801 protein-coding genes, 10 tRNA genes, 3 rRNA genes, 13 pseudogenes and 1 riboswitch (2 of these 828 cut by a window edge) are annotated in these 919,447 nt (G+C 71.9%); of the genes and pseudogenes, 318 read left to right on the top strand and 509 right to left on the bottom strand.

Annotation, left to right across the window (positions count from 1 at the left end; translation table 11 throughout):
- Positions 1-1,189, top strand: the 3' portion of a protein-coding gene (locus tag OG802_RS21715) for a DUF5691 domain-containing protein (protein ID WP_329412846.1). The gene continues 428 nt to the left of window position 1, outside the view; the window shows 1,189 of its 1,617 coding nt (coding positions 429-1,617); the start codon falls outside the window, past its left edge; the stop codon is at positions 1,187-1,189.
- 116 nt (positions 1,190-1,305) lie between these two features.
- Here OG802_RS21715 and OG802_RS21710 read toward each other — a convergent pair whose 3' ends face one another.
- Positions 1,306-1,722, bottom strand: coding sequence for a cobalamin B12-binding domain-containing protein (locus OG802_RS21710; RefSeq protein ID WP_329412844.1), 417 nt, complete (start codon positions 1,720-1,722; stop codon positions 1,306-1,308).
- 504 nt (positions 1,723-2,226) lie between these two features.
- On the opposite strand from OG802_RS21710, the gene OG802_RS21705 reads away from it, so the two are divergent.
- On the top strand, positions 2,227-3,228 hold the full coding sequence (locus OG802_RS21705) for an esterase/lipase family protein (protein ID WP_329412843.1): 1,002 nt from the start codon (positions 2,227-2,229) through the stop codon (positions 3,226-3,228).
- A gap of 400 nt (positions 3,229-3,628) precedes the next feature.
- Positions 3,629-5,143 carry a M23 family metallopeptidase gene (locus OG802_RS21700; protein WP_329412841.1) on the top strand — a complete coding sequence of 505 codons (1,515 nt, stop codon included), beginning with the start codon at positions 3,629-3,631 and terminating at the stop codon, positions 5,141-5,143.
- Between the two features lie 175 nt (positions 5,144-5,318).
- Here OG802_RS21700 and pcrA read toward each other — a convergent pair whose 3' ends face one another.
- Positions 5,319-7,850, bottom strand: coding sequence for a DNA helicase PcrA (gene pcrA, locus OG802_RS21695; protein WP_329412839.1), 2,532 nt, complete (start codon positions 7,848-7,850; stop codon positions 5,319-5,321).
- A 454-nt stretch (positions 7,851-8,304) separates the two neighbouring features.
- On the opposite strand from pcrA, the gene OG802_RS21690 reads away from it, so the two are divergent.
- Together OG802_RS21690 and OG802_RS21685 are read left to right on the top strand one after the other, a co-directional pair.
- Positions 8,305-9,597, top strand: coding sequence for a C40 family peptidase (locus tag OG802_RS21690; protein ID WP_329412838.1), 1,293 nt, complete (start codon positions 8,305-8,307; stop codon positions 9,595-9,597).
- Positions 9,598-9,707: 110 nt separating this feature from the next.
- Complete coding sequence (locus tag OG802_RS21685; protein ID WP_329412837.1) at positions 9,708-10,721, top strand: tellurite resistance/C4-dicarboxylate transporter family protein; 1,014 nt, start codon at positions 9,708-9,710, stop codon at positions 10,719-10,721.
- Here OG802_RS21685 and OG802_RS21680 read toward each other — a convergent pair.
- Entirely contained in the window at positions 10,699-11,052 is a 354-nt protein-coding gene (locus OG802_RS21680; protein WP_329412835.1) for a hypothetical protein, read from the bottom strand. The two genes, OG802_RS21685 and OG802_RS21680, sit on opposite strands and share 23 nt — an antisense overlap.
- A gap of 768 nt (positions 11,053-11,820) precedes the next feature.
- Between OG802_RS21680 and OG802_RS21675 the strand changes: the two genes are divergently transcribed.
- Positions 11,821-12,903, top strand: coding sequence for a C40 family peptidase (locus OG802_RS21675; RefSeq protein ID WP_329412833.1), 1,083 nt, complete (start codon positions 11,821-11,823; stop codon positions 12,901-12,903).
- A gap of 107 nt (positions 12,904-13,010) precedes the next feature.
- On the opposite strand, the gene OG802_RS21670 is transcribed toward OG802_RS21675, so the two are convergent.
- Positions 13,011-13,766 (bottom strand): response regulator transcription factor, encoded by a 756-nt coding sequence (locus OG802_RS21670; RefSeq protein WP_329412830.1) that lies wholly within the window; start codon positions 13,764-13,766, stop codon positions 13,011-13,013.
- A complete protein-coding gene (locus OG802_RS21665; protein ID WP_329412829.1) occupies positions 13,763-15,055 on the bottom strand; it encodes an ATP-binding protein in 1,293 nt (430 codons plus the stop codon). The genes OG802_RS21670 and OG802_RS21665 overlap by 4 nt, the downstream gene beginning before the upstream one ends.
- Positions 15,056-15,573: 518 nt before the next feature.
- Here OG802_RS21665 and OG802_RS21660 point away from each other — a divergent pair.
- Both OG802_RS21660 and OG802_RS21655 read left to right on the top strand, forming a co-directional pair.
- The gene (locus OG802_RS21660) at positions 15,574-17,076 is read left to right on the top strand and encodes a PspC domain-containing protein (protein WP_443055449.1); all 1,503 of its coding nucleotides are present in this window, start codon (positions 15,574-15,576) and stop codon (positions 17,074-17,076) included.
- The gene (locus OG802_RS21655) at positions 17,063-17,308 is read left to right on the top strand and encodes a hypothetical protein (protein WP_329412827.1); all 246 of its coding nucleotides are present in this window, start codon (positions 17,063-17,065) and stop codon (positions 17,306-17,308) included. The genes OG802_RS21660 and OG802_RS21655 overlap by 14 nt, the downstream gene beginning before the upstream one ends.
- Before the next feature lie 582 nt (positions 17,309-17,890).
- Here OG802_RS21655 and OG802_RS21650 read toward each other — a convergent pair.
- Positions 17,891-18,427 carry a DoxX family protein gene (locus OG802_RS21650; RefSeq protein ID WP_329412825.1) on the bottom strand — a complete coding sequence of 179 codons (537 nt, stop codon included), beginning with the start codon at positions 18,425-18,427 and terminating at the stop codon, positions 17,891-17,893.
- A 238-nt stretch (positions 18,428-18,665) separates the two neighbouring features.
- Positions 18,666-19,955, bottom strand: coding sequence for a hypothetical protein (locus OG802_RS21645; RefSeq protein WP_329412823.1), 1,290 nt, complete (start codon positions 19,953-19,955; stop codon positions 18,666-18,668).
- A gap of 200 nt (positions 19,956-20,155) precedes the next feature.
- On the opposite strand from OG802_RS21645, the gene OG802_RS21640 reads away from it, so the two are divergent.
- The gene (locus OG802_RS21640; protein ID WP_329412822.1) at positions 20,156-21,415 is read left to right on the top strand and encodes a DUF4429 domain-containing protein; all 1,260 of its coding nucleotides are present in this window, start codon (positions 20,156-20,158) and stop codon (positions 21,413-21,415) included.
- 136 nt (positions 21,416-21,551) lie between these two features.
- On the opposite strand, the gene OG802_RS21635 is transcribed toward OG802_RS21640, so the two are convergent.
- The gene (locus OG802_RS21635; protein ID WP_329412819.1) at positions 21,552-22,346 is read right to left on the bottom strand and encodes a class II aldolase/adducin family protein; all 795 of its coding nucleotides are present in this window, start codon (positions 22,344-22,346) and stop codon (positions 21,552-21,554) included.
- Positions 22,347-22,456: 110 nt separating this feature from the next.
- Here OG802_RS21635 and OG802_RS21630 point away from each other — a divergent pair, with 110 nt between their 5' ends.
- Positions 22,457-23,233: a hypothetical protein gene (locus OG802_RS21630; RefSeq protein ID WP_329412818.1), complete on the top strand. Its 777-nt coding sequence runs from the start codon at positions 22,457-22,459 to the stop codon at positions 23,231-23,233.
- Positions 23,234-23,333: 100 nt separating this feature from the next.
- Complete coding sequence (locus OG802_RS21625; protein WP_329412816.1) at positions 23,334-23,822, top strand: pyridoxamine 5'-phosphate oxidase family protein; 489 nt, start codon at positions 23,334-23,336, stop codon at positions 23,820-23,822.
- Between the two features lie 38 nt (positions 23,823-23,860).
- Here OG802_RS21625 and guaA read toward each other — a convergent pair whose 3' ends face one another.
- On the bottom strand, positions 23,861-25,441 hold the full coding sequence (guaA, locus tag OG802_RS21620) for a glutamine-hydrolyzing GMP synthase (protein WP_329412814.1): 1,581 nt from the start codon (positions 25,439-25,441) through the stop codon (positions 23,861-23,863).
- A 348-nt stretch (positions 25,442-25,789) separates the two neighbouring features.
- Between guaA and OG802_RS21615 the strand changes: the two genes are divergently transcribed.
- Positions 25,790-26,071, top strand: a complete 282-nt coding sequence (locus OG802_RS21615; RefSeq protein WP_190150673.1) for a chorismate mutase — start codon at positions 25,790-25,792, stop codon at positions 26,069-26,071.
- An 839-nt stretch (positions 26,072-26,910) separates the two neighbouring features.
- Complete coding sequence (locus tag OG802_RS21610) at positions 26,911-27,966, top strand: LPXTG cell wall anchor domain-containing protein (protein ID WP_329412811.1); 1,056 nt, start codon at positions 26,911-26,913, stop codon at positions 27,964-27,966.
- Between the two features lie 163 nt (positions 27,967-28,129).
- Here the strand turns inward: OG802_RS21610 and OG802_RS21605 are convergent, their stop codons facing one another.
- The 9 genes from OG802_RS21605 to OG802_RS21565 form a co-directional block, all read right to left on the bottom strand.
- Entirely contained in the window at positions 28,130-29,914 is a 1,785-nt protein-coding gene (locus tag OG802_RS21605) for a GMC family oxidoreductase (RefSeq protein WP_329412810.1), read from the bottom strand.
- 81 nt (positions 29,915-29,995) lie between these two features.
- Complete coding sequence (locus OG802_RS21600; RefSeq protein WP_329412808.1) at positions 29,996-31,621, bottom strand: succinic semialdehyde dehydrogenase; 1,626 nt, start codon at positions 31,619-31,621, stop codon at positions 29,996-29,998.
- Positions 31,622-32,198: 577 nt separating this feature from the next.
- Positions 32,199-33,161 carry a serine/threonine-protein kinase gene (locus OG802_RS21595; RefSeq protein ID WP_329412807.1) on the bottom strand — a complete coding sequence of 321 codons (963 nt, stop codon included), beginning with the start codon at positions 33,159-33,161 and terminating at the stop codon, positions 32,199-32,201.
- A 67-nt stretch (positions 33,162-33,228) separates the two neighbouring features.
- Positions 33,229-34,947, bottom strand: a complete 1,719-nt coding sequence (locus tag OG802_RS21590) for a serine/threonine-protein kinase (protein ID WP_329412806.1) — start codon at positions 34,945-34,947, stop codon at positions 33,229-33,231.
- A gap of 178 nt (positions 34,948-35,125) precedes the next feature.
- On the bottom strand, positions 35,126-36,760 hold the full coding sequence (locus OG802_RS21585) for a serine/threonine-protein kinase (RefSeq protein ID WP_329412804.1): 1,635 nt from the start codon (positions 36,758-36,760) through the stop codon (positions 35,126-35,128).
- Between the two features lie 76 nt (positions 36,761-36,836).
- Complete coding sequence (locus OG802_RS21580) at positions 36,837-38,576, bottom strand: serine/threonine-protein kinase (protein WP_329412803.1); 1,740 nt, start codon at positions 38,574-38,576, stop codon at positions 36,837-36,839.
- Positions 38,577-38,734: 158 nt separating this feature from the next.
- Positions 38,735-41,515, bottom strand: a complete 2,781-nt coding sequence (locus OG802_RS21575; protein ID WP_329412800.1) for a protein kinase — start codon at positions 41,513-41,515, stop codon at positions 38,735-38,737.
- Positions 41,516-41,704: 189 nt separating this feature from the next.
- Positions 41,705-43,870: a serine/threonine-protein kinase gene (locus OG802_RS21570; RefSeq protein WP_329412798.1), complete on the bottom strand. Its 2,166-nt coding sequence runs from the start codon at positions 43,868-43,870 to the stop codon at positions 41,705-41,707.
- 580 nt (positions 43,871-44,450) lie between these two features.
- The gene (locus OG802_RS21565) at positions 44,451-46,157 is read right to left on the bottom strand and encodes a glycerol-3-phosphate dehydrogenase/oxidase (protein WP_329412796.1); all 1,707 of its coding nucleotides are present in this window, start codon (positions 46,155-46,157) and stop codon (positions 44,451-44,453) included.
- Between the two features lie 423 nt (positions 46,158-46,580).
- Between OG802_RS21565 and OG802_RS21560 the strand changes: the two genes are divergently transcribed.
- Positions 46,581-47,789, top strand: a complete 1,209-nt coding sequence (locus tag OG802_RS21560; protein ID WP_329412795.1) for a nucleotide sugar dehydrogenase — start codon at positions 46,581-46,583, stop codon at positions 47,787-47,789.
- Between the two features lie 218 nt (positions 47,790-48,007).
- Here OG802_RS21560 and OG802_RS21555 read toward each other — a convergent pair whose 3' ends face one another.
- From OG802_RS21555 to OG802_RS21540, 4 genes are all read right to left on the bottom strand, one after another.
- On the bottom strand, positions 48,008-49,132 hold the full coding sequence (locus OG802_RS21555; protein ID WP_329412793.1) for a GuaB3 family IMP dehydrogenase-related protein: 1,125 nt from the start codon (positions 49,130-49,132) through the stop codon (positions 48,008-48,010).
- 128 nt (positions 49,133-49,260) lie between these two features.
- A complete protein-coding gene (gene guaB / locus OG802_RS21550; protein WP_329412792.1) occupies positions 49,261-50,763 on the bottom strand; it encodes an IMP dehydrogenase in 1,503 nt (500 codons plus the stop codon).
- 164 nt (positions 50,764-50,927) lie between these two features.
- Positions 50,928-51,515 carry a sigma-70 family RNA polymerase sigma factor gene (locus OG802_RS21545; protein WP_329412790.1) on the bottom strand — a complete coding sequence of 196 codons (588 nt, stop codon included), beginning with the start codon at positions 51,513-51,515 and terminating at the stop codon, positions 50,928-50,930.
- A gap of 415 nt (positions 51,516-51,930) precedes the next feature.
- Positions 51,931-52,542, bottom strand: a complete 612-nt coding sequence (locus OG802_RS21540; protein ID WP_003948568.1) for a response regulator transcription factor — start codon at positions 52,540-52,542, stop codon at positions 51,931-51,933.
- Between the two features lie 380 nt (positions 52,543-52,922).
- Here OG802_RS21540 and OG802_RS21535 point away from each other — a divergent pair, with 380 nt between their 5' ends.
- Positions 52,923-53,252, top strand: a complete 330-nt coding sequence (locus OG802_RS21535; RefSeq protein WP_200727482.1) for a WhiB family transcriptional regulator — start codon at positions 52,923-52,925, stop codon at positions 53,250-53,252.
- A gap of 288 nt (positions 53,253-53,540) precedes the next feature.
- Here the strand turns inward: OG802_RS21535 and OG802_RS21530 are convergent, their stop codons facing one another.
- Positions 53,541-54,461 (bottom strand): LysR family transcriptional regulator, encoded by a 921-nt coding sequence (locus OG802_RS21530; RefSeq protein WP_329412787.1) that lies wholly within the window; start codon positions 54,459-54,461, stop codon positions 53,541-53,543.
- A gap of 80 nt (positions 54,462-54,541) precedes the next feature.
- Between OG802_RS21530 and OG802_RS21525 the strand changes: the two genes are divergently transcribed.
- The 4 genes from OG802_RS21525 to OG802_RS21510 all read left to right on the top strand — a co-directional run bounded on the left by OG802_RS21525 (position 54,542) and on the right by OG802_RS21510 (position 57,675).
- Positions 54,542-55,210 carry an MOSC domain-containing protein gene (locus OG802_RS21525; RefSeq protein WP_329412785.1) on the top strand — a complete coding sequence of 223 codons (669 nt, stop codon included), beginning with the start codon at positions 54,542-54,544 and terminating at the stop codon, positions 55,208-55,210.
- Between the two features lie 122 nt (positions 55,211-55,332).
- Positions 55,333-56,106 carry an SDR family NAD(P)-dependent oxidoreductase gene (locus OG802_RS21520; protein ID WP_329412783.1) on the top strand — a complete coding sequence of 258 codons (774 nt, stop codon included), beginning with the start codon at positions 55,333-55,335 and terminating at the stop codon, positions 56,104-56,106.
- 89 nt (positions 56,107-56,195) lie between these two features.
- Positions 56,196-56,903: an ester cyclase gene (locus OG802_RS21515; RefSeq protein WP_329412782.1), complete on the top strand. Its 708-nt coding sequence runs from the start codon at positions 56,196-56,198 to the stop codon at positions 56,901-56,903.
- Positions 56,904-57,261: 358 nt separating this feature from the next.
- On the top strand, positions 57,262-57,675 hold the full coding sequence (locus OG802_RS21510) for a hypothetical protein (RefSeq protein ID WP_329412780.1): 414 nt from the start codon (positions 57,262-57,264) through the stop codon (positions 57,673-57,675).
- A 125-nt stretch (positions 57,676-57,800) separates the two neighbouring features.
- On the opposite strand, the gene groL is transcribed toward OG802_RS21510, so the two are convergent.
- From groL to OG802_RS21490, 4 genes are all read right to left on the bottom strand, one after another.
- The gene (gene groL / locus OG802_RS21505) at positions 57,801-59,426 is read right to left on the bottom strand and encodes a chaperonin GroEL (protein ID WP_329412778.1); all 1,626 of its coding nucleotides are present in this window, start codon (positions 59,424-59,426) and stop codon (positions 57,801-57,803) included.
- 112 nt (positions 59,427-59,538) lie between these two features.
- Positions 59,539-59,847: a co-chaperone GroES gene (gene groES, locus OG802_RS21500; protein WP_329412776.1), complete on the bottom strand. Its 309-nt coding sequence runs from the start codon at positions 59,845-59,847 to the stop codon at positions 59,539-59,541.
- A gap of 378 nt (positions 59,848-60,225) precedes the next feature.
- On the bottom strand, positions 60,226-61,050 hold the full coding sequence (locus tag OG802_RS21495) for a polysaccharide deacetylase family protein (RefSeq protein ID WP_329412774.1): 825 nt from the start codon (positions 61,048-61,050) through the stop codon (positions 60,226-60,228).
- Entirely contained in the window at positions 61,047-62,045 is a 999-nt protein-coding gene (locus OG802_RS21490; protein ID WP_329412772.1) for a polysaccharide deacetylase family protein, read from the bottom strand. Before OG802_RS21490 ends, OG802_RS21495 begins: the two co-directional genes overlap by 4 nt.
- 156 nt (positions 62,046-62,201) lie before the next feature.
- Between OG802_RS21490 and OG802_RS21485 the strand changes: the two genes are divergently transcribed.
- On the top strand, positions 62,202-63,401 hold the full coding sequence (locus tag OG802_RS21485; protein WP_329412771.1) for a THUMP-like domain-containing protein: 1,200 nt from the start codon (positions 62,202-62,204) through the stop codon (positions 63,399-63,401).
- On the opposite strand, the gene OG802_RS21480 is transcribed toward OG802_RS21485, so the two are convergent.
- From OG802_RS21480 to OG802_RS21455, 6 genes are all read right to left on the bottom strand, one after another.
- Positions 63,379-65,406, bottom strand: coding sequence for a cell wall-binding repeat-containing protein (locus OG802_RS21480; RefSeq protein WP_329412770.1), 2,028 nt, complete (start codon positions 65,404-65,406; stop codon positions 63,379-63,381). The genes OG802_RS21485 and OG802_RS21480 overlap by 23 nt on opposite strands.
- 263 nt (positions 65,407-65,669) lie before the next feature.
- Positions 65,670-67,022, bottom strand: coding sequence for an RNA polymerase sigma factor (locus OG802_RS21475; protein ID WP_329412769.1), 1,353 nt, complete (start codon positions 67,020-67,022; stop codon positions 65,670-65,672).
- 44 nt (positions 67,023-67,066) lie between these two features.
- Positions 67,067-67,423, bottom strand: a complete 357-nt coding sequence (locus OG802_RS21470; protein WP_329412768.1) for a YciI family protein — start codon at positions 67,421-67,423, stop codon at positions 67,067-67,069.
- 106 nt (positions 67,424-67,529) lie between these two features.
- Positions 67,530-68,633, bottom strand: a complete 1,104-nt coding sequence (locus tag OG802_RS21465) for an LCP family protein (protein WP_443055292.1) — start codon at positions 68,631-68,633, stop codon at positions 67,530-67,532.
- Positions 68,634-68,807: 174 nt separating this feature from the next.
- Entirely contained in the window at positions 68,808-70,166 is a 1,359-nt protein-coding gene (locus OG802_RS21460) for an endo-1,4-beta-xylanase (RefSeq protein ID WP_329412765.1), read from the bottom strand.
- 184 nt (positions 70,167-70,350) lie between these two features.
- Entirely contained in the window at positions 70,351-71,409 is a 1,059-nt protein-coding gene (locus OG802_RS21455; RefSeq protein WP_329412763.1) for a LacI family DNA-binding transcriptional regulator, read from the bottom strand.
- Between the two features lie 170 nt (positions 71,410-71,579).
- Here OG802_RS21455 and OG802_RS21450 point away from each other — a divergent pair, with 170 nt between their 5' ends.
- A complete protein-coding gene (locus OG802_RS21450) occupies positions 71,580-73,889 on the top strand; it encodes a glycoside hydrolase family 3 N-terminal domain-containing protein (RefSeq protein ID WP_329412761.1) in 2,310 nt (769 codons plus the stop codon).
- Between the two features lie 156 nt (positions 73,890-74,045).
- Here the strand turns inward: OG802_RS21450 and OG802_RS21445 are convergent, their stop codons facing one another.
- From OG802_RS21445 to tsaB, 4 genes are read right to left on the bottom strand one after another with little or no spacing between them, the layout of a single operon-like run.
- The gene (locus OG802_RS21445) at positions 74,046-74,309 is read right to left on the bottom strand and encodes a hypothetical protein (protein ID WP_329412759.1); all 264 of its coding nucleotides are present in this window, start codon (positions 74,307-74,309) and stop codon (positions 74,046-74,048) included.
- A gap of 10 nt (positions 74,310-74,319) precedes the next feature.
- Positions 74,320-75,423 (bottom strand): tRNA (adenosine(37)-N6)-threonylcarbamoyltransferase complex transferase subunit TsaD, encoded by a 1,104-nt coding sequence (tsaD, locus tag OG802_RS21440; RefSeq protein ID WP_329412758.1) that lies wholly within the window; start codon positions 75,421-75,423, stop codon positions 74,320-74,322.
- Entirely contained in the window at positions 75,416-75,934 is a 519-nt protein-coding gene (gene rimI / locus OG802_RS21435; protein ID WP_329417255.1) for a ribosomal protein S18-alanine N-acetyltransferase, read from the bottom strand. The genes tsaD and rimI overlap by 8 nt, the downstream gene beginning before the upstream one ends.
- Positions 75,935-75,975: 41 nt before the next feature.
- On the bottom strand, positions 75,976-76,629 hold the full coding sequence (tsaB, locus tag OG802_RS21430; RefSeq protein WP_329412756.1) for a tRNA (adenosine(37)-N6)-threonylcarbamoyltransferase complex dimerization subunit type 1 TsaB: 654 nt from the start codon (positions 76,627-76,629) through the stop codon (positions 75,976-75,978).
- Between the two features lie 111 nt (positions 76,630-76,740).
- Between tsaB and OG802_RS21425 the strand changes: the two genes are divergently transcribed.
- Positions 76,741-77,286 carry a hypothetical protein gene (locus tag OG802_RS21425; protein ID WP_329412754.1) on the top strand — a complete coding sequence of 182 codons (546 nt, stop codon included), beginning with the start codon at positions 76,741-76,743 and terminating at the stop codon, positions 77,284-77,286.
- A gap of 182 nt (positions 77,287-77,468) precedes the next feature.
- Here OG802_RS21425 and OG802_RS21420 read toward each other — a convergent pair whose 3' ends face one another.
- The 6 genes from OG802_RS21420 to OG802_RS21395 form a co-directional block, all read right to left on the bottom strand.
- The gene (locus tag OG802_RS21420; protein WP_329412752.1) at positions 77,469-77,663 is read right to left on the bottom strand and encodes a hypothetical protein; all 195 of its coding nucleotides are present in this window, start codon (positions 77,661-77,663) and stop codon (positions 77,469-77,471) included.
- Positions 77,664-77,827: 164 nt separating this feature from the next.
- On the bottom strand, positions 77,828-78,361 hold the full coding sequence (tsaE, locus tag OG802_RS21415) for a tRNA (adenosine(37)-N6)-threonylcarbamoyltransferase complex ATPase subunit type 1 TsaE (RefSeq protein ID WP_329412749.1): 534 nt from the start codon (positions 78,359-78,361) through the stop codon (positions 77,828-77,830).
- Positions 78,327-79,601 (bottom strand): alpha/beta hydrolase, encoded by a 1,275-nt coding sequence (locus OG802_RS21410; protein WP_329412747.1) that lies wholly within the window; start codon positions 79,599-79,601, stop codon positions 78,327-78,329. Before OG802_RS21410 ends, tsaE begins: the two co-directional genes overlap by 35 nt.
- A gap of 88 nt (positions 79,602-79,689) precedes the next feature.
- A complete protein-coding gene (gene alr / locus OG802_RS21405; protein ID WP_329412745.1) occupies positions 79,690-80,853 on the bottom strand; it encodes an alanine racemase in 1,164 nt (387 codons plus the stop codon).
- A 667-nt stretch (positions 80,854-81,520) separates the two neighbouring features.
- Positions 81,521-82,975 carry an NAD(P)H-hydrate dehydratase gene (locus OG802_RS21400; RefSeq protein ID WP_329412743.1) on the bottom strand — a complete coding sequence of 485 codons (1,455 nt, stop codon included), beginning with the start codon at positions 82,973-82,975 and terminating at the stop codon, positions 81,521-81,523.
- Between the two features lie 409 nt (positions 82,976-83,384).
- On the bottom strand, positions 83,385-83,756 hold the full coding sequence (locus tag OG802_RS21395; protein WP_069770382.1) for a holo-ACP synthase: 372 nt from the start codon (positions 83,754-83,756) through the stop codon (positions 83,385-83,387).
- Between the two features lie 145 nt (positions 83,757-83,901).
- Here OG802_RS21395 and OG802_RS21390 point away from each other — a divergent pair, with 145 nt between their 5' ends.
- On the top strand, positions 83,902-84,888 hold the full coding sequence (locus OG802_RS21390) for a hypothetical protein (protein WP_329412739.1): 987 nt from the start codon (positions 83,902-83,904) through the stop codon (positions 84,886-84,888).
- Complete coding sequence (locus OG802_RS21385) at positions 84,885-86,684, top strand: M16 family metallopeptidase (RefSeq protein ID WP_329412736.1); 1,800 nt, start codon at positions 84,885-84,887, stop codon at positions 86,682-86,684. The genes OG802_RS21390 and OG802_RS21385 overlap by 4 nt, the downstream gene beginning before the upstream one ends.
- A gap of 154 nt (positions 86,685-86,838) precedes the next feature.
- Here the strand turns inward: OG802_RS21385 and glmS are convergent, their stop codons facing one another.
- Positions 86,839-88,686 (bottom strand): glutamine--fructose-6-phosphate transaminase (isomerizing), encoded by a 1,848-nt coding sequence (gene glmS, locus OG802_RS21380; RefSeq protein ID WP_329412734.1) that lies wholly within the window; start codon positions 88,684-88,686, stop codon positions 86,839-86,841.
- A 287-nt stretch (positions 88,687-88,973) separates the two neighbouring features.
- Between glmS and coaA the strand changes: the two genes are divergently transcribed.
- A complete protein-coding gene (gene coaA, locus OG802_RS21375) occupies positions 88,974-89,942 on the top strand; it encodes a type I pantothenate kinase (RefSeq protein WP_329417253.1) in 969 nt (322 codons plus the stop codon).
- 16 nt (positions 89,943-89,958) lie between these two features.
- Complete coding sequence (locus OG802_RS21370; protein WP_329412732.1) at positions 89,959-90,897, top strand: DUF389 domain-containing protein; 939 nt, start codon at positions 89,959-89,961, stop codon at positions 90,895-90,897.
- A gap of 144 nt (positions 90,898-91,041) precedes the next feature.
- Here OG802_RS21370 and glmM read toward each other — a convergent pair whose 3' ends face one another.
- The 3 genes from glmM to rplM all read right to left on the bottom strand — a co-directional run bounded on the left by glmM (position 91,042) and on the right by rplM (position 93,729).
- The gene (glmM, locus tag OG802_RS21365) at positions 91,042-92,400 is read right to left on the bottom strand and encodes a phosphoglucosamine mutase (RefSeq protein ID WP_329412730.1); all 1,359 of its coding nucleotides are present in this window, start codon (positions 92,398-92,400) and stop codon (positions 91,042-91,044) included.
- Between the two features lie 319 nt (positions 92,401-92,719).
- Complete coding sequence (gene rpsI / locus OG802_RS21360) at positions 92,720-93,241, bottom strand: 30S ribosomal protein S9 (RefSeq protein WP_307057417.1); 522 nt, start codon at positions 93,239-93,241, stop codon at positions 92,720-92,722.
- A gap of 44 nt (positions 93,242-93,285) precedes the next feature.
- Positions 93,286-93,729: a 50S ribosomal protein L13 gene (gene rplM, locus OG802_RS21355; RefSeq protein ID WP_020132189.1), complete on the bottom strand. Its 444-nt coding sequence runs from the start codon at positions 93,727-93,729 to the stop codon at positions 93,286-93,288.
- A gap of 436 nt (positions 93,730-94,165) precedes the next feature.
- Between rplM and OG802_RS21350 the strand changes: the two genes are divergently transcribed.
- Positions 94,166-95,041, top strand: a complete 876-nt coding sequence (locus tag OG802_RS21350) for a hypothetical protein (protein WP_329412727.1) — start codon at positions 94,166-94,168, stop codon at positions 95,039-95,041.
- 37 nt (positions 95,042-95,078) lie between these two features.
- Here OG802_RS21350 and truA read toward each other — a convergent pair whose 3' ends face one another.
- The 31 genes from truA to rpsJ form a co-directional block, all read right to left on the bottom strand.
- A complete protein-coding gene (gene truA / locus OG802_RS21345) occupies positions 95,079-95,936 on the bottom strand; it encodes a tRNA pseudouridine(38-40) synthase TruA (RefSeq protein ID WP_329412724.1) in 858 nt (285 codons plus the stop codon).
- A gap of 139 nt (positions 95,937-96,075) precedes the next feature.
- Positions 96,076-96,561 carry a 50S ribosomal protein L17 gene (gene rplQ / locus OG802_RS21340; protein WP_329412722.1) on the bottom strand — a complete coding sequence of 162 codons (486 nt, stop codon included), beginning with the start codon at positions 96,559-96,561 and terminating at the stop codon, positions 96,076-96,078.
- 183 nt (positions 96,562-96,744) lie between these two features.
- Positions 96,745-97,767 (bottom strand): DNA-directed RNA polymerase subunit alpha, encoded by a 1,023-nt coding sequence (locus OG802_RS21335; protein ID WP_069171149.1) that lies wholly within the window; start codon positions 97,765-97,767, stop codon positions 96,745-96,747.
- 248 nt (positions 97,768-98,015) lie between these two features.
- On the bottom strand, positions 98,016-98,420 hold the full coding sequence (gene rpsK / locus OG802_RS21330; protein WP_010354218.1) for a 30S ribosomal protein S11: 405 nt from the start codon (positions 98,418-98,420) through the stop codon (positions 98,016-98,018).
- 70 nt (positions 98,421-98,490) lie between these two features.
- The gene (gene rpsM, locus OG802_RS21325) at positions 98,491-98,871 is read right to left on the bottom strand and encodes a 30S ribosomal protein S13 (RefSeq protein ID WP_020132619.1); all 381 of its coding nucleotides are present in this window, start codon (positions 98,869-98,871) and stop codon (positions 98,491-98,493) included.
- A 216-nt stretch (positions 98,872-99,087) separates the two neighbouring features.
- Positions 99,088-99,201, bottom strand: coding sequence for a 50S ribosomal protein L36 (gene rpmJ / locus OG802_RS21320; RefSeq protein ID WP_004984509.1), 114 nt, complete (start codon positions 99,199-99,201; stop codon positions 99,088-99,090).
- A 75-nt stretch (positions 99,202-99,276) separates the two neighbouring features.
- Positions 99,277-99,498 (bottom strand): translation initiation factor IF-1, encoded by a 222-nt coding sequence (infA, locus tag OG802_RS21315; protein WP_003948620.1) that lies wholly within the window; start codon positions 99,496-99,498, stop codon positions 99,277-99,279.
- 258 nt (positions 99,499-99,756) lie between these two features.
- On the bottom strand, positions 99,757-100,593 hold the full coding sequence (gene map / locus OG802_RS21310) for a type I methionyl aminopeptidase (protein WP_329417251.1): 837 nt from the start codon (positions 100,591-100,593) through the stop codon (positions 99,757-99,759).
- 100 nt (positions 100,594-100,693) lie between these two features.
- Positions 100,694-101,356 carry an adenylate kinase gene (locus tag OG802_RS21305; RefSeq protein ID WP_329412718.1) on the bottom strand — a complete coding sequence of 221 codons (663 nt, stop codon included), beginning with the start codon at positions 101,354-101,356 and terminating at the stop codon, positions 100,694-100,696.
- Positions 101,356-102,669 (bottom strand): preprotein translocase subunit SecY, encoded by a 1,314-nt coding sequence (gene secY / locus OG802_RS21300; protein WP_329412717.1) that lies wholly within the window; start codon positions 102,667-102,669, stop codon positions 101,356-101,358. Before secY ends, OG802_RS21305 begins: the two co-directional genes overlap by 1 nt.
- A gap of 259 nt (positions 102,670-102,928) precedes the next feature.
- Positions 102,929-103,384 carry a 50S ribosomal protein L15 gene (gene rplO, locus OG802_RS21295; RefSeq protein WP_069770396.1) on the bottom strand — a complete coding sequence of 152 codons (456 nt, stop codon included), beginning with the start codon at positions 103,382-103,384 and terminating at the stop codon, positions 102,929-102,931.
- Between the two features lie 2 nt (positions 103,385-103,386).
- Positions 103,387-103,569: a 50S ribosomal protein L30 gene (gene rpmD / locus OG802_RS21290; protein WP_060901490.1), complete on the bottom strand. Its 183-nt coding sequence runs from the start codon at positions 103,567-103,569 to the stop codon at positions 103,387-103,389.
- Positions 103,569-104,177 carry a 30S ribosomal protein S5 gene (gene rpsE, locus OG802_RS21285; RefSeq protein ID WP_013001409.1) on the bottom strand — a complete coding sequence of 203 codons (609 nt, stop codon included), beginning with the start codon at positions 104,175-104,177 and terminating at the stop codon, positions 103,569-103,571. The genes rpmD and rpsE overlap by 1 nt, the downstream gene beginning before the upstream one ends.
- Positions 104,178-104,241: 64 nt before the next feature.
- Positions 104,242-104,625 carry a 50S ribosomal protein L18 gene (gene rplR / locus OG802_RS21280; RefSeq protein WP_020132625.1) on the bottom strand — a complete coding sequence of 128 codons (384 nt, stop codon included), beginning with the start codon at positions 104,623-104,625 and terminating at the stop codon, positions 104,242-104,244.
- A 3-nt stretch (positions 104,626-104,628) separates the two neighbouring features.
- On the bottom strand, positions 104,629-105,168 hold the full coding sequence (gene rplF, locus OG802_RS21275; protein ID WP_329412715.1) for a 50S ribosomal protein L6: 540 nt from the start codon (positions 105,166-105,168) through the stop codon (positions 104,629-104,631).
- 24 nt (positions 105,169-105,192) lie between these two features.
- A complete protein-coding gene (gene rpsH / locus OG802_RS21270; RefSeq protein WP_013001411.1) occupies positions 105,193-105,591 on the bottom strand; it encodes a 30S ribosomal protein S8 in 399 nt (132 codons plus the stop codon).
- Positions 105,592-105,800: 209 nt separating this feature from the next.
- The gene (locus OG802_RS21265) at positions 105,801-105,986 is read right to left on the bottom strand and encodes a type Z 30S ribosomal protein S14 (RefSeq protein ID WP_030890724.1); all 186 of its coding nucleotides are present in this window, start codon (positions 105,984-105,986) and stop codon (positions 105,801-105,803) included.
- 5 nt (positions 105,987-105,991) lie between these two features.
- A complete protein-coding gene (gene rplE, locus OG802_RS21260) occupies positions 105,992-106,549 on the bottom strand; it encodes a 50S ribosomal protein L5 (protein ID WP_030788262.1) in 558 nt (185 codons plus the stop codon).
- The gene (gene rplX, locus OG802_RS21255; protein ID WP_030039760.1) at positions 106,549-106,872 is read right to left on the bottom strand and encodes a 50S ribosomal protein L24; all 324 of its coding nucleotides are present in this window, start codon (positions 106,870-106,872) and stop codon (positions 106,549-106,551) included. Before rplX ends, rplE begins: the two co-directional genes overlap by 1 nt.
- A gap of 2 nt (positions 106,873-106,874) precedes the next feature.
- Positions 106,875-107,243 (bottom strand): 50S ribosomal protein L14, encoded by a 369-nt coding sequence (gene rplN, locus OG802_RS21250; protein WP_003998823.1) that lies wholly within the window; start codon positions 107,241-107,243, stop codon positions 106,875-106,877.
- Positions 107,244-107,340: 97 nt separating this feature from the next.
- Positions 107,341-107,631, bottom strand: a complete 291-nt coding sequence (gene rpsQ, locus OG802_RS21245; protein ID WP_069770397.1) for a 30S ribosomal protein S17 — start codon at positions 107,629-107,631, stop codon at positions 107,341-107,343.
- Entirely contained in the window at positions 107,631-107,855 is a 225-nt protein-coding gene (rpmC, locus tag OG802_RS21240; RefSeq protein ID WP_003998824.1) for a 50S ribosomal protein L29, read from the bottom strand. The genes rpsQ and rpmC overlap by 1 nt, the downstream gene beginning before the upstream one ends.
- Positions 107,855-108,274, bottom strand: coding sequence for a 50S ribosomal protein L16 (gene rplP / locus OG802_RS21235; protein ID WP_006140905.1), 420 nt, complete (start codon positions 108,272-108,274; stop codon positions 107,855-107,857). Before rplP ends, rpmC begins: the two co-directional genes overlap by 1 nt.
- A gap of 5 nt (positions 108,275-108,279) precedes the next feature.
- Positions 108,280-109,116 carry a 30S ribosomal protein S3 gene (gene rpsC, locus OG802_RS21230; RefSeq protein WP_329412712.1) on the bottom strand — a complete coding sequence of 279 codons (837 nt, stop codon included), beginning with the start codon at positions 109,114-109,116 and terminating at the stop codon, positions 108,280-108,282.
- Positions 109,116-109,463, bottom strand: a complete 348-nt coding sequence (gene rplV / locus OG802_RS21225) for a 50S ribosomal protein L22 (RefSeq protein WP_023547379.1) — start codon at positions 109,461-109,463, stop codon at positions 109,116-109,118. The genes rpsC and rplV overlap by 1 nt, the downstream gene beginning before the upstream one ends.
- 41 nt (positions 109,464-109,504) lie before the next feature.
- On the bottom strand, positions 109,505-109,786 hold the full coding sequence (rpsS, locus tag OG802_RS21220) for a 30S ribosomal protein S19 (protein WP_018528354.1): 282 nt from the start codon (positions 109,784-109,786) through the stop codon (positions 109,505-109,507).
- A 12-nt stretch (positions 109,787-109,798) separates the two neighbouring features.
- Positions 109,799-110,635, bottom strand: coding sequence for a 50S ribosomal protein L2 (gene rplB, locus OG802_RS21215; RefSeq protein ID WP_007494772.1), 837 nt, complete (start codon positions 110,633-110,635; stop codon positions 109,799-109,801).
- 40 nt (positions 110,636-110,675) lie between these two features.
- Entirely contained in the window at positions 110,676-111,095 is a 420-nt protein-coding gene (gene rplW / locus OG802_RS21210; RefSeq protein WP_329412710.1) for a 50S ribosomal protein L23, read from the bottom strand.
- Positions 111,095-111,754 carry a 50S ribosomal protein L4 gene (rplD, locus tag OG802_RS21205; RefSeq protein ID WP_329412708.1) on the bottom strand — a complete coding sequence of 220 codons (660 nt, stop codon included), beginning with the start codon at positions 111,752-111,754 and terminating at the stop codon, positions 111,095-111,097. Before rplD ends, rplW begins: the two co-directional genes overlap by 1 nt.
- A gap of 8 nt (positions 111,755-111,762) precedes the next feature.
- A complete protein-coding gene (rplC, locus tag OG802_RS21200; RefSeq protein ID WP_069770402.1) occupies positions 111,763-112,407 on the bottom strand; it encodes a 50S ribosomal protein L3 in 645 nt (214 codons plus the stop codon).
- 17 nt (positions 112,408-112,424) lie between these two features.
- Complete coding sequence (rpsJ, locus tag OG802_RS21195; RefSeq protein WP_003948644.1) at positions 112,425-112,733, bottom strand: 30S ribosomal protein S10; 309 nt, start codon at positions 112,731-112,733, stop codon at positions 112,425-112,427.
- 531 nt (positions 112,734-113,264) lie between these two features.
- Between rpsJ and OG802_RS21190 the strand changes: the two are divergent.
- Positions 113,265-113,636: pseudogene (locus OG802_RS21190) on the top strand (RNA polymerase sigma factor); the annotation flags it as partial.
- A 70-nt stretch (positions 113,637-113,706) separates the two neighbouring features.
- Positions 113,707-114,234: a hypothetical protein gene (locus tag OG802_RS21185; RefSeq protein WP_329412705.1), complete on the top strand. Its 528-nt coding sequence runs from the start codon at positions 113,707-113,709 to the stop codon at positions 114,232-114,234.
- Positions 114,235-114,332: 98 nt separating this feature from the next.
- Here the strand turns inward: OG802_RS21185 and OG802_RS21180 are convergent, their stop codons facing one another.
- From OG802_RS21180 to OG802_RS21150, 7 genes are all read right to left on the bottom strand, one after another.
- Complete coding sequence (locus OG802_RS21180) at positions 114,333-114,536, bottom strand: DUF397 domain-containing protein (protein WP_329412704.1); 204 nt, start codon at positions 114,534-114,536, stop codon at positions 114,333-114,335.
- A complete protein-coding gene (locus OG802_RS21175; protein ID WP_329412702.1) occupies positions 114,533-115,453 on the bottom strand; it encodes a helix-turn-helix domain-containing protein in 921 nt (306 codons plus the stop codon). Before OG802_RS21175 ends, OG802_RS21180 begins: the two co-directional genes overlap by 4 nt.
- 355 nt (positions 115,454-115,808) lie before the next feature.
- Positions 115,809-117,002 carry an elongation factor Tu gene (gene tuf, locus OG802_RS21170; RefSeq protein WP_329412700.1) on the bottom strand — a complete coding sequence of 398 codons (1,194 nt, stop codon included), beginning with the start codon at positions 117,000-117,002 and terminating at the stop codon, positions 115,809-115,811.
- A 164-nt stretch (positions 117,003-117,166) separates the two neighbouring features.
- The gene (gene fusA, locus OG802_RS21165; RefSeq protein ID WP_329412699.1) at positions 117,167-119,293 is read right to left on the bottom strand and encodes an elongation factor G; all 2,127 of its coding nucleotides are present in this window, start codon (positions 119,291-119,293) and stop codon (positions 117,167-117,169) included.
- 39 nt (positions 119,294-119,332) lie between these two features.
- A complete protein-coding gene (gene rpsG, locus OG802_RS21160) occupies positions 119,333-119,803 on the bottom strand; it encodes a 30S ribosomal protein S7 (protein ID WP_189712345.1) in 471 nt (156 codons plus the stop codon).
- A gap of 3 nt (positions 119,804-119,806) precedes the next feature.
- Positions 119,807-120,178, bottom strand: a complete 372-nt coding sequence (gene rpsL, locus OG802_RS21155; RefSeq protein ID WP_003948652.1) for a 30S ribosomal protein S12 — start codon at positions 120,176-120,178, stop codon at positions 119,807-119,809.
- A 256-nt stretch (positions 120,179-120,434) separates the two neighbouring features.
- Positions 120,435-121,484, bottom strand: coding sequence for a glycosyltransferase family 2 protein (locus OG802_RS21150; protein ID WP_329412696.1), 1,050 nt, complete (start codon positions 121,482-121,484; stop codon positions 120,435-120,437).
- Positions 121,485-121,624: 140 nt separating this feature from the next.
- On the opposite strand from OG802_RS21150, the gene OG802_RS21145 reads away from it, so the two are divergent.
- Positions 121,625-122,902: a hypothetical protein gene (locus tag OG802_RS21145; protein WP_329412694.1), complete on the top strand. Its 1,278-nt coding sequence runs from the start codon at positions 121,625-121,627 to the stop codon at positions 122,900-122,902.
- Between the two features lie 105 nt (positions 122,903-123,007).
- Here OG802_RS21145 and sigJ read toward each other — a convergent pair whose 3' ends face one another.
- Entirely contained in the window at positions 123,008-123,970 is a 963-nt protein-coding gene (gene sigJ, locus OG802_RS21140) for an RNA polymerase sigma factor SigJ (protein WP_329412692.1), read from the bottom strand.
- Between the two features lie 148 nt (positions 123,971-124,118).
- On the opposite strand from sigJ, the gene OG802_RS21135 reads away from it, so the two are divergent.
- Positions 124,119-124,643: a carboxymuconolactone decarboxylase family protein gene (locus OG802_RS21135; RefSeq protein ID WP_329412691.1), complete on the top strand. Its 525-nt coding sequence runs from the start codon at positions 124,119-124,121 to the stop codon at positions 124,641-124,643.
- A 228-nt stretch (positions 124,644-124,871) separates the two neighbouring features.
- Here OG802_RS21135 and OG802_RS21130 read toward each other — a convergent pair whose 3' ends face one another.
- The 11 genes from OG802_RS21130 to OG802_RS21080 form a co-directional block, all read right to left on the bottom strand.
- Entirely contained in the window at positions 124,872-128,771 is a 3,900-nt protein-coding gene (locus tag OG802_RS21130; protein ID WP_329412689.1) for a DNA-directed RNA polymerase subunit beta', read from the bottom strand.
- A gap of 110 nt (positions 128,772-128,881) precedes the next feature.
- On the bottom strand, positions 128,882-132,367 hold the full coding sequence (rpoB, locus tag OG802_RS21125; protein WP_329412688.1) for a DNA-directed RNA polymerase subunit beta: 3,486 nt from the start codon (positions 132,365-132,367) through the stop codon (positions 128,882-128,884).
- A 575-nt stretch (positions 132,368-132,942) separates the two neighbouring features.
- Complete coding sequence (gene rplL, locus OG802_RS21120; protein ID WP_329412686.1) at positions 132,943-133,323, bottom strand: 50S ribosomal protein L7/L12; 381 nt, start codon at positions 133,321-133,323, stop codon at positions 132,943-132,945.
- Positions 133,324-133,449: 126 nt separating this feature from the next.
- On the bottom strand, positions 133,450-133,980 hold the full coding sequence (rplJ, locus tag OG802_RS21115) for a 50S ribosomal protein L10 (protein WP_329412684.1): 531 nt from the start codon (positions 133,978-133,980) through the stop codon (positions 133,450-133,452).
- A 283-nt stretch (positions 133,981-134,263) separates the two neighbouring features.
- Complete coding sequence (locus OG802_RS21110; protein WP_329412683.1) at positions 134,264-135,088, bottom strand: hypothetical protein; 825 nt, start codon at positions 135,086-135,088, stop codon at positions 134,264-134,266.
- A gap of 103 nt (positions 135,089-135,191) precedes the next feature.
- A complete protein-coding gene (locus OG802_RS21105) occupies positions 135,192-136,145 on the bottom strand; it encodes a hypothetical protein (RefSeq protein ID WP_329412681.1) in 954 nt (317 codons plus the stop codon).
- A gap of 160 nt (positions 136,146-136,305) precedes the next feature.
- Positions 136,306-137,031 (bottom strand): 50S ribosomal protein L1, encoded by a 726-nt coding sequence (gene rplA, locus OG802_RS21100; RefSeq protein WP_329412680.1) that lies wholly within the window; start codon positions 137,029-137,031, stop codon positions 136,306-136,308.
- An 81-nt stretch (positions 137,032-137,112) separates the two neighbouring features.
- On the bottom strand, positions 137,113-137,547 hold the full coding sequence (rplK, locus tag OG802_RS21095; protein WP_020132675.1) for a 50S ribosomal protein L11: 435 nt from the start codon (positions 137,545-137,547) through the stop codon (positions 137,113-137,115).
- A gap of 170 nt (positions 137,548-137,717) precedes the next feature.
- On the bottom strand, positions 137,718-138,587 hold the full coding sequence (gene nusG, locus OG802_RS21090; RefSeq protein ID WP_329412679.1) for a transcription termination/antitermination protein NusG: 870 nt from the start codon (positions 138,585-138,587) through the stop codon (positions 137,718-137,720).
- An 80-nt stretch (positions 138,588-138,667) separates the two neighbouring features.
- Positions 138,668-138,955, bottom strand: coding sequence for a preprotein translocase subunit SecE (gene secE, locus OG802_RS21085; protein ID WP_256918771.1), 288 nt, complete (start codon positions 138,953-138,955; stop codon positions 138,668-138,670).
- 114 nt (positions 138,956-139,069) lie between these two features.
- Positions 139,070-139,142 (bottom strand) — tRNA-Trp (locus OG802_RS21080).
- Between the two features lie 259 nt (positions 139,143-139,401).
- Between OG802_RS21080 and OG802_RS21075 the strand changes: the two genes are divergently transcribed.
- Together OG802_RS21075 and OG802_RS21070 are read left to right on the top strand one after the other, a co-directional pair.
- The gene (locus OG802_RS21075; RefSeq protein ID WP_329412673.1) at positions 139,402-140,628 is read left to right on the top strand and encodes a pyridoxal phosphate-dependent aminotransferase; all 1,227 of its coding nucleotides are present in this window, start codon (positions 139,402-139,404) and stop codon (positions 140,626-140,628) included.
- A 134-nt stretch (positions 140,629-140,762) separates the two neighbouring features.
- A complete protein-coding gene (locus tag OG802_RS21070) occupies positions 140,763-141,812 on the top strand; it encodes an adenosine deaminase (RefSeq protein ID WP_329412671.1) in 1,050 nt (349 codons plus the stop codon).
- Between the two features lie 163 nt (positions 141,813-141,975).
- Here OG802_RS21070 and OG802_RS21065 read toward each other — a convergent pair whose 3' ends face one another.
- Positions 141,976-142,566 carry a TetR/AcrR family transcriptional regulator gene (locus OG802_RS21065; RefSeq protein ID WP_329412669.1) on the bottom strand — a complete coding sequence of 197 codons (591 nt, stop codon included), beginning with the start codon at positions 142,564-142,566 and terminating at the stop codon, positions 141,976-141,978.
- Positions 142,567-142,665: 99 nt separating this feature from the next.
- On the opposite strand from OG802_RS21065, the gene OG802_RS21060 reads away from it, so the two are divergent.
- Positions 142,666-143,298: an NAD(P)-dependent oxidoreductase gene (locus OG802_RS21060; RefSeq protein WP_329412667.1), complete on the top strand. Its 633-nt coding sequence runs from the start codon at positions 142,666-142,668 to the stop codon at positions 143,296-143,298.
- A gap of 85 nt (positions 143,299-143,383) precedes the next feature.
- Here OG802_RS21060 and OG802_RS21055 read toward each other — a convergent pair whose 3' ends face one another.
- From OG802_RS21055 to OG802_RS21030, 6 genes are all read right to left on the bottom strand, one after another.
- Positions 143,384-144,439: a UDP-N-acetylmuramate dehydrogenase gene (locus tag OG802_RS21055; RefSeq protein WP_329412666.1), complete on the bottom strand. Its 1,056-nt coding sequence runs from the start codon at positions 144,437-144,439 to the stop codon at positions 143,384-143,386.
- Between the two features lie 242 nt (positions 144,440-144,681).
- Positions 144,682-145,110: a MaoC family dehydratase gene (locus OG802_RS21050; protein WP_329412664.1), complete on the bottom strand. Its 429-nt coding sequence runs from the start codon at positions 145,108-145,110 to the stop codon at positions 144,682-144,684.
- Positions 145,111-145,117: 7 nt separating this feature from the next.
- Positions 145,118-145,609, bottom strand: a complete 492-nt coding sequence (locus tag OG802_RS21045; protein WP_256910515.1) for an FAS1-like dehydratase domain-containing protein — start codon at positions 145,607-145,609, stop codon at positions 145,118-145,120.
- Positions 145,610-145,751: 142 nt separating this feature from the next.
- Positions 145,752-145,916 carry a 50S ribosomal protein L33 gene (rpmG, locus tag OG802_RS21040; RefSeq protein ID WP_018834916.1) on the bottom strand — a complete coding sequence of 55 codons (165 nt, stop codon included), beginning with the start codon at positions 145,914-145,916 and terminating at the stop codon, positions 145,752-145,754.
- Between the two features lie 88 nt (positions 145,917-146,004).
- A tRNA-Met gene (locus OG802_RS21035) sits at positions 146,005-146,077 on the bottom strand.
- A gap of 46 nt (positions 146,078-146,123) precedes the next feature.
- Positions 146,124-146,196 (bottom strand) — tRNA-Thr (locus tag OG802_RS21030).
- A 279-nt stretch (positions 146,197-146,475) separates the two neighbouring features.
- Between OG802_RS21030 and OG802_RS21025 the strand changes: the two genes are divergently transcribed.
- Both OG802_RS21025 and OG802_RS21020 read left to right on the top strand, forming a co-directional pair.
- The gene (locus OG802_RS21025) at positions 146,476-147,792 is read left to right on the top strand and encodes an amidohydrolase family protein (protein ID WP_329412659.1); all 1,317 of its coding nucleotides are present in this window, start codon (positions 146,476-146,478) and stop codon (positions 147,790-147,792) included.
- 438 nt (positions 147,793-148,230) lie between these two features.
- The gene (locus OG802_RS21020) at positions 148,231-148,887 is read left to right on the top strand and encodes an SDR family oxidoreductase (RefSeq protein WP_329412657.1); all 657 of its coding nucleotides are present in this window, start codon (positions 148,231-148,233) and stop codon (positions 148,885-148,887) included.
- Positions 148,888-148,928: 41 nt separating this feature from the next.
- Here OG802_RS21020 and OG802_RS21015 read toward each other — a convergent pair whose 3' ends face one another.
- Complete coding sequence (locus OG802_RS21015; RefSeq protein WP_329412656.1) at positions 148,929-149,150, bottom strand: hypothetical protein; 222 nt, start codon at positions 149,148-149,150, stop codon at positions 148,929-148,931.
- A gap of 97 nt (positions 149,151-149,247) precedes the next feature.
- Between OG802_RS21015 and OG802_RS21010 the strand changes: the two genes are divergently transcribed.
- Positions 149,248-149,526, top strand: a complete 279-nt coding sequence (locus OG802_RS21010; protein WP_329412654.1) for a hypothetical protein — start codon at positions 149,248-149,250, stop codon at positions 149,524-149,526.
- A gap of 133 nt (positions 149,527-149,659) precedes the next feature.
- Here the strand turns inward: OG802_RS21010 and OG802_RS21005 are convergent.
- A tRNA-Tyr gene (locus OG802_RS21005) sits at positions 149,660-149,741 on the bottom strand.
- A 224-nt stretch (positions 149,742-149,965) separates the two neighbouring features.
- Between OG802_RS21005 and OG802_RS21000 the strand changes: the two genes are divergently transcribed.
- A complete protein-coding gene (locus OG802_RS21000) occupies positions 149,966-150,454 on the top strand; it encodes a YajQ family cyclic di-GMP-binding protein (RefSeq protein ID WP_069770430.1) in 489 nt (162 codons plus the stop codon).
- A gap of 149 nt (positions 150,455-150,603) precedes the next feature.
- On the opposite strand, the gene OG802_RS20995 is transcribed toward OG802_RS21000, so the two are convergent.
- Positions 150,604-150,870, bottom strand: a complete 267-nt coding sequence (locus OG802_RS20995) for a GlsB/YeaQ/YmgE family stress response membrane protein (RefSeq protein WP_329412652.1) — start codon at positions 150,868-150,870, stop codon at positions 150,604-150,606.
- Positions 150,871-151,189: 319 nt separating this feature from the next.
- Here OG802_RS20995 and OG802_RS20990 point away from each other — a divergent pair, with 319 nt between their 5' ends.
- On the top strand, positions 151,190-152,437 hold the full coding sequence (locus OG802_RS20990; protein ID WP_329412651.1) for an APC family permease: 1,248 nt from the start codon (positions 151,190-151,192) through the stop codon (positions 152,435-152,437).
- A gap of 440 nt (positions 152,438-152,877) precedes the next feature.
- Here the strand turns inward: OG802_RS20990 and OG802_RS20985 are convergent, their stop codons facing one another.
- From OG802_RS20985 to OG802_RS20925, 13 genes are all read right to left on the bottom strand, one after another.
- Positions 152,878-153,450 carry an SMI1/KNR4 family protein gene (locus OG802_RS20985; protein ID WP_329412649.1) on the bottom strand — a complete coding sequence of 191 codons (573 nt, stop codon included), beginning with the start codon at positions 153,448-153,450 and terminating at the stop codon, positions 152,878-152,880.
- 349 nt (positions 153,451-153,799) lie between these two features.
- Positions 153,800-154,192: a YccF domain-containing protein gene (locus tag OG802_RS20980; protein WP_329412647.1), complete on the bottom strand. Its 393-nt coding sequence runs from the start codon at positions 154,190-154,192 to the stop codon at positions 153,800-153,802.
- On the bottom strand, positions 154,189-155,052 hold the full coding sequence (gene htpX, locus OG802_RS20975) for a zinc metalloprotease HtpX (RefSeq protein ID WP_329412646.1): 864 nt from the start codon (positions 155,050-155,052) through the stop codon (positions 154,189-154,191). Before htpX ends, OG802_RS20980 begins: the two co-directional genes overlap by 4 nt.
- A 203-nt stretch (positions 155,053-155,255) precedes the next feature.
- Positions 155,256-156,791 (bottom strand): NADH-quinone oxidoreductase subunit N, encoded by a 1,536-nt coding sequence (locus OG802_RS20970; RefSeq protein WP_329412644.1) that lies wholly within the window; start codon positions 156,789-156,791, stop codon positions 155,256-155,258.
- Positions 156,788-158,362 carry an NADH-quinone oxidoreductase subunit M gene (locus OG802_RS20965; protein ID WP_329412642.1) on the bottom strand — a complete coding sequence of 525 codons (1,575 nt, stop codon included), beginning with the start codon at positions 158,360-158,362 and terminating at the stop codon, positions 156,788-156,790. The genes OG802_RS20970 and OG802_RS20965 overlap by 4 nt, the downstream gene beginning before the upstream one ends.
- Positions 158,363-158,368: 6 nt before the next feature.
- Positions 158,369-160,363, bottom strand: a complete 1,995-nt coding sequence (locus OG802_RS20960; protein WP_329412640.1) for an NADH-quinone oxidoreductase subunit 5 family protein — start codon at positions 160,361-160,363, stop codon at positions 158,369-158,371.
- Positions 160,360-160,770, bottom strand: coding sequence for an NADH-quinone oxidoreductase subunit NuoK (nuoK, locus tag OG802_RS20955; RefSeq protein WP_329412638.1), 411 nt, complete (start codon positions 160,768-160,770; stop codon positions 160,360-160,362). The genes OG802_RS20960 and nuoK (OG802_RS20955) overlap by 4 nt, the downstream gene beginning before the upstream one ends.
- The gene (locus OG802_RS20950) at positions 160,770-161,483 is read right to left on the bottom strand and encodes an NADH-quinone oxidoreductase subunit J family protein (RefSeq protein ID WP_329412636.1); all 714 of its coding nucleotides are present in this window, start codon (positions 161,481-161,483) and stop codon (positions 160,770-160,772) included. Before OG802_RS20950 ends, nuoK (OG802_RS20955) begins: the two co-directional genes overlap by 1 nt.
- The gene (locus OG802_RS20945; RefSeq protein WP_329412634.1) at positions 161,480-162,157 is read right to left on the bottom strand and encodes a NuoI/complex I 23 kDa subunit family protein; all 678 of its coding nucleotides are present in this window, start codon (positions 162,155-162,157) and stop codon (positions 161,480-161,482) included. Before OG802_RS20945 ends, OG802_RS20950 begins: the two co-directional genes overlap by 4 nt.
- Positions 162,158-162,159: 2 nt before the next feature.
- Positions 162,160-163,128: a complex I subunit 1/NuoH family protein gene (locus OG802_RS20940; protein WP_329412631.1), complete on the bottom strand. Its 969-nt coding sequence runs from the start codon at positions 163,126-163,128 to the stop codon at positions 162,160-162,162.
- Positions 163,125-164,795, bottom strand: coding sequence for an NADH-quinone oxidoreductase subunit C (locus OG802_RS20935; protein WP_329412629.1), 1,671 nt, complete (start codon positions 164,793-164,795; stop codon positions 163,125-163,127). Before OG802_RS20935 ends, OG802_RS20940 begins: the two co-directional genes overlap by 4 nt.
- Complete coding sequence (locus OG802_RS20930; protein WP_329412627.1) at positions 164,792-165,652, bottom strand: NADH-quinone oxidoreductase subunit B; 861 nt, start codon at positions 165,650-165,652, stop codon at positions 164,792-164,794. The genes OG802_RS20935 and OG802_RS20930 overlap by 4 nt, the downstream gene beginning before the upstream one ends.
- On the bottom strand, positions 165,643-166,050 hold the full coding sequence (locus OG802_RS20925) for an NADH-quinone oxidoreductase subunit A (protein WP_256921074.1): 408 nt from the start codon (positions 166,048-166,050) through the stop codon (positions 165,643-165,645). The genes OG802_RS20930 and OG802_RS20925 overlap by 10 nt, the downstream gene beginning before the upstream one ends.
- A gap of 508 nt (positions 166,051-166,558) precedes the next feature.
- Between OG802_RS20925 and OG802_RS20920 the strand changes: the two genes are divergently transcribed.
- The 5 genes from OG802_RS20920 (at position 166,559) to OG802_RS20900 (ending at position 173,875) form a co-directional block, all read left to right on the top strand.
- On the top strand, positions 166,559-167,791 hold the full coding sequence (locus OG802_RS20920; RefSeq protein WP_329412624.1) for a sensor histidine kinase: 1,233 nt from the start codon (positions 166,559-166,561) through the stop codon (positions 167,789-167,791).
- Positions 167,792-167,911: 120 nt separating this feature from the next.
- Complete coding sequence (locus OG802_RS20915; RefSeq protein WP_329412623.1) at positions 167,912-169,366, top strand: sensor histidine kinase; 1,455 nt, start codon at positions 167,912-167,914, stop codon at positions 169,364-169,366.
- A 597-nt stretch (positions 169,367-169,963) separates the two neighbouring features.
- Positions 169,964-170,623, top strand: a complete 660-nt coding sequence (locus tag OG802_RS20910) for a response regulator transcription factor (protein ID WP_329417249.1) — start codon at positions 169,964-169,966, stop codon at positions 170,621-170,623.
- 236 nt (positions 170,624-170,859) lie between these two features.
- Positions 170,860-172,803: a 2-oxoacid:acceptor oxidoreductase subunit alpha gene (locus OG802_RS20905; protein ID WP_329412622.1), complete on the top strand. Its 1,944-nt coding sequence runs from the start codon at positions 170,860-170,862 to the stop codon at positions 172,801-172,803.
- Complete coding sequence (locus tag OG802_RS20900) at positions 172,796-173,875, top strand: 2-oxoacid:ferredoxin oxidoreductase subunit beta (RefSeq protein ID WP_329412620.1); 1,080 nt, start codon at positions 172,796-172,798, stop codon at positions 173,873-173,875. Before OG802_RS20905 ends, OG802_RS20900 begins: the two co-directional genes overlap by 8 nt.
- 61 nt (positions 173,876-173,936) lie before the next feature.
- Here the strand turns inward: OG802_RS20900 and OG802_RS20895 are convergent, their stop codons facing one another.
- Positions 173,937-174,353 carry a winged helix-turn-helix transcriptional regulator gene (locus tag OG802_RS20895; RefSeq protein ID WP_329412619.1) on the bottom strand — a complete coding sequence of 139 codons (417 nt, stop codon included), beginning with the start codon at positions 174,351-174,353 and terminating at the stop codon, positions 173,937-173,939.
- 95 nt (positions 174,354-174,448) lie between these two features.
- Here OG802_RS20895 and OG802_RS20890 point away from each other — a divergent pair, with 95 nt between their 5' ends.
- The 4 genes from OG802_RS20890 to OG802_RS20875 all read left to right on the top strand — a co-directional run bounded on the left by OG802_RS20890 (position 174,449) and on the right by OG802_RS20875 (position 178,465).
- A complete protein-coding gene (locus tag OG802_RS20890; RefSeq protein ID WP_329412618.1) occupies positions 174,449-175,303 on the top strand; it encodes an SDR family oxidoreductase in 855 nt (284 codons plus the stop codon).
- 216 nt (positions 175,304-175,519) lie between these two features.
- Positions 175,520-176,686, top strand: a complete 1,167-nt coding sequence (gene rarD, locus OG802_RS20885) for an EamA family transporter RarD (RefSeq protein WP_329412616.1) — start codon at positions 175,520-175,522, stop codon at positions 176,684-176,686.
- Between the two features lie 160 nt (positions 176,687-176,846).
- The gene (locus OG802_RS20880; protein WP_329412615.1) at positions 176,847-177,332 is read left to right on the top strand and encodes a VOC family protein; all 486 of its coding nucleotides are present in this window, start codon (positions 176,847-176,849) and stop codon (positions 177,330-177,332) included.
- 179 nt (positions 177,333-177,511) lie between these two features.
- Positions 177,512-178,465 (top strand): M28 family metallopeptidase, encoded by a 954-nt coding sequence (locus OG802_RS20875; RefSeq protein WP_329412613.1) that lies wholly within the window; start codon positions 177,512-177,514, stop codon positions 178,463-178,465.
- Positions 178,466-178,570: 105 nt separating this feature from the next.
- On the opposite strand, the gene OG802_RS20870 is transcribed toward OG802_RS20875, so the two are convergent.
- Entirely contained in the window at positions 178,571-180,199 is a 1,629-nt protein-coding gene (locus tag OG802_RS20870; protein WP_329412610.1) for a tetratricopeptide repeat protein, read from the bottom strand.
- A 216-nt stretch (positions 180,200-180,415) separates the two neighbouring features.
- Between OG802_RS20870 and OG802_RS20865 the strand changes: the two genes are divergently transcribed.
- The 3 genes from OG802_RS20865 to OG802_RS20855 all read left to right on the top strand — a co-directional run bounded on the left by OG802_RS20865 (position 180,416) and on the right by OG802_RS20855 (position 183,255).
- On the top strand, positions 180,416-180,952 hold the full coding sequence (locus tag OG802_RS20865) for a hypothetical protein (protein ID WP_329412608.1): 537 nt from the start codon (positions 180,416-180,418) through the stop codon (positions 180,950-180,952).
- Between the two features lie 125 nt (positions 180,953-181,077).
- Positions 181,078-182,433, top strand: coding sequence for an amidase (locus OG802_RS20860; RefSeq protein WP_329412605.1), 1,356 nt, complete (start codon positions 181,078-181,080; stop codon positions 182,431-182,433).
- 222 nt (positions 182,434-182,655) lie between these two features.
- Entirely contained in the window at positions 182,656-183,255 is a 600-nt protein-coding gene (locus tag OG802_RS20855) for a flavodoxin family protein (protein ID WP_329412603.1), read from the top strand.
- Here the strand turns inward: OG802_RS20855 and OG802_RS20850 are convergent.
- The 4 genes from OG802_RS20850 to OG802_RS20835 all read right to left on the bottom strand — a co-directional run bounded on the left by OG802_RS20850 (position 183,245) and on the right by OG802_RS20835 (position 188,027).
- Positions 183,245-184,258 (bottom strand): ABC transporter permease, encoded by a 1,014-nt coding sequence (locus tag OG802_RS20850; protein ID WP_329412602.1) that lies wholly within the window; start codon positions 184,256-184,258, stop codon positions 183,245-183,247. The genes OG802_RS20855 and OG802_RS20850 overlap by 11 nt on opposite strands.
- Positions 184,245-185,171, bottom strand: a complete 927-nt coding sequence (locus OG802_RS20845; protein ID WP_329417247.1) for an ABC transporter ATP-binding protein — start codon at positions 185,169-185,171, stop codon at positions 184,245-184,247. Before OG802_RS20845 ends, OG802_RS20850 begins: the two co-directional genes overlap by 14 nt.
- Before the next feature lie 175 nt (positions 185,172-185,346).
- On the bottom strand, positions 185,347-186,654 hold the full coding sequence (locus OG802_RS20840; protein ID WP_329412600.1) for a LolA family protein: 1,308 nt from the start codon (positions 186,652-186,654) through the stop codon (positions 185,347-185,349).
- A gap of 362 nt (positions 186,655-187,016) precedes the next feature.
- Positions 187,017-188,027 (bottom strand): polyprenyl synthetase family protein, encoded by a 1,011-nt coding sequence (locus OG802_RS20835; protein WP_329412599.1) that lies wholly within the window; start codon positions 188,025-188,027, stop codon positions 187,017-187,019.
- A gap of 1,040 nt (positions 188,028-189,067) precedes the next feature.
- Positions 189,068-189,284: riboswitch (cyclic di-AMP (ydaO/yuaA leader) on the top strand.
- A 3-nt stretch (positions 189,285-189,287) separates the two neighbouring features.
- Between OG802_RS20835 and OG802_RS20830 the strand changes: the two genes are divergently transcribed.
- Complete coding sequence (locus OG802_RS20830; protein ID WP_329412598.1) at positions 189,288-189,767, top strand: transglycosylase SLT domain-containing protein; 480 nt, start codon at positions 189,288-189,290, stop codon at positions 189,765-189,767.
- Positions 189,768-189,912: 145 nt separating this feature from the next.
- Here the strand turns inward: OG802_RS20830 and OG802_RS20825 are convergent, their stop codons facing one another.
- Positions 189,913-190,737, bottom strand: a complete 825-nt coding sequence (locus OG802_RS20825; protein WP_329412597.1) for an HAD family hydrolase — start codon at positions 190,735-190,737, stop codon at positions 189,913-189,915.
- A gap of 375 nt (positions 190,738-191,112) precedes the next feature.
- Between OG802_RS20825 and fahA the strand changes: the two genes are divergently transcribed.
- The 8 genes from fahA (at position 191,113) to OG802_RS20785 (ending at position 201,181) form a co-directional block, all read left to right on the top strand.
- Positions 191,113-192,324 (top strand): fumarylacetoacetase, encoded by a 1,212-nt coding sequence (fahA, locus tag OG802_RS20820; protein ID WP_329412595.1) that lies wholly within the window; start codon positions 191,113-191,115, stop codon positions 192,322-192,324.
- A 254-nt stretch (positions 192,325-192,578) separates the two neighbouring features.
- Positions 192,579-193,517, top strand: a complete 939-nt coding sequence (locus OG802_RS20815; RefSeq protein WP_329412594.1) for a M56 family metallopeptidase — start codon at positions 192,579-192,581, stop codon at positions 193,515-193,517.
- A gap of 190 nt (positions 193,518-193,707) precedes the next feature.
- Positions 193,708-194,496: a GntR family transcriptional regulator gene (locus tag OG802_RS20810; RefSeq protein ID WP_329412592.1), complete on the top strand. Its 789-nt coding sequence runs from the start codon at positions 193,708-193,710 to the stop codon at positions 194,494-194,496.
- A gap of 137 nt (positions 194,497-194,633) precedes the next feature.
- Entirely contained in the window at positions 194,634-194,861 is a 228-nt protein-coding gene (locus OG802_RS20805; RefSeq protein ID WP_020130156.1) for a 4Fe-4S dicluster domain-containing protein, read from the top strand.
- A 15-nt stretch (positions 194,862-194,876) separates the two neighbouring features.
- A complete protein-coding gene (locus OG802_RS20800) occupies positions 194,877-196,220 on the top strand; it encodes an ABC transporter substrate-binding protein (RefSeq protein WP_329412589.1) in 1,344 nt (447 codons plus the stop codon).
- Positions 196,217-197,110: an ABC transporter permease gene (locus OG802_RS20795; protein WP_329412586.1), complete on the top strand. Its 894-nt coding sequence runs from the start codon at positions 196,217-196,219 to the stop codon at positions 197,108-197,110. The genes OG802_RS20800 and OG802_RS20795 overlap by 4 nt, the downstream gene beginning before the upstream one ends.
- 403 nt (positions 197,111-197,513) lie before the next feature.
- Positions 197,514-198,272, top strand: coding sequence for an ABC transporter ATP-binding protein (locus OG802_RS20790; RefSeq protein WP_329417245.1), 759 nt, complete (start codon positions 197,514-197,516; stop codon positions 198,270-198,272).
- Positions 198,273-198,283: 11 nt separating this feature from the next.
- A complete protein-coding gene (locus OG802_RS20785; RefSeq protein WP_443055288.1) occupies positions 198,284-201,181 on the top strand; it encodes a fumarate reductase/succinate dehydrogenase flavoprotein subunit in 2,898 nt (965 codons plus the stop codon).
- 372 nt (positions 201,182-201,553) lie between these two features.
- On the opposite strand, the gene recQ is transcribed toward OG802_RS20785, so the two are convergent.
- The 15 genes from recQ to OG802_RS20710 all read right to left on the bottom strand — a co-directional run bounded on the left by recQ (position 201,554) and on the right by OG802_RS20710 (position 219,934).
- Positions 201,554-203,584, bottom strand: coding sequence for a DNA helicase RecQ (gene recQ, locus OG802_RS20780; protein WP_329417241.1), 2,031 nt, complete (start codon positions 203,582-203,584; stop codon positions 201,554-201,556).
- Positions 203,585-203,789: 205 nt separating this feature from the next.
- Positions 203,790-205,448 (bottom strand): NADH-quinone oxidoreductase subunit NuoN, encoded by a 1,659-nt coding sequence (nuoN, locus tag OG802_RS20775; protein ID WP_329412585.1) that lies wholly within the window; start codon positions 205,446-205,448, stop codon positions 203,790-203,792.
- Positions 205,445-207,016, bottom strand: a complete 1,572-nt coding sequence (locus tag OG802_RS20770; protein WP_329412584.1) for an NADH-quinone oxidoreductase subunit M — start codon at positions 207,014-207,016, stop codon at positions 205,445-205,447. The genes nuoN and OG802_RS20770 overlap by 4 nt, the downstream gene beginning before the upstream one ends.
- Positions 207,017-207,021: 5 nt before the next feature.
- Entirely contained in the window at positions 207,022-208,986 is a 1,965-nt protein-coding gene (gene nuoL / locus OG802_RS20765; RefSeq protein WP_329412582.1) for an NADH-quinone oxidoreductase subunit L, read from the bottom strand.
- A gap of 15 nt (positions 208,987-209,001) precedes the next feature.
- Positions 209,002-209,301, bottom strand: coding sequence for an NADH-quinone oxidoreductase subunit NuoK (gene nuoK / locus OG802_RS20760; RefSeq protein WP_242779136.1), 300 nt, complete (start codon positions 209,299-209,301; stop codon positions 209,002-209,004).
- A complete protein-coding gene (locus tag OG802_RS20755) occupies positions 209,298-210,140 on the bottom strand; it encodes an NADH-quinone oxidoreductase subunit J (RefSeq protein ID WP_329412578.1) in 843 nt (280 codons plus the stop codon). Before OG802_RS20755 ends, nuoK (OG802_RS20760) begins: the two co-directional genes overlap by 4 nt.
- The gene (gene nuoI / locus OG802_RS20750) at positions 210,137-210,787 is read right to left on the bottom strand and encodes an NADH-quinone oxidoreductase subunit NuoI (protein WP_329412577.1); all 651 of its coding nucleotides are present in this window, start codon (positions 210,785-210,787) and stop codon (positions 210,137-210,139) included. Before nuoI ends, OG802_RS20755 begins: the two co-directional genes overlap by 4 nt.
- The gene (gene nuoH / locus OG802_RS20745) at positions 210,780-212,141 is read right to left on the bottom strand and encodes an NADH-quinone oxidoreductase subunit NuoH (RefSeq protein ID WP_329412575.1); all 1,362 of its coding nucleotides are present in this window, start codon (positions 212,139-212,141) and stop codon (positions 210,780-210,782) included. The genes nuoI and nuoH overlap by 8 nt, the downstream gene beginning before the upstream one ends.
- Positions 212,138-214,642 carry an NADH-quinone oxidoreductase subunit G gene (locus tag OG802_RS20740; RefSeq protein WP_329412573.1) on the bottom strand — a complete coding sequence of 835 codons (2,505 nt, stop codon included), beginning with the start codon at positions 214,640-214,642 and terminating at the stop codon, positions 212,138-212,140. Before OG802_RS20740 ends, nuoH begins: the two co-directional genes overlap by 4 nt.
- Positions 214,639-215,991 (bottom strand): NADH-quinone oxidoreductase subunit NuoF, encoded by a 1,353-nt coding sequence (nuoF, locus tag OG802_RS20735; RefSeq protein ID WP_329412571.1) that lies wholly within the window; start codon positions 215,989-215,991, stop codon positions 214,639-214,641. The genes OG802_RS20740 and nuoF overlap by 4 nt, the downstream gene beginning before the upstream one ends.
- The gene (nuoE, locus tag OG802_RS20730; protein ID WP_329412570.1) at positions 215,988-216,875 is read right to left on the bottom strand and encodes an NADH-quinone oxidoreductase subunit NuoE; all 888 of its coding nucleotides are present in this window, start codon (positions 216,873-216,875) and stop codon (positions 215,988-215,990) included. Before nuoE ends, nuoF begins: the two co-directional genes overlap by 4 nt.
- A complete protein-coding gene (locus OG802_RS20725; protein ID WP_329412568.1) occupies positions 216,872-218,248 on the bottom strand; it encodes an NADH-quinone oxidoreductase subunit D in 1,377 nt (458 codons plus the stop codon). The genes nuoE and OG802_RS20725 overlap by 4 nt, the downstream gene beginning before the upstream one ends.
- Positions 218,245-219,009, bottom strand: coding sequence for an NADH-quinone oxidoreductase subunit C (locus OG802_RS20720; protein ID WP_329412566.1), 765 nt, complete (start codon positions 219,007-219,009; stop codon positions 218,245-218,247). Before OG802_RS20720 ends, OG802_RS20725 begins: the two co-directional genes overlap by 4 nt.
- The gene (locus tag OG802_RS20715) at positions 219,006-219,560 is read right to left on the bottom strand and encodes a NuoB/complex I 20 kDa subunit family protein (RefSeq protein WP_329412565.1); all 555 of its coding nucleotides are present in this window, start codon (positions 219,558-219,560) and stop codon (positions 219,006-219,008) included. Before OG802_RS20715 ends, OG802_RS20720 begins: the two co-directional genes overlap by 4 nt.
- A 14-nt stretch (positions 219,561-219,574) precedes the next feature.
- Positions 219,575-219,934 carry an NADH-quinone oxidoreductase subunit A gene (locus OG802_RS20710; protein WP_007383963.1) on the bottom strand — a complete coding sequence of 120 codons (360 nt, stop codon included), beginning with the start codon at positions 219,932-219,934 and terminating at the stop codon, positions 219,575-219,577.
- A gap of 742 nt (positions 219,935-220,676) precedes the next feature.
- Between OG802_RS20710 and OG802_RS20705 the strand changes: the two genes are divergently transcribed.
- A complete protein-coding gene (locus OG802_RS20705; RefSeq protein ID WP_329412563.1) occupies positions 220,677-221,480 on the top strand; it encodes a C40 family peptidase in 804 nt (267 codons plus the stop codon).
- Between the two features lie 784 nt (positions 221,481-222,264).
- Here the strand turns inward: OG802_RS20705 and OG802_RS20700 are convergent.
- Positions 222,265-223,572, bottom strand: a complete 1,308-nt coding sequence (locus tag OG802_RS20700) for a geranylgeranyl reductase family protein (RefSeq protein ID WP_443055287.1) — start codon at positions 223,570-223,572, stop codon at positions 222,265-222,267.
- Positions 223,573-223,669: 97 nt separating this feature from the next.
- On the opposite strand from OG802_RS20700, the gene OG802_RS20695 reads away from it, so the two are divergent.
- Positions 223,670-224,176 (top strand): GNAT family N-acetyltransferase, encoded by a 507-nt coding sequence (locus OG802_RS20695; RefSeq protein WP_329412561.1) that lies wholly within the window; start codon positions 223,670-223,672, stop codon positions 224,174-224,176.
- A 94-nt stretch (positions 224,177-224,270) separates the two neighbouring features.
- Positions 224,271-224,393 (top strand): annotated as a pseudogene (locus tag OG802_RS20690) (PASTA domain-containing protein); the annotation flags it as partial.
- A gap of 93 nt (positions 224,394-224,486) precedes the next feature.
- Here the strand turns inward: OG802_RS20690 and OG802_RS20685 are convergent.
- Genes OG802_RS20685 through OG802_RS20670 form a run of 4 tightly spaced genes read right to left on the bottom strand, consistent with a single transcriptional unit; the run spans position 224,487 to position 229,042 of the window.
- Positions 224,487-225,182 (bottom strand): demethylmenaquinone methyltransferase, encoded by a 696-nt coding sequence (locus tag OG802_RS20685; protein WP_329412559.1) that lies wholly within the window; start codon positions 225,180-225,182, stop codon positions 224,487-224,489.
- 32 nt (positions 225,183-225,214) lie between these two features.
- Entirely contained in the window at positions 225,215-226,327 is a 1,113-nt protein-coding gene (locus tag OG802_RS20680) for an acyltransferase family protein (RefSeq protein ID WP_329412557.1), read from the bottom strand.
- Entirely contained in the window at positions 226,324-228,576 is a 2,253-nt protein-coding gene (locus tag OG802_RS20675) for a bifunctional polysaccharide deacetylase/glycosyltransferase family 2 protein (protein ID WP_329412555.1), read from the bottom strand. The genes OG802_RS20680 and OG802_RS20675 overlap by 4 nt, the downstream gene beginning before the upstream one ends.
- Positions 228,577-228,595: 19 nt before the next feature.
- Complete coding sequence (locus OG802_RS20670) at positions 228,596-229,042, bottom strand: hypothetical protein (RefSeq protein WP_329412553.1); 447 nt, start codon at positions 229,040-229,042, stop codon at positions 228,596-228,598.
- A 307-nt stretch (positions 229,043-229,349) separates the two neighbouring features.
- Between OG802_RS20670 and OG802_RS20665 the strand changes: the two genes are divergently transcribed.
- Complete coding sequence (locus OG802_RS20665) at positions 229,350-230,411, top strand: chitinase (protein ID WP_329412552.1); 1,062 nt, start codon at positions 229,350-229,352, stop codon at positions 230,409-230,411.
- Positions 230,412-230,496: 85 nt separating this feature from the next.
- Here the strand turns inward: OG802_RS20665 and OG802_RS20660 are convergent, their stop codons facing one another.
- The 5 genes from OG802_RS20660 to OG802_RS20640 form a co-directional block, all read right to left on the bottom strand.
- Positions 230,497-231,102, bottom strand: a complete 606-nt coding sequence (locus OG802_RS20660; protein WP_329412550.1) for a hypothetical protein — start codon at positions 231,100-231,102, stop codon at positions 230,497-230,499.
- A 7-nt stretch (positions 231,103-231,109) separates the two neighbouring features.
- On the bottom strand, positions 231,110-232,309 hold the full coding sequence (mqnC, locus tag OG802_RS20655; protein ID WP_329412548.1) for a cyclic dehypoxanthinyl futalosine synthase: 1,200 nt from the start codon (positions 232,307-232,309) through the stop codon (positions 231,110-231,112).
- 74 nt (positions 232,310-232,383) lie between these two features.
- Positions 232,384-233,154: an A24 family peptidase gene (locus OG802_RS20650; RefSeq protein WP_329412546.1), complete on the bottom strand. Its 771-nt coding sequence runs from the start codon at positions 233,152-233,154 to the stop codon at positions 232,384-232,386.
- 52 nt (positions 233,155-233,206) lie between these two features.
- The gene (locus OG802_RS20645; RefSeq protein WP_329412544.1) at positions 233,207-235,105 is read right to left on the bottom strand and encodes a serine/threonine-protein kinase; all 1,899 of its coding nucleotides are present in this window, start codon (positions 235,103-235,105) and stop codon (positions 233,207-233,209) included.
- Positions 235,106-235,200: 95 nt separating this feature from the next.
- Complete coding sequence (locus tag OG802_RS20640) at positions 235,201-236,058, bottom strand: menaquinone biosynthetic enzyme MqnA/MqnD family protein (protein ID WP_329412543.1); 858 nt, start codon at positions 236,056-236,058, stop codon at positions 235,201-235,203.
- A 288-nt stretch (positions 236,059-236,346) separates the two neighbouring features.
- On the opposite strand from OG802_RS20640, the gene OG802_RS20635 reads away from it, so the two are divergent.
- Both OG802_RS20635 and OG802_RS20630 read left to right on the top strand, forming a co-directional pair.
- A complete protein-coding gene (locus OG802_RS20635) occupies positions 236,347-236,550 on the top strand; it encodes a cold-shock protein (RefSeq protein WP_003974443.1) in 204 nt (67 codons plus the stop codon).
- Positions 236,551-236,710: 160 nt separating this feature from the next.
- Positions 236,711-237,406 carry a class I SAM-dependent methyltransferase gene (locus OG802_RS20630; protein WP_329412541.1) on the top strand — a complete coding sequence of 232 codons (696 nt, stop codon included), beginning with the start codon at positions 236,711-236,713 and terminating at the stop codon, positions 237,404-237,406.
- Between the two features lie 34 nt (positions 237,407-237,440).
- Here the strand turns inward: OG802_RS20630 and OG802_RS20625 are convergent, their stop codons facing one another.
- The 3 genes from OG802_RS20625 to OG802_RS20615 all read right to left on the bottom strand — a co-directional run bounded on the left by OG802_RS20625 (position 237,441) and on the right by OG802_RS20615 (position 241,491).
- A complete protein-coding gene (locus OG802_RS20625) occupies positions 237,441-237,926 on the bottom strand; it encodes a hypothetical protein (protein WP_329412540.1) in 486 nt (161 codons plus the stop codon).
- Between the two features lie 97 nt (positions 237,927-238,023).
- On the bottom strand, positions 238,024-239,946 hold the full coding sequence (locus OG802_RS20620; RefSeq protein ID WP_329412538.1) for an AMP-dependent synthetase/ligase: 1,923 nt from the start codon (positions 239,944-239,946) through the stop codon (positions 238,024-238,026).
- A gap of 210 nt (positions 239,947-240,156) precedes the next feature.
- Entirely contained in the window at positions 240,157-241,491 is a 1,335-nt protein-coding gene (locus OG802_RS20615) for an acetyl-CoA C-acetyltransferase (protein ID WP_329412536.1), read from the bottom strand.
- Positions 241,492-241,593: 102 nt separating this feature from the next.
- Here OG802_RS20615 and OG802_RS20610 point away from each other — a divergent pair, with 102 nt between their 5' ends.
- Positions 241,594-242,940: a 3-oxoacyl-ACP reductase gene (locus OG802_RS20610; RefSeq protein ID WP_329417236.1), complete on the top strand. Its 1,347-nt coding sequence runs from the start codon at positions 241,594-241,596 to the stop codon at positions 242,938-242,940.
- Complete coding sequence (locus OG802_RS20605) at positions 242,940-243,890, top strand: MaoC family dehydratase (protein ID WP_329412535.1); 951 nt, start codon at positions 242,940-242,942, stop codon at positions 243,888-243,890. The genes OG802_RS20610 and OG802_RS20605 overlap by 1 nt, the downstream gene beginning before the upstream one ends.
- A gap of 37 nt (positions 243,891-243,927) precedes the next feature.
- Here OG802_RS20605 and OG802_RS20600 read toward each other — a convergent pair whose 3' ends face one another.
- The 8 genes from OG802_RS20600 to OG802_RS20565 all read right to left on the bottom strand — a co-directional run bounded on the left by OG802_RS20600 (position 243,928) and on the right by OG802_RS20565 (position 250,682).
- Complete coding sequence (locus OG802_RS20600; protein WP_329412533.1) at positions 243,928-244,572, bottom strand: TetR/AcrR family transcriptional regulator; 645 nt, start codon at positions 244,570-244,572, stop codon at positions 243,928-243,930.
- Positions 244,573-244,643: 71 nt separating this feature from the next.
- A complete protein-coding gene (locus tag OG802_RS20595; protein WP_329412530.1) occupies positions 244,644-244,952 on the bottom strand; it encodes a DUF4229 domain-containing protein in 309 nt (102 codons plus the stop codon).
- Between the two features lie 114 nt (positions 244,953-245,066).
- On the bottom strand, positions 245,067-245,591 hold the full coding sequence (locus tag OG802_RS20590) for a GNAT family N-acetyltransferase (RefSeq protein WP_329412529.1): 525 nt from the start codon (positions 245,589-245,591) through the stop codon (positions 245,067-245,069).
- A gap of 122 nt (positions 245,592-245,713) precedes the next feature.
- Positions 245,714-246,877 (bottom strand): aminofutalosine synthase MqnE, encoded by a 1,164-nt coding sequence (gene mqnE / locus OG802_RS20585; protein ID WP_329412525.1) that lies wholly within the window; start codon positions 246,875-246,877, stop codon positions 245,714-245,716.
- An 80-nt stretch (positions 246,878-246,957) separates the two neighbouring features.
- Positions 246,958-247,413: an Lrp/AsnC family transcriptional regulator gene (locus tag OG802_RS20580; RefSeq protein ID WP_256914566.1), complete on the bottom strand. Its 456-nt coding sequence runs from the start codon at positions 247,411-247,413 to the stop codon at positions 246,958-246,960.
- Positions 247,414-247,480: 67 nt separating this feature from the next.
- Positions 247,481-248,143, bottom strand: a complete 663-nt coding sequence (locus OG802_RS20575) for a UbiX family flavin prenyltransferase (protein WP_329412522.1) — start codon at positions 248,141-248,143, stop codon at positions 247,481-247,483.
- A 179-nt stretch (positions 248,144-248,322) separates the two neighbouring features.
- Positions 248,323-249,228, bottom strand: a complete 906-nt coding sequence (gene mqnP, locus OG802_RS20570) for a menaquinone biosynthesis prenyltransferase MqnP (protein ID WP_329412520.1) — start codon at positions 249,226-249,228, stop codon at positions 248,323-248,325.
- A complete protein-coding gene (locus tag OG802_RS20565; protein ID WP_329412519.1) occupies positions 249,225-250,682 on the bottom strand; it encodes a menaquinone biosynthesis decarboxylase in 1,458 nt (485 codons plus the stop codon). The genes mqnP and OG802_RS20565 overlap by 4 nt, the downstream gene beginning before the upstream one ends.
- Before the next feature lie 167 nt (positions 250,683-250,849).
- On the opposite strand from OG802_RS20565, the gene OG802_RS20560 reads away from it, so the two are divergent.
- Complete coding sequence (locus OG802_RS20560) at positions 250,850-251,248, top strand: PLD nuclease N-terminal domain-containing protein (protein ID WP_329412518.1); 399 nt, start codon at positions 250,850-250,852, stop codon at positions 251,246-251,248.
- A gap of 355 nt (positions 251,249-251,603) precedes the next feature.
- Complete coding sequence (locus OG802_RS20555) at positions 251,604-252,344, top strand: dienelactone hydrolase family protein (RefSeq protein WP_329412516.1); 741 nt, start codon at positions 251,604-251,606, stop codon at positions 252,342-252,344.
- A 108-nt stretch (positions 252,345-252,452) separates the two neighbouring features.
- Here OG802_RS20555 and OG802_RS20550 read toward each other — a convergent pair whose 3' ends face one another.
- Entirely contained in the window at positions 252,453-252,911 is a 459-nt protein-coding gene (locus OG802_RS20550; RefSeq protein WP_329412514.1) for a nucleoside deaminase, read from the bottom strand.
- A gap of 156 nt (positions 252,912-253,067) precedes the next feature.
- On the opposite strand from OG802_RS20550, the gene OG802_RS20545 reads away from it, so the two are divergent.
- Positions 253,068-253,853, top strand: a complete 786-nt coding sequence (locus tag OG802_RS20545) for a CDP-alcohol phosphatidyltransferase family protein (protein WP_329412512.1) — start codon at positions 253,068-253,070, stop codon at positions 253,851-253,853.
- Here OG802_RS20545 and OG802_RS20540 read toward each other — a convergent pair.
- The 8 genes from OG802_RS20540 to hemL all read right to left on the bottom strand — a co-directional run bounded on the left by OG802_RS20540 (position 253,792) and on the right by hemL (position 262,663).
- On the bottom strand, positions 253,792-254,625 hold the full coding sequence (locus OG802_RS20540; protein WP_329412510.1) for a MerR family transcriptional regulator: 834 nt from the start codon (positions 254,623-254,625) through the stop codon (positions 253,792-253,794). The two genes, OG802_RS20545 and OG802_RS20540, sit on opposite strands and share 62 nt — an antisense overlap.
- A 212-nt stretch (positions 254,626-254,837) precedes the next feature.
- Positions 254,838-255,941 (bottom strand): c-type cytochrome biogenesis protein CcsB, encoded by a 1,104-nt coding sequence (gene ccsB, locus OG802_RS20535; RefSeq protein ID WP_329412508.1) that lies wholly within the window; start codon positions 255,939-255,941, stop codon positions 254,838-254,840.
- Complete coding sequence (resB, locus tag OG802_RS20530) at positions 255,938-257,650, bottom strand: cytochrome c biogenesis protein ResB (RefSeq protein ID WP_329412506.1); 1,713 nt, start codon at positions 257,648-257,650, stop codon at positions 255,938-255,940. The genes ccsB and resB overlap by 4 nt, the downstream gene beginning before the upstream one ends.
- A 3-nt stretch (positions 257,651-257,653) precedes the next feature.
- Entirely contained in the window at positions 257,654-258,424 is a 771-nt protein-coding gene (locus OG802_RS20525) for a cytochrome c biogenesis CcdA family protein (protein ID WP_329412505.1), read from the bottom strand.
- Position 258,425: 1 nt separating this feature from the next.
- Positions 258,426-259,058, bottom strand: coding sequence for a TlpA family protein disulfide reductase (locus OG802_RS20520; protein WP_329412503.1), 633 nt, complete (start codon positions 259,056-259,058; stop codon positions 258,426-258,428).
- A gap of 66 nt (positions 259,059-259,124) precedes the next feature.
- On the bottom strand, positions 259,125-260,474 hold the full coding sequence (locus tag OG802_RS20515) for a hypothetical protein (RefSeq protein WP_329412501.1): 1,350 nt from the start codon (positions 260,472-260,474) through the stop codon (positions 259,125-259,127).
- Between the two features lie 159 nt (positions 260,475-260,633).
- Positions 260,634-261,347, bottom strand: a complete 714-nt coding sequence (locus tag OG802_RS20510) for a histidine phosphatase family protein (RefSeq protein ID WP_329412499.1) — start codon at positions 261,345-261,347, stop codon at positions 260,634-260,636.
- Entirely contained in the window at positions 261,344-262,663 is a 1,320-nt protein-coding gene (hemL, locus tag OG802_RS20505; RefSeq protein WP_329412497.1) for a glutamate-1-semialdehyde 2,1-aminomutase, read from the bottom strand. The genes OG802_RS20510 and hemL overlap by 4 nt, the downstream gene beginning before the upstream one ends.
- A gap of 590 nt (positions 262,664-263,253) precedes the next feature.
- Between hemL and OG802_RS20500 the strand changes: the two genes are divergently transcribed.
- Entirely contained in the window at positions 263,254-263,691 is a 438-nt protein-coding gene (locus tag OG802_RS20500; protein WP_010353923.1) for a hypothetical protein, read from the top strand.
- Between the two features lie 709 nt (positions 263,692-264,400).
- Here the strand turns inward: OG802_RS20500 and OG802_RS20490 are convergent.
- Genes OG802_RS20490 through OG802_RS20480 form a run of 3 tightly spaced genes read right to left on the bottom strand, consistent with a single transcriptional unit; the run spans position 264,401 to position 266,872 of the window.
- The gene (locus OG802_RS20490; RefSeq protein WP_329412495.1) at positions 264,401-265,114 is read right to left on the bottom strand and encodes a WbqC family protein; all 714 of its coding nucleotides are present in this window, start codon (positions 265,112-265,114) and stop codon (positions 264,401-264,403) included.
- Between the two features lie 28 nt (positions 265,115-265,142).
- Positions 265,143-265,832, bottom strand: a complete 690-nt coding sequence (locus OG802_RS20485; protein ID WP_329412494.1) for a YdcF family protein — start codon at positions 265,830-265,832, stop codon at positions 265,143-265,145.
- A complete protein-coding gene (locus OG802_RS20480; protein WP_329412492.1) occupies positions 265,829-266,872 on the bottom strand; it encodes a helix-turn-helix domain-containing protein in 1,044 nt (347 codons plus the stop codon). Before OG802_RS20480 ends, OG802_RS20485 begins: the two co-directional genes overlap by 4 nt.
- 119 nt (positions 266,873-266,991) lie before the next feature.
- Here OG802_RS20480 and OG802_RS20475 point away from each other — a divergent pair, with 119 nt between their 5' ends.
- From OG802_RS20475 to OG802_RS20460, 4 genes are all read left to right on the top strand, one after another.
- The gene (locus OG802_RS20475; protein ID WP_329412490.1) at positions 266,992-267,402 is read left to right on the top strand and encodes a hypothetical protein; all 411 of its coding nucleotides are present in this window, start codon (positions 266,992-266,994) and stop codon (positions 267,400-267,402) included.
- The gene (locus OG802_RS20470; protein ID WP_329412488.1) at positions 267,399-267,830 is read left to right on the top strand and encodes a hypothetical protein; all 432 of its coding nucleotides are present in this window, start codon (positions 267,399-267,401) and stop codon (positions 267,828-267,830) included. Before OG802_RS20475 ends, OG802_RS20470 begins: the two co-directional genes overlap by 4 nt.
- A gap of 68 nt (positions 267,831-267,898) precedes the next feature.
- Positions 267,899-269,020, top strand: a complete 1,122-nt coding sequence (locus OG802_RS20465) for a hypothetical protein (protein WP_329412486.1) — start codon at positions 267,899-267,901, stop codon at positions 269,018-269,020.
- Positions 269,017-269,370 carry an ASCH domain-containing protein gene (locus OG802_RS20460; RefSeq protein WP_329336200.1) on the top strand — a complete coding sequence of 118 codons (354 nt, stop codon included), beginning with the start codon at positions 269,017-269,019 and terminating at the stop codon, positions 269,368-269,370. Before OG802_RS20465 ends, OG802_RS20460 begins: the two co-directional genes overlap by 4 nt.
- A gap of 514 nt (positions 269,371-269,884) precedes the next feature.
- Here the strand turns inward: OG802_RS20460 and OG802_RS20455 are convergent.
- Positions 269,885-270,208: an Lrp/AsnC family transcriptional regulator gene (locus OG802_RS20455; RefSeq protein WP_329412484.1), complete on the bottom strand. Its 324-nt coding sequence runs from the start codon at positions 270,206-270,208 to the stop codon at positions 269,885-269,887.
- A gap of 251 nt (positions 270,209-270,459) precedes the next feature.
- Here OG802_RS20455 and OG802_RS20450 point away from each other — a divergent pair, with 251 nt between their 5' ends.
- Positions 270,460-271,842: a chloride channel protein gene (locus OG802_RS20450; RefSeq protein WP_329412482.1), complete on the top strand. Its 1,383-nt coding sequence runs from the start codon at positions 270,460-270,462 to the stop codon at positions 271,840-271,842.
- On the opposite strand, the gene OG802_RS20445 is transcribed toward OG802_RS20450, so the two are convergent.
- From OG802_RS20445 to OG802_RS20435, 3 genes are all read right to left on the bottom strand, one after another.
- The gene (locus OG802_RS20445) at positions 271,790-273,745 is read right to left on the bottom strand and encodes a glycoside hydrolase family 15 protein (RefSeq protein ID WP_329417234.1); all 1,956 of its coding nucleotides are present in this window, start codon (positions 273,743-273,745) and stop codon (positions 271,790-271,792) included. The genes OG802_RS20450 and OG802_RS20445 overlap by 53 nt on opposite strands.
- A 30-nt stretch (positions 273,746-273,775) precedes the next feature.
- A complete protein-coding gene (locus OG802_RS20440; RefSeq protein WP_329412480.1) occupies positions 273,776-275,194 on the bottom strand; it encodes a DUF2252 domain-containing protein in 1,419 nt (472 codons plus the stop codon).
- 180 nt (positions 275,195-275,374) lie between these two features.
- Positions 275,375-276,352, bottom strand: a complete 978-nt coding sequence (locus OG802_RS20435; RefSeq protein WP_329412479.1) for a YhjD/YihY/BrkB family envelope integrity protein — start codon at positions 276,350-276,352, stop codon at positions 275,375-275,377.
- Positions 276,353-276,563: 211 nt separating this feature from the next.
- Here OG802_RS20435 and OG802_RS20430 point away from each other — a divergent pair, with 211 nt between their 5' ends.
- Positions 276,564-277,214 carry a GAP family protein gene (locus OG802_RS20430; protein ID WP_329412477.1) on the top strand — a complete coding sequence of 217 codons (651 nt, stop codon included), beginning with the start codon at positions 276,564-276,566 and terminating at the stop codon, positions 277,212-277,214.
- Positions 277,215-277,579: 365 nt separating this feature from the next.
- Here OG802_RS20430 and OG802_RS20425 read toward each other — a convergent pair whose 3' ends face one another.
- Positions 277,580-278,914, bottom strand: a complete 1,335-nt coding sequence (locus tag OG802_RS20425) for a hypothetical protein (RefSeq protein WP_329412476.1) — start codon at positions 278,912-278,914, stop codon at positions 277,580-277,582.
- A gap of 269 nt (positions 278,915-279,183) precedes the next feature.
- Here OG802_RS20425 and OG802_RS20420 point away from each other — a divergent pair, with 269 nt between their 5' ends.
- Positions 279,184-279,609 (top strand): DUF6325 family protein, encoded by a 426-nt coding sequence (locus tag OG802_RS20420; protein ID WP_329417232.1) that lies wholly within the window; start codon positions 279,184-279,186, stop codon positions 279,607-279,609.
- A 22-nt stretch (positions 279,610-279,631) separates the two neighbouring features.
- Here the strand turns inward: OG802_RS20420 and OG802_RS20415 are convergent, their stop codons facing one another.
- Entirely contained in the window at positions 279,632-280,015 is a 384-nt protein-coding gene (locus OG802_RS20415; protein ID WP_329412474.1) for a hypothetical protein, read from the bottom strand.
- 391 nt (positions 280,016-280,406) lie between these two features.
- On the bottom strand, positions 280,407-280,832 hold the full coding sequence (locus tag OG802_RS20410) for a DUF7144 family membrane protein (RefSeq protein ID WP_329412473.1): 426 nt from the start codon (positions 280,830-280,832) through the stop codon (positions 280,407-280,409).
- Positions 280,833-280,996: 164 nt separating this feature from the next.
- Here OG802_RS20410 and OG802_RS20405 point away from each other — a divergent pair, with 164 nt between their 5' ends.
- Positions 280,997-281,323, top strand: coding sequence for an SHOCT domain-containing protein (locus tag OG802_RS20405; RefSeq protein ID WP_329412471.1), 327 nt, complete (start codon positions 280,997-280,999; stop codon positions 281,321-281,323).
- Between the two features lie 186 nt (positions 281,324-281,509).
- On the opposite strand, the gene OG802_RS20400 is transcribed toward OG802_RS20405, so the two are convergent.
- The 9 genes from OG802_RS20400 to OG802_RS20360 all read right to left on the bottom strand — a co-directional run bounded on the left by OG802_RS20400 (position 281,510) and on the right by OG802_RS20360 (position 291,381).
- Positions 281,510-284,002 carry a SpoIIE family protein phosphatase gene (locus OG802_RS20400; RefSeq protein ID WP_443055286.1) on the bottom strand — a complete coding sequence of 831 codons (2,493 nt, stop codon included), beginning with the start codon at positions 284,000-284,002 and terminating at the stop codon, positions 281,510-281,512.
- An 83-nt stretch (positions 284,003-284,085) separates the two neighbouring features.
- The gene (locus OG802_RS20395; protein ID WP_329417230.1) at positions 284,086-285,585 is read right to left on the bottom strand and encodes a sensor histidine kinase; all 1,500 of its coding nucleotides are present in this window, start codon (positions 285,583-285,585) and stop codon (positions 284,086-284,088) included.
- Between the two features lie 20 nt (positions 285,586-285,605).
- The gene (locus OG802_RS20390; protein ID WP_329412469.1) at positions 285,606-286,322 is read right to left on the bottom strand and encodes a response regulator transcription factor; all 717 of its coding nucleotides are present in this window, start codon (positions 286,320-286,322) and stop codon (positions 285,606-285,608) included.
- 121 nt (positions 286,323-286,443) lie between these two features.
- Positions 286,444-287,127, bottom strand: coding sequence for a CE1759 family FMN reductase (locus OG802_RS20385; RefSeq protein ID WP_329412467.1), 684 nt, complete (start codon positions 287,125-287,127; stop codon positions 286,444-286,446).
- Positions 287,124-288,293, bottom strand: a complete 1,170-nt coding sequence (locus tag OG802_RS20380) for an LLM class flavin-dependent oxidoreductase (protein WP_329412466.1) — start codon at positions 288,291-288,293, stop codon at positions 287,124-287,126. The genes OG802_RS20385 and OG802_RS20380 overlap by 4 nt, the downstream gene beginning before the upstream one ends.
- Before the next feature lie 100 nt (positions 288,294-288,393).
- Entirely contained in the window at positions 288,394-289,278 is an 885-nt protein-coding gene (locus OG802_RS20375) for a TIGR03943 family putative permease subunit (protein ID WP_329412464.1), read from the bottom strand.
- A complete protein-coding gene (locus OG802_RS20370; protein WP_443055285.1) occupies positions 289,275-290,300 on the bottom strand; it encodes a permease in 1,026 nt (341 codons plus the stop codon). The genes OG802_RS20375 and OG802_RS20370 overlap by 4 nt, the downstream gene beginning before the upstream one ends.
- A 54-nt stretch (positions 290,301-290,354) precedes the next feature.
- Positions 290,355-290,828, bottom strand: a complete 474-nt coding sequence (locus OG802_RS20365) for a MarR family winged helix-turn-helix transcriptional regulator (protein WP_329412462.1) — start codon at positions 290,826-290,828, stop codon at positions 290,355-290,357.
- A 67-nt stretch (positions 290,829-290,895) separates the two neighbouring features.
- Positions 290,896-291,381, bottom strand: a complete 486-nt coding sequence (locus OG802_RS20360) for a hypothetical protein (protein WP_329412461.1) — start codon at positions 291,379-291,381, stop codon at positions 290,896-290,898.
- Between the two features lie 231 nt (positions 291,382-291,612).
- Between OG802_RS20360 and OG802_RS20355 the strand changes: the two genes are divergently transcribed.
- A complete protein-coding gene (locus tag OG802_RS20355) occupies positions 291,613-292,389 on the top strand; it encodes an SDR family NAD(P)-dependent oxidoreductase (protein WP_329412460.1) in 777 nt (258 codons plus the stop codon).
- Between the two features lie 69 nt (positions 292,390-292,458).
- Here OG802_RS20355 and OG802_RS20350 read toward each other — a convergent pair whose 3' ends face one another.
- A complete protein-coding gene (locus OG802_RS20350; protein WP_329412459.1) occupies positions 292,459-292,773 on the bottom strand; it encodes a hypothetical protein in 315 nt (104 codons plus the stop codon).
- Positions 292,761-293,030, bottom strand: coding sequence for a hypothetical protein (locus OG802_RS20345; RefSeq protein ID WP_329412458.1), 270 nt, complete (start codon positions 293,028-293,030; stop codon positions 292,761-292,763). Before OG802_RS20345 ends, OG802_RS20350 begins: the two co-directional genes overlap by 13 nt.
- A 253-nt stretch (positions 293,031-293,283) precedes the next feature.
- Between OG802_RS20345 and OG802_RS20340 the strand changes: the two genes are divergently transcribed.
- Positions 293,284-294,540, top strand: coding sequence for a GNAT family N-acetyltransferase (locus tag OG802_RS20340; RefSeq protein ID WP_329412457.1), 1,257 nt, complete (start codon positions 293,284-293,286; stop codon positions 294,538-294,540).
- Between the two features lie 72 nt (positions 294,541-294,612).
- Here the strand turns inward: OG802_RS20340 and OG802_RS20335 are convergent, their stop codons facing one another.
- Positions 294,613-295,806: an RtcB family protein gene (locus tag OG802_RS20335; protein WP_329412456.1), complete on the bottom strand. Its 1,194-nt coding sequence runs from the start codon at positions 295,804-295,806 to the stop codon at positions 294,613-294,615.
- A gap of 204 nt (positions 295,807-296,010) precedes the next feature.
- Here OG802_RS20335 and OG802_RS20330 point away from each other — a divergent pair, with 204 nt between their 5' ends.
- The 3 genes from OG802_RS20330 (at position 296,011) to OG802_RS20320 (ending at position 299,399) form a co-directional block, all read left to right on the top strand.
- Complete coding sequence (locus tag OG802_RS20330; protein ID WP_329412455.1) at positions 296,011-296,877, top strand: DUF3558 domain-containing protein; 867 nt, start codon at positions 296,011-296,013, stop codon at positions 296,875-296,877.
- A gap of 118 nt (positions 296,878-296,995) precedes the next feature.
- Positions 296,996-297,976 (top strand): DUF3558 domain-containing protein, encoded by a 981-nt coding sequence (locus tag OG802_RS20325; RefSeq protein ID WP_329412454.1) that lies wholly within the window; start codon positions 296,996-296,998, stop codon positions 297,974-297,976.
- Positions 297,977-298,052: 76 nt separating this feature from the next.
- Positions 298,053-299,399 (top strand): DUF2637 domain-containing protein, encoded by a 1,347-nt coding sequence (locus OG802_RS20320; protein WP_329412453.1) that lies wholly within the window; start codon positions 298,053-298,055, stop codon positions 299,397-299,399.
- Positions 299,400-299,517: 118 nt separating this feature from the next.
- Here the strand turns inward: OG802_RS20320 and lysS are convergent, their stop codons facing one another.
- Positions 299,518-301,257, bottom strand: coding sequence for a lysine--tRNA ligase (gene lysS, locus OG802_RS20315; RefSeq protein WP_329412452.1), 1,740 nt, complete (start codon positions 301,255-301,257; stop codon positions 299,518-299,520).
- A 139-nt stretch (positions 301,258-301,396) separates the two neighbouring features.
- On the opposite strand from lysS, the gene argS reads away from it, so the two are divergent.
- Together argS and OG802_RS20305 are read left to right on the top strand one after the other, a co-directional pair.
- The gene (argS, locus tag OG802_RS20310) at positions 301,397-303,163 is read left to right on the top strand and encodes an arginine--tRNA ligase (protein WP_329412451.1); all 1,767 of its coding nucleotides are present in this window, start codon (positions 301,397-301,399) and stop codon (positions 303,161-303,163) included.
- 512 nt (positions 303,164-303,675) lie between these two features.
- Positions 303,676-304,461 carry a DUF4253 domain-containing protein gene (locus tag OG802_RS20305; RefSeq protein ID WP_329417226.1) on the top strand — a complete coding sequence of 262 codons (786 nt, stop codon included), beginning with the start codon at positions 303,676-303,678 and terminating at the stop codon, positions 304,459-304,461.
- 90 nt (positions 304,462-304,551) lie between these two features.
- Here the strand turns inward: OG802_RS20305 and OG802_RS20300 are convergent, their stop codons facing one another.
- Positions 304,552-305,802, bottom strand: coding sequence for an aminotransferase-like domain-containing protein (locus OG802_RS20300; protein WP_329412450.1), 1,251 nt, complete (start codon positions 305,800-305,802; stop codon positions 304,552-304,554).
- Positions 305,803-306,014: 212 nt separating this feature from the next.
- Between OG802_RS20300 and OG802_RS20295 the strand changes: the two genes are divergently transcribed.
- Positions 306,015-306,275: a hypothetical protein gene (locus OG802_RS20295; RefSeq protein WP_329412449.1), complete on the top strand. Its 261-nt coding sequence runs from the start codon at positions 306,015-306,017 to the stop codon at positions 306,273-306,275.
- On the opposite strand, the gene hemB is transcribed toward OG802_RS20295, so the two are convergent.
- The 3 genes from hemB to OG802_RS20280 all read right to left on the bottom strand — a co-directional run bounded on the left by hemB (position 306,239) and on the right by OG802_RS20280 (position 309,243).
- Positions 306,239-307,231 (bottom strand): porphobilinogen synthase, encoded by a 993-nt coding sequence (hemB, locus tag OG802_RS20290; RefSeq protein WP_329412448.1) that lies wholly within the window; start codon positions 307,229-307,231, stop codon positions 306,239-306,241. The two genes, OG802_RS20295 and hemB, sit on opposite strands and share 37 nt — an antisense overlap.
- A gap of 5 nt (positions 307,232-307,236) precedes the next feature.
- The gene (locus OG802_RS20285) at positions 307,237-308,445 is read right to left on the bottom strand and encodes a helix-turn-helix domain-containing protein (protein ID WP_329412447.1); all 1,209 of its coding nucleotides are present in this window, start codon (positions 308,443-308,445) and stop codon (positions 307,237-307,239) included.
- 363 nt (positions 308,446-308,808) lie between these two features.
- Positions 308,809-309,243: an ATP-binding protein gene (locus OG802_RS20280; RefSeq protein ID WP_329417224.1), complete on the bottom strand. Its 435-nt coding sequence runs from the start codon at positions 309,241-309,243 to the stop codon at positions 308,809-308,811.
- Between the two features lie 151 nt (positions 309,244-309,394).
- On the opposite strand from OG802_RS20280, the gene OG802_RS20275 reads away from it, so the two are divergent.
- Complete coding sequence (locus OG802_RS20275) at positions 309,395-310,231, top strand: helix-turn-helix domain-containing protein (RefSeq protein WP_329412446.1); 837 nt, start codon at positions 309,395-309,397, stop codon at positions 310,229-310,231.
- Positions 310,228-310,407 (top strand): DUF397 domain-containing protein, encoded by a 180-nt coding sequence (locus OG802_RS20270; RefSeq protein WP_329412445.1) that lies wholly within the window; start codon positions 310,228-310,230, stop codon positions 310,405-310,407. Before OG802_RS20275 ends, OG802_RS20270 begins: the two co-directional genes overlap by 4 nt.
- 148 nt (positions 310,408-310,555) lie before the next feature.
- Here OG802_RS20270 and OG802_RS20265 read toward each other — a convergent pair whose 3' ends face one another.
- The 5 genes from OG802_RS20265 to OG802_RS20245 form a co-directional block, all read right to left on the bottom strand.
- A complete protein-coding gene (locus tag OG802_RS20265; RefSeq protein WP_329412443.1) occupies positions 310,556-312,262 on the bottom strand; it encodes a bifunctional uroporphyrinogen-III C-methyltransferase/uroporphyrinogen-III synthase in 1,707 nt (568 codons plus the stop codon).
- Positions 312,259-313,218, bottom strand: coding sequence for a hydroxymethylbilane synthase (gene hemC, locus OG802_RS20260; protein ID WP_329412442.1), 960 nt, complete (start codon positions 313,216-313,218; stop codon positions 312,259-312,261). Before hemC ends, OG802_RS20265 begins: the two co-directional genes overlap by 4 nt.
- Positions 313,219-313,223: 5 nt before the next feature.
- On the bottom strand, positions 313,224-314,942 hold the full coding sequence (locus OG802_RS20255; RefSeq protein WP_329412440.1) for a glutamyl-tRNA reductase: 1,719 nt from the start codon (positions 314,940-314,942) through the stop codon (positions 313,224-313,226).
- Entirely contained in the window at positions 314,939-315,706 is a 768-nt protein-coding gene (locus OG802_RS20250) for a redox-sensing transcriptional repressor Rex (protein WP_329412439.1), read from the bottom strand. The genes OG802_RS20255 and OG802_RS20250 overlap by 4 nt, the downstream gene beginning before the upstream one ends.
- A gap of 250 nt (positions 315,707-315,956) precedes the next feature.
- Positions 315,957-316,229 (bottom strand): glutaredoxin family protein, encoded by a 273-nt coding sequence (locus tag OG802_RS20245; RefSeq protein ID WP_329412438.1) that lies wholly within the window; start codon positions 316,227-316,229, stop codon positions 315,957-315,959.
- Positions 316,230-316,331: 102 nt separating this feature from the next.
- Between OG802_RS20245 and OG802_RS20240 the strand changes: the two genes are divergently transcribed.
- The 3 genes from OG802_RS20240 (at position 316,332) to OG802_RS20230 (ending at position 319,958) form a co-directional block, all read left to right on the top strand.
- Positions 316,332-317,267, top strand: a complete 936-nt coding sequence (locus OG802_RS20240; RefSeq protein WP_329412437.1) for an HAD family hydrolase — start codon at positions 316,332-316,334, stop codon at positions 317,265-317,267.
- Between the two features lie 426 nt (positions 317,268-317,693).
- A complete protein-coding gene (locus OG802_RS20235; RefSeq protein WP_329412435.1) occupies positions 317,694-318,473 on the top strand; it encodes an ECF subfamily RNA polymerase sigma factor, BldN family in 780 nt (259 codons plus the stop codon).
- A 246-nt stretch (positions 318,474-318,719) separates the two neighbouring features.
- Positions 318,720-319,958 (top strand): DUF5667 domain-containing protein, encoded by a 1,239-nt coding sequence (locus OG802_RS20230; protein ID WP_329412433.1) that lies wholly within the window; start codon positions 318,720-318,722, stop codon positions 319,956-319,958.
- A 149-nt stretch (positions 319,959-320,107) separates the two neighbouring features.
- Here the strand turns inward: OG802_RS20230 and OG802_RS20225 are convergent, their stop codons facing one another.
- The 12 genes from OG802_RS20225 to OG802_RS20170 all read right to left on the bottom strand — a co-directional run bounded on the left by OG802_RS20225 (position 320,108) and on the right by OG802_RS20170 (position 333,416).
- Positions 320,108-321,181, bottom strand: coding sequence for a lysophospholipid acyltransferase family protein (locus OG802_RS20225; protein WP_329412431.1), 1,074 nt, complete (start codon positions 321,179-321,181; stop codon positions 320,108-320,110).
- Between the two features lie 14 nt (positions 321,182-321,195).
- Complete coding sequence (locus OG802_RS20220; protein ID WP_329412430.1) at positions 321,196-322,275, bottom strand: NAD-dependent epimerase/dehydratase family protein; 1,080 nt, start codon at positions 322,273-322,275, stop codon at positions 321,196-321,198.
- A 286-nt stretch (positions 322,276-322,561) separates the two neighbouring features.
- Positions 322,562-322,660, bottom strand: a complete 99-nt coding sequence (locus tag OG802_RS20215) for a 30S ribosomal protein bS22 (RefSeq protein ID WP_003948845.1) — start codon at positions 322,658-322,660, stop codon at positions 322,562-322,564.
- 179 nt (positions 322,661-322,839) lie between these two features.
- A complete protein-coding gene (locus tag OG802_RS20210; protein WP_329412429.1) occupies positions 322,840-323,052 on the bottom strand; it encodes a helix-turn-helix domain-containing protein in 213 nt (70 codons plus the stop codon).
- Between the two features lie 134 nt (positions 323,053-323,186).
- Complete coding sequence (locus OG802_RS20205; protein WP_329412427.1) at positions 323,187-324,002, bottom strand: phosphatase; 816 nt, start codon at positions 324,000-324,002, stop codon at positions 323,187-323,189.
- A gap of 259 nt (positions 324,003-324,261) precedes the next feature.
- The gene (locus OG802_RS20200) at positions 324,262-325,434 is read right to left on the bottom strand and encodes an acetoin utilization protein AcuC (protein ID WP_329412425.1); all 1,173 of its coding nucleotides are present in this window, start codon (positions 325,432-325,434) and stop codon (positions 324,262-324,264) included.
- On the bottom strand, positions 325,385-326,632 hold the full coding sequence (locus OG802_RS20195; protein WP_329412423.1) for an MFS transporter: 1,248 nt from the start codon (positions 326,630-326,632) through the stop codon (positions 325,385-325,387). Before OG802_RS20195 ends, OG802_RS20200 begins: the two co-directional genes overlap by 50 nt.
- A 75-nt stretch (positions 326,633-326,707) precedes the next feature.
- Positions 326,708-327,424: a VC0807 family protein gene (locus OG802_RS20190; protein WP_329412421.1), complete on the bottom strand. Its 717-nt coding sequence runs from the start codon at positions 327,422-327,424 to the stop codon at positions 326,708-326,710.
- A 92-nt stretch (positions 327,425-327,516) separates the two neighbouring features.
- Positions 327,517-328,161: an HAD family hydrolase gene (locus OG802_RS20185; RefSeq protein ID WP_329412420.1), complete on the bottom strand. Its 645-nt coding sequence runs from the start codon at positions 328,159-328,161 to the stop codon at positions 327,517-327,519.
- 86 nt (positions 328,162-328,247) lie between these two features.
- Positions 328,248-328,364 (bottom strand): 5S ribosomal RNA (gene rrf, locus OG802_RS20180).
- Positions 328,365-328,455: 91 nt separating this feature from the next.
- A 23S ribosomal RNA gene (locus OG802_RS20175) occupies positions 328,456-331,578 on the bottom strand.
- 312 nt (positions 331,579-331,890) lie between these two features.
- Positions 331,891-333,416, bottom strand: a 16S ribosomal RNA gene (locus tag OG802_RS20170).
- The 16S, 23S and 5S rRNA genes sit together here, the layout of an rRNA operon.
- A gap of 855 nt (positions 333,417-334,271) precedes the next feature.
- On the opposite strand from OG802_RS20170, the gene trpS reads away from it, so the two are divergent.
- The gene (gene trpS / locus OG802_RS20165; RefSeq protein WP_329412418.1) at positions 334,272-335,333 is read left to right on the top strand and encodes a tryptophan--tRNA ligase; all 1,062 of its coding nucleotides are present in this window, start codon (positions 334,272-334,274) and stop codon (positions 335,331-335,333) included.
- Here the strand turns inward: trpS and OG802_RS20160 are convergent.
- On the bottom strand, positions 335,237-336,271 hold the full coding sequence (locus OG802_RS20160; RefSeq protein WP_329412417.1) for a GlxA family transcriptional regulator: 1,035 nt from the start codon (positions 336,269-336,271) through the stop codon (positions 335,237-335,239). The two genes, trpS and OG802_RS20160, sit on opposite strands and share 97 nt — an antisense overlap.
- A gap of 75 nt (positions 336,272-336,346) precedes the next feature.
- Here OG802_RS20160 and OG802_RS20155 point away from each other — a divergent pair, with 75 nt between their 5' ends.
- Positions 336,347-336,934 (top strand): cysteine hydrolase family protein, encoded by a 588-nt coding sequence (locus OG802_RS20155; RefSeq protein ID WP_329412415.1) that lies wholly within the window; start codon positions 336,347-336,349, stop codon positions 336,932-336,934.
- 25 nt (positions 336,935-336,959) lie between these two features.
- Here the strand turns inward: OG802_RS20155 and proC are convergent, their stop codons facing one another.
- The 6 genes from proC to OG802_RS20125 all read right to left on the bottom strand — a co-directional run bounded on the left by proC (position 336,960) and on the right by OG802_RS20125 (position 342,224).
- Positions 336,960-337,772: a pyrroline-5-carboxylate reductase gene (gene proC / locus OG802_RS20150; protein ID WP_329412414.1), complete on the bottom strand. Its 813-nt coding sequence runs from the start codon at positions 337,770-337,772 to the stop codon at positions 336,960-336,962.
- A 130-nt stretch (positions 337,773-337,902) separates the two neighbouring features.
- On the bottom strand, positions 337,903-338,706 hold the full coding sequence (locus OG802_RS20145) for an ABC transporter permease (protein ID WP_329412412.1): 804 nt from the start codon (positions 338,704-338,706) through the stop codon (positions 337,903-337,905).
- On the bottom strand, positions 338,703-339,587 hold the full coding sequence (locus OG802_RS20140; RefSeq protein WP_329412410.1) for an ABC transporter ATP-binding protein: 885 nt from the start codon (positions 339,585-339,587) through the stop codon (positions 338,703-338,705). Before OG802_RS20140 ends, OG802_RS20145 begins: the two co-directional genes overlap by 4 nt.
- Before the next feature lie 210 nt (positions 339,588-339,797).
- Positions 339,798-340,607, bottom strand: coding sequence for a class I SAM-dependent methyltransferase (locus OG802_RS20135; RefSeq protein ID WP_329412409.1), 810 nt, complete (start codon positions 340,605-340,607; stop codon positions 339,798-339,800).
- Positions 340,608-340,777: 170 nt separating this feature from the next.
- Positions 340,778-341,344: an EamA/RhaT family transporter gene (locus tag OG802_RS20130; protein WP_329412407.1), complete on the bottom strand. Its 567-nt coding sequence runs from the start codon at positions 341,342-341,344 to the stop codon at positions 340,778-340,780.
- 541 nt (positions 341,345-341,885) lie between these two features.
- A complete protein-coding gene (locus tag OG802_RS20125) occupies positions 341,886-342,224 on the bottom strand; it encodes an SH3 domain-containing protein (RefSeq protein ID WP_329412405.1) in 339 nt (112 codons plus the stop codon).
- Positions 342,225-342,405: 181 nt separating this feature from the next.
- Between OG802_RS20125 and OG802_RS20120 the strand changes: the two genes are divergently transcribed.
- The gene (locus tag OG802_RS20120; RefSeq protein WP_329412404.1) at positions 342,406-344,862 is read left to right on the top strand and encodes a serine/threonine-protein kinase; all 2,457 of its coding nucleotides are present in this window, start codon (positions 342,406-342,408) and stop codon (positions 344,860-344,862) included.
- A gap of 243 nt (positions 344,863-345,105) precedes the next feature.
- Here OG802_RS20120 and ilvD read toward each other — a convergent pair whose 3' ends face one another.
- The 4 genes from ilvD to OG802_RS20100 form a co-directional block, all read right to left on the bottom strand.
- Positions 345,106-346,959 carry a dihydroxy-acid dehydratase gene (gene ilvD / locus OG802_RS20115; RefSeq protein WP_329412403.1) on the bottom strand — a complete coding sequence of 618 codons (1,854 nt, stop codon included), beginning with the start codon at positions 346,957-346,959 and terminating at the stop codon, positions 345,106-345,108.
- A 110-nt stretch (positions 346,960-347,069) separates the two neighbouring features.
- A complete protein-coding gene (locus OG802_RS20110; protein ID WP_329412402.1) occupies positions 347,070-347,675 on the bottom strand; it encodes a TetR/AcrR family transcriptional regulator in 606 nt (201 codons plus the stop codon).
- Positions 347,672-348,700, bottom strand: coding sequence for a sugar phosphate isomerase/epimerase family protein (locus OG802_RS20105; RefSeq protein ID WP_329412400.1), 1,029 nt, complete (start codon positions 348,698-348,700; stop codon positions 347,672-347,674). The genes OG802_RS20110 and OG802_RS20105 overlap by 4 nt, the downstream gene beginning before the upstream one ends.
- A 199-nt stretch (positions 348,701-348,899) precedes the next feature.
- Positions 348,900-349,832 carry a Ppx/GppA phosphatase family protein gene (locus OG802_RS20100; protein WP_329412398.1) on the bottom strand — a complete coding sequence of 311 codons (933 nt, stop codon included), beginning with the start codon at positions 349,830-349,832 and terminating at the stop codon, positions 348,900-348,902.
- Between the two features lie 175 nt (positions 349,833-350,007).
- Between OG802_RS20100 and OG802_RS20095 the strand changes: the two genes are divergently transcribed.
- Positions 350,008-350,934: a hypothetical protein gene (locus OG802_RS20095; protein ID WP_443055283.1), complete on the top strand. Its 927-nt coding sequence runs from the start codon at positions 350,008-350,010 to the stop codon at positions 350,932-350,934.
- Positions 350,935-351,017: 83 nt separating this feature from the next.
- On the opposite strand, the gene OG802_RS20090 is transcribed toward OG802_RS20095, so the two are convergent.
- Positions 351,018-352,919, bottom strand: a complete 1,902-nt coding sequence (locus OG802_RS20090) for a hypothetical protein (RefSeq protein ID WP_443055282.1) — start codon at positions 352,917-352,919, stop codon at positions 351,018-351,020.
- A 390-nt stretch (positions 352,920-353,309) separates the two neighbouring features.
- Here OG802_RS20090 and radA point away from each other — a divergent pair, with 390 nt between their 5' ends.
- Both radA and disA read left to right on the top strand, forming a co-directional pair.
- On the top strand, positions 353,310-354,719 hold the full coding sequence (gene radA / locus OG802_RS20085; RefSeq protein ID WP_329412396.1) for a DNA repair protein RadA: 1,410 nt from the start codon (positions 353,310-353,312) through the stop codon (positions 354,717-354,719).
- 80 nt (positions 354,720-354,799) lie between these two features.
- Positions 354,800-355,924, top strand: a complete 1,125-nt coding sequence (gene disA / locus OG802_RS20080) for a DNA integrity scanning diadenylate cyclase DisA (RefSeq protein ID WP_069773158.1) — start codon at positions 354,800-354,802, stop codon at positions 355,922-355,924.
- Between the two features lie 118 nt (positions 355,925-356,042).
- On the opposite strand, the gene OG802_RS20075 is transcribed toward disA, so the two are convergent.
- Positions 356,043-356,918 carry a hypothetical protein gene (locus OG802_RS20075; RefSeq protein WP_329412393.1) on the bottom strand — a complete coding sequence of 292 codons (876 nt, stop codon included), beginning with the start codon at positions 356,916-356,918 and terminating at the stop codon, positions 356,043-356,045.
- A 260-nt stretch (positions 356,919-357,178) separates the two neighbouring features.
- Between OG802_RS20075 and OG802_RS20070 the strand changes: the two genes are divergently transcribed.
- From OG802_RS20070 to cseC, 5 genes are all read left to right on the top strand, one after another.
- A complete protein-coding gene (locus OG802_RS20070; protein WP_329412391.1) occupies positions 357,179-358,126 on the top strand; it encodes an A/G-specific adenine glycosylase in 948 nt (315 codons plus the stop codon).
- A 488-nt stretch (positions 358,127-358,614) separates the two neighbouring features.
- Entirely contained in the window at positions 358,615-359,157 is a 543-nt protein-coding gene (locus tag OG802_RS20065; protein ID WP_329417220.1) for a SigE family RNA polymerase sigma factor, read from the top strand.
- A complete protein-coding gene (locus OG802_RS20060; RefSeq protein ID WP_329412390.1) occupies positions 359,142-359,801 on the top strand; it encodes a hypothetical protein in 660 nt (219 codons plus the stop codon). The genes OG802_RS20065 and OG802_RS20060 overlap by 16 nt, the downstream gene beginning before the upstream one ends.
- 346 nt (positions 359,802-360,147) lie before the next feature.
- Positions 360,148-360,849, top strand: coding sequence for a two-component system response regulator CseB (cseB, locus tag OG802_RS20055; protein WP_329412388.1), 702 nt, complete (start codon positions 360,148-360,150; stop codon positions 360,847-360,849).
- Between the two features lie 19 nt (positions 360,850-360,868).
- The gene (cseC, locus tag OG802_RS20050; RefSeq protein ID WP_329412387.1) at positions 360,869-362,212 is read left to right on the top strand and encodes a two-component system sensor histidine kinase CseC; all 1,344 of its coding nucleotides are present in this window, start codon (positions 360,869-360,871) and stop codon (positions 362,210-362,212) included.
- Positions 362,213-362,607: 395 nt separating this feature from the next.
- Here cseC and OG802_RS20045 read toward each other — a convergent pair whose 3' ends face one another.
- Entirely contained in the window at positions 362,608-364,191 is a 1,584-nt protein-coding gene (locus OG802_RS20045) for an MDR family MFS transporter (RefSeq protein ID WP_329412385.1), read from the bottom strand.
- Positions 364,192-364,357: 166 nt separating this feature from the next.
- Here OG802_RS20045 and OG802_RS20040 point away from each other — a divergent pair, with 166 nt between their 5' ends.
- A complete protein-coding gene (locus OG802_RS20040; protein WP_329412383.1) occupies positions 364,358-364,945 on the top strand; it encodes a TetR/AcrR family transcriptional regulator in 588 nt (195 codons plus the stop codon).
- Positions 364,946-364,981: 36 nt separating this feature from the next.
- Here OG802_RS20040 and OG802_RS20035 read toward each other — a convergent pair whose 3' ends face one another.
- Complete coding sequence (locus OG802_RS20035; RefSeq protein WP_329412381.1) at positions 364,982-365,563, bottom strand: M23 family metallopeptidase; 582 nt, start codon at positions 365,561-365,563, stop codon at positions 364,982-364,984.
- 517 nt (positions 365,564-366,080) lie between these two features.
- Here OG802_RS20035 and OG802_RS20030 point away from each other — a divergent pair.
- Positions 366,081-366,749 (top strand): HAD family acid phosphatase, encoded by a 669-nt coding sequence (locus tag OG802_RS20030; RefSeq protein ID WP_329412378.1) that lies wholly within the window; start codon positions 366,081-366,083, stop codon positions 366,747-366,749.
- Between the two features lie 120 nt (positions 366,750-366,869).
- Here OG802_RS20030 and OG802_RS20025 read toward each other — a convergent pair whose 3' ends face one another.
- Entirely contained in the window at positions 366,870-369,395 is a 2,526-nt protein-coding gene (locus OG802_RS20025; protein ID WP_329412377.1) for an ATP-dependent Clp protease ATP-binding subunit, read from the bottom strand.
- Positions 369,396-369,825: 430 nt separating this feature from the next.
- Here OG802_RS20025 and OG802_RS20020 point away from each other — a divergent pair, with 430 nt between their 5' ends.
- Positions 369,826-370,536 carry an SCO3374 family protein gene (locus OG802_RS20020; protein ID WP_329412376.1) on the top strand — a complete coding sequence of 237 codons (711 nt, stop codon included), beginning with the start codon at positions 369,826-369,828 and terminating at the stop codon, positions 370,534-370,536.
- Here OG802_RS20020 and OG802_RS20015 read toward each other — a convergent pair.
- The 10 genes from OG802_RS20015 to OG802_RS19970 all read right to left on the bottom strand — a co-directional run bounded on the left by OG802_RS20015 (position 370,515) and on the right by OG802_RS19970 (position 379,279).
- A complete protein-coding gene (locus OG802_RS20015) occupies positions 370,515-370,853 on the bottom strand; it encodes a histone-like nucleoid-structuring protein Lsr2 (RefSeq protein ID WP_329412374.1) in 339 nt (112 codons plus the stop codon). The two genes, OG802_RS20020 and OG802_RS20015, sit on opposite strands and share 22 nt — an antisense overlap.
- 224 nt (positions 370,854-371,077) lie before the next feature.
- Positions 371,078-371,626: an amino-acid N-acetyltransferase gene (locus OG802_RS20010; protein WP_329412371.1), complete on the bottom strand. Its 549-nt coding sequence runs from the start codon at positions 371,624-371,626 to the stop codon at positions 371,078-371,080.
- Positions 371,627-371,635: 9 nt separating this feature from the next.
- Positions 371,636-372,148: a BlaI/MecI/CopY family transcriptional regulator gene (locus tag OG802_RS20005; RefSeq protein WP_443055448.1), complete on the bottom strand. Its 513-nt coding sequence runs from the start codon at positions 372,146-372,148 to the stop codon at positions 371,636-371,638.
- A gap of 171 nt (positions 372,149-372,319) precedes the next feature.
- Complete coding sequence (locus OG802_RS20000) at positions 372,320-372,499, bottom strand: hypothetical protein (protein ID WP_329412366.1); 180 nt, start codon at positions 372,497-372,499, stop codon at positions 372,320-372,322.
- A gap of 53 nt (positions 372,500-372,552) precedes the next feature.
- Positions 372,553-373,323 (bottom strand): hypothetical protein, encoded by a 771-nt coding sequence (locus tag OG802_RS19995; protein ID WP_329417218.1) that lies wholly within the window; start codon positions 373,321-373,323, stop codon positions 372,553-372,555.
- A gap of 429 nt (positions 373,324-373,752) precedes the next feature.
- Entirely contained in the window at positions 373,753-374,550 is a 798-nt protein-coding gene (locus OG802_RS19990) for a type III pantothenate kinase (RefSeq protein WP_329412365.1), read from the bottom strand.
- Positions 374,551-374,566: 16 nt separating this feature from the next.
- Positions 374,567-375,562, bottom strand: a complete 996-nt coding sequence (gene nadC / locus OG802_RS19985; protein WP_329412363.1) for a carboxylating nicotinate-nucleotide diphosphorylase — start codon at positions 375,560-375,562, stop codon at positions 374,567-374,569.
- A gap of 5 nt (positions 375,563-375,567) precedes the next feature.
- Positions 375,568-377,283 carry an L-aspartate oxidase gene (locus OG802_RS19980; protein ID WP_329412361.1) on the bottom strand — a complete coding sequence of 572 codons (1,716 nt, stop codon included), beginning with the start codon at positions 377,281-377,283 and terminating at the stop codon, positions 375,568-375,570.
- The gene (panC, locus tag OG802_RS19975) at positions 377,280-378,272 is read right to left on the bottom strand and encodes a pantoate--beta-alanine ligase (protein WP_329412359.1); all 993 of its coding nucleotides are present in this window, start codon (positions 378,270-378,272) and stop codon (positions 377,280-377,282) included. Before panC ends, OG802_RS19980 begins: the two co-directional genes overlap by 4 nt.
- The gene (locus tag OG802_RS19970; RefSeq protein WP_329412358.1) at positions 378,269-379,279 is read right to left on the bottom strand and encodes a Rossmann-like and DUF2520 domain-containing protein; all 1,011 of its coding nucleotides are present in this window, start codon (positions 379,277-379,279) and stop codon (positions 378,269-378,271) included. Before OG802_RS19970 ends, panC begins: the two co-directional genes overlap by 4 nt.
- 205 nt (positions 379,280-379,484) lie before the next feature.
- On the opposite strand from OG802_RS19970, the gene OG802_RS19965 reads away from it, so the two are divergent.
- Together OG802_RS19965 and OG802_RS19960 are read left to right on the top strand one after the other, a co-directional pair.
- Positions 379,485-380,657 (top strand): threonine aldolase family protein, encoded by a 1,173-nt coding sequence (locus OG802_RS19965; protein ID WP_329412356.1) that lies wholly within the window; start codon positions 379,485-379,487, stop codon positions 380,655-380,657.
- Between the two features lie 126 nt (positions 380,658-380,783).
- The gene (locus OG802_RS19960) at positions 380,784-381,887 is read left to right on the top strand and encodes a DUF5937 family protein (protein ID WP_329412354.1); all 1,104 of its coding nucleotides are present in this window, start codon (positions 380,784-380,786) and stop codon (positions 381,885-381,887) included.
- A 21-nt stretch (positions 381,888-381,908) separates the two neighbouring features.
- On the opposite strand, the gene OG802_RS19955 is transcribed toward OG802_RS19960, so the two are convergent.
- The 3 genes from OG802_RS19955 to OG802_RS19945 form a co-directional block, all read right to left on the bottom strand.
- A complete protein-coding gene (locus OG802_RS19955) occupies positions 381,909-382,541 on the bottom strand; it encodes an AAA family ATPase (protein WP_329412352.1) in 633 nt (210 codons plus the stop codon).
- Between the two features lie 50 nt (positions 382,542-382,591).
- Positions 382,592-383,260 carry a response regulator transcription factor gene (locus OG802_RS19950; protein WP_329412351.1) on the bottom strand — a complete coding sequence of 223 codons (669 nt, stop codon included), beginning with the start codon at positions 383,258-383,260 and terminating at the stop codon, positions 382,592-382,594.
- A gap of 107 nt (positions 383,261-383,367) precedes the next feature.
- Positions 383,368-384,570, bottom strand: a complete 1,203-nt coding sequence (locus OG802_RS19945; RefSeq protein WP_329412350.1) for a sensor histidine kinase — start codon at positions 384,568-384,570, stop codon at positions 383,368-383,370.
- Between the two features lie 135 nt (positions 384,571-384,705).
- Here OG802_RS19945 and OG802_RS19940 point away from each other — a divergent pair, with 135 nt between their 5' ends.
- Positions 384,706-385,962: an SAM-dependent methyltransferase gene (locus OG802_RS19940; RefSeq protein WP_329412349.1), complete on the top strand. Its 1,257-nt coding sequence runs from the start codon at positions 384,706-384,708 to the stop codon at positions 385,960-385,962.
- Positions 385,963-386,049: 87 nt separating this feature from the next.
- Here the strand turns inward: OG802_RS19940 and OG802_RS19935 are convergent, their stop codons facing one another.
- On the bottom strand, positions 386,050-387,201 hold the full coding sequence (locus OG802_RS19935; RefSeq protein ID WP_329412348.1) for an NADH-quinone oxidoreductase subunit D: 1,152 nt from the start codon (positions 387,199-387,201) through the stop codon (positions 386,050-386,052).
- A 31-nt stretch (positions 387,202-387,232) separates the two neighbouring features.
- Between OG802_RS19935 and OG802_RS19930 the strand changes: the two genes are divergently transcribed.
- Both OG802_RS19930 and OG802_RS19925 read left to right on the top strand, forming a co-directional pair.
- Positions 387,233-387,745, top strand: coding sequence for a PH domain-containing protein (locus tag OG802_RS19930; RefSeq protein WP_329412347.1), 513 nt, complete (start codon positions 387,233-387,235; stop codon positions 387,743-387,745).
- Between the two features lie 65 nt (positions 387,746-387,810).
- On the top strand, positions 387,811-389,130 hold the full coding sequence (locus OG802_RS19925; protein ID WP_329417216.1) for a PH domain-containing protein: 1,320 nt from the start codon (positions 387,811-387,813) through the stop codon (positions 389,128-389,130).
- A 59-nt stretch (positions 389,131-389,189) separates the two neighbouring features.
- On the opposite strand, the gene OG802_RS19920 is transcribed toward OG802_RS19925, so the two are convergent.
- The gene (locus tag OG802_RS19920; RefSeq protein ID WP_329412346.1) at positions 389,190-390,911 is read right to left on the bottom strand and encodes a hypothetical protein; all 1,722 of its coding nucleotides are present in this window, start codon (positions 390,909-390,911) and stop codon (positions 389,190-389,192) included.
- 401 nt (positions 390,912-391,312) lie between these two features.
- Positions 391,313-392,440 (bottom strand): alpha/beta hydrolase, encoded by a 1,128-nt coding sequence (locus OG802_RS19915; protein ID WP_329412345.1) that lies wholly within the window; start codon positions 392,438-392,440, stop codon positions 391,313-391,315.
- Between the two features lie 235 nt (positions 392,441-392,675).
- On the opposite strand from OG802_RS19915, the gene OG802_RS19910 reads away from it, so the two are divergent.
- The 6 genes from OG802_RS19910 to OG802_RS19885 all read left to right on the top strand — a co-directional run bounded on the left by OG802_RS19910 (position 392,676) and on the right by OG802_RS19885 (position 398,137).
- Complete coding sequence (locus OG802_RS19910) at positions 392,676-394,487, top strand: phosphatidylglycerol lysyltransferase domain-containing protein (protein WP_329412343.1); 1,812 nt, start codon at positions 392,676-392,678, stop codon at positions 394,485-394,487.
- A 228-nt stretch (positions 394,488-394,715) separates the two neighbouring features.
- On the top strand, positions 394,716-395,702 hold the full coding sequence (folP, locus tag OG802_RS19905; RefSeq protein WP_329412341.1) for a dihydropteroate synthase: 987 nt from the start codon (positions 394,716-394,718) through the stop codon (positions 395,700-395,702).
- Entirely contained in the window at positions 395,699-396,283 is a 585-nt protein-coding gene (locus tag OG802_RS19900; protein ID WP_329412339.1) for a nuclear transport factor 2 family protein, read from the top strand. The genes folP and OG802_RS19900 overlap by 4 nt, the downstream gene beginning before the upstream one ends.
- 316 nt (positions 396,284-396,599) lie before the next feature.
- The gene (folB, locus tag OG802_RS19895; RefSeq protein WP_329412337.1) at positions 396,600-396,959 is read left to right on the top strand and encodes a dihydroneopterin aldolase; all 360 of its coding nucleotides are present in this window, start codon (positions 396,600-396,602) and stop codon (positions 396,957-396,959) included.
- On the top strand, positions 396,956-397,567 hold the full coding sequence (gene folK / locus OG802_RS19890; protein WP_329412335.1) for a 2-amino-4-hydroxy-6-hydroxymethyldihydropteridine diphosphokinase: 612 nt from the start codon (positions 396,956-396,958) through the stop codon (positions 397,565-397,567). Before folB ends, folK begins: the two co-directional genes overlap by 4 nt.
- A gap of 84 nt (positions 397,568-397,651) precedes the next feature.
- Positions 397,652-398,137, top strand: a complete 486-nt coding sequence (locus tag OG802_RS19885; protein WP_329412333.1) for a DUF3180 domain-containing protein — start codon at positions 397,652-397,654, stop codon at positions 398,135-398,137.
- Between the two features lie 241 nt (positions 398,138-398,378).
- Here OG802_RS19885 and folE read toward each other — a convergent pair whose 3' ends face one another.
- The 6 genes from folE to dacB form a co-directional block, all read right to left on the bottom strand.
- Positions 398,379-398,984, bottom strand: coding sequence for a GTP cyclohydrolase I FolE (gene folE, locus OG802_RS19880; protein WP_329412330.1), 606 nt, complete (start codon positions 398,982-398,984; stop codon positions 398,379-398,381).
- Positions 398,985-399,137: 153 nt separating this feature from the next.
- Positions 399,138-401,177: an ATP-dependent zinc metalloprotease FtsH gene (ftsH, locus tag OG802_RS19875; RefSeq protein ID WP_329412329.1), complete on the bottom strand. Its 2,040-nt coding sequence runs from the start codon at positions 401,175-401,177 to the stop codon at positions 399,138-399,140.
- 186 nt (positions 401,178-401,363) lie between these two features.
- Entirely contained in the window at positions 401,364-401,924 is a 561-nt protein-coding gene (hpt, locus tag OG802_RS19870) for a hypoxanthine phosphoribosyltransferase (RefSeq protein ID WP_329412327.1), read from the bottom strand.
- Between the two features lie 69 nt (positions 401,925-401,993).
- A complete protein-coding gene (tilS, locus tag OG802_RS19865; protein WP_329412325.1) occupies positions 401,994-403,025 on the bottom strand; it encodes a tRNA lysidine(34) synthetase TilS in 1,032 nt (343 codons plus the stop codon).
- A gap of 192 nt (positions 403,026-403,217) precedes the next feature.
- Positions 403,218-404,351, bottom strand: coding sequence for a zinc-dependent metalloprotease (locus tag OG802_RS19860; protein ID WP_329412323.1), 1,134 nt, complete (start codon positions 404,349-404,351; stop codon positions 403,218-403,220).
- A 110-nt stretch (positions 404,352-404,461) separates the two neighbouring features.
- Positions 404,462-406,168, bottom strand: a complete 1,707-nt coding sequence (dacB, locus tag OG802_RS19855) for a D-alanyl-D-alanine carboxypeptidase/D-alanyl-D-alanine endopeptidase (protein ID WP_329412321.1) — start codon at positions 406,166-406,168, stop codon at positions 404,462-404,464.
- Between the two features lie 79 nt (positions 406,169-406,247).
- Here dacB and OG802_RS19850 point away from each other — a divergent pair, with 79 nt between their 5' ends.
- Both OG802_RS19850 and OG802_RS19845 read left to right on the top strand, forming a co-directional pair.
- On the top strand, positions 406,248-406,739 hold the full coding sequence (locus tag OG802_RS19850) for an inorganic diphosphatase (RefSeq protein WP_007452023.1): 492 nt from the start codon (positions 406,248-406,250) through the stop codon (positions 406,737-406,739).
- Between the two features lie 129 nt (positions 406,740-406,868).
- Entirely contained in the window at positions 406,869-408,533 is a 1,665-nt protein-coding gene (locus OG802_RS19845) for a threonine/serine ThrE exporter family protein (RefSeq protein WP_329412319.1), read from the top strand.
- A 16-nt stretch (positions 408,534-408,549) separates the two neighbouring features.
- Here OG802_RS19845 and OG802_RS19840 read toward each other — a convergent pair whose 3' ends face one another.
- Positions 408,550-409,725, bottom strand: a complete 1,176-nt coding sequence (locus OG802_RS19840; RefSeq protein ID WP_329412317.1) for a DedA family protein — start codon at positions 409,723-409,725, stop codon at positions 408,550-408,552.
- 142 nt (positions 409,726-409,867) lie between these two features.
- Here OG802_RS19840 and OG802_RS19835 point away from each other — a divergent pair, with 142 nt between their 5' ends.
- Positions 409,868-410,233 carry a YbjQ family protein gene (locus OG802_RS19835; RefSeq protein ID WP_329412315.1) on the top strand — a complete coding sequence of 122 codons (366 nt, stop codon included), beginning with the start codon at positions 409,868-409,870 and terminating at the stop codon, positions 410,231-410,233.
- A gap of 34 nt (positions 410,234-410,267) precedes the next feature.
- Here the strand turns inward: OG802_RS19835 and OG802_RS19830 are convergent, their stop codons facing one another.
- Positions 410,268-411,029 (bottom strand): MerR family transcriptional regulator, encoded by a 762-nt coding sequence (locus OG802_RS19830; RefSeq protein WP_329412313.1) that lies wholly within the window; start codon positions 411,027-411,029, stop codon positions 410,268-410,270.
- Between the two features lie 127 nt (positions 411,030-411,156).
- Here OG802_RS19830 and OG802_RS19825 point away from each other — a divergent pair, with 127 nt between their 5' ends.
- Positions 411,157-412,440 carry an ion channel protein gene (locus OG802_RS19825; RefSeq protein ID WP_329412311.1) on the top strand — a complete coding sequence of 428 codons (1,284 nt, stop codon included), beginning with the start codon at positions 411,157-411,159 and terminating at the stop codon, positions 412,438-412,440.
- Between the two features lie 28 nt (positions 412,441-412,468).
- On the top strand, positions 412,469-413,875 hold the full coding sequence (locus OG802_RS19820) for a glutamate decarboxylase (protein WP_329412309.1): 1,407 nt from the start codon (positions 412,469-412,471) through the stop codon (positions 413,873-413,875).
- 158 nt (positions 413,876-414,033) lie between these two features.
- On the opposite strand, the gene OG802_RS19815 is transcribed toward OG802_RS19820, so the two are convergent.
- From OG802_RS19815 to OG802_RS19805, 3 genes are all read right to left on the bottom strand, one after another.
- Entirely contained in the window at positions 414,034-414,675 is a 642-nt protein-coding gene (locus OG802_RS19815; protein WP_329412307.1) for a PadR family transcriptional regulator, read from the bottom strand.
- A 95-nt stretch (positions 414,676-414,770) separates the two neighbouring features.
- The gene (locus OG802_RS19810; protein ID WP_329412305.1) at positions 414,771-416,231 is read right to left on the bottom strand and encodes an aldehyde dehydrogenase family protein; all 1,461 of its coding nucleotides are present in this window, start codon (positions 416,229-416,231) and stop codon (positions 414,771-414,773) included.
- 132 nt (positions 416,232-416,363) lie between these two features.
- Positions 416,364-417,188: a helix-turn-helix domain-containing protein gene (locus OG802_RS19805; RefSeq protein ID WP_329417213.1), complete on the bottom strand. Its 825-nt coding sequence runs from the start codon at positions 417,186-417,188 to the stop codon at positions 416,364-416,366.
- A 373-nt stretch (positions 417,189-417,561) separates the two neighbouring features.
- On the opposite strand from OG802_RS19805, the gene OG802_RS19800 reads away from it, so the two are divergent.
- On the top strand, positions 417,562-418,047 hold the full coding sequence (locus OG802_RS19800) for an ATP-binding protein (RefSeq protein WP_329412303.1): 486 nt from the start codon (positions 417,562-417,564) through the stop codon (positions 418,045-418,047).
- Between the two features lie 143 nt (positions 418,048-418,190).
- Here OG802_RS19800 and OG802_RS19795 read toward each other — a convergent pair whose 3' ends face one another.
- The 3 genes and pseudogenes from OG802_RS19795 to OG802_RS19785 form a co-directional block, all read right to left on the bottom strand.
- A complete protein-coding gene (locus tag OG802_RS19795) occupies positions 418,191-418,409 on the bottom strand; it encodes a DUF397 domain-containing protein (RefSeq protein WP_052183895.1) in 219 nt (72 codons plus the stop codon).
- Between the two features lie 1,148 nt (positions 418,410-419,557).
- Entirely contained in the window at positions 419,558-419,827 is a 270-nt protein-coding gene (gene rpsR, locus OG802_RS19790) for a 30S ribosomal protein S18 (protein WP_329417208.1), read from the bottom strand.
- A pseudogene (locus tag OG802_RS19785) lies at positions 419,824-420,066 on the bottom strand (cobalamin biosynthesis protein CobW); the annotation flags it as partial. The gene rpsR (OG802_RS19790) and the pseudogene OG802_RS19785, both read right to left, overlap by 4 nt.
- 7 nt (positions 420,067-420,073) lie before the next feature.
- On the opposite strand from OG802_RS19785, the pseudogene OG802_RS19780 reads away from it, so the two are divergent.
- From OG802_RS19780 to OG802_RS19765, 4 genes and pseudogenes are all read left to right on the top strand, one after another.
- A pseudogene (locus OG802_RS19780) lies at positions 420,074-420,196 on the top strand (50S ribosomal protein L28); the annotation flags it as partial.
- A pseudogene (rpsN, locus tag OG802_RS19775) lies at positions 420,196-420,500 on the top strand (30S ribosomal protein S14). The pseudogenes OG802_RS19780 and rpsN, both read left to right, overlap by 1 nt.
- Before the next feature lie 122 nt (positions 420,501-420,622).
- The gene (locus OG802_RS19770) at positions 420,623-421,150 is read left to right on the top strand and encodes a hypothetical protein (protein WP_329412301.1); all 528 of its coding nucleotides are present in this window, start codon (positions 420,623-420,625) and stop codon (positions 421,148-421,150) included.
- 758 nt (positions 421,151-421,908) lie between these two features.
- Positions 421,909-422,454 carry a DUF4232 domain-containing protein gene (locus OG802_RS19765; protein WP_329412299.1) on the top strand — a complete coding sequence of 182 codons (546 nt, stop codon included), beginning with the start codon at positions 421,909-421,911 and terminating at the stop codon, positions 422,452-422,454.
- Between the two features lie 33 nt (positions 422,455-422,487).
- Here the strand turns inward: OG802_RS19765 and OG802_RS19760 are convergent, their stop codons facing one another.
- Complete coding sequence (locus OG802_RS19760; RefSeq protein ID WP_329412298.1) at positions 422,488-423,624, bottom strand: DUF2786 domain-containing protein; 1,137 nt, start codon at positions 423,622-423,624, stop codon at positions 422,488-422,490.
- 228 nt (positions 423,625-423,852) lie between these two features.
- Between OG802_RS19760 and OG802_RS19755 the strand changes: the two genes are divergently transcribed.
- Together OG802_RS19755 and OG802_RS19750 are read left to right on the top strand one after the other, a co-directional pair.
- The gene (locus OG802_RS19755) at positions 423,853-424,608 is read left to right on the top strand and encodes a Clp protease N-terminal domain-containing protein (RefSeq protein WP_329412296.1); all 756 of its coding nucleotides are present in this window, start codon (positions 423,853-423,855) and stop codon (positions 424,606-424,608) included.
- Between the two features lie 228 nt (positions 424,609-424,836).
- On the top strand, positions 424,837-426,588 hold the full coding sequence (locus OG802_RS19750; RefSeq protein ID WP_329412294.1) for a bifunctional 3'-5' exonuclease/DNA polymerase: 1,752 nt from the start codon (positions 424,837-424,839) through the stop codon (positions 426,586-426,588).
- Here OG802_RS19750 and OG802_RS19745 read toward each other — a convergent pair whose 3' ends face one another.
- Complete coding sequence (locus OG802_RS19745; RefSeq protein WP_329412292.1) at positions 426,589-430,383, bottom strand: AfsR/SARP family transcriptional regulator; 3,795 nt, start codon at positions 430,381-430,383, stop codon at positions 426,589-426,591. It abuts the gene before it with no gap.
- Between the two features lie 420 nt (positions 430,384-430,803).
- On the bottom strand, positions 430,804-431,733 hold the full coding sequence (locus tag OG802_RS19740) for a glycosyltransferase family 2 protein (RefSeq protein WP_329412290.1): 930 nt from the start codon (positions 431,731-431,733) through the stop codon (positions 430,804-430,806).
- 268 nt (positions 431,734-432,001) lie between these two features.
- On the opposite strand from OG802_RS19740, the gene OG802_RS19735 reads away from it, so the two are divergent.
- Positions 432,002-432,961 carry a D-2-hydroxyacid dehydrogenase family protein gene (locus tag OG802_RS19735; RefSeq protein ID WP_329412288.1) on the top strand — a complete coding sequence of 320 codons (960 nt, stop codon included), beginning with the start codon at positions 432,002-432,004 and terminating at the stop codon, positions 432,959-432,961.
- A 114-nt stretch (positions 432,962-433,075) separates the two neighbouring features.
- On the opposite strand, the gene OG802_RS19730 is transcribed toward OG802_RS19735, so the two are convergent.
- The 3 genes from OG802_RS19730 to OG802_RS19720 all read right to left on the bottom strand — a co-directional run bounded on the left by OG802_RS19730 (position 433,076) and on the right by OG802_RS19720 (position 444,713).
- Entirely contained in the window at positions 433,076-433,549 is a 474-nt protein-coding gene (locus tag OG802_RS19730; RefSeq protein WP_329412286.1) for a hypothetical protein, read from the bottom strand.
- Positions 433,550-433,636: 87 nt separating this feature from the next.
- On the bottom strand, positions 433,637-440,146 hold the full coding sequence (locus OG802_RS19725; RefSeq protein WP_329412285.1) for an RHS repeat domain-containing protein: 6,510 nt from the start codon (positions 440,144-440,146) through the stop codon (positions 433,637-433,639).
- Between the two features lie 214 nt (positions 440,147-440,360).
- Complete coding sequence (locus tag OG802_RS19720; protein WP_329412283.1) at positions 440,361-444,713, bottom strand: LamG domain-containing protein; 4,353 nt, start codon at positions 444,711-444,713, stop codon at positions 440,361-440,363.
- 214 nt (positions 444,714-444,927) lie between these two features.
- Here OG802_RS19720 and OG802_RS19715 point away from each other — a divergent pair.
- Positions 444,928-445,343: pseudogene (locus OG802_RS19715) on the top strand (site-specific integrase); the annotation flags it as partial.
- 140 nt (positions 445,344-445,483) lie between these two features.
- Here the strand turns inward: OG802_RS19715 and OG802_RS19710 are convergent.
- The 11 genes from OG802_RS19710 to bldG all read right to left on the bottom strand — a co-directional run bounded on the left by OG802_RS19710 (position 445,484) and on the right by bldG (position 462,386).
- Positions 445,484-445,557, bottom strand: a tRNA-Thr gene (locus OG802_RS19710).
- 107 nt (positions 445,558-445,664) lie between these two features.
- The gene (locus OG802_RS19705) at positions 445,665-447,242 is read right to left on the bottom strand and encodes an alpha/beta hydrolase (RefSeq protein ID WP_329412281.1); all 1,578 of its coding nucleotides are present in this window, start codon (positions 447,240-447,242) and stop codon (positions 445,665-445,667) included.
- 397 nt (positions 447,243-447,639) lie between these two features.
- On the bottom strand, positions 447,640-448,845 hold the full coding sequence (locus tag OG802_RS19700) for a DNA polymerase III subunit delta' (RefSeq protein WP_329412279.1): 1,206 nt from the start codon (positions 448,843-448,845) through the stop codon (positions 447,640-447,642).
- 241 nt (positions 448,846-449,086) lie between these two features.
- Complete coding sequence (tmk, locus tag OG802_RS19695) at positions 449,087-452,428, bottom strand: dTMP kinase (protein WP_329412277.1); 3,342 nt, start codon at positions 452,426-452,428, stop codon at positions 449,087-449,089.
- Between the two features lie 143 nt (positions 452,429-452,571).
- Positions 452,572-455,418 carry a type I DNA topoisomerase gene (topA, locus tag OG802_RS19690; RefSeq protein ID WP_329412275.1) on the bottom strand — a complete coding sequence of 949 codons (2,847 nt, stop codon included), beginning with the start codon at positions 455,416-455,418 and terminating at the stop codon, positions 452,572-452,574.
- Positions 455,419-455,777: 359 nt separating this feature from the next.
- The gene (locus OG802_RS19685) at positions 455,778-455,975 is read right to left on the bottom strand and encodes a hypothetical protein (protein WP_329412273.1); all 198 of its coding nucleotides are present in this window, start codon (positions 455,973-455,975) and stop codon (positions 455,778-455,780) included.
- A 234-nt stretch (positions 455,976-456,209) separates the two neighbouring features.
- Entirely contained in the window at positions 456,210-457,751 is a 1,542-nt protein-coding gene (locus tag OG802_RS19680; protein WP_443055281.1) for a DUF7059 domain-containing protein, read from the bottom strand.
- Between the two features lie 112 nt (positions 457,752-457,863).
- Positions 457,864-458,466 carry a small secreted protein gene (locus tag OG802_RS19675; RefSeq protein ID WP_329412270.1) on the bottom strand — a complete coding sequence of 201 codons (603 nt, stop codon included), beginning with the start codon at positions 458,464-458,466 and terminating at the stop codon, positions 457,864-457,866.
- Positions 458,467-458,660: 194 nt separating this feature from the next.
- Positions 458,661-461,066 carry a sodium-translocating pyrophosphatase gene (locus OG802_RS19670; protein WP_329412269.1) on the bottom strand — a complete coding sequence of 802 codons (2,406 nt, stop codon included), beginning with the start codon at positions 461,064-461,066 and terminating at the stop codon, positions 458,661-458,663.
- A gap of 433 nt (positions 461,067-461,499) precedes the next feature.
- Entirely contained in the window at positions 461,500-461,928 is a 429-nt protein-coding gene (locus OG802_RS19665) for an ATP-binding protein (protein ID WP_329412267.1), read from the bottom strand.
- 116 nt (positions 461,929-462,044) lie between these two features.
- Positions 462,045-462,386, bottom strand: a complete 342-nt coding sequence (gene bldG, locus OG802_RS19660; RefSeq protein ID WP_009189842.1) for an anti-sigma factor antagonist BldG — start codon at positions 462,384-462,386, stop codon at positions 462,045-462,047.
- Positions 462,387-462,467: 81 nt separating this feature from the next.
- Between bldG and OG802_RS19655 the strand changes: the two genes are divergently transcribed.
- Entirely contained in the window at positions 462,468-465,107 is a 2,640-nt protein-coding gene (locus OG802_RS19655; RefSeq protein WP_329412265.1) for a DEAD/DEAH box helicase, read from the top strand.
- Positions 465,108-465,132: 25 nt separating this feature from the next.
- Here the strand turns inward: OG802_RS19655 and OG802_RS19650 are convergent.
- The 7 genes and pseudogenes from OG802_RS19650 to ssd all read right to left on the bottom strand — a co-directional run.
- A pseudogene (locus OG802_RS19650) lies at positions 465,133-465,510 on the bottom strand (Rv3654c family TadE-like protein); the annotation flags it as partial.
- Between the two features lie 308 nt (positions 465,511-465,818).
- A pseudogene (locus OG802_RS19645) lies at positions 465,819-466,127 on the bottom strand (TadE family type IV pilus minor pilin); the annotation flags it as partial.
- A gap of 211 nt (positions 466,128-466,338) precedes the next feature.
- On the bottom strand, positions 466,339-466,548 hold the full coding sequence (locus OG802_RS19640) for a DUF4244 domain-containing protein (RefSeq protein ID WP_329412263.1): 210 nt from the start codon (positions 466,546-466,548) through the stop codon (positions 466,339-466,341).
- A 118-nt stretch (positions 466,549-466,666) separates the two neighbouring features.
- Entirely contained in the window at positions 466,667-467,452 is a 786-nt protein-coding gene (locus OG802_RS19635) for a type II secretion system F family protein (RefSeq protein WP_329412261.1), read from the bottom strand.
- A 70-nt stretch (positions 467,453-467,522) separates the two neighbouring features.
- The gene (locus OG802_RS19630; protein ID WP_329417206.1) at positions 467,523-468,374 is read right to left on the bottom strand and encodes a type II secretion system F family protein; all 852 of its coding nucleotides are present in this window, start codon (positions 468,372-468,374) and stop codon (positions 467,523-467,525) included.
- 1 nt (position 468,375) lies between these two features.
- Positions 468,376-469,773 (bottom strand): TadA family conjugal transfer-associated ATPase, encoded by a 1,398-nt coding sequence (locus OG802_RS19625; protein ID WP_329412259.1) that lies wholly within the window; start codon positions 469,771-469,773, stop codon positions 468,376-468,378.
- Entirely contained in the window at positions 469,770-470,870 is a 1,101-nt protein-coding gene (gene ssd / locus OG802_RS19620) for a septum site-determining protein Ssd (protein ID WP_329412257.1), read from the bottom strand. The genes OG802_RS19625 and ssd overlap by 4 nt, the downstream gene beginning before the upstream one ends.
- 579 nt (positions 470,871-471,449) lie before the next feature.
- Here ssd and OG802_RS19615 point away from each other — a divergent pair.
- A complete protein-coding gene (locus tag OG802_RS19615) occupies positions 471,450-472,283 on the top strand; it encodes an HAD family hydrolase (RefSeq protein WP_329412255.1) in 834 nt (277 codons plus the stop codon).
- 656 nt (positions 472,284-472,939) lie between these two features.
- Here OG802_RS19615 and OG802_RS19610 read toward each other — a convergent pair.
- Entirely contained in the window at positions 472,940-473,764 is an 825-nt protein-coding gene (locus OG802_RS19610) for an oxidoreductase (protein WP_329412253.1), read from the bottom strand.
- A 101-nt stretch (positions 473,765-473,865) separates the two neighbouring features.
- On the opposite strand from OG802_RS19610, the gene OG802_RS19605 reads away from it, so the two are divergent.
- Positions 473,866-474,846 carry an ATP-binding protein gene (locus OG802_RS19605; RefSeq protein ID WP_329412251.1) on the top strand — a complete coding sequence of 327 codons (981 nt, stop codon included), beginning with the start codon at positions 473,866-473,868 and terminating at the stop codon, positions 474,844-474,846.
- 33 nt (positions 474,847-474,879) lie between these two features.
- On the opposite strand, the gene OG802_RS19600 is transcribed toward OG802_RS19605, so the two are convergent.
- Positions 474,880-476,157, bottom strand: coding sequence for a hypothetical protein (locus OG802_RS19600; RefSeq protein WP_329412249.1), 1,278 nt, complete (start codon positions 476,155-476,157; stop codon positions 474,880-474,882).
- Positions 476,158-476,492: 335 nt separating this feature from the next.
- Here OG802_RS19600 and OG802_RS19595 point away from each other — a divergent pair, with 335 nt between their 5' ends.
- From OG802_RS19595 to OG802_RS19570, 6 genes are all read left to right on the top strand, one after another.
- Positions 476,493-479,597, top strand: a complete 3,105-nt coding sequence (locus OG802_RS19595; protein ID WP_329412248.1) for a bifunctional SulP family inorganic anion transporter/carbonic anhydrase — start codon at positions 476,493-476,495, stop codon at positions 479,595-479,597.
- 550 nt (positions 479,598-480,147) lie between these two features.
- Positions 480,148-482,109, top strand: a complete 1,962-nt coding sequence (gene acs, locus OG802_RS19590) for an acetate--CoA ligase (protein ID WP_329412245.1) — start codon at positions 480,148-480,150, stop codon at positions 482,107-482,109.
- A gap of 555 nt (positions 482,110-482,664) precedes the next feature.
- Positions 482,665-484,125, top strand: coding sequence for a Na+/H+ antiporter NhaA (gene nhaA / locus OG802_RS19585; RefSeq protein ID WP_329412242.1), 1,461 nt, complete (start codon positions 482,665-482,667; stop codon positions 484,123-484,125).
- Between the two features lie 59 nt (positions 484,126-484,184).
- Positions 484,185-484,673, top strand: coding sequence for a phage holin family protein (locus OG802_RS19580; RefSeq protein WP_329412240.1), 489 nt, complete (start codon positions 484,185-484,187; stop codon positions 484,671-484,673).
- Positions 484,670-485,626: an alpha/beta fold hydrolase gene (locus OG802_RS19575; protein ID WP_329412238.1), complete on the top strand. Its 957-nt coding sequence runs from the start codon at positions 484,670-484,672 to the stop codon at positions 485,624-485,626. The genes OG802_RS19580 and OG802_RS19575 overlap by 4 nt, the downstream gene beginning before the upstream one ends.
- Before the next feature lie 127 nt (positions 485,627-485,753).
- Complete coding sequence (locus tag OG802_RS19570; protein WP_329412236.1) at positions 485,754-485,939, top strand: hypothetical protein; 186 nt, start codon at positions 485,754-485,756, stop codon at positions 485,937-485,939.
- Positions 485,940-486,158: 219 nt separating this feature from the next.
- Here OG802_RS19570 and OG802_RS19565 read toward each other — a convergent pair whose 3' ends face one another.
- From OG802_RS19565 to nth, 3 genes are all read right to left on the bottom strand, one after another.
- Entirely contained in the window at positions 486,159-487,358 is a 1,200-nt protein-coding gene (locus tag OG802_RS19565; RefSeq protein ID WP_329412234.1) for a MarP family serine protease, read from the bottom strand.
- Between the two features lie 13 nt (positions 487,359-487,371).
- The gene (locus OG802_RS19560) at positions 487,372-488,067 is read right to left on the bottom strand and encodes an NUDIX hydrolase (RefSeq protein ID WP_329412232.1); all 696 of its coding nucleotides are present in this window, start codon (positions 488,065-488,067) and stop codon (positions 487,372-487,374) included.
- Between the two features lie 100 nt (positions 488,068-488,167).
- Entirely contained in the window at positions 488,168-489,196 is a 1,029-nt protein-coding gene (gene nth / locus OG802_RS19555; protein WP_329412229.1) for an endonuclease III, read from the bottom strand.
- A gap of 328 nt (positions 489,197-489,524) precedes the next feature.
- On the opposite strand from nth, the gene OG802_RS19550 reads away from it, so the two are divergent.
- Both OG802_RS19550 and OG802_RS19545 read left to right on the top strand, forming a co-directional pair.
- Positions 489,525-490,199 carry a Crp/Fnr family transcriptional regulator gene (locus OG802_RS19550; protein ID WP_020129286.1) on the top strand — a complete coding sequence of 225 codons (675 nt, stop codon included), beginning with the start codon at positions 489,525-489,527 and terminating at the stop codon, positions 490,197-490,199.
- Between the two features lie 37 nt (positions 490,200-490,236).
- The gene (locus tag OG802_RS19545) at positions 490,237-491,064 is read left to right on the top strand and encodes a nucleotidyltransferase domain-containing protein (RefSeq protein WP_329412227.1); all 828 of its coding nucleotides are present in this window, start codon (positions 490,237-490,239) and stop codon (positions 491,062-491,064) included.
- A gap of 51 nt (positions 491,065-491,115) precedes the next feature.
- Here OG802_RS19545 and OG802_RS19540 read toward each other — a convergent pair whose 3' ends face one another.
- From OG802_RS19540 to OG802_RS19525, 4 genes are all read right to left on the bottom strand, one after another.
- Positions 491,116-491,946: an MBL fold metallo-hydrolase gene (locus OG802_RS19540; RefSeq protein WP_329412225.1), complete on the bottom strand. Its 831-nt coding sequence runs from the start codon at positions 491,944-491,946 to the stop codon at positions 491,116-491,118.
- A gap of 97 nt (positions 491,947-492,043) precedes the next feature.
- Complete coding sequence (locus OG802_RS19535) at positions 492,044-492,922, bottom strand: NUDIX hydrolase (RefSeq protein WP_329412223.1); 879 nt, start codon at positions 492,920-492,922, stop codon at positions 492,044-492,046.
- Between the two features lie 254 nt (positions 492,923-493,176).
- A complete protein-coding gene (locus OG802_RS19530) occupies positions 493,177-493,641 on the bottom strand; it encodes a RidA family protein (protein ID WP_329412220.1) in 465 nt (154 codons plus the stop codon).
- Positions 493,638-493,796 (bottom strand): DUF4177 domain-containing protein, encoded by a 159-nt coding sequence (locus tag OG802_RS19525; protein ID WP_020129281.1) that lies wholly within the window; start codon positions 493,794-493,796, stop codon positions 493,638-493,640. Before OG802_RS19525 ends, OG802_RS19530 begins: the two co-directional genes overlap by 4 nt.
- Positions 493,797-493,916: 120 nt before the next feature.
- Between OG802_RS19525 and OG802_RS19520 the strand changes: the two genes are divergently transcribed.
- Together OG802_RS19520 and OG802_RS19515 are read left to right on the top strand one after the other, a co-directional pair.
- Positions 493,917-494,894 carry an ArsA-related P-loop ATPase gene (locus OG802_RS19520; protein ID WP_329412218.1) on the top strand — a complete coding sequence of 326 codons (978 nt, stop codon included), beginning with the start codon at positions 493,917-493,919 and terminating at the stop codon, positions 494,892-494,894.
- A complete protein-coding gene (locus OG802_RS19515; protein WP_329412216.1) occupies positions 494,891-496,345 on the top strand; it encodes an ArsA family ATPase in 1,455 nt (484 codons plus the stop codon). The genes OG802_RS19520 and OG802_RS19515 overlap by 4 nt, the downstream gene beginning before the upstream one ends.
- Positions 496,346-496,359: 14 nt before the next feature.
- On the opposite strand, the gene wblA is transcribed toward OG802_RS19515, so the two are convergent.
- Positions 496,360-496,698 carry a transcriptional regulator WblA gene (gene wblA / locus OG802_RS19510; protein ID WP_069768403.1) on the bottom strand — a complete coding sequence of 113 codons (339 nt, stop codon included), beginning with the start codon at positions 496,696-496,698 and terminating at the stop codon, positions 496,360-496,362.
- Positions 496,699-497,105: 407 nt separating this feature from the next.
- Here wblA and OG802_RS19505 point away from each other — a divergent pair, with 407 nt between their 5' ends.
- Entirely contained in the window at positions 497,106-499,391 is a 2,286-nt protein-coding gene (locus OG802_RS19505; RefSeq protein ID WP_329412214.1) for a transglycosylase domain-containing protein, read from the top strand.
- A 215-nt stretch (positions 499,392-499,606) separates the two neighbouring features.
- Here OG802_RS19505 and OG802_RS19500 read toward each other — a convergent pair whose 3' ends face one another.
- Positions 499,607-500,071 (bottom strand): GatB/YqeY domain-containing protein, encoded by a 465-nt coding sequence (locus tag OG802_RS19500; protein ID WP_329412212.1) that lies wholly within the window; start codon positions 500,069-500,071, stop codon positions 499,607-499,609.
- A 94-nt stretch (positions 500,072-500,165) separates the two neighbouring features.
- Between OG802_RS19500 and OG802_RS19495 the strand changes: the two genes are divergently transcribed.
- The 7 genes from OG802_RS19495 (at position 500,166) to OG802_RS19465 (ending at position 508,105) form a co-directional block, all read left to right on the top strand.
- Positions 500,166-501,092: a metallophosphoesterase gene (locus OG802_RS19495; protein WP_329412210.1), complete on the top strand. Its 927-nt coding sequence runs from the start codon at positions 500,166-500,168 to the stop codon at positions 501,090-501,092.
- A 328-nt stretch (positions 501,093-501,420) separates the two neighbouring features.
- Positions 501,421-502,206 carry a Pr6Pr family membrane protein gene (locus OG802_RS19490; protein ID WP_329412208.1) on the top strand — a complete coding sequence of 262 codons (786 nt, stop codon included), beginning with the start codon at positions 501,421-501,423 and terminating at the stop codon, positions 502,204-502,206.
- Positions 502,207-502,248: 42 nt separating this feature from the next.
- A tRNA-Pro gene (locus OG802_RS19485) sits at positions 502,249-502,322 on the top strand.
- A 241-nt stretch (positions 502,323-502,563) separates the two neighbouring features.
- Positions 502,564-503,244: a DUF488 family protein, N3 subclade gene (locus OG802_RS19480; RefSeq protein ID WP_329412206.1), complete on the top strand. Its 681-nt coding sequence runs from the start codon at positions 502,564-502,566 to the stop codon at positions 503,242-503,244.
- 86 nt (positions 503,245-503,330) lie between these two features.
- On the top strand, positions 503,331-504,149 hold the full coding sequence (locus tag OG802_RS19475; RefSeq protein ID WP_329412204.1) for a hypothetical protein: 819 nt from the start codon (positions 503,331-503,333) through the stop codon (positions 504,147-504,149).
- 164 nt (positions 504,150-504,313) lie between these two features.
- Positions 504,314-506,986 carry an ATP/GTP-binding protein gene (locus OG802_RS19470; protein WP_329412202.1) on the top strand — a complete coding sequence of 891 codons (2,673 nt, stop codon included), beginning with the start codon at positions 504,314-504,316 and terminating at the stop codon, positions 506,984-506,986.
- 204 nt (positions 506,987-507,190) lie between these two features.
- A complete protein-coding gene (locus OG802_RS19465; protein WP_329412200.1) occupies positions 507,191-508,105 on the top strand; it encodes a phosphorothioated DNA-binding restriction endonuclease in 915 nt (304 codons plus the stop codon).
- A gap of 66 nt (positions 508,106-508,171) precedes the next feature.
- Here OG802_RS19465 and OG802_RS19460 read toward each other — a convergent pair whose 3' ends face one another.
- Positions 508,172-508,954 carry a TIM barrel protein gene (locus tag OG802_RS19460; protein WP_329412198.1) on the bottom strand — a complete coding sequence of 261 codons (783 nt, stop codon included), beginning with the start codon at positions 508,952-508,954 and terminating at the stop codon, positions 508,172-508,174.
- A 284-nt stretch (positions 508,955-509,238) separates the two neighbouring features.
- Between OG802_RS19460 and OG802_RS19455 the strand changes: the two genes are divergently transcribed.
- Positions 509,239-510,267, top strand: coding sequence for a LacI family DNA-binding transcriptional regulator (locus OG802_RS19455; protein WP_329412195.1), 1,029 nt, complete (start codon positions 509,239-509,241; stop codon positions 510,265-510,267).
- Positions 510,268-510,323: 56 nt separating this feature from the next.
- Here OG802_RS19455 and OG802_RS19450 read toward each other — a convergent pair whose 3' ends face one another.
- The gene (locus tag OG802_RS19450; RefSeq protein WP_329412193.1) at positions 510,324-511,574 is read right to left on the bottom strand and encodes a hypothetical protein; all 1,251 of its coding nucleotides are present in this window, start codon (positions 511,572-511,574) and stop codon (positions 510,324-510,326) included.
- Between the two features lie 311 nt (positions 511,575-511,885).
- Here OG802_RS19450 and OG802_RS19445 point away from each other — a divergent pair, with 311 nt between their 5' ends.
- Complete coding sequence (locus tag OG802_RS19445) at positions 511,886-512,107, top strand: hypothetical protein (protein WP_190149351.1); 222 nt, start codon at positions 511,886-511,888, stop codon at positions 512,105-512,107.
- A gap of 909 nt (positions 512,108-513,016) precedes the next feature.
- Here OG802_RS19445 and OG802_RS19440 read toward each other — a convergent pair.
- The 5 genes from OG802_RS19440 to OG802_RS19420 all read right to left on the bottom strand — a co-directional run bounded on the left by OG802_RS19440 (position 513,017) and on the right by OG802_RS19420 (position 516,586).
- On the bottom strand, positions 513,017-513,205 hold the full coding sequence (locus OG802_RS19440; RefSeq protein ID WP_329412190.1) for a ferredoxin: 189 nt from the start codon (positions 513,203-513,205) through the stop codon (positions 513,017-513,019).
- A 25-nt stretch (positions 513,206-513,230) separates the two neighbouring features.
- A complete protein-coding gene (locus OG802_RS19435; RefSeq protein ID WP_329412188.1) occupies positions 513,231-513,794 on the bottom strand; it encodes a hypothetical protein in 564 nt (187 codons plus the stop codon).
- A gap of 229 nt (positions 513,795-514,023) precedes the next feature.
- Positions 514,024-514,419 (bottom strand): luciferase domain-containing protein, encoded by a 396-nt coding sequence (locus OG802_RS19430; protein WP_329412186.1) that lies wholly within the window; start codon positions 514,417-514,419, stop codon positions 514,024-514,026.
- Between the two features lie 113 nt (positions 514,420-514,532).
- The gene (locus OG802_RS19425; protein ID WP_329412184.1) at positions 514,533-515,435 is read right to left on the bottom strand and encodes a TIGR03943 family putative permease subunit; all 903 of its coding nucleotides are present in this window, start codon (positions 515,433-515,435) and stop codon (positions 514,533-514,535) included.
- Positions 515,432-516,586, bottom strand: a complete 1,155-nt coding sequence (locus OG802_RS19420; RefSeq protein WP_329412183.1) for a permease — start codon at positions 516,584-516,586, stop codon at positions 515,432-515,434. Before OG802_RS19420 ends, OG802_RS19425 begins: the two co-directional genes overlap by 4 nt.
- Positions 516,587-516,774: 188 nt before the next feature.
- Here OG802_RS19420 and OG802_RS19415 point away from each other — a divergent pair, with 188 nt between their 5' ends.
- A complete protein-coding gene (locus OG802_RS19415; RefSeq protein ID WP_329417203.1) occupies positions 516,775-518,658 on the top strand; it encodes an NAD-binding protein in 1,884 nt (627 codons plus the stop codon).
- 255 nt (positions 518,659-518,913) lie between these two features.
- Here OG802_RS19415 and OG802_RS19410 read toward each other — a convergent pair whose 3' ends face one another.
- Complete coding sequence (locus OG802_RS19410; RefSeq protein ID WP_329412180.1) at positions 518,914-520,731, bottom strand: S9 family peptidase; 1,818 nt, start codon at positions 520,729-520,731, stop codon at positions 518,914-518,916.
- 158 nt (positions 520,732-520,889) lie between these two features.
- Between OG802_RS19410 and OG802_RS19405 the strand changes: the two genes are divergently transcribed.
- Positions 520,890-521,801 carry an SURF1 family protein gene (locus tag OG802_RS19405; protein ID WP_329412178.1) on the top strand — a complete coding sequence of 304 codons (912 nt, stop codon included), beginning with the start codon at positions 520,890-520,892 and terminating at the stop codon, positions 521,799-521,801.
- Here OG802_RS19405 and OG802_RS19400 read toward each other — a convergent pair.
- The 4 genes from OG802_RS19400 to OG802_RS19385 form a co-directional block, all read right to left on the bottom strand.
- Entirely contained in the window at positions 521,771-522,799 is a 1,029-nt protein-coding gene (locus OG802_RS19400) for a hypothetical protein (protein ID WP_329412176.1), read from the bottom strand. The two genes, OG802_RS19405 and OG802_RS19400, sit on opposite strands and share 31 nt — an antisense overlap.
- Positions 522,800-522,927: 128 nt before the next feature.
- A complete protein-coding gene (locus OG802_RS19395; RefSeq protein ID WP_329412174.1) occupies positions 522,928-523,644 on the bottom strand; it encodes a SigE family RNA polymerase sigma factor in 717 nt (238 codons plus the stop codon).
- Between the two features lie 343 nt (positions 523,645-523,987).
- Positions 523,988-525,055, bottom strand: coding sequence for an aspartate-semialdehyde dehydrogenase (locus OG802_RS19390; protein WP_329417201.1), 1,068 nt, complete (start codon positions 525,053-525,055; stop codon positions 523,988-523,990).
- Positions 525,055-526,332: an aspartate kinase gene (locus OG802_RS19385; protein ID WP_329412172.1), complete on the bottom strand. Its 1,278-nt coding sequence runs from the start codon at positions 526,330-526,332 to the stop codon at positions 525,055-525,057. Before OG802_RS19385 ends, OG802_RS19390 begins: the two co-directional genes overlap by 1 nt.
- A 225-nt stretch (positions 526,333-526,557) precedes the next feature.
- On the opposite strand from OG802_RS19385, the gene OG802_RS19380 reads away from it, so the two are divergent.
- Positions 526,558-527,265: a response regulator transcription factor gene (locus tag OG802_RS19380; RefSeq protein WP_329412171.1), complete on the top strand. Its 708-nt coding sequence runs from the start codon at positions 526,558-526,560 to the stop codon at positions 527,263-527,265.
- Positions 527,262-528,614 carry a sensor histidine kinase gene (locus tag OG802_RS19375; protein ID WP_329412170.1) on the top strand — a complete coding sequence of 451 codons (1,353 nt, stop codon included), beginning with the start codon at positions 527,262-527,264 and terminating at the stop codon, positions 528,612-528,614. Before OG802_RS19380 ends, OG802_RS19375 begins: the two co-directional genes overlap by 4 nt.
- Before the next feature lie 10 nt (positions 528,615-528,624).
- On the opposite strand, the gene OG802_RS19370 is transcribed toward OG802_RS19375, so the two are convergent.
- From OG802_RS19370 to OG802_RS19355, 4 genes are all read right to left on the bottom strand, one after another.
- The gene (locus OG802_RS19370; protein ID WP_329412168.1) at positions 528,625-529,122 is read right to left on the bottom strand and encodes an SgcJ/EcaC family oxidoreductase; all 498 of its coding nucleotides are present in this window, start codon (positions 529,120-529,122) and stop codon (positions 528,625-528,627) included.
- 157 nt (positions 529,123-529,279) lie between these two features.
- Positions 529,280-529,945, bottom strand: a complete 666-nt coding sequence (locus tag OG802_RS19365) for a DUF5063 domain-containing protein (RefSeq protein ID WP_329412166.1) — start codon at positions 529,943-529,945, stop codon at positions 529,280-529,282.
- Positions 529,938-530,537, bottom strand: coding sequence for a recombination mediator RecR (gene recR, locus OG802_RS19360; RefSeq protein ID WP_329412165.1), 600 nt, complete (start codon positions 530,535-530,537; stop codon positions 529,938-529,940). Before recR ends, OG802_RS19365 begins: the two co-directional genes overlap by 8 nt.
- Positions 530,538-530,627: 90 nt before the next feature.
- The gene (locus OG802_RS19355; protein WP_329412164.1) at positions 530,628-530,972 is read right to left on the bottom strand and encodes a YbaB/EbfC family nucleoid-associated protein; all 345 of its coding nucleotides are present in this window, start codon (positions 530,970-530,972) and stop codon (positions 530,628-530,630) included.
- A gap of 290 nt (positions 530,973-531,262) precedes the next feature.
- Here OG802_RS19355 and OG802_RS19350 point away from each other — a divergent pair, with 290 nt between their 5' ends.
- Complete coding sequence (locus OG802_RS19350; RefSeq protein WP_329412162.1) at positions 531,263-532,066, top strand: SLATT domain-containing protein; 804 nt, start codon at positions 531,263-531,265, stop codon at positions 532,064-532,066.
- 43 nt (positions 532,067-532,109) lie between these two features.
- Here the strand turns inward: OG802_RS19350 and OG802_RS19345 are convergent, their stop codons facing one another.
- On the bottom strand, positions 532,110-534,038 hold the full coding sequence (locus tag OG802_RS19345) for a serine/threonine-protein kinase (RefSeq protein WP_329412160.1): 1,929 nt from the start codon (positions 534,036-534,038) through the stop codon (positions 532,110-532,112).
- A gap of 303 nt (positions 534,039-534,341) precedes the next feature.
- On the opposite strand from OG802_RS19345, the gene OG802_RS19340 reads away from it, so the two are divergent.
- The 4 genes from OG802_RS19340 (at position 534,342) to OG802_RS19325 (ending at position 539,887) form a co-directional block, all read left to right on the top strand.
- Positions 534,342-535,697: an aspartate aminotransferase family protein gene (locus OG802_RS19340; protein ID WP_329412158.1), complete on the top strand. Its 1,356-nt coding sequence runs from the start codon at positions 534,342-534,344 to the stop codon at positions 535,695-535,697.
- A 230-nt stretch (positions 535,698-535,927) separates the two neighbouring features.
- A complete protein-coding gene (locus OG802_RS19335; protein WP_329412156.1) occupies positions 535,928-536,629 on the top strand; it encodes a GntR family transcriptional regulator in 702 nt (233 codons plus the stop codon).
- Between the two features lie 86 nt (positions 536,630-536,715).
- Positions 536,716-539,148: a dolichyl-phosphate beta-glucosyltransferase gene (locus tag OG802_RS19330; protein ID WP_329412155.1), complete on the top strand. Its 2,433-nt coding sequence runs from the start codon at positions 536,716-536,718 to the stop codon at positions 539,146-539,148.
- An 88-nt stretch (positions 539,149-539,236) separates the two neighbouring features.
- The gene (locus OG802_RS19325; RefSeq protein WP_329412153.1) at positions 539,237-539,887 is read left to right on the top strand and encodes a hypothetical protein; all 651 of its coding nucleotides are present in this window, start codon (positions 539,237-539,239) and stop codon (positions 539,885-539,887) included.
- A 3-nt stretch (positions 539,888-539,890) separates the two neighbouring features.
- Here the strand turns inward: OG802_RS19325 and OG802_RS19320 are convergent, their stop codons facing one another.
- A complete protein-coding gene (locus tag OG802_RS19320; protein WP_329412152.1) occupies positions 539,891-540,184 on the bottom strand; it encodes a hypothetical protein in 294 nt (97 codons plus the stop codon).
- A gap of 321 nt (positions 540,185-540,505) precedes the next feature.
- Positions 540,506-541,789, bottom strand: coding sequence for an adenylosuccinate synthase (locus tag OG802_RS19315; RefSeq protein ID WP_329412151.1), 1,284 nt, complete (start codon positions 541,787-541,789; stop codon positions 540,506-540,508).
- A 206-nt stretch (positions 541,790-541,995) separates the two neighbouring features.
- On the opposite strand from OG802_RS19315, the gene OG802_RS19310 reads away from it, so the two are divergent.
- Positions 541,996-542,955, top strand: a complete 960-nt coding sequence (locus OG802_RS19310) for a diacylglycerol kinase (protein WP_329412149.1) — start codon at positions 541,996-541,998, stop codon at positions 542,953-542,955.
- Between the two features lie 214 nt (positions 542,956-543,169).
- Here OG802_RS19310 and OG802_RS19305 read toward each other — a convergent pair whose 3' ends face one another.
- A complete protein-coding gene (locus OG802_RS19305) occupies positions 543,170-543,436 on the bottom strand; it encodes a hypothetical protein (protein ID WP_329412147.1) in 267 nt (88 codons plus the stop codon).
- A 59-nt stretch (positions 543,437-543,495) separates the two neighbouring features.
- Between OG802_RS19305 and OG802_RS19300 the strand changes: the two genes are divergently transcribed.
- Positions 543,496-543,768: a hypothetical protein gene (locus tag OG802_RS19300; protein WP_329412146.1), complete on the top strand. Its 273-nt coding sequence runs from the start codon at positions 543,496-543,498 to the stop codon at positions 543,766-543,768.
- A 96-nt stretch (positions 543,769-543,864) separates the two neighbouring features.
- On the opposite strand, the gene OG802_RS19295 is transcribed toward OG802_RS19300, so the two are convergent.
- The 19 genes from OG802_RS19295 to OG802_RS19205 all read right to left on the bottom strand — a co-directional run bounded on the left by OG802_RS19295 (position 543,865) and on the right by OG802_RS19205 (position 565,225).
- Positions 543,865-545,082, bottom strand: coding sequence for a cytochrome P450 (locus tag OG802_RS19295; protein ID WP_329412144.1), 1,218 nt, complete (start codon positions 545,080-545,082; stop codon positions 543,865-543,867).
- Positions 545,083-545,272: 190 nt separating this feature from the next.
- Positions 545,273-545,938, bottom strand: a complete 666-nt coding sequence (locus OG802_RS19290; protein ID WP_329412142.1) for a response regulator transcription factor — start codon at positions 545,936-545,938, stop codon at positions 545,273-545,275.
- The gene (locus tag OG802_RS19285) at positions 545,935-547,302 is read right to left on the bottom strand and encodes a sensor histidine kinase (RefSeq protein ID WP_329412140.1); all 1,368 of its coding nucleotides are present in this window, start codon (positions 547,300-547,302) and stop codon (positions 545,935-545,937) included. Before OG802_RS19285 ends, OG802_RS19290 begins: the two co-directional genes overlap by 4 nt.
- A gap of 113 nt (positions 547,303-547,415) precedes the next feature.
- Positions 547,416-548,093 (bottom strand): response regulator transcription factor, encoded by a 678-nt coding sequence (locus OG802_RS19280; RefSeq protein WP_329412139.1) that lies wholly within the window; start codon positions 548,091-548,093, stop codon positions 547,416-547,418.
- A gap of 11 nt (positions 548,094-548,104) precedes the next feature.
- Entirely contained in the window at positions 548,105-549,610 is a 1,506-nt protein-coding gene (locus OG802_RS19275) for a sensor histidine kinase (RefSeq protein WP_443055279.1), read from the bottom strand.
- A gap of 10 nt (positions 549,611-549,620) precedes the next feature.
- On the bottom strand, positions 549,621-550,928 hold the full coding sequence (locus OG802_RS19270) for an acyltransferase family protein (protein WP_329412138.1): 1,308 nt from the start codon (positions 550,926-550,928) through the stop codon (positions 549,621-549,623).
- Positions 550,921-552,075, bottom strand: a complete 1,155-nt coding sequence (locus tag OG802_RS19265) for an alpha/beta hydrolase (protein ID WP_329412137.1) — start codon at positions 552,073-552,075, stop codon at positions 550,921-550,923. Before OG802_RS19265 ends, OG802_RS19270 begins: the two co-directional genes overlap by 8 nt.
- Before the next feature lie 385 nt (positions 552,076-552,460).
- Positions 552,461-553,363: an alpha/beta hydrolase gene (locus OG802_RS19260; RefSeq protein ID WP_329412136.1), complete on the bottom strand. Its 903-nt coding sequence runs from the start codon at positions 553,361-553,363 to the stop codon at positions 552,461-552,463.
- Between the two features lie 310 nt (positions 553,364-553,673).
- Positions 553,674-554,861, bottom strand: a complete 1,188-nt coding sequence (gene kynU, locus OG802_RS19255; protein WP_329412135.1) for a kynureninase — start codon at positions 554,859-554,861, stop codon at positions 553,674-553,676.
- On the bottom strand, positions 554,854-555,699 hold the full coding sequence (locus tag OG802_RS19250) for a tryptophan 2,3-dioxygenase family protein (protein WP_329412134.1): 846 nt from the start codon (positions 555,697-555,699) through the stop codon (positions 554,854-554,856). Before OG802_RS19250 ends, kynU begins: the two co-directional genes overlap by 8 nt.
- 156 nt (positions 555,700-555,855) lie before the next feature.
- A complete protein-coding gene (locus tag OG802_RS19245) occupies positions 555,856-556,269 on the bottom strand; it encodes a DUF3151 domain-containing protein (protein ID WP_329412133.1) in 414 nt (137 codons plus the stop codon).
- Between the two features lie 221 nt (positions 556,270-556,490).
- Entirely contained in the window at positions 556,491-558,077 is a 1,587-nt protein-coding gene (locus OG802_RS19240) for an MFS transporter (RefSeq protein WP_329412132.1), read from the bottom strand.
- A gap of 107 nt (positions 558,078-558,184) precedes the next feature.
- Positions 558,185-559,216 carry a class II fructose-bisphosphate aldolase gene (fbaA, locus tag OG802_RS19235; protein ID WP_329412130.1) on the bottom strand — a complete coding sequence of 344 codons (1,032 nt, stop codon included), beginning with the start codon at positions 559,214-559,216 and terminating at the stop codon, positions 558,185-558,187.
- Between the two features lie 204 nt (positions 559,217-559,420).
- A complete protein-coding gene (gene pyrE / locus OG802_RS19230; protein ID WP_329412128.1) occupies positions 559,421-559,969 on the bottom strand; it encodes an orotate phosphoribosyltransferase in 549 nt (182 codons plus the stop codon).
- 22 nt (positions 559,970-559,991) lie between these two features.
- A complete protein-coding gene (locus tag OG802_RS19225) occupies positions 559,992-560,798 on the bottom strand; it encodes an aldose epimerase family protein (protein ID WP_329412127.1) in 807 nt (268 codons plus the stop codon).
- A 137-nt stretch (positions 560,799-560,935) separates the two neighbouring features.
- Positions 560,936-561,946, bottom strand: coding sequence for an SRPBCC domain-containing protein (locus OG802_RS19220; protein ID WP_329412125.1), 1,011 nt, complete (start codon positions 561,944-561,946; stop codon positions 560,936-560,938).
- Between the two features lie 156 nt (positions 561,947-562,102).
- Entirely contained in the window at positions 562,103-563,740 is a 1,638-nt protein-coding gene (locus OG802_RS19215) for a polyamine aminopropyltransferase (RefSeq protein WP_329412124.1), read from the bottom strand.
- A gap of 107 nt (positions 563,741-563,847) precedes the next feature.
- Positions 563,848-564,387 carry a DUF2617 family protein gene (locus OG802_RS19210; RefSeq protein ID WP_329412123.1) on the bottom strand — a complete coding sequence of 180 codons (540 nt, stop codon included), beginning with the start codon at positions 564,385-564,387 and terminating at the stop codon, positions 563,848-563,850.
- A 538-nt stretch (positions 564,388-564,925) separates the two neighbouring features.
- Positions 564,926-565,225, bottom strand: coding sequence for a hypothetical protein (locus tag OG802_RS19205; protein WP_329412121.1), 300 nt, complete (start codon positions 565,223-565,225; stop codon positions 564,926-564,928).
- Positions 565,226-565,623: 398 nt separating this feature from the next.
- Between OG802_RS19205 and OG802_RS19200 the strand changes: the two genes are divergently transcribed.
- Both OG802_RS19200 and OG802_RS19195 read left to right on the top strand, forming a co-directional pair.
- On the top strand, positions 565,624-566,151 hold the full coding sequence (locus OG802_RS19200; RefSeq protein ID WP_329412119.1) for a DUF1062 domain-containing protein: 528 nt from the start codon (positions 565,624-565,626) through the stop codon (positions 566,149-566,151).
- Between the two features lie 214 nt (positions 566,152-566,365).
- Positions 566,366-567,565 carry a pyridoxal phosphate-dependent aminotransferase gene (locus tag OG802_RS19195; protein ID WP_329412117.1) on the top strand — a complete coding sequence of 400 codons (1,200 nt, stop codon included), beginning with the start codon at positions 566,366-566,368 and terminating at the stop codon, positions 567,563-567,565.
- A 115-nt stretch (positions 567,566-567,680) separates the two neighbouring features.
- On the opposite strand, the gene OG802_RS19190 is transcribed toward OG802_RS19195, so the two are convergent.
- Both OG802_RS19190 and OG802_RS19185 read right to left on the bottom strand, forming a co-directional pair.
- Positions 567,681-567,944 (bottom strand): type II toxin-antitoxin system RelE family toxin, encoded by a 264-nt coding sequence (locus OG802_RS19190; RefSeq protein WP_045558184.1) that lies wholly within the window; start codon positions 567,942-567,944, stop codon positions 567,681-567,683.
- Complete coding sequence (locus tag OG802_RS19185; RefSeq protein ID WP_027734289.1) at positions 567,937-568,206, bottom strand: type II toxin-antitoxin system Phd/YefM family antitoxin; 270 nt, start codon at positions 568,204-568,206, stop codon at positions 567,937-567,939. The genes OG802_RS19190 and OG802_RS19185 overlap by 8 nt, the downstream gene beginning before the upstream one ends.
- 100 nt (positions 568,207-568,306) lie before the next feature.
- On the opposite strand from OG802_RS19185, the pseudogene OG802_RS19180 reads away from it, so the two are divergent.
- The 3 genes and pseudogenes from OG802_RS19180 to OG802_RS19170 all read left to right on the top strand — a co-directional run.
- Positions 568,307-568,747: pseudogene (locus OG802_RS19180) on the top strand (aminotransferase class I/II-fold pyridoxal phosphate-dependent enzyme); the annotation flags it as partial.
- 109 nt (positions 568,748-568,856) lie between these two features.
- Positions 568,857-569,114: a type II toxin-antitoxin system Phd/YefM family antitoxin gene (locus OG802_RS19175; protein WP_103544659.1), complete on the top strand. Its 258-nt coding sequence runs from the start codon at positions 568,857-568,859 to the stop codon at positions 569,112-569,114.
- Positions 569,115-569,124: 10 nt separating this feature from the next.
- Positions 569,125-569,385 carry a Txe/YoeB family addiction module toxin gene (locus OG802_RS19170; protein WP_329412112.1) on the top strand — a complete coding sequence of 87 codons (261 nt, stop codon included), beginning with the start codon at positions 569,125-569,127 and terminating at the stop codon, positions 569,383-569,385.
- Between the two features lie 159 nt (positions 569,386-569,544).
- On the opposite strand, the gene OG802_RS19165 is transcribed toward OG802_RS19170, so the two are convergent.
- The gene (locus tag OG802_RS19165) at positions 569,545-570,090 is read right to left on the bottom strand and encodes a YbjN domain-containing protein (protein WP_329412110.1); all 546 of its coding nucleotides are present in this window, start codon (positions 570,088-570,090) and stop codon (positions 569,545-569,547) included.
- Positions 570,091-570,231: 141 nt separating this feature from the next.
- Here OG802_RS19165 and OG802_RS19160 point away from each other — a divergent pair, with 141 nt between their 5' ends.
- Positions 570,232-570,786: a hypothetical protein gene (locus OG802_RS19160; RefSeq protein WP_329412108.1), complete on the top strand. Its 555-nt coding sequence runs from the start codon at positions 570,232-570,234 to the stop codon at positions 570,784-570,786.
- 69 nt (positions 570,787-570,855) lie between these two features.
- On the opposite strand, the gene clpB is transcribed toward OG802_RS19160, so the two are convergent.
- Positions 570,856-573,462, bottom strand: coding sequence for an ATP-dependent chaperone ClpB (clpB, locus tag OG802_RS19155; RefSeq protein WP_329412106.1), 2,607 nt, complete (start codon positions 573,460-573,462; stop codon positions 570,856-570,858).
- Positions 573,463-573,584: 122 nt separating this feature from the next.
- On the opposite strand from clpB, the gene OG802_RS19150 reads away from it, so the two are divergent.
- Entirely contained in the window at positions 573,585-573,998 is a 414-nt protein-coding gene (locus OG802_RS19150; RefSeq protein WP_329412104.1) for a pyridoxamine 5'-phosphate oxidase family protein, read from the top strand.
- Positions 573,999-574,274: 276 nt separating this feature from the next.
- On the opposite strand, the gene OG802_RS19145 is transcribed toward OG802_RS19150, so the two are convergent.
- Together OG802_RS19145 and OG802_RS19140 are read right to left on the bottom strand one after the other, a co-directional pair.
- Positions 574,275-574,610 (bottom strand): hypothetical protein, encoded by a 336-nt coding sequence (locus OG802_RS19145; RefSeq protein ID WP_329412102.1) that lies wholly within the window; start codon positions 574,608-574,610, stop codon positions 574,275-574,277.
- Entirely contained in the window at positions 574,607-574,978 is a 372-nt protein-coding gene (locus OG802_RS19140) for a hypothetical protein (protein ID WP_329412100.1), read from the bottom strand. The genes OG802_RS19145 and OG802_RS19140 overlap by 4 nt, the downstream gene beginning before the upstream one ends.
- 142 nt (positions 574,979-575,120) lie before the next feature.
- On the opposite strand from OG802_RS19140, the gene OG802_RS19135 reads away from it, so the two are divergent.
- Both OG802_RS19135 and OG802_RS19130 read left to right on the top strand, forming a co-directional pair.
- Entirely contained in the window at positions 575,121-576,104 is a 984-nt protein-coding gene (locus OG802_RS19135; protein WP_329412098.1) for a helix-turn-helix transcriptional regulator, read from the top strand.
- Between the two features lie 37 nt (positions 576,105-576,141).
- Positions 576,142-577,197 (top strand): helix-turn-helix transcriptional regulator, encoded by a 1,056-nt coding sequence (locus tag OG802_RS19130; RefSeq protein WP_329412097.1) that lies wholly within the window; start codon positions 576,142-576,144, stop codon positions 577,195-577,197.
- Here the strand turns inward: OG802_RS19130 and OG802_RS19125 are convergent.
- The 7 genes from OG802_RS19125 to OG802_RS19095 form a co-directional block, all read right to left on the bottom strand.
- On the bottom strand, positions 577,097-578,302 hold the full coding sequence (locus OG802_RS19125) for a helix-turn-helix transcriptional regulator (RefSeq protein WP_329412096.1): 1,206 nt from the start codon (positions 578,300-578,302) through the stop codon (positions 577,097-577,099). The two genes, OG802_RS19130 and OG802_RS19125, sit on opposite strands and share 101 nt — an antisense overlap.
- 455 nt (positions 578,303-578,757) lie before the next feature.
- Positions 578,758-579,867, bottom strand: coding sequence for a sugar ABC transporter substrate-binding protein (locus OG802_RS19120; protein WP_329412095.1), 1,110 nt, complete (start codon positions 579,865-579,867; stop codon positions 578,758-578,760).
- A gap of 479 nt (positions 579,868-580,346) precedes the next feature.
- Positions 580,347-582,077, bottom strand: coding sequence for a type IV secretory system conjugative DNA transfer family protein (locus tag OG802_RS19115; RefSeq protein WP_329412094.1), 1,731 nt, complete (start codon positions 582,075-582,077; stop codon positions 580,347-580,349).
- An 89-nt stretch (positions 582,078-582,166) separates the two neighbouring features.
- Complete coding sequence (locus OG802_RS19110) at positions 582,167-584,272, bottom strand: peptidoglycan DD-metalloendopeptidase family protein (RefSeq protein ID WP_329412092.1); 2,106 nt, start codon at positions 584,270-584,272, stop codon at positions 582,167-582,169.
- Positions 584,273-584,278: 6 nt separating this feature from the next.
- On the bottom strand, positions 584,279-584,947 hold the full coding sequence (locus OG802_RS19105) for a hypothetical protein (protein ID WP_329412091.1): 669 nt from the start codon (positions 584,945-584,947) through the stop codon (positions 584,279-584,281).
- A 196-nt stretch (positions 584,948-585,143) separates the two neighbouring features.
- On the bottom strand, positions 585,144-585,506 hold the full coding sequence (locus OG802_RS19100) for a DUF4913 domain-containing protein (RefSeq protein ID WP_329412089.1): 363 nt from the start codon (positions 585,504-585,506) through the stop codon (positions 585,144-585,146).
- 44 nt (positions 585,507-585,550) lie between these two features.
- On the bottom strand, positions 585,551-586,111 hold the full coding sequence (locus tag OG802_RS19095; RefSeq protein WP_329412088.1) for a hypothetical protein: 561 nt from the start codon (positions 586,109-586,111) through the stop codon (positions 585,551-585,553).
- 330 nt (positions 586,112-586,441) lie between these two features.
- Between OG802_RS19095 and OG802_RS19090 the strand changes: the two genes are divergently transcribed.
- The 14 genes from OG802_RS19090 (at position 586,442) to OG802_RS19025 (ending at position 601,185) form a co-directional block, all read left to right on the top strand.
- Positions 586,442-588,106, top strand: a complete 1,665-nt coding sequence (locus OG802_RS19090) for a conjugal transfer protein (protein ID WP_329412086.1) — start codon at positions 586,442-586,444, stop codon at positions 588,104-588,106.
- A gap of 66 nt (positions 588,107-588,172) precedes the next feature.
- Positions 588,173-588,436 (top strand): hypothetical protein, encoded by a 264-nt coding sequence (locus OG802_RS19085; RefSeq protein WP_093773962.1) that lies wholly within the window; start codon positions 588,173-588,175, stop codon positions 588,434-588,436.
- A gap of 49 nt (positions 588,437-588,485) precedes the next feature.
- Positions 588,486-588,968 (top strand): hypothetical protein, encoded by a 483-nt coding sequence (locus OG802_RS19080; protein WP_329412084.1) that lies wholly within the window; start codon positions 588,486-588,488, stop codon positions 588,966-588,968.
- Between the two features lie 36 nt (positions 588,969-589,004).
- On the top strand, positions 589,005-592,004 hold the full coding sequence (locus tag OG802_RS19075) for an ATP-binding protein (RefSeq protein WP_329412082.1): 3,000 nt from the start codon (positions 589,005-589,007) through the stop codon (positions 592,002-592,004).
- A gap of 49 nt (positions 592,005-592,053) precedes the next feature.
- Positions 592,054-592,644, top strand: a complete 591-nt coding sequence (locus OG802_RS19070) for a hypothetical protein (protein ID WP_329412080.1) — start codon at positions 592,054-592,056, stop codon at positions 592,642-592,644.
- Positions 592,645-592,697: 53 nt separating this feature from the next.
- A complete protein-coding gene (locus OG802_RS19065; protein WP_329412078.1) occupies positions 592,698-594,923 on the top strand; it encodes a hypothetical protein in 2,226 nt (741 codons plus the stop codon).
- Between the two features lie 37 nt (positions 594,924-594,960).
- Positions 594,961-595,590 (top strand): hypothetical protein, encoded by a 630-nt coding sequence (locus OG802_RS19060; protein WP_329412076.1) that lies wholly within the window; start codon positions 594,961-594,963, stop codon positions 595,588-595,590.
- 37 nt (positions 595,591-595,627) lie between these two features.
- The gene (locus tag OG802_RS19055; protein WP_329412074.1) at positions 595,628-596,236 is read left to right on the top strand and encodes a hypothetical protein; all 609 of its coding nucleotides are present in this window, start codon (positions 595,628-595,630) and stop codon (positions 596,234-596,236) included.
- Entirely contained in the window at positions 596,233-597,498 is a 1,266-nt protein-coding gene (locus OG802_RS19050) for a hypothetical protein (protein WP_329412072.1), read from the top strand. Before OG802_RS19055 ends, OG802_RS19050 begins: the two co-directional genes overlap by 4 nt.
- 7 nt (positions 597,499-597,505) lie before the next feature.
- On the top strand, positions 597,506-598,201 hold the full coding sequence (locus tag OG802_RS19045) for a hypothetical protein (RefSeq protein ID WP_329412071.1): 696 nt from the start codon (positions 597,506-597,508) through the stop codon (positions 598,199-598,201).
- A gap of 127 nt (positions 598,202-598,328) precedes the next feature.
- The gene (locus OG802_RS19040) at positions 598,329-599,429 is read left to right on the top strand and encodes a WhiB family transcriptional regulator (protein WP_329412069.1); all 1,101 of its coding nucleotides are present in this window, start codon (positions 598,329-598,331) and stop codon (positions 599,427-599,429) included.
- Positions 599,430-599,434: 5 nt separating this feature from the next.
- Positions 599,435-599,902, top strand: coding sequence for a hypothetical protein (locus tag OG802_RS19035; protein ID WP_329412067.1), 468 nt, complete (start codon positions 599,435-599,437; stop codon positions 599,900-599,902).
- A 44-nt stretch (positions 599,903-599,946) separates the two neighbouring features.
- The gene (locus tag OG802_RS19030; protein WP_329412065.1) at positions 599,947-600,210 is read left to right on the top strand and encodes a hypothetical protein; all 264 of its coding nucleotides are present in this window, start codon (positions 599,947-599,949) and stop codon (positions 600,208-600,210) included.
- 114 nt (positions 600,211-600,324) lie between these two features.
- On the top strand, positions 600,325-601,185 hold the full coding sequence (locus OG802_RS19025) for a hypothetical protein (RefSeq protein WP_329412064.1): 861 nt from the start codon (positions 600,325-600,327) through the stop codon (positions 601,183-601,185).
- 77 nt (positions 601,186-601,262) lie between these two features.
- Here the strand turns inward: OG802_RS19025 and OG802_RS19020 are convergent, their stop codons facing one another.
- From OG802_RS19020 to OG802_RS19000, 5 genes are all read right to left on the bottom strand, one after another.
- Positions 601,263-601,520 (bottom strand): DUF6406 domain-containing protein, encoded by a 258-nt coding sequence (locus OG802_RS19020; protein ID WP_329412062.1) that lies wholly within the window; start codon positions 601,518-601,520, stop codon positions 601,263-601,265.
- Between the two features lie 2 nt (positions 601,521-601,522).
- Positions 601,523-602,992, bottom strand: a complete 1,470-nt coding sequence (locus OG802_RS19015) for a C2 family cysteine protease (protein WP_329412060.1) — start codon at positions 602,990-602,992, stop codon at positions 601,523-601,525.
- Positions 602,993-603,099: 107 nt separating this feature from the next.
- Positions 603,100-603,279: a hypothetical protein gene (locus tag OG802_RS19010; protein ID WP_329412059.1), complete on the bottom strand. Its 180-nt coding sequence runs from the start codon at positions 603,277-603,279 to the stop codon at positions 603,100-603,102.
- Entirely contained in the window at positions 603,276-606,059 is a 2,784-nt protein-coding gene (locus OG802_RS19005; RefSeq protein ID WP_329412058.1) for an ATP-binding protein, read from the bottom strand. Before OG802_RS19005 ends, OG802_RS19010 begins: the two co-directional genes overlap by 4 nt.
- Positions 606,060-606,415: 356 nt before the next feature.
- Positions 606,416-607,021: a hypothetical protein gene (locus OG802_RS19000; RefSeq protein ID WP_329412056.1), complete on the bottom strand. Its 606-nt coding sequence runs from the start codon at positions 607,019-607,021 to the stop codon at positions 606,416-606,418.
- A 21-nt stretch (positions 607,022-607,042) separates the two neighbouring features.
- Here OG802_RS19000 and OG802_RS18995 point away from each other — a divergent pair, with 21 nt between their 5' ends.
- Positions 607,043-607,972 (top strand): M48 family metalloprotease, encoded by a 930-nt coding sequence (locus tag OG802_RS18995; RefSeq protein ID WP_329412054.1) that lies wholly within the window; start codon positions 607,043-607,045, stop codon positions 607,970-607,972.
- 19 nt (positions 607,973-607,991) lie between these two features.
- Positions 607,992-610,169: a proline-rich domain-containing protein gene (locus OG802_RS18990; RefSeq protein WP_329412052.1), complete on the top strand. Its 2,178-nt coding sequence runs from the start codon at positions 607,992-607,994 to the stop codon at positions 610,167-610,169.
- A gap of 109 nt (positions 610,170-610,278) precedes the next feature.
- Here OG802_RS18990 and OG802_RS18985 read toward each other — a convergent pair whose 3' ends face one another.
- The 6 genes from OG802_RS18985 to OG802_RS18960 all read right to left on the bottom strand — a co-directional run bounded on the left by OG802_RS18985 (position 610,279) and on the right by OG802_RS18960 (position 616,396).
- Positions 610,279-610,608: a hypothetical protein gene (locus OG802_RS18985; protein WP_329412050.1), complete on the bottom strand. Its 330-nt coding sequence runs from the start codon at positions 610,606-610,608 to the stop codon at positions 610,279-610,281.
- A 220-nt stretch (positions 610,609-610,828) separates the two neighbouring features.
- Positions 610,829-611,281, bottom strand: a complete 453-nt coding sequence (locus OG802_RS18980) for a heat shock protein transcriptional repressor HspR (RefSeq protein WP_329412048.1) — start codon at positions 611,279-611,281, stop codon at positions 610,829-610,831.
- 5 nt (positions 611,282-611,286) lie between these two features.
- On the bottom strand, positions 611,287-612,465 hold the full coding sequence (gene dnaJ, locus OG802_RS18975; protein WP_329412047.1) for a molecular chaperone DnaJ: 1,179 nt from the start codon (positions 612,463-612,465) through the stop codon (positions 611,287-611,289).
- 57 nt (positions 612,466-612,522) lie between these two features.
- A complete protein-coding gene (gene grpE / locus OG802_RS18970; protein ID WP_329412045.1) occupies positions 612,523-613,194 on the bottom strand; it encodes a nucleotide exchange factor GrpE in 672 nt (223 codons plus the stop codon).
- Positions 613,191-615,041 carry a molecular chaperone DnaK gene (gene dnaK, locus OG802_RS18965; RefSeq protein WP_069768299.1) on the bottom strand — a complete coding sequence of 617 codons (1,851 nt, stop codon included), beginning with the start codon at positions 615,039-615,041 and terminating at the stop codon, positions 613,191-613,193. Before dnaK ends, grpE begins: the two co-directional genes overlap by 4 nt.
- A gap of 95 nt (positions 615,042-615,136) precedes the next feature.
- Positions 615,137-616,396, bottom strand: a complete 1,260-nt coding sequence (locus OG802_RS18960; protein ID WP_329412044.1) for an MraY family glycosyltransferase — start codon at positions 616,394-616,396, stop codon at positions 615,137-615,139.
- 217 nt (positions 616,397-616,613) lie between these two features.
- Here OG802_RS18960 and OG802_RS18955 point away from each other — a divergent pair, with 217 nt between their 5' ends.
- The 3 genes from OG802_RS18955 to OG802_RS18945 all read left to right on the top strand — a co-directional run bounded on the left by OG802_RS18955 (position 616,614) and on the right by OG802_RS18945 (position 621,321).
- Complete coding sequence (locus OG802_RS18955) at positions 616,614-618,905, top strand: (Fe-S)-binding protein (RefSeq protein WP_329412042.1); 2,292 nt, start codon at positions 616,614-616,616, stop codon at positions 618,903-618,905.
- Positions 618,906-619,216: 311 nt separating this feature from the next.
- Entirely contained in the window at positions 619,217-620,224 is a 1,008-nt protein-coding gene (locus tag OG802_RS18950) for a Yip1 family protein (RefSeq protein ID WP_329412041.1), read from the top strand.
- A 269-nt stretch (positions 620,225-620,493) separates the two neighbouring features.
- Positions 620,494-621,321 carry a hypothetical protein gene (locus OG802_RS18945; protein ID WP_329412039.1) on the top strand — a complete coding sequence of 276 codons (828 nt, stop codon included), beginning with the start codon at positions 620,494-620,496 and terminating at the stop codon, positions 621,319-621,321.
- Between the two features lie 45 nt (positions 621,322-621,366).
- Here the strand turns inward: OG802_RS18945 and OG802_RS18940 are convergent, their stop codons facing one another.
- The 3 genes from OG802_RS18940 to OG802_RS18930 form a co-directional block, all read right to left on the bottom strand.
- Positions 621,367-621,900 (bottom strand): phosphoribosyltransferase, encoded by a 534-nt coding sequence (locus OG802_RS18940; RefSeq protein ID WP_329412037.1) that lies wholly within the window; start codon positions 621,898-621,900, stop codon positions 621,367-621,369.
- On the bottom strand, positions 621,897-622,472 hold the full coding sequence (gene dcd / locus OG802_RS18935; RefSeq protein WP_329412035.1) for a dCTP deaminase: 576 nt from the start codon (positions 622,470-622,472) through the stop codon (positions 621,897-621,899). Before dcd ends, OG802_RS18940 begins: the two co-directional genes overlap by 4 nt.
- Positions 622,473-622,550: 78 nt before the next feature.
- Positions 622,551-622,742, bottom strand: a complete 192-nt coding sequence (locus OG802_RS18930; RefSeq protein ID WP_329412033.1) for a hypothetical protein — start codon at positions 622,740-622,742, stop codon at positions 622,551-622,553.
- Between the two features lie 274 nt (positions 622,743-623,016).
- On the opposite strand from OG802_RS18930, the gene OG802_RS18925 reads away from it, so the two are divergent.
- Positions 623,017-623,090: transfer RNA gene (locus OG802_RS18925), tRNA-Gly, on the top strand.
- A 90-nt stretch (positions 623,091-623,180) separates the two neighbouring features.
- Here the strand turns inward: OG802_RS18925 and OG802_RS18920 are convergent.
- From OG802_RS18920 to OG802_RS18860, 13 genes are all read right to left on the bottom strand, one after another.
- Complete coding sequence (locus OG802_RS18920) at positions 623,181-624,356, bottom strand: tyrosine-type recombinase/integrase (protein ID WP_329412031.1); 1,176 nt, start codon at positions 624,354-624,356, stop codon at positions 623,181-623,183.
- Positions 624,356-624,568 (bottom strand): excisionase family DNA-binding protein, encoded by a 213-nt coding sequence (locus OG802_RS18915; RefSeq protein WP_329412029.1) that lies wholly within the window; start codon positions 624,566-624,568, stop codon positions 624,356-624,358. Before OG802_RS18915 ends, OG802_RS18920 begins: the two co-directional genes overlap by 1 nt.
- Positions 624,565-625,869, bottom strand: a complete 1,305-nt coding sequence (locus OG802_RS18910) for a replication initiator (protein WP_329412027.1) — start codon at positions 625,867-625,869, stop codon at positions 624,565-624,567. The genes OG802_RS18915 and OG802_RS18910 overlap by 4 nt, the downstream gene beginning before the upstream one ends.
- A gap of 130 nt (positions 625,870-625,999) precedes the next feature.
- Positions 626,000-626,251, bottom strand: coding sequence for a SpdD protein (locus tag OG802_RS18905; protein ID WP_329412025.1), 252 nt, complete (start codon positions 626,249-626,251; stop codon positions 626,000-626,002).
- 13 nt (positions 626,252-626,264) lie between these two features.
- Positions 626,265-626,459 (bottom strand): hypothetical protein, encoded by a 195-nt coding sequence (locus tag OG802_RS18900; RefSeq protein ID WP_037680541.1) that lies wholly within the window; start codon positions 626,457-626,459, stop codon positions 626,265-626,267.
- A gap of 9 nt (positions 626,460-626,468) precedes the next feature.
- Positions 626,469-626,660 carry a mobile element transfer protein gene (locus OG802_RS18895; RefSeq protein ID WP_329412024.1) on the bottom strand — a complete coding sequence of 64 codons (192 nt, stop codon included), beginning with the start codon at positions 626,658-626,660 and terminating at the stop codon, positions 626,469-626,471.
- Positions 626,660-626,860: a hypothetical protein gene (locus tag OG802_RS18890; protein WP_329412022.1), complete on the bottom strand. Its 201-nt coding sequence runs from the start codon at positions 626,858-626,860 to the stop codon at positions 626,660-626,662. Before OG802_RS18890 ends, OG802_RS18895 begins: the two co-directional genes overlap by 1 nt.
- Before the next feature lie 19 nt (positions 626,861-626,879).
- Positions 626,880-627,509, bottom strand: a complete 630-nt coding sequence (locus OG802_RS18885; RefSeq protein ID WP_329412020.1) for a DUF2637 domain-containing protein — start codon at positions 627,507-627,509, stop codon at positions 626,880-626,882.
- A 3-nt stretch (positions 627,510-627,512) separates the two neighbouring features.
- Positions 627,513-628,898 carry an FtsK/SpoIIIE domain-containing protein gene (locus OG802_RS18880; protein WP_329412018.1) on the bottom strand — a complete coding sequence of 462 codons (1,386 nt, stop codon included), beginning with the start codon at positions 628,896-628,898 and terminating at the stop codon, positions 627,513-627,515.
- A 5-nt stretch (positions 628,899-628,903) separates the two neighbouring features.
- Positions 628,904-629,260 carry an SCO3933 family regulatory protein gene (locus OG802_RS18875; RefSeq protein ID WP_329412015.1) on the bottom strand — a complete coding sequence of 119 codons (357 nt, stop codon included), beginning with the start codon at positions 629,258-629,260 and terminating at the stop codon, positions 628,904-628,906.
- Positions 629,261-629,385: 125 nt separating this feature from the next.
- Complete coding sequence (locus tag OG802_RS18870; RefSeq protein ID WP_329412014.1) at positions 629,386-630,114, bottom strand: GntR family transcriptional regulator; 729 nt, start codon at positions 630,112-630,114, stop codon at positions 629,386-629,388.
- 89 nt (positions 630,115-630,203) lie between these two features.
- On the bottom strand, positions 630,204-630,641 hold the full coding sequence (locus OG802_RS18865; protein ID WP_329412012.1) for an ATP-binding protein: 438 nt from the start codon (positions 630,639-630,641) through the stop codon (positions 630,204-630,206).
- Between the two features lie 277 nt (positions 630,642-630,918).
- Positions 630,919-631,659, bottom strand: a complete 741-nt coding sequence (locus OG802_RS18860; protein ID WP_329412010.1) for a GntR family transcriptional regulator — start codon at positions 631,657-631,659, stop codon at positions 630,919-630,921.
- A gap of 81 nt (positions 631,660-631,740) precedes the next feature.
- Here OG802_RS18860 and OG802_RS18855 point away from each other — a divergent pair, with 81 nt between their 5' ends.
- Positions 631,741-632,838 carry a DUF1152 domain-containing protein gene (locus OG802_RS18855; protein ID WP_329412009.1) on the top strand — a complete coding sequence of 366 codons (1,098 nt, stop codon included), beginning with the start codon at positions 631,741-631,743 and terminating at the stop codon, positions 632,836-632,838.
- A 260-nt stretch (positions 632,839-633,098) separates the two neighbouring features.
- On the opposite strand, the gene OG802_RS18850 is transcribed toward OG802_RS18855, so the two are convergent.
- The 4 genes and pseudogenes from OG802_RS18850 to OG802_RS35965 form a co-directional block, all read right to left on the bottom strand.
- On the bottom strand, positions 633,099-633,560 hold the full coding sequence (locus OG802_RS18850; protein ID WP_329412007.1) for a hypothetical protein: 462 nt from the start codon (positions 633,558-633,560) through the stop codon (positions 633,099-633,101).
- Between the two features lie 50 nt (positions 633,561-633,610).
- Positions 633,611-634,306: a hypothetical protein gene (locus OG802_RS18845; RefSeq protein WP_329412005.1), complete on the bottom strand. Its 696-nt coding sequence runs from the start codon at positions 634,304-634,306 to the stop codon at positions 633,611-633,613.
- Positions 634,307-634,979: 673 nt separating this feature from the next.
- Positions 634,980-635,861 carry a DUF4238 domain-containing protein gene (locus OG802_RS18840; protein WP_329412003.1) on the bottom strand — a complete coding sequence of 294 codons (882 nt, stop codon included), beginning with the start codon at positions 635,859-635,861 and terminating at the stop codon, positions 634,980-634,982.
- A 304-nt stretch (positions 635,862-636,165) separates the two neighbouring features.
- Positions 636,166-636,364: pseudogene (locus OG802_RS35965) on the bottom strand (DUF6959 family protein).
- 447 nt (positions 636,365-636,811) lie between these two features.
- Between OG802_RS35965 and OG802_RS18830 the strand changes: the two are divergent.
- Positions 636,812-637,462 carry a hypothetical protein gene (locus OG802_RS18830; RefSeq protein WP_329411999.1) on the top strand — a complete coding sequence of 217 codons (651 nt, stop codon included), beginning with the start codon at positions 636,812-636,814 and terminating at the stop codon, positions 637,460-637,462.
- Between the two features lie 187 nt (positions 637,463-637,649).
- Here OG802_RS18830 and OG802_RS18825 read toward each other — a convergent pair whose 3' ends face one another.
- The 4 genes and pseudogenes from OG802_RS18825 to OG802_RS18810 form a co-directional block, all read right to left on the bottom strand.
- The gene (locus OG802_RS18825) at positions 637,650-638,390 is read right to left on the bottom strand and encodes a DUF6928 family protein (protein WP_329411997.1); all 741 of its coding nucleotides are present in this window, start codon (positions 638,388-638,390) and stop codon (positions 637,650-637,652) included.
- Positions 638,391-638,764: 374 nt separating this feature from the next.
- On the bottom strand, positions 638,765-639,208 hold the full coding sequence (locus OG802_RS18820; RefSeq protein WP_329411995.1) for a PIN domain-containing protein: 444 nt from the start codon (positions 639,206-639,208) through the stop codon (positions 638,765-638,767).
- Positions 639,205-639,470, bottom strand: a pseudogene (locus OG802_RS18815) (CopG family transcriptional regulator). The gene OG802_RS18820 and the pseudogene OG802_RS18815 overlap by 4 nt, the downstream one beginning before the upstream one ends.
- Positions 639,471-639,654: 184 nt before the next feature.
- Complete coding sequence (locus tag OG802_RS18810; RefSeq protein WP_329411993.1) at positions 639,655-640,074, bottom strand: hypothetical protein; 420 nt, start codon at positions 640,072-640,074, stop codon at positions 639,655-639,657.
- Between the two features lie 557 nt (positions 640,075-640,631).
- On the opposite strand from OG802_RS18810, the gene OG802_RS18805 reads away from it, so the two are divergent.
- The 5 genes from OG802_RS18805 (at position 640,632) to OG802_RS18785 (ending at position 646,324) form a co-directional block, all read left to right on the top strand.
- The gene (locus tag OG802_RS18805) at positions 640,632-641,276 is read left to right on the top strand and encodes a hypothetical protein (RefSeq protein WP_329411991.1); all 645 of its coding nucleotides are present in this window, start codon (positions 640,632-640,634) and stop codon (positions 641,274-641,276) included.
- Positions 641,277-641,379: 103 nt separating this feature from the next.
- Positions 641,380-642,564, top strand: a complete 1,185-nt coding sequence (locus OG802_RS18800; protein WP_443055277.1) for a sensor histidine kinase — start codon at positions 641,380-641,382, stop codon at positions 642,562-642,564.
- The gene (locus OG802_RS18795) at positions 642,561-643,274 is read left to right on the top strand and encodes a response regulator transcription factor (RefSeq protein ID WP_329411989.1); all 714 of its coding nucleotides are present in this window, start codon (positions 642,561-642,563) and stop codon (positions 643,272-643,274) included. The genes OG802_RS18800 and OG802_RS18795 overlap by 4 nt, the downstream gene beginning before the upstream one ends.
- A gap of 108 nt (positions 643,275-643,382) precedes the next feature.
- Entirely contained in the window at positions 643,383-644,645 is a 1,263-nt protein-coding gene (locus tag OG802_RS18790; RefSeq protein WP_329417194.1) for a serine hydrolase domain-containing protein, read from the top strand.
- 188 nt (positions 644,646-644,833) lie between these two features.
- On the top strand, positions 644,834-646,324 hold the full coding sequence (locus OG802_RS18785; RefSeq protein WP_329417192.1) for a SulP family inorganic anion transporter: 1,491 nt from the start codon (positions 644,834-644,836) through the stop codon (positions 646,322-646,324).
- A gap of 216 nt (positions 646,325-646,540) precedes the next feature.
- Here OG802_RS18785 and OG802_RS18780 read toward each other — a convergent pair whose 3' ends face one another.
- The 3 genes from OG802_RS18780 to OG802_RS18770 form a co-directional block, all read right to left on the bottom strand.
- Entirely contained in the window at positions 646,541-651,745 is a 5,205-nt protein-coding gene (locus OG802_RS18780; protein WP_329411987.1) for a DNA repair ATPase, read from the bottom strand.
- Between the two features lie 76 nt (positions 651,746-651,821).
- Complete coding sequence (locus OG802_RS18775; RefSeq protein WP_329411985.1) at positions 651,822-653,924, bottom strand: SPFH domain-containing protein; 2,103 nt, start codon at positions 653,922-653,924, stop codon at positions 651,822-651,824.
- 251 nt (positions 653,925-654,175) lie between these two features.
- The gene (locus OG802_RS18770) at positions 654,176-654,529 is read right to left on the bottom strand and encodes a hypothetical protein (protein WP_329411984.1); all 354 of its coding nucleotides are present in this window, start codon (positions 654,527-654,529) and stop codon (positions 654,176-654,178) included.
- Positions 654,530-654,780: 251 nt separating this feature from the next.
- Here OG802_RS18770 and OG802_RS18765 point away from each other — a divergent pair, with 251 nt between their 5' ends.
- A complete protein-coding gene (locus OG802_RS18765) occupies positions 654,781-655,839 on the top strand; it encodes a PucR family transcriptional regulator (RefSeq protein WP_329411982.1) in 1,059 nt (352 codons plus the stop codon).
- Positions 655,840-656,015: 176 nt separating this feature from the next.
- On the opposite strand, the gene OG802_RS18760 is transcribed toward OG802_RS18765, so the two are convergent.
- The 7 genes from OG802_RS18760 to OG802_RS18730 form a co-directional block, all read right to left on the bottom strand.
- A complete protein-coding gene (locus tag OG802_RS18760; protein ID WP_329411980.1) occupies positions 656,016-656,486 on the bottom strand; it encodes a VOC family protein in 471 nt (156 codons plus the stop codon).
- A gap of 133 nt (positions 656,487-656,619) precedes the next feature.
- A complete protein-coding gene (locus OG802_RS18755) occupies positions 656,620-657,060 on the bottom strand; it encodes a Pycsar system effector family protein (protein WP_329411978.1) in 441 nt (146 codons plus the stop codon).
- A gap of 125 nt (positions 657,061-657,185) precedes the next feature.
- Positions 657,186-658,100: a hypothetical protein gene (locus OG802_RS18750; RefSeq protein ID WP_329411977.1), complete on the bottom strand. Its 915-nt coding sequence runs from the start codon at positions 658,098-658,100 to the stop codon at positions 657,186-657,188.
- Positions 658,097-660,439, bottom strand: a complete 2,343-nt coding sequence (locus OG802_RS18745; protein WP_329411975.1) for a hypothetical protein — start codon at positions 660,437-660,439, stop codon at positions 658,097-658,099. Before OG802_RS18745 ends, OG802_RS18750 begins: the two co-directional genes overlap by 4 nt.
- Positions 660,436-661,371, bottom strand: a complete 936-nt coding sequence (locus tag OG802_RS18740; RefSeq protein ID WP_329411973.1) for a hypothetical protein — start codon at positions 661,369-661,371, stop codon at positions 660,436-660,438. The genes OG802_RS18745 and OG802_RS18740 overlap by 4 nt, the downstream gene beginning before the upstream one ends.
- A gap of 125 nt (positions 661,372-661,496) precedes the next feature.
- Entirely contained in the window at positions 661,497-662,192 is a 696-nt protein-coding gene (locus OG802_RS18735; protein WP_329411971.1) for a Crp/Fnr family transcriptional regulator, read from the bottom strand.
- 234 nt (positions 662,193-662,426) lie between these two features.
- Positions 662,427-662,750 (bottom strand): hypothetical protein, encoded by a 324-nt coding sequence (locus OG802_RS18730; RefSeq protein ID WP_329411969.1) that lies wholly within the window; start codon positions 662,748-662,750, stop codon positions 662,427-662,429.
- A gap of 185 nt (positions 662,751-662,935) precedes the next feature.
- Here OG802_RS18730 and OG802_RS18725 point away from each other — a divergent pair, with 185 nt between their 5' ends.
- Positions 662,936-663,403, top strand: a complete 468-nt coding sequence (locus OG802_RS18725; RefSeq protein ID WP_329411967.1) for a DUF5990 family protein — start codon at positions 662,936-662,938, stop codon at positions 663,401-663,403.
- A 37-nt stretch (positions 663,404-663,440) separates the two neighbouring features.
- Here the strand turns inward: OG802_RS18725 and OG802_RS18720 are convergent, their stop codons facing one another.
- A complete protein-coding gene (locus OG802_RS18720; RefSeq protein ID WP_329411965.1) occupies positions 663,441-664,889 on the bottom strand; it encodes a helix-turn-helix domain-containing protein in 1,449 nt (482 codons plus the stop codon).
- A 244-nt stretch (positions 664,890-665,133) separates the two neighbouring features.
- Here OG802_RS18720 and OG802_RS18715 point away from each other — a divergent pair, with 244 nt between their 5' ends.
- Together OG802_RS18715 and OG802_RS18710 are read left to right on the top strand one after the other, a co-directional pair.
- Positions 665,134-665,688 carry a DUF4232 domain-containing protein gene (locus OG802_RS18715; protein ID WP_329411963.1) on the top strand — a complete coding sequence of 185 codons (555 nt, stop codon included), beginning with the start codon at positions 665,134-665,136 and terminating at the stop codon, positions 665,686-665,688.
- Positions 665,689-665,755: 67 nt separating this feature from the next.
- Positions 665,756-666,124 carry a hypothetical protein gene (locus OG802_RS18710; RefSeq protein ID WP_329411961.1) on the top strand — a complete coding sequence of 123 codons (369 nt, stop codon included), beginning with the start codon at positions 665,756-665,758 and terminating at the stop codon, positions 666,122-666,124.
- A 69-nt stretch (positions 666,125-666,193) separates the two neighbouring features.
- Here OG802_RS18710 and OG802_RS18705 read toward each other — a convergent pair whose 3' ends face one another.
- The 4 genes from OG802_RS18705 to OG802_RS18690 form a co-directional block, all read right to left on the bottom strand.
- Positions 666,194-667,591: a phosphatase PAP2 family protein gene (locus OG802_RS18705; protein ID WP_443055276.1), complete on the bottom strand. Its 1,398-nt coding sequence runs from the start codon at positions 667,589-667,591 to the stop codon at positions 666,194-666,196.
- Positions 667,592-667,800: 209 nt separating this feature from the next.
- Positions 667,801-669,156, bottom strand: a complete 1,356-nt coding sequence (locus OG802_RS18700; RefSeq protein ID WP_329411959.1) for a hypothetical protein — start codon at positions 669,154-669,156, stop codon at positions 667,801-667,803.
- Positions 669,157-669,566: 410 nt separating this feature from the next.
- Positions 669,567-670,103 carry an MSMEG_6728 family protein gene (locus OG802_RS18695; RefSeq protein WP_329411957.1) on the bottom strand — a complete coding sequence of 179 codons (537 nt, stop codon included), beginning with the start codon at positions 670,101-670,103 and terminating at the stop codon, positions 669,567-669,569.
- A 30-nt stretch (positions 670,104-670,133) separates the two neighbouring features.
- On the bottom strand, positions 670,134-670,610 hold the full coding sequence (locus OG802_RS18690; protein WP_329411956.1) for an SRPBCC family protein: 477 nt from the start codon (positions 670,608-670,610) through the stop codon (positions 670,134-670,136).
- Between the two features lie 249 nt (positions 670,611-670,859).
- On the opposite strand from OG802_RS18690, the gene OG802_RS18685 reads away from it, so the two are divergent.
- Together OG802_RS18685 and OG802_RS18680 are read left to right on the top strand one after the other, a co-directional pair.
- Complete coding sequence (locus tag OG802_RS18685; protein WP_329411954.1) at positions 670,860-672,065, top strand: YihY/virulence factor BrkB family protein; 1,206 nt, start codon at positions 670,860-670,862, stop codon at positions 672,063-672,065.
- Between the two features lie 147 nt (positions 672,066-672,212).
- Positions 672,213-672,521 carry a hypothetical protein gene (locus OG802_RS18680; RefSeq protein WP_329411952.1) on the top strand — a complete coding sequence of 103 codons (309 nt, stop codon included), beginning with the start codon at positions 672,213-672,215 and terminating at the stop codon, positions 672,519-672,521.
- 114 nt (positions 672,522-672,635) lie between these two features.
- Here OG802_RS18680 and OG802_RS18675 read toward each other — a convergent pair whose 3' ends face one another.
- Positions 672,636-673,496 carry a polysaccharide deacetylase family protein gene (locus OG802_RS18675; protein ID WP_329411949.1) on the bottom strand — a complete coding sequence of 287 codons (861 nt, stop codon included), beginning with the start codon at positions 673,494-673,496 and terminating at the stop codon, positions 672,636-672,638.
- 490 nt (positions 673,497-673,986) lie between these two features.
- On the opposite strand from OG802_RS18675, the gene OG802_RS18670 reads away from it, so the two are divergent.
- The 4 genes from OG802_RS18670 (at position 673,987) to OG802_RS18655 (ending at position 677,396) form a co-directional block, all read left to right on the top strand.
- Positions 673,987-674,190 carry a cold-shock protein gene (locus OG802_RS18670; protein ID WP_030224351.1) on the top strand — a complete coding sequence of 68 codons (204 nt, stop codon included), beginning with the start codon at positions 673,987-673,989 and terminating at the stop codon, positions 674,188-674,190.
- Positions 674,191-674,390: 200 nt separating this feature from the next.
- Complete coding sequence (locus OG802_RS18665; RefSeq protein ID WP_329411947.1) at positions 674,391-675,896, top strand: DEAD/DEAH box helicase; 1,506 nt, start codon at positions 674,391-674,393, stop codon at positions 675,894-675,896.
- Between the two features lie 181 nt (positions 675,897-676,077).
- A complete protein-coding gene (locus OG802_RS18660) occupies positions 676,078-676,260 on the top strand; it encodes a hypothetical protein (protein ID WP_329417186.1) in 183 nt (60 codons plus the stop codon).
- Between the two features lie 359 nt (positions 676,261-676,619).
- Positions 676,620-677,396, top strand: coding sequence for an SDR family oxidoreductase (locus OG802_RS18655; RefSeq protein ID WP_329411946.1), 777 nt, complete (start codon positions 676,620-676,622; stop codon positions 677,394-677,396).
- Positions 677,397-677,612: 216 nt separating this feature from the next.
- Here the strand turns inward: OG802_RS18655 and OG802_RS18650 are convergent, their stop codons facing one another.
- Positions 677,613-678,659, bottom strand: coding sequence for a medium chain dehydrogenase/reductase family protein (locus OG802_RS18650; protein WP_329417184.1), 1,047 nt, complete (start codon positions 678,657-678,659; stop codon positions 677,613-677,615).
- A 127-nt stretch (positions 678,660-678,786) separates the two neighbouring features.
- Here OG802_RS18650 and OG802_RS18645 point away from each other — a divergent pair, with 127 nt between their 5' ends.
- Entirely contained in the window at positions 678,787-679,593 is an 807-nt protein-coding gene (locus tag OG802_RS18645) for a TetR/AcrR family transcriptional regulator (protein WP_329411944.1), read from the top strand.
- Positions 679,594-679,716: 123 nt separating this feature from the next.
- Here the strand turns inward: OG802_RS18645 and OG802_RS18640 are convergent, their stop codons facing one another.
- The 3 genes from OG802_RS18640 to OG802_RS18630 all read right to left on the bottom strand — a co-directional run bounded on the left by OG802_RS18640 (position 679,717) and on the right by OG802_RS18630 (position 682,318).
- Positions 679,717-680,529 (bottom strand): ABC transporter permease, encoded by an 813-nt coding sequence (locus OG802_RS18640; protein ID WP_329411942.1) that lies wholly within the window; start codon positions 680,527-680,529, stop codon positions 679,717-679,719.
- The gene (locus OG802_RS18635) at positions 680,526-681,494 is read right to left on the bottom strand and encodes an ATP-binding cassette domain-containing protein (RefSeq protein ID WP_329411940.1); all 969 of its coding nucleotides are present in this window, start codon (positions 681,492-681,494) and stop codon (positions 680,526-680,528) included. Before OG802_RS18635 ends, OG802_RS18640 begins: the two co-directional genes overlap by 4 nt.
- Before the next feature lie 155 nt (positions 681,495-681,649).
- Positions 681,650-682,318, bottom strand: a complete 669-nt coding sequence (locus tag OG802_RS18630; RefSeq protein ID WP_329411938.1) for a DUF4097 family beta strand repeat-containing protein — start codon at positions 682,316-682,318, stop codon at positions 681,650-681,652.
- Between the two features lie 235 nt (positions 682,319-682,553).
- Here OG802_RS18630 and OG802_RS18625 point away from each other — a divergent pair, with 235 nt between their 5' ends.
- Positions 682,554-683,279 (top strand): GbsR/MarR family transcriptional regulator, encoded by a 726-nt coding sequence (locus tag OG802_RS18625; protein ID WP_329411936.1) that lies wholly within the window; start codon positions 682,554-682,556, stop codon positions 683,277-683,279.
- A gap of 122 nt (positions 683,280-683,401) precedes the next feature.
- Here OG802_RS18625 and OG802_RS18620 read toward each other — a convergent pair whose 3' ends face one another.
- A complete protein-coding gene (locus OG802_RS18620; RefSeq protein ID WP_329411934.1) occupies positions 683,402-684,982 on the bottom strand; it encodes a carbohydrate-binding protein in 1,581 nt (526 codons plus the stop codon).
- A gap of 295 nt (positions 684,983-685,277) precedes the next feature.
- Between OG802_RS18620 and OG802_RS18615 the strand changes: the two genes are divergently transcribed.
- Together OG802_RS18615 and OG802_RS18610 are read left to right on the top strand one after the other, a co-directional pair.
- Complete coding sequence (locus OG802_RS18615; protein WP_329411932.1) at positions 685,278-686,342, top strand: SCO2400 family protein; 1,065 nt, start codon at positions 685,278-685,280, stop codon at positions 686,340-686,342.
- A 159-nt stretch (positions 686,343-686,501) separates the two neighbouring features.
- Complete coding sequence (locus OG802_RS18610; protein WP_329411931.1) at positions 686,502-686,957, top strand: tellurite resistance TerB family protein; 456 nt, start codon at positions 686,502-686,504, stop codon at positions 686,955-686,957.
- A 205-nt stretch (positions 686,958-687,162) separates the two neighbouring features.
- Here the strand turns inward: OG802_RS18610 and OG802_RS18605 are convergent, their stop codons facing one another.
- Positions 687,163-687,540, bottom strand: a complete 378-nt coding sequence (locus OG802_RS18605; RefSeq protein ID WP_329417182.1) for a DUF952 domain-containing protein — start codon at positions 687,538-687,540, stop codon at positions 687,163-687,165.
- A 401-nt stretch (positions 687,541-687,941) separates the two neighbouring features.
- Between OG802_RS18605 and OG802_RS18600 the strand changes: the two genes are divergently transcribed.
- Both OG802_RS18600 and OG802_RS18595 read left to right on the top strand, forming a co-directional pair.
- Positions 687,942-688,145 (top strand): cold-shock protein, encoded by a 204-nt coding sequence (locus OG802_RS18600; RefSeq protein WP_057577999.1) that lies wholly within the window; start codon positions 687,942-687,944, stop codon positions 688,143-688,145.
- A 100-nt stretch (positions 688,146-688,245) separates the two neighbouring features.
- Complete coding sequence (locus tag OG802_RS18595; protein WP_329411925.1) at positions 688,246-689,814, top strand: DEAD/DEAH box helicase; 1,569 nt, start codon at positions 688,246-688,248, stop codon at positions 689,812-689,814.
- 123 nt (positions 689,815-689,937) lie between these two features.
- Here OG802_RS18595 and OG802_RS18590 read toward each other — a convergent pair whose 3' ends face one another.
- From OG802_RS18590 to OG802_RS18580, 3 genes are all read right to left on the bottom strand, one after another.
- Positions 689,938-690,150, bottom strand: coding sequence for a DUF4287 domain-containing protein (locus OG802_RS18590; RefSeq protein ID WP_329411923.1), 213 nt, complete (start codon positions 690,148-690,150; stop codon positions 689,938-689,940).
- A 162-nt stretch (positions 690,151-690,312) separates the two neighbouring features.
- On the bottom strand, positions 690,313-690,666 hold the full coding sequence (locus OG802_RS18585; RefSeq protein ID WP_329411921.1) for a hypothetical protein: 354 nt from the start codon (positions 690,664-690,666) through the stop codon (positions 690,313-690,315).
- Between the two features lie 96 nt (positions 690,667-690,762).
- Positions 690,763-694,260: a helix-turn-helix transcriptional regulator gene (locus OG802_RS18580; protein WP_329411920.1), complete on the bottom strand. Its 3,498-nt coding sequence runs from the start codon at positions 694,258-694,260 to the stop codon at positions 690,763-690,765.
- Positions 694,261-694,551: 291 nt separating this feature from the next.
- Between OG802_RS18580 and OG802_RS18575 the strand changes: the two genes are divergently transcribed.
- The 3 genes from OG802_RS18575 to OG802_RS18565 all read left to right on the top strand — a co-directional run bounded on the left by OG802_RS18575 (position 694,552) and on the right by OG802_RS18565 (position 698,121).
- Positions 694,552-695,211: a helix-turn-helix transcriptional regulator gene (locus tag OG802_RS18575; protein WP_329411918.1), complete on the top strand. Its 660-nt coding sequence runs from the start codon at positions 694,552-694,554 to the stop codon at positions 695,209-695,211.
- Positions 695,212-695,362: 151 nt separating this feature from the next.
- Complete coding sequence (locus OG802_RS18570) at positions 695,363-696,037, top strand: DUF4255 domain-containing protein (RefSeq protein ID WP_329411916.1); 675 nt, start codon at positions 695,363-695,365, stop codon at positions 696,035-696,037.
- The gene (locus OG802_RS18565; RefSeq protein ID WP_443055274.1) at positions 696,034-698,121 is read left to right on the top strand and encodes an ATP-binding protein; all 2,088 of its coding nucleotides are present in this window, start codon (positions 696,034-696,036) and stop codon (positions 698,119-698,121) included. Before OG802_RS18570 ends, OG802_RS18565 begins: the two co-directional genes overlap by 4 nt.
- Before the next feature lie 180 nt (positions 698,122-698,301).
- On the opposite strand, the gene OG802_RS18560 is transcribed toward OG802_RS18565, so the two are convergent.
- Both OG802_RS18560 and OG802_RS18555 read right to left on the bottom strand, forming a co-directional pair.
- Entirely contained in the window at positions 698,302-699,699 is a 1,398-nt protein-coding gene (locus tag OG802_RS18560) for a ricin-type beta-trefoil lectin domain protein (protein WP_329411914.1), read from the bottom strand.
- 106 nt (positions 699,700-699,805) lie between these two features.
- A complete protein-coding gene (locus OG802_RS18555) occupies positions 699,806-701,218 on the bottom strand; it encodes a hydrolase (RefSeq protein ID WP_329411912.1) in 1,413 nt (470 codons plus the stop codon).
- A gap of 333 nt (positions 701,219-701,551) precedes the next feature.
- On the opposite strand from OG802_RS18555, the gene OG802_RS18550 reads away from it, so the two are divergent.
- From OG802_RS18550 to OG802_RS18535, 4 genes are all read left to right on the top strand, one after another.
- The gene (locus OG802_RS18550) at positions 701,552-703,150 is read left to right on the top strand and encodes a phage tail sheath family protein (protein WP_329411911.1); all 1,599 of its coding nucleotides are present in this window, start codon (positions 701,552-701,554) and stop codon (positions 703,148-703,150) included.
- A 73-nt stretch (positions 703,151-703,223) separates the two neighbouring features.
- A complete protein-coding gene (locus OG802_RS18545; protein WP_069774061.1) occupies positions 703,224-703,667 on the top strand; it encodes a phage tail protein in 444 nt (147 codons plus the stop codon).
- The gene (locus tag OG802_RS18540) at positions 703,667-704,164 is read left to right on the top strand and encodes a hypothetical protein (protein WP_329411909.1); all 498 of its coding nucleotides are present in this window, start codon (positions 703,667-703,669) and stop codon (positions 704,162-704,164) included. Before OG802_RS18545 ends, OG802_RS18540 begins: the two co-directional genes overlap by 1 nt.
- Complete coding sequence (locus OG802_RS18535; protein ID WP_307164448.1) at positions 704,161-704,319, top strand: DUF6760 family protein; 159 nt, start codon at positions 704,161-704,163, stop codon at positions 704,317-704,319. The genes OG802_RS18540 and OG802_RS18535 overlap by 4 nt, the downstream gene beginning before the upstream one ends.
- A 173-nt stretch (positions 704,320-704,492) precedes the next feature.
- On the opposite strand, the gene OG802_RS18530 is transcribed toward OG802_RS18535, so the two are convergent.
- Positions 704,493-705,752: a hypothetical protein gene (locus tag OG802_RS18530; RefSeq protein ID WP_329411905.1), complete on the bottom strand. Its 1,260-nt coding sequence runs from the start codon at positions 705,750-705,752 to the stop codon at positions 704,493-704,495.
- 1,168 nt (positions 705,753-706,920) lie between these two features.
- On the opposite strand from OG802_RS18530, the gene OG802_RS18525 reads away from it, so the two are divergent.
- The 8 genes from OG802_RS18525 (at position 706,921) to OG802_RS18490 (ending at position 715,542) form a co-directional block, all read left to right on the top strand.
- Positions 706,921-707,922 carry a hypothetical protein gene (locus OG802_RS18525; protein ID WP_329411903.1) on the top strand — a complete coding sequence of 334 codons (1,002 nt, stop codon included), beginning with the start codon at positions 706,921-706,923 and terminating at the stop codon, positions 707,920-707,922.
- 63 nt (positions 707,923-707,985) lie between these two features.
- A complete protein-coding gene (locus tag OG802_RS18520) occupies positions 707,986-708,411 on the top strand; it encodes a phage tail protein (RefSeq protein ID WP_069774064.1) in 426 nt (141 codons plus the stop codon).
- Between the two features lie 27 nt (positions 708,412-708,438).
- Positions 708,439-709,164 (top strand): CIS tube protein, encoded by a 726-nt coding sequence (locus tag OG802_RS18515; protein ID WP_329411900.1) that lies wholly within the window; start codon positions 708,439-708,441, stop codon positions 709,162-709,164.
- Entirely contained in the window at positions 709,164-711,065 is a 1,902-nt protein-coding gene (locus tag OG802_RS18510; protein WP_329411898.1) for a VgrG-related protein, read from the top strand. The genes OG802_RS18515 and OG802_RS18510 overlap by 1 nt, the downstream gene beginning before the upstream one ends.
- Positions 711,066-711,114: 49 nt before the next feature.
- Positions 711,115-711,558, top strand: a complete 444-nt coding sequence (locus tag OG802_RS18505) for a GPW/gp25 family protein (protein ID WP_329411897.1) — start codon at positions 711,115-711,117, stop codon at positions 711,556-711,558.
- Positions 711,558-713,516, top strand: coding sequence for a putative baseplate assembly protein (locus tag OG802_RS18500; protein ID WP_329411896.1), 1,959 nt, complete (start codon positions 711,558-711,560; stop codon positions 713,514-713,516). Before OG802_RS18505 ends, OG802_RS18500 begins: the two co-directional genes overlap by 1 nt.
- The gene (locus OG802_RS18495) at positions 713,513-714,070 is read left to right on the top strand and encodes a phage tail protein (protein ID WP_329411895.1); all 558 of its coding nucleotides are present in this window, start codon (positions 713,513-713,515) and stop codon (positions 714,068-714,070) included. Before OG802_RS18500 ends, OG802_RS18495 begins: the two co-directional genes overlap by 4 nt.
- The gene (locus OG802_RS18490; protein WP_329411893.1) at positions 714,067-715,542 is read left to right on the top strand and encodes an NADase-type glycan-binding domain-containing protein; all 1,476 of its coding nucleotides are present in this window, start codon (positions 714,067-714,069) and stop codon (positions 715,540-715,542) included. The genes OG802_RS18495 and OG802_RS18490 overlap by 4 nt, the downstream gene beginning before the upstream one ends.
- A gap of 340 nt (positions 715,543-715,882) precedes the next feature.
- Here the strand turns inward: OG802_RS18490 and OG802_RS18485 are convergent, their stop codons facing one another.
- On the bottom strand, positions 715,883-717,286 hold the full coding sequence (locus tag OG802_RS18485; RefSeq protein ID WP_443055272.1) for an LCP family protein: 1,404 nt from the start codon (positions 717,284-717,286) through the stop codon (positions 715,883-715,885).
- 414 nt (positions 717,287-717,700) lie between these two features.
- Here OG802_RS18485 and OG802_RS18480 point away from each other — a divergent pair, with 414 nt between their 5' ends.
- Positions 717,701-718,651 carry a glycoside hydrolase family 26 protein gene (locus OG802_RS18480; RefSeq protein ID WP_443055447.1) on the top strand — a complete coding sequence of 317 codons (951 nt, stop codon included), beginning with the start codon at positions 717,701-717,703 and terminating at the stop codon, positions 718,649-718,651.
- Between the two features lie 62 nt (positions 718,652-718,713).
- Positions 718,714-719,556, top strand: coding sequence for a M23 family metallopeptidase (locus OG802_RS18475; RefSeq protein ID WP_329411888.1), 843 nt, complete (start codon positions 718,714-718,716; stop codon positions 719,554-719,556).
- Between the two features lie 8 nt (positions 719,557-719,564).
- Here the strand turns inward: OG802_RS18475 and OG802_RS18470 are convergent, their stop codons facing one another.
- Positions 719,565-720,056, bottom strand: a complete 492-nt coding sequence (locus OG802_RS18470; protein WP_329411886.1) for a DUF7144 family membrane protein — start codon at positions 720,054-720,056, stop codon at positions 719,565-719,567.
- 223 nt (positions 720,057-720,279) lie between these two features.
- On the opposite strand from OG802_RS18470, the gene OG802_RS18465 reads away from it, so the two are divergent.
- Positions 720,280-720,810: a hypothetical protein gene (locus OG802_RS18465; RefSeq protein WP_329411885.1), complete on the top strand. Its 531-nt coding sequence runs from the start codon at positions 720,280-720,282 to the stop codon at positions 720,808-720,810.
- 82 nt (positions 720,811-720,892) lie between these two features.
- On the opposite strand, the gene OG802_RS18460 is transcribed toward OG802_RS18465, so the two are convergent.
- Positions 720,893-721,597 carry a DUF6445 family protein gene (locus OG802_RS18460; RefSeq protein ID WP_329411883.1) on the bottom strand — a complete coding sequence of 235 codons (705 nt, stop codon included), beginning with the start codon at positions 721,595-721,597 and terminating at the stop codon, positions 720,893-720,895.
- Positions 721,598-721,852: 255 nt separating this feature from the next.
- Between OG802_RS18460 and OG802_RS18455 the strand changes: the two genes are divergently transcribed.
- Positions 721,853-722,116: a hypothetical protein gene (locus tag OG802_RS18455; RefSeq protein WP_329411881.1), complete on the top strand. Its 264-nt coding sequence runs from the start codon at positions 721,853-721,855 to the stop codon at positions 722,114-722,116.
- A 209-nt stretch (positions 722,117-722,325) separates the two neighbouring features.
- Entirely contained in the window at positions 722,326-723,054 is a 729-nt protein-coding gene (locus OG802_RS18450; protein WP_329417176.1) for a DUF4142 domain-containing protein, read from the top strand.
- 56 nt (positions 723,055-723,110) lie between these two features.
- On the opposite strand, the gene OG802_RS18445 is transcribed toward OG802_RS18450, so the two are convergent.
- Positions 723,111-724,766 (bottom strand): glycoside hydrolase family 13 protein, encoded by a 1,656-nt coding sequence (locus tag OG802_RS18445; RefSeq protein WP_329411879.1) that lies wholly within the window; start codon positions 724,764-724,766, stop codon positions 723,111-723,113.
- A gap of 258 nt (positions 724,767-725,024) precedes the next feature.
- Here OG802_RS18445 and OG802_RS18440 point away from each other — a divergent pair, with 258 nt between their 5' ends.
- Positions 725,025-725,996 carry an LAETG motif-containing sortase-dependent surface protein gene (locus OG802_RS18440; RefSeq protein WP_329411877.1) on the top strand — a complete coding sequence of 324 codons (972 nt, stop codon included), beginning with the start codon at positions 725,025-725,027 and terminating at the stop codon, positions 725,994-725,996.
- A gap of 154 nt (positions 725,997-726,150) precedes the next feature.
- On the opposite strand, the gene OG802_RS18435 is transcribed toward OG802_RS18440, so the two are convergent.
- Both OG802_RS18435 and OG802_RS18430 read right to left on the bottom strand, forming a co-directional pair.
- A complete protein-coding gene (locus OG802_RS18435) occupies positions 726,151-727,113 on the bottom strand; it encodes a nucleoside hydrolase (RefSeq protein WP_329411875.1) in 963 nt (320 codons plus the stop codon).
- A 36-nt stretch (positions 727,114-727,149) separates the two neighbouring features.
- A complete protein-coding gene (locus tag OG802_RS18430) occupies positions 727,150-727,431 on the bottom strand; it encodes a hypothetical protein (protein WP_443055271.1) in 282 nt (93 codons plus the stop codon).
- Between the two features lie 133 nt (positions 727,432-727,564).
- Between OG802_RS18430 and OG802_RS18425 the strand changes: the two genes are divergently transcribed.
- Positions 727,565-728,335 carry a hypothetical protein gene (locus OG802_RS18425; protein WP_329411874.1) on the top strand — a complete coding sequence of 257 codons (771 nt, stop codon included), beginning with the start codon at positions 727,565-727,567 and terminating at the stop codon, positions 728,333-728,335.
- A 134-nt stretch (positions 728,336-728,469) separates the two neighbouring features.
- On the opposite strand, the gene OG802_RS18420 is transcribed toward OG802_RS18425, so the two are convergent.
- The gene (locus tag OG802_RS18420) at positions 728,470-729,813 is read right to left on the bottom strand and encodes a helix-turn-helix domain-containing protein (RefSeq protein ID WP_329411872.1); all 1,344 of its coding nucleotides are present in this window, start codon (positions 729,811-729,813) and stop codon (positions 728,470-728,472) included.
- Between the two features lie 129 nt (positions 729,814-729,942).
- Between OG802_RS18420 and OG802_RS18415 the strand changes: the two genes are divergently transcribed.
- Positions 729,943-730,119, top strand: coding sequence for a hypothetical protein (locus tag OG802_RS18415; RefSeq protein ID WP_329411870.1), 177 nt, complete (start codon positions 729,943-729,945; stop codon positions 730,117-730,119).
- A gap of 19 nt (positions 730,120-730,138) precedes the next feature.
- On the opposite strand, the gene OG802_RS18410 is transcribed toward OG802_RS18415, so the two are convergent.
- Both OG802_RS18410 and OG802_RS18405 read right to left on the bottom strand, forming a co-directional pair.
- Positions 730,139-731,491 carry a hypothetical protein gene (locus OG802_RS18410; RefSeq protein ID WP_329411868.1) on the bottom strand — a complete coding sequence of 451 codons (1,353 nt, stop codon included), beginning with the start codon at positions 731,489-731,491 and terminating at the stop codon, positions 730,139-730,141.
- 78 nt (positions 731,492-731,569) lie between these two features.
- Positions 731,570-732,982, bottom strand: coding sequence for a PP2C family protein-serine/threonine phosphatase (locus OG802_RS18405; RefSeq protein ID WP_329411866.1), 1,413 nt, complete (start codon positions 732,980-732,982; stop codon positions 731,570-731,572).
- Between the two features lie 194 nt (positions 732,983-733,176).
- Between OG802_RS18405 and OG802_RS18400 the strand changes: the two genes are divergently transcribed.
- From OG802_RS18400 to OG802_RS18380, 5 genes are all read left to right on the top strand, one after another.
- Entirely contained in the window at positions 733,177-733,623 is a 447-nt protein-coding gene (locus OG802_RS18400) for a hypothetical protein (RefSeq protein WP_329411864.1), read from the top strand.
- A 384-nt stretch (positions 733,624-734,007) separates the two neighbouring features.
- Complete coding sequence (locus OG802_RS18395; protein ID WP_329411862.1) at positions 734,008-734,916, top strand: hypothetical protein; 909 nt, start codon at positions 734,008-734,010, stop codon at positions 734,914-734,916.
- 211 nt (positions 734,917-735,127) lie between these two features.
- Positions 735,128-737,086 carry a VWA domain-containing protein gene (locus OG802_RS18390; RefSeq protein WP_329411860.1) on the top strand — a complete coding sequence of 653 codons (1,959 nt, stop codon included), beginning with the start codon at positions 735,128-735,130 and terminating at the stop codon, positions 737,084-737,086.
- Between the two features lie 110 nt (positions 737,087-737,196).
- Complete coding sequence (gene metG, locus OG802_RS18385) at positions 737,197-738,813, top strand: methionine--tRNA ligase (protein ID WP_329411859.1); 1,617 nt, start codon at positions 737,197-737,199, stop codon at positions 738,811-738,813.
- Positions 738,814-738,959: 146 nt separating this feature from the next.
- Positions 738,960-739,451 carry a hypothetical protein gene (locus tag OG802_RS18380; protein WP_329411857.1) on the top strand — a complete coding sequence of 164 codons (492 nt, stop codon included), beginning with the start codon at positions 738,960-738,962 and terminating at the stop codon, positions 739,449-739,451.
- A gap of 25 nt (positions 739,452-739,476) precedes the next feature.
- Here the strand turns inward: OG802_RS18380 and OG802_RS18375 are convergent, their stop codons facing one another.
- From OG802_RS18375 to OG802_RS18365, 3 genes are all read right to left on the bottom strand, one after another.
- Entirely contained in the window at positions 739,477-739,686 is a 210-nt protein-coding gene (locus tag OG802_RS18375) for a DUF397 domain-containing protein (protein ID WP_329411856.1), read from the bottom strand.
- Positions 739,683-740,558 (bottom strand): helix-turn-helix domain-containing protein, encoded by an 876-nt coding sequence (locus tag OG802_RS18370; protein ID WP_329417174.1) that lies wholly within the window; start codon positions 740,556-740,558, stop codon positions 739,683-739,685. The genes OG802_RS18375 and OG802_RS18370 overlap by 4 nt, the downstream gene beginning before the upstream one ends.
- Positions 740,559-740,805: 247 nt before the next feature.
- Positions 740,806-742,149 carry a pectate lyase family protein gene (locus OG802_RS18365; RefSeq protein ID WP_329411854.1) on the bottom strand — a complete coding sequence of 448 codons (1,344 nt, stop codon included), beginning with the start codon at positions 742,147-742,149 and terminating at the stop codon, positions 740,806-740,808.
- A 179-nt stretch (positions 742,150-742,328) separates the two neighbouring features.
- On the opposite strand from OG802_RS18365, the gene OG802_RS18360 reads away from it, so the two are divergent.
- Both OG802_RS18360 and OG802_RS18355 read left to right on the top strand, forming a co-directional pair.
- Complete coding sequence (locus OG802_RS18360) at positions 742,329-742,694, top strand: PH domain-containing protein (protein ID WP_329411852.1); 366 nt, start codon at positions 742,329-742,331, stop codon at positions 742,692-742,694.
- A gap of 94 nt (positions 742,695-742,788) precedes the next feature.
- Positions 742,789-743,478 (top strand): nucleotidyl transferase AbiEii/AbiGii toxin family protein, encoded by a 690-nt coding sequence (locus OG802_RS18355; protein WP_329411850.1) that lies wholly within the window; start codon positions 742,789-742,791, stop codon positions 743,476-743,478.
- Positions 743,479-743,536: 58 nt separating this feature from the next.
- Here the strand turns inward: OG802_RS18355 and OG802_RS18350 are convergent, their stop codons facing one another.
- Together OG802_RS18350 and aspS are read right to left on the bottom strand one after the other, a co-directional pair.
- Positions 743,537-744,544: an intradiol ring-cleavage dioxygenase gene (locus OG802_RS18350; protein WP_329411848.1), complete on the bottom strand. Its 1,008-nt coding sequence runs from the start codon at positions 744,542-744,544 to the stop codon at positions 743,537-743,539.
- A 159-nt stretch (positions 744,545-744,703) separates the two neighbouring features.
- Positions 744,704-746,467: an aspartate--tRNA ligase gene (gene aspS / locus OG802_RS18345; protein ID WP_329411847.1), complete on the bottom strand. Its 1,764-nt coding sequence runs from the start codon at positions 746,465-746,467 to the stop codon at positions 744,704-744,706.
- 165 nt (positions 746,468-746,632) lie between these two features.
- Here aspS and OG802_RS18340 point away from each other — a divergent pair, with 165 nt between their 5' ends.
- Together OG802_RS18340 and OG802_RS18335 are read left to right on the top strand one after the other, a co-directional pair.
- Complete coding sequence (locus OG802_RS18340; protein ID WP_329411846.1) at positions 746,633-748,810, top strand: SpoIIE family protein phosphatase; 2,178 nt, start codon at positions 746,633-746,635, stop codon at positions 748,808-748,810.
- 72 nt (positions 748,811-748,882) lie between these two features.
- Positions 748,883-749,770 (top strand): BRO-N domain-containing protein, encoded by an 888-nt coding sequence (locus tag OG802_RS18335; RefSeq protein ID WP_329411844.1) that lies wholly within the window; start codon positions 748,883-748,885, stop codon positions 749,768-749,770.
- Positions 749,771-749,846: 76 nt separating this feature from the next.
- On the opposite strand, the gene OG802_RS18330 is transcribed toward OG802_RS18335, so the two are convergent.
- Both OG802_RS18330 and OG802_RS18325 read right to left on the bottom strand, forming a co-directional pair.
- The gene (locus OG802_RS18330; RefSeq protein ID WP_329411843.1) at positions 749,847-750,827 is read right to left on the bottom strand and encodes a pirin family protein; all 981 of its coding nucleotides are present in this window, start codon (positions 750,825-750,827) and stop codon (positions 749,847-749,849) included.
- A 149-nt stretch (positions 750,828-750,976) separates the two neighbouring features.
- A complete protein-coding gene (locus OG802_RS18325; protein ID WP_329411842.1) occupies positions 750,977-751,456 on the bottom strand; it encodes an SseB family protein in 480 nt (159 codons plus the stop codon).
- 291 nt (positions 751,457-751,747) lie between these two features.
- Here OG802_RS18325 and OG802_RS18320 point away from each other — a divergent pair, with 291 nt between their 5' ends.
- The 4 genes from OG802_RS18320 (at position 751,748) to OG802_RS18305 (ending at position 756,180) form a co-directional block, all read left to right on the top strand.
- A complete protein-coding gene (locus OG802_RS18320) occupies positions 751,748-753,574 on the top strand; it encodes an acyl-CoA dehydrogenase (protein ID WP_329411840.1) in 1,827 nt (608 codons plus the stop codon).
- 164 nt (positions 753,575-753,738) lie between these two features.
- Positions 753,739-755,037, top strand: coding sequence for a M18 family aminopeptidase (locus tag OG802_RS18315; RefSeq protein WP_329411838.1), 1,299 nt, complete (start codon positions 753,739-753,741; stop codon positions 755,035-755,037).
- 136 nt (positions 755,038-755,173) lie between these two features.
- The gene (locus OG802_RS18310; protein WP_329411836.1) at positions 755,174-755,422 is read left to right on the top strand and encodes a DUF6458 family protein; all 249 of its coding nucleotides are present in this window, start codon (positions 755,174-755,176) and stop codon (positions 755,420-755,422) included.
- Between the two features lie 245 nt (positions 755,423-755,667).
- Positions 755,668-756,180, top strand: a complete 513-nt coding sequence (locus tag OG802_RS18305; protein WP_329411834.1) for an LURP-one-related/scramblase family protein — start codon at positions 755,668-755,670, stop codon at positions 756,178-756,180.
- A 4-nt stretch (positions 756,181-756,184) separates the two neighbouring features.
- Here the strand turns inward: OG802_RS18305 and OG802_RS18300 are convergent, their stop codons facing one another.
- The gene (locus OG802_RS18300; protein ID WP_329411832.1) at positions 756,185-757,006 is read right to left on the bottom strand and encodes a carbon-nitrogen family hydrolase; all 822 of its coding nucleotides are present in this window, start codon (positions 757,004-757,006) and stop codon (positions 756,185-756,187) included.
- Positions 757,007-757,222: 216 nt separating this feature from the next.
- Between OG802_RS18300 and OG802_RS18295 the strand changes: the two genes are divergently transcribed.
- Entirely contained in the window at positions 757,223-758,047 is an 825-nt protein-coding gene (locus tag OG802_RS18295; RefSeq protein WP_329411830.1) for a maleylpyruvate isomerase family mycothiol-dependent enzyme, read from the top strand.
- A gap of 117 nt (positions 758,048-758,164) precedes the next feature.
- Here the strand turns inward: OG802_RS18295 and OG802_RS18290 are convergent, their stop codons facing one another.
- Positions 758,165-759,067, bottom strand: a complete 903-nt coding sequence (locus OG802_RS18290; RefSeq protein WP_329411828.1) for a D-alanyl-D-alanine carboxypeptidase family protein — start codon at positions 759,065-759,067, stop codon at positions 758,165-758,167.
- 255 nt (positions 759,068-759,322) lie between these two features.
- Here OG802_RS18290 and OG802_RS18285 point away from each other — a divergent pair, with 255 nt between their 5' ends.
- Entirely contained in the window at positions 759,323-759,994 is a 672-nt protein-coding gene (locus tag OG802_RS18285) for a GntR family transcriptional regulator (RefSeq protein ID WP_329411827.1), read from the top strand.
- A 62-nt stretch (positions 759,995-760,056) separates the two neighbouring features.
- Positions 760,057-761,304: an MFS transporter gene (locus tag OG802_RS18280; protein WP_329417171.1), complete on the top strand. Its 1,248-nt coding sequence runs from the start codon at positions 760,057-760,059 to the stop codon at positions 761,302-761,304.
- Between the two features lie 487 nt (positions 761,305-761,791).
- Here the strand turns inward: OG802_RS18280 and OG802_RS18275 are convergent, their stop codons facing one another.
- The 3 genes from OG802_RS18275 to pdhA (OG802_RS18265) are packed head-to-tail and all read right to left on the bottom strand — an operon-like array spanning position 761,792 to position 765,510.
- A complete protein-coding gene (locus OG802_RS18275; protein WP_329411824.1) occupies positions 761,792-763,285 on the bottom strand; it encodes a dihydrolipoamide acetyltransferase family protein in 1,494 nt (497 codons plus the stop codon).
- A gap of 10 nt (positions 763,286-763,295) precedes the next feature.
- Entirely contained in the window at positions 763,296-764,288 is a 993-nt protein-coding gene (locus OG802_RS18270; protein WP_329411822.1) for an alpha-ketoacid dehydrogenase subunit beta, read from the bottom strand.
- Position 764,289: 1 nt separating this feature from the next.
- Positions 764,290-765,510, bottom strand: coding sequence for a pyruvate dehydrogenase (acetyl-transferring) E1 component subunit alpha (pdhA, locus tag OG802_RS18265; RefSeq protein WP_329411820.1), 1,221 nt, complete (start codon positions 765,508-765,510; stop codon positions 764,290-764,292).
- A gap of 577 nt (positions 765,511-766,087) precedes the next feature.
- On the opposite strand from pdhA (OG802_RS18265), the gene OG802_RS18260 reads away from it, so the two are divergent.
- Positions 766,088-767,470 (top strand): phosphotransferase, encoded by a 1,383-nt coding sequence (locus OG802_RS18260; RefSeq protein ID WP_329411819.1) that lies wholly within the window; start codon positions 766,088-766,090, stop codon positions 767,468-767,470.
- Positions 767,471-767,670: 200 nt separating this feature from the next.
- On the opposite strand, the gene OG802_RS18255 is transcribed toward OG802_RS18260, so the two are convergent.
- Positions 767,671-769,257, bottom strand: coding sequence for a protein kinase domain-containing protein (locus tag OG802_RS18255; RefSeq protein WP_329417168.1), 1,587 nt, complete (start codon positions 769,255-769,257; stop codon positions 767,671-767,673).
- A gap of 356 nt (positions 769,258-769,613) precedes the next feature.
- Between OG802_RS18255 and OG802_RS18250 the strand changes: the two genes are divergently transcribed.
- A complete protein-coding gene (locus OG802_RS18250) occupies positions 769,614-771,239 on the top strand; it encodes a protein kinase domain-containing protein (RefSeq protein ID WP_329411817.1) in 1,626 nt (541 codons plus the stop codon).
- 182 nt (positions 771,240-771,421) lie between these two features.
- Here the strand turns inward: OG802_RS18250 and OG802_RS18245 are convergent, their stop codons facing one another.
- Entirely contained in the window at positions 771,422-771,970 is a 549-nt protein-coding gene (locus OG802_RS18245) for a bacterial proteasome activator family protein (RefSeq protein WP_329417165.1), read from the bottom strand.
- 215 nt (positions 771,971-772,185) lie between these two features.
- On the opposite strand from OG802_RS18245, the gene OG802_RS18240 reads away from it, so the two are divergent.
- Entirely contained in the window at positions 772,186-772,725 is a 540-nt protein-coding gene (locus OG802_RS18240; protein ID WP_329411815.1) for a hypothetical protein, read from the top strand.
- A 63-nt stretch (positions 772,726-772,788) separates the two neighbouring features.
- Here OG802_RS18240 and OG802_RS18235 read toward each other — a convergent pair whose 3' ends face one another.
- A complete protein-coding gene (locus OG802_RS18235; RefSeq protein ID WP_329411813.1) occupies positions 772,789-773,769 on the bottom strand; it encodes an NAD(P)H-quinone oxidoreductase in 981 nt (326 codons plus the stop codon).
- A 111-nt stretch (positions 773,770-773,880) separates the two neighbouring features.
- A pseudogene (locus OG802_RS18230) lies at positions 773,881-774,579 on the bottom strand (potassium channel family protein); the annotation flags it as partial.
- 122 nt (positions 774,580-774,701) lie between these two features.
- Here OG802_RS18230 and OG802_RS18225 point away from each other — a divergent pair.
- Positions 774,702-775,817 carry a potassium channel family protein gene (locus tag OG802_RS18225; protein WP_329417163.1) on the top strand — a complete coding sequence of 372 codons (1,116 nt, stop codon included), beginning with the start codon at positions 774,702-774,704 and terminating at the stop codon, positions 775,815-775,817.
- Between the two features lie 51 nt (positions 775,818-775,868).
- Here OG802_RS18225 and OG802_RS18220 read toward each other — a convergent pair whose 3' ends face one another.
- The 5 genes from OG802_RS18220 to pdhA (OG802_RS18200) all read right to left on the bottom strand — a co-directional run bounded on the left by OG802_RS18220 (position 775,869) and on the right by pdhA (OG802_RS18200) (position 781,767).
- On the bottom strand, positions 775,869-777,263 hold the full coding sequence (locus OG802_RS18220; RefSeq protein WP_329411812.1) for a molybdopterin molybdotransferase MoeA: 1,395 nt from the start codon (positions 777,261-777,263) through the stop codon (positions 775,869-775,871).
- A complete protein-coding gene (locus tag OG802_RS18215) occupies positions 777,260-778,189 on the bottom strand; it encodes an NTP transferase domain-containing protein (protein ID WP_329411810.1) in 930 nt (309 codons plus the stop codon). Before OG802_RS18215 ends, OG802_RS18220 begins: the two co-directional genes overlap by 4 nt.
- A 91-nt stretch (positions 778,190-778,280) precedes the next feature.
- Positions 778,281-779,630, bottom strand: a complete 1,350-nt coding sequence (locus tag OG802_RS18210; RefSeq protein WP_329411808.1) for a dihydrolipoamide acetyltransferase family protein — start codon at positions 779,628-779,630, stop codon at positions 778,281-778,283.
- A complete protein-coding gene (locus tag OG802_RS18205) occupies positions 779,630-780,634 on the bottom strand; it encodes an alpha-ketoacid dehydrogenase subunit beta (protein WP_329411807.1) in 1,005 nt (334 codons plus the stop codon). The genes OG802_RS18210 and OG802_RS18205 overlap by 1 nt, the downstream gene beginning before the upstream one ends.
- Positions 780,634-781,767 (bottom strand): pyruvate dehydrogenase (acetyl-transferring) E1 component subunit alpha, encoded by a 1,134-nt coding sequence (gene pdhA / locus OG802_RS18200; protein WP_329411806.1) that lies wholly within the window; start codon positions 781,765-781,767, stop codon positions 780,634-780,636. Before pdhA (OG802_RS18200) ends, OG802_RS18205 begins: the two co-directional genes overlap by 1 nt.
- Before the next feature lie 370 nt (positions 781,768-782,137).
- Here pdhA (OG802_RS18200) and OG802_RS18195 point away from each other — a divergent pair, with 370 nt between their 5' ends.
- A complete protein-coding gene (locus OG802_RS18195; RefSeq protein ID WP_329417160.1) occupies positions 782,138-782,617 on the top strand; it encodes an Lrp/AsnC family transcriptional regulator in 480 nt (159 codons plus the stop codon).
- An 80-nt stretch (positions 782,618-782,697) separates the two neighbouring features.
- Here OG802_RS18195 and OG802_RS18190 read toward each other — a convergent pair whose 3' ends face one another.
- Positions 782,698-783,309, bottom strand: coding sequence for a TetR/AcrR family transcriptional regulator (locus OG802_RS18190; protein WP_329411805.1), 612 nt, complete (start codon positions 783,307-783,309; stop codon positions 782,698-782,700).
- Positions 783,306-784,820, bottom strand: a complete 1,515-nt coding sequence (locus tag OG802_RS18185; RefSeq protein ID WP_329411803.1) for a 3-hydroxyacyl-CoA dehydrogenase — start codon at positions 784,818-784,820, stop codon at positions 783,306-783,308. The genes OG802_RS18190 and OG802_RS18185 overlap by 4 nt, the downstream gene beginning before the upstream one ends.
- Before the next feature lie 159 nt (positions 784,821-784,979).
- On the opposite strand from OG802_RS18185, the gene paaN reads away from it, so the two are divergent.
- Positions 784,980-786,674 (top strand): phenylacetic acid degradation protein PaaN, encoded by a 1,695-nt coding sequence (gene paaN / locus OG802_RS18180; RefSeq protein WP_329411801.1) that lies wholly within the window; start codon positions 784,980-784,982, stop codon positions 786,672-786,674.
- A 13-nt stretch (positions 786,675-786,687) separates the two neighbouring features.
- Here the strand turns inward: paaN and OG802_RS18175 are convergent, their stop codons facing one another.
- From OG802_RS18175 to OG802_RS18165, 3 genes are read right to left on the bottom strand one after another with little or no spacing between them, the layout of a single operon-like run.
- Complete coding sequence (locus OG802_RS18175) at positions 786,688-787,473, bottom strand: TrmH family RNA methyltransferase (RefSeq protein ID WP_329411800.1); 786 nt, start codon at positions 787,471-787,473, stop codon at positions 786,688-786,690.
- Positions 787,470-788,753: an HTTM domain-containing protein gene (locus OG802_RS18170; RefSeq protein ID WP_329411798.1), complete on the bottom strand. Its 1,284-nt coding sequence runs from the start codon at positions 788,751-788,753 to the stop codon at positions 787,470-787,472. The genes OG802_RS18175 and OG802_RS18170 overlap by 4 nt, the downstream gene beginning before the upstream one ends.
- Positions 788,750-789,409: a DUF5819 family protein gene (locus tag OG802_RS18165; RefSeq protein ID WP_443055268.1), complete on the bottom strand. Its 660-nt coding sequence runs from the start codon at positions 789,407-789,409 to the stop codon at positions 788,750-788,752. Before OG802_RS18165 ends, OG802_RS18170 begins: the two co-directional genes overlap by 4 nt.
- Positions 789,410-790,172: 763 nt before the next feature.
- Here OG802_RS18165 and paaA point away from each other — a divergent pair.
- The 6 genes from paaA to OG802_RS18135 all read left to right on the top strand — a co-directional run bounded on the left by paaA (position 790,173) and on the right by OG802_RS18135 (position 795,201).
- Entirely contained in the window at positions 790,173-791,186 is a 1,014-nt protein-coding gene (gene paaA, locus OG802_RS18160) for a 1,2-phenylacetyl-CoA epoxidase subunit PaaA (protein ID WP_329411796.1), read from the top strand.
- Positions 791,183-791,470 (top strand): 1,2-phenylacetyl-CoA epoxidase subunit PaaB, encoded by a 288-nt coding sequence (gene paaB, locus OG802_RS18155; protein ID WP_329411794.1) that lies wholly within the window; start codon positions 791,183-791,185, stop codon positions 791,468-791,470. The genes paaA and paaB overlap by 4 nt, the downstream gene beginning before the upstream one ends.
- Positions 791,467-792,207: a 1,2-phenylacetyl-CoA epoxidase subunit PaaC gene (gene paaC, locus OG802_RS18150; protein ID WP_329411792.1), complete on the top strand. Its 741-nt coding sequence runs from the start codon at positions 791,467-791,469 to the stop codon at positions 792,205-792,207. The genes paaB and paaC overlap by 4 nt, the downstream gene beginning before the upstream one ends.
- Entirely contained in the window at positions 792,201-792,758 is a 558-nt protein-coding gene (gene paaD, locus OG802_RS18145) for a 1,2-phenylacetyl-CoA epoxidase subunit PaaD (RefSeq protein WP_329411790.1), read from the top strand. The genes paaC and paaD overlap by 7 nt, the downstream gene beginning before the upstream one ends.
- Positions 792,758-793,945, top strand: a complete 1,188-nt coding sequence (locus OG802_RS18140; protein WP_329411789.1) for a 2Fe-2S iron-sulfur cluster-binding protein — start codon at positions 792,758-792,760, stop codon at positions 793,943-793,945. Before paaD ends, OG802_RS18140 begins: the two co-directional genes overlap by 1 nt.
- Positions 793,946-794,028: 83 nt before the next feature.
- Complete coding sequence (locus OG802_RS18135; RefSeq protein WP_329411787.1) at positions 794,029-795,201, top strand: acyl-CoA dehydrogenase family protein; 1,173 nt, start codon at positions 794,029-794,031, stop codon at positions 795,199-795,201.
- A gap of 122 nt (positions 795,202-795,323) precedes the next feature.
- On the opposite strand, the gene OG802_RS18130 is transcribed toward OG802_RS18135, so the two are convergent.
- From OG802_RS18130 to OG802_RS18115, 4 genes are all read right to left on the bottom strand, one after another.
- Positions 795,324-795,653, bottom strand: coding sequence for a rhodanese-like domain-containing protein (locus OG802_RS18130; protein WP_329417155.1), 330 nt, complete (start codon positions 795,651-795,653; stop codon positions 795,324-795,326).
- A 275-nt stretch (positions 795,654-795,928) separates the two neighbouring features.
- A complete protein-coding gene (locus OG802_RS18125; protein ID WP_329411786.1) occupies positions 795,929-796,726 on the bottom strand; it encodes a hypothetical protein in 798 nt (265 codons plus the stop codon).
- Positions 796,727-797,005: 279 nt separating this feature from the next.
- A complete protein-coding gene (locus OG802_RS18120) occupies positions 797,006-798,472 on the bottom strand; it encodes a DUF2252 domain-containing protein (RefSeq protein WP_329411784.1) in 1,467 nt (488 codons plus the stop codon).
- A 408-nt stretch (positions 798,473-798,880) separates the two neighbouring features.
- Positions 798,881-798,967 (bottom strand) — tRNA-Leu (locus OG802_RS18115).
- Between the two features lie 423 nt (positions 798,968-799,390).
- On the opposite strand from OG802_RS18115, the gene OG802_RS18110 reads away from it, so the two are divergent.
- From OG802_RS18110 to OG802_RS18080, 7 genes are all read left to right on the top strand, one after another.
- The gene (locus OG802_RS18110; protein ID WP_329411782.1) at positions 799,391-800,263 is read left to right on the top strand and encodes a DUF3662 and FHA domain-containing protein; all 873 of its coding nucleotides are present in this window, start codon (positions 799,391-799,393) and stop codon (positions 800,261-800,263) included.
- Positions 800,264-800,273: 10 nt separating this feature from the next.
- Entirely contained in the window at positions 800,274-800,792 is a 519-nt protein-coding gene (locus OG802_RS18105) for an FHA domain-containing protein FhaB/FipA (protein ID WP_256919310.1), read from the top strand.
- Positions 800,793-800,932: 140 nt separating this feature from the next.
- Positions 800,933-802,492, top strand: a complete 1,560-nt coding sequence (locus OG802_RS18100; protein ID WP_329411781.1) for a Stp1/IreP family PP2C-type Ser/Thr phosphatase — start codon at positions 800,933-800,935, stop codon at positions 802,490-802,492.
- Between the two features lie 27 nt (positions 802,493-802,519).
- Entirely contained in the window at positions 802,520-803,962 is a 1,443-nt protein-coding gene (locus OG802_RS18095; protein ID WP_329411779.1) for an FtsW/RodA/SpoVE family cell cycle protein, read from the top strand.
- Entirely contained in the window at positions 803,959-805,428 is a 1,470-nt protein-coding gene (locus tag OG802_RS18090; RefSeq protein WP_329411778.1) for a peptidoglycan D,D-transpeptidase FtsI family protein, read from the top strand. Before OG802_RS18095 ends, OG802_RS18090 begins: the two co-directional genes overlap by 4 nt.
- Positions 805,429-805,596: 168 nt before the next feature.
- Entirely contained in the window at positions 805,597-807,582 is a 1,986-nt protein-coding gene (gene pknB / locus OG802_RS18085; RefSeq protein ID WP_329411776.1) for a Stk1 family PASTA domain-containing Ser/Thr kinase, read from the top strand.
- A 166-nt stretch (positions 807,583-807,748) separates the two neighbouring features.
- Positions 807,749-808,798 carry a restriction endonuclease gene (locus OG802_RS18080; protein ID WP_329411774.1) on the top strand — a complete coding sequence of 350 codons (1,050 nt, stop codon included), beginning with the start codon at positions 807,749-807,751 and terminating at the stop codon, positions 808,796-808,798.
- 40 nt (positions 808,799-808,838) lie between these two features.
- Here OG802_RS18080 and OG802_RS18075 read toward each other — a convergent pair whose 3' ends face one another.
- The 6 genes from OG802_RS18075 to OG802_RS18050 form a co-directional block, all read right to left on the bottom strand.
- A complete protein-coding gene (locus OG802_RS18075) occupies positions 808,839-809,606 on the bottom strand; it encodes a class E sortase (protein WP_329411772.1) in 768 nt (255 codons plus the stop codon).
- 69 nt (positions 809,607-809,675) lie between these two features.
- Complete coding sequence (locus tag OG802_RS18070) at positions 809,676-810,755, bottom strand: class E sortase (RefSeq protein ID WP_329411770.1); 1,080 nt, start codon at positions 810,753-810,755, stop codon at positions 809,676-809,678.
- On the bottom strand, positions 810,752-811,390 hold the full coding sequence (locus tag OG802_RS18065) for an aminodeoxychorismate/anthranilate synthase component II (RefSeq protein ID WP_329411769.1): 639 nt from the start codon (positions 811,388-811,390) through the stop codon (positions 810,752-810,754). Before OG802_RS18065 ends, OG802_RS18070 begins: the two co-directional genes overlap by 4 nt.
- Positions 811,387-811,584, bottom strand: coding sequence for a hypothetical protein (locus OG802_RS18060; protein ID WP_256912138.1), 198 nt, complete (start codon positions 811,582-811,584; stop codon positions 811,387-811,389). The genes OG802_RS18065 and OG802_RS18060 overlap by 4 nt, the downstream gene beginning before the upstream one ends.
- Before the next feature lie 16 nt (positions 811,585-811,600).
- Positions 811,601-812,308, bottom strand: a complete 708-nt coding sequence (locus OG802_RS18055; protein WP_329417153.1) for a class E sortase — start codon at positions 812,306-812,308, stop codon at positions 811,601-811,603.
- A gap of 33 nt (positions 812,309-812,341) precedes the next feature.
- Positions 812,342-813,178 carry a DUF881 domain-containing protein gene (locus OG802_RS18050; RefSeq protein ID WP_329411768.1) on the bottom strand — a complete coding sequence of 279 codons (837 nt, stop codon included), beginning with the start codon at positions 813,176-813,178 and terminating at the stop codon, positions 812,342-812,344.
- A gap of 140 nt (positions 813,179-813,318) precedes the next feature.
- Here OG802_RS18050 and crgA point away from each other — a divergent pair, with 140 nt between their 5' ends.
- Complete coding sequence (gene crgA / locus OG802_RS18045) at positions 813,319-813,573, top strand: cell division protein CrgA (RefSeq protein ID WP_329411766.1); 255 nt, start codon at positions 813,319-813,321, stop codon at positions 813,571-813,573.
- Between the two features lie 244 nt (positions 813,574-813,817).
- Here the strand turns inward: crgA and OG802_RS18040 are convergent, their stop codons facing one another.
- Together OG802_RS18040 and OG802_RS18035 are read right to left on the bottom strand one after the other, a co-directional pair.
- Positions 813,818-814,717 (bottom strand): rhomboid family intramembrane serine protease, encoded by a 900-nt coding sequence (locus OG802_RS18040; protein ID WP_329411765.1) that lies wholly within the window; start codon positions 814,715-814,717, stop codon positions 813,818-813,820.
- Between the two features lie 224 nt (positions 814,718-814,941).
- Entirely contained in the window at positions 814,942-815,475 is a 534-nt protein-coding gene (locus tag OG802_RS18035; protein WP_329411763.1) for a peptidylprolyl isomerase, read from the bottom strand.
- Positions 815,476-815,859: 384 nt separating this feature from the next.
- Here OG802_RS18035 and OG802_RS18030 point away from each other — a divergent pair, with 384 nt between their 5' ends.
- Positions 815,860-816,594: a DUF5324 family protein gene (locus tag OG802_RS18030; RefSeq protein ID WP_329411762.1), complete on the top strand. Its 735-nt coding sequence runs from the start codon at positions 815,860-815,862 to the stop codon at positions 816,592-816,594.
- A gap of 118 nt (positions 816,595-816,712) precedes the next feature.
- On the opposite strand, the gene OG802_RS18025 is transcribed toward OG802_RS18030, so the two are convergent.
- Positions 816,713-816,785, bottom strand: a tRNA-Ala gene (locus OG802_RS18025).
- 181 nt (positions 816,786-816,966) lie between these two features.
- Here OG802_RS18025 and OG802_RS18020 point away from each other — a divergent pair.
- Both OG802_RS18020 and OG802_RS18015 read left to right on the top strand, forming a co-directional pair.
- Positions 816,967-817,515: a helix-turn-helix domain-containing protein gene (locus tag OG802_RS18020; RefSeq protein ID WP_190148176.1), complete on the top strand. Its 549-nt coding sequence runs from the start codon at positions 816,967-816,969 to the stop codon at positions 817,513-817,515.
- Between the two features lie 398 nt (positions 817,516-817,913).
- Positions 817,914-819,683, top strand: a complete 1,770-nt coding sequence (locus tag OG802_RS18015; protein WP_329411760.1) for a serine/threonine-protein kinase — start codon at positions 817,914-817,916, stop codon at positions 819,681-819,683.
- Here the strand turns inward: OG802_RS18015 and OG802_RS18010 are convergent.
- Together OG802_RS18010 and OG802_RS18005 are read right to left on the bottom strand one after the other, a co-directional pair.
- On the bottom strand, positions 819,647-821,215 hold the full coding sequence (locus OG802_RS18010) for a hypothetical protein (RefSeq protein ID WP_329411758.1): 1,569 nt from the start codon (positions 821,213-821,215) through the stop codon (positions 819,647-819,649). The two genes, OG802_RS18015 and OG802_RS18010, sit on opposite strands and share 37 nt — an antisense overlap.
- Positions 821,216-821,396: 181 nt before the next feature.
- Entirely contained in the window at positions 821,397-821,525 is a 129-nt protein-coding gene (locus OG802_RS18005; protein WP_003999697.1) for a DLW-39 family protein, read from the bottom strand.
- Positions 821,526-821,873: 348 nt separating this feature from the next.
- On the opposite strand from OG802_RS18005, the gene OG802_RS18000 reads away from it, so the two are divergent.
- Positions 821,874-822,248: a DUF6344 domain-containing protein gene (locus OG802_RS18000; protein ID WP_329411756.1), complete on the top strand. Its 375-nt coding sequence runs from the start codon at positions 821,874-821,876 to the stop codon at positions 822,246-822,248.
- Positions 822,249-822,382: 134 nt separating this feature from the next.
- On the opposite strand, the gene OG802_RS17995 is transcribed toward OG802_RS18000, so the two are convergent.
- The 11 genes from OG802_RS17995 to dnaA all read right to left on the bottom strand — a co-directional run bounded on the left by OG802_RS17995 (position 822,383) and on the right by dnaA (position 836,958).
- Positions 822,383-822,871: a hypothetical protein gene (locus OG802_RS17995; RefSeq protein ID WP_329411755.1), complete on the bottom strand. Its 489-nt coding sequence runs from the start codon at positions 822,869-822,871 to the stop codon at positions 822,383-822,385.
- Positions 822,872-822,913: 42 nt separating this feature from the next.
- Positions 822,914-823,444 carry an RICIN domain-containing protein gene (locus tag OG802_RS17990; protein WP_329411753.1) on the bottom strand — a complete coding sequence of 177 codons (531 nt, stop codon included), beginning with the start codon at positions 823,442-823,444 and terminating at the stop codon, positions 822,914-822,916.
- 220 nt (positions 823,445-823,664) lie between these two features.
- Positions 823,665-823,738, bottom strand: a tRNA-Ile gene (locus OG802_RS17985).
- Positions 823,739-823,861: 123 nt separating this feature from the next.
- Positions 823,862-824,647: a DUF3566 domain-containing protein gene (locus OG802_RS17980; RefSeq protein WP_329411752.1), complete on the bottom strand. Its 786-nt coding sequence runs from the start codon at positions 824,645-824,647 to the stop codon at positions 823,862-823,864.
- 18 nt (positions 824,648-824,665) lie between these two features.
- A complete protein-coding gene (gyrA, locus tag OG802_RS17975; RefSeq protein ID WP_329411749.1) occupies positions 824,666-827,260 on the bottom strand; it encodes a DNA gyrase subunit A in 2,595 nt (864 codons plus the stop codon).
- A 42-nt stretch (positions 827,261-827,302) separates the two neighbouring features.
- Positions 827,303-829,390 carry a DNA topoisomerase (ATP-hydrolyzing) subunit B gene (gyrB, locus tag OG802_RS17970; protein WP_329411748.1) on the bottom strand — a complete coding sequence of 696 codons (2,088 nt, stop codon included), beginning with the start codon at positions 829,388-829,390 and terminating at the stop codon, positions 827,303-827,305.
- Positions 829,391-829,764: 374 nt separating this feature from the next.
- Complete coding sequence (locus OG802_RS17965; RefSeq protein ID WP_329411747.1) at positions 829,765-830,313, bottom strand: DUF721 domain-containing protein; 549 nt, start codon at positions 830,311-830,313, stop codon at positions 829,765-829,767.
- Entirely contained in the window at positions 830,310-831,431 is a 1,122-nt protein-coding gene (recF, locus tag OG802_RS17960; RefSeq protein ID WP_329411745.1) for a DNA replication/repair protein RecF, read from the bottom strand. The genes OG802_RS17965 and recF overlap by 4 nt, the downstream gene beginning before the upstream one ends.
- 65 nt (positions 831,432-831,496) lie before the next feature.
- Positions 831,497-832,372, bottom strand: a complete 876-nt coding sequence (gnd, locus tag OG802_RS17955; RefSeq protein WP_329411744.1) for a phosphogluconate dehydrogenase (NAD(+)-dependent, decarboxylating) — start codon at positions 832,370-832,372, stop codon at positions 831,497-831,499.
- A gap of 249 nt (positions 832,373-832,621) precedes the next feature.
- Positions 832,622-833,752: a DNA polymerase III subunit beta gene (dnaN, locus tag OG802_RS17950; protein ID WP_329411742.1), complete on the bottom strand. Its 1,131-nt coding sequence runs from the start codon at positions 833,750-833,752 to the stop codon at positions 832,622-832,624.
- Positions 833,753-834,981: 1,229 nt separating this feature from the next.
- Positions 834,982-836,958, bottom strand: a complete 1,977-nt coding sequence (gene dnaA, locus OG802_RS17945; protein WP_329411740.1) for a chromosomal replication initiator protein DnaA — start codon at positions 836,956-836,958, stop codon at positions 834,982-834,984.
- A gap of 377 nt (positions 836,959-837,335) precedes the next feature.
- Between dnaA and rpmH the strand changes: the two genes are divergently transcribed.
- The 9 genes from rpmH (at position 837,336) to OG802_RS17900 (ending at position 844,459) form a co-directional block, all read left to right on the top strand.
- The gene (rpmH, locus tag OG802_RS17940; RefSeq protein WP_018846094.1) at positions 837,336-837,473 is read left to right on the top strand and encodes a 50S ribosomal protein L34; all 138 of its coding nucleotides are present in this window, start codon (positions 837,336-837,338) and stop codon (positions 837,471-837,473) included.
- Positions 837,474-837,494: 21 nt separating this feature from the next.
- Positions 837,495-837,866 carry a ribonuclease P protein component gene (gene rnpA / locus OG802_RS17935; protein ID WP_329411738.1) on the top strand — a complete coding sequence of 124 codons (372 nt, stop codon included), beginning with the start codon at positions 837,495-837,497 and terminating at the stop codon, positions 837,864-837,866.
- Positions 837,863-838,216: a membrane protein insertion efficiency factor YidD gene (yidD, locus tag OG802_RS17930; RefSeq protein WP_329411737.1), complete on the top strand. Its 354-nt coding sequence runs from the start codon at positions 837,863-837,865 to the stop codon at positions 838,214-838,216. The genes rnpA and yidD overlap by 4 nt, the downstream gene beginning before the upstream one ends.
- 3 nt (positions 838,217-838,219) lie before the next feature.
- Complete coding sequence (gene yidC, locus OG802_RS17925; RefSeq protein WP_329411735.1) at positions 838,220-839,503, top strand: membrane protein insertase YidC; 1,284 nt, start codon at positions 838,220-838,222, stop codon at positions 839,501-839,503.
- A 29-nt stretch (positions 839,504-839,532) separates the two neighbouring features.
- Positions 839,533-840,045, top strand: a complete 513-nt coding sequence (locus OG802_RS17920) for a Jag family protein (RefSeq protein ID WP_329411734.1) — start codon at positions 839,533-839,535, stop codon at positions 840,043-840,045.
- Positions 840,046-840,167: 122 nt separating this feature from the next.
- The gene (rsmG, locus tag OG802_RS17915; RefSeq protein ID WP_329411732.1) at positions 840,168-840,884 is read left to right on the top strand and encodes a 16S rRNA (guanine(527)-N(7))-methyltransferase RsmG; all 717 of its coding nucleotides are present in this window, start codon (positions 840,168-840,170) and stop codon (positions 840,882-840,884) included.
- A 455-nt stretch (positions 840,885-841,339) separates the two neighbouring features.
- Complete coding sequence (locus OG802_RS17910; protein WP_329417151.1) at positions 841,340-842,416, top strand: ParA family protein; 1,077 nt, start codon at positions 841,340-841,342, stop codon at positions 842,414-842,416.
- Positions 842,413-843,513 carry a ParB/RepB/Spo0J family partition protein gene (locus OG802_RS17905; RefSeq protein ID WP_329411730.1) on the top strand — a complete coding sequence of 367 codons (1,101 nt, stop codon included), beginning with the start codon at positions 842,413-842,415 and terminating at the stop codon, positions 843,511-843,513. The genes OG802_RS17910 and OG802_RS17905 overlap by 4 nt, the downstream gene beginning before the upstream one ends.
- Positions 843,514-843,841: 328 nt before the next feature.
- Positions 843,842-844,459: a GNAT family N-acetyltransferase gene (locus tag OG802_RS17900; protein ID WP_329411728.1), complete on the top strand. Its 618-nt coding sequence runs from the start codon at positions 843,842-843,844 to the stop codon at positions 844,457-844,459.
- A 99-nt stretch (positions 844,460-844,558) separates the two neighbouring features.
- Here OG802_RS17900 and trxA read toward each other — a convergent pair whose 3' ends face one another.
- The 7 genes from trxA to OG802_RS17865 all read right to left on the bottom strand — a co-directional run bounded on the left by trxA (position 844,559) and on the right by OG802_RS17865 (position 854,434).
- A complete protein-coding gene (trxA, locus tag OG802_RS17895) occupies positions 844,559-844,891 on the bottom strand; it encodes a thioredoxin (protein ID WP_109004575.1) in 333 nt (110 codons plus the stop codon).
- A gap of 34 nt (positions 844,892-844,925) precedes the next feature.
- Positions 844,926-845,894, bottom strand: coding sequence for a thioredoxin-disulfide reductase (gene trxB / locus OG802_RS17890; RefSeq protein WP_329411724.1), 969 nt, complete (start codon positions 845,892-845,894; stop codon positions 844,926-844,928).
- A gap of 178 nt (positions 845,895-846,072) precedes the next feature.
- Entirely contained in the window at positions 846,073-847,020 is a 948-nt protein-coding gene (locus tag OG802_RS17885) for an anti-sigma factor family protein (protein ID WP_329411722.1), read from the bottom strand.
- Positions 847,017-847,742 carry an RNA polymerase sigma factor SigM gene (gene sigM / locus OG802_RS17880; protein ID WP_329411719.1) on the bottom strand — a complete coding sequence of 242 codons (726 nt, stop codon included), beginning with the start codon at positions 847,740-847,742 and terminating at the stop codon, positions 847,017-847,019. Before sigM ends, OG802_RS17885 begins: the two co-directional genes overlap by 4 nt.
- Positions 847,743-847,769: 27 nt before the next feature.
- On the bottom strand, positions 847,770-849,488 hold the full coding sequence (locus OG802_RS17875) for a protein kinase family protein (protein ID WP_329411717.1): 1,719 nt from the start codon (positions 849,486-849,488) through the stop codon (positions 847,770-847,772).
- A gap of 192 nt (positions 849,489-849,680) precedes the next feature.
- Complete coding sequence (gene murJ / locus OG802_RS17870; protein ID WP_329411715.1) at positions 849,681-851,993, bottom strand: murein biosynthesis integral membrane protein MurJ; 2,313 nt, start codon at positions 851,991-851,993, stop codon at positions 849,681-849,683.
- A gap of 44 nt (positions 851,994-852,037) precedes the next feature.
- Positions 852,038-854,434 carry a DUF6049 family protein gene (locus OG802_RS17865; protein WP_329411714.1) on the bottom strand — a complete coding sequence of 799 codons (2,397 nt, stop codon included), beginning with the start codon at positions 854,432-854,434 and terminating at the stop codon, positions 852,038-852,040.
- Between the two features lie 257 nt (positions 854,435-854,691).
- On the opposite strand from OG802_RS17865, the gene OG802_RS17860 reads away from it, so the two are divergent.
- The gene (locus OG802_RS17860; RefSeq protein WP_329411712.1) at positions 854,692-856,158 is read left to right on the top strand and encodes a CCA tRNA nucleotidyltransferase; all 1,467 of its coding nucleotides are present in this window, start codon (positions 854,692-854,694) and stop codon (positions 856,156-856,158) included.
- Positions 856,159-856,255: 97 nt separating this feature from the next.
- Here OG802_RS17860 and OG802_RS17855 read toward each other — a convergent pair whose 3' ends face one another.
- The 5 genes from OG802_RS17855 to OG802_RS17835 form a co-directional block, all read right to left on the bottom strand.
- Positions 856,256-857,011 (bottom strand): hypothetical protein, encoded by a 756-nt coding sequence (locus tag OG802_RS17855; RefSeq protein ID WP_329411711.1) that lies wholly within the window; start codon positions 857,009-857,011, stop codon positions 856,256-856,258.
- Positions 857,012-857,288: 277 nt separating this feature from the next.
- Positions 857,289-857,804, bottom strand: a complete 516-nt coding sequence (locus OG802_RS17850; protein ID WP_329411710.1) for an LppU/SCO3897 family protein — start codon at positions 857,802-857,804, stop codon at positions 857,289-857,291.
- A gap of 109 nt (positions 857,805-857,913) precedes the next feature.
- The gene (locus tag OG802_RS17845; RefSeq protein ID WP_329411708.1) at positions 857,914-859,188 is read right to left on the bottom strand and encodes an MFS transporter; all 1,275 of its coding nucleotides are present in this window, start codon (positions 859,186-859,188) and stop codon (positions 857,914-857,916) included.
- A 94-nt stretch (positions 859,189-859,282) separates the two neighbouring features.
- Positions 859,283-860,365, bottom strand: coding sequence for an inositol-3-phosphate synthase (locus tag OG802_RS17840; protein WP_329411706.1), 1,083 nt, complete (start codon positions 860,363-860,365; stop codon positions 859,283-859,285).
- A 44-nt stretch (positions 860,366-860,409) separates the two neighbouring features.
- A complete protein-coding gene (locus tag OG802_RS17835; RefSeq protein ID WP_329411703.1) occupies positions 860,410-861,093 on the bottom strand; it encodes a PadR family transcriptional regulator in 684 nt (227 codons plus the stop codon).
- A gap of 352 nt (positions 861,094-861,445) precedes the next feature.
- Between OG802_RS17835 and OG802_RS17830 the strand changes: the two genes are divergently transcribed.
- Both OG802_RS17830 and OG802_RS17825 read left to right on the top strand, forming a co-directional pair.
- Entirely contained in the window at positions 861,446-864,133 is a 2,688-nt protein-coding gene (locus tag OG802_RS17830) for a transglycosylase domain-containing protein (protein WP_329411701.1), read from the top strand.
- A gap of 131 nt (positions 864,134-864,264) precedes the next feature.
- On the top strand, positions 864,265-865,764 hold the full coding sequence (locus tag OG802_RS17825; RefSeq protein WP_329411698.1) for a glycosyltransferase family 87 protein: 1,500 nt from the start codon (positions 864,265-864,267) through the stop codon (positions 865,762-865,764).
- Positions 865,765-865,884: 120 nt separating this feature from the next.
- On the opposite strand, the gene OG802_RS17820 is transcribed toward OG802_RS17825, so the two are convergent.
- The 3 genes from OG802_RS17820 to OG802_RS17810 form a co-directional block, all read right to left on the bottom strand.
- Positions 865,885-866,916 (bottom strand): alanine racemase, encoded by a 1,032-nt coding sequence (locus OG802_RS17820; RefSeq protein WP_190148210.1) that lies wholly within the window; start codon positions 866,914-866,916, stop codon positions 865,885-865,887.
- A gap of 77 nt (positions 866,917-866,993) precedes the next feature.
- Entirely contained in the window at positions 866,994-868,115 is a 1,122-nt protein-coding gene (gene femX, locus OG802_RS17815) for a peptidoglycan bridge formation glycyltransferase FemX (RefSeq protein WP_329411694.1), read from the bottom strand.
- A 211-nt stretch (positions 868,116-868,326) separates the two neighbouring features.
- Positions 868,327-868,638, bottom strand: a complete 312-nt coding sequence (locus tag OG802_RS17810; RefSeq protein ID WP_329411691.1) for a hypothetical protein — start codon at positions 868,636-868,638, stop codon at positions 868,327-868,329.
- Positions 868,639-868,923: 285 nt separating this feature from the next.
- Between OG802_RS17810 and rpsF the strand changes: the two genes are divergently transcribed.
- From rpsF to rplI, 4 genes are all read left to right on the top strand, one after another.
- A complete protein-coding gene (gene rpsF, locus OG802_RS17805; RefSeq protein ID WP_006604399.1) occupies positions 868,924-869,214 on the top strand; it encodes a 30S ribosomal protein S6 in 291 nt (96 codons plus the stop codon).
- A gap of 78 nt (positions 869,215-869,292) precedes the next feature.
- Positions 869,293-869,913 (top strand): single-stranded DNA-binding protein, encoded by a 621-nt coding sequence (locus OG802_RS17800; protein WP_329411688.1) that lies wholly within the window; start codon positions 869,293-869,295, stop codon positions 869,911-869,913.
- Between the two features lie 81 nt (positions 869,914-869,994).
- Positions 869,995-870,231 (top strand): 30S ribosomal protein S18, encoded by a 237-nt coding sequence (gene rpsR, locus OG802_RS17795; protein ID WP_020130672.1) that lies wholly within the window; start codon positions 869,995-869,997, stop codon positions 870,229-870,231.
- Between the two features lie 18 nt (positions 870,232-870,249).
- Positions 870,250-870,696 (top strand): 50S ribosomal protein L9, encoded by a 447-nt coding sequence (rplI, locus tag OG802_RS17790; protein ID WP_057609128.1) that lies wholly within the window; start codon positions 870,250-870,252, stop codon positions 870,694-870,696.
- A 121-nt stretch (positions 870,697-870,817) separates the two neighbouring features.
- Here the strand turns inward: rplI and OG802_RS17785 are convergent, their stop codons facing one another.
- Positions 870,818-872,155, bottom strand: coding sequence for an MATE family efflux transporter (locus OG802_RS17785; RefSeq protein WP_329411684.1), 1,338 nt, complete (start codon positions 872,153-872,155; stop codon positions 870,818-870,820).
- Between the two features lie 459 nt (positions 872,156-872,614).
- On the opposite strand from OG802_RS17785, the gene dnaB reads away from it, so the two are divergent.
- From dnaB to OG802_RS17770, 3 genes are all read left to right on the top strand, one after another.
- Positions 872,615-874,093 carry a replicative DNA helicase gene (gene dnaB / locus OG802_RS17780; RefSeq protein WP_329411681.1) on the top strand — a complete coding sequence of 493 codons (1,479 nt, stop codon included), beginning with the start codon at positions 872,615-872,617 and terminating at the stop codon, positions 874,091-874,093.
- A gap of 133 nt (positions 874,094-874,226) precedes the next feature.
- Positions 874,227-874,949, top strand: coding sequence for a VOC family protein (locus OG802_RS17775; RefSeq protein ID WP_329411679.1), 723 nt, complete (start codon positions 874,227-874,229; stop codon positions 874,947-874,949).
- A gap of 165 nt (positions 874,950-875,114) precedes the next feature.
- Complete coding sequence (locus tag OG802_RS17770) at positions 875,115-876,500, top strand: serine hydrolase domain-containing protein (RefSeq protein ID WP_329411678.1); 1,386 nt, start codon at positions 875,115-875,117, stop codon at positions 876,498-876,500.
- 82 nt (positions 876,501-876,582) lie between these two features.
- On the opposite strand, the gene OG802_RS17765 is transcribed toward OG802_RS17770, so the two are convergent.
- Positions 876,583-877,035 carry a GNAT family N-acetyltransferase gene (locus tag OG802_RS17765; RefSeq protein ID WP_329411676.1) on the bottom strand — a complete coding sequence of 151 codons (453 nt, stop codon included), beginning with the start codon at positions 877,033-877,035 and terminating at the stop codon, positions 876,583-876,585.
- 10 nt (positions 877,036-877,045) lie between these two features.
- Positions 877,046-877,516, bottom strand: a complete 471-nt coding sequence (locus OG802_RS17760; RefSeq protein WP_329411674.1) for a MarR family winged helix-turn-helix transcriptional regulator — start codon at positions 877,514-877,516, stop codon at positions 877,046-877,048.
- Positions 877,517-877,659: 143 nt separating this feature from the next.
- Here OG802_RS17760 and OG802_RS17755 point away from each other — a divergent pair, with 143 nt between their 5' ends.
- Both OG802_RS17755 and OG802_RS17750 read left to right on the top strand, forming a co-directional pair.
- Positions 877,660-878,877: an MFS transporter gene (locus OG802_RS17755; protein ID WP_329411672.1), complete on the top strand. Its 1,218-nt coding sequence runs from the start codon at positions 877,660-877,662 to the stop codon at positions 878,875-878,877.
- Between the two features lie 107 nt (positions 878,878-878,984).
- Positions 878,985-879,404: a GlcG/HbpS family heme-binding protein gene (locus OG802_RS17750; protein ID WP_329411670.1), complete on the top strand. Its 420-nt coding sequence runs from the start codon at positions 878,985-878,987 to the stop codon at positions 879,402-879,404.
- Between the two features lie 76 nt (positions 879,405-879,480).
- Here OG802_RS17750 and OG802_RS17745 read toward each other — a convergent pair whose 3' ends face one another.
- Positions 879,481-880,347 (bottom strand): GNAT family N-acetyltransferase, encoded by an 867-nt coding sequence (locus OG802_RS17745; RefSeq protein WP_329411668.1) that lies wholly within the window; start codon positions 880,345-880,347, stop codon positions 879,481-879,483.
- Between the two features lie 477 nt (positions 880,348-880,824).
- Here OG802_RS17745 and OG802_RS17740 point away from each other — a divergent pair, with 477 nt between their 5' ends.
- The gene (locus OG802_RS17740; protein WP_329417149.1) at positions 880,825-882,117 is read left to right on the top strand and encodes a globin domain-containing protein; all 1,293 of its coding nucleotides are present in this window, start codon (positions 880,825-880,827) and stop codon (positions 882,115-882,117) included.
- 70 nt (positions 882,118-882,187) lie between these two features.
- On the opposite strand, the gene OG802_RS17735 is transcribed toward OG802_RS17740, so the two are convergent.
- From OG802_RS17735 to OG802_RS17715, 5 genes are all read right to left on the bottom strand, one after another.
- A complete protein-coding gene (locus tag OG802_RS17735) occupies positions 882,188-882,670 on the bottom strand; it encodes an NUDIX hydrolase (RefSeq protein WP_329411667.1) in 483 nt (160 codons plus the stop codon).
- Positions 882,671-882,757: 87 nt separating this feature from the next.
- Positions 882,758-883,663: a LysR family transcriptional regulator gene (locus tag OG802_RS17730; RefSeq protein ID WP_329411665.1), complete on the bottom strand. Its 906-nt coding sequence runs from the start codon at positions 883,661-883,663 to the stop codon at positions 882,758-882,760.
- 228 nt (positions 883,664-883,891) lie between these two features.
- Positions 883,892-885,049 carry a cystathionine gamma-lyase gene (locus OG802_RS17725; protein ID WP_329411664.1) on the bottom strand — a complete coding sequence of 386 codons (1,158 nt, stop codon included), beginning with the start codon at positions 885,047-885,049 and terminating at the stop codon, positions 883,892-883,894.
- Positions 885,046-885,537, bottom strand: a complete 492-nt coding sequence (locus tag OG802_RS17720; protein WP_329411662.1) for a low molecular weight protein-tyrosine-phosphatase — start codon at positions 885,535-885,537, stop codon at positions 885,046-885,048. The genes OG802_RS17725 and OG802_RS17720 overlap by 4 nt, the downstream gene beginning before the upstream one ends.
- A 6-nt stretch (positions 885,538-885,543) precedes the next feature.
- Positions 885,544-885,921, bottom strand: coding sequence for a phage holin family protein (locus tag OG802_RS17715; RefSeq protein ID WP_329411660.1), 378 nt, complete (start codon positions 885,919-885,921; stop codon positions 885,544-885,546).
- Positions 885,922-885,979: 58 nt separating this feature from the next.
- Between OG802_RS17715 and OG802_RS17710 the strand changes: the two genes are divergently transcribed.
- The 4 genes from OG802_RS17710 (at position 885,980) to OG802_RS17695 (ending at position 888,315) form a co-directional block, all read left to right on the top strand.
- On the top strand, positions 885,980-886,297 hold the full coding sequence (locus tag OG802_RS17710) for a cupin domain-containing protein (protein WP_329417147.1): 318 nt from the start codon (positions 885,980-885,982) through the stop codon (positions 886,295-886,297).
- Positions 886,298-886,476: 179 nt separating this feature from the next.
- Positions 886,477-886,689: a DUF5326 family protein gene (locus OG802_RS17705; RefSeq protein ID WP_329411658.1), complete on the top strand. Its 213-nt coding sequence runs from the start codon at positions 886,477-886,479 to the stop codon at positions 886,687-886,689.
- Positions 886,690-886,904: 215 nt separating this feature from the next.
- Positions 886,905-887,768, top strand: coding sequence for an IclR family transcriptional regulator (locus OG802_RS17700; RefSeq protein WP_329411656.1), 864 nt, complete (start codon positions 886,905-886,907; stop codon positions 887,766-887,768).
- A gap of 100 nt (positions 887,769-887,868) precedes the next feature.
- Positions 887,869-888,315, top strand: a complete 447-nt coding sequence (locus tag OG802_RS17695) for an SsgA family sporulation/cell division regulator (protein WP_329411654.1) — start codon at positions 887,869-887,871, stop codon at positions 888,313-888,315.
- Between the two features lie 226 nt (positions 888,316-888,541).
- Here OG802_RS17695 and OG802_RS17690 read toward each other — a convergent pair whose 3' ends face one another.
- Positions 888,542-890,098 (bottom strand): YibE/F family protein, encoded by a 1,557-nt coding sequence (locus OG802_RS17690; protein WP_329411652.1) that lies wholly within the window; start codon positions 890,096-890,098, stop codon positions 888,542-888,544.
- A gap of 898 nt (positions 890,099-890,996) precedes the next feature.
- Between OG802_RS17690 and thiC the strand changes: the two genes are divergently transcribed.
- Both thiC and OG802_RS17680 read left to right on the top strand, forming a co-directional pair.
- Entirely contained in the window at positions 890,997-892,898 is a 1,902-nt protein-coding gene (gene thiC / locus OG802_RS17685) for a phosphomethylpyrimidine synthase ThiC (RefSeq protein WP_329411651.1), read from the top strand.
- 452 nt (positions 892,899-893,350) lie between these two features.
- Positions 893,351-894,880, top strand: a complete 1,530-nt coding sequence (locus tag OG802_RS17680) for a VWA domain-containing protein (protein ID WP_329411649.1) — start codon at positions 893,351-893,353, stop codon at positions 894,878-894,880.
- A 630-nt stretch (positions 894,881-895,510) separates the two neighbouring features.
- Here OG802_RS17680 and OG802_RS17675 read toward each other — a convergent pair.
- The 3 genes from OG802_RS17675 to OG802_RS17665 all read right to left on the bottom strand — a co-directional run bounded on the left by OG802_RS17675 (position 895,511) and on the right by OG802_RS17665 (position 899,692).
- Positions 895,511-896,386, bottom strand: a complete 876-nt coding sequence (locus OG802_RS17675; RefSeq protein ID WP_329411647.1) for a hypothetical protein — start codon at positions 896,384-896,386, stop codon at positions 895,511-895,513.
- Positions 896,387-896,710: 324 nt separating this feature from the next.
- Positions 896,711-897,796 carry a metallophosphoesterase gene (locus OG802_RS17670; protein WP_329411645.1) on the bottom strand — a complete coding sequence of 362 codons (1,086 nt, stop codon included), beginning with the start codon at positions 897,794-897,796 and terminating at the stop codon, positions 896,711-896,713.
- A 783-nt stretch (positions 897,797-898,579) separates the two neighbouring features.
- Positions 898,580-899,692 (bottom strand): LacI family DNA-binding transcriptional regulator, encoded by a 1,113-nt coding sequence (locus OG802_RS17665; protein WP_329411643.1) that lies wholly within the window; start codon positions 899,690-899,692, stop codon positions 898,580-898,582.
- Between the two features lie 417 nt (positions 899,693-900,109).
- Between OG802_RS17665 and hisC the strand changes: the two genes are divergently transcribed.
- The 4 genes from hisC to cydD all read left to right on the top strand — a co-directional run bounded on the left by hisC (position 900,110) and on the right by cydD (position 907,535).
- Positions 900,110-901,189: a histidinol-phosphate transaminase gene (hisC, locus tag OG802_RS17660; protein ID WP_329411641.1), complete on the top strand. Its 1,080-nt coding sequence runs from the start codon at positions 900,110-900,112 to the stop codon at positions 901,187-901,189.
- Positions 901,190-901,364: 175 nt separating this feature from the next.
- Positions 901,365-902,873, top strand: coding sequence for a cytochrome ubiquinol oxidase subunit I (locus OG802_RS17655; RefSeq protein ID WP_329411639.1), 1,509 nt, complete (start codon positions 901,365-901,367; stop codon positions 902,871-902,873).
- Between the two features lie 20 nt (positions 902,874-902,893).
- Entirely contained in the window at positions 902,894-903,898 is a 1,005-nt protein-coding gene (cydB, locus tag OG802_RS17650; protein ID WP_329411637.1) for a cytochrome d ubiquinol oxidase subunit II, read from the top strand.
- Between the two features lie 88 nt (positions 903,899-903,986).
- Positions 903,987-907,535 carry a thiol reductant ABC exporter subunit CydD gene (gene cydD, locus OG802_RS17645; RefSeq protein WP_329411635.1) on the top strand — a complete coding sequence of 1,183 codons (3,549 nt, stop codon included), beginning with the start codon at positions 903,987-903,989 and terminating at the stop codon, positions 907,533-907,535.
- On the opposite strand, the gene OG802_RS17640 is transcribed toward cydD, so the two are convergent.
- The 6 genes and pseudogenes from OG802_RS17640 to OG802_RS17615 all read right to left on the bottom strand — a co-directional run bounded on the left by OG802_RS17640 (position 907,519) and on the right by OG802_RS17615 (position 913,547).
- Positions 907,519-908,406 carry a Cof-type HAD-IIB family hydrolase gene (locus tag OG802_RS17640; protein ID WP_329411634.1) on the bottom strand — a complete coding sequence of 296 codons (888 nt, stop codon included), beginning with the start codon at positions 908,404-908,406 and terminating at the stop codon, positions 907,519-907,521. The two genes, cydD and OG802_RS17640, sit on opposite strands and share 17 nt — an antisense overlap.
- A gap of 109 nt (positions 908,407-908,515) precedes the next feature.
- A complete protein-coding gene (locus tag OG802_RS17635; protein WP_329411633.1) occupies positions 908,516-909,418 on the bottom strand; it encodes an LLM class flavin-dependent oxidoreductase in 903 nt (300 codons plus the stop codon).
- A 41-nt stretch (positions 909,419-909,459) separates the two neighbouring features.
- Entirely contained in the window at positions 909,460-909,903 is a 444-nt protein-coding gene (locus OG802_RS17630; RefSeq protein WP_329411632.1) for a hypothetical protein, read from the bottom strand.
- 50 nt (positions 909,904-909,953) lie between these two features.
- Complete coding sequence (locus OG802_RS17625; RefSeq protein ID WP_329411630.1) at positions 909,954-910,517, bottom strand: RNA 2'-phosphotransferase; 564 nt, start codon at positions 910,515-910,517, stop codon at positions 909,954-909,956.
- A gap of 122 nt (positions 910,518-910,639) precedes the next feature.
- Positions 910,640-911,599 (bottom strand): annotated as a pseudogene (locus OG802_RS17620) (MerR family transcriptional regulator).
- A 61-nt stretch (positions 911,600-911,660) separates the two neighbouring features.
- Positions 911,661-913,547: an SDR family oxidoreductase gene (locus tag OG802_RS17615; RefSeq protein WP_329411629.1), complete on the bottom strand. Its 1,887-nt coding sequence runs from the start codon at positions 913,545-913,547 to the stop codon at positions 911,661-911,663.
- Positions 913,548-913,867: 320 nt separating this feature from the next.
- On the opposite strand from OG802_RS17615, the gene OG802_RS17610 reads away from it, so the two are divergent.
- From OG802_RS17610 to OG802_RS17590, 5 genes are all read left to right on the top strand, one after another.
- Positions 913,868-914,845 (top strand): ABC transporter ATP-binding protein, encoded by a 978-nt coding sequence (locus OG802_RS17610; RefSeq protein WP_329411628.1) that lies wholly within the window; start codon positions 913,868-913,870, stop codon positions 914,843-914,845.
- A complete protein-coding gene (locus tag OG802_RS17605) occupies positions 914,835-915,743 on the top strand; it encodes an ABC transporter permease (RefSeq protein ID WP_329411627.1) in 909 nt (302 codons plus the stop codon). Before OG802_RS17610 ends, OG802_RS17605 begins: the two co-directional genes overlap by 11 nt.
- Positions 915,740-916,651 (top strand): ABC transporter ATP-binding protein, encoded by a 912-nt coding sequence (locus tag OG802_RS17600; RefSeq protein ID WP_329411626.1) that lies wholly within the window; start codon positions 915,740-915,742, stop codon positions 916,649-916,651. The genes OG802_RS17605 and OG802_RS17600 overlap by 4 nt, the downstream gene beginning before the upstream one ends.
- Positions 916,652-916,661: 10 nt before the next feature.
- Complete coding sequence (locus OG802_RS17595) at positions 916,662-917,381, top strand: ABC transporter permease (RefSeq protein ID WP_329411624.1); 720 nt, start codon at positions 916,662-916,664, stop codon at positions 917,379-917,381.
- Positions 917,382-917,511: 130 nt separating this feature from the next.
- Entirely contained in the window at positions 917,512-917,754 is a 243-nt protein-coding gene (locus tag OG802_RS17590; protein WP_329411623.1) for an SGM_3592 family protein, read from the top strand.
- Between the two features lie 811 nt (positions 917,755-918,565).
- Here OG802_RS17590 and OG802_RS17585 read toward each other — a convergent pair.
- Entirely contained in the window at positions 918,566-919,402 is an 837-nt protein-coding gene (locus OG802_RS17585) for an HAD family hydrolase (protein ID WP_329411621.1), read from the bottom strand.
- Positions 919,403-919,407: 5 nt separating this feature from the next.
- Positions 919,408-919,447 carry the 3' portion of a serine--tRNA ligase gene (gene serS / locus OG802_RS17580; RefSeq protein ID WP_329411619.1) on the bottom strand. The gene runs 1,238 nt beyond the window's last position, so 40 of the gene's 1,278 nt are visible here — the last part of the coding sequence; the start codon falls outside the window, past its right edge; it ends in the stop codon at positions 919,408-919,410.

Raw genomic sequence — 919,447 nt, 5'->3', positions numbered from 1 at the left:
GCGTCCGGCCGCGCTGCGCTTCGCCGGTCCGCGCGCGCTGTGGCTGGCCCGGCTCAACCCGGACTGGCGGTTCGCGCTGCGCGCGAGCCCGGGCGGCGGCACGGCGCTGCCCGGCCCGCAGGAGGCCGGGCGGATCGAACAGCTCTGGCAGGAGGGCCTGTTCGCCGAACGCGTCTCGCTCCTCGCGGCCGTCCGCGCCCGCGACCCCGACGCGGCACGCGAACTGCTGGAAGCCACCTGGCCGACGGAGCGCGCCGAGGACCGGCTGATGTTCCTCGACTCGCTGCGCGCCGGACTCGGCCCGCGGGACGAGCCGTTCCTGGAGCAGGCACTGGCCGACCGCAGCCGCAACGTGCGCGCCACGGCGGCGGAGCTGCTGTCGGCGCTGCCGCAGTCGGCGCTGGCCGCCCGGATGGCCGTCCGGGCCGGCGCGTGCGTGGCCGTCGACCACACCCGTGACACGCCCACACTCCTGGTGGAGGCGCCGCACGAGTGCGACGCGGCCATGGAACGCGACGGGGTGTCGCCCAACCCGCCGTCCGGCCGGGGCGAACGGTCGTGGTGGCTCGGTCAGCTGGTGGAGGCGGCCCCGCTCGCCGGCTGGCCGGCCCGGCTGGGCGGCCGGACGCCCGAGCAGATCGTCGCGATGCCGGTGGCCGACGACTGGCTGGGCGAACTGCACGCGGCCTGGTGCCGGGCCGCGGTGCGGCAGCGGGACCCGGACTGGTCGCGGGCGCTGCTCGGACCGCCGTCGGCGCCCGGTGCGGGCGGGCCGGGCGCGGTGTCCCTCGCCGAACGGGCCAAACTGCTGGGCACGCTGACGGCGCCGGTACGGGCCGAGTGGGTCGCGGGTTTCATCGCGGCGCACGGCCTGTCGGAGGCGTTCCAGCTGCTGGGCGTCTGCTCGGTGCCCTGGGCCGCCCCGCTGGGCAGGGCCGTGGTCGACGCGCTCAACATCGCGCGCGACGCGGGCAGTTACCCCTGGAGCTTCAGCGGCGTCATGGGTTTGGCCGAACGCTGCCTGGACCCGTCGGAGGCGGTCCGCCTGGACGCCCTGCTGGCCGTGCCGGACGAACAGGAGGACGCCTCCCCCGGCGCGGGCGGTTACTGGGCGGAAGCCTTCCAACGCCTGTGCCGGACGCTGCGGTTGAGAGCGGCGATGACGGCGGAGCTGGAGGTCCCCGCGTGAGGCCCCCGTCCGGAACGGCACCCGGCCCCGAGGCGCATCCACGCCGGGGTCGACGTTCAGAACAAGGTCCCGCCCCGCCCCGTCCGCCCCGTCCGCCCCGTCCCGACTCGCCCTCGTCAGGCCCCGGCGGGCTGGCGGACGTTGGCCCGCACCCAGTCGACGACGGAGGCGGTGGTCGCCCCCGGAGTGAAGATCTCCGCGACCCCCATCTCCTTCAACGGCGCGATGTCCGCCTCCGGGATGATCCCGCCGCCGAAGACCACGATGTCCTGCGCATCGCGTTCCTTCAGCAGCTCGATCACCGCCGCGAACAGGGTGTTGTGCGCCCCGGACAGGATGGACAGCCCGATCGCGTCCGCGTCCTCCTGGATGGCGGTGGCGACCACCTGCTCGGGCGTCTGGTGCAGCCCGGTGTAGACGACCTCCATGCCGGCGTCGCGCAACGCCCGCGCGATCACCTTGGCCCCGCGGTCGTGGCCGTCGAGCCCCGGCTTGGCCACCACCACACGGATCGGACCGCCTGCCACACCCATCACTGCCTCCATGAAGCGACTGCGTCCATCCTCCACCGCCCGCCCGCCCCGGGCCAGACGGCCCCCGCGCGTGAACGCACGTTATCGCCGGCATCCCCCAACCGGCAGTTTCACGGTGCGGGCCGAGGGGGAAAATCGCACAGAGGGACACGTTCACCGCGCACCGCTCCCCCACCCCACGGGAGAGCGGTCGCACCGGAGCCGCGTCGGGACAGCGGTGCCGCCGGGCGCCGCGGAAGGCGCCGCGTGGCGGTACGGCGGATCGGCGGGCACGATGGTCACGTAGGACAGGTAAGGCACGACAGCGGGAGCCTCGTCGCCAGCACCGGCAGGGATCCCGTCCGTCGAGCGGTACGACCGGGTGCCATGAGAGCCGTGCACCCCCAGACCGCGGGCCTCACCCGCCATACGCCCTGGCGTGCCCGATCGACCTCCTCGACAGCGACTTCCACGAGGGCACACGGGGGACAGAGAAGTCCTCAGCGTGCCGACAGGAGGTCGGCCATGAAGGTCACCCGGGCCTTGCAGCCCATTCTTCCGTTGTGTCAGCGCCTGCTGCCGGACATGCCGAACCTCGCCGGCCTCGCCGTCTTCCCCAGCCTCTCCGACCTGCCGAGCTTCCCGAGCTTCCCGAGCCTTCCGGGACTGCCGAACCTTCCCGGTCTGCCGGGCAGGCTGGCCGGTTTCTCCGTGGCCCTCCTCAAGGCGACCGCGCTGGACCTGGCGATCCTCGCCGGGCACCTGCTCCTCTACCCCTCCGGGATGGCGCAGGAGCGCCGCTGCGCGATGCGTCCCGAACTGCCCGGACCGGCGTCCGCGGGAGAGCCGACGCACCTGCCCGCGTCCTCCGCGCCCCCGGTCGTGCTGCTGCACGGCTTCATCGACAACCGTTCCGTGTTCGTCCTGCTGCGCCGCAGCCTGGCCCAGCACGGCAGGCACCGCGTCGAGTCGCTGAACTACTCGCCCCTGACGTGCGACATCCGGACCGCGGCCGAACTCCTCGGCCGGCACATAGAGGAGATCTGCGAACGCACCGGCAGCCCGCAGGTCGACGTGGTCGGGCACAGCCTGGGCGGCCTGATAGCCCGCTACTACGTGCAGCGGCTCGCGGGAGACGCCCGCGTGCGGACGCTCGTCACCCTGGGCACCCCGCACTCGGGAACCCGGGTCGCACCGCTCGCCAACGCGCACCCGATCGTGCGCCAGATGCGCCCCGGCTCGGAACTCATCGAGGAACTGGCCCGCCCCGCACCGGGCTGCCGCACCCACTTCGTCAGCTTCTGGAGCGATCTCGACCACCTGATGGACCCGCTGGAGTCGGCGTGCGTCGACCATCCGGACCTGCTGGCCCAGAACGTCCGGGTGACCGGCATCGGCCACCTCGCGCTGCCCGTGCACCCCGCCGTCGCGACCGGCATCCGGCAGGCCCTCGACACCGAACATCCGCCGGCCTCCGCCGACGTCGCCGCCACCGCTCCCCGCAGCGGCGGCCTGACGGTGGCCTGAGCCGCGCCGACCAGCGCCCGACGGGAGCCGACGCAACACGGACGCACCGCCGAAGCGGCCCCGAAGGAGATCCGCCGGGGCCGGGATCCCTCGGGGCCGAAGATCCGCCGGGGCGAAGGAGCCCCTCAGAAGCGTCTCACCCGCTCCAGGCGCCCCCCACCACCCCTCCAGCGCCCGCCCAGCACCCCTCCGCGGCCCCTCCGCGAAGGCTCCGCGACTGCTCCGTCATCGAACGCTAATCGAACCTAGGACCAAGCTCGCGCCCCTCGTCCCCCGAAACACGGCCGAATGCCCTTTTCCTTCGGGCGCGAAACCTGCAGAAGATTGTCGTGCCCGCGTACTGCCGGGTACAGTCGCCGCACTGCTCTGGCAGCCCCTGTCGTCGGCGAAAGAGAAGTTGGTGAACGACCGTCACCCGTCGGGGGTCATGAGCACCCCGGCCCCGGCTTCCGACGCCGCTTCGGCGCCCTACGCGTCGTACGGCGCCCAGGACGCCCACTACGACGGCTTCACCACGTACCCCGGCTACGAGACCGGCGCCTACGACGCCGGGACGCAGACCGGCGGGCATCCCACGGCGGCCGACCCCCTCTTCGGCGAGCTTCCGGGCGACGGCACGGCCCCCGGCGCCTACGACGGCACGCAGTGGCACACGGGCAGCCACCAGACCATGGACACGGGCGGTCACCAGGCCCTGAACTACGACGGTTACGCCGCCCAGCACCACGCCGCCTACGACACCGGCGCGTACGACGCGACCGCCTGGTCCGGCGAGCAGCAGCACCTGTCCGCCGTGCCGCAGCAGGCGACGGCGCCGGACGCCAGCGGCCAGTGGGACGCGAACGCCTGGCTCCAGCCCGACCAGTCCGCGAACCCGGCCGACCGGACCCAGCAATGGGAATGGGGCACGCAGGTCTTCGACACGGGCGCGTACGACGCCACTCAGTGGAACTCCGACGGCGGCGGGAGCACCGGTGAGAATCCGGGTGCCGACCAGGGCTCCGACACCTACGAACAGCCGCCCGCCGAGGTTCCGTTCGACCAGCAGGCCACCGCCACCTTCGAGCAGGTCGCCCACGACGAGCCGACCGACGAGGCGCCCTCCCTCCTCGACGACCAGGAGGACGCGGCGCCCGCACCGCTCGGCCGCGCCGCCACCCGCAACGCGAACCGCTCGCGCCGCCGCACGCCCGCCAAACGCTCCGCGCTGCTGACGGTGGCGGTGCCCTCGGTGTGCGTGATGGGCGTCGCCGGGATCGCCGCGGCCTCGGTCGGCTCGCTTCCCCTGACCGGCGGCGACGGCAAGGACACCACGGCTTCGGCCGCGGACGCGCAGCCCGTGAAGCCGTCCGCCGCAAACATCAGGCTCGACAGCCAGCTGGAGACCCTCAGCGCCGGAGCCGACGACTTCGCCGACCGGGCCAGCCGCACACAGGAACGCATCGACCTCAAGGCGCAGCAGGCTGCCGAGCAGAAGAAGGCCGCCGCCGAAGCGGCCCGCAAGGAGCGGCTGCGCCCCAAGTACGCCCTCCCGGTCGCGCAGCACGGCCTCAGCGCCTACTTCGGCCAGGCCGGCATCAACTGGATGTCCCAGCACACCGGCATCGACTTCCCGGTGTCGTACGGCACCACCGTGATGGCGGCGACCGACGGGACCGTCCGCACGCAGTGGAACAGCGCCTACGGGAACATGCTGATCCTCACCGAGAAGGACGGCACGGAGACCTGGTACTGCCACCTCTCCAGCTACCGGGTGCCCTCCGGGACGACCGTCAAAGCCGGCGATCCCATCGCGTACTCCGGGAACTCGGGCAACTCCACCGGCCCGCACCTGCACTTCGAGGTCCGCCCGGCCGGCGGCTCGGCGATCGACCCGCTGCCGTGGCTGCGCAGCCACGGCCTGAGCCCGACCTGAGCCCCTGCCCGTAACCCCGCGCCCCGCGCCCGCCCGGCGCACCACCCTCGTGGATCGACCGCGCCTCGACGCCGTGGCCGGGGCGCGTGACCGGGGCGTGGCCGCCCACGCGCGCGGGCGGCAACGCGCCCCCGCCACGAACGGCAACGCTCGGGAACGCTCGTGATCGATACGCCTAGAGCTTCTCCACCGGCGCGTACCGCAGCAGCAGCCGCTTGGGTTTGACGTCGCCGAAGTCGACCGTGGCCTCCGCGTTCGCGCCGGTGCCCTTCACGCCCACGACCGTGCCGAGGCCGAACTGGTCGTGCGTGACCCGGTCGCCGACGGCCAGCGAGACGACCGGCTTGTCCGCGGCGGCCCGGCGGGTCGCGAAGCCGGAGGCGCCGGCGGCCGAGGAGCGCGAGCGGGACGAGGACAGCGAGGCCGCCACCCCGGACACGGGACCGGAGGCCATGGGCGCGGTCGCCCCCGTCCGCTTCCAGTCCACGTAGGTCGGCGGGATCTCCTCCAGGAACCGTGAGGGCGGGTTGTACGAGGGCTGCCCCCAGGCGCTGCGCAGCGACGACCGGGTGAGGTAGAGCCGCTCCCGCGCGCGTGTGATGCCCACGTAGGCGAGCCGGCGTTCCTCCTCCAGTTCCTTGGTCTGGCCGAGGGCGCGCATGTGCGGGAAGACGCCGTCCTCCATGCCGGTGAGGAAGACGACCGGGAACTCGAGGCCCTTGGCGGTGTGCAGGGTCATCAGCGTGATGACGCCGGAGCCGTCGTCGTCCTCGTCGGGGATCTGGTCGGAGTCGGCGACCAGGGCGACCCGCTCCAGGAAGTCGGACAGCCCGGCCGGCGTCGCGGCCTCGCCGTCCGCCGCCCCGGTCTCCTGCTCGAACTCCAGGGCCACCGCGGCGAGTTCCTGGAGGTTCTCGATCCGGGTCTCGTCCTGCGGGTCGGTGGAGGCCTGCAACTCGGCGAGGTAGCCGGTGCGTTCGAGCACCGCCTCCAGGACCGTCGCCGGACCGGCGCCCGACTCGACGATCGTGCGCAGTTCCTCCATCAGCGCGTTGAACCGCTTCACGGCGTTCGTCGACCGCGCGGCCATGCCGTACGCCTCGTCGACGCGCTTCAGGGCCTGCGGGAAGCTGATCTTCTCGCGCTGGGAGAGGGCGTCGATCATGGCCTCGGCGCGGTCGCCGATGCCCCGCTTGGGCACGTTGAGGATCCGGCGCAGCGGCACCGAGTCCTCCGGGTTGGCGAGCACGCGCAGGTAGGCCAGGACGTCCCGGACCTCCTTGCGCTCGTAGAAGCGGACGCCGCCGACGACCTTGTAGGGCAGGCCGACGCGGATGAAGATCTCTTCGAAGACACGGGACTGGGCGTTGGTGCGGTAGAACACGGCGACGTCGCCCGCCTTGGCGTCGCCCGCGTCCGTCAGACGGTCTATCTCGTCGGCGACGAACTGCGCCTCGTCGTGCTCGGTGTCGGCGACGTAGCCGGTGATGCGCGCGCCCGCGCCCGCGTTGGTCCACAGGTTCTTGGGGCGGCGGGACTCGTTGCGCTCGATGACGGCGTTGGCGGCGGACAGGATCGTCTGCGTGGAGCGGTAGTTCTGCTCCAGCAGGATCGTCGTCGCGTTCGGGTAGTCCTCCTCGAACTGGAGGATGTTGCGGATCGTCGCGCCCCGGAAGGCGTAGATCGACTGGTCGGCGTCACCGACGACGCACAGTTCGGCGGGCGGGACGTCGTACTCGCTCGGCGGGACGTCCACGGGGTGCTCGGAGGTGCCGACCAGTTCGCGCACCAGGGCGTACTGGGCGTGGTTGGTGTCCTGGTACTCGTCGACGAGGACGTGCCGGAACCGGCGGCGGTAGTGGTCGGCGACGTCGGGGAAGGCGCGCAGCAGGTTGACCGTCGTCATGATCAGGTCGTCGAAGTCGAGGGCGTTCGCCTCGCGCAGCCGCGACTGGTACATCGCGTAGGCCTGCGCGAGGGTCTTCTCAAAGCCTCCCCCGGAGCCAACAGCCTGGGAGGTGCCCCCAGCGGCCTGCGCGGCGAAGTCCTCCTCGTCGATCAGCTCGTTCTTCAGGTTGCTGATCTTGGCGCTGAAGGACTTCGGCGGGTAGCGCTTGGGGTCGAGGTCCAGGTCGCGGCAGACCAGGGCCATCAGGCGCTTGGAGTCGGCGGCGTCGTAGATCGAGAACGACGACGTGAAGCCGAGCTTCTTGCTCTCCCGGCGCAGGATGCGCACGCACGCGCTGTGGAACGTCATGACCCACATCGCGTTCGCGCGCGGGCCGACGAGCTGCTCGACGCGCTCCTTCATCTCGCCCGCGGCCTTGTTGGTGAAGGTGATCGCGAGGATCTGCCCCGGGTGCACGTGGCGCTCGGCGAGGAGGTGGGCGATGCGGTGGGTGAGCACGCGCGTCTTGCCGGAGCCGGCGCCGGCCACGATGAGCAGCGGGGCGCCGGCGTGCGTGACGGCCGCGCGCTGGTTGTCGTTCAGCCCCTCCAGCAGGGCCGCCGCGTCCAGCGCCGGGCGCGGGGCGCCGTCGCGGTAGTGGGTGTCCCGGTCCGGGGGCAGGTCGAACTTCCCGCCGAACAGATCGTCCGGAACCGACTCCGGTCCGTGATCGTTCTCGGGTGGCGGCGGGGGCTCCTCCTCGGGGGCGCGGGGGCCCTGGAGGTCCGCCAGGAAGCTGTCGTCAAAGAGGCTGCTCATCGCTCTACGAGTCTAGGGGTCGCCACTGACAACCGGCTGCCGTCCCCGGAATCTCCCGGTCTCACCCTCCGGGAGAGCGCCGTCACGGTACGTCGACCGCCGAGGCCGAAGCGGGCCGGTCCCGCGTAAGGTCACGAAAATGTATCGGGCATATCGCCCGGCAACCTTCACACCGGCCACACCGGTTGGCTACCGTGCCGACAGGCCGCAGGATCCCCGCCGGCGAACGACGCCGGGCCGCGCGGCCTCCGCCCAGTCCGGCGCGCCCGCCCGCGCCGCCGGAACCGGGACCCGCCGAATCCCAGGGGTGCATCGTCCGGCTCCCCCACCGGGACGCAGGCCGTCGGGCAGCCCTTCCGGTCTCCACCGCCCGACCCCGCCCAGCTCCCGGACGGCCTGGACGAGACCCCGCCGCCGGCCCGGTGGAGCGGAGCACTGGAAGGAGTCGCCTCCCTTGGCGTCGCAGCACCGCAAGCCACGCTCCGCGGTCCCGCGCGTGGCAGGCATACGCACCCCCGCGCTCGCCACCGCCGCCCTCACCTCCGTGGCCCTGCTCTCCCAGTCGGCGAACGCCGCTCCGTCGGAGGACGACGGCAGGCCGAGCCTGGAGGAGGTCGAGAAGAAGGTCGACGACCTCTACCGCCAGGCGGAGTCGGCGACGGAGAAGTACAACGCCGCCAAGGAGAAGACGCCGGCCAAGCAGCGCAAGCGCGCCGGCTCCCTCCTCGACGACGTCGCCCAGCGCACCCAGAAGCTCAACGGGGCGCGCGAGGAGCTGGGTTCCCACGCGGCGGCCCAGTACCGCACCGGCTCCTCCGTGCCCGACACGGCGACGTTCCTGCTCGCGGAGAGCCCGCAGGACCCCGTCGACCGGACCCAGCCGATGAACCGGGTGACCGGCCGTCAGAAGAGCACGGTCGACGACTACGTCACCGAGCAGCCGACGACCATGAGCACGCGCCGGGAGGCCGCCGAGAGCCTCGCCTCGCGCGACGACGCGCAGAGCGGCCTCAGAACCGCCAAGGCCACCGTGCAGAAGAAGCTCGCCGACGCGCGCGGGCTGATGTCCCGGCTGACGGCCCAGGAGAAGGCGCGTCTCGCGGCGATCGAGAAGCGGCACCATGAGGAGGCGGCCCGCAGGGCGGCCGAGCCGGCCCTGCGGCAGGCGGCCGCACGGACCGCGGCCCGCCAGGACGGCGGCGGCGCCCCGGCGAGCACGGGCGCGACCACGGACACCGGCACGGGGACCGCCACGCATACGAGGACCGCCTCGCATACGGGGACGGCCTCGCATACGAGGACCGCTACGCATGCGGGGACGGGCGCCGGCTCGCCGTCCGCCTCCGCCTCCGCCCCGGCTCCCGCCTCCCCGGCCGACCCGTCGTACGGAGCCAAGGCCGGCAAGGCGCTCGCCTTCGCCCGCGCGCAGATCGGCAAGCCGTACGTCTGGGGCGCCATGGGCCCCGGCTCCTACGACTGCTCCGGGCTCACCCAGGCCGCCTGGAAGGCCGCCGGCGTCATCCTCCCGCGCACCGCCTACGACCAGGTGAAGGCCGGCGCCACGGTCTCCCTCGCCGACGCCCGCCCCGGCGACCTGGTCTTCTTCTACGACGACGTCAGCCACGTCGGCGTCTACATCGGCAACGGCATGATGATCCACGCCCCGAAGCCGGGCGCCTACGTCCGCGAGGAGTCGATCTACTACGACGGCGGGTCCGGCTTCCACAGCGTCGTACGGCCCGCCTGAGCCCCGCGCGGGCGGCGGCTCCCCGCCGCCCGTCCGGCGCGTCTCGTTTTTGCGGCCCACGCGCGCGTGCCCCGCCCGCGCGGCGGGACCGGCTCCCTAGCATCGGCCGCATGACCGGGTCCCGCGCTCTTCCCCCGCCCCCTCCCGCGTCCTCCCCCCGCCCCTCCCTGCGCGAGCGGTGGGCGCGGCGGCAGCCCGCGGCCGGGGCCGCCGTGATGGCCACCGGGATCGTGTCCGTCGGCCTGCACCTGACGGGACACGAGACGCTGTCCCGCGTCGCCCTGGTGATGACGGCCGTCGCCTGGGCGGCGCTGGCGGCGGACTTCGCCGCCCGGCTGGTGCTGGAGCGCGAGCGGTGGCTGGCGCAGGCCAGGACGCCGGGAGCGCCGACCGCCGTGGCCGCGACGACCGTGCTCGGCGCCCGCGTCTCGGCGCTCGGTCGGCCGACCCCCGCCGAGGCCCTGCTGGCGCTGGCGGCCGTCCTGTGGCCCGTACTGCTCGCGAGCGCCGTACCGCGCTGGCGACGCGGCATGCCCGGCTCGGTGTTCCTGTCCTGCGTGGCCACCCAGGGCCTCGCCGTGCTCGGCGCGGCCCTGGCCCGGGAGCGGGGGGCGGCCTGGCTCGCGCACACCGCGCTCGTGCTGTTCTGGCTCGGGCTCGCGCTCTACTGCGCCGCGCTACCCCTGTTCGACCTGCGGCAGCTGACCGAGGGCGCCGGGGACCAGTGGGTGGCCGGCGGCGCGCTCTCCGTCTCGGCGCTGGCGGGAACGGAACTGCTCAAGGCCGACGGCGGCGGCCTGTACCTCTGGAACGCCGACGACGCGGGCGTCCTGCGCACGGTGACCGTCGCCCTGCTCGTGCTCGACCTGGCCTGGTACGCCGTCCTGCTGACCTGCGAGGTGCGCCGCCCGCGGCCGCGCTACGACGTCCGCCGCTGGGCGACCGTGTTCCCGCTGGGCATGACGGCGGCGGCGACCCTGTCCGTGTCCGACGCCGTGGACGTCCCGTGGCTCGAGGGGCCGGGCGAGGTGCTGCTGTGGGTCGCGGTGGCGGCCTGGCTGGCCGTCGCCGCGGGGGCGGCGGTTCGCGTCGGCGCGGCGGTCAGGTCCAGAGCACCGCGATGAACACGTTCGCCACGGTCAGCAGCCCGACCAGGCCGAAGAGGGGCTTCTCCACCCGCTCGTCGTCCCGCTTCACGTAGACCAGGCCGAGGATCACGATCAGCAGCGCGAGCTTCACGCCGATCTTGATGTTGTCGACGGGCTGGTCGTCGGCCTGGTTCAGCCCCACCAGGATCACGCCGGTGACCAGCATCGTGGCCGCGCCGTGCAGCATCGCCGGGACGAAGCGGGCGGCGCCCCGGCCCATCGCCTTCATCTGGGTGAGGAAGCCGCCGAGGAGCGCGGCGATGCCGATGATGTGCAGGCCGACGAAGAGATGGATGAGTACGTCCATGAGGCGGATGCTAATCAGCGCCCCGCCCCGCCCCGACACCGCCCCACACCCACAGCGGCCCCCGGCACACAGCCACACCCATAGCCACAGGTGCGCCCGGCCCCGGCCCCACCCCAGCGCGCAGCCAAAGCCACAGCGGGCCCCGGCGCACGCCCGCGCCCGGCGCCCACTGCGGTCGCACCCGGCGCACACCGCGCCCACGCGGGGCCGCGTGCGTGCCACGACAGCGCGCGTGCCGCCGTCGGGCGCATGCCACGACAGCGCGCACACCGCGACCGTGCGCGTGCGCGTGCGGCGATCGCACGCATGCCACGACGGTGCGCATGCCACCCACGACGGTGCGCGTGCAACGACCGCGCACGTGCCGCTCCGCCGTCACCGCGCCGTGCATATATGCGCCATAGCACTTGATCACCAGGTGACGCCTCCGGAATCACCGCTTCGGTCAGCGCGGCGTGTGAACCCGGCGTGCGGGGTCCGGAGAGTGGGCCACATACGGTCACTCGGCAGTCCGCTCCCGTCACTTCCGCACATCGCGTTACCCGACCGACACCTTCGGGCCTAGCGTCCTCCCCCAGGTGACCGGCTCCCCACCGCCGCCCGGGCCAGGGGCGGCAGTCGGCCACCACCGCCGAGAGGTCCGGCGGCGTCCTCGCTCCCCCGTGCGGGACGTCGCCGGGCCCGTCGACCACTGCGGGGCCGTCCGTCCGCTCACTGACGGCCCCGCGGTTCGGCCCGGGCGGTCGTACGAAAGGACGTGCAGTCCCAGTGGCAGCGCACCGCAAGCCCCGACAGCGCTCGCTCGGCGGCCATACGGCCCGCACCGCGTTCACCCTCGCCCTCGCGGGCGCGGCGACGGCGACGGCCTTCGACGGGACCGGACAGGCCGAGCCGAACCTGTCCCCGGCCGAGGTCAGGGCGAAGGTGGCCAAGCTGTACCAGGAGGCCGAGGCGGCCACCGAGAAGTACAACGGCGCGCAGGAGAAGGCGACCGCGGCCGAACAGCGGCTGGCGGCCATGCGGGACGAGGCGGCCCGCAAGGAGGCGAAGCTCAACACCGCGCGCGACGCCCTGGGTTCGATGGCCGCGGCCCAGTACCGCAGCAGCGGACTCGACCCCGCCGTCCAACTGGCGCTCTCCGACGACCCCGACCGCTACCTCGACGGGGCCGCCCTCGCCGAGCGGGCCGGCGACCGCCAGTCGGCCGCCGTGGCCGGGGTGCGCCGGCAACTGCGGGAGATCCAGCAGTTGCGCGGCGCCGCGCGCGTCGAGCTGACGTCGCTCAAGGCCCGCCGCGCGGAGTTGCAGACCCAGAAGACGGCCATCACCGCCAAACTGGACGCCGCCCGCACGCTGTTGTCCCGGCTGACGGCGGCCGAGCGCGACCGGATCGGCGAGGCGGGCGGCGGTACGGGCGACGGCGCCGCCCGTGCCTCACGCGCCTCGACGGGCGGGCGCTCGGACCTCCCCCCGCCCGGCTCGGGCGATGCCGAGGCGCCCAACCCCCGCGCCGCGGCGGCCGTCGCCTACGCCTACTCCAAGCTCGGCAGCCCGTACGTGTGGGGCGCGACCGGACCGACGGCGTTCGACTGCTCGGGGCTCGTCCTCGCCTCGTACCGCTCCGCCGGGGTCTCCCTGCCCCGCACCACGTACGCGCAGATCGGCGCGGGGCAGCGCGTCTCCCGCTCCGAACTCCTCCCGGGCGACCTGGTGTTCTTCTACTCCGGGATCAGCCACGTCGGCCTCTACATCGGCAACGGCCAGATGATCCACGCCCCGAACCCGTCGGCCCCGGTACGGGTGGCGCCGATCGACCAGATGCCGTTCGCCGGGGCGACGCGGGTGGTGTGAGGTCCGGGCGGACGGCGCGCCGTCGAAGCGCCGCCCCCCGTCAGCCCGCGTGCCCGCGTGCACGCGTGCCCGCATGCACGCATGCCGTCACACGGTCTCGTGTCTCGTCACACCAGCCGTCGCGCCGTCGCCCACCGGGTCAGTTCGTGACGGTTCGACAGCTGGAGCTTGCGCAGCACCGCCGAGACGTGCGACTCGACCGTCTTGACGGAGATGAAGAGCTGCTTGGCGATCTCCTTGTAGGCGTAGCCGCGGGCGATGAGCCGCAGCACCTCGCGCTCGCGCTGGGTGAGCCGGTCGAGGTCCTCGTCGACCGGCGGGGCGTCGGTGGAGGCGAAGGCGTCGAGGACGAACCCGGCGAGGCGCGGCGAGAACACCGCGTCGCCCTCCTGAACCCGGAAGATCGAGTTCACCAGGTCGGTCCCGGTGATCGTCTTGGTGACATAGCCCCGGGCGCCGCCGCGGATGACCCCGATGACGTCCTCCGCCGCGTCCGACACCGACAGCGCCAGGAAGCGCACCGGCTGCTCGGCGTCGGCCATCAGCGGGGCGCAGCGGCGCAGCACCTCGACGCCCCCGCCGCCCGGCAGATGGACGTCGAGGAGGACGACCTCGGGCCGGGTCGCGGTGATGACGGTGACCGCCTGGTCGACGTCCGCCGCCTCGCCGACGACCTCGACGCCGGTCTCCTCGGTCCGGCCGATCTCGGCCTGCACGCCGGTGCGGAACATACGGTGGTCGTCGACGAGGACCACCCGCACCCGGCGCCCGCCCGCCGCGCCCCCGGAGGTCTGCGCCGGCTCCCCGGCACCCCCCGTCTCCGCGGCGCCGCTCATGTCGTTCGTGTCGGTCGGCTCGCTCATGACGTCTTCTCCACCCTCTCCATCTCCAGCTCGATCTCGGTGCCGCCGTCCGGGACCGCCCGCACCCGCGCCGTGCCGCCGTGCCGCTCCATGCGGCCGATGATCGATTCTCTGACGCCCATCCGGTCGGCGGGTATCGAGTCGAGGTCGAAGCCGGGGCCGCGGTCGCGGACGGACACGAAGACCGTCCTCCCCTCGACTTCGGCGAAGACCTGCACCGCGCCCCCGTCGCCACCGTACTTGGCCGCGTTCACCATCGCCTCGCGCGCGGCCTGCATCTGTGCCCCGACCCGTTCGTCGATCGGGCAGTCCCCGACCACCACCACCTCGATGGGCACGCCGTGCTTGTCCTCCACCTCGGCGGCGCTGCGGCGCACCGCGTCGGCGACCGTGGCCGGCTCGTCGGCCTCGTCCTTGCCGGTGCCCTCGGGTTTGTAGAGCCAGGTGCGCAGGTCGCGTTCCTGCGCGCGGGCGAGACGGCGCACCTCGCCGGCGTTCTCCGCGTTGCGCTGGATCAGCGTCAGCGTGTGCAGCACGGAGTCGTGGACGTGGGCGGCGACCTCCGCCCGCTCCTGGGCGCGGATGCGCATCAGGCGCTCCTCGGAGAGGTCCTGTGTCATCCGGACCAGGTAGGGCCCGGCGAGGAGCGTGATGCCGACGATGACGGCCAGGGCCGCCTGGAGCACGGAGCCGAGGTGGGTGGCGGACCCTTGCAGCACGAAGCTGCCGGAGACGCCGGCCGTGACCAGCAGGACGCCCGCGCCCGCGCGCAGGAGCGTGAGCGTACGGCGCTTGCGGCCGACCTCGACCCAGCGGGCCCGGCGCGCGTTGTCCGCCTGACGCCAGACGAGGGCGACGCCGGCGCCGACGAGGACGGCGGGCACGAGGTAGGCCTTGGCGCCGCTGCCCAGGTTCACGTTGGTCACGAAGACCGTGGCGATCACGACCATGAGGAGCAGGGCGACGATCTGCCCCTTGTCGGGCTTGCGGGCCACGAGTCTGCGGCGGCCGTCGGCCGCGGTCTCGGTGGCGACGAGCGCAGGCGGTTTCTGTTCTCCGACGCCGCCGACGCCGAGGGGCACGAAGAACCAGAAGGCCGCGTAGAGCAGGGCGCCGAGGCCGTCCGCCATGAACAGGCCCGCGAAGACGAGCCGCACCCAGACGACGGGCAGGCCGAGATGCCCGGCGAGCCCCCGCGCCACGCCACCCAGCCAGCGTCCGTCGCTGCTGCGGTAGAGCTTGCGCGGCGGCCGCGGTTCGACGAGTGGCGCTGCTGCGGCTTCCGGCATGCCAACGATGGTCACACGGGCCGCGGGCCCGGGCATCAGGGTTCGCCCCCGAGACGCCCCTGATCTTCGCGGCGCCGCCGCGCCGAGCGCGGCCCCGGCCGCGGATCAGGGCGGATATCAGGGTTCGACCAGGGTTGTTCCGGCTGCCACGAGGGCGGTCCGCCCGCCACCATGGAGTCATGACAGATCACCAGCACGCCGCGGACGCCGTGCCCGACGGGGGCGCCGCGCCCGACGCGGCCGCCCCGTCCTCCGGCGCCCCGGGCGCCGCCGGTGACCCACCTCGCGCGCACGGGAAGCAGGGGCACGACGACGAAGTGCGGCACGACGACCGGGTGCCGCCCGATGACCGGGAACGCCCCGATGACCGGGAACGGTCCGAGGCGCAGGAACGGCCCGATTCACGGGAACGGCCCGATTCACGGGAGCACGGGAGCGAGGAAGGGCTCGGGAAGCGGGGAGTCCATGGAGAGCAGAGGACGGGACACCGGAAGCCGGGCGTCCGCGAAGAGGACGGCATGACGGCGGCCGAGGCGGCAGCCGCGGCCGCCATGGCGGCTGCCGCCTCCGCGGGCGCGGGCCCGGACACCGGCCGGGAATCGACGAGCGGTGCAGCTGGCGGCGTGACGGGCGCGGGCCCGGACGCCGGCCGGGAATCGACGGGCGGCACGGCGAGCGGTGCGGCGGGCGGCGCGGCGGGCGCAGGCCCGGACGCTGGCCGGGGATCGGCGGGCGGTGCGGCGGGCGCCGGGCTGCCTGCGAGGTTCCGGCGGGACCGCGAGCACAAGATGGTCGCGGGGGTGTGCGCGGGTCTCGGACGGCAGTGCGACATGGACCCGGTGATCTTCCGCATCACTCTCGCCGTGCTCTCCGCGACCGGCGGCCTCGGCCTCATCTTCTACGGCTTCGCCTGGCTGTTCGTGCCCTACGCCGACGACGGGCAGAACGAGGTGCGCAAGCTCCTGACCGGCCGGGTCGACGGCCAGGCCCTCGCGGCGGTGCTGTTCGCGCTGGTCGGATGCGGGGTGTTCCTGTCGATGCTGAGCAACGGCAGCGTGCTCGCGTTCGCCGTCGTCGTCTCCCTGCTCCTCGCGGGCGCCGGGTACTGGTCGCGGCACCGGGACTCCTCCGACCCCGACCCGCTGGCCGCGCAGGCCGTGGCCGACGCGCCGCCGGAGGCCCAGGCGCCGCCCGTGCCCGACGCCTACCCCTCCTGGTGGCGTGACCCCATAGTCAAGGACGGCACCCACGACGGCGGCACCGGCTACCTGTGGGGGCCGTCGGAATCCCGCGGCCGCGACTTCATGGCGGACGTCGCGGTGGAGCTCACCGGCCACCGCCGCCGCGAGGACGTACGCGCCCCGCGCGAGCCGTACACCCGGCCCTCGGGCCAGCCGTGGATCGGCGGCTGGGTGTTCCTGCTGGCCCTGCTCGCGGGCGGCCTCGTCACCAGACACACCTGGGACGCACATCCGCTCGGCGAGAGCCTGCAAGCGGGCCTGGCGGCCGCGCTCATCGTGCTCGGCGCGGGCATCGCGGTCAGCTCGTTCCTGGGGCGCACGGGCGCGGGGTCGGTGTTCCTGGCCATCGTCACGGCGGGTCTGCTGGCCGGAGCGGCCGTGCTCCCGAGGAACATCGACAACCACTGGACCGACACGACCTGGCGGCCCACGACGATGGCGGAGGTGCGGACGCACTACGACCTGGGCACGGGCGACGGCACGCTGGACCTCTCTCGGCTGGAGCTGGCCGAGGGGCAGACGGTCAGCGCGGGCGCCGAGGTGGGGGCAGGCCGGCTGAAGGTGGTCGTGCCGCGGGATGTGACCGTGAAGGTGCGGATCGACGTGGGGCTGGGCGACGTCCAGCTGCCCGGCGACGACGAGAAGGACGTGGACGTGGAGCCGGGGAAGCACAAGGAGATCACCCTGCGGCCCGCCTCGGGACAGGCGGACGGGGGGACCATCGATCTGGAGCTCAAGGTCGGAGTGGGACAGGCGGAGGTGGCCCTTGCTGCGTCATGAGTTCCGGCCCGGCCGCCTGGTCGCCGGCGCCGCGTTCGTCCTCGCGGGCGTCGTCTTCGCGGGCGACGCGGGCGGTCTGTGGCAGGCGCAGTGGTTCGCGATGATCCCGATCGTCATGGCCGGCCTCTGCCTGGCGGGCGTGGCGGGCGCGGTGGCCCGGGGCGTACGAAGACGACGGGGCCCGTCCGGCCGAACGGCCCCGACCGGAACCGGCCCGACCACCATGCCGTGACCGGCCAGGACCGGCCCCGGCCCGCGCGATCACCTCGCTGTGACCGACCGAAACCGGCTGCCCGACCAGCGTGCCGAGACCGGTCGGGACCGGCCCCGGCCGGCGGATCACCTCACCGTGGCCGACCGAAACCGGCCGCCCGACCACCATGCCGAGACCGGCCAGGACCGGCTCCGGTCCGCGCGATCACCTCACCGTGGCCGACTTGGGCGGCTCTGACCGGGGACAGCCGGTCGTCCTGTGGTCGGCTGTGGTCGCCTCTGGCCCGGCAAGGAGACCGACCGGTGCGGGCGCGAAGGTTCCGGCCTCGGACGCCGTCGGACATCGTCGGGCGCCCGAACCCCGGGGTCCGGCGTTCGGCACCCGGCATCCGGCACCCGGGGTTCGGCACCCGGCGCTCCGGCGATCGGGGTTCGGCACCCGGCGCTCCGGCGATCGGCGTGGACGTCCTGCCCTGCGTCCGTCCTGCGTCCGTCCTGCGCCCGTCGCGCATCCGGCCGGCGTCCGCTCCGCATCCATCGCGCGTCCGCCCCCGTCCGCCCGGCCGTCCGGCCGTCCGGCCGTCCGGCCGTCCGGCCGGGATTAGCCCAGGCTTCCCGTGCCCCCTTGACGTCGTCTGGATCGCCAGGCCGCGTCCAGGGAGAGGACCGGGGCGCCCGCGAGGATGAAGGGCAGCCAGGCCATCAGATAGGGGAGGTCGTTGCCCAGGTAGTACGGATCGGAGGCCCAGCTCACCGTCAGCCACAGGCTGAGCGAGATCAGGGCGCCGCCCACCGCGGCGAGCCGGGTGAGGACACCGAGCAGGACGCCTGCGCCGACGGCGAGTTCGCCGAAGGCCATGGCGTAACCGAAGCCGACGGGGCTCTTCAGGGCCAGATCGACCATGGCGGGGATGGCCGAGGAGTCCCGGACGGCGCGCATGGTCTCGCCGATCGAGCCGGCGCCGCTCGCCTTGAGGAAGGCGGGATCGGTGAGCTTGTCGAGCCCGGCGTAGATGAAGGTCACGCCGAGGAATATCCGCAGAGGGAGGAGTGCGTAGCGGGCGGCGGTGTCCCGCAGGCCCCGGCCGCCGCCGTCGGGATATCTGGGATAGGTGTCCGTCCGCATACTGTGAGTCATCGCCCGCAGCCGCCTCTCGCCCGGAGTGGTGGGTCCCCTCGACAGACCATACGTACGGCATGCGGGGTGCACTCAAACGTGTGCACGGGCTCCGCCCGAACCCGGTTCACCGGCCGGTGCGGGAACGACGGGGGCAGGCCTGGAGAACGAGGGCGGGCGGTGTCGCAGTCGGTGTCCAGTTCTCTGTCTCGGGTCGGGGTCGCAGCCGGTGTCCAGTTCGCTGTCTCGGGTCGGTGTCTCAGTCGGTGACGTCGATGGCGTAGCGGTTGGTCTCCACCCCGGCCGCGGTGACGACCTGGACGTCCATGCGTCCGGGCTCCACGTCCGCGGGCACGGGAACGGTGAGAACGTCGTCGCCGGGGTTGCTGAAGCCGCCCGTGACGGGGACGAGGGGAACGTGCACATGGACGGGGCCGATGCGGACGACCATGCGGGCGAGGCGGTCGGCGGTCTGGGCGCCGGGCGGGACGAATCCGGCGCCGCGGATCTCGATGTCGTCGCCGGTGCGGATGGGGGCGTCGAGGTCACCGGCCTCGCGGGAACGGACGACGGAGAGGATGACGGGCCGGCCTCCCTCGGCGTACTTGCCGGCGAGGTAGGTGGCGGCCGAGACGAGGACGACGACCGCCAGGCCCCAGGGCAGATCGGGCAGTTGGTCGGGGCGGCGGGCCAGGCGCACCGCGGCGAAGGCGAGGGCGACGGCGCCGATCACGGCGTACTGGATGTCGGCGAAGGCGCCGCGGCCGGCGTCGTCGGTGAGCAGGTCGGCCGCCCGGGGCCGGTGGGCGCGGACCTTCTGCAGCCGCTGGCCGAGGACGCGCAGGCCGACCACGCGGCGCACCAGTACGGCGATGCCGCAGACCACGGCGAGGACGGTCACCGTGCCGGCGCCGCGGGCGAGGTCGAGTCCGGCGATCAGCGCGTCGCGCTCGGCGTGGCCGGAGGCGGCGGCGAGCCGGCCCACCAGGACCAGCACGGCGTAGGCCACGAACAGCACCCAGGCGGCGGCGACCGCGCGGGAGGTGGACAACCGGTTGTCCTCGCCGATCACGGGTGCGAGCGCCCCGCCGCGCGCCCGGTGGAACCAGGAGGCGGCGGTCAGCGCGCCGGCGACGACGAGGGCGGCGAGGAGTCCGGCGGTGCGGGCGGCCGTCCAGCCCGCGCCGACGGCGGTCAGGGCCTGCACCAGCAGGAGGATGACGACCGCGGCCCACACGGTGACCGCGGTGCGCAGCCACAGGCGGCCGAGCCAGGCCTCGCCCTCGGCGCGGCCGCGTTCGGCGACGTGTTCCGCGGACTGGGTCAGCTCCTCCGAGACCCACTGGCGGGACGCCGAGAAGGAGTGGGCGACGGCGGCGGGCAGGCCCTGTCCGGCGGCGAACCCGTCCCGTTTCTGCAGGAACGCGGCGACCGCGCGCCGGTGTCCCTCACGTGCGCCGTGGGGGCAGTCCCCGCAGGCGCAGCCGCCTTCGTGCGCGCCCGGCCCCGGGCCGGGGCCCGCTCCCTGTCTCGCCTCCTGCACCGCCACGTCCGACGCCCGCCTTCCCCGCGACCCGATCGGATGGCGGTCCCGGAGAGCCCGTTGAAGGCCCCGGTCGCCACCCTGTGAACAACTCCCCTGCGATGTCGACGAATTGTGCCCTACGACACACCCTGTGTGTCCGGCAGGTCTGGTCAGGGCGGGTGAAGCCGGGCAGGCCGTGTTGACCCGGCTGCGAGAATTTGCCCATGGCCGAGATCATCCAGCGTCACGGGACCTGGGCCTTCGACGGCACGACGGTCAGGATCACGCCGGGACTGCACCGTTCCGTGCCGCTGTTCCGGCAGACGTACGGGGAGATCGCGGTGCCGCTGGAGGCGGTCGCCGGGGTCGTCTACGAGAGCCGGCGCAGGCGCGGGCGGCTGCGGATGCGACTGCGCGAGGGCGCGGACCCGCTGCTCCAGGCGACCGGCGGGCGGCTGCCGGACGCGGCCGACCCCTACCGGCTCGCCGTGGACACGGACCGCTCGGGCATCGCCGAGTACCTCGCCGAGGAGATCCGGCACGCGCTGCTGCTGGACCGGATCGCGGACGGCCCGACCGCGGAGTACCTGCTGCCCGGTCCGCCGGTGCCCGTGTCGGTGCGGTCCTCCGACGGCACGGTCTCCTTCGACGGCGTCCAGGTGCGGATCGACTGGGCGGACACCTCGGACCGGGTGAAGCGCGCGACCGGGCCCCGCGTGTTCGACGTCGCCGACCTGCTGCGGGTCGAGTGGCTGCCCAACACCGGTCTGGACGACGGATTCCTGCGCTTCGTGACCCGCGAGACGCGGTACGCGAAACTGCCGGCCGAGAAGGACCCCTACGCCCTGGACCTGTGGGGCAACGTGAGCCGCGACCTGCTGACGGCGCTGGTGGCGACGGCCGTCACCGCGCGTCTCCCGCACCCCTCGGCCCGCACGCACCCCGCACCCGTGGACAGCCCCACGGGCGGTCCCGTGAACGGACCGGTGGGCGGTCCCGTGAAGGGACCGGTGGGCGGTCCCGTGAAGGGACCGGTGGGCGGTTCCGTGAAGGGACCGGTGGGCGGTCCCGTGAACGGACCGGCAGGCCGCCCCATGGACGGACCAGTGGGCGGACCGGTAGGCCGATCCGTGGACGAAGGCCTCCATGGTCCCGCCGGCGAAGGCGTCGACCGTCCCGTGGGCGGCGAGGTCGACGGCGTCGACGGTTCGGTGAGGGCGTCCGGGCGGGCGGCGGCCCGTGCGGCGGCCCAGGGGCAGCGGCTTCCGGCCACCACCGTCCGGTCCCCGTCCGACCACCACCCGTCCGACCACCCTCCGCCCGACCACCCTCCGTCCGACCACCGCCCGTCCGACCACCGCCCGTCCGACCACCATGACGTGCTGCTGCGCCGGCTGCGCGAACTGGGCGAGCTGCACCGCGACGGTGTGCTGACCGACGAGGAGTTCGCCAGGACGAAGGCCGTCGTGCTGAGCGGCTTCTGAGAAACCGCCGGGTTCCGCGAGCCGCCCGACCCCGGGACCACCCACCCCAGGGAGACCGCCCGCCCCAGGGAGACCGCCCCACCCGGGGGACCATCCGCCCCCGCCACCACCCGCCCCCGGGAAGCCGTGCGCGCCGTCAGCTCAGCAGGTCCGGCTCGCTGCGGCTGACGTCCTGCCACAGCGGCTGGTAGTTGATCCACGCCACCAGGTCGCCGCCGAGCTGCTCCCGGGTCGCGACCGCCGCCCGGTGGTCGATCAGGACGGGCCGGCCCGCCGCCCGCGCGGTGAGCTGGACCTGGCTGGAGCGTTCCATGGAGACGAACCACCAGGCGGCCGCGTCGACGGAGTCCCCCACGGTCAGCAGCCCGTGGTTGCGCAGCACGAGCGCCTTGCGGGAGCCGAGCGCGGCCGCGATGCGCCGCCCCTCCTCCGCGTCCACGGCCACACCGGTGTAGGCGTCGTAGAGGGCGTGGTCCTCGTAGAACGCGCAGCTCTCCTGGGTGAGGGGGTCGAGCAGCTCGCCGAGCGCGGCGAGGGCGCGGCCGTGGACGGAGTGGCAGTGGGCGACGGCGACGACGTCGGGGCGTGCGGCGTGCACCTGGGCGTGGACGGTGAAGGCGGCCTGGTTGACGTGGTAGCGGCCCTCCACGACCTGACCGTCGGAGTTGGCCAGCACCAGGTCGCTGACGGTGACGTGCTTGAAGGACATGCCGAACGGGTTGACCCAGAAGCAGTCGCTGTATTCGGGGTCGCGGGCGGTGATGTGGCCCGAGACGCCGTCCTCGAAGCCGAGCCGTCCGAAGATCCGTACCGCGCCGGCCAGCCGTTCCTTCCGGTGCCGGCGCTCGTCCTCCACCGACTCGTGCATCGGCGGCATCGCGAACTGAAGCCGGTCGGTGGGCAGCGGGGCAGGCGGCGTGGGCCCGTGCATCGATCCTCCAGCACTGGGTTGCTTGACCACGCGGAAGTTACCGCCGGCCCGTGCAAAAAGGCAGAGCCGTTATGTAAAGATGACGATTTCCGTCACCATCGGAGCACGTCTTGAGCATCGCAGCACGCCACATCACCGCCCTCATGCGTCAGATCGCGACGCGTGACGCCATCGAGCTGGTCCACCCCTTCGCGGAGTTCCAGACGTTCGGCGCGCTGGCCTACATAGCCGAGTGCTACGGCTTCCGGTACGAGAACGTGCGTCTCGTGGGCAAGCACCGGGTCCTCCACCTCCACCTGGTCCGCGACCCGGCCCCGGCGGCGCGGCAGCGGGCCGCGGCGAACACCGCCGCCTTCCCCGACCCGGGCCCCGACCGGCCCGTTCCGGGCATGTACCTGGGCTCGCTGACACCGGTCCCCGAGGCGCAGGCGGACGTCGACCTGATCACGGCGCTCATCCGCTACGACGCGCTCGTGGCGGCCGCCAACCGCAGACAGCTGCTGTTCCTCGGATGGGGAGCGGGGGCGCTGTTCCTGCTGATGGCCCTGCTGACCGGCGTGTACACGGTGATGCTCCCGCTCGCCGTGCTGATGCCGGGGTTCATGCTGGGCGCCCTGCGGATCAACACGGTGCGGCGCGCGAAACTGGCCCGTCAGCTGACGGCGGCGGGCTGCACGCCGGTGCGGGACGGGGCGGGGGTGGAGCGCTACGTACGGCCCGCGCCGCAGCCGTACGGAACACCCCACCCGACGCCCGGCGCAACGCCTCACCCGACGGCCGACGGAACGCCTCACGCGACGCCGGACGGAACGCCCCATTCGACGCCCGGCGCAACGCCTCACGCCACGCCCGACGCAAATCCCTACAGCACCCCGCAGGGACACTGACCGCGTCCGCCGGGCCCGCCACACCCACCGCACCCACCGGCCCGCCCGCCCGTCGCGAACACCGACAGCAGATGTCCGGTATCGCGGTCACACTCGCCGTATGACATCGAGTGAGACCCCCGACAACTGGTCCGTGTTCGCCGGCGCGGAGCCCGGGTTCGCGAGGACCGTGGAGGACCGCTTCGGCGCGTTCACCCATCACGTCCTGGCGACCGTGCGCAGGGACGGCTCTCCGCGCACCTCCGGCATCGAGGTCCGTTTCCTCGCCGGTGAGCTGTGGCTGGGCATGATGCCGGACTCGCTGAAGGCCCTCGACCTGCGCCGGGACCCCCGCTTCTGTCTCCAGGCCAATCCGGGCGAGGGCACCGGGATGGGCGGGGGCGACGTACGGATCGCGGGGCGGGCGGTCGAGGTGGCGGACGGCGAGGCGAGGGCCGGGTACGTGAAAGAGGTGGAACCGCCGCAGCCGTTCCACCTCTTCCGCACCGAGCTGACGGAGGTCGTGCGGACCTGCGTCGAGGACGACACGCATCTGGTCGTCCAGGTCTGGCGGCCCGGGGCGCCGGTGCGCACCCTCAGGCGGACCTGAACCCGCTCACGGGGCCACGCGCGGGGCCCCGGCGCGGCTCACTCCCACTCGATGGTGCCCGGCGGCTTCGAGGTCACGTCGACGACGACGCGGTTGACGTCACGCACCTCGTTGGTGATGCGGGTGGAGATCTTCGCCAGGACGTCGTACGGCAGCCGCGACCAGTCGGCGGTCATGGCGTCCTCGGAGGAGACGGGGCGCAGCACGATCGGGTGGCCGTAGGTGCGGCCGTCGCCCTGGACGCCGACGCTGCGGACGTCCGCGAGCAGGACCACCGGGCACTGCCAGATCTCCCGGTCGAGACCGGCGGCCGTCAGCTCCTCGCGGGCGATGGCGTCGGCGTCGCGCAGCAGGTCCAGGCGCTCCTTGGTGACCTCGCCGACGATGCGGATGCCGAGGCCGGGGCCCGGGAACGGCTGGCGCTGGACGATCTCCTCGGGCAGGCCGAGCTCCTGGCCGACCATGCGGACCTCGTCCTTGAACAGCTTGCGCAGCGGCTCGATCAGCTGGAACTCGAGGTCCTCGGGCAGGCCGCCGACGTTGTGGTGCGACTTGATGTTCGCCGTGCCGGTGCCGCCGCCGGACTCGACGACGTCCGGGTAGAGCGTGCCCTGGACCAGGAAGGCGACCTCGGGGCCGTCGTCCGCGATGATCTCCGCCTGGGCCTGCTCGAAGACGCGGATGAACTCGCGGCCGATGATCTTGCGCTTCTCCTCGGGGTCCGAGACGCCCTTGAGCGCGGTGAGGAAGCGCTCCTCGGCGTCGACCACCTTGAGCTGGACGCCGGTCGCGGCCACGAAGTCCTTCTCGACCTGCTCGGTCTCGCCCTTGCGCATCAGCCCGTGGTCGACGTACACGCAGGTCAGCTGGGAGCCGATGGCCTTCTGGACGAGGGCCGCGGCGACCGCGGAGTCGACGCCGCCGGACAGGCCGCAGATCGCGCGCTTGTCGCCGACCTGCTCGCGGATGGCCTCGACCTGCTCCTCGATGACGTTGCCGGTGGTCCAGTCGGGGCTCAGGCCCGCGCCCCGGTACAGGAAGTGCTCCAGGACCTGCTGGCCGTGCGTGGAGTGCATGACCTCCGGGTGGTACTGGACGCCGTACAGCTTCTTCTCGTCGTTCTCGAAGGCGGCGACCGGGACGACGTCCGTGGAGGCGCTGACGACGAAGCCCTCGGGGGCGGCGGAGCAGGCGTCGCCGTGCGACATCCACACGGCCTGCTCGGCCGGGGTGCCCTCGAAGAGGGTGGAGGAGACGCGGGAGACGTGCAGGTCGGTGCGGCCGTACTCGCGGGCTCCGGTGTTGTCGACGGTGCCGCCGAGGCTCTGCGCCATCAGCTGGAAGCCGTAGCACATGCCGAAGACGGGAACGCCGGCTTCGAAGATCGCGCGGTCGAGGCGGGGGGCGCCCTCCTCGTAGACGGACGAGGGGCCGCCGGAGAGGATGATCGCCGCCGGGTTCTTGGCGAGCATCTCCTCGACGGGCGTGGTGCTCGGCACGATCTCGCTGTAGACCCGCGCCTCGCGGACTCGACGGGCGATGAGCTGGGCGTACTGCGCGCCGAAGTCGACGACCAGGACGGTGTCGGGGGCGGCGGCAGCGGGAGTCGCTGTGGACACGGGGGCCTTCCGGCGGTTCGGGCGTGGTCTCTGTGCTGGCCAATTCTACCGAGAGCGGACGAGACGCCGTCCCGGCTCCGCGGCCGCCCCCGCGTCTCAGGATGCGAACGGGCTTGGACCGCGCCCGGCGCCCCTGCATACTGGGCGCATGCTCGCTCACACGACCTTCGTCTTTACCTATGGCACCCGGCCCGCCGGCTGCCATGGTCGTGTCGCTTGAGCTTCTGACCAGCGACTTCCCAGGCGCCCCGGGCCGACAAGGCCCGGGGCGCCTGTCGTTTCTCCCGGGTCCTGTCGCTCCGGGGCGGCCCGCACCGCATCCCGAACCGAACCCCTACAGGAGCCCCCATGACCGCCATCGACGTGACCGGCGCCCGTACCTCCGAGGCCGCCGACGTGATCACCGGCGCCCGCGAGCGCATCGACGCGCTGGACGACCGGATCATCGGCCTGATCCAGGAGCGGATGGCCGTCTCGGCCGTCGTCCAGGAGGCGAGGATCACCTCCGGCGGCCGGCGGGTGAACCTCTCCCGCGAGCTGGAGATCCTGGCCCACTACCGGGACGCGCTGGGCCGCCCCGGCACCGCCCTCGCGATGACGCTGCTCGAGCTGTGCCGGGGGAGGGTGTGACCCGCCGGGGACGGCTGTGACCCGCGGGGGGCGAGTGGGGCGTCGGGAACGGTCGGGGCGTCGGGCGTCAGTTCGGCCGCCGTCTCACCCGTACGGCGCGTGACCGCCGGGCCGGCGGCGTCGTTGGTACCGGTGTCCGCTCCAGCCAGGGGCGGGTCCGGAAGAACCACGCGTGGCTCGCTGGGGCGATGAGACGCACGGATCGTGCCGTGCGTCGTGGGACCTCGCTCCGAAGGCGACCGGACGGCAGGGGACAGCAGCCCGGTCGCCGAGAGAACGGCCGGTCCCGGGGACGCCCGGGACCGACCGGCGGAAAATGCAAAAATGCACAAGGGCCGGGTCAAACGGTTGCGGGGGCCGCGCTCATCCAGCACGATGCGTAGAAAGCCCCCGAAAGACCTCAGGTCATTCCTCGGACGGCGATTTCATGACGTCGCCCTCCCCCCGCAGCCCCCACAGCCCCACACGCAGCCCCCGCTTTCACCACCAGAGGTCCAGACCAGCGGCGCAACCCCCCGGCGCCGCTCCCAGGCACCGGCGCTGCCCTGACGCCGGTGCTGACGATAAAGAAGGGCCCTGCGGATCCGTCCCGCGGGGCCCTTCGTCATGTCCGGCCGAGTCGTCCTGTCCGGCCGAGCGCCCACGGACCGCGCACACGGACACCGCCCACGGACCGCGGTCGCGGTCGCGGTCGCGGGCAGACCATGTGACGCGCGCCATATAAAGATCCTGTGAATCAGCACAACTGTTCACAGCGGTCGCCGGTCACACCCAGCGTAACCAGGCCCCTCCCGACCCCCATGGCGGAAGGCCTCCCCACCTGATACGCCGAGGTCTTCATGAAGCTTCGCCGCACGATGGTCGCCCTCGCGGCGACCGCCGTCGTCGCCCCGCTGGCACTGCTGTCCGCCCCGGCCGCCTTCGCCGAGGACGACCAGACGTCCTCCGCGAGCGCGTCCGCGTCGGAGAGCACCTCGTCCAGCCCCTCGGAGTCGGACGGCGAGAGCGCCTCCGGCACGCCGACCGACGACACGTCGGCCTCCTCCTCGGCCGGCTCGGACGACTCGCAGGCGACCGGCTCGCCCAGCGGCAGCCCGAGCGGCTCCGCCTCCTCGTCCGCCTCCTCGTCCGCGTCCGCCTCGGGGTCGTCCTCCGCGAGCGCGTCGGCGAGCGCGAGCACCGACCCGTTCGACCCGTACACGGACTGCGAGTCCTTCGAGCTGGACGAGAAGCTCACCGCCCAGATCAAGGGGCTGCCCAGCAAGATCGTGGCCGGTTCGGGCTGGCACGACTTCGAGTTCGTCGTCGACAACGACTCCGCCAAGGACCTGAAGAACGTGTACATCGACGCGTTCATGGAGTACGGCGAGGAGACCGACACCCTGCTGTCCGAGGGTCTCGCCGTCATCCAGGTCAAGGAAGACGGCAAGTGGACCAGCGGCTACCAGGACTCCTACGAGGACGGGCACGGCAAGAAGATCGTCTCCGGCTCCTTCGTGGCGCTGCTGGACTCCCTGGAGAAGAACTCCTCGGCATCCCTCGACCTGCGGGTGAAGGTCGAGGCGGCCGCGCCGGCGGGCTCGTCGTTCGCGCTGAGCGAGGCCGTCTACGCCGGCCAGGCCTCCACCTGCTACGGCAACGGTGACTTCTACGACGTCGAGATCGTCGCCGCGGGCGGCCACGCCGACGGCGCCGGCGACGCCAAGCCGAACGGCGACAAGCCCACCGACGGCGTCCAGGCCCAGGGTGGCGCCAAGCCGATCAGCGGCACCCTCGCCTCGACCGGCTCCGACTCGGCGCTGCCGGTGATCGGGCTGGTCGGCGGGGTCGCCGTCGTCGCGGGCGCGGGCGCGGTGTTCGCCGCCCGTCGCCGCAAGGCCGGCGCGCACGCGTAACGCGTAACGCGCCGCCGCGAACCGGCGAAGGGACCTGCGCTCGGAGGGGGGCGCAGGTCCCTTCGCCGTGTCGGGACACTGTTCGGGCCGTATCAGGACACTGTTCGGGCAGGGTTCGGGGCATGACCGGGCGCGGAGGCGGGGTGCGCGTCCCGCACGCGCCCTACTGCTTGGGCGGGACCGCCGGCATGCCCAGGAACGGCAGGCGCAGCGCGCCGAACGCCTCCGCGGGCACCGCGGGACTGACCGGCTCGACCGGCTTCAGCCGCTCGTACGCCGCGCCCTGCGCCGGACGGGGGTCCGTCTCACCCTTGTTCGGCCAGTACGACATGGCCCGCTCCGCCTGGGCGGTGATGGTGAGCGACGGGTTCACCCCGAGGTTCGCCGAGACCGCGGCGCCGTCGACGACGGAGATGCCGGGGTGGCCGTAGAGCCGGTGGTAGGGGTCGATGACGCCGGTCTCGCGGGAGTCGCCGATCGGGCAGCCGCCGAGGAAGTGCGCGGTGAGCGGGGTGCCCATCAGCTCGCCCACGTTGGAGCCGGCGAAGCCGTTGATGTCGGCGGCGATCACGGAGGCGGCCTGCGAAGCGGCCCTGATCTGCTTGGGGTTGGGAGCGCCGTGGCCCTGCCGCGCGGTCAGCAGGCCCTTGCCGACGCCCGCCGGTTTCAGGTAGGTGGTCAGCGAGTTGTCCAGCGACTGCATGACGAGGCCGATGATGGTGCGCTCCGACCAGCGGCGGTTGGACAGCGAGCGCAGCACGAGGAGCGGGTGGCGCACGGCGTTCGTCAGCCAGCCCGCGACCCTCGACGAGCCCTCCGCGTACGGCACCTGAAGGATCGACAGGCTGCCCATGGAGTTGGAGCCCCGGCCGTAGCGCACCGGCTCGATGTGGGTGTTCTCGTCCGGGTGGATGGACGAGGTGATGGCGACGCCGCGCGTGAAGTCGACCTTGGGCGCGCCGGTCGCCCTGCGGTAGCGGCGGTCGTCGGTCTGGGCGCCCACCAGGGCCTCGGAGTTGGTGCGGGTCAGATGCCCCAACCGGTCCGAGATGTACGGGAGTTGGCGGCCCGCCTTCATCCGGTGCAGCAGGGTCTGGGTGCCGTAGGTGCCGGCCGCGAGGACGACGCGGCGCGCCTTGAAGACCCGGCCGCGGGCGGAGCCCTTGCGGCGGGCGTCGGTGGGGAGGGTGGCGATCGCGTAGCCGCCCTGCGAGTCGTCCGTCACGGACACGACCGTCGTCAGCGGGTGGACGACCGCGCCCGCCTTCTCGGCGAGGTGCAGGTAGTTCTCGTTGAGGGTGTTCTTGGCCCCGTGCCGGCAGCCCGTCATGCACTCGCCGCACTCGACGCAGGCCTTGCGGGCCGGTCCCGCGCCGCCGAAGTAGGGGTCGGCGACCTGCTCCCCCGGCTTCGCCTTCGCCGTGCCGTCGGCGTCCTCGCCGTCGCCGAAGAACACGCCGACGGGCGCCATGTGGAAGGTGTCGCCGACGCCCATGCGCTCCGCGGCCGCCTTCAGGTGCACGTCGGAGGGGGTGGTCGTGGGGTTGAGCCGTACGCCGAGCATGCGGCGCGCCTGGTCGTAGTACGGCGTCAGCTCCGCCTGCCAGTCGGTGATGTCCCGCCACTGGGGGTCGTCGAAGAAGGGCTTCGGCGGGACGTAGAGGGTGTTGGCGTAGTTGAGGGAGCCGCCGCCCACGCCCGCGCCGGCCAGGACCATGACGTTGCCCAGCAGGTGGATGCGCTGGATGCCGTACATGCCGAGCCGGGGCGCCCAGAGGTAGTTCTTCAGGTCCCAGGAGTTCTTGGGCAGCGACTCCCGGGTGAAGCGGCGGCCCGCCTCCAGGACGCCGACGGTGTAGCCCTTCTCCGTCAGGCGCAGGGCGGTCACGGAACCGCCGAAGCCGGATCCGACGACGATGACGTCGTAGTCGTAGGCGTCCTGGGACACGTGCTCTCCTCGTCGGGAACGGGTGGGGTTCCGGTCGTGTTCCGCCCGGTCCGCGACGCGGACCGGCGCGGCGGGCAGGTCCTAGCGCAGCCGGAGCGCCTTCATCACCTTCAGGCTGGTGCTCATGAACGCCGCGTACTTCTCGTCGTCCATGCCGAGGGCCGGCGCCATCGGCAGCAGGCGCTGCTGGGCCACCGTCTGGGCCTCGGTGTACTTGAGGATGCCGTCGGAGCCGTGGCGGCGGCCGAGCCCGGAGTCCTTCATGCCGCCCATCGGGGACTGGACGCTTCCGTACGCGGCGGCGTAGCCCTCGTTGACGTTCACGGTGCCGGCCCGCACCCGGGAGGCGACGTCCCGGCCGCGGCGGCCGTCCTTCGTCCACACGGACGCGTTCAGGCCGTACGGCGTCGAGTTGGCCTGCTCGATCGCCTCGTCGTCGGTGCGGAAGCGGTAGATCGAGACGACCGGGCCGAAGGTCTCCTCGGTGCAGACGGACATGGGCTCCGTGACGCCGTCGAGGATGGTCGGTTCGAAGAAGTACGGGCCGACGTCCGGGCGGGCGACGCCGCCGGCGACGACCTTCGCGCCCTTGGCGACGGCCTCCTCGACGTGCCGGGTCACCGTCTCCAGCTGGCGCTCGCCGACCAGGGAGCCCATGTCGGCGCCGTAGGCGAGGGCGGTGCCGAGGCGCATGGCACGGGTGCGGGCGGCGAAGCGCTCGACGAAGGCGTCCGCGATCGACTCGTGGACGTAGAGCCGCTCGATGGATATGCACAGCTGGCCGGCGGAGGAGAAGCAGGCGCGCACGGCGCCGGCCGCCGCCTTCTCGATGTCGGCGTCCTCCAGCACCAGCATGGCGTTCTTGCCGCCGAGTTCGAGGGAGACGCCGATCAGCCGGGCGGCGGCGCCCTGCGCGACCTCGCGGCCGGTGCGGGTGGAGCCGGTGAAGGAGACGTAGTCGGCGTGGCGGACGACCTCGGGGCCGACGACCGGGCCCTCGCCCAGGACGACCTGGAAGACGTCGGCGGGCAGACCGGCCTCGACGAGCAGGTCGCGGGCCCACAGGGCGGTCAGGCAGGTCTCCGTGTCGGGCTTCATGACGACGGCGTTGCCCGCGGCGAACGCCGGGAGCGCGTCGCCCACCGACAGCTCCAGCGGGTAGTTCCAGGGGGCGATCTGACCCACGACCCCGCGCGCGTGGCGCAGCTCGGTGACCTTGGTGAGGGTCGGCATGGCGCCGGCGTGCCGCTTGGGGCGCAGATAGGCGGGGGCCTTGCGGCCGTAGTGGCGGGCGGCCACGGCGACGGCCTGCACCTCCTCGTGGGCGTGCAGGCGCGCCTTGCCCGTCTCCAGCTGGATGAGGTCGAGCACCTCGGCCTGGCGCTCCAGCACCAGGTCGTGGAAGCGGAGCAGGACCGCGGCGCGTTCCCGGACCGGCGTCTTCTCCCACACCGTCTGGGCGGCGCGGGCCGCCTCGTAGGCCTTGAGGACGTCCTCGGGGGTGGACTCGGGCAGGTCGGCGAGCTTCCCGCCGGTGAACGGCGTGTGGTTGGCCGTGCGGCCCGAGCCGGTCACGCCCTTGGTGAGCTGGGCGACCAGTTCCGGGGTCACCACGTCGGCGGCGGTGCGGACGCCGGTGGGGGTGGGGGCGAGGGGGTTCGTGCCGGTCTTTGCCGGTGCCTTTTCCGCGGCCTGCGAGTCCGTCATGAGGCGCAGGGTATGACGTGCGGGGGACTTTGGGTACCCGCCGGTAATAGGGATTCACCGGCCGCACACACGACGCCAGCGTTCACTGGCAACAAACCTGCTGATCAGGGCGTTGAGCCCGCCGCCCACCCGGCCCTCTCCGGCACCCACGACCTCCGCCGGGGCGCTGCCGGGACCCGGGGAGCCGCCGGGGCTCCGGGCACCGCCGCTGGAGAGCCTGGGGCCGCCGCCGAGGCGCCGGGGAGCTGCCGATCCGAGGAGCCGCCGGGGCTCCGGGCACCGCCGCTGGGGAGCCTGGGGCCGCCGCCGAGGAGCCGGGGAGCTGCCGATCCGGGGAGTTGCTGGGGCTCCGGGGACCGCCGCTGGGGAGCCTGGGGCCGCCGCCGAGGCGCCGGGGAGCTGCCGATCCGAGGAGTTGCTGGGGCTCCGGGGACCGCCGCTGGGGAGCCTGGGGCCGCCGCCGAGGAGCCGGGGAGCTGCCGGGGTCCGGGGTGCCGGGGAGCCTGCGACGGCCGCCCGGGATCCGAGCGTCGCTGCCGAGGAGCCTCGGGATCGCTGCCGGGGATCCCGGGAGCCGTCACCGGGATTCGGCCGGGCAGGGGGCGGTCGGGCGGCGGGCCGGGGCGGTGCCGGTCGCTTCCAGGGCGGCCGCCGTCTCCTCGGGGGTCGGCCGGTGTTCCGGGTCGCGGTGCAGGAGGGCCCGGAGGAGGGGGGTGAGCGGGCCGGCCCGCTCGGGCTCGGGCGGCTCCGGCGGCTCGTGCCGTGCTCCGGGGAGGGGCGCGACGGGCGCGGACCACGGGGTCGTCGCGGGGAACGGGGAGCGGCCCTCGACGGCCGTGTGGAGCAGGACGCCGAGGGACCACAGGTCCGAGGCCGGGCCCGCGCCCCGCCCGGACGTCCGCTCGGGGGCGACGAAGTCCGGGACCAAGTCCGGGCGGCCGGTCGCGTCGCCGGTCGCGGTCCAGGCCTCCTCGCCCGGGACGTGCGCGATGGCGAAGTCGGTGACGACGACGCGGCCCGGGGGGTCTCCCGGCCCGGGCGGGCTCGCGAGCGGGGGACGGCCGAGCAGCACGTTGGACGGCTTGAGGTCCCGGTGGACGATGCCGACGGCGTGCGCGGCGCGCAGCGCGCCCAGGACGGCGAGGCCGATCCGGGCCGTCTCGGCGGGGTCGAGCGGGCCGCGCCGCAGCGTCTCGCGCAGGGACTCGCCGTGGATCAACTCCATGACGATCCAGGGGAGCCCGCCCTCGACGTCCGTCCCCTCCTCCACCACGACGTCGAGGACGGTGACGGCGCAGGGGTGGTCGACGCGGGCGGCGGCGCGGGCCTCCCGCTGGAGACGGTGGGCCGCGCGCCGGTAGGGCCCGTCTCCGGGCCGGCCCGGCAGCCAGGGCTTCTTGACGGCGACCTCGCGTTCCGTCAGCTCGTCGCGGCCCCGCCACACGGTGCCCGAGCCGCCGGACCCGAGGCGGTCGAGCAGCCGGTAACGGCCGTTCAGCGTCCGGCCGTCGGCGCCCGCCGGGTCCCCGTCGTTGCTCATGCCTCCATGACTACCACGATCTTCGGCCAACTCCCGTCGGTTCGCGACGGGTTCGGCGGCAAAACGGTCAGGGCCGGTCGATCTCCAGGTTGTCGACGGCCGTGCGGGCCACCTCGCGGCCACGCGAGGTGAAGTCGCCCTTTCCGGGGTAGCCGACCACGAGTTGGTACATGTCGCCGCCGGTGGACTTGTAGTACAGGATCCGCAGCTCGCGCGGGACCGGGTGCTGACTGTCGTCGGTGGTGTAGACGACGGTGTTCCCGGCGGCCTTGCGGCCGTGGAAGGTCACCTCGGAGTCGGTGCTGGTGCGCGGCCCCTTCGGCATGTTGAGCCGGTACTCGCCGGTCTCCTTGAAGTCGCCGTTGTCGGCGTACATCTGGGCCGCGGCGGAGTCCTTGATCTCGTGCCCCTTGTCCTCCGCCGCCCGCTTGACCGTCAGGACGACGGAGATCGCGCCGCTCGGATCGGTCCAGCTCACCCAGTGCTCGTCGGCGGGCGCCTCCTTGGCGGGTTCGCCGCGCACATAGCTGTCGGGCACCGCGAGCGTCGCGGTGACCTCCTTGTCGTGCATGGTCTTCCACCCGTCCGGCAGCGGCCCGGCGAACGGGTCGGCGACCACCAGGTACACCGCCGCCGCCACGGCCGCGACGGCGGCCGCCAGCCCGGTCCAGGCCGCGCGCCCGAACCGGCGGCGGACACGGGACGCCCCGGCGGGCGCGCCTTCCCGGCCGGGCGGCGGGACGGCGGCGGGCGGGGCGGGCTGCGGGGCGGGCGGGTGTGCGGCGGCCTCCAGCAGGGTGCGCACCCGGGCGGCCGTCGGACGGCGCGCCGGGTCCTTCTCCAGCAGCCCGTTGACGGCCTCGGCCAGCGGACCCCGCGCGGCGGCGGGCGGCGCGGGCGCCGCGTTCAGGACGGACTGGAGGGTCGCCGGGGTGTTGCTGCGGCGGAACGGGGAGACTCCCTCGGTCGCCGCGTACAGGACCACGCCCAGGGACCACAGGTCGGCGGCCGGGCCCGGACGCTGCCCCAGCACCCGCTCGGGGGCGAGGTACTCGGGCGAGCCGATGATGCCGCCGGTGTCGGTCAGCCGGGTGTCGCCCTCGATCTGGGCGATGCCGAAGTCGGTGAGGACGATCCGGTCGTGGCCGCCGAGCAGGATGTTGTCCGGCTTGACGTCCCGGTGCAGGACGCCCGCCGCGTGCGCGGCCTCCAGCGCGCCGAGCACCTCCAGGCCGACGCGGGCCGCCTCGCGCGCGCTGAGCGTGCCCTCCTGGAGGACGTCGCCCAGCGAGCGCCCGCGCACCAGCTCCATCACGATCCACGGCCGCCCGTCCACGACCGCGACGTCGTGCACGCGGACCACGGCCGGATGGTCCAGCCGGGCCGCGGCCCGCGCCTCGCGGCGCATCCGCTCGTACGCGTTGGCGCGTTCGCGTTCCGGAAGATGGTCCGGCACGCGGGGCTCCTTGACGGCGACCTCGCGGTCCACCGTCTCGTCCTTGGCGCGCCACACCGTGCCCATGCCGCCGTGCCCGAGCTTCGCCAGCAGCCGGTAGCGCCCGGCGACGAGCCGCCCGACCCCCGGCCCGCCCTCCGGCCCCGGCTCGGACGGACCCGGCCCGCTTTCCGGCCCGTGCTCGGACGGCCCCGGCCCGGGCACGGCCGCCCGCGGGTTCGGCGGGGTCGGGTTCGGCGGATTCGGCGGATTCGGGTTCGGGTTCGGCGGTTGCAGAACAAAACTCGTCGTTTCATCGGACTCGTGGCCGACGCCCCCGTTGTGGCTCATGGTCCATCCATATCGCGCCAGGCAGGCCGATATCCACTGGTGCCGTGCAACTACCCTGTCACGAACCACCGAAGTACGAGCCGCTGAAGCACGAGCCACCGAGGCACCGAGGCACCGGCCACCGAAGCGCGAGCCACCGAGGCACCGGCCACCGAAGCGCGAGCCGGCGAGGCACGGGCTACCGGGGCACGAACGTGTCGACCGCGACGTCGAAGTACTCCCGCGCCTCGCGCACCTTCCCGACCGGAGCGGACACCCACACGTCGTACTGCCGTCCGCCCTCCGTCCAGCACAGGTCGTACGTGTGCCGGGGACCCTCCGCCGCGCTGAAGCCGTCCCAGGTGAACTGCCAGAGGGCGGCGGGCCGTCCGCCGTGCGAGGTCTCGGTGACCTGGCCGTCGTGGTAGCCCGGGTTGGTGTCCGGGCCCTTGGCGGCCGCCCGCTCCATCACCGCGAGCGGGCCGTCCGGGGCCGCGTCGGACACCTTGACCCCGAGCCGGAAGACCTGCCCCGGCGACAGGAAGAACACCCGCTCGCCCTGCGGCTCGCGGGTGAAGTCCGCCGGCACGGCGAGCGCGAACCCGGCCGGGTCGTCGGCCACACGGTATCCCGACGGCGCGGACGGCATGCCGGTCACCGGACGGGGGGCGACCGGCACCGTGGCGCGGGACGTTCCGTGGACCCCCGTCGGCGTGGCGCTCGGCGTCGCCGACGGACTCGGCGCGCCGCCGCTGCCCGGCCGCCCCGGCGTGACGCTCGCCGACGCGCCCGGCGGGGAACTCACGGGCGGGCGCCCCCGGTCGCCGTCCCCCTTCACCAGCAGCGCGGCCGCCGACACGCCCGCCCCGGCCATGGCGGCCGCCAGCAGCGCGGCCACCAGCACGCCGCGCGTGGAACGCTCCCGCTCGGGGGCGTCCGGGCGGGGCAGGTCCGCCTGGGTCGGGGTGTAGCCGGACGACACGGGCGGCGGTGTGCGCCCGGTGTCCAGAAAGGCGCGCAGCAGCCGCTCCGCCTCCGCCGCGCCGAGCCGTCTCTCGGGATCGCGCTCCAGCAGCCCTCGCACGACGGGCAGCAGGGGGGCGGCCTGCGGGGGCGTGCGGATCTCCGCGAACACGACGGCGTGCAGGATGCCGCCCAAGGAGTCGCGCCGGAACGGCGACTCGCCGCTCAGCGCCGTGCACAGCAGCGCGCCCAGCGACCAGAGGTCGGACTCCGCGCCGGTGCCCGAGCCGGACATCCGCTCGGGCGCGGTGTACTCGGGCGAGCCGACGAACGAGCCGGTCTCGGTGAGCGTGGTGGCGCCCGCGATCTGCGCGATCCCGAAGTCGGTGAGGACGACACGGTCGCTGTCGCGTTCCAGCAGAACGTTCGCGGGCTTGATGTCCCGGTGCAGGACCCCGGCCGCGTGCGCGGCGCGCAGGGCGCCGAGCAGGGCGACGGCGATCCGCGCCGCCTCCTCCGGCGCGAGCGGGCCTTCGGCGGCGATCCGGTCGGCGAGCGAGTCGCCGTCGATCAACTCCATGACGATGTACGGGCGTTCGGCGTCCTCGACGACGTCGTGCACGACGATGATGTGCGGATGGCTGAGCTGCGCGACCGCGCGCGCCTCGCGCAGGGTGCGGTCGCGGCGGCCGCGGGCCTCGTCGGCGGAGAGCGCGTCGTCCTGGATCAGCTCCTTCACGGCGACACGCCGTCCGAGCAGCTGGTCCGTGGCCCGCCACACGATTCCCATGCCGCCACGCCCGAGCCGCGCCTCGAGCCGGTAGCGGCCCGCGACGACCCGTGCGGTGTCCCCGTCCCCCTCGGTCCCCATGGGGCCCATCATGCCCCACCGGAGGCCCCGCCTCCGGGGCGCGGTCCGGCCAACTGCCGCGCCCCGTCCGCCGGCGCTACGAACCCGGCTCGCGCCAGCTCTGGAGCACGGACCTGAACTGCTTGGCCGTCACGGCCCAGTCCTTCGCGGGCGAGGACATGTAGACGACGTACTCGGAGCCGTCACGGGCCACGTAGGTCTCCTCGATCGCACGGCGCGGCCCGGGGAACGCGGTGTCCTTCGCCTGCGCCGTCCACGTGTACTCCCATTCGGAGCCGTCGCGGTCGCGGTAGAGGTTCTTCTCCAGGGTGACCCGCTCGTAGTCGACGAGCCGCCTGAGCTGCTGTTCGAGGTCGACCTGGTGGGCGTAGGGGTCGCTGAAGTCGGGGGACCTGTCGAGGGCGATGCGCACGAAGTGCTCGCCGCCGTCGGGGGTGTAGTCGATCTGCTGGAGATCGCCGTCGTCCTGGTACACCTCGCGCTTCCAGCCCTTGGGCAGCGCGAGTCCGAAGCCGAGCGGGTCGTGGACCTCCTCCCACGTGCCGGGCGCGTCCGACACGCCGGACGCGCCGGTGGACGAGGCGCTCGGCGAAGGCGACGACGGCCCGGAGCCGGTGGTCTGCCCCTGCCCCGGGTGCCACTTCTGCAGCGCGATCGCCGTGCCCACGCCGACCAGCGCGGCGACGACGACCACCAGCGCCGTCGTGCGCAGCCGGCGACGGCGGCGGGCGGAGCGGCCGTCCGCGGCGGACGGTGCGAACGGCACGGGCGGGGTGTGCGGTCCCGACGGGCCCGGACCGGGGTGGACCTGGCCCACGGCGGTCGGACGGGTCAGCGGGTGGGCGGCCGTCGGCGTCCGGGGAGGCGACGGCACGTACGAGGTGGGGGGCGTGGCGGGGGACGCCGGGTGCGCCGGGGCCGGGGGTCCGGCGGGGTGGCCTCCCGTGGCCCGGTCCGGGCCGCCGTACTGCGTGGGCACGTAGGCCTGCGCCGCGTCGGGACACCGTCCTTCGGCGGCCTCGGCCAGCAGGTGCTCGGCCGCGGCGGTGGTGGGGCGCGCGGCCGGGTCCTTGCGCAGCAGGGCGGTGATGACGGGGCCGAGCGGCCCGGCGTGCCGCGGGTCGGCGGCCTCCTCCTCGACGACGGCCTGGAGCGTGGTCAGCGGGGAGGTGCGGCGGAACGGCGAGCGCCCCTCCACGGCCGTGTACAGCGTCGCGCCCAGCGCCCACAGGTCGGAGGACGGGCCGGGATCGTGGCCGCGCACCCGCTCGGGGGCCAGGTAGTCGACGGAGCCGACGACCTCGCCGGTGCGGGTGATGGTGGTGTCGCCGTCGATCTGGGCGATGCCGAAGTCGGTGAGGAGGACCCGGCCGTCGTCGGAGAGGAGCACGTTGCCCGGCTTGACGTCGCGGTGCAGGACGCCGGCGGAGTGCGCGGCGCGCAGGGCGCGCAGCACCCACAGGCCGATCCGGGCGGCCTCCCTGGACTCGACGCGCCCGTCCTCCTTGACGGCGTCGGCCAGCGAGCGGCCCTCGACCAGCTCCATCACGATCCACGGCCGGCCGTCGTGTTCGAGGACGTCGTGCACGGTGACCACGGCCGAGTGGTTGATCCGCGCGGCCGCCCGGGCCTCCGCCCTGGTCCGCGCCAACAGGACCGCCTGGTCGCCCTCCGCGACGTACAGCGCCGCCGTCAGCTCCTTGATGGCGACCGCCCGGTGCAGCAGCTCATCGTGGGCACGCCACACCCGGCCCATGCCGCCGCTCCCTATGGCGTCGGCGAGCCGGTAGCGCCCCGCGAGGAGCTGGCCCTGCATCTGATTCACGTTGCCCCGCAATGCTCTTGACAGGGCCAGCGTAAAGACCGGACCGCCCGCGCGGAACCAGGGGGGCGCCAAGGAGACAGCACTGTGACGGTTGTCCCTTCCGGCCCCGCGAGGCAACCTCGCGGCGCACGGCGCGGTCCGGGCGGCCGTCAGCCCGTGTACTGGTAGGTGGCCGACGCCTGCTCGAACAGCCGGGACACCTCGTCCCGTTCGGCCTCCGGGCCCCGTACCTGGACGATGTGGTACCGCCCGGCGATGAGGATGGCGAGGTTGCGCACGTACAGTTCGCGGCCGCCCGCGCCGGTCCAGGTGAACTGGCCCTCGGCCATGGTCCGGGTGCCGACGGTCGTCGTGCGCAGCCCGGAGGCGGTCGCCCAGCTGGAGTCCCGGTAGGGCTGGAGCTCGCTCTCCTTCTCCCGCTGGTAGACCATCGGATCACTGCCGCCGGACGACGTGGTGTCGCGTCCCGGGACGACGATCAGCTGGAAGTTCCCGTGCGAGTAGACGATCTGACCGCGCCCGTTCTTCGGCGCGCGGCCCCAGCCGTCCGCCACGGCGATCTGGAAACCGGCGGCGTCCTTGCGCAGGGTGAACCCGTCGGCGACGCCCCCGCCGGACCCGCCGGTCTGCGTCTGGGTCGCCTCCGCCGACGAAGAGGAGGAGGCGTCGGGGGCGGAGGCGTCCGGGGAGGTCTGGTCGGGGCGGGGTGCGCTGCTCGCGTCGGGCGCCTGGCCGGACGTGGCGCCGGCGGCCCCCGTACTCCGGGGGTTCGCCCCGGCCGCGCCGTCCTCGCCCGCCTTCGGCATGAACAGCACGGCATAGGCGACGGCCGCGGCCAGCACCAGCAGGATCAGCACCAGCAGCGTCCGGCCCAGGCTGCGGGGCGAGCCCTCCGGCTGCCGGCCCCGCTTGTGTCGTCCGTGCGTGGCGGGCAGTCCGGCGCGCCGTCGGCGCACCAGCTCGCCCCTGCGGCGCACGATCGGCAGCCGCCGGGGGTCCACCGGCGGGGCCGCGACGACATGCGCCCCCGCCTCCGGTTCCGGCGCGGACCGCACCAGCGAGCGCAGCCAGCCCCGCAGCTCCTCGAAGTCGAGGCGCTCGGTGGGGTCCTGGCGCAGCAGCGACTCCACGACCGGCCTGAGCGGACCGCACTCCTCGGCGAAGGCGGGCGGCTCGGCGCACACCAGCTGCACCAGCTCGGCCGTCGACTCCTCCGGGTAGGGCGCGTGCCCCTGCACGGCCCGGAAGAGCAGCGCGCCCAGTGCCCACAGGTCGGTGGCGGGGCCGATCGGCGCGGCCAGCTGCCAGTTCTCGTGCACCGGCACGGCCTGCTCGGGCGCCCACCGCTCGGTGACCGGGCCGACGACGGCCATCCGCGCCTGCCTCGCCCGCTCGGCCGCGAGCGCGGCGCCGGGCCCGCGCCGGGCACCACCGGACCCGGACGCCTGGGACGGCCCGGACGCCCCGGACTGCCCGGACGCGAGCTCGTCCCAGCGGACGCCGTCCCGCTCCTCGCCCGGCTCCGGCACGCCCCGCCCCGCGTCCTGACCGGGAACGGAGCCCTGCGCGCCCGGTACTTGCGGGCCGGGGACGGGCGTGAGCGAGGCGTGCGACGTCGAAGCCCCGCCCTGTTGCGGAAACCCGGGGGCGTAGGGGGTGCGCGGTGCGGGAGCGTGCGGCGCGGGTGGGCCCTGCACGCCGTAGGGGTCGGCGACCCGGCCGGGCGGGCCTCCCGCGGCCCCGTGACCGCCGTCGGCGGGGGTGCGGGCCCCGGGCAGCGCCGCCCGCCCGTTCTGCTCCGCCTCCTGGGCTTCCTGCACCCGCGCCGCGGCCCGCGCCCCGGCGCGGTACGCGGCGATCGCCCCGGCCCGCGCGGCGCGCACGTCCTCGCCGGTCTCCGTGGGCGCCCTGCGGGCCACGGCCCCGGACGGCCCGCCCGCGGACGGCTCGCCCGTCGCCGGTATCGGCCGCGCTCCCGTGGCCCGCGCCTCTATCGCGGCCCGCCTCGCGGCCTCGGGATCCACCGCCCCGGCACCGGGCCCACCGCCGCCGGGCCCACCGGGTGCGAAGCCTCCCTGCCCGACCTGAGCACCCTGCCCGAATTGGGCGCCCTGACCGCTCTGGCCGACCTGACCGCCCGGCCGCGGTCGCGGCGCGGACACCGCGGGTCCACCGTGACCGCCGCTGCCGCCATGACCGCCGCTCCCGCCGGTCGGGCCGGCTCCCGTGGGGAAGGCGTTTCCGCCGGTCACCGCACCGCCCCGGCCGCCGTCCTCGGGCGGGCCGGGCGAGGGGTCCGCGCTCGGCACCGGGTCGTACCCGCACAGCGCCTCCTCGGCCGCGCCGACCGCGAGGCCGGTCAGCATGACCCGCCCGTCGTCGCAGACCAGGACCGTGCGGGCGGTGATGTTGCGGTGCACCCAGCCGTGGGCGTGCAGCACGCGCAGGGCCATGAGGACGTCGGCGGCGACCTCGGCGGCCCGGTACGGCGTCAGCGGCTTCTCGGCGAGCAGCGCCGACAGCGGCCGCGCGGCCACCAGTTCACTCACTATCCACAGCGAGCCGCCCTCGGCGAACACGTCGAAGACCTGGTCGAGCCGTGGATGGTCGGGGATGCTCGCCGTCGCCTGGGCCGCCTCCATCGCCCGCCGCACGACGGGGTCGGCGGGACGCCTGGTCCCCGCGCCGGCGCCCGATCCGCGGCCGGCGGGCCGCCGGGTCCCGCGCTCGCGCGCCGTGAACCCCTCGGGCAGCCCCTCCGCGTCGAGCACCTCGGCCTCGACGATCTCCGGCAACGGCACCTGGCGGACCAGGACTTCCTGCCCGCTGTAGGTGTCGAAGGCGCGGGACTCGGTGAGTTCGTACTCGTCCGAGGGCGGCAGCGGCAGGCGGTAGCGGTCGACGAGCACCCGACCCGCATAGTCGTCCACGTTGCCTCCCCCGGCCGCCCGGTCGGTCAATTCCGTTCGTCCTGCGGCCCGTTGCGGTCGAATCCGGCCGGATAGCCGGATGCGTACGGTCCGCAGCCACTCACGATACGTGCCGGAGGCAACCCGCAAAGAGGGGATGCAGGATCTCGCCCCGAACCAGGAACCCGGAACCCCGCCGTCCGGCGACGGTCACTTCTTCGGCGTGAAGGTGGCGGCGAGCGTCTTCCACGTGGTCTCGCGCAGAGCCGTGTCCCACGCGGCGGACTTCGCCGTGTACATCAGCGCGTAGCCGAGCCCGTCGTTCACGACGAACCCGCGGTCGACGGTGCGGTAGGCCGTGCCGCCGTCCCTGTAGGTGAACTCCCAGTCGGCCGTGTTCCAGCCGCGGTAGTCCACCTTCGCTATGCGGATCTTCTTGTAGTGCGAGCGCACCATGTAGCGCGCCTGGTTGTTCCAGTCGGCGACCGGGTCGTCCTTGGGCGTGGTCGTCCAGGCGATGAGCAGCTTCTGCCCGTCGGGGCCGGTGAAGCGGTCGCCCGCCTCGGACTGGGTCGTGAACTTCCATCCCGCGGGCAGCCCGATCGAGTAGTAGCCCTGGGCGCCCTTGTGCGTCGTCACCGGCTTGTCCGCGCCGGCGGTGGCCGCGGACCCGGCGCCGCCGGCCGACGAGGCGCCGCCGGAGGAGGAGCCGGACGCCGTGGAGGAGCCGGACGCGGTGGAGGAGTGCGACGGCGATCCGTCCGTGCGCGTCCCGCCGCTCTCGTCCTCCTTGGTGCCGGCGCTCGGGCTCCCGCCGGCGACCGTCGCGCCGCCGCCCTTCGAGCCGCTCGCCTTGTCGTCGTCACCGCCGAGCGTGAGCGCCAGCACGGTGCCGAGCACTGCGAGAAGCACCACCGCCGCGATGATCACCAAGGTCCGCCGGGGCACCACGTCGGTCAGCGGCGCCCGCGGCACGGGGCGCGGCGGCAGGTCGGGCGGCGTCATGACGGGCCACCCCGAACTCCGCCCGGCGCCACCGCCCTGCGCTCCCGCACCGGAACCGGCGCCCGAGCCCACTGCGGAACCCGCACCGGACCGCGAGGCGGAGACGGCGCTCGCGCCGTTTCCGGAGCGGGCCGCCGGCACGGACGCGGAGGAGGCCGCGGAGGAGGCCGTGGATCCCGACGCCGGCCTCGCCGCCGAGGCCGCCCCGGTCGGGACGGCGGGCGGGGCCGGTGGGGCGGGCGGGGCGACGGATCCTGACCCGCGGACCGCACCGCCCGTGCGCGCCTCGCCCGCGCTCACCGAACGGGAGGCGCCGGATCCGCCCGCGGGCTTGGCACGGGAGGCGGCCGCCGAGGTGGCCGCCCCGGCGGCGACGGCGGCCTTGCGCACGGACCGGAACGCCCCGCGCAGCTTCTCGCCCGCCTCGGCCGCCGGACTCCCCTTGCCCGCGCCCTCGTCGGGCTGCGCGGGCAGCGGCACGACCTTCGTCGCGTCGGCCGGCTCGGCGTGACCGGGCTCGGGCGCGTGGAGCACGGCGTTGAGCATCGCCCGCGCGCCCGCGTCGTCGAGCCGGCGCTCGGGATCCTTGGTGAGCAGGCCGTAGATGACGTCCCTGAGCGGGCCCGCGTTCTTCGGCTCCTCCAGCTGCTCGGTCATCACCGCCGTGAGCGTGGCGATGGCGGAGCCCTTGTCGTAGGGCGGCGAACCCTCGACCGACGCGTACAGCAGACCGCCGAGCGACCACAGGTCGGCCGCCGGACCGGGCTTGTGCCCGCGGGCCCGCTCCGGGGAGATGTACGAGGGCGCCCCGACGAGCATGCCGGTGGAAGTGATCGACGGGTCGCCCTCCACCTGGGCGATGCCGAAGTCGGTCAGCACGACCCGGCCGTCCTCCGCGATCAGCACGTTCGACGGCTTCACGTCCCGGTGCAGGATGCCCTCACGGTGCGCCGAGCGCAGCACGTCGAGGATCGCCAGCCCGACCTCCGCCGCACGCTTCGGCTTCAGCACGCCGTCCTCGCGGATGACCTCGGCGAGCGACTTGCCCTCGACGAGCTCCATCACGATCCACGGCCGGTCGTCCTCCTCGACCACGTCGAAGACCGTCACCGCGCTGTTGTTGCGGATCCGCGCGATGGCCTTGGCCTCGCGCAGGGTCCGTGTGATCAGCCGGCGCTTCTCGTCCTCGTCGATGTTCCCCGGGAACCGCAGCTCCTTGACGGCGACCGTGCGTCCGAGGGTCTCGTCCTCGGCGCGCCACACCGTCCCCATGCCGCCGCGGCCGAGTACGTCTCCCAGCCGGTACCGCCCGGCGAGGAGACGTGCGCTCTTGTCCTGACGGGGTGTTCCCGCCCGCTCCGCCTCCGACATGCGTCCCCTCATGCAACCCGCCCTGACAGAGCCTCCATTGTCCCTCACCCGACAAGTGCCCGACGCCCAGGGTGCCCCTCATCGCCTCCCCGACACACCCCGCGGGTGACGCATTCCGGCCAGAAGGTGCACCGCGCTCCGGTCGAAGGGCGCGACGGGGAAGGAGAATCCGGCCCGCCCCGCACCGCCGTGCCGGGCGGCCGGGCGTCCTCCCGCTCCCGGCGGACCCGACGGCGACGACGGCACCCGGCCCCGAACCGGCCCTGCCCGCCGCCGAGTTCCGTCCTCGCACCCCGTACAACGCCCCGGACCCGAACGGAGATCCCGTTGCGCCACACCCGTTCGAGTGAAACGCCCGGGGCGGAATCCCGACGCGGTCGCACGGGTTCCGAGGTCGGTCCGAGACCGGAACGGCATTGAGACCCGACGCCGCCCGCACAGGCCGCCGTCGATCCCGGGAAGGGGCCCGCCGGGGCGTGGGGCGGGGGGGTGGAGCGGGGTGGGGTGGAGCGGGGTGGAGTGGAGTGGGGTGGCGTGGGGTGGGGTGGCGTGGGGTGGGGTGGCGTGGGGTGGGAGGCCGTCAGAGCGGCACGATGTCCGGGGCTCCCAGCCGGGCCGCGTCCGCCGTCAGGTCGTCGGGCTGGCGCTGGGACTCGCGCTCGGCCTCCACCCGCTTCTCGTAGTGCTCGACCTCGCGTTCGATCCGCGCCTTGTCCCAGCCGAGGACCGGTGCCATCAGTTCGGCGGCCTCGCGGGCGCTGCGGGCGCCGCGGTCGAACGTCTCGATGGAGATGCGCGTACGGCGGGTGAGCACGTCGTCCAGGTGCCGTGCGCCCTCGTGCGAGGCGGCGTAGACGATCTCGGCGCGCAGATAGTCGTCGGCGTACTGGAGCGGCTCGCCCAGCGACGGGTCGTCCACGACGAGTTGCAGCACCTCCTCCGCCATCGACCCGAACCGGTTGAGCAGATGCTCGACCCGCACCACGTGCAGGCCCGTCCGGGCCGCGATCCGCGCCCGCGCGTTCCACAGCGCCCGGTAGCCCTCCGCGCCCAGCAGCGGCACGTCCTCCGTGACGCAGTCGGCCACCCGCTGGTCGAGCCCGCGGACCGCCTCGTCGACGGCGTCCTTCGCCATCACCCGGTACGTCGTGTACTTGCCGCCCGCCACGACGACCAGGCCGGGCACCGGGTGCGCGACGGTGTGCTCGCGGGAGAGCTTGCTGGTGGCGTCGGACTCACCGGCCAGCAGCGGCCGCAGGCCCGCGTACACGCCTTCGACGTCGTCCCTGGTCAGCGGCACCGCGAGCACCGAGTTCACATGCTCGAGGAGGTAGTCGATGTCGGCGCTGGAGGCCGCCGGGTGGGCCTTGTCGAGGTCCCAATCTGTGTCGGTCGTGCCGACGATCCAGTGCCGGCCCCACGGGATCACGAACAGCACCGACTTCTCGGTGCGCAGGATGAGCCCCGTGGAGGAGCTGATGCGGTCCCGGGGGACGACGAGGTGGATGCCCTTGGAGGCGCGCACGTGGAACTGGCCGCGCTCGCCGACCATCGCCTGGGTGTCGTCGGTCCACACGCCGGTGGCGTTGACGATCTGCCGGGCGCGGACCTCGTACTCCCCGCCTCCCTCGACGTCCTGCACCCGTGCACCGACGACCCTCTCGCCCTCGCGCAGAAAGCCGGTCACGCGCGCGCCGTTGGCCGCCTTGGCCCCGTAGGACACCGCGGTGCGCACCAGGGTGGTGACGAAGCGGGCGTCGTCCATCTGCGCGTCGTAGTACTGGAGCGCGCCGACCAGCGCGTCCTTCTTCAAGGCCGGGGCCACGCGCAGGGCGTGGCGGCGGCTCAGGTGACGGTGCGTCGGCAGGCCCCTGCCGTGCCCGCGGGCCATGGACATCGCGTCGTAGAGCGCGACGCCCGATCCCGCGTACAGCCGTTCCCAGCCCTTGTGCTGGAGCGGATACAGGAAGGGCACGGGCTTGACGAGGTGCGGGGCGAGCCGCTCCAGCAGCAGGCCGCGTTCCTTGAGCGCCTCGCGCACCAGGGCGAAGTCCAGCATCTCCAGATAGCGCAGACCGCCATGGATGAGTTTGCTCGACCTGCTCGACGTGCCGGACGCCCAGTCGCGCGCCTCGACCAGCCCGGTGGACAGGCCGCGCGTCACGGCGTCCAGGGCGGTGCCCGCGCCGACCACGCCGCTGCCCACGACCAGCACGTCCAGTTCGCGCTCGGCCATGGCCGCCAGTGACTCCGCTCGTTGTGCCGGCCCCAGTGTCGCTGTCCTCACCGCTGCCTCCCGCTGTCCGTCGCGCCGGCCGCACCCTGTCAGGGCGCGACCCGGTTCCTATCCCTCATGCCCAAATTCTGACCTTGATGCCCGAGATCAGCCACCACAGCCCACAGCCTGTGGACAACTTCGCGGGACTCGCGGACCGCGCGGGACTCGCGGGACCCGGACGCCCCGGCGCCCCTGAGTACGCCCGGAGGCTCGGGGAGGCACGGGCGCGGGCCTGGACACCCCGTGCGGGGCCCGGGCCCCCGCGACACGGCGACCGGGAGGCAGCGTCGACCGACACGGGCGACCCAACACAACCGATCAATCCCGCATAACGGTCATATTTACTCCTAGTCTGACATTGCGCTCGCCCATCCTGTCCACCGGGCTTGCGCACCTGTCCCACCTCGGTTATTGGGAAGGACGGCATACGCCATGCCCGCAGATCTCGCCGTCATCGGACTCGGCCCGCTCGGCCTGCCCCTGGCCCAGGCGGCCGTCGCCGCCGGCATCCCCACCCTCGGCTACCGCACCGGTCCCGAAGCCGGCTCCCTCAGCCCCGCCGAACTGCGCCGGATGCTCTCGGGGGGTTTCCGGCCCGCCACCAACCCGGCCGAGCTGGGACGGGTACGGACCGCCGTCATCTGCGCGCCCACCCCACGCGGCGCGGACGGCGGACTCGACCTCGGCCAGGTGGAGGCGGCGGCCCGCACCCTCGCCGGGCACCTGCGCCCGCACACCACCGTGATCCTGGAGTCCCCCGTGCAGCCCGGGGCCACGGAGGACTTCCTGCGGCCGCTGCTGGAGGAGACGTCCGGGCTGCGCGCGGGACGCGACTTCCACCTCGCCTACTCCCCCAGCCGGGTCGACCCCGGCAGCCGCGCCTTCACCCCGGCGAACACCCCGAAGGTCATCGGCGGGCTCACCCCCGCCTGCACCGAGTCCGCCGCCGCCTTCTACAGCCGGCTGACCGACAAGGTCGTACGCGCGCGTGGCCTGCGCGAAGCCGAGACGGTGCAGCTCCTGGAGACCAACTTCCGGCACGTCAACATCGCCCTCGTCAACGAGATGGCCGTCCTCTGCCACGACCTGGGCGTCGACCTCTGGGACGTCGTCCGCTGCGCCGAGACCAAGCCCTTCGGCTTCGAGGCCTTCCGCCCCGGCCCCGGCGTCGGCGGCCACTCCGTCGCCCTGGACCGCACCGGCCACCCCGGCAGCCCCCTGCGCATGGTCGAACTCGCCCAGCAGGTCAACAGCCGCATGCCCCGCTACGTCGTCCAGCGGGCCGCCGCCCTCCTCAACGAGCACGGCAAATCGGCCCGGGGCGCGCGCGTGCTGCTGCTCGGCGTCACCTACAAGCCCGACCTCGCCGACCAGCAGAACACCCCGGCCCGCGAGATCGCGACCCGCCTGATGGAGCTGGGCGCGGCCGTCAGCTACAACGACCCGCACGTCCCGTCCTGGAGCGTCCTGGACCGCCCCGTGCCCCGCGCCGACTCCCTCTACGAGGCCGCCGCCGACGCCGACCTCACGATCCTCCTCCAGCAGCACCGCACGTACGACCTCCAGGGCCTGTCGGTGAAGGCGCAGCTCCTCCTGGACACGCGGGGAGCGACTCCCACCGGGGCGGCGCACCGGCTGTGAACCGGGGGCGCACAGGGGCTCCGCGCCCCCTGACCGGACCGGATCCGCTCCGGTGAGGAGGCGGACCGCGCGCCCCACGAACCACGTCACGACGAACCACGTCACACGGACCACGTCACACGCCCCGGCCGTCCGCCCGGTCCGGGCACGCGGAAGGGGCCGGCGCCTCACTCGGGTGAGGAACCGGCCCCTTCCACGGTCGTACGGGTCGCCGGGGGTCAGCGGCGGTGGACCGAGTCCGCCACCGTGACCTCCACGCGCTGGAACTCCTTCAGCTCGCTGTAGCCGGTGGTGGCCATGGCGCGGCGCAGGGCGCCGAAGAAGTTCATCGAGCCGTCGGGCGTGTGCGAGGGGCCCGCGAGGACCTCCTCGATGGTGCCGACCGTGCCGAGGTCGACCTTCTTGCCGCGCGGCAGCTCCTCGTTGACGGCCTCCATGCCCCAGTGGTGGCCGCGTCCGGGCGCGTCGGTCGCGCGGGCCAGCGGGGAGCCCATCATCACCGAGTCGGCGCCGCAGGCGATCGCCTTGGGCAGGTCGCCCGACCAGCCGACGCCGCCGTCCGCGATCACGTGCACGTACCGGCCGCCGGACTCGTCCATGTAGTCGCGGCGGGCCGCAGCCACGTCGGCGACGGCCGTCGCCATCGGGACCTGGATGCCCAGCACGTTGCGCGTGGTGTGCGCCGCGCCGCCGCCGAAGCCGACGAGGACGCCCGCCGCGCCCGTGCGCATCAGGTGCAGGGCCGCGGTGTAGGTGGCGCAGCCGCCGACGATCACCGGGACGTCGAGCTCGTAGATGAACTGCTTCAGGTTCAGCGGCTCGTGCGAGCCGGACACGTGCTCCGCCGAGACGGTCGTGCCGCGGATGACGAAGATGTCCACGCCCGCGTCGACGACGGCCTTGGAGAACTGGGCCGTGCGCTGCGGGGAGAGCGCGGCGGCGGTGACCACGCCCGAGTCGCGCACCTCCTTGATGCGCTGCCCGATCAGCTCCTCCTTGATGGGGGCCGCGTAGATCTCCTGGAGGCGCCGGGTGGCCGCCTCCACGGGCAGGCCGACGATCTCGTCGAGCAGCGGCTCCGGGTCCTCGTGGCGGGTCCACAGGCCTTCGAGGTTCAGTACGCCCAGGCCGCCCAGCTCGCCGATGCGGATCGCGGTGGCCGGGGAGACGATGGAGTCCATGGGAGCGGCCAGGAAGGGCAGCTCGAAGCGGTAGGCGTCGATCTGCCAGGCGATCGAGACCTCCTTCGGGTCCCGCGTACGGCGGCTGGGGACGACGGCGATGTCGTCGAAGGCGTACGCCCGGCGGCCGCGCTTGCCGCGCCCGATCTCGATCTCAGTCACGTTTGTGGCCTTTCCCTGATGCGTTCGGCGTCATCCAGTATCGCCGACGGGTACGACGAGAGCGGCCCCGGATACCCCCGGGACCGCCCTCGTCGCGGTGCCCCACGCGCGCGGAACGCGCGCGACGACTACTTGCTGCTGTAGTTCGGCGCCTCGACCGTCATCTGGATGTCGTGCGGGTGGCTCTCCTTGAGACCGGCGGAGGTGATCCGCACGAAGCGGCCCTTGCTCTCCATCTCCTGGATGGTGGCGGCGCCCACGTAGCCCATGGTCTGGCGCAGACCGCCGACGAGCTGGTGCAGGACGTTGCCGAGCGGGCCGCGGTAGGGCACCTGGCCCTCGATGCCCTCGGGCACGAGCTTGTCGTCGGCCGCGACCTCCGCCTGGAAGTAGCGGTCCTTGGAGTACGACCTGGCCTGGCCGCGCGACTGCATGGCGCCCAGCGAGCCCATGCCCCGGTACGACTTGAACTGCTTGCCGTTGATGAACTGCAACTCGCCCGGCGACTCCTCGCAGCCCGCGAGGAGGCTGCCCAGCATCACCGTGTCGGCGCCGGCGGCGAGCGCCTTGCCGATGTCGCCGGAGTACTGGAGGCCGCCGTCGCCGATCAGCGGGATGCCTGCCGGACGGGCCGCGAGGGAGGCCTCGTAGATGGCGGTGACCTGCGGGACGCCGATGCCGGCGACCACGCGCGTGGTGCAGATCGAGCCGGGCCCGACGCCGACCTTGATGCCGTCCACGCCGGCGTCGATCAGGGCCTGGGCGCCGTCACGGGTGGCGACGTTGCCGCCGATCACGTCGACCCGCACACTCGACTTGATCTTCGACATCCAGCTGAGGGCGTTGCTGTTGTGGCCGTGCGAGGTGTCGACGACCAGGAAGTCCACGCCGGCCTCGGCGAGGGCCTGGGCGCGCTCCAGCGCCTCGGGGCTGGCGCCGACGGCCGCGCCGACGAGCAGCCGGCCCTCGGCGTCCTTGGCGGCCAGGGGGTACTTCTCGGCCTTGACGAAGTCCTTGACCGTGATGAGGCCCTTGAGGGCGCCCGCCTCGTCGACCAGGGGAAGCTTCTCGATCTTGTGGCGGCGCAGCAGCTCCATGGCCTCGACGCCGGAGATGCCCACCTTGCCGGTGACCAGCGGCATCGGCGTCATGACCTCGCGCACCTGGCGCGAACGGTCGGTCTCGAACGCCATGTCGCGGTTGGTGACGATGCCGAGCAGCTTGCCGCCGCCGTCGGTGACCGGCACACCGCTGATGCGGAACTTGGCGCACAGGGCGTCGGCCTCGGCCAGCGTCGCGTCGGGGTGCACCGTGATCGGGTCGGTGACCATGCCGGACTCGGAGCGCTTCACGAGGTCGACCTGGTTGACCTGGTCCTCGACGGACAGGTTGCGGTGCAGCACGCCGACGCCGCCCTGGCGGGCCATCGCGATGGCCATGCGGGACTCGGTCACCTTGTCCATCGCCGCCGACAGCAGCGGGATGTTGACCCGGACGTTGCGGGAGATGCGGGACGAGGTGTCGACCGCGTTGGGGAGCACCTCGGATGCGCCCGGCAGCAGCAGCACGTCGTCGTAGGTGAGCCCGAGGGTCGCGAATTTGGCGGGCACTCCGTCGACGTTGGCAGTCATGACACCTTCCCCAAATGGCCTTGATCGGTGCGGATGTCCATGCTAACGGGAAGCGCACCGCCCGAATTCCACGGTCGCGTGTGAGCGCGGGCTTCGTATGTTCGTACGGGAGCGGCGGCCGGGCCGTTCAGCGGACGCGCCCACGGGCGCGGCCACGGGATGCGTCACTGCTCGGCGAGCGCCCGCAGTCTGCTGAGGGCCCGGTGCTGGGCCACGCGGACCGCTCCGGGTGACATTCCCAACATCTGGCCGGTCTCCTCGGCGGTGAGCCCCACCGCGATGCGCAGCAGGAGCAGTTCGCGCTGGTTCTCGGGCAGGTTGGCCATGAGCTTCTTCGCCCATTCGGCGTCGCTGCTCAGGAGGGCGCGCTCCTCGGGGCCGAGCGAGTCGTCGGGCCGTTCGGGCATCTCGTCGGACGGGACCGCCGTCGAGCCCGGATGGCGCATCGCGGCCCGTTGCAGGTCGGCGACCTTGTGGGCGGCGATGGCGAAGACGAAGGCCTCGAAGGGCCTGCCGGTGTCCCGGTAGCGGGGCAGGGCCAGCAGGACCGCGACGCAGACCTCCTGGGCGAGGTCCTCCACGAAGTGACGGGCGTCGCCGGGAAGCCGGGACAGCCGGGTGCGGCAGTAGCGCAGCGCGAGCGGGTGGACGTGGGCCAGCAGGTCGTGGGTGGCCTGCTCGTCGCCGTCCACAGCGCGATGGACGAGGCCTCCGATCGTCCCCACGGCAGTGACCGCCTCGTCGTCGCGCATCGGTCCATGGTGCACTGCGGCCGGACCGGCCGCGGCACCGTGCCCGTCGTTGTGCACCGAAGCGTTATGAGCAGGTGCGCCGGCACTCATCCCCTGCGCCCTCCCCTTCCGCTCGACCGACTCGTCCCCGAGGAACTCCACACCTCAAGGATGCGGCATCCGCGGCGAAACGAGCAGCGGGCGCCCGCCGGGACCCGGCGCCGCTCCCGTCCGCCGTGTGCAGCCGGGAGCTTTCGGCGGGCCCGGGAACCGCCTCTGAGCAGGGAGGTTCGCCCATGAGCCCGCTCTCCTCGATCAATGACCGATGTCACCCCGAACCGGTGCGATCCGCCGGACGGCCCAGGCCCGCCCCGCCCCGGAACACTCCGGGGCCGCGGGCGACGGCACGGCCGACGGCTCCTGCGCCCGGTGCGTCCTAGCGGACGAGTCCCCAGCGGAATCCGAGCGCCACCGCGTGCGCCCGGTCCGAGGCGCCGAGCTTCTTGAACAGCCGTCGGGCGTGCGTCTTGACCGTGTCCTCGGAGAGGAACAGCTCACGGCCGATCTCCGCGTTGGAGCGGCCGTGGCTCATGCCTTCGAGCACCTGGATCTCCCGCGCGGTGAGCGTGGGCGCCGCGCCCATCTCGGCCGACCGCAGCCGGCGCGGGGCGAGCCGCCAGGTCGGGTCGGCGAGGGCCTGGGTAACGGTCGCGCGCAGCTCCGCACGCGAGGCGTCCTTGTGCAGATAGCCCCGGGCGCCGGCGGCGACCGCGAGGGCGACGCCGTCGAGGTCCTCGGCGACGGTCAGCATGATGATGCGCGCCCCGGGGTCGGCGGACAGCAGCCGCCGTACGGTCTCGACGCCGCCCAGGCCGGGCATGCGCACGTCCATCAGAATCAGGTCCGAGCGGTCGGCGCCCCAGCGGCGGAGCACCTCCTCGCCGTTGGCCGCCGTCGTCACGCGCTCGACGCCGGGCACGGTCGCGACCGCGCGGCGAAGCGCCTCTCGGGCAAGCGGGGAGTCGTCGCAGACGAGGACGGATGTCATGGCCGCCCTCCGCAGCTGATGCGCGTCACCTTGTGCCTCCAGGCTGGTACGAATCGTCACCTGTGCGGTCGACCGTCTCGGACGCCTGCCCGAGCGTTCTGTGTTTCCAACCGCCACCGCACTCTCAACGACGGTCACTCGAAAGAGTTACGGGGCCGCGTGCATTCTTCGGCACTCTACGTGAGGGGCCGGACACAGAGGAGTCAGCCACACGGACCCTCAAGCTTTCATCACAACCGGTGCCCCATTCAGCCCCATTTCTTCCCTTTTGCTGGTGTCTGAGGCTAGATTCGCAATGAGTCATATTTTCATCTCCTTAGATCGTAGTTGTACGGTCGTGGGCACCGTATCCGCTCAGAACGGCTACAAGGGGTCACGCAATGGCAGATTTCTCCCGCCTTCCCGGACCGAACGCGGATCTGTGGGACTGGCAGCTCCTGGCTGCCTGCCGCGGAGTGGACAGTTCGCTCTTCTTCCATCCGGAGGGTGAGCGCGGGGCGGCTCGGAGCGCTCGAGAGAACTCGGCCAAGGAGGTCTGCATGAGGTGCCCGGTCCGCGCGCAGTGCGCTGCGCACGCGCTGGCGGTGCGCGAGCCGTACGGGGTGTGGGGCGGGTTGACCGAGGACGAGCGCGAGGAGCTCATGGGGCGGGCGCGCAACCGCCTGGTGTCGGCGTCGTCAGGCGCGGGAGACACCGCATCGAACACATGAAGGAACGTTTCTGCGAAAGCGACCGGAGGAAAGCCGGCCGTTCGCGACCCGGAACCGGGCGCACCCGGCGAATCGGAGGGCACACGCGCGTGTCCTCCGTTTTTCCGTGCCGGGCTTTCCGTACCGCCGCTTCGCGCGCCGCGACCCCGCATGCCGTGGACCCACATGCCACGGCTTCCGTGCCGTGGCTCCCCTGCCGGGGCTTCCCTGCCGCGACTTCCCTGCCGTGGCTTCCCTGCCGCGACTTCCCTGCCGTGGCTTCCCTGCCGTGGCTTCCGTCGCGTGCTGTCAGCGCAGGGCGGCGCGGCCCAGCTGCTCCAGCGTGGCCTTCACCGCCGGCACGTGGGCCAGGTCCGGCAGGGTGAGCGCGACGATCTCCCGCCGCACCGCCGGTTCCAGCGCCACCGCGCGGGCGCCGCGGGGCCGCACCGACTCGACGGCGAGGCCGGGCAGGACGGCGACGCCGAGACCGGCGCCCACCAGGCCGACCACCGCCGGATAGTCGTCGGTCGCGAAGTCGATGCGGGGCGTGAACCCCGCGCGCTCGCACACCTGCACCAACTGGCCCCGGCACCGCGGGCAGCCGGCGATCCACGGCTCGTCGGCGAGGTCGTCGATGGCGACGGAGGCGACGCGCGCGAGGCGGTGCCGCTCGGGCACGAGCGCGACCAGGCGGTCCGTCAGCAACGGGCGCACGACCAGGTCGTCCCATTCGCCCTCGGCGGAGCCGGCCGGGGAGCCGTCGCCCGTGGCGCGCTCGTAGCGGAAGGCGAGGGCGATGTCGCAGTCGCCCTCCCGGAGCAGCTCGACCGAGCGCGGCGGTTCGGCCTCCTCCAGGGAGACCCGGGTGCCGGGGTGGGCGGCGCGCAGCGCGGCGAGGGCGGTGGGCACGAGGGCGGAGCTGCCGCTGGGGAAGGAGACCAGCCTGACCCGGCCCGCGCGCAGTCCCGCGATGGCGGCGACCTCCTCCTCGGCGGCCGTCAGTCCGGACAGGATCCCGACCGCGTGCCGCACGAGGGCCTCGCCCGCCTGGGTGAGCCGCGTCTCGCGGCCGCTGCGGACCAGCAGCGGCGTGCCCACGGACGCCTCCAGGGCCTTCATCTGCTGGCTGACGGCGGGCTGGGTGCAGCCCAGCTCGCGCCCGGCCGCCGAGAAGGAGCCGGTGGCGGCCACGGCGCGCAGCACACGGAGATGACGGGCCTCGATCATCCGTCGAGCATAAGGGACCCTTGGACGGCCGCGCGAATACTGCGTCGACACTTTGACGTCGGATCGCCTACCGTGCCGTCATGAGGCTTCTGTCTGTGAATCTGGGCCGCCCCGAGGCCGTCGCGTACACCAGCCAGCCGCAGGGGCTGACCGGCATCGACAAGCGGCCGGTCGAAGGGCCCGTGCGGGTCTCGGCGCCGGGGCCGAAGGGGGTCGGCGGCAGCGGGCTGGCCGGGGACGCGGTGTGCGAGCTGCGTCATCACGGCGGCGACGACCAGGCGGTGTACGCCTTCGCCCGCGAGGACCTGGACGAGTGGGAGCGCGAGCTGGGGCGCACGCTGGGCAACGGCGCGTTCGGCGAGAACCTCACCACGCGCGGGCTCGACGTGTCGGGCGCGCGGATCGGCGAGCGCTGGCGGATCGGCTCCGACGTGGTGCTGGAGGTCAGCGCCGGGCGGATACCGTGCCTCACCTTCCAGGGGCACCTGGGCGAGAAGCAGTGGGTGAAGCGGTTCACGCGCAAGGCGGCGACGGGGGCATACCTGCGGGTGATCACGCCGGGTGAGATCCGCGCCGGGGACGCGGTGGAGATCGTCCACCTGCCGGACCACGACGTGACGGTCCGTATGCAGTTCCAGGCCGCCACCACGCACCGCGAGCTGCTGCCCCGGCTGCTCGCGGCCGGCGCGGCCCTGCATCCGGAGTCGCTGGCCGCGGCGCGGAAGTACGCGGCCGAGCACGGCGGCTGAACACAGCGGCTGAACCCGGCGGCTGAGCCGTCCTCACGGGCCGGGCGCACACGCGGCCTTCACCTTCGGGAGGCCGCGTGCAGAGGGCGGGGGCCGGGTCCTCGGGTCACTAACCTTGCGCCATGACAACGGCTCTCATCACGGGTTCGACCGCGGGCATCGGCGCCGCGTTCGCCCGCAGACTGGCGGCGGACGGGCATGATCTCGTCCTCGTGGCGCGGGACACCAGGCGGCTGCGCGAGCAGGCGACCGAGTTGCACGACCGGCACGGCGTCGAGGTGGAGGTGCTGACCGCGGACCTCGCCACGGACCAGGGCATCGAAGCGGTGGCCGCCCGCCTCGGGGAGCGCAGGAAGCCTGTCGACCTGCTGGTCAACAACGCCGGCTTCGGCAACAAGGGCCGCTACCTCGACGTGTCCATGGCCGACGAGCTGAAGATGCTCAAGGTGCACTGCGAGGCCGTGCTGCGGCTGACGTCCGCGGCGACGGCGGCGATGCGCGAGCGCGGGCGCGGCGGGGTGGTCAACGTGGCGTCCGTGGCGGCCTTCGTTCCGCGCGGGACGTACGGGGCGTCCAAGGCGTGGGTCGTGCAGTTCACGCAGGGCGTGGCGAAGGACCTCGCGGGCAGCGGGGTGCGGCTGATGGCGCTGTGCCCGGGGTTCGTGCGCACGGAGTTCCACGAGCGGGCCGGGATGGGCACGGACAACATCCCGGGCTGGATGTGGCTGGACGCGGACAAGCTGGTCGCGGCGGCGCTGGACGACCTCGCGCGCGGGAAGTCCCTGTCGATCCCGGACCCGCGCTACAAGGTGCTGATGGGTCTGGCGAAGGTCGCCCCGCGGTCCCTGCTGGGCGGGATCAGCTCCAGGACGGGTCGCAAGTACGGCCCGCAGTGACGCCCGCGGCGGTCGAGGGGTGACATGGACGCTCCGGTGGGAAAATGGGACCGGACGGGACCGGACCCAGGGGGGCCGGAGGCGGCGTCATGACGTTCGTACAGCTCATCGACTGCAGGACCAGCCGGTTCGACGAGATGGACCGGCTGATGGACATGTGGGTCGAACAGACCCAAGGGAAGCGGACCGCGACGCACGCGGTCGTCGCCAAGGACCGCTCCGACGAGTCGCACTTCATCGAGATCGTGGAGTTCCCGTCGTACGAGGAGGCGATGCGCAACTCCAACCTCCCCGAGACCGGAAAGGTCTTCCAGGAGCTGGTCGCCCTGTGCGACGAGATGCCGACGTTCACGGATCTCGACGTCGTACGGGACGAGCAGCTGTACGCGCGGACGGCACGGCTGTTCTTCGAGACGATCGGCACGCGGGACGAGCTGCCCCCGCTCGACGGGCTGATCGCCGAGGAGTACCACTCCCACGATCCGGCCAACCCGCAGGACACCATGGGGATGGACGCGATGCGGCGGGAGATCGAGGGGTGGCGCACCGGCTTCGACCTCGCCTTCGCGCTCGACGACCAGATCGCCCAGGACGACCGGGTGTGCAACCGCTGGACCTGGCGCGGCCGCCACAAGGGCGACTTCATGGGGATCCCGGCCACCGGCAGGGACGTCACGATGACCGGGACGACCGTCTTCCGCTGCCGGGAGGACGGAAAGATCGTCGAGAGCTGGTGGCAGTACGACCGACTCGGCCTGATGGACCAGCTGGGGGCGCTGGACGCGCTGGAGCGGTAGCGGTCCGGCGGCCGCGGGAGCGGCGGCCGCCCGCCGGGGCCCGACGCCTCCTGTCTGCGGGGCGCCGGGCCCCGGTCACGGCCTCGACGGCTTCGTCCGGGCGCCCGTTCCCGGTCCTTGCCCGTCCCCGGAAGCGTCCGCCCGCTGTCCAAGTAACATGCGACCGGCCCCGGTTCGGAGCGGTCGCCCCGAAACACGACGCCCCCGCCGGGCCAGGGTCTCGCAGGCACCGGCGGGGACGTCTCCCGGGACGACGAGGAGAACGGGTGACGATCCGACGTGGTGCCCGCCTGACAGCGGCGCTGGCTACCGCCCTCCTCTTCGTCGCGTGCTCCGGATCCGGCCAGGACGCTCACCGGTGACCGAGGGACGCGACTGGCGATGGGACGAGGAGGCCGGCGCCTCCGAAGCGGCCGCGTTCATGAACGTGGCAATACCGGAGGGCGCCGCACAGACCAAGGGCGCCGTCCAGCTGAATCCGCAGGAGGACGTCTACCTCCTCACCTTCGTCACCAGTGAGAAGACCGCCGAGGACATCGCGGAGGACCTCCGCTCCGGAGAGCCCTTGCACGTGAGGAAGGGCGATTCCGCCGAAGGGGAATGTTTCGCGCATCTGGGGCTGCCGGAGCCGCAGACGTTGAAGGGAGCGCGCTGGGCCGGGGTCTGCCCTCCCTGCGTGCACGACGACCGCCGCGGGAAGGTGCAGTGGATCGACATCTACGTCGAGACGCTGGGCACCGATCGGGCGCGGGTCTGTCTCCAGGCGTTCTGAGCGCTCGCGCGAACCGAGGAAGGACCCGAGGACACGACGGAACGCACCCCCCGCACGCCGAAGCCCGGCGTCCCCGTCGGTCGGGGGGCCGGGCTTCGGTTGGTGCCGGGGGTGCTGACCAGGTGTCAGTGGGAGTGGCCGTGGGAGTGGCCGCCGGCGGCCGGCTCCTCCTCTTCCTTCTTCTCGACGACGAGGGTCTCGGTCGTCAGGAGGAGGGAGGCGATGGAGGCGGCGTTCTCCAGGGCGGAGCGGGTGACCTTGACCGGGTCGATGACGCCGGCCTTGACGAGGTCGCCGTACTCGCCGGTGGCGGCGTTGAAGCCCTGGCCCTTGTCCAGCTCGGCCACCTTGGCGGTGATGACGTAGCCCTCGAGGCCCGCGTTCTCGGCGATCCAGCGCAGCGGCTCGACGACGGCGCGGCGGACGACGGCGACACCGGTGGCCTCGTCGCCGGTCTTGTCCAGGCCGCCCTCCAGCACCTTGGCGGCGTGGACGAGAGCGGAACCGCCACCGGAGACGATGCCCTCCTCGACCGCGGCGCGGGTCGCGGAGATGGCGTCCTCGAGACGGTGCTTCTTCTCCTTCAGCTCCACCTCGGTGGCGGCGCCGACCTTGATCACGCACACGCCGCCGGCCAGCTTCGCGAGGCGCTCCTGGAGCTTCTCGCGGTCCCAGTCGGAGTCGGTGTTCTCGATCTCGGCCTTGATCTGGGCGATGCGGCCCACGACGTCCTCGGAGTTGCCGCCGCCGTCGACGAGGGTGGTGTCGTCCTTGGTGACGGTGACGCGGCGCGCGGAGCCGAGCACGTCGATGCCGACCTGGTCGAGCTTGAGGCCGACCTCTTCGGAGATGACGGTGGCGCCGGTGAGGACGGCCATGTCCTGGAGCATCGCCTTGCGGCGGTCGCCGAAGCCGGGGGCCTTGACCGCGACCGCGTTGAAGGTGCCGCGGATCTTGTTGACGACGAGGGTGGAGAGCGCCTCGCCCTCCAGGTCCTCGGCGATGATCAGCAGCGGCTTGGAGGAGTTGGTCTGGATGACCTTCTCCAGCAGCGGCAGCAGGTCGGCGATCGAGGAGATCTTGCCCTGGTTGATGAGGATGTAGGGGTCCTCGAGGACGGCCTCCATGCGCTCCTGGTCCGTCACGAAGTACGGCGACAGGTAGCCCTTGTCGAAGGCCATGCCCTCGGTGAAGTCCAGCTCCAGACCGAAGGTGTTGGACTCCTCGACGGTGATGACGCCGTCCTTGCCGACCTTGTCCATCGCCTCGGCGATCAGCTCGCCGACCTGCGTGTCCTGCGCGGACAGCGCGGCGACGGCGGCGATGTCCGCCTTGTCGTCGATCGGGCGGGCGGTCGCGAGGAGCTCCTCGGACACGGCCTTGACGGCGGCGTCGATACCCTTCTTCAGGGCGGCCGGGGAGGCGCCCGCGGCGACGTTGCGCAGGCCCTCGCGCACGAGCGCCTGCGCGAGCACGGTGGCGGTGGTCGTACCGTCGCCCGCGATGTCGTTGGTCTTGGTCGCCACCTCCTTCACCAGCTGCGCGCCGAGGTTCTCGTACGGGTCCTCGAGCTCGACCTCGCGGGCGATCGTGACACCGTCGTTGGTGATGGTGGGGGCGCCGAACTTCTTGTCGATGACGACGTTGCGGCCCTTGGGGCCGATCGTCACCTTGACGGTGTCGGCAAGCTTGTTGACGCCGCGCTCAAGGGCGCGACGGGCGTCCTCGTCGAACTTCAGGATCTTCGCCATGGGAGCGGTTCAGCCCTCTCGGAAAGCGTGGGAGAAACGAACTGCGCCCCCAGCGCCCGGCTGCATGGAGTAGCGGGGGCCAGGGGCGCAGTTCACTGCAAAACTCGGTGAATTACTTCTCGATGATCGCGAGAACGTCGCGAGCCGAGAGGACGAGGTACTCCTCGCCGTTGTACTTCACCTCGGTGCCGCCGTACTTGCTGTACAGGACGACATCGCCGACCTTGACGTCGAGCGGCAGGCGGTCGCCGTTCTCGAAGCGACCCGGACCGACCGCGAGGACGGCGCCCTCCTGGGGCTTCTCCTTCGCGGTGTCCGGGATGACCAGGCCAGAGGCGGTGGTCTGTTCGGCGTCGAGCGGCTGGACCACGATGCGGTCCTCGAGCGGCTTGATGGCAACCTTGGAGCTGGTGGTCGTCACGATCCGACCTCCCCCTTCGGAGATCTCACGGGGTTAACTGTCTGAGGTGGCGACCAGGTGGATCCGTCGTCGCGGGTGCCGGATCTGCCCGTCGCTGTGTTGGCACTCTCCAGTGGTGAGTGCCAGACCCGAGACTATGACCGCGATTAGCACTCGGTCAAGCGGAGTGCCAATGCAGGCGGCGCGGCGGCCGACTTTTCCGCTCATGTGAGTGCCCTCGTCGCCCTGTGTCCGCGTGGGCCCGCACCGTGGGCTGCCGCCCCCGGGCCCCCGCTTCGGCCTGCTTCGGCCCTGGACGGGCCTCGTCCTCCAGCGCCGGACGTGCCGCGTCCTCAAGCGCCGGACGGGCTGACTTTCTCCGGCCGGCGCGGCAACCGGTCACGGCGCCGGCTGGACGTAGTACTCCAGGCGGGCCACCGTCAGGTGCTCGTGCTGGATCTGCCGCAGGAGCCGCGTCGTGCGGTCGCGCAGGGACGGTCCCGGCGACTCGTCCGGGGCGACGGCGATGACGTCGCCGGGGCTGAGGCGGTGGGGGCCGTGGGAGTAGGAGAGGCCCGTGGGGCCCATCGCGGCCCGCCACAGGACGAGCGCGGCGATGCCGCAGTCGGCGGCGGCGCGCCGGGTGGTGGCGTCGTAGGCGCCGTAGGGCGGGCGGAGGAGGCGCGGGCGCAGACCGAACCGGGCGCGCAGCTTGTCCTGCTGGCCGCAGATCTCGGCGCGCTGGCCGGCGTACGGCAGACCGCGCAGGGCCGGGTGGTCGAGCGTGTGGTTCTGGATGCTCGCGCCCACCGACTGCAACCGGGCGAAGTGCGCGTACCCCGGGCCGACCACGCTGTCGGTGAGGAACATGGTGACCGGCAGGCGCAGTTCGCGGACCATGTCGACGAAGCGCGGGTCGCGTTCGGCGCCGTCGTCGTAGGTCAGGAAGACGACCCGGTCGGCGGTGGGGACGTGGTCGAGGACCGGCGGCAGGGCCGTTCCCGGGCTGCCGGGCAGGGGGCGGGCGGGGTGGGACGGCGCGGCGGCCGGCGGAGCCGTCAGGCCCCAGCGGCGGTAGGGGGCCGGGGCGGCCTCGTGCACCCGGTCGGCGGCCTTTCTGCCCAGTCGCTCGATGGGGTCGACGGACTGGGCGCAGCCGGTCAGGGCCGCCAGGATCAGTGCGACGGCCGTCAGCGCGACGGCCGTCAGCGCGCGCGCCCTCACAGGTAGTCCTCCAGCCGGGCCACCGCGTAGCCCTTCGCCGTGACCTTGTCCAGGAAGCGGCGGACCATGTCGGGCATCGTGCCCTTCCAGTCGCCGCGGCCGCGGAAGTGGGTGAGGACGATGTCGCCGGGGTGCAGGTCCTGGTCCTCCTCGCGGTACTCCCAGTGGTCGACGAAGACCTCCTCGTCCCACAGCGGGGCGTAGCGCACGCCGCAGGACTTCGCGGCCCGCAGGGTGTCCTGGTTGTAGTTGCCGTACGGCGGCCTGAGGTACGCGGGGCGCTCGCCGTACTGCTTGCGCATCACCTCCTGCATGCCGCAGATCTCGTGCTTCTGGCGGGCGTAGGAGAGGCCGGGCAGGTAGAGGTGGTGGAGGGTGTGGTTGTTCAGGCTCACCCCCAGGTCGCGCATCTTCTTGAAGTAGCCGTAGTCGTCCTTGATCAGGTAGTCGCTGAGGAAGGCGGTGTACGGGACCTTCAGCTCGCTCATCATGCGCAGGAACGCCGGGTCCTTCTCGGCGCCGTCGTCGACGGTGAGGAAGACGACCTTGTCGTCGGTCGGGATCGAGGTGAAGACCGGCGGCAGGCCGAGCTCCTCGTGGTCGTCGACCTCGAAGCCCTTGCGGGTGGTGATCTCCGGCTTGCGGGCGGGCGGCGGCGGGGGCGTCAGCGGGACCTTGCGCAGCCCCCAGTGCCGCGCCGCGGCGACCCTGGCCCGCTCGGCGGCGCGGAGCCGGCCGGCGTACGCGTGCAGGGCGCGGGCGGGCGGCGCCTGCGGGGGCGCGGCCTTCTGGGCCTGCTGGCCGGGTGCGGGGCGGATCGCGCCGCCGGCGCCTCCGCCGCCCGTGCAGCCGGACGCCAGGGCGGACAGCGCGAGGACGAGGAGCGCGCCCCGGATTCCCGTACGGCCGCGCTCTCGCCGGACTCCCGTACGTCCACACCGGCGCGGCCTCTGAGAACAACCGCGGTTGTCATCATCTTGTACGACAGGTCCCATGGCGCCGGATCCTCGCAGTCGCCGTCCGGGAACCCGGACCGACACCGCCGCCGGACCCCGACCATCCACCGACTGGCCCACAGGGACCGCCGGCCGGCCCGCCCGGCGCCGGAGCCCCGTGACCGGCGGGGCGGGCCCTTGGCCGACAATGGCGGGGTGAACGACCTCGCTCCGCTGCTCACCGCCGAAGGCCAGGCCCTCCTCGACGCGGTGCGCGGCATCGCGCCCGCCGACGAACTCGCCGTCGCCACCCGGCTGCGCCGCGAGCACCCGGCCGGCCTGGTGTCGGCGGCCATCGGCCAGGCCGGGCTGCGCCGGCGGGCGGCCGTGAAGTTCGGGGCCGAGGACGCGGACCGCATGTTCTTCACGGCGAACGGCGTGGAGCAGTCGACGCGGGCCGCCGTCGCCGGCTACCGGGCCGCGCGGATGCGGGCGCTCGGCGTGACCTCCGTCGCCGACCTGTGCTGCGGGATCGGCGGCGACGCGATCGCGTTCGCCCGCGCCGGGATCCGGGTGCTGGCCGTGGACCGGGATCCGGTCACCGCCCAGGCGGCCCGCTTCAACGCCGAGGCGCTGGGGCTGGGCGAGCTGATCGAGGTGCGCGAGGCGGACGTCACCGAAGTGGACGCCGGCGGCTACGACGCCGTGTTCGTCGATCCCGCGCGCCGGGGCGGACGCGGACGCGTCTTCGACCCCGAGGCCTACTCGCCGCCGCTGTCCTGGGCGGTCGGAGCCGCCCTCGCCGCGCCCCGCGCCGCCCTGAAGATCGCGCCCGGCGTGCCGCACGAGGCGATCCCGGCCGAGGCCGAGGCCGAGTGGATCTCGGACGGCGGAGACGTGAAGGAGGCGGTGCTGTGGTTCGGCGCCGGCGAGCCCGGAGCCGTCCGGGCCACCCTGCTGCCGGGGCCGCGCACGCTGCTCGGCGGCGGTCTGCCGGACCCGCGCGTGCGGCCGGTCGGCAGGTACCTGTACGAGCCCGACGGCGCGGTGGTCCGCGCCCATCTGGTCGCCGACGTGGCTCGGGAGGTCGGCGGCGGGCTGATCGACGAGACCATCGCCTACGTCACCGCCGACGCCCTGCTTCCCACGCCGTTCGCCACCGCCTACGAGATCACCGACCGGCTTCCCTTCAACGTCAAGAAGCTGAAGGCCCTGCTGCGGGACCGCGGGGTCGGCATCCTGACCGTGAAGAAGCGGGGCTCGGCGGTCGAGCCGGAGGAACTGCGCCGCAAGGTGCTCTCCAAGGACCGCGGGCCGCACTCGGCGACGGTCTTCCTGACCCGTGTGGCGGGGGCGCCGACGATGCTCGTCGGCGCCCCCCCCGGGCCGGCCGCTACTGCCGGTGGAGCGTCCTGAGCGACGCCAGGTCCGGCCGCGCGCCGGCCGGCGCGGGGCGCGGCGCCGCGACGGCGGGCCCGGCGGCGGGCCGGTCGCCGTCGCCGCCCAGCGCGAAGGCGCTCTGGCCCGCGCGCGCCGGGATGACGCCGTCGTAGTACGGGCGGTACTCGAAGTACCTGCCGCCCGCGCTGATCGCGGCTCCCACCGTGTTCAGCTCCGTTCCCGTGACCCCGCCGGTCGGGCCGAAGGCCACCGTGAAGTCCACGCCCGCCGACTCCCGCCGCAGGTAGCCGCCGATCTCGCTCGACAGGGCGGGCCGGGCGGTCCACAGCAGGGGCCCGAACACGTTCATCGCCGCTGCCGCGGAGACCCCGTCGCGCCAGGCGCCGGTGTGGGCGAGGGCGGTCTGGCCGGGCGCCGCCCACCAGAACTTCGCGATGGCCACCGAGATCGCCGCGTCCGTGCCGCCCGTGATCGGGTAGTACGAGTACGTCGACGGCCAACGCGGGTAACTGCCGTGAAGAAGCGCGTACTTGGCCGCCGCTCCCACCGTGATGACCATGGTCCGGTCCGGGTTCAGGCTGTTGAGGTACGCCTTCACCGACGCGGTGAGGGTCTTGCCGTTGGTGAGCACGACGCCGCCGGCGGCGTCCGCGCCGTCCGCGCCGGCCGCCGAGGCCGCCGCGAGGGCCGCCCGGTACTCGGAGCCGCCGGCCAGGAACACGTACTTCGGGCTCGGGGCGATGGCCTTCGCCACGGCCACCGAGGTCGCGTAGCGGTCCGCGCCGGACACCCGCTTCACCGCGTAGCCGAGCGTCTTCAGCTGGGTGGCGACCGGACCGTTGAGGACGGCCGTGCCGCCCACCAGGTACACGGTCGAACCGGGCCGCACCGCGCGCTTCAGCTCCCGCCTGACGGGCGCGGACAGCCCCGTCTTCGGGGTCATCAGCACCGGCCCCCGCTTCTTGCCGGCCAGGGCGGGCGCGGTGAGGGCGTACGACGGGTCGTCACGGTTGACGAGCACCGCGGACTTGGCGTTCATCAGGCCCGGCACGTTCTGGCCCACGGTGTTCCAGGTCCAGCGGGAGGACGCGATGTTGGTGGAGTAGGCGTCGGCGCCCCAGACCCGGCCGACGCCGTTCTTGCGCAGCGGCTGCCAGCTGGGGTTGCTTCCCGCCGCCCGGTCCCCGACCCTGGTCAGCTCGCCGGTGGACAGGTCGACGTACTCCGTGGTGTGCACGTCGTCGGCCTGCGCCGAGGTGTGGGCGTCGAAGACGATGCGGGCGCCGGTCGGCGACCAGGACGGGTTGGCGAACCGCCGGGGCCCGCTGGTGCGCTGGCGGACGTCGGTGCCGTCGGCGTTCGCGGTGAAGATCTGCGGCGCGCCGTCGACCTTCCGCACGAAGGCCAGTCGGGTGCCGTCGGGCGAGTAGGCGGGCTGCCCGGCGTCGGTCAGGACGCGCTGGACGGTCCTGGCGGCCGAGTCGTAGACGAAGACGCCCCCGTAGTCGCGGCAGCCCTGGGCGCCGCGCTCGAACGCGACCTGGCCCTGCGGGTTCACCGTCGGGTCGGTGTCGCAGACGCCGGCCGGCTCCAGGCTCTCCGGCAGCAGCGGGCCGGGCGCACCCGAGCCGTCGGAGAGGCCGTAGGCGAGCTGGCCGTTGCTGGAGAAGACGAGGTAACGGCCGCCCCACCAGAACGTCAGGTCCTGGTAGGACGGGGTCGAGCGCATGCCCTGCGCCGGCGGCAGCGCGAGCTTGTCGGAGCCGTCGGGGCGGACGCTGCGCCAGGCGGAGACGATGCGGCTGCCGTCCGGCGCCCAGGTGGCGTGGGCTCCCACGTTCGGGACGTGGAGCACCGTGCCGGTGGTCGGATTGGTCAGGGTGCCGCCGTCGGTCAGGACGGCTCCCTCGGTGCCGGGCCAGGGCCCGGCGTCGTCGGCGGCGGCGCCCGGCGCGGTGGCCAGCGAACCCATCGCGGCGAGCACCGCCGCGGTGGCGAGCACCGCGGCACGGCGGCGCATGAACGATCTCAAGTGATGGACCCCCCGGTCACATGTCGTCAGAAGCGCGCCGCGAGCGGGCGGGGCCGGCGTCCTCGGAGAGTCCCCCGGTCCGGGGCCGACCGCACAGCCCTCTCACAGCGGCCCCGCCACAGTACCGCTCAACTGCCCTGCGGGAGAACAGAGTTACGAGTGAACGGACAGTCAAGCGCCGCTCCCGCCCCCGGCGGTCTCCGCTCCCGCCCCCGGCGGTCTCCGCTCCCGTCCCCGGCGGTCCGCCGCTCTCAGGCCCGGCAGTCCGCCGCGCGGGTCAGGAGCAGGTCCCGCTCGCGTTCGTTGCCCGCCAGCCCCGCCGCGCGCTCGAACTCGGCCGCGGCCTCCGCCGGGCAGCCCAGGCGCAGCAGCAGGTCGCCGCGGACGCTGGGCAGGAGGTGGTACCCGCTCAGGGACGGCTCGCCGGCGAGGCCGTCGACGATCTCCAGTGCGGGCGCCGGCCCGTCGGCCATCGACACGGCCACGGCGCGGTTGAGCTCGACGACCGGGGACGGGGCGCGGGCGGCCAGCAGGCCGTACAGGGTGGCGATGGCCGCCCAGTCGGTGTCCTCGTAGGCCGGGGCGTGGACGTGGCAGGCGGCCACGGCGGCCTGGAGGGCGTAGGGGCCGGGGGCCCGGCCGGACTGCGCGGCGCCGGCCCGATCCAGGGCGGCGATGCCCCGGGCGAGGAGCCTCCTGTCCCAGCGGCGGCGGTCCTGGTCCGCCAGCAGGACGGGCGAGCCGTCGGGGGCCGTGCGGGCGGGCGCGCGGGACGCCTGGAACTCCAGGAGCGCGGCCAGCGCGTGGACCTCGGGCTCCTTCGGCATCAGGGCCGCCAGCTGCCGGGCGAGCCGCAGCGCGTCCTCGCACAGCGCCGGGCGCAGCCAGTCGTCGCCGGCGGTGGCCGCGTACCCCTCGTTGAAGATCAGGTAGATCACGTCCAGGACCGAGCCGAGCCGGGCATCGCGGTCGGGTCCGTACGGCACCTCGAAGGCGACGTTCCTGGTGGCCAGGGTCTTCTTCGCGCGGACGATGCGCTGGGCCACGGTCGGCTCGGGGACCAGGAAGGCGCGGGCGATCTCGGGCGTGCTCAGACCGCCGAGCAGTCGCAGCGTGAGGGCGGTGCGGGCCTCGGCGGACAGCACCGGGTGGCAGGCGGTGAAGACGAGCCTGAGCAGGTCGTCGTCGATGTCGTCGGGGTCCGCGGGCTCCTCGGGCGGGGCGGTCGCGGCGGGCAGGTCGCGGCCGATCTCCCGGAGCTTGCGGGCGTAGTTCTCGCGGCGGCGGACCAGATCGACGGCGCGGTGGCGGGCGGCCGCCGTGAGCCAGGCCCCGGGCTTGTCCGGCACGCCGTCGCGCGGCCACTGCTCCAGTGCCGCCACCAGCGCGTCCTGGGCCAGCTCCTCGGCGATCCCCACGTCCCGCACGACCCGGGCGACGGCCGCGACGACGCGGGGGTACTCCAGCCGGAACACGGTCTCGATGGCGCCCCGGGGATCCGGATCGGTCCGGGGGTCCGGGGCGGGGGCCGCGCTGCGGTCCGCGGCCGGGGCCGCGCCGCGGTCCGGGGCGGGCGGGGGGTTCGAGGGGGGCTGTGGGTCCACAGCTCCCCATCGAACACCCGCCGGGCGTCCGGGCCAAGGAAGGCTCAGCCCTCCGCGATCTCCCGCACCTCGCAGGTCACGGTCCAGAAGTCCTCGTGGACCCTGAGGAACCGCTTGGTCCACTCGACGGCCTCGGCCCGGTCCTTGCACTGCATGATCGCGTAGCCGCCGACGGCCTCCTTGGTCTCCGCGAAGGGTCCGTCGGTGACGGAGATCCGGCCGCCCTCGTAGCGCACGCGGACGCCCTGCCCGGTCGGGGTCAGCCCGGCGGTCTCCAGCATCACGCCGGCCTTGGTGATCTCCTCGATCAGCTCGCCCATGCGCTGCATCAGCTCGGGGCTGGGGCCCTCCTCGGGCGCGCTGTTCTCGTCGATCCGCACGAGCGACAGGTAGCGGGGCATGGTGACTCCTCGGGTCCGGTGAGCCGGGTCCTTCCCGGCCTCTCACTCCTGCGTCGAACGGGAGCGGGTCGGATCGACACCCGGCCCGGATCCTTTTCCGACGGGTTCAGCGCAGCGACTTCCACAGTGCGCTCGCGGCCGGCTCACGGGCCACCACCCGGTTGGGATCGGAGGGGGCCGCCGCCACGGGCATGGTGAGCGTCCTGACGCGGCCGGGCGACAGCCCCTTCAGGCTCCGGCCGAGTTCCGCCAGCTCGCCCAGCGAGTCCAGACCGGTGTCGGTGGTGAGGCTGCCGGTGGCCGCGTCGGCGACCGCGTACAGCCGGACGGGGTCGGTGAGGAGGCCGGCCGCGGTGATCCGCTCCAGCAGGGCCTTCACGAGCTTCTGCTGGAGGCCTATGCGGCCGAGGTCGCTGCCGTCGCCTATGCCGTGCCGGGTGCGGGCCAGGGCGAGGGCGCGGGCGCCGTCCAGGTGGTGGACGCCGGCCGCGAGACGCAGGTGGCTGTCCTCGTCGTCGATGTCCTCGTCGGTGGTGACGGTGACCCCGCCGAGCGCGTCCACCAGCTCGGCGAAGCCGGAGAAGTCGACCTCGACGTAGTGGTCCATGCGGACGCCGGTGAGCGACTCGACCGTCTTGACGGCGCAGACGGGGCCGCCGACCGCGTAGGCGGTGTTGAACATCGCGCCGTAGGCCACGCTCGTCGATCCGCCGCCGGGCAGCGGGCAGGCGGGCCGGGTGACGAGGGTGTCGCGCGGGATGCTGACGACGGTGGCCGTCGTGCGGCCCGCGTCGACGTGCACGACCATCGCGGTGTCGGAGCGCGCGCCGGTGCTGTCGCCGCCGCCGAGTTCCCGGTTCTCCTCGCCGCTGCGCGAGTCCGAGCCGAGCACCAGGATGTTCACGGCCCCGGTGGGCGCGGGCGAGGCGGACGCCGAGCCGGACGGGGTGGGCGTCGCGACCGCCTTCGCCGGACGGTCGTCGCCGAGGGCGTTGTCGATGTCGACGCTCTCGATGTTGCCGTCGAGCCGCCAGTAGGCCCAGGCCGCGGTCCCGAGGCCCGCCACCAGGGCGGCGGCCAGTGCGACACCGGCGGCCTTCAGCGCTCCCGGCCGGAGCCCCGCCCGTCCGTCCACCCGTCCGCCCGCCCCTTCTCCCGCCCGTCCGCCCGCCCGTCCGACCGCATCGCCCTGCTCCTCGTGTCGCGTCACGACAGGAACGTAAGTCCGAATCATGAGCGGACTGTCAGGACCGCGGCCCGACGGCGGACTTCTCGGGGAAATCTCATCTCCCGAACCTCCGCGGACGCCCCCGGGACCGACCCGGCGTCACCGTCGGCCCCGCGTCACCGTCGGCCCAGCGTCACCGTCAGCCCAGCGTCACCGTCAGCCCAGCGTCACCGTCGGGGCCGGATTGCTGCCGCTCCAGCTCGCGTTGAAGCCGAAGCTCACCGAACCGCCGTCCGGGACACTCCCGTTGTAGGGGGCGTTCACGCAGGTCACGGTCGCCCCGGACTGGGTGCAGTCGGCGTTCCAGGCCTGGGTGATCCGCTGGCCCGCGCCGTAGGTCCAGGTCGCCTTCCAGGACGACAGGGCGGCACCCGAGCAGGAGATCGTCACGTTGCCGGTGAAGCCGGTGTTCCACTGGCTGCCCACGGCGTACGCCGCCGTGCACGCGCCGGTCGGCGGAGGTGTCGTGGCGCCGCCCAGCGCCTCCGCGATGCCGTGATACGCGGGTTTCGGCGCGTAGTTCGCGTCGTACGGCGTCGCCGCCCCCTCCCCCGGGAACGTGCTCTCCACCCAGGAGTCGGAGTCGGTGAAGCCCCACACGGTGAGGTTCACACAGCGCGTGACCGCCACGCAGGCCGCGGTCACCGCCTGGTAGTCGGCCTTCTGCCGGGCCAGCTTGGCGCTGTCCGGCGGCAGCGTCATCCGGACGTCCAGCTCGGTGATCGCCACGTCGACGCCGAGGTCGGCGAAGCGCTGGATGTTCTGCTGGAGGGTGGACGGGACCTGGCCGAGGACGAGGTGGGCCTGGAGGCCGACGCCGTCGATCGGGACCCCCCGCGCCTTCAGCGACCTGACCAGGTCGTAGAGGGCGGTGCTCTTCGCGTTGACGCCCTCGACGTTGTAGTCGTTGATGTAGAGCTTCGCGGCCGGATCGGCGGCCCGCGCCCAGGTCAGGGCGTTGGCGATGTAGTCCGCGCCGAGGCCCTGGTACCAGAGGGTCGGGCGGTAGGTCCCGTCCTCGTTGAAGGCCTCGTTGACGACGTCCCAGGCGGCGATCCTGCCCTTGTAGCGGCCGACCTCGGTGTCGATGTGGTTCCGGAGCAGGGTGCTCAGCCGGTCGGGGGTCCAGCTGCCGCCGGTCAGCCAGTTCGGGTTCTGGTTGTGCCAGACCAGGGTGTGGCCGCGCACCTGCTGGCCGTGCGCCTGGGCGAAGGCCACGATCTGGTCGGCCTCCGTCCAGTCGAAGACGCCCTGGGACGGCTCCACCGAGCCCCACTTCATGGCGTTGCCCGGGGTCAGCGAGGAGAACTGCGCCGCGGCGACGTCGCCGTAGGTCCCGGTGAGCTTGGAGCCGGTGACCGCGGTGCCGACGATCTTGCCCTTGGCGGCGCCGAGATCGCGCAGCGGGGAGTCCGCGGCGTGCGCCGCCGCTCCGCTCAGAAGGGCGCCGACGGTGGCCGCTCCGGCGACCAGGGCGGCGAGACGTGTCCGTGCCGGGGAACTGGAGGATCTCATGCAGGTGCCTCCGAAAGTTTCGGTCGTTCAACCGATTGACTGCGGAGGAGTGTGGGCGTGGGTGCCACACCCGTCAATACGTCAACTTCCGGCCACGCCCCCCACACCACCCGCACTCCGCCCCCGGTCCGGCCCTCCCGGGGCCCCGGCCCGGCACTCCCGACGCCCTCGTCCGGCCCCCGGTCTATCCGGCCGGCGGCGCGCCGGTGCTGGTGCGCACCACCAGGCTGGTCGCCAGTTCCACCCGGGTCGCCGTCGGCGCCTCCCGCGACGTCGACCGGGCCAGTTCGAGGACCAGCCGGGCGGCCGCCTCGGCCATCTCCGTCAGGGGCTGGCGCACGGTCGTCAGCGGCGGACCCACCCAGCGGGCCACCGGCAGATCGTCGAAGCCGACCACGCTGACGTCCTCCGGGATGCGCAGCCCCAGCTCACGCGCGGCCTCGTAGAAGCCGAGGGCCTGGAGGTCGTTGCCCGCGAAGACGGCGGTGGGCCGGTCGGGGCGGTCGAGGAGCTCGCGGCCGAGGCGGTAGCCGGTCTCGTGATGGAAGTCGCCGGTCTTGATCAGCGCCTGGTCCACCGGCAGCCCGGCCGTCTCCAGGGCGGCCCGGTAGCCGTCGATGCGGGCCCGGCTGCACATCATCTGCGACGGCCCGGTGATCGCCCCGATCCGCCGGTGCCCCAGCTCGACCAGGTGCCGGGTGGCGGCGAGACCGCCCTGCCAGTTCGTCGCCCCGATGGACGGCACGTCGGCGCCCGGGTCGCCCGCCGGATCCATCACCACGAACGGGATGGACCGGCTGGTCAGCAGCGCCCGCTGGGACTCGTCCAGCCCGGACAGCACCAGCACGACGCCGTGGGGGCGGCGGGCGGCGACCTGGTCGGCCCAGGTCCGTCCGGGTGTGAGCCGTCCCGCGCTCTCGCTCAGCACCACGCTCAGCCCGGCGTCCCGCGCCACGTTCTCCACGCCCCGGATGACCTCCATCGCCCAGGCGCTCTCGAGTTCGTGGAAGACCACGTCGATCAGGGGCGAGCGGGTCGCCTCGGCCCGGCGGCGCCGGTAGCCGTGGGCGCGCAGCAGTTCCTCGACGCGGGTGCGGGTGCCGGGGGCGACGTCCGCCCGGCCGTTGAGGACCTTCGAAACAGTCGGTGCCGATACGCCGGCCTCGCGGGCGATCTCCGCGAGGGTCGCGGTCTGCGTCGGCCGCGCTTCTGTCCGCGTTTCCGCGGGCTCCGAGGGTGTCATGGCGGCGATCGTATCGCCACGCGACCTCTTGACGAACCTGGTAGGACGCCATAGGTTCCCGGAACATTCGAAGTACAGCTCGAAACATTCGTACAAGCTTATACGAGCTGGTACAGGATCCCCGGATTCGCTGGCCCTCTGGTGGCTCACCGACCTCTGACAGGAGTTTCATGACCACCGCCCCCTGGCGTGACCCCGCCCTGCCCGCCGCCGCCCGCGTGGACGACCTCCTCTCACGGATGACCCTGGAGGAGAAGACCGCCCAGCTGTACGGCGTGTGGGTGGGCGCCGCGACGGACGGCGACGGAGTCGCCCCCCACCAGCACGACATGATCGCCGACCCCGCCGAGGACTACGACGAGCTGATCGCCCGCGGGCTCGGCCAGCTGACCCGTTCCTTCGGCACCGCGCCCGTGGAGCCCGGCCTCGGCGCCCGCGCCCTGGCCCGGGCCCAGCGGCAGATCGCGGCCGCGGGCCGCTTCGGCATCCCGGCGGTCGCGCACGAGGAGTGCCTGGCGGGCTTCACCGCCTGGCGGGCCACCGCCTATCCGGTGCCGCTGGCCTGGGGCGCCGCCTTCGACCCGCCGCTCGTGGAGGAGATGGGCCGCGCGATCGGCCGCGATCTGCGCGCGGTGGGCGTCCACCAGGGACTGGCCCCCGTCCTGGACGTCGTCCGCGACCCGCGCTGGGGACGGGTCGAGGAGACGATCGGCGAGGACCCGTACCTGGTGGGCACGGTCGGCACGGCCTATGTGCGCGGCCTCGAGTCGGCCGGGGTGGTCGCCACCCTCAAGCACTTCGCCGGGTACGCCTCCTCGGCCGGGGCCCGCAACCTGGCCCCGGTGCGGGCGGGCACCCGGGAGTTCGCGGACGTGACGCTGCCGCCCTTCGAGATGGCGCTGCGCGAGGGCGGCGCCCGCTCGGTGATGGCGGCCTACACCGAACGCGACGGCGTCCCGGCCTCCGCCGACCCCGAACTGCTGACCCGGCTGCTGCGGGAGGAGTGGGGCTTCACCGGCACGGTCGTCGCCGACTACTTCGGCATCGGCTTCCTCCAGACCCTGCACCGGGTGGCCGGCACCGACGCGCAGACCGCCGCCCTCGCCCTGAACGCCGGCGTCGACGTCGAGCTGCCCACGGTGAAGTACTACGGCTCCTCGCTGGTCGCGGCCGTCCGCGCGGGCGAGGTGGCGGAGGAGCTGGTGGACCGGGCGGCCCGCCGGGTGCTCGTCCAGAAGTGCGAGCTGGGCCTGCTCGACGAGGACTGGCGGCCCGAGACCTCCGAGTCGGTCGACCTCGACCCGACCGGGAACCGGGTGCTGGCCCGCCGGCTGGCGGAGGAGTCGGTGGTCCTGCTGGACAATCCCGACGCGCTGCTCCCGCTCGCCCCCGACACCCGCGTCGCGGTGATCGGGCCGCGGGCGGCGGACGCGCTGGCGATGCTCGGCTGCTACTCCTTCCCCTCCCATGTCCTGCCGCACCACCCCGGGGTGGAGACGGGCATCGAGATCCCGACCCTGCTGGAGTCGCTGCGGACCGAACTGCCGGACGCGAAGGTGACGTTCGCCGAGGGCTGCGGGGTCTCCGACCCGGACCCGTCCGGCTTCACCGAGGCCATCGCGCGCGCGGCGGAGGCCGACGTGTGCGTGGCCGTCCTCGGCGACCGCGCGGGCCTCTTCGGCCGGGGCACCTCGGGCGAGGGCTGCGACGTGGCCGACCTCAGCCTGCCGGGCGTCCAGGGCGAGCTGCTGGACGCGCTGGTGGCCACGGGCGTCCCGGTCGTCCTCGTCCTGCTCACCGGCCGCCCCTACGCGCTGGGCCGCTGGCACGGGCGGCTCGGTGCGGTCGTGCAGGCGTTCTTCCCGGGCGAGGAGGGCGGACCGGCGGTGGCGGGCGTGCTGTCGGGCCGGGTGAACCCCTCGGGCCGCCTCCCGGTGAGCGTGCCGCGCGTGCCGGGCGGCCAGCCCTGGACGTACCTCCAGCCGCCGCTGGGCCTGGCGGGCGAGGTCAGCAGCCTGGACCCGACCCCGCTGTACGCCTTCGGCCACGGGCGCGCGTACACGGAGTTCGCCTGGGAGGACTTCACCGGCGCGGAGGCGGAGATCGGGACCGACGGCTCCTGCGAGGCCGCCGTGACCGTCCGCAACACCGGCGGCCGGGCGGGCACGGAGGTCGTGCAGCTGTATCTGCACGACCCGGTGGCGAGCGTGACGCGTCCCGACGTCCGGCTGATCGGCTACCGCCGGCTGGAGCTGGCTGCGGGCGGGTCGGCGCGGGTCGTGTTCCGCTTCCACGCCGACCTGTCGGCGTTCACCGACCGCGACGGCCGGCGGATCGTCGAACCCGGGGAGCTGGAACTGCGGCTGGCGGCCTCCAGCGCGGACGTGCGCGAGGTGGCCCGGGTGCGGCTGACCGGGCCGGTGCGCGAGGTCGGCGTGGAGCGGCGGCTGCACTGCGACGTGGAGGTCGTGCCCGCCTGAGGCACGGCCGCACCGGCGCCGGCGGACCGACCTCCGCCGGCCCCCGCCGCCGTCATCCGGGCCGGCCCTGGCCGCCTCGCAGGCAGGCGCAGGCACGCGCAGGCAGGTGGAGAGACACGCGAAGACGCGCGGAGCCACGCGGACTGGCGGCGGTCGTCAGTGCTCGTCGGCCACCGGCTCGAACCGCCACCGGTGCACCGTCCTGGTCACCAGTTCCCCGTCGGGCTCGGGCAGTTCGGGGAGTCCGGCGTCGTCGTACCCGGCGTCCCACCAGGTGATCACCAGCACCCGGTCCTGCGGGGCCCGGAAGGTCTCGCGGCGCAGCGGCCGCGGCGACAGCTCCTGCGCCAGCGCCCACGCCAGCAGTTCCGCCCCCCGCCCGGCGGCCGCGCGGGCCTCCCACATCAGCGCGACGCTCATGACGCGATCCTCATGAGTACAGGTTGTCCTTGGCCGTCTCGTGCACGTGGTCGTGGTCGTGCGCGTGCGGGCTGCCCGGCACGTGCGGCTCGGTCACCGGCAGCGAGGAGTCCGCCGACAGGTCCCAGTCCGACGCGGCCCGCCCCCGGGCCACCATCTCCGCGCCGAGCGCCGCCACCATCGCGCCGTTGTCGGTGCACAGCTTGGGCCGCGGCACGCGCAGCCGGATGCCGGCGGCCTCGCAGCGCTCCTGGGCCAGCGCCCGCAGCCGCGTGTTGGCCGCCACGCCGCCGCCGATCATGAGGTGGTCGACGCCCTCGTCCTTGCAGGCCCGCACGGCCTTGCGGGTGAGGACGTCGACGACCGCCTCCTGGAAGGAGGCCGCCACGTCCCGCACCGGCACGTCCTCGCCCGCCGCCCGCTTCGCCTCGATCCAGCGGGCGACCGACGTCTTCAGCCCGGAGAAGGAGAAGTCGTACGCGGGGTCGCGCGGGCCGGTGAGGCCGCGCGGGAACGCGATGGCCGCCGGGTCGCCCTCGCGCGCGTAGCGGTCGATGACCGGGCCGCCGGGGAAGCCCAGGTTCAGCACGCGGGCGATCTTGTCGAAGGCCTCGCCCGCCGCGTCGTCGATGGTCGCGCCCATGGGACGGACGTCGGAGGTGATGTCGGTGGACAGCAGCAGGGAGGAGTGGCCGCCGGACACCAGCAGGGCCATCGTCGGCTCGGGCAGCGCGCCGTGCTCCAGCTGGTCCACGCAGATGTGCGAGGCGAGGTGGTTCACGCCGTAGAGGGGCTTGCCGAGGGCGTAGGCGTACGCCTTCGCCGCCGAGACGCCGACCAGCAGCGCGCCGGCGAGTCCGGGGCCGGCCGTGACCGCGACGCCGTCGAGGTCCTTCGGGCTCACCCCCGCTTCCTTCAGCGCCCGGTGGATGGTCGGCGCCATCGCCTCCAGGTGGGCCCGGGAGGCCACCTCGGGCACGACCCCGCCGAAGCGGGCGTGCTCGTCGACGCTGGAGGCGATCGCGTCCGCCAGCAGGGTCGTGCCGCGCACGACGCCGACGCCGGTCTCGTCGCAGGAGGTCTCGATCCCCAGTACGAGGGGTTCGTCAGCCATGGGTCTCGGTTCCTTGTGTTCCGGCTACGGATGTCGTCGGGTCGGTCAGGCGCATCACCAGGGCGTCCACGTTCCCCGGCTGGTAGTAGCCGCGGCGGAAGCCGATGGCCTCGAAGCCGAAGCGCTCGTAGAGCTTCTGGGCGCGGATGTTGTCGATCCGGCACTCCAGCATGACCTCGGCGCACTCGAACGAGGTCGCCGCCCGCAGCAGTTCGGTGAGCAGCCGGCCGCCGAGACCGGTGCCCCAGTGGTCGCGGGCGACGGCGATGGTCTGGACGTCGGCGAGGTCCCCGGCGGCGGCCAGGCCCGCGTACCCGACGATCCGCCCGGCGGCGCCCCCGCCCTCGCCGTCGCGGCGGTCGCCGTGGTCGACGGCGACGAGGTAGCGCCGGGTCGCCTCCGGGCCGCGGGCGTGGGCCAGGTCGGACCAGAACATGCCCCGCGACCAGGCGTCCTCGGGGAAGAGGTCCTTCTCCAGTTCCAGCACGGGCTCGATGTCCCACCAGCGCATCTCGCGCAGCACGGGCTGTCCGGGCGGGTTGACGGTGTCGGTCACTTGGGGGTGACCACCTTGTAGTTCTTCGGCACCTGGGCGTCCGGCCGGCGCAGGTACATCGGGCGCGGGGCGGGGAGTTCCTCGCCCGCGGCCAGCCGCTCGGCGGCGAGGCCCGCGAGCGCCGCGGCGCTGACGTGCTCGGGCTCGTGCGCGTCGGGGAAGGCGTCCGGGTACAGCAGCGCGCCCGCGCCGACGGCGGGCAGTCCGGCCACCTCGTCGGCGATGTCCGCGGGCCGGTCCACGGCGGGGTCCGAGAGCCGCGTGCGGGAATCGGCGTAGCGGGCCCAGTAGACCTCCTTGCGGCGGGCGTCGGTCGCCACGACGAACGGCCGGCGCAGGCCGGACGCGTACGCGAGCCCGTCGAGCGTGCACAGGCCGTGCACGGGGACGCCGAGCGCGAGTCCGAAGGTGTCGGCGGTCATCAGGCCGACGCGCAGTCCGGTGTAGGGGCCGGGGCCGACGCCGACGACGATCCCGGTGACGGCGTCGAGCCGGAGCCCGGCGCCGGCGAGCAGCCGGTCGACGGCCGGCAGCAGCAGCTCACCGTGGCGGCGCGCGTCCACCTGGGCGGAGGAGGCGACGACGTCCGTGCCGTCGTGCAGCGCGACGGTGACGGCGGGGGTGGCGGTATCCAGAGCGAGCAAGAGCACGCAAACAGCCTACGGCTCCCGTGCCCCGGAAACGGCCGCACCGGCCGAACGTCCGATCACTGCTAACGTCGCCGCGAAACGTGACGTACAGGACAGACGGGACGGTCGGCCATGCCAAGCAACAGCTCGACTTTCGTGGCCGGGCTCACCGCGGCGGCCCTCGCGGCGGTCGGGTTCCTCGGCTACCAGGCGTCGGCGAACGCGCCCGCCGACCTGGGCGGGCGGCAGAGCGGCGGGGCCCCGGCGAACGGGACGCACCAGGACCGGCGGAACCCGGCCGCGCTGCCCGCAGGCTCCGGCGCCGGCGAGCGGGTGGTCTACTCGCTGGCCGGCGACCGGGTGTGGCTGGTCGGGCCGGGCGACGCGGTCACGCGCACGTTCAGGGTCGCGCCGGGCAGCGTGGACCCGCTGCCGGGCAGGTACGTCGTCACCTCCCGCTCGGGCGCCGTCACCGGCACCGACGGCACCCCCATCGAGCACGTCGTGCGCTTCACCACCGAGCAGGGGGCGACGATCGGCTTCAGCGCGGCGCTGGACGGCTCGATGCCGGAGCCGGACCCGACGGTGCGGACGGGCGGCATCCGGGAGACCGTCGCGGACGGCGCCGCGATGTGGACGTTCGCGACGATCGGACGCGGGGTCGTCGTCGTCCCGTAGAAGGACCGCGGATGGCCGCGGGGAGCGGGACCACGGGAAGGACTCCCGGCGGACGCCCGTGAGTGACCCGTAGGAGTGATCCTCGGGCTCCCCGGACCTGCGGGCCGCTGGCCTGAGGCCTCGGGGCCTCGGGGACTCGGGGACTCGGTGGCTCGGTGGCTCGGTGGCTCGGGGAGGGCGGCTCAGGCGGCCCTGCGGTGCTCGGCGGGCCTGTGCCGCCCGGCGGCCGGGGGGTGCGCGACCGTCGACGGGTCGGGCAGCCGCGGCGGCGTCGAGACGGCCTCCGCGGCCGCGCAGGACGCCAGCAGGTCGCGCATCGACACGGGGGCGAGCGGGGACGGCCGCGCGGACCGGGGCGTGGGCTCGGGGACCGGCATGAACGCCTCCTGCTGCTCGGGGGCGGGCGTGGTTAGGCAGACCTAACCACGTACTCGGTACCATGTGACCACGGGGAAGACGCCGCACGCAACATTTTGCCGACACCCTGTCGGAACATTCACCAGCAGGCGCGGGAAGGCCCGGACGGCCGCGTCCCGGGAGGTCAGCCCGCCAGCGTGCCGAGGTCCGCCGCGGCCCACCGCGGCCCGGTCCCCGTCACCGTCACGTGCCGCACCTCGTCGGAGGTGTCGCCGACGGCCCGGTGGATGCGGAGGTGCAGCCGGTCGTCGGTCAGCTCCTCGACCTTGCCCTCGCCCCACTCCACGACGACCACCGACTCCGGCAGCGAGACGTCGAGGTCCAGGTCCTCCATCTCGTCGAGCCCGCCGCCCAGCCGGTACGCGTCGACGTGGACGAGCGGCGGCCCCCCGGCGAGCGAGGGGTGCACCCGGGCGATCACGAAGGTAGGCGAGGTGACCGCGCCCCGGACCCCGAGGCCCTCGCCGAGGCCGCGGGCGAGCGTCGTCTTGCCCGCCCCCAGCTCCCCGCTGAGCATCACGAGGTCGCCGGCGCGCAACAGACCGGCCAGACGACGGCCCAGGTCCGTCATCGCCCCGGGGGAGCCGACCACGATGTCCACGACGTTCTCCGCGGCCTCCGGCTCAACCGGGCTGCGCGGTGCTGCTGGTGCTTCCATAACCGTTCACGGTAGCTCCTGCGGGCACGGCGCCCGCACGGGTGAGCAGGTCGGCGAGCCGGTCGGTGACCACTTCCGGGTGCTCCAGCATCACGAGGTGCCCGGCGTCCGGCACGAGCACCAGCTCGGCGTCCGGCAGCAGGTCGGCGATGGCCTCGCTGTGCTCGCTCGGGGTGACCAGGTCGCCGGTCCCGGCCAGCACCAGCACCGGCATGTCCGTGAAGGAGGCGAGCGCCTCGGTCTTGTCGTGATCGGTGAACGCCGGATAGAACTCGGCGACCACGTCGATCGGCGTGCCCTCGATCATCCGCTCGGCGAACCGCGCCACCGCCGGGTCGACGTCCCGCGAGGCGAACGAGTACCGCTTGATGATCCCGGCGAACAGGTCGGCGGTGGCCCGCCGGCCCTTCTCCACCAGGTCCGCCTGCTGCCCGAGCGCCTTCAGTATCCCCGGCAGCACCCGCCGCACCGCGTTCACACCGGCGACCGGCAGCCCGAAGTTGACCTCGCCGAGCCGCCCGGACGACGTCCCCACGAACGCGGTGGCGACGACCCGCTCGCGGATCAGCTCGGGGTACAGCGCGGCCAGGGCCATCACCGTCATCCCGCCCATGGAGTGCCCGACCAGCGCGATCGGCCCCTCCGGCACGGCCGCGTCGAGGACGGCCTTCAGATCGCGCCCCAGCTGGTCGATGGTGACCGGCACGCCGTCCCGCGTCTGGGCCCGGCCGCGCTCGGAGCGGCCGTGGCTGCGCTGGTCCCAGTACACGGTCCGCACGACGCCCCGCAGGGCCGCCCGCTGGTAGTGCCAGGAGTCCTGGTTGAGGCAGTAGCCGTGACTGAACACCACGGTGACGGGGAGCGGCGCCTTGCGCCCGAACAGCCTGCGCCTCCGGTTGGCCGGACCGCCCTGCGGCTCGGCCTCGTCGACCTCGTAGTACAGCTCGGTGCCGTCGTCGGCGGCCGCCTTGCCCGGGGCGCCGCGCAGCCCGCCGTACGGTCCCGCCGAGTCCAGGGCCAGCCGGGCCTTCGCCCGCATGCCGCGCCCTACGGTCATCCGCTCCAGGGCGACTCCGGCCGCGGCGCCCGCGGCGATCACGCCTATCGCGGCGCCGGCGACGCCGGTCGCCCGGCGCCAGCCCCCGGCCGCCCCCGTGGCGGAGGCGGCGACGACCGCCGTGGCGGCGCTCGCCACCGCCTCCGCGCCGGACGCCACCACCTCCGCGCTGCTCTCGCTCACGTACCGCTCCCTCTTCGGCCGATGTCCGTCACCTGACTGCCGGTTACCCGTCCCGTTGCGCATTCACCTAGGACGGGCGCCGAACGCGTCATTCATTCACATAGACGCGGGGAACCCGCACTCCGATGCGTGTGACGATCTCGTATCCGATGGTTCCGGCCGCCTGCGCCCAGTCCTGCGCCGTGGGCTCGCCCCGGTCGCCGGGGCCGAAGAGGACGGCCTCCGCTCCGGGTCCGGGCTCGTCGCCGCCGAGGTCGACGACGAACTGGTCCATCGCGATGCGCCCGGCGGCCGTGCGCCACTTGCCGCCGACCAGCACCGGGCCGGTCCCGGAGGCGTGCCGCGGAACGCCGTCGGCGTAGCCGAGGGGCACCAGCCCCAGCGTCGTCTCCCCCGGCGTCACGTAGTGGTGGCCGTAGCTCACGCCGTGGCCGCCGGGAGCGTGCTTCACCAGGGCCAGCGAGGCCGCGAGGGTCATCACCGGGCGCAGTCCGAGGTCGGCGGAGGAGCCCAGCTCGGGGGCGGGCGACAGGCCGTACATCGCGATGCCCGGACGGACCAGGTCGAGGTGGGTCCGCGGAAGGGTGAGCGTGGCCGGGGAGTTGGCGATGTGCCGCACCTCGGGCCGCACGCCCGCCCGCTCGGCGTGGGCCCGCATCTCGTGGAACAGGGCGAGCTGGGCGGCGACGGAGGGGTGCCCGGGCTCGTCGGCGCAGGCGAAGTGCGACCACAGGCCGGTGACCCGCAGCAGGCCCTCGCGCTCGGCGCGCAGCGACCGCGCCACGAGTTCCGCCCAGTCCGCGGGCTGGCAGCCGTTGCGTCCGAGCCCGGTGTCGGCCTTGAGCTGCACCCGGGCCGGCCGGCCCGCGGCGCGGGCCGCCTCCTCGACCTCCCGCAACGCCCACAGCCCGCTCACGGACACGTCGAGGCCGGCGTCGACGGCCTCCCGCCAGGGGCCGCCCGGCGTCCACAGCCAGCACATGATCCGGACGTCGGCCGGCAGGACGCCGTCCGCGCGCAGCGCCAGCGCCTCCTCGGGCGTGGCGACGCCCACCCAGGTGGCGCCGGCCTCGACGGCCGCGCGGGCGCACGGCACGGCGCCGTGGCCGTAGCCGTCGGCCTTCACCACGGCCATGAACGCCGCGCCCGGCGCCGTGGCGCGCAGGGTCCGCACGTTGGCCCGCAGCGCGGCCAGGTCGATCTCGGCGCGGGCGCGCGACGGGGCGGTGCTCGGGGCGGTGGTCTCACTCATCGCGCCCAGTGTCTCAGAGCCCCCGGACCACCCCTCAGGTACCGGTCCGCGCCCCACACATCGAGCGCGGGGGTCCCCTACAGGGATGACCCCGCAGGGGACCCCGAAGGGATGACCCCGCAGGGGACCCCGAAGGGATGGCCCCGCAGGGGACCCCGAAGGGATGGCCCCACAGGGATGGCCCCGCAGGGATGGCCCCACAGGGATGGCCCCGCAGGGATGGCCCCACAGGGATGGCCCCGCAGGGATGGCCCCGCGGGGGAGGCCCCACAGAAGCGGCCCCACAGGCGCGATCCGCACCTGGCCCGTAGGGGACGGTCCCTCAGTCCTCCGACCCTCGGGGCGCGGGCTCGCGCGGCCCGAGATCCGCCGGGTTCGATCCCGCCCGCACCGGTCCTCGGCCCGCCGGTCCCGCAAGCGTCGGCCTCCGCACCGCCCGCCGGTTCCGCGCCCGCCCGCAAGCCTCAGCCCTCCGTGCCGCCGTGCCCCGGCCCACAAGCCTCACCGCCGCGTGCCGCCGTGCCCCCGGCCCACAAGCCTCAGCCCCGCGTGCCGCCGTGCCCCCAACCCACAAGGTTCAGCCCCCCACGCGCCCGGCCCGCAAAGCTCGGGCCCTCGCGCCCCGAAGGCTCCGCCGTACGACCCGCGAGGCCGGGAGAGCCCCGCCTCAGTCGCGTGCGGTGCGGTCGCGTACGTCTCGCCAGGCCTCGTGGACGGCTTCGGCCACGTCGTGGGCGCCCACCGGGGCGCCGTGGGCCGCGAAGCGTCCGGCGAGGCCGTGGAGGTACGCGCCCACGCTCCCCGCGTCCAGTGCGCTCAGCCCCGCCGCGAGCAGCGAGCCCGCGAGGCCCGACAGGACGTCCCCGCTGCCTGCCGTGGCCAGCCAGGCGGTGCCCGTGGCGTTCACCCGCACCACGCCCGTGCCGCCCTCCTGCGCGACCAGCGTGGTCGAGCCCTTCAGGAGCACGGTCGCCCGGTACCGCGCCGCCAGTTCACGTGCCGCCGCCAGCCGGGCCCGCTCCACCTCCTCGCGCGCCACGCCGAGCAGCGCGGCCGCCTCCCCGGCGTGCGGGGTCATCAGCGTCGGCGCGGTGCGGCCGCGCACGGCGGCGGCGTCGGCGAGCCGCAGCCCGTCGGCGTCGACCAGCACCGGCACGTCGGCCGCCAGCACCTCCGCCACCGTCCCGGCGTCGTCCCCGGCGCCGGGTCCGACGACCCAGGCCTGCACCCGCCCGGCCTGCTCGGGCCCGCGGTCGGAGACGAGGGTCTCGGGGAAGCGCGCGAGGACCGCGTCCCCGGCCGGGCCGACGTACCGCACGGCCCCCGCCCCGCCGCGCAGCGCCCCCGCCACGGCGAGCACGGCGGCCCCCGGATAGCGCGCGGACCCGGCGGCGATCCCTACGACGCCCCGTCGGTACTTGTCGCTCTCGCCGCCCGGCGTCGGCAGCAGGGCGGCCACGTCCGCGTGCTGAAGGGCCTCCAGTTCGGGCCGCTCGGGCAGTGCGGCCCCGAGCCCGATGTCGACGAACCGCACCGAACCGGCGTGCTCCCGGCCGGGATCGACGAGCAGCCCCGGCTTGTGGGCGCCGAAGGTGACGGTCAGGTCGGCGCGGATGGCGTCGCCGGGCACCTCGCCGGTGTCGGCGTCGACGCCGCTCGGCAGGTCGACGGCGACGACGGCGGCCCGCGAGGCGGCGACGAGCGCGGCCAGCGCGGCCGCCGGGGGCCGCAGCCCGCCCCGGCCGCCGATCCCGACGATGCCGTCGACCACGAGGTCCGCCCGCCGGACGGCCGCCTCGGCCCCGTCGCGCGCGACGGTGCGTCCACCGGCGCGCAGCAGGGCCGTCAGCCCGCCGGCGTGCGTGCGCTCCGGCGCGAGCAGCACCGCGGTGACGCCCGCGCCGCGCCGGGCGAGCCGGGCGCCCGCGTACAGGGCGTCGCCCCCGTTGTCGCCGCTGCCGACGAGCAGCACGACCCGGCGCCCGTAGACGCGTCCCAGCAGGTCGGCGCAGGCGGCGGCGAGCCCGGCGGCGGCCCGCTGCATGAGCGCTCCCTCCGGGAGCCGGGCCATCAGCTCCTGTTCGGCACGGCGGACGGTCTCGGCACAGTAGGCAGTACGCATACGTCGAGTCTGCCCCGCCCCGCACCACCCCCGCACACGGCCACCGCCGCCCCACACCGCCGCCGCACGCGGCCGCCCCCGCCGCACGTAACCGCCGCGACCGGCTCGACCCACGCGGTCGCCTCGACCGCCGCCGTCGGCTCGACCGCCACCACCGCACACTGCCGCCGCCGGGCCGCCGCGATCGGCTCGACCCCATGCGATCAGCACGACCGCCGCGTCGACCCAACCACCGCCGCCGCACCTGGCCGCCGCCGGGCCGCCGCGATCGGCTCGACCCACGCGATCGGCTCGACCGCCGCCGCCGACCCAACCACCGCTGCCGCACGCGTCCGCCGCCCCCGCACGCCGCCGCCGCACGCGGCCGACGCACGCGGCCGACGCGATCGGCTCGGCCGCCGCCGTCGGCTCAGCCCTCGGCCACCACCACCGCGGAGGCGACGCCCGCGTCGTGACTCAGCGACACATGCCATCCCGTGACGCCCAGTTCGGCCGCCCGGGCGGCGACGCTCCCGCGCACCCGCAGCCGGGGCCGTCCGCTCTCCTCGACGTACACCTCGGCGTCGGTCCACAGCAGTCCGGGCGGAGCCCCCAGCGCCTTCGCGAGCGCCTCCTTCGCGGCGAACCGCGCCGCCAGCGAGGCGGCCCCCCTGCGGCCTCCGCCGGGCAGCAGCAACTCGCTGTCCAGGAAGAGCCGTCGGGCGAGCCCCGGCGTCCGCTCCAGCGACGCGGCGAACCGCTCGATCTCGGCCACGTCGATACCGACCCCGATGATGCTCATGCCGAGCACCCTAAGGCCGCGCTGTCACAGCCTGCTGCTAGCCTGCGGCGACTTGATCACATCAGGTCAAGAGCAGGATTCGACCGCCGCGCGCCCTGGGGGGCCAGCCCGCGCGCCGCGGACAGCGACGCCAGGGGGCGGAGGCATGACCAGCATCACCGACGGCATGACGAGCGGCGAGGCGCCCGGCTTGCGGGGACCGACGTTCGACCCGTACGACAACCTGCCCGAGCTGATCCCGATGCGCACCGCCGCAGAGGCCGGGGACTGGCCGGCCGTGCGGGCCTGGTTCGCGGGGCTCGGCTCGGTCGACGAACTGGCCACCGCGTCCAGCCTCCTCGCCGACATCGCCGGCGCCGAGAACTTCCTGGAGCGGGCGGCCGCGGAGCACCCCGGCGACCCGCTGCCGCGCGCGCTGCTCGCCGAGCGGTACGTGTACATCGGCTGGGACATCCGCAGCGGGGCCCGCGCGCAGCACGTCTCGCGGGACCAGTTCGCCCAGTTCCACGACTGGCTGCGGCGGGCCGAGCAGCTGCTGATCGACGTCTGCGCCGAGCATCCCGGCCACGCGCCCGCGTGGACCGCCCGGCTGATGACCGCGCGCGGTCTGGAACTGGGGCAGGCCGAGGCGCGCCGCCGCTACGACCGGCTGTCCGCCCACCACCCGCACCACTTCCGCGCCCAGACACAGCTGCTCCAGCAGGTGTGCCCGAAGTGGGGCGGCTCCTGGGACGCGGCGCACGGCTTCGCGCGCGAGTGCGCGACCGCCGCCCCCGACGGCTCGAACGCCGGCGCCCTGGTCGCGCTCGCGCACATCGAGCGCTGGCTGGACCTGGACGGCGGCGAGGACGCGGCCTACATGCGCGGCCAGTCGGTCCGCGACGACCTGCGGCACGCCGCCCGGGTGTCCGTGCTGCACCCCGCCCACCGGCCCGACTGGAACTCGATCGGCGCGCACAACGCGTTCGCGTTCGCCTTCTCGCTCGGCAACCACTGGGCGGACGCGGCCCCGCACTTCGCGTTCCTCGGCGACCGCGCCTCCGAGTCCCCCTGGTACTACCTGCCCGACAAGAAGTCGTCGTTCCTCAAGTGCCGCAAGGCCGCGCTGGACACCCGAGGAGGCGCCCGATGACCACGGACCTGCACACGCCCGGCCCCGCCGACGGCCCCGGCGGCACCCGCACCCCCGCCCCGGCCCCCGCCCCGGCCGACGGCCTCGCCGCTCTGGACGGCCTGGTCGCGCACACCACCGTCGACGGCATACCGGCGCTGCACGCCCCCGCCTCCGGCAACGAGATCACCGCCGGTCTGTTCTTCCGGGTGGGCCGCGCCGACGAGACCCTGGCGACCGCCGGCATCACCCATCTCGTCGAGCACCTCGCCCTGCACCGGCTGGGCCTGTCCGACCTGCACTACAACGGCGCGACGGCGAACGCCTACACCCTCTTCCACGTGACCGGCCGTGAGGAGGAGGTCGTCGAGTACCTCAACAGCGTGTGCGCCGGGCTGCGGGACCTGCCGATGCAGCGGCTGGAGACCGAGAAGGAGATCCTGCGCACCGAGGCGGCCGGGCGCGGCGGCGGTCCCCACCACCAGATGCCGCTGTGGCGTTACGGCGCGCAGGGCTACGGCCTGTCCAGTTACAGCGAGCTGGGCACCTGGGGCCTCACGCCCGACCAGGTCCGCTCCTGGGCCGAGACGCGCTTCACCAGGGACAACGCGGTGCTGTGGATCACCAGCGACCACATCCCCGACGGGCTGGACCTCACCCTCCCCGCGGGCTCGCGCCTGCCCGCGCCGGCCGCGACCAGCGCCCTGCCCACCACGCCCGCCTACATCAGCGGCGACGACGGCCATGTCGTCCTCACCTCGGTGCTGCGGCGCTCCACGGCGGCCTCCGTGTTCGCCGAGGTGCTCGGCCGGGCCCTCTTCAGGGACCTGCGCCAGGAGGGCGGCTACTCCTACTCGGCGGAGGCGGACTACAGCCCGCGCGACGCCCGGTTCGCCACCCTCACCGCGTACGCCGACGCCCTCCCGCAGAAGCAGGACGCGGTCGTCGGCGGTTTCGTCGACACGCTCGCCCGGCTGCGCGCGGGCCGCATCGAGCAGTCCGAGCTGGACTCCGCCCGCGGCAAGCTCCGCAAGGTGTACGACATCCCCGACCTGGGCGCGGCCACCCTGCCCTCGTACGCGCTGAGCCTGCTCCTCGGGCACCGCATCCTCAGCCCCGAGCAGCACAGGGCGGAGCTGGACGCCGTGACCGTCCAGGACCTGCGCGAGGTCGCCCGGGAGGCCTGGGGGAACGCGCTCGTGCAGGTGCCCGGCCGGGGCCTCGACTGGGCCGGGCTGACGGCCGCTCCGCAGCGCTCGGCGGCCGCGGTCACCGGCACCCGCCACCAGTCCCTGGAGGACGAGGACGTCACGCTGGTCATCGGCGCGGAGGGCGTGAGCCTGCTGACCCCGAGGGGCCCGATCACCGTCCGGTACGACGCCTGCGCGGCGATGACCACCCGGCCCGACGGCTCCCGCGCCCTCACCGGTCACGACGGGTTCTCGGTCAACGTCGAGCCGACGCTCTTCCGGGGCGTGACGCCGGAGCGCGTCGCCGCGATCGACGCGGCCGTGCCCCGGCAGACGACGGTTCCGCTACCGGCCCGCGAGCCCGACCGCATCCCCCAGCCGCGCAAGCGGGCCGCCGCACCGGCGTCCGGCAGCGGCCGCTCCACCGCCGGCTGGACCGTCGCGCTGTGGCTCGTGGGCCTGCTGGCGGCGGTCTGGGGCCTGCTCTGCGCGGTGATCACGGCGGACGAGGCCGCGGCCGCCGCCCCGGAGTGGGACGCGGTCGCGGGCGTCTGGATCATGGAACTCCCGCTGGTTTTCGCGGCCTGGAAGGTGTTCACGGCCCGCAGGACGCGCAGACGCGGCTGACGCACCCGGCGGGCGGCGCGGGAGGGCCCCGGCGGACGGGCCCCTCCCGCGTCCCCTGTTCCGTCACCTGTTCCCGGGCCGCCCCTCCCGCGTGACCTCTCCCGCCCCCTCACGGGCCGCCCCTCACGGGCCGCTCGGCGAGCTACACCACCGGCTACTCCACGGTGACCGACTTCGCGAGGTTCCGCGGCTGGTCGACCTCGTTGCCGCGGGCGGTCGCCAGCTCGCACGCGAACACCTGCAACGGCACCGTGACGACCAGCGGTTGGAGCAGCACCGGCGTGACGGGGACCCGCACGAGATGGTCGGCGTACGGCACGACCTCCTCGTCCCCCTCCTCGGCGATCACGATGGTCCGCGCCCCGCGCGCCCGGATCTCCTGGATGTTGGACACGATCTTGTCGTGCAGCACGGACCGTCCGCGCGGCGAGGGCGCCACCACGACGACGGGCAGGTCCTCCTCGATGAGCGCGATGGGCCCGTGCTTCAGCTCCCCCGCCGCGAACCCCTCCGCGTGCATGTAGGCCAGCTCCTTCAGCTTGAGCGCCCCCTCCAGCGCCACGGGATGGCCCACGTGCCGCCCGAGGAACAGCACCGTGTCCTTCCCCGCGAGCGAGCGCGCCAGCTCCCGCACCGGCTCCATCGTCTCCAGCACCCGCTCGACCTCGCCGGGCATCCGCGCCAGGTCCCGCACGACGGCCCGGATCTCGTCCGCCCACTTGGCGCCCCGGACCTGCGCCAGATAGAGGGCGACCAGGTAGCACGCCACCAGCTGCGTCAGGAACGCCTTGGTGGACGCGACGGCCACCTCCGGCCCGGCGTGCGTGTAGAGGACGGCGTCCGACTCGCGGGGGATCGTCGACCCGTTGGTGTTGCAGATGGCGAGCACCTTGGAGCCCTGCTCGCGGGCGTGCCGCAGCGCCATCAGGGTGTCCATGGTCTCGCCGGACTGCGAGACGGCGATGACGAGCGACCGTGAGTCCAGGATCGGGTCGCGGTAGCGGAACTCGCTGGCCAGCTCCACCTCGCACGGGATGCGCGCCCAGTGCTCGATGGCGTACTTGGCGATGAGGCCCGCGTGGAAGGCCGTGCCGCACGCGACGATGACGACCTTGTCCACCTCCCGCAGTTCGGCGGCCGGGATCCGCACCTCGTCGAGGGTCAGCGCGCCGGAGGCGTCGACCCGGCCCAGCAGCGTGTCGGCCACGGCCTTGGGCTGCTCGGCGATCTCCTTGAGCATGAAGTAGTCGTAGCCGCCCTTCTCCGCGGCCGAGGCGTCCCAGTCGACGTGGTACGAGCGCACGTCGGCCGCTGATCCGTCGAACCCGGTGACCGTCACACCGTCCCGGCGCAGCTCGACGACCTGGTCCTGCCCCAGCTCGATCGCCGAGCGCGTGTGGGCGATGAACGCGGCGACGTCCGAGGCGAGGAAGGCCTCGCCCTCGCCGACGCCCACCACCAGCGGCGAGTTGCGGCGCGCGCCGACCACCACGTCCGGCTCGTCGGCGTGCACCGCGACCAGCGTGAACGCTCCCTCCAGCCGCCGGCACACCAGCCGCATGGCCTCGGCGAGGTCGGCGGTGGCCGAGAACTCCTCGGCGAGCAGATGCGCCACCACCTCGGTGTCGGTCTCGGAGGCCAACGTGTGCCCCCGCCCGGCGAGTTCGGCCCGCAGCAGGGCGAAGTTCTCGATGATCCCGTTGTGCACGACGGCGACCCGGCCGGCGTTGTCGAGATGGGGGTGGGCGTTGCCGTCCGTCGGCGCGCCGTGCGTGGCCCACCGGGTGTGCCCGATGCCGGTCGTCCCGGCCGGCAGCGGCCGTTCCGTCAGCTCCTTCTCCAGGTTGACGAGCTTGCCCGCCCTCTTCGCCGCGGCGAGCCCCCCGTCGGCCGCCACGGCGACGCCCGCCGAGTCGTATCCCCGGTACTCCAGCCGCTTCAGTCCGGCCATGACGACATCGAGCGCCGACTGAGACCCCACGTATCCCACGATTCCGCACATGATCGGCAGCGTACGGCGAAACGACGCACACAAAGAGCCTCCACGTGCCCGATTTCGGAAATCCTCAGGGCCAAACGGAGGACCCCAGCACGTGAAAGCCGAGGCGCGCGGCCCGAGAAGCGAGGCCGCGGGAGGCCGACCGGAGCGGCCCGGAACGGACCGGCGTCCGCCCGGAACGGACCGGAGCGGCCCGGCGTCCGGCCGTCACGGGAAGAGCGTGACGGACCCCACCTGCCGCCCCGTTCGAACTCCGTTAACAATGGAGTGTGATCTCCCCGGTCCCCCCGATGCCCCGGAGCGCCCACCGGCACAGGCCGGAGGCGACTCCCTACCTCGACCTCACCCGAAGCGAGTGGAGCGCGCTGCGCGAGAAGACCCCGCTGCCGCTGACGGCCGAGGAGGTCGAGAAGCTGCGCGGCCTCGGCGACGTCATCGACCTCGACGAGGTGCGTGACATCTACCTCCCGCTGTCCCGCCTGCTCAACCTCTACGTCGGCGCGACGGACGGCCTGCGCGGCGCGCTCAACACCTTCCTCGGCGAACAGGGCTCGCAGTCCGGCACCCCGTTCGTGATAGGCGTCGCGGGCTCCGTGGCCGTGGGCAAGTCGACCGTCGCCCGCCTCCTCCAGGCGCTGCTCTCGCGCTGGCCCGAGCACCCGCGCGTGGAGCTGGTCACCACGGACGGCTTCCTGCTCCCGACCCGGGAACTGGAGGCCCGCGGGCTGATGTCCCGCAAGGGCTTCCCCGAGTCCTACGACCGGCGGGCCCTGACCCGTTTCGTCGCCGACATCAAGGCGGGCAAGGCCGAGGTCACGGCTCCCGTGTACTCCCACCTGATCTACGACATCGTGCCGGACCGCAGACTCACCGTCCGCCGCCCCGACATCCTCATCGTCGAGGGCCTGAACGTCCTTCAGCCCGCGCTCCCCGGCAAGGACGGCCGCACCCGCGTCGGCCTCGCCGACTACTTCGACTTCAGCGTGTACGTCGACGCGAGCGCCGAGGACATCGAGCGCTGGTACCTCAACCGGTTCCGCAAACTGCGCCGGACCGCCTTCCAGAACCCGGACTCGTACTTCAGGAAGTACACCCAGGTCTCCGAGGAGGAGGCCGTCGACTACGCCCGCGGCCTCTGGCGCACCATCAACAAGCCCAACCTGGTGGAGAACATCGCCCCCACCCGCGGCCGCGCCACCCTCGTGGTCCGCAAGGGCCAGGACCACAAGGTACGGCGCCTGAGTCTGCGCAAACTCTGACGGCTACCCTGCCCCCATGCTTCACCTGCGCCTGATCACCCCGACGGACACGACCGAGTCCGCGGTCCGGCTTATCGAGAAGACCGTCGGCACCGCGCACGTCGTCGTGCTGCCGGGGGCGGCCCGCAACCCGGCGGGCGACGTCGTCCTGTGCGACGTGGCGCGCGAGGCGGGAGACGAACTCCTCAGCGGCCTCCAGGAGTTGGGCCTGGACAAGTCCGGCTCGATCGCCGTGGAGAACATCGACCTGTCGCTCTCCCTGCGCGCCGAGAAGGCCGAGAAGGAGGCGCCGGGCGAGGGCGCGGACGCGGTCCTGTGGGAGCACATGACCGACGCCACCCACGAGGAGTCGACGCTCTCCGTCACCTACCTCATGTTCATCACGCTGGCCACGATGATCGCGGCCTGCGGCGTGGTCCTCGACAACGCGGTCCTCATCGTGGGGGCGATGGCGGTGGGCCCGGAGTTCGGCCCGCTGGCCGGCATCTCCACGTCGATCGTGCAGCGGACGCCCCGGCTGGCCCTGCGCTCGCTGATCGCCCTGCTGACCGGCTTCGCGGCGGCGATGGCGGTGACCGTCGGCTTCAGCCTGTTCATGGACGCGATCGATCTGTTCAGCAGGGCCCAACTGGAGGGCGACCGCCCCCAGACCGGCTTCGTCTACGCGCCGGACCCCTTCTCCTTCATCGTCGCCCTGCTGGCGGGCGTCGCCGGCACCCTCTCCCTGACGTCGGCGAAGTCCGGCGCGCTGGTGGGCGTCGCCATCTCGGTGACGACGGTCCCGGCGGCGGCGAACGCGGCCGTGGCCCTCAGCTACGGCGACACCCGCCAGACCTGGGGCTCCACGCAGCAGCTCCTGCTGAACCTCCTGGGCATCGTCCTGGCGGGCACCCTGACCCTGCTGGCCCAGAAATGGCTCTGGTCGCGACGGCGCCCCCTGACCAGAGCGGCCTGACGACGCCGACGAGCCGGATCGCCAGGGGGCGGGGAACCGCGCGACCGGCCACGACGCACCGCGCCGCGCCACTGCGCGCGGAACCCCGAACCCGTTCCGCCCTGGCCTGTTCCGCCCTGGCCTGTTCCGCCCCGGCCGTACCGGCTAGCCCAGCGCCGACTTCACGGCGTCCGCGAGCCGGCCGGCGACGGCGCGGGCCTGGTCGATGTCGGCCGCCTCGACCATCACCCGCACCAGCGGCTCGGTCCCGGAGGGCCGCAGCAGCACCCGGCCGGTGGACCCCAGCTCCCGCTCCGCCTCACCGACGGCGGCCGCGAGCTCGGCCGACTGCCCGACCCGGGACCTGTCGACGTCCGGAACGTTGATCAGCACCTGCGGCAGCCGCTCCATCACCGAGGCCAGCTCCCGCAGCGAGCGTCCGCTCTGGGCGACGCGGGCCGCCAGCATCAGCCCGGTCAGCGTGCCGTCGCCGGTCGTCGCGTGGTCGAGGATGATCACGTGCCCGGACTGCTCGCCGCCCAGCGCGTAGCCGTGCTGCTTCATCTCCTCCAGGACGTACCGGTCGCCGACGGCGGCCCGCACCAGCTGGATGCCCTCGCGCTCCATGGCGAGCTTGAAGCCCAGGTTGGACATGACGGTCGCGACAACGGTGTCCGAGCGCAGCACGCCCCGCTCCCGCATCGACAGGGCCAGCACGGCGAGGATCTGGTCGCCGTCGATCTCCTCGCCCGTGTGGTCCACGGCGAGGCACCGGTCCGCGTCCCCGTCGTGCGCGATGCCGAGGTCGGCCCCGTGCTCGAGGACGGCGGCCTTGAGCTTGTCCAGGTGGGTCGAGCCGCACCCGTCGTTGATGTTGAGCCCGTCCGGCTCGGCCCCGATGGTCACGATCTCGGCGCCGGCCCGCGTGAACGCCTCGGGCGAGACCCGTGCGGCCGCGCCGTGCGCCTCGTCCAGGACGATCTTCAGCCCGTCGAGCCGGTTCGGCAGGACGGCGATGAGGTGGGCGACGTAGCGGTCGAAGCCCTCGCTGTACGAACGCACGCGACCGACGCCGCTGCCGGTCGGCCGGTCCCAGGGAGCGCCGGTGCGGTGCTCCTCGTAGACGGACTCGATCCGGCCCTCCAGCTCGTCGGCCAGCTTGTGGCCGCCGCGGGCGAAGAACTTGACGCCGTTGTCGGGCATGGCGTTGTGGCTGGCGGAGAGCATCACGCCGAGGTCCGCGCCGAGCACGCCGGTGAGGTACGCGACGGCGGGCGTGGGCAGCACGCCGACCTTCAGCACGTCCACGCCCGCGCTCGCCAGACCGGCCACCACGGCGGCCTCCAGGAACTCCCCGGACGCACGCGGGTCCCGCCCGACGACGGCCACCGGTCGGTGCCCCTCGAACGTCCCCGCCTCGGCCAGCACGTGCGCGGCCGCGACCGAGAGGCCGAGGGCCATCTCCGCCGTCAGATCCGCGTTGGCGACACCGCGCACGCCGTCCGTGCCGAAGAGTCGTCCCACTTGTCCTCCTGAGGAAGCGTCAGTTGCGAAAGCCTTGCGGGCGCACCGGACGGGCCGGCCGGTCCGCGGGCTCCCGCGGGACGGCGCCGCGCTTCGGGCGCCGTGTCCGGGAGCCGCGTCACGGCACCGCATGCAGGCATTGGATGCCCTGCACATCCGATCACACAAGCCTTTGAGCACCTTGTGCCGTTATACGCCCACAGGTGCGAGAAAACGAACGCCCCGGCGACACTGTGGCGTGCCGCCGGGGCGTTCGGAGTACGTGCGGGCGGACCGGAACCCGGCCCGACCCGGAATACGTACGAGCAGGCAGCGAAGCTTAGCGCTTGCTGTACTGCGGGGCCTTGCGGGCCTTCTTGAGACCGGCCTTCTTGCGCTCGACCGCGCGGTCGTCACGCGTGAGGAAGCCGGCCTTCTTGAGGGTGCCGCGGTTGTTGTCGACGTCGGCCTCGTTCAGCGCGCGGGCGACACCGAGACGGAGCGCACCGGCCTGACCGGAGACGCCGCCACCCGAGATGCGGGCGATGACGTCGTAGCGGTTGTCGAGCTCGAGCACCTTGAAGGGCTCGTTGACTTCCTGCTGGTGCACCTTGTTCGGGAAGTAGTCCTCGAGGGTGCGACCGTTGATCTTCCACTTCCCGGAGCCCGGAACGATCCGGACGCGGGCGATGGCGTTCTTGCGGCGGCCCAGGCCGGCCGCGGGCTGGGCCTCGCCGAAGCGGGACGCCAGGGACTCCGAGGTGTACTCGCCCTCGACGGGGACCTCGGACTCGGTGGTGTAGCTCTCGATGTCGACGAGCTCGGTCTCTTCGAGCGGCTGCTCGGCAGTGGTCTCGGCCACGGTTCTCCTCAGATTCTCTTCAGCTTGGGGTGGTGTGGCCGGAATTACTGCGCGACCTGGGTGATTTCGAACGGCACGGGCTGCTGCGCCGCGTGCGGGTGCACGTCACCCTTGTAGACCTTCAGCTTCGAGAGCATCTGACGGCCGAGCGTGTTCTTGGGGAGCATGCCCTTGACGGCCTTCTCGACGGCCTTCTCCGGGTTGTTCGCGAGGAGGTCGTCGTAGCGCACGGAGCGCAGACCGCCCGGGTACCCGGAGTGGCGGTAGGCCATCTTCTGGGTCCGCTTGTTGCCGGAGAGGTGCACCTTGTCGGCGTTGATGATGATGACGAAGTCACCGGTGTCGACGTGGGGCGCGTAGATCGGCTTGTGCTTGCCCCGCAGAAGGGACGCGGCAGTGGTGGCGAGACGGCCCAGGACGATGTCCTGAGCGTCGATGACGTGCCACTGGCGCGTCACATCGCCGGGCTTGGGGCTGTACGTACGCACGGTTCGTAGCCTTCGCTTCTTCAGTGAATTGGTCCTGACAAGGTCACCGAAGACGATCACGACAGCCCTGACCGCACTGCGGTGACGCAAACCGCGTGCTGGTCGCTGGTCATCGGCCCGGTGGACCGGTGTAAGGGCCCGTCCCGTGAGAAGAGCAAGCCAATACACAACGAAGAAGCAGAATACCCGTGCCCCGGGTGCCGGGTCAAAACGGGGCCGACCCCCGCACGTGAACATGTCAGCCTCACCAAGAGAAGACGGCCGGAAACCCCTCTCCGGAGTGGCCCGCGCCACATCCCGGCCGTCCGCCTGGGAGAACGCCGTACCAACCACCCGGAGATGTCGCCTTTGCCCGCCCTCACACCCCGAATCCCACGGACTCTCCCGCCCGTTGAGGCGGAACAGCACCCCCCGCCTCCCGTCTAAGATGCGCCCCATGAGCTATGGGCAGGGGGGACCTCAGTCCCAGTGGGATCCGTGGAAACCGAACTCCCAGCAGCCGTGGGCCACCGGCGATGACGGGCGGACCCCGGACTGGGCCGCGCTCGCCGAGGCGTCCGAGACGCGCAACAGGCGCCGCAGGCTGCTGCTCATAGGCGGCGGCGTGCTCGCCACCGTCGCCGTCGGCACCGCCGTGGCCATGGCCGTGGTCTCCGCCAACGGCAGCGACGAGGCGAACAAGCCGACCTCCTCACTGCCCGGCACCGCCGGACTGCCGAGCGCGTCGGGCACCCCGTCCTTCGCGCCCACCAGCGCACCGCCGCCGCTGGACCCCAAGGAGTTCATCTCCAGCAAGGCCAAGGACACCGCCCCCAACGGCCCCGACCTGCTCTTCCCCGGCACCCAGCTGACCATGGGCTCGGCCGTGTACAAGAAGGGCCCCAAGGCCGACAGCGCCACCTGCGCCACCGGCGCCGCGGGCACACTGCCGAAGATCCTCACCTCCAACGGCTGCACCCGCGTGATGCGCGTCACCTACACCAAGGACGGCATCGCCGTCACGGTCGGCGTGGCCGTCTTCGACACCGAGGCACAGGCCCTGAAGGTCAAGAGCCAGGCCGCCGACAACAAGAGCATCGTCAAGGCCCTCTCCGGCGGGGGCGTCAAGGCGTTCTGCAACGGCGCGATCTGCCGCTCCACCACCAACTCCTACGGCCGGTACGCCTACTTCACGCTCACCGGCTTCACCGACGGCAAGAACGTGACGACCAAGGACACCGCCGTCTTCACCGCCGGCGACGACCTGTCCAAGTTCGCGTTCCAGCAGATCCGCCGCCGCGGCGAGGCCCAGGCGTCGGCCGCCGCCGGCTGACCGCCCGGGCCCCTGCGCCGCCGCGGGACCGACGAGGTCAGCAGCACCCGGCCCCGGGCAGCGTCCGCCTGTTGCGCGCCTCCCTGCTGCGCGCGGCGAGCAGCTCGTCGGCCGGGTAGCCGACCTCCTCCAGCGTCAGCCCGTGCGGGCGCACGACGTGCACCGCCGAGTCCCGCACACCCGCCGCGAGCACCTTCCCCGGCCACTCGGGCCCGCGGTGCCCGTCCCCCACGAACAGCAGCGCCCCGATCAGCGAGCGCACCATGTTGTGGCAGAACGCGTCCGCGCGGACGGTCGCCGTGATGATCCCGTCGGCGCCCCTGACCAGACTCAGCCGCTGGAGCGTGCGGATGGTGGTCGCGCCCTCCCGCTTCTTGCAGTACGCGGCGAAGTCGTGCTCCCCGAGGAGCCGCTCGGCGGCCTCGTTCATGGCGTCCACGTCGAGCGGCCAGTCGTGCCACAGCACATGCCCCCGCAGCAGCGGATCGACCCCGCCCGGGTTGTCGGTGACCCGGTAGGCGTACCGCCGCCAGACGGCCGAGAACCGCGCGTTGAAACCCGGGGGGGCCTCCCGCAGCGCCCAGACCCGCACATCGCGCGGCAGCCGCCCGGCGAGCCGCTTCAGCAGCTTCGCGTGGTGCTCGCGCCAGACGTCCTCCGGCAGATCGACGTGCGCGACCTGGCCGCGCGCGTGCACCCCGGCATCGGTGCGTCCGGCCACGGTCAGCTCGTACGTCGTCGCGCCGGACCGCGTGACGGTCCGCAGCGCGTCCTCGATCTCCCCCTGCACGGTCCGCCGTCCCCCGGCCTGCTTGGCCCACCCGGAGAACTCCGCACCGTCATAGGACAGGTCCAGCCGCACCCGGACGAACCCGGGCTGTACTTCGTCACTCACTCCTGGATCCTCTCAGCAGCACAAAAGCGGGCCCGCCCCCCGAAGGGAACGGACCCGCGATCGCCCCAGGGGGCGCGGGAGCCGCGCGGCGGGCCACCACGAACACGCAGCCGCACACGCACAGCCCCCGGCAGAACGCTTACGCGTCCTTCGACTCCTCGGCGGGAGCCTCGTCGGCCTTGGTCTCCTCGACCTTGGCCTCCTCGGTCTCCTTGACCGCACGCTTCGTCGCGGCCTCGGCCTCGCCGGTCGCCTGCTGCGCGACCGTCAGCGCCTCGACCAGCTCGATGACGGCCATGGGCGCGTTGTCGCCACGGCGGTTACCGATCTTGGTGATGCGGGTGTAGCCACCGGGACGGTTCTCGTAGCGCGGGCCGATCTCGGTGAAGAGCGTGTGCACGATGCTCTTGTCCGTGATCACCTGGAGCACCTGACGGCGGTTGTGAAGGTCGCCCTTCTTCGCCTTGGTGACCAGACGCTCGGCGTACGGGCGCAGCTTGCGCGCCTTCGCCTCGGTGGTGGTGATGCGGCCGTGCTCGAACAGCGCCTTGGCGAGGTTCGCGAGAATGATCTTCTCGTGCGCGGCGCTGCCGCCCATACGGGCGCCCTTGGTGGGCTTCGGCATGGTGTTTCTCCTAGGTGTCTGCCCCGGCCGTATCAGGTACCGGGGTCAGTATCCGAGCAGGCGGTCGCCTGTCGAAGATCCGGGCACAGGCCCCGAAGGGGCCGTGCCCGGAAGCGGCGCGGGGAACTGCGCGACAAGCCACAGCGGCCCCGCACCAGAGTACGGACCGAAAGGCCCGAGCCCTCAGTACTGCTCGGTCTCGACGAACCCGGCATCCGCGTCGTCGTCCGCGCCGAAGGCGTCCGCGGCGGCGGTCGGGTCGAATCCGGGCGGGCTGTCCTTGAGGGCCAGGCCCATGCCGGCCAGCTTCGCCTTGACCTCGTCGATCGACTTCGCACCGAAGTTGCGGATGTCGAGCAGGTCGGCCTCGGAGCGCGCCACCAGCTCACCCACGGAGTGGATGCCCTCGCGCTTGAGGCAGTTGTACGACCGGACCGTGAGCTCCAGCTCCTCGATCGGCAGGGCCAGATCGGCGGCCAGGGCGGCGTCCGTCGGGGACGGACCCATGTCGATGCCCTCGGCGTCGATGTTCAGCTCGCGCGCGAGACCGAACAGCTCGACCAGCGTCTTGCCCGCGGAGGCCATGGCGTCGCGGGGACGCATCGCCTGCTTGGTCTCGACGTCGACGATCAGCTTGTCGAAGTCGGTGCGCTGCTCGACACGCGTGGCCTCGACCTTGTACGTGACCTTCAGAACCGGCGAGTAGATGGAGTCGACCGGGATACGGCCGATCTCCTGGCCCAGCTGCTTGTTCTGAACGGCGGAGACGTAACCGCGACCGCGCTCGACGGTCAGCTCCATCTCCAGCTTGCCCTTGCCGTTGAGCGTGGCGAGGACGAGGTCGGGGTTATGCACCTCGACACCGGCCGGGGGCGCGATGTCGGCGGCGGTGACCAGACCCGGGCCCTGCTTGCGCAGGTACATCACGACCGGCTCGTCGTGCTCCGAGGAGACGACCAGCTGCTTGATGTTGAGGATGAGGTCGGTGACGTCCTCCTTGACGCCCGGCACGGTGGTGAACTCGTGCAGGACGCCGTCGATGCGGATGCTGGTGACAGCAGCGCCGGGGATCGACGACAGGAGGGTGCGGCGGAGGGAGTTGCCGAGGGTGTAGCCGAAGCCCGGCTCCAGCGGCTCGATGACGAACCGGGAGCGGAACTCGTCGACGACCTCTTCGGTCAACGAGGGACGCTGAGCGATCAGCATGGGGAGATTCCTTCAGTCAGGGGCACCCACTATTTGATGCCCTGATGCACCAGGCGGAGCCTGATGTGGTACTTGCAAGGGTACGGGCGGTACGGCCCCGAAGGCCCGTACCGCCCGAAATCCTCAGTCCAAGCAGCCGTGCGCCGGATCAGACGCGGCGGCGCTTGGGCGGACGGCAGCCGTGCTGTGCGCTGCGGGGGACGACCCCCGCACCCCCAGCCGGAACCGAGCCGCCCGTGGCCGGTGCGTCAGACGCGGCGGCGCTTGGGCGGACGGCAGCCGTTGTGCGGGGTCGGCGTGACGTCCTGGATCGAGCCGACCTCGAGGCCGGTCGCCTGCAGGGAACGGATGGCGGTCTCACGACCGGCGCCCGGGCCCTTGACGAAGACGTCGACCTTGCGCATGCCGTGCTCCTGCGCGCGACGGGCAGCCGACTCGGCGGCCATCTGCGCGGCGAACGGCGTGGACTTGCGCGAGCCCTTGAAACCGACGTGGCCGGCGGAGGCCCACGAGATCACGTTTCCGGCCGGGTCCGTGATGGACACGATCGTGTTGTTGAACGTGCTCTTGATGTGCGCCTGGCCGTGCGCGACGTTCTTCTTTTCCTTGCGGCGCACCTTCTTGGCAGCGCCCTGACGACCCTTGGGGGGCATCTACAAACTCCTACGGGGAGGTGGTCGGTCCTACAGCGAAGACCGCTGATGAAGCGTTGTCCGCTGAGGACTACTTCTTGCCCGGCTTCTTCTTGCCGGCGATGGCGCGACGCGGGCCCTTGCGGGTACGGGCGTTCGTGCTGGTGCGCTGACCGCGGACCGGCAGACCACGACGGTGACGGAGACCCTGGTAGCAGCCGATCTCCACCTTGCGGCGGATGTCGGCCTGGATCTCGCGACGAAGGTCACCCTCGGTCTTGATGTTGGCGTCCACGTACTCGCGGATCGCGACGAGCTGCTCCTCGGAGAGGTCGCGAACGCGGGTGTTGGGGTCGACGCCGGTCGCGGCCAGCGTCTCCTGGGAAAGGGTCCGGCCGATGCCGAACACGTAGGTGAGGGCGACCTCCACACGCTTTTCGCGCGGGATGTCGACACCGGAAACGCGTGCCATTCAATGGCTCCAGTTGATCCTCGGAGGTCTTCCGCAGCACCGACCCCCAGCCGCCGGCCTCTTCTGACGCGCAGAAGACTTGGTACGGACTGGGTCCCCGGCCTCCGAACCGGGGGTGTCGGACGGGATGCCCGTCCGGGTCCTGCGTATGAACAATTCAGCTCGCGTCGCGCGAAGTCTCTGCGATGTCGGTGCAGAGGGTGTGACCCTGTGCGATCAGCCCTGGCGCTGCTTGTGGCGCGGGTTCTCGCAAATGATCATGACCCGGCCATGACGGCGGATCACCCTGCACTTGTCGCAGATCTTCTTGACGCTCGGCTTGACCTTCATTGGGTGAGGTTCTCCGGGTCAGTTGCCAACAGCCCCGTGCGCCCGGTGAGGGGCGCACGAAGGTACGGGCAAGATCTACTTGTACCGGTAGACGATCCGGCCACGCGTCAGGTCGTACGGAGACAGCTCCACCACGACCCGGTCGTCAGGGAGGATACGGATGTAGTGCATACGCATCTTGCCGCTGATGTGCGCCAGGACCTGGTGGCCGTTCTGGAGCTCGACCTTGAACATGGCGTTCGGCAGAGACTCGACGACAGTGCCCTCGATCTCGATGGCACCTTGCTTCTTGGCCACGCTTCGCCCTTCGAATCGACTACCTTGATCGGCTCCCCCGCCTTTTCCCTTACGGGCGCATGCGGACATGCGGGTGCACGAGAGCCGACGAGTCAGTCTACGTCAGCCCTGACCGAAACACGAATCGAGAAGTCTGCCCCGCAGGGGAGATCCTTAACCGAGCCGCTCCCCCGCCGAGGCACGGCGTCCCGCCCGGCCCGCCCGGCGTCCGAGGACGACGCTCCGGACCGACGGGTCCCGGGCGGGCCGATCGATCACCTAGGCGAGCGGGTCCGGTGCCGCCTCGATGCCGTGCTCGGCCAGTTTCGCCCTGCCGCCGTCGGGTGACGTCAGGACCAGCGGTCCCTCCTCCGTCAGCGCCACCGAGTGCTCCCAGTGCGACGACCAGGTCCCGTCGGTCGTGATGACCGTCCAGTCGTCCTCCAGGACCTCGGTCCGCGGAGTGCCGAGCGAGACCATCGGCTCGATGGCGAGACAGAAGCCGGGGACCAGCTTGGGACCCTTGCCCCGGCGGCGGTCGACGTAGTTCAGCAGATGCGGGTCCATGTGCATCTCGGTGCCGATGCCGTGACCGCCGTAGTCCTCGATGATCCCGTAGCGGCCGCCGCCCGGCTTCGGCTGGCGGCGGATGTACGTCTCGATGGCCCGCGAGACGTCCACCAGCCGGTTGCCGAGCTTCATGGCCGCGATGCCGGCCCACATCGACTCCTCCGTGACCCGGGACAGCTCGATCAGCTCCGGGGCGTGGCCCGAGCCGACGAAGGCGGTGTACGCCGCGTCGCCGTGCCAGCCGTCCACGATCGCGCCGCAGTCGATCGAGATGACGTCGCCGTCCTTCAGGACGACCTCGCCGGAGGGGATGCCGTGGACGACCACGTCGTTCACCGAGGTGCAGATCGTCGCGGGGAAGCCGCCGTATCCCAGGAAGTTCGACTTCGCGCCGTGCTCCGCGAGGACCTTGCGCGCCACGAGGTCCAGGTCCATCGTCGTCGCGCCCGGCACGGCCGCTTCCCGTGTGGCCGCGTGGATGGCGGCGACGACCAGCCCCGCCGCACGCATCCTGGCGATCTGTTCGGGGCTCTTGATCTGCACCATGGGGGGCCTGCGCTCTCCGTCACTCAGGTCGGTCACGTACGTACACAACAGTACGGCCGTGGGGTCCCGGAGGACTCCACGGCCGTATCCCGGGCGACGGCTACTGGTCGTCGCCCTCGCGCTTCAGCGCCGCCAGCGCACGGCCGGTGACCTCGTCCACGGGGCCCATGGCCTCGATGGTCACGACCAGGCCCTGCGCCTTGTAGTAGTCGATGATCGGCTCGGTCTGCGTGTGGTAGACCTCCAGCCGGGTCCGGACGGTCTCCTCGGAGTCGTCGTCCCGCTGGTACAGCTCGCCGCCGCAGACGTCGCACACGCCTTCCACGGCGGCCTTCTTGTACGTCACGTGGAAGACGTGCGAGGAGTCGTTGCGGCAGATGCGCCGGCCGGCGATCCGCTTGACGACCTCCTCCTCCGGCGCCTCCAGGTCCAGTACCGCGTCCAGCTTGATGCCCTCGGTGGTGAGGAGCTCGTCGAGCGCCTCGGCCTGCGAGACGTTGCGCGGGAAGCCGTCCAGCAGGAAGCCGCGCTCGGCGTCCGGCTGCTCCATGCGGTCCTTGGCCATGGCGATGGTGACCTCGTCGGGGACGAGATTGCCGGCGTCCATGTAGGACTTCGCGAGCTTCCCGAGTTCCGTCTGCTGGCTGATGTTGGCGCGGAACAGGTCGCCCGTGGAGATGTGCGGAACGCGGAGCGTCTCGGCCAGACGTGTGGCCTGCGTTCCCTTTCCGGCGCCCGGCGGCCCGACGAGGACGATACGCATCAGCGGAGGAACCCTTCGTAATTGCGCTGCTGGAGCTGGCTCTCGATCTGCTTCACCGTTTCGAGACCGACACCCACGATGATCAGGATGCTGGTACCACCGAACGGGAAGTTCTGGCTTGCCCCGAAGCCAACCAACGCCATCGTCGGTACAAGAGCGATAAGACCCAGATACAGCGAACCCGGCCAGGTGATCCGGTTGAGCACGTACGAGAGGTACTCAGCGGTCGGTCGGCCAGCCCGGATGCCCGGGATGAAGCCACCATACTTCTTCATGTTGTCGGCGACTTCGTCGGGGTTGAAGGAGATCGCCACGTAGAAGAACGCGAAGAAAACGATCAGCAGGAAGTACATGCTGATGTAGATCGGGTGGTCGCCCTTGGTCAGATTGGTCTCGATCCAGGTCTTCCAGCTGGACTGTCCGCTGGAGAACTGGGCGACCAGGGCGGGGATGTACAGCAGCGACGAGGCGAAGATGACCGGGATCACACCGGCCTGGTTCACCTTCAGCGGGATGTACGTCGAAGTGCCGCCGTAGGACCGGCGGCCGATCATGCGCTTCGCGTACTGCACGGGGATCCGGCGCTGGGCCTGCTCGACGAAGACCACCAGGCCGACCATGACCAGGCCGACCAGGATGACCGTGCTGAACTCGATCCAGCCGCCGGCCAGCGTGCCCTGCTTCTTGATGGCCCACAGCGCGGAGGGGAACGTCGCGGCGATCGAGATGAACATCAGGATCGACATGCCGTTGCCGATGCCGCGGTCGGTGATCAGCTCACCGAGCCACATGACCATGGCCGTGCCGGCGGTCATGCAGATGACCATGGTGATGGTCGTGAAGATCGCCTGGTCCGGGACGATGCTGGACGCGACCGAGCAACCGGAGAACAGGGCGCCGCTGCGGGCCGTGGCCACCAGGCCGGTGCCCTGGAGGATGGCGAGCGCCACGGTCAGGTAACGGGTGTACTGCGTGATCTTCGCGGTACCGGCCTGACCCTCCTTCTTCAGGGCTTCCAGGCGCGGGATGACCACCGTGAGCAGCTGAAGGATGATGCTCGCCGTGATGTACGGCATGATCCCCAGCGCGAAGATGGTGATCTGCAGCAGCGCACCGCCGCTGAACATGTTCACCAGACCGAAGAGGCCCTGGTTGCCGGACGCCTCGTCCACACACCGCTGAACGGACGTGTAGTCGACGCCGGGGATCGGGATGTGTGTCCCGACCCGGTAGACGACGATGATCCCGAGCGTGAAGAGGAGCTTCTTGCGCAGGTCGGGCGTCCTGAACGCCCGGGCGAACGCGGTGAGCACGGTGCCTCCTGCGACCCCCGCGCATCTGCGTCAAGGGTGACGGTCTTGAGGGGCCAATAAGAACAACGACTTACGACAACGACATGAGTAACGGTCGACTGCCGCTCAAGGTGCCCCCTTGGGAGAACCTTGTGAAAAGTGGGCAGTGCTGGTCACCATACCCGCGACACACCTGCCCTAGGAACGACCAACCGGGGATACCCCATTTGTGGGGTATCCCCGGTCGGGATCGCTCACGTCATCGAGACACCTGAGACGGTCAGATGAGCTCGGTGACGGTACCGCCGGCGGCGGTGATCTTCTCCTTGGCGGAGCCGGAGACGGCGTCGACCGTCACCTGCAGCGCCACGGAGATCTCGCCCTGGCCGAGGACCTTGACGAGGCTGTTCTTGCGAACGGCGCCCTTGGCGACGAGACCCTCGACGGTGACCTCGCCACCCTCCGGGTACAGCGCGCCCAGCTTGTCGAGGTTCACGACCTGGAACTCGGTCTTGAACGGGTTCCTGAAGCCCTTCAGCTTCGGAAGACGCATGTGGAGGGGCATCTGCCCGCCCTCGAAGCGCTCCGGAACCTGGTAACGGGCCTTCGTGCCCTTGGTACCACGACCGGCCGTCTTACCCTTCGACGCCTCACCACGACCCACACGGGTCTTCGCGGTCTTGGCGCCCGGGGCGGGACGGAGGTTGTGGATCTTGAGCGGGTTGTTCTCCGCCATGATCAGTCGACCTCCTCGACCGTCACGAGGTGGCGGACGGTGTGCACCATTCCGCGGAACTCGGGGCGGTCCTCCTTGACGACCACGTCGTTCAGGCGCTTGAGCCCGAGCGAACGCAGGGTGTCACGGTGGTTCTGCTTGCTGCCGATGTACGACTTCGTCTGCGTGATCCTGAGCTGTGCCATTACGCAGCACCAGCCCCGGCACGCGCACGAAGCAGAGCCGCGGGAGCGACGTCCTCGAGGGGCAGACCGCGGCGGGCCGCGATCTCCTCGGGACGCTGCAGGCCCTTCAGGGCCTCCACGGTCGCGTGCACGATGTTGATCGCGTTCGACGAGCCGAGCGACTTCGACAGGATGTCGTGAACGCCGGCGCACTCGAGCACCGCACGCACCGGGCCACCGGCGATGACGCCGGTACCGGGGGAAGCAGGCTTGAGCAGGACGACGCCCGCGGCCTTCTCGCCCGTGATCGGGTGCGGGATGGTGCCCTGGATACGGGGGACCTTGAAGAAGTGCTTCTTGGCCTCCTCAACACCCTTGGCGATGGCGGCCGGCACCTCCTTGGCCTTGCCGTAACCGACACCCACGGTGCCGTCACCGTCGCCCACCACGACCAGCGCGGTGAAGCTGAAGCGACGACCACCCTTCACAACCTTGGCGACACGGTTGATCGCGACGACGCGCTCAACGTACGCGGTCTTCTCGGCGGCAGCAGCGCCGCCGTCACGGCCCTTCCGGTCCCGCCGCTCGCCGCCACCGGCACCGCCACCGCGGCGCTGGGGTCCAGCCATTGGATTACCTCTCTCTTTTTCCGCTAGCTACGCAGCGACCGAAGTCGCTAGCGCGACGGGCGACTCAGAACTTGAGTCCGGCTTCGCGGGCGGCGTCCGCAAGGGCGGCGATGCGCCCCGCGTACTGGTTGCCGCCACGGTCGAATACGACAGCCTCGACACCGGCGGCCTTGGCGCGTTCGGCGACCAGGGCGCCGACCGACTTGGCCTGCGCGGACTTGTCGCCCTCGCCGCCGCGGATGGTCGTGTCCAGGGTCGACGCCGACGCCAGGGTGTGACCCTTGATGTCGTCGATGACCTGGGCCACGATGTGGCGGTTCGAGCGCGTCACGACAAGACGCGGACGCTCAGCCGTACCCGAGATGTGCTTACGGATCCGGATGTGGCGGCGCTTGATCGCGGCACGCTTGTAAGCGTCGCCCTTGAGGATCTTCTGTCCGTATGCCATGGCTTACTTACCCGCCTTTCCGACCTTGCGGCGGATGACTTCGCCCTCGTACTTGACACCCTTGGCCTTGTACGGGTCGGGCTTGCGCAGCTTGCGGATGTTGGCCGCAACCTCGCCGACCTTCTGCTTGTCGATGCCCTCGACCTGGAAGCGGGTCGGGGTCTCCACCTTGAAGGTGATTCCCTCGGGCGCCTCGACGGTGATCGGGTGGCTGTAACCGAGCGCGAACTCGAGGTTCGAGCCCTTCGCGGTCACGCGGTAACCGACACCACTGATCTCGAGCTTCTTCACGTAACCCTCGGTCACGCCGGTGATCATGTTCGCCACCAGCGTGCGGGACAGGCCGTGCAGGGCCTTGCTCTGACGCTCGTCGTTGGGGCGGGTGACGTTCAGAACGCCGTCCTCACCCTTGGCGATCTCGATCGGCGCTACGACGGTGTGGGTCAGCGAGCCCTTGGGGCCCTTGACCGCAACCGTCTGGCCGTCGATGGTGACGTCCACGCCGGCGGGAACCGTGATAGGGAGCTTGCCAATGCGCGACATAGCTGTTTCCTCCGTTCCCTTCCGCTACCAGACGTAGGCGAGAACTTCTCCGCCTACGCCCTTCTTGCCGGCCTGCTTGTCGGTGAGGAGACCGTGCGACGTGGAGATGATCGCCACGCCGAGGCCACCGAGCACCTTGGGCAGGGAGGTGGACTTCGCGTAAACCCGGAGACCGGGCTTGGAGATCCGCTTGATGCCCGCGATGGAGCGCTCACGGTTCGGGCCGAACTTCAGCTCGAGAACGAGGTTCTTGCCGACCTCGGCGTCCTCGACCTTCCAGCCCGTGATGAAGCCCTCCTGCTGGAGGATCTCCGCGATGTGAGACTTGATCTTCGATGCCGGCATCGTCACGGAGTCGTGGTACGCCGAGTTCGCGTTCCGCAGACGCGTAAGCATGTCTGCGATCGGATCAGTCATGGTCATGAATTGGCCTGTGGCCTCTCTCGCCGGGGTTTCCTGGTGCGCCATCCCTCTCCCCGATCCGAGACGGGACGGGTGCGGCGCGGTGGACCTACGGCGTAGTAAGTCGTACGGGCGTCAGGCGCCCAACCCTCCCAGCCTACGGCATGGGAGGACGGGCACCTGACACGCCCATTGCTTACCGAGAGCCTCTGGAACCCTGTTTAGGGGGTTTACCAGGAGCTCTTGGTCACGCCCGGCAGCTCGCCGCGGTGAGCCATCTCACGAAGGCACACACGGCACAGGCCGAACTTGCGGTACACGGAGTGCGGACGACCGCAGCGCTGGCAGCGGTTGTAAGCGCGCACAGCGAACTTGGGCTTGCGAGCAGCCTTTGCGATCAGAGCCTTCTTCGCCATCTCGCTCACGCCTCCTTGAAGGGGAAGCCGAGGTGACGAAGGAGCGCGCGGCCCTCAGCGTCGTTGGTCGCCGTGGTGACCACGGTGATGTCCATACCCCGGACACGGTCGATCTTGTCCTGGTCGATCTCGTGGAACATGACCTGCTCCGTGAGACCGAAGGTGTAGTTGCCACGGCCGTCGAACTGCTTGGGGGACAGACCGCGGAAGTCGCGGATGCGCGGGAGCGCGAGCGACAGGGTGCGGTCCAGGAACTCCCACATGCGGTCGCCACGAAGCGTGACGTGGGCGCCGATCGGCTGACCCTCGCGCAGCTTGAACTGCGCGATGGACTTGCGGGCCTTGGTGACGGCCGGCTTCTGACCGGTGATCGTGGTGAGGTCGCGGATGGCGCCCTCGATCAGCTTGGAGTCGCGGGCGGCGTCGCCCACACCCATGTTGACCACGATCTTGACGAGACCGGGGATCTGCATGACGTTCTCGTAGGAGAACTCCTCACGCAGCTTGCCCGCGATCTCCTCGCGGTACTTCGTCTTCAGACGCGGAGTGGTGGTGGTAGCCATCAGATGTCCTCACCCGTCCGCTTGGCAACGCGGATCTTGTTGCCCTCGTCGTCGAAGCGGTAACCGACGCGCGTGACGACCTTGTTGCCGTCCTTCTCCACGACCAGCTGAACGTTGGACACGTGGATCGGGGCCTCGGTGGTCACGATGCCGCCGGCCTGCGAGCCCTTGGCGGTCGGACCGGCCTTCGTGTGCTTCTTGACCCGGTTGACACCCTCGACCAGGACGCGGTCCTCACGGGGGAAGGCCGCGATGACCTTGCCCTGCTTGCCCTTGTCCTTACCGGTGATGACCTGGACCAGGTCGCCCTTCTTGATCTTCATGCTTACAGCACCTCCGGAGCCAGCGAGATGATCTTCATGAACTTCTTCTCGCGCAGCTCGCGCCCGACCGGGCCGAAGATGCGGGTGCCGCGAGGGTCACCGTCGTTCTTCAGAATGACGGCGGCGTTCTCGTCGAAGCGGATGTACGAGCCGTCCGGACGGCGGCGCTCCTTGACGGTGCGAACGATGACCGCCTTGACGACGTCACCCTTCTTCACGTTGCCACCGGGGATCGCGTCCTTGACGGTGGCGACGATGACGTCACCGATGCCCGCGTAGCGGCGACCGGAGCCACCGAGCACACGGATGCAAAGGATTTCCTTCGCACCAGTGTTGTCGGCGACACGCAGTCGCGACTCCTGCTGGATCACGTCTATCTCCTGTTTGTCTGCCGGTTCCCCGGGAGCCGCTCAGCGAGCGGCTCCCGGAGCCTGGCGGAACTGTCCTGCGAGTTTGCCCGCAGGAGGATTACTTGGCCTTCTCGAGGATCTCGACGACGCGCCAGCGCTTCGTCGCGGACAGCGGCCGGGTCTCCGCGAGGAGGACACGGTCGCCGACACCCGCGGCGTTCTGCTCGTCGTGAGCCTTGAGCTTGTTCGTACGGCGGATGACCTTGCCGTACAGCGCGTGCTTCACACGGTCCTCGACGGCGACGACGACGGTCTTGTCCATCTTGTCGCTGACGACCAGACCCTCACGGGTCTTCCGGAAGCCGCGGGCCTCGGTCGTGGTGTTCTCGGTCACGTTGCTCTCGCTCATCAGGCGCTCTCCACCGTCTCGATGCCCAGCTCGCGCTCACGCATCAGGGTGTAGATCCGCGCGATGTCCTTACGGACGGCCTTCAGCCGACCGTGGTTCTCGAGCTGACCCGTCGCCGCCTGGAAGCGGAGGTTGAACAGCTCTTCCTTGGCTTCGCGGAGCTTCGCCAGAAGCTCCTCGTCACCCAGTTCGCGCAGCTCGGACGCCTTGGTACCGGCCGACATCACGCTTCACCTGCCTCGCGCTTGACGATCCGGCACTTCATCGGCAGCTTGTGGGCTGCGCGAGTCAGGGCCTCACGGGCGATCTTCTCGTTGGGGTAGGACAGCTCGAACATGACCCGTCCCGGGTGCACGTTCGCGATCCACCACTCGGGAGAACCCTTACCGGAACCCATGCGGGTCTCGGCAGGCTTCTTCGTGAGCGGGCGGTCCGGGTAGATGTTGATCCAGACCTTGCCGCCACGCTTGATGTGGCGGGTCATGGCGATACGGGCCGCCTCGATCTGGCGGTTGGTCACGTACGCCGGCGTGAGGGCCTGAATGCCGTACTCGCCGAACGAGACCGTCGTACCGCCCTTGGCCTGACCACGGCGCTTCGGGTGGTGCTGCTTGCGGTGCTTGACCCTACGGGGGATCAGCATGTCGGTCAGGCCTCCGTTCCGGTGCTCTCAGCCGGAGCGGCAGCCGCCGGAGCCTCGGCCTTGGGGGCCTCGGCAGCGGGAGCCTGCTGCGGCTTACGACCGCGACCGCCGCGCTCGCCACCACGGCCACCACGGGCCGGGCGGTCGGCGCCGCCGCCACCACGGGCCGGGCGGTTGCCGGCGCGGGCTGCGGCGTTCTCGGCGCGGACCTCGGCGATGTTCTTGACATCGCCCTTGTAGATCCAGACCTTCACGCCGATGCGGCCGAAGGTCGTCTTGGCCTCGAAGAAGCCGTAGTCCACGTTCGCGCGGAGCGTGTGCAGGGGCACACGGCCCTCGCGGTAGAACTCCGAGCGGGACATCTCGGCGCCGCCGAGGCGACCACCGCACTGGATCTTGATGCCCTTGGCGCCCGCCTTCATCGCCGACTGCATGCTCTTACGCATGGCGCGACGGAAGGAGACGCGGGAGGAGAGCTGCTCGGCGACGGCCTGGGCCACCAGCTGAGCGTCGACCTCGGGGTTCTTGACCTCGAGGATGTTCAGCTGGACCTGCTTCTTGGTCAGCTTCTCCAGGTCGCCGCGGATACGGTCGGCCTCGGCGCCGCGGCGGCCGATGACGATGCCCGGACGCGCGGTGTGGATGTCGACGCGGACACGGTCACGGGTGCGCTCGATCTCCACCTTCGAGATGCCGGCGCGCTCCATGCCGGACGTCATCATCCGACGGATGGCGACGTCTTCCTTGACGTATTCCTTGTACGACTTGTCGGCGTACCAGCGGGACTTGAAGTCCGTGGTGATGCCGAGCCGGAACCCATGCGGGTTAACCTTCTGGCCCATTACCGGGTCCCTTCCTTGCTGCTGACGACCACGGTGATGTGGCTGGTCCGCTTGCGGATCCGGTAGGCGCGGCCCTGGGCGCGCGGACGGAACCGCTTCAGGGTCGGGCCCTCGTCGACGTAGGCCTCGGAGACGAAGAGGCTGTCGGCGTCAGTGTGGTCGTAGTTGTGCGCGGCGTTGGCGATGGCGCTGTCAAGCACCTTGCCGACCGGCACGCTCGCGGCCTGCGGGGCGAAACGCAGGACCGCCTGAGCCTCCGTGGCGTCCATGCCACGGATAAGGTCCACCACCCGGCGGGCCTTCATGGGCGTGACGCGGATGTACCGCGCCTGGGCCCTGGCTTCCATGGTTGTCCTTCCAGTGTCTGTCATGGTCATTCCACCCCGCGTTAGCGGCGCTTCGACTTCCGGTCGTCCTTGACGTGACCCCGGAAGGTGCGCGTCGGCGAGAACTCGCCGAGCTTGTGGCCGACCATCGACTCGGTGACAAACACCGGAATGTGGGTCTTGCCGTTGTGCACCGCGATCGTGTGGCCCAGCATGCTGGGAATGATCATCGAGCGACGGGACCAGGTCTTGATGACGTTCTTGGAACCGGCTTCGTTCTGGGCGTCCACCTTCTTTACGAGGTGTCCGTCGACGAAGGGCCCCTTCTTGAGACTGCGCGGCATCTAAACCCGCTCCTAGCGCTTCTTGTTCGTCTTGCGGCGGCGGACGATGTACTTGTTCGAAGCCTTCTTCGGCGAACGAGTACGACCCTCCTTCTGACCCCAGGGGCTGACCGGGTGGCGACCACCGGAGGTCTTGCCCTCACCACCACCGTGGGGGTGGTCAACCGGGTTCATCGCCACACCGCGAACGGTCGGGCGGACGCCCAGCCAGCGCTTGCGGCCGGCCTTGCCCCAGTTGATGTTGCTCTGCTCGGCGTTGCCGACCTCGCCGACCGTGGCGCGGCAGCGCTGGTCGACCAGGCGGATCTCACCGGACGGCATGCGGAGGTGGGCCATCGAGCCCTCCTTCGCGAGCAGCTGCACGGAGGCGCCGGCGGAGCGGGCGAACTTGGCGCCGCCACCGGGACGGAGCTCGATCGCGTGGATCGTGGTACCGACCGGGATGTTGCGGAGCGCCAGGTTGTTGCCCGGCTTGATGTCGGCCCCGGGACCGTTCTCGACGCGGTCGCCCTGCTGGAGGTTGCGCGGGGCGAGGATGTAGCGCTTCTCGCCGTCGGCGTAGTGCAGCAGCGCGATGCGCGCGGTGCGGTTGGGGTCGTACTCGATGTGCGCGACCTTCGCCGGCACGCCGTCCTTGTCGTGACGACGGAAGTCGATCACTCGGTAGGCGCGCTTGTGTCCGCCACCCTGGTGGCGAACGGTCACACGACCGGCGTTGTTACGGCCGCCCTTGCTGTGCAGCGGGCGGACCAGCGACTTCTCCGGCGTGGACCGCGTGACCTCGACGAAGTCGGCGACGCTGGAGCCACGACGGCCCGGCGTAGTCGGCTTGTACTTGCGGATTCCCATTATTCAGTCCTCGTCCGATATCGGACGATCCGGACCGCCCTCAGGCGGTCGGACCGCCGAAGATGTCGATACGGTCGCCCTCAGCAAGGGTCACGATCGCTCGCTTCGTGCCGGCGCGCTGACCGAAACCGGTCTTGGTGCGCTTGCGCTTGCCGATGCGGTTGATCGTGTTGACCCCGGTGACCTTGACCGAGAAGACCGCCTGGACGGCCTGCTTGATCTGGGTCTTGTTGGCGTTCGGGTCGACGATGAACGTGTACTTGTTCTCGTCGAGGAGCGCGTAGCTCTTCTCCGACACGACCGGCTTCAGCAGGACGTCACGGGGGTCCGTGTACGCCTTGCTGGGCACGGTGACGACGGTGTTCTTGCCCTCGGCCTCGTGGCGCTTCGCCTTGGCGACGCGCGCGGCCTTGGCGGCCTTGGCCGCCTTGGAGGCGATGCTCGGGTGACGCGTAGCCATCAGGCGTCACTCCCTTCGGTGTCGTTGGCCTTGTTCGGGCCGGACACGAAGGACTCAAGAGCGGCCTGGGTGAAGACCACGTCGTCCGAGACGATCACGTCGTACGTGTTCAGCTGGCCCGGCTCCAGGATGTGCACCTGGGGCAGGTTGCGGGCGGACAGCCACGCGGCCTCGTCGGCGCGGTCGACGACCAGGAGCAGGTTCTTGCGCTCCGAGATCTTGCCGAACAGCGAGCGAGCGGCCTTCGTGGAGGGGGTCTCGCCCTCGATCACGCCGGAGATGACGTGAATGCGGTTGTGGCGGGCCCGGTCGGTGAGGGCGTGACGCAGAGCGGCAGCCTTCATCTTCTTGGGGGTCCGCTGCGAGTAGTCACGCGGCTGCGGGCCGTGGACGACGCCACCGCCGGCGAACTGCGGCGCGCGGGTCGAGCCCTGGCGCGCACGGCCGGTGCCCTTCTGGCGGTAAGGCTTCTTACCGCCACCGCGAACCTCGCCGCGGGTCTTGGTCTTGTGCGTGCCCTGACGGGCAGCCGCGTTCTGCGCGACGACGACCTGGTGGATCAGCGGAATGCTGATCTTCTCCACGCCGAAGATCTCCGCGGGGAGCTCGACGCTACCGGTCTTCTCGCCTGCAGGCGAAAGGATGTCAACAGTGCTCATCGGTTACCTCAGGCCCCCTTGGCCGCGGTGCGGACCAGGACGAGGCCGCCGTTCGGACCGGGGACAGCGCCCTTGATGAGCAGCAGACCCTTCTCCGCGTCAACGGCGTGGACGGTCAGGTTCTGGGTGGTGACACGCTCGTTGCCCATGCGACCCGCCATGCGGAGGCCCTTGAACACGCGGCCCGGGGTGGCGCAGCCACCGATGGAACCGGGCGAGCGGTGCTTGCGCTGGGTGCCGTGACCGGCGCCGAGGCCCTTGAAGTTGTGACGCTTCATGACACCGGCGAAGCCCTTGCCCTTGCTCTTGCCGGTCACGTCGACCTTCACGCCGGCCTCGAAGACCTCGGCGGTGATTTCCTGACCGAGCGTGTACTCGGCGGCATCGGCCGTCCGGATCTCGACGAGGTGGCGACGGGGCGTGACGTCGGCCTTGGCGAAGTGGCCCTTGAGGGGCTTGTTCACCTTGCGCGGGTCGATCTCGCCGAAGGCGATCTGGACCGACTCGTAGCCGTCACTGTCGTTCGTACGGACCTGGGTCACGACGTTGGGGCCGGCCTTGACGACGGTGACCGGAACAACACGGTTGTTCTCGTCCCACACCTGCGTCATGCCGAGCTTCTCGCCCAGGATGCCCTTGATCTGCTTAGCCATTCTCAGATCACCAGCCCTCAGAGCTTGATCTCGATGTCGACACCGGCCGGAAGGTCGAGTCGCATCAGAGAGTCAACGGTCTTGGGGGTCGGGTCGAGGATGTCGATCAGGCGCTTGTGCGTGCGCATCTCGAAGTGCTCGCGCGAGTCCTTGTACTTGTGCGGCGACTTGATGACGCAGTACACGTTCTTCTCAGTGGGCAGCGGCACCGGGCCCGCGACCGACGCACCAGTACGCGTCACCGTCTCGACGATCTTCTTCGCCGAGCTGTCGATGACCTCGTGGTCGTAGGCCTTGAGCCGGATGCGGATCTTCTGTCCCGCCATGGCTACTCAGTAGTCCTGTCTCTTCTAACGCTCTGGAACCAGATGGTCCGTTCACTTCGATCCTCCGACCCACGCGGTCGGGTGTGTCGCGCTGTCACCGACACAGATGCCCCTTGTTCGAACATCCCTGCTGGGAAAGCACGGCCCTTCCGGAACCGCAAGCCGAGGACGAAAGGTCCACCGGGTGCCTGGTCGGCGCCGCACTGACACTTCCCGAAAGATTCCCGTACGTCCGCCTCAGCGCTGCCAAGAAGGCAGTTGGGGCGACGAGTACTGTGGGACTCGCTTCCGGTCCTCCCGGCGGGAGGCGCGCAGCATCAACACTCGACCGAGCAACCCCAACAGTCTGCCATATGGGGCAGGCCCCTGGCCAATCGAGCCGGAGACAATACCCCGGACGTGACGCAGGTCAAACGCGAGGCCGATCGTGGCGCGCCTGCCCGAAGCCGGTCATGAGGTCGATCGCCGTGAACCCGTTCGAAGGCTGCGGGTAACAGCGGGTGTAACCGACCGACTGCAAACGGGCACCGCGTGAACAGCCCACCCGGCAGACATGCCGAGGACGCCTCCGTCATCTCCGATTCCCTCACCCGGCCCGAGGTGTTCGGGGAGCTCTACCACCGGCACGCGGCAGCGATCCGCCGGTTCGCGGCCCGCCGGCTCGGCGCGGACGCGGCCGAGGACATCACCGCCGAGACCCTCCTGGCCGCGTTCCGCGCGCGGGGGCGTTACGACGTCTCACGCGCCGACGCCCGGTCCTGGCTGTACGGCATCGCCGCCAACCTCATCGGCAAGCAGCGCCGCACCGAGGTGCGGGCGCTCAGGGCCCTGGCCCGCACCGGCCACGACCCCGTCGCCGACTCCTGGACCGACCGCAGCGACAGCCGGGTCGTCGCCCAGGCCGCCCAGGGCCGCCTGGCACTCGGTGACGTGGATCCCACGTTCGTACGCGACGCCCCGGAGGTGATCAGCCATGGCTGAACCGGCGATGGACGAGATGACGGCGCCCTGCTCGCCCCGGCCCGCCGGCGGCTGCTGGACGAGATCGCCGCGCCGTCCCGGCGCCGGTACGGCGGCTGGCAGCTCAGGGCGCTCGGCGCGGTCGCCGCCGTGGTGCGCGGCCCTGCTCTCCACGCTGACGCTGTGGGGGGACCACGCGTCGCCGACGAAGCCGGCGCCACCGGCCGGGGCGCACCAGTGGGTCTACCTGGAGAGCCGTCTCGCCACATGGCGGTGCCAGGTGCACATGCTGCTGCGTGCGTTCGGCGAACCCGGCGGCTTCTACTTGAGTTCCGGACCGCGCCCGTGCGCCGGGGAGCCCGCCACCTCCGTGACCGACGAGGTGTGGAACCGGTACGACGGCAAGAGGCAGGGGGTCGGGAACTCCGACGACGACGGCGTACACGAGTGGTCCGGCCCCGGCGCGAACTACCTCGCACCCCGGGCCGCCGACACCGTGGTCGCCGACCTTCCCATGACCCCGGCGACGCGCTGCGGCTGATCCTCGACCGGTCGGTCCCCGACCTCTCCGTCCGCAGGGACAGGCTCACCCAGGCCCAGCGCGACTTCGACGAAGTGGTCGCGGCGATGCTCCTGCCGCTACTGGCCGCGGCCTTCTCCGCCTGACGCGTACGTCACGAACCGCGTCCAGGCGGCGGAGGCAACGTGGAAGGCGGGGCCGTCCTCCGGGTTCTTGCTGTCACGGACGTGGACGGCGGCGGGGGCGACGGCCACTTCGACGCAGGAGTCGGCTTCGGCACCGCTGCTGTAGCTGCTCTTGAACCAGACCAGGTTCCGGATCACATATCCCCCAGCAGTCGCTTGACGAAGGCCAGCGACTCACGTGGCGTGAGCGCCTGGGCCCGGATGATGCCGTACCTCAGTTCCAGGATACGTAGACGGCTGGCATCGGTGAGCGCCCGGCCGTTCGCCAGCGCAGGGGAACGTCCGACCGCCGAACCGTCGGAAAACTTCAGCACCTCGATCCCGCCGTCCACGCCGGCGTGCTCCTCGCGGTCCATGGGCATCACCTGGAACTCGACGTTCCTCAACTCGGCGACCTCCAGCAGGTGTTCGAGCTGTGCGCGCAGGACCGTCACCCCACCGAGCCGACGCCGCAGCGTCCACTCGTCCTGTACGAAGCTGATCTCCGGCGCGGGATCCCGCTCGAAGACCGACTTGCGCGCCACACGAGCGGCCACGCCGCGAACGACCACGTCCTCCGCATACGCGGGCCGCCGCATCCGCAGCAAGGCCCGCGCGTACTCCGGCGTCTGCAACAGCCCGTGGATGCTCAGCGGATCGTAGAGCTGGATCTCGACCGCCCGGGCCTCCAGCCCCGCGATCTCCCGTACCTTCTTCGGGTACTGGACCTTCCTGACGTCCTCGTTCATGGCCGAGAGCAGGCCGCCCGCCTGGAGGATGCCGTCCGCCCGGTCCAGGTACTCGGGACGCGGGATCCGCTTCCCGCCCTCGATCTTGTACACCATGTCCTCGCCGTAACCCACGGCTGTCGCGAAGTCGGCGACCCGCATCCCGGCCGCCTCCCGGCGCAGCCTCAGCTGACGGCCGACGGTGGCCACGACCGCGATGCCCCACTCGTCGTCCGGGTCCACCTCCCCGCCCGGCTCGTCCGTGCTGTTCGTGCCGTCCGTGCCGTTCGTGCAGTTCGTGTCGCCCGTCTCGTCCCCGAGCCGTACCGCCTGGCCGTCGACCGACATCCCCGTACCCCTTCGTCGTCCTCGCGCCCTCGCGTCGTCACGTGGTCCGCCTGCGAGAAACCGTGACGGGACCGGACGAGTGGTCGGAGGTGACCCTGCGCGATCGTGCTGTCACTGCTCACGGTACGCAGAAGCCGCCACGGTGAGTGACGGATTCCGGAAATGCGTCGGCTCCGCGGGCGTCCCCGGCACCGGAACCCGCGTTCCCGCGCTTCGCCCGAGGGCCTCCCCCGCTCCCCCTCCTGAGCAGGCCCGCCCTGGCGCAGCCCATACGAAAGGGCCCGTACGACCGGAGTCGTACGGGCCCTCTCAGGTGCTCAGCTCAGGCTGGAGCTACCAGGTCGATCAACAGGACTTACTTGTTGATCTTGGTGACCTGGCCGGCGCCGACCGTCCGGCCACCCTCACGGATGGCGAACTTCAGGCCCTCTTCCATGGCGACGGGCTGGATGAGCTCCACCTTCATCTCGGTGTTGTCACCCGGCATGACCATCTCGGTGCCCTCGGGGAGGGTCACGACGCCGGTCACGTCCGTCGTACGGAAGTAGAACTGCGGACGGTAGTTGTTGAAGAAGGGGGTGTGACGACCACCCTCGTCCTTCGACAGGATGTAGGCCTGGGCCTCGAACTCGGTGTGCGGGGTGACCGAGCCCGGCTTGATGATGACCTGGCCGCGCTCGACGTCCTCGCGCTTGATGCCACGAAGCAGCAGACCGACGTTCTCACCGGCCTGGCCCTCGTCGAGCAGCTTGCGGAACATCTCGATGCCGGTGACCGTGGTGGTGGTCTTGTCCTGCTTGATGCCGATGATGTCAACGGTCTCGTTGACCTTCAGGACACCACGCTCGATACGGCCGGTGACGACCGTACCGCGACCGGTGATCGTGAAGACGTCCTCGACGGGCATGAGGAACGGCTTGTCGACGTCACGCTCGGGGGTCGGGATCGACTCGTCGACCGCGGCCATGAGCTCCAGGACGGTCTTCGACCACTCCGGGTCGCCCTCGAGGGCCTTGAGCGCCGAGACCTTGACGACCGGCAGGTCGTCGCCCGGGAACTCGTACTCGGAGAGGAGCTCACGGACCTCGAGCTCGACGAGCTCCAGGATCTCCTCGTCGTCCACCATGTCGGCCTTGTTCAGGGCGACGACGATGTAGGGGACGCCGACCTGGCGGGCCAGGAGCACGTGCTCCTTGGTCTGCGGCATCGGGCCGTCGGTGGCGGCGACCACGAGGATGGCGCCGTCCATCTGCGCCGCACCCGTGATCATGTTCTTGATGTAGTCCGCGTGACCGGGGCAGTCGACGTGGGCGTAGTGACGCGTCTCGGTCTGGTACTCGACATGCGCGATGGAGATGGTGATACCGCGCTGGCGCTCCTCAGGAGCCTTGTCGATCTGGTCGAAGGCCGAGGCCTCGTTCAGGTCCGGGTACGCGTCGTGCAGCACCTTGGTAATGGCGGCCGTGAGGGTCGTCTTACCGTGGTCGATGTGACCGATGGTGCCGATGTTGACGTGCGGCTTAGTCCGCTCGAACTTCGCCTTCGCCACGGGGGTCCTCCTGGAAGTGGTTCTGGAACGCCTTGCTTCATCGGCGCCAGGTGATCTTTGCTGTCAAATCCCGGGCCCGGGGCAAACGCTCACGATCCTTGACGGATGCGGGTGATTGCCCCAGAGGCTCCGGAGTCAAGCCTAAAGCGTGGGAACGCGGTGCGTTACTCGCCCTTGGCCTTCGCGATGATCTCCTCGGCGACGTTCCTGGGAACCTCGGCGTAGGAGTCGAACTGCATCGAGTAGCTCGCGCGACCCGACGTCTTGCTGCGGAGGTCGCCGACGTAGCCGAACATCTCCGACAGGGGCACCAGGCCCTTGACGACGCGGGCACCGGCCCGCTCCTCCATGGCCTGGATCTGACCACGGCGGGAGTTGATGTCGCCGATGACCTCGCCCATGTAGTCCTCGGGCGTGGTGACCTCGACGGCCATCATCGGCTCGAGCAGCACGGGGCTGGCCTTGCGTGCGGCCTCCTTGAAGGCCTGCGAACCGGCGATCTTGAACGCGAGCTCGGAGGAGTCCACCTCGTGGTAGCCACCGTCGAGCAGGATGACGCGCACGCCGGTCATCTCGTAACCGGCGAGGATGCCGAACTGCATAGCCTCCTGCGCACCGGCGTCGACCGAAGGGATGTACTCCTTCGGGATGCGACCACCGGTCACCTTGTTCACGAACTCGTACGAGGCGTCGCCGCCCTCGATCGGCTCGATCGCGATCTGCACCTTGGCGAACTGGCCGGTACCGCCGGTCTGCTTCTTGTGCGTGTAGTCGACCCGGTCGACCGCCTTGCGGATGGTCTCACGGTAGGCGACCTGCGGCTTGCCGACGTTGGCCTCGACCTTGAACTCACGGCGCATGCGGTCGACCAGCACCTCGAGGTGCAGTTCGCCCATGCCGCCGATGATGGTCTGGCCGGTCTCCTCGTCCGAGTGGACCTGGAACGACGGGTCCTCCTCGGCCAGGCGCTGGATCGCGATGCCCAGCTTCTCCTGGTCGCCCTTCGACTTGGGCTCGATGGCGACCTGGATGACCGGAGCCGGGAAGTCCATGGACTCCAGGATCACGGGCGCCTTGTCGTCGCACAGCGTCTCACCGGTCGTGGTCTGCTTCAGACCCATGACGGCGACGATGTCGCCGGCGCCGACCGACGCGATCTCCTCACGCTTGTTCGCGTGCATGCGGTAGATCTTGCCGATGCGCTCCTTCTTGCCCTTGACGGAATTCAGCACCGCGGTGCCGGACTCCAGGCGGCCCGAGTAGACCCGGACGAAGGTGAGCTTGCCGAGGTGCGGGTCGCTCATGATCTTGAACGCCAGCGCCGACAGCGGCTCGTCGTCGGACGGCTTGCGCTTGACGACCTCCTCCGGGTCGTTCACGGCGTGGCCCTCGATGGCCTCGACGTCGAGCGGGGAGGGGAGGTAGCGCACGACCGCGTCGAGCAGGGGCTGGACGCCCTTGTTCTTGAACGCGGTACCGCAGAACACCGGGGTGACCGTCACGCCGTCGGACTTGCCGGACGCGATGGTGATACGACGGATCGCGGCGTACAGCTGCTCCTCGGAAGGCTCCTGGCCCTCCAAATACAGCTCCATGATCGCGTCGTCGTTCTCGGCGACGGCCTCGACGAGCTTGCCGCGGTACTCCTCGGCAGCCTCGGTGTGGGTGGCCGGGATGTCGACGACGTCGTACATCTCGCCCTTCTCCGCCTCGGCGGACCACACGAAGGCCTTCATCGTGACCAGGTCGACGACGCCCTTGAAGTCGGCCTCGGCACCGATCGGCAGCTGCATCACGATCGGCTGCGCGCCGAGGCGGCTGCTGATCATGTCGACGCAGCGGTGGAACTCGGCACCGGTCCGGTCGAGCTTGTTGACGAAGCAGATGCGCGGGACGCCGTAGCGGTCCGCCTGACGCCACACGGTCTCGGACTGGGGCTCGACACCCGCGACGCCGTCGAACACCGTCACGGCACCGTCGAGCACACGCAGGGAACGCTCCACCTCGACGGTGAAGTCGACGTGGCCCGGGGTGTCGATGATGTTGATGGTGTGGTCGACGTCGGCCAGCGGCCAGTGACAGGTGGTGGCAGCAGAGGTGATCGTGATGCCACGCTCCTGCTCCTGCTCCATCCAGTCCATGGTCGCGGCGCCGTCGTGGACCTCACCGATCTTGTAGGAGACGCCGGTGTAGAACAGGATCCGCTCGGTGGTGGTCGTCTTGCCCGCGTCGATGTGGGCCATGATCCCGATGTTGCGGACCTTGGCCAGGTCAAGTGAAGTGGTAGCCATAAGGCTTTCGTCTTCTCTCGGTCTCGATGTGGGTAGCGACTACCAGCGGTAGTGCGCGAAGGCCTTGTTGGACTCGGCCATCTTGTGGGTGTCCTCGCGCTTCTTCACAGCGGCGCCGAGGCCGTTGGACGCGTCGAGAAGCTCGTTGAGCAGGCGCTCGGTCATGGTCTTCTCGCGACGGGCGCGGGAGTAGCCGACGAGCCAGCGCAGCGCCAGGGTGCTCGCGCGGCCGGGCTTGACCTCGACCGGGACCTGGTAGGTCGCGCCACCGACACGGCGGGACTTGACCTCGATGGTCGGCTTGATGTTCTCGAGAGCGCGCTTCAGGGTGATGACCGGGTCGTTGCCGGTCTTCTCCTTGAGGCCCTCCATGGCGCCGTAGACGATGCGCTCGGCGGTGGAGCGCTTGCCGTTCAGCAGCACCTTGTTGATGAGCGACGTGACAAGAGGAGAACCGTAGACCGGGTCGATGATGACCGGGCGCTTCGGGGCAGGGCCCTTACGAGGCATTGTTTACTTCTCCTTCTTGGCGCCGTAGCGGCTGCGGGCCTGCTTGCGGTTCTTGACACCCTGGGTGTCGAGGGAACCGCGGATGATCTTGTAGCGAACACCCGGCAGGTCCTTCACACGGCCACCACGCACGAGCACGATGGAGTGCTCCTGCAGGTTGTGTCCCTCACCCGGAATGTAAGCGGTGACCTCGATCCCGCTGGTCAGACGCACACGCGCGACCTTACGCAGGGCCGAGTTCGGCTTCTTCGGGGTGGTCGTGAACACGCGCGTGCAGACGCCGCGACGCTGAGGGGAACCCTCGAGTGCGGGCGTCTTGTTCTTCTCGACCTTGTCCTGCCGGCCCTTCCGGACCAGCTGCTGGATCGTAGGCACTACTTCTCCGGTTTCTGTGTGCCGAATGGTGAAGCTAACCTGGAACTTCGCCGACCCACGCGGTCGGGTGTGTCGGACCCGCGGACTTCCGCCGCTAGGCAGAAGGAGGCGCGGATCGCGGTGGCCACTGCTTGAGACCCGCATGCGGCTGAAGACACGCACGAGGGCCAGGGCACACCCCAGGCACAAGGTATGAGCGTACCTAGCGCACTGACTTCGGTCAAAACAGAAAGCCCGGCCGCCGACACGCCGGGGTTCAGGAAGGCTGCCCCAGCCGCTGCGCGGGCGGAGCCGCCCGGTCCGCGTCACCCGTCGGCACGGACTCCGCGGACGGCCCGCCCTGGTCCCCCGCGGCCGCCGTGTCGCGGCCCACGAAGTACGTCGGCCGGTTCTGCACGGCCGTGTAGATACGGCCCACGTACTCGCCGAGCAGCCCTACGCAGACCAGCTGGACGGCCCCGATGAACAGCACGCCGATGAAGAGGGACGTCCAGCCGGGCACGGTGTGCTGGAAGGCGTGGGCGCTCAGCGTGTAGACCATCAGCCCGAGGCAGACCAGGAAGGCGAAGCCGCCCAGCCAGGTGGCGATGCGCAGGGGCGCCGCCGAGAAGCCGGTGACGCTGTCCACGGCCAGCCGGATCATCCGGCCCAGCGGGTACTTGCTCTGACCCGCCGGCCGCGGGGCCCGCTCGTAGGCGACCTCGCCGCTGGGGAAGCCCAGCCAGGGCACCAGGAGACGGTAGACGCGCTGCTGGTCCGGCAGCGCCTTCAGGGCGTCCACCGCGGCCCTGCTGAGCAGCCGGAAGTCGCCGGCCTGGGCCGGCACCGACGGGCCCGCGAGACGGCGCACCAGGCGGTAGTACAGGCCCGCCGTCCACCGCTTGAAGCCGGTGTCGCTGGCCCGGTCGGCCCGGATGCCGTAGACGATGTCCAGGTTCTCGGCGCGGGCCAGCGCGAGCATGTCGGGGATCTTCTCGGGCGGGTCCTGGAGGTCGGCGTCGATGCTGACGACATACGCGCCCACGGCACGGTCGAGGCCCGCGGTGAGAGCGGCCTGGTGCCCGGAGTTGCGGCGCAGCCCGATCACGCGCAGTTCCGGCCAGCCGAGCCGGAAGGCGTCCAGGAGCGCGGCCGTGCGGTCCGTGGAGCCGTCGTCCACGGCGACGACCTCGTACGGGACGCCGAGGCCGTCCAGGACCGGACGCAGGCGGCTGACCAGCGCGGGAAGGACCTCTTCCTCGTTGTACATGGGTATGACGACCGACAAGACGGTCGCCGCGGCCGTGGTCGTCGGCGCTTCGGACACCCGTCCTCCCCCCACCTGTGGCGCACATGTGCGACTCTGTTGCGATCTTATGACCGCACTCTTATGACCAAACGTCACGATCATCCGGACACGGCACCGCCCCTGGCCGTCCGGCGATCGGCCGAGGGGGGACCCCAGCCATGAGCACGGCTTCCAGCGACACGGCGACGGATCCCGCCGTGCCGGACGGGCCGACGGAGACGTCGCGGCGACAGCGCCGCCTCGCCCTGCCCGACGGGGTACGACCGTACCTCGCCCCGCTGCTCCTCTACGGTGTGACGAAGCTCGTCGGACTGATCGTGTTCGTGCGGCTCCTGGAGGCGGCGGACGAGTACCAGAAGAAGAACCCGCGCTTCGGCGGCGGCGCGCACTGGTGGGACGTGCTCGCCACCTGGGACGGCTGGTGGTACCTCCAGGTCGCCGAGAAGGGCTACGAGCCCGGCCCGCTGGTGAAGCTGGCGCCCGGCGGGCTGTTCACCGTCAAGCAGAACTCCGTGGCGTTCTTCCCTCTCTATCCGGGCCTGATCCGGGGCGTGTCGGAGATCACCGGCCTCGGCCTGTACGGATCGGCGATCGCGGTCTCGGTCCTGGCCTCGTTCGTCGCGGCCGCGGGCGTGTACGCGGTGGTCTCGACGCTGGCCGGCGCGCGGGCGGGCACGATCGCGGCCGGTCTGTGGGCGCTGGCGCCCGGCGCGGGCGTGGAGTGGGCGGTCTACTCGGAGTCGGTGTTCGTCGCCATCGCCGCCTGGTGCTGCTACTGCGTGATGAAGCGGCACTGGGTGGCCGCGGGGCTGCTGGCCTTCCTCGCCGGCCTCAACCGGCCGACGTCCGCCGCGCTCATCGGCGCGGTCGGGCTGGCCGCGATCGTCACGCTCGCCCGGCCGCAGAGCAGACGCGAGCACGGGGTCGCCGGACCCGTGTACGCCATGATCGCCGCGCCGCTGGGCCTGCTCACCTACGTCGTCTGGGTCGGCCTCGAGGCGGGCGACCTCACCGCCTACTTCACCCTCCAGCGTGAGGGGTGGGCGCACTACTTCGACTTCGGCGCCTACACCCTGGACGTGCTGGGCAACACGGCGATCGGGCACAACGACTACCTGTTCGCGTTCTCCGTGCCCGACCTGCTGGCCGTCCAGCTCGTCCTGGCCCTGCCCTTCCTGATCGCCCTGATGCTGCGCAGAAGGCCGCCGCTGGTGCTGGTCGCGTACACCCTGGCGAGCGTCGTCGCCGTCCTGGGGACCCAGCAGATGTTCGGCAACACCGGCCGCTACCTGCTTCCCGTCTTCCCCCTCCTCCTGGCCCCGGCCGCGGCGATGAGCCGCCTGAAGTGGCCGAGCCTGACGGTGTTCTTCGCCACGGCGGCCGTCGCCTCGGGCTGGTACGCCCACTTCGTCATCTTCGAGCTGGGCATCCCGTAGCCGACGCGCGCGCGGGGGCCGGACGCGCGCGTCCGCCAGAGACCGGGACGCCCGGGCCGAACCACCCCGGTGCCGGGTGCACCGGCCCGCGTGGCGCCCCCTCGGCTAGCCGTGCGGTCGGGCGCCCGCGGTCCCGTCACGGTGACCTGCCGTCCACGGCCGGAGCTTGTCGGGGTTTCGCACGGCCCATACGCGCGTGATCCGGTCGCCCGCGACGTCGAAGGCGTACACGGTCACGACGACGCCCTCGCGCTGCGCCACCAGACCGGGCCGGCCGTTGACGGCGCTCTCGCGGATCGTCAGGCCGGCCTGCCTGTCCAGGAGAGCGACGAGGCCGCGCGCCAGCCTCTCGGCGCCCTGGACCGGGAGGCGCACGGTGGTGGCGAGACCGCCCCCGTCGCCGGTCGCCGTGACGTCCGGGTCGAGGAGAGCGATCAGGGCCTCGACGTCCTTGGCCTCCCAGGCCTGCTTGAAGCGCCTGACGACGGCGGCCTGCCCGGCGGCCGGGGACGCGGACGTCCCCGAGACACGAACGCGCCGGCGGGCCGACGACGCCAGCTTGCGGCAGGCGGCCGGTGTGCGGCCGACGATCTCGGCGACCTCGGCGAAGGGGTAGCGGAAGACGTCGTGGAGGACGAAGGCGACGCGCTCGGCCGGCGTCATCGCCTCCAGTACGACGAGGAACGCCATGCTGATCGACTCGTCGAGGGTGACGCGGTCGGCGGGGTCGGCGGTGGCGCGGCCGCCCGGCCACGGCGCCGGGTCGGGCAGCGGCTCGGGGATCCAGTCGCCGACGTAGCTCTCCCGCCGGGCTCGTGCCGAACCCAGGACGTTGAGACAGACACGGCCGGCGACCCTGGTCAGCCAGGCCCCGGGTGAGTCGACGGCCTGCCGCTGCTGTGGGGACAGGCCGTACCAGCGAGCGTAGGTCTCCTGCACGGCGTCCTCGGCCTCGGCGAGGGAGCCGAGGAGCCGGTAGGCGAGGTTCATCAGGTGACGGCGCTCGCTGATGATCACGCTCAGGTCGGGGTCGGGCCCGCCGTCGCCCGGCTCGGATCGGGTGGTCATGGTGTCGTCGGCTCCCTCGGTCGTGTCCGCGTCCTCTCCGTACGACAAGACAGCGCCCCCGAACGTGACGCCGGCGTCCCTCACATTCCGAGCGCCTGTCTTGTCGACACCGGTGAGACGTCATCCGGCACTCAGGAAGGAACCTCGCATGACCGCGTACCCGACGACCGGCACGACCGGCACGACCGAGCAGGACGGCATCCGATCGCGTCTGCCCGACCCCGCCCACCTCTTTCCCGAGCTGGCGAAACTCTCCGCCTCCCTGCGCAACGCCGTCCGCAACGGCCCGGTGCCGCAGACCACCGTCGGCCTGGCGCTGCTGCGCGCCGCGCAGATCGTCGGCAGCACCTACCACGCCCTCCCGCTGACCGAGAGCCTTCGCAGGAGTGGGGAGAGCGAGAGGCGCATCGCCGCCGTGGCCACCTGGCAGGACGCCCCGTGGTTCAGCGACGCCGAACGGGTCGCGCTGGAACTCGTGGAGGCCGTCCTCACCCCCAACCCGTTCGGAGAACGCGTCGGCGACGACCTGTTCGCCAGAGCGTCGGCGCTCTACGACGACGACGCGCTCTGGACGCTCACCGTGGCAATAGGCCACTTCTGCCTGTTCGTGCCGGTCGCCCTCGTCGGCAGGCCGATCCCCGGCAGGCCCATCGGGAAGAACTACAGCAAGTAGAGCAGCGGGCGCGGTCGGCGCCACGGCGCCGCCCTCGCAGGCTCTCTCCTGCCCTCTCCTGCCCTCTCCTGCCTGTGGACCCCCTGGGCGGGTTCCCGGGTCCCGGTGGCCCGGGCAGGGGCGGGCCGGGGCCGCCGGACGAGCGGCAGGGGCCGCCCAGGACGCGCCGAAGGGCGGTCACCCCGTGCTCAACGGGGTGACCGCCCTTCAGTGGTTCAGACCTACGCCTTACTGGTTGTACGGACCGTAGTCGTAGTCCTCCAGCGGAACGGCCTGGCCGGAGCCCGTGCCGAACGGCGAGTAGTCGATGTCGTCGTAGCCGACGGCCGAGTACATCGCGGCCTTGGCCTCCTCGGTCGGCTCGACCCGGATGTTGCGGTAGCGGGACAGGCCCGTACCGGCCGGGATGAGCTTACCGATGATGACGTTCTCCTTCAGGCCGATGAGGCTGTCGGACTTGGCGTTGATCGCCGCGTCCGTCAGGACTCGGGTCGTCTCCTGGAAGGAGGCGGCCGACAGCCAGGATTCCGTCGCCAGCGAGGCCTTGGTGATACCCATCAGCTGCGGACGACCGGAGGCCGGGTGACCGCCCTCCTGGACCACACGACGGTTCTCGACCTCGAACTTCGAGCGCTCGACGAGCTCGCCGGGCAGCAGCTCGGCGTCGCCGGACTCGATGATCGTCACACGGCGCAGCATCTGCCGGATGATGATCTCGATGTGCTTGTCGTGGATCGACACGCCCTGCGAGTTGTAGACCTTCTGGACCTCGCCGACCAGGTGGACCTGGACGGCACGCTGACCCAGGATGCGCAGCACGTCGTGCGGGTTGGTGGCGCCCACGGTGAGCTTCTGGCCCACCTCGACGTGCTCGCCCTCGCTGACCAGCAGACGGGCGCGCTTCGAGATCGGGAACGCCGTCTCGTCGCTGCCGTCGTCCGGCGTGATGACGATCTTCTTCGTCTTCTCGGTCTCCTCGATCCGCACGCGGCCGGAGGCCTCGGAGATCGGGGCGACACCCTTCGGGGTACGGGCCTCGAAGAGCTCGACGACACGCGGCAGACCCTGCGTGATGTCGTCACCGGCCACACCACCGGTGTGGAAGGTACGCATCGTCAGCTGGGTGCCGGGCTCACCGATGGACTGGGCGGCGATGATGCCGACCGCCTCACCGATGTCGACCAGCTTGCCGGTGGCCAGCGAGCGGCCGTAGCACATGGCGCACGTGCCGACCTGCGACTCACAGGTCAGGATCGAGCGGGTCTTGACCTCCTCGACGCCGTGGCGCACGAGCTGGTCGATGAGCACGTCGCCCAGGTCCACGTTGGCCGGCGCGATCACCTTGCCGTCGATGACGACGTCCTCGGCGAGCATGCGGGCGTAGACGCTGGTCTCGACGTCGTCCGTCTTGCGCAGAGCGCCGTCCTCGCCGCGGACGGCGATCTTCAGCTTCAGACCGCGCTCGGTGCCGCAGTCCTCCTCGCGGATGATGACGTCCTGCGAGACGTCCACCAGACGACGGGTCAGGTAACCCGAGTCGGCGGTACGCAGGGCGGTGTCCGCGAGACCCTTACGGGCGCCGTGCGTGGAGATGAAGTACTCCAGCACGGACAGGCCCTCACGGAAGGACGCCTTGATCGGACGCGGGATCGTCTCGTTCTTGGCGTTCGACACCAGACCACGCATACCGGCGATCTGCCGCATCTGCATCATGTTTCCTCGGGCGCCCGAGTCAACCATCATGAAGATGGGGTTCGTCTTGGGGAAGTTCGCGTTCATCGCCTCGGCGACCTCGTTGGTCGCCTTGGTCCAGATCGCGATGAGCTCCTGCGTGCGCTCTTCCTTGGTGATCAGACCGCGCTCGTACTGCTTCTGGACCTTCTCGTCCTGAGCCTCGTAGCCCTTGACGATCTCGACCTTCGCGTCGGGAACGACGATGTCGGAGATGGCCACGGTGACGCCGGAACGGGTCGCCCAGAAGAAGCCGGCCGCCTTCAGGTTGTCGAGCGTCGCCGCCACGATGACCTTGGGGTAGCGCTCGGCCAGGTCGTTGACGATCTCGGAGAGCTGCTTCTTGCCCACCGAGTAGTCGACGAACGGGTAGTCCTCGGGCAGCAGCTCGTTGAAGAGCGCGCGGCCCAGGGTGGTGCGCAGGCGGAAGGTGTCGCCCTGCTGCCACTCCGGCTCGCCCTCCTCGCGCGCCGGCGGCGTCCAGCCACGCGGCGGGATGGTGCCCACCGGGAAGCGGATGTCGACCTGCGACTGGAGCGCCAGCTCACCGGCGTCGAACGCCATGATCGCCTCGGCCGTGGAGCCGAAGGACCGGCCCTCGCCCTTGGTGTCACGCAGTTCGCCGTCGGTGGTGAGGAAGAACAGACCGAGGACCATGTCCTGGGTCGGCATCGTCACCGGACGGCCGTCGGCGGGCTTGAGGATGTTGTTCGAGGACAGCATCAGGATGCGGGCCTCGGCCTGCGCCTCCGCGGAGAGCGGCAGGTGGACGGCCATCTGGTCACCGTCGAAGTCCGCGTTGAACGCGGTGCAGACGAGCGGGTGGATCTGGATGGCCTTGCCCTCGACCAGCTGCGGCTCGAAGGCCTGGATGCCGAGGCGGTGCAGGGTGGGCGCACGGTTCAGCAGCACCGGGTGCTCGGCGATGACCTCTTCGAGGACGTCGTACACGACCGTGCGGCCGCGCTCCACCATGCGCTTGGCGCTCTTGATGTTCTGCGCGTGGTTCAGGTCGACCAGGCGCTTCATCACGAACGGCTTGAAGAGCTCCAGCGCCATCGCCTTCGGCAGACCGCACTGGTGCAGCTTCAGCTGCGGACCGACGACGATCACGGAACGCGCGGAGTAGTCCACACGCTTGCCGAGCAGGTTCTGACGGAAGCGGCCCTGCTTGCCCTTGAGCATGTCGGACAGCGACTTCAGCGGACGGTTGCCGGGGCCCGTGACCGGGCGGCCGCGACGGCCGTTGTCGAAGAGCGCGTCGACGGCCTCCTGGAGCATGCGCTTCTCGTTGTTCACGATGATCTCGGGCGCGCCGAGGTCGAGAAGCCGCTTCAGGCGGTTGTTGCGGTTGATCACACGGCGGTACAGGTCGTTCAGGTCGGAGGTCGCGAAGCGGCCACCGTCCAGCTGCACCATCGGACGCAGGTCCGGCGGGATGACCGGCACGCAGTCGAGCACCATGCCCTTGGGGCTGTTGCTGGTCTGCAGGAACGCGGAGACGACCTTGAGGCGCTTGAGCGCGCGGGTCTTCTTCTGGCCCTTGCCGGTGCGGATGATCTCGCGGAGCTTCTCGGCCTCCTCGTCGAGGTCGAAGGACTCCAGGCGCTTCTGCAGCGCCGCGGCGCCCATCGAACCGTCGAAGTACGTGCCGAAGCGGTCACGCAGCTCGCGGTAGAGGAGCTCGTCGCCCTCCAGGTCCTGGACCTTGAGGTTCTTGAACCGGGTCCACACCTCGTCGAGACGGTCGATCTCGCGCTGCGCACGGTCGCGCAGCTGCTTCATCTCGCGCTCGGCGCCTTCGCGCACCTTGCGGCGCACGTCGGCCTTGGCGCCCTCGGCCTCCAGCTCGGCCAGGTCGGTCTCGAGCTTCTTGGCGCGGGCCTCCAGGTCGGAGTCACGGCGGTTCTCGATCTGTTGACGCTCGACGGAGACGTGCGCCTCCAGCGAGGGCAGGTCACGCGTGCGGCGCTCGTCGTCGACGAACGTGATCATGTACGCCGCGAAGTAGATGACCTTCTCGAGGTCCTTGGGAGCCAGGTCGAGCAGGTAGCCCAGACGGCTCGGGACGCCCTTGAAGTACCAGATGTGGGTGACGGGAGCGGCCAGTTCGATGTGGCCCATCCGCTCACGGCGCACCTTGGCGCGGGTCACCTCGACGCCGCAGCGCTCACAGATGATGCCCTTGAAGCGGACACGCTTGTACTTGCCGCAGTAGCACTCCCAGTCCCGGGTCGGACCGAAGATCTTCTCGCAGAAGAGTCCGTCCTTTTCCGGCTTGAGCGTGCGGTAGTTGATCGTCTCGGGCTTCTTGACCTCGCCGTGGCTCCACTGACGGATGTCGTCAGCGGTAGCCAGACCGATCCGGAGCTCGTCGAAGAAGTTGACGTCGAGCACTATGCGTCAATCCCTCTCAGGGTTGTAAGTCTTGGGGTCTGAAACGGGGGTCCCGGGGCCGGCCGGAGGTTCAGGGATCTTCATCGCCGAACCTCCGGACCGGACTCCCGTCAGACCTCTTCGACGCTGCTCGGCTCGCGCCGGGACAGGTCGATGCCGAGCTCCTCCGCCGCGCGGAAGACGTCCTCGTCGGTGTCACGCATTTCGATGGACATACCGTCGCTGGACAGCACCTCCACGTTCAGGCAGAGAGACTGCATCTCCTTGATGAGCACCTTGAAGGACTCGGGGATGCCGGGCTCGGGGATGTTCTCGCCCTTGACGATGGCCTCGTAGACCTTCACGCGGCCGGTGACGTCGTCGGACTTGATGGTCAGGAGCTCCTGGAGGGCGTACGCGGCGCCGTATGCCTCCAGCGCCCACACCTCCATCTCACCGAAGCGCTGACCGCCGAACTGCGCCTTACCGCCCAGCGGCTGCTGGGTGATCATCGAGTACGGGCCGGTCGAACGGGCGTGCAGCTTGTCGTCGACCAGGTGGTGGAGCTTGAGGATGTACATGTACCCGATGGAGATCGGGTCCGGGAACGGCTCGCCGGAGCGGCCGTCGAACAGCCTCGCCTTGCCGGTCGGCTGCACCATGCGCTCGCCGTCGCGGTTCGGGATGGTGTGGTTCAGCAGACCCGCCAGCTCGTCCTCACGGGCGCCGTCGAACACCGGGGTGGCGACGTTGGTGCCCGGGGCGACCTGGTCGGCGCCGATGACCTGCAGGCGCTGCGCCCAGTCCTCGCCGAGACCGGAGACGTCCCAGCCGCGGCTGGCGAGCCAGCCGAGGTGGATCTCCAGCACCTGTCCCGGGTTCATTCGGGACGGCACACCCAGCGGGTTGAGGATGATGTCGACCGGGGTACCGTCCTCGAGGAACGGCATGTCCTCGATGGGCAGGATCTTGGAGATGACGCCCTTGTTGCCGTGACGGCCGGCGAGCTTGTCACCGTCCGTGATCTTGCGCTTCTGCGCCACGTAGACGCGGACCAGCTGGTTCACGCCCGGCGGCAGCTCGTCGCCCTCTTCACGGTCGAAGACGCGGACGCCGATGACCTTGCCGATCTCGCCGTGCGGCACCTTCAGCGAGGTGTCGCGGACCTCACGGGCCTTCTCGCCGAAGATCGCGCGCAGCAGGCGCTCCTCCGGGGTCAGCTCGGTCTCGCCCTTGGGCGTGACCTTGCCGACCAGGATGTCGCCGGCGACGACCTCGGCGCCGATGCGGATGATGCCGCGCTCGTCGAGGTCGGCGAGGACCTCCTCGGAGACGTTCGGGATGTCCCGGGTGATCTCCTCGGGGCCGAGCTTGGTGTCACGGGCGTCGACCTCGTGCTCCTCGATGTGGATCGAGGAGAGGACGTCGTCCTGCACGAGGCGCTGCGACAGGATGATCGCGTCCTCGTAGTTGTGACCCTCCCACGGCATGAACGCCACGAGCAGGTTCTTGCCGAGCGCCATCTCGCCGTTCTCGGTGGCCGGGCCGTCGGCGAGGACCTGACCGGTGATGATCCGGTCGCCCTCGTTGACGATGACCTTCTGGTTGACCGAGGTGCCCTGGTTGGAGCGCGAGAACTTGGCCAGGCGGTACGTGATGTACGTGCCGTCGTCGTTGGTCGTGGTGATGTAGTCCGCGGAGACCTCCTGGACCACACCGTCCTTCTCGGCCTTGACGACGTCGCCGGCGTCGACGGCGGAGCGGTACTCCATGCCGGTGCCGACGAGCGGGGCCTCGCTCTTGATGAGCGGCACGGCCTGGCGCATCATGTTCGCGCCCATGAGGGCACGGTTGGCGTCGTCGTGCTCGAGGAACGGGATCATGGCGGTCGCGACCGACACCATCTGGCGCGGCGAGACGTCCATGTAGTCCACGTCGTCACCGGGGACGTAGTCGACCTCGCCGCCACGGCGGCGGACCAGGACGCGGTTCTCGGTGAAGCGCATGTCGTCGTCGAGCGTGGCGTTGGCCTGCGCGATGACGAAGCGGTCCTCCTCGTCGGCCGTCAGGTAGTCGACCTCGTCGGTGACGACGTCGCCGTCGACCCTGCGGTACGGCGTCTCCACGAAACCGAACGCGTTGACGCGGCCGTAGGAGGCGAGCGAACCGATCAGGCCGATGTTCGGGCCTTCGGGCGTCTCGATCGGGCACATGCGTCCGTAGTGGGACGGGTGCACGTCACGGACCTCGAAGCCGGCCCGCTCACGGGAGAGACCACCCGGGCCAAGAGCCGACAGGCGGCGCTTGTGGGTGAGACCCGACAGCGGGTTGTTCTGGTCCATGAACTGCGACAGCTGGCTGGTGCCGAAGAACTCCTTGATGGAGGCGACGACCGGCCGGATGTTGATCAGGGTCTGCGGCGTGATCGCCTCGACGTCCTGGGTCGTCATCCGCTCGCGGACGACTCGCTCCATACGCGCCAGACCCGTGCGGACCTGGTTCTGGATGAGCTCGCCGACGCTGCGCAGACGACGGTTGCCGAAGTGGTCGATGTCGTCGGTCTCGACGACGATCGACGTGCCGTTGTCGGAGGTCGTCTCCGTCTCGCCGGCGTGCAGCTTGACCAGGTACCTGATCGTCGCGATGACGTCCTCGACGGTCAGCACGCCCGCGTCGAGCGGAGCGTCCGCACCCAGCTTCTTGTTGACCTTGTAGCGGCCGACCTTGGCCAGGTCGTAGCGCTTGGGGTTGAAGTAGAGGTTCTCGAGCAGCGTCTGCGCGGCCTCACGCGTGGGGGGCTCGCCCGGACGCAGCTTGCGGTAGATGTCGAGCAGCGCGTCGTCCTGGCCCTGGGTGTGGTCCTTCTCCAGGGTGGCGCGCATGGACTCGTACTCGCCGAACTCCTCGAGGATCTGCTCGGTGGTCCAGCCGAGAGCCTTCAGGAGCACGGTGACGGACTGCTTGCGCTTGCGGTCGATGCGGACACCGACCATGTCGCGCTTGTCGATCTCCATCTCCAGCCAGGCGCCCCGGGAGGGGATGATCTTGGCGGAGAAGATGTCCTTGTCGGACGTCTTGTCGATGGAGGAGTCGAAGTAGACACCCGGCGAACGGACCAGCTGCGACACCACGACACGCTCGGTGCCGTTGATGACGAAGGTGCCCTTGTTCGTCATGAGCGGGAAGTCGCCCATGAAGACGGTCTGGGACTTGATCTCGCCGGTCTCGTTGTTCGTGAACTCGGCCGTCACGAAGAGCGGGGCCGCGTACGTGAAGTCACGGTCCTTGCACTCGTCGATGCTGTTCTTCGGCGGCTCGAAACGGTGGTCGCGGAAGGTCAGCGACATCGACCCGGAGAAGTCCTCGATCGGGGAGATCTCCTCGAAGATCTCCTCCAGACCGGACTTCGTGGGGACGTCCTGACCGGACTCGAGAGCCGCCTCGACCCGACTCTGCCAGGCGGTGTTTCCGAGCAGCCAGTCAAAGCTCTCGGTCTGCAGCGCGAGCAGGTTGGGAACCTCGAGGGGCTCCTTGATCTTTGCAAAGGAGATGCGCAGCGGGGCGGTGCTGGCGGCGTTGTTCGTATTCGCGGTCGAGGCGTTGCGCGAGGCGGCCAAGAGGGGGTCCTTCCGAGGGCTCGGACTCACTACGCGCGTACCGGCCCCTCTCTCGCGCACGGAGACGGACAGTTCCCGATCCGGCTGATGGCCGGGTGGGAGACGTCTGATCGTCCGGGTTCAAGGGAGGGCATGCCCCTGGTGACGGGCAGGGGACAGCTAACAGGCAGCGCAAAGGGTCAGTGTAGCCACTTGGCACACTGATGTCCAGTGCGGGTATTTCGCGACCCTCGTGGTTCTCAACGCCCTCGGTCCGGTAGCCCTCAATGCACGGTGATACTGCCCTCTTCGCCGTCGATCCATGCCTCGGATTCGGATCCTTGTGACGACGCGTCCTGAGAATTGCGCGCTGCGTGCGGTTCGTCAAGGCCCCCTGGCGCGAACCGAGGGCCCGGAGACAGAACGAAGATCACCATACCCCCCGCTCAGAGGGGTGCAAGGCAACCGTGGCCACACCCCCGGGAACGACGAAGAGCGACCACCCAGATGGATGATCGCTCTTCGGTGCGTGGGCGTTACAGCCCCCGTGGGGGGAGTTTCAGCCTCCGCTCGCGGTCGTCGCCGACCGCGGGGTGTTACTTGACCTCGACCGAGGCGCCGGCGCCCTTGAGGGACTCGGCGGCCTTCTCAGCGGCCTCCTTGGCGACCTTCTCGAGAACGGGCTTCGGAGCGCCGTCCACGAGGTCCTTGGCCTCCTTCAGACCCAGGGAGGTCAGCTCGCGCACGACCTTGATGACCTGGATCTTCTTCTCGCCGGCGCCGGTGAGGATGACGTCGAACTCGTCCTGCTCCTCAGCGGCCTCGACCGGCGCGCCGGGGGCGGCGGGGCCGGCGACGGCGACCGCGGCGGCGGCGGTGACGTCGAACTTCTCCTCGAACGCCTTCACGAACTCGGAGAGCTGGATGAGGGTCATGCCCTCGAACTCGGCGAGCAGTTCGTCCTGGGTGAGAGCCATGACGGCTTTCCTTCCACTAATTCGGCTGGTGCCGGTATGTACATGTCTGGCGGGCGTACGTTCGGCCCGCTAACGACCGCTGCTTCAGGCGGGCTGCCTCAGGCGGCGGTCATTTCGGGAGCCGAATTACTCGGCACCGCCCTGCTCGGCCTGCTTGGCGCGAAGAGCGTCCACGGTGCGGACGAGCTTCGAGGGAAGCGCCTGGAAGAGCTGAGCAGCCTGAGTCTGCTTGCCCTTGAAGGCACCCGCCAGCTTGCTGAGCAGAACCTCGCGGGACTCGAGGTCCGCAAGCTTCTTGATCTCGTCGGCGGACAGCGCCTTGCCGTCAAGGACACCGCCCTTGATGACGAGGTTCGGGTTGTCCTTGGCGAAGTCACGAAGACCCTTCGCCGACTCCACCGGGTCACCGGTGATGAAGGCGACCGCCGTCGGACCGTTGAACAGGTCGTCGAGCGTGTCGATCCCGGCCTCGTTGGCCGCAATCTTGGTCAGCGTGTTCTTCACCACGGCGTACTGGGCGTTCTCACCGAGCGAACGACGCAGCGTCTTGAGCTGCGCCACGGTGAGACCCCGGTACTCGGTCAGCACGGCGGCGTTCGAGCTGCGGAACGACTCCGTCAGCTCGGCTACCGCGGCAGCCTTGTCGGGCCTTGCCATGAGCGTCGGCCTCCTTCCGGGTGATGAGGACCGCTCAGAAGGGGCTGTGACAGACGAAACGCCCCGGCGCAGGCGCACGGGGCGTAGCTCGACCGCAAGAATTCCGTGAGGATTTCTCTCGGGAGCACATCCACTGACACCTGCGCGGGTCGTCCGCATTGCAGCGGATCCTTCGGCCACCGCCCCCTCTTGCGAGAGCACGGCAACGACCAGCGGTCTTTGGCTTCTCGTGGAGAGTACGTGAACCGGTCGCCGTCAAGCAAATCCGCCCGTACGGACCACCTCAGCGGCCGGCCTTCCGCAGCTCCCCGGCCAGGTCGACGGTGTCCGAGGCGGGCGGGGCCTGCACGGTCACGGGCTTGCCGTAGTCGCTGAAGGTGAGGGTGAGGTCGAGCTGTCCGTGCCGCCCGAAGCCCTGCATGCGCAGCTGCCGGGTCCGGTCCTGGGCGTCGGCCCACAGGTCCATGGTGAGTTCGTCGACGCCCAGCTTCTCGTACTGGGCGAGGCTCTTCTCGGTGCGCTGCCGCACGCGCGTCGCGTCGTCCTTGTAGGAGGCGCGGATGGCGTCGACGGTGGCGGTGCCCGTGTAGTGGGTGGTGCTGACGCCGCTTACGGCCTCGACGCCGGCCTTCTTCAGGTCGTCGGCCGCGGCGAGGAACCCGCTCTCGTGGGAGGGGTTGTCGCGCGCCAGGGCCGCCATCGTGCCCATGCCGGCCGCGGCGCCGCCCGAGGCGCCGGAGCGGCCCGGCGCGCCGAACCTGACCCAGTGCCTGCCGCCCTGGCCGGCTTCGTCGCTGCCGACGTACAGCACCCCGCCGACCAGCCGGAACTCTCCGGTGCCGCGGTCGGGCCCGCTGAGCACGGTGGACTTCAGCCTCATCGCCGGCGGCTTGACGCCGATCGCCGCCTCGCCCTCGATGCGGCCCTCCTCCGGCGTCCGGCCGGCCATCCGGTAGCGCAGGGAGACCGGTTCCTCGGCCTTGCGGGCCACCCGGGCGACGGCCGCCGAGGCGGCCGTGTCGCCCCCGCCGCCGTCGGAACCGCCGACCGCCGCGCATCCGGTCACGAGCAGTGCGGACAGCCCGAGGGCACCCACGGAAGACCTCATGCAAATTCCCCCCAGAAAAGGCGAGCGCCCGTGCAGGGAACACACGGTCGCGTCGCGGCAAGACCGTGAAGGTATCCCAGGGGGCCGGTGGAGGGCCGGTGAATTACGAGCCGGTCCCCGCTCCCTGCTTGCGGACCAACTCGGTGAAGTCGGCGGTGTCGTCCGCCGGGGGGACCTTCGCCGCGACCTCGGTGCCGTAGTCGCTGTAGTAGGCGGTCTGGGTGTAGCCGCCCTGCGCGGTCTGGCCCCGCTCCACCTTCTTGACCAGCAGGTCGTGGTCGTCGATCCAGATGTCGACCGTCTCGGTGGTGACGCCGGCCTGTTCCAGGGTCTTCTTCAGGTCGTCGAGCTGGGCGCGGGTGAGGCTGGAGTTCTGCCGGGCCAGGTCGGCCACCTCGACCGTCCCCGCGTAGTGCCGGGTGTGCCGGCCCCGCACCGTGGCCGTGCCGACCTGGCGCACGTCCCCCGAGGCCAGCAGCAGCTTGACCGACTGGTTGGGGGTGGTGTGGGTCATCTGGTCCTTCAGATACGCGCCGGAGCTGCCGCCGAGGCGCTCCAGGTCGTCGTAGGCGTACCTGATCCAGTGTCTGCCGCCGGTCTGCCGTGCGAAGGCGTCGCTCATCCGCGCGTAGTAGGCGTCGGGGAGGTAGCGGGCCTGCGTCGACGTGCTGCCGAGCTGGCGCATCGTGTCGGCGACGGTGCCGCCGGTGTACGTGATGGTGAGGGCGCCGGTCAGACCGTGGCCCCAGCCGAGGGCTCCGTCGGCCGTGATCGACATCAGCGAGCCGATGGTCGTGCTGGACTCGACCTTCGCCGAGTCGGCGCCGTCGGTGGACTTCTCGGCGGTGAGCAGGGCCGCGACGGGGCTCAGCCGCGGGCTGCCCTCCCCGTCCTCGCCGGAGCCGGCGGAGCCCCCCGACGCCGCTCCCCCGCTCCCCGCGGTTCCTCCGGAACCCCCTGAGCCCCCCGATCCTCCCGAGCCGCAGGCCGTCACTCCCGCGAGCAGCGTCACGGCAACGATCGACAGCCCCGCCCGGCGCACGGTCGTCCGCTTCATTCGCCCACCCCCCGATTCCCGTCACTGCACGCTAACCCACGGCACTGACAGCCGTACGGGAAAGCGTCGTACGGCGAAGAGCGCCGTACGGGAAAAGGGACGAGCCCCGCACCTCGGAAGGTTGCGGGGCTCGTCGCCGACTGGGGGTGAGCTGTCAGGCTCAGACCGCGGCCGGGTCCTCCTCGACGAGGAGGTTGCGGGTGCGGTTCGGGTCGACCTGGATGCCGGGGCCGATCGTGGTGCTGATCGCGGCCTTCTTGATGTAGCGACCCTTGGCGGCGGACGGCTTCAGACGGAGGATCTCCTCCAGCGCCGCGCCGTAGTTCTCCACCAGCTTCTCGTCGTCGAAGGACGACTTGCCGATGATGAAGTGCAGGTTCGAGTGCTTGTCGACGCGGAACTCGATCTTGCCGCCCTTGATCTCGGTGACGGCCTTGGCCACGTCGGGGGTGACGGTGCCGGTCTTCGGGTTCGGCATCAGACCACGCGGACCGAGCACGCGGCCGAGGCGGCCGACCTTGCCCATGAGGTCCGGGGTGGCGACGACGGCGTCGAAGTCCAGACGGCCCTTCGCGACCTCGTCGATCAGTTCGTCGGAGCCGACGATGTCGGCGCCCGCGGCCTCTGCGGCCGCAGCACGGTCACCGGTCGCGAAGACCAGGACCCGGGCGGTCTTGCCGGTGCCGTGCGGCAGGTTCACGGTGCCACGGACCATCTGGTCGGCCTTGCGCGGGTCGACACCCAGGCGGAAGGCGACCTCGACGGTGCCGTCGAACTTGCTCGTGGAGGTCTCCTTGGCGAGACGGACGGCCTCGAGCGGGGCGTAGAGCTTGTCCCGGTCGATCTTGGCGTCCGCAGCGCGGAGAGACTTGCTGCGCTTGCTCACTACTGCTCCTGGTGATTCTGAGGAGTCGTGGTCCGGGCCGAGCAGGCCCTTCCACACTTCTGCTGGTACGGGTGGGTGAGGTCAGCCCTCGACCGTGATGCCCATGGAACGGGCGGTGCCGGCGATGATCTTCGACGCGGCGTCCAGGTCGTTGGCGTTCAGGTCGGGGAGCTTGGTCGTGGCGATCTCACGGACCTGCGCCTCGGTGATCTTGGCGACCTTGGTCTTGTGCGGCTCGCCCGAGCCCTTCTCGACACCCGCGGCCTTGAGGATCATCTTCGCGGCCGGCGGCGTCTTGGTGATGAAGGTGAAGGAGCGGTCCTCGTAGACCGTGATCTCCACCGGGATCACCCAGCCACGCTGCGACTCGGTCGCGGCGTTGTAGGCCTTGCAGAACTCCATGATGTTGACGCCGTGCTGGCCGAGCGCGGGGCCGACCGGCGGCGCGGGGTTGGCCGCACCGGCGTTGATCTGGAGCTTGATGAGCCCCGTGACCTTCTTCTTCTTGGGAGGCATTGCTCTCTCCGGGTCCTAGTGAGAGTTTTTCAGCCGTCCGGTCCGGATGATCCGGATGGAGGCATACCGCACAACGATAACGGGTATCCATGCGCGGCCAAAAACCGAGCAGGTCAGGCGAGCTGTGACAGCCCGCCTGACCTGTTCGGAGGCGTGGGTTCCAGAAGGAGCTAGTTCTTCTGGATCTGGTCGAAGCTCAGCTCGACCGGGGTCTCGCGGCCGAAGATCTCGACGAGACCCTTGACCTTCTTCGAGTCCGCGTTGATCTCGTTGATCGTCGCCTGCAACGTGGCGAACGGACCGTCGGTGACGGTGACCGAGTCGCCCACCTCGAAGTCCAGCACCTGGACCTCGACCTTGCGGGACGGAGCCGGCTTGCCCTCGGCCTCGGCGGCCTCACGGGCGGCCTTCTCCTCGGCCTCCGGGGCGAGCATCTTGACGATCTCGTCCAGGGTCAGCGGGTACGGGTCGTAGGCGTTGCCCACGAAGCCGGTCACGCCGGGGGTGTTGCGGACGACGCCCCAGGACTCGTTCGTCAGGTCCATGCGCACCAGCACGTAGCCGGGGAGCTTGTTCTGACGGATGGTCTTGCGCTCGCCGTTCTTGATCTGCGCGACCTCTTCCTGCGGCACCTCGGCCTGGAAGATGAAGTCCTCGACGTTCAGCGAGACGGCGCGCTGCTCCAGGTTGGTCTTCACACGGTTCTCGTAGCCGGCGTAGGTGTGGATGACGTACCACTCGCCGGGGAGGGTGCGCAGCTCCTCGCGCAGGGCGACGACGGGGTCGACGGGCTCGGCCGGCTCCTCCTCCTCGGCCGCCTCGTCGAGAGGGGCCTCGTCGGCGTCCTCGTCCTCGGCGGTCTCGGTGGCGTCGGCGCTCTCGGCGTCCTCGTCCTCGACGTGGAGTGCGGCTTCCTCGGCGGGCTCGCCCGCTTCGGCTTCGGCAGCCTCGAACTCGTCCAGGTCCTCGTCCGCGCCCTCGACGATGTCGAGCTCGTCGTCCACGGACTCGACGTCCTCGTTCAGGTTCTGGTCAGACACGGTGGCTGCTTCTTCCTGGATACATAGGGGTGGAACATGCGAAAGGGGCGCCGGATACCTCGGCGCCCTTCGCTCTTGGATCAGCCGAAGACGTACTTGGCGGCGTGGCTGAGTCCATAGTCAATCACGGTCACCAGGCCGATCATGATGACGACGAACACGATCACCACGGTGGTGTACGTCGTCAGCTGGTTGCGCGTCGGCCATACGACCTTGCGCAGCTCCGCGATGATCTGGCGGTAGAAGGTCGCGAGCCGCTTCAGAGGGCCCTTCTTGGCCCGCTTGCCGCCCTTGCGCGCCTTCTTCTTCGCCTCAGGCGCCTCGTCCTGGGCATCAGGCGTGTCGATGGAGCCCACGGCATCCGCCATTCGTCCTCACCTGTTCCCGGGTCGTGGCCGTGCCGCGCCCGGTGTGAGCCGCACGGCGAGTGCATTGCTGTACGTACATGCGCTGCGCACACATCCTGGTGACGGAGTGTGTAGCAGGGCCGGAGGGACTTGAACCCCCAACCGCTGGTTTTGGAGACCAGTGCTCTACCAATTGAGCTACGACCCTTTGTGTGTCCCCCAACGTACCGCATCCGACCGGGTGCTCGGTGTGCACCTGGGAGGCGCGGCTGTCGAAGGCCAACGACGTGTGAGTGTACGTGGTCTTGAGCGCCTCGTCGAACGTAAAGGGCCGCCGGTGGCCTCCCCGGCGGAAGATCGCCCAGCAGGGCAACCGGATCCGGACGGATGTTCAGGCCTGTGCCCGTACATGCTCAGTACGTGAAACCCGTGTGCCCGGGGGGTTTCCGGTCTGAAACCATGGGGCCATGAGCGCTGCAACCCCTCCCACCGAGCGCCGGGTCTCCGCCCGAGTCGGCGCGATCTCCGAGTCCGCCACCCTCGCCGTGGACGCCAAGGCCAAGGCCCTGAAGGCCGCAGGGCGGCCGGTGATCGGCTTCGGCGCCGGTGAACCCGACTTCCCGACCCCGGACTACATCGTCGACGCGGCCGTCGAGGCCTGCAAGAACCCGAAGTACCACCGGTACACGCCGGCCGGCGGTCTGCCCGAGCTGAAGGCCGCCATCGCCGCCAAGACGCTGCGCGACTCCGGCTACGAGGTCGACCCCGCGCAGATCCTCGTCACCAACGGCGGCAAGCAGGCCATCTACGAGGCCTTCGCCGCCGTCCTCGACCCGGGCGACGAGGTCATCGTCCCGGCGCCCTACTGGACGACGTACCCGGAGTCGATCCGGCTGGCCGGCGGCGTCCCCGTGGAGGTCGTGGCCGACGAGACCACCGGCTACCGGGTCTCGGTCGAGCAGCTGGAGGCGGCGCGCACCGAGCGGACGAAGGTCGTCCTCTTCGTCTCCCCGTCGAACCCGACCGGCGCCGTCTACAGCGCCGAGGACGCCGAGGCCATCGGCCGCTGGGCCGTCGAGCACGGCCTGTGGGTGATGACGGACGAGATCTACGAGCACCTCGTCTACGGCGACGCCACGTTCACCTCGCTCCCGGTGGTCGTCCCCGAGCTGCGCGACAAGTGCATCGTCGTCAACGGCGTCGCCAAGACGTATGCGATGACCGGCTGGCGGGTGGGCTGGATCATCGGCCCGAAGGACGTCGTCAAGGCCGCGACGAACCTGCAGTCGCACGCCACCTCGAACGTCTCCAACGTGGCGCAGATCGCCGCGCTGGCCGCCGTCTCCGGCGACCTGTCGGCCGTGGAGAAGATGCGTGAGGCGTTCGACCGGCGCCGTAAGACGATCGTGCGCATGCTCAACGAGATCGACGGCGTGCTCTGCCCGGAGCCCGAGGGCGCGTTCTACGCCTACCCGTCGGTGAAGGCGCTGCTCGGCAAGGAGATCCGCGGCAGGCGCCCGCAGGACACGGTCGAGCTGGCCGCGCTCATCCTGGAGGAGGCCGAGGTCGCGGTGGTGCCCGGCGAGGCGTTCGGCACCCCGGGGTACCTGCGCCTGTCGTACGCGCTGGGCGACGAGGACCTCGTCGAGGGCGTGAGCCGCGTCCAGAAGCTGCTGGCGGAGGCCAGGGACTGACCCTCTTCCCAGCCTGCTCACATGAGTGGTCGCGGGCCGTCTTCCCCGGGAGGCGGCCCGCTGCTGTGTGCGAGCAAGACCACGTTCGGGGAATCGGCTATCCGGAGGACGCCCGCGTGCGGCAGGATTCCTGAATGGAGCGCGTACGTGATGTCTCTGAACTGCCGAAGGCCCATCTGCACCTGCACTTCACCGGCTCGATGCGGCCCGCCACCGTGCTGGAACTGGCCGACAAGCACGGCGTGCGCCTGCCGGAGGCGCTGACCGAGGCGCTGACGAGCGGGGAGCCGCCGAAGCTGCGCGCCACCGACGAGCGCGGCTGGTTCCGCTTCCAGCGCCTGTACGACGCCGCCCGTTCCTGTCTGCGCGAGCCCGAGGACATACAGCGTCTGGTGCGCGAGGCCGCGGAGGAGGACCTCAGGGACGGCTCGGGCTGGCTGGAGATCCAGGTCGACCCGACGTCGTACGCGCCCCGGCTGGGCGGGCTGATCCCGGCGCTGGAGATCATCCTCGACGCGGTGGAGACGACCTCGCGCGAGACCGGGCTCGGGATGCGGGTGCTGGTCGCGGCGAACCGCATGAAGCACCCGCTGGACGCCCGCACCCTGGCCCGGCTGGCGGTGCGCTACGCCGACCGCGGGGTGATCGGCTTCGGGCTGTCGAACGACGAACGCCGGGGCCTGGCACGGGACTTCGACCGGGCCTTCGCGATCGCCCGCGACGGCGGGCTGCTGTCCGCCCCGCACGGCGGCGAGCTGACCGGGCCGATGTCCGTCCGCGACTGTCTCGACGACCTGCACGCCGACCGCCTGGGACACGGGGTGCGCGCGGCCGAGGACCCCCGGCTGCTGAAGCGGCTGGCCGAACGGGGCGTGACCTGCGAGGTCTGCCCCGCGTCGAACGTGGCCCTCGGGGTGTACGAGAAGCCCGAGGACGTACCGCTGCGCACCCTGTTCGACGCCGGGGTCCCGATGGCCCTCGGCGCCGACGACCCCCTGCTGTTCGGTTCGCGGCTCGCGGCCCAGTACGACATCGCCCGTGAGCACCACGCCTTCACGGACGAGGAGCTGGCCGAACTGGCCCGCCAGTCGGTACGGGGTTCGGCGGCCCCGGAGGACGTCCGGCAGAAGCTCCTGGCAGGTGTCGACGACTGGCTGGCGGCTGGACTGACGGCTGACGGCTGACGGCTACCTGAGCGGCGGCCGGCTCAGCCGGACCGACCAGGGGGGTCTTTCGGTCGGGCGAGCTGCGCAGGCGGTCCGGTCGAGCGGGCTGAGTGGTCGGTCGGTCGGGCGGCGCCCCGGTCCTGCGTTCCTGCGCCTGCGCGATCGGCCGGGTGCCGGGCCGTCAGGCGGCGACGGCGGCCAGGAGGGTGCGCGCGAGGCGGGCGGCGAAGCCCTCCGCTTCCGGGCGCTCCCCCGTCACGTCGTAGGCGAACGCGCGCTGCGCGCAGGCGCCCAGCAGCAGCGAGGCCGCGGCGAACGTGTCCGCGTCCTCCCGTACCCGGCCCGCCGTCTGTTCGGCGCGCAGGTAGGCTGCGAGCTGCTCGATCGGCACGTGCGGCCCCGCGCCCAGCTTCCGCAGGGCCTCGTCGTGCCGTCGCTTGAGCTGCGTCTCGGCGTACAGGGACGCCGCGATCGGGAAGCTCTCCTCGTAGAACAGGGCGGCCTGACGGGCGATCTCGGTGAGGTTGCCTTCCAGCGTGCCGCGTCCCGGCTCGTCGATCAGGCTGCTGAGCAGCGGGTTCAGTCGGGGCAGCCGTTCCGCGAGGACCCGGGTGAACAGCTCCTCCTTGCTCGCGAAGTACTTGTAGAGCGCGGCCTCGGAGCAGTCGGCCGCCTTGGCGATCTCCTTGGTGGTGGCGCGGGCCAGCCCGACGGTGAGCATCAGCTCGTGCGCGGCGTCGAGGATGCGGACGCGAGCCGGTCGTCGCTCCATCGGTTCCCCCTCTTGACGGGTGAGTGAATGCTTACCCACTCTAGAGGAGACAGGGGTGAGTGAACACTCACCCACCGGATGTGGAGCAGGGGGCACACCATGAGGTTCACCGTCTTCGGCGCTACCGGGGGCATCGGCCGGGAGGTCGTCCGCCAGGCCCTGGACGCGGGCCACGAGGTCACCGCCGTGGTGCGGGATCCCGCGGGACTGGGCGTCACCGGCGAACGGCTGGAGGTGGTCCGCGCCGACCTGACCGCCGCGGGCCCGCTGCGCGCCGCGGTGACCGGCCGCGACGCGGTCCTGTCCGGCCTCGGCGCACGCCGGCGCAAGGACGCCGGCGTCGCCGCACGGCTCACCCGCACCGTGCTGACGGCCCTGGAGGCGGAGGGCGTGCGCCGGCTGCTCGTGGTGAGCGCCGCCCCGGTCGGCCCGCCCGCCGAGGGCGACGGCGCCCTGGACCGCACGATGCGCTCGCTCGTCTCGGCGGCCCTGAAGGACGTGTACGCCGACCTGCGGGAGATGGAGGCCGAGCTGGCGCGCAGCGCCACGGACTGGACGGCCGTGCGCCCGCCGCGGCTTCAGAACAAGCCGCTCACCTGCTCCTATCGGACGTCCGTGGGCGGCTTCCCGCCCAGGGGCCGCTTCATCGGCCGCGCCGACGTGGCCCACGCGATGCTGACCATGGTGACGGACGCGGGAACCGTGAAGCAGGGCGTGGGGGTGGCCTATTAGATCCGGGACCGACCGACGGCGGGCGGCCGGGGCCCAGGCCTGACGTGGCGCAGGACCGGGGCGGGGTGGGGCGGGGCCGGGCGCCCTACAGCTCGACGCCCACCATCACCGGCTCGTTGACCAGTGTGACGCCGAAGGCCTCACGCACCCCGGCGACCACCTCGCGGGCCAGTTCCAGCAGGTCGTCCGCGGTGGCCGTGCCCCGGTTGGTGAGGGCGAGGGTGTGCTTGGTGGAGATGCGGGCGGGCCCGTCGCCGTACCCCTTGGTGAAGCCCGCCTTGTCGATCAGCCAGGCCGCGGACGTCTTGGTGTGTCCCGGTCCGGCCGGGTAGGCGGGCGGTTCCACGGCCTCGCCGAGCCGCTCCCGCACGCGCGCGTGGAACGCGGCGAAGTCGGCGTCGGCGAGGATCGGGTTGGTGAAGAACGAACCGGCCGACCAGGTGTCGTGGTCCTCCGCGTCCAGGACCATGCCCTTCCCGGCGCGCAGCTTCAGCACGGTCTCGCGGGCGTCGGCCAGCGGAACGCGGCCCCCGGGCTCGACGCCCAGCGCCCGTGCCGTCTCGGCGTACTTCAGGGGCGCCGACAGCCCGCCCGCGTCCTCCAGCTCGAACCGGACGCGCAGCACGACGTACCGCTCGGGGTCGGACTTGAAGCGGCTGTGCCGGTAGGAGAAGGCGCACTCCTCACCGGCGAGCGCGACCGTCTCGCCCGCACGGCGGTCGTAGGCGACGACTTCGGTGATCGTCGAGGAGACTTCCTGGCCGTACGCCCCGACGTTCTGGATCGGGGTGGCTCCCGCCGAACCGGGGATGCCGGCCAGGCACTCGACGCCGGCGAGCCCGGCCTCCACGGTGCGGGCGACGGCGTCGGTCCACACCTCCCCGGCGGCCAGTTCGAGCCGCGTCCCGACGAGCTCGTACCCGCGCGTGGCGATGCGCAGCACGGTGCCCGGGAAGCCCTTGTCGCCGATGACGAGGTTGGATCCGCCGCCGACGATCAGCAGCGGGGTGCCGTCGGCGTCGGCCTCGCGCACGGCGGCGATCACCTCGGCGTCGGTCGTCGCGGTCACCAGCCTGGCGGCGGGACCGCCCAGCCGGAAGGTGGTCAGCGGGGCGAGGGGGGCGTCACGGAGTTCCTGCACGCGCCCAGCCTACGAGACGGGACCGACACCGGTCCGGCCAGGCGTCCGCCCGCCGGACCGGCCACGGGGAACGCGTAAGGGGCGTCCTCCATGGAGAACGCCCCTTACCGTCACCGCACAAGCCTGCCGCCCGCTCCGCACCGCCGACGGCCTACGGCCAACGCCCTGCCGCCTACCGCGTACGTCTCGCCACGGCTACCGGCTGTCGGCTGTCGGCTGTCGGCTGTCGGCTGTCGGCAGCCTCAGGCCAGTCGTACGACGGCGCGGGACATCCCGAGGACCTTGAGGCCGCCGCTGGTCACCGTCAGGTCGACCCGCACGGTGTGGTCGTCGAGCTTGGCGGCGACCTTGCCGCTCACCTCGATGACCGCGCCCTGGTCGTCGTTCGGGACGACGACGGGCTTGGTGAAGCGGACGCCGTAGTCCACGAGCGCGCCCGGGTCGCCGGTCCAGTCGGTGACGACGCGGATCGCCTCGGCCATGGTGAACATGCCGTGCGCGATGACGTCCGGCAGGCCCACCTCCTTGGCGAACTTCTCGTTCCAGTGGATCGGGTTGAAGTCCCCGGAGGCCCCCGCGTACTGCACGAGCGTGGCGCGGTTCACAGGGAAGGATCGGGCGGGCAGCTCGGTGCCGACCTCGACGTCGTCGTAAGCGATCTTCGCCGTCATCGTTTCCTCACGCCTTCCCGTCGGTCCGCGCCGGGGCTTCCGCGGATTCCGCGGGCTCGGCCGCGCGGGCGACGAGCTTGGTCCAGGCGGTCACGACGTGCTCGCCGGCCTCGTCGTGCACCTCGCCGCGGATGTCCAGGATGTCGTTGCCCGCCATGGACTTGACGGCCTCGATGGTCGAGGTGACCGTGAGCCGGTCACCGGCGCGCACCGGGCGCCGGTAGGCGAACTTCTGGTCCCCGTGCACCACGCGGCTGTAGTCGAGGCCCAGCTGGGGGTCCTGGACGACCTGCCCCGCCGCCTTGAACGTGATCGAGAACACGAACGTCGGCGGCGCGATCACATCCGGGTGCCCGAGTGCCTTGGCGGCGTCCGGGTCGGTGTACGCCGGGTGGGCGTCCCCCACGGCTTCGGCGAACTCGCGGATCTTCTCCCGGCCGACCTCATAGGGATCGGTGGGCGGGTAGGTCCGCCCGACGAAGGACTGGTCGAGTGCCATGGGCCTCGGCACCTCCTGATTTGCTCCGCGCCGCCAGGTACCGGGTACGGGTAACTGCGTCGCTCTACTGACCGGTATGAGTCGCTCAACGACACGAGGCCGCCCCCGATCACTCGGGGACGGCCTCGCATACGAGCCTTATTTATCGCGTTTCGCGGTGCGCGGTGTGCGCGTTGCAACGCGGGCAGTGCTTCTTCATCTCCATTCGATCCGGGTTGTTACGCCGGTTCTTCTTGGTGATGTAGTTCCGCTCCTTGCACTCCACGCAGGCCAGCGTGATCTTCGGGCGGACGTCGGTGGCAGCCACAGGAGTGCTCCTTGACGAACGGATGGGACGATTAACGCATACGAGAGTAGCCGATCGAAGGACCGACCCCACAATCGGCTACTGTCAGTAGCGGTGACCGGACTTGAACCGGTGACACAGCGATTATGAGCCGCTTGCTCTACCGACTGAGCTACACCGCTTTGATGGGATCGGGCCCCGCCTCGCGACGGGAACCTCACCCACCAGAGCCCCAATACGGAATCGAACCGTAGACCTTCTCCTTACCATGGAGACGCTCTACCGACTGAGCTATTGGGGCGAGCGATGAAGACATTACACGGTCCGCAGCCGTTCGCCCAAATCCGTTCTTCGGGCCCCTCGGGGACCGCTCGCAGGCCCGTCTGCCGAGGTCCCGGCGGCCTCCCCGGCCCCTCCCGCCCAGCGGGCCACACCGGTACGACTATTGCGCTCCTCCCCGTGCGCGCCGAACCGCCGTCCTAGGCTCGACTCACTCTGCGTGATCACGCGTCCCTGCGCGACGCCTGCGTCCTCAGCGTGCGCTGCGCCACCGGCGCAGTCCCCGAGCCCCTGGAGCGCGATGCCCGACAGCCAGCCGCAGCCGCCCCACTCCTGGTCGTCGTCCTCGGGCTCCTCCGGTTCCTTCGGCCCCTCCGGCCCCGCCGGCGACTCCGCCGGCTCGACCGACCCGACGGCCCTGCTGCTGTGCGGGGCCCGCCTGACCGACGGCCGAACCGTGGACGTCCGGCTGGGCCGCGGGCGCATCGAGGCGGTCGGCACGGCGGGCAGCCTGACGGCCGGCCAAGGCCGCTCCGACACACCCGCCGGCGCCCGCGTGGACCTCGGCGGCTACCTGCTGCTCCCGGCCCCGGCCGAACCGCACGCACACGCCGACACCGCGCTCACCGCCGACTCCGACGGTCCCGTCTCCCACGCCCCGCCGGACGTCCAGCGTCGCGCCACGGAAGCGGTGTTGGTACAACTGGGCCACGGCGCGACGGCCCTGCGCGCCCACGTCCACGTCGGCGACGTCCAGGGACTCGGCGCGCTGGCCGCCGTACTGCGCGCCCGGCGCTCGCTGCGCGGACTCGCGGAACTGACGACGGTGGCGATGCCCCGCGTGCTGACCGGCGTGGCCGGAGCCGACGGACTCGCCATGCTGCGCGACGCGGTGAAGATGGGCGCCTCGGCGGTGGGCGGCTGCCCGGACCTGGACCCCGACCCCACCGGCTACGTGGAGGCCGTGCTCGAAGTCGCCGCCGAGCACGGCTGCCCCGTCGACCTGCACACCGACGCCGCCGACCCCGCCCGTCTGGCCCGCCTCGCCGCGATGGCCGGCGGTCTGCGCCCCGGCGTCGCCCTCAGCCCCTGCGGCGGCCTCGACCGCCTCCCCGCCGACGCGGCCGGCCGCACCGCCGACCAACTCGCCGCCGCCGGTGTGACGGTGGTCTGCCTCCCCCAGGGCGGCTGCGCGGGCGTCGACCGGCGGGGCACGGCGCCCGTACGGCTGTTGCGCGCGGCCGGGGTGCGGGTGGCGGCCGGCAGCGGGGCGCTGCGCGACGTCGGCAACCCGGTCGGCCGCGGCGATCCCCTGGAGGCGGCCTACCTCCTGTCCTCCTGTCACGGCCTGCGCCCCGAGGACGCCTACGACGCCGTGAGCACGTCCGCGCGCGCCGCACTGGGCCTGCCCGAGGTACGCGTCGAGGCCGGCTTCCCGGCCGACCTCCTGGCCGTCCGCGGCGACCGGCTGGCGGGCGCCCTGTCACTGGCGTACAGCAGGATCGTCATCCACCAGGGCCGCGTGGTCGCCCGCACGAGCGCGGTCCGCGAGTACTGCGACTCCGCGGCCTCCTCGGAATCGGGCCTGCCGAGACAGGGGCGCGGGCACCTCTCATGACCCGATCTCATGACCCGAACCGCCCGCGCCGCGAGGCCCGCTGACCGCGCGTCGCGGGAACCGGTACCGGCCCAGCAACCCATCACTGATCGCGTCCATGACTGATCGCGTCCATGGCTGATCACTCCATGGCTGATCGCTCCATGGCTGATCGGGTCATCGCTGATCGGGGCCCGCGTGCGCATCGGCGGTACGCATCGCCCGTGCGCATTCCCGGAGCCGTACCCGATACGGTCCGGGTACGGGTACGGGTACGGGTACGGGTCGGTACTGGCCCGTGGTCCGTGGGACGGGTTGCGGAGCCGCAGGTCGCGGGTCGCGAGGGGGGTGGTTCGCGGGGGGGCGTGGCTCGCGGGTGGGTCGTTGACGGGGGATGCTGATCCATTCCCGGGCCGGACCATGCGGCGGACGCGGCTCGCCGGGCGTACGGTCGAAAGCATGCGCATTGTCATCGCTGGTGGTCATGGTCAGATCGCGCTGCGGCTGGAGCGTCTGCTCGCCGCGCGTGGGGACGAGGTCGCGGGCATCATCCGCAAGGCGGAACAGAGCGACGATCTGAGGGCGGCCGGCGCCGAACCTGTCGTCCTGGACCTGGAGTCGGCGTCCGTCGAGGAGGTCGCCGAGCAGTTGCGGGGCGCGGACGCGGCCGTGTTCGCGGCGGGCGCGGGCCCGGGCAGCGGGGTGAACCGCAAGGACACCGTGGACAAGGGTGCCGCGGTGCTGTTCGCGGACGCCGCGGTGCGGGCGGGTGTGCGCCGCTTCCTGGTCGTGTCGTCCATGGGCGCGGACGCCGGCCACCAGGGCGACGAGATCTTCGACGTCTACCTGCGCGCCAAGGGCGAGGCGGACGCGTACGTGCAGGGCCTGCCGTCCCTCGACTGGACGATCCTGCGCCCCGGCGCGCTCACGGACGACGCCGGCACCGGCCTGGTCCGTCTGGAGGCCCGTACGGGTCGCGGGCCCGTCCCCCGCGACGACGTGGCCGCCGTCCTGGCGGAACTCCTCGACACCCCGGCGACGTCCGGTCTCGTCCTCGAGCTGATCAGCGGCTCCGCCCCCGTGGCGGTGGCGGTGAAGGCCGTGGCGGGCAACTGAGGCAGCGGTGCGGGCAGGTACTACCGGTACCGAAAAAAGCACTAGAAGAGGGGCAGCTGGCCCGGGAACTCCGGCACCACGTAGCCGTCCAAGGACGGCTGCGCGGCTCCCAGTTGCGCCGTGCCGCGCGAGCCGGGGCAGGAGACCAGACCCCGGCTCTCCCGCGCCCCCGGCGGGTCGTGCCGGGCGAACCGTCCGGCGACGACGGCGATCTCGCGACGGCACTCCGGACAGGTACGGCGACGGCTGGACGCGCTGGGCATGGGGCCAGTCTGCCCCAGTGGGCCACGCGGGTGCCCCTGGCGGGACGCGCCCCGCTCACCGCGCGGAACCGCGCCGGCCTCCCTAGCATCCGTACACGTGGCACATACCTTCGAGGAACTCGTGCAGAAGCAACGCGCGGCCGACGAGGCACACGCGAGAGTCGAAGAGCTGCGGGACGCCTACGGCGCGCCCACGGCCACTCCCTGGTCGGAGATCCAGACCGACACCTACGAGACCGCATGGCGCGCCTGGCGGGACCTGGCCCGCGACGTCCAGGCCACGGTGACCGAGTACGCCAAGGACGAGAACAGACCGCGCAACGACGTGGAGGCGGAGGTGAAGAGGGCGGCGAAGGCCCCCTCCGAGGAAAGGTGAGGCCCGCGTTCCCGTTTCCCGACCCACCCACCGTCTCCCTGCGCCCCCAGCATCCGGCACACACGAGAAGACCGCACGAAAAAACCCCTCCGCGCTGCGTTTCCGCAGTTCGGAGGGGTTCCTTCTCTCAGCGTGGCGGCGCCAGGATTCGAACCTGGGAAGGCTGAGCCGGCAGATTTACAGTCTGCTCCCTTTGGCCGCTCGGGCACACCGCCGGGGTCGCTGCCCATTCGAACCGCTTTTCGGCGGTGCTCCCTGGCAACGACGTAAACGATACCTGATGTGCAGGGGTGCTTCGCCACCTGATTCCTCGCCGCCCGGAGGGGGCGAGGTGGCTAGGCTTGTGCGGATGCGGCCCGGGACCACGCCGGGCTCGGCGGTCGCCCCGCGTGCGCCGATTCGCACCCGATACACACCCTGATACAAGGAGCCACAGGACATGGCCGACTCCAGTTTCGACATCGTCTCGAAGGTCGAGCGGCAGGAGGTCGACAACGCCCTCAACCAGGCCGCCAAGGAGATCTCGCAGCGCTACGACTTCAAGGGCGTGGGCGCCTCGATCTCGTGGTCCGGTGAGAAGATCCTCATGGAGGCGAACTCCGAGGACCGGGTGAACGCCGTCCTCGACGTCTTCCAGTCCAAGCTCATCAAGCGCGGGATCTCGCTGAAGGCGCTGGACGCGGGCGAGCCCCAGCTCTCCGGCAAGGAGTACAAGCTCTTCGCGGAGATCAAGGAGGGCATCTCCCAGGACAACGCGAAGAAGGTCGCGAAGCTCATCCGCGACGAGGGCCCCAAGGGCGTTAAGGCCCAGGTCCAGGGCGAGGAACTGCGGGTCAGCTCCAAGAGCCGCGACGACCTGCAGACCGTCATCGCGCTGCTCAAGGGGCAGGACTTCGACTTCGCCCTGCAGTTCGTGAACTACCGGTAGTCCGACCCTGAGCACCGGCAGTACGGCGGCCCTACCGGTAGCCCGGCGCGGGGAGCTACTGCTTGTGCTTGTCCGACGTGCGCTGCCGACCGTCAGACGGGTGTGCGCCTGCTGGGTGCCCACCCGTCTGACGGCGCCTCCGGCCGCGCTCAGTCACGCGAGTTGCCGAACAGCAGGCGGTAGACGATCAGAAGCACGAGCGAACCGCCGATGGCCGCGGCCCAGGTCGCGCCGTCGTAGAAGTCCTTGCTGACGGGGTGGTCCAGCCACCGGGCCGATATCCAGCCGCCGATGAACGCGCCGGCGACGCCGATGAGGGTGGTGCCGATCAAGCCGCCCGGGTCGCGCCCCGGCAGCAGCACCTTGGCGATGATTCCGGCCAACAGCCCCAGGATGATCCAGCTGACGATGCTCATGCCCTGAACCTGCCCTTCCGTGCTGTGCCCGCGCTGTCCGGGCCCTGTGATCTCGCTCGTTCATCGAGGCGGGCCGCGCTTGGCAGCCGCCACGTGTGTCATCAGCAGCAACGTCGCCGTTTCGCCGTCGTCGCCGGTCGACCGCATCGCCGGTGTCGGCACCTGTGTCGGCACCGACACCGACATCTGCATCGGCGGCTGTGGGCGGCTTCGGCGTCGCGCGGGGTTCGCGCCGTGTTCCCGCCGTGTTCCCGTCGTGTTCCTGGGGACGACGTCATGACGTCGTCCAGCGATTCCGTGGATCAGTAGGGTGCGGCGCATGACACAGCCAGGACCGGCCCCCGAGCTGCGGCGGACGCTGGGCGTCGGCGACGCCGTCGTCCTGGGCCTGGGCTCGATGATCGGCGCCGGGGTGTTCGCCGCCCTCGCTCCCGCGGCGCACGCGGCGGGCTCCGGGCTGCTGATCGGACTCGCGCTCGCCGCGCTGGTCGCCTACTGCAACGCCATGTCGTCCGCGCGTCTGGCCGCCCTGTATCCGGCCTCCGGCGGCACGTACGTGTACGGACGCGAGCGGCTCGGGGGCTTCTGGGGTTACCTGGCCGGCTGGTCGTTCGTGGTCGGGAAGACGGCCTCCTGTGCGGCGATGGCGCTGACGGTCGGGGCGTACGTCTGGCCGAGGCAGGAGCACGCGGTCGCCGTGGCGGCCGTGGTGGCGTTGACGGCCGTGAACTACCGCGGCATCCAGAAGTCGGCCTGGTTGACGAGGGTGATCGTGGCGGTGGTCCTGGTGGTCCTCGCTTCCGTTGTGGTGGTGTGCCTGGGATCGGGCGCGTCCGAGGCCGAGCGGCTGGAGGTCGGCCTCTCCGGGGGTTCCGGCGGGGCGCTTCAGGCCGCCGCTCTGCTCTTCTTCGCGTTCGCCGGCTACGCGCGCATCGCGACGCTCGGCGAGGAGGTGCGGGACCCGGAACGCACCATTCCGCGTGCGATTCCCTTGGCCCTGGGCATCGCCCTGCTCGTGTACGCGTGTGTGGCGGTGGCCGTCCTCTCCGTCTCGGGCGCCACCGCACTCGGGCAGGCGAGCGCGCCACTGGCCGATGCGGTCCGGGCGGCGGGGGCGCCCGGCCTGGTACCCGTGGTGCGCGTCGGTGCCGTCGTGGCCGCGCTGGGCTCTCTGCTCGCCCTCATCCTGGGCGTCTCGCGCACCACTCTGGCCATGGCCCGGGACGGCCATCTGCCCCATGTCCTGGCCGTCGTTCATCCGCGCTTCCAGGTGCCGCACCGGGCCGAGCTGGCCGTGGGCGTGACGGTCGCGGTGCTGGCCGCCACGGTGGACGTGCGAGGCGCGATCGGGTTCTCCTCCTTCGGTGTACTGGTCTACTACGCCGTGGCCAACGCATCGGCCTGGACGCTCGATTCGGCCCCTGTGAAGCGGGCTCTGCCCACACTCGGACTTCTGGGCTGTCTGGTCCTCGCCTTCGCACTGCCTGTGGTGTCGGTGGCAGCGGGGGCGGGGGTCCTCGCGGTGGGTGTGGTCGCGTACGGAGTACGTCGACGGCTGAACGTCTGACCAGCTGACCAGCTGACCAGCTGACCAGCGACCGTCAGGCCGACCGACCGGGCGGCCACCTGGCCAACGGCCGCATGACCGGAAACCCAGGCGGGCGGGTGGGCGGACAGGCGACCGAGCAGGCAGGCGAGAGAGAGGGCAACCAGGCGGTCAGGCGGCCAGGCGGCCAGGCGGCCAGGCGGCCAGGCGGCCAGGCGGCCAGGCGGCCAGGCGGCCAGGCGGCCAGGCGGCCAGGCGGTCAGGCGGTCAGGCGGTCAGGCGGTCAGGCGGTCAGGCGGTCAGGCGGTCAGGCGACGGGATCGTGCATCGGAGCGCGACGGTCGAACGGTCCTGGCGGTCACCGCGTAACGCCGGGCGACGACCGAACGATGCAGGGCCGGCGCGTCCGGCTGCCTAAGACGGCTCCGGCTCATGCTCGGGCGCGGCGTGGTCGACGCGGCTCACGCGGTCGGCGTCGGTCCTGTCGCCGCGCGTATGCGGAACTGGGTCCACGGAGTCAGGCTCAGGTCCTCGTCCATGACGTCGTACCAGCCCGTGCCGTCGAGCCATGCTTGCAACCACTCGGTGAGGCTTGGAGCGTCGACGAACCACGCCTGGTCGGGGTCGCCGGGGTTCGGCTCGAAGAGCAGGACGCTCGCCTCCGGGGAGCGGCAGTCCACGCAGGCGTACATGGCGCAGCCCCAGTGGGATATCGGCAGGACGCCTTCGGGCCATGGCCAGTCGGGATCCTGTCGCCCGCTCTCGCGGTTGGCGAGGTACTGGCTCACGGCGGCGGGTTCGCCGGACGGGGTGCTGTCCAGCAGAGGCAGCAGGCCGTACTCAGGGCCGAAGCCGCCGTCTCCTATGTGCAGGTAGAGATCGGCGAGCAGTGCGGGCAAGGGGAAGCCGAGGGCGGCCTCGGCCTGGGCGACGGTGGCCTCGCCCACGGGCTCGGGAAGGGACGGCCGCCCCCATGGGCGGACGGTGGCCGCCTTGGCCGCCACCCTTTCCAGCAACTGCGCGTTCCGGGTCATGTGTTCATGATGCAAGCCGCCACTGACAACCGCCCCGGCCTGTGGACGACCGGCCGGTTGTGGACAACTCAGCCCCCCGGACGCGGCGGGACATCACCCACTCCCCTGGCCGGTGGCGTCCCGTTCTCCCGGCGCCGAGGCCGTGGCCTTTCCCGGTCGGTGCCGCTGCCGCCGTGACCGTGTCCGTCCCTATCCCTATCTCCGTGGCTGCCGCCGCTCCCGTCCGCACCGTCGTCGCTACCGCCGTCGTCGCTACCGCCGTCGTCGCTACCGCCGTCGTCGCTACCGCCGTCGTCGCTGCCGCCGTCGTGGCGCCAGTGCCACGGCGCCACGGCCGTGGCGGTCGTCGTCAGCGCGAGGCGAACGGCTGGTCGGTGGGGACGATTTCGCGGCCGAGCGGGAACAGCGAGACCGGGATCAGCTTGAAGTTCGCGATGCCGAACGGGATGCCGATGATGGTGACGCAGAGAAGGAAGCCCGTGACGATGTGACCGATGGCCAGCCACCAGCCGGCCAGGATCAGCCAGAGCACGTTTCCGAGACAGGACGGCGCACCCGCGTCGCGACGCTCGACAGTCGTGTAGCCGAAGGGCCAGAGGGCGAAGATCCCGATACGGAACGCGGCGACGCCGAACGGAATCCCGATGATGGTGATGCAGAGCAGCGCGCCCGCGAGCACGTAGCCGAGGAACAGCCAGAATCCGCTCAGGATCAGCCAGATGACGTTCAGGATGGTCTTCACTGGGGGCGACCTGCCATTTTCTCGAGCCGGGCGATGCGGTCCGCCATCGGCGGATGTGTCGAGAACATCTTGGAGAGTCCCTGACCAGGACGGAAAGGGTTCGCGATCATCATGTGACTCGCCGTCTCGATACGGGGCTCCGGAGGCAGCGGAAGCTGTTTGGTGCCCGTCTCCAGCTTGCGCAGGGCGCTCGCGAGGGCCAGCGGATCGCCCGTGAGCTGGGCGCCGGAGGCGTCGGCCTCGTACTCCCGTGAGCGGCTGATGGCGAGCTGGATGAGACTCGCGGCGAGGGGGCCCAGGATCATGATCAGGAGCATGCCGAGGATGCCGGGGCCGTCGTCGTCGTCGGAGCGGCCGACCGGGATCAGCCAGGCGAAGTTGACCAGGAACATGATCACCGACGCCAGCGCGCCGGCGACGGAGGAGATGAGGATGTCGCGGTTGTAGACGTGACTGAGCTCGTGGCCGATGACGCCGCGCAGTTCACGCTCGTCGAGCAGACGCAGGATGCCTTCCGTGCAGCACACGGCGGCGTTGCGCGGGTTGCGGCCGGTCGCGAAGGCGTTGGGCGCCTCCGTCGGGGAGATGTAGAGGCGTGGCATGGGCTGGCGGGCCTGGGTGGAGAGGTCGCGCACCATTCGGTAGAGGGCGGGGGCCTCGAACTCGCTCACCGGGCGGGCGCGCATCGCGCGTAGCGCCAGTTTGTCGCTGTTCCAGTACGCGTACGCGTTGGTGCCGAGCGCGATCACGACAGCGATGACGAGCCCCATGCGGCCGAAGAAGCTGCCGATGACGATGATGAGTGCCGACAGCCCCCCGATGAGTACTGCGGTCCTGAGCCCGTTGTGCCGGCGGTGCACGGTACGCCCTCCAAGTCGTGCAGCAGGGGAACCCTTTGCTTGTGGATCTCGCTTGTCTGCGGTGTCACCGGTGCTGTGGTGTCACATCCAGTGCACCTTCCCGTAATGGTCAACGCCAGGCGGGAGGCACGAGTTCCCTTGCGTCCGTGGGCAGGGGTGTGGGCCGTCCGGGTGAGGACGGTGGCGTACGCGCGCGTAAGACCTCAGAAAAGGCCGGTGTCGGCGAAGCGCAGGACGAGCTGGGGAGCTCCCGATAGGGCGACGCCGACGGCGCCGGTGAGGGCGATCGCGGCGGTCAGGGGGGCGGGGAGGCGGTGCCCCTCGCTCCGGCCTTCGGGGGTCCTGAAGAGCAGGGCCGTCCATTGGAGGTAGTAGTACAGGGCGATCACGACGTTGACGGCCATGACGACCGCGAGCCAGCCGAGGCCCGCGTCGACGGCCGCCGAGAAGACGGTGACCTTCGCGAAGAGGCCGATGACGCCCGGCGGGAGTCCGGCGAGGCAGAGCAGGAAGAACGCCAGCAGCAGCGCCGTGAGGGGGTTCCTCGCGTACAGGCCCCGGTAGTCCTCGATGCGGTTCGCGGCGGCGGTCCGGCCCACCAGGGCGGCCACGGCGAAGGCGCCCAGGTTCACGGCGGCGTACATGAGGGCGTAGGCGACGGTCGAGCCGACGGCGTGCTCGGCGTCGGCGGAGTACGCGGCGGCGGCGATCGGGACGAGGAGGTAGCCGGCCTGGCCGACGGAGGACCAGGCGAGGAGGCGTACGGCGCTGTACGCGCGCGTGGTCTGCTGGCGGAGGGCGCCGACGTTGCCGACGGTCATGGTGAGGGCGGCAAGCGCGGCCAGGGCGGGGCCCCAGACGTCGGCGTACGAGGGGAACGCGACGACGGTGACGAGGATGAGGCCGGAGAAGCCGACCGCTTTGCCGACGACCGACAGGTAGGCGGCGATGGGCAGGGGGGCGCCGACATAGGTGTCGGGCACCCAGAAGTGGAACGGGACGGCGGCCGTCTTGAAGGCGAAGCCGATGAGGGTGAGGACCACGCCGGTCTGGGCGAGCGTGTGCAGTTGGCCGTCGACGTGCTGGATCCGGTCGGCGACCTGGGTGAGGTAGAGGGTGCCGGTCGTCGCGTACACGAAGCTGATGCCGAGGAGGCTGACGGTGGTCGCGGTGACGGAGGACAGGAAGAACTTCAGGGCCGCTTCGGAGGACCTGCGGTCGCCCTGTCGGATGCCGACGAGGGCGAACGCGGGCAGGGAGGCGACCTCCAGGGCGACGACGAGGGTGGCGAGGTCGCGGGAGGCGGGGAGCAGGGCGGCGCCTGCGGCCGAGGACAGCAGCAGGAACCAGAACTCCCCCTCGGGGAGCCTCCCGCGCGCGTCCTTCAGGGCGGTGACCGACAGGAGGGCTGCCAGCAGCGCTCCTCCGAGCACCAGGAACTGGATGACGAGGGTGAAGCGGTCGACGGTGTAGCTACAGGCGCTCGGCTCGCCGGTCAGGCAGAAGGTGGAGCGGTCGCCGTCCAGGAGGGGAAGGAGGAGTGCAGCGGAGGCCGCGAGGCCCGCGACCGAGAGCCATCCGAGGAGCGGTTTGCGGGCGTCGCCGACGAACAGGTCGGCCACGAGGACGACGAGGGCCACGACCGCGGTGAGGGTGGGTGGCGCGATGGCCTGCCAGTCGACGGACTGGACCGCCGACTCGGCGAGGGGCTGGACCGTGGTGGGGACCAGGGAGCTCATCGGGTGCCTCCTGCGAGGAGCTGCTGCACGGCCGGGTCGGTGAGGCCGAGGAGGACCTTGGGCCACAGGCCGGCGACGACGGTGAGGGCGACGAGCGGGGTCCAGGCCGCGAACTCGTAGGTCTGCACGTCGGCGAGGCGGGGGGCGTCCTGTGCGACGGCGCCCATGCAGACGCGGCGGACCACGGCGAGCAGGTAGGCGGCCGTCAGCAGGGTGCCGAACGCGGCGATCGCCGTGAAGGCGAGGTAGGCGGGACGGCTGAGGCCGGCCGCCGGGTCGAAGGCTCCGAACAGGGCCAGCATCTCGCCCCAGAAGCCGGCGAGCCCGGGCAGGCCGAGTGAGGCGACGGCGGCGAAGGCGAGGAGGCCGCCGAGGCGGGGTGTCCTGCCGTACAGCGCGGCGCCGGTCTGTTCGGCGAGGGTGTCCAGGTCGGTGCTGCCGGTTCGGTCCTTCAGCGCTCCGACCAGGAAGAAGAGGAGGCCGGTGATGAGACCGTGGGCGATGTTGGCGAACAGCGCGCCGTTCACGCCGGTGGGGGTCATGGTGGCGATTCCGAGCAGGACGAAGCCCATGTGGCCGACGGAGGAGTAGGCGATCAGGCGCTTGAGGTCGCCCTTCGCGCCCGGTTTGGCGAGGGCGAGGCAGGCCAGGGATCCGTAGATGATCCCGACGACGGCGAGGGCGGCCAGGTAGGGCGCGAAGGTCCGGAAGCCGTCCGGGGCGACCGGGAGCAGGATCCGGACGAACCCGTACGTTCCCATCTTGAGCAGCACACCGGCCAGCAGGACGGAGCCGACGGTCGGGGCGGCGGTGTGGGCGTCGGGCAGCCAGCTGTGCAGGGGCCACATCGGGGTCTTGACCGCGAGCCCGATCCCGATCGCCAGTACGGCGATGACCTGCACGGATGTGCTCAGCGACCGGCCGTTGTCAGTGGCGAGTGCCACCATGTCGAATGTGCCCGCCTTGATTCCGGTCAGGAGCAGGCCGAGCAGCATGACCACGGATCCGAGCAGCGTGAAGAGGATGAACTTCCAGGCCGCCCGGGTCCGGCCCTCGCCGCCCCAGCGGGCGATGAGGAAGTACATCGGGATGAGCACCGTCTCGAAGGCGAGGAAGAACAGCAGCAGGTCGAGGACGGCGAAGGTCGCGAGGGTGCCGGACTCGAGCACGAGGACGAGCGCGACGAAGGCCTTGGGGGACGGCCCCTGGGGTTGCTTGAAGTAGGAGTAGAGCGCGCAGAGGAAGGTCAGGAGCGCGGTCAGGACCAGCAGGGGGAGGGAGATGCCGTCGATGCCTAGGTGGATGCGCACGTTCAGTGCGGGGATCCAGCTGATGTCCGTGGTGGCCTGCATCTTCGACGGATGGTCGTGGTCGAAGCCCAGGGTGAGGACGATCGCCGCGACGAGGACGACGCCGGTTACCGTCACGCCGTGCCGTAGTACGGCCTGTTCGGGAGACTTCCCCTTCAGCCCGGGCGGGGCGGGCAGCAGGGCGGCGACGGCCCCGAGGAGCGGGCCGACGACGATGAACGCCAGAAGGACCTGCATCACGGACTCGTTGATATCGATCACGCCTGCTCACGCTCCCGAGGCGACGAGAAGGGCGGCGACCGCGAGGACCACGGTGCCGGCGAGCAGCGCGCTCACGTAGGTCTGGACGTTGCCGGTCTGGGCGCGCCGTACGGCGGCCCCCAGCCAGCGCGGCAGTGCGCCCGCGCCGCGAACGTAGGTGTCCACGACCTCGCGGTCGAGGAACCGCACGAGGCCGGCGGCCGCCAGGACGGGGCGCACGAAGGACGCATGGTAGACGGCGTCGACGTGGAAGCCGGCAGCCGCGTGGCGGTGCAGTGGGCCGAGCAGCAGGCGTCCGGGGTCCGCCGGGTCGGGCGCGGAGGCCACGTCTCCGTAGGCGGGCTCGTGCGTCGCGATGGCCTCGGCCTCGACGTGGGCGGCGTCCCCTTCGGGATGGGCGGCGACCGCGCCCAGGGGGACGCGTGCGGTGAGCGCGGTGAGACGGCGCCAGGCGGCGTAGGTGACGAGCCCGCCGATCAGGGCCGCTCCGGTGCCGAGGACGGAGGTGGTGAGGGTCGGCGCGAGATCGTCGCCGTCGAACCAGTCGGGGAGCGTGCGGTAGGCGAGCCCGCCGAGGGCGAGGGAGGGGACGGCCAGGATCCACAGCACCACGTTCATGGTCAGGGGCTGACGGCCGTGGTCGGGGGCTTCCTCGCCGCGGCCGCGGAACGCCAGCAGCCACAGCCGGGCCGCGTAGGCGGCGGTGAGGAGGGCGGTCAGCGCACCGGCGACGAGGACGGTCCAGCCCGCGGCGACGGGGGCGGGTCCGGGGTGGCCGGAGGTGACGTGCTCGGCAGCGCCGAGGACCGACTCCTTCGAGAAGAAGCCGCTGAACGGCGGGATCGCGGCGAGCGCGAGGAGCGCCACGGTCATCGTCCAGTAGGCGTCGGGGACACGGTCGCGCAGGTTGTGCATGCGGGACATGGCGGCCAGCGAGTTGGTGCCGGCGGCGTGGATGATCACGCCTGCCGCGAGGAACAGCAGCGCCTTGAAGGCGCCGTGCGACAGGAGGTGGAAGACGGCGGCGCCGCGGTCGCCGACGGCGAGCGCGCCGGTCATGTAGCCGAGCTGTCCCATCGTCGAGTAGGCGAGGACGCGTTTGATGTCGTCCTGGGCCAGGGCGGCCAGGCCCGAGCCGACCATCGTGACGGCGGCCATCACGGCGAGGACCGTCATCGCGGCCGCGGAGGCCTCGAACACCGGCAGGAGACGTGCGATGAAGTAGACGCCGGCGGCGACCATCGTCGCGGCGTGGATCAGCGCGGAGACGGGCGTGGGGCCCGCCATCGCGTCCGGAAGCCAGGTGTGCAGCGGGAACTGGGCGGACTTGCCGGCCACACCCGCGAGCAGCAGCAGGGCGACGGCGGTCGGGTGGTCGAGTCCGCCATGGGCGACCGTGCCGAGAATCTTCGTGATCTCGAAGGAGCCGGCGTCGGTGGCGAGGGCGAACAGACCGATCAGGAAGGGGACGTCACCGAGTTTGGTGACCAGGAAGGCCTTGATGGAGGCGGCGCGGGCCTCCGGGGTCTCCCAGTAGTGGCCGACGAGGAAGTAGGAGCAGATGCCCATGACCTCCCAGCCGACCAGCAGCACGATCAGATCGCCGGAGTAGACGACCAGGAACATCGCGGAGGTGAAGAGGGAGACGAGCGCGGCGTACGAGGGGTAGCGCGGGTCCTCGCGCAGGTAGCCGGTGGAGTAGATCTGCACACAGGCGGCCACGAGACCGACGACCACTGCCACGAGGGCGGCGAAGCCGTCGATGTGCAGGGCGAGTTCGATCGGGACCGAGCCGGTGGGGGTCAGTTCGGTGGCCGCGTCGACCGCGCCGTCTCCGCCCTGGCGCAGGGCGACGACGACGGCGAGCACGAGGGCGGCGACGGTGGGCAGGACGGCCAGCGGCCGTACGAAGCCGGGGGCGGTGCGGCCCAGGAGCAGGCCGGCGGCCGCGCCCAGGAAAGGCAGGAGGGGGACGAGGACGGCGAGGGTGGTCGTGGTCACGCGGTGGCCTCAGCCTTCTCGGCGGCCGCTCCGGTCGCGGGGACGTCGGTGTCGGGGCCGTCCGCCGCGGAGTCCTCGTGGCTCTCGTGGCCCTCGGCGGTGTCGCGGAGCCGGTCGATGTCGGCAGTGCCGCGATTGCGGTGGACGGCGAGGACGATCGCCAGGCCGATGCCGATCTCGGCGGCGGCGATGGCGATGGTGAACAGGGTCAGGGCCTGGCCGGAGTGAAGGGTCTCGTGGGCGGTCCTGCTGAGCCAGACGTCGAAGGCGACGAGGTTGAGGTTCACGGCGTTGAGCATCAGCTCGACCGACATCAGGATCAGGATCGCGTTGCGGCGGGCGAGGACGCCGTACAGGCCGGTGCAGAAGAGGAGCGCCGACAGCACGGCGGGATAGACGAGGTGCATCAGCGGGCGCCTTCCTGATCGGCAGGGCCGTCACGGTCGTCGCGACCGCGTCGGCCGTCCTGGTCGAGGTGGCTGTCCCGGTCGGATGAGGCGCTCTTCGAAATTCCGTGACTTTCTGTGACCGTGCGGGAACTCCTGGTGGCAGGCCGCGCGTTCATGGGGGGAGAGCTCGAATCCGTCTTCGCCTTGTGGGACAGGACGATCGCCCCGACCAGGGCCGCGAGAAGAAGCACGGAGAGGGCCTCGAAGGGGAGGACCCAGTTCTGGAAGAGGCTCGCACCGGTGACCTCGGTCGAGCCGGCAGCGGGGCCGTCCAGGTCGATCCAGGTGGAGCGGAAGGCGTCGACGACCACCCAGACCAGGGCGGCGGCCGCTGCCGCGCCGACCGTGAGAGCCGCCCACCGGTTCCCGGAGTCCGCGTCCGGAGAGCGGCCGATGGGGGCCTTGGTGAGCATCAGACCGAACAGGAGGAGCACGACGACGGAACCGACATAGATGAGGACCTGCACCCAGGCGATGAACTCGGCGGTGAGAAGGAGGTACTCGACGGCGAGGCCGCCGAGGGCGACCACGAGCCACAGGGCCGCGTGCACCAGCTGCCTGGTGGTCACGGTGACGAGGGCGGCACCGAAGGTGACCAGGCCGACGAGCAGGAAGGCGATCTCGACGCCGGTCGGGGAGAGGAAGCCCTGCGGGGCCTCGGCGAGGCTCACGCGTCCCCTCCTTCGCTTCCGCTTCCGGAAGGACCGGATGCGGAAGTGCCGGGACCGCCGGCACTGCCTGGCCCGGAAGCCGGGGGTTCGGCGGACGTGGGTTCGGCGAGCGTGGGCCCAGCGGCTGGGGGTTCGGCGGACTCGGCGCGGGCGGCCGCGGCCAGCTTCTCGGCCGACTTGCGAGCGGCGGCGATCTCCTTCGGCTCCTCGGCGGCGGGGTCGAGAGCGGGTGGGGCCGGCACGGTCCACATCCACTCGCGGAGCTTGTCCCGCTCGTGGGTGAGTTCATGAATGTCCGTCTCCGCGTACTCGAACTCCGGAGACCAGAACAACGCGTCGAAAGGACAGACCTCGATGCAGATACCGCAGTACATGCAGAGCGAGAAGTCGATGGCGAAGCGGTCGAGCACGTTACGGCTGCGCTCGCGGCCGCCGGGGGCCGCGGGCGGGACCGTCTCCTTGTGGGAGTCGATGTAGATGCACCAGTCGGGGCACTCACGGGCGCAGAGCATGCAGACCGTGCAGTTCTCCTCGAACAGACCGATCACCCCGCGCGTGCGGGGCGCGAGCTCGGGCTGGGCGTCCGGGTACTGCTCGGTGACGGTCTTGCGGGTCATCGTGCGGAGGGTGACGGCCAGGCCCTTGGCGAGGCCACTGCCGGGAAAGGGGGCCATGGTTACCGGATCACCACCTTGACGACGCCGGTGAGGGCGATCTGGGCGAGGGAAAGGGGGACGAGGAGGGTCCAGGAGAGCTTCTGGAGCTGGTCCTCGCGCAGCCGCGGGTAGGTGACGCGCAACCAGATCACGACGAAGGCGAGGACGGCGGCCTTCAGCAGGGTCCACACCCAGCCGAAACCGTCGGCACCCCAGGGGCCGTGCCAGCCGCCCAGGAAAAGGACGGTGGTCAGACCACACAGGACGACGATCCCGGCGTACTCGGCGAGCAGGAACAGCGCGAATCGCAGGCCCGTGTACTCGGTGTACGCACCGAAGATGATCTCCGAGTCCGCGACGGGCATGTCGAAGGGGGGCCGCTGGAGCTCGGCGAGGCCGGCGACGAAGAAGACGATTCCGCCGACGATCTGCCAGGGCAGCCACCACCACTCGAAGGCGTCGACGATGCCGGGCAGCGAGACCGTGCCGGCCGCCATCGCCACCGAGGCGGCGGTGAGCAGCATCGGCAGCTCGTAGGCCAGGAGTTGAGCGGCGGTACGCAGCCCGCCCAGAAGGGAGAACTTGTTGGCGCTGGCCCAGCCGGCCATGAGAGAGCCGAGCACACCGACGCCCATCACGGCGAGCACGAAGAAGATGCCCGCGTCGAGGACCTGCCCGACGGCCCCCTTGCCGGGGCCGATGGGGATGGCGAGCAGCACGAGGAGATACGGCAGGAGGGCGACGGCTGGTGCGAGCTGGAAGATACGGCGGTCCGCGCCCGCGGGGACGATGTCCTCCTTCTGCGCGAACTTCACGCCGTCCGCGACGAGCTGGGCCCAGCCGTGGAAACCGCCCGCGTACATCGGGCCCAGACGGCCCTGCATATGGGCCATGACCTTGTGCTCGGTCTGACCGACGATCAGAGGGAGGGTGAGGAAGACGACGAACACGACGAGGAGTCGCAGGGTGACGTCGAGAGCGTCGTTCACTGCTGACCTCCTGCGGGGTCCTCGGGGGTGGAAGGTTCAGCGTCGGCGCGATTCGGCTGACTGCCGGCGTGAGTCGTCCGGCTGTCGGCGGCCGAGGGATTCTCGGCGGGGGGCTTCTCGGCGGGAGCCGCCGGTGCCGGGTGAATGTCGCTCGACTCGCGGACCGACCCCGGCTGCTGCGCAGGGGGCAGCTTCGGTGCCTGGTCCGACTCGGGCTCTGGTGCCTGGTCCGACTCGGGCTCCGGTGCCTGAACCGGCTCCGGGACCTGGTCCGACTCGGGCTCCGGTGCCTGGTCCGACTCCGGTGCCTGTGCCTGGTCCGACTCCGGTGCCTGTGCCTGCTCCTGTGCCAGTTCCTGCTGCTCCCGATTCGGTGTCGGCTTCTGCTCCCGCTCGGGCTCCGGGTCGTCGAAAGCTGGGCGGGCGTGGTGCCACGGGGCGTCGGAGCTGCGGGGGGTCGTCGCGGAGCGCGCAGGGGCGGCGGGAGACGAGGCCTGCGGCCTGGTTCGCTGTGAGGCCGAACCCTGGGAGGCGGAACGGGCACGGCGCGGCCCCGCAGGAGGCTTCGAGGTCGACTCGCTTGCGACCACTCCATCGGCGGCCGTGGCTTCAGCCGCTCCTGTCGTTCCCGACGTTCCCGACGCTCCGGACGTTCCTGCCGTTTCAGCCGTGGCTGGTGTTCCTGTCGCTTCAGGGGTTCCGGCGACCTCGCCGGCTCCTGGGGCGCCCGTGGCTCCGGGAGCTGCCGCTCCGGATCCCTTCGCTTCTGCTCCCGTCTCCGTGGCACCGGTGGCATCAGGCGTTGCCGTGGTCTCGGTGGCTCTCGTGGCTTCCGTGGCTCGCTGGGAGGCGGAGCCCGCGCCGGCGCTCCGGGTGCGGCGGGGGGTGCCGGAGGGCGTGGCCGTGGGCACGGGCGCGGGGGTCTGCGGCGCAGTCGGCGTCGAGGGCGCCTCCTGGGCCGTCGCGGGCTGGCTCGCGGAGCCTTCGGCCGACGTGCGGGCGCGGCGAGCCGGGCGGTCGGCCGCAGGGCGGGCCGGGCGCTCACCGGCCGTGCGGCCTGCCGCCGCGGTGCGGGTCGGGCGGCTCGGAGCCGGTGGGAGCTGGCCCTTCAGGGGTCCCCATTCGTTGGGGTCGGGTACGCCCGGAGGGAGCATCTGGCGTCGCTTGGGGCCGCCGTGCTCGGACTCGCCGGGTTCCTTCGCGCCGGGCCAGGCCTTGGCGACGCGGGCCGCCAGGACGAAGTCCTTGCGCAGTGGGTGGCCTTCGAAGGTGTCCGGAAGGAGGAGGTGGTCGAGGGCCGGGTGGCCCTCGAAGGTGACGCCGAACATTTCGTGCGTCTCGCGTTCGTGCCAGGCGGCGCCGGCGTAGACGTCGACGGCGGTCGCGAGGGCCGGCGTCTCGTGCGGGATCGTCGTGCGCACGAGGAGGCGTCGGACCGGGGCCAGGGCTACGACGTGGGCGGAGACGCGGAATCCGGTGCCGGGTTCGTCGACCGCGCTCAGCCAGTCGAAGTAGGTGCAGGACAGGCGGTCGCGGGCCACGCGCAGGGCGTCGGTCCAGGACGCGGCGGGGACGTCGACGGTGAGGACGTCGTACGACTGCTCGGCGGTGGCCTGGGGACCGAAGAGCTCCTCGACAGGGGCGGGCAACCATCCGACCGTGCTCATCGGTCCTCCTCGGAGGTTCCCGGAGCGGAGTCGGGGGGCGTCGGCTCGGCGGACGTCGCGGACTCGGAGGTCGCGGCCTCAGCGGAGGTCGTGGCCTCAGCCGAGGTTGTCGCATCAGCGGAGGACGGCGGCTGGGCGGGTGCGGGCGCGGCTGACGTCGTCCGGGTCGGTGCGGGCTCGGCGGCAGTCGTGGCAGTCGCGGCCGACGCGGCTGGTGTGGCTGTGCCGGTCGGCGGGGGCGGGGGGCTCAGCAGGCCGCTCTGCAGGGCCGCCGGGGTGGGGCGCGGCGCCGAGGCGCCGTAGCGCTCGTCGAGCGACTCGCGTGCGATCTTCTCCTGGAGCTTGAGGATGCCCTGGAGCAGCGCCTCGGGGCGCGGCGGGCAGCCGGGCACGTAGACGTCCACCGGGATGATCTGGTCGACGCCCTTCGTGACGGAGTAGGAGTCCCAGTAGGGGCCGCCGCAGTTGCTGCACGCGCCGAAGGAGATGACGTACTTCGGTTCGGGCATCTGCTCGTAGAGGCGCTTCACCGCCGGGGCCATCTTGTCGGTGACGGTGCCGGAGACGACCATCAGGTCCGCCTGGCGCGGGCCCGGAGCGAAGGGGATGACGCCGAGGCGGATGAAGTCGTGGCGGGCCATCGACGCGGCGATGAACTCGATCGCGCAGCAGGCCAGGCCGAAGTTGAAGACCCACAGCGAGTAGCGGCGGCCCCAGTTGAGGATCACCTTCATCGGTTCGGGGGCGAGGCGGGCCAGGGCGCCGAGTCGCTTCGGCTCGGGCAGGAGCACGGGCGTCGAGGGCGGCTGCTCCGGCCGGCCGGCGGGCGACGGGTTGGCTTCCGGCGTCACGTCCATGTCAGGACGCCCTTCTTGTAGGCGTACAGCAGGCCCACGGCCAGGAAGCCGAGGAAGACGAACATCTCCACGAGGGTGGCCGCTCCGTAGCCGGGGGCCGCGAAGACGGTCGCCCAGGGGAAGAGGAAGATCGAGTCGACCGCGAAGATCACGTACAGGAAGGCGTAGACGTAGTAGCGGACCTGGGTGTGGGCCCAGCCCTCGCCGACGGGGTCGACGCCGCACTCGTAGGTCAGGAGTTTCTCCGGCGTGGGGACCACCGGGCGCAGCAGGCGTCCCGCACCGAAGGCGACGGCCACGAACAGCACGCCGACGACGGCGAGCAGCCCGACGACGGAGTAGGACTGGAAGTAGTCCGCCGCGACCTCCGCCGCGACATCGACGGTCGGTTCCCGCACGTCCGTCCCCTCGCTCCCTGACCTCGGCCACAGTGGCCGTCGGGGCGGTCTTCACGGTGGTCTCCGCGACGGCCGGCCCGTTCGACGATCTGTACGCACGGGAGTCTAGGCCCTGATAAAGGGACAGTAAGCAGCCCGTCACCGGTCGGGACGCGGGACCGACGGTGAGACCGACACAGGACCGCGCGTGGGACGGGACCCCGGACCGGATATGGGACCGGATGTAGGACCACGCATCGGCCGGGTGTGGGGCGGGAGGCGGGGCCGGGCACGGGACCGAAGTGGGGCCACGCGCAGGGCCGGACGCCGGACCGGACGTGATGCGGCGGGCGGGGCCGGACGCGGGACCGGATGAGGGGCCGGGTGTGGGACTGCGCCTGGTGTCGGGTGTGAGGGGAGGAGGCAGGGCCGGATGGTGCGGCGGGGGGCGGGGCGGGGGTTTTCCCCCGGCCGGGGAAGGCAGCAGACCTCATGGCGCCGCGCCGGGCGGAACGGCAGGCTGAGCCCTATGACCGCTTCCGCCAGCCATTCCGTCGTCCGCCCGGCAACGTCCGGTCCGGGCGGCACGGGGGACGACGACGATCGTCTCCCCCCGGTCCGCTTCGCCTACGACTCGCAGACCTGGAAGGAGATCGCGCACCTTCTGATGAATCTGCCCATGGCGTTGATCGGTTTCACCTATGTGATGACGGTGATCCTGACGGGGGCGGCGATGACCGTCACCGTGGTCGGTTTCCCGTTGCTGATGCTGGGGCTGACCGGGTCGCGGCTGTTGGGCCGGTTCGAGCGGCAGCGGGCCCGTCGGCTGCTGGGGCTGCGCGTCGAGGAGCCGAGTCCGCTGCCGTGGCGCAGGGCGGGCGGTCCCCTTCAGCAGATGTGGCTGGCGCTGAAGGATCCGGTGGGCTGGCGCACGGTGCTGTACGACCTGATACGGCTGCCGTGGGGGGTGCTGACGTTCACGGTGGTCGTCCCGTCGCTGTTCCTGCTGTGGCCGGTGCTGCCGTACCTGGCGCGGGGGCTGACGAACGTGGACCGGGCGATGGTGCGCGGGCTGCTGTCCCCTTCCGACGAGCTGGAGCGGCGGATCGCGGAACTGGAGTCGGACCGGGGGGTCGTCGTCGACACGGCGGCCGCCGATCTGCGGCGCATCGAGCGGGATCTGCACGACGGGGCGCAGGCCCGGCTGGTCAACCTGGCGATGGGGCTGGGGCTGGCCAAGGAGAAGTTGCTGGAGGGGCAGGCCGACGACGTCGTCGCGGCGATGGTGGAGGAGGCGCACGGCGAGGTCAAGCTGGCGTTGCAGGAGTTGCGGGACCTGGCGCGCGGGATCCACCCGGCCGTGCTGACCGACCGGGGGCTGGACGCGGCCCTGTCCTCGGTGGCCTCGCGGTGCACGGTGCCGGTGAAGGTGACCGCCGACCTGCCGTCGAGGCCGGCGCAGGCGATCGAGGGCATCGCGTACTTCACCGTCTCGGAGCTGCTGCAGAACGTCAGCAAGCACAGCGGGGCCCGGTCGGCCTCGGTGGACGTGTGGCGGACCGACGACCGGCTGCTCGTCCAGGTGTGGGACGACGGCCGGGGCGGGGCGTCGCTGGACGGCGGGTCGGGGATGCGGGGGCTCGCGGAGCGGCTGGACGCCGTGGACGGGTTGTTCGTCGTGGACTCGCCGGTGGGGGGACCGACGACGGTGACGGCGGAGCTGCCCTGGCGGGACCGGGGCGAGGGCGGCCGCGGGAGGTAGGGAAAACCCCCCTCCCGAGACGCCGACGGACTCCATGGTCCGCGCGCCCTCGGCCGAGGAGGCTGGGAGCTACGGATCGACAGGTGCGCGACGAGCAGACGACGAGAACGGAAGACGCCGATGGCCACGCAGTACGGGCAGTACGACCAGTACGACCGGTACCGGCAGGACGACCCGTACGGGGAGCGGGACCGCTACCGGGCGGACCGGGAGGACGACCGCTACGGGCGCGACGGGCGGGACGGGCGATTCGGGGGCGGGTTCGCGCGCCGCGACGGCGGGCGCGGGCGTCTGCTGCCGGCCGGGCTGCGCGAGCCGTTCACGGCGCGCCACTGGCGTGAGCTCCTCTATGTGCTGCTGGGGCTGCCGATCGGCATCGCGCTGTTCACGTTCGCGGTCACGATGCTGTCGCTGGGGGCGGGGCTGCTGGTGACGTTCCTCGGCGTCCCGGTGCTGGCGGCGGGCCTGGCCGCGGCCCGCGGGCTCGGACGCGTGGAGCGGGCCCGGGCGCGCGGGCTGCTCGGCCTGGAGGTGGGCGAGCCCGAGCCGCTCAGGGCGCCCCGGAGCGGTGCGATGAGCTGGATGGGCGCCGTCCTCAAGAGCGGAACGTCGTGGCGGAACATGCTGTACGCGGTGCTGCAGTTCCCGTGGGCGGTGTTCTCGTTCGCCGTCACGGTGACGGTGTGCTCCCTCGGCTGGACGATGCTGACGTATCCGCTGTGGTTCTGGGTCTTCCCGATGTACGGCGGCCAGGGCGGCCTTCAGCTGTACGGCGACGAGGGGCACCGGATCTATCTCGACAACCCGTTCGAGATCACCGTGACGGCGCTGGTGGGGCTGCTGATCACGCTGGCCGCGCCGTGGATCGTGCGGGCGCTGACGACGGTGGACGGGCTGCTGGTGCGCGGACTGCTCGGGCCGTCGTCGCTGGGGGCGCGGGTCGTGGAGCTGGAGTCCGACCGCGGCGTCGTGGTGGACACGGCGTCGGCCGACCTGCGGCGCATCGAGCGGGATCTGCACGACGGGGCGCAGGCCCGGCTGGTCAGCCTGGCGATGGACCTGGGGCTGGCGAAGGAGAAGCTGCGGGAGGACCCGCAGGCGGCGGCGCGCATGGTGGGCGAGGCGCACGGCGAGGTGAAGACGGCGTTGCAGGAGCTGCGGGACCTGGCGCGCGGGATCCACCCGGCCGTGCTGACCGACCGGGGACTGGACGCGGCCCTGTCCTCGGTGGCCTCGCGCTGCTCGGTGCCGGTGAAGGTTGACGTGGATCTGGTGGAGCGGCCGGCGCCGGCGATCGAGGGCATCGCCTACTTCACCGTCTCGGAGCTGCTGCAGAACGTCAGCAAGCACAGCGGGGCCCGGTCGGCCTCGGTGGACGTGTGGCGGACGGACGACCGGCTGCTGCTCCAGGTGATGGACGACGGGGTGGGCGGCGCGGACGCCTCCGGCGGGTCGGGGCTGTCCGGTCTCGCCGGACGCCTGGACGCGGTCGACGGCATCCTGGTCGTGGACTCCCCCGTCGGCGGCCCCACCCGCGTCACCGCGGAACTCCCCTGGCGGACGGGCCTGAGCTGAACCAGGTCCGTCCCCGCGGCCACGCACCTGCGCCCGCCCCACCCCCGCTCCTGCCCCCGGGGCCGCGCACCGGCGCCCCACTCTGCCGCGGCCGCGCATCGAACACGCGCCTCGCCTCCGCGTCCGCACCCGCACCCGCACCCGCACCCGCACCCGCACCACCACTCCCTCGTCATCCGGTCGGTCTCTCCTCGGTCTCTCCTCGGTGTTTCCTCGGTCTCGCCTCGTGCTCTCCTCGGCCCCGCCTCGACGTCCCGCCCGTCCTGCCCCTCGGCCCCGTCCCCGGCCGCCTTCGTTCCGCCTTCGTTCCGCCTCGGCCCCTCTCCCGTGTTCTCCGTGGCCGGACGTGGCCGAACGTGGTGGCCGAAGGCGTGGCTGAAGGTGGTGGCCGAAGGTGGGGGTCGGTGGCGGTGGCCGAAGGTGAGGGTCGGTGGCGGCCGGGGCGGGGCTGTTTCCGGCTGTTTTCTTGCGTGGGGCCGGTCGTGGTGGCCGTCCGCCTGCCGGATCCCGGGTGCAGACGAGCCGGAAGCTGGAATGCTTGACTGGTTCGACCAAACGGGGTGGACGGCTGGGGGGCCGAGGATCGTGGAGGACAGGGTGCGGGTGGTCATCGCCGAGGATTCGGTGCTGTTGCGGGAGGGGCTCACCCGGTTGCTGACGGACCGGGGGCACGACGTGGTCGCGGGGGTCGGGGACGGCGAGGCGCTGGTCAAGACCATCACCGAGCTCGGCGACGAGGGGGCGCTGCCCGACGTCGTCGTCGCGGACGTGCGGATGCCGCCGACCCACACGGACGAAGGGGTCCGGGCGGCCGTGCAGCTGCGCAAGGCGCATCCCGGGCTCGGGGTGCTGGTGCTGTCGCAGTACGTGGAGGAGAGGTACGCCACCGAACTGCTGGCCGGTTCCAGCCGTGGGGTCGGGTATCTGCTGAAGGACCGGGTGGCCGAGGTGCGGGAGTTCGTGGACGCCGTGGTGCGGGTCGCCCAGGGCGGGACGGCCCTCGACCCGGAGGTCGTCGCGCAGCTTCTGGGGCGCAGCCGGAAGCAGGACGTGCTGGCGGGGCTCACGCCGCGGGAGCGGGAGGTCCTGGGGCTGATGGCGGAGGGGCGGACGAACTCGGCGATCGCCCGGCAGATGGTCGTCAGCGACGGGGCGGTGGAGAAGCACGTGAGCAACATCTTCCTGAAGCTCGGCCTGTCCCCGAGTGACGGGGATCACCGCCGGGTACTCGCCGTTCTCACCTACCTCAACACGTAGCGAGGTGGCAGCCTGCCCTGCGTCGGGCGGAGAACCTGGGCCGGGATCCGGAGCGTCTGACGCGGTGGCGCCGTGAGGCGGGAAATCATGACCAGCGGGGGCGCCGGGCCGTCTCGGGACAGGGAACCGTCATTCGAGACGCTCAGGGAAGGCGACCCTTACCGACGTAGGGTTGATCCGTGGAGGGCCTTCGGGAAGGTCCTCCGGGACAGCCGTCTCGAGGGAGGTCCAGTTCAGTGACCAGTCAGGTCAGCCCAGCGGAACAGGCCGACGGAACCGACGGAGCGGACGCGACCGTCGTGGGAGAGCAGCGCAAACCGGGCGGGACGAAGGACGTCCGTCGTCTCGACCGGGTGATCATCAGGTTCGCGGGCGACTCGGGCGACGGTATGCAGCTCACCGGCGACCGTTTCACCTCGGAGACGGCGTCGTTCGGCAACGACCTGTCGACCCTGCCCAACTTCCCCGCCGAGATCCGTGCGCCCGCGGGCACCCTGCCCGGCGTCTCCTCGTTCCAGCTGCACTTCGCCGACCACGACATCCTCACCCCGGGTGACGCGCCCAACGTGCTCGTCGCCATGAACCCGGCGGCGCTGAAGGCGAACATCGCCGACGTGCCGCGCGGCGCGGAGATCATCGTCAACACGGACGAGTTCACCAAACGGGCGATGCAGAAGGTGGGGTACGCGGCCTCGCCGCTGGAGGACGGGTCCCTCGACGGTTACCAGCTCCATCCGGTCCCGCTGACCACCCTGACCGTCGAGGCTCTCAAGGAATTCGACCTCACCCGCAAGGAGGCCGAGCGCAGCAAGAACATGTTCGCGCTCGGCCTTCTGTCGTGGATGTACCACCGGCCGACCGAGGGCACCGAGAAGTTCCTGAGATCGAAGTTCGCCAGGAAGCCCGCGATCGCGGCCGCGAACATCGCCGCGTTCCGCGCCGGGTGGAACTTCGGCGAGACGACGGAGGACTTCGCCGTCAGCTACGAGGTGGCGCCGGCGGCGAAGGCCTTCCCGGTGGGCACGTACCGCAACATCTCGGGGAACCTCGCCCTGTCGTACGGGCTGGTCGCGGCCTCGCGCCAGGCGGATCTGCCGCTGTTCCTGGGCTCGTACCCGATCACCCCGGCCTCGGACATCCTGCACGAGCTGAGCCGGCACAAGAACTTCGGCGTGCGCACCTTCCAGGCGGAGGACGAGATCGCCGGCATCGGTGCGGCGCTGGGGGCGGCGTTCGGCGGTTCGCTGGCCGTGACGACCACCTCCGGTCCGGGGGTGGCGCTGAAGTCGGAGACCATCGGGCTCGCGGTCTCCCTCGAACTGCCGCTGCTGGTGATCGACATCCAGCGCGGCGGGCCCTCGACGGGCCTGCCCACCAAGACCGAGCAGGCGGATCTGCTCCAGGCGATGTACGGCCGCAACGGGGAGGCGCCGGTGCCGATCGTCGCGCCGTGCACGCCGGCGGACTGTTTCGACGCGGCGCTGGAGGCGGCCCGGATCGCGCTGGCCTACCGGACGCCGGTGATGCTGCTGTCCGACGGTTATCTGGCCAACGGCTCCGAGCCCTGGCGGATCCCGGAGCTGGAGGAGCTGCCGGACCTGCGGGTGCAGTTCGCACAGGGCCCCAACCACACGCTCGACGACGGCAGCGAGGTGTTCTGGCCGTACAAGCGTGATCCGCAGACGCTGGCGCGGCCGTGGGCGGTCCCGGGCACGCCCGGTCTGGAGCACCGTATCGGCGGGATCGAGAAGGAGGACGGGACGGGGAACATCTCGTACTCGCCCGCCAACCACGATTTCATGGTGCGCACCCGGCAGGCCAAGATCGACGGCATCGAGGTCGCGGACCTGGAGGTGGACGATCCGCACGGAGCGAGCACCCTGGTGCTGGGCTGGGGTTCCACCTACGGGCCGATCACGGCGGCGGTGCGGCGGCTGCGGACGGCCGGGGACGCCATCGCGCAGGCCCATCTGCGGCACCTGAACCCGTTCCCGCGCAATCTCGGCGCGGTGCTGAAGCGGTACGACAAGGTCGTCGTGCCGGAGATGAACCTCGGCCAGCTCGCCACCCTGATCCGGGCGAAGTACCTGGTCGACGCGCACTCCTACAACCAGGTCAACGGTATGCCGTTCAAGGCGGAGCAGCTCGCCACGGCGCTCAAGGAGGCCATCGATGGCTGAGACCGCAGCGGAAGGCACGGGCACGGTCGAGGCGCTCTCGCTCGTCCCCAAGGCCGAGGCCAGGCAGTCCATGAAGGACTTCAAGTCCGATCAGGAGGTGCGCTGGTGCCCCGGCTGCGGTGACTACGCGATCCTGGCGGCGGTCCAGGGCTTCATGCCGGAACTGGGGCTGGCCAGGGAGAACATCGTCTTCGTCTCCGGCATCGGCTGTTCGTCGCGCTTCCCCTACTACATGAACACCTACGGGATGCACTCCATCCACGGGCGCGCTCCGGCGATCGCGACGGGGCTGGCGGCGAGCCGCCGCGATCTGAGCGTGTGGGTGGTGACGGGCGACGGCGACGCGCTGTCCATCGGCGGCAACCATCTGATCCACGCCCTGCGGCGCAACGTCAACCTGAAGATCCTGCTGTTCAACAACCGCATCTACGGGCTCACCAAGGGCCAGTACTCGCCCACGTCCGAGGTCGGCAAGATCACCAAGTCGACGCCGATGGGGTCCCTGGACGCGCCGTTCAACCCGGTGTCGCTGGCGCTGGGGGCCGAGGCGTCGTTCGTGGCGCGCACGGTGGACTCGGACCGCAAGCACCTCACGGAGGTGCTGCGGCAGGCGGCCGCCCATCCGGGGACGGCGCTGGTGGAGATCTACCAGAACTGCAACATCTTCAACGACGGCGCGTTCGAGGTGCTGAAGGACCGGCAGTCGGCGGAGGACGCCGTCATCCGCCTGGAGCACGGCCGGCCGATCCGGTTCGGCGCGGACGGGGCGCGGGGGGTCGTGCGCGACCGGCAGAGCGGTGATCTGCGGATCGTCACGGTGACCCCGCAGAACGAGGCGGACGTCCTGGTGCACGACGCGCACGCCGCGTCGCCGACCACGGCGTTCGCGCTCTCGCGCCTCGCCGATCCGGACACCCTGCACCACACGCCGATCGGTGTGCTGCGCTCGGTCGAGCGGCCGGTCTACGACACGCAGCTGGCGGACCAGCTGGACTCCGCCATCGAGCAGCACGGGAAGGGCGACCTGGGCGCGCTGCTCGCGGGCGGCGACACCTGGACGGTCGTCGGCTGAGGCATCTGGACGGTCGTCGGCTGAGGCACCTGGAAGGTCGTCGGCTGAGGCGCGCGGCGGTTCACGAGGCCCGGGAGCGGTGTTCCCGGGCCTCGTCGTATACCTGACGGGCCTTCTCGATCTCCGCCATCCGGGTGTGCGTCCATCCGGCCAGCGCGCGCACCTGTTCGGCGGCCTCGCGGCCCAGCTCGGTGAGGGAGTAGTCGACGCGGGGCGGGATGACGGGCTTGGCGTCGCGGTGCACCAGGCCGTCGCGTTCGAGGTTCTGGAGGGTCTGGGTGAGCATCTTCTCGCTGACGGGCCGGCCCACCTGGCCCACGGCCCGGCGCAGTTCGCTGAACCGGTGCGAGCGGTCGAGCAGTTCGATCAGCACCAGGACGCCCCAGCGGCTGGTGAGGTGTTCCAGGACGAGCCGGTAGGGGCACATCCCCTCCGCCTCGGTGGGTGCCACGCTGCCGACCTGCTTGCTTACCGTCATGCCAGTACCTTACTTCAAAGTGGGTACTTTCTTTTGGTTAGCGTCTCTCCTAGGGTCGGAGACAGACCAGCCGACCACCGTAGGAGTTCCCCGCCATGAGCATCGTCGTCACCGGAGCCACCGGACACCTCGGCCGCCACGTCATCGAGCAGCTGCTGGACAAGGTCCCCGCGGACCGCGTCACGGCCGTCGTACGGGACGAGGCCAGGGCCGCCGACCTCGCGGCCCGCGGCGTCAAGCTCGCCGTCGCCGACTACAACGCCCCCGAGACCTTCGACGGCGTCCTCGCCGCGGGCGACAAGGTCCTGCTCATCTCGGGCAACGAGTTCGACAAGGGCCGCCCGGCCCAGCACCAGGTCGTGATCGACGCCGCGAAGGCGGCCGGGGTCGCGCTCCTCGCCTACACCAGCGCGCCGGGCGCGCTGAGCGCGGCGCTCGCGGACGACCACCGGGCCACCGAGCAGGCGCTGCTCGCCTCCGGCGTGCCGTACACGCTGCTGCGCAACGGCTGGTACCACGAGAACTACACCGAGAACCTCGCCCCGGTGCTGGAGCACGACGCCGTCGTCGCGGCCGCCGGCCAGGGCCGCGTCTCCTCCGCCGCGCGCGCCGACTACGCGGCGGCGGCCGTCGCCGTGCTGACCGGCGAGGGCCACGAGAACAAGACGTACGAGCTGGGCGGCGACGAGGCGTGGAGCTTCGCCGAGTACGCGGCCGAGCTGAGCCGGCAGACCGGCAGGGAGATCGTCTACAACGCCGTGCCCACCGAGGTGCTCACCGGCATCCTGACCGGCGCGGGGCTGCCCGGGCCGCTCGCGGCGATCCTGGCCGGCGTGGACGAGTCCATCGAGAAGGGCGAGCTGGTCGTCTCCGGCGGCGACCTCTCCCGGCTGACCGGCCGCCCCACCACGCCGCTGGCGGAGGCGATCACGGCGGCGCTCAAGGGCTGAACACCCCCGGCCGGGCCGCTCGCGCCCACCACTGCCGTCCGCCCGCGCGCCCCGCGTCCGCCGGACGCCCCCGAGCCGTCCGTCCGCCGGACGCCCCGAGCCGTCCGTGCGCCGCCGCCCCGGCCTGTCATGACCGTATGGCGATACGGGCATGACAGACCGGGGCGCCCGGCGTTACCTTCGTCGTCGCATGCGTGACGTGAGAAGGAGGTGCCCGTGGCCGGGACGTCGAGGAGTGAGAGCCGCACAGGCCTGCTGAACGGCTTCGCGGCCTACGGGATGTGGGGCCTGGTGCCCCTTTTCTGGCCGCTGCTCAAGCCGGCCGGGGCGACGGAGATCCTCGCCCACCGCATGGTCTGGTCGCTCGCCTTCGTCGCCGCCGCGCTGCTCTTCGTACGACGCTGGGCGTGGGCGGGCGAACTGCTGCGCCAGCCGCGCCGACTGGCCCTCGTGGTGGTCGCCGCCGCCGTCATCACCGTGAACTGGGGCGTCTACATCTGGGCGGTGAACAGCGGGCACGTGGTCGAGGCCTCGCTCGGCTACTTCATCAACCCGCTGGTCACGATAGCCATGGGGGTGCTGCTCCTGAAGGAGCGGCTGCGGCCCGTGCAGTGGGCGGCGGTCGGCGTCAGCGTCGCGGCGGTGCTGGTCCTGACCGTCGGCTTCGGCCGGCCGCCGTGGATCTCCCTGTGCCTCGCCTTCTCCTTCGCCACGTACGGCCTGGTGAAGAAGAAGGTCAACCTGGGCGGGGTCGAGTCGCTGGCCGCCGAGACCGCCGTGCAGTTCCTGCCCGCGCTCGGCTACCTGCTGTGGCTGTCCGCCCACGGCGACGCCACGTTCACGGCCGAGGGTCCCGGGCACGCGGCGCTGCTCGCCTCCACCGGCGTGGTGACCGCGCTGCCCCTGGTCTGCTTCGGCGCGGCGGCCATCCGCGTGCCGCTGTCCACGCTGGGCCTGTTGCAGTACCTGGCCCCGGTCTTCCAGTTCCTGCTCGGCGTCCTGTACTTCGGCGAGGCCATGCCGCCCGAGCGGTGGGCCGGGTTCGCCCTGGTGTGGCTGGCCCTGGCGCTGCTCACCGGCGACGCGCTGCGCACCTCGCGCCGGGCGTCCCGGAGCCTGGCGGCCGAGCGCGCGAGGATCCACGCCGAAGAGGTCGCCTCGGCCGCGTCCGGCGCCCCCCAGGCCCTCGCCCCCGAGGCCTGCGCACCGACGCCGGACGGACCGCCGGCACCGGCACCCGACGGAACGGCGGCACCGACACCGGCGCCCGTCGCCGCCTCCTCTTCCGCCGCTCCCTCGACTCCCTCCCCCAGCGCCGCCACCGCCGCCACCGCCGCCTCGGCCGCCGCCCCGGAGACACGACCGGGCCCGGCCCACCCCTGACCGAGCAGCCCTGACCGAGCAGCCCTGACCAAACCCTGACGGTCGCCCGGCCCGGCGGTTCAGGTTCGGATTCAGGTTCACGGAGCGGACGGGCCCCGGACGATCAGGGATCAGGGCATACGACAGGCAGGCGCGGTGCGGGGCTGCTACTAGTGGCTGCATGACCGACTCGACCGCAGGATCAGGGACCACGCCCGCGCCCGTGCACTGGAAGCTCGTCGTCGACGCCGCCGACCCGCACGCACAGGCCGACTTCTGGGCGTCCGCGCTGCACTACGAGACCGAGGACAACAGCGCGCTGATCGAGCGACTGCTGGAGCTCGGCGCGCTGCCCGGCGCGGCGACACTGGAGTTCCACGGCCGTCCGGCCTTCCGGGACCTGATCGCCGTGCGCCACCCCGACGACCCGCACGACCCCGACAGCGGGACCGGACTGGGACGGCGGCTGCTGTTCCAGCGGGTGCCGGAGGCCAAGACGGTGAAGAACCGGCTGCACATCGATCTGCATCCCGGCGCGGAACGGCGGGCCGACGAGGTCGAGCGGCTGCGCGGGCTGGGCGCGAGCGTGCTGCGGGAGGTGAAGGAGCCGTCCGGGTCATGGACGGTGATGGCGGACCCGGAGGGGAACGAGTTCTGCGTCCACTAGGGGCGCGGGGGCTTCCGGTCCCCTTCCGGTCCCCATGGTGTCTGGATTCCGGAGTCTTGTGTCCGCTGTCCGGTCGGCACTCTTGACGGGAAGTCAGTTGCGCGTTCACCATCCTGGGACCCCACTCACCGTGGAATCACCGTGACCCGGTGGTTCCCGAGGAATTCGGAGCACCCCACATGAAGCTCCCCGTTTCCCGGCGTACGGCGGTCGCCGGCGGCGTCTCGATTGTCATGCTCCTGACTGGCGGATCCATAGCGGGGGCGGCTCCCGCGCCCGGCTCCGCCGCGCTCGCCGCCGCTCCCGACATCCCCGTGGCCAACGTCAAGGCCCACCTGGCCCAGTTGCAGTCCATCGCCACCGCCAACGGCGGCAACCGCGCCCACGGCCGCACCGGCTACAAGGCCTCGCTCGACTACGTGAAGGCCAAGCTCGACGCCGCCGGCTTCACCACCGCCGTCCAGCAGTTCACGTCGTCCGGCCGCACCGGCTACAACCTGGTCGCCGACTGGCCCGGCGGGGACACCGGCCATGTCGTCATGGCCGGCTCCCACCTCGACAGCGTCACGGCCGGGGCCGGCATCAACGACAACGGCTCGGGCTCGGCGGCCGTGCTGGAGACGGCCCTCGCCGTGTCCCGGGCGGGCTACCACCCGGCCAAGCACCTGCGGTTCGCCTGGTGGGGGGCGGAGGAACTGGGCATGGTCGGATCGCGTTACTACGTCAACAGCCTCTCCTCAGCGAACCGCGCCCGCATCAGCGGCTACCTCAACTTCGACATGATCGGCTCGCCGAACCCCGGCTACTTCGTCTACGACGACGACCCGGCCATCGAGAAGACCTTCAAGGACTACTTCGCCGGCATCGGCGTCCCCACGGAGATCGAGACCGAGGGCGACGGCCGTTCCGACCACGCCCCCTTCAAGAACGCGGGCGTCCCGGTGGGCGGTCTGTTCAGCGGCGCCGACTACATCAAGACGGCGGCGCAGGCGGCCAAGTGGGGCGGCACGGCAGGGCGGGCGTTCGACCGCTGCTACCACTCCTCCTGCGACACCAGCGCCAACATCGACGACACCGCCCTGAACCGCAACGCGGACGCCGTGGCCTACGCCCTCTGGGCGCTGTCCTCCTGACCGGCGCCGCCATCCGGAGGGCCGTGCCGTCCGCCTGACCGGCGCCGCCATCCGAATGCGCCGTGCTCCGGCCCTCCGGCCTCTGACCCTCCGGCACGTCGGCCGTTACGCGCCCGCCCTGCGGGCGCGTTCGGCCAGCCGGAGCATGCGCGCGCGGGCCGACTCCAGTTCCTCGGCGTCGTCGGCCGCGGGGCCCTCCCCGGCGGCGAGTTCCGTCCACAGGCCGAGGAGTTCGGTCCCCAGGTTCAGCCCCTGGAGCGGGTCGCGCACCGCCCGCCAGGCCGTCGCCGCGCTCTGGACGTTGCCGTACGCCGCCTCCGCGTCCCCGGACCGCCGGCCGATGCGGGCCAGGTCGAGGGAGACGTGGAAGGCGCGCAGCGGATCGCCCGCCAGATAGGCGATGTACGCCGTGAGTTCGCGCAGCCGGAGCACTTCGGGGTGCTCCGGGCCCAGCGTCCCGGACGCCTCCGTCGCGGTGCGCTCCGCGAGGGCGGCCGCGACGTCCGTCCGGCCCGCCCGGACGGCCTCGTTGATCTGCGCCATCGGCTCCCCGAGGAGCGCGGGAGCCGCGCCGACGCCGTGCAGGGTGCGGGGGTCGTCCCCGAGGACCGCCTCCGCGACGGCGTCGAAACCGCGCGCGGGCGTGGGCTTGAAGTCCGGCTCGGGCTCGGAGACCAGTCCGTCGGGGAAGAACGGGGTGGGAGCGGCCGCGAGGGTGGCGGCGGAGGCGGAGGACGTCGCGGGTGCGGCGTCCGGCACGGGCAGCGGGAGCGGCGTCGGGGCGGAGACGGGGGGCGGCGGAGCCGTGACCTGTGTCGAAGTCGGAGTCGGGGCGGGGGCCGGGGTGAGGGGGGCTCCGGAAGTCGTGTCGGGGTGCGGCAGCGCGTCCATGGGCGGGGGCGGGCCGAACACGCCGGTGGGTGCGGTCACCGTGCCGAGCGAGGGGACGTCGTCCTCGACGTCCGGTTCCGGCGCGGGTGAGCCGGCCGGCCCGGGGACCGCCTCCGGCTCGGGCACCGCGCGCAGGGGGAACGTCGGCGTCGCGTCCCGCACCGGCTCGGACACCTGACGCAGGAGGTGCGTCGGCTCGTCGCGACGGAACGGGGACGACGGGGACGCCTGGGACGACAAGGGCGGCGAGGACAGCCCGGGCGGCTGCGTCGGCCCGGACGACTGGTTCTGCTGCGCCTGCTGGGGCTGGGGGCTGTCCTGGGGCTGCGGGCTGCGCTGCGCCTGCCGTGCTTGCTGAGCCTGCTGGGACGGCCGCTGGTGTTCGTCGGAGACCGCGACCGCTTCCGGGGACCCGGCCGGCGTCGAGGCCGTAGGCGCGGCATGGCCCGCGGCCAGGGACGAGAGCGTGGACGAGGGCGAGGGGGCGGAGGCGGGGGCGGGCGAGTGCGTGGTCGAGGGGGTGGAGGGGGGCGCCGCCGGTGTGCGCAGGGGTTCCGCGGTGAAGTGGCTGGAGCCGTCGCATTCCACGCGCAGGGGGACGACGTAGCCGATGCGTTCGTCGCGGACTGAGGCGAGGACCGGATGTCCGGTGGCGAGGGCGATGCGGTGGAGGTGGCCCAGAACGGCGCGCTGGATCTCCTCGCCGTCGACCGCCACGACGGGTACACCGCCTATGGTCGCCGTCCCGCCCCCGCGGACATGGACGTCGAGCGGCGCGACCACGGCGGCCGCGGGGCCGGCGTGCTTCTGTTCGCGCTTCTTCTCACGGCTGAGTCGAGACATCGGTTCCTCACTCGGATGCGTCGTCACGATCCGGTCGTCCAGTTTCGTGTACGCGTACACGTACTGTTGAGTTTCTCCGAGCGCCCCCGGTACTCACGTCACCGCGACGTCACAGCCTCGTTCCAGGAACCCACGTCCCGCCGCCCGGGACTCTCCGTGGACCGCCGGGATCAGGGGCGTCCCGGAGGGACGGCGACGACTGGGAGGGGCACCGGGATGGGGACGACGGACGGGTTGCGCGGACCGGAGATCTGGCTCCGCGGACCGGTCACCGTACCGGATCCGGCGTCGGCGGCGGCGCCGGCGCCGCCGCCGTCCGGCTCGTCGGTGACGCCCCGGCGCTTCTCGTGGGTCGCCACGCACGGCGGAGCCGGCACGTCCACGCTCGCCGCGGTCTACGGCGGCCATGACAGCGGCCGCGGGTGGCCCGGCGCCGGCGATCCGCCGTCCGTGCTGCTGGTCGCCCGCACCCATGCGGCCGGGCTGGAGTCCGTCCTGCGGACCCTTGAGGTCTTCCGGCGCGGCGAGGCCCCGGCGGGGCTCGACCTGGACTCCGTCGTGCTCGTGGCGGACGCGCCGGGACGGCTGCCCAGGCCGCTCGCGCAGCGGGTGCGCGCGATCGAGGACGTCATCGACGTGTACCGGGTCCCGTGGGTGACCGAGTGGCGCCTCGGCGACCTGGGCGGAAACCCGCCGCGGGAGACGGCCCCGCTGGCCCGGCTCACCGGAGCCCCGGGCGGGAGCCCGCGCTGACGGCCGGGCCCCCGGGCCGGGACCGGAGCGGAGCCCGGGGCGCGAACGGAGCCGGGAACGGAGGCCGGGGCGGGAACGAAGGCCGGGGCGGGAGCGGGACCGGACTGCGGGCGTGGCCTCCGGCCGTGGACATCGCGGCGGAGGTGCGTGCGGGGCGGCTGCGGGCGGTGGACGTCGTCGACGAGGCACTCGCGCGAATCACCCGAACGGACCCCTTCCTGTGCGCCTTCGCGCAGGTGTGGGAGGAGCGGGCGCGGACGTGGGCGCGCGAGGTCGACCTGCGGGTCGCCGCGGGCGAACGGCTGCCGCTGGCCGGTGTGCCGATCGGCGTGAAAGGGCGTCACGGGCTGCGCGCGGCGCGGCTGTTGACGGCCGCCGGCTGTGTGCCCGTGGGGGCCACCTCGGTGCCGGGACCCGGCACCCCCTGGCAGACCTGGGGACTCGGCGCGCACGGCCGTACCGTGAACCCCTGGCGTGCCGACCGCACTCCGGGCGGCTCCTCGGCCGGCTCGGCCGCGGCGGTGGCCGCCGGCCTGGTCCCCATGGCGACCGGAACCGACGGGGCCGGGTCCGTGCGCATCCCTGCCGCGTGGTGCGGCGTGCTCGGCCTGAAGACCACGAACGGACGACCGCCGCCCCCGGCCCGCGACGGACGGCCGACGCCCCCGGCCCGCGACGGACGGCCGACGCCCCCGGACCGCGACGGGCGGCCGACGCCCCAGACCCGCGACCGACCACCGGCGTCCCCGGACGGCAACGGACGACCGGCGTCCCCGCACCCGAACCCCCTGCCGACGTCCTGGGATCGGCCGGGCCCGGGACCGGGCCCGAGCCCGCCGACGCCCGCGGACCGTACGGGACTGGCCGCGGCCGGTGTGCTGGTGCGCCACGCGGTGGACGCCCAGGCGTACTGGCAGGCCGTGGCCCCGAGAGATCCACCAGGTCTCCTGGAGCGGTCGGAGCGATCGGAGCGGTCGGAGCGCGGTCGCGCGGGGCCGCCCACCGCCGTCTTCTCCCCCGGCCTCGGTTTCGCCGACCCCGATCCCGAGCCGCTCGCCCTCGCCCGTGCCGCCGCCGTACGGCTCGCCGACGCCGGGGCGGTGAGGCTGCTCCCGGTCTCCGGGGCTCCCCTGCGGCTGGAGGACCCGGCCCCTGCCTGGCTGGCGCTGCGCACGCCGGGCGCGGACCTCCGTGCGGCCGACCGCATCCGGGAGGCGAACGACCGTCTGCTGGCCGGGTTCTTCGCCGGCGCGGACCTGCTGCTGATGCCCACGACCCCGAACCCGGCACACGGCCACGAGGGGCCGGGCGACCGGTTCTCGACGGCGCTCACCTGGGCGTTCAACCTGAGCGGGCATCCGGCGATCAGTCTCCCTGCGGGGTTCGGCACGGACGGCTGCCCGGTGGGCCTGCAGATCGTCGCCGCGCGGAACGCGGAGACGTCGCTGCTGGCCGTCGCCCGAGCCGCGGAGACGTCCTGAGCCGGGCCTGCCCGGCCACCCACCCTCGGCCTGGCCACCCACTCTGGGACCGGCCGCCCACCCTCGACCCGGCCACCCACCCTCGGCCCAACCGCCCACCCTGGGCCGGAGCCACGCACTGGGCCGGGACCACGCACTGGGCCGGGACTCGGAAACTACTTGCGCACACATATAATGCAGGCGCATAGTAACGTCGTACGCTCACCACTTGGGGGATCGAAGATGACGCGTCGCAGTTTCCTGTTCGTCCTGGGCAGCAGCCGTTCGGACGGCAACACCGAGACACTGGCCCGGGAGGCCGCCGAGCAGCTGCCCTCCGACGTCGGACAGCGGTGGATCAGCCTGGCGGAGCACCCCGTGCCCGACTTCGTGGATTCACGGCACGACAGTGACCGGGTCCGCCCGACGGAGGGCAACACAGCGCTCCTGCTCGACGCCACCCTGGCCGCGACCGACATCGTGATCGCGTCCCCGCTGTACTGGTACTCGGTGTCCACCCAGACCAAGCGCTACCTGGACCACTGGGCGGGCTGGCTGCGCACCCCCGGCCTGGACTTCAAGGCGACCATGGCCGGGCGCACCCTGTGGGGCGTCACCGTGCTCGCCGACGACCAGCCCCAGGTGGCCGACCCGCTGGTCGGCACGCTCCGCAACTCCGCCGCCTACCTGGGGATGCGCTTCGGCGGCGTGCTGCTCGGCAACGGCAGCAAGCCCGGGGACGTCCGGTCGGACACGGAGGCCCTGGCCAACGCGAAGACGTTCTTCGCCCGCGAGGCCCTCCCGGCCCGCTTCCCGCACGAGGCGGCGACCGCTACGTCGTGACGTCCTTCGCCGTGAAGCGCGCCCAGGCCGCCGAGCCGAAGACGGCCGCGTACAGAGCCTGGAGACCGAGGTTCTTCTGCAGGTCGTCCCAGTAGACGGGCTCGCGCATGAGGTCGGCGAAGGACAGCCAGTAGTGCGAGAAGAAGTACGGCTGCAGGGCGTGCAGCTGAGGGATCTGGTCGAGGATCTGGATCGTGATCAGCAGGCCGACGGCCGTCGCCATCGCCGCGATGCCGCTCCCGGTGAGCGTGGAGACGAACAGTCCCAGCGCCGCGACGCCGGTCAGCGACGCGGCGACGACCAGGGCGATCAGCAGCGCCCGCAGCAGACCGTCCGCGAAGCCGATCCGGGTGCCGGAGATCGTCGTCAGGTCGCCCAGCGGGAAGAGCAGCGCCCCCACGGTGAGCGCCGAGAGCGCGACCACGAGGGTGGCCGCCGCGCAGAAGGTCATGACGGTCGCGAACTTGGCCAGCAGCAGGCGGGTGCGGCCGGAGGGGGCGACCAGGAGGTAGCGCAGGGTGCCGGCGTTCGCCTCACCGGCGATCGCGTCGCCCGCGACGACGCCGACGGCCATCGGCAGGAAGAACGGCAGGGTCACGGCCAGCGCGGTGAAGACCAGGAACAGGCCGTTGTTGGTGACCTGCGAGATGAACGCGGGGCCCGCGCCGCCGCCGCGCCCGGCGGACGATCCGTCGTCCGTCTCGATCTTCACGGCGATCCCGACCAGGATCGGCACGGCCGCCAGCACGCCCAGCAGGGCGAGCGTGCGCCAGCGCCGGAAGGTCGTCAGCAGTTCGCTGCGCACGATCCCGAAGGTCCATGCCCAGGCCCAGGGATTCCGGCCCGCCTGGGCGGACGGGGACGACGGAACGGACGAGGACGAGGACGAAGCGGGCGAGGAAGGCGAGGAGGGCGAGGAGGGCGGAGCGCCGCTCCCCGTGGCCCCGGGCGGCGACGGGACCGGGTTCCGGTCGTCCGCCGTTCCTGCTTCAGCCCGCGACATCGAACCCCTCCCCCGTGAGAGCCACGAACGCGTCCTCCAGGGAGGCGCGTTCGACGGCGAAGCCGCGCACGCGCACGCCCGCCGTCACCAGCGCACTGTTCAGATCCGCGAGGTCGCGGCCGGCGGGCGGGGCCTCGGCGCTGACACCGTCCTCCGCGGCGACGACGTCGACGAGGCCCTGTTCCTTCAGCACACGGGCCGCGTCCGCGGGATCCGGCGTCGTCACGACCAGCCGGTCTCTCGCGCCCGCCGCGAGATCCGCCACCGGGCCCTGCACGATCAGCCGGCCCTGGGCCATCACGGCCGCGTGCGTGCACACCTGCTCGATCTCGTCGAGCAGGTGCGAGGAGAGGAAGACGGTCGTGCCCTCGGCGGCCAGCTCTCTCACCAGGGAGCGGATCTCCCGCATGCCCTGCGGGTCCAGGCCGTTGGTCGGCTCGTCGAGGACGAGCAGGCGGCGGGGCCGGAGCAGGGCGGCGGCGAGGCCCAGCCGCTGTTTCATGCCGAGCGAGTAGGCCTTCGCCTTCTTCCCGGCGGCGGCCGTCAGGCCCACCCGCTCCAGCGCGGTCGTGACCCTCGCCCTCCGGGTGCGCGGGTCGGCGGTCGGGTCGGCGGCGTCGTAACGGAGCAGGTTGTCGCGGCCGGAGAGGAAGCCGTACAGGGCGGGACCCTCGATGAGCGCGCCGACGTGCGGCAGTACGGCGCGCGCGGCCCGCGGCATGGGGTGTCCCAGGACGCGGGCCGAGCCCGCCGTGGGCTCGATGAGCCCCATCAGCATGCGGATGGTGGTGGTCTTGCCGGAGCCGTTGGGGCCGAGGAAGCCGAAGACGCTGCCCGCCGGGACGGTCAGGTCGAGACCGTCGACGGCGAGCTGGCCGCCGCGGTAGCGCTTGGTGAGGGCACGGGTGCGGATGACGGCGCCGTCGTCCGCCGACTCCCCGGCCGACTCCCGCGCGCGCTCGCCCGTCGGCTCCCCCGCCGGCTCCGTCACCCTCGCCCCTCTCCTCACGCACTGACTCCGTCGGTCCCGGCGATCCCCGGACGGACCCCGGCAATCCCCGGCGACCACCCGGCGACCCCGGCCGGCGTCACTTCCCGGCGTCGGCCGCCTTCACGAGCGCGTCCTTGGTGACCGCGCCGGCGTAGACCTTGCCGTCGTCCGTGATCAGGGCGTTGACCAGGCGGGTGGAGAAGACCGTGCCGGAGCCGAAGTCGCCGCTCACCTTGTCGCCGAGGGAGCCCAGGAACCCGCCGAGGTCGCCGCCCGCGGCGGAGCCCGAGGGCACGCCCTCGCCGCCCGTGTCGAAGGCCGCGACGGACGTCCAGCCCTCGCCGATGACCTTCATGCCCTCGGAACCGGCTCCACCGCCGAGGCCCTGGCCGAACCCGCCCAACCCGCCGAAGCCGTCGAAGCCGTCGTGCCCGGGAGCGGGTTCGGCTCCCCGGCCGCCCTTGCGGCTGCCGTCGTGGCCCTCGCCGGCCGTGTCGCCCTCGGTGACCTTCGCGCCCTTGGGGGCGGTGAAGTCGAAGGTGGACGCGGCGGGCTTCGCGAAGTGCACCTGGGTGAAGCCCGCGTCCACGACGGCGGCGCCGCCGCTCGCCGGGGTCAGCGTGAACTTCAGCGGCAGGCCCGTCTCCGCGTCCACGGCGACGCTGATCGCGCCCACGGTGGAGCCGGACTGCTTCGGCTTGACGAGCAGCTTGTACGCGTCGCGGCCGGCGACCTGGACCGTGCCGTCGACGGTCACGGAGGTCGTGTCGTCGACCGCCTCGAGGGCGTCCTCGGTGAGGTCCTTCGGCGTGGCCGGGACCGGGGTCCGCGCCTTGCCAGGGGCCTCGCCCGGCTCCTTGCCCGCGCTCTCGTCGACGGTGGAGTGGTAGACCTCGTTGGACGCGCTGTCGTACCCCCACACGTTCTTGCCGTTATGGATGACGCTGTACTCGGCGGCCCGCTCCAGCAGCGAGACCTTCTGACGGTCCGGGCCGTCGGCCGCGACGCGCAGGGTGTGCGTGCCGGACGCCAGCTCGGTGAGCTTGGCCTGGGGGTCGGCGGACGAGCCGTCGCCGCCCTGCGCCGCTCCGGAGAGCAGCCCGCTCTCCAGCCCGCCGAGGTCGGGCAGCCCGAGGTCGGTGGTGATCTTCACCGTTCCGGACAGCTGCTGCACGTCCGAGGCGGCGATCTTGTCGAGGAGCTGCTGCGCGGTGATCTTCGGCAGGTCGGGGTCGCCGGAGTCGGCGAGTGCCGGGACGAGCCCGATCGTCGCCGCCGCGACACCGATCACGGTGACCGGAACGACGTACCGTGCGGCCTTGCGGCGTCGGAGGCGCAGGTCGTCGGCCTCCCCGCCGGTCGCCTCCCCGCCGGTCATGGTGGCGTCGGATTCCTTCGGTGCCATGTGTGCCTTACCTCCGTCGTCGGCGGCGGCTGGTCGTCTCGCGCTGCGTTCCCCGCCCCAAGCCGCCATTCTCACCCGAATCGGTGAGGAGTGGTGTTTTCGGTAGTCCCCATCTGACCAAATCAGCCGACGACAAGCGTCAACCCGAGGGCTCAACTCCACATACGCCTGCGGTATGACACGACCCTGACGTGAGGGCGACGGCCCGTAGGGGTGTGGGGGTGTGGGGGTCTGGGGGTCTGGGGCTGTGGAGAGCGGGCACCCCGGACGGGACGGGAGGAAGAGCGGACGGCGGGAGAGGAAGCGGGGGCGGCGGGGAGCCAGGGGGAGAGGGGGCGGCGGGGGCGGCGGAGCAGGCGGGGTCAGCCCGCCCGGTGGACCACCGCGTCGCAGAGTTCCATCAGGGCGGCCTTGGCGTCGCACTCCCGCAGCGGCGCCAGCGCGGCGCGCGCGTCCTTGGCGTACCGCACGGTGTCCCGGCGGGCCTGCTCCAGGGCCGGGTGGGCCCGGAGCGCGCCGAGGGCCTCGTCGAGGCGGGCGTCGTCGCTGAGGTCGGAGTCCAGCAGCTCGCACAGCGCGATGTCCTCGGGCAGCGCCAGCCGCGCCGCGCGCTCACGCAGCCGCAGCACCGGCAGCGTGGGCACGCCCTCGCGCAGGTCCGTGCCGGGCGTCTTGCCCGACTCGCGCGAGTCGGACGCGATGTCCAGGACGTCGTCCGCGAGCTGGAACGCGACGCCCAGCCGCTCGCCGTACTGCGTCAGGACGTCGACGACCGTCTCGTCGGCGCCCGACATCATCGCCCCGAACCGGCAGGCCACCGCCACCAGCGAGCCCGTCTTGCCGCCGAGGACGTCGAGGTAGTGATCGACCGGATCCCGGCCGTCCGTCGGACCGGCCGTCTCCAGGATCTGGCCGGTGACCAGCCGCTCGAACGCCTCCGCCTGCACCCGCACCGCCTCCGGGCCGAGGTCGGCCAGGATGTGGGAGGCGCGGGCGAAGAGGAAGTCGCCCGTGAGGACGGCGACGGAGTTCCCCCAGCGGGCGTTGGCGCTGGGCACCCCGCGCCGCACGGCGGCCTCGTCCATCACGTCGTCGTGGTACAGGGTGGCCAGGTGGGTCAGCTCCACCACCACGGCCGACGGCACGACACCCGGCGCGTGCTTGTCCCCGAACTGCGACGCGAGCACCACGAGCAGCGGCCGGAACCGCTTCCCGCCCGCCCGCACGAGGTGCTGTGCCGCCTCCGTGATGAAGGGGACCTCACTCTTGGTGGCCTCGAGCAAGCCTTCCTCGACAGCCGCCAATCCGGCCTGGACATCGGCTTCCAGAGCCTGGTCCCGCACGCTCAGCCCGAACGGCCCGACGACGGTCACGAGGGGTCTCCTGTCTGCTGGTGTCCACTGGCGATTACGCGGTTTGTCGATAGGTCGCTGCCACCACTCAAGTCAGCGTATCCGGTCACGTTTCGATCACCGATAGCCCCCACGTCCCCCGGGCTCGAATGGGCTCGCCCGGGAACCGTCTCCGTCGGGCGGGGCGGCACCGGATTCCACCCGCCGAGTTCCTGATCAGCTCGTACGGTCGGACACCCGCCGGAACACCCATCGGATTGCCCCGGCGCCGCGAATCATGCGGCCGCACGCGGCCACCCCCGGCCACAGACCCGCACAAGCCCGACCACAGACCCGCACACGCCGGACCACACACCCGAACACTCCGGGCCGCAGATCCGCACACACCGGACGCCGGACCCGCACAGGCCGGGTCGCAGATCCCCACCCGCGGACGTCGGACCCGCACCCGCCGGACGACGAACCCGCACACACCCGCCCCGCCGGACGCTCACGCAGGAGCACGGTCCCGCACGCGCGCGCAGGCCCCAGTGCGGGCTCACGCTCCTCACGCGGACCCACACTCCCGCACCTCCCGCCGGACCCGACCCGCACCGATCCACCCCACCCCACCCCGCCCGGCGTGACGACTGTCACGCGCCCCCCTCCGTGACCGTCGCCCACTCCCCGCCCCCGGCGGGACGGTGCCGCCTCCCCGAAAGGGCGGAGCGCCCTTCCGAGGAAGGGCGGAGCGGCTCCCCCCGAGGGACGGCGCGGCGCGACGTGGCGCGACATGGCGGACGACAACTCATCGACATTCGTTTGACGACGAGTTGGGGCTAATGCCCGTTTCGCCGCCCTTGTGGACCCAGGTGAGTTGGCTCACTCCCCGAGACCGGTCACCCCTCGCCCGTCCTTCACCGATTCTCCGCACGCCTCAAGCAAGTTGACCCTTTGCACCCACAAAGGATCAAGCACCCCATAGACCACAGACCAAGGTCAATAGGGGTGATCTGTGAATCCGGTACTTGTTCCGGACATGTGCTCTCGCATACGTTCCCGGCCTGTCGGGCGGACGCCTAATCCTGCCGCCGCCCATGACACCCATCGAGAACGCACGGCAGGAGCGGGGGAACCAGGTAAGTCGCCGCAACGGATGTTCCTGACGTCCCGGATGTTTTCCGGACGTTTCGGGCAGCCCGTCGTGGCTCGGGGTGAAGTCGCGACCGTCAGGACGCGACCGGGCAGCTCCCCGCCCGAACCCGACAGCTCACCTCGCAGGCGCTGGAGAGGAAAACCGTCATGCCCGCTGCTGCTCACCGCCGCACCCGCACCGCCCGCCTCGCCCGCAAGCTCGCCGTCGCCGGCACCGGAGTCGCCGTGCTGGCACTCCCGCTGATCGGCGCCACCACCGCCTCCGCCGCGACCCCGACCGTCGCGACCGCCACCAGCCTGGGGTACTCCAACAACCTCGACGGGTGGATCCGCGCCTCGCTGCACGTCATGTCGCAGCACGGCATCCCGGGGACGTACAACGGCATCTACCGCAACGTCATCCGCGAGTCGTCCGGCAACCCCTACGCCATCAACCTGTGGGACTCCAACGCGGCCGCGGGCATTCCCTCCAAGGGACTGCTCCAGGTCATCGACCCGACCTTCCGCGCCTACCACGTCGACGGCACGTCCTGGGACTCCTACGACCCGGTCGCGAACATCACCGCCGCCTGCAACTACGCGGCCGCCCGCTACGGCTCCATCGACAACGTCTTCAGCGCGTACTGACAGCCGGCCCCCGGCACTCGGCTCCCGGCACTCGGCCCCCGGCGCGTTCGCGCGTGACACATGACGCCTGACACCTGACGTCCGGCGCGTGAACAACGCATCGAGCGCCGGGCGCACCGCCCGTGCCGAGCGCGCGGGGCCCGGCTCAGGGAAACAGTCTTTCGAGGACGACGGCCACGCCGTCGTCCTCGTTCGACGTCGTGACCTCGTCGGCCATCGCCTTGAGTTCCGGGTGCGCGTTGGCCATCGCGACACCGCGCGCCGCCCAGTCGAACATCGGGATGTCGTTGGGCATGTCCCCGAAGGCGACGGTGTCCTCGGGCCGCAGCCCCAGGTGTTCGGCGGCCAGCGCCAGCCCGGTCGCCTTGGTGACCCCGCAGGGCTGGAGTTCCACCGTGCCCGGCCCCGACATGGTGACCGTGGCGAGCGAGCCGACCACCGAGCGGGCCGTCGCCGCCAACTCGTCGTCGGACAGGAACGGGTGGCGCAGCAGCACCTTGCTGATCGGCTCGCACCACAGGTCGTCGCGGCGGGCGACGCGCAGAGCGGGCAGCGTGGGGTGCGGCATCCGGTAGCCCGGCTCGATGAGCGTCAGCCCGTCGACGCCGTCCTGGTCGACGGCCGCGTACAGCTGCCCGACCTCCGCCTCGATCTTGCCGAGCGCCGTCTCGGCCAGCTCCCGGTCCAGGGTGACCGACCACAGCAGACGGTCCGCGCCGGCGTCGTACAGCTGCGCGCCCTGTCCGCACACCGCGAGCCCCCTGCTGTGCAGACGGTCGAGCAGCGGCCGCACGCGGGGCGCGGGACGTCCCGTCACCACCAGGTGGCGTGCACCGGCGGCCGCCACCCGCGCGAGCGCGTCGAGGGACCGGTCGGAGAAGGTGTCGTCGCCGCGGAGCAGCGTTCCGTCCAGGTCGGTGGCGATGAGGGAGTACGCGGTGCGCGCGGCATATGCGGTGGGTGCGGCCATGATCAGAGAATACGGACCCCGCACCGCCCTGGTTCGACGGGAACCGAACAGCGACCGGGTCCGGTCCGGTTCTGCCAACTCCCCTTCGGCGACTGACCGTCGGTGGTTGACGACCGGCTCGAAGAAGCGCCTTCCGGCACCCGCCCGGCCGGGGCGTCGCGTGGTCCGCCGCGCCCGCAGCGCCTCCCCCACCTCCCCCGCCACCGCCGGCGCGTCCGTCCGGGCCGCCTCGACGGGCCCGCCCCCGTGCCGCTTCCCCGAGGTCGGCCGTAACGTGTGGCCCGGCTCGGCGCACCCGCGGCATCCGCGCGGAATCGGCGGGCTCACCTGGCGAGCACCACAGAGCGCACGAACACGAAAGAGAGGCAGTACCCGATGCCCCCCTTCGACCTTGCCGAGGGCGATCCCTTCGGTCCGCACAACCTGCCGTACGGCGTCTTCTCGCTGCCGGGCTCCACCGAGCGGACCGTCGGCGTCCGCCTCGGCGACCACGTCCTCGACGCGGGTGCGGCGGCCCGCGCGCTCGGCTCGTCCCACGCCGCGCTGCTCGCGGCGCCGACCCTCAACCCGCTGATGGCGGCGGGCCGTCCGGTCTGGACGCAGGTGCGTCGCGAGCTGACGGAGTGGGTGACGAGCCCGGCGCACCGAGCCACCGTCGAACCGCTCTTCCGGCCCCTGTCCGCCGTGACACTGCACCTCCCCTTCCAGGTCGCCGACTACGTCGACTTCTACTCCTCCGAGCACCACGCCCGTAACGTCGGCGCGATCTTCCGCCCGGACACCGCCGACACGCTGCTGCCCAACTGGAAGCACCTGCCGATCGGTTACCACGGACGGTCCGGCACGGTCGTCGTCTCCGGCACGGACGTCGTACGGCCCTCGGGCCAGCGCAAGGCCCCCTCCGACCCGGCCCCCGTCTTCGGCCCCTCCGTGCGGCTCGACATCGAGGCCGAGGTCGGATTCGTGGTCGGGACGCCCTCGCCGCAGGGCAGCCCGGTCGCCATGAGCGACTTCCGGGAGCACGTGTTCGGCCTGTGCCTGCTCAACGACTGGTCGGCCCGTGACCTCCAGGCATGGGAGTACGTCCCGCTCGGCCCGTTCCTGGCCAAGTCGTTCGCCACCTCCGTCTCGGCGTGGATCACCCCGCTGGAGGCGCTGGACGCCGCGCGAGTGGCTCCCCCGGCGCGCACCCACGCCCTCCTGCCCTACCTGGACGACGCGGCCGCCGAGCCCGCCGGCTACGACCTGCGGATCTCCGTCGCGCTGAACGGTCACACCATCTCCGAGCCGCCCTTCGCCACCATGTACTGGACGGCCGCCCAGCAGCTCGCCCACCTCACCGTCAACGGCGCCTCCCTGCGCACCGGCGACCTGTACGGCTCGGGCACGGTCAGCGGCCCGGAGCCGGACCAGCGCGGTTCTCTCCTGGAGATGACCTGGAACGGCCGCGACCCGCTCGAACTCCCCGACGGCAAGAGGACGTTCCTGGAGGACGGCGACATCGTGACCCTCTCCGCCCAGGCCCCCGGCCCGGACGGCACCCCGGTGGGCCTGGGCGAGGTGAGCGGACGAGTGACCGCCGGATAGACCCCAGGCCCCGGGTAGGCAGTCACGCAGGTAGCGCCCAACCGGCCGCAGCCTCTCCCGGCCCCCGTCCGGGGCCGGCTTCGAACCGGAGCGCCTTCGTGGGCTGACTCGCGGGGGTGTCCGCCGTCATACTGGCGGCGGGCACGGTCCTCGGGCCGGGCCCGCCGCCCGTGGCGGAACCGCGCGCGTGAGCGAGCGGTACGCCCCGCGCGACCGGCACGCCCCCTTCCCGACCAGGATCCGGAGCCCGTGGCATGACTGTCTGCCTGCTCCTGCTGAGCGTCGTCGCGCTGACGGCCGCCGTGCCGGTCCCGCGTGCGCTCACCCGCTCCGCCTGGCCCGAGCGGGAGCCGGTGGTGGGGCTGTGGGTGTGGCAGTGCCTGGTCGCCACCGTCCTGCTGTGCTGTCTGACCGCCCTGGTGCTGGGCGCGGCGGCCGTCTTCCACACCGTCCGCGTGCGGGTCTTCGCGCCGGCGCCGCCGTCGGTCACCGAGGCCTACGACCTGTCGGCCTCCCCACCGTGGGCGGCGACCCTCACCCTGCTGCTGGCCTGCGGGGCCGCCTGGACGACCGCGATGCTGGCCCGCGAGCTGTTCGAGGCGCGGCGGCGACGCGGCCGGGAGAGGGCGCTGCTGCGGGAGCGCGCCCCCGACCTGCCCGCCGGTCTGCCGTCGGCCCGCGGCCCGCTCCTCGTCCTGGAGGACGAGTATCCCGACGCCTGGTGGATGCCCGGCAGTCCGGCCCAGCTGATCGTCACGACCGGCGCTCTGCACCGCCTCACCTCCCACCAGCTGGACGCCGTCCTCACCCATGAGCGCGGCCATGCCCGCGCCCACCACGACTGGCTGCTCCACCTGTCCACCGCCCTCGCCACCGGCTTCCCCCGCATCCCGCTCTTCGCCCACTTCTGCGACCAGACCCACCGCCTGGTCGAACTCGCCGCCGACGACACGGCCTCCCGCCGCTGCGGTCACCTGACCACGGCGCTGGCCCTGATCGAGCTGAACCAGCACCGGGGCGTGTTGTCCTGCGCGTCCAGCCGCCGTCTCCTCGGGGAGCGCGTCGACCGCCTCCTCCAGCCACCTCCGCGCCTGCTGCGCAGACAGCGCGCGCTGACGACCACGGCGGCCGCACTGGTGCCCCTGCTGCCCCTACTGATCACGTTCGTCCCCGGCCTGGCCGCACTGACCTGAGCCGCCCCGCCGGGCCGCGTCCACCCGATCCGGCCCGCCCATCCGCCCGCTCGCCCGCACCGTCATGAGCTGGCGTTTCTCGCCCTGCGGCCAGGCGTTCCAGCAGGTCAGCGCGGTTTCTGACGGAGTCGCAGGTGGCGCAACACTCTGGCAACACCCCTTTCCCTACCTTCTCGCTATGGTTCGAGCCATGCCATCCAGCGACCGTGTCCGAGAGCACGCCGGCCAGGGCGCGACCACCGTCGCCGCCCACCGTGCGCGCCGCCGGCTGCGCGCTGACCAGGCCCGTCAACTGGCCGACATCCTGCGCCGCCAGCTGCTCACCGGCGGCTTCCCGGCGGGCACGCTCCCCCACGAGTCGACGCTCGCCGCCGACTACCGCGCCTCCCGCAACACCGTCCGCCAGGCACTCGACCTGCTGCGTGCGGAAGGCCTGGTGGAACGGCTGCCCGGCGTCGGCACAGTGGTCGTGGCGCAGAAGTTCCCGCACGGCCTGGATCGCCTGATGGGCCTCGCGGAGACCCTGCACGAGCACGGGCACGTCACCAACGAGATCCGCACGATGGGCCCCGTCGCCGCGCCCGCCCCGGTGGCCGAACGCCTCCGTGTCCGGCCCGGCGCCGACGTCCTCTACATCGAACGCCTGCGCCGGCTGGGCGGCGTCCCCCTCTCCCTCGACCTCACCTACGTCCCGCTCGACATCGGCGTCGATCTGCTGGGCGCCGATCTCGAGAACACCGACGTCTTCCGGCTTCTGGAGGCCCCCACCGGGCGGCGACTCGGCCACGCCGAGATCACTCTGGAGGCCGTGAACGCGGACGCCCACTCCGCCGCCGTCCTGGAGGCGCCGCGCGGGTCGGCCGTCCTGATGCTCGAACGCCTCACCCACCTCGCCGACGGACGCCCGGTGGATCTGGAGTTCATCCGCTTCCGCGGCGACCGCATCTCGATGAGCGGTCGGCTGCACCGCTCGCTGTGACCTTCCATCCCCGCCCGCCTTCCGTCAGCCGTCCGCCCTGCTTCCCGCTCTCATCCCTTCATCGTTCGGCGAGGCCCCATCGGTTCGCCGCCGCACGGTTTTTCTCAGAATTCCCCGGGACCTTTTCGGAGACAGCCATGACCCTGGCACCCCAGCGGGCCGACGTGCCCGTGACCATCGACGAGTCGAAGTGCATCGACGGCTGCACCCTCTGCGTGGACATGTGCCCGCTGGACTCCCTCGCCATCGACGAGAGCAACGGCAAGGCCTACATGCACGTCGACGAATGCTGGTACTGCGGCCCGTGCGCGGCCCGCTGTCCCACCGGAGCCGTCACGGTCAACATGCCCTACCTGCTCCGGTGAAAGGCCCGAACCCCGATGAAACCCCGAACGACCGCCGCGTCCGCCGCCGCCCTCCTCCTGCTCCCGCTCACCGGATGCGGCAGCGCCCAGGCCGGTGACGGCTCCACGGTCACCGTCACCGTCGGCTACCAGTCCAAGACCATCAACACGGTCACGGCGGGCACCCTCCTGCGGTCCCTCGGCTACTTCGAGAAGCAGCTGAACGCCCTCGGCGACGGAAAGAGCTACAAGGTCGACTGGCAGGACTACGCCACCGGCGCCCCCATCACCGCCCAGATGACCGCGGGGAAGATCGACATCGGCTCGATGGGCGACTTCCCGCTCCTCATCAACGCGGCCCGCGGCAGACAGCTCGGCAAGCCCACGCGCCTGGTGTCGGTCACCGGCTACAACCTGCGCGGCGGCCTCAACACCATCGTCACCGCGCCCGGCTCCCCACTCGCCTCGATCGACGACCTCAAGGGCAGGAAGGTCTCCACGAGCGTCGGCTCCGCCGCCGACGGCACCCTGGTCCGCGCCCTTCAGCGCGCCGGCATCGACCCCGACGAGGGCGTCGAGAAACTCAACCAGCAGCCCGCCGTCGGCGCGTCTGCCCTCTCCGCGGGCAGCGCCGACGCGCTCTCGCAGTTCGTCGCCTGGCCCGGGCTGCTCGCCTACCAGGGCAAGGCGAAAGCCCTCTACGACGGTGCCCAGCTCGATCTGCCCACCTTCCACGGCGTCACCGCCCGCGAGGACTTCGCGAAGAACCGCCCGGCCGTGCTGGAGGCGTTCCTCAAGGCCCAGGAGCAGGCCACGACCTACCTGAACGCACACCCGGTGGCGGCCGCCGAGAGCGTCGCGAAGGCCACCGGCCTGCCCGCCGAGGTCGTCTACCTCTACAACGGCGCCCACGGCATCGCCACCTTCGACCCGGCCGTCAGGCCCGGGCTCGTCTTGGCGCTCAAGGAGGACGTGTCGATCCTGAAGGCGGCGAAGCTGACCGGCGACGTCGACGTCGACTCCTTCGTCGACGACCGCTACGTCAAGAAGGCCCTCGGCCCGTCCTACGCCCGCCGGCTCGCCGCCGGGCCGGCGCCCGCCGCGAGCGAGGTGTGGCCCAAGGGCGCCACGCGGACCCGTTCCTTCGCGACGCCGGGCGCGCTGCTGGCCTACGTCGCCCGGCACAAGGACGGCGTCCGCGCCGCGTACGTCCCCGACGCCACCACCGGCACCCTGTGGTTCGCCGACAAGGCCGTCTGGGTCGCCGACGGCGCGACGCTCCTGCCGTTCGTCGCCCCGGCGACCGCCCGGGCCTACGTCGACGCCCACGCCGGCTCCCGGGTCGTCCCGTACGCCGACGCGCTGGGGCGGGCCTCGTGACCCGGTATGCGCTGCGGGCGGCGTCGGTCGCGGCCGCCCTCGGCCTGTGGCAGCTGCTGACCAGCCTGAACGTCGACCTGTGGCTGCGCTTCTCGCAGTTCCCCACGGTCGCGGACGTGGCCCGCACCTTCGCCGACCGCCTGGCCGGCGACGACTACTGGACCGACCTCACCGACAGCCTCACCCGCATCGTCACCGGCTTCCTCCTCGCCGCCGTCGTGGGCGTCGCCACGGGCGTGCTCGTGGCGCGCTCGCGGCTCGCCGAGGACCTGCTCGGGCCGGTCCTCGAAGTCGTCCGCCCCATCCCCGCCATCGCCCTGGTGCCCGTCGCGATCCTGCTCTTCCCCTCCAACGAGCAGGGCATCGTCTTCATCACCTTCACCGCCGCGTTCTTCCCCGTCATGGTCTCCACCCGGCACGCGGTCCGCGCCCTCGCCCCCGGCTGGGAGGAGGCGGTGCGCACCATGGGCGGCGGCCGGTGGCGGATCCTCGCCTCGGTCGTGCTGCCGGGCGCGCTGCCGGGCATCTTCGGCGGCCTCTCGGTCGGCCTCGGCGTCTCGTGGATCTGTGTGATCTCCGCCGAGATGATCTCCGGCCAGTACGGCGTCGGCTACCGCACCTGGCAGGACTACACCGTCGTCGACTACCCGGGCGTGTTCGTCGGCATGGCCACGATCGGCGTGCTCGGCTGGGCGACCTCCACGGCCGTGGAACTCCTCGGCCGCCGCCTGACCCGCTGGCTGCCCCGCACGTCCTACGTCCCCGCGGGCCGGCCCCGGACGGCGGGCCTTCGCACGGCCGCGGCAGTGCGAAGGCCTCCGGAACCGGCCGCCTCCGCCGCCGGCACCGGAACCGAGCCCGAGGGGGCGCGCGATGAGCACCTCGTCTGAGACCCGCGACACGACCGGCGCGCCCGGCGGCACAACCCACGCCGACGGCACTGCCCACACCCACGCCCACGGCACAGCAGACCCGACCGGCCCGAACGACGCCAGCGGCCCGAACGGCGCCACGGGCACGGTCGACCTGACCGGCGGCTCCACCGACTCCAACGGCTCCACCGGCACGACCGACCTGACCGGCACAGCCGACCGGTCCAACCCGGCCAACCCGTCCAAGCCATCCGACCCGTCCGGCACGGCCGGTACAGCCGACCCGTCCGGCACGGCCGGTACAGCCGTCGGCGCCGTCACCGCCGTCGGGGCGAACCCCGGTCGGGCCTCGGGTGGGAACACCGTGACGACCGTGCTGGGCGACACCGGCGCCACCGCCCCCGGCGCCACCGACCCGCCCGTGCGCGAGAGCACCGGGTCCGCCGTGCGCGGCACCCGGCTCACCCTGCGGGCGGCCACCCTCGGCCGTCCCGACGCCGCCGCCCTGGCCGACGTCGACCTCGACGTCCCACCCGGCGAGATCCTCACCGTCGTCGGCCCGTCCGGCTGCGGCAAGTCGACGCTGCTGCGCACCCTGGCCGGACTGCTGCCCGTGCTGGCCGGCGCCGTGGAGCAGGACGGCCTGCCGATCGCCGGGCCCGCCGCGGACCGTGCGCTCGTCTTCCAGGAGGACGCCCTCCTGCCCTGGCGCACCCTGCTGGCCAACGTCGAACTCCCCCTCGCCATCCAGGGCACGCCCCGCGCGACGCGCCGCAAGCAGGCCGCCGACTGGCTCACCCGAGTCGGACTCGCCGACCGCGCACGGCAGTTGCCGCACCGCGTCTCCGGAGGCCAGCGCCAGCGCGCGCAACTGGCCCGGGCGCTCGCCGCGGGCCCGCGCGCCGTCCTCATGGACGAACCCTTCGGCGCCCTCGACGCCCAGACCCGCGCCGGCATGCAGGACCTGCTGGTGGAGGTGCTGCGCGGCACGGGCGCGACCGTCGTCTTCGTCACCCACGACGTGGACGAGGCCCTGTTCCTCGGCGACCGCGTGGCACTCCTCGGCGCGGGCCGTCTCGTCGCCGTACGGGACGTGCCGCGCCCCCGCGATCGCGCCGCCCACGACGACCCCGCGCGCGTGGCCCTGCGGCGGGCCGTCCTGACCTCGCTGAACACCTGAAAGGCACCCCGGTGGACACCCCCGTGCAGATCCCCGCACTCGACGACGCCGAGGAGCTGACCTGTGACGTCCTCGTCATCGGCGGCGGCACCGCCGGCACCATGGCGGCCCTCACCGCCGCCGAGCGCGGCGCCGACGTCCTGCTCCTGGAGAAGGCGCACGTGCGCCACTCCGGGGCGCTCGCGATGGGCATGGACGGCGTCAACAACGCGGTCGTCCCCGGCCGCGCCGAGCCCGACGACTACGTCGCCGAGATCACCCGCGCCAACGACGGCATCGTCGACCAGGCGACCGTCCGCCAGACCGCGACCCGTGGCTTCGCCATGGTGCAGCGGCTGGAGTCGTACGGCGTGAAGTTCGAGAAGGACGAACACGGCGACTACGCGGTCCGCCAGGTCCACCGATCCGGCTCGTACGTGCTGCCGATGCCGGAGGGCAAGGACGTCAAGAAGGTCCTGTACCGGCAGTTGCGGCGGCGCGAGATGCGGGAGCGGATCCGCATCGAGAACCGGGTGATGCCGGTGCGGGTGCTGACCTCCCCCCAGGACGGACGCGCCATCGGCGCCGTCGGCTTCAACACCCGCACCGGACGGTTCGTCACCGTCCGCGCGGGCGGCGTCGTCCTCGCGACGGGCGCCTGCGGCCGCCTCGGCCTGCCCGCCTCCGGCTACCTCTACGGCACGTACGAGAACCCCACCAACGCGGGCGACGGCTACGCCATGGCCTATCACGCCGGCGCCGAGCTGACCGGCATCGAGTGCTTCCAGATCAACCCGCTGATCAAGGACTACAACGGTCCCGCCTGCGCCTACGTCGCCAACCCGTTCGGCGGCTACCAGGTCAACCGGCACGGCGAACGCTTCGTCGACTCCGACTACTGGTCGGGGCAGATGATGGCCGAATTCGCCGCGGAGGTCGCCAGCGACCGCGGCCCCGTCTACCTGAAGCTCAGCCATCTGCCCGAGGAGTCGCTCTCCGCCCTGGAGACGATCCTGCACTCCACCGAGCGGCCCACCCGCGGAACCTTCCACTCCGGTCGCGGTCACGACTACCGCACCCACGACATCGAGATGCACATCTCGGAGATCGGCCTGTGCGGCGGCCACTCGGCCTCCGGCGTACGGGTGGACGAGCACGCCCGCACGACCGTCCCCCGCCTGTACGCGGCCGGCGACCTGGCCTGCGTCCCGCACAACTACATGATCGGCGCGTTCGTCTTCGGCGACCTCGCGGGCGCGGACGCGGCCCAGTACACGGCGTACGACGGTGAGCTGCCCGCCGACCAGCTGCGCGAGGCGCACGAGCTGATCTACCGCCCGCTGCGCAACCCCGACGGCCCGCCGCAGCCCCAGGTCGAGTACAAGCTGCGCCGCTTCGTGAACGACTACGTCGCCCCGCCGAAGTCGGGCGCGCGGCTGTCGCTGGCCCTGGAGTCCTTCGAGCGCATGCGGGACGACATCGCCGAGATGGGCGCGCGCACCCCGCACGAGCTGATGCGCTGCGCCGAGGTCTCCTTCATCCGCGACTGCGCGGAGATGGCCGCGCGCGCCTCCCTGGCCCGCACCGAGTCCCGCTGGGGCCTCTACCACGAACGCCTCGACCACCCCAGCCGCGACGACGAGTCCTGGTTCCACCACCTCGATCTGCACAAGTCCCCCTCCGGCGCTATGGAGTTCACGGCCAGACCCGTGGCTCCCTATCTGGTTCCGGTCGATGAGTTCAGCCCTGTCGGCGGCCCCTCACGCCGCCTTGGCGAGGTCCACTCCGAGGACGTGGCCACGGCCGGTTCACGGGACGTGGCCCCCGTCGCCGCCGGCCCCGAGTCCCTCCCCGATGCGGCCGCCTCGGCGGCGAACGGCGCTTCGGCGTCCGGCCCCGGTCCCGACGACCCGGAGTCGTCCTCGTCCCTCCACTCCTCCGCCCTCCACTCCTCCTCCCGTCTCCTCGAACTCGTGGCCCTCGCCGAGGAGGAACCCGACCTCGACGCCCTGCTCCCCTACCTGACCGATCCGGCGCCCGCCGTCCGGCGTGAGGCGGTCGCCGTCCTCACCGAGACCGTGCCGCCGGGCACCGGCCCCGCGCTCGCCCGGGCGCTGCGCGACCCCGCCGCGGAGGTACGGGCCACCGCAGCGGCCTCGCTCCGGGAACTCGTCGAGACCCTGCCGCCCGAGCCGGCCCTGCGCGACGGGCTCACCGCCGCGCTGACCGAGTCCGACCCGGTGGTCCGCGCCGCGGCCCTGGACGTACTGCGTGCCCTGCGTCTCGGCGACGCCGCCCTCTTCGCCGACGCCCTCACCGACGCCGACATCGCCGTCCGCATCGAGGCCGTCCGCGCCCTCCTCTCCGTCGACGCCGCCGACGAACTGGCGCGGGCGGCCACCGCCGACCCGTCCCGCGAGGTCCGCGTCGTCATGGCCAAGTCCCTGGCCACGGTGGCCGCCGGCCGCCTCAACGACACCCTCGCGGTCGAAGCCACGGGGGCGGGCACCGCTGCGGGCGTAGACGCCGAACCGGTAGCCGGCACCGGCCTCGCTGCCGCGCCCGACGCCGTGCACACGGCTCTCGTCACCCTCGTCGACGACCCCGATGCCCTGGTCCGGGCCGCCGCCTACGGCGCGCTGGGCGCCACCGGCTGCCCGGAACCGCTCGCCGTCCGGGCCGTGGCCGCGCTGTCTGACCCGGCGTGGCAGGTGCGGGCGGGCGCCGCCACCGCACTGTCCGTGACCCACCCCGATACGGCCGTCCCCGTGCTGGCCAAAGCGCTGGCCGACCCGAACGCCGACGTCCGCAAGGCCGCCGTCCTGGCCCTGACCCGTCACCGCGACACGGAGGCCGCCCGGGCCGCCCTGGCCACGGCCACGACGGACGCCGACGCGGACGTCAGGGCCTACGCCACCCGGGCCCTGTAGACCGACCCGGCCGGACCCGTCCGGCCGGACCCGCCCGGTCGGATCCGGCCGGACGGTCGGGATGCGCCTGGACGGTTGGACCGCCTGGACCGATGGCTCGGTCCGCCCTGGCGCTCGGCGCTCGGCACTCCGGCCGGTCGACTCGGCGCGCCCGACCGAACGGTCGGAGCCGCCCGCGTGCCCGCCCGGTCGGATCGGTCCGCCCTGGCACATCGATGCGCCCTGGCGACTCGATGCGCCCCGTCGGTTCGGTCGGACCGGTCGGTTCGGTCGGTTCGGTCGGTTCGGTCGGTTCGGTCGGTTCGGTCGGTTCGGTCGGTCAGAGGCGCCGGTCCGACGGACCCCCCGCACGGCCCCCGAGATCGGCCCGCGTCACATCCAGTCCTCGGGCTCCGGTTCCGCGTCCATCTCGGGCCAGTGATCCGGGTCGCCCGGGTCCGTGTGGGTGCGGGCGTCGGCTGCACGGTCGGCGCTCGCGGCGGGAACCGCGGCGGCCGTGTCCGGTGGGCCGCCGAGCGAGGCCAGCACGGCGAGGACGCCCTCCCCGTACGTGGCCAGCTTTCTCTCGCCGACGCCGCCGACGGTGCCGAGCTGCTCCACGGCCGTCGGCCAGGCCAGGGCGATCTCGCGCAGCGTCGCGTCGTGGAAGATGACGTAGGCCGGTACGCCCTGCTCACGGGCCTGCTCGGCGCGCCAGGCGCGCAACGCCTCGAAGGCGGGCTGGAGCGCCTCGGGCAGCTCGGCCGCGACGGCCTTGGCCTTGCCCCGGCCGGACGAGGAGCCCGACCCCTTCGACGTCGCCGGCTTCTTCGGCTCCTTGCGCAGCGGGACGTCCCGCTCCCGGCGCAGTACGGCGCCGCTGGCCTCCGTGAGCACCAGGGTGCCGTACTCCCCTTCGACCGCCAGCAGCCCCTGGGCCAGCAACTGCCGGACGACTCCGCGCCATTCGCCCTCGGTGAGTTCCTCGCCGATGCCGAACACCGACAGCTGGTCGTGGTCGAACTGGATGACCTTCGCGGTGCGCTTGCCCATCAGGATGTCGACGATCTGCACCGCGCCGAACTTCTGGCCGCGCTCCCGTTGCAGCCGCACGATGGTCGACAGCACCTTCTGGGCCGCGACCGTGCCGTCCCAGGTCTCCGGCGGGGTGAGGCAGGTGTCGCAGTTGCCGCAGCCCGCCGCGCCCGGTTCCTGGCCGAAGTAGGCGAGGAGCTGGCCCCGCCGGCACTGGACGGTCTCGCACAGCGCGAGCATCGACTCCAGGTGGGCGCCGGCGCGCCGGCGGAAGGCCTCGTCGCCCTCACCGCTCTGGATCATCTTGCGCTGCTGGATGACGTCGTTGAGGCCGTAGGCCATCCATGCGGTGGAGGGCAGGCCGTCGCGACCGCCGCGTCCGGTCTCCTGGTAGTAGCCCTCGACCGACTTGGGCAGGTCGAGGTGGGCGACGAACCGGACGTCGGGCTTGTCGATGCCCATGCCGAACGCGATGGTCGCGCACACGACCAGGCCGTCCTCGCGGAGGAACCGGGACTGGTGCGCCGCGCGCGTGCCCGCGTCCAGACCCGCGTGGTAGGGCACGGCCTCGACGCCGTTGCGGGTGAGGAACTCGGCCGTCTTCTCGACGGAGTTGCGCGAGAGGCAGTAGACGATGCCCGCGTCGCCCGCGTGCTCCTCGCGCAGAAAGCTCAGCAGCTGCTTCTTGGGGTCGGACTTCGACACGATCCGGTACTGGATGTTGGGCCGGTCGAAGCTGGCCACGAAGTGCCGGGCCGCCGGCATGGCGAGCCGCTGGGTGATCTCCTGGTGCGTGGCGTGGGTGGCCGTCGCGGTGAGCGCGATCCGCGGGACGTCCGGCCAGCGCTCGCCGAGCAGGGAGAGGGAGAGGTAGTCGGGGCGGAAGTCGTGGCCCCACTGGGCCACGCAGTGCGCCTCGTCGATCGCGAACACGGAGATCTTGCCGCGTGAGAGGAGGTCGAGGGTGGACTGAAGCCGCAGCCGCTCGGGCGCCAGGTACAGCAGGTCCAGCTCTCCCGCGAGGAACTCGGCCTCGACCACGCGCCGCTCGTCGAAGTCCTGCGTGGAGTTCATGAACCCGGCGTTGACGCCGAGCGCCCGCAGCGCGTCCACCTGGTCCTGCATCAGTGCGATCAGCGGGGAGACGACGACGCCCGTACCCGGTCTGACCAGCGCGGGGATCTGGTAGCACAGGGACTTGCCGCCGCCGGTGGGCATGAGGACGACCGCGTCCCCGCCGGCCACCACGTGCTCGATGACCGCTTCCTGCTCGCCGCGGAAGGCGTCGTACCCGAAGACCCGGTGCAGCGTGGCCAATGCCTCGCTCTCGGTCCGCTCCGGTGTCCCGGTGATACCTGTCATCTCGCTGATCCCGCCCGTCGCGCCCATCGACTGGTCCCCCGTACGTCGTCCTTCGACCACTGCCTCCACGATAGGGGTCCGGACTGACAGCGCCGGAGTTATCCACAGCCCCGTTCCGGTGACTCTGCGTGACGATCCGGTCGGCGGCGGCCGCGCACGCGGGTGGGCCCGGCCCCCGTGCCGGGGTACCGGGCCCACCGTACGCACCGCCGCGGCTCGGCGGCGCCGTGGTTCAGCGCACGAACACTCCCGCCTGGTTCGCCAGGTCCAGGAAGTACTGCGGCGCCACGCCGAGGACCAGCGTGACCGCCACTCCCACGGCGATCGCCATCATCGTCAGCGGCGACGGGACGGCGACGGTGGGGCCGTCGGCCCTCGGCTCGCTGAAGAACATCAGCACGATCACCCGGATGTAGAAGAAGGCGGCGATCGCCGACGAGATCACGCCGACCACGACCAGTGGGGCCGCGCCGCCCTCCGCCGCCGCCTTGAACACGGCGAACTTCCCGGCGAAACCGGAGGTCAGCGGGATGCCGGCGAAGGCCAGCAGGAAGACCGCGAAGACGGCCGCCACCAGGGGCGACCTGCGTCCGAGCCCGGCCCACTTGGACAGGTGCGTGGCCTCTCCGCCGGCGTCGCGCACGAGGGTGACCACGGCGAAGGCGCCGATCGTCACGAACGAGTACGCGGCCAGGTAGAACAGGACCGACGAGACGCCGTCCGGGGTGGTCGCGATGACGCCGGCGAGGATGAATCCGGCGTGCGCGATGGACGAGTACGCCAGCAGCCGCTTGATGTCGGTCTGGGTGATCGCGACGATCGCGCCGCCCAGCATCGTGATGATCGCGACGCCCCACATCACCGGCCGCCAGTCCCAGCGCAGGCCCGGCAGGACCACGTAGAGCAGGCGCAGCAGCGCGCCGAAGGCGGCCACCTTGGTCGCCGCGGCCATGAAGCCGGTGACCGGGGTGGGAGCGCCCTGGTAGACGTCGGGCGTCCACATGTGGAACGGCACCGCGCCCACCTTGAACAGCAGGCCCATGAGGATCATCGCGGCGCCGACGAGGAGCAGCGCGTCGTTGCCCATGGTGTCGGCGAGCGCGGGGTTGACGTTCTGGACGGTGCCGTCGACGACCGATGCGATCGTCCCGTACGACACCGAGCCCGCGTAGCCGTACAGCAGGGCGATGCCGAAGAGGGTGAACGCGGAGGCGAACGCGCCGAGGAGGAAGTACTTGACCGCGGCCTCCTGCGACATGAGCCGCTTGCGGCGGGCCAGGGCGCACAGGAGGTACAGGGGCAGCGAGAAGACTTCCAGGGCGATGAAGAGCGTCAGCAGGTCGTTGGCCGACGGGAAGACGAGCATTCCGGCGACCGCGAAGAGGAGCAGCGGGAAGACCTCGGTCGTCGTGAACCCGGCCTTGACGGCGGCCTGTTCGCTCTCGCTGCCGGGCACGGAGGCCGCCTGGGCGGCGAAGGAGTCGACGCGGGCTCCGTGCGCCTCGGGGTCGAGGCGCCGTTCGGCGAAGGTGAACAGGCCGACCAGGGCGGCCAGCAGGATGGTGCCCTGCAGGAAGAGGGCGGGCCCGTCGACGGCGATCGCGCCCATGGCCGCGATGCGTGCCTTGGTGGTGCCGTATCCGTCCGCGGCCAGGGCGACCACGGCGGCGAACGCGGCGATCAGGGCGACGACGGAGACGAAGAGCTGTGCGTAGTAGCGGTGCTTGCGCGGCACGAACGCCTCGACCAGCACTCCGATGATCGCGGCGCCCAGGATGATCAGGGTGGGCGAGAGCTGCCCGTATTCGATCTTCGGGGTGTCGATCTTCGAGATCGGGTCGGCCGCGGTTGCCGCCGTTGTCCACAGGCTGTGGACGGCTGATGCGCTCACTTGGCCGCCTCCACCTCGGGCTTGGGGTCCTTCTTGTGTACGTCGGACAGCGTCTGCTTGACCGACGGGTTCACGATGTCGGTGACGGGCTTCGGGTAGACGCCCAGGAAGATCAACAACACGATCAGCGGGGTGACGACCACGAGTTCCCGCGCGCGCAGGTCGGGCATCGCGGAGACCTCGGGTTTCACCGGGCCGGTCATCGTCCGCTGGTAGAGCACGAGCGTGTAGAGCGCGGCGAGCACGATGCCGAAGGTGGCGATGATGCCGATGGCCGGGTACCGCGAGAACGTGCCGACCAGGACGAGGAACTCGCTCACGAACGGCGCGAGCCCCGGCAGTGACAGCGTCGCCAGACCGCCGATCAGGAAGGTGCCGGCGAGCACCGGGGCGACCTTCTGCACCCCGCCGTAGTCGGCGATGAGCCGCGAGCCGCGCCGCGAGATGAGGAATCCGGCGACCAGCATCAGGGCGGCCGTCGAGATCCCGTGGTTGACCATGTACAGCGTCGCGCCCGACTGGCCCTGGCTGGTCATCGCGAAGATGCCCAGGATGATGAACCCGAAGTGCGAGATCGACGCGTACGCCACCAGCCGCTTGATGTCGCGCTGGCCGACCGCGAGCAGCGCCCCGTAGACGATGCTGATCACCGCGAGGACGAGGATGACGGGCGTCGCCCACTTGCTGGCCTCCGGGAAGAGCTGGAGGCAGAAGCGGAGCATCGCGAACGTGCCCACCTTGTCGACGACCGCCGTGATGAGGACGGCGACCGGGGCGGTGGCCTCCCCCATGGCGTTGGGCAGCCAGGTGTGCAGCGGCCACAGCGGCGCCTTCACCGCGAAGGCGAAGAAGAACCCGAGGAACAGCCAGCGTTCCGTGCCGGTCGCCATGTGGAGCGTGCCGTCGGCGCGGGCCTGGGCGATCTCCGTGAGCGAGAAGTTCCCGGCGACCACGTAGAGGCCGATCACCGCGGCCAGCATGATCAGCCCGCCGACCAGGTTGTACAGGAGGAACTTCACGGCCGCGTACGACCGTTGCGTGGACGCCGCCTCCTCGCCGTGCTCGTGGGCGCGGTCCCCGAAGCCGCCGATGAGGAAGTACATCGGGATGAGCATGGCTTCGAAGAAGATGTAGAAGAGGAAGACGTCGGTGGCCTCGAAGGAGAGGATCACCATCGCCTCGACGGCCAGGATCAGGGCGAAGAAGCCCTGCGTGGGCCGCCAGCGCTTGCTGCCCGTCTCCAGCGGGTCGGCGTCGTGCCAGCCCGCGAGGATGACGAACGGGATCAGCAGGGCGGTCAGCGCGACGAGCGCGACCCCGATGCCGTCCACGCCCAGCTCGTACCTGACCCCGAAGTCCTTGATCCAGGAGTGGGATTCGGTGAGCTGGTAGCGGCCGCCGTCCGGGTCGTAGCGGACCAGGACGGCGACGGCGAGGGCCAGTGTCGCGAGGGAGAACAGCAGGGCCAGTGCTTTGGCGGCGTTGCGCCGGGCGGCCGGGACGGCGGCCGTGGCGACCGCCCCGATCGCGGGGAGCGCCGCCGTCGCTGTCAGCAGAGGAAAGGACATCGGTATCAGACCGCCCTCATCAGCAGGGTCGCGGCGACGAGGAGTGCCGCACCGCCGAACATCGAGACCGCGTACGACCGCGCGAAGCCGTTCTGCAGCCGGCGCAGCCGCCCGGAGAGGCCGCCGACCGAGGCCGCCGTGCCGTTGACGACGCCGTCGACCAGGGTGTGGTCGACGTAGACCAGGGAGCGTGTGAGGTGCTCGCCGCCGCGCACCAGGACGACGTGGTTGAAGTCGTCCTGGAGCAGGTCCCGCCGGGCGGCCCGGGTGAGCAGCGACCCGCGCGGGGCGACGGCGGGGACGGGACGGCGGCCGTACTGGGCGTAGGCGATGCCGACGCCGATGAGCAGGCAGACCATGGTCGCTCCGGTGACCGTCGCCACGCTGAGCGGGGAGTCGCCCTCGCTGTGCCCGGTGACGGGTTCCAGCCAGTGCAGGAAGCGGTCGCCGATGCTGAAGAACCCGCCGGCGAAGACCGAACCGAAGGCCAGCACGATCATGGGGATCGTCATGACCTTGGGCGACTCGTGCGGGTGCGGCTCGGCGTGCTCGCCGTGATGCTCGGCGGCGGGCTCCGCGCTGGGCGCCTCGGGCGAGCGGGTGGGCCGGTTCTTCCAGCGCTCCTCGCCGAAGAACGTCATCAGCATCACGCGCGTCATGTAGTACGCGGTGATGGCCGCGCCGAGCAGGGCGCACGCGCCGAGGATCCAGCCCTCGGCGCCGCCCTTGGCGAACGCCGCCTCGATGATCTTGTCCTTGGAGAAGAAGCCGGACAGTCCCGGGAAGCCGATGATCGCGAGGTAGCCGAGTCCGAAGGTGACGAAGGTGACCGGCATGTACTTCCGCAGGCCGCCGTACTTGCGCATGTCGACCTCGTCGTTCATGCCGTGCATCACCGACCCGGCGCCGAGGAACAGACCGGCCTTGAAGAAGCCGTGCGTCACCAGGTGCATGATCGCGAAGACGTAGCCGACCGGACCGAGGCCCGCGGCCAGCACCATGTAGCCGATCTGCGACATCGTCGAGCCGGCCAGCGCCTTCTTGATGTCGTCCTTCGCGCAACCGACGATCGCACCGAACAGGAGCGTGACCGCGCCGACGACGGTGACGACCAGCTGCGCGTCCGGGGCCCCGTTGAAGATCGCGGCCGACCGGACGATCAGGTACACGCCCGCGGTCACCATGGTGGCGGCGTGGATGAGGGCCGAGACCGGGGTCGGGCCCTCCATGGCGTCCCCGAGCCAGGACTGCAGCGGCACCTGCGCGGACTTGCCGCAGGCGGCGAGCAGCAGCATCAGCGCGATGGCCGTGAGCTTGCCCTCCGAGGCGTCACCGGCGATGCCGGGCTCCCCCTCCGCCCCCAGCAGCGGGCCGAACGCGAACGTGCCGAAGGTGGTGAACATCAGCATGATGGCGATGGACAGGCCCATGTCGCCCACGCGGTTGACCAGGAAGGCCTTCTTCGCGGCGGTGGCGGCGCTGGGCTTGTGCTGCCAGAAGCCGATGAGCAGGTAGGACGCGAGGCCCACGCCCTCCCAGCCGACGTACAGCAGCAGGTAGTTGTCGGCGAGGACGAGCAGCAGCATCGCCGCGAGGAACAGGTTCAGGTAGCCGAAGAAGCGGCGGCGCCGCTCGTCGTGCTCCATGTACCCGACCGAGTACAGGTGGATCAGCGAGCCGACGCCCGTGATCAGCAGCACGAACGTCATCGACAACTGGTCGAGGCGGAAGCCGACGTCCGCCTGGAAGCCCTCGACCGGGATCCAGCTGAACAGGTGCTGGGTCAGCGTCCGGTCTTCGGCGCTCCTGCCCAGCAGGTCGCCGAACAGGACGAGACCGAGCACGAAGGACACGGTCGACAGGAGCGTGCCGATCCAGTGGCCGACGGCGTCGAGCCGACGGCCGCCGACCAGCAGGACGGCCGCTCCGAGCAGAGGCGCCGCGACGAGCAGCGCAATCAGGTTCTCCACGTTTCTTCCGACCCCTTACAGCTTCATCAGGCTGGCGTCGTCGACCGAGGCCGAGTGGCGGGAACGGAACAGCGACACGATGATCGCGAGTCCGACCACGACCTCCGCGGCGGCGACGACCATCGTGAAGAAGGCGATGATCTGGCCGTCGAGATTGCCGTGCATCCGGGAGAAGGTGACGAACGCGAGGTTGCAGGCGTTGAGCATCAGCTCGATGCACATGAAGACGACGATCGCGTTGCGCCTGATCAGCACGCCCGTCGCACCGATCGTGAACAACAGGGCTGACAGATAGAGGTAGTTGACGGGATTCACTTCGACGCCTCCTCCGTCCGCTTCAGCTGCGGCGGCTCGATCGCGGCCCGCTCCAGGCGCTCCTCGGCGCGCCGCTCCAGGGCCTTGAGGTCGCTGAGCGCCTCGGCGGACACGTCCCTGATCTGACCGCGCTCGCGCAGCGTCCGGCTGACCGTGAGCTCCGAGGGCGTGCCGTCGGGCAGCAGGCCCTGGACGTCCACGGCGTTGTGCCGCGCGTACACGCCCGGCGCGGGCAGCGGCGGCACGTGCTTGCCCTCGCGCACCCGCCGCTCGGCGAGTTCGCGCTGGGTCAGGGCGCGCTCGGTGCGCTCGCGGTGGGTGAGCACCATGGCGCCGACGGCGGCCGTGATGAGCAGGGCGCCGGTGATCTCGAAGGCGAAGACGTACTTGGTGAAGATGAGGGCGGCGAGGCCCTCCACGTTGCCGTGTCCGTTCGCCTCGGTGAGACCGTCGAACTCCGTCAGGGAGGCGTGGCCGATGCCGGCGATCAGCAGGACGCCGAAGCCGAGGCCGCTGAGCAGGGCCAGCCAGCGCTGCCCCTTGATGGTCTCCTTCAGGGAGTCCGCGGCGGTGACGCCGACCAGCATCACCACGAACAGGAACAGCATCATGATCGCGCCGGTGTAGACCACGATCTGCACGATGCCCAGGAAGTAGGCGCCGTTGGCGAGATAGAAGACCGCCAGGATGATCATGGTTCCGGCGAGGCAGAGCGCGCTGTGCACGGCCTTCCTCATGAAGACGGTGCACAGGGCGCCGATCACCGCGACGGTGCCGAGCACCCAGAACTGGAAGGCCTCACCGGTGGAGGTGGAGTAGGCGGCGAGCTGCGCGCTCATCGGCGGATCACCTCCTCGGAGGCGGGCTCGTCGGCGCCGAAGGTGGAGTCGGCTTCCTGCGGGCCCTCGCCCTTGGAGACCGCCACTTGGCGCTCCGTGCCGGGCGCCGCCTCCGTCACCAGACCGCGGTAGTAGTCCTGTTCGTCCGTGCCGGGGTAGATGGCGTGGGGGGAGTCCACCATGCCGTCGTCGAGGCCGGCGAGCAGCTGCTCCTTGGTGTAGATCAGGTTGGCGCGGCTGGAGTCGGCGAGCTCGAACTCGTTCGTCATCGTCAACGCGCGCGTGGGACACGCTTCGATGCACAGGCCGCACAGGATGCACCGGGCGTAGTTGATCTGGTAGACGCGCCCGTACCGCTCGCCCGGCGAGTAGCGCTCCTCGTCGGTGTTGTCGGCGCCCTCCACGTAGATGGCGTCGGCCGGGCAGGCCCAGGCGCACAGTTCACAGCCGACGCACTTCTCCAGGCCGTCCGGATGGCGGTTGAGCTGGTGCCGCCCGTGGAACCGGGGAGCCGTGGTCTTCTCCTGCTCCGGGTACTGCTCGGTCAGCCGCTTCTTGAACATGGCCTTGAAGGTCACGCCGAAGCCGGCCACCGGGTTCTGGAAACCGGGCGTCGTGTGCCCGGCCTCCTTGGGCTCCTCAGCCATCGGACGCCTCCTTTCCGTCTCGCGATCCGTCACTCACAGTGTCCACCCCGCCACTGACAATGAGCTCCCGCTCCCGGCGCGGACCGCGCCTGGGCACCGGCGGAAGCTCCTGCCCCGGCAGCGGCGGCACGGGGAACCCGCCCGCCATCGGGTCGAAGCCCACCGGCTCGGCGGGCGCCTGCGCGCTCTTCCCGCCGTTGCGGAACATGTCCACGACGAAGGAGAGCAGGAGCAGGACCAGGACACCGCCGCCGACGTAGAGGAAGATGTCGGCGAAGTCGTAGTTCTCGTTGCGCAGCGTCCGCACGGTCGCGACGAGCATCAGCCACGTCACCGAGACGGGGATCAGGACCTTCCAGCCCAGCTTCATCAACTGGTCGTAGCGGACGCGGGGAAGCGTGCCGCGCAGCCAGATGAAGAAGAACAGCAGCAGCTGCACCTTGACGACGAACCAGAGCATCGGCCACCAGCCGTGGTTCGCACCCTCCCAGAAGCCGCTGACCGGCCAGGGAGCCCGCCAGCCGCCGAGGAACAGCGTGGTCGACACCGCGGACACCGTCACCATGTTCACGTACTCGGCGAGCATGAACATCGCGAACTTGATCGACGAGTACTCGGTGTTGAAGCCGCCGACGAGGTCGCCCTCGGACTCCGGCATGTCGAAGGGAGCGCGGTTGGTCTCGCCGACCATCGTGACGATGTACAGGATGAAGGAGACCGGCAGCAGCAGGATGTACCAGCGGTCGTGCTGCTGCTCGACGATCGTCGACGTCGACATCGACCCCGAGTAGAGGAACACCGACGCGAACGCGGCGCCCATGGCGATCTCGTAGGAGATCATCTGCGCGCAGGACCGCAGGCCGCCCAGCAGCGGGTAGGTGGAGCCGGAGCTCCATCCCGCGAGGACGATGCCGTAGATGCCGACCGAGGCGACCGCGAGGACGTACAGCATCGCGATCGGCAGGTCGGTGAGCTGCATCGTGGTGCGCTGGCCGAAGATCGAGACCTCGTTGTCCGCGGGCCCGAAGGGGATCACGGCGATCGCCATGAAGGCCGGGACGGCCGCCACGATCGGCGCGAGGACGTACACCACCTTGTCCGCGCGTTTGACGATGAGGTCTTCCTTCAGCATCAGCTTGATGCCGTCGGCGAGCGATTGCAGCATGCCCCAGGGGCCGTGCCGGTTGGGGCCGATGCGCAACTGCATCCAGGCGACGACCTTGCGCTCCCACACGATGGAGAACAGCACGGTCACCATCAGGAAGGCGAAGCAGAATACCGCCTTGACGACGACCAGCCACCAGGGGTCGCGGCCGAACATCGAGAGGTCTTCAGCGGCGAAGTACGGGCTCATGCCTCCACCTCCTTGGGGGCGTCGGCGGCGGCCGTCGCCGGACCGATGCGGACGAGGGAACCGGGCGTGGCCCCGGCGTCGGACGCGACGCCCCGGCCGGTGGAGTTCAGCGGCAGCCACACCACCCGGTCGGGCATCTCCGTGATCTGGAGCCGCAGTTCGACCACGCCGGCGGGACCGGTGACCGCGAGCAGGCCGCCGTCCTCGACGCCGGCCTCGGCGGCCGTGGCGGCCGACACACGCGCGCGTGCGGCGTGCCGGGTCCCGGCGAGCGCCTCGTCGCCCTGCTGGAGGACGCCCCGGTCGAGCAGCAGACGGTGCCCGGCGAGCACCGCTTCCCCGGCGGCGGGACGCGGCAGCTGGGCGGCCGTCTCCGCGGGGACGGCCGCGCGCGGTCCGCTCCAGGCGCCGAGCCGGTCCAGCTCCGCGCGCGCGGTGCGCAGGTCCGGCAGTCCGAGGTGGACGTCCATGGCGTCGGCGAGCATCTGGAGCACGCGCGCGTCCGTCGGAGCCCCGCGCCGGGTCATCTGGTCGGGCTTCAGCGCCGCCTCGAAGAAGCGCACCCTGCCCTCCCAGTTGAGGAACGCGCCAGCCTTCTCGGCGACCGCGGCCACCGGCAGGACGACGTCGGCGTGCTCGGTGACCTCGCCGGGCCGCAGCTCCAGCGACACCACGAACCCGGCCTCGGCCAGCGCGGCACGCGCGCGTGCCGGGTCGGGCAGGTCCGCGACCTCGACGCCCGCGACCAGCAGCGCCTGGAGTTCGCCGGACACCGCGGCCTCGACGATCTGCCCGGTGTCACGGCCGTAGCGGTGCGGGAGTTCGGCCAGGCCCCAGGCCACGGCGACCTCGCCCCGCGCGCGGGGGTCGGTGGCCGGACGGCCGCCCGGCAGCAGCGACGGCAGGGCGCCCGCCTCGATCGCGCCCCGCTCCCCCGCCCGGCGCGGAATCCACACCAGCCGGGCGCCGGTCGCCGAGGCCGCCCGCACCGCGGCGGTCAGCGCACCGGCCACCCCGGCGAGCCGCTCCCCGACGACGATCAGCGCGCCCGGGGCCCGCAGCGCCTCGGCTGCCACGGCGCCCGCGTCCTGGAGGCCGACGCCGCTCGCGAGGGCGTCCAGCCACTCCGTCTCGGTGCCCGGAGCGGCCGGCAGCAGCGTGCCGCCCGCCTTCTCCAGCCCGCGGGTGACATGCGTGGCCAGCGAGAACACCCGCTGCCCGTGCTTGCGCCAGGCCTTGCGCAGCCGCAGGAAGACGCCGGGCGCCTCCTCCTCCGACTCGAACCCGGCCAGCAGGACCGCGGGCGCCTTCTCCAGGAGGGTGTACGTGACGCCCCCGCCGTCGAGGTCCCGGCCGCGGCCGGCGACGTGGGCGGCCAGGAAGTCGGCCTCCTCGCTGCTGTGCACCCGCGCGCGGAAGTCGATGTCGTTGGTGTCGAGCGCCACGCGCGCGAACTTGCTGTACGCGTAGGCGTCCTCGATGGTGAGCCGGCCGCCGGTCAGGACGCCGGTCCTGCCGCGCGAGGCCAGCAGCCCCTGGGCGGCGATCTGCAGCGCCTCCGGCCAGGAGGCCGGCACGAGGTCGCCCTCCGCGTTGCGCACCCGGGGCGTGTCCAGCCGGTCGCGCTGCTGCGCGTACCGGAACGCGAACCGCCCCTTGTCGCAGATCCACTCCTCGTTGACCTCGGGGTCCTCGGCGGCCAGACGCCGCATGACCTTGCCGCGCCGGTGGTCGGTGCGGGTGGCGCAGCCACCGGAGCAGTGCTCGCAGACCGACGGCGAGGAGACCAGGTCGAAGGGCCGGGAGCGGAACCGGTAGGCCGCCGACGTCAGCGCGCCGACCGGACAGATCTGGATGGTGTTGCCGGAGAAGTACGACTCGAAGGGGTCGCCCTCGCCGGTGCCGACCTGCTGGAGCGCGCCCCGCTCGATCAGCTCGATCATCGGGTCGCCCGCCACCTGGTTGGAGAACCGGGTGCAGCGGGCGCACAGCACGCACCGCTCGCGGTCGAGGAGCACCTGGGTGGAGATCGGGACGGGCTTCTCGTAGGTGCGCTTGCGGCCCTCGAACCGGGACTCGGCCTGGCCGTGCGACATGGCCTGGTTCTGCAGGGGGCACTCGCCGCCCTTGTCGCAGACCGGACAGTCCAGCGGGTGGTTGATGAGGAGCAGCTCCATCACGCCGTGCTGCGCCTTCTCGGCCACGGGCGAGGTGAGGTGGGTCTTCACCACCATGCCGTCCGTGCAGGTGATGGTGCAGGACGCCATGGGCTTGCGCTGGCCCTCCACCTCGACGATGCACTGCCGGCAGGCGCCGGCCGGGTCGAGGAGGGGGTGGTCGCAGAAGCGGGGGATCTCGATGCCGAGCTGCTCGGCGGCCCGGATGACCAGGGTGCCCTTGGGCACGCTGATCTCGGCGCCGTCAATGCTCAGTGTGACGAGATCTTCCGGCGGGACCGCCGCCTCGCCGCCTCCGGAGGGAGCGCTGGTGGTCACCGTCATGCGTTCACCTCCGTGTGCTTGTCCGCCCAGACCGTCGACCTGGCCGGGTCGAAGGGGCAGCCTCGGCCCGTGATGTGCTCCTCGTACTCCTCGCGGAAGTACTTCAGGGAGGAGAAGATCGGCGAGGCGGCGCCGTCGCCGAGTGCGCAGAAGGACTTGCCGTTGATGTTGTCGGCGATGTCGTTGAGCTTGTCGAGGTCGGACAGGACGCCCTTGCCGGCCTCGATGTCCCTCAGCAACTGCACCAGCCAGTAGGTGCCTTCACGGCACGGGGTGCACTTGCCGCAGGACTCGTGGGCGTAGAACTCGGTCCAGCGGGTCACGGCCCGCACGACGCACGTCGTCTCGTCGAAGCACTGCAGGGCTTTCGTGCCCAGCATGGAACCCGCGGCGCCCACTCCTTCGTAGTCAAGAGGGACGTCGAGGTGCTCGTCGGTGAACATCGGCGTCGAGGAGCCGCCCGGCGTCCAGAACTTGAGCCGGTGCCCGGGGCGCATTCCGCCGCTCATCTCCAGGAGCTGGCGCAGGGTGATGCCGAGCGGCGCCTCGTACTGGCCGGGGCTGGCGACATGGCCGCTGAGGGAGTAGAGCGTGAAGCCGGGGGACTTCTCGCTTCCCATCGACCTGAACCATTCCTTGCCCTTGTGCAGGATGGCGGGAACTGACGCGATCGATTCGACGTTATTCACCACAGTCGGGCACGCATAGAGGCCCGCGACCGCAGGAAAGGGGGGACGGAGCCGCGGTTGACCACGGCGGCCTTCGAGCGAGTCGAGCAGCGCGGTCTCCTCACCGCAGATGTACGCGCCGGCGCCGGCGTGCACGGTGAGCTGGAGGTCGAGTCCGCTGCCCAGGATGTTCTCGCCCAGGTATCCCGCCGCATAGGCCTCGCGCACGGCCTCGTGCAACCGCCGCAGAACCGGGACGACTTCACCGCGAAGATAGATGAAGGCATGAGACGACCTGATGGCGTAGCACGCGATCACGATGCCCTCGATGAGGCTGTGCGGGTTCGCGAAGAGGAGCGGGATGTCCTTGCAGGTCCCGGGCTCCGATTCGTCGGCGTTGACAACTAGATAGTGCGGTTTTCCATCTCCCTGCGGAATGAACTGCCATTTCATTCCGGTGGGGAATCCCGCGCCGCCCCGCCCTCGCAGACCGGAGTCCTTGACGTAGGCGATCAGGTCGTCCGGCGACATGGCGAGCGCTTTGCGCAGGCCCTCGTACCCTTCGTGCCTCCGGTAGACGTCGAGCGTCCACGACGCGTCCTCGTCCCAGAAGGCCGACAGCACGGGTGCGAGCAGCTTCTCGGGGCTGCTGCCTTTCAGCTCGGGTGCCAAGGTCATCACTCCCCCTCCTCGGCGGTAGGCCCCGCCGGGTGGGCGGGGTCGGAGGCCGACGTGTCCTGCGGCGCGTCGTGCGAACTCAGGTGCTCGGTGGGCGAGGGGTCGTGCGGCGTCGCGTCGCTCGGCGTCCTGTCCTGCGGCTCGTCGTGCGGCCCGCCGTCGCGCGGATGGACCACGCGCGCGGGTGCGGTCTCTCCCCTTGCCAGGCGAAGACCCACCAGCGACGCCGGTCCCGCTCCGCCGCTCGCCTCGACGGCCCCCTCGCGCTCGTCGGGGAAGCCCGCCAGGATCCGGGCGGTCTCCTTGAAGGTGCACAGCGGCGCACCTCGCGTGGGCGAGACGGTGCGTCCGATCCGCAGGTCGTCGACGAGACGCTTCGCGCTCTGCACGGTCTGGTTGTCGAAGAACTCCCAGTTGACCATCACGACCGGCGCGAAGTCGCAGGCCGCGTTGCACTCGATGTGCTCCAGAGTGATCTTCCCGTCGTCGGTGGTCTCACCGTTGCCGACACCCAAGTACTCCTGGAGCCCTTCGAAGATGGCGTCGCCGCCCATCACCGCGCACAGCGTGTTGGTGCACACGCCCACCTGGTAGTCGCCGCTGGGGCGGCGCCGGTACATGGTGTAGAAGGTGGCGACCGCCGTGACCTCGGCCGTCGTCAGGTCGAGCACGTCCGCGCAGAACCGCATCCCGGTCCGCGTGACGTGCCCCTCCTCCGACTGCACCAGGTGCAACAGCGGCAGGAGCGCGGACCGGGAGTCGGGGTAGCGGGCGATGATCTCGCGCGCGTCCGCCTCCAGCCGGGCTCGGACGTCGTCCGGGTAGGCGGGCGCGGGCAGTTCGGGCATGCCCAGGCTGACGCCCCGCTCGGAAGAAGAGGTGGTCACCGGTCGACGCCTCCCATCACGGGGTCGATGGACGCGACGGCGACGATGACGTCGGCGACCTGGCCGCCCTCGCACATCGCCGCCATGGCCTGCAGGTTGGTGAAGGACGGGTCCCGGAAGTGGACCCGGTAGGGGCGGGTGCCTCCGTCGGAGACGGCGTGCACCCCGAGTTCGCCCTTGGGCGACTCGACCGCCGCGTACGCCTGTCCCGGCGGCACGCGGAAGCCCTCGGTGACCAGCTTGAAGTGGTGGATGAGGGCCTCCATGGAGGTGCCCATGATCTTCTTGATGTGGTCGAGGGAGTTGCCGAGACCGTCGGGGCCCAGGGCGAGCTGGGCGGGCCAGGCGATCTTCCGGTCGGCGACCATGACCGGGCCGGGCTGGAGCCGGTCCAGGCACTGCTCGACGATCCGCAGCGACTGCCGCATCTCCTCCAGGCGGATGAGGAAGCGGCCGTAGGAGTCGCAGGAGTCCGCGGTCGGGACGTCGAAGTCGTACGTCTCGTAGTCGCAGTAGGGCTGGGTCTTGCGCAGGTCGTGGGGCAGGCCGGTGGAGCGCAGGATCGGGCCGGTGGCGCCGAGGGCCATGCAGCCGGCCAGGTCGAGGTAGCCGACGTCCTGCATACGGGCCTTGAAGATGGGGTTCCCGGTGGCGAGCTTGTCGTACTCGGGGAGGTTCTTCTTCATCTTCTTCACGAACTCGCGGATCTGGTCCACCGCGCCGGGCGGCAGGTCCTGGGCGAGTCCGCCCGGGCGGATGTACGCGTGGTTCATTCGCAGGCCCGTGATGAGCTCGTAGATGTCGAGAATCATTTCACGATCACGGAATCCGTAGATCATGATCGTGGTCGCGCCCAGTTCCATGCCGCCGGTGGCGATGCACACCAGGTGGGAGGAGAGCCGGTTCAGCTCCATGAGGAGCACCCGGATGATCGTGGCGCGCTCGGTGATCTGGTCCTCGACGCCCAGGAGCTTCTCGACGGCGAGACAGTAGGCGGTCTCGTTGAAGAAGGACGTCAGGTAGTCCATGCGCGTCACGAACGTGGTGCCCTGGGTCCACGTGCGGTACTCGAGGTTCTTCTCGATGCCGGTGTGGAGGTAGCCGATGCCGCAACGGGCCTCGGTGACCGTCTCGCCCTCGATCTCCAGGATGAGGCGGAGCACCCCGTGGGTGGAGGGGTGCTGCGGGCCCATGTTGACGACGATGCGCTCGTCGTCGGCGCGGGCCGCGGACTGGACGACCTCGTCCCAGTCGCCACCGGTGACGGTGTAGACCGTGCCCTCGGTGGTCTCACGGGCGGATGCCGTCGAGGAGGCGGTCCCGGAGGCACTCGATGAGGGGTGGTGGCCGGGCGACGGGTTGGTGGTGCTCATGAGTACGACCTCCGCTGGTCCGGAGCCGGGATCTGGGCGCCCTTGTACTCGACGGGGATGCCGCCGAGGGGGTAGTCCTTGCGCTGCGGATGGCCCGGCCAGTCGTCGGGCATCATGATCCGCGTCAGCGCCGGGTGGCCGTCGAAGACGATCCCGAAGAAGTCGTAGGTCTCGCGCTCGTGCCAGTCGTTCGTGGGATACACGGAGACCAGGGACGGGATGCGCGGGTCGGCGTCCGGGGCGCTGACCTCCAGGCGGATCAGCCGGTTGTGGGTGATCGAGCGCAGGTGGTAGACGGCGTGCAGCTCGCGCCCCTTGTCGTTGGGGTAGTGGACGCCCGAGACGCCGGTGCACAGTTCGAAGCGCAGGGCCGGGTCGTCGCGCAGGGTGGCGGCGACGCGCGGCAGGTGCTCGCGCTCGATGTGGAAGGTGAGTTCGCCGCGGTCGACGACCGTCTTCTCGATCGCGTTCTCGGGGAGCAGTCCCTGTTCCTCCAGCGCGCCCTCGAGTTCGTCGGCCACCTCGTCGAACCAGCCGCCGTAGGGGCGGTTCGTCGCACCGGGAAGCCGGACCGAGCGGACCAGGCCGCCGTAGCCGGAGGTGTCGCCGCCGTTGGCGGCTCCGAACATGCCGCGCTGGACGCGGACCTCCTCCCCGCCCTGGCCCCGCTGGCCGGGGAGGTTGGAGGCGGAGAGGTCCTTCTCGGGGTTCACCCCGTTCGAGGAGCCGTCTGCGCCGTGGGTGCCGTTCGCGTCGCTCACCGCAGCAGCCCCTTCATCTCGATCATGGGCAGGGCCTTGAGCGCCGCTTCCTCCGCCTCGCGGGCCGCCTCCTCGGCGTTCACGCCCAGCTTGGTGTTCTGGATCTTCTGGTGGAGCTTGAGGATCGCGTCCAACAGCATCTCGGGGCGTGGCGGGCAGCCCGGGAGATAGATGTCCACGGGGACGATGTGGTCGACGCCCTGGACGATCGCGTAGTTGTTGAACATGCCGCCGGAGGAGGCGCACACGCCCATGGAGATGACCCACTTGGGGTTCGGCATCTGGTCGTAGACCTGCCGCAACACCGGCGCCATCTTCTGGCTCACCCGGCCGGCGACGATCATCAGGTCGGCCTGGCGGGGCGAACCGCGGAAGACCTCCATGCCGAAGCGCGCCAGGTCGTAGCGGCCCGCGCCGGTGGTCATCATCTCGATGGCACAGCAGGCGAGGCCGAAGGTGGCGGGGAAGACGGACGCCTTGCGCACCCAGCCCGCGGCCTGCTCGACGGTGGTCAGCAGGAAGCCGCTCGGCAGTTTTTCTTCGAGTCCCATGACTTAAAGGCCCCTCAGTCCCATTCCAGGCCGCCGCGCCGCCATACGTACGCGTACGCCACGAAGACGGTGAGCACGAAGAGCAGCATCTCCACGAGCCCGAAGACACCCAGGGCGTCGAAGGTGACGGCCCAGGGGTAGAGGAAGACGATCTCGATGTCGAAGACGATGAAGAGCATCGCCGTCAGGTAGTACTTGATCGGGAAGCGCCCGCCGCCGGCCGGCGTGGGGGTCGGCTCGATTCCGCACTCATAGGCCTCGAGCTTGGCGCGGTTGTAGCGCTTCGGCCCGATCAGCGTGGCCATGACCACGGAGAAGATCGCAAAGCCTGCTCCGAGGGCTCCCAGTACGAGGATGGGCGCATAAGCGTTCACCGCTCCTCGCTCCTCTCAGTCGGCACTGACTGCTGGCGATGGCGTCGGACCCGCGACCGCCCCACCGCGCCGCCCACCCCGTCCGTCCTGACGAAGATCGCGAACATGTGAAGCAGGTCACAAGCCCAACTGCCTCGCATCCTATGCCCGCCGCTCTGTGATCTGCGACACGGGGTATTACGCAAGCTTTGTGATCTCCACCACCTGACGAACGATCATGAAGTCGTATCAGCAGTGATCTTCATACGCGAAGCGTCAGAGTGATCACAAGAAGTGACATTTTCGCTCGTCACCGCAGGCCGCAGGGGGCGTCTCAATATCAAGAGGGTTCCCTTGCATGCAAATTGGAGCTGGACGGCGCCTCCTGATAGAGGTCCGCGTTCACACATCAGAGGGAGTCCGGCTCGCGCAGTGGACGTGTGCACACGTTCACGAGCGGAACCCGTCGCGCCGCTTGCGCGAGACACGGCCGCCCCGGTAACCGTTCCGTGACCTCCGCCACATTCGTCAGGTCCGGTTAAGAAGCGGGCTTGGCCAACGGTCGTCACCGATGGTAGGCAGCGGGCAATCCGGGCGTAACGACGAAAACCCATGATCACAGGCTTGATCACCTGCGTCCGCAATGTCCGTTACGGCGTCAATAAAGAACGGCGGAACAGGTATTTGGGGCACCCGTTGAACAACTGTGGCGCAGCACACGTTTCTTGAAGGTATGGAGGAGCCCCTGATACCGGTTGTACCCATGTCCCACACCGCTCACATACGCAGCCACCGGAAACCCCGCCGCAGCGCGTCGACGATCGCGATGCGGGCCGGAGTCGCCAGTGGTGTCCTCGGCACGCTGGCCGTCGCCACAGCAGCCGGCACGGCCAACGCCGCCGAGCCGGTGACACAGACGCTCGAACTGCCCGTGCTCACCGGCGACTTGGCCGCCCAGGTCGCACAGTCCGCCCAGGCCACGCAGCAGGCCGCGGCGAACTACCAGCTCCACGCCGAGCGTGACGCCGCCGCAGCGGCGGCCGCCAAGGAAGCCAAGAAGGACCTCGCGCACGCCAAGGCCGAGGCGAAGCAGAAGGCCGAGGCCGCCCGCAAGGCCGCCGCCGAGCGGGCCACGCGCGCCGCCGAGCGGACCACGCTCTCCGCCCCGGCGAGCAGCAACAGCGTCACCCACACCAGCAGCTCCACCGCGACCGGTTCGGCCGCGGCCGTCATCGCCTTCGCCAGGGCGCAGATCGGCGACGCCTACGTCTCCGGCGGCACCGGCCCCAACTCGTGGGACTGCTCGGGGCTGATGCAGACGGCCTTCAAGCAGGTCGGCATCGACCTGCCGCGCGTCTCGCAGGACCAGTCGACCGCCGGCACCCAGGTCTCCCTGGACAACCTGCAGCCGGGCGACATCCTGTACTGGGGCAGCGCGGGCAGCGCCTACCACGTGGCGGTGTACGTCGGCGACGGCATGTTCGTCGGCGCGCAGAACCCCTCCACCGGCGTCGTGGAGAAGCCGCTGTCCTACGACCCGCCGTCCGGCGCGGTCCGGGTGCTCTGACACCCACCCGGCGCTCCCGCGAGGGCGCCGCACGCACGCAAGGGCCGCAGCCGCTCGGGGGCAGCGGCCCTTCGGGCTGCCCCGGCGCGGCCCCACACGGCCCTCAGCGCACCCTGGGAGAGCCCGAACGGGCCCCTGCGGCCCGGGAGGTCGCCCGAGTCGACCCAGCCCGCCGGAGCCCGCACGGAAGGCTGCGCGTGCGATCCACGTGAGCGAGCGCCGCGCGGACGGCCGGGAGACCGGACGAGCGGCCGATCGGGTGAGCACGCGATCCAGCGGGCAGGCGATGCGGCGAGTAGGCGATCGAGCGGCCCCGAGCGAAGGCTGACGGAAGCCAAATAGGCGTCGCGCGCCGGGCATTCACCCCTTACCGGAGCACTGCGAGAGTGTCGGACATGTCGGACACCTCGTCAGCGCAGCGAACCGGGAGGACAGCCCGGCGGGAGGCCGACCCCTCGCACGCCGGGCCGTCCGGCGGCGGGAGGGCTCACCCGGCGGCGGGACTTAGCCGCCCGAACGGCGAATCGGGCGCCCCGACGGCGGATCGGGCGAACCGGAGCGAAGGCTGACGGAAGCCAAATAAGCGTCGCGCGCCGGGCATTAACCCCCTACCGGAGCACTGCGAGAGTGTCGGACATGTCGGACACCTCGTCAGCGCAGCGAACGGGGGGACAGCCCGGCGGGGGCGGAGTCCTCGGGTGCCCGGCCGCCCGTGGCGGGGCCGGGCCGGGCCGGGCCGCCCGGTGATGGATCGGGCGGCCGGGGTGTGGGGGCAGGCCTTGGGTCAGGCCTTGGGGGCTACCTTGCTCAGGCCGTTGATGATGCGGTCCATGGCGTCGCCGCCCGTGGGGTCGGTCAGGTTGGCGAGCATCTTCAGGGTGAACTTCATCAGCATCGGGTGGGTCAGGCCGCGCTGGGCCGCGATCTTCATGACCTTCGGGTTGCCGATGAGCTTCACGAACGCGCGGCCCAGCGTGTAGTAGCCGCCGTAGGTGTCCGCGAGGATCCGCGGGTAGCGCTGGAGGGCGAGTTCACGCTGGCCGGGGGTGGCGCGGGCGTGGGCCTGGACGATGACGTCGGCGGCGATCTGCCCCGATTCCATGGCGTATGCGATGCCTTCGCCGTTGAAGGGGTTCACCAGGCCGCCGGCGTCGCCGACCAGCAGCAGGCCCTTGGTGTAGTGCGGCTTGCGGTTGAAGGCCATCGGCAGGGCCGCCCCGCGGATCGGGCCGGTCATGTTTTCGGGGGTGTATCCCCAGTCCTCCGGCATGGACGCGCACCAGGCCTTGAGGACCTCGCGCCAGTCCAGCTCCTTGAAGGAGTCGGAGGTGTTGAGCACGCCCAGGCCGACGTTGGACGTCCCGTCGCCCATGCCGAAGATCCAGCCGTAGCCGGGCAGCAGCCGGTCCTCGCCCGGGCCGCGGCGGTCCCACAGCTCCAGCCAGGACTCCAGGTAGTCGTCCTCGTGGCGCGGGGAGGTGAAGTAGGTGCGGACCGCGACGCCCATCGGGCGGTCCTCGCGGCGGTGCAGGCCCATCGCCAGGGACAGGCGGGTGGAGTTTCCGTCGGCGGCCACCACGAGCGGGGCGCGGAAGGTGACTTCGCGCTTGTCCTCCCCCAGCTTGGCGTGCACGCCGGTGATGCGGCCGGTGCGGTCGTCGAGGATCGGGGCGCCGACGTTGCAGCGCTCGTAGAGGCGGGCGCCGGCCTTCTGGGCCTGCCGGGCGAGCTGCTCGTCGAAGTCGTCGCGCTTGCGGACGAGCCCGTAGTCGGGGAAGGAGGCGAGGTCGGGCCAGTCGAGTTGCAGCCGCACCCCGCCGCCGATGATCCTCAGGCCCTTGTTGCGCAGCCAGCCGGCTTCCTCGGAGATGTCGATGCCCATGGCCACGAGCTGCTTGGTGGCGCGCGGGGTGAGGCCGTCGCCGCAGACCTTCTCCCGCGGGAACTCGGTCTTCTCCAGCAGGAGCACGTCGAGGCCGGCCTTGGCGAGGTAGTAGGCGGTCGTGGAGCCGGCCGGTCCCGCGCCGACGACGATCACATCGGCGGTGGTCTCGGAGAAGGGCTCGGCGTGGGGCTCGTTCACGGCGGTCACGGCGGGATCTCCCCAAGTTCGGAATCTGCGTGCCGACCGGCACTGGACACGGGCAGTCTATTCAGCAGAATTGATCACCTGGCTGAAGGGCTGCCCCGTGAACCGAGCTCTGCCCGCAGTACGGCTGCGCGTTCCGACGGACGAGGACGCGGTCGCCTGGCACCGGGTCTTCGACGACCCGGAGGTCATGGAGTTCCACGGAGGCAGGTCCGCCGAGCTGTCGGTCTACGAGGAGCTCACCGCCCGCCAGCGCCGGCACGACGCCGAACGCGGCTTCTGCCTGTGGACGGTGCTGGACCGCGACGACCGGGTGGTCGGCTTCACCGGCGCCCAGCCGTGGCCCTGGGAGTGGGGCCCGCGGGGCGAGATCGAGATCGGATGGCGGCTCGGGCGGCCGCACTGGGGGCACGGGTATGTGACCGCGGCGGCGCGGATGGCCCTGGAGCGGGTTCGGGCGGCGGGGGCGCCGGGGGTGGTGGCGATGGTCGACGCGCGCAACGAGCGGTCGATCGCCGTCGCGCGGCGGCTGGGCATGCGGCTCGCGGAGGTCTTCACGACCCCCGAACCCGAGCGGGAGGGGCACTGCTACCGCCTCGCCCTGTGACGTTGAGTGGCCGTCGGCTACAGGACGACGCCTGACGCTTCCCGGCGGCCTGCGGGGCGGTCGCCCTTCCCGTACCGCTGGGACCAAAAGCGAGGGCGAGGGCGAGGGCGGCGGAGGCGCGGGCGTGCGGGAACCGCGCGTGCCGGGACCGGGCGGGAGCGGCCTCCGGCGCGAACCGGACCGTGTACAAGACCCCTTCGCGACGATCCCGCACTGACCCGGAGGGGACCCGGCCGGGAGGGGACCCGGCCGGGACCTGGAGAAGGCGGGGGCCGCCCGAGGGTCCCTGGGCGGGACCCGCTCGGGCCGCTCAGGCTTCCTTGAAGCCCCGGTGGAGGGTGACCACGCCGCCGGTCAGGTTGCGCCAGGCGACCTTCGACCAGCCGGCCTTGCGCAGATGCCCGGCGAGGGCGGGCTGGTCGGGCCAGGCGCGGATGGACTCGGCGAGGTAGACGTAGGCGTCGGGGTTGGAGGAGACCGCGCGGGCGACCGGCGGCAGGGCGCGCATCAGGTACTCGGTGTAGACGGTCCGGAAGGGCGCCCAGGCGGGGTGCGAGAACTCGCAGATGACGACCCGGCCGCCGGGCCTGGTCACCCGGTGCATCTCGCGCAGCGCGGCGTCGAAGTCCTGCACGTTGCGCAGGCCGAAGGAGATGGTGACGGCGTCGAAGGTGTCGTCCTTGAAGGGCAGCCTGGTCGCGTCCCCGGCCGTGAACGGCAGCCAGGTGTGCTTGCGCTTGCCGACCTGGAGCATCCCGAGCGAGAAGTCGCAGGGGACGACGTAGGCGCCGGTCCGGGCGAAGGGGAGCGACGAGGTGGCCGTGCCGGCCGCGAGGTCCAGGACCTTCTGCGCGGGCCGGGCGTCGACCGCCTTGGCGACCTCCTTGCGCCACCGGCGGTCCTGGCCGAGGGACAGCACGTCGTTGGTGACGTCGTACCGTTCCGCCACGCGGTCGAACATCGAGGCGACTTCGTTGGGCTGCTTGTTCAGGGAGGCGCGGGTCACCCGCCCATTGTGGCAGCCCGGCCCCCGGCGGCTCACGGCAGGAGCCTCGGTTCCTTCCGTGCCGCGACGTCCTCGACCCACCCGCACAGCAGCACGAAGACGCCGGTCAGCAGCCAGCCCACGCCGAACAGGAACCACTGACTGTCCAGCGGCAGGTACGTCTCGAACGCGGGGACGTCCCAGAACCGGTCGATCAGCGGCACGGCCAGGATCAGCGCGATCTCGTGCCACAGGTAGACCGTGACCGCGCGCGCGTTGAAGACGGTCACGATCCGGTCCGCCCGCCGGTGGCGGGCGAGCCCGGCGAAGTCGATGCCGAAGTACGTCTTCGCCCACATCAGCGGCAGGACGAAGCCGGCCGACCAGAAGGCCTGCGCGAGCGGGTTCTCGTCGAGGTCGTAGGTTCCGGCTCCGGCCCGGTGCGCGAAGGCGTACCAGCCGCCGAAGCCGAGCGCCGCCAGGGACGCCACGGCGACCGGGGCGGGCCTCATGCGCCGCAGGATCCCGTCGCGGTGTGCGAAGCCGAGCATCCAGCAGCACAGGTACGTCGACAGGTCCCACACCGCGGTGCCGACACGGCCGTCCGGGGCCGCCCGTAGGAAGGCCAGTACCAGGACGGGCGCGAGGGAGAGCGCCAGGACGGGCGCGGGGGCGAGCCGGAACAGGCGCAGCAGCAGCGGCGAGAGCAGGACGAACCAGAGGTAGGTCCGCAGGTACCACAGGATCTCCCAGGCCTGCTCGGCCCAGGCGTCGCCCGGCGGGTCGCCCAGCGGCACCACCCAGTAGACGATGTCCCAGCCCGGTATCCAGCCGTGCACCAGCATCGCCAGGACGACGAAGACGCCCCAGAACCAGAAGGGCGGCAGGAGCCGGCGCAGGCGGCCGCGCACCACCCCCACGGCCGGCCGCTCCAGGGACTTCGCCATGAGGGTTCCGGCCAGGGCGAACATGACCCCCATGGAGGGAAAGACCATGCCCGCCCAGGCCCAGCCGAAGGTGTGATAGGCGACGACCCTGATCAGGGCGAGGGCGCGCAGGGTGTCGAAGTAGCGGTCGCGCTGGGGGACCTGACTGTCAGGGGGCTGCGGCCGGCGGGCGTGCCGCCGGGCGGGCCGGGTGTCCTGCGCCTGCTGGTCCCGGCTCACCGGGTCGCTCCCGCCGGGGTGCCGACCTCGCCCGTGCGCTTCAGTTTCTGCCAGCGCAGCCGGCCGCCGGTGAGGGCGGTGACGCAGGAGTGGATGAGGACCAGGTACATCATCTGGCGGTAGGCCAGCTGCTGGAGCGGCATCATCAGCAGGTAGCGGTACTTCTCGCGGTCCAGGCGGAACGCGTAGGCGGCGCAGACCAGTTGGACGCCGAGGACGGCCAGCCAGGCCAGCAGGGACGCCCGGAAGTCGATGAAGATCATCGAGTAGGCGGTGAAGACGTCGATGAGGGGGGCGAAGAGCGGTGTGACGATCTGGAAGAGCACCACCAGCGGCATGCCCACCCGGCCGAAGCGGCCCGAGGGCCCCCGGTCCGTCAGGCACCCGCGGTGCTTCCACAACGCCTGCATCGTGCCGTAGGACCAGCGGTAGCGCTGGGACCAGAGCTGCTTCAGGGAGCCCGGCGCCTCCGTCCAGGCCCTGGCGTGTTCCTGGTAGACGACCCGCCGGCCCGCGCGGTGCATGGCGATGGTGATGTCGGTGTCCTCGGCGAGGGTGTCCTCGCTCATGCCGCCGGCCTCCAGCACGGCGTCACGGCGGAACGCCCCGATCGCGCCGGGGATGGTCGGCATGCAGCGCAGCAGGTCGTACATGCGGCGGTCGAGGTTGAAGCCCATCACGTACTCGATGTGCTGCCAGGCGCCGATGACCGTGTCGCGGTTGCCGACCTTCGCGTTGCCCGCGACCGCGCCGACCTCCGGGTCCGCGAAGGGCTGCACCAGCTGGTGCACGGCGTCCGGCTCGAAGACCGTGTCGCCGTCCATCATCACGACGATGTCGTGACGGGCGGCGCGGACGCCGTTGTTGAGGGCGGCGGGCTTGCCGGCGTTGTCCTGGCGGATGACGCGCACGTCGGTCATGCCGAGGGACCGCGCCGCCTCGCGGGCGATCTCGGACGTGCCGTCGGTCGAGCCGTCGTCCACGACGACGACCTCGATCGGGTGGGTGCTCCCCGCCAGCGACTTCAGGGTGTTGGCGATGCACTCCTTCTCGTTGTACGCCGGGACGATCACGCTCACCGGCCGGGTGACCTCGGCTCCCCAGGCGAACCGGCGTCTGTTGCGCTGCCGGAAGTGGCGACGGGCCAGGAGCAGCATCATCGCGAAGCGGCCCATGACGGCCACGCCGACGACCATCAGCCCCACGGACAGCGCCGGAACGGTCCACTCGGCGACGGCGACGGCGGCGACGAGGGCCTTGCCCTCGTACAGGGTGACGCCGCTGGCCCTGCGGTGGGCGGCCTGCAAGCCGCCCGCCCGCTGCCCCGCCGCCGTGCCCGGGGCGTCGCCGGCCGCGGTGTCCTGCTGCTGGAGTACCCCGCTGATGGTGGTGAACGTGTAGCCCGCGGCCTTCATCTTCTTGATGTAGGCGGGCAGGGCTTCGATCGTCTGCGAGCGTTCGCCGCCCGCGTCATGGAAGAGCACCGACGCGCCCTTGCCGTCGGCCGGAGTGGCCCACTGGACGATCTTCGAGACGCCCGGCCGCTTCCAGTCGTCGCTGTCGGTGTCGACGAAGACGCTGGTGTAGCCGTCCTCGCCGAGTTCCTTGTAGACCGGCCAGCTGTAGTCGTCGATGGCGTCGGTCTCGGAGGAGTACGGGGCGCGGAACAGCGTCGTCGTGATGCCGGCCGCTCCGGCCAACGCCAGCTGGGTCTGCGTCATCTCGCGCCGGACGCGGGCGGACGACTGGTAGGAGAGGTCGACGTGGGTGAAGGTGTGGATGCCCACCTCCTCGCCCTGCCGGACCATGTCCGCGACGATGTCCGGGTACCGCGAGACCATCGAGCCGACCAGGAAGAACGTGCCGGGCACGTCGTACTCGCGCAGGATCCGCAGCACCTGGGGGGTCCAGGTCGGGTTCGGGCCGTCGTCGAAGGTCAGCGCGATCGTCTTGTCCGGCACCGAGACGGTGGTGGCCCGGCCGCCCCGGAACGTCAGGACGGGGCCGCCGTCGAGGACCTCGTCGGGGACGTCGCCGGCACTGGCCCCGGTGCGCACGCGCTGGTCGCCGCCGACCTCGGCGCGCAGATAGCCGTCGAGGAGCATCACGCTGGTGAGCGCGAGCAGGAGCAGCAGGGCGAGGATGACGCGCGGCTTCTGCAGCGCGGCGGCCCTGCCCGCCGCCCGTTCGATGCGGGTCGGGGCGCGGCGGCGGCCACGGCCGCGGCCGCGGGAGGTGGTGGTCGTCATGGAAGTGGCGGTGCTCCGGTCAGTCGGCGACCGCGGCGGCGGTCGCGGTCGCGGCGGTCTCGGTCGTGATCGCGGCGGTCTCGGTCGCGGCCGGGCCGGGCGGCTCGCCGGTGGCGGCGCCCTCGGGCGGGGCGCCGGTGGGACGGGCGGGCGGGGTGCCGGCGCCGCCCTGCGGCCGGACGCCGCCGGGTCCCGAGTCCTGGGCGCCACGCCGGCCCCCGTCGCCGAACGGCAGCAGCGAGGACGGGGTCAGCGAGGTGCCCCAGCCCATGAACGCGGCGCCGAGGACGGTCGCGTAGGCGAGACAGCCCACGCCCAGCAGGAGGCCGATCCGGCGCAGCAGCTTCGATCGGCGTCCGGAGGTGTCGACGAACACGGGCCCCTCGGCGCAGGCGTCGTCACGTTTGCGGCCGCGACGGCTGCCGCGAGCGGCGGCACGGCTTTCGATGACAGGCTCGGATTGCATTCCCCGGATGTTAGGGAGCCTTTATGCGGTGCAAACTCTGTGCTGCTTGTGAAAGGCCGATGAGAAACGCCCGAACCTGTCCTCCGCCTGAGAGTCCGGGGGAAATCCCGCGCCCCGTCCATCCCCTACGTGAGGGGTGATTGCCCTTTTTCGTACGGTCAGTTGTCGCCTTTTGCTCGCTTGCGTCCATGAACCGACCGCGTGCCCGCTGTTCCCTCGCGGACCGCCCGCTTGTGAGACATTTCCCTTTCGGGAGCAGGCATTGTTCCCGGCGGGGACAGAATCCATGAGAGCGGGTGCGTACGCAATGAGGAGTTTCCTGATGCCGACGGCCGGGGTGGTCTGCCTGTTCGCCCTGGCCGTCACGGGATGCTCCGCGGAATCCGGCGCCACGTCGGACGCGGCGCCCCCGGCCGCCGGGCGGACCGGCGGCAGCGGTTCCGCCAGTCCCTCACCCGGCGACGGGTCCACGTCGCCGGCCACCGCCGCGGGCACCTCCTACGCGCCCTACGTGAGCGCGGCGGAGGCCTCGGACACCGACTCGGCCGGCTCGCCGACGGCGTACAACCTGGCGTTCGTCATCTCGCGCGGCAGCGCCTGCACCCCGACGTGGAACGGCGTGAACGCCATCGGCGACCCGGTCGTGACCTCCCGCGTCTCGAAGCTGACGAAGACGGGCGCCACGGCGCGCGTCTCCTTCGGCGGCGCCTCCGGCGCCGAGCTGGCGGCCTCCTGCGACAGCGTCTCCGCGCTGGCGAGGGCCTACGGCCAGGCGCTCGACGCGGCGGGCTCCGCCCAGGCCGACTTCGACGTCGAGGGCGACGAGCTGACCGACGCCGACTCGGTGGACCTGCGCTCCCGGGCGATCGCCGCGCTCCAGAAGGAACGCCCGGACCTGGAGGTCTCCTTCACGCTCCCGGTGATGCCGTCCGGACTGGACGCCGACGGCCTCGCGCTGCTGGCGTCCGCGAACAAGTACGACGTGCAGGTCGCCACCGTCAACCTCATGACGATGAACTACGGCGAGTCGTACGCCGCCGACATGGGCGGGTACGCGATCGCCTCGGCGACGGCGGCCCAGGCCCAGTTGCGGAAGGTGTTCGGCACGACGGACGCCGACGCGTGGAAGGGCATGGCGCTCACGTCGATGATCGGCACGAACGACGTCGCGGGCGAGACGTTCTCGCTGGCCGACGCGGCACAGGTACGGGCGTTCGCCGTGCGGAAGGGGATCTCCTGGGTCTCCATGTGGTCGACGTTCCGCGACCGGCAGTGCTCGGCGGCCGACTCGGCGAAGGACGACGCCCTGACGAACTGCAGCGGGGTGAAGCAGAGTCCGGGCGCGTTCGCGCAGGCGTTCTCGAAGTGACGCCCCGCCCGCGAAGCACCGCCGCCCGCAGTCCCGCAGCCCCACCGGATCGCCCGATCGCCGGATCGCCGGACAACCGGAGGCCCTACCGGCGTCTGTAGACGAGGCGGCCCTCCGCCACCGTGGCCACGCAGGTGCTCGCGCCGCGCTCCGCGAGTTCGGCCTCGTCCCGGACGTCGAACACCGCGAAGCGGGCCGAGGAGTGCCGCTCCCGCGGCCGGGCGAACTCCACCGGGAGCCCGGAGGCGTACGGGTCGAGCGAGGGCGTCCCACCGGGCCGGCCGATCCGTCCCGTGCCCGCCAGCGCGGAGCGGTTCAATGCCTCCCGCACCACGGGGTTGCGCAGTTCCTCGCAGGCCGCCCGGACCGTGCCGTGCGCCAGCATGCGCTGCACACCCCGCCGGACGCTCGCGTTCCAGCGGGCGTCGTCCATGACGAGCGCCGCCAGCGCGTCCCCGGTCACCGGTTCGACGCCCAGTTCGCCGGCCTCGCGCGGGTCCGGGTGGTACGCCTCCTCCAGCAGCTCGTTGCCGTGCAGGTTGATCAGGCCCGGCGTCAGGATGCCGGGCCACGTCCGCACCCGTGCGCCGGGGTGGGCGGCGAGGAGTTCGTCCCGCGACCCGGCGCCGGCGATCCAGGCGCCCTCGACGGCGAGCGCCCGGCCCCGGGAATCCTCGTGAACGGTCAGCATGCGGCGGCTAGTTGGACGCCAGCAGCTTCAGCTCGGGGTGGGCCGTGCCGCCCGCGATCGCCGTCGACGAGATGTGGGACATGACCCGCTCGTCGACCGGGTCGTTCGCCGGGTCGTCGTGGACGACGAGGTGCTCGTAGGTCGTCGCGCGCTGCGCCGGCACCCGGCCCGCCTTGCGGATCAGGTCGATGATCTCCATGCGGTTGGAGCGGTGCTTGGCGCCCGCCGAGGAGACGACGTTCTCCTCCAGCATGATCGAGCCGAGGTCGTCCGCGCCGTAGTGCAGGGAGAGCTGGCCGACCTCCTTGCCCGTCGTCAGCCAGGAGCCCTGGATGTGGCGGACGTTGTCGAGGAACAGGCGGGCGATCGCGATCATCCGCAGGTACTCGAAGAGGGTCGCCTGGGTGCGGCCCTTCAGGTGGTTGTTCTCGGGCTGGTACGTGTACGGGATGAAGGCCCGGAAGCCGCCCGTGCGGTCCTGGACGTCCCGGATCATCCGCAGGTGCTCGATGCGCTCGGCGTTGGTCTCGCCGGTGCCCATCAGCATCGTGGACGTCGACTCGACGCCCAGCCCGTGCGCGATCTCCATGATCTCCAGCCAGCGCTCGCCGGACTCCTTGAGCGGCGCGATGGCCTTGCGCGGACGCGCGGGGAGCAGTTCGGCGCCGGCGCCCGCGAACGAGTCCAGACCCGCCGCGTGGATCCGGGTGATGGCCTCCTCGACCGTCACCTTGGAGATCCGCGCCATGTGCTCGACCTCGGACGCGCCCAGCGAGTGGATCACCAGCTGGGGGAACGCCTCCTTGATGGCCGCGAAGTGCCTCTCGTAGTACTCGACGCCGTAGTCCGGGTGGTGGCCGCCCTGGAACATGATCTGGGTGCCGCCCAGTTCGACGGTCTCGGCGCAGCGGCGCAGGATGTCGTCGAGGTCGCGCGACCAGCCCTTGGCGGTGTCCTTGGGGGCCGCGTAGAAGGCGCAGAACTTGCACGCCGTGACGCACACGTTCGTGTAGTTGATGTTCCGCTCGATGATGTACGTGGCGATGTGCTCGGTTCCCGCGTACAGCCGGCGGCGCACGGCGTCGGCGGCGGCGCCGAGCGCGTGCAGGGGCGCGTCGCGGTAGAGGTCGAGCGCCTCCTCCGGAGTGATCCGCCCACCGGCGGCGGCACGGTCGAGGACGGACTGAAGGTCGGCCTTCTCGGTCACCGGGAGCGTCCCTTTCGTCAAGGGTTGTGGACAGACCCAAGCCAGCCTACGCCAGCCGTCCCGACGTCCCGACCTCAGGCCGCGTACGCCCCGATCAGCACGCCCGCGAGCGTCCCGGCGAGCATGAACGGCCCGAACGGGACCAGCGTCTTGCGCCCCGCCCGCCGCGCGACGACCAGCGCGCCCACGTACAGCGCGCCGGACAGGAACGCCGCGAACGTGCCCAGCACGACCGTGGACCAGCCGTACCAGCCGAGGACGGCGCCCGCCCCGAGGGCCAGCTTCACGTCGCCGAAGGCCATGCCGCCGGGGTTCACCAGGTGCAGGACCAGATAGGCCGCGCCGAGGGCGGGCGCGCCCAGCAGGGCCGTCGTCCAGTGACCGGCGTGCTCGGGCAGCAGCGCGGCGCAGCCCAGCAGGGCCGGGGCGGCGGCCGCGAGCGGGAGGGTGAGCGGGTCCGGCAGCCGGTGCACCCGCAGGTCGACGACGCCGAGCAGCACCCCGGCCGGCGCGAGCGCCAGCCACACGGCCAGTTCGGGCCGCACACCGGTGGCGAGGGCGAGCGCCGCGCACACGGCGGCGGTGACGACGGGCAGCAGGACGCCGCCGGGGGCGTATCCCGCCGGGGAACCCGGCTCGGCGCGTCGGGCGCACCGGGGGCACCGCGCCCGTCCGAGCCACCCGCGGACCGGGTGCCCGGCCGGGCACTGCGTGCGCCACGCGCCGTCCGCCTCCTCCCACGGCGTGGAGAAGCGGTAGGCCGCCCGGGGCAGCAGCGCGCCGGTGACGACGCCCCACAGCGCGGCGACGGCGGCCAGTGTCAGGTCGTCGGGTGGTGTGGTCATCGTCAGCGATCGTAGGGATCCGCGGGAGGAGACGGCCACGGGCTGCGGCCGGCTACGGGTCCACCCGTGACATGCGCGCCACCGGGTTGCCCTCGGCCGCGCTGTCCGAGGCGTACGTCAGGTCGTCGCCGGTGGGGGTGAGCCGGACGGTGTGGGCCGTCGGGTTGCAGCCGCCGTGGTTGCCCTTCGCGCCGACCGACGTGGCGACGACCCCTTCGCGCGTCACCTGCTTCAGCGTCAGCACGTCGAGGCAGACCCCGCCGAGCACGTCCGTCTGCCGCAGCTCGCCCAGCTTCTGGCCGACGCCGGCCTGTCGGACCGTCACCCGGAACGTGCCCATCGGGAGGGAGCCGCCGAGGCCGGCGCCCTGGCCCTCCCAGGTGCCGACGTAGCGGGCCGGGAGCGCGGCGGACGTCCCGCCGTCGGTGGGGTCCGGGGTGCGGGCGGCCGCCGGCGGGGAGGAGCGGGCGTCGCTGCCGGAGGCGGAGTCGTGGTCGCCGTCCCCGCCGTCGGGGCGCAGGTGGAACAGGAACGCCGAACCGACCGTCACCGCCGCCAGCGCTCCCGCGACGGCGAGCGCGACGGTGCAGCTCAGCCGTCGCCCGCGGCCGTCCTCGCCCGGCGTCGCGGCGGCGGCCACGGTGACGGACATCCGGCCGGGACGTCCGTCCCCGCCCGCCGTGGGCTCGGCGTCCCGCGGCTCGGGCACGCCGCCCGGCGCGCCGCCGGGAGCCGTGGACGTCCGGTCCATGACCGGCGGCGGCCCGAACTCCCCCAGCGCCGCCGGGAACCCGCCGCCCGCCGACGCCGAAGACCCGCCCCGCGTTCCGGAGTGGGTCTCCCCCACCGGCCCGGAGGACCCGGCCGGGGAACCGCCCGCGGACCTCACCGCCGGACTGCTGAACTCCACCGGACCGGACACGAACGGACCGGACGGACCGAACACGCCAGACGGACCGGACGTACCGGACGCCGACGGGTCGGCCCCCGCCGCCGTCCCGGCCCCAGCCCCCGCCGCCGTTCCCGCCCCGGCCCCCGCCGCCGTTCCCTCCAGGTTCAGGAGCTGGACGGCGCTGCGGCTCACCTGGGCGACCAGGGGGGCCGGCAGCCAGCCCGCGGCGACCAGGCGGGTCGCGCCCTCGGGCGCGAGGCGGGCGGAGAGTGCGCCGGGGGCCGGCCGTGCGGCCGGGTCCTTGTCGAGGCAGGCCTCGACCACGTCCCGCAGTTCGCCCCGGAGCGGGCCGTGCGGGGCTCCCAGCTCGGGCGGCTCGTGCACGACCCGGTAGAGGAGGGCGGCCGAGGAGTCGCCGGGGAACGGGGGCAGGCCGGTGGCCGCGAACGCCAGGACCGCACCGAGGGAGAAGACGTCGGCAGCCGCGGACGCGCCCCGGCCGAGGATCTGCTCCGGGGCCATGTAGCCGGGCGAGCCGACGGAGACGCCGGTCGAGGTGAGCGAGGCCGTGCCGTCGATCGCGCGGGCGATGCCGAAGTCGATGAGCAGCGGGCCGTCCACGGTCAGCAGCACGTTGGACGGTTTCACGTCCCGGTGCACCAGCCCCAGGGCGTGCACGGTCGCCAGCGCCTCCGCCAGACCGGCCCCCAGCACGCGCACGGAGTGTTCGGGCAGCGGCCCGCCGGAGGCTACCGCCGCCGCGAGGGAGGGGCCGGCCGCGTAGCCGGTGGCGACCCAGGGCACCGCGGCCTCCGGGTCGGCGTCCAGGACCGGCGCGGTCCACGCCCCGCCGACGCGCCGCGCGGCCTCCACCTCACGCCGGAAGCGGGCGCGGAACTCCTCGTCGAGCGCGAGGTGCGGGTGGACGATCTTGACGGCGACCGTGCGGCCGCCGGCGCTGCGACCGAGGTAGACGCGGCCCATCCCGCCGGAGCCCAGCCGGCCGAGCAGCCGGTAGGGGCCCACGGTCGCGGGTTCGTCGTCTCCGAGCGGCTGCATGGGCGTCCACCCCTCCCCCGTCAGGACCCGCGGGCCGCGTCGGCCGCGGCCCGCTGCCCGTGGCCGGATTCCGTGCGCACGGGCTGTGCAGCAGACTACGCAGAACGGGGCTGGAGCAGTTCCACCCTGACGTCCGCCGGGAAGCCGGTCGTCGGGCCGACGCGGCGGGCGAACTCGGTCACGGCCGCCAGCTGGGCCGGGCCGAAACGGAAGTCCAGGGTGGTGAAGTACTGCTCCAGGACCTGCTCGTCGAACTCCTCCCAGCGGGCCGCCTGCTCGGCGACCTTGCCGACCTCGTCCAGGGAGAGGTTGCGGGAGTCGAGGAAGGCCTGGTGGACCTGGCGGGTGATGACGGGCTCGCGCTCCAGGTACTCGCGCCGGGCCGCCCACACGGCGAAGACGAAGGGCAGGCCGGTCCACTCCTTCCAGAGCGCGCCGAGGTCGTGGACCTCCAGGCCGAACCGGGGGCCGTCGAGCAGGTTGGCCCGCAGGGCCGCGTCGCCGATGAGGACGGCCGCCTCGGCCTCCTGCATCATCAGGCTGAGGTCGGGCGGGCAGGTGTAGTAGTCGGGCTGGACGCCGAAACGATCCGCCAGCAGGAGCTGTGCCAGGCGCACGGAGGTGCGGGAGGTGGAGCCGAGGGCGACGCGCGCGCCGTCCAGCTCCTCCAGCGGGACCTGGCTGACGATCACGCAGGACATCACCGGGCCGTCGCAGCCCACGGCGATGTCGGGGAAGGCGACCAGGTCGTCGGCGTTCTTCAGGAACTCGACGAGGGTGACGGGCCCGATGTCCAGCTCGCCGCGCACCAGCCGCTCGCTGAGCTTCTCGGGGGTGTCCTTGGTCAGCTCGAAGTCGAGGAGGGTGCCGGTTCTCGCGAGCCCCCAGTAGAGGGGCAGGCAGTTGAGGAACTGGATGTGGCCGACGCGCGGCCGGGTGCGAGAATTGTCCACATCGCGAGGCTAGACCCCTTCGGTCGCTCCCGGGTCTTCGCCCCCTGGGTCAACCCCTTTCGGGGATCTTCAAACCTCCGGGTGACGTGATCTTGACCTCTATTGCATCCGGGTGCCTGCGTGCTAGGCTCGCCGCAAGTTGCAGTTTGGTTTCCCTTGCAGTACAGAGCCTGCGGAGCATGTAACCGCGGGCTCTCGTCGTTTTCAGACGTATGCAGTTGTGCGGCACTTGCTTTCACGCTTGCAGGGTTCTGGAGCAGGGCAACCCTTTGGGCCCAAGGAGGGCTTATGGCTACCGGAACCGTGAAGTGGTTCAACGCCGAAAAGGGCTTTGGCTTTATCGCCCAGGAAGGCGGCGGCCCCGACGTCTTCGTCCACTACTCCGCGATCAACGCGCAGGGTTTCCGTTCGCTCGAGGAGAACCAGCAGGTCTCCTTCGACGTGACGCAGGGCCCGAAGGGTCCGCAGGCGGAGAACGTCACTCCCGTCTGATCTCCACACCCTGAGATCGCAAGTCTCTGAGAGCAGTACCCAAGGAGCCCTGTGCCTGTCGGCACGGGGCTCCTGCCTTTCCCGCCACCCTCCCCGGCTGCCTTCCCGGCCGCCTTTGACCGGCTGCCGTTGTCGGCGGCGGGTCCTAGGCTCCCTGCCCATGACCGACACCCCAGCCTCTGGTCCCGCGCCGTCGCCCTCCGCGGCGTCCGTTCCCGCCTTCGTCACCGCCACCCGCGTCTTCTACGACGCCGTCGCCGAGGACTACGCCGCGCTCTTCCGCGAGGAACTCGTCTCCCGGCCGCTGGAGCGGGCCCTGCTCGCCGTGTACGCCGAGCTGGTGGGGGCCGGCGGGCGGGTGGCCGACCTGGGGTGCGGGCCCGGCCGGACCACGCGGCGGCTCGCCTCGCTCGGGCTCGACGTGTCCGGGCTGGACCTGTCCGCGGCCATGCTGGCGATCGCCCGGCGCGAGAACCCGGGGATCCCCTTCGAGCAGGGCTCGATGCTGAAGCTGGACTTTCCCGACGAGGCCCTCGCCGGGGTCGTCTCCTTCTACTCCACGATCCACACACCGGTGGACGAGCTGCCGGCCCTCTTCGCCGAGTTCCGCCGGGTCCTGGCCCCGGGCGGTCACCTCCTGCTGGCCTTCCAGGTGGGCGACGAGCCCCGCCGTCACGAGCAGCCGTGGGGCCGCCCGGTCACCCTCGACTTCGAGCGCCGCCGCCCGGAGCGGATGGAGGAGCTGCTGGCGGGGGCCGGTTTCGCGATGGTGTCGCGCACGGTGCGCGAGCCGGACGCCGCTCTCGCCGAGCAGGTCCCCCAGGCCTTCCTGATCGCCCGCAGGCCGGGCGTCTGACGGGGCCTTCGCCCGTCCGCCGGGCCTCGGCCGGTCACACCCCCAGCCCGGCGGGGGCCGGGCCCAGGGGGTCCGCTGTGAGGAGCGTGGGCGAGCGGAGGGCCGCCTCGTAGGCCGCGCGCGCGAAGACGAACGGGCCGACGGGCAGCTCGCCCCACTGCTCGCGCTCCGGCCGGCGGAACGCGGACCAGGTGACGGTGCGGGCGCTCGCCTCGACGTGCGCGGTCAGCTCCCCGCACCGCGGGATTCCGCAGGAGCAGCCGAGGACGGCGGTGCGGCCCGCCGTGCCGCGGAAGGGGTCCCCGGGCACGTCGAGGACGCCCAGGCCCTCGTGCTGACGCCAGATCAGTTCGGCCGACTCGCGCTCCTGGTCCTCGAACTGGTCCCGCAGTTCCGGCCGCCACAGCTCGCGCGTCGCCCAGGCCGTGCGGGCGCGCAGGTCGACGCCGTCGACGCGCAGCCCCCAGGCGAGCGACGGGCCGCCGTCCCAGGGGTAGTGGAAGAACTCGATGCCGTTCACGGACCGCATCCTTCCGGCCCCCGGCCCGCCGCGCACGGCGTCTGCCCGCCCTGCCCGCCCTGCCCGTCCTGCCCGTCCTGTCCGTCCTGCCCGTCCATCACCGCGGGTAGAGACTCTCCACGTGGTCGGCGAAGTCGCGCATGATCGTCTCGCGGCGCAGTTTCATCGAGGGGGTGAGGTGGCCGGCGTGCTCGGAGAAGTCGGTCGGCAGGACGGCGAAGCGGCGGATCGACTCGGGGCGGGAGACCAGCTTGTTGGCCTCGTCGACCGCGCGCTGGAGCACGGCCTTCAGTTCCTCGTCGTCGACGAGGAGTTCGGCGGGGACGGGGTGCTTGCCGTGCATCTGACGCCAGTGGGTGAGGCCGTCGGGGTCGAGGGTGAGCAAGGCGGTGACGTAGGGGCGGCCGTCGCCGAGGACCAGGGCCTGGGAGATCAGCGGGTGCGAGCGCAGCCAGTTCTCCAGGGGCGCGGGGGCGACGCTCTTGCCGCCGGCCGTGATGATCATCTCCTTCTTGCGGCCGGTGATCGTCAGGTAGCCCTCGTCGTCCAGCTCGCCGAGGTCGCCGGTGGCCAGCCAGCCGTCGGGGGCCGCGGGCACGACCCCGCCGGCCGACGGGTCCCAGTAGCCGCGCAGGACGTGCTCGCCCGCGACGAGGATCTCGCCGTCGGCCGCGATACGGATCCTGGTGCCGGGCAGCGGCCAGCCCACCGTGCCCAGACGCGGTTTCATCGGCGGGGTCACCGTGGTCGCGGCGGTCGTCTCGGTGAGGCCGTAGCCCTCGTAGATCTCGATGCCCGCGCCGAGGTAGAACGCGGAGAGGCGGCGGCCCAGCGGGGAGCCGCCGCAGATGGCGTGGCGCACGCGCCCGCCCATGGCGTTGCGGATGCGGCGGTAGACGAGCGGGTCGTAGAGGGCGCGGGCCGCGCGCAGGGTGGCCGCCGGGCCGGATCCGGTCCCGGTCTTGTGGGCCTCGACCGCTTCGCCGTAGCGGCGGGCCACGCCGGCCGCGCGGTCGAAGGACGCCACCCGGCCGCTCGCCTCCGCCTTGGCGCGGGCCGTGTTGAAGACCTTCTCCAGCATGTAGGGGATGGCCAGGAGGCAGGTGGGTCTGAAGGCCGCGAGGTCCGGCAGGAGGTCCTCGGACTTGATGCTGGGGGCGTGGCCGAGGCGGACGCGGGCCCGTACGCAGGCGATCGCGACCATCCGGCCGAAGACGTGGGACATGGGGAGGAAGAGCAGGACGGAGAGTTCGTCGTCCTTGGACCGGAAGACCGGGTAGAGGAGTTCGATCGCGTTGTCGACCTCGGCGAAGAAGTTGCCGTGGGTGAGCGCGCAGCCCTTGGGGCGGCCGGTGGTGCCGGAGGTGTAGATGAGGGTGGCGAGCGTGTCGGGGACGAGCATGCCCCGGCGGATCTCGACCTCGGCGTCCGGGACGCGCTCGCCCGCGTCGATCAGCCGGTCCACGTGGCCCTTGTCCATCACCCACAGGTGGTGCAGGTCGGGCAGCCGGTCGAGTTCGGGGCCCAGGGCGGCGGCCTGGCCGGCCGTCTCGGTGACCAGCGCGACCGCGCCGGAGTCCTGGAGGATCCAGCGGGTCTGGAACGTCGAGGACGTCGGGTAGATCGGGACGGTGACCAGGCCGGCCGCCCAGGCCGCGAAGTCGAGCAGCGTCCACTCGTAGGTGGTGCGGGCCATGATGGCGAGCCGGTCGCCGGGGACCAGCCCCTCCGCTATCAGTCCCCTGGCCACCGCGTGGACCTGGGCGGCGAAGCGTTCCGCCGTGATGTCCGTCCAGTCGCCGTCCGGCCCCTTGCGGCTGAGGACCACGGCGTCGGGGGCGGCGGCCGCGTTGTCGTAGGGGAGGTCGGCGAGCGAGCCGTAGGTCACCGGGCGCGCCAGGGCCGGGACGGAGGCCTCCCGCACCGCGCCGTCCAGCCGGCGGGTCTCGGGCGCGACGGGGACGGGGGGAGCGTCGTGGTCGGCGTGGGCCGGGCCGGCGACGGAGGAGGGGGTGGACACGGGCGGCTCCCTGGGCGTGCAGCGACGAAACTGCTTGCTGCATGACGTACGTGCTCGGCGCACCCACGCGTTCAACCGGGATGCCCGCCATGAAAGGGGTTGCCCCCGGTCAGGTACGGGATCGTACGGCTCGTAGGTGTAAGGCATGTGCGTGTTCGGGGATGTTCCGGGGTCGGGGCTGTGCAACCTCGGGGGTCATATGAGGGGTGCTCACGTTCGTTCGAGGATGGCGGTGACGCCCTGTCCGCCGGCCGCGCAGATCGAGATCAGCCCGCGTGCGGGGCCGCCCCGCTCGGCGAGGAGTGTGGCGAGGGTCGCCGTGATGCGGGCTCCGGTGGCCGCGAAGGGGTGGCCGGTGGCGAGGGAGGAGCCGGTCACGTTCAGCTTGTCCCGGTCGACCGGGGTGAGCCCCTGCTTCTCCCAGGCCGCGAGGGTGGCCAGCACCTGGGAGGCGAACGCCTCGTGCACCTCGACCAGGTCGAAGTCCTCGATGCCCAGGCCGGTCCGCTCCAGCATGCGCGGGACCGCGTACGCGGGGGCCATGAGCAGGCCGTCCTCGCCTCCGGCCGCGTCGCCGCGCACGAAGTCCACGGCCGCCGTCTCGTAGGCGGTCAGGTAGGCGAGCGGCTCCAGGCCGCGGGCCTCGGCCCACTCCTCGGAGGCGAGCAGGACGACCGCCGAGCCGTCCGTCAGCGGGGTGGAGTTGCCCGCCGTCATGGTGGGCTCGGGGCCGTCGACGCCGAACACCGGCTTCAGACGGGCCAGTTTCGCGGCGGTGGAGTCGGGGCGCAGGTTCTGGTCGCGGGTCAGGTCACGGAAGGGGACCACCAAGTCGTCGAAGAAGCCCCGCTCGTACGCGGCGGCGAGCCGCTGGTGGCTGGTGGCCGCCAGTTCGTCCTGGGCCTCGCGGCCGACGCCCCAGACGCGGGCGGTGACCGCCGCGTGCTCGCCCATGGACAGGCCGGTGCGCGGTTCGGCGTTGCGCGGGATCTCGGGGACCAGGTGGGAGGGGCGGATGCGGGCCAGCGCCTTGAGGCGGTCTCCGGTCGACTTCGCCCGACGGGCCTCCAGGAGGATGCGGCGCAGTGCGTCGTTGACGCCGAGGGGGGCGTCGCTCGCGGTGTCCGCGCCGCCCGCGACGGCGGAGTCGGTCTGGCCGAGGGCGATCTTGTTGGCGGCGGCGATCACGGCCTGGAGGCCGGTGCCGCAGGCCTGCTGGACGTCGTAGGCGGGGGTGCGGGAGTCGAGCTTCGAGCCGAGGACGGTCTCGCGGGCCAGGTTGAAGTCCCGGCTGTGCTTGAGGACGGCCCCGGCGACGAACTCGCCCACCACGCCGGGCACGTCGAGCGCGTACCGGTTCACGAGCCCGTTCACGGCCGCCGTCAGCATGTCCTGGTTGGAGGCGGTGGCGTAGGGGCCGTCGGAGCGGGCGAAGGGGATGCGGGAGCCGCCGACGATCGCGACGCGGCGGGCGCGCGGGGGCTCCAGGGGGCTCTTGCGGGCCCCTCTCAGGTAGGTCACCTTCGACGGCTCCGAGGTACTCATCTCGACCTGCTCCTCACCTTTGACCTAGACTTACCCGCGGTAACCTTACTCCGGAGTAAGTAAAATATCCTGTGCGTCAAGCCCGTGGGAGACGAGACGAACATGGCCGACCGCTATCTGAGCCTCACCGCCACCGCCCCCGGCCGGTTCCTCACCCGGCGGCTGGGCCTCCCCCAGCCGGCGGCGCTCCGGCGCTGGTCGCCCGAACAGCCCTGTCTCCCCGGCGGCTTGCTTCACCTTACGGCCGGCGGGTCCGGGCTCCGCGGCCTCGCGCCGGTCCTCGCCCGCACCGGCCTCCCCCTCGCCGACCCCGCCACCGCCCCGGCCGCCGCCGGACGCCCCGCGGACGCCGCCCTCGCGGCCGTCGTCCTCGACGCCACCGGCGTGCGCGACGTCGACACGCTCGCCGAGGTCCACGCGGCGCTGCACCCGGTCGTGCGCTCGGTCGCGGAGAGCGGCCGGATCGTGGTGCTCGGCTCCCCCCTGGAAACCGGCGGCGACCACCACCGGGCGGCCGCGCAGCAGGCCCTGGAAGGGTTCGTGCGCTCCCTCGGCAAGGAGATCGGACGCGGCAGGACGGTGAACCTGCTGCGGCTGTCCGACGCCGACGCCGCCGAATCCACCCTGGGCTTCCTCCTGTCCCCCCGGTCCGCCTACGTCAGCGGCCAGGTGATCGCGGCGACGGCCGACGGCTCCGCGGCCCCCGCCGACCCGTCGCTGCCGCTGGCCGGGCGCACCGCGCTCGTCACCGGCGGCGCGCGCGGCATCGGCGAGGCGGTCGCCCGGACACTGGCCCGCGACGGGGCCCATGTCGTCGTGCTCGACGTGCCGCAGGCGCACGACGACGCCCGGCGGGTCGCCGGACAGCTCGGCGGGACCGCGCTCGCCCTCGACATCACCGCCGCCGACGCGGGCGAACGGATCGCCGCCGAACTCCCCGGCGGACTCGACGTGCTGATCCACAACGCCGGCGTCACCCGGGACCGGCGGCTGGTCAACATGCCCGCCGAGCGCTGGAGTTCGGTGCTGGACGTCAACCTGGCGAGCGTGCTGCGCACCACGGACGCGCTGCTCGACAAGGGGACATTGCGCCGGGGCGGCCGGATCGTGGCCACGGCCTCCATCGCCGGGCTCGCCGGCAACGCCGGGCAGACGAACTACGGCGCGAGCAAGGCGGGCGTGGCCGGTCTGGTCCGCGCGCTCGCGCCGCGCGCGCTCGCCGAGCACGGGATCACGGTGAACGCGGTTGCCCCGGGCTTCATCGAGACGAGGATGACGGCCGCGGTGCCGCTGTTCATCCGCGAGGCGGGCCGCCGGATGAACTCCCTCGCCCAGGGCGGACTGCCCGTCGACGTCGCCGAGACGACCGCCTGGCTCGCCCACCCCGCCTCCGGCGCGGTGAACGGCCAGGTCGTGCGGGTCTGCGGCCAGAGCCTGCTGGGGGCGTAGTGACCGGCACCGTGACCACGCTGTCGGGGCCCCCGCCGCTCGGCCCGATCCTCGCCCTCGGGGCCGTGCGCTCCCCGTTCAAGCGGCCCCGCCCCGGTGCGCTGCTCCCCCGCGCCGGCGACCGTCTCGTGGTGCCCGCACTGCGCGTCGACCTGGCCCGGCTCGCCGCCTACGAGCGGGTCTGCGCCTTCCCGACCGGCGAGGACGCGCTGCCGCTCACCTATCCGCACGTCCTCGGCTTCCCCCTGGCCATGCGGCTCATGGGCGCGCGGGACTTCCCGCTCCCGCTGCTCGGCCTCGTCCACACGTCGATCGAGATCACCCGCCGTAGCGCGCTCCCGGCCACCGGGACCTACGAACTCACCGTCCACGTCGATCGGTTGGCCCCCCACCGCAAGGGGACGGAGGCGGTCGTCGTCACCGAGCTGAGAGCCGCCGCCGACCACGCCACGACCGCGGCCCACGGCACGAACACCGGACCGCAACCCGCCGCCCCCGTCTGGACGTCGACGAGCACCTACCTCTCCCGCCACCGCACCGACGCCGGGCCCCCCGCCGCCCGTCAGGACGGGACCGGCCCGCTCCCCGTGCTCGACGAGTGGCGGCTCGCCGCCGACGTCGGACGGCGTTACGGCTCGGCGTCCGGCGACCGCAACCCGATCCACCTGCACCCGCTCACCGCCCGCCTCTTCGGCTTCCCCCGGGCCATCGCCCACGGCATGTGGACCGTGGCCCGCTGCCTCGCCGCCCACGGCGCGCCCCCTGCGGTACGCGTGCGCGCGGACTTCCGGGCCCCGGTGCTGCTGCCGGGCACGGTCGTCTTCGCGGCGGACGGCAGCCGCTTCGAACTGCGCGGTCCGGGAGACACGGGCCGCCTCCACGTGAGCGGCCGGGTGGACGCGCTCGGCGGCGACAGGCCCCCGTTCACGGCGACGGCCCGCGACGCCTGAGGACTCCCTCGCCCGCGCCCGGGCCCGGCGGTCCCGCTCAGTCCGCCGGCGGGGTCCAGGGCCGGTCGTTCATCAGGTCGCCCAGGCCTGACCAGGCGAAGTTCATCAGGGTGGCGGCCGCCTGGTGGGAGGTGACGCCCGGCGTGGCGTTGGCCCAGGCGGCGAGGGACTCGGCCGCGCCGACCAAGGCCTCGGCGAGGCCGGCGACCTCGCGTTCGGGGAGGTCGGGGTTGCGGTGGGCCTCGCGGGCCGCGACCGCGATGAGCTGGGTGACGAAGGCGACGATCTCCTCGCGCATCGCCGCGACCTCGGCGGCGAAGGGATCGCCGTGGGTGCGGGCCTGGAGGTGCAGGACGGACCAGGCGTGCGGGTGCCGCGCGGTGTGCGCGAAGAACGCCCGCAGTCCTTCCCAGAGTTGGCGGTCGGCGGGCAGGTCCGTGCGGACGCCGGCCCGGACGGCCTCGACGAGCGCCTTGGCCTCGCGCCGGATGCAGGCGGTGAAGAGGTCTTCCTTGGAGTTCAGGTACAGGTACACCAACGGCTTGGACACGCCCGCGAGTTCGGCGATCTCGTCCATCGACGCGGCCATGTACCCCCGGCGCCCGAAGGTCTCCACGGCGGCGTCCAGCATCTGCTGCTCACGGACCGCACGCGGCATCCGCTTGGTCTTCACGGCACCCATGGGCACAGCGTAGCCAGGGCGGGACGCGCCCGGTCCTGCGGCGACGGAGGGGACCGGACCCGCGCGGGGCGTCAGGAGGTCTGCGTGCGGCCCTGGGAGGCGGCGGCGTCGTCGGCCGTGGCGTCCTCCTGGGAGCGGTTGGCCTCCAGGTTGGCCTTCATGCGGTCCACCCGCCGCACGACGGTCACCGAGGCGCGGTCGCGCTCCTTGCGCAGCACCACGAAGCTGATCGGCGCGGAGATCACCAGCGACAGCAGCAGGATCCACATGAGGTTGGAGTCGCCGAGGCCGCGCGGGACGACACCCGAGTAGACGAGGCCCCAGACGACCACGAAGCAGCCGGCGAAGACACCGAGGCGCATCAGTGTGTAGCGGAGCATGTCAATCCACTCTTCCGATCAAAACAGGCGATTCCAAGGGGCCGTCATCCAGTGAAGCACGCCGGACCGCCGTTCCCGCAGCCGCCCCCGCGGCCCCCCGCCGCCCCGTCGCCGTCAGCGCAGCGGGAGCAGCATGACGACGTCGTCGCGGTCGTCGCCCGGGGCGACCCGGATGGCTCCCGGGATGCGGCCGACCTCCTTGTAGCCGCAGGAGGCGTAGAAGTCCTCCAGGCCGAGTCCGCCGCGGCAGGTGAGGCGGATCGCGTCGATGCCCTCGAAGCCCCGGGCCGCGTCGGCGGCGGCCGCCAGCAGGTCGCGGCCGTGGCCCCGGCCCTGGTGGCGGGGGTGCACCATCACGGTGTAGAGCCAGACCCAGTGCTTCTGAAGCCGGTGCGTGTTGAAGGAGAAGAAGGCCGTCGCGGCCACCTCGCCGGCCGCGTCCCGTCCGACGAGCAGCCGGTGGCGGCCCTCGGCCATCGCCGCGAGGTGCCGGAGCAGCTCCGGGCGGACCGTCTCGCGGTCGACGGGCGGGACGAAGCCGACGGCTCCGCCCGCGTTGGAGACGTCCGTCCACAGGTCGAGGACGCCGTCGCGCAGGGCGGGGCCGACGGCGGGATCGAGCGTGAAGGTAAGGGGCACCGGGCGATGGTAGCCCTTACGGAAGTGGCCGGAGCGGCCGGAGTGGCGGGGGGCGGAAGGGCCGCGCGCCGTACGGCCGTCACCGGCCGGGGCGCGCGGCGGCGTCGTGCGCCGTACCGCCGTCAGACCCGCATGGGCTGCGGCGACTCCCGGCGGGCCGGGTCGGGGCCGTCGTACTCGCGGATGATCTCGTAGCGGGTGTTGCGCTCCACGGGGCGGAACCCGGCGTCCCGGATGAGGTCCAGCAGGTCCTCGCGGGTGAGCTTGTTCGGCGTGCCGTAGTTGTCGGCGTCGTGCGTGATCTTGTACTCGACGACCGAGCCGTCCATGTCGTCCGCACCGTGCTGGAGCGCCAGCTGCGCGGTCTGGACGCCGTGCATCACCCAGAACACCTTCACGTGCGGGACGTTGTCGAAGAGCAGCCGCGAGACGGCGAACGTCTTCAGCGCCTCCGCGCCGGTCGCCATCTGGGTGCGCGCCTGGAGCCGGTTGCGGACCTTGCCGTCCTTCATGTCCACGAAGTCGTGCTGGTAGCGCAGCGGAATGAAGACCTGGAAGCCGCCCGTCTCGTCCTGGAGCTCGCGCAGCCGCAGGACGTGGTCGACGCGGTGGCGGGGCTCCTCGATGTGGCCGTACAGCATGGTCGCCGGGGTCTTGAGACCCTTCTCGTGCGCCAGGCGGTGGATGCGGGACCAGTCCTCCCAGTGGGTGCGGTGGTCCACGATGTGCTGGCGGACCTCCCAGTCGAAGATCTCCGCGCCGCCGCCGGTGAGCGACTCCAGGCCCGCGTCGATCAGCTCGTCCAGGATCTCGGAGGCCGTGAGCCCGCTGATCGTCTCGAAGTGGTGGATCTCCGTCGCCGTGAACGCCTTGAGCGAGACGTTCGGCAGGGCGGCCTTCAACTCCCGCAGTGAGCGCGGGTAGTAGCGCCACGGCAGGTTCGGGTGCAGGCCGTTGACGATGTGCAGCTCGGTGAGGTTCTCGCCCTCCATCGCCTTGGCGAGCTTCACCGCCTCCTCGATGCGCATCGTGTACGCGTCCTTCTCGCCCGGCTTGCGCTGGAACGAGCAGTAGGCGCACGACGCGGTGCACACGTTCGTCATGTTGAGGTGACGGTTGACGTTGAAGTGCACGACGTCGCCGTTCTTGCGGGTGCGCACCTCGTGCGCGAGCCCGCCCAGCCACGCCAGGTCGTCCGACTCGTACAGCGCGACGCCGTCCTCACGGGTCAGCCGCTCACCGGCCCTGACCTTCTCCTCCAGCTCGCGCTTGAGCCCGACGTCCATGCCCTCACCTTTCACCGACGACCTGCCGACGGCTTCCCGACGGCTCTGCTGACCACCCGACCAACCGTACGTCCCCGCGGCTACACCTCTTCCGGCAGCTCCCCGACGCGGTTCTCCCACTTGGTGGAGAGCACGATGGTGGTACGGGTCCGGGAGACGCCCTTGGTGCCGCTGAGCCGGCGGATGATCCGCTCCAGACCGTCGACGTCCGTGGCCCGCACCTTGAGCATGAACGAGTCGTCGCCGGCGATGAACCAGCAGTCCTCGATCTCGCTGAGGTCCTTCAGCCGGGCCGCCACGTCCTCGTGGTCGGCGGCGTCGGAGAGGGAGATGCCGATGAGGGCGATGACGCCGAGGCCCAGCTGCGCGGCGTTCACCGTGGCGCGGTAGCCGGTGATGACGCCGGCCGCCTCCAGCCGGTTGATGCGGTCGGTGACGCTGGGTCCCGACAGACCGACGAGGCGTCCCAGCTCCGCGTAGGAGGCCCGGCCGTTCTCCCTCAGGGCCTGGATGAGCTGCCTGTCCACCGCGTCCATGCGAATCGAAGCCTTCCGGTCAGTGTTCCTGAAAGATGAGAGGTACTGCGACGTGCTCAGACGGTGTTCACGGGGCCCGGGTTCCGGCCGCGCCGCCCAGTTCGCCGTCCCACCGGCGATAGAGCCCGTGCGCGGCCCCCGCCGCGTCGAGTACGCGCCCGGCGACGAAGTCGACCAGGTCCTGGATGTGCGTGGCGCCCGCGTAGAAGGCGGGGGACGCGGGCACGACGTGCGCGCCGGCGTCGTCCAGCGCGACGAGATGGCGCAGGGTCTGCCCGTTCAGCGGGGTCTCCCGGACGGCCACGACCAGCGGCCGCCGTTCCTTGAGCGTGACGCTCGCGGCCCGCTGGAGCAGGTCCTTCGACAACCCGAGGGCGACTCCGGCGACGCAGGCGGTCGAGGCGGGCACGATCAGCATCCCCCGCACGGGATACGAGCCCGAGGACGGGCCGGCGGCGAGGTCCCCCGCCGCCCAGTGCCGCACCCGGTCGCCGCTGACGTCGACGTCGAACGCGTCCGGCTTGCCGTCCGCCCCACGCCCGAGCCATTCCCGCAGGTCGTCACGCCAGTGCGCGTCCCGGAAGGAGATCCCCGTCTCGTCGAGCAGCGTGAGCCGCGAGGCCCGGCTGACCACCAGGTCGACGCTCTCGCCCCCGGCGAGCAGCGCCCGCAGCACGGCGGCGGCATAGGGCGTACCGGACGCCCCGGACACCCCCACGATCCAAGGCACGCGCTGCGTTTCTCCTGCGTTCACACCTTGAGCGTACCGGTGGGCGGAAAGGTCTTCAGGACTGGCCGGGTGCGGGCCGGCGTGGCCGCGTCCGGATCGACGGCGGGAGGGGCGGGCGGAACGGTCGGCGGCCCTCGCGGGTCGGCCGAGCGCCACCGGCCGTCCGCACGCTCGGAAGGTCAGACGGTCAGACCTCGAACCAGGAGATCCAGCAGGGCGCACACGAACAGGGCGATCCCGATGAACCCGTTGACGGAGAAGAACGCCCTGTTCAGGCGGGACAGGTCGTGCGGGCGGACGATCGTGTGCTCGTACACGAACGCGCCCGCGACGATCACCAGCCCCAGCCAGAAGAACGCGCCCGCGCCGGTCGCCAGCGCGTACCAGACGAGCAGCGCGGTCGTCACGGCGTGGCAGACGCGCGCGCCCCGGATCGCCGCCGGGATGCCGAACCGGGCCGGGACCGACAGGACGCCGGTCTCCCGGTCGGTGTCGACGTCCTGGCAGGCGTAGATCAGGTCGAAGCCGCCGATCCAGACGCCGACGGCGAGACCGAGGATCACCGCGTCCCAGGACCACTCGCCGGTGATCGCCAGCCAGCCGCCGATCGGGCCCATCGCCTGGGCCAGCCCCAGGATGGCCTGCGGGAAGTTCGTGAACCGCTTGCCGTAGGGGTAGACGACCATCGGGACGACGGCGATGGGGGCGAGCGCCAGGCAGAGCGGGTTGAGCAGGGCCGCCGAGCCGAGGAAGACGGCGACGGCGACGAGCGCGCCGGTCCAGGCGTGCTTCACCGACATCGCGCCCGTGACCAGCTCGCGGTGCGCGGTGCGCGGATTGCGGGCGTCGATCTCGCGGTCGATGATCCGGTTGACCGCCATGGCGAACGTGCGCAGGCCCACCATGCAGACGGTGACCAGCAGCAGTCGGCCCCAGTGGATGTTGCCGTCCAGCTCGAACATCGCCGTGAGGGCGGCGATGTAGGCGAAGGGCAGCGCGAAGACCGAGTGCTCGATCATCACCAGGCGCAGGAACGCCTTCGTGCGTCCCGGCTGCCGCGGGAGCGCTGCGGATGCGGAGCTCACAGTCCGTACTCCTTCCAGCGGCGGTCCACCGTGGCCGCCGTCTCCGGGTCGGACAGGACCATCTCGGGCCAGCCGCCGTCGCGCGTGTACCCCTCCTCGGGCCATTTGCGCGTCGCGTCGATGCCCGCCTTGCCGCCCCAGAACTGCTGGTAGGAGGCGTGGTCGAGATGGTCGACGGGCCCTTCGACGATGGACAGGTCGCGGGCGTAGTCGGTGTTGCCGAGCGCCCGCCAGGCCACCTCGTGCAGGTCGTGGACGTCGCAGTCGGCGTCGACGACCACGATCAGCTTGGTCAGCGACATCATGTGCGCGCCCCAGACCGCGTGCATGACCTTCTGCGCGTGCTTGGGGTACTTCTTGTCGATCGAGACGATCGCGCAGTTGTGGAAACCGCCCGCCTCGGGCAGGTGGTAGTCCACGATGTCCGGGACGATGATCTTGAGCAGGGGCAGGAAGAACCGCTCCGTGGCCCGCCCCAGCGGACCGTCCTCGGTCGGCGGCCGGCCGACCACGATCGACTGGAGCAGCGGCCGCTTGCGCATCGTCACGCAGTCGATGGTCAGGGCGGGGAACGGCTCCTGCGGGGTGTAGAAGCCGGTGTGGTCCCCGAAGGGCCCTTCCGGGAGCATCTCGCCGGGCTCCAGCCAGCCCTCGATGACGACCTCGGCCTGCGCCGGCACCTGAAGCGGGACGGTCTTGCAGTCGACCATCTCGATGCGCTTGCCCGCGAGGAACCCGGCGAACAGGTACTCGTCGATGTCGCCGGGCAGCGGCGCGGTGGAGGCGTAGGTCACGGCGGGCGGGCAGCCGAAGGCGATCGCCACGGGCAGCTTCTCGCCCTTGCGGGCGGCGACCTGGTAGTGGTTGCGGCTGTCCTTGTGGATCTGCCAGTGCATGCCGATCGTGCGCTTGTCGTGGCGCTGGAGCCGGTAGAGCCCGAGGTTGCGGATCCCGCTCTCCGGGTCCTTGGTGTGCGTCAGGCCCAGGTTGAAGAAGGAGCCGCCGTCCTGCGGCCAGGTGAAGAGGGCGGGCAGGGCGTCCAGGTCGACGTCGTCGCCGTGCAGCACGACCTCCTGGACGGGCGCGTCCTGGGCCTTCACCTTCTTCGGCGGCACGTGCGTCATCGCCCCGAGCTTGCCGAACGCCTCGCGCACGCCGACGAAGCCCTGCGGCAGCTCGGGCCGCAGCAGGCCGCCGATCTTGTCGCTGATCTCCGCGTACGACTTCAGGCCGAGGGCCTTCAGCAGCCGCCGGTCGGTGCCGAACACGTTCATCGCGAGGGGCATGCTCGACCCCTTCACGTTCTCGAAGAGCAACGCGGGGCCGCCGGACTTCTGGACCCGGTCGACGATCTCCCCGACCTCCAGATACGGATCGACCTCGGCCTTGACGCGCTTGAGGTCGCCTTCGCGTTCCAGTGCCCTGAGCAGGGAACGAAGATCGTCGTAAGCCATGTGTCCCAGTATCGCCGAGGGCCCGCTCTCCCCCGACGCCCGCCCCTGCCTTCCGGCCGGAGGTCCGTGGGTCGTCCCCCGGAACGGCACGGCGGCCACCCGCTACCCTGACCCCGTCACCGGGGCCCGCCCCGCCCCCTCACCGCGTTCTGGGAGAACCCGCCACCATGCTCAGGTATCTGCCGTTCCTGCTGGTCCTGGCGCTGTGGATCTACGCCTTCATCGACTGCCTGAACACCCCCGAGGAGGAGGTGCGCGGGCTGCCGAAGGTCGTCTGGGTCATCATCATCCTGCTCTTCGGCGAGGTGCTGGTCGGCCCGATCGCCTGGCTGGTGGCCGGCAGGACACGGCACGCGCCGGCGGGCGGCTCCACGCCGTCGCAGTGGCACCGCAACCACCGCACGGAGTTCGTCGCCCCGGACGACAACCCCGAGTTCCTCAAGTCCCTGAAGGACGAGAAGGCCAGGAACGAGGAGAAGCTCCTCAAGGACTGGGAGGCCGACCTGCGCCGCCGCGAGGACGAACTGAAGCGCCGCGAGTCGGGCGAGGAGCCGAAGGAGGGCTGAGCAGGGCGACCGCGGTCGCTCCGCGGTCCCCGCCGCCCTGTGCGGCTCGCGGCCGTCGGTCACCTTGCGGGCACACCCGGGAGACCGGGCGCGCCCGATACCGCCGGACCGTCGCCGACTACGCGGTGCCCGCCGCACGGTGACCCGGTCCGCGCGACGCAGGCCCCCCACGGCGGCCTCGGAAATCCCGTGGCGGGCCACGGCGGCCGCTGCTATCTTTCCGGAGGCCGTGCGAGAGAAAGAGGAGGTGGTACCCGTGAACACAGCGACGACATGGGTGCTCTCCTCCGGGGTCACGGTCGGGCGATAGGTCGTCCGGGAGCGCCGTTCACCAGCTCTCCCGAAAGGCACGACCATGCGTTTCACCTCTGAACAGCGTCTCGACGACGGCGTCCTCGAACGCGACTTCACCCTCGGCGACATCCCCGGTGTCCTCTGGACGCCCGCGTCCGCCTCCCCCTCCGCACCGGTGCCGCTGATCCTGCTCGGACACCCGGGCGGACTGGACCGGATGCGTCCCCGGCTGGCGGCCCGGGCCCGGCACTCCGCGGCGGACGGCTTCGCCTCGGCCACCGTCGAGCTCCCCGGCAGCGGTGCGCGGCCCCGCTCCGCCGACGTCGAGCAGGCCCGCGCGGACATGCGGCGTGCGCTGGAGGCCGGCGAGCCGGTCTCCGACGACATCGTCGACCGGCTCGTCCTCCCGCTGGTCGACAGGGCGGTCCCGGAATGGCGGGCCCTCATGGACGCCCTCCTCGCGCTGCCCGGGATCGACGGCCCGGTCGGCTACTCGGGCGGAATCATCTCCATCGGCGTCCGGCTGGCCCTGGTCGAGCCGCGGGTCTCGGCCGCGGTCCTCTTCGCCGGGAGCTACGTGCCCCGGACCATGTTCGAGGAGGCCCGGCAGGTCACCGTCCCGCTGCACGTCCTGCTGCAGTGGGACGACGAGGGCAACGACCGGCAGTCCGCACTGGACCTGTTCGACGCCTTCGGCTCCAAGGAGAAGACGCTGAACGCCAACATGGGCGGGCACACCGGCGTCCCGCAGCACGCGGGCGAGGCGGCGGCCCGGTTCCTCACCCGCCACCTGAAGGGCTGACGCGGGGCCGGGTCCGTCCGGCGGCGGCACCACGGCCGCCACCGGACGGGCCCGGCCGACAGGCCGCGGGGAGGCGAGGGGGGCGTTCCCCGACGGGGCGGCGGCCGGTCAGACGCCGATGTCCTCGTTCCAGAGCGCGGGGTTGCTCTCGATGAACCCGCGCATCATCGCGGCGCATCCGGCGTCGTCCAGGAGCACGATCTGCACACCGTGCCCGGCCAGCCAGTCGTGGCCGCCGTGGAACGTGACCGCCTCCCCGACGACCACCCGCGAGATCCCGAACTGGCGCACCAGGCCCGAGCAGTACCAGCACGGCGAGAGCGTCGTGACCATCGTCGTGCCGTGGTACGAGCGCTGCCGGCCCGCCGCGCGGAACGCGGCCGTCTCCGCGTGCACGGAGGGATCGCCGTCCTGCACGCGCCGGTTGCGGCCGCGGCCCAGGAGCGTGCCGTCCGCGCCGTACAGGGCCGCGCCGACCGGGATGCCGCCCTCGGCGAGACCGGCCCGCGCCTCGGCGACGGCGGTGGCGAGCCAGGTCCGTGCCGTCGCCCGGTCCAGAAGGTCCATGTCCTCATGCTGGTGCGACGAGCGGTCCGAGGCAACGCGGACCACCCGGCCGGGGCCGCCGCCGCCCCCGGCGCGGGCCCCACCGCCCCGCCGCGGCGGCCACCCGGGCGATCGGTAGCCTTGCCCGATCAACTCGGGCTCGTGGGAGGAACGTTCATGGTTGCTGCTCCGGTACTGGAGGAGCTGCGGGAGGTCTGCCAGCCGCAGGCCAAGCTGGCGAGCCGCAACGGCGAACACTGGGCGGGCCGGCTGTACATGCGCCGGGTCTCCCTGCGGTTCACCCGCCAGCTGGTGCGCACCCGGGTCACCCCGGACCAGCTGACCTGGACGATGGTGGTGTGCGGGGTGCTGTCCGGGGCGGCGCTGCTGATCCCGGGCCTGGCCGGGGCCGTCCTGGCCGCTCTCCTCATGCAGCTCTTCCTGCTCTTCGACTGCGTGGACGGCGAGGTCGCCCGCTGGAAGGGCCAGAACAGCGCGTCCGGCATCTACGTGGACCGGCTCGGCGCGTATCTCGCCGACGCGGCGCTGATGACCGGCTTCGGCTTCCGTGCGGCCGAGTCCGGGCTCGGCGGCTGGGCGGGGTTCAACGGCTGGGTGTCCCTGGGGCTGGCGACCGCCCTGGGCGTGGTGCTGCTGAAGGCGTCGACCGACCTGGTGGACGTGGCACGCGCCCGGCGGGGGCTCGCGGTCGCCGACGACGAGGCGGCCGCGCCGCGTTCGCAGGGTGTCGCGTCGGTGCGCCGGCTGGCCGCCGCGTTCAGGATCCACCGGGTGACCAACGGCATCGAGGCGTCCCTGGTCCTCCTCGCCGTGGCGTTCGCCGACGCGGCCACCGGCTCCGTCGGCCCGACCCGCTGGGCGCTGGCCGCGATCGCCGTCGTCACGTGGCTGATGGTCCCGGCGCACCTGCTGTCGATCCTGTCGTCGTCCCGACTGCGCTGACGGCGTCCTGGTCGTTCTGGTCCCCCAGGCCGTCCTGGTCGTTCTGGCCGTACAGGCGGTCCAGGCAGTCCAGGTAGGCGTGCAGCCGGCCCGCTCCCGCGAGCATCGCGCGGGTGCGGGCCGTCAGCGTCCGCGCGCGGGCCGCCAGCGCGGACCGCAGCTCCGCCGTGCTGCCGCCCTCCCGGCGCAGCTCCGCGAGCACCGGCCGGATCTGCGCGAAGGGGTATCCGGCCCGGCGCAGGCTGTGCACGATCCGCGCGTCCCGCACGTCGGACGGCCCGTAGAGCCGGTACCGCGTCCCGCGCTCGCGCGGCGGCGCGACCAGCCCGGCCGTCTCCCACACCCGCAGCGCCGAGGTCCGCACGCCGAGCAGCCGGGCCGCCTCCCCGATCCGCAGCCGGCCCGCCGCTCCCGTCCCGACGGCCTCGGGGGCCCGGTGGGCCGTCTCCTCCAGGGCGCGGCCGGTGGCGTGCAGAGCGGTCCGTTCCTCGTGCAGCCCGGCATGGGCCTCGTCGACGAGGGCGAGCGCGGCCGGGACGTCCCCCGCGTGCACGGTCCGCATGATCCGCGCCGCCGTCACCGGCCCGTACCCCCGCACCAGCGCCCGGTACGCGGGCAGCGCCTGCCGGTGCACCTCCCCGAACACCCGGTATCCGGACTCCGTCCGCCCCGCCGCGGGCAGCACGCCCGTCTCCTCGTAGTTGCGGATCTGCTGCGTGGACAGCCCCGCGACCCGGGCGAGATCGACGGTGCGCAGCCGGCGGTCGGTCATGGTGCGGAACTCCGGGCGGTGGCGATGGCGGTGGCGGGAGCGGTCGGGAGGGAGAGGCGGGCGGAGGCGGGGCGGAGGCGGGGTGGTGTGCCCGGCCGGGGGAGTTCCGTGGCGGGCGGCCGTACGGCGAAGGCCGGTTCCCGTGGTCCAGGGCGCTGGATCACGGGAACCGGCCTTCGTCGCCGAGCTTGTCGTACGGGGCCGTGCGCGGCTCAGACTCCCGCGTACGAGTGCTTGCCCGTGACGAAGATGTTGACGCCGTAGTAGTTGAACAGCCAGCAGCCGAAGGCGACCAGGGCCAGGTAGGCGGCCTTGCGGCCCTTCCAGCCGGCCGTGGCGCGGGCGTGCAGGTAGCCGGCGTAGGCGACCCAGGTGATGAAGGACCAGGTCTCCTTGGGGTCCCAGCCCCAGTAGCGGCCCCACGCGTCGCCCGCCCAGATCGCGCCCGCGATGATCGTGAACGTCCACAGCGGGAAGACGGCCGCGTTGACGCGGTAGGCGAACTTGTCGAGGGAGGCGGAGGCGGGCAGCCGGTCCAGGACCGAGTGGGCGAACGTGCCCGGCTTGCCGCCGGTCGCGAGCTTGTTCTCGTAGGCGTCCTTGAACAGGTACAGGATCGTGGCGACCGCGCCGACGTAGAAGACCGCGCCGCAGAAGATCGCGGTGGAGACGTGGATGTACAGCCAGTACGAGTGCAGGGCGGGGACGAGCTGGTCGCTCGCCGTGTAGAGGACCGTCACCGCGAGGCCGAGGTCCAGCAGGACCGTGGTGATCAGGAACAGGCCGAGCCAGCGCACGTTCTTGCGCAGCGCCAGCAGCCCGAGGTAGACGGCGACGGCCACCGTGGAGAACGTGATGTTGAACTCGTACATGTTGCCCCACGGCGCGCGCTGCACCGAGGCCGCGCGGGCGACCACGCCCACGAGTTCGACGAGGAACGCGAGGACCGTGAGCGAGACGGCGATCCGGCCGTACATGTCGCCCTGCTCGTCGCCGCCGTGCGCGCCGGGCCCGTCCGGCACGTCCCGCGCGCCCGCCGTGGAACGCACGACGACCTGCGGCCGCTCCAGGACGGCCGTCCCGCCGTTCTGCCTGACGGTGACGGCCGGACCCGCGCCGCCGCCCGCCTTCGTCCCGGCGGTGAGCGCGGCGGCGGTGCGGCCGACCTTGCTGCGGCTGCCGAAGAGCCATTCGGCGATGTACGCGAAGAAGGCCAGGGTGTAGACGGCCATCGCGGAGTAGATCAGCGTGTTGCTGATGCTCGCGAGATGCTCGTTGGTGGCGGTGGCCAGCTCTGTTGCGGCGGCGAGAGTCATTTCTCAGCCCCTTCGGCAGGTACGGCTTGGGAGTCGGGGGAATCCGTGGGACCGGGGTCGGGGGCCCCGGGAGCCTGGTCGTACAGGATCCCGGCGAGGTCGCCGAGCTCCTCGGGCACCTTGGCGGACTCGCTGCGGCCGAGGCCGGCCATCTCGACGACGGTCACCCCGTCGGAGCCCTTCACCGCGCGCACCCACACGCGGCGGCGCTGGAGGAACAGGGAGCCGGCCAAACCGAAGATCGCGACGAGTGCGCCGGTGAGCGCCCAGCCGCTCGCGGGCTGCTGGGTGACCTGGAAGTTCGCCCACTGCCTGGTGCCCTCGTAGGTGACCGTGCCGGCCCCGCCGGGCAGGGTCATGGTCTCGCCGGGCCTGAGGTTGTCCCTCAGCTGCGCGCCCTTGGCGTCCTTGAAGGCCTTCATGTGGGTCTTGTCGATCTGGTAGACGCTCTTCGGGATGCCCGCGTCGACGCCGAGGTCGCCGTGGTACGGCGTCAGGTTCAGCACCGGGTTGCCGAGGGCCGGGAACGTCGAGGCCGTCTCCATGCCCTTGGTGTAGGTCGGCAGGAAGAACGCCGAGATGCCGAGCTGCTCGGTGACGCCCTTGGCGTCGCGGTAGCCGTCGAGGACCCTGACGACGCCAGTGGAGGTGACGTTGGAGTCGAGCGGCAGCAGCGGCACGGCGTCGCTGTACACGACCTCGCCCCTGCCGTCGCGGACGGTGATGACGGGCGCGTAGCCGTGGGCGGTGAGGTAGACCTTCGAGTCGGCGATCTCCAGCGGGTGGTTGACCTTGACGACGGCCTTCCGGTCCTTGCCGTAGGCGCCCACGCTGTAGGTGAGGGCGGCCTGGTAGGTGCGCGGGGTGCCGGTGTTGGGGCCGGACGTCTCGTAGGTGCCGGTGAACTTGTCCAGGGTGAAGCTGAACGGGTTCAGGTCGTCGGTGTCGAAGAGGCTGCCGGACTTGAAGTCGTTGTACTGGGTGAGGGTGTTGGAGAACCCGTCGCCCTCGACGACCAGCTTGTTGCCCTCGGCCTTGAAGAGCTGGCCCCAGGCGAAGGCGACCAGCATCACGATCAGCGCGATGTGGAAGGCGAGGTTGCCGACCTCACGGGTGTAGCCCTTCTCGGCGGCGACGGCGTCCCCGGCGACGTGGGCGCGGAAGCGGCGCTTCCTCAGCAGGGCGAGCGCGGCCTCGCGGACCTGCTCGGGCTCGGCCTCGGTGCGCCAGGTGGTGTAGGCGGGCAGCCGGGTCAGGCGCCCCGGCGCGCGGGGCGGGCGGCTGCGCAGCTGGCCGACGAACTGCCAGGTGCGGGGCACGATGCAGCCGATGAGGGAGACGAACAGCAGGATGTAGACCGCGGAGAACCACACCGAGCTGTACACGTGGAAGAGGCCGAGCTTGTCGTAGACCGGGGCGAGGGTGCCGTGGACCGCGCGGAAGTCGGCGACCTTGGTCTCGTCGGTGCCGGTCTGCGGGATGAGCGAGCCGGGGATCGCGCCGAGCGCCAGCAGCAGCAGGAGCAGCAGCGCGACCCGCATGGAGGTCAGCTGCCGCCAGAACCAGCGGGCCCAGCCGATCACACCGAGGCCGGGGGTGCTCGCGAGGGTGTCGGCGGGGGCCGTGGACAGCTGGGAGCCGGCCGCGCCGAGTTCCTGCTCGTCGGAGGCGGGGGCCTCGGCCGGCCCGGTGGGCGTGGTCTTGCTCATGGATCAGATCCCCACATCGAAACCGGCGGACCAGGACTGCACGTCCTGCACGAGACGATCCCACGCTCCGGTCAGCAGCATGACGCCGGTCAGGATCATCATGGTGCCGCCGATCCGCAGCACCCAGACATAGTGCCGCTTGATCCAGCCGAAGGCGCCGAGCGCCTTGCGGAAGGCGACGGCGGCGAGGACGAACGGCACGCCGAGGCCGGCGCAGTAGGCGACGGTCAGCAGGGCGCCGCGGCCGGCGCTGCCCTGCTGGGAGGAGAGGGCCAGCACGGAGGCGAGGGTGGGGCCGATGCACGGCACCCAGCCGATGCCGAACAGGGCGCCCAGCACGGGGGCGCCGACGAGGCCGGTCACGGGCCGCTTGTGGATGCGGAACTCGCGCTGGGTCATCCAGGGCATCAGGCCCATGAAGAACGCGCCCATGGCGATCATGAGGACGCCGAGCACCTTGGACAGCATGTCCTGGTTGGCCCGCAGGGTGTCGCCGAAGTAGCCGAACAGGGCCCCGCTGGAGACGAACACGGCGGTGAAGCCGAGGACGAAGAGCGAGGCTCCGGCGACCATCCGCCCGCGGCGGGCGTCGGCGAGGTCGGTTCCGGCGACGCCGGTGACGTACGAGAGGTAGCCGGGGACGAGCGGCAAAACGCAGGGCGAGAAGAAGGAGACGAGACCGCCGAGGAGGGCGACGGGGAGCGCGACCAGCAACGCGCCGTTGAGGACGGTGTCGTTGTAGCCGGTGGCGGCGAGCGTGGTGAGAGCGCTCACGTCACTTCTCCGCGAGGACGGGGGAGATCATCGAGCGCAGCTTCTCCTCGCTGAGCGCGGCCAGCGAGCGGGCGGCGATCTTGCCCTTGCGGTCTATGACCAACGTGGAGGGGATGGCCTGGAGGCTGAGCGTGCCCTTCTTGAACCGCAGCAGCAGCTTGCCCTTGGGGTCGGACAGGCTGGGGTAGGTGATGCCCTGGTGCTTCTCGAAGGCCAGGGCGTTCTTGTTGCTGGTGTCGAGGGTGTTGATGCCGACGAACTGCACGCCCCGGCCCTTGAGGTCGGCGGAGACCTTCTGGAAGCCCGGCGCCTCGGCCCGGCACGGGGAGCACCAGGATCCCCACACGTTGAGGACGACGATCTTGCCCCGGTAGCTCCTGAGGTCGAGCTGTCCGCCGGCGACGGTCTTGCCGGACAGGTCGGGGGCCTCGTCCCGCTTGCCCGGCTCGACGGTGGAGATGCCGTCCTTGCCCATCACGAAGTTGGTGTCACCGCCGCCCCCGGAGGCGCCTCCAGAGGTGCAGGCGGAGAGCAGCAGTGCGGCGACGGCCCCGCCGGCCGCCGTGGTCAGGGCGGCACGGCGCGGGCGGAACCGGGCGGACGAGCGCGTAAGGGCGCGGCTGGCGGCACTCATGTGAAAAGTTTCGCATGCCCGTTCTGGGGATCTTGCCCGCCCCCCTTTCGGGGGGAGAACCGCATTTCAGGCGGCGCTCGGGGACGCGCTCGCGCCGGCGCCGCCCGTGCTGCCGGTGCTGCCGGCGGTGGCGCCCGCGGACGTGCCGGCGGTGGCGGAGCCCGCGGCGAGGAACGTCTTCCAGCCGCCGGCCGGCTGCTGTCCGACCTCCAGGGTGCGCAGCTTGTCGAGGATCTCCGGCTTCTGGACGTCGATCCAGTCCACGAACTGCCGGAAGGAGACCAGCCGCACGTCGGCGCCCTTCTCCTTCTCGCGCGCGATGTGCTTGAAGGCCTCCTCGACGGCGTCCATGTAGATGCCGCCGTTCCACTGCTCGAAGTGGTTGCCTATGAAGAACGGCGCCCGGTTCGACTCGTATGCCCGCTTGAATCCCTGTATGTACGCCTGGGAGGCCTGCTTCCGCCAGCCCGGGTAGTTGTGGGCGGGCGCCTTGGTCGAGTTGATCGACTGGTTGGCGAGGATGTTGTAGTCCATGGACAGCACCTGGAAGCTGTGCCCGGGGAACGGTATGGCCTGGAGCGGCAGGTCCCATATGCCCTGCTTCTTCTTGGGCCAGACCTGGTTGCCGCCGGGCGAGGAGGCGTCGTAGCGCCAGCCGAGCGTGCGGGCGGTGGTCAGCAGGTTGTCCTGGCCCAGCAGACAGGGCGTGCGGCCGCCGACGAGTTCCTTGTCGTAGTCGAAGGGCAGCGAGGGCAGGTCGGTCCAGCCGGTGTTGGTCCGCCACTCCTTCACGAACTTCTTCGCCTGGTCTATCTCGCTGCGCCACTGCGCGGGCGTCCACTTGCCGACCGAGCCGTGCCCCTCGCCGCAGAAGTGCCCGTTGAAGTGGGTGCCTATCTCGTGGCCCTCGAGCCAGGCGCGGCGCACGTTCGCGAGCGTGGCCTTCACGTGGTCGTCGGAGAGGTAACCGATGTCGGAGGCGCCGCGCGGGTTGTTCGGCGGGTCGTAGAGCCGCTTCTTCGACTCGGGCAGCAGGTACAGCCCGGAGAGGAAGAACGTCATGCTCGCGCCGTGCTCCTTGGCGAGGTCGAGGAAGCGCGGGAAGAGCCCGTTGCCGACCTCGCCCGCGCCGTCCCAGGAGAAGACGACGAACTGGGGCGGCTCCTGACCGGCCTCCAGCGGCACGGGCTTGGCGGGCTGGTGGGGCTGCTTGCCGGTGAACGACGTCGAGCCGTCGCCTATCGGGCGGGCGGACGCCTTCGGCTTCGGGCTGCCGGAGGAGTCCTTGCCGTGGCCGGAACCGCCCTTCCCGGACGGCTCGTCCGAACCCGTGAGGCCGCCGCAGCCCACGAGTCCTGCGGCAGCGGCGGCACCGGCGCCGAGTCCGAGTGCTCCCCTTCGGGTGATGGCGCGCATGGCAACCCCGTTCGTCACGTTCTCTGGTGGGCACGTCACCCATTCAGAGGACATGACGAACGAGGAGGTTCCGCCAATACGTCCGGATTCCGTAACAGAGCGGTCGATTCAGGCCACTGATCGGTCATCCGGTTTCGGTCATGACTGGGTGAGCGGAGCCTACGCCCCGAACGCCTTGCCGCCGCCGGGGGCCCGACCCTTCACCGGCTTCGCGCCGGCGCGGAGGTGAGCGGGCACCAGGTCGATGGCGGGCTCGGTGTACCCCACGGACACGATCCGGTCGCCCCGGTACGTGAACGTCGTCAGCGACGCGAGCGTGCACTGCCGCTTGCGCGGGTCGTGCCACAGCCGCCGCCGCTCGACGTAGGACCGCACGGTCCAGATCGGCAGCTGGTGGCTGACGAGGACCGCCTCGTGGCCGCGGGCCGCGTCCCTGGCCGCGTCCAGCGCGCCCATCATCCGCACGACCTGGTCGATGTACGGCTCGCCCCAGGACGGCCGCAGCGGGTTGACGAGGTGCTTCCAGTTCTCCGGCCTGCGCAGCGCCCCGTCGCCCACGCCGAACGTCTTGCCCTGGAAGACGTTCTCCGCCTCGATCAGCCGGGCGTCCGTGCCCAGGTCCAGGCCGTGCGCCTTGGCGATCGGGGTGGCCGTCTCCTGCGCCCGCTCCAGCGGGGAGGCGACGACGTGCGTGACGTCACGGGAGGCGAGGTGCTCGGCCACCCGGTCGGCCATCCGCCGGCCCAGGTCGGACAGGTGGTAGCCGTCGAGACGGCCGTAGAGGACCCCGTCCGGGTTGTGCACCTCGCCGTGCCGCATGAGGTGGACGACGGTGACGTCCCGGCCGGCGTCGTTCTTGTCGAAGGTGCTCATCGGGCGGTGGCCTCCGCAGCCGCTCGGGCCGCCGCCGGAAGGGCGTCGGCGATTCTCTGGACGGCCGCGTCGTCGTGGGCCGTGGACACGAACCAGGACTCGAAGGACGACGGCGGCAGATAGACGCCGTCCGCCAGCAGCGAGTGGAAGAAGGCGGTGTAGCGGAACGACTCCTGCGCCCTGGCGTCGTCGTAGTCGCGCACCGGCCGGTCCGTGAAGAAGACGGAGAACATGTTGGAGGCGCTCTGGAGCGTGTGCGCCACGCCCTCCTTGGCCAGCGCGCCCGACACCAGCGCCTGGATCTGCTCGGACACGGCGTCCACCGTGGCGTACGCCGCGTCGTCGAGGAGCCGGAGCTGGGCGAGACCGGCGGCCGTCGCGACCGGGTTCCCCGAGAGCGTGCCGGCCTGGTAGACGGGCCCGGCGGGCGCGAGGTGCGCCATCACGTCGGCGCGCCCGCCGAACGCGGCCGCGGGGAAGCCGCCGCCCATGACCTTCCCGAACGTCATGAGGTCCGGCCGCACCCCGTCGATCCCGAACCAGCCCGCCCGCGAGGTCCGGAACCCGGTCATGACCTCGTCCGAGATGAACAGCGCGCCGTTGGTCGCGCACGCGTCCTTGAGGCCCTGGTTGAAGCCGGGCATCGGCGGCACGACGCCCATGTTGCCCGGCGAGGCCTCGGTGATCACACAGGCGATCTCGCCCGGATGCCGGTGGAAGGCCTCGTGCACGGCCTCCAGGTCGTTGTACGGCAGGACGATGGTGTCGCCGGCCTGGGCGCCCGTGACACCGGGGGTGTCGGGCAGCGCGAAGGTGGCGACGCCGGACCCGGCGGCGGCGAGCAGCGAGTCGACGTGCCCGTGGTAGCAGCCGGCGAACTTGATCACCTTGGAGCGCCGGGTGAAGCCGCGGGCGAGCCGGATCGCGGACATGGTGGCCTCGGTGCCGCTGGACACCAGCCGCACCTGCTCCACCGGCTCCACCCGGGCCACGATCTCCTCGGCGAGCGCGACCTCGCCCTCGCCGGGCGTGCCGAAGGACGTGCCGCGCGAGACGGCTTCCTGCACGGCCGCGATGACCTCGGGGTGCGAGTGGCCCAGGATCATGGGCCCCCAGGAGCAGACGAGATCGACGTACTCCCGCCCGTCGGCGTCCGTCAGATACGGGCCGGCGCCGGACACCATGAACCGGGGCGTTCCGCCCACGGCGCGGAACGCGCGCACCGGCGAGTTCACCCCGCCCGGCGTGACGACGGACGCACGGTCGAACAACGCCTGCGAGAGGGGCGCATCGTATGAATAGGGCAGTTCGCTCATGACCTGCGGCTTCTCCGACCTTTTCCGACTTGCTGGACTCCGGTTGCCAGTGACCTCCCAGGGTAGGCCAGCGCCCCCCGCGACCCACGGGGGCCGTGCGGGGCGTCCCGCCCCTACTGACCGGACGGCCAGTCCCTTCCCGCCGCCCGCCGCGCGCCCGCTCCGCCGCCCGCGCCGCCGGCCCCTCCGCCATCTGCGAAACTGAGTCGGAACGGGCCTGACAGACGTAGCTCTCTCCGACCGTGTGTCGAGGGGCTGCGAAGATCCTGCGGACAGGTGTTTCACCGCACGTTTCGGCGAGCGGCCGTGGGGGAGGTCACTGACACGATGATCGGGTTGCGCGGCGGGGGCCACGCGTCCTAGAAAAGCAGTCGGGTGGAGATATGCATCGCGGTGGCGGACTGGGCGAGGGGACTGACGACCTGGGTCCTCGACGTGCCCGGCGGGGAAGGCACCGGCGCGACGCGGAGGAAGTCAGCGAAGCACGGCAGACGCAGGCACAGGGTGTACCGAGTGAACCCGAGCGGGTCGACCGGCGAGTCGACCAGCGGGTCGACCGCCTTGGGGCGGGGAGCGGGAACGGTGGTCGGGTGGGGGTGACGTACAAGTACTTCGGCGCGCCCGACGGCGCCACGGCGGCCCGCGTCCCGATCTCGATGCGCCCCGAGGAACTCGGCGGCGACGAGCTGGGCATGAACGGCATGTTCACCAAGATCAAGCCGGAGACGATGGCCGCGATGGTGCTGACCGGCATCGAAGGCGTCCCCCTCCACAAGGTGCCCCCGCTGGAGCTGGTCGTCCTCCACCCCGACTACGCCGTCGTGAAGCTCCCCATGACGGTCGTCGACCCCCTGCGCGACATCGGCGAGGAGGCGGTCGGCGCGGCGGCGTTCATCTGGTCCACGGTCCCCGACCGCGGCGGCCCCCGCGACGCCTTCAACGTGTACCAACTCCTGCACGAATGGCAGGACTTCTCGCACCGGCTGCACGAGGCGGGGCACCAGCCTTATTGCTTGGTGTGGCCCTGAGCTGGGGTTGCGTGAGGGGCGGGCGGGGTCTTCGGGCCTCGCCCTTTTTGGTGGCGGGGAGGGGGCGTCAGGCGGCCGGGGCACATCGAGGGCACATTGGTGCAGCGGAGGCCCTGATACACCCTGGGCTTCTGGTGCTGGCTACTGCCTGAAGGCGTCGTCGATCGTCTTGCGGGTCCGCGTGTCGCTGGACGACAGCGGGTGCGTGTACGTCCGCAGCGTGAAGTCGGGTCCGAGTGGCCGGCGTACTCGGATTCCCGCCGGTCAGTCGCTCGGCCCAGTCAGCCCTCATAGCCCGCCGCCGGTCGGGCCGGGCGCACCTGATGAGTTTCGCGAGCCCGTCAAGAGCCTTGGGCTCCTGGCGGGTGATCCTCATCCAGAGAACCGCGAGGTCGGCGATGGCGTCGAGGTGCAGGCAGTCGCCTCGCGCGCGCCAGGGTCGCATCGGTGTCGGCGTCGCTAGTGGGGAACACCGAGTGCGCGATCTCGTAACTCCGCCACGACCGGAAGCACCCCACCCGCACCGAAACAGCGGCCTTCGATACACCAGTTCCACCAGGTGGACAGCGCCACGGAGCAGACCTGTCAGTGGGTGCGTTGGCGCACGAGTTGGCCTGGACGACCAAGCGCGTCCGAGAACTGCTCGACGTCCAGGAACAGCGCCCCGTTCTACCGCCTCGTGCAGTAGCGGCTCAGTCACTCCCAGGTTTCAAGGGAACGCGGCTCCTGGTCGGGCAGCCAGTCGGTTCGCCAGCGCCCCGGGCCCGATCTTGCTCAGGGCCCAGAGGCTGCTGGTACATCGGTTCCACTGCCAGAGCGGGTCATCCGCATCCACAGGGATGTGGAAAGGCAGCACGGGGATGCCGTTGGCATCGAACGGACCCACATCGAGGTAACGCGAGCCACCGGATCCGCACAGATAGTGGGTGCTGCCGGTGGCGGCGGCGAGGTCGGCAAGGCGCTCGGACCGGTTTTGGCGGCTCGGAATCTCGCTGCTGTCCAGCACTTCCCCCGACCAGCCGAGAGCCGTGAGCAGGGCAATCGTCGATGTTTTCGCGACGCCTGCCACGCATTCTGAGGTGTCGAATGTGTCCAGGACCGCCTCCAGGACTTCACACACGGCACCCCAGTGGCGGCTACCGCCGTAATACTGGCGCACGAGCAGTTCGACCTTCCGGCGCGAACGGCAGGGGTCAACAAGCCGCGCCTGGCTGATCAGCGTCGGACGTCCGTGTGGAAGGTGCGTCGGGAGCGTGAGCCACTGCTGCCGACCAGGATCGTCCAAGGCGGCCAATCGGGCGCGGTGCTGGAAATCGCGCCGGGCGAATTGCACGTCGGTCAGGACGATCCACCGGTCGGCGGCGAAGAGCTTCGCCAACGTGGACAGCCGTGGGAACAGGTTCGGCTGGTGGATCGCGCACACCCCGCCCGACGAGCTGACATGGGGTAGCTCAGGTGGTGATGAGACGGCTGTCGAAGCCGGCGCCCAGGAGGCGCTCGTACGCGTCATATACGTCCCCCGGTACGTGCTGCTCGACGGCAAAGCCGAGATTCGGGTACTCGATCACCCGTTGCAGGTCCCCGACAAGCATGTCGACGACGAGCTTCTCGTCGCCGATGGACTTGATGTAGTCGTCCAGTTCCAGCGGCTCTGAGGCACAGACGACCTCTGCCTCGGGCCACAGCTTGCGGCAAGTCGCGTACGAACGGCGCTCCATGTACGGCTTGGAGATCAGCAGCAGCGACTCGACAGCGATGCCGGCCTCGGCCAGCAGCTCACGGGAGAAGGTGATGTTCTGGCCGGTGTTGGCCGCCTTCGGCTCGACCAGGATCGCTTCGTCCGGAACGCCCAGACTCAGGGCATGCTCGCGATAGTGGACGGCCTCGCCGCGCGGGAAGCGGGCGCGGGTGGTGGGGCTGTTGCCGCCGCTGAAGACCACGACCGGGAAGAGGCCGGCACGGTAGAGGTCGGCGGCTGTGGTGGCCACGCCCAGGTCGTGGCTGCCGAGGCCGATCGCCGCCGAGCAGGGCCGCTGCTCGTGGCCCATTTGGTGGTAGTTCCAGATCAACGTCGCGTCGTGGAACTGCTCGTCGGTGATCTGGCGCTGCTCGTGCTGCGGCACTGGCACTCCCTGGCTCATCCCTGCTGGCCCCTTCGGATGCCCTCGATGCTGCGCAGTTGGTGGCTCAGCCCGTACTGCCGAGCCACCTGCGCCACCTGATCGAGGACGGACAGCCCATCATTCCGGGTCGCAGCGTCCGACAGAAGGATGTGCCCGTAGGCGGTGTCCAGCCGCACCCGCTGCATCGGGGAGTCGACCGTGCCGGTGGTACGCGCGATGTCGATGTAGTGCAGGGCCTGTGTCAGGTCACCGACACCGCGATGCGCGAGGGCCAGCTTCTGATGCGCCACGGACCAGTCCTCAGGCTCGCCGAGTTCCTCGAACTCGCGGGTGGCCGCCATCATGACTTCCGTGGCGTAGCCGTTGTTGCCTTCCTTGCTCAGGGCCGTGCCGATCCACAGCCGGGCCCTGGCCCGGTCGCGTCGACTGAGGCGTTCGTCTGCGGCGAGCTGCTCGTATCGATGAGCGGCGGCATCGAGCTGGCCTGACATCTCCCGTACGACAGCGAGGGACAGCTCGATCTGGGCCACCCTGCGCGGGATGTCGAGCTCGGAGAACATGCCGCGCGCGGTGAGGTAGGACTGGCGAGCGGACAGTGGGCCGAGGATCGCGCCTTGGTCCCGTTGCACATCGCCGAGCAGGACGAGCGAACGCCCGTACAGGTATAGGCCCTTGTCGTCGAGGTCGTGGGGGCCTTGGCTGACCAGCCACCGATTCAGCAAGGTCGAGGCGAATGGAAAGTCCTGGCGGCTGACACAGACCACGGCGCGCTCGATGTCGTCGGTCCAGGTCTCGTAATCCGCCGGTCTCACGGCCTTCCGTGCGGGGAACAACAGCGCTTCGAACCGGGCCTGGGCCGCGGTGTCCGCCCGTGCGAGCGCGGTGTCGAGGATCGCCTGTGTGTCGGGACGGGGCTGAGTCCCGGTACCGAAGCTCTCCCACTTGGCCACTGTGCGCAGAGCCACACCGAGGTGCTCGGCGAAGGCACGGGTGCTCATACGCAGGGCGGCGCGAAGGGCTCTCGCCTCCTGGCCTGTCCACTGCTGCACGTTGACCACGGATTACCTCCCTCCGTCACGTATGGAAGCACTCTCGGTGACGACGTGGGGCGGGAAGTGCAACGGAAGTGCAACAGCAGGTCATTTCAAGGCCGTTCACGGCAGCCGACGCTGTGCTCATGGAACTCATCACGGAACGCCGCCCCGTAGCCTTCCCTCAGGTCTTCGGCTACTTGCGCCATGCAACCAGCAGCCCGGCCCGTCACAGCGCACTTGTCAGCTGCCTCACCGAGTACTGCCGACGACATGAACTCGCCCTCTGCGGCGTCTTCGTCGACCGCGACACCACGGCAGCCATCCGCTCGCCGGCCTTCGTCGGACTCGTCGACGCCCTCGAACTGCCCGACACATACGGTGCCGTGATCCCCGCGCTGAACCACCTCGGGCCCAAGGACCTCAGTGCCGAGCGAAGGCGACGGATAACAGCGGCGGGTGCACGCCTGATCGTGGTCCGTACCTCCAAGCCGATGACGGGGGCTGCACCGGCCTGCGGCTCCAGCTCCAACCTCCAGCGACGGGCGGACACATGACATCCGTGCGTGACGCGCTGCGCAGCGCCCCCAGGGTCAGCGACGTGCCCGGCCTGCGCCTGCTGAAGGTCGGCGACGGCTGGGACCTCGTGCGAACCTCTGCCGAGACGGGCCTACTGGCCTTGGTCCTCCTGCGGGCAACCGGCGCCACGATCGGCCCGGTGCTCTATGACGGACCCAACGAGCGCCTCTACTACGCCATCGAGCCTGGCACCGCCGACTGCTGGAACGGCCTGCCCGTACGGCATCTCTCCACCAACAGCTGGCTCGTCGCACCCGGCTGGGAGGTGATCGCCGACTGGTACGGCGGCTGGTGCGAACTTCCCGACGACGACACCCTCACGGACGCCGAAACCCTCCGGATGGCGCTCCAGCACCCGTACGTCACCGCTGACAACGCGAAACGCCGCTCCGACGCCTGCCTCTGAAGCCCCGCGGCCCCGCCCCACACCTGGCAGCGGCGCCTTTCATCCGACCCGACCGCAAGGGGACATCCGTGACTAGCCACCCCGTCTCACCGAACACCGTCCTCGCCAACGCACTTCTCCGCACAGAGGACGTCCTGACCCCACGCATCCTGGCCACCCCGCCCGAGCGGATCGTGCTGGTTGTCGGCACCCAGATCAACGGTGCCCCGCACATCGGCACCTCGCTCGTCCAGTCCCTCGCCTTCGCCATGGCCGCCCGCCTTCGCGATCGATTCGGCATCCCCAGCGCGGTCGTCTTCAGCGCCCTCGACAACGCCCCGTACGAACTGGCCACAGACCCAGCCAGCGGACATCGTTACCAGCGCGCCTACGCCCAAGCACTCGGCGAGAAGGCCCTGACCGACCTCGTCACCGCGCTATACCAACCCCTGTTCACGGCCCTGACCCGGCGCCTGGGCATCCCCCACCATGTCGAGACCTACACCCAGCAGCAAGCCGGCGAATACTTCCGCCGAACCTGGCTACGGCTCCTCCCCCGCATCGACGCAGCCCGCTGGTGGCTGGCCCCCTCCACCGGCACCCCACACCTCCGAGTTCCGTGCCCCCAACACGGCTGTGGCTGGTCCGAGAAGCACGCTGAACGCACCAGGGTCCACCTCACCGACCAGGAAACCGCCGCCGTCTCCGCGGTCTGTCTCCACCACGGCCCGTACCGAGCCACCATCACGCCCACCACCAGCGCCTACCTCGACCTGGCGACCCTGTACCGCAACCTGGTCAAGGAACTCACGCTCACGAGCATGGCGACCCGGGAAACCCTGTACGTCATGGTCAAGGGCGGCGACTGGGTCTTCGGCTCCATCCTGGTCGACGAAGCCCTCCAGGCCGTCGGCCTCACCCGTGCACAGCTACCCGCCCGGCTGTTCTGCCCACAGGTCGTCACCGACACCGGCGCGAAACTCTCCAAGTCGCTCATCCGCGAAGGCCATGCCCCCTTGTCTGAGGAAGCGGCCCGCTGGATGCTCGACACCCGGGAATGGCCCGGCACCGTCACCGAGTACGCGGACCAACTGCTGGCCACGACCCAGACGATGCTGTCCGACCCCCGTCACTTCTTCCGCTCGTACTCCGCAGCCGAGATCGGCCGCCTGATCACCGCACCAGCACCCAGGAGCATTTCCGCCCCATGAGCAACACCACCGGCCGCGTCCACGAACTCAACCTCTACCGCCAGTACTTCGACCTCGTCGCATCAGGCGAGAAGACCATCGAGGTACGAGTCAAGTACCCCCACCTCGCCGACCTCGCCGCCGGTGACACCATCCGCTTCCGCATCAAAGGCACCGAGGAGACCTGCGAGGTCACGGTCAAACGGGTCACCGAGTACTCCAACTTCGAGGCTTTGCTCGACGGTGAGGGGCCCTCGAACGTCAACCCCACCGCCACCCGTGACGAGCAACTCGCCCGTATCCGGGCCATCTACCCACCGGCGAAGGAAGCCCTTGGCGCCATGGCCATCCGGATCGGCCTTCTCCCCTGACTCGGAGCCCGCTCCACGAGGTGCGGTCCTACTCGGTGTCCCGCTCCCCAGAGGTCCCGGGCGGCGGCCCGGTGGTCGTCCGCGGGACCAGCGTCGTCGGCAGGACGATGTGCTGCTCATGGTCCGCGTCGGAGTCGTCGATCAGCCGCAGAGCCGGAGTCGCTCTACGGGACCGAGGGGCTGGACCCGGCGACCGGCTTCATCAGCAGCACCGAGCCATGGCCCGATCACGCAGAGGGCTACAGCCGCACCGCGAACACTCACCCGCGTCCGCAATGAGCTCCGCTCTCCCGCCTCCGCCTGAACTGCATCGATCCTCAGAACCTGACGACAGGAGGATGTCGAATCCGGCGCTCAGAAGCCACTCGTGGCACCTCGGGCCACAGCTGGCGGCCGGTCCCACACGAACGCGTCCATGTACGGCTTGGAGATCAACAGCGCTGAAGCCCGGGCGAACTCGGCGGACCGGCAGCGTACTGAGCCCTCACGAGTGGGGCGAGGGCCCGGCTGCCCCTCAGAAGGCAGGCACGCTGTAGCTGAATTCCTTGCCCCCTCGGTCAGGGCCCGCGGAACGTTCACGCCGGAGTGCTCCCGCTTCCAGGAGACGCTTGAGCCGATTGTTCGCGTCAGGCAAGGAGATGTGCAGTTCCTCGGCAAGCTCCGCCGCACGGAAGGCACTGAGTTTGCGTGCGCGCTGATAGGTGTCCGACAGGACTTCTGCATCCCCGAGGAGGGTGCGGCTCTCGGCATCCACGGCAAACTGTTTGCGCCTTTGCAGACACACGTTGACCGCGTCCCGGGTCTCCTCGTTCAATCCTGCGAGCTGCACGGCTGCCACGGCATGACCTTCAGCCGAGAGAAGCGTGTGGAACTTGCCGAGGAACTCGTCCGCGAAGCGGCGCCCTGACTGTCCGCGCCGGTCCCCGTGTGGAGGCGGGCGGGCGGATAGCCTCGTCGCGAAATGTCGGGGTTCGGGGGGATATGCCGCCGGACTGACGAGCCGAGGAGGTCCCCATCGCCGGGACGCGACCGGAGGCGCCCGCCGCGCCCGCCGCGAGTCAGCCGCCGGAGGCCGATCTGCTGCGGACGATGCTGCGCCGGCCCGAATACCTCAAGGCGCTCGTGTTCTGCGGCCTGATCGGCGTTCCCGTGGCCCTGATCGCCTTCTGGTTCCTCGTGGCGCTCGACCAGCTGGAGCGGCTGATCTGGACGGACTGGCCCGAGGACCTGGGGTGGACACGGGCCCCGTGGTGGTGGGGGTTCCCCCTGCTGGCGGTGGCGGGCGCGGTCGTGGGGCTGGTGGTCTCGCGGCTGCCGGGGCGGGGCGGGCACATCCCCGCGGGCGGACTGCACTCCGGCGGGGCCGATGAGAAGGCGCTGCCCGGAGTGCTCGTCGCCGCACTCGTCGGACTGCCGCTCGGCACCGTGCTCGGCCCCGAGGCGCCGCTGATCGCCCTGGGCGGCGGACTGGCCCTGCTCTTCGCGCGGTTCGTGCGGGCCCCGCGGACGGAGGCGGGCACCGCGCTGCTCGGGGCGGCCGGAGCCGCCGCGGCGATCTCCGCGCTCTTCGGCAATCCGCTGGTGGGCGCGGTCCTGCTGATGGAGGTGGCCGGGGTCGGCGGACCGCAGCTGTTCGCGGTGATGCTGCCGGTGCTGCTCGCCAGCGGGGTCGGCGACCTGGTCTTCACCGGGTTCGTCCGCTGGACGGGCCTGCACACCGGGAGCCTCGACATCGGGCTGCCCGCGCCGCCGCCGCTGGACTGGGCGGACATCCTCTGGACGCTGCTGATCGCCGTGGCCCTCGCGTTCCTGATCCACTGGATCTTCGTGGCCGGACGGTTCACCGCCGGTTTCGTGACGTCGTGGACGGTGCGCACCACCACGCTGTGCGCGCTCGGCGCGGCCGGCTGCATCGCCCTCTACTCCGTTTCCACCGGCCGTTCCCCCGCCGAGGCGGCCCTGTCCGGCGAGAGCGCCCTGGCCGCCCTGGCACGGGACGCGGCCGCCTGGTCGGTCGGCGCGCTCGTGGCGGTGCTGGTGTTCAAGGGGCTCGCCTACGCGCTCTGTCTCGGCAGCCTGCGCGGCGGCCCCGTGTTTCCCGCGCTGTTTCTCGGCGGGGCGGCCGGCGCCCTTCTCGCGCCGCTGCCCGGTTTCGGCCTGGTGCCGGCGATGGCGGCCGGGATGGCGGCGGCCGTCACGGCGGCCCTGCGGCTGCCCGTCAGCGGCGCGGTGCTGGTCGTGCTGCTGCTGGGCAACGTGGACACGGTGGCGCTCGTGGTGCTCGCGGCGGTGGTGTCCTTCGCGGTGACGCAGTTGCTGCCGCAGGGGCCGGGCATCCCGGCGTTCGGCGGCCCTGCGGGGAGCGGGCCTGCGGGGAGCGGCCCTGGGGGGAGCGGGCCTGCGGTCAGCGGGCCGGCGGTCAGCGGGCCGCCAGCCGGTCGAGGGCCTCGTCCAGGGTCGTCGCGGCCATGATGAGCGACAGATGGGTGAACGCCTGCGGGAAGTTGCCCAGTTGCTCCCCGCTGGGGCCGATCTCCTCCGCGAACAGCCCGACGTGGTTGGCGTAGGTGTGCATCTTCTCGAAGGTGTAGCGGGCCTGCGGGAGACGGTCGGCCCGCGCCAGGGCGTCGACGTACAGGAAGGTGCACAGGCTGAACGTGCCCTCCGAGCCGCGCAGTCCGTCGGGGGAGGCGGCCGGGTCGTAGCGGTAGACGAGGCTGTCCGAGACGAGCCGGCGGTCGATGGCGTCCAGCGTCGACAGCCAGCCGGGGCTGCGCGGCGCGATGAAGCCCACCCGGGGCGCGAGCAGCAGCGAGGCGTCCAGGACGTCGCCGCCGTAGTGCTGGACCAGCGCCTGCTTCTCCTCGCTCCAGCCGCGCTCCATGACCTGTTCGAGGATCGCGTCGCGGGCCCGGATCCAGCGCTGGGTGTCGCCCGGCCGCCGGAACTCCTCCACGAGCTTGACGCAGTTGTCGAAGGCGGCCCAGCACATCACCCGGCTGTAGGTGAAGTCCTTGCGCCCGCCGCGGGTCTCCCAGATGCCCTCGTCGGGGCGGTCCCAGTGGTCCGAGAGCCAGTCCATCAGGCGGGCCAGGCCCCGCCAGCCGTGGTAGCCCACCTGCCGGCCGATCTGCTCGATGCCCTCGGACATGGCGTAGAGGGCCTCGCCGTAGATGTCGAGCTGGAGCTGCCCGGTGGCCGCGTTGCCGGCGCGCACCGGACGTGAGCCGCGGTAGCCCTCGAAGTGGTCGAGGGTCTCCTCCGTCAGATGAGGGTCCCCGTCGACCCGGTACATGATCTGAAGCGGCTCCCCGGTCACGCCCGCGCGGTCTGCCAGCCGCTCCCCCAGCCAGTGCACGAACTGGTCGGCCTCCTCGACGAAGCCCAGGTCCAGCAGGGCCCGCACCGACAGCGAGCCGTCGCGCACCCACGTGTAGCGGTAGTCCCAGTTGCGTTCGCCGCCCACCTGCTCGGGCAGCCCCATCGTCGCGGCGGCGACCGGGGCGCCGGTCGGGGCGTAGGTGAGCAGCTTGAGGGTGATGGCCGAGCGGTTCACCATGTCCGGCCAGCGGCCGCGGTAGCGGGACGTGCGCACCCAGCGCTGCCAGAAGTCGATGTCGTCCCACATCTGCGCGGTGACCGCGTCCGCGGTCGGCGGGGGCGGGGCCTCGCCGTCGGGGTCGCAGACGGTGAAGACGGCGGCCGCCGACCGGCCGGCCTCCAGGGTGACCGTGCCCCGCACGTCGCGCCCGTCCCGCTCCAGCGGGAACGTGGCCTGCAGATACGCGGTCGCGGCCGGGGCGCGGAAGACCGCGCTCGCCACCGTCCCGCCGTCCCCGCCTCCGCCACCGTCCCCGCCTCCGCCTCCGCCGAAGTCCCCGCTGCCCCCTCCGGCTCCTCCGCTTCCGCCGTTCCCTCCGCTCCCTCCGCTTCCTCCGGTCCGGCCGGTCGCGCCGGTCAGGTCGAGGGTGTGGTCGCCGCGGGCGTAGTCGAAGCGCGGACGGCACTCCAGGGCGAAGCGCACGGTGCCGCGCACGGTCCGCACGATCCGCACCACCGTGTGCCGGTCGGACGGCGTCCGGGCGCGGATGACGGGCATGTGGTCGATGACCTCGCCGACCCCGTCCGGGGAGAGGAAACGGGTCACCACCACGGCGCTGTCCGGGTAATAGATCTGACGGCGCGTCATCTCGCCGTGGGTGGGCGCGAACAGGAAGTGGCCGCCGCCGTCGTGGTCCAGCAGGGACGCGAAGACGCTGGGCGAGTCGAAGCGCGGGGCAGCGAACCAGTCGATCACCCCCTCCGAGGTCACCAGGGCGGCGGTCTGGAGGTCGCCGATCAGCCCGTGCTCGGCGATGGGCGGGTAACGGTCCATCATGGTCTCCCTCTGGTCGCCGGCGTCGTCTCACGCCGACCGGGCGGGGACGCGGCCCGCCCCGACCGCGTCGAGGAGGGCCGCGTGGTCCTTCTCGTTCTGGTCCGCGTACAGCTCGGCGAAGGCCGCGAGGGCCCGGTCGAAGACGTCGCCGCCGCCGAGGTAGGCGGCGATCGCGATGCGGTCGCCGGAGCGGGCGTGGGCACGGGCCAGGGTCGCCCCGCACAGCCAGGCGAACAGGGACATCCGTTTCGGCGACATGTTCTCGGTCACGGCGATGCCCTTCATGTCCCTGAGCTGGCGGACGTAGAAGTCGCGGCGCCGGCCGTCGATGCCCGTGCTGCGCTCCCAGCCCAGGAAGATGTCGCTGGTCGCCTGCATCAGCCGCTGCCCGGCGACGACCCGCTCGCCCTGGGTGCGGAACCGGCAGGCCCCCGCGTAGGGGGCCAGCACGGACTCGTCGGCCTCCTTCGCCTGGAGGAACAGCGGGTCCTCGCCGTCCTTGCCGAGCATCAGCACGATCCAGCAGCGGGTGCCGACGCTGCCCACGCCGACGACCTTGCGGGCGACGTCGGCGACGCGGTAGGTCTCCAGCAGGAAGCGGCGGTCGGACTGGAGCGACTGGCCGTACCGCTCGACGAGACGGCTGATCTCGGTCTCCAGCGCGCCGCTCTCGGCCTCCGGCAGCAGGCTCTCGAGGCGGACCAGGAGCGGCGGGTCGTCGGCGATCCTGCGCTGTCCGCCGACGACGTGGGTGAGCTTGTCGAAGACCTGGAGCGTGTCGCGCGAGCGGGCCTTCTCGCGGGTGGCGTCCCAGCGCCGGCGGGTGTCGGCGTCCAGGCGGGGGGCGAACGCCTCCTGGAGTCCGTCCGCCTCGAAGCGGGCGTACCAGACCGCGAGATTGCCCATGCCGGCGAACTCCCGCATCCGCTCGCGGTACGAGCGCACCCCCGTGCGCACCACCGAGGCCCGCTCCTTGGCGCTGAAGCCGTTGGCGCGGCCCGCGATGACCAGGCTCGCCGCGAGCCGCTTGACGTCCCACTCCCACGGGCCCGGCAGCGTCTCGTCGAAGTCGTTGATGTCGAACATCAGCCGCCGCTCCGGGGAGGCCAGCAGCCGGAAGTTCAGCAGGTGCGCGTCGCCGCAGCACTGGACCCGGATCCCCGTGCGGGGCGTTCCGGCGAGGTCCGCGGCCATGATGGCGGCGGCGCCCCGGTAGAAGCGGAAGGGCGACTCGCTCATCCGCGCGTAGCGGATCGGCACGAGGTCGGGGAGCCTCCTCGCCGACTGCGCCTCGATGACGTCCACCGGATCGGCGCGTCCGGGCGCCGGCGCGAACTCGGCGTGCGCGGACCTCGGCACGCCGGACCGGGCGGACTTGCCGCGCCGGGCGCGCTCCCTCGGGGTGCGGTGGCGCAGTTCGTGGCCGGTGGGGTGGTTCTCGCTCATGGCAGACGCTCCGCGATGGGGTCGCCGGGGGCGCGGGGAGCGGTCGTCGCCGCGGACGCGCCGTGCGGCGGCGGCCGGCGAACGCGCGCCCGGCCGGCGGATGGAGGAGTGGCCGGCGGGCACGAGCGCGGCCGGCGGGGTTCACGGGTGGCCGGTTGGGCTGAAGCGCGGCCGACGGGTTCACGCGTCCCGAGGCGGCCGAGGACCGGTCGGCCGCTGTCCGTCTTCCAACGTATCGCCGGTGGCGGGAGGCGGCGACCCGGGTCCGCCCAGGCGGCGCGCCACGGCGGGCTCCTGAGCGAAGACGGCGCCCGCGGTGATGCACAGCGTCATCGTCACGCACAGCGCGATGAGCCACGACAGCAGCGTGAAGACGGCGCCCAGCGAGCCGTACCGCTGGAGGCTGTGTTCCAGGGCCCTGGGCACGTAGAGGTGCGCGGCCGAGGTGAGGACGCTCAGGGCGGCGCCGGCGAGGAGCGCGCCCGGCAGCAGCGGCAGCCACGGCACGCGCGAGGTGAGCAGCAGGTGCTGCGTCCACCACCACAGGCCGGTCTCGGCGATCAGCAGCAGCGGCAGGCCCAGCCACAGCCCGGCGCCGAAGCCGTCCCGCAGGACGCCCTGCACCGCGATCATGACCAGCCAGGCGGGGAGCCACACGACCCAGCGCCAGGCGAGGGACCGCGCGCCCGCCTTGGGGAGCCCCCAGGCACGCTGGCACAGCCGCTGCATGGCGCGGCTGCACGCGGTGGCCGAGATCAGCACCATCAGCCCGCTGACGACGCCGGTGGTCTGGCGCAGTTCGGTCGTGTCCCCCTCGAAGACCTGCTCCAGCTGCTGCTTGGCGTCCCCGGTCAGGCCGAAGACGTCGCTGACGGAGTCGACGAACTGCTCCCGCAGCGCCTGCGGGGCGATCGCCGCGGCCACGAACAGCAGCGGCACGGCGGTGAGGAACGTCTGCGCCGCCAGGCGGGTCGCGGAGTCCAGCACGTTGACCGAGATCAGATGCGTCATCAGATGCGTGATCACCGGGAACCGCCGCTCGGCCCGGGCCCGCAGTCCACGCGCCCGGACCGCGACCGCCGCGCCCCGCGCCCGCCACCGCTCGCGGCGCGACGCGGACGCCGGACGGTCCCGTCGGGGGCCTGCGCCAGGCTGCATGCTGCCAGCGTGCCCGCAGCGGGCCCCCACGGCCCGTGGCGGAACCCCGGCGAGGGCCGAACGGGTGACGCGCGGGAGGCGGGCGGGAGGCGGACGGAGGCCGGGGCACGGGAGCGCGGGCGGTCCGGGGCCCGCCCGCCGCGTGAGGTTGTGCGGCCCGGCTCCGCCGCCGACGATGAGGAGATGAACGCAGGCGGCCACAGGGGCGGCCATGGTCCTTGACCTGCTGGTCATCGCCCTCGCGATCGCCGTCTTCCCGCTGTCGGCGACCGCGTTCGTCCTCGTGCTGGCGGCACGCCGGGGCCTGTGGAAGGGCCTGGCCTTCGTCCTCGCCTGGCTCGCCTGCTTCGTGGCCGTCATCGCCGCGGTGCTCCTGACGACCGGCGGGAAACCCCCGGCCCCCCGGTCCGCGCCCTCCACCGCCTCGACGGCCGTCAAGCTCGCCGTCGGCGTGGCGCTGGTCTGGTACGGGGTGCGCCGTCATCGCAGGGGGCCCCGGCCGAGGCCGTCGGGCGGGATGATGGCGCGGCTCGACCGGATCTCGCTGTGGGAGGCGGCGGCGCTGGGACCGCTGCTCCAGCCCTGGGGGCTCGTGGCGGCGGGTGCGGCGACCGTGGTGGACGCCGACCTCTCCCACGCGTCCTCGTTCGCGGCCCTGTTCGGCTACTGCCTGCTGGCCACCAGCAGCCTGCTGGCGATGGAGGTCTACACGGCCTTCGCCCCCGACGCCTCCCGGCTGCGCCTCGGCAGGCTGCGGGTCTGGCTCCAGACCCACCAGGACCAGGCGCTCGTCGTGCTGCTGCTGGGCGTGGGGCTGTTCCTGGTGGCCCGGAGCATCTACCAACTGACGTCCGGCGATTGAGCACGCACGGCAGCGCTTGCGTACGCACGGCACGCACGGCACGCGCCGGCGGGGCGAGAGTGGACACCTACGCGTACGCGTGGCGGGAAACCGCGGGGCGTGAGCACGCACGGCGTGAGACCGCGCGGCGTCAGGACCGCGGGGGACGACGTGCGCACGGGGGCTTCAGCGGCGGCCGGGCGCTTCGGCCGACTTCGACGGCGACCGGTGACTTCGACGGCGACCAAGGGCTCGCGCGGCGGCCGAGGGCTGCGGCGGTGACCGAGGGCGGCGTCCGCGGCCGGCGGCCGCGGACGGGGGCTTCGGCGGCTGACTTCGGCGGCGGCCGCGGGCCGGGACCGGGGACTTCGACCGCGGCCGGAGGCCTATGCCTCGCCGGTGTCCAGGAACTCGCGGAGGGCGAAGGCGGCCAGCACGATCACCGCCGTCCACACCACGACCGCCATGGTCGGATAGCTCCAGGTGAACAGGACCACCGCGGCCACCAGCAGGATCGCCGCCCCGATCCACCCCTTGAAGCGGTGCACGAACCCGCCCACCGGGCCCAGTCGCAGCCCCGCCGAAGTCGCCACGTCCCGCCCGGCGCCGATCCCCTTGCCGCAGAAGTGCCGGACGAACACCGCCGGCCGCGAGGGGCCCACCAGGAACGCGCCCAGGGCGGTGACCAGGGCCAGCGCCCCCACCGCCCGGATACTGGACCGCAGGAACCGCACCAGCGCGTCGTAGACGGCGCCCGCGGCGTCCGAGTTCGCGCCGGGCGGCAGGTGGTCGAGGTACACCGCGCGGAACACGGCGAGGACCACGCCCAGCAGCACCATGGCGAGGAACACCCCGATCGCGGCCCCGATGAGCGCCCGCCGCCGGTGGACCGCCAGGAACACGCCCGCGGCCGCGATCAGCACCGCCACGACCGGCAGCCAGCTGCCGAGGATCTGGAGCACCCTCAGATACGACTTGATCTTGCCGATGTCCTTGCTCTGCACCACGACGAAGTCCGTGTGCACGGCGGGGACCTTCGCCGCCACCGCGAGTCCGGAGTCGACGAGCCGCTCCTTCACCTCGGCGACGACGGGCGCGACGTCGATGGCGACCTGGCCGTCGCGCACCTGCACGGCGCCGCCGCCCGAGCCGGTCAGCGCCTTGACGACGGCGCTGTGGGCCCGCCGGTTGGCTTCCGTCCAGATCTTCTCGAACGCGGGCCCGGACACGACCCGCATCACGGTGCCGCTCACCAGTTCCTTGAGTCCGCTGTCGATGGGGCCGCTCAGGTTCTTGATCAGCTCCGCGGCCTTCGGCGGCACGCCCTGCTGCGACGCGGCCCGGCTCAGCTCGTCGACCAGTGCATCGACGTCGATCTGCCGGAGCACGACGTCGGTGACGCGGGTGGTGACGGCCCGCTGGACGTCGGGGTCGGAGGCCAGCGGCGCCACGGTCGCCACGTAGCGGTCGGTGTCGCGGACGATGCTGTTCGCCCAGACCGCGACCACGGCCAGCAGGGACAGCAGGGACGCCACCACGATCAGCAGGGTCGACCCCAGCGCGCGCCACCAGTGCCGGTGCGGATGCCGTCCGCTCTCCAACTCGCCCAGCCGCCGGTGCAGTTCGGCCAGCTCACCGGCTTGTTGGGCGATCCGGACCTCCTCGGCGGAGCCGCCGTAGGGGTCCTCGGGGCGGGGCGGGGGCGCATCGCTGCCAGTCATGCCTCGAGGAGAACGCCGGGAGGGCGGCCCGGCGAGCCGGGCGGTCCGGCCGGGTGAACGGACACCGCGGACACCGGGTGCGGCACCCCCTGCCCGGTGGTGCAATGGCAGTCGGGGGGCCCGCGCGACAGCAACGACACCAGCACAGCACCCGCACCCGCACCAGCACCAGCACCAGCACCAGAGGTGAAGCCGTGAGCGAGCAGAGCGACCTGACGCAGCAGACACCGCCGGCCGGGCCGGACGAGCAGGGCGAGCCGATCGACGAGATGGGGCCCGTCGACTACGTGGTGGTGGAGTTTCCCGGCAACCGGATGACAGGTGAGGGCTTCCCGCTGCTGGTCGACCTCGTGGACCGCGGCATCATCCGGATCCTCGACCTGACGTTCGTCAGGAAGGACGCCGACGGCTCGGTGACCGCCCTGGAGATCGCGGACCTCAACGGCGACGGCCGGCTCGACCTCGCCGTCTTCGAGGGCGCGCGGTCCGGCCTGCTGGGCCGCGACGACCTGGAGGCGGCCGCGGCGGCCGTCGAACCCGGCAACTCCGCGGCGCTGCTGGTGTACGAGAACCTGTGGGCCGCGCCCTTCGCCGCCGCCCTGCGCCGGGGAGGAGCCCAGCTGGTCGCGTCCGGGCGGCTGCCCGTCCAGGCGCTCCTCGCCGCACTGGAGGCGACCGAGGCCGCCTCAGGCTGACCGGCCCCCGCGCCGGGCGGGTTCAGGCGCCTCCGCCGACGACGGAGTAGCTGCGCCACAGGGACTGGCCCGGGGTGAACGCGACGGACGACTGCGTCCCCAGATAGAAGCTCTCCCCGCCGGTGCGGCCGCTCTGGTCGTCACCGGCCTCCGTCAGCACGCACGACTCGTTCGCGTACAGCCGGATGTCGTCGAGGGTGTAGTTGCGCACGCTGCGGGCGCCGCCCGGCAGGCGGTGGCATCCGTCGTGGGAGGGGCTCTGGATCCTCACGACCCGTCCGCCGGGGCCCGTGTACTGGATCGTGCCGAGGGCGGAACCGTTGCTGCAACCGGCGAAGGCAAGCAGGACGGCAAGCAGGAGGAGGACGGCTCCCGCGCCTCGGCGGGCTCGACTGCGACGGATCATGGCGACGGTCCTCGTCTGTCGGGGGCCGGCGCGGAACCGCGGCCTCTCGGCCCCAGGCTGCCGGGACCGGCGGCCGTCGGCATCCCGAGCGGGACCGCCCGGCTGACCGCCGCCGGAGGACGAGCCGCGCAACGCGAAGGGCCGGGCGACGGAGGAAGCCAGGGACAAGCGAAGCCCACCGCGTTCACCGAATTCACCGCGTTCAGCGAATTCAGCGAGTTCAGCGAGTTCACCGCTTTCGGCGAGTTCACCGCATTCACCGCTTTCGCAGCGTTCAGGCGTTCAGGCGTTCGCCGCGTTCAGCGCGCGGAATTCACCGACCCGCGCCTCCGGCCGCACCCGGAGGTGCGGCCGGAGACGGACGGCGGCGCGGTTCCCGCAGGGCCGAGGGTCACATGGCGCGTTCCTTTCTGGGGCCGACGCACAGGGCCCAGATCACGAATCCGTCGATGACCATCAGCGTGATGGCCCAGAACGGATACCAGGGCAGCCACACGAAGTTGGCGATCAGGTTCAGGCCCGCCACGGTGATACCGACGACGCGGGCCCACATCGCCCCGCTGAACAGGGCCATACCGGCCAGCAGCACGACGATGCCGAGCGAGAGGTGCAGCCAGCCCCAGCTGGTCAGGCTCCACTGAAAGGTGAAATTGCGGGTGGAGACGAACACGTCGTCCTTCGCGATGGCGGATATTCCCTCGAATATCGCCAGAACGCCGCCGAACATCATCATGATCGCGGCGAAAACCGTCCAGCCGGACACCTCGCCCATTCCGCGGGCGGTGGTCCGGTGCGTTCCGGTGCTCTGTGTGGCCATTTTGCGGGCTCCTTCAACTGGGCCTCGACGCCGGGACGACCGCCCGGTCGTGGACACAAGTCCAGCGTGCCACCAGATGCCGTAATCGGCAGATCGGGCGGAATTCGCGGCGGGCCGGGTTCGGTGGTCCAATGGAATGACGTATGGACGAAAGGGGATGCGCCATGCCGGGTCTTCTTCGCGGAGTCGCCCGCACCGCGGTCGTCGCGGGTACGGCGACCGCCGTCTCCAACCGTGTGTCACGCCGTCAGCAGGGCCGCTGGGCGGCCCAGGAGGGTTACCGGGAAGCCCCGCCGGAGCCCTATGGGCAGCAACAGCAACAGGGCTACGGACAACAGCAGCAGGGCTACGGGCAGCCGCAGGCGGCCCCGCAGCGGCCGGACGATCTCGGCGAGCGGATCGAGCAGCTCAAGCAGCTCGGTGAGCTGCGGCAGCAGGGGGTGCTCACGGAGGACGAGTTCGCGGAACAGAAGCGCCGGCTCCTGGGCTGAGCCGCTCCGTTCGACTGCGGTCGACTGCGCTGGTGCCGCCGAGGGTTGGCGTTCCTCGACGGCATGTCAGGCTGATGTCCCGACAGTCATGGTGTGCCAGTCATGGTGCGAGAGCCGGTGCGCGGGGGCGGGTCGGTGGGCCGGGGCTCAGAGCCAGGAGCCGGGGGCGGGTCGGTGGGCCGGGGCTCAGAGCCAGGAGCCGCCGGGCGGGCCGTCGATGGTCTGCTCCGCCCAGATCGTCTTGCCCTTGGCGCCGGGCCGGGTGCCCCAGCGCCGGCTCAGCTGGGCGACCAGGAGGAGGCCGCGGCCGCCCTCGTCGTAGGTGCGGGCCCGGCGCATGTGGGGGGCCGTGCCGCCGCCGTCGGAGACCTCGCAGATGAGCGCGCGGTCGTGGATGAGGCGCAGCTGCACGGGCGGCCGGCCGTGCCGGATGGCGTTGGTGACCAGCTCGCTGACGATCAGTTCGGTGACGAAGGCGGCGTCGGTCAGCCCCCAGGTCTCCAGCTGGTCGACGGCCCGCTTGCGGGTTTCGGCGACCGCGGCGGGGTCCGACGCCACGTCCCAGGTGGCGATGCGGGAGGGGTCGAGGGCCCGGGTGCGGGCGACGAGGAGCGCCACGTCGTCGGAGGGCAGCCGGGGGATCAGGTCGGCGAGGACCGTGTCGCACACCGCGTCGAGGGAGGCGGCGGGCGCGGCCAGGGCCCGGCACAGCCGGGACGTCCCGTCGTCGACGTCGACGGCACCGCCCCCGCCGCTCCCGCCACGGGAGCGCGAGACGATCAGGCCGTCGGTGTAGAGGGCCAGCAGGCTGCCCTCGGGCAGTTCGACCTCCAGCGACTCGAAGGGCAGCCCGCCCAGTCCGAGCGGCGGCCCGGCCGGCAGGGCCAGCAGTTCCACCTCGCCGTCCGGGGTCACGACCGCGGGCAGCGGGTGGCCCGCCCTGGCCAGGGTGCAGCGCCGCACGAGCGGGTCGTAGACGGCGTACAGGCAGGTCGCCCCGACGTCTCCGGCCGCCTCCGGGTCGCCGAGCGCGTCGGTGCCGGTGGCCAGCAGGCCCACGAGGTCGTCGAGGTGGGTGAGGAGTTCGTCGGGGGGCAGGTCGATGTCGGCGAGGGTGCGCACGGCGGTGCGCAGCCGTCCCATGGTCGCCGAGGCGTGGATGCCGTGCCCCACGACGTCGCCGACGACGAGCGCGACCCTCGCCCCGGACAGCGGGATGACGTCGTACCAGTCGCCGCCCACCCCGGCCCGCACGTCGGCCGGGAGGTAGCGGGAGGCCACCTCCACCGCGGACTGCTCGGGCAGCCGCTGCGGGAGCAGGCTGCGTTGCAGGGCGACCGACGTCGCGCGTTCGCGGGTGTAGCGCCGGGCGTTGTCGATGCAGACCGCCGCCCTGGCCGCCAGTTCCTCGGCGAGGACGACGTCGTCGGCCTGGAAGGGGTCCGGGCGCCGGTGCCGGGCGAGGACGACGACGCCCAGCGTGGTGCCGCGCGCCGACAGCGGCACGGCCATCAGCGAGTGGAAGCCGTAGTCGTGGACGCGGGCGACGCGCAGCGGGTCCCCGGCGACCCATTCCGGCAGCGCGGCCGCGTCGATCCGGCGCCGCACGGCCCGCCCCGAACGCAGGCTCTCCGCCGGCGGGGAGCCTGCCGGGTACTCGTCCACGTCGCCGAGGGCGAGGACGGCCTCGGGGGCGCCCGGCAGCACCGACTGGTGGGCGACGCGCCGCAGCAGCAGCGGGCCGCCGGTCGCGGTCTGCTCCTCACGCCCCTGCTCGAACGAGGTCAGCAGGTCGACGCTGAGGAAGTCGGCGAGGCCGGGCACCGCCACGTCCGCCAGCTCTTGCGCCGTCCGCGTCACGTCGAGGGTGCCGCCGATCCGGGAGCTGGCCTCCGCGATCAGCTGGAGCCGCTCGCGGGCCCGGTGCTGCTCCGTCATGTCGTGCCCGGTGGCGGCCACGCCCAGCACCCGGCCGTCCGCGTCCTCGACCCGGTGGAGGTGGACCGACCAGGCGTGCTCGCGGGGCTCGCCGGGGGCCCGCGCGTGGTTCTCGACGTACTGCGGCTCGCCGGTCTCCAGGGTCTGCCGCATCCGCCGCTCGACCTCCTGTGACAGCGGCGTGGGCAGGACGTCCGTCATCCGCAGCCCGCGCAGCTCCTCCTCGGTCAGGCCCAGCGCGTCCTGCGCGGTCCGGTTCGAGCGGCGCAGCCGCAGGTCGGTGTCGTAGACGGAGGTCGCGCAGGACGGCGACCGCAGGAAGCCCCAGCGCATCAGGGCGTCGTCCTCGGGCCGGGGCGGCGCGGCCGGGGCGGCGACCAGGAACCAGCCGCGGTCCCCCTGGTCCCCCGTGCGGCGGTGCGCCAGGACCCTGGCCTCCAGGCGGCGGCCGTCGCGGTGGCGCAGGGCGAGCGTGCCCTGCCGGCGGGGCAGCCCCGGCGACGGCCGGAGGTCCGCCGCGGTGGACCCGTCGGCGAGCAGCGTCGTCGCCGGACGCCCGAGGATCTCCCGAGGGGCGTATCCCAGCAGCCGGGCGGCCCCGTCGTTCCAGCCGGTCACGGCGCCCTGTCCGTCGACGGTGACGCGGGCGGTGAACGGTTCGCCGACGGCGTCCGACGCGTCACTGACGGCGTCATTTGCGTCACTCACATACTCATCTCGCTCTCCCGCGTAAGCACGCATCTCGTATTATTCCCACCCTTTTCCGACCTCAAGCCCCCTGCCTCAGCGCGATGGGAGGGCCCTTCGGCCGGCGGGGGCGGGCGTCAGGGGCGGAGGCGGTCGCGGTGGTCGCGGTGGTCGTGGGCGCGGTGGTCGTGGGCGCGGTCGTCGTCCGGCGCGCGGTCGGGGAGGCCGCCGCCGCCCGCCGTGAAGCCGATCACCGTGCCGCCGCCCGCGCGGCGGAAGGCGAACGGCGCTCCCCCGTGGGCCAGGGCCACCTCGCGGACGATCGACAGGCCGAGGCCGGAGCCCGGCAGGGAGCGGGCGTCGGCGGCCCGGTAGAAGCGGTCGAAGACGCGGGTCAGGTCGGCTTCGGCGATGCCGGGCCCCCGGTCGCGGACCTCGACGCGCACGACGCCCGGCCGGGCGGGCCCGGTGACGGCGATCTCGACCGGCGCGCGGCCGTCGCGGTCGAACTTGGTGGCGTTCTCCACCAGGTTGGACACGGCCCGCTGGAGCATCGCCGGCCGCCCGTGGACGGTGGTGTCGCCGCTCGCCCGGATCAGGACCTGCCGCCCGGTGCGGCGCCGGGCCAGGCCCGCGACCTCCTCCGCGACGTCGGCGAGGTCCAGCCTGCGCGGCGGCTCGGCGTCCGACTGGCCGGCCGCGAGATCGACCAGCTCGTTGACCAGGTCGGTCAGCTCGCGGGCCTCCTGGGTGAGGTCGGCGACCAGTTCGTCGCGGGTGTCCGGCGGCAGTTCGTCGATCCGGCGCAGCAGGGAGATGTTCGTCCGCAGCGAGGTCAGCGGGGTGCGCAGTTCGTGGCCCGCGTCCTGGACGAGCCGCCGCTGGTCCTCCTCCGACTGGGCGAGTCGGCCCAGCATGCGGTCGAAGGCACGGCCGAGGCGGCCCACCTCGTCGTGTCCGGTGACCGGCACCTGGACGCCCAGGCGGCGGGTGCGGGCGACGTCCTCGGCGGCGGTGGTGAGGATGACCAGCCGGTGGGTGATGCGCCGGGCCAGCCACCAGCCGAACAGACCGGCGGCCGTCACGACGGCCGTCATCAGGATCAGGGTGCGCTGCTGGAGCGCCCGCAGCAGGTCCTCGGTGTCGCTGAACTCCTGCGCCACCTGCACCGCGCCCCGGCCGCCGCCCAGCGAGACCGTCGCGATGCGGTAGACGTCGCTGCCGACGTCCACGTCCTTGTGGACGGTCATCGCGCCGGCCGCCGGCGCGGCCGCGGCCGTGCGGTCCGCGGCCACGACCGGCAGTCCGGGGCTGCCGCTGTCCACGACCGAACCGTCCGCTCCGAGGACCTGCACGTCCGTGCGGGCCGGCCGCACGATGTCGTGGCCGGGCGCGGACGAGGAGAAGTCCTCCGGCGCCATCCGGTGGTCGCGCACCTCGTCCCGCAGGTCCTGCACGACCTCGTCGAACACCGACTCCTGGTCGACCCGCACCAGCCGGGCGGCCGCCGAGTACGACAGGACCCCGACGAGCACGGTGACGGCGGCGGTCACGGCCGCGAAGGACACCGCGAACGTGGTGCGCAGCGACACCAGCTTCGGCCGCGGCCGGGACAGCGCCCGGCGCAGCCGGCGCAGACCGCTCACGTCCGCGCCCCTCAGTCCTCCCGCAGCACGTAACCCACCCCGCGCACGGTGTGGATCAGCTGCGGGGCTCCCGGCTGGTCGAGCTTGCGGCGCAGATAGCCGACGTAGACGGCGAGGTTCTTGGAACCGGGACCGAAGTCGTAGCCCCAGATGCGGTCGTAGATCGTGGAGTGGTCCAGCACGATCCCGGCGTTGCGCACCAGCAGTTCGAGCAGCTCGAACTCGGTCCGGGTCAGCTCCAGCTCCCGCCCGCTACGCCACGCCCGCCGCGCCTGCGGGTCCATCCGCAGTCCGGCCGCCTCGACGTAGCGCTCGGGCGACGGCCGCGGCGGCTCCGGCGGGGCGGGCGGCACGGTCTCGGCGCCGGTGCGGCGCAGCAGCGCCCGCAGCCGGGCGAAGACCTCCTCGACGTCGAAGGGTTTGACGACGTAGTCGTCGGCGCCCGCGTCCAGTCCCGCGATCCGGTCGGCGGTCTCCACCAGTGCGGTCAGCATCAGGATGGGGGTGCGGTCGCCCTCGGCGCGCAGCACGCGGCAGACCTGGAGTCCGTCGATCCCGGGCATCATGACGTCGAGGACGAGGATGTCCGGCGGGTTCCGGTGGGCCTGCGCCAGCGCCTCGACCCCGTCGGCGACCGCGGTGACCCGGTAGCCCTCCAGGGCCAGGGCGCGTTCCAGGGCGTGGCGGATGGCGCGGTCGTCTTCGGCGAGCAGAACGGTGGGAGGCACCCGCCCAGTCTGCCCTGGTCCCGGGCGGCCGGGGAGGCGGGGACGTTCCCCGCCTCCCCTTCTTACTCGGCTCTCACCCGTCCGCCCGGCGGGTCGCCCGCGCCCGCCCGGCGGCCGGTGGTCACCGTGCGGACAGCGCCGCCAGCTGTTCGGCGAACGGCACCACCGTGAACCCGCCCGTGCCGTTCTTCTCCGGTCCGGCCACCGCCCGCCCCGGCTCCTCCTGCGGTCCGGCCGCCGTCTGCCCCGTCTGCTCCGACTGCTCCGGGGCGGACGTCGCCGCGGGCGCCGCGGACAGGGCGGTCATCAGCGGGACCAGCTCCCCCGCCGCCCGCTCGATCCGCTCGGGCAGGCCCTGCGCGCCCCAGTCCTCCGAGGCCGCGTACACGGCGGTCGGGACGACCACGGCGCGCAGGTAGGAGAAGAGCGGCCGCAGCGCGTGCTCCAGCACGAGCGAATGGCGGGCGCTGCCGCCGGTCGCGGCGATCAGCACCGGCTTGCCGGCCAGCGCCTCCTGGTCCATCACGTCGAAGAACGACTTGAACAGGCCGCTGTAGGAGGCGGAGAACACCGGCGTCACGACGACCAGGCCGTCCGCCGCCGCGACGGCGTCCAGCGCGGCGGCCAGCTTCCCGGCCGGGAAGCCGTTGGTGAGGTGGTGCGCGATCTCGACCGCGAGGTCGCGCAGTTCCACGACCCGGACGTCGACGGGCGCGCGCCGCCGCACCGCCTGGGTGAGCCGGTCGGCCAGCAGCCGGGTCGACGACGGGACGCTCAGCCCCGCCGAGACGACGACGAGCCTCATGCCACGGCCTCCTTCTTCTCCTGAGCAGCCTTCTCCGGGGCCTGGTCCTGGTCCTGGGCCTCGTCCTGCACCTCGTCCCGCGTCTTGTCCTGGGCTTCCTTGCGCGCGAGCAGCGACGGGTGGGTGGGCGCGTCCGGCACGCCGGCCGGCCGGCCCGCGGCGAACTCCCTGCGCAGCACCGGGACGACCTCCTCGCCGAGCAGGTCGAGCTGCTCCAGCACGGTCTTCAGCGGCAGTCCCGCGTGGTCGAGCAGGAAGAGCTGGCGCTGGTAGTCGCCCGCGTACTCGCGGAACTTCAGCGTCTTCTCGATCACCTGCTCCGGCGTGCCGACGGTCAGCGGGGTCTGGTCGGTGAAGTCCTCCAGGGACGGCCCGTGACCGTAGACCGGCGCGTTGTCGAAGTACGGCCGGAACTCGCGCACCGCGTCCTGCGAGTTCTTCCGCATGAACACCTGGCCGCCGAGGCCGACGATCGCCTGCTCGGGCGTGCCGTGCCCGTAGTGCGCGTACCGGGCCCGGTACAGCTCGACCATCCGCCGGGTGTGGTCGGCGGGCCAGAAGATGTTGTTGTGGAAGAACCCGTCGCCGTAGAAGGCGGCCTGCTCGGCGATCTCGGGCGAGCGGATGGAGCCGTGCCAGACGAACGGCGGCACGTCGTCCAGCGGGCGGGGTGTGGAGGTGAAGCCCTGGAGGGGCGTGCGGAACGTGCCCTCCCAGTCGACGACGTCCTCGCGCCACAGCCTGCGCAGCAGGGCGTAGTTCTCGATGGCGAGGTTGATGCCCTCGCGGATGTCCTGCCCGAACCAGGGGTAGACCGGGCCGGTGTTGCCGCGTCCCATCATGAGGTCCACGCGTCCGTCGGCCAGGTGCTGGAGCATCGCGAAGTCCTCCGCGATCTTCACCGGGTCGTTGGTGGTGATCAGGGTGGTGGAGGTGGAGAGGACCAGTTTCTCCGTCCGGGCGGCGATGTAGCCGAGCATCGTCGTCGGGGACGAGGGCACGAACGGCGGGTTGTGGTGCTCGCCGGTGGCGAAGACGTCGAGGCCGACCTCCTCGGCCTTCAGCGCGATGGCGACCATGGCCTTGATCCGCTCGCGCTCGGTCGGCGTACGGCCCGTCGTCGGGTCCGGCGTGACGTCGCCCACCGTGAAGATCCCGAACTGCATGGTCGCTCACCCTCCAAAGTTGTTGACCGTTAAACTATACGGTCCAACAGCCACCCCGCCACCCGTATTCCGGTGTTCCGCACCCGCGCCGGGACGCCGCTCAGCCGGTGAGCGGGACGGCGTCCATGTACGCGTTGGACGGCTTGGCCACCGCCGTCACCGCGCGCGCGTCCACCGCCACCGCCGCCGACGGCGTCCCCAGCGTCCCGCCCGGATGCCAGGTCCCGTCGACGGTCACCCAGGTGTCGGTCTCCGGCGCCGCCACCCCGTACACCCGCACCTTCAGCGTGGTCGAGTCCGCCGCGCAGCAGCTGATGACGATCCGGGTGAGGTACCAGCCGCCCCCGCCGGCGGACGTCACGAACCCGGTCATCCGCAGCGTGCGCCCCCGGATCGCCCGCGAACGGTCCTGCTGCACGCGCTGGGTGAACCCGGTGAGCGTGATCGGCAGCGGCGTCTCCCGCGGCAACGGATCGAAGTCGTCCTCCTGCACGGCGACGGCCTTGGCGGGCTCCCTCGACGCGGTGTACGAGCCGAGGGCGGGCGGCGCGTAGAACAGCAGGCTGAGCACGGGAAGGAACAGCAGCCACGCCACCCGAGGCACCCGGGAGTGGTCGTGCCCGTGCCCGTGGCCCCCGTCGCCGTCCCCCGCCTTCCGGCCGTCACCGTCGCCGTCGGCGTGGCCGTCGGCACGGCCGTGCGCGCCGGCGGGGCCGGGATCGTGATCGTCCCCCGAGCCGGAGCCCGAGCCGGACCCCGAGCCGGGGCTGCCGTGGTCGTCGCCGTGGGCGTGCGCGTCGCCGCCGTGGCGACGGCCGGGCCGGGCCTCCGCCGCCGCCAGGCCGATCAGCAGTACCCCCGAGACGATCAGCAGCGGCCGCATGCCCTCCTTCACGAACCGCAGGTACTCGTCCGTGAGGAGCGAGGTGCGCAGCAGTCCCAGCCCCGCCAGCGCCAGCAGCCCCACCTGCGCGAACCGCCTCACAGCAGCACCCCTCCGACCACCGCGCTGCACACCACCGCGACCACCGCCGTGGCCGCCGAGAAGCGCACCGCGAAGGCCCGCCCGAACGTCCCCGCCTGCAACGCGATCAGCTTCAGGTCGACCATCGGGCCCACCACCATGAACGCCAGCCGCGCCACCGGCGAGAACCCGCTGAGCGACGCCGCCACGAACGCGTCCGCCTCGCTGCACACGGCCAGCACGATCGCCAGGGCCGCCAGGAACAGCACCGACAGCCACGGCGAACCGGAGAACGTGTCCAGCACCGACCTCGGCACCGCCACGTTGAAGGTCGCCGCCGCCATCGCCCCCACCACCAGGAAGCCCCCGGCGTGCAGGAAGTCGTGCTGGAAGCCGCGCCGGAACTCCGTCCGGCGGCTGTGCCCCGGACGGTGCCCGGAGTGCCGCACCGCCGGGCGCAGCCACTCCTCCCGGCCCAGCCACAGCCACAGCCAGCCCATCGCCGCCGCCGTCACCAGCGAGGCCGCGAGCCGGGCCAGCACCATCTCAGGACTGCCCGGAAACGCCACCGCGGTCGCCGTCAGCACCACAGGGTTCACGGCGGGCGCGGACAGCAGGAACGCGAACGCCGCCGCCGGGGTCACCCCGCGCCCGATCAGACTGCTCGCCACCGGCACCGACGCGCACTCGCACCCCGGCAGCACCACCCCGGCCATCCCCGCCACCGGCACCGCCAGCGCCGCCCGCCTCGGCAGCAGCCGGCTGAAGACGCTCGCCGGCACGAACGCGTTGATCGCCCCCGACAGCGCCGTGCCCAGCAACAGGAACGGCAGCGCCTGCACCGTCACCGCCAGACACACCGTCCGCCACGCCTGGACCGCGGGCTCCTCCAGCGTCCGCCCGACGAGCACCAGCACCGCTCCCGGCACCAGCGCCGCGCCCAGCAGCACCAGCGGCCAGTGCCGCGGCAGCCCGCCCGGCCCACCGGCGCCCCGCACCCGCTCGCCCGCCACCGCGCCCGCGACCGTCACCCCGTCCGCCACCGCGGACGGGCGTGGCTCCGATATCTCCGTTATCTCCGTGTCCCGCATCCGCCGCTAGACCCGGCCCTTCCGCAACCGCACGATGTGCTCCGCGCCGAACTCCACCGTCCGCCGCATGTGCCGGACGATCACGGCGAGTTCGGCGTCCGCGAGATCCTCGAAGAGCGGCATCCAGTCGCCGCCCAGCCGCTCCCACATCCGCGTGAACTCCGCGGTCCGCTCCGGCACCGTCGCCACCAGCACCCGCCGCCGGTCCCGCGCGTCCCGCTCCCGGACCACGTAGCCCGCCTTCTCCAGCCGGTCCACCAGACGGGTCGCCGACCCGGTGGTCAGCCCCGTCAGCTCGGCGACCCGGCCCGTCGTCACCGGCCCGTGCTCCAGAACCAGCAAGTTCAGACATTGCAGGTCCGTGGGATGCAGCCCGAGACGGTCCGCGAGCGCCTGGTTGAACAGGGCGTAGGCGGCCATGTACCGGCGGGAGACCACGGACAGCTCGTCCAGCAGCCGCGACCGCGCGTTCCCGGACATCGCACCCCTTCATGGCGCCTTTGCCGACGCCGTCCGCGCATCGTACGACGCACGCACGGGACGACGGTCAGAAGGCGTAGGCGTCCCCGGTGTCCAGCACCAGCACCTGCCGCCGGTCGTTGGACCGGTTGCGGTCCACCGCCCCGCCGCCCCACACCGTGTCCACGTCCATCGTCACCTCGGCCGGCCGCCCCCGCAGCCGCACCCCCAGCGCGATCCGCTCCCCCGGACCGTCGGCGGCCAGCGCTCCCGTCCGGCACACCACCTCCTGCCGCCCCGTCCGCGCACATCCGGCCGCGAGCCGCTGCGCCCCCGCCGCCAACGGCGCCGACCACCGCAGCCGCACGGTCGAGTCGGGGACGTCCCCCGGCCCGTGGTTGCGCGGAGTCAGCAGCACGTCGACCCGGCCGCCCGCCAGCACGGCCGACCCGTGATAGGCCAGATCGGCCTCGGGCGGCTCCCCCGCGGCCCGCGCCGGCGAGACCACCGCCCCCGCCGCCAGCAGCGCGCCGCCCCACACCGCGAAACCCCGCCGTCCCCGCGATCCCCGCATGCCATCACTCCTCGGTCAGTAACCGCCAGGCCCCCGTGCAGGGGATGTATCCCACGGCCACCGCGTCCCGAGCGCCCTCCATCAGGTGACAGCCGCCGAGGAGACCGCGGACGCCACCGAGGCCCCGTCCCCTCGCCCGGCTCCGCGCCCACAGGGCGAGACCGCCGGCCGGACCGCCGTCGGGCCCGCCTATCCTGACGGCACCGACCCGCCCCGTCCGAGGAGCAGCACATGGCCACCGCCGCACCGTCCGCCGCCTCCCGCATCGCCGTCGTCACCGGTGCGAGCAGCGGGATCGGGGCCGCGACCGCCCGGCAGCTCGCCGCGGCCGGTTACCGGGTCGTCCTGACGGCCCGCCGCAAGGACCGCGTCGAGGCCCTCGCCGAGGAGATCACGCAGGCCGGCGGCTCGGCGGCCGCCTACCAGCTGGACGTCACCGACCGGGCCGCGGTCGACGAGTTCGCGACGGCCTTCAAGACGATCGGCGTGCTGGTGAACAACGCGGGCGGCGCGCTCGGCGCCGACCCCGTCGCCACCGGCGACCCCGCCGACTGGCGCACCATGTACGAGACGAACGTCCTCGGCACCCTCAACGTCACCCAGGCCCTCCTGCCCAAGCTCGACGCGAGCGGCGACGGCGTCGTGGTCGTCGTCTCCTCCACCGCGGGCCACGGCACGTACGAGGGCGGCGGGGGTTATGTCGCCGCCAAGCACGGCGCGCACGTCCTGGCCGAGACGCTCCGCCTGGAGATCGTCGGCCGCCCGGTCCGGGTCGTCGAGATCGCCCCCGGCATGGTCAGGACGGAGGAGTTCGCCCTCACCCGCTTCGGCGGCGACGAGGAGCGGGCGGCCAAGGTCTACGAAGGCGTCGCCGAACCCCTCACCGCCTCCGACGTCGCCGAGACCATCGTCTGGGCCGTCACCCGCCCCAGCCACGTCAACGTCGACCTCCTCGTCCTGCGCCCCCGCGCCCAGGCGTCGAACACCAAGGTCCACCGGGAACGCTGAGGGGCCGCGGGCGCCGGAGTACGGCGGCGACGGCAGTGGGGAGGCGGCTGACCGCAGGAGGCGGTCCGGCTACGGTCCCTTGCAGTCCGGATCGTCGACGACGACCGCGTTCGCCGGGATGATCACGACCTCGCCGTCGCCTCCGTCGTCCTCCACGTGGACGTTCCGCGTCGTCGCGTAGCCCCGCTTCCCCGGCCCGACGCACTTCGTGGCGAGGTTGCCGAACCCGTCGGGGAAGTCGTACACCTCGGCCGGCGTGTCGTCCCCCCTGCGCCCCGCGACCGGGGCGTCGGCCTTCCCCCGCTCGTCGTAGTACCGCTGCGAACAGCCGCAGAGCAGGACGGCGAGGGCGAGCACGACGCCGGCCGCCGTCAGCCGCCGCACGACTTGTCCGCGACTATCTGCACATTGGACGGGCCCGTCGCATTGGTCGTCACATACGCCCGGAACCCGTGCCCGACGCACTTGGTGGCCAGGTTCCCGAACCCGTCGGGCATGTTGAACACCTCGGCGGGCGTGTCGTCCCCCGCCTTGCCCTGCACGGGGGCGTCCCCCTTGCCCCGCTCGTCGTTGTACTCGTCGGAACAGCCGGCCAGCGCGCCGACGGCCAGCAGCACCAGCCCCGCGCTCCAGACAGCCACCCTGACCCCTCCACGCCCACCATTCATCGCAGACCCCCCGTTGCTTCCGTGTCCTCGTGTCCCCTTGCCCGTGTCCCCGCGTCCGGTCCTCGCACCGCCGTTCGAGCGAGGCCGACCGCTCAGCTGAAGACAGCGCGACGGCCCGCCCGGTTCCCACCGCCCGCGCCCCGCCCCCTCCCGCCGCCCCCTCTCCCTCCCCTCCCCTCGCCTCCCCTCCGCCAAGGTCCCGGTCGTGTCCTCTAGGGTCCTGCTCGTGGACAGACACATACCGTTCGAGAGCCTGCGCAACTTCCGCGACCTGGGGGGATACCCGGCCGCAGCCGGGCTCCGGGTCCGGCCGGGCCTGCTGTTCCGCTCGGACTCCCTCGGCAGGCTCCGGCCGGGCACCCCCGACTGGGACCGCTTCCTCGCGCTGGGCATCGGCACGGTCGTCGACCTGCGTCATCCCTGGGAGGCGGAGGCCGCGGGCCGCGTCCCGCGGCACGACTCCTTCGCCTACCACAACCTCAGCATCGAGCACCGCCCCTACGACCAGGCCGCCGCGGCACCCGACGTGGACCCCGGCCCCTTCCTCTGCGCCCGCTACCTGGAAGTGGCCGAGGACGGCGTCGAGGAGATCGCGGCGGCGCTGCGTCTGGTGGCCGAGGCGCGGGACGGCCTGGTGTTCCACTGCGCCTCCGGCAAGGACCGCACCGGCCAGCTCGCCGCCCTGGTCCTCGCCCTCCTCGGCGTCCCGGACGAGACGATCGTCGAGGACTACACCCTGACCGAACTGGCGAGCCGCGCCCTGCTGGACGACTGGCGGGCCCGCAACGACGGCCGCACCCCCCTGTGGCCGGGCTTCGGCCGCGCCCCCGAGGCCGTGATGCGCCTGTTCCTCCAGGCCCTGCGCGACCGCCACGGCTCCGTCGAGGCGTACGTGACGCACACCCTGGGCCTCGACGCGGAGGCCCTGTCCGCCGCCCTGCGCGACCGGCTCCTGGAACCCCTCCCGACCGCCTGGCCCGACCCGGTCCACCGCAGAGCCGCCCCCGAGGACGCCCCGCTCCTGGTCCGGCTGCGCGACACGGCCGCCCTGTGGCAGCTGGCCCGCGGCATCGACCAGTGGCGGCCCGGCGAGAAGGACGAGGCCCACTTCGTGGACCGGATGCGCGAGGGAGAGGTCTGGCTGACGTACACGGGCACGACGCCGGCCGGCGCCTTCGAACTGTGGTGGGACGACCCGGCGGCCTGGGGACCCCGCCCGCCGGACGCCGGCTACATCCACCGCCTGATGACGGCCCCCCACACCGCCCCGCCCGGCACGGGCCGCAGGATGCTGGCACACGCCGAGTCCCGCGTCGCCGCCGCCGGCCGCCCCTACGCCCGCCTGGACTGCCTCTCCTCCAACCCCCGCCTGCGCGGCTACTACGAGGCGGCGGGCTACACGGTCGTCGGCGAACAACGCGCCAAGCAGGGCGGCCAGGGCAGCCCCTACGCGGTCACCCTGCTGGAGAAACGGCTCGGCTGACGACACCGCGCGGGCGCGCCCCCGGTCCCCCGGGGGCGCGCCGCCCCGTCAGCTCTTCGGCCCGTCAGCCCCTCAGCCCTTCACGCAGACGACCTGCTTCAGCTTCGCCACGACCTGCACGAGATCCCGCTGCTGGTCCATCACCTGGTCGATGTTCTTGTAGGCGCCGGGGATCTCGTCGACCACACCGGAGTCCTTACGGCACTCGACACCCCGTGTCTGGTCCTCCAGGTCCTTCGTCGAGAAGCGACGCTTGGCGGCGGTGCGGCTCATGCGCCGACCCGCGCCGTGCGAGGCCGAGTTGAACGACTTCTCGTTGCCGAGGCCCTTCACGATGTACGAGCCCGTCCCCATCGACCCCGGGATGATGCCGTACTCGCCGGAGCCCGCCCGGATCGCGCCCTTGCGGGTGACGAGCAGGTCCATCCCGTCGTAGCGCTCCTCGGCCACGTAGTTGTGGTGCGCGCTGATCTCCTGCTCGAAGGCCGGCTTCGCCTTCCTGAACTCCTTGCGGACCACGTCCTTCAGGAGCGCCATCATCAGCGTGCGGTTGTACCGGGCGTACTCCTGCGCCCAGAACAGGTCGTTGCGGTAGGCCGCCATCTGCGGGGTGTCCGCGACGAAGACGGCGAGGTCGCGGTCGACCAGACCCTGGTTGTGCGGCAGCTTCTGCGCCACCCCGATGTGGAACTCGGCGAGTTCCTTGCCGATGTTGCGAGAACCGGAATGCAGCATCAACCACACAGAACCGGTCGTGTCCGTGCACACTTCGACGAAGTGATTTCCTGATCCGAGCGTTCCCATTTGCTTTGCGGCGCGTTCCGCACGGAACTTGACCGCTTCGGCGATCCCGTCGAACCGCCCCCAGAAGTCGTCCCAGCCCCCGGTGGCCAGACTGTGGAAGCGGCCCGGTTCGACCGGGGTGTCGTGCATGCCCCGGCCCACCGGGATCGCCTGCTCGATCTTCGAGCGCAGCCGGGACAGGTCGCCGGGCAGGTCGTTCGCGGTCAGCGACGTCTTCACCGCGGACATCCCGCACCCGATGTCGACCCCCACCGCCGCCGGGCAGACCGCACCGTGCATCGCGATGACCGAGCCGACGGTCGCGCCCTTGCCGTAGTGGACGTCCGGCATGACCGCGAGACCCTTGATCCACGGCAGGGTCGCCACGTTGCGCAGCTGCTGGAGCGCGCCCTCCTCGACCGACCCCGGATCGGCCCACATGCGGATGGGTACCTTCGCACCCGGCATCTCCACGTACGACATAACGTCCTCATTCCCCCGAAAACCCTACAGAAGTTTCAAGCCGCAAAACCGGCGCCAAGGCAGTCGAAAAGGGACGACGGACCGGCGTCCTCGGTGTCGCGTGCGATACACATTGTCTGCGGGGGCCGCCCCCGTCCGGCAAGCGAATAACCAGCGCGGACACCGGCCCGAAGATCCCCAAGTGACCGTCGAGAGGAGCCGACCGTGCAGCGGAAGGCGTACGTACCCGGCGTCGTGGCGCTCCTCGCCGCGCTGGTGGCCGGCTGCACCGGCGGTTCGGACGACGGCGGTTCGACGGACGACGCCAATCCGGGCGAGGCCGGCACGACCTCGGCGGCCGCCCAGCCGGGCCGGTACACCACGCTGCCGGAGGCGTGCGGCGTGGTGAGCCGGTCCACGCTCGACTCGCTCCTGCCGGGCGTCAAGCAGCTCCCCGACGAGCCGCAGCGCGAGGCGGCCTACGCGGGCGAGGCGACGCTGACCTACGACACGGACCGCAAGGTGGGCTGCCGCTGGAAGGTGGAGTCCGCGGACGCCACCGACCATCTCCTCCTCGACTTCGAGCGGGTCGTCTCCTACGACAACGCGGTCAGCGACGACTCGCAGGCCGAGGCGCTGTTCGCCCGGAAGGTGACGGCGGCCGACCTGCCGGCGCCGGCCGTGTCGCCGAGCGGATCCGCGAGCGGCGCCGCCGCCTCCGCGGCGGGCGCGGGTGCGTCGTCCGGGCCGTCGGGCGCCCCCTCCGCGTCGGCCTCGTCCTCCCGCGCGGCCGCGGGAAAGCCCTCCGCCTCCGCCTCGCCCTCGGCCTCCTCGACCGTGACGCCGGCCGATCTGCAACCCCGGCTCCTGGACGACCTGGGCGACGAGGCGTTCGTCGACGACGCGCTCGGCAGCTCCGGCTCGACGGCCAAGCAGCGGACGGTGACTGTGGCGTTCCGCACGTCCAACGTCATCGTGACCATCCAGTACGAGGAGCAGCCGGCGACCGTCGGCGTGACGCCGGACAGCGAGGAAATGCAGGACAAGGCCCGGAAACTGGCCGCGCAACTGGTCGACTCCCTGTCTTCCTGAGGCCACTTCGGCCCCTTCCGTGCCCGGTCCGCGAAGGCCTGGAAGCGGAACCGCACAGCTTCTTCACCGCGTACCGTGGCCCCTCGGACCCGATCCGACCGCAGGAACCACGAGCGTCATGAGTGAAGGAACCATGCAGCGACGAGCCCAGCGAGACGGCCAGTTTGACCAGCGTGAGCAGCGTGACGAACGAGCGAGGCGTGCCGGGGGCCTGAACCGCCTCCTCGCCGCGGCGGTCGCCGTCCCGGTGATGCTGATCGCCGCGGGCTGCTCCTCGGACTCCGGCTCCGACTCCGGCTCCGGTGACAAGGCGCAGGACGCGGCCGCCACCGGCGGCTCGGGCACGGACCCGGCGGCGAGCGCGACGCCGACCGTGCGGGCGGCCGCGTACAAGACGCTGCCGGAGCCCTGCGCGGTGATGTCGAAGAAGACGCTGACCGAGCTGGTGCCGAAGGCCTCCGGCAAGAAGGGCACGTCGAGCGACACGGGCGAGCGGGCGAGCTGCTCGTGGTCGAGCCTGGTCAACAACGGGGTGAAGGGGTCGCAGTTCCGCTGGCTGAACGTGTCGTTGCTGCGGTTCGAGTCGGACGCGGCCACGGGCGACGGCGAGTCGCAGGCGAAGACGTACTACGCGAAGCAGGTCAAGGACGCGCAGGCGGTGACCGGCGCGAAGAACACGAAGGCGACGCCGGCCGCCGACACGGGCGACGAGGCGACGCTGGTCCGCTACGACCTGAAGAAGGCGGAAGGCGCGTTCCGGCAGCAGACGGTCGTCGCGCGCGTGGAGAACGTGGTGGTCACGCTGGACTACAACGGCGCCGGTCTGGCGGGCGACAAAACGCCCACCGCGGACGCTCTGACGAAGGCCGCGGAGAAGGCCGCCAAGGAGACGGTGGCCGCGGTGCGGTCCGCCAACGGCTCGGGCGACGGCGGCGGTTCGGACTCCGGCTCCGGCACGGCCCCCTCGAAGTCCCCCGCGCCGACGGGCAGGGCGAAGCCGTCCGCCACGGCGTCGGCGTCCACCTCGCCCGCGCCGTCGGCGTCGGCGTCCAAGGCGGCCGCGGCGGCTCCGAAGGCGTCCGCGTCCGCGAAGAGCTGACGGTCCGGCACAGCGTGAGCCGCACACATGTGCCACCCTGTTGCGCGCAAGAACACGCAAGGGGAGGGGAGTACGGGTGGCCGAGCGAATACAGCTGACCCGGACGCACCGCGTTCTCATCGGCGTGGTCGTGACCGGCGCCGTGATCATCGCCGGCATCGGCTTCGCCGGTTCGTACGCGGCCGTCCGGGAGCTGGCCATCGAGAAGGGCTTCGGGAACTTCTCCTATGTGTTCCCGATCGGCATCGACGCGGGCATCTGCGTCCTGCTGGCCCTGGACCTGCTGCTGACGTGGATCCGCATCCCCTTCCCGCTGCTGCGGCAGACGGCGTGGCTGCTGACGGCCGCGACGATCGCCTTCAACGGCGCGGCGGCCTGGCCGGACCCGCTGGGCACGGGCATGCACGCGGTGATCCCGATCCTGTTCGTGGTGGCCGTCGAGGCGGCCCGGCACGCGATCGGCCGGATCGCCGACATCACGGCGGACAAGCACATGGAGGGCGTGCGCATCACGCGCTGGCTGCTCTCGCCGGTGCCCACCTTCCTGCTGTGGCGGCGGATGAAGCTGTGGGAGCTGCGCTCGTACGACCAGGTGATCAAGCTGGAGCAGGAACGTCTCGTCTACCAGGCGAGGCTGCGTTCGCGGTTCGGCCGGGCGTGGCGTCGCAAGGCTCCGGTGGAGTCGCTGATGCCGCTGCGGCTGGCCCGTTACGGGGTCCCGCTGGCGGAGACGGCCCCGGCGGGTCTGGCGGCGGCGGGCATAGAACCGGCCCTGCTGCCGCCCATGCCGATGCAGGCCCAGGACCGGTCGCAGGGGCCGGCCCTGGCGCCCCAGCAGGAGATGCAGGAGCTGGCGGCGGCTCCGGTGCGCGGGCAGGAACGGCAGCCCCGGCTTCAGGGCCAGGGCCAGCAGGGGCAACACGGGCAGCAGGGGATGCGGCCGGCGCAGCAGGTCCCGCAGGCCCAGCAGCCCGAGCCCCCGGAGGACGACCAGAACCCGTGGTTCCAGTCGCCGCACGAGGTCCAGTACCAGGGCGGCTACGACCCCACCTACGACCCCTCGGAGCAGTACGCCCAGTGGTACGAGGAGCAGCAGCAGGCCGAGCAGTACGCGGACCAGTACCAGGAGGAGCCCCCGGCGCAGGAGCCGTCGCCGGAGGAGACCGGTTCGTTCCCCATCCCGGTGGTGCCGGGGCGCAGCCGTGAGCTGGGCGAGGGCGGCGGCAGCCCGGAGCCGACCGAGGACGACTACTACCTGGTCTTCAAGAAGTCGATCGACGGCAGCTACCCCACCTCGGGTCAGCTGAGGAACGACGTGGAGGCGACGTGGGGTGTGATCCTCCCGCAGCGTGAGGCCGACCGGATGGTCAACCGCTTCACCAACCGCCACACGGCGGAACTGCAGGACGACCACATCGCCTAGCACCTCTCGGCACGCAGGCGCGTGAAGCAGGCGCGTGAAGCAGGCGCGTGAAAGGGGCCCCCGCACCAGACCTCGTGTCCTGGTGGTCGGTGCGGGGGCCCCTTTCCGTTCGTCCCGTCTACTCCCCGAGCAGGGCCCGTACCCGGTCCTGTCCCACGGCGAGCAGCAGCGTGGGCAGGCGCGGGCCGGTGTCGCGGCCGACGAGCAGGTGGTAGAGCAGGGCGAAGAACGTCCGCTGGGCGGTCTTGATCTCCGGCGGCAGCTCCTTGGGCGTGGCGTCGGCGGAGAATCCCGCCTGCACCTTGGGCACGCCGTAGACGAGGTGCGTCAGCCCGTCGAGCGACCAGTGCTCGGCGAGTCCGTCGAGCAGCAGGCGCAGGGACTGCCGGGAGGCCTCGTCGAGGGACTTCAGCAGTTCGGCGTCCGGCTCCTCGCGCACGACGGTGCGCTGGTCGGCGGGGACGTGGTTGTTGATCCAGGCCTCGGCCTTGTCGTACCGGGGCCGGGCCTCGTCCAGCGTGGTGATCGGGTTGCCGGGGTCGAGGTCGCCGAGGATGCGCAGCGCCTGTTCGGCCTGCCCGGCGGTGATGTCGGCGACGGAGGCGAGGGTGCGGTACGGCAGCGGCCGTGGGGTGCGCGGGAGGTCGCCGCCGGCCGTGCCCACGGCGCGGGAGTGCGCGGCGACGTCGGCCGGGAGGGCGCTGCCGTCGGCGACCTTGGCGTCCAGCTTGTCCCACTCGTCGTAGAGCCGCTGGATCTCCTGGTCGAAGGCGATCTTGAAGGACTGGTTGGGACGGCGGCGGGCGTAGAGCCAGCGCAGGATCTGCGGCTCCATGATCTTCAGCGCGTCGCCGGGGGTGGGCACCCCGCCCTTGGAGGAGGACATCTTCGCCATGCCGCTGATGCCGACGAAGGCGTACATCGGCCCGATGGGCTGCTTGCCGCCGAAGATGCCGACGATCTGCCCGCCGACCTGGAAGCTGGAGCCGGGGGACGAGTGGTCCACGCCGGACGGCTCGAAGACGACGCCCTCGTACGCCCAGCGCATCGGCCAGTCGACCTTCCAGACCAGCTTGCCGCGGTTGAACTCGTTCAGCCGGACGGTCTCGGCGAAGCCGCACGCGGTGCAGGTGTAGGACAGCTCGGTGGTGTCGTCGACGTACGAGGTGACCGTGGTGAGGTCCTTCTCGCAGTTGCCGCAGTAGGGCTTGTACGGGAAGTAGCCGGCGGTGCCGGAGGAGCCGTCGTCCTCGGCGGCCGCGCCCGAGCCCTCGGCGGCCTCCAGCTCGGCCTCGTCGAGGGGCTTCTGCTGCTTCTTCGCCGGGGCCTTCTTGGTGCGGTACTGGTCGAGGATCGCGTCGATGTCGCCGCGGTGCCGGACGGCGTGCAGGATCTGCTCGCGGTAGACGCCGGAGGTGTACTGCGCGGTCTGGCTGATCCCGTCGAACTCCACGCCCAGCTCGGCCAGCGACTCGACCATCGCGGCCTTGAAGTGCTCGGCCCAGTTCGGGTACGCCGAGCCGTGCGGGGCCGGGACGGACGTCAGCGGCTTGCCGATGTGCTCGGCCCAGGACCCGTCGACGCCGTCGATGCCGAGCGGCACCTTGCGGTAGCGGTCGTAGTCGTCCCAGGAGATCAGGTGGCGGACCTGGCGGCCGCGGCGGCGGATCTCGTCGGCGACGAGGTGCGGGGTCATGACCTCGCGCAGGTTGCCGAGGTGGATGGGGCCGGAGGGGGAGAGCCCGGACGCGACGACCACAGGTTTGCCCGGGGCCCGGCGTTCCGACTCCTCGATGACCTCATCGGCGAAACGGGAGACCCAGTCGGTGGTCTCGGTGCTCTGCCCCACGATCGGCACGTCCTCTTGTTGTGAAGGCTTGCGGGTTTGAAGTGCGCTCCATTGTCCCAGACGGCCCCGCGCCCGGGAAAACCGCTTTACCCCCCATGGGATACTGGTCCTGCCCATCCCACCCACGAGGAGAACGGCACCCACTCCTATGGCCTCGGTCACGTCCCTCAGCCACTCCGTCGAGCAGCACCTGTCGTCCGCGATCTCCGCCACCCTGCCGGAGGCCGCCGCGGACCCGCTGCTGCGACGAAGCGACCGGGCCGACTTCCAGGCCAACGGCATCCTCGCGCTGGCCAAGAAGGCGAAGGCGAACCCGCGGGAGCTGGCGACGCGGGTCGTGGCGAACGTGGTGAGCGGTGACGTGATCAAGGAGATCGAGGTCTCGGGCCCCGGCTTCCTGAACGTCACGGTCACCGACCGGGCGATCACCGAGAACCTCGCGGCGCGCTACGCGGACGCCGACCGGCTGGGCGTGCCCACGTCCCCGCGGCCGGGCACGACGGTCGTCGACTACGCCCAGCCGAACGTGGCGAAGGAGATGCACGTCGGCCACCTGCGGTCGGCGGTCATCGGCGACGCGACGGTGCGGATGCTGGAGTTCACCGGCGAGAGCGTGGTCCGCCGCCACCACATCGGCGACTGGGGCACCCAGTTCGGCATGCTCATCCAGTACCTGGACGAGCACCCGCACGAGCTGGACCACAAGGACTCCCGGGTCAGCGGCGAGGAGGCGATGTCCAACCTGGACCGCCTCTACAAGGACGCGCGCAAGCTGTTCGACGCGGACGAGGAGTTCAAGACCCGGGCCCGCCGCCGGGTGGTCGACCTCCAGGCGGGCGAACCGCACACCCTCGCCATCTGGCAGAAGTTCGTCGACGAGTCGAAGATCTACTTCTTCTCCGTGTTCGAGAAGCTGGACATGGAGATCCGGGACGCGGACATCGTCGGCGAGTCCGGGTACAACGACATGCTGGCGGAGACCTGCCGGCTGCTGGAGGAGTCGGGCGTCGCGGTCCGCTCGGAGGGCGCGCTGTGCGTGTTCTTCGACGACGTCAAGGGCCCGGACGGCAACCCGGTCCCGCTGATCGTGCAGAAGTCCGACGGCGGCTACGGCTACGCGGCGACGGACCTCTCGGCGATCCGCGACCGCGTCTTCGGCCTCAAGGCGGACTCGCTCATCTACGTCGTCGACGCCCGGCAGTCGCTGCACTTCAAGATGGTCTTCGAGACGGCGCGCCGGGCGGGCTGGCTGAACGACCGGGTGAAGGCGCACCAGTTGGCCTTCGGCACGGTCCTCGGCAAGGACGGCAAGCCGTTCAAGACCCGTGAGGGCGAGACCGTCAAGCTGGTCGACCTCCTCGACGAGGCGGTGGACCGGGCGACGGCCGTGGTCCGGGACAAGGCGGAGAAGGTCGGCCTGTCCGAGCGGGAGATCGAGGAGAACGGCAGGTACGTGGGCATCGGCGCGGTGAAGTACGCCGACCTGTCGACGTCCGCGGTGCGGGACTACAAGTTCGACCTGGACCAGATGGTCTCGCTGAACGGCGACACGTCCGTGTACCTCCAGTACGCGTACGCGCGGATCCAGTCCATCCTGCGCAAGGCCGGCGAGGCCCGTCCGGTCGCCCACCCGGAGCTGGAACTGGCCCCGGCGGAGCGCGCGCTGGGCCTGCACCTGGACCGGTTCGGCGAGACGGTCACGGAGGCGGCGGCGGAGTACGCCCCGCACAAGCTGGCCGCCTACCTGTACCAGCTGGCCTCGCACCTGACGACGTTCTACGACCAGTGCCACGTGCTGTCGCCCGACAACGCGCCCGAGGTCGTGGCGAACCGGCTGTTCCTGGTCGACCTCACGGCCAGGACGCTACAACGGGGCATGGCGCTGCTGGGCATCAGGACGCCCGAGCGGCTCTGAGCGCGCGGGGCCGCGGCCGCCGAAGACGCGTACGGCCCGTTCCCTCCCGCACGGGAGGAACGGGCCGTCGTCGTACACGGCCCCGTCGTGGACGGCGATGACGACGCCCTCCGCCACGGCGGCCGCCGGACCGCGTCGGGAGCCGGGTGCGCCGGGCAGCCGCGGGCCCGGGGAACCGTTCCCTCACCGCCGCTCGTCCCCCACGGCACAACGGGACAACGGCACAACGGCCGGAACACCGCCGCGGCGCCCGCCGGAACGCGGGCCGGGACGCACGAGAGACGGGGAGCGCCGAGGTGGAGGACGAGTCGCCCGCCGACGCCCTGCTCGGTCTGCTGTTCATCGGAGTGCTCGGGGTGCTCGTCCCGGCGTCGGTCCTCCTCCCGGCGATCGGCGCGGGCATCTGGCTGACGCACCGCGTCCGGGCGCGGAAGCGGGCCCCCGGGGCCGGCGATCCCGGACTCCCCCCGGACGGCGGCCCGTTGTCAGTGGCCGCCCGTACAGTCACCGGCATGGCGACTCTTCCCAACCCGCTGCCCAAGCTCGCGTCCGACCCGAGCGGGCGTTCCCTCGGGCTGCGGCTCCCGCCCGGACGGCTGATCGACTCGACCGTGGAGGGGCCGTGGCACGAGCCGCTGCTCTGGCATGCGCAGCGGGCGGCCGCGCCGGGCAACTGGAGCGCGCTCGGCGGCCCTTCGGCACGGGCCGGGCTGCTGCCCGTGCTCGTCGACATGGGCGGCGCCCGCGGCGGTCCGGACGACTGGGAGCTGGCGCCCGACGCGATGTCCTACCCGGGCGACCACGACGCCGAGGAGGTCCTCGCCCGGCACTGGGAGGAGTGCGCGGCCGACGGCGAGGAGTGGCCCGGCCCGGCCGCCGCGCCCACCCTCGCCTCCGATCCGGGCACGCGCGCCGCCCAGGTCGCCGACTCCCTGACCGGCGAGGGCGGTTCCGTGTTCGCCGCTCCTCACCTCGCCCTGGTCCCGGCGCGCCGCAGCGCGGACATCCCGGCCGTCGTCGGGTGGACCGGCCCGGTGAACCACGAGGGCGACACGGCCCGCCTCTGCGCGGTGCTGCGCTCCTGGGAGGACCGCTTCGGCATACGGGTCGTCGGGCTCGGCTTCGACGTGCTCGTGGTCTCCGTCGCCGCCCCGCCCGCCACGCTCACCGAGGCGACGGCCGTGGCCGCCGAGCACTTCGCGTTCTGCCCGGACAACGTCCTCCAGGGCGCGGGAGACCTGGCGGCCTACGCCGAGCAACTGGTCGGCGAGCCCGTCTGGTCCTTCTGGTGGGACTGACGGAGACGGCCGCCGCCCCGGCAGGCCCGGCCGATCCGGCAAGCCCGGCAAGCCCGGTTTAACGGTGAGCCCCGGCGGGCCCGCCGCCGGTCACGCCCGGAGTCCCCGTCCGAGCCTGGTCAGTCCTTCCGCGATCTCCCGCGGCGTCTGCGTCACGAAGCACAGCCGCAGCGTGGAGCGGTCGGCCTCGCCCGCGTAGAAGGGCGCGCCGGGGACGTACGCCACGTCCTGGGCGACGACCTGCGGCAGCAGGGCCGTGGTGTCGTACCGCTCGGGGAGGCGGGCCCAGAGGAACATGCCGCCCTCGGGCCGGTTCCACACCGAGCCGTCCGGCAGCGCGTCTCCCAGCCCGGCCAGCATGGCGTCGCGCCGCTCCCGGTAGACGGCCGCCACCCGCGACACATGCGCGTCGAGGTCCCGGACGGCGAGGTAGCGGGCGGCGGCGAGCTGGTTGACGGTCGGCGTGTGCAGGTCGGCGGCCTGTTTCACGATCGCGCAGGCCCGCCGCAGCGGGGCGGGCGCCCGCAGCCAGCCCAGCCGCAGGCCGGGGGCCATCACCTTGGAGAAGGAGCCGAGCAGCACCGTGCGGTCACGGGCGTCCGGGTGGGCCGCGATCCACGGGACGCGTCCGCCCTCGTAGCGGAGTTCGCCGTACGGGTCGTCCTCGACGATCCACAGACCGTGCCGGGCGGCGACGGCGGCGACGGCGGCCCGCCGCTCCGCAGGCAGGGTGCGGCCGGTGGGGTTCTGGAAGGTGGGGACGGTGTAGAAGAGCTTGGGCCGCTCACGGACCACCAGTTCCGCGAGCGCCTCCGGGTCCGGACCGTCGGCGTCGGCGGGCACGGCGAGGATCCGCGCACCCGCCAGGCCGAAGACCTGGAGGGCCGCCAGGTAGCAGGGCTCCTCGACGAGCACGGTGTCGCCGGGGTCGAGGAGGGCGGTCGCCAGCAGGGACAGCGCCTGCTGGGAGCCCGTGGTGACAAGGAGGTCGTCGGCGGTCGTGGGCAGTCCGCGGGCCGTCGTCCGCGCGGCCAGCGGCTCCCGCAGCGCCGGCTCGCCCTCGGTGGTGGAGTACTGCAACGCGCGCGCCGGGGCCTCCTCCAGCACATGGCGGAACGCGGCGGCGACGCCCTCGCGGTCGAACAGCTCGGGCGCGGGCAGCCCGCCCGCGAAGTTGATCACCTCGGGACGGGCGGTGACGGCGAGGATGTCCCGCACGGGCGAACCGCCCACCGACCCGGCACGGGCGGCGAGCGGCGGAGGCGCCACGGCGGACGCGGAGACGGGCGCGGGTGCGGGAGCCGGTGCGGATGCGGGGGCAGGCGTGGATGCGGGTGTCATGTCCGCACCCTAGAGATATGGGTGGCGTCTACACCGGCCTTTTCGGCATGTGGACCGCGGTCCGGCGGACGGCTCTCCGGCGGGCCGGGCGTCCCAACCGGCGTCCCGCCGGATGCCTGTTTTCGCAGCTCAGAGGGCAGGAGGACGAACCGTCGTCCCGACTTCCCCGAGGAGTGTGGAAGCAGGGCGGCTCCGCGGCACAGGCTTGCCCCATGTCCACGCGCTCCGCTCCCTCCACCCCGCCCGTCCCCCGTGGTGTCCGGCGTCGGGCCCGACTGCTCGCGAGCGCCGCGCTGACCGTCGTCGCGGCGCTCGCCCTCACCGGCTGTCACGACGGCCAGGGCCTGCGCGACGAGGGTCCGTCGGGCGCGAGCACCGTGAACGGTTCCGCGGCCGCGCCCCCGCGCGGGCACGCACAGCCGGGCGGCCCGGCGCGTCAGCGCAGCTTGCGGGCCGCCTCGGTGGCCCAGTAGGTGAGGATGTTCCGCGCCCCGGCCCGCTTGATGCCGGTCAGCGTCTCGAAGATCGCCCGGTCGCGGTCGATCCAGCCCTTCTCGGCGGCGGCCTCGACCATCGAATACTCGCCGGAGATCTGGTACGCGGCGACCGGCACGTCCACGGCGTCGGCGACCCTCGCCAGGACGTCGAGATAGGGCCCGGCCGGCTTGACCATGACCATGTCCGCGCCCTCCTCCAGGTCGAGCGCCAGCTCGCGCATCGCGTCGCGCAGGTTGGCGGGGTCCTGCTGATAGGTCTTCCGGTCCCCCTTCAGGGACGACCCGACCGCCTCACGGAACGGCCCGAAGAAGACCGAGGAGTACTTGACGGTGTAGGCGAGGATCGCGACGTCCTCCCGCCCGATCTGGTCGAGGGCGTCCCGGATGACCCCGACCTGCCCGTCCATCATCCCGCTGGGCCCGACGACATGAGCCCCCGCGTCGGCCTGGACCTGGGCCATCTCGGCGTACCGCTCCAGGGTCGCGTCGTTGTCGACGCGCCCTTCCGCGTCCAGTACGCCGCAGTGCCCGTGATCGGTCGTCTCGTCGAGACACAGGTCGGACATGACGAGGAGGTCGTCCCCGACCTCGGCGCGCACGTCCCGGATGGCGACCTGGAGGATGCCGTCCGGATCGGTACCGGGCGTCCCGACCGCGTCCTTCTTCGACTCCTCGGGCACGCCGAACAGCATGATCCCCGAGACCCCGGCCTCGACGGCCTCCAGCGCGGCCTTCTTCAGGCTGTCCCGCGTGTGCTGGACGACGCCCGGCATGGCCTGGATCGGCACCGGCTCGCTCACGCCCTCCCGCACGAACGCCGGGAGGATGAAGTCCGCCGGATGCAGCCGGGTCTCCGCGACCATGCGCCGCATGACGGAGGTGGTGCGCAGCCGCCGAGGACGCGTACCGGGAAAGGATCCGTACTTCGACATGCCTTCTACGCTACGCCCGCCCCGCCGGCCCCTTTGCCGACGCCCCGTCGGCCCCTCACCGGTCCACTCCGGCTGCGTGAGGGCTCAGACGTGCGCACCGGCGACTTCGTCGACGCTGCCGCTCTGCGCGCACGGCACTCGCGACAGCACTTGTCGGGCGCCGACTCCCGGAAGACGCGCGTGCAGCCGCCTTCGCAGTCCTCCCAGGGATCCGACCAGGGGGCCGGCCGGTCCGGCACGGTGGCGGTCGGCGGGGTGCCGGGAGGATCCGCGTACGGCGGAGGCGCCGGCAGAGGCGGCGGGAGACCTTCCCGGAGCCGGTAGGCGAGGAACCCGGCGGGAGACATCAAGGGGACGGGAACGTCGGCGATCATGGCGTGGGTCACCGCGGCCCGGGATGCGCCGTTGTCCAACCAGGCGACGACGGCGGGGGCGAGGCTCTCCACGTCCTTCCGGGAGAGCGTGAAGCGGTCGTCGATGCGGCGCAGGCCCGCGAGCAGGGCGAAGGCCTTCTCACGGTGCTCGCTGCCGGACGGTCCCGGCTGGTCAAGGGATCCGACTGGTTCGGACGGATCGGAGGGCTCGGACGGCTCAGAGGGCTCGGACTGCTCGGAGGGCTCGGACTGCTCGGAGGCTTCGAACGGCTCGGACGGCTCGGACGGCTCGGAGCTTTCGAACCCTTCGGACGGCGGCGTCGGAGCGTCATCGGGGACCGTGTCGCATGCCGCCTCGACCACTACGGCTTCCGCGACCACGACCGGCGCGACCGGGGCCACGGGCGGGACCGGGGCCACGGGCGGGAACGGAGCGACGGGCGCGACCGGGGCCACGGGCGCGACCGAGGCGACGGGTGCGACCGGGGCGACGCAGGCGACGGCGGCGGCAGGAGCCACCGGCGCGTCCTGCACCTCGGTCGCCTCCGTCTGCCTCCGGGTGAGCGCCGGGTTGTCGTAGGCGTACGTACGGGTCACCAAACGGCCCCCGTCCGTGCGCTCGCGCACCCGCTCCAGATAGCCGTGCGCCTCCAGCTCCCGCAGCCCGGAGGCGATGCGGCCCCGCCCTTCGGGAAAGCGTCCGGCGAGACTGCGGATGTCGACGCAGGCACCCTGCGGCAGCGACAGGATGTGCACGGCCAGACCGATCGCGACCAGCGACAACGCCGGGTGCTGGGCGAGGTGGTTGCCGATGACCGTGTAGCGGATCGGCTGGTACACACGTACGTGGGTGACACCGGAGTGGGTGGCACTGCGCCGAACGCCCTGTGCGGAGTGCGTGGCAGCGATAGGCTTCGTGGCAGCCATGGGGAAGAATTGCTCTCTTCCTGGATGGTCAGGCCCTCGCACTGGGATTGCCGTCCCGGCGAGGGCCGATGCATGTGTGGGAGTCGTTCGTGCCGAGCGTGCACGGTGGGACGACCCACACGCCAGCCACAACGGCCCGTTTCACCCACTCGAGTGACAAACACGGGGTTTGGTTTGGTTGGAAGGGTTTTTTCCCCGGTTTCTTTGATCTTTTACCGCCCGCCGCACCGGCCTTCGCACCACCGGATCCCGGTTTTCCGGGCTCCGGTGCGGAGTTCACCGGAGGGGGGTGAAATCCAGCTCCGCCCAGACGGTCTTGCACGGCACCGGCCCGCACCGCACGCCCCACCGGTCGGCCGACTCCTCGACGAGCAACAGCCCGTAGCCGGACTCCGGAGGGGCTCCGGAGTCCTCTCGTGACCGATGCGGCAGGCGATCGCCCAGGGTGTCGGCGACTTCGACACGCAACGTCCTTGGCGCGGTGACGGAGAGCGTGAGGCGAAAGCTCCGTCCGGGGACGCGGCCGTGCAGAGCCGCGTTCGCGGCGAGTTCCGCGACCACGAGCCGGGCCGGGTCCAACGGCACACCCCAGGCGCTGAGTTGCTCGGCCGCGAGGAGGCGGGCGAGACGCGCGCCGCGCCGGGTGGCGGAGAGCGGCACGGAGAACTGGTGGAGGGGAGCGCGCACAGTTTGCTGATTCACGTCACTCAGCGTGTCCACGCGTGCGTAACCTGTGAAGCAGGGTGGCCCGTGCGGAGGGTGTCCGTCCGCGTGACGTCCGGTTCCGTCCGGGCCGTACGGGTTGACGGGGCGCGGACACCCGGAGTTGGACCGAAAAGGGCGCGGCGGGAGGACGGCGGACATGAGCGGGTGGGACGCGGAACCGGAGGTCGACGACGAAGCCGGCGCGGTGATGAGGACCGTCCAACGGCAGCTGAAACTGTGGCGGGAGTCGGCCGGCCTCACCCAGGCCGAGTTCGGGGCGGCCATCGGGTACGGCGAGGAACAGGTCTCCTCCGTGGAGCGCGGGCGGCGGATTCCGCGCCCCGAGTACCTGGACCGCGCCGACGAGGTGCTGTCGGCGGGCGGCAGGATCGCGGCGCTGAAGGAGGACCTGGCGGAGGTCCGGTACCCGAAGAAAGTGCGGGACCTGAAGAGGCTGGAGGCGGACGCGGTCGAGCTGTGCGCGTACAACAACTCGGTGATTCATGGGTTGTTGCAGACCAGGGAGTACGCGCGCGCGGTGCTCAGCGCTCGTCGGCCACCGTTCGCCGCTGACCAGTTGGAGCAGCAAGTAGCGGCCCGGGTGGCACGGCAGGAGATCGTCAACGGCACGACGGCGCGGCCTGTCTTCAGCTTTGTCCAGTGCGAGTCGACGCTCCGTCGGCCCATCGGGGGCAAGATGGTGATGCGCGCGCAACTCGAACACCTGTTGGCGGTCGCGGATTTCGGCAACGTCGACCTTCAGGTGCTGCCTCTGGGTCACGAGGAGAACTCGGGGCTCGACGGGTCGTTCAGGTTGCTCAGGCTGACGGACGGCACGACCGTCGGTCACGTCGAGGTCGTGCACGTCAGCCGTGTGATCGCTGAGCCGAAAGAGGTGCAACTCCTGGACATCCAGTATGGAATCATCCGGGCACAGGCTCTCAGCCCTCGGGAGTCGACGGCCCTCGTCGAGAAAGTACTTGGAGAAACATGAAGCTGGAGTGGATAAAAAGCAGCTACAGCACGTCCAGCGGCCCTGACTGCGTCGAGGTGGCCATCCCCGACGAGAGCCACGTCCTCGTCCGCGACTCCAAGAACCCCGTCGGCCCCCGCCTCACCCTCACCCCCACCGCCTGGGCGGAGTTCCTGCCCTACGCGTCCGACCACTGACCTCGCCGCCGGCTTGGGGCTCGCCCCGGACGGAGCCCAGCCAAGCGCTCGCGCAAGGAGAACGCCCCGCCGTCTCCGACGGAGACGGCGGGGCGCACAAGAGGCCGTTCAGGGCGAGGCGCCCCTGGGGCGGACCACGCACGGGCGACTAGGTAGCCCGCCTGCGCCGCGCCCCCGGGCGTCGCTCGCTCGGCCGGGTCACCGGGTCGCCGGCCTCCCGCGCGGCCGCCCTGCGGCGCAGGCCGAAGTCGGCCAGGGCCTCGGCCAGCTTGAGCACGGACGGCTCGGGAGCCATCACGTCGACCCGCAGGCCGTGCTCCTCCGCCGTCTTGGCGGTCGCCGGGCCGATGCAGGCGATCACCGTGACGTTGTGCGGCTTGCCGGCGATGCCGACCAGGTTGCGCACGGTGGACGACGACGTGAAGAGCACCGCGTCGAAGCCGCCGCCCTTGATCGCCTCCCGCGTCTCGGCCGGCGGCGGCGAGGCCCGCACGGTCCGGTAGGCGGTGACGTCGTCGACCTCCCAGCCCAGCTCGATGAGCCCGGCCACCAGGGTCTCGGTGGCGATGTCGGCGCGCGGCAGGAACACCCGGTCGATCGGGTCGAAGACCGGGTCGTAGGGCGGCCAGTCCTCCAGCAGCCCGGCGGCCGACTGCTCGCCGCTCGGCACCAGGTCGGGCTTCACGCCGAAGGCGATCAGCGCCTTCGCCGTCTGCTCGCCGACCGCGGCCACCTTGATGCCCGCGAAGGCGCGCGCGTCGAGCCCGTACTCCTCGAACTTCTCCCGCACCGCCTTGACGGCGTTGACGGACGTGAAGGCGATCCACTCGTAGCGGCCCGTCACCAGGCCCTTGACCGCGCGCTCCATCTGCTGGGGGGTGCGCGGCGGCTCGACGGCGATCGTCGGCACCTCGTGCGGCACGGCCCCGTAGGACCGCAGCTGGTCGGAGAGCGAGACCGCCTGCTCCTTCGTGCGCGGGACGAGCACCTTCCAGCCGAACAGCGGCTTGGACTCGAACCACGCCAGCTGGTCGCGCTGGGCGGGGGCGGAACGCTCACCGACCACGGCTATGACCGGCCGGCCGCCCTCCGGGGAGGGCAGCACCTTGGCCTGCTTCAGGGTCTGCGCGATGGTGCCGAGCGTCGCCGACCAGGTGCGCTGCCGGGTCGTCGTGCCGGCGACGGTCACCGTCATCGGGGTGTCGGGCTTGCGGCCCGCCGAGACCAGCTCCCCCGCGGCCGCGGCCACGGAGTCGAGGGTCGTCGACACCACGACCGTGCCGTCGGACGCGCCGACCTCGGTCCAGCAGCGGTCCGAGGCGGTGCGCGCGTCGACGAAGCGGACGTCCGCGCCCTGCGCGTCGCGCAGCGGCACACCGGCGTACGCGGGCACGCCGACCGCGGCCGCGACGCCGGGCACGACCTCGAAGGGGACGCCGGCGGCGGCGCACGCGAGCATCTCCTCCGCCGCGTACGCGTCGAGTCCGGGGTCCCCGGACACCGCACGGACGACCCGCCTGCCGCCCCGCGCGGCCTCCATGACAAGATGTGCGGCATCGCGCACAGCGGGTGTCTCAGCGGTTGTTGACGTGCCGTCAACGAGCGTCGGGAACGGCGTGCCCGTGCCCGCGGCGGAGTCCGGAGAAGGACTCGCGTCCGCGTGCACGACGGCGACGCCGGGCCTGGCGTGCGTCCGCACGACGTCGAGCACCTCGTGCTCGGCGACGAGGACGTCCGCGTGCGCCAGCGCCTCCACGGCGCGCAGAGTCAGCAGTCCCGGATCCCCGGGTCCGGCACCCAGGAAGGTGACGTGCCCGTGTTCGAGGCCAGCGGCTGGAAGGGCGGTGGGGCTCACTGTGCTTGCTCCCCCATCAGACCGGCCGCGCCCTGGGCGAGCATCTCGGCGGCGAGTTCGCGACCGAGCGCCATCGCCCCGTCGTGCGTCTCGGGCACGGGACCGGTGGTGGACAGCTGCACCGTGCGAGAGCCGTCGGGAGTCCCGACGACGCCCCGCAGGCGCATTTCGTTGACAATCTGCCCGTCGGCCAGGAGGTCGGCCAGTGCGCCCACAGGGGCGCTGCAGCCGGCCTCCAGGGCGGCGAGCAGGGACCGTTCGGCGGTCACGGCGACCCGGGTGAACGGGTCGTCGAGCGCGCCGAGCGCGGAGATCAGCGACGCGTCGTGCGCGGCGCATTCGATCGCCAGTGCTCCCTGGCCGGGAGCGGGCAGAACCGTGTCTATCGACAGGAAGTCGGTGACCTCGTCGAGGCGGCCGATGCGGCTCAGGCCGGCCGCGGCCAGCACCACCGCGTCCAGCTCGCCGTCGTGCACGTACCCGATGCGGGTGTCGACGTTCCCGCGTATCGGCACGGTCTGTATGTCCAGCCCGTGGCTGCGCGCGTACGCGTTCAGCTGCGCCATGCGGCGCGGCGAGCCGGTGCCTATGCGCGCCCCGCGCGGCAGGTCGGTGAACTTCAGCGCGTCCCGGGCGACGATCGCGTCGCGCGGGTCCTCGCGCACCGGCACGGCGGCCAGCACCAGGTCCTCGGGCTGGGTGGTGGGGAGGTCCTTCAGCGAGTGAACCGCGAAGTCGACCTCACCCTTGGCCAGCGCGTCGCGCAGCGCGGTCACGAAGACGCCCGTGCCGCCGATCTGCGCGAGGTGCTCACGGGACACGTCGCCGTAGGTGGTGATCTCGACGAGCTCCACGGGCCGCCCGGTCACCTGGCTCACGGCCTCCGCGACCTGCCCGGACTGGGCCATGGCGAGTCTGCTCCGCCTCGTCCCCAGTCTCAGTGCCTTCGTACTCATGCCGCTCATGCCGGCCCTCGGTTCTCTGATGTCTTCTCGGTGCTGTCCTCGGCCCGGGACACGGCGGCCACCGTCTCCTGGTCGAGGTCGAACAGAGTCCGCAGCGCGTCCGCGTACCCGGCGCCGCCGGGTTCGGCGGCGAGCTGCTTGACCCGCACGGTCGGCGCGTGCAGCAGCTTGTCGACGACGCGCTTCACGGTCTGGGTGATCTCGGCGCGGTGCCTGTCGTCCAGGCCGGGCAGCCGCCCGTCGAGCCGGGCGATCTCGCCGGCCACCACGTCGGCGGCCATGGCGCGCAGCGCGACCACGGTCGGCGTGATGTGCGCGGCCCGCTGCGCCGCCCCGAACGCGGCGACCTCGTCGGCGACGATCCGCCGCACCTGGTCGACGTCGGCGGCCATCGGCGCGTCGGCCGAGGCCTCGGAGAGCGACTCGATGTCGACGAGCCGCACCCCGGCGAGGCGGTGGGCGGCCGCGTCGACGTCCCGCGGCATCGCCAGGTCGAGCAGGAAGAGCACCGGCTGCGGCCGGACGAGCGCGGCGACCGGCTCGGGTGTGCGGCGCTCGGGGATGCGGCCGACGGCGGCGGCGGTCGCGGCGAGCGCGGCGATCAGCTCGGCGTCGGCCTCGGGACCGCGCCGGCCGGCGAGCCGCCGGTCGACGGTGGCGTTGTCGACCCAGGCGGCGTGCTGCTCCAGCGTGGCGGCGTCCATGCCGGCGACGGCGGCCTCCCCGATCACGGAGAACCCGTCGCGCTGCACCCCGGACTGCTGGACGGCGGCCAGGTCGAGCGGGCAGTTGTCGTCGCTGCCCGCGGAGGCGGCCGGCAGCGGCCGTTCACCGGCCGGGGCGGCCTCCTCGTCGAAGGCGACGGGCGCGCCGGTGCGGCCCTCGACCGCCGCCGCGACCGACTCCGCCGTCAGGACCAGGCCCGTGGCCCCGGTGCAGGAGACGGCCACGTCGGCACGTGTCAGCTCGGCCGGCACCGACTCCATCGGTACCGCGCGGGCCGACACGTGTCCGCCGTCGGCCTCGGCCAGTATCCGGGTGAGCCGCTCGGCGCGGTCCAGGGTGCGGTTGGCGACGACGACCTCGGCGACCCCGGCGCGCGCCAGGGTGGCGGCGGCCAGCGACGACATGGATCCCGCGCCGATCACGAGGGCGCGCTTGCCCCGCGCCCAGTCCCGCACGTCCCCGCCCGCGGCCAGCTGCTCCAGGCCGAAGGTGACCAGGGACTGCCCGGCGCGGTCGATGCCGGTCTCGGAGTGGGCGCGCTTGCCGACCCGCAGGGCCTGCTGGAACAGGTCGTTCAGCAGCCGTCCGGCGGTGTGCAGCTCCTGCGCGCGGGCCAGGGCGTCCTTGATCTGCCCGAGGATCTGGCCCTCGCCGACGACCATGGAGTCCAGTCCGCAGGCCACCGAGAAGAAGTGGTGGACGGCGCGGTCCTCGTAGTGCACGTAGAGATAGGGAGTGAGCTCCTCCAGGCCGACCCCGCTGTGCTGGGCGAGCAGCGTGGACAGCTCGGCGACGCCCGCGTGGAACTTGTCCACGTCGGCGTACAGCTCGATCCGGTTGCAGGTGGCGAGGACGGCGGCCTCGGCGGCGGGCTCGGCGGCGACGGTGTCCTGGAGCAGCTTGGACTGGGCGTCCGCGGACAGCGACGCCCGCTCCAGCACGCTCACGGGAGCGCTGCGGTGGCTCAGTCCGACGACGAGGAGACTCATGCCGGCATCACGGCGGGCACGTCCCCGTCGGGTCCCTGGTCGGTGGAGTCGCCGCGGCCGGCGGACGCGGACAGGGCGGCTGCCTCGTTGAGGGCGGCCTCCTCGCCGGCCTTGCGCTGCTCGTGGAAGGCGAGGATCTGGAGCTCGATCGAGAGGTCGACCTTGCGCACGTCGACGCCGTCCGGCACGGACAGCACGGTCGGCGCGAAGTTCAGGATGGAGGTGACGCCGGCGGCCACGAGCCGGTCGCAGACCTGCTGGGCCACGGACGGCGGGGTGGTGATGACGCCGATGGAGACCCCGTTGTCGGAGATGATCTTCTCCAGGCCGTCGCTGTGCTGGACGGCGATCCCGGCGACCTGCTTGCCGGCCATGGCGGGGTCGGCGTCGATGAGCGCCGCGACGCGGAAGCCGCGCGAGGCGAAGCCGCCGTAGTTGGCGAGCGCCGCGCCGAGGTTTCCGATGCCGACGATCACTACCGGCCAGTCCTGGGTGAGCCCCAGTTCACGGGAGATCTGGTAGACGAGATACTCGACGTCGTAGCCGACGCCCCGCGTGCCGTAGGAACCGAGGTAGGAGAAGTCCTTGCGCAGCTTGGCGGAGTTGACCCCCGCCGCGGCCGCGAGCTCCTCGGAGGAGACCGTGGGCACCGAGCGCTCCGACAGTGCGGTCAGCGCGCGGAGGTACAGCGGAAGGCGGGCGACGGTGGCCTCGGGAATCCCTCGGCCACGGGTCGCCGGTCGGTGAGTTCGGCCAGTTGCCACGGTGCTCCTGCGGGTAGAGCGGGGCTGTGGGCGGTCGTACGTTCCCAGACCGCCCCGTCGACAGCAGGCTATGTCTTTGTGAACGCGTGCACAAAGATGGTGTCCGATTTGCCCGGCCAACGTGACCGGGGTCACGCGCGTCATTCCAGGGGGCAAAACCGCCACTCTCCTCGTGAATCCCGCCCCCGCGTCCGAACCACCATCGATCCTAAGCGACGTTCGGCGCCCCTTGTACTGCTCGGTCAGTTCCTCAGCCGGTCAGCTCCCCGCGCAGCCGGTCCTCGTCCACCCGCCAGAACGTGTGCTGTCTGCCGTCCACGAGGACGACCGGAATCTGCTCCCAGTACCGGTCGTACAGCTCCCGGTCGTCGGCGATGTCCTTCTGTTCCCAGGGCACGCCGAGCTCCGCGCAGACCTTGTCGACCACCCGCTCGGCGTCGTCGCACAGATGGCAGCCGGACTTGCGGATCAGCGTGACCGACCGGTCGCCCGGCCCGGCCTTGCGTCGAAAGAGGGGACTCATACCGCCATTCTCGCGCTTTCTCCACGGCGTGGCCCCGGCGAGTTCACCTCCTTCGAACCTCTCCGATCCGGAACCGCCGAACACAATGGCTATGCTCACGCCATGGCCGCTCTAGGATGGCTCACCCCCCGTAGGCGCTCCGCCACGGCGCGGAGCGTGTTGGCAGGCGAGGCCTCGGCGGAGGCAGCCCGCAAGTCCACCCAGGCCCTGGACTCCCAGGACGCCCCGGACGCTTCCGCCCGGGAGCCGCAGTTCCCGGTGCACGGCGACGCGCTGGCCGCCGCCTTCTTCGACCTCGACAACACCGTCATGCAGGGCGCGGCGCTCTTCCACTTCGGCCGCGGCCTGTACAAACGGAAGTTCTTCGAGACCCAGGACCTGGTCCGCTTCGCCTGGCAGCAGGCCTGGTTCCGGCTGGCCGGCGTCGAGGACCCCGAGCACATGCAGGAGGCCCGCGACTCGGCGCTGTCCATCGTGCAGGGCCACCGCGTCTCCGAGCTGATGTCGATCGGCGAGGAGATCTACGACGAGTACATGGCCGAGCGCATCTGGCCGGGCACCCGCGCCCTCGCCCAGGCCCACCTCGACGCCGGCCAGAAGGTGTGGCTGGTCACGGCGGCCCCGGTGGAGATCGCCCAGGTGATCGCCCGCCGCCTCGGCCTCACCGGCGCGCTCGGCACGGTCGCCGAGTCGGTCGACGGCGTCTACACCGGCAAGCTCGTCGGCGAACCGCTGCACGGGCCCGCGAAGGCCGAGGCGGTGCGCGCGCTCGCGGCCGCGGAGAACCTGGACCTCTCGCGCTGCGCCGCCTACAGCGACTCCCACAACGACATCCCGATGCTGTCCCTGGTCGGCCACCCCTACGCCATCAACCCCGACGCCAAGCTGCGCAAGCACGCCCGCACCCTGGACTGGCGGCTGCGCGACTACCGCACCGGCCGCAAGGCGGCGAAGGTGGGCATCCCGGCGGCGGCGGGCGTGGGCGCGGTCGCGGGCGGCACCGCGGCGGCCATCGCCCTGCACCGGCGGCGCCGGTAGGCGAGCGGCGGGCCCGGAGAACGACGGGCACGGAGAACGGCGGAAGCGGCCGCGGCGGTACGACAATCGCCCGGCCGCTTCGTCATTGCGCCCGACAACACTCCACACCCACGAGCAAACCCGGCCAATCCAACGGCCGTACCCCCGTAACCCCACACGCAGTCCTGTTGTCCGCGGACAGCCACAACACGCCCCGGACCGACCCGAAACCCGAACCAATTCAGTCAACAATCGTTCATCTTGCGTGACTTGATCGAGCGCCAATAGGCCACAGAAGCGACGTAATCGATGATTTGAGCAACTCGGTGTAGCAGGGCCTGTACGAAGCGTTATTCTCCTCAGACGCATTCCGGCACCCCTCCCGTCGTCACGACGGGTGAAAGGTTCCGCACTGCACGTGATGGAAGCTCTGCCTCTGGGAGTCCCGTGTACCCACACGTCGGGGTTGACACCTCGGGCCTGGCTACGCTGCGCGCAACGGTCGCTACGGTCCAGGACCTGTTGCGCGGCTTCGTCCCCACCGCGTACGCCGTCCCCGCCTTCGCCACAGCCGCTCCGGCGGGCCCGTGCTATGCACTGGCAGAAGGCAGCGCCGCGGTCGGCAGAAGAGGACGCCCGACCGGCGCGACCACCGCCCGCCGACCGGCCGCCGACAGCGACAGCGCCCGGATGATGGATCTCGTCGAACGCGCACAGGCCGGCGAGGCCGACGCCTTCGGGCGGCTGTACGACCAGTACAGCGACACCGTGTACCGCTACATCTACTACCGCGTGGGCGGCAAGGCGACAGCCGAGGACCTCACCAGCGAGACGTTCCTGCGCGCCCTGCGTCGCATCGGGACGTTCACCTGGCAGGGCCGCGACTTCGGCGCCTGGCTCGTCACCATCGCCCGCAACCTCGTCGCCGACCACTTCAAGTCGAGCCGTTTCCGGCTGGAGGTGACCACCGGCGAGATGCTCGACGCCAACGAGGTCGAGCGCTCACCCGAGGACTCCGTCCTGGAGTCCCTCTCCAACGCCGCACTGCTCGACGCGGTGCGCCGACTCAACCCCCAGCAGCAGGAGTGCGTGACGCTCCGGTTCCTTCAGGGCCTCTCCGTCGCCGAGACCGCTCGTGTGATGGGCAAGAACGAGGGCGCCATCAAAACGCTCCAGTACCGGGCCGTCCGCACCCTCGCCCGCCTCCTGCCGGAAGACGCCCGCTGACCCGACCCGTCGGCAGGCCACCGTCGGCCATCCCCAACTCACTTTCAGTGAAAGTCCGTTGACTTCCCGATCCGATCATCCGCCGTCCGTAACCCAAGTGCCGCGCCAGTCGTTGTGCGGGATACAGGCTCCCTGTGGTCACGTCCTGGCCGACCCCGATCACCCGATCGTGTGGAACCGGCCGAGGGCGTGCAACCCTCAGAACCCCCGGGGAGTCGACCGTCATGACGAGAGGAGGTGCCGCCTGTGATCGCGAACGTATCGGCACACCGGCGGGCGAACGCCTTCGCCCAGGCCCTGGAGGAGCAGTCCGACCAGGGCACGGCGGCCGAGCAGACCGAAGGATCACCGCCGGCGCCGGCCGCTGCGGACCAGACCGAGCAGGGCCGCGTCCTGGCCCTCGCCACGAGTCTCGCCGAGCTGCCCAAGCCGGAGATGGACCCCGAGGTCAAGGTCGTCCAGCGCGCCCAGTTGGTCGCCGCCATGGAGGCCATGCTGAAGGCGGGCACCGTGGGAGGCGAAGCGGCGGAACCCTCGGTGCCGGAGCAACGCTCCCACCGGGCGAAGGGCACACACCGGGCCGGTCCCCTGGGCAAACTGCGACCGCGTTCCCGCCTGGCGAAGGGCCTCACGGCGGGCGGCCTCAGCGTCGGCGTCGCGGCGGGGGCCTTCGGCGGCGTCGCCGCGGCCAGCTCCGACGCCCTCCCCGGCGACGGGCTCTACGGACTGAAGCGCGGCATCGAGGACTTCAAACTCAACTACCTGGCCGACGGCGACGACGAACGCGGTCGCACCTACCTCGACCAGGCCTCCACCCGGCTCAGCGAAGCCCGCCGGCTCATGGAACGGGGCCGCAGCGGCGACCTCGACCACGAGTCCCTCGGCGAGATCCGCCGCGCCCTGAACGGCGTCCAGCACGACGCCACGGAAGGCCACCGCCTCCTCCACGAGGCGTACGAACGCGACCCGCACTCCCTGGGCCCCATCCAGGCCCTCGACGCGTTCACCCGCTCGCACCGCGAGGCCTGGGGCGCCCTGCGGGACCGCCTGCCGGTCCAGCTCGGGGACGTCAGCCAGCAGGTCTCCTCGGTCTTCGAGGCCATGGACGAAGAGGTCGCGCCGCTTCAGTCCCTGCTGCCGAAACCGCCCGCCCCCGGCGGCGGCGCCCGCCACGGCACCGGCCCGGCGTCCAGCGGCTCCTCCGAGAGCGGCCGCTCGACCAGCCCCGGCGCCCGCCCCGGCAAGGAGTCGGCCGACACCGGCGGCACCACCCCCGGCGCCCCCGGCACGTCCTCCTCCGGCGCCGCCAGGGACGACGGGGGCCTGCTCGGCGGCGACACCGGCGGCCTGCTCGACCCCCCGAAGGACAACGGCGGCAGCACCGCCCCGGACAACACCCCCGGCACCCGGCCGGACGTCACCCTCCCGCCCCTCCTGCCCGGCCTGCTCCCGGGCCTGGGCATCGACAGCGAGGACGCGGACTGACGAAGCCTTCCGGCGACCCGCACAGCGGTGGGGCGCCCCTTCTTCCGGGAATTCCTCCGGGAAGGGGCGCCCCACCGCTGTGCGGGCTTCGGCCGGCCGCGCCGGACACCGCCCGCCGGCCCACCGGCCCACCGGCCCACCGGCCAGGCTCAGAAGAACACCGACCGCCGCTGCACCAGCAACTTGTAGAGCGTGTGCTGGATCTGCTCCCTGACCTGGTCCGTCAGGTTGAACATCAGCATCGGGTCCTCGGCCGCCTCCGGCGGGAAGCCGTCCGTGCGGATCGGCTCGCCGAACTGGATCGTCCACTTCGTCGGCAGCGGGATCGCGCCCAGCGGGCCCAGCCACGGGAACGTCGGCGTCAGCGGGAAGTACGGGAAACCCAGCACCCGCGCCAGCGTCTTGGCATTGCCGATCATCGGGTAGATCTCCTCGGCCCCCACGATCGAGCAGGGGATGATCGGCGCGCCCTGGCGCAGCGCAGTCGAGACGAAGCCGCCCCGGCCGAACCGCTGTAGCTTGTACCGCTCGCCGAACGGCTTCCCGATGCCCTTGAAGCCCTCCGGCATCACCCCGACCAGGTCGCCCTGGCCCAGCAGCCGTTCCGCGTCCTCGGCGCAGGCGAGCGTGTGACCGAGCTTGCGGGCCAGCTCGTTGACCACCGGCAGCACGAACACCAGGTCGGCGGCGAGCAGCCGCAGATGCCGCCCCGCCGGGTGGTGGTCGTGGACGGCGACCTGCATCATCAGCCCGTCCAGCGGCACCGTCCCGGAGTGGTTGGCGACGATCAGCGCCCCTCCCTCGGCCGGGATGTTCTCGACGCCCTTCACCTCGACCCGGAAGTACTTCTCGTACACCGGCCGCAGGAGCGACATCAGGACCTGGTCGGTCAGCTCCTCGTCGTAGCCGAAGTCGTCGACCTCGTAGTCGCCCGTGAGGCGCCGGCGCAGGAACGACAGGCCGCCCGCGATCCGCCGTTCCAGGCCGCCGGCGCCCCCGTCCTCGCGTTCCGGCCCCTGTTCCTCACCCGTCACAGGAACATCATCCAGCCCGGCCGCCCTGGTGGGCAGGGGCTGGACCTCTCCGGCCTCGCCGATCTCCCGGACCGGCGCGGCCTCGCCGTTCCTGCGCCGGCCGCCCCCGCCCCGGCGCCGGGGCGGCCGCGTCGCCGCGCTCCCGCGGGACCGGTCGTCGTCGAACGGAATGACCTTGGCGTCCGCCATCGTTGCTGCGCTCCTCAGTTGGCGCTCGGCGTCGGGGGGTGGACCGGGACGGCGGCCGGATCGCGGCCCGGCAGCGGCAGCGCGGCGATCCGGTCGACGGCCCCGGCGACGGCCTCGGGAGGCAGCAGCCCCGGCCCCTGGCTGCGCGCGAAGTCCTCGAACGTCCCGGCCGTGGTGTAGCGGGGCCGGAACCCCAGCGTCTCGCGCATCTGCACGGTCGACACCACCCGGCCGTGGGTGAGCAGCCGGATCTGCTCGGGCGAGAAGTCCGTCATGCCCAGCGTACGCACCAGGGAGCCCGCCCAGGTGACGGCCGGCAGCGGCAGCGGCACGGTGGGCCGCCCGAGCCGCCGCGAGCACTGCGACAGCAACAGCACGCCGTCCCCGGCGATGTTGAAGGTGCCGCTGTTGAGCGTGCCCCGCTCCGGCTCGTGCGAGCCGATCCGCAGCACCTCGATCACGTCGTCCTCGTGCACGAACTGCAACCGGGGGTCGTAGCCGAACACCGTGGGCAGCACGGGCAGCGCGAAGTACGCGGCGAGCGGCGTCTCGGCGGTCGGCCCGAGGATGTTGGCGAACCGCAGCACGCACACGGCGACGTCCGGCCGCCGCCGGGCGAAGCCGCGCACATACCCCTCGACCTCGACGGCGTCCTTGGCGAAGCCCCCGCTGGGCAGCGACTTGGCGGAGGTGGTCTCGGTGAACACGGCCGGATCGCGCGGCGCGGACCCGTAGACGTTGGTGCTGGACTTGACGACCAGCCGCTTCACGTTCGGCGACTTCTGGCAGGCGCCGAGCAGCTGCATGGTGCCGATGACGTTGGTCTCCTTGACCGTGGTCCGGCTGCCGCCGCCCAACGCGGTGCCCGTCACGTCGAGATGGACGACCGTGTCCGCGCCGGTCTCGGCGAGCACCCGCGCGATAGTCGGCTGGCGGATGTCGGTCTGGATGAAGTCGGCGCCGCCGAGATGGTGCTCGGGCGGCACGGCGTCCACCGCGACGACCCGGTCGACCTGTGGATCCCGCAGGATCCGCCGTACGAACCGGCCCCCGAGCTGACGGGCCACTCCGGTAACGAGCACGACCTTTCCCAAGATCAGCGCCTTCCTTCCGTCCGGGAACCGCCTGGCTACCCTGCCGCGTTCCCGTCTGCGGGCCAACTTAGCGGGTCGATATCGCGCTGTGGTGACCGGCCGACGCCGACGTGCCGGAAACCGCCGGTCGCACGACCGGACCGGCCACCGCGCCCGTCCCCGCATGCGCACGGCGTCCAGCCGAGCGCACACGGCCCGGACATGCGTGTGGCCCCCCACCGATAACACGGTGGGGGGCCACACGACGCCTACGCGGCTCGCGTCGCGAGGAAGTAAGTACGTTCGCTTACTTCTTGTTGCGACGCTGGACGCGCGTGCGCTTGAGCAGCTTGCGGTGCTTCTTCTTGGCCATCCGCTTGCGCCGCTTCTTGATAACAGAGCCCACGACTACCCTCGCTCACTTCTCATCACTCGGTGCTGGGCGCCATGGGCCCATACGACCTACGAGGGGCTAGCCTACCCGCCCGAGCGCTGAGGTCGTAATCGAGGGAGGGGAGGGGTCCGGGACGGCCCTGCGGCCGGACCCCTCCGCCCTGCCGCCTGCCCTGCGGACAGGCCTGGCCGTCAGGCGGTCTGCACCCCCACATAGCTCTCGCGGAGGTACTCGTGAACCGCTTGCTCGGGGACGCGGAAGGACCGCCCCACCCGGATCGCGGGCAGATGACCGCTGTGCACCAGCCGGTACACGGTCATCTTCGACACTCGCATCACCGAGGCGACTTCCGCCACGGTAAGGAACTGAACCTCGTTCAGAGGCCTCTCGCCAGCTGCAGCCATGACACACCTGAACCTTCCGCACTCGACTCGACGGCCACCGGCTTCCCCTTCCGGTGACTCTTCGTCGCTGCGTGCTCACTCCCCAATGTAGGGGCGGGTGATGCGAGTGGGGAAGAGGTGCACGCATCAGCGGCCTACTCGGACAGACACGCGCGATTGAGTACGTAGCGGGTCAGCGGCTCGTAGTGAGCGGAGCGCACGGCGTCGTCAAGTGGAACGACCACGGAGACGGTCCCCTCGGCCTCCCCGACGAACGGCGCGGGGTCGTCGGAGTCCGCCAGCCCGATCGCCTCGAACCCCAGCTGACCTGCCCCGCAGACCCACCCGTGGTCACCGATCACCAACTCGGGGAGCCGCCCGCCGTCCTCCGCGGCCACCGCGAGCGCCGCCCGAACCGGCAGCGGGGAATGGCTGTGCACACCGGTCGCACAACCGGCGCGTTCAGCGCCGGCCTCCCGGACGACGGCGACGCCCCGGACGTACGCCAGACGGTGGGTGCGTAGACCGAACCGGGTCGTTATGTCGACACAGTGACCCTGCGCCGGGCTGAGGACATCACATCCCGCCGTCGACAGAGCGTCCGCGAGCTCGGCGTAGAAGCCCAGCAGCCGGTGCGGATGCCCGGTCCCGAGGAGCACCCGGCCGCCACGCTCGGCGACCGAGGCGAGCCGGTCCGCGAAAGCGTCCAGTGCGGCCAGCGTCCGTTCGGGATCGATCACATCATGCCCCGAGACGCACCCCGGATCGGCCGAAACCCCACACTTGTCCGCCATCAACGCCAGCAGCTCCCGCTGCCCCCACGGCCGTTCGGGATCCAGCCCGATCAGCACCCGCGGATCCCGTGCGGCGAAGAGCCGGTAGCTGCGCAGGCTCTCCTCCCGGGAGGTCGCCACCACCCCGGCCAGCCCCGCAGCAAGCAGATGCGCCCGAAGGGCCGCGGTACTCGACACGCAAGCGATGCTGACGGACGCACAGCGGGCCCGGGGCGGAAACGGGGCCGACACCGCACGGTCGGCCTAAGCACCCCGGCCCGCCGCCCCCGCACACTCCTTCGCCCTCACCCGCCCCTACGGCCCCACCGGGCACCCAGACCCGCCCGACCCCCACCGACCCCGCCGGGCCTCCTCGACCGCGCCGCCCCCTCCGCCCCACTCGCCCTGGACCGGCGCTCGCCCCGCACCGGTGCTTGCCCCGCGCCGGCGCTCGCGCCTACGCCAGCAGACCGCGCAGGGGGAACACCGCCCGCCGGGTCGCGAGCACCGCCTGGTCCAGCCGGTCGGCGGGGTCGTATCCCGCCTCCCATTCCGCCCACCCCACGGGCCACCGCCCGTCGGTCATCCGCATGGGGCCCAACTGCCGCGTACGGGCGAAGACCTCCTGCCGCCATCCCTCCGGGATCACCGTCTCCGGCGCGACCGGCGTCCCCGCCGCCACCGCCACCAGATGCGCCCAGGACCGCGGCACCACCTCCACCACGGCGTAACCGCCACCGCCCAGCGCCACCCACTTCCCCCCGGCGTGATCGTGCGCCAGCTCGTGGCAGGCCACCTGGACGGCCCGCTGCGCGTCCAGCGACACCGCGAGGTGGGCGAGCGGATCCTCGAAATGCGTGTCCGCCCCGTGCTGCGTCACCAGCACGTCCGGCCGGAAATCGGCGATCAGCTCCGGCACCACCGCGTGGAACGCCCGCAGCCACCCCGCGTCCCCCGTCCCCGCCGGCAGCGCCAGATTCACCGCCGACCCCTGCGCCGCCTCCCCGCCGGTCTCCTCCGGCCAGCCCGTCTGCGGGAACAGCGTCCGGGGATGCTCGTGCAACGAGATCGTCAGCACCCGCGGATCGTCCCAGAACGCCGCCTGCACCCCGTCCCCGTGATGCACGTCCACGTCCACGTACGCCACCCGCTCGGCCCCCAGCTCCAGCAACCGGGCGATCGCCAGCGACGCGTCGTTGTACACGCAGAACCCCGACGCCCCGCCCGGCATCGCGTGGTGCAGACCGCCCGAGAAGTTCACCGCGTGCTGCACGTCCCCGCGCCACACCGCCTCCGCCGCCCCCACGGACAGCCCGGCGATCAGAGCCGACACCTCGTGCATCCCCGCGAACGCCGGATCGTCCATCGTCCCCAGCCCGTAGGCCTGGTCCGCCGCCCCGGGATCCGCCGACGCCGCCTTCACGGCGTCCACGTAGTCCTCCCGGTGCACGAGCCGCAACGTCGACTCCCCGGCAGGCTTCGCCGCGACGACGTCCAGCGCCAGGTCCAGCCCCAGGGCCCCCACGAGCCTCCGGGTCAGATCCAGTCGGACCGGATCCATCGGATGCCCGGGCCCGAAGTCATAGCCCGTTACTGCCTCGTCCCACATCAACTGTGCGCGGCCGCTCATGCCCGTCACCGTATCGGTCCGGCCGCGGAGCGAACGAACGGGCGTACGCCGGCGTCACCAGCACCAGCACCATCGGCACCGCCATCGCCCCGCGGTAGCTCCACGCGTCGCCCAGCGCCCCCACCAGCGGCGAACCGACGAGGAACCCGACGTAGTTGAAGATGTTCAGCCGCGCGATCGCCGCGTCTGACGCCCCCGGGAACAACCGCCCCGCCGCCGCGAACGTCTGCGGCACCAGCACGCACAGCCCCAGCCCCACCAACGTGAAGCCCAGCATCCCCACCCACGCCCCCGGAGCGACCGCCACCACCGCGAACCCGCCCGCCGCCACCAGCGCCCCCGCCCGCACCACGGCCGCCGCGCCGAACCGCCGCACCCCGAAGTCCCCGATGGCCCGCCCGAGCAGCGTCGTCACCATGTACACGTTGTAGGGGACGGTGGCCAGCTGCTCCGAACCACCCAGCACGTCCTGCAGATACTTCGCGCTCCAGTTGGAGACCGTCGAGTCCCCGATGTACGCGAAGGTCATCACCAGACACAGCGGCAGCAGCATCCGGAAGACGACCCCCGAGCCACCGCCCCCCGCCTTCTCCCCCGCACCGTCGCCCTCGCTCTCGCCTGCCACGCCCCCGGCCCCGGAGCCCCCGTCGACGTACCACCGGCTCCCCACCAGCGCGGCGGGCAGCAGCACCGCCACCACCGGCAGATACGACACCCACAGCGCCAGATGCCAGTGCGCCCCCGCCCACGCCAGCGAGGCCCCCACGATGCCGCCCAGGCTGTACACGGCATGGAAACCCAGCATGATGCTGCGCCCGTACGCCCGCTGCAGACTCACCCCGAGCATGTTCATCGAGGCGTCCAGCGCACCCACCGCCAGCCCGAACACCGCCAGCGCCGCCCCGAGCCCCGCCATCCCCCGCCCCGCCCCGACCCCCACCAGGGCCAGCAGCACCACCGGCTGGGACCAGCGCAACACCACACTGGCGGGTATCCGCTTCACCAGCTGCTCGGTCGTCACGCTCCCCACCCCGGCCAGCACCGGCACCGCCGCGAGGAAGACGGGCAACAGCGCGTCCGAGACGCCGTACCGGTCCTGGACGGCCGGGATCCGGGTCACCAGCAGCGCGAACGCGGCCCCCTGCGCGAAGAAGCCGAACGCCAGAGAGGCCCTACCGCGCCGCAGCACATCTGTCATGGCGGCGAGCGTAGGGCCCCGGCGTACTCGTGGGTAGATCCAGCCAAAGATGAGTTCTCCTCATCTCCGTCGGCGTCACCGGGCGAGGGCGACCTCCAGCACCTCGGCCTCCGCCTCCGCCTGCCGGGCCTGGCCCTTCCTGACCTCGTCGGAGACCATCGCCTCCATCGGACCCGCGCCCAGCGCACCGCCGACCACGATGCCCAGGCCGACCGCCACCACCATGATCACCGAGCCCAGCCACACCATGGTGTCCACCGGCACCGTGTACGCGCCGACGATCCGCACCACGCACTCGGCGAGCAGCACCGCGCCCCACACCAGCGAGAAGGCCCGCTCACGCCTGCGGAAGTCCGCCGACGCGACCGCCGCCCCGCTCTCCAGCCGCGCCCAGGCCGCCTCGCGCACCGCGTCGCTCTTCACCAGGAACGGCTTCAGCCCGGCGGTCATCATCGGCTTCCCCAGCATCACGGAGACCAGGATCCCGATCCCGACCGTGCTGCTGACCCCGCTGTCCTTGGCGAGCATCAGCCGCGGGTCGCCGGAGACGAAGCTCAGCACCAGACCCACGATGTTGACGACGAGGATGAGCCCGGCGAGACCGTTGACCGTCCGCTCCCTCACCGCGCTCCACAGGGTGCGCCCGGCCGGCACCACGCTGCTCCAGGCGAGCGCGGCGAACGTGCTCATCCCGAACGCCTCCTTGAACAGGTAGTACGACCCGAGCGGCACCGCCACGTCCACGATGAGCGGGGCGAAGGCGTTCTGCTTCTTGTGCTGGTTCGTCGTCATGCCCTCAGCTTCGCCGCCGGGAGGGGTCCCCCAGTAGAAACGATCGTCCGGAGCTCGGCATGACAATTGTCAGGTCCCGCACGCCCTCGCCGTCAGACCAGCAGGTCGGCCAACTGCCCCAGGTCCGAGAAGAGTTGGGTGGCCCCAGCGAGCCTCGCGGCGGGCGTCATCGCGGTGAACCCGTACACGTCCATGCCCGCCGCCACGGCCGCCCGCACCCCCAGCGGACTGTCCTCGACGACCACACAGCGCTCCGGCGGCACCCCCATCCGCTCAGCCGCGTACAGGAACAGATCGGGAGCCGGCTTGCCCTTCCCCACGTCCTGCGAGCTGAAGACACGGTCCTGCGAGAAGTAGCGGTCCAGTCCCGTCTTGCGATGACCCACCCGGATCCGCTCACGGCTGCCCGAGGAGGCGACGCAGTACGGCACCCCGTCGGCGGTCAGCTTCGCCAGGACGTCCACGGCCCCGGGCACGGGCTCCAGCTCCCGCTCGAAGGCCGTGAACACCCGCCGGTGGAAGGTGTCGTCGAAGTCCGCCGGCAGCCGCTGTCCGGTCCGCTCCAGGACGAGTTCGTGGATCCGGTGCATCGCGGACCCCATGTAGTCCCGGATCGATTCCTCGTAGGACGTCGGATGCCCCAGCTCCGTGAGGTAGGCCGCCAGATGCCTGTTCGAGATCGGCTCGCTGTCCACGAGGACGCCGTCGTTGTCGAAGATCACCAAGTCGTAGCGCATGCCTGAACCCTAAGCGACCCAGGAATAGGGACCCGGAAACGCAGAAAACCCCCGCACCAACGGTGCGGGGGTTTCCCATACAATTTGTTCGGCGGTGTCCTACTCTCCCACAGGGTCCCCCCTGCAGTACCATCGGCGCTGTAAGGCTTAGCTTCCGGGTTCGGAATGTAACCGGGCGTTTCCCTCACGCTATGACCACCGAAACACTATGAAACTGTCAGCCGCACCACACCCGTGACCATGGGCATGGGGCTGTTCGTGGTTTCAGAACCAACACAGTGGACGCGAGCAACTGAGGACAAGCCCTCGGCCTATTAGTACCAGTCAGCTTCACCCATTACTGGGCTTCCACATCCGGCCTATCAACCCAGTCGTCTACTGGGAGCCTTACCCCATCAAGTGGGTGGGAATACTCATCTCGAAGCAGGCTTCCCGCTTAGATGCTTTCAGCGGTTATCCCTCCCGAACGTAGCCAACCAGCCATGCCCTTGGCAGAACAACTGGCACACCAGAGGTTCGTCCGTCCCGGTCCTCTCGTACTAGGGACAGCCCTTCTCAATATTCCTGCGCGCGCAGCGGATAGGGACCGAACTGTCTCACGACGTTCTAAACCCAGCTCGCGTACCGCTTTAATGGGCGAACAGCCCAACCCTTGGGACCGACTCCAGCCCCAGGATGCGACGAGCCGACATCGAGGTGCCAAACCATCCCGTCGATATGGACTCTTGGGGAAGATCAGCCTGTTATCCCCGGGGTACCTTTTATCCGTTGAGCGACGGCGCTTCCACAAGCCACCGCCGGATCACTAGTCCCGACTTTCGTCCCTGCTCGACCCGTCGGTCTCACAGTCAAGCTCCCTTGTGCACTTACACTCAACACCTGATTGCCAACCAGGCTGAGGGAACCTTTGGGCGCCTCCGTTACTCTTTAGGAGGCAACCGCCCCAGTTAAACTACCCATCAGACACTGTCCCTGATCCGGATCACGGACCCAGGTTAGACATCCAGCACGACCAGAGTGGTATTTCAACGACGACTCCACAACCACTGGCGTGGCCGCTTCAAAGTCTCCCACCTATCCTACACAAGCCGAACCGAACACCAATATCAAACTGTAGTAAAGGTCCCGGGGTCTTTCCGTCCTGCTGCGCGAAACGAGCATCTTTACTCGTAGTGCAATTTCACCGGGCCTATGGTTGAGACAGTCGAGAAGTCGTTACGCCATTCGTGCAGGTCGGAACTTACCCGACAAGGAATTTCGCTACCTTAGGATGGTTATAGTTACCACCGCCGTTTACTGGCGCTTAAGTTCTCAGCTTCGCCACACCGAAATGTGACTAACCGGTCCCCTTAACGTTCCAGCACCGGGCAGGCGTCAGTCCGTATACATCGCCTTACGGCTTCGCACGGACCTGTGTTTTTAGTAAACAGTCGCTTCTCGCTGGTCTCTGCGGCCACACCCAGCTCGAGGAGCAAGTCCTCTCACCAAACGTGGCCCCCCTTCTCCCGAAGTTACGGGGGCATTTTGCCGAGTTCCTTAACCATAGTTCACCCGAACGCCTCGGTATTCTCTACCTGACCACCTGAGTCGGTTTAGGGTACGGGCCGCCATGAAACTCGCTAGAGGCTTTTCTCGACAGCATAGGATCATCCACTTCGCCACAATCGGCTCGGCATCAGGTCTCAGACTATATGGTGTGCGGATTTGCCTACACACCGTCCTACACCCTTACCCCGGGACAACCACCGCCCGGGATGGACTACCTTCCTGCGTCACCCCATCACTCACCTACTACAAGTCTGGTTCGCCGGCTCCACCACTTTCCATTCCCCGAAGGGTCCGGAACGGCTTCACGGACTTAGCATCGCCTGGTTCGATGTTTGACGCTTCACAGCGGGTACCGGAATATCAACCGGTTATCCATCGACTACGCCTGTCGGCCTCGCCTTAGGTCCCGACTTACCCTGGGCAGATCAGCTTGACCCAGGAACCCTTAGTCAATCGGCGCACACGTTTCTCACGTGTGAATCGCTACTCATGCCTGCATTCTCACTCGTGAACCGTCCACAACTACCTTCCGGTGCTGCTTCACCCGGCACACGACGCTCCCCTACCCATCACGATCCCCGTTGGGGGTATATATCGCAATGACACGACTTCGGCGGTACGCTTGAGCCCCGCTACATTGTCGGCGCGGAATCACTAGACCAGTGAGCTATTACGCACTCTTTCAAGGGTGGCTGCTTCTAAGCCAACCTCCTGGTTGTCTGTGCGACTCCACATCCTTTCCCACTTAGCGTACGCTTAGGGGCCTTAGTCGATGCTCTGGGCTGTTTCCCTCTCGACCATGGAGCTTATCCCCCACAGTCTCACTGCCGCGCTCTCACTTACCGGCATTCGGAGTTTGGCTAAGGTCAGTAACCCGGTAGGGCCCATCGCCTATCCAGTGCTCTACCTCCGGCAAGAAACACACGACGCTGCACCTAAATGCATTTCGGGGAGAACCAGCTATCACGGAGTTTGATTGGCCTTTCACCCCTAACCACAGGTCATCCCCCAGGTTTTCAACCCTGGTGGGTTCGGTCCTCCACGAAGTCTTACCTCCGCTTCAACCTGCCCATGGCTAGATCACTCCGCTTCGGGTCTTGAGCGTGCTACTAAAGACGCCCTGTTCGGACTCGCTTTCGCTACGGCTTCCCCACTCGGGTTAACCTCGCAACACACCGCAAACTCGCAGGCTCATTCTTCAAAAGGCACGCAGTCACGAGAATGGAGCAAGCTCCATTCCGACGCTCCCACGGCTTGTAGGCACACGGTTTCAGGTACTATTTCACTCCGCTCCCGCGGTACTTTTCACCATTCCCTCACGGTACTATCCGCTATCGGTCACCAGGGAATATTTAGGCTTAGCGGGTGGTCCCGCCAGATTCACACGGGATTTCTCGGGCCCCGTGCTACTTGGGTGTCTCTCAAACGAGCCGCTGATGTTTCGACTACGGGGGTCTTACCCTCTACGCCGGACCTTTCGCATGTCCTTCGCCTACATCAACGGTTTCTGACTCGTCTCACGGCCGGCAGACCGTAAAAGAGAGATCCCACAACCCCGTATGCGCAACCCCTGCCGGGTCTCACACGCATACGGTTTGGCCTCATCCGGTTTCGCTCGCCACTACTCCCGGAATCACGGTTGTTTTCTCTTCCTGCGGGTACTGAGATGTTTCACTTCCCCGCGTTCCCTCCACACTGCCTATGTGTTCAGCAGCGGGTGACAGCCCATGACGACTGCCGGGTTTCCCCATTCGGAAACCCCCGGATCAAAGCCTGGTTGACGACTCCCCGGGGACTATCGTGGCCTCCCACGTCCTTCATCGGTTCCTGGTGCCAAGGCATCCACCGTGCGCCCTTAAAAACTTGGCCACAGATGCTCGCGTCCACTGTGCAGTTCTCAAACAACGACCAGCCACCCATCACCCCCAACCTGAGCTGGAGTTCACTGGGGCCGGCATCATGAAGACAGACCTTGCGGCCGTGCCCTCAGACACCCAACAGCGTGCCCGGCACCCCCGCCACTCGTGATCAGCTTTCCACGCTCCGAAGAGCAGTACTTGCAGCCCGAGATGACTGAGAGTGCCGAATAATCAACGTTCCACCCTTGAGCAACCAGCATCGGACGTTCGCCGATGAACTGGCCCCTGGACAGCCTTGCGGCTGCCTAGAAGTGCTCCTTAGAAAGGAGGTGATCCAGCCGCACCTTCCGGTACGGCTACCTTGTTACGACTTCGTCCCAATCGCCAGTCCCACCTTCGACAGCTCCCTCCCACAAGGGGTTGGGCCACCGGCTTCGGGTGTTACCGACTTTCGTGACGTGACGGGCGGTGTGTACAAGGCCCGGGAACGTATTCACCGCAGCAATGCTGATCTGCGATTACTAGCAACTCCGACTTCATGGGGTCGAGTTGCAGACCCCAATCCGAACTGAGACCGGCTTTTTGAGATTCGCTCCACCTCACGGTTTCGCAGCTCTTTGTACCGGCCATTGTAGCACGTGTGCAGCCCAAGACATAAGGGGCATGATGACTTGACGTCGTCCCCACCTTCCTCCGAGTTGACCCCGGCAGTCTCCTGTGAGTCCCCATCACCCCGAAGGGCATGCTGGCAACACAGAACAAGGGTTGCGCTCGTTGCGGGACTTAACCCAACATCTCACGACACGAGCTGACGACAGCCATGCACCACCTGTACACCGACCACAAGGGGGCGACCATCTCTGGCCGTTTCCGGTGTATGTCAAGCCTTGGTAAGGTTCTTCGCGTTGCGTCGAATTAAGCCACATGCTCCGCTGCTTGTGCGGGCCCCCGTCAATTCCTTTGAGTTTTAGCCTTGCGGCCGTACTCCCCAGGCGGGGAACTTAATGCGTTAGCTGCGGCACCGACGACGTGGAATGTCGCCAACACCTAGTTCCCACCGTTTACGGCGTGGACTACCAGGGTATCTAATCCTGTTCGCTCCCCACGCTTTCGCTCCTCAGCGTCAGTAATGGCCCAGAGATCCGCCTTCGCCACCGGTGTTCCTCCTGATATCTGCGCATTTCACCGCTACACCAGGAATTCCGATCTCCCCTACCACACTCTAGTCTGCCCGTATCGAATGCAGACCCGGGGTTAAGCCCCGGGCTTTCACATCCGACGCGACAGACCGCCTACGAGCTCTTTACGCCCAATAATTCCGGACAACGCTTGCGCCCTACGTATTACCGCGGCTGCTGGCACGTAGTTAGCCGGCGCTTCTTCTGCAGGTACCGTCACTTTCGCTTCTTCCCTGCTGAAAGAGGTTTACAACCCGAAGGCCGTCATCCCTCACGCGGCGTCGCTGCATCAGGCTTTCGCCCATTGTGCAATATTCCCCACTGCTGCCTCCCGTAGGAGTCTGGGCCGTGTCTCAGTCCCAGTGTGGCCGGTCGCCCTCTCAGGCCGGCTACCCGTCGTCGCCTTGGTGAGCCATTACCTCACCAACAAGCTGATAGGCCGCGGGCTCATCCTTCACCGCCGGAGCTTTCAACCCCCACCCATGCGAGTGGAAGTGGTATCCGGTATTAGACCCCGTTTCCAGGGCTTGTCCCAGAGTGAAGGGCAGATTGCCCACGTGTTACTCACCCGTTCGCCACTAATCCCCACCGAAGTGGTTCATCGTTCGACTTGCATGTGTTAAGCACGCCGCCAGCGTTCGTCCTGAGCCAGGATCAAACTCTCCGTGAATGTTTTCCCGTAATCGGGACCACACATCACGAGAGCGGAACGGTCAGGCGGAATAAGCCCGACCGTTCACAGCGTCCTCGCTGTGTTTTTTTTCAAAGGAACCTCATCCTCGGCTTTCACGGCCGGGGACGGGGTATCAACATATCTGGCGTTGATTTTTGGCACGCTGTTGAGTTCTCAAGGAACGGACGCTTCCTTTGTACTCACCCGAACTTCTCGGGCTTTCCTCCGGGCGCTTCCCTTCGGTCTTGCGTTTCCGACTCTATCAGACCGTTTTCCGATCCGATTTCCTCGGTGCTTTCCAGGTTCCCGCTTTTGTTTCGCGGTTTCCCTTTCCGGCGGTTCCGACTCTATCAGATCCTTTCGGGCCCGATTCCCAGTCAGAGGGGCTTGTCTTCCCGGCTGTTGGGCCGTTCCGACGAGTGAGACTTTAGCGGATTCCCGGCCCCCGAAGCCAATCGGGGTCCTGCGCCCTTTCGAACGCGGATTCCTCATTTCGCGAATACACACCGGACGACGCGACGGCAGACGAATGCGCTGCACGTCGAGAAGTGGTGGTTACCTGCGGAATGGCTGTCCGGGGACCGACCGGGGTCGGCGCTCACGTCGGACAACTCGGAGAACACTACGTATGCGGTCGGGGTGTGTCAACTCATGTCCCGGCGGCACCCCTGAGGCGTAGGCTGGCCCCCATGACTACGCGTACGTGCACCCAGCTGTGGTGGGCCGCCTGACGGCGGCCGCGCTCACGTATGCACTCAACGGCCGCCGCTTCGGCGGCCGTTCTCGTATCTCCCTCCAGGGTTCCAGGGGATCGGCCGGCCGGGGCGGCGGTCTCGACCAGGAGGTGGAGAGATGAAGCGGGTCTTCAGCGGGATCAAGCCGACCGGGCACCTGACGCTGGGGAACTACCTGGGAGCGCTTCGGCAGTGGGCCGAGGTCGACCAGCACCGGGCGGACGCGTTGTTCTGCGTGGTCGATCTGCACGCGCTGACCGTGGAGCACGATCCGGCGCGGGTGCGCCGGCTGAGCCGGCAGGCGGCGACGCTGTTGCTGGCGGCGGGACTGGACCCCCGGCTGTGCACCGTCTTCGTCCAGAGCCATGTGGACGAGCACGCCCGGCTGTCGTACCTGCTGGAGTGCCTGGCCACGGACGGCGAGATGCGGCGGATGATCCAGTACAAGGAGAAGGCCGCGCGGGAGCGGGAGCGCGGGGGCAGCGTCCGGCTCTCGCTGCTGACGTATCCCGTGCTCATGGCGGCGGACATCCTCGCCTACGCGACCGACGAGGTGCCGGTCGGCGACGACCAGACGCAGCACGTGGAACTGGCGCGGGATCTGGCGGTGCGGTTCAACCAGCGGTACGGGCACACGTTCGTCGTGCCGAAGGCCACGCTGCCGGCGGTGGCGGCCCGGGTGATGAACCTTCAGGAGCCGGGGTCGAAGATGGGCAAGAGCGACGACTTCGGGCCCGGCATCGTCTATCTGCTGGACGAGCCCGACGTCGTCCGGAAGAAGGTGATGCGGGCCGTCACCGACAGCGGGCGGGAGGTCGTGTACGACCGTGCCGGGCGGCCCGGGGTCGCGAACCTGCTGGAGATCCTCGCCGCGTGCACGGGCGGTGATCCACAGGCGCTGAGCGCCGGGTACACGTCCTACGGGAGTCTGAAGAAGGACACGGCCGACGCGGTGGTGGAGGTGCTGCGGCCCTTGCGGGCCCGGCACCAGGAGCTGTGCGCCGACCCGGGGTACGTGGAGCGGGTGCTGCGGGACGGGGCCGAGAAGGCGCGGGCCATGGCCCGGCCCGTGGTGGACGGCGCCTATCGCGCGATCGGGCTGCTTCCGCCGCTGGTGGAGCCGGCGGCGGAGTCCGCAGCGGAGCCGGTGGCGGGGGCCGCGCTGAACGCGGCGCGGTAGGCGCGCGGGCTGGTGGCGAGGCGCGCTGCGAAGTGCTGGCGCATCGTGACCTCGCTGCCGAACCCGGCGCGGCGGGCGACCTCGGGCATGGGGAGGTCGGTGCGTTCGAGGAGTTTCTGGGCGGCGGCGACGCGCTGGTCGAGGAGCCAGCGCAGGGGGGTGGTCCCGGTCGCCGCGGTGAAGTGGCGGGCGAAGCTGCGCGGGGACATGCCGGCGTGCGCGGCCAGGCCGGCGACGCTGAGCGGTTCGTGCAGGTGGCGCAGGGCGTGTTCGCGTACGGCGGCGAGGGCGTCGGCGTCCCGGTCGGCGTGCGGGGTGGGGTGTTCGATGAACTGGGCCTGGCCGCCGGTGCGGAAGGGGGCGGTGACCATCGAGCGGGCGATGGCGGCGGCCGTCTCCGCGCCGTGGGAGCGGCGGACCAGGTGGAGGCAGAGGTCGATGCCGGCCGCCGTGCCGGCGGCGGTCCAGATGTTGTCGTCCTCGATGAAGAGGGCGTCGGGGACGACGGTGACCCGGGGGTGGCGGGTGCGCAGGAGGTCGACGAGGTGCCAGTGGGTGATCGCCCGGCGGCCGTCGAGGAGGCCGGCCTGGGCGAGGGTGAACGCGCCGCCGCAGAGCGCGGCCAGGGTGGTGCCGCGGGCGTGGGCGCGGCGGAGGGCGTCCAGGACGGGGGCGGGCGCGGGGGTGAGGTGGTCGTCGAGGCCGGGGACCAGGACGAGGTCGGCGCGGGCGAGCCAGTCGAGGGGGCGGTCGGGCAGGAGGGCGAGGCCGCCGCGCATCGGGATGGGCGTGGCGGTGTCGGCGGCGACTCTGCGCAGGTCGAAGGCGGGGACGCCGCGGTCGGTGCGGTCGGCGCCCCAGACCTCGGTGATGACGGAGACGTCGAAGGCGCGGATGCCTGGGAAGGCGACGAGGGCGACCCGGTACGCAGGCTTCATGGCTGGCAGTAAACCATCGATCGATGACTTCGCGGACTCTGGGGCGCGGGCCGGCCCGGCGGCAGGATCGGGGGCATGGACATCGCAGAGAACGCAGCGCTGGTGGTCGTCGACGTGCAGAAGGGGTTCGAGGAGCTGGAGTACTGGGGGGCGCGGAACAATCCCGGGGCCGACGACAACATCGCCGCCCTGGTGGACGCGTGGCAGGGGTCGGGGCGGCCGGTCGTGTTCGTGCGGCACGATTCGGAGAAGCCGGGGTCGCCCCTGCGCCGGGGGTACGAGGGGAACGGGTTCAAGGAGTACGTGGAGGAGCGCCGGGGGAAGGGCGCGGGGGCCGAGCTGTTCGTCACGAAGACCGTGAACTCGGCCTTCCTCGGGACGCCCGATCTGGGGGCCTGGCTCACGGCTCAGGGGATCTCGCAGATCGTGGTGGCCGGGATCCAGACGAACATGTGCGCCGAGACGACGGCGCGGATGGGCGGGAACCTCGGGTACGACGTGCTGTTCGCGTACGACGCGACCTACACGTTCGATCTGGAGGGGCCGTTCGGCTGGCGGCGCGGGGCCGACGAGATCGCGCAGGCCTCGGCGGTGTCGCTGCACGGGGGCGGGTTCGCGCGGGTGGTCACCACGAAGGAGATCGTGGAGGCGGCCGGCGTCTGACCGCCCCCGCGTCCTCCCGTGCGGGTCAGTCCTTCTTGCCCGCGGCGAGTTCGCGGCTGCGGTCGCGGGCCGCCTCCAGGGCGGCGATGAGGGCGGCCCGGACGCCGTGGTTCTCGAGTTCGCGGATGGCGTTGATGGTCGTGCCCGCGGGGGACGTGACGTTCTCGCGGAGCTTGACCGGGTGTTCGCCGCTGTCGCGGAGCATGGTCGCGGCGCCGATCGCGGACTGGACGATCAGGTCGTGGGCCTTGTCGCGGGGCAGGCCGAGCAGGATGCCGGCGTCGGTCATCGCCTCGACCAGGTAGAAGAAGTACGCCGGGCCGGAGCCGGAGAGGGCGGTGCAGGCGTCCTGCTGGGACTCGGGGACGCGGAGCGTCTTGCCGACGGCGCCGAAGATCTCCTCGGTGTGGGCGAGGTGGGCGGGGGTGGCGTGGGTGCCGGCCGAGATGACGGACATGGCCTCGTCGACGAGGGCGGGGGTGTTCGTCATGACGCGGACCACCGGGGTGCCGGCGGCGAGGCGCTCCTCGATGGAGGCGGTCGTGATGCCGGCGGCGCCGCTGATGACCAGGCGGTCGGCGGGGACGTGCGGGGCGAGTTCGTCCAGGAGCGCGCCCATGTCCTGCGGCTTGACCGTGAGGATCAGGGTGTCGGCGGTCTTGGCGGCCTCGGCGTTGGTGACCGGGGTGACGCCGTGCCGGGCGCGGAGTTCCTCGGCCCGCTCGGCGCGGCGCGCGGTGACGAGGAGGTCGGCCGGGCGCCAGCCGCCTCGGATCATGCCGCTGAGAAGGGCTTCGCCGATCTTGCCGGTGCCGAGGACTGCGACTTTCTGGGTCATGGCGGAGGGTCCTTTGGGGTGCGTCGTCCGTCGTCCGGGGCCATCCTCGCACCGGGGGTGCGGGGCGGGGCCGGATGTCCGGTGGGCGGACGACGCGTCCTGAGGGGCGGCCGGGCGCGGCCGGGCGCGGTCAGGGGGTGCGGCGGCGCAGCGTCGCCGCGCCCAGGAACAGGACCAGGAGGGCGCAGCCGGCGACGATGAGGACGTCGCGGACGAAGGTCGCCGTCATGTCCGTGTGGTGGAGGACCTCGTTCATGCCGTCGACGGCGTAGGACATGGGCAGGACGTCGGAGACGGCTTCCAGGGCGGGGTGCATGGTGTCGCGCGGGGCAAAGAGGCCGCACAGCAGGAGCTGGGGGAAGATCACCGCCGGCATGAACTGGACGGCCTGGAACTCCGAGGCCGCGAACGCGGAGACGAAGAGGCCGAGCGCCGTGCCGAGCAGGGCGTCCAGGAGGGCCACCAGGAGCAGGAGCCAGGGGCTGCCGGTGACGTCGAGGTCGAGGAACCACACGGCCAGGGCCGTGGCCAGGGCCGACTGGACGATCGCGAGGGCGCCGAAGGCGAGCGCGTAGCCGGCGATCAGGTCCCCTTTGCCCAGCGGCATGGCGAGGAGGCGTTCGAGGGTGCCCGAGGTGCGTTCGCGCAGGGTGGCGATGGAGGTCACCAGGAACATCGTGATCAGCGGGAAGACGCCGAGCAGGGACGCGCCGATGCTGTCGAAGGTGCGGGGGCTGCCGTCGAAGACGTAGCGGAGCAGGAACAGCATCACGCAGGGGATGAGGATCAGCAGCGCGATCGTGCGGGGGTCGTGGCGCAGCTGGCGCAGCACGCGGGCGGCGGTGGCGGTGGTGCGGGACGCGTTCAGGGCGCCACCGGGCGCGGGGGCGCGGGACGCGGTGGCGGGCGGGGCGGGGGGCGTGCGCGTGGTCATCGGGTGCTCTCCTTAGCTCGGGCCGTCCGTGCGGCGGCGTCCACCAGGTGCAGGAACGCCAGCTCGACGGTGTCGGCGCCGGTGCGGGTGCGCAGGGCGTCGGGGGTGGCGTCGGCGAGGATCCGGCCCTCGCGCATGAGGAGGAGGCGGTGGCAGCGCTCGGCCTCGTCCATGACGTGGGAGGAGACCAGGAGGGTCGCGCCCCGGCTCGCGGCGATGTCGTGGAAGAGGTTCCACAGGTCGCGGCGCAGGACGGGGTCGAGGCCGACGGTGGGCTCGTCGAGGACCAGGAGCTCGGGTGCGCCCAGGAGGGCGACGGCCAGGGAGACGCGGTTGCGCTGGCCGCCGGAGAGGTTGCCGGCCAGGGCGTCCGCGTGGGTGGTCAGGTCGACGTCGGCGATGACGCGGGTGACGTCGTCCGCGCGCCGGTCCGCGGCCGCCCGGCCGGGGTCGAGGATCGCCGCGAAGTAGTCGAGGTTCTGGCGGACCGTCAGGTCGTCGTAGACGGAGGGGGCCTGGGTGACGTAGCCGATGCGGGCGCGCAGGGCGGGGTGGCCGGCGGGGCGTCCGAGGACGTCCAGCGTGCCGGTGACCTTCGCCTGGGTGCCGACGACGGCGCGCATGAGGGTCGACTTGCCGCAGCCGGAGGGGCCCAGGAGGCCGGTGATCTGGCCGCGGGGGACGGTGAAGTCGAGGGCGCGCAGCACGGTGCGGGGGCCGCGGACCACGGTGAGGCCCTGGGCGCGGACGGCCGGGACGGCGAGGTCGTCGGGGGCGTCGCGGTCGTCGGCGTCGGCGGGGACGGGCCTGAGCGGGGTCTGCTTCTCGCTTCGCCGCGCTTCCCGGTCGGGCGGACGGGATCCGGACCTGAAATTCATCATGCGATGAATAATGCTCGCGCGGGCGGTGAGGCGTCAAGCGGCGCGGGCGGGAAGGGCGAGGAGGGTCGGCCGCTCCGGAGGCAGGGGACCCTGCGGGGAACAGCGGGAGATCCCTGCGGGGGGCATGCGTGCGCGGCGGCCCTGGAGGCGGGCCGCCGCGCGGGAGCAGACAGGGGGGTGAGGGCGGGAGTCGGGGGTGTGGGGGGCGGGTCAGGGCCTTGTCGTGAGCAGCAGGACGACGTCGTAGACCTCTTCGACGAGGCCGTCGGGGAAGACGCGGGTCAGGTGCTCGCGCTCCTCGGCCAGGAACGCGGCGGTCGCCTCCTCGCCCTGCACCAGGAAGGCCGAGTGGCTGCCGATGTTGGCCAGATGCGTGTCGATCGGGACGCGGCGGCTCCAGCGGACTTCGCGGCGGACCGGGTCCAGGCGGCCCGAGGGGTCGACGGCACGGGCGCTCACGTTCCGGTCGGGGCCGGGGAGGTCCTGGCCGAAGTACCGCGCGACGCGCCGGCTCTGCTCGGCGAGCCAGGGCACGTCCGGGGCGTCGGTGTTCCACCACAGGGCCAGCGCCCCGCCCGGACGCAGCACGCGCAGGGCTTCCGGGACCGCGCGGGCCGGGTCGGTCCAGTGCCAGGACTGGGCGTAGGTGAGGAAGTCGAGGGAGGCGTCGGCCAGCGGCAGGCGGTTGCCGTCGCCCCGGACGACCGGCACCTCGGGGAGGGCCCGCCGGAACTGCGCGGCCATGCCCTCCCCCGGCTCGACGGCGACGACGTCCGCGCCGCGGGCGTGCAGGAGAGCGGTCGAGATGCCGGTGCCGGCCCCGACGTCCCCGACCCGCGCGCCGGCGAGGGGGCGGCCGGCCAGTTCCTCGATCGCGTCGAGGAGGGCGCTCGGGTACGAGGGACGGTTGGCGGCGTACTGGGCCGCGGCGGAGTTGAAGGAGTGGGCCCGAGCCGCGTGGACTCGGGCCGCGTCGACTCGGGCTGCGTCGACTCGGGCTGCGTGGGAGGAGACCGTCATGCGGCCATGCTCGCGGGGGGCGGGCGCGGAGGGGAACGGATTTACGGGTCCATGACGACGCGGGCCGGCCGAGGACGGCGCGGACGGGCCGAGGATGACAGGGACCGGCCGAGGACGGCGCGGACCGGCCGAGGACGGCGCACCGGAGTTCGGGCGGGGGCCGTCCGGTGTCAGCCGCGGCGGCGCTTTTTCGAGGGGTTGCCGGTGCGGCGGGTGGCGCGCCGGGTGTGGCGGCGGCGGGCCTCTTCGAGTTCCCCGCGGTGCAGGCCCTCGCCGGGGGCCTCGACGAGCGTGCGGAAGAAGTAGGCGAGCAGGGAGCCGACGAAGCCGATGGCCAGCAGGCCGCGCAGGGAGGCCTGGCGGTCGGGGTCGGGGCGCTTGGTGAAGCCGTCCCACGTGTGACGGAAGGCGAGGGCGCTGCAGACCGCGAACATCACCACGATCAGGAGGGTCACGAAGCCGCCGAGGTCGGCGATGGCGATGCCCTGGTAGGCGAAGCGCAGCACCAGGCAGGAGACGGCGGCGACGACGAGGGAGCCCACGGCGGCGGCGACCCGCCGGACCGCGTAGCCGCGAAGGCCGGGGTCGTGGTCCACCCAGGTGGTGCCGAAGAAGCGCAGGGGCTCCGGGCGGGGGCCGGACCCGGAGTCCGCGCCGGCGGGGGTTCCGGCCGCCCGGCCGGGCGGGGTGCTCGGGGAGCCCGCCGCGGTGTCCGGGGTGCCGTTTTCGTCGCTCACGGGACGATTATGGCTCCGGGCCGGCGCGGGCCTCCGGGCGGCCTGCCCGGAACCCCGTCGTGAGGGCGCCTGCTGAGGGCCCCTCGCGACGACGCTCCGGGCAGCCCGTCGCCGCCGGACCGGACGCGGCGCTCCGGAGCAGGCGCGCGGCGGACGGATCGGATGCGGCGGTTCGAAGCAGGCGCGGCGGACGGATCGAGCGCGGCGCTTCGAAGCAGGCGCGCGGCGCACAGATCGAGCGCGGCACTTCGAAGCAGGCGCGCGGCGCACAGATCGAGCGCGGCACTTCGAAGCAGGCGCGCGGCGCACAGATCGAGCGCGGCACTCCGGAGCAGGCGCGCGGCGCACAGATCGAGCGCGGCACTCCGGAGCAGGCGCGCGGCGCACGGATCAGGCGCGGCACTTCGAAGCAGGCGCGCGGCGCACGGATCAGGCGCGGCGCTCCGGAGCAGGCGCGCGGCGGACGGATTAGGCGCGGCGCTTCGAAGCAGGCGCGGCGGTCGGGTCGGATGCGGCGCTTCGAAGTGGCCCGGCGGGACGGTCAGGCGCAGCGTCCGGCGACGAACCCGTCGCTGCCGGTGTGCACGTACGCGTCCGAGACGAACTGGCCGTCCCCGATGTTGTCCCAGATGGTCGACGTGCCGTACGGGCCGGAGACCGAGGTGCCCCGCGTCTGGCAGTGGATCGGGACCTTGACGCCCTCGGCCAGGACCCTGACGACCGAGTAGCCGGTGCCCGGGCCGCTGCGCACGTTCAGCCGGACGCCCGGGGCGACCGGGTAGTAGGTGAGGGCGACCGTCTTGAGGTCGGCCGCCGTGACGGCCACCGCCGTCTCGGCGCTCTCGGCCTCTTCCACACGTTCCACGCGTTCCACGGACATGAAAAACCTCCCCCGTCGGACCCCATGACTGCCATGGGGCCACGTTGATTCCCTCGAATTCCGCAAGGAAACACCTGTGCGGAATTCGCACGCGCAGGCTAGCAAGCCGCCTCTGCGCCCTCCGAGTCATCGACTAGGCTCCGTGCGTCGCGCGCACGGTTGAACAGCACGGGGGTGGTTCATGTCGCCACAGCGCAACACCGGAGCGGGCGCGGAAGCGGAACTTCCGGAGTACGCCGGCCATTACCGCCTGCGGGAATGCCTGGGCTCCGGTGGCATGGGCGTGGTGCACCTGGCCCGCAGCACCTCCGGGATGAAGGTCGCGGTGAAGATCGTGCACGCCCGGTTCGCCCGCGATCCCGAGTTCAGGGGCCGTTTCCGGCAGGAGGTGGCCGCGGCCCGGCGGGTGAGCGGGGCGTTCACCGCGCCCGTCGTCGACGCCGACCCGGAGGCCGAACGCCCCTGGATGGCCACCCTGTTCATCCCCGGGTCCACCCTCGCCGAGCAGGTGAAGCGGAACGGGCCCCTGAATTCGGGCGAGTTGCGGCGGCTGATGGCCGGGCTCGCGGAGGCGCTGCGGGACATCCACCGGGTCGGGGTGGTCCACCGGGATCTCAAGCCGAGCAACGTGCTGCTCGCCGACGACGGGCCGAAGGTGATCGACTTCGGCATCTCCCGGCCCAAGGACAGCGAACTGCGCACGGAGACCGGCAAGTTGATCGGCACACCGCCGTTCATGGCGCCGGAGCAGTTCCGGCGGCCCCGCGAGGTCGGCCCGGCCGCCGACGTCTTCGCGCTGGGGTCGGTCATGGTGCACGCGGCGACCGGGCGCGGACCGTTCGACTCCGACAGCCCCTACGTCGTCGCCTACCAGGTCGTGCACGACGAACCGGACCTGACCGGCGTGCCGGACAACCTCGCGCCGCTGGTCTCGCGCTGCCTCGCCAAGGAGCCGGAGGAGCGGCCCACTCCGGACGAGTTGATGCGGGAGCTGCGGTCGGTGGCGGCCTCGTACGACACGCAGTCGTTCCTCACCCGGTCGTTCATACCGTCGCAACGGGCCCTCGGGGACGGCTGGACGGACCGGGCGGACGTCGAGGCGGAGGATCCGGCGGGCGTCGGGCCGACGGATGCGGCGGACGGCGGGGCGACGGACCCCGCGGGCGTCGGGCCGACGGACCCGGCGGGCGGCGTAGACCTGGGAGAACCCGTGCGTCCCGGCGAACCGGTGGACCCGGCGGCTTCGGGGGCTTCGGGGGTTTCGGGCTCCTCGGCGGCGACGGGGGCGTCCGTGGGGCCGTCGGCGGCTCTCGGGGAGCCGTCGGAGGTCGCCGAGGAGACGTCGGGGGGCGCGCCCGAGCGGGTGGACGCGTCCGCGCGGGCGTCGGGCGGGCGGGCCGGGGTGTGGGCCCGGGGCCGGGGCGGGCGGCGGCGCGGGCGGGTCGCTCTGGCGGCCGGCGCGATGACCGTCGTCCTCGTCGGCGGCGCGCTCGGCGCCGCGTTGTTGTCCGACGACGGCGACTCGGGCCGTGACGCGCGGGGCGGCGCGGCAGGATCGCCCTCCGCCTCCCCCGCGTTCCGCCCCTGGAGCACCCGGCCGGCCAAGGCCGCGTCCGGAGCGGGCTCGGGCGCCGGAACGGGTGGCATGCCGTTGTGCGCGACCGGCGCGAAGCGGGTGCTCTGCGCGCAGCCGGGCCTGGTGTCCGCGCTGGACGCGGGCGACGGGCGCGTGCTGTGGCGGCACGCGCTCGCCGACGGTGACCGGCCGGCCGAGGCGCCCGCGCTCGCGGGCGGCGCGGCGCTGGTGGTCACGCACGCGGGCAGGCTCGTCGAGGCGCTCGACCCGGCGACGGGCGCCACGCGCTGGCAGCGGGGACTGTCGGGGTACGTGAGCTGGCGCGTGGCCGGCGGCACGCTGCTGCTGACCGCGGCCGACGGGACGGTCACCGGGGTGGCCGCCGCGACGGGCGGGACGATCTGGAGCCACCGCATCGCCGGGGTGAGCGAGCCCTACTTCGCGTCCTTCCCGGGCGATCCGCTGGCGTACGCGTCGGACGTCTCCGACGACGGGCACACGAGGATCACCGCCGTGGACCCCGCCACCGGCGAGGTGCGGTGGAAGGGGCGGCTCGACGGCGCGCTCGACCTGGTGGGCACCGCCGCCGGCAGCGCGGTCCTGCTGTCCCGGGGCGACGGCGACGGCACGGTCGACGCCGTGGTCCGCTACGACCCGGCGGGCCGGGCGGCGCGGCGGGTCCGGCTGGACGTCACGATGCAGGAGGCACAGGCCACGGTGCACGGGGACCGGGTGTACCTGCTGGGCTTCGACGGGACGCTGACGGCCGTCGACACGGCCGCCGGGCGACAGGTGTGGTCCCTGCAGAGCGCGGTGAGCCGAGGGTCGGCGCCGGCCGCCGACGGCGGGCGCGTCTACTTCAGCGCCGCCGACGGGCGGCTCCTCGCCGTCGGCGCGGCGGACGGCAGGCTCCTCGGGCAGACGGCGCTGCGGCTCGGCGCGCACTCCGACCGGGTGGTGGCCACGCTGCCCGCGCCCCGCGCGGTCGGCGGCCGGGTCTACGCGGGCGCTCCCGACGGCACCGTCTTCGCGGTCGACGGACGGGACCCGGCGCGCTGGTGACCCCGGCCGCGCCCAGAAGCGCGGGCGGAGCCGGTTGCGCAGGCGGGCCCGGCAGCGCGGACGGGCCCGACGACACAGGCGGGCCCGGTTACGCAGGCAGGCCCGGCGCGAACCCGGCAGGGCGACCTCGGCCGCCGGGCCGTCCGGGCGGCGGATGCGTCGAGGGCCGCCTCCGCGCTGCGGAGACGGCCCTCACGGGAACACCGGGCTGACGGGGCTGACGGGGGGCGGACCGGGCTGTCGTCAGCCGAGCTTCGACACGTCCCGCACGGCGCCCTTGTCGGCGCTCGTCGCCATGGCGGCGTAGGCGCGCAGCGCGGCGGACACCTTGCGCTCGCGGTTCTTCGGCGCGTACACGCCACCGAGAGCCGCCTCGCGCCGGGCCAGCTCGGCGTCGTCGACGAGGAGCTCGATCGTGCGGTTCGGGATGTCGATGCGGATGCGGTCGCCGTCCTCGACGAGGGCGATCGTGCCGCCGGACGCGGCCTCGGGCGAGGCGTGGCCGATCGACAGGCCCGAGGTGCCGCCGGAGAAGCGGCCGTCGGTGACCAGCGCGCAGGTCTTGCCGAGGCCGCGGCCCTTGAGGAAGGAGGTCGGGTAGAGCATCTCCTGCATGCCCGGACCGCCCTTGGGACCCTCGTAGCGGATGACGACGACGTCGCCGTGCGTCACCTGCTTGTTGAGGATCTTCTCGACGGCCTCCTCCTGCGACTCGCAGACGACGGCCGGGCCCTCGAAGGTCCAGATCGACTCGTCGACGCCGGCCGTCTTGACCACGCAGCCGTCGACCGCGAGGTTGCCGCGCAGGACGGCGAGGCCGCCGTCCTTGCTGTAGGCGTGCTCGGCGGAGCGGATGCAGCCGCCCTCGGCGTCCTCGTCCAGCGCCTCCCAGCGCTCGGACTGGGAGAAGGCCTCGGCGGAGCGGACGCAGCCGGGGGCCGCGTGCCACAGTTCCAGCGCCTCGGGGGACGGCGAGCCGGCGCGGACGTCCCAGGTCTTCAGCCAGTCCCCGAGCGACGGGCTGTGGACCGCGTGCACGTCCTCGTTGAGCAGTCCCGCGCGGTGCAGTTCGCCGAGGAGGGTGGGGATGCCGCCGGCGCGGTGCACGTCCTCCATGTAGTACGTGCGGTCCTTCGCGACGTTCGGCGCCACCTTGGCCAGGCAGGGCACGCGGCGCGAGACCTCGTTGATCTCCTCCAGGCCGAACGGGACGCCCGCCTCCTGGGCGGCGGCGAGGAGGTGCAGGATCGTGTTGGTCGAGCCGCCCATCGCGATGTCGAGGGCCATCGAGTTCTCGAAGGCCGCGACGGTGGCGATGTTGCGCGGCAGGACCGTCTCGTCGTCCTGCTCGTAGTAGCGGCGGGTGATGTCCATGACCGTGCGGCCGGCGTCCTCGTACAGCGCCCGGCGGGCCGTGTGCGTGGCCAGGACCGAGCCGTTGCCGGGGAGGGACAGGCCGATGGCCTCGGTCAGGCAGTTCATCGAGTTGGCGGTGAACATGCCGGAACAGGAGCCGCAGGTCGGACAGGCGTTCTCCTCGATGCGGAGGATGTCCTCGTCCGAGATCTTGTCGTTCACGGCGTCGGAGATCGCGTCGACCAGGTCGAGGGTGCGGACCGTGCCGTCGACGAGCGTGGCGCGGCCGGACTCCATCGGGCCGCCGGACACGAAGACCGTGGGGATGTTCAGCCGCAGGGCCGCGTTCAGCATGCCCGGAGTGATCTTGTCGCAGTTGGAGATGCAGATCAGGGCGTCCGCGCAGTGCGCCTCGACCATGTACTCCACGCTGTCCGCGATCAGGTCGCGCGAGGGCAGGCTGTAGAGCATGCCGCCGTGGCCCATCGCGATGCCGTCGTCGACGGCGATCGTGTTGAACTCGCGTGGGATGCCGCCGGCCTCGCGGATGGCGTCGCTGACGATCCGGCCGACCGGCTGGAGGTGCGTGTGGCCGGGCACGAACTCGGTGAAGCTGTTCGCCACCGCGATGATCGGCTTCCGGCCGATGTCCGCACCGGGTACACCGGAGGCGCGCATAAGGGCGCGGGCGCCCGCCATGTTGCGTCCGTGGGTGACTGTGCGGGACCTCAGCTCGGGCATCGTCGCTCGCTCCTTCAGACGGGTGGGGCTGTTAATGAGCGTACGCCGGTCATCCAGGGGGCGGGACGAGGTGTCCGGAATGCGGGACGCATGTCTCGGTACGGAGACCCTCAGGGGCCGGTGAGATGTCCCTGCACGACCGGCGCCACGCGCGCGATGATCTGCTCCAGATCGGCCGAGGCCAGCGGCTCCACCTTGATCACGTACCGCAGCATCGCGCAGCCCACCAGCTGCGCCGCGGCCAGCTCGGCGCGCAGTTCGGCGTCCGGCAGGTCGAGCTGCGAGGCGATGCGGCGCAGCAGCTGGGAGGCGACCAGACGGCGGAAGACGGCGGCCGCGGTGTCGTTGTTGACGGCGGAACGCAGGATGGCGAGCAGCGGCTTGCGGGTGGTCGGGTTCTCCCAGACGCCGAAGACGAAGCGGGCGAGTCGTTCGCCGACCTGGTCCGGCGGCCCGTCGGCGACCGCCTCCGGCGCGTTCAGCGCGGGCGCGAAGGCCACCTCGATCGAGGTCGCGAAGACCTGTTCCTTGGTGCCGAAGTAGTGGTGGACCAGGGCCGGGTCCACACCGGCCGCCTTGGCGATCCCGCGCACGGACGTCTTGTCGTAGCCGCGCTCGGCGAACTCCTCGCGGGCGGCGGTCAGGATGCGGTCGCGGGTGTCGCCCGACTCGGCCCGCGGGGGCCGGCCGCGCCGGCGGGCGGTGACGCCGCTCACCGGCGGCGCGCCTTCGCCGACGAGCGGCGCGACGACCGGGCGGACGACGACGGCGGGGCCGAGGGCGCCGACGGGGCCGGGACGGAGGAGTGCGACCCGGACTGCGGCGGGCCGCCGGAGGCTCGGGACGCCGGGGACGGGGACGGGGAGCCTGACGGGCCGGATGAGGCAGGGGACGCGGAGGACGCGGGTGCGCCGGTCGTTCCGGGTGCGCCTCGGGACGCCGACGCCAGGTGCAGGCGGGTGAAGGCCAGCGCCTCCGCCAGATCGGCCTCCCGTTCGGCGCCGGACATCGCGCGCCGGGTGTTGACCTCGATCACGACGTGCCCGTCGAAACCGGTCAGCGCGAGCCGCTCCAGCAGTTCCGCACAGGGCTGGGAGCCGCGCCCGGGCACCAGGTGCTCGTCCTTCGCGGAACCGTTTCCGTCGGCGAGATGGACGTGGCCCAGCCGGTCGGCCATGCGGTCGACCATGCCCATCGCGTCCGTGCGGGACGTCGCGGCGTGGCTGAGGTCGATGGTGAAGTGCCGGTAGTCGTCCTTCGTGACGTCCCAGTCGGGGGCGTAAGCGAGCATCTCGCGGTCGCGGTAGCGCCAGGGGTACATGTTCTCGACGGCGAACCGCACGTCCGTCTCGTCCGCCATCCGCCAGATGCCGGTGACGAAGTCGCGCGCGTACTGGCGCTGCCAACGGAACGGCGGGTGGACGACGACGGTGCTCGCGCCGAGCTTCTCCGCGGCCGCGCGGGCCCGCTGGAGCTTGGTCCACGGGTCGGTCGACCACACCCGCTGCGTGATGAGCAGGCAGGGGGCGTGTACGGCGAGGATCGGGATCCGGTGGAAGTCGCTGAGTCGGCGCAGCGCGTCGATGTCCTGGCTGACGGGATCGTTCCAGACCATGACCTCGACGCCGTCGTAGCCGAGGCGTGCGGCGATCTCGAAGGCCGTCGCCGTCGACTCCGGATAGACCGAGGCAGTCGACAGGGCGACCTTCGCATCCGGGATCCGCACGACTGGCTCTGCCATGGTGGACAGGTTACGGGGTGGGACCGGGTGGGTGCGGGGCCCTCGCGCCCCGGACGCCCGCGCGCAGTTGTGCCCTCGCGCCGCCCGAAGCGCAGCTCAGCTCCCCGTTCGGTACGCCGTCCGGCCGCCGCGCGCGCCCTCTTGTCGGGTACGTCACGTCGGGCGGGTACGCGTCGGGTCCGTCAGTCCGTCCGGTCCGTCACGCCGACGCCATGTGATCGAGTTTGCGCAGGATGACGCCCTCCCTGAGCGCCCAGGGGCAGACCTCGACCGACTCGATGCCGAAGAGGTCCATCGCCCCCTCGGCCACGAGCGCACCGGCGAGGAGCTGGTTGGCGCGGCCCTCGGAGACCCCGGGCAGCTCCGCCCGCTGCGCCGCCGTCATGCCCGCCAGCCGCGGCACCCAGGCCTCCAGGGACTCCCGCTTGAGCTCGCGCTGGACGTACTGGCCCTCGGTGGAGCGGGCCGCGCCGGCTATGCGGGCGAGCTGCTTGAAGGTCTTCGACGTGGCGACGACGTGGTCGGGGGCGCCGAACCGGGCGAACTCGCCGACCGTGCGGGCGATCTGCGCACGGACGTGGCGGCGCAGGGCCCGGACGTCCTCCGCCTCGGGCGGGTCGCCGGGGAGCCAGCCCGCGGTGAGACGGCCCGCGCCCAGCGGCAGCGACACCGCAGCGTCGGGCTCCTCGTCCATGCCGAACGCGATCTCCAGGGAACCGCCGCCGATGTCCAGGACCAGCAGCTTCCCCGCCGACCAGCCGAACCAGCGGCGGGCGGCGAGAAACGTGTGCCGGGCCTCCTCCGCGCCGGAGAGAACCTGCAGCTCCACACCTGTCTCGGCCCGCACGCGCGCGAGGACCTCGTCGGCGTTGCTGGCCTCGCGCACGGCCGAGGTCGCGAAGGGCAGCAGATCCTCGACGCCCTTGTCCTCGGCGGCCTGGAGCGCCTCCCGCACCACCGCGATCAGTCGGTCGACGCCCTCGGCGCCGATCGCTCCGTCCCCGTCGAGGAGTTGGGCGAGGCGCAGTTCCACCTTGTGCGAGTGCGCGGGCAGCGGGCACGCGCCCGGGTGTGCGTCCACCACCAGCAGATGCACCGTGTTCGATCCCACGTCGAGGACACCGAGTCTCATGCAGGGAACGCTACTGCCCACCGGACGGTCCAGGGGGCGCGGGTCGGAACGCCCGTCGCGAACGAAGCGACCGGGAGGTCGTCGCGAACGGAGCGCCCGGAAGGTCGTCGCGAACGGAGCGCCCGGGAGGTGGACGACGTCCCCGGAGCGGCCTTGGGCGACTTACCCTGGACGGGTGCCAAAGACGAACAAGGCGAAGGCCGACAAACCCGCCGGCGGCCCCTCGCGGGCGAAGCCGGTGAAGCCGCCGAAGAAGCCCGGCAAGACCGCGGCGGCCAAGGCTCCGGCCGGCGACGAGAAGGGCCTGGACTTCGCCCGCGCGTGGGTGGAGTTTCCGGACCCGGCCGACGCCGAGCAGGTCTTCCGCTGCGATCTGACCTGGCTGACCTCGCGCTGGAACTGCATCTTCGGCAGCGGCTGCCAGGGCATCCAGGCGGGCCGCGCGGACGACGGGTGCTGCTCGCTGGGAGCCCACTTCTCCGACGAGGACGACGAGAAGCGCGTCGCCGAGCACGTGGCGAGGCTCACCCCCGACATCTGGCAGCACCACGCCGAGGGCGAGCGCGGCGGCTGGGTCTCGCAGGACGAGGAGGGCTCCCGCCAGACCCGCCCGTTCAACGGCTCCTGCATCTTCCAGAACCGGCCGGGATTCGCCGGCGGCGCGGGCTGCTCGCTGCACATCCTGGCCCTGCGCGAGGGCCGCGAGCCGCTGGAGACCAAGCCGGACGTCTGCTGGCAGCTTCCGGTGCGGCGGACCTACGACTGGATCGACCGGCCCGACGACACGCGCGTGCTCCAGGTGTCGATCGGCGAGTACGACCGGCGCGGCTGGGGGCCGGGCGGCCACGACCTGCACTGGTGGTGCACGTCGGCCACCTCGGCGCACGGCGCGGGCGACCCGGTGTACGTGTCGTACCGCCCCGAGCTGACCGAACTGATGGGCAAGGCCGGCTACGACCGCCTCGTCGAACTGTGCGAGGAGCGCCTCGCCGCACAGCTCCCCCTGCTGGCCCCGCACCCGGCGGACCCGGTCCCCCCTGCTGCCGCTCCGACCGCCGCCGTCGCCCCGGTCGACCGGCCTGACAGGGGCGATCCCGCCTAGCCGATCGCGCCGAGGCGGCAACCCGGCGGCCGGTGGGGTCCGGTCGCGCCGGTGGGTCCGGGCCGTCGGCCCGCCTGGGCCGTTCAGGACGTGGCCGGGCTCGGCGGGTCGTCGTCGGTCGTCGGGGACGGGCTGTCCGGGGCGGACGGGGACGGGTCCCCGGGCGTCGGCTCCGGGTCCGCCGAGGTGGGCGGGGCCGTCGGTGTGGGGTCCGGGGAGGACGGGGCCGTCGGAGTCGGCTCCGGGCCGGACGTGGGGGGCGGATCACCGGGGCCCGGGCCATGGCCGTGGCCGTGGCCGTGGCCATGCCCGTGCCCGTGCCCGTGCCCGTCGCCGGGGTGGGACGGGCCGGGAGCGGTGCCGTAGCCCTCGATCGAGACGACCGCGCCCGCCGGGGCGATCGCCACGCGCGCGTGCCAGTGCCCGGAGGGTTCGCGCAGGGGGTCGACGTACACCCTGACCGTCACCGACTCGCCGGGCTTCAGCGTGCCCGTGGTACGGCTCAGATAGAGCCAGGGGGCCGCCGTGGTGGCCGACCAGCGGATCGGCTTCTCCGCCTCCGCGGACGCGGCGAGGGTGATGAGGGTGGTGTCGCCGCTGGTGACGGCCTTCACCGACAGCCGGCCGGCCGCACCGTGCCCGAGTCCGCTGACGCTGATGACCTCCACGGACACGTCCGGCTCGCCGCGCCGGGCCGGGCCGGCGCCGGGCCGGGTGCTGACGTTCCCGGCGTTCTCGTAGCCGCCCCCGGTCTCGCCGTCGAAGCCGCCGGGGCCGTGCGCCTCGCCCGCGCTGGCCGAGCGGCCCTCGGCCCCCTCCCCCGTCGGCGTGCCGCGGTAGGCCGCCCACAGGGCGATGACGGGGGCGGCGACGACGGTGGCGACGACGGTCGTCGTGACCGCACGCGCGCGCAGGCGCTCCCGGCGGGCGGCGCGGTCCTTGGGGTCCATCGGGAAGCCGCGCCGGTCGTAGCGCGGCACGGCGACTCCCCGCGCGCGGGAGGGCCTCGCCATGGCGACGTGCAGCTGCGCGCGGGGCGCCTCCAGGATCGGCAGCTCGGCGGGGGTGACGCCGGCGCCGGGCCAGCGGCCGGGGACGGCGCGCTCGGCGGCGCGGCGGCAGTGCGGGCAGTCGTCGACGTGCCGGACCAGCTCGCGGCGCAGGGCGGCGCTCAGCACGAGCTGGTTCTCACCGGCGAGCCGGCTCACCCCGGGACAGCCGCCGGTCTCGACGACGGCGAGCGCCGCGCGCGTGCGCTCGACCTCACAGGCCGCGGAGGCGAGCAGTTCGCGGGCGGCGGCGAGATCCCTGCCGAGCACGGCGGCGACCTCGTGCGCGGCCAGGTGATGACGCACGGCCAGTTCCAGGGCCTCGCGCTGCTCCGGCGAGGTGCCGGCGGCCTCCGGCCAGGCGAGCAGGGCGAGTTCGCGCCGCCGCCGCTCCTGAAGCCCGTCGGGGACGGGCCCCCCGGACGCGACAGAGGGGCTGGAGACGGAAGCCGGCGCGGAGGTGGAGGCGGAGGCGGAAGGGACGGCGCCTGCGGCCTGAGCCGCGTCTGCCGAGGACGCCGAGGACGCCGGAGAGGCCGCGGGCGTCGCGGTGGTGGTGTGTTTCCCGGCCGGGCGGCGGCGGCCGCCGTCGCGGTGCGCGGCGTGCGTGCTCCGGCGTCTCTGCCTGGCCTCGGTGAGCTTGCGCAGACAGGCCCAGCGGGCCAGGGCGTACAGCCAGGCCCGGCGGTCGCCCGCGGCGTCCGGCATCCGCTGCCCGCGCCGCTCGGCGAACGCGAGGGCGTCCCCGAGGGCGGCGGTGGCCGCGTCGTGGTCGCACAGGACCGACAGACAGTAGGTGAACAGGCCGTCCAGGTACGGCTCGTAGCGCGCGGGCGGCCGCTGCGCGAGCGTGCGCGCCGCAGCGGTGTCGCGCGCCTCCCGGTGCGCCCGGTGCGCGCCGGTCGTGCGGGTCGAGGTTTCCGGGCTGCTGCTCATCACCCGTGCGACCGTAGGCGGCGCGGAACGAGGTCCACTTGTCCCTTGAGTCCTTTTAATCCGTACGGGTGAAACGATCCCTCATAAGGGGACCCGGAAGGCGGGTCCGATGGCTCGTTCGTGACGGGGCGTGGCCGGATCGCAGGGGGCGCCGCCGCCCGCCCCGCCGTGCGCCCCCGCGCGCGGACGGCGACGAGGGAGCGACGGGGGGCCGACCGGGGGGCCGGCGGAGGGGTCGCGGGGTGATGACGGAGGGCGGCGGGGGCGCGACGGCGGCGGGTGGCGGAGCGCGGCCTGCGGAGGGCATGGAGGGGCGGCGCGGGGGCCTTCGGGAGCGCGCTCGTCCACAGGCCCGTCCGGCTGTCGGTGGCGGCGGTTACGGTTGCCCCCATGGCTGCCCGTACGAAGACCACCAAGGACCGACCGTCCTACCGCTGCACGGAGTGCGGCTGGCAGACGGCCAAGTGGCTCGGCCGCTGCCCCGAGTGCCAGGCGTGGGGGACGGTCGAGGAGTACGGCACGCCCGCGGTCCGCACGACGGCGCCGGGCCGGGTCACCACCTCCGCGCTCCCGATCGGCCAGGTCGACGGCCGCCAGGCCACCGCACGCCCCACCGGCGTGCCCGAGCTGGACCGCGTCCTGGGCGGCGGGCTCGTGCCCGGCGCGGTGGTGCTGCTGGCCGGGGAGCCCGGCGTCGGCAAGTCGACGCTGCTGCTCGACGTGGCGGCCAAGTCGGCCAGTGCCGAGCACCGCACCCTCTACGTCACGGGCGAGGAGTCGGCGTCGCAGGTCCGGCTGCGCGCCGACCGCATCGGCGCGCTCGACGACCATCTGTACCTGGCCGCCGAGACCGATCTCGCGGCCGTCCTCGGCCACTTGGACGCCGTGAAGCCGTCCCTGCTGATCGTGGACTCCGTGCAGACGGTCGCCTCTCCGGAGATCGACGGGGCGCCCGGCGGCATGGCCCAGGTCCGCGAGGTGGCGGGCGCCCTGATCCGTGCCTCGAAGGAACGCGGCATGTCCACGCTCCTGGTGGGCCACGTCACCAAGGACGGCGCGATCGCCGGCCCCCGCCTCCTCGAACATCTGGTGGACGTCGTCCTTAGCTTTGAGGGCGACCGGCACGCGCGGCTGCGCCTGGTGCGCGGCGTCAAGAACCGCTACGGCGCCACCGACGAGGTCGGCTGCTTCGAACTGCACGACGAGGGCATCACGGGCCTTACGGACCCGAGCGGACTTTTCCTGACCCGTCGTGACGAACCGGTCCCGGGTACCTGTCTGACGGTCACCCTGGAGGGCCGACGCCCGCTGGTCGCCGAGGTGCAGGCGCTCACCGTGGACTCCCAGATCCCCTCGCCCCGGCGCACGACGTCCGGCCTGGAGACCTCCCGCGTCTCCATGATGCTGGCCGTGCTGGAGCAGCGCGGCCGGATCACCGCCCTCGGCAAGCGGGACATCTACTCCGCCACGGTCGGCGGGGTGAAGCTGTCGGAGCCGGCCGCGGACCTGGCGATCGCCCTCGCCCTGGCCTCCGCCGCGAGTGACACCCCGCTGCCCAAGAACCTCGTCGCGATCGGCGAGGTGGGCCTCGCGGGCGAGGTCAGACGGGTCACGGGCGTCCAGCGCAGACTGTCCGAGGCCCATCGTCTGGGCTTCACGCACGCGCTCGTGCCGGGCGACCCCGGCAAGATCCCGGCGGGCATGAAGGTCCTGGAGGTCGCGGACATGGGGGACGCCCTGCGGGTCCTGCCGCGCTCCCGTCGCCGAGACGCCCCACGGGAGTCGGAGGACCGCCGGTAGACTTTGCCCTGGTCTCGCCCGTCCGTACGAAACGAGTGCGCGGAACGGGAGCGTCCCAGACCTGTGACCGGAGGAGTGCAGTGGCAGCCAACGACCGGGCGGCAGCTCCCGGAAAGTCCGGTGGGAGTTCCGGTGCCGACGGCCTGATGCGTGCCGCGCTGAGCGCGGTGGCTCCCGGCACGGCCCTGCGCGACGGCCTGGAGAGGATCCTGCGCGGCAACACCGGCGGGCTCATCGTCCTGGGCTCCGACAAGACCGTCGAGGCCATGTGCACGGGCGGGTTCGTCCTGGACGTGGAGTTCGCCGCCACCCGGCTGCGCGAGCTGTGCAAGCTCGACGGCGGCATCGTGGTCTCCTCCGACCTGTCGAAGATCCTCCGCGCCGGCGTCCAGCTGGTGCCGGACCCCACGATCCCGACGGAGGAGACGGGCACCCGGCACCGCACGGCCGACCGGGTCAGCAAGCAGGTCGGCTACCCGGTCGTCTCGGTCTCGCAGTCCATGCGCCTGATCGCCCTGTACGTCGACGGGCAGCGCCGCGTCCTGGAGGACTCCGCGGCGATCCTGTCCCGCGCGAACCAGGCGCTGGCCACCCTGGAGCGCTACAAGCTCCGGCTGGACGAGGTCGCGGGAACGTTGTCAGCGCTGGAGATCGAGGACCTCGTGACGGTCCGGGACGTCTCCGCGGTGGCACAGCGGCTGGAGATGGTCCGCCGCATCGCCACCGAAATCGCCGAATACGTGGTCGAACTGGGCACGGACGGGCGGCTGCTCGCCCTCCAGCTCGACGAGCTGATCGCGGGCGTGGAGCCGGAGCGCGAGCTGGTCGTCCGCGACTACGTCCCCGAGCCCACGGCCAAGCGCTCCCGCACGGTCGACGAGGCGCTCTACGAGCTGAACGCGCTCTCCCACGCCGAGCTGCTCGAAATGTCCACGGTGGCACGGGCGTTGGGCTACACCGGCTCCCCCGAGGCGCTCGACTCGGCGGTCTCCCCGCGTGGCTTCCGCCTGCTGGCGAAGGTGCCTCGTCTGCCCGGCGCCATCATCGACCGTCTGGTCGAGCACTTCGGCGGCCTGCAGAAACTGCTCGCGGCGAGCGTCGACGATCTGCAGACGGTGGACGGCGTGGGCGAGGCGCGCGCCCGGAGCGTGCGCGAGGGCCTGTCCCGGCTGGCCGAGTCGTCGATCCTGGAGCGCTACGTCTGACCGGCTGAACCGACCAGGACGCGCACCGGCGCAGACCGGGGCGCGTACCGGCGCAGACCGGGGGCGCGTACCGACGAGGTTGTGTGCCGGCGCCGCTCAGCGCCGGCCGCGCGGTGACTCAGTCGCTCTTCAGGACGAAGGACGTCTGCGCTTTCGCGAATCCCGGGGCCTTGGCCTCCACCAGATAGGTGCCCGCTCCGGCCGTGCCCGCCGGAGGCGTGGCGCACTGCGGAGCGCTCGGCTTGCGGTCCCACTTCAGGGTGTACGTGAAGCTGCTTCGGGCCGGCACGCGGTACAGCAGGCTCCCGGCGCCCTTGGGGCAGTCCGCGGACGACCAGTAGTCGTCGTCACCGTCGGCCTTCGTGATCGTCAACACCGCCTTCTTCGGCCCGAGATCGACCTTGCAGTCGGCGGCCGAGCTGTTCCGGGCCGTCAGCCTGAAAGTGGGGGCCTCGTCCGGCGAGTACGCGTTGCGGACGCTGCGCAGCGTCAACGTCACGGCGCCGGGCGCGCAGTTGGGCAGCGTCGTGCCGGCCGGCAGCGTCGTGGCGGTGCCTCCGTCGCCCCCGATGGCGCCCCCGCCGCCGATCGCGCCCACGCCGCCGTTGCCGCTCGCGCTGCCGTTGACGCCGTCGTCGAGGTCGCCCGAGCCGGCCGCACCGCCGTCCGCGCCACCGGTTCCCGCGCCGCCGCCCGAGCCCGCACCGGATCCCGTGCCCGAGCCGGACCCGCCGGTGGCGCCCCCGCTCGACTCGTCCCGGCCGCCCGGCTTCTGACTGATCGCGGGCCCCGACCCGGACGGCCCCGGCGTGATCGAGGAGGCGGGGTTCTTGCCGCCGCCCCCGTCGGCGCCGTTCCGGCCGCCGCCTCCGCCCGACGTCGTCACCCACAGGACCAGCAACGCCAACAGGGCGAACACGGACAGCAGTACGGCCCTCCGTCGCCAGTAGATGGAGGAGGGAAGCGGCCCGACCGGATTGCGCAGTGATCCCACGGCCCAAACTGTACGAGAGATCGACGCGTTCCCTGGCCGCACCCGCCGCCGAGAACACAACTTTTCCGGATCATCATTTCGGAAACGGCCCTCCGCGCAGCCGACTTCGCCGCCCGCGCCCGCGCCGCCGTTGCCGATCGCACGCATTGCAGCTCTGGCCATGGCCTCGGCGTCCGCGCGGGAGACGCCTCCGCCGTGCGGCCCGGTCAAGTGGCGGTACGCGCGCGTGCCGCGGTGCGCATGGCAGGATCGGTAGGGCCATGACTGCTCCCACGAAGCCCCCGCACAGCAGCAGCCCCTTCCATGACCGCGCCGGCGCGGACGCCGACGCCCCCGGAGCGGATCTGCACGCCCCGGTGATCGACTGGTTCGACGACCACGCCCGCGACCTCCCCTGGCGACGCCCCGAGGCCGGGGCGTGGGGGGTGATGGTCAGCGAGTTCATGCTCCAGCAGACGCCGGTCAGCCGCGTCCTGCCGGTCTACGAGCAGTGGATCGCCCGCTGGCCGCGCCCCGCCGACCTCGCCGTGGAGGCCCCGGGCGAGGCCGTGCGCGCCTGGGGGCGGCTCGGCTACCCGCGCCGCGCCCTGCGCCTGCACGGCGCCGCGGTGGCCATAACGGAACGGCACGGCGGCGACGTGCCGTCCGACCACGCACAGCTCCTGGCACTGCCCGGCATCGGCGAGTACACGGCCGCGGCCGTCGCCTCCTTCGCCTACGGGCAGCGGCACGCCGTCCTGGACACCAATGTCCGCCGCGTCTTCGCGCGCGCCGTCCGCGGCGTGCAGTACCCGCCGAACGCCACCACCGCCGCCGAGCGCAAACTGGCCCGCGCCCTGCTGCCCGACGACGAGCCGACGGCCGCGCGCTGGGCCGCGGCGTCCATGGAGCTGGGCGCGCTCGTCTGCACGGCCAGGAACGAGGCGTGCGCGCGGTGCCCGATCGCCGCGCAGTGCGCCTGGCGGCTCGCGGGCAAGCCGGAACACGACGGCCCGGCGCGCCGCGGCCAGACCTACGCCGGCACCGACCGGCAGGTCAGAGGCAAGCTGCTCGCCGTCCTGCGCGACGCGCACGCCCCCGTGCCGCAGGCCGCCCTCGACCGCGTATGGCACGAGCCGGTGCAACGCGCGCGTGCGCTGGACGGACTGGTCGCGGACGGGCTGGTGGAGCCGCTGCCCGACGGCCTGTACCGGCTGCCGCTCACCTGACGCCCGGTCGGCCCTACACCGGGAGCCTTCGTCACGGCTCCTGTCGGCGTTCGTCACGGCCACCTTTGGCGTTGGTCAGGGGCGCCGTCGGCGTTCGTCAGGGCCGGCGGCGGCTTTCCTCATGGTCGGCGACGGAGGCCGACTAGCAGCGAGCGGGCTGCGACGGGGGGCCACGACAGGGCTTCGCGAGGGAGCTTCGAGGGGGTCGCGAGGGACTGTCACGGGTGTCGCCGGGCGTTCGTCACGGCCGACGCGAGGACGAATCTCTCCATAACCCGGCGAACCGATCCTTCCTCCTACCCAGAACTCATGGCCGTTACACAACCGACGGACAGCTGAGCGCTGGCCGAAGGCTCCTTCGGACAACGCCGTGACAACACCTCCGTAGCTTCATCTGCGTACCCGGCGGAGATCCGGCGGGCCGCAGACCACAAGCAGTGAAGCCGGCGATGACCACCGCCGGAACGGGGAATCGGAGGCGGTTGACCATGGCGCAGGGCGAGGTGCTCGAGTTCGAGGAATACGTCCGCACACGGCAGGACGCGCTGCTGCGCAGCGCACGTCGGCTCGTCCCGGACCCGGTCGACGCCCAGGACCTGTTGCAGACCGCGCTGGCCCGGACGTACGGCCGCTGGGACGGCATCGCGGACAAGCGGCTCGCGGACGCCTACCTGCGCCGGGTGATGATCAACACGCGGACCGAGTGGTGGCGGGCCCGCAAGCTGGAGGAAGTGCCGACCGAGCAGCTCCCCGACGCCTGCGTGGACGACTCCACCGAGCAGCACGCCGACCGCGCCCTGCTCATGGACGCGATGAAGGTGCTGGCACCCAAGCAGCGGAGCGTCGTCGTGCTGCGACACTGGGAGCAGATGTCCACGGACGAGACGGCCGCCGCCCTCGGCATGTCGGCCGGAACGGTCAAGAGCACGCTGCACCGGGCGCTCGCCCGGCTCCGTGAGGAGCTGGAAGCCCGCGATCTGGACGCACGCGCGCTGGAGCGTGAGGAGCGGGAGCGTTGCGCGGCGGCCTGACCCAGGTCGGGCCCACACCGGCCCGAGGCACCATCCAGGCGGCGATCACGGCGATGACCGTGCTCGCCGCCCTCGCCCTTTTCGTCTCCGCCTGCGGCACCGGCGGCACCGGCGCGCGGGACGAGGGCCCGGCGCACGCCGACGCGGTCGTGGGCGCCACGGCCCCGCCCTCGGCCTCTCCCACCGGCGCCCCGGACCGTACGGAAGCGGTGCGCCTCGTCAAGAACGATCCGGCGGTGTCGGCGGAGGTCAAGAACGAGCTGAAGCCCTGCGCCGGCGACGAGTACCCGGTCGACGTGTCGTACGGACACCTCACCGGCGGTTCCGGCGACGACCTCATCGTCAACGTGCTCACCTGCGGCGACATCGTCGGCCTCGGCTCCTACGTCTACCGGGAGGACGGCGACGGCTACGCGAACGTGTTCAAGGCGGAGGAGCCCCCCGTCTACGCCGAGATAGACCGCGGCGACCTGGTGGTGACCAACCAGGTGTACGAGAAGGGCGACCCCGTCTCCAGCCCCTCCGGGGAGAACGTGGTGACGTACCGCTGGGTCGCGGGCCGCTTCCGCAAGGAGTACAGCTGGCACAACGACTACAGCAGCGTCGTCGGCGACGAGCCCACACCGGTGCCGACGACCGGCTGACCTGCGCGGGAGCCACCGGCCGAAGATTTTTCGGGTCGGCGTGAACCGATCGGGCCGCTCGTTCCGATCATCTGGTGGAGGGGCGGGAGCGGGCGAGGGCGGGCGGACAGTGAACGCTCGCGGCGTCCCGCGCGTCCCCCCAGGGGGTGTACCTGACAGCAGGCGGACAGAAACCCGACAGACTGACCGACGACGGATGACGGACGACGGACACGGCCAAGGACACGGCCACCACGGCCACCACGGCCACCACGGCCACCACGGCCAACGGTGCCCGATGACCGACGGCCGTCAGGCGCCCCGCCGACACGCACACGAGCACGCAACGAGAACTGAGAGCACCGGGATGGCAGACCAGACCCACGTTCTGTTCGTCGAGGACGACGACGTCATCCGCGAGGCCACCCAGCTCGCCCTGGAGCGGGACGGCTTCGCGGTGACCGCGATGCCCGACGGCCTGTCCGGCCTGGAGGCCTTCCGCGCCGACCGCCCCGACATCGCGCTGCTGGACGTCATGGTCCCGGGCCTGGACGGCGTGAGCCTGTGCCGGCGCATCCGGGACGAGTCCACGGTCCCGGTGATCATGCTGTCCGCGCGCGCCGACTCCATCGACGTCGTCCTGGGCCTGGAGGCCGGCGCCGACGACTATGTGACCAAGCCGTTCGACGGGGCCGTCCTGGTCGCCAGGATCCGGGCCGTGCTGCGCCGGTTCGGCCACGCCGGCGGCGGTGACCGCGCCGAGCCCGACGCGGCCCCGGCCGGCGGTGTGCTGGCCTTCGGCGACCTGGAAGTCGACACGGAGGGCATGGAGGTGCGCCGGGCCGGGCAGCCGGTGGCGCTGACCCCGACCGAGATGCGCCTGCTGCTGGAGTTCTCCTCCGCTCCGGGCACCGTCCTCTCGCGCGACAAACTCCTGGAGCGGGTGTGGGACTACGGCTGGGGCGGCGACACCCGGGTCGTCGACGTCCATGTGCAGCGGCTGCGCACGAAGATCGGCCAGGACCGCATCGAGACGGTCCGCGGCTTCGGCTACAAGTTGAAGGCCTGAGCGGGGCGGGGACGGAAGTATGCGGGGGATGATCCGGCACCTGGGCCCGGCGCGCGTGGAGGGCTTGGGCCTGCGCACGGGGCTGCGATGGAAGCTGAGCGCGGCGATCGCGCTGGTCGGCGCGCTGGTGGCGATCGCGCTCAGCCTGGTCGTGCACAACGCCGCGCGCGTCTCCATGCTGGACAACGCGCGCGATCTGGCCGACGAACGCGTCCAGATCGCCCAGACCAACTACGAGAAGCTGGGGCGGCCGAACTTCCCCAACATCAAGATCGACGACGTCGGGCTGCCGGTCGCGCTGCGCGAGAAGGTCCGCGAAGGCCGCCGGGTGACGTTCGTCTCCGACCGCGGGGGCGGGGTGCCGGACATCTGGGCCGCCGTGCCGGTCAAGGGCGGGCATGTGCTGTCCCTGCACACCGGGTTCACCGACCGCAGCACGGACATCCTCAAGGACCTCGACCAGGCCCTGGTGATCGGCTCGATCGCGGTCGTCCTCGGCGGCAGCGCGGTCGGCGTCCTCATCGGCGGCCAGATGTCGCGCCGGCTGCGCAAGGCGGCGGCCGCGGCGAACCAGGTCGCCAGGGGCGAGACGAACGTCCGCGTCCGTGACGCGATAGGCGGGGTCGTGCGGGACGAGACCGACGACCTGGCGAGCGCGGTGGACGCCATGGCGGACACCCTCCAGGCGCGGCTGGAGGCCGAACGGCGGGTCACCGCGGACATCGCACACGAACTGCGCACTCCGGTGACGGGACTGCTGACGGCGGCCGAGCTGCTGCCGCCGGGCCGGCCGACCGAGCTGGTGCTGGACCGCGCCAAGGCCATGCGCACCCTCGTCGAGGACGTCCTGGAAGTGGCCCGGCTGGACGGCGCCTCGGAGCGTGCCGAGTTGCAGGACATCGTGCTGGGCGAGTTCGTGTCCCGCCGGGTGGCGGCCAAGGACCCGGACGTCGAGGTGCGGGTGGTGCACGAGTCGATGGTCACGACCGACCCGCGCCGCCTGGAGCGGGTGCTGTTCAACCTGCTGGCCAACGCGGCCCGGCACGGCAAGCCGCCCATCCAGGTCACCGTCGAGGGCCGGGTCATCCGGGTCCGCGACCACGGCCCCGGCTTCCCCGCGGATCTGCTCGCCGATGGGCCGAGCCGCTTCCGCACCGGCAGCGCCGACCGGGCGGGGCACGGACACGGTCTCGGCCTCACCATCGCGGCGGGCCAGGCCCGCGTCCTGGGAGCCCGGCTGACCTTTCGCAACGTGCGGCCCGCGGGGGCCCCGGAGCACATACCGTCCGAGGGCGCCGTGGCCGTCCTGTGGCTGCCCGAGCACGCGCCGACCAACACCGGAAGCTATCCGACGATGCCGTGAGGGGCCCGCCGCCGGACCACCGCCCCGACCACCACCCGGACCGGTGCCACACCCCACGGCGGGCACCTGGCGGGCGCCGGGGGCGGCCGTGGGCGGCACCGCTGCGGACGCCGGCACTGCTGCCGCTCCGGGCACCGCGCCCGCCGTCGGTCGGTCGGTACGGGGGCCGCCGTCGGCCCCCGCCTGCGCCGTAGGCGCCGCCGCCACCGATGCCACCTGCCACCGACTCGGTTCTCTCCGTTTCCTCCGTCATCCTCACCGAGCACAGACGCCTGCTTTCGGTGCCGGAGAGCCTCCTCGCGTGCGGGAGAGCCTCTCCGGCGAGGTGGGACGGGGGCATGAGGAAGGCCCCCGAGGCGGACACCGCCGGAGGCCTTCGTTCAGTGCTGGTGGGGTCAGACCGCCTCGGCCATGGGCGGCGGCGCGACGGCCGGACCGTCGGTCCCGTCGTTCGCCTTCTGCGGTCCCGCCCCCTTCAGCGGAACCTCCTTCACGAACACCGCCGCCACCAGCGCGGCGATCGCCACCACGGCGCCCAGCAGGAACGCCGTGTGGGTGCCGGCCGACACCGCGTGCTGGTAGGCCTCCCGGGCGGCCGCGGGCAGCTTGGCCAGGCTGGCCGCGTCCAGCTGCGCGGACTGCTCGGTGATCTTCGAGCCCAGTGAGCCGGCCCGCTCGGACATCACGTCCTGGACCCGGTTGTTGAACAGGGCGCCCATGATCGCGACGCCGAAGGAGGAGCCGAGGGTGCGGAACAGGGTGGTGGACGAGGACGCGACGCCCATGTCCTTCATCTCGACGCTGTTCTGGGCGACCAGCATCGTGATCTGCATCAGGCAGCCCATGCCGAGGCCGACGACGGCCATGAAGACGCCGGAGGTGAGGCGGCTGGTCCCGGTGTCCATCGTCGACAGCAGGTACAGGCCGATCACCATCAGGACGCTGCCGACGACCGGGAAGATCTTGTACTTGCCGCTGTTGGTCGTCACCCGCCCGGCCACCATCGAGGTGACCAGCATCGCGCCGAGCATCGGCAGCAGAAGCAGCCCGGAGTTGGTCGCGGAGGCGCCCTGCACCGACTGCTGGTACAGCGGCAGGAAGAGGGTGGCGCCGAACATCACGAAGCCGGTGATGAAGCCGATCAGGGACATCAGGGTGAAGTTGCGGCTGCGGAAGATGTGCAGCGGCACGATCGGTTCCGCGGCCCTGGTCTGCCAGAACACGAACCCGATGAGCGAGGCGACGCCGATGGCGACGAGCTCCATGATCCGCGCGGAGGTCCAGGCGTACTCCGAGCCGCCCCAGGTGGTGACGAGGACGATGGAGGTGATGCCGAGCGTCAGCAGACCGGCGCCCAGGTAGTCGATGCGCGCCTGCGAGCGCTTCCTCGGCAGATGCAGGACCACGCTGATCGCGATGAGGGACACCACGCCGAGCGGCAGGTTGATGTAGAAGGACCAGCGCCAGCCCCAGTTGTCGGTGATGGTGCCGCCGACGAGCGGGCCGCCGATCATCGCGAGCGCCATGACGCCGGCCATCATGCCCTGGTACTTGCCGCGCTCCCGCGGCGGGATCAGGTCGCCGATGATGGCCATGACGCCGACCATCAGACCGCCCGCGCCGAGGCCCTGGATCGCGCGGAACCCGATGAGTTCGCCCATGTTCTGGGCCATGCCGCTGAGCGCGGAGCCGATCAGGAAGATCACGATCGACGCCATGAAGGCGCCCTTGCGCCCGTACATGTCGCCGATCTTGCCCCAGATGGGGGTGGAGGCGGCGGTCGCCAGCGTGTAGCCGGTCACGACCCACGAGAGGTGTTCGAGGCCGCCCAGGTCACCGACGATCGTCGGCATCGCGGTGCCCACGATCATGTTGTCGAGCATCGCGAGCATCATGGTGATCATGAGCGCGAGCAGGACGACCCGCACGCTTCTGGGCTGTTTCTCCGGCTCGGTCTCTGGTGTCTTCGTGTCCGCCATCGTTCCCACTCCCCTGGGTCCCGCTCCGGCCGGCTACTTACTTGCCGCCCGGCTAGTTCAGTACACTGGGAAGGTAGCCCTGTCACTAGCCGGTCGTCAAGTAAGTTAAGGGTGTCGAACTAGCCGGGCGGCAAGTAAGTTTCGCGGGAGCCCTAGGAGTACGAGGATGGACCGCACCATGGACGGCACCAAGCAGCAGCGTCGCGGCAACACCCGCCAGCGCATCCAGGACGTGGCCCTCGAACTGTTCGCCGAGCAGGGTTACGAGAAGACCTCCCTCCGCGAGATCGCGGAACGTCTGGAGGTCACCAAGGCGGCTCTGTACTACCACTTCAAGACCAAGGAAGAGATCATCGTCGGCATCTTCACGGATCTGACGAAACCGATCGAAGACCTGATCGAGTGGGGCGGGGAGCAGCCGCACACCCTGGAGACCAAGCACGAACTCGTACGGCGCTACAGCAAGGCCCTGTCCGAGGCGGCCCCGCTCTTCCGCTTCATGCAGGAGAACCAGGCGACGGTGCGCGAGCTCCAGATCGGCGACTCGTTCAAGGACCGCATGCGCGGCCTGCGCGACATCATCATGGACCCAGAGGCCCCCCTCACCGACCAGGTCCGCTGCGTGAGCGCCATCTTCACGCTGCACGCCGGGATGTTCTTCCTGAACGACCTCGACGGCGACCCCGAGGACAAGCGGGCCGCTGTCCTGGAGGTCGCCGTCGATCTCGTGACGCAGGCGCATCACGGCGGCTGATCGCGGACCGGCGTCACCGCGCCGGTCCCGCAGGGGTCAGACCTTGACGCCCTTGGCGTGCAGGAAGGCGACCGGGTTGATCGCCGAGCCGTAGTTGGCGGTCTTGCGGATCTCGAAGTGCAGGTGCGGACCGCTGGAGTTGCCGGTGTTGCCGGACCGCGCTATCTCCTGGCCGGTCTTCACGACCTGGCCGATCTTCACCTCGATGCGCGAGAGGTGGGCGTACTGCGAGTACACGCCGTTGGCGTGCTTGATCACGATGGCGTTGCCGTAGGCCGGGCCGTCGCCGGCGCCGTTGCCGCCGGCCTTCACCACGGTGCCGCCGTGCGCGGCCATGACCTTGGTGCCGCTCGGCACGGCGAAGTCCTGACCGCTGTGGGTGGACTGCCACATCTTGCCGGCCTGGGCGAACCCGGCGGACAGCGTGTACTTCTTCACCGGGTCCATCCAGGAGGCGGCGGAGACGGCCTTCTTGGCGGCCGGCGCGGCGGCGGGGGCGGCGGCGGACGCCACTCCGGTCCCCAGCACGACCGAGGCGCCCACTGCGGCGGCCCCGACGGCCACGCTGGTGCGGAGCAGGGACGTACGGGAAGAACGGAACGTGACGCGCTGGAACATCGAAGACCTCATGGGATCGGGGACAGCGGAAACCACCTGGCGGGAACCTCCGCCGCGGTGGCCATCCCTTGGTAACCCGGTGGCCCACAGGCCCACAAACGTGTGATCTACGACGGAAGCTAGTACTTCACCGCAAAACTTCCCAGTCCTTGACAGACCGCCCGTTCCGGACACTTTCGACACCGGGCCGGTCCATGAGCCCTTCGCGCATCCGGAACGCCACACACCCGTCCGTTTTGCCCGAAAATGCGCTGCGACTATTCCGCCTAGTAGGGCCCGAACCACCTGTGCGGCATGTCACCGGCCCCCCGCCTCAAGGGACTTCGGAATGTGACGGCGGCTACTCCCGTGCCCCGTACGGCACTTGTGACCCCGGTCACGTCACGTGCACGGGTCTGTGACCGGGGTCTCGTTCGCGTCTACCGTCCAGTAACCCGCTGGTTCCCCTCGGATCATTCCGAACGATGAGCATGTCCACGACACCGGTAGCGCAAGGACGCGAGAGGACCCCCCACCCATGACCAGAGGCACCTGGACGCGCCGCATCGCCCTGACCGCGGTGGCGACCGCGGCCGCCACCGCGCTGGCCCTCCCGGCCGGCGCCCAGGCGGCGACGACGGCAGACACCTCCGCCGTGTCCGTCTCCGGCGCGGCCACCGCCACGGTGGCCACCGCCTCCGCGGCGGCCGCGAAGGTCGACTACGCCACCTGGCAGCAGGACTGCCAGGCCGTGATGAACCAGGCGCTGCCGGCCCTGAAGCAGCGCATCGCCGCGGCGAAGCCGGGCGAGAAGCAGGCGATCGTCTTCGACATCGACAACACCACCCTGGAGTCCGACTTCGGCTTCCACTACCCGGCCCCGGCCAACAAGCCCGTCCTCGACGTGGCCAGGTACGCGCAGGAGCACGGCGTCGCCCTGTTCTTCGTCACCGCCCGCCCGGGCATCATCTCCGGGGTGACCGACTACAACCTCAAGACCGTCGGCTACGACGTCTCCGGCCTGTACGTGCGCGGCTTCCTGGACCTCTTCAAGGACGTCGCCGCCTACAAGACCGCCCAGCGCGTCACCATCGAGTCCAAGGGCTACACGATCATCGCGAACGTCGGCAACAGCGCCACCGACCTGTCGGGCGGCCACGCCGAGACGACGTACAAGCTGCCCGACTACGACGGCCAGCTCTCCTGAGCCACCAGGGCACGCGCACCTCCTGAGCCACCAGGACACGCGCACCTGACCCACCAGGGCATGCGAGAGGGGCCGGTGCTGGAAAGCACCGGCCCCTCTCTTCGGCTCGACCCGGGAGGGTCAGGCGTCCTTGCTCAGGTTCGGACCGGCTCCGCCGGCCGCCTGCTCGATCGGCGGGACGTCGGGCAGCGCGGCCTTCTCCTCGCCGCGGAAGGTGAACGTCTTGGCGTCACCCTCGCCCTCGGTGTCGACGACCACGATGTGACCGGGACGCAGCTCACCGAAGAGGATCTTCTCCGACAGCGAGTCCTCGATCTCGCGCTGGATGGTGCGACGCAGCGGACGCGCACCCAGCACCGGGTCGTAACCCTTCTTCGACAGCAGCTCCTTGGCGGACGAGGAGAGCTCGATGCCCATGTCCCGGTCCTTCAGGCGCTCGTCCACCTTGCCGATCATCAGGTCGACGATCCGCAGGATGTCCGCCTGCGTGAGCTGCGGGAAGACCACCACGTCGTCGACGCGGTTGAGGAACTCGGGACGGAAGTGCTGCTTGAGCTCGTCCGACACCTTGTTCTTCATGCGCTCGTAGTTGGTCTTCGAGTCGCCCGAGGCCGCGAAGCCCAGGTTGAAGCCCTTGGAGATGTCCCGGGTGCCGAGGTTGGTCGTCATGATGATGACCGTGTTCTTGAAGTCCACGACCCGGCCCTGGGAGTCGGTCAGCCGACCGTCCTCCAGGATCTGCAACAGCGAGTTGAAGATGTCCGGGTGGGCCTTCTCGACCTCGTCGAAGAGGACGACGGAGAACGGCTTGCGGCGGACCTTCTCGGTCAGCTGGCCGCCCTCTTCGTAGCCCACGTATCCGGGGGGCGAACCGAAGAGACGCGACACCGTGTGCTTCTCGCTGAACTCCGACATGTCGAGGGAGATCAGCGCGTCCTCGTCGCCGAAGAGGAACTCGGCGAGCGCCTTGGACAGCTCGGTCTTACCGACACCGGACGGGCCGGCGAAGATGAACGAGCCACCGGGACGCTTCGGGTCCTTCAGACCGGCACGCGTACGGCGGATCGCCTTCGACAGCGCCTTGACGGCGTCGACCTGGCCGATGACCCGCTTGTGGAGTTCGTCCTCCATGCGCAGCAGACGCGAGGACTCCTCCTCGGTCAGCTTGAAGACCGGGATGCCGGTGGCGGTCGCGAGGACCTCGGCGATCAGCTCGCCGTCGACCTCGGCGACGACGTCCATGTCGCCGGCCTTCCACTCCTTCTCGCGCTTGGCCTTGGCGGCCAGGAGCTGCTTCTCCTTGTCGCGGAGGGAGGCGGCCTTCTCGAAGTCCTGCGAGTCGATCGCGGACTCCTTGTCGCGGCGCACGCCGGCGATCTTCTCGTCGAACTCGCGCAGGTCCGGCGGAGCGGTCATCCGGCGGATGCGCATCCGGGAACCGGCCTCGTCGATCAGGTCGATCGCCTTGTCCGGCAGGAAGCGGTCCGAGATGTACCGGTCGGCCAGGGTGGCGGCCTGGACGAGGGCCTCGTCCGTGATGGAGACGCGGTGGTGCGCCTCGTACCGGTCGCGCAGACCCTTGAGGATCTCGATGGTGTGCGGCAGCGACGGCTCGGCGACCTGGATGGGCTGGAAGCGGCGCTCGAGGGCCGCGTCCTTCTCCAGGTGCTTGCGGTACTCGTCGAGCGTGGTGGCGCCGATGGTCTGGAGCTCACCGCGGGCAAGCATCGGCTTGAGGATCGACGCGGCGTCGATCGCGCCCTCGGCCGCGCCCGCACCGACCAGCGTGTGCAGCTCGTCGATGAACAGGATGATGTCACCGCGGGTGCGGATCTCCTTGAGGACCTTCTTCAGGCGCTCCTCGAAGTCACCGCGGTAGCGGGAGCCGGCGACCAGCGCGCCGAGGTCCAGGGTGTAGAGGTGCTTGTCCTTGAGGGTCTCGGGCACCTCGCCCTTGACGATGGCCTGCGCGAGGCCCTCGACGACGGCGGTCTTGCCGACGCCGGGCTCACCGATGAGGACCGGGTTGTTCTTGGTGCGGCGGGACAGCACCTGCATGACCCGCTCGATCTCCTTCTCGCGCCCGATGACCGGGTCGAGCTTGGACTCACGAGCGGCCTGGGTGAGGTTCCGGCCGAACTGGTCGAGGACCAGGGACGTCGAGGGCGTGCCCTCGGCAGGCCCGCCGGCGGTGGCGGTCTCCTTGCCCTGGTAACCGGAGAGCAGCTGGATGACCTGCTGACGCACCCGGTTGAGATCTGCGCCCAGCTTGACGAGGACCTGGGCGGCGACGCCCTCGCCCTCGCGGATCAGGCCGAGCAGGATGTGCTCCGTGCCGATGTAGTTGTGGCCCAGCTGAAGCGCCTCGCGGAGCGACAGCTCCAGGACCTTCTTGGCACGGGGGGTGAAGGGGATGTGGCCGGACGGAGCCTGCTGCCCTTGCCCGATGATCTCCTCCACCTGCTGGCGGACCGCCTCGAGCGAAATCCCGAGGCTCTCAAGGGCCTTGGCGGCGACACCCTCACCCTCGTGGATCAGGCCCAGGAGGATGTGCTCGGTGCCGATGTAGTTGTGGTTGAGCATCCGGGCTTCTTCCTGAGCCAGGACGACAACCCGCCGCGCGCGGTCGGTGAACCTCTCGAACATCGTTAATCGCTCCTCAGAGCGGTCAGGCAGTGGGGGGAACTTCCCCTCCCTGTCCTTCCGCAGCTTAGTCCCGCAAGCGGGGACCGCTCATTCCAACTGCCGACACCGTCGATGGCCTCCTGACCCCGAACGCCGACATCTGCTCCAACCCGATGGTGCGAGACGATGTTCCCGCAGGCCAGGCAGATACCCCAGTCGCCAGTACGCCGATGGCGAACGTGAGACCGCCTTTCCTGCGTGTCGCCCCCTCCCACTAGGGATGTCTTACCCGCCGGGACTGACAGTCCATGCCGTACGGCCCCGTTCCCTCCGCTACGGGCGAACAACCTTGCGTCTCCCCGCACCCGTACCCGCCTCCCCTGCCGGAACCCTGTGCAGTCACAGAAACACCCAGCGTAACTTGCGGGCCTTTTCCGCGGTTGCACTTGGCATGGTTGGCTCAGTTCCCCCGCTCGCCCGCCCGGCCGCCGCCGCGATCACCACGGTCCCCGTCCCCCGGCGGCCGCTCGACCCCGATGGTGCGGCCGGCCCGGCGGGTTCGGCCGGCCCGGCGGGTTCGGCCGGCCCGGCGGGTTCGGCCGGTTCCGAGGACCGGATCCGCGGCTGGTACGAGAACGAACTGGGCTGGACGACCGTGCCCGGATCGCCGGTACGACTTTCGGTGGGTGAGCGCTTCGACGTCCTGGACGTGCCGGCCGAGGCGGGCTTCGCCGCGCTGCGACGCCTGGCGCCGGACTCTCCGGTGGCCGTGCGGGGCGACCGGATGCGGCTGCTGGTGGCGGCGGGCGGCGCGGACGAGGTGCCGGGCATCCTGCGCTGGCTGGACTGGGGCGCGTTGCCGCTGGACCTGACGGCGATCGGCGAGGGCGGGACCGTCGAGGCGCCGCCGCCCGCACGCCCGCCGGGCCGTTCCCCGGACCGCGTTCCGGGACCGTGCCGCCCCGGGCCGGTGCAGGGGGCCGCCGTCTGGCTGCGGCCCCCCGTGGCAGGGCGCGAGGTCGAGGACTCGCTGCCGACGATGTCGGCGTCGGGGGGCGTTGGGGGCGCCCCCGATCTCGTACGGCTGGTGGACACGCTGGCGACGCATTGTCACCGTGTCCGGCTGCGGCGCGCGTGCCCTCAGCCGTTGGCCTTCTCGTAGGCCTCGCGAATGGTCGCCGGAACTCGGCCGCGGTCATTGACCTCGAAACCGTTCTCCTTCGCCCACGCGCGGATCTGAGCGGTGTCCTGGCTGCCGCCGCCGGAAGCCGCACGCGTCTTTCCGCGCCCGCCGGAAGCACGCCCGCCGGTGCGGCGGCCGCCCTTCACGTAGGGCTCGAGAAGTCCACGCAGCTTGTCGGCATTGGTGGTCGTGAGATCGATCTCGTACGTCTTGCCGTCCAGCGCGAACGTCACGGTCTCGTCCGCCTCGCCGCCGTCGAGGTCATCGACAAGAAGGACCTGAACCTTCTGTGCCACCGGATTTCCTTTCATCGAAAACGTGAGGGCCGGGGGTCAGCGGCGTCCGCCGTTTAGCCGCACCCTGTTATATGCAGTACTGCAGTACGTCGGAAAGCAAACCGCTTTTGCTGAGAAAACACAAACCCCTGGCAGAGACCCGCAGCCCCGCCCCGGCCCGGAAACGTGCGCGTTTCGGACATAGGGCACCCGGGCAAGGCGGGTCGGCCGGAATGCGGCGACGATCACAGATGCAGAAGCATCCGGCTGTTGCCCAAGGTGTTCGGTTTCACTCGTTCGAGTCCGAGGAACTCCGCGACGCCCTCGTCATAGGAACGCAGCAGCTCCGCGTAGACATCGGTGTCGACGGGCGTCTCACCGATCTCCACGAAGCCGTGCTTGGCGAAGAAGTCCACTTCGAAGGTCAGACAGAAAACACGGCGAACGCCGAGCCAGCGCGCGGTGTGGAGCAACTTCTCCAACAACTGGTGGCCCACGCCGGCGCCCTTGAGCCCGGGCTTCACCGCGAGAGTGCGCACTTCGGCCAGGTCTTCCCACATGACGTGCAGGGCGCCGCAGCCGACCACCTCGGCGTTGTCGTCGCGTTCGGCGACCCAGAACTCCTGGATGTCCTCGTAAAGGGTCACGGTCGCTTTGTCGAGCAGGATGCCGCCGCGGACGTAGGCGTCAAGGAGACGGCGCACGGCGTCGACATCGCCTGTCCGGGCCCGCCGGACGGTGATGGCTTTAGCGGTGACTCCGACGTTCTCGGCCGAGGGACTCTCTGCTGACATGTGCGGACGCTATCGCCCGCCGCCCTCCGATGCCGAGGCGGGGTTCTCCCCGGCGCCGCCGGTACTCGCCCCACTCCCCCCACTCCCCCCGTTCTCGGCAGTCGGGGCGGTTGCGGGTTCCGCGCGTTCAGGTTCGGCGGGTTCGGGTTCACGGGGTTCGCGTACGGGTTCGGGTTCGCGTACGGGTTCGGCGGTTTCCGGCCCCTGGACGATGCGCACGGCGTCGCGCAGCGCTCCGCGCTGTTCCTCGCTCATCATCCCGAAGAAGGCGACGAGAGCGGCCGCGGGGTTGTCGCTCTGGGACCAGGCGTCGTTCATCAGGGCGGCGGCGTAGGCGGCGCGGGTGGAGACCGCCTCATATCGATAGGCCCGGCCTTCCGCTTCACGGCGCACCCAGCCCTTCTGATGGAGATTGTCCAAAACGGTCATCACCGTGGTGTACGCGATGGACCGTTCCTGCTGAAGGTCTTCCAGGACTTCTCGAACGGTCACCGGGCGGTTCCACTTCCACACCCGCGTCATGACCGAGTCTTCGAGTTCTCCCAATGGGCGAGGCACAGCTCAGAACAATAGTGGGAGATCCCGTCAATCGCGTGCCGGACGGGCATCTTCATCATCAAACGCGAACAAAAAGGGCGTGCGGCTCCGAATGGAGACGCACGCCCTGGAGGGCTGTACGGGTGCGGCGGGCCGTCAGGCCTCGGGGCCGGCGGAGGCCTGGCGGGCGCCCTCCGCGCGCGCGAGCGCGGCGTCGACGACCGCGTCCTCCTTGGCCTTGTTGGCGCCGCCCTGGGTCTTCACGATCACCCTGATCAGACCGACGAAGAACACGGCCATGACGACGGGGGGCACGAGCGCGGAGACGTAGTCCATGGATCCAGAGTAGCCAGACGGGAGCCGGATCTTCGGGCGGGGTTGCGGCCCGGTCAGCCGACGGCCAGCCGGTGCTGCCGGGCGTCGGCGGGCGGCGGGGCCGGTTTGCGCCGCGGGAAGACCTCGCCGGGAGTGGGGACGGGCCGGCGGGCCGGCTCGGAGCCGGGCTTGACCGGTACCGGCCCCGGGCCTGGCGCGGGCGCGGCCGGCTTCTCGGCGGGTTCCTTCCGGGGTGCGGGCGCGGGCTTCTTCCCCGGCTCCCCGGCCGCCGCTCCCTCGGCCCCGGCATCGCCCCTCGCATCGGTCCGGCCGTCGCCGCCCGGGGTCGTCCCGGCGGCGACGGCCGGGGCGAGGGCGGGGCGGCGTGCCGCGGAGAGGCCCCCGGGAAGGGCCTGGAGGTGCGTACGGGACGCCGGGACGGTGGGGACGGCCGATCCGGCCCGGCGGGCCGCACGGCTCGCCAGACGGGCGCGTACGTCCTGCTCGGCGAGAGCCTGGCAGCGGTCCAGGAGCGCCGCGGCCGTGGGGTTGCCGCGCAGGGCGCGGAGCGCGGCGAGGTCGTCCGGCTCGGGGAGGTGGCCGGTGGCCAGCACCTCCTCCAGAAGGGTGAGGTAGCCGGCGGCGGTGCCGGGGAGGGCTGCGCGGTACCGGCCGAGGTCGGCCACGAGGAAGGCCCGCAGGCGGGCGGCCTCGCCCATCGCCTCGTCGAGCGACTCGGCGAGGCGATGGCAGTCCTGGACGTCCTCGGCGGTGACGGGGCCGGGGTGGAGGGCGATGGCGAGGGCGCGGCGGAGCACACGCAGCTCCTCCGCGCCGAACGCCAGGCCGCCGCGGGATCCGCATGGCGTGGGCATGCGGCGACGATACGCGCTAATCAGACAAATGAGACATGGAGATCGGACGCGGCGCGCCGGGATCCGCCCTGGTGGCCCACCGCTCACCCCCTGATGGCCCACCGGGCCGTCACCCGCCGCCGCCCGCGGGGAAGCGGGCCGGGCCCGGCCCCAGGTCCGGGCCCGGCTGCCCGAGGCGGAACGCCGGATCCGGCTGCCGGCGGCGGGGCCCATCCGGCGGGCCGCCCGAGCCCGATCGACCGGGCCGATCGGGCCCAACCGGGCGGACTCGGCCGACCGGCACGGACGCTCCGACGACTGCGGGCCTTCGCCTCGACCGACGGCCGCGGGCCCCTCGCCTCGACCGGCGCGGACCGGCGCCGTCGTCCGCGTCTCCCGCGCGTGGGAGACGCGGACGGCTCACATGCGCGAGACGTTGCGCTCGTACACCAGGCGCAGGCCGATCAGCGTCAGCCACGGCTCGTGCTCGTCGATCACCGAGGACTCGCCGAGCACCATCGGCGCCAGCCCGCCCGTCGCGATCACCGTGACCTCGTCCGGGTCGTCCGCCAGCTCGCGGGCCATCCGGGTCACCACGCCGTCGACCTGGCCGGCGAATCCGTAGACGATCCCGGACTGCATGGCCTCGACGGTGTTCTTGCCGATCACGCTGCGCGGGCGGGCCACCTCGATCTTGCGCAGCTGCGCGGCCTTCACGCCGAGCGCCTCCACGGAGATCTCGATGCCGGGGGCGATGACGCCGCCGACGTACTCCCCGCGCGCGCTGACCGCGTCGAACGTGGTGGCCGTGCCGAAGTCGACGACGATCGCCGGGCCGCCGTAGAGCTCGTTCGCCGCGACGGCGTTGATGATGCGGTCGGCGCCGACCTCCTTGGGGTTGTCGAACAGGATCGGCACGCCCGTCTTCACGCCGGGTTCGACGAGCACGGCGGGCACGTCGCCGTAGTACCGGCGCGTCACCTCGCGCAGTTCGTGCAGCACCGAGGGCACGGTCGCGCAGATCGCGATCCCGTCGATGCCGTCGCCCAGCTCGTCCCCGAGGAGCGGGTGCATGCCCATCAGGCCCTGGAGGAGGACGGCGAGTTCGTCCGCGGTGCGGCGCGAGTCGGTGGAGATGCGCCAGTGCTCGACGATGTCCTCACCGTCGAACAGGCCGAGCACGGTGTGCGTGTTGCCCACGTCGATCGTCAGCAGCATGGCCGGTTCCCGTTCCCTACTCAGCCGCTCGCAGATCCAGACCGATGTCCAGGATCGGCGAGGAGTGCGTCAGCGCCCCGACGGCGAGGAAGTCCACGCCGGTGTCGGCGTACGCCTTGGCGTTGTCCAGGGTCAGCCGGCCCGACGCCTCCAGCAGGGCCCGCCCGCCGACGATGCCCACGGCCTCCTCGCACTCACCGGGGGTGAAGTTGTCCAGGAGGATCAGGTCGGCGCCGGCGTCGATCACCTCGCGCAGCTGGTGCAGGGTGTCGACCTCGACCTCGATGGGCACGTCCGGGAACGCCTCCCGGACGGCCTCGAAGGCCTGCGCGACGCCGCCCGCGGCGACCACGTGGTTGTCCTTGACCAGGGCCGCGTCGGACAGCGACATCCGGTGGTTGACGCCGCCGCCGCAGCGGACGGCGAACTTCTCCAGCGAGCGCAGGCCGGGCGTCGTCTTGCGGGTGTCGCGCACACGCGCGCTGGTGCCTTCCAGGACGTCGGCCCACGCGCGCGTGGCGGTGGCGATGCCGGACAGGCGGCACAGGAGGTTGAGCGCGCTGCGTTCGGCGGTGAGGAGGTCACGCGTGCGCGTGGTGACCGACAGCAGCGGCTGCCCGGCCTCCACGCGGTCGCCGTCCTCGACGTGCCGCTCGACCTCGAACTCGTCCGTGCAGACGACCGAGACGACGGCCTCGGCGATCCGGAGGCCCGCGACCACGCCGGCCTCGCGGGCGGTGAAGTCGGCGGTGGCGACCGCGTCCTCGGGGATGGTCGCGACGGTCGTCACGTCGACGCCGTGGGCCAGGTCCTCGCCGATGGCGACGTTGGCGATGTCCTCCACCTCGACCGGGTCGAGCCCGGCGTGGGACAGGAGCCCGGCGAGCGCGGGGTCGAGCCCGCACTCCATGTAGGCGGCGTGTCCTTCTTCGGTGAGTTCGGCGTCGGCGCCGCAGGCACAGTCGTCGCCGCAGCCGCCGCTCCGGGCGAGGGGAAGGTCGGGGGTGCTCACGTCTGTCACTGCTCCTGGTGGTGCTGCCGGGTCGGGGGGAAGTCTGCGGTATCGGTGGTGTGTACGGCGAGCGTGCGGTCCGGATTCAGTCGCACGACGATGTGGCGGCGCCACTTCGCGTCGTCGCGGTCGGCGTGGTCATCGCGCCAGTGGCAGCCGCGGGTCTCCTCGCGCTGCCGGGCGGCGGCGACCAGCACGCGCGCGACGCAGAGGAGGTTGGTGGCCTCCCAGGTGTCGACACCGGGCTCGGCCGTCTTGCCGTTCTCGTCCAGGGCGTCGCGGGCCTCTGAGTGCAGTCGGTGCAGCTGGTCGGCGGCCTTCTCCAGGGACCCGGCGGAGCGCAGGACGCCGGCCCCGTCGGTCATCACGCGCTGGATGGCGAAGCGGGCCTCGGGGGCGAGCAGCGGGTGCGCCGGCCGCTCGGGGTGCTCGACGGGCGCGGGCACCCGCGCGCGGAGCGCGTCGCCGGCCCGGCTCGCGGCGATGTCGGCCACGATGCGCTCGGCGTAGACGAGGCCCTCCAGGAGGGAGTTCGACGCGAGGCGGTTCGCGCCGTGCACACCGGTGCAGGCGACCTCCCCGCACGCGTAGAGCCCGGGCACGGTCGTGCGGCCGTGGGAGTCGGTGCGCACGCCCCCGGACGCGTAGTGGGCGGCCGGGGCGACCGGGACGGGCTCGGTGACCGGGTCGATGCCGTGGGTGCGGCAGGCGGCGAGGATCGTCGGGAAGCGGTGCTCCCACATGGCGGCGCCGAAGTGCCGGGCGTCGAGGAACATGTGCTCGGCGTCCTGCTCCTGCATGCGCCGCATGATGCCCTTGGCGACGATGTCCCGCGGGGCGAGTTCGGCGAGCTCGTGCTGCCCGACCATGAAGCGCACGCCGTCCGCGTCGACCAGGTGGGCGCCTTCGCCGCGCACCGCCTCGGAGACGAGGGGCTGCTGGCCCTCCGCGTCCGCGCCGAGGAACAGCACCGTCGGGTGGAACTGGACGAACTCCAGGTCGGAGACCTCCGCGCCGGCCCGCAGCGCCAGCGCCACGCCGTCGCCGGTGGACACCGACGGGTTGGTGGTGGCGGAGAACACCTGGCCCATGCCGCCGGTCGCGAGCACGACCGCGGGGGCGTGCACGGCCCCCACGCCGTCGTGCTGGCCCTCGCCCATGACGTGCAGGGTCACGCCAGCGGTGCGGCCGTCGGCGTCCGTGAGGAGGTCCAGGACGAGCGCGTTCTCGACGGTGCGCATGCCCCGCGCGCGGACCGCCTCGACGAGCGCGCGGGAGATCTCCGCGCCGGTCGCGTCGCCGCCCGCGTGCGCGATGCGACGACGATGGTGACCGCCCTCGCGGGTCAGCTCCAGGCCGCCTTCCTCGGACTCGTCGAAGTGCGCGCCGGTCGCGATCAGCCGGCGCACCGCGTCGGGGCCCTCGGTGACCAGGATCCGCACGGCCTCCTCGTCGCACAGACCGGCGCCCGCCACGAGCGTGTCGTCCAGGTGCTGTTCGGGCGTGTCGCCCTCGCCCAGGGCCGCGGCTATGCCGCCCTGCGCCCAGCGCGTGGAGCCGTCGTCCAGGCGGGCCTTGGTGACGACGACCGTCGTCAGGCCGGCGGCCTCGCAGCGCAGGGCGGCGGTCAGGCCGGCCACGCCGGAGCCGACGACCACGACGTCCGCGTCGATGTTCCACCCGGGCGCGGGCGCGTGCAGTCGTATGCCTGTGCTGGTCACGAGGCGGCTCCGAAGGTGAGGGTGAGGTTGTCGATCAGCCGGGTCGCGCCGACCCGGGCGGCGACGGCGAGGACGGCCTCGCCGGTGAAGCCGTCCTCGATCTCGGTGAAGTCGGACGGGTCGACGAGCGCGAGGTAGTCCAGTTCGAGCCGTGGGACGAGGCGGGCGGCCTCGTCGAGGACCGTGCGGGCGGCCGCGCGGACGCCCGCCGCGTCGCCGGGGGCGGCCTTCGCGACGGCGTGCGCGTCGGCGGCGGCACGGGACTCCCCGAGGGCGCTGAGGGCCTCGGCGCGCGCGTGGGAGGCGGGCACCTCCCGCGCGCGGGCCCGCAGTGCCTCCTGCGCGGCGTGCCGGTCGCGGCCCGCGAAGAGGGCCTGGGACAGCGCGAGCGCGGTGCGCCGTTCCCCGGCGGACAGGTAGCGGTTGCGGCTGGACAGGGCGAGCCCGTCCTCCTCGCGCACGGTGGGCACCGCGACGATCTCCACGCCGAAGTCGAGATCCCGCACCATGCGGCGGATCAGGGCGAGCTGCTGGGCGTCCTTCTGCCCGAACAGCGCCGTGTCGGGGCGGGTGAGGTGCAGCAGCTTCGCGACGACCGTCAGCATGCCGTCGAAGTGCCCGGGGCGGGAGCGGCCTTCCAGGCGCTCGCCCATGGGGCCCGCGGTGATGCGGACCTGGGGCTCGCCGCCGGGGTAGACCTCGTCCGCGGAAGGGGCGAACACGACGTCCGCGCCCGCCAGTTCGGCGACCTTGAGGTCGGCGTCGAGGGTACGGGGGTAGCGGTCGAGGTCCTCGCCCTGGCCGAACTGAAGCGGGTTGACGAAGACCGTGACGACGACCTCGCCGTCCGGCCCGGCGAGGTCGCGGGCGGTGCGCACGAGGGTGGCGTGTCCTTCGTGCAGGGCGCCCATCGTCATCACGACGGTCCGGCGGCCGCCACGCGCGCGTGCGTGGAGTTCGCCGGCGGTGCGCAGCAGGGCGGTGGTCATCCCGCTTCTCCTTCGGTGCCGTCAATGCCGTCAATGCCGTCGACGCCGTCGATACCGGTTGTGCCGGACGCGCCGGGCGCGCCGGGCGCCCGGGGGGCCCGGTGGGCTTCGTCGGCGAGCACCCCGAGGAGGTCCTCGGCCAGTTCGGGCTTGAGCAGCCCGTGGGCGAGCGCGCGGTCGGCGGTCGCGCGGGCCATCGCCAGGTAGCCCGCGACGGTCTGCGGTGCGTGCGCGCGCAGTTCGGCGACGTGGGCGGCGACCGTGCCGGCGTCCCCGCGCGCGACGGGGCCGGTGAGCGCGCCGTCGCCGGAGCGCAGGGCGTTGTCCAGGGCGGCGCCGAGGAGCGGGCCGAGCATCCGGTCGGGAGCCTCGACGCCGGCCGCGCGCAGCAGCTCCATGGACTGGGCGACCAGGGTGACCAGGTGGTTGGCGCCCAGGGCGAGAGCGGCGTGGTAGAGCGGGCGGCTCTCCTCGGCGATCCACTCCGGCTCGCCGCCCATCTCGATCACGAGCGCCTCCGCGGCCAGCCGCAGCTCCTCGGGCGCGGTGACGCCGAAGGAGCAGCCGGCCAGCCGCTGGACGTCCACGGGGGTGCCCGTGAACGTCATCGCCGGGTGCAGGGCCAGCGGCAGGGCGCCCGCGCGCAGTGCGGGGTCGAGGACCTTCGCGCCGAAGCGCCCGGAGGTGTGCGCGAGGAGCTGGCCGGGCCGTACCGCCCCGGTGTCGGCGAGGCCCTCCACGAGCCCCGGCAGGGCGTCGTCGGGGACGGTGAGCAGCACCAGGTCCGCCCGCTGGAGGACCTCGGCGGGCGGCACCAGGGGCACGTCGGGCAGCAGGAGCGCCGCTCGCCGCCTGGAGGCGTCGGAGACGCCCGAGACGGCGACGGGCCGGTGCCCGGCGAGTTGCAGCGACGCGGCCAGGGCGGGCCCGACCCGGCCCGCGCCGACGACCCCGACGGCGAGCCGCGCGGGGCGGTCCCTGGGGTCTGGCTGTTGGGGTGTACTCACTCGACGGCGGCCTTCCGTTCCAGTCCGCTCCGGGTACCGGACGATTTCTCGTCATGTTAACGCGATCTGTTCCGGCGGGGCCCGGTTGTCCACAGGCTGTGGGTTTTCCCACCCGTTCCGACCGCCGCCGCCGATCCGGGGCCGAAGCGGCGGGACGGCACACGCGTGTGCCCGCGCGGCCCCGGCGCACGGCATCATCCGGGGCATGACGTACACCGCGGAGCACAGCGAGGAACAGCCGGCACAGCAGGGCCTGCGGGAGCGGCGGGCGCTCGCGCACCGGAAGGCGGAGCGCGTGCTGTCGCGCGCGGGGTTCCAGAGCACGCTGCGGGAGCGGCTCGCGGTGCTCCAGGAGGCCGCCCCCGGGGTCCACGACCTCGACGAACCCGCGGACGTCTACGGGGACGGGGTCGTGGAGGCGCTGGAGAGGCGGGTCGCCGGGCTGCTGGGGACGGAGGCCGCCGCGTTCTTCCCCACCGGCACGATGGCCCAGCAGGTCGCCCTGCGCTGCTGGGCCGGCCGCACCGGCGACCCGACCGTCGCGCTGCACGCCCTGAGCCATCCCGAGGTGTGGGAGCGGGGCGCTTTCGGCGCCGTGAGCGGCCTGCGCACGGTGCGGGTGACGCGCGAGCCCAGGCTGCCCACGGCCGAGGAGATACGCGCCTTCGACGAGCCGTTCGGCGCGCTCATGCTGGAGCTGCCTCTCCGGGACGCCGGGTTCGTGCTCCCCACCTGGGAGGAGCTGACCGACGTCGTGGAGGCGGCACGCGAGCGCGACGCGGTGGTGCACTTCGACGGCGCACGCCTGTGGGAGACCACCCAGCACTTCGGCCGCAGCCTGTCGGAGATCGCGGACCTCGCGGACAGCGTGTACGTGTCGTTCTACAAGTCCCTCGACGGCTTCGGCGGCGCCGCCCTCGCCGGCCCGAAGACCCTGGTGGCGGAGGCGAAGGCCTGGCGGCACCGCTACGGCGGCACGGTCTTCCAGCAGTTCCCCACCGCGCTGTCGGCGCTCGTCGGCCTGGACCGCGAGCTGCCCCGGCTGCCGGAGTACGTGACGCACGCGCGTGTGGTCGCCGCCGCCCTGCGCGAGGGCTTCGCCGGGACGGACGTCCCGTGGGCGCGCGTGCACCCCGAGGTCCCGCACACGCACCAGTTCCAGGTCTGGCTGCCGTACGAGGCGGACGTGGCGGCCGAGGCGGCCGTGGCGCAGGCGCAGGAGACGAGCACGATGCTGTTCGCCGGGGCCTGGGACCGCGGCGGGCCGGGGCTGTCCTTCACCGAGGTCACGGTGCGCGCCGCCGGCCTGAGCTGGACGGCGGACGACGTGAGGGCGGCGGCCGCGGACTTCGCGGCCCGGGCACCCGGCGGCCGGTAGGCCCCGCCGGCGGACGGGACCGGGCCGAGAGGGACGGCGGCGCTCCGGGCACGGCCTGCCGTCGCCGGTCGACGGCGGCCCCCGAGCGGCGACGGCGCTGTCGGTGGCGAGGTGCACCATGGGGGCATGAGTCTGAGCATCGACATCGCGGGGCTGCGGCCGGAGAGGGTCGCCGTCGTGCCCTCGCCCCTGGCCGAGCTCGGCATGGCGTTGCACGCGCTGGCCGAGCCCGCACACCATCCCGGCCTGCAGGGCTGGGTCACCTCCGTCACCGCCCGGCTCGACTCGCATCTGGCCGACCGGATGTGCGAGGCCGACTTCCTGTGGCGGACGACGTTCTCCGACCTCTTCCTGCCCTACGCGGGCATCCCCGGCGGCACGCTCCCCGGCGCCGCGCTCGCCGAGGAACTCGACCTGCTGGACAAGCTGACGGACGAACAGTTCGTCGACTCCGCGCTGGAGTTCACCTGCGCTGCCGGATACGACCTGCCGGGCCCGGCCCTGCTCTCCCACCCGGAGCTGTGCCGCCGTGCGCTCGACCTGGCCGCCACGCGCGGGCCTCGGCAGGTGCGGTTCACCCGGCGGCTCCTGGCGGACCCGCCACGCGTGCGTGCCTGGCTGCGGCAGTTCCTGGAGGACTGCGACGAGGCGTTCTTCGCCGACGTCTGGGCCCGGGTGCGCCTCCCGCTCGCCGCCGACGCCCGCCACAAGACGGACCTCCTGCGCCACAAGGGGCTGGCGGAGACGCTCGCCTCGGTGTCCTCGGCCGTCTCCCTCGACGAGAGCGGCACGCGGATCACCGTCGACAAGCTGGTCTCCGGCCGCACCTCCACCGGCGACGGCGGCCTCCTGCTCGTGCCCACGAGTTTGGGCTGGCCGCACCTCATGGTGCTGCACCGGTACGGCTGGCAGCCCGTGCTGCACTACCCCGTGGGCTCGCCCGAGCTGGCCTCGCCCCCGTCGGTGGAGCAGCTGACCCTGCGGATGACGGCGCTGTCCCACCCCGTCCGGATGCGGATCTGCCGGCTGCTGGCCCGCAGCGCGTACACCACGACGGAGCTGGCCCAGGTGCACGGCAGGAGCGCGCCCGAGATATCCCGGCACCTGGCCGTCCTGAAGAAGGCCGGCCTGGTGACCACGCGCAGACGCGGCCGGTACGTGCTGCACCAGCTCGACGTGACGGTGGTGGCCCGCCTGGGCAGCGACTTCCTGGAAGGCATCCTTCGCTGAGGCCCGACCGCCTCGCCGGGGTCAGTCGAACCGGATGTGCCGCACGCCCACCCCGGCCTGGCGCAGCCGTGTCCGCAGCGGGCCCTCCGTGTTGGGGCTGAGCGTCAGCCCGGCCAGGACGGCGATGCGGTCGGCGGTCCTCGGCACGGTCGTGTGATCCGTCCACAGATGCTCGGCGAACTCCGGCTCCCGCAGCCGCTCCAGGCAGTGGTCGAGCTGCCGGACGGCCCAGGTCTCCCGGCGCAGCCCCGCGTTCCTGCCCAGGGCGAACCCGAGGAGGTGCCCCGGGCCGCGCTCGCGCAGCCTCCGCAGGACCGTCTCCCGTTCGGCGAGCAGGGTGAAGTGGCGCACGTCGTGGCCGAGTCCGCGCAGGCGGCCGACGGTCTCGTCGAAGTACCGGGGGTCGGTGACGGTCATGGGGGCGATGACCACGCCGTCGTCCGCGCGGAGGGCGAGGTCGAGGACCTCGACGACGCCCTGCCGCCACGCCGCCAGGTCCTGGAAGTCCCCGCGCAGGCCCGGCGGCAGCATCCGGCGCAGCCCGAACCCGGCGTGCTCGGGGTCGCAGACGACGCTGCCGGGCAGCCGGCGCCGTATCTCGTGTGCGGTCTGTGTCTTGCCGCCCCCGAAGGGGCCGTTGATCCACAGGAGCATGCGCAGACCTTAGTGGGCGCCGCTGCCGCGCACGGCCCGTTCCCGGCGGTTCACAGGCCGCCCGCGCGGACGAGCCCCGTCTCGTACGCCAGGACCACGACCTGGACCCGGTCGCGCAGCCCCAGCTTGGTCAGGATGCGGCCCACATGGGTCTTCACAGTGGCCTCGGAGAGCACCAGGCGGGCCGCGATCTCCCCGTTGGACAGCCCCTGGGCGACGAGCACCATGACCTCGCGCTCGCGCTCCGTCAGCCGCTCCAGCTCCTTGTGCCGGGGCTCCCTGCCGGTGCTCGGCAGCATCGGCGCGAACCGGTCCAGCAGACGGCGGGTGGTGGACGGGGCGACCACCGCGTCGCCGCTGTGCACGGAACGGATCGCGGTCAGGAGCTCGCCCGGCGGCACGTCCTTGAGCATGAACCCGGAGGCGCCCGCCTTCAGCCCGGAGAACGCGTACTCGTCCAGGTCGAAGGTGGTCAGGATCAGCACCTTGGGCGCGTCGGGCTCCGCGCAGATGCGACGGGTCGCCTCCACACCGTCCAGCTTCGGCATGCGGACGTCCATCAGCACGACGTCCACCGCCGTGGAGCGCACCACCTGCAAGGCCTCGACGCCGTCGCCCGCCTCGGCCACGACCTCCATGTCCGGCTGGGCGGCGAGCACCATCCGGAACCCGGTGCGCAGGAGCACCTGGTCGTCGACGAGCATCACGCGGATCGCCATCGAGTCCTCTTCCGTTCGCTTCTGGTTCTTCTGGTTCTCTGGTTCTTCTGGTCTTCTGGTCTGTTTCAGGGGGCGTGACAGGTGTCAACCAGGGGCGTACGTGGGCGTCAATGCGCCGGTTTGAGCGGCAGCAGGGCGCTGATGCGGAATCCTCCGCCGGGCCGCGGTCCCGCGTCCAGGGTGCCGCCCACCATGCCGACCCGCTCGCGCATGCCGATCAGACCGTGGCCCGCGCCGTCGACGCCGCCCTCCTCGTACAGCTCGTGCGGGGCGCCCTTGCCGTCGTCCTCCACGAGCAGCCCCAGACCGTCGTCGAAGTAGACCAGACGTACGCTCGCGCCGGCGTTCGGTCCGCCGTGCTTGCGGGTGTTCGTCAGCGCTTCCTGCACGATGCGGTACGCCGTCAGCTCGACGCCGCTGGGCAGCGGCCGCGCGGTGCCCTCGACCTTGAAGTCCACCGGCAGGCCCGAACCGCGGCACTGCTCGACGAGGTCCTCGATCTGCTCGACGTCCGGCTGCGGCACGTACTCGCCGCTCTCCTGGTGCTCACCGGTGCGCAGCACGCCCAGCAGGCGCCGCATCTCGGCCAGCGCCTGGCGGCCGGTGGAGGAGATCGTCTCCAGCGCCTTGCGCGCCTGGTCGGGCGCGGCGTCGAGGACGTAGGCGGCGCCGTCCGCCTGCACCACCATCACGGACACGTTGTGCGCGACGACGTCGTGCAGCTCGCGCGCGATCCGGGCGCGCTCGGCGGCGACCGCGACCTTCGACTGCGCCTCGCGCTCCCTCTCCAGGCGTGCCGCGCGCTCCTCCAGCTGGGCGAAGTAGGCGCGACGCGTGCGGATGGAGTCGCCGAGCACCCAGGCCAGGGCGAACGGCACCGTCTGGAAGACGATCACCGCCACCTGGCCCGGCACGCTCGCGTTCTCGTGCGGCCAGCGCAGCTGCGCCAGGGTCGCGGCGCTCAGCGCCATGACCAGGGCCAGGCGGGAGGCCCAGCGGGCGCCCGTCGCCGCGACCGTGTAGACGATCACCAGCAGCGCGAAGTCCGCCGCCGTGACGCCGACGTTCAGCACCAGCTGCGCCGTCCCGAGCCCGGCGGCGAGCACGAGCATCTGCTCGGGCATGCGCCGCCGCAACGCGATGACCAGGCACAGCAGGAAGAGCACCGGCACCAGCAGCGCCATGGAGTCGGTGCCGCCCCGGTCCTGCCCGGCGGTTCCGGCAGCGGCGGAGATCCCGAACAGGACGAGGGCCCAGAAGCCGTCGACCCTGGTCGGGTGTCTGCGAAGGAAGTCATAGAGGCGCTGCACGTAACCCAGCGTAGGGAAGCCCGATGCGTGCAGGGGTCAACCGGAGGGCCGATCCGGTCCGCGCGGGCGTACTCCGCAAGGTGGAGGCCGTGATCACCTGTACGCCTACATTGAACGAGTGGTGAACGACGGACGGTGGACGAGGTGACCGGCACGGGCCGCTGGCGCGGCTGGCAGGAGGCCATGCAGGACGCCCTGTACGGCCCGGACGCACAGCCCGACGCGCAGGCGCGGACCGGCCCGGGGGCCCATGGGGGCGCGGACGGACCGAGTGGCGCGGACGGGCCCGGGGACGCGGGCGGCCTGACCGACCGCGAGGCGAGGGCCGGGGCGGGATCGCGGGCCGGCCCGGACACGCCGCATGATCGCGGTGCTCACGCGCGGGGCGGCTTCTACCGGCGGCCCGAGGGACCGGCGGGGCACTTCCGTACGTCCGTGCACGCCTCGCCGCTCTTCGCCGAGGCCGTGGCCCAACTGCTCTGCCGGGTCGACGAGGCGCTGGGCCGGCCCGCGTCGCTCGACTTCGTCGACATGGCCGCCGGCTGCGGCGAGCTGGCCGAGGGCGTGCTGGCGGCGCTGCCCGCCGACGTCGCCGCCCGCACACGCGTGTGCGCCGTCGAGATCGCCGGCCGTCCCGAGGGCCTCGCTCCCCGGATCGCGTGGCGGTCCGAGCCGCCCCGGGAGATCACCGGACTGCTCTTCGCCAACGAATGGCTGGACAACGTCCCCCTCGACGTCGCGGAGGTCGACTCCGCGGGCGTGCCGCGCCTCGTGCTCGTCCGCGACGACGGCGCGGAGCGGCTCGGGGAGCCGGTCTCCGGTGCGCAGGCCCGGTGGCTCGCGCGATGGTGGCCGCTGCCGGGGGAGGAAGGGCTGCGGGCGGAGATCGGGCTGCCGCGGGACACGGCGTGGGCGTCCGCGGTGGCGTGCGTCGCACGCGGGCTCGCGGTGGCCGTGGACTACGCGCACCGCGCCGACGCGCGCCCGCCCTTCGGGACGCTCACCGCGTTCCGGGAGGGACGCGAGACGACGCCCGTCCCGGACGGTTCCTGCGACCTCACCGCCCACGTCGCCCTGGACGCGTGCGCGGCGGCCGCCACAGGGACGGCGCCGGCGGCGGCCACGACGAAGGCGGCCCGGTCCGTCGCGTCCCGCGCGCGGGTGCTCGCCCAGCGCGACGCGCTGCGCGCCCTGGGCGTCTCCGGGGCGCGACCCCCGCTCGCGCTCGCCGCCACGGATCCCTCGGGGTACGTGCGCGCCCTGGCGGGCGCCACCGAGGCCTCCGAGCTGACCGCCAGGGGCGGACTGGGCGACTTCGGCTGGCTGCTCCAGCCGGTGGGGATCGCGGATCCGCTCGACACCGGACCCGACCGGGAGCCCACCCCCGGCTGATTCCCGCCGGCCGCCCGGCGACCACCGCCCGGCCCCGCGCCCCTCCGGCTGTCCCGCCGCCCGGCTGTCCGCCGTCCCGCGCGCGGGCTACTTGTCGATGTCGCCCACCACGAAGAACATCGACCCCAGGATCGCCACCATGTCCGCGACCAGGGTACCGGGGAGCAGCTCGGTGAGCGCCTGGATGTTGTTGTACGACGCCGAGCGCAGCTTCAGCCGGTACGGGGTCTTCTCGCCCTTGCTGACGAGGTAGTACCCGTTGATGCCGAGAGGGTTCTCGGTCCACGCGTACGTGTGCCCCTCGGGCGCCTTCAGGACCTTCGGGAGCCGCTGGTTGATCGGGCCGGGCGGCAGGTCGACGAGGCGGTCGAGGCCGGCGTCCGCGAGGTCGAGCGCGTTGTGCGTCTGCTCCAGCAGGCACTCGAAACGCGCCAGGCAGTCCCCCTCGGTGCGGGTCACCACCTTCAGCGTGTCCTGGAGCTCCCCGTACGCCAGGTACGGCTCGTCCCTGCGCAGATCGAAGTCGACGCCCGAACCGCGCGCGATGGGACCGCTCACGCCGTACGCGTGCACGTGCTCCGGCGCGAGGACGCCCACGTCGCGGGTGCGCCCGCGGAAGATCTCGTTGCCGAGCACCAGGTCGTCGTACACGTCCATCCGGGAACGCACGGCGGCGACGGCCGCCCGCGCGCGGGAGGTCCAGCCGGCCGGCAGGTCCTCCTTGAGGCCGCCGACGCGGTTGAACATGTAGTGCATGCGGCCGCCGGAGACCTCCTCCATGACGTTCTGCAGCACCTCGCGCTCGCGGAAGGCGTAGAAGACCGGCGTGATGCCGCCCAGCTCCAGGGGGTACGAGCCGAGGAACATCAGGTGGTTGAGCACCCGGTTCAGCTCGGCGAGCAGCGTGCGCGTCCACACGGCCCGCTCGGGGACCTCCATGCCGAGCATCCGCTCCACCGCGAGGACCACGCCCAGCTCGTTGGAGAACGCCGACAGCCAGTCGTGGCGGTTGGCGAGCATCACGATCTGGCGGTAGTCGCGCGCCTCGAACAGCTTCTCCGCACCCCGGTGCATGTAGCCGATCACCGGCTCCGCGTGCCGGATGCGCTCGCCGTCCAGCACGAGCCGCAGCCGCAGCACGCCGTGCGTGGAGGGATGCTGGGGGCCGATGTTGAGCACCATGTCGGTGCTCTCCGCGGCACCGCCGATCCCGACCGTGGTCTCCGTCGTAGGAGTCATGGCGACAGTCTCCCCTACGTACGCTGGCCCCATGGAAACGGGGAGCCCGGGAAACCCGGGGGGCGGGGAGCCGGCGGCGGTCGCGCCGGATTGGAGCGGACTGCCGGCGGGTCTGCTGCGGATGCGGCGGCTGCTGCTGGTGGTGTGGCTGGGGCTCGCGGCCGTCGCGGTGGGACTGCTGCTCGGACTGCTCGTCGCTCCCGCGTGGGCGGCGTTCGCGCTGCTGCCCCTGGCGGGCATCGGCTGGGGCTGGGTGCTCCTCGGCCGCAACTGGCGCTCCTGGCGGTACGCCGAGCGGGCCGACGACCTGTTGATCAGCCGCGGCGTGCTGTGGCGGGAGGAGACGGTGGTCCCGTACGGGCGCATGCAGCTCGTCGAGGTCACCTCCGGCCCTGTCGAGCGCTTCTTCGGGCTGGCCGGCGTCCAGCTGCACACGGCGGCCGCCGCGACCGACGCGGCCATTCCGGGCCTGGACCCGGCCGAGGCGGAACGGCTCCGCGACCGGCTCACCGCCCTCGGCGAGGCACGATCGGCGGGACTGTGACGACCCCCGACGTCGGCGCCGGCGTCCCGGACGACCCGGGCAGGCCGGGCGGGCCGGGACCGGCGGTGCCCGGCGCCGCCGGGGCGGGGCGGCCCGTCATCGAGCGGCGGCTGCATCCCGTCACGCCGTTCCGGCGGGCCTGGGCGCCGATCGCGGTCCTCGTCGGGTGGGCGGTGCACGACCCGAACCAGGCGCAGGAGCAGCTGACCCGGCTGACCACGACCACCCTGCTGATCGCGCTGGCCGTCCTCGTCCCCGCGGCTTCCCTGTACGGCTTCCTGACCTGGTGGTTCACCCACTTCGCGGTGACGGACAGCGAGCTGCGCATACGCACCGGCCTGCTGTTCCGGCGCGCCGCGCACATCCGGCTGGAACGCATCCAGGCGATCGACGTCAGCCGGCCGCTGCTGGCCAGGATCGCGGGCGTCGCGAAACTGCGGCTCGACGTCGTCGGCGCCGAGAAGAAGGACGAACTGGCCTTCCTCGGCGAGGAGGACGCCCGCGCGCTGCGAGCGGAGCTGCTCGCGCGGGCGGCCGGATTCGCGCCGGAGACCGCGCACGAAGTCGGCGAGGCGCCCGCGCGCGAGCTGCTGCGCGTGCCGCCGCGCACGCTCGCGGTCGCGCTGGCGCTGACCGGCGCGACCTGGGGAACCCTGGCCGCCGCGCTCGTCGTGCCGCCGGTGCTGTGGCTGGCCACCCACAGCGTGTGGACGGTCCTGGCGACCGGCGTGCCGCTGCTCGGCGCGGCGGGCGCGGCCGGCGCCGGCCGGTTCGTCGGCGAGTACGACTGGACGGTCGGCGAGTCGCCGGACGGCCTGCGCATCGACCGCGGGCTCCTGGACCGTACGCACGAGACGGTGCCGCCGGGGCGGGTGCAGACCGTGCGCATCGTCCAGCCGCTGCTGTGGCGGCGGCCCGGCTGGGTGCGCGTCGAGCTGGACGTGGCCGGCTCCGCCAACTCCGTGCTCGTGCCGGTCGCTCCGCGCGAGGCGGCCGAAGCGGTCGTCGCGCACGTGCTGCCCGGGGTGTGCGTCCCGGCCGCGGAGTCGCTCGCGCGCCCGCCGCGACGGGCCGGGCGGTGTGCGCCGGTGTGGTGGCGGGGCTACGGAACCGCCGTCACCGACACGGTGTTCGCCGCCCGGCACGGCCTGCTGCGCAGGCGGCTGGCGCTCGTGCCGCACGCCAAGGTCCAGAGCGTACGGCTGACCCAGGGGCCCTGGCAGCGCCTCTGGCGGCTCGCGGACGTCCATGTGGACACGGGGGCCGGCAAGACCGTCACGGCCCGCCTGCGGGACGCACAGCAGGCCGCCGAGCTGCTCGGGAGCCAGGCCGAACGATCACGGACCGGGCGCAAGGACGCCCGGCCCGACCGGTGGATGACCTAGAAGGCCGCCCGGTAACGGCTCCACGACGGACCGACCGCCGTCCGGCGATGGACGGGCGGTCAGGAGACGGCGCTGCGCAGTCCCTGGAGGTCGATGTGCTCCGTCTCGTCGTGCGCGGTCAGGTCGATGACCTGGCCCACGCCGCGCGCCGCCTCGTCCGCCGGCTTGAACTCCGCCTCGGACTCGGCCTTGTGCAGCGCGAGGGCCTCCTGGCCGACGACGTCGGCGAGGTCCTCGTTCTGCACCGCCTCCAGCGCGTCGGGCTCCGCGTCGCTCTTCGTGCCGAAGAAGTCGAAGCCGCCCTCGACGGTCGGACGCCGCACCGGCTCGGCGGCCGGGACGACGGCCACGGCGGTCGGCACGGCGAAGTGCCCGGAGAGACGCTGCACGGGAGCGGCGGGACGCCGGACGACGGCGCCGGCCTCGGTCGCGGCAGCGGCAGCGGGCTCCACGGCGTGGGTGACGCCACGGCCGGGACCCGGGCCGGGATCGGGGTCCGAGTCCGGGTCGGGGTCACGGTCGGCGCCGGGGCGCGCGGTCCGTGCGCCGTCGGTCTGCCGAGCGGCCGCGGCCCGCACCGTGGTCCCTCCCGAAACGGCCGCGTCACCCGAGTCGGTCTCGTCCTCGGGGAGGACTCCCGCCCGGCTGAGGTCCGTCGCCGTCATGTCCGTCGAGGACGTCTCAGCGGAAGCGGGGACATCGGACGAGGAGGCGTCGGACGAGGCGTCGTCCGGGCGGGCTTGCCGCGCCGTCCCCCCGTCGGAGCCGGTTGCGTCGCCCTCGGTTCCGTCGTTCCCGGTTACCTCGTCGTCGGCGGCCGGGTGGGGGGCGGTCGCGCGCGTGTGCTCGTCGACCGCCCCGGGCTTCCCCTCCGCCTCGTCCTCCTGCGCGGCCTCCGCGGAAGCCACGCGCGCGGTCCCCTCGCCGGCCGCGCCCTTGGCGGGCCCCTCCGGGAGGTCGTCGCCCGGCTCGTCGTCGGACGCCTCGACGCCCGCGTCGCCGTCGGCGTCGAGCCGCGCGAGGGCCGCCTGCGCCCGCAGGAACAGCTGGGAACCCCGCGGTGAGAACACCGCCGACGTCGCGCTCCCCTCACCGGACCCGGAGGACTCGACGGACTCGACCGGCTCGGACTCCTCCGCGGACTCACCCGACGCGCCGGAGCCGGACGCCTCGGACTCCTCCGTGGCCTCGGACGCCGACGACGTCTCGGGCAGCGCTTCCCCGGCCTCCGCGACCTTCGCCGCCTCCGCCCCGGTGAGTTCCGACGGCTCGGTGGGCTCCGTGTCCTGCGGCCCGCGCGCGGCGGGCAGCGACGCGGGCGACGGAGCCGCCTCTATCTCCAGCAGGCGGCGGCCCTCCAGGGCACTGGCCCGCTCGGTCTCCGCGGTGGCGTACCGGCGCAGCAGCGCCGCGTGCTCGTTGCGCAGACCCGCCAGTTCGGCTCGCTTGGCCCGCAGCCGCTGCTCCAGCTTGACCCGCAGCTCACGCGATTCCTCGAGGTCGCTCTCCAGCTCGGCGACACGTTCCTCGAAGCGCCACTCGTCACCGGCACGCGCGCGGGTGAGGTCGGCGACCTGCTTTCCGGCCTGCACGTCCCAGTGGCGCATCACGACCGCGCCGACGATCGCCGTCGCCGCGGCGGCCGCGGCCAGCACACGGAGCGCCGTCGCCTGCGTGAACAGCCAGGGGCCGAGGGCGCAGACAAGGGAGACGCCGGCGATCGCCGAGGGGGGCAGCAGCCTGTGCAAAGGAGGGGAATGGCGGTGACGTCCTCGTGGCATGGCCAGAAACTTACCGCGCGTAGGCGATTGTTGGCGCCCCGCCCCACAAAAACACAGCCATAACGATGCCTTCACACGGCATCAGGAATCGGGACCGTCGCCGAATTCGACAAGAAGCAAGATCATTCAACGCTCGGGGAAGGGCCGCCGGCGCGCCCTTCGCACCCATTGCGGGTGCCCGCCGCGCCTGTTGCGGGCGTCCATCGCACCTGTCGCGGACGCCCGTCACGCGTGGTGTACGCGCCCATCGCGCGTGGTCTGCGCGCCCGTCGGCCCTGGTGTGGGCGGCGACCGGGCGCGCCCGCAGGGGGCCGCCGGCCCGCCGCACCGGTCGCCCCCGCCCTCACCGTCACTTCACGCAGCCGCCGCGCGCCACCGACGGACGGCGGGCGGCGCGTCGCTCAACGGTCGCTCAGGCGACCGCTGATCCACTGCAACGTCGGCGGAATCTCCCGCCGCCAGGTGTTGAAGTTGTGCCCGCCGCTTTCCAGGATGATCGACGACACCCTGGTCCTGTCGTTCGCCTTCGCCAGCTCTATGAACTTCCGCGTGGCCTTGTAGTTGGATTCTCCGACCTTGCTGCTGGTGACCAGGAGGGAGGTGGCGGGAGCGGAACGATTCTTCAGAAACCAGAGCAGATCCGACTCATTGCGCAGGGTCTTGTTCCCGTGGAAGAGGTCGCCCGTGGTCGGGTCGGTCGGTGCCTTGTAGTACGCCGACAGGCCCGCGGCCGCCGCGTAGGCCTCCGGGTGGTGCATCGCCAGCTTCAGCGCGCAGTAGCCGCCCGTGGAGTCGCCGATGATGCCCCAGTTGCTCGCCTTCTTCCCCACCCTGTAGTGGGCCGCCACGGCGTCCCGCAGGTCCTTCGCGAAGAACGTCTCGGTCTGCGGGCCGTCCGGGATGTCCACGCACTCCGTGTCCCTCGGCGGCGCCACCGTGGGCCGCATCATCACCAGGATCATCGGCTGCATGCTGCCGTCCCTGGCCAGTTGCCGGGCGGTGCGCGGGTAGTGCAGCTTGTTCACGAGCGCCTCTGCCGTGCCCGGGTACCCCGTGAGGACGACGGCCGCGGGGAACGTCCGCGTGCGGTAGGCCGGGTCGAAGTACTCCGGCGGCAGGTACACGAACGCGGGCGTGGTGATGTGCGTCGTACGCCCGGCGACGGCGACCTTCTGGACCTGCCCGGCGGCCCGCGGCCCTCCGCCGCCCCCGCCGTCCACCCGGCGCGTGTCGACGACTCTCAGCGGCCCCGCCGCCGCGCCGCCCGCGGAGTGGTCGACGACCACGCCCGGCTCCGTCTCCTGACCGAACAGGTCCGCCCAGCTGGCGTAGAAACCGAACGCCTGATTGGCGGAGAGCCCGATGGACGCGAAGAGTGCCAGTTGTGTGGCGAGCAGAAGCCCGACCCGCCCGCCGACGGCCCGCCAGCTGCGCCTGGCCAGCCGCGGCCACAGCCAGACCGTGCCGACGAACAGCAGCAAGGCGAACAGCACTGACAGCAGCAGCACTTTGTTGCTCGTGAGACCCATGCGGTGGTTTCCTGCCTGCTCTCCGTCCGGGACCACACCCGCTCCCCCGACTCCTTCGCGAGGGCTTGTCCCGGATTTTCCTTCGCCTTTTCAGTGGCTTTGGCGAGACGAGTGAACCTCTCTCCCCAAGACACCGTCCTAGAGGGCGCAATGTCGCCTGATGCCCGAATCGGCACCGGGTCCAAGGTCTCTCGCGGAACTACGGGATGCGATGTCTGTCACGGAAGATGCGGAAATGTCGGGCGGGGTTCCGCGCCGAACAAGCCGGGTGCGGCGGATAGTGCGAGGTCCGCGCCCTGAGGCCGTTCCCGCCCTCGTCGCGAGGGCCTGCGCCCTCGTGGGCCTGCTGGACGTCGCCGGGGGCGTCTTCCCGCGGTTCCGTCACAGCCGTATGCACTCCTTCGCCGAGGTGCTCCCGGGCTCCTTCGGGCCGTTCGCCGCCGCGCTGTCGCTCAGCGCCGGCGTCCTGCTGCTGCTGCTGGCCCACGGCCTCAAGCGCGGCAAGCGGCGCGCGTGGCGGGCGGCGGTGATGCTGCTCCCGGCCGGCGCGGTCGCCCAGTTCATGTACCGCCACTCCATCCTGGGCGCGCTCATCTCGATCGCGCTCCTGGTGCCGTTGCTGCTGCACCGCGACCAGTTCGCGGCGCTGCCCGACCCGCGCAGCCGCTGGCGCGCGCTCGCCAACTTCGTTCTCATGGGCGCCGGATCCCTCGGTCTGGGGCTGGTCATCGTCAGCGTCCACCCCAACCGCCTGATCGGCGACCCGAGCCTGGCCGATCGCATCACGCACGTCCTGTACGGCCTCTTCGGCTTCGAGGGGCCGGTGGACTACCAGGGCAACACCTCCTGGACCGTCGCCTTCTCCCTGGGCGCGCTCGGCTGGATCACCGCGGTGACCACGATCTACCTCGCCTTCCGCCCCGAGCACCCGGCCGCGCGCCTCACCGAGGAGGACGAGACCCGGCTGCGCGCCCTGCTGGTCAAGCACGGCCGCCGCGACTCCCTCGGCCACTTCGCGCTGCGCCGCGACAAGGCCGTCGTCTTCTCCCCCAGCGGCAAGGCCGCCGTCACCTACCGCGTGGTCTCCGGCGTGATGCTCGCCAGCGGCGACCCCATCGGCGACGTCGAGGCCTGGCCCGGCGCCATCGAGCGCTTCATGGACGAGGCCAAGGCCCACTCCTGGACCCCGGCCGTCATGGGCTGCTCGGAGACCGGCGGCGAGGTGTGGACCCGGGAGACCGGCCTGGACGCCCTCGAACTGGGCGACGAGGCGGTGGTGGACGTGGCGGATTTCTCCCTCGCCGGCCGCGCGATGCGCAACGTACGCCAAATGGTCAAGCGCATCGAACGCGCCGGTTACGAGACCCGGGTCCGGCGCGTGGGTGACCTCGGCGAAGCCGAACTGGAGCGCGTCCGGCGCGCCGCCGAGGACTGGCGCGGCACCGACACCGAACGCGGCTTCTCCATGGCCCTGGGCCGCATCGGCGACCCGGGCGACGGCGACTGCCTGATCGCCACCGCCCACAAGACCGACGAGGTCCCCGGCGAGTACGGCGACCTCAAGGCGATCCTGCACTTCGTGCCCTGGGGCCCCGACGGCGCCTCGCTGGACCTGATGCGCCGCGACCGCTCGGCCGACCCCGGCATGAACGAACTGCTGATCGTCGCGGCCCTCCAGGCGGCGCCGAAGTTCGACATCACGCGCGTGTCGCTGAACTTCGCGATGTTCCGCGCGGCCCTGGCCCGCGGCGAGAAGATCGGCGCGGGGCCCGTCCTGCGCGCCTGGCGCGGGCTGCTGGTCTTCCTCTCCCGCTGGTTCCAGATCGAGTCCCTGTACAAGTTCAACGCCAAGTTCCAGCCCCGCTGGGAGCCCCGCTTCGTCGTCTACCGGGCCTCCGGCGACCTTCCCCGCATCGGCTTCGCCGCCATGCAGGCAGAGGGCTTCGTCACCCTCGCCCTGCCCCTCCCCCGCTTCCTGCGCCGTCGCTCCGCACCGGCACGCGCGTGCACGCACGCGGTGGCGGACAGAGACGTGCGGGCCGCGTAACCACGGCCCCACCCTCCACCCCGGCCGGCCCCGAGACCGGCCGGGCGAAAGCCCTCCGGTCCGCCCACCGATCCGCCTCACCCGGTCCGCCCCGCCGGTCCGCCCCTCGATCCGCCTCACCCGGTCCGCCCCTCGGTCCGCCCCGCCGGTCCGGCCCTCGGGCCCGCCTCGCCGGTTCCGCCCGGGCCGCACCGCGGCAGGGCTCCCTCCTGGGCCTACGCTGAACGCATGAGCAAGCAGAGCGGACGCGGGCGCGTCGTGGGACTTCCCGAATGGGACCGCTGCGCGGTCATGGGAGTCGTCAACGTGACCCCCGACTCCTTCTCCGACGGCGGCCGCTGGTTCGACACGACGGCCGCCGTCAAACACGGTCTGCAGCTCGTCGCCGAGGGCGCGGACCTGGTCGACGTCGGCGGCGAGTCCACCCGCCCCGGCGCCACCCGCGTCGACGAGGCCGAGGAACTCCGCCGGGTCGTCCCCGTCGTCCGGGGCCTGGCCTCCGAGGGCGTCGTCGTCTCCGTCGACACCATGCGCGCCACCGTCGCCGCCCAGGCCCTCGCGGCCGGCGCCGCCCTGGTGAACGACGTCAGCGGCGGCCTGGCCGACCCGGCGATGATCCCCACCGTGGCCGACGCGGGCGCACCCTTCGTCGTTATGCACTGGCGGGGCTTCCTCGACGGCGGCAACGTCAAGGGCGTGTACGCCGACGTCGTCGGCGAAGTCGTGGACGAGCTCCGCACGCGCGTGGACGCCGTCCTGGCGGGCGGCGTCGCCCCCGACCGCATCGTCGTCGACCCGGGCCTCGGCTTCTCCAAGGAGGCCGACCACGACCTGACGCTGCTCGCCCACCTCGACCGGCTGCACGCCCTCGGGCACCCGCTGCTGGTCGCCGCCTCCCGCAAGCGGTTCCTCGGCCGCGTTCTGGCGGGCCCGCAGGGCGCTCCGCCGCCCGCGCGCGAGCGGGACGCCGCCACCGCCGCCGTGTCGGCCCTCGCGGCCCGGGCCGGCGCGTGGGCGGTCCGGGTGCACGAGGTCCGCGCCACCGCGGACGCGGTACGGGTCGCACGAGCCGTGGAAGGGGCGCGCGAGGAGACGGAAGCGCCGGGCGCAGGCGCATCCGGGCGGGCGCGGCCGGCGGCGAGCCCACCCGGCGCGGGAGGCACGCCCGACGCGCGGACCGGCTCCGCCACGCCCCGCGCAGAGGGAGCCCGGTGAGCGCCCCCCACACCGACGTCGAGCAGGTCGAAGCCGCCAACGCCGCGTTCTACGAAGCACTGGAACAGGGCGACTTCGAAGGCGTCTCCGCCCTCTGGCTCACCCCCGCCGACCTGGGCGTGGACGAGACGTACCACGACCCCGCGGACATCGGTGTCGTCTCCTGCGTCCACCCCGGCTGGCCGGTGCTCACCGGCCGGGGCGAGGTCCTCAGGTCCTACGCGCTGATCATGGCGAACACCGACTACATCCAGTTCTTCCTCACCGACGTGCACGTCTCCGTCACCGGCGACACCGCCCTGGTGACCTGCACCGAGAACATCCTCAGCGGCGGCCCCGCGCCCGAGGACGGCGAGGAGCTGGGGCCGCTCGTCGGCCAGCTGGTGGTCGCCACCAACGTGTTCCGCCGCACCCCGGACGGCTGGAAGCTGTGGTCGCACCACGCCTCCCCGGTGCTGGCCGAGAGCGACGACGCCGACGACTCCGCGGACGCCGGGCACCCCGAGAACGCCGACAGCCCGGGCATCCCCGACGACCTGGACGACCCCGGCGCCCCGGGGATCGACGGCACCCCTTCCTGAGCTTCCGGAGCTCTCCGAGCTTTCCGAGGCTTTCCGAGCGGATGGACCGGCCCGGACGGGGCAGCAGCCCCCCGGGATCGGCCGACAGGACGAGGAAGTGGTTGGAATCACGAACCCACGGGTAGGGGCGGCTACCGACCCGTGGGCCGCCGGGTTCCCCGGGGGAAACGCCCGGTGAACACTCCCGGCTCCGGTCCGGGCCCGCGCTGCCGGAGGCCGGGACTGTCAGTGCTCGCAGGTAGATTCGTTCGAGGCCGGGCGACCGCCCGCACCCGGTACGCACCGGCCCCAACCGACGATTGCAGGAGTGATTCGCGTGGATCGTGTCGCGCTGCGCGGCCTCAAGGCCCGCGGGTACCACGGCGTGTTCCCCAAGGAACGCGAGGAGGGCCAGACCTTCATCGTGGACCTCGTCCTGGGCCTGGACACCCGGCCGGCCGCGGCCGACGACGACCTGACGAAGACCGTGCACTACGGCATCGTCGCGGAGGAGGTCGTGGCCGTCGTCCAGGGCGAGGCCGTCGACCTCATCGAGACGCTCGCCGAGCGCATCGCCCAGGCGTGTCTGAAGCACGAAGCGGTCCAGGAGGTCGAGGTCTGCGTCCACAAGCCGGACGCGCCGATCACCGTCCCGTTCGACGACGTGACCGTCACCATCACCCGGAGCCGAGCATGACCGCGTTCTCCACCGAGGGCCAGAGCGACCCGACCGTACAGCCGGTACCCGCCTCCGTCGTCGAGCAGGTCGACGCCGCCGACACCACCCTGCACAACCCCAAACGCGCGGTGATCTCCCTCGGCTCCAACCTGGGCAACCGTCTGGAGACGCTCCAGGGGGCCATCGACGCCCTGGAGGACACCCCCGGTGTCCGCATCAAGGCCGTCTCCCCCGTGTACGAGACGGAGCCGTGGGGCGTCGAACCCGGCAGCCAGCCCTCGTACTTCAACGCGGTGGTCCTGCTGAAGACGACGCTCCCGCCCTCCTCCCTCCTGGAGCGCGCCCACGCGGTCGAGGAGGCCTTCCACCGGGTGCGGGACGAACGCTGGGGCGCCCGCACGCTGGACGTCGACATCGTCGCGTACGCCGACGTCGTCGACGACGACCCGCACCTCACCCTCCCGCATCCCCGCGCCCACCAGCGCGCCTTCGTGCTGGCCCCCTGGCACGACGTGGAGCCCGAGGCCCGGCTGCCCGGCCGGGGCGCCGTCGCCGATCTGCTCGGCGCGCTCCCCCGCGAAGGCGTCGAAGCCCGCAAGGACCTGGAACTCCACCTGCCCGACTAGTCGTTAAGGTCAAGCAGGAAGGTCAACGAGACCACTGCCCGCGAGATCTTCCCGCCGCGGGCGCGGGGGAGCTGAAGGGACACCGTGAGAGAGCTGCGCATCAGGGTGCTGATCGGCGTGTTCGCCGTGGCCGCGATCCTGTCCTGGGCGGGCGCCCGCCTGTGGAACGCGATCGGGACCCTTCCCAGCGTCCCCCTGGCCGCCCCCATCGTCCTCGCCCTGATCGCCGTGGTGCTGACGGCCACGGCGCTCTCGCTGCGCGCCCGCCTCAAGGCCCAGCGCGAGCGCCGCCCCGAGGCCAAGGGCGTCGACCCCCTGATGGCGGCGCGGGCGGTGGTCTTCGGTCAGTCCAGCGCCCTCGTCGCCGCGCTCGTCTCCGGCATGTACGGGGGCACGGGCGTCTTCCTGCTGGAGTCCCTCGACATCCCCGCCCGCCGTGACCAGGCCATCTACGCCGGCTTCTCGGTCCTGGCCGGCATCGCGGTCATAGCGGCGGCCATCTTCCTGGAGCGCGTCTGCCGGCTCCCGGAGGACGACGACCACGAGAACGGCGCGGCCACGGCGGCCTGAGCCGCCCACCGCGCCGTTCCCCGCCCGCCGTTGCCGGGCCGCCCGTTCCTGGCCCGCCCGCGGCCCGTTCGTCACCCGCCGTTGCGGGGCCCGCCGTTCCTGCGTCGTCTGCGGCCCGTTCGTCGCCCGCCGTTCCTGCGCCGCCCGCGGCTTGTTCCCCGCCTGCGGCCCTTCCCCGCCCACGGCCCGATCCTGGGCCGCCTGCGGCCCTTCCCGGCCTCACCGGCCGGTCGGGGCGCCGTCAGCGCGCCAGGATCAGGCTCATTGCCTCGGCGCGGGTCGTGGCGTCCCTGAGCTGCCCGCGCACCGCGGACGTCGTGGTCTTGGCACCGGGCTTGCGGATCCCCCGCACCGACATGCACATGTGCTCGGCCTCGATGACGACGATGACGCCACGGGCTTCGAGGATCCGCATCAGGGAGTCCGCAACCTGGGTGGTGAGACGTTCCTGCACCTGGAGGCGGCGCGCGAACACCTCGACCAGCCGCGCCAGCTTGGACAGGCCCGTGATCTTGCCGGACTCCGCGGGGATGTAGCCCACGTGCGCGACGCCGTGGAACGGCAGCATGTGGTGCTCGCACAGGGAGACGATCTCGATGTCCTTGACGAGCACCATCTCGTCGTGGCCGAGATCGAACGTCGTCGTCAGGACGTCCTCGGGCGTCTGGGTCAGGCCCGCCAGCAGTTCCCGGTAGGCCCGTGCCACGCGTGCCGGCGTCTCGCGCAGGCCCTCGCGCTCCGGGTCCTCGCCGACCGCGATCAGCAGTTCGCGTACGGCGTTCTCGGCACGCTTCTCGTCGAACTCGCCGATGGAGCCGTCGCCGTCCAGCGTCACGGGGTCGGTCATGGGGGCCTCGTTCCTGTGCGGGTCGCTCGGGTGGGTGCGCACCTCATCTGCGAGCCTACGAAATCGGTCATACGGAAAACGCCGCGCCCCCCAGGCTAGAACCTGGGGGGCGCGGCATCCATTCCGGGCCTGGTGGGGCCTGCCGGAGCCGGATCAGCTCTCGGGGCGGTCCTCCGGGCTGGGCTCGGCCACGGGGCCGGTCTCCACCGCGGTGGACTTCGCGGTCGAGATCGCCTGCGTCGCGCCGTTGGCGCCGTTCGTCAGTGCCAGCTCCCGGGGGGAGAGCACCGGCGGGCGGGTGGACGGCGTACGCCGCGAGGAGCCGGTCCAGGCGGGCCGTGCCGGACGCTTGACGATGGCGGAGAAGATCTCGGCGATCTCCTCCTTGTTCAGCGTCTCCTTCTCGAGCAGCCGCAGTACGAGGTTGTCGAGGACGTCGCGGTTCTCGACCAGGATCTCCCAGGCCTCGTTGTGCGCGTTCTCGATCAGCTTCTTGACTTCCTCGTCCACCAGGGCGGCGACCTCTTCCGAGTAGTCGCGCTGGTGAGCCATCTCACGGCCGAGGAACGGCTCGGTGTTGTCGCCGCCGAACTTGATCGCGCCAAGCCGCTCGGTCATGCCGTACTGGGTGACCATCGCCCGTGCGGTGGCCGTGGCCTTCTCGATGTCGTTCGCCGCGCCCGTGGTGGGGTCGTGGAAGACGAGTTCCTCCGCCGCGCGCCCGCCCAGCATGTAGGCCAGCTGGTCGAGCATCTCGTTGCGGGTGGTGGAGTACTTGTCCTCGTCGGGGAGGACCATCGTGTAGCCCAGGGCACGGCCTCGGGAGAGGATCGTGATCTTGTGGACCGGGTCGGAGTTCGGCGAGGCCGCCGCGACCAGGGCGTGTCCGCCCTCGTGGTACGCGGTGATCTTCTTCTCCTTGTCCGACATGATCCGGGTCCGCTTCTGCGGGCCCGCGACCACGCGGTCGATCGCCTCGTCCAGCATGTGGTTGTCGATCAGCTTCAGGTCCGAACGGGCCGTCAGCAGCGCGGCCTCGTTCAGCACGTTGGAGAGATCGGCACCCGTGAAGCCGGGGGTGCGGCGGGCGACCGCGGCCAGGTCGACGTCGGGCGCGACCGGCTTGCCCTTCTGGTGAACCTTGAGGATCTCCAGACGCCCCTGCATGTCCGGACGGTCGACCGCGATCTGGCGGTCGAAGCGGCCGGGGCGCAGCAGCGCGGGGTCGAGGATGTCGGGCCGGTTCGTGGCGGCGATGAGGATCACGCCGCCCTTCACGTCGAAGCCGTCCATCTCGACGAGCAGCTGGTTCAGGGTCTGCTCGCGCTCGTCGTGACCGCCGCCGAGGCCGGCGCCGCGATGGCGGCCGACCGCGTCGATCTCGTCGACGAAGACGATCGCCGGGGCGTTCGCCTTGGCCTGTTCGAAGAGGTCACGCACCCGGGAGGCGCCGACGCCGACGAACATCTCGACGAAGTCGGAGCCGGAGATCGAGTAGAAGGGGACGCCCGCCTCGCCGGCGACGGCGCGTGCGAGCAGGGTCTTGCCGGTGCCGGGCGGCCCGTACAGGAGCACGCCCTTGGGGATCTTGGCGCCGACGGCCTGGAACTTCGCCGGTTCCTGGAGGAACTCCTTGATCTCGTGGAGTTCCTCGACGGCTTCGTCCGACCCGGCGACGTCGGCGAACGTCGTCTTCGGGGTGTCCTTGGTGATGAGCTTGGCCTTGGACTTCCCGAAGTTCATGACCCGGGAGCCGCCGCCCTGCATCTGGTTCATCAGGAACAGGAAGACGACCACGATGAGGACGAAGGGGAGCAGGGACAGCAGGATCGAGACGAAGGCGTTCTGCTTCGTCGGCGAGACCGTGTAGCCGTCCGGAATCTGCTTGTCCTGGTACTTGGTCTGCAGCGTGTTGGCGATCGTCACGCCCTGATCGCCGATGTAGCTCGCCTGGATCTTCGAGCTGCCCTTGATCTTCACGCCGTCTTTGAGCGTGGCCTTGACGGTCTGCTCGTCACCGGTGGTGAGCTTGGCCGACTCGACCTTGTTGTCGTTGATCGCTGCAATGACCTGGCCGGTGTCCACCGTCTTGTAGCCGCCGGACGAGCCGACGACCTGCATCAACACGACCACGGCAAGGACGGCCAGCACGATCCACATGACCGGCCCACGGAAGTATCGCTTCACGTCCATCCATACGGAGCGGTGTCGCCCCGTCCCTCCTGCCATAGTGAGTTTGATAAGACAGTTCTTCTGACGGTACCCCAGCTTCGTCGCGCAAAGCCGCACGGAACGGCTGGCACACCCGTCTGCATGCTCCAACGGTGCGAGGCCCGCCGGGGTTCCCGATCTTCCCTGCGGGCTTGCGCCCTTCGGGTCTCAGCCGCCGTAGACGTGGGGCGCGAGCGTCCCCACGAACGGGAGGTTGCGGTACTTCTCGGCGTAGTCCAGGCCGTAGCCGACGACGAACTCGTTGGGGATGTCGAACCCGACCCACTCGACGTCGATGGCGACCTTGGCGGCCTCGGGCTTGCGCAGCAGCGTGCACACCTTCAGGGAGGCGGGCTCGCGCGAGCCGAGGTTCGACAGCAGCCAGGACAGGGTCAGGCCGGAGTCGATGATGTCCTCGACGATCAGGACGTGCTTGCCCTTGATGTCGGTGTCGAGGTCCTTGAGGATCCGCACCACTCCGGAGGACTGGGTGCCCGCCCCGTAGGACGACACGGCCATCCAGTCCATGGTGACGGGGGTGGACAGGGCCCGGGCGAGGTCGGCCATGACCATCACCGCGCCCTTGAGGACACCGACGATGAGCAGGTCCTTGCCCGCGTACTCCGCGTCGATCTCCGCGGCCAGAGCGGCCAGCTTCGCGTCGATCTCTTCCTTGGTGATGAGCACCTCTTTGAGGTCGGTGCCCATGTCTTTCGCGTCCACCCGCATCCTTCGGTCGTCCCACCGGCCGCCGGGACCGCCCACGACCACGTAAGCGGTCCTGCCGGAGGCCCGGATTCAGCCTTGCCGAATCACCAGTCTGCCACCCTGGCGCTGGGCGACGACTTTGCCCGGGAGATTGATGACCCCCTGGCCGCGCCAGCCGGTGATCAGCCGGTCGACCTCTTCGATGTGCCGGGCGAAGAGCGAACCGGCGGGAGCGCCCGCCTCGATCGCGGCGCGGCGCAGGATCCGGCGGCGCACCGCGGGCGGCAGGGCGTAGAGCTTGGCGCACTCCAGGAGGCCGGCCGCGTCGCGTACGGAGGACTCGGCCTGGCCGGCCCAGGCGTCGAGGGCGTCGGCGTCGTCGCGGGAGAGCTGGGCCGTGCGGGCCAGGGCTTCGACGACGCCCTTGCCGAGGGCCTTCTCCAGCGCGGGCAGGCCCTCGTGGCGCAGCCGGGAGCGGGTGTAGGCCGGGTCGGCGTTGTGCGGGTCGTCCCAGACGGGCAGGGACTGGACCATGCAGGCCTTGCGGGCCGTCTGCCGGTCCAGTTGGAGGAAGGGGCGCCGGTAGCGGCGGGCGGCGCCCGGACGTCCGGAGACGGCGGCCATGCCGGACAGGGAGCGGATGCCGGAGCCGCGGGCGAGGCCGAGCAGGACGGTCTCGGCCTGGTCGTCGCGGGTGTGGCCGAGCAGGACGGCGGTGGCGCCGTGGGCTTCGGCGGCGGCGTCGAGGGCGGCGTAGCGCGCGTCGCGGGCGGCGGCTTCGGGGCCGCCTTCGCGGCCGACGGCGACGGCGGTGGACTCGACGGGATCGAGGCCGAGTTCGCGCAGTCGCAGGACGACTTCCGCGGCGCGCAGGTCGGATCCGGGTTGCAGGCCGTGGTCGACGGTGACGCCGCCGGCGCGGACGCCGAGGCGGGGGGCCTCGAAGGCGAGGGCGGAGGCGAGCGCCATGGAGTCGGCGCCGCCGGAGCACGCCACGAGCACGAGCGGCGGGTTCGGGCGCTCGTGCGGGTCGGTTTCGGGGGCGGGGTGGTCGTTGAGGATGTCGTGAAGTACGCGGCGGACCGCCAGGCGTATCGCCGCGACCGCAGGATGGGGACCCATTGTCCGGTTCCCTTCATGAAGTTTTCGGGGGTTGGCACGGGATTCGGTCACTCAGAGTGTGTAGATGGTGACAGAACCGTGGCGTTCCCCGAGCATTGCACGCCTACCGAGGGCTCACGGTCCCTCGGACGGGTGATTGCGGGGGCGTTCTCCTGCCGGCGGCCGGAATCGGTTCCCGCGCGTGCCCGCGGTTCACGACTCGGCCTTGCGGTGCACCCGCGCGACCCACTCGGCCGGTTGGGCGATCTCGGCCTTGGTCGGAAGTGTGTTCGGGGAGGTCCACACGCGGTTGAAGCCGTCCATGCCGACCTCGTTGACGACGGCCCTCACGAAGCGTTCGCCGTCCCGGTACTGCTTGAGCTTGGCGTCCAGGCCGAGGAGGCGGCGCAGGGCGATGTCGAGCCGGGAGGCTCCCTTGGCGCGGCGCTGCTGGAACTTCTCGCGGATCTCGGCGACGGTCGCGACGACTTCGGGGCCGACGCCGTCCATGACGAAGTCGGCGTGGCCCTCCAGGAGGGACATCACGGCGGTGAGGCGGGCGAGGATCTCGCGCTGGGCGGGCGTCTGCACGAGTTCGACGAGGGAGCGGCCGCCGTCGTCCTCCTCGCCCTCCGGGCGGCCCCCGGCGAGGGACTGGGCGGCTTCCCGGACGCGTTCCAGGAACGTCATGGGGTCGACGTCGGTCTCGCCCAGGAACGACTGGATCTCGCCCTCCAGGTGGTCGCGCAGCCAGGGCACCGCCGAGAACTGCGTGCGGTGCGTCTCCTCGTGGAGGCACACCCAGAGGCGGAAGTCGTGCGGGTCGACGTCGAGTTCGCGTTCCACGTGGACGATGTTCGGCGCGACGAGCAGCAGGCGGCCGCCGCCGTTCGCGCCGGCCGGGAGTTCGCGGGTGGCGGGGGCGAACGTCTCGTACTGGCCGAGGACACGGGACGACAGGAACGACAGCAGCATGCCGAGTTCGACGCCGGTGACCTTGCCGCCGACCGCGCCGAGGACCGCGCCGCCGGGGCTGTTGCCGCGGCGTTCCTGCATCTTCTCCAGCAGGGGCTTGAGGATCTCCCGGAAGCCCGCGACGTTGGCCCGCACCCAGCCGGGGCGGTCGACGACGAGGACGGGCGTGTCGTGGACGCCGTCGGTGGCCATCCGGGTGAAGCCGCGCACGTGCTGCTCCGAGGCCTTGGCGTGCCGGCGCAGTTCCGCGACGACGGCACGCGCCTCGTCGCGGCTGACCTCCGGTCCCGGCCGTACGAGCCGGGTCGCGGTCGCCACCGCGAGATTCCAGTCGACCATCCCCGATGAGGCAGCGCCGCCGATGCTCGTCATGCGTCAACCGTACGTGAGCGGCGTCGGGGAGGGCAGGCCGCGGGAGGCCGGTCAGGGAGATGTCAGGGTCGGCCCCGAGGGCGACCGGGGGCGGCTCGGGGCCGGCGGGCTCAGCGGCAGCCGCATCCGGCCAGTGCCGTGGCCGCCCGGTCCAACGCGCTCTGGGCGGCCCCCGGGTCGGTCGTGCCGCCGGCCATGAGGGCGAAGGCGAGCAGCCGGCCGTCCTGGTCGACGACGGTCCCGGCAAGGGTGTTGACGCCGCTCAGGGTGCCGGTCTTGGCGCGGACGACGCCGGCGGCTCCGTCGGTGTAGCGGCTGGTGAGGGTGCCGGTGAAGCCGGCGACCGGGAGGCCGGTGAGGACGGGCCGCAGGTCGGGGCGGCGGGGGTCGCCGGCCTCGACCAGGAGGGCGGTCAGCAGGTTCGCGGTGAGTCGGTCCTGCCGGTCGAGGCCGCTGCCGTCCTTGAAGCGGGCGCCGGCCATGGGCAGTCCGAGCTTCTTCAGCTGGGCGTGGACCGCCTTGCCGCCGCCGGCGAAGTCGGCGCGCACGCCCGTGGCGACGGCGGTCTGGCGGGCGAGGGCCTCGGCGATGTCGTTGTCGCTGTTGGTGAGCATCCGCTCGACGAGGGCGGTCAGCGGGGGCGAGGTGACCGTCGCGAGGCTCTGCGCGCGCGTGGTGGCCTTGGAGGGGCCGGGGGACGTGGTCGTCACGCCGGCGGCCTCGAGGAGCGCCGCGAAGGTGGCGGTGGCGTCGGCGGCCGGGTCGTCGACGCGGGCCGCCGGGCCGCTGTCGGAGTCGTCGGTGCGGCCCTCGTCGGCGCTCAGGGCGGTGACGGGGGCGAGGTTGGGGTTGACCCCGATGGGGTGAATCCGCGAACCGGCGTACAGGGTCGTGTCGTAGGAGAGCGTGATGCGGGTGAGGCCGCGCTTCTTCAGGGCGGCCGCGGTGGAGGCGGCCAGCGTGCGCAGGCTCGCCCAGCCGCGGGCGTCGGCGCGGGCCGTGAGGGTGGGGTCGCCGCCGCCGACGAGGACGAGTTCCCGGGTGTCGGGTTCCAGCACGGCACGCGTGGTGAAGCGGTGTTCGCCGCCCATCGCGGAGAGCGCGGCGACCGCGGTGGCGATCTTGGTGGTGGAGGCGGGGGTGAGCGCACGGCCGGCTCCGGCGCCGTAGAGGCGCTTGCCGGTGGCCACGTCGACGACCGCGGCGGCGTGCTGGGCGCCGAGGGCCGGATCGCCCAGGAGGGGCCCCAGGACGCCCGTGAGGCCCGTGACGCTCGGGAGGGTGCCGGGGGCGGACTTCACGGCGGCGCCGGCCTCCGCGGCGCCGCCGAGGGCGGTGAGGACGGACGCCGCGCTGGGGGCGGGCCGGGGCGCTCCGGCCGCCCTGTCGGAGGTACCGGACGTACCGGACGCACCCGATGAATAGGATCTGCCGGACGAATCGTCCGGGCGTCCGTGATCTGTGCCACCCGGCCGTTCCAGGGCGGCGGCCCGGTCCCGCTCGGCCGTACGCTGACCGCTGGAGTCCCAGGGCCCGACGGCGGTCACCACGACGGCGGTCAGCGCCAGCCCGGCGGTCGCCGCACCCGCGGTGTACTGCCAGGACCTGGCCTGCGGACCGGCCTTCGTGATCCGCGCGAGCTGCGGTCGCGCCGCCCGCGCGAGTCGCGCGACCTGCGGCTTCGCGGTCGCGGCCACGTGCGCGAGGCGGGGCCGTACGATCCTTGCGGCCCGTGCCAGACGCGGTCGTACGGCGTTCCCGATCCGCACCACGTGCGGTCTCGCGGCCCGCCAAGGCCTCAGCTCTGGCACGACCACCAGCCCCTTTCGCGATCACACACCTGCGTGAGGGACACTTAACCACCAGAACTATGTGTTGATCATGGAGGAGCCACCGGTGGAGTTCGACGTCACGATCGAGATCCCGAAGGGTTCGCGGAACAAGTACGAGGTGGACCACGAGACCGGTCGGATCCGCCTGGACCGTCGACTCTTCACCTCGACCGCCTACCCGACCGACTACGGCTTCGTCGAGAACACTCTCGGCGAGGACGGCGACCCGCTGGACGCGCTGGTCATCCTGGACGAGCCGACCTTCCCGGGCTGCCTCATCCGCTGCCGCGCGATCGGCATGTTCCGGATGACCGACGAGGCCGGCGGCGACGACAAGCTGCTCTGCGTCCCGTCGACCGACCCGCGTGTGGAGCACCTGCGCGACATCCACCACGTGTCGGAGTTCGACCGCCTGGAGATCCAGCACTTCTTCGAGGTCTACAAGGACCTGGAGCCCGGCAAGTCCGTCGAGGGCGCCGACTGGGTCGGCCGCACCGACGCCGAGGCCGAGATCGAGCGGTCCTACAAGCGCTTCAAGGACCAGGGCGGTCACTGAGACGTTCGCGAGTGTGAAACGCCTGCGCTGAGGTAGGTGAAGGGCTGCACGCATGCGCGTGCGGCCCTTTCGCGTGTCTGTGCGCATACTGAGGCCAACGGAAGGTGTCGTTCCAGGGAGCGTTGCTGAGTGTCGGAGGCGGAGGACCGCAAGCCGCAGTCGGACGAGGCGAGGAGTGCCTTCGACCCGGAGATCACGTCCGAGTTCGCGATCCCGGCGGGAATGGCCGTCGCCAGACCCGGGGGCGAACCGGAGACCACGTCGGAGTTCGCCGTCCCGGCGGGGCTGGACGTGGCCCAGCCGGCCGCCGGCGAGGGCGAGGGGTCGGCGTTCAGTCCGCCCAGCACGTACAGCGCACGGCAGGCCCCGGTCGCCTTCACGCCGGCCGGCGGCGTCCCGGTGGTGAGCCTGATCAAGGACCTGCCCTGGCAGGACCGGATGCGCACCATGCTGCGGATGCCGGTGGCCGAACGGCCCGCTCCCGAGCCGGGGCCGAAGACGGCGGAGGAGGAGGGCCCGGCCGTCCCCAGGGTGCTCGACCTGACGCTGCGCATCGGCGAGTTGCTGCTGGCGGGCGGGGAGGGCGCCGAGGACGTGGAGGCCGCGATGTTCGCGGTGTGCCGCTCCTACGGCCTCGACCGCTGCGAGCCGAACGTCACCTTCACCCTGCTGTCGATCTCCTACCAGCCGTCCCTGGTGGAGGACCCGGTGACGGCGTCACGGACGGTACGCCGCCGCGGCACCGACTACACGCGCCTGGCGGCCGTCTTCCGGCTCGTGGACGACCTGAGCGACGCGGAGAGCCATCTCTCGCTGGAGGAGGCCTACCGCCGCCTCGCGGAGATGCGCCGCAACCGGCACCCCTACCCGACCTGGGTGCTGACCTCGGCGAGCGGACTGCTCGCGGGCGCGGCCTCGGTGCTGGTCGGCGGCGACCTCGTCGTGTTCGTGGCGGCCATGCTCGGGGCGATGCTCGGCGACCGGCTGGCGTGGCTGTGCGCGGGGCGCGGGCTGCCGGAGTTCTACCAGTTCCTGGTGGCGGCGATGCCCCCGGCCGCGATCGGCATCGCGCTGACGCTGTCCCACGTCGACGTGAAGGCGTCCGCCGTCATCACCGGTGGACTGTTCGCGCTGCTGCCCGGGCGGGCGCTGGTGGCGGGCGTCCAGGACGGCCTGACGGGCTTCTACATCACCGCGGCGGCGCGGCTGCTGGAGGTCATGTACTTCTTCGTGGGCATCGTGGCCGGGGTGCTGGTGATGCTGTACGTCGGGGTCCAGCTCGGCGCGCATCTCAATCCCGACGCGGCCCTGGGCGTCACGAAGCGGCCGCTGTGGCAGATCGGCGCGTCGATGCTGCTGTCCCTGACGTTCGCGGTGCTGTTGCAGCAGGAGCGGTCCACCGTGGTCGCCGTGACCCTCAACGGCGGCGTCGCCTGGTCGGTGTACGGGGCGATGCACTACACCGGCGAGATCTCGCCCGTCGCGTCCACGGCCGTCGCGGCCGGGGTGGTCGGCCTGTTCGGGCAGCTGCTGGCGCGCTACCGGTTCGCCTCCGCGCTGCCGTACACGACGGCCGCGATCGGGCCGCTGCTGCCGGGTTCGGCGACCTACTTCGGGCTGCTGGCCATCGCGCAGAGCAAGGTGGACGCGGGACTGGTGTCGATCACCAAGGCGGCGGCGCTGGCGATGGCCATCGCGATCGGGGTGAACCTCGGGTCCGAGGTGTCCCGGATGTTCCTGCGGATCGGTTCCCAGGAGAAGCGGCGGGCCGCCAAGCGGACGAGGGGCTTCTGAGCCCCTCGTCCCGCCGCTAGTGACCCTGGTCGTCGTAGGGGTACGGGCCGTGGTGGCCGTGGTGGCCGGAGCCGTTGGGCTGAGCGCCGTACGGCTGTTCCTGCGGCTGCGGCTGGGCCTGCTGCGGCTGCTGCGGCTGCTGCGGCCAGTCGTCCTGGGCGTGCCGCTGCCGCTGCCGCTGCGGGTACGCCTGCTGCTGCGGGTACTGCTGCTGCGCGCCGTAGTGGTCGTCCTGCCGGCCCTGGTGCCCGAAGTCCTGCCCTTGGGCCTGCTGCCCGTAGTTCTGTTGGCCGTAGTTCTGCTGCCCGTGGGGCTGCTGCTGGCCGTAGTTCTGCTGACCGTGGGGCTGCTGCTGGCCGTAGTTCTGCTGACCGTGGGGCTGCTGCTGGCCGTAGTTCTGCTGACCGTGGGGCTGCTGGCCCTGGCCCCCGTACTGGTCGCCGTACGGGTACTGCTGGTCGTGCCCGTCGATCCGGCGCAGCTGCGTGGTCGCGTCGTCCATGACGGGGAGCTGCTGCTGGGGCCCGTGCTGCTGCTCGGGGGCCGGCGCCGGGGTCCGCGAGGCGCTCTTCTTCGACTTCGAGCGGGCCCTCAGGAACTCGATGGCGATCGGGATCACGGAGAGCAGCACGATCAGGATGAGCATCGCTTCGATGTTCTTCTTGACGAAGTCGATGTTGCCCAGCCAGGAGCCGAGCAGGGTGACGCCCGCGCCCCACAGGACGCCGCCGATGACGTTGAAGGTCAGGAAGGAGCGGTACCGCATGCCGCTGACGCCGGCGATGATCGGCGTGAAGGTGCGCACGATGGGCACGAAGCGGGCCAGGATCAGCGACTTCGGGCCGTGCTTCTCGAAGAACTCGTGCGCCTTGGTGATGTTCTCCTGTTTGAAGAGCCGGGAGTCCGGCCGGTTGAAGAGCGACGGCCCGACCTTCTTGCCGAACATGTAGCCCGCCTGGTCCCCCAGGATCGCGGCGGTGCAGATCAGCGCGACCGCGCCCCACAGCGGGAAGTCCAGCTGGTTGGACGTGATCAGCAGCCCGGCGGTGAACAGCAGCGAGTCACCCGGCAGGAAGAACCCGATCAGCAGGCCGGACTCGGCGAAGACGATCAGCAACAGGCCCCAGATGCCGAAGTTGTCGAGCAGGTAGTCGGGGTCCAGCCAGCTCGGTCCGAGGGCGATCGTCGTCACGCTTCCGGGCTCCTGACGGGGGTGGGGGAAGTGCAGCGTCCATGCTGCGGCCGCACAAAGCTATCAACGCACCGCGCGGACCCCAGGTTCCACGGGCGTCCTCGGGATGCGCCGTGCGCGTGCCGGGGCGAAGCTGTGAGCCATGGGTATCGAGGATTACGGCGGCGGGCAGGGCCCCCAGTCGGACGTGCTGGTCGTCACGACGAACGACGTGCCCGGGTTCCGGGTGCAGCAGGTCATCGGCGAGGTCTTCGGGCTGACCGTGCGCTCACGGCATCTGGGCAGCCAGATCGGCGCCGGTCTGAAGTCGATGATCGGCGGTGAGCTGAAGGGGCTGACCAAGACCCTGGTGGAGACCCGCAACCAGGCGATGGAACGACTGGTGGAGCAGGCACGCGCGCGGGGAGCCAACGGCGTGCTGATGTTCCGCTTCGACGTGACGGAGGCGGCCGACGTGGGCACCGAGGTGTGCGCCTACGGCACCGCCGTGGTCCTGGCCCGGGAGTAGCCCCGGACCGGGACCGGGACGGCCGGGCCGTGGCTCACCCCGCGTGCCGGGCCGCGTTCGCCAGGATCGCCTCCCTGAGGTGCTCGGCGAGGCCGGGGCGCATGGCGTCGTAGAACGCCTTGAAGCGCTCGTCGGAGACGTACATCTCGCCCAGGCACACGTGCATCTCATAGGGGCAGTCGTAGTACCAGGCGGTGATGTGCCGCCGGTGTTCCTCGGCCAGGTCCATGGCCGCCTCGCCGGCGGGCCGCTCCCCCGCGGCCACCAGGGCGGCGTAGCGCCCGCTCCAGTCGTCGACCTCGGCCTGCAGGCGCTTCCAGTCGTCTTTGGTGTAGCGGGCGGCGCGGCGCTGCGACTCGGCGTACGCCTCCGTGCCGCCCCAGCGCTGTTCCGCCTCCTCGGCGTACTGACCGGGGTCCTTGTCGCCGAAGACCTCGAACCGTTCCTCGGGTGTGAGGTTGATGCCCATCTTGCGTGCCTCCATGGCGTGTTCCACGGCCGCGGCCATCTTCTGGAGCCTCTCGATCCGTGCGGTGAGCAACTCGTGCTGGCGGCGCAGGTGCGCGCGCGGGTCGGCCGCCGGATCGTCGAGCAGGGCCGCGACCTCTTCGAGCGGGAAGCCCAGCTCGCGGTAGAACAGGATCTGCTGCAACCGGTCGAGGTCGGCCTCGTCGTAGCGCCGGTGACCCGCGTGGCTGCGCCCGCCGGGGACGAGCAGGCCGATGTCGTCGTAGTGGTGCAGTGTGCGCACCGTGACACCGGCGAATCCGGCGACCTGTCCTACCGAGTAGCTCACTTCGTGCGCTCCCTTCCCTGTACGCGCTCCACGGTGCTGCCTCACGCCGCGTGAGGTGCAAGCGGGATGCCCCGCAGGCGTCCGCGTTCCGGATGTCATGTCCGTTTCGTCCGCTTATCGTGAGCCCGTGGCTCAGGACACCTCGCAGCGTTCGCCCGCCTCCGCGGCGACGCCGGCGCGCGCCCTGCTGCCGTTGATCCTGCCCGCTCTGCTGGTCGGGGTGCTGGCGTCGGTGCTGCTCCTGCTGGTGGAGGGGGTGGCCGAGCGGCTGGAGCACGTGCTGTGGGCCACGCTTCCGGACGCGCTGGACGTGGGCCGCTACTCGGTGCTGTGGATACTCGTCGTCCTCACCGCGACCGGCGTGGCGGTGGGGCTGGTGGTGTGGAAGGCGCCGGGACACGCGGGACCCGATCCGGCGACGATGGGGCTGGACGCGCCCGTGCTGCCCCCGGCGGTGCTGCCCGGACTGGTCGTGGCGACGGCGCTGATGCTGGCGGGCGGCCCGAGCCTGGGCCCGGAGAACCCGATCATCGCCGTCAACGTGGGACTGGCCGTCTGGCTGGGCCGCCGGGCGGCGCCGCGGGCGCCGGGCGCCCTGTGGGCGGTCCTCGCCGAGGCGGCGACCGTCGGCGCGCTGTTCGGCACGCCCGTCGCGGCGGCGCTGCTGATCTCCGAGGCGCTGGCCGGGCGGCAGAGCGAGGGGCCGCTGTGGGACCACGTGTTCCCTCCGCTGGTCGCCGCGTCGGCCGGCTCGATGACGACCACCCTGGTGGCGCATCCGGCCTTCGACCTGGGCCTGCCCGGACTCGACCGGCCGGGCTGGGGCGATCTGCTGGCGGCGCTCGTGATCGCCTCGGCGGGCGCGCTGCTGACCCTGTGCGCCGTCCGCGCCTTCCCGTACGTCCACGGCGTGTTCACGCGGTTGCGGCACCCGATGCTGATGCTGCCGCTCGGCGGCGTCGTCCTGGGCCTGCTGGGGGCGCTGGGCGGCCATCTGACGCTCTTCAAGGGGCTGGACGAGGTCGGGGAGCTCGCGGCCGATCCGGAGGGCTGGACGGCCGGTCAGTTCGCCACGATGACGGTGGTGAAGCTGGCCGCGCTGCTCGTCGCCGCGTCCTGCGGTTTCCGCGGCGGCCGGATCTTCCCGGCCGTGTTCGTGGGCACCGCGTTCGGTCTCACCGCCCACGCGCTCGTCTCCGGCGTCCATCCCTCGGTGGGCGTGGCGGCCGGGGTGCTGGGCGTGCTCCTGGCCATCACCCGGCAGGGCTGGGTGAGTCTCTTCGTCGCCGCCGTCCTGGTGGCCTCGGCGTCGATCATCGCCCTGTTGTGCATCGCCACGCTGCCTGCCTGGCTGCTGGTGACGGGGCGGCCGCAGATGCAGTTGCGCGCGGACGGAACTCCGGTCCGCTGACACCCGTTCGACCCATCAGGAGGCATTCATGCCGTTGCACAAAGGGCCCCGGAAGCCCGACGAGCGCCCACTGTCCGTCAATCCCTTCTACGGCGAGGCCGATCCGGTCAGCGGGATGATCGAGGCGCCTCCCAAGCACCGTCTGCCGGACGGCCCCACGCCCCCGTCCACGGCGTACCAGCTGGTGCGCGACGAACTCATGCTGGACGGCAACGCGCGCCTGAACCTGGCCACCTTCGTGACCACGTGGATGGAGCCGCAGGCCGGCGTCCTGATGGCGGAGTGCCGCGACAAGAACATGATCGACAAGGACGAGTACCCGCGCACCGCCGAACTGGAGCGGCGCTGTGTGGCGATGCTCGCCGACCTGTGGAACGCGCCCGACCCCTCGGCGGCCGTGGGCTGTTCGACGACCGGGTCGAGCGAGGCATGCATGCTCGCCGGGATGGCGCTGAAGCGGCGGTGGGCGCGGCGCAACGCCGACCGCTACCCGGGCGCGCGGCCGAACCTCGTGATGGGCATCAACGTCCAGGTCTGCTGGGAGAAGTTCTGCAACTTCTGGGAGGTCGAGGCCCGGCTGGTCCCCATGGAGGGGGAGCGTTTCCACCTGGACCCGCAGCTCGCGGCCGAGCTGTGCGACGAGAACACCATCGGGGTCGTCGGCATCCTCGGCTCCACCTTCGACGGGTCCTACGAGCCGATCGCCGAGCTGTGCGCGGCGCTGGACGCGCTCCAGGAGCGCACCGGCCTGGACGTTCCGGTGCACGTCGACGGCGCGTCCGGCGCGATGATCGCCCCCTTCCTCGACGAGGACCTGGTGTGGGACTTCCGCCTCCCGCGCGTGGCGTCCATCAACACCTCGGGGCACAAGTACGGCCTGGTCTACCCGGGCGTCGGCTGGGCGCTGTGGCGCGACAAGGAGGCCCTGCCGGAGGAGCTGGTGTTCCGCGTGAACTACCTGGGCGGCGACATGCCCACGTTCGCGCTCAACTTCTCCCGCCCGGGCGCCCAGGTCGTCGCGCAGTACTACACGCTGCTGCGGCTCGGCCGGGAGGGCTTCCGTGCGGTCCAGCAGTGCACGCGGGACGTGGCGGCCCGGCTGGCCGGACAGGTGGAGGCGCTCGGCGACTTCCGGCTCCTCACCCGGGGCGACGAACTGCCGGTCTTCGCCTTCACCACGGCGGAGGGCGTGGAGGCGTTCGACGTCTTCGACGTGTCCCGGCGGATGCGCGAGAGCGGCTGGCTGGTGCCCGCGTACACCTTCCCGGCGAACCGGGAGGACCTGTCCGTGCTGCGGGTCGTGTGCAGAAACGGCTTCTCGGAGGACCTGGCCGAACTGTTCGTGGAGGACCTGACGCGACTGCTGCCGGAGCTGCGACGCCAGTCCGGTCCGGCGATCCGGGACAAGGGCGCGGCGACGAGTTTCCACCACTAGGTCCGGGCGGGCGGCGAGCGGGATGCCCGATCGCCTGACCGACCGACCGACCACCTGACCGGTCCGGCGACCGGCCGGCCGGCCGGGCTCGGCCGTCGCGCCGCATCCCGCGCCCCGCATCCCGCACGGGCGGGGCCGAGGAGGCTCCTGGCGGCTGGTCAGTGCGCGTCGCCGGGGTGCCGCTCGCCCGTCGCGTACGGGTTCTCCTCGCCCTCGGCCAGCACGCCGACGAACGGCTCGCCCTCGCCCGCGAAGGTGTACGCGCCGCCCTCGACCCGGGCGATCAGGCCGCGGGTCCACTCGGCCTCGGCGTCGGCCGTGTGGAGCCACAGGTTCATGATCTCGCCGATGTGGCCCAGCTGCTCCGGGCCCTCCTCGGGGAGGTAGTGCGCGGTGACGGCGGTCCGCCACGCCTCGATGCCGCGGATGCGCTCGTGAAGGAGCGACACGGCCTCCGCGCGCGGGAGGTCGAGCATGAAGCCGATGGCCGCCGACTTCACGTCGGTCTTCTGGTCGTACGAGGTCAGCGCGGCGCGCAGCAGCCGGAAGTACTCCTCGGCGCCGGCCTCGGTGATCTCGTACTCGGTGCGCGGCGGGCCGCCCGCCGGGGAGGGAGCCGTCTCGTGCTCGCGCAGCAGTCCCTGCTTGGCCATCTGCTTCAGGGCGTGGTAGATCGAGCCCGGCTTGGCGTTGGACCACTCGTGGGCGCCCCAGTACTCCAGGTCGCCGCGCACCTGGTAACCGTGGGCCCGCCCGTGCTGGCGCACGGCCCCCAGGACGAGAAGACGGATCGCTGACATGCGCCCAGGTTAGGGCGTGCCGGGCGGGCGCCCGCGGGCCGCGCGCCCCCGCGCGCGGATGCCGCGGGCGCCTTCCCGCCCGCCCCGGCGCGCGCTCAGAAGGGGAACGCGCTGCGGCCGTGCTGGACCGAGATCCACTTGGTGGTGGTGAAGGCCTCCAGGGTCGACTCGCCGTTGAGACGGCCGACGCCGGAGTTCTTCTCGCCGCCGAACGGCACGATCGGCTCGTCGTGCACGGTGGCGTCGTTGACGTGGAACATGCCGGTGACGATCTGCTTGGCGAAGGCCACCCCCCGCTCGACGTCGGCGGTGTGGACGGCTCCGCTGAGCCCGTACGGCGACTCGTTGACCAGCCGTACGGCCTCTTCCTCGCCGTCGAAGGTGTTCACGAACACGACGGGCCCGAAGACCTCCTGCCGCAGCAGCGCGGAGTCGGCGGGCAGGTCGGCCAGGACGGACGGCTCGACGACGTTGCCCACCGTCGTACCGTGCACCAGCGCGTGCGCGCCCTCGCCGACGGCCTGCTCGACCACCGCCGAGACCGCCTCCGCCTGAGAGGAGTTGATCAGCGGGCCGATCGCGGTCTGCGGGTCGCGCGGGTCGCCCGCCTTGAGGGTGCGCACCTTGGCGACGAACTTCTCGGTGAACTCGTCGGCGACCGCGCGGTCCACCAGGATCCGGTTGGCGGCCATGCAGACCTGGCCCTGGTGCACGAAGCGGCTGAACACCGCCGCGTCCACGGCGTAGTCGACGTCGGCGTCGTCCAGCACCACGAACGCGCTGTTGCCGCCGAGTTCGATGACGGTCCGCTTGAAGTGCGAGGCGGCGACGGTCGCGACATGGCGGCCGACCTTGTCGGAGCCGGTGAAGGAGATGACCCGCGGGACCGGGTGCTCCAGGAAGGCGTCGCGGATCTCGGCGATGTCGGTCACGACGACGTTCAGCAGGCCCGGCGGCAGACCCGCGTCCTCGAAGAGCTTGGCGATCACCGTGCCGCCGGAGACCGGGGTGTTCTGGTGCGGCTTGAGCACCACGGCGTTGCCGAGGGCGAGCGCGGGGGCGACGGACTTCAACGACAGCAGGAACGGCACGTTGAAGGGGCTGATCACGCCGACCACGCCGACCGGCTCGCGGTAGACGCGGTTCTCCTTGCCGTCGATCGGCGAGGGCAGGATGCGGCCCTCGGGGCGCAGCGCCAGGTGGATCGACTCGCGCAGGAACTCCTTGGCGAGGTGGAGCTCGAAGGCCGCCTTGCCGAAGGTGCCGCCGGCCTCGTCGACGAGGAGGGCGCTGATCTCCGCCTCGCGCTCCTCGACCAGACGCAGCACGTTCTCGAAGATCGCGCGGCGTGCGTAGGGGCTGGTCGCGGCCCACTGCTTCTGGGCGCGGGCGGCGGCCCGGTACGCCTCGTCGACCTCCTCGACCGTGGCTATCGTGATCGAGGCCAGCTTCTCGCCGTCATAGGGATTGATGGTGATGATGTCCCAGGACCCGGTGCCCGGACGCCATGTGCCGTCGATGTACTGCTGGGCCAGGTCGGTGAAGTATGACGACATGCGATCCCTCAATCCCCTGCTGCGATCGGCTTCGATCGATCGGCATCACGATCTGATCACGCGTCATCGTACGGTGGTTTCAGGGGAGTTGGCGGGGACTTCGACCGGTCGCCGGCCCCCGCGGGGGAATCCCTACGACAGCTGGAGCAGACCGCGCAGCAGGTCCCGGCTCGCGTCCGGGCCTGGGCTGTCGCGCTGGAGCTCCACGAGAACCTGCTCGTACTGGGCCACGTCCTCGCGTTTGTCCAGGTAGAGCGCGCTGGTGAGCTGTTCCAGATAGACGACGTCCTGGAGGTCGGACTCCGGGAAGCTCAGGATCGTGAACGCGCCCGACTCTCCGGAGTGGCCGCCGAGACTGAACGGCACCACCTGTAGCCGCACGTTGGGGCGCTCCGAGATCTCGATCAGGTGCTGGAGCTGCCCGCGCATCACCTCGCGGTCGCCGTACGGCCGGCGCAGCGCCGCCTCGTCCAGCACGATGTGGACGTCGGGGGCGTTCTCGGCGACGAGGTACTTCTGCCGCTCCAGCCGCAGCGCCACGCGCCGGTCGACGTCGGCGGGCGACGCCCCCTTCATGCCGCGACTGACGACGGCATGGGCGTACGCCTCGGTCTGCAACAGGCCGTGCACGAACTGGACCTCGTACGCGCGGATCAGCGCGGCCGCGCCCTCCAGGCCCACGTAGGTGGGGAACCAGTTGGGCAGGACGTCCGAGTAACTGTGCCACCAGCCGGCCACGTTGGCCTCGCGGGCGAGTCCGACGAGCGCCTGGCGCTCCGTGTCGTCCGTGATGCCGTACAGCGTGAGCAGGTCCTCCACGTCACGGGTCTTGAAGCTCACCCGGCCCAGTTCCATCCGGCTGATCTTCGACTCCGACGCCCTGATCGAGTATCCGGCCGCTTCGCGGGTGATGCCGCGCGTCTCGCGCAACCGCCGAAGTTGCGAGCCGAGCAGCATCCGCCGCACCACCGATCCGGGCTCTCCCACGCTCACGTTCGCCAGCCTCCCCAACCGTCCTGGGGACCGAGTCTGCCACTAAAACACTTCGAGCAGTACTCGTCCGATTACAGAGATGGAAAGAAACAGAAGGATACGCACAGAGGGATGCGCGGGAAGAGTGAGGAGAAAGCAAGGGAAGTGGCGGTGTTGGGCGAGAAGTTGGCGGAAAAAATGGCCAAGAAGCGGTACGGGCGGGTCCATTTCGGTCACGTGCACGTGCATCTGCCCTTGCATCCACCGTGCGCATCCGAAACCATGGTCTCGCGCCACCGCTGCATCGCAACGACCGCGAATCCCGGGAGTGCCTCGCATGGGGACGAATGGATCGACCATGCTCGAGCCGTTACGGCAGGGCCTTCCGCCGCTTGATCCCGCGGCCGTGTCCAACGCCGCCTCCTGCGCTCTGCCGACCCGCTTCGAAGCGGTGCGCGAGGCCCGGCAGTTCACCAGGCGGACCCTCGGGCAGTGGGACGTGGGCGACTGTCTCGACGACGTCTGCCTGGTCGTCTCGGAGCTGGTGACCAACGCGTTGAGACACGGGCTGGCCCCCGACGAGGTTCCCGTCGGACCGGATCACCGGCATCCGCCCGTGCGCCTGCATCTGATGCGGTGGACCGAACGCCTCGTCTGCGCGGTGCGCGACCCCAGCCACGACAGCCCACTGCCCCGTGAGGGCGAGGACTTCTCGGCCGAGTCCGGGCGCGGCCTCTTCCTCGTCGACTCGTTCGCCGAGAGCTGGGGCTGGCACCCGCTCTCCGGCACTCTGCGCGGCAAGGTCGTCTGGGCCCTCTTCCGGCTGCCCACCCCCGCACGGTGAAGAACCGCGGCGCGCCGTGACGCCGCGGTTCTACGCGCGTCGCACCGCAGTGCGAAGACCGGACCGCCTCTGATCCGACGGGACGGGGGCGGAAGCGGAGGCCGGGACGGGAGCAGAGGTGACCGCAATCATGTCGGGCGCCGTCAGCTCGCGATCAGATGGTCGAACTCGCCGTCCTTGATGCCCAGCAGCATGGCCTCGATCTCGGCGCGCGTGTAGACGAGCGCGGGACCGTCGGGAAAACGCGAGTTGCGCACGGCCACGTCGCCGCCCGGCAGCCGGGCGAACTCCACGCACGAACCCTGCGAGTTGCTGTGCCGGCTCTTCTGCCAGGCAACCCCGTACAGCTGTGTGGCCGTCATGCCGTTGTACACGTCGTGCCCCCCGTCAACGTGGTGGTCCACAGGTCGCTCCCTGGTGGTGCACTGGCTCGTGTGGCCATTGGTGCCGTTGTCAACTGTTCCGGATCATAGCCCCGTTCACGTGCAGTCGCATGAGCAGATGCACGTGCACGCGCGGTGCCTGAGTGGTTACAGCTTTGACGCCTGCTTTACCCGGCTCGTTCCGCTTCGCGGTCCTATTCGCGGGCCCCCGCGAAAGTCGTACGGATCGAACCATCCATATATGAGGACAGACGCTCAGCATGCCCGTCCTGTTCCGTCGGCGGCGAAACGGGATCGGCCGAGGTCGCACGGCGGAGATCGACGGCGCCGGTCCGGGAGACGCCGTTCCGGCGGATTCCGGGCCTCCGCTCAGCGCTCCGCACGGATCCGGCGGACCGCGCGACGCCGACAGCCGACTGCCCTGGGGCGGGGCCCCGCGATCCGGGACACCTCGTGCCGGCGGCGTCCGCCGACGACGGCCGGGCCCCCGCGGCCAAGGGTCACGCGGGAGCACGAAAGAGGCCGTGGAGGTGGAGGTCGGGGTGGAGGTGGGATGGAGACGCAGGTGGAGGCACAGGTGGGGGTGCAGGTGGAGTGGCACGCGGAGGTGAGGCGGGGGCGGCCGGACGCATGAGCCGGGGGTCGGCCGGTCGTCGCGGTGGGGCAACGGGCGCACGGCCCGCATGAGTGGACGCCGGGACGGGATTCGCTCGTACGAACGATGGAGACCGTCCAAGGGAGCAGTGGGCCGTGTCTAAGCACGACGAAGGTCTTCGGCGGGCCGGTGGTGGACGGGACGGGTGCGTACAGGACACACCCCCGGGCCCCTCGGAGGGGGCGAAGCGGTGTACTTCGGGCGGGGACGGCAGCCGTGCCGGTCGACCGGTCGGCCACACTCCTCGACCGGATGGCCACACTTCTCGACCGGTTCGCGGCGCTCTCCGGCCGGTTCCGGCTTGCGTTCGGGCGGGGAGGTGAGCGGCCGGGACCGGACCGGCACGCCGAACGGACCCGCCCGAGCCGGAGGGTGGACGGCTCGGGCGGGTTGCGGACGGGCCCGGCCGTCACCTGAGCGGATCCGGCCACCGGGAGAGGGGCCGGGCCGGGCGGCCGGGCGGTGGGGCGGGTCAGCGAGTGGTCGCGTCAGGGAGCAGCGCCGTCTCGCGGGCGTTCTTGACCGCTCGGGAGAGCCGCCGTTGCTGCCGGGCGGTGATCTGCGTGACGCGGCGGCTGCGGATCTTGCCGCGGTCGGAGAGGAACTTCCGCAGCAGGTCGGTGTCCTTGTAGTCGATGCAGGCGACGCCCGCCTGGTCGAGCGGGTTGGGCCGGGACGCGGCCGGCGTGCGTCCCGGAGACGCGCGCGGGCTTGCGCGCGGGCTTGCTGGGCATGGGGTCAGACCTCCAGGAGGCTGTTGAAGGCGGACGGCCACTGCTGCCAGGCAGTGCGCCCGGCCGCGTACTCGGCGTCCGTGAGCAGGCAGGAGTCGAGGAGGGACGCGAGCCCGTCCCGGTCCGGGCCGGGTGACGTGAAGACCAGGTGCCGGCAGCGGTCGCCGTGCTCGGGGTGCCAGTCCAGCGCGGCGGCGGCCCGGCGCCCCGGCGGGACCAGGTCCCAGGCGGCGTCCGGCAGGGACGCCGGCGAGTGGCTGCCGGGCGAGGGCCGGCACGTCCGGCTGCGGCTGAGCACGAAGGGCGTCAGGACCGTCGACGCGATCGGCGTCGAGCCGGCCGTGGCGCGCATCCGCGCGCGTGGGGTGCGGATCTGATGGCCAAGAAGGGCAAGATCGCCAAGAACGAGCGGCGCCGCGCGAGCGTGGCGCGCTACGCGGCCCGCCGGGCCGAGCTGAAGGAGATCGTCCGGCTGCCTTCCACGACCGACACGCAACGGCGCGAAGCACAGCAGGAGTTGCACGCCCAGCCCCGCCCACGCCGGTGCGACGCGGATAGGCAACCGACCAGGTCGACGGGCGCCCGCGCGGGTACTTCCGCAGGTTCGGGCTGTCCCGGCTGGGGCTGCGCCAGGAGACGCACGCCGGGCGGCTGCCCGGGGTGCGGAAGGCGTCCTGGTAGGCCACGGGCGGCCCCGGAACTCCGCCGGGGCTTGCTGGTAGCTTGCTGCGGACCCTCGGCCCGCGCGGTCCTCGCGTCCGCCGACCGGGCCGGCCCGCTACAGCACAGCTTGGGAGCCAGCAGTGACTTCGGCGATCTTCTCGCGGGGCACGTCCCGTCCGTCGGTCCGCGCGGTGGCCGCGGCGGCGGCGCTGGCGGGCGCGCTCACGCTCACGGCGTGCAGCGACGGCGGCGGGTCCGACGGCTCCCCGGCCACGCCGTCCGCGACGGCGACCGCGGACACCGGCGGCGCGAGCGGCACGGGCGGCGCGTCGGCCTCCGCCTCGGCGTCGGCCTCCCACGAACTGGAGGGGAGCTGGCTCGCCACGACGGACGGCAAGGCCGTCGCCCTGATCGTCACGGGCAGGCAGGCCGCCCTCTTCGTGACCGGCGGGGCCGTGTGCAGCGGCACGGCGGGCGAGGAGGCGGGCATGCGGATGATCCGCCTCAAGTGCAGCGCCGGCAAGGACGACCGGACGACCGGGATGGTCGACTCCGTCGACGCGAAGTCCCTCAAGGTGACCTGGTCCGGCGCGGCCGGCAAGGAGACGTTCGCCAAGGCGCAGGGCGGCCAGTGGCCCTCCGGACTGCCGACACCGGGGCTCGGCTAGCCGAGGGCGGCCCGGACGGCCGAGGGGCGCGCGGACGGCCGTGGATCACGCGGACGGCCGAGGATCACGCGGGCGGCTGCAAGCGGCTCGGACGGCCGACGGCGGCCCGGGTAACCGACGGCAGCTCAGGTAGCCCGGAGCGGCTCGGGCAAGCGAGGGCGGCTCGGGCAAGCGAGGGCGGCTCGGGCGAGCGAGGGGGCGACTCGGGCGACTGGAGGCAGCCGGACGGCCGAGAGCGCGACTCGGGCGACTGGAGGCAGCCGGACGGCCGAGAGCGCGACTCGGGCGACTGGAGGCAGCCGGACGGCCGAGAGCGCGACTCGGGCGACTGGAGGCAGCCGGACGGCCGAGAGCGCGACTCGGGCGACTGGAGGCAGCCGGACGGCCGAGAGCGCGACTCGGGCGACTGGAGGCAGTCGGACGGCCGAGGGGGCGACTCGGGCGACTGGAGGCAGTCGGACGGCACGTGGGATCGCGCGGGCAGCTGAGGGCCGTCCCGGACGGTCGGCGGCGGCTCCTGCGGCCGAGGAGGTCCCGACAGCCGGGCCGTCTTCGGCAGTACGGCCGGCGCGGGTGGTCGGTCGGCGCGGTTGGCGGGGCGGTGCGGGTGCCGGGGCGGTGCGGGTCGTCAGGGCGGTGCGGGTCGTCGGGTGCGCGTGAGTGATCGGGCCGTCACGGAAGCGGGGGGCGCGCGCAGCGTCGCCGCACGCGTGCGTGATGATCCATCGAGCACCGTCACGACACCCTAGGAATCCCTCATGCGCGCCCTTCCCATCACCGTCACCGCCCTCGCCGCGGCCCTGCTCCTCACCGCCTGCGGAGGCGGGGACGACAGCGACTCCGGCGGCGACGAGAGCAAGGCCGCCGGCTCGTCCGGCCCCGCCGGCGGCGCCTGTGCCGCCGACGGCCTCGGCCAGGAGGTCGGCCCCGTCGACGCCGCACCCGCCACCGGGGACACCGGCAACGTCACCGTCACGCTCACCAACAAGGGCGCGCAGTGCACCCTCAAGGGCTTCCCCAAGGTGGCTCTGCAGGCCGACGGCGACTCCGCGACCGTGGCCGAGGACGGCGCCGCCGCGGCGCAGACCCTGACCCTCCCGGCACAGGGGACCGCCTCGTTCACGATCACCTATGTGCGCGGCGAGAAGGGCGGCGACAAGAGCCTCGCCGTCAAGACGGTGAAGTACGGCCTGCCGGACGCCTCGTCCACCGTGAGCTTCGACTGGTCGTACGGCGACGTCGCGCTGAAGAGCAAGGGCGTGCCGGACGCCACGGTGAGCGCCTTCACGCAGGCGGGCGACTGACCTGCGCCGGGGGCGGCGGGGCGGCCGGGGGCGTCAGGGCAGGCGGGGCCGGGAGCGCATCCTGGCCCGGTCGGCCGCTTCGGCGCCCTCGGTCCAGCCCGCCTCGTCCGTGACCCCGCGCAGACGTGTGGACACCGTCTGCGGGAACATCCGGTCCGTCGCGGCGGTGACCGCGACCGCGCGCGTGGCGAGGACCGGCAGCAGAGCGTCGTCGACGGCGGTCTCGGCGGCCGCGGCGATCTCGCCCAGCCGGACTCCGATGCGGTGGGCGTACGCGGCGAGGAAGGACTGCCGGAAGGTCTTGGTCCGCCTGCGCCCCCCGGACCGCTGGGCCGCCTCCGCCTTCGCCATCGCGGACTGCGCCTGCACCAGCAGCGACGTATAGAGCAGTTCGACCGCCTCCAGGTCGGCCTCGAACCCGACCACCGTGGAGAACGCGAAGGGCTCGTTCCACACCGCCCGGCAGTGGTTGGCGACGGCGACCGCGTCCAGCAGCACCGCCTTGGCCTGCTCGTAGGGCGGCTCGACGCCGATCCGGCAGGCGCCGGGCGCGTCCGGGTCCGGCGCCTGGGCGGCGAGCAGCGCCTCGTCGACGCTGTGCCGGGCCATCAGTTCCTGCGCCTTCGCGGTGAGCGCCTCCGCCTCCTGCGGGAACCCGGTCGCCTCGGCCTTGGCCAGCAGGGCGCGGATGCGGGTGAGCATGCGCGAGTGGGTCCCGGGGCGTGCGGACCGGTGCGGCTGGCGCTCCTGGAGGGGTTCGAGGGCGGGCAGGCGCAGCAGCAGGCGGTAGAGCTCCAGAACCGCGGTGGCGTGCGAGAAGCGGTCGGCGGACGCCGGCGGGCCGGCCGGCAGCTCCGCGAGCTGGTCCGCCCAGCGCCTGCCGCGTGCGCGGTCGTCGCGCGCGTGGGCGCGGATCAGCGCCGTCACCAGGCCCACGTGGACGACGTCCAGCTCCCGGCGGACGATGCGCACCGCGTCCGCGGGCTGCCAGCCGCGACGCCAGAGCGCCGCGACGAACTCCACACCCCGGCGCGTGAGTTCCGCGTCCGTCGCCGGGTCGGCGGCGAGGAGGGAAGCGCCCGTGTCGAGGGCGGCGTCGGCGCTGTCGTGCAGGGCGGCGCGGAAGGCGCGTTCGACGGTGTCGGCCGGGCTGTCACTGGTGCTGCTCACCGGTCGATCGTGCCACGCGGACGGCGCCGCCCCCACGCGCGGGAGGGAGCCAGGTGCGCGGAAGGACGCCTCCGTGCGTGCACGACGCCTCCGCCCCCGTGGGGACGCCTCCGCCCCCGTGGGGACGCCTCCGCCCCGTGAGGACGCCCCCGCGTGTGGGGCACTCACGACCCTCGCGAGTGACAACCTCGGGTTGACACCCCTCCACTGTCAACCTAAGGTTGACACATGACCGATTCACGCCCCGCCACCACGTCGTCCGTGCGTCTCGACGACCTCATCGACGCGATCAAGAAAGTCCACGACGAGCCGCTGGAACAGCTCCAGGACGCCGTCATCGCCGCCGATCACCTCGGCGACGTGGCGGACCACCTCATCGGCCACTTCGTCGACCAGGCCCGCCGCTCGGGCGCCTCCTGGACCGACATCGGCCGCAGCATGGGCGTCACCCGGCAGGCCGCCCAGAAGAGGTTCGTCCCGAGGGAGTCGTCCGACCTGGACGCCAACCAGAACTTCGGCCGCTACACGCCCCGCGCGCGCAACGTGGTCATGGCGGCCCACAACGCGTCCAAGGCGGCCGGCAACGCCGAGGGCCTGCCCGCGCACCTGGTCCTCGGCCTGCTCTCCGAACCGGAGGGCCTCGCCGCCAAGGCGATCGCCGCGCAGGGCGTCTCCCCGGACGCCGTGCGCGAGGCCGCGACCGCCGCGCTCCCGTCGGCCGTCGAGGAGCCGCCGGAGCTGGTGCCGTACGGCACGGACGCCAAGAAGGTCCTCGAACTCACCTTCCGCGAGGCGCTCCGTCTCGGCCACAACTACGTGGGCACCGAGCACCTGCTGCTGGCCCTGCTGGAACACGAGAACGGCGAGGGCGTGCTCAGCGGCCTCGGCGTCGGCAAGGCGGCGACCGAGAGGTTCGTGGCGGAGGCCCTCGCCGGGCTGGTGAAGGCAGACGACGCGGGCGAGGCGGACGAAGCGGCCGAGTAGGCGAGACCGGAGGCGGACAGCCGGACGAGAAACCCGGGGGCGCGAAGCCCGGGGACCCGAAGCCCGAGGACGCGAAGCCCGGGGACGCGAAATCCGGGGACCCGAAGCCCGGGGACGCGAAGCCCGGGGACGCGAAATCCGGGGGCGGGCGAGAGGGTGACGGCGGGCAGGCGACGGCCGCCGGGCTTGAGCAGGGCCGTTGTCAGACCCTCCTGCCACACTCGCAGCATGGCCGATCGGTGGGCTCTCGCCCCGGCCGAGGACGGCGGTGTGGAACTCGCCCCCCTCGGCCCCGGCGGGCTGCCCGCCGGGCCGGTGCTGCGCGAGCCCGACCTCGCCCGTGCCGTGCGCGAGCGGCCCGACGTCGCCCGCTGGGTCTGGCGCTCCACGGCCGAGGTCTATCCGTCGCTGCTCGCCGCGGGGGTGCGGGTGGAGCGGTGCTACGACGTGGAGGACGCCGAGACGCTTCTGCTGGGCCACGAGGGCCGGTCGGGCGAACCCCGCTCGGCGGCCGCCGCACTGGCCCGGCTGCGCGGCGGTCCCGTACCGCCTGATCCGCCCTCGCGCGCGGCCGCCCCCGGCGCGCAGTCATCGCTGTTCGAAGCGCGGGCCGCCGCCCGGCTGCCCCTCGACGACCTTCTCGCCGTCTACGCCGACCAGCAGCGGCGCCACGAACTGACGCTGCACCCGGAGCGGATGCGGCTGCTGACGGCGGCCGAGTCGGCCGGGATGCTGGTGGCCGCCGAGATGAACCGGGCCGGGCTGCCCTGGAGCGCCCCGGTGCACCGCGCGGTCCTGCACGACCTGCTCGGCGAGCGTTACGCGGGCGGCGGCGAGCCCCGGCGGCTGGCCGAGCTGGCCGACGAGGTCTCGGCCGCCTTCGGCCGCCGGGTCCGCCCCGACCTGCCCGCCGACGTCGTCAAGGCCTTCGCGCAGGCCGGGATCAGGGTCCGGTCGACCCGGCGCTGGGAGATCGAGTCCCTCGACCACCCGGCCGTGAAGCCGCTGATCGAGTACAAGAAGCTGTACCGCATCTGGGTGGCCCACGGCTGGTCCTGGCTCCAGGACTGGGTGCGCGACGGGCGGTTCCGCCCGGAGTTCCTCGCGCACGGCACCGTCACCGGCCGGTGGGTGACCAACGGCGGAGGCGCGCTGCAGATCCCCAAGATCATCCGGCGAGCCGTCGTCGCCGACCCGGGCTGGCGGCTCGTCGTCGCCGACGCCGACCAGATGGAGCCCCGCGTGCTGGCGGCGATCTCCCGCGACCCCGGGCTGATGGAGGTCGCGGGCCGGGAGAGCGACCTCTACCAGTCCGTCTCCGAGCGCGCCTTCTCCGGCGACCGCGGCCAGGCCAAGCTGGCCGTCCTCGGCGCGGTCTACGGCCAGACCTCCGGCGACGGCCTGAAGAACCTCGCGGCGCTGCGCCGCCGTTTCCCGCGCGCGGTGGCCTACGTCGACGAGGCCGCCAAGGCCGGCGAGGAGGGCCGGCTGGTGCGGACCTGGCTGGGCCGGACCTGCCCGCCCGCGGCCCGGACCGGCGACGCGGGGTCGGAGGAGGCCGGCATCCCGCTCCCCGAGGACGACGCCGACGGCCCCGGCGCGAGCCACGCGGCGAGACGGCGGCGGGGCGACGGCGACGGCGGGGAGGGCGACGGACAGGAATGGGTGCCGGGATACGCGTCGACCAACGCCCGCGCGCGGGGGCGCTTCGCCCGCAACTTCGTCGTCCAGGGCAGCGCGGCCGACTGGGCGCTGCTGATGCTCGCCGCGTTGCGCCAGGCCTGCGCCGGGATGGCCGCCGAGCTGGTCTTCTTCCAGCACGACGAGGTGATCGTGCACTGTCCCGAGGAGGAGGCCGAGCAGGTGGCCGCGGCGATCCGCGAGGCCTCCGACCTGGCCGGGCGGCTCACCTTCGGGGAGACGCCGGTGCGGTTTCCGTTCACCGTCGCGGTGGTGGAGTGCTATGCCGACGCCAAGTAGTCAGCCCCGGCCGGCGAGCAGCTCGCGAAGCTCCACGGCGACCGCCGTCTCGTCCGTGCCGTCCAGCGCGTCGAGCGCCGACCGCCACTCCTCGAACGCGCGCTCCTGCTCTCCCCGCTCCCGCAGCAGCAGACCGTGCTGGTGGCGGGCCAGCGCGGCCGTGTAGCGGTCGGCGCGGGCCTCGGCCCGGCGCAGCAGCTCGGCGCACTCCCCCAGCGCGCGCTCGGCCCGGCCCAGCGGGCGCAGGGCGCGCACGAGGCCCAGCCGCGTCTGCGACTCGCCGTGCCAGTCCCCGTGCGCGCCGAGAAGGCGCAGGCTCTCCTCGAAGTGCGGCAGCGCGGCGGCCGGCTCCCCCAGCGCGAGGTGGGCGTAGCCGATGTTGCAGTGCGCCGAGTGCTGCACGATGACGGCACCGATTCCGGTCCCGATGGCCAGGGACCGCCGGTGCTGCTCGATGGCGGCGCGCGGGTCGGTGTGCTCGTACAGGTTGCCGAGATGGCTGTGGGCCACGGCCTCGCCGTGCGGGTCGCCCAGCCGGCGTGAGAGCTGGAGGCTGTGGCGCAGCGCCGTCCCGGACTCCTCGTACCGCCCGAGCGCCTCCAGCAGCAGGCCCCGGTTGTTGAGGCAGCGCCGGATCCAGGAGAGGCGGCCCAGCCGCAGCCAGATGGCCAGGGCGCGGCCGTTGAGGTCGAGCGCGTCGCTCTGGCGGCCGGTCAGGAAGTGCAGGCCCGCGAGGTCGCCCAGTGCGTAGGCCTCGGCGGCCTCGTCGCCGAGCAGCCGCGCCACCCGCAGCGCGGTCCGCCCGAGCACCTCCATCTCGGCGACCCGTCCGCGCCGTTGCAGGCAGGGCAGCAGAAGCCGCAGCAACGTGGAGACGAGCCCCGGCTCGGAAGCGGCCGAACCGGCCGACGACCCGACTCCCCGAACTTCCCGGACTTTCCGGACTTCCCCGGCCCCCTCCACCGCCTCGACCCGCCCCACCGCCTCGACGTCCCCAGCTGCCCCGGCCGCTCCGGCTGCCCCGGCCGCCCCAGCCGCTCCGGCTGCCCCGGCCGCGCTGCCCGCCACCAGGGCGACGATGTTCTCCAGCTCCGTTTCCACCCACCCGAAGGCCTCCTCGGGGCCGGCGAAGGCGGGCGCCCCCGCGAGATACGCCGTATGGGCGACGGGCTGGGCCGAGGTCGGCCGGCGCCGGTCCTCCAGATCGAGACCCGCCTCGACGACGGCGACCAGCGCACGCTCGGCCACGGCCGCGTACCAGTGCAGGGCGACCGTCCGGGCCCGCGCGACGGCGGGCGCCCGGACCTGCCGGCCGGTCGCGGGCCCGGTCGCAGCCCCGGCCACCGGCCCGGTTGCGGGCCCAGTCGCGGGACCGGCCGCAGGCCCGATTGCGGGACCGGCCGCAGCCCCGACCACAGGCCCGGTCGCAAGTCCGGCCACAGCCCCGGCCGCAGCCCCGGTCGCGGGACCGGTTGCGGGACCGGTTGCCGGATCTGTCTCGGGGCCGGTCGCCGCGAGTTCGCGGGCGAAGTCGCGCACCAGGTCGTGGGGGGTGTAGCGGCCGTAGGCCCGCTCCTCCAGCAGGGCCACGTCGACGAGACGGTCCAGGGCGGCCTCGGCGCGGGACTCGTCGGCGTCGAGGAGGCGGGACAGCAGCGGGACGCCGTACTCCGGGAGGTCGAGCGCGCCGATGCGCCGCAGCACCCGGGCCGCGTCCCGGTCGGCCTCGCGCTCCGAGGCGGCGAGCGCGTCGTGCGCCACGGCCAGGGACCGGCGGACGCTGAGGTCGTCGTACTCCAGATGCGCCAACCTGCTCTCCGCCTCTGCCAGTTGACGGGCCAGCATGTCCGGCGTGAGGGCGCTGCGCGCGGCGAGGCGGGCGGCGACGACGCGCAGGGCGAGCGGCAGGCGGCCGGTGAGGCCGACGAGCGGGTGGCCCGCGCCCAGCTCCGCCCGCCCCTCGCCGGGGCCGGCGGCGGCCCGCAGCAGCGCGGCGCTGTCCCCGGCGGACAGCGGAGCGAGCGGGACGCGGTGAGCGCCGTCCAGGGCGGTCAGCGGCGAGCGGCTGGTGACGATCACCGCGCACCCGGCGCCGGCCGGCAGCAGTGGGCGGACCTGGGCGGCGGTCGCCGCGTCGTCCAGGACGATCAGGGTGCGGGTGGGGGCGAGCACGGTGCGCAGCAACGCGGCCGCCGCGTCGGGGTGTTCGGGGATGCGGCAGGGTTCGACTCCGAGGTCGCGCAGGAGGGCGGTGAGCGCCTGGCCTGCGGTCAGCGGGGTCACGCCGGGAGTCGCGCCGTGCAGGTGGACGTAGAGCTGACCGTCGGGGAAACGTTCCCGCATGGCGTGCGCGGCGTGCAGCGCAAGCGCGCTCTTGCCGACGCCGGCGGTGCCGCTGAGCACCACGACGGCCGGACCCCGCCCGCCGAGACCCTCCCCCAGCCCGTCGCCAGGCCCGTCGCCAGGCCGGCCGTCGGATCCGTCGTCGAGCCCTTCTCTCAGAACCTCGCCGACGCCCGGCGCGAGGGTGCCGCGGAGCCGGCGCAGGGTGTCGACGCGGCCGATGAAGCAGGCCGGGGGCGGGGGCAGTTGGGCGGGGCGGGCGTGCCGCACCCGCCGGACCGCGGGCTCGCCCTCACCCTCGACCTCGAACCTGCTCTCGGACCTGCCCTTGGACTCATCCTCGGAGCCCTCGGGCCCGGCAACGGCGGAAGAGGCGGCGGCGGAAGCGGCAGCGGCGGAAGCGGCAGACCGGGCCGCGGGACCGGCGACGGAGAGCGCGGGTGCGGTCGCGCCGGTGGCGGCGGGGGCGTCGGCCGTGGGGCCGAGGACCTCCACATGGGCCTCGCGGACGGCCGGGCCGGGCTCGACGCCGAGTTCCTCGACGAGACGGGTGCGCAGGTCGCGATGGACGGCGAGGGCCTCGGCCTGGCGGCCGGTGCGGTGCAGGGCGAGCATCAGCTGGCGGTGGAAGGACTCGCGCAGCGGATGTTCGGCGGCCAGGGCCGTCAGCTCCGGCAGCCGGTGCTCGAACCGTCCGTCCCCGAGGGCGAGTTCGGCGTCGTGCCGCCATTCGAGCAGGAGCAGCCGGGCTTCCCGCAGGCGTCGTACGAAGGCGTATCCGCCCAGTTCGGCGGGGAGCCCGCTGAGCGGGGCGCCCCGCCACAGCGCGAGCGCCGCCGCGCACTCGCACAGGACCCGTTCCCAGTTCCGGGCGGCGTGCGCACCACGGGCGGCGGCGACGTGCCGGTCGAAGACATGGACATCGAGTTCGCCCTGTTCCACCCGGAGCCGATAGCCGGACCCCACGGCCCGCAGCCGTCGCGGGTCGTCGAGCAGCCGGCGCAGCCGGGTCACGTGGTTGTGCAGCGAGGCCTGGGCGGACGCCGGCGGAGCGCCGCCCCACAGGGCCTCCTTCAGCGAGTCGACGGGGACGGTCCGGCCCGCTTCCAGGAGCAGGGCGGCCAGCAGCGCGCGCACCTTGGGGCTGCGGACGGCCTCGTAGGGGGCGCGGGCGCGTCGGACGTCCCCGGAGGCGGCGGCGCCGGCTTCGGGCCGGGGGTGGGGGTGGGGGTGGGGGTGGGGGTGGGGGTGGGGGTGGGCCGCGTGCCCGGTGAAGGGCGTGGCCACGCTCCCGGATCCGGCGGCGGCCTCCGCCGAATCGACCGGTTCGGCCGATTCGGCCAGGTCGGCCGGTTCGGCGGCGTCGGCGAGGTCCGCGAGGCCGGCCGGGTAGAGGACCGGGGGGCCCAGCAGCCCGAACCGCAGCCCGTACCGCCGCATCACGCCGCCCATCGCCCTTCCGCGCCCGGCCCCCGCCGGGTCGCCCTGTCGAGTCGCCCGCGCTCCGGGCGGGTACCCCGCCGTGCTGGCGGAATTCCGCCCCCGGCCGCCGGTTTCCCGCCACCCGGGGCCCGGCGGTGCACCGGGCGATGCCCGTCGGAGACGGCCGTCGGTGCGGCCGGCGCCCCGGGTCGTCCAGCGACTTCAGGCCAGATGACCAGCGACGACGCGGCGAACCATTGGCCACATGTTAGCGATCCGTTGGCGCGGCCTGGTGTGATCAGACTCTCGGATCCGGCCCGACGGCGCGCGCGTATCGACGCGCAGCTCGGGGGAGTGTCGCCGCTGCGGCCGGTTTCGGGGGCATAGGGGGCCTCGGTCGTCGGAGGTGAACGACCGAGGCCCGCCCTGTGCCCCGGACGGCCCGCGGACTCAGATGACCGGCGGCCTGCCCAGCCGGGTGAGCCGCCACACCGTCCGCCACTTCATGGGCCGGCGCGGGCCCGCGGGCTTCCGCACGCCTTCCGCGAACCCGCCGAACCACGCCCTCAGTCCGGCGAGCGAGCGCGTGCGCAGCAGCGTGACGGCGATCCAGACCCCCAGGTGGACCGGGACGAGCGGCAGCGGAAGATTGCGCCGGACGAGCCAGACCCGGTTGCGGGCGGTGACACGGTGGTAGATGGCGTGCCGGGCGGGCGAGGTCTTGGGGTGCTGGAGCAGCAGCTCGGGCGCGTAGAGGATCTTCCAGCCGGCGTCGGTGGCGCGCCAGGCCAGGTCGGTCTCCTCGTGGGCGAAGAAGAACTCGGCGGGCCAGTCGCCCGTCTCCTCGAGCATGGCCGTGCTCAGGGCGTGGCCGCCGCCGAGGAAGCCGGTGACGTACCCGCCCTGCAAGGGGTCGGAGGCGCCGACGCGCGGCACGTGCCGGCGCTGGGTCTCCCCGTGTTCGTCCGCGATGCGGAAGCCGACGATGCCCAGCCGCGGGTCGGCCGCGTACAGGTCGCGGACGCGGCGCAGGACGTCGGCGTCGACGAGCAGCCCGTCGTCGTCCAGTTCGACGACGACGTCGACGTCCCCGAACTCGCGCAGCCGGGCCAGACCGACGTTGCGGCCGCCGGGGCAGCCGAGGTTCTCGTCGACGTCGATCGTGGTGACCTCGCCGGGGAGGGAGAGCCGCGCGGCGAACTCGGGGAGCACACAGCCGTTGCCGACGATCACGATGCGGGCGGGGGCGAGGTCCTGCTTGGCCACCGACTCCAGCAGGGCGTCCACCTGGGCGGGCCGGTCCCCCATCGTCACCACGGCGACGGCGATCCTCGGCCCCGCCGCGTCTCCCGTGCCGACCGCGTCCCCCACGTCCACCATGTCCCTCTCACTCCGTCCGGTTGTCGACGGCGGCCGCGTTCCGTGTGCGCCGCGGCTGCCTCGTGCACCTAGATGGTGCCTCAGATGCCGCCGCCGCTCCGACAGCCCCCGTTCCGCCCCTTCCACCGGGCCGACGGCAGGGGCGGGACTCGGGCGCTCACGTCTCCCCCCGTAATCTCGGGGACGGCCCCTCCCACCTGGGAGAAGAGTCACGATGAAGACCCAGGAACAAGAGCCGCCTCGAAGACCACCGCCTGGAGGAAACGCCGTGCCCTTCCGCTGTGCCGTACTCGACGACTTCCAGAACGTCGCCACGGGCCTCGCCGACTGGTCGGCCCCCGGCCATGAGCTGGAAGTGGTCCCCTTCACCCGGCACGTCGGCGACGAGGACGAACTCGCGGCGGCGCTGGCCGGGTTCGACTGCGTGGTCACCTTGCGCGAACGGGTCCCCTTCCCCGCGTCGCTGCTGGACCGGCTCCCCCGGCTGCGGCTGCTGATCGCCTCCGGCATGCGCAACTCGGTGATCGACTACGCGGCGGCGAAGGCCAACGGCGTGACGGTGTGCGGCACGCAGAGCTCGTCGACGCCGCCGGTCGAGCTGACGTGGGCGCTGCTGCTGGGCCTCGCGCGGGGGCTGGTGCGGGAGAACGCGGCCCTGCGGGAGGGCGGGCCCTGGCAGTCGACGGTCGGCGCGGACCTCCACGGCAGCCGGCTCGGCCTGCTGGGCCTGGGGAAGATCGGGAGCGCGGTGGCCCGGGTGGGACTCGCCTTCGGCATGGAGGTGAGCGCGTGGAGCCAGAACCTGACACCGGAGCGGGCGGCGGAGGTCGGTGTGCGACGGGCCCCGTCGAAGGAGGCGCTTCTCGCCGGGAGCGACTTCGTGTCGGTCCACCTGGCGCTGAGCGACCGCACCCGGGGCCTGCTGGGCCCGGCCGAACTCGCCCTGCTGAAGCCGACGGCGTACCTGGTCAACACCTCGCGCGCGGCGATCGTCGACCAGGACGCGTTGCTGGCGGCGCTGCGGGAGGGCCGGATCGCGGGCGCCGGCGTGGACGTCTTCGACGTGGAGCCCCTCCCCGCCGACCACCCCGTGCGCACCGCTCCCCGCCTGCTGGCCACCCCGCACATCGGCTACGTCTCGCGTGCCAACTACCAGCGGTACTACGGGCAGGCGGTGGAGGACATCAGGGCCTATCTGGCGGGAGCACCGGTACGGCTGCTGGGCTGACACCGGGGCGCCGCTCCGACGCCCGGTCACCGCTCTGACGCCTCGGACGCCCTGGACGTCCCCGGCCACCCCCTGTCTCGAGCCCCCGTGATCCGCCGTGATCCCCCGGCGGATCTACTCCGGCGGGTGTTCGCCCGACGGGTGCTCCCAGGAGGGGTCCACGGGGACGTTCCAGGCGCGCAGCATGGACAGGGCCGCCGCCCGGGTCCTCGGCCAGGCGAAGCGGAAGGCGCGGTCGAGCACCTCCCTGCTCTCCAGGAAGGACTCCACGAAGGTGAAATAAGCGGTGTCCGTCAGCCGGCCCGTGGGATCCTCCTCGAGCGCCTCGATGAATTCGAAACACCGCTTGAGGAAATCCTCCCCTTCCGCGTCGATCTCCGGGGATTCCATCAGGGGCTGAAACAGCGGATAAGCGAGAACGTCGGACAGGAGCGTTCCCGGACTGGTGTTGAGCTGCTCCCAGTGGGTCACGTCGGAAACGCTCAGATCGTGACGGGCGGCCGCCTGCTCGACATACGGTTCCACTTCCGGGAGCAGTCGCAGAAGCTGCGGGAACAGGTCGTCGGAGGATATCCCTTGCACGCCCACACTCCTTCTTATTGCGCTGGACGATGATACGCCACCGGCCGGGAGGTCCTCCCGGCCGGTGGCTGTCCGTGACAGGTGTCCGACGGGTCACGCCATCGGCGTCACCACATAGCAGTCATTGAAGAACACGCATCCCGCGCCCTGACCGTCGGGCACGACGTTCAGCGGGTCCGTGAGGGATTCGCTGAGCCGTTTCGCCGCTTCCCCGACGCCGTAGTTGTAGACGTCCACCGGGAACTGCGCGACGCTGGCGGCGCCGCCCACCACCCCGAAGGCCTTGGCGAATCCCCGGCCCTTGACCCTCTCGCCGGTGGGCACGGCCCGCTGCGGGGCCTTCGGGTGCAGGTTCTCGGGAATGGCGAACTTCTGCCCGGTGACCTCGCTCATCGACTCCGCCGAGAGGACGGACTTGACGAGCTTGGACACCGTCTTGTCGTAGCCGGACGCCTTCACCCGCTTCGTCACCGCCCCGGCGACGTCGTCCGCGTTGAGGGCCGTCCAGAGTTCCTTCGACTCGTTGAGCGCGACCTTGCGGTCGGAGTCGGAGAGGATTCCCTTTCCGGTGTCCTCCTTGGCCTTGCGGTCGTCCTCCAGCAGATCGCGAAGGCCGCCGAGTTTGTCGACCGTCTTCTCGATGTGCCATTTCGTTCCGTCACCGCCGAAGCCCTTGCCCTCGTTCATTTCCTCGATGAGGGCCGTGGCCGTCTTTCCGTCGCCCACCACATCCTTGTCCGCCACCTGCGGCCGGATGTACAGCTCCTTGATGATTTTCTCGAGGCGCTCGTTCTGCACCGTCGGCATATGGGCGCGCTTCTTGCCCATCCCGGGGTTGGGGTTCTTCTTGGGCTTCGAGGGCTTGCTCGGGATGATCCGGCCGCCCTGGCACTTGCCGGGGTTGTCCTGGCACCAGGCCATCATGTCCGGGTCGTAGTTGCCCGTCGGGTCGCTGCGCTTCAGCGGGTTGTTGTGCCCGTAGGCGTAGCCGTTGAGCTGCTGCGGGTCCGTCGGGTCGATCACCGCGTCGGCGCTGAGGAAGCGGCCCGTCCCCGGCTCGTACTCGCGGGCCCCGAGGTGGGTGAATCCGGTCGCGTCCTGCGTGCCGCCGACGAAGCCCTTGGTGCCCGGCCAGCTTCCGGCCGGCGGCACCGTGCCGCGGACCTCGCCGAACGGCATGGTGCGGCGCTGCACCAGGGCCTGGGTGGCGGCGTCGACGGCGAGTTCACCGGTGCCGTGCGGGTCGGCGACGACGAAGGAGACCTTGCCGTCGTCCTGACGCACGGCGCTCGCGCCGCCGAGGTCGTAGTACCGCCGGGCGGTCGTCTTCCCGGTGGCCTTCGTCCAGGTGATCTCCGTGGCTCCCAGGTACAGCGTCGACACACCGCCGGGACCGCGGCTGATCAGCCGCTTGCCGTCGGCGTCGTACAGGTACTGGGTGGTCGCGGAGCCTTCGGTGACGGAGGCGAGGTTGCCCTCGGAGTCCCACGCGAACGTCTGCTTCGCCCCGCCGCTCGGCGTGCGGGACTCCGTGCCGCCGCCGGGCTCGTAGGTGAACGTGTCCTTGCCGGTGACGGCTCCCGTCGAGGAGACCGACGTCAGGGTGTTCGGCTGCCCCTTGCCGTTCTCGTTGTAGCGGTAGGTGCGGGTGACGTCTCCCGCGGTCGTCCCGGTGGGGTCGTGCCGGGTGTCGGTGTCGCGGTTGCCCGCCGCCGTGTAGGTGTACGACTGCCAGTAGGGCGCGGGTCCGCCGAGGGCGGTGGCGGCGGGGGCCGACGCGCAGTCCCCGGCCGGGGTCCACGCCTCGGTCAGCCGCTGGAGGTAGTCGTAGCGGAAGCACTGCCGGTCGGTGCCCTGACGGGAGGCGTCGGTGACCGAGTCGACGTTGCCCGACTCGTCGTAGGCGTAGGTGACCGCCCGGTCGACCCCGGCCACGCCCTCGCGCTCGGCGCGGCTGGTGGACAGCAGCTGGGTGCCCGGCTCGTACGTGTTGTTGATCCAGACCCGCTTGCCCGCGTCGCCCAGCTCCAGCTCCTCCAGCTTCCCGGTGAGGCTGTAACGCGCGTTGCCGACGTATGTGCTGAGGCCCTCGGCCTTCACCACGCGCTGGAGGCCGTCGTAGGTCGGTGCGACCACCTCGGCGGGCAGGTTCCCCGCCGCCGGGTAGCTGGCGGACTTGACGGTCCCGTCGAGGTTGTAGGTGGTGTTGGTCTGGTAGCTGACGCCCGCGGAGCCGCCCAGTCCGGGTTCCGTGGACGGGATCGACACGGTCGTGCGCAGCGGACGGTACAGGTTGTCGTAGGCGTTGATCGTCTGCGTGTACCGGGCGCCGCCCGCGCCTCCGACGTAGCGGGTTGAGCTGCCCAGGTAACCCTTGCGCACGGTGTCGAAGGTCCAGGAGGCCAGCAGCGGGCCCGTGACGGAGTTCTCACGGGTCTCGGTGTGCCGGCCGAGCCGGTCGTAGACGAACGCGAGCGTCTTCTGACGGGCGACGTCGGTGGCGGTGGTGACCCGGTCCGCGTCGTCGTAGGTCGTCCTGGTGGCGCCCGAGTCGGGGTCGGTGGAGGTGAGCTGACGTCCCAGCAGGTCGTAGGTGTAGGTGCGGACCGTCTTGTCGGGGGCGGTGACCTTCGTCAGGTGCCCGTCGGCGTCGTGCTCGTACAGGGTGCTGTCGTAGGCGCCGGCCGGCGAGGCTCCGTGGAACTCGCGCAGCTCGGTGGTGTGGCCCGCCGCATCGAGCACCGTCGCGGTCGGCGTGGAGCCCTCCGGCGGGTCGACGGTGACGAGGTCGGCGCTGTAGGTGGTCGTGGTGCGGGACAGCTCCACGCCCACGCCGTTGCCGCGCAGCGTCCGGCTGACGGTCTGGCGGCCCAGGCCGTCGTACTCGCTGACCGTCTGGGTGTCCACCGAGCCCTGCTCGGTCACGCCGAAGAGCTTGGGCTCCGGCGCCTTGGCCGCGTAGTACGGCGCGTACTTGCGCGCCACCAGACCGCGGCTGTCGTAGAACGTGTCGTCGATCAGCCGGCCGCCGTCGGGGCCCGCGGACTGCGACTGCCGTGGCCGCAGCCAGCCGTCGTAGAGGATGTAGGACGACTGCTGGCCGCCGTCGTTCGTCAGCTTCCGGGCGACGACCGCGGCGATGTCGCCCTCCGCGATCCGGTAGCCGTACTCCAGGCTCGGCGTGGGGCTGGAGGCCTTGGGCCGGTTGGCGAGCCAGGCCTTGGTGAGCCGGCCCAGCGCGTCGAACTCGGCGTCGCTGCGCCGGCCGTTGGCGTCGATCGAGGCCGTGGGCAGCGAACGGACGCCGTCGAACTCTGTCACGACGGACTGCGCGCTGGACGGCGTGCCCGCGACGAGTTCGGTGCCGGTCACGGTGAGCGTGGCGGGCTTGGCGGTGGTCGCCGCGGTGAAGACGGTCGTGCTGGTCGCCCCCGAGGAGTCGGCGGTGGACTTGACCCGCCCGTAGCCGTCGTAGGCGCTGGTCTTCCAGCGGTAGTCGGGCGTGGTCCCCGTGTAGCCGACCAGTTCCTCCTGCTTGGTGAGCAGGCCGCGGGTCGGCGCCGCGCCGAAGGCGAGGGAGTCGTAGGTGTTGCGCTTGCGGGAGAGCAGGTGGGCGGGGTAGGTGACGGCCGTGCCGCACGGCACGTCGAGGACCTCGACCTGCTTGGGCAGGGACCGCAGCCAGGTGGTGGCGTTGTCGGCGTACTGGGTGGTGGTGCACTGCTCGTCGCCGGACGCGGCCTCACCGAGGTCGCTGTCCTCGATGACGCGTCCCAGGTCGTCGTACTTCGACGTGGTGGACGTCTGCTGCCAGCCGCCGTCGTGCTTGCGGTCCCAGGTGCGGGTCGCGGCCGTGCCGGTCAGGTTCGCGGTGACCGTGCCCCAGTCCCGCACCCGCTTGGCGGTCTCCTTCCGCCAGGGCGTGGTGACGGTCTTGCTCTCCACCGTGCCGCCCGGCCCGGTGTAGTCGACGGTCTTGAACTCGGTGCCCTGGAAGGCCTCGTGGTCGGTGAGGCTGCCGCCCTCGCCGTCGGAGACGGTCACCGCCTTGGTGCCGCCGGCGGCGTTCTTGCGGTCGCCGTCCATGCCCCGCAGGAACCAGTGCTCGCTCAGCGAGCGCATGCCGTCCCAGCCGCCCGACTGCACCTGGACGCGGCCGTAGCCGTTCCACTGCGACCAGGTCTTGTACTTCTCCTTGGTCAGTCCGTCGTCGTCGGCGTAGTGCCAGGCGGCGCCGTCCAGGTAGGCGTACCTGGTGACCATGTCGTCGGAGCCGCCGGTGCGGTCGGTCGCGACGACCTGGGTGACGACGTACTTGTTGAACCATTCCCGGACGGGGTCCGGGGCGCCGGCGGGCTGCCAGTACTGCGGGAAGCAGCGGGTGGTGTTGGTCTCGGGCGCGGGCAGTGCGGCGAAGTCGCACTCGGGCTCCGAGTAGGCGACGTCGATCGAGCCGCCCGACTCGTCGGAGATGTTGGCGAGGCGGTACTTGATGAAGGGCGCGATGCCGTCACCGAGCCGGTCGAGCCGGTTGGGGCCCTGCTTGTAGCCGAAGGTCACCTTGGGCAGCGTGATCGACGGGGTGGCGGACAGGCCGGTGTGCTGGATCGACTCCAGGAGCAGGGAGCGGTCGATGTCCGCGTCGCCCCACTTCTGCGCGAAGGTCCAGGCGTCGGCGTCCGCGTAGTCGCCCGAGGGCTGAAGGACCTGCGTGGTGACCTTGGTCAGCCGCTTGCGGGACCAGAAGGACGGCGAGAAGCGGCCCTTGTCGCAGTCGGTGCCCGCCTTGCAGTTGAGGTAGTAGGGCGTGTCCTCCCACCGGTTGGGGTTCTTCTCGATCTCCGTGGCGGCGCAGGCGGCGGCCGTCGCCTCGATGCACCGCTCGGTGTTGGTGAAGACGACCTTGCCGACCGCCTTGGCGGAGTACATCGTGTCGCTGCGCCGGCCGTACTCGATGCGGTCGATGACGCCGCCGCGCTCGTAGGAGGTGTCGTCGGCGGCCACGCGGTTGCGGCCGTAGGAGTTGGTCTCCGGGTCGTACCAGTACGACATGGCGTTGCCCTGGAGGTCGACCACGTAGTCGAGGTTCCAGCGCCAGGCCTGCCGGCACCAGGACGCGGCGAAGGTGGCCTGGTGGCAGGGCTCGTCGGCGTCGTTGCCGAAGACGGGCACGGTCCAGGTGGACTTCGTCTCGGGCTTGCCCGTGCTCCAGCCGGGGAGGCGGTTGTAGCCGAAGAAGTACTGGAGGCCGTCGGTGGTCGTCACCTTCCAGTACTCGCCGTCGTTGTCGCCGTTCGCGCGCCCGGCGGCGTCGCTGAGCTTCTCGACGCGGGTCCCGTCGTCGTTGCGGATCCGCCAGACGTCCTTGCCGGCCGGGATCAGTTCACCCGCGCGGCCGTTGAAGCTGATGGTGGCGTTGTCGTAGCCCCAGCACTGGTCGCCGGGGGCGTCGTCCCTGCTCCAGGAGCCGTCCTCGCCGCACGGCTTGTAGTGCCGTTCGATGAAGCCGGTGTTCATGTCGAAGCCCGAACCCACCCAGCTGGACTGGTTGTTGCTGGAGGTGGTCTGGCCGTCGACGGCGCCGGAGGAGTAGCCGACGGACAGCTTGGGCAGCAGTCCGCCGGGCACGGTCGGCGCGGTCAGCGGGTAGGACCAGGAGAAGTCGCCCGTCTGGAGACTGGTCTGCCATGCGGCGGACGACGACAGCGGGGTCGCGGTGTAGTCGCCGGCGCCCGCGGAGCCGCCGTCCGGGTCGGCCACCGCCGCGAGGAGCACGGCGGAGGCGGCGGGACGCAGCGCGACGGAGTCCGCGGAGACCGTGTGCTTCTCGCTGTCGTTGCGCCCGGCCACCGGCGTCGTCGTACGGCAGCGGGGCAGCTTCGGCGTGGTCAGCGCGCAGGAGGGCAGGGTGACCAGGCGCAGCCTCGCGCCGTAGTCGCCGCCGTAGGCCTCCCCGAACGCGGAGTAGTCGATGCTGACGCCGACGCTGCGGGCGCCGGCGGACGCCTTCGCGGGACCGGCGGCGGCGACGGACACCAGGACGCCGTCGAGGCCGAGGCCGCGGGCGGTGTCCTTGGGCAGCAGCCGCACCTGGGCCCTGGCGGAGCCGGTCGCCGCAGGGGCGGCCGACAGCCGGACGGGCAGGCCGGGCACGGGCAGTTGTGCGACGGCGGGTCGTGCGCCCTTCGCGCCCGCCGCCTTCCGACCCGCGTACGGGACCCGGGCGGACGGGGCGGAGGAGGCGGACGAGGCGGAGGGGGCGGACGGATTGGTGGGGGCGACCGGGGTGGTCGTGGTGGCCCCGGTGGTCGTGGTGGTCGTGGGCAGCTCGACCAGTGCGGAGCCGGCCGCCGGCCAGGCGGCGCGGGGCGCACGGCGCGGTCCCCGCGCCAGCCCGTCCGCCTTGCGCGGCTTGGTCTTGAGCGCCTTGCCGGGCACGGGACGGTCGGCCTCGACGGGCGAGGTGTGCCGGACGCCGCCCGACGTCGGCGCGGCCAGCGCCGGCTCGGCCTGGAGCAGCGAGCCGGCCATGAGCGCGGTCACCGCCAGGGTGGTGTACCGGAGGAAGCGGCCCGCGCGAGGCGGCCGTATGGGTCTGGACAACCCGAATGGTCCTTACGTTGGTGGGTGGGGTGGGGTCGGTCCGGTCGCGTGCGGAGCCCGTGGGCCCGCCGGATGCGGGCCCACGGGCCGGGAGGGAACGCGTCGCCGCGACCGTCCGGAAGGGTGCGAGCTACGGGTCACGAATCGCAGATCGCGGACTGCGGACAGCGGATCGCGGATCGCGGATCGCGGACAGCTACCTGCTACCTGCGGGTCACGGGCCTGGGACCGTGTCCAGGGACTCCCCGTTGCCGAGCTTGGCGATCTGGGCCTCGCTCGCCACGCCGGAGAAGATCCACACGTCGTCGATCACGCCCGGCCAGTACTCGCCGGTGGTCCCGTTCTCCTTGTTGCGTCCGAACTGCAGCTGCTTGGTCGCCTGGAACGGCTGGACGTTGGCCCGCCACGACATGGCGTCCTCGACCTGCTCCAGATGACCGTTGACGTACAGCCGCGCCTCGTCGGCGAAGGCGTCGTAGACGACGGCCAGGTGGTCCCACTCGAATTCCGACTGGAAGGCCGAGTGCCGTACCACCGGCCGGGCCGCGCCGGCCGTGTCCGCGCCGGGCAGCTCCAGTTCGTAGCCGCCGCTGTTCTCCGGGTCCGCGGGGTCCGGCGCGTAGCGCACGGTGAAGGCGCTGTTGACGGCTCCCTCCGCCGACAGGACGGTGACCTTCTTCTGCGGACGCGCCGCGGTGGTCACCCAGGCGGTGGCCGTGAAGCTCTCCTTGGTGTTCACCGGGACCGTCGGGGCGGCGGCGTAGTCGTCCAGTCCGTCGAGGACGAGACCGCCCGCGCCGACCCATCCCGCGCCGGGCTGCACGGCGGCCTGGGAGGCCAGGACCGCGGACCGCTTGCCTGCGGTGTCGTCCGGGCTGGAGGCCGGCGTGCCCGCCGTCGTGGCGTCGAACTTCCAGCGGCCCTTGACCTGCGGATGCTGCTTGAACAGGTCACCGGCCTCGTCCTTGGAGACCACCCGGTCGTACAGACGCACGTCGTCGATCTGCCCCTTGAAGAACGAGTCGGGCCGTGCGCCGTACGATCCCGCGCCGACCTGCACCGGGCCGGTGGCGTCCCACGGAGCGGGCGTGAACGGCACCGTGGAGACGAGGCCGCCGTCCACGAAGAGCCGCAGCTCCTTCAGCGTGGAGTCGTACACGCCGAGGAGGTGGTGCCAGCTGTCGCCGGGGTAGACCTGGTCGGCGGCGGGCTTGCCGAGGTTGGCCATCGCCCGGGTGGGCTGGACCCCGGCCGTGTCGGAGTTGTACCGGTTGAAGACCCAGCGGCGGTACGAGCCCGAGTAGTACAGCTCGAAGCCGCTCTGCTGGGCGCCCGCCTGGGTCGCGATGATCTGCGCCGTGTCCGACTCCGTCCGGGGCAGCTTCGCCCAGGCGGCCACCGAGAAGCTGCGCAGGGTGTTGACCGCCGGTCCGGCGGTGCTCGCGTAGCCGCCCGAGGCGGAGCTGAGGTCCAGGGCGCCGGACACGTTCCCCGGGACGCCGAACGCGGCGCCGGTTCCCTTGAGGACGAGCGGGTTCACCTGGCTCGCGCCGCGCGCGACCCGCGAGGAGGCGGGGTCGTCGAAGCTCCAGACCGCCTTGGCCGGACGGCCGGTGGTCACCGGCTCCTGGCGGGCCAGCCGGCCGATGTCCGCCGCGGCCAGCGGACGGTCGTAGACGGCGGTCTCGTCGATGGCACCCTTCCACGGGTCCACGTAGGCCCCGTTGTACTTGGCCCGGCCGAACTGGAGGTTCGCGGCGGCGTGCCAGGGGGTGGACACGGCGGACGTGCCGGCCGCGACGCCGTCCACGTACAGGGTGTACTTCCCGGCCGTCGCGTCCCGCACGGCGGCGAGGTGGGTCCACTTGCCGATCTCCGGCGCGGCCGGTGACAGCACCTGCTGGACGGCGAAGCCGGCGCCCGCGGCGTCCTTCGTGGGCACGCGCAGCGCCCAGCGCTTGCTGCCTCCCTCGTACCCGAGGTAGAGGCCCGCGTGGTAGGTGCCGTCGACGCTGACGGCCGTGGCGGTGCCGGCGTCCGAGTCGAGGCGCACCCAGGTGGAGACGGTGTAGTCGCCGTCGGTCTCCAGCAGATGCGGGCCGGCGGCCGCGTAACCGTCCGTGGCCGCGTCGCCGTTCAGGGCGAGGGCCGTGCCGCGCACGCCCGGTTCACCGAGAGCCGCGGTTCCGTCCAGCTGGGCGGGACGGTCTCCGCCGTCGCCCGGGTCCTGCGTCGAGCCGGCCGGGGCGTCGAGGGTCCAGGCGGCGCGTTCGGACTGGCCGGTGGCCACCCGGAACTGGTAGGAGCCGATCGTGCTGTCGTTGTTGTTGGCGTCCCAGGCCTGCACGTAGAGGGTGTTGAGCCCCGGCCGGGTCGGCATCACGTCGATGGAGACGGGCGCTCCGGGCGACGCGGGTTTGCGCTCGTTGGCCGAGGTCGGGTCCGCGTTCAGGCCGAACCAGTACTTGGTCACGTCCGCCGCGGTCGAGTCGATGGTGAAGCGGCCGTAGCGTCCGACGCCGTCCAGCCAGGGATCGAGCGGGTCGTCGGTGTGCGAGGCGGGGTACTGGGCGGAGGCCACGGTCGGCGCGGCCGGGTGCTTGGAGTCGTAGGTCAGGTAGCAGCCGGTCTGGGTGTCACCCGCGTAGCTCCAGGGTCCCCACAGTTTGCCGTCCGAGGCGCGCACGCTCCACGCCGTCTTGGTGTTCTGCGGAATCGTCGACGGGAGCGTGATCGTGTACGCCTGCCCGGAGGCCTTGGGGCCGATACGGCCGGAGTCCCAGTGCTGCTTCCAGCCGTCGCCCGCGTCCCACTCGACCTTGAACTCGGCGTACACCTGGTCCTTGTCGGGGTCCGACAGGACGGCCGTCGCCTTGGGAATGACGTTGACGGCCTTGGGCGCCAGCGTGCAGGTCCCTCCGGGAGACATGGTCAGCTGGGACTGCTTGGGCTGGTTCGGCGGGTTGTTGTACTCGACGCGCAGGAAGCCGTTGCCCGCGAAGCGCTTCCACTGGTTCTCGGCGCTCTCGTTGGGGGCCTTGAGACCGAAGGTGAGCGACGTCTGCTTGTTGGCGGCGGCCCAGGCGACCGCGTCCTTGGCGTTGAACTCCAGGTCGCCGTCCGGGCAGGAGGCGGTCGCGCCCTTGGCCGCCGTCACGGTCGGCATCTGGTCGATCCAGTAGCCGGAGGCCTTCTGGTCGTTCCAGGACGTCGTCGAGGTGAGCGGCTTGGTGCGCCAGAACTCCACCGGCTGCTTGGTGCAGTTGTAGGCGAACGTCTCCCGCACGACGAACTCGGCGCTGGTGATGCTCTTGCCCGCGAAACTGGTGACGGGCAGCTTGTAGAAGAGCCGCTTGGCGTCGTTGGGCGCGCACTTGAGACCGGTGAAGTTCGGCGGGCAGAAGCCCATGCCCGAGTCGGCGGCGCCGTCGAACTTGTAGAAGTCCGAGTCGGGGTAGGCGCGGGAGACCATCGCGTACGCGGACGCGCGCGGCGAGGACCAGGACGGGTCGATGAACACCGGGTAGTGCGTGTCCCCGCCGGAGAGCAGCTCCGGGTCGGGGGTGAGGAGGAGGGCGTTCCCGGACACCGAGGCGTCCACGTCGGCCCGCGCCGAGGTCTCGCCGGGCCCCTCGTACAGCTCGTCGGCAACGGGAGCGGCGGCCGAAACAGCCTTCCCGGCCGCGGACTTGACGGAGGGCGCGACAGAAGGTGCGGACTTGGCGGAGGGCGCGGACTTGGCGGAGGGGACCGTACCCCCGGCCTCCGTGCCCGTGCTCGTCTTCGCTCCGGCTTCGCGGGAATCCCACATCACCGGCTGCGCGGCTTCGAAGGCCACACCGCCCGCCTGGGAGTCGACCGCCTGGAGCCCGCCGTCGGCGGTGGGACGGACGGTGAGCCCCTTGCCCGTCATGGGCAGCCGCAGTTCGGCGAGCGCGGGGTTGGCGGCCGCCTCGGCGCTCTTGACGACGACGACCTGGGAGAAGCCGTCGGGCTCCGCGGTCATCCGCAGGTCCACCCCCGGCAGGACCTCCGGATAGGTCACGGACGACCCGGAGAGCACCGGCGCGGGCAGGGCCCCGGCCCACGACAAGGACAGCTCGCGGCCCGCCTTGACCATCCTGACCAGCGGGTCCTTGCTGCCACCCGCCGAGAACACCACGTCGTTGGCGGCGGCCACGGGCGCGATGCCCACGCCGTCCACCCGCCGCAGACCGGTGTCGATGTCGACCCACCGGCCCGCCCGCCGGGTGCGCACCGGTTCCAGGTGCGTGATCTCGGTGAGGGTGCCGCCGGGATTGACGAACAGCTCACGGCTCGCGCCGCGTTCGGAGACGACCTCGACCCGTTTGCCGGCCTTCCGGGCCTGCTCCCGCGCCCGGTCGACGGCGGGGGAAAGGGTGTCCGGTGCGGGATCGTCGGCGACCCGGGACCCCGTCCCCGCCGTGTCCGAGGACTGCGCGACCGCGGTGGGCAGGGACGCCCCTGGTATCTGGCCGGTGAGCAACGCCCCGACCAGTAGGGAGACAGCGCCGACGGCAGCTCTCCCCCGAGTTCTTTCAGCCACGCCAGACCTCTCATACAATCTTCATAATGTGAAGATGACTATCTGGTTGGCTGGTTCACGCTGTCAATCGCCATTTCCCCGCCGCCAACTCCCGCTTCCCGGCCGGGAATCCGCCGGCCAAGGGACGATCCCCGGACACAACACCCGAACCCCCCACCCCACCCCGACGGCACGGCCAGGGGGCAGGAAGCCGACCCGGAGTCGGCCGACCACGGATGGCTCCTGGCTCCGCCCCGGCAAGGTGACCGACCTCTTCGAGCGCTTGGTTGCCGCTTCCGGCCTCCCGCAGATCCGCCTGCACGATGCGCGGCACGGCGCTGCCACCTTCACGCTCGCCGCCGACATCGCCATCGTGTCGGACACCCTCGAGCACAGCGACACCCGGATCACGCGTGACATCTACCAGAGCGTGCTCCCCCACGTGGGCAAGAGCGCCGCCGAGGCGACCGCGAAGGCCGTCCCCTCCAGCGCAAGGCCGAGGCCGAGAAGGCCACGCGTAAGGCCGCGAAGAAGGAGAAGGCAAGGAAGGCCGCGGCCAAGAACGCCGGCAAGGGCGGCCAGCGGAAGAGCGAGGCGAAAGCCCAGGCCAAGCCTGCCAAGAAGGTCACACGCCGCAAGCCCAAGAAGTAGGTCCCCGAGCGACTCCGCTCACGCATCGCTCACGCAGGCACTTCCACGGTGCCCCCGCCGTACGGCTCCCCATGCCCGATTCCGCCCCGGAAAAAGCAAAAGCCCCAGGTCACGGCGAGTGAGTCCTGAGGCTTCGGCAGAGCCGCCTTCGGGATTCGAACCCGAGACCTACGCATTACGAGTGCGTTGCTCTGGCCATCTGAGCTAAGGCGGCGCGCTGTCCGCACCATGGTGCGATCAGCAACGTCGGTAAGTCTACACAGTTTCCGGGGGTGCTCCGAACCCGCCCGGGGTGCGGGGGTGGAGGGCCGGTTGGGGGGTCTATGAGCAGCGCTTTCCCTTCGCCGGAGGGGTTCCGTGGAGGAGGTAGGCGTTGATCGCGGAGTCGATGCAGGCGCTGCCGCGGCCGTAGGCGGTGTGGCCGTCGCCCTCGTAGGTGAGGAGGCGGCCGGAGGCGAGCTGGCTCGCGAGGGAGCGGGCCCACGGGTAGGGCGTGGCCGGGTCGCGGGTGGTGCCGACGACGACGATGGGCGCGGCGCCCTTGGCCTGGATGCGGTGCGGCGCTCCCGTGGGCGCGACCGGCCAGTACGCGCAGCTCAGGGAGGCCCAGGCGAGGCCCTCGCCGAAGACCGGGGACGCCTTCTCGAAGGACGGCAGTGCCTTCTCGACCTGCTCCGGGGTGTCGAACGCCGCCGGGAGGTCCAGGCAGTTGACGGCCGCGTTGGCGGACATCAGGTTGGCGTAGCGCCCTCGCGGGTCGCGCTCGTAGTAGCTGTCGGAGAGGGCGAGCAGTCCCGCGCCGTCGTTCTCCCTGATCGCCGAGGTCAGCGCCTCGCGCAGTTGCTCCCACGTGCTCTCGTCGTACATCGCCGCGATCACGCCGGTGGTGGCGAGGGCCTCGCCGAGCTTGCGACCCCCCGCGTCGCCGGTGGGGATCGGGTGCGCGTCGAGCCTGCGGAAGAATTCCTTCAGGTCGGCGCCGACCTGGGCCGGTTTGGCGCCCTTGCCGCCGAGCGGGCAGTCGGCTTGCCGCACGCAGTCCTTCGCGAACGACTGGAACGCCGTCTCGAAGCCCGCCGTCTGGTCCAGGTTCAGCCTGCGGGCGGGCAGCGACGGGTCCATCGCGCCGTCCAGGACGAGCCGGCCCACCCGGTCCGGGAACAGGCCCGCGTACGTGGCGCCGAGGAACGTGCCGTACGACGCCCCCACGTATGTCAGCCTCCGGTCGCCCAGGATCGCGCGCAGGATGTCCATGTCCCGGGCCGCTTCCACGGTGGAGACGTGCCGCAGCAGCTTGGGCGCGTGCGCTCCGCAGCCCTCCGCGAACTTTTTGAAGGCGTCGACGAGGCGGGTCTTCTCCCGCTGGTCGTCGGGGGTGGTGTCGGTCTGCGTGTACGCGTCCATCGGCCGCCCGTTCAGGCACTCGACGGGTTCGCTGCGGGCCACGCCCCGCGGGTCGACGGCGACCATGTCGTAGCGGGCGCGGACCTCGGCGGGGTAGCCGACGCCGGCGTACTGCTGGAGGTAGCCCACTGCCGAGCCGCCCGGACCGCCCGGGTTCACCTGCAGCGAGCCGAGCCGCTTGCCCGGGCCCGTCGCCTTCTTGCGGGCGACGGCGAGCCGGAGGTCCCCGGCGCCCGGCTTCGCGTAGTCGAGCGGCGCCTTCATGGTGGCGCACCGGAAGCCGGGAACACCGCAGTCGCGCCAGCTCAGTTTCTGCCCGTAGTACGGGGAGAGCGCCGACGGCGTGGCCCGCGGCAGCGCGGCCAGCGCAGCAACCGCCGCGGAGCCCGCGGAGCTGGCCGGCTCGTTCGCGGAGCAGCCGGAGAGGAGCAGCGCGGCGAGGGAGAGCAGCGTGACGCCGGCACGGGACCTGCGGAGGGAGCGCCTGATGTGCATTCAGCGAGCGTAACTCTGTGCGACGGGATGAACGCCCTGCGTCCGCCAACTGCCACGGACGAGGGACCCCGTCAACCCCGGTCGACGACTCGCCCCGGCACGCGCCCGCTCTCTTGCCGGTTCTCCTGCCGGTTCTCTTGTGCGGGCTCGTGCGCATACCCACGCCCCGACGCGGTCCGCTCGTACCGGCCGCTGCCGACCCCGGCCCCGGCCCCGGACCGACAACCCCGGTTCGGTCCGGTGCCGCCGCCTGCTCGGGCCGGTACCGGCCGCATCCCTGCCCCGCCGTATCAGGCTGGGCTCACCCCACGCAGGCTCGATGCGCCCAGCTCGCTGTTCTGCGTCAGGCCGCCGTCCTACGTCAGGCCGCTGTTCCGCGTCAGGCGGCTGTTCCGCGTCAGCCCGCTCTCAGTGCCATCGTCATCGCCTCGACCGCCAGCAGCGGAGCGACGTTGCGGTCCAGGGCCTCTCTGCACGCGGCGATGGCGTCGATCCGGCGCAGGGTCGACTCCGGGCTGCTGCCGCGGGCGAGCCGTTGCAGCGCCTCTTCGGCGTCCGCGTTGGCGATCGCGACGCGGGAGCCCAGCTGGATCGCGAGGACGTCGCGGTAGAAGGCCGTCAGGTCGGTGAGCGCGACGTCGAGGCTGTCGCGCTGCGTCCGCGTTCTGCGGCGCTTCTGCTTGTCCTCCAGGTCCTTCATCACACCCGCGGTGCCGCGCGGCATCCGGCCGCCCTGGACCGCTCCCATCGCCGCCTTCAGCTCCTCGGTCTCCTTGCCGTCCGTCTCCTCCGCGAGCTGTTTGGCGTCCTCGGCGGCAGCGTCGACCAGCTCTTGGGCGGCTCTGAGGCAGTTGCCGACGTCGTCGACGCGCAGGGGCAGTTTCAGCACGGCCGCCCGGCGCTCGCGCGCGGCGGGGTCGGTGGCGAGGCGCCGGGCCCGGTCGACATGGCCCTGGGTGGCCCGGGCGGCGGCCGCGGCGACGGCCGGCTCGACGCCCTCCCGCCGTACGAGCATGTCGGCGACCGCCTCGACCGAGGGCGTGCGCAGGTTCAGGTGCCGGCAGCGGGAGCGGATCGTGGGCAGCACGTCCTCCAGGGAGGGCGCGCACAGCATCCACACCGTGCGGGGCGCCGGCTCCTCCACCGCCTTCAGGACGGCGTTGGCGGACTTCTCGTTGAGCCGCTCGGCGTCCTCGACGAGGATGATCTGCCAGCGGCCCGTGGCGGGCGAGGTGTACGACTTGCGGACGGTGTCGCGCATGTCGTCCGCGAGGATCTGGGCGCCCACGGCCGCGACCGTGGTGACGTCGGCGTGGGTGCCGATGAGCGCCGTATGGCAGCCGTCGCAGAACCCGCAGCCGGGAACGCCGCCGAGCGCCCGGTCGGGACTCACGCACTGCAGGGCGGCCGCGAAGGCCCGTGCCACCTGGGTCCGGCCGCCGCCGGGCGGGCCGGTGAACAGCCAGGCGTGCGTCATCCTCGACGCCTCCGGCGGGGCGGTGCGGGCGGCGGCCGCGGTGACGAACGCGTCGGCGTCCCGGGCGGCGGCGGTCAGCTGCTCGCTCACCTTTTCCTGGCCGATGAGGTCGTCCCACACGGTCATGCGTCGCCCCGCCCTTTCGTCACGATTCGCGCTGTGGCTTCCATTGTGCGGTCAGCCACTGACAATCGGGTCCGTCAGTCCCGTCAGTCCCATCGGTCCCGTTTGCCCCATAAGCCTCGGCGATCCCGCCCGTCCCGGCCATGCCGGGCCGCCGGGCCGCCGGGGTCAGGCGCGAGCGGCCCGGTCGTCGGGCCGCTCCCCCCTTTCTCGGCGGCGGGCGCGTTCACCGGAGTGCGCGTGTTCAGCGGCGCCTGCCCCGGCCGCCCCGGCCCTCGGAGGGGCCGTCGTCGTCCCGGTGCGGTCCCAGGAGTTCGTCCGCGAGGGTCGGCAGATCGTCGAGGGGGGTCTCCTCGGCCCAGTCCGGACGCGGCCGGTGCCGGGGCTCGCCCTCCTCGTCGAGCTGCGGCAGCTCACGGGTGCGGTCGTCGGTGCCGTCCGGCCCGGCTCCGCCGCGTGCGTCGCGGTCGTCACGCTCGTCGCGGAAGTAGCCCGGCGGGACCCGGTCCGACGGGCTGTCGTCCCGCACGGGAGGAAGTACGGCCGTCTCCTCCTCGGGACCGGGCAGTCGCCGGTCGGTCGGGCCGCTCCGGCCCCGCCCGCCGCGCACCGGAGGCAGGACCGCCGTCTCGTCGTCCGCGGGAACGGCCGACGCGGGCCGCGGCGGCTGCGGCAGCTCGGCCGTGACCTCCGCGTCCGTCCCCCCGGCGTCCGTGACTCCGGCGTCCCTTCCCCCGGCGGGAGACCGCTTCGCGGAGGTCCCTGCGGACGGGCGGGAGGGCCGCTCGGGCTCCTTGTCCGTTCGGTCCGTCCGGTCCGTCCGGTCCGTCCGGACCGGCGGCAGCACCGCCGTCTCGTCCACCGGGCCGCCCGACGCGTTCGTCGGCGTGACCACCGGCGTGGGCACGGTCACCGCCTCCGGCGGGACCGCCGGTCCCGCGGGGGGACCGGAGCGGGCCGGCTTCGGGCCGAGCTGCGCGGCGGCGGCCGCCTGCTCCGCCGCTCGCCGTGCCTCCTCGGCCCGCAGCAGCGCCTCCTCGGCCTTGCGCTGCTTCTCCAGCCGACGGCTCTCGGCCTCGGCGCGCAGCCGGGCCTCCTCCTCGGCCTGCTTGCGCCGGCGCTCCTCTTCCGCCTTGCGGCGGGCCTCCTCCTCGGCGCGGGCCTTCTCCTCCGCGATGAGGCGGGCCCGCTCCTCCTCGGCGCGCTTGCGTGCCTCCTCGGCCCGCAGCCGCGCCTCTTCGGCCTGCCGTTCGGCCTCGCGCCGCTGCGCCTCCTCCAGCTCGCGCCGCTTGCGCTCCTCCTCCTCGGCGCGCAGCTTGGCGAGCTGCTCCTGGCGCTCACGCTCCAGGCGCTCCTCCTCGGCCTTGCGGGCCGCTTCTTCCTCGGCCTTGCGGCGGGCCTCCTCCTCGGCCTTCCTGCGCGCCTCCTCCTGGGCCTTGATCTCGGCCTCGGACAGGGGCAGCAGCTGGTCGAGCCGGTGCCGGACGGCGGTGGTGACGGCCTCGGGCTCCTGCGCCGCGTCGACGACGAGGTAGCGGCCGGGGTCTGCGGCGGCGAGCGTGAGGAAACCGGCGCGCACGCGCGCGTGGAACTCCGCGGGCTCCGACTCCAGACGGTCGGGGGCCTCCGTGAACCGCTCGCGGGCGGCCTCCGGGGAGACGTCCAGCAGGACCGTCAGGTGGGGCACCAGGCCGTCCGTCGCCCAGCGCGAGATCCGTGCGATCTCGGTCGGGGACAGATCGCGGCCCGCGCCCTGGTAGGCCACGGACGAGTCGACGTACCGGTCGGTGATCACCACGGCGCCGCGCTCCAGGGCGGGCCGCACGACCGTGTCGACGTGCTCCGCGCGGTCCGCCGCGTACAGCAGGGCTTCCGCGCGGTGCGAGAGGCCGGCGCTGGAGACGTCCAGCAGGATCGAGCGCAGCCGCTTGCCGACGGGCGTGGCCCCCGGCTCACGCGTGAGGACGACCTCGTGGCCCTTGGCCCTGATCCACTCGGCGAGGGCCTCGGCCTGGGTGGACTTGCCGGCGCCGTCGCCCCCCTCCAGGGCGATGAAGAAGCCGTTCGCGGCGGGCGCCGTCACCGGGTCGTCGCCGCCCATCAGTGCGTCCCGCAGGTCCTTCCTGAGGGGGACGCCGGAGCGGTCGTCGACCTTGGCGAGGACCAGGGCGGCCACCGGGAGCAGTAGGGCGCCGACCAGCATCAGCGTGAAGGCGGCCCCGCCGTGCGCGAAGACGAACTTGCCGTTTTCCAGCCGGTGCGGCCCGATGAGCGCCGCGACCAGCGGGGCGAGCACCGCGCCCAGTGCCACGAGGACCCGTACGACGGCGTGCAGGTGCTCGGTCGTGCGCGTGCGGCGGTGGTCCTCGGTCTCCTGGTCGAGCAGGGAGTGCCCGGTGTTGGCGGCGACGCCCGCGCCGACGCCCGCGAGGACCATGACCAGCAGCACGCTGGTGACGTCCGGGACCAGTCCGGCGGCGAGGAGCGCCACGCCCGTGAAGGCGATGGCGAGGGCGAGCAGGCGGCGCCGCGACAGCGACACCAGCACCTTGGGCGCCGTGCGGACGCCGACGACGACTCCGCCGGTCAGCCCGAGCACGAGGAGTCCGTAGAGCACCGGGCCGCCGCCCAGGTCCTTGGCGTGCAGGACGGCCACGGCGACGGACGCGGAGATCGCGCCCGCGACGGCGGCGCAGGCGAGCACCAGCAGCGGGATCACGCCCGTGCGGCCCGAGTCGACGCCGGTGGCGGTCCGGGGGCGGCGCAGGCCTTCGAGGGGCGACCGCGGGCGCGGGGTGCGTACGGCCGGCAGCTCCAGGAAGGTCACGATCGACAGGCATCCGGCGAAGAGCCCGCCGGCGACGTACGAGGCGAGGGCCGCCTGGTGCTGGTCGAACCAGGCGATCCCGGTGCCCAGAAGGTTGTTGAACAGGGCGGCGACCACCAGGGTGGCCGCGCCGAGCGGGATGGTCAGGAAGCCGGTGCGCAGCGAGAGGCGGCGCAGGGCGTCCATGTGGTCGGGCAGCGGTCGTACGGTCGCGCCCTCCGGGGGCGGGGCGGGCAGCAGGGCGGGCGCCGCGCTCTCGCGGGCGACCGTCCAGAACCGTTCGGCGACGCCCGTCACGAACACCGTGACGAGCAGCAGGGCGAGTGCGTCGTCGGGCGTCCAGTCGATCCACAGGGGGGCGACGATCAGCAGCACGGCGCGCAGCCCGTCCGCGCCGACCATGGTCCACCGGCGGTCGAGTGGGCCTTCGGGGGACGTCAGTGCCGTCAGCGGGCCCAGCAGGACGGCGCCGAAGAGGAGGGTGGCCAGGATCCGTACCCCGAAGACGATCGCCACTGCGAACGCCACGCCTCGGTAGCCGCCGCCGAAGGAGCCTTCGGCGATGGCCGCCTGGAGGACGAGGAGGACGAAGACCAGGAGGGCGAGGGCGTCTGCGACTCCGCCCACCAACTGCGCGCTCCAGAGGCGCTTGAGCTGCGGTTCGCGCAGCAGGGCGCGCACTGCGCGCTCGCGGGAGTCGGCCACCAGGGCGTCGTCCGGGGCCGGGTGGTGGGCCGTTGGCTGCTCGGCTCGCGTCATGCTTTCAGCCTATCGGCCGCGGCTGACACCCCGGGGCCCGCGTCCGCACGTACGACCGCCCCGACACCAAAGTGATGCCGGGGCGTTCGTTTCGCGAACGTGCCGTGGAGAAACGGTGACCGGTCCTGGGACCCGTCGGGCCGTCAGTCCTCCGAGGAGGCCGACGGGGAGGCCGTCGCCTTCTTCGCGGTCGTCTTCTTGGCGGTGGTCGTCTTCTTGGCGGCCGTCGTCGTCTTTGCGGTGGTCTTCTTGGCGGCCGTCTTCTTCGCCGGGGCCGCCTTCTTGGCCGTCGCCTTCTTCGCGGTCGCCTTCTTCGCCGTCTTCTTGGCGGGCGCCTTGGCGCGCTTCTCGGCGAGCAGCTCGTAGCCGCGCTCCGGGGTGATCTCCTCGACGCTGTCGCCGGAGCGCAGGGTCGCGTTGGTCTCGCCGTCGGTCACGTACGGCCCGAAGCGGCCGTCCTTGACCACGACCGGCTTCTCGCTGACCGGGTCGGTGCCCAGCTCCTTCAGCGGCGGCTTGGCGGCGGCCCGGCCGCGCTGCTTGGGCTGGGCGTAGATCTCCAGCGCCTCTTCGAGCGTGATCGTGAAGAGCTGGTCCTCGGTCTGGAGCGAGCGCGAGTCCGTGCCCTTCTTCAGGTACGGGCCGTAGCGGCCGTTCTGCGCGGTGATCTCCACGCCCTCGGCGTCCGTGCCGACGACACGCGGCAGGGACATCAGCTTGAGGGCGTCCGCCAGCGTCACCGTGTCCAGGGACATCGACTTGAACAGCGAGGCCGTGCGCGGCTTCACGGCGTTCTTGCCGGTCTTCGGCGTGCCTTCGGGGAGCACCTCGGTGACGTACGGGCCGTAGCGGCCGTCCCTGGCGATGATCTGGTGGCCGGACTCCGGGTCGGCGCCCAGCTCGAAGTCGCCGCTCGGCTTGGCGAGCAGTTCCTCGGCGAGCTCGACGGTCAGCTCGTCGGGTGCGAGGTCCTCGGGGATGTCCGCGCGCTGGTGGCCCTCGGAGTCCTTCTCGCCGCGCTCGATGTAGGGGCCGTAGCGGCCCACGCGCAGCACGATGCCGTCGCCCACGGGGAACGAGGACACTTCGCGCGCGTCGATCGCGCCGAGGTCGGTCACCAGCTCCTTGAGGCCGCCGAGGTGGTCGCCGTCGCCGTTGCCGGCGTCGGCGGCGCCGCCCTCGCCCGTGCCGCTGCCCTCGCCGAAGTAGAACCGCTTCAGCCACGGGACGGCACGCGCCTCACCGCGGGCGATGCGGTCGAGGTCGTCCTCCATCCTGGCGGTGAAGTCGTAGTCGACGAGCCGGCCGAAGTGCTTCTCCAGCAGGTTGACCACGGCGAACGACAGGAAGGACGGGACGAGTGCCGTGCCCTTCTTGAAGACGTAGCCGCGGTCGAGGATCGTGCCGATGATCGACGCGTATGTCGACGGGCGGCCGATCTCGCGCTCTTCGAGCTCCTTGACGAGGCTGGCCTCGGTGTAGCGGGCCGGGGGCTTCGTGGCGTGCCCGTCGACCGTGATCTCCTCGGCGGACAGGGCGTCGCCCTCGCTCACCTGGGGCAGGCGGCGCTCGCGGTCGTCCAGCTCGGCGTTCGGGTCGTCGGCGCCCTCGACGTACGCCTTCAGGAAGCCGTGGAAGGTGATGGTCTTGCCGGAGGCGCTGAATTCGGCGTCCCGGCCGTCGGCCGCCGTGCCGGCGATCTTCACCGTAACGCTGTTGCCGATGGCGTCCTTCATCTGGGAGGCGACCGTGCGCTTCCAGATCAGCTCGTAGAGCCTGAACTGGTCGCCGCTGAGGCCCGTCTCGGCAGGCGTGCGGAAACGGTCGCCGGAGGGGCGGATCGCCTCGTGCGCCTCCTGCGCGTTCTTGACCTTCCCGGCGTACGTGCGCGGCTGCACCGGCAGGTAGTCGGCCCCGTACAGCTGCGTGACCTGGGCACGAGCCGCGGACACGGCGGTGTCGCTCAGCGTCGTGGAGTCGGTTCGCATGTACGTGATGAAGCCGTTCTCGTACAGCTTCTGCGCGACCTGCATGGTGGCCTTGGCACCGAAGCCGAGCTTGCGGCTGGCCTCCTGTTGCAGCGTCGTCGTACGGAACGGGGCGTACGGCGAGCGCCGATACGGCTTGGACTCGACGGACCGTACGGCGAACCGCGTGTTCTCCAGGGCGGCGGCCAGGGCGCGGGCGTTCGCCTCGTCGAGGTGGAGGGTGTTCGCGCTCTTGAGTTGTCCCAGGGAGTCGAAGTCGCGGCCCTGCGCGACCCGCCTGCCGTCGACGGCGTGCAGGCGGGCGACCAGCGACGACGGGTCCGACGAGTCTCCCGCGCGGCCGGTCGCGAAGGTGCCCGTCAGGTCCCAGTACTCAGCAGAACGAAACGCGATGCGCTCGCGTTCCCGCTCGACGACGAGACGGGTGGCGACGGACTGGACACGGCCGGCCGACAGACGCGGCATGACCTTCTTCCACAGGACCGGCGAGACCTCGTAGCCGTAGAGGCGGTCGAGGATGCGGCGGGTCTCCTGGGCGTCGACGAGCTTCTGGTTGAGCTGGCGCGGATTGGCGACGGCGGCCCGGATCGCGTCCTTGGTGATCTCGTGGAAGACCATCCGCTTGACGGGGATCTTCGGCTTGAGGACTTCCTGGAGGTGCCAGGCGATCGCCTCGCCCTCCCGGTCCTCATCGGTGGCGAGGAAGAGTTCGTCGGACTCCTTGAGGAGGTCCTTGAGCTTCTTGACCTGCGCCCTCTTGTCGGCGTTGACGACATAGATCGGCTGGAAGTCGTGTTCGACGTCCACACCGAGGCGGCGCACCTCGCCCGTGTACTGGTCCGGCACCTCCGCGGCGCCGTTGGGAAGGTCGCGGATGTGCCCGACGCTGGCCTCGACGATGTAGCCGGGGCCGAGATAACCCTTGATCGTCTTCGCCTTGGCAGGCGACTCGACGATCACGAGTCGGCGGCCGCCGTGTGCGGTCTCGCTGGTCGGGGACAACTTCGCTCTTCTCTCCGGATCGACGCTGGGGCCTCCCCAGGCCTTGCTCCCGGGGTCGGGTCATGGGGACGCTGCGGAGTGTGACGGTACATCCCGCCCCCGTGTCAAACGGGAAAAGCCCGCAACGGCCACTCGAACGGTAACCCGACTACCGCCATTCCTGCCGCCCGGAGTACCGACCGGCCCTTTTCCGTTCGGCCGGAACACGTCGTCCCCTTTGTCGGCGGGAGATCGGCGGGACCGCGCTCGCGCCGCCCGGAGGAAGATCCGGCGCCGTCCTCGCGGACGTGCCGCGATCCGGCCCCGCCGGTGGTCCGCGCGGTGATCCCGGCGTGGCCGGGCATGATCCCCCGGCGGCGTCAGGGGCGTGCGAGGCACCACACGCCGAGGACCAGCGCGGCGACCGCGGCGAGACCGGCCAGGGTCGCCGATGCGACGGGGCTCACATCCTGGGCCACGGGTTCACGGTGCCGGACCCGGACGGCGGTCCACACCAGGAGCGCGCCCGCGAACAGGACGAACGCCATCCCCGCGAAGATCGTCGGCGCACTGTCCATGCCGGCCCCGCTCCTGTTCTCCCGCTCACGCCCGCTCCGGACCCGCCCCGGATCCGGCCGGACCCGCCTCGGACCCGCGGGGACCGATCTCGTATCCGCCTCGGACGGGCTTCGGTCCCGCCTCGGACAGGGGAGCCTGGCACGCGCGGACGACGCCCCGGCGAACCCGAGGTGAACGCCGGGACACGGGCGACGCCGGATGCCGGGAGGATCCGGCGCCGGCGGGCTCCGCGGTCACTGGGCGGGTTCGAGGAAGCCCTGTTCCACCAGCAGGCGGATCTGGGCCGGAGTGCGGTCCCGCAGCAGCACCGGGTCCTCGCCGACCAGTTGCGCGATGGCGTCGAGGATCCGGCCGGCGCTGAGCGTGCCGTCGCACACGCCCGCGAAGCCGGCGCCGACCGTGTCCACCTTGGTGGCCCGGCGCATGCCGCGGTTCTGCCGCAGCACGACGTGCTCCGGGTCCTCGGCGCCCGGCAGTCCGACCTGCTCCTGGACGACCTCAGCGGCCAGACGGAAGTGTCCGGCGAGGAGCGCCGCGTCGTCGTGCGTGCGCAGGTGGTCGAGCCGGTCGAAGTGCGCCAGGACCGTGTCGCCGAGCGGCTGTTCGACCGGGTGCGGCCACTCCTCCACCGTGATCACGGGCTCCGCGGCCGTCGTCCTGCGCAGCGTGATCCAGCCGAATCCGACGGCCTTCACCTTGCGCGCCTCGAACTCGTCCAGCCAGGCGTCGTAACGTGCCTGGTACGCGGCCTGGTCGCCCCGGTGGTCGCCGGCGTCGCGCAGCCACAGTTCCGCGTACTGGGTGACGTCCTGCACCTCACGCTGCACGATCCACGCGTCGCAGCCGCGTGGCACCCATGACCTGACCCTGTCCTGCCAGTCCTCCCCCTCCACGTGCTGCCAGTTCGCGAGGAACTGGGCGAATCCGCCGTCGTTCAGTCGTTGCCCCGCTCCCTGAACGACCGAGCGGCACAGATCGTCCCCGCCCATCCCGCCGTCCCGGTAGGTCAGACGGGCGCCCGGAGAGATCACGAACGGCGGGTTCGAGACGATCAGGTCGTACGTCTCGTCGTCGTGGAGCGGCTCGAACAGGGAGCCCTCGCGCAGGTCGGCGGCCGGGGCCGCGGACAGGGCGAGGGTGAGCGCGGTGATGTGCAGGGCACGCGGGTTGAGGTCGGTCGCCGTCACGCGCGTGGCGTGCTGGGCGGCGTGCAGCGCCTGGATGCCTGACCCGGTCCCGAGGTCGAGGGCGGCGGCGACGGGCTTGCGCACGGTGATGCCGGCGAGGGTCGTCGACGCGCCTCCCACGCCCAGGACGACCGCCGCGTCCGCCTGCCGGCCCTCGCTCGCGCTGCCGCCGGCGCCGCCCACCGCGCAGCCCAGGTCGGACACGATGAACCAGTCCTCGCCGTCCGGGCCGCCGTAGGGGCGTACGTCGACGGTCGCGGCCACCTCGTCCGGGCCCGCGGGGGCCAGCCAGCCGCTCTCCACGCACGCGTGTACCGGCAGGAACTCCGCCACGCGCGTGTGCGGCACCGGCTGTTGCAGCAGGAACAGGCGGACGAGCGTCTCCAGCGGCGTGTCCCCGCGGGTCGCGCGCAGCGCGGGCACGGTCTCGCTGCGGGCGAGGGCCGCGTAGGCGGGGGCGCCGAGCAGGTCGAGGAGGCCGTCCGCGGTGAAGGAGGCCTCGAGGAGGGCCTCGCGCAGCAGGGCGGCGACCTCGGGACGGTCGGCCGAGGGCAGGGGGGACGGGGTGGCGTTGCTCACGCGTCCCATTGTCTCCCGTCACCACCGCGGCGGCTTCCCCCCGAGGCGCGGGAAGCCGCCGGATGCCCTGCGGGCCGTCCGGACCGTTCAGGCCGTTCAGGCCCTTCAGGCCGTGCGGTTGTCAGCTCGACGTGGCGCCCGCCTTGGCGGACGCGGCGACCTTCTTGCAGCTCTCCTGCTGGGCCATGGCGTTCTTGACGTCGCCCTCTTCGAGGTTCTTCAGCGCGGTGTTGCCGCTCTTGCTGAGCTTGCCGAGGTCGGTGGCGATGTTCTGCAAACCGTCGGCGAACTTCGCCTGGTCCTTCGTGTCCAGCGCGTCGACCTGCTTCTTCAGGCCGGCGTAGGAGGTCGAGAGGGCGGTGAGCGCGGAGACGGCGTCCTTCTGCTTCTTCTCGCCGCCCTCGACTCCGGGCGGCGTTCCCGCCTTCTGCACGGCCTGGGCGAGCGCGTTGTAGGCGTCGGACATGTCCTGGAAGGCCTGCGAGTCGGTCTTCTGGACGTTCGCCGGCGCGTTGTTGTCGGTGGCGGCCTGCTTGATCGCGGCGTTCGCCGCGTCGACCTTCGCGTCCTGGGCGGGCAGGGCGTCGCAGACCTGCTTGGCCCAGGCGTCGAGTTCCTTGTTGCCGCCGTCGTCGCTGCTGCACCCGGACAGCGCCAGTACCAGTACCGCACCGCCGGACAGTGCGGCCGCGAGCTTCTTGTTCACCGGATTGGTCCCTTCCATGGCTCTCGGCCCCGGAACATACACGGCAACCCGGCGACAACCCCAGTACGAATGTCTGCTATGCGGAGGAATAAAGCCATTTGCACCAAGAGAGAGAAGGGTCACGGCATGGTCACACACCCCGCACAACGGGCGGGCGGAGCGGCAACCCGTGCCGTCCGCCCGCCCGTTGAGCCGAGCACCGGTGAGCAGGTCTACGAAACCACCGCGGGATCGGCCGACTTGGCCGCCGTCCCCGCGTTGTCCTCGTCCCCCACGGCGATGCCGCGCCGCTTGGAGACGTAGACCGCGACCACGATGACGGCCAGCGCGACGAGCGCGATCATGATCCGCACGCCGATGCTCTTGTCGTCGCCGTAACTGAACTTGATCACGGCGGGCGCGATGAGCAGCGCCACCAGGTTCATCACCTTCAGCAGCGGGTTGATCGCGGGACCGGCGGTGTCCTTGAACGGGTCGCCGACCGTGTCGCCGATCACCGTCGCGGCGTGCGCCTCGCTGCCCTTGCCGCCGTGGTGGCCGTCCTCGACGAGTTTCTTCGCGTTGTCCCACGCGCCGCCGGAGTTGGCCAGGAAGACGGCCATCAGCGTGCCGGTGCCGATCGCGCCCGCCAGGAACGCGCCCAGCGCCCCGACGCCGAGGGTGAACCCGATGAAGACGGGCGCCAGCACGGCGAGCAGTCCCGGTGTGGCCAGCTCGCGCAGGGCGTCGCGGGTGCAGATGTCGACGACCTTGCCGTACTCCGGTTCCTCGCTGTAGTCCATGATCCCGGGGTGCTCGCGGAACTGCCGCCGCACCTCGAACACCACGGAACCGGCCGACCGGGAGACCGCGTTGATCGCCAGCCCGGAGAAGAGGAAGACGACCGCGGCGCCCGCGATGAGGCCGACGAGGTTGTTGGGCTGCGAGATGTCCATCATCAGGGTCAGCGGCGCGCCCGCTCCGGACAGCTCCTCGCCGACGTCCTGCGCGCCGGTCGTGATCGCGTCCCGGTAGGACCCGAAGAGCGCCGACGCGGCCAGGACCGCGGTGGCGATGGCGATGCCCTTGGTGATGGCCTTGGTCGTGTTGCCGACGGCGTCGAGGTTGGTGAGCACCTGCGCGCCCGCGCCCTCGACGTCGCCGGACATCTCAGCGATGCCCTGCGCGTTGTCGGAGACCGGCCCGAAGGTGTCCATCGCCACGATCACGCCGACCGTGGTGAGCAGCCCGGTGCCGGCCAGCGCCACCGCGAACAGCGCCAGCATGATCGACGTGCCACCGAGCAGGAAGGCCCCGTAGACGCTCAGGCCGATCAGCAACGCGGTGTAGACGGCCGACTCGAGTCCGACCGAGATGCCGGCCAGGACGACCGTCGCGGGGCCGGTCAGCGACGACTTGCCGATGTCGCGCACAGGGCGGCGGGAGGTCTCGGTGAAGTAGCCCGTCAGCTGCTGGATGACCGCGGCCAGGACGATGCCGATCGCCACGGCCACCAGGGCGAGGACACGGGGATCGCCGTCCTTGCCCTGGACGGCGGCGTCGGTGACGCCGTCCAGGTCCGCGTACTTGCCGGGGAGGTAGACGAAGACGGCCACGGCGACCAGCACGAGCGAGATCACCGCGGAGATGAAGAAGCCCCGGTTGATCGCGGACATGCCGCTGCGGTCGGCGCGGCGTGGGGCGACCGCGAAGATCCCGACCATGGCCGTGAGCACGCCGATCGCGGGGACGAGCAGCGGGAAGGCGAGTCCGGCGTCGCCGAAGGCCGCTTTGCCGAGGATCAGGGCGGCCACGAGGGTGACGGCGTACGACTCGAAGAGGTCCGCCGCCATGCCCGCGCAGTCGCCGACGTTGTCGCCCACGTTGTCGGCGATGGTCGCGGCATTGCGCGGGTCGTCCTCCGGAATGCCCTGCTCCACCTTGCCGACCAGGTCGGCGCCGACGTCGGCTGCCTTGGTGAAGATCCCGCCGCCGACCCTCATGAACATGGCGATGAGGGCGGCGCCGAGACCGAATCCCTCCAGCACCTTCGGCGCGTCGGCCGCGTACACCAGCACCACGCAGGCGGCCCCGAGCAGGCCGAGCCCCACCGTGAACATGCCGACGACGCCGCCCGTGCGGAAGGCGATCTTCATCGCCTTGTGCGAGACGGCGGTGAGATCCTTTTCGGGTTCTCCTTTTCCCGGAGTCGCTTCCCGGGCCGCCGCGGCGACGCGCACATTACTGCGGACGGCGAGCCACATGCCGATATAGCCGGTGGCGGCCGAGAACGCGGCGCCGATCAGGAAGAAGATCGACCGGCCGGCCCGCTGATTCCAGTCGTCCGCGGGAAGCAGCATGAGCAGGAAGAACACGACGACGGCGAATACGCCGAGCGTGCGCAGTTGGCGCGCCAGATAGGCGTTGGCGCCTTCCTGGACCGCCGCCGCGATCTTCTTCATGCTGTCGGTGCCGTCGCCGGCCGCGAGCACCTGGCGCAGCAGTACGCCCGCGACCACGAGCGCGGCCAGTGCCACGACCGCGATGACCACCACGAGCAGGCGGTTGCCGTCGGTCAGTTCTGCCGCTGCGAGAGTTGTGGGGTGGTCCAACGGATGAGAGGTGTGAAGCCCCGCCATTCGTCCTCCTTGACGCTTGGGCTGAGCTCAAGATGTGGACGGATTGTAGGTACCGGAACCTGATCAAAACAGAGCGTGGGAAACGAAATTCGCCTTTTCGTCAAGTAATGCCTTCAGGGCATTGATCGTGAATTGCTTCACGAATTGCAGTCGATTTTCGCCACCTCATGACCCGGCGTCCCATGATTCACTTCTTGAGACCAGTGTCAGCATGCCCGAGACCCCTGGTGCGCGCATGCCGAGGGGCCCCACCGGAGTGGGCGGAGCTACCGAAGACCCCAACCGAGTGGGGCCCGCATGCCGAAGGCCCGCCAGGGTGGGGCCGCGTGCAGAAAAGACCTCGTCCGGGTAGGCCTGCATGCCGAAGGGCCCCACCGGAGTGGGGCCCTTCGGGTGAGAAGACTGTTTGGTCGGCGTGCTCCGCGTGGACGGCTCAGACGGGTGTGGCCGCCGCCGAGGCCCTCGGCCAGGTCATGCGGATCCAGCCGCCGTGCTCTCCGGCGGTGACCTCCACATCGTCGACCAGGCCGCTGATGACCGCGAGGCCCATCTCGTCCTCCTCGGCCTCCACGTCCCCGCCGGAACCGGGCGCGCGGTCGCCGGGCGCCGAACGGGGCGCCTCGTCGCCGACCTCGATGGAGAACTGCTTCTCCTCTTCGATCAGCTGGACCTTCACCGGGGCGGTGATGCCGACGCTCTGGTGCAGTCCGACGGCGCGGGAACAGGCCTCGCCGACGGCGAGTCTGACCTCGTCCAGCACGGCCTCGTCCACTCCGGCCCTGCGCGCCACCGCCGCCGCCACCAGTCGGGCGGTCCTGACGTGCTCGGGCAGCGCGCTGAAGCGGAGTTCAACGGTGGCCATACGTCCCCCTCGGAACTACGGGCGTGCTGTCAGGGGGCCGGGCCGCCTGGGCCCGGACCCCTTCTTTGGTCGACCGACCGCGCCCGGGCCGCGCGCGGCGACCCGGGACGAGGTGGTCAGTCGGTGGCAGCGACCGCTTCGTCGACCGAGGTGTGAATCGGGAACACCTTGGTCAGACCAGTGATGCGGAAGATCTTCAAAATACGCTCCTGGTTGCAGACCAGCCGGAGCGAGCCCTCATGGGCACGCACCCGCTTCAGTCCGCCGACCAGCACGCCGAGCCCGGTGGAGTCGAGGAAGTCCACGCCCTCCATGTCGACGACGAGGTGGAAATTCCCGTCGTTCACCAGCTCGACCAGCTGCTCGCGCAACTTGGGCGCGGTATATACGTCGATTTCGCCACCGACCTCGACGACCGTACGATCGCCGACGGTACGGGTCGACAGGGACAGGTCCACGGATCCTCCAGCACCTTGCTATCGAGCGGTCGTCCCTCGGAACACCTGGGCAGGAGCCCCCGGGACGGTACGCCAGCCGCGATGGCATTCAATCACTTACCGGCAGGCGTGCACGACGCCTTGGCTCCATTGTCCGTCACGCCAGTGACACACTCGGTGCCGATGGCCAAGAATCACCGATCCGATCGACCCTCGTCCGAGGCCGCGCCCCGCCTGTCTCCGGGCGAGGTCCTGGACCGGCTCGCCCCGGGACCGAACCGGGCGTCGCGCATCACTCATACGGAGCACTTGCCCCCGCGCGCGGGCCGCCATGCAGTCTGGCCCGACCGGATTCGCCCCGAGGTGATCGCGGCCGTGCAGGCCTGCGGCATCGAGCACCCCTGGGCACACCAGGCCCGGGTCGCCGAGCACGCCCTGGACGGCGACAACGTGGTCGTCGCCACCGGCACCGCCTCCGGCAAGTCCCTCGCGTACCTCGTGCCGGTCCTCTCCGCCCTCCTGGACGGCTCCGAGGCCCCCAACGGCCGCGGGGCCACCACCCTGTACCTGGCCCCCACGAAAGCCCTGGCAGCGGACCAGTGCCGTTCGGTGAAGGAACTTTCACACCCTCTCGGCAACGCCGTTCGGCCGGCCGTGTACGACGGCGACACCCCCTTCGAGGAACGGGAGTGGATCCGCCAGTACGCCAATTACGTCCTCACCAACCCCGACATGCTGCACCGGGGCATACTCCCGTCCCACCCCCGCTGGGCCTCCTTCCTGAAGTCGTTGAAGTACGTCGTGATCGACGAGTGCCACACCTACCGCGGCGTGTTCGGCTCCCACGTCGCCCAGGTGCTGCGCCGTCTGCGCCGCCTGTGCGCCCGCTACGGCGCCTCCCCCGTCTTCCTGCTGGCCTCCGCGACGGCCGCCGACCCCGCCGTCGCCGCGGGCCGCCTGACCGGCCTGCCGGTGGTCGAGGTCGCCGACGACGCCTCACCGCGCGGTGAACTGGTGTTCGCCCTGTGGGAGCCGCCGCTCACCGACATGATCGGCGAGAAAGGTGCACCCGTCCGGCGTACCTCCACCGCGGAGACCGCCGATCTGCTGACCGACCTCGCCGTCCAGGGCGTGCGCACCGTCGCCTTCGTCCGCTCCCGGCGCGGGGCCGAACTGATCTCGGTGATCGCGCAGGAACGACTCGCCGAGGTCGACCGTTCGCTGGCCCGGCGTGTCGCGGCCTACCGCGGCGGCTACCTGCCCGAGGAACGGCGCGCCCTGGAGCAGGCCCTGCACTCGGGCGAGCTCCTCGGCCTGGCCGCGACCACCGCCCTGGAACTCGGCATCGACGTCTCCGGGCTCGACGCCGTCCTCATCGCCGGCTACCCCGGCACCCGCGCCTCCCTGTGGCAGCAGGCCGGCCGGGCGGGCCGCGCCGGCCAGGGCGCACTCGCCGTCCTCATCGCCCGCGACGACCCCCTGGACACCTTCCTCGTCCACCACCCGGAAGCCCTGTTCGACCGCCCGGTGGAGTCCACGGTCCTCGACCCCGACAACCCCTACGTACTCGCCCCGCACCTGTGCGCGGCGGCGGCGGAGCTCCCGCTGACCGAGGACGACCTGGCCCTGTTCGGCCCTGAGGCCGAGCCCCTGCTGCCGCAACTGGAGGCCGCGAAGCTGCTGCGCCGCCGGACCAGGGCCTGGCACTGGACCCGCCGGGAGCGGGCCGCCGACCTCGCGGACATCCGCGGCGGGGGCGGCCGGCCCGTCCAGGTCGTCGAGTCCGGCACCGGCCGGCTCCTCGGCACGGTCGACGCGGGCTCTTCCCACACCACCGTCCACGAGGGCGCGGTCCACCTCCACCAGGGCCGCACCTACCTCGTGCGGTCCCTGGACCTGGAGGACTCCGTCGCCCTGGTCGAGCAGGCCGACCCGCCCTACTCGACGGTCGCCCGCGACACGACCTCGATCTCGGTCCTGGAGACCGACGTCGAAGTCCCCTGGGGACAGGGCCGGTTGTGCTACGGCTCCGTCGAAGTCACCAACCAGGTCGTCTCCTTCCTGCGCCGACGGGTCATCACCGGTGAAGTCCTGGGCGAGTCGAAGCTCGACCTCCCTCCTCGTACGCTGCGCACCCGCGCCGTGTGGTGGACGGTCACCGAGGACCAGCTCGACGCCGCCCGGATCAACCCCGAGATCCTCGGCGGCGCCCTGCACGCCGCCGAGCACGCCTCGATCGGCATGCTGCCCCTCTTCGCGACCTGCGACCGCTGGGACATCGGCGGGGTCTCGGTGCCCCTCCACCCCGACACCCTGCTGCCGACCGTCTTCGTCTACGACGGCCATCCCGGCGGCGCGGGCTTCTCCGAGCGCGCCTTCCACACGGCCCGCGCGTGGCTGACCGCCACCCGCCAAGCCATCGCCTCCTGCGAGTGCGACGCCGGCTGCCCGTCCTGCATCCAGTCCCCCAAGTGCGGCAACGGCAACGACCCGCTGCACAAGAGGGGTGCGGTACGACTCCTCACCGAACTCCTGCGGGAGGCTCCCGAGGAGAAGACGGAGGAGGCGAAGGCGGCGGGGGAAGCGCCGGGGACCGTGGAGCGGGCGGTGGAGCGGGCTTCGCAGTCGCCGACGACTCCGACGGCCTCGGGTGCGTCCAGGACCCCGGGAGCGTCCGGGACGTCGGAAGCGTCCGGGACGTCGGAAGCGACGGCGACGACGGCGCCGGGGCCGGACGCGTAGGAGAGGCGGGAGAGAGCTGCGCGGACGCGGCCGGGGGGAGCGCCGGGTCCGGCGGGCCCGCTCGCGCCCTCATCTCGGCTGCGAACAACCCCCGCCCGGACGCCACGGTCACATCGGAGACGTCACCGACGAGCGCGCAGCGCACCACTCGCGCACCCTGCGCCCGTGCCACCCGCTCGGCCCGGGCACAGGCCTGCGCGACACCGTCCGACCAGTGTTCGGCTGCGGCGAGCGCGGCGAGATCGGCGCCGCCCGCGGCACGATGACGGACCGCTACGGCCTGCCCGAGCGCGAGCACGGCCCCGAACACCACACACAGCACCGCCATCGCCCCGATGCTCCAGACGGTCGCGGAGCCACGATCCGCGTCCCCCCGATCCTTGCCGAAGCGCCGCGCGCTCACGGCCCCGCCCCCGCGCCCGAACCCCCAGCCCCAGCCACAACCGCGGCCCCAGCCACAACCGCAGCCGCAGCCGCGCCTGGGGCCTCGCCCGGATCCGCCCCGGAGCCGGCACCCGGACCGGTTGCGCCCGCGCCGGAGCCGGCGCCCGCCTCCGCTGCGCCCGCCGCCCCGGAGCCCGCGCCCGCCTCCTCTACGCCTGCGCGCGAGCCCCCGCGCGCCTTCGCTGGGCCCTCGACGGAACTCCCGGCCAAGGCCGCCGGGGACGGTGCTCGGGTCTGCCCGAGGTCATCGCTCGCCGCCGCCGGGACCTCCTCTGCCGCCGCCACGGCCTCCTCGCGTACCTCGAAAGGCAGCCCTCGCAGCACGGGCGGCTTCGCCACCACCACCACGCGGACCTGGTCTCCTTCCCTTCCGACCGTCACATCCGCCCCGCGCGGCGCCGTCGCCCGTGCCACCGCGAGAACCGCGTCGACCGGATCCTGCCGGGCGGCGGCCCGGGCGCCCGCCCGGGCCGCGTCCACGCACCTGATCTGGGCGGACATCACGAGCAAGCCCCAGACCAGCGCCATCGCGAACATCACCAGGACCGGCAACACGACCGCGGCCTCCGCCGTCACGAACCCCCCGTCCCCGGCGGGCACCCGGCGGCCTCCGATGCCGGGCCCCCCTCCTCGCGTCCGCCTCCGAAGCCGAAGCCGCCTTCGAAGCCGCAGCCGCAGCCCCCTTCCCACCAGCACAGGCACCGGCACCAGCGCCGGCCCCGCTGTCGGTGATCCCGGCACCGGCACCGGGGCCGGACCGTTCACGCGCACCGGCGCCGACGCGCACTCACGCGCCCGCACTGAGCGCCTGCCGTACCAGGGCCGTCAGTTGCGCGGACACGCCCTCGCTCGTCACCACCTGATGGAGAAGCACCGCGAAACCGACGGCCGCCACGATCCCCATCGCGTACTCGGACGTCACCATCCCCGCGTCCTTGCGCGCCGCTCGCGCCCTGCACTTCAGGGCGCACAGCCGCGCCCGTACCGCCTTGTACATCTCAACTCCCGTGAGGTTCGGTCCAGCTCCAGCAGATCTCTGGTCGTCAGGTCGTTCACTCGTCATCGCGCCCCAGGCGCGTTTCTCGCTCTTTCCTGTCGCGTCGCTCACCCGGCTGTCACGGCTCACCCCCTCCCATCGCGCCGCCCGCGAGCCCGATCACGATGGGGAGCACGCCGACCGCGATGAAGGCGGGCAGGAAACACAGCCCCACGGGCGCGGTGACCATGACCGCCGCCCGCCGCGCTCTCGCCGTCGCGGCACGCGCCCACTCGGCACGGGTGTCGGCGGCGAGGCGGGCCACCGGCCCGGCCGCCGGAAGACCGGAGACATCGGCCCTCTCCAGCAGGGCCGCCAACGGAGCGGCTCCCGGCATCGAGGACAGCTTCCGCCAGGCGATCGCCGGTTCACCGCCCAGGCGGACCTCGGCGGCGCCGCGCGCGAGCCCTTCCCCGACGGGGCCGCCGAGCGCCTCCCCCACCGCCTGTGCCGCCACCACCGGCCCCGCGCCCGCGGCGATGCACGCCGCCAGCAGGTCGGCGGCGAGAGGGAGTTGGCGGGTGGCGAGCCGGACGTCCGCATCGCTCACCGCTGCCGACGCCAACTGCCGACGACGCCATCGCCCCAGCACCACCGCGGCCGCCAGTCCCAGGACAAGACCGCTCACGCCGCCGGCCAGGAGCCATCCGGCGCCCGCCACCGAGACCTCGGGAAGCCACCGCAGCGCGGCCTCCCGCCCGGTGAACGACCGGCCTGCCGACCGGCGTTCCCGTCCCAGCACCTCAGCCACGCGCCGCCGCGCACTGCGCCTGTCTCTTCCGCTCTTCAACCGACGTCCCAGCCACCAGAGCGCCATCACGATCACCACCGTCACCCCCAGCCTGTGGACAACTTCTCCGCTCATCCCGCGCCACCTCCTTCCGCACCGTCGATCCCACATCGCGTCCCTCTCGCCGTTGCGCCCACTCCGCCCGTCACGTCGACTCCGCGGTGCGCACGATGCGCAGGGCCCACCAAGCGCCCGCCGCCTCCAGCGCGCCGCCGACGAGCAGACAGCCCAGCCCCGCTCCGCTGTGCAGCAGGACATGCAGGGGGTCCGCGCCGAGCGTGGCGCCCAGCATGAGGCCGAGGGCGGGCAGACCGGCGAGCATCACGACCGTGGCCCGGGGGCCCGACAACTGGGCCCGCAGATCGGCTCGTTGATCCCGTTCCGCACGCAACGCCTCCTCAAGGCGGTCGAGTCCTGCCGCGAGGCCGGCACCGCGGTCCACGGCCACCCGCCAGCACGCCGCGAGTCCCAAAAGCCCTTCCGCCCCGGGCTGTCGTGCGGCGGCGGTGAGAGCGTCGGGCACGTCTCCGCCGAACCGGGCGGCCGCCAGCACCGACGGTTGCGCCGCGCCGAGCCCCGACGATTCGCGCGCGGCCCGCTGCAACGCCTCTCCGGGCTGCCGTCCGGCCAGGACCTCCCCGGCGAGTGCCGCGCACAGCGTGATGACCGCGTCCCCCCGGCGTTCCCGTGTCCGCCGTTCCTCCGCCGCACGTCGCGCCCTGCGCAGCAGCGGCACCCCGGCCGCCCCCGCGACGACCGGCAGCACGGAGCCGCCCAGCACGGCCAGGACCACTCCGGCGACCGGCGCCCACCACTCGGGACGCCATCGCGCTCGCAGTCGTCGCAGTTCATGGTTCAGCTGCTCCCACGACGGGGGCCTGCTGTCGACCGACGCGTCGCCGGCGAACATCAACCGCGCGCGCCTGGCTCCTGAGTGCGATCCGCCCAGCACCCAGGCCGCCGCCCCTGCGCACGCCACGGCCGCCGCCATCGGCATCTCACCCATCCCGACCTCCCCTCCCACCGATCTCCCCGATCTCCCCGATCTCCGGGACCACCGCGCCCTCTTCGATCTCTGCGACCTCTGCCGCTGCGCCCTCTGCCATGTGCTTGATCCCTCCGTCCTCTCGACTTCCTGCGAATTCCTGCTCCCCCCGCACCTCTCGACTGCCGTCGGTTTCGTGCTTCTCCTCGGCCTCTCGGTCCCCTTCGTTCTCGTGGCTTCGCAGCAGCTCGTCGAGGCGCTCCCATCCCCGCTCGTGGACGAAGGCGTCCGCTCGCCACCGCAGCGCCGGGACGGTGCGCACCAGGCCGGACGGATCCCGTTCCAGCACGTGCACCTCGTCGATCCGCCGCCGCCCGGCCGGGTCGCGCACGAGGTGCAGGACCACCGAGAGTGCCGCCGCCAACTGGCTGTGCAGCGCCGCCCGGTCCAGCCCGGCGGCGGTCCCGAGCGCCTCCAGACGGGCGGGTACGTCCGCGGCGGCGTTGGCGTGGACCGTGCCGCAGCCGCCTTCGTGGCCGGTGTTCAAGGCGGCGAGCAGATGGACGACCTCGGGGCCGCGGACCTCGCCCACGGCGAGCCGGTCCGGCCGCATCCGCAGGGCCTGGCGAACCAGGTCCTCCAGGGTGACGAGTCCGGCTCCCTCCTGGTTGGCGGGTCTGGTCTCCAGGCGCACCACGTGCGGGTGGTCGGGGCGCAGCTCCGCCGAGTCCTCCGCGAGCACGATGCGCTCCCCCGGCCCGACCATGCCGAGAAGGGCGCTCAGCAAGGTCGTCTTGCCGCTGCCGGTGCCGCCGCTGATCAGGAAGGACAGCCGCGCCCGCACCAGGGCCCGCAGCACGCGGTCCCCGCCGGGCGGCACCGTGCCGGCGGCCACCAGTTCGTCGAGCGTGAAGGCGCGGGGCCGTACGACCCGCAGCGACAGACAGGTGCAGCCGACGGCGACCGGGGGGAGTACCGCGTGCAGACGTGTCCCGTCCGGCAGCCGGGCGTCGACCCAGGGCCGGGCGTCGTCCAGGCGCCGCCCGGCCACGGCCGCCAGGCGCTGTGCGAGGCGGCGAACGGCGGCCGCGTCCGGGAAGGAGACGCCGGTCAGCTCGAGGCCCCCGCCCCGGTCGACCCAGACCCGGTCCGGGCCCGAGACCAGCACGTCGGTGACCCACGGGTCTGCCAGCAGTGGTTCCAGCGGGCCGCTGCCGATCAGTTCGGATCGCAGTTGCGCGGCCGCGCCGAGGACTTCCGCGTCCCCGAGGACCCGCCCCTGTTCCCGCAGTGCCTGCGCCACGCGCGCGGGTGTAGGTTCGGCCCCGCTCTCGGCGAGCCACTGCCGTACGCCGTCGAGCAGGCTCCCGGTGCCGCCCCGCGTGCGCCGCAGGCCGGTGGGCGTGCTCATGTCGTGCCCGCCTCGGTCAGCGCCTTCTCCCAGAACTCCTTGCAGAAGCGGGCGAGAGGCCCGCGCGCGGTCGCGCCCGGCGGCGCCTTGCCGCCGTCCGGGCGCAGCAGCCCCGATTCGACGGGCACCTCGCCGGCGAGGGGCAGCCCGAGCAGTGCGGCCACCTCGTTGTCGTCGAGGCCGGGCGCGTAGGGGCCGCGGACGGCGACCCGCAGGTCGCGCACGACCATGCCGACGGCGGAGGCCACGCGGCTGCCCGCGGCGATGGCCCGCAGTTCGGCCGGGACGACGAGGAGCGCCAGGTCGAGCTGGGCCAGCACTTCGGCGACGCCGTCGTCGATGCGGCGGGGCAGGTCGACGACGACGGTGCCGCCCCGGCGCCGGGCCGCCGCGAGTACCGCGCGTACGGCCTGGGGTGCGACGGCGACGCAGTCGCCCCGGTCCCAGCTGAGCACCCGCAGCGAGTGCAGCCTGGGCAGCGACTCCTCCAGCGCGCCACCGCCGACCCGGCCGCGCGAGGCGGCGAACGCGGGCCAGCGCAGGCCCTCGGCGCTTTCGCCGCCGAGGAGTACGTCGAGTCCGCCGCCGAGCGGGTCGCCGTCCACCAGGAGGGTGCGCAGTCCCTCTCGTACGGAGGTGACGGCGAGGGCGCACGCGAGCGTGGACGCTCCGGCGCCGCCCCGGCCGCCGATCACGCCGACGGTGAGCGCGGGCCGTCCGACCCCCTCGGCCACGTCGGCGATGCGGTCGACGAGCCACTGCTCGCCGTCGGGCAGCATCAGGACGTGGTCGGCACCGATCTCGACGGCCCGTTGCCACACCCCCGAGTCGTCCTGGTCGCGTCCGAGGACCACTCCGCGACGGCGGGCGGCTCCTCGGACGCGGCGAGCCACGTCGTCACCGACCAGGACGAGGGGTGCGCTCTCCCAGCTGCCTCGCTGTTCCGGCACCGAGTGGTGCACTTCCGGTGTGGCGCCGGCCGCGGCGCACAGGCGCAGCAGGTCGTCGAGGAGGTCCACGTCCTCCGTGACGATCAGTGGCCTGCCGGGCCGCCCTCCGGCGGTGGGCGGCAGATCTTGTGTGACGGCTCCGGTCACGATTTCGACCCCCTTCACTGCGGGTCGCCCAGTCACTGCGGCCCCGCGATTCCGAACGAGAGGAGAACCGGCACGCGGCCTCCATATGAGCGGCCGGCGGAAACCGACCGCGGACGCCGCCAAACGGAACCGTTCATGTGAAGTCGGCTCGTGCGGACGTCCGGGAATCACGGTGCAGCGAACCCGGAAATCGTGTGGATCTTGGTGGATAACTGTGGACGAGTAGGCAGTTGTGAATATCGCCGTCACCCGAACCGGTGAGACCTGCGCCATCTCGTGTGCGACTTCCGCAGAGCAGTCTGATGACTACTCACAGTCACAACGGGCAGGCATGCGAAAGAGGCGGCCACAGGGCCGCCTCTACGCAACGCATCGTTCGCGGACAGGAGGGAAAACCCACCAGGACATGCGACGACCCCCGCCGGGGGGGAGAGCGGGGGTCGTCTCCACGGCCGACTCGGGGGGGGAGGAGCCGGACCGGGTTAGCACGGTCGCGAACGATCCGTGACTTCCATGGTGTACCCGAGAGGCCTCTCAGGCAAACCCACGCGCCCACCTTACGCCGAATGGGCTGCCCCTATGCTCTTGGTTGTGGAAAACCACTCCCTGCCCCGCACAGCGGCCTTCTTTGACCTGGACAAGACGGTCATTGCGAAGTCGAGCACGCTCACCTTCGGCAAGTCCTTCTACCAAGGCGGCCTGATCAACCGTCGGGCTGCCTTGCGGACCGCATACGCCCAGTTCGTGTTCCTCGTGGGCGGTATGGACCACGACCAGATGGAGCGGACTCGCGAGTACCTGTCCGCTCTCGTCCGCGGCTGGAACGTGCAGCAGGTGAAGGAGATCGTCGCGGAGACGCTCCACGACCTGATCGACCCGCTGATCTACGACGAGGCGGCCTCCCTGATCGAGGAGCACCACACGGCCGGGCGCGACGTCGTCATCGTGTCGACGTCGGGCGCCGAGGTGGTCGAGCCGATCGGCGAACTGCTCGGCGCGGACCGCGTGGTCGCGACCCGCATGGTCGTCGGCGAGGACGGCTGCTTCACCGGCGAGGTGGGCTATTACGCGTACGGCCCGACGAAGGCGGAGGCCGTGAGGGAACTGGCCGAGTCCGAGGGTTACGACCTCTCGCGTTGTTACGCCTACAGCGACTCGGCGACCGACCTGCCGATGCTGGAAGAGGTGGGGCATCCGCACGCCGTGAATCCCGACAGGGCCCTGCGCCGCGAGGCCGTGGCGCGCGGCTGGCCGATCCTGGACTTCCATCGGCCGGTGCGCCTCAAGCAGCGGATTCCCTCGTTCTCCGTGCCGCCCCGCCCGGCGCTCGTCGCGGCGGCGGCGATAGGGGCGGCGGCCGCGACGGCGGGCCTCGTCTGGTACGCGAACCGGCGGCGGGCGGCGACCGTCTGATCCAGGTCGCACACGACTGTCCGACGGCGCCGCGTACGCGCGTGCGCCGAGGCCGCGTACGCCCCTCCGACGTTGCCGCGTACGCGCTCGCCGACCGTCGTCCGGCACCGTCCGCGCGCCGCGCACCGTTAGCTCCCATTCGGACGCAAAAGCAAAGAACTGGTGCCAGCACTTCCGCTTGTCCGGGACCTGGAGTACAAAGGACTTAACGGCCCGCGAGACCAAGGACATCCGCGAGGATCACCTTAACAACGCATTTGGCCCCACGGACCGCGCATGACCACCGGGCACCCACGCGACGTCGACCCGTCGATTACGGGCCAGCCGCACCAGGTGACGGGCAAAGTCCCCGACCTGATGGGCAATACATCGAGGACGCTTGGTAACCGGGTGGGCATGCCAGCGGCGGTACGAGAACTCGTACCGCCGCAACCCTTTTCAACTGCCAATACACCGGCCCCCGCACGGGGCCTTTTTTCGTGCCACGCGCTCCCGCGTTCCGCCTGAACGCCACCCCGCTGGAGCCGACGCCCTCGAGCGCGGAGCACCCGAGCACCCGAATGGCCGTGAACGACGGCGCACCTCGCGCGTGTGGGTGGGTCCCGCGCGCCCCGCACGTGGGACGGCTACGCCGGAGCCCCGCGCGTGTGGGATGGCTACGCCGCGCCGCGCTGCAGCGCCTCGCACACCGCCGTCGACTCCCGGGCGCCCAGTTCGACAGCTCTGCCACAGTGGGCGATCCACGCCGCCATCCCGTCGGGGGTACCCGACGCATAGCCGTCGAGAGCCGCACGATAGGCGGCCCGCCCCAGCTCGGCGTGACCCACCTCCGCCGGGCACACCGACTTGGGATCGAGGCCGCTGCCGATCAGGACGATGCGTTCGGCGGCCCTCGCGACCAGGCCGTTGTACGAGGTGAAGGGCCGTAGTGCCAGGAGCTCTCCGTGGACGACGGCGGCCGTCACCAGGGCGGGCGCGGATCCGCCCGCGATGATCAGCTCGGACAGCCCCTCCAGCCGGCCGGCGACCTCGTCGGCGGTGGGCAAGGGCAACTCGACCATGGGCTCGTCGACGGCCTCACCGGCCTGCCGCGGACGTCCGACGTCGTCCGCGTCGCTCGCCGCGGCGATCAGGTGCAGCCGCGCCAGCACCCGCAGCGGCGACTGCCGCCAGATGGACAGCAACTGGCCCGCCTCGGCCGTCAGCCGCAGGGCGGCCCCCATGACCCGCGCCTCACCGTCGACGCCGAAATCGCTGCGCCGACGCACCTCCTCCAGCGCCCAGTCGGCCCCGGACAGCGCGGCCGAGCCGCGCGCACCGCGCAGGGCCGCCTCGGAGGTGACCGCGGTGCTGCGGCGACGCATGACCCGGTGCCCGTAGACCCGGTCCACGGCCTTGCGCACGGACTCCACGGACTCCGGCACACCGGGCAACGAGCCCAGGGCCGCGAGCGGATCGGCGGACGCGCCTGTCGTACTCATGAGTACGACATTACGCAACCCACGCCCGCACCCCACGAAGGAGTGGTCTTCTTCACGCCCTCCCGTCACATACAGCTAGGTGAACACTACGCTTGGTGAACATGAAAACTGCTTTCGTCGGGAAGGGCGGCAGTGGCAAGACCACCCTGTCCTCCCTGTTCATCCGCCACCTCGCGGCCTGCGGCGCGCCCGTGATCGCTGTCGACGCGGACATCAACCAGCACCTGGGCCCCGCGCTCGGCCTCGACGAGGCGCAGGCCGCAGGACTGCCCGCGATGGGCGACCGGCTGCCGCTGATCAAGGACTATCTGCGCGGCTCGAACCCGCGTGTCACGTCCGCCGAGACGATGATCAAGACCACCCCGCCCGGGGAGGGCTCCCGGCTGCTGCGGGTGTGCGAGGACAACCCGGTGTACGACGCGTGCGCCCGGCCGGTGGAACTCGACGGGAACGCCGTCCGTTTGATGGTCACGGGCCCCTTCACGGACGCCGACCTGGGGGTCTCCTGCTACCACTCCAAGACGGGAGCGGTGGAGCTGTGCCTGAACCACCTGGTGGACGGGCGCGACGAGTACGTCGTGGTCGACATGACCGCCGGCTCGGACTCCTTCGCCTCCGGCATGTTCACCCGCTTCGACGTGACGTTCCTCGTCGCCGAGCCGACCCGGAAGGGGGTCTCCGTCTATCGCCAGTACAAGGAGTACGCCCGTGACTTCGGCGTCGAGCTGAAGGTCGTCGGCAACAAGGTGCAGGGTCCGGACGACCTGGACTTCCTGCGGTCCGAGGTCGGCGACGACCTGCTCGTGACCGTCGGGCACTCGGACTGGGTGCGCGCCATGGAGAAGGGCCGGCCGCCCCGGTTCGAACTCCTGGAGAACGCGAACCGGGAGGCCCTGAGCCTGATGCGGACGACCGTCGACTCGGCCTACGACGGGCGCGACTGGGAGCGGTACACGCGGCAGATGGTGCACTTCCACCTGAAGAACGCCGAGTCGTGGGGCAACGAACGCACCGGGGCCGATCTGGCGGCGCAGGTCGACCCCGGCTTCATCCTGGGGGAGGGCGTCACGGCCTCCGTGTGACGGCCGGGCCGCGGCCGGGTCGGACGTCTGCCGTCACTGCCTGACCGCCGGCGCTCCCGGCACACCCTTGGGGGCGGGTGCCGGGCCGCCGGCGAGGAAGGACGCCCAGCCCTGCTTCGGGGCTTCGCCGACGTCCAGAGTGCGCAGCTTCGCCAGCGTCTGCGGGTCCTGGGCGTCGAGCCAGTCCGACAGCTGCCGGAACGACACACAGCGGACGTCGGGCTTGTTGCAGACGTGCTCGACGACCTCCTCGACGGCACGCATGTAGGTGCCGCCGTTCCAGGACTCGAAGTGGTTGCCGATGATCAGCGGCGCTCGGTTGCCGTCATAGGCCCGGTGGAAGCCCTTGAGCAGGCCGTCGCGCATCTGGTCCCCCCAGAACGCGAACTTGTCCGGGTCACCCTGAGTGGCGGTCCCGGACTGGTTGACCATGAAGTTGTAGTCCATGGTGAGCTGTTCGTACTTGTGCCCGGGGAACGGCACGAGCTGCATGGACAGGTCCCACAGGCCCGACTTCCTGGCCGGCCAGACCTGGTTGTCGACGCCGCTCGTGTCGTAGCGGAAGCCGAGTTGACGGGCGGCCTCCATGAAGTTCTTCTGCCCCTCCAGGCAGGGCGTGCGGGCGCCGACGAGCTCCTTGTCGTAGTCGAAGGGCAGCGGAGCCGCCTTGTCGAGGCCCGTGTTCGTCTTCCATGTCTTCACGAACTGCTTGGCCTGGGCGATCTCGTCCTTCCACTCGTCGACCGACCACGCGCCCACCCCGGTCTTCCCGCAGAAGTGGCCGTTGAAGTGGGTCCCGATCTCGTTGCCCTCCAGCCACGCCAGGCGCAGCTGCTTCACGGTGTCGGCGATGCCCTGCTCGTCGTTGAAGCCGATGTCGGAGCTGCCGCGGGAATGCTGCGGCGGTCTGTAGAGCTCCGCCTTCTCCCGCGGCAGCATGTACACGCCGCTGAGGAAGTACGTCATCGTCGCGTTGTTGGCCTTGGCCACCTTGCGGAAGTGCGAGAACAGCTTCTGGCTGTCCTCGCCTGCGCCGTCCCACGAGAAGACCACGAACTGCGGCGGCTTCTGGCCCGGCTTGAGCCGCTCGGGCTGCGGCAGGTGGGGTTGCGTTCCGGTGTACGCGGTTGAGCCGTCGCCGATCAGTCGGACGACGCTCTTCGGCGCCGGGGCCGGCTTCGCCTTGTGCGCGCCCGACGCGCCTTCCGCGGAGCTGTTGGAGTCGTGGGCTCCCGTCCCACAACCGGCGAGTGACACGGCGACAGCCGCGGCGACCGCGGTGCCGACGGCGATCCTCTGGGTGGCGGCCATCTTCCGCCCACCTTCTTCCTTCTCTCGACCAACGCCGACGAGGGCGTTCTCGGGTGACGCGTCGGCACGAGCCGACGGCGCGGTCAAGGTCGCACGAAGGCCGAAAAGGAATTAATACGACAAGCCGACAAAACGGCCACTTCGCTCTTTTGGATGATCCATTGCCCCATTTGCCGGGAAAATGCAGACTTGACCTTTACTCTGCATTACGATTCGTTTACCGAGCGTTGATTTTCATCCCGCCGCTGCACGCCGTGACCCACGGCCGCGACCACCCCCACCACACCCGGGGGCCACCTGTTCCGCGACCGCGCCGCCCCGGAGGAGACGGGAACATGTCCGCCTGCGTCCCCACCCGCACCGTCCGCCCGACGCCCACCGAGAGCGTCCACCAGTCCCACAGTCCCCCACCGCCCCCGCGCCGCCGCTTCCGCGTCGAGAGCGCCGACGTATCCGCCTCCATCGCCGTCTTCCTGATCGCGCTGCCCCTGTCCCTCGGCATCGCCCTCGCCACCGGCGCCCCCCTCCAGGCCGGCCTCGTCGCTGCGGCCGTGGGCGGGATCATCGCCGGCCGGGTCGGCGGCTCGCCCCTCCAGGTCAGCGGCCCCGCGGCGGGTCTGACCGTCGTCACGGCCGACCTCATCCACCGCTACGGCTGGCGGACGACGTGCGCCATCACCGTCCTCGCCGGACTGACGCAACTGGGTCTCGGCTGTCTGCGTGTGGCACGCACCGCGCTCGCCGTCAGCCCCGCCGTCGTGCACGGCATGCTCGCCGGCATCGGCATCACCATCGCCGTGGCCCAACTGCACATCGTCCTCGGCGGCACACCCCAGAGCTCGGTCCTCGACAACCTCCGGGCCCTGCCCGCCCAGTTGGCCGGTCTGCAGCCTGCGGCCCTCGCCGTGAGCATGCTGACCCTGGCCCTGCTGCTGTTCTGGCCGCGCATCCCCGGCCGGGTCGGCCGCCTGCTGCGGAAGGTGCCCGCCGCACTCGTGGCCGTCACCGGCGCCACCGCGATCGCCACCCTCACCGGCCTCACCCTGCCCCGGGTCGACCTGCCGTCCTGGAGCAGTCACGCCCTGGCCGGGCTGCCCGACGGACCGGCGCTCGGGCTCGCCGCGGCCGTCCTCACCACGACGCTGGTGTGCAGCGTGCAGTCACTGCTCGGCGCGGTGGCCGTGGACAAACTGATCGCCGGCCGCCCCGTCCCGCCGGGCTCCCGTTCCCCCCGGGTCGGCCGCTCCGACCTGGACCGCGAGCTGCTCGGGCAGGGCGCGGCCAACATCGTCTCCGGCGCGCTCGGCGGGCTGCCCGTGGCGGGCGTGGCCGTGCGCAGTTCAGCGAATGTCCGAGCCGGCGCCGTGAGCCGGAACTCCACGATGCTGCACGGCGTTCTCGTAGTAGTCGCCGCGCTGCTGATGGTCCCGATCCTGGATCTCATCCCGCTCGCCTCACTCGCCGCCCTGGTGATGGCCGTCGGCATCCAGATGGTGTCCCTGCACCACATTCGCACGGTGACGCGCCACCGAGAGGTGCTGGTGTACGCCGTCACCACCCTCGGCGTGGTGTGCCTCGGCGTCCTGGAAGGCGTGCTGATCGGCGTCGCCGTCGCCGTGGCCGTCGCCCTCCACCGCCTCACCCGCACGCGCATCACCCACCACGAGAAGGAAGGAGTCCATCACGTACACGTGAGAGGTCAGCTGACGTTCCTCGCCGTGCCACGGCTCAGCCGCACCCTGCACCTCGTGCCTCACCACACGCACGCCGTGGTCGAGTTGGACGGCTCCTTCATGGATCACGCCGCCTACGAGGCCCTGCAGGACTGGCAGAAGGCCCACACCGCGCAGGGCGGCACGGCCGAGCTGACCGGCCGCCGCCCCCGCACAGGACTCGACCCGACAACCGACACGGACCCTGGAGCGGACGACGGCGCGGAGACCGAAGGGCACGCCCGGCCCGGCGCCTTCGGCCCCGCTCCCGCGGGCTCCGAGCCGGCCCGAGCCGGAGACGTCCCGATCGCCGACTGCCGCTGCCGTCCCTGGACGCCGTGGCGCAACCACCAGTGCGAGGTGCCCCCGACAACGACCACGACAACCACAACAACGACCACGACCACCCGAACACTGAGGGACGGCAACCCTGCGAACGGAGTGAACCCGACCGGCGCGATCGGCATGGCAAGCACGACAGGCGCGACGGATGCGTCACCCAGGTCAGGTACGTCACGCACATCCGGTGGATCGCCCTCGACGCGGCCGGCGCCGACAGCAAGAACGGCAGCCTCGGCACACGCGGCGGACCCGGTGAACCCGGCGGAACCGGCGAACCCCACAGGTCCGGTTGTCGCACGCACGACGGACGTTCGGGCTGCGGCGCCACCCGGTGCCGCAGCGACGGAACCCGCACGGAGGAAGGAGAACAGGGCGACGGCAGCGGCCACACCGCCCGCCCAGATCGCACAGACCGCCAAGCCCACAGGCGCCACGCAGGCCATGCAAGCCGCCACGCATGCGGCAGAGTTCTCGCAGGCGACAGCGGCCTCGCAGGCCGCCCGGACCACACCGCCCATGTGGTCGGCCGAGCCGAACGAGCGCGCCGAATCGGCGGCCGCGTCTCACCCGGCCATGGAGGCTGCACGGGCGACACAGCCGGCTCCGATGGCTCAGACGGCACCGGCACCCGCGCCACACGCTTCACGCACGACACGGACGGCACGGGTGCTCGAACCGAGCGGGCAGCAACTGGTGCGCGGCATCAGCACGTTCCAGCGGAACACGGCCCCACTGGTACGGGGCGAGCTGGCCCGGCTGGCGCGGGAGGGGCAACGGCCCACTCAGCTCTTCCTCACCTGCGCCGACTCGCGACTGGTCACCTCGATGATCACCTCCAGTGGTCCCGGCGACCTGTTCGTGGTGCGCAATGTGGGCAACCTGGTGCCGTTGCCCGGCGAGGAGAGCGGGGACGACTCGGTGGCGGCCGCGATCGAGTACGCCGTGGAGATCCTGGAGGTGCGGTCCATCACGGTCTGCGGACACTCAGGGTGCGGGGCCATGCAGGCGCTGCTCAACGCCGAGCCCGGCGAGGCGGGAACCCCGCTGAGACGGTGGCTGCGGCACGGGCTGCCGAGCCTGGAGCGGTCGACCGACAGTGACCGCCCACCGGCCCGGCTGGCCGGACGCGCCCCCGCGGACGCGGTCGAGCAACTCTGTCTCACCAACGTGGTCCAGCAGTTGGAGCATCTGCGGGCCCACGAATCGGTGGCCCGGGCGCTGCGCAGCGGCGCGCTGGAGCTGCACGGCCTGTACTTCCACGTGGCCGAGGCGCAGACGTACCTGCTCACCGAGCCCTCGTGGAACGGCGGGAGCGGTGGGAGCGGCGGGGAGGACGAAGACGGCGGGGTGTTCGACCACGTGGGAACGGTGGACGTGTCTGCCTGAGCCCCGATGTTGGGGGCACGTCCACCACGGAGGAGCGCGGGGACTCGCAGGCACATGTCCGTCGGTACCCGCGCTCCGAGCCGGTGGACGTGTCGCCCCGACCCTGCGCGCAGGGGAACATGTCCGCCGGGCCCGGGCACCACGGTATGCCGTCGGTGACGGGGCGAGGGCGAGCGGGAGCAGGGCGAAGGCGGGGCGAGGACGGGCGGGAGCAGGGCGAGGACGGGACGAAGGCGGTGCGAGGGCGGGCGGTAGCAAGGCGATGGCGGGGCGAAGGCGGAACGAAGACATGGCGAAGGCAGCGGGGTTGGCTTCGTCATGGGAGGTGAGAGGCGTCACACCGGCTGAACTCGGCTCACCCGGCGTCCGTGGGTACGGATGAGCGCTGTGACCCTCAGAGGTCTAAACCAATCGGTCGATGACCCTTGTCACCGGGCCCCTGGGTCTGATGAGCTGTGGCCTGGGACACAACGGACACGGACACCCTTCGAAAGGGAGATGTCGTGAGCAACGAGAGCCTGGCCAACCTGCTGAGGGAGGGGAGTGGCGTATGAGCGAGTCTCCTTCACTTTCCAACCTGCTCAAGGAAGAGCGCAGGTTCGCGCCGCCCGCCGACCTGGCGGCCGACGCCAACGTCACGGCGGAGGCGTACGAGCAGGCCAAGGCTGACAGGCTCGGCTTCTGGGCCGAGCAGGCCCGCCGGCTGAGCTGGGCCAAGGAGCCGACGGAGACGCTGGACTGGTCGAACCCGCCGTTCGCGAAGTGGTTCAAGGACGGCGAGCTCAACGTCGCCTACAACTGCGTCGACCGCCATGTGGAGGCCGGGCACGGCGAGCGCGTCGCCATCCACTTCGAGGGCGAGCCGGGCGACAGCCGCGCCATCACCTACGCCGAGCTCAAGGACGAGGTGTCGAAGGCGGCCAACGCGCTGCTGGAGCTGGGCGTCCAGAAGGGCGACCGGGTCGCGGTCTACATGCCGATGATCCCGGAGACGGCGATCGCGATGCTGGCCTGCGCGCGCATCGGCGCCGCGCACTCCGTCGTCTTCGGCGGCTTCTCGGCGGACGCGCTGGCCACCCGCATCCAGGATGCGGACGCCAAGGTCGTCATCACGTCCGACGGCGGATACCGGCGCGGCAAGCCGTCCGCGCTCAAGCCGGCCGTCGACGACGCGCTCAGGCGCGCGGACAACGTCCGGCATGTGCTGGTCGTGCGGCGCACCGGCCAGGACGTCGCCTGGACCGAGGGCCGCGACGTGTGGTGGCACGAGGCGGTGGACCGTCAGCCGACCGAGCACACCCCCGAGGCGTTCGACGCCGAGCACCCGCTCTTCATCCTGTACACCTCGGGCACCACGGGAAAGCCGAAGGGCATCCTGCACACCTCCGGCGGCTATCTGACGCAGACCGCCTACACGCATCACGCGGTCTTCGACCTCAAGCCGGAGACCGACGTGTACTGGTGCACGGCCGACGTCGGCTGGGTCACCGGGCACTCGTACATCGTCTACGGGCCGCTGGCCAACGGCGCGACGCAGGTCATGTACGAGGGCACTCCGGACACCCCGCACCAGGGCCGCTTCTGGGAGATCGTGCAGAAGTACGGGGTGACGATCCTGTACACGGCGCCGACCGCCATCCGCACGTTCATGAAGTGGGGCGACGACATCCCCGCGAAGTTCGACCTCGGCAGTCTGCGCGTGCTGGGCTCGGTCGGCGAGCCGATCAACCCCGAGGCCTGGATCTGGTACCGCAAGCACATCGGCGCCGACCGGACGCCCGTCGTGGACACCTGGTGGCAGACCGAGACCGGCGCGATGATGATCTCGCCGCTGCCAGGCGTGACGGCGACGAAGCCGGGATCCGCGCAGACCCCGCTGCCCGGCATCTCCGCGACCGTCGTGGACGACGAGGCCAACGAGGTGCCCGACGGCGGCGGTGGCTACCTGGTCCTCACCGAGCCGTGGCCGTCGATGCTGCGCACCATCTGGGGCGACGACCAGAGGTTCCTCGACACGTACTGGGCGCGCTTCGAGGGCAAGTACTTCGCCGGCGACGGCGCGAAGAAGGACGACGACGGGGACATCTGGCTCCTCGGGCGGGTCGACGACGTCATGCTCGTGTCCGGCCACAACATCTCCACCACGGAGGTCGAGTCGGCGCTCGTGTCCCACCCGTCCGTCGCCGAGGCGGCCGTCGTGGGCGCGGCGGACGAGACGACCGGGCAGGCCATCGTCGCCTTCGTCATCCTGCGCGGCACGGCGAACGCCGAGGACGAACATCTCGTCGCCGACCTGCGCAACCATGTCGGGGCCACACTCGGCCCGATCGCCAAACCGCAGCGGATCCTCCCGGTCGCCGAACTGCCGAAGACCCGCTCCGGCAAGATCATGCGGCGTCTGCTGCGCGATGTGGCGGAGAACCGTCAGCTGGGCGACGTCACAACCTTGACCGACTCCACGGTCATGGACCTCATCCAGGCGAAGCTGCCGGCGGCCCCGAGCGAGGACTGACCCCTGCGGAGTTGACGTCTGCGGACTGACGTCTGCAGAACTGAACGGTGCGGGGTTGCCCCCTGCGGGACTGATCCCCGCGGGGCTGCCCCTCCCCGTACGGGGCGATGTCCGGGGGGCCGGGCTTGATTTCACAGCCCGACCCCCCGGACCCGGCAGGGGGCGGCCCAAGCCAAGGGACGGAATCCACGAGGGGGGCCTCACAAGCACCGCAAGGCACCACGACACGGCGGAACACCACCGGCGCAAGGCAGCGCCCCGCAGGCCAGGACACCGCGGAGCAGCGCCCCGCACGACGCGGCACCGCGGCCTCTTTGTGCCTACCGTGGGAGGTGTGCCTGCCGTGGGACGAGCGCCTGCCGTGGCAGGTGTGCCTGCCGTGGGACGTGCGCCTACCGTGAGAGGCACCGATGCCCGTGAGAGGCATCGGATGCCGCCCGATGCCCCTGGGCTGCTTTTTAGGTAAAGTAAACAAAACAACGTGACCCTCATGGTGCGCCGGGAAGTCTGGTCGGCAAGTCGCTCCGTCCTGCCCACCGACCGGAGGTCGCCCCCGTGACCGCGCCCCGCACCCCAAGCCCCCGTCGTGCCCTCGGACGGCTCTCTCTTCCCGAGCGGAGTTTCGTCGCGGAGGCGCTGCGCACCGAGACCGTGGGCGGCGTGCTGCTGCTCTTCGCCGCCGTCACGGCGCTGATCTGGGCGAACGTGCCCGCGCTGCACGACAGCTACGAGAGCGTCAGCGACTTCCACCTGGGCCCCGGGGCCATCGGGCTGCACCTGTCCATCGCCCACTGGGCGGCCGACGGCCTGCTCGCCGTGTTCTTCTTCGTCGCCGGCATCGAGCTGAAGCGCGAACTCGTCGCCGGCGACCTCAAGGACCCGCGGGCGGCCGCGCTTCCCGTGGTGGCCGCGCTGTGCGGCATGGCCGTGCCGGCGCTGGTCTACACGTTCACCAACGTCATCGGGGGCGGCTCCCTGGCCGGATGGGCCGTGCCCACGGCCACCGACATCGCGTTCGCCCTGGCCGTGCTCGCCGTCATCGGCACATCCCTGCCGAGCGCCCTGCGCGCCTTCCTACTCACCCTCGCCGTCGTCGACGACCTGTTCGCCATCCTGATCATCGCGGTGTTCTTCACCAGCAGCATCGACTTCGCGGCGCTGGCCGGAGCGGTCGCCGGGCTCGTCGTGTTCTGGGCGCTGCTGCGCCGGAACGTGCGCGGCTGGTACGTCTATCTGCCGCTCGCGCTCGTGATCTGGGCGCTGATGTACAACAGCGGCGTGCACGCCACGATCGCCGGCGTCGCGATGGGCCTGATGCTGCGCTGCACGACCCGCGACGGGGAGGAGCACTCGCCCGGCGAGCGGATCGAGCATCTCGTGCGACCGTTCTCCGCCGGTCTCGCGGTCCCGCTGTTCGCCCTGTTCAGCGCCGGTGTGACGATCTCGGGCCCGGCCCTCGCGGACGTCTTCGGCAAACCGGAGACGCTGGGCGTCGTTCTCGGTCTCGTCGTCGGCAAGACGGTCGGCATCTTCGGCGGCACCTGGCTGACCTCGCGTTTCACCCGTGCCTCGCTCAGCGAGGACCTCGCCTGGGCCGACGTCTTCGCCGTCGCGTCGCTGGCCGGCATCGGATTCACCGTCTCGCTGCTGATCGGCGAACTGGCCTTCGAGGGCGACGCGGTACTCACCGACGAGGCCAAGGCCGCCGTCCTGCTGGGATCGGTGATCGCGGCGGGCCTGGCGACGGTCCTGCTGAAGCTGCGCAACGCCAAGTACCGCCGGCTGTGCGAGAACGAGGAGCGCGACGAGGACCTCGACGGCATCCCGGACGTCTACGAGCAGGACGACCCGTCGTACCACCTGCGCATGGCGGACATCCACGAGGCCAAGGCGGCGGAGCACCGCCGGACGGCCGCGGAGATCACCCGCCGGCTCGCCCGCGAGGACGAGGACGCGCGCCACGGGCTTGCCGAAGTACCGGGCGGGGCAGGCGAGGACGACGACCGTCCGGCATGATCTGACGGGACGGTACAAAAGAAGTCGGAAACACAGTGCAGCAGGAGAGGGAGAACGCGATGAGCGCACCCGACGGCAGCCCGGTCGGCGCCGAACGCAGCATCGGCCAGCTGTTCGCCTCGGCGACGACCGAGTTGTCGGCGCTGGTGCACGACGAGATCGCGCTGGCGAAGGCGCAGCTGAAGCAGGACGTCAAGCGCGGCGCGGTGAGCGGCGGCGCCTTCTCGGTGGCCGGCGCGGTGCTGCTGTTCTCGCTGCCGATGCTGAACTTCGCCCTGGCGTACGGCATCCGGACCTGGAGCGACTGGAACCTCGCGATCTGCTTCCTGCTGTCCTTCGCGGCGAACGTGCTGGTCGCGCTCCTCCTGGTGCTGATCGGCGTGGTCTTCGCGAAGAAGGCGCAGAAGAGCAAGGGCCCGCAGAAGGTCGCCGCGTCCGTGAAGGAGTCGGCGGGCGTCCTGCAGAACGCCAAGCCGCACCCGAGGCCCGAGCTGGCACAGGACAGGGTCCCGGAGGCCATCGAGGCTGTGGCACGCTCATCGTCATGACGGACCCCGACGGCATCACCCCTGCGGCCCAGCCGGCTTCGGTCGTACGGCCGGACGCCGTCTTCGGCGTGCCGGTCACCCACCGCGAGGTCGCCGCCAACGGCGCGCGGTTCCACATCGCGGAGGCGGGCGACGGGCCGCTGGTCATGCTCGTCCACGGCTTCCCGCAGTTCTGGTGGACCTGGCGGCACCAGCTGGTGGCCCTGGCGGACGCGGGTTTCCGGGCCGTCGCGATGGACCTGCGGGGCGTGGGCGGCAGCGACCGCACACCCCGCGGGTACGACCCGGCCAACCTCGCGCTCGACATCACGGGCGTGATCCGCTCCCTGGGCGAGCCGGACGCCGCGCTGGTCGGCCACGACCTCGGCGGCTACCTGGCGTGGACGGCGGCCGTGATGCGTCCCAAGCTCGTCCGCCGGCTCGCCGTCGCCTCCATGCCCCATCCCCGGCGCTGGCGGTCGGCGATGCTCGCCGACGTCCGGCAGACCTCCGCGAGTTCCCACATCTGGGGCTTCCAGCGGCCGTGGATCCCCGAGCGCCGGCTGACCGCGGACGGCGGCGAGCTGGTGGGCCGGCTGATCCGCGACTGGTCGGGGCCGACGCTGCCGGAGGACGAGGCGGTGGAGGCGTACCGGCGCGCGATGTGCATCCCCTCCACCGCGCACTGCGCCGTGGAGCCGTACCGCTGGCTGGTCCGCTCCCTGGCGCGGCCGGACGGCGTCCAGTTCTACCGGCGTATGAAGCGGCCCGTGCGGGTGCCCACACTGCATCTGCACGGTTCCCTCGATCCGGTGATGCGCACCCGCAGCGCGGCCGGTTCCGGCGAGTACGTCGAAGCGCCGTACCGCTGGCGGTTGTTCGACGGTCTCGGACACTTCCCGCACGAAGAGGATCCGGTCGCCTTCTCCACCGAACTGGTCAATTGGCTGAAGGATCCCGAACCCGATCGGTGACAGATCGATCGCGCCCGGTATCCGGACCAGGACACCTGTACGACGAACAGCCAAATGCCCGACGCATAGGCCAATTGGCGGTCCCGAGGGCGGTTATCGACCTTGGGGCAGGGGCAGACGTCCGGGTATGGGCTGGACGCACGACTACAGTGACGCAGGACGCACCCGCCGCTCGGCCAGTGGCCTGAGCACCCACCAGCGAGGTGCCGCGAACCCGCAGCTGCCGGGTACCGATCTGCGCGTGGGCATTCCGCGCATCCTGCGTCGCCGGGCCCGCTGGGTGTCGGTCCGCCTGCGTCACCCACGCGGCTGACCCGCCGGACGGCCCGGAGCCCCCGCCCGATCCGCCGGACGACCCAACAGCCGTGGCTGTCCGCCGGACGGCCCAGCGGCCACGGCTGATCCGCCGAAGGACCCGGCGACCGCGCCCGTCCGCAGGACGATGGCCCGGCGACCGCCGCTGCACCGCGACGGCCCAGCGGCCGTCGACCCCTCGGAGGACCGGCTGTCCCTCGCGGGACGCGGCTGTCCCTCAGAGGGCGCAGCTGTCGCTGTCCACCTGCTGGCCCGCGCTCCGGCCGGAGGTGACGTCCTGACGGATCTCGTCGGCGGTCAGCGCGTAGCCCGTCTCGGCGTCGTCGAGCGACTTCGCGAAGACCACGCCGTACACCTTGCCGTCGGCGGTGAGCAGCGGGCCTCCGGAGTTGCCCTGACGGACCGTCGCGTACAGCGAGTACACGTCACGGCGCACGGTGCCGCGGTGGTAGATGTCCGGGCCGTTGGCGGTGATGCGACCGCGCACCCGCGCGGCCCGCACGTCGTACGACCCGTTCTCGGGGAAGCCGGCCACGATCGCGCTGTCACCGCTCGCCGCGTCGCCGGTGGAGAACTGCAGCACGGGCGCGTCGAGTTCCGGCACGTCGAGGACGGCGATGTCCCGCTTCCAGTCGTACAGGACGACCGTCGCGTCGTACTTGCGGCCCTCGCCGCCTATCTGGACGGTCGGCTCGTCGACGCCGCCGACGACGTGCGCGTTGGTCATGACGCGCCGCTCGCCGAACACGAAGCCGGTGCCCTCCAGGACCTTGCCGCAGCTCTCCGCGGTGCCCATGACCTTGACGATGGAGCGCCGTGCGCGTGTGGCCACCGGGCTCTTGGCCAGGGCGGGGTCGGGCGGCTGGACGTCGGTGATCGGCTCGTTGGAGAACGGGCTGAACACCTGCGGGAAGCCGTTCTGCGCCAGCACGGAGGAGAAGTCGGCGAACCAGGTGTCGGCCTGTGCGGGCAGCGCCCGGGACACGCCCTGCAGCACGTTGGAGCTGCGCACCTCCTTGCCCAGCGTCGGCAGCGTGGTGCCGGCGAGGGCGGACCCGATCAGCCACGCGACCAGCAGCATCGCGACCACGTTGACGAGCGCGCCGCCCGTGGCGTCCAGCGCGCGGGCCGGGGACCAGGTGATGAACCGGCGCAGCTTGTTGCCGAGGTGGGTGGTGAGGGCCTGGCCGACCGAGGCGCACACGATCACGACGATGACCGCGACGACCGCGGCCGTGGTGCTCACCTCGGAGTTCTCGGTCAGGGCGTCCCAGGCGACGGGCAGCAGGTAGACGGCCACGAGGCCACCGCCCAGAAAGCCGATCACCGACAGGATGCCGACGACGAAGCCCTGGCGGTAGCCCACCACCGCGAACCAGACGGCCGCGACCAGCAACAGGATGTCCAGCACATTCACGGGGATCACCCTGTCATGACCGCCAGTCCAGCGGGACCTGCTTCTCCCGGTCCCAGGGAACCTCCCAGCCCGCGAAGTGCAGCAGACGGTCGATGACACCGGCCGTGAACCCCCACACAAGTGCGGATTCGACCAGGAATGCCGGGCCGCGGTGGCCGCTGGGATGCACCGTCGTGGCCCGGTTGGCCGGATTCGTGAGATCCGCCACGGGCACCGTGAACACCCGCGCCGTCTCCCCGGGATCGACGACGCCGACCGGGCTCGGCTCGCGCCACCAGCCCAGGACCGGCGTGACGACGAACCCGCTGACCGGGATGTACAGCTTGGGCAGCACGCCGAAGAGCTGGACGCCGGACGGATCGAGGCCCGTCTCCTCCTCGGCCTCACGGAGAGCCGCCCTGAGCGGCCCGTCACCGTGCGGGTCGCCGTCGACCGGGTCCAGGGCGCCGCCCGGGAAGGAGGGCTGACCGGCGTGCGAGCGCAGGGAGGTGGCCCGCTCCATGAGCAGCATCTCGGGGCCGCGCTCGCCTTCGCCGAACAGGATCAGGACGGCCGACTGGCGCCCCGCGCCGTTCTCCGGCGGCAGGAAACGGCTGAGCTGACGCGGCCGCACCGTCTCCACCGCGTGCACCACCGGGTCCAGCCAGACGGGCAGGCCCTCCTTGCTGAGAGTCACCGGACCGCCCTGGGTACCGCTCGTGCGCGTCATCCTCACACCACCCCCCGTTCTGCCGCATACAACGCCCGAACACCGGCAGATCGTTCCGCGAGCCGCCCAGCGTCCGCCCCCGCGGCCGGCCGTCCTGCCGTCATCCGGCCCCCAGCGGCGGCGCGGGGCGGCCGCCCGCTTCCAGGTAGGACCGGGGCGGGTTCAGACGCTGGCCGGGGAAGCCGCCCTTCTCGTACTTCAGCAGCTTCTTCGCCTTCTCCGGGTCCGTCTCGCCCTCGCCGTAGGCCGGGCAGAGCGGGGCGATCGGGCAGGCGCCGCAGGCCGGCTTGCGGGCGTGGCAGATGCGGCGGCCGTGGAAGATCACGTGGTGCGAGAGCATCGTCCACTCGCTCTTGGGGAACAGCGCGCCGACGGCGGCCTCGATCTTGTCGGGCTCGCTCTGCTCGGTCCACTTCCAACGCCGCACGAGCCGCTGGAAGTGGGTGTCCACGGTGATCCCGGGCCGGCCGAACGCGTTGCCCAGCACCACGAAGGCGGTCTTGCGGCCGACGCCGGGCAGCTTCACCAGGTCTTCCAGCCGACCGGGGACCTCGCCGCCGAACTCCTCCACCAGAGCCTTGGAGAGGCCTATCACCGACTTGGTCTTGGCCCGGAAGAACCCGGTGGGGCGCAGGATCTCCTCGACCCGCTCCGGGTCCGCGGCCGCCAGGTCCTCGGGGGTGGGGTACGCGGCGAACAAAGCGGGGGTCGTCTGGTTCACCCGCAGGTCGGTGGTCTGGGCGGACAGCACGGTGGCGATGACCAGCTGGAACGGGTTCTCGAAGTCCAGCTCGGGGTGGGCGTACGGATAGATCTCGGCGAGTTCGCGGTTGATGCGGCGGGCGCGGCGCACGAGAGCGGTCCGCGACTCCGGCTTGCCGCCGCCCGCCTTGACCGCGGGCGGCTTGACCGCGGGCGGCTTCCCGACGACGGCCTTTTCGACGACGGCCTCGTCGGCGCCGGTCTTCTTGACGGCGGTCCTCTTGGCAGCGGTCTTCTTAGCGGCTGCCTTCTTGACGGCTGCCTTCCTCGCGACGGCCCTCGTGACCGCGGGCCTGCCGGCGATCTCCTCGGACGCGGGCCGACCGGCGTCCGGATCCGCGCCGTCGGCCGCTTTCTTCGCAGGCATCTCGTTTGTCACCTTTGCCGTTTTCCTGACACCACCGGAGCCATGTTCGCCCACAGCGGAAACGCGACGTGCAACCACCAGCGCAGCCCCCTCGGCCTGTGCTCTCACCGGCGTTTTGGACACCCGGCCAGCCTAGAGCCCGGCACGGACATCCGCCCCGGACCCTGAAGATCGGCCCCCAATTGGACCCCTGCCGCTTACCCCAGGACATGTGTGCGGCATCCTTGTGACAGATCACACTGTTTGGACCGCCCGGCAAAACGGGGAACACGGACCCCTGGTACGCGGGGAGCAAGATCCCCTGAGCAGGTCGACAAGGAGAGAACTCGTGGACGACGTCCTGCGGCGCAACCCGCTCTTCGCGGCCCTCGACGACGAGCAGGCCGCCGAGCTGCGCGCCTCCATGAGCGAGGTGACCCTGGCCCGTGGCGACTCCCTGTTCCACGAAGGCGACCCCGGCGACCGGCTCTACGTCGTCACCGAGGGCAAGGTCAAGCTCCACCGCACCTCCCCGGACGGCCGGGAGAACATGCTCGCCGTGGTGGGCCCCAGCGAGCTGATCGGCGAGCTGTCGCTCTTCGACCCGGGCCCGCGGACGGCCACCGCCACCGCCCTCACCGAGGTCAAGCTCCTCGGCCTCGGCCACGGCGACCTCCAGCCCTGGCTGAACGCCCGCCCCGAGGTGGCCACCGCCCTGCTGCGCGCCGTCGCCCGGCGCCTGCGCAAGACCAACGACGCCATGTCCGACCTGGTCTTCTCGGACGTCCCCGGCCGCGTGGCCCGCGCGCTGCTGGACCTCTCCCGCCGCTTCGGCGTGCAGTCCGAGGAAGGCATCCACGTCGTTCACGACCTCACGCAGGAGGAGCTGGCGCAGCTCGTCGGCGCCTCGCGCGAGACCGTGAACAAGGCGCTGGCCGACTTCGCCCAGCGCGGCTGGCTCCGTCTGGAGGCGCGCGCCGTCATCCTGCTGGACGTGGAGCGGCTGGCCAAGCGGTCGCGCTGACGGTCGTCGTCCACCCGGCACCCGGACCCGCATCCTCATGTCCGACGCGGCTTCCTCCCGCGGCCTCGACGCCCAGGGGCACATCGCCCGCGAGGGCTCCCTCGCGCGCGTGACGCACGAGTTCCGACCCGTCGTCGAGGCGGCCCGGGAGCGGATCCCGGGCCTCTTCGGGGCCCGGCTGCACAGTGCGTACGTCAACGGGTCGATCCCCCGCGGCACCGCGCGCGTGGGGCGCAGCGACGTCGACCTGCTGATCGCGCTGCACGAGGAGCCCACCGAGGCGGACCGGGCCGCGGGACGGGCCCTGATCCGCGCCCTCGACGAGCGGTTCCCGCAGATCGACGGCGGCGGCACGCTGCTCTTCGGCCGCGCCCGGCTGCTGAGCGATCTGGAGCGGCACGACCTCGGGTTCTTCGTCGCCTGCCTGTGCACCCCGCTCCTCGGCGAGGACCTCGCCCGGCACCTGCCCCGCTACCGCCCGGACGGTCTGCTCGCCCGCGAGACCAACGGCGACCTCGCCCTGTTCCTGCCGCGCTGGCGCGAGCGCATCGCCTCGGCGGACGGCTCCGAGGCGGCCCTGCGGCCTCTGGTGCGGTTCATGTCCCGGCACCTGGTGCGCACGGCGTTCACCCTCGTCATGCCCCGCTGGAACGGCTGGACCAGCGACCTGCACGAGATGGCGGAAGCGTTCGGCGCGTACTACCCCACGCGCGCGGAACAGGTGCGCGCGGCGGCCCGCCTCGGCTACGAGCCGCGGGGCGACCACGCCGTCCTCTCGTCCTACGTGGACGACGTCGGTCCCTGGCTCGCCGACGAGTACGCGCGCGTGCACGGCGTGAAGGCCCCCAGGCCCGAGGACGCCTAGAGACGAGACCCGTGGCCGGCTACGGCTACGGCAGAGACTCCGCGACCGGCCCTAGATGAGCCCGTGTTCCGTCAGGTACTCCAGTTGCGCGCGCACCGACAGTTCCGCGGCCGGCCACAGTGAGCGGTCGACGTCGGCGTACACGTGCGCGACGACGTCGGCGGGCTCGCGGCGGCCGTTCTCGACGGCCGTCTCGACCTGGGCGAGCCGGTGGGCGCGGTGGGCGAGATAGAACTCCACGGCGCCCTGGGCGTCCTCCAGGACCGGCCCGTGGCCCGGCAGGACCGTGTGGACGCCGTCGTCGACCGTGAGGGACCTCAGCCGCCGCAGGGAGTCCAGGTAGTCGCCCAGGCGGCCGTCGGGATGCGCGACGACGGTCGTGCCGCGGCCCAGGATCGTGTCGCCCGTCAGGACGGCCCGGTCGGCCGGGAGGTGGAAGCACAGGGAGTCGGCGGTGTGCCCCGGCGTCGGCACGACCCGCAGCTCCAGCCCGCCGACGTCGATCACGTCCCAGGCGGCCAGGCCCTCCTCGCCGAGCCGCACGGCCGGGTCCAGGGCCCGCACCTTGGTGCCGGTCAGCCCGGCGAAGCGGACGGCGCCCTCGGCGTGGTCGGGGTGGCCGTGCGTCAGCAGGGTCAGGGCGACGCGCTTGCCGGCCCGCTCGGCGGTGTCGACGACCGCGCGCAGATGGCGCTCGTCCAGCGGGCCCGGGTCGATCACGACCGCCAGCTCGGAGTCCGGCTCGGAGACGATCCAGGTGTTCGTGCCGTCCAGGGTCATCGCGGACGCGTTCGGCGCGAGGACGTTGACCGCGCGCGCGGTGGCGGGGCCCGAGAGGACTCCGCCTCGCGGCTGGCCGGGGAGGGCGGCTGCGTCGGTCATGCGGAAGGGCCTTCCGTCCGGCGTCGTCGGACCGTCGTCGGGCGGGACGGGGCCGCCCGCCGACGGTCCGGGGCGGCGAGGATGCTCGGGGCGGGCCTCACGCGGGCTCTCCCCCGGGTGCGGCGGCCGGAATGTGCTTGGTGAACTCGTCGTGCCCCGGCCAGGACAGCACGACCACGCCGTCCTCCAGGCGGGCCTGCGCGAGGACCGGGCCCAGATCGCGGTCGGGGGCCGCGGCGAGCGCCTGGGCCGCCGTGGCGTACGGGACGAGCCGGCGCAGCGTCGCGATGGTCGGCGGCATCATCAGCAGCTCGCCCCGGTCGTACGAGGCGGCCGCGTCCGTCGGACGGATCCACACCGTGCGGTCGGCCTCCGTGGAGGCGTTGCGGGTGCGCTGCCCCTCGGGGAGAGCGGCCACGAAGAACCAGGTGTCGTAGCGCCGCGACTCGAACTCGGGCGTGATCCAGCGCGTCCAGGCGCCGAGGAGGTCGGAGCGCAGCACCAGGCCGCGCCGGTCGAGGAACTCGGCGAAGGACAGGTCGCGGGCGGCCACCGCGGCCCGGTCCGCCTCCCAGTCGGCGCCCGTGATGTCGCTGACCACGGAGTTCGCGGTCGGTCCCGCGAGCAGGACGCCGGCTTCCTCGTACGTCTCGCGCACGGCGGCGCAGACGATCGCCTGGGCCGCCGTCTCGTCGACGCCCAGGCGCTCGGCCCACCACGCGCGCGTGGGGCCCGCCCAGCGGACGTGCCGGTCGTCGTCGCGCGGGTCGACACCGCCGCCGGGGTAGGCGTACGCGCCCGCGGCGAAGGCCATGGAGGCGCGTCGGCGCAGCATGTGGACGACAGGGCCGCTCTCGGTGTCCTTCAGGAGCATGACGGTGGCCGCACGCTTCGGGGTGACCGGGGTGAGCGTGCCGTCCGCCAGCGCGCGGATGCGTTCCGGCCAGTCCTGGGGGAACCACTGCCCATTCGCCATGGGCGCGAGGCTATCCCGTGGCGCGCGAATGTTCGAGAGGTACCCGAGGTCAGGGCACGTCCACGGGCCGCGCGTGACGGTGCGAGAAGGCCTCCCGGAGCCACTGCACGGGCCCCGGAACGCCTCCACGGCTTCCTCAGACGTTCCCGGGGCTCTTCACGCCTCTCTCCGGCAGCGCTCCCTGATCCGCAGCGCTCTGCGGTCCGCTGAGAGGCATGGTCCGCTGAAGGGCCCTGGTCGGGGCGCCGGTACCGCTACGGCGCGAGTTCCACCTGGATCTCGACCTCCACCGGTGCGTCCAGCGGCAGCACCGCGACGCCCACCGCGCTGCGCGCGTGCACGCCCTTGTCGCCGAAGACCTCGCCCAGCAGCTCGCTCGCGCCGTTGAGGACGGCGGGCTGGCCGGTGAAGTCCGCGGCCGACGCCACGAAGCCGACGACCTTCACCACGCGCGCGACGCGGTCCAGGTCGCCCGCGACCGACTTGACGGCGGCCAGGGCGTTCAGCGCGCAGGTGCGGGCCAGCTCCTTGGCCTCCTCCGGGGTGACCTCGGCGCCGACCTTGCCGGTGACCGGCAGCTTGCCGTCCACCATGGGCAGCTGGCCGGCCGTGTACACATAGGGGCCGGACTGCACCGCGGGCTGGTAGGCCGCCAGCGGCGGCACGACCGCCGGCAGGGCCAGGCCCAGCTCGGCGAGCCTCGCCTCGACCGCGCTCACGCCTTCGCCCGCTTCAGGTACGCGACGAGCTGCTCCGGGTTGTTCGGCCCGGGCACGACCTGGACGAGCTCCCAGCCGTCCTCGCCCCAGGTGTCCAGAATCTGCTTCGTCGCGTGGACGAGCAGCGGCACGGTTGCGTATTCCCACTTGGTCATGGGGGCGACTTTATCCGCTGCCGGAGGAGGGGCCGTTCCCCAGGCCATGTGGCCGATTGCCGCCCCCGTTGTCCACAGCCTCCCGGTCGCCCCGGGCGCCGACTGGTTACGCTCGAAGACGTGAGCAGGCTCCAGGTCGTCAGCGGCAAGGGCGGGACCGGCAAGACGACGGTCGCCGCGGCCCTCGCGCTGGCCCTCGCCACGGCGGGGAAGCGCACGCTTCTCGTCGAGGTGGAGGGCCGGCAGGGCATCGCGCAGCTCTTCGAGACAGAGGCGTTGCCCTATGAGGAACGCAAGATCGCCGTAGCGTCGGGCGGCGGGGAGGTGTACGCCCTCGCCATAGACCCCGAACTGGCCCTTCTGGACTACCTCCAGATGTTCTACAAGCTGGGGGGCGCCGGACGGGCCCTGAAGAAGCTCGGCGCCATCGACTTCGCGACCACGATCGCGCCGGGCCTGAGGGACGTGCTCCTCACCGGCAAGGCGTGCGAGGCGGTACGGCGCAAGGACAGGAACGGGCGGTTCGTGTACGACTACGTCGTCATGGACGCCCCGCCCACGGGGCGCATCACCCGCTTCCTGAACGTCAACGACGAGGTCGCCGGGCTGGCCAGGATCGGCCCGATACACAATCAGGCGCAGGCCGTGATGCGGGTGCTGAAGTCGCCGGAGACGGCCGTGCACCTGGTGACGCTGCTGGAGGAGATGCCCGTCCAGGAGACCGCCGACGGCATCGCCGAATTGCGGGCGGCGAAACTGCCGGTGGGGCGGGTCATCGTCAACATGGTGCGCCCCGAGGTGCTGGACGAGGACGGGCTGGAACTCGTACGGACGGTGACGCGTTCTTCTGTCGCCCGGTCGTTGTCCACGGCGGGGCTGGGCGGGGCGCGGCGCGGCGGGCGCGCCGAGCGGCTGGTGGACCCGCTCCTGAAGCAGGCCGAGGAGTACGCGGAGCGGTACGCGCTGGAGCACGAGCAGCGCGCGGTCCTGGGCGAGCTGGACCTGCCGTTGCACGAACTGCCGTTGCTCGCCGAGGGCATGGACCTCGCGGGCCTGTACCACCTCGCCACGGAACTGCGGAAGCAGGGGATCGCATGAGTGCGGACCGGACCCACGACCAGGCAGGCGCCCGGCGCCGGCTCTCCCCCGCGCCCGTGCTGGAACTCGACCCGCTGCTCGACGACCCGACGACCCGCATCGTGGTGTGCTGCGGCTCGGGCGGCGTCGGCAAGACGACGACGGCGGCGGCCCTGGGGCTCCGGGCGGCCGAGCGCGGCCGCAAGGTCGTCGTCCTCACCATCGACCCCGCGCGCCGGCTCGCGCAGTCCATGGGCATCGACTCGCTGGACAACACCCCGCGCCGCGTGAAGGGCGTCGAGGGGGACGGCGAACTGCACGCGATGATGCTCGACATGAAGCGCACCTTCGACGAGATCGTCGAGGCGCACGCCGACCCGGACCGGGCCGCGGCGATCCTGGGGAACCCGTTCTACCAGTCCCTCTCGGCGGGATTCGCGGGCACGCAGGAGTACATGGCGATGGAGAAGCTCGGGCAGCTCCGCGCGCGGGACGAGTGGGACCTGATCGTCGTCGACACCCCGCCGTCGCGTTCGGCGCTGGACTTCCTGGACGCGCCCAAGCGGCTCGGCTCGTTCCTGGACGGCAAGCTGATCCGCGTCCTGCTCGCGCCGGCGAAGGTGGGCGGGCGTGCGGGGATGAAGTTCCTGAACGTCGGGATGTCGATGATGACGGGCGCGCTGGGCAAACTGCTCGGCGGCCAACTGCTGAAGGACGTGCAGACGTTCGTGGCGGCGATGGACTCGATGTTCGGCGGCTTCCGCACGCGCGCGGACGCCACGTACAAGCTGCTCCAGGCGCCCGGCACGGCGTTCCTGGTGGTGGCGGCTCCCGAGCGGGACGCGCTGCGGGAGGCCGCCTACTTCGTGCAGCGGCTGGCCGCCGAGGACATGCCGCTGGCCGGTCTGGTGCTCAACCGCGTCCACGGCAGCGGCGCCGCCCAGCTGTCCGCCGAGCGGGCGCTGGCCGCCGCGGAAAATCTTGAAGAGCCCGGCATTGTGGATCAGGACGACGGGAAGGCTGGACTTCGTAACTCTCCCGACACACACGGCAGTTCAGAATCACCCGGTCCGGATCGCGGCGCCCCCACCGACGCGGACCCGGCCACCGACACGACCACGGACGGCGGCGAGGACTCGACCGGCGCCACGGACACCCACGCGAACCGGCCGACGGGCCCCGACGGGCCGACGTCGACGGACTCCGGCGGTACGACGGAGGCCGAGGCGGACCGGGCCGTGGACGACCTCACCGCGAGCCTGTTGAGACTGCACGCGGAACGCATGCACCTGCTCTCCCGCGAGCAGCGCACGCGGGACCGCTTCACCGCGCTGCATCCCGAGGTGGCGGTGACCGAGGTGGCCGCACTGCCCGGGGACGTGCACGACCTGGCGGGGCTGCGGGACATCGGCAACCGGCTCGCGACCGAACGGCCGGAGCTGCCCGACACCGCCGACGCCGCCGGCGCCTGAGGCGGGGGCTGCGCTCAGCCCACCGCCGCGTAGTTCTCGTACATCTGGTCGTCGTCGAGCGGCAGGATGCCCGCTCCCCGCTCGTACTCCGAGCGCGCCGTCTCCAGGAGCCGGCGCCAGGAGGTCACCGTCGGACGCCTGCGCAGCAGTGCGCGGCGCTCGCGCTCCGTCATGCCTCCCCACACGCCGAACTCGACGCGGTTGTCGAGCGCGTCTGCCAGACATTCGGTGCGTACCGGGCATCCGGTGCACACCGCCTTGGCCCTGTTCTGCGCTGCTCCCTGAACGAACAGTTCATCCGGATCGGTAGTGCGGCAGGCAGCCTGCGCACTCCAGTCGGTTACCCAGCCCATACCGGCGCCGTCCTCTCCCGAATCGAGGCTCCCCCACGGCGGCAGCGGCATATTCACCGCCGCCAGTTGAGGACGTTACGGAAGGTGGGCACAGCGCAACACCCCCTTCGGGCCCAATCTTGAATGGCCCGAACGGACTATGGGTAAGCGGCAGATCACCCGGGGGAGTGAGCCCGCGACATATGTGATGTACCCGACGAACGGGACAGTTCAGCTGAGTCACAACGGACGCCGAGTGACACACAAGGCGGATTCGGACACGCCCCCACCAAAGTTTCCGGGGAACATCCGGAACGATTCGGGGTCGCCGGACGTATTGATACGTAGCCCTGCTGCTGTGACAGTTGCGAGCAGCTTAGGCCAAGGCATTGACGTGTGTCCGGCGAATCAGAACGTAGGCTGCCCCCATGCCAAAGAAGCGCTCGGGCGGTGGTCTGTCGCCAACGCAGCAGGCCGCCAAGTTCCTCGGTGTCAGTGTGCTCGCGGGAGCGGTGCTGGCCGGTATCGCCCTGCCCGCGTTCGGCGTGCTGGGCCTGGCCGCCAAGGGATCGGTGGAGTCGTTCGACGAACTCCCGGTCAACCTCAAGACGCCGCCGCTGAGCCAGCGCACCACGATCCTCGACTCCGAGGGCGGCCAGATCGCCACGGTCTACTCCCGTGACCGCACGGTCGTCGACCTGAAGAACATCTCGCCCTTCATGCAGAAGGCGATCGTCGCGATCGAGGACTCCCGCTTCTACGAGCACGGCGCGGTCGACCTCAAGGGCGTCCTGCGCGCGCTCAACAAGAACGTGCAGAGCAGCGGAGTCGCCCAAGGCGCCTCCACGCTCACCCAGCAGCTCGTGAAGAACGTGGCCATCGAGGAGGCCGGCGACGACCCGACGAAGGTCGCCCAGGCCACGCAGCAGACCATCGGCCGCAAGATCAAGGAACTGAAGTACGCGATCCAGCTCGAGGAAGAGCTCAGCAAGAAGAAGATCCTCGAGAACTACCTGAACATCACGTTCTTCGGCGAGCAGGCCTACGGCGTCGAGGCGGCCTCGCAGCGCTACTTCTCCACGCACGCCAAGTCCCTCACCCTGCCGCAGGCGGCCCTGCTGGCCGGCATCGTCCAGTCGCCCAGCCGCTACGACCCGGTCAACGACGAGGCCGAGGCCACCAAGCGCCGTAACACCGTGCTGGCGCGCATGGCCGAGGTCGGCGACATCTCGCAGGCCGAGGCGGCCGAGGCGCAGAAGGCCCCGCTGGGCCTGAAGGTCAAGAAGCCGAAGAACGGCTGCATCACCGCCGTCCAGGGCGCGAGCTTCTTCTGCAAGTACGTCGAGCGCGTCTTCCTCAGCGACCCGGTCTTCGGCAAGACCAGGGAACAGCGGGCGAAGGTCTGGAACCAGGGCGGCCTCACCATCCGCACCACCCTCGAACCGCAGGCCCAGAAGTCCGTCCAGGCCTCCCTCAAGGACCACGTCTACAAGTCGGACAAGGTCGCGGGGGCCGCCACGCTCGTCGAGCCCGGCACCGGCAAGATCCTCGGCATGGGCCAGTCGAAGCCCTACGGCTACGGCAAGAACGAGACCGAGTACAACTACTCCGTCGGCTCCTCCATGGGCGGCTCGAACTTCGGCTTCCCGACCGGCTCGACCTTCAAGCCCTTCGTGGCCGCGGCCGCGCTGGAGGAGGGCCGGCCGCCGAACCAGGAGTACTCGTCGCCGTACCAGATGCAGTACCCGAGCCCGGTGCAGACCTGCGGCAGCAAGCCGTGGGTCAACACGAGGGGCGAGAAGCTGGAGAACGAGAGCGAGTCCGAGAAGGGCCCCTTCCAGCTGCGCAAGGCCATGGAACTCTCGGTCAACACCTACTTCGTGCAGATGATCTCCGACATCGGTCTGTGCCCCGTGGTGAAGATGACCGACGCGCTCCACGTCGTCCAGGGCAACGGCGACAAGCTGCCCGAGGTCCCCGCCATCGCGCTCGGTTCCAAGGGCATCTCCCCGCTGACGATGGCCACCGCCTACGCCGCCTTCGCCTCTCGCGGCATGTACTGCAGCCCCGTCGCCATCGAGTCGATCACCCAGATCGTGGGCGGCACGAAGAAGTCGCTCGAGGTCCCGAAGTCCACCTGCGCCCGGGCCATGTCCGAGAAGACCGCGGACACCGTCAACACCCTGCTGAGCGGTGTGGTCGACTCCGGAACCGGACAGCAGGCCGGCCTGGACAGCCGCGACAACGCCGGTAAGACGGGTACGACGGACTCCCGCAAGAACGCCTGGTTCGTCGGCTACACCCCGAAGCTCTCCGGCGCCGTCTGGGTCGGCAGCGCCACCCAGAAGGTCAAGATGAACAACATCTGGATCGGCGGCCGCTACCACGACCAGGTCTACGGCGGCGACACCCCCGGCCCGATCTGGCGCGACGCCATGACCGGTGCCCTGGAGGGCAAGGACTCCGGCCGGTTCAACCTCGTCAGCATCCCGAACCCGCCCGACAAGAACCGCGACAAGGACAAGGGCAAGGGCGACGGGAACGCCGCCGGCGCGACCGGCGACGACGGCGGCAACGGAGACGACGGCGGCTTCCTCAGCGGCCTGCTCACCAACGGCGGAAACACCAACGGCGGCAACTCGACCGCCGGCGACGGCGGCGGGTTCTTCCGAGGCCAGACCAACGGAAACGGAAACGGCGGCCGCCGCGGCTGATCGGCCCGAGGCTGACGGACGCGACGAACGGTCCCTGCCCCCTCTTCTCGCGAGAGGAGGCAGGGACCGTTCGTCGCGTCAGGGGAACTGGGGAACTTCGGCCCGCCGGCACCTCGGGGACGCGCCCCCTGAAGAAGTGGCCCCCGGCAGACCGCCGGAGGGCTGGTACTACAGGGCTGGTACTACAGGGCTGGAGGCGTGGGCCAGGCGAGGCGTCAGCCCGCGAGGTGCTTCTTGACGGCGGCGGCGACCCGGCCGCCCTCCGCCAGACCGGCCACCTTGGGGTTCACGATCTTCATGACGGCGCCCATGGCCCGCGGCCCCTCGGCGCCACCCGCCCTCGCCTCCGAGACGGCCCGGGCGACGATGCCGTCCAGCTCTTCGTCGCTGAGCTGCTTGGGCAGGTACGTGGCGAGGAGCTCGCCCTCGGCCTTCTCCCGCTCGGCCGACTCGGGGCGACCACCCTGCGCGAAGGCGTCCGCGGCCTCGCGCCGCTTCTTCGCCTCCTTGCTGATCACCTTGAGGACCTCGTCGTCGGAGAGCTCGCGCTTCACCTTGCCCGCGACCTCTTCCTTGGTGATCGCGGCGAGCGTCAGCCGCAGCGTCGAGGAGCGGAGCTCGTCGCGCTCCTTGATGGCGGCGTTGAGGTCATCGTGCAGCTTCGACTTGAGCGTGGTCATGGGTCCGATTGTCGCAGGTGCGGACGTCCGCCCGCCCGCCCATTTAAAGGGGCGGCAGGCGAAGGGGGTTGACGGCGTCTGACACGATGGACGCATGCGCGCGCGATACGGAGTACCCCTGTCCCTTGCTGCGGCCGGCGCCGCCGGTCTGGCGTACGCGGCGGGTTTCGAAGCCCGCTCCTTCCGCCTCCGACGGGTCACCGTCCCCGTCCTGCCCGCCGGAATGCGTCCCCTGCGTGTGCTGCACGTCTCCGACATCCACATGGTCGGCGGCCAGCGCAAGAAGCAGCGCTGGCTGCGCTCGCTGGCCGGTCTGCGCCCCGACTTCGTGATCAACACGGGCGACAACCTGTCCGACCCCAAGGGCGTCCCGGAGACCCTGGACGCGCTCGGCCCCCTGATGGAGTTCCCGGGCGCCTACGTCTTCGGCTCCAACGACTACTACGGGCCCAAGCTGCGCAACCCCGCCCGCTATCTCCTCGAGAAGACCCAGGGACGTCACGGGCTGAACGGCAACCCGCCCGCGACGAACGTCGTCCACAACCCGTGGGAGGACCTGCGGGACGGTTTCGACGCCGCGGGCTGGCTGAACCTGACGAACACCCGGGGCACGCTGAAGACCGAGGGCGCGTCCGTGGAGCTGACGGGCCTCGACGACCCCCACATCAAGCGCGACCGCTACGCCCGGGTGGCCGGCGGCCCGTCCGCGTCGGCCGACTTCTCGATGGGCGTGGTGCACGCCCCGTACCTGCGGGCCCTGGACCCCTTCGCGGCCGACGGCTACCCCCTGATCCTGGCCGGCCACACCCACGGCGGCCAGGTGTGCATCCCCTTCTACGGAGCCCTGGTCACCAACTGCGACCTGGACACGGACCGCGTGAAGGGCCTGTCGACCCACACGGCCGAGGGCCGCACCTCCTACCTGCACGTCTCCGCGGGCTGCGGCGCCAGCCGCTACACCCCGATCAGGTTCGCCTGCCCGCCGGAGGTAACGCTGCTCACGCTGGTGGAGAAGCAGTAGGACGTACGCCGTACGCCGGCTTTCCCTCCCCGGGCGTGAGGGACGCGTCCCGGGGCGGGCCGCGCCGGTGCCCTGCGAGCGCGGACGCGTCCGGCCCGTGAGCGAACGTGATGCGTGACGCGTGTGATGCGTGATGCGTGATGCGTGATGCGTAACTGGTAACTGGGTGACTGGGTGACTGGGTGACTGGCGTCTGGGTGACTGGTGACCGAGATGGACCCCTTGGAGCCTGGAAGGGACACCCGGGGCTCCTCCTCGGATGTTCGACGGGTCCCCCGAACAGCCCACCCGTATCGCCCGTTTCATCACCTTTGCCTAGCGTGAAGGCATGACCGCGCCGATACCCAGGGACCTCCCGGATCTGCCTGCGATTCCGCGGACCCACGCGCTCCTGCTCTCCTCCGTCCCCGCCTCGGCGGTGGTCGCCCCCGTGCGCCGCCACCTGGCCGCCACGCTCCGCCTACTGCTGGCCGGCACGGCCGCGGCGGGCGTGACCCTCGCCTTCCTGCTCGGCAGCCCGCTGCGGGTACTGAGCCACTTCGCGATCCAGAGCAACATCCTGCTGGCCCTGGTCACGCTGCTGTCCGCCCGCCGCGCATGGACCGCCCGCCGACCGCTCCCCGCGGCCCTGACGGGGGCGGCGCTCCTCTACGTCGTGATCACCGGCCTGGTGTACCACCTGCTCCTGGCCGACGCGTCCGTCCCCTTCTCGGTGACCAGCACCAACACCGCCCCCACGGGCTGGCACGCGGTCGCCGGCCACCTCCTGCACTCGGTGACACCGGTGGCCGCCGTCCTCGACTGGCTGCTCTTGACAGCGCCGGGCCAGATGCGCCTGCGCCGGGCCGCGACATGGATGCTCTACCCCGTCGCCTACCTGGCGTTCTCCCTGGCCCGCGCCCAGGTGATCACCGCCGGCACTCCGGGCCGCTATCTCTACCCGTTCCTCGACGCCGAGGCCCACGGTTACAAGCACACCCTGGCCAACGCCCTCCTGCTCGGGCTGGCCTTCTACGCCCTCGCAGTCGTCCTCGTAGCCCTCGACCACGCCCGCCCGAACCCGATCACTCACCGAGCCAAAACCGGATTTCGTCTCCGGCCACCGGTGGGCTAAAGTAAACGACGTCGCCGCGACAAGCAGGACAAGCAGCGACATCGGGGTGTAGCGCAGCTTGGCAGCGCGCTTCGTTCGGGACGAAGAGGTCGTGGGTTCAAATCCCGCCACCCCGACAGTGAAGTACCAGGTCAGGGGCCTGATCCAGTTGATGGATCAGGCCCCTGAGTTGTTCCTGGAGATCGCTTGGGAGAAATCTGGGAGAATCTTGGTCGGGTTCTCCCAGTGGGTGACTGGTGAGGCCGTCTGAAGTGCGGCGGCTTAGGGCACTCGGACCTGCGCGTTCGCGAATCCAGCCTAGTAGTCGGCCGGGAACACCATGCCCGCCCGCCTCAACCGCCCTTAGGATCACGACACATGGCAAGCCATCACTCAGCGCGTCCCCACGACCACGCCCGAGCACTCGCCCAGCGCGTGCGAGCGATGCGGGAGGCTCGAGGATGGTCGCGGGAGCGGCTCTCCAAGGAAGCTGGCATCACCGTAGGAACGCTGGCCGGTCTGGAGAGCGAGGGAGCGATCCAGCCAGGTTTCTTCACCGTCGGAGCAGTCGCCGAGGCACTTGAAGTCTCCCTCGATGAACTCTTCCAGGGGGCCAAGGTCGCTCCCGGCCTCTGGTCCGCAGGGTACGAAGGCCGGGACATCGACTCGTTCGTCTCCTCTCTCCTCGACAGCCGTATTGATGTCGTGGCGGACGTACGACTTACACCGATCAGCCGCAAGAAGGGCTTCAGCAAGACTCGGCTCGGGCAGGCACTCGCCGAGGCCGGCATCGAATACACCCACCTGCGTGGCCTGGGCAATCCCAGGGACAACCGGGCGCCGTTCTGGGAGGGCCGCCTCGACGTGGGCCGGGCTCGGTTCCGTGGCGTGCTGCGGTCCGAGGAAGCGCAAACCGATCTCGAGCGCCTCGCAGAGCATGCCCGGCAGTCCCGGGTCGCGGTGCTGTGCTTCGAGAAAGACGAAAGCCGCTGCCACCGACAGGTCGTCCTGGAGACGGTCCGCAAGCGGGCCGCCGTGCCCGTAATTCCCCTGGCCTGACTTCGCCCCTCGCTCCTGTACGCGCTCTTGCCGGTGGCGCATGCCTCTCCTCCAATCGGATCGGGAGATCAGTGGAGGGGGCAACCATGGGATCGGGGATTTGGCAGCGCGCACGGATCATGATCACGGTCAAGACCTATCCGGAACTGTCCGCGAAGTACCACGAGACGAGCTGCGTGGCCGGCATACGGCTCGACCAGGGGGCGCCCCAGCATGTGCGGCTCTTCCCGGTTCCGTTCCGGCTGCTGAACGAAGAAAGCCAGTTCGCCAAGTACTCGATCGTCGAGGTCGATGTGCAGCGACATCATGGGGACCGCCGTCCCGAGAGCTTGCGCCCCAACCTGCAGAGTCTCAAGGTCATCGAGCGCCTCGGGACAGCGGACGGCTGGCGCGAACGCTTCTCGCATATGCAGCCCCTCGTAGCGCCGTCCCTGTGCTCCATAAAGCAGGACCAGGAGCTTCGAGGAACGTCGCTTGGCGTCTTCCGCCCAGCGGAGTTCACCGGCTTCCGCTTGGCTCCTGCCGAGCCCTGGCCAGCTTCGAAGGCAGCCCTGGCAGACCAGTTGGATCTACTCGCGCAGGACCTTCGCCAACTGGAGTGGGTGCCGCTTGAGTTCCGGTACGGCTTCCGATGCGCGGACCAGGAGTGCGGTGGTCACGACATGGGGCTGAGGGACTGGGAGGCGGGTGAGTCGTACCGCAAGTTCGTTCGCCACTACGGGAAGGACGGCGTGGAGGAGAAGCTTCGCGAGCGCTGGTTCGACCGGATGGTCACTCCGGAGAAGGCCGTGCACTGCTTCGTCGGGAACGTCGCGGCCCGCCCCAAGACGTTCCTGCTGCTGGGCATGTTCTACCCGCGACGGGATGTCGTCGAGAACTTCCAGGAGAGCCTGTTCGACCTGTGAGGGTGAGTACGCAGGATGGGGAACCCATGTCACCGTCCCCTGACAGAGGTCGTCGGCTGAACTGCCGCGTGCCGGATGCGGCCTGCGGACGTGCCTGAATGCGGGCGTGCCATGCTGTCGTCAACGGAGCCTGGCTTGGCTCGGGTTGATCGTCAGGGGGAGTTGTGGCGGGGCGGGACCTTCGAACTTTGTTCAGCTCGAACGACCGGAGCATCGCCGCAAGCGAGGCGTTCACGAACCGGCAGGCACAGTGGCAGGCGGTGACGGCCGGCCTCGGCGAACACGTACGGCACGTGACGCGTGCGGACTTCGACGTGGAGGACCTGGAGGCTCCGCGCCGTAACGTCCTCGTGTTCCACGGCGTGGGCGGGATCGGCAAGTCCACGCTGTCCCGCAAGGTCGAGGCGTCACTGGCGCACAGCGAGCACCGGCCTGCGCAATGGGAATCGCCGCCCCACGCCGAGGAGCGGACGCTGCCGGTCCGGATCGACCTCGCGCGCGCCGCGGGCATGGACTTCGAAGGCGTCATCCTCACCATCCGGCTTGCCGTCGCCGCGCTCGGCAGGCCGATGCCCGCCTTCGACCTGGCCCTGCGCCGCTACTGGGAGCACAACCATCCGGGTGAACCGATCGAGGACCACCTGCGCCGTGGCGGGCTGCTGAGCCGCTTCAGCGCGGCTGCCGCCCTGCCCCAGCAGATGCAGTCCGCCCTCGGCGACGTCGCCCAGGCCCTGCTCCTGCCCGGCACGGTCGGCGGTGCGCTCGGGCACGGGGCCGGCGCGCTCGTCAAGGCGTTACGCGAACGGCGCCAGTCTGTACGCGCCCTCGCCGGCTGTTCCCGTCTGGCCGACATCCTGGAGGTCGATCCCGACCTCGAAGCCCTCAGCTTCTACCCGCACCTCCTCGCCTGGGACCTGGCCCAGCTGCCGGCCGGCAAGAGCGCACTGCCCGTCATCCTGCTGGACACCTTCGAGGACACCGGCGACCGCACGCACCGCGACTTCGAGCGTCTGCTCCAACGTGTCGTGTGGTTGATGCCCAACGCGTTCTTCGTCGTCACCGGACGCAACCGCCTCCAGTGGGCGGAGACGAGCTTGGAGGGGCAGCTCGACTGGACCGGGCCGCAGGCTTGGCCCGGTCTCGCAGCCGACACCGCGCATGTGGGGCGGGCTGCACCGAGCCGTCAAGTTCTGATCGGCGACTTCTCTCCCGAAGACTGCGAGGACTACCTGGTCCGCAGGCTGAGGCGCGACGGACAGCCGCTGATCGACGAGCCGGTTCGCCGGATCATCGCCGAGCGCTCCCACGGTCTGCCTCTGTACCTTGACCTGTCGGTCATGCGCTACCTGGAACTCCGGCGCGGCGGCAGGCAACCTCAGGTCACCGACTTCGATCACGACTTCCCCGCCCTCATCGCACGTACCCTCAGCGACCTGACCCCCGACGAGCGCCATGTCCTGCGCTCGGTCAGCCTGCTCAGCGCGTTCTCCGTCCCCCTGGCCACCCAGGCCGCCGGCATGAACCACGACGCCCCCGCCCTACGGCTGATCGAGCGCCCCTTCATCCGGGATTCCTCGTCCGGTGTGTGGCCCTTCCATGTCCACGACCTGATCCGCTCCGCGATTCGCAACGCGGACGACAGCAGTGACGACCGCTGGTCGGAGCAGGACTGGCGGCGCACGGCCCAACAGGCCTTCCACGCCCTGGAATCACAGTGGCGCCAGGACCTTCGCCACGATCGCACCGTCCTGGTCGCCTGCCTTCAGCAAGGGCTGCTCCTCGCACGGGACTTCCGTCTCGATCTCGGCTGGCTCGCCGATGCGGCATTCCAGTACGTAGGGGACTCCGTCTGGGAGCCACTGGCGCTCCCCGCAGCCGACGCCGCGTCGTCCGCCGGCATGCAGACCGCGGCGGACGCCCTGGTGGAGACGCTGAGCGCCATCGCCCGGCGCCAGCACGAGCATCGTGAACGCACGGTCAGCCGGCTCTCGGCCGTCCTCACGTCGGCGCTGCTCCCCGAGGACCTCGTCGAACTGGCCACGTACTACCTGGCGAAGGCCCAGCGGGACCTCGGGCTGACCGACGCGTCACGTCGCGGGATGCAGCGCGTCGCCGCCGCCGAGGGCCGGCTCGCTTCCGCCGCTCGTCGCGGCCTGGCACACCTGAGCCGGCTGAGCGGAGACTTCCCGGCCGCGGTCGAAGCCGCGGGGAGGCTGGGCTGGGAGGGGCGGCACCATCGCGTGCTGGGAGACGTGTGGTGGGTGCAGGGCGACATGGAGCGGGCGGTCGCCGCCTACCTGGCAGGCCGGAGGGAAGCCGAGGAGCAGGGTGTCGTCGGCGAGACCGCGATGGTGCAGGCGCATCTCGCTTTCGCCGTCGCCTTCTCCGATCCGCTTCGAGCTGACGACGAACTCGACCTCGCGGAACGGCTGTTGTCGCCCCTCAGTCTGCGCTCCAGCGAGATGACCGCACGCATCGCGGTGCTCGTACGCGACGCCGGGTTCGCCGCTGACCTGCCTGACCGAGCCGCTGTCCTGCTCGCCGAGATCGAGGTCTCCGGCATTGCCTACGCCGCCGCGAAACTGCAACTGGCCCTGTGCTTCCACCACGCCGTCCTCGGCGTCCAGGACGACGTCGCCACGGCGATCGCCTCGCTGCGCGAACTCACTCGGAGCGGTGACTACGCCTATTACGTCGACATCGCCCACTTCATGGCCGGCCTTCCGCTTCCCGAGCACACCGCAGGGGCACGGTGGACCGACGGAGAACGACAGACCCGCGAACGATGGCGACACCTGGTGATGACACGTCGCGGTCGAACCGCCACGGATCGATAGACCTACCCGAACGCCTCTGATCAGGGACCCGTCGCTTTCCTCACGCTGCTGTCGCGGTACCTCTGTGAGTACCCGGCGAGAACCCGTTGAGCAGTCGCGCTCATGTCGCATCCGGTCCGCGACGGCAGGCTGGGGACCAGTCACGCGCCCGGGTAACAAGCCCGCGGCCGACATGTCGGTCGCGGGCTGGGTCACACTGGGCGTGTGGACTGGGTGGAGCGGGCTGCCGGGTTGAGGCAGTGGCGGCGGGACGGTGTGCGGGCGCCGCACAAGCCTCTGCTGTTGCTGTATGCGCTGGGGCGGTATCAGGCGGACGCCGAGGGCGAGTTGCGGTACAGCGCGGTCGAGGGGGATCTCCGGCGGCTGTTGCGCGAGTACGGGCCGGCGCGGGCGACGTCACCCTCGTATCCCTTCCATCACCTGGTCGGCGACGGGGTGTGGGAGGTGCGCACCGACCAGGGGCATGGCAGCCCCGGTTCCGGGGTCGGCGCGCTGCGGAGCAGTGGCGCCGCCGGGCGGTTGGCCCCCGAGTTGCGGGCGGCGCTGCGGCGGGAGCCCTCGTTGCTCGGACGGATGGCACGTGTGCTGCTGGACCTGCACTTTCCGCCCTCGCTCCACCCGGATCTGTGCGAGGACGTCGGCCTTGCGCTGGACCCGACGGCGACGGCGGATACGGCACCCGGGATGGCGGGCGCGGTGAGGTCGGCGCGGCGGCTTCGGGACTCCCGGATGCGGGAGGCGGTGTTGGCCGCCTATGAGCACCAATGTGCCTTCTGCGGCTACGACGGCATGATCGGCGCGGTGTCCGTCGGCCTGGAGGCCGCTCATGTGCGCTGGTGGGCGTACGGCGGGCCGGACGACGTCGACAACGGACTGTGTCTTTGTTCCCTGCACCACAAGCTCTTCGACAGGGGCGTCCTCGGTATAGGCGACGGCTACCGCGTCCTCGTGGCACAGCAGTTCGTCGGTCGGAGCACCGCCGCACGTGCGCAGGTGACCGCGCTCTCCGGCCGTCCCCTCATCGGTCCGCAGCCCGGTGTCCGGCCCGTTGCCTCCGCCCATGTCTCGTGGCACGCCGAGCAGGTCTTCCGCGGCTCCGCCCGGCCCGTCGGCGTCTGACAGCGTCTGACGGCGTCCGGCGCGGTGTCCGGTGTTCCGTCGACACGGCGGGCCGGTGTCGACTGGTCAGGGCGTGAAGGCCTCGCGGAAGCGGTTCAGGGCGGACTCGGTGTTCTCGGAGGCCCAGGCTTCCATCGCGACCGTGCCCTCGTAGCCGATCTCCTTCAGCACGCGGGCCACGGCGGGGTAGTTGATCTCGCCCGTTCCCGGTTCGCGGCGGCCCGGGACGTCGGCCACCTGGATCTCGCCGATCAGGTCCGCCGCGTGTGCCCGGCGGACGAGTTCGATCAGGTTCCCTTCGCCGATCTGGGCGTGGTAGAGGTCCAGGTTCATCCGCAGGCCCGGCCGGTCCACCGCACGGACCAGGGCGAGGGTGTCGGCGGCGGTCGCGAACGGGACTCCGGGGTGGTCGACGGCCGTGTTGAGGTTCTCCAGCGTGAACACGACGCCGGCGCTCTCGCCCAGCTCCGCGATCCGGGTGAGCGTGCGGTGGGCGGCGAGCCACATCGCACCGGTGGCCTCCCCGGTCACCGGCGTCACGGGCAGGCCCCGGCCGTCCAGTCCGGTGCCGTGCAGGTTCAGCCGGGGGCAGCCGAGCCGGTCCGCCGCCCGGACGGATTCCTCGGCCGTGCGCAGGAGTTCGGCCGCGCCCTCCTCGTCGGTCAGGCTGCCCCTGATGTATCCGGTCATGGACGAGAACTCGGCCGGAGTGCGGGCCAGGGCGTCCAGGTCGTGCCGGGTCCAGTCCCAGATCTCCACCTGGAACCCGGCGTCATGGACGCGCCGGGCCCGTTCGTCCATCGGCAGATCCAGGAAGACCATCTCGGCGCAGACCGCCAGTCCGTACATCCCGGCACCCCTTTCCCATTCTCGTTCCGTCTCCATGGGCCTTGCCGCACCCCTGACGGGGCTCGCCGGTATCGCTGAGCGATCGCGTGAGGCCTAGAACGTTCTAGTCATCGGGCGACCCCGCCGCTCTTGAGGTGCAGTACGCCAGCCGGCGTTCCGGCCTGTCAAGGCTTTCTCTGTCGTTCATCTCCCGCATCTCCCGCATCTCCCGCATCTCCGGCTGGCTGGAACGTTCTATGGTGGGTCGGTCGTGGTGGTGAGTGGGAAGTGGGCAGGAGGGGCCGGTGTCGCTCGTTCCCGGGGTTCCGGATCGGAAGCGGCCCACGCTCGCGGACGTCGCCGCGCGGGCCGGTGTGTCCACGGCTCTGGTGTCCATCGTGATGCGCGACGCCAAGGGCGCCGGCGCCGCCACGCGCGAGCGGGTCTTCCAGGCCGCGCGGGAGATCGGGTACCGGCCCGACGCGCGGGCGCGGTTGCTGCGCAGCCGGCGGTCACGGCTGCTCGGCGTGCAGTTCGGTCTTCAGCAGCCCTTCCACGCCGACCTGGTGGAAGGCGTCTACGCCGCCGCCGACGCGGCCGGCTACCAGATCGCGCTGAGCGCGGTGACCGCGACGCGCAGCGAGCAACGCGCCGTCGAGACGCTCCTCGCCGACCGCTGCGAGGCGCTGATCCTGCTCGGCCCCCAGGCTCCCGTCGCCCGCCTGGCGGATCTCGCCGGACAGCTTCCGGTCGTCTCCGTGGCCCGGCGGTTGCGGCGGGCGGACGGCGGTCCCGAGGTCGTGCGGACCGCCGACGACGAGGGGGCCCGGCAGGCGGTGGAGCATCTCGTGGCCCTCGGCCACCGCGACGTCGTCCACATCGACGGCGGTCGCGCGCCCGGCGCCGCCGACCGGCGACGCGGCTACCGCACCGCCATGAACCGGCACGGCCTGGGCGCGCACGTCCGCGTGCTCCCCGGCGGGCCGAGCGAGGAGGCGGGCGCCGCCGCCGCCCGCGCCCTGATCGCCGTCGGGCCACGCCCCACCGCCGTCCTCGCCTTCAACGACCGCTGTGCGAGCGGGGTCCTCGACGTCTTCCTGCGCGCCGGCGTGACCGTTCCCGGGGACGTCTCGGTCGTCGGTTTCGACGACAGCCGGCTGGCCCGTCTGGCCCACATCGGCCTGACGACCGTCGGGCAGGACGCCGCGCGCCTCGCCCACCTCGCCGTGGGGCGGGCGGTCGCCCGGGTGGAGGGCGTCGCCGCTCCGGCCGCGGCCGAGGACGTCGTGCCGCCCCGGCTCGTCGTCCGCGGGACCACGTCCCCGCCCCGCTGAGGGTCGACGACCGGTCCCGGCGGGCGGGCGGGGCCCCCGCGGCTCACCTCACCGTGTCAGCGGGCTTCCTCCGGATCGGCCGTTGTCCGGGGCGGAACGTATCTGCCGTCCTCGAACGGGGTGAACCACGCCCGGAACGCCGGGCCCCCGTAGGACTCATGGGACTGATGGGGCTCATGGGACTCGTGGGGCTCATGGGACTCCTGGGAATCCTGGGACTCGTAGACGTTGTCCGTGAACGCGTCCAGCGCGGCGGAGACCTCGTCGTCCAGGAGTCCGTGCAGTTCCAGGGTCGTGGTCGCCTGGTTCAGGAGGAACCTCAGGGCGATCTCCTCGGCGACGCAGTTCAGACGCCGGAAGCTTCCGTCGGTGAAGCGGGTGGTCAGGGCGATCACCGTGACCAGGAAGCGGCGGGCGAAGCGGGCGTCGTACTGGAGGGCGTAGCGGTCGGGGAGGCGTTCCAGCTGCCACAGGGGACCTTCGCACTCCGCGACGGTGGCGTCCTCCTGGGCCAGGACCTGGACGTCCTCGAACAGCTCCTCCACCAGGAGGTCGGTCGCGTAGACCAGGGCGCCGGCGGCGAGCCGTGCGCTCCCGGCCGTCCCGCCGCTCCCGGCGCTCCCGGCGCTCCCGGCGCTCCTGCGGTCGTCGTCGTCACCCGCGCCGCCTGTGGGTTCAGCCGGTTCAGCCGGTTCAGCCGGTTCGGTGGGTTCGGTGGGTTCAGCGGGTTCGGTGGCCTGTGCCGGTTGCGCGGCCGGGCGGGCGGTGAACTTCGTCAGGGGGAAGGAGCGGAGCTCGTCGGCGAGGGCGAGGATCCGGGTGCGTACGGCCGTCGCGTCCGCGCCGTCGCCGCGGCCCGCGCCGGGGGCGTCACCGGGCTCCTCGGGAGGCGGGGCGGCCGTGTGGCGGGCCTTACGGGCGGCGGGGTCGTCGGGTGGGGCGTCGGGGCCCTCGGCCGCGTCGAGGCTGGCCTGGGCCCGGTCCTCGTGCAGCTCGACCTCGCACCGTTCGATCGTCCAGTCGGCCAGCAGCTCGGTGTGCTCCAGCAGCTCGTCCACGAGCACCTGGACCGAGTCCTCGGCGGCCTCCAGGGCCGGAGCGTCCACGACGACCTTCAGCAGGGCACCGCCGGGGTGGACGGACACGATGGTGTCCAGGAGTTCGACCTTCACGTCGCCGGGCCCCTCGACGGCGCGGACGGATGCGAAGCCGTCCTCGATGAGCGCCACGGCGCCGGCACGCTGAAGCGGATCCATCTCCGGAAGACCTTCCGGGATGCAGGTGTCCACGGTCACTACGTACGTCACGCGTCCGAGCGTGTCAGGAGAGGGCCGCCCGGCGCGAGGGAGCGGTCGGGTCCGCGACGACAAATCCGGTCCGCGCGGGCCGGACGGCCGGTCCGCGCGCCGCAAGTGTGCGGGATGCAGAAAATCAGTCGAAGTAAACAAGGCGTCAAACAGTCGGGGCGTCCGGCACTCCCCCGGTGCCGAAATCCCAGGTCAGTGGCGTACGGTCGGTGATCGTCGGCTGTGCGGGGGCGGGCGCCGGCCGGGTCTGCGACGAAGAGCGCACGCGGACGGCTGCCTCGAACCGACGACCTCGGGCCATACTGGAGACAATGACAAAGCCAGCTGCACAGAAGCGCTACTTGCCTACCAGCCCCTTCAAGGCTCCGGTCGCCCCACCGCCCAAGCAGTTCGCCGTGGGAGACCAGGTCACGCACGACATGTACGGCCTCGGCCGCGTGATCGGCATCGAGGACGGCATCGCGGCGCTCGTGGATTTCGGGTCGGCGCAGGAGCGGATCTTGAGTCCGTACGCCAAAATGAGCAAGCTGTAGTACCGCTGTGCCCGGTCACGGCACGCCAGGCCCCTTTGCGGGCCTGTACCGAATGGGAGACCTCTCATAGACCTGACCTCGCTGTTCTCCGCCCCGGAGGGGGCCCTCTCGCACTCCTCCGCGGCCTCGCCGCGTCCGGTGACGAATCCGTTCCAAGCACCGGACTTCGGGGATGACGAGACGTACGCGGCCTCCTTCGCAGCCGAGGACGCGGACGTGTCCGGCTCGAACGCGAGCACGGCCCGCCGCAGGGCGAGCTAGCCCGCACGTCCGTTCCGCCGCAGGGCGAGCCAGGCCGGACGCCGGTCCCGTCGCCGGACGAGCCGGTCCGTACAGCTGCGCCCACGGCTGTCCTCGTGCGACGCGAGGGCCACGGCGCGCGGGCCGGCCCCGCCGCCTGCCGGATCTCCCAGGCCGTCCGGCCTGAACGCCCCCCGTCGGCGGTGTCCGTTGCGCGCTGGACGCCCGCCGGACGGCAGCCGTATGCCCGCCGCGAGTCTCCACGAGCCTCCACGAGCCCGGCGGGCGGCTCCCCGCCCGCCCCCGGCCGGCCTCGCGGCTGCCCCATGCCGCCTTATTGCTGCTAGATCCTGCCGATTTACTGCTGGATCCTGCCGGATCACTGCTGGTTCCTGCTGGGCGTCCGTGGACGGCCGTTCCGGCGGGGCGTGCGGGCCGCCGGCACCTCTCACGTCGTCCTGCCCGCCGGTGCTCCGGGTGACCGCCCATCCGAACGCGCAGCGTGATCCCGATCACAACGACAGAGCAGGTGAGAAGTCGACTCCCGCCGGACCAGCAGCCTTGTTAGCCTTGGCCATAGCCCGGTCGCTGGTGCATCCCCCGTCGCCAGCGACCGGGTCTTCCGCTGCCCCCGGCGGTCCCAGCGCCCCCAGCGCCCCCAGCGCCGTCCTACTGGATGCGGATGGCCTGTGACGGGCAGCGTTCGGCCATGTCCCGCACCTGCGGCTCGTCGGCCGCCGTCTCCTCGCGTCCCGGTATGACGGCGCCGAGACCGTCCACCGCGGTGAAGACGGAGGGCACGCGCAGCGCGCACTCCCCGGAGGCGTAACACATCTCGGGGTCCACGGAGACTCTCATACGGTCTGCCTGCCCCTCGGGCAGGTCAGTCAACCGGCCGCCCGCCCGCCCGGGCCATCCAGTGCGCGACCCGGCGCAGCGTGGTCTCGTCGACGCGGTCGACCAGGGTCCGTACGGCCGTCCCGTCCTCCGCGGCGAGGTCGTGGAGGCCCGCCTTGCCCAGACCCGCCATGAGCACCTGGTGCCGACGGTCCTCCAGGCGTTCCGCATGCCTGGCGTGGCCCGGCCCCGCGGGGCCCTCTGCCATGGGCGCGGCCGCGGGCTCCGGGGCGGCGGTGCCGACGATGCCGGTGGTGTCGGGGGTGCCGGCGGTGTCGGGGGTGCCGGCGGTGTTCGCCCCGGTGAGGTCGAAGCGCTGCCACGCACCGCCGTCGGGTCCCCACAGGGCGACGGTCGCCTCGTCGCCCCTGGCTCGCACGACCTGCGTCATCTCGCCGATCGCGTACAGCACGGGCGTGCGGTCGGGGGATTCGGCGGCGCAGCGCCAGGACGACGAGCGGGAGTCGTAGAACATCGCCGCCCAGCGCGGGGTTCCCGGCGGCTGCGGGCTGTGCGGGGGCCGCGTCGAACGGTCCGGGTCGGCCGCCATGGCGCTCACTCCTTCTGCCTCGGCGCGTGCTCTGGTCCGGTGCGGGCGACCATAACTGACGGGCCGTCAGGTAACCAGACGTCCGCCGACAGCCATCGGCCGGTGGCGGATCCGTCGCCGACCGTCCGCCCGCAACCATCCGTCACCAGCCACCCTCCGACAGTCGTCCGGCACCCGCACCAGCCGTCAATCACCGATCGGCAATGGCGTGTTGGAGGCTCCGTGGGGTTCAGAAACCGCCTGCGGTCTGGCGGGTGAGCGTCGCCTCGCGGTGGTCGTTGCATCGCGGGAAGGGCGCGTCGTCGGCGCCGGGGTGCCTCTGGTGGGCCTGTAGCGCGGCGCTGACCAGCGTCATGAGGAGGTCGATGTCCGTCTCGCACTCCAGATGGACGGTGACCCACGACGAGCCGGGCAGCAGCCGGATGGCCGTGGAGTGTCTGAGGTCCTTCTCGAACCGGCGGATCGCCGTGGCGGTGAGATGCAGGTCGACACTGCGGTCGGAGTGGAAGTGCACGATCTCGACAAGGCCCGAGCGCAAGGCCCGGCCGGTGCCGCAACTGGGCCGGCCCTCCGCGAGGTCCGGCCAGATCGCCAGTCGTGTCATGGCACGCGAGGCCGCCGTCATGGCCCCATCATGAGGCGCTCACCGCCCCGCCACCAGGGGTTGAGGAAGGCTTAACCGAGCTGATCGCGGGCCGCGTGCGCCCTTCGGCACCGATCGTGATCCACCCGGAACCCTCAGTTGTTCCAGGACTCGTCGTAGGGGTCCGCGGGCGTCGGCGCCGGCTCGGCGCGGGTCACCTTCAGGAAGGGGATGGGGCCGTCGTTGACCGGGTCGCGGGCGATGCGCGGGGTGTAGACGCCGGTGACGGTCAGCCAGGCGTCGGGCTGGAGGACCGGCGGGATGCGGCCGGTCAGGCCGATCTTGACCGGCTGGGCGTCCGCGGCACAGCAGTTGAGGGCCATGCGGACCAGGTAGGGGGTGCCGTCGTGGTCCAGGGCGACGAACCCGGTCAGCCGGACCTGGCGGCCCGCGAGGGTGCGGCCGTGGTCGTAGACGGCCCGGCCCGCGTAGTCGACGACGCCGAGCGGGAGGGGGTCCGTCGCGGGGAGGGACGGATAGGCGAAGGGCTCCTGAAGGGCCGTCCCGGTGCGGGTCGCGCTGTAGGAGCCGAGGGCGGGCGGGGCGACCAGGATCAACGCCAGGAGGGGCAGGATCAGCAGCCAGGCGACCCGTGGCTCGCGGTGCGAGTGCGCCGCCGGTGCGGGGGCCGACGCGTCGTGGGGCTGCGGTGCGGGACCGGCGGCCGATCCGTCGTGGGGTTGCGTGGTGGGCCCGGCTGCGGACTCGCCGTGGGGCTGTGGTGCGGGCACGGCGGCCGATCCGTCGTGGGGTTGCGTGGTGGGCCCGGCTGCGGACTCGCCGTGGGGTTGCGCGGTGGGCCGGTGGGTGTGGTGCTTGGTCCGGCGCCGTTCGTACCACGCCGTCGCCAGCGCCGTCACGATGAGGACCGCGCCGGCCGCCAGCAGCAGGGGTCGCAGGCCCGCCTTGACGTAGCGCAGGTACAGGTCGGTGGCGCCGGCGTGCAGCAGGGCCGCGCCGAGGAGGAAGAGGACGGCCGACTGGGACTGTCGGTTCACAGCAGCACCCACCCCGTGAGCAGCGCCGACGCGATGGCCAGCGCGAAGGTCGCCGGGGCGAAGCGCAGCGCGAAGCCCCGGCCGAACGTGCCCGCCTGCATCGCGAACAGCTTGAGGTCGATCATCGGGCCGACCACCAGGAAGGCGAGCCGTGCCGTGAGGGAGAACTGGGTCAGGGACGCGGCGACGAACGCGTCCGCCTCCGAGCAGATGGAGAGGATCACCGCGAGGAGGGCCAGGGTCAGGACGGCCACCGCCGGGTTGTCGGCCGCCGTGCGCAGCCAGCTCGCGGGGGCGACGGACTTCAGTGTCGCCGCCGCCATCGCGCCCACGACGAGGAATCCGCCCGCGTGCATCACGTCGTGCCGGACGGAGTCCCAGAAGGCGGCGCCCCTGGTCTCCCCCTCGTGCGGTGCGTGGGTGGGCAGGCGCAGCCAGTCCGTGCGGCCGAGCCGCTGCCACAGCCAGCCCATCGCGCAGGCCGCGAGCAGACTGGCGGCGAACCGGGCCACCACCATCTCGGGGTCGCGGGGGAAGGCCACGGCCGTCGCCGTCAGCACGATCGGGTTGATCGCCGGCGCGGAGAGCAGGAACGCGAGGGCCGCGGCGGGGGTGACGCCCCGGCGGACCAGCGCGCCGGCCACCGGCACCGACGCGCACTCGCAGCCGGGGAGCACCGCGCCCGCGAGTCCGGCGACCGGCACGGCGAGCGCCGGGCGCGAGGGCAGTGCGCGGGCGAAGAAGCTGGGCGGCACGTAGACGGCGATGGCCGCCGACAGCAGCACCCCGAGCACCAGGAACGGCAGCGCCTGGACCACGACGGCCACGAACACCGTCATCCAGCTCTGCATCACCGGCGCGGACAGGGCCCGGCGGACCGGGCTCTGCAACAGCACCATGAGGAGCAGCAGCATGGTCAGCACGAGCGGGGAGCTGAGCCGCGGCGAGCTGGGCTGCGGGGTGCTGGGCCGCGGGGAGCTGAGCTGCGGGGTGGTGGGCTGCGCCGCCCCGCGAGCGGACGCCCCGACCGCCTCGTCCGGCACGCCCGTCTCCTCCCGCCCGGCCTTCTCGGCCCGCCCGGCCTTCTCAGCCCACCCGACCTTCTCCTCCCGCCCAATCTCCTCGGGCGGGGCCTCTTCGGCGATCGCCACGGGTCGGGCACCTCCGGCTTCCGGGTTCTCCCTGTTGTCCGTCTCTCGCATTCCCTCCCCTTTCCTACGGAAGTTCCGCCCCGGCCGTTCACGTCCGTCGTGGAACCGCCCGTCCCCGTGAGGCAGTCTTCTCCCTCGTGGGGAGCGTTCCGAATCAGGGTCAGCCGCCGGGGGCCGCCGGCGCGCACATGGTGGTGTGCGGCGACGACGGCCTGGCGCACCGGCTCGCCGCCGAACTGCGGGGCGTGTACGAGGAACAGGTCACGCTCGTCGTCCCGCCCGCCGAGCGCATGGTGCGGCCGCCGGTCGTCGGGCGGGCCCGCGCGGTGTCGGCGGCGCTGCTCGACCGGGTGGTGAGCGCGGCCGTCAACCGGGCGGCGGGCAACGGCACGCCGTCCCCGGCGCCGGGCGAACCCGCGGGCCGCCAGCGCGTGTTGGAGGCTGTGGAGGCCACCGAGGCCGTGCTGGCCGAGGCGGGCGTGGAGCGGGCCGCCGCGCTGGCCCTCGTGTACGACGACGACGAGACGAACATCCGCGCCGCCCTCACCGCCCGCCGGCTCAATCCCCGGCTGCGGCTGGTACTGCGGCTCTACAACCGGCGGTTGGGCCAGCACATCGAGGAACTCCTCGACCAGGCAGCCGCGTTGGCCACCGGCGACGACCCCGACGTCTCCCGCACGTCCGGGGACGCCTCGACGACGGTCCTGTCCGACGCCGACACCGCCGCGCCCGCGCTCGCCGCGACCGCCGTCGTCGGCACCAGCAAGGTCGTCCAGACGGACGGGCTGCTGCTGCGCGCGGTCGAGCGGCCGCCGTCCGGGACCGGGGAGCCGGGCGCGCCGGGTCGCCCCACGCTCGCGCTGCTGTCGGCGAACGGCGGCGACCCGGCGTTCGCGGACGGTTCCGAGACCAGCGGCGAGCACGGCCCGCTGCTGCTGCCGGACGCGGAGACGGTGCGGGAGGCCGCCGCGTCGGGCAGGCGCGGATCGGTCGTCCTGGAGCAGGTCGCCTACTCGGCCGGGCCCGCGCTGCCCGCCGGGCGGGGCGTCGGGGTCATGGCGCCGTTCGCCTCGTTGTTCTCGCGGCGGCTGCGGTGGTCGCTGGCCGGGCTGGTCGGGTGCGTGTTCGCGCTGGCGGTGGCGCTGTGGGTGGTGACCGGGGTCCATCCGCTGGGCGCGCTGTACCTGACGCTGCTGGACCTGTTCGCGATCAACGACCCGGCGGTGGGGGCGAACACCGGGCGGCAGGTCCTGCAACTCCTGTCCGGACTGATCGGGTTGCTGCTGCTGCCGGTGCTGCTGGCGGCGGTGCTGGAGGCGCTCGGGACGTTCCGCGGGGCGGGGACGCTGCGCCGGCCGCCCCGGGGGCTCGGCGGGCATGTCGTGCTGCTGGGGCTGGGGAAGATCGGCACGCGGGTGCTGATCCGGCTGCGGGAGCTGGACATCCCGGTGGTGTGCGTCGAGGCGGGGCCCGAGGCGCGCGGGCTGGCGGTGGCGCGGCGGCTGCGGGCGCCGGTGGTGCTCGGGGACGTCACGCAGGAGGGGGTGCTGGAGGCCGCGAAGATCCACCGGGCGCACGCGCTGCTCGCGGTGACCAGTTCCGACACGACGAACCTGGAGGCCGCGCTGTACGCCCGCTCGCTGCGGCCGGATCTGCGGGTGGTGCTGCGGCTGTACGACGACGACTTCGCGACCGCCGTGTACCGGACCCTGCGGGCGGCGCATCCCCAGGCACTGACCCGCAGCCGGAGTGTTTCGCATCTGTCGGCTCCGTCGTTCGCCGGGGCCATGATGGGCCGGCAGATCCTGGGGGCGATCCCGGTGGAGCGGCGGGTGCTGCTGTTCGCCGCGCTGGAGGTCGCGGGGTACGCGCAGCTGGAGGGCAGGACGGTCGGGGAGGCGTTCCGGGCCGGCTACTGGCGGGTGCTGGCGCTGGACACGGGGCGGGAGCGGCAGGGCGGCCCCGGGCTGGTGTGGGATCTGCCGGACGAGTACGTCCTGCGGGGCTCGGACCGGGTGGTGCTGGCGGCCACCCGCCGGGGGCTGGCCGAGTTGCTGCGGCGCAGGCGGTAGGGGGCGTGACGGGTGGGGGGCGTGACGGGCCGGTGCCGGCGTGACGGGCGGGGGGGCGTGACGGGCCGGTGCCGGCGTGACGGGCGGGGGGCGTGACGGGCGGGTGGGGCTGCGGAGGCTTCTCGCCCTCGCCGCCTTTACCCGTCCCGTACAACCCGCCCAACCCGTACAACCGACATAGCCCGTACAACCCGCACAACCCACATAGCCCGTACAACCCGTACAACCCGTACAAGGCGATCCCGGGCCCCAGGGTCAGACCGGCAGGTGCCGTTCCGCGAACTCCAGCTCCAGGCGGACCTGCTTGATGCGTTCGTCGACCACGAGTGAGCCGTGGCCCGCGTCGTAGCGGTACACCTCGTGCACCGCGCCTCTGGCCTCCAGGCGTCGGACGTAGTTGTCGATCTGGCGGATGGGGCAGCGGGGGTCGTTCACGCCGGCCGAGATGTGGACGGGGGCCCGCACCTTGTCGACGTAGGTCAGCGGGGAGGAGGCCTCGAAGCGTTCGGGGACCTCCTCGGGGGTGCCGCCGAGGAGGGTGCGGTCCATCGCCTTCAGGGCCTCCATCTCGTCGTGGTAGGCCGTGACGTAGTCGGCGACGGGCACGGCGGCGATGCCCACGGCCCAGGCGTCGGGCTGGACGCCGAGGCCGAGGAGGGTGAGGTAGCCGCCCCAGGAGCCGCCGGTGAGGATCAGCCGGGCGGGGTCGGCGAGGCCGGAGTCCACCGCCCATTCGCGGACGGCCTCGATGTCCTCCAGCTCGATGAGGCCCACGCGGTGCTTCAGCGCGTCGGTCCAGGCGCGGCCGTAGCCGGTGGAGCCGCGGTAGTTGACGCGGACCACCGCGTAGCCGTGGTCCACCCAGGCCGCCGGCGCGGCCGCGAAGGCGTCGCTGTCGTGCCAGGTCGGGCCGCCGTGGATGTCGAAGACGGTGGGCAGCGGGCCGGTGGCGTCCGCGGGCTTCTGGACGAGGGCGTGGATGCGGCCGCCGGGGCCCTCCACCCACACGTCCTGCACGGGGACGGAGCCCGGCGACTTCGGGCCGGGGGGTTCGAGGACCACCTCGCCGGTCGTGGAGCGGACCACGGGCGGCCGGGCCGCGCAGGACCACAGGTACTCCACGCTGCCGTCGGGGCGGGCGGTCGCCCCGGAGACGGTGCCCGGCGGGGTGGGGATCCGCTCCAGCTCGGCGCTCGCCAGGTCGTAGCGGAACATCTCGCTGCGGGCCTCGAAGCTGTGCACGATGAGCAGGCCGGAGCCGTCCGGGTACCACTCGGCGCTGACGTCGCCGGGCAGGTCCAGGTCCAGGTCCGTCTCGGCGCCCGTCGTCACGTCCCAGACGAGGGGCTCCCAGCGGCCGCGGCGCTGGTGGCCGATGAGCAGGCGGGGGTCGCCGTCGACGGGGGCGAAGCCCAGCACCTCCAGGCCCAGCTCGACGGTGCCGCCGCGGGTGTCGTCGAGTTCGGCGACCTCGGTGCCGTCCAGGTGCAGGACGCGCAGCGCGGAGTGCATCGCGTCGCCGTGCTCGGTGTGTTCGACGGCGACGAGGCGCCCGTCGTGGGAGAGGTCGCCGACGCCGGCGGACTCCCGGTGGCGGTACAGCTCGAAGGGGGGCTCGCCGGTGCGGGTGACGTGGATGGTGGTGCCGTCCTCGTCGGTGGAGCGGCCGACGACCGCCGTGCGGCCGTCGCGACCGAGGGCGAGGCCCGCCGGGTAGGAGGCGTCCAGGCCGGGCGTGGCCAGTTCGTCCTCGCCGCCGGTGAAGGACTGGCGGCGCCAGACGCCGAACTCGTCGCCGTCCTTGTCGTCGAACCACCAGATCCAGGCGCCGTCCGGGGAGAGCACGCCGTCCGTCGTGCCGTTGGCCCGGTCGGTGACCTGTCGCCGGTCGCCGGTGGCACGGTCCCAGGCGTACAGCTCGTACGTCCCGGTCGCGTTCGACACGAAGAGGGAGTGGTCGGGGGCGTCCTGCGCCCAGTCGGGCAGCGACACCCGGGGCGCGCGGAAGCGCTTCTCCCAGTCGGGCATGTCCTCGTACCGCTCGGGTGCGGCGGACGCGTTGCTCTCAGTCATGGCCCCATACTGCCCGCCCGCGCCCGCAAAGAGACGCCGAGGTCCCCAGCCTGTGGACAACTTCCCACCGACTTCCCACCGGCTACGCACCGGCTTCCCACCGAAGAGGCTCACCCCCGCGGGGCGCGGGGGGCTTCAGGCCCCGTACCGTGGGGGGCGTGTACCGGTTTCTGCTGACGCCCCGATGGTGGGGGATCAACGTCTTCGTGCTGCTGGCCATCCCCTTCTGCCTGTTCATGGGGTCCTGGCAGCTGAGCCGGTTCGAGGCGCGGGTGGACGACCACCGTGACGCGAAGACGCAGGCCGAGTCGGCCCGTACGGGGGCCGTGCGGCCGCTGGCCGAGCTGCTGCCCGTGGACAAGGCGACCTCGGGCAGGCAGGCCACCGCCACCGGTCGCTACGGCGCCCAGTTGCTGGTGCCCGACCGGGAGCTGGACGGGAAGAACGGCTTCTACGTGCTGTCCCTGCTGCGCGTCGACGGCGGCCGGGCGCTGCCGGTCGTGCGCGGCTGGCTGCCGGGCCGGGCGGACGCGGCGAAGGCCCCGGCGGCGCCCGCCGGTGAGGTGACGGTGACGGGGGCGCTCCAGGCCTCCGAGCAGCCCGGCGACGACGGGGTGAGCGGCCGGGGCGGCCTGCCGGCCGGGCAGACGGCGGCGATCAGCGCCGCGTCCCTGGTCAACCTGGTGCCCTACGACCTGTACGACGCGTGGATCACGCTGGACGAGGCCTCGCCGGGGATGACGGCGGTGCCCGCGAAGGCGGCGTCCGGCACGGGCCTGGATCTGAAGGCGTTCCAGAACCTCGGCTACACCGGCGAGTGGTTCGTCTTCGCCGGGTTCGTGGTCTTCATGTGGTTCCGGCTGCTGCGCCGCGAGGTCGAGTTCGAGCGGGACGCCCGGCTCGGGATCGTCCCGCAGGAGCCGGCGGTCACCGGCCCGGACGGGGCCGCCGCCCCGGACGGGGCCGCCGCCCCGGACGGGGCCGCCGCCCCGGACGGGGCCGCCGCCCCGGACGCGGTCGCCGGGCCGTCGGAGCGCGCTCAGGACGAGGCCAGCACGCCCGTCCGGTAGATCGTCCCGGCGCACGCGTTCGGCACGGTCGCCCTGGCGGCCGCCGAGCCGTCCGCGCTCTTGTACGACACCACGACGCTTCCCTCGGCCGTGCCGTCCTCCGTGTACAGCTGGGCCGTGGCGCCGGAGGCGGTCTCGCCGCCGGACGCGCCGGCCGGCTCGCTCGGCGAGGGCGAGGGGGAGGCCGTGCCGCCGCCGTCCCCGCCGCCGGGGCCGCCGGGGGTGGGGCAGGTCTCGGCGGGCGCCCAGGCGAACCTCACCTCGTAGGCGGAGCCGGGGGCGAGGGTGAGCCGGGTGACGTTGAGGGAGGGGTCGGGCAGTGCGGCCGCCACGTCCCCGGAGGCGTGCGCCACGACGGTGATCTTCGTGGCGTCCGCGGCGCCCTGCGCCTCGTAGGTCAGGGAGACGGCGCCGCCGACGGTGCAGGCGGCGGACGACGAGTTCTGCACGCGGAAGACGCCGTAGACGAGGCCGGCCGCGTCGGGGACGGCGACGGTGGGGTCGGCGGCCGTCAGCTGGGCCGGCAGGCAGGCGGGCGCGTCCGCCGCGGTGGGGGCGCTGGGGCCGGTGGAGGCGGCGCCGTCCGTGGCCGCCTTGCCCTGGCCGGAGTCGGCGGCGCCGCTCTTCTCCGGTTCACCGGTGCTGCCGGTGGAGTCGCCGACCTTGCCCGAGGAGCCGCCGTCGGGGTTCTTGCCCTGATCGACGCCTCCCTGCGCCTGGGATGCCTGGCCGGCGATGGAAGGGTCGGCGTCGGAGCCGCCCGCGTTCGACACGTGCAGGACGGCGGGGACGGCGGTGCCGAGGAAGAGGGCCGCGGCCGCCATGCCGACGGCCGCCTGCCGCTTGCGGGCCCGCCGGACGGGGACGGCCCGCCGCAGGTGGTCCAGGGCGCCGTCGCGGGGCTCCATCTCCTGGACGACGTCGTGCAGCATCCGGCGCAGTGCCAGCTCGTCCGAGTCGAGCCCGTCGGGGCCCTGGTCGTCGAGGCGGTGGTTCACGGTTGAGTTCCCAGCGTGCGAGGGCTTCGGCTCTTGTGTGGGCGACGGCGGCCCGTGGCGCGCGGGGGGCTCGTCGCGCCCGGGACCGTCGGGGCCGCCGCGGTGGTCCCGCTCACCGGCTGCTCCGCTCACGCCGTCGCCTCCATGGCCTTGCGCAGGGCGGCGATCCCGCGCGAGCCGTACGCCTTGACCGAGCCGAGGGAGACGCCGAGGGTCTCGGCGACCTGGGCCTCGGTCATGTCCGCGAAGTAGCGCAGCACGAGGACCTCGCGCTGGCGGCGCTGGAGGCCCTTCATGGCCTTGATGAGCGAGTCGCGCTCCAGCTGGTCGTAGGCGCCCTCCTCCGCGCTGGCCATGTCCGGCATCGGCTTGGAGAGCAGCTTCAGGCCGAGGATGCGGCGGCGCAGGGCGGAGCGGGAGAGGTTGACGACCGTCTGGCGCAGGTAGGCGAGGGTCTTCTCCGGGTCGCGGACGCGCTTGCGCGCGGAGTGGACGCGGATGAAGGCCTCCTGGACGACGTCCTCGCAGGAGGCGGTGTCGTCGAGGAGGAGGGCGGCGAGCCCGAGGAGGGAGCGGTAGTGGGCGCGGTAGGTCTCGGTGAGGTGGTCGACGGTGGTGCCGGCCGCCACGGTGTCGTCGGCGGTCTCGGTGGTCGCCGCGGTCGCGGCGCCGTCGGGGGCGGTGGCGCCGTCACGCTGGCCGGGGACGCGGGCGGGCCGCGCTGCGGGCATGGGCGCGATCACCGGCATGCCGCCGGGCGCGCCGGCGGTGCGGGTTCGTACGGCGCCGCGGGGCCGCAGGGCCGCGCCGAGGGGCGCCACCGGGAGTTCGAGTACCTCTGCCACGCCAGTTGGACACACTTCCCCCCGCGGGGGTTGTACGCGTCCGGCGTCTCTTTCGCGTCGGCCAAGGCCCCGCGCACCCGTCTCATGTGTCCCGCTCTTCCCCTGTAACCCTAGGAACGGGCGTCCCCACGCCCGTACCACGGCCGTCCCCGTACGCTGTGATCGTTCACACGCCTGTGCACACCGCAGGGTGACCGCAAAGACGCGCCCCGCCCTGCGCACGGTTGCGGGGGCGGGGAGGAAAATCTTCGGATGCCATAGGTGTCCGATACAAGTGGTTCGGACCGTCGACCGGCTCACATTGCTTGAAAGATCTTACAATCCGACACCGCGCGGGTCGGCGTCATTTCCGTCCGGACAGCTCGGCGGCCAGCAGCTCCGCGATCTGGGCGGTGTTCAGCGCGGCCCCCTTGCGCAGGTTGTCCCCGCACACGAACAGCTCCAGCGCCGTCGGGTCGTCCAGCGCCCGGCGCACCCGGCCCACCCAGGTCGGGTCGGTGCCGACCACGTCGGCGGGCGTGGGGAACTCCCCCGCCGCCGGGTTGTCGAAGAGGACGACGCCGGGAGCCGTCGCGATGATCTCGCGGGCCCCGTCGACGGTGACCTCGTCCTGGAAACGGGCGTGGACGGTGAGCGAGTGCGTGGTGACGACGGGAACGCGCACGCAGGTCACCGCCACCGGCAGCTTCGGCAGCCCGAGGATCTTGCGGGACTCGTCCCGCACCTTCATCTCCTCCGAGGACCAGCCGTCCTCGCGCAGCGAGCCCGCCCACGGGACGACGTTCAGCGCGACCGGCTCCGGGAACGGGCCCGTGTTGTCGCCGACGGCCCGCCGCACGTCGCCCGGGTGCGTGCCCAGCTCGGTGCCGGCCACCAGCGCGATCTGCTGCCGCAGCGTCTCCACCCCGGCCCGCCCGGCCCCGCTCACCGCCTGGTACGAGGACACCACCAGCTCGCGCAGCCCGTACTCGGCGTGCAGCGCGCCCAGGGCGACGATCATCGACAGCGTCGTGCAGTTCGGGTTGGCGACGATCCCGCGCGGCCTGTTGCGCACCGTGTGCCCGTTGACCTCCGGGACCACCAGCGGCACGTCCGGGTCCATCCGGAAGGCGCCGGAGTTGTCCACCACGACCACGCCCCGGGCGGCGGCGAGCGGCGCCCAGTGCGCGGCGACGTCGTCCGGCACGTCGAACATGGCGACGTCGACCCCGTCGAAGACCTCCTCCGACAGGGCCAGCACCTCGACCTCCTCGCCGCGCACGGCCAGCTTGCGGCCGGCCGAGCGCGGCGAGGCGACGAGTCTGATCTCGCCCCAGACGTCGGCCCGCTGGGACAGGATCCGCAGCATGACCGTGCCGACGGCCCCGGTCGCCCCCACGACCGCGAGCGTCGGGCGGCGCGTTGCCGAGATCAACGCCCGGTGCCCCCGTAGACGACGGCCTCGTCGCTGTCGGAGTCGAGCCCGAAGGCGCTGTGCACGGCGCGCACCGCCTCGTTCACGTCGTCGGCGCGGGTCACGACCGAGATGCGGATCTCGGACGTCGAGATCAGCTCGATGTTGACGCCCGCGTCGGCCAGGGCCTTGAAGAAGTCGGCCGTGACGCCCGGGTTGGTCTTCATCCCGGCGCCGACCAGGGAGATCTTGCCGATCTGGTCGTCGTAGCGCAGCGAGTCGAAGCCGATGCCGGCCCGGTTCTTCTCCAGGGCGTCGATGGCCTTGCGGCCCTCGGCCTTGGGGAGGGTGAAGGAGATGTCCGTCAGGCCGGTCGCGGCCGCGGACACGTTCTGCACGATCATGTCGATGTTGATCTCGGCGTCGGAGATCGTGCGGAAGATCGCGGCTGCCTCGCCCGGCTTGTCCGGCACGCCGACGACCGTGACCTTGGCCTCGGAGGTGTCGTGCGCGACACCGGAGATGATGGCCTGCTCCACCGGCTTGTCCCCTTGCTCGATCGGTGCACTGCTGACCCACGTGCCCTGGAGTCCGCTGAAGGACGAGCGGACGTGGATCGGGATGTCGTAGCGGCGGGCGTACTCCACACAGCGGTGGAGCAGCACCTTGGAGCCGGACGCCGCGAGCTCCAGCATGTCCTCGAAGGCGATCCAGTCGATCTTGCGCGCCTTCTTCACCACGCGCGGGTCGGCGGTGAACACGCCGTCCACGTCGGTGTAGATCTCGCAGACCTCGGCGTCGAGCGCGGCGGCCAGGGCGACGGCCGTGGTGTCGGACCCGCCGCGCCCCAGCGTGGTGATGTCCTTCTTGTCCTGGCTGACGCCCTGGAACCCGGCGACGATGGCGATGTTGCCCTCGTCCAGCGCGGTCCGGATGCGGCCCGGCGTGACGTCGATGATCCGGGCTTTGTTGTGGACCGAGTCGGTGATGACGCCTGCCTGGCTGCCGGTGAACGACTGGGCGCTGTGGCCCAGGTTCTTGATCGCCATGGCCAGCAGGGCCATGGAGATCCGCTCTCCGGCGGTCAGCAGCATGTCGAATTCCCGGCCGCTGGGCATCGGTGACACCTGCTCGGCGAGATCGATCAGCTCGTCCGTCGTGTCGCCCATCGCGGAAACTACGACGACCACCTGGTGGCCGTTCTTCTTCGCTTCCACGATCCGCTTGGCGACGCGCTTGATGCCCTCGGCATCGGCTACGGAGGAGCCTCCGTACTTCTGCACGACAAGGCCCACGTGCGCTCCTCGCTCAGTTTGTCTCTTTGCCGCACATACGCCCTTGTACTGCGGTCGGCTCAGTCTAACGAGCGCCCGAAATCCGCCTCCCGGGTACCGCATGGTGAGACTCGCGGGCCCGCGGAGGACGCGCGGACGCCCGTCGTCGGGGCTTCCCTGCCCACTGAGGCCGAAGTGATAGCTGTGAATTAACTTTCAAGCACTTCACCGCACTATCGTGCCGCTGTGCACGTACTCCTGGTGGAAGACGACGAACCGGTCGCCGAGTCGCTCCGGCGCGGTCTGCAGCGCTACGGCTTCGCCGTCGACTGGGTCACCACGGGCGCCGCCGCCCTCGCCCACCCCGGCCCCTGCGACGTCGTCCTGCTCGACCTCGGCCTGCCCGACACCGACGGCCTCGACGTCTGCAAGGCCCTGCGCGACCGGGGCAGCGTGCCGATCATCGTGATCAGCGCCCGCAGCGACGAGACGGACCGCGTGGTCGGCCTGGAGCTGGGCGCCGACGACTACGTGTCCAAGCCGTTCGGGGTGCGCGAGGTCATCGCCCGCATACGGGCGGTGCTGCGGCGCGTGCAGCCGCGCCCCGCGGGGGCCGACGCCGGCCCGGACCGCTACGGGCCCCGGCTGACCGTCGACCGCAAGGCGGCCCGCGTCCACGTGGACGGCGCCGAGGTCGCGCTCGCGCCGAAGGAGTACGACCTGCTCTCCTTCCTCACCGAGGAACCGGGCGCGCTGATGTCGCGCGAACAGATCATGGAAGCGGTCTGGGACGCCAACTGGTTCGGGCCGACGAAGACCCTCGACGTCCATGTGGCCGCCCTGCGGCGCAAGCTGGCCGGGGTCGTCGTCATCGAGGCGGTGCGCGGCGTCGGCTTCCGCCTGGAGATCGTCAAGGACGCCGGTCCCGGGCCCGACGACGCCGGCCCCTCATGAACCGTCAGCTCATCCGCAGCTACATCCTGATCGTCGCCGTCGCCATCCTGCTGTTCACCGTGCCGGTGGCCTTCACCCTCACCAAGCAGCTGCGCGACGACACCGAGCTGTCCGTCCTGCGCGAGGCCGACACCATGGCGCTGCTGCTGGGCAACGGCGACCGCATCTCCTGCGAGGCCCTGACCGAGGTCGCCCGGGCCTACGGCGACAAGACCCCCGGCGACGTCCAGGTCACCCCCACCCGCACCTGCGCCCCCGGCCTGCCCCGGCCCGCCGAGGACGCGGCGCTGACCCGGGCCGTGCGGGACGGCTCCCCCAGCACGGACTGGGGTTCGGACTTCATCTGGGGCAGCAGGCTGACGGTCACGGTGCCCGCGCGCGGGGACGCGGCCGTCCGGATCGTCTACTCGACCTCGGACATGACCCGGCGGCTGTGGCAGATCTGGGGCTTCCGGGCCGGGCTCGCCGTCCTCGTCCTGGCGGCGGCCGGCGCGATCGGCGGGTACGCCGCCCGCCGGATCACCGCGCCGCTGCGCGCGCTCAACGCGATGGCGAGCCGGTTCGGCGACGGGGACCTGACCGCCCGTTCCCCGGTCACGGGCCCGCCGGAGACGCGGACCCTGGCGCGCACCCTCAACCAGGGCGCGGAGCGCCTGGACACCCTGGTCGACTCGCAGCGCGTCTTCGTGGCCGACGCCTCGCACCAACTGCGCACCCCGCTCACGGCGTTGCGGCTGTCGCTGGACAACATCGCGGACGGCGTGGACGACGAGTCGGTCCGCGAGGACGTGGAGCAGGCGACTGCGGAGGTCGTCCGCATGAGCCGGCTGGTGAACGGACTGCTGGTGCTGGCGCGGGCCGAGGCGAAGGTGACGGCCGCGGAGCCGCTGCCGCTGGCGGAGATCGTGGCCGAACGGCTCACGGTGTGGAGACCGGCCGCCGACGAGCGCGGAGTCACCATCGCGCTCGGGGGGAGTGGTGTCGGCGGCCGGCCGTCTGTGCTGGCCGGCCCCGGTCATCTGGACCAGGTGCTGGACAACGTGCTCTCGAACGCCCTGGAGGTGTCGCCGGACGGCGGGACGATCACCGTCCGCGTGGAGTCGGGGGCGGGGGAGGCGGTCCTGTCCGTGGCGGACGAGGGACCGGGCATGCCGGACGCGGACAAGGCCCGCGCCTTCGACCGCTTCTGGCGCGGCCAGGGCCTGACCGGGCGCTCGGGCTCCGGGCTCGGCCTCGCCGTCGTCAGACAGCTGGTGACCGACGACGGCGGGACGGTGGTCCTGGCGGACGCCCCCGGCGGCGGGCTGTGCGTGCGCATCACGCTGCGGACCGCGCCGCCTGCGGGCTGAGCCGGGGCGGTCAGCTCTCGGGCATCGCCGAGGAGTGGTGGTTGACGATCAGCCACTTGCCGCCGCGCTTCTCGTACTCGTAGGTGTAGCGGGCCTCGACGACTCTCTTCTTTCCGGTGACCGGGTCGGTGAGCGTGAACCGGTACACGCCGCTGTCGAGGGCGGAGTCGCTGTCGAGGACGTTGATGTGCGTCTCGATCTTCTCGCCGACCGGCTTGTTCTGGAGGAAGTGCTCCATGTAGTCCACGATGCCGGCGCGGTCGGCGCGCACCTCGTCGGAGAGGGTCGGCAGCAGCACCGCGTCCTTGGCGTAGCGGTCGGCCACGACGTCCGGGTCGTGGGTCCGCAGCGCGGCGTTCCAGCCGTCGAACAGGGCGGCGATCTGCTTCTTGCCGGGCTTCGGCGCCTTCTCGGGGCCGGCCGCGCTGACTCCGGCCGACACCGTCGCCGCGGTGACGACGACGGCGGCGGTGACGAGGGCGGCGCGTATGCGGGTCGTGCGGGTCATCGCAACTCCTGTGCGGCTCGGTGCTGTCGGGATGACCCAAGCCTCGCGTCCGCCCGGTCAGGGCCCGTGCAGCCTCCGTACAGGGGACGTCCAACACCGTGCCAACTCTCGGACGGCGACGCCGCGGCCCGCCCGCGGCCGCCCGCCGCGGCCGCCCTCAGCTCCTGACGCCGCCGACGCCCGGCTGTCCGCCGATCTCCTCGGCCATCACCCGGCCCGCCTCGAACTCCAGCGTCTCGTCGCCCAGGGCCGACTGGTCGGTGTCGAGACCGTCCAGCTCCTCCAGGGGCTGGTCCAGCCGGACGTGGGCGAGCACCGAGTGCAGGGCGCGCAGGGTCGCCGACGCCGTGGAGCCCCAGTTGGAGAAGTAGGAGAACTGCCACCACCACAGGGCCTCGGTGGTGCGGCCGGCCCGGTAGTGGACCATGCCGTGGCGCAGGTCGGCGATGACGTCCGCGAGGTCGTCGGAGATCCGGGCCGGCACGGGCGCCTTGCGGGGCTCGTAGGGATCGAAGACCTCGGAGTAGATGTCGACCGGCTCCAGAAGGCGGGCCAGGTTCTCGCGCAGTACGTCCGCGTCCGGCTCGAAGCCGGGGTCGGGCTCGTAGCGCTCGTCGGGGACGATGTCCTCGTGGGCGCCGAGCCGGCCGCCGGCCAGGAGCAGCTGGGAGACCTCCAGCAGCAGGAAGGGGACCGCCGAGCCCGGCTCGTCGCCCTTCGCCACCTCGGTGACGGCCACCAGGAAGCTCTCGATCTGGTCCGCGATCTGGACCGCGAAGTCGTCCGGGTTCTGCTCGGTCGCGTGCAGCGTGGCGTCAGACATCTAGGAGTCGTCTCCCCTCGAAGGCGCGGCCGAGGGTCACCTCGTCCGCGTATTCCAGGTCGCCGCCCACCGGGAGGCCGCTGGCCAGGCGGGTGACCTTCAGGCCCATGGGCTTGATCATGCGGGCGAGGTACGTGGCCGTGGCCTCGCCCTCCAGGTTGGGATCCGTGGCCAGGATCAGCTCCGTGACCGTGCCGTCCGCCAGCCGCGCCAGGAGTTCGCGGATCCGCAGATCGTCGGGACCCACCCCCTCGATGGGGCTGATCGCCCCGCCCAGGACGTGGTACTTGCCGCGGAACTCACGGGTGCGCTCGATCGCGACGACGTCCTTGGGCTCCTCCACGACGCAGATGCAGCTCGGGTCCCGGCGCGGGTCGCGGCAAATGCCGCACAGCTCCTCCTGCGCCACGTTGCCGCAGGTCGCGCAGAAGCGGACCTTCGCCTTGACCTCCAGGAGGGCGTGGGCGAGACGCCGTACGTCCGTCGGCTCCGTCTGAAGGATGTGGAAGGCGATCCGCTGCGCGCTCTTGGGACCGACGCCGGGCAGCCGCCCCAGCTCGTCGATGAGGTCCTGGACCACGCCTTCGTACAACGGACTGCCGTCCTTCCTGGGGTTCCTTGCCGTACGTACGGTAGTCGGCCGGGGCCGGTCCGCGTAAGGGCGGGCCGGCCGTGGCCCGGGTCAGAAGGGCAGACCCGGGATGCCGCTGCCGCCGCCCAGGCCCTGGGTCAGCGGGCCGAGCTTCTGCTGCTGAAGCGTCTGGGCGTTCTCGTTGGCCGCCTGGACGGCCGCGACGACCAGGTCGGCGAGGGTCTCGGTGTCCTCCGGGTCCACGGCCTTCGGGTCGATCCGCAGGGCGCGCAGCTCGCCGGAGCCCGTCACGGTCGCGCTCACCAGGCCGCCGCCCGCCTGCCCGTCGACCTCCGTGTTCGCCAGCTCCTCCTGCGCGCGGGCCAGGTCCTGCTGCATCTTCTGGGCCTGCTGGAGCAGCTGCTGCATGTTGGGCTGGCCACCACCGGGAATCACGATCAGCTCCTGGGTCTACGACGGTCGGGCGTTCCTCCGGGCGGGTTTCACCCCGCTCGGCACGAGCCTACGTGGTCTGTGCGGGTGTCGCCCCAGCACTCTTTCGAGTGAGTTACGTGGGCGGTCTATACCTGATCAACGCCTACTTCCAGGCGTAAAAGCGATGAAACCTTCCTCTCGGCCACCCATTGGGAGGTAGGAAAGGTCCGGCGCGGCGGCATCGGCGTCGCGGGTGTCACCCCACGTGACCGGCCGGGGCCGGCGGGCGCCCTCGGAAAGGGGCCGGCGCCATGGGGATCGGTCGGGATCCACCGCTAGGGATCAGTAGGGAGTGCCGGGTGGTTCAGCAGCCGGAGATGCAGCCCGAGGGTCCGCCCCAGGACGGGCGGGGTGAGGGCGCGGCCGGGCTGCGGCCGGGCGACCTGACCGGGCGGGCGCTGCCGCTCGGGGACTGGGGCGAGCCCGCGGAGCGGCTGGACGAGCTGTACCGGTGGGTGGAGCGGGGCGCGCTGGAGACCGCCGCCTGGTACCTCGGCGACCGGGTGTGGAAGAGGCGGGCCGCCCGGGTGCTGCGCGCCGGGGCGGCGGCCGGGGCGGTGTGCGGCGCCGCGCTGCCGCTGCTGGACCTCACCCGGGTGCTGGGCGAGGTGGCCCCGTGGGGCTATCTGTCGCTGCTGCTGGCGGTGTCCTGCGTGGCGGTGGACCGGTTCTTCGGGGTGACGTCCGGCTGGATGCGGGACGTGGCCACCGCGCAGGCCGTGCACCGCAGGCTCCAGGTGCTTCAGTTCGACTGGGCGTCGGAGAGCGTCCGGGAGGTGCTGGGCCCGGCCGAGGGCACCGCGAGCGAGGCCGCCGAGCGGTGTCTGGGGGTGCTGCGGCGGTTCTCGGACGACGTCACGGACCTGGTGCGCACGGAGACGGCCGACTGGATGGTGGAGTTCCGGGCCGGTCCGACTCCCATGGGCATCCAGGCGGCGATCGCGTCGGCCGGCCGGGCGGACGTGGGCGGCGGCGGCCCCGGCCGCTTCCCCTCCCCGCCTGGGGTGAACGCCCGTCCCAACATGCCCCGCCAGCGGCCGCCGGAGCCCCGCTGAGCGGCGTCGGCGGGGCCGGGGCGCGGTCCGGCCCCGGTACCGCTCAGCCCTTGCCGTAGGTGAGTTTCTCGCCCGTGCCGGTGTTGACGCGTTCGAGTCTGCCGTCGGCCAGGAGGGTGACCTCGGAGGCGGCGCCGGGGCTGCACGCGGACAGCGGGCGGCCGGCGACGACCTTGGACGGGCCGATCCGCAGCGGGCCGTCGGCGCCGGGCGACCGGGTGAGGGTGGCGCTGAACTCGCAGTGGTACGACTCCCCGTCGGCGACGAGGGCGAGCACCGCGTCCCCGACCTCGCCCTGCGTGATGGTCAGCCGGCGGGTGTTGGTGCCGGTCTCGTTCTCGATCGCGGTCGTCCAGGCGCCGAGGAACGCCGCCGGCACCGCACCGGCCGAGGCGGACGGGGACGGGGAGGCGGAGGACTCCCCGGACGCGGACGGCGACGGCGTGCCCGAGGCCGGCGTGGAGGGCAGGGCCGAGGTGGAGGCGCCGGCCGTCGTATGCCCTCCGCCGTCGCCGTCGCCGTTCATGAGCGCGTACACCGAGCCGCCCGCCGCGACGGCGACCACCAGGCCGACCAGAGCGAGCAGCGCGGTGGTGCGGCCGCCGCGCCGCGGCGGCTCCTGCGCCTCGGGACCGGCCTGGCCGTAGGGGTCGTACGGCGGCGCGGTCGCACCCGGACCGCCCGCGGCGTAGGGGTTGTACGGGGCCGGGATGCCTGGGGCGGCGGACCAGCCGTCCGCCGGCCCGGACGCGGGCCCGTGCCCGCCGGGGGCCTGCTGCGGGTGCCGCTGATCGTGGCCGTACGCCGGGTGCGCGAAGGCGTCCGAGCCGGGCGGGGGCGTCTGCGACGGGATGCCGCCGGGGCCCGCGACGAGCGTGCGGCGGGGATCCGGCCCGTACCCGTCGCCGCGCGGCCCGGAGTGCTGCTCGACGGCCGCCGCGCCCGCGGGCGGGTGTCCGGGCCGGACGGCCGGGAGACCGGCGGCCGGGCCGTCGCCGCCGGCCGGGGTCGCCGGGTTCGCGGCGCTGCCGAAGCCGCCGGGGTGCTCGGGATCCTCCGCCTCCAGGAGCCGCACGGCGTGCCGGCCGAGCTGGGCCACCAGCGCGCCGGGCAGCCACGGGTCGCGCGAGCGGCCGTCGGAGACGGTGTCGTCGACGCCGGTGAGCTCCAGGACGCGGGCGAGGGAGGGGCGGGCGGCCGGGTCCTTGCGCAGACAGGCGCGGACCAGGTCGGCGATGCCCTCGGGGACGCCCGTGAGGTCGGGGTCGTCCTCGGCGATGCGGAACATCAGCGCGTGCGCCCCGTCGTCGCGCGCGCCGAAGGGCAGCACACCGGTGGCGGCGTAGGCGATGACCGAGCCGAGGCAGAAGACGTCGCTGGCCGGGGTGACCGCTTCGCCGCGCACCTGCTCGGGGGCCATGAAACCGGGCGAGCCGATGACCGCGCCGGTCTGCGTCAGCCCGCCGTCGCCGCCGGTCACGCTCTCCAGCGCCCGCGCGACGCCGAAGTCGATGACCCGGGGCCCCTCGATGGTGACCATCACGTTGGACGGCTTCAGGTCGCGGTGGACGATGCCGGCCGCGTGGATGTTGGTGAGGGCGTGGGCGAGGCCGGCGGCGAGGATGCGCACCGACCGCTCGGGCAGCGGGCCGTGGTCGTGGCTCACGACCTGCTGGAGGCTCGGCCCGGCCACGTAGCCGGTGGCCACCCAGGGCACGGCGGCCTCGGTGTCCGCGTCGAGGACGGGGGCCGTCCAGAAGCCGCCCACCCGCTGCGCGTTGCGGACCTCCTGGCGGAAACGCGCCCGGAACTCCTCACGGGTGGCCAGTTCGCGCCGGACGAGCTTCACGGCGACCGTGCGCCCCCGGTCCGAGCGGGCGAGGTACACCCGTCCCATCCCGCCCGCCCCCAGCCGCGCGAGCAGCCGGTAGCCGCCGATGCGCTGCGGGTCCCCGGGGCCCAGCTTCTCCATCGCAGCGCCGCCTTTCCGCCACATGTGTGATCGAGACATGTGTGTGGAGGCGAGAATAATCCGGCCGTTCGGGGGATAGGGCGGCGCGGTGTCTACGGTTCCGTAACGGGCGGCGTCAGCCCGCCCGGCACCGTGGACAGGCGTTCCAGGACGTGGACGGCCTCGGCGGGCTCCGCCCCGGTGGGCGCGAGCGGCTGCCGGGGTCCGCCGCCCTCACGCCCGACAACCTGTCGCGTTATCGGGCCGTCCACGGAACAGGACGCCGATACCGCTTCCGCATCGCGGACATTTACGCTCACGGGCATGACCCCTCAGACCGATCCCCGGGCCGGCGCCGCCGTGAAGGCCGCGGACCGCGCGCACGTCTTCCACTCCTGGTCCGCCCAGGAGCTCATCGACCCGCTCGCCGTGGCCGGCGCCGAGGGGTCGTACTTCTGGGACTACGACGGCAAGCGCTACCTCGACCTCACCAGCGGGCTCGTCTACACCAACATCGGCTACCAGCACCCGAAGGTCGTCGCCGCGATCCAGGAACAGGCCGCACGCCTGACCACGTTCGCGCCCGCCTTCGCGATCGAGGCCCGCTCGGAGGCGGCCCGGCTGATCGCCGAACGCACCCCCGGCGACCTCGACAAGATCTTCTTCACCAACGGCGGGGCGGACGCCGTCGAGCACGCCGTGCGCATGGCGCGGCTGCACACCGGCCGCCACAAGGTGCTGTCCGCCTACCGCTCCTACCACGGCGGCACCCAGCAGGCCGTGAACCTCACCGGCGACCCGCGCCGCTGGGCCTCCGACACCGCCACCGCCGGGGTCGTGCACTTCTGGGCGCCGTTCCTGTACCGCTCCCGCTTCTACGCCGAGACGGAGGAGCAGGAGACCGCGCGGGCGCTGGAGCACCTGGAGACGACCATCGCCTTCGAAGGGCCGGGGACGATCGCCGCGATCATCCTGGAGACCGTGCCGGGAACGGCCGGCATCATGCTGCCGCCGCCCGGCTACCTGACCGGCGTGCGCGAGATCTGCGACCGGCACGGGATCGTCTTCGTCCTGGACGAGGTCATGGCCGGATTCGGCCGCACCGGCGAATGGTTCGCGGCCGACCTGTACGGCGTGACGCCCGACCTGATGACCTTCGCCAAGGGCGTGAACAGCGGATACGTGCCGCTGGGCGGCGTCGCCATCTCCGGCGCGATCGCCGAGACCTTCGCCAGGCGGCCCTACCCGGGCGGTCTGACCTACTCCGGGCACCCGCTGGCCTGCGCGGCCGCCGTGGCGACGATCGAGGTCATGGCGCAGGAGGGCGTCGTCGAGAACGCGAAGCGCCTGGGCGCCTCCCTGGTCGGTCCCGGACTCGCGGAGCTGGCCGCGCGGCACCCCAGCGTCGGCGAGGTGCGCGGCGTCGGCATGTTCTGGGCGGTCGAGCTGGTGAAGAACCGCGAGACGCGCGAGCCGCTGGTGCCGTACAACGCGTCCGGCGAGGCCAACGCGCCCATGGCCGCCTTCGCCGCCGCCGCCAAGAAGGCCGGGGTGTGGCCGTTCGTGAACATGAACCGCACCCACTTCGTGCCGCCGCTCAACGTCTCCGAGTCCGAGGTCAAGGAGGGCCTCGCGGCCCTGGACACGGCCCTCTCGGCGGCCGACGAGTTCACCGGGTAGCCGCCGGCCGCACCGGGCGGGGGGCGTGCGCGGGCCGCTGCGGGGTCCGCGCACCGGCCCCCGCGGGGCCCGCGCAGGGACCCTGACGCTGTTGGTCGGGACCCTTCCGAGGCCCTCCCAGGCAGGCCCGTGCGCATCGGGCCCGATTTCGTCGAACGCGTAAGGTGGCGTGCTCGTACATAACGACGAGCACGCCATTTTCCGCACCCGACGAGGGAGACGCCTCGACCATGCCCGGCAGCACCGGCAACGGCGCCGTGACGCGCAGCACCCTGCGCCAGCAGATCGCCGACGCGCTCCGCGACGAGGTGCTGGGGGGCCGGCTGCAACCGGGACAGGCGTTCACCGTGAAGGAGATCGCCGAGCAGTACGGCGTCTCCGCGACCCCCGTGCGCGAGGCCCTCGTCGACCTGTCCGCGCAGGGCCTGCTGGAGGCCGACCAGCACCGCGGCTTCCGCGTCCCCCGGTACTCCGTCGAGGACTACCGGGGCATGCTCGAGGCCCGGAGCCTGATCATCGAGGGCATGTTCGTCGCCGTCGACGAGGGCCGCCAGGGCCACCAGAACTTCGAGGAGCCGCGGACGGCGGCCGCGATAGCCGGGGTGCGCCGGCGCGGCGAGGAGGCCCAACGGGCCGCCGCCGCGGGCGACCTCACCGTCCTCATCGGCTACGACCTGCGGTTCTGGCGCGAGTTGAGCGCCCTGTTCGGCAACCCCTACCTCTCCGACTTCCTGCACCGGCTGCGGGTGCAGTCCTGGGTGTGCACGGTGCAGCATCTGCGCCGGCTGTCCGACCTGCGCGGCTGCCTGTGGTCCGGCCACACCGAACTGGTCGACGCCCTGTACGCCCGCGACACCGGCGCCGCCCGCGCGATGCTCGCCGCCTACAACGACGAGTCCCTCGGCCTCATCGAGCGGCTGGCGGCGCGGTGAGCCGGGCGGACGCCCCCGGCGCCCGCCCCGCGCCCCGCACCGCGACTCCCCCAGGCCCGCGCCCCGCCGGACCCGCGGCAGACGCCGTGGACCTCTCCGTCGTCATCCCCGCCTACAACGAGGAGCGCCGGCTCGGCCCCACCCTCGACGCGGTCGGCCGCCACCTCGACGCGAGGGGCGGCCGCCGGGCGAGCTGGGAGATCGTGGTCGCCGACGACGGCTCCACCGACGCCACCCGCGAACTCGTCACCGTCCGCCGCGACCCCCGCGTACGGCTCGTCACCGGACCGGGCGCCGGCAACCGGGGCAAGGGACACGCCCTGCGCCAGGGCGTCGCCGCCAGCCGGGGCCGCCGCGTCCTGGTCATGGACGCCGATCTCGCCACCCCCGTCGAGGAGTTGGAACGCCTGGAGAAGGCCCTCGACGACGGACACGCGGCGGCGATCGGATCACGGGCCGTGCCCGGCGCCACCCTCGGCGAACGGCAGCACCGCGCCCGCGAACTCCTCGGCGCCGCGGGCAGCCTCCTCATCCGCCGGACGACCCTGCACGGCATACGCGACACCCAGTGCGGCTTCAAGCTGTTCGACGGCGACAAGGCCCGCGCCGCGTTCGCCGCGTCCCGCCTCAACGGCTACGCCATCGACGTGGAGGTGCTGCGCCACTTCCGGCGCGCGGAGTGGCCGGTCGCCGAGGTGCCCGTGCACTGGTCGCACCGGCCCGGCTCGAAGATCCGCCCGGCGGACTACCCGCGGGTGCTGCGCGACCTGGTCCGGCTGCGGATCCCGGCGCCCCGGCCGGCGGACGTCGTCGCGGCCGTCCTCTTCCTGGCGATGGCGGCCGTCCTCTACTCCGGCCGCGTCCTGGACCCGGCCCACCGCTATCTCACCGACTCCCTCCAGGACCAGAACCAGTGGGAGTGGTTCTTCGCGGTGACCGCCGACAACGTCGCCCGTCTGCGCAACCCCCTGTCCACCGACCTCCAGGGCTTCCCCGGCGGCGTGAACCTGATGGCCAACACGACGATGCCGGGCCTGTCCGTGCCGCTCACGCCGCTCACCCTGCTGCTCGGCCCGGCCGTCACCCTCAGCCTGGTGATGACGCTCGGCCTGGCCGCCACCGCGCTCGCCTGGTACCGGCTCATCGCGCGACGCCTCGTGCACCGGCGGACGGCCGCCTTCACCGGAGCCGCCCTGGCCGCGTTCGCGCCGCCGATGGTCAGCCACGCCAACGCCCACCCCAACTTCGTCGTGCTGTTCATGATCCCGCCGATCATCGAGCGGGCCCTGCGGCTCACCACCGGCGAGCGGACCGCACGCGACGGGACCGTCCTCGGCCTGATGACGGCCTACCAGCTCCTCCTCGGCGAGGAACCCCTGCTGCTCACGGCCCTCGGGCTGCTGGTGTTCGCCGTCGCCCACGGCGTCACCCGCCCCGCCGGAGCCCGCGCCGCCGCACGCCCCCTGCTGACCGGCCTGGCGATCGCCGCCGCCGTCTGCCTGCCGCTGGTCGTCTACCCGCTGGCCTGGCAGTTCTCCGGCCCCCAGAGCTACAGCGGCATCGACCACGGCAGCGCGACCGGCGTCGGCAACTCCGTGCGCGCACTGCTCTCCTTCGCCGAACGCTCCCTGGTCGCCGGGGACGCCCGGCGCGCCGCCGCCCTCTCCCTCAACCCGACCGAGCAGAACGCCTTCTACGGCTGGCCACTGGTCCTGCTCGCGTTGGCCGTCACGGTGGCGCTGTGGCGTCGGCCGGCCGTGCGGGCGCTGGCCTGCACGGCGGCGGCCGCGGCCGTGCTGTCCCTCGGCCCGCGCGTCACCCTCCCCCTCACCGACGTCACCGTGCCCGGCCCCTGGGCCGCGCTCGACGGCCTGCCCCTCTTCGAGTCGGTGATCGAGAGCCGGGTCGCGCTGGTCTGCGCCCCGGCGCTGGGCATGCTGCTCGCCCTGGCCGTCGACCGGCTGGCGCGGGTCCGCCGCCTGGGCACGCAGTACGCCGGGCTGCTCGCCGTCGGCCTCGCCCTGCTGCCCCTGATCCCGGCCCCGCTGAAGTCCGCGCCGCGCGCCCCGACGCCCGCCTTCTTCACCGACGGCGCCTGGACGGCGTACGTGCGGGACGGCGAGACGCTGGTCCCGGTGCCGCTCGCCGAACCCGAGGCCGCCGAGGCCCTGCACTGGCAGACGGCGGCCGGCCTCGGCTTCCGGATGCCCGGCGGCTACTTCAACGGCCCCTACGGCGACGGCGACCGCACCGGCGTCTACGGCGTCCCGCTGCGCTTCACCGCGAGCCTGCTGCGGGACGTGCGGGACACCGGCGTGGTGCCGGTGATCGACGCCCGTGCCCGCGCCGCGGCCCGCGAGGACCTCGCGTACTGGCGGGCGGGCGCGCTGGTGCTCGCACCGCAGCGGCACGAGGCCGGGCTGCGTGAGACGGTGGACAAGCTGGTGGGCCGTCCGGGGAGGAGGGTGGCCGGAGTGTGGGTATGGGACCTGCACCAGGGGTCGCCGGACGGGAGCTGACGTGGGCCTTACCGACTACCCTTCCCTGACCGGCATTGCCGCGTCGTCCGTGCACGTCCGTGCAACGCGCTGAGTGAGGAGCCCCCCTTTGGCCTGTGACCTGTGGCTGGTGCCGCTCGTCGACGTGTTGTGCCACACCCCCGACAACCCCTTCGCCGACGAACTCGCCCAGTACAACAAGGTGCTGGCCGAGGCGGGTCTCCCGCCGGTGCCGGTGTACCAGTACATGCCCGGCCTGACCGGCGAGGTCGCCCCGGTGGCCGGCTTCGACTACGACGCCCTGCACTTCCTGCGCCGCGCCTACCTGCTCCAGGTGTGCGGACTGCCGGTGACGCCGGTCGACGACCTGGGCGGCGACTACGAGCAGCTCCTGGAGATGTTCGAGGCGACGGCCAAGCAGTCGCACCTGGTCTGGCACTACGACCACGCGGGCGCGTACGTGCCCGTCGACTTCCTGCAACCGCTGTCCAACGACGAACTCCTCGCGGGCGGCGGACCGCTGGGCTCCGCCCAGTCGCTGCTGCGGGAACTGGAGTACGTGGCGCCGTCCCTCGGCATCGATCCGGCCAATCCTCCGGCCGCGCCCCAACCGCCCGCCGGTCCCACGGAGTTGGAGGAGCCCGCCGTCCCGGCGCCGTACGATCCCAGCCCCTTCGCCCGTGAGCGGCACGTCTGGCTCGGCCTGCACGCGGCCGCCACGCGCAGCCTCGCCCAGGGGTCGATGATCGTGTTCAGCTGACGGTCAGCGGCCGAGCTGCGAAAGGCCCTGCTGCACGTCGTCCACGGTCATCACCGGCGTGTAGGTGATCTCGGCTCCGACGCCCTGGAACCACGGCTCGCTGAGCACGGGCATCTGCCAGCTCTCCTGCATGTCGAACACGAGGTAGGCGGTGCGCCGGCCGTGATCGGTGGTGAAGTAGGCCGCCTCGGGCTTCATCTGCTCCATCGACTCCTGGATCAGCTTCGTCAGGGTGCCGTTGTGGATGGCCTCGTTGGCCTTGTCCGTGTCCATGGAAGCCTTGAGCAAGACGCGCATCGCACTCACCTTCTCCGGACCGACGCACGCGGTCACGTACCTTCAGATTAAGCCCGTTTCGCCGCTTATGTCCGCCGGGGAAGCGTGCGGGACCGTGAAGGGATCGAGGCGCCGCGAGCGGCGGGAACGGGCAGCGGGCGGCCGCCGGCCGGAGCAGACGACGGGCCGGCGGGCCGGCGGGAACGGGCGACGGGCGTCCGCCGGCGGGAACAGACGGCGGGCCTGCGGGCCGGCGGGAACAAGCGACGGGCCTGCGGGAACAGGCGACGGGCCGGTCATGGACGTCCATGACCGGCCCGTGCCGACGCGCCTTCGCCGGGACTACAGGAACGAGTTGACCTCGATCGTCTCGTCCCGGCCCGGACCCACGCCGATCGCGGAGATCGGGGCGCCGGACATCTCCTCCAGCGCCTTCACGTACGCCTGGGCGTTCTTCGGCAGGTCGGAGAAGGACTTCGCCTTGGTGATGTCCTCGGACCAGCCGGGCAGGGTCTCGTAGATCGGCTTCGCGTGGTGGAAGTCGCTCTGCGAGTACGGGAGTTCCTCGACCCGCTTGCCGTCGATCTCGTACGCCACGCAGACCGGGATCTCCTCCCAGCCGGTGAGGACGTCCAGCTTGGTCAGGAAGAAGTCCGTCAGACCGTTGACGCGGGTCGCGTAGCGGGCGATGACCGCGTCGAACCAGCCGCAGCGGCGGTCACGGCCGGTGGTGACGCCCCGCTCGCCGCCGATGCGGCGCAGCGCCTCGCCGTCCTCGTCGAACAGCTCGGTCGGGAACGGGCCCGAACCGACGCGGGTCGTGTACGCCTTCAGGATGCCGATGACCCGGCTGATCTTCGTCGGACCGACGCCCGAACCCGTGCAGGCGCCGCCCGCGGTCGGGTTGGACGAGGTGACGAAGGGGTACGTGCCGTGGTCGATGTCGAGGAGCGTGCCCTGACCGCCCTCGAAGAGGACGACCTTGTCCTGCTCCAGCGCCTGGTTGAGGACCAGGACCGTGTCGGTGACGTACGGAGCGAGCTTCTCCGCGTAACCGAGCAGTTCCTCGACGGCCTGGTCGACGGCGATCGCGCGGCGGTTGTACAGCTTCGTCAGGAGCTGGTTCTTGCCGTCGAGGGCCGCCTCGACCTTCTGGGTCAGGATCGACTCGTCGTAGAGGTCCTGGACCCGGATGCCGACCCGGTTGATCTTGTCGGCATAAGTCGGACCGATCCCGCGCCCGGTGGTGCCGATCTTGCGCTTTCCGAGGAAGCGTTCGGTCACCTTGTCGACAGTCACGTTGTAGGGCGTGATGATGTGCGCGTTGCCGCTGATCAGCAGCTTCGACGTGTCGACGCCGCGCTCGTTCAGACCGCTCAGCTCGGAGAGCAGGACCGACGGGTCGACGACGACACCGTTACCGATGACCGGCGTGCAGCCGGGGGACAGGATTCCGGAAGGGAGCAGGTGGAGTGCGTACTTCTGGTCGCCCACGACGACCGTGTGGCCGGCGTTGTTGCCGCCCTGGTAACGCACTACGTAGTCCACCGAGCCACCGAGAAGGTCAGTGGCCTTTCCCTTGCCTTCGTCACCCCACTGAGCACCGAGCAGCACAAGTGCGGGCACGCGCGTACACCCCTTCCGGGTGGGGCATGTCCAAGGCCAGGGGTGAACGCGATGGATCGTTCCACCGCCCACACCGCACGCACCGCGACCGAGGTCGGCCGCCGCTCGTCGGACCCGGATGCCCCGGAATAGACGAAGCCCCTGGCGCAATAGCGCAAGGGGCTCTTGCACAAAGATGCTACCCGAGGAAGCGAGGCAGGACCGAGGTGGCGACTTCTCCGACGTCCGGACAGCTGCTGGTGATCATCGATCCGGTCGCCCGGCGTACGGACGGGGAGTCCGTACGGATCGCGAAAGACGTGCTCAGCGCGGGTGCGAGCACCAAGGTGTGCCTGCCGGACAGCCCGGAGGAATTCGCCCGCGCGCTGACCCGGCGGGGCTCTCGGCGGCCGGTGGTCATCGGGGACGACCGGGCGCTGACCCGGGCGGTGACCCTGCTGCACCGGCAGCGGGCGCTCACCGCGTGCGTGCTGTCGGTGGTGCCGGTGGGCGGCTCGCTGAGCGTCGCGCACGCCCTGGGGGTGCCCACGGGGGCCGTGGCGGCCGCCCGGGCCGTCCTGGACGGCGCCGAGCGGCGCCTGGACCTGCTGGTGGACGACAGCGACGGGGTGGTGCTGGGATCGCTGCGGATCCCCGCACCGCCAACGGCCGGGGACACCCTGCCCACGGATGCGTCGGATCCGTACGATCCCTCCGATCCCTCCGATCCGTCGGACCCGTCGGGGCCGCCCTGGCTGCGGTCGCTGGTCCGCACGCTCGTCCCGGCACGCCCCTACCGCTCCGTGCGTCACGCGCACCCCTCGCGGCACTCCTCGCGCCACTCGCTGCCGTCCTGGCCCTCCCGGCCGGTCACCGCCCCGCCCCCGCCCGGCCCCGCCCGGCTGCGGATCGAGGTGGACGGGGCGACGCTGATCGACCTGGACCAGCCGGTGGAGACCGTGTCGGTGACGCCGGGCGCCCCGGCGACCGCGGGGACCGTGAAGGTCGTGGTGCGGCCGTCGTCGGTGGGCGCGGAGGCGGCGCCGCTCCAGGCGTACGGCCGCACCGTGACCGTCTCGGGGGCCGACTTCCACTACCGTGCGGACGCCGCGGCAGCCGGGCCGGTACGGCGGCGAACGTGGACCGTACGGGAAGGCGCCCTGGGCCTGATGCTGCCGGTCCGGTGAGCGCCGCTGGTGCGGGGCGCTGCTCCTTGGGCTGGTGCGTGGCGCTGGTGCCCGGCGCTGGTCTTGGCGCCGGTGCGCGGTGCTGCTGCTTGAGGCTGGTGCGTGGCGCTGGTGCTTGGAGCTGGTGCACGGTGCTGGTCTTGGCCCTGGTGAGTGGCGCTGCTGCTTCGGGCTGGCGCGTGGCGCTGGTGCTTGGGCTGGTGCGTGCTGCTGCTTAGGGCTGGTGGTGGGTGCGGCGCTCGGGGCGGTGGGTGCGGCGCTCGGAGCGGTGGGTGCGGCGCTCGTGGGGGTGCCAGCGCTCGTGGTGGGTGCGGCGCTCGGCGCGGTGGGTGCGGCGCTCGGAGCGGCGGGTGCGGCGCTCGGCGCGGCGGGTGCGGCGCTCGGAGCGGCGGGTGCGGCGCTCGGAGCGGTGGGTGCGGCGCTCGTGGGGGTGCCAGCGCTCGTGGTGGGTGCGGCGCTTGTGGCGGTGGGTTCGCGTCATGGCGGCCGCGGTCCCGGCCGTCGGCGAACCGGGGCGGAGCCTGGGGCGTCTGTGCGTGCATGGCGCGAAGAGCGGTGGGGTGCGGTGGGTGCGCGGTCTCGGCGGCGGGCGCGCTGACGGCCGTCTCCCTGTGGCTCTCCTCGGACCGCACGCGGATCCACCTGGGCGACGGCTTCGAGCAGCAGGGCATGGATCTCGGCGTGCTGTTCACCGAGCTTCCGCCGGTGTTCCTCGCGGGAGCCGCCCTGCCGCTCCTCGCCCACGCGGCGATCGCCGGGCTGCTCCACGACCGGCGAGACCGGCGGGAGCGGCGAGACCGGCGGGACAAGTGAGACCGGCGGGAGCGGCGAGACCGGCGGGACGAGCGAGACCGTTGGGACGAGCGGGACCGGCGGGGCCGGCGTCGTGGGTCAGTGTCGCCCGGCCGGTCAGACGGTGACGGGTAGGCCCTCCAGACCCCGGATCACGAAGTTCGGCTTGCGCCGCGGCTCCGCCGCCAGAGCCAGCGTCGGGGCCCGCTCCAGCAGGGCCGTCATGGAGGCCGCCAGCTCGATGCGGGCCAGGGGCGCGCCGATGCAGTAGTGGATGCCCGCGCTGAAGGAGATGTGCGGGTTGTCGGCGCGGGCGAGGTCGAGCCGCTCGGGCTCGGCGAAGACCGCGGGATCATGGTTCGCCGAACCGAAGAGCATCGCGACCTCGGCCCCCCGCGGCACGACCGTCCCGTCGATCTCGATGTCGTCCAGCACCCACCGCTCGAACAGCTGGAGCGGGGTGTCGAACCGCATCAGCTCCTCCACCGCGGAGGGGACGAGCGAGTGGTCCGCCCGCAGCGCCGCCAGCTGCTCCGGGTGCCGCAGCAGCGTCCACCAGCCGTTCACCGTGGCGTTGACGGTCGCCTCGTGACCGGCGTTCAGCAGCAGCACGGCCGTCGAGATCAGCTCCTGCTCGGTCAGCCGGTCGCCCTCGTCGTGCGCGGCGATCAGACCCGACATCAGGTCCTCCCCCGGCTCCTTGCGCCGGGCGGCGATCAGCTCCCGCAGGTAGTCGGAGAACTCGACGGAGGCCCGCACGGCCCTCTCCGCCGTCTCCTGCGGCGGGTTCAGCTCGTACATCCCGCAGATGTCCGCCGACCAGGGCCTCAGCGGCGCCCGGTCCGACTCCGGAATTCCGAGCATCTCCGCGATCACCGCGACGGGCAGCGGCTCGGCGACGTCGAGCAGCAGATCACCGCCGCCCTGCCGCACCAGCCCGTCCACCAGCTCCGCGGCCAGCCGCCGCACATACGGCTTCAGCCCCTCCACGGTGCGCGGGGTGAACGCCTTCGACACCAGCCGGCGGATCCGGGTGTGGTCCGGCGGTTCCAGGTCGAGCATGCCGTGGTCGTTCAGCGTGTGGAACGGTTCCTGCTCGGTCGGCGGCGCCGTGCGCCCGAAGTCCTCGTGTGTGAACCGGTGCTGATACGTCCGCCCCAGCCGACGGTCCCGCAACAGCGCCGAGACGTCCGCGTGCCGGGGCACCAGCCACTGGTTCGTCGGCTCGAAGTAGATCACCCGCCCCCGCTCCCGCAGCTCGGCATAGGCGGGATACGGGTCCGCCACGAACGCCGGGTCCCAGGGATCGAAGGAGAGGTCGTCGACTGCTGCCATCCCCGGACGCTAACCCCTGAACGCCCCGCTGACCAGGGGGTCCTGGAGAAGCGGAACGGGATCGGTTCCGGGTGCGGCACCTGGGGCGGCACCGGGTGCGATCCGGGAACCTTGCCGGCGTGGGGTGATCTTGTCGGCGTGGAGCGACCTTGCCGACGTGGGGCGACCTTGCCGGCGTGGGGTGACCTTGTCAGCCCGGGGTGACCAGTCTCGCCTCGTAGGCGAACACCGCCGCCTGGGTGCGGTCGCGCAGGCCCAGTTTCACCAGGATCCTGCTCACGTGGGTCTTGATGGTCGACTCCGCCACCACCAGCCGCCCGGCTATCTCCGCGTTGGACAGCCCCTGGGCGATCAGGACCAGAACCTCCGTCTCCCGTTCGGTGAGGTCTCCGTAGGCCGCCTGGGCCGTCGCGGACAGCCTCGGGGTGTCGGAGAGCTTCGAGAACTCCGTGATCAGCCGCCTGGTGACGGACGGGGCCAGCAGGGCTTCCCCCGACGCCACCACCCGCACCCCGTCGGCCAGCTGGCGGGCCGAGGCGTCCTTCAGCAGGAAGCCCGAGGCCCCCGCGCGCAGCGCCTGGTAGACGTACTCGTCCAGGTCGAAGGTGGTCAGCACCAGGACCTTCGCCGAGCCGTCCGCCGCCACGATCTCCCGTGTCGCCTCGATGCCGTTCAGCTCCGGCATGCGGATGTCCATCAGGACCACGTCGGGGGCCAGCTCCCGCACCCGTTCCACCGCCTCGCGGCCGTTGACCGCCTCGCCCACCACCTCGATGTCCGGCATCGCGTTCAGCAGCACCGAGAAGCCCTCGCGCACCATCATCTGGTCGTCGGCGACCAGCACTCGGATCGTCATGTTCCACTCTCGTTCTGGGCGGGCACCGGCAGGAACACCGTCACCTCGTAGCCGCCGGCCGGCGTCGGCTCAGCCGTCATCTCACCGTTCAGCATCGTGACCCGCTCCCGCATCCCCGTGACGCCGTGGCCGGCTCCCGGCGAGGGCTTGATCAGCGTCGGGTTCGGCGGGGCCCCGTTCACTATGCGCAGCCCCAGGCCGCCCAGCACATAGCCGATCTCCACGCGGGCGCTCGCGCCGGGCGCATGGCGCAGGGTGTTGCTCAGCGCCTCCTGGACGATCCGGTACGCCGACAGCTCCACGCCCTGAGGCAGCTCGCGCACCGCTCCGGTGACCGTCTTCTCCACCCGCAGACCCGTCTCCCGCACGTTGGCGAGGAGTCCGTCCAGTTCGGCGAGCGTGGGCTGCGGGGCGTCGGGGACCTCGTAGTCCTCGGCGCGCACCACGCCCAGGACCCGGCGCAGCTCCGTCAGGGCCGCCACCGCGTTCTCCCGGATCGTGACGAACGCCTTCTCCAGCTCCGGCGGCGGGTTGTCCACCCGGTAGGGAGCGGCCTCCGCCTGGATCGCGACCACCGACATGTGGTGCGCGACGACGTCGTGCAGCTCGCGCGCGATCGTGGTCCGCTCCTCCAGCAGGGTGCGCCGCGAACGCTCGTGCGCGGTCACCGTCTGCTGGGCGGTGACCTCCTCACGGGCCTGCCGGCGGATGTGCCACACCGTGACGGCGAGGAGCAGGATCGCGGAGAACACCAGCATGGGAGCGATGTTCGTGTAGTAGTGGTCCCAGCTGAAGACGGTCTCGGCGACGAAGCCGTAGGCCGCCGTCAGCAGCCACATCCACGCCGCCGTGCGCGGACGGGTGCGTATCGCCACCACGGTCAGGACGATCAGGTGGGCGGTGAAGCTGCTCGGCAGCCAGGGCCACGAGCTGTACGACGTGCCGATCACCGCGGTGATCGTGGTCGCGGCGAGCGACAGCCAGAACGCCCCCACGGGTCGCACCAGAGTGACCAGCACCGGGATCAGCGCGAGCAGGCCGGTCGCCAGTCCCACGACGTTGCCCTGGCCGCCCCAGCCGATCAGCATGGCCAGAGCGCCGGCCGCCCCGACCGTCGCGTGCCGGGACCAGGCCGCGTACTCCCGCTTGCGGCCCTTCAGCCTGCGCAGGAACCGGCCCACCGGCTCCTTGCGGGGCAGCGGGCGGTAGGCGAAGGCGTCGTCGAACAGGTCCTGCCGCAGGCCGCGCAGGGCTTCCGCGGCCGCCCGGAACTCGGGGCTGCGCGGCCGGATGGGCTCGTAAGAGTCACCCGGGCCGTCCGGGCCGTCCGGGTGCAGGGAGTGCGTCTGCGTAGTCTCGGTCACGTTCAAAACGGTATGCGCTGCCGGGCGGCGCGGTCGTCACCAGTGAGAGGGGTTCTGACGGATCCCTCTCAAGTACTACGGGTCCCGCCAGGGGCCGCCGGCCTCGCCGCCGCTCAGTACCCGGACGGTCTGACCAGGCCCGACTCGTAGGCGAACACCGCGGCCTGGGTGCGGTCGCGCAGGCCCAGTTTCACCAGGATGCGGCCCACGTGCGTCTTCACGGTCTGCTCGGCGACGACGAGGTGGTGCGCGATCTCCGCGTTGGACAGGCCCTGCGCGATGAGGGCGAGCACCTCCGTCTCGCGCTCGGTGAGAGCGCCGATCCGCTCCTTGAGCGGCGCCTTGGGCTTGCCGTCGAGGCGGGAGAACTCGGCGATCAGCTTGCGGGTGATGCCCGGCGCCAGCAGCGCGTCCCCGGCGGCCACCACCCGGACCGCCTCGGCCAGCTGGTCCGCGGAGGCGTCCTTGAGCAGGAAGCCGGACGCGCCGGCCCGCAGCGCCTCGTACACGTACTCGTCGAGGTCGAAGGTGGTCAGCACGAGCACCTTGATGTGGGGGTGGTCGAGGGTGATGCGCTGCGTGGCGTCGATGCCCCCGAGGTCGGGCATCCGGATGTCCATCAGGACCACGTCGGGGGTCAGCTCGGCGACCTTCGCCACGGCGTCGAAGCCGTCCACCGCCTCCCCGATCACCTCGATGCCCGGGTGCGCGTTCAACAGCACGGTGAAGCCCTGCCGGACCATCTTCTGGTCGTCGGCGATCAGTACGCGGATGGTGCCGCCGGTCGTCATCGTTCTCCTTCTCACGTCGAGGGCCGCGGCCGGTGCTCCCCGCCGCCCGGGTCGTCATGGGCTGGGTATGGGCCGCCGGGCAGGGCGGGCGGGCCGTGCGGGTCGCCGGTCGTCAGGGGCAGGGCGGGCAGACCGTGCGGGTCGTCCTCCGGGAAGATCAGTTCGAGCCCTTCCGGGGTGGTGCCGGGGTCGTCGGCGTCGTCGGGGTCGGAGTCGGGGTCGGGGGTCACTCCGTCCCTCGGCAGGAACGCCGACACCGTGAAACCGCCGTGCAGGGTGGGGTGCGCGGTGACATGGCCGCCCAGCATGGCCGCCCGCTCGCGCATGCCGAGCAGACCGTGCCCCGCTCCGGGGGACGGCCGTACGGGGTGACTCGGGCGGGAGTTGGCGATCTCCAGGTACAGACCCCGGTCGTGATGGCCGAGCGTCACCCGCACCCGCGACCCGGGCGCGTGCCGCAGCGCGTTGCTCAACGCCTCCTGGACGATCCGGTACGCCGACAACTGCACGCCCGGCGGGTACGCCGGCGCCTCGCCCCTGACGACGGCGGACACGTCGAGGCCGGCCGCGCGGGTGTTCTCCAGCAGGGCGTCCAGCCGGTCGAGCGTGGGCTGGGGGGTGTCCGGGGCGGCTCCCGAGCCGGGCGCGCCCAGACCGTAGGGATCCTCCGGGTTCTCCGAGCGCAGCACCCCGAGCACGCGGCGCAGTTCGCCCAGGGCCTCCAGGGCGTTCTGTCGGATGCCGGCGAGGTTCTCCTTCAGCTCCTCGGACGGATTCTCCACCAGGTGGGGCGCCACCTGGGCCTGGATGGAGATCACCGACATGTGGTGGGCGACCACGTCGTGCAGCTCGCGCGCGATCCGGTTGCGTTCCTCCAGGACGGTGCGGCGGGCTCTCTCCTCGGCGGTGATCGTCTCCTGCTCGACGAGCTGCGTCCGGGCCTCGCCGAGTCCGCGCAAGGCGGTGCCGAGGAGGACGACCGCCCCGAACACCGCGACCGCCGTGAAGCCGGAGGGGGTGTACATCGCTCCGCCGATGACGTCCTCCACCAGCCACGTCATCAGCGCGGTGGCCCCCAGCAGCGAGAACGACGCCCGGGGACGGACCCGCAGCGCCAGCAACAGCAGCACGAGGGCCTGCGCCAGGATCTCCGCGCCGGCCCACGGCCAGGGCGGCCCCGGCAGCGGGTGACCCACCAGGACCGGCCGGGCGGTCAGTGCCGCGACGACGACCCCGGCCAGGGACAGCGCCCACGCCGGCACCGGCCGCCACAGGGCCAGGACCACGGCCGCGCCCTGCGTGAAGCCGACCAGCACCGCCAGTTCCGTGCCGAGGGCGTAGCGGCCCAGCTGCTCCTTGGTGGCCAGCGCGATGCCGAGGCCCGTCCAGCACACCACCACGTAGACCGGCAGCCGCAGCCAGCGCAGCCTACGCAGCCGGTGCAGCCGGTGCAGCCGGGAACCCGCCAGGACAGGGGCGGCGCGCTCGGGCGACCTGCTGCTCTCCTCGGCGTTCACGGGCTCAACCCTAGGCATTGCGCGCCTCGTTCACTCCCGCCGGATCGGGACGCCCGCGGTGCACACGGACCACCCGCGACCCACGGCGCGCCCCCTGGCGGGGCCCCCGGCGCGCCCCCCGACGCGGCCCCAGCTCGAAGGAGTGGAAGGCCGCCCGGCACACCCCCAGCGCGGCGAAGAACACCGGCAGCCACACCAGCCGCCAGGCCACCCATCCCAGTCCGTCGGGAAGGGTGTGCAGGCCGGGCAGGCGGCCCGCGAAGAGAGCGGTCGCGGTGGTCGCCATCATGGCCGTCTGGTGCCACAGGAAGACCGTCATCGCGGAGAGGTTGAGGACGGCCACGGCCGCCCAGAGCACCGGACGCGCCATCGCCCGGCGCAGACGCCCGCGCAGCAGCAGGGCCAGCCCGCACTGGGCGAGGCCGAAGGCGACGGCCGCCAGCGTCGGCGGGTCGAGGTTGGACACCGCCGCGCCCGGCACGCCCACCATCGACGCCGGGTAGCCGGCCCACCCGACGAGCACCGCCGCCACCGCCGCCCCGCCGAGGAACAGCGCCCATCCCGCGCGGGCGCGCTCCAGCTCGCCCCGGGTCCAGGCGGCGCCCAGGGTGTAAGGCACCAGCCAGCCGGCCGCCAGGTTCACCCAGCTCAGCCAGGACGGGCCGCCCAGCCCGAAGCGCACGAGGTCCACATGGAGGACGACGGTCAGCGGCCACAGCGGGCTGAGCCGGACCAGCCACGGGGTCGCGGCCGTCAGCACGGCGAACACCAGCAGAAACCAGAGGGGGGACAACGCCAGTTTGACCACCGTGTGCACGGTGACGAAGGACGCGCCGCCCAGCAGCAGTCCGGCCGCCGTCACCGCCCACACCGCCAGCAGCGCCGACACCGGGACGAACAGGCGGTACAGCCTGGCGGCCAGCCACGCGCCGTAGGGCACGCCCCGCGCCCGCGCCGAGGCGAGGCTCCTGGTCGCCGAGTGGCCGCCCACCATGAAGAACACCGCCAGCGTCTGGAACATCCACGACACCGGCGCCAGCCAGGGCATGGATCCCAGCGGGCTCGCGGCACGCAGGGCGCCGCCGTCGGCCACGAGCGCCGTCACCAGCCAGTGGCCGAGCACCACACCGGCGATCGCCAGGGCGCGCAGCGCGTCCACGGCCCGGTCCCGCCTGGGCGGCGTGGCCGCGTCGACCCGGGCCGCCGCGAGCCGCAGCCGGCGCACCACGGCCGGCCCGCCCTGCTTGCCCCGCGGACCCCGCAGGTCCCGCCCCTCCTGGCTGCGGAGGTCCTGTCGGCACCCGCGTGTCTCACGCATCCGTGACCTCCGAGGTCTCGCCGAGGACGATCCGCGCGATGTTGGCCAGCGCGACCGAGCCGGGCCGGAAGTAGTCGCTGTGGCCGCCGGAGCCCGCCGCGAAGACGCGCGCGCCGAACGCGGGGGTCATCGGGTCGGTGCCGAAGCCGACCGTCGTGCCGAACAGGTCGGCGCTGACGTGCGGGACGTCCGCCACCCAGTCGTCGGCGCCGCGGGCCGCCCAGACCCGCGCGCGGGTGCGCAGTTCCGCCGCCGAGCCCACTCCGGTGCCCGGGCTGCCCAGCAGGACGATGTCGCTCGCGTCCGCACCGGCGGCGGCCCGGGCGCACACGACCGTGCCGTAGGAGTGGCACAGCAGGCTGACACGCACGCCCGCCGCCGTCACCGTGCGCAGCTCGCGCAGGAAGTCCCGCAGGCCGGGAGCCGCTTCCTCGGCGCGGGCCGGGGTGACGGCCGTCGCGCTGATCGTGCCGGGCGTGGAGTAGCCGAGCCAGGCCACCACCGCCGTACGCGCGCCGTCGCCGGGCCGCCGGTCGAGCCGCTGCCGCAGCGCGGCCGCTCCCGCGTGGAAGCGTTCGTAGGTGTCCAGCGAGGTGTCGGAACCCGGGACGAGGACGGCGACGCGTTCGGCGTGCGCCAGGTCGCCGAGCACCTCGGTCACCCGGCCGGAACCGCGGCCGTCGAAGGAGAGCAGGCGGCGGGAGGGGGAGGCGAGGGAGCGGTCGGCGGACGCCCGGTGGCGGTCCCCGTGCGCGGCGGCCATCCGCGATGCCAGAGCCGCGTCGGCCCGGTTCGCGGCGTACGCCCGCTCCAGCGTCGCCGCCGTCACCGGGGGGAGGACGGCGGGCGCGGGGGCCGGGATGCGCGGCCGGGCCGCGGCCGCCGTGAGGGGGACGACCACGGCGGCGATGACGACGAGGGCGAGCAGGGCCCGCAGCCGACGTGGTCCCCGCGGTCCGTGCGACGCGTGCGGGTCCTGCGCCCGTTGCGACGCCCGCGGCCCGGCCTCCCGCCCTTCCGTCCGGTCGTCCGCCCGGTCGTCCGCCCGGTCGTGGCCGCTGCGTCCGCCCCCACGCCCGTCACGGTTCCGCCGGTCCGCCCGTTCGTGCCCGCCGGGCCGCCGCCCGCGCATGCGAAGCTGCGCCATTCCGCCCCTCCCCCGCCAGTCCGCCCGGCCATCGGGCCTGTCTGGCATGGAAGTTACGGATCAAAGCCTGTCGTCCGCGTCCCGCCCGGGAACTGTCCTGCGAAGTAGCTCTCAGGTACTACGGGTACGACATCTACGGGTTGAGGAGCACATCCGGAGCGGGACGCGCCCCGTCCGGAATCAGCCCGGAGTGGGCGCGGAAACCGCCCGGCATCCGTCCTGAGTCGACCCGGTCTCGGCCTGGTCCGGCCCGGAATTGCCCCCGGGGCGGCCCGGTTTCGGCCTGCTCCGGCCCGGTCTCGGCCTGGTCCAGCCCGCTATCCGTCCTGCGTCGGCTCGGATTCGGCCCGCGGCCGGCACCGCATCCGTGCGTGGACCGGCCGTCTCACCAGGCCAGTTGGGCGATCTCCTCCGCCACCACCGCGCACGCGTCCGCCGACGGGTCGATCAGCGGGAAGTGGCCGACGTCGGCCAGCAGGGTCACGCCCACGACCTCGCCCGCCTTGGCCGCCGCGTCCGCGTACGCCTCCGCGACCGCCTCCGGGACGACGAGGTCGTCGCGGCCCTGGACCAGGGTGGTGGCGATGCCGGTCGGCAGCAGCAGCGCGGGGTCGGCGTACGGCCGGCGCTCCCCGAACCGCTCGTCCCCGCCGAGGAGTTGGCGGGCCGCGCCGCCGCAGACGTCCAGTTTCCCCGCGATCTCGAAGTCGGCGATCGGGGCGAGCGCCACCACGCCCCGCAGCGGGACGGGGCGGGCGGTGCGCCAGGGGGCGTCGGCGGGCAGGACGTGCCGGGCCGCCGCCCACAGGGCGAGGTGGCCGCCCGCCGAGTGGCCGGTGAGGACCGTGCGGCGGGCGTCCGCCTGCGGCACGGCCTCGCGGACGAGGTCCGGCAGGGCGTCGAGGGCGGCGGCGACGTCGTCGAAGGTGTCGGGCCAGCGGCCCGCGACCGGGGATGTCCCCTCCGGGGCCGGTGCGGGGGCCGGAGCCGTGTCGGCGGCGCCGCGCCGGTACTCCACGCTGGCCACCGCGAACCCGCGCCGGGCCAGGAAGTCGGCGAACGGCGTGACGTGCCGCCGGTCGTAGGGCGCCCGCCAGGCCCCGCCGTGCAGCACGACGACGAGCGGGACGGAACCGCCCGGACCCGCCTGGATCCGGGGGACGTAGAAGTCGATCACCTGGTCGGGGTGGTCGCCGTACGTCAGGGTGACGTCGGGGTCGACGGGCGGGTGCGCGAACGCCGACTCCTCCTCGGCGACGGCCCGGGCTGCGACAACGTCGTCCGGCATGCTCCAACCTCTCAGCGGCGATGGGGGTACCTCCCAGGCTTGCGGCTCTGGGGGAGGATTCGGCCAACCTTTGGCGGACCAGGGGGGATTCGGCCGATGGCCGGGACGGTATCAGGCCCGTGACGTGCGCGGACACGGGGATGTCACGCACGGTGAGAGGTAAACGGTTCTGCTGTCGCGGCGCCCCGGCCGGGCAGCCCGCCACGGGGTCGCGCTCTCCTGGACGTACCACCGAGTACGCCCAGGAGAGACGGTTCGTTCAATCAACTCGCCTGCCGGATCAGCGCAGTTCCTCTGAGCACAGTTCCCGTCAGCGCAGTTCCTCCGCCAGCACCCGCGCCGCCCGCTCCACGTCGGCGAACCCGACGTACAGGGGGGTGAAGCCGAACCGGAGCACGTCCGGCTGCCGGAAGTCGCCGACGACACCGCGCCCGATCAGCCGCTTCATGACGTCACCGGCGTCGGGCGAGCAGCGCAGCGCCACCTGGCTGCCCCGCTCCTCGTGACGCACCGGGGTCAGCGACTCGACGCGCCCCTCGGGGACGTACTCCCGCACGCACTCCAGGAAGAAGTCCGTCAGGGCCAGCGACTTGGTGCGCACCGCGTCGATCGACACCCCGTCCCAGACCTCCAGCGCCGCCTCCAGGGCGAGCATCGACAGGATGTCCGGGGTGCCGACGCGGCCGCGCGCGGCGCCTGCCGCCGGCTCGTAGGCCTCCCGCATGCCGAAGGGCTCGGCGTGCGAGTTCCAGCCGGGCAGCGGTGAGTCGAAACGGTCCTGAATTTCATCGCGCACGTACAGGTAGGCCGGTGAACCGGGGCCGCCGTTCAGGTACTTGTAGGTGCAGCCGACCGCCAGGTCCACGCCGTGCTCGTCGAGGCCCACCGGCAGCGCGCCCGCGCTGTGGCAGAGGTCCCAGACGGCGATCGCGCCGGCCGCGTGCACGGCTGCGGTCAGCGACGGCAGGTCGTGCAGCCGGCCGGTCCGGTAGTCGACGTGGTTGAGGAGCACGGCGGCCGTGCGCCCGGACAGCGCCGCCGGCACCTCGTCCGGTCGCACCGGGCGCAGCGTGCGGCCGGTCAGCCGGGCCGCCGACGCGGCGATGTAGCCGTCCGTGGGGAACGTCGTCGCGTCGACGAGGATCTCGTCGCGGGCGTCGTCCACCAGGCGGACCGCGCCCACCAGCGCCTTGAAGACGTTGACGCTCGTCGAGTCGCCGACCACGATCTGTCCGGCGGCCGCGCCCACCAGCGGGGCGATCCGGTCGCCGATCCGCTCGGGCGCCGTCCACCAGCCGCTCTCGTCCCAGGAACGTATCTTCAGCGCACCCCACTGGCGGCGCACGACGTCCTCGACCCGGCCGGGGACGGAACGCGCGAGCGCGCCCAGCGAGTTGCCGTCGAGGTAGACGCCGTCGTCGAGGACGAACAGGGCGCGGCGGCCGGCGAGCGGATCGTCGGCGTCATGCTGCTGCGCGACAAGGGCCAGGTCAGACATGGGACCTCGCCGTCCACAGCTCCGGGAAGACGTTCTTCTGGGCGCGCTTCTCCAGCCAGGCGACGCCGGCCGAACCGCCCGTGCCCGCCTTCGCGCCCATCGCGCGCCGGGTGGCGACGAGGTGGTCGTTGCGCCAGCGCCAGACCAGTTCGGCGACGTCCGTCAGCGCCTCGCCGAGACGCGCGACCTCGTCGGACTCGTCGCCCGCGTACACGGCCGTCCACACGGCCTCGACCTCGGCCGAGGGCTCGTAGCGCCGGGCGAGGTCCCGGTCCAGGACGGCGGCGGGGACGGCGTGGCCGCGGCGGGCCAGCAGCCGCAGCACCTCGTCGTACAGGCTCGGCTCGTGCAGCGCCTTCTCCAGCTCGGCGTGCACGCGGGGCGCGCCGCGGTGCGGGACGAGCATCGACGCCGACTTGTCGCCGAGCAGGAACTCCATGCGCCGGTACATCGCCGACTGGAAGCCGGAGCCCTCGCCGAGCGCGGAGCGGTACGAGTTGAACTGGGCGGGCGTGAGCTGCCCGAGCGGCTTCCAGGACGCGTTCAGCGCGTCCAGTTCGCGGACGGACCTCTTCAGCGCGTCGATCGCCACCGGCACCCGGTCCTCGCGCAGCGCCCGCGCGGCGGTCTCCCACTCGTGGACGATGACCGTGAACCACAGCTCCATCACCTGGGTCGTGACCAGGAAGACCATCTCTCCGGGATCGTCGGAGAGGGTGTGCTGGAGGTGGGTGAGCACGTCCGCCTTGACGTAGTCCTCGTACGGCGTCGTGCCGGCGAAGTCGAGATGCGGGGTCTCGGGCTCCGAAGCCTCGTCGGGCTGAGCCTGCTGGGACATCGCTGTCTCCTGTTGTTGCTCCGGGTAGCGGTCCGCACCTGCCGTTTTCGACAGGACGCCCCGGTCCCCACCCGCATCCTGCGCAATACCGGCCCGAAAACGCAAGGCCCGTCCGGTCACACGGGGACCGGACGGACCACACGTCCCGCCCGCGGGCTAGCCCAGGGTCTGGGCCGCCGTCGGGGAGGAGTCCTTCAGGAACTGCGAGCAGCGCTCGTACTCCTCCTGCTCGCCGATCGCCTGCGCGGCGCGGGCGAGGGCGTGCAGGGCGCGCAGGAAGCCGCGGTTGGGCTCGTGGTCCCACGGCACCGGGCCGTGCCCCTTCCAGCCGCTCCGGCGCAGGCTGTCCAGACCGCGGTGGTAGCCCGTACGGGCGTACGCGTACGACTCCACCACGCTGCCCCGCTCGAACGCGTCGTCGGCGAGCCGGGCCCAGGCCAGCGACGACGTCGGGTACTTCGCGGCGACGTCGGCGGGCGCGGTGCCGCTCGCGAGGAGCTCGCGCGGCTCGGGGTCGTCGGGGAGGTGGGTCGGGGGCGGGCCCCCGAGGAGGTTTTCGTGAAGGGACATGCGTCCAGTCTGCGCCATCCGCCGCCCGCCGTCGCCGCCCGCCCACGATTCCCGCCACCGCCCGCCCGCGCCGCCCCGCCCGCGCCGCCCCGCCCGCACACCGCACCGGGCACGCCGCACCGGGTACGACGGACCGGCGACCGGCACCGCAGACCAGCGACCGGTACGGCGATCCGGCGCTCCGGGCGGGGGCGCGTGGCCCGGCCGGGCCACGGCTACGGCTACGGCAGGCGTCTGCCCGTCGGCCGGCCCTCCAGGGGCGGGGCGAGGACGCTCCCGTGGGTTCTGCACTCCGGGCGACGGCAGTCCGGGGGCGGCCGGCGCACCGTGGTGAAGGCGACCAGCGCCCCCAGCGCCAGGACCCCCGCGCACAGCACCATGGCCTTGCGGAACGCGTCGTCGAAGGCCGTGGCCGAGCGGTAGGCCTCGGGGCCCATGCCGGTGAGCAGGGGCAGCGCGGCCACGGCGATCAGCCCCGCCGCCCGCGCCGCCGCGTTGTTGACGCCGCTGGCGATGCCCGCCCGGGTCACGTCCACCGAGGCCAGCACGGTCGCGGTGAGCGGCGCGACCAGCGTGACCATGCCGACGCCGAGCACCAGGACGCCGGGCAGGACGTCCCCGGCGTAGGACGCGTCCTGCCCCACCCGCAGCATCAGCAGCATCCCGGCGGCGCACAGCAGCGGGCCGGCGGTCAGCGGGATCCGCGGCCCGATCCGCTCGGCCAGTGCGCCGGAGCGCGCCGACAGCAGCAGCATCAGCACGGTGGTCGGCAGGAGCGCGGTGCCCGCGCCGAGGGCGGACCAGCCGGCCACGACCTGGAGCTGGACCGCGCACAGGAAGAAGAAGCCGCCGAAGGCCGCGTACACGCACAGGGTGACCAGGTTGACGGCCGTGAACTGGCGGGACGCGAAGATGTCGAGCGGCAGCATCGGGTCCGGGCTGCGACGCTCCACCGCGACGAAGGCCACGCCGGCCGCCACGCCCGCGGCCGCCGTGCCCGCCACCACCACGGGGGAGCCGCTCCCGGCCTCGATCAGGGCGTACGTGACGAGGGCGAGCGCCAGCGCGCCGAGGAAGGCGCCCAGCGCGTCGAAGCCCCCACCGGCGCGGCCCTTCCGCCCCGCGCCCCTTACGCCCCGTGCCCCGCTGGCACCCCCCGCACCTCCCGCACCTCCCGCATCTCCCGCTTCTCGCGCATCTCCCGCATCTCGTACCCCTCCGGTCTGCGTCCGGGACGACTCGGGCACGTGGCGAAGGGCCACCGGCACGCACACCAGCGCCAGCGGCACGTTCAGCCAGAACACCCACCGCCAGCCGGGTCCGTCCACCAGCCAGCCGCCCAGGAACGGCCCCACGGCCGCCCCGATGCCGCCGAAGCCCGACCACAGTCCCACCGCGCGGCCCCGGTCCTCGGCGTGGAAGGAGGCCTGGATGAGGGCCAGCGAGCCCGGGGTGAGGAGCGCGCCGCCCACTCCCTGGAGGGCGCGGGCGGCGACCAGCACGGCGGCGTTCGGGGCGATCCCGCACAGCAGGGAGGCGGCGGCGAACCACACCACCCCGACCACGAACACCTTCCGCCGCCCGTAGTGGTCGCCGAGGGAGCCGCCGAGCAGGATGAACCCGGCGAGCGTCAACAGGTACGCGTTGACCGTCCACTGAAGGACGGCGAGGTCGGCGTCCAGGTCGCGGCCGATGCGCGGCAGCGCCACGTTGACGACGGTCGAGTCGAGCAGCGCCATGCTGGAGCCGAGCACGGTGGTGAACAGGATCCACCTGCCGCGGGACGAGGCCAGCCGGACGTCGGGCATAGCCCCAGGTATACAGCGAGCCCGGCGCCGTAGACAGACGCCGGGCTCGCTCACCCCGTAATACCCGCAATACCCGTAATACCCGTGGGGGGACTTCCCCGCGGGGACTACTTGATCTTCTGGCCGGCCGAACGCAGGTGCTGCGTGGCCTCGACGACGCGCGCGGCCATGCCCGCCTCGGCGAGCTTGCCCCAGGTCCGCGGGTCGTAGGTCTTCTTGGAGCCGACCTCGCCGTCGACCTTCAGGACGCCGTCGTAGTTGCGGAACATGTGGTCGGCGACGGGCCGCGTGAAGGCGTACTGCGTGTCCGTGTCGAGGTTCATCTTGACGACGCCGTTGTCCAGCGCGGTCGCGATCTCCTCAGCGGTGGAGCCGGAGCCGCCGTGGAAGACGAAGTCGAACGGCTGCGAACCGGCCGGCTTGCCGTACTTCGCGGCGACGCCCTCGTTCAGCTCCTTGAGCAGGTCGGGGCGGAGCACCACGTTGCCCGGCTTGTACACGCCGTGGACGTTGCCGAAGGACGCGGCCAGCAGGTAGCGGCCCTTCTCGCCGAGACCGAGCGCCTCGACGGTGCGCACCGCGTCGTCGACCGTCGTGTACAGGGAGTCGTTGATCTCGTGGGAGACGCCGTCCTCCTCGCCGCCGGTCGGGGTGATCTCCACCTCGAGGATGATCTTCGCGGCGGCAGCGCGGGCGAGCAGCTCCTGCGCGATCTCCAGGTTGTCGGCGAGGGTCTCGGCGGAGCCGTCCCACATGTGCGACTGGAACAGCGGGTTGCGGCCCGCCTTCACGCGCTCCTCGGAGACCGAGAGCAGCGGACGCACGTACCCGTCCAGCTTGTCCTTGGGGCAGTGGTCCGTGTGCAGGGCCACGGTGACCGGGTACTTCTCGGCGACGATGTGCGCGAACTCGGCGAGGGCGACCGAACCCGTCACCATGTCCTTGCTGTACTGGCCGCCCAGGAACTCGGCGCCACCCGTGGAGATCTGGATGATGCCGTCGCTCTCCGCCTCGGCGAAGCCGCGCAGCGCCGCGTGCAGGGTCTGCGTCGAGGTGACGTTGATGGCCGGGTAGGCGAACTTGCCTGCCTTCGCCCGGTCGAGCATCTCGTTGTAGACCTCGGGGGTTGCGATGGGCATCTGTCCGCTCCTTGATTGTGCGGGTTGACGATATGCGTGCTACGGCCCTGACCTAGACCTTGGATTCGACGTCGTCGTCGGGGCCATCTTTCCAGAGATGCGCGAATGGTCCATGCCTGGTCCGCGTACTGGTCGGTCGCCCGGCCAACGCACCGGTCCGCCCGCCGGCGGGAGGCGGCTCGACGGGACGGCGGGCGGGGCCGGTCAGTCCAGGCCCAGCTCGTCCTTCGAGAAGGCGAACAGGTAGGGCACGCCGGCGCCTTCGCGGATCTTCCGGTCGGCGCCGGTGGCCCGGTCCACGATGGTCGCCACGGCGACCACTTCGGCGCCCGCCTCGCGCACCGCCTCCACGGCGGTGAGCGGCGAGCCGCCGGTCGTCGAGGTGTCCTCCACGACGAGGACGCGGCGGCCCTTGATGTCCGGGCCCTCCACGCGTCGCTGAAGGCCGTGCGCCTTCGCCGCCTTGCGCACGACGAACGCGTCCAGCCTGCGCCCGCGCGCGGCGGCCGCGTGCAGCATGGCGCCGGCGACGGGGTCGGCGCCCATGGTGAGGCCGCCGACGGCGTCGAACTCCAGCTCGGCGGTCAGGTCGAGCAGCACCTGACCGACCAGCGGGGCGGCCTCCCCGTCGAGGGTGACGCGGCGGAGGTCGACGTAGTAGTCCGCCTCCAGGCCCGACGACAGGGTCACCTTGCCGTGCACCACGGCCTTGTCCTTGATCTGCTGCAGCAGCGCGCCGCGAGTGTCCGTCATGCCCTCAGCTTAGAGGCGGCCCTCACAGCCGGGTCCACGACCAGGTGGTCGACGCCTCCAGCGGCTCCAGGGGGGTGACCAGGCGCGGAAGTGTGTTCAGTCCGTCCGGCGGCCCGGTCTGCGGCTCCACGCACACGGCCGCCTCCTGCTCGTCGTAGACGACGACCCACTCCTCGCGGCTGGTCACCTTCAGCTCCAGCTGCCCCGGCCAGGTGAGGGTGACGTCGACGCCGCCGGGCATGCCGAAGCAGTCGTCCCAGGGGCCGGGCTTCGGGGCGACGCGGTTGCCGGTCGGCAGGTGGTCGTCGCCGCGCTCCTCCTGCCAGGCCGGCTCGAAGGAGACCCGCACCTCCTGCCCGCCCCGCCCGTCGCCGGCGCCGAGGGTCCGGTTGAACCAGGGGTGCCAGCCGATCTGCGCGGGGAACGACGAGTCGTGGGCCTCGACCGACATGGCGATCCGCAGCTCGTCCCCGGCCAGCGTGATCACCTGGGTGACCAGCCCCGGGTAGGGCCAGGGCTCCACGAGGGCGTACGTCAGGACCACCTCGTCCGCCGTGCGCCGCGCGACCTTCCAGGCGCCGTCGCGGGCGGTGCCGTGGATGGCGTTCGGGGGAGCGTTGAGCGGCATCTGCCGTACGGTCGCGCCGTCGCGGAAGCGGCCGTCGCGGATCCGGCCGCACCAGGGGACCATCGGGAAACAGCCGAACCGCTCGCCCTGGCGCAGCAGTTCGAGGCCGCCGACCCGCAGCCCACCCACCCGGCCGCCGTTGCCCGGCTGCACGGTCACCTCCGCGTCACCCGCGGTCAGCGTGATGTCTTCGTCACTCACGGGACGACCCTACTGGGGCGGGACAGGGGTGTTGGGGAGCAGGGGTCCGGGCGGCGACAGCGAGGGCTGCGGGGAACGCCCGCGGGGTCCCCCGGCGCGGGGCCCGCGCGGGCTCGTGTCCGGTCGCGGCCGCGCCGTCAGCCCCGCCGGCGCAGCGCTCTGCCGACCACGATCGCCGACGCGACCACCAGGGCGGCCGCGGGCGCGGCCCAGCGCAGCGTACTGCCGGGGAGGACGGTCTGCGGGGCCGGGACCGGCGCGTAGCGCCCGCGCGGCGGAGCGTGGTCCACCTCCTCCGCGCTGCGGCCGATCATCGTCCGGCGCGCGTGAGCGGCCTCGGCGGGCGGCTCTCCGGGACCGGCGAGGCCGTCCAGCCCCGACGGGGGCGCCTCCACGTCGAAGACGTCCTCAGGAACGTCCTCGTGCACATCCTCGCGGCCGTCCTCATGGACGTTCTCGTGGACGGCGGGCTCGTCGACGTCGTCCAGGTCCCCGGCGTCGGCCAGGCTCCCGGCCGCGTCCAGGCTTCGGGCGTCGTCCGCGTCGGCCGCGTCGGCCAGGTCGTTCACGGCGTCCGGGGCGTCCGGGGCGTCCGGCGTCTCCAGGGTCTCCGCGTCGGCGGCGTCCCGTCCGTCGTCGGCGCCCCCGCTTCCGGGGCCATCGCTCCCGGCGCTCTCGCTCCCGGGCCCGCCGGTGGCGGGGGACGGGGTGTCCTCGGCCGGCTGCGCGGTTCCCGCGCCCAGGTTGCCCGCGAAGCGGTTCAGCAGGCGGGCGACCGCGGAGTCGACCGCCTCCGACGGCAGTTCGGTGACCCGGCCGTCCGCCGTGGCCGTCCCCTCGAAGCGGAGCGTCGCGCCGCCGTCGGCGTCGTGCAGCCGCAGTGTGAGGGCGAGTTTCACGGAACCGCTGCCCCGGGCCTCGGCCGCGTCGCCCTCCACGGTGAAGCCGCCGCCGTCGCGCGGCGAGACGCGTACGGCGCCCCGGTAGGTGATGGTGTGGCCGCCGATCCGCAGCTTGAGCCGCCCCGCCACGGGGTCGGTGCCGGCGTCCTGCTGGAGGCCGGGGACCGCCCGGGCCACCTGCGCGGGGTCGGCGAGGGCCGCCGTCAGCCGCTCGGCCGGAGCCGGAACGAACACCTCATGCTCCATGAGTGCGGAGCCTACCCAGCATGGGCGGGAAAGCACCCGGCGAAACCGGGATTCCGCCGCGCCGCGCTCCCGGCCGGCGGTACGCGCAGCCGCGGCCCGCCGGGACCCCGCGGCGGTCGTCCACAGCGCTGAGGACGGCCGGCCGGCCGGGGCACGTCAGTAGCGCGGATGCACCAGCGTGGACGCCCGTGCTCCCGTCACCCGTGTGCTCTGCGCCGCCCGCGCGTCAGCCGTCAGCGCCGCCTGGGTCAGCGTGCGCAGGGCGCGCCCGTGCGGGTCGAGGCGCAGGCGCGGGCGGCCGTCGGCGGAGGCCAGGACGAATCCCCAGTCGCGGGGCGCGCGGGCGGTGTCGGCGGTGCGGTCGGGGCCCGCGGTGAAGCCGGTGGCGCGGCCGTCGACGCGGTAGGGGGCGGTGCGCAGGCCGGCCGCGCGCAGTGTCGCCTCGACCGTCCAAAACACGCGCGGTCGGGTGGCGACCGGGCCGGCGTGCACCACGAGCCGGCCGCCGGGGGCCAGGGCGCGCCGGGCGAGGCCGTAGAACTCCTCGGAGTACAGCTTGGTGCTGGCGGTGATGCCGGGGTCGGGCAGGTCCGCCACGACCACGTCGTACGTCGCCGCGGACGCCTCGCGCAGCCACTGGAAGGCATCCGCGGCGGTGACATGGACGCGCGGGTCGCCGTAGACGTGGCCGTTGAGGCCGGACAGCGCGGGGTCGGTGCGGGCCAGCCGGACCAGGCCGGGGTCGGGGTCGACGACGTCGACGCGGCGGACGCCGGGATGGGCGAGGGCCTCGCGGACGGCCAGGCCGTCGCCGCCGCCGAGGACCAGCACGCGCGCGTGGGGGCCGTTCATCGCCGGGTGGACCAGCGCCTCGTGGTAGCGCCGTTCCTCGCGGCCGCCGACGCGCAGCCGGCCGTCGAGGTAGAGGTCGAGGGGGCGGCCGCGGTCGCCGCCGGTGAGGACGATCTCCTGGACGCCGGTCCGCACCGCCACCCGCACGTCGTCGCCGTAGACCGCCTGCCGCGCGGCCCGTTCGAAGTCGTCGACGAGGACGGCGGCGGAGCCGAGGACGCCGAGGGCGGTGATGTTGGCGACGAGCAGGAGGCAGCGGGCCCGGCAGGTGAGGTCGCGGCGGAACAGGCCGAGAACCAGGGCGGCTCCTGCCACGACGTTGACGGCGCCGGTCAGCAGCGAACTCGTCAACTGGCCGAGGAACGGCAGCAGCAGGAAGGGAAAGGCGAGGCCGCCCACGAGCGCGCCCACGTAGTCCGCGGCGAACAGGTCGGCCACCGCGCCGCCCGCGTCCTGGCGGCGGACGCGCTGGATGAGCTCCATGAGCAGCGGCACCTCGGCGCCGATGAGCAGGCCGATGGCCAGGGAGAACGCGACGAGCAGGACGCGGGGGCCGTTGGCCCACAGGCCGCCCCACGCGCCCGTCCAGGCGAACACCGCGTACAGGGCCATGGCGCTGCACCCGCCGACCAGCGCGAGGGCCGCCTCCAGCGCGCCGAAGCCGGCCGCGGCGAACCGGCGCAGCCGCTTGGCGGCGAGGGAGCCGATGCCCATCGCGAAGACCATGACGGACAGCACGACGGAGGCCTGGGTGACGGAGTCGCCCATCAAGTAGGAGGCGAGCGCGACGAGTTCCAGTTCGTAGACGAGACCGCACGCGGCGCAGACGAAGACGCACGCCAGGACCAGGAAGCGTCCGGTGTCCGGCCGGACGGGGAGCCGCGCGGGGCCCCGCCAGGACGGCGGGGCGCCGGGTGGCGCTGGGGCGTGCGCTTCGATCACGACTGCGACGTTACGTTACGGTGAGGGCACCCTACGTCACCCACACGTGTGAACTCCGGGCTGTCTGCGGTTCTGTGTGTTTAGGTCGCTCGGGTCGCTCACGTCGCTCACGTCGCCGTCAGCGGGACGGGGTCGCCCGAGCGGGCCCGGATGCCCACTCTGGTGCGCGTCGCCACCAGCTGGCCGTCCTGCGGATAGGCGTGCCAGGTCCGCCAGTTCACCTGCCCTTCCTGCCGTTGGACGAGGAGCGCGGTGAAGGCGTGCGGGCTGCCCGGGAAGACGCCGGCCAGGCCGTGCGGGTGTTCGGAGACGAGGGCGAGGAGTTCCTGGGCGCGGCCCGCGAACTGGCCCGGCGAGAGCACCTCGACGCGGGCCGCGAACTCGTACTCCCAGTCGCCCACGCGTTTGGCGACGCCCAGGGGGAGGGGGGTGCTGCTGCCGGGGATGCAGGCCACCGTCTCCGAGCAACAGCCCTCCTCCTGTTCCAGCAGCACCTGGTGCGAGGCGCCGAGCAGTCTCAACTGCAGCTTGGCGGCTGACAGTTCGAGGTCGAGGGTGGCGAGGGCGGGCAACGGCTCGCGCCCCAGGGCCCAGGCGAGATCGGCCGCGCGCGTGTCGGTGTAGGAGGTGTTCAGGGTCGTGAGCATGGGTCGGCTCCGCGGAGAAGCAGAAGATGAGGAGTGGGTCCGGCGCACCCAGGACGACACCGGGAGACGGCCCCGGTCAGCCCGGTCTGGGAGTGTCGTTTGCTCGGGACGTCCGAAGAGGGTCCGAGGGGCTGCGTCGGTGCTTAGAGGGAATCATGAACTGCGGAGCCGCCACAGCGTTTTTACCCAACTTCGTGGGGTTTCCATCCCTCGGGGGGCTACACAGCTCAATTGTTCAACTATGGCGTGCGCCGAGCGATGCGGCGTGCGCCCACGCGCCCCACATGAAAGCCGGGGACGCGGGTACACGCACCGGCCGCTCCCGGCCGAAGCGACGGCGGGGGCCCGTGACGGGCCCCTTGGGGAGGGCCTTGGGGAGGGCGCTGGGAGGGCGTTGGGAGGGTTCGCCCCCGGTCCGGCGGGCGCATCCGCGTCCCCGTCCCCGTCCCCGCCCTCGGCGCGACCGCGGGGCCCGTGGTCGGCGGCGGGCCCCGCGGTCCGGATGCGGCTTCCCCGCGGGGAGCTCAGCTGCCCCGTGTCAGCTGCCTCCGCCGCATCCGCCGCCTCCTCCGCAGGAGGAACCGCCCCCGCAGGAGGACCCGCCTCCGCAGGAGTGGCCTCCGCCGCAGGAGTGGCCTCCGTGGCCCCCGTGATGGCCCCCTCCGGAGCCGCTGTCTCCACCGGCCCACCAGCTGCCGGCGGCTGCCCCGCCGCCGGACGAGCCGTGCCCGCGACCGCCGCGGCGCGGCTTCCCGCCGCCGCTGCGGTTGGCGGCGTTGATGAGCAGGGCCAGCACGAACACGCACGCGATCATCGCCAGGACGATGCCGAAGACCATGGCGTCATCCTCCTTCCGAGTCCCCCGAAGCAGCCCCCCGTGGGCGCCTCGCGCGGTGCCTGAGCGCCACGTGACCGGGGGATGCCCGTCCGCCTCACCGGCCAAAGCAGAGTTGAGCAACTTCAGAGGGTTCCGCCCGGAGAAACATCTCTGACCTGCGCAGAAGGGTGGTCCCGGGGGGCGGTGGCCGCCGTGGAAAACCGGTTGAGCGGCGTCGCCGCGCGCCGCTACCTTGCTGCCGGACGAAGTCGCCCAGGCAAGGACGTGGCCGTTGTACACCGTGTGAGACCTCCCGAGCGCTGATCGGTCGCGCGTCGCATCCGTGCGCCGTGCTGCTTTTTGCTGCGGACTTCTCACTGGAAAACCGGTGTACTTCTGTGCTCGAAAACTGGGTTGTCATGCCCACCTCCCTGCCGCTCGTCCTGCGCCGTTGTCACGCGTGCGCGTCCCCGCGCTTCCGGACGGACGGCAGGTTCCGCGTCAACGCCCACCACAAGCTCGTCGACGTCTGGCTCCTCGTGCTCTGCACGGGGTGCGGGGACACCGCGAAGCTCACGATCCTGGAACGCACGAACGTGCGCTCGGTACGGCCGGCGCTGCTGGACCGGCTGCACGGCAACGACCCCGCTCTGGCGGCCGAGTTGCTCAGGGACCCGCTCGTGCGGCGGCGTAACCGCATCGCCCTCGACTGGGACGACGCCTGGCGCCTCGACACCGGCGGGCCGGTGCGTCCGGACGACGAGGCGATCGACGTCTCGGTCCGCTTCGCGGCGCGGATACCCGTCCGGCCGGTGCGGCTGATCGCCGAGGGCTGCGGTCTGCCGCGGGCCGAGGTCGAGAGACTGATCGCGCAGGGCGCGCTCGTCTCGGCGGTCCGCCTGACCGGCAAGCTCTCCGGCGACTTCACCTTCACCCTGAAGCGCTGAGGCCGGCCGGGCGGCGAAGCCCGCCCGGCCGTCACAGGCCGCCGGAAGCGGGGCCCGTCAGGACGACCCCCGCCGGGACACCGGGGCCCGTCGTGCCACACGGCGGGACCCGCCCGGCCCGCCCGGCCTGTCGTGCCGGGCGGGCTCCGGCCCGTTACGACAGTCCTCGCGGCGGGCCCGGTGAGGTTGAGGAACCGCCGGGCTTCGGCGCAGGATGACGCTCATGACCTCCACCGCGCGCCCGTTCCTGAACCGCCGCCTCGCCCAGTTCGGGACGACGATCTTCGCCGAGATGTCGGCGCTGGCGATGTCGACCGGCGCGATCAACCTGGGCCAGGGATTCCCCGACACGGACGGCCCCGAGGAGATCCGCGAGGCGGCCGTGCGGGCGCTGCGGGACGGACGCGGCAACCAGTACCCGCCGGGTCCGGGCGTCCCCGAGCTGCGCACGGCGATCGCCGACCACCAGCGCCGCCGCTACGGCCTGTCCTTCGACCCGGACACGGAGGTCCTGGTCACCGCCGGGGCCACGGAGGCCATCGCCGCCTCGCTCCTCGCCCTGCTGGAGCCCGGCGACGAGGTGATCGCCCTGGAGCCGTACTACGACTCCTACGCGGCCTGCATCGCCATGGCCGGCGCCACACGCGTGCCGGTCACGCTGCGCCCGGATCCGGAGGAGGCGCGCTTCCGCCTCGACCTGGACGAGCTGCGCGGCGCGGTCACCGACCGCACCCGGCTGCTGCTGATCAACACCCCGCACAACCCGACCGGCACGGTCCTCACCCGCGCGGAGCTGACGACGATCGCCGAGCTGGCCGTGGAGCGGGACCTGCTCGTGGTGACCGACGAGGTGTACGAGCACCTGGTGTTCGACGACGCCGAGCACGTGCCGCTGGCCACCCTGCCGGGGATGCGCGAGCGCACGGTCACGATCGGCTCGGCCGGCAAGACCTTCTCCTTCACCGGATGGAAGGTCGGCTGGATCACCGGCGCCCCCGGTCTCGTCGCCGCCGTCCGCTCGGCGAAGCAGTACCTGACGTATGTCGCCTCCGGGCCCTTCCAGTACGCGGTCGCCGAGGCCCTGCGCCTGCCGGACGCGTACTTCGACGGCTTCCGCGAGGACATGCGGGCCAAGCGGGACCTACTGGCGGCGGGGCTGACGGACGCGGGCTTCGGGGTGTTCGTGCCGACCGGCACCTACTTCGTCACCACCGACATCCGCCCCCTCGGCGAGACCGACGGCTTCGCCTTCTGCCGCGCCCTGCCCGAGCGGGCCGGCGTCGTCGCCATCCCGAACGCGGTCTTCTACGACCACCGCGACGAGGGCGCCCCGTTCGTCCGCTTCGCCTTCTGCAAGCGCACGCAGGTCCTGGCGGATGCGACGGAACGGCTGCGCAAGGCATTCGCACGCTGACCACCGGCTGACTGCCGTCACGCGAGGCCGGCCTCTCCCCGTCTGCGGTGCAGGTGCCAGGTCCGCTCCGCCTTCTGGATCGGTGCTGGACATCATGACCGGATGCCAGGAGTGTTCAGGTGTCGTAGACGGTGGAGCGATGCCCGACGTGTACAACCCACACCACCAGCTCGCCGTTGTCGATTGTGTAGATCACGCGGTAGTCGCCCACCCGTAGGCGGCGCCGGTCGGGCTGGGAGACGAGGGCCGTGGTGTTGAACCCCATCGGGTCGCTCTCCAGCTCAGTCAGCTTGGCCAGAATGCGGAGGGCCATGTCTCGCGGGACCTTGCGAAGTTCGGCCTGAGCCTCGGCTCGGAAGACGGTGCGGTACTCACTCACTGCGCGCCAGCGTCTCCCTCATGATGTCCTCGATCGGGATGCCGGGTGTCGGGTTGGTCATGCGCTCGTCGATGATCCGGTTGATCTCGCGCTCTTCCCACTCCTGGTATTTGCGCAGGACCTCGATGGACACCACGGCGGCGACCTGCTTGCCGCGCCGGGTGATCACGGTAGGCACGTCATCCCGGTCGGCTCGCTCCACGACCTCGGCCAGGTGCGCCCGGACATCGCGGATGGACTCTATGGGCATTGGCTGCGTCATGCGCCCAAGAGTACCGAGTGTTCCATGTGTACACAACGGCTCACTGTCGCTCGCTCGTGTGGCCCTGTGGCCTGCACGCGAATGAGTGCGTGAACGAGGAGTGGCCTGGATCACGGCGGCGCCCGCGCTCGTCGCGGCCGTCCGCTCGGCGAAGCAGTACCTGACGTACGTCGCCTCCGGACCCTTCCAGTACGCGGTCGCCGAGGCCCTGCGTCTGCCGGACGCGTACTTCGACGGGTTCCGCGAGGACATGCGGGCCAAGCGGGAGCTGCCGGCGGCGGGACTGGCGGACGCCGGCTTCGGGGTGTTCGTGCCGACCGGCACCTACTTCATCACCGCCGACATCCGCCCCCTCGGCGAGACCGACGGCTTCGCCTTCTGCCGCGCCCTGCCCGAACGCGCGGGCGTCGTCGCCCTCCCCAACGCGGTCTTCTACGACCGCCGCGACGCGGGCGCGCCCTTCGTGCGGTTCGCGTTCTGCAAACGCGTCGAGGTACTGGCGGACGCGGCGGAACGGCTCCGCAAGGCGTTCGCGGGCTGACCGCCGCCCTGCGGGACTGATCGACGCGTTCCCCGGCCGCCTGCCACGCCTCGCTTGCCGCATCGGCTGAAACGGACGTACAATTTCCTGTACGTGAAAGGGGTCTCCCGTGAAGACCATGACCTATTCCGAGTCGCGCGCACGGTACGCCGAGGTGCTCAACTCCGTTACCGACGACCGCGAGGAGGTCGTCATCACCCGGGCCGGACATGAGCCGGTCGTCATCGTCTCCCTGGAGGACTACGAATCTCTGAAGGAGACGGCCTACCTGCTGCGAAGCCCGGCGAACGCCCGGCGCCTGCTCGCGTCCATCGACGAGCTGGAAAGCGGCGGCGGCACCGTACGCGAGCTGGCGACCGACGAATAAGGGCCGCGAGTTGAAGATCACCTTCTCCTCCCGTGCCTGGGAGGACTACCTGTGGTGGCAGCTTCAGGACCGGAAGATCCTGAAGCGCATCAACACACTCATCGCGGACATCGCCCGGAACGGCAACGAGGGCATCGGCAAACCGGAACCGCTCAAGCACGGATTCCAGGGCTACTGGTCGCGCCGCATCAACGACGAGCACCGGCTGATCCACAAGGTCACCGAGGACGGCGTCCGGATCGCACAGTGCCGGTACCACTACGAGAGCTGACAGGGCGCGGGGCGCGGAGCAGACGAGGCGAGGCACGGGCGTCGGCGTCGTCGGTGTCCATGACGGCAGCGCCGCAGTGAGGAACGCGAGAGGCGCCCGTCCACAGGGTGTGGGCGGGCGCCTCTCGGCGTGGGGGGCGGCGGGCAGGTCGCGGGGGACCTACTCGTCGTCCTCCTCGGGCTCGGTCGCCGCGGCGTCCGTCCCGTTGACGGCCGACTCCAGGCCCAGCTGCTCCACGAGCCACTTGTCGAACTCGATCGCCGCGCGCACCCAGCTCACCGTCGAGGAGACGAACAGCTCGATGTTGACGCCGGCGCCGATCAGCAGCTGCGCCTCGCCGATGAGGCGGACGGTGCCGTCGTCGTGGGTGTGGGTGTAGACCTTGGGCCACAGGGTGCGCCGGTTCCAGTCGTCGATCGACTCCAGGAGCTGGAGCTTGTCGTCGATCTTGTGGGCCCGGTCGTAGAACGTCCGCACCGAGTAGACCGCCTGGTCGCCCTCGCCGCGGAACATGAAGTAGGTGCGGAACTCCTCCCACGGCGCCGCGAGGTCTCCCTCGTCGTCGACGACGTACTTCAGCTCCATCTGGTCGAGGAGCTGCTTCACGAGATCCTGATCCGGGACGACGGGGCCCGCCGGTCCACCCTGGGGCTGCGGCTCGGGCTGGCCCCCGAAATTCGGAATCGAGGACGGGTCGATGGTCACCGTGTTTTTCCCTTCGTACGGATCCCGCCATCCTCCCCCATGCGGGGAGGGGGGTGGCAACCCCAGCCGGGCCCTGTCAGCCCTGAGCTGACAGGATCCGGCCTGTCGTACCGAAGGGCGGCACCGACGGAGGGGGATCGCATGGCGAACGGGCGAGGCGGGACGGGCGACCGGCCCGGGACGGACGGCGCGACGGAGGGCGCGGGGGCCGGGCGGGCGGCACAGGCCCGGGGCCGGACCCGGTGGGGCGTGGTGGCGGCGATCCTGGCGCTGCCCTTGCTGCTGGTGGCGGGCCTGCTGGTGCTGATCGGCGTCTGGGTGCTCGGCGAGGACGGGGAGGCGGACGGGACCCGGCTCAAGAACGTCGACTGCGCCGAGGCGCTGGCCTTCGGCGGGGCGGAGGTGCCCGCGGACGTCCGGGACGCTCGGTGCACGGTGCAGTCCTGGCTGGACACCGACTACCAGGCGGACTTCCGCATGCCGCGCGCGGGCGTCGGCGCCTGGCTGAAGGACGCCTATCCCGGAGCGCCCGCGCCGGGCGGTCCGGGCACCGAGTCCTGCGGCCACGGCTCGGACTACTGCTTCCAGCTCGACGTCACCGGGCGGCCCGGCACGGAGGCCTACTACGTCAACGTGACGGTGACGTACGAGAACGCCGAGACCGCGCGGGTGCGGTACTCGGCGTTCACTACGTGACCGGACGGCCGGACGGCCGGACGGCGAGGGTGCCGGAGGCGGCGGGCCGGGGCTGCGGCCCGCCGGGGGTCACAGCTGCTTGCCCGTCGCGGGTCCGACGATCAGCCCCTCGCCGAACGCGTCCACGCGGACCGTGTCGCCGTCCTTGACCTCGCCCGCCAGGATCTCCTTGGCGAGCCGGTCGCCGATGGCCGTCTGGACCAGGCGGCGCAGCGGGCGGGCGCCGTACGCCGGGTCGTTGCCCTCGTCGGCGAGCCAGGCCAGGGCCGCGTCGGTGACCTCCAGGGTGAGGCGGCGCTCGGCGAGCCGCTTGGCGAGGCGGTCGATCTGGAGCCGGGCGATCCGCTCCAGTTCCTCCTTGTTCAGCGCCGAGAAGACCACCAGGTCGTCGAGCCGGTTGAGGAACTCGGGCTTGAATGAGGCCCGCACCACCTCCAGGACCTGCTCCTTCTTCTCCGCCTCGGTGGACAGCGGGTCGACCAGGTACTGGCTGCCCAGGTTGGACGTCAGCACCAGGATGGTGTTGCGGAAGTCGACGGTGCGGCCCTGGCCGTCGGTGAGCCGGCCGTCGTCGAGGACCTGGAGCAGGACGTCGAAGACCTCCGGGTGCGCCTTCTCCACCTCGTCCAGCAGGACCACGCTGTACGGGCGCCTGCGCACGGCCTCGGTGAGCTGGCCGCCCTCCTCGTAGCCGACGTAGCCGGGCGGCGCGCCGACCAGGCGGGCGACGCTGTGCTTCTCGCCGTACTCCGACATGTCGATGCGGATCATGGCCCGCTCGTCGTCGAAGAGGAAGTCGGCGAGGGCCTTGGCCAGCTCGGTCTTGCCGACGCCGGTCGGGCCGAGGAAGAGGAAGGAGCCGGTGGGGCGGTCGGGGTCGGCGATGCCCGCGCGGGAGCGCCGTACGGCGTCGGAGACCGCCTGGACGGCCTGCGCCTGGCCGATGAGCCGCTTGCCCAGCTCGTCCTCCATGCGCAGCAGCTTCTGCGTCTCGCCCTCCAGCAGGCGGCCGGCCGGGATGCCGGTCCAGGAGGCGACGACGTCGGCGATGTCGTCCGAGCCGACCTCCTCCTTGACCATGGTGTCCTTCGCGGCCTCCTCCTCGGCCTCGGACGCGGCCTCCAGGTCGCGTTCCAGGGTGGGGATCTCGCCGTACAGCAGCTTGCTGGCGGTGTCGAAGTCGCCGTCGCGCTGGGCACGCTCGGCCTGGCCGCGCAGGTCGTCGAGCTTCTCCTTCAGCTCGCCGACCCGGTTGAGGGACTGCTTCTCCTTCTCCCAGCGGGCGGTCAGGCCGCGCAGCTCCTCCTCGCGGTCGGCGAGGTCGCGGCGCAGCTTGTCCAGACGCTCGCGGGAGGCGGCGTCGGTCTCCTTGCTGAGGGCCAGCTCCTCCATCTTCAGCCGGTCGACGGAGCGCTGGAGTTCGTCGATCTCGACCGGGGAGGAGTCGATCTCCATGCGCAGGCGCGAGGCGGCCTCGTCGACGAGGTCGATGGCCTTGTCGGGGAGGAAGCGGGAGGTGATGTAGCGGTCGGAGAGCGTCGCGGCGGCGACCAGGGCCGCGTCCGCGATCTGCACCTTGTGGTGGGCCTCGTAGCGGCCCTTGAGGCCGCGCAGGATGGCGATGGTGTCCTCGACGGTCGGCTCGGCCACCAGCACCTGCTGGAAGCGCCGCTCCAGCGCCGGGTCCTTCTCGATGCGCTCGCGGTACTCGTCGAGCGTCGTCGCGCCGACCATGCGCAGCTCGCCGCGCGCGAGCATCGGCTTGAGCATGTTGCCGGCGTCCATGGCGGAGTCGCCGCCGGCGCCCGCGCCGACGACCGTGTGCAGCTCGTCGATGAAGGTGATGATCTGGCCGTCGGAGTCCTTGATCTCGGCGAGGACGGTCTTCAGCCGCTCCTCGAACTCGCCCCGGTACTTCGCTCCGGCGACCATGGCGCCGAGGTCGAGCGCGACGAGCCGCTTGTTCTTGAGGGACTCGGGCACGTCGCCCTTGACGATCCGCTGGGCGAGGCCCTCGACGACGGCGGTCTTGCCGACGCCGGGCTCGCCGATGAGGACGGGGTTGTTCTTGGTGCGGCGGGACAGCACCTGCACGACCCGCCGGATCTCGGTGTCCCGGCCGATGACCGGGTCGAGCTTGCCCTCGCGGGCGGCGGCGGTGAAGTCCGTGCCGAACTTCTCCAGGGCCTTGTACTGGCCCTCGGGGTCGGCGCTGGTGACCCGGCGCCCGCCGCGGGCCTTCTGGAAGGCCTCCTGGAGCTTCTTCGGGGTGGCGCCCTGCCGGGTGAGCACCTCGGCGGCCGGGCCGCCCTTGGCGGCGATGCCGAGCAGCAGGTGCTCGGTGGACAGGTACTCGTCGCCGAGGTCGCGGGCGCGGCTCTGCGCGTCGGCGACGACGGCCAGCATGTCGCGGTTGGGCTGCGGGGGTGCGACGGTGGACCCGGCCACGCTGGGCAGCGAGCCGAGCACCTTCTCGGCCCCGGCGCGCACGGCGGCCTGATCGGCGTCGACCGCGGCGAGCAGGTCGGTGATGTTCTCGTTCCCCTGACGGCCCGGGCCCTGCAACAGCGCGAGCAGCAGGTGGGCGGGGGTGAGGTCGGCGTGTCCCTCGGACACGGCCCTGCTGCTGGCCGCGTTGATCGCGTCCCGGCTCCGGTTGGTCAGCTCGGCGTCCACGTTCGCTGTCTCCTCCTCCTTGCGTCAGCGCTCTCCCGTACTGACTCTGTCAGCGTACACAAAGTTGAGTCTATTCCGCTCAAGGTGCGCGTGGGGGACTCCCGGCGCACTAAGTTCCGACCATGGCCGCATACCCGCAGGACCCGGGCGCCCCGGACGCGCCGTATCTCGCCTTCTGGCGGGAACGTCATCTGTGCACGCTGACCACACCACGCCCGGACGGCAGTCCGCACGTGGTCCCGGTCGGCGTGACGTACGACCCGGAGAGCCGGCTGGCCCGGGTCATCACCGACGCGGCGAGCCGCAAGGCGCGCAACGTCGCGGCGGCGGGCGCGGACGGCGCGCGGGTCGCGGTGTGCCAGGTGGACGGCGGCCGCTGGGCGACGCTGGAGGGGCGGGCGTTCGTCCGCGCGGAGCCGGAGCGGGTCGCGGACGCCGTACGGCGCTACGCGGTGCGCTACGGGCGCACGCCCGGCCCCAATCCCACGCGCGTGGTGATCGAGATCGAGCTGACGCGGGCGATGGGCCGCGGCTGAGCGCCGTCCGGGCCCGGACGGCGTGCTGCGGGGCCGCGGAGGCGTGAGGGATCACCGGGGATGGTGTGAGGGAGGCGTGAGGGACTCGTGAGGCGGGCGGAGAGCACAAGCGGGTCGCCTGACCGGATTCCGCCCCGTCGATTTCCGGCCAACGCTCAACCAGGTCCATAACCGGAAATGTCCCCGCAAAATGCAGCGGCGTCACCGTGTTCAGGTCACGGTGACGCCGCTGCGGGGGGAAGCACCTGAGCGATCTGTTACGACGGGGGAATCGCGTCAGGCACTGCGGGGGGTGGCTGAGACGGTCTTCAGGGGCAGGGCCTCGGGCTCGACGAGCCGGTGGTCCCGCTGGTCGAGGTTCACAAAGATCATTCCGTACCGGATGGCGCAGCGCACGGGCTGCGGCGCCCCGCGGGGCTTGCGCAGGCACCGGTAGGCCCGTACGTCCTCGTCCTCGTCGCGCGTCACGACCACCGGTTCGCCGAACACGGTCACCATCAACGAGTCACCACTGTGGGGGATGGCGGTGACCAGGTCGATGAAGTGCCAGCCGGAGCGGTAGGCGGTCGCCATTTCACGGCGGAAGGAGCGGTCGTCGGGTGGCGTGGTCATGACTCGGCGACCCACGTACTGTCCGCCGGGACGGACCAGGTGCTGTCGGCCGGGGCGGCCCAGGTGCTGTCTCCCGGCACGGACCAGGTGCTGTCGCCGGGGGCCACCCAGGTGCTGTCGCCGGGCGCGTCCGCCGCGGTGACGACCCAGGTGCTGTCACGGGGCGCGACCCAGGTGCTGTCGGCCGGGGCGACCCAGGTGCTGTCACGAGGGGCGACCCAGGTGCTGTCGCCGGCCACGGCGACGGTGCCGGCGCCCGGGCTCCACGTGCTGTCGCGCGCCGCGTCGCCCGTCGTGCCCGCAAGACCGCTCAGCGCTCCGAAGGCGAGCGCTGCGGAGAAGGCGGCGGCAAGCGCCGAGCGAAGCATTCTCTTATGCATAGTCGGCTTCGTCCTCATTTGAAGGTCACCTCTCCCCCGTCGACTACGACGATGGCCCATTCGGGCACGTCATGGCCACACAATCGATGCATCATGTTCCTGCACGTTCAGGACCCTGGGGGGTGGAGATTTGACGAAAAATGAGACAAAGCAGACACATCCTCATGCGTCGACTGAGCTGTGCGAGGAAGGTCGCCGTCTCTACGGGAACGCACTTCGGACGGGCCGCATAGCCCGCGCGGACGTGGAGCCCGCTCCCTGTCTGATGGAGTTCGCCCTGCTCCACGCGGATCCCGACGACGCGAACTGGCTGCGCCCGGTACCCCCGTCGATCGCCCTGTCCCAGCTGCTCAACCCGATCGAACGCGAGATCACCCGACGCAGGCGGCTCTCGGTGGAACTCGCCGACGCTTTCGAGCCGTTCATGACCCTCAGCGCCCAGCCGACGCCGACCACACACTCGATCACGGTGCTGGAGGGCATCGAGCGGATCAACGCCGCGCTCGATCTGGCCACCTCGCAGTGCCAGACGGAGATGCTCACCGTCCAGCCGAGCCGCCGCCGCCTGGAGCACACCCTCGTCCAGGGCCTGGAGCGCGACAGACCGCTCATCGACCGCGGCTGCCGCATCCGCACCCTCTACCAGCACACGGCCCGCTACAGCCCCGAGACGCTCGCCTACGTCTCCCAGTTCACCGAGGGCAAGGTGGAGTACCGCACCATCGACGAACTCGTGGAGCGGCTGATCATCTGCGACGAGACCGTGGCCTTCATCCCCACCCGGGACGACGGTCAGGTCGCCCTGGAACTGCGGCACCCGGGACTGGTCCGCTACCTGATCAAGGTGTTCGAGTTCATGTGGGACCGTGCCGTCCCGCTCGCCACCGGCGCACCCTACGAGACCGCGCCCGACGGCATCACCGAGATCCAGCACTCCATCGCCAAACTGCTCGTCGAGGGACACGTCGACGAGGCGATAGCCCGCCGGCTGGGCATGAACGTGCGCACCTGCCGAGCCCACATCGCCAAGCTCGCCACCGCGCTGGGCAGTGGCAGCCGCGCCCAACTCGGCTTTCTCATAGCCCAGTCGGGGATCCTCAAGCAGGAGCCCTGACCGGCCCGGAGACCGAAGACGACCAGGGAGAACCGCAGTGAACGCGCCGCCGCACCCCCACCACGGCGTGGAGGACCTGTGCACCGCGGGCCTGCACCTGTACGAACAGGCCCTGCGCGACGGACGCGTCAAGGCCGAGGACGCCGAGACGGCGGCCCCCTGCCTGCTGTCGGTCGGCCTGCTGCACCCGCTCGTGGACGACCCGGCCCAACTGGAGCCCGCGGCCCCGGCCGTCGTCCTGCACCGCCTGCTGCGCTCCTCGGGCGCGCGCATCGCCGAGGAACGGCGGCGGGAGGAACGGCTGGCGTCGCTCTTCGAGCCCCTCATGCGGATCACCGGCGCCCGCACCGCCACCGCCGAGCCCGTCTCCCTGCGCCTCCTCAGCGGCACCGAACGCATCAACGAGGCCATCACCGAGGCGACGTCCGAGGCGGCCGCCGAGGTGCTCTGCGTCCAGCCCCACGTCCACTACAGCGGGCCGCGCGGCGAGACCGCCCACGCCGTCGCCATGGCCCGCGACCAGGCCCTGCTGGACCGCGGCTGCCGCATCCGCACCCTCTACCAGCACACCCAGCGCCACCAGCCCCTCGTCCTGGCCCGCTACGAGCAGCTCCGGGGCGACGCGCAGGCCCGCACCCTCGACGAGGTCACCGACCGCCTCATCGTCATCGACGGCGCGGTCGCCTTCATCCCCGCCGGCGAGGACGGCCGCCTCGCCCTGGAGGTCCGCCACCCGGCCCTCCTGACCTACTTCACCACCACCTTCGACCGGCTCTGGCGGCTGGCCACCCCGATGTACCCGCAGGCCGTCCAGCGCCCGTCCAGAGGCGGCGTCACCCCCCGGCAGCAGGCCATCGCCGCGCTCCTCGTCGAGGGCCACACGGACGCCGTCATCGCCGACCGGCTCGGCATGAACATCCGCACCGCCCGCGTCCACATCGCCAAGCTGGCCGCCACCCTCGGCAGCGAGAGCCGCGCCCAACTCGGCTACCTCATAGGGCAGTCGGGGATTCTCGACCCGGAGCACCACCGGATGCCGGAGCCCGGCCAGGCGCAGGGGCAGGAGCAGGCGCGGGGACAGGTGCAGGAGTAGGCGCGGGGGCAGGAGTAGGCGCGGGGGCAGGGGTGGAGGCGTCGGCCGGGGGAGCGGGGGCCGGGACGGCGGGGGGCGGGCTCTGGGACGGGACGGCCGGTGTGCGCCCCGGCGCCGTCTCCTCGGGCGGCCGGTCGAGACCGACCTGGGCGATCCGCACCCCCAGCTGGGTGCGGCTGGCCGCGCCCAGGGTCTCCGACAGACGCGCGATGTGTGCGCGGCAGGTGCGCACGCTGATGCCCAGGCGCTCGGCGATGACCGCGTCCTGGTGACCCTCCGCCAGCAGCGCCGCGATGGACTGCTCGCGGTGGGAGACGCCCTCGACCCTCGGGTCGGGGAGCGGGGCGGTGAGCGGGATCGCCAGCCGCCACAGCCGCTCGAAGACCGTCACCAGGTAGGAGACCAGGGCCGGGTGCCGCAGTTCGAGGGCCATCGTGCGGTCGGCGTTGGCCGGGACGAAGGCGACCGTGCGGTCGAAGAGCATCAGCCGGTCGATGACCTCGTCCAGCGTGCGGGCCTCCACCGTGTCGCCCATCAGCTCCAGGTAGTTGAGCAGACCCTGGCCGTGCCGGGCGACGTGGTTGTAGAGGTCACGCATGCGCACGCCCCGGCCGCGCAGCTCCAGCGCCCGGTGCAGGCCCTCCGACAGCTCGTGCTCGCGCCGGATGCCGCCGGGCTGCACGGTGAGCACCTCGGTGGTGCAGGCCTCGGTCGCCGCGTCCAGCGCGGCCTGGATGCGGGAGGGGCCGTCCAGAACGCGGATCGCCGCGCCCTCGCCGGCCGCCGTGGCCCGTTCCGGTCCGCCCAGGCCCGCGTACCACTCGAAGGCGGCGACCGCCGAGCCCACCCGCCGCTGGCTCGCGCTGACCTCGTCGTGCAGTCCGCGCAGCAGCCGGGTCATGACCTCCTGCGGGGAGGTCGGCACCAGCCAGTCCATGTCGTCGGGATCGGGGTGCAGCAGGGCCAGCTCAAGCAGGCACGGGACCGGCTCGGCGTCGGTCCGCGCCACCCGGCCGCGTCGTACGGCCCGGGAGTACACGCGGTCCCCCGCCTCGCACAGTCGGTCGGCACCGTGTGGATGCTCCTCCGTCCCGTGCCCGGCCATCGCCCATCCCACCCCCGCCGTACGCCACTTCCGGAGCGCAACTATGCGCGGCCCGGACCGCCTCCGCAACACGGCTCCCCCGGCCGGGGCCGTCGAAAACCACCGTTTCGCGGGAGTTCCTCCCAGCCTCCTCCCCCGGCACTGCAACAAGCTGACGGTGGTGCGGGGCCGCCACGGGGTGCATGGTGGGTTCCGCTTACCCCCCGGGGGCACGTCGCCCGGGGAGCAAGCGGAACCGACCGGCCGGGCCACGGGGGAGTCCGGCCGGGGTTCCGCGTCACGGGCCTGACGCGGCGGGGCGTTCGGGACCGGTCAGGAGCACCGGTCCGCGCGGGCGGCGACGGGGGCCGCGCACGGGGGCCGCCGGCCCGGCGGCGCGAGGCGCGGCGGACCGTGCGGCGGCCTACCGTGCGGCGGCGGACGGTGCGTTGGCGGACCGTGTGTGAGGCAGGGGGTCAGTTGAGCTTCAGGGCCTGGCACTCGGCCTTGTACTTGGCGGTGCAGATGTCGGAGACCTTGTAGATGCCGTCGGCGATCACCGTCTGCTTGATGTTCGTCTTCGTCAGCGCGACCACGGTCACGAGCTTGGCCGGGATGTCCTTGTTCGTCGGGCTGTCGACCTTGTCGCGGGTGAGGGCGTCGAACTGGATGTCGCGGCCCTGGACCTTGGCGACGGCGGCCTGCGCGGCGGCCTCGGCCATGGCCGGGTAGGGCTTGTAGACGCTCATGTACTGCTCGCCGGCGATGATGCGCTGCACGGCCGCCAGCTCCGCGTCCTGGCCGGTGATCGGGGGCAGGTCGGAGGAGCTGACGCCCGCCGCCTCCAGGGCCTTGATGATGCCTCCGGCCATGGCGTCGTTGGCCGAGTAGACGCCCGCGATGTTGCTCTTGCCGACGTCCTGGATCGCCTGCGTCATGTTGGCCTGGGCGGCCTCCGGGCTCCACTTGTCGGTGTCGTACGACTTCGCGATGGTGACCCGGCCGCTCAGCTCGCTGAGCGCGCCCTTCTTGAACTGCGCGGCGTTGGGGTCGGTGGGCGACCCGTTCATCATGATGATCTTGTCGGCGAGGCTGACGGTGCCGAGGCGCTCCGTGAGGCTGCGGCCCTGCACCTGGCCGACCAGCTCGTTGTCGAAGGAGACGTACCCGTCGATCGGGCCCTGGGCCAGACGGTCGTAGGCGATGACGGGGATGTTCGCGTCCTTGGCCTTCTGCACCATGGGCACGACGGCCTTCGCGTCGACCGCGTCCAGCAGGATGATGTCGACCTTGTCGTCGATCATCCGCTGCATCTGGGAGAGCTGCTTCTCCGTGGAGGCGGCGGCGTTCGCGTAGTCGGTCTTGCCCTTGCCGTCGGTGAGTTCGCTGACCTTGCGCTTGATGATGGGGTAGTCGAACTCCGCGTACCGGGTGTTCGTCTCCTCCGGCATCAGCACGCCCACCGTGATGTCGTCGCTCCGGGTCGGTGTCGCGCCGGCGCCCGCCTCCGACGCCCCGAGCATCCCGCATCCGGCCAGCGAAAGGGACATCGAGGAGGCGACCACGGCTATGGCGATACGACGCATTCGGGGCTCACTTCAGGTGCGTTCGGTGCAATCGGTGCAATCGATGCAGTACGGACATGGGTGCGACATGGTGACCCAGGTGTCTGAAAAGACAACGCGGCTGCGGCCGTCGACGTCAAGCGGAACTACTTAACGAAGTAGCAACATCACGCTCCGTTTAGCGGGTGAAGACGCATGGAGACGAAGCGGAGACCTTGCGAAAGGCCTGCGAAGGCCCGTCCGGGAAAGCACCCGGGAAACGGTACGGCCAACCGCGTTGGCCGCGGGTCGGGTTCACGACGGGCTCTCCCCGGCCCGGAGCAACGGGACATGACGTGCCGGCCTGCCGCCGCGACCTGCCCGATCGCCGCTCCCGCCGCTTCCGGCACTGTCGCGACGTGGTGACGGAGCGACGTGGTGACGGAGCGACGAAGCGCGGTCGCGGTGCGGACGTCCGGGCAGGGCCGCCCCGGTGGGGCGTCCGGGTGGGGCGTCCGGTGTCAGCGCGCCCCGGGGTCGTACTTCTGCAGGGAGGCCCGGACCTCGGCCGCGTACGCCCCCTCCCACCACGGGACCGTCTCCACCAGCACCGGCTTGGTGCCGGAGGCGAGGACGAGGGCCCGGCCGGGCGGCATCGCGCCGAGGTCGGAGACGTGCAGGACGCGTTCGCGGCGGGTGGACTCGCTGATGGCGCGGTTGCCGGACCAGCCGCCGAACTCCGACTCCCGGCTGGTCTGGTACTCGCGCAGGTCGTACTCGCCGGCCAGTTCGCTCAGGTCGCCCAGGAACCGGGTGTCGGAGACGCCGCCGCCGTAGACGCGCACGTTCGCGGCGGACCACAGCTTCTCCATGCCGCGCTCGCCCCACACCTCGATGCCCTGCGCCCAGGACTGAAGGATCGTCATCAGGATGATGCCGCGCGAGCCGTAGTGCGAGTACAGGTCGGGCAGGTTCCGCCAGCGGCACACGTTGGCGGCCTCGTCGAGGACGCCGACGAGGGGCAGCGGCAGACGGCCGCCGCGCTGGGTGGTGGCGTACTCCTCGGCCGCCTCGACGACGGCCACGGTCAGCGCGGTCACGAGCGGTCCGGCGGAGTCGCGTCCCTCCCGGCTCAGCGAGTAGAGGGTGCCGCCGGAGCGGACGAACGCGTGCGGGTCGAACTCGCCCGCGTACGGGTCGTCGGGCGGTGTGACCCACCGGTTGACCTCGGGGTTGACCAGGCAGGACGCCATCTGCTGGGCGACGCCGTAGATGCCGCTGCGCTGCTTGTCGGGGGCGTTGACCACCCCGGACAGACCGTCCGCGGACATGGCGTGCCCGGCGCCGCGCAGGATCCGCTCCGGGGTGTCGTCCCTGGGGTTGGACAGCCAGGTGTAGATCTGCGTGATCGGCGCCTTGGCGCAGGCGGCGGCGAGCAGCAGGTTGGCCAGCAGGTCCTGGCCGGCCGGGTCGAAGAAGGCGTCCGTGGAGGCGTCGGCGTCGCGTGAGCCACTGGCGAAGTGGTCGGCCATCCTGCGGGCCCTGGCCACGTCGGTGACGTACGACAGCGGGTTCCACCACCAGCTCGGCTCCTCCTGCGCGACCTGCTGCGGGTCGAACACCCACACCGGTCCGCGCGCGGTCCGCGGCCCGCGGGTCGCGTCCACGATGTCGCGCTTGTTGGAGGTGACGAGGACGGCGCCGGGCCCGTCGAGGACGGCGGGGATGGCCCGCCGGGTCGTCTTGCCGGTCCGGGGGCCCCAGATGTCGACGTGCATGTCCTCGTACGAGCCGAACAGCGGCTGGCGGCCCTTCACGGACCGTCCGATGAACACGCCGGGCGTGCGCGACCGCACGCCGAGGCGTTCGGCGGTGGCGGCCGCGCCCTTCATGGTCAGCCTGCCCAGCTCCTCGCCCTTGGCGAGGTGCCGGGCGGCGCCGTCCACCTTGGGCTTGTTCCTGAACCGCTCCCGCACCCGGTAGGCGACCAGCCCCAGGACGCCTGCCAGCACGGCCTCCCCGGCCGCGACGGCGCCGGCCGCCGAACCCGGCCAGGTGTAGTCGCCCTTGATCACCTCGACCAGGAAGCTCAGCGGGTTGGAGGGCGGCGCGGGCGCGTCGGCGTACCCGGCGCCTACCTTCGCCGCGAACCAGGCGCCGGCGCCGACGACGAGCACGACCACGACGGCGATGACGATCTCGAAGGTCCAGTCGTCCTCGGCGCGGGGCTTCTTCTGCTGTTCTGCGGTCACCCGCGGGTCCGTCCTTTCTGGACTTTTGAAGAACTGGGAGCACTGGGAGAGTTGTCGTCGGCGGCGGGCGGGCCCGCCGGGCCACCGCCTCAGGCGCCCTTCCGCCGGCCCGTGCCGTCACCCTCGACGGGGTCGGTGCCCTGGGGGATCGGGACCCGGTAGACGCCGGTGATCTTGTCCTGGTAGTCCCAGTTGCTGAACTCGACCGTCTTGCCGGGCCGCGGCGCATGGATGATCTTGCGGCCCTTGGGGTCCCACACCAGACCCACGTGTCCGGAGTGATTGCCCTCCGGTCGGAAGAAGATGACGTCACCCGGCTGGGCCTGGGAGAGCGGCACCTCGTACTTCTTGAGGTAGGGCTCCTGCGTATAAGTCGTCGTGCCGATGTTGATCTTCCCGCCGCTGGCCATGTAGTAGGCCCACTGCGTGAAACTCGAGCAGTCGAAGCTCGTGGGGTTCTGGCCCTGCAGCCGCGGAGCGCCGAACACGTACGGGACCCCGATGCCTCGCTGCGCCCAGCCGAGCACCGCGCGGATCACGGGGTCGTCGGCGTCGGGCAGGACCCCGGAGGCGCCGGCACCGTCCGGGGCGACGGCCGCGCTGCCGTTCTGCTGCGCGCAGGAGGCGTACCGGGCGCCCTTGCCCTTGTCCTCGTCGACGGAGCCCGGAACGGTGCCGTAGTCGGGGTTGGCGGTGATCCGGCCCTTCATCCACGCCTGGGGGTCGACCATGCCGGGTCCGGAGTCCTGGCCGCCGACGAACGGGTTGTCGACCCCGGGGACGCGGACCTCCCAGTGCAGGTGGGGTCCGGTGACGTTGCCGGTCGCGCCGACCGTGCCGATCTGCTGACCGCGCTTGACGGTCTGGCCGACGGACACCTTGATCGAGGTCTGGTGGGCGTAGAGCGTGACGACGCCGTCCGCGTGCTGGATCTCGGTCTCGTTGCCGTACGAACCGCCGGGGCCCGCGTGGACGACCTTGCCGTCGGCCGGCGCGTAGATCGGCGTGCCGGACGACGCCACGAGGTCGAGGCCGGTGTGGTAGCCGAGGCTCCACATGTTGCCGTTCTCGTGGTACTTGGTGCCCAGCGTGTAGCTGCCCTCCTTGAGGGGCCACTGCCAGCCCGCGCCGCCCGTGGGCTGCTTGGCCGCCGGGAACGCGACGGTGGCGGCGCCGGCCGAGCCGGGGACGGCCGTGGTGTACGCGGCCGGTGCCATGGCCGTGGTCGTCCTCTCCCCGTCGCCGCCGTCCAGGGGCGGGGTGGACCACGAGCGCGGCGCCGTCGCGGCGATGCTGAGGGCGGAGCCGGGCTGGGCGTTGTTGCCCACCGGCTCCGGGATGTCCGACTGCTGCCCCAGGGTGGGGAAGTCCGGGTTCTTGTCCACGGCGTCCTTCAGGTGCGCGTACCAGCGCCTGATGAGCGCCTGGTCGCCGGTGAGCACCCCGTGGTAGCGGGTGGCTTGGGTGATGACGACGCGCGGGTAGATCGTGTTGGAGGCCGTGGAGCCCGAGTAGGTCTGCAGCGCCTTGAACGGCGCGGTCTCGGCCTTCTTGGCATGCAGGAAGTTGGCCGCGGCCCACGCCGCGTCGTCGATGTTGTACAGGTCCTTCTTGCCGTCACCGTTGCCGTCGGCGCCGTAGTCCGTCCAGGCGGGGGTGCCGAACTGCAGGATGCCCATGTAGCCGAGCGAGTTCTTGCCGCCGGGCGCGGCCGACGGGTGCTGCCCGTACTTGGTCTCCTGGTACATCTGTCCTGCGATGAGCGCCCAGTCGAGACCGTCGTACCGGGCAGCGGCGCGCATCGCCGCGAGGATCATCTTCGGCGGTATCTCGTTGCGCGCGGTCTCGCTCGGCATGTACATCTTGCCCGCCGGCAGGATGGGGTTGGTGGCCGCCGCGTCGCCGGTGTTGCCGGCGTTCGCGTTGTCGGCGTAATCGCCGCACGCGGCCGCGACGGCGCCGTTGCCGGTGCCGCCGATCATCCCCATGAGGATGACGGTCACCAGGGAGATACCGCCGAAGGTCAGCAGACCGCCGCTGCCGCCGAGGACGAGCCAGAGTTTGAGGTTGCTCTTGTCCTTGCCCTTGCCGTCACCCCGGTCGCCTCCGCCGGACGCGGCCTGACGGGCCTTCTTGGCGGCCTTGGCGACCTTCGCGGCCTTCTGCGCGGCCGCCAGTACGGCGGGTGCCACCATGCCGGCTCACTCCCCCGATTCGTCGGAGGCGCCCACGTCGCCGAGACCGAAGAGGTCGAAGCCGGAGACGACCCACGCGCCGCTCTCCTCCTTGACCGTCACCAGCCACCTGTTCGACTCCGTGACCGTCTTTCCGCCTGCGGTCCGCGCGGCGGTCACGTCCACCACGCTGGAGATCGACCGGCCGCTGTCCCGCACCAGGTCGTCCGAGATCATCGCGTCCCGCACCACGGTCGCCGTGCCCGTGGAGGAGCACCGGTCGGGCTCGCACTGGGCCCAATCCTTGTCGGCGGGCAGGGTGGTGACCTGCTCCATCTGTGTGTCGCCGGTGGTCAGGCCGAGCAGCGGGGCGCTCCACGCCGCCGGCTTGCTGGCGTGATCGTAGGTGTTGAGCCCGGCCATGTACTTCGTCATCACCGCGTGGGCCTCGGCCACTTCGGTGAGCGCGACGATGGGCGTGGCGCCGACGCTCGGCTCCTGCGTGCCGTCGGATCTGCTGTCCGCCTTCGCGGCGTCCTGGCGGCCCGCGGACGTCGCCGACGAAGCCGCCGGGCCGCCGTCGCTGTCGTCGCCGCCGTCGAAGACGGTGAACACCGCGAGCACGGCGACCAGGAGAACTCCGAGCACCGCCAGGGCGAGCAGCCCCGAGCGCTTGCCCTCCTCAGGCAAATCCACGTTCCCGCGCCTCCCTTGTGCTGAGCCGGTACGGCGGGTGACCGGGACACGGTAGGTGGCGGGGGAGGCGGGGAGTCGGGGGAATTCCCGACGGGGAAACGGTGCGGGCGGCGACGGGAAAGGGAGGAGAGGCCGGGCCGCCGCCGTACTAGACCGCGACGACGTCCAGGGCACGGGCGTCCGGCCGTCGGCACGCTCACTCGGGCCGCGGGTCCACCGGCAGCGGGTCGAACGGGTACGCGGTGTGCCCGTCCTTGGGCGAACAGGCCGCGAACGGGCCAGAGTCGGCGTCCATCAGCACCCGCAGATGCGGGTCCGCGTGGTGCAGCCACCACGTCGACATGCCGAGCGCCGGATCCTGACGCAGGTGCTCCCAGGCCAGCCACAACGCGGACAGGCGGGCCCCCGCCTCGGGGTGCTCCCACCACTTCGGACACCAGGTGGCCGAGGATCCGTTGACCCGGCGGCGGACCACCTGGGCGAGGTAGTCGGAGACGAAGACGAAGACGTCCGCGAAGAAGAACTCCGGCTCCCCGGGATCTCCTTGGGCGTCGGGCATGGCTCCCCCATCAGTCGGTCTGCGGCGATCGCGTGCGCCCGCGATCAGGTCAGGAAGATACCGAGCAGCAACAGCACCACCACGATCGCGCCCATCACGATGCGCGCGGTGGGGTCCTCGCGCTCCCACAGGTCGTGGACGACCGCCCAGCCGGTCATGCGGGCGGCGCGGCCGCCCTGGAGACGGGCTCCGACGCCGTGCTGTTCCTCGGCGTCGTCCTCGTCGCCCGGCGGGAGCGTCTGCGGATCCTCGTCGACGCCTACCGGGAGGCCCTGCTGCTCCTGGGCCACCAGGACCATCTGCTCGAGGAGTTCGGGGATGGTGTTCGGGGTGAGGGGATAGGCGAACGTCCCGTACGGCGTCTCCACGCACAGACGCGCCTGCCAGGGGTTGCCCGGCTCGTAACCGTCCACCCAGGCGCGGTCGGTCTGGAAGACCTGCGGCGCCTGGAGAATCTGCTGGGATGCCTGCGGGACCGGCGCCGGAGCGGGCGCGGGGGCCGGAGCCGGGGCGGGCGTGGGGGCGGGCTGGGCCTGCTGAGGAATCTCCCAGGTGCGCGGGCCGGGCTGCTCGGGTTGCTGCGGGTGCCCGTTGTCGTCGCTCAACTCTCGTCCTTCGCCGGGTCCGTCGGGTCCAGGGCACGCCGGGTGGCGGCACCCGGCGCGTCGGGCAGACATGCCCAGCGCATTGTGTGCCCCGAGCGGATCCGTACGGCACAGCGCCTGCCGACCGGTCCCCGACGTCTTTCCCGACGCGTTTCCCCAGGGAGGCGCCGTCGGGAATTACGGAAGTCCCGGAGAGGAAAGAGAGACCGATCCGGTGACGGGTCTTTGTCACACTGCCAGCGCACCTGGCCGGGCCAGGGCCCGTCGTGCGGTGCGGTCGTGAACCCGCCCAGGCGGACGGGGAACCGACTCGCTGGAGTAACCGACTCGATGACAGACCACAACAGCCCTGCTGGCGCGGTCGGCGGAGGCCAGCCTTCCGGGCAGCCCGGGTCCTTCGGTCCTTCCCAGCAGCCATCGCAGCAGGCGTGGCAGGGACAGGCGCCCCAAGCGCCCCGGCCCCAGCAGCTCCCCTCCGACGCGGCCCGTGCGCAGGTCGCCGCCGCCTGGGTGCGCAACACGCCCCGGGCCGGCCAGGCCGCCGTCCCGTCGCTGCCGCCGCGCGAGACCCGCCCCCAGGGCGAGTCGAAGAAGGAGAAGCGCGAACGGGAACGGGCCGCGCGCAAAGCCGCCTACGAGCAGAAGAAGGCGGAGAAGGAGCAGCGCAAGCGGGGCGGCCAGGCGTCGCCCGCCGCACACGCCGCGCCCGCGCCTGCCGCCCAGCCCGCGCCGCAGTCACCGTCACAGCCGCATGGCCACCAGGCGCCCGCCGGCTCCGCCACGCTCTCGCCCGGGACGGCCGGGACTGCCGCTCCGGCCGCCGCACAGACCGCCGTCACGGCCGCCGCCGGCCCCGCCACCTCCCCGTCGGCGTCCAGGCCCGCCCGCGACTTCGACGTCCCCAGGCCCGGCGGCCGCATCTCCGGCGGCGGACGCCGCACGCACGTCGCGCTGCGCGCCACGCTCCTGATCACCACCTGCGTGTTCGCCCTCGGCTCCTGCGGCGTCATGGGCCTGGTGGTCGGCAAGTCGTCCGGGCCCTCGACAGCCGGACTCGACTCGGCCGACGTCGACAAGTACCGCCTCACCGACTTCCCTACCCAGCAGGCGGCGACCTTCGCCGAGCAGTACGCCCTGTTGTGCATGACGTTCTCCCCGGGGACCGCGTCCACGCGTCGCGCGAACCTCGCCCGCTACGCCTCCGCCGGCGTCGACGCCGAGTGCGGCTGGAGCGGGGAGGGCACCTCCGCCGCCGTCTCCGCCGCCTGGGACGGAACCGCCGAGAAGTTTCCCGAGTACGGCGACCACGGCCGCTACATCGGCGTACAGGTCCGCACGGACGACGGCACGCTCACCACGCTCACCGTCCCCGTGTACGTGCAGAACCTGAAGACGGGCGAGGGCTTGCGCGTCGCCGGCGACGTGGGCCAGATGCCGCTGCCCGCCCGCGCCGACGTGCCGGAGCTCGACCAGGACGACGAGGTCGTGGACGACGCCCTGGCGCGACAGCTCCAGCAGCAGGTGCTGCCCGGCTACTTCACCGCCTGGGGCGCCTCCGACGCGACGGCGATGACCCGGTTCACCACGCCCGACGCCTCCCGGTCGGCCACCTCGGGCCTGTCCGGCCGGCTGTCCACGCCGACGGTCAACGACGTCGTCGCGCTGGTGCCCAAGAGCGTGCAGAACACCGACCCCTACCGGTATCCCGTCGGGCAGACCGTCGAGACCCGCGTGATCGTCGACTGGGGCGACCCGAAGGGCGAGACGGTGCGCCGCGCCTACCGGATGACGGTGGTCAACACGGCACAGGGCTGGTTCATCAAGGACATCCGGGGCGGCGTCCTCGACTCACAGGGCGGACGGGCCGACAGCACCGACGACAGCGGCGCCGCCTCCCCCTCGGCCGGCCCGTCCACGTCGGCGTCCGCCTCGGCCCCGGCCTCCGCGCCCGCCCAGCCGTCCCGGAGCGGAAGGCCCAAGCCCGGCAAACCCTGAGCGGCCACCACGCCGTCCCTTCAGCACACCGCTTGCCTACTGCTTCACCACTCGAGAGGAAACACCGTGTACCTGGCCGCCACCACCATGGAGGACATGTTCGGAGAGATCGAGACGATCCTCCGCAACGCCGGAACGATGGTCGCTGTCATCGCCCTCCTCATCCTCGGCATCCGCATGCTCCTGTCGATGAAGCGCGGCGACGGCATGCGCGAAGCCTTCCAGGGCTTCGGAATGATCGCGCTCGCCGCCCTGATCATCGGCGGCGCCACCGGCCTCGCCGGACTGCTCATCGACCTGGGCGGCCAGATCGGCGGCGGCAAGGGCTGACGTCCGGATGGACCGTCGTCCGTAGCCGTTCTCACCGAGGAGTTCGCACATGAGCCAGGAGGCGCCGGAGCCGCTGGTCGCCTACGACCATACCGATCTGGTCAACCGCCCCAAGCGAATCTGGAACTGGGGCAACATCCCGCTGCCGGGCCTTCTGCTACCGGCGCTGGGCGCGGCCTTCGGCTTCGGCCTGGTCTGGCTCATCGTGCTGTTCACGGTGTCGGCGTTCCTGCCCTTCCTCGGCATGTCGATGTGGACGTCGATCCTGTACTTCGGACCGCCGTTCGCCGTCTACTTCGTCTGGGGACGGCCACTGCCCTCGGCTCTCACGCTGAGCCAGCAGATCGTGGTGATGACCGACTGGTGGTTCCAGCCCAAACGCCTCCAGGGCCTCGCAGCCGACCAGGAACCCGAGGAACTGCATTGGCAGGTCATCCTCTTCACGCCTGGTTCGCCCCGCTGGCAGGCCCGCTACGAGGCCGCGCGCCGGACAGCCGCCGAGCGCGGCAGCGCCTTCTCGACCTACCGCTGACCCCCTACACGTCAACTACTGCAGGGTGACTCCTCCATGTTCATGCTGATCCTTCTGGGCGGGGCGGCCGCCTTCTTCGTGGTCGCCATGATCATGGCCGCCACGTCGAGCAAGAAGAACGGTCAGGGCGGCCGGGGCGGCTCGAACCGGTCGTCCTCGGCCCGCTCCAAGCCGTCCGGCGCCTCGGGCGCCGCCCGCCGTGAGGACCTCCGCCTCCCCTACCGCTACGCCGACGACATGATCTTCGTGCACGGCGACTCGGTGTGGACGGGCCTGGTCCTGCCCAACGCCATCGACGAGTACCTGAACGCCGGTGAGCTCCAGGCGATGGCCGAGGGGCCGGCCCGCGGCCTCCTCAACCTGGCCCGCGGCGACCGCAACGTCGAGTGCCACTACCGCAAGGTGTACCAGCCGATCACCGCGATGACCTGGGCGGAGGAGCTGAACGCGATCGCCTGGGAGCCCACCGAGAACTACAAGGCGTACAACCTGCGCAAGGCGGAGTACCAGGAGCGCATCGGCGCCAAGCGCGAGCGCAACATCCTGCTGGTGAAGCTGGGCTCGCTCAAGCGCACCAACGGCGGCAGCGGGGTCGTCGCCCAGGACGACGAGCCCTACGACGAGCCCGGCCTCCTGCGCGGCGTCCGCGGCGCCGCCGACCAGGCCGCCGCCACCGCCACCGGCGTCGCCGACGAGTACCTCTCCCCGCACGTCCTCGCCGAGTGGACGCAGGTCGCCGTCGAGGTCCACGAGAGCCTGGAGGGCCTCAAGGGCGCCCCGCTCAGCCGCGAGGAGCTGGTCTGGCTCATCCGCAAGCCGCTGCACGGCGACCTCCCGGTCCCGCCGGAACCGGTGCTCGGCTCGCGCGCCTGGGGCCCGAACCAGTTCGACCTGGTCGTCGACTTCTCCGGCGAGAACCGCAAGACGCACATCGTGCTCAACCAGTACGACGAGGTCACCGGCGAGCAGCAGACCAGCTACACCACCACCCTGGTCGCCGCCAACTGGCCGGCCGAGACCCGCTTCCGTCAGTCGACCGCGTGGGCCCGCTACGCCGCCCAGCACGTGGACTTCCCCGTCGAGATCGACATGCGGTTCACGCTCATCCCGTACCTGAAGTTCAAGGACCGCGCCGACAAGATCCGCGGCAACCTCGTCGACGAGATGAACGACATGGCCAACTCCGGCCGCAGCCCCGACACCAAGCTGGCCACCCAGGTCACCCGCGCCCAGGAGCTCGTCGACGACATCGACGAGCACAAGATGCCGGGCATGGAGGCGCAGATCCGCTTCACGATCTCGGCCCACGACGTGAAGGAGCTGGAGCGCCGGCGCCGCGTCCTGGAGATGCAGTTCAAGCAGGACCTGAAGGTCACCCTGCTGCGGCCCACCCGTCAGCAGTGGCGGCTGCTCCAGTCCCAGCTGCCGGGCGACGCCCCGAAGCTGCCGATCGCGCCCTACCTCCGCCTCCAGGAAGTGGAACAGCTCGGCGCCGGACTGCCCACGGCGGGCACGGAGTTGGGCGACAACCCGGAGCAGCGCTCGGGCAAGCGGCTCGGCTGGGTCGGCAACCTGGTCGGCTGGGCGGGCAAGATGCCGGTCCACTACTCGCTGCACGTCGGTCCGGCCCGCAACGACGGCGGCGGCCTCGCCATCGTCGGCGCGTCCGGCGGCGGCAAGTCCTCCCTCGCCCTCCAGAAGTTCTACGAGGAGTCGGAGTCGGGCGTGCGCTGCCTGGTCATCGACCCCAAGACCGACTTCGCCCAGCTGTGCTACTACCTGGCCTTCGGCGCCCAGGTGAACGACCCGGACTTCGCGAACGACGCGGAGACGGGCCTCCTCGGGACCCCGGCCAGCAAGTTCCAGCCCGTCAACCCCGAGTTCTGGGCCGAGACCGAGGTGGTCGACCTCCTCAAGGGCCAGGCCGGCGTCCTGGACCCGTGGGTCATCGCCCGCGACGTCCCCGCGGGCCGTCTGCTCGCCGAGTCCATGCTCCGCGGCTTCCTCGGCGACGAGGACTACCAGCGCGTCCGTCTGCCCGTCATCGAGGGCATGGCCACCGTCATCGGCCGCTACAACTCGGCGATCCGCCAGGCCGTCGAACAGGGCCACACCGCCCGCGACGCCGAACTCGCCGTCCCGCGCCCCACGTTGTGGCAGGTCGTCGACGAGGTCGTGGCGGCGTACGACCACGCGGTGGCCAGCGGCGACCGCGACGCGCAGAAGGACCTGAAGCTCGCGCAGATGCTCCTCACCGAGCTGCGCACCCTCCCCTACGCCCGCCTCTCCTTCGCCGAGCACCCGCAGCCGCTGTCCAGCATGCGCAAGCGCCGCACGGTCATCACCCTGCGCGGCTTCCAGTCCCCGGCCGCCTCCGACCCGCGCAACTGGAATCCGGCGGAGCGCCTCGCGGCGACCGCGCTGATGGCGGTCGTGGAACTGGGCAGCCAGATGCTCGACGTCGGCTACGAGAAGAACCCGGTGACCGGCGAGATCGGCCTGCGCCCCAAGGCCCTCTTCGTCGACGAGGCCTACGTCGTCACGGCGACCGAGACGGGCCGCGACCTGATGCGCCGCGCGCTGAAGCAGGGCCGTTCCTACCTCGCGGTCACCGTCCTGATCACCCAGCAGGCCATCGACCTGGTGCAGATCGAGGACTCCGAGGCCCGCAGCGGCGGCGCCAACCAGATCCACACCGTGTTCGCGTTCAAGCAGAAGTCGGCGCAGGAGGCCTCCCTGGTGGCTCCGCTCCTCGGCCGGCCGGAGAACGACCCGAAGGTCATCGCCGCCCTGCAGGAGCTGCGCACGGGCGTCTGCCTCCAGCGCGACGCGGACAAGCGCGTGGGCACGGTCGCCGTCGACCTGGTCTTCCAGGAGATCCTCGCCGCCACGGACACCAACGGCACCACCCGCCCGGCCCGCCAGGGCGTCAACCCGCCCCTGAGCGTGTGGGACTGGACGTTCCTGCAGGAGGCGGAGGAGGACCCGGCGGCCGCACAGCACGCCGAACAGGAGACGGTCGCACAGGCCGTATGACGGCGTGCGAACCGCCGCCCCCACCCCATCAGCACTGAGGACGGACACCATGCGAATCAAGCGAGCGCTCGCGATCGGCGCCACCCTCGTCGCGTTGACGGCGGCGGCGGGGTGCGGAAGCGACGACGACGCCGAGAAGGCCGACGGCAAGAGCTCGGCCACCGGCACGCCCGGCGGCTCCGAGGGGGGCGCGGACAGCGGTCTGCCCAAGGCGGCCGACCTCGCGTCCATCGCGTACTACGTGAACAAGTACACCCCCTGCCTGGATCTTCAGACCGGCGACGAGTACGACGCCGACCACGACGGGGACAAGGCCGCCTGGGGTGCGGACGAGGCGGCCGACCCGTCCTGGGGCGTCAAGGAGCGGGGCGTGTGCAGCGACGAGTCCGGTGACCCCATCGCCCTGCTGTCCGTGGCGGACATGAAGAAGTTCCAAACCGCCGCCAAGGCGGACAACGAGCGGCTCGTGGTGGGCGAGGACTTCGCGGTCGTCGCCGTCGGCAGCCGAGCGGCCCAGGGCCTGCAGAAGTCCGGGCTCAAATTCCTCACGTGCGACCCGGCCTTCTCGGCGCCCAGCGGCTTCGAGAAGCGTCCCGGACTCGTCGACGGCTGCGTCCTGAGCGACTACTTCCCCAGCTGAACCGGCCCGCTCCCGCCGTCTCTCTCCGCTCCCGCGTTCTCGAAGGATTCCAGATGCCCTCGCGCAAAGCGTTGCAACGGGCCCTCACCAAGGCCGCCACAGCTGTCCGGGCCGTCGTCTTCGTGGCGCTGGCCCTGACGGCCGTCACCCTGGCCATGCCGACCCCGGCGTACGCGGGCTTCTCCTGCGACTTCACGGGCGACGACAGCTACCAGATGGACACGCCCGGCACCAACGGCGAGTCCATGTTCGCCGCGGTCATGCAGTGGGACAAGGACACCAAGCAGTCGACTACGCTCCTGGACGACTCCGGGACGACGACCGGCGCGGTGAAGCTTCCCGACTCGCCGGACACGTACACGATGTACGAACTCAACGGCATGCGCGGAATGAACTGGTCCCAGACGTTCAAGGGCCGCGGTGACGCCTCCGAGGACAACGGTGACCTGGGCAGCGGCGCCGACGACTGCTCGGTGATGTCCTACATCAACAACGGGATCGCCGACTCCATCCTCAACGGCACCAAGATCTTCACCCGGGCCGCCATCTCCATCAAGGAGTCCGCCTCCAACCCCAGTCCGCTCGCCGGCCTCTACGAGGGCCGTGACAGTGTCGTGACGACGCTCAAGGAGAACGTGCTGCGTCCGGCCGTGCCGGTGATGATCCTGCTCGTCGGCCTGTGGGTGTTCACCAAATGGCGCAAGGGCGACATGCGCGAGGTGTGGGCGGGCGTCTCCTGGTCCGCGCTGACGATCGTCGCCGTTACGGCCTTCCTCACCGGGGGCAACTACGACAAGTTCGTGGGCACCGCGGACTCCTACATCGCCCGGGCCAACTCCGCCCTGACCGAGGTCGTCCTCGCCGGCGTCTCAGGAGAGACCCAGGCGCCCTGCGACCTGGACAAGGGCGCCTACAACCGGGGCCTGCGGATATCCAGCTGCGCCATGTACGACACGCTCGTCTTCCGCCCCTGGGCGCTGGGGCAGTTCGGCGACCCGGGCAAGAACTGCATCTTCAAGAAGGACAGCGGCGGCAAGCTCAGCAACGGCGTGTGCGTCCCGGCCGAGAAGAACAAGACCTGCTCCTGGGGCAAGGGAGCCCGCTGCGAGGACCTGCGGGTGATCCAGCTCGTCGCCCAGTCGAAGACGAACATCGACGCGTTCAGCGACAAGAAGCTCGACAAGTTCAAGGACGACTGGACGCCCATCCGCCAGGAGATCGCGGGCGGCAAGGACAAGGGCGACGACGTCGCGGACATGCGCATCTACCCGGTCGCCTTCGACGAGTGGGCGGGCAGGAATTCCGGGAACCGGGTGGGGCTCGCCTTCTACTCCATCATCGCCGCGCTCATCGTCGGTCTCATGGTCATCGTCCTCAGCGCCCTCACCCTGCTGTGGCACGCGGTCACCCTGATCCTGGTCATCCTGCTGCCGCTGGTCGCCACGATCGGCATCCATCCCTCGCAGCAGAAACTGCTGAAGAGCTGGCTGGAGACGTTCATCCACAGCTTCGTGCTGCGCGCCGGCTTCGGCGTGATCCTGACCGTGCTGCTCGTGCTCTATCAGATGATCCTGCCGGCGAAGGTCGCCCTCGGCACCCAGCTGCTGATGCTGCTCCTCGTCACCATCGCCATCGTGATGATGCTGAAGAAGCTCCTCGGCGGTAATTTCACCCCCCAGGTCGCGGGCGGCGAGGACATGCTCGGCCTCCGGGACGCCGCGGGCAAGGTGACCGCCATGGCGCCGGGTCTGGCCGCTTCCACGGCCAAGACCTCGGGCCGCGTCGCGAGCGGAGGCGCCAAGGGCGTCGCATGGACGGCGGACAGGGTGGCCACCGGCGGCAAGGGCCGCGGCAAGATGCAGCAGTGGGGCTGGATCGGTCAGTCCAAGCGCGAGCAGCGCAAGTCGCAGAACCAGGCGGCGGAGACCACACGCATGAAGTACGAGCAGACGCGTGAGGAGTTCGAGGCACGCAAGGCCTCCCAGCCCGAGCCGCAAGCCCCGAAGCGCGGTCGCCGGGTGAGCGGCAGCAGCAGCCAGTCGTCGCCGCAGCCGACCACTCCGACCGAGTCCCGTCCGGGCCCGGCCCCGGCTCCGTCGCCGGCTCCGTCCCCGGCCCCGCAGCAGCCGCGATCGCAGCCCCAGCCGCACGTGCCCCAACCGCAGGTGCCGCAGCCGCAGGCGCCCCGGCCCCGCCCCGCACCCGTGGAGCAGCTGACGCCGCAGCCCGCGCCCCCGCCGCACCCCCGGGACCCACGCGGCCCCAGCGGCCGCGTCTGACCCGCTTCCCCGTCCGTAAGCCCCGAGGAGCCGCCCCATGCCCGCCCTGACCGCCGACCGCAGCCCCGGCCAACTGGTCGCGGAACTGGAACGGCTCATCGGCGTGGACTGGCCCACCGTGTGGGCGGGGGCCCCGGCGGACACGGAGCGGCGGGCGGCCTGGTGCGCCGGCTTCGGCTGGCGGCCGCTGTGGTTCGAGGCGGGCCTGCGCGTCCGGACGGAGCAGGGCGGCCGGCTGCACCTGGTCTCGGCGGCCCCCGGCCGCCCGGTGCCCCGCGTCGACCACACGGTGTGGTCGGCCCGCGCCCGGGACACGGACGAGAACGCGCACGTCACCGCACTGGCCGAGGCCCGCTGGGACGCCTGCCTGAACGCCCTGCGCGGCCTGCTGGGCAACCCCTCCTGGAACGGCGCCTGGGACACGCCGGGGTTTCCGGAACTGCCGTGGTCGGGAGCGTGGCCCGGCGCCTCGTGGCGAGCGGACCACCGGGACCCGCACCGCGTCTGCGTATGGCGGTTCCGCGTGCCGCAGGCGCCGGTCTTCGAGCTGCGGATGACGCGCGGCGACACCGCACGAAACCGTCCGGTACCGGCCGATGCGAGGATCGTGCTCGCCTGCCACGACCCCGACCACGTGGACTCCCGTCGGCAGGAACGGCGCGGATGAACCGAAGCCGTGCGGAACACGAGGAAGGCGACGAACGATGACGACCCTCAGGATCGAGCGCAGCCCGGAGCAGCTGGCCGAGGAGCTCAGGGGACTGGAACACGTGGACTGGCCGGCCGTCTGGGCAGGGCCGCCGAACCCCGGCCAAGCGCTGGACGACTGGTGCGCGTTGTTCGGCTGGCGTCCCCTCGCGGGTGAACGCATCCTGAGCGTCCACAGCGCCACCGGTCAGCGCATCGCTCTGTATCCCGTCGACGGTGGCGGCTGGGCGCCGGTGCAGAACCTCAACTGGACGACCTGGCATCTGCGCGCCGACAGCGCCGCCGAGAACGATCTGGTTCTGACGCAAGCGGCCGAAGCCTGGACCGCGTTCGAGGCGGCAGCCCGTGGCGTGCTCGGTGACCCCATGTTCTCCGGCAGCTGGGACGACCCCGGCTTCCCCGAGCCTCCGCATGAGCACCACTGGCTCGCCCCGCGTGAGATCCGGCACGAGGACATGGACCCGTACCGCATGGCCGTCTGGCCCGCCGCCGGAGCCGAGGGCCGTATCACGGTGCTCACCGTGAATCTCGGGCTCACTCCTCTCCCGGGGGAGCCACGGGGCGTACTGATCAATGTCGACTGCTATCCGCCGGAGGCCCTGTGACCCAGCGACAACTGGCCGACGAAGTCATCACGCAGGCACGCGAGCGGGCCACGCTGGCCGGACTGGAGCCTGGTCTGACCAAAGCGGAGGCCAGGAGGATAGCCGCCGATCTGAAGGCCGGCGCCCTGGCGTCGGGCATCGAGGTGGGGGACCTGAAGGAGAAGCTGCCCTCCTACGTGATCGACCTCGTCACACAGATGGACGTGGACCTCCCGGCCCCGGACACGAAATCCGCCTTCTGGTCCTGGGCCCTGGAGAATCACTCCAGTCTGGGTCCGGGCGAAAACGTCCGCAGCATGCACGTCGCCGCCGCCTACGCCGACGTGGAGAACGCGACGTCCGAGGGTTCCGTGCGCTACCTGGAGGGGACGCCCGGCGGTGAGCAATTGGGCGCACTGCGTTTGTGGGACAAGGCCCTCCACGCCGCCCTGGACATGGACGCGGCAAGCGGTCAGGCCATGGCCGCGGACGCCTGGGACGCCCTCTCTCAGAAGTACGCCGCGAAGACCGAGAACGAAGCCCTCTTCTTCATGGCCGAGCTGAACCCCGGCACCGTCGCCTACCAGACCGAGGCCCGGCAGCTCCGCCAGGACGGCAAGCTCGGCATCATCGAGTTCATGTACCCGGCGCCCGCGGAGAAGTACGCGGGTCTGGCCCCCGAGACGCAGGAACTGCTGGCCTCCCAGGCCGTCCGCGCGCAGATCCACACCTTCGGATACGACGAGAGCGACCCCAAGTACACGCCGCTGACCAAGGCCGGCCACCTCGACCTGGAGCAACTGAAAGCGCTCCCGACCCCCGAAGCGCAGCGCGCCGCCGTCCTGGAGGTGTGCGCCAGGGTGGCGACACTGGACGGCCCGGCCCGGGCGGCCGACGTGGAGAAGCTCCGCGAGGAGATCAAGGTCCTGCGCCCGGACCACGAGGTCACGCTCCCCGCAGCCGAGGACCGGCAATGGGCCGCCGCACAGCGCGAAGGGAACCCGAACGCGCCGACCACGCCCGCCCCTGCCCCCGTCGCCGTGAGCACCCACGGTCAGTACCTCCCCGGCGTCAAGATCGACGCCCGCACGGGACCGGCCCCGCTGGAACCGCTCGCCTTCCCTGCGCCCGGGACGGCCGCCGTGCCCGCCCACGCCTTCCTGCCCGGCGTCAACGCGACGGCGAAGTCCGTCGTCACCCCCGCCAGGACCAGCACTCCGGCCGCTGCCCCGCAGGCCCCTCCCACCCCCGAGCCATCCCGCGACGCCGGAATGGGAGCCTGACGCGCCGATGAACCCCACCACGCCGAAACCCACCACCCGCACGCCCCGCGCACCCGGACCGCCCGCCGGACGGCCCGGCTCCGGCCGGGCGGACCCGCCCTCCCCCGCGCTCTCCCGCCTGCGCCGCCTCGTACGCCAGGACAAGGACGACCCCTGGGCCGTCAAGCTGCTCCCCCGCGTCGTCTTCTGCGTCGCCGCCGCCTACACGCTCTTCGCCATCGCCTCCGAGAGCGGCTCCAGCTTCGTCACGGTCTGCGCGCTCGCGCTCGTCGGCGCGGTCGTCTGGCTGCTCCGACGCCGCGGCCAGCTCCTCCTCGGACTCGCCTCGACGCTTCTCGCCGCGGCGTTCACCGGGTACTTCTCCGCGGTGGGCGACTCGGTGCGCGCCTCCACCAGCGCCACCGTCACCGGCCAGGCCGCCTTCGGCTACTGGGCACTCGCCGGCATGGCGCTCCTCGGCGCGTGGATGGTGAAGGAGCACCCGGGCCGACGGGGCGTCACCGTCGTGCTCGCGGATGTGATCCTCGTCATCGCGTCCGTCGTCGGGATGTTCCTGCCGGAGGCCGGCGTTCCGCTCGGATTCCTCGGCGTGCTCGGCGTATTGGCGCTGCGCGGCAGCAGGGCGAAAGCGATTGCATGCAGTGCCCGCCGGGCATTCGGCCGGGTACGGCAGGGCAAAGCCACCGGCCCGACGGACAGTTGAGGCCCGTGTGAACGTTTCGTCTCGTCACTGTGCCAAGTCGGCACACGCTTTGCAGATGCGTTGCACCCCCTTGACGGAACGCCTTAGAGTCCCCCCGGATCACGCATCACCACGGGGGAATACACGCATGCCTATGGCCAGCCATACGGCGCTTCCCGCGCGCCCCGCGCGCGGGGCGGCACGGGGAACCAGAGCGGGCGCAGGGGCACACAGCCCCGACGCCGCCCTGCCCTGCCAGCGCCGACCGGACGTCTTCCAGCACCCGCTGCTGGAGGCGCCCGCGGACATCCCGTACGCCTCTTCCGAGCAGCGCCACCAGCGTCTCGTCCTGCTGCGCACCGCCCGTGACCTGTGCGCTTCCTGCCCGTTGTGGGCGGAATGCCTCCAGGACGCCGTCGCGCACGCCGAGCCGTACGGCTACACGGCGGCGACCACACTCGACGACCGCCGCTGGATCCGCCGCGCCCTCGGCGTCGGCGACGCGAACGGCGACCTGCCGAGCCACCACCCGTCGGACGGACCCGGCGCGGGCCCCGGCCACCACTCTGCCGAAACGTCACGCCGCCTGCTGCGCCTGCGCTCGCGCGGCAGCGGCAGCGGCCCGGCGAACATCCGCGCCACCGCCGAGCACGGTCTGCCCGCAGTGGAGCGGATCCTCGACGCGTTCGACGCCCGCCAGGACCAACTGGCCCGGGAGCGGCTCGAGTTGCCGGGCATCCCACGGCAGTTGCACCAGCACACCGCCGCACAGCGGACGCACAACGACGGTCACCACCAACCCACCGGCTCCAGACACCCCCACCCCCACGCACACCCGGAAAGCAGGAGCGAGGACATGGCAGCGGCCGAGTCCGGGCAGCGGATCGCCTTCTCGTACGAGGACCCCGCCCAGGCCGTACGACAGGCTCTGCTGGCCCCTCTGATCCGCGCCGCGCTGCCCACACTGGACAGCCTGGAGCAGCTTGCCACGATGCTGGTGAGCGTGCCGGGCGGCGAGATCGCGCCGGAGACGCCGGACACCGTCCGCGCCGCGCGCAAGGCCGTGGAGGCACTCGCCCCGCAGGACGCCCGGGACCGCGCATCTGTCGCGGCCGACGCCTCCTCGCCGCCGCGCGCCCTGACCGGCTCGGTCTCCGTCGAACTCGCCACCACCGACCCGGTACGGCCCTGCGCCGCGACTTCCTGGAGCCGTTGCTGCGCGAACTGGCGTCCTCGCTCGCGAACATAGAGAAGGTGGCGACCATGCTGGCCGCGGCGGGCGCCCCCGCCGGCGGCGACGACGACGGCGAGATCGATCTCGAACCGGTCCGCAGCGCACTCCAGGCCGTCCGCACCTGTCTCCCGCATCCGGTCCCGAGCCGCAGGACGATTGCCGGCCCGGGCCAGGCGGCCGCCCTCACCGCGTCGGGCGCCCGCCACGGCACCGCGCCCCACGTGCCCAGCATCCGGGCGGCCGTGGAGACGGCCGTCTCGGCCTTCCCGGGCCCGTTCTCCGCCCGCGACGTGCTGCGCGCTCTGCCCCACGGCGTCTACGGCGACCCCTCGAAGACGATCAGCAACGTCCTGTCCGCGATGGTCAAGTCGGGCGGCCTGCGACGCCTCGCCCGCGGCACGTACGCTCGCACCGCCGACGTCGCCACGGACGTCACCGTGAACGTCACGCCGAGCGCTCCCGAGCAGAACGAGGCCAAGAGCGCCTGAGCCGGAACTGATCCGGAACCGAGCCGGAAGGAACCCGACCCCCGATGACCGAACCGACGATGCCGCCCCCGCCCCCCGCCCCGGCGGACGCCCAGGTGCACGTCTTCTCCCCCAACGCCGGCCTGATCGACGGCGTCCCGGTCACCGCCCCGCCCTACGGCGACATCCAGGACGTCGTCCTGTCGATCCTCCAGCAGCGCGCGCAGCAGCTCGGCGCCCCCACTCCGGCGACCATCACCGACAACCGCTACGGCGGCGCGATCCGCCTCCTGATCCACCCGGACGGCACGACGGAACAACTCGGCTGACGGATTCCCGACGGCGGAAGCCCAATTCCCGCCGTCCCACCTGGTTGCCCGAGGTGGCTGCCAACGACGTGCTCGCGGACCGCCGTCGGCCGGGTTCGTGATCCACCTCGTCGCGTGAGTGAACCGCAGGTCGACGAGTTCGACGAGTTCGACGAGACGTTTGTAGCCCTGTTCCAGCACGCGACGCCGGAAGCCGCGGCCAAGACCGCCGAGAAGCTCGGGGCGGAAGCCCGGCTGTGCGTGCTGCGTCAGGAGTGGTACGCGCCGCCCGAGGGACTGGGCGACTGGGTCGCCGCGTACGGCGGCGCGGCCGAGGTCCAGGCCCTGTACGACGGCTGGGGCCTGAGCGCCCGTCAGGCAGCGTCCGTCGTCGGACGGGACGACCTTTCGGGAGGCCTCGGCAACGGCCTCGTCGAGGCGCTGGGCGACGGTCGGACGAGGCTGGCGCCGGCGGCGGTGGAACAGCAGTGGCGGGCGACCCCCGCCGGACACTTCCGGCTTCCCGGCGCCTTCACGGACACTCCGCTGGGTTCCGCGACCGGGCCGAGAAGGTCCGTGCGCGTCTCGACGTGTTCCCCGCCCGCTGGACGCGGGCGGTACGTCTGCTCGCCGCCGGCTTCGACGGCCCGCTGCCCGAGCTGCTCGATTCCGCGCAGCGGCAAGAGGACGAGACCGGTGAGCCGAACCGCGCCTACGCCGACCACTGCGCCCCGGCCCTCCTGCTCGGCCTCGCCCCCGGCGCCGTCATCGAGACCGTCGTGGCACGTCTCAGCCTCCCCCTGTGCACACTGCTCGCCCGGACCACCTACGACGATCGCGGAGGCGGGGCGGCTCGACCTCTTGCGATACGTCGTCGACCACTGGCACATCCGCTACCCCTGGCGCGACCGCCTCGACCAACGAGAACTGTTCGAGGAGGCAGTGACCCTGCGCTCAGCAGAACCGCTCAGGACGAGACTGGCCCGGCTGGAGTGATGCGGGTCCGGCCGTAGTTCCGACGGGCCGGCTCCCCCGGGGAACCGGCCCGCGAGCACGAGCAGGGCCGAGCCGGCTCACGTGACCCTGGCGAGAACGACCGTCCAGTCCCCGCTCGGAGATTCGAGGTCCTCGATTCGGTCCAGCTTCCATTCCTGGTCCCTGATCGGGAAGACGTCGCCGGGCTCCAGCGAATGGTCTTCCTCGGCGCCGTCGACGACGACGACGAGTTCGACCAACGGCGGCCGGCCCTCCCGCTCGGAAAGATGTGTGACGAAAAAGCGGGCGAACCCCTTGTTCGCCTGCATGTTGCGCCAGATCGCGATTTCCTGCACTGTCACTTCTTCTCCAAGGTGACATAGTTCGGGAGGATGCTGTCCCTCAGCTCGTCGAAGGTCAACGGCTTCGGATCCCTTGCGTTGTAGGGATTCCTCAGTTCGAACCGCCCGATTTCATTTATTGCGGTCAGTTCGTAGGCGTGCCCTGCAACGAGCTTGCCCGGCAGTGGCGACTCTCCCTTTTTCTGGTGTCGCGTCGCGACGATGACGGGGCAACCGTCCGCAAGTTTCTCCGCGATATCCTGCCTGAACTGGGTCTTCGCGTCACGACCATGGTGGTCGTAACCGGTCGGCACATCCCAGACCTGGGCAGGCGTTCCCGTCAACTGCACCAACAACTCGGCCCGATCGCTGGACTTGGTCCCGAAATTGAGCCGCGTGTAGCCGGTGGGAAATGCATCCGTTCGCACGTGGGTGGACTGCCACGACGCCTGCTTGTCCTCGCTCCACGTCCGGTCCACACCGGCGATGGCCTTCTCCATGATCGGCGCCCATGCCACCCCTGTCTCCGCGGAGTCGGCGAAAGCCGCGACGGAGGGAATCTCGCTGTAGACGGGCAGATCGCCGGTCACCGTCAGCTTCACGACGGTACCTGTCGGCTCGTACCTGCCGAAGCCGACGCTCTTCGCCTCGTTGAGCGAGACCTCGTACGTGCCGTCCTCGTTCTCCTTCATGCGGTCGACGATGTCCTGCGGACGATGCTCGGCGACGGCCCCCAACGTCGCGATGACCCCGCAGTCGCCAAGGGCGCCTTGCTGTGTCTGATCCCGATGGGGGACACCGTCGAACAGCGGGGTACGCGTTCCGTCGGGCCGGTCCAGCGGGGTCCCGTAAGCGTCCGGCGGATAGGCCCTGCCGGGGAGATGGAAGTCAGGTCTGTCGACGGTCTCCGATATCTCCCGCACCGAGTCACCGCTGCTGAACGCACCCTTCACCCGATCCATGAACTTCCCGGTCACCGACGGTTCGTCCGCGGCGGAACCGCCGGATACGCCGGCCCTGTCCTCGGGTGACTCCGCCTCCGCCGACTCTTCGGGGGTCTCGGCGCCCTCGTCCCCTTCGAGCCCGTCCGCCTCATCCGGGTCCCCGGGGCCGTCCGGTCGTTCCGGACCTTGTGGCTCTTCGGGCTCCACGGGACTTTCGGCCTCTTCGGGATCTTCCGGTTCCGCCGGATACGTGTCCTCGCCCGACGCTGCCGGATGGCCGTCCCGAGCACGGGCATCGAGGCCCGTGGCGCCGCCGCTTCCGGGGACCGCCGCATCGTCCTCCCGCCCCCACTCGGGCTCACCGGGCTCGTCGGCGTCGTCGGGCTCCTTCGGCTCCCCGGTGATCCCGGCGGGCTCGGCGTTCCCCTCGTCCGCAGGCTCTTCGGGTTCCGCCCAGGCGTCCGCGGGGTCCGTCCGGGCGGGAGCCGTCGTCTCGACGGGAACGGCCTCGGCCCCCTTTTCCGCCGCGTACAACTCACTCATTCCGACCGTCTACGTCACGCTGCGCCACGTCTCCCCCGCCTTTCCGACTCTGCCCGACGGCTCGCGCTCGCCGCCGGCTCTTGCCCAGCCACTCGTCCTTCTCGCGCTCAGACCTTGAGGTCCGACGCGGGGATGGCGACCGACGCGGAACTGCCGGGGTTCACCTTGATCACCGCCGGCTCCTCGGGCTCCCCGAACTCAGCCGTCTCCCAGCCCGCGGCCTCCTGGAACTGCTGCTCGGGCACGTCCTGCGCCGTAGGCCTGTCCGTCCCGTACAGTTCGCTCACTCGAGAGCCCCCGTCGTGTTCCCGGACGGATTCGGCCGGCGAGGGACGCGCGCGAAGCACGTCAGCGTGCGCGCGAATCGCTGCCGCCACTCCTCCGACGGATCCGCACATCCGACGATCTTCTCCAGGACAGAGGGCGAATGCCGCCCGTGGTAATACACCCGCGTCCTCGTCCCCCTGCGCGCTCTGAAACGCGGCTCGCCCACCGCGCACGGGTCCTGGCCGTCCAACTGGGCGCGCATCACCGCGGCCACGTGCTCACCGAGCGCGCCCGGATCCGCGGGGGCGCCCCCGCGGCTGTGCACCGCCCCGTCCACGGCCTGGCCGATCGCGCAGTCCAGGAGGCGGCCCCGGTACGGCTCCAGCTCGCGTCGCATCGCCTCGCCCGGCAGCGGCGTCGTCCAGCCCAGCAGATGGGCCGCCACCGCCATCTCCGCCCACAGCGTGATCCGCGGCCCGGCCTGTTCCGTCAGCCGCTGAGCCCTGCGCAGGTCACGCAGCGTGCACGGGGCCGCCGAGCAGTCGGCCGCGCACGCCCGGCTGCGCGGACCCGTCATGCCCGCCGCCGACGCCGCTCTGACCGCCCCCGCGTCCTCGCGGTCCGTCCCGTCCCGCATCCGCACCAGCAGCGGATAGTCCATGCCGTCCGTGAAGACGGCCGCCTCGCCCGGCCGCAGGGTGACCAGGTACTCGGACTGGGCCCGCGTGATGTTCATCGTCGCGCCGACCGCCTCGCGGTCGTCCTGTGCGGGCAGCCGGTGGACGATTTTCGCCGCCGTGTTCTTGATGACGTCGGGCAGCAGCTTGCTCGGGATCTGGTCCGCGATGACCAGCCCTTCCCCGTACGCCCGGATCTCCGCGAGCAGGCCGGCGAACATCTCCACCGCGTGGGCGCTCGCGCCGCCCTCCTCGGTCCGGCGCAGCAGGCGGTGCGCCTCCTCGAAGACCGTCAGATGCCGTAGCGGGAGGGCCAGTTGGCGGGCCACCCGCTGTTCCATGCGCAGGTGCTCGACGAGCCTGATGAGGATCGTGCCCATCAGGAACGCCTTGTCCCTGTCGTCGCCGACGTCCTCGATCTCGAAGACGACGTTGCGTTTCAGCAGTTCCCCGAAGTCCAGCGGGCGGCCGCCCTCCAGGAAGCGGCCCGTCGTGCCGAGGCGCAGGCCGGCCAGACGGATCTTGATGAAGCCCTGGACGTTGTCGGCGACCTCCTTGCCGTAGCCGATGTCCGAGACGACCCGCAGAGCCGTGTCCTCCAGGTCCTCGAGGGTCGGGTAACGCGGCTCGGCGCCCGGGAACACCGGCTCGCCGAGCGTCAGGTCCCAGCCCAGCTCCTCGTAGCAGCGCGTCAGCGCGGCGCTGAGGACCTGCGGGAACGGCTCCTGCGGGTCGAACGAGGCCAGGAAGAGGGCCCGCACCATGTCGAGGTGGGTCTGGAGCGGGAAGCGCTCGCCGCTCGCGTACGCGGACGGCTCCAGGGGGTTGAGTCCGGCCGGGAGGGACTCCGGGTCGCCGGGCCTGATCACCACGACCTCGGCGGTGTCCCCGAGCCGCGCCGACATGAAGCGGTACTCGGCCTTGGCCGGTTCCACGACCAGCCACGGGATGCCCGCGTGGGTCGCCGCCTCCAGCAGCCCGCGCACGGTCTGCGACTTTCCGCCGCCGGTCGCCCCGCACACGAACGTATGCCGGTTGAGGGTGGAGCGGGCCAGTTCGAGGTCGCCGACGGGGCTGCGGTTGCGGTCCAGCACCGAGCCGAGCCGGACCGGAGGAGCCCCGGGCGACGCCGGACGGGCCGCGGTCTCGGGACTGACGTCGAACTCCGGCCGCAGGGCGAACCGTACGCCGGGGATCTCCCGGGCAGGGGGCCGGGCGAGGGCCGCGAGCAGATCGGAACCGGCGTGGAAGGGGTGCTCCTGCGGTGCCGGCAGGACACCGCCGAGGGCGGTGGCGAGGTCGCCCACCCGCCCGGTCGGGCGCAGCGCGTACGGCAGTCCCTCGAGGTCCGCCGAGGCGCACAGCAGCGCCGCCACCCGGGTCGCCTCCTCGGGCGTCCGGCCGCCCGCCAGCAGACGTATGCGCCACAGCCCGGTGGCCGACGCCTTGGCCAGCTCCCTGTGGCGGCGCTCCAGCCGGGTCGCGGCGATGGCGTACTCGGGCGATCCCTCCGCCTTGGCCTGTGCCCGGCGCCGCTCGTCGGCCACGTCACCGGTGAGTTCGTCGAGCTCCGCGGCCGGCACCGGCTCGGCGAACACCAGCCAGGCGAACGGTTCCTGCCACACGCCGAGCAGACAGTCCTCCAGCGTGGGCCGCTGGAGGGCCGCTCCCGTGCTCGCCGGCCTCGGCTCGTCGTCGACCAGCAGTCCGTCGGTCACCGCGGCGACCGCGCTCCAGCAGGGGAAGGCGCCCATCACGGCGGCCGGCGTACCCGTCGGCTGTCGCACCCCGCGCGCGCCCGCGGGCAGCCGCAGCAGGGACACCGCCCCGTCGGCCTCGTCGGTGCGGCCGCCCAGCAGGGCACTGCCGCCGACGAAGACGTCGAGAGGACCGTCGGCCGCTCTGCGCGCCCAGCCGACGAGCACCGCGCCGCCCGTCGGGTCGTGCGGGTGCGGGACGTGGTGGGCGGAGACCAGGGCGGCCAGACGCTGCGCCCGCAATTCGTCCTCGCCGCCGGCGGGCCGGTCCTCGGACGGCCGCTGCCGCGGGACCTCACGCAGCAGCGCGGCCTCCAGGCCCGCGAAGCGGTGCCACGCGCTCGCGCCGGGTGGGGCGGCCGTCATATGTGCGCGGTCCGTCGCGTGACGCGTTCGCCGCGGAGAACGGAACGGCCCACCCGGGCAGGCGGGTGGGCATGCGGTGTGATGGGCAACGTCCCCCCGTTGTCGATCTTGCGGCACCACCCTAGATGCCGGGTCATGACCGGCCAAGCCTTGCAACCGTAATGTCACCTCCCTTGGAATTAGGTGGACTTGGGGGATTGATTCAGGGACCATGTGTCGGCTGCTGATCAATGACTGACTTCCGCTTCGGCGGACACGGGGGCGAGTTCCATCATCAGAGGCGTCTTTTCTGCCGCCCTTGGGACGGTCATCTCTCACCTGTCCACATGTGAGCGCCCGCACGGCGCCCATCTCCCTCAGGGCGAACTCATATGACCGATCCCGTTGACCCTCACCGGCCGCAGGACCCGTACGGGCACGGCGACCCGGCCCATCCCGAAGGCCAGTCCGCCCCGCCGCAGAACCCGGCCTACCCGCCCGGGCCGCCGGGCCAGCCGGTTCCGCCGGGCCAGCCGGGCCAGGCGGCTCCGCCGGTCCCCCCGCAGCAGCTGCCTTACCAGGCCGCGCCCCCTCACCAGCCGCCGTACCAGGCCGCGCCGCCAGTGCAGCAGCCGCCGTACCAGGCCGCGCCGCCGCCCCCGCCGCATCACCAGCAACCGCCGTACCAGCAGCCGCCACACCAGCCTGGCGCCCACCCGCAACAGTTCGCGCCGGGCCATCAGCCGCAGTACGCGCCCCAGCAGCCCCCTTACGGGCAGCAGCCTCCGTACGCACAGCAGCCCCCCTACGGACACCAAGCCCCGTACGGGCAGCAGCCCCCGTACGGGCAGCAGGTCCCGTACGCACAGCAGCCCCCCTACACGTACCAGGCCCCGTACGGACACCAGCCCCCGTACGGGCACCAACAGCCGCCGCAGCAACCGTTCGCGCCGCAGCAGTATCCGCAGCAGGCACCGCCGCAAGCACCGCCGCAGGCACCGCAGTTGGCGTATCCGCAGCAGCAGTCCACGTACACGCCGGCCGCACCCCACGTCCCCGGTCACCCTCAGGTGAACCGCGGCGCCGACTCCACGTCCGTCACCACGCTGCTGCTCAACGTGCCCCTGTTCCTGGGCAGTCTGCTGGTGATCTGGCTCATCTCACGCGTGCTGCCGAGCGGCCTGGACATCGCCTTCATCGTCGCCTGGCTGGCGTCCGGCGCCCTGGTCTTCCACCGACCGACCGAAGGCCGCCTGGCCCGGCTGTGGTTCAAGATGCGGCCCCCCACCGCCGCCGAACTGGCCGTCCTGCAGCCCATCTGGGACGACGTCACGCGCCGGGCCGGTATCGACGGCGCCACGTACGACCTGTGGATGGAGGACTCGGACGAGCTCAACGCCTCCGCCGCCGCCGGGCACATCGTCAGCGTGACGCGCGGAGCGATGCGACAGCTGCCGCCCGATCGGCTGTCGGCCGTGATGGCCCATGAGCTGGGCCACCACGTCGGCGGCCACGCCTGGTCCGGTCTGCTCGGCTTCTGGTACGCCATGCCGGTCCGGGCGTTCATGCTCGTCGTGAAGATCGTGACGGGCTTCCTGTTCTTCTTCACCGCCGAGCTCTCCTGCCTGGCGGCCGGCGTCTTCGTCCTGGTCTTCGGCGGTCTCGCCATAGCGACCTTCCTCGCCTTCCCGCCCGCCGCCGCGCTCTACGCGATCCCGTTCCTGCTCGCCTGGGCCGGCCGGCAGGGCGAACTGCGCGCCGACCGGTTCGCGGGACAGCTCGGGTACGGGCCCCTGCTGCTCACCGTGTTCACCGGCTGGCAGGCGGAGGGGCACGACGACGCGGACGGCAAGCAGGGCCCCGTCGCCCGGCTCATGTCCTCGCATCCGCCGCTCCACCAGCGCATACGCGCGCTCGAGACCTTCGTCGCCTGACCGGCCGGGAGCCTCACGTATGACTGTCGAAAGCACCGGGACCGGACAGCTCGGCCGCTGTCTGCGCCTCTTCGACGCGGGGCAGCGCCTCGGCTGGGTCTACCGCGACCCCGAGTCGCTGCGCCGGCCGTTCGCCGAGCCCGAACCGCAGCGGGAGCAGGTGGCGGTCGGGTACGAGAACCGGGCGACGGCCGCGCGCCTCGACCACGAGGACCGACGTGGCTCCGCCGTCAAGATCGGCGGCGGGGTCGCGGCGGTCTGCTTCCTGTTGAGCTACTTCGCCGGCCCCGTCATGGCAGTCCTCGGCGTCGTGGCGATCGTCGTCGCCCTGGCCCGGATGGGCCTCGCCGCACAGCGGCTCGACTCCGCCGCCGGTGATCTCACGGCTCACCAGGGTGCCCTGGAAGAGCGGTTCCGGTCCTCCTGGCAGCTGTGGCACCAGCGTCGGCAGCACCATGACAGCGGGCAGGAGCAGTGGGTGCGCGGCCTCGACGCCTGGGGCGCGCTGCCCGTCGGCCCCGACACCCGGCGACTGGACGTCTTCGGCGGCAGCCAGCGCGGCCGCGAGGGCTTCCTGACCGTTTTCGGCGCCTCCACCCTCCCGGAGCGGCCGGTGATCGTGGTCGACCTGACGCAGGCCCTCGTGTGCAGGGAACTGTCCGTCCTCGCCGAGGACGCCGGCGTGCCCGTCGACGTCCAGCTGCTGCCCAGCCGGATGGCCGAGAGCAGCGTCGTCGAGGGGCTGGCGCCGCACGAGCTGGTGCACGCGCTCGTCGAGGCGGTCCACGGGGACGATCCCGAGGCCGGCCGCGCCGAGCGCGCCGTCGACACCCGCATTCTCACCCAGCTGTGCGGCGCCCTCGGCGAGGACGTCTCCGTGGCACGGCTGAGCGCGGGGCTGCGCGTCCTGATGGGCGAGACCGACGACACCAAGCGCCTCAGCCGGGACGAACGCAACCGGATCGCGGACGACCTGCTCACCGACAAGAACAAGGACCAGGTGCGGGACAGCCTCTTCCGCCTGGTGTCCTTCATGCACCCGCTGGAGGCGCTGGGCGCCGCCCGTGAGGGCCGCGGCCCCGGCTATCTGACCTGTTTCGCCCTGGACATCGGCGCGGGCTCGGCGAGCACGGAGCTGCTGGCCGACCTGGCCGTCCAGAGCGTGATGCGGCGGCTGTCCTCGTTCCGGGAGAGTGCGCCGTGCGTCCTCGTGGCCCTCGGCGAGCAGGGCCCGCAGCGACGCCACCTGGAGCGGCTGGCGCAGGTCTGCGAGCACCGCGGGGCCCAACTGGTCCTGCTGCACCCGCACTTGAGGGACGCGGCCGAGCAGATGATCGGCGGCGGGACCGTCGCCTTCATGAAGCTCGGCAACCACCAGGAGGCCAATGTCGCGGCGGACTTCATCGGCCGCGAGCACTCCTTCGTGCTGCACTCGCTGACGGACACCGCGGGCAGGACCGTCAACACCTCCGTCGCCAGGGCGATCGGCTCCTCCGTCAGCAGGGGCACGACCCACAGCGAGTCCGTCACCCGCGGACACAACTGGGGCAGGAGCGGCTCCACCGGCTACCAGGGCGGCGACAGCCCCTTCTCGTCGTCCTCCTCCACCAACTCCGGCGGCAGCTACAGCGAGACGACCGGCACCTCCACCAGCGTCACGCACTCCACCAACGAGTCCACGACCCACACCACCGGCGACAGCGACAGCACGAGCCTCGCGACCGGACGCCAGCGCGTCTACGAGTACGTGCTCGAGCCGACGCAGCTCCAGGCGCTGGCCGAGTTCAGCCTGCTGGTCGTCGAACGCCGCGCCGGGGGCGGTGTCCTGGTGCACCCGGCCGACTGCAACCCCAACATCGTCTTCCTGGACCGGGTCAGCATGGCGCCCCTGCCGTACGTCGACCCGGCGCCGGCCGCGCCGTTCCCGCCGTCGCAGCCCTTCGCGCCTCACCAGGGGCACGCCCCCGCTCCGCAGCAGCACCACGCACCCGCCCCGCAGACCTCGCCGCCTCACCAGCCGTACGCACCCGCGCCCCAGCAGCCGTTCCCGACGGCACCCCAGCAGCCCTACAACCCCGGCGGCCGGCCTCCGACGCCTCAGCAGTGGCCGTCCCAGGGACAACCGCAACAGCCCGGCGGCTGGACCCAGGGCCCACCCGCGAACTGGCCCGGTCAGCAGCCGGGGGCCCCTGGGTGACGGCCGCCGAGGGGGTGTCCGCGCCGGAGGGCTCCGGCTGATCCCGCCCGACCGGCCGAGGTCGCCCCCGGCCCCCTGCCCTCGTCCCGTCCGCCGGCCCGTGCGTGCGTCACCGCCCGGAAGACGCGCCTCCGGGCCGGCCGCCGACCTCGTCGATGCCGGCGAGCACCGCCCGGGCCCTCCTGACGTTCATCTCCAGAATGCCGCGTTCGAACTTGCGCGGTTCGCGCCGATAACGCGCCCTGCCCGCTTCGGAGGTGAAAGCGGACTCCGGGACGGCGTCCTCGCCGGCCGGAATGAATTTGGGGATCTCCTCGAACGCCGCGAGGGCATAGGCGACGGCATTGCGCAGCTTGTGGTGTTCGCCACCTCTGGCAGATGGGCGTCGCGCCGGGCGGCCCCGGCCGACCGCCCGCCACTGCCCAGCACCAGCCGCCACAGCCGCCGGGCCACGAGCGCCCGGGTCCGGACGTCGGCATCGGCGACTGATCCCGGCGTGGCCGCTCCGGGGCAGGCGGTCCTCGGTGGGGCCGGCCCGGTGAACGCGACCGGACCGCACCAGCCCGCCGGAGCGCGGGAAAGGCCCGGAGACGATGTCTCCGGGCCCTCACTGTTGAACTCGTTCCACTCGGTCCCCGCTCGGGCCCGTGCGGCCCCCGTCAGTCCGAGGCCTGCTGCCGCTTGGGCCGCCAGACCACCAACGCGCTGGTCTGCTGCATCTCCTGATACGGCACCAGGTCGCGCCGGTAGGAGGCGTGCACCGCGGCCTCGCGTTGCCGCATGGCCGCCGCCGCGCCGTCCAGCGCCGCCTGCAACTCGGCCGCCCGGGCCTGGAGCGCGGCCACCTGGTTCTCCAGCTCGATGATCCGCTTGATGCCGGCCAGGTTGATGCCCTCGTCCTGCGACAACTGCTGCACTGTGCGCAGCAGTTCGATGTCGCGGGCCGAGTAGCGCCGGCCCCGGCCGGGGGTGCGGTCGGGGGAGACGAGGCCCAGACGGTCGTACTGGCGCAGCGTCTGCGGGTGCAGGCCGGAGAGCTGGGCCGCCACCGAGATGACGTAGACCGGGGTTTCCTCGGTCAGTTCATACGGGTTACGTCGACGGCCGTCCATCACTCTCATGCTCCCTTCGCGGCCTCGAACAGCTCCGCCCGCGGATCCTCGTCCACGGTCGCCTCGCGATACGCCTCCAGCGCGTCACGAGCCTTCCCCGACAGGTCCTTCGGAACACTCACCTCGACGGTGACCAGAAGGTCGCCGCGCGTGCCGTCCTTGCGGACCGCGCCCTTGCCCCGCGCCCGCATGGTACGGCCGTTGGGGGTGCCGGGCGGCAGCTTCAGCGTCAACGACGGTCCGCCGAGCGTCGGAACCCTGATCTCGCCGCCCAGGGCCGCCTCGGTGAACGTCACCGGCACGGTCACCGTCAGGTTGTCGTCCTTGCGGCCGAACACCGGGTGGGCGCCCACGTGGACCACGACGTACAGATCGCCCGAGGGGCCGCCGCGCTCGCCCGGCGCGCCCTTGCCGCGCAGCCGGATGCGCTGGCCGTCCGTGACCCCCGCCGGGATGCGGACCTGCATGGTCCGGGACGACTTGGCGCGGCCGCTGCCCTTGCAGTCCAGGCACGGGTGCTCGGCGATCAGGCCGCGGCCCTTGCAGTCGGGGCACGGGTCGGTCAGCGAGAAGCCGCCGCCCGAGCCGCGCGCGACCTGGCCGGTGCCGACGCAGGTCGGGCACACGCGCGGGGTGCCGTTCTTGTCGCCGGTGCCCGAACAGGCCTTGCACGGGGACTGCGAGGACATCCGCAGCGGGACCGTGGCGCCCTCGATGGCCTCCGTGAAGGTCAGGGTGACCTCGGTGTCGATGTCCTGGCCGCGCCGCGGCTGGGTGCGGGTGGTGCCCGTCCCGCCGCGGTTGAACAGGCCGCCGAAGACGTCCCCGATGCCGCCGCCGAACCCGCCGGAGGCGCCGCCGCCGCCCGGGGCGCCGCCTCCGAAGAGGTCACCCAGGTCGAAGTTGAAGGAGCCGCCGGCGCCCGGGCCCGGGCGGAAGCCGCCGTTGCCGAAGAGGGCGCGTGCCTCGTCGTACTCCTTGCGCTTCTTGGGGTCGCCGAGGACGTCGTTCGCCTCGGAGATCTCCTTGAAGCGCTCCTCCGCCTTGGCGTTGCCCTTGTTGGCGTCCGGGTGGTACTCGCGAGCGAGCTTCCGGTAAGCCTTCTTGATCTCGGCCTCGGTGGCGTCCTTGGGGACGCCGAGGACCTTGTAGAAGTCCTTCTCGATGAAGTCCTTGGTGCTCATCCCCGACGTCCCTCCTCTCGCGTCGTCATGACGGCCGGCGCACCGGCCGTCTCGAGCTCAGCCCTCGTCCGGGCCACCGCTCTCCTTGTCGTCCGCCGCCTCCGCGGAGGCCGCGCCCGTTTCCGAGTCGGCCTTCGCGGGCTGCGCGCCGGGCTGCGGTTCGGCGACGGCCACCCGCGCGGGGCGGATGGTGCGTTCGCCGATCCGGTACCCCGGCTGCAGAATCGCCACGCACGTCGTCTCGGTGACGTCCGGCGCGTAGCTGTGCATCAGGGCCTCGTGGATCGTCGGGTCGAAGGGCTCGCCCTCCTTGCCGAACTGCTGAAGGCCCATCTTCGCCGCGACGGTCTCCAGCGACTCGGCGACGGACTTGAAGCCGCCGACGAGTTCGCCGTGCTCCCGCGCGCGGCCGATGTCGTCGAGCACGGGAAGGAGTTCGGTCAGGAGGTTCGCGACGGCGATCTCCTTGACCGCGATCCGGTCGCGCTCGACCCGGCGGCGGTAGTTCTGGAACTCGGCCTGGAGGCGCTGGAGGTCCGCGGTGCGCTCGTCGAGCGCCTTGCGGGCCTGGTCCAACTGGGCCACCAGAGCCGCTGTCTGGTTCTCGTCCCCTGCCGGGGCCGCCCCGTCCGCCGAGGCGGAGGGGGCGGTCTTCGGCTCGGCGTCTTCAGGGGTGGCGCCGGAGGGGACGTCGGGCTTCTCCTCGAAGCCCGGGGTCTCCTCCGTCACGCGGCACCGTCCTTGCGCTCGTCGTCCACGATCTCGGCGTCCACGACGTCGTCGTCGGCCTTGGGGGCCTCGGCGCCGCCCGCGGCGCCCGCCGCGTCCTGGCCGCCGGCCGCCTGGGCGTCGGCGTACATGGCCTGGCCGACCTTCTGCGAGACCGCGGCGACCTTCTCGGTCGCGGTGCGGATCTCGGCGGTGTCCTCGCCCTTGAGCGCGGCCTTCAGCTCCTCGACGGCGGCCTCGACCTCGGTCTTGACCTCGCCGGGGACCTTGTCCTCGTTGTCCTTGAGGAACTTCTCCGTCTGGTAGACGAGCTGCTCGCCCTGGTTGCGGGCCTCGGCGGCCTCGCGGCGGCGGTGGTCCTCGTCCGCGTACTGCTCCGCCTCCTGGCGCATGCGGTCGACCTCGTCCTTCGGCAGCGAGGAGCCGCCGGTGACGGTCATCTTCTGCTCCTTGCCCGTGCCCAGGTCCTTGGCGGTCACGTGCATGATGCCGTTGGCGTCGATGTCGAAGGCGACCTCGATCTGCGGGACGCCGCGCGGGGCCGGCGGAAGGCCGGTCAGCTCGAACATGCCGAGCTTCTTGTTGTACGCCGCGATCTCGCGCTCACCCTGGTAGACCTGGATCTGCACCGACGGCTGGTTGTCCTCGGCCGTCGTGAAGATCTCCGAACGCTTCGTCGGGATCGTGGTGTTGCGCTCGATCAGCTTGGTCATGATGCCGCCCTTGGTCTCGATGCCGAGGGACAGCGGGGTCACGTCGAGGAGCAGGACGTCCTTGACCTCGCCCTTGAGCACACCGGCCTGGAGCGCGGCGCCGATGGCGACGACCTCGTCCGGGTTGACGCCCTTGTTGGCGTCCTGGCCGCCGGTCAGCTCCTTGACGAGCTCGGCGACGGCCGGCATACGGGTCGAACCGCCGACGAGAACGACGTGGTCGATCTCGGACAGGTTGATGCCGGCGTCCTTGATGACGTTGTGGAACGGCGTCTTGCAGCGCTCCAGCAGGTCGGCCGTCAGCTGCTGGAACTGGGCGCGGGTGAGCTTCTCGTCCAGGTGCAGCGGGCCCTCGGCGGACGCCGTGATGTAGGGCAGGTTGATCGAGGTCTCGGTGGACGAGGACAGCTCGATCTTCGCCTTCTCGGCGGCCTCGCGCAGACGCTGAAGCGCCATCTTGTCCTTGGCGAGGTCCACGCCGTGGCCGGCCTTGAACTGCTGCACCAGGTAGTCGACGACGCGCTGGTCCCAGTCGTCGCCGCCGAGGTGGTTGTCGCCGTTGGTGGCCTTCACCTCGACGACGCCGTCACCGATCTCCAGGAGGGACACGTCGAAGGTGCCGCCGCCGAGGTCGAAGACGAGGATCGTCTGGTCGTCCTTGTCGAGGCCGTACGCGAGCGCGGCCGCGGTGGGCTCGTTGACGATGCGCAGGACGTTGAGGCCCGCGATCTCACCGGCCTCCTTCGTGGCCTGGCGCTCGGAGTCGTTGAAGTAGGCCGGGACGGTGATGACCGCGTCGGTCACCTTCTCGCCCAGGTAGGCCTCGGCGTCCCGCTTCAGCTTCTGCAGGATGAACGCGGAGATCTGCTGCGGGTTGAAGGGCTTCCCGTCGAGCTCGATCTTCCAGTCGGTGCCCATGTGACGCTTCACCGAACGGATGGTGCGGTCCACGTTCGTGACCGCCTGCCGCTTGGCGACCTCGCCCACCAGAACTTCGCCGTTCTTCGCGAAGGCGACGACGGACGGCGTGGTCCTGGCACCCTCGGCGTTGGTGATGACGGTGGGCTCGCCGCCCTCCAGAACGCTGACGACGGAGTTGGTTGTGCCCAGGTCGATGCCGACCGCACGTGCCATGGTGATCTTCCTCCAGCTGACTTGAGTGGAACGGACTCAAGTGTGCACGACACTCACCCCGCGGTCAACAGACCTGAGTCGGGCGCACTCAACTCTTATCCGTTCCTTACACGCAAGGAGGCGTTGACCTGCGGTGATAGGGATCGTCCGGCCCGTCGCACCTCGGAATCGGGGGACGACCGCACGGCCTCGGGTTGACGCCGGGGCGCATACACGGGCGCCGGACGCATCGTCCGCGGCCCCGAACGCGGCACGGCCCGCTCCACCCGCTCCGCCCGCTCCTCCTGCGACGCCCCCCGCGCGCGAGGGGCACGGGGCATGCGGGCGGCCCGCCGGCCCCCGCGCGCGTCCCGTCCGCCGCCCTGACGTCCCGCACGCGCGCGTGGAGGCCCGTACACCGGGACCCGCAGCAGCCCGAGCACGACGACGAGTACCCCGCCGGCCACCCACAGCACCGCGCGCGCGTGCAGCCATCCGCCGTGCGCCAGCACGCCGACGAGCACCGCGCCGAAGGCCGCGACGCCCAGGAGGACGGACGCCCCCTGGGCGGTGAGCCCGAGCCGGCGCAGCCGGTGGGCGAGGTGGTCCGGCGCGCCGCGCAGCAGGGGCCGTCGGGCCAGCCGCCGCGAGATCAGCACCAGCAGGACGTCGGCCCCGGCCACCGCGGTGAGCGCGAACAGCACGGCCGTGCCGACGACCGGATCCTGTCCCGCGCGGGCGAAGACGGCGGCCGCGGCGAGCAGGAAGCCGGAGAAGAGCGAGCCGCATGCGCCGAGGGCCACGCGCGCGGGGGGCCAGTTGTGCATCAGGAACCCGGTCAACGCGGCGGCGAACACGCTGAGCAGCACGACCAGTCCGTCCATGACCTCGACGGCGACGCACGCGGCGACCCCGAAGGCGGTGACGACGCCGACGGTCCCGGCCACTCCGTCGGCGTGGTCGAGCGCCCGGAAGCCGAGGGCGACGAAGGTGATCCAGCCGACGGCCAGCGCCCCCGGGAGCAGCCCCGTGTCCCCGTAGGGCACGACGAAGGCGGCGGCGACCGCGGTGCCGACCACGAGGAAGCGGACGTTGAGCCGCCACACGTCGGCGATCAGGCCGAGCGCGGCGACGGCGCCCCCCGCGGCGAGCAGCGCCCCGATCCCGTCCCCCAGCGGGGCGATGCCCGTCCGGTCGCCGGCGAGGGCGACGAGACAGGTGGCGAGGACGACGGCGGCGCCCCCGAACAGCGGCACACGCCGCTGGCGCTGCCGCCGGTCGAGCAGTCCGAGGCGCAGAGCGGGCACGCGCAGCAGCGCGGCGAGGGCGGCGGAGAGGAACAGGGCGATGGCGGCGGCGGCGATCCCGTAGAGCACGGATATAAATTAGTCATAAATGTACCAATTTGGTACGAATAACACGGCCGGGTTGCGGCCGGATCCTGAAGCGATCCTGAGGCAACCCTCAGCGATTCAGATCACTCCGCCTCCCGCTACAGTGCGACGCGGGAGACGGGGTAGTCTCAGACGGACTGCATAAGTTACCGCTTAGTAATCACTGACGAAGTCCCTCGCAGGCCCGAGGAGCCCCCAAATGCAACTCGCCGCGATCATCGTGTCGCTGGTTCTGATCGTGGTCGGCGTGGCCCTTTTCGCCCGCGCCGTCCTACAGATCTACACCTTCATGCGGCTCGGCCAGAACGTGCCCGCGGGCACCCGCACCGACGAGCCCGGCCGGCGCACCGTCACCGTGGCCCGGGAGTTCCTCGGCCACACCCGGATGAACCGCTGGGGCGTCGTCGGTGTCGCGCACTGGTTCGTCGCGGTGGGCTTCTTCTCGCTGCTGCTGACGATCGTCAACGCCATCGGCCAGCTGTTCCAGGCCGACTGGCTGCTGCCGGTCATCGGCGAGTGGGCCCCCTACAACGTCTTCGTCGAGTTCATCGGCACGATGACGGTCCTCGGCATCCTGGTGCTCATCGTGATCCGCCAGCTGAGCCGGCCGGACCGGCCGGGCCGCAAGTCCCGCTTCGCCGGCTCCAACTTCGGCCAGGCCTACTTCGTCGAAGCCGTCATCCTCATCGTCGGCGTCTGCATCTTCATGCTGCACGCCCTCGAAGGCGCCCAGCACCACGTCGACGCCTACGAGGCGTCCTTCTTCATCTCCTACCCGGTGGTGTCGGCGCTCGGGCACCTGGACGTCTCCACGCTCCAGAACCTCACCTACTTCTTCGCCGGCCTCAAGATCGCGACCTCCTTCATCTGGATGATCACGGTCGCGCTCAAGACCGACATGGGCGTCGCCTGGCACCGCTTCCTGGCGTTCCCCAACATCTGGTTCAAGCGCAACGCCGACGGCGCCACCTCCCTCGGCGCGCTCCTGCCGATGACCTCCGGCGGCAAGCCGATCGACTTCACCGACCCCGGCGACGACGACGTCTTCGGCGTCTCCCAGGTCGAGCAGTTCTCGTGGAAGGGCCTGCTGGACTTCTCCACCTGCACCGAGTGCGGCCGCTGCCAGTCGCAGTGCCCCGCCTGGAACACCGGCAAGCCGCTCTCCCCCAAGCTCCTCATCATGTCCCTGCGGGACCACGCGCACGCCAAGGCCCCCTACCTGCTGGCCGGCGGCGGCAAGACGATGGAGGGCGACGAGAAGGCGAGCGAGGAGCAGCTCAAGGACGTCCCCGCGGCCGCCCTCGCCGAGGCCGAGCGCCCGCTGATCGGCACCGCCGAGGAGAACGGCGTCATCGACCCCGACGTCCTGTGGTCCTGCACCACCTGCGGCGCCTGCGTCGAGCAGTGCCCGGTGGACATCGAGCACGTCGACCACATCGTCGACATGCGCCGCTACCAGGTGATGATCGAGTCCGCGTTCCCGTCCGAGGCGGGCACGATGCTCAAGAACCTGGAGAAGAAGGGCAACCCCTGGGGCCTGGCCAAGAAGCAGCGCCTGGAGTGGCTCAAGGAAGTTGACTTCGAGGTGCCGGTCGTCGGCCAGGACATCGAGGACCTCTCCGAGGTCGAGTACCTCTACTGGGTCGGCTGCGCCGGCGCCCTCGAGGACCGCGCCAAGAAGACCACCAAGGCCTTCGCCGAACTGCTGCACATCGCGGGCGTCAAGTTCGCGATCATGGGCGGCGACGAGAAGTGCACCGGCGACTCCGCCCGCCGCCTCGGCAACGAGCCCCTGTTCCAGGAGCTCGGCATGGAGAACGTCATGGCGCTGAACATGGCGTTCGGCGAGGAGCTGGACGACGACGGCAAGGTCGTGCCGGAGTCCGCCAAGCCGAAGTCGGCCAAGAAGATCGTCGCCACCTGCCCGCACTGCCTCAACACCATCGGCAACGAGTACCCCCAGCTCGGCGGCGACTACGAGGTCATCCACCACACCCAGCTGCTCCAGCACCTGGTGGACGAGGGCAAGCTCATCCCGGTCACCCCGGTCGAGGGCATCATCACCTACCACGACCCCTGCTACCTGGGCCGGCACAACAAGATCTACACCCCGCCGCGCGACATCATCGCGAGCGTCCCGGGCCTGCGCAACGAGGAGATGCACCGCCACAAGGAACGCGGCTTCTGCTGCGGCGCCGGCGGCGCGCGGATGTGGATGGAGGAGCGGATCGGCAAGCGCATCAACAACGAGCGCGTCGACGAAGCCCTCTCCGTCAACCCCGACATCGTCTCCACGGCCTGCCCGTTCTGCCTGGTCATGCTGACCGACTCGGTCAACGGCAAGAAGAACGAGGGCAAGGCCAAGGAGTCCGTCCAGGTCGTGGACGTCTCCCAGCTCCTGCTGGAGTCGGTCAAGACCCCGTTCGACGACGAGCCCCCCGCGGGCGACGCGCAGACCGAGATCGAGCCGGAGCCGCAGCCGGCGAAGTGACCCGAACGGCCGTACCGTCGCCCCCGCGTCTCACCCCCCGGACGCGGGGGCGACCCCGTTCCCGACCTCCCCACCCCCTCCGCTCCCCTGGGCGCCCCCTCCGCTCCCCTGGGCGCCCCCTCCCCACCCGCCTCACACCCCTCTCGGCGCCCCGGTCGACGACCCCTGGGGCAGAGCCCTGAACAACCCCTGAACAACCCCTGCCTCCAGCACCGTTGCTCCCCTTAGGGGATGTCACAGCTCGGCAGCAAAGCCGTCCGCCGACGGCGGCCCCGGCACGTCACCCGACGGGACCAGGTACGTTCGAAGGCGTGGCTGGATTCAGGATCGGACGCGGCGGCCGGGACAACCGCGCCCCGCAAACGCGACCGCAACACCCTCCGTACGGGCAGCAGGCGCCCCAGGGACCGCCGCGGCCCTCGGGCCCGGCAGGCCCCTCAGGGCCGTCGGGTCCCTCGGGGCCGTCCTACGGCTACCCGTCTGCCCAGCAGCCCTACCCGCCCCAGCGGCCGCAGTACGGCGGCGCGGGCGGCGGCCAGTGGCCGCAGGCCGACGGCCGCGGCCACGGAGGCCGCAACGGCGACGAGCCGGAGTACTTCGGCGGCGACGCCTACGGGGCCCCCGGCGCGGGCGCCCCGGGCGGTGTCCCGCACGACCCGTACGCCGCGAACAACCCGGGCCACACCCAGGCCTTCTCGATCGACGAGCACAACCGCTACGACCAGTACGACCAGGGCGGTACGTACCGCGCCGGCTCGGCCCCGGCCGGACCCGTCGGCCCGCGCCTGCACTGGAAGGAACTGATCAAGGGCATCGTCCTCGCCCCCAAGCAGACCTTCCTCCGAATGCGGGACTACACGATGTGGGGCCCCGCCCTCGTCGTCACGTTCCTCTACGGACTGCTCGCCGTGTTCGGCTTCGACGGGGCCCGCGAGGACGCGATCAACGCGACCCTCTCCAACGCCATCCCGATCGTCCTGACGACGGCCGTCGCGATGGTGCTCAGCTCCTTCATCCTGGGCGTGGTCACCCACACCCTGGCCCGCCAGCTCGGCGGAGACGGCGCCTGGCAGCCCACGGTCGGCCTCTCCATGCTGATCATGTCTCTCACGGACACGCCGCGTCTCGTCGTCGCGATGTTCTTCGGCGGCGACGCCTCGTTCGTCCAGCTGCTGGGCTGGGCGACCTGGGTGGCGGCCGGCGCCCTCCTCACCCTGATGGTCGGCCGCTCCCACGACCTCCCGTGGCCGAAGGCGCTCGGCGCGTCGTCGATCCAGCTCATCGCCCTGCTGTCGATCGTGAAGCTGGGCACCTTCTAGCACGCAGCACCTTCCGGCACGCCCCCGAGAGGCCCCCGCGGACGACGTCCCGGGGGCCTCCCGCATGCCCAGCCCTCCGCGCAGCCCCGCTCGTGGGCCGGGGGCGGGGCCGTGGCGGCTTGCTCACTCCCCTGCACACGAGGTGACGAACAGCCACCCATCCGCACCCAATCAGGTCACATAAGCCGCATGTCGCATCACCATGACTACGGAGCGTCAGATAACGTGACCACTCCCTTCCACCTCTACTCGTCTCCCGGGGAGTACGCGTGAAAGCTCGCTATGCCGTAGGACGGTCCACCGCAGGACGGTCCGGCACAGGTCGCTCCGGCACAGGTCGCTGGTCGGTGCTCGTCGGCGCCCTGCTGGTCGCCCTCGTCTCCGCGTTCCTTCCGGCGTCGGCCGCGGCCGGCACCGATGACGGCCGGACCCCGGTGGACCACTGGGGCGTGATCACCCGCAACACGGTCGGCTCCCCCGTCGCCGCCCTCCGCAACGGTCCGTACGGCTCCTTCGGCGTGGCGGGCACCTCCGCGAGACCGCCGTACGGCCGGGGCAGCCTCGGCATCGAGGTCGCCGACAACTCCACCACCCTGTCGCCGCCCAGCGAGAAAGTGGACTTCGGCAACGAGGTCGACTTCTACGGCAAGTCACTGCTGGGGCTGCGGCGGGTCGGCTTCCACGTGTTCCAGACCGGCGAGAACGTCACGTACGGCGGCCCGACCAACATGCCGAACATCAGGCTCGAGATCGACCCGAACGTGAACTCCGCCGACGACTACTCCACGCTGGTGTGGGTGCCGGCCGCGTCCCCCGTGACCAACGCCTGGAGCCCGTTCATCGACGCCACGACGACCGGCTACTGGTACCTCACGGGCGCTACCGGCACCACGACGGGCTGCACCCAGGCCGCCCGCTGCACCTTCGCCGCGCTGAAGGCGGCGTTCACGACCCGCAACGCCAGGCCGACCGTCCTCACGGTCGCCGTGGGCAAGGGCCGCGACTTCATGTGGATCGGCGCGGTCGACGGCCTCCGCCTCAACGACTACGTCTACGACTTCGAGCCGGACGGCGTCAAAACGCTGCACAAGAGGTGACGGACGTTCCCCCGCCCGTCGTGCGCGACCCCGCCGAGCCCGAGGTCACAGCGCCTCCCTGGACGGCGCGACCGGCTCCCCAGCCCCGCGCACGACGGGCAGCACGCTCCACGGGAAGTTGATCCAGTCGTCGGTCCGCTTCCACACGTACTCGCACTTCACGAGCGACTGCGACTTCTCGTAGACGACGGCGCTGCGCACCTCCGCGACGGCGTCCAGGCAGAAGTCGCGCACCAGCTTCAGCGTCTTGCCCGTGTCGGCGACGTCGTCGGTGATGAGGACCCTCTTGTCGGAGAAGTCGATCACGTCGGGGACGGGCGCGAGCATGACCGGCATGTCCAGCGTGGTCCCGACGCCGGTATAGAACTCGACGTTGACCAGATGGATGTTCTTGCAGTCGAGGGCGTAGGCGAGCCCGCCGGCGACGAAGACACCGCCGCGGGCGATGCTGAGGATGACGTCCGGGACGTACCCGTCGTCGGCGACGGCCTGGGCCAGCTCACGCACCGCCGTCCCGAACTGCTCGTAGGTGAGGTTCTCCCGCGCCGGCCCGCTCCCGCCGCCCACGGGACCGGTCACACCTGGGTCCGGTGGAAGTTCATGAAGGACCGGGAGGCCGTCGGGCCGCGCTGGCCCTGGTACCGGGATCCGTACCGCTCGCTGCCGTACGGGGCCTCGGCGGGCGAGGTCAGCCGGAACATGCACAGCTGGCCGATCTTCATGCCCGGCCAGAGCTTGATCGGCAGCGTGGCGAGGTTGGACAGCTCGAGCGTCACGTGCCCGGAGAAACCGGGGTCGATGAAGCCGGCGGTGGAGTGGGTGACCAGCCCGAGCCGCCCGAGAGAGCTCTTGCCCTCCAGCCGGGAGGCGAGGTCGTCGGGAAGCGAGATGATCTCGTACGTCGACGCCAGCACGAACTCGCCGGGGTGCAGGATGAACGGCTCGTCACCCTCGGGCTCCACGAGCCGGGTCAGGTCGGCCTGCTCGACGGAGGGGTCGATGTGCGGGTACCGGTGGTTCTCGAACACCCGGAAGTACCGGTCGAGCCGGACATCGATGCTCGACGGCTGCACCATGGATTCGTCGTAGGGAGCGATCCGTACCCGTCCGGAGTCGATCTCGGCCCGGATGTCCTTGTCTGAGAGAAGCACGTCCCGAGGATACGCAAGGCGCGCGGAGCCACCACCATCGGACGACTCCACGCGCCGAACCACGAGCACGTCGGTTCCCTACCGCTCCCCGACGGCCACCGCTTCCTCCCGGTGACGCCGGTCGAGGGTCACCGGTACGGCGTTGCGCAACCGGGCGCAACGAGGACACCGGACGAGCCGCCCGGGACCGAGCCGCAAGGCCTGCTGCATCGGGAACGAAGCGGTGCTGAACACGTGCCCATCGGCACAACGGACGACGGTGCGCTCCATCAAGTCCTGTAGTCCCTTCCCCAAGAGCCGCGTCCGGCTGCTGCTCGCCGGACACCGAAAGCCACATTACGGGACGAACAGAACGACCTCGCAGGCGGCACTCCGACCCCGCCCGGCCCACTTGCACCGCACCACCGTACGCCCCAACTCCAGCCTCGGGTAGCCGGATCCCTCCCCCTTGAAACGCCCTCAGACCCCGGGGCTTCAGCGCCTGGGGCCTGGCATGAGGTAGAGTGACGGAGCGTTCCGACACCGGTCCTGACCGGCGTCTTACGCGGGTGTAGTTTAATGGTAGAACATCAGCTTCCCAAGCTGAGAGCGCGAGTTCGATTCTCGTCACCCGCTCCATGCGAAACCCCCAGGTCGATGACCTGGGGGTTCTTTGTTGTCTAGACCGGTTAGCTGGGCGCGCACCACATCCGCACCATAAGGGCGCAGCTAGCTGCCCGTGGGCTTCTCGTTGTGGTGCGCGGGGTCGTGATCCTTGCCCTTGTGGTGCTTCGCACGTTCGGCGCGGACCAGGTCGTCGAGGCCGGCCGCCAAGTCACGCTGTCGCTCCTCGTCGGAGTGCTGATAGATCAGCGCGGCCTTCTCGGAGGACTGTCCGGCGCGGACCATCGTGTCCTTGAGCGTGGCACCCGAACGGGTCGAGAGCGTGTGTCCGGTGTGACGAAGGTCGTAGAAGCGGAAGCCGTCCGGAAGCTCGGCGGCGATGCGGGCCCGACGCCACTTACGGCCGAACGAGGTGCGCCGGAAGGGAGCGCCCTTCTCACCCACGAAGACCAACCCTTCGGGCCCCTTCTCGGCGAACCAGGCGAGGTGCTGCCGTACCTCCTTGTGGAGGAAACCCGGAAGGAGGACGGCCCGGACACCCGCGTCGGACTTGGTCTCGCCGGGGGCGCGCTTGCCGTTCGTCCGCTCCGGTTCGGCGACGCGGACACGGATCACCATGTGGTCGAGGTCGACATCCCGCCGACGGAGGCCGGCCAGCTCCTCCGGACGCATCGGACCGTACGCGCCGAGGTAGACCATGAGCCGCCAGCGGATACCGATCGCGTCGGCGAGAGCGTCCACCTGGGCGACGGTGGCGATACGACGTTCAGCAGCCGACTCCTTGCCCGCACCCTTGATACGGCAGGGGTTGCGGCTGATCAGGTCGTCGTCGACAGCAGTCTCAAGGATGCCCTTGAGGAGGCGATAAGCCTTGGCGACGGTGGTCTTGGCCTTGGTGGTCCGGAGCCGCTCGGCCCGCCACTCTCGGATGCGGGGAGCCGTGATCTCGTCCAGGTCGAGCGTGCCGAAGGTCGGCAGGATGTGCAGGCGCAGAAGGTGCCGGTACAGGTCCTCGGTCCGAACGGCCAGCTCCCGTTCCTCGACCCACTTCTCCGCGTAGACGCGGAAGTTGACCGACCCGGCGTCGGGGGCCCTCCAGTCACCGCGGCTGAGGTCCGCCTCGACCTGGGACAGCCAGATCTCCGCGTCCTTCTTCGTGTCGAAGGTCTCGCCCGCACGGATGCGCTCACCGTCGGGCCCGAGATACGACGCCGTCCACTTGCCGGACCGGTACTGACGCACCGCGCCGAAGCGGCGACGCCTCCCCTTCCTGTTGGCCATCAGGCAGCCCTCCGAAGGACGGTGCGGCGAAGCCGGATCGGCTCGACGGTGCGGGACTGAATGAACTCCTCGACTGCGCTCTCCGGGATACGGACGTGCCGGCCGACCTTCACGTAGCGGATGCGCCGTTCCTCGATCAGCCGCCGGGGGAAGCGGGCGGTCGTCCCGAACAGCTCGGCGACCTGGTCGACGGACAGGTAGCGGTCGGTCATTCGGTGGGTTCTCCTTCTGTTCCGGGAGCGGGCTCGAGGGATGCGGACAGCCAGGCTTCGGCGCGGGAGAGGCCGGTTCCGGCGAAAACCCAGTGCGAGAGGACGAGGGTCGTTTCCGTCGGTTCTGTCTCGACCACCGCGGCGACCTGTGCGCGTCGCCAGTCGGCGCGGGCGGTGCGGAGCGCGCCGAGGGTGGTGGAGTAGCGGCGGGACCTGGTGGAGAAGTGGCCGCGGAAGCCGAGCATGTGCGCCCAGGCGCGTAGGCGGAGCTCGGCGAGCTCGGGGCGTGCGCCGAGGGTCCAGGCGACTCGGATCATGCGCCGGGCATGGTCGGAGATGCGTGCCTGAGCGAGCTCGGCGAGGAACTTGAGCGGGCGGTCGAGCGTGCCGGTCGCCGTCTCGGCACCCTTGGTCGCGTACTTCGCGATGTACGAGGCGACGGCTCGCTCGGTGAGGTCCTGGCCGTCGTCGAAGTCGGCGGATCGAATCGTGCGGACGTCTAATTGGCGGCCGAAGGTGAAGGTGTGCGCGCGTCCGTCGATGGTCGGGCCGTCGACGCGGGCGGCGGTGGCCGCGGCCTGGACGGCGTCGGTCAGGAGCTCTGCCGTCGCCCAGGTGGGCGGTGTCGTGTCGCCGCCTTCCGGGCCGTCGATACGGATGACCGCGTGGAAGTGCACGGCCCCGCGCTTCTGGTACTCGGCGACCTTCGCGAAGGAGACCCGTGCGTGGTCGCGGAAGGTGCGTTGGGTGAGTCCGGCGCGCTTGGCGATCTCCCGGCGGAGGTAGATGGAGAAGCGCCGCCAGAGGTGCCCGGCATGGGCGTTCCAGAGCACGGCCGCTTCGTAGTCGTAGCGGTCCGGGTCGAGGGGTGTGCCCAGCGTGCTGTCGTTCTCGTTATGGCGGGCGCCGCAGCGGCAGGGGCGTCCGTCGGTGCGGCGGTTGTGGACGGGGCCGAAGCCGGGGGCGGTGAAGGTGGCGAAGACGCGTGGGTGAGTGGCGACCTGGTCCGAGGTGCCTTTGCCTCCGCGTAGTCCGGCGGTGATCAGGTGGTAGGTGTCGCGGCGGTAGGTCTCGGCGCAGGCCGGGCAGCGGGTCGCGCGGCGGTTGTTGCAGCGGATGAGGAGTTGGCCGGCGGGGAGGGCGGTCGAGTCGAGGTGGTGCAGGGCGCGGCCGATTTCGCCGGTTGCCGTGTCGACGGCGTATTCGGTGCGGTGGCCGTCGAGGCGGACGGGATGGGTGCAGCCGCCGAGGCCGGAGAGTTGGCGGGCCAGCTCGGGCATGGTGCCGAGGGAGGCCAGCATGGAGAGTTCCGCCAGCGGGGGCGGAGTCTGCCGGGTGATGATGGTGGTTCCTTTCGGCTGTTTCTGCGGTTGGGAGGGACGGCCCCGGGGCGGCGGGATGCTTGGCGGCGTTTGCCGCCCCGGCGGCCGGTCAGCGCCTGTTGGCGTTGTTGAGGAGCGAGCGCAGGACCACGGCGGCGATGGCCACGGAGATGGCCGTGATGGCGACGGCCGCCAGGAGCGCGGTGAGGACGACTCCGCCGACGAGGACGGCGGCGACCGGGCCCGCGTAGGGGCTGAGCGAGCGGCCGGCGGCGGTCGGAGCCGGGTTGTGCTGGTGGTGTTGCTGCGGGATGAGGGTCGGCGGCGGAGTGGGGACGTCGGGCAGCTTGGGGCGGAACATGGCGGAGCTCCTTTCAGCGGTTGTCGCCGTTGACGACGCCGACCCCGGAACGGGTGCCGGACTCGATGGCGGGGGCGAGGAAGGTGTGGGAGAGCCAGAAGCCGAACAGGGCGATCACGACGGCGACCCACATGCGCACGCCGAGGAACTTGATCGCGGCCCAGGCGATGACGCCCAGGACGAAGACGAGCGGGAGCGAGACGGTCACGGGGTCTCCTCAGCGGACGCGGCAGCGGTGAGTGCGGGCGGCGAGCTCGGCGGCGGCGCGGGTGTCGTAGTCGTTGGAGAAGCCGCAGCGCGGGGCGGTGCAGACGGCGGTGTGCTTCTCGCGGCCGCGGCCGTCGTAGGCGGTGCCGACCTGAACGGGGCCGATGCGGACGACTCGGCGGAAGCGGCGGTTGGCGGGCATCAGGGCAGCTCCTTCGGTTCGTCGTGGTTCTCGCCGGTGAAGTCGGCGACGTGTTCGAGCAGCCAGCGCCGGATCTCCGCGCCCTCGTACTCGTCGGCGGTGAGGATCACGGGTTCGGCGATGAGCATTGCTTCGGTGAGGCGGTTCTGACGGGTCAGCTCAGCGGCGCGGTTGAGCGCGCGAAGCGTGGACGGGCGCAAGGTGGAAAGTCCTCCGGAGTCAGGTGAGTTGTGCGGCGATGGCTTCGGCGAGCGGGAGCGGGACGCCGAGGCGGGTGCGAAGGGTTGGGGTGTCGATGTCCGTTCCGGTCCGGGTCCGGTGGTCGTCGGCGACCTTGCGGGCGAGGGCGACGAGGGCGGGCGGGACGGGAGCAGCGGCGGGCGGTGTGGCCGGTTGTGGGTCAGCGGCGGGAAGTTCGGGGGCAGTTGGCGTGACGCGCGGCGCGGGTGTCTCGTCCTGCTCCGATACCGGCGTCTCGTCGCGTTCCGGGGTGCCATGCGCGAGGAGGGTTCCACCGAGGAAGGCGACCGCGGGCCAGCCGGCGACGAGGATGCGCAGCCAGGCCGGGACGTCGCCGAGGTCGAGCAGGCCGGCGGTAGCGACGTTCGCGCCCAGCGACGCGGCCAGAGCGACGACGAACCAGCACCAGCCGGCGGCTTTCGCCGTACCGGAGCGCAGCCGCCGCCAGGCCGCAACGAGGAGCAGGTCGACGCTGATCGGGTAGGCCCAGGCTTTCCAACCGTCCTGCCCGGCCGCCGCAGCGAGGTCGTGCAGGTGGGCGAAGGAGAGCGCGGCAGCGATGGCCGCTTGGATCAGGATGGGGTCGATGCGGATGCCGGGGGTGCGCATCGATCAGTCCCCCGGTGTGTCGGACGCGAGGCGCGCGGCGGGAACCGGTTCGGGGCGGTCGAGGGCGACAGGCGGGACGTGCGGCCGGAAAGGCGCGAGCGCCGGAATGTCCGAGGCGAGGTGGGCCGTTTCGCGGCAGGTGGCCGCAGCAGCGGCAAGGGACAAGTAGGGGGTGCGGATGCGGGACCAGCCGCCTGAGGTGTCACCGGCCACGGCCAGGCCCGGCAGCTCGGCGGCGATGGCGCAGGAGGCGTCGACCGCTTCAGGGGCGATGTCCCCCAAAGCCATCTTGGCCGACGCTTCGTCGTTGACCCGGTGACAGACCCGGCCGGTGAGCTGGGCCCGCAGCATGGTCGCGCCCTTGCCCAGCTCGGCGCCGAAGCGCTGCCCGCAGACTTCCAGGTAGATGCCGGCCGCGCGGCCGAGTTGAGCGAGGCGGATGAGATGGGTGACCATCTCATCCCGGCGTTCCTCGTCCTTGCGGGATGCGACGAGGAAGAGTTCGGCCACCTCGTCGACGAACAGCACGATGGGCGTGGGCCGTTCGCTCTCGGGCAGGCCCCAGATGTCCGAGGTGATCTCCTCGTCGCGGGTGCCAGGAGCGATGCCCTGTCGGGCCTTGATGACGTCGTATCGGTCCTCCATTTCCTTGACCAGGACGGGCAGCAGCGCGGCCGCCTCATCCGGTTCGGTGGCCAGCGCGGTGAAGCGGGAGGCGAACGGGGCCAGCTCGACGCCCCGCTTGCAGTCGATGCCGACCAGGGCGACGGGCTGTCGGGCGAGCCCGGTGATCAGGTTCCGCAGGTACATGGACTTGCCCGACAGCGTTGCGCCGAGGACGAGTCCATGCGGGACGGCGCGGTAGTCCCGTAAGAACGCGGTCGCGTCCTCCCTCAGAGCAACTGGCACCCTGAGGAATCCACTGTCGGTCCGTCGCGGCATCCGCACCTTGCGCAGGACGTCGAAGCCGATGAGGCGCAGTTCGACGACACCGGGCTTGACCTCCCTGACGTACACGCCGTGCACGCCCCAGGCGTGGCGGAGCCGTTCCGCCGAGGCGGCGACGTCGGCCGGTTCCTGGCCGGGCGCGAGGCGGAGCCGCACGCGCAGGCCGGTCGTCGTAGGCCGGATGATGCCCTGCCGAGGCGGGACCGGCCGGATCTCCCGTCGACTGGTCGCTTTGATGGCCAGCACCCGCAACCGGGACGGCTCGACGGTCAGACCGCAAGCGTCCATGGTCGAGGAGTACGAGGCCAGCAGCCGGGCCACCGAGACCGGCAGCCCGACCGTGGACCAGTACGCCGCCGGGTTGGTGTGCCGGACGTAGGCCGCGCCCCCTATCGCAGCGAGCGGTGCGCCCAACTCGGCCAACGTGATCAGGTCCGTCACGACGATCAGCCCGCCTGAGCGACCGGCACCGGGAAGGCACCCGGCGCGATCGCGGTGGCGCGGAAGGCGATGCCGTGCCGCTGCTGGCCGTTGAACACGCTCTCCCACGGCCGGGCGATGAGCCCCGGCAGGGACACGGGAGCGCCGACCGTCAGGCCCTCCGTCACACCGCTTTCGGGAACGGTGACCTGTATGAGCGACGAGTCCCCCTCGTCGATGAAGACGACGCCGACGGTCATCAGCGCCTCACCGCTCACGGCGTCCTTGGCGATCTCACCGGTCTGCCGGTCGCGCACCTTCGGCGCCGGCGCTTCGGTGAGCAGGATCGTGGCGGTAGAGGCGTCAACGCGGATCACACGCACAGAGAGTTCTCCTTCTGAGATGGATCAACCCATCACCTGACAGGTTGACTTAGCAAGTTCGAAGTTAGAGTTGCCAAGTTGACTTGTCAAGTGGGATCAGCGAACAACTGGTGCAGAAAACAGGCTCAGTTCAAGCGATACGTGTCTTCGAGCTCCTGGCTGTCGGCGGGAAGCACCACGTCGGACACCTGAAGCGCCTGGCCGGCAGCATCGCGCGCGACGACCAGGACACTGAGAACGGGCACGCCACCAGGCAAGCCGAGGAGCTCGGCTTCACCCGCGTCAGGCATCCGAGCCGAGACCCGTTCCGTCACGTGATCGAATCGGACCTTCTTTCGGCCCTCAAGATGTTCCCGAACGCCGACAGCGAGCGGTTCGGAGCTCTCCAGCTCGGTGCCTTCGACGAGGCCGGCGGGGAAGTACGAGGAGACGAGTTCGACCGCCTCCCCGTCCTCTTCGACCAGGAACCGGCGCATCAGGATTTTGGCGCGATGCGGCAACCCGAGCAGAGAGGCGACACGCGCCGGAATCGGCACTTGGTCGACTACAACCAGACGTCCAGGACTCTGCGACTCGTCGCGCTCCAGCGCTTCGCGCCCGCGGCGGTCCTTCTGCTCGACGACGGCCGGCCGACCGCGCACGATCGTCCCGTATCCCTGCCGGGACTCCAGCCAGCCGTCCCGCTTCAGCAACTCAAGGGCGCGCACGACGGTCGGCCGGGACATGCCGAAGGCCTGCACCAGCTGATTCTCACTGGGCACCTTCGAGCCCGGAGGGTACGTGCCGTCCTCGATGCGGCCCTGGATCGTCTGGGCGAGGCGTACGTACTTGGGTGCCTCCACTTCATACGCCATGAACGCCGCCCGTCGGGATTGGCCAAGTCAACTGGTCAACCAGACTAGCGAGAAATCCGATGGCACAGTACCGGGTGCCCGCTCCCGCCTCAGGAAGGCCAGGCATCGGCCATCACGAAGGAGACGACCGTTCCGCCGAATCGACTGGGCCCGCAGTGCCAGGAGTCGGCGATGGAATCGACGAGGAGCAGACCGCGTCCGTGCGCGTCGGCCGCGTCCGGTCGCCGTAGCCGGACCCTCGCCGGGAAGCCGGCGTTGTGCACATCGACCTTGAGCGAGGCACCTTCCCGGAACCACTCCACTCGCACTCGCCAGACCTCGTCCGACTCGCCGTAGCGGATGGCGTTGGTGACCAGTTCCGAGATCATCAGCACGCAGTCGTCGACCGAGCAGGCCGGGTTGTACGGGGCGATGAACTTGCGGAACCAGCGCCGGGACAGGGCCGCGGACTCCGCTACGGGGTACAAGGTCATCGCCCCGAGTCGCGGTGAGTCCTCAGAGGGATAGCGGTCGATCATGTAGGCCATCCGTGCTCACTCCTTGCCGCTACCGTCGCAGTCGAGGCAGCGCCGTTTCGATGCGGCACGGGCACGGTCGTTGACGGCGGAGAGCGCCAGGGCGGAGCGCGAGCTGACCCGCTTCCAACCACGACCCCGGCATGACTGGCAAGCTAAGTGCCCGCCCTGCACCGACCCCTGACTCGTCACAACCGCGCCCCCTTCTCCAAGTGGCCTTAGCCACTGAATGGATAGTGGCATTAGCCACTTGGGTGGTGCAAGCCGTTCGCCGAAATGGCGCGATTCATCAGGTGAGGGGGTAGCCCTGCTCGAACGCCCAGCGCTGCGGCGGGTAGGTGGCTTCGGCGAACTCCAACGGCCGGTCCTGCAAGTCGAAGACGACGTGGTGCACGACCAGGACCGGTGAACCGGGCTCGAGTTGCAGGTCCGCCGACTCCTCGCCGGTCGCCTGCCGAGCACACATGCGGTCCTCGGCGTAACTCCCCTGCCGTCCGGTCGCTTTCTCGACGTACATCAGCGTGCCCTCTTGGATCCGCTCCGGGTCCAAGAGCTTGGGCGCCCGCTGCCCGACATCGGGCGCGAACCACGATGTGGAGAGCGTGATAGGGCCGTCCTGGTTGTTGGTCACCCGCCGGCGGTGCACCGCCCGACGATCCTTCACCAGCCCCAGCGCCTCAGCGACGTAGTCAGGAGCATCCAGCCACCCGGCCGACGTGATGACCGCGTACTCACCAGGCGTGTAGATCTTCCCGGTCTGCCGCGCCCGCCCGTACAACTCCCGCGCACGTCGGTTCACTTCGAGGCTCCGCACGTACGTGCCCGACCCCTGCCGCTTCTCGACGAGCCCCTGGTGGCTCAGTGCTTCCAGCGACCGCGCAGCCGTCGGCCTGGACACCTTCCAATTGGCCGCAAGCTGCCGTTCCGAGGGGACCTCGTCCCCCGGCCTCAGGTCGCCCCGAAGGATCTGATCGCGGATGTAGTGAGCGATCTGGAGATACTTCGGCTGCGCCTCTTCGATCTGAGGCATGTCCCCTCCTCATCCAAGTGGCTATGGCCACTCGCCACTATAGGGTCGGTGGCCAGACCCCGAACCCGTAATGTTGAGCACATGACGCGGTTGATCGTCGCAGCAGGAGGAGGGGGCGACGCAGTCGCCGCCGCAATGCTTGACGCCGCCTTGTACGGCGACGGCGACCAAGCGGTGATCCTCACGTACGCGTGGGACCGCCTGTTGGTCGACCCGGTGCCGGGCCCCCGAGCACCGTCCGACTTCACCGGCCTACAGCCGCTCACCAAGTCCGTGCGGTCAGTACCGGCCGCGGCCCGCCCGATCGCCCCGGCGGGATCCACCCTCCCCCGGCTCGCCGCGGAGCTTCCCCACACTTTCGCCCTGATCGACCCGCACCATGGTGCCGAAGGCGTCGCACGCCAACTCGAACAGCTGGTAGCCCTCTTGGAGCCGACCTCAATCGACCTCCTGGACGTGGGGGGAGACATCCTCGCGCGAGGCGACGAACCGACCCTCAAGAGCCCTTTGGGGGACGCTCTGACCCTGGCCGCGTGCTGCCAGGTGAACGCTCCCGTGCGGCTTCTGGTGGCCGGCCCCGGCCTGGACGGCGAACTCCCAGCCGACGACGTACGCAGTGTGCTCGGCCCCCTGGTCCACACGTTCGCCCCAAAGGACGCGGAGCCGGTGAGCGGCGTTCTGGAGTGGCATCCGTCCGAGGCCACGGGAATGCTCGCTGCGGCAGCACGAGGGACGAGGGGCATGTGCGAGGTACGCGACGCCGGGCTCCTCATCCCACTCACAGATGACAGCCCGACAGTGCACGAAGTCGACATGGACGACGCTCTCAGCCGCAACGAGCTGGCTCGCGCCATCCTGACGACCGCCAGCTTGGACGAGGCCGAGGCGCACAGCCGAGAAGTCTGCGGCTACTCGGAAATCGACTACGAACGCAATAAGGCCGCCTGGCTCAAGGACCAGCCAGCGGTGAAACTCGATCCGGACACCGTGCTCTCCGAGCTCGATGCGTTCGAGGGCGACGCCCGGAACCGCGGAGTCACCCACACGACGTTCCGCCACCTCACTGAGGTACTGAACCTCAACGGCACTCAGCGAGACGCCTTGCGCCAGATGCTCATCAGGAGTCGGCCGGAGCGCTACTGTGCACCGCTTTGGAGCATCCCAGCCGCGACTGAGTAACAACCTTCTTCACGGGTTCAAGGCGGCTCGCTCCGCTCCCCGTGCGCGGCCCGGCCCCCGGCCGGGCCTGCGCTCCTGCCTCCGTCCCGCTCCAGCCCGGCCGGCGCCCGTGCCGCGCGGGCGGGGATGAGCCGAGAGCGTGTGGTTCGAGGGCGGACGGGATGGGAGTTGGGGTAGGGCTGTGGTTGAGGAGGAACCGCAGGTACGAGCGCAGCGACGCTGCTGTCGCGGTGATCAACAGGGCGAACGTTGTCTGCGCATCAGATGTCGGCCGCGCGAGCCCAGTGCTCCCGGATTGTCGCCAACTTTGAGTCGAACTTGCGGTCGTGCCAGCGGGCAGTGAAAGCACCCGGAACTGTGAGTGCCCGGCCCCGAAGTCGGACGACACGCACCTCCGACCACGTACCACTCCGCACTGTGCGGTAGCGCTTTTCAATCTCCGCAACCTCACTCCAAGCCACTGACCTGCGCCTGAAGAAGGTGTGGAACTCCATGCTCTCGGACGTGAGGAGCGTTGCGCCGGTCACCTGGTTGACCATGGATAGGAGGAGGAGCGAATAGAAGACGGCGGTGCCGCCGACCCACCACCACCGCTCAGCGGCCGGTGCAGAGAGCCCCATCGCCACCGCCCCAACGACGAAGGTAAGCGTCACGAATCCGGTCCGCAACCAGTACCTACTCCGCTCAGCGGCATCCAGACGGATCCATGTCTCCGGTTTCACCCTTTGCCCCTTTGCGTAACGCTCTCCACGGCCTCGGCCGGGGCTGCTGTCTACTTCGCGAGGTGGTCGGCAAGGGAGAGCACCGCGCTCATGTAGCAGCAGAGACCGAAAACCATGGCAAGCCAACTGAGGACTGTGTGGAGCACCAATGCGGTGCGGCTGGTAGCCAGGCCCAGATACACGCGTGCCGCCCTACTCATACGCGGCTGCCGGGCGGTCCCATTGCGTTTCAGGCCCCTAAGGAGAGCGGCACGGCCAACTGTGCTCCTCACTCCCAGGCGTACGCCGTTGATATCGCGAACAAGGAGTACGCGATACGCGACTCCAGATCGGGAAAAGTAGGTGAGCAGTCGCACGGTACTGATCGCGAACAGATCGATGGTGCGTTCGCCGGTGAGTGTCCGTGCCGTCAGTAGAAGTCCACTGGGCTGGATCGGGGGCTTCTCCTCGAACATCTCGCCGAGCAGGAGCGCCACGGCCGGAGCGGCGACCGCCGCCAGCAGTATCGCGAGTTCGGCGGGAAGCCACCCGGCGTCAGCCAAGGCAAGCACGGCGAAAGGTGACAGGATCACGGCTGCGCCGAGAACGGCCCACGGGCGTGCCCGCCGACGAGCAGCCGATGGGGACACTACCGGGACGAACGCCTGTCTCGTCCTCCTCATGGCCCCTGCCTCCCCTCTCCCCTTCTTCTGAGCCAGCCTGCCTGAGGATCCGGGCGCGGTCATCCAGTCCGGCAGGCAGTACATGCCTCCTCGTCATTGCCGGTACCAGGAAGGGAAGGGCCCCGCCCTCATCCACTCGCATTGCCGACCCGCTCGATTCTCGGCTCAATCCAGCGCTGTTCATAGCTGTTCAGACGAGACGCGAAGCCTTCCCGGCGCCGACGGGCAGCCGTCCGTGACGGAGGCAGCGGTCAGCTTCTCAAGCCGAGGGCTTCCGTGCCGTCGCCACCGGTCGGGCATCGAGGGTCGCTCTGGTAAGAACCCCGAAATCGTGGCTGAGGCCGGTGGGGGTGCAGCGAGACACACGCGCGCCTGATCGGTTGGCGCACCCGCCGTCGTGGCTGACTGTCGTCGGCTGAGGTGCGGACGGGCCCCGATCCACTCTGGAGCGATGACCGTTGTCGACACTCTTGTGAGGATGGGTGGCGAACATGTCAAGTCCGCCTGTGACGGCTGACACCAACACCTGACACCAACAGCCCCGGACGCCGACGGTCAGCGCCGAACCTCGACGGACGATCAGCCAAGGACGACAGCCGGTTGATGGAGGCCGCCGATCCCCCATGATCGACCTGATAAGGATGTGGCAAGAACTAAAAATCTCTTGCCCACTCCGGAACACCGTCCTCAACCGATCGCGGCACCTCGCCGACTTGCACGGTCATTGAGAATCAACCGACCGCACGGTCTCATAGACTCAAGAGTCATTACGTGACCGACGGCGGGTTCCAGTCAGACCGAGATTCTTCGCAAAATCCCGCTCGAAAGAAAAGGAATTCCGGCTAGAAATTACGAATCGAGACGCCATGAAAACTTGGGCAGAATTCTCATCTTGAATCATTCTCCCGGTTAGCGTCACCGGTGAAATTCGGCAATCGAATCGAGCAAGATTTGCGTCAGCCCACACACCCTCGTCGGGATAGCAATACATGATCACATCCGAGGCGAGCGGGTATACAGCATAAGCGTCTTCGCTGAGGTTTCCAGGCTTGACCCACATTCGATTGTCGGACGTCCTGAAGGCCAAGGGGTTATCGGATGTCACGAAGGGTGCCGATGTCTCATTCACGGCAAAGAGCCACGCGCACCTGCTCATGCGGCCAGCGAACCAAGAGATTAGATCGTCGTCCCAAAGCACTGCGGCATGGAGAGACCTGATCTCTTCATCAGAGCTAGCATGATATCCATGCAGCGCGGAGAATGCCACTAAAATTGAGCGAGCATCAGCCGTCCGCAAGGATTGCAGGGCCAAGAAAAGGCTGACTATCTCCCGGTTCACGCCTGGTACGGGCAGTGAATCGCCCGGTTTTCCGTGTCGGATCCAGTCGAGCCACTGCTCCGTAATTGCGGACACTTGCCCTTCGAGGTCCGCGAACTGCCTCTCCAATTCAACAGGGTCGTAGCCATGCTCGGCCAACTCAGGCAACAAGTAGAAATTTGATTCTGCGGCTACAGCTCTCGGCTGCGTTCGAAACACCCTATCACTGTCCCTATCCCAGACCCAGAACCGTCCGGAAGGATCAGTGAATCGACGCAAATAGAATTGCGGAACATAATGGTGAAGCTTCGGGTCACCCACACCGCCCCCCTCGCTGTCATCGCAAGTCAGCTGATGGTACGAGCCGTATCTACGTACAGCAAAGGGATATTGACGACCGAAGCGGCCGTCAAGGGCGTGGACCGATGGCGAGCCCCAGATATACGGGGTACGAAGGGTTGCATCTCGCGACTCGTGCCAGACCCGTGCCAGATAGGGCGGGCAGCCAGAGGGAACACCGGGGAACGGTGCCCGCGGCTATGGGACGTCTGCAACGTGCCACCGCAGGTCAGCGCAGCAACCGTCGCCAAGAAACGCAAGCTCCCCAAGCTGATAGCCCGACAGCTCAGTACGGCCGCGGAATCTCGTGCTCGCCCAAAGCAGCCTCGTACCGCATCAACAGAGCATCCAGGTCCGCCAGAAGAAGGCCGGCGGAGCCGCGAGCTTCCTCCAGGTCGCCTCGCTCACACGCCTCCACCACCTCTGCCACGGCGCTGCGGAGGATCGCCCTGCACCAGGACCCCGGGGAACTGCCTGCCGGGCATGCGCACCACGGCGTCGTTGCCGCCATCTGTGAACAGCTCGGCCTCAATGCGCTTCATCGGACCATCCAACCTGACATCACCAGCTGACATCAACGACCTTGGACGCAGCCGGCCTTGACCGATCACACACACCATGCCGGTAGGACTGCGAGGGCCCCAGGAGAGCCGCTCGATCGAACTCCTAAAGCGGTGGTCGTCAGCACGCCGGACGCACAGACCGGGACGGCAGCGCCCGTGCCAGACGCATGCCAGATCGTACGGAGAACCACGGGGAATGGCGGAGACCAGACTACCGGCCAGTCAGGCCCCATAGGCACCTCGCCGCAGGTCAACCCGGCAACCGCCCGCAAGTAACACAAGCTTCCCAAGCTGATGGGCTCACACACGGTGCGTAACGATCAGGCATCACCGCGGCAGCAACCTCAGTACCGATGTGATGCTCACGCCATGGTTAGCGAGGACACGTCAGCACACGAGAGCGGCCCGGATGCGGCCCCCCTAAAGGAAGCTGCAGACTTCACGAAGCGCCGCCGTGGGCCACTGACAAGAGGGCTGGCCATCACCGCGATGCTCTTTTTGGCTGTCGGTGTCGGCATCGGCTACGCCATCGCGCATGCCTCTGGCTCCACGAGCGCCGCGACGTCTGGAAGCACCCCGATCCTCGCCGGGGTCAGCGAGGACACAGTCTGCAAGCTCGTGAACGATGCCATGCAGAAGCAACTCAGCATCAGGGAAGCGTCGCCCATGTCTGAGGAGAACGGTGGAGCTTCCTGTTATCTGATGATGACGGAAGACGGCGCCGCTGAACCAGCTGGCTTTGTAGTCGCCTTCTACCCCACCACAGCGTCTTTGCAGCAGACGGTGGATGGGACAGATGTGATCCCGGAGAAGGCAGAACCGCTGCTGATAGAAGGGCGAGCAGCTGCTCGCCAAGTCCTCTACGGCGATGCGTGGAAGGCCCAACTCACCATCGCCGTAGGTGACGGAGCAACGCTCTACGTCGAGCGGTTCGGTCCAAAAGACTCATTGTCAGAACGAGAGCTCCGACGGTCCGTCGACGACCTTGCCGCGAGCATTCTCAAGGGTCAGAAGACCTGAGTCTGGCGGGCCGCCACGGGGCACCATACGCACGCGCTGGACACGCTTGAGTGTCTAATTGCGTGACAACGCCCACGCACAACGGCGGACAAGCGCGAACACCTACAGACTGCAAGTGCAGGTGAGAGCCACGCCAGCCCAAGGCACAGCCCCATCCCAAGTTGCTTCGGGACGAAGAGGTCGTGAGCTACACGCCGCCGTTCTCGACCAGCAAGCCGTCAGGCCCGAAGGTGTAGAAGCGCGGCGGTCCTATGGCTTCCCCAGCGCCTTGCGACGCGGCTTCCTTCTTCACGGGACCAAAGCCATGTGGATCCCGTACCCGGAAACCGTGGAGTCGGATGTGGTCTGCGTTGACGTCACCGTCCTCTGGGCGGCCCTCCTGGACGAAGCCGCATAGGGCTCGCAGCGCGTCTTCTCCCAGTTCCAAGGGGTGGAAGGGTAGCGGATAGGGCTCTTCGTCTTCGTCTTCGTCTGGCCAGGGGATGACGTCGGCTGAGCGGTCTCCGGCCCAGTAGGGCACTTCGAACGGGAACGGTTCGCCGATGTTCTCCATGACGCCGTCATCCGGGGACAGGCTGAGGGAGCGGACGAGTCGGCCGTCTTCCCACACGGCGAAGGCAAGCCAGTCGACGACGCTGTGCATGTTGTGCAGGACGAGCCGTCGGCCCGCACTTGCCGCCACGAGGTGTTCCGGGAGCTGTGTCGGAAGGTCGATCATCATCCCCCGATCACCGACGACCTCCACACCCGGCCAGGAGGCCGCATACACCGTTCCTTCCGGGGGGTACACGCCGTCCGACAGAACTGCGCCCTCGCACTCCTCGACCCCCCTGCCCGGGTATAGCCGCCGCATCATGGTGGCAGTCCGCTCACGGTCGGCCGCCCCCACTCGTCGCAACAACTCGGGTATGTCGCCGTCGGCGTACACCAGCAGTCCCGTTTTAGCTCCCAAAGCCCCTCCTAGAGCAATGCCCTTGATGGCAGACGCACCTTAGCCACCCGCACTGACAACGGAAACGCACCACAAGCGCACCAGATCCAGCGGGGAGCGGCGGGGAATCACGGTGAAGTAGCCAGGGCCAACAAGGCAGCAGTCAAGCTGTTTACCCAAGTCAGCGCCCGGACCAGGCACGAATGACCGCAGCTTCCCAAGCTGAGAGCGCGAGTTCGATTCTCGTCACCCGCTCCGAGGTGAACCCCCAGGTCCATGGCCTGGGGGTTGTTTTCATTGGGTGCCGTTGCTGGGCGGGCGGGGCGCAAGGCGCTTGTGGGGGCGGGCGCTTGGCCGTTGAGGGGCCTGCGTCAGAGCGGGAGGTCGTCGGGGAGTACCCGGAACGCCTTGTGACGGCCCAATGGGCGTACGGCCCGGCAGTCTCGTCGGTCGAGGGTGAGAATCGCGTCCGTGTCGTAGTCGACGGCAAGCGCCACGTTCACCGCGTGGGCGAGGTCGAGATCCAGCGCGCGGCAGCGGACACGGACGGACTGGGCGGCGCCCAGGTGGTCCTGCGTGATCTCCGGCAGGACGACACGACCCCGGCTCATCCAGCGCCGCAGGTCGTCGACCGCGCTCACGGCGGCCTCCCTGCCGAGTTCGCGCGTCGCCACGTGATCCAGTTCGGCCGGCGGAAGCGGGGACATGACCAGCAGGCCGGCCGCCGTGATCGCCTCGTTCACTGCCAGGTGTTCCGGATGAGCCGAATCCAGCGCTGCCACAAGGCCGGACGTATCGGCGATGACGATGATCACGCGGCGGATCCGGAGTCCGGGCCGGTCTCACGCCGGACGGCCTCGGCGACCGTGTCGCGGACTTCCGACTTGGGCGGCGTGCGCCCCGGCCCCTCGAAGGTGCGCGAGAACAGCGGCTCGTCCCGGACCCGGTTCGCCATAGCGGCAAGGTGGATGCCCTGGCGGTGATCTCGGCCTCGCTTATGCCTCGGCGCTTGGCGGCCTCCTTGATGATCGCCAGGTCCTCGGGGTCGGCGTAGACGTTCGTGCGCTTCATGGACATGTACCAAGGAGGCCGCCAGGGCTGCGGTAGGGACGGTGCCGTACACGTGGCGGACAGCGCCGGGAGCCACGGGGGACAGCGGTCACTCACCGAGCACGACGTCCACATGTCGCGACGCCGTTGTGCAGCGGGTCAGCGTGTCTGTCGAGCGCGTGAGCGCCAAGCTTCCCGAGCTGAGGGCGGGCTACCCGGCCGCAGGGCGTTGCACAGGACGAGGCCGGAGGCGGCGGCTCAGCCAGACGTATGCGGCCATGGCCAATGAGCCGCGCGCCATGAAGTCGGCCCACAGGGGAAGGATTTGGGCGGTTCCCCGCGCCCCTAGAAGCCCCCACACCAGGGCGGTCGTGAGCACGCCCGCCACCGCCAGGACGAGCCCGTAAGTGACGCCGGCCGTACGGTTCCGGCCCAGCCAACTGCCCAGCAGGCCCGAGGGAATCTGTACCGCCACGTGGAAGCTCACATAGCCGAACACGGCCACCGCGATGAGGACGAAAGGCGGCACGTCCGCCGAAGGGTCATCGGCCGGAGCCGCACCGTAGGCGTCCAGAAGCCAGATCGGTGGCACGAGGGAGGTCAGGAGAAGCAGCGCTCCGCTCAGATGCATGGCGGCGAGGTGTGCTCCCGCTCGACGGAGCACCGTCTTCGTACGCCTCGTCGTGGACATCGGCTCGCGATCTCCCGGTCTCATGGTCCCCCTCGATGTCTCCGCCATGCAGCGCCACATGATTCTGCCCCCGCTGAGGAGGCTCGGGGTCAGCCTCGTGTCGTCGGCAAGCCAGGGGACAGCACTGGCGATGAGGCGGCGTGCTCCGCGCAGACAGCCCATCGGCTCTCGCCGCCGGCGTCCACGACGCGGACGCTCCACACCGCGGGAGCGGGGCATGGTGCGGCCCAGGAGCATTCGCCCCGCGCCGATGCCGTGCCGACGCGGTGGTGGTCTTCGCTCCACCGGTCGAGCCATTGAAGTTCCATGTCCCGTAGTGAAGCCAATGTCCGGCGAGCATCGCAATGCCGAGGACCGAAGCCGGGGATGCCCAGACTTGGCGTGGCCGTCGGCCGGTGGGCGCTCGGTGCCGCTCGCCGCTGCCGCTCGCCGCAGGCCAGGGCCCCTTGCCCCGGCGGCCGGCAGGCCTCCGGCGGCACCTCGTTATGCTGCCGCCGATGAGTGCAGTGAGCATGACGAAGTCGCGGGGCGGGGACGTGGGCCGGGGGGCGTATGTCCTGTTCACCTTGGCCGTGGTGGGGGTGGGTTGGCTCGTTGCCGCGCTCAACACCTCGATCGCGTACCTCGCCCTGGGGAGGGACGTCGTCCCGATCGTCACGGGCTTCGTCGGGTGCCTCGTCTTCGTGGTCCTCATGCGTTTCCTGCACCACGCGTGGTGGCTCGCCGCGCTCTCCGTGCTGCCCGCGGTGTTCGTCCTCGTCGGGTCGGTCCAGTACGCGCCGGAGGCCGCGCTCGGCCACCGGGGCGTGCGGGTGGACGTGCGGATCACGGCCGACAGCGCCGCCGGCGGCGGCACGAACCACCGGTTCACGCTGACCCGGGCGTCGGGCGGCTCGTTGGGCGAGACCCTCGACTACGCCGGCAGCAACCCTGACTGGGCGGTCGGCGACCGGCTGACGGTCGTCCGCGATCCGGAGGGCGTCGTCCCCCTGGAGGCCGCTTCCGACGTCGACCCGGGTGGCCGGCTGGCCACGCTCGTCATGGGCGTCGCCGGCTGGACGGCCCTGGCGCTGCCGGCCGGCCGGCGTGGGTTCGTGCGGCGGCGCGCGGGCCGGCGCCCCGCGGTCCGTGCCACCCCTTGAACCGGGGGGTGTTGCGACGACCGCTGGAACCGAAGGCTGCCGGTGCCCGTTCGGCGTTACCGTGGGGCGGCTTGGTTGCGAGGTGGCAGGAACCGGCGTCGGTGTGAAGGGACTTGGGGTGGACGGGGTGTGGGGGTGGTGGGGTCGGTGGCGGGGGCTGGCGGCGGAGAAGCCGTTCGTGGTCGACGTCGGGATCGCCCTGCTGGTGCAGGCGGCGATGACGATGCCGTTCGTGGTGCCGCGCCCCGCGGATCTTCCGCCGGCGACGTGGCCCGCGTACGGGCTGACCACGCTCACCGTGGTCCCGCTGCTCTGGCGTCGGCGCGCTCCCGTGCTCGTGCTGCTCGCCGTGTTCGCGGCCAGCGCGCTGTACAAGCTGGCCCTCGACGGGCCCGGTCAGCCGCTGCCGTACACCGGGCTGGTCATCGTCTACACGATCGCCGTGCTGTCGCCGCCGGCCCGGCGGCTGGCCAGTGTGCTCCTGCTGCTGGTGGCCATCCCGGCGTCGGTGGGGCTCAACACCCGCTCCGCGCGTGAACTGACCTTCGCCTTCTTCGTGTTCGCGGCGGCCTACGTCTTCGGGCGGTTGACGGACGCGCGCCGCCGGGCGCAGCGGGTGGAGGCCGAGCAGGCCGCCGCACGTGAACGGGCCCGGATCGCACGGGAGATGCACGACATCCTCTCCCACGCGGTGAGCCTGATGATCGTGCAGGCGGAGGCCGGTCCGGTGGCGGTGCGTACGGCTCCGGAGCGGGCGGAGGCCGCCTTCGACGCGATCTCCGAGACGGGCCGGGACGCGATGGTCCAGTTGCGCCGGATGCTGGGGGTGCTGCGCGAGGGCGGCGACGGCGCACCCGAGGGCTCCCCGCGTTCACCGCAGCCGGGCCTCGCGGGGCTGCCCGACCTTCTCGACCGGGTACGGGCCAGCGGTCTCGACGTCGGGTACGCGACGACGGGGGCGGCACGGCCGCTGCCGGACGCGGTCGGGGCCGCCGTCTTCCGGATCGTCCAGGAGGCGCTGACGAACACGGTCAGGCACGCGGCCGCGCGCACCGTGTCCGTCCGGCTCGCCTACGGGGCGCAGGAGCTGTGCGTCGAGGTGGTGGACGACGGGCGCGGTCCCCGCTCGGGGCCCGGCGGCGGGGGCGGCGGCCATGGGCTGGTCGGGATCCGCGAGCGCGCCGCGGCGCACGGCGGTACGGCGGCCGCCGGACGGGGCCCGGACGGCCGCGGCTTCCGGGTGCGGGCCCGTATCCCGGTACCGTCCGTGGCGGGGGTGACGCGTTGACGATCCGTGTGGTGGTGGCCGACGACCAGGAACTGGTGCGCAGCGGCTTCGCGATGATCCTGGACGTCCAGCCGGACATCGAGGTCGTCGCCGAGGCGGGAGACGGGGCGGAGGCGGTCGAGGCGGTGCGGCGGCACGGGGCCGACGTGGCGCTGCTCGACGTCCGGATGCCCCGCCTCGACGGGATCGAGGCCTGCCGGGCGATCACTGCGGCGGGCGTCTGCCGGACGGTGATGCTGACGACCTTCGACTCCGACGAGTACGTGTACGAGGCGCTGCACGCGGGCGCGAGCGGTTTCCTGCTGAAGGACGTGCGCCGGGACGATCTCGTCCACGCGGTACGGGTGGTGGCGCGGGGCGACTCGCTGCTCGCGCCGTCCGTCGCCCGGCGCCTGGTCGAGCAGTACACCCGGCCCGCCGCCCGGCCGCCGCGGCCCGAGCCGCGCCTGGACGAGCTGACGGGGCGGGAGCGCCAGACGCTGCTGCTGCTCGCGCGGGGCATGTCGAACGCGGAGATCGCCGCGGAGCTGGTCGTCAGCGACCACACGGTCAAGACGCACGTCGGCAACGTGCTCGCCAAGCTGGGGCTGCGGGACCGGATCCAGGCGGTGATCTGCGCGTACGAGACGGGCCTGGTCGCGGCCGGGGGGTCGCCGCCGGGGGACCGTCCGGGGGATCGTCCGGGGCCGCTTCCTCCCCCGCGCCGGTGAGGAAGTGAGCGGGCAGAACCGCCTGTGCGGGTGATCCGCCAGGAGCCGCCGGTCAGCAGGATGAAGCCATCGGGAACGACGGCCCACCCTGTGGAGTTGATCATGAGAATCACGAACACGACCCGCGCGCTGATGTCCACCGCGCTCGTCCTCGGCGTCGCGGCGGGTGTCGCGGCGGGGCCGGCGGTCCTGCCGGCCGCCGCGTCCGGCGGATACGTCGCGCACGCTGCCTCCGGCGGGTCGGCGGCGGGCTCCCCCGCGTGTCCCGCGCCGTCCGCGCCGTCCCGGCCCTCCGCGCCGTCCGTGTCCTGGCGGGGTGCGCACGCCGAGCCGGCGCTGGAGGCGGCCCTCGCGTGTCTGCCGTCGGCCGACGCGACGGCCGCGCTGGTGCGGGTCGGGGGCCGCGAGGGCGTGTGGCGGGGCAGTTCGGGCGTGCACGACCTGGAGAGCGGCCGCCCGGCCGATCCGGCCGCCCGCTTCCGCGCCGGTTCCGTGACCAAGGTCTTCACGGCGGCGGTCGTCCTGCAACTGGCCCGCGAGGGCAGGGTGGACCTCGACCGCACCGCCCGCTCCTACCTGCCCGAGTTGATCCCCGCTTCGTACGGGGGCGTCACCGTCCGGCAGCTGCTGAACCACACCCACGGCATCCCCGCGCCCGACTTCCCCGGCACGACCGTCGAGGAGCGGTACGCGAACCGCTTCCAGCGCCACGAGCCGGAGGACATGGTCCGCTCGGCGGTGTCGAAGGAGCGCGAGTTCGCGCCGGGCGAGCGGCAGCACTACCTCAACATCGGCTACGTCGTCGCCGGACTGATCGTCGAGCGCGTCACCGGCGACTCGTACGAGCACCAGGTCGTCCGCCGGATTCTGAAGCCGCTCGGACTGCGCGACACGTACTTCCCCGGGACGGACCCGCACATCGTCGGCCCCCACAACCACGGCTACCAGACGATGACGCTGGACGACGGGACGACCGGTCTGCGGGACGTGTCCGTGTGGGGCACGACGGACGGCTGGGCGGCCGGCGACATCGTCTCGACCACGGCCGACCTGGAGCGGTTCACCCGGTCCCTGTTCGCCGGGCGGGTCGTGCGCGGTCCCCTGCTGGAGGAGATGTTCACGCTGCCGAAGGTGACGGACCTCAAGAGCGGCGCCCCGGCCGCGTACTCCGTGGGCCTGTCGATGAAGAAGCTGGGCGGCCGCGAGGTGTGGGGCAAGACCGGCGGCCGCTGGGGTTACAACGCGGCCGTCGCCTCCACCCGCGACGGCTCCCGCACCCTCGTGTACAGCGTCAACTCGACGAATGCCAAGGGGCAGGACATGAACGAGGTGGCGCAGGACATCATGGTGGCGGCGTACGGCAGGCCGTAGGTTCCCCGGCCGCCGACGGCGGGAGGCATACAATCGGGTCGGAAGTGGTCGTGCGGTGTGAGCGCCGTCGCTTCCCGGGCTGAGAGCGCGAGGAGCGCCGCCCGGCCTTCCATGCCTTCCCGCGTGCCCGCCGTGCTGCCGGGTGTGCCCGAGCACGACAGGTTCCCCTCGTCTTGTCCTTCTCCACACTGTCCCCGGCCGCGTTGCTGCGCCAGGCCCGGCGTCCGTCCTGGTCGTCCGATCCGAGGGTGCTGCGCACCGAGGTGCTGGGCGGTCTCGTGGTCGCCCTCGCGCTGATCCCGGAGGCGATCTCCTTCTCGGTCATCGCCGGCGTCGACCCGGCGGTCGGGCTGTTCGCCTCCTTCACCATGGCCGTGACCATCGCCGTGGTCGGCGGCCGGCCGGCGATGATCTCCGCGGCCACCGGGGCCGTCGCGCTGGTCATCGCGCCGCTGAACCGCGAGCACGGCTTCGGGTACCTGGTCGCCGCCGTCATCCTGGCCGGTGTCATCCAGATCGTCCTGGGCGCGCTCGGGGTGGCGAAGCTGATGCGGTTCGTGCCGCGCAGCGTGATGGTCGGCTTCGTCAACTCCCTGGCCGTGCTGATCTTCATGGCGCAGGTCCCGGAGATGACCGACGTGCCGTGGCCGGTCTATCCGCTGATCGCCGCCGGGCTGGCGTTGACGGTGTTCTTCCCCAAGGTCACCACTGTGGTCCCGGCGCCGCTGGTGTCGATCGTCGTCCTGACCGTCATCACGGTGGCGGCCGGCATCGCGGTGCCGACCGTGGGCGACAAGGGCGCGCTGCCGTCCGCGCTGCCGGTGCCGGGGCTGCCGGACGTGCCCTTCACGTTCGACACCCTCACCACGGTCGCCCCGTACGCGCTCGCCATGGCGCTGGTCGGCCTGATGGAATCGCTGATGACCGCCAAGCTGGTCGACGAGATCACCGACACCCGCTCCTCGAAGACCCGCGAGTCCATCGGCCAGGGCGTCGCCAACATCGTCACCGGGTTCTTCGGCGGCATGGGCGGCTGCGCCATGATCGGCCAGACGATGATCAACGTGCGGGTCTCCGGCGCCCGCACCCGGCTGTCGACGTTCCTGGCCGGGGCGTTCCTGATGGTGCTGTGCGTCGTCTTCGGCCCGGTCGTCTCCAACATGCCCATGGCCGCCCTCGTCGCCGTCATGATCATGGTGTCGTACGCGACGTTCGACTGGCACTCCATCGCGCCGAGCACGCTGAAGCGGATGCCGGCCGGGGAGATCGCCGTCATGGTCATCACCGTGGCCTGCGTGGTCACCACCCACAACCTCGCCATCGGCGTGGTCGTCGGCTCGGTCACCGCCATGGTCGTCTTCGCCCGGCGGGTCGCCGGTCTCGCCGAGGTCACCGCCGTCACCGACCCCGACGGCGCCACCGTCGTCTACCGGGTCAGCGGCGCGCTCTTCTTCGCGTCCACCAACGATCTCGTCGGCCGCTTCGACTACGCCGGCGACCCCGGCAGGGTCGTCATCGACCTCTCCGCCGCGCACATCTGGGACGCCTCGTCGGTCGCCGCCCTGGACGCCGTCGAGTCGAGATACGCCCAGCGCGGGAAGCGGGTCGAGATCGTCGGGCTGAACGAGCCCAGCGCCCGCATCCACGAAACGCTCAGCGGCGAACTCACCGGGCATTGACGGGCGGGTACTGAGGGGGCGGGTACTGAGGGGGCGGGTACTGAGCGGGCGGGTACTGAGGGGCGGGCATCCGACCGGCGGTCGGTACCGGCGGGCATCCGACCGGTGGGCACTCGACCGGCGGCCGGTGGCGGAGGCGGAGGCCGTCCGTGCGCCCCTCGCGCTCACGTGTCGTGCTCGCCTCTCGCGCCCACGTCTCGCGCTCACGTCCGGCGTTCACGCGCCTTCGGCGGCCCGCACCCGTTCCACGGCGGGTCTGCCCGCGGTGGCCGGTGGTCCGGGGCGGCGGGCCGTGGCCCGGTCGATGGCCGACTCGACGGCGGCGACGCGGTCCGCGAGCAGTCCGAGGGCGGCGACGGCGCGGGTGAGGGGGTCGTCGTCGGGGCCGCCGAGCGTGCGGGCCCGCCGGTGGGCGGCCTTCAGTTCGTCCCAGCGGGCGGCTTCCCGCGGGGTGAGGGTGGAGCGCAGCTCGGCCAGCTTCAGGAGGTCGGCCTCGGCGCCCGTGGTGAGGGTCTGGGCCTCGGCCGTGTAGTGGTCGTCGACGACGGCGGCGAGTTCGGCGTCGTTCATGACGGGCCGGATCCGCTGGGCGATCTTGTTCATGTTGCGGTAGGAGCCCTGGAGCCGGAAGGGCGGCTCGGTGCGGGCGGCGTCGGACTGCGCGGCGGAGGCGATGTAGGCGGCGTTCACCGCCAGGACCGTCGCGCGGGCCGTGAGCAGATGGCGCAGGACGGCCAGGACGCGCTCCAGCTCGGCCGGCGCGTACGGGTGGGCGAGCCGGTCCGGGCGCGCGGTGGGGTCGCCGGCGGCGAGCCGTGCGAGGAGTTCCAGGTCGGCGGGGTCGCGGCCGGCGAGCGGCGCGAGCACCGGGTTCGCGGTGAGCGCGTTCTGAAGGAAGCTGTCCGCGAACACGTCCTCCTTGCCGGTGAGGACGTCGCCGAGGTTCCACACGTCGGCGCGGTTGGCGAGCATGTCGGGCACGCGGAAGCGGCCGCCGGACTCGGTGTAGGGGTTGCCTGCCATGCAGACCGCGAAGCGTTTGCCGCGCAGGTCGTAGGTGCGGGGCTCGCCGTCGCGCACGCCCTCCATGCGGCGGGTGGTGTCGCACAGCGGGATGAACTTCTGCAGCAGCTCGGGGGAGGTGTGCTGGATGTCGTCCAGGTGGAGAAGGGTGTTGTTGCCCGCCTCCAGCGCGAAGTTGATCCTCTCGACCTCCTGGCGGGCCGTGGCGTCCGGGGCCTCGGCCGGGTCCAGCGAGGTCACCCGGTGGCCCAGCGCCGGGCCGCTGATCCTGACCAGCATCAGGCCGAGGCGGTCGGCGACGTACTCCATGAGCGTCGTCTTGCCGTAGCCGGGCGGGGAGACGAGCAGGAGCAGTCCGCCGGTGTCGGTGCGTCTGGCGTCGCCCGTGGCGCCGAGCTGCTTGGCCAGGTTGTCGCCGACGAGCGGGAGGTACACCTCGTCGATGAGCCGGTTGCGGACGAAGGCGGACATCACGCGCGGGCGGAGGTCGTCCAGGCGCAGCCGGGCGCGTTCGGCGTTCACCAGGGCGGTGCGCCGCCGCTGGTAGGCGCGGAAGGCGGGGGCGTCCCGCGTCGCGAAGTCGTCGGTGCGGGCGAGGAACTCGTCGAGGCGCAGCGGCAGACGGCCGTCGGTGACGCGCGGATGCCTGCCGAGCAGACCGTCCGCCGTGACGGCAGGCACGGCGTCGCGCGGGTAGCGGGTGAGGTCGGGACACAGTTCGGCGGCCACCGCCTCGGCGAGGTCGCCGGGGCCGAGGTCGGCGCCGGTGGCGGCGGCGTAGGAGGACAGCCAGGCCTCGACCAGCTGACGCCGGTCGGCGAGACCGGCGCCGCGGAGGGCGGCCAGGTCGTCGTCGTACGCGGACATGCCCGTCGCGCCAGTCGCGCCCGTCGCGCCCGTTGCGGCCGTTGCGGCCGTCCCTTCCGTCGCGCCCGTCGCGCCCGGCGTGCCCGGCGTGCCCGTCCCGCCCGTCGCGCCCGTCGCGCCCGGCGTGCCCGTTGCGGCCGTCGCCGCCGTCGCCGCCGCCGTCGCGCCCGTCGCGGCCGTCGTGCGGCGGAACGTGTCGAGGAAGGTGCGGGTGGCGGTGCTGAGGACGAAGCCTTCGGGGCCGCCGGTCAGTTCCTCGAACAGGTAGGAGGCGGCCGCGCGGGCGCGCTGTTCCGTCCCCGGCGACCAGGCGCCGATCGCCGCCGTCCATTCGCCGAGGAGGTCGGCGATCGCCTCCGCGGGGCCGAACGCGTCCCGCGCCCGGGCGAGGGACACCGCCCGCAGGGTCCAGTTGGCGCGCGCCTCGGCGGTGGCGCCGTGCGCCCAGAACAGCTGGGCGTCGGCGCGGGCGGCCGGTTCGTGGCGCAGCGGACCCGCCTGCTCGTACAGGGGCAGCAGCGCGGTGAGGATGACGGTCGCGTCGTGGTCGTGGACGCCGCGTTCGTAGCCCTCGTCGTGCGCCTCCTGTGCCGCCTTGCGGACGACGGCGGCCAGGCCGGCGTCCGTGGCGCAGGCCCGCAGGGCCGCGGGGCCCGGCTCGCGCAGCAGCCGGGCGGCGAGGTGCTCGGCACGGTAGACGTGCGGCGACTCCGACGGCAGGGACCGGTCCCAGAAGGGGCGCGTGTCCGCGAAGTCGGGATCGGTGACCGGGGAGCGGTGGTCGGTGCCGGTGAGGGCGAAGGCGAGGCCGTCGCCGTGCGGGACCAGGGCGAGGTCGAGGGGCTGGGTGTTGACGGCGAAGCGGTGGCCGCCCAGGCGGAGGGTGCGGCCGCCGTCGGCGTACAGGTCGGTGCGGTCGCGCAGGGCGCGGGACGCCTCCTGGCGGGCGGACTTCAGACGGCCGTCCAGCTCCTCCGCCCTCACCGCGTCGCCGAGTTCGCGCAGGGCGGCGGCGGTGCGGCGGACCTTCGCGACCATGGGGTCGGCGGTGAAGTAGGCGGTGACCTCGGCGGCGTCGGCGAGCGTGACGCAGCGGCGGGCGACGGTCTCCAGGACGCGGTGGGCGGAGGCCGCGAGCCGCTCGGCGCGGCGGGCGCGGGCGTCGGCGAGGCTCTGCGACCGCGCGGCGAACGTGTCGTGGATCTCGGCGCGCCGGTCGGCGAGTTCGCCCAGGAAGTCGTCGGACTCGGCGAAGCGGCCCTCCAGGCCGTCCAGCCGCAGCAGGAGGCGGGCGAGCTGTTCGTCGCACGCCTCGGGGGTGTCGGCCGCCGCGAGCGCGGCGGTGACCGCCTGGCCCAGCAGGGCGGTCTCGGCGGCGAACCCGGCCCGCCCCTCGCGGTCCAGGAGCGTGCGGCGGCGGGCGTCGAGGGTGGCGCGGGCCCGGTTGACGCCGCCGAGGACCTCGGCGACGCGTTCGAGGACCGACGTGCGCACGGTGGCGTCGCCGATGTCGAGTCCGGCGACCACCTCGGTCACCGTGTGCAGCCCGGCGGCGAGGTCGTCGAGCCGGGCCCCGACGGGAGCCGCTTCGGCGACGGCGCCGATCGATCCGGCGTCGGCGAGGAGCCGCTCGACGTCCGCGTGCTGGTCGTGGAAGGCGTCCTCGCGGGCCAGGAACGCGACGGCCCGCTGCCCGAAGGAGGCCAGGTCCCGTTCCGCGTCCGCGGCCAGCGCCCCGATGCGGGCGGCGTCGGCGTACCGCAGGTCCCCGACGTTCAGCAGACGTCCTCGCGCGTGGCGCAGTTCGGTCAGCCCGCTCGCCCAGGCGGCGGCGCCGCGCGGGGCCTCCCCGCGCAGCCGCCGCACGACGGCGGCGAGGCGTTCCGCCGCCTCGTCGAGCGCTTCGGCCGCCTGCCGGCTCAGGTCCCGGACCGTCCGGAACTCCGCCAGCACCTGCTCGGCGGTGGCCCGCAGCGCGTCCAGCGGCGTCCGCAGGTCGCCCGTCCCGGCGTCGCCGAGCCAGTGGTGGGTGTCCACGGCGCGCACGCATCCGGCGGCCAGGGCCGCGTACGCCTCGGTCGTCGGCGCCGTCGTCCCGGCGGCGGCGCGGGCGAGGGAGAGGCAGTCGGAGATGCCGCGCACGAGGTCCGCGTTGCCGATGCGGGCGAGCGGTCCGGTACCGGCGGGCGCGCCGGCGGCGTGCGTGGCGGAGGCGCTGCGCAAGACGGCGGTGCCGGAGACGCGGGTGTCGGCGGCCTGGGTGCCGGAGACCTGAGTGGCGGCGGCGTGGGTGTCGGTGACGTACGGCGAGGTCCACAGCCGCACCGGGTGCACCCGCGCCGGCTCGTCGCCGCCGGCGCGCAGCACGGTGAGCGTGCCGTCGTCGAACAGGGCCCAGCCGTGGCAGGACAGCGGTGTGGCGATCTCCTTGCGCAGGGCGTTGTACGACAGCAGCAGGCTGCGGCCCTCGCCCGGCGCGTGGAAGGTGAACAGGACGTCCTCGCCGTTGGGCGAGCGTACCTCCCGCTCGAACTCCATGGCCCGCGTGTCGAGTTCGTACGTCTTGTGCGTGCCGTCGGCCAGGCAGTAGCCGCCCGGGAACACGATGCCCTGGTCGTCGGGCAGCGGTCGGCAGGCCCGGCCGATGCCGTCGAGCCGCACCACGGTCCTGGTGAGCGTGTTGAACACCAGGTACCGGTCGGCGTCCTCCTTGTAGGGGCGCACCCGCAGCAGGAGCAGCGCGCCCACGCGCGCGGACGCGATGTCGGCGTCGGCGAGCGACTGGAGGGGTTCGTCGACGGGCTCGCTGTGGACGGCCTCCGCCGTCCCGGTGTCGTCCCGCGTCTTCACGGTGAGCGAGCCGTCGAGCGTCGAGACGAACACCTCGCCCCGGACGCTGACGTGCGGATGGCGGCCGAGGACGTGGTCCTCGCGGGTCGCCTCGGTCCACGCGAAGTCGTGGGGCGGAGGCAGGACGTGGTCGCGTTCGCCGCGCGCGTCCAGGAAGGCGGCCCGGCCGTCCGCGGACAGCGCCCAGCGCAGCACCCGGATGTCGTCGGTCTTCTCCCCGGTGCGGAAGACGGCCAGCAGCCGGCCGTCGACGAGGCGCAGCCGAAGGAGCCGGGCCTGCCGGTAGTAGCGGTGCAGGGCCGCGAACTCCCGCTCGAAGGCGGGGTCGTCGAGCAGGCCGGGGACGGCGGTCGCGGGCAGCGGGTTCAGGTCGCGGTCGTGCAGGGCGAGGACGTCGCCCACCTCCGTCGGCCCGTCGGCGGCGGACGGCGGGTGGTGTCCGAAGAGCAGCACGTCCCCGACGGCGACGAGGTCGCGGGGCACGCACGGACGTTCGGTGTGCAGCCTGCCGCTGCCGGTCAGCTCCAGGCGGGCCGAGCCGAACTCCGCGGTACGGCGGGCGTTGAGGCGGTCGGCTCGGCGGGCGAGTTCTGCGGCCTGCGCGGCGAGCCGGTCGCGCAGCACCTCGTAGGCGCCGGCGTCGACCGTGTCGTGCGGAGCCGTCTGCGGGCCGGTTCCCATGGATCGTGCGTCCCTTCGAAGAGGCGCGGGGCCGGAGCTGCCCTCCCCTGTGCGGCAGCTCCGGCACCGCTGGTCGTCAGTCCCGTGCGGCGCCGTTCAGGGCGGCGGGCGGGGCGGACGGGGCGAGTGGGGCGGACGGGGCGAGTGGGGTGTCGGCGAGGCCCAGCTCGCCGGCCTTGTCGATGAGCTGCTGCACCAGTGCGGCGTTCGCGCCGTCCGACGCCAGCAGCTTCGTCAGCAGCGCGGACACCGTGAGGTCGCGCACGCCCGCCGTGGAGACGGAGCCGAGGATCCGGCTCAGGTCGTCGGTGAGACTGGCGGTGCCGTCCAGCCAGGGCCCGGCGAGCGCCCGGGCCGTCTCCGAGTGCTGGACGAAGCCGTCGACGCCCTTGCCGAGCGCGATCGACGACATGAGCCGGTCGAAGAAGACGGACTCCCCGCCGACGATGTCGATGTCGGCGTTCTCCAGACCGGTGGCGAGCACGGTGGCCTGCGCCTCCGCGACCTGCCGCTGCGTCTCCAGCCCGGCCAGCCGGATCTCCTTCTCCGCCTGGAGCCGCAGCCGGTACTCCTCGTGCCCGCGGGACGCCTCGTCCAGGGCGGCCATCGCCGCCGCCTTCTCCGTCAGCCCCTCCGCCTCGGCCTTCAGCTTCTCCCCGATGGCCGTCGCCTCGGCCAGCGCCTTGGCCTGCGCGCCCTCGGCCTCGGCCCGCAGCAGCGCCTCGGTCCCCTGCGCCTCGGCGCGCATCCGTGCCTGGGTCGCCTCCGCCTCGGCACGGCCGGACTTCTCGACGACCTCGGCCTCCGCGTCACGCACCTGGACGGCGGCCAGGCCCTCCGCGGCGGCCTCGGCCTGCACGCCCGCCGCCAGCCGCAGCCTGGCCTGCGCGTCGAGGTCGGCCGACTTCAACCGGGCCTCGGCCAGGGTGATTTCCTCGGCCGCGCGGTGAACGGCGGCCTGCTCGGCGGCCTCCGCCGCCTTGATGTCCTTCACGAGCCGCTCCTGCGCCTCCGCCTCGGCGGCGATGATCACGGCCTGACGCCGGCGCTCCGCCTCCTCCACGGCCCGCAGCCTCTTGATGGACTCCTCCTGCTCGGCGACCGTGCGGTCCACCGCGACCCGCTCGCGGACCACCTCGGCGATGTCCCGCTTCTCCGCCTCGACCTCCTTCTCGGCGGCGATCCGCGTCAGCTGCGTCTCCCGCTCCCGCGCGATGACCTCCAGGAGACGGTCCTTCTCGATGCGCTCGCTCTCGACGGCGATGACCCGCTCGCGGTTCTTCGCGGCCACGGCGACCTCGCGGGCCTGGTTCTCGCGCTGCACGCCGAGCTGCTCCTCGGTCCGCAGGAACGCCCCCTGCGCGCGCAGCCGCTCCTCTTCGGCGACCCGCGCGGTCTCGGCCTCCTCACGGGCCCGCACGGTGTCGATCTCCCGCTTCTGCTTGATCTCCGCGTCGGCCTGGCGCCGCTCCAGCTCCAGGATGGCCTCCCGCGCGTCGACGTTCTGCCGGGTGATCTCCTTCTCCTCGGTGCGCTGGGCCTCGTTGGTGCGCACGTGCTCGACGGCCGTCAGCTCGGTGATCTTGCGGATGCCCTGGGCGTCGAGGACGTTGGCGGGGTCCAGCTGGGTCAGCGGCGTCTGCTCCAGGTAGTCGATCGCCGCGTCCTCCAGGTGGTACCCGTTGAGGTCGACGCCGATCAACTCGATGATCTGGTACCGGAGTTCCTCGCGCTTGGTGTACAGGTCGGTGAAGTCCATCTGCTTGCCGACGGTCTTCAGCGCCTCGGAGAACTTCGCGTGGAAGAGTTCCTGGAGCGTGTTGCGGTCGCTCGCCCGTGCCGTGCCGACGGCCTGGGCGACCTTGATGACGTCCTCGACCGTCTTGTTGACCCGGACGAAGAACGAGATCCTGATGTCCGCGCGGATGTTGTCCCGGCAGATCAGCCCCTCCCGCCCGGCCCGCGTGATCTCGATCGCCTTCACCGAGATGTCCATCACCTCGGCCTTGTGCAGCACGGGCAGCACGACCTGCCCGGTGAAGGTCACGTCCACCCTCCGGGTCTTGGAGACGATCAGGGCCTTGCCCTGCTCCACCTTGCGGAACAGCCGGGACAGGGCGACGACGAGGAGCAGGACGGCGGCTACCAGCACGCCGCAGCCCACGATGATGGCATTCATGGCATACGTCCTTGAGGCATGAGGAAGTTCGTGAGCAAGTTGAGGTGAGGGCGGGTGAAGCGGGCTGAGGCGGGGTGGGCGGGGTGAATGTCGTGACCGCGCGCCCGGGCGGCCCGGCCCGGCCCGGAGGCGCACCGCGGCGACCGCAGGCCCGGCCCGGACGGCGGACCCGGACGCCGCGGTCAGCCGGCGCGACCGAGGCCCCGCGGGACACGCCCCGCGGGACACGCCCCGCGAGTCAGTCGCGCGAGTCAGGTCCCGCGAATCAGGCGGCGCGGCTCGGTCGGGCGGTGGTGCGTGCTCCGGACGGCCCGTGCCGCCCGTCCCGCACCGGTGCGGTCGCCTGCGGTTCCCGCGGCGGTCGCGGACGGCGCGGGGCCGGGTTCAGGGGGGCCGTCGGGTTCGTCGAAGCCCTCGCGTGCGCCGCGCGCCGAGCGGAACACGCCGATCATGACGAGCCCGGTGGCGAACAGAAGCGCCGCGCTGAGCGCGAGCGCCGCCGTGAACGGGAGCGCGGGGCTGGACGCGGGCGCGGTCGTGAACGGAAACCCGGTGGTGAACGGGAACGCGGCGAGGCCGGTGGCCGCTTCCACGAGACTCCGCATGTCCGATCCCCCTCCACCGCACGTCGCTCGGCCGGCGGGGGCACTGCTCCCCTCCGGTTCCGGCCCGGGCACCCTTGCCGGTGCCCGGCACCGGAACCGTCCGCGGTGCTCCCCTGCCGTGATGATGCCGGGCGGCAAGGGATGCCCGCATTGCCGGTTCCCGGCAGCGTTCACTAGGGTCTCGATGCCGGTGGCGGCCGTCAGGCCGTCGGCGAAGGGCCGTGATCGGCGCGGGGGACAACGGGGGCGGCGTGACGGAACACGAGATACCGGATCAGTACCTGGACGGCTACGCCCGCATCCTGGCCGACGCCGCGCGGACCGGCCGCCGCCTCACCCGCGACGAGATCGAGTCCCGTCGCGCCCTCGGGGAGCGGGCCGCGGGCGCGGGCCTGGGACTGCGGGCCCTGGTCGGCGCGCACCTGTCCGCCGCGCGCGCGTCCTGGCCGTCCGTCGCGGGCTCGGCCGACAGCACGCTCGCCGCCGTCCAGCAGGCGATCGACGCGTTCGCCGAGGGCTACGAGCGCGCCCAACTGCTCGCCGTGCGTCAGGAGGAGGCCGCCCGGCGGGAGTTCATCGACGACCTCCTCCACGGCCGCAGCGACCTGGGCCGCCTCGCCGAGCGCGCCGAACGCTTCGGGCTGCGGCTGTCCCACGCCCACGCCGTGGCCGTCGCGCAGGGGCCGACCGCCTACGACGAGGGCGACCCGGTGGCCCGGCAGGTCGAGCGGTCGGTATTCGCCCGCTTCGGCGAACGCAACGCCCTGCTCACCACCAAGGACGGGCGGTTGCTGTGCATCGCGCCCGGCGACCAGGGGGAGGTGCTCACCCACTTCGCGAAGCAGGCGCACGCGGCGACCGACGGCGGACGCGTCGCGATCGGCCGGCCGCAGCCCGGCCCCGGCGGAGTCGTCCAGTCGTACGAGGAGGCGCTCAACACCCTCGAACTGGCTGAGCGCCTGGAACTCGACGACCCCGTCCTGCACGCCGCCGACCTGCTGGTCTACCCCGTCCTCACCCGCGACCGCCAGGCCATGGCCGACCTCGTGCTCGGCGCCCTGGGCCCCCTCACCACGGCCCGCGGCGGCGCCCGGCCCCTCCTCGACACGCTCACCGTCTACTTCGACTCCGGCTGCGTCGCCGCCGAGTCCGCCCGGCGCCTCTCCCTGAGCGTGCGCGCCCTGACCTACCGCCTGGAACGCATCCACAAACTCACCGGCGCCAACCCGGCCGACCCCGCCCAGCGCTACACGCTCCAGACCGCCGTCATCGGCGCCCGCCTGCTGGACTGGCCCCGCAAGGAACTCTGACGCCGGCGGCCGGAACGACGAGCGCGCAACGGGCGAACCGACAGCGCGCGAACCGACAGCACGCGGACCGAGCGGGCGGGAGCCGACCGGGGACGGGCGCCGCGCGGAGACGGGGCCGCACGGGAACGGGCGCCGCACGGAGACGGGGCCGCACAGGAACGGCCGCCGCGCCGCGCTCAGGCCGGGGCGCCGGCGTCCTGCGCGGAGGCCGCGAACGTCTCGGGGCCCTGCTCGGCCGCCGCCGGGTCCATCCACATGACCTGCCAGCCGTGGCCGTCGAGGTCGTAGAAGCTGCGCGAGTACATGAATCCGTGGTCTTCCGCGCCGTCCACCTCGGCGCCCCCGGCCGCGAGCGCGGCGGCGGCGACCTGGTCGACCTCCTCACGGGACGCCACGCTGAAGCAGTACAGCGCCAGCGTGTGCGTGGTGGGATCGGCCAGCGGCAGCTTGGCGAACTCCGCGAACTTCTCGCGGCTGAGCAGCATCACGAAGGCGTGCTCGCCGACCAGCATGCAGGCGGAGGACTCGTCGGCGAACTTCGGGTTGAAGCCGAACCCGAGGTCCGCGAAGAACGCCTTGCTGCGGCCGAGGTCCGCGACGGGAAGGTTCAGGAACAGCATGCGGCCGGGGTGCGCGGGGTTCGTCATGGCGGGTCTCCAGTCGACGTATCGGTGACGTACGCCCTGTAGACCGGGGCGGGCGGCGAAACTCATCGGCGCGCTCCGACGGCGGCCTGCCGGGCCGCGTCCGGTCCGGCAGCGGACCTCGGCCGCGGCGGCGTCACGCCGTGTACAGGGCCGCCGCGAACTGCGGGATCGCCGCGACGAGCAGAATGGTGCCCCGCTCCACCCACCGGTACTTCCTGCGGATGATGTCGCTGGTGACCAGCAGGGAGGCCAGCAAGGGCCCGGCGGGATCACGCGAGGCGCACGCGAAGGCGTGCCTCAGCCGCCGGCTTCCCATGTCCGCCGTGATGTGTCCGAAGTAGCCGGGGCCCGGGACGTCCTGCCGGGTGTCGACACGGTGGCGCGGCATGATGGCGCCCACGAAACAGAGGACGGCCAGGAGCGAGGTCACGACCGCGCTCCACCTCAGAATCGCGGGGCTCGGGGAGGCGCCGATGAACGCGCCGAGTACCGCTCCCGTCACCCCGAGCAGGACGGCCGCCTTCGTGTCGGCCCGTCCGATCTCCGCCCGGTTCGCCGCCATCAGTCGCTCCATCGCCGCCAGCGTCTCCGGACGTCCCGCGTACGGGATGCCGGCAGCCGGGTGCCGGCGACGGCGGAGAGCGGGGTTCGGGTGCCGGTGACGGTGACGCCGCGTCCGCGGAGGTGCGGGCGCGGCCGTCACAGCGCCCTCCCGTTCGCCGCTCCGTCCGGCCCGCCTCCGTGGGTCCACGCATCCTGCTGCTTGGGCACACGGCGTCCGAGAGCGTGGAGACGGTCACGCAACAGCTCGGACAGCTCCTGGCGCTCCTCGTCTGAGAGCTTGCCCAGCAGCACCGCCATCTCGTCCTGCCATGTGGTCTCCTGCCGGATCAGGCTCTGGTTGTGCACGGACCAGTCCAGTACCTGGCTGACCTGATCCGGGTGCCTGAGAAGCCACAGCGCCGCCAGGGAGACAGGACCGTTGCGGACGGCCTCCAGGCAGAACCGGTACTCCTCCCGTCGATCGGCGGTCCACGCGAAGGGCGCCTCGGCCGCACCCGCCCGCCCCAGGCGCACCTCTCCCTCCTCGTCCCGGGCCTGGACGTCCGTGACCCGGTAGGTGAGGCCGACGTCGTCGAGCGGGAACGACGCAGCCAGATGCTGCATCATCACCGAAGCGCTGAGTCCCTGGCCGTCGGCCTCGCAGTCGTCCTCCAGTCGGCGCAGGCGCCGGTTGAGGTCCCTGCGCACGGTGTCCCAGCCGTCCGTGGGCCGGGTCCGTACGACCTGTGCCGGGTCGTGCACCCACCACAGCAGGCGCAGGTCCACCGGCTCCGTCCCGTACGGAGTCGCCAGCGCGACGGGCTGGGTCGCCGAACGCTCCGCCAGGTCGACGTGGAAGGCGCCGTCGTACCGGGCGAAGAGACTCGGTGGCGGGTCGTCGTGCACGGCCGTCCCGCCCCGCTCGCCGGAACCGAGCACGTGGTGGGCGCCGTCCGCGGCCACGAGGACCAGCGTCCGGTCCCGGCGTCCGGACCAGCGTTGCCGAAGGATCTCCCGCCAGGGGGCGTGGGCGGCCCGGGTGCAGACGGGATGGCTTCTTTCGGTTGTCACGGTGTCCTCCCGTGCGGTCGCGTGGGGCGGGTGGCCGGCCCCGGGAACGGCGGCGGTGCGCCATTGCGCCATGCGTTCAGAGCCTGCCGAGCGATGCGCTGACCGACGATGCCGGGATCTCCGGCCCGGTCGATCATGACGAAGAGGCGCAGGACGCCATGGCGCATGTCCTGAGCGAGGGTCTTCAGAAGGGTCTCGACGGCTGCCTTCTGCCGGTCGTCCCAGGCGGCCGCGCGACACCGCACGAGAACGGCTCGGCACATCGGGTCGGACAGCACGTCGTCATCGAGGAGACGGCGGGTCAGGTCGACGATGGGACCCGCGAACTCCCCCTCGCCGCCCAGCTGATCCTGGCACCAGGTGCCCAGGGCCAGCAGGCTGGGGAAGACTTCCAGCGCCAGGCGGGCGACACCGGTGCCTCCGGTCCCGGTCCATTCGATGAGGTGCCGGAAGACCGTCGGTTGATTGCCCGCGGAGAACAGGTTGGACACGGAGCCGCGGACCACCTTCGCGACCGCCTGCTCCTGTTGACTCCCCTCGCCGCGGAAGACGTTGCGCAGCAGCCGCATGGCCTGGTCCGGCCGGGCGACGCCGAATCCGGTCCCGCACGAGCGGGCCACCGTCCAGCGGACCTGCCAACTCGTGTGGACACTCCACTGGACAAGGCGGTACTTGACCTCACCTGCGAGGACGGGATCCTCGGCCGCCATCCCGAGCGCGTAGGCGGCGACGGCCCTGCCGGTGGCTCGGTCCGACCCCGCCAGTTCTCGGATGTGCAGCAGTGCCCTGCGCCCACCGCCCCACCTGGCGGCCATGCCCATGACCCGGCCGACCGGCTCAGTCACGTCGTTCGCCCCGTTGACCTCGCCCATCCACTTCGTCAGAAGAACGGAGAGGCGGCCGTACTCCCGCCATACGTGCTTCAGCACCGCCTCCCCCTGCCGGTGCCGGGTGAACCTCACCGGTTCCACCACGTAGGTGTAGCCGTGCGCCGAGTGGTACTCCCTGGTCCCGTACTCGGCACGCACCGTGCGCAGCAGGTCCTCCAGCGAGCGCCGGAAGACGAAGCGCGGGTTCGGTTGCGCGCCCGGCGAGTGGTTCGCGGACCGGCCCGGCTCGTGCCGGCCCGGTCCGCCGGCCTCCCCGCCGACGCGGGCGCCGGACGGATCGCCGTCGCTCTTCCGCAGGACGGAGTCCAGTTGGCCGTCGGCCATGTCCATGAGGCGCTCTGCCTGTTCGCGCACGATGCGGTGGTCGAGTCCCTCGAACACGCAGGTCGCCAGGAGGAAGGCGAGGCCGTCGGGGTCGTCGCGGAGGCTGTCCAGAAGGCCGGGGATCTCTTCGTCGGCGAGGTAGCTCAGACGGTCGCGGATGTCGCCCGACGTCATCTCCCCGTCGACGGCTCCGATGACCGCGTCGACCAGTTCGCGGACCTGGGCGGGCACGAGCCGGCCGGTGAGCAGTTCGTCCAGCAGGCCGGGTTCCAGGCAGGAGAGCAACCGGTCCCGTTCCGCCGGGTTCGGCACCTCGGCCGCCAGGCGTGCCTCGAACACCGCGCGCGGTGGCGGCGGCGCACAGCGCACAGGGGTGACGTGGAGATCGCGGGAAAGGCTCCGTACGACGACCGGGTCGTCGGGGAGCACGATCACCATGCGGGCGTCGGCGTCGTTCAGCAGACGCCTCAGGTTGCCCACCGTCCCGGGCTTCAGCGGACGGGCCGGTAACAGGCCGTCCACCAGGTATCCGCGGGTATCGGTGTCGGTGGGGCGCCAGGCCGCGAGGTCCTCGTCGTTGTCGACCGCCCGCAAGTGCATGCTGCGTCCCGTGTGGCGGTAGAGCAGGTTCAGTGCGGCCGTCCGGCGGCCCGAGCCCTGCTCACCGGACAGGAACAGCACCCGCCCGTCGAGTTCCGCCAAAGCTGCCGGGAACCACTCCGGTTCGGCGAAGCCGGTCACCGCGTCCAGGATCTCCGGCGCGGAGACCGGCCCCTCGTGAGCCACGAAGCGCGGGCCGCCGCCACCTGGTCCTGGAGAGCCCGCACCGTTGTCCACGCGCTGCCCCCCGCGGACGGAGGCGGTGTTGATGTTGCTGTGCGACGCGTAGATGTAGTACGTGTGCGTCAGCCCGTCGGCGCCCGGGGCCCCCAGCGGTTCGTCGTCGAAGCCTTCGTCGAACGTCCCGTCACTGAACTCCTCGTCGTCCGTGGACTCCCGCGTGACGTCTTCGGAGCGGTCGGCGTTCCCGGCTTTCGAGCCGACCTCGGGCGGCCCGGCGTCCGAGGCGGCGAGGGAGCTCACGTCCAGGCCCGACGGGGCCGGCTCATCGCCGGCCGCGCTCATCGGTGATCCTCGTGCTTGTCACCGTGGACGGTGTCGCCCTGGTTTCCGTGGATCGTGCCCGTCTTGTTGCCGCGGACGTAGTCACCGCCGATGTGGTCGCCACCCCCGTCGACGTTGCTGATGTGCTGACCGCCGTGCACCGTCCCGCTGTTGACGTTGCTGCGGTCGGCCCGCACCACCGACCTCGGCGCGGATGTCGCCTTGCGGCCGGCGTCGCGCCGGCCGTCCTCGCCGGCGGTCCGGGGCTTCTCCTGGTCGTCGATGACCTGGTCGCCGAGGACACGGCGGTCGTACAGGTTGCCGGACGGCGTGGGCACGTAGAGCCAGGCCCGCTGGGCGAACGGTTTGCCCTCGACCGTCGCCGGCACCTCGATGAAGTGGTCCGGATGACGTCCCGTGTACCCGCTCGCCACCACGTCCTGGTAACACCGGTCCGAGAGAATGGCCGCGACCTGCGTCACATGGGCGCTGGAAGCCGCCAGCACGGCTTTCACGGGACGTGAGTCCAGCAGACGGTGGGTGTCGTTGCGCGGTGTGCCGTTGCCGTCGAACTCGTCGCCCGTGTCGGGCAACGGTCCGATGTTGAGGCTGGCCCGCAAGCGGATACGCACCACACCGGCCGAGTTCATGTTGAAGTCCGTCAGCACGTCCTGGAGGGCGGCCAGCCAGGGGTGGACGACGAACGGCATGACCGCGGGATCGAAACCGAACACGTAACCGTCGCCCGTGGAGTCCGGGAACCTCCGGTCCTTCCACACCTCCGCGAGCCCGGCACGTTCCAACGACGCGTTCAGAAGCTCCGGAATCATCCTGCTGATCGACCCGTGCTGAACGGCCGGGTACCCGGTGAAGTCCTTGGCGTCGACGGCCAGGATGCCGCGGTAGGGGGGAAGCGAACGGCTGCGGGCATAGGGCTGGTCGGTACGTGGCACGGGATCTCCTCGCATGGGACGTCGTTCGTCGTGGACAGCTCGAGCCTGCCGGGAAGGGGGGTGACCGTGTGCTCGCGGCGTGCAGAAGCGGCGTGACGCACGCCACACACGCCGGTGCGTTCGCCCTACGTCTCCCCGTCGGCGGTGAGTCGCAGAGCCAGCAGGTCGTCGACGACGATCCGCCTGCGGTCCGCGCGCACACCGCATGACGCCAGGGCGCGCAGTGCGGTGGTGACCGTGTTCCGGGAGACCCCCAGGTGCTGTGCCAGCTCGTGCCGGGTGAGCGCGAGCTCCACAGCGCCCCCCGCGCCGAGCGGGATGGAGGGCTGCGCCGAGATGTCGATCAGGTACACCAGTGCGGCGGCCAACCGGACGCGGATGTCGCCGCCGCCTCGAGCCTCGTCCGACTCCCTCAGCCGCGTGAGGGCATACCTCACGAGCGTGGGGAACAGACCGCGGTCACCGACGAATGACAGGAAGTCCGCCTTGCCCAAAACACCCACGACACACGGCGAGATGGACTCGACGTTCGCCGAGCGGACGCCGTCGTCCAGCACCGCCACCTCCCCGAGCAGCTCACCCGGGCCGCGGAAGGCGAGCAGCGACAGATCACCGCTCCGCTCCCGGCGGATGACCTTGGCCACGCCCGTGACGACGGCGAGCACGTGCGTTCCGGGCTCGCCCTGCCGCAGCAATACGGTGCCCGCCGGGTGCCTCCGTTCGAAGGAACGCTCCAGCAGGTCGGCCCAGACCTCTTCTCCGGTGAAGTCACGAAGGCTTCGCCGTGCCGGCGCCGCCTCCCCTCCTTCGGACTCGGTCACACCATGACCTCGGCCGCCGGACCCGAGGCGGCCATGGCCCGCGCGCTGAAGGTGAGCGGGACGGGACGACCTGGAGAACCCGGCCGGTGTGCCCGCCGATTTCGCTGATGCAGCGTCATGTCGACCATCATGATGGACCGTCAGGGCGGTTCGTGGGGCGTTCACCGCCTCCGTCCGCCTGACGAGCGGCAGCCCCGGGTGTCTGTTCCTGCCGACGTCGGTCGCCGTCTCATGTCACGCGCCACTCAGGATCAGTGCGATCAGGGTGAGTTGAGCACCCCACTGCACCAGTACGGTCCCGGTCCTGGCCCCCGTCCACCGGGTCCGGGGCCACACCAGTGCCAGCAGACCCACCGCGAGAGCGAACCAGAAGCAGCCCTCGAGGGCCTCGTGCGGGACCGTCGAACACTCTTCGCCGTACATCAGGCAGTTGCCGCCGCGAGGGGTGGAGACCACGGCGAGCCACGCCATGACGACGCTCGGCACGAGGAGGACGAGCCCGGCGACGGACCATCCGGTGACGGCGCGGGCTGCGCCGGACTGCGGGGCGGTGTTCATGCCCTCATCCCAGCGCGCCGGCCCGTGCCCGGTGATCCGGTCGTGTACTCAACCCTCCTGAGCGCGCATGCTCAGTACGGCATCCACGATCACCGTCCCGGAGACGGCGCGACGGACCGGGCGACGAGGGGCGGCGAGGGGGGCGGCCACGGGGGGCGGCCACGGGGGGCGGGATGATGGTGGGTATGCGTATTCGCATCGACGCCGTCGATCTGCCCGGTCTCACCCATCCCGGATCCGCCGACGGCGCGGTGCCCGCCCGCGGCAACGTCCATGTCGCCGTCCAGCGGCGGGACCGTCCGGCCGAACTCCTCGACCCGCAGCCCGGCGACGCGCCGTCCGCGACCTGGACCCTGGAGTGCACCGCGAGCACCTCGGCGGACGGCACCGAGGTCAGGGGGCCCTATGTGCAGGACCGGCTGGGGCGGCGGTTCGTCTACCTGTCGTGGGGCACGGTGGACGCGTCGGGCGTCTTCTCGATGTTCCGCCGCGCCAAGCTCATGCTCGACGTCGTCCCCGACGACGTGCTCGCCGCCGCCGCGCGCGAGGGGCTGCTGGTCGGACGCCTGGGCCTGACCGACGCGCGGGGCGGACCCCTGTGCGCGCGGGTCGAGCCGCCGCACATCACCTGGACCGCCGAGCGCGCGGGCTAGCAGCGTCGCCGGGCCGGGTGGCCGCGGTGCGCCGGGCTCAGGCGGTGTCGCCCTCGCCCTGGCCCTCCACCCGCAGCCACTCGGTGCCGCCGAGCAGGTACTCGTGGAGGGGGCGGCCCCGGCTGCCGCTGGTGCGGAAGGGCTTTCCGTGGTCGTCGATGCGGACGGTGCCCTGACGGCCGCCGCTCGACCACTGAAGCTCCACGTACCACCGCACGTCGTGGGCGCTGACGTGGGCGGTGATGTACAGCACCTCGGGATCGGTCCGGCTGACCTTGTAGGGGACGCCTCGCTGGCCGGCCCGCGGCACGATGGCGGGGTGGGCGTCGTCGAGGTCCGTGGCGAACGACCTCGTCTCCACGCCTCCGCCGCAGCCCGAGGAGCCCTCGTACGCGTTCCACGCCGGGGGCGCGCCCGAGTCGACCACGCGGACGTGCAGGGACTCGATGACGACGGTGTCGTCGCCGGTGCCCTGAACGGTCAGGGCGACCCGCTGCCCGTCGGCGGCGACGGCGCCCTGCGACTTCACCCAGCCGGGAACGTCCTGGCCCATCACCGGCGGCGAGACCTGGCCGGGCGGCCGGTCGATCAGGTACCTCGCCTCGCACTGCGGGTCGTCCCAGGCGTAGGTCCGGGTGCTCACCGTCAGCGGAGCCGCGACGTCGCCGTGCGGGGCGCGGCCCGACGGCGTGGCGTCGGCCGTTCCGGGGGACGGGGAGAGGCTCGACGACGAGGCCGACAGGGAGGGCGAGGACGAGGGGGCGGGCGGGGAGGTTTCCGGGACGGTGGAGGCCACGGTCGCGGGGCGTCCGGCGTCGCCCGCGCGGTCTCCCGTCTCCCCGCCCCGCAGGTCGAGGGTGAGCGCGGTGGCCACGGCCAGCGCGAGGGCGGCGCCCGCCGCGATCAGCGCCCATCGTCGGCGGACGTGCCGGAGCAGCCCCGGCGTGGGGCGGGCGGGGAGAGGGACCGGGAGAGGAGTGGTGGGGGTGGCCGACTGCGGGGACGGCTCGGGTGTGGGAGCGGGCGTGGGCGTGGGCGTGTGCGCAGGCGGGTCGACGGGGCCGTTCGCCGCCGTCGGCCCGCTCGGCGTAGTGGAGCCGCTCACCGCCGTCGGCCCGCTCGCCGCCGTCGGGCCGTTCGGGGTGGGCGGGGCCGGCGGGGGGTCTGCTGGGGGCGCCGGGTGGGGGTTCGGGGTGGTGTCCGGGCGGGTGTTCGCGGCGGCGCGACGGGCGCGTTCGCGTGCCGCGTCGGCGAGGACCCAGCGCCGGTGCAGTTCGCCCACCTCTTCGGGAGTCGCCCGGCACACGCGGGCGAAGCGGGCCACGGCCGCGTTGTCGCCCGGCACTCCGGTCCCCTTGCAGTACCGGTGCAGCGTCGAGGTGCTCATGTGCGCGCGTTTCGCCAGGGCCTCGTAACTCAGCCCCGACCGCTGTTTCAACTCGCGCATCAGCGCCGCGAAATCAGCGATCTCTTCGCCCGCCGCCACCGGTCCCCCATTCCGTCCGACATCCCAGGAGGTTCACGTCTTCCCTGGTGAGTGCCCGTTCGCGCGTCCCGGCGTTCCGAACTTCCCCGCGGAACGGGGGACGGGACGCCGCATGGCGCAGGCTTGAGCCATCCAAGCACGGCGCCGCACCGGACACGGTCTCGGCCCGTCCAATCGGCTTTTCCCTGACCGCAGTTCCGGCGTGCCCAGCCGCACGCCGCCTATCGCAGAAAGCAGTTCCTCCATGCGTAACGCCACTCGTCGCCCCGTCTCCCGCACGTCCGCCTCCTCCATGGTCGTCGCCGCCGCCGCTCTGGCGCTGGTCGGCGTCCAGGCCGCCGGGCAGACCGCCGCCGCCGCGACGAACAAGGCCGCCTCGGCGGTCACCTGCACCACGGCCAACACCCGCCTGACCGTCACCGAGGTGGCCCGCCCGCTCAACCACCTGCTGCTCAAGGCCACCAACACGGGCACGAAGCCCTGCTACGCCTTCAGCGCCCCGGACCTGAGGGCCGGCGCCGACGCGCAGGCCGTGATGGCGTGGGCCGACGAGACCACGCCGCAGGCCGTGGTGACGCTCGCGCCCGGCGAGTCCGCCTACGCGGGCGTCCTGACGTACTCCCCCGACGGCGAGGGCGGCGCGACGGAGAAGACCCTGGGCGTCTTCTTCACCGACCGGAACGGCCGCGCGACCGGCGCGGAGAAGACGCTCAACCTGCCGAACGGCGGCGTCTTCTTCAACAGCGCGGCGACCGTCACCTACTGGCAGGACAACGCGGCCGACGCCCTCTCCTGGTAGCGGCGCCGGGCTCCGGCCGGGCGATACGGAACCGTCTGTTCCCTCGGGAGGCGGGCACGCGGTGCTCATGACACTCGCGCGTGCCTATCCGACGGACGCCTCCGGGTGGTGGTTCTACCTGGGAACCCTCGCCTTCTACGCCGTCGTGCGCTGGTTCCTCGCCTGGCGGCAGGCCCGGCGTGACGGGGACCAGCACGCCGTGCGGGCCGCGTTCGCCGAGGAGGACGATCCCGCCCCGTCGATGACGGGCGGGTTCCGCTCCTACCGTCAGTTCTTCGGCTTCGTCGGCAGTGCCGTCGTCGTGGTCGCGGTCGCCGGGCTGACGGCGGGACGGCTGCGCCTCGCCCTGCTGTGGACCGTCGTGCCGGTGCTGATCGCCGCGCTGGCGTACCTGGACTTCCGGCAGGCCCGGAACGCGCGCCCGCGCACCCCGTGACCGGCGCGGGCCCGGGGCTGCTCCCGTGAGGGTGGGGCGGGGGCCGGCCCCGCGGCCCGCGGGCGGGGGTCAGGCCGGTTCGGGCAGCGGCTTGCGTTGGCGGGGCACGGTGGCGGTCGGCTCCCAGGCCGCCGTGGTCCGTACGTAGGCGTAGACGACGGAGACCATGGCCAGGACCAGGAGGGGGCCGTAGAACCACGGGTGCCGGGCCATCTGGAGGGGCAGGAAGCGGTACGACACCAGGAGCGCGGTGAAGACGGCCGCGCCGTGCGTGACGAGCAGGACGCCCGAGCGGTCCCAGCCGCGGTCGTACGCGCGCAGGGCGCCCTCGATCGTGAGCGTGAAGACGACGCCGGCGATCAGGTCGGCGCCGTAGTGGTAGCCGAAGCCGAGGGTCGCCGCGAGGGTCGCGACCAGCCAGAACGCCCCCGCGTACCGCAGCACCCCCGGTCCCTTGCGGGAGTGGATGAAGATCGCGACGGCCCATGCCGTGTGCAGGCTCGGCATGCAGTTGCGGGGGGTGACGCCGTCGAAGGGCATGGGATGCGGGGCGCCGACCGGCGAGAGCGTCTTCGGCCACAGGTCGGCCACCGCCCACTGCACGCTGGGGTGCGACTGCGTCCACAGGCTGACGTCCACCCAGTGCTCGGTGCCGTTGCCGTACGCGAAGAGCGGCCCCACCACCGGGAAGATCATGTAGAAGGCCGGTCCGACCACGCCGATCGCCAGGAAGGTGCGCACCAGATAGTGCTTCGGGAAGCGGCGTTCGGCCGCCACGTTGCGCAGCTGGTAGAGCGCGACGACGACCGCGGCGACCGGCAGCTGGCCGTAGACGAAGTCGAGGAAGTTGAAGCCGACCGAGCCGGTGGCCGTGACGATCCGGCCCATCAGCCAGGACGGGCTGCCCAGGGCGTGGTCGGCGGTCGCCACGTACTGGTCGAGCACCATCGGCCGGGTCTTCGAGGTGATGAGCAGCCAGGTGTCCCCGGTCTTGCGGCCGGCCATCAGCAGCAGGGCCAGTCCGACGCCGTTCAGCAGCAGGACGCGCTCGCGCCCGGTACGACGGGTGACGGCGACCACCGCGCAGCCGAGCGTCACCAGCAGGGCCCCGTTGCCGAAGGGGTGGCCCTCGGTCACCTGTATGCCGGCCGCCCACCGGACGGCGAAGAAGACGAGGTCGATGCCGAGGGCCGCGCCGAGCGCGACGAACCGCTGCCGCCAGGGCAGGACCACCAGCATCAGCGCCATGCTCGCGTACAGCAGGCCGCCCGACTTGGGCGGGAACACCACTTCCCGCACCTGTGCGGTGAGCGGGCCCGGCAGTCCCAGACGGCGTGCGACGAGTTCGAGCGTGACGAGGAATCCGAGGACCACGACGCCCGCCGCGGCCGTCACGGTCACCCGTGGCCGACGCCCGTCGGGGGGCGCACTGCTGCTCTTTATTCGCGCGGACGTCCGCGGTGGCATCGGTATCAAGTCTCTGACCAGTGGTGAGTTCCGGCGGGCTGGGTCGTTCTCCCGCCGAAGGGCGGCTTTGTCCGTGAAGGGCGGGCAGGGGGCGTTCGTCGCGAGATCGAACATGCTATCGGAGCACTGCGCGGCTTTCGCCGAAATGGACAGCATAGAAGAAACCCCCAGGTCATCGACCTGGGGGCAGGAGAGGGCAGGAGGAATGCTCAGGCGGTCGGGTTGACGACGACCTCGGCCGAGTCGTTCGCGCTCTTCGGGTCGAAGTCGCCGGGCACGTCGGTGTGGGTGTGGACGGTGACGTGACCCGTCGCGCCGGGCACGACCCGGTCGATGCGCAGCCGGAACGGGAAGTCGGCCTTCAGGTGCGGCTTGGCCCAGGTCGGCAGGGTGCAGGCGTAGTGGCCGACGGCCGGGTCGTCGCCGGAGGTCCAGGCGCTGTGGCAGGTCGCGGGCACGGACGTGGCGGTGGTGCCCGGCGGGAGGTGGTAGTCGAGCACGGCGACGGGGTCCCCGGAGGCGATGTTGGCGACCCAGGCCGGACCGTGGTTGACGAAGCGGAACCCGGCGGTGACGGTGTCGCCGGCCGCGCCCCTCGCCCGGTCGCCGCGCACGGCGAAGTCGGCGGTGTTGACGGCGTCGACGTGCAGGGCGCGGCCGTTGTCCGAGGAGTCGAGGTCGGTGACGTCGCCGACGGGCTCGACCTCGTAGTCGAACCGGTCGTGCAGCGCATGCCGGGTGACCGCGAGCCGCAGCGGCCCGGGCAGCGACACGGTGGCGCCGGGCGCGACGTCGGTGTCGAAGGTGCAGGTCGCGTAGGTCATGCCCGGGTACTGGGTGTCGGTCCCGTCCGGTCCGGTGTAGGCGCACTGCGGGTAATGGGTGACGACGCCGAGGCCGTACGTCGCCCACATCTTCACACTGAAGCCGTGCGCGGTCTCGTTGCCGGTGTTGGTGACGGCGAACGGCACGGTGAGACGGGTGCCGGGCGCGGCGCCGGTGACGTCCTTCGGGGCGGTGGCGCCGAGGTCGGGACCGGAGCCGACGGTGACGAAGGTCTCGGCGGAGCCCTGCGGGGCCGACAGCGTCCCGTCGGGGCCGCCCGCGGCCTCGGCCGAGTACTCGATCGCGCCCTGTGCTCCCACGGCGGCGCCCGCCACTGCCCGCACCCTCAGGTGCACCTGTGCGTCGTAGCGGACCGGCACCGCCCCGGCGTCGCAGACGGCGACGGCGCCGGAGCCGTCCGGGGCGCAGTTGTCGGGCCAGGCCACCTCGGCGATCCCGGCGAGCCCGGAGACGTCGACGGTCAGCCGGCCGCCGGTCACGGTGTAGAAGTCGTTGTAGTGCGTCAGACCGAGCGCGAGGGAGCGGTACTGCGCCGTGCCGCCGTCGGCCGGGGCGACGGTCACCGACTGCTCGTAGGGCGCCTCTATCGCCAGCTGGTCGCTCTGCGGCTCGTCGTCGGCGAAGGCGACCCCGCCGCCCGGACCGGCGGCGGCGAGCGCGCCCACGGCTGCGGCACAGGCGGCGCGGCGCAGCGCACGCACGACGGAGACAGGACTCATTGCATCCCCCTGGGGAACGGACCGGCCGCGTGACGGACCGGGACGAGGAACGGGTCCCGGCGCGGGGTCCGCCGCCGGGCGCGAATGTGGACGGCCCGTCCCGGCGGAAGGTTGTACGCGGAGGCCGTGCGACGCGTGGTTCTTACCGTCTTCTGGATCACCGAGGAGCGGATCACCGCGGAGCGGATCACCGCGAAAGGGACACGCGAAAGGGACACGCGAAAGGGACACGGCGAGGCGGGCGGGCCCGGCGGCGCAACAGGCGCGACACGGACCGACAGGGGGAGGCCGACCGCCGGGGGCGAGTCGACCGACAGGGGGAGGCCGACCGTCGCAAGCGGGCCGGCCGACATGGGGAGGCCGACCGCCGGGAGCGGGGCAGGACGGGGCGGCTGAAGGGGAGGGGTCGGTCAGCGGGGCCGGCGGGGGATTTCGGGCGGGCCGGCGGGGTCGTCGTGGGCGTCGGCGCGGTCCGAGGCGGGCCAGACGTAGGGGAGGTCGTCGGGTACGTCCGGGAAGAGCGGGGTGTAGACGTCCGGGTCCTTGCGCACCAGCGCCGAGCGGTGGCTGCGGTGGAAGGCGTCCTCGCCGAGCCACGGCGGGAGTTCCCCGGCGGCCGCGAGCCGCTCCTGGTCGCGGGCCGGGGTTCCCGGGGTCGCGGTCGGCGGAAGGGGACGGGACGCCGTGAAGTCCGCGACCAGCGTGGCCGCGCAGGTGTCCTGGTGACCCAGGTCGCACCATGCCCGGCAGATCTCCAGCCCGTACCGCACCAGCGCCTCCTCGTAGCCGGCCCACATGCGCACGGCCGGATGCCTGCGCCACCCGTAGCCGGGCCGGACGAGACCGCGCAGGACCTGGAGCGCCTCGACCCGCTGCTTGCCCAGCCGGCGCCGGTCCAGGACGAGCGCCGAGGCCCTGAAATCGGGATAGGGCAGGAAGGTCTGCATGCCACCGTCCCCTTTCAGAGCCTCGGTCGGTCAGAGGGTGGAGCCGGGGTTCTCCGGACGGATGCGTCCGCGCCAGGCGCCGGTCTCGCCGCCGCCGCCCTCGACGTAGTCCTTGAAGCGGTGGAGGTCTCCCTTGACCCGGCGGTCGATCATGCCGAGCATGTCCGCGCCCTTCTCGGCCATGCCGGAGGGCTCGACGTCCATCACGAGTTCCACCCGCGTGTGGGTGTCGTCCAGCCGCTCGAACCGGACCGAGCCCCGCTGCTGGGTCTCGCCGCCGACGACCCGCCAGGTGATGCGGTCGTCGGGCAGCTGGTCGACGATCTCGGTGTCGAACTCGCGCCGGACCCCGCCGATCTTGGTGGTCCAGTGGTTGTGCCGCTCGTCGAGCTGACGCACCTCCTCGACGCCCTCCATGAAGTTCGGGAACTCCTCGAACTGCGTCCACTGGTTGTAGGCCGTGTGGACGGGCACCTCGACGTCCACCGCATCCTTCACCGTGCTCATGAGCACCTCCTGGTTCGCCGGTCGTCGGCAGCCGGTCGCGATCGCTCGTCGCGATCACCGTCGTGCTCGTGGCCGGCCTGCCGCGTCGTTGTGTTCACGGTCCTTTCGCACGACACCGGGTACCCGCGCCGGCCGGACCGAAGACCCGCACGGACGAACGGCTTCCGGTTTCCGGTGTCCACCGTGACCGAAAATTCCTTATGTCTGAAATGTGGGCATGTGTCGATCCGGGCCGGATACCCGAACGGCATGACACGGACACTGAAGCGGCGCGGGTGGCACGGACGCCACGAGGAGCACGAGGGGCGCGACGCCGCCGCGCGCGAGGACGAGACGGTGCGTGACCGGGCCGCCGAAGGCCCCGGTCACGGGAGCCGGAACCACGACGGGAGCCCGGACGGCGGCGGAGACGGTGGCGGGGACGGCGCCGTCGACGGCGGCCGGGGACGTGACGAAGGGGACGCGGACGTCGTCACCGCCGGGCCGGACGAGGAGGTGGAGCGGCGTGCCCCGGACAGTCCGTCCGACCTGCCCCGGCGCTCGTGGTCGGCGGTGCTGAAGGGCACACTGAAGGAGTTCAAGAAGGACGAGCTGAGCGACCGGGCCGCCGCCCTGACCTACTACTCGATCCTGGCGCTGTTCCCCGCGCTGCTGGCGCTGGTCTCGCTGCTGGGCATCGTCGGGCACTCGGCCACGCAGACGGTCCTGGACAACATCCAGAAGCTGGCCCCCGGCCCGGCGCAGGACGTCCTGCGCAGCGCGGTGCAGCAGATGCAGGGCAAGGGCGGCATCGGCTCGGTCATGGCGATCGTCGGCCTGCTGCTGGCGGTGTGGTCGGCCTCCGGGTACGTCGCGGCGTTCATCCGCAGCGCCAACGCGGTCTACGACGTCCCCGAGGGCCGTCCGGTCTGGAAGGTGCTGCCGGTGCGGGTCGGCGTGACCGTGGCCCTGATGGTGATGGCCGTGATCAGCGCGGTGATCGTCGTCTTCACGGGTGGCCTCGCCCGTCAGGCGGGCACGGCGCTGGGAGTCGGCGACGCGGGGGTGACGGCCTGGTCGATCGCCAAGTGGCCGGTGCTGGTGGTCCTGGTCACCGCCATGATCGCGCTGCTGTACTGGGCGACCCCGAACGCCCGGGTGCGCGGCTTCCGCTGGATCACGCCGGGCAGCTTCCTCGCCCTGCTGATCTGGATGGCCGCCTCCGCCGGGTTCGCGCTGTACGTCGCGAACTTCGCCTCGTACAACAAGACATACGGAACCCTGGCCGGCGTGATCGTGTTCCTGGTGTGGCTGTGGATCACGAACCTGGCGATCCTGCTGGGCCTGGAGTTCGACGCGGAGATGGTGCGTCAGCGGGCCGTCGAGGGCGGTCACCCGGCCGACGACGAGCCCTACGTCCAGCCGCGCGACACCCGCAAGTGGGACGAGGAGGACCGGCGCCGGCTGGCGTCGTGAGGCCGGCCCCGGTCCACGGCCCCGGGCGGGCGGGACACGTTCCGGTGACGGTCGTCCGGCGCGCGGTAGGTCAGGGCCTTCCGGGGTACCGGGGTGCCGACCGGCAGGGACGCCGACCCGGCGGCCCGCTCGCCAGGAAGGGAACCCGTGAGCGCTCATCCTCCTCTCGCCCTCGCGGCGGCGGCTCTCGTCGCCTTCGTGCTGCTGTTGCGCTGGGGGGCCACCCATCGCCCCCGGCAGGGCCGTCACCGCCCTCCGGAGCGGACCGGTCCGGCCACGGCGGCCGGCACGGAGGGCGCGCGCCGTGCGCTGCGCGACGCCGAGCGGCACCTCAGCGCCCACTGGGAGCGCCTCCGCCCCCTCTACCCGCACGTCCACCCGCACGGCCACTCTCACGCCGGCGACACCGCGTCCCACGACACCACGAGCGTCAGCCCGGTGGCCGGTGACCGGTAGCCGGTGACCGGTAGCCGGTGACCGGTAGCCCGTGGCTGGTAGCCGTCAGCCGGTGACCCGTGGGCCGGGCGGTCGAATCATCCGGCGGTCGGCGGTCATCGGGTCAGCGGTCGGCTACAGGTAGTCCTCCAGGCGGGCGACCGTGTAGCCCTGTTCCTGGACGTGGCGCAGGAGGTTGGCTGTCATCTCCGTCATCGTGGTGCCCTTCAGCTCGGACGGTCCGCGGAAGTGGGCCAGGATGACGTCGCCCGGGTGGAGTTTCTTGTCGCCGCGCTGGTACTGCATGTTCGTGATCTGCATGGACTCGCGCCACAGGACGATGCCCTCGATGCCGCAGGACGCGGCGGCCGCCCGGGTGTCCTCGTTGTAGTTGCCGTACGGCGGACGGAACAGCCGGGGCGTGGAGCCGTAATGCTGCTTGAGCTTGTCCTGCTGGCCGCAGATCTCCTGCTTCTGGGCTGACGCGCCCAGCGTGCGCAGGTTCGGATGCGTGAGCGTGTGGTTCTGCACGCCGGCGCCGAGTTTGCGCAGCGGTTCGAAATAGCCGTAGTCGGCGCTGATGGCGGCGTTCGTCAGGAACATCGTGAAGGGGATCTTCAGTTCGCGCATCATCGTGACGAACCGGGGGTCTTTCTCCGCGCCGTCGTCGAACGTGAGGAAGACGATCTTCTGCTCGGTGGGTATCTCGCTGACCACCGGGACCCCGCCGTCGGCGGCTTTGCGTCCCACCGGTTTGACCTTGGGAGGGGCGGGCGGCGCGGCGAGCGGCTTGAGCCCCCACTTGCGGTACGCGGCCCGGACGGCGTCCCGTGCCGCAGCGCCCGCCTCGCCCCGCGCGGCCCGGGTGGGCGAGGCGGAGCGGCCCGGTGCGGCGGAGCCGGAGTCGGAGGCCGCCGAGGATTCGGCCGTGCAGCCGGTGGCCAGTCCCGCCATGAGAAGGAGACAGGCCGCCGCCGTCTTGATCCGCCTGTCCACCGCGCGCCCACCCCGAGTCGTCCGAACGTCAGTCTGTCCGACTTGCTTGACGCCGAACTGATGTCCGAGGTTCCACGCCCTGGCCTGCGGATCCGCCCGCCGGAACCCCGCCGACCAGGGGATGTGTCCTTCGTCTCGGCGGCGGCAGCGGCGCCGCTCGGGAACGCGTCGGCCACGGCCCGCGAAACCGGGCCCCGGCACGGCATCGGGGCAGGTCACGGCTCCGCATCGGCGGCGGTCGCCCAGGACACCGCACCCACGACGGCGGAATATCTACGTCCGCGGCAGGAGAAATAGTCGTGGCGCGCGACGGTTATTCCCTCGGGCGGAACTGGGTCGGAATTATTTTTCGTCCGGCCGTAATGACGCCGTGCTAGTGTCGAGACCAGTTGCAGTTGTGGTTGCCTTGAGGTTTTCCGACGGGTTGATCATCACGGCGACCGGAGTACGCACAGGGCGAACTCCGAGCACCGTCCCGAAGGAGACAGTTATGGCAACCGGCACCGTGAAGTGGTTCAACGCGGAAAAGGGCTTCGGCTTCATCGAGCAGGACGGCGGCGGCGCTGACGTCTTCGCCCACTACTCGAACATCGCCGCCCAGGGCTTCCGCGAGCTCCAGGAAGGCCAGAAGGTGTCGTTCGACATCGCGCAGGGCCAGAAGGGCCCGACGGCCGAGAACATCGTCCCCGCCTGACACAGGGCGCTGACGCATACTTCTGCAGCTGGGGCCCGCACCTTGGGGTGCGGGCCCCGGCTGTTGCATTTCCGGGTGTTTTCCCTCCCCGTCCGCCGGTACTCCGGCCCCCGTTTTTCGGCTCGTTCCCGCGATTTTCTGCGCTGTTCAACTCGCTGCGGAATTCCTTGGCACGTGCCCGTATCAAGGAAGGTTTCTTCATGAACCGTGCGCAGAAAACCCGCACTTATGACCGTTTCGGAAGCTCGGCAGGCAGCCGTTTCGGCGGCTCCCGCCGCTCCTCCGGCCCCGGCCGCCGGCCGTCCGCCCCGCAGGGCGAATTCGCGCTGCCGAAGACGGTCACCCCGTCGCTGCCCGCCGTCGAGGCGTTCGCCGACCTCGGTCTGCCGGCCCCGCTGCTGGCCGAGCTCGGCCAGCAGGGCGTGAGCGTGCCGTTCCCGATCCAGGCGGCGACCCTGCCCAACTCGCTGGCCGGCCGCGACGTGCTCGGCCGCGGCCGCACCGGCTCGGGCAAGACCCTCGCCTTCGGCCTCGCGGTGCTGGCCCGCACGGAGGGCCTGCGCGCCGAGCCCCGGCGGCCGCTCGCGCTCGTCCTCGTGCCCACCCGCGAACTCGCCCAGCAGGTCACCGACGCGCTGACCCCGTACGCCCGCTCCGTGCGGCTGCGGCTGGCCACCGTCGTCGGCGGCATGCCGATCGGCCGGCAGGCGAGCGCGCTGCGCAACGGCTCGGAGATCGTCGTCGCGACGCCCGGACGGCTCAAGGACCTCATCGACCGCGGCGACTGCGTCCTCGACGACGTCGCCGTCACCGTCCTCGACGAGGCCGACCAGATGGCCGACATGGGCTTCATGCCCCAGGTCACCGCGCTGCTCGACCAGGTGCGCCCGGAGGGGCAGCGGATGCTGTTCTCCGCCACCCTGGACCGCAACGTCGACCTGCTCGTCCGCCGCTACCTCAGCGACCCGGTGGTGCACTCCGTCGACCCGTCGGCCGGCGCGGTCACCACTATGGAGCACCACGTGCTCCACGTGCACGACGCGGACAAGCACCGCACCACCACCGAGATCGCGGCGCGCGACGGCCGGGTGATCATGTTCCTGGACACCAAGCACGCGGTGGACCGGCTGACCACGCACCTGCTGAACAGCGGCGTGCGCGCGGCGGCCCTGCACGGCGGCAAGTCCCAGCCGCAGCGCACCCGCACGCTCGCCCAGTTCAAGACCGGGCACGTCACGGTGCTGGTGGCGACCAACGTCGCCGCGCGCGGCATCCACGTCGACAACCTCGACCTCGTCGTCAACGTCGACCCGCCCAGCGACCACAAGGACTACCTGCACCGCGGCGGACGCACCGCCCGGGCGGGCGAGTCCGGCAGCGTCGTCACCCTGGTGACCCCCGGCCAGCGGCGCGGCATGACCCGGCTGATGGCCACGGCCGGCATCTCCCCGCACGTCACCCCGGTGCGTTCGGGCGAGGCCGAGCTGAACCGCATCACCGGCGCCCAGACGCCGTCCGGCGTCCCGGTCGTCATCGCCGCGCCGCCGGCCGCGAAGCGCCCCCGGCGCGCCGGGTCCTCGTCGTCGGCGTCGTCGGCCTCCTCGTCGTCCCCGGGCTACCGGGGCCGGCGCGGCACGGGCCGGCCCGACCGCGCGCCGGACCGCCGCGGAAGCGCCCGGCGCCCCGTCGCCGGACCGGCGGCCTGAGACGTTCCACCCCGCCCCCGGCCGGTGCGCACCTGCGCACCGGCCGGGGGCGGCGCGTATCCACCCACTTCGGCAGGAGGCATCTTTGACACCGGTTCGCACGCGACAGCACCGGGCGGATTCCGCTCTCGCGACCAGGGCCCACGGCGTGGAGCCGTCCGGGCCCCGGGTGCTCGACGACATGACCGTCGAGGTGGCCCTCTCCCTGATGGCCGGCGCGGGAGTCGAGTACCTCGTGCTGTGCGACGGGGACGACCAGTGCACGGGCGCGGTCAGCCGCGCCGGCCTCACCGTCTTCCGGGAGTCCCCCGCGTACACGGACCGGGTCCGACTGCGCGACGTCCCCGGTTCCCGGGCCGTCTGAGCCCCGCCCCACCGCACGGCCGCCCCACCGCACGGCCGGCCGGCCGACGGACCGCCGGTCGGTCGCGGCCGGGCGGCGGGCAGTCGGCCGCCCCGGAGCCTCCGCGCCGCGTGCCGTCCCGACGAGGGAGGCCGTGGCCGGCGAGACGCTCGAACCGGTCCTCCCGACCGCCGTCCGGCGGCTTCCGCCGCGGCAGCGGGCGGCCGTGATCCCTCCTGAAGTCCCCCGCGTCCGCGCCGGTTTCGCGACGCCGGCGCCGACCGGCGATCCGGGGCCCCGCGAGCGATGAGTTTTCGCGGCTGCGGCGGTCCTGTCAGGTGACGGGCGCACAGGGCGCCCCGGCCGAGGGGCGAATGAGCATGGCGCAGAGCCTGGAGAACAAGGTCGCGGTCGTCTACGGCGGGGCGGGATCGCTCGGCGCGGGGGTGGCGAGGGCGTACGCGGCGGCGGGGGCGCGGGTGTTCCTCGCCGGCCGCACGGAGGAGACGCTGCGCAGGGCCGCCGCCGAGACCGGCGCGGAGTACGACGTGCTGGACGCGCGGGACGAGCACGCCGTCGAGGCCCACGCCACGTCCGTCGTCGAACGGGCCGGACGGCTCGACGTCTCCTTCAACCTCGTGCCGCGCGGCGACCTCCAGGGCGTGCCGCTGACCGAGATGTCGGTCGAGGACTACACCCGGCCGGTCGTGCAGGGCCTCGCGTGCCAGTTCGTCACCGCCCGCGCGGCGGCCCGCCGCATGTCGGCGCAGGGGTCGGGCGTGATCCTCGCCCTGAACAGCGGGTCGGCCAACGGCACCCCGATGCTGGGCGGAACCGGCGCGGCCGACGGCGCGCTGGACGCGCTGATCCGCCAGCTCGCCCAGGAGGCCGGGCCGGCCGGCGTGCGGGTCTGCGGGATCTGGACCGCCGGCGTCGTCGACACCCTGACCCCCGAGAAGCTGACGGCCGCGGGCGCGCCGGCCGCCGACGAGGCCGCGGTCAACGGCATCCGCGCCCACCTGGACGGCCTGCGGATGACGAAGCGCTCGCCGCGCATCGCGGACATCGCCGCGCTGGCGACGTTCCTCGCCTCCGACGCGGGCGTCGCGATCACGGGCACCTGGGTCAACGCCACCGCCGGGATGTTCCCCAGCTGACCGGGGTGCGGCGGCCCGTCCCGCGGGACGGGAGGCGCGGCCGCCCGTCCCACCGCGCACCCCTCGGCCGGCAGACCTCGGGGGCTGACCTCGGTGGCCGTCCTCAGGGGCTGTCCTCGGTGGGCCGTCCTCGGCCGGCCGTCGTCGCCGGTCGTGGAGCCGGGCTTCGCGCCCGTGGCGCGGGCCGCCGTCGGCGTGGGGCGTCGGTCCGTCGCCCTACGGGGTGAGCAGGACCTTGCCCGCGACCGTGCCGGACTCGGCCAGGCGCAGGGCCTCGGCGACGTCGGCGAGCGGGTAGCGGGCCGCGATCCTCGGGGTGACGTCGCCCCGCCCCAGCGCCGCGAAGAGCGCGGCGAGGTCGGCGCGCAGCCGGGCCCGGAAGCGGTTCCCGGACAGGGCGCGGCCCGCCCAGACGTTGAAGAAGCAGGCGCTGCGGCGATTGGGCAATGCGTTCCACAGCCACAGCCGGCCGAGCAGCTTGAGCACCGGCAACCGCGCGGAGCCCTCGGCGTCCCGCGTGGAGGCGGTGCCGTACGAGACGAGTGTGCCGCCGGGCGCGAGCAGCTTCCAGGAGTCGACGACGCCCGGACCGCCGACGTGGTCGAAGACGGCGTCCACGCCTGCGGGTGCGAGGGCGCGCACGCGGGCGGCGACGTTCCCGGCGCGGTGGTCGACGGGGGTGACCCCCTGCTCCCGCAGGGCTTCGTGGTGGCGGGCCGACGCGGTGCCGATCACGTGTGCGCCGGCCGCCCGGGCGAGCTGGACGAGGATCGAGCCGACACCCCCGTTGGCGCCGTGCACCAGGACGGTCTGCCCGGCGCGCACCCGCGCCCTGCGGTGCAGCATCTGCCAGGCGGTGACGCCGTTGAGGACCAGCGTCTCGGCGTCGGACGGGTCGATGCCGTCGGGCACCGGCACGGCGTCGGCCGCGTCGACGAGCACATGGCTGGCCCAGGCGCCGACCTTGACCAGGGCCGCCACCCTCGCGCCGGTCAGGTCGGCGGGGACGCCCGCGCCGGTCGCCCGGACCGTGCCCACCAGGTCGTAGCCGGGCACGAAGGGGAACGGCGGCTGGTCGTAGTACCGGCCGCGGCGCATCTGCTGCTCGGCGAAGGAGACGCCGGTCGCCTCCATCTCGACCAGGACCTGGCCGGGGCCGGGGGCGGGGACCTGCCCGCGCCGTATCTCCAGGCCGTCGGGCTCGACCTTGCCCGGCAGGACGATCTCGACGAGTTCCTCGGCGGTGTTCACGACGGCCTCCAGCGGTTCACGGCCACAGCCGGTTAGCTGTGATTGCGTTCGTTAGAAGTTGTAACTCACCGCTCGAGTCAGTGTCAATAACGTTCGTGATAGCCTCTAACTGTTCTGAAGAGGAAGGCTGCGGCACACCATGGCGGAGACGGGCACGAGCACCCCGCGCGAGCGCTACCGGGCCCAGGTCCGCGCGGAGATCAAGCAGCGGGCGTGGGAGCAGATCGCCACGGCGGGGGCGTCCGGGCTCTCCCTCAACGCCATCGCCAAGCAGATGGGGCTCAGCGGGCCGGCGCTGTACCGGTACTTCGCCGGGCGCGACGAGCTGATCACCGCGCTCATCAGGGACGCCTACCGCAGCCTCGCCGACGCCTTCCGCACGGCCTCGGCCGCCGGGACCGGCCTCACCGGGGCGGCGCACACGCTGCGCGCCTGGGCCCTGGCCGACCCCCAGCGGTACTTCCTCGTCTACGGGACACCGGTGTCGGGCTACCACGCGCCCGACGACGTCACCGCGCTCGCGGCCGAGATCATGACGAGCCTGCTCGACGCGAGCGTCGAAGCGACGGCTCACGACGATCCGGCTCACGACGGTCCGGCTCCCGCGCCGGGCGGCCCGGCCGACTCCGGCGACGACCCCGCGACCGGGTTCACCGCACGGCTGGAGGGCCTCGGCCGGCAGTGGGCGGACGGCCACCCCGCCCCGCCCGCCGCACTGCGCCGGGCCCTGGCCTTCTGGACCCGGCTGCACGGCGTCCTGTCCCTGGAACTCGCGGGCCACTTCACCGGCATGGGCTTCGACCCCGCCCACCTCTTCACCGCGGAACTCGCCACCCTGACCGACCGGGAGGACGGGGACCGGGAGGGCGGGAGCCGGGAGGACGGGGACCGCAAGGGCGGCGGCACAGGACACGGCGGCCCGGAGGACGACCGCCGGTCCGGCTGACCGGCCCCGGCCGGTCCCGACCCGCACCGCGGAACGCCCCCGCACCGCGGAACGGCGGTGTGCCCCGGCCCTCCACGGGCCGGGGCACACCGCCGTCCGACGGCCACGTCGCGGGCCCGGCGGCTACTCCGGGTCGCGGGCGAAGCGCGCCGTCGACCAGCGGTGGCCCAGGGCCGTCAGCACGACGCACCAGGCGACCGCGAGCCAGCCGTTGTGGCCGATCCCGGTGCCGAGCAGCAGCCCGCGCAGGGTCTCGATGGCGGGCGTGAAGGGCTGGTACTCGGCGATCGGCCGGAACCAGCCCGGCATCGAGTCGGCCGGGATGAACGCGCTGGAGACGAGCGGCAGCAGCACCAGCGGCTGGGCGCCGTTGGCGGCCGCCTCGGCGTTCGGACTGGCCAAACCCGTGCCGACCGCGATCCAGGTGAGCGCCAGGGCGAACATGACGAGCAGCCCGAACGCGGCCAGCCACTCCAGGGCCGTGGCGTCGGTGGAGCGGAAGCCGATGGCCACGGCGACCGCGCCGACCAGGACCACGCCGGCGACGCACTGGAGCACGCTGCCGACGACATGCCCGACGAGCACCGACCCGCGGTGGATCGCCATCGTGCGGAAGCGGGCGATGACGCCCTCGTTCATGTCGGTGGCGACGGACACCGCCGTCCCGATCACCGTGCCGCCGACGGTCATCATCAGGATGCCGGGAACGATGTAGGCGATGTAGTCGGAGCGGCCGTCGCCGCCCATGCCCGCGCTCATCACGCCGCCGAAGATGTAGACGAAGAGCAGCAGCAGCACGATCGGCGTGAGCAGCAGGTTGAGGGTGAGCGACGGGTAGCGCCGCGCGTGCAGCAGGTTGCGGCGCACCATCGTCCAGGAGTCGCGTACGGCGAGGGAGAACGGGGCCGGGCGGGCGGGGGCCAGGGGGGCGCTCATCGGACGGACTCCTTGGACTCGGACTGGCGGGGAAGGCCGGCGCTGCCGGTCAGGGCGAAAAACACGTCGTCGAGGTCGGGGGTGTGCACGGTCAGCTCGTCGGCCTCGACGCCGGCGCGGTCCAGCCGGTCGAGGATCGAGCGCAGCTCGCGCTGGCTGCCGTCGCCGGGGATCAGCACCGTCAGCGCCTCCTCGTCCCCGGTGACGTCGCCCAGGGCGCCGAGCGCGCTCCGGTGGGCGGCCGGGTCGGAGAAGCGGAGCCGTACGTGCCCGCCGGGGACCAGCCGCTTGAGTTCCGCGGCGGTGCCCTCGGCGGCGATCCCGCCGCCGTCGAGGACGGCGATGCGGTCGGCGAGCTGGTCGGCCTCCTCCAGGTACTGGGTGGTGAGGAAGACGGTCACGCCGCCGGTGACCAGCTCGCGGATGATCTGCCACATGGTGTGCCGCGAGCGCGGGTCCAGACCGGTGGTGGGCTCGTCGAGGAAGATGATCCGCGGGCCGCCGACCAGGGTCATGGCGATGTCGAGACGGCGCTTCATGCCGCCGGAGTAGGTGGAGGCGGGCTTCTTCGCGGCCTCCGCCAGGTCGAAGCGCTCCAGCAGTTCGGCGGCGGTCCGCCGGCCCTCGCTCCTGGGCAGATGGTGCAGGTCGGCCATGAGGAGCATGTTCTCCAGGCCGGTGATCAGCCCGTCGACCGCGGAGAACTGCCCGGTGACGCCGATCGCGGCCCGCACCGCCTGCGGGTCGGCCGCGAGGTCGTGGCCGCCGACGCGGATCTCGCCGGAGCCGGGACCTGGGGAGACGAGCGTGGAGAGGATCTTGACGGCGGTGGTCTTGCCGGCCCCGTTCGGGCCCAGCAGGGCGAAGACCGTCCCTTCGGGGACGGCCAGGTCGACGCCGTCCAGCACGGTCTTGTCGCCGTAGGACTTGCGCAGCCCGTGCGCCGCGATGGCCAGGTCTGTCATGTGGGTTCTCCTTCGGGAACTGCGGGTCGTGGCTGCGGGCCGGGGGACCGCGGAGGGGGCGGGACAGCGGAGGTGGCTGGGACCGCGGGGTGGGACGGGTTTGCGGTGAGAAGGGGGAGGGAGGGGGAGGGAGGAGGGGCGCCGGGAGGAGGCGTTCAGAGGCTGCGGGCGGTGATGTCGCCGTAGGCGGTGGTCGCGTGGATGTGCAGGGCGGCGTCGCCGTCGGCGTTCCGCAGCGCGTTGTGGACGCGGCCGAAACCGGTGCCGGCGTCCAGGGATGCGGAGACGCCGCGGGCGGCGCCGACCGAGATCCGGCCGGCCTCGGTGCGCAGGGTGACCGTGCCGCGCACGGCCTCGGCGACGTCGATGTCGCCCTTCTGGGTGCTGATCTCCGCGGGGCCGCCCAGCCGGCCGACCGTGACGTCGCCCGCCATGAGGACGAGGCGGGCGCCCGCGGTCTCGTCGAGCTTGACCGAGCCGTGCGCGCCCTCGAACGCGACGTCGCCGAGCCGTCCGACGCCCCGCAGCTCGCCGCTCGCCGTCCTGGCGTCGACGCGGGAGCCGGCGGGCAGCCGGACGGTCACCTCGACGGCCCCGGAGCCGCCGAGGATCCGGCTCTTCGCCGGAGCGGCCTCGATGCGCAGGACGCCGTCCGCGAAGCCGACCGCGACCCGCTCGGCGGCCTTGACGTCGCTTCCGTTCGAGGCGTCCGCGGGCAGGACCTCGACCGTGCTGTCGGACAGGTCCGCGGCGATGAACCGGACACGTCCGGCCGGGACGTCGAGGACGACGGACACCGGGGAGGGGGTGACGAACTTCTGCATCGTTGACTCCTATGCCGACTGCTGCTTGTTTCCGACAGAGGAAAAGCTACGTTGCGTTCACTGATCCATCAACCCATATGTTGCACTGATGCCGCGTAATAGCAGCTCATCTGCCATCTTTCGTTGCAACAGCTCTCGGTTCAACGCAACGGATCGGCAGTCTTCGTTGCAATAGAATGGCGGTGAACGCTATGCTGGCGGCAGCACGGGGCACGAGAACACGAAGGAGACCGCGATGCCGGGAGGCAGGCTCACCCAGCAGGAACGCCGGCAGATCGCGCTGGGACTGGCCGACGGCCTCGCCTACGCGGAGATCGCCCGACGTCTCGACCGGCCGACCTCGACGATCACCCGCGAGGTCATGCGCAACGGCGGCCCCGCCTCCTACCGCGCCGACCTCGCCCACCGCGCCACCGAACGCCGCACCCACCGGCGCCGGCCCGCCGCGTCCCGGGGGACGGAGGCGCCCCCGCAGGCCCACGGGCGCGACCCCGAGGCCATGCGCGAGTACGAGGAACTGTTCACCACCGTCCTCGTCGGATCCGGCACGCCCGCGATGATGGCCCGGGTGCTGGCCTGTCTCACCCTCACCGACTCGGGCAGCCTCACCGCGGCCGAACTCGTCCAGCGGCTCCAGGTCAGCCCGGCGTCCGTCTCCAAGGCGATCACCTTCCTGGAGGGCCAGGGCCTGGTGCGCCGGGAGCGCGACGAACGCCGTCGCGAGCGCTACGTCGTCGACGACGACATCTGGTACCGGTCGATGATCGCCACCGCCGAGTCCCTGCTCCAGATCGTGGCGATCGCCCGCCAGGGCGTCGGCGTCCTCGGTCAGGGCACGCCGGCCGCCGCCCGCCTGGAGAACATCGCCCGCTTCCTCGACTTCATCCGCGAGAGCACGACGCGCGCGGCGGAGCAGGCGCGCGAGATCCTCTCCACCCCGCCCACACCGCCCTCCGCCTGACGCCGACGAAGGCCCGGGTCGCGGAACCCGGGCCTTCGCGGTCGCCTGCTCTTCACCTCGTCACGCCCTGCGGCCGCGCGGCCGTGCGGCCGCCCCGGTCACCGCATCACGGGGTCACAGAGTCACAGGGTCACCTGCTTGCCTCCGAGGGTGACGACGAGACGGCCGTCCGAGGCGAAGGACCAGCCGAGCGCGCCCGAGTAGGAGGCGCACCGGGAGCCGTTCGCGCCGGTCCAGAACTGGTTGGTGGCGTCGGCGTCGCCGACGGTCTTGTCGTTCGAGCCGCTCACGCCGAACCGGCACGAGGTGTTGCCACGGAAGACCGAAGTCCCCTTGTCCCACGAGTAGTTGCGCTGGGCGTTGTCGATGCTGAGGTTGTTCGACACGGCCATGGAACCGGGGTTGCTGTTGTAGGTGAAGCCGTGCTTGCCGTTGTGGAAGGCGATGCTGCGCCGGACGACGTGGTTCACGGCGATGTCGTCGCCGCCGAGCTTGAAGCCGTTGCGGTCGCCGTTGGAGTTCACGGTGCCGTCGGAGAGGGTGCCGTTGCCGTAGGAGAGGGAGTCCTCGATGGTCACCGGGCCGATCGGGCCGGTGTCGGTCTTGGTGTAGAGGTCCCAGCCGTCGTCGATGTTGTTGTGCGAGACGGCGTAGCGGAAGACGTTGCCGGCGCCGGTGGTGAGCTTGGCGGCGAACCCGTCGGCGTCCTCTCCGTCGGAGTCGGCGTTGTCGTGCGACTCGGCGCTCAGGATCAGGTTGTCGGACGGCCACTGGCTGCTCGGCGTGGTGGAGGCGATCCGCCCGAGTTGCAGTCCCGTGTCGCGGTTGTACGCCGTCACCGTGCGCTCGATGACGTTGTGGCTGCCGCCGACGTAGATCCCGTTGTCACCGGCGTGCTGCACGGTGAGGCCCGAGACGTGCCAGTACGAGCCGAAGAGCTGGAGTCCCCGGTTCGACGCGCTCTCGCTCTGCGCCGAGAAGTCGAGGACCGGCTTCTCGCCCGGATAGGCGGACAGCGTGGTACGGGCGGCGGCCGTGCCGTTGGCGGTCTGCGGGACGGTGACCGTGGAGGCGTAGGAGTACGTGCCGCCGCGCAGGTAGATCGTCCCGCCCGCGGACACACGGCTGATCGCCGAGGTCAGGGTGGTGGGCGCGGACTGGGTGCCGGCCGCGCCGTCCACCCCGGCCGGGGAGACGTAGAGCGCGCCGCCGGCGGGCGGGGTGGTGCCGCCGTCGGGCGTCACCGCGTCGAGGTAGTCGACGTTGGGCAGCCCGGCGGAGGTCGTCGGGGCGAGCCGGATCGTGTTGCTCCCGGCGTTCAGGGTGACCGTGAGGGTCTTGGTGACCCAGGTCGACCAGGCGCCGGTGGCCTCGAAGGACGGCGTCTGCACGGCCGTGCCGTTGACGACCAGCGAGGCCGGGCGCGCGGCCGCGGTCCCGTTGGCGAAGCGGACGCTCAGGGTGGCCGTGCCGGCCGTGGCCGCGTTCACCGTGAACTGGGCGTAGCCGCCGGTCGAGTTGGCGCCGTTGCAGAATCCGCTGCCGGAGTAGCCGGTCCAGTCGGAGTCGATGGTTCCGGTGCAGACCGCCGGGGAGGACTCGGCCTCGTAGCGGGCGGTGGCGGCCTGGGCCGTGGGGCCGGTCAGCGCGACGAGCGCGCCGGACACCAGACTGACGCACGCCATGACGGTTCTCAGCTGCATGTTCATCTCCAGGAACGGGGCGAGTGCGGTCGGCCGAACTGGAAAGCGCTTTCTCCCGGAAGCTAGAGGCATGGTGTGAACGCGTCAAGAGTCGTGTACTTGATTTCTGTTCATATGCATGGACGGGCGTCGGACCGTCCCCAAGGCCCTCAAGGGATTCGCGCAGGAGCCTCACACAGACTGCACACAGTCCCGCGAAGGACTCGTTAGCGTGACGCCCGTTCGATCCCACGTGCGAACGTGACCAGGTCGCGGCCCCCACGGGGTGTCGGCACGTCAACCCAGGAAGACCGCAATGGACTACTGCTCCTCGTGCCGTCGGCATCTCAACGGCGCCCTGGTGTGCCCCGGATGCGGGGCCTACGCCCCGGACATCGCTCCGGTCACGACCCACGACCGCGTCGTCCCGGCGCGGATCGCCCAGCCGATGCACCCGACGTACACGACCACGTACGCGGAACCCGCGCCGTGGGCGGAGCCCTCCCACGGCCCGGCCCCCGCCGCCCCGCACGGCGACCACCCCCGCGCCCGGCCGTCCGGCCCGTCGCCCGACCGGCCCGCCCCCGCGTCCTCCGTGCCGTCCGTGTCCTTCGTGCCGTCCGTGTCCTCCGTGTCGCGCGCGTCCTCCGAGCCCGAGCCCGTGCCCGCCGTGGAGCCGGCGCCGGCCGCCCCGCGGGGACGGGCCGCCCGGCGGCGGCAGCTGGCCCGCTGGAAGAAGCACCAGCGCCGGGCCGTCGTCGCGACCGCCGTGGCCCTCGTCGGCGGCGGGCTGACCGTCGCCGCGATGGACCGCCAGGGCGGCGACCGGACGCAGGCGGCCGCCGCGCCGGAGCTGCCCTCCTCCTCGGGCGGCGAGGTGCCCACGTCCGACCACACCCGCCCCACGGTGACCCGGTCCGACGCCCACCGGCCCGCCCCCGCCGACGTCGCGTCGCAGTCGCCGTCGACCGAGCTGGGCGGCGAGCGGTACACGCCCTCGGACCCGCGCCCGGACACCGCGGCCGGGTCCGGGACCCGCACGACGACCCGGTCCGCCCAGGGCCGGGGCACGGGCTCCTCCTACGGCGGCGCGGTCACCGCCCCCGGCGGCTCGGCCGGGCGGCACTCCTCGACGCCGGCGGGGTCGTCCGGGTCCGCCGGGTCCGCCGCGAACGGCGGCACGGGCGGGTCCGACGCGGCCTCGACGCCGAACTCGGCCGCCGGGCCGGCCACCGGCTCCGGCTCGACGTCCGGATCCGCGTCCGGTGCGACCTCCGGTTCCCCGTCCGGTTCGGGGACCTCGCCGTCCTCGACGAACACCGCTCCGGCGGCGACCTCCCCGTCGCAGGTCTGTCTGCTCGGCCTGCTCTGCCTGAGCTGAACCGGCCGCCGCCGAGCCCGTCCGCCGCGTCCGCGCGGGCTCGGCCAGGCCCGTTCGCCCCACCGGAACTTATCCGGTCGGCCGGTAGTTTCTACGTTGCTGTAGATGTTGCGCACCTGTGGTGCGGATACCGTTCCGAACCGACCGTATGGAGTTCGCATGGCCCTGTGGGACCGCTTCAAGGAGTCCGCGTCCACGATGCAGACCCAGCTCGTGGCGAAGAAGAACGACCTCAAGAGCGGTGCGTTCCGCGACGCGAGCATGGCGATGTGCGCCCTCGTCGCGGCGGCGGACGGCACCGTCGACCCGGCCGAGCGCCAGCGGGTGGCCCAGCTGATCGCCACCAACGAGGTGCTCCAGAACTTCGACGCCACGGACCTCCAGCGCCGCTTCGACGACAACCTGAACAAGCTGGCCGCCGACTTCGCCTTCGGCAAGGTGAGCGTGCTCCAGGAGATCGCCAAGGCCAAGAAGAAGCCCGCCGAGGCCCGTGCCGTCGTGCAGATCGGCATCGTGATCGGCGGCGCCGACGGCGACTTCGACAAGACGGAGCAGGCCGTGGTCCGCGAGGCGTGCTTCGCCCTCGACCTGCCGCCGCACGAGTTCGACCTCTGACGGTCCGCACCACTCAGGCGTCCGACCCCACCCCCGACGGCCCGCACCGCACACGTGTGCGACGCCACCGTCGGCCGCCGGATCGCCGGTCGCCAGTCGCCAGTCGCCGGATCACCGGTCGCCAGTCGCCGGATCGCCGGTCGCCGGATCACCGGTCCGGGACGGGCTGCGGCCCGCCCGGCGGCCGGGGGCCAGCCGGTGGGGATCAGCCGGTGGGGATCAGCCGGTGGGGGGTCAGGCCGGCCGCCTGGCCGTGGTCGTCCCAGCGGACCTCCAGGACCCGGACGACGGCGTCCCGGTCGAGCGGGCCGAACACGTGCGGGAACAGGGTCTCGGGCCCGACACCGGGCGGCGGCGCCGGGGCGGCCGCCTCCCACTCGCACCGCGCGGTGAGCCGCGCCTCGTCGAGGACGAGCGCCAGCAGCGGCCGGGGGGCCGTGCGGTAGAAGGCGTCGACGACCGCGAGCGTGGTCTCCTCGTCGGGCGAGCAGTGCACGAACCCGTCCCGCGCGAGGGAGGCCGGCGCGTAGGGGCGGCCGGGGTCGGCGCTCCAGTCGTCGAGCGGTACGACGTGATAAATCATCATCCGTTTATACAGCGGCACACCCGCGCACCGGCTCACCGCGGACGGGCCGCCCAGAAGGCGTTCTGCTCCCTGGTCGCCCGCAGGGCGGCTCCTCTGCTCGGCCGGACGGCTGGACTGCTGGACTGCTACTGTCCTCAGCCTGTCGAGCCGCGGGCCGTTCCTGCTGAGTGCACGTACTCAACCGGGACCCGCGAGGAGACGTGCGCCACATTGCACGAGCTCTTCCGGCCGACATGTGCTACCGTGATAAAAGTGGCAGTTTCGGTTACCAGAGGCTTTTGAGTGCTCTTCGACCATACGTCGACGGGCACTCTTTTTGTTTTTGGGGCTTTTCCTGATCCTGCGACGCCGGGTCCGCAAGGTGTGGACTCCGGGCATTGCCCCAAAGGAGATACAGCATGGCATCTGGCACCGTGAAGTGGTTCAACTCGGAAAAGGGCTTCGGCTTCATCGAGCAGGAGGGTGGCGGCCCGGACGTTTTCGCCCACTACTCGAACATCGCCACGTCTGGCTTCCGTGAGCTTCAGGAAGGCCAGAAGGTTACCTTCGACGTGACGCAGGGCCAGAAGGGCCCGCAGGCGGAGAACATCCTCCCCGCCTGAATCGTCTGACGTCTGTTTCAAGCGGACGACACGGCCGGGGCCCGCACTCTCGAGTGCGGGCCCCGGTTCCGGTGTGTCGCCCTTTCGAGGAAGGTCACGGATGAACCGCAACAGCTCCGTCCGCTCCCGTACGGACGGGCGCCAGGGCGCCCCGTCCCGTTCGGCCAAGGCCGGTCGGAACGGACGCGGGAGCCGTCCCGCCGCGTCCGGCGGTGAGTTCGCCGTGCCCGTGACCCTCACTCCCGGGCTGCCGGCCGTCGAGGCCTTCACCGAACTCGACATGCCCGAGCAGCTGCTGACCGCCCTCACCGCCGAGGGCGTCACCACGCCGTTCCCCATCCAGGCCGCCACGCTGCCGAACTCGCTGGCCGGCCGGGACGTCCTGGGCCGCGGCCGGACGGGCTCCGGCAAGACCCTCGCCTTCGGGCTGGCCCTGCTGGCGCGCACCGCCGGGCAGCGCGCCGAGCCCCGCCAGCCGCTGGCCCTGGTCCTCGTTCCCACCCGGGAACTGGCCCAGCAGGTCACCGACGCCCTCACCCCCTACGCCCGTTCGCTGCGGCTGCGGATCGCCACCGTCGTCGGCGGTCTGTCGATCGGCCGGCAGGCGAGCGCCCTGCGCGGCGGCGCCGAGGTCGTCGTGGCCACGCCCGGACGGCTCAAGGACCTCATCGACCGCGACGACTGCCGGCTCGACCGGGTCGCCGTCACCGTCCTCGACGAGGCCGACCAGATGGCCGACATGGGCTTCATGCCCCAGGTGACGCAGCTGCTCGACCAGGTGCGTCCCGACGGCCAGCGGCTGCTGTTCTCGGCGACGCTGGACCGCAACGTCGACCGGCTGGTGCGCAACTACCTGCACGACCCGGTCGTCCACTCGGTCGACCCGTCCGCGGGCGCCGTCACCACGATGGAGCACCACCTGCTGCACGTGGACGACGAGGACAAGCACGCCACGACCACGGAGATCGCCGCCCGCGACGGGCGCGTGATCATGTTCCTGGACACCAAGCACGCGGCGGACCGGCTGGCCAAGAAGCTGCTGGCGGTCGGCGTGCGCGCGGCCTCCCTGCACGGCGGCAAGTCGCAGTCCCAGCGCAACCGGACCCTCGCGCAGTTCAAGGACGGTCACGTCAGCGTGCTGGTCGCGACCAACGTCGCGGCGCGCGGCATCCACGTCGACAACCTCGACCTCGTCGTCAACGTCGACCCGCCCGGCGACCACAAGGACTACCTGCACCGCGGCGGCCGTACGGCGCGCGCGGGCGAGTCCGGCACCGTCGTCACGCTGGTCCTGCCGCACCAGCGCCGGGAGATGACCCGGCTGATGGCCGACGCCGGCATCACCCCGCAGACCACCCGCGTCCGTTCGGGCGGCGACGAGCTGAGCCGTATCACCGGCGCGCAGACGCCCTCGGGCGTGCCCGTCGTCCTCGCTCCGCCGGCCCCGGCCGCCGAGAGCCGTCCCGCGCGCAGCGGTGGGGCGCGCAAGGGCTCGGGCTCGGGCCGCGACGGCGGCGCGCGAGGCGCCGGCGGCGGCACGCGCGGCGGCAGCGGCACGCGGGGCGGCGGCGAGCACAACGGCTCCGCCCCGCGCCCTCGGCGCGGACGCCCCGCCGCTCAGGGCCGTCGGCGCCCGGCCGCGGGCGGCGGCGGCACGGGCGGCCGCTGAGGCGGAACGCCCGCACGCGGCGGCCGCGCCGAAGACCGCTCCCGAAGACCGCTCCCCGGCACCGCTCGGGGAGCCTCTCAGGGACCGCTCGGCGTCCGCCCGACGACCGCTCGGCGAGCGCGTTCAGCGGCCGGCGTCCTCCGCCAGGGTGTGCGCCACCAGGGCGTTGGCGTGGCCGTGGCCCAGGCCGTGCTCGCTCTTCAGCCAGGCGACCAGCTCCATGTGCCGGGTGAGCGGCGAGGAGCGGATGAGGCCCTTCCATTCGTCGATCGGGCGGCCGTACTTCTTCTCGATCGACGGGAAGTAGCTCGCGGGGCCCTTCACCGGTGCGCTCATCTCGGTCCTGTCCTTCCGCCGGGGGCCCGGTGCGTCCCGTGCCCGTCGTCCGTGGTGCGTTCGTCGTGCGTCCGTCCCTTGTACGACCCGCGCGGGGCGCGGGAGTGATCGGTCCGGCGGCGTGGTCCGCGTCACATGCGCCGCGGCCGGGGCCTGCGGGCGTCAGCCGCCGAGCGCGACGTACGCCCCGTAGGGCAGCAGGATCGCCGGGAGGGTCAGCAGCCGGGGTGCGGCCGGACGGCCGCTCCGCAGGGGCCCGAGGCCGTCGAACAGGACGAGCGGCAGGGCGGCGAGCGCCGCGGACATCACGAGCGCGACCAGGACGAAGCCGCTGTTCTCGATCTGGTCGTACGTGCACAGACCGAGGTCGCGGCGGCGCAGATCGCCCGTGTCGCAGTGCCCGTGGGCCAGGTACCAGCGCGCGCACAGCACGGCGACGGCCGTCGGCAGACCGATCAGCAGGTGCACCGCGAACGGCGGCAGGAAGCCGCGCAGGGCGGCGGACGCGGTACGCATCACGCCATCCCACCGGTCCCGCGCCCCGGCAGCTGTGGCGCGGGCCACTCCCCCGGTCGCAGGCCGGTCACGGCGCCTCCCGGCGCGGGCGGTCGCTCACGTCCGCAGCGCCTCGTGCAGCTGCCCCCGGCGGCGGATCCCCAACTTCTTGTAGGTGCTGGTCAGATGGGTCTCCACGGTGCGACGGGCCAGGTGCAGCGCCTGCGCTATCTCCGTGTTGGTGCGGCCCTCCGCCGCGAGTTCGGCGACCCGGCGCTCGCTGCCGGTGAGGGCCGCCGAGCCGGTGCGGGCCGGGGAGGTGCGGCGGGCGCCCGCGGTGCGCAGGGCGTGCTCGGCGTGCGTCAGCAGACGGACGTTGCCCAGCCGTTCGGCGCGTTCGGCGCCCTCGCGCAGATACTCGCGGCCCCTGCCGCGCTCGCCGACGGCGCTCAGCTGGTGCCCGTGGGCGAGCAGCGACGCCACCAGCTCCGCCTCGGCCGGGGAGCCGCGCAGCACGGCCACCGCCTCCGCGCCCAGTTGCAGGCCCCGCCGGCCGCGGGTCGCCCGGCCCAGGACGCGCAGCGCCCGGCCCAGGGTGCGCGGGGTGCCCCACACGCGGGCGAGGCGCAGTTCCTCCGACGCCAGGGTCAGCGCCTCCTGAGCGTTGCCCAGCGCCAGCCGGCACTCCGCGGCCGCCGTCCGCCACGGGGTGACGACGGGGCTGAGGACGGCGCGCGCGGACTGGCGGCGGCCGCACTCCAGGAAGTCGTGGAGCGCGCCGGCGACGTCCCCCTCGGTGGAGCGCAGCACGCCCCGCGCGTACAGGAAGCGGTTCAGCTCCCAGGAGTCCGGGGTGTCGTGGAGGTCGAAGGCGTCCGCCAGGCGGCGCGCCTCGTGCGTGCGGCCCGTCTCCACCAGGGCCAGCAGGGCGTGCGCGTCCGCGTTGGACGGGCCGCCGCCGACGCGCCGGGCGCGCGGGCCGCAGTGCGTCGCGAGCAGGACGCCGTACGCGCCGCGCGCCGCCGCCGTGTCCCACCTGGTGTCCAGCAGGGCCTGGGCCATCGGGTGCAGCAGGGAGGGGTGCTGTCCGGCCAGGCCGCGTTCCACGAGCCGGTCCGCCTCGTCGAGTTCGTCGGCCCACTGGGCGACCGCCGCGGCCGTGCCGAGGAGGAACGGTTCGGCGAGGGGGTCGGCGGGCTCGGTCAGCAGGGAGCGCAGGCGGCGCATCGCCTCCCGGGCCGTGATGTCCCCCGCGGTGGCCGCGTACCGCACGAGCAGGGCCCGCCCTGAGGCGCCGACCAGCTCCGGGGAGCGCCGCGCGGTCTCGGTGACCCAGCGGTAGGCCTCGCCGCGGACCGTCTGGTCCTGGTCGGACAGGAGCGCGGACGCCGTCTGAAGCGTGTGGGCGAGGTCGGCGTGGCCGTCCGCGAGCCGTGACCCCAGCCGGCGCAGCGCGGCCACCGCCGTGCGGACCTCCCCGCGGCCGGCGAGGGCGGTGCCCAGGGCGATCGCCGTGCGGACCTGGTCGCGCGGGGAGGCGGGCAGGTCCAGCGCCTCCGACAGCCGCGGGATGCCCGCCGGGACGTCGGCGCCGGCGTACTCCAGCGAGCCCAGCTCCGTGAGCAGGCGCTGGCGCAGGTCGTCGGGCAGCGGCTCCCGCAGCGCCCGGCGCAGATAGCGGACGGCGTCGTCGGGGCGTGCCTCGCGGGCGGCGACGGCCGCGGCGTCGCGCAGGACGCGCAGCGCCCAGGGCAGGCAGGCCGGCGCGCTGCCCAGCAACTGCCGTGCCACCGCGTCCACGTGGTCGCCGCGGCGCAACATCGCCTGGGCCACCGCCCGGTGCGCCTCCTGGCGGCGGGCGGTGGACCAGCCGCCGAGCACGGCGTCGCGCAGGAGCGGGTGCGCGTACCGGGGGCGGCCGGACGCGTCGGGGCGCAGCACCCCGAGGCGCGTCATCGCGGTGAACCAGCCGGTGACGCGGGCGGGGTCCGCGCCGCAGGCGTCGGCGACGAGAGCCGCGAGGCCGTCGCCGGGCCCGGCCGGAGCGGCGCCCCCACCGCCGCCGGGGTACACGGCGTGCCCGGCGGCGCCCACGCCCCACTGGTCCCCGTGCGCGGGATGAGCGGCGACCCCGCCCGGCTGGTCCTCATGCGCGGCCTGCGCGGCGGCCCCACCGGCGCCGGGGTACACGGCGTGCCCGGCGGCGCCCCCGCCCCACTGGTCCCCGTGCGCGGGACGAGCGGCGACCCCGCCCGGCTGGTCCTCATGCGCGGCCTGCGCGGCGGCCCCACCGGCGCCGGGGTACACGGCGTGCCCGGCGGCGCCCCCGCCCCAGTGATCCGCGTGCGCGGGATGCGGGGCGGCCCCGCCCCACTGGTCCTCGTGCGCGGGATGCGGGGCGGCCCCGCCCCACTGGTCCTCGTGTGTGGCGGCTTCCGTGCACCGCGCCGGATGCGTGGCGTGGACGGCGGACACGGCGCGCGGCGCGTAGGCGGCCGACCGGCCCTCTTCCGCGCACCGTTCGGCGTGCGGGGCGGGTGCGGCGTGCGCCGAGTGTGCCGCGTGGGCGGCCGACCCGCCGTTCTCCGCGCACCGTTCCGTGTGCGCGGCGGGTGCGGGGTGGGCGGTGTGGGGGGACGGTGGCGTTCGGGACGGGCGGGGCGCGGGGTGGTCTGCCGGGGCTGCCGTCCTGCGGAACCGTTCCGCCCGCGCCACCCGGTCCGCCCGGGCCACACGTTCGGCCCGCTCGGCGCGTTCCTCGCGCGCGGCCCGCTCCTCCCGTTCGGTCCGTTCCGCCTGGGCCGCCTGTTCCAGTGCGGCGAGGGTCCGCGCCACCTCCGCGGTCGCCGGTCCCGCGCTGTCCAGCCACCAGGAGACGGCCGCCGGGTAGGAGCCCGGGTACAGCGCGGCGCACGTCGTCGGGACGGCGGCCGGCGGCGGGGCGCCGTCGAGGTCGTCCAGGAGGGCGTGCAGGAGCAGGGGGATGCCCGCGCCGGCCCGTGCGCAGTCCGCCGTCCACCGGTCCGGGGCGGCGGGGAAGGCGGCCCGGACCAGGCCGGAGGAGGCCTCGTCGGTGAGCGGGGCCAGCGCGTGGGTGCGGACGAGGGACGGGGAGAGGGTGTGGGCGAGGCCGGCGGGGTGCGGCGCGATGTCGTACTGGCTGCGCTCGGTGGCCACCAGCAGGACCGGTAATCGGTCGATGCGGCGGGCCGCCTCCACGAACCAGCGGCGCGAGGCCTCGTCGGCGAGGTGGACGTCGTCCACGGCCATCATGAGCGGCGTGCTCTCCGCGTACGAGCGCAGCAGCCGCCACAGCCGGGCCGCGCTCCCGCGGTCCTCGCCGCCGGGCGCGACGTCCGCGAACTCCGGTACCGGGCCGAGGAGATGAAGGACCGAGGAGAACGGCAGCGCGGTGTCCTCGGGGGAGCAGCGGGCGCGCAGGACGCGCAGGCCGGCCCGGTTCGCGTGCGCGGTGGCCGCCTCCAGCGCGGCGGACCGGCCGGTGCCGGTGGCCCCGCGCAGCAGGACGAGGCGGCCGGTTCCGGCGCGGGCCCGCTCGACCTCCGCGGCCAGCAGTGCGTGGGCGTCGTCGCGTTCGCGCATCGGTGCGGTCATGACTGCCTCCTGCGGTCGGATACGTCGGACTTGTACGGGAAGAGGGCGTGCGGTCCGGTCCGGGTCCCGGGGGTCGTTGTGGCGAGGCTCACGAACTCCCGCGCACCGCCCGGCGTCAGGCCTGTGACCTGCGGTGACATGGGCGGACCGTGGTGCCCGGGGGCTTGCTCTCGTGGTCGGCCTCGTGGTGCTCCACGATTGCGCGCGCCGCGGGGGGCGAAGAAGTCTGGACCGTGCCCACCCGTCGCCGGTCCCCGCCGGGCCGCGGATCCGTGAACATGGGGGAAACGGTTGCTCAGCTCACCCCGGACACCAGAGACCGGCGCCCGGCGGCGGATTCCCGTGGCCGTCCAGGCGTCCGACCCGATCTCCCGTGAGGGCGCCGTCGGGCAGTTGCGCGGCCGGCCGGAGGTCGAGGTCCGCGAGGAGCTGTCGTCCGCCGCCGGCACGGTGGCGCTGCTCGTCGAGGACACCCTGGACGAGGCGGCGCTGGCCCGGCTGCGGCGCGTCGTGCGCAGCGAGGGGGCCCGTGCGGTGCTCGTCGTGGGCACGATCCGCGAGACGGAGCTGCTGGACGTCATCGAGTGCGGGGTCGGGGCCATCGTGTGGCGGCGGGAGGCGACCGCGCACCGGCTGGTGCAGGCGGTGGTGGCCGCGCAGCGCGGCGACGGCGACCTGCCCGCCGATCTGCTCGGCCGGCTCATCAGCCAGGTGGGCACGCTGCACCGCGGTGCGGCGGGCCGGCCCGGCGCCCCCTCCCTGGGGCTCGCGCCGCGGGAGGTGGACGTCCTGCGGCTGGTCGCCGAGGGCCTGGACACCGGAGAGATCGCCAGCAAGCTGTCCTACTCCGAACGAACCGTCAAGAACGTCATGCACGGACTCACGACGCGGCTGCATCTGCGCAACCGGGCGCACGCTGTGGCATATGCCCTCAGGGAAGGCTACATCTGACCGAACGGGCACTCGAAGGCGGACACGCGGGCAGCGGCCCTGCCCGGCCACCGGCCCCGGCGCGCCTCTCGCGGCGCGGGCCGTCCGGGGCACGATCGGTGCGGGGCGGGCGCGGCAGGGCACACGGGCAAGGCAGTTGAGGAGCGCGACGGTGATCCACGAGGTGGACGAGGTCCTCAAAGACCTGCTGGAGGGCGGTGCGCTGGCGGGCTCCGGCATCGACGTGTCGTTCGAGGCGCCGACCCGCGACTGGGCCGCCCGGCGCAACGCCCCTGTGATCAACGCCTACTTGTACGACATCCGCGAGGACGTCTCCCGCCGGCAGCGCGGCCACATGGCGGTGCGCGACGAGCGGGACGTCGTCGTCAAGCGCCGTCAGCCGCCGCGCTGGTTCCGGCTGTCGTACCTGGTGACCGCGTGGACGCGGGCGCCCCAGGACGAACACCGGCTGCTGTCGGCCGCGTTGGCGACGCTGCTGCCGCGCGAGCTGATCGCCGCCGAGGAACTCCCCGGCTCCCTGCGCGCCTTGGGTCTGGCGATGCCGCTGACGGTGGCCGGCATCCAGACCGAGTCGCGGTCCCTCGCCGAGATCTGGTCCGCGCTGGGCGGCGAACTCAAGCCGTCCCTGGACCTCGTGGTCACCGCGCCGGTCCCGGCCTACCCCGAGTACGACGCCGGGCCGCCGGTCACCGAGGGCGCGGCCGTCCGGCTGCGCGGCATCGACGGCGACCCGCCCGAGTCCGGCGAGCGCGCCCACCGCCCGCACCAGGTGGCGGCCGCCCGCGAGGCCCGCGGGATCGCGCCGGGCCGCCCGGAACCGTGGTGAGCGGGACGTACACGGCCCAGGGCGAGGCCGGCGCCCGGTCCGACGCGGCCGGCGCACCGCGCACGCCGCGGACCGTCCTCGCCCCGCACGCGAGCGTCGGCCCGCCGGACGGGACCGCCGCACTGCTCGCCCGGCTCGCGCTGCTGCGCGACGGGGTCGCCGCCCTGGTCGACCGCCGCGCCGCCGCCGACCCCACCGCCGACGACCCGCTGCGCGGCCTCTACCTCTCCGAGGACGCCGTACGCCACCACCTCGCGGGCGCGACCGCCGCCCCCGACGACACCGGCCCCCCGGCCGGGCCCGTCCTGCCCGCCGGCCACGACTCCCTGACCGGTCTCGCCGACCGGCTCCGCCTCACCGGCCTGGACGCCGCGATCCTCCTCGTCGCCCTCGCGCCCGACCTCGACCGCTCCTTCGAGCCCCTCTACGGCTACCTCAACGACGACGTGAGCCGGCGGCGCGCCACCGTGGGACTCGCCCTCGACCTGTGCGGGGCGCCCGCCCACCTGGCCGCGGCCCGGTCCCGGTTCCACGCCTCGGCGCCCCTGCGCGCCTACGGGCTGCTGGACGTCGAGGAGCCCGAACGGCCCTTCCTGTCCCGCTCGTTGCGCGTGCCCGACCGGCTGCTCGCCCACCTGCTGGGCGACGACACGCCCGACGCCGCCCTGCACGGCCTCCTGCACCCCCTCCCCCCGCCGCTGCCGGACGGCGAGCGCCTCGCCGGCCTGCTGGCGCACCGGCTGCGCACGGACCCGCCGTTCACCGCCTACCTGCGCGAACACCGCGAGGGCGACGGCCTCGCCGCGATCGCCTCGGCGCTGAGCGCGGCGGACGCCCGCGCCCTGCGCTACACCGGAGCCGAGGACCGCGTCCCCGAGCTGCTGCGCGAGGCGCGCCTCGGCGGCCTCGCGGTCGTCCTGTCCGGTCTGCCGGAGCGGCCGGAACCGCTGATCGGCGCGCTGGCGGACGCACCCGACGTCACCGTCCTGCTCACCGACCCGCGCCCCTACGACCCGCACTGGACCACCCGCGACCCGCTCGTGCTGGAGGCCCCCCGCCGCCGGGCGGCCGGGACGGCGGCCTGGGCCGCGGCGCTCGGCGCGGCGGACGCCCCCCTCGCGCCCGGCCTCGACCTCGCGGCCACCGTCGCCCCCTACCGGCTCGGCGGCGAGCGCATCGCACGGGCCGCGCACGCCGCCGCCGCGCTGGCCGCGTTCGAGGGCGGCCCGCTCGACGCCGGACATGTGCGGCTCGCCGCCCGGCAGCAGTCGGCGTCCGGACTGGAACGGCACGCGCGCCGGATCCGGCCCGACGTCGGCTGGGCGGACCTCGTCCTGCCCGACCGGCCGCTGACCCAGCTGCACGAACTGGCCCTGCGCGCCCGGCACCGCGACCGCGTCCTCGGCGACTGGCGGCTCAGCGCGGGAGGCGGCCGCGGCCGGGGCGTGCTCGGTCTGTTCGCGGGCGAGTCCGGCACCGGCAAGACGCTCTCCGCCGAGGTGGTGGCGGCCGAACTCGGGCTCGACCTGTACGTCGTCCAGCTGTCCTCGGTCGTCGACAAGTACGTCGGCGAGACCGAGAAGAACCTGGAACGCATCTTCACCGAGGCCGACCGCACCGACGCCGTGCTGCTCTTCGACGAGGCCGACGCCGTGTTCGGCAAGCGCTCGGAGGTCAAGGACGCGCACGACAAGTACGCCAACATGGAGAGCGCCTACCTGTTGCAGCGGCTGGAGTCCTTCGACGGCATCGCGCTGCTCACCACCAACCTGCGGGCCAACATCGACGAGGCGTTCACCCGGCGCCTCGACCTCGTGGTCGACTTCCCGTTCCCCGACGCCGGCCAGCGGCTCGCGCTGTGGCGGCACGGGCTGGCCCATGTGCCGTGCGCCGCGGGCGTCGACCCGGCCCCGCTGGCGCGGGACTTCGAGCTGGCCGGCGGCTCGATCCGCAGCGCGGTCGTCACCGCCGCCTACCTCGCCGCCGGACGCGACGAGCCGGTCGGCGACGGCGACCTGCTGGAGGGGGCCCGCCGCGAGTACCGCAAGGCGGGCCGCCTGGTGCCGGGCGAGGCCACCTGGTAGTCCCCGGAGACCTGGTGGTCCCCGGCGACCTCGTGCTCCCGGCGACCTCGTGGTCCCCGGAGGGGAAGCACCCGCCCGTGCCGTGCGGGGAGCACCCGCCCGTGCCCGTACGGGGAAGGCCAGCCTGTGCCCGTACGGGAAGACCGGTCGCGGTCCCCGTGCGGGCGTCCGCCGCCGTGGCTACTGTGCGCGCCACTTCTGGTTGGGGGTGCCCGAGCAGGTCCACAGCTGGAGCTTCGTGCCGTTGCCGGTGCCGCCGTCCTTGGCGTCGATGCACTTGTCGGCCTGCGGGTTCACCAGGTCGCCGTGCTCGCTCAGCACCCACTGCTGGGCCGGGTTGCCGGAGCAGTTCGCCACCTGGATGACCGCGCCGTCGTCCTTCGAGCCCCAGGCGACGTCCATGCACAGGCCGAGCGCGCGCACCGTGCCGTCGCTCCGGAACACCCACTTCTGGTTCGCCGACCCGGCGCAGTCCCACAGTTGCAGCGGGGTGCCGTCCTTGCCCTTGCCGTTCTGCGCGTCGGTGACGTCGACGCACCGGCCGGAGCCCTTGCCGATGATGAGGGCGCCGGGCACCGGGGCCGCGGGCTCGGGCGCGCCCGCCCCGCCGGAACCGCCCTCGCCACCGCCGCCGCCCCCGCTCGCGCCGCCGCCCGACGTCGACGAGCCGCCGGAGGAGGCCGCGCCCCCGTCGCCCTGCTGCGCCGGCACGGACGGCGCCGGCGGCTCGGGCAGCGGATCGGCGGAGGCGTCCGCCTTCGGCGCGGACGGAGCCGACACCGCCGGGCCGGGCAGCGCGGTGCTGCCGGCCTCCACGAGTTTCTCCCGCGCCCCGCTGCTCACCTGCGGCTTGTAGGTCAGCCAGATCATGACGAACGCGACGGCAAGGGCGACGGTGAGGCTGAGCGCGGTGGCCAGCCAGCGCGGCAGGAACCCGCGCTGCACGAACGTGCCGTCCACCGGCAGCGGCACCGCGCCCGACCGCTGCACGTTCAGCGTGTACGGCCGCTGCTCCTTCGATCCGAACCAGATGATCTGACGCGGCCGCAGCGTCGCCTCGACGAACACGGCCCGGCCCGGCTCGATCTGCACACTGCCCGGCCGGAACTCGTAGCCCAGGTGGTCGCCCGTGTCGCCGCCCGCGACGGACGCCGTCACCCGGGTATTGCCGAGGTTGTCGACGGCGAGCCGCGGCCGGCCCCGGAAACGCCCCTTCACCGTCGGCGGCACCAGCTCGGCCCGCACCTCCGTGAACGGCGTGACCGTCAGATTGCCCTCCGGCACCGTCACCGCGTCCGGATGCTCCGTCGGCGTGATCCGCACCGCGAACGGATGCGGACCCGCCGCCGCGTCGGACGTACGCGGCGGCGCGAACGTCAGCTCCACCGTCCCCGTCGTCCCCGGATACAGCCGCAGCGTCGGCGGCTCCACCGTCGTCCACGGCGCCACGTCCCCGACGGGCTCGAAGCGGTACTCGTCGACCACGTCACCGGTGTTGCGCACACGCAGCCGCATGGTCGCCCGGCTCCCGGGGTCGACGGTCGCCGCGGCCGGTTCCAGAGAAGTCCACAGAGTCACCCGCCGACGCTACGACGGCGGACGCGGGCCGGACACAAGCCATCGGGCACGGTCGCTGCCCGAAAGGGACGGCCGGCCGTGCCCCCGCACACCGCGGCGGCCCGCCTCACACCGTGAAGCGGACGGCCTCCAGCTGGAGCCGGTCCTGCATCGGGCTGCCGCCGTAGATCCAGTCGCCCGCCTTGGTGCAGCCGTTCCCCAGCCAGCCCCGGTCCTTGATGTGCGGGTTCTGGCAGACGGAGCCCTCCATCGTCTTGATGGTGAACCCCTCCATAACCGAGACGGCCGGCTTGCTGGAGCCCATGTACATGTCGACGCCGTCGGACGCCTTCGACCACTTGTCCCCGGTCAGCCAGCCCCCGTCCACATGCGCGGCGTTGCCCGTGACGCCGCCCGTCCGCGCGGTGGCGATGTTCAGGGCCTTGACGGCCAGGTCCTTGCCGGTCGTGCCGGCGATCGCGCCGTCGCAGACCGGGTCCTGCCAGCCCTTGTCCTCCACATAGGCCCGGTAGCAGATGTGCCGCCCGTCGCTGCGCGCCGCCAGCTTGTTCACGGCCACGGCGGCCGTCTCCTGCTTGGGCTTCGCGGGCGGCTTCGACTCGCCCCCGCCGCCCCCGCCGCCGCTCCCGCCGCCGTCGGCCGCGGCGCTGCTCACCGGGGCCTCCGGCGCCGCGGGGGCCGTCGGGGTGGGCACGAGGGCCGGGACGCCGGGCGTCGCCGAGGGGCTGGGCGCCAGGGTGTTGGCGGCCGCCTGCGCGACCTTCTCCGACGCCAGGCTGCGCACCTGCGGCTTGTACGTCAGCCAGATCATGACGAACGCGACGGCAAGGGCGACGGTGAGGCTGAGCGCGGTGGCCAGCCAGCGCGGCAGGAACCCGCGCTGCACGAACGTGCCGTCCACCGGCAGCGGCACCGCGCCCGACCGCTGCACGTTCAGCGTGTAGGGCTGCTCCTCCTTCGAACCGAACCAGATGATCCGGCGCGGGCGCAGGGTCGTGTCGACGAACACCGCGCGCCCGGGCTCGATCTGGACGTTGCCCGGCTTGAGGTCGTACGAGAGCCGGTCCCCGGTGTCGCTGCCGCTCAGCGAGGCGGTGACGCGGGTGTTGCCGAGGTTGTCGACGGCGAGCCGCGGCCGGCCCCGGAAACGCCCCTTCACCGTCGGCGGCACCAGCTCGGCCCGCACCTCCGTGAACGGCGTGACCGTCAGATTGCCCTCCGGCACCGTCACCGCGTCCGGATGCTCCGTCGGCGTGATCCGCACCGCGAACGGATGCGGACCCGCCGCCGCGTCGGACGTACGCGGCGGCGCGAACGTCAGCTCCACCGTCCCCGTCGTCCCCGGATACAGCCGCAGCGTCGGCGGCTCCACCGTCGTCCACGGCGCCACGTCCCCGACGGGCTCGAAGCGGTACTCGTCGACCACGTCACCGGTGTTGCGCACACGCAGCCGCACGGTCGCCCGGCTCCCGGGGTCGACGGTGGCGGAAGAGGGTTCCAGAGAAGTCCACAGGCTCACGCGCCGACGCTACGGGGAGCCCGTGTGCGACGTCAGAGGCAGGAGGGCAGGCCCGGTGCCCCCTCGGCCCCCGGCCGCCTGCCCGGAAGTCCCGGCCGCCCCCCGGACCCGCGCCCCGGCCTCTCGGCGGGGACGGCCGAGGACCGGCGGCCGTACCGAAGGCAGGCCGGGAGCGGCAGGTGCGCGCGGGGCAGCCGGTGGCGTCGGACGGGGCCGGGGGACCGCCGGGGCAGGCGGAGTGCCCCCGGTCGTGCACCGGAAGACGTTTCGGAATACGCGCTTCGCGCGTGACGGTGAAAGACGTCCTGACGCGTACCCCGAGGAGAGCACAGCATGCCGTCCTACCTGTCGCCCGGCGTATACGTCGAGGAGGTGGCCAGCGGCTCCCGCCCGATCGAGGGGGTGGGCACCTCGGTGGCGGCCTTCGTCGGGCTCGCCCCGACCGGCCCGCTCAACGAGCCGACGCTGGTGACCAACTGGACCCAGTACGTGGCGGCTTTCGGTGACTTCACCGACGGCTACTACCTGGCGCACTCCGTCTACGGGTTCTTCAACAACGGCGGCTCGGCGGCGTACGTCGTCCGCGTGGGCGGCTCCCCCGCGGGCGCCTCGGGCGACGCCAAGTCCCCGTCCGCGCTGGCCGGTTCCGGCGCCGGCTCCGCGCCCGCCGCGCTGCCGGCCGGCGAGCCGAAGCAGCTCGGCACGTTCACCGTGACGGCCGTGGCGTCGGGCGAGAGCGGCGGCCCGCTGAGCGTCGAGGTCGCCGACGCCGAGGGCGAGGGCCCCGCCGAGCGCTTCCGGCTGATCGTCAAGGACGGCGACAAGCCCGTCGAGACGTTCGACGTGAGCGCGAAGAAGGGCAACCGCTCCTACGTCGTCACGCAGGTCAAGGAGCGCTCCCGGCTGATCACCGTGGCCGAGGCCGCGCCCGCCGCGCAGCTGGCCCGGCCGGAGAACCAGACGGTCGCCCTGCCGGCCGCGCCCTCCGCCGCACCCGCCGCGCCGGTGGAGGAGAGCGCCCCGGTCGGTCCCGCGCAGTACCTGGGCGACAGCTCCGACCGCACCGGCTTCGGCGGCCTGGAGGCCGTCGACGAGGTGTCCATGGTCGCGGTCCCCGACCTGATGGCCGCCTACCAGCGCGGCGCGATCGACCTGGAGTCGGTCAAGGCCGTCCAGCTCGGTCTGATCGCGCACTGCGAGCTGATGGGCGACCGCGTCGCGATCATCGACCCGCCGCCCGGCCTCAACGCCCGCCAGATCCGCGTCTGGCGTCAGGAGACGGCCGGATACGACTCCAAGTACGCGGCCCTGTACTACCCGTGGATCAAGTCCTTCGACCCGTCCGCCGGCCAGGCCCGGCTGATCCCGCCGAGCGGCCACGTGGCCGGCGTGTGGGCCCGCAACGACTCCGAGCGCGGCGTCCACAAGGCCCCCGCCAACGAGGTCGTGCGCGGCGCGGTGGACCTGGAGATCCAGATCACGCGCGGCGAGCAGGACCTGCTCAACCCGATCGGCGTCAACTGCATCCGCGCCTTCCCCGGCCGCGGCATCCGCATCTGGGGCGCCCGCACCCTCTCCTCCGACCCGGCCTGGCGCTACCTCAACGTCCGCCGGTACTTCAACTACCTGGAGGAGTCGATCCTGATCGGCACCCAGTGGGTGGTGTTCGAGCCGAACGACCACGCCCTGTGGGCCCGGATCCGGCGCAACGTCTCGGCGTTCCTGGTGAACGAGTGGCGCGCGGGCGCGCTGTTCGGCGCCCGCCCCGAGGAGGCGTTCTACGTCAAGTGCGACGAGGAGTCCAACCCGCCGGAGTCGGTCGACCTCGGCCGGGTGGTCTGCGAGATCGGCATCGCGCCCGTCAAGCCCGCCGAGTTCGTGATCTTCCGCCTGGCCCAGTTCCAGAGCGGCAGCGGGGAGCTGGAGGAGTAGCGGCGCGGGCCACCGCCCCGCCGCTTCCGGCCCCGTACCGCTCCGCAGTCAACTCCCGTAGAAAGAAAGCCAGATGAGTCTCCAGCCGGGTGACGCCCTCACTTCGCACAATTTCGGCCTCCAGATCGACGGCGTCATGGTCGAGTACCTCGCCGAGGTCAGCGGCCTCAGCATCGAGCAGGACGTCATCGAGTACCAGCAGGTCTCGGCGCAGGGCAAGCCGGTCACCAAGAAGCTGCCCGGCGTCAAGAAGGCCGGCACCTGCACGGTCGTGCGCGGCATGACCCAGTCCGCCGCGTTCAACCAGTGGATCACCGAGTCGATCAACGGCGTGATGGGCACCGCCCGCAAGAACGCCACGATCATGGTCATGGACTACATGAACAACCCGGTCAAGCGGTACAACATGCGCAACGCCTGGTGCAGCAAGATCGACACCAGCACGGTCAAGGCGGGCGAGGCGTCCGCGCTGACCGAGACCGTGACGATCACGTTCGAAGAACTGGTCATCGAGTAATGCGGCGCACGGCTGTCCGGGCGGCGGCGGGCGGGGAGCAGCCGCAGGAGGCGCTCCCGGCCGTCGCCGTGCCCGAGTCCGCACCGGCCGCGGCCCCCGCCGCGGCCCCGGCCCCGGCGGCGTACCGGCTCCAGACGGAGTTCCCCTTCGAACTGCCGCGCGGCTACGTCGACGAGGCGGGCACCGTCCACCGCGACGGCGTGATGCGGCTGGCGACGGCGCGGGACGAACTGGTCCCGCTGCGCGACATCCGCGTCCAGGAGAACCCCGCGTACCTGTCGGTGGTCCTGCTCGGCCGGGTCATCACCCGCCTCGGCACGCTGCCGCTCGTCCACGACGGCATCGTGGAGAACATGTTCGCCTCCGACCTGGCGTTCCTCCAGGACTTCTACCGCCAGGTCAACGCCGAGGGCCACACCCGCGCCTCGGTGCGCTGCCCCCACTGCTCGGAGCCCTTCGAGGTGGAACTCGGCGGGAGCCGCCTGGGGGAATCGTGACGTACGCGACCGACCGGCTGCACGAGGAGATCGCGTACGTCGCCTACCACTTCCACTGGAGCCAGGACGAGATCCTGGATCTCGAACACCACGACCGGCGCCGTTACGCCGACCAGATCGCGTCCCTGGTGACCCGGGGCGGGGCGGAGGGCTGAGGCATGGGGTTCCTGGAACGACTGCGCGGCGGACGCGGGCGGCGCGGGGGAGGCGGGGAGCCCGCCGGTCACGAGGCCACGAGCGGCCCGCTCCGCGCTGACGCCGCGGCCCACGGCGGCCCGGTTCACGGCGGCGGTGCGGCCCACGGCGACGGCCCGGTTCACGGCGGCGGCTACGGAACGCCTGCGCCGACGCCGACGCGGGCCGACGACGGCGCGGGGGCGCGGGCCGTCCCTGCCGCCTGGCCCTCGCTCCCGCCCATCCGGCGGACGGCGGCCGCGGGCCCCTCGGGCGTCGCCGACGCCGGGTTCGGCGGCCGGCTGGCCACCTGGCAGAACCCCTCCTTCCTGGACGTCCGCCCGCACGCCGTGCTGGACGCGGCCCCCGGCGGCCTGATGAGCAGTCTGCGGGCGGCTCCCCGGGCCGCGGACGCGGCGGCGGAACCCGAACGCCCGGCCCCGCCGCCCCGCGCGACCCCGCTCCAACGCGCCATCCCGGCACAGCAGTTGCCGACGTCGACGATGCCGATGTCGACGATGCCGATTCCGATGTCGACGATCCCGGCACCGGCACCGGCACCGGCATCGGTGCCGGCGCCCGGTCCTGCCCTGGCGGCGACTCCGGCTCCGCTGCCGGCTCCCGCAACGACGCCGTTCTCCGCTGCCGCCCCGGCCACCGCGTCTGCTCCCGCCGCCGCTTCCGCCCCTGCTCCTGCCTCTGCCCCTGCTGTGGGTCGGCCCGGCCCTGCGGACGTCCCGGTGGTCGCCGCGCGCCCGGCACCGGCCTCTCGGCCCGCTCCCGCCGCCCCGGCACGGGGCATCCGCGTGTCCCCGGCCGCTCCGCCCCCGGCGAGGAGGGCGGCCCCGTTGACGAGGTCGACGTCCGCGCCGGTCCAGCGACGGACGCTGCCCGCCAGGCCGGCACCCGCAGCGCCGTCGGCCGGCACGGGCCCGGCACAGGCCTCGGCGAGGGGTACGGCGGGGGGCACGGGCGCCGACGGCGGCGGACCGAAGCCCGCCGAGGAACCGGCGCCCGGCCCGCGAGCGCACTCCGTCACGGGACCCGCGCCCACGGCGACGACGGCCGACTCCCCGGCGACGCCGGTCCAGCGGGCGGCGACGCCCGCACCCCCGCACTCGTCCACGCCCATTCCCATGCCCATGCCGTCGCCCAGCCCGTCATCCGTACCGTCACCCATGCCCTCGCCCATGCCGTCGCGTCCGGCCGAGCCCGCCGTGTCCGTCGCCCCGGCGGCGGACGGTTCCCCGTCCGCGCGGGGCCCGGTCGCGGTCCAGCGGGCGGTGGCGGACGGGCCCGAAGCGGCAGCACCCGTCAGCACCGGCCCGGCGGCCAGGCCCGCGGCCCCGGACCGGCCGGTCGTCGCGCAACGGGCGGCCGCCGACCGGTCCCCCGCCGCACCGGCGACCGGCACGGCAGTCACCTCGGCAGCCGGCCCACCGGTCGCCCCGGCCGCCGCCGCGACAGCGCCCCTCGGCGTCCGCGCGGGAGACGGACCCGCGCCCGCCGAAGCGCCTTCGCCCGCCCACGCCCCGGTGGACGCCCGGCGAGCGACGCCCCCGCGCACCGCACCGACCACGGCACCCCCGCCCGCATCCACACCCGCACCCGCCAACTCGCCGACGCAGCAGAGCCGTTCCCTCCCCGCTCCCCGGCCGGGAAGCGGAACCGCACCCACCCCGCCGCCGGTCACGCTCCAGCGAGCGGTGACGGCCCGGAGTGCGGCCGTACCGGATGTGCGCGGCGACGGCCAGGCGGTCGCGAGTCCGTCGGCGGTACGCGCAGCCGCTCCCGTGCCGGGCAGCGGTCCCGCCGTTCCGGCGCCGTCCGCCGGCTCCGGCGACGTGCGGCCCGCGGTCCCACCGCCTCCGGCCCCTGACCTGCCCTCACCCCAGCCTTCATCCCTGCCTTCACCCCTGCCCTCGCCCCGGAACGGCGGCCCCGCCCCCAGCGCGGCCGCACCCGCGCCCATACCCGTGCCCTCTCCGCCTCCCGCACCTTCCGCCTCCACCGTGCCCCCGGGCGACGGCGGCGGTACGACGCCCTCAGGCATCCAGCGTGCGGCGACGGCGTCCGGTGTGGTCCCGGCGTCGGCCTCGGACGCTCCTGCCCGGCCCCGGCCCGCCGCGCCGGGCAACCCGGTCACGCCGCCCACCGGTTCGGCTCGTCCGCCCTCTCCGGCGCGCCCCGCCTCCGACGCACCCCGGCCCGTCACCGGTACGGCCGCCGCCGTCCCCGCTGCCGGGCCCGCCACCCCCGCGCCGAGCGTTCAGCGCGCCCCGGCGGCCACCGCCGCGCCCCGTCGCCGGGCAGGTCTCGGCGCCCCGAAGAGCGTCTCGGCACCCCTCCCCCCGGCCACCGGGCCCACCGCCCCGCACCCGGCCCCCGCGCCCCAGGCCTCCCCCGCCTCCGCGACCTCCCGCGCAGTGCCCGAGCCCGGTCCGCGCACGCCCGCTCCCCCCAGCCGCACGCCCGCCCCTCCCGGCCGCACGCCCACGGCCCCCGGCCGCACGCCCACCCCGCTCGGCGCGCCCGTGCAGCGCGGCGCACCGCAGGCGTCCGCCGTGGGGGCCGCCGCGCCCGTGTCCGCACGCCCCCTGCTGGGCGCCCCGCTCTCCGCGCGCCCCGCCGACGCCCGCCCCGTCGCGACGCCGTCCGGCGTCCCCGTCACGCCCCGGTCCGCCGCCCCGCGTCCGACGACCGGCCCGGCGTCGGTGTCGGCGCCCCCGGTCGTGCAGCGCGCCGCCACCACGCCCACGCCGCCTCCGGCGCCCCAACCCCCGCACGCCGCAACGCCGTTCGCCCCCGGTCCCGCCGCCGCACCGGTGACCCCCGTCAGCGCCCCGCCGCTCACGCGGCCGTCGTCCGCCGCAGCGTCGTCCGCCGCGGCCCCCGCTGCCGCCCTCACCGCCCCGGCCCTGCCCGTCCCCGTGCGCCCCGCGCCGTCGGCCGTCCGCACGCCGTCGGTGTCGTCCGCGTCCCCCGTGCAGCGCCGTACGGTCCCCGCCGCGCGGCCGGGTCCCGTGCCGCTGCGCCGCACCGCGCCCGGCGTTTCCTCGGGCCACCCCGTCGCCCGCCCGTACCCCACCCCCGTGGCCACAGCCCCCATGGCCGCGCCGTCCCCGGCACCGCCCTCCCCGGCCTCGCCCGCGCCGACACCCCCGGCCGCCCCCGCGCTCCCCGTCGTCCAGCGCCGCACCCCGCACGCGCCGCCGTCGCCCTCGCCCGCGACGCCTCCGCCGTTCCTCCCGCCCCTGCCCGTCCCGGCGGCCGTGTCCGCACCCGCGCCCGCACCGGTCGTCCAGCGCGCCGTCACCTCGCCGCCGCCCCCGCCCGCGCCGCCGCGGCCGTCGCCCGGCGTGAGCGGGCGGGGCTCCGCGCCGGTGGCCGGGCCGTCCTCCGGGACGGAGCGGCAGGCGACGCAACCGGCGCGGGCGCGGCCGGGGTTCGACCCGCGGGACCTCACCGACTTCCAGCTCGACGAGCTGACGCACCGCCTGACCGGGCGCATCACCCGGCTGCTGCGCACCGAACTGCGGCTCGACCGCGAGCGGATCGGCAGGCTCCGCGACCCCCGCCACTGACCGCTGCGCCCGCCGTCGCCGCCCCCCGACTCCCGTCCCCTCTCCCGGAAAGGCCAGGCCCCGATGCCCTCCGATCTCGACCCGGGCTCCACCGTCTTCTTCACCCTGACCATCGACGGCGAGAGCCTCGGCTTCTTCAACGGGTGCGAGGGGCTCTCGTCCCAGGTGGAGATCGAGCACCGGCAGGAGGGCGGCAACAACGGGTTCGTCTGGCAACTGCCCTCGCGGGTGACGTTCTCCACGATCCGGCTGACCCGCCCCCTCACCCCGGACACCACCAAGGTCGCCAAGTGGATCTCCTCGGTCACCACCGGGGTGACCCGGCCGACGGCCCAGATCGCGGCGCTGCGCGCGGACGGTTCGGAGGTCGCCCGGTGGGGCCTGATCGACGTGCTGCCGGTCAGCTGGCAGGGGCCGTCGCTGAACCCGGACAGTCCGGGCGTGGCCACGGAGGTCCTGGAGATCACCCACCACGGCTTCACCGACTAGCAGAGCATCCAGGAGGACGAGGACGTCATGGCCAAGGGAAGCAGAGGCGGCGCCGGGAAGAGCCTGGTCCGTGCCACCCTCGCGATCCACGAACCGCCGGTCGGCACCAGCACCACCCCCGGTGGACTGATCAGGTCCTTCGGGTTCGACTTCAACCCCGCGCAGTTGCAGCTGGGCCGCCGGGCCCAGTGGAAGGTCACGCCGACCGCGGCGGTCCGCGACGGCTCCGTGCCGGAGTTCATGGGGCCCGAGCCGCGCGAGATGACCGTCGAGATCTTCCTCGACACCTCCGACCAGCCGGGCAGCAACACCGTGCTGAAGAAGGTGGAGTCGCTGCTGGAGTGCTGCGAGGTCACCGCCAAGAGCATCGCCGCCAAGCAGCCCTCCCCGCCGTGGGTGGTGTTCCAGTGGGGCTCGTTCTCCACGGCCCGCTTCACCGCCTACGTCAGCAGCATCGACGTCACGTACTCGCTGTTCGGCACGACCGGCGTCCCGATCCGCGCGACCTGCCAGGTGCGCCTGCACGAGATCCCGAGCAGGACGAAGGGCCAGAACCCGACCTCGGGCGCGCTCACCGCGCAGCGGGTGCACCGGGTCGTCGCCGGCGACTCGTTGCAGTCCCTGGCCTGGCGCGAGTACGGCGACGCCTCCGCGTGGCGGTCCATCGCGGAGGCCAACGGGATCGACGACCCGTCCCGGCTGCCGAACGGGGTCGAGCTCGTGATGCCCGCCGCCGAGGAGGTGCGCCACTAGTGGTCCAGTCCGCGTTCTCCAGCGTCATCCAGGTCACCCTCGGCGGCAGCCCCCTGCCCGTCGACATCGCGCCGCTCCTCGTCGACGGCTGGGTCGACCAGGGCCTCGGCGTGCCGGCCGCGTTCCGGCTCACCTTCCGCGATCCGGGCCGTCAGGTCCTGGGCAAACTCGGCGTCAGGTTCGGCACGCCCGTCGTCCTCGCCCCGGTCGCCGACGGCAAGGGCGCCTCGGACCCGCTGCTCACCGGCGAGGTCTGCGGCCTGGAGGCCGACTACGACGGCACCGGCACCTTCACCGTCGTGCGCGGCTACGACCTCGGGCACCGGCTGATGCGCCGGCGCCGGGTGGCCGCCTACCGCAACCAGAGCGCCTCGGACATCGCCCGCAAGCTGGCCGCGCAGGACGGCGTCCCCGTCGGGCGGATCCAGTCCACCAAGACCGTCTACGAGTTCATCAGCCAGGCCAACGTCACCGACTGGGACTTCCTCGCCCGGCTGGCCGACGAGAACGAGATGGTCATGTCGGTGGACGCCAGGGGCAAGTTCCAGTTCGTCAGCCCGGACCCGGCGTCGGGCGCGCCCCCGACCTCCACGCCGGGCGACAAGAGCCCCTTCGTCATGGAGGCGGGCACCGACATCCTGCGGCTGCGGGCCGCCGTCACCGCCGCCGAACAGGTCGGGACCGTCGAGGCGCGCGGCTGGGACGTGACGACCAAGAAGAAGCTCACCGCCACCGCGCCCGCGCTGACCAACCCGGGCATCAGCATCGGCACCACGCCCGGGGAGGCGGCCGCCCGGTTCGGGAAGGCCAAGCTGGTCGACGCGCAGACGCCGTACGACCGGCAGTCGGAGGTGAAGTTCGCCGCCGAGGCCCTCGCCGACGACGTCACCGGCTCGTTCGCCGAGCTGGAGGTCGTCGCCCGCGGCACGCCGAAGCTGCGGCCCGGTCTGCCCGTCACGCTCGCCGACGTCGGCGACCCCTTCGAGGGCAAGTACACCGCCACGTCGGTGCGGCACGTCTTCGGCGACGGCAAGCACTACGAGGCGTGGGTCACCGTCAGCGGACGGCAGTGGCGGTCCCTGTACGGGCTCTCCTCGGGCGGCGGGGGCGCCCACAACGGCCTGCACCTGCCCGGCACCGTCAACGCGCTGGTCACCGACGTGGGGGACCCGCTGCGCCAGGGGCGCGTGAAGCTCCAGTTCCCCTGGCTCGACGACGCCTACGTCAGCGACTGGACCCGGGTGGTGCAGTGGGGCGGCAAGTTCGGCGGCTCGGTCTTCCCGCTCGACGTCGGCGACGAGGTGCTGGTCGCCTTCGACCGGGGCGCGCTGGACCACCCGTACGTCATCGGCGGCCTCTACAACGGCCGGGACAAGCCCACGCCGGTCAAGGACGTGCCGCTGCACGACGGCGCCCGCCGGCGCGCCTCCCGGCACACCCTGTCCGACCGCGAGGGCAACCGGATGGACCTGCTCAGCCAGCGCGCCGGCGGCAAGCAGGGCGTGCGGCTGACCAGCGGCGACGACAAACTCGTCATCAACCTGGACCGGACGCGGACCGAGATCACCGTGGACAGCAGGGGCGACGTCAGCATCAAGGGCGGCCGCTCGGTGTCCGTGAAGGCCGGCACCGACCTCACCCTCACCGCGGGCCGCAACATCGCCATCAGGAGCGGCGGTTCGCTCACCCTGCGCGGCGGCCTCGTCAACATCAGGGCGATGACGGGCGTGGTGTCGGTGGACGCGGCGGGCCTGCTCAACCTCAAGGCGGGCGCCGCCGCCACCCTCAGCGCGGGCGCCGCCGTGCAGGTCAACTCCACCGCCAACGTGGGCATCCGGGCCGCGACCGTCACCCTCCAGGGCGTCGTCATGGTCAACGCCAAGCCCTACCCGCTGCCGTGACGGGCAGCCCGCACGCCGTGAGACCCAGGAGAAGGCAGGTGGCCCTCTGATGGCCGAGCAATTCGTCGGTTCGGGCTGGGCGTTCCCGCTCCGCATCGGCCCCACCGGGGGCATCGCCCTGGTCAGCGGGGAACGCGAGATCGAGGAGGCGATCCGGCTGATCCTCGCGACCGCGCCGGGCGAGCGCCCCATGCGCCCGGAGTACGGCTGCGCCATCCACGACCTGGTGTTCGCCCCGGTCAACGAGGCGACGGCCGGCCGCATCCAGCACGAGGTGTACACCAGCCTGGACCGCTGGGAGCCGCGCATCGAGGTCAACGACGTCGACGTCACGGCCGGCGCCGAACAGGGCGTGCTGTTCATCGACGTCCGCTACTCGATCCGCGGCACCAACAACCCGCGCAGTCTCGTCTTCCCGTTCTACGTCATTCCGTCCCACGACGAGCCGGGCGACCCCGGCTCCTCCGGTACGGCTTCCGAAAGCGACCGCTGATGGCCCTGCCCTCCCCCAATCTGGACGACCGCCGCTTCCAGCAGTTCGTCGACGACGCCAAGCGCTACATCCAGCAGCGCGCGCCGGAGTGGACCGACCACAACGTCTCCGACCCGGGCGTCACCCTCGTCGAGACGGTCGCCCACATGGCCGACCAGATCGTCTACCGCCTCAACCGCGTCCCCGAGAAGAACCACCTGGCCTTCCTGGACCTGGTCGGCATCCGGCTGTTCCCGCCGTCCGCGGCCCGCACGGAGGTGACGTTCTGGCTGTCCGCCCCCCAGGAGGAGCCCGTCCTGCTCCCCGTGGGCACGGAGGCGGCGACCGTCCGCACGGAGAGCGAGGAGGCCGTCGTCTTCGCCACGGAACGCGAACTCGCCATCGTGCCCTGTCAGTTGAGCCGTCTCGTGGTGCAGCACCAGGGCGAGCCGGTCAGCGACCGGACCACCGACCTCGCCGAGGGCAAGGACCTGCTGTGCTTCGCCGAGGCCCCGCGCCCCGGCGACTGCGTGCTGTTCGGGCTGAGCGCGGCCGTCCCGCACTGCGCGGTGGTCCTGGAACTGGACAGCCGCGTCGACGGCGTCGGCGTCGACCCCCGCCAGCCCCCGCTGCTCTGGGAGGCCTGGACCGAGGACGGCTGGCAGGAGTGCGAGGTCGACCGCGACGGCACCGGCGGCCTCAACCGCCCCGGCGAAATCGTCCTGCACGTCCCCGGCGGGCACGTGCTGTCCCGCTCGGGCGGCCAGGAGGCCGGCTGGCTGCGCTGCCGCGTCACCGAACCCCTCACCGGCCAGCCCTTCTACACCACCTCCCCGACCGTGCGCTCCGCCGAGGTCTTCACCGTCGGCGGCACCGCCCCGGCCGTGCACGCCGAGACCGTCCACGACGAGGCCCTCGGCGAGTCCACCGGCCTGCCCGGACAGCGCCTCGCCCTCATCCACGCCCCCGTCGTCGGCGACGACCCGCCGCTGCTCCTCCAGACCGCCGAGCACGAGGGCTGGACGGACTGGCAGGTCGTCCCGCACTTCGCCGCCTCCGGCCCCGACGACCGCCACATCACCCTCGACGCCGCCACCGGCGAGATCGCCTTCGGCCCGGCCGTGCGCGAACCCGACGGCCGGCTGCGCCAGTACGGCGCGGTCGCCCCCAAGGGCGCGGTCGTCCGCGCCCGCCGCTACCGCACCGGCGGCGGCCGGGCCGGCAACGTTGCGCGCGGGACGGTCCAGGTGCTGCGTACGTCCGTCCCCTACGTGTCGGAGGTCGTCAACCGCGAGGCCGCGCGCGGCGGCGTCGACGGCGAGACCGTGGAGGAGGCGAAGAAGCGCGCCCCGATCACGCTGCGCGCCCAGGAGCGGGCGGTGACCCTGCGCGACTACGAGGAGCTGGCCCGCCGCGCCGCGCCCGAGACCGCCCGCATCACCTGCCTGGAGGGCGAGCCCGACGAGCACGGCTCGTACGCGGTGCGGGTCCTGGTCGTCCCGCAGGCCGTGCCCGACCCCGGCGGACGGCTGCGCTTCGAGCAACTGGTGCCCGGCGACTCCCTGCTGGACCGCATCACCCGCCACCTCGACGAACGCCGCCTGATCGGCACCCGGCTGGCGGTCGGCCCGCCGTTCTACCAGGGCGTGACGGTGGTGGCGACGGTGCACGCCTTCCGGGGCGTCGACACCGACCGGGTACGCCGCCAGGCCCACGACGCGCTCTACCGCCACCTCGACCCGCTGACCGGCGGCGCGGACGGCAGGGGCTGGCCGTTCGGCCGCCCGGTGCAGTCCGGCGAGGTCTTCGCGGTGCTCCAGCGCGTCCCGGGCGTGGAACTGGTCGACCAGGTCACCCTGCACCCCGCGGACCCCCTGACGGGCAAGCGCGGCGAGGCGACCGACCGCATCGACCTGGCCGCCCCGGCACTGGTCTTCTCCTACGACCACCGCGTCCGCGTGATCGGGGACGGCGCGTGAGGGGCTCGGTCGACGGACTGCGCTCCTCCACGCCGATCGGCGCGATGCTGCCGGCCGTCTTCGCCGACGACGACCTCGCGCAGCGCTTCGTCGACGGCCTGGACGAGGTCATGGCCCCCATCCTCAACACCCTGGACTGCCTGCCCGCGTACTTCGACCCGGCCCTCGCCCCGATCGACTTCACCCGCTGGCTGACCGGCTGGGTCGGCGCGGAGACCGACGGCACCGAGCCGGAGGACAGGCTGCGGGCCGCGGTCGCGGCGGCGGCGTACCTGCACCGGGTGCGCGGCACCCGCCTCGGCCTGTCGGAGGCCGTCCGCCTGGCGTTCGGCGTGACGCCGGAGATCGAGGAGAGCGGCGGATCCGACTGGAGCGCCCGCCCGCTCGGCCCGTTCCCCGGCGCGCGCCGCCCCCGCCTGCACGTCACGCTGCGCCTGCCCGATCCCGGCCCGGCGGACGAGCACCGCCTGGACGCCCTCGTGGCCGCCGCCCGCCCCGCCCACATGCCGTACTCGGTCAAGGTGACCGCAGCCGAAAGGACCCCGGAGAGATGACCACCCAGAACTGCGCCGAGTGCGGAACGCGGGCCGAGCCCGGCCAGACGTTCTGCGACGCGTGCGGGGCCGTGCTCGGCTGGACCGACCGGGCCCCGGCCCGCGCCGGAGCCGGCTCCGGGAGCGGCACGGCCCCGGGCGCGGCCGCGACGACCGGCGCCGGCCCGGGTCCGGCGGCCGGCGGGTCCGGCGGCGCGGGAGCCGGACGCCCGTCCGGTGAGCCCGCCCACGAGCCGGTCCCGCCCCGCCCCACGACGGACGCCCCCGCGACGGACGCGTCCCGCGCTCCCGACGCGGCCCGTCCCGCGGAGCCGGCCGCCTCCCCCGCCGCCGCCGACGCCTCCGCTGCCCCCGCCGGCTCCGACGACGAGGACACCGCGGAGAACCCCCTCCCGCCCGTCCCGCCGCAGGACGGCACGACGGCCGCGGCCGACGGCGGCCCGGCCCCCGCTCCGACCCCCGGTACGACGTCCGGTACGACGACCGGCGCGGCCACCCCGCCCGCCGTGCCGGCTCCCGCGCCCGACGCGACCGCGCCCACCCGGCCCGTCCCCGCCGCGCCCGCCCTGGGCGACACGATGGCCGCGCGGGCGCGCTCCCTGCTCGTCCCCGTCGCGGACGCCGAACCGCGCCCGGCCGCGCCCCCGTCCGTCGCCCCGGTGCTGCCGGGACGGCCCGTCGCGGACCGGCCGCAGGTCCGCGCCCCCGGCCCGGTCCAGGGCGACCAGCACGGCGTGGCGTGCCCCTGGTGCGCGACCCCCAACAACCCCGACCGGCACTTCTGCGTGCGCTGCGCGATGCCGATGACCCTGGAGGACCGCTCCTCCGTCCGCCTCCCCTGGTGGCGCCGCCTGTTCGACCGCAACGGCCAGACGCCCTGGGCCGGCGACCGGCCGCGGCTGCGCCGTACGTTCGACCGGATCGTCACGTGGGTGACGGCGGCAGTCGTCCTCACCCTTCTGATCGTCGCCGGGATGAACACGCCCGCCGCCGTGCAGGCCACCCGCGACCACTTCTCCAAGCGCGCCCCGGTCCCGCCGGACTCGGTCGCGGCGTCGCGCTCCTACCCCGGGCACAAGCCGGAGCTGGCCTTCGACAAGATCAACAACAGCTGGTGGGGTCCCGGCGTCGCGCAGTCGGGCGCGGGCGAGTGGATCGAGGCCCGCTTCGCCGAGCCCACCCGCCTGCTGGACGTGATCATCACCTCGGGCACCTCCACCCGCGCCGACCAGCTCAGCGAATCGGCGCTCCCGCACCGCATCAAGGCGACGATCACCCTGAAGGACGGCACGACGGCCACCCGCGAACTCACCCTCGACCAGAGCGCGGGCGGCCAGCGGCGCGCCTTCCGCGTCGGCGAGGTGACGAAGGTCCGCTTCACGATCGAGTCGTCGTACGCGGTCTCCGGCAGCAAGCAGGTGTCCATAGCCGAGATCGAGTTCTTCGGCCGCTCCAGCGCGAACACGTCCTGACGCGGGGGTGGGCAGGGGAGGGCGCGCACCCTCCCCTGCCCATCCACCCGGCCCGAGGGCGCCGCTCCGGCTGCCCGCCCGTCCCCTGTCCCCCCGCGCCCGGTGGACGGGCAGCGGGCAGCGGGCAGCACGAAAGAGTCCCACCCCGTGAACGGGATGGGACTCTTCCTTCGGAGCGCCGGGCAGGCCTTGCACCTGCATCTCCCCGCAGGAAGCGGGGCGTCTTTCCTTGGACCACCAACGCAGAGGTCGTTCACCGTTTTTCGTTCCGGTGACCGGCTCAAGATCAACCTTACCCCATTTCCAGGGCCTTGTTGACCGGGAACGACCGTTCAGGTGATCAGGCGACGTTCTCGACCTTCAGCTCCGGCCCGACGACCAGGGTGACCGCGCCCGCGGCGGCCGATCCGTCCGCCGTGGCCCGCAGACCGGGCAGCCGGGAGGCGAGGACGGCGGCCTGGGCGTCGAGGCCCGCGGGATAGGTCACCGTCGTCCGGGCGACCGTGCCGCCGGGCGCGTTGCCCGTCCCGACGACGGTGTAGCCGGCCTTCCGCAGCTTCTCGGCGACGGCCGCGGCGCGCCCGGAGACGCCCGTGCCGTTGAGGACCCGCACCCTGACGGACGAGGCGTACACCACGTTCTTCTTCGACGCGTCCAGCTGCGCCTTGGTGACCTCCTTGTCCTTGGCCAGGGAGGTGAACAGGTCGGCCGCCTGCGGGTACTGCCAGACGACGTTGGCCTTGTCGGTGGGCTGGTCGGCCACCCGCCCGTAGTTGGGGACGGTGAGGAAGGCGAGGCGGTCGCTCGGGATGCCCTTGAGTTCGTCGGCGAGCCCGTACAGCGGCTGGATGCCCGCGATGTCGGGGTCGGTCGTCAGGGACTTGGTGATCGACTTCAGGAAGCCGTACATCGCGTCCGGGTTGCCGAGCTTGGACTTGGCCTTCTTGGCCAGCGCGTCCATGAACTCCTGCTGCCGGCCGATGCGGCCGATGTCGGAGCCGTCGCCCACGCTGTAGCGGGTGCGGACGTAGCCGAGGGCCTTCTCGCCCCTGACGGTCTGGCAGCCCGCCTCCAGGTCGAGGTGGGCCTTCTCGTCGTGGATGGCCTGCTTCGGGCAGACCTCGATGCCGTCCAGCGCGTCCACCATGCCCTTGAACCCGGAGAAGTCGACCGTCATGAAGTGGTCGATGCGCAGGCCCGTGTTGGACTCGACGGTCTTGATGGTGCAGGCGGCTGCCTCGGCGACCTTGCCGGTGCTGCCGCCGATCGCGAACGCCTCGTTGATCTTGAAGTGGTGCGGCGAGGACGAACTGCCGTCGCCCTTCTGGCAGCCGGGTATCTCCACCCACGAGTCGCGCGGGAAGGACACCACCGAGGCCCACTTACGGTCGGCCGGAAGGTGCAGCACCATCAGCGTGTCCGACTGCATGGTGGTCAGGTCCTTGCCGTACTTGGCGTTCGCGCCCTCACGGGTGTCCGACCCGACGATCATGATGTTCTTCGAGCCGGGGCTGAGGTTGACCGGCCGGTCGCCGCCCAGCTTGTCGTCCACGTCGGCGGACTTGATGTTGTTGTTGAGGTCGTAGTAGATCCACGCCCCGGTCCCGCCCGCCCCGAGGAGGACCACGGCCGTCACGCCCGCGCCCCACGCCACGACCCGCCCACGGCGGGTGAGCCGCGTCCCGCCGGATCCGGCGCCGCCGCCCGTCCTGCCGCCGCTCCCACGCCTTCTCGATCCGCCCATCGGCGCTCGCCCCCCTCCGCTCCGGCCGTTTCGCCCCGTACACCGTGCTCGGGCCGCCGACGTCGGTCGCCGCCGGACGTCGGAACCCTACAGGTGAGCAGGAATACGTCCGGGAAACGCTGGTGACTCACAAGACCGCCCGGACCCCGTGACCGGTTGCCCCGCTCCCGCCGATGTGACCGACGTCCTGTCACCTCGCCGACCGACCCCCAAGGTCCGCACGGCGCGGAGGCGTTGACGCCTACCCGGTCCGGGTGGTTGGACGCGGTTTCGCGGCGGGCGGGGGAACGGCCGCCCCATCATGAGCCGGTGCTCCGCCTCCTTCACACCCGACGCCTCCCTCCCACCCGACGCCTCCCTCCCACCCGACGCCTCCCTCCCACCCGACAGCGACTCCACGCCCGGCAGCGCCTTCTGACGGCGCTGCTCGCCGCTCTCGCGCTGCTCGCCGGGCCCGCCTGCGTCCCGCTCGGGCGGGGCGCCGGGGCGCCGCCGGGGGCGTTCGGGGCGTACGTCGGGTACGACGACGCCGGCGTGCGGCGGACGGCCGGGCTCGACGCCTGGCTGGGACCGGCCACGCCGCGGGTGGGGCACGCCTATCTGCCGGGGGACCGGTGGAGCAACATCGAGGGCGCGCCCGGCTACCTGGAGCACTGGGCGCGGTGGCGGCGGGAGCGCGCCGACCGGATGTTCGTCCTGAACGTGCCGATGCTGGAGCGGACCGAGGACCACGTGCCGGACTCCGTGGTGCGCGAGGAGCTGCGCAGAGGGGCGCGCGGCGACTACGACGGGCACTTCCGGGCGCTGGCCCGGCGGCTGGCCGGGCTCGGGACGCCGGACGCCGTGCTGGTGCTGGGATGGGAGATGAACGGGGTCACCTACACCCACCGCTGCGGACCCGATCCGGGGGCCTGGAAGCGGTACTGGGTCCGGATCGTCGACGCCATGCGGTCCGTGGCCGGCCCGGAGGCGTTCCGGTTCGAGTTCACGCCCAGCCGCGGCCGGGACGCCGTCCCGTGGACCGCCTGCTATCCCGGCGACCGGTACGTCGACGTCGTCGGCATGGACGCCTACGACCAGCCGCACGGCATGTCCTTCGAGGAGCAGGTCGCCGAGCCGTACGGTCTCGCCGCGCATGTGCGGTTCGCGCGGGCCCACGGCAAGCCGGTGTCGTACCCGGAGTGGGGGCTGTACCGCAACGGCGACGATCCGGAGTACGTGCGCGGGATGCTGGACTGGTTCGCCGAGCACCGGCCGCTCTACCAGACCATCACCGACTACTGCCCGCACGGCGTGTGGCGCTGTGCCCGCAATCCACGGTCCTCGGCCGTCTACCGCGCGCTGATCGCTGGTCCGTCCGGCTGAACCGGCCCGGCCGTGCGGCACGGCGCGCGGCCCGCGCCCCCTGCCGGTCCGATGATCGCACGATGGGACGAGAACACCACGCGTGTCATCAGCGGACGCGGGCGCGCCTGCGCACCGCGGCCGGCTCCGCCCTGCTCGCCCTCCTCCTGCTCGCCCTCGCCGTCGCGCCCGCGAGCGCCGAGGAGCCGGGGAACGGCATGAGCGGCGGGAACGGCGTCGGCCGGGGATTCCACGGCGGCGCGGCCCGTGCCGTGCGCGCGCACGAGCAGGCCCGCGCGCGCGTCGACCGGCTGCGCGAGGCCGACGCCCGGCCCGAGCGGATCGCGGAGGCCGAACGCCACCGCGAGGCGCTGCGCTCCGCGTTGTGGGACCGGCTGCGGGCCGGGGCGAGGGAGGCCGCCGACCCGGTCGCCGTCGATCCGTCGGGACGGCGCGGCCACTGCCCGTTCGGCGACCGCAGCCGCGCGACCGAGCTGCGCGCCCGCCCCTGGACCGCCCCGGCCCGTCGCTACTGGCTGTCCGCGGGCTTCGCCGCCAAGGGCTCGCGCTGGGCCCACCGGCACACCGGCCAGGACTTCGCCGTGGACTCCGGCACCCCCGTGTACGCCGTGGGCTCCGGCGTCGTCCGCATCACGACCTGCGGCGACGGCTTCGGCAACCAGGTCCTGGTCCGCCACGGCGACGGCTACTTCACCCAGTACGCGCATCTGTCCCGCATCGACGTGCGCAGGGGCCAGCACGTGACCGCCGGTCAGCGCATCGGCCTCTCCGGCGCGACCGGCAACGTCACCGGCCCGCATCTGCACTTCGAGGTCCGCATCACCCCGTACGCAGGCTCCGCCGTGCCGCCCCTGCCCTGGCTGCGCCGCAAGGAGGTCCGGGTCTCGGGCACGCCGGTGACCTGACGTCCTGGTCACCGGCCCGGTGAGGCGGCGGGGTCGTACGAGGCCAGCGCCCAGATGACGAAGACGTCGAGGGCGATCTGGATGACCGCCCAGAACGGCGCGTACGGCAGGAACAGAAATTGCAGGACCAGGCTCAGGGAGGCCAGGGCGATGCCGCTGACGCGGGCCCACACGGCGCCCGTGAGCAGGCCCCAGCCGGTCACCGCGGCCACGACGCCCACGGCCAGCAGGACCCACCCCCAGCCTTCGAGGTTCAGCTCGTAGACGTAGGTGCCGATCCGCGCGTACACGTCGTCACGGGCGATCGCCGCGATGCCCTGGAACGCGGCGAGGACCCCGCTCACGAACATGATCACGCCCGCGAAGACGACCCCGCCGGCCGCCAGCCCCGCGCCCGACCCTCGTTGCGCGGGCCGGTCGGGGGGCGTGCCGGTGCCCTGGTGCGAGGGGTCCCAGACCGGTGACCCGTGCGACGGCTGTGCGTGCGGCTGGTCGCTCATGGCGTACCCCGTCTCCGTGTCGGTTCTCGCTCGTGCTCGGACGTGCTCGCTCGTGCTCGGACGTGCTCGCTCGTGCTCGGTCGTCCTCGCTCGACCATCCGTCCGGCCGGGGGCCGCCACCACGGGGGTGTGCCGTTCGGGTGAGCCGGGGTGCGGGCGCGGCCGCCGCGGCCTTCACTGGAGAGGGTCCGTACCCGGATCCGGACAGCGACCTGGAGGAGAGATGGCGGCTCACCGCACCCGACGGCGCAAGGGCCTGCTGGTGACGGCGGCCTGCGCGGCGGCACTCCTCGGATCCGCCGGGCTCACCGGCTGCTCCGACGACGACAGCGCGTCCTCCGTGGCCAGCAAGGCGGCGTCGGCCGCGCAGTCGGTCGGCGCGCAGGCCTCGTCGGCGGCGTCCTCGCTCGCCTCGCGGGCGTCGGAGGCGTACGCGTCGGCGACGGCGGAGGTGAACCGCCGGTTCGACGAGATCAAGGGCGGAGTCGACGCCGAGGACGACGTGAAGCTGGGCACGCCGGGCGTCGACGGCGGCCACGGCACGGTCGAGGTGACCGCCGCCAACAGCGCCGGATCGACGAAGTCGTTCGCCGTCCAGGTCGACTTCGAGGACTCCGGCGGCAACCGGGTGGACACGGTTCTGGTGACCGTCTCCGACGTCCCGGCCGGCAAGACCGGCAAGGCCACCGCCCGCAGCAACCGCGAGCTGTCCGGCCAGGTGCGGACGGAGGCGGTCCGCGCGGTGCGCTACTGACGACGGCCGCCGGACCGGACCTCGCGGCCGGGGTCGCCTCGCGGGCGGGGCGCCTCGCGGGCGGGGCGCCTCGCGGCCGGGGTCAGGCCATCCAGAAGAAGACGGCCGTCATCCGCTTCTCCTCCAGCGTCGTGCCGCAGTAACGGGACGCGCTGTGCACGAGGTTGGCGTGGTAGAGGAGCAGCCGGTTGGGCCTGTGGGGCACGCGCACGTCCTCCTCGAAGGCGTCCGGCGCGACGAAGCGGGTGCCGAGGGCCTCGACGAGGTTGTTGTGCGGCGCCTGGACGACGTTGCCGCCGAGCCGGCCTCCCGGCAGGGACTGCCGGTGGAAACTCGTTCCGCAGTCCTTGGGGACGGCGGGGTTGAGGTAGAGCACGGCCGCGTACCGGCACAGCGCCCGCGAGTCGGAGTGCGGACGCGGCGAGCCCTCCCCCTCGCCCACGACCTGCACGCAGTTGTGGTTCAGGGTGCCGCCGCCCGGCGTCTGCTGCACCCACAGCCGGCGCGCCCCGGTCGCCTTCCTCACCAGTCCCTCCACACGCGCGAGTTCGGCGGACTCCAGTCCGGGCATGGTGCGCAGTCCGGGCCAGCTCTCCGACGTGTAGGGGTGGCCCTTGACCCAGTCGTCCCTGGCGAGACAGCGCTCCCGGATCGCCGCGGCGTCCGCCTCGGGGAAGACGTCGTCGAGCACCCAGTAGTCACGGCCCTTGGTGGGCTTGCGGTAGGGCAGGACCGGGAGCGTGGCGGCAGCCCTCGCGGGCCGGTGGGGCCGCTGTGGCATGGACATGCGGCGAATCTAGGCGCGGGGTCCGCCACGACTCGCCCTCCCGTTCGTCCGCACTCCTCCGCGAAGTGGTCAACACTTCGTCCGGCCGGTCAACGGTTCGCCAACCGGGAAGGCCCCGGCGTCGTCCGTCCGGTGCGGCGAAGAGATCACCGGCACCGCCGTCGCCGCCCTTTCTTCACGCCGTACACACAAGAACTCCCGGAATTGTGGCCTCCGTCACAGCATGCGGGGAGCCTGGCCTGCTGAAGTGACCGGATGATCGGTCTCGTCATCCGCGTTCTCCCGTTCTGGGTGCGCGAACCCCTGCTCGTCGTCGTCGGCGTCCCCTTCAGCGGCCTCCTCTTCTACGCGGGCATCCGCGACCACGAGTGGATCGGGGTGGCGCTGGGCGCCGCCGTCGCCGTGTTCACCGCGGTCCGCGTGCACACCATCAACCGCGCCCTCAAGGCCCGCCGTCAGGTGAAGGCCCTCGAGGAACTGACGCGGACCGCCGGCGTGAAGCGCATCGAGGGCATCTAGCCCCTGGGCCGCCGGACGGCCCGGCGGCGGGCCGGCGGCCCACGGGTCGGCCCCGGGCGACCCTTCGTCAATTTTTCGCGATTACCGGTGAGTCGGATCCGCTTCGCGTACGTACTCCTGTGTGTTCGCCCCCAGCGGGCACGGCACAACGACACATCGGCGGAGTCCCCGACCGGGCAGGAGGCACGGTGCCACTTTCGCGAAACATGATGGGAACCCTGTTCGTCGGGGGTGCGCTGACGCTCACGCTCAGCGCGCTCGCGTACCCGTCGATGCTCGGACTTGACACCGTCTCCACCTCGACGGACCGGGTGATCGCCAACACCCAGTGGGGGCCGCTGACCGAGGGCGACCGCGACTTCGTCGTCAAGGTGCGGGCCGCCGGACTCTGGGAGTACCCGCTGGGCCAGCTCGGGCTCCAGAAGAGCCAGACGCCGGCCGTGCGCACCGCGAGCAACCACCTGATCGACGGTCACGGAGCGCTGGACACCAGCTGCCGCAAGATCGCGCCGATGCTGAACATCACGCTGCCCAACGTGGCCAGCCCCCAGCAGGAGGGCTTCGTCACGCAGCTGAAGGCGGAGAGCGGCAAGCAGTTCGACAGCGACTTCGCCAACATCCTGCGCATGACGCACGGCTCGATCTTCAACACGATCGCCAAGATCCGGTCCACCACCAAGAACACGCTGGTCCGGGCGCTCGCCGACCAGGCCAACGACACCGTGCTGGACCACATCACGGTCATGGAGAAGACCGGCCTGGTGGACTTCGACACCACGCTGTTCAACCAGACCACGCCGCCCAAGCTGCCCAAGTCGGACCTGACGCCCCCGGTCCCGCCCGCCGGCCAGCCCATGATCATCCTCCCCCCGCCGCCCACCGCCACCTCCACCCCGCTGGACCTCGGCGCGGCCGTGAGCGGCACCGGGAACCAGTAGCGGCCCCGACGGGACGCGGGCGCGCGGTAGCGCGGGCTCGCGGTGGCGGGCGCGGGTCACGCCAGCCAGACCGTCGTGTCCGGCGGCAGCACACCGTCGTCGCCGAGGGGGACGCTGCTCAGCAGCACCTCCCCGGGCGGCGACGGCACGGCCGCGCCGGACAGGTTGGCCACGCACCGCCAGCCGTCGTGGCGGGCGAAGGACAGCACGCCCGGCGGGGACGCCGGCTCCCAGACGAGTTCCTCGCCTTCCAGCAGCTTGCGCCGCAGCCGCAGCGCCGTGCGGTACAGCTCCAGGGTGGAGCCCGCCACGCCGTCCTGCGCGGCGACGGCGTACCGCGCGAAGCCCGGCGGCTGCGGCAGCCACGCGCCGGCCGCGCCGAACCCGTACGACGGGCCCCGCGTCGTCCACGGCAGCGGCACCCGGCAGCCGTCGCGGCCCTTGCGGACCCGGCCGGTCTGCTCCCACACCGGATCCTGGAGCACCTCCACGGGCAGGTCGGCCACCTCCGGCAGGCCCAGCTCCTCGCCCTGGTACAGATACGACGATCCGGGCAGCGCCAGCATCAGCAGCGTCGCCGCGCGGGCCCGGCGCAGACCGGCCCGCTCGTCGACGCGCGGCGCGCGGCCGCCCGACAGCAGCCAGGCGTCGAGGTCCGTGCCCGGCGGGAGCATGAGCCGCGAGGCGTGCCGCACGACGTCGTGGTTGGACAGGACCCAGGTGGCCGAGGCGCCGACGGCCCGCGCGCCGGCCAGCGAGTCCGTGATGACCGCCCTGATCTCCTCCGCATCCCAACCCGCTTGCAGGTACTCGAAGTTGAAGGCCTGGTCGAGTTCGTCGGGACGGGCGTACAGGGCCCGTCGCGCGCCCGGCACCCAGGCCTCCGCGACCGCCGTGCGGGGCGGGGAGTACGTGTCGAAGAGGCGGCGCCAGTCGCGGTAGATCTCGTGGACCTCGTCGCGGTCGTAGAAGGGGTGGGCGCCCGGCGGCATCCGGTCGAGGGCCTGCTCCCCGGCCGCTTCCGGCATGCCCAGGTCGCGCAGGGGCTCGACGAGGTCCTTGGCGAGCGCGTGCGCCACGTCGACGCGGAAGCCGTCGACGCCCCGGTCGGCCCAGAAGCGCAGCGTGGTGCGGAAGTCCTCGCGGACCTCCGGACGGTCCCAGTTCAGGTCCGGCTGCTCGCGCGCGAACAGGTGGAGGTACCACTGCCCGTCGGGGACCCGCTGCCAGGCGCTGCCGCCGAACACCGACTGCCAGTCGGTGGGCGGCAGCGCGCCGCCCGGACCGCGCCCGTCACGGAAGACGTAGCGCTCCCGGGCCGGGGAGCGGGGACCGGCGGCCAGCGCCTCCCGGAACCAGGCGTGCCGGTGGGAGGTGTGGTTGGGGACGACGTCGACGATCACCTTCAGGCCCAGCCGGTGGGCCTCGGCGGCCATCGCGTCGAAGTCGGCCAGGTCGCCGAGCCGGGGATCGACGTCCCGGTGGTCGATGACGTCATAGCCGCCGTCGGCGAGTTCGGAGGGGTAGAACGGCGAGAGCCAGAGGGCGTCCACGCCGAGGGCGGCCAGATGGTGCAGCCGGTCGGCGACCCCGCGCAGATCGCCGAGCCCGTCGCCGTCGGCGTCGGCGAAGCTGCGGGGATACACCTGGTAGACGACGGCCTGGCGCCACCAGTCGGAGCGGTGGGAGGAGAAGTCGGTCACGAACGCCATTCTGTCCCGCTTGCCGGGAAAGTGAACGTCCCACCGTTCGGAGCCGATCGTTCCGCACGTGATGGAGATGTGACGAAGTCTTGAACTCCCTTGGGTTTGACGCAGGTTGACAGGGGTCCACCGTCCACACGACGATGGCCTGACACTGTGACGCCCGGGACCCCAGGGCCCAGTGTTTCTCCTGAGACTCCGACTGATCTGACGACTGATCCGACCCATCAGTCTCACCCCTGGCACTCGCCAAGAATTGGGATGCGCATGTCCATAGCGAGACGAGTCACCGTACGCCGACTGCTGGGGGCGGGCGCCGCTTCGCTCACCCTCTGCGCCGCCTCCGCGGCCGCCGCCCCGGTCGCCTTCGCCGGCACCGGGACGCCCGGCGGCGACGGCTGGAAGTCCGGCGGCCAGTACCTGCCGGGCACCGGCGCGGGCACCGAGACGGGGACCGACCGCTGCGAGTTCTCCCTCGACGGCAAGCACTTCCAGGCCTCCGTCCGGGTCGACGACCAGAACCTGCGCCCCACCGAGGACGGCAAGGTCCACATCACGGTCCGCGCCGCCGGCGACGCCTCGACGTGCACCGCCTCCCTCGCCTCCTACCTCGCCCACGGCTCCAGTTTCCGCACCTCCGGCGAGCAGGTCTTCGTCGACTTCGACAGCGTGACGGTCAAGGCCGGCCAGACCGACGCCCTCGACATCGCGGTGCCCGACGCGGGCTGCTTCGCGCAGATCGACCTCTACCGGGGCGCGGTCAAGTTCGACGGCAAGACCGACGCGAAGGACGGCTTCGTCCACGGCGACCTGCCCAAGGGCCCGGACCGCCCGGTCATCAAGGACAAGCTGATCGCAGCCTGGAACGGCGGCGCGAAGGACTGCACCGTCGTCGAGCAGCCCCCGGCGAGCCCGCCCGCGCCGTCGGGCAGCCCGTCCGGCACCCCCTCGGGCACGCCGTCGACCCCGGCGAGCACGCCGTCCACCCCGTCGGACGGCGACAGCGACAGCGCCTCGCCGTCGCCGTCCACGTCCGCCGGCGACTCCCCGACCCCGACTCCGTCCGCCTCCGAGTCGACGCCCGCCCCGGCCCCCACCCCCGACGGCGGCGGTGGCGGCCTCGCGGAGACGGGCGCCAGCAGCAAGACGCCCCTGATCGCGGGCGGCGCCGCGGCCCTGCTCGCGGGCGGCGCGGCGATCGTCGTCGCCACCCGACGCCGCAAGGACGCCCGCGCCTGACGCCGACGCCGGCACGGACGCCGGCACGGACGGCGGACACAGACACGGAACGCCGGAGACGGAACGCCGGAGACGACGGTGAAGGGGCGGGTCACCCCCGCCCCTTCACCGTCGTCGCGTGTTCCCGCCCGTCGTCAGGGGCCGTCGGCCGCCGTCAGTCGCCCTCGACCGTCGTCAGCCACAGCTTCACGTAGCGCTCGACGTCCACGTCCAACGCCACGTCCACCAGGGCCTGTTCGCGCACGCCCTCGTGGATCTCGGACTCGCCGGGGCGCGGACGGCGGTCGACGACCGTCTGACCCCGGGCCGGACCGGGAGCGAGACTGACCTCCACCGGGAGCGCCCGCGTGGTCAGGCCCGCCGGGTCGGCCACCGCGCAGACCGCACCCGCGTCGCCGAGACCGCCGGTCGGCGTGGGATCGCCCGAGGTCGCCGGATCGCGGTGGGCGAGCAGCTCCCCGGCCAGCCGCAGCCGCGGCTGCGCACTCGCCCGCAGCCGCGCCACGTCCGCCCCCGGGACCAGCACCCGCTTGAACACGTCCAACCCGTACATCGTGATCGGCACGCCCGCGGTGAGCAGGACCGCCGCCGCCTCCGGGTCGTGCCACACGTTGAACTCCGCGACCGGCGTGGCGTTCCCCGTCGTCACCGCGCCGCCCATGAACACGATCCGCTCGATGTTGCCGGTCACCTCCGGGTGGGTGCGCAGCAGCAGGGCGATGTTCGTCAGCGGGGCGGTGGGGATCAGGGTGACCGGGCGCGGGGAGGCGAGGATCTCGCGGCGCAGCAGGGTCACCGCGTCCACGTCGACCGGGCGGCGGGCCGGAGCGGGCAGGCCCAGGTCGCCCATGCCGTCGGCGCCGTGCACATGCCGGGCCACGCGCAGCGGCTCGATCAGCGGGCGTTCCGCGCCGCGCGCGACCGGGACGTCGCCCGCGCCCGCCTGCTCCAGGACGGTCAGCGTGTTGCGGACCACCCCGTCCACGTCCGTGTTGCCCGCCACGCAGGTCACGGCCCGCAGGTCCAGCCCGGGATGGCGCACGGCGAACAGCAGGGCCAGGGCGTCGTCGACGCCCGTGTCGCAGTCGATGATCACGGGAATGGGCTGCTCGGTCACCTGAGGACTCCTTCCGCACCACGGTCGTGCCCGACCCTATGCGGGCACGTCCGCATCCCACAGCCGTGAGCCGCGCGCCGCCGCCCGCTCCCCGATCCGGCGGACCAGTTCCCCGACGGGCAGCGTTCCGGCCCGCCGGCCGTCCCGCACCGGGACGGCCGCCAGACCGCCCGCCGCCTCCCGCTCCCCGATCACCGCCAGGTACGGAACGAGACGGGCGGCCCGCACCCCGGCCCCCCTGGTTTTCCCGGCGCCGCCCGCCCCGCACACCGGCAGCGCGTCCCGCCCGCGCCGGGGCGTCCCGGCCGCGTCGTCCACCCGCCCGCAGCAACGCGGCTAACCCGTACGGCCCGTCGCGCTGGTCGGCGGGGCGCGCCGGTGGTGCCGTGGGAGGACGCAGCCCGCAGACCGCACCCCCGCAGCCCGCGCGCACTCCTGGAGGCACCCCCCGATGACCCGTCGCACCCTCCTGGCCTCCACCGCCGTCGCCCTCGCGCTCACCGCCGCCACCGGCTGCGCCACGCTGGGCCTGGAGCATCCGCCGACGGCCGCCCCGGCGCTGCCGACGGTCGAGCGGACCTCCGCCCGGCCCACCGCTCCGGCCGCCTCCGCCGCCCTCACCGACGCGCAGGCGCGGGCCGCCCTCATCACCGAGTCCGACCTCGGCCCGCCGTGGACCCGGACCCGCGGCGCGGCCACCTGGCGGGACGGCATGCTCAAGGCGACCACGTCGACCCCCGTCTGCCAGCAGTTCCTCGACGACCTCTACGCCGACGAACTGCTCGGCGGCCCCGCCCGCGCGGTCACCGCCCTGGACGACCCGGACACCGGCGCCCAGCTCCGCTACCAGCTCACCGGCCACCGCCCGGCGGACGTCGACCGCAGGCTGGCCTGGCTGAAGACGATGCCGGGCAAGTGCGCCCGGTTCGCCGCCAAGGCGACCGGCGACACGGTGCTCGACGTGCAGGTCTCGGAGCTGCCCCTGCCGGAGGTGGGAGACGTCCGCCAGGGGCTGCGCGTGACGGCGACGCTCTGGGGCGCCAACGGCGGCGACCCGACCGTCCTCACCCTCGACGTCGCCGCCGTGCGGGCCGGGCAGGACGCCTTCGCCCTCGTCGACGGCGGCCTCGACGACGCCCCGAACGCGGCGACGCAGGCGGCTGTCCAGCTCGGCGTGCGCCGGCTGGCCGACGTCAGGAAGCAGCCCAGGGTCCAGGTGTGAGCCCAGGTGTCAGCCCCGGTGCGAGCCCCGGTGTGACACGTCCCCGCGCGCGACAGGCGCGCGCCGTGGGCTTAAGGCCCGGCGGCACGCGCACGTGTGGGCGGACGGAAAGGGACGCCCCGAGCGGACGGCGCCTACAGCGGAGGCTGGGCCGGGGCCGGGCCGAGGGTCGTGGAACCCGGCGCCGTGCGGTGCCCGAGGCCCGTGCGGTACGCGTCCAGCGCCGCCTCGACCCGCCCGGTGCGCCGCAGCAGGTCGCCCAGCATCCGGCACAGATCGGCGAGGTCGCCCGCCGCCCCCGCCCGCTCCAGCAGACTGAGCGCCCGCACGTAGTGCTCCTCGGCCGCCTCCGTGTCCCGGGCGTCCTCGGCGATGATGCCGAGCAGCCGGTGGGCGCCGGCCGCGTGCACGGCCCCCCGCTCGGAGGACAGGTCCCCCAGGACCCCGTGCAGCAGCGCGGCCGCCTCCTGCGACTTGCCCCGCCGGTGCAGCACGTCGGCCAGCTCGACGGCGACCTGACTGCTGTAGAGGGCGGCGCGCTGCACGGAGAGCATGGTCTGCGCCTGCCTCAACTCCTCCTCCGCGCGACGCAGTTCGCCGTTCTGGGCGTAGACGTAGCCGCGCATCCAGTGGCAGTTGGCCAGCTCGGTGCGCAACTGCAACTGGCGGTACAGCTCGGCGGCCTTGGCCAGCGAGGCGTCGGCCTCCGCGAGCCGGCCCTCGGCGAGGAGCGTCCGGGCCACGGACCGGTGCATCCGCGCCACGAGCGCCGGATCGCCCGCCCGGGGCGCCAGGGCCAGGGCGAACTCGGCCGCCTGCGCGGCGCGGGCCGCCGCCCCCATGTCCATGTAGGGGCCGATGACGGAGGCGTACAGCAGCAGCAGCGCGTCGGGGTCGTGCAGCCCGCCCCGGTTCAGCTCGTCGAGGGTGGACTCCAGCAGGTAGACGGCGTACCGGAGTTCGCCCGCGAGGTAATGGGCGACGGCCCGGCCGCGCAGGGCGGGGACACGGGCCGGCAGCGGGGCGTCCGCGAGCCGCCGTTCGGCCCGCTCGAAGCAGCTCCGGGCCGCGTCGAGGTCTCCCGCGTCGATGCCGCACTCCCCGAGGCCGAGCAGCGCGGTGGCCTCCTCCGCGGCCAGCCCGTGCTCCTCGGCCTCCGCGAGCAGCGCGGTGTACTGCCGGTTCGCCTCCTCGGCCTCCCCGGTGGCCAGCGCCCGCTGGGCCTCGGTGAGGCGCAGCCGCAGGTCGGTGACGAGCCGGGCGGGCCGCCCGGTGGCCAGTTCCTCGACGTCGACGCCGAGCCGGCCGGCGATGTGCCGGAGCGCCTCGTCGGAGGGCCGCACCCGGCCGGCCTCCAGCGTGGAGACGTAGGCGGGGGTGTAGGTGGGCTCGGCGAGCTGCCGCTGGGTGAGCCCCCGTTCGACGCGCAGCCGCTGCACCCGGCGCCCGACGATTTCCGGTTCGTCCCGCTCCGCCACGCCGGCCCCCCAACCCACCCTGTGCCTCTTGCCGTTGGGCTGGCTCAGCCCCTAGGTTAAACAGCGAGTTAAGCACGCTTAACAGCTGGCTGACGTGAGTATCGCAGTCGCCGACGTTGCGAGGTAGCCGTGTCCGGACACATCTCCGCACGCCGTTTCGCGCCCTGCGTCAGGGCCGTCGCCGCGGCCCTGCTGACCGTGGCCGCACTGGTCACCGCGGCCAACGCGGGCCCGGCCACGGCCACCGGCAGCGCCCCGTCCGCCGGCGAGGTCCCGGTCCGGCACGGCGCGGCGGAACGCCGCTGACCCTCGCGGGGGCCGGACCTCACCCCTGCGTCTGCAACTGCCTCAGGTGTTCCTGCACATGGTCCAGCGCGCCCTCGTGCCGGCCGGGCACCCGGCCGCGCAGCCGGGTCAGCGCGGGCCCCAGCTCACGGGCGCGGGCCGCGTCGCCGATCCGCCCCCACTGGTGGTGCGCCCGGTCCACGGCCGCCTCCACGGCAGGCGCGTCCGCCGGCTGACCGGCGTCCAGGCGCGCGCCGGCGACCCCCATCCAGATGCGGCAGCTGCCCTCGGCGTCCCCCGCGAACATCGCCAGGTCCGCCCGCACCTCGGCCCAGTGGAACGCCTCCTCGGAACCCGCCCCGTGCGCCACGACGGCCGCCCGCTCCCACCGCGCCGCGAGCGCGTCGGCCTCCGCGTGCCGGCCCGACCGCACGGCGGCGGAGATGTCGGCGTGCGGATCGCCCTCGCCCGCAGCGCCGGCGTCCATGTCCACGTCTGCGCCCATGTCCACGTCTGCGGCCGGGGTCCCGCCCGGCGGCTGGGGCCAGGGGCCGAGGCGGTCCGGGACGAAGTCGGCGGGCCTCGGCACCGGCACCGGCGACGGTGGCTGTGACGTCATCGGCGGCGGCGTCATCGGAGTCGACGTCGGCAAGGGAACCGGGACCGGGACCGGCGTCCGGGCCTGCGTCGGCGTCCGGGCCTGCACCGGCGTCCGGGCCGGAGTCTGCACCGGCGACTGGTCCGGCGGCGCGGGTTCGGCGCGGGCGGGAAGAACGAGGTCTCCCGTCTCCCCGTCGCCGGCGATCCGGGCCGCCGCCATCTGGTGCAGCCGGTCGAGGCCGGGCCGCCCCCCGCTGCGCAGTATCGTCGCCACCGCCTTCATGTACGACGGCGCGGCCACCGCCCGCCGGCCACGCCCCGCCGGCGGCGCGACCCTGCCGTACACGGTCACCGCGGGCCCGCAGTCCAGGGCGTTCCCGCGCAGCCACTCCCAGGTCTCCGCGTCCGCGTGCAGGTCCAGCAGGACGGTCGTGGCCCCGGCCGGCCGCAGCCGCAGCTCCTCCCGGAACCAGTGCCAGGGCAACGCCGTGTACCGCACGGTGGCCGGCGTCGTGCGCGCCAGCGCGAGATGCGGCAGCCGCTGGCGGCGGTCGAGCTGGAGCTGCCCGGCGACGTACACGGTCAGCGGCCCCGGCGCGGCCGCCGCGGCCCGCAGCCGGGTCAGCACGGCCTGCGGCTCCAGCGGATCCGCCAGTTCGACGACGTTCGCGGTCTCGGCGCCGGCCAGCACGGGGGGCGGCACGGCGGCCAGCACGGGCAGCACGGAGGCCGCGTCGACCAGACACCCCTTGCCCATGGGCGAGGCCGCGAGCAGCAGCACGGTTCCCGGCATGATCCCCTCCCGCATGGCCCCTCCCCCTGTCGATCACGTACCTCAGCACCGTAACCGCTGCCGCTGCGAAGGGGGGCCTCAGGACAGCAAACGTCCCCCTACGGGGCCTTCGTCGCCGCCCGCGGTCCGGCGCACGGCGAACACGGTCGTGTCGTCGGCGAGCCGGCCCCCGCAGTGCCGCAGCGTGCCGTCCCGGACGAGGGCCACCAGGCGGGCGGGGTCGGCCGTGCGCGGTTCGCGGGCGACCGCCGCCGCGACCTCCTCGGCCAGCGGGTAGAACTCCCCGGCGCCGTTCCTGGCCTCGGTCACGCCGTCGGTGACCAGCAGCAGCGTCTCACCGGCGGCGAACGGCGCCCGCAGCACCGGCGGCGGCCCGTCCTGCCCGGCCAGCTCGCCGAGCCCCAGCGGCAGCCCGTCGCCGTGCGGCAGCGCCCGCACGCCCCGCTCGCCGCCCACCGCGAGGGGCGGCTCGTGCCCGAACCCGACCACCTCGACCGTCTCCACGGCCCCGGCGCCCCCGACCGGGGACCCGTCCGGCACCGCGCTCGGCACCGCGCTCGGGGACACGTCCGGGGCCGGATCCGGGAAGGGGGCCGGGGGCGAGGCCGCCGCAGTCGGGGGCGCGTCCGGGACCGCCTTCGGGGGCGCGTCCGGGACGGCTGTCGGGGCCGCCGCCTCCGGGGTCGGGAGCGGGGCCGTCGCCGTCGCCGTCGGGGGGAAGCCGATCAGGACGGCCGTGGCGAAACGGTCGCCGTCCGCCCGTCCGAGGGCCACGGTGTGCGCACGGTGCCGGCGCATCCGCGTCTCCAGCCGCGCGGCCACGGTCGCCAGGTCCCGCTCGTGGTAGGCGGCCTCCCGGAAGGTGCCCAGCAGCGCGGCCGCCGCCTCCACCGCGCCCAGCCCCTTGCCCTGCACGTCGCCCAGGAGGACGCGGGTGCCGTGCGGTCCGGGCTGGATGTCGTAGAAGTCGCCGCCCATGCGGGCGTCGGCGTCGGCCGCGAGGTAGACGGCCGCGTGGTCGAGACCGCCCCAGCGCGGCGGCAGCGGGCGCAGGACCGTACGGCGGGTGGTCTCGGCGATGCGCATGATGTGCAGCATCCGCCGCTCCCCGCGCACCCGGACCGACGCGGCCAGCACGGACAGCACGCCGCCGACGAGGACGAGGACGAAGTCCGCCGGCCCCTCCCGGTACTCCGACGGCCAGGCGGCGTCGCTGAGGACGTACGTGATCAGGGCGAGCACCGCGAACAGGGCCGTCGTCCACACCCCGCACAGCGCGGCGGCGATCGCGGAGACGAACACGCACCACGAGACGATGCGGAACTCGCCGGTGGTGTTGAAGTCGGCGTAGGTGATGGCCGCCAGCACGCCGAGCGGCACCAGCCAGGTGACGCTGCGGCCCCGGACGCGCAGAAGTTGGTGGCGTTGCAGGACGTCCCTGCGCCCGTTCCGCGGACGGCGGTCGAGCACGCCGTGACCGCGGGGCTCCATGAGGTCAGCGAAACACGGGCCGGCCCCGGCCGCATCCGGGCGTACCCCCGCCCGCCCCCGATACGACCCGCACCCGACCCGCATCCCCGACCCGCCTCCGCCCCGCACCCGGAAAGGCGTGTCATCCGACTTGCCACGGCCGCGGCCGGGGTGTGACCTGGAATGCGGGGGCGAGGAGAGAGAGGAGCGCTCTCATGGCACATGCGGCACCGGCGCAGGGACTGCGGACCCCTTCCGCTCGACCCCGGACGCCCGACGTGTTCAGCGCACGCACCCACCGGATCGCGAGCTGGGCGACGGCCGTCGTCACCGGGCTCGTCTACGGCTACTGGGTCGCGGCGAACAACCGTTCCGGCGGCCCCATCACGGGCTGGAACCTCCTGCTCGGCTTCGTGAGCGCGCTCGTGTTCGCGGCGCTGTGGACCGGCGTCCACGCGCTCGCCCCACGCATGCGCCGCGAACTGCACGCCCTGCTGTGGGCGGCGTTCGCCGGCTGCGCCATGGGCCTCCTCTACAGCCAGTCCGCCGAGAGCGTCCTGCGCTCCACGGCCATGGGCCTGGCCGTGGCCGCGGCCACCTTCCTCGTCCTGTTCTTCCGCTACTACACGCACGAGGACGCTGCGGGCCACCGCATCCGCTGACCCTCACACGCACCACATGCACCACACGCACCACACGCACCACACGCACCACACGCACCACACGGGCCCCGGCGGTTCACGCCGGGGCCCATGCGTTTTCCCTCATCCCTCCACTCACCGGCCGGCCGGGGACTGTCCACTCCCGGCCGCCCGACGAGGTCCCAGGCGTCACGCCGTGCGCGGGCACGGCCTCCCGCCACTCCCGAACCGGGCTTCTCCCCAGAACCAGGAAACACCCGTTCGGACGAACCCTCCACCGGAGGACCGCGGGGACCGGCGGCGGCGAGCCCCGCGGGGCGGCGGGAGGACCGGGCGCGGGAACCGCGCCACCCGTACGGCCGCCACGGGCTCGCGCCCCGCGCTCCGGGACCGTTGCCTGGAGAGGTGTCCCCCCGCCTGCGGACCGCCCTCTCGGCCGTCCTCGTCACCCTGTCCTGCCTGCTCACGCCGTTCGGCGCGCTCGCGGCCTGGGCGGCGTACGGCCTCACCGACACCCGCGGTTACGTCACCGCCATGGCGCCGCTGGCCTCGGACCCCGCGGTACGGGACGTCGTCGCCGACACGGTGGGCGAAGGCGTGGCCCGCGAGGCCGGCATGAACCCCGTCTTCCTGCGGGACGCCGTCCGCTCGTTCACCGCGACCCGCGCCTACCGCACCGCCTGGGACGCCGGGAACACGGCCGCGCACACGGCGGTGATGAAGGCGCTGCGCGGTGAGCGCGCCGACGGCGACGACGGTCCGGTCACCGTGGACCTGGCGACGGTGACCGCCCCCCTCAAGCGTCAGCTGACGGCCGACCACGTGCCGTTCGCCGAGCGGCTGCCCGTCGAGCACACCCGGGTGGCGCTGCTCCCGTCCGCCGACCTGGCCGCACTCCGGAAGGGCTACCGCGTGCTCGACGTCGCAGGTTTCTGGCTGCCCCTGGCCGCCGTCGTGTTCGGGGTCGCCGGCATCGCCGTCGCCGCGTGCCGCCGCAGGGCGATCGCCGCGACCGGCCTCGGCACCGCCCTGGGCGGCGCGTTCCTGGGCCTCGCCGTCACCGTCGGCCGCCGCATGACCCTGGCCGACCTGCCCGACGCGGCCCGCCGTCCGGCCGCGGGCGCCGTCTACGACGCGCTCACCGCCGGCCTGCGCACGGCCTCGTGGCTGCTGCTCGCGCTCGGCCTGACGGTCGCGGCGACGACCTGGCTCACCCACCCCCGCTCCCCGGTGGTCCGCCGCCTGCGAGGCCGCCGCGTACCCGCTGCTCCGGCCCCCGCGCCGCCCGCGGAACCGACCCGCATCCGGGCCTGACCACCGCCCCCACCGCGAGGTCGCGGGGGACTACCCGCGGACTGCCAGGAGGGCTGCCGAGGGGACTGCCGGGGGGCTGCCGAGGCGGTATTGACACACCCCGTTTCCGCACACTCACCCCTGCCCAAGATCACCGCACGGGGCCGCTAACCTTACGTGTCCGTCCTGGCCAGGGATTTACGGGCATCAACTCATGCGAAGGGTTGCGCAAATGGGCATTCTCACTCTCCTGCGGAATGCGTTCGGCAGGTCCCGCAAGGGGCGCACGGCCGAGACAGAGGGTGCGGAACAGGTTCCTTCGCAGGAACGTACCGCCGCCGAGGGACGGGAGCAGGAGCAGTCGGTTCCGGCCGCCTCCACGCCTCCGGCCGAGCCGAAGCCGGACCCGACGGTCGCCAGGGTTCCGGAGCCCCGCCCGGCGACCCAGGACGAACACGACCTCGTGGCAGCGGCCTTCGACCACGTGACGGTCCCGAAGCAGACGACGTCGACGGATTCCGCCACTACCTCCCCCGCACCGGCCGACACGAACGAGACGGCGACCACGGACACGCCCGCGGCCGCGACCGCCCAGCCGGTGACGGAGGCCGACCCCGAGCCGAGCCCGGCCGCGAAGGCCGAGCCCAAGGCCGGAGCCGAGGCCGAGGCTCAGGCAGACGGCGACACGAAGACCGAGGTCGAGCCCGAGGCTGAGGCTGAGGCAGAGGCAGAGGCAGAGCCCCAGGCTGCGACCGAGACTGAGGCTGCGACCGAGAGCGCGACCGCCGCCGAGCCGCAGCCGGAACCCGCCGCGAAGCCCGAGACCCCGGCCGAGCCCAAGACCGAGACCGAGCCCGAGGCTGAGGTCGAGGCTGAGGTCGAGACCGCGGCCGACACGGAGGCGGCGGTCGAGCCCAAGGCCGAGGCCGAGGTCGACGCCGAGCCCGAGGTTGAGGCTGAGGTCGAGACCCCGGCCGACGAAGAGGCCGCAGTCGAGCCCGACGCCGAGACCGAGACCAAGGCCGAGACCGAGACCAAGGCCGACGTCGACGAGCCCGAGACCGACGCCGAGGCCGTCACCGAGTCCGCCGACGCGAAGACCGGCGCGGACGCCGAACCGCAGGCCGACCCCGAGCCCGAGCCCGAAAGCGCGGCTGACGCCGAGGCCGAGACGGCGGACACCCCTTCGGCAGCCGAGGCGGAGGCGGCCTCCTCCACCGAGCCCGAGCCGGAGCCCGAGCCCGAGCCGGTGACGGCACCGGAGCCGACCGCCGACACGACGGCACCGGTCTCCGAGCCCGAGACCGACGCCGAGCCCCAGGCGACGCCGGAGGCGGAAGCTCCCGCCGAGCCCGCGGCCGCCGCCGAGGAGCCGGAAGAGACGGCTGTCGTGGAGGACGAGGCCGCCGCCCCGAAGACGTCTCCCACGGCCGACGACCAGAGTGGCACGGCCGAGGCGGACGATTCCGCCGAGGGCGCGGACGATTCCGCCGAGGCTGCGGAGGACTCCGCCGCGGGCGAAGCCGGCGCGCAGGCTCCCGCCCGGCTGCCCGACGAGGCGCTGGCCGGTCTCGGCACCGCCTACCGGGCGGCGGCCGCCGCCCTCGAGAACAGCGGCCTCACCGGCGCCCGTGCCGACGTGTACCTGGTGCTGGACCGCTCCGCGAGCATGCGCCCGTACTACAAGGACGGCTCCGCCCAGGCCCTCGCCGAGCAGACCCTCGCCCTCGCGGCCCACCTCGACCCCGAGGCCAAGGTGCACGTCGTCTTCTTCTCCACGGAGCTGGACGGCACCGGCGAGCTGACCCTCACCGACCACGAGAACAAGATCGACGAGCTGCACGCGGGCCTCGGCCGCATGGGCCGTACCAGCTACCACGCCGCGGTCGAGGCCGTCGTCGGACATCACGTGAAGGAGGCCGCGGCGGGCGTCCCCGCCCTGGTGGTCTTCCAGACGGACGGCGCGCCGGACGCGAAGACCCCGGCCACCCAGGCGCTGACGGAGGCGGCGGAGAACCACCCCGACGTCTTCTTCTCCTTCGTGGCCTTCGGCGAGCACGACAACAAGGCCTTCGACTACCTGCGCAAGCTCAAGACGCCCACCACGTCCTTCTTCCACGCGGGCCCCGCCCCGCGCGAGCTGACGGACGCCGAGCTGTACGAGGGCGTACTGGCCGCCTGGCGGCCGTAGCACCCCGGCGCCGCCCCGTCGGGGGGTGGACGGGACGGAACACATACCGTCCGGTCCACCCCCCGAAACGCGTGTGAGCCGACCTGCACGCGCCCAGTAGGATTTCGGGCATGGCGGCCACTGGAACCGAGAAGCAGGGTGGCAAGGCGTTCTACGTCTCCACCCCCATTTACTACGTCAACGACGCTCCTCACCTGGGCCACGCCTACACGACCGTCGCAGGCGACGTGCTCACCCGCTGGCACCGCCAGCGCGGCGAGAAGGTGTGGTACCTCACCGGCACGGACGAGCACGGTCAGAAGATCATGCGCACCGCGGAGGCGAACGGCGTCAGCCCGCAGCAGTGGGCCGACAAGCTCGTCGACGAAGCCTGGCGCCCCCTGTGGGAGCACCTGGAGATCGCGAACGACGACTTCATCCGCACCACGCAGCAGCGGCACACCGACCGCGTCCAGGAGTTCGTGCAGGACCTGTACGACAAGGGCGAGATCTACAAGGGCGGCTACGAGGGCCCGTACTGCGTGGGCTGCGAGGAGTACAAGCTGCCGGGCGAACTGCTCGACGGCGAGGGCGAGTTCGCGGGTCAGAAGCTGTGCCCCATCCACAAGAAGCCGGTGGAGATCCTCAGCGAGGAGAACTACTTCTTCAAGCTGAGCGACTACGGCGACAAGCTCCTCGCCCTCTACGAGGCGAACCCCGGCTTCATCCAGCCCGAGTCCGCGCGCAACGAGGTCGTGAACTTCGTCCGGCAGGGCCTCCAGGACCTGTCCATCTCGCGTTCCACGTTCGACTGGGGCATCCCGATCCCGTGGGACCAGAAGCACGTGATCTACGTGTGGGTCGACGCGCTGCTGAACTACGCCACCGCCGTCGGCTACAACGAGAACCAGGAGAAGTTCGAGGCCACCTTCCCGGCCGACGTGCACCTGGTCGGCAAGGACATCCTGCGCTTCCATGCGGTGATCTGGCCCGCCATGCTGATGGCGCAGGGCCTCCCGCTGCCCGGCAAGATCGCCGCGAACGGCTGGCTGATGGTCGGCGGCGAGAAGATGTCGAAGTCGAACCTGACCGGCATCAAGCCCCAGGACCTGACCTCGCACTTCGGCGTGGACGCCTACCGCTGGTACTTCCTGCGCGCCATCGCCTTCGGCCAGGACGGCTCGTTCTCGTGGGAGGACTTCTCCGCCCGCTACACGAGCGAGCTGGCGAACGACTACGGCAACCTCGCCTCCCGCGTGGCCGCCATGGTCGGCAAGTACTTCGGCGGCGTCCTCCCGGAGGCCACCGCCGACAGCGAGGCCGAGAAGGCGCTCCACGACGGACTGGCGCGTGCGGTCGCGACGGCCGACCGGAAGATCGGCGAGGAGCTGGACTTCCAGGGCGGCATCCTGGCCGTCTTCGAGTTCGTCAAGCAGGTCAACGGCTACATCACGGAGCAGGAGCCGTGGAAGGTCGCCAAGGACGGAAGCGACGAGGGCAGGGCCCGTCTCGCGACCATCCTCTACACGGCCGCGGAGTCGCTGCGGGCCGTCGCCGTTCTCCTGAACCCGGTCATGCCGGACACCTCCCAGAAGCTGTGGGATTCGCTGGGCGCCGAGGCGACCCTCGGCGCGCTCGCGGACCAGCGGGTCCAGCAGGCCGGCGACTGGGGCATCCTGCCGGTGGGCTCCACCGTCACCAAGGGCGCGGTGCTCTTCCCGCGCCTGGAGGAGAAGCCGACCGCGTAGCGGTCCCGTCGGTGTGCGCGGGCCCGGGAGCCATTCGTACCCTGCTCCCGGGCTCCCGGCCCGTGGGCAGGGAGAAGATGTAGAGGAAAAGGCGGAGAGGTTCCCCCCGCTCCAGCATGTTCTCGCCAAGCCGTATGGTTTCCGCCATGGCAGTCCCCGAGGTCATTCCGATCGCCTATGAGCCGCGACACCGCACCGAGTCCATCGGCCGGTACGCGGACGGGCAGTTCCTCGCGTCGGTCACGTACGCCTTCCCCCGGGGCTTCCGTCTCGACGACGGCTGGGAAGAGCACAAACGCCTCTACACCGTGCTGCACACCTTCGACGCCGACGGCGCCTACCGCGACTCGGACATCTGGTGCGCCGGAACCTGGGCCGAGCAGCAGCGCGACCCGCACGGCGACGACTCGGTCCTCACCCGCGCCCGCGTCCGCCTCGCCACGCTCCTGCGCAGCCTGCCCCGCCGCTCCTACACGGACATCGCCGTCCGCCCCTTCCAGCTCACCCACGAGGGCGTCCTGTTCGGCCTCGTCATCCGTGAGGACAAGGACGAGGACGGCGTCCCGGAGACCTGGGCGGAGCTGTACCCGGACCGCCTGGCCTTCGCCGAGCCGTGGGACGGCACGTACGACACCTGAGGCGGCCCGGCGCGGGCCGTTTGCCTCAGTCCTGCGACGCGTGCGCCACGAAGTCCGCCCAGGCGCCCGCCGTGAGCGCCAGGCGAGGCCCTTCGACGTTCTTGGAGTCGCGGACGTGGACGGTGCCGGGGGTGAGAGCGAGCTCGACGCAGGAGTTGCCGTCGTTGCCGCCGCTGTAGCTGCTCTTGAACCACGCCAGCTCGGAGGCGTCCCCGGCAGTGGTCTTGTGGATCATGTTTCTCCCAGCAGGTGCTCGATGAAGGCCAGCGACTCCCTTGGCGAGAGTGCCTGAGCCCGGATGGTGCCATACCGCAGCTCAAGGATGCGCAGGTGTTTGGGTTCATAGGTCGGCCGGCCGTTGAACGCGCCGTCCGAGCGCCCCACGGCGGTGCCGTCCGGAAACTTCAGCAGCTCGATCCTGCCGTCCAGGCCGGAATGGGTGTCACAGTCCGTCGGCATCACCTGAAGCACCACGTTGTGCAACCGGCTCACCTCCAGCAGGCGTTCAAGCTGCTGACGCCACGCCATTGTGCCGCCGATGGGCCGCCGCAGGACCCCCTCTTCCAGGACGAAGCTGAGCGCCGGCGCGGGTGAGCGTTCGAAGACCGACTGTCGGGCCAGACGAGCGGCCACCATGCGCTCCACGTCGTCCGGCGAGTACGGCGGCTGCGCTGCCCCGATGACAGATCGTGCGTGTCCCGAGGTCTGCAACAGCCCCGGGATGATGTGGCACTCGTACAGGGCGATCTCGACCGCCTTGCCCTCCAGCTGCCCCAGCTCCCGGACCCGCTTCGGATAGCGGACCTTCTTCACGTCCTCCCAGGCCGCCGCGACGAGGCCGCCCGCGCCCAGCACCTCGTCGGCCCGGTCCAGGTACTCCTGCCGGGGGATCCGTTTGCCGCCCTCGATCTTGTAGACGAGGTCCTCCCCGTACCCGACCGCCACCGCGAAGTCGGCGGCCCGCATCCCCACCGATTCCCGACGCAGCCTCAACTGCCGCCCCACCGTGGCGAGAACGGCCACGCCCCACTCGTCGTCCGGGTCCACCTCCCACCCCGGCTCGTCCGCCTCCGTCCGGAGCCGTACCGCCTCGCCGTCCACCGCCATCACGCACCCCTCCGTCGTACCGCCGTGCCGCAACGCCCCTACCCGCGAACCGGCTTCCGGCCTTCCGGACACCGGCCGACAGACTCCGGACAGTCACCTCGCGCATCTGCGCTGTGACTGCTCACGGTAGGCACGGGCGGCCGCGGTCGGTCGGGCGAACGGCGAAAAGTCCACCCGGACTCGCGGACGGCATGGGGGCGCGAGGGCCGGGGGCTCGTGGTCACCCGGCCCTCGCGCGTCTGGGGGGCTACTTCAGGACGCCGGCGCCCGCCGTCGTCGCCAGGGTCGCCGGCAGGTTCTTCGCCGAGGTCTCCAGGCCGGCCGTCAGGGTCGGCGTCCAGTTGACGGTCGTCTTCAGCTTCTTCGAGGACGCCGCGTTGTAGGCCGCGACGACGTCCGTCACCGTGCCGTTGACGAGGTTGCCGGTGCCCTTGACCGCGCCGGTGCCGTCGCCGCTGAGCAGCTTGGCGACCTTGCCGCCGGCCGGGACCGTCCAGTAGTTGGCCTCGGCGACGACCTGGGCCTTGGCACGCGAGTTGATGCTGTACTGCGTCGCGTAGCCGTCGAGGGTCGTGACGTCGTAGTAGTTGTTGTAGATGTGCACCTGGCCGACACGGGTCAGCGGGGCGCGCTGGACGATGCCCTTCCACACGTTGTGGTGGAGGGAGACGCGCAGCTTGCCCGCGGGCTCGCTGTCGCTGCTGCCGATCAGCATCGTCTTGTCGTGGTCGGTGAACCGGTTGCGCGAGACGGTCACCAGGTCCGAGCTCTTGGTGATGTCGAGGGAGCCGTCGTGGATCTGGTACTCGCGGCCGTAGTACTTCGGGTTGGCGCTGTCGAGGTGCGGCGCGTCGGTGAACGTGTTGTGGTCGGCCCACACGTGGGTCGCGCCGCGCAGGGTGACGGCGTCGTAGTTGGAGTTCCAGTTGCCGTCGTCGCCGTCGGTGGGGTCCCACTGGGGGAAGCAGTCCTCGGTGGCGGAGAAGTTCAGGTTGCGGACGATGACGTTGTCCACGTTCTGGATCTGCAGCATGCCGCCGGTTATCCCGGCGGCCGTGCCGGGGACGCCGACGAGGCTCGTGTTGGCGGGCACCTTGAACACGATGTTCTTCGCCTGCCTGGTCTGGGCGGCGGCGCGGGCCTTCTCCTGGGCGCCGGAGGGCAGCTTCGACCGGCCGTAGACGGCGGGGTCGTACGCCTTGAGGTACGACGACAGCGCGTAGCCGGTGCCGGCCGCGTAGTCCGCGCAGGTCAGCTTCTTGCCGGCGTCGTCGGTGTTGGCGTCGATCGTGCCCTTGACCTTGATGATGCGGGGCGTCGTGTCGGTGGCCGATCCGAGGGCCTTCACGAGCTGGGCGCGCGTGGAGACGGTGAAGGTGTGCGCGGCGTCGGCCTTGGCGCCACCGGTCGTGCCCGTGCCGGAGGAGGCCCAGCCGTCCTTCGCGGCGAGCGTCTGGTGGTACAGGTCGACGGTCCCGGCGCTGGCGTTCATCACGCCGACGCCGGCGCCGACGCCGGCGGCCACCGCGGCGGCCGTGACCACGAGGGCGCGGCGCGAGCGGAGGGACCGGCGATGGGAGGGAGCTGCCACGGGGGATCCTTACGGGAGGGGCGTGCTTACGTCCCGTCAGTGGTCGCCGCCGTGTGAAGAGTTGCCGCTCCGGATGAACTTTTTCCTACGGCCGCTGCGCCGGTCCTCCACACGCCTTCGCGATTCCCACACCGTCGTCCTATGGTGCCCTTCTACCGACTTGGGGGGATCGATTCACCATGGCACTCTTCGGCAACGCCCACACCATCGACAACGGGCAGGCCCAGCAGGACTACGCGCGTCTGCTGGGGCAGGGCGAGCAGGTGCACGCCGCGTTCCTGCTGATCCGCGACACCATCCTGTTCACCGACCGCAGGCTGCTGCTCGTCGACAAGCAGGGCATCACCGGCAAGAAGGTCGAGTACCACTCCGTCCCGTACCGGAGCATCACCCACTTCGCGGTGGAGACCGCCGGCACCTTCGACCTGGACGCCGAACTGAAGATCTGGGTCTCCGGCACGCCGGCGCCGATCCAGAAGACGTTCACCAAGGGCGTCGACATCTACGAGGTGCAGGCCATCCTCACGCAGTTCGTCGCGAGGTAGCCCCCGGGGGGCAGGGGGCCGGCCGGTCGCCGCGGGTGCGTCCGCGCCGCGTGTGCCGGCCCCGCGTGCCGGCCGGACCTGCTACGACTACCCGGTGGACCTTCTTCGACCCCACCTCCGCCTCCTCGCCGAGATCTTCGCCATGCCCGGCCCCGCGACCGCCTGGGTGCTGGCCGGCGGCTACGCGCTGGAGGCGCACGGGCTGCTGCGGCGCCCCCACGACAACGTGGACCTGGCGACGGAGAGCACACGGCCCATGCCCGAGCTGGCCGAGGCGCTGGCCTCGGCGCTGACCGCCCAGGGCCGCCACGAGGCGACGCCGCAGGATATGGACCCGCTGTCCGCGCGCCTGGCGGCTCGGCTGGCCGTGCGGGACCGCGAGACGGGCGTCGCGCTGCGGCTGGCCCTGCACAAGGAGACCTTCTGGAGCCCGCCCGTGCCGACCCCCTGCGGCCCGGCCCTCTCGCCGCACGACGCGGTGGGCACGAAGATCCGGGCGCTGTACGACCGCGGACTCGCCGTCGACCTGATCGACGCGCGGGCCGCGCACGCCCTGTTCGGCTACCCCGGCCTGGAGGAAGCGGCCCGCCGGCACGCCCGCGACGACTTCGACCTGCCCACCCTCCAGGCGCGGCTGGAGGGCACGGACCACTACCCGGACTCGGCGTTCACCCAGTACGGCCTCGTCGAGCCGGACATCGCCGACCTGCGGGCGTGGGCGCAGGCCTGGTCGACGGACATCGCGGAACGGCTGCTGGAGGAGGGCGCGTCACCGGACGCGTGAGCACGCCGGGACCGGGGGCGGGCCCGGTCCCGGCCGATCGGCTCACCGACGGCGCAGGCTACGACGCCCCGGATGCTCCGGCTGTCCCGGACGCCGAGCCCGAAGCCGAACCCGACGGCAACGACGACGGCGACGACGACGACGGCGATGCCGAGGCGCTGGGCCGCGGCGGGTTGCCCTCGCCGTCCTCCGTGGCCTCGGGGTCGACCCCGACGGTGATCGCCGCGTGGACGCCCCTGCCGATGCGGCGCCGGTCGTAGCGCAGCCGCAGCAGCCCGCCCCGCACTCCGCTCTGGTCGTAGATCGTGTCCTCGGCGAGGGTCGTGCGCTCGGCGGTGTTGCTCGCGTACGGCTCCACCGCCGCCGAGGCCAGCACGGACTCCTCGTCGAAGAAGAACTGGCCGGTGTGGCAGGTGCGGCCGCCCTCGTAGCCGGCGTCGGTCCACTCGCCGTCCACGTGCACCTTGACGTGGACGTGGACGCACCGGCCGCGGTACCAGCCGGGGAACACCGTCCGGAAGGAGACCTGGCCGTGCCGGTCCGTCCGCCAGGTGCCGCGCAGATAGCGGGTGTCGTCGGTGGGCTCCTGGTGACCGCCGCCCGGCGGGGCGCCGGTGGGCGCGCCCGTCGGGGGCTCGCCGGTCGGGGGCTCCCCGCTGGGCGCGGGGCCGCCGCCTCCGCCGCCGCTGCCCTGCTGCTCGTAGCCCGAGTAGACGCCCGTCGCGTCGCAGTGCCAGATGTCGACGGCCGCGTTCCGCAGCGGCCGGCAGGTCTCGGAGTCGATCACCGTGAGGGCGAGGAGGAGCGGGATGCCCTCACGGTCCTCGGTGATGTCCCGGCGGAGCTTGTCCGCGTCGATGTAGTAGGGGCCCTCGACGGTCTCCGAGGTGAGGCGGTAGCAGACCTCCGCGTCGCCGCCGTCCGCCGTCGCGCCACCGCGTCCGGCGGCGCTCGCCGCGTACGCGGTGCCGCCCAGTCCCGCCGCGGCGAGGCCGCCCGCGCCGGCGGCCACGATTCTGCGCCGCGTCCATTGCTGTTCGCTGGGGGGTTTCTGAGGTTCCGTCATAAGCCGGGGACGCTAGGAGGGCGACCTGTGAGGAAGATGGGCGGGAGCTGTCAGTTGCCGGGGAAAACGAAAGTGGCCCGGAACCGACGTCGGTTCCGGGCCACCCCGGCGTTCTCGTGGCGCTGCGAGCCGGACTCCCCGTCCCGCCGCCCGCCCCCGCTACTTGGGCTGCGGCTTGCGCACCGAGAGGTGCAGCTCCCTGAGGCGGGCCTCCTCCAGCTCCGTCGGCGCGCCCATCATCAGGTCCTGGGCGTTGCCGTTGAGCGGGAAGGAGATGGTCTCGCGGATGTTCGGCTCGTCGGCCAGCAGCATGACGATGCGGTCGACGCCGGGCGCGATGCCGCCGTGCGGCGGGGCGCCGAAGCGGAACGCGCGCAGCATGCCGGCGAACTTCTCCTCGACGGTCTCCCGGTCGTAGCCGGCGATCTCGAACGCCTTGAGCATGATCTCGGGCTCGTGGTTGCGGATCGCGCCGGAGGACAGCTCGACGCCGTTGCAGACGATGTCGTACTGCCAGCCGAGGATGTCCAGCGGGTCCTGGGTCTCCAGGGCCTCCAGGCCGCCCTGCGGCATCGAGAACGGGTTGTGCGAGAAGTCGATCTTGCCGGTCTCCTCGTCCTTCTCGTACATCGGGAAGTCGACGATCCAGCAGAACCGGAAGACGCCCTCCTCGAAGTGCCCGGCGCGCTTGGCGGCCTCGACGCGCACCGCGCCCATGATCTTCGAGACCTCGTCGAACTCGCCCGCGCCGAAGAAGACGGCGTGACCGGCGGCCAGCGACAGGCGCTTGGTCAGCTCGGCCACGTTGGCCTCGGTGAGGAACTTCGCGATCGGGCCGGTGAGCGAGCCGTCCTCGGCCACACGGACCCAGGCCAGGCCCCTCGCGCCCTGCGAGACCGCGAAGTCGCCGAGCTGGTCGAAGAACTTCCGGGGCTGGGCGGAGACGTCCGGCACCGCCAGCGCACGCACGTGCTTGCCCGCGAACGCCTTGAACTCCGAGCCCTCGAAGACGTCGGTGATGTCGACGAGCTCCAGCTTGGCCCGCAGGTCCGGCTTGTCGGAGCCGTACTTCAGCATCGACTCGCGGAACGGGATCCGCGGGAACGGCGAGGTGACATGACGGCCGCCGCCGAACTCCTCGAACAGCTCGGTCATGAGCTTCTCGATCGGCTGGAAGACGTCCTCCTGCTCGACGAAGCTCATCTCGACGTCGAGCTGGTAGAACTCGCCCGGCGAGCGGTCCGCGCGGGCGTCCTCGTCGCGGAAACAGGGCGCGATCTGGAAGTAGCGGTCGAAGCCCGAGATCATCAGCAGCTGCTTGAACTGCTGCGGGGCCTGCGGCAGCGCGTAGAACCGGCCGGCGTGCAGCCGGGACGGCACGACGAAGTCGCGCGCGCCCTCGGGGGAGGTCGCCGACAGGATCGGCGTCGCCATCTCGTTGAAGCCCAACGCCGTCATCTTGTGCCGGATGGCCGAGATGACCGCCGTGCGCAGCATGATGTTGCGGTGCATGCGCTCGCGGCGCAGGTCCAGGAAGCGGTACTCGAGGCGCCGCTCCTCGTTGACCCCGTCCTCGGCGTTGATCGTGAAGGGCAGCGGGGCGGCCGCGCCCAGCAGCTCGACCTCGCCGACCTCGACCTCGACCTCGCCGGTCGGCAGCTCGGCGTTGACGTTCTCCGCGCCGCGCGAGACGACCTTGCCGTCGACGCGGACCGTCGACTCCTTGGTCAGCTTGTCGAGGGCCTCGTACGCGGGGGTGCCCGGACGGGCGACGAGCTGCGTGATGCCGTAGTGGTCGCGCAGATCGATGAAGAGGATGCCGCCCAGGTCGCGCCGATTGTGCAGCCAGCCGCTCAGCCGGACGTCGCTGCCGACGTCAGAGGCGCGGAGCTCGCCGCAGGTGTGGGACCTGTACCGATGCATCGTCGTTCATCCAGTCTTCGCGGATCGGGGTCTGTGTTTCGTGGTGTTTCACGTGAAACAACCCCAGCGTACCGGGCACGCCGTGATCGCCTCCCACCCTTCCCGGCCGGCAGCGGGAGCGGTGAGCAGTGGCACTCTTCGTTCCCCTCTTCTTAAAGTGGGGCAATGCGTACTGGCGAGCCGCTGCCCGCCGTGGGGGAGGTCCTCGTCTCCCTCGCGACCGGCGTGTGGCACTGGGACACCGCCACCGGGCTGGTCACGGTCGACGCCGAGGCGGCCCGGCTGCTCGGGCTGCCCGCCGAGGAGACGGTCCTCACGGAGGCCCAGACCCGGGCCCGTCTGCACCCCGTCGACTGGAACGAGATCACCGGCGTGGTGCAGCTCGCCGTCGCCGAGGGCACCCTCGCCGAGGTCCGGATCCGGATCATGGACGAGCGGGGAACGGTGGTGCGGGTCGTCCGCAGCCGCTCGAAGCCGTCCTTCGACCCGGTGAAGAAGGCCTACGAGCTGATCGGCACCCTCCAGGAGGTCACCGAGCCGACGCCCGGCACCGCCGCCGGGCGGACCGCCGTCACCGGCGACTGGCGGCGCTCGCGCGAGGCGTTCCTGCTGGACGCGGGCCGCGCACTGGCCGAGGCGCGCTCCACGGAGGAGGTGCTGCGGGTCGCCGCGGCCCTGTCGATGCCGGGCTTCTCACCGGCCGGTCTCGCGGTCTTCGGCGTCACCGGCGACCGGCTGACGATCATCGGCCACCACGGGCAGCAGCCCGGCGACGAGGCCCCCTTCACCCAGATGTCCCTCCAGACGGACTACCCGGCCGCCGAGGTCGTGCGCACCGGGCGGGCCGTCTACCTCTCCTCGCCCGAGCGGTACAAGGAGCGCTATCCCCTCACCTGGCCGATGGCCGCGCCCTTCGGCCGGTATTCCTGGGCGTTCGTGCCGCTGACGGTGGCCGGACGCACCATGGGCGCGTGGATGGCCGCCTTCGCGTACCCGGTGGCGTTCACCCCGGACGAGCGGTCCGTCCTGACGACGGTGGCCCGCATGCTCGCCCAGGCCCTCACCCGCGCCGGTGCGGCGGAGACCCAGCGGGAGCTGACCGACGGCCTGCAACGCTCCATGCTGCCGACCCTGGGCCCGGAGATACCGGGCCTGACGCTCGCCGCCCGCTACATACCGACCGGCGGCGGGCTCCAGGTCGGCGGCGACTGGTACGACATGATCCCGCTGCCCGGCGGCGCCTCCCGGGCGCGGCGCGGGGGAGGCCGGTTCGCCCTGGTCATCGGGGACGTCCAGGGTCATGACGTGCGCGCGGCGGGCCTCATGGGGCAACTGCGCATCGCGCTGCGGGCGTACGCGGCCGAGGGGCACCGCCCCGACGCCGTCCTGTCCCGTGCCTCGGGTTTCCTGCACGGCCTCGCGGACGGAAACCCCGACCTGCGCTTCGCCACCTGCCTCTATGTCGAGGTCGACCCGGCGACCGGCGTGCTGGAAGCCGCGCGGGCCGGTCATCTGGATCCGGCGATCCGGATGGCCGACGGAACGGTGCTGGTCAGGGCGACCGCGGGCGGTCTGCCGCTGGGCATCGACCCGAACGCCGACTACCCCACGACCCGGCTCGTCCTGGAGCCCGGCGAGACGCTGATGCTGTGCACCGACGGCCTGCTGGAGACCGGGGGCCACGACCTCGACACCGGCTGGCAGCGCGTCCGCAAGACCCTGGAGGCGCACGAGGGGGATCTGGAGGAGTTGGCCGACGCCCTGGTGCAGACGGTGCACGGTCCCTCCTCACACCACACCACGGGCCGCCTCACCGACCGCCGGGAGGACGACACGGCCCTGCTGCTGCTGTGCCGGCAGGGCGAGGGCGGCTGCGGTCCGGGGGCCGTCCCGCTGCCCGCGCGGCGGCTCGCGCGCCGTTCGATGCTGACGGTCGCTCAGGCCGAGCCGGAGCGGATCGCCGTCGCCCGGCAGCAGGTGCGCGAACTGCTGCACGACTGGACCTGCGAGGACCAGGTGGACTCCGCGGTCCTGCTCGTCTCCGAGACCCTCACGAACGTCCTCGTCCACACGGACGCCGACGCCCTGCTCGTCGCCGAGGTCGCCGGCGCGCCCGGCGAACGCCGGCTGCGCATCGAGGTCACCGACACCAGCGACGACCTCCCGCACAAGCGCCGCCCCGGCGAACTGGCCTCCTCGGGCCGCGGCCTCGTCCTCATCGAACTCCTCGCCCACACCTGGGGGGTGGCCCCGCGGGGCGAGGGGAAGAGCATCTGGTTCGAGATATACGAGCCCCGGAACCCGGATGAACCTGAGGAATCACTGCCTCAAACTCCCCTATAAGGATGAACCTCCGCAACGCGCCCACGCGAGGGTGGGGCATATGCCTAGCGTCCGTGACGGAGGTGATGCTCGATGTACGAGCAGAACAACACGACGCCGCCCCGACCGGCGGCACGGCAGGACGCGATCGACATCAACGACTTCGTCTTCGCGGCGACGGGAGCGCGGGTGCGGAGGCTGACCACACCGGACGGCACGCACTGGTTCCCGGCGGTCGACGTGGCCGGCGAACTCGGCTACGCCAACACCCGGGACGCGTTGCGTCTCAGGGTCGCGCAACAACACACAACATCTCTCGACGATCTTGCACGAAGCGTCGGTACCGTCGACGCTTCATGCAACATTGCAGGTCACGGACTCAAGAAGTCCATGAAGATGGTGAATCTCCAAGGCCTCGTCCAGTTGGTCAACGCCTGCACCAAGCCGGAGGCGCAGCCCTTCAAGCTCTGGGTGTCGCAGGTCATCGCGACCATCCAGCAGGAAGGGTCCTACTCCCTCGAACCGGCCCCCGTGCAGCCCGCGCCCGCCGAACGCACCGCGTACGTGATGCCGGAGCAGGTCGTCGACGCCCTCGTCCGGCTCGAGGAGCGAGCCACGCGGACGAACGACGTCCTCGGGGAGATCCTCGACGGCCAGCGGGTGATGACCGACGTGCTGCGGGACATCGCCGGGTCCCTGAGGGCGCCGTCCGTCGCCGCGTCGAAGCCGACGCCCGCCGAACTGCTGGCCGTCTGGAGGACGAAGAACCTCGTCGTCACCGAGGACGTGCACGCGGTGGCCGCGCTGCTCGCCCCCGCGTTGACGCGCGGCGACGCCCGCTATCGCGTGGACGAGATCGCGACCCGCACGGGTCTCCCGCACGAGCGCGTCCAGGACTGTCTGCGCATGCTGCTCAAGCGGGGCTGTGTGCGTCAGAGGGGATGCACCCCCGACGGGACGCCGGTCTACGCGCTGCCGTGACGGTTCCCGCCGACGAGACGGGCCCGAAGTCGCAAACCAGCGTTGCGGCTTCGGGCCCTGTCGCAAGATACCGGAATCAGCCGGTCTGGGGGCCGCCCTCGGTCATTCCGTGGACCGCGGGGACCGTGCCCAGGCGTCCCTTCTGGAAGTCGTCGAACGCCTGCTGGAGTTCGTCCCTGGTGTTCATGACGAACGGACCGTAGTGGGCCATCGGCTCGCGGATCGGCTGTCCGCCGAGGAGGACGACCTCCAGGTCCGGCGTGTGGGAGTCCTGCCGCTCGTCCGCGCGGACGGTCAGCGAACCGCCGGCGCCGAAGACCGCCGTCTGGCCCAGATGGATCGGACGGCGCTCGGCGCCGACCGAGCCCTTGCCCGCCAGCACGTACGCCAGCCCGTTGAAGTCCTCACGCCAGGGCAGCGTGACCTCCGCACCCGGCGCCACCGTCGCGTGGATCATCGTGATCGGCGTGTGCGTGATGCCGGGACCGGCGTGCCCGTCCAGCTCGCCCGCGATGACGCGCAGGAGCGAGCCGCCGTCCGGGGTGCTCAGGAGCTGGACGTGTCCGCCGCGGATGTCCTGGTAGCGGGGGGCCATCATCTTGTCCTTGGCCGGGAGGTTCACCCACAGCTGGAGGCCGTGGAAGAGACCGCCGGACATGACCAGCGACTCCGGCGGCGCCTCGATGTGGAGCAGGCCCGAGCCCGCCGTCATCCACTGGGTGTCGCCGTTGGTAATGGTGCCGCCGCCGCCCTGGCTGTCCTGGTGGTCGAAGATCCCGTCGATGATGTAGGTGACGGTCTCGAAGCCGCGGTGCGGGTGCCAGGGGGTGCCCTTCGGCTCGCCCGGCGCGTATTCCACCTCGCCCATCTGGTCCATCATGATGAACGGGTCGAGGTGGCGGTAGTTGATGCCGGCGAACGCACGGCGCACCGGGAAGCCCTCGCCCTCGAAACCGCCCGGCGCGGTCGTGACGGTGAGGACGGGACGTGCGACCGCATCGGCCGGTGCCGCGACGCGCGGCAGGGTCAGCGGGTTCTCGACGGTCACTGCGGGCATGTCCGTACCTCCTTGGGCGACGTACGCCCCAGTTTAGTTGAGCGTTGAACTTCCTGCCACCCGTAACAGCGAAAGCCCGGAGGGCATTCCCTCCGGGCGCTCCCCGCCGACCGGGCGGGCCGTGACCTGGAAACCCGCGGCCGTGAGGCTCAGCCGTACATCCGGCGCATCGCGAACTCCACCATCTGCTCGACGGCCTTCGCGTCGAAGACGATCCGGTGCTCGCCCTCCATGTCGAGGACGAAGCCGTAGCCGGTGGGCAGCAGGTCGATCACCTCGGCCCCGGTGATCACGAAGTACTTGGACTCCTTGCCGGCGTACCGGCGCAGCTCCTTGAGGCTGGTGAACATCGGGATCACCGGCTGCTGGGTGTTGTGCAGGGCGAGGAAGCCGGGGTTGTCGCCGCGCGGGCAGTAGACCTTGGAGGTCGCGAAGACCTGCTGGAAGTCCTCGGCGGCGAGCTGGCCGGTGGTGAAGGCACGGACCGCGTCCGCGAGGGACGGCGGGGACGGCTCCGGATAGAGCGGCGGCTGCTGGCCGTAACCGCCGTGGCCGCCGGGCATCTGCTGCTGCGGCGGGGCGTACTGCTGCTGTGCGGCCCCGTCCATGGGCTGGCCGTATCCGTACATGGGCGCAAGCGTACCGAGACGGGCCGGTCGGCGAGCGGCAGGGGAATGATCCGGCCGCCCCGGAAGACCCCGGCAGCCGGAAACCGTCCCGCCCGGCCGGAAAGCGCCGGAAGCACGAAACCGTCCGGCGGGCGGCGCCGTCCCGTCGACTAGACCCTTCTCACACTTGGCCGAGTGGGGGTTGCGACTTATTACCGACGGGTAGCATCATCGTAGCTACTTGTTGGTACGTGAACTAGCGCGAGGATCCAGTGCCTCGCCGATCTCTCTAGGGAGCCGGGAGCCGTCGCCATGGGGCACTACAAGTCGAATCTCCGCGACATCGAGTTCAACCTCTTCGAAGTACTCGGCCGCGACAAGCTGTACGGCTCCGGCCCGTTCGAGGAGATGGACACCGAGACCGCGAAGAGCATCCTCGCGGAGCTGACCCGCCTCTCGGAGAACGAGCTGGCGGAGTCCTTCTCGGACGCCGACCGCAACCCGCCGGTCTTCGACCCGGAGACCAACACCGCGCCGGTGCCCGCGTCGTTCAAGAAGAGCTACCAGGCCTTCATGGACTCCGAGTACTGGCGCCTGGGCCTGCCCGAGGAGATCGGCGGCACCACCGCCCCGCCGTCGCTGATCTGGGGCTTCGCCGAGCTGATCCTCGGCGCGAACCCGGCCGTGTGGATGTACTCCTCCGGCCCGGCCTTCGCCGGCATCCTCTTCGACGAGGGCAACGACGTCCAGAAGAAGATCGCGCAGATCGCCGTCGAGAAGCAGTGGGGCTCGACGATGGTCCTCACCGAGCCCGACGCGGGTTCCGACGTGGGCGCGGGCCGCACGAAGGCCGTCCAGCAGGAGGACGGCTCCTGGCACATCGAGGGCGTCAAGCGCTTCATCACGTCCGGCGAGCACGACATGTCGGAGAACATCATCCACTACGTCCTCGCCCGCCCCGAGGGCGCCGGACCGGGCACCAAGGGCCTGTCCCTGTTCATGGTGCCCAAGCACCTCTTCGACTTCGAGACCGGCGAACTGGGCGAGCGCAACGGCGTCTACGCCACGAACGTCGAGCACAAGATGGGCCTCAAGGCCTCCAACACCTGCGAGATGACGTTCGGCGACCGGCACCCCGCCAAGGGCTGGCTGATCGGCGACAAGCACGACGGCATCCGCCAGATGTTCCGCATCATCGAGTTCGCCCGCATGATGGTCGGCACGAAGGCGATCTCCACGCTCTCCACCGGCTACCTCAACGCGCTGGAGTACGCCAAGGAGCGCGTCCAGGGCCCCGACCTGGCCAACTTCATGGACAAGGCCGCGCCCAAGGTCACCATCACCCACCACCCCGACGTGCGCCGCGCGCTGATCACGCAGAAGGCGTACGCGGAGGGCATGCGCGCCCTCGTCCTCTACACGGCGTCCGTCCAGGACGCGATCGCCGTGAAGGAGGCGAACGGCGAGGACGCGAAGACGGAGCACGCGCTCAACGACCTGCTCCTGCCGATCGTCAAGGGCTACGGCTCCGAGAAGGGCTACGAGCAGCTCGCCCAGTCGCTCCAGACCTTCGGCGGCTCCGGGTTCCTCCAGGAGTACCCGATCGAGCAGTACATCCGCGACGCCAAGATCGACACCCTGTACGAGGGCACCACCGCGATCCAGGGCCAGGACTTCTTCTTCCGGAAGATCGTCCGCAACCAGGGCGCCGCGCTGAACTCCCTCGCCGAGGACATCAAGAAGTTCCTCGCGCTCGGCACCGGCGGCGAGCAGCTGGCCGGCGCCCGCGAGCACCTCGCCAAGGCCGCCGTCGAGCTGGAGGCCATCGTCGGCCTGATGCTGACCGACCTCGCCGCCACCGAGCAGGACGTCAAGAACATCTACAAGGTGGGCCTCAACACCACGCGCCTGCTGCTCGCCTCGGGTGACGTGATCGTCGGCTACCTGCTCCTCAAGGGCGCGGCGATCGCCGCCGAGAAGCTGGAGACCGCCTCCGCCAAGGACCGGGCGTTCTACACCGGCAAGATCGCGGCGGCGAAGTTCTTCGCGGCCAACGTCCTGCCCGGCGTCACCCTCGCCCGCAAGGTCGCCGAGGGCGTCGACCTCGACCTGATGGAGCTGGACGAGGCCGCGTTCTAGGACTGACCGGGACTCACCAGGACCCACCCGGACCACCCGGACAACGGCGGGGCGCCCCACGGGGCGCCCCGCCGGGCACTGCGGCTCAGCACTCCACACTGTCCTCACGAGGGCCCGCTCCCAACGCCGGGAGCGGGCTTTCGTACGTCGTTAAGGTGAACCCCATGAGCGAACCCTCCCGCTTCGACCGCGGCCACACCGACGACCTCATGACGTTCCTGACGGCGAGCCCGTCGCCGTACCACGCCGTGGCGACGGCCGCCGAGCGGCTGGAGAAGGCCGGATTCCGGCAGGTCTCGGAGACGGACGCCTGGGACGGGACGACCGGCGGCAAGTACGTGCTGCGCGGGGGCGCGATCGTGGCCTGGTACGTGCCCGAGGGCGCCGCCCCGCACACGCCGTTCCGCATCGTCGGCGCGCACACCGACTCCCCGAACCTGCGCGTCAAGCCGCAGCCCGACACCGGCGCGCACGGCTGGCGCCAGGTGGCCGTGGAGATCTACGGCGGCCCGCTGCTCAACTCCTGGCTCGACCGCGACCTGGGCCTCGCGGGACGGCTGACCCTGCGCGACGGCACGACACGCCTGGTGGACGTCGGCCGCCCCCTGCTGCGCGTCCCCCAGCTCGCCATCCACCTGGACCGCTCCGTCACCGCCGACGGCCTCAAGCTCGACAAGCAGCGTCATCTCCAGCCGGTCTGGGGCCTGGGCGGCGAGGTGCGCGACGGGGACCTGATCGCGTTCCTGGAGCAGGAGGCCGGACTGGCCGCCGGCCAGGTCACCGGCTGGGACCTGATGACGCACTCCGTGGAGCCGCCCGCCTACCTGGGCCGCGACCAGGAGCTGCTGGCCGGCCCGCGCATGGACAACCTGCTGTCCGTGCACGCCGGGACGGCGGCGCTGGCGGCCGTGGCGGCCGGCGGCGGGGAACTGCCGTGCATCCCGGTGCTGGCCGCGTTCGACCACGAGGAGAACGGCTCGCAGAGCGACACCGGCGCCGACGGCCCGCTCCTCGGCGGCGTGCTGGAACGTTCTGTCTTCGCGCGCGGCGGATCGTACGAGGACCGGGCGAGAGCCTTCGCGGGCAGCGTCTGCCTGTCCTCCGACACCGGGCACGCCGTCCACCCCAACTACGCCGAGCGGCACGACCCGACGCACCACCCGCGGGTCAACGGCGGGCCGATCCTCAAGGTCAACGTCAACAACCGGTACGCGACGGACGGGACGGGCCGCGCGCTCTTCGCCGCCGCCTGCGAAAAGGCCGGCGTCCCGTTCCAGACGTTCGTCTCCAACAACTCCATGCCATGCGGCACGACCATCGGCCCGATCACCGCCGCCCGGCACGGCATCCGCACGGTCGACATCGGCGTGGCCATCCTGTCGATGCACAGCGCGCGCGAGCTGTGCGGCGACGCCGACCCGTACCTGCTGGCCAACGCCCTGACGGCGTTCCTGGAGGGATAGCCGCCCGCCCGCCCGGACGGCCCCCCGCACGGGCCGCCGGACGGGCGCAAGGACCGGCCCCCGCATGGGAGTTCCCCGCGGGGGTACCCGGATGTCGGAGCCGGACCGACCGGCGATCTGACAGGGAGGCGACATCATGGGCCTCGGCGGATGCATCATCCTCATCGCCGTGGGAGCCATCCTCACGTTTGCGACCGACTGGCACATGCAGGGGGTCAACCTCGACCTGGTCGGCGTCATCCTGATGATCGTCGGCCTGATCGGTGTGACGACCTTCAGCAGCATCGCCCGGCGCCGCCGGGTCATGGTGCCGCCCGCCTCGACCACGGTGGTCGAGACGGAACGACGTCACCACGACGGATACAGCGACGGCTACGGCGTCTGACGGACCGGCAGGACGGACGGCCCGGACCTTCCGTATCCCGGTGCGCTGGTGTCCCGGTGTGCTGGTGTGCGCTGCTGTGTACTGCTGCCTTTGTGTGAACATCGTGAAGACTGAAGACCCTTGAGGCCCGGCGGGCGACCCCGCCGGGCCCACACCTGTGCCCCGCTCCCGCAGACGGGTCAACCGTGCCGGGAAAACCCTCCGCCGCCGGGAGACGTCCGCGGGGCCGGGGAAGCAGTACCGGTATGAGATTCCTCGTGCGCGACCGGCTCCTCGGCTTCGGTGACGACTACTGGATCGAGGACGACCGAGGCAACAAGGCCTACCTCGTCGACGGCAAGGCCATGCGGCTGCGCGACACCTTCGAGCTGAAGGACGCCCGCGGACGCGTCCTGATCGACATCCACCGGAAGATGTTCGCCCTGCGCGACACCATGGTGATCGAACGGGACGGCGAGCCGCTGGCCACGATCCGGCGCAAGCGGCTGTCGCTGCTGCGCAACCACTACCGGGTGGCCCTCGCGGACGGCCGCACCGAACTCGACGTCAGCGGCAAGATCCTCGACCGGGAGTTCGCCGTCGAGTACGACGGCGAACTCCTGGCCGTCGTCTCCCGTCGGTGGCTGCACGTGCGGGAGACCTACGGCGTCGACGTCGTGCGCGAGGACGCCGACACGGCACTGCTGATCGCGGTGGCGGTGTGCGTCATCCACCTCGCCGACAAGGAGCGGGCCGACCGGGCCGGGGACGACGACTGAGCGGTCAGCGGCGCGGGGCCCGCAGTCCGAGCACCCGGTCCTTCAGGGCCGGGAACTGCTCACGGGTCGCGGCCGTCCTCGCCGGGTCGAAGTCCACGGTGAGGATCTCCTCGCCCGCCCCCGCCTCCGCGAGGACCTCGCCCCACGGATCGACCACGATCGAGTGACCCGCCTGCGGAACTCCGGCGTGCGTCCCGGCCGTTCCACACGCGAGCACGAACGCCTGGTTCTCGACCGCCCGCGCCCGGGCCAGCAGCGTCCAGTGCCCCCGGCGGCGCTCCGGCCAGCCCGCCGGGACGACCAGGGTCTCGGCGCCGGCGTCGACGAGACCGCGGAACAGCTCGGGGAAACGGAGGTCGTAACAGGTGGCGACACCGAGCGTGGTCTCCGGGAGAGGGACCGTCACCAGGTCCTCGCCCGCGGCCATCAGCACGGCCTCGCCCTTGTCGAAGCCGAAGCGGTGGATCTTGCGGTAGGAGGCGACCAGCTCGCCGGAGGGGGAGAAGACGAGGGACGTGTTGTAGAGCGCGTCGCCGTCCCCGGCGCGGGAGCCAGCGGAGGGTGCCCGCTCCGGGATCGAGCCCGCGTGCAGCCACACCCCCGCGTCGCTCGCCGCCTTCGCCATCGCCTCGGCCGTCGGCCCGTCCAGCGTCTCGGCCTCGTCGGCGAACCGCTCGTAGGCGAACGCTCCCGTCGTCCACAGCTCCGGGAGCACCACGAGGTCGGCGGCGCCGGCCTGCTCACGGACCAGCGCGGCGGCCCTCGACCGACGCGATTCGACCGATTCGCCCTCTTCTACGGCGATCTGGATCAGAGAGGCGCGCACACTACCACCGTCCTGGCATTCGAGTAGCCCACAGGGCCTACGATCGTCACACGAAAGCACTGCCGGGGTGCCTCACAGCAGCGTAACTTGGGGGTCCTCCCGATTCGAGCGCAGCCGAGAACGGGGGAGTTCCGAGACGCCGCCGACAGCGCCGGCTCCCGCTGGCAACGCCGCCACAGCCCACCCGAGTACCGATCGCCGAGGGGTCCCGTTTCCGTGAGTCTGCATCCCACCCTCCAGCCCTACGCCGACGCCTGGACCCACTCCATCGAAGCGATATCCGAGCTGGTGGAGCCGCTGGTGGAGGCGGACTGGAACCGCCGGACGCCCTGCCCGGGCTGGTCGGTGCGCGACATCGTGTCGCACGTCATCGGACTGGACTGCGAGATGTACGGCGACCCGCGGCCCATCCACACGCTGCCCCGCGACCTGTTCCACGTCACCAACGACCTCCAGCGCTACATGGAGATGCAGGTCGACGTCCGCCGCCACCACACGGCCCCCGAGATGACGTCCGAGCTGGAGTACACGGTCATCCGCCGCAACCGGCAGCTGCGCAACGAGTCCCGCCAGCCCACGGCGACGGTGCGCGGGCCGCTCGGCACCGAGCTGACGCTCGAGGAGTCCATGCGGCTGCACGCCTTCAACGTCTGGGTGCACGAGCAGGACCTGCGCACGGCGCTGGGCCGGCCCGGCAACCTCGACTCCCCCGGCGCGCACATCGCCCGGGACGCGCTGCTCGCCGAGCTTCCGGCGGTCGTCGCCGAGAAGGCCGCCGCGCCGCGCAGTTCCGCGGTCGTCTTCGACGTGCACGGTCCGATCGAGTTCCTGCGCACCATCCGCGTCGACATCCAGGGCCGCGGGACCCTGGAGACGGCTCCCGCGCTCGGGCCCGCCGCCTCGTTCGCCCTCGACTGGGAGACGTACGTGCGCCTGGCCTGCGGCCGGGTGACGGCGGAGGCGGTGGCCGACCGGGTGAAGGCCGAGGGCGAGCCGGAGCTGACGGCGGCCGTCCTGCGGAACTTCGCGGTCACCCGGTAGCCGGCCCCGGCCGGGTGCGGCACTCGACGACAGCGGGCCCGCCGTGTGGATCACGACGGGCCCGTTCTCGTGCTCAGCGGCCGACCGGAGGCCGGCCGTTCCTCATGTGACCGACGGTCAGCCCAGCCGCGCGAAGCCGTAGTTCAGAAGCTTCGTCGCGTCGGCGGCGCGCACGGTCGCGTTGGTGGAGGCCAGCACCGTGCCCACGACGGTTTTGCCGCGGCGGGTGGCGGCGAAGACGAGGCAGTACTTCGCCTCCGGGCCGGAACCCGTCTTCACGCCGATGGCGCCGCTGTAGCTGCTCAGCAGCGTGTTGGTGTTGACCCACGCGCCCATGGTGCGGGTCGAGCCGGTCTTGGTGATGGTCTTCGCGGTGTACGACTTGGTCTTGACGACCGCGCGGAAGTTCGCGTTCTTCAGCGAGTTGCTGGCGAGCTTCGTCAGGTCCTTCGCCGTCGAGTAGTTCGCCCCGTTGCCGATGCCGTCGAACGAGTCGAAGTGCGTCCGCGTCATGCCGAGCGTCTTCGCCTTGCTGTTCATCTTGGCGATGAAGCTCTTCACGCGCGCGGCCCGCGTCGAGCCCGCGCCGAACTTGTCGGCCAGGGCGTAGGCGGCGTCGCAACCCGACGGCAGCATCAGCCCGTAGAGCAGCTGACGGACCGTGACCTTGTCGCCGACGATCAGCCGCGCGGACGACGCGGTGTTCGCGACGATGTAGTCGCTGTAGGCCTTCTGGATGGTGACCTTGGCGTCCAGGTTCAGGTTCGCCTGCGACAGCACGACGTTCGCCGTCATGATCTTGGTGGTGGAGCCGGTGGACAGCTTGGTGTCCATGCCCTTGTTGTACAGCGCCGCACCGGTCGCGTTGTTCATCACGAAGCCGGTCCTGGCGGCGATCGTGGGCGTCGCGACAGCCTGCGCGGGCGCCGCGGTGAGGGCGCCGGTCGCGAGCACTGCGCCGGCGGTGACGGCAACGGCGGCGGCCCTGCGGACTCGAATGCCCTTGATGGCGGTTATCAACTGAAATACCCCGATTACGTCGAATGCCCCTGCGGTGCGGCCAAGTTCAAGGGGGAAAGAGGTGGGCCGCACATGTGTGACACGTAAGTAGCACACAAAGTTGTGGGCCTGCCGGGCAGAATTTCCGATTACTTGATCCATCCCTTACCCGGGCCCCACCCGCCGACGCCCGCCCGCCGCCCGCCGCGCCCCGCCAGCGGGTCCGCATCCTGGACCGGTCCCCGCATGCGTACGCGTTGTATCTATCCTGTGGGCATGCAGTCCTCCGCTCCGCCGACCCCCGTCCCCGTCAAGCAGCCGCCCGCCGCCGACCGGGTGTACGCCCACGTCAAACAGGGTGTCCTGGACCGCCGTTACGAGGGCGGGGCCCTCCTGACCGAGGGCGAGCTGGCCGAGGCCGTGGGGGTCTCGCGCACACCGGTGCGCGAGGCGCTGCTGCGGCTGGAGGCGGAAGGGCTGATCAAGCTCTACCCGAAGAAGGGCGCGCTGGTCCTACCGGTCTCCGCGCAGGAGATCGCCGACGTCGTGGAGACCCGCCTGCTCGTCGAGGAACACGCGGCGCGCAAGGCCGTGCCCGCGCCGCCCGCGCTCGTCGCGCGCCTGGAGGAACTGCTCGCCCGGCAGCGCGAGCAGGCCGCCGCGGGCGACCTGGCCGCCGCCGCCGTGACGGACCGCTGCTTCCACGCCGAGATCGTCCGCAGCGGCGGCAACGAGATCCTGTCCCGGCTCTACGACCAGCTCCGCGACCGGCAGCTGCGCATGGGCGTCGCCGTCCTGCACTCGCATCCCGACCGGATCGCCAAGACCCTCGCCGAACACGCGGAGATCCTCGAGGCGCTGCGCTCCGGCGACGCCGAACGGGCCGTCGAACTCGTCCACGGCCACATCGGCTGGTTCTCCCATCTCGCCCGCGGGGAGGTCCGGTGAGCACCGCGCCCCGCGGCCTGAACTCCACCCTTCCGGGTGACCCTCCCGGCGGCCGGCGCGCGATGGCCGTCTGGGGGATCGGCGTCTCGGTCTACTTCGTCGCCGTCATCTTCCGCACGTCGCTGGGGGTGGCCGGGCTCGACGCCGCCGACCGCTTCCAGGTGAACGCCTCGGCGCTGTCCACCCTCTCGATCCTTCAGCTCCTCGTCTACGCCGGCATGCAGATACCGGTGGGCCTGCTGGTCGACCGGCTGGGCACCAAGAGGGTGCTGACCATCGGCGTGGTGCTGTTCACCGCCGGCCAGCTCGGCTTCGCCTTCTCCCCGTCCTACGGCACGGCCCTCGCCTCGCGCGCCCTGCTGGGCTGCGGGGACGCGATGACGTTCATCAGCGTGCTGCGGCTCGGATCCCGCTGGTTCCCGGCCCGGCGCGGGCCGATGGTCGCCCAGCTCGCCGGTCTGGCGGGCATGGCGGGCAACCTCGTGTCCACTCTCGTCCTGGCCCGGCTGCTGCACGGCGTCGGCTGGACGGCGGCCTTCGCCGGCAGCGCGGTCGCCGGCGTGGTGGTGCTGGTCCTCCTGCTGCTGTTCCTGAAGGACCACCCCGAGGGGCAGGAGCCCGAGCCGTTCGCGCACCGCGGCGGGGCCTACGTCCGCCGCCAGATCGCCGCGTCCTGGCGTGAACCGGGCACCCGGCTGGGCCTGTGGGTGCACTTCACGACCCAGTTCCCGGCGATGGTGTTCCTGCTGCTGTGGGGCCTCCCGTTCCTCGTCGAGGCGCAGGGCCTGACCCGTGCCACGGCCGGTGAACTCCTCACACTGGTCGTCCTGAGCAACATGGTCGTGGGCCTCGTCTACGGCCAGGTCGTCGCCCGCCACCACGGGGCGCGGCTGCCGCTGGCCCTGGGCACGGTCGGTGCGACGGCCCTGGTGTGGGCGGCGACGCTGGCCTGTCCCGGCGGCCGCGCGCCCATGTGGCTGCTCGTGGTGCTGTGCGCCGTCCTCGGCGCGTGCGGACCCGCCAGCATGCTCGGGTTCGACTTCGCCCGCCCGGCGAACCCGCCCGAGCGCCAGGGGACGGCCTCCGGCATCACCAACATGGGCGGCTTCGTCGCGTCCATGACGACGCTCTTCGTGATCGGCGTGCTGCTGGACGCCACCGGCGACGACTACACGATCGCCTTCTCCTGCGTCTTCGTCCTCCAGGCACTCGGCGTCAGCCAGATCCTGCGCCTGCGCAGCCGCGCGGCCCGCCGCGAACGGGAACGGCTGGTGGCCAGCAGAGTGGAAACGGTGCACGTCCCGGCCTGAGCGAAACGGTGCACGTCCCGGCCTGAGCCCGGCTCCGTCCGGGGACGTCCGGGGACGGCCGGGGACGGCCGGGGACGGCCGGGGACAGCCGGAGACGGCCGAAGACGGCCGGCCGGGCCCTCTTCGGGGACCGTCAGCAGCCGGGTCGCCCCGGATCCCGGCCCGCCCCGGCAGCCGCCCCGGCGACCGAGGACGCCGGGGCCGCACACGCCGGCCCCGGTGCGCTCACCCGTCCCCCGCAGCGGGGATGACGGGCCTGCCGCCGGACGAGCCGGATCCGGGAAGGCCGACCGTCCCGGCGGCGGGCCCGCGGGCTCGCGGGCTCGTAGCCCGCGGGCCCGTAGGCCGCGGGCTCGTAGGCCGATTGCCATGCCGGCGGCCCGCCGGCGGGGTGCCGCGGCCCGGGCGGGCGCGGCTCCCCGCCAGCGGCCCGTCGGAGGGTGCCGCGGCCCGCGTGGGCGCGGCTCCCTCCGGCGGGATGGGGCGCTCAGCCCCAGGTGATCAGCTTCTTCGGCTGCTCCAGGATCGCCGCCACGTCGGCCAGCACCTTGGAGCCCAGTTCGCCGTCCACGAGGCGGTGGTCGAAGCTGAGCGCCAGGGTGGTGACCTGGCGGGGCTTGACCTTGCCCTTGTGGACCCACGGCTGGAGCCTGATCGCGCCGACCGCGAGGATCGCGGACTCGCCGGGGTTGAGGATCGGGGTGCCGGTGTCGACGCCGAAGACGCCGACGTTGGTGATGGTCACCGTGCCGCCCTGCATCGCGGCGGGGGACGTCTTGCCCTCCCGCGCCGTGGACACCAGTTCGCCGAGGGACTCCGCCAGCTGCGGCAGCGTCTTGGCGTGGGCGTCCTTGATGTTCGGGACCAGCAGCCCTCTGGGGGTGGCCGCCGCGATGCCCAGGTTGACGTAGTGCTTGACCACGATCTCCTGCGCCGCCTCGTCCCAGGACGCGTTGATCTCCGGATGGCGCTTGATGGCGATCAGCAGGGCCTTGGCGATGAGGAGCAGCGGGTTGACCCGCAGCCCCTGCATGTCCTTGTCCTGCTTCAGCTCCTCGACGAGCTTCAGCGTGCGGGTCACGTCGATCGTCACGAACTCCGTGACGTGCGGCGCGGTGAACGCCGAGCCGACCATCGCCGCCGCCGTCGCCTTGCGCACGCCCTTGACCGGCAGACGCGTCTCTCGTGCCGTGTCGTACGACGCCGCGGGCGCGGCCGCGGAGGCCGTGACCGGGGCCGGAGCGGCCGGAGCGGCGGTCACCGGCGCGGCGGCGGGGGCGGCCGCGGGGGCCGGGGCCGCCGCCGCGTGGACGTCCTCGCGGGTGATGATGCCGTCGGGGCCGGACGGCACCACGGTGGCGAGGTCGACGCCGAGGTCCTTGGCCAGCTTGCGGACCGGCGGCTTGGCCAGCGGGCGTTCCCGCACGGCGCTCGCGCCGCCGTGGCCGTTCAGCTCGGCCTGGACGGTCTCCGGGACCTGCGGGACGGTGATCTGGGGGCCCTTGCGCGGCCGGCGCTTGGTGGAGGACACCGCCACGCCGTAGCCGACGAGCACCGGCTGCCGGCCCGAGCCCGCGGACTTGGCCGGCTCGGGCTGCGCGGTACCGGCCGCAGGCCGGGCTTCCTCCGGGGCCGCCGGTGTCTGGGCTGCCGATGTCTGGGCTGCCGGTGCCTGCGCGGCCTGCGCGGGCACCTCGGCGACCGGGGCGGCGGCCGTGCCGCCCGACACGTCCACCGCGATGATCGACGTGCCCACGTCGACCGTGGTGCCCTCGGGGAAGTGCAGCGAGCGCACGACGCCGTCATAGGGGATGGGCAGTTCCACGGCGGCCTTGGCGGTCTCGACCTCGCAGACCACCTGGCCGTCCGTGACCGTGTCGCCCGGCTGGACGTACCACTTGAGGATCTCGGCCTCGGTGAGCCCTTCGCCCACGTCGGGCATCTTGAACTCGCGTACGGACGCTTCCGTCATCGTCGTCACGACCCTCTCCTCAGTACGCCAGGGCACGGTCGACGGCGTCGAGCACCCGGTCCAGGCCCGGCAGGTACTCCTCCTCCAGGCGCGCCGGCGGGTACGGGGCGTGGTAGCCGCCGACCCGCAGAACCGGGGCCTCCAGGTGGTAGAAGCAGCGCTCCGTGATCCGGGCGGCGATCTCCGCGCCCGAGCCGAAGAACACCGGCGCCTCGTGGACGACCACCAGACGGCGGGTCTTCTCCACCGACGCCTGGATCGAGTCGAAGTCCAGCGGGGACACCGACCGCAGGTCCACGACCTCCAGGTTCTTGCCCTCCTCTGCGGCCGCGGCGGCGACCTCCTGGCAGAGCTTCACCATCGGGCCGTAGGCGACGAGCGTCAGGTCCGTGCCCTCGCGGACGACCTTGGCCTTGTGCAGCGGGCCCGGGATGGCCTCGGTGTTGACCTCGGCCTTGTCCCAGTAGCGCCGCTTGGGCTCGAAGAAGATGACCGGGTCGTCGCTCTGGATGGCCTGCTGCATCATCCAGTACGCGTCGGAGGCGTTGGACGGCGAGACGATCTTCAGGCCGGACACGTGCGCGAAGAGCGCCTCGGGCGACTCGGAGTGGTGCTCGACCGCGCCGATGCCGCCGCCGTAGGGGATGCGCACGACGACCGGGAGCTTGACCTTGCCCAGCGAACGCGCGTGCATCTTGGCGAGCTGGGTGACGATCTGGTCGTAGGCCGGGAAGACGAATCCGTCGAACTGGATCTCCACGACCGGACGGTAGCCGCGCAGGGCCAGCCCGATCGCGGTGCCGACGATGCCCGACTCGGCGAGCGGGGTGTCGATGACGCGGCTCTCGCCGAAGTCCTTCTGCAGCCCGTCGGTGACCCGGAAGACGCCGCCGAGCTTGCCGACGTCCTCACCCATGATCAGGACCTTGGGGTCCGCCTCCAGGGCGTGGCGCAGCGACTCGTTGATCGCCTTGGCCAGGGCCAGGTTCTTGGTGCTCGCGGTGTCCGCCATCTCAGTTTCCCCCCGTACCCGCGGCGAAGCCGCTCTCGGATTCCGTCGCGAACGACGCCTGGTACGCGGCGAACTGCGCGCGCTCCTCGTCGACCAGGGCGTGTCCGTCCGCGTACACGTTCTCGAAGATCGCGAATCGGTCCGGGTCCGGCATGGCGCGGACCGCTTCGCGCACTCGCCTTCCCAACGCCTCGCTCTCCGCTTCGAGTTCCGCGAAGAATCCCTCGTCCGTGTGGTTTGAGGCCTCCAGGTGGCGGCGCAGGCGCAGGATCGGGTCCTTCGCCTCCCACGCCTCGCGCTCCTCGTCGGCCCGGTACTTCGTCGGGTCGTCGGAGGTGGTGTGCGCGCCCATGCGGTACGTGTACGCCTCGACGAGGGTGGGGCCCTCGCCGTTGCGGGCCCGCTCCAGGGCCCACCGCGTGACCGCGAGGCAGGCCAGCACGTCGTTGCCGTCCACGCGGACGCCGGGGAAGCCGTAGCCCTGGGCGCGCTGGTAGAGCGGGACGCGGGTCTGCTTCTCGGTGGGCTCGGAGATCGCCCACTGGTTGTTCTGGCAGAAGAACACCACCGGCGCGTTGTAGACCGCGGAGAAGGTGAACGACTCCGCCACGTCGCCCTGGCTGGAGGCGCCGTCGCCGAAGTAGGCGATGACCGCGCTGTCCGCGCCGTCCTTGGCGACGCCCATCGCGTACCCGGTCGCGTGCAGCGTCTGGGAGCCGATGACGATGGTGTACAGGTGGAAGTTGTTGCCGTTGGGGTCCCAGCCGCCGTTGTTGACGCCGCGGAACATGCCGAGCAGGTTCGTCGGGTCGACGCCGCGGCACCAGGCGACGCCGTGTTCGCGGTAGGTCGGGAAGACGTAGTCGTCCTCGCGGGTGGCCCGGCCCGAGCCGATCTGGGCGGCCTCCTGGCCGAGCAGCGAGGCCCACAGGCCCAGTTCGCCCTGGCGCTGAAGGGCGGTCGCCTCGGCGTCGAAGCGGCGGGTGAGCACCATGTCGCGGTAGAGGCCGCGGAGGTCTTCAGGGGTGACACCGGAGACGTACTTGGCGTACTCGGCGTTCTTGGCGTTCTTGACCCGCTTGCCCTCCGGGGTCAGCAGCTGCACGAGCTCGGGCTCGGCGCTCTTCCTCGCGGTGGTGCGGGCGCGCTCGGTGCCGCTCGCGCCGGCCTTGCTTCCGGCGCTGCGTCGCGGCTTGTGCGCGGCAGTGCTCTCCACGGTCACGTGTGCTCCTCCGTCGGTCCGGCCCCCGGGGTCGCCGGGTGGCTGGGGTCCCCCCGGCTCTCCAGGAGCCTGAGGGAGCGGCTCACCTGATTTCCGACACCCGTGCACGGGGTGGGTGCCACTCGGTCGGAACAGGCGTGACAGGTGCCCCGGCGAGCGCCCTGCGATCGACACGTTACCCAGTGCTTCACATTTCTGTGAAACCCCTCTTGACCTGCGTTTTTGCTTGGATTTCCAAGTAAATCGGCAAAGTCGGGAAGGAGCCTGGTCACAGCCTTGCAGGAGGCCGGAGCAACGGCACGTTATCCCGGCCACCCGCGCCACGGGAAGAGCCATCGGGGAGCGACCTGCGGCCGTCCGGGCGGTCGGGGCGCAGGTCCGCCCGCCGCCGGACCCGCCGGGCGGCCCGCGCGACGGCCCTCCCGCGAGCCCCCTTGCGTCGGGCCCCGGCGCGACCGGATGCGACCGTCCGTGACTCCCGTTGCAGTTCGGTGACCGTCTGTGACAACGCGCAGCTCACAGGCGCGTTCAGTGGCCTAGCATCGGGCGCGTGCCGCGCTCCTGTGTACCCCCCTCAGTGCCCCACGCGCCCCCTCTGGGCGCCCTGCTCCACCGGTACGCCGCCGGCTCCGCGCTCGCCTGCGAGCCCGTCGAGGAAGGCCTGCTCAACCGCGGATACCGGCTGCGCACCACCCGCGGCCGGTACTTCCTCAAACACCACTTCGACCCGGACACCGCCGACCCCGCGTCGATCGCCCGGCAGCACCGGGCCACCGAGCGCCTGGCCGACCTGGGCGTCCCCGTGGCGCCACCGCTGCCCGGACGCGACGGCCGCACGGTCGCCGTCGTCGGCGGCCACGCCTACGCCCTGCACCCCTGGATCGAGGGCCGCCACCGCCACGGCTCCCAGCTCACCCCCGGTCAGTGCGGCCGCCTCGGGGCACTGCTGGGGGTGGTGCACGCCGGCCTGGAGCACGTCATGCGCACGTCCTCCGCCGGGCAGCCGTCGTCGGCGCGGGGCGAGCGGGTGCCTCCGGCGCGCGAACCGGCGCACGCCCCCGGCGGGCGCGCCGCCCGCACCGGGCCGGCCCCTCGTCCGGGACACGCGCCCCCCATGGAAACGCCCTCTCCCGCGGCGGGCCCCTTCCCTTTCAGCGGCCACGCGGGCCTCGGCCTCCCCGGCCCGCGCGACGTGAGCGGCCCGCGTGGCCTTCCCGGTCCGCCGGACGCGCCCGGCGCTGCCGCCGCGCACGCCGCCCGCGCCTCTCAGGCTGCCCACGTCGGCCCCGCGCCCTTCGGCGACGCGGCCGGCCTGACCGAAGCGGCGTCCTCGTACGGGGCGGCCGGTGCGCCCGTCGCGTCGCCCGCTCCCGGCCGGTCCGACGATCCCGCGCCGAGTCCCGACCCGGCGGACACCTTCGTCCTCATCGACGACCTCCTCGCGCGCGTGCGGCGCCACCGCCCCGCCGACTGCTTCGACGAACTGGCCCGCCACCGCCTTCTGGAGCGGCGCCGGCTGCTGGAACGGCACGCGGACCGGCGGCCCCCGCACGGCGGACCGGTCGGCTGGGTGCACGGGGACTTCCACCCCTTCAACCTGCTCTACCGCGGGGACGCACCCGCCGCCATCGTCGACTGGGACCGGCTGGGGGTGCAGCCCCGCGCGGAGGAGGCCGTCCGCGCGGCCGCCATCTTCTTCGTCCGGCCCGACGGCACGCTCGACCTGCCGAAGGCGAGGGAGTACGCACGCGCGTACCGGCGCACGGCCGGGGCCTCGTCCGGTGAACTCGCGGCGGCCGTGCACCGCGTGTGGTGGGAGCGGCTCAACGACTTCTGGATGCTGCGCTGGCACTACGAGCGCGGCGACACCCGCGTGGACTCCCAGTTCCCGGCGTCCTCGGCGCTCGCGGTGTGGTGGACGCGCGAGTACGACGCCGTCCGCGGAGCGTTCACCGACTGACCCGGAGGAGCCCGCCGGCCCCCGCGGGTCTCCCTCCTTCTCCCCAGCGGCCCCAGCCCGGCACCGGCACATGCACCGTGCACCGCCCCTGGCCCCGGGACACCCACCCCATACGCACGCGCGCGTGGGACCCCGGCAGGGGCCCACGCGCGCGTGGAGGAGAGGAACTGCTTCGCGGCCGGTGTGACCGGCCGGTCCGGTCAGCCGCCGGTGAGGCCGCCGCCGAGGGTGGTGTTGCCCGGATCGGTTCCGCCCGTCTCGTTGCCCGAGGCCGGAGCGCTCGGCTCCGTCTCCGTGTCGGTGGGCTCGTCCGAGGGCTGGCCGCCCGTCTCCTCGTCCGTCGGCTCGCCGCTCGCGGACGGGGACGGCGAGGAGGCAGGCGAGGAGGAGGGCTTGTACGACGGCGAGTAGTTCTGGTTCGTGTTGGAGCCGGTGTTGTCGTCCGAGGTGTCGTCGCTGGACGTCTGGCTCTCCTCGTCGCTGGGCTGCTCGCTCGGCGCGGTGTCCGACACGGACGGCGAGACGGACGGCGTCGGGGAGGTCCCTCCGCCGCCGGTTCCGTCGCCCCGGTTGTTCAGCGCGAGCGCGACGCCCGCGGCGATGGCGATCACCGCGAACACGGCGAGGATCCACAGCTTGCCGCGGCCGCTGCCCTTGTTGCCGTGGCCCTCGAACCCGCCGTCGTCGCCGCCGCCGTAGCCGGTGGGCAGGATCTGCTGCGGGATCTGCGAGGTGCTGGAGCCGTCGGCTCCGTGCGGCAGCACGGCCGTCGTGCTCGCGAAACCGCCGGCGGGCGTGCCGGCGCCGCCCGCCGCCCCCACCGGCCCGGTGTTCCAGGTGCCGGTGTGGCCGCCCTGGTCGTACAGCATCTGCAAGCCGTACTGGACCAGGCCGCGCATCTCCTCCGCCGTCTGGAAACGGTCGTCGGGATCCTTGGCGAGGGAACGCATGACCAGGCCGTCCAGCTCCGGCGGGCACTCGCCGCCCGAGGTCTGCGACGGCGGCACCGGGATGTCCTGCACGTGCTGGTAGACCACCGACAGCGGCGTCTCGCCGGTGAAGGGGGGCCGCAGCGCCAGCAGCTCGTACAGCAGACAGCCGGTGGCGTACAGGTCGGAGCGGTGGTCGACGGCCTTGCCGAGCGCCTGCTCCGGCGAGAGGTACTGCGGGGTGCCCATGACCATGCCGGTCTGCGTCATCGTCGTCGACGCGCCGTGCAGGGCGCGCGCGATGCCGAAGTCCATCACCTTGACGGCGCCGTTGTGCGTGATGATCACGTTCGCCGGCTTGATGTCGCGGTGCACGATGCCGTGCTGGTGCGAGTAGGCGAGCGCCTCCAGCACCCCCGAGGTGATGATCAGGGCCTGCTCGGGCCCCGGCGCCTCGGCGTTGAGGAGGAGGTCGCGGATGGTGCGTCCCTCGACGATCTCCATCACGATGTACGGCACGCTCTGGCCGCCCACGAAGTCCTCGCCGGAGTCGTACACGGCGACGATCGCATGGTGGTTGAGGCCGGCCACCGACTGGGCCTCACGCGTGAAGCGGGCCTTGGACACGGGGTCCTCGGCCAGGTCGGCGCGCAGCAGCTTGACCGCCACGGTGCGGCCGAGACGTACGTCCTCCGCCGCGAACACCTCGGCCATGCCGCCCCGGCCGAGTCGGCGGGTCAGCCGGTAACGGCCGTCTCCGACCAGCCCTCCGTTGCCCCAGTTCTCCGGCGCATCGGACATACCGCCGCCAGTCGCCTCGGGGTCGGACGGGCCCTGAGCGCGCTGCTGTGCCATCAGTCCTCGCCGTCGTTTCTGCCCGCGGTGCGCGCGGTGTTGTCACGGTCTCCGTCGGCCACGCTACAGCCTCCGCGCAAGCCGCCGGTCCGGGACGATCCCCGGAACGATCCCCGGGGCGGGCCCCCGGCGCCGGTCCGGGACGGACCGGCCATCAAACCCGTACGCCGTGCAGCCGTGCAAATTGTGTGTACCGGCCGTACGGCGCCTGTAACGCTTCCGCGACGCTTCTTTCTCGTAGGGTCACGGAACGGGCACCGAACTTGACGTGTCGGTGCCCTGCGGCAGACTTGGCCGGGAATAGCACTTCCGATCAACGACAGTCAACGGCGCCAGACGGCCGACGGGGGACGCAGAAGATGAGCCAGGACGGCGCGCAGGGCCGGTACGCGGGGCGGGCGCTCGCCGCCGGCCGGTATCAGCTGCGCGACTTGCTCGGCGAGGGCGGCATGGCCTCGGTCCACCTCGCCTACGACGCCGTGCTCGACCGTCAGGTCGCGGTCAAGACCCTGCACACCGAACTGGGCCGTGAACAGGCCTTCCGCGAGCGTTTCCGCCGCGAGGCGCAGGCCGTGGCCAAGCTCACGCACACCAACATCGTCTCCGTCTTCGACACGGGCGAGGACGACGTGGACGGGCTCACCACCCCCTACATCGTCATGGAGTACATCGAGGGCCGCCCGCTCGGCTCGGTGCTCGACGAGGACGTGCGCCGGCAGGGCGCGATGCCGGCCGACAAGGCGCTGAAGATCACCGCGGACGTGCTGGCGGCGCTGGAGATCAGCCACGAGATGGGCCTGGTCCACCGCGACATCAAGCCCGGCAACGTGATGATGACCAAGCGCGGCGTGGTCAAGGTGATGGACTTCGGCATCGCCCGCGCCATGCAGTCCGGCGTCACCTCGATGACGCAGACCGGCATGGTCGTCGGAACCCCCCAGTACCTCTCGCCCGAACAGGCCCTCGGACGCGGGGTGGACGCCCGCTCCGACCTGTACTCGGTCGGCATCATGCTCTTCCAACTGGTCACCGGACGGCTGCCGTTCGAGGCCGATTCACCGCTTGCGATCGCGTACGCGCACGTGCAGGAGGAGCCGGTGGCCCCCTCCTCGATCAACCGGGCGCTGCCGCCGGCCGTCGACGCGCTCGTCGCCCGCGCGCTGAAGAAGAACCCGAACGAGCGTTTCCCGACCGCCGTCGCCATGCGCGACGAGTGCCTGCGCGTCGCCGCGTCCTTCCAGCCCGCCCCGCCGAGCATCGTCCCGGGCGCGCAGACGTCCAGCGGCGCGGGCGTCGGCTCGGCGGTGTTCCCGCCGGTCGGCCAGAGCACCCCGCCGCAGGGAAGCGTGCAGACGCCGTACCAGCCCGGCCCCAACCCGAACCCCTACGGCACTCCGGCGCCCGCGGCGTCCTACGGCTACCCGCAGCAGGGCGGCTACCAGACGCCCGCTCCGGCGTACAACCAGCAGGCGCCGCACACCCCGTACAACCTCGGCCCGCAGCCGTCGACCCCCGTGCCCTCGGGTGGCGGCCGCAGGAACAACAAGCCGGTCCTCATCGGCTCGGCCGTCGTCGCCGTCGTCGCGGTCGGCGGTCTGATCGCCAGCCTCACCGTGGGCGGCGGCAGCGACGACGATGCCAAGGGCGGCGGCGGGACCGCGAGTTCCTCGCCGGTGGTGACGAAGGCGGCGGACTACCGCGCGCCGGACACCTCCAAGACGATCGAGGCGACGGAGTGCTCCGAGCCGCAGGAGTCGTACAACGACCCCGACAAGATCCGGGTGCCGAACTTCCGGTTCAAGTACATCGGTTCGGTCAAGGCCTGCTTCCAGGCCGCCGGCTGGCCATACAAGATCACGAAGGTCGACGAGAACACGTACGGCGACGGCGCGGTCATGGACCAGTTCCCCTCGGCCGGCACGGACGTCGACCCCAAGGACATGCCCGAGATCGAACTGAAGGTCTCCACCGGCAACCCGGCCTGAGGACCGGCCGGCGCGTCCGCCGCCCGTCTTCGGCGGCGACCTGCGGACGACTGCCTGCGGACGACTGTGTAACGGACGACTGCATGACCTGCGGGCAACTGCATGTGAGAGGGCCCGGCGGGTGACGCCGGGCCCTTGATGTGTACTGCGTGTCTGCGTGTACTGCGGACGGCCGCTGACGACTACAGGTACGGCCCGCCCGAACGGCCGCCCGCGGCGCGCGGGTCGTCCGCGCCCTCATGGCTCATGCCGGGCGGCAGCGCGCGGCGCATCTGCTCCAGCTGGGCCCGCGCGGCCATCTGCTGGGCGAAGAGCGTGGTCTGGATGCCGTGGAAGAGGCCCTCCAGCCAGCCGACCAACTGGGCCTGCGCGATGCGCAGCTCCGCGTCGCTCGGCGTCGACTCCTCGTTGAACGGCAGGGACAGTCGCTCCAGTTCCTCCACCAGTTCCGGGGCCAGGCCGTCCTCCAGCTCCTTCACCGAGCTGGAGTGGATCTCCTTCAACCGGGCCCGGCTCGCCTCGTCCAAAGGAGCCGCGCGCACCTCCTCCAGAAGCTGCTTGATCATGCTTCCGATCCGCATGACCTTCGCCGGCTGCTCGACCTGCTCCGTCACCGGAATCTCACGGGAGTCCTCGTCGGCGTCGGTGCCGCCGAGCGCCATGCCGTCCTGGCCTACGACCAGGATCCTCTGGGCGTTCTCCGGCGACCTTTCGTTCCTCGGCATCTCCATGCCGTCATTGTCGCGCACGTGCCCACCTCATCACCGTGGTGCCCCCCGTGAAAGGCGATCCCGTGTTTGCGTGCGTGTCCGTTCGGCGGAGTCCGGAATGCGGGCGAAATGCCCCGATGTCACGCTTGGTGGGTGTTTTCTTGGCGAACGGTCACCGGGAGGGGGTCACGGACGTGACTCCGAGGCAGTGGGCATGGTGCGGGACCCGAGCGGCCATGACGGCCCTGGCGGGAGTCCTGGTGCTGACATACGGGGGCGCCGCGTCGTACGCGGCCGGTCCGGCGCGCGGACGCCTCCCGGCATACGCCGACGCGCCCGCTTCGGCCACCCCCTCCCCCTCCCCGCACGAACCCGACCGGGCCGGCAGCCGGGCGGGCGAGGGACGCGCGCGGCCCGGGCGCGAGGACGCGGACGAGGACGCGACCGCGCAGGACCCGGAAAGCGAGGACGACTCCGGTGAGGACCCGGACGCAGGGGACGGCGAGCTGGAGGCCGGCGACGGCGACCACGCCGACGACGGCACGTCCCAGACCGCCGACGCCCCCGCGCCCGTGACCTCGGCGCCGGAGGACTCCCGCGCCGACGCCCCCGCGCCCGTGACCTCGGCGCCGGAGGACTCCCTGCGGCAGGCGGCTACCCAGGGGGACCGGGCCGACGGCCCCGTCCTGCAGATCCTCCCGCTCGGCAGCGGGCTCGTCCTCATCGGCCTCGGCATCGCCCTGGCGATCGCCGCCCTCCGCCTCCGCCGCAGCTGACACCGCCCGCCCGGGGTCCCACCCGGCCGGGTGCCAGGGTGTCGGGGTGCGGGGTGCGGGGTGTCAGGGTGCGACCAGCAGGACCTTGCCGACGTGGCCGCTCTCCTCCACGATCCGGTGGGCGGCGGCCGCGTCGCTCATCGGGACCTCGCGGTCGACGACGGGGCGCACCCGGCCTGCGGCGACCAGCGGCCAGACGTGCTCGCGCACGGCCGCCACGATCGCGGCCTTCTCCTCCAGGGGACGGGCCCGCAGCGAGGTCGCGGTGACGGCGGCCCGCTTGCCGAGCAGCGCACCGATGTTCAGCTCGCCCTTGGCGCCGCCCTGCATGCCGATGATCGCGAGACGGCCATTGACGGCGAGGGCCTGGACATTGCGGTCCAGGTACTTCGCGCCCATGTTGTCGAGGATGACGTCCGCGCCGGCCCCGGCGGTGGCCTGCCTGACCTCGGCGACGAAGTCCTGCTCGCGGTAGTTGACCAGGATGTCGGCGCCCAGTTCGGCGCACTTGTCCAGCTTCTCCTTGGTGCCCGCGGTGACGGCGACCCGCGCGCCGACGGCCTTGGCCAGCTGGATCGCCATGGTGCCGATGCCGCTGGAACCGCCGTGCACGAGCAGCGTCTCACCGGGACGGAGGTGGGCGATCATGAAGACGTTCGACCAGACGGTGCTGGTCACCTCGGGGAGCGCGGCGGCCTGCCGGAGGTCGACGCCTTCGGGCACCGGAAGCAGCTGACCGGCCGGCACGGCCACCTTCTCGGCGTAGCCGCCGCCCGCGAGCAGCGCGCACACCTCGTCGCCGGTGTTCCAGCCGGTTACGCCCGGACCGACCGCGGCGATCCTGCCGGAGCACTCCAGGCCGGGATAGCGCGACGCACCGGGCGGCGGGTCGTAGAAGCCCTGCCGCTGCAGGATGTCGGCGCGGTTGACGGCGCCGGCCACCACCTCGACCAGGACCTCGCCCTCGCCGGGAACGGGATCGGGCACCTCGTCCCAGACCAGCGCCTCGGGACCGCCGGGTTCGGGAATCGTGATCGCATACATGAGGACGACGCTACTCCCCGGCTTCGTCCGGAAGGCCACGGGCGAACGGCCGGGGGCAGGACGGCCGGGAACAGACGGCCGGGGCCGGACGGCTGTCGGCCGGCTCAGGGTTCAGGCCGGCGGCAGGGGCGGCACTCCGGGCATCCCCGGGGCGCCGAGCTGGGCATGCCTTCGGTCCGGCCCCATCCGCACGATCGAGACCAGCCGGTCGGTGAGCTGCAACACCCCGATCGCCGGGTCGTCGTAGGCGAGGACGCGATGCCCGCGCACGACGCTGACCACGAGGTCGGCCGTGTCGCGCGGCCCGAGGCCCGCCTCGGCCTTGGTGACCGGGCGTTCGACCAGGTCGAGCCCGTCGCCCTGCTGGATGAGGTCCTCCATGACCCGGCCCGCCGCCGGGCTGAGCACCGACAGCCCCAGCAGCCGTCCGGCCGCCCCGGCGCTGGTGATGACCTCGTCGGCGCCCGACTGCTTGAGCAGCGGCGCGTTCTCCTCCTCGCGGACAGCCGCCATGATCTTCGCGCCGGGGTTGAGCTGGCGGGCGGTGAGCACGACCAGAACGGCCGTGTCGTCGCGCTGGGTCGCGATGACGATCCGGCCCGCCCGCTGCACCTCGGCCCGCCGCAGCACGTCGCTGCGCGTCGCGTCGCCGACCACGCCCTCGTACCCTTCGGCCGTCGCGGCTTCGACCACCTTCGCGCTCGGGTCGATCACCACGACCTGGTCCTTGCGCAGCCCCGCGGCGCAGGCCGTCCGGATCGCGGACCGTCCCTTCGTGCCGAAGCCGACGACGACAATGTGGTCACGCAAGGGGACCTCCGGGGATCATGAACATCTGGGGGGCCAGGGACACGTGTTGATTCATGACGGGCGCGGACCCGCCGGGAACCATGGTGCCCACCGATCGGATCACCGTCAGCAGGGGGCACACGATGAAGGACCATGAACGACAGCCCGGCAGGCCCAGGTTCTCACTGTTCAGGTCCCTCTGGTACCGCTCGCGCTCGGAAGCCCGCGACGACGCCGAAGCGGGCCGCACCATCACGATGCCCGTGCGCGTCGGCGCGCCGCCGCTCCTTCAGGTGCTGCGGCGGCTGGCCCTGGGGCTTCTGGTGCTGGCCCTCACCACACTGATCGTCTACGTCGACCATGACGGCTACAACGACAACTCCGACGGCTCCGTCGGACTGCTGGACGCGGCCTACTACGCCACCGTCACCCTCTCCACCACCGGCTACGGCGACATCACCCCGGTCAGCGACACGGCCCGGCTGGTCAACATCCTGGTCATCACCCCGCTGCGCGTGCTGTTCCTGATCATCCTGGTCGGCACCACCCTGGAGGTCCTCACCGAGCGCACCCGCCAGCAGGTCCGCATCCATCGCTGGCGGTCCCGCACCAGCGGCCACATCGTGGTCGTCGGATACGGCACGAAGGGCCGCCACGCGGTGCAGACCCTCGTCGGACAGGGCATCCCCAAGGAGCACATCGTCATCGTGGACGCCCAGCGCAAGGCGGCGCTGCTCGCCGGGGACGACGGGCTGGTGGCGGTGACGGGCGACGCCACCCGTTCGGAGACGCTGGTCAAGGCCGAGGTGCAGCACGCCCGCCGAGTGATCGTCTCGCCCCAACGCGACGACACGGCCGCCCTGGTCACCCTGACCGCCCGGCAGCTGAACCGGCGCGCCACCATCGTGGTCGCCGCCCGTGAGGACGAGAACGTGCCGCTGCTCAAACAGAGCGGCGCCGACACCGTGATCACCAGTTCCAGTTCCGCCGGACGGCTGCTCGGCGTGTCGATGGTGAGCCCGACCGTGGCCCGGACACTGGAGAGCCTGATGACCATCGGCAGCGGCCTGGACCTCATCGAGCGCCCGATCACCCATGCGGAAGCCGGCAAGGATCCCCGCGCCTGCAAGGACCTCGTGGTGGCCGTGGTCCGGGGCAAGGAACTGATCGACTACACCGACCCCCGGCTCGCCCGTCTCCAGCAGGGGGACCGGGTCATCACGGTGAGCCGGACCATCCCGGCACCCGAGCCGTCATGACGGTGTTTCACGTGAAACAAAGGCGGCGTTTCACGTGAAACACGCCCTGTTTCACGTGAAACAGGCGCCGATCCCGGCCGTGGTCCACGGCAGGTCGAGCACTTCCGCCTCCTGACCCGCCGGTGCGCCGCCCGGCGGTACGACGGCGAGGGCATCGGCCGCCGCGATGCCCCGCAGCATGGCCGGACCGTTGTAGTGCAGCGGCACGGCGTGGTCGCCCCGCAGCACCACCGGGATGAGCCGCGTGTCGTGCGGGTGCCCCTGTACGGACTCCCGCAGCGGCAACGTGTAGGGCTCGGGAGCCCCGCGGGAGGCGAGCGTGCGCAGCAGCGGTTCGGCGAGGGTGAGCAGGCCGGAGACGGCGGCGAGAGGGTTGCCGGGCAGACCGACGAGGTGCTGCCCCTCCTCGACCCGGGCCAGCAGCATGGGATGTCCGGGCCGCACCTTGACGCCGTCGACGAGGAGTTCGGCGTCGATCCGGCGCAGTGTGGGGTGCACATGGTCGACGGGCCCCGAGGCCGTGCCCCCGGTGGTGACGATCAGATCGGCGTCCGACGATGTGATGGCCTTGAGCAGGGCCTTCGCCTCGTCCCGGAGCCTGCGTACGGCGATGACCTCGGCGCCCTGGGCTCGCAGCCACGGCGGCAGCATCGGACCGAGCGCGTCCCGGATGAGGCCGTCGTGCGGCCGGCCCTCGGCGAGCAGTTCGTCGCCGAGCACCAGGACTTCCACCCGGGGCCGGGGCACGACGGTCACCGTGTCGTAGCCGGCGGCGGCGGCGAGACCGAGGACCGCCGGTGTCACCACCGCCCCGGCGAGGAGCAGTTGGTCGCCGGTGCGGCACTCCTGGCCGCGCGGCCGGATGTCCTGGCCGTGTTGCATCTCGCGGGTCGGATGCAGTCGGCCGCCGTCGTCGGTGCGGCCGTGCTCGCTGCGCAGCACCGCGGTGGTGTCCAGCGGGATGCGGGCGCCGGTGGCGATGCGGACGGCCTCGCCGTCGGCGAGGGGGGCGGGCGCGGAACTCCCGGCGAGCACGCCCTCCTCCCGTACGTGCCAGGGGCCGGGGCCCGCGACGGCCCATCCGTCCATCGCCGACGTGTCGAACGAGGGCAGGTCGGTGAGCGCGGTCAGCGGGGCGGCCAGCACCAGCCCCAGCGCGTCGCCGAGACCGACGGAGACGGGGGCGGGGCGGGCGCCCGGCCGGGCGGCGCGGGCGGCGATCGTCCGGGCTTCGGACCAGGCCGTGGCGCGGTGGCGCCGCTCCCCGGCCTCCCGGTGGCCGGCGTCCGCGGCCCCGGTGGACGGGGAGGGGGCGGATCCTCGCCGGTCGGGGCGGGAGCCGCCGGCCGGGCGGGCGGAGCCGTTGCCGTCCTTCACCAGGGCGAGCGCCTCCTCGACGTCGAGGTCCTCGGCGTCGAGACCCTGCCGGGCGCCGTGCGGGGTCATCCGGCGTCCGGTCCCGGGCCGTCGTTCCCGGCGGCCTCGTCCTGTCCGGCTCCCTGTCCGGCTTCCTGCCCGGCGGCCTCCTCTTCGGCCTCCTGGGCCCAGCGCAGGGCCAGCGCGGCGGCCTTGCGGGCGGCCTCGGCGACGGCTTCGGAGCCGCCTCCCGCCCGGGCGGCCGCGTAACCGACCAGGAAGGTCGTCAGAGGGGCGGCCGGCCGGGCCACGCCGTGGGCCGCATCCCGGGCGAGGTCGAGGAGGACGCCGGTGTCGACGTCGAGGTCGACGCCCAGTTCGGCCTTGACTGCGGAAATCCATTCATCCAGCACGTGGTCATGCTCCCTGATACGGGCCCTGGCGGTGGCAATGTCGTCCCAGGTGTCGCAGTCGAAGGCTCCGACCGGGTCGGGGACGCGGACGAGGTCGAGTCCGGCGGTGAGCCGGCGCAGGGGCAGCCCCGTGAGGCCGCCGTGGGCAGCGGTGAGCGCCGCCAGTCCGCGGCGCAGCGCGGCCGTGCGGTACGCGGCGACGAGCGGCTGGTCGCGGCCGTCCGCGTCGGTGAGGAGCGCGCCCTCGGCTCCGCCGGAACGCAGCGCGCTCAGCAGCCGCCGCAGGGCGTCGGGCGCGAGGAAGGGCAGATCGGCGGAGAGGACGAGGACGTCGTCCGCCGTGATGTGGCGCAGACCGGCGTCCAGCGCGGCGACAGGGCCCGCACCCGGCGGATTCTCGCGCGCCCAGCGCACGGGCCGGGCGGTGGGGCGGGGGGCCGCGACGACGACGGTGGCGCGGGCGTCGGCGCAGGCGTCGAGGACCCGGTCGAGCAGGGCGCGGCCGCCCACCCGCACGCCCGGTTTGTCGGCCCCGCCGAGCCGGCGGGCGCCGCCGCCGGCCAGCACGACGGCGTCGTGGGCGGCGGGCTCGTTCGAGGTCACCCTCCGAGTATGCGGGCCGGTCCCGGGGATTCGGACCCCCGGGACCACGGCGAACACGGAGAGGGCGGCGAGGGCGGCGGGGCGCCCCCGGTCACAGGGTGCGCAGCAGCACCGCCGGCTGCTCCACGCAGTCGGCCACATGGCGCAGGAAGCCGCCCGCCGTGCCGCCGTCGCACACCCGGTGGTCGAAGGTGAGCGAGAGCTGAACGACCTGGCGCACCGCCAGCTCGCCCTCGTGCACCCACGGCTTGGGGACGATGCGGCCGACGCCGAGCATGGCCGCCTCCGGGTGGTTGATGATCGGCGTGGAGCCGTCGACGCCGAACACTCCGTAGTTGTTCAGCGTGAAGGTGCCGCCGGTCAGGTCCGCGGGAGTGAGCCGTCCCTCGCGGCCGGCCTCGGTGAGCCGGGCGAACTCCGCGGTGAGCCCCTCGGCGTCCCGTGCGTGCGCGTCACGGACCACGGGCACGACGAGGCCCCTGTCGGTCTGTGCGGCGAAGCCGAGGTGGACCTGGTCGAACCGGACGATCTCGCGGGCGGCCTGGTCGACGGTGGAGTTCAGCTCCGGATACCGGGCCAGCGCCGCGGTGCAGATACGGGCGAGCAGCGCGAGGAGGGAGATCTTCGGCCCGCCCGCCGCGTTCATCGCCGTCCGGGCCCGCATCAGTTCGGTCGCGTCGGCGTCCACCCAGCAGGTCGCGTCCGGGATCTCCCGCCGGCTGCGCGACAGCTTGTCGGCGACGGCGCCACGGACGCCCTTGAGCGGCACGCGGCGTCCGCCGGCGAGGGCGGCGGTCCCGCCGGCACGCGGGGCCTCCTGCCCGGGCTCTTCGCGCGGCACGGCCACCCGCAGCGCGCTCTCGACGTCGGCCCGCAGGATGAGACCCTCCGGTCCCGAGCCCCTGAGTTCGCGCAGGTCCAGCCCGTTCTCCCGAGCGAGCCGGCGCACCAGCGGCGAGATCACGGGGACGGGCCCGCCGAGCGCCTCAGCCGGTGCGGCCGGTGCGGCCTGTGCGGCCGGGACCGCCGGGGCCGTGCCGTCGACCGCGACGGTGGCTTCGGCGGTGGCGGCCGGTTCCGGTCGCGCGGAGCGGACCCGGCGCCTGCGCGCGGGCGCCTCCGATGTGCCGTATCCGACGAGAACGTTGCCCGAGCCCCCGGTCGCGGCCTCGACCTCGGCTGCGCCGGAGGCCGGCGCGCCGACCGCGACCGTGATCAGCGGGGCGCCGACGGGCAGTTCCGTGCCCTCCTCGCCGAAGCGGGCGGTCACCACGCCCCCGTAGGGGCAGGGCACCTCGACCATCGCCTTGGCCGTCTCGACCTCGACGACCGGCTGGTCGACGGCGACCACGTCGCCGACCTGGACCAGCCAGCGCACGATCTCCGCCTCGGTGAGTCCCTCACCGAGGTCGGGCAGCTTGAACTCCAGCACCTGTGCCATCAGTTCCCGGCCTCCCACTGCAACCGCGCCACGGCGTCCAGGATGCGGTCGACGCCGGGCAGGTGGTGGCGCTCCAGCATCGGCGGCGGATACGGCAGGTCGAACCCGGCCACGCGCAGCACCGGCGCCTCCAGATGGTGGAAGCAGCGCTCGGTGACGCGGGCGGCGATCTCCCCGCCCGGGCCGCCGAAGGAGCCCGACTCGTGCACGACGACCGCGCGTCCGGTGCGCCGCACCGACGCGGCGACCGTCTCGTCGTCGAACGGGACCAGCGAGCGCAGGTCGACGACCTCCAGGTCCCAGCCCTCGGCCCGCGCCGCCTCGGCGGCTTCGAGGCAGACCGGCACCGACGGCCCGTACGTGATCAGCGTGGCGCTGCGGCCCTGACGCCGCACCACCGCACGCCCGATGGGCTCGACGTCCGTCGGCTCCTGCGGGTTCCAGGCGTCCTTGGACCAGTACAGGCGCTTGGGTTCGAGGAAGACCACCGGGTCGTCGGAGGCGATGGAGGCGCGCAGCAGGCCGTAGGCGTCGGCGACCGTGGCGGGCGTGACGACGTGCAGGCCCGGGGTGGCCATGTAGTAGGCCTCGGAGGAGTCGCTGTGGTGCTCCACGCCGCCGATGCCGCCGCCGTAGGGCACCCGGACGGTGATCGGCAGGGGCATCCGGCCGCGGGTGCGGTTGCGCATCCGGGCGACATGGCTGATGAGCTGCTCGAACGCCGGGTAGGCGAACGCGTCGAACTGCATCTCGACGACCGGCCGCAGACCGTACATGGCCATGCCGACGGCGGTGCCGAGGATGCCGGCCTCGGCGAGCGGGGTGTCCGTGCAGCGGTCCTCGCCGAACTCCTTCGCCAGCCCGTCGGTGACCCGGAAGACGCCGCCGAGGGCGCCCACGTCCTCGCCCAGGACGTGGACGGACGGGTCGTCGGCCATGGCGTCGCGCAACGCGCGCGTGAGGGCCTGCGCCATGGTGGCGGGCTTGAGGGCGACCGTCGTCATCAGTGCGCGCCTTCCTGCTCGGCCTCGAGCTCGGCCCGCAGCAGCGCCTGCTGCTCGCGCAGCTGAGCAGTGGGCTCGGCGTACACGTGCGAGAACAGGTCCATGGGGTCGAGGACCGGGTCCTGGTTCATCCGGGCGCGCAGGTCGGCGGCCATCTCCTCGGCGGCGTCCCGCGCGCACTGCCTGGCCTCGTCGTCGAGCAGCCCGCGCGCGGTCAGCTCGCGCTCCAGCAGCTGGATCGGGTCGTGCTCGCGCCAGGTCTCCACCTCGGCGTCACCGCGGTAGCGGGTGGCGTCGTCGGCGTTGGTGTGGGCGTCGATGCGGTAGGTGACCGCCTCCACGAGCGTCGGGCCGCCGCCCTCCCGCGCGCGGCGCACCGCGTCGGCGAGCACCTCGTGCACGGCGGCCGCGTCGTTGCCGTCGACCAGCCGGCCCGGCATGCCGTATCCGACGGCCTTGTGGGCCAGCGAGGGCGCGGCGGTCTGCTTGGCGAGCGGCACGGAGATGGCGAAGCCGTTGTTCTGCACGAGGAAGACGACCGGCGCCTGCCAGACGGCGGCGAAGTTCAGGGCCTCGTGGAAGTCGCCCTCGCTGGTGCCGCCGTCGCCGACCATGGCGAGCGCGACCACGTCGTCGCCCTTGAGGCGGGCGGCGTGCGCGAGGCCCACGGCGTGCGGGAGCTGGGTGGCGAGCGGGGTGCACAGCGGCGCCACCCGGTGCTCGTACGGGTCGTAGCCGGTGTGCCAGTCGCCGCGCAGCAGGGTGAGGGCCTCGACGGGGTCCACGCCGCGTGCGACGACGGCGAGGGTGTCCCGGTAGCTGGGGAACAGCCAGTCGCGCTCCTCCAGGACCAGCGCGGCGGCGACCTCGCAGGCCTCCTGGCCGGTGCTGGAGGGGTAGACGGCGAGTCTGCCCTGCTTGGTGAGCGCGGTGGCCTGGGTGTTGTAGCGGCGGCCGCGCACCAGCTGGGCATACAGCCGGCGCAGCAGCTCCGGGTCGGCCTGTGCGGCCGCGTCGGTGCCGAGGACGCGGTACGGCTCCGCGTCGGGCAGCAGCGGCGCGGGGTCGGTACGGGGCTGCCAGGCCGGCGGCGGAGTCGGCCGGTACGTGCCCCGCTGCTCCATGACCGTCATGACGGCACCTCCTCGGGGATGCGGCTACGGGAGGCGTGTCGGCTGTGACCCGCCTCACCTACCGATTGTTCGGTCGTCGGCACATTTTGGCTACAGGCCCCCTCAGGCTGTGGACAAACGGTTCTCCACAACCTGAGATGGACGCAGTACGTCCATGCGGGGAAGGCGGGGGGACATGGCACCTGAACAAATGGCCGAGGGGCCGGAGAACGGTGCCGCGATTCCGCCGGTCGGCCCCGCGCAGAGCGCGCCCCCGCCGACGGCCGGCACTGCGCCGTCCGGGGGACCCGGGCCGTCGGCCGGTCCTGTGCCGCCCGGGGGCCCGACGGCGGGACCCGCGCCGTCGGGCGGGCCGGCCCCGTCGACGGGGCTGCCGCCGCCGGCCGGCGCGTCGCTGCCGCCGGCGCGCCCGCTCGACGCCATCGACCAGGACATCCTGCAGATGCTCCAGGCCGACGGGCGCGCCTCGATACGGTCGGTCGCCGAACGGGTCCACGTGTCGCGGGCCAACGCCTACGCGCGGATCAACCGGCTCATCGACGACGGCGTCATCCGCGGCTTCGGCGCCCGTGTGAACCACGAGCGCGCCGGGCAGGGCACGAGCGCCTACATCACCCTGAAGATCGTGCAGAACTCCTGGCGGACGGTGCGCGAGCAGCTCAGACAGCTGCCCGGCGCCTCCCACATCGCTCTCGTCGGGGGCGACTTCGACGTCCTGCTGCTGGTGCACACGCCCGACAACCGGGCGCTGCGCGAGGTGGTGCTGACCCGGCTCCAGGCGATCCCGGAGGTGCTCAGCACCCGCACCCTGCTGGTCTTCGAGGAGGAGGACCTGGAGCCCCAGAGCTGAGCCGGGGGACGTGCCTCGGACCTGCCGGACCGGCCGCGCCCGCCGGTCAGGGCGTCCAGGGCGTCAGGACGTCCAGGCGTCTACGCGGCGGTGTCCGGGTCGGCCGGGGCCGTCCGCAGGCCCTCGAAGACCAGCCGCACCACGGCGTCCGCCACTTCGCTCTCGACCATCCCCCGGCCGCCGGGCCGGTACCACTCGACGATCGAGTTGATCATCCCGAAGACCAGGCGGGTGGCGAGCCGCACCTCCATGTCGCCGCGGACGTCCCCGTCGGCGGCGGCCGCGCGCAGCAGCTCGGCGACCCGGTGGTCGAAGTCCCGGCGCCGTTCCAGGGCCCAGCGCTCGGTGTCGGTGTTGCCGCGCACACGCAGCAGCAGCGTCACGTACGGCAGTTCGCCGATCAGCACCTCGACCATGCGCCGCACGACGTACTCCAGGCGGTGCGACGCCTGCCCCACGCGCGCGTGCTCCTCGCCGAGGATCCCGAACAGCCCGTCCAGTGCGCGGCTGACGGCCCGCCGCAGCAGTTCCTCCTTGCCCGCGACATGGTGGTAGATCGACGACTTGGAGATGCCGGCCGCCCGGGAGAGGTGCTCCATGGACGTGCCGTCGTAGCCGCGCTCGTTGAAGACCTGGACGGCGACGGAGAGCAGGGTCTCCGGGGTGTAGGTGTCGCGCTTGGTGGTGGTCACGACGCGCCCTCCCGCTTCTCGGTGGCGTAGGAGTGCCGGTAGAGCGCGAGGGACGGCGCGTAGCGGCCGCCGGGGTCGCGGTCGTGGAGGTCGTCCAGGAGCGAGTAGGCCCACATGCGGCCCAGCCTGCGGCTCCACTCGAAGGGGCCGAGGGGGTAGTTCACGCCCAGGCGCATCGCGGTGTCGATGTCCTCCTCGGTGGCGACGCCCTTGGCGACGGCGTCGTGCGCGAGGTCGACGATGCGGGCGACCGTGCGGGCGACGATCATGCCGGGGACGTCGCCGATGACGCTGACGTCCTTGCCGAGCGCCTGGAAGAGGCCGATCGCCTCGGACATGGTCTGCCCGGCGGTGTCCTGCGAGGCGGACAGGGCGATGCGGGTGGCCTTGCGGTAGTCCAGGGCCAGATCGAAGTAGACGACGTCCCGGAACTCCACGGAGGTCTGGCCGTCGGCGAGGGCCAGCTGACCGCCGCTGGGCAGGACCAGGCGGGTGCCGTGGTCCTCTTCCTCCTCGCGGACCTGGATGCCCGCCTCCCGGATCAGCGCGAGCAGCTCCGAGGCGGGGCCCAGGTCGCCCTCGGCGACGACGTAGGCGGGCGGCTGCGCCTTCTCCGCGGTGTGCGGTTCGGCCCGCTCGGCCCCCTCGCGGTAGTCGTACCAGCCCTGGCCGCTCTTGCGGCCGAGCCGGCCCGACTCGACGAGGCGGCGCTGGGCGAGGGAGGGCGTGAAGCGCGCGTCCTGGAAGAAGGACTGCCACACGGAGTGCGTCACCGACTCGTTGACGTCCTGCCCGATCAGGTCGGTCAGCTCGAACGCGCCCATCCGGAAGCCGCCCGACTCGCGCAGCACGGCGTCGATGGTGGCCGGGTCGGCGCCCTGCGCCTCGTATACGGCGAACGCCTCGGCGTAGAAGGGCCGGGCGATGCGGTTCACGATGAAGCCGGGGGTGTCGGCGCAGGCGACCGGCGTCTTGCCCCAGGAGCGGGCGGTCTCGTACGCGCGCGTGGCCGAGGTGACGTCGGTGGCGTACCCGGAGACGACCTCGACCAGCGGCAGCAGCGGCGCCGGGTTGAAGAAGTGCAGGCCCACGAAGCGGCCGGGGTTGCGCAGGGCTCCGCCGACGGCGGTCACCGACAGGGACGAGGTGTTGGTGGCGAGCAGACAGTCCTCGCCGACCACGTCCTCCAGCTGCCGGAACAGCTCCTGCTTGACGTCCAGCCGTTCGACGACGGCCTCGACGACCAGGGAGCAGTCGGCGAGGTCGGCGAGGTCCTCGGCGGCGTGCAGACGCGCGCGTGCCTCGTCGCGGTCACCGGCCGCGAAGCGGTCCTTCTCGACGAGCCGGTCGAGGCGGGCGCCGATCGCGGCGGCCGCTTCACGGGCCCGGCCCGGGACGGCGTCGTACAGCCGCACCGGGTGGCCCGCGACCAACGCGACCTGGGCGATGCCCTGGCCCATGGTGCCGGCGCCGACGACGGCCACGGGGCTGCTGAGGTCGAGTGCTGTCATGTGCGCGATCCTCCCGCACGGGGTTTTCCACAGATGCGGCAGGCCCCCTTGTCCCGACCGATCGTTCGGTTACTCTAGCGGTGACTGGCTGTTCCCGCCCAGGTTTCCGCCAGGCCATGAGCTCGACGGAGAGTTCTCAAGACGAGGAGTTGGTCCCGCATGGCCGCCGCCGAACTGACCGCGCACGCTCTGATCGCCCAGCACCGGCCCACCCTCGACCAGGCCCTGGAAGCGATCCGTACCCGCGCGTACTGGTCCCCGCACCCGGAACACCCCAAGGCATACGGGGAGAACGGCAGTCTGGACGCCGCGGCCGGCAAGGCCGCCTTCGACGCCGTCCTGAACACCCGCCTCGACCTCGGCCAGCCCGGCACCGACGGCTGGGTGGGCGGTGAGGTGTCGCCGTACGGCGTCGAACTGGGCGTGACGTACCCGCACGCGGACGTGGACGAACTGCTGCCCGCCATGAAGGCCGGACAGCGCGCCTGGCGCGACGCCGGCGCCGAGGTCCGCGCGGTGGTCTGCCTGGAGATCCTCAAGCGGATCAGCGACCGCACGCACGAGTTCGCGCACGCGGTCATGCACACCTCCGGCCAGGCCTTCATGATGGCGTTCCAGGCCGGCGGCCCGCACGCGCAGGACCGCGGCCTGGAAGCGGTGGCCTACGCGTACGCGGAGCAGGCCCGCACCCCCAACGCCGCGGAGTGGAGCAAGCCCCAGGGCAAGCGCGACCCGCTCACGCTGACCAAGAGCTTCACCCCGGTCCCGCGCGGCATCGCCCTGCTCATCGGCTGCAACACCTTCCCCACATGGAACGGCTACCCGGGCCTGTTCGCCTCCCTGGCGACCGGCAACGCGGTCCTGGTCAAGCCCCACCCGCGCGCGGTGCTGCCGCTCGCGCTCACCGTGGGCGTCGCCCGCGAGGTCCTCGCCGCGGCCGGCTTCGACCCGAACATGGTGGCGCTCGCCGCCGAACGTCCCGGCGAGGGCATCGCCAAGACGCTCGCCACCCGGCCCGAGATCAGGATCGTCGACTACACCGGATCGACCGCCTTCGGCGACTGGCTGGAGGCCAACGCCCGCCAGGCGCAGGTCTACACCGAGAAGGCCGGCGTCAACACGGTGATCGTGCACTCCACCGCGGACTACAAGGGCATGCTCGCCAACCTGGCGTTCTCGCTGTCCCTGTACAGCGGCCAGATGTGCACCACCCCGCAGAACCTGCTGATCCCCCGCGAGGGCATCCGCACCGACGACGGCCCGAAGAGCTTCGACGAGGTCGTCGCCGACCTGGCCCGCTCGGTCGACGGACTCCTCGGCGACGACGCCCGCGCCAACGCCCTCCTCGGCGCGATCGTCAACCCGGACGTCAAGGCGCGCCTGGAGGCGGCCGCGGGCCTCGGCGAGGTCGCCCTCGCCTCCCGCGAGGTGAGCAACCCGGACTTCCCGGACGCGGTCGTGCGCACCCCGGTGATCGTCAAGCTGGACGGGGCGAAGCCGGACGACGAGGCCGCCTACATGAGCGAGTGCTTCGGCCCGGTCTCCTTCGCCGTCGCCGTCGACTCGGCGGCCGACGCCGTCGCCCTGCTGCGGCGCACGGTGCGCGAGAAGGGCGCGATGACGGTCGGCGCGTACACCACCGACGGCGAGATGGAGGAAGCGATCCAGGAGGCCTGCCTGGAGGAGGCGGCCCAGCTCTCCCTCAACCTCACGGGAGGCGTGTACGTCAACCAGACGGCCGCCTTTTCCGACTTCCACGGCTCGGGCGGCAACCCGGCGGCCAACGCGGCCCTCACCGACGGCGCGTTCGTCGCCAACCGCTTCCGGGTGGTCGAGGTCCGCAGCCAGGGCTGAGCGTGAGGCGGCCCTAGGGAACGGGCCGGGCTGCGGGCCGCCCGCCCCCCTGGGCGCTCCAGTGGTACAGCGTCATGGCCACGCTGGTCGCGAGGTTGTAACTGGAGACCTGGGGGCGCATCGGCAGGGCGAGCAGATGGTCGGCCCGCGCGCGCAGCTCGGCGGAGAGCCCGCTGCGCTCGGAGCCGAACGCGAGGAGGGCGTCGTCGGGGAGCTTCACGCCCCGGATGTCGTCGCCCTCCGGGTCGAGGGCGAACACCGGGCCGGCGGGCAGCTCGTCGACGCCCGTCCGCTCCACGGCGGTCGCGAAGTGCAGTCCCGCCCCGCCCCGCAGCACGGTCGGGTGCCAGGGGTCGAGCGTCCCGGTGGTGAGCACGCCGGCCGCCCCGAAACCGGCGGCCAGCCGGATCACCGCACCCGCGTTGCCCAGGTTGCGCGGGTGGTCGAGGACGACGACGGGAGCGGTCCGGGGCATGCGCCGCAGCCGCTCCAGGTTGGCCGCACGCGTGGGCCGCACGGCCAGCGCGGCGACCCCGGTGGGATGCGGGCGCGGCACCAGGGAGGCGTACGTCGCCTCCGTGACCTCCGTCAGCAGAGCGTCCAGCGTCGCGCGCACGTCGGGGGCCAGTTCCCCGGCGAGGGCCAGGGCCGCGGGCCGGTCGACGGCGACCGCCACCGGCACCTCGGCCCCGAAACGCAGGGCGTGCTTGAGCGCGTGAAAGCCGTCGAGCAGCACCGCGCCGCCGGCGAGACGGTGCCACCGGCCGAGCGGATCGCCGCCGGTCACAGGGTCGGTCATGCCGTGAACCCTACGCGCGCGGGTGCCGCGTCATCCCCGTCCGCCGGCGCCTGCCCGGCCCCGCCCCCGTCGCCCCCGCCGTCGTCGCCCTGACCACCACGGCCGTCGCCGCTGCCGCTTGTGCCGTCGCGGCTGCGGCCGTCCCCGGAGAACGTCAGCTCACGCGCGCGTGCCGCCCAGCCGCCCAGCCGGTGCAGGAACGGAGTGGGCAGGAAGACGGCGTCGGTCGCGATCATCGCGAGCGAGAAGAACGGCAGCCCCAGCACGACGGCGATCACCGCGTGCTCGGTCATCATCACCGCCAGCAGAACGTTCTTCACCCGCCGGTTGAAGAGGGTGAACGGGAAGGCCACCTGCACGATGACGGTCCCGTAGGTGGCGATCATGACCATCGTGCCGCTGGCGGACAGCAGGTCGGCGAGCATCGGCCACGGCGAGAAGTAGTCCAGGTGCAGCGGGTAGTAGACGGCGGTGCCGTCCTGCCAGCGCGAACCCTGGATCTTGTACCAGCCGGCCGTCGCGTAGATCAGACAGGCCTCGACCATGATCACGACCAGTGCTCCGTTGTGCAGCACGTTGCCGATCACGTCGAACAGGATCCGCGGCTCCGCCGACCTCCTCAGCCGCCCGACGGCCCACCAGAGCCCCTGCACGCACCAGGCCGCCCACAGGAGCGCGGGAATCGTCCACTCGCTGTGGAAACGGTCCGTCACGGTCGCGACGACCAGGACACACCCCGACACGGCCCACAGCGCCGGGCCGACCCGGTCGGAGAAACGCTCCCCCCGCGCGTGGGCCTCCTGTTCGCGCCGGGCCCGCCGCGCGTCCAGCGACCACACCCGGCCGCAGCGCATGAACACCAGGTAGACCGACATCAGGTGCAGGACGTTGTCGCCGCCGTCGCCGACGAAGACGCTGCGGTTCTGCAGCGACAGCACGCCCACCATGAACAGCACCGACATCGCGCGGGTGCGCCACCCCAGCAGCAGCAGCGCGCCGGAGAGCAGCGCGAGCGCGTACACCAGCTCGAACCAGGCCCGCCCGTCGGACCACATCAGGACCGTGAACGCCCCGTTGGAGTCGATCAGCTGCCGGGCCAGCTCCCAGTTCCACGGGCCGTCGGGACCGTACAGCTCCGCACGGTGGGGGAACTCACGCAACAGGAACAGCAGCCAGGTCAGGCTGAAGCCGATGCGGACCACGGCGCTCTGGTACGGCCCGAGCGCCGACCCCGTGACACGGGCGATGCCGGCGGACACCGACAAGGAGACCCGGTTCACCGCGTGCCTCCGTCGATCGCGCGGTCCGGCACCGACCACCAGGACAGTTCGCGGTACACCGGGCTCGTCGACACCTTCTCGGTGCTCCATTTCGGCGGGGTCACGTTGATGGTCCGGGAGCGGACCTGGACCCGCTCGACGACACCGCCGCCCGCGGTCAGGCCGCCGCGCTCCAGACGCAGCACCACGATGCGGCGCAGATACGTCTCGGCGAGAGCGCCCCGGACGCCTACCGAGCGGTTGTCGTTGTCGTGCGTCGCGGTGAAGAAGTCCCACGCGCGGCGCAACTCGTTCTGCTGGGTGTGGCTCGGCACCAGGTTGGCGTCGATGGCGCGACCGTCCTGCGCGGACAGGTCGTACCAGCCGGTGGTCCGCGATCCGCCGTCCGCGGTGCGCACCTGCGCGCGGACCTGGACGGCGATGTTCTGCTGCAACGGGTTCGGCGCGAACAGTTTCCAGTTCTGCTCGAACTCCGGGTAGATCCAGTCGTCGATCGCCTTGCCGTGCGCCTTGGTGACCGTGTTCGACGGCGCGACGTGCAGGAACACCATGCCGACATGAAGGCAGACGGCGACCGCGACGACGGCGATCGCGAGCGCGGCGCACACCTGGTAGCGGGGGGAGAGGGCCGCCACCCCCGCCCGCGGCTCACGCACCCCGTCCCGCGAACCACCGGCCTCACCCGCACCGGCACCGGCCTCATGTGCACCGGTCTCATGTGCATTGGCCTCATGCGCATTGGCCTCAAAAGCCCTCGGCTCATCGCCCCGAGAGCCGCCCACCTCGAGGCCACCCGCCTCGGGACCATCGACCCCGGCGCCCCCTGCCTCGGCGCCCGCGGCCTGGGCATCACCCGCCCCGAGGACGTCGGTCCCCGCCCCCTCGGCCTCGGGACCACCGGCCTCCGGGCCGCCCGCTTCCGGGCCGTCGCCCCCGGCGGCACCACGTTCGGCGTGCGGACCGTCTTCGGCGCTCGCCTCTTCAGACCGCGGGCCGGGCAGGGCGCCGCCGGGGAGGGGGCCATCGGGCAGGGCGCCGTCGGAAAGTGCGGAGGCGCCCTCGGCGCGCGGTGGCCGCGCCTCCCCCGGTCCGCTGCGCCCCTGTGGAGCGCCGGAGCCTCCGTCGTACGCGTTCATCCCGCCCCGTTCCCCGATCCCGGTCGTCCTCGCGCTGCGTCACGCAATCGCGAACGGTACTCAGCATCACCCGTTCGGCGCAGCCCTCCCCCCGGCAGCGCCGGGAACGGGCCGGGGCGAAGCAGTTGTCCACAGGGGACGCCCGCAGGTTATCCACAGCGGTTGACACCATACGACGGCCGTCCCACCATGGAATCGCACGGACCGAACGATCGGTCGGGAGAAGGCTCGGGCAGAGCCGAGGCCACGGCGCCGGCCGAGGCCCTAGGTCAAGGGGGACCGCATGGCGACAGCAGCCGCGCACCAGACGGCCCGTACACGCGGGCACACCGGCCAGGCGGACGGCATCGGGGGCGACGAGGCGTACCAGCACGCCTTCGACGCCACCGTGGCCGCCGACGAGCGCATCGAGCCGCGCGACTGGATGCCCGACGCCTACCGCGCGACGCTGGTGCGCCAGATCGCCCAGCACGCCCACTCCGAGATCATCGGCATGCAGCCGGAGGCCAACTGGATCACGCGCGCGCCCTCGCTGCGCCGCAAGGCCATCCTCATGGCCAAGGTCCAGGACGAGGCGGGCCACGGGCTCTACCTGTACAGCGCGGCCGAGACCCTCGGCGCCAGTCGGGACGACCTGCTCGACAAACTGCACACCGGCCGCCAGAAGTATTCGTCGATCTTCAATTACCCGACCCTCACCTGGGCGGACGTCGGCGCGATCGGCTGGCTGGTGGACGGCGCCGCGATCACCAACCAGGTCCCCCTGTGCCGCTGCTCCTACGGCCCGTACGCGCGCGCCATGGTCCGCGTCTGCAAGGAGGAGTCGTTCCACCAGCGCCAGGGCTACGAACTCCTGCTGGCCCTCAGCCGCGGCACCCCCGAGCAGCACGCGATGGCCCAGGACGCGGTGGACCGCTGGTGGTGGCCGTCGCTCATGATGTTCGGCCCGCCCGACGACGAGTCCGCGCACTCCGCGCAGTCGATGGCCTGGAAGATCAAACGCCACTCCAACGACGAACTGCGCCGGCGCTTCGTCGACATCTGCGTCCCGCAGGCGGAGTCCCTCGGCCTGACGCTGCCCGACCCGGATCTGCGGTGGAACGAGGAGAGCGGCCACTACGACTTCGGCCCGATCGACTGGACCGAGTTCAAGGAAGTCCTCAAGGGCAACGGGCCGTGCAACGAGCAGCGCATCACGCAGCGCAGAAACGCACACGACGAGGGCGCGTGGGTACGCGAGGCAGCCGCGGCCTACGCGGCCAAGCACAGCCCCAGGACGGAAGTGGAGCAGGCATGACCGACACCGAATGGCCCCTGTGGGAGGTCTTCGTGCGCTCCCGGCGCGGCCTCTCCCACACCCACGCCGGCAGCCTGCACGCGCCGGACGCCGAGTTCGCGCTGCGCAACGCCCGCGACCTGTACACCCGCCGCGGCGAGGGCGTCTCCCTCTGGGTCGTGCCGTCCTCGGCGATCACGGCCTCCTCGCCGGACGAGAAGGACCCGTTCTTCGAGCCGGCCGCCGACAAGCCCTACCGTCACCCGACGTTCTACGAGATCCCGGAGGGGGTGAAGCACCTGTGACGCACGAGGCGCCCGCTCCCACCGCGGCCCGCACGGCCACCGTCGCCCTCGCCCTGGGCGACGACGCCCTGGTGCTCTCCCACCGTCTGGGGGAGTGGATGGGTCACGCGCCCGTGCTGGAGGAGGAGGTCGCGCTCGGCAACATCGCACTCGACCTGCTCGGCCAGGCCCGGATCCTGCTGTCGATGGCCGGCGACGAGGACGAGTTGGCCTACCTGCGCGAGGAACGGGCTTTCAGGAACGTCCAGTTGGTCGAGCAGCCCAACGGCGACTTCGCCCACACCATCGCCCGCCAGCTGTACTTCTCCACCTACCAGCACCTGCTGTACGACCGGCTCGCGGCCGGGCGGAGTCCGTTCGCGGGGCTGGCCGCCAAGGCCGTCAAGGAGGTCGCCTACCACCGCGACCACGCCGAGCAGTGGGCGCTGCGGCTCGGCGACGGCACCGAGGACAGCCATCAGCGCATGCAGCGCGCCTGCACGGCCCTGTGGCGGTTCACCGGCGAACTGTTCCGCCCCCTCGACGGCCTCGACCTCGACCCGGCCGACCTGGAACCGGCCTGGCTGGAGTCGGTGGGCGGCATCCTGGAGCGCGCCGGCCTGACGCCGCCCGAGGGACCTCGCACCGGGGCCTGGACAGCCGGAGCGGGCCGCGAGGGCCTGCACACCGAGTCGTTCGGCCGGATGCTCGCCGAGATGCAGCACCTGCACCGCAGCCACCCGGGGGCGACATGGTGACGCCGACCGCTCTGGAGGCGGAACTCCTCGAGGTCGCCGGCTCGGTGCCCGACCCCGAACTGCCCGTGCTCACCCTCCAGGAACTCGGCGTGGTGCGCTCGGTGCGCCTGCGCCACGAGAACGCCGTCGAGGTGGAGCTGACCCCCACCTACACCGGCTGCCCCGCGATCGAGGCGATGTCCCTGGACATCGAGCGGGCGTTGCGCGAGCACGGGGTGCGCGAGGTGACGGTGCGCACCGTGCTGACACCCGCCTGGTCGACCGACGACATCTCCGCCGAAGGCCGGCGCAAGCTGCGGGAGTTCGGCATAGCGCCACCGCGCACGGTGCGCGCCCCGGGACCGGTGCCACTGGCCCTCGGCCCGACCCGGTCCGGCCACAGCGCCGCCGACGCCCACGCCACGGCGGCCGCCGTGCCGGAACCGGTCCGCTGCCCGCTGTGCGGCTCCGCCGACACCGAACTGCTGAGCCGCTTCTCCTCCACCGCCTGCAAGGCGTTGCGCCGCTGCCTGGCCTGCCGTGAACCCTTCGACCACTTCAAGGAGCTGTGATGGCGCGTTTCCACCCGCTCCGCGTGGCCGCGGTGGACCGCCTCACGGACGACTCCGTCGCCCTCACCCTCGCGGTCCCCGAGGAACTGCGCGAGGAGTTCCGGCACGCCGCGGGACAGCACCTCGCCGTGCGCCGGGTCGCCGCCGCAACGGACACCGCCGTCGGCTCCGGGACGACCGTGAGCGCGGCCGGCACGGACGGCACGGACAGAGCGAGCAGTACGGCCGACATCGACGGGTCCGACGGGTCCGACGGGACCGACGGGTTCGACGGGTTCGAGGTGCGGCGGACGTACTCGATCTGCTCGCCCGCACCCGATCCGGGCGGCCCGGGGCCCAGCACCCTGCAAGTGGGCGTGCGGCTGGTCGAGGGGGGAGCCTTCTCCACGTACGCGATGAAGGAGATCGCCGTCGGCGACCGGCTCGACGTGATGACTCCCGCGGGCCGCTTCACCCTCGACCCCGCGCCCGGCCTCTACGCGGCGATCGTCGGCGGCAGCGGCATCACTCCGGTGCTGTCGATAGCCGCCACGCTGCTGGCCCGTGAGCCCTCCGCCCGACTCTGCCTCCTGCGCAGCGACCGGACGGCCGCCTCGACGATGTTCCTCGAAGAGGTCGCCGACCTGAAGGACCGCTTCCCCGAGCGCCTCCAGCTGGTCACCGTCCTGTCCCGCGAGGAACAGCAGGCCGGACTTCCCTCCGGGCGGATCGACCGGGAACGGCTGACCGCACTGCTGCCCTCGCTGCTGCCCGTGCGCCAGGTGGCCGGATGGTTCCTGTGCGGACCGCTCGGCCTCGTCCAGGGCGCCGAGCAGGCACTGCGCGCGATGGACGTCCCGCGGTCGCGGATCCACGAGGAGATCTTCCACGTGGACGCCGCACCGACACCGGCGCGGACGGCCGCGCCCGCCCACAGCACGGTGACCGCCCGGCTCGACGGCCGGGGCGGCAGCTGGCCCGTGCGGGCCGGGGAATCGGTCCTGGACACGGTGCTGCGCAACCGCCCCGACGCGCCCTACGCCTGCAAGGGCGGGGTGTGCGGCACCTGCCGGGCGTTCCTGGTCTCCGGCGAGGTGCGCATGGACCGCAACTTCGCGCTGGAGCCGGAGGAGACCGACGCCGGATACGTACTGGCCTGCCAGTCGCACCCGGTGACGGAGGCCGTGGAGGTCGACTTCGACCGCTGAGCGACGACCACCCGTTCCCTTCTTCTAGAACCTGTTCTATCTTGACGACCCGTCAGATCAGCTGACCGTCGGGAGGACAGGCCGTGGACTTCACCTTCACCGAGGAGCAGCAGGCCGCGGCCGAGGCGGCGCGGGGGGTTTTCACGGGGGTCGCCCCCGACGGCGTACCGAGCCCGGCGCTCACCAGGGGCGCCGTGGCCGACTCCTTCGACCGGGCGCTGTGGGAGCGGCTCGCGGCGGCGGACCTGCTCAGTCTGCTGCTGGACGAGGAGTACGGCGGCGCCGGCCTCGACGCGGTCGCGCTCTGCCTGGCGCTGCGCGAGTCGGCGAAGGTGCTGGCACGGGTGCCGCTGCTGGAGCACAGCGCCGCCCTGGCCGCCCTGCAGGCCCACGCCGGCCCGGAGCTGAGGTCGGCCCTGCTCGCCCGTGCGGGGCGGGGCGAGGTGGTCCTGACGGTCGCCGCCCACGGCCGCACCGGCCACGACCCGGCCGAACTCGCCGTCACCGCCCGCCTGGAGAGCGGCACGGGCGGCACGCGCGGCAAGGGCGGCAAGGGCGATGGCGCGTGGGTGCTGGACGGCGTGCAGACGGCCGTGCCGTGGGCGTACGACGCGGACTTCACCCTCGTACCGGCGCGCACCGGGGAGGGCCGCGGCATCCTCGCCCTCGTGCCGCGCGAGCACCCGGGGGTCGCGCTCGCCGAGCAGATCTCCACCACCGGCGAACGCCTCGGCGAACTGCGGCTGGAGTCGGCGCGGATCCCCGCCGTGGACGTCATCACCGCCGACGGCGCGGGGGAGCACCTGCGCACCCTGCTGGCCACGGGCACGTGCGCCCTGGCCCTCGGGCTGGGCGAGCGCGTGCTGCGGATGACCGCCGACTACACCAGCAAGCGGGAGCAGTTCGGTCACCCCGTCGCCAGTTTCCAGGCCGTCGCCGTGCAGACCGCCGACCGCTACATCGACCTGCGGGCGATGGAGGTCACCATGTGGCAGGCCGCGTGGCGGATCGCCTCCGGCGCGTCGGGCGCCCTGCCGGCGTCCGGGGACGTCGCCGTCGCCAAGGTCTGGGCCTCGGACGGCGTCCGGCGCATCGTGCAGACCGCACAGCATCTGCACGGCGGCTTCGGAGCCGACGTCGAGTACCCGCTGCACCGCTACCACGCCTGGGCCAAACACCTGGAACTCTCGCTGGGCCCGGCGGCGGCCCATGAAGAGGCGCTGGGCGACCTGCTCGCCGCCCACCGCCTCGCCTGACCCACGACGGCGTCCGTCCCGACCGCGCACCGCAGGACGGAGGACCGCAGGACGGAGGACGGAGGACCGGGACCCGGGGGACGGACCCGGCCCGAGGGGACCGGGATCCGGGGGACCGTCGGCTAGAGGACGAAGCCGGGCTCGCCCGCGTCCGTGACGACCGGACGGCCCGTGGCGGCCCAGGTCTGCATGCCGCCGTCGACGTTGACGGCCTCGATGCCCTGCTGCGCGAGGTACATGGTGACCTGGGCCGAACGGCCGCCGGAGCGGCAGATCACATGGATCCGTCCGTCCTGCGGAGCCGCCTGGGTCAGTTCCCCGTAGCGGGCGACGAACTCGCTGAGAGGGATGTGCAGCGCCCCCTCGGCGTGCCCCGCCTGCCATTCGTCGTCCTCGCGGACGTCCAGCAGGAAGTCGTCGTCCTTGAGGTCCCCGACCTCGACCGTGGGCACACCGGATCCGAAACTCATGCCCCCGACGCTACCCGACCCGGGCCGCGGCACGACGGCCCCCAAGACCGCGACCACGCTCCGTCCGCGCCACCGCTTGGCGCGGCACCACTCCGCGGCGCAGCACCCAGCCTCGCACCGGGCCCGCGCCGGGCCCGCGCCGGGCCCGGCGGTCGCCTGGCCGCCCGGTGCCGCCCGGTGCCGTCCTGCGCGGCCCGTGCCGGCCGGGTGGCCGTGCGCATCCGGCAGGTCGTCCGGCGCCACGAAACACGGCCTGGCTAGCCGGCCAGCTCGGCCAGTTCCGCCTCGCGTGCGGCGACGTCGGCGAGAAGCTTGTCGGCGATCTCGTCGAGGAGGCGGTCGGGGTCGTCCGGCGCCATCCGGAGCATCGAGCCGATCGCGCTGTCCTCCAGCTCGCGGGCGACCAGCGTGAGCAGTTCCTTGCGCTGGGAGAGCCACTCCAGGCGTGCGTAGAGTTCCTCGCTGGGGCTCGGGGGGCGCTCGGCGGGCGCGGGCCCGGCCGCCCACTCCTCGGCCAGCTCACGCAGCAGGGCCTCGTCGCCGCGCGCGTAGGCGGCGTTGACCCGGGTGATGAACTCCTCGCGCCGGGCCCGTTCCTCGTCCTCCTGGGCCAGGTCGGGGTGGGCCTTGCGGGCCAGTTCGCGGTAGAGCTTGCGGGCCTCCTCGCTGGGCCGGACCCGCTCGGGGGGCCGCACCGGCTGGTCCGTGAGCATCGCCACGGCCTCCGGGAACAGCCCCTGGTCGTCCATCCAGCCGTGGAACAGCTCCTCCACGCCCGGCATCGGCAGCACCCTGGCCCGCGCCTCGGCGGCCTTGCGCGCGTCCTCGGGGTCACCGGTGCGGGCCGCCCTGGCCTCGGCGATCTGCGCTTCCAGCTCGTCGAGCCGGGCGTACATCGGACCGAGTTTCTGGTGGTGGAGCCGCGAGAAGTTCTCGACCTCGACGCGGAAGGTCTCCACCGCGATCTCGAACTCGATCAACGCCTGCTCGGCGGCCCGCACGGCCTGCTCCAGCCGCGCCTCGGGCCGGGGCTGCTCAGCTTCGGGGGTCGTCACCCGCCCAGCCTAGGGCCTCCGCGGCGGATCACGCCGGACAGCCCCCGGACCGCGGCCCGGCCGGACGCCCGCGCAAGCGGTGCGCCCGCCCGCCAGGCCGACCCCGGGGCGACCGGCGCGCCCACCACCGCCGCCCCCACCGCCACCGGCCCACCGCACCGCCCCCGCTACCGCCGAAACACCACCTGCCCGCCGCAGCACCGCCCTATGGACGCCGCGATGCACAACGCCGCGACACCCCAACACCACGACGCCGCGACGCCGCGACGCCCACGTGGTTCAGACGCCCGTCTCGGCCGCGATCCTTCCGGCCCTGACGGCCGCGACGAGGTCCGAGTGGTCCGCCTCGCTCCGGTCGGCGTAGGCCACGGCGAACGCGGCGATCGCCTCGTCGAGTTCCTCGTTCTTGCCGCAGTAGCCGGCGATGAGCCGCGGGTCGGCGCTGTGGGAGTGGGCGCGGGCCAGCAGGGCGCCGGTCATCCGGCCGTAGTCGTCGACCTGGTCGGCGGCGAGCGCGGCCGGGTCGACGCTGCCCTTGCGGTTGCGGAACTGCCGTACCTGGAAGGGGCGTCCGTCGACCGTCGTCCAGCCCAGCAGGACGTCGCTGACGACCTGCATGCGCTTCTGTCCCAGGACCACCCGGCGGCCTTCGTGATCCACCTCGGGCGTCTCGAAGCCGGCGGTCGCCAGGTGCGGGACCAGCGCCGACGCACGGGCCTCCTTGACCTGGAGGATCAGCGGCTCGCCCCGGTGGTCCAGCAGCAGGACCACGTACGACCGCGTGCCCACGCTGCCCGTGCCGACGATGCGGAAGGCGACGTCGTGCACCGCGTGACGGGCCAGCAGCGGATGACGGTCCTCGGACACGGTGGTCAGATAGTGCTCCAGGGACGCGGCCACCGCGTGGGCCTCCGCGTCCGGGACCCGGCGCAGCACCGGCGCCGCGTCGACGAAGCGGCGGCCGCCGTCCTGCGTGGCCTCGGTCGATCGGGCCGCGAACCGTCCGCTGGTGTTGGCCCGCGCCTTCTCCGAGACGCGTTCCAGGGTGCCGAGCAGGTCGTGGGCGTCGGCGTGGGAGACCAGCTCCTCGTCGGCGATGGCGTTCCACGCGTCGAGCGCCGGGAGCTTGGCCAGCAGCCGCATGGTGCGCCGGTAGGAGCCGGCCGCGCCGTGCGCCGCCCGGCGGCAGGTGTCCTCGTCCGCGCCGGCCTCCCGGCCCGCGAGCACCAGGGAGGCGGCGAGCCGCTTGAGGTCCCACTCCCAGGGGCCCTCGACCGTCTCGTCGAAGTCGTTGAGGTCGATGACCAGACCGCCCCGGGCGTCGCCGTACAGGCCGAAGTTGGCGGCGTGGGCATCCCCGCAGATCTGGGCGCGCACGGCGGTCATGGGGGTGCGGGCGAGGTCGTGGGCCATGAGACCGGCGGAGCCGCGCAGGAAGGCGAACGGGGTCGCGGCCATCCGGCCGACCCTTATCGGCGTGAGCTGCGGGATCCGGCCCCGGCCGGACTCCTCGACCGCCGCCACCGCGTCCGGCCGGGAGGTGTCCAGGACGAGTCCGGCGTGTGCCGACCGCGGCACCCTGTCCCGCAGCCCCCGGCCCACCGCCTTGGGCGACACGGGAGCCCCGTCCGTTCCCGCGCCGTCGCGACGCCCGGCGGGCCACTCGGCGAACCCCCGCACCCGGGGCAGCCTGCGCGCCTCACCCGTTCCCGCACCCGCAGCCGGACCCTCGGCCTCGGTCGCCATGACCGCCTCCCCCGCACACGTACGCCCGCCGCCCGGCGAGCCGAACATCAACTCGTGGGCAGACCGTACAGCCGCAGGCACAGACCCGTCAGACCCCCGCGGGATCGACCCCCTCCAGGTCGCCCCAAGCGGGATGTTTCACGTGAAACACGGCCGCTTCCCCACCCGCGCCCCCACCGGCCACAACGCTGAGATGTTCCTCACACACGGTGAGCGACCATGGCCTGTACCAACCCGCACTCGCCCACCGCGCCGCCCTCCCCGCGCTCACCCAGCCACCGCGCCGCTCACGCCGCTCTCGCCGCTCTCCCCGCGCTCGCCCGCTCCGGACGGGCGAAAAGCCCCGCGGTCCAAAAGCGCCTGGACATGCGAAAGCCCCGTAGGTCCGAGACCTACGGGGCTTTCAGCTGGTGCGCGAGGGGGGAGTTGAACCCCCACGCCCTTTCGGGCACTGGAACCTGAATCCAGCGCGTCTGCCTATTCCGCCACCCGCGCATTGGGTGTGTCCTCGGGCTTGTGGGCTTTTCGGCCTGCCGCCTTCCGACACGCAGAACATTAGCACGCGGTCCAGGGTGCGTTCACATCCCTTTTCGGCGGGCAGGGAGCAGGTGGGGACCCGTCCACGGCCCCGTACGTCTCGGCCCTGACTGGTTCACGTATCAACCTCGTACCTATGGCGGCCGTCTCCCCGGGAGCCGGACGAGGAGCACAGTCAGGTGCGGGACACTGGTCCATGGCCGCCTCTACGATCCTGGGCAGCAGTGAGTGGGAGAAGCAGGTGGGCGAGAGGGCGTCGACACCCGTCGACGGGGCCGACAGGGGGAACCAGCCGATTCACCCGCGCGTGGATACGATCAGTAAGCAGTACCAGGTAAGCAGCACGGTTCGGGACGGCAGCCACTACGGAGGAGGTGCCCCATGGGAGTCCTGAAGAAGTTCGAGCAGCGTCTCGAGGGTCTGGTCAACGGCACCTTCGCCAAGGTCTTCAAGTCCGAGGTCCAGCCCGTGGAGATCGCCGGCGCGCTCCAGCGCGAGTGCGACAACAACGCCACCATCTGGAACCGCGACCGCACGGTCGTCCCCAACGACTTCATCGTGGAACTGAGCACGCCCGACTACGAGCGCCTCAGCCCCTACTCCGGCCAGCTCGGCGACGAACTGGCCGGCATGGTGCGCGACTACGCCAAGCAGCAGCGCTACACCTTCATGGGACCGATCAGGGTCCACCTGGAGAAGGCCGACGACCTCGACACCGGCCTCTACCGGGTGCGCAGCCGCACCCTCGCCTCCTCCACCAGCCAGGCGGACGACGCACCCGCCGCCGGCCGGCCGCGCCCCGGCGGCGCCGCCTACCCCGGCGCCGGCCCGGCAGCCGCTCCGCCCATGCCGTCCGCCCCGCCGCCCGGCGCCCCCGGCGCCCGGCCCGGCGGCTACGGCTACCCGCCCGCCCCCGGCGCCCAGCGCCCCGGAGCGGGCGCCGGACTCGCCGGAGCCCCACAGCCCGGGTCCCGCACCCGCCACTGGATCGAGATCAACGGCACCCGCCACCAGATCTCCCGCGCGACACTCGTGCTGGGCCGCAGCACCGAGGCCGACGTGCGGATCGACGACCCCGGCGTCTCCCGCCGGCACTGCGAGATCCGGACCGGTTCGCCCTCGACGATCCAGGATCTCGGCTCCACCAACGGCATCGTGGTGGACGGGCAGCACACCACCCGCGCTACGCTCCGCGACGGCTCGCGGATCGTCGTGGGCAGCACCACCATCATTTACCGGCAAGCCGAAGGGTGAAGCGGGGGCAATGTCAGAGCTGACCCTCACGGTCATGCGGCTGGGTTTCCTGGCCGTACTGTGGCTGTTCGTGATCGTGGCCGTGCAGGTCATCCGCAGCGACCTCTTCGGTACGCGTGTCACCCAGCGCGGCGCGCGCCGAGAGGCGGGACGGGCCCAGCAACAGGCCCAGCGCCAGCAGGCGCCCCCGCAGCAGCGCCAGCAGCCGGCCGCCGCCGGCCGCACGCGCCGCAACGCACCGACGAAACTGGTGGTGTCCGAGGGCACCCTCACCGGCACGACCGTCGCACTCCAGGGCCAGACCATCACCCTGGGCCGGGCGCACGACAGCACGATCGTGCTGGACGACGACTACGCCTCCAGCCGCCATGCCAGGATCTACCCGGACCGCGACGGCCAGTGGATCGTCGAGGACCTGGGCTCCACCAACGGCACCTATCTCGACCGATCGCGACTGACGACTCCCACACCGATCCCGCTGGGTGCGCCGATCCGTATCGGCAAGACCGTCATCGAGCTTCGGAAGTAGTGCTACATCATGAGTGAGCGCGAGCGGAGCGAGCACGCGGCGGCGGCCGGCACCCAGGGCCCCGGTGTGCTCCCGACCGGAGGGTGGGCAGTGTGGCTCGACACGACCGGCTGTACCCGGGGCCGACGGGCGAGGTGCGCATGAGTCTGTCACTGCGCTTCGCCGCCGGATCGCACAAGGGCATGATCCGGGAGGGCAACGAGGACTCCGGTTACGCCGGACCGCGCCTGCTCGCCATCGCCGACGGCATGGGCGGCGCCGCCGCCGGCGAGGTCGCCTCCTCCGAGGCCATCTCCACCATCGTCGCCCTCGACGACGACGTCCCCGGCTCCGACGTCCTCACCTCCCTCGGCACCGCCGTCCAGCGCGCCAACGACCAACTGCGCGCCCTGGTCGAGGAAGACCCCCAGCTCGAAGGCATGGGGACGACCCTGACCGCCCTGCTGTGGACGGGCCAGCGCCTCGGCCTCGTCCACGTCGGCGACTCGCGCGCCTACCTGCTGCGCGACGGCGTCCTCACCCAGATCACCCAGGACCACACCTGGGTGCAGCGCCTCGTCGACGAGGGCCGCATCACCGAGGAAGAGGCCACCACCCACCCCCAGCGGTCCCTGCTCATGCGGGCACTGGGCAGCGGCGAACACGTCGAGCCGGACCTGTCGATCCGTGAGGTCCGCGCCGGCGACCGCTACCTCATCTGCTCCGACGGACTGTCCGGCGTCGTCTCCCACCAGACGCTCGAGGACACCCTCGCCAGCTACCAGGGCCCCCAGGAGACCGTGCAGGAGCTGATCCAGCTCGCACTGCGCGGCGGCGGCCCCGACAACATCACCGTGATCGTCGCCGACGTCCTCGACCTCGACACCGGGGACACCCTCGCCGGCCAGCTGTCCGACACCCCCGTCGTCGTCGGCGCCGTCGCCGAGAACCAGCTCCAGCAGCACGACAACGGCATCATGCAGACCCCCGCCGGCCGCGCCTCCGGCCTCGGCCGCCGCCAGCAGGGACACGGCGGCGGCGGCCAGTTCGGCCCGCCCGGATCCGGCGGCGACATCACCGGCTTCATCCCCACCGACGGCTTCGGCGACTACACCGACGACGACTTCGTCAAACCGCGCAAGAGCCACAAGTGGCTGAAGAGATCCTTCTACAGCGTCCTGGCGCTCGCCGTCATCGGCGGCGGACTGTACGGCGGCTACCGCTGGACCCAGACGCAGTACTACGTCGGCACCAAGGGCGAACACGTCGCGCTGTACCGGGGCATCAGCCAGGACCTGGCATGGATGTCGCTGTCGAAGGTCGAGAAGGACCACCCCGAGATCGAACTCAAGTACCTCCCGGAGTACCAGCGCAAGCTGGTGGAGGCCACGATCGCCGAGGGCGACCTGTCCGCCGCCCGGAAGAAGGTCGACGAGCTGGCCGTCCAGGCCTCCGCCTGCAAGAAGCAGGCCGGCACCGCGGCCGCGGGCGCCACCGGCTCCAAGACCTCGTCCAAGACCGGCTCCAAGACCGGCTCGAAGACCGCAGAGGGCCAGGCGGCCGCCACCACGGGAACCACCCCCGCCTCCCTCACGTCCAAGGCATCGCCGAGCCCCTCGGCGACCGCGTCCCCGAGCGCACCCGCGACCACCACTCCCACCCCCGGCCCGAGCCTGTCGGAGGAAGAGCAGAAGGTCGTCTCGCGGTGCGGTGAGCAGTAGGCAAGCCGTGAGAGGCCCCGTCACACGATGAGCAGTACAACCAACTCGCCGACGCACCACACGTCCACGATCGGCTCGATCGGCACCCCGAGCCGGCGCAACACCGAGCTCGCGCTGCTCGTGTTCGCCGTCGTGATCCCGGTCTTCGCCTACGCCAACGTGGGCCTCGCCATCAACGAGCAGGTGCCGTCCGGCCTCCTGAGCTACGGGCTCGGCCTCGGGCTGCTCGCCGGCGTCGCCCACCTCGTCGTGCGCAAGTTCGCGCCGTACGCGGACCCGCTGCTGCTCCCCGTGGCCACCCTGCTCAACGGACTCGGACTGGTCGCCATCTGGCGCCTCGACCAGTCCAAGCTGCTCCAGGGGATCCACCAGGCCGGCACCGCCGCCCCACGCCAGCTGCTCTACACGGCCCTGGGCATCGCCCTGTTCGTCGTCGTGCTGATCTTCCTCAAGGACCACCGCGTCCTGCAGCGCTACACCTACATCTCCATGGTCGGCGCGGTCCTCCTGCTGCTCCTCCCCCTGGTCCCCGGCCTCGGCCAGAACATCTACGGCGCGAAGATCTGGATCTCCGTCGCCGGCTTCTCCATCCAGCCCGGCGAGTTCGCCAAGATCGTGCTGGCCATCTTCTTCGCCGGCTACCTGATGGTGAAGCGCGACGCGCTCGCCCTGGCCAGCCGCCGCGTCCTCGGCCTGTACCTGCCCCGCGGCCGCGACCTAGGCCCGATCATCGTCGTCTGGATCATCTCGATCCTGATCCTGGTCTTCGAGACGGACCTCGGCACCTCGCTGCTGTTCTTCGGCATGTTCGTCATCATGCTGTACGTCGCCACCGAGCGGACCAGCTGGATCGTCTTCGGCATGCTGATGTCCGCGGCCGGTGCGGTCGGCGTGGCCAGCTTCGAAAGCCACGTCCAGCAGCGCGTGCAGGCATGGCTCGACCCCATGCGCGAGTACAAGCTCAGCCAGTCCGGCGCCCCCGGCATCCACTCCGAGCAGGCCATGCAAGCCCTGTGGGCGTTCGGCTCCGGCGGCACCCTCGGCACCGGCTGGGGCCAGGGCCACTCCGAGCTGATCCGCTTCGCCGCCAACTCCGACTTCATCCTCGCCACCTTCGGCGAGGAACTCGGCCTCGCCGGCATCATGGCCCTCCTGCTGCTCTACGGCCTGATCGCCGAACGCGGCGTGCGCACCGCCCTCGCCGCCCGCGACCCCTTCGGCAAGCTCCTCGCCATCGGCCTGTCCGGCGCCTTCGCCCTCCAGGTCTTCGTCGTCGCCGGCGGTGTGATGGGCCTCATCCCGCTCACCGGCATGACGATGCCGTTCCTCGCCTACGGCGGCTCCTCCGTCATCGCCAACTGGGCCCTGATCGGCATCCTCATCAGGATCAGCGACACCGCCCGCCGCCCGGCGCCCGCACCCGCCTCCAACCCCGACGCCGAGATGACCCAGGTGGTCCGCCCGTCATGAACAAACCCCTGCGCCGGATCGCGATCTTCTGCGGCCTCCTGGTCCTCACCCTGCTGCTGCGCGACAACTACCTGCAGTACGTCAAGGCCGACAGCCTCGCCAGCGACACCAAGAACCGCCGCGTCAACATCACGCGCTACTCCACCCCGCGCGGCGACATCATCGTCGACGGCAAAGCCATCACCGGCTCCGTCGAGACCACCGGCGACTACAAGTACAAGCGCACCTGGACCAACGGCGCCATGTGGGCCCCCGTCACCGGCTACTCCTCCCAGGCCTTCGGCGCCAACCAGCTGGAACGGCTCGAGGACGGCATCCTCAGCGGCAACGACGACCGCCTCTTCTTCCGCAACACCCTCGACATGATCACCGGCAAGGACAAGGCGGGCGGCAGCGTCGTCACCACCCTCAACGCCGCCGCACAGAAGGCCGCCTACCAGGGCCTCGGCAGCAAGAAGGGCGCCGTCGCCGCGATCGAACCGTCCACCGGCAAGATCCTGGCACTCGTCTCCACCCCCTCCTACGACCCCTCCAAGTTCGCCGGCTCCTCCAACGCCGACGCCGAAGCCTGGAACAAGGTCCAGAAGAAGAACGACCCCGACGACCCGATGCTCAACCGCGCACTGCGCGAGACCTACCCGCCGGGCTCCACCTTCAAGGTCGTCACCGCCGCCGCCGCACTCGAGAACGGCGAGGTCTCCGGCATCGACGCCAAGACCAAGACCCCCGACCCGTTCCCCCTGCCGCAGTCCTCCAGCAAGCTCACCAACGAACACGGCGCCTGCGAGAACGCCAGCCTGCGCTACGCCCTCATGGTGTCCTGCAACACCGTCTTCGCGAAGATGGCCGACAACGTCGGCAACAAGAAGATGATCGAGCAGGCCGAGAAGTTCGGCTTCAACGAACCCGAGCTGGACACCCCGGTACGCGCCGCCGAGTCGATCTTCCCCGAGGACAACCGGCCGCAGAACGCCCTGGACGGCATCGGACAGGGCTCCAACCGCGCCACCCCGCTCCAGATGGCCATGGTCGCCTCCGCGGTCGCCAACGACGGCAAGCTCATGAAGCCGTACATGGTCGACCAGCTCCGGGCCCCCAACCTGGACACCCTGGAGACGACCCAGCCGCAGCAGCTCTCCCAGCCCGTCTCGTCCAAGACCGCACAGGCCCTCCAGCAGATGATGGAGACCGTCGTCAACGACGACCAGGGCACCGGCGCCAAGGCCAGGATCAACGGCGTCACCGTGGGCGGAAAGACCGGCACCGCGCAGCACGGCCTCAACAACAAGGAGAAGCCGTACGCCTGGTTCATCTCGTACGCGAAACTGTCCGACGGCAGCGCGCCGGTCGCGGTCGCCGTGGTCGTCGAGGACGGCGCCGCCGACCGCGGCGACATCACCGGCGGCGGCCTGGCCGGCCCGATCGCCCGCGACGTGATGAAGGCAGTCATCGACAGCAAGAAGTGACCCCCATCACGTCGCCTACACATCGGTGCACGTTGCGATACCGGTCCTGTATCGGGTGACGGGCTTGGCCAGGTCACACAGCTCCGTCCGGGTACGGTATGCCCGGACGGCAGCTCCGACCGCACACGTGTGCCGGTCGGGACCGACGGAGAGGGCTGGTAGGTAGCTATGGAAGAGCCGCGTCGCCTCGGCGGCCGGTACGAACTGGGCCACGTGCTCGGTCGTGGTGGCATGGCGGAGGTCTACTTCGCGCATGACACCCGTCTCGGCCGCAGCGTGGCGGTGAAGACGCTGCGCGCGGACCTCGCGCGCGACCCTTCCTTCCAGGCCCGGTTCCGCCGGGAGGCCCAGTCTGCCGCCTCGCTCAACCACCCCGCGATCGTCGCGGTCTACGACACGGGCGAGGACTACATCGACGGGGTCTCGATCCCGTACATCGTCATGGAGTACGTCGACGGCTCCACACTCCGCGAGCTGCTCCACTCCGGCCGCAAACTGCTGCCCGAGCGGACGCTGGAGATGACCATCGGCATCCTCCAGGCGCTCGAGTACTCCCACAGAGCCGGCATCGTCCACCGCGACATCAAGCCCGCGAACGTCATGCTGACGCGCAACGGCCAGGTCAAGGTCATGGACTTCGGCATCGCCCGCGCCATGGGCGACTCCGGCATGACCATGACCCAGACGTCCGCGGTCATCGGCACCGCCCAGTACCTCTCCCCCGAGCAGGCCAAGGGCGAGCAGGTCGACGCACGCTCCGACCTCTACTCGACCGGCTGCCTCCTCTACGAGCTGCTGACCGTCCGGCCGCCCTTCGTCGGGGACTCCCCGGTCGCGGTGGCCTACCAGCACGTACGCGAGGAACCGCAGCCCCCCAGCGTCTTCGACCCCGAGATCACCCCCGAGATGGACGCCATCGTCCTGCGGGCCCTGGTCAAGGACCCGAACTACCGCTACCAGTCCGCCGACGAGATGCGCCTGGACATCGAGGCCTGCCTCGACGGCCAGCCGGTCGCCGCGACCGCCGCCATGGGCTCGGTCGGCTACGCCGGATACGGCGACGACCAGGCGACCACCGCCATGCGCCCGGACGCCGGCGCCACGTCGATGCTGCCGCCCATGAACCCCGACGACGGCGGCGGCTACGGCTACGACGACCGCCCCGACCGGCGCCGCCAGAAGAAGTCCAACACCTCGACGATCCTGCTGATCCTCGCGGCGGTCCTGGTCCTCGTCGGCGCCGTCCTCATCGGCAAATGGGTCTTCAGCGGCGACGGGCCCGGCTCCAAGCCCTTCGCCGCCCCCAACTTCGTCAACAAGACGCGGGCCGAGGCCGAGACGATGGCCAAGAACCGCGACCTCAACCCGGTCTTCACCCAGAAACCCTGCGAGAGCACCGCCAAGGGCAACATCTGCTCGCAGGACCCGGCCGCCGGCAAGGACGTCAACAAGGGCGACACCGTCAACCTCGTCGTCTCCACGGGCGCGCCCAAGGTCGACGTGCCGAGCGTCCTCGGCAAGACCCTGGACGAGGCGAAGACCCTCCTGGAGGGCGACCAGTACCAGTTCCAGGTCGACACGAAGCAGGAGGTGTCGACCGAGCCGGAGGGCACCGTCCTGAAGCAGAACCCCAAGCTCGGCGACCAGGTGGAGAAGGGCACCACCATCACCCTCACCGTCGCCAAGGCCGAGCAGAAGGCGACCGTCCCCGACGTCTCGAACAAGAGCTGCGACGAGGCCAAGGCGCAGATGGAACAGAACGAGCTCAAGGGCAACTGCGTCGAGGTCGACACCCAGGACCCCAACCAGGTCGACAAGGTCGTCCAGACCGTCCCGTCCATCGGCTCCCAGGCTGACAAGGGCTCCACCGTCCAGATCCAGATCGGCAAGAGCACCCAGCCCGAACAGGTCCAGGTCCCCGGCAACCTCCAGGGCATGAACCTCAAGGACGCCAAGCAGGCCCTGAAGAACGCCGGCCTGAACGTCGGCAACGTCGCCGGCTCCCAGGACGACGACGCCCAGGTCATCAGCTCCGACCCGGCCCCCGGCAGCACCGTCAACAAGGGCCAGACCGTCAACCTCATCGCCATCAAGAACGGCGGCAACGGCGGCAACAACGGAGGCGGCGGCTTCTTCGGCGGAGGCGGCGGCTGACCGCCCCACGAAGACGACCCGACGCGGGCCCTGCCGGAAGCATCCGGCAGGGCCCGCGCCCTTCGGTCGTGTCGTCATATCTCCCCACTCGTTGATCACCCGGGGTGGAAACGCAGGCACAGCTCCGCCCCGGCCGCACGGCCCGGCCACCGACCGAGGGGCACACGTGATCAACGAATCGGCACTGCTGGAATCCAGGACCCTGCGAGACGGCGTACTCGAACGCACCGACGTCCTCGACAGAGTGAAAACCCTCTCCCTGCTGCCCGACGGCCTCCACGTCACCACAGCGATGGTGGCGGCGTACTTCGGCGTCACCATCGAAGCCGTCCGCCAGCTCAAAGCACGCCACCACGAGGAACTGGCGGGCAACGGAATGCGCACCCTGCGAGGCCCCGACCTCGCACAATTCAAGCGTGACGTCCTGTCACGCTATCCGGGCCCTTGTCCACAGCCCCGTTCCAGCCTCACTCTCTACTCCCGTCGCGCGCTCCTCAACATCGCGATGCTCCTCCGCGACAGCGAGGTCGCCCGCCAGGTCCGCGCCTACCTTCTCGACAGCGAGTACCGGGCGCGGACACAGGCTGTGGACAACCCCGCCCACCCGCACCCCCAGTCCCTCGACGACCGCATCGACCAGCGCATCACCCACGTCCTCGGCAAGACCGTCGTCCCCATGTTCAACGCGCTGATCGAGACGTCGGCCGACCACCGACGGGAACTGATCGCCCTGCGGACGGGCGTCCAGCGCATCGAGAAACGGCTCCAGCAACACCACGCCCGACTGCGACGGCTGGAATCCCCCCGCGCCGACCGGCCCCTCGCCGGAGTCATGGCGGCCATGGACGCCATGAACGGCCGCGAGTTCGAGGAGCACGTCGCCGCCCTGCTGCGCCGCGACGGCTGCACCGACGTCGTCGTACGAGGCGGCGGACGGGACCGCGGCGTCGACGTCACCGCCCTCACCGCCGACGGACGACGCCTCGTCGTCCAGTGCAAGAGGTTCGCGCCCCACCTCTCCATCACCAGCCCCGAACTGCAGAAGTTCGTCGGAGCGGCCAAGGTCCTGCATCACTCCGACGTCGCCCTGTTCGTCGCGACCTGCCCCTTCACCCGCGAGGCCCTCGACATCGCCGCCGAGACCGGCATCACCGCCTTGCACCGCGGCCTGGTGGAGCAGTGGAGCGCCGGGACCCCCCTGGCCGTCCTCCGCTGATCGCCGCGTCGGGCGTGTCCCCCGGAAGGAGCCGGTTCGCTCAGGAGAGTTCCTTCGGGGGGGTGCGGGCCGCATCGACCTTGTCCACCCGCACCAGCTCACCCCACACCACGTACCGGTAGCGGCTCGTGTACACCGGCGTGCAGGTCGTCAGCGTGATGTAGTGACCGGACTTCTTCCTGCCGGACTCCTTCGGGATCCCGCCGAGAACCTCGACGTTGTACTTCGAGGTCTCGGGCAGGATCGCGTACACCTTGTAGACGTACCAGTCGTCCTTCGTCTCGAAGACGATCGGGTCGCCCTTCTCCAGCTTGTCGATGTTGTGGAACTTCGCCCCGTGGCCGTCGCGGTGCGCGGCCAGCGCGAAGTTGCCCGCCCTGCCGCTCGTCGGCAGGGCCGCCTTGACCGGATCGGTGTAGTAGCCGGCCACACCCTCGTTGAGGATCTTCGACGACGTGCCCTTCTCGACCAGCACCTCCCCGTTGCGCATCGCGGGCACGTGCAGGAACCCGATGCCGTCCCGCGTGTCCAGCGCACCCGGCCCGGTGTCCTGCCGCGCCCAGCCGTCGCGCACCTTGTCGGCCTGCCGGTGCGCGTGCCGGTCGGCCACGACGTTGGTCCACCACAGGGAGTAGACGACGAACAGGCCCAGCACCAGGCCCGCCGTGATGAGGAGTTCACCGAAGACGCTGACGGCGAACGCGATCCGGCCGCCCGCTCGGCGCCGCGGCCCGGGCGCCGGGACGGGCGCGTCCACGCGCGCGTGCTCGTCGTGACCGGTGTCGCCGGTGGTCGCTGCCACGTTCAATCCGCCCCTACTCGACTGCATGCCCGCCCGGGCCTGCCACCCGGACCGCATGCCACCCGGACCGCGCGCCTACTCGACGAGCGCGTCCGGCTTGCCCTTGCTCCGCGGCCGTTCCTCGACCATCTTGCCCCAGACGATCAGCCGGTACTTGCTGGTGAACTCCGGCGTGCACGTCGTGAGCGTGATGTACCGGCCCGGCCCGGTGAACCCCGAGCCCGGCGGGACCGGATCCAGCACGCTCGTGTTGCCCGGCGAGGTCACCGGCAACGAGGACGCCATCTTGTAGACGAAGTACTCGTCCTGCGTCTCGACGACGATGTCGTCACCCGCCTGCAACCGGTTGATGTACCGGAACGGCTCGCCGTGCGTGTTGCGGTGACCCGCGAGCCCGAAGTTGCCGGTCTTCGCGTCCGGCATCGCCGTCGTCAGCGCACCCTCGCCGTAGTGCCCCACCATCCCCTTGTCGAGCACCTTCTTGTTGCTCACGCCCTCGGCGATCGGCACCACCACGTCCAGCTTGGGAATGTGCAGGATCGCGAAACCCTGCCCCGGCGAGAACACCCCGGGGGCGCCCTTCCCGCTCGCCCAGTCGTCCTGGAGGCTGCTGGCCTCCCGGTCCGCCTGCGCATGGGCCCGCACGTTCGTCCACCACAACTGGTAGGTGACGAACAGCAGCATCAGCACACCCGTGGTGATGAACACCTCGCCCACCGCCCGGCTGGCGACCACCGCCGCACTCGGCCTGCGGGCCCGCTGCCGGCGCCGCGCCTCCACACGGGACAGCGGCCGCTCGCCACGGGACGAGGACGACGCGTCCAGCCCGTCCCGCGCCCCGGCGCCCGCGTCACGCCCACCGTGCCCCTCGGGGCCGCCATGACCCCCGTGACGGCCATGACGCCCCTTGGCCGCCTTCCTGCGGGCCGCACGCCCACCCGCCGGAGATCCAGGGGCCGCGGAGGCCGCCGAGCCGCCAGAGGCCGGTAGGGAGCCGCCGCCGAACGCCGACGCCGGCGGCAGCCGCAACGCCACCGTCTCGTCGTCGGCCGGCGGCAGATACGACTGCCCCGTCCCCGCACGGCGGTCACCGCCGAAGGACTCGTACGACGCGGCGCCGTACGAGTCCTCACGCTCGGGACGCAGCGCGGTCACGCCGTGGCCCTGCCCACCACCGGGGCGAGCCCCGCCGACCTCGCCACCGCGCTCTGGTCGCCGCACTCCGCCAGCCAGTTGGCCAGCATCCGGTGCCCGTGCTCGGTCAGCACCGACTCGGGATGGAACTGCACGCCCTCGACGGGCAGTTCACGGTGGCGCAGCCCCATGATGATCCCGTCCTGCGTACGGGCCGTCACCTCCAGCTCGGCCGGCACCGTCCCCGGCTCCGCGGCCAGCGAGTGGTACCGGGTCGCGGTGAACGGGCTGGGCAGCCCCGCGAAGACGCCCCTGCCCCCGTGCTCCACCGGCGACGTCTTGCCGTGCAGCAGCTCCGGCGCCCGGTCCACCACCCCGCCGTAGGCCACCTGCATCGACTGCATGCCCAGACAGACGCCGAAGACGGGCACCCCGGTGGCCGCACAGTGCCGCACCATCTCCACGCACACCCCGGCCTCCTCGGGCGTGCCCGGACCGGGCGAGAGCAGCACACCGTCGAACCCGTCCTGGGCATGGGCCGTGGAGACCTCGTCGTTGCGCAGGACCTCGCACTCGGCGCCCAGCTGGTACAGGTACTGGACCAGGTTGAAGACGAAGCTGTCGTAGTTGTCGACGACGAGAATGCGCGCGCTCACTGGTTGTCCACCGTCACATCGTTGAAGGGAAGCAGCGGTTCGGCCCACGGGAAGACGTACTGGAAAAGCGCGTACACCACGGCCACGACCAGCATGATCGAGATCAGCGCCTTCACCCACGCGTTTCCCGGCAGATGCCGCCAGATCCAGCCGTACATGCCGTCCCTTCCGTCGCACCACGGCACCTGACTCACGCCGTACGCCACCAGACTAACGGCGCAGTGCCCTCGGTTCGCCTGCCTCCACAGGCTGTGTGGAGTCCAGGTGCGCCCAGACGATCAGCCGGTGACTGTGCCCCCATTCCGGATCGCACGTCGTCAACGTCAGGTACCGGCCCGGACGCGTATACCCCGACTTACGTGGCACAGCGTCGATCACCTCGACGTCCGAGGGCACGGTTTTGTAGGGGCCTTTGTCGATCCGATACGTGAACCAGGTGGTCCCGTCCGTCAGCACCACCGCGTCACCCCGTCTGAGCTCGGGGAAGTCCTTGAAAGGATCGCCGTAGGTCCGGCGGTGGCCCGCGACGGAGAAGTTCCCGGTCCCACCCAGCCGGGCGGTCCCCCGATAGTGGCCCAGCCCCTTCTTCAGGGTGCCGGTCGCCGTCCCCTCCAGCACCGGTTTGTTCCACGTGAAACCGAGCCGCGGGATGTACATCACCGCGAAGGGCCGGCCGTCACCGTACGGCGTCACCCGGACGGCCGACCCCGCACCGCCGCCGGCACCCGCGCTCGGGCCCGGGCTCGGGGCGGCCCCCCGCCCCTGCCGGGCCCACTGGTCGTGCAGGGCGTCGATCTGGTCGTCCATCGCCCGGTCGGCCCGCACCCCGGTCCAGAACAGCACATAGACGACGAACAGGACGATGACGGCTCCGGCGGTGATGCACAGCTCGCTCACCGTCCTGACGACGACCCGCACCGACACAGGCGCCCCCCGGCGGCCGACGCTCGACTACTCCACAGGCTTCGCGTAGTGCAGATCCACTGTGCCCGAGTAGCCCGGCAGAGTCACCGTCCCGTCCTCGGTGACTTTCCAGCCGAGGCCGTACACGTTCACGTACACCATGTAGTTCTGGATCGACGGCGCTTCCGCGAGCGCCCGCTGCATCCTCTGCGGATCCCCGACCGCCTGGATCTTGTACGGCGGCGAGTAGACCCGGCCCTGGAGGATCAGGGTGTTGCCGACGCAGCGCACCGCGCTGGTGGAGATCAGCCGCTGGTCCATGACCTTGATGCCCTGGGCCCCGCCCTGCCAGAGCGCGTTCACCACCGCTTGCAGGTCCTGCTGGTGGATCACCAGGTAGTCGGGCTGCGGCTCCGGGTAGCCGGGGAGCTTGGCGGTGGCGTTCGGCGGTGCGTCGTTGAGCGTGACGGTGATCGCCCTGCCCCTGACCTTCTGGGTGCCCGCGCTCTTCTCCAGCCCGGCGAGCTTGTCGTCCTGCGCCTTCGTGCTGCCGTCGTCGGCCTCGGCGAGGGACTCGACGTCCTCGCGCAGGCGGCCGTTCGCCTCGTCCAGCTCGCCGTTCCTGTGGCTGCGCTCCTGGATGAGGTCGGACAGCTTCAGCAGTGAGGCGTCGGTGCGGATGTTCGTGCCCTTGGCGGTGGTGAAGCTGGTGAAGAAGAGCAGTCCGGCGAGGGCGAAGACGCCCGCGGTGAGCACGCGCACGGGCCGGAAGCGGCCCCGGCGGCCCTCCGAGGGAGCGGGGGAGGGGGCGGAAGGGGAAACGGGGGCGGGATCCGGGGTGGAACCCGTTGATCCCGTCCGGGGGGAGTCGGCAGAATTGCTCAACGTACCCTTATCTCCTTCAGCGCCGTAGAAGCACTACGCTAACGGACGCCCGGGGGAGCCCTTCAGTCCCCTAGTACGCAGCCCCCGAGCCCGACCCAGCACCTGCGCGGCCACGCAGCGCATCGACAGGAGAGACCCTCGTGCCGAAGTCACGTATCCGCAAGAAGGCCGACTACACGCCGCCGCCGGCGAAGCAGACGACCGCGATCAAGCTGAACAGCCGCGCCTGGGTCGCGCCCGTGATGCTGGCCATGTTCCTCATCGGACTGGCCTGGATCGTGGTCTTCTACGTCACCGACGGTTCGCTGCCCATCGACCAGTTGGACAACTGGAACATCGTCGTGGGCTTCGGGTTCATCGCCGCCGGCTTCGGCGTCTCCACCCAGTGGAAGTAGCGCGACCAGCTCTGCCCAGGGTTATCCACTGAGTTATCCACAGTGATCTGGGGAAAAGAAAGACGATCTGTGGATAACTCACCGGAGGTTGACGCCGGTGTGACGGAAGTACCGGTCGTCGCTCTCACTCGAATGCCCGTTCGCCCCCTGCCTGACCTGCACGAATAGCGGTCAGCGCCAGGGGGCGCGGTCGTTCCCGCACGTTGTGCACAAGATTCGCCACAGACTGTGGACAACCAGGCGCTCAGGTGAGCTGGGCCGTTCTCAGGAGCGTGATGACCAGGACGGCCACCAGGACGAGCGCGCACGTCCCGTACTGGATCAGGGCGCGGCGCTCGCGCGGGGCGTAGATCATGACGGCGCCGATGACGAGTCCGGCGGCCAGGCCGCCGATGTGCGCCTGCCAGGCGATGCCGGCCCAGCGGAACGTGAAGAGCAGGTTGATCGCCAGCAGGGCGAGGACCGGCCGCATGTCGTAGCGCTGGCGGCGCACCAGCACGACGAACGCCCCGAAGAGGCCGTAGATCGCTCCGGATGCGCCGAGGGACGCCGCGTTGGGCTCGGTGATCAGGTAGGTCAGCGCGCTGCCGGCGAGTCCGGACACCAGATAGAGCGCCAGGTACCGGGCGCGGCCGAGGGCCTGTTCGAGGGGGCCGCCGATCCACCACAGACTGAGCATGTTGAACAGGATGTGGATGTAGGTGAGGTGCAGGAACATCGAGGTCAGCAGCCGGTACCACTGGCCTTCGGCCACGCCCTGGAGCACGCCGAAGCCGAGGTCCGGCATCACCGCGCGGCCGATCAGCTCGAACCGTTCCGTGAAGCTGTCGCCGACGGCCTGCTGGACCACGAACAGCGCGAGGTTGAGGCCGACGAGGATCTTGGTGACCAGATGGGGGTCGGCGGCGATCGTGCCGCCCGCGAGGGTGCGGGGCTGTGAGGCGTCCGGTGCGTGTCCCGTGCCGGAGCCGTCGCGGACGCAGGCCGGGCACTGGAAGCCGACGGAGGCGCTGACCATGCACTCGGGGCAGATCGGGCGCTCGCAGCGGGTGCAGCGGATGCCGGTCTCGCGGTCGGGGTGCCGGTAGCAGACGGGCAGGCCGTTGTGCGCGTCGTCCTGCCGGCTGCCTGGCGCCTGGTCCATGGGCTCCCCCAGATGAGTCGTGCGAGGCGGCGATGGTCGCGATGGATGGGACGGGATCGAAGGACGTCGGCTCACAGGGGCCGGATCCGATGGGGTCGGACGGGAAAGAAGCCGCCCTGCCCATCCATACGGATGAGCAGGGCGCATGGTTCCCGGGCCGCCGCTCCGGCGGCTTCCGTCCCGGATCGGAGGGCTGGAGGCCGCGGACGAGAGCTCGGGCTCGCTCAGACCTGGCGGGTCTCGACGACGACCGACTCGATGACGACGTCCTTCAGCGGACGGTCGGTGCGGGGGTTGGTCGGGGCGGTGGCGATGGCGTCCACGACCTTCTGGCTCGCCACGCCGCTGACCTCGCCGAAGATGGTGTGCTTGCGGGTCAGCCAGGCCGTCGGCGAGACCGTGATGAAGAACTGCGAGCCGTTGGTGCCCGGTCCGGCGTTGGCCATGGCCAGCAGGTACGGGCGGTCGAAGCGCAGGTCGGGGTGGAACTCGTCCTCGAACTGGTAGCCGGGGCCTCCGGTGCCGTTGCCGAGCGGGTCACCGCCCTGGATCATGAATCCGCTGATCACCCGGTGGAAGACGGTGCCGTCGTACAGCTTGTCCGTGGACTTCGCGCCCGTCTCGGGGTTGACCCAGGCCCGCTCGCCGGTGGCGAGTTCGACGAAGTTCCTGACCGTCTTCGGGGTGTGGTCCGGGAAGAGCCGGATCTCGATGTCGCCGTGGTTGGTCTTCAGGGTGGCGTACAGCTGCTCGGCCACGATCTGCCTTCCGTTGTTCCTGTGACGACCCGATCCTCGCACGGCCGGGGACGGGCGGTGCCTGACGGCTCGTTCCGGGACCGGAACCGACGGATCGGGCACGGAATTGCGTCCGGGTCGTCCGGGACGGGAGCGGTCGGGGCCGATCCGTGGCATCGTCGGCTTTGTCGTTTGACCGATGCTCTGTCGGCATTCCCCGGAATATGACCCGAATAGATCCACTATTGGATGTCATTCACCCACGATCCGGCCACGATGTGCCCACGATGACTCGTGACCGGCACCCGGATGCCCGTCCGCACATGCCGAGAAGGCCGTCGGCAGGCATGATCCGTAAAAGGGTGGAAAGTCGAAATACCGTACGCCACCGAGGAGGAGGAACACGTGACCCGCATCGACAGCGTGCGCGCCGCGACCGGCTCGGCGAAGGACAGCGTGCTGCACGCCGCGGAAGTGGTGGCGCCCTACGCCGACACGGCCAAGGAGCGGGCCGCGCTTTACGCGCATGAGGCCCGCGTACGGCTCGCGCCCAAGGTGTCGCAGGCCGCCGAACAGGCCCGCGTGCAGTATGACGCCCACGTCGCCCCGCGCCTGGAGCAAGCGAAGACCCATGTCCCGCCGAAGGTCGATCTGGCCGCGCAGGAGGCGGCCGCACGGACCCGCCTGGCCGCGCGGCAGGCCGCCGAGTACTCCCGACCGCGGATCGAACAGGCGGTCGCCGCGGCCGGCCCCGTGAAGGAGGAGGCCGCCGCCCGGGGCGCCGCCGCGCTGGCCGCACTGCGCGGTCAGGTGACGCCGAAGGAGATCGAGAAGCTGGTGCGCAAGCACCGGCGTCGCGCCAAGGCGGGCCGGGTCGCCAAGTCCCTGGCCCTGATCGGCCTGGTCGCGGGCGGCGCCTTCGCGGCCTGGAAGTGGTGGGACAAGCAGGCCAACCCGGACTGGCTCGTCGAGCCGCCCGCGGCCACGGAGGTTCCCGCCTCGGGCGGTCTGACCGCCGTGGACGGCAGCGGCGAACCCGCCGCCGCCGTGGACGGCAGCGGCGAACCCGCCGTCCTGGACCCCGAGGTACAGGCCAAGCAGGCCGAGGAGGAGGCCGCGCATCGCGACGACCGCACCTGACCGGCCGGCGCCGGGCACCACGCGGCACGGACGGCGACGCGGTCCCCGCACCCCGCCCCTGTCACGCCGAAGACCCCTCCTACCTGCATCTGCGCAGGTAGGAGGGGTCTTCTTCGTGTGGAGCCTAGGGGAGTCGAACCCCTGACATCTGCCATGCAAAGACAGCGCTCTACCAACTGAGCTAAGGCCCCGCGACGGACGTCCGGCCGGTGTGGATCTCGTACCGGCGGGCGCCGCAGACCAGAGTACCGGGTCACCCGGGGTATCTCGCAAAAACATGGGGGGTCCCCGCGGATGACCACTCTCCGTAGGATGCAGAAACGCGGTTCGCTACAGCGAACCGCGTTTCTGGGGAAGCGATGGGGAGACGCAATGGACGCCGCACAGCAGGAAGCGACCGCGAGAGCGCGGGAACTGCAGCGGAACTGGTACGGGGAGCCGCTGGGGGCGCTCTTCCGTAAGCTCATCGACGATCTTGGTCTCAACCAGGCTCGTCTCGCGGGGGTGCTGGGACTGTCGGCGCCGATGCTGTCGCAGCTGATGAGCGGTCAGCGGGCGAAGATCGGCAACCCGGCCGTGGTGCAGCGGGTGCAACTGCTGCAGGAGTTGGCGGCGCAGGTCGCGGACGGCAGCGTCAGCGCTGCCGAGGCGACCGAGCGCATGGACGAGATCAAGCGGTCCCAGGGGGGTTCGGTGCTCAGCAACACCACACACACGACGAACAGTTCGGGGGCGCCCACGGTCAAGCGGGTGGTCCGCGAGATCCAGTCGCTGCTGCGCTCGGTGGCCGCCGCGGGCGACATCATCGAGGCGGCCGACACCCTCGCCCCGACCCACCCGGAACTGGCAGAGTTCCTCCGGGTGTACGGCGCGGGCCGGACGTCCGACGCGGTGGCGCACTACCAGTCCCACCAGAACTGAGCCCTCGGCCCGGTCGCCGAAGGGGGTTCGGCAGTCGGGCGGACGGGTGGTCGGCCAGTGGTCGGGGGACCGGTGGCGACCAGGTAAGACCGAAGCGGCCGGAGGGAGCCGGAGCAGTCGGGGGACTGCTGCGACGCGGCACGGCCGCAGGGAACGGAAACGACACGGAACGACACGGCACGGCGCGGAACCACATGGAACCGCAGGGAACGACGGCGAGCGCACGGGGGGTCGTGCAGTCGGCTCGCCGCGGAGGGTCGTGGCGCTCCGCACGGGGGAAGTGGCAGAAGAGGACACCTCCGCGACCGGGGGCCCGGGGGGACCGGAGAGACCCGGAACGAAGAGACCCGGGACCTGCGAATCCCGGGGGGACCGAGGGGGAGGAGCGACGCACTGCCATGGGTGAGGTCTTCGCCGCACGGTACGAACTGGCAGATCCGATCGGCCGGGGCGGGGTCGGCGCGGTCTGGCGCGCCTGGGACCACCGCCGGCGCCGTTACGTGGCCGCCAAGGTGCTCCAGCAGAGCGACGCGCACGCGCTGCTGCGCTTCGTGCGCGAGCAGGCGTTGCGGATCGACCATCCCCATGTGCTCGCCCCCGCCAGCTGGGCCGCCGACGACGACAAGGTCCTGTTCACGATGGACCTGGTGGCGGGGGGTTCGCTGGTCCACCTCGTCAACGACTACGGGCCGCTGCCCCCGGTGTTCGTGTGCACGCTGCTCGACCAGCTTCTGGCCGGTCTCACGGCGGTGCACGCCGAAGGCGTCGTGCATCGTGACATCAAACCGGCCAACATCCTGCTGGAGGCCACGGGAACGGGCCGGCCGCGTCTGCGGCTGTCCGACTTCGGCATCGCGATGCGGCTGGGCGAACCCCGTCTGACGGACACCAACCTCGTGGTGGGCACGCCCGGTTACCTCGCGCCCGAGCAGATGCTCGGCGCGGATCCGGACTTCCCGGCCGACCTGTTCGCCGTCGGCCTGGTGGCGCTGTATCTGCTGGAGGGCGCCAAACCCGACGCCAAGGCGCTCGTGCAGTACTTCGCGGAGCACGGAACGCCGAGCGCTCCCAAGACGGTCCCCGAGCCGCTCTGGCAGGTCATAGCCACCCTGCTCCAGCCGGATCCGCAGGCACGTTTCCGCTCGGCCACGGGGGCGCGCAAGGCGCTCGCCGCCGCCGTCGAACTGCTGCCGGAGCCGGGCCCGGACGACGAGACGATCGAGATCTTCGACCAACTGGGGCCCCTGCCTGCGGGGTTCGGCCCCGAAGGCCCCCTGCGTGCCGCGCGCGGCACGGGCTCGCTGCCCGCCCCGCCCGGCGCCGTGGGCGGTTCCGGCGCCGACACGGCCCGCCCGGACGCCGGATCCCTGCCCTCGCGGCCGGAAACGATCGCCCCCGAATCGGCCCCCGGGGGCAGCGGAGCCCTCCCCTCCGGCACGGCGTGGCCCGGCACGGGCGTTCCGGCCGGCACGGGCGCGGGCAACGGATTCGGCGCCGGTCGCCTCACCCCTGGTACCGGCACCGGTACCGGCAGTGGGAGGGACGGCGGCACCGGTGACGGCGGTACGGGCTCCGGTTCGGGCTCCGGTTCGGCGTGGCCCGGCACCGACTCGGCGCCGATCGACTCGCGGCGGGCAGCGCCCCCCTCGATGTCGGACACCGGAAGCTTCCACCTGCCCCCACCGCAGCCGACGGGAGCGTCCTCCCTCACGCCGACGCCCACACCGCCGACCACGACCACACCGCCGACCACGCCGCCGACCACGCCGGCGTCCGCGTTCACGTCGGAGCGGACGCCCGTTCCGCGGCCGCCCGCCTACGCACCGCCGCCCGCGCCCCCGCAGGTCCCGGCGCCGCCGCACCGGGCCCCGCTCGGCTCCCCCGGCCCTTCCCACGCGCCGGGACAGCCGTTCACGCCGCCCTCCCGGAGCGGCCGCCAACCGGACTCCTCCACCGCCTCGTACACCGCGCAGGACCCGCTCCCGCCGGCCGGGTCGGTCGGGTCGGTCGGGTCGGCCGCATCGGGTCCGGTGCGGGGCGGACGTCGTCGGGGGCATCGCGCGGTGCGCCCGGGGCGGCCGGGGCCGCCCGTCAAGGTCGCGGTGCCGATGCTGCTGCTGGCGCTGGCCTGCTACGCCGTGGGGTTCTGGGCGTTGGCGCGCATCTGAGCCGCGGCCCTGCGCCGAGCGGCCAGCGTCCAGGCCCCGAGCACCGCCAGCAGGACGCTTCCCGCGCCGATGCCGCCCACGGCGACCGCCGTCATGGCGGGGTCGCCGTCCACGCCGCCGCCTCCTCCTGAGGCTCCGGCGCGCGCCGGTGCGGGCCCCGCCGTCAGCTCGGGGTCGCGGGCGCCGACGTCGAAGAATCCGCGCGGCGCGGAGCGTCCGGCGTAGCCCGGGGCGGGCTGTGCGCCGCCGTCGACGCGCACGCGCAGGGTCAGGCCGTAGGGGCCCGCTCCGAAGCGCTCGCGCACCTGGGCGGCGAGGTGCACGACGAGGTAGTAGGAGCCGGCGAACCGCAGGGCCTTGGTGGCGCTCGCAGACGCGCGGCGGTTGGCGTATCCGACCGGCGGCACGGGCGCGAGCGCCGCCGACTTCTGACGGCCGCCGTAGCCGACGCTCACGTCCTTCACCTCGGCTCGGACCGGGTTGTAGAGCGTCATGTCGAGGGCCTCGACGACGTACCCGGAGTCCTCGTCCGCGCTGCCGAGGTCGACGGAGGCGGAGACCTGCTGGCCCCAGTCGACGGGGACCTTGTAGAAGAGGGTCTGTCCGGGGACGATCCCGTCGCGCAGGACGCCGGGTTCCACGACGGTCGCCCGGGTGAAGCCGGCCCCGCCCCGGACGGCGGCGGGTGCGCCGGTGGGCGGCGCGGGCGTGGCGGAGTCCCACGTCCCGGGCTTCTCGGGCACGCGGGCGGCGGCGTCCTTGGTGAGGGCCGGTTCGGAGACGGGCGCGATCTCCAGCTCCCACGGCTCCTCACCGGCGCCGACGCCCTCGCCGGTCGTGGCACCGGTCCCGGTCCCGGTGGTCGCTGCGGCTCTGGTGCGGGTGCGTTCGACGACGACGTAGTACGTCCCCGCCTTCTGGCAGGCGCCCCGGCCCGGCTGGAGCTCGCGTGCGGCCCATGCGGTGATCGGGTGCGGGCTCTTGGACGCTCCGACGATCGCCGAGTCGCGGGAGCAGGCGGTGCTGTCCGCGTCCTGCACGGAGACGCTGATCCCGTCGCCGACGGCGAGTTCCGATCCCGCGCGCGGGATGGCCGTCACGCCGACGTAGACGTTGGAGACGTCGTCGAGTTCGAGCCGGAAGTAGGCCTTCGCGACTTCTCCCCCCGCGTGTCCCCGCCCGTCCTCCTGGCCGCCGTCCTCGCTGTCGTCCTGGCTGCCGCCCTGTCCTTCGCCCTGGCTGCCGTCGGGGCTCTCGCTCCCGGTTCCCGGCGGGGAGGGAAGGACGAGGGAGCTGCGGTAGGTCGCGCCGGGTTCGAGTCCGGCGGCGCCGGTGGTGCCCGTGGCCGCCGGGACGGTGCGGGCGTCGTCGGAGAAGGCGTAGGACGGGACGTCGGGCGCGGCCAGGGCGGCCGGTGCGGGCAGCGCCACGGCGGCCGCGCAGAGCGTCGCGCACACGGCCGTGATCCGTACGACGGCCCGCCGGCCGGCGCCCTCGCCCAGCCCGCTCCGCCGTCCCGCACGCCGGTCCATCGACCCCGCCCCCTCGCCTTCGACCGAACGTGGGCCATCCTGCCCCGCTCGCGCCCACGGCACCCGCGCATTGCGTACGGGCGTCCGAAAAGCCCGCATGTAACCCCGCCCGGGCGTGCGTGCAACACAAGACCCCGACCGCTACGGCGGCCGGGGTCTGCTCAGTCTTCGGTATCGGTACTCACGAACCCGTGGGCACGGAGTCGGTCGCCTCCGTCCACAGATCCTGCTCGGCGCGATCCGCCTGGATCTGGCGGTACACGAGGAGCCCGCCGATAGCGGCCAGTGCGACCAGGAGAAGCTTCTTCACCGCGCGACCTCGTCTTTCCTTGACGTTGGGGACCTCTGGCGCCCGACTATACACACCGGCCGATACCGATCGGTGACCTGCGTCCCGCCCCCAACTCCCGCTCCCGGCAGCTCAGTAGGAGCGGAGGACGCCGCTCCGATCGGAGGGTGATCACACCTCCACGGAGGGTGATTTTCGCCCGAGATCGCCAGGAGAGCCCCTCTTCCTCCGCTTTTTCGCCCTCTTGCGGCCATCCGGGTGGTGTTCATCAGAACAACGCCACGCCGCGAGCGTCGGTCCACCACTTCGTGCCGCCCATACACATCATGAGGAAAGTACGCAAATCGCCCAACCCGAAAGTGAGGGGCCATGACCGAGAACCGGGTCATGAAACTGTGGACCGCCGTCGTCACCGCCGTCCTGGCGCTGTGCACGGCGCTCGGACTCATCACGACGACCGCCGCGGCGGCGCCGGCGCAGACCGGGCCGGCACGCACCGGCGAGAGCGCGGCCACCGTCCGGACGCCCGAGCGGCCCGCGGCGGCCTCACCCTGGCTCTGGTCCCAGGCCCGCTCGCTTCCCCCCACGATGAAGCAGCGCATCCGGGCCGAGGCCCACGGCAAGTCCCCCAGCTGCCGCCACCGCGGCCTCCCCGACGCGGACCAGACGGAGCAGACCGCGACCTCCTGCGAACCGGCCGAGCCGGCCGACCCCGCCGAACCGGCCGTCCCGCTCCTGCGCTGAGCCTCGGGCGCCTTCCCGACTTCGAAGCAGACGTAACGGCGAACCTGCGTACAGCCCGCACGGACAGGCCCGGCAGCTCCCCCAGGAGCACCCGGGCCTTCGCCATGTCCGGGACCCCGCGCCGGGACGAGAGGTCAAGGCTTGGGTACTGCGCCGGCAGCGACCCCGAAACCGGAGGACTCGTCCCACGCAACCGCTGCCCACAGGTCCACCACCGCAGTCCAGATGCGGTGCAGCAGAGCCCAGTCCGGGTCGTCCCCGCCGAGGGCGACGGTGACCAGCAGGTCGCATCCCCATATGCCCCGCTCGTCATGGGGTGACGCGGCGATCACGGACTCGGCGATCTCGGCCACGCCGACACGCACGTCCAGCGTCAGCAGGTCCGCGACCGGGCCGAGGCCGTCACCGCTGATCGTGCCGAGCCTGAACGCGGCCACCGAGTCCTCCAACGGCTCCGACGACTCGCCCCACAGACCGTCACCGCTCTCCAGCAGCCGGTCCAGCAGGCGATCAAGCGCCTCGGCGCCCCCCTCTTCCCCGGACCGGCCAAAGAAGCTGAGTCGGTAATCCACGATTCCCCCGTCGTCCGCGCTGACCGGAGGCTGATTCCCCTGCGCCATCATGCACGGGTTCGGACGGCCGGCAGGGGGAGCGGTGTCGTTCGCTCACCGTGTGGTCGGGTCGCCGCCGTGGGGAAGGGCGAAGAGCCATTGCTGCGCCCGTACGGATCGGCGGTCGTCGAACCACGGTTTGTACGTCGGCCTGAAGTCTCCGCCAGCCGTCAGCAGACGTCGGCTGTGCACTGCCTCCACTTCGAACGCGGCCCCGTCGGGCGACTTCTTCAGCCGCCAGCGCTGGGGAGCTTCCGCGGTGGGCTCGCACATCAGCAGATCTGGCTTCTGAGAGTCACGTGTGGAGTCGAGCGCGAGTCCGTTGTCCGCCGAGACGATGAGGACCTCCCCCTTCACCCCGCTCGGACGAAGAAGCCACAACTGCTGCCTCTCCGCATGCGGTGCCCACAAGTGGGGTTCTTCGCCCTGCTGGTTGCGCCACGCCGTGTCGAGGGCCAGTCCGCAGTCACGCGCGATGATCAGGAACGGCCCAGCCGGATCGGTCTTCTTCTTCCGCCATGCCGAGAGAGTGACGTTCTCCAGCCCGACGGAGATCCCGGGGAAGCCGATCCGAATGCTCACCATGCGCGGACGTTAGCAGCGCAGGAGGCCGCTCCGGCACGCAAAGCCGGAAACGGGCGACCGGGCTCGGCGTAGTGAAGCTGTGGCGCTGCTCGCAGAGCTTGCCGGAGGACCCGCCCGACGGCTGACCGCAGCCGTCCGACGCCATTGGTGTCAGCCGTGGATGTCAGCCGTGGATGTCAAAAAGGCCCCCGGTCCACTGGACCGGGGGCCTTCTCGCATGTGGGGCTAACAGGATTTGAACCTGTGGCCTCATCCTTATCAGGGATGCGCTCTAACCAACTGAGCTATAGCCCCGCCGCGCTGTGCGGGGTGTGTCCCGCGCGCTGACTCCTGAAGATTAGCGCACGACCTGGGCAGTCCCAAAATCGATACGCGCGGGGTTCTGCGCGGGGGTGCGCGGGCCTGGTGAGGGCCGGGTCACTCGTCCTCGGCCAGCGTCAGTTCGACGCCGCCGACGAAGCCCGCGGAGAGGTTGTAGATGAACGCGCCGAGGGTCGCCAGGGCCGTCGCGAGGACGACGTCGATGACCGCGATGATCGCCGTGAACATCAGCACGTGAGGGAGCGAGAGGAACGACTGGAGGTCGAAGCCGTTCGACTCGTTGGAGCCGGTGGCCTCGGAGATCGTGCCGCCGACCGTCGAGAAGACGCCCATCGCGTCCATGACCATCCACAGCACGGCGGCCGCGACGATCGTGCAGATGCCGAGGGCGATGGAGAGCAGGAAGCTGACCTTCATCACCGACCACGGGTCGGCCTTGGCCACGCGCAGGCGCGCCTTGCGCACGCGTGGCGCGGTGCGGGCGCCGGTCCGCGGTCGTCGTACCGCGCCGGTCGAGGCCGGGGCCGCCTGGGGCGGGTAGGCCTGCGGCGGGTGGTAGGGCCCGGCGGGCTGCTGCGGCTGACGCTCGCCGGGAAGCGGCGACGGGTCGGGCTGCGTGGCCTGCGGGCCTCTGGTGTCCGTCACGGTTCCCCCCTGGGAGCCCTTCGGGCCTTGTGGGTCGGTCGGGGTCGAGGGGGAGGAGGACGAGCCGGCCACGGGCGCCTTGATGGCCTTCAGCTGGGTCGTGTGGGTGTCCGCCGCACGCCCCTCGGCGCCCCGCGCGTCGGTCTTGCGCGCGTCCCCCTGGGGCGAGGCGGAGCCACGGCCGCCGCCGCTCTTGTCCGTACCGGCAGACGTACCGGCGCCCGTGGCTCCGCTCACGATGACTCACTCCTCGTGCTACTCGGCCGAGGGCGCCTCACCCTCGTCCGTGCCGGCGGTCGTGGCGCCGTCGGCGGTCTCGTCGGCGGCGATGTCGCCGTCGACCTCCTCCGCCTCGCGCCCCGCCTCGGCGTTACGTGCGATGCCGACGACGGCATCGCGCTTGCCCAGGTTGATCAGTTGGACGCCCATGGTGTCACGGCCCGTCTCCCTGATCTCGTTGACTCGCGTACGAATCACACCGCCGCCCAGCGTGATGGCGAGGATCTCGTCGGTCTCCTCGACCACCAGCGCGCCGACGAGGGAGCCACGGTCCTCGACGATCTTGGCGGCCTTGATGCCGAGGCCGCCGCGACCCTGGACGCGGTACTCGTCGACGGCGGTCCGCTTCGCGTACCCGCCGTCTGTGGCAGTGAACACGAACGTACCGGGTCGAACAACATTCATCGAGAGCAGCTGGTCTCCCTCGCGGAAGCTCATGCCCTTGACACCCGAGGTCGCACGGCCCATGGGCCGCAGACTTTCGTCCGTGGCGGTGAACCTGATCGACTGTGCCTTCTTGCTGATCAGAAGCAGATCATCGTCGGCCGAGACGAGTTCGGCGCCGATCAGTTCGTCGTCGGAACCGTCCTCCGTCTCACGGAGGTTGATGGCGATGACACCACCGGAACGCGGCGAATCGTAATCCTTCAGAGGCGTCTTCTTCACCAAGCCGCCCTTGGTGGCCAGGACCAGGTAGGGCGCCACCTCGTAGGTGCGGATCGCGAGGATCTCGGCGATCGCCTCGTCCGGCTGGAACGCCAGCAGGTTCGCGACGTGCTGCCCGCGCGCGTCCCGCCCGGCGTCCGGCAGCTCGTACGCCTTCGCGCGGTAGACGCGGCCCTTGTTGGTGAAGAACAGCAGCCAGTGGTGCGTCGTGGAGACGAAGAAGTGGTCGACGATGTCGTCTTCCTTCAGCTTCGCGCCACGCACGCCCTTGCCGCCGCGCTTCTGGGCGCGGTAGTCGTCCGTCTTGGTGCGCTTGACGTAGCCCCCGCGCGTGACGGTGACGACGATGTCCTCCTCGGCGATGAGGTCCTCGATGGACATGTCGCCGTCGTAGGGCACCAGCATCGTCTTGCGGTCGTCGCCGTACTTCTCGACGATCGCCGCCAGCTCCGCGCTCACGATCGAGCGCTGGCGCTCCGGGGACGCGAGGATCGCGTTGTACTCGGTGATCTTCGCCTGAAGCTCGTCGTGCTCCTGGATGATCTTCTGGCGCTCCAGGGCCGCCAGCCGGCGCAGCTGCATCTCGAGGATGGCGTTGGCCTGGATCTCGTCGATCTCCAGGAGCTCCATCAGGCCCGTGCGCGCGATGTCGACGGTGTCGCTGCGCCGGATCAGCGCGATGACCTCATCGATGGCGTCCAGGGCCTTCAGCAGACCGCGCAGGATGTGCGCCCGCTCCTCGGCCTTGCGCAGCCGGAAGCGCGTACGGCGAACGATGACCTCGATCTGGTGCGTCACCCAGTGGCGGATGAACGCGTCCAGGGACAGCGTGCGCGGAACGCCGTCGACGAGCGCCAGCATGTTCGCGCCGAAGTTCGTCTGCAGGTCCGTGTGCTTGTACAGGTTGTTCAGGACGACCTTGGCGACCGCGTCCCTCTTGAGGACGATGACCAGCCGCTGACCGGTGCGCGAGGACGTCTCGTCGCGGACGTCCGCGATGCCGCCGATCTTGCTGTCCTTCACCAGGTCGGCGATCTTCTGCGCGAGGTTGTCCGGGTTGACCTGGTAGGGCAGCTCGGTGACCACCAGGCACTGGCGGTTCTGGATCTCCTCGACCTCGACGACCGCCCGCATGGTGATCGAGCCGCGGCCCGTGCGGTACGCCTCCTCGATGCCCTTGCGGCCCACGACGAGCGCGCCGGTCGGGAAGTCGGGGCCCTTGATGCGCTCCATCAGCGCGTCCAGGAGCTCCTCGTGGGAGGCCTCCGGGTTCTCCAGGTACCACTGGGCGCCGGACGCGACCTCGCGCAGGTTGTGCGAGGGGATGTTCGTCGCCATGCCGACCGCGATACCGGCCGAGCCGTTGATCAGCAGGTTCGGGAAGCGGGCCGGCAGGACGGTCGGCTCCTTGGAGCGGCCGTCGTAGTTGTCCGTGAAGTCGACGGTCTCCTCGTCGATGTCGCGGACCATCTCCATCGACAGCGGCGCCATCTTGCACTCGGTGTAGCGCATGGCCGCCGCCGGGTCGTTGCCCGGCGAGCCGAAGTTGCCGTTGGAGTCCACGAGCGGCATGCGCATCGACCACGGCTGGGCCAGCCGCACCAGGGCGTCGTAGATCGAACTGTCGCCGTGCGGATGGTAGTTGCCCATGACGTCGCCCACGACGCGGGCGCACTTGTAGAAGCCGCGCTCGGGCCGGTAGCCGCCGTCGTACATCGCGTACAGCACGCGGCGGTGGACGGGCTTGAGGCCGTCGCGGACGTCCGGCAGCGCGCGCGAGACGATGACGGACATCGCGTAGTCGAGGTACGAGCGCTGCATCTCCGTCTCGAGCCCCACGGGCTCGATGCGCATGGCGATGTCGCCGCCCTCTTCAGGGGTGACGGGAGTGTTCTCGTCGGTCATTGCTGGTGGGGATCCTTCCTGGTGCGGTCAGCTGAGACCGACTCAGATGTCGAGGAAGCGGACGTCCTTGGCGTTGCGCTGGATGAAGGCGCGACGCGCCTCCACGTCCTCGCCCATGAGGACCGAGAACAGGTCGTCGGCCTGCGCCGCGTCGTCGAGGGTGACCTGGCCGAGGACGCGGTGCTCCTGGTCCATCGTCGTGATGCGCAGCTCCTCGGCGTTCATCTCGCCGAGGCCCTTGAAGCGCTGGATGGAGTCCTCGCGCACCCGCTTGCCACGCTGGCGGCCCATCTCGATCAGCGCGTCGCGCTCACGGTCCGAGTACGCGTACTCGATGTCGTCCCGGCCCCACTTGATCTTGTAGAGCGGCGGACGGGAGAGGTACACGTGCCCGGACTCGACCAGCGGCCGCATGAAGCGGAACAGGAAGGTCAGCAGCAGGGTGCTGATGTGCTGACCGTCGACGTCGGCGTCCGCCATCAGGATGATCTTGTGATAGCGGAGCTTCTCGATGTCGAAGTCCTCGTGCACACCGGTGCCGAAGGCGGAGATCAGCGCCTGGATCTCCTGGTTCTGCAGGATCTTGTCGATCCGCGCCTTCTCGACGTTGAGGATCTTGCCGCGGATCGGGAGGATCGCCTGGTACTGCGGGTTGCGGCCGGACTTGGCCGAACCGCCGGCCGAGTCGCCCTCGACGATGAAGATCTCGCACTTGGTCGGGTCGTTCGACTGGCAGTCGGAGAGCTTGCCCGGCAGCGACGCCGACTCCAGCAGCCCCTTGCGGCGCGTCAGGTCGCGGGCCTTGCGGGCCGCCACGCGCGCGGTGGCCGCCTGGATGCCCTTGCGGACGATGTCCGCCGCCTCCACCGGATTACGGTCCAGCCAGTCGTTGAGGTGCTCGTAGACCGCCTTCTGGACGAAGGTCTTGGCCTCCGTGTTGCCCAGCTTGGTCTTGGTCTGGCCCTCGAACTGAGGCTCGCTCAGCTTCACCGAGATGATCGCCGTCAGACCCTCGCGGATGTCGTCGCCCGTGAGGTTGTCGTCCTTCTCGCGCAGCAGCTTCTTGTCACGCGCGTACTTGTTGACCAGGTTCGTCAGCGCCGCACGGAAGCCCTCCTCGTGCGTGCCGCCCTCATGCGTGTGAATGATGTTGGCGAAGGAGTACACGCCCTCGCTGTAACCGCTGTTCCACTGCATGGCGACCTCGAGGGACAGGCTCTTGTCCTTGTCCTCCGCCTCCAAGTCGATGACCGTCGGGTGAACCGCCTCACCCTTGCGGGAGTTGAGGTACTTCACGAAGTCGACGATGCCGCCCTCGTAGTGGTACGTGACGGTCTTGACCTCGTCCTTCTCGTCCGCACCCGCCTCGTCCGCCCCGGCGGTCGCCTTCGCCGACTCGCGCTCGTCGGTGAGCCTGATCGTCAGGCCCTTGTTGAGGAACGCCATCTCCTGGAAGCGCCGCGACAGCGTCTCGAAGGAGTACTCGGTCGTCTCGAAGATGTCCGCGTCGGCCCAGAAGGTGACCGACGTGCCCGTGTCCGCGATGGCCTCGTGCTTGGCCAGCGGCGCCGTCGGAACGCCCATCTTGTAGTCCTGCGTCCAGCGGTGGCCGTCCGTCCTGACCTCGACGGCGACCTTGCTGGACAGCGCGTTGACGACGGACACGCCGACGCCGTGCAGACCGCCGGAGACCGCGTAACCGCCGCCGCCGAACTTGCCGCCCGCGTGCAGCACGGTCAGCACGACCTCGAGGGCCGGCTTGCCCTCGGAGGCGACGATGCCCACCGGGATGCCGCGGCCGTTGTCGGTGACCCGTACACCGCCGTCGGCCAGGATCGTCACGTCGATGGTGTCCGCGTGACCGGCCAGCGCCTCGTCGACCGAGTTGTCGACGACCTCGTACACGAGGTGGTGCAGACCGCGCTCACCGGTGGAACCGATGTACATACCGGGTCGCTTGCGGACGGCGTCCAGGCCCTCGAGGACGGTAATGGCGCTGGCGTCGTACGAGGCGGTGACCTCGTGGCTCGACGAGGCGGACGCCCCGCTGCTCGCGCCGGCGTCGGTGGACGGGATGTTCTCGTTGGGGTTGCCGGAATCGGCCACGAAGCGCCCTTTCTGGCACAGCACCAGCCAGGCTCGTCGGCGGGTTGCCGGAGCGGCTGCGGCATGTTGCGTTGGTAAGCCTTGATCAGCGTTGCTCAGCTTTTCCCGGGCGGTCCCCACGTTCGGGGCGGGATTGGCTTCCAGTCTACCGGTAGCACTGACACTGATGGGGGTTTGCCGGTACCTGAGTCCGCATGTGCCGCCCTCAACCGGTCTCTTCCGGGTCCCGATATACGGAAGGGGGCTCCAAGAGGCTCACGGAGGCACTCAGCGCTTCCAGGTGTCAACCCTTGGCTACTTGGGAGTCACGTCCCGATTCGCACTCGCACGCGGGCGCGCGAAAAGAAGGCCGGACGGTCCCGTCAGGACCGCCCGGCCGCACCAAGACGTGATACACGTCACCCGTAGGTATCACCGGGACCAGTGCTCCCCGGCGCCCTCAAGGGACCGTAGCGACGCTGCGGACCCCCCGGACCGAGAACCTTGATCAACCGGACCGTGCCATGACCGAGATCCTCGTTCAGCCGCGCCACGAGCGTCGGGGCGAGCAGCCGCAGGTTCGTCGCCCACGCCGTGGAGTCACAGCGCACGATCAACGCCCGCTCCTCCTCGTCGTACCGCTCCGGCTCACAGTGCTTGGCCACGTCCTCCCCGACGATCTGCGGCCACCGGCCCATCACCCCGCCCACCGCCGCCGGCGCCTCCCAGCCCCGCTCGGTCAGCAGCCGGTTGATCGCGGCCCCCAGCGCCAGAGGATCACGGCCGTCCGCGCCCGCCCCGGAGCGCAGCCCTCCCCCGCGCCGGGCCTGCTTCTTCTGCTGCGCCGCGTCCCCACGCGCGCGTGCCTGCTCCCGCGCCGCCCTCAGCGCCACGCGCGCGAGATCGACGCCCGAAGGCTCCGGCACCCGCTCCGGCGCCCCCTTCGCCTCGGCCTCGTCACCGCTCATACGCGCTCCACCGACCCCTCGGACACGCTGTACCGCGCCCCCGCGAGCACCCCCGGCACGTCGTCGTCGACCGCCGCCGTCACCAACACCTGCTCACCCGGCGCCACCAGCTCCGCCAACCGCTCCCGCCGACGGGCGTCCAGCTCCGCGAACACGTCGTCCAGGACCAGCACCGGCTCGTTGCCCTCCGCCCGCAGCAGGTCGTACGAGGCCAGCCGCAGCGCCAGCGCGTACGACCAGGACTCCCCGTGCGAGGCGTACCCCTTGGCGGGCAGCGGACCCAGCTTCAGCGTCAGATCGTCCCGGTGCGGACCCACCAGCGTGACGCCCCGCTCGATCTCCTGCTTGCGCGCCTCCACGAGCGCCGCCGTCAACTGCTCGTACAGATCCTCACGCGTGTGCGCCTCACCCGGCGCCGACGGCCTGTACTCCAGGCCCACGGGACCGCCACCGGGCGCGAGCTGCTCGTACGCCTTGTCGGCCAGCGGCTGGATCGCGGCCACCAGATCGAGCCGCTGAGCCAGCAACTCCGCACCCACGCGCGCGAGATGCTGGTCCCACACGTCCAGCGTCGACAGGTCCATGGAACGGCCCCCGTGCCGGCGCGCCAGCGCCGCCGACTTCAGCAGCGTGTTGCGCTGCTTGAGCACCCGCTCGTAGTCCGCCCGCACCCCCGCCATCCGCGGCGAGCGCGCGGTGATCAGCTCGTCGAGGAAGCGGCGCCGCTCACCGGGGTCGCCCTTCACCAGCGCCAGATCCTCCGGCGCGAACAGCACCGTCCTGACGATGCCCAGCACATCACGCGGCTTGACCTGCGAAGACCGGTTGATACGAGCCCGGTTGGCCCGGCCCGGGTTCAGCTCCAGCTCGACCAGCTGCTGCCGCTCGCCCTGCCTGACCTGCGCCCGCACGATCGCACGGTCGGCGCCCATCCGCACCAAGGGCGCGTCCGAAGCGACCCGGTGGCTGCCCAGCGTGGCCAGATAGCCGACGGCCTCGACGAGATTGGTCTTGCCCTGCCCGTTGGGCCCCACGAAAGCGGTGACGCCCGGATCGAGCGGAACTTCGACCCGGGCGTACGAGCGGAAGTCGGCCAGCGACAGATGCGTGACGTGCATGGTCGTTCGCCGACCTCCCCAGGGTGTGGATCGCGGGTTGTGGATCGCGGACGCGACCCTGTGGATTACTTCTTCTCGACGGCGTGGCCGCCGAACTGGTTGCGCAGCGCCGCGATCATCTTCATCTGCGGCGAGTCGTCCTGCCGGGAGGCGAACCGGGCGAACAGCGAGGCCGTGATCGCGGGCAGCGGCACGGCGTTGTCGATGGCCGCCTCGACCGTCCACCGGCCCTCGCCGGAGTCCTGGGCGAAGCCGCGCAGCCGGTCCAGGTGCTCGTCCTCGTCGAGGGCGTTGACGGCCAGGTCCAGCAGCCAGGACCGGATGACCGTGCCCTCCTGCCAGGACCGGAAGACCTCGCGCACGTCCGTGACCGAGTCGACCTTCTCCAGCAGCTCCCAGCCCTCGGCGTAGGCCTGCATCATGGCGTACTCGATGCCGTTGTGGACCATCTTGGCGAAGTGACCGGCGCCGACCTTGCCGGCGTGCACCGCGCCGAAGTCGCCCTCGGGCTTGAGCGCGTCGAAGACCGGCTGCACCTTGGCGACGTTCTCCGCGTCACCGCCGTACATCAGCGCGTAGCCGTTCTCCAGGCCCCAGACGCCCCCGGAGACGCCGCAGTCGACGAACCCGATGCCCTTGGCCGCGAGCTCCTCGGCGTGCTTCTCGTCGTCCGTCCAGCGGGAGTTGCCGCCGTCGACGACGACGTCGCCCGGCTCCAGCAACTCGCCGAGCTCGTCGACGGTCGACTGGGTGGCGGCGCCGGCCGGGACCATCACCCAGACCACCCGCGGGCCCTTGAGCTTGCCCACCAGCTCTTCGAGGCTGTGGACGTCCGCGAGGTCCGGGTTGCGGTCGTATCCGACGACGGTGTGGCCGGCGCGGCGGATCCGCTCGCGCATGTTGCCGCCCATCTTGCCGAGGCCGACGAGACCGAGCTCCATCAGTTGTTCCTTAGGTCGCTGTGTGGCGTGTGGGGCACCTCGTGCCCCCTCCGAGCCTAAACCCGGACGGTCACGCACACCTGTGGGCATACGCGCTCAGACGTACCGCCCCGCACGCCGCTCACCAGCGGCTTCGTCCACAGACCGAGCCCCGTCGGCCACAGCCTGTGGACGACCTCCGGCACCGACCGGCACCGACCGGCCCGGCAACGGCGCCCGCCCGGACGCCGGGGCCCGAGCCGGACCCGCTCAGCCGCTCAGCCGCACCGGCATGATCAGGTACTTGTAGGCGTCGTCCGCCTCGGCGTCCAGGGCCGGCTTGCCGCTGAGCAGCGCGGGCTTGGTGGACGTCGTGAAGGACAGCTGGGCCACGGGCGAGTCGATGGCGCTCAGGCCGTCCAGCAGGAAGGTCGGGTTGAAGGCGATCGAGATGTCGTCGCCCTCCAGCTGGGCGTCGACCCTCTCCACAGCCTGTGCGTCGTCGCTGGAGCCGGCCTCCAGGATGAGCACGCCCTGCTCGAAGCTGAGGCGCACCGGGGTGTTGCGCTCGGCGACCAGGGCCACGCGCTTCACGGCCTCCACGAAGGGGGCGGTCTCGATCACGGCGACGGAGTTGAACTCGGTCGGGAACAGCGTGCGGTACTTCGGGAGGTCGCCCTCCAGGAGACGGGTCGTCGTCCGCCGGCCCGCGCCCTCGAAGCCGATCAGGCCCTCGCCCGAGCCGCCGCCGGACAGCGCCAGGGTGACGCTGTCGCCGCTCGTGAGCGCCTTGGCCGTGTCCAGGAGCGTCTTGGCGGGCACCAGGGCGACCGCGGACGCGTCCGGGTTCTCCGGCTTCCACAGGAACTCGCGGACCGCGAAGCGGTAGCGGTCGGTGGAGGCCAGCGTGACGGTGTCGCCCTCGATCTCGATGCGCACACCGGTGAGCACGGGCAGCGTGTCGTCGCGGCCCGCGGCGATGGCGACCTGGGCGGCGGCGGAGGCGAAGACGTCACCGGGGACGGTGCCCGTCGCGTTCGGCATCTGCGGCAGCGACGGGTACTCCTCCACGGGCAGGGTGTGGAGGGTGAAGCGCGAGGGGCCGCAGACCACCGTGGCCCGCACACCGTCTGTGGAGATCTCCACCGGACGGTTCGGCAGGGCACGGCAGATGTCCGCGAGCAGACGGCCCGAGACGAGGACGGTGCCCTCCTCCTCGACCTCGGTCTCGACGGAGACCCGCGCGGACACCTCGTAGTCGAAGCTCGACAGGCTCAGCTGGCCGTCCTCGGCCTTCAGCAGCAGGCCGGCGAGGACAGGCGCCGGCGGACGGGCCGGGAGGCTGCGCGCCGCCCAGGCCACGGCCTCCGCGAGTACGTCGCGTTCCACCCGGATCTTCACTCTTGCCGCCTCCTGCTGTTGCCGGCGCTTCTCGCCCTGCCTGGCCTTCGTCGTCTGTCTCGGTGTGGCCGGCCCCGGTGAGGGGAAGGACCATCGGGGACCAGTCTGACGCACCGCACTGTCAGTCGGTGCCCCTCGGGGTCAAGTCGTGACGAGGGGCAGCCGGACGCCGAACAGCGAGTTGTGCACAGGTCCCACTTCGAAACGGATTCCTCGCTCTCTCTAGTTGTCAGTAGTAGTAGGGCCTGTGGATACCGTGGATAACCCCGTTTTCCCAGCTCAGGGCCGGTTTTTTATCCACCGACCCTGTGGGCGGAGCCAGTGGATAACTCGGGCCTTCTGTGGAGAACAGAAAGTTCTGCACACTCCGTACACAGGGAGGGCCGACTTGTCCCCAACTCCGTCCCCAGGTTTCGTTGGCTTTCCCACAGCCCGCCTCGGCAACTTCGTGTGACGCCTTTCACTCGGCGCGGTGAGGAGCCGCGTCACGTTGCCGAACAGTGGACAGACATGTGGAGAAGCCGGTGATCGCTGGGGACAACCGGCTTCAGCCTGTGGGCGGCCGGTGGACAACTCCGTGCACAGCCTGTGGATCATTTCTTCGTCCACAGGCTGTGGATAACCTTTGTCCACTAATCCACAGCCGGTTGACCTCGCTCGATCGTCTCGCACGCGGGACGCCTGTGGACACAGTCTGGACAACTTCGCAGTCCCCAGGGTGTGGACGGGAAAAAGTCACCGAATCTGTGGAGGGAGGCCGTAACCCGGGCCTTTAATCGAACACCGGGTGACCGGTGAGCGACCGCTGTACGACCGCGACGGGGCCCGCATCCGGCCCGCATCCCGCCCGCATCCAGCCCGCCACGGCCCTCCTCGGGCTTCCTCGGCCCTCGTCAGGCCCTCCGCAGACCCGCCTCGGGGCGTGCGCCGCCCACCTCGAGTCCGACCCCCGGCGCCGCGTCGCCCCACCCCCGGCCCGCCCCGGCCCGGCTTCGGGTTGCCTGGCGGGGCCGCGAGTGGCCTTGGGCGGGGATGGCCCTGGGCGGGGCCTGGCGGCCCGGAGGCCCGGAGGTTGGGGTAAACGGCGAAGGGCGTCCCCGGAGGAGTTCCGGGGACGCCCTTCGCGGACGTCCAGGACGCGCGTGGCCCGCGTGCAGCAGAGGCACGATGCGCGCGGCGGTGAGCCGGTGCCCCGGCCGGGCCGGGCCGCCGCGCTCCGCGGTGCGCCGTCAGCCGTTCTTGATGCGGTTGGTCAGCTCGGTGACCTGGTTGTAGATGGAGCGCCGCTCGGCCATCAGATTGCGGATCTTGCGGTCCGCGTGCATGACCGTGGTGTGGTCGCGGCCGCCGAACAGCGCGCCGATCTTCGGCAGCGACAGGTCGGTCAGCTCGCGGCACAGGTACATGGCGATCTGCCGGGCCGTGACGAGCTGGCGGCCGCGCGAGCTGCCGCACAGGTCCTCGATGGTGAGCCCGAAGTAGTCGGCGGTCGCGCTCATGATGGCCGTCGAGGTGATCTCCGGGGTGGAGTCGTCGCCGCCGGGGATCAGGTCCTTCAGGACGATCTCCGTCAGGCCCAGGTCCACGGGCTGCCGGTTCAGCGAGGCGAACGCCGTCACCCGGATCAGGGCGCCCTCCAGTTCGCGGATGTTGCGCGAGATCCGTGAGGCGATGAACTCCAGCACCTCCGGCGGGGCGTTGAGCTGTTCCTGCACCGCCTTCTTGCGCAGGATCGCGATCCGCGTCTCCAGTTCCGGCGGCTGGACGTCGGTGATCAGACCCCACTCGAAACGGTTCCGCAGCCGGTCCTCCAGCGTGACCAGCTGCTTCGGCGGCCGGTCGCTGGACAGCACGATCTGCTTGTTGGCGTTGTGGAGGGTGTTGAAGGTGTGGAAGAACTCCTCCTGCGTCGACTCCTTGTCCGCGAGGAACTGGATGTCGTCGACGAGCAGGATGTCCATCTCGCGGTACCGCTTGCGGAAGCTGTCGCCCTTGCCGTCGCGGATGGAGTTGATGAACTCGTTGGTGAACTCCTCCGAGCTGACGTACCGCACGCGCGTGCCGGGGTAGAGGCTTCGCGCGTAGTGCCCGATGGCGTGCAGCAGGTGTGTCTTGCCGAGGCCTGACTCCCCGTAGATGAACAGGGGGTTGTAGGCCTTCGCGGGTGCTTCGGCGACGGCCACGGCGGCCGCGTGCGCGAAGCGGTTGGAGGCGCCGATGACGAACGTGTCGAAGAGGTACTTGGGGTTCAGGCGTGCGGTCGGCTCGCCCGGTCCGGGTGTCGGCGAGGACTGCGCGGCCGACGGCCCGGGCGCGCCCATGCCGCCCTGTCCCGGTCCGCCGGGTCCGCCGCGGTGGTGGTGGCCGGGTCCCTGCGACGACGGGTCGGACAGCTCCCGGCGGCCGGCGTCGCGCTGGTCGTAGTCGGAGCGGGGCTTGTCGTACTCGGGGCGCTTCTGCTCGTAGGGCGAGGTGTCGTAGGGCGGCCGTTCCGCGGACTGCGGGCGGTAGTCCTGCGGGCGGGAGGAGGCGTACGGGTCCTGGGCGGCGGGGCCGCCGTAGGAGTCCTGCGACGACGGCGACGCGTAGGGGTCGCGCTCGGGGAAGCCGAGCCGCTGCTGCTGCCAGCTGTACTCGTCCTGCTGGGGGCGCGGCCAGGCGCCGGGTTCCGGGCGCTGGTACTCGGAGGGGTAGGCGGGGCGCGCGGTGGGCAGCTGGTCGGCGCGTGAGCCGGGGAGCTGGTCGCCCGGCGTGGGGGGCAGCTGGTCGGCGCGGTGCCGGCCGTAGCCCTCGTACTGGTTCTCGTACCGGCCGTCCTGTCCCTCGTACCGGCCGCCGTCCTGTGCCTCGTAGGGGCCGGCGGGGAGCTCGGGCTCCTCGTAGCGCGGCTGCTGCTGGGCGGAGTTGGACGGCGGTGCCGGGGGTTCGCCCGCCGAGTCGTCGACGGTGATCGCGATGCGGATCGGGCGGCCGCACTCGCGGCTCAGCGTCTCGCTGATGATCGGGGCGAGGCGTCCTTCGAGGACGTTCTTCGCGAATTCGTTGGGGACGGCCAGCAGGGCCGTGTCCGCCACCAGCGCGAGCGGCTGGCAGCGCCGGATCCAGTGTCCGTCCTTCACCTCGACGCCCTGGCCACGGCCCTCACCGAGGAACTGTTCCAGTACTCGTGGCCACACTGCGGCAAGATCGGCAGGCACGTCAGCCACAGGGCACGCTCTCTCGTGGGTCCCACGTTCGTGTGGTGGTGGGACGGTGGGGATTCATATCGGGCGGGGGCAGGGACAAAGGAACGAATCGGAGTCCGGCCACGGTAGTCAGGGCGGCGGGTACGGTTCAAGTTGTTGTCCCCAGCCTGTGGACAGTGTCTCCCCGCGACCGCCGGTTTGACCGGATGGCGCAGCCGCGCGTACCGTAACCAGGTCGAGTTGTCGATGGCTGCTGCCGCCTGCCTCCGATGGGCACAGATCACGTCAGGTGATCGGGAAGCGGTGCACTCGGGCGTTGACCGCGAGCTACCTCGTGGGCGCACGGTGACAGCCAGGACGGCACCCCGCCACCACCGATTGATTTCTGGAGCCCCCGAGTGAGCAAGCGCACCTTCCAGCCGAACAACCGTCGTCGCGCCAAGACCCACGGCTTCCGCCTGCGGATGCGCACCCGTGCCGGCCGCGCGATTCTCGCGAACCGCCGCAGCAAGGGTCGCGCCAACCTGTCCGCCTGAGCCTGATCAGGTCATGACGTCGTGCTGCCTACCGAGCATCGGCTGAGGCGGCGCGAGGACTTCGCGACCGCGGTACGACGGGGCCGTCGGGCCGGACGCCCGACTCTCGTCGTCCACCTTCGAAGCGGTGCCACGGACCCGCACGCGCCTGGGGAGAGCGCTCCCCCGACGCGTGCGGGTTTCGTCGTCAGCAAGGCCGTGGGCGGCGCCGTCGTGCGCAACAAGGTGAAGCGCAGACTGCGTCACCTGATGCGCGACCGGGTCACGCTGTTGCCCCCCGGTAGCCTGGTAGTCGTACGGGCGCTGCCCGGGGCGGGCGACGCCGACCACGCACAGCTGGCCCAAGACCTGGACGCCGCCCTTCAACGGCTACTGGGAGGGGGCGCGCGATGAAGTACCCGCTGCTGGCTCTCATCAAGCTCTACCAGTGGACGATCAGTCCGCTGCTCGGGCCGGTGTGCAAGTACTACCCGTCGTGCTCTCACTACGGCTACACGGCCATCGACCGGCACGGCGCGATCAAGGGAACGGCACTCACCGCCTGGCGCGTCCTGCGGTGCAATCCGTGGTCGCTGGGTGGCGTGGACCATGTCCCGCCGCGCAAGCGCCCGCGGTGGCACGAAATGCTGCGTGACGCCTGGCGTGCACGCAAGGGCGGGACCTCCGCCGCCGAAACGGCCACCGACGAGAACCTCTCTTCGAGCCCGGCCGCAGAGACACCGTCCCATGCCCAAGGAGCATGATTAGTGGACACGATTGCCAGCCTCTTCAGCTTCATCACGACACCTGTCTCCTGGGTCATCGTCCAGTTCCACAAGGTGTACGGGTCGATCTTCGGCCCTGACACCGGGTGGGCCTGGGGCCTGTCGATCGTGTCCCTGGTGATCCTGATCCGTATCTGCCTGATCCCGCTCTTCGTGAAGCAGATCAAGTCGACCCGGGCCATGCAGACACTGCAGCCCGAGATGAAGAAGATCCAGGAGCGCTACAAGAACGACAAACAGCGTCAGTCCGAAGAGATGATGAAGCTGTACAAGGAGACGGGCACCAACCCGCTCTCCTCGTGCCTTCCCATCCTGGCGCAGTCCCCGTTCTTCTTCGCCCTGTATCACGTGCTCAACGGCATCGCGACGGGCGACAAGATCGGCGTCATCAACGAGCAGCTGCTGGAGAGCGCGCGCAAGGCGCACATCTTCGGCGCTCCGCTGGCGGCGAAGTTCACCGACGGCTCGGCGAAGGTGGAGGCGCTCGGCGCCTCGCTGACGGACGTCCGCGTGGTCACCGCGATCATGATCGTCCTGATGTCGGCCTCGCAGTTCTTCACGCAGCGCCAGCTGATGACGAAGAACGTCGACACCTCCGTCAAGACGCCGTTCATGCAGCAGCAGAAGATGCTGATGTACGTCTTCCCGGTCATGTTCGCGGTCTTCGGCATCAACTTCCCCGTGGGTGTCCTCGTCTACTGGCTCACCACCAACGTGTGGACCATGGGCCAGCAGATGTACGTGATCCGCAACAACCCGACGCCGGGTTCCAAGGCCCAGGCCGCCTACCTGGAGCGTCTGCACAAGAACGTCACGCACCACGGCGGGACGCGCCGGCGCAGCGAGAAGGCCATCGTCAAGGCCATCGTCGCCAAGGGCCGGGACCGCAACGAGGCCGAGCGCAAGTTCATCAACGCCCTGTCGAAGGCCGGTTTCGTGGCCCAGGCCGATGGCGTCGTGACCAAGGGCGAGGCCCAGGCCGTCGGTCAGACCGAGGACGGCACGCCTACGGGCGGGGCCGCCGCGAAGCGCCAGCAGCCGAAGCGGCAGTCGAAGTCCCGGCGCCAGTCGGCGACGCCGAAGGCGGCCGGTGAGACCACCTCGCTGGTCAAGTCCGAGGAGCCGGAGGACGACAAGCCCTCCGGAACCGCCGGCGCCGCCGGGGCCAAGCCTGCCGCCAAGCCCGGTTCCGCGGGTCGCAGCAAGGCCCAGTCCGGGCAGCGCAAGGGCGGTCCGCAGCGTCCCAAGTCCCCGTCCAAGAAGTAGCCGTCCAAGAAGTAGAAGGAGCCCATCCCGTGACGGAAGGCACCACCTCCTCCGCCGCCGAGGGTGCAGACACCCTGACCCGCCTCGAGCAGGAGGGCGAGATCGCGGCGGACTACCTCGAAGGTCTGCTGGACATCGCCGACCTCGACGGTGACATCGACATGGACGTCGAGGCCGATCGCGCCGCTGTGTCGATCATCAGCGACGCGGGCACCCGTGACCTGCAGAAGCTGGTCGGCCGGGACGGTGAGGTGCTGGAGGCGTTGCAGGAGCTGACGCGCCTGGCCGTGCACCGGGAGACCGGTGACCGCAGTCGGCTGATGCTGGACATCGCGGGCTACCGTGCGGGCAAGCGTTCCGAGCTCTCCGAGCTGGGCGCGAAGGCCGCGGCCGACGCGAAGAACAGCGGTGAGCCGGTGCGGCTGAAGCCGATGACGCCCTTCGAGCGCAAGGTCGTCCACGACGCGGTCAAGGCGGCCGGCCTGCGCAGCGAGTCCGAGGGCGAGGAGCCGCAGCGCTTCGTCGTCGTGCTGCCCGACTGATTCGGTATCCACGCGTTCCCCGGCCCCGTCTGTCGCGCAGACGGGGCCGGTCTTTGTCAGCCCGGTAGTTCTGGTGGTCGGCGCCCGAAGCGGCGCCGAGGCGGTACGGAAGGACGGTCCCCGTGACGGAGGCAGCGGAGCTCCCCCCCGCGCCCGAAGTGGCCCGCGAGGTGTTCGGCGATCGCTACGGCGATGCGGTCCGGTATGCCGAGCTGCTGGCCGAGGCAGGCGTGCAGCGTGGGCTCATCGGTCCGCGTGAGGTGCCGCGCCTGTGGGAGAGGCACATTCTGAACTGCGCGGTGCTCTCCGAGGTCGTGCCCGAGGGGGTGACCGTGTGCGACGTCGGTTCGGGTGCGGGGCTGCCCGGCATTCCCCTGGCGCTCGTGCGGGAGGACCTGAAGATCACCCTGCTGGAGCCACTGCTGCGGCGTACCAACTTCCTCACCGAGGTCGTCGAACTCCTCGGCCTGGACCATGTGACCGTCGCGCGCGGCCGTGCGGAGGAGGTCATGGGCAAGATCCCGCCGGTCCACGTGGTGACCGCCCGTGCCGTGGCGCCGCTGGACCGTCTGGCCACGTGGGGCATCCCGCTGCTGCGACCCTACGGCGAGATGCTCGCCCTCAAGGGCGACACCGCCGAGGAGGAGCTGAAGAGCGCCGCGACGGCGCTGAGCAAGCTCGGTGCCGTGGGCACCTCGATCCTCCAGGTCGGGGAGGGCGTCGTCGATCCCCTCTCCACGGTGGTGCGGGTCGAGGTCGGGGAGAGCCCGGGCGGCGTGCGGTTCGCGGCCAAGCGTGCCAAGGCGGCACGAACAGGCCGCACCAGACGACGTCGCTGACGGCGGGGGGAGCCAGACCGGGGCCGGGTGGCCGGGTGCGGCCCGGCCAGGGGTCGGGTGGCAGGGCGCTGCCTGGCCGGGCATGGCTGGTGGACTGCGCGCCCGAGCCCTGCCGAACCCTCGGCTGCTGACGGTTCCGGGTGCTCGGTGCTCGGTGCTCAGGGCCGGGTGGCAGGGTGCGCCCTGGCGGGGTGTGGCTGGCGGAGGGCATATCCGGCTCAAGAAGCCAAACGTGCACATACCGGGGTGTCGCGCAGACGGCGACCTGGCCGCCAGGCATCGTGTTTCACGTGAAACGTCGCTCCTTGCTCCACGGCATCATCAGTCGCGGCCGCGCTGCTGCCGAACCGCGCGACCGCAAGCCTCTCGGTTCACTCGATGAGGGACGGGAGTTGTCCACAGAGGTGGATTTCTCCACAGAACGACAGGCCTCACTGGTTCACCACCCCGAAGGCATGGGAGGCTCTGTTCATTGCGAGCCTGAAGTCGAGGAGAGTGAATCCTTGCGGTCCGACGCCAACATCGCGGGACCGATGACCGATCCGGTCCCCGGTCCCCGTACCGAGTCGTCGTTTGGGGAGGATGTTTCACGTGAAACACCGCCTCCGATGGACGACACCCCGATCGGTCGTGCTGCCCAACTCGCGGTAGAGGCTCTGGGTCGAGCCGGCGAGGGCCTGCCACGTCCTGAGCACACCCGTGTGATCGTGGTCGCCAACCAGAAGGGTGGGGTGGGCAAGACGACGACGACGGTCAACCTCGCCGCGTCCCTTGCCCTGCACGGCGGACGTGTCCTGGTGGTCGACCTCGACCCTCAGGGCAACGCGTCCACGGCTCTGGGAATCGACCACCACGCCGAGGTGCCGTCCATCTACGACGTGCTCGTCGACAGCCGCCCCCTCGCTGAAGTCGTACAGCCCGTGCCGGACGTGGAAGGCCTCTTCTGCGCTCCCGCCACCATCGACCTCGCGGGTGCCGAGATCGAACTGGTCTCCCTGGTGGCGCGTGAGAGCCGCTTGCAGAGAGCGATCCAGGCATACGAACAGCCGCTGGACTACATCCTCATCGACTGTCCGCCGTCGCTGGGCCTGCTGACGGTCAACGCTCTGGTGGCCGGCGCCGAGGTCCTGATCCCGATCCAGTGCGAGTACTACGCGCTCGAAGGACTGGGACAGCTGCTGCGTAACGTCGACCTGGTACGGGGGCACCTCAACCCCGAGCTGCATGTGTCGACCATCCTGCTCACCATGTACGACGGCCGGACACGGCTCGCGTCGCAGGTCGCGGAGGAGGTGCGCACCCACTTCGGCGAAGAGGTGCTGCGAACGAGCATTCCCCGCTCCGTGCGTATCTCCGAGGCGCCGAGCTACGGGCAGACGGTGCTGACCTACGATCCGGGATCGAGCGGCGCCCTGTCCTACCTTGAGGCTGCACGAGAACTCGCGCTGAAGGGCGTCGACGTCAGTTACGACGCGACGCACGCCCATGTCGGCGCCCAGAACAACCCGAACATGGTGGAGGGGATCCAGTGAGTGAGCGACGGAGGGGGTTGGGCCGTGGCCTGGGGGCATTGATCCCTGCTGCCCCCACGGAGAAGACGCCGGCGCAGGCCGCGGTGGGAGGCGGGGGCTCCTCGTCACCCGCCGCTGTTCCGGTCCTGACGGCGGAGAGGGGGGTGGCAGCCGCCAAGGTGGCCACGCTCCCGCCTGTTTCACGTGAAACAGAGGAGATTCCTGCGGGCGATCTCCTGGAGATGCCGGCACCGCCCATCGGCGCCCACTTCGCGGAGATTCCCCTCGACCAGATCACGCCGAACCCGCGCCAGCCGCGTGAGGTCTTCGACGACGACGCCTTGCACGAGCTGATCACCTCCATCAAGGAGGTCGGTCTGCTGCAGCCGGTCGTCGTGCGCCAGGTCGACACCGCACGCTATGAGCTGATCATGGGTGAGCGGCGTTGGCGGGCCTGCCGCATGGCGGGACTGGAAGCGATCCCGGCGATCGTACGGGCCACGGACGACGAGAAGCTCCTCCTGGACGCTCTTCTGGAGAACCTCCACCGGGCTCAGCTCAATCCGTTGGAAGAGGCTGCCGCCTACGACCAGTTGCTGAAGGACTTCAACTGCACCCATGACCAGTTGGCGGACCGCATCGGTCGGTCCCGCCCGCAGGTCTCCAACACACTGCGTCTGCTGAGGCTCTCTCCGGCGGTCCAGCGCCGGGTCGCTGCGGGTGTGCTCTCCGCCGGTCACGCGCGGGCGCTGCTCTCGGTCGACGACTCGGAGGAGCAGGATCGGCTGGCCCATCGCATCGTGGCCGAGGGACTGTCGGTGCGGGCCGTCGAGGAGATCGTGACCCTCATGGGGTCACGTCCGCAGGCGGCCCAGCGGGCCAAGGGGCCGCGGGCCGGCGGTCGGGTCTCCCCGGCGTTGACCGAGCTCGCGACCCGGCTTTCGGATCGCTTCGAAACGCGGGTGAAGGTCGACCTCGGCCAGAAGAAGGGCAAGATCACCGTCGAGTTCGCCTCGATGGAGGATCTTGAGCGCATCCTCGGCACCCTTGCTCCCGGTGAGGGCCCGGTCCTGCCGAAGGGCTTGGGCGACGGCGACAGCGAGGACACGGAGGGCTGAGCCCGGCCTCGGCAGTGACAGTGCCGTGCTTGAGCCGTTCAGAGCGAGCCGTTGTCCGGTGAGTACCGGACACGGCTCGCTCTTTGCTTGCGTGCGCTGTCGAGGGGATCGCATCGTGGATACGATGCGATAAGGCTTTGGCGCGTCCACCTGGCAGTACCTCGGAGCGGGAGGCGGGGGCCATGCGAACGATGGGCCGGACCGGACTGGTGAGCGCCGGACTGGGGCTGGGCGTGGTCGGCGGGTTCGTCGGCAGTCTGCTCAGGGAACGGAGCGCTCTGACGGCAGCTCGCGGTGGAGCGGGCCAAGGAAGCGAGGAACAGCCTTCATGGGGCGTCGGCTCGTACCGCTCACGCTGGACAACGTTCAGGACCTTCCCCAGCGCTGTCGCTCGTGCGTCTTCTGGGAACTCGATCCCGTCAGCGGCGAAGCCGCGCTGAAGGCCGGGACGACCGCACTGGAGAAAGAGGCCTGGATCTCCGCCGTCCTGTTGGACTGGGGATCGTGCGGTCGTGTCGTCTACGTGGACGACGTCCCCGTGGGCTTCGTGCTCTACGCACCCCCCGCCTATGTCCCCCGCTCGACGGCCTTCCCCACCAGCCCGGTGTCACCGGACGCCGTCCAGCTCATGACGGCGTTCATCATGCCGGGCTACCAGGGGCAGGGGCTGGGCCGGGTGATGGTGCAGACGGTCGCCAAGGATCTGCTGAGACGGGGCTTCAAGGCCATCGAGGCGTTCGGCGACACCCGATGGAAGGAACCGGCCTGTCTGCTCCCGGCCGATCATCTGCTGGCGGTGGGCTTCAAGACCGTGCGCCCTCATCCCGCCCACCCCCGGCTGAGACTGGAGTTGAGGAGCACGCTCTCCTGGAAGGAAGACGTGGAGATGGCGCTCGACCGTTTGCTGGGAGCGGTCCAGAAGGAGCCGGTGTTGCGACCGCTCTGACGGTCTCCGACATCCGACACAGGGAAGGGCCGGTCCGTGAGGACCGGCCCTTCCCTGTTTCACGTGAAACATCGACCGTCGGCACGACGGAACGGCGCGTCACTCGGAGATGAAGGTCTCCAGGTCGCGGACGAGCGCGGCCTTGGGCTTGGCGCCGACGATCGTCTTGGCGACCTCGCCGCCCTGGTACACGTTCAGGGTCGGGATCGACATGACGCCGTACTTGGCGGCCGTGTTCGGGTTCTCGTCGATGTTGAGCTTGACGATCTCGATCTTCTCGCCGTGCTCGGCCGCGATGGCCTCGAGGGAGGGCGCGATCTGACGGCACGGGCCGCACCACTCGGCCCAGAAGTCCACCAGGACAGGCTTGTCGCTCTTGAGGACGACCTCTTCGAAGTCGGCGTCGGTCACATTCTTCAGGGTGCCGGCCACAGGGGGCTCCTTCATTCTTGTGCGGGGGAGGGGATCAGACGGAGGTCTTCTCGGGCTCGGCCTGCTCCTCGTCCGCGAGGGCGGCGAGGTAGCGCTCGGCGTCGAGAGCGGAGGAGCAGCCGGTGCCGGCCGCGGTGATCGCCTGACGGTAGGTGTGGTCCACGACGTCACCGGCGGCGAAGACGCCCGTCACGTTCGTCCGGGTGGAGGGCGCGGCGACCTTCAGGTAGCCCTCCTCATCGAGGTCCAGCTGCCCCTTGAAGAGCTCGGTACGCGGGTCGTGGCCGATCGCGATGAACAGGCCCGTCACCGGCAGGTCCGAGAGTTCGCCGGTCTTGAGGTTGCGTAGCTTCAGCCCGGCCAGCTTGGGGTCGCCCTGGATCTCGGCGACCTCGCTGTCCCAGATGAACTTGATCTTCGGGTCGGCGAAGGCGCGCTCTTGCATCGCCTTGGAGGCGCGCAGGGTGTCGCGGCGGTGGACGATCGTCACGGACTTGGCGAACCGGGAGAGGAAGGTGGCCTCCTCCATGGCGGTGTCACCGCCGCCGATGACGGCGATGTCCTGGTCCTTGAAGAAGAACCCGTCACACGTGGCGCACCAGGAGACACCGCGGCCGGAGAGGGCGTCCTCGTTCGGCAGCCCGAGCTTGCGGTGCTGCGAGCCGGTGGTGACGATGACGGCCTTGGCGCGGTGGACCGTGCCGGCGGTGTCCGTGACGGTCTTGATCTCACCGGTGAGGTCGACGGAGACGATGTCGTCGGGGATCAGCTCGGCGCCGAAACGCTCGGCCTGGGCGCGCATGTTGTCCATGAGCTCGGGGCCCATGATGCCGTCCTGGAAGCCGGGGAAGTTCTCCACCTCGGTGGTGTTCATCAGTGCGCCGCCCGCCGTGACGGCGCCTTCGAACACCAGCGGCTTCAGCGAGGCGCGCGCGGTGTAGAGGGCCGCGGTGTAGCCGGCGGGCCCGGAGCCGATGATGATCACGTTACGGACGTCGCTCACGGCTTGGTTCCTCGTCTCTGGACAGCGTCGGTCGACCGGGGGAGCCTCTGCAGACTCTCACCCCACCCAACGGATCCTAAGGGGCGTACATTCCCGCTGTGTCCGGGCACACGAAGGGAGGACGTCGTGCGGGGCCCGAGGTGACCACCGCGTGGGATCGGGGTGAAGCGTCGCTTCGTCAGCGGCGGACGTAGCTCGTTTTCAGCAGCACCGCGGCCGGGCCCGACGACGGATGATCCACACAGGCCGTGTCGACGATGTAGGCGTCGACCCGTGTGCTGTCCGTGGCGTCGGGCAGCACGACGAGCACGGCGTCCTTCCCCTGATATGTACCCGTCTCCGTGGCCAGGGCTCCTTCGCTGCGTCCGATGCCCTTCTGCACACACGGCGGAACCGTGGGCTGCCGAAGGATCTTCGGTGTCCGGTTCTCGGGCTCGCCCTGGATGCCCATGCTGGACGGCGAGCGAGAGCCGCCGGATGCGGCCAGGAGATCGGTGACCTGCGTCTTGAGTTTGCTCGCGGAGAAGGTGTCGGGCGCCGCGGTCTGGTGGGCCGCCGTGTCCGGGGTTCCGCCGCCGCCTGTGAGGGAAGACACCAACACGGAGCCGAGCCCCAGAGCCGCGGCCGTGAAGACCGCACCGAGGAACGCCGTCCTGCGCCGGTTGCCGCGCCTCCGGCCCGGACGGTCTTTGCGTCCCGGGCCGGTCGTGGCGCGGGGTCGTCCCGAAGGGCGGTCCGTCGTCGACGGTGTTTCACGTGAAACACCGACCCCGTCGGGGGCAGTGGTCCCATCGCTGTCGGCGGCGAATACGTCGGCTGGTTCGTGTACGCCGGCTGGTGCGTGGGCGTTGTCGCGGTCGTCTGCTGCCGTGGCGTTGAGCAGGGCCTCGGCTGCCAGTGCCGCGTCGATGCGATGGGAGACGTCGTCCGGCATGCGCGGTGGCCCGGGAAGGTCACCCAGCAGGCCGCGGATCTCCTCCAGCGAGGCGTGGACGTCGGCGCAGAGTTCGCAGGACTCCAGATGGCGACGTACGGCGGCGCTTCGGTCGGGGGTGAGCAGGCCCTCGGTGAGGTCGGAGATCTCGGTGACGTCCGGGTGTCCGGTCGTGTCCGTCGTCGATGTCACGCTCGCCCACCTCCGCCCTTCACAGCAGCTGAATCGCCTGTTCCGGCGTTGTCCGGGCCCTCGGTGCGAGGGTCCGCTGCCGGTGGGACGGATGTCTCCTGGACCCGGTTCCGTCCTGGGCCGCCTTCTCTCCCCGCTCGGGAGCCTTCGGGGCGCAGATGGGCGAGCAGGGGGAGGAGTCTGGCTCTGCCCCGTGCGCAGCGGCTCTTCACCGTTCCGGTCGGCACGTCGAGTACGCGGGCGGCTTCGGCGACCGGGTAGCCCTGCATGTCCACGAGGACCAGGGCGCAACGTTGATCGGGCGGGAGCGTGCCGAGCGCTTCCAGGAGCTGGCGGTGCAGGTCGTTGCGTTCCGCCGGGGCGGCGGCCGACTCGTGCGGTTCGAGGAGCTGCTCCAGGCGCTCGGTGTCGTCCACCGGAGAGGTCTTGCGGGATGCCGCCTTGCGCGCCCGGTCCAGGCACGCGTTCACCGTGATGCGGTGCAGCCAGGTCGTGACGGCGGACTGGCCGCGGAAGGTGTGGGCGGCCCGGTAGGCGGAGACGAGGGCGTCCTGGACGGCGTCAGCGGCCTCCTCGCGGTCCCCCAGCGTGCGCAGCGCCACCGCCCAGAGCCGGTCCCGGTGACGCCGCACGAGCTCACCGAAGGCGTCGGGGTCGCCCTCGACGTGGCGGGTGAGGAGATCCTGGTCGCTCACTCCGTCGTACCCGGAGTCTTCCGCCATCGGACCCCCTCCCCCTTCGGTGCGGCGTCACCCCGTGAATTTCACGTCGGTGATGCCCTGCTTGTAACCGTCGCCGCTGTACTGATCGCCGGCAGCGTACGGCAGGGCCGTCAGCCAGACGAGCACATAGCGGGTCTTGACCGCCTTGGACGCCTTCACGGTGGCGCTGGTTCCGGTCGTGGTGAGTGTGCCGATCTTCTGCATCGACTTCAGGGCGCTCGGCGACGGATTCAGGGAGTCCGCGGCGTACAGGTGCACGGTCGTGTGGTTGCCGCCGTAGTAGAGCCCTATGGCGGCTTTCGAGACCTCGTGCGCCGAGCCGAGGTCGTAGACGATGCCCACGCCGGGCTTGTAGGGCGCGAGGGGCGGACCGGCCCTGAAGCTCGACGTCCGCCAGTAGGTCGCGCTGTCGTTGTCGTAGGTCTCGCCGACGTCACCGGGGTGCTGGGAGTCACCGCTCACCACGTACTCGGCAGCGTCGAGGATCTTCAGCTGCTTGACGGGCTTGGGCGCGGCGCTGTTCTTGTCGCCCTCGTCCGTCGTCCGGGTCTGGTTGGTGTCGTCGGAGCGGGTGCGGTCCACGAGGGCGTCGGCGAGCTGCCAGCTGCCGAGGCCGAGCGCGGCGATGAGGAGGGCGGAGACCGCCCATTTCAGGGCCCTGCCGGTGCGGCTCTGCAAGGGAGGCGGAGGTGTCGGCACGGCCTGCGTGGCGCCCGGATGCGGAGCCGGCCGGCCGTAGGTGCCCTGCTGGTACGTCGTGCGCTGGTACTCCGGAGGCGCGGTGAACGCGGGCTCCGGCGGTCGGATGCGGGGCATCTCGCCGATCGCCTTGACCAGTTCCTCCGGCGTGGTGCAGGGGGCCTCGTGGCGGGAGGCGGTCGCGCCGTCGTTGACGAGCGCGCGCATGGACAGCTCGGACAGGCCCCGGTGGACGCCGGCCCGTACCTGGTCGGGCGCGATCAGCCCGACGTCCTTGGGCAGCCCCGACAGGCCGTAGGCGTCGTTCTCGTACGGCCAGCGCTGGGTGAGCGCCGCGTACAGCAGTGCGCCGATCGCCTCGGTGTCGGTGCGCTGGGGGGTGTCGGTGGTGATGCCGCGCAGGGCGGCGTTCACGGCGAGGCCGCGGATGCGCCACTGTCCCGACGAGGTCCGCAGCACGGCGTTGGGGCTGAGCCGCAGATGCGCCAGGCCCTCCCGGTGGGCCGCGGCCATCGCGGAGGCGATCTGGCTGACCATCTGGTAGGCGTCGTGCGGCTCCAGCGGGCCGGCCGCGAGCAGCGCGGTCAGCTCGGTGGCGTCGGGCAGCCACTCGTGGACGACGTAGACGAGGTCGTTCTCCTCGACGGCGTCCAGCACCTGGACGAATCGGGGATCACCGAGGAGCGCCGAGGAGCGCGCCGCGGCCAGCACCGAACGGGCCCTTGCGTGGTCCGCGGGCAGGACGTGGACGCCCACGGCACGGCGGAGTTTCTCGTCGACGGCTCGCCAACTGCTGAAACCGTCCAGACGGGTGACGCACTCTTCGAGTCGGTAGCGTCTGGCGAGCTTGTGGCCGCTGTGCAGTTCCGGCGGTGAGGCCTTCCCGGGACGTTCCGTCCCGCCACTCCCCTGTGCCTCGTCGGTGTCCGTGTCCTGCTCCCGGTTCTTGACCACCCCGTCGGCCGTGGACTGGTCCGCTTGTGCGGTCAGCGGTTCGTCACCGCTGTTGTCTGCCACGTCGACGGCAGCTGTGCTCCGTTCCGCCACCGTCGTTCCTGCCTCCCCATTCAGAGCGCGCCGTGCGACCTCGTGCGCGCCGTCCGACGCCGAACCCAATTGTGCCCACAGTCCGCCGCTATGCACGACACGCGGCGGCGAACGATGGTTGTGCGACTGCCCCTCGCTCACCTTCGTTCAACAGGCGGCGCTCCTTTCCCGGACCCGGTCCGTCCGTGGTCGTCAGCGCCCCAGGCGGCCGCGGACCATGCCGACCAGCGAGTTGAGTTCCTCGATGCGCATTCTGCGGGCGGCGAGGAAGAAGACGCCGAGCAGGAGCGCGCCGCCGGCCAGCAGTGCGGCGAAGGAGCCCAGGGCGCCCTGGCCCAGGCTGTGTCCGATGCCGTAGCAGGCCGCGCCGCTGATCAGGGCGGCGGGCAGGGAGGCGATGCACAGGCGGGCGTAGGTCCGCAGGACGTGGGAGCCGTCGAGGTCGCCGTCGAGCCGCTTGCGCAGCCGGTTCCAGGCGACGCCGACGCCGATCCCGTAGGCCAGGCCGTAGGAGGCCGCCATGCCGACCACGGCCCAGCGGGCGGGCAGGACGAAGTAGCAGACCGCCGAGGCGCCCGCGTTGACGGCGGCCACGATGACCGTGTTGTAGAAGGGGGTGCGGGTGTCTTCGTAGGCGTAGAAGGCGCGCAGGACGACGTACTGCACGGAGTAGGGGATCAGGCCGAGGCCGAAGGCCATCAGCATGAAGCCCATGTTCGTGGCCTCGCTGGTGCCCGAGGAACCGAAGATCAGCGTGCACATCGGGATGCCGAGGGCGAGGAAGCCGAAGGCGATCGGCACGATCGCGACGGCCGTGGTGCGCAGGCCCTGGGAGATGTCGTCGCGGACCGCGCCGCCGTCGCCCTCGGCGGCGGAACGGGAGATGCGCGGCAGCAGTGCGGCCATCAGGGAGACGGTGATGATGGCCTGCGGCAGGCCCCAGATCAGCTGGGCGTTGGCGTAGGCGGCGAAGCCCGTGCCGTCGACCGGCGACTCCTCGCCGGCCGACGTGGACAGCTGGGTCACGACGAGCGCGCCGGCCTGGTTGGCCAGGACGAACAGGACGGTCCACTTGGCGAGTGTCGCGGCCTTGCCGAGGCCGTGACCCTTCCAGTCGAAGCGCAGCCGCAGCCGGAACCCGGTCTCGCGCAGGTACGGGATCATGGCGAGGGCCTGGACGACCAGGCCCAGCAGGATTCCGATCCCGAGGAGGCGCTCGCCCTCCGGCGGGATGGTCGTGACCTTCATGCCGGAGTCGGCGGAGGTGCCGTAGACCCAGATGAACATGCCCAGCGTCACGATGATGACGATGTTGTTCAGGACGGGCGTCCACATCATGGCGCCGAACTTGCCGCGGGCGTTGAGGATCTGACCCATCACCACGTGGACGCCCATGAAGAAGATCGAGGGCAGGAAGTAGCGGACGAAGGTGACGCCGACGTCGTTGGCCGCCGGATTGCTGGCCACCGAGTCGGACAGGAGGCGGATCAGGACGGGGGCCGCGGCGATCGCGGCGACCGTGAGCAGGCCCAGCGCCACCATGACCAGGGTGAGCAGTCGGTTGGCGTACGCCTCGCCGCCGTCCTCGTCCTCCTTCATGGCGCGCACGAGCTGCGGCACGAAGACGGAGTTGAGTCCGCCGCCGACGGTCAGGATGTAGATCATCGTCGGTAGCTGGTAGGCCACCTGGAAGGTGTCGCCGAGCAGGCCGACGCCCAGCGCGGAGACGATCAGCGCGGAGCGGACGAAGCCGGTGAGGCGGGAGACCATCGTGCCCGCCGCCATGACGGCGCTGGACTTCAGCAGTCCGGACGCGCGACCGCCCTTCTTGGGGGCGGGAGCGGCGGCTGCGGCCGGTGCGGGCGCGTCGGGTGTCGCGGTGAGGTTCATGGTCTGGTCGATCGCGGGCGTGGCGGCCACCGGAGCCTGGTACTGCTGCGGTGCGCCCTGCTCGCCCGGCGGCTGGGCCGGACCGGGCACGGCCGGGCCGTCGGCCGGCGGGCGGGAGTCGCCCTGCTGGTAGCCGGCCTGCTGGTAACCGCTCTGCTGCTGGTCCCGGAACAGGTGGGCGAAGGCGTCCGGCTGGTGCTGCTGCTCGCCGGAATGCGTGACCAGGTCGTCCACGCCCACGAACTGGGTGGTGCGCGGGTCGTCGCCGTACGGGAGGTACTGCGTGGGGCCCTCCGGTTCGGGCGCGGGGGTCTGGGCCCACACATGAGGGTCGGGCGCGTACGGGGACTGCGGGGGGCGGCCGTAGAGGGGCTGCGGCGGCTCCTGGGAGCCCGGGGGCGGCGGAGGGTGCGCCGCGCGGTCGTAGAGCGCCTCGGCGACCGGGTCCTGCGCGGTGAGGTCCTGGGCCCGGTAGGGGTCCTGGTCGTAGGCGTCCTGGAGGTACATGTCCGCGGGGTGCTGCGGCGGCACCTGGCCCTGCTCGGGCGGCGGGCCCTCGGGGCGCCCCGGGCCGCCCGCGGCCCGGCCGCGGTCACCGTCGTACGGCGCGTTCATGGCTACCCCACCTCATCGTCCCGGGCCCACCGGCCACGACATCCTCAACGGTCCACTCTCTCACCCGTGCCGGACGGGTCTGCGCTTTCCGCTTGGGTGTCCGGGCTCTCGTCACTCGGCTGCTCATCGTCGTCTGCCCCGGCCTGCGCGCCGGACTCTTCAGTGTGACGGTCCTGGGGGGCCGCGGAATCCTGCGGGTCGTCCGCGGGCCCTTCGCCCTCGTCGGGACCGTCCTCGTCGGCTTCCGCGGACTCGCGGGCGGCGGCGCGCTTGCGCTGGGTGTACATGCGGAAGCCGGCCAGCACCAGGAGCAGGACGCCGCCGCCGATGACCAGCATCACCGTGGCGGTGATCTCGGTGACCTTCACGTCGAAGGTGACCGGCGCCCCGTACTCCTGTCCGTCCTCGGTGTACAGCTGGGCGATCACCGTCGTCTGGCCGTTGACCTTGGCGGACGTGCTGAACTTCACCGTCGTCGTATGGCCGCCGGAGACCGTGATCCGCTGCTCCGCGTACGGCTCGCCGGAGATCTCCAGGCGGGTCGGGTTGGTGGAGGTGAGCCTCAGGACCAGGTGGTCCACTCCCTGCACCAGGTTGTTCTGCACGGTCACCGGGATCGTGGCGCTGCGCCCGGAGAGCTTGGTCTCCGACTTGTCGATCAGCTTGACCTGTCCGGTCAGTGTGTCGAGATACGCGCGCACGCCCTCCCGGAACGCGCTCGCCGCGGCGCTGCGGCCCCGCCAGGAGGTGGACATCTCCCGGTTCAGCGCCCGCCCGAAGGGGGTCACGACCCTTGCCTCGTTGGCGAGGATCACCTTGAAGTTGTCCAGCTTGTCCTGGGTGTCCGCGATCTCCTCGAACGCCGACCGGGGCAGCTCCCGCTTGCGCAGCGACGCCGGGTACGCGGCCCGGGACGGCACCTTCGTGCTGGCGGCCGGGTCGGGCTTGGCCTTGGCGGCCGCCGTGAGCTGCTGGGGCTGCGACCAGGTGCCGCCCTGGAGCCGGGTGACGGCCTCAGCGAGTGCGCGGGCCTGGTCGGCGGTCGGCATGCGCTGGGGGGCGACGACGATGCTGCGCTGCTTGTCCGTCTGGAGGTTCAGCTCCAGACTCTGTGCGAGGAACTCCTGCACGGCGAGCGTGGACGCCGATGCTGTCGTGAGATCGCCCTCGAAGATCGTGGACAGCCACGAGTCGGCGACCACGGCGGTGGTGCCGCCGCCGATGGGGCGGGCGGCGGACGGGGTGTAGGAGAGGTCGCCGGTCTCGGCGAGGCTGTCGCCGCGGGCGATGACCTTGTCGGCGCCGGCGGAGGTGGCGACCTTGACGATCGACGGGTCGACGGCGCCTTCCACCGGCCAGGCGAAGTCGGTGCTCGGGGTCACGTGGAGCACGGTCTCCACCGTGGTGGCGGCGACGTCCGTGGCTTCCTTGAGCTGGCTCAGGGAGCCGGCGACGCCGGTGCCGTTGTGCGCGAGCGAGGCCAGGTCGGGGTCGGCGAAAGGCAGCGCGACGACTTCCTTGCCCGTGACCGCGCTCTGCAGCTCGTCGAGCCACTGCTTGGCGACCGCCTGCTGCGTGCCGGCCGTCGTGGTGTCGCCTGCGCCCCGGATGCGATAGCTGCCGGTCATGGCGTCGACGGACGCCAGCAGGTCGGGGTCGATCACCCACGTGACGTCGAGCTGCTTGCCCAGGGCCAGCAGCTGGGCCAGGCGGCCGCCGGGGGCGATCTCCTTGGCCAGGTCCTCGTTGAGGAAGACGGGGGTCTGCTGTGCGTTCGAGCCGGTCTCCGCCGTCATGTGGACGGTGGACATCAGCGGCCACAGCACGGTCGTGGGCGTGCGCGTGTCCGCCTCGCCGTCCTGCCACGGGAGGAAGGTGCGCTGTACGCCAAGGACCCGGTCCCACGGCTGCGTGGACGTCTCGCCGGAGAGGGAGACCCCCAGCGGGTAGACCCCGTCCTTGCCGAGGTCGAGTTTGTCGACCGGGACGGAGATGCTGAAGGGCTGGGCCACGCCGGGCGTGAGCTTGGCGAACTTGGCGACGTACTTGCCGCCGACCGTGACGCCGTCGTCGGAGGAGAGGGAGTCCGCCCGCTTGGCCGCCCTGTCGATCGCCGAGCGGGTGGCGAGCGCCTGGCCCACCTGCAGGTCCACGTGGGCGGCCGTGACGGCCTGCTTGCCGTTGTTGGTGACCGTGCCCGAGACGGTCAGGGTGTCCCCGTCGGCCGGGGCGCTGGGGCTGAGCGAGTCGACGGCGACGGCGACCGTGCCCGTGTCGGAGGCCTCTCTGACACCGGTCTGTCCGGCGGCCTGCGCGGTGACGGCGGGCAGCTGGAGGAGACCGGCCAGCAGGGGCGCGCCGGCGAGCAGTGCGCCGGTGCGCCGCAGCCACCGGCGGGCAGGTGAGGGAGTCATCCCCGGAAAGTCTGCCGCCTCGGCCACGCGCTCGCCCGTCCCTCGTCGTCGTCAGTGGTCGTCGGAATGTGCGTCCACGCATCGTAACGATGCGCGCTGAGGGGAAGTGCCGCGGACTGCTCCACGAGATCGCGAGCGGCGGTCGATTCATCTGCTATGTGCGGGTATAAGGAGCAGCGGTTCTCAAACGGTCGAAAACCTGCCCTGCGGCCCTGCCGACAGGGCCGCCCGGCGTCGCTCATAGGGGCGGCTCCGGTTCGCGCGGCCACGTACCCTCTTTTGTTGTGCCGAACGCCAACGAAGACAATCTCAGTGCCCTCAGCCAGGTGCAGCACCGCGCGGTGAGTGAATTGCTGCGGGTCGCCCCTGTCGCCGACGACCTCGCCCGCCGCTTCCAGGAGGCCGGGTTCTCCCTCGCCCTGGTCGGCGGCTCGGTCCGGGACGCGCTGCTCGGCCGGCTCGGCAATGACCTGGACTTCACGACGGACGCCCGGCCCGAGGACGTCCTGAAGATCGTCCGGCCGTGGGGGGACTCCGTGTGGGAGGTCGGGATCGCCTTCGGTACGGTCGGTGTCCAGAAGGAGGCCCGGGTCGGGGACGTCGACCGGTCCTTCCAGATCGAGGTCACCACCTACCGCTCGGAGGCGTACGACCGCACCTCGCGCAAGCCCGAGGTCTCCTACGGAGACAGCATCGAGCAGGATCTCGTGCGGCGCGACTTCACGGTGAACGCCATGGCGGTGGCCCTGCCGGAGAAGGAGTTCATCGACCCGCACGGGGGCCTCGGTGACCTGGCGGCACGTGTGCTGCGTACCCCGGGCACCCCGGAGGAGTCCTTCTCGGACGACCCGCTGCGCATGATGCGCGCCGCCCGCTTCGCCGCCCAGCTCGACTTCGAGGTCGCCGCGGACGTCGTCACGGCCATGAAGGAGATGTCCGACCGCATCGAGATCGTCTCGGCCGAGCGGGTCAGGGACGAGCTGAACAAGCTGATCCTCTCCGCGCACCCGCGCAAGGGACTCTCGCTGCTGGTCGACACCGGCATCGCCGAGCGGGTGCTGCCCGAGCTGCCCGCGCTGCGGTTGGAGAGCGACGAGCACCACCGGCACAAGGACGTCTACGAGCACACCCTGATCGTTCTCGAGCAGGCCATCGCGCTGGAAGAAGAAGGGCCCGACCTCGTCCTGCGGCTCGCCGCTCTGCTGCACGACATCGGCAAGCCCCGCACCCGCCGCTTCGAGAAGGACGGCCGCGTCTCGTTCCACCACCACGAAGTGGTGGGCGCCAAGATGACGAAGAAGCGGATGACGGCGCTGAAGTACTCCAACGAGCTGGTGAAGGACGTCTCCCGCCTGGTCGAACTCCACCTGCGCTTCCACGGGTACGGCACGGGCGAGTGGACGGACTCCGCTGTGCGCCGCTATGTACGGGACGCGGGGCCGCTGCTCGAACGGCTCCACAAGCTGACGCGCTCGGACTGCACGACGCGCAACAAGCGCAAGGCGGCCACCCTCTCCCGCGCTTACGACGGCCTGGAGGAGCGCATCTCCCAGCTGAAGGAGCGGGAGGAGCTGGACGCGATCCGTCCCGACCTGGACGGCAACCAGATCATGGAGATCCTGGGCGTCGGCCCCGGCCCCGCCATCGGCAAGGCCTACAAGCACCTGTTGGAACTGCGGCTGGAGAACGGCCCGATGGAGTATGACGCAGCGGTGGCGGCCCTCAAGGAGTGGTGGGCCGAGCAGGGCTGACGGTTGAAAGGGCGGGCATGTTTCACGTGAAACATGCCCGCCCTTTCAACCTGTCGCCGCTGTGCGTCGAGCCGCGCGTAGGCGTGACCCGTCGGGCTTACACGTTCTTCAGAGAGGCGGTCCCGGTGCCGTTGCGGCTGACCGTGAGCGTCTGCTTCTTGTCAAACGCGAAGGTGGTGCTCGAGACGTTCCAGATTATCGAGGCGATCGCTGTGTGGCCGCCCACGCAGCTTGCGCCCCGTCGGCAGAACTGCTGAGTACCGCGAGACTTCTTCGCCTTCTCCTTGGAGACGATCACGAGGCCCACCCTCTGTGAGGCGCCGTCGGCGTCGATCACCTCGGTGATGTCACTCCCGTTGCTGTGAAACTGGACCCAGATGCTGAGCGACAGGGCAGGGATGCCCAAAACTCTGATCGTGTTCCTGCGCTTCACCTCGTGGTTACCTACGGGCAACGCACCACCTGCGGCGGCCGAGGGTGCACTGACGACGCTCTCGGACTCGAAGGTGATGTCGCCGTTTCGGAGTGGGACGGTCCGATTGATGTTCGTGGTGAGAGCAGTGACGTTGCTCGGCTCGTCGGTGCTCGCGGTGAGGAAGTCCTTGTACAGAGAAGGGTCCTGGAGGTAGTGCAGGAATTGGCTCTGCTTGTCCGGCGAGAGAGCCTGAAACGCAGCAAGGGTAGCGCGGGAGCCTTCTTCTTTTGAATGCTCCAGGTAGTCGGCGTACGCGGTCGGGCTGGCGAATGCATTCGCGGTGACAGGCTCTGCGGCCGCCACCTGGGTAGCGGTTCCCGCGAGCACCGCCACGGTTGCGGCCGTTGCTCCGAGCGCTCTGAGGGTGCGCAGTTTCATGGTTGTTCCCCCTTGATGCGATGTGAAAGACAGGGCCGTTCAGAGGCTTCCCTCTGGCATGCCTGGCGGACTGGTCAGATCCGCACACATCGATCTTGTCGCCCGAGTGGCTTGAGGGACAAGCGAGTTGAGGAAGCTCAGAGGTCGGTGTGAGGCGAGAGTCGCAGACTCTGCGCTACCGCCGGCCATACAAGAGCGTCGCACGTGAGTCCTGTGCGACGCCCTTGAGGTGCCAGTGCGGATGTTTCACGTGAAACATCGTCTCGATACAGCTGCCTTACTTCGAGTAGTCCTTCAAGCACAACAGGAAGTTGTCGCGCTTGCCGCTCTCGGTGTACGAGTACTGGAAGTCCTTGGCCTCTGCCTGGCACTTGGTGTCAGCCGAGATGCGCGAGTACGTGCCCTTGACCTTGGCCAGCACGATGTACTGCGCCTGCGACGAGTCGCACTTGACGACCTCGAGGTCCGGGTTGTTGTTGTCGCTGTTGCCACGGTGCATGCAGTCGCCGACAGCCGCCGTCTTGGCGTCGTCCTGGCTTGATATGTAGCCGCCAATGGCCGCACCGATGACCGCGATGACAACGACCACCTTCATGACCAGCTTGAAGCTGACCTTGCGGCGGGGCTGCTCCGGCGGGACCGCGCCATAAGGGGCGGTGGGGTAGCCGGGCTGACCGGGCTGCTGGGGGTAGCCGCCCTGCGGCGGGTACGGAGCCTGACCCTGGGGCTGGCCGTAGGGCTGCTGGCCCGGCTGCGCGAACGGGTTCTGGCCCTGGGGCGGCGGAGTCGACACTTGGGGGTCCCCCTAGAAATCTGGACGTGGCGCGAAATCACTCGCGAAGTAAGACGCACGTAAGTTACCGGGCCCCACTGACAACCTTGTAACCGAGAGGGCGTCTGTGTCATTGATGTGACACTCGCCCGCGCGCAAAGCGGGCCATAGTGCCAGCAACCGCTCCGTAGATAACGGCGACCGTGACCACGAGTGCGGGTGAGCGTCCGTCAGCGGGCAGCATCAGGGCGGCGACAGCCGCAGCGCCGACGAAGGCGACGTTGAACAGGACGTCGTAGAGAGCGAAGATCCGGCCGCGGAAGCCGTCCTCCACGCGGGCCTGGACGACGGTGTCGGTGGAGATTTTCGCGCCCTGGGTGACCAGCCCCAGCACGAACGCGGCGACGAACGTGGGGAGCTGGGCGAACGGAAGCATCAGGACGAGTTCCAGTACGGCGGCGACCGCCGCGCAGGCGGTGATCCAGCCGAGGGGACCGAGTCTCTCCGTCACCCACGGGGTCACCACCGCGGCGACGAAGAAGCCGGCGCCGGAGATCCCCACCGCCAGCCCCAGAAGGGCCAGCCCGTCGTTTGGGTCGGACGACCAGGCGTACCGGCACAGCATCAGCAGCATGACGGTCAGGGCGCCGTAGCAGAACCGCATCAGCGAGATCGCGGCGAGGGCCCCGGCGGCCTCCGCGCGCCGGGGTTCGGCGAGGTGACGCACGCCGGCCGAAAGGCCGCGAACGGTGCCCCGCAGAGCGGCCGTCAGCCGCAGCCTGCCGGGACCTTCGTCGGGACCGAGCAGATCCACGGCCATCGACAGGGCGACCAGCGCGGCGCACAGGTACAGCGCGCACGCCAGCAGCACCACGGCCGCGTCGGTGTCCGCGACCGCCAGCCGGACGACGAAGGCGAGACCGCCGCCCGCGACCGCCGCCAGCGTTCCGGCCGTAGGCGAAACCGAGTTGGCCATCACCAGGCGTTCGCCGTCGACGACACGCGGCAGAGCAGCCGACAGTCCGGCCAGGACGAAACGGTTGACCGCGGTCACGCAGAGCGCCGAGGCGTAGAAAAGCTGGTCGGGAACCTGGCTGACCATCAGAACGGCTGTCATCGACGCCAGCAGGGCACGCAAGAGGTTGCCGTGCAGGAGCACTTGTCGGCGGCGCCAACGGTCCAGCAGGACGCCCGCGAAGGGGCCGACCAGCGAGTAGGGCAGCAGCAGGACCGCCATGGCCGAGGCGACCGCGGTGGCCGAGGTCTGCTTCTCCGGCGAGAACACGACGTACGTGGCGAGCGCCACCTGATAGACGCCGTCCGCGCACTGGGAGAGCAGCCGTACGGCGAGCAGTCGCCGGAAGTTCCTCAGGCTCAGCAGAACACGCAGATCACGGGCGGCCATGGGCACAGCCTCACATACGGGGAGGGTCCCCGGGTCATGGACCCGGGGACCCTTCTCAGCCCTGGCAGGAGCGAATTTTCCGTACGGGGTCGGGTTAGCGCTCGACCTCGCCGCGGATGAACTTCTCGACGTTGGCGTAGGCCTCGTCGTCGAAGTACTGCACCGGCGGGGACTTCATGAAGTAGCTCGACGCCGACAGGATCGGGCCGCCGATGCCGCGGTCCTTGGCGATCTTCGCGGCGCGCAGGGCGTCGATGATGACACCCGCGGAGTTCGGGGAGTCCCAGACCTCGAGCTTGTACTCCAGGTTCAGCGGGACGTCACCGAAGGCGCGACCCTCGAGGCGGACGTACGCCCACTTGCGGTCGTCCAGCCAGGCCACGTAGTCCGACGGACCGATGTGGACGTTCTTCTCGCCCAGGTCGCGGTCGGGGATCTGCGAGGTGACGGCCTGCGTCTTCGAGATCTTCTTGGACTCGAGACGGTCGCGCTCCAGCATGTTCTTGAAGTCCATGTTGCCGCCGACGTTGAGCTGCATGGTGCGCTCGAGACGGACACCGCGGTCCTCGAACAGCTTCGCCATCACGCGGTGCGTGATGGTGGCGCCGACCTGGGACTTGATGTCGTCGCCGACGATCGGGACGCCCGCCTCGGTGAACTTGTCCGCCCACTCCTTGGTGCCGGCGATGAAGACCGGGAGGGCGTTGACGAAGGCGACCTTGGCGTCGATGGCGGCCTGGGCGTAGAACTTCGCCGCGTTCTCCGAACCGACGGGCAGGTAGCAGACGAGGACGTCGACCTGCTTGTCCTTGAGGATCTTCACCACGTCGACCGGGGTCTCCGCGGACTCCTCGATGGTCTCGCGGTAGTACTTGCCGAGACCGTCGAGGGTGTGACCGCGCTGGACCGTGACGCCCTTGTTCGGGACGTCGCAGATCTTGATGGTGTTGTTCTCGCTGGCACCGATGGCGTCCGAGAGGTCGAGGCCGACCTTCTTCGCGTCGACGTCGAAGGCGGCGACGAACTCGACGTCACCGACGTGGTAGTCCCCGAACTGCACATGCATCAGGCCCGGGACCTTGGTCGCCGGGTCGGCGTCCTTGTAGTACTCGACGCCCTGCACCAGCGACGCCGCGCAGTTGCCCACGCCGACGATGGCTACGCGAACCGAACCCATTCCGGTTGCTCCCTGTGTGTACGAGTGAGGCCCTGAATGGGCGCTCACGTGGCGGTTTCGTCGGGCGTATCCGCCCCGGGGGTGTCCCCGGGGCGGGGCAGGCCGCCCGTCGATCCAGATGTGTTGTGCTGCTGAGCGGGCCCCCCGGACGGTGGACCCTTCAGGTCCCGTCCGGCCCGCTCGCTCTCGATGAGCTCGTTCAGCCAGCGCACTTCGCGCTCCACGGACTCCATTCCGTGGCGCTGGAGCTCAAGCGTGTAGTCGTCGAGGCGCTCCCGCGTGCGCGCCAGGGAGGCGCGCATCTTCTCCAGACGCTCCTCCAGCCGGCTGCGCCGGCCCTCCAGTACGCGCATGCGGACATCGCGCGACGTCTGGCCGAAGAAGGCGAAACGAGCGGCGAAGGTCTCGTCCTCGTACGCGTCGGGACCCGTCTGGGAGAGGAGCTCCTCGAAGTGCTCCTTGCCCTCCGCCGTCAACCGGTAGACGATCTTGGCGCGTCGCCCTGCGAGTGGAGCTGCGAGGGCGTCCTCGGGGGTGCTCCCCGGCTCTTCGATCAACCAGCCGTTGGCGACCAGCGTCTTGAGGCAGGGGTAGAGCGTGCCGTAGCTGAACGCACGGAACACGCCCAATGACGTATTGAGTCGTTTGCGCAGCTCATAGCCGTGCATCGGTGACTCGCGCAGCAGGCCGAGGACGGCGAACTCAAGGATCCCGGAACGCCGGCTCATCGTCGCCTCCTCTCGCCTTATGCCGCGCTGATGTATCGACTCGATACATCTAGACGATAGAACGGCCTTCCGGATGCGACAAGAGGGGGGATGGTGAACGGGATCACATCACTGATTCGTTGCAGGCGAGTTGCCTGATTTGGGGTGAACTTCGGGGCTAGGCGGGTTTTGGCGGTGCGTAGTCTGTGCGCCATGCACACCACCGGGACCCATGAGACGCCGGGGGGCGTCGAGGTCCTCGGTGCCGTACGGGTGAATGCGCGAGCTACCGCATCCGTACATCGGGGGGACAGGAAACCAGCCGCCTTTTCCAGGCGCGCACGGATGCGCCTGCCCGAGGAGTAATCGTTCGATGAGCGAGCACCGTCGCAAACCGCCGCAGCCGCAGGGAGGCGGACGTGCCGCGGCCCGACGCGGCCAGTCCGGTGCGTCCTCCGGCCGCCGCGCGGCACCGCGAGGCGCCACCGGATCTCCTGCCGACTACGGGCTGGGCCACGGGTCCGCAAGCGAGGAGCAGCCGACCGGCAGCCGCGCCGACGCCCGACGCGCGTCCCAGAGGAACGCGGGTGGTGGTCGGCGCAGAGCAGCCGAGGCCGCGGCGGGCCGCCGCGGTGGGCAGAGCGGCCCCGGACGGGGCAGAGGGCGCTCGGCGCCCGACCGGACGCGCCTGATCGACTACCCGCGCGCCGACAGGTACGGCTGGCAGCGCTGGATGCCCTCGTGGAAGCTCGTCGCGGGTCTGTTCGTCGGCTTCGTCGGCAGTCTGGTGGCCGTCGCGGGCATCGGATACGCCATGGTCGGCATCCCGGACATCGCCAAGACCGCCACGGCGCAGAACAACGTCTACTACTGGAAGGACGGCAGCCAGATGGTTGCCACCGGTGGTGAGACGAACAGGCAGAACATCGACCTCTCGCAGATCCCGGAGGAGATGCGCTGGGCGGTGATCTCGCAGGAGAACAAGACCTTCTACGACGACAGCGGCATCGACCCCAAGGGCATCGCCCGCGCCGTGTTCAACATGGCCCGGGGCGGACAGACGCAGGGTGGGTCGACGATCACCCAGCAGTACGTCAAGAACGCCATGCTGAACGACCAGTCGCAGACGATCTCCCGCAAGTTCAAGGAGATCTTCGTGTCCATAAAGGTGGGCGCGGAGGTCGACAAGGACCAGATCATGGCCGGCTACCTGAACTCCGCGTACTACGGGCGCAACGCCTACGGGATCCAGGCCGCCTCGCGTGCCTACTTCAACAAGGACGCGATCAAGCTCAACCCGGGTGAGTGCGCGTTCCTGGCCGCCATGCTGAAGGGCGCCACGTACTACGACCCGGCGGGCGCGACGTCCGTCGACTCGGTCGGCGCCACGCCTGCGGCCAACAGCAAGCGGGCCCTGCGCCAGATGCAGGACACCCTCGACAAGATGGTCGAGTACGGCCACCTCGACGCGTCGGTGCGGGCGAAGTACAACACGCTCCCCAAGTGGCAGAACCCCCGGTCGAACACCGACCTGAAGGGCCAGATCGGCTACCTCGTCGACCTCGCCAACGGTTACCTGGTGACCCACAGCAAGGAGACCGGGGTCACCCAGGACACACTGCAGCAAGGCGGCTTCTCGATCTACACGACCTTCGACAAGAACAAGGTCAACCAGCTGCAGGCGTCGGTCAAGAAGGTCCAGGACGCCAACATCAAGCCGAAGCAGCGCCCGGGGACGGACACGCACGTCCAGTTCGGCGGAGCCTCCGTGGAGCCGGCCACCGGCGCGATCCGGGCCATCTACGGCGGTGAGGACGCCACCAAGCACTTCACCGACAACGCCGACCAGACCGGCGCCCAGGTCGGTTCGACGTTCAAGCCGTTCGTGCTGGCGGCGGCGATGACCTGGGGCGTGCGCGACCCGGACCTGGGGTCCTCGCAGGCGCAGGACGAGCGCACCATCGTCTCACCGAAGAGCCTGTTCAGCGGACAGAACAAGCTCAAGATCAGGAACTACGACGACACGGTCTGGAAGAACGAGAAGGGCGAGGAGTGGCTCCAGACCAATGACGGCAACGTCTCGCTGGGGAACCCGCCCGACTACAAGATCGACCTGCGCGAGGCGATGCGCGAGTCCGTGAACTCCGCGTTCGTGCAGCTCGGCATGGACGTCGGTCTGGACAAGGTGAAGGACTCCGCCGTCAAGGCGGGCCTGAAGGAGTCCAGCCTGACCAACAGCGGCTTCCCGTCGTTCTCGATCGGCATCTCCGACCCGAGCGCGATCCGGATGGCCGGTGCCTACGCCACCTTCGCCGCCAGCGGCAAGCAGCGCGATCCGTACTCCGTGGAGAAGGTCACGAGCGAGAAGGGCCAGATCTTCACGCACAAGACGCAGACGCAGCAGGCGTTCACGGACAAGGTCGCCGACAACGTGACCGACGTCCTGAAGACCGTGGTCGACAAGGGCACCGGTACCAACGCCCAGCTGCCGGGTCGTGAGGTGGCGGGCAAGACCGGTACCACCGACGGCAACAAGTCGGCCTGGTTCGTGGGCTACACCCCGCAGCTGTCGACGGCGGTCTCGATGTTCCGCTACGACGACGACGAGTCCAAGAAGGACCGTACGTTCCTGAAGATGTTCGGAACCGGTGGCCAGAAGAAGATCCACGGCGCCTCGTTCCCGGCGCAGATCTGGCACGACTACATGCTCGAGGCGCTGAAGGGCACACCGGCGAAGGACTTCCCGGAGCCCCAGCCCATCGGTGAGGTCGTCAACGCGGAACCGTCGCCGACTCCGACTCCCTCGGCCACCGAGACCGAGGAGGAGGAGACGTCGCCCTCCCCGACGCCGACCAGGTCGGCGATCGAGCCGTCGCCGTCCGCGACGGAGACCTGCCGCAGGTTCTTCGGGTGTGAGAACGACGGCGGGACGAGCAACGGCAACAGCAATGGCAACGGCAACGGCGGCCCGGGCGACCCGAGCCCCTCGCCGAGCCCGTCGGAGTCTCCAGGTGACGACAGAGGCGCCACAGGCGGCTTCTTCGGAGGCCCCGGCGGCTGACCGTGCTCTCGCCCGGCTTGCGTGTTTCACGTGAAACATGCGCATGTTTCACGTGAAACGAGGGCCGCTCCACCGCATCAGGTGGGGCGGCCCTCGGCGTTTTGCTGGGTCTGTACGGCAGGATGGCGCCCATGCCCAGTGCAGAATCCTCGTCGGCGCGCGTGCACGTGCCGGATCCGGTAAGGCCGACCAGCGACGACCCGGTGGCTGCCGCCGGCAGTGAGCTGATCGGCGGCCCTGTCGGCCGGCGGGCCCTGCTGGGGACGTCCTGGTGGACTCCCGTACGGATCGTCGCGCTCGTGGCGATCGGGATGTTCGCCCTCGGACTGATCCAGAAGGCGCCCTGCTACAACGGAGGCTGGTTCTTCGGCGCCACCTCCCAGTACACCCACGCCTGCTATTCGGACATCCCGCACCTTTACCAGGGGCGTGGCTTCGCCGACGGGCTCGTGCCGTACTTCGACAAGCTCCCCGGCGACATGGACTACCTCGAGTACCCGGTGCTCACCGGTGTGTTCATGGAGGTGGCCAACTGGCTGACGCCGGGCGAGGGGAGCATCCAGGACCAGGAGCAGTGGTACTGGATCGTCAACGCGGGGATGCTCATGGCGTGCGCGGCCGTCATCGCCGTCTGTGTGACCCGCACGCACGCCCGGCGCCCCTGGGACGGTCTGCTGGTCGCCCTGGCCCCTGCCTTCGCGCTCACCGCCTCCATCAACTGGGACCTCCTGGCGGTCGCCCTGACGGCCGCCGCGATGCTCATGTGGTCCCGGGGCCGGTCCCTGGCCTTCGGAGTCCTGCTGGGGCTCGCGACGGCCGCCAAGCTTTATCCCGTCTTCCTCCTCGGCCCCCTGTTCGTGCTCTGCTGGCGCGCGGGCAAATGGCGGGACTTCGGCAAGGCGCTGGGCGGCGCTGTCGTGGCCTGGCTGGTGGTGAACCTGCCGGTCATGCTCTTCGCCTTCGAGGGCTGGTCGAAGTTCTACCGGTTCAGTCAGGAGCGAGGCGTGGACTTCGGCTCGTTCTGGCTGATCCTGGCCCAGAACTCCAGCGACCCGCTCACCACCGACAGCGTCAACACCCTCGCCACGCTCCTCGTCGTCCTGTGCGCCGTCGGCATCGCGGCCCTGGCGCTCACCGCCCCCCGCCGTCCCCGCTTCGCCCAGCTGGCCTTCCTGATCGTGGCGGCCTTCATCGTCACCAACAAGGTCTACTCGCCGCAGTACGTCCTGTGGCTGGTGCCGCTGGCGGTGCTGGCCCGGCCCAAGTGGCGGGACTTCCTGATCTGGCAGGCATGCGAGGTCGCCTACTTCCTCGGCATCTGGATGTACCTGGCGTACACGATGAGCGGAGACGCTCACAAGGGACTGCCGACCGACGGCTACCACTGGGTCATCGGCGTGCACCTGCTGGGGACCCTCTACCTGTGCGGTGTCGTCGTCCGCGACATCCTCATGCCGGAACGGGACGTCGTACGGCGAGCCGGCGAGGACGACCCCTCGGGCGGTGTGCTCGACGGGGCGCAGGACGTCTTTGTGCTCGGCGCCGCTGCGCACCCGCCCCGGCACGCCTCCCACTTCGACGGGCCACCGGTGGAGTGGGGCAAGCAGGACGCCGTCGACAGTTCGCCGTGAGCGAACAGCCTTCCGTCCAACCCGTCCGGTTCGTCCGGCGACGGGCACACAAGAGGCCGTACGCGTGATCCGCGTACGGCCTCTTCGCTGCGCTCCGGCTGTCGCTGCGCTCCGGGACGCTCAGCGATCCACGATCCGGTCGAACTGCGTGGTGGTGTGGCGCAGATGGGCCACCAGCTCGTCACCGACGTGCGGCTCGGGCGCGTCCGAGGGCACGAACAGGATCGACACCTGCATGTGCGGCGGCTCGGCGAACCAGCGCTGCTTGCCGCCCCACACGAACGGCGACAGGTTCCGGTTCACCGTGGCGAGCCCGGCCCGGGCGACACCCTTGGCGCGGGGCATGACCCCGTGCAGGGCCTTCGGAGCCTCCAGGCCCACCCCGTGCGACGTGCCGCCCGCCACGACCACCAGGAAGCCGTCGGAGGCGGCCTTCTGCTGGCGGTAACCGAACCGGTCGCCCTTGGTGACCTTGGTGACGTCCAGGACCGCGCCGCGGTACTCCGTGGCCTCGTGATCCCCCAGCCACAGCCGCGTGCCGATGCGTGCGCGAAAGCGCGTCTGCGGGAACTGCTGCTGCAGCCGCGCGAGTTCGTCGGCCTTGAGGTGGCTGACGAACATCGTGTGCAGCGGCAGCCGGGCCGCACGCAGCCGGTCCATCCAGCCGATGACCTCCTCGACGGCGTCGGAGCCGTCGGTGCGGTCCAGCGGCAGATGGATGGCGAATCCCTCCAGCCGCACGTTCTCGATGGCGGAGTGCAGCTGCGGCAGATCCTGCTCGCTGATCCCGTGCCGCTTCATCGACGACATCACCTCGATGACCACCCGCGCGCCCACGAGGCCGTACACGCCGTCCACCGACGACACCGAGCGCACGACGCGGTCGGGCAGCGGAACGGGCTCCTCGCCGCGCCGGTAGGGCGTCAGCACCAGCAGGTCGCCGCCGAAGAAGTCCTTGATGCGCGCGGCCTCGTACGTCGTGCCGACGGCGAGGACGTCCGAGCCCAGTCGGGTGGCCTCCTCCGCCAGCCGGTCGTGCCCGAAGCCGTAGCCGTTGCCCTTGCAGACCGGGACCAGCCCCGGGAACTGCTCCTGCACGTGCTTGTGGTGCGCCCGCCAGCGCGCGGTGTCGACGTAGAGCGTGAGCGCCATGGCCGGACCCGGGACCTTTCTCGTGGCTGCCGTGTGGGGGAGGTGCGTCGGAGGTTGTGGAATCAGTGCACGTGACGTCAGCGGCGCGACATGTAGATGTCGAGCGCCTTGTGGAGCAGCTTGTTCAGCGGGAAGTCCCACTCGCCGAGGTACTCCGCGGCCTGACCGCCCGTGCCGACCTTGAACTGGATCAGGCCGAAGAGGTGGTCGGTCTCGTCCAGCGAGTCCGAGATGCCGCGCAGGTCGTAGACGGTGGCGCCCAGCGCGTAGGCGTCGCGCAGCATGCGCCACTGCATCGCGTTCGAGGGACGGAACTCGCGGCCGATGTTGTCGGACGCCCCGTACGAGTACCAGACGTGGCCGCCCACGATCAGCATGGTGGCCGCCGACAGGTTCACGCCGTTGTGACGGGCGAAGTACAGCCGCATCCGGTTGGGGTCCTCGGTGTTGAGGGCCGTCCACATCCGCTGGAAGTACGACAGGGGCCGCGGCCGGAAGTGGTCGCGGACAGCCGTGATCTCGTACAGCCGCTGCCATTCCTCGAGGTCGTGGTAGCCGCCCTGGACCACCTCGACCCCGGCCTTCTCGGCCTTCTTGATGTTGCGTCGCCACAACTGGTTGAAGTTCCTGTGGACCTCTTCCAGCGAGCGGTTCGCCAGCGGCACCTGGTAGACGTAGCGCGGCTGGACGTCCCCGAAGCCGGCGCCGCCGTCCTCACCCTGCTGCCAGCCCATGCGGCGCAGTTTGTCGGCCACCTCGAAGGCGCGCGGCTCGATGAAGTCGGCCTCGATGTCGCGCAGTCGCTTGACGTCGGGGTTCTGGATGCCCGCCTTGATGGACGTGGCCTCCCAGCGGCGGATGATCACCGGCGGGCCCATCTTCACCGAGAAGGCGCCCTGCTGCTTCAGGTGCGCCAGCATCGGTTCCAGCCACTCGGTCAGGTTCGGCGCGTACCAGTTGATGACCGGGCCCTCGGGGAGATAGGCCAGGTAGCGCTTGATCTTGGGCAGTTGGCGGTAGAGGACCAGACCCGCGCCGACCAGTTCACCGGTTCGTTCGTCGAACCAGCCGAGGCTCTCAGAACGCCACTCGGCCTTGACGTCGGCCCAGGCCGGAACCTGCATGTGGCTCGCCGACGGCAGGCTCTGGATGTATGCCAGATGCTGCTCGCGGCTGATCGTCCTCAGGGTCAGGCTCATTCGGGGCGCTCCTCGGGCTGGGGTGTCCCCATGGGTAGGGGCTCCGGCTCTCGCGCCGAAGCCTACTGCGCCGTGCGAGCGGCCTCACTGGGCGTACGCCACCTGCGCCCCGGCCCTCGTGCGGCCGGGGCGTTCCGTGTGGGTCCACGGCGGTCCTACGCGTCCTTCGGCGAGGACGGTTCCGCCGGTGCCCGGGCCGGCGTCGGTGAGGTCACCAGACTCCGCCGAAGAGCCCGCCGTGCGCCATGCCCAGGAAGAAACCGACGCCCGCGGCGCCGAGGCCGAGGATGAGGCCGAAACGCTCGCGTGTGGTCTCGGAGACCCACTGCCCGTAGGCGCCGGTCAGGATTCCCACGAGCCCGGCCCAGGAGCTGAGCAGATGCAGGCTGTGGAAGAACGACGTGATGAGGGCCGTCACACCCAGTACCAGCGTCACCGCGAGCAGGGCGTGCTGGAGCGGATGGGGTTTGCCGTCGGTGGCGAAGAGGGAACCGGCGGTGTTCGGTCGCAATGTCTGTGCCATGGGGCACCTCCTGCGGAAGCGGCGCATCGTAGCGCCATACACACCCGACGTGTACAGATTGAGGGCCAACCACGCCGGATTTCAACCGGAAGCGCGTGTGCAGGTAGTCTGTACCCTCTGCACCGGTGTCTGCCCAGCCAGAGCCAGGGGTCCACCCAGCTCAGACCAGGGGAAGTCGCCTGTCGATCCCCATTGTCAGTGGCGGCCGATACCGTTGCGTACGCATCACAACCCTCCTGCCACGGATCGACCGTGGCCGCTGAGTCCAAAGGAGGTGGGTTCCACATGCGTCACTACGAAGTGATGGTCATCCTCGACCCCGATCTCGAAGAGCGCGCTGTCTCTCCGCTGATCGAGAACTTCCTCTCCGTCGTCCGTGAGGGCAACGGAAAGGTGGAGAAGGTCGACACCTGGGGCCGTCGTCGTCTCTCGTACGAGATCAAGAAGAAGCCCGAGGGCATCTACTCGGTCATCGACCTGCAGGCCGAGCCTGCGGTCGTCAAGGAGCTCGACCGCCAGATGAACCTGAACGAGTCGGTCCTCCGGACCAAGGTCCTCCGTCCCGAGACTCACTGAGCTCACGAGCTCAGCCGATCTCGGGATTCTGAGTAGCAGCACTAGCAGCCAGCAGCAAACCCGCCGAGAGGTTCCCCCATGGCAGGCGAGACCGTCATCACGGTCGTCGGCAATCTTGTCGACGACCCCGAGCTGCGCTTCACCCCCTCCGGTGCGGCGGTCGCGAAGTTCCGTGTCGCGTCCACTCCCCGCACCTTCGACCGCCAGACGAACGAGTGGAAGGACGGCGAGAGCCTGTTCCTGACCTGCTCGGTCTGGCGTCAGGCGGCGGAGAACGTCGCGGAGTCGCTCCAGCGAGGCATGCGCGTCATCGTGCAGGGCCGGCTGAAGCAGCGGTCCTACGAGGACCGTGAGGGCGTCAAGCGCACGGTCTATGAGCTGGACGTCGAGGAAGTCGGCGCCAGCCTTCGCAGTGCCACGGCCAAGGTCACCAAGGCCTCCGGCCGCGGTGGCCAGGGCGGCCAGGGTGGTTTCGGCGGCGGCGGCCAGGCCGGCGGCGGCTGGGGTGGGAACTCCGGCGGCGGCCAGCAGGGCGGCGGCGCTCCCGCCGACGACCCGTGGGCGACCGGCGCTCCCGCCGGTGGCAACCAGGGCGGCGGCGGTGGCGGCGGCTGGGGTGGAAACTCCGGCGGCAGCGGCAGCGGCAGCGGCAGCGGCAGCGGCAGCGGCGGCGGCTACTCGGACGAACCCCCCTTCTAGGCCCACGGGTCCGGCTGTCCGGGCCTGGTCGGGTCGAAGGCGGGTCGTATCCCAACTTCTTGATCACACAGGAGAAACACCATGGCGAAGCCGCCTGTGCGCAAGCCTAAGAAGAAGGTCTGCGCATTCTGCAAGGACAAGGTCACGTACGTGGACTACAAGGACACGAACATGCTGCGGAAGTTCATTTCCGACCGCGGCAAGATCCGTGCCCGCCGCGTGACCGGCAACTGCACGCAGCACCAGCGTGACGTCGCCACGGCCGTGAAGAACAGCCGTGAGATGGCGCTGCTGCCCTACACCGCTCAGGCGCGATAAGGGAAGGGTGACCGACAAATGAAGATCATCCTCACCCACGAGGTCTCTGGCCTCGGTGCCGCGGGCGACGTCGTCGACGTCAAGGACGGCTACGCTCGTAACTACCTGATCCCGCGGAACTTCGCGATCCGCTGGACCAAGGGCGGCGAGAAGGACGTCGAGCAGATCCGTCGTGCTCGCAAGATCCACGAGATCCAGACCATCGAGCAGGCCAACGCTGTGAAGGCCCAGCTCGAGGGCGTCAAGGTCCGTCTGGCCGTTCGCTCCGGCGACGCCGGTCGTCTCTTCGGTTCTGTCACCCCGGCCGACGTCGCTTCGGCGATCAAGGCTTCCGGTGGCCCCGAGGTCGACAAGCGCCGCATCGAGCTCGGCTCGCCGATCAAGACCCTGGGCGCTCACGAGACGTCCGTGCGTCTGCACCCCGAGGTGGCCGCCAAGGTCAGCATCGAGGTTGTCGCGGCCTGATCGCCGCGTTCGGCTCGACGAGCCGAGAAGGGGCCGCACCCACCGGGTGCGGCCCCTTCCGCTTGCCGTGTTTCACGTGAAACACCGGACCTGAGGGCGTCGTCCGTTTCACGTGAAACGGTCAGCGTGCCGCGCCGGTGACAACCCACCGTCCGGAACGGACACGCAGCCCGAGCGTCAGCATCCGCACGACCATCATCAGTGTCATCGCCCCCCACACAGCGGTGAGACCCCCGCCCAGGACCGGTACCAACAGTGCCGCCGGAGCGAAGACAGTCAAGGTGAAGACCATCGCCCACGCCAGATACGGTCCGTCGCCCGCTCCCATCAGGACACCGTCCAGCACGAAGACGACGCCGCACACGGGCTGCGAGAGAGCCACGACGAGAAGCGCCGGCAGCGCCGCATGCTTCACGGCGGGGTCACCGGTGAACAACGGCAGGAACAGCGGCCGGGCGATCACCACCAGGAGGCCGAGGAGAACCCCTACGGCGATCCCCCACTCGACCATCCGGCGGCAGACGTTGCGGGCTCCCTGGGCGTCGTCGGCGCCGAGGTAACGGCCGATGATGGCCTGCCCCGCGATGGCAATGGCGTCCAGCGCGAATGCGAGCAGACTCCACAGGCCCAGAGCGATCTGGTGGGCCGCGATGTCGTCGTCCCCCAGACGGGCGGCCACTGCGGTGGCGATCAGCAGGATCGCCCGCAGAGAGAGCGTGCGCACCAGCAGGGGCGCACCTGCCTGGGCGGAGGCCTTGATGCCAGCGGCGTCGGGGCGCAACGACGCGCCATGACGGCGGGCTCCTCGCACGACCACCACGAGATAGACCAGGGCCATGCCCCACTGTGCGATGACGGTGCCCCAGGCAGAACCGGCGATACCCAGGCCTGCGCCGTAGACGAGGGCGGCGTTCAAGCCGGCGTTGGCGACGAACCCGGCGACGGCGACGAAGAGCGGCGTCCTCGTGTCCTGGAGACCGCGCAGCACACCGGTCGCGGCCAGCACGACGAGCATGGCCGGGATGCCGAGTGCCGAGATGCGCAGATAGGTGCTCGCGTAGGGCGCCGCTGTGTCCGACGCGCCGAAAAGGTGCACCAGCGCGGGGGCGGTGGGCAGTACGGCTGCGATGACCACGGCGCCGAGCAGGAGTGCCAGCCAGATGCCGTCCATGCCCTGCCGAATCGCCGCGGGGAGGTCGCCGGCCCCTACGCGGCGGGCGACTGCGGCGGTGGTGGCGTAGGCGAGGAAGACGAAGACGCTGACGGCTGTCATGAGGAGAGCGGAGGCGACGCCGAGGCCGGCCAGTTGGGCGGTCCCGAGGTGCCCCACGATGGCGCTGTCGGCCATGACGAACAGCGGCTCGGCGACGAGTGCGCCGAAGGCCGGGACGGCCAGTGCGACGATCTCTCGATCGTGCTGTCGCCGGGCGGCCCTGAGGGGCGCGGGAGCCTGTGTCATGAGCACCAATCTAATCGTCCACAGGTAAGAGATGCAATCGCCTTGTGACCCTTACTGGCGCGTGGTCGGCGCACGCGCTCGCGCTTCGTTCGAAGAGATCTTGGCCCGATAGGGCAACTTTTTCTTCTGCACAGCCGGTGGATGAGGAAACCGCAGGTCAGAGGTGTTCGGCAAGAAAAGTAGAGGGCTTGTTCACAGCACTGTCCACCGGCTCGTGCACAGGTTTCGCCGAGTTGTCCACAGCATCGGGGCCGTCGTCCACATGCCCTGTGGATAACCAGATTGGCTGAAGGTGCCCGCGGGCCTACCGTGGTCCGGCGCCCGCTCCGTCCATCGGCTGAAGAAACCCGCACAAATACGACGCGCCACAAACGGAGTTGGGCCTCTCAATTGTCAGTGTCGTGCCGTAGAAAAGAGGCACGGCGAGGTCCGCTCGGCGGACGGGAGGAGGTGGCTCGGTTGAGCATTTCCGAGCCCTTGGACGACCCGTGGGCCGACACCGGCCCCAGTGATCGTCTCCCTGCTTCCCGCCGACGCGGTGACGTCGGCCGCGGCCGGGACGATCAGCATGACCGTGGCCGCGACACCGAGGACTGGGAGGGCGGCGGAACCACCTTCGAGCGGGTGCCACCGCAGGACCTCGACGCCGAACAGTCCGTTCTGGGCGGCATGCTCCTGTCCAAGGACGCCATCGCCGACGTGGTCGAGGTGCTCAAGGGCCACGACTTCTACAAACCCGCGCACGAGACGATCTATCAGGCGATCCTCGACGTCTATGCCAAGGGCGAACCGGCCGACCCGATCACGATCGCCGCCGAGCTCACCAAACGCGGCGAGATCAACAAGGTCGGCGGCGCCTCCTACCTGCACACCCTCGTGCAGACGGTGCCCACCGCCGCCAATGCCGAGTACTACGCCGAGATCGTCCATGAGCGGGCCGTCCTGCGTCGCCTGGTGGAGGCCGGCACCCGCATCACGCAGATGGGATACGCGGGCGACGACGACGTCGACGAGATCGTCAACCGCGCCCAGGCGGAGATCTACGCGGTCACCGAACAGCGCACCAGCGAGGACTACCTCCCGCTCGGCGACATCATGGAGGGCGCCCTCGACGAGATCGAGGCGATCGGCTCGCGCAGCGGCGAGATGACGGGCGTGCCCACCGGCTTCACCGACCTCGACTCGCTCACCAACGGACTGCATCCGGGGCAGATGATCGTCATCGCGGCCCGTCCCGCCATGGGCAAGTCCACCCTGGCGCTGGACTTCGCACGCGCGGCGTCGATCAAGCACAACCTGCCGAGCGTCATCTTCTCCCTGGAAATGGGGCGCAACGAGATCGCGATGCGTCTGCTGTCCGCGGAGGCCCGGGTCGCCCTGCACCACATGCGCTCGGGAACGATGACCGACGAGGACTGGACCCGTCTGGCGCGCCGGATGCCCGAGGTGTCCTCCGCGCCGCTCTACATCGACGACTCCCCGAACCTGTCGATGATGGAGATCCGCGCGAAGTGCCGCCGCCTGAAACAGCGCAACGACATCAAGCTCGTGATCATCGACTACCTCCAGCTGATGCAGGCCGGTGGCTCCAAGCGCTCCGAGAGCCGTCAGCAGGAGGTCTCGGACATGTCACGTAACCTCAAGCTGCTGGCCAAGGAGCTCGAGGTGCCGGTGATCGCTCTCTCGCAGCTGAACCGTGGTCCCGAGCAGCGCACGGACAAGAAGCCGATGGTGTCCGACCTGCGTGAGTCCGGCTCGATCGAGCAGGACGCGGACATGGTCATCCTGCTGCACCGCGAGGACGCCTACGAGAAGGAGTCCCCGCGCGCGGGCGAGGCGGACATCATCGTGGGCAAGCACCGTAACGGCCCCACGGCCACGATCACCGTCGCCTTCCAGGGCCACTACTCGCGCTTCGTGGACATGGCACAGACCTGACACACGGCCGTGTAGGGTCCGCGCACCGGAGCGGGCGCCGCCCCGCTCGATGGCGGTGTTAATCAGTTGACCGGGTGGCGCCGGATGGGCAGGCTCCAGCGCGAGCCGTCTGCCTCTACCGGGAGCCCCACGGATGACTTCTCGCCTGCACGCGCTCTGTTTCGATGCGCAGGACCCGATCCGTCTTGCGCGCTTCTGGGCGGATTTCCTCTGCTGGGGAAGAGACGAGGGCCGCTCCGACGACACCACACTGCTGCCCAGCGATGAGACCGGGTTCCGACTCCGCTTCCTTCCGTCCCCGACGCCGAAGACCGCCCGGAACCACATGCACTTCGATCTGACCAGTACGTCCCTCGACGACCAGAGACAGGTGGTGGAGAGGGCGCTCCGACTCGGCGCCCGGCACATCGACATCGGGCAACGCCCGGAAGAGGGGCATGTGGTGCTCGCTGACCCCGAAGGCAATGAGTTCTGTGTCATCGAGCCGGGCAACAGCTTTCTCGCCGGGTGCGGATTCATCGGAGCGCTGGCCGGCGATGGGTCGCAGGAAGCCGGGTACTTCTGGAGTCGGGCGCTGGGCTGGCCATTGGTCTGGGACCAGGACCAGGAGACCGCGATCCGTTCACCGCACGGTGGCCCGAAGGTCACGTGGGGTGGCCCCCCATTGATGCCGAAGACGGGGAAGGAACGGCTGCACTTCGACCTCGCTCCACCGGTCGGCGGTGACCAGCAGTCCGAGGTCGAACGGCTCGTCTCCCTCGGAGCGACGCGCATCGACGTAGGCCAGGGAGACGTCGACTGGGTGGTGATGGCCGACCCCGACGGTCACGAGTTCTGTGTGCTGACCCCTCGATAGGCCGCAGGGCCGCAGATCGCCTGTGCTTCGCCAGGGTTCGGACCGCGTTGGCGTCCGGACGGCGCCGGCGTGGGGAGGCGGCGCGTCACGCGCGATCGGACACGTCCCGGGCGACCAGGGTGAAATGGACTCGACGCCGGTCGCCGGGCCGGGTGGACTGGCCCCATGACGACACCTCAGGAAGAGCTGCTGCCCGGTACTCGACGTGCGCTGCTCCACCGGATCGCCGTGGCCCAGACCGAGGGGCGTGCGCCGTCGCTGGTCGCCGCCGTCGTGAGGGACGGGCGGGCCGTGTGGCACGGGGCGCGGACCTCGGTCGACGGGCATGCCCCGGACGAGAACGTGCAGTACCGGATCGGTTCCATCACCAAGACCTTCACCGCCGTCCTCGTGCTGCGACTGCGGGACGAAGGGGCGCTCGAGCTCGGCGACCCGTTGGAGAATCACCTGCCCGGAACGGGCGTGGGTGAGGCCACGATCGCCGAACTGCTCGCGCACACCGGCGGGCTGGCGGCCGAGTCGCCTGGCCCGTGGTGGGAAAGGACCCCGGGCTCACTGCGGCCCGAACTCGGCGACGTCCTCGGCGACCGACCGGCTGCGCATCAGGCCGGTCGGCGGTTCCACTACTCCAACCCCGGCTACACCGTTCTCGGAGCCCTGGTGGAGCGGCTGCGCGGTGCACCCTGGAAAGAGGTGCTGCGGCGTGAAGTCCTCGAACCCCTGGAGCTCCGCCGCACGAGCGCCCACCCCGAGGCTCCGGCTGCGGGCGGCTGGGCGGTGCATCCCTGGGCCGACGTCATGCTGGCGGAGCCCTCCGAGGACTTCGGGCGGATGGCGCCGGCGGGGCAGCTCTGGTCCACCACAGGCGATCTGGCGAGGTTCGCCGTCTTCCTGGCGCGGGGCGACGACCGGGTGCTGAGTGTGGAGACACTGCGCGAGATGGGAACCCCCGCCGCTCCGGCCGGACCGGCGGACCTGGCGGACGGCGCGTCCTACGGACTGGGGCTGCAGATCCAGCACCGGGACGGACGGCTGCTCGTGGGCCATTCCGGATCGGTTCCCGGCTTTCTGGCCACGCTCGTCGTCGGGGTCGAGGACGACGTGGCCGCGGTCGTGCTCGCGAACTGCACGTCGGGGCTGCTGACCTCCCAGGTGGCGGCCGATCTCGTGCGGATCGTCGCTGAGTCCGAGCCACGGATTCCCGAGCCGTGGCGTCCGATGCCGGAGATCGAGGATTCCGTCCTGGAGCTGGCGGGTCAGTGGTACTGGGGAACCGGTCCCGTCGCGTTGCGCGTGTCCGCCGATGGGCTTCTCTCCCTGGGGCCCCTGTCCGGCGGCGGCCGGCGCTCCCGGTTCCGGCCGAACAGGGACGGCACCTGGACCGGGCTGGACGGCTACTACGCAGGAGAGATCCTGCGGGCGGTACGGCGTCCGGACGGGAGTGTGGATCACCTGGACCTGGGGTCGTTCGTCTTCACGCGCCGGCCTTATGAGGAGGGCACTGGGGTGCCGGGCGGTGTCGACCCGGCCGGGTGGCGGGGGATCGGCTAGACGCTCTCGCTGTGGTGGGGAGTCCTGTTTCACGTGAAACAGGACTCCCCACCACGAGCGATGTGCTCTCCGGGAGGAAGTTTCATAGCTGCAGCTTGAAACCCACGTGGGAGGCGACGAAGCCGAGCCGTTCGTAGAAGCGGTGGGCGTCCGTGCGGGTGTTGTCGGATGTCAGCTGAACCAGTTGGCAGTTCGCCCGCCGGGACTCCTCGATCGCCCACTCGATGAACCGTGTGCCCAGGCCGCTGCCGCGCTCGTCGGCGTGGACACGGACACCCTCGACGATGGATCTGGTCGAGCCCCGCCGGGACAGGCCCGGAACGATCGTCAGCTGGAGGGTGCCGACCACCCGTCCCTCACGAACGGCGACGACCAGGCGCTGGTTCGGGTCGGCGGTGAGCCGTTCCAGCGCGGCAAGGTACGGGCCGAGGTCGTCCGGTGACTCACGCTGTGCGCCCAGAGCGTCGTCCGCGAGCATCGCGACGATCGCGGGAACGTCCTCGGCGATGGCAGCGCGTATTTCAAGATCTCCCATGGCCGCCACTCTATGCAGGCAGGGTGACCGGCTCCTTGAGGGATTCCACGACCCTGACGAGAGGGGCCAGCTCCGGGTTCCTGGCCGCTTCGTCGAGAGCCTCGCGCAGGGCGGCGTCGTTGGTCGGACGGGCTTCGCCGAGCAGTGCCAGGCCGGCCGCGGTGACGTTGGTGTAGATGCCGCGGCGATCGGTGGGGCACAGGTAGCGCTCGAGCAGGCCGCGGTCCTCCAGCCGGGTCACCAGCCGGGTGGTCGCGCTCTGGCTGAGGACGACCGCCTCGGCCACCTGCTTCATCTGCAGATGCCCGCCGTCGCCGTCGTGCTGTCGGCTGAGGACGTCGAGCAGGGAGTACTCGCGCACGCTCAGGTCGTGGCGTGCCTGCAGCGCCCGTTCTATATGGGCCTCGATCCTCCCGTGCAGGAGCGAGAGGGCGCACCAGCCCTGGGCTAGGGCGGTGAGCGCGGGGTCCGTGGCAGTCATGGGGTTTCTCCTCCGTCCCGGAACGGCTGACACCCAGGGTAGAGCACATCTGCAATTGCCAGCGTTTGCCATTAGCCCGCGTGTGCAACTATTGTCGAAGCACGCAAAGCGCTCCTGCAATCATCTGGGAAGGTGTCACCCCTATGCCTCTCGCGCTTCTGGCCCTCGCGATCGGGGCCTTCGGAATCGGGACGACCGAATTCGTGATCATGGGCTTGCTGCCCGAGATCGCGGACGACTTCGCCGTCTCGATCCCCACCGCCGGGTTCCTCGTGACCGGCTACGCCCTCGGCGTCCTGTTCGGCGCCCCCCTCATGACGGTCCTCGGCACCAAGATCTCCCGTAAGAGGATGTTGATGCTGCTGATGGGCCTGTTCATCGCCGGCAATCTGCTCTCCGCGGTCGCCCCGGTCTTCGCGGTGATGCTGATCGGCCGCGTGGTCGCGTCCCTCGCCCACGGCGCGTTCTTCGGCATCGGCTCGGTCGTCGCTGCCGACCTGGTCGCACCGGACAAGAAGGCCGGCGCCATCGCGATGATGTTCACCGGCCTCACCGTCGCGAACGTGGTCGGCGTGCCCCTGGGCACCCTCGTCGGACAGAACGTCGGATGGCGGGTCACCTTCGCCGTCGTCGCCGTGCTCGGTGTCGTCGGTCTCATCGGCATCGCCCGGCTGGTGCCCGAGATGCCGCGCGCGGAAGGCGTGCGTCTGCGGCACGAGCTGGCCGCTCTCAAGAACGCCCAGGTCCTGCTCGCGATGGCGATGACCGTTCTCGGCTTCGGCGGTGTCTTCGCGGCGATCACCTACATCGCGCCGATGATGACGCACGTGGCCGGCTTCGCCGACGGTTCCGTGACCTGGCTGCTGGTCCTCTTCGGTCTCGGCATGGTGGGCGGAAACCTGATCGGCGGCAGGTACGCCGACCGGGCGCTGATGCCCATGCTCTACGTCTCTCTGGGGGCCCTGGCCGTCGTCCTGGCGCTCTTCACCCTCACCGCCCATCACAAGGTCCTGGCGGCCGTCACGATCGCCCTGATCGGCGCCCTGGGGTTCGCGACCGTTCCCCCGCTGCAGAAGCGCGTCCTGGACCAGGCGCACGGCGCCCCCACGCTGGCGTCGGCCGTGAACATCGGCGCCTTCAACCTCGGCAACGCGCTGTCCGCCTGGCTCGGCGGTCTCGTGATCGCGGCCGGACTGGGCTACACCGCGCCCAACTGGGTCGGCGCCGCCCTGGCAGCGGGCGCCCTGCTGCTCGCCGTCGCATCGGCCGCGCTGGAGCGCCGTGACAACACACGCGCCCACTCCGGGCACGTCGTCGCCGGCAGTCCCTCCGCTGAGCGTGAGGCGGCCGTCCAGCACTGAGCCCGCCCGATTCACACGGCCGAGGCCGCCCCCGCGGCGCAGCCACCCGTCCCGCGCCCTCCCGTGCGTTCCCGACCGCCTTCCCCCGTTTCGAGGAGTACCTCCGCATGAACACCATCACCGCCGCGCCCCTGACGATCCACGACGCCGAGACCCTCGTGGCGGCGGCGCACACCGCCGCCGAGGCCGCCGGGGTCACGGTCAGCGTCACCGTGCTGGACGCGGGCGGTCATCTGCTGGCCTTCCGGAGGGACGACCGAGCGGTGCTGATCTCCGGAGAGACGAGCACCCGCAAGGCGTACACCGCTCTTCAGCTGAATGCCGCCACCGCCGACCTCGTGGACGCCGTTCAGCCCGGCGGCCTCTTCCACACCCTGCCCACCGCGCTCGACCGGCCGCTGCTGTTCATCGCGGGCGGAGTGCCCATCCACCGCGACGGGCGTCTGATCGGAGCGCTCGGAGTGGGCGGCGGAGCCCCCGAGCAGGACCACGGCTTCGCCACGGCGGCGGTGAAGGAACTCGTCTGACAGGGACACCGTCCCACGAAGGGTGCCGTTTGCCGGTCCGGGCAAACGGCACCCGTCACAGGACGGCCGTGTGCTGTCAGCCGGCCGCCACCGTCAGCGGAGCGAAGCGGCGACGCCAGTCGCCCGGGAGTTCCGCGACCCCATAGGTCATGACGGAGTTGAACGCCACGGTTTCCAGGCCCCGCGCCTTCACCCAGTCCAGAAGTTCCTCGTGCCGTACGTCGATGTCGGTGCGCAGCGGCCGGTCCGTGCCTGAAGCGAGCGAGGCCAGAAGGGCCTTCGCGGTCTCCGTGTCGCGGGCGATCAGCGGGCCCACGACCTGGGTCTCCATGTTGGGCCATGCGGCCGCGTATCCGATGATCCGGCCCTCTTCCTCGGCGACCCGCAACTGATCGGCGAAGGCGGGCAGGCGGGCGATCACCTGCGTGCGATCGGCGCCGAAGACCTCTTCGTCGAGTCGCAGGATCGAGGTCAGGTCCTCGGCCGTGGCCGAACGGGTGGCCACAGCTGAGGCCGGTTCCGGCGTGGTGAAGCGCCCGCGCACCATCTCCGCCCGGCCCGTGGACTTGAAGCCCAGCTCCTCGTAGAGCGGACGGCCGTTCGGGGTGGCGTGCAGAGTGAGAGGCGTGGCGTCCATCAACGACACGACATGGCGCATCAAGCGCCGGCCGATGCCTTGACGGGCGTGCCGTTCGGCGACCAGCACCATGCCGATGGCGCCAAGACGAGGACGCCCGTGCGGACCGTACTCGGTGACGATGCACGCGGCGACGAGGCCTCCGGCCGGGTCGTCGATGCCGTAGCCCTGTCCTGCGGAAAGGAGGAAGCCCCACTTGTGCTCCTCGCGAGGCCACCCCCGATCCTCGGACAAGTCGGCACAGGCGTTGAGATCGCGGCGTGTCAGACGGCGGATGGGCCAAGCGGTGGGAGAAGGAGTCGGCACGCATGTCAGGCTGTCCGAATCGGGTGATCCACGTCCACCCGATTCCCCTGGACGAGCGCCCTTTTGGCCATGCCATGGCCCACAGAACACCATGTCGGCAGACCGGCAGCGTTTCACGTGAAACAGAGCGGCCGGCCCGCCCTCTCCCGGAGCGCCGCGCACGTTTCACGTGAAACGTGCGGCCGTCGCGGAAGCTCGAAGCGCCTTGGCACAGCCGTGTGTTCATCGACAACCGGAAAGGCGCGATCGCATCCGTCTTGAATTCCCCTGCCCCATAAGGCGATCGGGCGCAAGCGCCGATACACCTTCCACGCACCCGGGTGTGCCCGAGGGGTACTCGTACGGCTGGCGGTGGCCGGTAGGGTCGAATCCGGTTCGCTTCCGGAACGAGGCGCGCGAGACGCGAGGGGACACGGGAACGTCGTCTTTCCGGGAGGGCGCCGACCGAAAGAGAAGACGTTCGAGGCGAGGCACATCATGGACGTTCCGGCCACCAGGTCGGCTGACGACGGCACGCCCGGTGGCGAAGGCCGATGGTTCGCCTTACCGAGGCAGCCGGAGCGGCCGAACGCTGCCACGGAGGGCGAGCCGCGGCCGGCCGTCGCGCCAGGTGGTCACCTCGGCCCCCTCCAGCGGTCCGCACCCGCCGGAGAAGCGTCCCCGGACGCCGTGCTCGTCCGCCGCACGATGGCCGAGGTGGCCCCGGTCGCAGACGAGTTCACCTCGTACTTCTACGCGACACTCTTCGTCCGCCACCCCGACCTGCGTGCTCTCTTCCCTCCCGCCATGAACGTTCAGCGGGACCGGCTCCTGAAGGCCCTGCTGACCGCCGCCGAGCGCATCGACGACGCACCGTTCTTGATCGAGTACCTGCAGAACCTGGGGCTCGGTCACCGCAAGTACGGCACGCGGGCAGAGCACTATCCGGCCGTCGGCGAATGTCTCCTCGGCGCGCTGAGCAGGTACGCCGGTGCCGTGTGGGACGGCCGGACAGAAGCGGCGTGGGTGCGGACCTATACCAGGCTCTCCCAGGTCATGATCGACGCGGCGGCCGCCGACGAACTGCGTGCACCGGCCTTGTGGCACGCGGAGGTCGTCTCGCACGAGCTGAGGACACCGGACGTCGCGATCCTGACCGTTCGTCCCGACCAGCCCTACGCCTTTCGCGCGGGGCAGTACACCAGCCTCGAGACGCCCTGGTGGCCGCGCATCTGGCGGCACTATTCCTTCGCCTCCGCGCCCCGCTCCGACGGTCTGCTGACGTTCCACGTGAAGGCCGTCCCGGCAGGCTGGGTTTCCACCGCACTGGTACATCGCGTCCGGCCGGGCGACGTCCTCCGGCTCGGGCAGGCGACCGGTTCGATGACCGTGGACCACAACCGAGGCAGCGGGCTGCTCTGTCTGTGCGGCGGTACGGGCATAGCCCCCGTCAAAGCGCTGGTCGAGGAGGCCGCGGAGCATGGCAGACGGCGCCCGGTCGAGGTGTTCTACGGTGCCCGCAGTGTTCACGACCTCTACGACATCGAGACGATGCGCGGTCTCCAGCGGGCACACTCCTGGCTGGAGGTTCGCCCCGTGATCGACAGGAACGGGCTGACGCAGTTGCCCGACGCCTTACGCACCTTCGGTCCCTGGACCGATTGCGACGCCTGTGTCGCCGGTCCGCCGGGCCTGATCCGCAGTGCGGTGAAGGCCCTGCGAGAAGCTGGTGTCTCCCGGGAGCGGATACGCCATGACGCGGTCGAGGAACTCGTCGTCCCCGGAAGGTGACGAGGGTCCAAGCAGCGCCCCGGGCCGACCCTGGTCATTCCGACGCGAGCGGACGGCGGTCGGCCGGACCTCAGCCGAGGTCGGGGGCGTGCATGGCCCGGACGCCCTCGATATTGCCGTCCAGATAGTGCCGCAAGGACAGCGGGACGAGGTGGACGGAGGCGATGCCGACCCGGGTGAACGGCACCCGCACGATCTCGTACTCGCCGGCCGGTTCCTCCACTTCTGGCCCGTGCCGCAGCGCCGGGTTCATGGACTCCAGACGACAGACGAAGAAGTGCTGCACTTTCACGCCTGTCGTGCCGGCGTCCGCGCCGATGTGTTCGACGGTGTCGACGAAGCAGGGCACCACATCCGTGATCTTGGCGCCGAGTTCCTCGTACACCTCGCGATGCAGTGCGTCCACGACCGTCGCGTCGTCCGGCTCGACCCCGCCACCGGGCGTCACCCAGTAGGGATCGACACCGGGCTTGGTGCGCTTGATCAGGATCAGGTTGTCGCCGTCGAGAAGAACAGCTCGTGCGGTGCGCTTGACCACGGGGCGTACGGTCATGGGAGAAATGTGGCCCCGCTGGTTCCACGTGAAACATCCCGAGAGGTCACTGGTCGGGCCCATCTCGTGACGCCGCCGTCCCAGGGCTCAGCACCAAGCGGCGGCTGCGCCCAGCAGCATGTGGTGCGCTCGTGCGACATGCGGCATCGCGAGCGTCCCGGTGCGCACCGCCAGAACATAAGTCCGCAGCGGCGGCACCACCGGCTCGTACACCGCGACGACGTCCCCGCGTGCGAGCGCGGACGCGCACAGATACCGCGGAAGGACCGCCAGACCGGCTCCCGCGACCGCACAGGCGAGGACCGCCCGTAGATCGGGCACGATGACGGTGCCCGAGGCGGTGGGGCGGGCGTCGAAGACGGACGCCCAGTAGCGGGTGACCAGGGGCAGCGACTCGTGTACCTCGATGACAGGGAGTTTCGCCAGCGCGGACGCGTCCTTGCGGCGCAACTTGCCCGAGTCGATCCGTCCGGCCCACTGAGAACCGGCGACCAGCACGTGCTCCTCGTCGCACAACGGGCTCGCCGTGAGCAACGCCCCGCGGGGCCTGGCCGTGCTGATGGCCAGGTCGTGGTGGCCTGCGGCCAGACCTTCCAGGACCTCCTCGGAGGTACCGAAAGAGGCGCGCAGGGCGAACCCCTGACCGTCGTCGCCGGACAGTCCGGCCAGGGCCGGGAGAGCCCGCTCGGCGGTGAACTCGGGTGGACCGGCGAGATGCAGTGTCCGTGCGGCGGACTCATCGTCGAGACCGGCCTCGGCGATGCCCACGAGAGCGTCGAGGTGAGGAGCGGCCTTGTGGGCGAGTTCGTTCCCGATGCTCGTCGGCGTCACACCGCGGGGCTGCCGCAGGAACAGGGGGCGGCCCACCTGCCGCTCCAGTGTGCGGATCTGGGAGGTGACGGCCGGCTGGGACAGGCCCAGCAACGCGGCGGCGCGGGTGAACGAGCCGGCTCGGTGCACGGTCACGAAGGTGCGCAGCAGGGCCAGATCCATCGGGCGTCCTCCCCCTTCCCGCCTTTCGCCGGGCTCTCGGACAGGATCCAACTATAAATAAGTCGATAGGCCACTGTCGCTACGGTGATTGGACACTGACAGAGAGTCAACTAGCCTTGTGGACGCGGTTCTTCGCGCGCAGAACCGAGGGCGGTCCGAGCCACGAGGGGGGAGGCTCGGACCGCTCTGCGCCGCAGGAGGGGCACCGGCGAGGCGTTCGTCAGCCGGTCACCGACCCGATTCCTCCAGGGCGCGCAGAACGTCCGCCACGAGATCCTCGGGGTCCTCGGCGCCCACGGACAGCCGGATGAACCCCTCCGGCACGGCGTCCCCGCCCCAGCGCCCGCGCCGTTCCGCGGTGGAACGCACTCCCCCGAAGCTCGTCGCCTCGTCGACGAGCCGCAGCGCGTCCAGGAACCGCTCGGCCCGGGCGCGGGTGGCCAGCGTGAAGGAGACCACGCACCCGTAGCGCCGCATCTGCTGCGAGGCCACCTTGTGGGAGGGATCGTCGGGCAGTCCCGGGTATCGCAGGCCGCTCACCTCGGGCCTCGCCCGCAGTGCCTCGGCCAGGGCCAGAGCGGTCGTGTCCTGCCGGTCGACCCGCATCTGCAGGGTGGAGATCGAGCGATGGGCGAGCCAGGCCTCCATCGGCCCCGGAATCGCTCCGATGATCTTTCGCCAGCGCCGGACGGCGGTCATCGGCTCGCCGGCGCGCCCGCAGACGTACCCGAGGAGGATGTCGCCGTGACCGGTGAGCTGCTTGGTGCCGCTGGCCACCGAGAAGTCGGCGCCCAGTTCCAGCGGGCGTTGCCCGAGAGGGGTGGCGAGCGTGTTGTCCACGGCGACCAGTGCGCCCTGCGCGTGCGCCGCCTCGGCGAGCCTGCGGATGTCGCACACGTCGAGACCCGGGTTCGAGGGGGTCTCGATCAACAGCAGCTTCGCACCGTCGAGCACCTCGATCTGGGCGTCCGCGCCGGTCGGAGCGGTGCGCACCTCGATGCCGTACGCCTCCAGCTGGGCGCGGGCCAGCGGCAGCGCCTGGTAGCCGTCGCCCGGCAGCACGACCGCGTCGCCGGCGCGCAGCTGCGAGAAGAGCACCGACGAGATCGCGGCCATGCCGGAGGCGAAGACGAGCGTCTCGACGCCGTCCCGGCCCGGCGCCTCCAGCTCGCCGATGGCGTGCTCCAGATGCGTCCAGGTCGGGTTCTCGTCACGGCCGTAGGTATAGGGGCCCGTGGGCTCTCCCGGCAGGTGGAAGTGCGCCGCGAACACCGGACCGGGGAGGGTGGGCTCGTACTTCACGGGCTCGGGCAGCCCGGCGCGCACCGCGCGCGTGCCGTCGCCGGAGTCCGGAGGAACCCCCTCGTTCGTAGCGGAACCGTTCATGCCACCTGTCCTTCCACGTCCTCACGCACGGCGGCGAGCAGACCGGTGCTCGCCGCCTCCACCATCTCAAGGCATTCCTCGAAGCCCTCACGGCCCCCGTAGTAGGGGTCGGGGACGTCGAGGTCGTCGCCCGCCGCAGGGTCGTACGAACGCAGCAGGCGCACCTTCGCCGCATCCTGCGCGGAGGGCGCGAGGCTGCGCAGCGCCTTGAGGTGCCCGAGGTCCAGGGCGACGATCACGTCGAGGCGGGAGAACCAGGACGCCTCGAAACGCCGGGCCGTGTGGTCGAGCGCGTAGCCGTGCCCCTCGAGGACGTACTGAGCACGCGGGTCGGCCTTCTCGCCCTCGTGCCAGTCGCCCGTGCCGGCGCTGTCGACCTCGACCAGGGCGTCGAGCCCGGCCTCCTCCACCCGCGCGCGGAAGACCGACTCGGCGATCGGCGAGCGGCAGATGTTGCCCGTGCAGACGAAACAGACGCGGTACGCCATCGCCGGTCAGTCCTCGTCGGGCAGCACGACGTTGAGCGCCCAGGAGACGACGGAGATGATCAGGCCGCCGAGAACGGCGGTCCAGAAGCCCTCCACGTGAAAACTCAGGTCGAATTTGTCGGCCAGCCACGAAGTGAGCAGCAGCATCAGGGCGTTGACCACCAGGGTGATCAGACCGAGCGTAAGGATGAACAACGGGAAGGTCAGCACCTTGACGATCGGCTTGACCAGGAAGTTCACCAGGCCGAAGAGGAGGGCGACGACAAGGAGGGTGCCGATCTTCTTGCCCGTGCTGTCACCGGTCAGGGTGATCTTGTCGAGCAGCCAGACGGCGACCGCCAGGGCGCCTGCGTTGGCGATCGTCTTGACTACGAAATTCTTCATGTGTCTGATCGTGGCAGAGAGATCGCCAATGAGCACCGGACGAGAGCGGACAAGGTCGATGAAGGCATTCCGGTTGGATGAACTGGAGGCGGAACGAGCCGCCAACGACGGCGCCTACCTGCAGTTTCTGCGCGAGCGGAACATGTCGGTCGGCCTGTACGCGCTCGAAGCCGGCACTCATGATCCACAGAATCCGCACGCCCAGGACGAGGTGTACTTCGTGGTGAGCGGCCGTGCCTCGATCACCGTCGGCCTGGAGACCACACAGGTGGCCCGCGGGAGCGTGGTGTACGTCCCGGCCGGCGTCGCCCACAAGTTCCATCACATCAGCGAGGACCTGCGGGTCCTGGTGGTGTTCTCGCCGCCCGAGAGCTGACCTCCTCCGCCTTGCCGCCGACCCGCGGCCTCGGGGTTCCCTAAGGGTTCGATCAGGGGAGGACAAGGGGTGCGACGCCCCCGCCGGCCCCTCGTCGGACCTAGCATCGACCCAGGACATCGAATGATCCGGTGCCACAGAGCACCGGAAGTCGATCGAAGAGGATGAGGACCAGGGCCATGCAAGAGATCTTCTCGGGACTGCCGTGGTGGGTGAAGTGGGTCGCGGTGCCGGTCATCGCGCTGGTCGTGTTCGGCGGACTGATAGCCAGCGTCGTCGGCTTCGTGATCGGCCTGCTCTTCAAGCTGCTGGTCTTCGTGGCGCTGGTCGGCGGACTGGTCTACGTCGTGCGGAAGTTCATGTCGAGTTCCTCGTCGCGCAGCGACTGGTGAGGCGCGGGGGCCGGTAGCGGCGCCGAAGGCCGGTGGCGGTAACAGAAAATACCGGTTCCCTCGGCCGGGGGAAGTTTTCCCACAGCCCGTCTGCAAGCGGTGGCAGACGGTTAAAGTCCGGAATTCGACGCGGGGACGACGCCCCGCGAGCGGAGTACGCCCCCTCCCGTGTTCCCCCGCACGGACCGCCCCCTCGCGCTCCGGGAGTGCCCCCCTTGTCCACGGTCGACACCGCAACCGCCACCACGTACGCGCCCCCCACCCCGCAGCGTTCCCTCGCACCTCCGCTCCAGCGGCCGCCCGACCCGGCGGTCCCCGGGCAACCGCACCCGGCGGCCACCCTGATCGGTTCCGTGCAGCGCGCGATGAGGCTGCTGGAAACCGTCGCCGAGCACGAGTTCGGAGCTCCGGCGAAGCAACTGGCCCGCGAGACGGGTCTCGCCCTGCCCACGGCCTACCATCTCCTGCGCACCCTCGTGCACGAGGGCTACCTGCGCCGGGACAAGGGGCTGTTCTTCCTCGGCGAGGCCGCTGAACGGCTCGGCAGCAGTGGAGCCGCGCAGAAACGTCGCAGCACCGTCGCCGACACTCTCGCCCAGTGGCGCGATTCGATCGGTGTCCCCGTGTACTACGCGCGGTACCGGGACGGCGAGATCGAGATCATGTGCGTCTCCGACACCCCGGGCAACCCGGCGGTGGAGGAATGGGCCGACTTCCGCGAGACGGGACACGCGCACGCCATCGGTCAGTGCCTGCTCTCCCAACTGGACGAGGAGGCCCGGCGCGACCACCTGGGCCGCTATCCGGCTCAGTCGATCACCCCGTACACGGTGCGTGACAACCACACGCTGCTGCGGCGCCTGGAGCGGATGCCGCGCATGGAACCGGTCGTCGAACGACAGGAGTACGCGCTCGGCACCGTATGCGCCGCCATTCCGATCACGGTGGGCACCACGGCGGCGACGATGGCGATGTCACTCCCCGTGCATCACGCCGACCGGCTGCACGCCGCGGCCCGGCAACTGCAGAGCGAGGTCGGACGGCTGCTGGGGTCTCTCGCGATCTCTATCAGTATCTGAAAACTCACTCCTTGTGATCTGTTGTGTACGTTCAGCAAGATGCCTGCAGTGTCAGAAGGTTCATTCCCGGCCAATCGACGGCAAATGACGGGGTTAGGCGATGCGCGAGTCCGTGCAGGCAGTACAAGCAGAGGTCATGATGAGTTTCCTCGTCTCCGAGGAGCTCTCGTTCCGCATCCCGGTCGAGCTGGGTTACGAGTCGTGCGATCCCTATGCGGTGCGGCTCACCTTTCACTTGCCCGGTGATGCCCCGGTGACCTGGACCTTCGGTCGGGAGCTGCTCATCGACGGGGTGGGCAGGCCGTGCGGTGAGGGCGACGTCCGCGTCTCGCCCGTCGATCCGGATGTGCTCGGAGAAGTGCTGATCCGGCTTCAGGTCTGCGGAGACCAGGCTGTGTTCCGTTCGTCGGCCGCCCCCTTGGTGGCGTTCCTCGATCGCACCGACAAGCTCGTGCCTCTGGGGCAGGAAGGCGCGCTCGCCGACTTCGACGCGCATCTGGACGAGGCACTGGACCGCATCCTCGCGGAGGAGCAGAGCGCGGGTTGACGGACGGCGACCAGCTGTGGCGTAACGCTTCGTCACAAGGCGGGCATGCGCAGGAACGCTTCTCCAGCAGTGCAGTCGCCCTTCCACCCAGCGGCCCGTTCACTCGTCCGGCCGTCGGCATGTCGGCCCGTCCGTCCTCCGGTCCGCTGGAGGGGCGGACGGGCGCGCGCCCGCTCGCCCTCACGCACAAAGGTCGGGCGCCGACGTCGGACGTCACGAGCGCGGGTCAGCGCTTGCGGCGCCTGCCGCGGCCGCCCCGGCCGGCGGCGAGGCCGGCCGCCGCTCCCACCTGAGCCGTCGGACCAGACGGACCAGACGGACCAGTGGGGCTGGTAGAAGCCGTCGCACCCGCCGGAGCCGCTGCCGGCGCTGTCGCGGCCACCGAATCGGTCCCCGGTCGGTCGGCGGAGACCACGAGGGCGGCCAGCAGCGTGGTGACCGGCACGGAGGCCACGAGGCCGATCGAGCCCACCAGCGTCCGGACGATCTCCTCCGCCACCAACTCGCTGTTGGCGACGCCGCCCACGCTGCTCTGCGCGATCGAGAAGAGCAGCAGCAGCGGCAGGGCGGCGCCGGCGTAGGCGAGGACCAGGGTGTTGACGACCGAAGCGATGTGGTCACGACCGATACGGATGCCCGCCCGGTAGAGCCCTCGTCGGCCCATCGAGGGGTTGGCCTCGTGCAGTTCCCAGACCGCCGACGTCTGAGTGACCGTCACGTCGTCGAGGACGCCGAGTGAGCCGATGATGATGCCGGCGAGCAGCAGGCCGCTCATGTCGATCGACGGGTACAGACCGTGGATCAGGCCCGTGTTGTCGTCCGTGTTGCCGGTCAGCGCCGCCCAGTCGATGAACAGAGAACCGAGAACGCCGATGAGCAGCAGGGAGACCAGGGTGCCGAGTACCGCGACGGAGGTGCGGGCCGACAGCCCGTGACACAGGTAGAGGGCGATCAACATGATGGCGCTCGATCCCACCACCGCCACGACCAACGGGTTCGAGCCCTGAAGGATCGCCGGCAGCACGAAGAAGTTCAGCACCAGGAAGCTGATGGCCAGCGCGACCAGAGCCATCACACCCCGGAGCCGCCCGACGACCACGACGGCGATCGCGAAGATGCCGGCCAGCACGGACATCGGCATGCGGCGGTTCACGTCGGTGACCGAGTACTGCAGGTCCTTCGGCGCGGAGGGCTCGTAGGCGACCACGACCTTCTCGCCCTGCTCCAACTGCCGGGTCTGGTCCGGCTGGACGATCTCGGTGAACGTACGGCCCTTGTCGTCGCCGGTGTCCACCCGGATCGTCGCCTTCTTGCAGGTGCCCTTCGCCTGCTGCTGCGCCGAAGAGCCCTCGGCCGTCGACGTGTCACCCGTCGGAGTGGCGCCCGAGGCGTTCACCGAGGCGCAGCTCACGCTCACGACCTCGGTGACTGTGGCCTGCTGGGTCTGCCGGTCGAAACCGACCCCGGTGCGTTCGTGCGCCGGCGCGCCGCCGGGCCACAGCACCACCAGCCCGGCCAGGACGGCGACGCCGAACGGGATGAGGATGGCCGCGATGACCTTCCGCAGATGCCGGGAGACGGGAGCGGCCGGACCGTGGCTGTGGCTGTGACCATGATTCCCGTGCCCGTGCCCGTGCCCGTGCTCGTGCCCGTGCCCTTCGCCGTGGTCGGGTCGGCGCTCCGCACCGTGCCCGCCCCCGCGTCCAGGTCGGTCACCGACGTCGCTCTCGTGCCCGTCACCCTGCCTGTCCCCGTGCCGGTGTCGCTCGCCGCGGGCTTGCACCTCGCCCGGCCCGAGCTGGTGTTCACCGTGGTGGGCGGGGCCACGTTCGTCGGCGGATCCGGTCCGCTGCGTGGCTCCAGGCCCCGGTCCACGGACGCCGGGCCCCACCCGGTGCCCGCTCTGCGGGTCGAGGCCGAGGCCGAGGCCATGTCCCCGGCCCGGGGCGGAGTCGAAGCCGGCACCAGGACCTGGAACGGGGTGGGAACCGGTTCCGGGTCCGGGACCACGGCCGCGCTCATCTCGCCCGTCGTGACGGGACGGGCCCTCGTGGAGGCCGTTGCCGCCCCCGTCGCTGCCGTATCCGTACGCGTAGCCGCCCTCGTAGCCGTCCCTGCGGCCCTGCGCCGTGCCGGGGTTCCTGCCAGTGCCGGCGTCAGGTCCCTGACCGTCCGGCGTCCGGTCGCGCCTCAGGCCGCCCAGCCCTCCCGCGTACCCCGGTTCCTGGCCGAGCCCCTGCCCCTGAGCCCGCCCGGGGTGGTGAGGCTGCCCAAAGTCGCTATCACTGCCACTGCCGCCGCGGCCGATGTCCCGAGGACTTCTCTGACCGTCCCCGGAGACACCACCAGGGCTGTCGGCTGGACCGTTTCCGGCACCTGGACGACCGTGCGGCTCGGACGGGAGCGGGGGAGGGGGTGGCGTGGTCACCGACCGATCATCGCAAGAACGAGGGGGGCCCTCTGTTCACCGCGCCCGGATTGACGCTAGCGTGGAGGCACTTTTGCACACGCGGGAGCTCGGAGCACCGGGCTGAGAGGGCGCTGACCTCCGTCTTCGCGATGTTTCACGTGGAACGTCCCTCACATCGAGGGATGTTTCACATGAAACGTCGGTGGACGGTAGCCGCTGCGTCGACCGCCGAACCTGTTACCGGGTAATGCCGGCGTAGGGAGTAGGTCTCATGACCAAGAAGGACGCACGCACGCCTGCCTCCGTGCAGAACGCGACCAGCGAGAGCACGGTGGACAAGAGCCCGCTCGACGCGAACGCGCCCACCGAAAGCCCGCTCGACGCGCCTGTGGTCGGCGCGACTGCCGTCGACGGGAGCGACGCGGAGGCCAGGAAGTCCATCGGCTGGCACAAGGGGTATGTCGAGGGCGCTCGCGCCGACCTCCGAGTGCCGGTCCGTCAGGTGCATCTGACCAACGGGAAGTCGGTCACGCTCTACGACACCTCCGGCCCGTACACCGATCCACTCGTCGAGACCGACGTCCGCAGGGGCCTTTCGCCGTTGCGTGAGAGCTGGATCATCGCCCGTGGAGACACCGAGGAGTACGCGGGACGTCCGGTCCGCCCCGAGGACGACGGCATCAAGCACACCTCGCCGCGTGGCGGTCTGCGCAACCTCGACGCCGTCTTCCCCGGTCGGCCCCGGCTCCCGCGCCGCAGCCGGGACGGCAAGGCAGTCACCCAGCTCGCGTATGCGCGGCGGGGGGAGATCACGCCCGAGATGGAGTTCGTGGCCATCCGGGAGAACGTTTCTCCCGAGGTGGTCCGTGAGGAGATCGCTGCCGGCCGTGCCGTGCTGCCGGCCAACGTCAATCACCCGGAGATCGAGCCGATGATCATCGGCAAGAGGTTCCTGGTCAAGGTCAACGCCAACATCGGAAACTCGGCCGTGACGTCCTCCATCGAGGAGGAGGTCGAGAAGATGACCTGGGCTACCCGGTGGGGCGCCGACACGGTCATGGACCTGTCCACGGGGCGCAATATCCACACCACCCGCGAGTGGGTGCTGCGCAACTCCCCCGTTCCCATCGGCACCGTGCCGCTGTACCAGGCGCTGGAGAAGGTCGACGGGCGCGCCGAGGAGCTGACCTGGGAGATCTACAGGGACACGGTCGTGGAGCAGGCCGAACAGGGCGTCGACTACATGACCGTCCACGCAGGCGTGCGTCTCGCGTACGTTCCGCTCACCGCCAACCGCAAGACCGGCATCGTGTCGCGCGGCGGCTCGATCATGGCGGCCTGGTGCCTGGCGCACCACAAAGAGTCTTTCCTGTACGAGAACTTCGAGGAACTCTGCGAAATCCTCGCCGCCTATGACGTCACCTACTCGCTCGGCGACGGCCTGCGACCGGGCTCGATCGCCGACGCCAATGACGAAGCCCAGTTCGCGGAATTGAGGACGCTCGGGGAACTCAACACGATCGCCAAGCGTTTCCATGTACAGACGATGATCGAAGGCCCGGGACACGTCCCGATGCACAAGATCAAGGAGAACATCGACCTTCAGCAGGAGATCTGTGATGAAGCTCCGTTCTATACGCTCGGCCCGCTGACGACGGACGTCGCGCCCGCGTACGACCACATCACCTCAGGCATCGGCGCCGCGATGATCGCGTGGTGGGGCACGGCCATGCTCTGCTATGTCACCCCCAAGGAACACCTGGGGCTGCCCAACCGGGACGACGTCAAGACCGGTGTCATCACCTACAAGATCGCCGCCCACGCGGCAGACCTTGCCAAAGGCCATCCCGGTGCGCAGGAATGGGACGACGCGCTGTCCGACGCGCGTTTCGAATTCCGCTGGGAAGACCAGTTCAATCTCGCTCTCGACCCGGACACGGCAAGGGAGTTCCACGATGAGACGTTGCCGGCAGAGCCCGCGAAGACAGCACATTTCTGCTCGATGTGCGGGCCGAAGTTCTGCTCGATGAAGATCAGCCAGAGCATCAACGAGCGCTTCGGCGGTGGTGCGACCGAAGGCGCTTCGGCGGACGACATCGCCGAGGGGATGTTGCAGAAATCGAAGGAGTTCGCCGCGAGCGGGAATCGGGTGTATCTGCCGCTGGCCGACTGAAAGCCCGTCCCCCGTCGGCGCTGCCCGTCGGGCCTGGCCGTCCGGGCGGCGCCGGTGGGGACTGGCGGGAACTCACGGGAATCGGCGGGAAGTGACGGGGACGGGGGACCGATGGAGGAACCGGTGGGGGCCGGTGGATGGGCGGTCGGGCGCAGGGGCGCCGCAGGGTCCGGCCGGGGGGTGCCGACGGAACTGCGGTTCCGATTCGCCGAGTTCGCCGAGCGCGCCGAGGCCGCCGAATGCGCGGAGATCGTCGGGATGGCCGGCGAGAGGAGGGGGAGAAGCGCCGCCGCGAGGGACGTCGGACGGGCGGCGATCCGAGAGGAGGGGGTCGTGTCCGTTCGGCTGAAGTCGTCCAGCCGGTTGGAGCCCTCGAGCCGGTTGAAGTCTTCCGTTCGATTGGGGTCGTCCGGTCGGTTGAAGTCAGACGGCGACTCGGCACACTTGCCCCCATGACAGCGCGATCCATGAGCAAGGGCGCCAATCTGCCGATCGACTCACCGGATGTCCGGGTCGAACTCAGTTGGGCCGAGGGAGCCGGTGGGCCGGACATCGACGTCTCGGCGCTGCTGCTGACCGACGGCGGGCGGGTCCGGAACGACGGGGACTTCGTCTTCTACAACCAGCCGCTCCACGCGTCCGGCGCCGTGAGACACCTCGGCAAGCGTCGCGAGGCCGGAGTCGTGACGGACGCCGTCCAGGTCGACTTCCGCTCGCTGGAGAGCGCGATCACCCGGGTGGTGCTGTGTGCGTCCGCCGACGGTGGAGCCTTCGGGCAGGTGACCGGCCTGACGCTGCGACTGTTCGGTACCGGCGGCCGGTCCGAGATGGCGCGCTTCGAAATGCAGGCCGATACGGAGACGGCCTTCATCGGCGGCGAGTTGTACCTGCGCGAGGGGCGCTGGAAGTTCCGGGCGATCGGTCAGGGCTACGCCTCCGGACTGGCGGGGCTGGCCACCGACTTCGGCATCACCGTCGACGAGGAGCCGGGGGAGACGAGTGTGGCGGCGGCCTCGCCGGTCCCGCCCGTCCCGTCGAAGCCGCCCGTCGCCCCTGCCGCGTCCGCTGCGTCGGTGCGGCCTGGGCAGTCGGGTCCCGCTCCTGCGGGCCCACCGTCACACGGCGGTCCGGGCCATGCGTCTTCGGTCGGAACCCCTGCGGCACCTCCGCCGGACCGGCCGGGCCAGGCTCCTTCCGGCTCGGCTCCGGGACCTCGTCTGACCAAGGGCGAGGAGCGGCTACCCGTCGACATGCGCAAACGGCTGTCGTTGCGGAAGGAGCAGGTCGCCGTCAGTCTGAGCAAGCGTGGAGCGGCCGGCATCAGCGCGCGCATCCTGCTCGTTCTCGACGCCTCAGGGTCCATGTCGTTCCTGTATTCCAAGGGCGTGGTGGCGGACGTCGTGGAGCGGATGGCAGCGGTGGCGGCGCAACTCGACGACGACGGGGAGATGCAGGCCTGGACGTTCGCCAGTGAGACGGCCCGATTGCCCGACCTGCGGATCGGTGAACTTCCCGAGTGGCTGCGGCTGCATGTGCGAGTGGGTGAGATGAGTCTGTTCCGTCGGTCCAAGAAGCCTCGCAAGGGCATGGAACCGGGGCAGGTCGACATGCGCACGGTCGGTATCCAAAACGAGGAGCAAAAGGCGATCGCGCAGGTCAGAGACTTCGTCCGGGCGCATCCGGCGGATGCTCCGACCCTGGTGCTGTTCTTCTCCGACGGCGGGGTGTACCGCGACGCGGCGATCGAGCGGGAGCTGAGAGCGGCGGTCGAGGAACCCATCTTCTGGCAGTTCGTGGGGCTCGGGCGGTCCAACTACGGGGTGCTGGAGCGGTTCGACACGCTTCCCGGACGGCGCGTCGACAACGTGGGGTTCTTCGCGGTGGACGACATCAGCACCGTCCCTGATCAGGAGCTCTACGACCGACTCCTGTCGGAGTTCCCCGACTGGATCAAGGCGGCGAGCCAGGCGGGCATCCTCTGAGGGTCCCGGTCGGTCTGAGCCGGTTCGGTTGGCCGCGAGCCAGGCGGCACTTCCGGCCCGCCTGGCTCGCCCAGCACGTCCCGCCTGGCACGCCCGGCCCGCCTGGCACGTTCCGCTCGGTCTGTTCAGTGTGGTCCGTTTAGTGCGTCCGGTGCATTCGTCTGGTCGGCCGGTCGGTCGGTGCAGCCGGTCGGTCTTTGGGGTCCGGCCATCTGTCCTGGCCGGAGGGCGCTGGGTAACCGGCTGGTGTCGAGCCGCGTCGAAGAACCCGGGCAGGGCAGCTCGCCGCAACGGGAGACCCAGGCGCCGGCACGACGCAGTCGTCCGTGGGCCGTCCCTTCGGGGCCGGCCGCCCTTGAGGCAGACCGGGCCCTACGGGCCTCGACGCGGCCCGCCCCGCCCCAACCGACCGGGTCCAGGGCGTGGGCGCAGCGCATGGCCTGTCTCGTGATCCCTCCCTGCCCGACCTGCCTACCCGATCCCTTCCTGGCGATCCCTTCCTGCCCGCTCCCTTCCTGACCGGAGCGCTTCCGAGCCTCCGTACCTGGGATGCCTCCTTGGTCCGGTGCGCCGATGTCCCGAACCCTGCCCTGCCCGAGTCCTGCCCGCGTCGAAGTGGCGCGGGGGCGGCTATTCCGGGTGGTGTTCCGGGCCGCCGAACTCGGGGCTGGTGTAGTCAGGGCTGCTGAAGCTCGGCCGGGGGCCGGTCGAGCGTCCGTCGTCGGGGCTGCTGAACCCCGGGCGACCGTAGCCGATCTTCGGGAGGCGGCCGGTGGGAGCGGGAGGGGAGGGTTCGGTGTGCAGGGCGGTCGCCACCCCGGGGTTGGCGAGCGCCTCGCGGAGAAACGGCAGGATGCCGCGTTCCAGCAGGGCTTCACGCCAGGCTTCCCTGGCCTGGGTGACCTCCTCGTTCTGTTCGCCGTACGATGCGGCCTCCAGAGACGGCCGGTTGCGCAGTGCGGTGAGCAGAAGAGCGACGGTGGCGACGAGGATCGCCGCGGCGGCCACGGCTCCGAATGCCCAGCCCGCCGCGATCATGGTCCGGGCGAACGCCTGCTCCGGGGCGAGTGCTCTGAGTGTGTAACCGACGAGCAGGAAGATCACCGCGGCCGTCCCGGCGAGTACGGGAGTCAGGACGGCGGCCACGGCGCCCGCTCCGGCGGCTTCGGCGGCGTGGGTCGCCTCGCCCATGGTGTTGGCCAGGTCCATCGTGGCGACACCGGTTTCGGCGGAGCCTGATTCGGGCACGGTGGCCGCGGTGGACGGCGCGGGGTGGCGCAGTTCCTCGCGGACCTTCACGTAGTGCTGGTACTCGGCCGCCGCGGCCACCGTGATGAGCGCGGAGGCGTTGAGGGCCATGGTGCGCAGTTGCTCGGAGTTGAGCCGCTGTCCGACAGCGGCCAGGTCCGGGTGGTGTGGGGCGGAGCGCAGCGCCTCGTCGAGGATCCGCTCGTACTCCTGGCGGTCCTCGCTGTGCAGGTGCTGCGGAACGCTGTTCATCTGCATCCCCCGATGCTCCGTAGGGCTTGGGGCTCGCATGCCAACGAGCCGTCGGGCAGAAACGGAGGGGAGCCTGCTACGGATAAGCCGATGGTAGAGCGGCGACGGCATGCGGTGACAGGGGGTTTGCCGAAATTGGCCCCCGGTCTGCGGTCTCGCCGGCACCGCCCGGGGCGGGGCTCGACCAGCCCCGGTAACGGCGTTCGGGTGCCACGGGAAGGCGCGCGAAGCGCCGGGGAAGGAAAAGTTCCGGAGGCTCCGGTGATACTCCGGACGGCCGTAGGGAGGCTTCGGGAGCCCTTCTGGAAGACTCGGGCAGGCCCCGAATGTTCAGTTCTGCAGGGGGAGTTGCTGGACCAGCAGCTTTCCGGCCATCGTCACGCCACCGTCCATCGCGATGGCCAGCCCGTCGGCGTAGACGTGCGGGCCGGCGACGTGCGGGCCGCCGTTGTCCTCGTCCTCCTCGGAGCCGACTTCGCCGAGCAGGTAGGGAATCGGGCTGTGGCCGTGAACGATTCGGGTGCCGCCGTACGTATCGAGCAGGGAGCGGACGGCGTCCGCGCCCCCCTCGTCGCGGAAGGAGAAGCGCTTGGTGAACTTGCGGAACAGATCCCACACCTCGTCCGCGTCGTTGCGCGTGATGGTCTCGCGGACGGTGTCGTTGACCGCCTCGATCGAGTCGCCGTAGTCCAGGTAGGCGGTGGTGTCGGAGTGGACGAGCAGGTGGCCGTCGACCTCCTCGACGGCGTCGAGCCGGGCCATCCACTGCAGGTGGTGGTCCTGGAGACGGTCCATGTCGTGCTTCTGGCCGCCGTTGAGCAGCCAGGCCGCCTGGAAGGTGGCGGTGCCGGCGCCGGAGTTGACCGGGGTGTCGCCGAAGCGCTTGGCGCCGAGCAGCAGCAGTTCGTGGTTGCCCATGAGCGCCTTGCAGTATCCGCCGGCCGCGGCGGCTTCCGCGGACAGCCGCATGACGAGGTCGATGACGCCGATGCCGTCGGGCCCGCGGTCGGTGAAGTCTCCGAGGAACCACAGCCGGGCGGTGCCCGCGCACCAGTTTCCGGCGTCGTCGATCAGGCCCTTCTCCTGCAGTGCGGCCACCAGTTCGTCGAGGTAGCCGTGCACGTCGCCGACGACGAAGAGCGGGCCCGGGCCGGTCGCGGGCAGCGGAGCCTGCGCGGACGCCGGGTCCACCACGACCTGGAGGGTGTCTCCGCGGCGGTTGATGACGGGCAGGTCACGTTGGGTGGGCGTGTAGCCGTCGGGGTGCTCAAGGGGCTCCTCGAGGGGCGGCGCCGCATCGCCGGGCTGTGTGCCGTGGGCGTACGGACCGGTCTCGTTGACGTACGCGGGCACCCGGAAGTCACGCAACGTCGCCGTCCGCTCCACCTCGGGTCCCTGACCGGCCCCCTGAGTCATCAGACCCCTCCACCATCGCGCCGCATCTGCACCCTGCGGGCTGCTTGGTCGCAGCGGCCCGCGGTGCCGTTCGCCCATCATAGGAATGCGGATCGTGCCGTGTGATGACCCAGGGGTGCTGAATCGGAGCAAGGCTCCAGTTCATCGCGGCTTTCGCCCCGATTGGACCGGGCTTCGTCAGCCGGAACTCACCCGACGCGCACGGTGGCCGGACCCGCGCACTGTCCCCGCGATCGGCTCCGCCGGTCGGCGCGGCGGTCTGTTCCGGCCGGGACGCGGGGCTCCGGCGATGCCGCGGAGGCGCTTCCCGGCGGGCCGCAAGCCGTCTTCGGCGGGCTGCGGAGCGCGTTTCGCGGCTTTCGCGGGTGGAGGTCCGGGGTCGCCGCAGCCGGAGGACAACGGGGTCGGCGAGCCGTTCGCCGCCGCTCCGGGCAAGCGCTCCACGCTATCGGCGGCGACCACGGCGGTCTCGCGGAAATCGCCCGTACGTGCCCTTCGCTCAACCGCGTTGACGACCGCGGGCAGCACCGACACGGACTGACATGGACTGATGCGGACCGACATGGGCTGACCAGCCGGACAAGCTTCTACACATACGCGCACATGCTGGCCGCGGACGGAAGCTCGACGACCCCGGCGACCCGACATACCCGACGAACCCGAACCGCCGCCGTCCTCCCGCCCCCGGAAGGGGCGAGCGTGGCGCGGCGGCGGCTCGGGCATGCGGGTGGGTCAGTGGGTCTGGGTATGCGGTTCGGGTATGCGGCTCGGTCGGGCGGCGGGCTACTTGCCCTCCGGGCCCCTCGGTGGGCTGACCGTCGTGCGGGGAGGGCGTCGCTGGGACGAGGTCCGCACGATCAGTTCGGTCGGTATGACCTGCTCGACCGTTTCCTCCGCCTGTACGCCTTCGATCGCGTCGATGAGGAGCTGGACGACAGCGGTGCCGATGCGGCGGGGCTTCAGCGAGAGGGTCGTCACGGGCGGTTCGGTGTTGGCGTAGACCGTGGACTCGCTGCAGCAGACGATCAGCAGTTCCTCCGGCACCCGCAGCCCGTAGCGGCGGGCGGCGGCGAGCAGATCCGTGCCGTTGGGGTCGAACAGGCCGTAGACGGCGTCGGGGCGGTCGGGCCGGGCCAGCAGCCGGTCGGCGGCGACGGCGCCGGCGCAGGGGTCGTGCGCGGGGTAGGCCTCGTAGACGGGTTCCTGGCCCACCCGCTCGCACCACCGCAGATACGCGCTGGTCGACAGGTGTGTGTACGTGTCGGTCGTGGTGCCGGTGAGCAGGCCGATGCGGCGTGCGCCGGCGGCGGCCAGATGGTCGAGGATGTCGAGGACGGCGGTCTCGTGGTCGTTGTCCACCCAGGCGGTGACCGGGAGCGCGCCGGCGGGGCGGCCGTCGGAGACGACCGGTAACCCCTGCCGGACCAGTTCGCTGACCACCGGATCCTGGTCGGAGGGGTCGATGACGACCGTGCCGTCCAGGGCGACGTTCGACCACACGTCGTGGCGTGAGGTCGCCGGCAGGATGACGAGTGCGTAGCCGCGGGCGAGCGCCGCCGAGGTGGCGGCGCGTGCCATCTCCGCGAAGTACGCGAATTCGGTGAAGGTGAAAGGTTCATCCCCGTACGTGGTCACGGTCAGGCCGATGAGTCCTGACTTGCCGGTACGAAGGGTCCGGGCGGCCGCGGAGGGGCGGTAGCCCAGTCGGTCGGCGACCTCGCGGACATGGCGGCGGGTGGCGTCCGGGAGCCTGCCCTTGCCGTTGAGGGCGTCGCTTACGGTCGTGATGGAGACTCCGGCGGCGGCGGCCACGTCCCTGATGCCCGCCCGGCCCGGCCGGTTGCCTCGGCGTGAGGTTTCCGCGCGGCTCACCTGGTGCTTCCCTGCTGCTGTCATGGCGAGCCGATAGTAGGGCTCATTGGGTGGGGTAGGGCGGACGCATATGCACGCGTTGACAGGCACGTTTCTGCAAGGCTCATCGGGGCCAAGTGCCTTGGAAACAAAGCCGATTGGCTGCTTCCATGCCAGGACGTGACCTGTCTGCACGGGTGAGCCTGCCAAGGCGCGGATGTTTCGAAGAGGTCTCAACTCACCTGCACGAGGGATGCGCGCCACGGAGTGAGCCACCGGCGCGTAGATATATGTAGAGCGCGCCCCCCGACGCGTACGCCTTCGTGCGTCTTCGTCCTCAGAAGTCGTAGAGGTCCCTCCGCTCCGGGAGCCGGTCTGTGGCCGACGACCTGTACGCACGCGGGCCGAATCCTCATAAGGTGAGCAGTATTGAAGCCGGTGGTGGTCATGAGGAGGACTGCGGTGAGCGAGACGAGCCCGAAGCTGCGCGCCGAGCTGGAGGGGGTCCCCACCTACAAGCCGGGCAGGCCGGCCATGGTCGGTGGTCCCGTGGCCTACAAGCTGTCCTCCAACGAGAACCCCTATCCGCCGCTGCCGGGCGTGATGGAGTCGGTGACGGCCGCGGCCGCCTCCTTCAACCGCTACCCGGACCTCGCCTGCACGGGTCTGGTGAGCGAGCTGTCCGAGCGTTTCGGGGTCCCGGCGTCCCACCTGGCCACGGGCACCGGCTCCGTCGGGGTCGCCCAGCAGCTGGTGCAGGCGACGGCGGGCCCCGGCGACGAGGTGATGTACGCCTGGCGGTCCTTCGAGGCGTATCCGATCATCACGCAGATCAGCGGCGCGACGGCCGTGCAGGTGCCGCTGACGCCGGGTGACGTGCACGATCTGGACGCGATGGCCGACGCGATCACCGACCGCACCCGGTTGATCTTCGTCTGCAACCCCAACAACCCCACCGGCACCGTCGTGCGGCGGGCCGAGCTGGAACGGTTCCTCGACCGCGTGCCGGGCGATGTGCTGGTCGTGCTCGACGAGGCCTACCGGGAGTTCATCCGCGACCCCGAGGTGCCCGACGGCGTCGAGCTGTACCGGGGCCGGCCCAACGTGTGCGTCCTGCGGACCTTCTCCAAGGCGTACGGGCTCGCGGGCCTGCGCGTCGGCTTCGCCATCGCCCACGAGCCGGTGGCGGAGGCGCTGCGCAAGACGGCGGTGCCGTTCGGGGTCAGCCAGCTGGCGCAGGAGGCCGCGATCGCGTCGCTGCGCGCCGAGGACGCGCTGCTCGGCCGGGTCGGCTCCCTGGTGTGCGAGCGGCTGCGGGTGGTCGAGGCCCTGCGCGCGCAGGGCTGGACGGTGCCCGACACGCAGGCCAACTTCGTCTGGCTGCGCCTGGGCGAGCACACGGTTCCCTTCGCGGGGGCGTGTGAGCAGGCCGGCGTCGTGGTGCGGCCGTTCCCGGACGAGGGCGTGCGGGTGACGATCGGCGAGAACGAGGCGAACGACATCTTCCTGAAGGCGGCCGAAGGGTTCCGCAAGGACCTGTAAGGCGCGCGCCTTCGGCTTTGTGCTGGTCGGAGCGGTGCGCGGGTGTGTGGCCAAGGGGGTTCCCGCGGGTAAGGGGACCCCCTTTGGCATGTCGAAAATCCTTGCGGCATACTAGCTTGTGAATGTGAACGCTTTCACAAGCGTGATCCACGAGCGTGAGGTTAGGAGTGACGACGTGGACCTGGCTCTGGCGCCGGAGACACTGGCGCGCTGGCAGTTCGGCATCACCACCGTCTACCACTTCCTCTTCGTTCCCCTGACGATCTCCCTCGCGGCGCTCACCGCCGGGTTGCAGACCGCCTGGGTGCGGACGGAGAACGAGAAGTACCTGAGGGCGACGAAGTTCTGGGGCAAGCTCTTCCTGATCAACATCGCGATGGGGGTCGTCACCGGCATCGTGCAGGAGTTCCAGTTCGGCATGAACTGGTCCGACTACTCGCGCTTCGTCGGCGACGTGTTCGGCGCGCCGCTGGCCTTCGAGGCCCTGATCGCCTTCTTCTTCGAGTCCACCTTCATCGGCCTGTGGATCTTCGGCTGGGACAAGCTGCCGAAGAAGATCCACCTGGCCTGCATATGGATGGTCTCGATCGGCACGATCCTGTCGGCCTACTTCATCCTCGCGGCCAACTCGTGGATGCAGCACCCGGTCGGCTACCGGATCAACAAGGAGAAGGGCCGGGCCGAGCTCACCGACTTCTGGGCCGTGCTGACCCAGAACACCGCGCTCAGCCAGGTCTTCCACACCATGTCCGCGGCCTTCCTCACCGGCGGCGCCTTCATGGTCGGCATCGCCGCCTTCCACCTGTACCGCGGTAAGCACATCCCCGTGATGAAGACCTCGCTGCGGCTGGGCCTGGTCACCGTGGTCGTCGCCGGCCTCCTCACCGCCGTCAGCGGAGACGTGCTCGGCAAGGTCATGTTCAAGCAGCAGCCGATGAAGATGGCCGCGGCCGAGGCGCTGTGGGACGGCGAGGCGCCCGCGCCCTTCTCGGTCTTCGCCTACGGCGACGTCGAGGAGGGGCACAACAAGGTCGCCATCGAGATCCCGGGCCTGCTCTCCTTCCTCGCCAACGACGACTTCAGCTCGTACGTCCCCGGCATCAACGACGTGAACAAGGCCGAACAGGAGAAGTTCGGTCCCGGCGACTACCGGCCCAACATCCCGGTGGCCTACTGGGGCTTCCGCTGGATGATCGGCTTCGGCATGACGTCCTTCGCCATCGGCCTGGCCGGACTGTGGCTCACCCGGAAGAAGTTCCTGCTCCCGCAGCACCTGCGGGTCGGCGAGGACGAGGTGCCGCACGTGGTGCTCTTCCGGAACAAGGCACTGGGCCCGCAGCTCACCAGGCTCTACTGGCTCGCGGCGATCTGGACCCTGGGCTTCCCGCTGATCGCCAACTCCTGGGGCTGGATCTTCACGGAGATGGGCCGCCAGCCCTGGGTCGTCTACGGCGTCCTGCAGACCCGTGACGCGGTCTCCCCCGGTGTCTCCCAGGGCGAGGTGCTCACCTCGATGATCGTGTTCACGGCCCTGTACGCGGCCCTCGCCGTCGTGGAGGTCAAGCTGCTGGTCAAGTACGTGAAGGCCGGCCCGCCCGAACTCACCGAGGCCGACCTCACCCCGCCCACGAAGATCGGCGGCGACTCCCGTGACGCCGACAAGCCGATGGCCTTCTCCTACTAGGCCGAGGGAGCTGCACAGTCATGGAACTTCACGACGTCTGGTTCGTCCTCATCGCCGTCCTGTGGACCGGCTACTTCTTCCTGGAGGGCTTCGACTTCGGGGTCGGCATCCTCACCCGGCTGCTCGCCCGTGACCGGCCCGAGCGGCGGGTGCTGATCAACACCATCGGACCGGTCTGGGACGGCAACGAGGTATGGCTGCTCACCGCGGGCGGCGCGACCTTCGCCGCCTTCCCCGAGTGGTACGCCACGCTCTTCTCCGGCTTCTACCTGCCCCTGCTGCTCATCCTGGTCTGTCTGATCCTGCGCGGCGTCGCCTTCGAGTACCGGGCCAAGCGGCCCGAGGAGAACTGGCAGCGCAACTGGGAGACCACGATCTTCTGGACCTCGCTGCTGCCCGCGTTCCTGTGGGGTGTCGCCTTCGGCAACATCGTGAGGGGCGTGAAGCTCGACCGGAACTTCGACTACGTGGGCGATGTCTGGGATCTCCTCAACCCGTACGCGCTGCTCGGCGGCCTGGTGACGCTGACCCTGTTCACCTTCCACGGCGCGGTGTTCACGGCGCTCAAGACCGTCGGCGACATACGCGAACGGGCCCGGAAGCTGGCGCTGAAGGTAGGCGTCGTGACCGCTGTGCTCGCGCTGGTCTTCCTGCTGTGGACGCAGATCGACAGCGGCGACGCCAAGAGCCTGGTCGCGGCCGCGGTGGCGGTGGCCGCACTGGTCGCCGCGCTGGTGGCGAACCAGGCAGGGCGTGAAGGCTGGTCGTTCGCCTACTCCGGGGTCACCATCGTGGCCACCGTGGCGATGCTCTTCCTCACGCTCTTCCCGAACGTCATGCCGTCCACGCTGAACGCGGACTGGAGCCTGACGGTGACCAACGCCTCGTCCAGTCCGTACACCCTGAAGATCATGACCTGGTGCGCGGGGATCGCCACACCGCTGGTGATGCTCTACCAGGGGTGGACCTACTGGGTGTTCCGCAAGCGGATCGGTACGCAGCACATCGCCGAGTCCGTTCACTGACCCCACTGAGGGGCGTTTCACGTGAAACACCCCTCATGAGGAGAGAGCGTGTTTCACGTGGAACATGCTCTTCGAAAGGGTGTTTCACGTGAAACCGATCGACCCGCGTCTGCTGCGGTACGCCGGTGCCACCCGCGTCTTCCTGGCGGCGGTCGTCGGCCTGGGCGCTGTCGGGGCCGCGCTGGTCATCGCCCAGGCCATGCTCATCGCCGAGGCGGTGGTCGGCGCGTTCCAGCACGGAATGTCGGTCTCCGAACTGCGCACTCCCCTGCTGCTGTTGGGGGCCGTCGCGGGCGGTAGGGCGCTGGTCGCCTGGTGCACCGAACTCGCCGCACATCGCGCGAGCGCGGCCGTGAAGTCCGAGCTGCGGGGGCGGCTGCTGGAGCGGGCCGCGGCCCTGGGACCCGGCTGGCTCGGCGGACAGCGCACCGGTTCGCTGGTGGCCCTCGCCACTCGGGGCGTGGACGCCCTCGACGACTATTTCTCGCGCTACCTGCCCCAGCTCGGTCTGGCCGTGGTCGTGCCGGTGGCGGTGCTCGCGAGGATCGTGACCGAGGACTGGGTGTCCGCCGCGATCATCGTCGGTACCCTGCCGCTGATCCCCGTCTTCATGATGCTGATCGGCTGGGCCACCCAGTCCCGGATGGACCGCCAGTGGCGGCTGCTGTCCCGCCTGTCCGGCCACTTCCTGGACGTCGTCGCCGGGCTGCCCACGCTGAAGGTGTTCGGACGGGCCACAGCACAGGCCGAGTCCATCCGCCGCATCACCGGCGAATACCGCCGCGCGACCATGCGAACGCTGCGCATCGCGTTCATTTCGTCGTTCGCGCTGGAACTGCTGTCGACGCTCTCGGTGGCATTGGTCGCCGTCACGATCGGCATGCGGCTCGTCCACGGGGAGATGGATCTGTACGTCGGGCTGGTGATCCTCGTGCTCGCCCCCGAGGCGTACCTCCCGCTGCGGCAGGTCGGCGCGCAGTACCACGCGGCGGCCGAGGGCCTGGCGGCCGCGGAGGAGATCTTCCAGGTGCTGGAGACGCCGCTGCCGACGCCGGGGACGATCGCGGTGACCGAGGGCGGAGTGGCCTTCGAGGGGGTGACCGTCCGCTACCCGGGCCGCTCCGGCGACGCCGTCACGGACGTGAGCTTCACCGTCGAACCCGGTGAGACGGTCGCCCTGGTCGGCCCCAGCGGCGCGGGCAAGTCGACGTTGCTGCACGCCCTGCTGGGCTTCGTGGAGCCGGCCGAGGGCCGGGTGCTGGCCGGGGGAGTCGACCTCCCGGCGGCCGATCTGGAGCAGTGGCGGTCGCGGATCGCGTGGGTGCCACAGCGGCCGCATCTGTTCGCGGGGACGGTCGCCGAGAACGTACGCCTGGCGCGCCCCGACGCCGACGCCCCTGCACTGCGCCGGGCGCTGGCGGACGCGGGCGCGCTGGAGTTCGTCGACGCCCTGCCCGACGGGGCCGACACCGTGCTCGGCGAGGACGGGACGGGACTGTCCGCCGGGCAGCGCCAGCGCCTCGCGCTCGCCCGGGCGTTCCTCGCCGACCGTCCCGTCCTGCTGCTGGACGAGCCGACCGCCGCACTCGACGGGAAGACCGAGGCGGACGTCGTGGCGGCCGTACGGCGGCTCGCGGCCGGGCGCACCGTGGTGCTCGTCGTGCACCGGCCGGCGCTCCTGGCGGTGGCCGACCGCGTCGTGCGGCTGGCCGGGACCGAGTCCAGCGAGCCGCTGCCGGCCACCCTCAGGGACGCACCCGCCCGTCCGGCGGAGCCGATGGCGGCGGCGCCCGCCGGACGGGACGCCGAGACCCGCGACACGACGCCGGAGCGCGGTGTCCTCGCCCGGGTCCGCGCCATGGCGGGGGCCCGGCGGGGGCGGCTGGGCCTCGCCCTGCTGCTGGGCAGTCTGGCCCTAGGCAGCGCCGTGGGCCTCATGGCCACCTCCGGGTGGCTGATCTCGCGCGCCGCGCAGCAGCCGCCTGTCCTGTATCTGATGGTGGCCGTGACCGCGACCCGTGCCTTCGGCATCGGACGCGCGGTCTTCCGGTACGCGGAGCGCCTCGTCTCCCACGACGCCGTGCTGCGGATGCTGGCCGACACCAGGGTCGCCGTCTACCGGCGGCTGGAGCGGCTGGCGCCGGCCGGGCTGCGTGCGACCCGCCGGGGCGATCTGCTGACCCGGCTGGTCGCCGACGTGGACGCCCTTCAGGACTACTGGCTGCGCTGGCTGCTGCCCGCCGGGTCGGCCGTCCTCGTCTCGGCCGGGTCGGTCGCCTTCACGGCGTGGCTGCTGCCCGAGGCCGGAGCCGTGCTCGCCCTCGGCCTGCTCGTGGCGGGAGCGGGGATCCCGCTGGTCACCGGCGCGGTCGCACGGCGGGCGGAGCACCGGCTCGCCCCCGCCCGGGGCGTGCTCGCCACCCGCACGGCGGACCTGCTCACCGGCACCGCCGAACTCACCGTGGCGGGCGCTCTGCCCGCCCGTGCGGCCGGGGTGCGCGCGGCCGACGGCGTGCTCACCCGCATCGCCTCGCGTGCGGCGACCGCCACAGCGCTCGGTGACGGACTGACCGCCCTCGTCTCCGGCCTGACGGTCACGGCGGCGGCCCTCGTGGGCGCCCGGGCGGTGGCCGAGGGGCGGCTGGACGGCGTGATCATGGCCGTGGTCGTCCTGACCCCGCTGGCCGCCTTCGAGGCCGTCATGGGCCTGCCGCTCGCCGTGCAGTACCGCCAGCGGGTGCGCAGGAGCGCGGAGCGGGTCTTCGAGGTGCTGGACTCCCCCGAGCCCGTACGGGAGCCGGAGCGGCCCCGCCAGGCGCCCGCGTCGCCCTTCCCGCTCGTCGTCGAGGAGCTGTCGGCCCGCTACGCCGGTCAGGACCGGGACGCGCTCACCGGCGTGGCCCTGACCCTGACCCGGGGCCGCCGGATCGCGGTCGTGGGACCCTCCGGGTCCGGCAAGACCACGCTCGCCCAGGTGCTGCTGCGGTTCCTGGACGCCGACGCGGGCTCGTACACGCTGGCCGGGATCGACGCCCGGTCCCTGGACGGCGACGACGTGCGCGCGCTGGTCGGGCTCTGCGCACAGGACGCGCACCTCTTCGACAGCTCGGTGCGCGAGAACCTGCTGCTCGCACGGAAGGGGGCGAGTGAGGACGACCTGCGGGACGCGCTGGCGCGGGCCCGGCTGCTGGAGTGGGCCGACGGCCTGCCCGACGGCCTCGACACCCTCGTCGGCGAGCACGGGGCGAAGCTCTCCGGCGGCCAGCGACAGCGGCTCGCCCTGGCACGGGCACTGCTCGCCGACTTCCCCGTCCTGGTGCTCGACGAGCCCGCCGAGCACCTTGACCTGCCGACCGCCGACGCGCTGACCCGGGACCTGCTGGCCGCGACCGAGGGCCGCACCACGCTGCTGATCACCCACCGCCTGGCGGGACTCGACGCCGTCGACGAGGTGATCGTGCTCGACGAGGGCCGCGTGGTGCAGCGAGGGTCGTACGCGGAACTGACCGCCGTGGACGGCCCGTTGCGGCGGATGGCCGAACGGGAGGAGGCCGCGGAGCTGATCAGCGGCCCGGTACCCGCTCACGAGGGCTCACGGCGCGCACGTCGGCCCGTGAGCGCTACGCCCGCTCGGTGAGCAGCCGCTCGATGACGAGGGCGACCCCGTCCTCGTTGTTGGCGGCGGTCCGGCCGGATGCCGCCGCGAGGACGTCCGGGTGGGCGTTGCCCATCGCGTACGACCGTCCGGCCCAGGTGAGCATCTCGACGTCGTTCGGCATGTCCCCGAACGCCACGACCTCCTCGTGGGAGATGCCGCGCTCCGCACAGCACAGGGCGAGCGTGCTGGCCTTGGACACGTCGGGGCCGCTGATCTCCAGCAGGGCGCTGGGGCTGGAGCGGGTGACGTTGGCGCGGTCGCCGATGGCGAGCCGGGCCAGCGTGAGGAAGGCGTCCGGGTCGATCGTGGGATGGAACGCGAGGATCTTCAGCACCGGCTCGTCGGCCCCGGGGGCGTCCGGCGCCAGCAGGAGCTCGGCCGGCGCGAGGTGGTCGGGGACCTCCATGTGCATCTTCGGGTACTCCGGCTCCTGGTAGAAGCCGTAGGTCTGCTCGATGGCGTACATGGTCCCCGGCGCGGCCTCCCGCAGCAGCCGGACGGCGTCGAGCGCGTTGTCGCGCGCCAGCTCGCGCACCTTCACGAACCGGTGTGCGCCCGGACCGCCGTGCAGGTCGACCACGGCGGCGCCGTTGCCGCAGATCGCCAGGCCGTGCCCGTGGACGTGGTCGCTGACGACGTCCATCCAGCGCGCCGGGCGGCCGGTGACGAAGAAGACCTCGATGCCCGCCTCCTCGGCGGCGGCGAGCGCGGCGACCGTGCGGTCGGACACCGACTTGTCGTCGCGCAGCAGGGTGCCGTCGAGATCGGTGGCGATCAGCCGCGGCGGGAGGGCTGCGGCCGGGGTCACGGGCTGTCGAGTCGCTGAGGTCACCGGGTCATTCTCGCGCATCGGCCCGCACGGCCGTGCGAGAGCCCGCTCACGGCAGACCGGGGCGGCGGCGCGGCCGCGGCAGGCCCGGGCGGGAGCAAGACCGCCGCCCGGGCCGGACGCCGGCGGGTCAGCGCAGCTGCGCCGGGGCCTCCATGGCGATCCGCTCGAAGACCTTCTCGTCGGTGGCGAAGTCGGAGTCCGGGATCGGCCAGTGGACCACGATCTCCGTGAAGCCGAGCTCCTGGTGCCGGCCCGCGAACTCGACGAAGGCGTCCAGCGAAGCCAGCGGCCGGGCACGGTCCGGGGTGAACCCGGTGAGCAGGATCCTGTCCAGCTCGGTCACCTCCCGCCCGCGGGCGGCGCAGGCGTCGGCGAGCTTCTCGGTCTGATCACGCAGGGCCCGCACCGACTGCTCGGGCGTGCCGTTCTCGTACAGCTTGGGGTCACCGGTGGTCACCCACGCCTGGCCGTACCGGGCGGCGAGCCGCAGCCCACGCGGGCCGGTCGCGGCGATCGCAAAGGGGAGCCGGGGCCGCTGAACACAGCCGGGGATGTTGCGTGCCTCGTGCGCCGAGTAGTGGTCGCCCTCGTAGGACACCGAGTCCTCGGTGAGCAGCCGGTCGAGCAGGGGCACGAACTCGCCGAGCCGGTCGGCCCGCTCCCGCGGGGTCCACGGTTCCTGGCCGAGGGCGGTCGCGTCGAAGCCGGTGCCACCGGCGCCGATGCCCAGGGTCACCCGCCCGCCGGAGATGTCGTCCAGGGAGATCAGTTCCTTGGCGAGGGTCACCGGGTGCCGGAAGTTCGGCGAGGTCACCAGCGTCCCCAGGCGCAGTCGCTCGGTGGCGCCGGCGGCGGCGGTCAGCGTGGGGACGGCGCCGAACCAGGGACCGTCCCGGAAGCTTCGCCAGGACAGGTGGTCGTAGGTGTACGCGGCGTGGAAGCCGAGCTGCTCGGCCCGCGTCCAGGCGGAACGGCCGCCCTCGTGCCAGCGACGATGGGGGAGGATCACGGTGCTCAGGCGCAGACTCATGCTGTCGAGCGTATGCGGATGCCCGGTTTCACGTGAAACGGTCACCGGGTGCGTCGGGCGAGCCACGGGCTGAGCCCGACCAGGATGTACTCCTTGTGCACGCGGTCGCGGGGCAGCGGCACCATCAGGAAGTGGCCAGGAGGAAAACGGCGCGCCTTCACCCAGGCGTGGCCGTCGTAGAGGGAGCGCAGAAAGGCCGGTACGTCGTCGCGGTCGATGTCCGGGCACTCGACGCCGTCGACGGTGATCAGGGCGTCCTCGTCGGGGTAGAGCCGCACCCTCACGTTCGGTCGCCCACCCAACTCGACATGAGCCTCGTGCGGCAGTGACCCGTCCGGGTCGGCGGTGACGCCCACGCCCGCGGAGGTGCGCCGGGAGGTCTGGTCGGCTCCGATGTCGTGGGTCACCTCGATCTCGCGCGCGTACTCGGCGGCGATGGCGCGAAGGGCGGTGACAGCCGCCTCGGTCGAGGGAAGGTGAGTCATGTCCGTGATCATCTCCAACGAGGGGCCGCCCCGTGGATGCGAGCCCCGCCTCAGTGCCGTTCGGGGAACCGCAGGTACTGCGGCGGCACGGACTTCGTCAGCCACACCCCGTTGGCGCTCACGTGGAAGACATGGCCGTCGCGGTGCATGGCTCCCGCGTCCACGGAAAGCACCACAGGGCGGCCCCGGCGTGCGCCGACGCGGGTCGCGGTCTCCCGGTCGGCGGAAAGGTGCACGTCGTGGCGGTTCATGGGGCGCAGCCCCTCCGCTCGGATCGCGTCCAGCGAGCGGCCGACGGTCCCGTGGTAGAGGTACGGCGGCGGGGTCGCCGGGGGCAGCCCGAGGTCGACCTCGACGCTGTGGCCCTGGCTGGCGCGGATCCGCGTGCCCTCGATCGCGAAGCGCTTCTTGTCGTTGGCGGCGACGACGTGGTCCAGCTCGTCGCGGGTGAAGCGGAAACCGTGAGCGGCGCACGCCGCGATCAGGTCGTCGATCTCGACCCAGCCGGCCTCGTCGAGCGTGAGGCCGATGCGTTCGGGCTGGTGGCGCAGGTGCTTGGAGAGGTACTTCGACACCTTCACGGTGCGTCTCTCGGCATGGTCCTTCTCGTTCATCCGCTCAGCATGGCGGGAGAGACGCGGATCACGCGATTTGTTTTGCGGCCGATGTTTGGTCCACAAGCAACTCCGGTTATCCACAGCTCAATTGGCGATTCTGTGGACAACCACGGTGTCTGTCAGGCTCGTTCGTCAACCGCTACCACTCCACCCCGGCTTGAGGCCATGCGGTCCAACCGCCTTGCCCACAGCTCGCGTTCGGCGGCCAGCGTGAGGTGCTCGGCAGCGTGCTCCGCGCCGACCAGCCGTTCCACGAACCGCATTGTGTCCTCGGGAACCACCACGGAACGCGTTCCGGACGGGCCGCTCTCGGGATCGCCGGGGCCGCGGCGCCGGCGCAGGTGCCGGGTGGCGAACAGACGCATGGCGCGCGCCAGTTCGGCGTCCACGGTCTGCCGGGCGAGCGGGCGTAGCCGTCGCACGAGCGAGGCCGCCTCGGCCGTCTCGGTCGTCTCGGCCTCGGTGGGGCGGTGCTCGCCGTCGAGGTATCGGGCGAAGACGTGCTCGGCGGTGAACTCCAGGAGACAGGAGGCGATGTGCTCGACCTCGCCCCTCAACTCCCGCAGCCGCGCGGTCATTGCGGCGAGAGGAGCCACGGCCGCCTGCAACTCCACTGCGACCGCCAGTTCTTGGGGGTTGGGTACGAGGAAGCCGTCGTCGTCGCCGGGGACGGCTCGAGCACGCCGAGGGCCACCGCGTCGGTGATCGCCCGGTCGTCCGGGACGCCGCCGAAGCGGGCCGTCAGCTCGGCGAGGGACACCCGCGCGGGCTCCTCGTCCGTCCACGGGCCGTCCACCTCCGCGACCAGGCCGAGGGCGCGGTCCAGACCGCGGCCGGTGTCATGGGCGTCGAGGAGTTCCCTGATGGAGGCCAGTGTGTAGCCGCGGTCGAGGAACCCCGCGATCTGGTGGAGCCGGGCGGGATGGGCGTCCGAGTAGTGGTTGGCACGCCCCTTGCGCTCCGGCCGGGGCAGGAGGCCGCGGTCCTGGTAGGCGCGGATGGTGCGGACGGTCGCGCCCGAGAGATTGCGCGAGGGTCTCGATGCGGTACGGCGGCCGGGGCGGCGGCGAGGAGGTCAACTCGCCCCTGCCCAGGCCTTCGGCGCCCCACCCGCACCTGCTCCCGGGAGCGTCCGGCCGCTCACAGCAGCGGCCCCACTCGGGCCAGCGCCCTCAACGCCCGCGGCAGGAACCGGGACAGGGCGTAGGACACCTTCGCCTCCGGAGTGACCCGGACCACCGCCTCGTCCAGCAGCACCGCCCGCAGGATCGCGTCCGCGACCTTCTCCGGCGGGTAGTTGCGCAGGCTGTACGCGCGTGTGGAGCGCTGCTGACGGCGTCGCTCCTCCTCGGCGTCCACCCCCACGAACCTGGCCGTGCCGGTGATGTTCGTCTTCACCAGGCCGGGGCAGACCGCCGAGACGCCGATGCCGCGGCCTGCCAGTTCGGCGCGCAGGCACTCGCTCAGCATCAGGACGGCCGCCTTGGACGTGCTGTAGGCGGGCAGCGCCTTGGAAGGCTGATAGGCGGCCGCCGACGCCGTGTTGACGATGTGGCCGCCCTGTCCCCGCTCGGCCATCCGCCGGCCGAACAGACGGCAACCGTGGATGACGCCCCACAGATTGACGTCGAGGACCTTGCGCCAGTCGTCGGACGTGGTGTCGAAGAAGGACCCCGACATGCCGATGCCCGCGTTGTTCACCAGCACGTCCAGGATGCCGTGTTCGGCGTGGACCCTCGCCGCGAGCTTCTCCATCGCCTGCTCGTCGGAGACGTCGACCGTCTCCGCCCAGGCCCCGGCAGCGCCGATCAGGCGAGACGTCTCGGCCGTCCGGGCGGCGGCCTCCCCGTCCCGGTCGACGGCGATCACCCGCGCGCCCGCCTCGGCGAACGCGACCGCCGTGGCCCGCCCGATGCCGCTGCCCGCGCCCGTGACCAGCACCAGCCGGCCGCCGAAGCGCTCGGCGTAGCGGACGGCGTCGGCTGTGCGCACGGGCCCGCCGCCCTTCACCCGCGCCCGACCGGCGTTCTTCCGCTCCCGCCCGGCCTCCGCCCGGCCCTGCCCGACCGCCTCACTCGCCCCTTCCCCGTCCCCTTCCCCGTCGCCGTCCCCTTCCCGTTCCCGTTCCACTGTGGCGACGAAGTCGTCGATCCAGGAGGCGACCTGGTCGGGGCGGGTGCGCGGAACCCAGTGCCCGGCCGCGACGGTGCGCCGGGTCAGCCTCGGCGCCCACTCCTCCAACTCGTCGTACAGCCGCTCCGAGAGGAACCTGTCCTCCAGGGGTGTGATCAGCTGAACGGGCGCGTGCGCGTACGCGTCGGACCGCGGACGCCGCAGCCGGACGCGCACGTTGTCCCGGTACAGCCACGCGCCGTGGGCGGCGTCCGACGGCAGCGACGGCGTCGGGTACGCGCCCGTGGGGACCTTCTCGATCCGCCGCAGGATGCCCGGCCAGGCTTTGCCGAGGGGGCCCCGCCAGGCGAGTTCGGGCAGCGCGGGGGTGTGCAGCAGGTACACGTACCAGGACTTCGCGCCCTGGCCGAGGAGCTGGCCGACCCGGCGCGGAGTCGGCCGCTTGACCCGCTTGTCGATCCAGTGGCCGAAGTGGTCGAGGGACGGGCCGGACATGGACGTGAAGGACGCGATCCTGCCCTCGGTGCGGCGCACGGTCACGAACTCCCACGCCTGCACGCTGCCCCAGTCGTGCCCCACCAGGTGGACCGGCCGGTCCGGGCTGACGGCGTCCGCCACCGCCAGGAAGTCGTCCGTGAGCTTCTCCAGGGTGAACCCGCCCCGCAGCGGCTTCGGCGTGCCGGACCGGCCGTGGCCACGGACGTCGTACAGCACCACATGCAGCCCGAAGCGGTCCGCCAGCCGCGTGGCGACCTCGGACCACACCTCCTTGCTGTCCGGGTAACCGTGCACCAGGACGACCGTCGGCCGGCTCGGGTCGCCCAGTTCGGCCACGCACAGATCGATCCCGCCGGTTCGCACCCGGCGCTCACGAGCGCCCTGCGGCAACGTCACTCGCCCTCCCCCTCGTGCTTCGGCCTCGCGCATCGACCCCGTGCATCGGCCTTGTGGTTCGGCATGGCCTCGGCCCGCGGACCTGCCATCGAACCGCCCGTAACCTGACCTCACCGAATGTGACAGTTGTTAGAGGCTCCGTCAATAGGTGCGATCCCGGCCTGTCCGGCCTGCGGAGAGTCCCCGCCGCGGCCCTCCGGACCCCGTAGCTCTCAGGCATGGCATCCCCTACGTGCCCGTACATCTGAGGTCTGAGGCCAAGACGGCTCTGAGGTCTGATGAATTCCGTGGCGTGCGTCACTACTTTTGAGGACGTGACTGTGATCGCGACCGAAAGCCTGAGCAAGCGGTTCCCCCGGGTAACCGCTCTTGACCGGCTCTCCGTGGACGTCGGACCCGGTGTGACCGGGCTCGTCGGAGCCAACGGAGCCGGCAAGTCCACACTGATCAAGATCCTGCTGGGTCTGTCGCCCGCCTCCGAGGGCCGAGCCGAGGTGCTCGGCCTCGACGTCGCGAGCAAGGGCGCCGCCATCCGCGAGCGCGTCGGCTACATGCCGGAGCACGACTGCCTGCCGCCCGACGTCTCCGCAACCGAGTTCGTCGTGCACATGGCCCGGATGTCCGGCCTGCCCCCGACCGCCGCACGAGAACGCACCGCGGACACCCTGCGCCACGTCGGCCTGTACGAGGAGCGCTACCGGCCCATCGGCGGCTACTCGACCGGCATGAAGCAGCGCGTGAAGCTCGCCCAGGCCCTCGTCCACGACCCCCAACTGGTCTTCCTCGACGAGCCGACCAACGGCCTCGACCCGGTCGGCCGTGACGAGATGCTCGGCCTGATCCGCCGCATCCACACCGACTTCGGCATCTCGGTCCTGGTCACCTCCCACCTGCTGGGCGAGCTGGAACGCACCTGCGACCACGTCGTGGTCGTCGACGGCGGCAAACTCCTGCGCTCCAGCTCCACCACCGACTTCACGCAGACCACGACCACCCTCGCGATCGAGGTCACCGACACCGACGACCACCCCGACGGCACCCGCGCGGTGCGCGAGGCGCTCCGCGCGCGCGGCGTCGAGGTCCTCGACGCGAACAGCGCCCTGCCCGGCGCCGGCCACGTCCTGCTGCTGACCGCGCAGGGCGAGGAGACGTACGACGTCGTCCGCGACGCGGTCGCCGACCTGGGCCTCGGCCTGGTCCGCATGGAACAGCGCAGACACCACATCTCCGAGGTCTTCACCGACCGCGACGCCGAGAACGACCAGCAGCGGAAGGAGGCCGTCGGCCATGGCAGTTGAGCACCAGGTCACCGCCCCCGCGGGAGACCAGACCCGCATCCACAACATCGGCTACCGCAGCTACGACGGCCCCCGGCTGGGCCGCGCCTACGCCCGCCGCTCCCTCTACTCGCAGTCCCTGCGCGGCGCCTACGGCCTCGGCCGCTCGGTGAAGTCCAAGGTGCTGCCGATGCTGCTCTTCGTGGTGATGTGCGTGCCCGCGGCCATCATGGTCGCCGTGGCGGTCGCCACGAAGGCCAAGGACCTGCCCGTCGACTACACGCGCTACGCGATCATCATGCAGGCCGTCATCAGCCTGTACGTCGCTTCCCAGGCGCCCCAGTCCGTCTCGCGCGACCTGCGCTTCAAGACCGTGCCGCTGTACTTCTCGCGGCCCATCGAGACCGCGGACTACGTACGCGCCAAGTTCGCGGCGCTCGCCTCCGCGCTCTTCGTGCTCACCGCGGCTCCCCTGCTGGTGCTGTACGTGGGCGCGTTGCTGGCCAAGCTCGACTTCGCCGACCAGACCAAGGGATTCGGTCAGGGGCTCGTCTCCGTGGCACTGCTCTCGCTGCTCTTCGCCGGCATCGGCCTGGTCATCGCCTCGGTGACCCCGCGCCGTGGCTTCGGCATCGCCGCCGTCATCGCCGTGCTGACCATCTCCTACGGCGCGGTCTCCACGCTCCAGGCCATCGCCGAGGCGCAGGACAGCACCGGTTCCATCCCCTGGATCGGCCTGTTCTCCCCTGTCACGCTGATCGACGGCGTGCAGTCGGCGTTCCTGGGCGCCACCTCCGCCTTCCCCGGCGGGGTCGGACCCTCCGACGGACAGGGCGTCGTCTACGTCCTCGTCGTCCTCGGCCTGATCGCCGCTGGCTACGGCCTCCTGATCCGCCGCTACCGGAAGGTGGGCCTGTGACCACGCTCAGCATCGACCACGTCTCCCGCTGGTTCGGCAACGTGGTCGCCGTCAACGACATCACCATGACCATCGGCCCCGGCGTCACCGGCCTGCTCGGCCCCAACGGCGCCGGAAAGTCCACCCTCATCAACATGATGGGCGGCTTCCTGGCCCCCTCCACGGGCACGGTCACCCTCGACGGACAGCCGGTCTGGCGCAACGAGACGATCTACCGGCAGATCGGTATCGTCCCCGAGCGTGAGGCCATGTACGACTTCCTCACCGGCCGCGAATTCGTCGTCGCCAACGCCGAACTGCACGGCCTGAGCGCCAAGGCCGCCCAGAAGGCGCTGGCCACCGTCGAGATGGAGTACGCGCAGGACCGCAAGATCCAGACGTACTCCAAGGGCATGCGCCAGCGGGTCAAGATGGCCAGCGCGCTCGTCCACGACCCCTCGCTGCTGCTGCTCGACGAGCCCTTCAACGGCATGGACCCGCGCCAGCGCATGCAGCTCATGGACCTGCTGCGGCGCATGGGCGACGAGGGCCGCACCGTGCTCTTCTCGTCGCACATCCTCGAAGAGGTCGAGCAACTCGCCTGGCACATCGAGGTCGTCGTCGCCGGCCGGCACGCCGCCAGCGGCGACTTCCGCAAGATCCGCCGTCTGATGACGGACCGTCCGCACCGCTATCTGGTGCGCTCCAGCGACGACCGCGCCCTCGCGGCCGCGCTGATCGCCGACCCGTCGACCGCGGGCATCGAGGTCGACCTCGCCGAGGGCGCGCTGCGCGTCCAGGCCGTCGACTTCGGCCGCTTCACGGCCCTGTTGCCGAGGGTCGCCAAGGACCACGGCATCCGGCTGCTCACGGTCTCGCCGTCCGACGAGTCCCTCGAGTCCGTCTTCTCGTATCTCGTCGCGGCGTAGGAGGCCCAAGATGTACGACCCCACAGTCGCCCGGCTCACCTACCGGGCCCTGCTCGGCCGTCGCCGGGCTCTCATCCTGGGCGCGCTGCCCCTGCTGCTGATCGCGATCTCCGTGGTCGTGCGCGGCCTCGCCGGGGCGGACGACCAGACGGCGTCCGACCTGCTCGGCGGCCTCGCACTGGCCACGATGGTCCCGATCATCGGCGTCATCGCGGGCACCGGCGCGATCGGCCCCGAGATCGACGACGGCTCGGTGGTGTATCTGCTGTCCAAGCCGCTGAAGCGGCCCACGATCATCTTCACCAAGCTGATCGTGGCGATCGCGGTGACGATGGTCTTCTCGGCCCTGCCGACGTTGATCGCCGGGTTCATCCTCAACGGCAACGGCCAGCAGATCGCCGTCGCCTACACCGTGGCCGCGCTGGTCTCCTCCATCGCTTACGCCGCCGTCTTCCTGCTCCTCGGCATTGTCTCGCGCCACGCGGTGGTGTTCGGTCTCGTCTACGCCCTCGTCTGGGAGGCCCTGTTCGGCTCCCTCGTGCCGGGCGCGCGCACGCTCAGCGTCCAGCAGTGGTCGCTGGCGGTCGCCCACAAGGTCGCGGGCGGGGACCTCGTGACCTCGGACGTCGGACTGACCACGGCGACGGTGCTGCTGGTCGTCGTGACCGTGCTGGCCACCTGGTACGCGGGACAGAAGCTGCGGTCGCTGACGCTCGCCGGCGAGGAGTGAGCGGCCCTGCCGGGACGCGGGACGGCCGCCCTTGACGGCGGCTTGACCCGCGCCCCGGCAGACTGGCGCGGCTTGCGGCTTGCGGCTTGCCGCACGCGGCACCCGGAACCGGAGGAAGGGGAGGACGCGGATGGCGGACGACGACACGACGGACGGCGGCCGGAAGCGGTCCGAGGACGCGGTGTGGGACGACCTCGTCCTGGACGACGACTTCATACGGGCCGCCGAGACGGCCGAACCGTCGGCCCGCGCCCGGATGCTCGCCGCGCGGTGGCGGGCGGAGTCGCCCGAGCCGCAGCCCTGGCGCTCCGACGAGCCGCCGGCGGGCTGGTTCTTCAGCAAGGCGCGTCGACGCAGGTGGCGCCGCCGGTAGCCGCCGTCCGGCCCATGGCTTTCGCACGGGTGTTTTATTCGGTGGCGTCCCGCTCGCCCGACGGGCACAGTGGTCCTGCCCGCACGGTGCGGGCCGGCCGGATGACATCCGGCGACACGGACTGGGTGAGGAGTTCGGGGATGCCCATGCACGGCAGCCCGTCGAACTCCCTTCAGGGCAGCCTGTGGCGGGTTCCGGAGTAGTTACGGCTCCGTCGAGACCCACTCCCACAGGCGAACTGCCCGGGGCGGCCGCTTCGAGCACGCGATGTCGCTCTCGCGTGGGCCGCCCTCCCGGAGAATTGCCGAGCGACGGGCGTCGTCCCGCACCTCGCACCTCGCCGGGCGGGACGGCGTCATCGGTCCACGGAGACCGGACCGGGTGCGGACCGGGGCGCCTGCGGGCGGCCTCGGCCGCACCCGCGGTTTCGGTCACGGCCCGGCCGCCTCCCCTGCCCTCGGACGCGCCGCGCTTCGGGTGTGGTGCGCCGGTTGCCGCCCGCCGTCTTCCGCGCGCACCGGGTGGGGTGCGGCAGGGCGGCGCCTGAACGGGGGCCGACCTGTCGTGGCCGGCCGCCCCAGTCCCGGGGCTCCTGATCGCCGCCGGCGACCCGCGCCCCAGTCCCCGCGCCTCTGATCGCCTCCGGCGACCCGGACCGCCGGCGCGAACCGGGCGCTTGCGTCGCGTGGGTGCACGAGCGGTCCCCCAGCGGCGGCCTGCCCCGCGAGAGAACGCGGGGCCAGCCGGGCCGTCGGGTGTCCGGGCGGGGCCGGTGAGGGGACCGTCGGCAGGACCGTACGGCTGCTTTCGGCTACTTCAGGAAGCGTTCCAGGACTTCCGCGATGCCGTCGTCCTCGTTGGAGGACGTCACCTCGTCGGCGACCGCGCGCAGTTCCTGGTGGGCGTTGGCCATGGCCACGCCGTGGGCGGCCCAGGCGAACATGGGGATGTCGTTGGGCATGTCGCCGAAGGCGATGGTCTCGCTCTTCCTGATGCCCAGGCGGCGGGCGGCCAGGGAGAGGCCCGTGGCCTTGGACAGGCCCAGCGGGAGCAGTTCCACGATGCCCGCGCCGGCCATCGCGACCGTGACGAAGCCGCCGGCGGCCTGCCGGGCGGCCTCGGCCAGCTCGTCGTCCGACAGATCGGGATGCTGTATGTAGATCTTGTTCAGCGGTGCCGACCACAGGTCGGAGGCGTCGGTGAACGGCGTCGCCGGGAGACTGCCGGTGACCGCGTAACCGGGGCCCACCAGCACGTCACCGTCCAGCCCGTCGCGGCTGGCCGCCAGGTGCAGCGGGCCCACCGCCGACTCGATCTTGGCCAGGGCCACGCCCGCGAGCCGGCGGTCGAGGGTGACCGAGGTCAGCAGGCGGTGCGAGCTGGCGTCGTAGACCTGGGCGCCCTGGCCGCAGACGGCGAGACCGTCGTAGCCGAGGTCGTCGAGGATGTGCCGGGTCCACGGGACCCCGCGGCCCGTCACGACGAGGTGCGCGGCGCCCGCCGCGGTGGCCGCGGCCAGGGCGTCACGCGTGCGCCGCGAGACCGACTCGTCGGAGCGCAGCAGCGTTCCGTCCAGGTCGGTCGCGATCAGGCGGTACGGGAAGCCCCCGGACTGCTCGGACTCCCCGCACTCCCCGGGGGCGGACACGGCGCTCACCTGGCGACCGGCTCCAGGACCTCCCGGCCGCCGAGG

The organism is Streptomyces sp. NBC_00704 (genome assembly GCF_036226605.1).
GTDB lineage: Bacteria > Actinomycetota > Actinomycetes > Streptomycetales > Streptomycetaceae > Streptomyces.
The sequence above is the reverse complement of the archived record's forward strand: the minus strand, read 5'-3'. Positions and strand labels throughout refer to the sequence as shown.

What these genes read in the sequence shown, in the direction of transcription:
- OG802_RS18585 (WP_329411921.1), bottom strand. Translation starts at nt 690,666, where the DNA reads ATGCGTACCGCGTCCGCCGCCCTGCGCGGCTTCCTGCCGCCGTTCGCG.
- rpsQ (WP_069770397.1), bottom strand. Translation starts at nt 107,631, where the DNA reads ATGAGCGAGAGCAACGTGACCGAGAACACCACGACCGAGGCCCGCGGC.
- OG802_RS18240 (WP_329411815.1), top strand. Translation starts at nt 772,186, where the DNA reads ATGACGGCCCTGGCGGGAGTCCTGGTGCTGACATACGGGGGCGCCGCG.
- OG802_RS19345 (WP_329412160.1), bottom strand. Translation starts at nt 534,038, where the DNA reads ATGGAGAAGCTGGGCCCCGGGGACCCGCAGCGCATCGGCGGCTACCGG.
- OG802_RS19545 (WP_329412227.1), top strand. Translation starts at nt 490,237, where the DNA reads ATGTCCGACGCGGCTTCCTCCCGCGGCCTCGACGCCCAGGGGCACATC.
- OG802_RS20970 (WP_329412644.1), bottom strand. Translation starts at nt 156,791, where the DNA reads ATGAGCTCCCTGGTCCCCACCACGGTCCAGCCCCTCGCCGAGTCGGCG.
- OG802_RS20020 (WP_329412376.1), top strand. Translation starts at nt 369,826, where the DNA reads ATGGTTGGCTCAGTTCCCCCGCTCGCCCGCCCGGCCGCCGCCGCGATC.
- OG802_RS18485 (WP_443055272.1), bottom strand. Translation starts at nt 717,286, where the DNA reads ATGGGCGGATCGAGAAGGCGTGGGAGCGGCGGCAGGACGGGCGGCGGC.
- ilvD (WP_329412403.1), bottom strand. Translation starts at nt 346,959, where the DNA reads ATGCCCGAGCTGAGGTCCCGCACAGTCACCCACGGACGCAACATGGCG.
- OG802_RS18470 (WP_329411886.1), bottom strand. Translation starts at nt 720,056, where the DNA reads ATGAGCGACCAGCCGCACGCACAGCCGTCGCACGGGTCACCGGTCTGG.
- rpsF (WP_006604399.1), top strand. Translation starts at nt 868,924, where the DNA reads ATGCGTCACTACGAAGTGATGGTCATCCTCGACCCCGATCTCGAAGAG.
- ftsH (WP_329412329.1), bottom strand. Translation starts at nt 401,177, where the DNA reads ATGGACGTGAAGCGATACTTCCGTGGGCCGGTCATGTGGATCGTGCTG.
- OG802_RS21660 (WP_443055449.1), top strand. Translation starts at nt 15,574, where the DNA reads ATGACGGCGGCCGAGGCGGCAGCCGCGGCCGCCATGGCGGCTGCCGCC.
- OG802_RS20135 (WP_329412409.1), bottom strand. Translation starts at nt 340,607, where the DNA reads ATGACGGTCTCCTCCCACGCAGCCCGAGTCGACGCAGCCCGAGTCGAC.
- OG802_RS17715 (WP_329411660.1), bottom strand. Translation starts at nt 885,921, where the DNA reads ATGAAGAATTTCGTAGTCAAGACGATCGCCAACGCAGGCGCCCTGGCG.
- OG802_RS21045 (WP_256910515.1), bottom strand. Translation starts at nt 145,609, where the DNA reads ATGGCACTCGACCAGTCCTTCGTCGGGCGGACCTACCCGCCCACCGAT.
- OG802_RS18540 (WP_329411909.1), top strand. Translation starts at nt 703,667, where the DNA reads ATGCGGCGCACGGCTGTCCGGGCGGCGGCGGGCGGGGAGCAGCCGCAG.
- rplJ (WP_329412684.1), bottom strand. Translation starts at nt 133,980, where the DNA reads ATGGCAAGGCCCGACAAGGCTGCCGCGGTAGCCGAGCTGACGGAGTCG.
- OG802_RS17680 (WP_329411649.1), top strand. Translation starts at nt 893,351, where the DNA reads ATGACAGCGCGATCCATGAGCAAGGGCGCCAATCTGCCGATCGACTCA.
- OG802_RS19240 (WP_329412132.1), bottom strand. Translation starts at nt 558,077, where the DNA reads ATGCCCGACGTCCGGCTGGCCTCGTCCCGCGGCAGGTGGATCCTGTTC.
- OG802_RS21670 (WP_329412830.1), bottom strand. Translation starts at nt 13,766, where the DNA reads ATGAGCGAGCCGACCGACACGAACGACATGAGCGGCGCCGCGGAGACG.
- OG802_RS20670 (WP_329412553.1), bottom strand. Translation starts at nt 229,042, where the DNA reads ATGCAATCCGAGCCTGTCATCGAAAGCCGTGCCGCCGCTCGCGGCAGC.
- OG802_RS17710 (WP_329417147.1), top strand. Translation starts at nt 885,980, where the DNA reads ATGAAGGCATTCCGGTTGGATGAACTGGAGGCGGAACGAGCCGCCAAC.
- OG802_RS18185 (WP_329411803.1), bottom strand. Translation starts at nt 784,820, where the DNA reads ATGACAGCACTCGACCTCAGCAGCCCCGTGGCCGTCGTCGGCGCCGGC.
- OG802_RS20875 (WP_329412613.1), top strand. Translation starts at nt 177,512, where the DNA reads ATGAAGCTCCCCGTTTCCCGGCGTACGGCGGTCGCCGGCGGCGTCTCG.
- OG802_RS19200 (WP_329412119.1), top strand. Translation starts at nt 565,624, where the DNA reads ATGCCCACCTCCCTGCCGCTCGTCCTGCGCCGTTGTCACGCGTGCGCG.
- OG802_RS20000 (WP_329412366.1), bottom strand. Translation starts at nt 372,499, where the DNA reads ATGGACTACGTCTCCGCGCTCGTGCCCCCCGTCGTCATGGCCGTGTTC.
- OG802_RS21535 (WP_200727482.1), top strand. Translation starts at nt 52,923, where the DNA reads ATGGCAGATTTCTCCCGCCTTCCCGGACCGAACGCGGATCTGTGGGAC.
- OG802_RS21050 (WP_329412664.1), bottom strand. Translation starts at nt 145,110, where the DNA reads ATGACGGCGAAGATCGCTTACGACGACGTCGAGGTCGGCACCGAGCTG.
- OG802_RS20555 (WP_329412516.1), top strand. Translation starts at nt 251,604, where the DNA reads ATGCGTTTCACCTCTGAACAGCGTCTCGACGACGGCGTCCTCGAACGC.
- OG802_RS18870 (WP_329412014.1), bottom strand. Translation starts at nt 630,114, where the DNA reads ATGGCGTATGAAGTGGAGGCACCCAAGTACGTACGCCTCGCCCAGACG.
- OG802_RS21490 (WP_329412772.1), bottom strand. Translation starts at nt 62,045, where the DNA reads ATGGGACCTGTCGTACAAGATGATGACAACCGCGGTTGTTCTCAGAGG.
- OG802_RS19815 (WP_329412307.1), bottom strand. Translation starts at nt 414,675, where the DNA reads ATGTCAGCGATCCGTCTTCTCGTCCTGGGGGCCGTGCGCCAGCACGGG.
- OG802_RS21395 (WP_069770382.1), bottom strand. Translation starts at nt 83,756, where the DNA reads ATGAGCATCATCGGGGTCGGTATCGACGTGGCCGAGATCGAGCGGTTC.
- OG802_RS20920 (WP_329412624.1), top strand. Translation starts at nt 166,559, where the DNA reads ATGACCGCTTCCGCCAGCCATTCCGTCGTCCGCCCGGCAACGTCCGGT.
- gnd (WP_329411744.1), bottom strand. Translation starts at nt 832,372, where the DNA reads ATGGAGCTCGGTCTCGTCGGCCTCGGCAAGATGGGCGGCAACATGCGC.
- glmS (WP_329412734.1), bottom strand. Translation starts at nt 88,686, where the DNA reads ATGTGCGGAATCGTGGGATACGTGGGGTCTCAGTCGGCGCTCGATGTC.
- OG802_RS20715 (WP_329412565.1), bottom strand. Translation starts at nt 219,560, where the DNA reads ATGGGACTCGAAGAAAAACTGCCGAGCGGCTTCCTGCTGACCACCGTC.
- OG802_RS19675 (WP_329412270.1), bottom strand. Translation starts at nt 458,466, where the DNA reads ATGGAAGGGACCAATCCGGTGAACAAGAAGCTCGCGGCCGCACTGTCC.
- OG802_RS19765 (WP_329412299.1), top strand. Translation starts at nt 421,909, where the DNA reads ATGCGCGCCCTTCCCATCACCGTCACCGCCCTCGCCGCGGCCCTGCTC.
- OG802_RS20295 (WP_329412449.1), top strand. Translation starts at nt 306,015, where the DNA reads ATGTCCACGCGCTCCGCTCCCTCCACCCCGCCCGTCCCCCGTGGTGTC.
- recQ (WP_329417241.1), bottom strand. Translation starts at nt 203,584, where the DNA reads ATGGGCGCGACGGGCGGGATCAGCGAGATGACAGGTATCACCGGGACA.
- OG802_RS20540 (WP_329412510.1), bottom strand. Translation starts at nt 254,625, where the DNA reads ATGACCGACCGCCGGCTGCGCACCGTCGATCTCGCCCGGGTCGCGGGG.
- OG802_RS21470 (WP_329412768.1), bottom strand. Translation starts at nt 67,423, where the DNA reads ATGCCCCGCTACCTGTCGCTCGTGCGGATCGACGAGAACAGCGCGCCC.
- OG802_RS18375 (WP_329411856.1), bottom strand. Translation starts at nt 739,686, where the DNA reads ATGATCCACAAGACCACTGCCGGGGACGCCTCCGAGCTGGCGTGGTTC.
- OG802_RS20435 (WP_329412479.1), bottom strand. Translation starts at nt 276,352, where the DNA reads ATGCAGCCTGGCGCAGGCCCCCGACGGGACCGTCCGGCGTCCGCGTCG.
- rpsK (WP_010354218.1), bottom strand. Translation starts at nt 98,420, where the DNA reads ATGCCCCCCAAGGGTCGTCAGGGCGCTGCCAAGAAGGTGCGCCGCAAG.
- OG802_RS21000 (WP_069770430.1), top strand. Translation starts at nt 149,966, where the DNA reads ATGGCCGACTCCAGTTTCGACATCGTCTCGAAGGTCGAGCGGCAGGAG.
- OG802_RS17670 (WP_329411645.1), bottom strand. Translation starts at nt 897,796, where the DNA reads ATGACTCAGGGGGCCGGTCAGGGACCCGAGGTGGAGCGGACGGCGACG.
- OG802_RS21460 (WP_329412765.1), bottom strand. Translation starts at nt 70,166, where the DNA reads ATGAGATCCTCCAGTTCCCCGGCACGGACACGTCTCGCCGCCCTGGTC.
- OG802_RS18610 (WP_329411931.1), top strand. Translation starts at nt 686,502, where the DNA reads ATGGCCCTGTGGGACCGCTTCAAGGAGTCCGCGTCCACGATGCAGACC.
- OG802_RS20665 (WP_329412552.1), top strand. Translation starts at nt 229,350, where the DNA reads ATGAGGAGTTTCCTGATGCCGACGGCCGGGGTGGTCTGCCTGTTCGCC.
- rpsS (WP_018528354.1), bottom strand. Translation starts at nt 109,786, where the DNA reads ATGCCGCGCAGTCTCAAGAAGGGGCCCTTCGTCGACGGACACCTCGTA.
- recF (WP_329411745.1), bottom strand. Translation starts at nt 831,431, where the DNA reads ATGCACGTCACGCATCTGTCGCTGGCCGACTTCCGCTCGTACGCCCGG.
- OG802_RS19820 (WP_329412309.1), top strand. Translation starts at nt 412,469, where the DNA reads ATGCCGTTGCACAAAGGGCCCCGGAAGCCCGACGAGCGCCCACTGTCC.
- OG802_RS19935 (WP_329412348.1), bottom strand. Translation starts at nt 387,201, where the DNA reads ATGACTCCTACGACGGAGACCACGGTCGGGATCGGCGGTGCCGCGGAG.
- OG802_RS18640 (WP_329411942.1), bottom strand. Translation starts at nt 680,529, where the DNA reads ATGAGCGCCCCCCTGGCCCCCGCCCGCCCGGCCCCGTTCTCCCTCGCC.
- OG802_RS20385 (WP_329412467.1), bottom strand. Translation starts at nt 287,127, where the DNA reads ATGAGGCTCGTCGTCGTCTCGGCGGGGCTGAGCGTCCCGTCGTCGACC.
- OG802_RS17720 (WP_329411662.1), bottom strand. Translation starts at nt 885,537, where the DNA reads ATGGCGTACCGCGTCTGTTTCGTCTGCACGGGCAACATCTGCCGCTCG.
- rpsM (WP_020132619.1), bottom strand. Translation starts at nt 98,871, where the DNA reads ATGGCACGCGTTTCCGGTGTCGACATCCCGCGCGAAAAGCGTGTGGAG.
- OG802_RS17590 (WP_329411623.1), top strand. Translation starts at nt 917,512, where the DNA reads ATGGCGGACGACGACACGACGGACGGCGGCCGGAAGCGGTCCGAGGAC.
- OG802_RS18600 (WP_057577999.1), top strand. Translation starts at nt 687,942, where the DNA reads ATGGCATCTGGCACCGTGAAGTGGTTCAACTCGGAAAAGGGCTTCGGC.
- sigJ (WP_329412692.1), bottom strand. Translation starts at nt 123,970, where the DNA reads ATGACCACCCGATCCGAGCCGGGCGACGGCGGGCCCGACCCCGACCTG.
- OG802_RS18550 (WP_329411911.1), top strand. Translation starts at nt 701,552, where the DNA reads ATGCCGTCCTACCTGTCGCCCGGCGTATACGTCGAGGAGGTGGCCAGC.
- OG802_RS19610 (WP_329412253.1), bottom strand. Translation starts at nt 473,764, where the DNA reads ATGAGTACGACAGGCGCGTCCGCCGATCCGCTCGCGGCCCTGGGCTCG.
- OG802_RS19495 (WP_329412210.1), top strand. Translation starts at nt 500,166, where the DNA reads ATGCGCGCGCGATACGGAGTACCCCTGTCCCTTGCTGCGGCCGGCGCC.
- OG802_RS20930 (WP_329412627.1), bottom strand. Translation starts at nt 165,652, where the DNA reads ATGGACGTGACGCCGGAAGCCAACCCGTCGCCCGCCGGCCGGCCGGAG.
- OG802_RS20275 (WP_329412446.1), top strand. Translation starts at nt 309,395, where the DNA reads ATGAGCGGGTGGGACGCGGAACCGGAGGTCGACGACGAAGCCGGCGCG.
- OG802_RS18505 (WP_329411897.1), top strand. Translation starts at nt 711,115, where the DNA reads ATGGCCGAGCAATTCGTCGGTTCGGGCTGGGCGTTCCCGCTCCGCATC.
- OG802_RS19795 (WP_052183895.1), bottom strand. Translation starts at nt 418,409, where the DNA reads ATGACGGCCACACAGCTGTACGGGGTTGCCTGGCAGAAGAGCCGGCAC.
- OG802_RS18710 (WP_329411961.1), top strand. Translation starts at nt 665,756, where the DNA reads ATGACACTCGCGCGTGCCTATCCGACGGACGCCTCCGGGTGGTGGTTC.
- OG802_RS20420 (WP_329417232.1), top strand. Translation starts at nt 279,184, where the DNA reads ATGGGGCCCGTCGACTACGTGGTGGTGGAGTTTCCCGGCAACCGGATG.
- OG802_RS20400 (WP_443055286.1), bottom strand. Translation starts at nt 284,002, where the DNA reads ATGCGTGCTTACGCGGGAGAGCGAGATGAGTATGTGAGTGACGCAAAT.
- OG802_RS19295 (WP_329412144.1), bottom strand. Translation starts at nt 545,082, where the DNA reads ATGGCAGCAGTCGACGACCTCTCCTTCGATCCCTGGGACCCGGCGTTC.
- OG802_RS19445 (WP_190149351.1), top strand. Translation starts at nt 511,886, where the DNA reads ATGACAAAGCCAGCTGCACAGAAGCGCTACTTGCCTACCAGCCCCTTC.
- OG802_RS19220 (WP_329412125.1), bottom strand. Translation starts at nt 561,946, where the DNA reads ATGGAGCATGAGGTGTTCGTTCCGGCTCCGGCCGAGCGGCTGACGGCG.
- rpsR (WP_020130672.1), top strand. Translation starts at nt 869,995, where the DNA reads ATGGCGAAGCCGCCTGTGCGCAAGCCTAAGAAGAAGGTCTGCGCATTC.
- OG802_RS19125 (WP_329412096.1), bottom strand. Translation starts at nt 578,302, where the DNA reads ATGGCCGGGCACGGGACGGAGGAGCATCCACACGGTGCCGACCGACTG.
- gyrA (WP_329411749.1), bottom strand. Translation starts at nt 827,260, where the DNA reads ATGACCGACGAGAACACTCCCGTCACCCCTGAAGAGGGCGGCGACATC.
- OG802_RS21570 (WP_329412798.1), bottom strand. Translation starts at nt 43,870, where the DNA reads ATGTCGGAGGCGGAGCGGGCGGGAACACCCCGTCAGGACAAGAGCGCA.
- OG802_RS18000 (WP_329411756.1), top strand. Translation starts at nt 821,874, where the DNA reads ATGACCGAGAACCGGGTCATGAAACTGTGGACCGCCGTCGTCACCGCC.
- OG802_RS20635 (WP_003974443.1), top strand. Translation starts at nt 236,347, where the DNA reads ATGGCTACCGGAACCGTGAAGTGGTTCAACGCCGAAAAGGGCTTTGGC.
- OG802_RS19740 (WP_329412290.1), bottom strand. Translation starts at nt 431,733, where the DNA reads ATGGTGGACGTGGGGGACGCGGTCGGCACGGGAGACGCGGCGGGGCCG.
- OG802_RS21185 (WP_329412705.1), top strand. Translation starts at nt 113,707, where the DNA reads ATGGCTGAACCGGCGATGGACGAGATGACGGCGCCCTGCTCGCCCCGG.
- OG802_RS17995 (WP_329411755.1), bottom strand. Translation starts at nt 822,871, where the DNA reads ATGATGGCGCAGGGGAATCAGCCTCCGGTCAGCGCGGACGACGGGGGA.
- OG802_RS18990 (WP_329412052.1), top strand. Translation starts at nt 607,992, where the DNA reads ATGACTGTCGAAAGCACCGGGACCGGACAGCTCGGCCGCTGTCTGCGC.
- groL (WP_329412778.1), bottom strand. Translation starts at nt 59,426, where the DNA reads ATGGCGAAGATCCTGAAGTTCGACGAGGACGCCCGTCGCGCCCTTGAG.
- OG802_RS20405 (WP_329412471.1), top strand. Translation starts at nt 280,997, where the DNA reads ATGCCGGGTCTTCTTCGCGGAGTCGCCCGCACCGCGGTCGTCGCGGGT.
- murJ (WP_329411715.1), bottom strand. Translation starts at nt 851,993, where the DNA reads ATGAACGCGCCGTACGACGGTGACCGCGGCCGGGCCGCGGGCGGCCCG.
- OG802_RS20770 (WP_329412584.1), bottom strand. Translation starts at nt 207,016, where the DNA reads ATGTCCTTTCCTCTGCTGACAGCGACGGCGGCGCTCCCCGCGATCGGG.
- folK (WP_329412335.1), top strand. Translation starts at nt 396,956, where the DNA reads ATGACCGCGTTCTCCACCGAGGGCCAGAGCGACCCGACCGTACAGCCG.
- OG802_RS19805 (WP_329417213.1), bottom strand. Translation starts at nt 417,188, where the DNA reads ATGCTGCTCGGCTCGCAACTTCGGCGGTTGCGCGAGACGCGCGGCATC.
- OG802_RS20895 (WP_329412619.1), bottom strand. Translation starts at nt 174,353, where the DNA reads ATGACGGTAAGCAAGCAGGTCGGCAGCGTGGCACCCACCGAGGCGGAG.
- OG802_RS19670 (WP_329412269.1), bottom strand. Translation starts at nt 461,066, where the DNA reads ATGGCGGGGCTTCACACCTCTCATCCGTTGGACCACCCCACAACTCTC.
- OG802_RS18400 (WP_329411864.1), top strand. Translation starts at nt 733,177, where the DNA reads ATGGCACATGCGGCACCGGCGCAGGGACTGCGGACCCCTTCCGCTCGA.
- OG802_RS18665 (WP_329411947.1), top strand. Translation starts at nt 674,391, where the DNA reads ATGAACCGTGCGCAGAAAACCCGCACTTATGACCGTTTCGGAAGCTCG.
- OG802_RS19635 (WP_329412261.1), bottom strand. Translation starts at nt 467,452, where the DNA reads ATGAGCGGAGAAGTTGTCCACAGGCTGGGGGTGACGGTGGTGATCGTG.
- OG802_RS20485 (WP_329412494.1), bottom strand. Translation starts at nt 265,832, where the DNA reads ATGAGCCAGGGAGTGCCAGTGCCGCAGCACGAGCAGCGCCAGATCACC.
- OG802_RS21445 (WP_329412759.1), bottom strand. Translation starts at nt 74,309, where the DNA reads ATGAGCGTCGCGCTGATGTGGGAGGCCCGCGCGGCCGCCGGGCGGGGG.
- OG802_RS18325 (WP_329411842.1), bottom strand. Translation starts at nt 751,456, where the DNA reads ATGTACGGATACGGCCAGCCCATGGACGGGGCCGCACAGCAGCAGTAC.
- OG802_RS18895 (WP_329412024.1), bottom strand. Translation starts at nt 626,660, where the DNA reads ATGCCCGCCAACCGCCGCTTCCGCCGAGTCGTCCGCATCGGCCCCGTT.
- OG802_RS18205 (WP_329411807.1), bottom strand. Translation starts at nt 780,634, where the DNA reads ATGACGACGGTCGCCCTCAAGCCCGCCACCATGGCGCAGGCCCTCACG.
- OG802_RS20125 (WP_329412405.1), bottom strand. Translation starts at nt 342,224, where the DNA reads ATGTCCGTGGAACGCGTGGAACGTGTGGAAGAGGCCGAGAGCGCCGAG.
- OG802_RS21615 (WP_190150673.1), top strand. Translation starts at nt 25,790, where the DNA reads ATGACCGCCATCGACGTGACCGGCGCCCGTACCTCCGAGGCCGCCGAC.
- OG802_RS20630 (WP_329412541.1), top strand. Translation starts at nt 236,711, where the DNA reads ATGACCGACACCCCAGCCTCTGGTCCCGCGCCGTCGCCCTCCGCGGCG.
- OG802_RS20830 (WP_329412598.1), top strand. Translation starts at nt 189,288, where the DNA reads ATGCCCGCTGCTGCTCACCGCCGCACCCGCACCGCCCGCCTCGCCCGC.
- OG802_RS18270 (WP_329411822.1), bottom strand. Translation starts at nt 764,288, where the DNA reads ATGGCGGACACCGCGAGCACCAAGAACCTGGCCCTGGCCAAGGCGATC.
- OG802_RS19100 (WP_329412089.1), bottom strand. Translation starts at nt 585,506, where the DNA reads ATGCCCGACGCCCAAGGAGATCCCGGGGAGCCGGAGTTCTTCTTCGCG.
- OG802_RS17855 (WP_329411711.1), bottom strand. Translation starts at nt 857,011, where the DNA reads ATGAAACTGCGCACCCTCAGAGCGCTCGGAGCAACGGCCGCAACCGTG.
- OG802_RS21580 (WP_329412803.1), bottom strand. Translation starts at nt 38,576, where the DNA reads ATGCAGGGCCAGCTCCTCGCGGGGCGCTACCGGCTCGCCGACGCCATA.
- OG802_RS17740 (WP_329417149.1), top strand. Translation starts at nt 880,825, where the DNA reads ATGGACGTTCCGGCCACCAGGTCGGCTGACGACGGCACGCCCGGTGGC.
- OG802_RS20305 (WP_329417226.1), top strand. Translation starts at nt 303,676, where the DNA reads ATGGCGACTCTTCCCAACCCGCTGCCCAAGCTCGCGTCCGACCCGAGC.
- OG802_RS18465 (WP_329411885.1), top strand. Translation starts at nt 720,280, where the DNA reads ATGGCGGCTCACCGCACCCGACGGCGCAAGGGCCTGCTGGTGACGGCG.
- OG802_RS19340 (WP_329412158.1), top strand. Translation starts at nt 534,342, where the DNA reads ATGACCCCTCAGACCGATCCCCGGGCCGGCGCCGCCGTGAAGGCCGCG.
- OG802_RS21135 (WP_329412691.1), top strand. Translation starts at nt 124,119, where the DNA reads ATGACCGCGTACCCGACGACCGGCACGACCGGCACGACCGAGCAGGAC.
- OG802_RS20090 (WP_443055282.1), bottom strand. Translation starts at nt 352,919, where the DNA reads ATGAGCAGCAGCCCGGAAACCTCGACCCGCACGACCGGCGCGCACCGG.
- OG802_RS21020 (WP_329412657.1), top strand. Translation starts at nt 148,231, where the DNA reads ATGCGCATTGTCATCGCTGGTGGTCATGGTCAGATCGCGCTGCGGCTG.
- OG802_RS17705 (WP_329411658.1), top strand. Translation starts at nt 886,477, where the DNA reads ATGCAAGAGATCTTCTCGGGACTGCCGTGGTGGGTGAAGTGGGTCGCG.
- OG802_RS19365 (WP_329412166.1), bottom strand. Translation starts at nt 529,945, where the DNA reads ATGTCTGACGCCACGCTGCACGCGACCGAGCAGAACCCGGACGACTTC.
- OG802_RS21515 (WP_329412782.1), top strand. Translation starts at nt 56,196, where the DNA reads ATGACGTTCGTACAGCTCATCGACTGCAGGACCAGCCGGTTCGACGAG.
- OG802_RS20030 (WP_329412378.1), top strand. Translation starts at nt 366,081, where the DNA reads ATGACCAGAGGCACCTGGACGCGCCGCATCGCCCTGACCGCGGTGGCG.
- OG802_RS18920 (WP_329412031.1), bottom strand. Translation starts at nt 624,356, where the DNA reads ATGGCCAACAGGAAGGGGAGGCGTCGCCGCTTCGGCGCGGTGCGTCAG.
- OG802_RS19065 (WP_329412078.1), top strand. Translation starts at nt 592,698, where the DNA reads ATGCCCTCGCGCAAAGCGTTGCAACGGGCCCTCACCAAGGCCGCCACA.
- OG802_RS18730 (WP_329411969.1), bottom strand. Translation starts at nt 662,750, where the DNA reads ATGAACACCGCCCCGCAGTCCGGCGCAGCCCGCGCCGTCACCGGATGG.
- OG802_RS20705 (WP_329412563.1), top strand. Translation starts at nt 220,677, where the DNA reads ATGTCCCACACCGCTCACATACGCAGCCACCGGAAACCCCGCCGCAGC.
- OG802_RS19930 (WP_329412347.1), top strand. Translation starts at nt 387,233, where the DNA reads ATGGAAACGGGGAGCCCGGGAAACCCGGGGGGCGGGGAGCCGGCGGCG.
- OG802_RS17760 (WP_329411674.1), bottom strand. Translation starts at nt 877,516, where the DNA reads ATGACTGCCACGGACCCCGCGCTCACCGCCCTAGCCCAGGGCTGGTGC.
- OG802_RS19290 (WP_329412142.1), bottom strand. Translation starts at nt 545,938, where the DNA reads ATGACGATCCGAGTGCTGGTCGCCGACGACCAGATGATGGTGCGCGAG.
- OG802_RS18980 (WP_329412048.1), bottom strand. Translation starts at nt 611,281, where the DNA reads ATGGACGGCCGTCGACGTAACCCGTATGAACTGACCGAGGAAACCCCG.
- OG802_RS20380 (WP_329412466.1), bottom strand. Translation starts at nt 288,293, where the DNA reads ATGCAGTTCGGGATCTTCACGGTGGGCGACGTCACGCCGGACCCGACG.
- OG802_RS20225 (WP_329412431.1), bottom strand. Translation starts at nt 321,181, where the DNA reads ATGGCGGACGCCAAGGTCATTCCGTTCGACGACGACCGGTCCCGCGGG.
- rpmJ (WP_004984509.1), bottom strand. Translation starts at nt 99,201, where the DNA reads ATGAAGGTCAAGCCGAGCGTCAAGAAGATCTGCGACAAGTGCAGGGTG.
- OG802_RS19480 (WP_329412206.1), top strand. Translation starts at nt 502,564, where the DNA reads ATGGCAAGCCATCACTCAGCGCGTCCCCACGACCACGCCCGAGCACTC.
- OG802_RS18905 (WP_329412025.1), bottom strand. Translation starts at nt 626,251, where the DNA reads ATGTTCCGCCCCAAGCTGCCCGACGTCCCCACTCCGCCGCCGACCCTC.
- OG802_RS17770 (WP_329411678.1), top strand. Translation starts at nt 875,115, where the DNA reads ATGACGACACCTCAGGAAGAGCTGCTGCCCGGTACTCGACGTGCGCTG.
- OG802_RS20270 (WP_329412445.1), top strand. Translation starts at nt 310,228, where the DNA reads ATGAAGCTGGAGTGGATAAAAAGCAGCTACAGCACGTCCAGCGGCCCT.
- OG802_RS20615 (WP_329412536.1), bottom strand. Translation starts at nt 241,491, where the DNA reads ATGAGTACCTCGGAGCCGTCGAAGGTGACCTACCTGAGAGGGGCCCGC.
- OG802_RS19965 (WP_329412356.1), top strand. Translation starts at nt 379,485, where the DNA reads ATGACGTACACCGCGGAGCACAGCGAGGAACAGCCGGCACAGCAGGGC.
- OG802_RS17695 (WP_329411654.1), top strand. Translation starts at nt 887,869, where the DNA reads ATGCGCGAGTCCGTGCAGGCAGTACAAGCAGAGGTCATGATGAGTTTC.
- rplF (WP_329412715.1), bottom strand. Translation starts at nt 105,168, where the DNA reads ATGTCGCGCATTGGCAAGCTCCCTATCACGGTTCCCGCCGGCGTGGAC.
- OG802_RS18350 (WP_329411848.1), bottom strand. Translation starts at nt 744,544, where the DNA reads ATGACGGAACCTCAGAAACCCCCCAGCGAACAGCAATGGACGCGGCGC.
- OG802_RS20140 (WP_329412410.1), bottom strand. Translation starts at nt 339,587, where the DNA reads ATGATGAATTTCAGGTCCGGATCCCGTCCGCCCGACCGGGAAGCGCGG.
- OG802_RS20155 (WP_329412415.1), top strand. Translation starts at nt 336,347, where the DNA reads ATGGACATCGCAGAGAACGCAGCGCTGGTGGTCGTCGACGTGCAGAAG.
- OG802_RS18580 (WP_329411920.1), bottom strand. Translation starts at nt 694,260, where the DNA reads ATGACCGCACCGATGCGCGAACGCGACGACGCCCACGCACTGCTGGCC.
- OG802_RS18885 (WP_329412020.1), bottom strand. Translation starts at nt 627,509, where the DNA reads ATGCGCACCCCCGGCATCCGCATCGACCCCATCCTGATCCAAGCGGCC.
- rplV (WP_023547379.1), bottom strand. Translation starts at nt 109,463, where the DNA reads ATGGAAGCCAGGGCCCAGGCGCGGTACATCCGCGTCACGCCCATGAAG.
- OG802_RS17735 (WP_329411667.1), bottom strand. Translation starts at nt 882,670, where the DNA reads ATGACCGTACGCCCCGTGGTCAAGCGCACCGCACGAGCTGTTCTTCTC.
- OG802_RS20065 (WP_329417220.1), top strand. Translation starts at nt 358,615, where the DNA reads ATGGCGCAGGGCGAGGTGCTCGAGTTCGAGGAATACGTCCGCACACGG.
- femX (WP_329411694.1), bottom strand. Translation starts at nt 868,115, where the DNA reads ATGAGCCTGACCCTGAGGACGATCAGCCGCGAGCAGCATCTGGCATAC.
- OG802_RS18370 (WP_329417174.1), bottom strand. Translation starts at nt 740,558, where the DNA reads ATGGCGGTGGACGGCGAGGCGGTACGGCTCCGGACGGAGGCGGACGAG.
- OG802_RS18930 (WP_329412033.1), bottom strand. Translation starts at nt 622,742, where the DNA reads ATGGAGCGCACCGTCGTCCGTTGTGCCGATGGGCACGTGTTCAGCACC.
- OG802_RS20445 (WP_329417234.1), bottom strand. Translation starts at nt 273,745, where the DNA reads ATGGACCGTTACCCGCCCATCGCCGAGCACGGGCTGATCGGCGACCTC.
- OG802_RS18445 (WP_329411879.1), bottom strand. Translation starts at nt 724,766, where the DNA reads ATGGCGTTCGTGACCGACTTCTCCTCCCACCGCTCCGACTGGTGGCGC.
- OG802_RS18670 (WP_030224351.1), top strand. Translation starts at nt 673,987, where the DNA reads ATGGCAACCGGCACCGTGAAGTGGTTCAACGCGGAAAAGGGCTTCGGC.
- OG802_RS20045 (WP_329412385.1), bottom strand. Translation starts at nt 364,191, where the DNA reads ATGGCGGACACGAAGACACCAGAGACCGAGCCGGAGAAACAGCCCAGA.
- OG802_RS19250 (WP_329412134.1), bottom strand. Translation starts at nt 555,699, where the DNA reads ATGTCCCAGCAGGCTCAGCCCGACGAGGCTTCGGAGCCCGAGACCCCG.
- OG802_RS21420 (WP_329412752.1), bottom strand. Translation starts at nt 77,663, where the DNA reads ATGCCGGTCCCCGAGCCCACGCCCCGGTCCGCGCGGCCGTCCCCGCTC.
- OG802_RS19910 (WP_329412343.1), top strand. Translation starts at nt 392,676, where the DNA reads ATGTCGGGCGGGGTTCCGCGCCGAACAAGCCGGGTGCGGCGGATAGTG.
- OG802_RS18635 (WP_329411940.1), bottom strand. Translation starts at nt 681,494, where the DNA reads ATGACAGACCTGGCCATCGCGGCGCACGGGCTGCGCAAGTCCTACGGC.
- OG802_RS19570 (WP_329412236.1), top strand. Translation starts at nt 485,754, where the DNA reads ATGGGCTGGACGCACGACTACAGTGACGCAGGACGCACCCGCCGCTCG.
- proC (WP_329412414.1), bottom strand. Translation starts at nt 337,772, where the DNA reads ATGACCCAGAAAGTCGCAGTCCTCGGCACCGGCAAGATCGGCGAAGCC.
- OG802_RS18105 (WP_256919310.1), top strand. Translation starts at nt 800,274, where the DNA reads ATGTCAGAGCTGACCCTCACGGTCATGCGGCTGGGTTTCCTGGCCGTA.
- wblA (WP_069768403.1), bottom strand. Translation starts at nt 496,698, where the DNA reads ATGGGCTGGGTAACCGACTGGAGTGCGCAGGCTGCCTGCCGCACTACC.
- paaA (WP_329411796.1), top strand. Translation starts at nt 790,173, where the DNA reads ATGGCGACAGCAGCCGCGCACCAGACGGCCCGTACACGCGGGCACACC.
- paaD (WP_329411790.1), top strand. Translation starts at nt 792,201, where the DNA reads ATGGTGACGCCGACCGCTCTGGAGGCGGAACTCCTCGAGGTCGCCGGC.
- folP (WP_329412341.1), top strand. Translation starts at nt 394,716, where the DNA reads ATGAGCAAGCAGAGCGGACGCGGGCGCGTCGTGGGACTTCCCGAATGG.
- OG802_RS18460 (WP_329411883.1), bottom strand. Translation starts at nt 721,597, where the DNA reads ATGTCCATGCCACAGCGGCCCCACCGGCCCGCGAGGGCTGCCGCCACG.
- hpt (WP_329412327.1), bottom strand. Translation starts at nt 401,924, where the DNA reads ATGCGGGTGGACGCGAAAGACATGGGCACCGACCTCAAAGAGGTGCTC.
- OG802_RS19040 (WP_329412069.1), top strand. Translation starts at nt 598,329, where the DNA reads ATGCCTATGGCCAGCCATACGGCGCTTCCCGCGCGCCCCGCGCGCGGG.
- OG802_RS19595 (WP_329412248.1), top strand. Translation starts at nt 476,493, where the DNA reads ATGTCCGCCTGCGTCCCCACCCGCACCGTCCGCCCGACGCCCACCGAG.
- OG802_RS18700 (WP_329411959.1), bottom strand. Translation starts at nt 669,156, where the DNA reads ATGAGTCCTGTCTCCGTCGTGCGTGCGCTGCGCCGCGCCGCCTGTGCC.
- OG802_RS17725 (WP_329411664.1), bottom strand. Translation starts at nt 885,049, where the DNA reads ATGAACGGTTCCGCTACGAACGAGGGGGTTCCTCCGGACTCCGGCGAC.
- rplB (WP_007494772.1), bottom strand. Translation starts at nt 110,635, where the DNA reads ATGGGAATCCGCAAGTACAAGCCGACTACGCCGGGCCGTCGTGGCTCC.
- OG802_RS21600 (WP_329412808.1), bottom strand. Translation starts at nt 31,621, where the DNA reads ATGACGGACTCGCAGGCCGCGGAAAAGGCACCGGCAAAGACCGGCACG.
- aspS (WP_329411847.1), bottom strand. Translation starts at nt 746,467, where the DNA reads ATGCATCGGTACAGGTCCCACACCTGCGGCGAGCTCCGCGCCTCTGAC.
- OG802_RS19150 (WP_329412104.1), top strand. Translation starts at nt 573,585, where the DNA reads ATGGCCGCATACCCGCAGGACCCGGGCGCCCCGGACGCGCCGTATCTC.
- OG802_RS18405 (WP_329411866.1), bottom strand. Translation starts at nt 732,982, where the DNA reads ATGGAGCCCCGCGGTCACGGCGTGCTCGACCGCCGTCCGCGGAACGGG.
- OG802_RS19665 (WP_329412267.1), bottom strand. Translation starts at nt 461,928, where the DNA reads ATGGCCACCGTTGAACTCCGCTTCAGCGCGCTGCCCGAGCACGTCAGG.
- OG802_RS20725 (WP_329412568.1), bottom strand. Translation starts at nt 218,248, where the DNA reads ATGAGCACCACCAACCCGTCGCCCGGCCACCACCCCTCATCGAGTGCC.
- ccsB (WP_329412508.1), bottom strand. Translation starts at nt 255,941, where the DNA reads ATGACTCTCGCCGCCGCAACAGAGCTGGCCACCGCCACCAACGAGCAT.
- rplL (WP_329412686.1), bottom strand. Translation starts at nt 133,323, where the DNA reads ATGGCTCTCACCCAGGACGAACTGCTCGCCGAGTTCGAGGGCATGACC.
- OG802_RS20595 (WP_329412530.1), bottom strand. Translation starts at nt 244,952, where the DNA reads ATGCTCCGCTACACACTGATGCGCCTCGGTGTCTTCGCCGGCTGCTTC.
- OG802_RS18490 (WP_329411893.1), top strand. Translation starts at nt 714,067, where the DNA reads ATGACCACCCAGAACTGCGCCGAGTGCGGAACGCGGGCCGAGCCCGGC.
- OG802_RS19335 (WP_329412156.1), top strand. Translation starts at nt 535,928, where the DNA reads ATGCCCGGCAGCACCGGCAACGGCGCCGTGACGCGCAGCACCCTGCGC.
- OG802_RS19460 (WP_329412198.1), bottom strand. Translation starts at nt 508,954, where the DNA reads ATGTACGGACTGGCGGTCTGCGCCGAGATGGTCTTCCTGGATCTGCCG.
- OG802_RS18245 (WP_329417165.1), bottom strand. Translation starts at nt 771,970, where the DNA reads ATGGAGATGCCGAGGAACGAAAGGTCGCCGGAGAACGCCCAGAGGATC.
- OG802_RS19320 (WP_329412152.1), bottom strand. Translation starts at nt 540,184, where the DNA reads ATGCGCGTCTTGCTCAAGGCTTCCATGGACACGGACAAGGCCAACGAG.
- OG802_RS18360 (WP_329411852.1), top strand. Translation starts at nt 742,329, where the DNA reads ATGGCACTCTTCGGCAACGCCCACACCATCGACAACGGGCAGGCCCAG.
- OG802_RS19705 (WP_329412281.1), bottom strand. Translation starts at nt 447,242, where the DNA reads ATGCACATCAGGCGCTCCCTCCGCAGGTCCCGTGCCGGCGTCACGCTG.
- hemB (WP_329412448.1), bottom strand. Translation starts at nt 307,231, where the DNA reads ATGTCGAAGTACGGATCCTTTCCCGGTACGCGTCCTCGGCGGCTGCGC.
- OG802_RS18590 (WP_329411923.1), bottom strand. Translation starts at nt 690,150, where the DNA reads ATGAGCGCACCGGTGAAGGGCCCCGCGAGCTACTTCCCGTCGATCGAG.
- OG802_RS20985 (WP_329412649.1), bottom strand. Translation starts at nt 153,450, where the DNA reads ATGACCCGGAACGCGCAGTTGCTGGAAAGGGTGGCGGCCAAGGCGGCC.
- tilS (WP_329412325.1), bottom strand. Translation starts at nt 403,025, where the DNA reads ATGGGTCCCCATCCTGCGGTCGCGGCGATACGCCTGGCGGTCCGCCGC.
- OG802_RS18910 (WP_329412027.1), bottom strand. Translation starts at nt 625,869, where the DNA reads ATGCTGGCCTCCCTCGGCACCATGCCCGAGCTGGCCCGCCAACTCTCC.
- OG802_RS21540 (WP_003948568.1), bottom strand. Translation starts at nt 52,542, where the DNA reads ATGACATCCGTCCTCGTCTGCGACGACTCCCCGCTTGCCCGAGAGGCG.
- OG802_RS19075 (WP_329412082.1), top strand. Translation starts at nt 589,005, where the DNA reads ATGTTCATGCTGATCCTTCTGGGCGGGGCGGCCGCCTTCTTCGTGGTC.
- OG802_RS18175 (WP_329411800.1), bottom strand. Translation starts at nt 787,473, where the DNA reads ATGACCGACCCTGTGACCGGCGGCGATCCGCTCGGCCGGTGGCACCGT.
- OG802_RS18620 (WP_329411934.1), bottom strand. Translation starts at nt 684,982, where the DNA reads ATGCAGCTGAGAACCGTCATGGCGTGCGTCAGTCTGGTGTCCGGCGCG.
- OG802_RS19580 (WP_329412240.1), top strand. Translation starts at nt 484,185, where the DNA reads ATGAGCGCACCCGACGGCAGCCCGGTCGGCGCCGAACGCAGCATCGGC.
- OG802_RS19145 (WP_329412102.1), bottom strand. Translation starts at nt 574,610, where the DNA reads ATGACCACGCCACCCGACGACCGCTCCTTCCGCCGTGAAATGGCGACC.
- rpsE (WP_013001409.1), bottom strand. Translation starts at nt 104,177, where the DNA reads ATGGCTGGACCCCAGCGCCGCGGTGGCGGTGCCGGTGGCGGCGAGCGG.
- OG802_RS19505 (WP_329412214.1), top strand. Translation starts at nt 497,106, where the DNA reads ATGCCAAAGAAGCGCTCGGGCGGTGGTCTGTCGCCAACGCAGCAGGCC.
- thiC (WP_329411651.1), top strand. Translation starts at nt 890,997, where the DNA reads ATGACCAAGAAGGACGCACGCACGCCTGCCTCCGTGCAGAACGCGACC.
- rplR (WP_020132625.1), bottom strand. Translation starts at nt 104,625, where the DNA reads ATGGCATACGGACAGAAGATCCTCAAGGGCGACGCTTACAAGCGTGCC.
- OG802_RS17830 (WP_329411701.1), top strand. Translation starts at nt 861,446, where the DNA reads ATGAGCGAGCACCGTCGCAAACCGCCGCAGCCGCAGGGAGGCGGACGT.
- tsaE (WP_329412749.1), bottom strand. Translation starts at nt 78,361, where the DNA reads ATGGAAGCACCAGCAGCACCGCGCAGCCCGGTTGAGCCGGAGGCCGCG.
- OG802_RS21590 (WP_329412806.1), bottom strand. Translation starts at nt 34,947, where the DNA reads ATGAGCCACAACGGGGGCGTCGGCCACGAGTCCGATGAAACGACGAGT.
- OG802_RS21530 (WP_329412787.1), bottom strand. Translation starts at nt 54,461, where the DNA reads ATGATCGAGGCCCGTCATCTCCGTGTGCTGCGCGCCGTGGCCGCCACC.
- OG802_RS20990 (WP_329412651.1), top strand. Translation starts at nt 151,190, where the DNA reads ATGACACAGCCAGGACCGGCCCCCGAGCTGCGGCGGACGCTGGGCGTC.
- OG802_RS20325 (WP_329412454.1), top strand. Translation starts at nt 296,996, where the DNA reads ATGAGTGAAGGAACCATGCAGCGACGAGCCCAGCGAGACGGCCAGTTT.
- pcrA (WP_329412839.1), bottom strand. Translation starts at nt 7,850, where the DNA reads ATGAGCAGCCTCTTTGACGACAGCTTCCTGGCGGACCTCCAGGGCCCC.
- OG802_RS21305 (WP_329412718.1), bottom strand. Translation starts at nt 101,356, where the DNA reads ATGCGTATCGTCCTCGTCGGGCCGCCGGGCGCCGGAAAGGGAACGCAG.
- OG802_RS19515 (WP_329412216.1), top strand. Translation starts at nt 494,891, where the DNA reads ATGAGTGCGGACCGGACCCACGACCAGGCAGGCGCCCGGCGCCGGCTC.
- OG802_RS17990 (WP_329411753.1), bottom strand. Translation starts at nt 823,444, where the DNA reads ATGGTGAGCATTCGGATCGGCTTCCCCGGGATCTCCGTCGGGCTGGAG.
- OG802_RS18780 (WP_329411987.1), bottom strand. Translation starts at nt 651,745, where the DNA reads ATGGGAACCGGCCCGCAGACGGCTCCGCACGACACGGTCGACGCCGGC.
- resB (WP_329412506.1), bottom strand. Translation starts at nt 257,650, where the DNA reads ATGAGCAAGACCACGCCCACCGGGCCGGCCGAGGCCCCCGCCTCCGAC.
- OG802_RS18860 (WP_329412010.1), bottom strand. Translation starts at nt 631,659, where the DNA reads ATGCCTCAGATCGAAGAGGCGCAGCCGAAGTATCTCCAGATCGCTCAC.
- OG802_RS20470 (WP_329412488.1), top strand. Translation starts at nt 267,399, where the DNA reads ATGACATCCGTGCGTGACGCGCTGCGCAGCGCCCCCAGGGTCAGCGAC.
- OG802_RS19745 (WP_329412292.1), bottom strand. Translation starts at nt 430,383, where the DNA reads ATGGGCGGCGTGATGCGGCGGTACGGGCTGCGGTTCGGGCTGCTGGGC.
- OG802_RS19045 (WP_329412071.1), top strand. Translation starts at nt 597,506, where the DNA reads ATGAACCCCACCACGCCGAAACCCACCACCCGCACGCCCCGCGCACCC.
- kynU (WP_329412135.1), bottom strand. Translation starts at nt 554,861, where the DNA reads ATGTCTGACCTGGCCCTTGTCGCGCAGCAGCATGACGCCGACGATCCG.
- OG802_RS21455 (WP_329412763.1), bottom strand. Translation starts at nt 71,409, where the DNA reads ATGACACCCTCGGAGCCCGCGGAAACGCGGACAGAAGCGCGGCCGACG.
- rpmD (WP_060901490.1), bottom strand. Translation starts at nt 103,569, where the DNA reads ATGGCACAGCTCAGGATCACGCAGACGAAGTCGTACATCGGCAGCAAG.
- OG802_RS17640 (WP_329411634.1), bottom strand. Translation starts at nt 908,406, where the DNA reads ATGCGCGAGAATGACCCGGTGACCTCAGCGACTCGACAGCCCGTGACC.
- radA (WP_329412396.1), top strand. Translation starts at nt 353,310, where the DNA reads ATGGCTGCCCGTACGAAGACCACCAAGGACCGACCGTCCTACCGCTGC.
- OG802_RS20355 (WP_329412460.1), top strand. Translation starts at nt 291,613, where the DNA reads ATGGCCACCGCCGCACCGTCCGCCGCCTCCCGCATCGCCGTCGTCACC.
- OG802_RS18515 (WP_329411900.1), top strand. Translation starts at nt 708,439, where the DNA reads ATGGCCAAGGGAAGCAGAGGCGGCGCCGGGAAGAGCCTGGTCCGTGCC.
- OG802_RS20100 (WP_329412398.1), bottom strand. Translation starts at nt 349,832, where the DNA reads ATGAGACTCGGTGTCCTCGACGTGGGATCGAACACGGTGCATCTGCTG.
- OG802_RS17845 (WP_329411708.1), bottom strand. Translation starts at nt 859,188, where the DNA reads ATGGCCGCCCGTGATCTGCGTGTTCTGCTGAGCCTGAGGAACTTCCGG.
- OG802_RS20880 (WP_329412615.1), top strand. Translation starts at nt 176,847, where the DNA reads ATGACCGACTCGACCGCAGGATCAGGGACCACGCCCGCGCCCGTGCAC.
- OG802_RS19260 (WP_329412136.1), bottom strand. Translation starts at nt 553,363, where the DNA reads ATGCCGGACGACGTTGTCGCAGCCCGGGCCGTCGCCGAGGAGGAGTCG.
- acs (WP_329412245.1), top strand. Translation starts at nt 480,148, where the DNA reads ATGAGCGAGTCTCCTTCACTTTCCAACCTGCTCAAGGAAGAGCGCAGG.
- OG802_RS19560 (WP_329412232.1), bottom strand. Translation starts at nt 488,067, where the DNA reads ATGACGCGCACGAGCGGTACCCAGGGCGGTCCGGTGACTCTCAGCAAG.
- rpsJ (WP_003948644.1), bottom strand. Translation starts at nt 112,733, where the DNA reads ATGGCGGGACAGAAGATCCGCATCCGGCTCAAGGCCTACGACCACGAG.
- OG802_RS19080 (WP_329412084.1), top strand. Translation starts at nt 588,486, where the DNA reads ATGAGCCAGGAGGCGCCGGAGCCGCTGGTCGCCTACGACCATACCGAT.
- OG802_RS17775 (WP_329411679.1), top strand. Translation starts at nt 874,227, where the DNA reads ATGACTTCTCGCCTGCACGCGCTCTGTTTCGATGCGCAGGACCCGATC.
- folE (WP_329412330.1), bottom strand. Translation starts at nt 398,984, where the DNA reads ATGACCGACCCCGTGACGCTGGACGGCGACGGCTCCATCGGCGAGTTC.
- OG802_RS19070 (WP_329412080.1), top strand. Translation starts at nt 592,054, where the DNA reads ATGCGAATCAAGCGAGCGCTCGCGATCGGCGCCACCCTCGTCGCGTTG.
- OG802_RS19090 (WP_329412086.1), top strand. Translation starts at nt 586,442, where the DNA reads ATGACAGACCACAACAGCCCTGCTGGCGCGGTCGGCGGAGGCCAGCCT.
- paaB (WP_329411794.1), top strand. Translation starts at nt 791,183, where the DNA reads ATGACCGACACCGAATGGCCCCTGTGGGAGGTCTTCGTGCGCTCCCGG.
- OG802_RS20610 (WP_329417236.1), top strand. Translation starts at nt 241,594, where the DNA reads ATGGCCGACCGCTATCTGAGCCTCACCGCCACCGCCCCCGGCCGGTTC.
- OG802_RS19540 (WP_329412225.1), bottom strand. Translation starts at nt 491,946, where the DNA reads ATGACCGACGCAGCCGCCCTCCCCGGCCAGCCGCGAGGCGGAGTCCTC.
- OG802_RS18440 (WP_329411877.1), top strand. Translation starts at nt 725,025, where the DNA reads ATGTCCATAGCGAGACGAGTCACCGTACGCCGACTGCTGGGGGCGGGC.
- OG802_RS18545 (WP_069774061.1), top strand. Translation starts at nt 703,224, where the DNA reads ATGAGTCTCCAGCCGGGTGACGCCCTCACTTCGCACAATTTCGGCCTC.
- OG802_RS20850 (WP_329412602.1), bottom strand. Translation starts at nt 184,258, where the DNA reads ATGTCGCGGGCTGAAGCAGGAACGGCGGACGACCGGAACCCGGTCCCG.
- OG802_RS19700 (WP_329412279.1), bottom strand. Translation starts at nt 448,845, where the DNA reads ATGACCGTGTGGGACGACCTCATCGGCCAGGAAAAGGTGAGCGAGCAG.
- hemL (WP_329412497.1), bottom strand. Translation starts at nt 262,663, where the DNA reads ATGAGCGAACTGCCCTATTCATACGATGCGCCCCTCTCGCAGGCGTTG.
- OG802_RS19205 (WP_329412121.1), bottom strand. Translation starts at nt 565,225, where the DNA reads ATGGTCTTCGGCATCGTCCTGGCGATGATCGCGTGCGTGTTCGTGCTG.
- OG802_RS18010 (WP_329411758.1), bottom strand. Translation starts at nt 821,215, where the DNA reads ATGGACCGGCGTGCGGGACGGCGGAGCGGGCTGGGCGAGGGCGCCGGC.
- OG802_RS19140 (WP_329412100.1), bottom strand. Translation starts at nt 574,978, where the DNA reads ATGCTTCGCTCGGCGCTTGCCGCCGCCTTCTCCGCAGCGCTCGCCTTC.
- fbaA (WP_329412130.1), bottom strand. Translation starts at nt 559,216, where the DNA reads ATGCCCATCGCAACCCCCGAGGTCTACAACGAGATGCTCGACCGGGCG.
- OG802_RS17965 (WP_329411747.1), bottom strand. Translation starts at nt 830,313, where the DNA reads ATGAGCGGTGACGAGGCCGAGGCGAAGGGGGCGCCGGAGCGGGTGCCG.
- OG802_RS18225 (WP_329417163.1), top strand. Translation starts at nt 774,702, where the DNA reads ATGAAGGACCATGAACGACAGCCCGGCAGGCCCAGGTTCTCACTGTTC.
- OG802_RS18335 (WP_329411844.1), top strand. Translation starts at nt 748,883, where the DNA reads ATGTACGAGCAGAACAACACGACGCCGCCCCGACCGGCGGCACGGCAG.
- OG802_RS18120 (WP_329411784.1), bottom strand. Translation starts at nt 798,472, where the DNA reads ATGGCGACCGAGGCCGAGGGTCCGGCTGCGGGTGCGGGAACGGGTGAG.
- alr (WP_329412745.1), bottom strand. Translation starts at nt 80,853, where the DNA reads ATGAGTGAGACCACCGCCCCGAGCACCGCCCCGTCGCGCGCCCGCGCC.
- OG802_RS19655 (WP_329412265.1), top strand. Translation starts at nt 462,468, where the DNA reads ATGGCATTCAATCACTTACCGGCAGGCGTGCACGACGCCTTGGCTCCA.
- OG802_RS20600 (WP_329412533.1), bottom strand. Translation starts at nt 244,572, where the DNA reads ATGGGTGCCGTGAAGACCAAGCGGATGCCGCGTGCGGTCCGTGAGCAG.
- paaN (WP_329411801.1), top strand. Translation starts at nt 784,980, where the DNA reads ATGGCCGCCGCCGAACTGACCGCGCACGCTCTGATCGCCCAGCACCGG.
- OG802_RS18425 (WP_329411874.1), top strand. Translation starts at nt 727,565, where the DNA reads ATGACCCGTCGCACCCTCCTGGCCTCCACCGCCGTCGCCCTCGCGCTC.
- rplQ (WP_329412722.1), bottom strand. Translation starts at nt 96,561, where the DNA reads ATGCCGAAGCCCACCAAGGGCGCCCGTATGGGCGGCAGCGCCGCGCAC.
- OG802_RS20300 (WP_329412450.1), bottom strand. Translation starts at nt 305,802, where the DNA reads ATGACACCCGCATCCACGCCTGCCCCCGCATCCGCACCGGCTCCCGCA.
- OG802_RS19015 (WP_329412060.1), bottom strand. Translation starts at nt 602,992, where the DNA reads ATGAGTGAGTTGTACGCGGCGGAAAAGGGGGCCGAGGCCGTTCCCGTC.
- OG802_RS18455 (WP_329411881.1), top strand. Translation starts at nt 721,853, where the DNA reads ATGATCGGTCTCGTCATCCGCGTTCTCCCGTTCTGGGTGCGCGAACCC.
- OG802_RS19810 (WP_329412305.1), bottom strand. Translation starts at nt 416,231, where the DNA reads ATGTCGTCATACTTCACCGACCTGGCCCAGCAGTACATCGACGGCACA.
- OG802_RS18140 (WP_329411789.1), top strand. Translation starts at nt 792,758, where the DNA reads ATGGCGCGTTTCCACCCGCTCCGCGTGGCCGCGGTGGACCGCCTCACG.
- OG802_RS19030 (WP_329412065.1), top strand. Translation starts at nt 599,947, where the DNA reads ATGACCGAACCGACGATGCCGCCCCCGCCCCCCGCCCCGGCGGACGCC.
- OG802_RS18830 (WP_329411999.1), top strand. Translation starts at nt 636,812, where the DNA reads ATGGTTAGCGAGGACACGTCAGCACACGAGAGCGGCCCGGATGCGGCC.
- OG802_RS21635 (WP_329412819.1), bottom strand. Translation starts at nt 22,346, where the DNA reads ATGCACGGGCCCACGCCGCCTGCCCCGCTGCCCACCGACCGGCTTCAG.
- OG802_RS18330 (WP_329411843.1), bottom strand. Translation starts at nt 750,827, where the DNA reads ATGCCCGCAGTGACCGTCGAGAACCCGCTGACCCTGCCGCGCGTCGCG.
- OG802_RS19300 (WP_329412146.1), top strand. Translation starts at nt 543,496, where the DNA reads ATGGCGCGAAGAGCGGTGGGGTGCGGTGGGTGCGCGGTCTCGGCGGCG.
- OG802_RS20890 (WP_329412618.1), top strand. Translation starts at nt 174,449, where the DNA reads ATGAGCATCGTCGTCACCGGAGCCACCGGACACCTCGGCCGCCACGTC.
- OG802_RS18845 (WP_329412005.1), bottom strand. Translation starts at nt 634,306, where the DNA reads ATGTACTGCCTGCCGGACTGGATGACCGCGCCCGGATCCTCAGGCAGG.
- OG802_RS17665 (WP_329411643.1), bottom strand. Translation starts at nt 899,692, where the DNA reads ATGACAGCAGCAGGGAAGCACCAGGTGAGCCGCGCGGAAACCTCACGC.
- rplC (WP_069770402.1), bottom strand. Translation starts at nt 112,407, where the DNA reads ATGGCTAAGCAGATCAAGGGCATCCTGGGCGAGAAGCTCGGCATGACG.
- OG802_RS20195 (WP_329412423.1), bottom strand. Translation starts at nt 326,632, where the DNA reads ATGACAGATGTGCTGCGGCGCGGTAGGGCCTCTCTGGCGTTCGGCTTC.
- OG802_RS20755 (WP_329412578.1), bottom strand. Translation starts at nt 210,140, where the DNA reads ATGAGCGCGCAGCTCGCCGCCTACTCCACCTCCACCGGTGAGGCCTTC.
- OG802_RS21625 (WP_329412816.1), top strand. Translation starts at nt 23,334, where the DNA reads ATGACATCGAGTGAGACCCCCGACAACTGGTCCGTGTTCGCCGGCGCG.
- argS (WP_329412451.1), top strand. Translation starts at nt 301,397, where the DNA reads ATGGCCTCGGTCACGTCCCTCAGCCACTCCGTCGAGCAGCACCTGTCG.
- OG802_RS18645 (WP_329411944.1), top strand. Translation starts at nt 678,787, where the DNA reads ATGGCGGAGACGGGCACGAGCACCCCGCGCGAGCGCTACCGGGCCCAG.
- OG802_RS18810 (WP_329411993.1), bottom strand. Translation starts at nt 640,074, where the DNA reads ATGCATCTGAGCGGAGCGCTGCTTCTCCTGACCTCCCTCGTGCCACCG.
- OG802_RS17630 (WP_329411632.1), bottom strand. Translation starts at nt 909,903, where the DNA reads ATGACTCACCTTCCCTCGACCGAGGCGGCTGTCACCGCCCTTCGCGCC.
- OG802_RS19835 (WP_329412315.1), top strand. Translation starts at nt 409,868, where the DNA reads ATGGGTATCGAGGATTACGGCGGCGGGCAGGGCCCCCAGTCGGACGTG.
- OG802_RS20040 (WP_329412383.1), top strand. Translation starts at nt 364,358, where the DNA reads ATGGACCGCACCATGGACGGCACCAAGCAGCAGCGTCGCGGCAACACC.
- cydB (WP_329411637.1), top strand. Translation starts at nt 902,894, where the DNA reads ATGGAACTTCACGACGTCTGGTTCGTCCTCATCGCCGTCCTGTGGACC.
- OG802_RS18615 (WP_329411932.1), top strand. Translation starts at nt 685,278, where the DNA reads ATGGACTACTGCTCCTCGTGCCGTCGGCATCTCAACGGCGCCCTGGTG.
- OG802_RS20185 (WP_329412420.1), bottom strand. Translation starts at nt 328,161, where the DNA reads ATGCGCTACGACTTGGTGATCTTCGACAACGACGGCGTCCTCGTGGAC.
- OG802_RS21110 (WP_329412683.1), bottom strand. Translation starts at nt 135,088, where the DNA reads ATGAGGTCTTCCGTGGGTGCCCTCGGGCTGTCCGCACTGCTCGTGACC.
- OG802_RS18235 (WP_329411813.1), bottom strand. Translation starts at nt 773,769, where the DNA reads ATGTATGCGATCACGATTCCCGAACCCGGCGGTCCCGAGGCGCTGGTC.
- rimI (WP_329417255.1), bottom strand. Translation starts at nt 75,934, where the DNA reads ATGCGCTGGTGGGACATCGAGCCCGTGCTGGAACTGGAGAAGGACCTC.
- tmk (WP_329412277.1), bottom strand. Translation starts at nt 452,428, where the DNA reads ATGACGCGAGCCGAGCAGCCAACGGCCCACCACCCGGCCCCGGACGAC.
- OG802_RS20840 (WP_329412600.1), bottom strand. Translation starts at nt 186,654, where the DNA reads ATGGCACCGAAGGAATCCGACGCCACCATGACCGGCGGGGAGGCGACC.
- mqnE (WP_329412525.1), bottom strand. Translation starts at nt 246,877, where the DNA reads ATGGACGTCGGGCTCAAGCGCGAGCTGGAGGAGAAGGTCAGGGCCGGT.
- pdhA (WP_329411806.1), bottom strand. Translation starts at nt 781,767, where the DNA reads ATGACGGTCATGGAGCAGCGGGGCACGTACCGGCCGACTCCGCCGCCG.
- OG802_RS20580 (WP_256914566.1), bottom strand. Translation starts at nt 247,413, where the DNA reads ATGGACGCGGTGGACAGGCAGCTCATCCAGGCCCTGAGGGAGAACGGC.
- OG802_RS17820 (WP_190148210.1), bottom strand. Translation starts at nt 866,916, where the DNA reads ATGGCGCTCACGCTCTACGTCGACACCGCGCGCTGGCGGGCGCACCAC.
- OG802_RS21060 (WP_329412667.1), top strand. Translation starts at nt 142,666, where the DNA reads ATGAGGTTCACCGTCTTCGGCGCTACCGGGGGCATCGGCCGGGAGGTC.
- OG802_RS21075 (WP_329412673.1), top strand. Translation starts at nt 139,402, where the DNA reads ATGAGCGCTGCAACCCCTCCCACCGAGCGCCGGGTCTCCGCCCGAGTC.
- OG802_RS19475 (WP_329412204.1), top strand. Translation starts at nt 503,331, where the DNA reads ATGGGATCGGGGATTTGGCAGCGCGCACGGATCATGATCACGGTCAAG.
- OG802_RS17810 (WP_329411691.1), bottom strand. Translation starts at nt 868,638, where the DNA reads ATGGCACAGACATTGCGACCGAACACCGCCGGTTCCCTCTTCGCCACC.
- OG802_RS20810 (WP_329412592.1), top strand. Translation starts at nt 193,708, where the DNA reads ATGCCATCCAGCGACCGTGTCCGAGAGCACGCCGGCCAGGGCGCGACC.
- OG802_RS17765 (WP_329411676.1), bottom strand. Translation starts at nt 877,035, where the DNA reads ATGGGAGATCTTGAAATACGCGCTGCCATCGCCGAGGACGTTCCCGCG.
- OG802_RS21385 (WP_329412736.1), top strand. Translation starts at nt 84,885, where the DNA reads ATGACCACGGACCTGCACACGCCCGGCCCCGCCGACGGCCCCGGCGGC.
- OG802_RS19800 (WP_329412303.1), top strand. Translation starts at nt 417,562, where the DNA reads ATGCTCGAGCCGTTACGGCAGGGCCTTCCGCCGCTTGATCCCGCGGCC.
- OG802_RS20865 (WP_329412608.1), top strand. Translation starts at nt 180,416, where the DNA reads ATGGGGACGACGGACGGGTTGCGCGGACCGGAGATCTGGCTCCGCGGA.
- OG802_RS19370 (WP_329412168.1), bottom strand. Translation starts at nt 529,122, where the DNA reads ATGACCCGCACGACCCGCATACGCGCCGCCCTCGTCACCGCCGCCGTC.
- OG802_RS19120 (WP_329412095.1), bottom strand. Translation starts at nt 579,867, where the DNA reads ATGCGTCGTATCGCCATAGCCGTGGTCGCCTCCTCGATGTCCCTTTCG.
- OG802_RS18285 (WP_329411827.1), top strand. Translation starts at nt 759,323, where the DNA reads ATGCAGTCCTCCGCTCCGCCGACCCCCGTCCCCGTCAAGCAGCCGCCC.
- OG802_RS20210 (WP_329412429.1), bottom strand. Translation starts at nt 323,052, where the DNA reads ATGGCTGCAGCTGGCGAGAGGCCTCTGAACGAGGTTCAGTTCCTTACC.
- OG802_RS21350 (WP_329412727.1), top strand. Translation starts at nt 94,166, where the DNA reads ATGAGCTATGGGCAGGGGGGACCTCAGTCCCAGTGGGATCCGTGGAAA.
- OG802_RS18915 (WP_329412029.1), bottom strand. Translation starts at nt 624,568, where the DNA reads ATGACCGACCGCTACCTGTCCGTCGACCAGGTCGCCGAGCTGTTCGGG.
- OG802_RS18705 (WP_443055276.1), bottom strand. Translation starts at nt 667,591, where the DNA reads ATGCCACCGCGGACGTCCGCGCGAATAAAGAGCAGCAGTGCGCCCCCC.
- OG802_RS21665 (WP_329412829.1), bottom strand. Translation starts at nt 15,055, where the DNA reads ATGCCGGAAGCCGCAGCAGCGCCACTCGTCGAACCGCGGCCGCCGCGC.
- OG802_RS18095 (WP_329411779.1), top strand. Translation starts at nt 802,520, where the DNA reads ATGAGCAGTACAACCAACTCGCCGACGCACCACACGTCCACGATCGGC.
- OG802_RS18310 (WP_329411836.1), top strand. Translation starts at nt 755,174, where the DNA reads ATGGGCCTCGGCGGATGCATCATCCTCATCGCCGTGGGAGCCATCCTC.
- OG802_RS18605 (WP_329417182.1), bottom strand. Translation starts at nt 687,540, where the DNA reads ATGATTTATCACGTCGTACCGCTCGACGACTGGAGCGCCGACCCCGGC.
- OG802_RS17840 (WP_329411706.1), bottom strand. Translation starts at nt 860,365, where the DNA reads ATGGGTTCGGTTCGCGTAGCCATCGTCGGCGTGGGCAACTGCGCGGCG.
- rplW (WP_329412710.1), bottom strand. Translation starts at nt 111,095, where the DNA reads ATGGCTACGCGTCACCCGAGCATCGCCTCCAAGGCGGCCAAGGCCGCC.
- rpsG (WP_189712345.1), bottom strand. Translation starts at nt 119,803, where the DNA reads ATGCCTCGTAAGGGCCCTGCCCCGAAGCGCCCGGTCATCATCGACCCG.
- OG802_RS17825 (WP_329411698.1), top strand. Translation starts at nt 864,265, where the DNA reads ATGCCCAGTGCAGAATCCTCGTCGGCGCGCGTGCACGTGCCGGATCCG.
- OG802_RS18690 (WP_329411956.1), bottom strand. Translation starts at nt 670,610, where the DNA reads ATGAGCACGGTGAAGGATGCGGTGGACGTCGAGGTGCCCGTCCACACG.
- fahA (WP_329412595.1), top strand. Translation starts at nt 191,113, where the DNA reads ATGCCCCCCTTCGACCTTGCCGAGGGCGATCCCTTCGGTCCGCACAAC.
- OG802_RS19915 (WP_329412345.1), bottom strand. Translation starts at nt 392,440, where the DNA reads ATGGGTCTCACGAGCAACAAAGTGCTGCTGCTGTCAGTGCTGTTCGCC.
- OG802_RS20660 (WP_329412550.1), bottom strand. Translation starts at nt 231,102, where the DNA reads ATGCTGACCGTTCACGAGGATTCCCGGGGCCGGGCGCTCGCCGTCGAG.
- OG802_RS18805 (WP_329411991.1), top strand. Translation starts at nt 640,632, where the DNA reads ATGAGTGCAGTGAGCATGACGAAGTCGCGGGGCGGGGACGTGGGCCGG.
- OG802_RS17835 (WP_329411703.1), bottom strand. Translation starts at nt 861,093, where the DNA reads ATGAGCCGGCGTTCCGGGATCCTTGAGTTCGCCGTCCTCGGCCTGCTG.
- OG802_RS20430 (WP_329412477.1), top strand. Translation starts at nt 276,564, where the DNA reads ATGGTCCTTGACCTGCTGGTCATCGCCCTCGCGATCGCCGTCTTCCCG.
- OG802_RS18770 (WP_329411984.1), bottom strand. Translation starts at nt 654,529, where the DNA reads ATGCGGAGTCTCGTGGAAGCGGCCACCGGCCTCGCCGCGTTCCCGTTC.
- nuoH (WP_329412575.1), bottom strand. Translation starts at nt 212,141, where the DNA reads ATGAGCCCGTACTTCGCCGCTGAAGACCTCTCGATGTTCGGCCGCGAC.
- OG802_RS18450 (WP_329417176.1), top strand. Translation starts at nt 722,326, where the DNA reads ATGGGAACCCTGTTCGTCGGGGGTGCGCTGACGCTCACGCTCAGCGCG.
- OG802_RS21545 (WP_329412790.1), bottom strand. Translation starts at nt 51,515, where the DNA reads ATGCGCGACGACGAGGCGGTCACTGCCGTGGGGACGATCGGAGGCCTC.
- OG802_RS18020 (WP_190148176.1), top strand. Translation starts at nt 816,967, where the DNA reads ATGGACGCCGCACAGCAGGAAGCGACCGCGAGAGCGCGGGAACTGCAG.
- OG802_RS21175 (WP_329412702.1), bottom strand. Translation starts at nt 115,453, where the DNA reads ATGTCGGTCGACGGCCAGGCGGTACGGCTCGGGGACGAGACGGGCGAC.
- OG802_RS20255 (WP_329412440.1), bottom strand. Translation starts at nt 314,942, where the DNA reads ATGAGTCTCCTCGTCGTCGGACTGAGCCACCGCAGCGCTCCCGTGAGC.
- OG802_RS19185 (WP_027734289.1), bottom strand. Translation starts at nt 568,206, where the DNA reads ATGACGCAGCCAATGCCCATAGAGTCCATCCGCGATGTCCGGGCGCAC.
- OG802_RS19575 (WP_329412238.1), top strand. Translation starts at nt 484,670, where the DNA reads ATGACGGACCCCGACGGCATCACCCCTGCGGCCCAGCCGGCTTCGGTC.
- cseB (WP_329412388.1), top strand. Translation starts at nt 360,148, where the DNA reads ATGGCAGACCAGACCCACGTTCTGTTCGTCGAGGACGACGACGTCATC.
- OG802_RS19500 (WP_329412212.1), bottom strand. Translation starts at nt 500,071, where the DNA reads ATGACCACGCTCAAGTCGAAGCTGCACGATGACCTCAACGCCGCCATC.
- OG802_RS17675 (WP_329411647.1), bottom strand. Translation starts at nt 896,386, where the DNA reads ATGCAGATGAACAGCGTTCCGCAGCACCTGCACAGCGAGGACCGCCAG.
- OG802_RS20145 (WP_329412412.1), bottom strand. Translation starts at nt 338,706, where the DNA reads ATGACCACGCGCACGCCCCCCGCCCCGCCCGCCACCGCGTCCCGCGCC.
- OG802_RS18660 (WP_329417186.1), top strand. Translation starts at nt 676,078, where the DNA reads ATGACCGTCGAGGTGGCCCTCTCCCTGATGGCCGGCGCGGGAGTCGAG.
- rplX (WP_030039760.1), bottom strand. Translation starts at nt 106,872, where the DNA reads ATGAAGATCAAGAAGGGCGACCTGGTCCAGGTCATCACCGGTAAGGAC.
- OG802_RS21680 (WP_329412835.1), bottom strand. Translation starts at nt 11,052, where the DNA reads ATGGACGTACTCATCCATCTCTTCGTCGGCCTGCACATCATCGGCATC.
- OG802_RS21520 (WP_329412783.1), top strand. Translation starts at nt 55,333, where the DNA reads ATGACAACGGCTCTCATCACGGGTTCGACCGCGGGCATCGGCGCCGCG.
- OG802_RS21705 (WP_329412843.1), top strand. Translation starts at nt 2,227, where the DNA reads ATGAAGGTCACCCGGGCCTTGCAGCCCATTCTTCCGTTGTGTCAGCGC.
- OG802_RS18040 (WP_329411765.1), bottom strand. Translation starts at nt 814,717, where the DNA reads ATGGACCAGGCGCCAGGCAGCCGGCAGGACGACGCGCACAACGGCCTG.
- OG802_RS19600 (WP_329412249.1), bottom strand. Translation starts at nt 476,157, where the DNA reads ATGGCCGCCACCCAGAGGATCGCCGTCGGCACCGCGGTCGCCGCGGCT.
- OG802_RS20415 (WP_329412474.1), bottom strand. Translation starts at nt 280,015, where the DNA reads ATGATCCGTCGCAGTCGAGCCCGCCGAGGCGCGGGAGCCGTCCTCCTC.
- OG802_RS20515 (WP_329412501.1), bottom strand. Translation starts at nt 260,474, where the DNA reads ATGCGCGCCATCACCCGAAGGGGAGCACTCGGACTCGGCGCCGGTGCC.
- OG802_RS20160 (WP_329412417.1), bottom strand. Translation starts at nt 336,271, where the DNA reads ATGAAGCCTGCGTACCGGGTCGCCCTCGTCGCCTTCCCAGGCATCCGC.
- OG802_RS17625 (WP_329411630.1), bottom strand. Translation starts at nt 910,517, where the DNA reads ATGAACGAGAAGGACCATGCCGAGAGACGCACCGTGAAGGTGTCGAAG.
- OG802_RS18390 (WP_329411860.1), top strand. Translation starts at nt 735,128, where the DNA reads ATGGGCATTCTCACTCTCCTGCGGAATGCGTTCGGCAGGTCCCGCAAG.
- OG802_RS20440 (WP_329412480.1), bottom strand. Translation starts at nt 275,194, where the DNA reads ATGAGCGAGAACCACCCCACCGGCCACGAACTGCGCCACCGCACCCCG.
- guaB (WP_329412792.1), bottom strand. Translation starts at nt 50,763, where the DNA reads ATGACTGCCAACGTCGACGGAGTGCCCGCCAAATTCGCGACCCTCGGG.
- OG802_RS20070 (WP_329412391.1), top strand. Translation starts at nt 357,179, where the DNA reads ATGACTGCTCCCACGAAGCCCCCGCACAGCAGCAGCCCCTTCCATGAC.
- secE (WP_256918771.1), bottom strand. Translation starts at nt 138,955, where the DNA reads ATGGCGGATGCCGTGGGCTCCATCGACACGCCTGATGCCCAGGACGAG.
- OG802_RS18855 (WP_329412009.1), top strand. Translation starts at nt 631,741, where the DNA reads ATGACGCGGTTGATCGTCGCAGCAGGAGGAGGGGGCGACGCAGTCGCC.
- OG802_RS21400 (WP_329412743.1), bottom strand. Translation starts at nt 82,975, where the DNA reads ATGCGTACTGCCTACTGTGCCGAGACCGTCCGCCGTGCCGAACAGGAG.
- OG802_RS20010 (WP_329412371.1), bottom strand. Translation starts at nt 371,626, where the DNA reads ATGTCAGCAGAGAGTCCCTCGGCCGAGAACGTCGGAGTCACCGCTAAA.
- OG802_RS19110 (WP_329412092.1), bottom strand. Translation starts at nt 584,272, where the DNA reads ATGGTGGCACCCGCCGTACTGGCGGCCGCGCAGAAGGCCGCGAAGGTC.
- OG802_RS20935 (WP_329412629.1), bottom strand. Translation starts at nt 164,795, where the DNA reads ATGAGCACGGTCGGATGGTTGCCCGCCCCTGTCGAGGAGCTCTTCGGT.
- OG802_RS18250 (WP_329411817.1), top strand. Translation starts at nt 769,614, where the DNA reads ATGAGCCAGGACGGCGCGCAGGGCCGGTACGCGGGGCGGGCGCTCGCC.
- OG802_RS21450 (WP_329412761.1), top strand. Translation starts at nt 71,580, where the DNA reads ATGACCACCGCCCCCTGGCGTGACCCCGCCCTGCCCGCCGCCGCCCGC.
- OG802_RS21480 (WP_329412770.1), bottom strand. Translation starts at nt 65,406, where the DNA reads ATGCGCCGCCGTGCCGCGGTGCTCGCCACCGCGGCGGTGCTCGCCGCG.
- OG802_RS19160 (WP_329412108.1), top strand. Translation starts at nt 570,232, where the DNA reads ATGGCGAACGGGCGAGGCGGGACGGGCGACCGGCCCGGGACGGACGGC.
- OG802_RS20545 (WP_329412512.1), top strand. Translation starts at nt 253,068, where the DNA reads ATGGTTGCTGCTCCGGTACTGGAGGAGCTGCGGGAGGTCTGCCAGCCG.
- OG802_RS18695 (WP_329411957.1), bottom strand. Translation starts at nt 670,103, where the DNA reads ATGCAGACCTTCCTGCCCTATCCCGATTTCAGGGCCTCGGCGCTCGTC.
- OG802_RS19990 (WP_329412365.1), bottom strand. Translation starts at nt 374,550, where the DNA reads ATGCTGCTGACGATCGACGTGGGCAACACGCACACCGTGCTCGGCCTG.
- OG802_RS18410 (WP_329411868.1), bottom strand. Translation starts at nt 731,491, where the DNA reads ATGCCGGGAACCGTGCTGCTGCTCGCGGCCTCGCCCATGGGCAAGGGG.
- OG802_RS21065 (WP_329412669.1), bottom strand. Translation starts at nt 142,566, where the DNA reads ATGGAGCGACGACCGGCTCGCGTCCGCATCCTCGACGCCGCGCACGAG.
- OG802_RS21335 (WP_069171149.1), bottom strand. Translation starts at nt 97,767, where the DNA reads ATGCTGATCGCTCAGCGTCCCTCGTTGACCGAAGAGGTCGTCGACGAG.
- OG802_RS19680 (WP_443055281.1), bottom strand. Translation starts at nt 457,751, where the DNA reads ATGGGACGCGTGAGCAACGCCACCCCGTCCCCCCTGCCCTCGGCCGAC.
- OG802_RS20035 (WP_329412381.1), bottom strand. Translation starts at nt 365,563, where the DNA reads ATGTTCCAGCGCGTCACGTTCCGTTCTTCCCGTACGTCCCTGCTCCGC.
- OG802_RS21595 (WP_329412807.1), bottom strand. Translation starts at nt 33,161, where the DNA reads ATGAGCAACGACGGGGACCCGGCGGGCGCCGACGGCCGGACGCTGAAC.
- OG802_RS20565 (WP_329412519.1), bottom strand. Translation starts at nt 250,682, where the DNA reads ATGGCTTACGACGATCTTCGTTCCCTGCTCAGGGCACTGGAACGCGAA.
- OG802_RS20995 (WP_329412652.1), bottom strand. Translation starts at nt 150,870, where the DNA reads ATGAGCATCGTCAGCTGGATCATCCTGGGGCTGTTGGCCGGAATCATC.
- OG802_RS21425 (WP_329412754.1), top strand. Translation starts at nt 76,741, where the DNA reads ATGCCAAGCAACAGCTCGACTTTCGTGGCCGGGCTCACCGCGGCGGCC.
- OG802_RS19245 (WP_329412133.1), bottom strand. Translation starts at nt 556,269, where the DNA reads ATGTCCCTTCACGAAAACCTCCTCGGGGGCCCGCCCCCGACCCACCTC.
- OG802_RS18015 (WP_329411760.1), top strand. Translation starts at nt 817,914, where the DNA reads ATGGGTGAGGTCTTCGCCGCACGGTACGAACTGGCAGATCCGATCGGC.
- dnaJ (WP_329412047.1), bottom strand. Translation starts at nt 612,465, where the DNA reads ATGAGCACCAAGGACTTCATCGAGAAGGACTTCTACAAGGTCCTCGGC.
- hemC (WP_329412442.1), bottom strand. Translation starts at nt 313,218, where the DNA reads ATGAGTACGAAGGCACTGAGACTGGGGACGAGGCGGAGCAGACTCGCC.
- OG802_RS21640 (WP_329412822.1), top strand. Translation starts at nt 20,156, where the DNA reads ATGGCCGAGATCATCCAGCGTCACGGGACCTGGGCCTTCGACGGCACG.
- OG802_RS18475 (WP_329411888.1), top strand. Translation starts at nt 718,714, where the DNA reads ATGGGACGAGAACACCACGCGTGTCATCAGCGGACGCGGGCGCGCCTG.
- OG802_RS18220 (WP_329411812.1), bottom strand. Translation starts at nt 777,263, where the DNA reads ATGACCCCGCACGGCGCCCGGCAGGGTCTCGACGCCGAGGACCTCGAC.
- OG802_RS21650 (WP_329412825.1), bottom strand. Translation starts at nt 18,427, where the DNA reads ATGACTCACAGTATGCGGACGGACACCTATCCCAGATATCCCGACGGC.
- OG802_RS19955 (WP_329412352.1), bottom strand. Translation starts at nt 382,541, where the DNA reads ATGCTCCTGTGGATCAACGGCCCCTTCGGGGGCGGCAAGACACAGACC.
- OG802_RS19750 (WP_329412294.1), top strand. Translation starts at nt 424,837, where the DNA reads ATGGCCGATCGGTGGGCTCTCGCCCCGGCCGAGGACGGCGGTGTGGAA.
- OG802_RS21070 (WP_329412671.1), top strand. Translation starts at nt 140,763, where the DNA reads ATGGAGCGCGTACGTGATGTCTCTGAACTGCCGAAGGCCCATCTGCAC.
- OG802_RS19755 (WP_329412296.1), top strand. Translation starts at nt 423,853, where the DNA reads ATGACCGATTCACGCCCCGCCACCACGTCGTCCGTGCGTCTCGACGAC.
- OG802_RS19920 (WP_329412346.1), bottom strand. Translation starts at nt 390,911, where the DNA reads ATGCCACGAGGACGTCACCGCCATTCCCCTCCTTTGCACAGGCTGCTG.
- OG802_RS18280 (WP_329417171.1), top strand. Translation starts at nt 760,057, where the DNA reads ATGGCCGTCTGGGGGATCGGCGTCTCGGTCTACTTCGTCGCCGTCATC.
- OG802_RS20650 (WP_329412546.1), bottom strand. Translation starts at nt 233,154, where the DNA reads ATGACCACACCACCCGACGACCTGACACTGGCCGCCGTCGCCGCGCTG.
- OG802_RS18715 (WP_329411963.1), top strand. Translation starts at nt 665,134, where the DNA reads ATGCGTAACGCCACTCGTCGCCCCGTCTCCCGCACGTCCGCCTCCTCC.
- OG802_RS20645 (WP_329412544.1), bottom strand. Translation starts at nt 235,105, where the DNA reads ATGCAGCCGCTCGGAGACGACGAACCCGCGACCGTGGGCCCCTACCGG.
- OG802_RS20200 (WP_329412425.1), bottom strand. Translation starts at nt 325,434, where the DNA reads ATGAGCGGCCGCGCACAGTTGATGTGGGACGAGGCAGTAACGGGCTAT.
- OG802_RS21525 (WP_329412785.1), top strand. Translation starts at nt 54,542, where the DNA reads ATGAGGCTTCTGTCTGTGAATCTGGGCCGCCCCGAGGCCGTCGCGTAC.
- OG802_RS20365 (WP_329412462.1), bottom strand. Translation starts at nt 290,828, where the DNA reads ATGTCCGGGAACGCGCGGTCGCGGCTGCTGGACGAGCTGTCCGTGGTC.
- OG802_RS19490 (WP_329412208.1), top strand. Translation starts at nt 501,421, where the DNA reads ATGACCGCGCCGATACCCAGGGACCTCCCGGATCTGCCTGCGATTCCG.
- OG802_RS18865 (WP_329412012.1), bottom strand. Translation starts at nt 630,641, where the DNA reads ATGGCCTACATGATCGACCGCTATCCCTCTGAGGACTCACCGCGACTC.
- OG802_RS19060 (WP_329412076.1), top strand. Translation starts at nt 594,961, where the DNA reads ATGCCCGCCCTGACCGCCGACCGCAGCCCCGGCCAACTGGTCGCGGAA.
- OG802_RS20945 (WP_329412634.1), bottom strand. Translation starts at nt 162,157, where the DNA reads ATGGCCCCCTTTCCCGGCAGTGGCCTCGCCAAGGGCCTGGCCGTCACC.
- OG802_RS18520 (WP_069774064.1), top strand. Translation starts at nt 707,986, where the DNA reads ATGCCCTCCGATCTCGACCCGGGCTCCACCGTCTTCTTCACCCTGACC.
- OG802_RS19410 (WP_329412180.1), bottom strand. Translation starts at nt 520,731, where the DNA reads ATGACTGAGAGCAACGCGTCCGCCGCACCCGAGCGGTACGAGGACATG.
- OG802_RS19415 (WP_329417203.1), top strand. Translation starts at nt 516,775, where the DNA reads ATGGTGGTGTGCGGCGACGACGGCCTGGCGCACCGGCTCGCCGCCGAA.
- OG802_RS17605 (WP_329411627.1), top strand. Translation starts at nt 914,835, where the DNA reads ATGGCAGTTGAGCACCAGGTCACCGCCCCCGCGGGAGACCAGACCCGC.
- OG802_RS20550 (WP_329412514.1), bottom strand. Translation starts at nt 252,911, where the DNA reads ATGGACCTTCTGGACCGGGCGACGGCACGGACCTGGCTCGCCACCGCC.
- OG802_RS17910 (WP_329417151.1), top strand. Translation starts at nt 841,340, where the DNA reads ATGGGAGGCTCTGTTCATTGCGAGCCTGAAGTCGAGGAGAGTGAATCC.
- OG802_RS18775 (WP_329411985.1), bottom strand. Translation starts at nt 653,924, where the DNA reads ATGAATGCCATCATCGTGGGCTGCGGCGTGCTGGTAGCCGCCGTCCTG.
- OG802_RS18110 (WP_329411782.1), top strand. Translation starts at nt 799,391, where the DNA reads ATGGGAGTCCTGAAGAAGTTCGAGCAGCGTCTCGAGGGTCTGGTCAAC.
- OG802_RS21370 (WP_329412732.1), top strand. Translation starts at nt 89,959, where the DNA reads ATGCTTCACCTGCGCCTGATCACCCCGACGGACACGACCGAGTCCGCG.
- OG802_RS18685 (WP_329411954.1), top strand. Translation starts at nt 670,860, where the DNA reads ATGACACGGACACTGAAGCGGCGCGGGTGGCACGGACGCCACGAGGAG.
- OG802_RS19640 (WP_329412263.1), bottom strand. Translation starts at nt 466,548, where the DNA reads ATGTACAAGGCGGTACGGGCGCGGCTGTGCGCCCTGAAGTGCAGGGCG.
- OG802_RS20900 (WP_329412620.1), top strand. Translation starts at nt 172,796, where the DNA reads ATGGCTGAGACCGCAGCGGAAGGCACGGGCACGGTCGAGGCGCTCTCG.
- OG802_RS20120 (WP_329412404.1), top strand. Translation starts at nt 342,406, where the DNA reads ATGTCGCCACAGCGCAACACCGGAGCGGGCGCGGAAGCGGAACTTCCG.
- nuoI (WP_329412577.1), bottom strand. Translation starts at nt 210,787, where the DNA reads ATGGCTGAGGAGCCCAAGGAGGCCGGGCACACGACGCCCGGTTTCCAG.
- OG802_RS20450 (WP_329412482.1), top strand. Translation starts at nt 270,460, where the DNA reads ATGCTGCGCCGGCCCGAATACCTCAAGGCGCTCGTGTTCTGCGGCCTG.
- OG802_RS21105 (WP_329412681.1), bottom strand. Translation starts at nt 136,145, where the DNA reads ATGAAGCGGACGACCGTGCGCCGGGCGGGGCTGTCGATCGTTGCCGTG.
- OG802_RS20025 (WP_329412377.1), bottom strand. Translation starts at nt 369,395, where the DNA reads ATGTTCGAGAGGTTCACCGACCGCGCGCGGCGGGTTGTCGTCCTGGCT.
- OG802_RS20105 (WP_329412400.1), bottom strand. Translation starts at nt 348,700, where the DNA reads ATGGCAGAGCCAGTCGTGCGGATCCCGGATGCGAAGGTCGCCCTGTCG.
- OG802_RS19960 (WP_329412354.1), top strand. Translation starts at nt 380,784, where the DNA reads ATGAGTCTGAGCATCGACATCGCGGGGCTGCGGCCGGAGAGGGTCGCC.
- OG802_RS20335 (WP_329412456.1), bottom strand. Translation starts at nt 295,806, where the DNA reads ATGTCGTACGTGGAGATGCCGGGTGCGAAGGTACCCATCCGCATGTGG.
- OG802_RS21265 (WP_030890724.1), bottom strand. Translation starts at nt 105,986, where the DNA reads ATGGCGAAGAAGGCTCTGATCGCAAAGGCTGCTCGCAAGCCCAAGTTC.
- OG802_RS19625 (WP_329412259.1), bottom strand. Translation starts at nt 469,773, where the DNA reads ATGAGCACGCCCACCGGCCTGCGGCGCACGCGGGGCGGCACCGGGAGC.
- OG802_RS18755 (WP_329411978.1), bottom strand. Translation starts at nt 657,060, where the DNA reads ATGGAGCGACTGATGGCGGCGAACCGGGCGGAGATCGGACGGGCCGAC.
- OG802_RS18100 (WP_329411781.1), top strand. Translation starts at nt 800,933, where the DNA reads ATGAGTCTGTCACTGCGCTTCGCCGCCGGATCGCACAAGGGCATGATC.
- nth (WP_329412229.1), bottom strand. Translation starts at nt 489,196, where the DNA reads ATGCCTGCGAAGAAAGCGGCCGACGGCGCGGATCCGGACGCCGGTCGG.
- OG802_RS20510 (WP_329412499.1), bottom strand. Translation starts at nt 261,347, where the DNA reads ATGAGCACCTTCGACAAGAACGACGCCGGCCGGGACGTCACCGTCGTC.
- pknB (WP_329411776.1), top strand. Translation starts at nt 805,597, where the DNA reads ATGGAAGAGCCGCGTCGCCTCGGCGGCCGGTACGAACTGGGCCACGTG.
- OG802_RS18500 (WP_329411896.1), top strand. Translation starts at nt 711,558, where the DNA reads ATGGCCCTGCCCTCCCCCAATCTGGACGACCGCCGCTTCCAGCAGTTC.
- OG802_RS19430 (WP_329412186.1), bottom strand. Translation starts at nt 514,419, where the DNA reads ATGACGGCGGCCTCGCGTGCCATGACACGACTGGCGATCTGGCCGGAC.
- OG802_RS21025 (WP_329412659.1), top strand. Translation starts at nt 146,476, where the DNA reads ATGCCCGACAGCCAGCCGCAGCCGCCCCACTCCTGGTCGTCGTCCTCG.
- rplK (WP_020132675.1), bottom strand. Translation starts at nt 137,547, where the DNA reads ATGCCTCCCAAGAAGAAGAAGGTCACGGGGCTCATCAAGCTCCAGATC.
- OG802_RS19375 (WP_329412170.1), top strand. Translation starts at nt 527,262, where the DNA reads ATGAACCGTCAGCTCATCCGCAGCTACATCCTGATCGTCGCCGTCGCC.
- OG802_RS20675 (WP_329412555.1), bottom strand. Translation starts at nt 228,576, where the DNA reads ATGACGACCACCACCTCCCGCGGCCGCGGCCGTGGCCGCCGCCGCGCC.
- map (WP_329417251.1), bottom strand. Translation starts at nt 100,593, where the DNA reads ATGGTGCAGATCAAGAGCCCCGAACAGATCGCCAGGATGCGTGCGGCG.
- OG802_RS18320 (WP_329411840.1), top strand. Translation starts at nt 751,748, where the DNA reads ATGGGGCACTACAAGTCGAATCTCCGCGACATCGAGTTCAACCTCTTC.
- OG802_RS20805 (WP_020130156.1), top strand. Translation starts at nt 194,634, where the DNA reads ATGACCCTGGCACCCCAGCGGGCCGACGTGCCCGTGACCATCGACGAG.
- metG (WP_329411859.1), top strand. Translation starts at nt 737,197, where the DNA reads ATGGCGGCCACTGGAACCGAGAAGCAGGGTGGCAAGGCGTTCTACGTC.
- OG802_RS17750 (WP_329411670.1), top strand. Translation starts at nt 878,985, where the DNA reads ATGAACACCATCACCGCCGCGCCCCTGACGATCCACGACGCCGAGACC.
- OG802_RS19195 (WP_329412117.1), top strand. Translation starts at nt 566,366, where the DNA reads ATGACGCTCATGACCTCCACCGCGCGCCCGTTCCTGAACCGCCGCCTC.
- OG802_RS19615 (WP_329412255.1), top strand. Translation starts at nt 471,450, where the DNA reads ATGCTCTTGGTTGTGGAAAACCACTCCCTGCCCCGCACAGCGGCCTTC.
- OG802_RS19210 (WP_329412123.1), bottom strand. Translation starts at nt 564,387, where the DNA reads ATGCTCACGACCCTGAACACCTCCTACACCGACACGCGCGCGGCCGAT.
- OG802_RS18745 (WP_329411975.1), bottom strand. Translation starts at nt 660,439, where the DNA reads ATGAGCGCGGCCGGCGATGAGCCGGCCCCGTCGGGCCTGGACGTGAGC.
- OG802_RS18955 (WP_329412042.1), top strand. Translation starts at nt 616,614, where the DNA reads ATGCAACTCGCCGCGATCATCGTGTCGCTGGTTCTGATCGTGGTCGGC.
- OG802_RS19005 (WP_329412058.1), bottom strand. Translation starts at nt 606,059, where the DNA reads ATGACGGCCGCCCCACCCGGCGCGAGCGCGTGGCACCGCTTCGCGGGC.
- OG802_RS20870 (WP_329412610.1), bottom strand. Translation starts at nt 180,199, where the DNA reads ATGTCTCGACTCAGCCGTGAGAAGAAGCGCGAACAGAAGCACGCCGGC.
- OG802_RS18090 (WP_329411778.1), top strand. Translation starts at nt 803,959, where the DNA reads ATGAACAAACCCCTGCGCCGGATCGCGATCTTCTGCGGCCTCCTGGTC.
- OG802_RS20005 (WP_443055448.1), bottom strand. Translation starts at nt 372,148, where the DNA reads ATGACGCGGGTGTGGAAGTGGAACCGCCCGGTGACCGTTCGAGAAGTC.
- OG802_RS20425 (WP_329412476.1), bottom strand. Translation starts at nt 278,914, where the DNA reads ATGACTGGCAGCGATGCGCCCCCGCCCCGCCCCGAGGACCCCTACGGC.
- rplP (WP_006140905.1), bottom strand. Translation starts at nt 108,274, where the DNA reads ATGCTGATCCCCCGTAGGGTCAAGCACCGCAAGCAGCACCACCCGAAG.
- OG802_RS21685 (WP_329412837.1), top strand. Translation starts at nt 9,708, where the DNA reads ATGACCGGGTCCCGCGCTCTTCCCCCGCCCCCTCCCGCGTCCTCCCCC.
- OG802_RS19685 (WP_329412273.1), bottom strand. Translation starts at nt 455,975, where the DNA reads ATGGACAGTGCGCCGACGATCTTCGCGGGGATGGCGTTCGTCCTGTTC.
- OG802_RS21390 (WP_329412739.1), top strand. Translation starts at nt 83,902, where the DNA reads ATGACCAGCATCACCGACGGCATGACGAGCGGCGAGGCGCCCGGCTTG.
- OG802_RS19305 (WP_329412147.1), bottom strand. Translation starts at nt 543,436, where the DNA reads ATGACGCGAACCCACCGCCACAAGCGCCGCACCCACCACGAGCGCTGG.
- rplD (WP_329412708.1), bottom strand. Translation starts at nt 111,754, where the DNA reads ATGAGCACTGTTGACATCCTTTCGCCTGCAGGCGAGAAGACCGGTAGC.
- OG802_RS20245 (WP_329412438.1), bottom strand. Translation starts at nt 316,229, where the DNA reads ATGAGTCCCCTCTTTCGACGCAAGGCCGGGCCGGGCGACCGGTCGGTC.
- OG802_RS17595 (WP_329411624.1), top strand. Translation starts at nt 916,662, where the DNA reads ATGTACGACCCCACAGTCGCCCGGCTCACCTACCGGGCCCTGCTCGGC.
- yidD (WP_329411737.1), top strand. Translation starts at nt 837,863, where the DNA reads ATGAAGTACCCGCTGCTGGCTCTCATCAAGCTCTACCAGTGGACGATC.
- OG802_RS17730 (WP_329411665.1), bottom strand. Translation starts at nt 883,663, where the DNA reads ATGGATCTGGCCCTGCTGCGCACCTTCGTGACCGTGCACCGAGCCGGC.
- OG802_RS20740 (WP_329412573.1), bottom strand. Translation starts at nt 214,642, where the DNA reads ATGACGGTGACCACCAGCGCTCCCTCCGGAGGCGGCGAGGCGGCGGTC.
- OG802_RS19280 (WP_329412139.1), bottom strand. Translation starts at nt 548,093, where the DNA reads ATGACGACCGGCGGCACCATCCGCGTACTGATCGCCGACGACCAGAAG.
- trpS (WP_329412418.1), top strand. Translation starts at nt 334,272, where the DNA reads ATGAAGCGGGTCTTCAGCGGGATCAAGCCGACCGGGCACCTGACGCTG.
- rplI (WP_057609128.1), top strand. Translation starts at nt 870,250, where the DNA reads ATGAAGATCATCCTCACCCACGAGGTCTCTGGCCTCGGTGCCGCGGGC.
- OG802_RS21610 (WP_329412811.1), top strand. Translation starts at nt 26,911, where the DNA reads ATGAAGCTTCGCCGCACGATGGTCGCCCTCGCGGCGACCGCCGTCGTC.
- OG802_RS18725 (WP_329411967.1), top strand. Translation starts at nt 662,936, where the DNA reads ATGCGTATTCGCATCGACGCCGTCGATCTGCCCGGTCTCACCCATCCC.
- pyrE (WP_329412128.1), bottom strand. Translation starts at nt 559,969, where the DNA reads ATGACGGACACTCGCGGCGCGCTGCTGCAGCAGATCAAGGACAAGGCC.
- OG802_RS19525 (WP_020129281.1), bottom strand. Translation starts at nt 493,796, where the DNA reads ATGACCAAGTGGGAATACGCAACCGTGCCGCTGCTCGTCCACGCGACG.
- OG802_RS19435 (WP_329412188.1), bottom strand. Translation starts at nt 513,794, where the DNA reads ATGGCGGCCGACCCGGACCGTTCGACGCGGCCCCCGCACAGCCCGCAG.
- OG802_RS18595 (WP_329411925.1), top strand. Translation starts at nt 688,246, where the DNA reads ATGAACCGCAACAGCTCCGTCCGCTCCCGTACGGACGGGCGCCAGGGC.
- OG802_RS18305 (WP_329411834.1), top strand. Translation starts at nt 755,668, where the DNA reads ATGAGATTCCTCGTGCGCGACCGGCTCCTCGGCTTCGGTGACGACTAC.
- OG802_RS21585 (WP_329412804.1), bottom strand. Translation starts at nt 36,760, where the DNA reads ATGGGGACCGAGGGGGACGGGGACACCGCACGGGTCGTCGCGGGCCGC.
- OG802_RS19860 (WP_329412323.1), bottom strand. Translation starts at nt 404,351, where the DNA reads ATGACGAGCATCGGCGGCGCTGCCTCATCGGGGATGGTCGACTGGAAT.
- rpsH (WP_013001411.1), bottom strand. Translation starts at nt 105,591, where the DNA reads ATGACCATGACTGATCCGATCGCAGACATGCTTACGCGTCTGCGGAAC.
- OG802_RS18760 (WP_329411980.1), bottom strand. Translation starts at nt 656,486, where the DNA reads ATGACGAACCCCGCGCACCCCGGCCGCATGCTGTTCCTGAACCTTCCC.
- OG802_RS18655 (WP_329411946.1), top strand. Translation starts at nt 676,620, where the DNA reads ATGGCGCAGAGCCTGGAGAACAAGGTCGCGGTCGTCTACGGCGGGGCG.
- coaA (WP_329417253.1), top strand. Translation starts at nt 88,974, where the DNA reads ATGCCCCGGAGCGCCCACCGGCACAGGCCGGAGGCGACTCCCTACCTC.
- OG802_RS21560 (WP_329412795.1), top strand. Translation starts at nt 46,581, where the DNA reads ATGCCCGCAGATCTCGCCGTCATCGGACTCGGCCCGCTCGGCCTGCCC.
- OG802_RS20240 (WP_329412437.1), top strand. Translation starts at nt 316,332, where the DNA reads ATGGCCGCTCTAGGATGGCTCACCCCCCGTAGGCGCTCCGCCACGGCG.
- OG802_RS19950 (WP_329412351.1), bottom strand. Translation starts at nt 383,260, where the DNA reads ATGGCGATCCGCGTGATGCTCGTCGACGACCAGGTGCTCCTGCGCACC.
- OG802_RS20815 (WP_329412594.1), top strand. Translation starts at nt 192,579, where the DNA reads ATGACTGTCTGCCTGCTCCTGCTGAGCGTCGTCGCGCTGACGGCCGCC.
- rpmC (WP_003998824.1), bottom strand. Translation starts at nt 107,855, where the DNA reads ATGTCGGCCGGTACCAAGGCGTCCGAGCTGCGCGAACTGGGTGACGAG.
- OG802_RS20360 (WP_329412461.1), bottom strand. Translation starts at nt 291,381, where the DNA reads ATGCGGGGATCGCGGGGACGGCGGGGTTTCGCGGTGTGGGGCGGCGCG.
- OG802_RS18380 (WP_329411857.1), top strand. Translation starts at nt 738,960, where the DNA reads ATGGCAGTCCCCGAGGTCATTCCGATCGCCTATGAGCCGCGACACCGC.
- OG802_RS20190 (WP_329412421.1), bottom strand. Translation starts at nt 327,424, where the DNA reads ATGACGACGAACCAGCACAAGAAGCAGAACGCCTTCGCCCCGCTCATC.
- OG802_RS19265 (WP_329412137.1), bottom strand. Translation starts at nt 552,075, where the DNA reads ATGGCGCAGCTTCGCATGCGCGGGCGGCGGCCCGGCGGGCACGAACGG.
- OG802_RS19630 (WP_329417206.1), bottom strand. Translation starts at nt 468,374, where the DNA reads ATGCCGATGGCGGCGGCCGTGGCGTGCGCAGGGGCGGCGGCCTGGGTG.
- OG802_RS20855 (WP_329412603.1), top strand. Translation starts at nt 182,656, where the DNA reads ATGACGCGTCGCAGTTTCCTGTTCGTCCTGGGCAGCAGCCGTTCGGAC.
- nuoK (WP_329412638.1), bottom strand. Translation starts at nt 160,770, where the DNA reads ATGCACCTCGTCTATCCCGCCGTGCTGTCGGCGCTCCTCTTCTGCACC.
- OG802_RS19440 (WP_329412190.1), bottom strand. Translation starts at nt 513,205, where the DNA reads ATGAGAGTCTCCGTGGACCCCGAGATGTGTTACGCCTCCGGGGAGTGC.
- OG802_RS18315 (WP_329411838.1), top strand. Translation starts at nt 753,739, where the DNA reads ATGAGCGAACCCTCCCGCTTCGACCGCGGCCACACCGACGACCTCATG.
- rpsC (WP_329412712.1), bottom strand. Translation starts at nt 109,116, where the DNA reads ATGGGCCAGAAGGTTAACCCGCATGGGTTCCGGCTCGGCATCACCACG.
- cseC (WP_329412387.1), top strand. Translation starts at nt 360,869, where the DNA reads ATGCGGGGGATGATCCGGCACCTGGGCCCGGCGCGCGTGGAGGGCTTG.
- rplO (WP_069770396.1), bottom strand. Translation starts at nt 103,384, where the DNA reads ATGGCGGAGAACAACCCGCTCAAGATCCACAACCTCCGTCCCGCCCCG.
- OG802_RS18630 (WP_329411938.1), bottom strand. Translation starts at nt 682,318, where the DNA reads ATGCAGAAGTTCGTCACCCCCTCCCCGGTGTCCGTCGTCCTCGACGTC.
- OG802_RS20825 (WP_329412597.1), bottom strand. Translation starts at nt 190,737, where the DNA reads ATGGCCGCACCCACCGCATATGCCGCGCGCACCGCGTACTCCCTCATC.
- OG802_RS21015 (WP_329412656.1), bottom strand. Translation starts at nt 149,150, where the DNA reads ATGCCCAGCGCGTCCAGCCGTCGCCGTACCTGTCCGGAGTGCCGTCGC.
- OG802_RS17785 (WP_329411684.1), bottom strand. Translation starts at nt 872,155, where the DNA reads ATGACACAGGCTCCCGCGCCCCTCAGGGCCGCCCGGCGACAGCACGAT.
- panC (WP_329412359.1), bottom strand. Translation starts at nt 378,272, where the DNA reads ATGACCACCGCCCTGCTGCGCACCGCCGGCGAACTCCACGCACGCGCG.
- rplE (WP_030788262.1), bottom strand. Translation starts at nt 106,549, where the DNA reads ATGGCTACCACCACCACTCCGCGTCTGAAGACGAAGTACCGCGAGGAG.
- fusA (WP_329412699.1), bottom strand. Translation starts at nt 119,293, where the DNA reads ATGGCTACCACTTCACTTGACCTGGCCAAGGTCCGCAACATCGGGATC.
- OG802_RS20475 (WP_329412490.1), top strand. Translation starts at nt 266,992, where the DNA reads ATGGAACTCATCACGGAACGCCGCCCCGTAGCCTTCCCTCAGGTCTTC.
- OG802_RS19350 (WP_329412162.1), top strand. Translation starts at nt 531,263, where the DNA reads ATGGGGATCGGTCGGGATCCACCGCTAGGGATCAGTAGGGAGTGCCGG.
- OG802_RS19605 (WP_329412251.1), top strand. Translation starts at nt 473,866, where the DNA reads ATGAAAACTGCTTTCGTCGGGAAGGGCGGCAGTGGCAAGACCACCCTG.
- OG802_RS20460 (WP_329336200.1), top strand. Translation starts at nt 269,017, where the DNA reads ATGAGCAACACCACCGGCCGCGTCCACGAACTCAACCTCTACCGCCAG.
- OG802_RS17755 (WP_329411672.1), top strand. Translation starts at nt 877,660, where the DNA reads ATGCCTCTCGCGCTTCTGGCCCTCGCGATCGGGGCCTTCGGAATCGGG.
- sigM (WP_329411719.1), bottom strand. Translation starts at nt 847,742, where the DNA reads ATGGCGGAAGACTCCGGGTACGACGGAGTGAGCGACCAGGATCTCCTC.
- OG802_RS20800 (WP_329412589.1), top strand. Translation starts at nt 194,877, where the DNA reads ATGAAACCCCGAACGACCGCCGCGTCCGCCGCCGCCCTCCTCCTGCTC.
- OG802_RS18340 (WP_329411846.1), top strand. Translation starts at nt 746,633, where the DNA reads ATGCGTACTGGCGAGCCGCTGCCCGCCGTGGGGGAGGTCCTCGTCTCC.
- OG802_RS19270 (WP_329412138.1), bottom strand. Translation starts at nt 550,928, where the DNA reads ATGCGTGAGACACGCGGGTGCCGACAGGACCTCCGCAGCCAGGAGGGG.
- OG802_RS17635 (WP_329411633.1), bottom strand. Translation starts at nt 909,418, where the DNA reads ATGAGTCTGCGCCTGAGCACCGTGATCCTCCCCCATCGTCGCTGGCAC.
- OG802_RS19535 (WP_329412223.1), bottom strand. Translation starts at nt 492,922, where the DNA reads ATGGCGAATGGGCAGTGGTTCCCCCAGGACTGGCCGGAACGCATCCGC.
- OG802_RS19055 (WP_329412074.1), top strand. Translation starts at nt 595,628, where the DNA reads ATGACGACCCTCAGGATCGAGCGCAGCCCGGAGCAGCTGGCCGAGGAG.
- OG802_RS20560 (WP_329412518.1), top strand. Translation starts at nt 250,850, where the DNA reads ATGCTCAGGTATCTGCCGTTCCTGCTGGTCCTGGCGCTGTGGATCTAC.
- OG802_RS17800 (WP_329411688.1), top strand. Translation starts at nt 869,293, where the DNA reads ATGGCAGGCGAGACCGTCATCACGGTCGTCGGCAATCTTGTCGACGAC.
- OG802_RS17900 (WP_329411728.1), top strand. Translation starts at nt 843,842, where the DNA reads ATGGGGCGTCGGCTCGTACCGCTCACGCTGGACAACGTTCAGGACCTT.
- dnaK (WP_069768299.1), bottom strand. Translation starts at nt 615,041, where the DNA reads ATGGCACGTGCGGTCGGCATCGACCTGGGCACAACCAACTCCGTCGTC.
- OG802_RS18625 (WP_329411936.1), top strand. Translation starts at nt 682,554, where the DNA reads ATGCCGGGAGGCAGGCTCACCCAGCAGGAACGCCGGCAGATCGCGCTG.
- OG802_RS21145 (WP_329412694.1), top strand. Translation starts at nt 121,625, where the DNA reads ATGAGCACGGCTTCCAGCGACACGGCGACGGATCCCGCCGTGCCGGAC.
- OG802_RS20410 (WP_329412473.1), bottom strand. Translation starts at nt 280,832, where the DNA reads ATGGCCACACAGAGCACCGGAACGCACCGGACCACCGCCCGCGGAATG.
- OG802_RS20915 (WP_329412623.1), top strand. Translation starts at nt 167,912, where the DNA reads ATGGCCACGCAGTACGGGCAGTACGACCAGTACGACCGGTACCGGCAG.
- OG802_RS21710 (WP_329412844.1), bottom strand. Translation starts at nt 1,722, where the DNA reads ATGGGTGTGGCAGGCGGTCCGATCCGTGTGGTGGTGGCCAAGCCGGGG.
- tsaD (WP_329412758.1), bottom strand. Translation starts at nt 75,423, where the DNA reads ATGGCTGACGAACCCCTCGTACTGGGGATCGAGACCTCCTGCGACGAG.
- OG802_RS18210 (WP_329411808.1), bottom strand. Translation starts at nt 779,630, where the DNA reads ATGGCACAGGTGCTGGAGTTCAAGCTGCCCGACCTCGGTGAGGGACTC.
- OG802_RS20520 (WP_329412503.1), bottom strand. Translation starts at nt 259,058, where the DNA reads ATGAGTGCCGCCAGCCGCGCCCTTACGCGCTCGTCCGCCCGGTTCCGC.